Origin of the sequence: Mycobacteroides sp. PCS013 (assembly GCF_049532645.1) — a bacterium.
Classification (GTDB): domain Bacteria; phylum Actinomycetota; class Actinomycetes; order Mycobacteriales; family Mycobacteriaceae; genus Mycobacterium; species Mycobacterium gwanakae.
Genome location: NZ_CP150131.1, coordinates 857460 through 1777461 on the forward strand (window position 1 = coordinate 857460; position 920002 = coordinate 1777461).

The window sequence follows — 920002 nt, forward strand, 5'->3', positions numbered from 1 at the left end:
TATGCGGCCAAGAGCAATGGCGGCCGCGATGAGCAGGCGGGTATCGACTTCATCAGCAAGCTCGTCGGCGAGCACATCAAGCAGCGTCCCGGTTCCGGGCGCGAGGCCACCGATGTCTTCCTGCAGGGCAGCGGTGATGTGTTGATCAGCTACGAGAACGAAGCCATCAACGTCGAACGCCAGGGCAAGGACGTCGAGCACGTCAACCCGCCGCAGACGTTCAAGATCGAGAACCCGGTCGCCGTCGTCAAGGGCAGCGCCCACCAGGACAAGGTGAACGCCCTGAAGAACTTCCTGTACACCCCGGAGGCGCAGAAGCTCTGGGCTGAGGCAGGTTTCCGCCCCGTCGATCCGGCCGTTACGGCAGAATTCGCCAAGGACTTCCCGACGCCTGAGAAGCTGTGGACCATCGCCGAGCTGGGTGGCTGGAAGACAGTTGACCCGGCGTTGTTCGACAAGGAAAACGGCAGCATCACCAAGATCTACAAGAAGGCCACCGGATGACAGCGACCGAACAATCGACGGAACCGGCCTCCGAGCCGAAATCGTCTGCCCGGCCCGACCGTAAGGTCGGTGCCGGGCTGACGGGGGGATTGTTGACTCGCCGCTACGGCAGCACCTCGCTGCGGGTCGGTGCGGCATCGATCTGGCTCAGCATCATCGTGCTGCTACCCCTGGCCGCAATTGTGTGGCAGTCGGCCGGTGGCGGATGGACCGCGTTCTGGAACGCGATCACCTCCAATGCGGCGGTGAGCTCGTTCAAGGTGACCCTGGGGGTCTCCTTCGGGGTGGCCGTCATCAACCTGTTCTTCGGGCTGTTGGTGGCCTGGGTGCTGACTCGTGACGACTTCCCCGGCAAGCGGCTGGTTGACGCCGTGATCGACCTGCCCTTCGCGTTGCCGACGATCGTGGCGAGTCTGGTGATGCTCGCGCTGTATGGGCCGGGCAGCCCGGTGGGCATCCACATCCAACACACCAAGTGGGGTATCGGGATTGCGCTGCTGTTCGTCACCCTGCCGTTCGTGGTGCGGTCCGTGCAGCCGGTCCTCTTGGAACTCGACCAGTCCGTCGAGGAGGCCGCCGCTTCTCTGGGGGCCGACAACTGGACGATCTTCCGTGCGGTGATCCTTCCGGCGCTGCTCCCGTCGCTGTTATCGGGTGCGGGACTCGCGTTCTCGCGCGCTATCGGCGAATACGGTTCGGTGGTGCTGATCGGCGGTGCGGTGCCCGGCGAGACGGAAGTGTCCTCGCAGTGGATCAGGACGCTCATCGAGAACGACGACCGCACCGGTGCCGCAGCGATCTCGATTGTGCTGCTGATCATCTCGTTTGTCGTGTTGTTTGTCCTACGCACCATTGGTTCGCGTGCGGCTAAGCGAGAGGAGCTGGCGCAGTGACGCCGTCACCGCTCGTCAAATATGTGGCCCGCTATGCGGCGCTGCTGTATATCGGCATCCTGGTGATCGTTCCGGTGGGCCTCATTTTGTGGCGCACGTTCGAGCCCGGAGTCGGTGCGTTCTTCGAGTCGATCGCCACCCCTGCCGCGATATCGGCTTTGCAGCTGTCTCTGCTGGTGGTCGCGATTGTGGTGCCGCTCAACGTCATCTTCGGCATTCCCACGGCGCTGGTTCTGGCGCGGAACAAGTTCCGCGGTAAGGCCGTGCTGCAGGCGATCATCGACCTTCCGTTCGCCGTCTCACCCGTGGTGGTGGGTGTCGCGCTGATCCTGTTGTGGGGATCGGCGGGCGTCTTCGGGTTTGTCGAGAACGATTTCGGACTCAAGGTCATCTTCGGGTTCCCGGGCATTGTGCTCGCCAGCATCTTCGTCACGATTCCGTTCATCATTCGTGAGGTCGAGCCGGTGCTGCATGAGCTGGGCACCGAGCAGGAAGAGGCCGCTGCCACGCTGGGAGCCACTGCGTGGCAGACGTTCTGGCGTATCACGTTGCCGTCGATTCGGTGGGGGTTGACCTACGGCATCGTGCTCACCATCGCGCGCACGCTCGGTGAGTACGGCGCGGTGATCATGGTGTCCTCGAACCTGCCGGGAACATCGCAGACCTTGACCCTGCTCGTGTCCGATCGTCATCAGCGTGGTGCGGAGTACGGCGCCTATGCCGTCTCGGCGCTACTGATGGCTGTTGCGGTGATCGTCCTGGTGGTCCAGGTCGTCATCGATGCGCGACGAGCAAAAGCCAATAGCGAATAGCAAGGAGCCACAGAATGACTGACGCGATTACCGTTCGCGGCGCGAACAAGCATTACGGCGACTTCGCCGCGCTGGACAACATCGACTTCGAGGTGCCGTCGGGTTCGCTGACCGCGCTGCTGGGGCCCAGTGGTTCGGGCAAGTCGACGTTGTTGCGGGCCATCGCCGGCCTGGACCAGCCCGATACCGGCACCATCACCATCAACGGGCGTGACGTCACCGGGGTTCCGCCACAGCGGCGCGGCATCGGTTTCGTGTTCCAGCATTACGCCGCCTTCAAGCACCTGACCGTGCGTGAAAATGTCGGATTCGGTCTCAAGATCCGCAAGAAGCCGAAGGCCGAGATCAAGGAGAAGGTCGACAACCTGCTGGAAGTGGTGGGACTGAGCGGATTTCACGCACGGTATCCCAACCAGCTCTCCGGAGGACAACGTCAGCGCATGGCGCTGGCCCGAGCGCTTGCCGTCGATCCTGAAGTGCTGCTTCTGGATGAGCCGTTCGGTGCGCTCGATGCCAAGGTGCGCGAGGACCTGCGGGCCTGGCTGCGCCGGCTGCACGAGGAGGTACACGTCACGACGGTGCTGGTGACCCATGACCAGGCCGAGGCTCTCGATGTCGCGGACCGGATCGCGGTGCTCAATAAGGGGCGTATCGAGCAGGTGGGTTCTCCTGACGACCTGTACGACCGTCCGGCGAATAGCTTCGTGATGTCCTTCCTGGGCCCGGTGGCCAAGCTGAACGGAATCCTGGTGCGCCCGCACGATATTCGTGTGGGGCGCAATGCCGACCTCTCCCGCGCCGCGGCGGAGGGCACCGGCGAGACCACCGGGGTGACGAAGGCGACGGTGGGACGCGTCGTGCACCTCGGTTTCGAGGTGCGGGTCGAGTTGACCAGTGCCGCGACCGGGGAACAGTTCACCGCACAGATCACCCGCGGAGACGCGGAGGCACTCGGGTTGCACGAAGGCGACCAGGTGTATGTGCGCGTGACTCGCGTTCCCGATCTGGGCGATCTGGCCGAGGTTGCGTCCTAGGGCGTCGCTGCTTTTCCGAAAGCTGAGACGAAAATGGCCCCCGGTTCTCCGGGGGCCATTTTGTCTATCGCGCTCTAGTGCTCGTCGTAGTGATCGCCGTGCGGGGCGTGGCGGTGCCCGTCGTGGATGTAATCCACGTGGTCCTCGTGCGCAACTGCCTCGTGGCCGCAGTCAGGGCCGTGAACGTGGTCGGGGTGGTCGTGGGTCTTGTGCTCGGTGCTGGTCACGCATCCGACCCTACGTCAGACATGCGCATATAACAATGCGTTCGTCGGGATGCGGCGCGGATTTGCTGTGAGTTTTGTCAGTGCGCTACCGAGACCGGCGCTGCGACTGCCGATGCGTACCGGTGCACCACGACCTCCGCGACCAGCCGGTTAGAGCCCAGCGGTGCCGCCACGTGGATACCCGCGTCTGCGGCCTCGGCGCGCACCCGGTCCAGCAGCAGGCCCGAGGACAGGAACCACGGTGCTACAACGATTTCCGTGGCACCACGGGAACGCAACGAGTCCGCGGCGGCGGCAAGGGTGGTCGATTCGCCGGTGGCGAAAACTGTCGTTGAGATCTCCCACCGCATAGCGAGCGAGCGGGTGCGGTCGTTGGCTGTGGAGTCCGAGGACCCGACCGCGGACAGGATCACGCCGGGATTGTCGATGCCGAGCTCGCCCACCCGGCGCCGGGCCAGGCGTAACAGCCGGTCATCTGCCCCGAGCACAGGTGCCTGGGTGACTCGCAATCCCGGGGGCGCCGAAGACAGCACGGTCGGCAGGTCGATCCGGGCGTGGTAGGCGTCGGACAGCAGCAGTGGCACCACCACCACGTCACCGCTCAGATCGCCCAGTACGTCTACCAGGTTCGGCTCGGAGAGCTCCAGAAACGCGAGCCGGACTTCCAGATCCGGCCGGAGCAACCGCACCTGCGCTACCAATCGGCGCGCATTCTCCGCGAACCGCCGGTCGCGGCTCCCGTGCGCGACGGCAAGGAGCGTCGGATTACGCACGATTCAGTTCGACGGCGCGCAGGGCGTCGCCGACCAGTCCCGCCGCCAGCGTGTTGCCACTCGACGGATCGATCAGCAGGAAGCTCCCCGCGGTCCGGTCATCGACGTACTCGTCGACGCTGATCGCTTCCGCGAGGCGAATGCTGATCTGCCCGATGTCGTTGAGCTCCAAGGACTCCGGTGCGGGATCGGCAGACAGGTTCTGCTCGTCGAAGCGTTCCACCAGCTCGCCGACGATCGCGGGAACGGTGCGGGTGCCGTGCTTGAGCAGCAGGCGCGCCCCGGCCTTCAGCGGCTTGTCGGCCAGCCAGCACACGGTGCCCTCGATCTCAGAAACCGGTTCGGGCACATCGGGCGCAGCGATCAGATCGCCACGTGAGGCATCCACATCATCGGCCAGGATCAGCGTCACGCTGCGTCCCACCTCGGCGACCTCGAGCGGCCCATCGGCGGTATCGATGCCCGCCACCGTGGTGCGCTGCCCGGCGGGGGAGATGACCACCTCGTCGCCTACCCGCACCACACCGGCGGCGACCTGCCCGGCGTAACCGCGGTAGTCGGGGTACTCGGCGGTACGCGGCCGGATCACATACTGGACCGGGAAACGCAAACCGACGGTGCTCGACTCCTCATGTGCCGGAATCGATTCCAGATGCTCGATGAGCGTTGGCCCGCTGTAGAAGCCGGTGCGCTCGCTGCGGGTGGCGATGTTGTCACCATGCAGTGCCGAGACCGGGATCTCCACGACGTTCTCGGGCTTCCAGCCCAGCGAGCTGGTCAGCTCGTTGAACTCGGCGCTGATCGCTTCGAAGATGCGGGCGCTGTCGGCCACCAGGTCGATCTTGTTGACCGCCAACACCAGCCGTGGCACCCCCAACAGCGCCAGCACCGCCGCGTGACGGCGGGTCTGCTCGATGACACCCTTGCGGGCGTCGACGAGAAGGATCACCAGCTGTGCGGTCGACGCCCCCGACACCGTGTTTCGGGTGTACTGCACGTGCCCCGGGGTATCGGCGAGGATGAACGAACGCTTCGGGGTGGCGAAGTACCGATACGCCACGTCGATGGTGATGCCCTGCTCGCGCTCGGCGCGCAGACCGTCGACAAGCAGCGAGAGATCGGGGGCATCAAGCCCGCGTGACTCGGAAGCCTTTGTGACGGCATCGAATTGGTCGATGAGCACCGACTTTGTGTCATACAACAGCCGGCCCACCAGAGTGGACTTACCGTCGTCGACACTGCCGGCGGTGGCGATGCGCAGAAGATCGCTCATGATCAGAAGTAGCCCTCTCGCTTGCGGTCTTCCATGGCCGCCTCGGACACTCGGTCGTCGCCGCGGGTCGCGCCGCGTTCGGTGATCCGCGATGCGGCCACCTCGGCGAGCACGGCATGGACGTCGGCGGCATCGGAGAGCACCGCGCCGGTGGTCGAGCCGTCGCCCACGGTGCGGTAGCGCACCGAAAGTGTTTGCAGCTCTTCGCCGTCGCGCGGTCCACCCCACGGGCCGGGAGTCAGCAGCATGCCATCGCGGTTGAACACCTCGCGCTCATGGGCGTAGTAGAGGTCGGCCAGCTGTACGTTTTCGCGCGCGATGTAGCGCCACACGTCCAACTCGGTCCAGTTGCTGATCGGGAACACCCGCACGTGCTCACCCGGGGCATGCCGGCCGTTGTAGAGGCTCCACAGCTCGGGACGCTGCTTCTTGGGATCCCACTGGCCGAACGCGTTACGCAGACTGAAGATGCGCTCCTTGGCGCGCGAGCGCTCCTCGTCGCGACGACCACCACCGAGCACCGCGTCGAACTTGTTGTCGGTGATGGCCTCGAGCAGCGGGATGGTCTGTAACGGATTACGGATTCCGTCGGGCCGCTCGGTCAGGCGGCCGTCGGCCAGGTAGTCCTCGACTTTCGCGACGACCAGGCGCAAGTTGTGGCGTTCGACGATCTCGTCGCGGAAGTCCAGCACCTCGGGCAGGTTGTGTCCGGTGTCGACGTGCAGCAGCGCGAAGGGAAGCGGTGCGGGCCAGAAGGCCTTGAGCGCGGTGTGCAACAGCACCGTCGAATCCTTGCCGCCGGAGAACAGCAGCACCGGGCGCTCGAACTCGCCGGCCACCTCACGAATGATGTGAATCGACTCGGATTCGAGGTCGGTCAGTGTTTCCGTCTGATTCAACACAGACTCCATTTCGGTCTCCGTTGTCGTCATGAGGCGTGCAGCCCACATTCTGTCTTGGCCAGGCCCTGCCAGCGGCCGCTGCGCGCGTCGGCGCCCAGTGCCGGTTTGGCCGTGCACGGGGCACAGCCGATCGACGGATAGCCCTCGTCCACAAGCGGATTCACCAGGGTGCCGTGCTCGTCGATGTACTTCTGCATGTCCTCGTCGGTCCATGCGGCGATCGCGTTGATCTTCACCAGCCCGAACGCCTCGTCGAAGCTGATCAGCGGTGCGTTAGCGCGCGTCGGGGCGTCGACGCGGCGCAACCCGGTCACCCACGCGGAGTATCCGGAGAGCGACTTGCGCAGCGGCACAACCTTACGGAGGCGGCAGCATTCGCCGGGGTTGCTCGCGAATAGGTCCTTGCCCACCAACTCGTTCTGCTGCGCCACCGTCTGCTCGGGAGCCACATTGACGATGTGGATGTCGTACACCGATTCCACGGCATCGCGCGTGCCGATCGTCTCGGCGAAGTGGTATCCGGTGTCCAGGAACAAGACGTCAACGCCCGGACGCACTTGTACGGCAAGGTCGATGAGCACCGCGTCCTGCATGTTGGAGGCCACGACGTACTCGCCGCCGAAGTTCTCGTCGGTCCAGCGCAGCAGTTCCTCGGCAGAGGCATCCTGCAGTTCGGCGGCGCCACGCTCGGCCAGCTCGCGCAGCTGGTCGAGGTTCTTCTGGCCCTCCAGCACGCTCATCGCAGATCCGCCTCCTCGGCCCGAACCGCCCACTGCGCGAAGCGCTCTCCGTCGGTGCGCTGCTTGACGAAGTTGCGGACCACCCGGTCGATGTAATCGCCGAGTTCGGTGCTGGTGACCTTGTGCTGACGCAGCTTGCGGCCGAATCCGCTGTCCAGGCCGAGGCTTCCGCCCAGGTGCACCTGGAAACCCTCGACACTGTTACCTTCGCCGTCGTCGACCATCTGGCCCTTGAAGCCGATGTCTGCGACCTGCGAACGCGCGCACGAGTTGGGGCAGCCGTTGATGTTGATGGTCACCGGAGTATCCAGCTGGGCGTTGAGATCATCCAACCGCTTGTCCAGCTCGGGAACCAGATCCTGTGCCCGCTTGCGGGTTTCGGTGAAGGACAGCTTGCAGAACTCGATACCGGTGCAAGCCATCAGATTCTTGCGCCAGTGCGACGGACGCGACGGCAACCCGAGTGCGTCCAGTGCGGCGGTGAGCTCCGCCAGGTTCTCATCGGGGACGTCGAGGATGATCAGCTTCTGGTACGGCGTGAACCTGACCCGGTTGGATCCCGCCTTCTCGGCGATGTCGGCGACCGCCGACAAGATGGTGCCGGACACCCGGCCCGCGATGGGGGAGACACCAACGGCGTTGAGCCCGTTCTTGAGTCGCTGCACGCCGACGTGGTCGATGGGCCGCGGTGGCTGCACCGGGGCAGGCCCGTCGATGAGTGGGCGCTTCAGGTATTCGGTCTCGAGAACCTCGCGGAACTTCTCGACGCCCCAGTCCTTGACCAGGAACTTCAACCGGGCCTTGGCGCGCAGACGGCGGTAGCCGTAGTCACGGAAGATGCTGACGACGCCCTCCCACACGTCGGGCACCTCATCCAGTGGCACCCACACGCCGAGGCGCTGCGCCAGCATCGGGTTGGTCGACAGGCCGCCGCCCACCCACAAATCCAGGCCCGGGCCGTGCTCGGGGTGCACCACGCCGATGAAGGCGACGTCGTTGATCTCGTGCACCACATCCTGCAGGCCGGAAATGGCCGTCTTGAACTTGCGGGGGAGGTTCGCGTACTCCTTCTTCCCGATGTAGCGGCGCACGATCTCGTCGATGGCCGGCGTCGGATCGAGCACCTCGTCCAGGGATTCACCGGCGAGCGGCGAGCCCAGGATCACGCGGGGGCAGTCGCCGCAGGCCTGGGTGGTGTGCAGACCGACCTCGTCGAGACGGCGCCAGATCTCCGGCATGTCCTCGACCCGGATCCAGTGGTACTGCACGTTCTCGCGGTCCGACAGGTCGGCGGTGTCCCGCGCGTACGTGGTGGACAGATCGCCCAGGGTGCGAAGCGCCTGAGTCGTCAGTGCGCCGCCGTCCGAACGCACCCGCAGCATGAAGTGATCGTCTTCGAGCATGTCGGTGTTCTCGTCACCGGTCCAGGAGCCGTCGAAACCCGGCTTGCGCTGGGTGTACAGACCCCACCAGCGGAAGCGGCCACGCAGGTCGGTCTTGTCGATGCTCTCGAAGCCCTTGTGGGCGTAGATGGTTTCGATGCGCTCCCGCACGTTCAGCGGGTGATCGTCCTTCTTGGCTTGCTCATTGGGGTTCAGCGGCTCGTGTTCTCCGAGGGCCCACTGGCCCTCGCTGCGCTGTGGCTTCGGGCGAGCGGGCCGGGTCTCGCTGGTGGTCATGGTGCTCCTCAGAAAGGCAGGCACAGTCGTGGGCGACACACCGGGGGCTGACCGGAGGCGCAAATCCTCACGACCGTTTGGGTGGCAGACGGGTAGGACTACGTCACTAAGGGAGACAACACGCGCTACAGACACGCTTCAGGTCGATGTGTCGCCGCGCGACAAGAGGGACCTGATGTGTGCTCACCCGGCCAATTGTGCCATGAGAAACTGACACCCCACACGACCGGGTCGTAATTCCGCTCATTGTGAGCAAAACCTCTATTGGGCTTGGGGGATTCCCGCTATTGACCGCGCAGATTTTTTCTGCCGTCGACCCTGGCACACACTGGACCGGTGAGACCCGAAACGATTGCCACCCTGCCGCCCCTGGTGCCGGCTTCGGGGCGCCCGTTCGGGATCTATGTGCATGTTCCGTTCTGCGCCACACGCTGCGGATACTGCGATTTCAACACCTACACCGCCGACGAACTCGGCGACGGCACCTCGCCCGCGGGCTGGCTTGAGGCGCTGCGTGCCGAGCTCGACCTGGCCGCACGGACCCTGGACGGAAAACCACCGGTGGAAACCGTGTTCGTCGGGGGCGGGACGCCCTCGCTGTTGGGTGGCTCCGGGCTCGCCGAGGTGCTCGACGCCATCAGGACCCACTTCACGTTGGCACCGGGTGCCGAGGTCACTACCGAGGCCAACCCCGAATCGACCTCGCCGGCGTTCTTCGAGACGATTCGGGCCGCCGGATACACCCGGGTCTCGTTGGGCATGCAGTCCGCGGCCCCGCACGTGCTGGCGACGCTGGATCGCGTGCATGCGCCCGGCCGGGCGGTGGCGGCGGCGCGGGAGGCACGCGCGGCCGGTCTTGAGCACGTCAATCTCGACCTCATCTATGGCACTCCGGGCGAAACCGACGATGACCTGCGCCGGTCCATCGATGCGGTGCTCGACGCCGGGGTCGACCACGTATCGGCGTATGCGCTGGTCGTCGAGGAGGGCACCGCGCTGGCGCGGCGTGTGCGGCGCGGCGAGCTGCCCAATCCCGATGAGGACGCCCTGGCCGATCGGTATCAGCTGCTGGACACCGCGCTGTCGCAGGCCGGGCTGCGTTGGTACGAGGTGTCCAACTGGGCACGCCCCGGCGGGCAGTGCCGTCACAACCTCGGATACTGGGCCGGCGGCGATTGGTGGGGTGCCGGGCCGGGTGCGCACGGACACGTCAATGGGGTGCGGTGGTGGAACGTCAAGCACCCCAACACCTATGCCAAGCAGTTGGGGGCAGGGCAGCTTCCCGTCGGCGGGCACGAGATCCTCAGCCCGGCTGAACGGCATACCGAGGATGTGCTGCTGGCAGTCCGGCTGAACACGGGAATCGCCTTGGCAGACTTGACTGTTGAGGAACGTGGCCGGGTGCCTGCCGTGGTGTCCGGGGGACTGGCGCGGCTCGTGGATGACCGGCTGGTGCTCACCGATCAAGGGCGCCTGCTGGCCGATGGCGTGGTGCGCACCATCCTGGACTAGCGCCGGCTAAACGGACCGCAGCTGGTCCATATCGAAAACCCTGGCGTGCAACACGACCCGATTACGCAGCGCGGCGCGCACGGCGCGATGCAGCCCGTCCTCCAGATAGGTGACGCCCTGCCATTTCACCGCGTGCGGAAACAGGTCTCCGTAGAACGTGGAGTCCTCACTGAGCAGCCGGTCCAAGGCGAGCACCGTGGTGGTGGTGACCAGTTCATCGAGTCGGATCTGCCGGGGCGGGATGCGTGACCAATCCCTGGTCGATAGCCCGTGTTCTGGATACGGCTTCCCCTCACGGACACCTTTGAAGATCACCGCAAACCACTCCGTAATGATCCCGCCATAACACCTGAGGTTAGCGTGGACGGCCGTGGTGGAGGGTTGGGGCGGCCTGGCCCCGTAAAATGAGAGGCAAATCGCTGCTCCGAGGGAGGTGACCATGGCCAGCGCCGATGACAGACGCTTCGAGGTGCTGCGCGCCATCGTCGCCGATTACGTCACCACCAAGGAGCCGATCGGCTCCAAGGCCCTGGTCGACAGGCACGGACTCGGCGTTTCCAGCGCCACCGTCCGCAACGACATGGCGGTACTGGAGGCAGAGGGCTACATCGCGCAGCCGCACACCAGTTCAGGACGCATTCCGACCGAAAAGGGCTACCGCGAATTCGTCAACCGGCTCGAGGACGTCAAACCGCTCTCGGGTGCCGAACGCAAGGCCATCCTGAACTTCCTGGAAGGCGGCGTCGACCTCGATGACGTGTTGCGCCGCGCGGTGCGGCTGCTGGCACAGATGACTCGTCAGGTTGCCGTGGTGCAGTACCCGACGCTGTCCTCGTCGAGCGTGCGTCACCTGGAAATGGTGCTGTTGACCCCGGCCCGGCTGTTGTTGGTGGTCATCACCGACACCGGGCGGGTTGATCAGCGGATCGTCGAGCTGGGCGACGTGATCAACGACGAGCAGCTGGGCCGTCTCCGGGTGCTGCTGGGCGCGGCCCTGGACGGCAAGAAGCTGTCGGCGGCCTCGGTGGCGGTCGCCGAGCTGGCCGAACAGTCCGACGATGACCTGCGCAACCCCCTGACGCGCGCGGCGACGGTGCTGGTGGAAACGCTCGTCGAGCATCATGAGGAACGCCTGCTGCTCGGCGGCACCGCCAATCTGACCCGCAACGCGGGCGATTTCGGCGGTCAGCTGCGCACCGTGCTGGAGGCGCTCGAGGAGCAGGTGGTGGTGCTGCGCTTGCTCGCCGCACAGCAGGAGGCGGGCCGGGTCACCGTGCACATCGGTCACGAAACCGCTGCTGAGCAGATGATCGGCACCTCCGTTGTCTCCACCCCGTATGGTGCGGGCGGAGCGGTGTTCGGCGGTATGGGTGTGCTGGGGCCCACACGGATGGACTACCCGGGAACCATCGCGAACGTCGCGGCGGTTGCCATGTATATCGGCGAAGTGTTAGCCAATCGCTAGCAGTATGTGAACTAGACAGGACGTAACAGGCACAGTGGCGCGTGATTACTTCAGCATTCTTGGGGTCAGCAAGGGTGCCAGCGACAGCGAACTCAAGCGGGCGTACCGCAAGCTCGCCCGCGAGCTGCACCCCGACATCAACCCCGATGAGCAGGCGCAGGCGCGGTTCAAGGAGGTCAGCGTCGCCTACGAGGTGCTGACCGATCCGGAGAAGCGGCGCATCGTCGACCTCGGCGGTGACCCGCTGGAGAACGGCGGCGGTGGCAACGGGTTCGGCGGTTTCGGTTCGGGCTTCGGTGGCCTGGGCGATGTCTTCGAGGCATTTTTCGGCGGTTCGGCCGGCGGATCACGCGGTCCGCGTGGACGGGTGCAGCCCGGGTCCGATTCGCTGCTGCGGATGCGCCTGGAGCTCGTGGAATGCGCGACAGGCGTCAGCAAGCAGGTGACGGTCGACACCGCGATTCTGTGCGACGGATGTGCGGGCAAGGGCACCCACGGCAACTCGGCACCGAGCGCCTGCGAGACCTGTGGTGGCCGTGGCGAGGTGCAGACGGTGCAGCGGTCCCTGCTTGGCCAGGTGTTGACCTCGCGTCCCTGTCCGACGTGCCAGGGGGCCGGAGAGGTCATTACCGATCCGTGCCACAAGTGCGGTGGCGACGGCCGGGTGCGTGCGCGTCGTGAGATCACGGTCAAGATCCCGGCCGGTGTGGGCGACGGCATGCGGGTGCGGCTGGCCGCGCAGGGTGAGGTCGGCCCCGGCGGCGGGCCGGCCGGTGACCTGTACGTCGAGGTGCACGAGAAGCCCCATGACGTGTTCATTCGTGACGGGGACGACCTGCACTTCACGGTCCGCGTCCCGATGGTGGAGGCGGCGCTGGGTACCAGTGTGTCCGTCGACGCCATTCTCGACGGCGACACCACCATCAAGGTCGAGCCGGGCTCGCAGCCCGGATCGGTGGTGACGCTGCGCGGTAAGGGCATGCCTCATCTGCGCACCGGTGTGCGCGGCAATCTGCACGCCCACCTGGACGTGGTGGTGCCGACCCGGCTGGACTCCAAGGAGCGTGAGCTCTTGAAGGACTTCCGGACCCGCCACAAGGACGGCGCCGAGGTCGTCTGGGCCGAATCCGCATCCGGCGGGGTGTTCTCGCGGCTGCGCGAGGCGTTCACGGGACGGTAATCGATGGCGGCAGCCACGATCTTCTACGTTGACCACGTCCCCGCCGCCGGTGAACGGGTAATCCTCGACGGCGATGAAGGGCATCACGCGACGCGGGTGCTGCGCCTGCGGGTCGGTGAGCCGGTCATGGTGTGCGATGGTGCGGGCGAGGTCGGTGACGGCGTGGTCGCCTCCGCCGAGCGCGCCACCCTGTCGATCGCGGTGACCGCGCGCTGGGGCGTGGTCACCGCGACACCCAAAGTGACTGTGGTGCAGGCGCTTCCCAAATCCGATCGCTCCGAGCTTGCCGTCGATCTGGCGGTGGAGGCGGGTGCCGACGAGATCGTCCCGTGGCAGGCACAGCGCTGTGTGTCGCGCTGGGACGCAAAGGCGGCGAAGGGGCAGCAGCGTTGGGAGGCGGTGGCGCGGGCGGCGTCACGCCAGTCCCGTCGGGCCTTCGTGCCGATGGTGTCGGAACTGCACTCGACGGCGCGGCTGGCCGAGCTGGTCCGGGCGCGGATCGCCGACGGCGCCGTGGTGCTGGTGCTGCATGAATCGGCGGATTCCGGGCTCAGTGCCCTGGGTGAGCGGCTGTCCGCGTCGTCGTCAGTGGTCTTGATCGTGGGCCCCGAGGGCGGTGTCGCCGACGAGGAGCTGGGGGTTTTGACGGATGCGGGCGCGGCTGCGGTGCGCCTGGGCCCGACGGTGTTGCGCACGTCCAGTGCCGCGGCCGTCGCGCTGGGCGCCCTCGGGGTGCTCACGGATCGGTGGGCGGCCGGTCCGCTTACGCACCGTTGAGCGCTAATCGCGTGGAGGCTGACGGTTGCCGGCGGTAAACTCGAGGCAACTCCACAACCCAAGAAAGCAGGCGACCGTAACCACGTGACGAGCCGAGAACAAGGTGCCGCTGCGCCGGCTTCGGAAGCACGCAGCAGCGTCGAGATTCCGAATGACCTCATCATGGGCCTGCTGGGTTCAGCCGATGAAAACCTGCGAGAGCTTGAGGACGTCCTTCCCGCCGATGTCCACGCCCGCGGAAACACCATCACCTTCACGGGCGAGCCTGCCGATATCGCGCTTGCCGAGCGGGTGATTTCCGAGCTGATCGTGATCGCCCGGCGTGGTCAGCAGCTCACGCCGTCGACCGTGCGGCACACCGTGGGGATGCTGACCGGCGATGGGGACGAGTCACCCGCCGAGGTGCTGAGCCTGGACATCCTGTCACGGCGCGGTAAGACGATCCGGCCAAAGACGTTGAACCAGAAGCGTTATGTGGACGCGATCGACGCCAACACGATTGTCTTCGGCATCGGCCCTGCCGGTACCGGTAAGACGTACCTGGCAATGGCGAAGGCGGTCAACGCCTTACAGAGCAAGCAGGTCACCCGCATCATCCTGACGCGGCCGGCCGTGGAGGCGGGGGAGCGGCTGGGGTTCCTGCCCGGCACACTGAGCGAGAAGATCGATCCGTACCTGCGGCCCCTATACGACGCGCTGCACGACATGATGGATCCCGAGCTGATTCCCAAGCTGATGGATGCGGGAGTCATCGAGGTCGCGCCGCTGGCCTACATGCGCGGCCGGACCATCAACGACGCGTTCATCATTCTCGACGAGGCGCAGAACACCACCGCCGAGCAGATGAAGATGTTTCTCACCCGGCTGGGCTTCGGCTCCAAGATCGTGGTGACCGGTGACATCACTCAGGTCGATCTGCCGGGCAACGCCCGTTCCGGGCTGCGCGCGGCCATGGACATCCTCGACAATATCGAGGGAATTCATTTCTCGGAGTTGACCAGTGCCGATGTGGTGCGCCACCGGCTGGTCTCGGAGATCGTGGATGCTTACGCGCGGTTTGAGGACTCGGACTTGACGGGCAATCGCGCGCAGCGGCGCGCGTCGGGGAACCGGAGCCGGCACCGATGAGCATTGAGGTCGTCAACGAGTCGGGTATCGACGTCGCCGAGGGCGAGTTGGTCAGCGTCGCACGATTCGCCATCGCGGCAATGGATGTCCATCCGGCCGCCGAACTTTCGATGATGCTCGTCGATCTGGCGGCGATGGCCGACCTGCACATGCGGTGGATGGACCTGCCCGGCCCCACCGATGTGATGTCGTTCCCGATGGACGAACTGGAGCCCGGTGGTCGTCCCGACGCGCCCGAGCCGGGTCCGTCGATGCTGGGCGATATCGTGCTGTGCCCGCAGTTCGCGGCCGAACAGGCTGAGGCGGCCGGACATTCGTTGGCGCACGAGCTGGCGCTGCTGACGGTGCACGGTGTGCTGCACCTGCTCGGCTACGACCACGCCGAGCCCGAGGAAGAGCGCGAGATGTTCGCGCTGCAGAACCAGCTGCTGCAGGACTGGTACGAGCAGCAGGCCCAGCTGTACCGAGATAGCCGTCTGCTCGACAAGTCGCGCAACTTCGACGAGTGATGTCTGGCATAGGGCTGCTGCTGGCGGCGATCGCGCTCGTCGGCCTGGGCGGGGCGTTCGCGGCCATCGACGCGGCCATCAACACGGTGTCCTCGGCGCGTGTCGACGAGCTGGTTCGTGAGGAACGGCCTGGCGCGGTGCGGCTTTCGGTGGTGATCCGGGAGCGTCCACGCTATGTGAACCTGGTGGTGTTACTGCGCACCACCTGCGAGATCTTGTCGACGGTGTTCCTGGTCGGCTATCTCACCGCGCGGATGAGCCTTGGTGCGGCGTTGATGATTTCGGCGATTGTCATGGTGGTGACGAGTTTTGTGGCCATCGGGGTGGGCCCGCGCACGTTGGGGCGTCAGCATGCGTACTCGATCGCGCTGGGCGCCGCTGTTCCCCTGCAGGTGATTTCGGTGCTGCTGGGCCCGATTTCGCGGTTGCTGATTGTGCTCGGCAACGCGGTGACGCCCGGACGCGGTTTCCGCAACGGACCGTTCTCCTCCGAGATCGAGCTGCGCGAGGTGGTCGATATGGCGCAGCAGCGCGGCGTGGTGGCCGATGACGAACGCCGGATGATCCAGTCGGTGTTCGAGCTGGGCGATACGCCCGCCCGCGAGGTGATGGTGCCGCGCACCGAGATGGTGTGGATCGAATCCGACAAGACGGCAGGTCAAGCGACTTCTCTGGCGGTGCGCAGCGGACACTCCCGCATTCCGGTGGTTGGGGAGAACGTGGACGACGTCGTCGGCGTGGTCTTCCTCAAAGATCTTGTCCAGCAGACGTATTACTCGGTGAATGGCGGGCGCGACGTCACCGTGGCGCAGGTGATGAGGCCTGCGGTGTTCATCCCGGACTCCAAGCCGCTGGATGCGCTGCTGCGTGAGATGCAGCAGCACCGCAAGCACATGGCGCTGCTGGTCGACGAGTACGGGGCGATCGCCGGGCTGGTGACCATCGAGGACGTGCTGGAGGAGATCGTCGGGGAGATCGCCGACGAGTATGACCATGACGAGGTCGCCCCGGTGGAAGATCTGGACGACAAGGTGTTTCGTGTCTCCGCCAGACTGCCGATCGAGGACTTGGGGGAGCTGTACGACATCGAGTTCGACGAGGACCTGGACGTCGAGACGGTCGGCGGACTGCTGGCGCTCGAGCTGGGACGCGTTCCACTGCCGGGGTCAACGGCTTCCTCGCACGGACTTTTGTTACAGGCCGAGGGCGGTCCGGACACGCGCGGCCGGGTGCGCATCGGGACAATCCTGGTGCAACCCGACCCCGACAGCGGCACAGCGGCAGACGACGAGAAAACGGAGGAAAAAGATGGCTGAGTTGGATGCAGAAGACAACAAGCTCGTCGTGCTGGCCCGTGGCGCGATGGGGCGTGCCGAAGCGAAGTCGGGAGCGGCGGTGCGCGACGGCGACGGCCGTACCTACGCCGGTGCGCCGGTGTCGCTTTCGGCATTGTCGTTGACGGCGTTGCAGGCGGCGGTGGCGGCGGCGGTGTCCAGTGGGGCCTCGGTCATCGAGGCGGCAGTGCTGGTTGGCGGTTCACACGAGGATCCGGGCCTGGCCGCGGTGCGTGAGCTTTCGCCGTCGGCGACGGTCATCGTCACCGATCGCACCGGCGTGCCTGCGGGGCAGCTGTGACCTCGCCGGAATTCCGTTCGGGTTTCGTCTGTTTCGTCGGCCGGCCCAATACCGGTAAGTCGACGTTGACCAATGCGCTGGTCGGCCAGAAGGTGGCCATCACGTCGAACCGGCCGCAGACCACCCGGCACACGATCCGCGGCATCGTGCACCGCGAGAACTTCCAGATCGTGCTTGTCGACACTCCCGGTCTGCATCGACCGCGCACGCTTCTCGGGCAACGGCTCAACGACCTTGTGCGCGATACGTATTCCGAGGTTGATGTGATCGGCTTGTGTATCCCGGCCGATGAGGGCATCGGGCCGGGGGACAAGTGGATCTACGAGCAGATCAAGCTTGTCGCACCGCGCACCACGCTGATCGCGATCGTCACCAAGATCGACAAGGTGAGCAAGGAGCGGGTGGCCGAGCAGCTGCTGTCGGTGTCGCAGCTCGTCGGGCCGGACGTCGACATCGTGCCGGTGTCCGCCGTCTCGGGCGCCCAAGTCGAGGTGCTGACAGAGGTTTTGGCGTCCAAGCTGCAGCCAGGGCCCGCGTTCTATCCCGACGGTGAACTGACCGATGAGCCCGAAGAGGTGCTCATGGCCGAGCTGATCCGCGAGGCGGCGCTCGAAGGTGTGCGCGATGAGCTGCCGCACTCGCTGGCAGTGGTGATCGACGAGGTGAACGAACGTGAGGGGCGGCCCGAGGGTTCGGAGCTGATCGACGTGCATGCGATTCTCTACGTCGAGCGGGACAGCCAAAAGGGCATCGTCATCGGTAAGGGCGGCACGCGGCTGCGTGAAGTCGGGACCAACGCGCGCAAGCAGATCGAAAAGCTGCTCGGCACCAAGGTTTTCCTGGATCTGCGGGTCAAGGTCGCCAAGAACTGGCAGCGCGACCCCAAGCAGCTCGGCAAGCTCGGCTTCTAGCGGCGGGGTCCTTTCCGCGCCCGCCCGTTTTGCGCTCTGCGCCGAGACGCTGTGCCCTCTGCGCCGAGACCGAGGTTATGGCGGTTTCGTCTCGCACAAATTCACCACAACCTCGGTCTCGCTCACGTGTCAGAGGTGCATGGCATGGTCGCGACATGGGGAACCTGGTCACGGGGAGTACGGCCATTGCGTCTGGCCTGCTGACACGTCACGAGCTGCGCACCGGCTATCGACGCATTTATCGCAATGTCTATCTACCCATCGGGGTGGAGCTCACCGCGAGTATCCGTGCCGAGGCCGCCTTCTTGTGGTCCGACGGGAGCGCAGTGGTGTGTGGTGCCTCAGCTGCCGCCCTGCATGGCAATCCGTGGATATCGGCCGACCGTCCGGCCGAGCTGATTCGCGAATGGCGCAGTGCGCCCACGGGGATCATCTTGCATGCGGACACGCTGTGCCCCGGCGAGTCGACGGTGCTCGGCGGGGTTCAGGTCACGACACACGCCAGGACGGTGTTCGATATCGGGCGCCGGGTGCACACCTCTCGTGCTGTCGAGTTGATCGACGTGCTTCTCCGTAACTGCTCGATGAGCGAGGTACGTGAGGTCGCTTCGCGGCATAGGGGCGCGCGGGGGATCCGGCGACTGATGAATGTGCTGTCGCTGGCAGACCCTGGCGCCGAATCTGTCCAGGAGACACGCTTGCGGATGTGCCTTGTCGGTGCGGGGTTACCGCGTCCGGAAACCCAGATCGAGCTGTGCGGTCCTGATGGGCGGACAATTCGTCTCGACATGGGCTGGCGGGAACAACGGGTGGCTGCCGAGTTCGACGGTGCGCAGCACTGGGGCGATTCTGTGCAGCATCGCCGCGATATCGAACGGCAAGAGACGATCGCTTCGATGGGCTGGCGGTTGGTGCGCGTTAGTCGGGACCAGCTCATCAATCAACCGTTGGCGGTCGTCCACCGAGTTCGCGCAGCCCTGAGCGCTGCGTCAAGAGCGGCCTAGCCGCCGAGACCGAGGTTGTGGCGAATTTGTGCGAGACGAAACCGCCACAACCTCGGTCTCGACGCAGAAGCGGGGCGAGGGGGCGGGCACTCACCACCAGGGGTCGGGGGTTTCCGATGCCCAATCGTTGATCGACTCCAGCTGCGCCGCAAGCGAAATGAGCAACGGCTCGCTGTTCGCCGGACCCATCAGCTGCACCCCGATGGGCAACCCGTCTTGGGTGAATCCGGCGGGCACGTTGACCGACGGCCACCCGAGCACATTCCACGGCCAGGTCATGGGGCAGGCGGCGATCTGTCCGCGGTCCGTGGCGATGCTGCCGACATCGTCGAAATCGTAAATACCCGTTGGCGGTTGGGCGGTCGTCGGCGCCAGCACAACGTTGAAGCTGCCGAAGATCTTGCCGACGCGTGCCTGCAATCGCGGCTCGGCCGCGCGCGCTCGCCGCAGCGCCCAGCCCGCCAGTCGTCGGCCCGTGCGCATGTTCGTGACGGTGCGCTGGTCCCAATTCGCCCCGGCGTCGAGCCGTTCGCGCCACGGCAGCAGCCCCGCGGTGGCCCGCGGTAGGAAGTTCAGGCCGAGTCCGACGCCGTAGTCCGGATCGCCCTCGGACACCATGTGCCCGAGGGACCGTAGCTGATGGCCCACATAACGGGTGGCGGCTTCGATCGTCGGGTGAATGCTGGCGGGAAACGCCGAGAACGGAACCTTGAGCGACAGTGCGATGCGCAGCTGCCCCGGGTCTTCGTGGACGGCATCCAGCACCCGGACGTGCGGTGGCTGATGCAAATCGCCGGCCACGTTGCCCGACGCGGCATCCAACAAGAGTGCGGCGTCGGCGACCGTGCGGGCCAGGGGCCCGTGCACTGTTATCCCGTTGAACGCCTCGGCCAGTGGCCAGGTGGAGATCCGGCCACGCTGCGGCTTGATGCCGATCAGATGTGTCCACGCGGCGGGAATCCGCACGCTCCCAGCCCCATCCGAGCCGATGGCCCCGGCGATCAGCCCGGCCGCCACCGCCGCGGCGCTGCCGCCCGAGGATCCGCCCGGGGTGTGGTTGCGGCTCCACGGGTTGCGGGTGTGGCCGAAGCCGGGCCCACTGGTGAAGCCCCACTGGCCCAGCTCGCAGGTGTTGGTCTTGCCGACGATCACCGCGCCCGCCGACCGCAGCCGTCGCACCAGCTCGGCGTCCTCGGACTCCGAACCGACGGCCCCGGCGGTACCGAACGCGGTGGGGGTGCCCGCCAGATCGGTGTCGTCTTTGATGGCGATGGGCACGCCGAGCAACGGCAGTCGCTCACCGGCAGCTAATCGCTTGTCGGCCACCGCGGCGTCCGCGAGGGCGCTCTTGGTGCACACCACCCGGAACGCGTTGAGGGTCGGCTGGCTGGCTTTGATCGCGTTGAGCGCCGCGAGGGTCAGCGAAACGGAGCTGACCGAACCCTCTACCAGCGCGGAGGCCTGGGACGTCAGCGTGGGAAAGCCCGACATGACCAGAAGGGTAAGCCGTCGAAATAGTGCGTCAATGCGGGGATTCGTCGGTACCAGATGGGAAACTCTTCGAATGCGGCTTTATCGGGATCGTGCTGTTGTGCTGCGGCAGCACAAGCTCGGTGAGGCCGATCGCATCGTGACCCTGCTGACCCGCCAGCATGGCCTGGTCCGCGCGGTGGCCAAGGGGGTGCGCCGCACCCGCAGTAAGTTCGGGTCACGGCTGGAACCGTTTGCGCATATCGACGTGCAGCTGCATCCGGGACGCAATCTCGACATCGTCACGCAGGTGCAGGCCATCGACGCCTTCGCATCGGACATCGTCAGCGATTACGGCCGGTACACCACCGCCTGCGCCATCTTGGAGACCGCCGAGCGGATCGCGGGTGAAGAGCGTGCTCCGGCCGTCGCTCTGCACCGCCTCACCGTCGGCGCACTCAGGGCCATCGCCGATCAGCAGCGTCCGCGCGAGTTGGTTCTCGATGCATATCTGTTGCGCGCCATGAGCATTGCCGGATGGGCGCCCGCCATCAGCGAGTGTGCACGCTGCGCCACTCCCGGCCCGCATCGTGCCTTCCATGTGGCGGCGGGCGGCAGCGTCTGCGTGCACTGCCGTCCCGCGGGTGCGGCGACTCCGCCGCCGGGTGTGCTGGAGCTGATGGCCGCGCTCCATGACGGCGACTGGGCGGCCACCGATGACGTGCCGCAGAGCCAGCGCACCCAGGCCAGCGGATTGATCGCGGCGCATTTGCAGTGGCATCTGGAGCGCAAGCTGCGGACACTTCCGCTTGTCGAACGTGGGACCAGGTTAAATATGACCCATGGTGAAGAGCAGCCAGCCCGATCCGCAGCAGGATAAGTACTTCACGGATTGGGCCGACGTCCCGCCCGGCTACGCCCCGACGTTCCCGGACAAGACGGTGTTCCCTGCTGTTTTCCCCAAGCTGCTGCCCGGATCGGGCCCCGGTGGCACGCGCCCACATCCCGCGCCCAAGCATCCTTCGGGTGCCGTACCGCCGGCCATTCCCAAGGAACTGGTGCCCCGGCACGTCGCGGTGGTGATGGACGGCAACGGGCGCTGGGCGCGGGCCCGTGGCTTGCCGCGCACCGAGGGGCACAAGATGGGCGAGGCCACCATGATGGACATGGTCTGTGGTGCCATCGAGATGGGTATCCCGTGGCTGACCACCTACGCGTTCTCGACGGAGAACTGGAGAAGGCCCGCGGACGAGGTTCGATTCCTGATGGGCTTCAACCGTGACGTGGTGAAGCGGCGACGCCATGACCTGAACAACATGGGCGTGCGGTTCCGCTGGGCGGGCCAGAAGACCCGGCTGTGGAGCAGCGTCTACAAGGAGCTCGAGATCACCGAGGAGCTCACCAAGAACAACAGCACGCTGACCTTGACCACGTGCATCAACTACGGGGGCCGGGCCGAGATCGCCGAGGCGACACGGAGGATCGCCCGTCTGGTGGAGTCCGGACAGCTCAAGCCCGACCGCATCACCGAAGAGACGATCGCCAAGTACCTCGACGAGCCGGACATGCCCGACGTCGATCTGTTCTTGCGGCCCTCGGGTGAGTTCCGGTCGAGCAACTTCATGATGTGGCAGTCGGCATACGCCGAGTTCGTGTTCCAGGAAAAGATGTACCCCGACTTCGACCGCCGCGATCTCTGGGCGGCCTGCCTCGAGTACGCGCAGCGCGACCGTCGATTCGGTACCGCGTAATGGTCGATGAGCCGCTTGCGCGAAGAGAATCAGGCACCGAATCCGATAACGGCGCCGACGAGATTCTGGACCGGGTGTACCGCGTGCTGCACCCGGTGCTGCCGGTCACCAAGGAGCCTGATGGTGCGCTGAGGGCCGACTACGAGGGCACGCTCACCTCGATTCGCGCGGTCACCATCGCGGCGGGCCTGGATGTGGTGTCGCTGTCGCAGGTGTTGGCCTGGGATGTGGCGGTCAACGCGAAATCGCGGCATCTGGTCGATGGGTTGGCGCAGAAGTCCCTGTTCGGAAACATTCTGTTGATTGCCAAGGGGCGCAAGGCAGATGTATTGCTGCGCTACAACTTTCCCGCCACCGAGATCTCGGACGAGGCGTTGGTGACGCTCTTACTCATGGTGTTCGCCACCGGGGCCGATGCGCGAAGGGCGCTGGGTAACTAGGAGTTCCGGCGCAGGGCGCTGCAACGACTGCACAGACCGAAGACCTCCACCGTGTGGTGGACAGCGGTGAATCCGTGTTCTTCGGCGATGTTGGTGGCCCACGCCTCGACCGCGCCGGCCTGCACTTCGACGGCGAAACCGCAACTCTGGCAGACCAAATGGTGATGGTGTCCGTCCGAACAGCGCCGGTACACCGATTCGCCGGTGTCGTTGCGCAGCACATCGACCTCGCCCGACGTCGACATCGACTGCAGGGTCCGGTAGACGGTGGTCAGGCCGATGCCTTCGCCGGTGCGTTTGAGTTCGTCGTGCAACTCCTGCGCCGACCGGAATTCATCGGTCCGGTTCAGCAGCGCGGTGATGGCGGCACGCTGGCGAGTGGACCGCACGGTGCCCGGCAAGGCTGCCCGCTCTTCGCGGACGTTCATCTCTGTTCCTCGGTGTGCGCCACCGCGTCGACGACGATATGAGAGAGGTGATCGTCGACGAGGCGGTACATGACCTCTCGCCCCTGACGTTCACCGGAGACCACCCCGGCAGCCTTGAGTACCCGCAGATGCTGACTGATCAGCGGCTGGGCGACACCGACCGCGTCCACTAACTCGTGGACGCAGCGCTGCGATTCGCGCAGCTGTAGCACGATGGCGATACGCACTGGCGCGGCAAGCGCGCGGAGTAGCTCACCGGACTGTTCGAGGATCTCGCGTGGGGGCAGCGGCCCGGGCGGTGTGAGCGGAGCATGCGGTGGCTCGGCATGTGCGGAACTAAGCACGGTGTTCACCACGGCGCTTCACCTCAACCTGAATCACGCCCCGGCCTGTCCGGAGACCCAACATGGGGTCCGGCGGCAAACCGGGCCCATCTATTGAGGGTAGTGGCCGATTGCCGATCTGGTGGTAAGGGTGTGGCCGTGGCGGCCGGGGGGCGGTGCCGACTCGGGTCATGACAGTAGTGTGCCGCCCAATCTCCACAAGTTTGCTGAAACACACGAATTCGTCAGCATTAGATGCGGCGGGTGGAGCAGAAGGGCCTGCACGTCTGCTCATGGCGGGCGATTTGATAACGGCGTCCTGGTGTTCACTCCAGGTCGGTCCGCTGGGGTTTTGGGTCTGTCGCATCGTAATTTATGCACCTCAATCGGCTTGTTGTGGGTGAGGAGTGTCACAGCCCGCTCCCAGGTCGCGGCGTTGACACGGCGTCGCCCGATCTCTACGTTATGAAAACGATAATCATTACCAATTAAGTCTATGACGCCTACCTGAGGATGATCGCCATGGCCACCTTTGCTACCGGCACCGACGAGCTGAAGAACACCGACGGTGTGAACCGGCCAGGGTGGTTTGTCAGCAGACGCGTCGACATCCTCTTCGTCTTCGGTTTGGGCGCGTTGTTGTCGGCGGTGCTCTTCGCGGCCGACGGGCACAAGGGCGTATTCCTCGTCGGTGCGGTGACCTTTTCACTGCTCTCCGACCTCCCGCATGTGCTGACGACGACGGCGCGCGTGTGGATGGATCCCCGCGAGCGGTCCCGGTTCTGGGCGCACTACGTGATCAGCTTCGCGGTGGTCGCCGTGATCGTCGGCACGTTGTGGTTCGGCGGCTGGATGGTGCCGCTGCTGGCCATCTGGGCCTATTGGCAGGTGTTCCACGTGCTCAAACAGCACTTCGGCATCATCAACATCTACGCGGCGAAGAATGGTTACAAGGGCCCGCGTAACCGGATCAAGTACGCGCTGTACGCCGTCTGCCTGGCTCCGGTGCTGTACCGGGCGAGCCAGGGCCTGAACTTCTCCGAATATGTGGTCTTCGGTCACCGACTGCCCTTCTCGAACCTGAGCGTGCCGGTGCCGCCCATTCCCGGATTCTTGGTCATCGGTGGATTCATCTGTGCCGCAGTCATGTTGGGTATCGCCGTCTGGGAGCAGGTGCAGCTGAAGAGGGCCGGGCAGCGCACGCTGCCGGCCATGGCAGTGGCCACCTTCGTCATCGCGGCGCTGTCCTACAACCTGTCCTACCTATTGGTCTCGGACCTCTTCGCGCTCATCCTCATCGCGACGACAACGCACAGCCTGCAGTACCACCTGATCAACTGGACGCGGAACAACACCCGTTTCGCGCGCACCGAGGATCCGGGTGAGAAGAAGCTGCTGCTGGCACGGCTCTCGACGCGCAAGGCGCTGCCGCTGTACATCGCCTTCTTCGGGGGGCTGGGCATCCTCGCCGGGCAGCTCGACACGGTTATCTTCGCGGTCCCGCTCACCTTCGTGCTGCACCACTTCTACATGGACGGCGCGCTGTGGAAGAGCAAGGGCAATCCCGAACTGGCCCATGACCTCGGAATTGTCCGTGCTGGATAACGAACTGATTCAGCAGCCCGCCGGGCAGCGGCAGGGGCGCCCGCCGGTCTCGGTGCGCCGCGTCGCGTCTCGTCGTGACGCCAGGCAGTTCATCTCGATGCCCTGGCGCCTCTACGGTGACGACCCGCACTGGCGCCCGACGCTGCGCCGCGTCATGCACGCGAAGATGAACGCCAAGCACAACCCTTTGCACCAGGAAGTGCAGATCGAGAACTTCGTCGCCTATCGCGGCGACAACCCCGTCGGCCGCATCTCCGCCAGCATCGACTCGGCATACGTGCAGCGCTACGGCGACTGCGCATTCTTCGGGTTCTTCGAGAGTGAGGACGACGAAGCGGTTGCGGGCGCCCTGCTCAGGACCGCCGAACAATGGGCCGTGCGACGGGGTATCACCAAAATGGTCGGCCCGTTCAGCTACACCTCCCGTGAGGAGGTGGGCCTGCTGATCTCCGGGTACGACAAGGCGCCGGCGGTCATGCAGCCGTACAACCCCCAGTACTACCCGGGGCTGGTGGAGGCGGCCGGATATCGCAAGAAGTTCGATACCGCCTCATTCCGATGGCATGTCGACGGCAACCCGCAAGTCCAACAGCGCCTGCTCAAGCGCGCCGACGCGGTGATGCGTGATCAGGGGGTGTCGGTGCGTTCGGTGCGGATGCGCGACTACGCCGACGAGCTGGAGATGTTGCGTGGGCTCTACAACGACTCCTTCGCGCATCATCCCGAGAATGTCCCGCTCAGCCGCGAGGTGTTCTCGGGTATGGCCGCCGAGATGCGGCCGCTGATCGACCCGAACATCGTGCGGATCGTCGAATCTGCAGGCACCCCAGTCGGATTCCTGCTGATGCTGCCAGACGTCAACGAGGTCACCGGGCGCTCGGGTCGGTTCACTCCCGCGCTGCTGGCACGGCTCGCGGTCCGGTGCCACGGCCGTATCCGGGGAATCGACACCGCCGTGGTGGTGCTCATCGGCGCGGTGCAGACCCAGTTCGGGGCCGGGATCGGGCGAATCCTGGCGGGGGAGATCGTGCGGACAATCACCGGCAGCGGCTATTCGTCGGTGGCCACCACGTGGGTGCACGAGGACAATGTGTGGTCGAATTCGCTTACCTCCCAGATGAAGACAGACCCGGAGAAAATCCATCGGGTCTACCAGAAGGCCCTGTGATGGGCGGCCGGACATTGGTCACCGGGGCTACCGGGTACCTGGGTTCCACCCTCGTCGCGTCCTTGGTGCAGGCTGGCGAGCAGGTCACGGTTCTGACGAACCCGCACGATCCCGCCGTCCTTGGTGACTCGCTGCGCCCGCACGTCGATGTGGCCGTCGCCGACATCACCGATGCGCAGAGCATCGACGAGGCGATGCGCGGTGTGTCCCACGTGTATCACCTCGCCGGTATCGCATCACCGAACTCGCGACTCGGACACAGGATTTGGCAGACCAATGTGCTGGGTACCTACCACGTGGCCCGCGCTGCGCTCGAACACGGTGTGCAGCGCGTGGTGCACGTTTCCTCCACCGCTGCCATCGGGTACCCGCGCAACGGCGTGGTGGCCGATGAAGACTTCGACCTGCGCGATTCGGTGCTGGACAACGTGTATTCGGCGACCAAACGTGCGGGTGAGCGTCTGATGCTGGACTTCGCCGAGCGCGGTCTGGATGTGGTGGTCGTTAACCCCGCCGCCGTGTTCGCGCCCGGCACGGGGCCGGCCCGATCCTGGCAGGGCCTGTTGGTCGCCGCCCGCAAGGGCCTGCTGCGCGTGGTGCCACCCGGCGGGACCGCGGTGTGCTCGGCGCAGGATTTCGTGGTGGGCATCACCGCGGCAATGGCGAAGGGCGACAACGGGCGCCGGTACATCTTGAGCACCGCCAACCTGTCCTACCGGCAGATCGGGGAGCTGCTCGTGACCGCGGTGGGGCGCGAGCACCCGGTGCGGTCCGCGCCCATGGGACTGTTCCGGGCGGTGGGCAAGGGCAACAGGCTGGTCCGCGACATCTCCTTGCGCTTCGACCCCGATGATGCGCTGATTCCCGAGAACGTCGAACTGATGGCCCGCGAGCTGTACTACGCGCCCGACAGGGCGGTGCGAGAGCTGGGCATTCCCCAGGTATCCACCCACGAGTTGATAGCGGAGTTTGTGCGATGACGGTCGAGGCACGGCAGGTGCAGGGCGGCTCCAAGGAAGTGCTCGGCATTTCGATGGCGGATGCGCGCTCACTGGTGGCAGACCTGGCCGCCCGCCGCCAGTGGATCTATTGGCTGGACCTGGCCGCCTGTGTGACAGTCGGATACACCGCGTTCCTGTTGTGCCCGGCGGGCGATCTGCTCTCACTTCCGGCCGCGGCCTGCATCGTGGTGGCGGCCTTCGCGTTCTACCGCGCCGTGCTGTTTGTCCACGAGCTCGTGCATGCCGAGCGTGACCTGCGCTGGTTCTCGGTGGTATGGCATGTGGTGTGCGGAATCCCGCTGCTGGTACCGAAATTCACCTTCGAATTCCACCACGAACACCACGCGTCACGCACCTACGGCACCGCCGAGGACGGTGAGTATGTGGCCTACGGCCGTGAGCCGCGATGGCGGGTCATCCTGTTGCCGTTCACCGCGGCGGTCGGCCCGCTGGCGTTCGTCTTCCGGTTCCTGGTGCTGGGGCCGCTGAGCTGGCTGATTCCCGCGATCCGGCCCGCCGTGCTGACGCGGGCTTCGTCGCTCATGATCGACGCCGACTTCGAGCGCCCGTTACCGCCCGCAGGCACACCCCGCTCCTGGCTGATACAGGAAATCGCCTGTTTCGCATACACATCGGCCATGCTGGTGCTGCTGATCCTGGGGGCGTACTCGCCGATGCGGCTGCTGGAGGCGTATCTGGTGGTGGCGCTGGCGTTGTTCGTGAACTGGTTGCGGGTACTGGCGGCACACCGGTACGAGGGCACGACCGAACGCATGACCTTCCCTGAGCAGATCCTGGACTCCATCGATCACCCGTCGGTGCCCGTGCTGGGTGCACTGTGGGCCCCGGTCGGCCTGCGTTTCCATGCGGTGCATCACTTCTTTCCCCAGTTGCCGTACCACCAGTTGGGGGAGGCGCGCCGCCGGCTGGAGGCGGCGATTCCACCGGATGCCGGGTACTGGACCACCGAAGACCGTTCACTTGCCTCATCGTTGCGGCGGCTACTGGCTCACCCACGCAAGGAGGCATCATGACTGCCGACCAATTGACTTCTACGGCAAGGGAATCTCGGGCGGCCACCTACTCCCGCCGGCTGCCGATACGGCCGATCGAGGCGCGGGGCGCCCGGGTGCGTGCCGACGACGGCCGCTGGTACGTCGATTGCCTCGCTGCTGCCGGTGCCATGTCCCTGGGCTGGAACCACCCGGTCATCAGTGAGGCCGTCATGAAGACGGTGTCCTCCGGGGAGCCGTTGCTCTCACTGGACTTTCACACACCGTCCCGCGACCGGTTCGTCGATGAGCTGCTTTCGATTCTGCCGGTGAGGCTTGCCGCCGATGCCAGCATCCACTTGTGCTCACCCAGCGGGGCCAGCGCGGTGGAGGCCGCTCTCATGCTCGCCGAGGTTGCCACCGGCGGCCGCGAACACGTTGGGGTACAAGGCGGGTTCCATGGGTGCACGCGGGCCGCGCGCGCGGCGAGCTCCGGTGGGGGGCTGCGCCAGCAACCGGTGGTGCTGTCGCCACAGGCGAGCTTCCTGCCTTACCCGCAGGAGTATCGCAGCCCGTTCGGCGTGGGCGGGGAGCAAGGCGTCGAGCTCGCCATCGCCGCGGCCGATGCGCTGGCGCGTCCGAACAGCGGCGTGACGGCACCGGCATCGCTGATCGCCGAGTTCGTGCTCGGTGAGGGCGGGGTGATTCCTGCCCCGCCGCGCTGGGGACAAGCGCTGCGCCGCACCGCATCGACCCTCGGGGTTCCGCTGATCGCCGATGAGGTGCAGGCGGGCATGTTCCGCACGGGCCCGGCGTGGGCGTTCCAGCACTGCGGTATTGAACCCGACATGGTGGTGATCTCGAAGGGGCTTGGATCCGGAATCCCCATCGCGGTCCTGGTGGTGCGCAAGGAGTTCGACGTGTGGGAACCCGGAGCGTTCACCGGGACGTTCCGCGGGAACGCCATGGCCTTCGCCGCCGCCAGTGCCGTGATTCGCTTCGCGCGGGAGAACGGACTACGTGCACAGGTAACCACGCGGGGCAAGACCTTCCTGGATGGTTTGAATGCCGTTGCATCCCAATCGAAACTGGTGGGCGATGTACGCGGGGTCGGACTCATGCTGGGCGTGGAGATCGTGGATCCCGATCTGCCGTGGCGGGATGCTGCCGGGGCCCCGGCGCCCGAGCTTGCCGCCGAGATTCAGCGCGCGTGCCTGCACCACGGCCTCATCGTGGAGACCGGTGGCCAGTACGGCAACGTGGTGCGCTTCTTGCCGCCGCTGACCATCGAGGAATCCGATATCGCCGCGGCGCTGAATGCATTTGAGTCGGCACTGGCGGTGGTGGAGCGCACTCGAGCGACCGCCGAGCCGGCATTGGTGGAATCTCGATGACCCCAACCCCAAGTCCCTTCGTGAGTGATTTCCTCACCGGGGAGAGTGCAGACGTGTACCGCGAGGCCGTCATGCTGGCGGCCGATCGGGCCGGCACCGTGCTGGGCGGTGCCACCAAACCTGGCCTGGTGGAGGGTTATGCGGCGCTGAAAGACGATGCCGGGCGACTCGACCTCGATGACCCCGAGGGTGTCGGGCTGAGCCGGGCCCTGGATGAAGCAGCGGGGCTGCTGGCCGAGAAGTCTGTGGTGGTCACGCATCCGGCGTACCTGGCGCATCTACACTGCCCGCCCGCGCTGCCGTCCCTGGCCGCCGAGGTCCTGATCAGTGCGTTCAATCAGTCGATGGACTCCTTCGACCAAGCACCGGCCGCTACTGCGATCGAGCAGCAGGTTATCGAGTATCTCTGCAGCAGAATGGGGTACGGCCCCGGATCGGACGGGACCTTCACCAGCGGGGGTACTCAATCAAACCTGCAGGCATTGTTGCTCGCGCGGGATCTGTTCGCCTACAAAACCTATGGGTGGGACATAGCCGCCCGGGGGTTGCCGCCCCAGGCCAGTTCGTGGCGTGTGCTGTGCACGCGGCAGACGCATTTCTCGGTGCAACAGGCGCTGCGGCTGTTGGGTCTCGGGACCGCCGCGGTTCTCGAGGTACCGACCGACGAGGCCGGACGGCTGCGCGCCGAGGCGCTCGTGGAAATCCTGGAGGATGCGGATCGCGCGGCTACGCCCGTATTCGCGCTCGTACTCACCGCTGGGACAACGGACTTCGGGGCGATCGATCCGCTGGAAGAGCCCATCGCCATGGCGCGGGCGCGCGGGATCTGGAGCCACGTGGATGCGTGTGCGGGTGGGTGCTTGATCTTCAGCGAACAGCACCGAAATCTGTTGCGCGGTATCGAGTCGGCGGACTCGGTTGCCCTGGATTTCCACAAGCTGCTCTTCCAGGCGATCAGTTGCAGCGCCCTGCTGGTGCGTAACCGGGAGAGCTTCGGTGTGCTTGCCGCCCATGCCGATTACCTCAACCCCGAAAGTGACTTTGAGCACGATGTGCTCAATCTTGTGGGTAAATCGTTGCAGACCACTCGGCGTTTCGACGCGCTCAAGGTGCTGGTCACTCTGCGTGCGGTGGGACAGCGGCATGTCGCGGCGATGATCGATGCCACTTGTGCGGCGGCGCGCGCCGCGGCGCAGGCAGCAGCCGAACATGCGGACCTGGAGCTGGCGGCGCCGGTGAGTACCAACACCGTGGTATTGCGCTGGCGGCAGCCGGGCGTCCGGTCCGAGGCGTGCGATGGTGTCAATGATGCGGTCCGCGCCGAGCTGGCGCGTACCGGCAGAGCGATTGTGGGCCGCTCCAGTGCGGCTGGGGGACAGGCGATCAAGCTCACCTTCGTCAATCCCTTGGTCACGGCGTCGATGGCGGCCGCGATGGTCTGCGAGATAGCCGCCCACGGTAACCGGATCTGGTCTGCCCGCGTTCCGGAGGCCAGCGCCGTATGAGCAATCCGATGGTACGCGTCGAGCGTGTGCCCGCCGACGACGCACGCTTTGCCTGGGCCAAGAATGTCGAGTTCACGATTTTCGGTCTGGAGAACGATTTCGCCGGGGATGTCGATATCGCGGCGGGGGAGATGGTGCATTACCGCCCGTGGGAACGGTCCTCGGAGATTTACGTCGGCTTCACCGAGGAATCGCGCGAGCATCCCGTCGGTGTACTGCGTTCGTTGCGATATGACCCCGAGCTCGGATTCGGTAGCTTCAGCACCTTGCGCGACGCCCGGAGCTTCCGGGGACACGGTGGCCCGGCGCGCAATTATCTTTATCCGCAGTGGGATTCGTTCTTCGAGGAGCTGGCGCCGGAGCGTATCGCCGAGCTGGCCACACAGGGCGTGCGCAAGAAGTTCCGGCGCGCCGGAATGATCGAGCAGATCTGGCAGGCATTCTTCGGAGCCCTGGCCGCCGACGGTGTCCAGTTTGTGACGGTGGCGCTGGTGGTGCCGCTGTTCGACTGGTACCAGCACCTGCTGCCGCACCGGTTGCACCAGATCGGTGACATTCTGCCCGACTACATCGGTGCCGACAGCGTGCCGGCCGTCCTGGACATCAGCGGCTCGTTCGTCCACGACGCCACCGACGCCGTACGAGACGGCTCACTGCTGACTGCTACCACCGCACTTCCGTCCCCCGATAAGGAAAGAACCAGATGAGATCGATTCACACCGAAGAACATGTCTTCCGCAAGGTCAGCGAGATCGACTGTCCCGTAGACAAAGTGTGGGAGCGGGTGACCACGCAAGAGGGCATCAACGACGAGATGGGCCCGTACATGAAGATGACGATGCCCAAGCAGTTCCGGGGCCGTTCCATCGCGGACGTCACTCCGGGCACCCGGATCGGTAAGAGCTTCCTGCTGTTGTTCGGTGTTCTGCCCTTCGGGTTCGACGACATCACAGTGGCCCGGCTCGAGCCCGGCCGGATGTTCCGTGAGGAGTCGCTCATGACCGGTATGCGGGTGTGGGTGCACCACCGCACCCTGGAACCAGTGGCATCCGAGACGGGTGAAAAGACACGGGTGACCGACGAGATCACCCTTGCCCCGCAGGCGCCGTTGGGGCTGATCCCTGGGTGGGGGAGATTGATGAGCAAGGTCCTGGCGGCGTTCTTCGCGCACCGGCACCGGCGGCTGAGCCGGACCCTGTCCGCCACCGGAGCTCTGCGATGAGACGTCTGGGCACGGCCGCCGCCGTTGCGCTGGCGGCCGCGCTGGCGGCTGCGTGCGCACCGGTGAACGAGGAGGCGGGCAAGCCCGTCGGGCATGCCTTCGCGCTGTTGAAATATCCTTCCGCACAGGTAGATCCGGCGTCCGAGCCGCAGGGTAAATCGCCCTTCGGTGACTATGCGCTGGAGGTCTCCGGCTCGGTGACCTATCTCGGGGAGACCACTGCGTTACCCGGGGCCGGTGTCATGACCGTTGGCCCGGGCCCGCGGCGCGGAGAACTGAAGATCGAACAGTATTACCAGGGCGACCGATTCCCCTACGAAACCGGAATCGTCTCCGGCGGGGAGGGTAAGCCCAGCACCCTGGATGCCATCACCATCGTCAACCCGCTGGATTCGCGGGTGACACTGCAATGCACCATCGACGGCGGAATCGCCCTGTCCGACATTGATGGTGAGCGTGAGCTCAGCGGCACCTGTGGCGGGGGAGCCAAGGCACACGGTCACATCAAACCCGAGGGCACCCGCAAGGCGAATTGGCGCGACAAGCCGGTCGAACTCGTACGGACCGTCCTGGATCTCACCGTCACCGGCGCAAGCAGCGGCCAGATCCACCAGATCAACGAGGTACCCAAGGACAGCACGGTCGGCAGCTTCCCGCTGTACACGTCGATCGACGTGAACATGACGGCCCAGGGCATCAGCCTCGCCGAGAAGCTGGAACGCCACGTCCTCCCGAAAGTGAAGGGCTGAGCATGGCCACAGATACGAACACTCCCGCACTGCGGGCGACAGACCTGGTGAAGGAGTACCCCGGCGCCGAGGCTCGAGCCGTTGACGGGCTGAATTTGACGATCCCGCAAGGCATCGTCTACTGCCTGCTCGGCAGGAACGGTGCCGGCAAGACCACCACCATCCGCATGGCGACCACACTGCTGGCGCCCACCAGCGGGGAGCTTGAGGTGCTGGGGATTCCGGTCGACAAGACCAAGGAGCTGCGACCGCTGATCGGCGTGGCGCTGCAAGAGGTGGCGCTGGATCTGTGGATGTCGCCGGTCGAGCAGATCCGGATGAGCCTGGCAATCGCCGGTTGGCCCAAGGGGCAGCGAAAGTCCCGCGAGGAAGAACTCGTCGAGCAGTTCGGCTTGGGCAGCTACCTGAACCGGAAGGTGGGTGCCCTCTCGGGCGGCATGCGCCGCCGTGTCGATGTCGCACTGGCGGTGGCCCACAACCCGCAGATGTTGTTCCTCGACGAGCCGTCCAGCGGGCTGGACATCGAAGGAAAACAGGAGGTGTGGAATGCCATCCGGCTGCTACGCGCCGAAGGGCGCACCGTCGTGTTGACGACACACGACATGGACGAGGCGGTGTCGCTCGCCGACGAGGTCGGCATTGTCAAGAGTGGTCAGCTTGTTGCCTCGGGTTCCACCCAGGAGTTCACCCGTAGTCACGGCTACGCGGTGGAGATCTCCGCCGGCGGTGACATCTCCGAAGACACCGCCAAGGAACTGTCGGCCGCAGGCTACGCCGTGCAGCGCACGGACACCGGGACCCTTTCCGGGACATTGGATTCCGCATCGGCATCGGAACTGGGGGCGTTGAGTGCCGAGCTGGGCCGGATCGGGCTGGGCGCGGCCAATATCGAAGTGCGATCCACCTCGCTGCGCGATGCATTCCTGGAGGTAACCCAGTGACCGCCCTGTCCAATACGGCACGACTTTTCCGCCGCTACGTCGTAGTGGGCTTGCGGCAGCCGGTTTTCGGGTTCATCTTCCCGATCGTGTTCCCGGTCGTTCTCGTGATCTTCGTGCGCTCGATGTTCCAGCGCGTCGCGGATCTTCCGGGATTCCCGCTGTCCTCATACACCGCGTACATCGCACCGGGGCTCATCATGCTCATCCCGATGCTCGGTGCAGGGTATGGCGCCGGGACCCTCATCGACGAGATCAGATCGGGATTCACCGACCGGCTACGGCTGTACGGCGTGTCCACCGGCCAGATCATGGCGGCCAAGATCGGCTTCGAGATGTTTCGCATCCTGCCGGCGGCGGTCATCGTCATCGGACTGCTGGCCTTCCTCGACGCGCCACTGCGGGCCGGTCTGCTCACCGGAGTTTTCCTGGTCCTGGTGATGTTCCTGTGGTCGGCGGCGTACAGCTCGCTGTTCTACCTGGTGGCGTTGCGCACGCTCAATCCGCAGGCACCGGTGGCGATGCTGCCGCTGGCGTTGCCGGTGCTGTTCGTCAGCCAGGCGCTCATGCCCTCGGTGTTCCTGTCCGACTGGCTCAGGATCAGCATCAACGCGAACCCCTTCTCGCACATCGTGTCCGCCGCCTCCACGATCATGTACGGCGAATTCGACGCGATGCTCGTCGTCAAGGGTTCGCTGGTGGCCATCGGCATGTTCGCACTGCTGCAAATCCCCATCCATCTGGTGATCCGCCGGAAAATCGGCAAGTAGAGGCTTGGAAAAATGGAAACCACGTCAGAAGTCCGGGAGTTCCTCATCGAATTCATCGCCGAGGAACTCGAGATGCCCACCGGGGATGTCAACGACTTCTCCGAGTTGGTGGGTGATCTCGGATTCGACTCGCTATCGTTCGCGGTAGGAGTTTCGGAAATCAAGGGCCGCTTCGGTATTCAGCTGACCAAGGACGATGTCTTCGAGTGCAAGACACTCGGGGCGTTGATCGAGCTGGTGGAGAGCCGGCTGTGAAGACGACGAACCCGGTGATCGACAGACTGCGCGACAGTGCTGCGGTCACCGAGCGTGGCCTCACCTGCGCGCCGATCAACCCCGACGGCACCTCGCGGTTGGAGGAGCTGAGCACCGTGTCGTGGGCCGACGTGCACCGGCAGGGGCTGCGCATCGCGGGCTCCCTGCAGGCGGCGGGTGTGCGACCCGGCGATGCGGTGGCCGTATTGGCCGGTGCCCCGGGGGAAATCGCGCCGTTGGTGCAGGGCATCTGGATGTCCGGTGCCTCGGTGACCATGCTGCATCAGCCCACCCACCGTTCCGATATGCAACTGTGGATCGAGGACACCGGCAAGGCGCTGGCCGCGGTGGGCTCCTCGATTGTGGTGGTCGGTGACCCGTTCCTGGCGGCCGCGGGGCAGTTCGCCGCCGTGGGCGCTCGCGCTCTGGAGCTGCCGGGCCTGCTGACCGGTGCACCGGGGGAGATCGTCGACACCGACGAGGATGCTATTGCGTTCTTGCAGTTGACTTCCGGATCCACCGGTACGCCGAAGGCGGTCAGCATCACCTACCGCAACATCGAGGCCAATCTGCGGGCGATGGTCATCGCCTCGGGTGCAGATCCGGAATCCGATGTGGTGGTGAGCTGGCTGCCGCTTTTTCACGACATGGGCATGATGGGGTATCTCATCGTCCCGATGTGCCGGGGGATGAACACCGTCAGCGTGACGCCCATGGATTTTCTGGGCAACCCGCTGCTGTGGGCCGAGCTGATCAGTACCTACCGGGGCAGCATGACTGCCGGACCGAACTTCGCGTACTCACTACTGGCGCGCAGGCTGCGTAAGGCGGCCGACGGTGCCTACGACCTGTCCTCGCTGCGCTTCGCGCTCAGTGGTGCCGAGGCCATCGACGTCGCGACCCTGGAACGCTTTGCGGCCGAGGGCGCCCGGTTCGGTATGCGGGCCGATGCGATCGTTCCCGCCTACGGGATGGCGGAGGCCACCTTGGCGGTTTCCTTTGTGCGCCGTGGTGAGGGTTACCAGGTATTGCCCCCGCATCCGGATCTGGTCGCCGGCCCGGGAGACGAGGCCAGTGCCCGTGTTGCGCTGGGGCTTCCGCTGCCGGGGTGTGAGGTGCGGGTGGTGGCCGAGGACCGCTCGGTGCTGCCCACGGGGGCGATCGGTGAGCTCGAGATCCGTGGGGAGAATGTCACCGCCGGGTACCGCACGGCGGCCGGATTCGAATCGATGCTCGATGCACAGGGCTGGCTGTCCACGGGTGATATCGGGTATCTCACGGCGGATGGGCAGCCGGTGATCTGTGGCCGTAAGAAGGACATCCTGATCATTTCGGGTCGCAACGTGCATCCCGAGGACATCGAACGGTCGGTCGTGGGAGTTCCGGGCGTACGGTCGGGCGGCGTCGCCGCGGTACGTCTGTCCACCGCCGCGGCGGGGGAGGGGTTCGCGATGGTGGCCGAGTCGGCGTCGCATGCCGACAGCGATGAGAGCGCACGCATTCGGGCCGAGGTGGCCGACCGCGTCTACCGCAGTCTGGGGGTGAGCCCGCGCGATGTCCATGTGGTCCCCGCCGGATGGATTCCCAAGACATCCTCGGGGAAGCTGCGCAGGAAAGCGACCACTGAACGGCTGACGAGGTGTGAACCGACCCGATGACGACACGGGAACAACAGGTCCGTGTCCGCTCGCTTATGTCCAAAGTGGTTCGCCCACTGGGTGATCAAAGTGCGGGCTACATGCGGCGCCATCCGATTGCCGCACTCACCACCGTAGGTGAGCAGTTCGTTCTCGGCATGCACACGCTGCGGTACTTCGCGGTCGATTTGGTGACGGGCCGTTTTCAGTGGGCGGAGTTCGTGCGGCAGGCGTCCTTCATGGCGGGCACGGCGGTGATGCCCACGGTGCTGGTGGCACTGCCCATCGGGGTGACACTCTCGATCCAGTTCGCGCTGCTGGCCGGACAGGTCGGCGCGACCTCGCTGGCGGGCGCGGCCAGTGGGCTGGCGGTGGTGCGGCAGGCCGCCTCGTTGGTGGCGGCGATGCTGCTGGCCTCGGCGGTGGGCTCGGCGATGACGGCCGATCTTGGGTGCCGGACCATGCGCGAGGAGACCGCGGCCATGGAGGTCATGGGGGTATCGGTGGTGCGGCGCCTGGTGGTGCCGCGCTTCGCGGCGGCGATCGTTGTCGGTATTGCCCTCACCGGTGTGGTCTGCTTTGTCGGGTTCTTGGCCAGCTACTTGTTCAACGTCTATGTACAGGGCGGTGCCCCAGGCAGTTTCGTCGCGACCTTCGCGTCGTTCGCATCCACGGGTGATCTGTTATTGGCGCTGCTGAAGGCCGCGGTGTACGGCGCGATCGTGGCGGTGATCGCCTGCCAGAAGGGGCTGGCCGCACACGGCGGGCCGACCGGGGTGGCCAACTCGGTCAACGCGGCAGTGGTGGAATCCGTGCTGCTCCTGATGATCGTGAATGTTGTGGTCAGCCAGGTCTACACCATGTTGTTCCCGCGGGGGGTGCTGTGACGGCGACCCTGACGGAGCCCCGGGTGACGTTGTCTCCAAGGGCCTTCCGCGGCGATGCCGCGATGAGGCCACTGGCGCGATTCGGCCACATGGTGACCTTCTTCCTGCACGCCTTCCTGGCGATCCCGATCGCGCTACGCCGGTACCGGCGTGAGTTCCTGCGCCTGCTTTCCGATATCACCTGGGGCAACGGGTCGATCGTTGTCGGCGGCGGGACCGCCGGTGTGGTGCTGGTACTGGGGGTCACCACCGGTGCCCTGGTGGCGATCGAGGGTTACAACTTCCTGGAACTGATGGGGCTGGGTCCTGCGACGGGTGTCATCTCCTCATTGGTGACCACCCGTGAGCTCGCTCCGATCATGGCCGCCTTGGCCTTCGCCGTGCAGGCGGGCTGCCGCTTCACCACCCAGCTCGGCTCCATGCGCATCGCCGAAGAAGTCGACGCCATGGATTCCCTTGCCATCCGGCCGATTCCGTATCTGGTGACCACCCGACTGCTGGCCTCCGTGGTCGCCATCATTCCGCTGTATGTGGCCTGCCTGACGATCAGTTATCTGTCCTGCCAGGTGATGGTGAGCATCGTCAGCGGCGGCTCGCTGGGCCCGTACCTGCACTACTTCACGCTGCTTTCCAGCGGTACGGATATCGCCTATTCGGTCTTCAAAGCCATCGTCTTCGTCTGGATAGCCTCGGCGGTGCAGTGCTACTACGGATTCTGCGCAGACGGCGGGCCGGAAGGGGTGGGCATCGCCGCGGGACACGCGATGCGCGCCAGCATCACCGCGGTGATCGTCGTCAACATGCTGCTCACCATGGCGCTGTGGAGTGTCGACTCCGGCGCAAGGTTCGGGGGATGAGATGACGAATCAGCTTGGTATTCATTACGACTTGGACGGCGTGCGCTTCACCCGCCGCCAGCTGCTGATGCGCGGAGGTGCCGCGTTGATCGCGGTTGCCGCCATCACATCGGCGTTGTTGATCAAGTCGACGGGCGTGCTGGACCGGTACATCGACATCGTCGCCGAACTCCACAACGTCGGCGACGGGCTACCGCCGCGCTCCGATGTGAAGTACCGGGGCGTGCTCGTCGGTGCCGTGGAGAGCGTCACCCCGGCAGCCGGCGCCCAACCCAACCGGATACACGTACGGCTCAAACATGGGTACGCCACGTCGATCCCCGGGACCGTCACCGCCCGGGTGGTCCCCAGCAATGTCTTCGCGGTCTCGGCCCTGCAACTCGTCGACCACGGACCCGGCGCTCCCATCCGTGAGGGCGGGCATATCGCCGAGGACACCCGGCTGCCGACCGTGCTGTTTCAGACCACCGTCAACAAGCTGCGTGAGATCTTGACCGCCGGAGGCCGCGGCCGCGAGGATCAATCCCTGGGCGTTCTGGCCGCAGTTGGTGCGGCAACAGATCACCGCCGGGCCGAACTACTCACCAGTGCAGCGCAACTCGACCGCATACTGGATCAGCTCAACGCCGTTGTCGCGACCGACCAGGGGCCCTCCACGGTATCGGCATTGGTGCAGGCCGCGCACGGGTTGTCTGCGACCGCTCCGGATCTGGTGGATGCCCTGCATCAGGCGGTGAAGCCCATGCAGACTCTCGCCGAGAAGCGAGATCAGTTGCGTACATTCATCGGCGCCGGGGTGCGCACCACCGGTACCACGGTGGATTCGCTGCATAACCACACCGACCAAATCATCCAGATCACCACCGATCTGACGCCTGTGCTGGGGGTGCTGGCCGACAACGCGGAGCACTTCGTGCCGATCACCCAGCGCATCACCAAGTTCTCGGACACCTTCTTCCAGGAAGTCTGGGACCCGGAACTGGCCACCGCCCGAGGCCGGGTGAACCTGTCATTCACTCCCTCCTACAGCTATACCCGCGCCGACTGCCCGCGCTACGGGGAACTGAAGGGGCCCAGCTGTTTCACCGCTCCCCAGATCGCGGTGCGCCCGGACTTGCCCGAGGTGTTGCTGCCGCAGAATTATCATCCGCCGGCCGGCTTGGCGCCTCCGCCGGCCGGCTTGGCGCCTCCGCCGGCCGGCTTGGCGCCTCCGCCGGGAACGGTGGTCGGTGACAATGGCAATCTCGTCGCCGTCGGGCCGCCCCTGGTCAACCCCAATCCCAACCTGCAGGACCCTAATCCGCCGGTGCCGTCGTGGCTCACCCCGGCGCCACCGGTACCCGGCAGCGCCGACCCGGGGGACATCGCCGTGGCACCGGCGTCTTTCGGCGGGAACGTGGGACCCGTCGGCAGCGCGCAGGAGCGCAGCCAACTGGGCCGAATTCTGGGACAGCCGGCGACAGCGGCAGATCAGCTGATCCTCGGGCCCGTCGCCCGCGGCACGACCGTGACCCGTAACCAGCACGCGCACAACGAGGAAGGTGCCCGATGAGACATACGGCAACACGCGCCTCCCTCGTCGGGCTGGTCGTCTTCCTGGTGATGGCCACGGTGCTCACCTGGCTCGTGTACGTCACGCTGCGCCGGGATGTCCGAGGCTCCACGGTGCCTTATGCGGCCATGTTCACCGACGTCTTCGGATTGCGCGAGGGTGACGACGTCCGGATCGCGGGGGTTCGCGTGGGCAGAGTCGAGGGTGTCGAGCTCAACGGGACGCTCGCGAAGGTGAGCTTCGCCGTCCAGGACGATCAGCGGCTTCCCGACAGCACGACCGCATCGGTGACGTATCAGAACATCGTGGGTCAGCGGTATCTCGCACTGGCACAGGGACACTCAGGAAGCGGAGCCTTGCTGGCGCCCGGTGGTGTCATCCCGGTCGAGCGGACCGAACCCTCCTTCGACATCGGTACCCTGCTCAACGGATACGAGCCACTTTTCGCGGTGCTGGACCCCGCGCAGGTGAACAACCTCACCCAGGCGGTCATCGGGTCGCTACAGGGCGATACCGCGGCATTCGCGACCCTGGTGGACCAGACGTCTACGTTGACGAAGACATTCACCGGCCGCGACGACGCGTTGGACCATGTGATCGGCAGTCTGGACAGTGTGGTGGGCAGCCTCGCGGCCCAGAACAAGGACTTCGAAGCTGCCATCGCCGCCACCCGCCAGGTGGTCGGCCAGTTCGACAGCCGCCGTCCCGAATTGGTGTCCTCGGTCGGGAAGATGACCGAGGTGGTCCGGAGCCTGTCCCGGATCGCCAAGGATGTAAATCCGTCCGTACACGAATTGCTCACGCGAGAACCGGGTTACACCCGGCACATGCTGAACATCGAACCGCAGCTTGCCTACACGGGACTCAACACCCCGCTGTTCCTCAAGGGACTGGCCCGCATGTTCGGGGAGGGGTCCTACATGAACGCCTACGCCTGCGATGTGAACGCGTACGGGTTCTTCCCGGGGCTCAACGACGTGGTCCCGATCATCGTCGACGCAGCCACCCCGGGCGGTAAGGCCAAGCACACGGCGCGGTGCAGGAACGCAGGCGACGGTGGCTAGACGATGAGACCACTGGACTCCTACAACAAGACCTGGCTCGGTGTGATCGCCGTTGCTGTCGTTGCCGTACTCATCGGTGCGCTACTGCTGGTGAAGGAATTGGGAATCGGATACCGGCAGTTCACCGGAGAGTTCCTGCAGGCCGCCGCGCTGCGGCCGGGGAACATCGTCGCCGTCGCGGGAGTGCAGGTGGGTTCGGTGACCGGGGTGCGGTTGTCGGGTGATCGCGTGGAAGTGACCTTCCGGGTGCGTGACAACGTGCCGGTCGGCGCCGATTCACGGGCCGCCATCAAGATCACGACCTTGTTCGGTTCTCGTTATGTCGATCTGCGCCCCGCGGGTGCGGGGGCACTCGCGGGCCGGCGGATCGGCCTGCAGCACACCGATGTTCCCTATGATCTGCAGGCGGCGCTGGCCGATTCCACCCGAACCTTCGAGCAGGTGGACGCCGATCGCATTGCCTCCTCGCTGGGTGTCCTGGGCACCCAGCTGGACGGGCTGCCCAACGTGGTGCCACAGGCCATGGAGAACGTGCGCGCCCTGTCTTCGGTCATCGCGCAGCGGCGCGAACAGCTGGGCACGCTGCTGACCAGTACCGAGAAGGTCACCGGCATGCTGCGCCGCCAGCAATCCGATATCGGCACCTTCATCCGGCAGGGGCAGGAGCTGGTGGGAGAGTTCGTCGCGCGCTCGGCAGCCTTTCACGCGATGATGCGCTCGCTGCAGAGCATCGTGGCGTCGCTGCGCACCATCGTGGTCGGCGATCACCGTGCACTCGACGGTGTCATCCAGACCCTGGAGGAACTCAGCGGCAAGCTTGCCGAACAGGATGCCTTGTTGCGCAACCTGCTCCAGATCGCCCCGGTGCCCATTCGTGAGATCGCCAACGCCACCGGGCTCGGCAACTCCATCGAGGGCAATCCGCCCGGTGGCGCACTCATCGACTCCTGGATGTGTGCGATCAGCGGGCGCGCCAAGCAATTCGGGATGATCCAGTACTTCAAGGACTGCCAGTGACCACGATGCGCAAGATGCTCCTGACCTGTGTGGGGCTCGTCCTCGTCGCGACGACGGCCGGGGCGGCCTGGTCCGTTACCGGGGAGAGTGGAACCATCACGCTCACAGCTCAATTCGACAGTGCTGCGGGTCTTTACCCCGGCAACGTGGTGGCAGTGCTGGGTATGCCGGTGGGCCAGGTCTCCAAGATCACCGCCCGGGGCGGATATGCCGAGGTGCAGTTCACCGTCGACAGGCAGGTCAAGATCCCCGCCGACGCCCAGGCCGTCACCCTGTCGACGTCCATCCTGACCGACCGCCAGATCGAGCTGACGCCGCCGTATCGCGGCGGGGCGGTGCTGCACGACCACGACACCATCGGACTGAACCGCACCAAGACCCCCGTCGAATTCGATCGGGTACTCGGCATGCTCGACAAGCTTTCCGGGTCCCTGCACGGCGACGGCGCCGGAGGTGGGCCCATCGCCGCGGTGCTCAACGCCGGTGACGGTGTGGCCGCCGGTAACGGTGATCGGATCAAGACGGCGCTCGATGAACTATCGCGGGCCCTGCGTCTTGGCGCCGACGGTGGCGAGCACAGTCGTGAGCAGATGACCGCCATCGTCAAGAATGTCAGCAGTCTGCTGGACGCGGCTGCCCGCAACGATGCGAGCTTGCGTCAGTTCGGTTCTACCGTGCGCCAGCTCAGTGACGTCCTGGCCCGGGAGAACTTCGGTTCGGGCAGTACCGGGAGGCAGTTCAACGAGGTAATCGAGCAGACCGGAAACATCCTGCAGGCCAACCGGGATGCCATCCATCGCGGTATCGCCAACGGTAACAAGAGCATTCAGTCGGTGTATGACCGCCAGCGGGAGGTCGCCGAGTTCTTCGATGTGCTGCCGCTGATGGCCGACAACCTCTACAACGCCATCGACCAGCGCAACGGCGCGATACGCGCTCACTTCCTGGCCGACCGCATGGTCTTCGACGGGCAGATGGCCAAGGAGATCTGCAATCTGATGGGGCTACGCCAACTGGGCTGCAGCACAGGGACGTTGCAGGACTATGGCCCCGACTTCGGGCTCACCTACATGCTCGACGGACTCGCGGCGATGGGGCAGAAGTGATGGGGCGCAGGCTGTCGATCTTCGCCGCGGTGGTGTTCCTGTGCGCCGGGTGTTCCTCTGCGGGACTGGCCGACCTGCCGCTGCCCGCACCGGGCCTGGGCGCCGGGGGATACCGGCTGACCGCGGTCTTTGCGAACGCGCTCAATCTGCCCGAGCGTGCCAAGGTGAAGCTCGCCGGTGCGGATATCGGCGAGGTGGAGTCGATGGCGGCCAAGGATTTTCATGCGGTGACCACGTTGCGGATCCGGCACGATGTCGCCCTTCCGGCAGGCAGCACGGCGCAGTTGCGCACGGCCACGCCGCTGGGTGACGTCTTCGTGGCCATTACGCCGCCCGCACAACCCGTCGCGGCCACACTCGGCGACGGGGACACCATCACCATCGACCAGACCGGCGCGGCGGCAACGGTGGAATCGGTGCTCAGTTCGGCGGCGATTCTGGTGAACGGTGGTGCGGTGCACAACCTCACCAACGTCGTCAACGGTATGGGCAGGGCGGCAGGCCAGGACGGCCAGGCATTCGGGCGGATGATCGGCAAGTCCAACGAGCTGTTGGGCAAGCTGAACGCACGCTCCGGGCAGCTGGATACCGCGCTGACCGAGACGACCCACCTGGCCGAGGTCCTCGACGGCAAAAGAGAGAAGCTTGCCGAGGTGCTGCACGCGGCGGGCCCGGCCACCGCGACCTTGCAAGACAATGCCGGCCAGATCTCCGATCTGGTGCTGCTGCTGGGTGATACCGCACGCGAGCTGGGTAAGTTCCCGTCGATCGCGGGCACCGACACCAGTGGGCGCAGCGTGGTGGCCGATGCCAACGCGATATCGCGGTCGTGGAATGACGTGGTGCTCGATCCGCAGACCAGCCTGCTCTCGCTGAACCGGCTGTACGCGCCGTTCATCAAAATCACTGCGGGATCGGCTATCTCCGGTAGTGCCGGTATCGACCGACTGGTGCTGGGCGCCATACCGGATGCCGGTTTCGGGGGAGATCCTGGATTGCACGGCCCCAAGCGATACGACTGGGCCAAGCTCGTGGGGACCTTCAAGTACACGCTGTGGCGGTTGCAGGAGCGCGTTGTCGGGCAGGGCCCCGAAGCGCAAGGCCTCCCGCCATCGGGACCCGACGCGCAGGAACCCGGGCGATGAGCCGCGCGTGGGTGAGCGGGCTGTCACTCGTTGCCACCCTGGCCATTTCGGTCACCTATCTGTTGGTGGGGGTGCTGCACGTCCGGCCGCTGACATCGAGTTACCCGCTGATCATCCAGCTCGCCGAGTCCGGCGGCCTGCTGCCGAACCAGGACGTGACGCTGCACGGAGTGCGCATCGGCTCGGTCGAGTCACTGACCTTTACTGGCGACGGCGTCAACGCGACAGTGAGCGTCGACAGCGGGGTTCGTGTTCCCGCGTCGGCGGCGGTGCGGGTGTCCGGACTGTCCCCGGCCGGTGAGCAGTACCTCGATTTCTCCGCCGCATCCGATGAGGGCCCGTTCTTGTCCGGCGGGGACGTGATTGCCCGGGACCGCACCGCGATACCGGTCACTCCGGCACAGCTGCTGACCCATGCCGACGGTGTTCTCGCCCAAGTGGATCCGGCCAAGATCGAGCGCATCAAGACGGAACTGAGCCTGAGCGCGCAGGGACCCCGCAAGCTCACCGACATCGTCGACGGCGGCGTGTTCCTGCTGTCCACCCTGGATTCGGTGCTTCCCGAGACGGTCAGCGCCCTCAGGAACAGCCGGACGGTGCTGTCGTCGGCGGTGGACGTCAACAACGGAATCGCAGTCACCTCACGCAATCTGCGCAGCACCCTGGCGGGGATGAACGCGATGGACGGTGGCTACCGGAAACTCATCGATCAATCCCCGCGAGTGCTTGCGGCCACCGACAACCTGTTCACCGACAACTCCGACACCATGGTCCAGCTGCTGGCCAACCTGGCCACCAACGCGCACCTGTCGTATGTGCGGGTACCGGCGTTGAACGCCCTGTTTCCCACCTATCGCGGCTCGGCGCTGGAAGCGTTCATCAGCACCATGCACGAGCACGGCCTATGGGTGACGGCTGACCTGTATCCGCGATACGCCTGCGACTACGGCACTCCTCGCCATCCACCGTCCTCGGCGGACTATCCGGAGCCCTTCTTGTACACGTACTGCCGCGACGACGATCCTGCTGTCCTGGTCCGGGGCGCCAAGAACGCCCCGCGTCCCGCAGGGGATGACACGGCCGGGCCGCCACCCGGTGCCGACCTGGGTGCCCGATCCGACCCGACGCCGCCCGGCCGGTACACCATCCCGACGCCATATGGCGGACCTGCGCTGCCCATCGAGCCACCGAGGTAAATGATGCCGGCGAACAATCCGCAACCGCGTCCGTCAACGGCCGCCGGACGCGCTGTGCACACCCGCCGGATCGCGTTCACGTTCGACGGGGCGTCCCCGTCGCGGCGGCATTTCGTCGCGGGCGATGTCGCGATGAGCCATCTGGTCGCCCTGCTGTCCGGCTTCTTTCCCTCGGGTGAGGAGTTCTTCATCCAGTCCGTGCGCCGCTACGACGGTCAGATCGGTGATCCCGTGCTCAGGAAGCAGGTCGCCGGATTCATCGGGCAGGAGATGACGCACGGGATTCAGCATCGTGAGCTCAACACGCAGCTGGTGCGTCGCGGGTACTGGGCGACGGGGTTCATGGACCGGATGGGCACGCGGCTGGTCCAGCGCATGAAGCAGAACAGGGACCGGCTGCCGGATCCGGTGGCGCGAGCCGCGCTCGCGGTGACGGCCGCGGTCGAACACCTCACGGCCATCCTCGGGGAGCAGGTGCTCAGCGTGGCGTGGATACAGCAGCAGCTGACAGATCCCGAGGTGCGAGCGATGCTCAATTGGCATGCCATCGAGGAGATGGAACACAAGTCCGTTGCCTTCGACGTGTACCGCCACGTCGGGGGTTCCGAGCGGATGAGGATCGCGGCCATGGCCGTCACACTGGGACTTTTCCTGAGCAGGACGGTGATCTTGCTGGCTTCGATCGTCACCGATCCGTGGGCCTGGCGACACCCGGTGCGCACCCTGCGCAGCGTTCTCAGGCTGCCCCGCACGCCGCTGTTCGCCGGCCTCGGGCCCAAGATCCGGTGCTATCTGCGGCTGCGATTCCATCCCGACGACATCGACCACGGCCCACTGCTCGACAAGTGGCGCGAGGAGTACTTCGGTCCGCAGGGCATCCTGCTGGACCATCTGAAGTAGCTGCTGCGGCCACCGAGGTAAAACGCGCTTGGTCCGGCCCTTAGGCTGTTCAGGACAATTACTGCAGTCCTGTGGACCTCAAGAGGAGCCTGAGCAGATCGTGGCCGCCAAGCCGAACGCCGCCGGTAAGAAGATCGAAGCCGTCGTCAACCTCGCCAAGCGCCGGGGACTCGTGTACCCCTGCGGTGAGATTTACGGCGGTACCAAGTCGGCGTGGGATTACGGCCCGCTCGGTGTCGAGCTCAAGGAAAACATCAAGAAGCAGTGGTGGCGCTCCGTCGTCACCAGCCGCGACGACGTCGTCGGCCTGGACTCCTCGGTGATCCTGCCCCGTCAGGTCTGGGTCGCCTCCGGTCACGTCGAGGTCTTCAACGACCCGCTGGTCGAGTGCCTGAACTGTCACAAGCGGCACCGTCAGGATCACCTGCAGGAGGCCTACGCGGAGAAGAAGGGTATCGACGACCCGGAGTCGGTCCCGATGACCGACATCGTCTGCCCCGACTGCGGCACCAAGGGGCAGTGGACCGAGCCCCGCGACTTCAACATGATGCTCAAGACGTACCTCGGCCCCATCGAGACCGAAGAGGGTCTGCACTACCTGCGTCCGGAGACCGCGCAGGGCATCTTCATCAACTTCAAGAATGTCGTGACGACGTCGCGACAGAAGCCGCCGTTCGGCATCGGCCAGATCGGCAAGAGCTTCCGCAACGAGATCACCCCGGGCAACTTCATCTTCCGCACCCGCGAGTTCGAGCAGATGGAGATGGAGTTCTTCGTCGAGCCGTCCACCGCACCCGAGTGGCACAAGTACTGGATCGACACCCGGCTGCAGTGGTACGTGGACCTGGGTATCGACCCGGAGAACCTGCGGCTGTACGACCACCCCAAGGAGAAGCTGTCGCACTACTCCGACGGCACCGTCGACATCGAGTACAAGTTCGGTTTCAGCGGCAACCCGTGGGGTGAGCTGGAGGGCATCGCCAACCGCACCGACTTTGACTTGTCGACGCACGCAAAGCATTCCGGTGAAGACCTGTCGTACTACGACCAGGCTGAGGACCGGCGCTACACCCCGTACGTGATCGAGCCCGCAGCCGGCCTCACCCGTTCGTTCATGGCCTTCCTGGTCGATGCGTATCACGAAGACGAGGCTCCCAACGCCAAGGGCGGCGTGGATACCCGCACCGTGCTGCGCCTGGACCCGCGCCTGGCTCCGGTCAAGGTCGCGGTGCTGCCGCTGTCGCGCAATGCCGACCTGAGCCCGCGCGCCAAGGCGCTGGCCGCCGAGCTGCGGCAGAGCTGGAATGTCGACTTCGATGACGCCGGTGCCATCGGGCGCAGGTATCGTCGACAGGACGAGATCGGCACCCCGTTCTGCGTCACAGTCGATTTCGATTCGCTCGAAGACGACTCCGTCACCGTTCGCGACCGCGATGAGATGACCCAGCAGCGTATTCCGATCGGCGGCGTGGCCGATCATCTCGCCAAATCTCTCAAGGGCTGCTAGCCGAGGAGCAGAAATGACTGACGTCCAGAATCACATCGGAATCGATCCCGCCAGCGCGCCGATCGAGGCACCGGCGGCCGAGGCGCAGGTTCGCGCCGACGACCGTGGGCACGTTTTCCACTCGTGGTCCGCGCAGGCGGCCATCGACCCGCTGCCGATCGCCGGTGGTGCGGGCGCGACCTTCTGGGATTACACCGGCAAGGAGTACCTGGACTTCGCCTCGCAGCTGGTGAACCTCAATCTGGGACACCAGCATCCGCGTCTGGTGGACGCCATCCAGCGTCAGGCCGGCCGGCTGGCCACCATTGCGCCCGCCTTCGCCAACGATGTGCGCGGTGAGCTCGCCCGCCTGGTGGCCGAGCGTGCACCCGGAACCCTGAACAAGGTGTTCTTCACCAACGGTGGCACCGAGGCCGTGGAGCACGCGGTCCGCATGGCGCGCCACCACACCGGTCGCCGCAAGGTGCTGTCCGCATACCGCAGCTACCACGGTGGCACCACCACCTCGATGTCGCTGACGGGTGAGCCGCGCCGCTGGGCCAACGACCCGGGTGACAACTCGGTGGTTCGTTTCTTCGGGCCGTACGCCTACCGTTCGGTGTTCCATGCCACCTCGCCGGAGGAGGAAACCCAAAGGGCGCTGGAGCATCTGGAGCAGGTGATCAACCTGGAGGGCCCGCCCACCATCGCCGCGATCATCCTGGAGTCGGTGGTCGGCACCAACGGTGTGCTGGTGCCGCCGCCCGGTTACCTGGCCGGAGTGCGGGAGATCTGCGACCGGTACGGCCTGGTGTTCATCGCCGACGAGGTGATGGTCGGCTTCGGGCGATTCGGGGAATGGTTCGCCATCAACGCCTTTGACGTCACACCGGACCTCATCACCTTCGCCAAGGGCATCAACTCAGGTTATGTTCCGCTGGGCGGTGTGGTGATCTCCGATGCCATCGCCACCAGCTTCGATCACCGTCCGTACCCGGGTGGGCTGACCTACTCCGGTCACCCGCTGGCTTGCGCGGTCGGGGTCGAGACCATCAAGGTGTTCGAAGACGACAAGATCCTGGAGCGGGTGCGCGATCTCGGTGAGCGCGTGGTGCGTCCGGAACTGGAGCGCTGGGTGCAGACCCATCCGAGCGTCGGCGAGATCCGCGGCCGCGGCTTGTTCTGGGCCGTGGAACTGGTGCGCGACAAGCAGACTCGTGAGCCGCTGGTTCCGTTCAATGCCAGTGGTGAGGCCGCGGCGCCGATGAACGCCTTCGCGGCGGCGTGCAAGAAGAGTGGCCTATGGCCGTTCACGCACTTCAACCGCACGCATGTGGCGCCTCCGCTGATCATCAGCGAAGAGGATCTGCGGCGTGGGCTCTCGATCATCGACGAGGCGCTGAACGTCGCCGACGGGTACGCGAGCTAGCCGGGAAACACGCTGCTGTAGGCGTTCAGCGCGGGCTGGCCGCCAAGGTGTGCGTATAGGACATTCGAGCCCCGCTCGATCGTCCCGTCGCTGACGAGGTCGATCAGGCCTGCCATCGACTTGCCCTCGTACACCGGGTCGGTGATCATCGCTTCGAGGCGTCCGCAGAGTTTGATCGCCTCGACGGTGGAATCGACGGGCACGCCATACTCTTCGCCCGCCCATCCCTCCAGGACGGTGATCTCGTCGGGGCGCAGGGCGCGTTCGAGGCCGATCTGCTGGGCGGTGTGCCGGGCGATGCGAGTGACCTGGTCGGTGGTCTTCGGGAGCGTGGCCGATGCGTCGATACCCAGCACTCGCCGTGGCCGTCCGCCGGCATCGGCAAGTGCGGCGAATCCCGCGATCATGCCCGCGTGGGTAGACCCGGTGACCGTGCATACGACGATGGTGTCGAAGAACACGCCCAGCTGATCCTCTTGTGCGGCTACCTCATACGCCCAGTTGGCGAAGCCGAGACCGCCGTACTTGTGTTCGGACGCACCGGCGGGGATGGGGTAGGGCTTGGCGCCGGAGTTCTCGATCGCGGTGAGCGCGTCTTCCCAGGACTGGCGGATGCCGATATCGAATCCCGAAGGGTCGAGCTGAGTTTGGGCTCCCATGATCCGCGACAACAGGATGTTGCCCGCCTTGTCGTTGACCGGATCCTCCCAGTCCACCCAGCGCTCCTGAACCAGGTGACAGCGCATCCCCAGCACGGCCGCGACGGCCGCCACCTGACGGGTGTGGTTGGACTGGTAGCCGCCGATCGACACCAGGGTGTCGGCGCCGCTGGCCAGCACGTCGGGAACGATGTACTCGAGTTTGCGTATCTTGTTGCCGCCGAAGGCCAGCCCGGAGTTGCAGTCTTCGCGTTTTGCCCAGATGTTGGCACCGCCGAGGTGGCGGCTGAGGCGCTCCAGGGGGTGCACCGGGCTGGGGCCGAAGGTCAGTGGGTAGCGGGGGAAATCATGGATCGACAAGGCGTTCTCCTGGCTCGGCTATTGGGAATGGCGTTGTGGGGGAGCGGTGTTCAGCCCGCGCCGCGTTCCCCGGATTCGGTGGCCTCCGGCGCCGCGATGAGGGTGTGCCAGTTGTCGCGGGCGGCACGCCCGGCGCCCTCACTGTCGCCTGCTTCGCAGCGCGCGATGATCTGCTCGTGTAGCGCCACGGAATGACGCCCGTCGCGGCTGGCGAACCTGATGCGTTCCAGGCGGCGCAGCACGGGGGTCACCTGCTCCAGTACGGCGGCGATGTACGGATTCGCACTGGCTTCGACTGCGACGGCATGGAATTCGTCGTCGGCGGCGAGCGCGGCGTCGGGATCGTGCGCATCCAGGGCGGCGGCAAATCGTGTATTGGCGAGCCGCATCGCGGCCAAATCACCGGCAGAGATGTTGGTGATGGCCTCGCGTACGGCGAGCTCGTGCATCGCCGCGGCAACGGACTGCGCGGCACGCGCCTCCCGGATGTCGATGGGGCTGACGATGGTGTGCCGTCCCGGTTGGGTCTGGACCAGACCGGCGTGTTCCAGCCGGGAGAGCGCCTCACGGATCGGGGTCCGGCTCACGCCCAGCCAGCGGCTCAGCTCGTCATCGCGCAGCCGCTCACCGGGGGTCAGTGTCCCGTCCACGATGGCCGTGCGCAGCGCCTTATAGGCATCGTCGCGAAGCAGCGAGCGTGCCATCACGCCTTCCGAGGGTGGTACCGGCATGCAATATATTGCACATCGATAGCGGCGTGCCGTCAAGTGTTGGGTGAAATTTCGAGCGGGGACGGCCTGCTAGAAGCGGCCGCCGCCGCCCCGGAAACTCGAGCCGGACGATCGCGACGAGCCGCCATACGACGACGAGCCCGACCCGGACCAGGAGCTGTGGTGGCTTGATCCGCCGCTGAGCATGCCGCGCAGGATGCCGCCGATCACGGCACCCGCGACGTTGCCGGCCACATCGCCCGCCACGCTGTATCCGCGGTAGCTGCCGTACCCGTTGCTGTAATAGGACTGGGCCGCCTGCACCTCTTGGATCGCGCTGCCTTCGGCACGTGTCGCCAGCTCGGTGGCCCGATTGGCCCACAGAATGGCGTTCGAGGGATCTGACTGGCGGGCGGCCTCGGCCGTCGCGATGCTGCGTTCGGCTTCCGCGATATATCCGCGCGCGGCGGAGCCGACGGCTCCCCGGTGCAGCCCGATGTACTGGTTGACCCCATTCACTTTCTGGCGGGCGGTGGCGATGGCTTGATCAAGGGCGCGGGCGCGGCGTTCGGCGGCGTCCTTTTCTTCCCGCACGGCGGCCAGCAGCTTGTCGAGTTCGGCATCGGCCGTGGCCAGGTGGGTGAAGGCGGTCAGCGGATCGGTGGGCCCGACTCTCTCGGCGTCGGCCACGGCAGCGGCAGCCCTGTCGTGGGCCTTCGTCAGCTCGTCGGCGCGGGGCACGGATCCCTGCCGCTGAAGTTCCTCGGCCTGGGCGATGCCCGACTTCGTGTCCGCGATCGCCGCGGGCAGTGCGTCGATGGCGCGCCGGATGTTGTTGGCGGCGTTGTCCACCGCGTCCAAGAGTTCGGCGGCCTGGTTCAGCGCCGATTCGGCCCCGCGCACGGCGTCGACGAGATTCATCTGCTGGCCCTCCAGGGGGCGGGCAGCGAGTTCCCGGCCGTGGGTGATCCGGGAGTCGGCGAACGTGGTGCGCTCGGTGGCCTCGGTGATGTTGTCGACGATCGACGCCAGGGCCGCGGCATCGAACTGGGTGCGCAGTTGCTCGAGAATGCGCTGTGATTCGGGTACCCGAGCGGTGGTGGCGACCACTTGCTGGGTCAGTGCGTCCAACTTCGTGGGTGCGTTGATCACCAGGTTCCGCAGCGCGTCAAAGGCATTGGACTGATCATCGAGGGTGCGGTCGGCACGTGCGGCGGTGGTGATGACATCGATCAGCAGGCGGCGTTGCTCCGTGGGCGTTTCCGGGACGGAGTCGTCGAGCTGCTTACGCACGGAGAACGCCTGAGCAAGAGCCTTTTTCGCGGAATCGACGGCTTGCTGAAAGGGTGCGGTCTGCTCGGTGCCGAATTCCTCGACGGCCAGCGTGAGTTCGGCCTCGCTGGTGCGCACGGCGTTGTCGACGTTCACCACAATCGATTTCGACAGGCCATCGAGTGCGTCGACCGATTGCGCGGCAAGAGCTTCGGCGTTGGTCGGATCGATGCCCTTAGCGGCCTCGACCTCTGCGCGTCGACGGGATCGGGTGCGGAACCAGGAGTACAGCATGAAGGCGCCGACCACGACGGCTCCGAAGACCAGCGCTGCCAGGATCGGCTTCCAGGGTATGGAGGATGACGATGCGGCGGCCGATTCCAGGCCCTTGGCGGTGTCGATCGCGGCGCCATCCCAATTCGATGCGCGTAGCGCCGGTTCGATCGTGTTGGTACGCAGCTCCTCGATCTCGGAATCGCTGACGTTCTTGATCTCGGATGCGACCTGGAACGCGTAACTGCGCTCTTCGGTGGCCACGGCGAGCAACGCGTCGCGATCTCCCAATCCGCTTGCCTTGAGGGTTTTGTTGGCCCACGTCACCGGGTCGGCGCCGTCGAAATCCTTGACGTACACCACCCAGAGGCGCACGTGCTGTGCGTCGTAGAGCTGATCGATCGCGTTGCGCACCTTCGTCGGGTTCTTGAGCGCCCCGGCCCGGTCGGTGACGTAGGCGGGTATCCGGAAGGGCGGGTCGGCGCTGGCCGCCGGTGTCAGCAACAGGGTGGGGGCAAACACCGTGAGCATCGCGATCATGACTCCCAGCAGGCTCCCGAGGGCACGCAGCAGACGCATGGTCGCCAATCTAATGCCTCGCGCGGCGCTTGGACCCGTCCTGGCACACTGGTGCCCACGATGCGTACACAGGATGCCTATAAGGACGCCTATACCGATTTCGACCGTGAACGCGTCGTCACCGAAACACCCAAGACGGCGGCCATCGTCGACATCCCGTCTTCGGAGTACCGGACCGACTTCGCGCGGGACCGGGCGCGGGTTCTGCACAGCGCCGCGTTCCGTCGCCTGGCCGACAAGACGCAGGTGGTGGGCCCTCGCGAGGGTGACACTCCACGCACGCGGCTGACTCACTCGGTGGAGGTGGCGCAGATCGGCCGCGGTATCGCCACCGGTCTGGGCGCCGACCCGGATCTGGTGGACCTGGCCGGGCTGGCGCATGACATCGGCCATCCGCCGTACGGGCATAACGGTGAGCGTGCGCTCGATGAGGTGGCGGTCGACCGTGGCGGGTTCGAGGGCAACGCCCAGAATCTGCGCATTCTCACCCGGCTGGAGCCCAAAGTTGTTGATGCCGAAGGCAACAGCGTCGGGTTGAACCTCACGCGTGCCTCGCTGGATGCGGCGACGAAGTATCCGTGGCTGCGTCCGCCGGGCGGCGGAAAGTTCGGTGCCTACGTCGAGGATGGCGCGGCGCTGGACTGGGTACGTGCCGGGGCGCCGCCACGGCAGCGCTGCCTGGAAGCGCAGATCATGGACTGGTCCGATGACGTCGCCTATTCGGTGCACGACGTCGAGGACGGCGTGATCTCGGGCCGTATCGACCTGCGGGTGCTGGCCTCGCGAGGGGAGGCTCAGGTGCTCGCGGAGCTGGGCGTGAAGTCGTTCGGCGGGCTGGAGCAGGGCGCACTGGAGGAGGCCGCCGCGCGGCTGGCCACGCTGCCGGTGGTCGCCGCGATCGGCCCGTACGACGGCACCCTGACTGCCTCGGCGGCCCTCAAGCGATTGACCAGCGAATTGGTGGGCCGGTTCGCCTCTGCCGCGATCGGGGCCACCCGCAAGGTGGCGGGTGACGGGCCGCTGGTGCGGTTCGAGGCCCAGCTGACCGTGCCGGACGTGGTCGCCGCCGAGGTAGCCGTGCTGAAAATGCTTGCGCTGCAATTCATCATGTCCGACCCTCGGCATATCGCGGTACAGGCCCGTCAGCGTGAACGCATTCACCGGGTGGCGCAGTGGCTGGCATTGGGGGCTCCGGCCACGCTGGATCCGGTGTTCCTGCCCGCGTTCGAGGCTGCCGCCGACGACGCGGCGCGTACCCGGGTGGTGGTGGATCAGATCGCCTCGTACACCGAAAGCCGGCTTGAGCGGGTGGACCGCGATAGTCAGGGTGTGCAAGCCAGCTGGGCGTGACGGCGCGGTTGGCTAAGCTGGCTCGGTGGCCGGACGCATCCCTGATCGCGATATCGCGGCGATCCGTGAGCGCACCCGGATCGAGGACATCGTCGGCGACTACGTTCAGCTCAAGCGCGCGGGTGCCGACTCGCTCAAGGGGCTGTGCCCGTTCCATGACGAGAAGTCGCCGTCGTTTCATGTGCGGCCCAATCATGGCCAGTTCCACTGCTTTGGCTGCGGTGAGGGTGGTGACGCCTACACCTTCATCCAGAAGATCGAGCACATCAGCTTCGTGGAGGCCGTCGAGCGGCTGGCCGACCGCATCAGCTACACCATCAACTACGAGGGTGGCGGCACGGCTGCGCAGCGCGACCGGGGGACCCGGGCGCGGCTCGTCGCCGCCAACGCGGCCGCGCAGGAGTTCTACGCCACCGCGCTGGATTCACCCGAGGCGGCACCGGCGCGCCAGTACCTGACCGAGCGCAATTTCGATGGTGCGGCGGCCAAACAATACGGCTGCGGGTACGCCCCGTCCGGGTGGGACACCCTGACAAAGCATTTGATGCGCAAGGGATTCGAATTCAAGGAGCTCGAAGCCGCGGGGCTGTCCAAGGAAGGGCGCCGCGGTCCGATCGACCGGTTCCACCGGCGGCTGCTGTGGCCGATCCGCGCCAGCAGCGGTGAGGTGATCGGCTTCGGCGCGCGCAAGATCTTCGACGACGACACCATGCCGGGCAAGTACGTCAACACCCCGGAAACCATGCTGTACAAGAAGTCTTCGGTGCTGTTCGGGCTGGACATGGCCAGACGGGATATCGCCAAGGGCCACCAGGCCGTGGTGGTCGAGGGCTACACCGACGTGATGGCGATGCACCTGGCCGGGGTGACCACGGCGGTGGCGTCCTGCGGCACCGCCTTCGGTGATGAGCACCTCTCGATGCTGCGGCGTCTGATGATGGACGACTCGTACTTCCGTGGTGAGCTCATCTACGTTTTCGACGGGGACGCCGCCGGACAGGCGGCTGCGCTGAAAGCCTTTGAGGGAGAGCAGAACCTGGCCGGGCAGTCGTTCGTGGCGGTGGCTCCGGACGGCATGGACCCCTGCGATCTGCGGCTCAAGTCGGGGGAGGGGGCGTTGCGGGACCTGGTGGCGCGCCGTACCCCGCTGTTCGCGTTCGCGATCCGGTCGGCGCTGGCGGAGTCTGATCTGGAGATCGCCGAGGGGCGCGTGGACGCGCTGCGCCGCTGTGTGCCGATGGTGGCCAGGATCAAGGACCCGACGCTGCGTGACGAGTACGCCCGGCAGCTGGCCGGTTGGGTGGGATGGGACGACGTGGCCCAGGTGCTCGCGCGGGTGCGTGAGGAGGCCGGTAAGGCCGCCAAGGGCGGGTCGGTGTCACCCGACCGCCGTGCCCGCGGCGCCGAGCCCGCTGCGGCTCCCAAGGTCGCCATGCCCGATCCCAAGGACCCCACGCTGTGGCCGCAGCGCGAGGCGCTCAAGGCGGCGCTGCAGTTCCCGGCCTTCGCCGGACCGGTGTTCGACTCGCTGACCGCCGACAGCTTCACCCACCCCGGATATGTGGCGGTGCGCACTGCCATCGAGGCGGCCGGTGGTGCGGCGGCGGGGATCGTCGGCGCGGAGTGGATCGACAGGGTGCGCCAGAGCGCGTCGTCGCAGAACCAGGTGATGCTGATCAACGCGTTGACCGCCGAGGCCATTCAGGTGGATAGCGACGAGCGGCTGCCGCGATACATCGGATCGGTGCTGGCCAAGCTGCAAGAGGTGTGGGTGGGGCGGCAGGTTGCCGAGGTGAAGTCGAAGCTGCAGCGGATGTCACCGGTGGAGCACGCCGACGAGTATCACGCGTTGTTCGGTGACCTGGTGGCGCTGGAGGCGTATCGACGGAGCCTGCTCGAGCAAGTCAGCGGCGACGATCTCTCGGTGTAGGGGCAGCGCTCCTACTTGTTGTCGAGCTGAGGCTCGGGCTCCAAGATCATGGTCGTCTCGTCGATCGGCGTGAGTTCCACCATGTGGGGGTCAGGGGACAGCGAGTTGGCCAGGCGCCGACGGCTGATCTCGATCAGTTTCTTGGTCGCGGGGCTGCCGGTGACGGCCTGATACCCATTGACGATCTGCTCGTATCGGCGACGGCCAGCCTTCGCACCCAGCACGTAGCCAGCGGCCAGCACCAACAAAACCCGAATCACGAACCCTCCACCAACTAACGAAGTTCTCCCTATCCTGCCTGACGCAGCTGTGAACGGCTGCGTCAGGCAGGTCACATCTGCCCGCTTCTATGCGACAACCGCGATGTTCACCGTCTTTGTCGCTCGTAGGCGGGCGATGCGGCGGGCATACGGTTTGGCTTTCACCCCTACCCGTAGGCTAAAGTCATGCCTCGGTTCGCGGTACAAACTGATGCGATCCGGTAGTCCCCTGTAGCTCAATTGGCAGAGCTTCCGACTGTTAATCGGACGGTTCTTGGTTCGAGTCCAAGCGGGGGAGCAGGTCAAGCGGTATTTCAGATCTAGTGGCGTAGCTAATGCACTTCGTCGCACCGCATCTGACACTCCATGCGAGTCCACGCCAGCACAGATTGTGCTGGCGTGTTCGCGTTGTAGGCCCGTTTGCCGTGCAGGGCACCTGCTGCAGAATCACGATGCAGGTCATCCACCGGTGCGGAGTTCGCCTGTGAGCCCTCGTTGCTTGAATCGAGCTAGTTAGCGGCTCTGTCGGCAGCGGTGGATTCCTGCTATCGGGCCGGGTCGAGTTCTGCGTGTTTGGTGGCTTGGTCGAGTAGTTGGGCTCGTGCGTCGAGCCGGGCGGGATTGATCATTTGATAGCTGCCGATAGCGGCGAGACACAGGACGCCGAGCATGTTGACGCGATTCAGATCATCGAAGCTGATTGCGGTGAAGATCCCCACCACCATGAGTCCCCATGGGTCTCCCTTCTTGCCGAGACTGGGCTGAGCGAGCCGCGTAGCTGCGTGTAGTACGGCTGGATCGGCGGGTACCGGACCGCGGCGAGTGGCACGCATAGCTTGTGAACGCTGTTGAGGTGATAGGTCTTTCACCACATCGCGTGCGGCGAGGCTGTCTTTCCTATCGGCTAGGGCGGCCACGAAACCCACCACCGCTGCGAAAGATGCAAGCGTGATCAGCCAGCTTGCGTGCGTCTTGCCGTCCCAACTCAGCGCTACCAGGACAAGGAAAAACAGTGTCGAGTAGACGGGCCAGCGCAGCCACCAGCGAGCAATCTTGAATCCAAGGTCCACTAGCGAAGTATATTTTTGTGGCAAACTCTCTTCTCCGAGGTTGCGACGCTAGCGCGTTGGCCGCCCGCCCTTTTGCTTGACCTGGTTAGCAGCCCCATTGGCAGCGGTGGATTCCTTTGATATTGCCAGCGAGGTCAGCGACGAGGTGGGAGTCTAGGCCGTTGTTGTTCACGCCCATCCAGATTTCGCCGCCGTCGTCTCCTCCGATGGTGACGCGGAAGTGGTCATTGCCGACATTGCCCGGCGTTAGGCCGAGGCGCTCGGGTGCTGAGCTGATCAAGGCAGCTACAGCGTCCACATCTATAGCCGCCAGATCTATGGGACCAGCGTGCCCGGAATTGACTGAGGTTCCGCCATAGACCTGTGGGTTGTGGAAGCGGCCGCCCGCTGAGTAGTCGTAGTAAGCCAGGCCGGTCGGTGAACTTGGATCGAGCACGTGCAGCTGAGCGTTATCGCCATAGACGTGCACTCCCAGAACGACGGTGGTGTGAAACCGGGCGCGGGTCGCGTTCGTTATCTCGCGCAGTCCATCTGCTTTCAAGAGCGCACCGGAGACGAGGGGACTGGTCACTTCTACGGGCGCTGCGGCTGGTGGTGCAGCTTGGTGGGTTGGTGATGCGTTGATTACGAAGAATCCGGCAACCGCCACGGCCGCGGCCGTCAGACCGCTCGCCACCACCAACAGCCTTCTCCGGTGGCATGCTGGCGCGAGTGCAGGTGATGCAACGGGGTGGGGTTGAAGGTCTGCGGTGATTGTTGCGAGTTCGTTCAAGGTGGCGGCGTTTTGAGCTTTCTGAACCCGTTCACGGTATTCACCGTGACGTAGCTGTCCATCGGTGAGTGCGGTATCTAAAGCGGCCATCACTTCCAGCCGGTCGATATCGCGTGCCCGCACCAGGGCATCGTCGGCATCCACGCTACGAGGTTAATGCCGACGCTTGGACATGCCTGTTAAATCACGCAGAAGTCCAATTCTTTCGCATCTACCACGAGTTGCTAGGGCATTGGCCTAATGTTTGCGCGGTGACAGAACTTGGCGCTGCCGCCGTCTGGAAAGCCATTCCGCAGGAGCTGCAAACCGAACTGCGCAGGCGTCTGGGCCAGCCGTTGAGTGATGATCTGCTTCGTCGCTGCGGCGAGGTGATCGGCGAGCGCGACCTGCCCGTGTTCTGGAGGCCAGACCCGGCGAGCGACTACACCCGACACGTCCTGCATCCAGATCTCGTCCAGTACATCGCCAGGCTTTGATCCAGTCTCCGGATTGAGGGTTTGGGCCAAAGTTCGCCGGGTACTTCATTCTTCTCATCGTCCGGTCGGCGGATGGTAGGGCAGGAGAACAGTCATGGCCCATGTGGGAAGCACGTTCAAGTGGGCTTTCACAGGTCATGATTCAGTCGTATTCGTCGTGAAAGCCATCCGGTGGGGGCCGTTCAGCTATGTAGAAGCCGAGTCGGTTAACGGAGGTAAGCGTGTGCAGGTCCCGTTGCGGGTTGTTGATCAGTGCATCGCTGACGGCGTGTTGCTCGATGAGTTGGCTCAGTCAGAGTGAGTCGAGTCGTTCGTCGCCGCGGGTGGCTGGTTTGACCACGAACTCCGCAGTCGGCGGTCTGTTTGACCCCCGGCGCGGTTACTGTTTTGTTCGGCCGGGCCGAACGAGGGGTGCAGTGCGATGGACATGATCAAGCACGCGACGATCTATGCGGCTGCCGTTGCATCTGTGACCGCTTGTAGAGGAGGCGTCTCGCACGACGCCGTGCCTGCTGACCAATCGGTCCTGCCCTTGGCCACGAGTGAATCCGCATCCCCCTGCTCGTCGGCGACGGCGGACGTCTTGAAGTCGGCGGCGCAAATGTCCGGGCACGAAGCGCTTTCCGGGTCGTTTGCCGTCAAGAAGGTGCTGTGCTCCGGCGATTGGGCGAAGGCCCTGATCTCCATGAAGGCCCCCAACACGAATCCCCCCAGCATCGTGCTGTTCCACAACGACGGCGCCGGTTGGCGCACAGTCACATACGGCAGTGGGTTCGGTTGCGCCGGCGAGGGGGTACCACCGTCGGTTGCCGCCGAACTCGAATGCTAGCCCGGAATGGATTATCCGACTTTCTGCCAGGGCAGGCAGCCATAGGTCGCGAACGCGTAGTCGCTGGGTTTGATCTGCACGGTGGCTGGGCCTTCTGTCACGTTGCCCGAGGCGAGGGTGTTTTCCATCGTCATGTTGGGGCCGGATAGCCGTATCCATGTGCAGTGTTGGTGGCTGCCGGGCTGTGTGCCTTCGGTGCGGATCCACCCCGTGAGGATGCCGGCGGGGGAATGGTCTCCGGCTACACGGAAAGTGCCGTCGCACTTGGGTGCTGCTTGCTGCTGGCATTCCGGCACGCTTGTGTTCGCCTGAATGGGATTCAGCAATTGGACTACCACCGGTGCCGGTTCGGCCTTGGGAAGCCCATCATCGATACCCCAGCTAGTGGAGTTCGCGACTCCGAGTACTAGCAGGATGCCGCCGACAACGATGATCCAACCGGTAAACGGCCACTTGGCGGCACGATTGTCACGCATGTTTCCCTTACATGATGATGGTTGCCCCAACCGTGACGGCAGCGTACAACCCTCACAGCTAACGGGACAAGCGTTGTTGTCAACCGTGTCGCAGGTCCTCAGGCTGGACCACGACAGGTGTAGTGGCATATTTCAGTGACGCGTATGTCCGCACTTGCTGCGCCAAGGTCGCAGCATTCATCATGGCGAGGTGAATGGGTTTGCTGCTGGGCATCCGCCCGATGATTGCGCCGGCATGGTTTGCGTCATCCATAACCCCAGCGACCATCACATGCGTGTTTGGCCGCAGCGGTGGCGGTCAAACGGTGTTCTGGACTGTATTTGTGTGCACGGTCAGGCCCATCCCGATCCGGATCAATTCGTGTTGTGGGTTGCTCAGGGCTGGGAGAGGTTCGCGGCGCATGAGTGTGATGGCTGCTGCGCGTACGAGGGGTACGTGCAGACGGCCAGCGCGCCGCGGCCGACATTGAGTCCGAGTTATCGCTATTGAGAACGGTGCGGGAGGTGCTCGCAAGCCGCGCCGCACCTGATCCTGGGCCCACTGCGCTGGAATCAACACTGAGTGAAGAACTCACACGGTTGCGAGGTCCCGGCGAAGATTGATAGCCAGACTGAACCGGGAAGGCAGGTCTGTGAACAGCCCCGCAGGGAGGTGTCGATGCCGAGTAGAGCGCCATTGGTTGTGTGTGATCGGGGTTGGAAGCGGCGTGCCCGCCTGGTCGGCACGGTGCTTGCGGGGGCAGTTGCGACAATCGTGACTGCTGCCTGGCTGCTAGCACTCGTGAGTAATCTTCCGGGGTTCGGGCGCAGCGGCGAACGAGTCGCCTTGCGGCTGCACAACCTTCCACCCGGTGATGAATTCGCGTCCATCAACCGAGTGGCGCAATGGCCAACGGACTGGATTGCGGCCGTGTGTGAGCCCCCGGTCTATCATTTGCGAGCCCCTAATGCGCGCTTTCCTCATGCCACAGCCAGCGCTGTCTGCAAGGCGTGGGTTCAGCCCAACGGCGAGTATGCAGAGGTGGTGTTCGCGTTCTTCACTGCCGAACTGCCTATGCAGGTTGACCTGTTCAACAACAACTACAAGTGGTACGCGTTTGCATACGACCACGGCGAAATGATCACCTTCGCTACCTACTGTGACGTTGAGGTCGTCGATCCAAATTCGAGCTTTTCCGAGTCGCCGGTGCTGCAACCGTTGGAGCGATTCGGCTTCAACATCTACTCGCGGCCGGGGCCGTAGATCCGGGGAAGTCGAGTCAGCTGATCTTCGGTGGGCCGGTTTGCCTCAGCAGGTCTCCTGACCGCTATGGCGTAACGTCTTCAAGTGCGTAGTCGTCTTGGGCTTGGTCGTACCAGCCGGGGCGCCATTGCGTTGTGCGCGAGGCGAATTCACGGATGAGTACGTGTCGCTGGCTGACTGTCGTTAGTTCTTCTACAGAGAACCATGACGGCCAGTGGTCGTACACGCGCTCGATGTCTATATGACCGTCAGCCATCGTCATCTTGAAGAACATCCAAGTACCGTGTTCGGGGTGGCGCTCTTGCTCCCATAACTGGCGTAGGACTGTGAAGATGTCAGCCTGTGCCATTACGTGCTGCGACGGGCCGTCCTGCCAGGAATCGTTGGCGTCGGCAGGGGATAAGTCAGGCAGAAAATCCTCTGCTGAGTCGTCGGACAACGACATGCTTCTTTCGGTCATTCTCGCTTTGAAAATAAAGTTGTTTCGCCCAGGGTAAGCGGCCTTCACTGCATCGATGACCTTGTCGAGGGTCGGCGATATCGGTGCCGGTGTGCGCGGTATCTCCGGTGAAGCCAACAGCCAGTCGAGAACTTGTGCGCCGTGCTGTTTTTCGGTGAGTCTTCTGCGTTTTCTTATGCCACTAAATGGTGCCGGCTCGGGCTCGTGCGGGGTGACAGAGCCACACAACACCCCGCAGGCTGCGAGCCAGCGCGCGGCCACGGTGGTGTCGGAGCGCCCCTTGATCGCGGCAACACGCTCAAGCACCTCAACAGTCACCTCGTAGACCTCGGCCTGCTCGAACAATTCCCCCAAGGGCTCGTACTCATCGCCGTACTGCGGGGCTGGCTCGACCGTGTTCCAGTCCAGATTTATCCAATGCTCATCAACATGTTCAGGCCCAGATTCGTCAGACTCGGCTTCGTTCCACGGCGCTTGGTTGGACTCGCAATCTGAAACGGCTAACTGATTACCATACTCCCACAACGCATTAACGAAGTTCTCGGCGCTGGTAAATCCTTCAAACAGCCCATTCCAGTGCGTGTCCGTCACCGTCGGTGAGCGGTGGTGGTGTCCACGCTCCTCCCAATGAAAGATTGTCACATCGTGCGCGAGGACCCTCGGTGACAGCTCAGCGATCGGTGCCCACGCCGGCGCACGCGCCAGCAGGTCCAAGCAGTAAGGCAAATCACTGATGACGAATTCATCGAACCGCGAGGCTCCGACCATCAGCGCGCGATCGTTGCCGTATCGGACGAGTTCGAACCAGTCTCCGTCCTGGGGATCGAACATCATCCTGCCGCCAGTGAGAACACCCGGGCCTGACTCATCGCTGAATGGGTCTGCCGGGTCCGTATCCCACAGCAGATAGACGGCTTTCATGGCCGCAACTCGTGCCCACAACGACAACGGGCCCGGCAATGGCACATCGACGACTTTCATCCACGCCTTCCCATAAGCACCCCAACCCTCGATGCATGAACAGCCTTCCATGCCAACTGGACCACGATCGGCAGTGCACCGGCAATACCGGGGATGATGGCAGTCCTTTTCACGTCACCCCTCGCTCGCCTCGTCCCTCATGGCGCCCGATAGTCAACTCGACCGAGTCCAATCGTCAACGTGCCACGCTCCGTCTTCAAAGACCACGGTTATCCGCACGTGCTCATGGTTAAGACCCGGGCGTATGTCGCGGTCGTAGTACGCGACACTTTCGATGTAACTGGGCTCTCCCCGGTTGAGATCCAGCGTTGTCTTGATGCTTGATAGGTTCGGCTCCATCCCGTCCCGAAAAATCATGCTCCGGAGATAGTTTTGGGCCTCCGCCTCGGGCAGAGCTCTAACCTTGGCAAGCAGCGCATCGGACAGGTAAGAGTCGATCGATTGAGATCGTGAAAGGCCCCCGATGAGCAAGTCGACAGCAATCCTTGCTAATCCTTTGTCTGCGAATGGATTCCATTTTTGGTTGCAGTCAACCTGTATGGGAGATCCTGAATCGGTTGCAGCGCCGGACGGGCTTTGTCCACGGGGTGCAGCCGGAGAGCAGTGCTGTTACAGCTATCGCCGATGCGATTCTTTGTGGTCGCACTCCGCGGAACGTGTTAACGCAACGCCAGCGTGTCCCTCTCAATCTGGACCCCTCGATCATCGTCACCCCTCTGATCTGTGTTCGCAGCGCATAGCCGTGACCGCAAACTCCGAAAGCCTTCATAGCATGTCGAATGAAGTAATACGCTGCCCGTATGCCGCACATCGACGTGAATGGGCAATCGATCCACTACACCGATAGTGGGGGAGACGGGCCGCCTGTCGCGTTCACCGGCGCGCTCATGTGCGACACAGTGGTGCTGCAGCCGCTAGCCGACACTCTCGCCGAAGCCGGGTATCGAGCGGCCGCGCGCAGGGCCTCAGTCGTTTCGATGGCGAGGAGTGCAACTTCCTTGTCGCCGCTCACGACATGCTCGGACTGGCTGGCGCTCTCCGATTCGAGAGTGTCATCTTTGGTGGTGAGCTGATCGGTGCCACGCTCGGCCTGCAGGCGGCGATCCTTGCGCCCGAACGTGTTACGGGTCTGATGCTAGACCGGTGGGCGCGGCCTACGGGTATGTGGCAGAGGCGATTGCAGGATCGCATGAGACGGCGATGGCCCTGCTAGAGCGCCGGGCGACGTGGTCCAATCTCTCGTATGCCGCTCGTGCATGGCTCAGTCGGTCAGACGTGGTTGAGAAGCTTGCGTCGATCACCCACAGTGCCCATTGATGTTCAATGAGACGTTCACTTTGGATGCGGCTCAGAAGTAGGCTGGCCGGGTACGCGATGAGAGCGATTAGTGCGATCTGGAACGCATAGGTATATCTGTCGTTCTCCCAGGTCGCCACGTCGATGGCCGCGAACAGGACGGTCATCGAGACGAACTGTTGCAGGGCATGACTGACTGCTTGCCGCCGAGGGGAGCCGATGAACCCCTTCGCCCACCACTGCCAGAATGATCTTGCTGGACCCCCATAGTGCATGTTCACAACGATATGCCACGTTGCTAGGCGGCTTCATTTGATACGGATCGGGCGACTCTCACTTGCGGTGACGCCCGCTACACAGCTATGTGATTTGCTACCACCAGCAAACGAAGATGGCAGCTTCTCGGATTATCCGCTCGTATGACGAGCCCCGCCTTGAGGGGTCGTTGGTTACGTCTATGACGGTATTTGGTGTGCGACGGCTCCGCGCATCTCGGTGACCGGTTGTGGTGTCTTACCTGCCTGCAGTTCGCTGGTCTGTTCGTCGGTCAACGGGGTGTTTCCATAGACAGGAATGATGCCGTAGACGCGCTCGTTCTCACGATAGGTTGCAGCAAACAAATAGGTACCGCCTACCTTCAGCGGTGTGTCGTCCTTGATGATGTAAGTAGTGTTCTTTTTCTCGTCACGGCCGCCTTCCTGTTCGACAGTCACAGTGTTTGCGGGTGTACCTTTCAACGCCTGCAGCACGTTGACCTTGAACTGGGTATTGGCCTGTCCGTACCGGATGATGACACCGGACTGTTCGGATACAGTGCCGGCGAACACGGCTTCGGCCAGCCCGGCAAGGCGCCGCAAGTCCCGGACGTCGGTGGCGTAGTGGGGCACTACTTCGCGGATTGAGGGAAAATCAGCGGCCGGGGCAGAGGCGACCGACGAGGTCGTTATCGGCTCCACCTGGGTGGTTTTCGCTGGAGTGCCCTCTGTGGTTGAGTCGTTACCGCACGACGCAAGAACAACCGCGCATATGCTGCCGAGAAGAATGCTTCGGATAGCCTGTCGATGCCATGAAAATAGCGGATGATCTATTGAGCGGCTGGCACGTATGAGCAGATTCTCCACCCAGGGCTCTCTTTCTGCATATTGAGTTCGTAGTTTCGAGTTACATCATTCGCACCCGATAGCTGGCTGGTATATTTCACAGTTATTTGAACATGAGCAATGTCACCCTGGATGTAAGGAGCCGCTACCGCGGTTAACTGGGCTTTCACCCCGCCTTGAGGGGTCGTTGGTTACGTCTATGACGGTATTTGGTGTGCGACGGCTCCGCGCATCTCGGTGACCGGTTGTGGTGTCTTACCTGCCTGCAGTTCGCTGGTCTGTTCGTCGGTCAACGGGGTGTTTCCATAGACAGGAATGATGCCGTAGACGCGCTCGTTCTCACGATAGGTTGCAGCAAACAAATAGGTTCCGCCCACCTTCAGTGGTGTGTCGTCTTTGATGATGTAAGTAGTGTTCTTTTTCTCGTCACGGCCGCCTTCCTGTTCGACAGTCACAGTGTTTGCGGGTGTACCTTTCAATGCCTGCAGCACGTTGACCTTGAACTGGGTATTGGCCTGTCCGTACCGGATGATGACACCGGACTGTTCGGATACAGTGCCGGCGAACACGGCTTCGGCCAGCCCGGCAAGGCGCCGCAAGTCCCGGACGTCGGTGGCGTAGTGGGGCACTACTTCGCGGATTGAGGGAAAATCAGCGGCCGGGGCAGAGGCGACCGACGAGGTCGTTATCGGCTCCACCTGGGTGGTTTTCGCTGGAGTGCCCTCTGTTGTTGAGTCGTTACCGCACGACGCAAGAACAACCGCGCATATGCTGCCGAGAAGCATGCTTCGGATAGCCTGTCGATGCCATGAAAATAGCGGATGATCTATTGAGCGGCTGGCACGTATGAGCAGATTCTCCACCCAGGGCTCTCTTTCTGCATATTGAGTTCGTAGTTTCGAGTTACATCATTCGCACCCGATAGCTGACTGGTATATTTCACAGTTATTTGAACATGAGCAGTGTCACCCTGGATGTAAGGAGCCGCTACCGCGGTTAACTGGGATTTCACCCCGCCTATCAGACCCGCGACATCTCGGCCAGTTCGCAATTCATCATCGGAGCGCGACAGATCGGAAGCCATCTTTCCGCAGCTCAAAGCTCGGGCAGCTGGGTAATCTTCCCGGTCCACAGCGGAATTGAAAGCACGAACCACTCCTTCAATATTCTCGCCTTCGGCTTGCTCGCAACTGCTCAATATCAAAGCTGTAGACAGTACTGCGACAACACGGAACGCGGCATGGCGGTTCCTAATTAGGTTGAGACGTGTTCTCTTCGCTGGCTTCGACATGACTCTAGTCATCTAGATCCAAAAGTTCGACGGGTTGAACCATATTTAAAGCCTCTGAAAGTCTTCAATATAAATATCCGGATATAGACGAACAGTTACCCTCCCCTTACTGAACTCACCCTCAAAGTCTATCGCTATGTAGGCTTCTCCGTTTTTGGACCAAACCGTGATTAAGCGTGCCTGGTCTCTTGATGACGATAGAATCAACCGGTTCTCAAAATATGCCTTCCAGCACACGAAACCAGTTTCGTCATACGTCAAAACTAGATCTTCTTTACCTACTGAATGACTTATCGACCTTTTCCACAAGTCATTTTCGAGAGAAATGACGGGGGAGGTGCCTAAATTATCGGCCATCTCACTGTCTGCTGGATACTCAAGCATCTTGATTATCCCTTCGCTCATTTTCCAAACGGAATCACACTGGTTAAGCGCAAGCCTTCACTTGTGACTTCCCAGAATGACTGTAGTTTCAATATACCATTGGGGCCCGCCAATAAAGACTCTTTGGTAAGTGTGGTGACGCCGTTCCTAACTTCTTCCTTGACGATGTTGTCTGTCGATTTGGCTGCCGCCTCTAAGCTCTGACGTACAAGTTCTCTACCGGCGGTATTGTCAAATACGCCGATCGCGTTAAGTTGCTTGTACATCGATATCGATCTCGCCATATTTTCTGGAGATGAGGTAACTTTTCCGAATATATAATCCAGCTTTCCTGGAGCTATGATTGATTTAACAAGTTCAATCGCATTTTTTGCCTCACGGACTGCCGTGCCAATGCGTTTGAGAAGTTTGGCGACCACACCAACGCCACCTAGGGTCACGATAAGCTCGAAGGCCGATACGCCTATTCTTTGGACGGCCTTCTCGTACTGCCCCGAGGCCCAGTAATCCCAGCCCAAGTACTGCTGACGTTGATCACGTCCCAGATTTAGCCAGGCATCTGCAACGCCAGGACTGCCGTCCGGCCCGAGGCCAACCAACGGCCCTAGCGCTTGCCGTAATGCAGAACGAGAAATACCGTCGTCGGTGTTGCCGGCAGCTTTGGCTAGGGTTTGAACAGCATCCCAAATACCTTTGATGTCCTCCCAAAGCATCTTCGCTTCGCCGGAATAGAAATCTCTGACAGAGCGGGCTGTATCTGCGCCTACACAACTACCATCAGGCCAACTTCCGAATGGGCACCAGAATTCCTGGAGAGCTTGCTGCAGTTTCTGTTGGGCACATTGCTGGTTCGCTCCTTGAGAGCTGACCTGTTGTAGGAGTTGGGCATCCAGGGCCTGAGGTCCGTCTGGCAGCGGACCGGATGGAGCCATTAGTTGTCCAGGTACGCTGTCGGACAGGCCGAGATCATGCCCGAGTTCGTGGCCGAGTACAGATTCCAAACCACCAGGGCCAGCGTTGTTTATGCGGGCCAGGTTGATCAGGATTTTGGCAGGGGAGTCTCCGTCAGCGCTTGTGTGGCGGCCGCCCCAAGCCTCCTTAGGGTCATTGATTACCTCAATGTTGAGTGTGGTTTGCGAGTCGGAGTCGTCAGATGACTCTTGATCCGAGCTGTTGTCGTCGCGCGACTTGTCCGAGGAGCTTGCCGGGGTAATCTGTATACCGCCGAGGTCATTCCACTTCTTGGCTGCGTTGGCGACTTGCTGGGCGATCTCGGCAGGCGCGGTGTAGGTGATTTTCCCGTCGACCGCAGATGACAGGCCCGAGATGTATTGACAGTCCCGTTGTTGTTCTTGCTTGTCTTCCTGATTTGGGCTTGATGTTTGCGTCGGCGATTGCGATGGTTGCTGACTGTTTGTGGGAGTTTGTGTCTGCTGCGTCGGTTGCTGCTGGCTTGGCTGCTGGCCTTGATCGTTCTGCTGAGGCGACTGTTGTTGGCCTTGTTGTGATTGTTGTGGCGAGTTTTGTTGAGGCCCTTGATTGTCGGGATTAGGTCGACCGGGTCCTTGGGTATATCCAGGTGAAGTCGAGTAGTCAGGGATCTGGGTGCCATGCTGCGGCTGCTGGCCCTGTTGAGGTTGTTGTCCAGCCTGTTGTTCGGATTGTTGAGGTGCACCCTGGACACCGCTGTTGTAGATCGAAATCCCATTGTTTTGATCAAGCGCCGGTTGATTGATGCCGCCCTGATAATCCGGCATTGAGCTGGGGGGTGAAGGCGGCTGGAACTGACTACCGTTCATGCCCCCGTCGCCACCTGGGCCTGTAGGGCCGGTCGGGTCGGCAGCGGCAGTCTGCACGGTCGACAATCCGGTGCCGGGTACGGTGCTATCGCCAGCGACCTTTCCGCCGGCAATGGTGAGTGCCACAATAGCGGCCAGGGCCGATGCTTTACGCAAACCGGCAGGCATGCGCCAGTGATCGCTCATGGCCATATGCTGAAGACCCCCATGCTTCTTGCTCTACGCGTGCCGTACGCGAACTAATTCCGAGATCATTACAGATCGAACCGGATTATGTCTAGAGATGTGAAGATGGTTGTATGTTTGCTGTTCCGGTTCGTTCACTGGATGGGAATGGTGAACTTACTGGTAACCGTTGGCTATCTGGCAATACGGGTGGTCGCGGTGTCCTGGCGGATGCGAGCTGGGTCGCGTTCTGTCTCGCAGCTATGGTTATCGGCATGTCTGGTGCGCTGGTTGTCGGGACTCGGCTGATCGCGAGCGACGTGCTCACCGCGGTCGTTTTGCCGGTGACGTAGCGCGGCGACTGGCCGTTTGCCGCGCGACCAGATGACTTGAGCGCGTCGGGATCCGATAAGCGATCGTCTCGGTAGCATCCGCCGCAGGCCCATCAAGCTCGAGAACGTCGGTATCCCCGGGCGCGACCTTGAAATTTTCACTGATCGCGTTCTCACGGTCGTCGGCCGCGGCACGGTCAGCGGTGAGCGGGCCGAGACTGCGGTGGGCCTCGATGGCAACCTACGCGAACATCTAGATGTTCCAGACGCAGGACGGTCATGGCCGCCTCGAACTTTCGAGTACATCCATCCCCCAGGCAATTGAATCGAATCCCGCTTGTCCCAACGAGATCGGCATGCACCTGTCTCATTCCGCCGACGGTGTGAGCAACGGATCCGAAGCTGACGCAGGTGAAGCTTCGTTAGTGGTGCACAGAAACATGCCGCTCGATGCTCCGCACGACGAAGCTGTCCACCGCCGGGCACTCGCCCAACAACAGGGAATCACCTATGACGGCTAGGGAACGTCACTGGTGGGCGTGACGACAGAGACCGAATGACACCAACGAGGTCTTACTCGATGTCAATATGCTCCCCGACTATGGACAGGTATTCATCGAAGACCATGGCGCCACAAAAGGTCCCAGACGGCTGGAGTGACGACGACGTTGGATGCGGCGGGGTCGTACCTGTGCGCGCTTCTGTCATCGGCTAATTTCTTGGAGAATTCTGTAACCAGGCCGGGTCGTATGTCGATCGAGCGTGAGGTGCGCTATGAGGAACACCGTCGGTGTGTTCGCCCTCTGGATAGTCGGTGCCCTCGTTTCGTGCTCAAGTGCCCCAGCGCTCCCGCCGATGGATACCGAGATCAGCGATGGCCCGCTGGCTTGCAAGGTTCAGCAGGTGGTGCGCTTCGGCAACATGGTGCCGATGCTCACCTCGCGTGGGTCGCTGCCGCGACCGACCGGATATTGGGCGGCGTTCTCAATTCTGGTCACGAACAACGGAACTGAGAAGTCGACTGCATTCACCGTCGCCGATCAGTCGCTGGACACCTCGCAGGGGGTCGTGGTGCCGCTGCCGAAGATCGATCAGTTCTTGGGCAACCCTGAGGACGTTCTCGCCGGGGACCAAGAGACGTACACCGTTGCCTTCGAGGTGCTTCCGGGAGCGATCATGCAGTCCCTGACTCTGCATTGCGGTGCAAAGTCGATCACCGTCGGCATAGGTCAGCCGGTTGACCCGGGTGCTGCGGAGACCGACTAAATCCAGGGTTGGCGATCGTTGAACCAGGCGAGGTAGTTGGGATGCTCATTGAGGAAGGGTTGAATCTCGCCGCGACGGAGCTCCCACGGGAACTCGTGAACGCGCGCGAACTCGGCGGCTAGGTCGGGATGGGCGTCGAGGTAGTTCTGAACATCGGGCGGGTACGGGCCGTTGTCATTGGTCGGGCACCGGTACGGGCAGGTGTTGGTCCACGTGGGATACCAGTAATTCCAGTAGCCGCTATTCGGCCAATCGTAGGGATATGCGCTGTCCCAGGCCAAGTCTCGCCACCAGCGCCAGGGGTAGCGCCACTGATGGCGAGCATAGAGATCTGAATCGTCGTGCCCGGGCTTGGTGGCCTCCTTGCGTCCGGGCTCATTGCCGGCAGACGGCGCGGGTTTGGGCGACGTGCCCGGGGTGGCCGCTTCCGGTCGGCCGGTGGCGGCAGTGGTCGGATGCGTGGTCGCTCCTGGTGCGAGCGTTGGTGATGTTGGTGAGGGGGCGGTTGCGGGTTGGCTCGGTACCGCTGTGGCAGTGGGCGGCATATCGGTACCTCCCGACGACACTGACGGTGTCTGAGTTGCGGATTCAACATTTGGCGTCACGGGACTCGTGGGCACGGGTGCTACGGGTTCAAGACTTGCCGGAGCCGGAGCCGGCGCTGTTGCGGCGGGCGCAGATCCCCCCCCCCCCCCGGAGTGGGCACGCTTGGGACCAGGGCTGGCGCGGCGGCAGGTTCGGGCATGGACGCCACTGGGGCAGGTGCGGCGGCAGGTTCGGGCATCGACATGACTGGCGCAGGCGCCGGGGCCGGTGCAGCAGCGGGCTCGGGCATGGACATCACCGGCGCGGGGGCAGGGGCGGGAGGGTCTGGCGGCGCCGCCCATCCCACACCCGGACACGTCGCCATCGAGACCGAGACCAGTACCAACGTTGAGGTCACTCGATAACGCCAACCAGCCCGAGAGCCATACATCGACATTGGAATCCTTATTATTTTGGCCGACAAAGTTCTGGCCGGTTTATGTTGTATTCGCCATAGCGGGTGGTATTGGGCCTGCCGGAATAGCTGTGACAAACCCAAGATCATTCTGAGTATTTCCTGAAATAAGTACAGCGCGGTATTTACGATTATGTACAGGCTGTCCAATGAGAAACGCGGTAATGCCTTGGCGGACCGCCAGTCCACTTGTCAATCGGTTGCAGCTTTTGGCCGCCGGTGAAATGACAATCGCGTGACCGAAACCTTCAGATGTTTTCCCCAACAGTAGATTTCCGCCTCGATCCAGCGCTCGGTGGTCAGGGGAAATGCGCGCACGTTCATCAGAAACTTCCTCGCCGTAAGCCGCAACGCAAAGCTCCGTTACGACACCATGGTTGTCGGCACCGCTGGCGACGAGTGGAGATATGTAATTGGAATACAAGGGATTTCGCTCTACCAGCTTCGGAGGCTAGGGAAGCTTCTGTTTGTCGAAGGTGTCGGCCGCCGTAGGGTTCTCTTCCGGGGGTGCCGGGATCCCCATGATCAGGCTGTGCTCGTCATGGGGCTGATGTATCCCGTCGGTGGAAACCGCCGCCGCGTCGATCGATTCAATCGGCTCGGGCTCCCCCTGCTCCACGGGGCGGTATCTCATGGCGTTGACGGCGCTCAGGGTGCGTCCCAAGCGTGCGGCTACTTTGCGTGCCGGTATCGACCGGTCGCGGGCCAGGGCGATTTCATGGGAGGCCCACGAGCGAACGTTTGAACGTTGAGGTGTCCACAGACGCCAGCGGTTGGCCCAGCTTTCGTCGGCGGCCTCGTTGATCGGCTCCCAGTAACGAAACTGGGCTTCGGCTATGTCTTGCGCACGCTGCGTCTCGTCGGTGAAGCACCTAGCGCACCGACAACCAGATTGAAATCCCGCTACGCCGTGTTTCATAGGCACTCCCATCGGGTTGTCCGCCTTATGTTTGCCAGTCACTGAGAAAGAAGTTGGAACTCGACTGTGCCGGTTCCGCGTTGATAATTGGTCTATGTGTCTTTTCTGGTTCTGTGTTTATCCAGTTAAGACGGCGCAGGCAGCCGATAGGCATGCCGTGTGACACCCATTTCAGGTTCGCAAGGCATTGTCGTCCAATACCAACCACCCGCCGGATTCATAGTCTGTAGACAATCGTGCGAGGTAAATCCGTTGGCCGACGGAGGGGGGATTGATCTACATCACATTCGGTTCGGAAATACGCTCGGTTCTGTCGTGGGGTGTGCCGGTTTTTGACGCAATACTGGTGAGGTGAAGTCGGTTGACCTGAGCCCGCGGGTGCTGCAGCAGTTCTGTGTTCTCGCTCAGGAGAAGCATTTTGGGCGAGCGGCCGATCGTCTTTACATCAGCCAGCCTTCGCTGAGCCAGGCGATCAGCAGGCTGGAGCAGTCTCTGGGTGTGACGTTGTTGGTCAGAACCTCGCGCGCCGTCGAGCTCACGCCCGCGGGTCAGGCATTCGCCGCCGAAGTTGAGGGAATTCTCCAGGCACAGCAGGCGGCCGTGATGCGCGCGCGTCGAATCGCCCGGGGCGAGGAGAGCCGGCTCAGGCTAGGGGCGACGGATTCCCTTGCGTACACGTTCGTTCCCGCGCTGCTGCGTCGATGTCAGCAGGATCTGCCGCACTTGCAGATAGTGCTGCAGGATTACCGATACGACGAACTGATCGAACGCACGAAGTCCGGGCACGTCGATGTGGCGATAATGTATGGCCCGCTTGGTGATTTGACGGGGTTGTCGGCGTCATTGGTGACCACCGAGCCGATCATGGTCGCGCTGTCTGCCGACCACCGGCTGGCGCAGGAACCGCATGTGGCCGTCGGAGATCTGGCAGACGAAGGCTTCGCGCTGCCATGGACGGCACATACATCCCTCGTGAGCGAACTCGTTTCGATGTGTGAAGCTGCTGGTTTCACCCCGCGACAGACCGCGAGCGCGAACACCACGATCGGGCTGATTGCGCACGTGGCTTCCGGATCGTGTGTTGCGTTTGTGCCGTCGCGAATGCGTTTCATCATCGCCCCGCCGGAGGTCGTGCTGAAGCCGTTGGTGGCCAACAGAATACCTTCAGAAGCACTAGAACCCCCGCGCTCCATCCAGACGCAGATACTGGCTCTCACCCGTGCGGGATCACATGATCCTGCCATCGATACGATTCTGAAGCTCCTGCAGGATCCGGCAGTGCACCGACTACCCGAAATGTCTTGATGGCCTGGCGAATCTGCCTGTCGTCCACGTGTTGTGCTGCTATGCCTGCATGGAATTAGACGCCAATCACAGGTGGTATGAGAATCCGTCAGCTGGTGCCGACACGCGGCGTATTCTGGAGCCATGAAGCGACCACATAATGTGGCGCGAGTTCTCTGCTCGACACTTGCTGTCGGAGCTCTGGCTTTAGCGCCAATGATCTTGCCCAGCCCTGCGGCGGGCACCGCGCACGCGACCGTGTGTGCCTCTGCCGGAAACACTTCCAAATGCGAGGGTGTGCCCAGCTCAGCCTGGTACGGCTACGGGTACTACCCGCCGGGTGCGTACTGGGGAATGCCCGGGTACCCGCCCCTCGCTGCGGGGGCGGGCATCCCGGTTAGGCCTATCCCTTAACGGCGTTGACGGCCTTCACGAAGACATCCGATAGCTCATTGCGGTCGACATCACCCATGCCCGACACCGACACAGCGTGGTGGTCGTCGAGCTGAGCGGAGTAGGCGATCTGCACCATCTCCTTCTCCATGCCGGGCGCGCTGATCTTGATGTTGGTGGACGTCCCGGTCGTCTTCACACCGTCGATCGCGGGGGCGTCGATCTTCTCGCCGGTACCTTCCGCCATGCCGGCGATCGACAGCGAGAACTTGTCGCATGCCCCGTTGGTGGTGTCGGCGGGGATCGGGCTGACCGTCTCCATCGCCGCGGCGATGATCATCGTCTTGGACATCGGGTCGCCGTTGCCCTTGGCGCCGGTGACACCCTGCATGGACGTCCCGGTCACCTGTGGGAAGGCACCCAGCATCTTGTCGGCGCACTCCTGCGGGGTGAAGGTGGCCTTGTCGAAGATCCCCTTCATCTGATCGAGCATCGCCTGGGTCACCGTGGTCTTGGGCTGCACCTCGACGGTGTATCCGGCGGGGAACTGGTCCTTGATGGCGTCGATCTTGGCGATATCGAAGCTGCTCGCGGCTGCCGTGGAGGTGGTGGCGCTGCTGCTGGCCGATGAGCCCGCGGACTCGTCCTTCTTGTCATTGCTCGAACAGCCCAGCATCAGCCCGCCGGCCAACACCACGGTGCCGAAAACGGTCAGTGAACGATTCATGTCGGTAATTCCCCTCTGAGCAGTGCGTTTTCAGGCACCTGGAAGTAGATTCGTACATCGTGGCACTCGACGGCTCTGCGGAATCTGCCGAACTACCGCATGAATTTGACCACACGCACCCAGACGTGTCCGGGGGATGGTTGCGTGCGGCCACCTTCGGAGCGATGGACGGCCTGGTCACGAACACCGCGCTCGTTGCCGGTGTGGGTGCTAGCGGGCTGGACACGCATGCGATCGTGCTGACCGGGGCGGCCAGTCTGGTGGCGGGTGCGTTCTCGATGGCGCTGGGTGAGTTCACGTCGGTATCGACGTCCAACTCGCAGATCGAGCACGAGGCGAGCGTGGAACGCCGCGCCATCCAACTGCACCCCGACGCCGAGAAGAAGGAGCTCATCGCCATGCTCGGCGATATCGGGCTCTCGCCGCAGACCGCGGCCACGGCTGCCGCCGAGATCCACCAGGACGAGAACACCGCGGTGACGATTCACCTCACCCGGGAGCTCGGCATCAACCCCAACGATATTCCGTCGCCGTGGGTAGCCGCGATCTCCTCGTTCCTGACGTTCTCGGTGGGTGCGGTGGTGCCGCTGATCCCATTCCTGTTGGGATTCGCGTCACTACTGGCAGGGCTGGCCTGCGGGGGAGCGGGTCTGCTGGTCGCCGGGTGGGTCGCCGGACGCTTCACAGCGCGTGCCCCCTGGTTGAGCGCCTTGCGGCAGTTGGCCTTTGGCGCCATCGCTATTGGTGCCACGTACGTGATAGGGCATCTGATCGGCGTCGCAGTGAACTAGCGCCGCGACGCGCGAAGCTGAGAATGTGCTGAGAGCGGGCAAACCGGCTGGCAGAATTGTGAAGTGAATTTCACCAGGGTGCCGCTGAAACCCGATGAATTGGCGCAGGCGGCCGTCATGGCCGCGCTCACCGCCGCCATGGTCATCGTCGGGGTCGCCCTCCCGATCCTGGGCGCCGTCCAGCTACTCGGCGCCGTACCCATGGGGCTGCTCGGATATCGCTACCGCGTGCGGGTGCTGCTGGCCGCCGCCGTGGCCGGCGGCGTCATCGCCTTCCTGCTCGCCGGGCTCGGCGGCTTGATCGCTATGGGCAACTGCGTCTACATCGGTGGCCTCACCGGCGTAGTGCGCCGACGCGGACACGGCATGCCCCTGCTGACGGTGCTCGGGGTTATCTGCAGCGCGATCATCGCTGGCTTGGCAGTCGGTGCGCTGGCCCTGCTGAACCGGATGCGCACCCTGCTCTTCGATGCCCTGCGCGCCTCGCTGGAGGGCCTGTTCAAGATGATCGGCCACATCCCGCACCTGGAGCCCGTGGGCGTGAATGCGACGAACGCCATCGACTTCGCGATGCGCAACTGGGTGTGGTTCATCGGTGGCATCGTCTTCGTGTTCGTGCTTTTCAACGCACTGTTCGGCTGGTGGGTGCTCTCTCGTGTGATCAAGCGCCTGGCCGTGATTCCCGATGTGCACCAGCTCGATCCGCCGACACTGGCGGGTGCGGTGGGGCCGGTGCCCGCCCGTCTGCGCGATGTGCGATTCCGCTATCCGCGCGGTGAATCCGATGCCTTGGCGCCGCTTTCGATGAGCATCGAAGTCGGCGAGCATGTCGCGATCACCGGGCCCAACGGTTCGGGCAAGAGCACCTTGATGCGCATCCTGGCCGGGCGTGAACCCACGTCGGGGGAGATCGAGCGGCCGGGCTCGGTGGGGCTCGGCGCCATCGGCGGCACCGCAATCGTCATGCAGCACCCGGAAAGTCAGGTGCTGGGCACCAAGGTCGCCGACGATGTGGTGTGGGGTCTGCCCGCCGATCACGACGTCGACATCGAGGGCCTGCTGCGCGAAGTCGGTCTGGAGGGGATGGCCGAGCACAGCACCTCCTCACTGTCGGGCGGGGAGTTGCAACGTCTGGCGGTGGCCTCGGCCCTGGCGCGCGACCCCGCACTGCTGGTGGCGGACGAGATCACCAGCATGGTCGACCCGAAGGGGCGCGAGGATCTGCTGGGCGTGTTGTCCCGGCTCACCGATCAGCACCAGATGTCACTGGTACACATCACTCATTTCCAGTCCGAGGCCGCCGCCGCGGATCGCGAGATCGCGCTGCGGGCGGTCAACGGCAAGACGGCGACCGCGGCGATTCAGACGGTGCCGGTGCCCACCACCACGGCCGCGCGGCCCGATACCGAGTCGCCCGTTGTTCTCGAGTTCGATTCCGTCGCACACCAGTACGCCAGCGGAACTCCCTGGGCGAAAACGGCATTGCACGACGTGTCGCTTGCGGTGCACGAGGGCGACGGTGTGCTCATCCACGGCGGCAACGGCTCGGGCAAGTCGACACTGGCCTGGATTGCCGCCGGCCTCACCAAACCAACCTCCGGGCAGTGCCTGCTGGACGGTAAGCCGGTCTCGGATCAGGTCGGGTCGGTGGCCATCAGCTTTCAGGCCGCCCGGTTGCAGCTGTTGCGCAGCCGCGTCGACTACGAAATAGCTTCGGCGGCAGGATTTTCCGTCCGCAATACTGACCGCATCGTGGCTGCGCTGGCCAGCGTCGGGCTCGAAGCAGACCTGGTCAAGCGTCCCATCGATCAGCTCAGCGGCGGTCAGATGCGCCGGGTGGTGCTCGCCGGGCTGCTGGCGCGTTCCCCGCGCGCCCTGATTCTCGATGAGCCGCTCGCGGGTCTGGATGCCGAGTCGCAGGCGGGTCTGCTGCGGCTGCTGGTTCAGGTACGCGAGCGCGAACGGCTCACCATCGTGGTCATCTCGCACGACTTCGATGGCATGCAGGAGCTGTGTCCGCGCACGGTGCATATGCAGTCCGGGGTGCTGCTGCCGGAATCGGTCGGGTCGGGGAGTCGCTCATGACGACGACACGTGCACCGCGCCGCCCGGTGGTTCTGCTGCGCCCCGTCCCCGGAACCTCCCCGATCCATAGGTTGTGGGCCGGGACCAAACTTATTGCGGTATTCCTCATCTCGGTGCTGCTGACGTTGTTCCCTACCTGGACGGCGATCGGGGCGGTGGCGGCCCTGGTGATCATTACCGCGTGGCTGGCCCACATCCCGCGCGGTGCGGTGCCCACCATCCCGATCTGGATGCTGGCGCTGGTGATCGGTGGCAGCCTCACGGTGTTCTTCAGCGGCGGGCCGCCGTTCTGGCATATCGGTGGACTCACCATCGGATTCCACGGCGTGCTGGCGGTGGCGCGCACGACTGCGGTGGCGCTGGTGCTGCTCGGCACGGGAGCCATGGTGTCGTGGACCACCAATGTCTCCGAGATCGCGCCCGCCGTGGCGCTATTGGGACGCCCGTCGAAGGTCTTCGGCATTCCCGTCGACGAGCGCGCCGCCACGCTGGCGTTGGCGCTGCGTTCGTTCCCCATGCTGTCCGACGAGTTCCGGGTGCTCATCGCGGCCCGCAGGCTGCGCCCGCCGCAGGTGCGCGAGGGTAGGCGCGGGTTGGGCTGGGTGGCCGAGGTGGTCGACATGCTGACGGCGGCTATCACCGTCGCGCTGCGGCGTGCCTCCGAAATGGGCGATGCCATCACCGCGCGCGGTGGCAGCGGGCAGATCGCGGCGCATCCGCACCGGCCAGGCCGATGGGATGCCGTGGCCCTGCTGGTACTCATCGCGGTCGGAACCGCCGTCGTGTTGTTCGAGGTGCTGTAGCGCGAGAGGTTGGCGTCGAGTGTGCCGATAGTGTCGATTTTCGGCGGAATCTCGACCGAATCCGCACACTCGGCGCGCAGTTACTTCTCCAGCGCCTTGTTCGCCGCCTGCTGCGCTTGTTGCAGCGCGGTGTCCACGTCCAGACGGCCCAGGAACATCTCGGCGAAATACGGTTTCAGCGCGGCGAATCCGGCTCCGAATCCCTGCCCGCCCGGAGCCGCGATCTGCTGGCCGTTCAGCACCTCAAAGAATGGGGCCACGTCGACGCCCTTACCGGCCCAATACTGAAAGTAGGGCTCGCGCGCGCTGAGTACGGCGGGGATGGCCGAGCCGCTGCGGCCCAGGAAGGCATTTCCGTCGGCGCTACCCATCCAGCCCAGCACACGTTTGGTCGCCTCAGGGTGCGTTGAGGACGAATTGGCGGCGGCCACAATGCCGTTGGTGACGCTGATCCGGCCCTGCGGCCCCGCCGGCATCATCGCCACCCCCCAGGGGAAGGTGGCGTTGGCCTGGATCTGCGCCAAGTTGTAGGTGCCCGACTGAAACAGTGCCATCCGACCCTGCAGGAACTGGTTGCGCGAGAAGTCGTTGTTGGTGTTGGTGTCGGCGGCCGACGGCGCCACCTTGTCGACGTTGATGAGATCGACCAGGTACGTGAATGCCATCTCGGCGCGGGGGTTGGCGAAGGCGAACCTGTCGTCGTCCTGGAAGACGGCGCCTGCCGATCCGAGATAGTTCAGGTAGATGCCCTGTAAGTCGTTGGCGGCGTTGTACCCCCAATGCCCGGGCCCGGTGAGCCGGTGCAGCATCGGGCGGAGGGTGTCGATGGCAGGGTCGACGTCCCAGCGCAGCTCCGCGAGCTCGGCCGGGTCCACCTGCGCCTCGTCGAGAAGATTCTTGTTGTAGTACAGCGCAATCCCGGCGTCACTGAGCTGCGGGACACCCCAGAGCTTGCCACCGCGGGTGAACTGGGCGACGACCGACGGATCCCAACCCGCCTGCCGATCAACGGGCACAAGGTTCCCGGTATCGGCGTAATCGGACAGGTAGGCGTTACTGAGCCAGAAGATGTCGTCGGCACCGTGCCCGGCCACATCGGTGCGCAGGCTGTTGAAATAACTCGCGTACGACGTGACGGTGACGGCGACCTCGATGTCGGGGTTGCGCCGGGTGAACTCGTCGAACGAGCTGCGGTAGGCGTCGGCTACCTGCTGGTCCCACACCCGCACGGTGACCACTGTCTTGCCGTGCGGTGTCTTCGGAACCCCTAGCCATCCAGCGATTCCGAACAGCAGCACTGCGACCAGCGCGAGCGTCAGGACGGCGCGGGTGGAGGACTTCATCACTTGAGTCCGCTCAAGGTGATGGACCGGACGATGTATTTCTGGAACGCCACGAACAGGATCACCAACGGCACGATTGCCACGGTGGTCGCCGCCATCACGATCGGCCATTGCGCGTTGAACTGAGATTGCAGCCCCGCCGTGGCGACGGTGAGCACTCGCCAGTTGCCGCCGCTGGTGATCACCAACGGCCACATGAAGTTGTTCCACTGCGACACCACGGTGATGAGGGTCAGCGTGATCAGGATGGGTCGGCTGACCGGCACCACCACATGCCACAGGATGTCGAGCGTGTTCGCGCCGTCCAGGCGTGCCGCACGGATCAGGTCGTTGGGGATGGTGCGGAAGTGTTCACGCAGCAGGAAGATGGCATAGGGCGATCCGAACATGAACGGGATGACCAACGCCCAGAACGTGTTCCGCAGCCCTACCTGCGTCAGCATCAGATACATCGGCACCACGGTCACGGTCGCCGGAATCATCAGCGTGGCCAGATACACCCAGAACAGTCCGTCGCGCCCCGGGAACTGCAGCCGTGCAAAGGCATACGCGGCCAGCACCGAGAACGTCAGTTGCCCGATCACGATGATCGCCGTCATCAACACCGTCACCAGCGCCGCGCGCCCGAACCCGGCATCGGCCAGCCCGGCGTAGTTGGCGATCGTGAACGGATTCGGCGGAGCCAGCGGAGATTCGGCAGAGAACTGCCGCGTCGTCTTCAGCGATGCCGACAGGGCGAACAGGAACGGCCCGAGCGTGAGGGCTGCGCCCAGGATCAACAGGAGATAGACGAGCGCATTCCTAGACCAGGTCATAGCTCACCCGCGTCCTGAAGTAGCGGTGCTGAATCACCGTGACCGCGACCAAGATCAGGAACAGGATCAGCGACATCGCGGCCGAGCGCCCCACGTGGGCGGACTCGAATGCCTCGGCGTACACGCGGTGCGCGGCCAGGTCCGTACGGTTCTGCGGACCACCGCCGGTGAGCGCGTACACCGTGTCGAAGGTCTGCACCGCGCTCACCACTCCGGTGACGAGCACGAAGAAGAAGGTGGGCCGCAGCATCGGCAGGGTGATGCGGCGGAACCGCTGCCAGGCCGTCGCGCCGTCCACCCGGGCCGCGTTGTGCACATCGCCCGGGATGGCCAGCAGACCTGCCATGAAGAACAGCGCCACATAACCGACGTTCGTCCACACACTGACCGCCGCCACCACCGGCAGCGCCAGCGAGGGATCGGTGAGCCATTCGATGCGCTGTCCGAGCAGAGCGTTGATCGCGCCGTCGGTGGGCGCCAGCATCCAATGCCACAGCACGCCGATGGCCAGCGGCGCGCAGATCCACGGGATCACGTAGATGGTGCGGAATAGCACGGTGCCGGGCAGTCCGCGCACCAGCAGCGTCGCCGCCAGCAGCCCCAGCGCGGTCTGCACCGGGATCACCAGCGCCACAAAGAGCAGCGTCACCAGCAGGGAGTTCCCGAAGCCGCCGTCGGTGAACACCGAACGCCAGTTGTCCAGGCCGATGAACTCGATGGGGCCCAGCAGATCCCACCGGCACAGGCTCAGCCACACCACCACCAGGATCGGCAGCAGGAGAAACGCGGTGACGCCGAACAGGCTCGGGGCCAGCAGCCCGTATGCGACGGCTGTCTGCCGCGACCTACTCACCGGAACATTAAACCGCGCGCAGCCACCGGTGTGGCATAGGTACGGTTGAGCGCGTGACTCGGTCCGTAGATTCCGAATTCCTGGCGCTACCTCGCGCTGAACTCGCCGACGCCGCCTTGAACGCGGCGCGCGCCGCCGGTGCCAGCTATGCCGATCTGCGCATCCATCGACTCATCAACGAGGAGCTGATGCTGCGCGACGAGCAGGTCGAGACCGCGGTGTCCGGACGCACCATCGGTCTGGCGGTGCGGGTGATCGTCGACGGCACCTGGGGATTCGCCTCGCATGTGCAGCTCGACACCACCGCGGCCGCCGACACCGCCCGCCGGGCCGTGGCCGTCGCACGCGGGCTGCGCAGCCTGAACCGCGAGCGCGTCGAGCTGGCCGATGAGCCCGTCTACGCCGACGTCCAGTGGGTGTCCGAATACGAGATCGACCCGTTCGGAGTGCCGCAGGCCGACAAGATCGCGGTGCTGCAGGAGTATTCGGCCCGGCTGCTGGCCTCCGACGGGGTGGACCATGCCTCGGCGTCGCTGACGGCGGTCAAGGAGCAGACCTTCTACGCCGATACGTTCGGCTCGTCCATCACCCAGCAGCGGGTACGGGTCATGTCGCAGCTGGACGCGATCGCCGTCGACGCCGCCACCGGATCCTTCGAGACCATGCGCACCCTGGCCCCGCCGATGGGCCGCGGCTGGGAGGCCATCGGCAGCGACGGGGTGTGGGACTGGAGCACCGAGCTGCGTGAGATCCCCGAGCTGCTCACCGAGAAGGTGAAGGCGCCCAGCGTTGTGGCCGGCCGCACCGACCTGGTGATCGACCCGACCAACCTGTGGCTGACCATCCACGAATCCATCGGCCACGCCACCGAATACGACAGGGCCATCGGCTACGAGGCCGCCTACGCGGGCACCTCGTTCGCGACCCCCGACAAGCTCGGCACCATGAAATACGGTTCGCCCGTCATGAACGTCACCGCCGACCGCAACGAGGTCCACGGTCTGGCCTCGGTCGGATACGACGACGAGGGGGTGGCCTCGCAGCGCTGGGATCTGGTGCGCGACGGCATCTTTGTCGGTTATCAGCTGGACCGCGTGTTCGCGCCTCGGCTGGGCCAGGAGCGTTCCAACGGCTGCTCGTATGCGGACTCGCCGCACCATGTGCCGATCCAGCGGATGGCCAATGTGTCGCTGCAGGCCTCCCCGGACGAGCGCTCGACCGACGACCTGATCTCCGGTGTGGAGGACGGCATCTACATCGTGGGCGACAAGTCGTGGTCAATCGATATGCAGCGCTACAACTTCCAGTTCACCGGCCAGCGGTTCTACCGCATCCGCGGCGGCAAGCTGGACGGCCAATTGCGCGACGTCGCCTACCAGGCCACCACCACCGACTTCTGGGGTTCGATGGAAGCCGTTGGCGGCCAATCCACCTGGCGCCTGGGCGGAGCCTTCAACTGCGGCAAGGCCCAGCCCGGACAGGTGGCGGCGGTGAGCCACGGCTGCCCGTCGGCGCTGTTCCGCGGCGTGAACATTCTGAACACCAAGCAGGAAGGCGGTGCCGCGTGATCCCCGCACAGCAGGTCGCCGAGGATGTCCTGGCGGAAGCCGCTCGACGTGGCGGCGCCGATGACACCATCGTTTTGATCCAGGACAGCAGCGAGGCCTCGCTGCGCTGGGCGGGCAGCTCCATGACCACCAACGGCGAGTCGGTCAAGCGCAGCATCGCGGTGGTATCGATTCTGCGGCAAGGAGATCAGACCCGGGTCGGCTCGGTGCTCACCGAGGACGCCGATCCCGCCGCACTCGCGGAGCTGGTGGCGGCCAGTCAGGCCGAGGCCGCATCGGCGCCACCGTCGCGCGATGCCATGCCGCTGCTGGGCCCCGGCGATGTGGCGGGGGAGAGCTGGGACGCGGCGATCTCACCGACCGGCGCCGACGTGTTCGGGTCTCTGGCGGCCGACTTGTCGACGGGCTTCGACGGCCCCGACACCCTGTACGGGTACGCCCGTCACGAACGCCAGACCACATTCTTGGCCTCGTCGACCGGGCTGCGCCGCAGGTTCACCCAGCCCACTGGCCAGGTGGAGATCAACGCCAAACGCGGAGTGGGCAGCGCCTGGGCCGGGGTGTGCACCCCTGAGTTCGTCGATGTGCCCACCGAATCGCTGCTGCGCCAACTCAATGAACGGCTGACGGCCGCACAGAATCAGATCGAGCTCAAGGCCGGTCGCTACGAGACGCTGCTGCCGCCGTCGGCCACCGGCGACCTCATGCAATATCTGGTGTGGACCATGGGCGGGCGCGGCGCGCATGAGGGGCGCAACGCCTTCGCGGCGCCGGGCGGTACGAGGCTCGGGGAGCGGCTCACCGAGCTGCCGGTCACGGTGTACTCGGACCCGTCGTATCCGGGACTGGAAAGCAGCCCGTTTGTGGCGACCCCGATTTCCCGGGAATCGTTGTCGGTCTTCGACAATGGGGTCGGGATCGGGCGCGTCGACTGGGTGCGTGACGGCGTGATCAACGCGCTGAGCTACTCGCGTGCCGACGCCGCCGAGTTCGGTGCCGCCCCCACGGTCGGCGCCGACAACCTCATCATGACCGGCGAAGGCGGCGCGACGCTGGAGGAGATGATTGCCGCCACCGAGAACGGGCTGCTGCTGACCACGCTGTGGTACATCCGCGAAGTGGACCCGACGACGCTGCTGCTGACCGGGCTCACCCGCGACGGGGTGTACCTGGTGCGTGACGGCCAGATCACCGGCGCCGTGAACAACTTCCGGTTCAACGAGAGCCCGATCGATCTACTGCGACGGGTGTCGCAGGTGGGTGTCACCGAGTACACGCTGCCGCGCGAGTGGAGCGATTACGCGACCCGCCAGGCCATGCCCGCGCTGCGGATCCCGGACTTCCACATGTCCTCGGTTAGCGCCGCGCAGTAGGGGTCCGTTCCTCCACCCCGAGGTTGTGGCGGATTCGTCTCGCACATCCGCGCCACAACCTCGGTCTCGGCGGGCAGCTACCTCCACAGAACCTTCACAAAAGGCTCCAGCGATCACCACAACCGTCAAATAGGCTGTTCATGTGCAAGGCCAGCGAAGAATCTTGGTTGTCGACGACGAGCCAACGATCTGTGCGTCCATTTCCGCGCGGCTGCGCGCCGAGGGGTATGCCGTAGACACCGAGGACAACGGACTCGATGCGGTGCGGCATTGCCGCGAGAACCCGCCGGACTTGATGGTGCTGGACGTCATGCTGCCCGGCCTCGATGGTCTGGAGGTCTGCCGCCAGGTGCAGGCGCACGCCCCGATCCCGGTGCTGATGCTCACCGCGCGCGGCACCGAGACCGACATGCTGGTGGGGCTCGGGGTGGGTGCCGACGACTATCTGCCCAAGCCGTTCAGCATGCGGGTGCTGGTGGCCCGGGTGGCCGCGCTGCTGCGCCGTACCGAGCGCGTGGCGGCGCCGAGCACCGATGTGCGGATCGGGCAGGTGCGCATCGATGTCTCCGAGCGCCGCGTGTATCACCGCGACGACGAGGTGCACCTGACCCGCACCGAGTTCGATCTGCTGGCCTATCTGGCCGATAACCCGCGGGTGGCGATCAGCCGTGAGCGCCTGCTCGATCAGGTGTGGGGCTGGAGCGAGGGGCTGCCGTCGGGCCAGCGCACCGTCGACAGTCACATCAAGGCGTTGCGCCGCAAGCTCGGTCAAGAGCTGATCCGCACCGTGCACGGCATCGGATACGCGTTGGAGGTACCGCGATGAGCCAACTGCTAGAACTGCTGCCGCGACCGTTAGATCCGTTGCGCTCCTTCAAGTTCAAGACGGCGGTGCTGGTCGGGGTGGCGCTGCTGATCGCCACCTGCCTGCTGTGGATCACCGCCGAATGGAAGCTGCGGTACGCGCTCACGCTCGCGTTGTTTGTGTCGTTCGGGGTGACGTGGTTCCTGGCGCACGGCATGACCTCGCCGCTGCGGGATATGACGGCGGCGGCGCGCTCGATGGCCCAGGGCGACTACTCACGCCGGATTCGTTCGACCTCCCGCGATGAAGTGGGCCAACTGGCAACGGCTTTCAATCACATGGCCGCCGAGCTGCAGTCTGCCGAGAAGTACCGGCGTGAGTTGGTCGGCAATGTCTCCCATGAGCTGCGCACACCGATCACGGCGCTGCAGGCGGTGTTGGAGAACATTGTCGACGGGGTGGCCGAGCCGGACCCGGCGACACTGAAAACCGCACTGGCGCAGACCGAACGGTTGGGCCGGCTCGTGGACGACCTACTTGACCTGTCCAAACTCGAGAACGGATCGGTTCCGGTGCAACGCGAACCGTTCGGGGTGCGCGAGTTCGTCGACGGGGCGGTGGCCGAGGCCAAGACGACCGGACGCCAGGTGCGCTATCACGTGACGGTCGAGCCGTTCGACTTGGAAGCCGTCGCCGATACCGCCCGGCTGCACCAGGTGGTGGCCAACCTGCTGGACAACGCGTCCCGGCACAGCCCGCCCGGGGGACAGGTGTCGGTCTTCGCGCGTATCGAGAACGACGCGCTGCTGATGGAGGTCGCCGACACCGGGCCCGGTATCGCGCCGCACGAAAGATCGCGAGTGTTTGAACGATTCACCCATGGGGGATCGCGCGACGGTGGCACCGGTTTGGGGCTGGCCATCGCGCAATGGGCCGTCGATCTGCATGGCGGCCGCATCGAAATCGTGGACGCACCCGGCTGCCGGGTGCGAGTCACATTGCCGCAGTTTGAATCCGAGGAGGGGAACTCATGACCACAGGTTCGATAGTGCCGCCGCCGTACCCATATCCGATCCCGGGGGCTGCGGTTCCGGGTGGGCCCGCGGGGCCGCCCGTGCCACGCCCTCCGGTGCCGATCTTCGGGCCGCCGACCCGGTTTCTGACGGCCTGGCCGCGGGACATCCGCTCGAAGATGACGCAGGGCGCATTACTCAGCGGTATCGGGGCGGGTCTAGTGGCGGCGCTGTGCTGGCGGTCCTCGCTCCCGGGTCTGGGCTGGACGTTGACCGCGTTCGCGGTGGCCCTTGCCGCCTTTGCAACACAGAAAGTGCAGTGGACGCCCACCCGTATCGGTGCGCTGGTGCTCGCGCTGAGCCTGGCGGTGGTGCCGACCGTGCGGGACGCGGGATGGCTTGTCGCGCTGTGTGTCCTGACATCGGGGGCACTGTTCCTCTACGCACTGGCTCCCGCGCGGACGTGGACGGGGCTGATCTACGGGCAGTTCGTGATGCTGAGGGCTCCGTTCCGAGTTGCGGGCTGGATGCGCCGCGGCACCCGCGCCATGTCGCGGGGGCGCAAGATCAACCCGGACCGGGCGGCCATCGTCGTGCTGATCACGCTCGGCCTGGTGGCGGCGTTCGGGGCGCTGCTGGCCGACGCCGATGCGCGGTTCAAGGCGTTGCTCAGCGGGGTCTTGCCGTTAGTGTCCTTCGGGGAGGTGGTTGGGCGGGTTCTCGTCGGTGTGCTGGTCGGCGGCTTCGCTCTGGGTGCTATCTACGTGCTGTCCAAGCCGCCGAGCTTTGACCGGTTGGCGCCGACTGAGCCCAAAAAGCTGCCGCGCTGGGAGTGGAGCTTGCCGCTGGCAGCGCTGAATCTGCTGTTCATCGCCTTTGTGGGCGTGCAGATTTCGGTGTTGTTCGGGGGAGATGAGCATGTGCAGGTCACTGAGGGGTTGACCTACGCAGAGTATGCGCGGCAGGGCTTTTGGCAGCTACTGTTTGTCACCATCCTGGTGCTGGGGGTGATCGCGGTCGCGATCAGAGTGGCGGGGCGTGATGATGCCCGCGACCGGCTGTTCCTGCGGGTGCTGATCGGTGGGCTGTGCCTGACCACGTTGGTGATCGTGGTTTCGGCCATTCACCGGATGTCGTTGTACGAGAAGGCCTACGGGTTCAGTGTGGAGCGGCTGCTGGTGCGCTGGATCGAGCTGGGCATGGCCGTGGTGTTGGTACTGATCCTGGTAGCAGGGATTCGGATGAGTGCACGATGGCTGCCCACCGCGGTGGTGGCGGTCGGCGCGTTCGGGATGCTCGGGCTGGCGATCTTCAACCCGGAAAGCTATATCGCCCAGCGCAATGTCGAATTCTTTGAGCAGACCGGCAAGATCGACCAGTGGTACATGGGCGGTCTGTCCTCGGATGCGTTCGCGGCCACGAAGGCACTGCCCGAGGAGGTGCGGGTCTGCGTGCAGGGGAGGATCGCAGGGCAACAGCGGGCGGGGGCACCCTGGTACGAGTACAACGTGAGCCGGGCGAGGATCCGGGCCGCCGAGGTGAAGCCGACGTCGTGCAACGTGGATCGCGACGGTAGATGACCTGGGTTCCAGGGGTGTGGCGGGGGATCGGCTAGAGTCGTGACCTGCTGGGGGCGGTAGCTCAGTTGGTTAGAGCCGTGGACTCATAATCCATTGGTCGCGGGTTCGAGCCCCGCCCGCCCTACTTCAGACGGTGTTTGGGGCTCGATCCTGATCATTCGGTGTCTCTTCAATGCTTTTGGCGACAGTTCGGTCTAGCAGATCGGCCGCTTGGACGTGCATCCGTTCGCGAGTCGTGTAGCGGTTTGGGGCATGACCTTAGAGTGGCCAGATTGTCGCCGCCGATTCGGGCTGAAGGCATTGTCGAAGGGAAGATCGCCGGACGTTCTCCGAGGTAAGGGAACGAGGGGGCCTTGCTGAGGGCCGTCGCCGGCGAATGGCGAGGTGCTGACTACTGATCTCGAAAAGCCTCGGCCAGTGCGAGGATCAGAGCCATGAGTCTGAGTTTGCCTTCAGGGCGCCGCGTTCCTCAACGTTCGATCTCGCTTCGCGAGACTCTGCTACAGCTCCTTAATCAATTGGGCGTATCCGCGGACGTGTACTTGTTTGGTTCTCGCAGATACAAGACTGGGAGTGTCCGCTCAGACATTGACTTGCTACTGGTGGCCCCTCGCGGCCTCGGCTCTGAAGACTTAGAAGCCATCCGGTATTTAGAGCCGTATCTGGACGTCTTCGAAGTGATTGGTGGAGTCGCGCGCGGTTTGGTGAACGATTCACGCATAAATGCGATTGACTTCGAGCAACTCGTTTCGATGGTCGATGCTGTTCAGTTGTTATCTGGTGGGGAATGGCAGGATTCGGCGAACGAGTACGAAGTCCAGACGGTTTTGGCAGAACGGACTCCCGCAGCGACCGCTATTCAAGTCTATGACCACCTCGACCCAATCTTTACGGAGCGTGCAGACGTTCTTGTGGTCACTGCATTAGCCGAGGAGTTCGAAGCGATCCGTGCTCAACTAGGATCAACTTACGCCACGGTCGATAGCGATAAATTCGCCCGACCTGAACGGGCCGTTATGTTCGACGCCGAAGGATTCCTTGTCAGAGTGATAAACTTCAACGAGATGGGTTCAGTGGGTGCCGCGCTCAAGACCCGCAATGCACTCGTTCGAACGAAAGCTATACATGTAGTCCTAGTTGGAATATGTGGTGGAATCCCGGGCAAGGTTGAACTTGGCGACGTTGTGATTCCTGAGAAGATTCTCTATTTCGAGCCAAGGAAAATCCTTGATGATGGTGAAGGACTGGCTGATGATTACCGGCGCTGCGATGACACAGCGCGCGAAGCTGCGGCATTGCTGACGGACTCCGTCTTGAAGGGGAATGGTCTGGTGCTTCATGCTGGCGACTATGTGATGGCTTCCGGCGAGAAGGTGGTGGCTTCGCAGGCGTTCAGGGATGAGATTGCGACTCGCCATCGAAAGATCGCCGCGATCGACATGGAATCGTATGGAGTGGCCCGCGCGGTGGGCGAAGTAGGTCGGCGGTTGACGGTGATCAAGTCTGTGTGCGACATGGCGGATGGCGCGAAGAATGACGATTTTCACGCAATTGCTTCGCGGAATGCCGCGAGTATGCTCGTGACACTCTTGGCCTCGAATGTGTTCTCTTCCTAGCTGCTCACATGTATTTGACTGCACGGCGTCATTCGCCAACTGGGGCACTAGGCGCCTGTAGTAGCTTGCTGTCGCCGGTGTTCTAAGCCTCGCTGAAGGTCCCGTAAAGCCACAACGCCTGCCGAGCTCTTCCTGGGCTAGGACCGTAAGAATGGGCCTGCGCAGGAACCTCGCTCGAACAAGGCAGGTGCCTCTCAGCGACCAGGCTGGACGCGTTGTCCATCAGCACTTTCCAGTAGGCCCGCGCCGTTACGGGATGCGGTGACATGCTTCGAGCCTCTAGCACATCGGGATCTGGAGACAGGGTGTAACCGTATTCGAATCGTGTCGGCCGAACGCCTCGGCCCTAGTTGCAGGCATAGTGACTTCGGAAAGCGAGGTTGAACTATGGACAGCGTGAGCCACATCAACGTCGAGGAATTGCGTGACATCGTTCAGGACGCTCACCTCAGCTTCCTGCTGGGGGCGGGTGCGTCTGCGGATCTCTTCGAGCCCCTCGGTGATGTGGAGAACTGGCTCACGTATCTTGCTCAAGATCACGGCGCTGACGGCTCCACGGTCAAACGAGTTCGCGCCTCGGTCTACGCCTACTTCTTCGAGAGAGTCATCGACCCGAACACGAGCGTTGTTTCCGAGCAGGCCGGAGCTGAAGCGGTCTTGGACACATACCGCAGCTTCTTGCGGACCTTGAATACGCTTCTAGTGCGCCGCCGGAGCTCAATCCTGGACAAGCAGGTCAGTCTTTTCACGACGAACATTGACCTTGCTACTGAGGTTGCTGGTGAGGAGCTTCAGCTCGAACTGAACGACGGGTTCTCTGGGCGCTACCTCCCTCTTTTCAGCGCTAGCAACTTCGGTACCGTCAAGTCCCGCCGCAGCCTTCAGTACGACAACCTCGCGGAGGTTCCGGCGTTCAACCTCATCAAGCTTCACGGCTCCACAAGTTGGGCGACACGGAGTATCGGCTTTGGGCAAGAAACAAGGGATGCGATAGTTTTCAACTCCAACACTGCGCTGCTCGATCTTATTAGAGGGAAACTGAAAGAAGCGGATCAAGTTCTATATGAGATAGACAAGAAGACCAATATCGAGGAGCTTCTCAGTAATGCGGAGGAGCCGGACGCTAGTCAACGTGTCTTACTTGAATCCTTTATGGCGAATTATGAGAAGCTTGCTATTGTTAACCCTACTAAGGATAAGTTTGGCCTGACCGTCCTGAATCAAAACTACTACGATCTTCTCCGTATTTTTTCTAACACTATGGAGAAGGAAAACAGTGTCTTGTTCGTCATTGGCTTCTCCTGCAGAGATGAGCACATCCGCGAGCTCATTATCCGGGGAGCCCGAACTAACCCCACCCTCCAGGTCATTGTGTTCGCCTACCATTCCAGTGAAGTACAAGTTCTCAAGGATCGCTTGAGTGCGGACCTTGCAGCCAACGGCAACATTCTCGTGCTAGGACCGCCGGAATCGTATGATGCGGAAGATCAGGAGACATACACCCTTCGCAGCATCACAAAGGCCTTCTTCGAGCCGCTACTCCCCAAGGCGCCTCGCAAAGCGGACAGCGTCGTAGACGTCCGACTCAAGATTGCCGCACCCTTGGAGCGTGACGATGATCAGTAGAGACCTCGAACTTCAAGAGCTATCCGTCTTCAAAATTGGGAAAGTCGTCGAAATCAACGGCCGCACTGTGCGAATCCGGGTTGACAAGGCTAAGAACGGCTCGCACCTACTCTACCAAGGCAAGACTCTGCGAAATGTTTCAGTGGGCGGCTACGTAAAGATCGCCAAAGGTTTCTACGACATAATTGCCAAGGTCGACGGTGAGGTTGTCACAGAAGATAGCGAAGCGGGCGGTTTCTACAGCAGTAAGAGGTCTCACGTCGACAGAATCTTGACCGTGAGCCTGCTCGGCTACTTCGACCGGGCCGGAAGATTCAGGCGAGGAGTCAGGGAACTACCACTAACAAACAACGACTGCTTTCTTCTCACCCGGGCAGAGTTTGACGAGATCCACAGCTTCGTCGGACCCGACGACGTCGCTCTCACAATCGGCAGTCTGGCCATGGAAAAGGGCCAGCAAGTTAAGGTCGGCGTCGATGCGGTTTTTGCCAGCCATGTCGGAATCTTCGGCAATACCGGCAGCGGAAAGTCGTACACCCTCGCTGCGATCTACCATCAGCTGTTCGAACAGTATAAGGATTCAGAGACATTCAGAGGCAAAGCCAAATTCGTACTGATCGACTTCAACAGTGAATATATCAACAACACCGATGTGACCGAAGACCATCGGTCTACGTCAGTGATCACTGATGCCAACTTGAAGTGTGAATACATTCTTTCCACCCGCGGAAAGGGCAAGGATCGCCTCCCTATTTCCAAGAAGACGGCCGAAGACCCAGTGTTTTGGTCAGTTCTCCTCGACGCCTCTGAGAAGACTCAAGCACCGTTCATACAACGCACGCTTCAGACAAGTTTCTGGGACGATAAACTCAAAGACGATGGAGCTCTTAAAAGCGAAATAGCTTACCTAATCCATAGTGCTATCAAGAGCGGTGAAACACCTCAAGACCGTGGAGCGATAAACCATTTCTTGAAAGAGATCGCGCTGGCGCTAGGTAAAGATGCCCCTCAGGAACTTACCGACTACGCCGACGAATTGCACGCCAACCTCGGTTACCACAATAAGTATAAGACCTTTTATTTCAGACAGTCTGGGTGGACTACTATATGGGCAAACGAGCCTAATGACGACCAGGCGTTCCGTGATCTGACGTTCGGTCGTATCGAAACAATGGATCTTCAGTTCAATCTGGTGAAGCATATGAATCTCATCCGCTTCAAGCTTGTAATCCAGTACTACTCTGATATCTTCAGGGGATTCGCGAACCGTGAGCATATCGGACCCGTCATCAAACGGTTGGAGACGCGGATGCCGGCTATCAAGAAGCTTCTGAAGGTCAGCAATAAGGGGCTCATTCGGAGACCGTTGACGATAATTTCTCTGCGAGACGTAAACCTCGATATGAAGAAGGTGATTCCGCTGCTTCTTTGCAGGCAGCTGTACGACGACAAGAAGAAGTCAGAGAACGGCGAGTACCTCAACATCATCATCGACGAGGCACACAACATTCTTTCAACCTCGTCGGCCAGAGAGAACGAGGGTTGGAAGGACTACCGCCTCGAGACCTTCGAAGAGGTCGTGAAAGAAGGGAGGAAGTTCGGTGTGTTCCTAACGATCGCAAGTCAACGCCCCCACGACATCTCCGACACCATCGTCTCGCAACTTCACAACTACTTCCTGCATCGACTCGTCAATAACCTTGACATCCATGCCATAGAGAAGGCGGTTTCATACCTGGACAAGGTGTCCTTCGAGTCCTTGCCGATACTGCCAACCGGTACATGCGTCCTGTCTGGCGTTTCAGCTCAAGTGCCAGTGATAGTCGGAGTCTCTGCACTAGCTCCGCCTTACGAGCCGAACAGTAAGACAATGACCCTCAACGACAAGTGGCAACCACTTTCAGGGGCGGCTTCCGTTTTGCAATAGGAGTCAGCGAAATACCTTGCTGCCCATCTTGAAACGTCTATGCGATCATCGGGTCGATCGCCGACCGGGGCACCAGCACCTGCAACGCGCCATATGAGTCGGGCAGTATCGCGCCCTGGTCGAAGAAGAACATGACCCCATCGTTGAGCACTGCAAAATTCTGGTAGTTCGACGGGTTGTACAGCGATGCGGGTGAGAATGGCAGTGGCGGCGGGGGAGGCGGTGGCGTCGTAGTTGTCGTCGACGTGGTGGTAGTCGGCTGGCCCGAGGTTGTCGTCGGCGTGGGGGTCGCCACCGGCGGCGGTGCCAGCTGCTGCTGCAGTTGAGCCTGGACAATCGGCGCGACGGTCTTCAGCGGATCATCGACCCGCCACAGCGGAGCACTGTCTTTGTCGTCCTGCGCCACCGTGTAGAGGATCGGCTTGCGGTAGCTCTGATCCCAGTTGTACGCCTTGAACGTTGTCGTCGTACTCCCGGTGTTTTGGTACACCTTGAACACCACGGTCTGCGTCCCGCGCGGCGGAATCGCCGACGTGTATGCCGTCGGCTTGATGCTCAACTGATACGGCGTGCTGCGGGCGGTATTGGACTTGGCCGTGTTGAGGAACGCATCACGCGTCTTGGCGACATATTCGGCGATCGGCTTCTGTTCCGGGTAGTTCAGCGGAATGGTGATGTCGACGCTGTACGCGGGGTCCGAGAGGCGGATCTCACACGTGGTGCCGGTGTTATTGCCCTTGAGATCGGCGCAGTAATCGTGCGGCGCCGCCACCGCTACGCCAGCAGAACCGAAGATGGCCGCGCCTGTGACCAGCACGGCCACGCTCACCGAGCGCATGGGTAAAGAGAACACGTAATGCACTCTAACTTCGCAAAGTGAACCAAGTGCCCGGACCGCAGAACTGAGCCACCGAACCGACCTGCACCTTTGAAGCTTCTGATAATCGAATGGAAGCCCTCTCAGCAGGCCTGTGACCTCGCTACGATCACACTGTTCTTGGATCTTGAACCCCTACGAGGGAGCAGCCATGGCGGGATCACCAGAGTCCGGATTCAATGGCAAAATCGCGCTGGACATAAGGGATTCCGAACCCGACTGGACTCCGTATGCCGCCCCAACTGCTCCCGAGGGCGCGCCCAACGTCCTGTACCTCGTCTGGGACGACACCGGCATCGCCACCTGGGACTGCTTCGGCGGCCTGGTCGAGATGCCCGCCATGAGCCGCATCGCCGAGCGCGGCGTGCGCCTCTCGCAGTTCCACACCACCGCGTTGTGCTCACCGACCCGTGCCTCCCTGCTCACAGGCCGTAACGCCACCACCGTCGGCATGGCCACCATCGAGGAGTTCACCGACGGCTTCCCGAACTGCAGTGGCCGCATACCCTTCGACACCGCGCTGCTTTCGGAGGTGCTCGCCGAAAAGGGCTGGAACACCTATTGCGTCGGCAAGTGGCACCTGACGCCGCTGGAAGAGTCGAATCTGGCCGCCACCAAACGGCATTGGCCACTCTCACGAGGCTTCGAGCGCTTCTATGGCTTTATGGGTGGTGAGACCGACCAGTGGTACCCGGACCTGGTCTACGACAACCACCCCGTCGAGCCGCCCGCCACCCCGGAGGACGGCTACCACCTGTCCACGGACATCGCCGACAAGACCATCGAATTCATCCGCGACGCCAAGGTGATCGCTCCCGGCAAGCCCTGGTTCTCCTACGTATGCCCTGGAGCCGGCCACGCCCCGCATCACGTCTTCAAGGAATGGGCCGACAAGTATGCCGGTAAATTCGACATGGGCTACGAGCTCTACCGCGAGATCGTGCTGGAGAACCAGAAGAAGCTCGGCATCGTCCCATCGGACACCGAATTGTCGCCCGTCAACCCGTATCTGGACGTCAAGGGACCCAACGGCGAACCCTGGCCACTGCAAGACACCGTGCGCCCCTGGGACTCGCTCACCGCCGAAGAGAAGCGCCTGTTCTCCCGCATGGCCGAAGTCTTCGCCGGATTCCTGAGCTATACCGACGACCAGATCGGCCGCGTCCTGGATTACCTCGAAGAATCGGGTCAGCTCGATAACACCATCATCGTGGTGATCTCCGACAACGGCGCCAGCGGTGAGGGCGGCCCCAACGGCTCGGTCAACGAGGTCAAGTTCTTCAACGGCTACATCGACACCGTCGAGGAGAGCCTGCGTTTCTACGACAACCTCGGCGGCACCGAGACCTACAACCACTACCCAATCGGGTGGGCGATGGCCTTCAACACCCCGTACAAGCTGTACAAGCGCTACGCCTCGCATGAGGGTGGCATTGCCGACACCGCAATCATCAGCTGGCCCAACGGCATCGCCGCGCACGGCGAAGTCCGCGATACCTACGTCAACGTCAGCGACATCACCCCGACCATCTACGACCTACTGGGCATCACCCCGCCCGACACCGTGAAGGGCATCACCCAGAAACCGCTCGACGGCATAAGTTTCACCGCGGCGCTGAAAGATCCGGCCGCCGACACCGGAAAGGACACGCAGTTCTACACGATGCTCGGCACCCGCGGCATCTGGCATAAGGGCTGGTTCGCCAACACAGTGCACGCCGCCACCCCGTCGGGCTGGTCGCACTTCGACAAGGACCGCTGGGAGCTGTTCCACATCGAATCCGACCGCAGCCAATGCCACGACCTCGCGGACACGCACCCGGACAAACTCGAAGAGCTCATACAACTTTGGTTCGACGAGGCCGCCAAGTACAACGGCCTGCCGCTGGCCGACCTGAACATCCTGGAAACCCTCACCCGGTGGCGGCCCTACCTGGTGGGGGAGCGCAAATCCTTCACCTACTACCCGAACACCGCCGAGCTGGGTATCGGCGCCGCCGTCGACATTCGCGGACAGTCCTTTTCGATCCTCGCCGAGGTGACTGCGGACTCAGGGGCCGAGGGCGTCATCTTCAAACAGGGCGGCGCCCACGGCGGGCACGTGCTGTTCATCCAGGACGGACGACTGCACTACATCTACAACTTCATGGGCGAGAAGGAGCAGAAGGTCTCCTCCGCCGCTGCGGTGCCGTTAGGCGCCCACGTGCTCGGAGCCCGCTTCGCCAAGACCGGCACCGCCGCGGGCAGCCACACCCCGCTCGGCGACGTAACCCTCTTCATCGACGAACACGTCGTCGGATCGCTCAGTGCCGTCGAAATCCACCCGGGCACATTCGGTCTCGCGGGGGCCAGCCTGTCTATCGGGCGCAACAGCGGCTCGGCGGTGTCCTCGGATTACAAGGCGCCCTATGCCTTCACAGGCGGCGCCATCGCCCAAGTGGTCGTCGACATCTCCGGGGAGCCCTACGAAAACCTGGAGAAGAAGCTCGCGATCGCCTTCGCCAAAGACTAGGCGGGCCAGTCGGTGAGCTGCTCCCACTCACCGAACGGCGGCTTCTTCGCGGACTCGATCACGATCTGCGCGGTCACCGCCGAACCGGGGTGGTACTCGTCGATCGCGAATCCGCCCTGGCGGTCCTCGGGCGTAGCGCCATCCCAGATGTAGATCGGGCCAGGTGCCGCGGCGGCGGCCTCGGCGACTTCCTGACCGCACTCGGCCACCGGCTCGTCACGACCAACACCGGTGTGCTTGCCATCGATACGCCGCCAGATGCTCACGAATCGGATGCTACGCGCCAGCGCACGCTCTGGGCAGCCACAACTTGACGACACGGTGAACTCACAGAACGAGTAGGTGTCTACTTGCGCCATCGCGGCCACACTGTGTCACCGTGGACCGGTGATGAAAAAGTTTGGCGCGTTGGTGGTTGCCGCCGCGCTGCTGCTCGTGACCGCACCGCTGGCTTCCGCGTGGGGCCCACAAGGGCACAGCATCGTGGGCGCGGTCGCTGATGCGCAGCTCACGCCCGCCGCCCGCGCCGAGGTCTCGCGCCTGCTGGCCGGACAAGCCACCCCGACGCTCGCGGGCGTGGCCAACTGGGCCGATCAGGTGCGCCCCAGCCGGCCGAACACCGCGCCCTGGCACTACGCCGATATCGCCGAGAACAACTGCCAATACGTGCCCGCGATCAATGGCGACAACGGCAACAACGTCATCGAGGCCATTCGCAACCAGACCGCGATCCTGGGCGACACCTCCAAAACGGATGCCGAACGCCAAGAGGCGCTGAAGTTCGTCGTGCATTTCGTCGGCGATATCCACCAGCCGATGCACGATGCCTACGCCCGCGACCGCGGCGGCAACGACATCCCGCTGACCTACAACGGCCGCTCCACCAACCTGCATTCGGTGTGGGACAGCGGATTACTGAACACCCGCGGCCTCAACGACACCCAGTACACCCAGTTGATCCAGGCGCTTCCCGCACCCGATCTCGGCAGCGCCGATCCCGTCGACTGGGCGCAGGACACCTGCCACATTGCCGTGGGCGTGTACCCGAACACCTCGACCATCGGCACCGACTACACCAACCAGTACCGGCCGATCGCCGAGGCGCAGCTGCGCCTGGCCGGTGATCGCCTGGCGCGCTTGATCAACGAGACGCTGAGTTAGAGCGGATCTACCAGACCCGCACGTAGTCGACGAGCATCTCGGCCGGGTAGGAACCACCCGACGGATCGCCACCACCGGAACCGGAAACCGCCAGGTTCAGCATCGGCTGCAGGGTGTAGCCCGGGTCGTTAAACGGCCAATCATCAAGGGAATTGGCGTCGACCGTCAGGTACGGCTCCATGCCGTCGTGGTAGTCCATCCAGAAGTACAGCCCGGCATCGGTCCAGGTGCAGCGCCAGGTGTGCCAGTTGTTGTCCACCGGCATCGGCAACGTCTCGAACGAGGTGCCGTCCAGGCGCGCGTGGATCGTCGTGCCCGAGGGCCAGTCACGGTTGCCGTACCACTCCACAAGGTCGATCTCGCCGCCGCGCTCGGGGTTGTCGTTCAGCAGCCACCATGCCGGCCATGCGCCGTCAGTCAGGCAGTTGAACTTGATGCGCGCTTCGAAGGTGTGACCGACGCTGCCGCGGAAGGTGCCGTGCAGCTTGCCGCTGAAGTACTTGTTGCCTTCCTTCGTCGCGCGGATCACCAGGTTGGATTTTCCGTCGAGGAAGATGTTGGTGCGGCTGTCGCGGTACTCACCCATGTTTTCGGGGCGGTCCCAGAACACCGGGTTCTTGATCTTCTCGCGGAACTTGGCGGCCACCCACTTGGAACCATCGGGGGCCGAACCGGCAGGGCCGTCGAACTCGTCGCGGAAGACAAAGCCACTGGACTGGGCATCGGGCGGCGCCGCCGGGCTACGTCCCGGGTCGGCCTGAGCCGTCGGGAGGGGCAGGGCGGCTGCGGCGATGCCGAAGCCCATGGTCAGTATCAACTTACGGCGATCCATTTCGGGCACCCCGAAACGATAATGGTTGAAACCCGCCGATGAACGCAGCCCCGCCTATTTTGGCTGCTAGTGGCGCGGAAGCATTCTGGAGAGTAATCCGTCCCGCAACCCGATCGTGTGAAACAGCACCGCGCTGACGTGGGCAACTATGCAGGCGAGCAACGCGTACGCCACCCACGCGTGTGCTTCGCGCAGCACGCCGTACCACCCGATGCTGGTCGGCACGATCGACGGAAAATGCAGTCCGGCGATCGTCACCGGAACCCCGGACGCCGATACCAGCGCCCATCCGATCACCGGTTGCGCCAGGAACAGCGTGTACATCGCGAGCTCGGAACCCGCTGCGATGAATCGTTCCGGCTGCGCCAAGGACATCGGCGGCGGCTTGTGCCAGATCCGGTTCCCGACGCGCAGCACCGCGAGCACCAACACCACCACGCCGACGGCCTTGTGCCAGGCCAGCACCACCGGATAGTCGCCGAGTGATCCGACGAGCAGCGCGCCCAGCACCAACATCGTGATGATCGAAACCGCCATCAGCCAATGCAGAAGCTGCGCCGCCAGTCCGAAACGCTCGACACCCGTGGACTCAGTCATCACATGTCCTGCCCGAACTGTTCCACCGGCGCGGGAGTCTCCCGCGCACGGCGCCGGAACGACTCCGCATAGACGGCCGCGCGCGCCGTGAGGATCGGATCATCGGATATCTCAATTCCGTTGGGTAACACCGTGGGATCGAAGTTGGTATCCCGAATACGTTCCTGCTCTTGGGGGATGGCGTGCCCGAGGACCAGGGTTCCGACGTTGATCTGCTCACGATCAGGTGGCCACGGCAGCGTCGGGTCGTGCGTCGGATCCACACCGGGCATACCGACCTGCAGCACCAACCGGTATCGCAGCTCACCGAGACGCACCCGGTTGGCCAGCGCCTCGAACATCCAATTGGGTCCGTTTTTCACCGGGGCGCCGGACTCGTCTATGTCGGGAATCACCCGCCACCGTGCGGGTATCCGGGCACCGTCCTTGTTGACGAGAATGAATGTGTTGAGGCTGTTGTAGGTGGCGGTCTCAAAAGACAACGCCTTGGGCGCCGCCTCGATCAGCTTCTGCGCGGCCGCCGCAGGCGGGTTATCCCGCAGAAATGCCGCCGCAGCGTCCTTGCCTGAACTCCGCGCCGCCAGCAGCCCGTAGAACATTTCGGGGGTCGGCGCCATGAACACCGGCGCGGCCGCCATCGCGGTGCGCCACTGCTCACCGCCGGGAAGCGAAAACTCCAGGGCCAGTGCCTGTCCAGACCCGGTGTCCGGCTGGTGCGGGTTCTGCCCGCCCACCGAGAACCGTCCGACGACGGGATGCACACCCTCGACGAAGACCGAAGCCGACGAGACCTCTGCGCCCGCGCCGTTGCTTTCGAAACGGCCCGACACCGCAAGAGCTTTGGCGTGATTGCGCCGATACCCGACGAACTTTCCGCCGGTCGCCTCAAACAGGTCGATGAAGGAGCGCCCGGTCAGCCGCAGCCCGCCACGACCCTCCAGAGCCAGGAAGCCACCCAGTCCCGTCACGGTGACGGCGCCGGCGGCGACCAGACCCACGAACATGCGCCGGTCCAGCTTGCGTTCGACCACGAAACGAGCCTAATACGCGAATCTGAGAGCACACCGAGGACAATGAAACGATGATGAAGCGTCTCATCCTCGGTCTCGGATACGCCGCCCTCGGTCTCGGGTGTGCTCTCGGTCAGGTCGCGCCCGCCAGCGCTGACCCCGACATCCCGCCAGTGAGCGATGCCGCGCGTGCTGCCGGACTGTTGGACGTGCGCAGCGTCGTCCCCGACGCGATCATCGATCTGCGCTACGCCACCACCAACAACTTCACCGGCGTGCAGCTGTACCCGGCCAACGCCCGCTGCCTGGTGCACGAGTCGATGGCCCCCGGCCTCAAGACCGCCGCCGACACCCTGCGCGCCAACGGCGAGAGGCTCGTCTTCTGGGACTGTTACCGCCCGCATGAGGTGCAGGTCCGCATGTTCCAGGTGGTGCCTAATCCGAACTGGGTTGCCAAGCCCGGCCAGTACGCCCGCAGCCACGAGGCCGGACGTTCGGTGGATGTCACCCTGGCCAACGCGCGCGGTCTGGTCGATATGGGCACCGGATTCGACGATTTCTCGCCGCGCTCCCTGGCCTACGCTACCGACGGGGTGAGCGCCGATCAGCAGGCCAACCGTGCCCGCCTGCGCGGCGCCATGCAGGCGGGCGGCCTGCAGGTGTATTCGGGGGAGTGGTGGCACTTCGACGGCCCCGGAGCCGGTGAGGGACGCCCGTTCCTCAACGCTCCCGTCAACTGACCACACGGTTGTTCCACTACTCGGGAGAAATTGAGTAGTCCAGTACCCGGTGCGATGCCGCTCTGCCGGAGTAATTTCCTTTTCGGGTCGAACGATCCCGCTGGGAGGTTGTCATGCCTGCATCGCCGATTCCGCTCGCGGTGCTCGCGGGTTCTCTCCTGGTGGCCTGCGGCGGTACCGGGGAACCCGTCACCCGCACCGTGACGCAGACCGTCACCGATCAGACGACGATCACCCACGAGGGCGGTGGTTCGCACGAAAGTAGCGGCGGCGGTGGGTCGTCCAGCTCCGGTAAGACCCCCACGGACGACGGACTCGCCTGGGTGCCCTACGGGCCCAAGGACCCTGCCTTCCCGACGCCGGGCTGGGACGTCTACGTCTACTTCCTCAAACACGACTGCGACAGCCTCAAGAATGTCCAGAAACCCGAAGGCAACCTCTACGAGGCGGCGGTGGGGGTATGCCGGGCCGCGGTGAACGGCGAAGAGAGCCAATGGGATGTCGCGGCCACGGCCTTCGCCGCGCGTGGTGCGGGTGTCGAGATCGGACCGGCCCAATGCGTCGACGACACCATCGCTGCCATGGTCAGCAAGCTCCTTACCTGGCATGAGCAGAACCCGGGACGCCAGCCCGAGCTGACGTACCCACAGACCGACGGACGGACGGCATGTTCGAAGGACAACAACAGCTTCGTCCCCCCGGACGAGAACGATTCCTCCACAACCAGTTCCACGACATCGAGCACCACAACATCGAGCACGACCTCATCCACGACCACCTCGAGTACGACAACCACCACATCGACGCGGTGAGGTCAGTGCGAGAACTGCCAGTGCACCGAATCGTCCTCGTCCAGCACGATGATGCTGCCGTTCTGGACGGTCCACCCCTCGGTCATCAGGAACAGCCGGCCCCCGGACTCGGCGAGCAGCCGTAATCCCGTGGTGCGGTACAGCGTCTTGGGCCCGGTGGTGATCTCCTCGGTGCGCACCACGGGCGAATCGATACCCAACGGGCTCTCGCTGACCGCCGTCGCGCGGGGCAGCGACGACACCGAGTCCTCGTAGCGCTGCGCATACCCCCGCCCGACGATGTCGGCGTACCCCTGCACGGCCCAGAACATCGCTGCCGCAATCACAATGCCGACGAGAACGGCCTCCAGCACATCCGGGGGACGGGCAATGGCATGGCGGGGGCGCGCGTGTTCCTGCCCCCGGCGGCTCAAATGTCTGCCGTACACCGCCAGTGCCGTGCCGATCGCGATCATGAGCGGCCACACCACCGTCCCGGGTTCCCAGGTGCGTGTGAATGCGGGCAGCACCACGCCCAGGATGGCGATGCCCAGCCCTCCGAGCATGGTCACCCGGCAGATCACCCGGATCGCGTCGTTCATGCCGTCGCGATCAATCTTGTCGGTCACCGCGCGATGCGCTGCCAGCCAGACGATTCCGATGACCGCCGACGCCAGGATCGGCAGATACAGGGTGCTGATGCTGCGCAGCACGTAGTCCTGGGTGGTGAAGCGGAACAGGCTCACCTCGATGCCCATCCACCGGGACTGCGCATCGCTGCGTGCCCAACCGAAATACAGCAGCAGCGCGGTGATCATCGTCAACGGTGTTCCCACCGTGGTGATCACGGCGATGACGGGGCGAAGGATCGACACCGTATCCGGCGAGTCCTCATCGGCCGGGGCATCAACTTTTCCCGGCGCATCGTCAGGTTGACGCGCTGGCTCCTCCGACGCTGCATCGGCCGGCATGGCAGCATGCTACGCGCGACGCCCTGACCTGGGAGGAAAATTCCCTTGCCGCCCAAGCCTGCTGCGCCTAACCTGGCTGGCGTCCTCGCCCCCGACGAAAGGTACGACATGGATCTGTGAGGTCTGGCATTGCGCCGACGCGCCATCGCGCGATTTCGGCGACCCCACCTCACAGGAAGTCCACTCCATGTCTGCTGTCATCTCCTCGAACGCCCTCACCTACACACATCCCGACGGTTCCGTCGTCCTCGACGGACTCGACATGCTGGTTCCGGCGGGCCGCTCCGGGCTGGTCGGAGTCAACGGCTCCGGCAAGTCCACACTGCTCAAGCTCATCGCGGGGGAGCTAACCCCGACGTCGGGGATGGTCCACACCTCGGGCCATATCGGTTATCTGCCACAGGATCTCACCATCCGAGCCGACCAGTCGGTACCTGATCTGCTGGGTCTGACGCCGGTGCTGACGGCTATCGCGTCCATCGAGAACGGGTCCACCGACCAAGCCGACTTCGACACGGTCGGCGATGACTGGGACCTGGCCGAACGGGTGCGTGCCGAGCTGGACCGGCTCGGATTACCTGCGGCGGTGCTGGACCGCACGCTCGGAGATCTGTCCGGTGGTGAGGTGATCCGGCTCGGTCTGGCCCGGCTGCTATTGCGGCACCCCGACGTCCTGCTGCTCGACGAGCCGACCAACAACCTCGACGGTGAATCCCGTCGGCACCTGTACGAGCTGGTGTCGTCCTGGCAGCGCACGCTGCTGGTGGTCAGCCACGACCGTGAACTGTTGGAGTACGTGGAACGCATCGGCGATCTGCGCGAGGGCGTCGTCACCTGGTACGGCGGCGGATACAGCGACTACGCGGCCGCGATCACCGCCGAACAGGAGGCTGCCGCGCAGGCAATCTCGACAGCCAAAGCCGATGTACGCCGTGAGCGCCGCGACCTGGCCGAAGCCGAACGGGTGATCGCGCAGCGGCGCCGCTACGGCGCCAAGATGCAGGCCAACAAGCGCGAACCCAAGATCGTGATGGGGCTGCGCAAGCGGGCCGCACAGGAATCGGCGGCAGCACTCAAACAAACCCAGACCGACCGGCTGGACAAGGCCCGCGAGACGCTCGATGAGGCGCAGACCCGGCTGCGTGCCGACCGATCCATCCGCATCGACCTGCCGGGCACCGAGGTTCCCTCCGGGCGCGTGGTCCTGAGCACCGACAACCTGGTGCTGCGCCACGGGGTAGCCGCACATCTGGATCTGCGTGGGCCCCAGCGGGTGGGGTTGGTGGGGCCCAACGGTTCAGGAAAGAGCACGCTGCTGCACACCATTGCGGGAAGTATCCCGGCCGCCGAAGGCACTGTGACGGTGCATGTTCCGTTGGGCTTACTTCCGCAGCGCCTTGACCTGCTCGATGATGCGCTCAGTGTCGCCGACAACGTGGCGCTCCGCGCTCCGCATGCCGACATGAATGCCGTCCGCGCGCGGCTGGCGCGATTTCTGTTCCGCGGCAATGCCGCCGACAGGCTGGTCGGTGCGCTGTCCGGTGGTGAACGGTTCCGGGCGACGCTGGCGGCGGTGCTGCTGGCAGACCCCGCGCCGCAGCTGCTACTCCTCGACGAGCCCACCAACAACCTGGACTTCGCCTCCTACGACGCCCTGGTGTCGGGGCTGGGGGAGTACCGGGGCGCCCTGGTGGTGGCCGGCCACGACCTTGGATTCCTTGACGACATCGGTGCCGTGCAGACGGACTGGAGGACGGAACCGGAAATCGGGTAGTGCGGTACGCACGTCCGGAGGGTTACTTCACACGCACGCTGAGCTCGCCATGTTCCAGAACCGCGCACCCGCGGCCATGTCAAGGAGACTCACGATGTGTTTCATTATCCCCCAAGATGTCCTGCTGCGATTGGCCGACGATGACAGCGTCGCCGACGATTCGCGCACGGCCCTGGCCGCCACGGCCGCATCCGAAACGGCCTGGCGCACATTGCGCGACGCGCACACCGAGGCCACCCAGGCCGGGCTGCTGGCCCGGGCCGATGCATTCGTCGCAGTAGCCAAGGCACTGGCCACCGCGCCCGGCACCCCGGTGTTCGACTGCAAGCACACCACCTCACTGCCCGGCATCACGATCGCGAATCCGGGCACCTCCACCGATGCCTCCGCCAAGCACGCGTTCACCGAAACCGCATCGGTCGCAAAGTTTTACAAGGACTGCTTCGGGCGCAACTCCGTGGACGACGAAGGCATGACCCTGGTGTCCTCCGTGCACTACAGCGTGAACTACTCCAACGCGTTCTGGAACGGCTCGCAGATGACCTACGGCGACGGGGACGGTGAGATCTTCGTCGACTTCACCGGATCCAACGACGTGATCGGCCACGAGCTTACGCACGGTGTCACCCAGTACACGGCGGGACTGCTCTACAAGAACGAGGCCGGTGGTCTCAACGAGAGCATGTCGGATGTGTTCGGATCGATGTTCCGGCAGTGGAGCGCCGGACAAACGGTCGACCAAGCCGACTGGCTGATCGGCAAGGACATCATGGGTCCGCGTGCCATTGCCAAGGGCTACACCTGCCTGCGCGACATGTCCGATCCGGGCGCCCGGCACAGCCTGGCACCACAGCCGTCGCACTATCGCGACTATGTGCCCGGCAGCGACCCGCATGAGAGCAGCGGCATCCCCAACTACGCGTTCTACCTCGCGGCGACCAAGCACGGCGGCTACTCCTGGCAGGGCGTGGGCACCGTCTGGTACGAGGCTCTGACCAGCCCGAAAGCCCGTCCCAACATGAAGATGAAGGCCTTCGCGAACCTGACGCGGGAGATCTCCGCAGCCAATGCGGCCGCCGAATCAGTGCATAAGGCGATTGACGACGCGTGGACCGCGGTCGGGCTGTAGCGTCGCCGTCATGGTGGAGTACCTCATCGACAGACGGGGCGGATTCACCGGGCTTCCGGCCAGCGGTACGTGTACTGACCAGAGCTTGGACCCCGAGGCGCGACGTGCACTGGATGGACTGCTGGACAGCCCCGGGTCGCTTCCGGGCGACCCGGGTGCCGACCGCTTCACCTACACGGTGACCCGGGTCAGCGGGTCTGATCGGACCACGCGGGCCATCCCGGAAAGTCTGCTGCCCGACGCCGTTCGGCAGGTCGTCAAAGAGCGAATCTGACGGACGGCTGACGCGGCGGGACCTGACAGTTCACCGCTCGCGCCGAGCGGGCATCCGCATTGCCGGGTAGGCTGATTCGCAATGTGCAACCGTTTCATCATCCCCCCGGCCGTACTGACGCGACTGGCTGAGGATGGTGACATCGCCGAAGACTCACGGGTCGCGCTGCTGGACACCGCGGCATCCGAATTGTCTTGGCGTACCTTGCGTAATGCGCACACGCGAGCCACCCGGACGGCAAGCGGCAACACCATCAGCGCCGCCATCACGGCACTGGCCAAGGTTCCCGAAACGCCGGTGTTCGATTGCCGGCAGACCACCTCGCTGCCGGGTGTCGCCGTGGCCGATCCGGCCACATCCAAGGACGCCACCGTCCAGCGGGCGTTCACGGAAACGGCTGACGTCGTGCGGTTTTACCGGGAGTGCTTCGGGCGCAACTCCGTTGACAACGCCGGCATGACGCTGATCTCGTCGGTCCACTACGGCGTCAAGTACGCCAACGCGTTCTGGAACGGTTCGCAGATGGCCTACGGCGACGGTGACGGGCAGTTGTTTCTGGACTTCACCAAGGCCAACGATGTGATCGGTCATGAACTCACACATGGGGTTACACAATTCACCGCAGGTCTGAACTACGAGAACGAGGCCGGGGCATTGAACGAGAGTGTCTCGGATGTCTTCGGTTCGATGTTCCGGCAGTGGCAAGCAGGCCAGAGCGCGGATAAGGCCGACTGGCTGATCGGCAAGGACATCCTGGGTCCGCGGGCCCTCGCCAAGGGTTACACCTGCCTGCGGGATCTCGCCGATCCCGCTGCCGAGCACTGCCTCTCGCCGCAACCGGCTCACTATCGCGACTATGTGCCCGGCAGTGATCCGCATGACGGCAGCGGCATTCCCAACCACGCGTTCTACCTGGCGGCGACCAAACACGGCGCCAAATCCTGGGAAGCGGTGGGGACGGTCTGGTACGAGGCGCTGACCAGCCCGAAGGCCCGCAAGAACATGACGTTCAAGGCTTTCGCCAAACTCACCCGGCAGATCGCGGCCGCCCGCCCCGGCGCCGACTCACCCGCGAGCGCAGTTGACGAGGCCTGGACCGAGGTCGGGCTTTAGTCGCCCACATCCCAGTAGTTGGGGCAGGACACGTCGACATACACCGTCGTATTGGCTTTCACCTGCGTGCCCGAGCGGTCGGGGTTGTTGATCCCGTTGACGGTGCAGTACACCAGCGGGGTCAAGGTGTTGCCGTTCACCCAGTTGATCTGGACCTCGTACCCCTGACTTTCCAGCGCCGAGATGGTTTCGCTGGCCGAGCCGGATCCGGCCACCGGCCAGTTGGGGTCCGCGGCCGCCATCGGCGCAAGTGACAGCGCCATCACCGCCGACACCACCACTGCTGCGAACCGCATGACGAACCTCCTCCACCATGTTAGCTCGCTCGGCTGAGGCAAGATGGGACCTCACATCCCATGAAGGAGAGACCGATGACGTTCTCGTCCGAGCACGACGATTTCCGCAGTACCGTCCGCCGGTACATCGAAGAGAAGATCAACCCCCACGTCGACGAGTGGGAACGCGAGCAGATGATGCCGCTGCACGACGTGATCGCCGATATGGCCAAACTGGGGCTGGTCGGCCTCGAGTACGACCCCGAATACGGCGGACAGGGCGCCGATCACCTCTTCACGCTGGTGCTGGCCGAGGAACTGGGCCGGGTGGACCACGGCTCTTTCCCGATGGCCTTCGGAGTGCACATTGCGATGGCGACGCCCTCGCTGCACAAGCACGGCACCGACGAGCTCAAGCGCGAATTCCTGGCTCCGGCGCTGCAGGGCGAGCAGATCGCCGCGATCGCGGTGACCGAGCCCGACGCCGGATCCGATGTGGCCGGTATCAAGACCCACGCCCGCCGCGACGGCGACGACTGGGTGATCAACGGCTCAAAGATGTTCATCACCAACTCCGTTCAGGCCGACTGGCTGTGCGTGCTGGCCCGCACCTCCGATGAGGGCGGATACGCGGGGATGAGCCAGATCATCGTCCCCACCAAGACGCCCGGGTACCAGGTGCGCAAGCTCGACAAACTGGGCATGCACGCCTCCGACACCGGTCTGATCACCTTCGACGACGTGCGGGTGCCGGTGTCCAACACCATCGGCGAGATCGGCCGCGGGTTCCAGCAGCAGATGTCGCAGTTCGTCATGGAGCGCATGTTCGGCGCCTACGGCATACCCGCCAGCGTGAACAGGGCGTTGCAGCGCACCAAGGAATACGCGTTGGCGCGCCACGTGTTTGGCAAGCCACTGACCAAGAATCAGCATCTGGCCTATCAGTACGCGGGGCTGGCCGCGCGGGCCGACATGCTGGAGGTCTACAACCGCGACATCGCCGGCCGGTACATGGCGGGGGAGAACGTGACCCGCAAGGTCACCATCGCCAAGCTCACCGCCGGACCGTTGGTTCGCGAGGCCGGTGACTGGTGCCTGCAGGTGCACGGCGGCATGGGGTACATGACCGAGACGTGGACGTCGCGGTTCTTCCGGGATCAGCGTCTGCTCAGCATCGGCGGCGGCGCCGACGAGGTGATGATGCGGGTGCTGTCCCAGATCGACGGATTCTCCTGAGGCTGAGCGGGGAATCGAGCGGAGAAAGGCCTTTCTACGTGCCCACGTCTATGCGACAAACCGGGACCGCCGCGAGAGTTGTCGCATAGACGCGGGCACTGGGGACATGTCCCGGGAATCCATGGGCGCCCTCAGACCCGCGCCAGCTCCTGTTCCACCGACGCCACGTCGGAGACGTTCACTCCGATGAGTGTCAGGTCGTGCAGGCGCTCGGGCGTGACCTGCGAGGTGGCATCCTCGACCAGCACCGCGCGGTAATCCCGCTCGGAGGCGTCGAACAGCGTGGCGCGCGGGCAGTTCGGTAGATTGCAGCCCGCCACCACGACGGTCGAAACACCCCGGTCACGCAGGTGCTGCTCCAGCTCGGTCCGGTAGAAGGCGCTCCAGCGGGGCTTGAACACAATGTGCTCCGCGGGGCCGACTTCCTGAAACCCGCCCGCCAACAGCAGCTCTGAATCCAGCTGAGCCTCGTGTGGCAGCAACTCGGTAGGGATCTGGGAACCGTCGGTGCCGGGTGCGGCAACCTCGAGGCCGGCGAGAATGTCTGCGCGACGGGGCAGATCGGTGTCGGTGCCGCCCGGTACATAGAGCCGCACCACGTGCACGATCGGTCGACCGGCCTGGCGGAAGGCCGCGATCAGCCGACCGAGCGCGGGAATTCGATCAGCGGTCCCGGGCACCGCCATGGCGCCGGAGACGAACTCCGCCTGCACATCGATGACCACCAAAGCTGAACTGTCCCACTGGGGAGCGACGAAGCTTGTCACTCCCCAACACTAGATGCCCAACCCGGCAGTGCCTACACCTGCACGGTGACCGGCTGCACGCCCCAGATCTGCTCGCAGTACTCGGCGATGGCTCGGTCCGAGGAGAACTTGCCACCGCGTGCGGTGTTGAGGATCGACATCCGCGTCCACGCTGTCACGTCGTGCCAGGCGTCGGACACCCGCTGCTGGCATTCGATGTACGAGGAATAGTCGGCCAGCACCAGGAACGGGTCGTGGCTACGCAGCGAGTCCACGATCGGCGCGAACACCGACGGATCTCCACCCGAGAAATGGCCGCTGGCAATCAGATCCAGCACGGCGCGAAGTTCGTCGTTGAGTTCGACGAAGTCCTCCGGCCGGTATCCCTCGTGCACCAGGCGCTGCACCTCGTCCACGGTCAGCCCGAACAGGAAGAAGTTCTCGGGGCCGGCCTCCTCGCGCATCTCGACGTTGGCGCCGTCGAGCGTGCCAATGGTCAGCGCCCCATTGAGCATGAACTTCATGTTGCCGGTGCCCGAGGCTTCCTTGCCCGCCGTCGAAATCTGCTCCGAGAGATCGGCTGCCGGATAGATCAGGTGCGCGCTCTTGACGTTGAAGTTGGGCAGGAACGCCACCTTGAGGAACTGGCTGACGTGAGGGTCGTTGTTGACGGTCTCGGCCACCGCGTTGATGAGCTTGATGATCCGCTTGGCCATGAAGTATCCGGGTGCGGCCTTGCCACCGAAGATGAAGGCGCGCGGGGCGATCCGCAGCTCCGGGTTCTGCTTGAGCCGGTGGTACAGCGTCACGATGTGCAGCACGTTGAGGTGCTGGCGCTTGTACTCGTGGATTCGCTTGACCTGGATGTCGAACATCCAGTTGGGATCCAGATCCACCCCGGTGGTCGCCAGCACGTACTCGGCGAGCCGGGCCTTGTTGAGGCGCTTGACCTCTCGCCACTGCATCCGGAACGACGAGTCCTCGGCGTACGGTTCCAGCTCGCGCAGCCGCTCCAGGTCGGAGATCCAGCCCTCGCCGATGGCGTCGTCGAGCAGCTCGCGCAGGCCCGGGTTGGCCAGCGCCAGGAACCGGCGCGGTGTCACCCCGTTGGTCTTATTGCTGAACCGCTCCGGCCACAGCTCGTAGAAGTCCTTGAGCACGCTCTCCTTGAGCAGCTCCGAATGCAGCGCGGCCACTCCGTTGACGGCGTGGCTCCCGACGGTGGCCAGGTGCGCCATCCGCACACTCTTGCCGCCCTCCTCGCCGATGAGCGACATGCGCCGCACCCGGGCGTCATCACCGGGGAAGCGGGAGCGGACCTCGTCCAGGAAGCGGCGGTTGATCTCGTAGATGATCTCCAGGTGCCGGGGCAGCGATTCGGCGAACAGTCCCAGCGGCCACGTCTCCAGCGCCTCGGGCAGCAGGGTGTGGTTGGTGTACCCGAAGGCCGCCACCGTGATCTCCCAGGCCTCGTCCCAGCCCAGGCCACGCTCGTCGACCAGCAGCCGCATCAACTCTGCGACGCCGATGGACGGGTGAGTGTCGTTGAGCTGCAGGGCGAATTGCTCGGCGAGCTCGTTGACCGGGCGTTCGGCCACATCTTCCAGGATGTGCAGCACGCGCTGCAACGAGCAGGAGACGAAGAAGTGCTGCTGCAGCAGCCGCAGCCGCTTACCGGCCTCGGGTTCGTCATTGGGGTAGAGCACCTTGGTGACGGTTTCGGAGGACACCTCGTCCTCGACGGCCTTGTAGTAGTCGCCCGCATTGAAGGCGTCCAGCTCGAAGGATTGCACGGCGCGGGCGCTCCACAGCGTCAGCGTGTTGCAGGTGTTCACGCCGTAGCCCTGGATAGGAGTGTCGTACGGGATGCCCTTGAGGAAGCGCTGCGGGACCCAGCGCGCCCGGAAGTTTCCGTCCTCGTCCAGGTACTGCTCGGTGTGGCCGCCCCACCCGACGATGAAGTTCAGGTCGGGTTTGGCAATCTCCCAAGGGTTTCCGTTGTCGAGCCAGTTGTCGGTCTTCTCGACCTGCCACCCGTCGCGGATCTCCTGATCGAAGATCCCGTACTCGTACCGGATGCCGTAGCCGATCGCGGGGCGATCCAGGGTGGCCAGCGAGTCCATGTAGCAGGCCGCCAGCCGGCCCAGGCCGCCGTTGCCCAGGCCCGGCTCTTCCTCGCACTCGAGCACCTCGTCGAGGTCCTGGCCCAGGGCCGAGAGGGCATCGCGAGCCTGCTGCTCGATCTGCAGGTTCAGCAGGTTGTTGCCCAGTTGCGGCCCCATCAGGAACTCCGCCGACAGATACACCGCCACCTTGCGGCTCAGGTCCAGGTAGGTCTGCATGCTGGCAATCCAGCGCTGCTGCATGCGATCTCGGACCGCGAGCGCCAGGGCGCGGTAGTAGTGCGCGGGGGTGAGCACGCTTGCCGGACGCCCGATCGAGTACCGCAGATGATCGATGATGGCTCTCTGCAGAGTGTCGGCATTCAGGCCGGTGCGGGAGTGCTCGTCATGGTCAAGTTCGGCGGAGTGCGTCATGTCAACACCGTGCCATCGAATGGCGCACGGGAAAACCGGAAATAGGCGACCGGCAGGTTACTGGGGGGTGACCACCACCCGCACTCCGGACGGCTCCTTTGCCGCCCAAACGGTCTCGATATCGGCCAGCGGCCGGGCCAGCGTCTGTAGCTGCAGGTCACCGCCGTCGACCATGGCGAACAGCTTCGGCAAGGCCTCGGCGCGCGCCCGCATCAGGGCTTCGGGCGGCACGCTGCCGATCCCGACACCGGACAACGTGATGCCGGTGCTGCGCAAGGTGGAAGCATTCACACTGATTGTCTCCCCGGTCATCGCGCCGATCTGCACGAAGCGGGTGGCATGGAAATGCGCCGACGGGTGACTGGCCGCCAACGCATTCAGGGTCTGCTCGGCGGGGGAGCCCCACAAGTAATCCAGCACCGCGTCGAACGGGTGCGCCGCGTGCCGCGTCGTGATGCTCTCGGTGAGGTCATCGCTGCCCAGCGTGATGACATCGTCGGCTCCCACCGTGCGCAGCCAGTTCAACCGCTCGGCGTTACGGCCCGCGACCGTCACGTGCCCGGCGCCGAACACCGATTTCGCGAGCTGCACCGCCAGTGAGCCGGTCACTCCAGTGGCTCCGAGCACCAGCACGTGCTGGCCGGGCTGCACGGCGGCGCCATGGGACAGGGCCAACCAGGCCGATATTCCCGGGTTGGGGATCGCGGCGGCGGTCACCGAATCGACGTGCTCGGGCACCTCGACGGCACCGGCCGGGTACACGACGGTGCGTTCGGCCATCATCCCGTACGGTGCGAGCGATCCGCTGTACACCCGCTTGCCGTTGGCCAGCCGGGCGACACCGTCGACTCCGGCGATCGCGGGAAGGCTGATCTCCTTGCTGCTGTAGTGCTTTCCGGAGATGACGGCCCGGGTCAGGTTGGTCAGGGCCGAGGCCTCTACGGTGGCGACCTCGGTGCCGTCGGTGGGCTGCGGGTCCGGGAAGTCGGTGTAGGCGGGCTGCTGCCCCCATTCATGCACGACTGCTGCCTTCATGGCGTGCTCCTCAAAGTTTCTGTAGAAATGGTTTCCATCGAAACCATATGAACAATGTACGGCGCGTGCCGCCGGATGGCAATATGGTTTCCATGAAAACCAAGTCGGCACTGATCGCCAGCATCAACACGCTGGTGGGTGCTGTGGGGGACAAGTTCGAACCGGACGAGGATTCCGATGCCGAACGCGATTTCATGGCGCAGAGGTGCCCGCACCGGATGGAGCACCTTGTCAGAACGCTGCCGACGCTGTCGCTACATCTGCTGGCGGCGATTGCCGAGGGGCCGGTGAGTGTGGTGGGTCTGGCGGCGCGCTCGGGCCAGCTCAAGGGCACGGTGTCCAAGCATGTGCAGCGGCTGGTGGACGCGGGCTGGGTTGAGCGTGTGCCGATTCCCGGTAACCGTAAGGAGATTGAGCTCATCCTGACCGCCGACGGCGGCATCGTCGTCGACGTCCACAGCACCCTGCATGAGGAGATGGAGCATGGCGTGCGCGACTTCTTGCAGCGCTACAGTAATGCCGATCTGCAGGTCGTCGAGAAGGTGCTGCAGGACCTACTGGCCTCCGGTAGGGACGGCGTGCGGATCGTGGCGGCCGAGGGCTAGGCCGGTATCCAGTTGCCGTGGAACTGGAAGGGTATGCGCGCCGGAAGGTGAACGGTCGCAATCTTTTCCATTGACTGAGCGTCAACGATCAGCATGTTGCTCAGTTGAGTGCTGCGGTCATACTCGTATCCGATCAGCACCCCATCGCCCTCCTCGGCGTCCGCTGAACGCGGCACGGGCGAGAACTCGCCGGGTATGTGTCCGGCCTCCAGCTTGTGTTCGGTGGTGCCACCGCCGGTGAGGTCGTAACGGATCAGTGAGGCACGGGCGTCATCGAGGCTTTGCAAGGTGTCGATATCGGTGTCGCCGACGCTCGTGGTGAAGCCGTATCGGTGCGGCAGGCTGACCCGGCGCGGGTCGACCATGGGGAACTCCTGGAGCCTTTCGTCGGTCCATGATTCCTTGACCACACCGGTCTCCAGGTCGACCTCCCACCGGTGCAGCCGTGGACGCCCCGTCCCCAGCACGTCGGCGATGTTGTACTCCGAGTCGTCCTCGGGTCCGGTGATCCGGCAGGCGTCGATGACGATGGTGCCGTCCTCTTCGTGTGCGTTGAGGGTGTGGAACACATAGCAGGGTTCGATCTCGAACCAGCGCACCGTCGCGGGTCCCTGGCGGGGGATCACGCCAATTCGGCTGGGATGGGAGGCTTTCCAGCGCAGGGGAACCTCGGCGGTCTTGGGTAGGGGTGCGCGGGCCACCAGCGGACCGAGCAACGCGGGCGGTTCGAAGCGGCCGAGGAGCCCTGCCGCTATCCGGGTGATGAACGGCGGTGCCGACGCGGGTGCGACCTTGCGCGTCAGGAGGTTGAGGTCGATCACCAGCGGGCAGTCGAAGATCATCACGTAGTTCTGGCTCAGGGCGATGTCGTGCAGCAATGGCCTGCCCGGCACGTCCAGGGGCACACTCTTGCGCACCGTGCCGTCCGGGCCGATCACCACATAACGCGCCACCGCCGGTCCGACGAGTTGGTAGGTGACCGCGTGCAACTCGCCGGTGACCGGATCCAGCTTGGGATGACCGGTGTATCCGCCTTCCAGCGTGCGGCCGAAATCGCAGGTTCCGACGGTCTCGAGTTCATCGTTGAGCTCATAGGGCGCCAGACCGCCCTCGGCGCTGACGATCGTCTTGCCGGCGAAACCAAACACGTTGGTCTGCGGGGACACAGTCGTCACACCGGCCCGATAGTTGGCCGGTTTCGGCTTCTCGCCGAGCAGTCTGGATACCTTCGGCGTGCGCACCCACCGGCTCCGGTACCACTCGGCGCGGCCATCGCGCAGCCGCACGCCGTGCACCATGCCGTCGCCAGTCGCACCGAATACCGAGTAGTTGTTGGGGTCATATTGCCCGGGAAGGGGATTGGGACCGGTCCGGACGTAACGTCCGTTCAGGAACTTCGGTATCTCACCGGTGACCTGTAGGCCGGTTGCTGTTGTCTCCCGATCGACCGGGAGCACGTGCTCGTCCGAAAGTAGATCTATTTCCATGTCGACATCCTTTGGCTGCATCATTGAAGCTAGAACGTAGAGTCAAGCTCGACGGTAGACCCAATGAATGGGTATGGCAAGGATGGAATCCGGTGACTACGAGTCGGTGGGCAGTGCGGCCGGATAGGCCGCCGAGATCCCCGCGATGATGAAGGTCGCGCACGTGCGCACCGCCACCGCAGGGTCGATGTGGTGGGTGATCGCGGTCAGCACCCCCGACATGATCGCCCGTGCGCTCATGGTCGCCAGCAGCAGGCGCCGGTGCGCCGCGGCCTCGTCCTGCGCCGGATCCCCGAGCTGGAAGATGGACATGATGCGGGACACGGCGTCGGTGAGCACCTGTTCGTCGAACCCGGGAACCCGGGGCGCCGTGGAATCAGCCAGCAATTGCATGCCCAAGGGGCGAGCGGCCGCATGGTTGAAGAACGGCTCCAGCGCCGCGCTCAGTGATGCCGTCGGGTCGTTCAGGTCGAGGTTTTCCGGCATCGACACGTCGTCGAAGATCGCGCGCATCAGGTTGGCCTCGCGTCCGACGAGCCGGATGAGGAGTCCGTCCTTGGAGCCGAAATGTGCGTAGAGCGTCTGTTTGGTCACCTGGCCGGACGCCACTATTTGATCCATAGTGACTGTCCCGCAACCCTGTTCGGCCACAACGGGTAACACCAGATCGAGTAGCTCGTCATCGGTGGGCCGATAGCCGGGGCTGCGTGACGTCACTGCAGTACCGTAACCGCTTGGGGCGGCGGTTAGTCGAGCACTTTGATGGATAGCATGGGTTTCGGCGTATCTCCATGCTCCAGCCGGTCCCATACCGCGTCGATCAGCGGTTGCAGTAGCAGTGCGCCCATCTGCCGAACCATCACGGACACAACCTGAGTGGATTCGGGGCGTTCGGTGGGGGCCATGCCCTCTTCGCGGAGTGTGGCCACCTCGTCGCGGGTCAGCTGAATCAGCGCGGTCAGCATGCTCAGCTGTTCTTCGGAGGGCTCGAGCACGGCCCGCCGTACGTAGTTCACGATCGGGGGATTGGCCTTGAGCATCGCGACGACGGCGGCGTCGCGGGCCGCGGCGAGCTTGCGCGGGTCCTTCTCTTCGCCGACCGATCGCAACGCTTCGACGTGGTAGTCGACCACCAGCTGATCGACGGCCTGACGCAGACCGGCCTTGGTCTTGAAATGGTGTTGCACCAGCCCCAGCGTCACCCCTGCCGCGGATGCGACCGCGCGCAACGAAATTCGCTCCTCGCCGTACTGGGCGTACAAATCCAGCGCGGTATTGCGAATGCGCGCCTTCGCGGTCAGGTCCTCGTCAGTCGCGCGCGGGTTTGCCATGAGACTCATCGTACCGCACCCCTTTACAAACGAATCTGAAACGATACACTTGTATTGTCTCGACGAGGAGGTCACTGAAAGATGTCTGCACTTTTCCCGGCTTATCGCGCGTCCTGGGAGACCGATGCGCACCGCGACCTGCGCAAGCATGCCGCCGAGTTCCTGCGCAAGGAGTCCACGCCCAACCAGGAACGCTGGAGTGCCCAGCATCAGGTTGACCGCGAGTTCTGGAACAAGCTGGGCGACGCCGGCCTGCTTGGCCTGGACCTGCCCGAGGAATACGGCGGGGCTGGAGGCGATTTCGGCTTTTCGGCGGTGGTCGCCGAGGAGCTGGCACTGGCCCAGGACACCGCGACGGGCTGGGGCGTGCACTCACCGATCGTCGCGCACTACATCAACACCTACGGCAACACCGAGCAGAAGGCCCGCTGGATGCCCGGCATCGTCAGTGGCGACCTGGTGCTGGCCATCGCGATGACCGAGCCCGGAACGGGTTCGGATCTGCAAGGGGTGCGCACCAGCGCGGTCCGGGATGGCGACCACTATGTGATCAACGGCTCGAAGACGTTCATTTCCAACGGCACCCATTGCGACCTGCTGGTGATCGTGGCCAAGACCGATCCGTCCCAGGGGGCCAAGGGGATATCGCTCATCGTCGCCGAGACCAAGGACTTACCCGGATTCGAGCGTGGCCGGGTGCTGGAGAAGGTGGGGCAGCACGGGCAGGACACCCGCGAGCTGTTCTTCAGCGATATGCGGGTGCCGGTGGCCAACCGGCTCGGCGAGGAAGACGGACAGGGGTTCATCCAGCTCATGACCCAGCTGGCGCGTGAGCGCCTCATCATCGCGGCGGGGAACGCCGGCATGGCCGAGGCCGCGGTGCTGGAGTCGATCAAGTACACCAAGGAGCGTCAGGCATTCGGCCAGCCGCTCATCAAGTTTCAGAACACCAGGTTTCAGCTGGCCGAGTTGAAGGCCGAGGTGCTGTCCATCAAGACAACCGTCGACTGGTGCATCCAGAACTACATCGACGGTGTCAACGATCCCGCAACGGCTTCGATTGCCAAGCTGGTAGCCACCGACAAGGGAGTCGCGGTGGTCGACCGGTGTGTTCAGTTCTTCGGCGGATACGGCTACATGATGGAGTACCCGATCGCCCGTGCGTACGCCGCCGCACGCGTCAACAAAATCTACGGCGGCACAAGCGAAATCATGAAAGAACTCATCTCGCGGTCTCTGTGACCCGGCACGGTAAGGAGCCGCAATGAAGCAGCAGAACAAGGTTTTCGTGGTCGGCGTCGGCATGACGAAGTTCGAGAAACCCGGAAGCCGTGAGGGCTGGGACTACCCGGCCATGGTCAAGGAGAGCGGAACCAAGGCACTCGATGATGCCGGGGTGCGCTACGAACAGATTGAGCAGGCCTTCGTCGGAAACGTGTACGGGGATTCGTGCTCCGGGCATCGCGCCCTCTACGAGCTGGGTCACACCGGAATCCCGATCTATAACGTCAACAGCAACTGCTCGACAGGATCGACCGCACTGTTCATGGCGGCCAACGCCATTCGGAGCGGTCAATCGGACGTGGTGCTGGCCGCCGGGTTCGAGAAGATGGAACGCGGCTCGCTGAGCATGAAGTACACCGACCGCGAGTCACCCTTGCTGCCGCAGATCAACCGTCTCGGTGAACTGACGCCGCCGCAGATGCCTATGACCGCATGGATGTTCGCCGCTGCGGCCGAGGAGTACATGCGCGAGTACGGCCTGACCGCCGAGCAGTTGGCGTGGATCGGCTACAAGAACCACAAGCACTCGGTGAACAACCCGTACAGCCAGTTTCAGGACGAGTACTCGCTGGAAGACATCCTGTCGTCGCGGAGCATTGTGGCGCCGTTGACCAAGCTGCAGTGCTCGCCCACCTCGGACGGGTCGGCGGCAGCCATCGTGGCCAGTGAGGAGTTCGTCGACAAGCACGGACTCGCCGATCAAGCCGTCGAGATCGTCGGACAGGCCACCGTCACCGACCGGGCCGACACCTTTGACGGCACCGCGGCGGGCATCGTCGGCGCACACATGAACAAGGCGGCGATCGCCGCCGTTTACGAGCAGGCGCAGATCGGCCCCGAGGATATCGACGTGGTGGAGCTGCACGACTGCTTCTCGGCCAACGAGGTCCTGGTGTACGAGGCGCTCGGGTTCTGTGAGCAGGGGGAGGCCGGCAAGCTGATCGACAACGAGGACACCACCTTTGGCGGCAAGTGGGTGGTCAACCCGTCGGGTGGCCTGATCTCCAAGGGGCATCCGCTGGGCGCCACCGGGCTGGCCCAATGCGCGGAACTGAACTGGCAGCTACGCGGGCAGGCCGACAAGCGTCAGGTCGCGGGAGCGGCCACCAAGGATGGTGTGGCACTGCAACACAACATCGGGCTGGGCGGCTCGGTGGTGGTGACCGCGTACCGCCCGGCGCAGCGTTAAGCGGCGCGCACCAGTCCAGAGCGGGCGAACCGTCCGGCAGGGGAGAACCGTTCCAGGATGGCATCGGCGGGTTCCCCCGCCCACTCGGTGATGAGATTCTTGGCCGCCTCGATCGAGGTCACCGCCTCGAACGGCTTCGGATCATCGAGCAGGCTGAAGAGTTTGGACGCGAATCCCTCGTGCACGTGGCCCGCCGCGAAGAACAGATCGCCGTAATCGTGCAGCTCGTCGTCGCCGAGGTAGAGCCGGGTCACCAGCTGCGCGGCACGTGCCCGCCGGTCGTAGAACTCCTCGAAAGCCGCAGTGAGCCAGGCGGTGTCGAAGGGGCCGTCATGTGCGGCGGCCTTGTGAACCAGCGCGGCCGCCTGCACCAGGCCGCCCTGTGCGCCCTGACCGGCGATCGGGTCGTAGGCCACCGCGGTATCGCCGAGCGCCGCCACGGGATGTCCGCTGGCGGTGTGTCCCACGCCGTGCCGTACGAGCTGGGTGACGGCGCCGGTGATCCACGAATGCGGATCTTCCTCGATGACGTTGAGCGACAACACCTCCGGGAGATCCCAGTCGATGTACTCGCGATGCACGTCAGTAACGGCCTGTAGTGCGGAAGCGGCGCTGTCGACGGCCGAGTAGCGCCGTTCCCAGTCGCTACCGGGCTTGGCCCAGGTGAGGAACGACCACGACGGTCCGGCGTCCTTGTGCAAGTAGGGTCCCCACCATGCCTCGCCCTGATCGGTGATGAACGAGAACGCGCTGTGGCGTCCACCGGCGGGTCCCCGGTGTGCGAAAACGTCGGGCCCATGTCCCAGACCCGCAACGGTCAGCATCAGCAGCCGGCGCTGGGGACGGTCATACACTGTGCGGGAAGCGTCCACCGGGAACAGCGAGGACAACCCGCCGCGGCCGGTTGCCACCAGCGTCAGGTCGTGGGCACCGGCGATGGCGTCGAGCCTTTCCGGATCCACCTGCTCCACCACCAGACGTCCGCCGCGCTCCTGGAACTGGACGAGGCGATCATCGGCCTTGAGCCGGGTATCGACGGCGACACCCTGCGTGCCGCCGTCGAAGTCTGCATCGAAGGCGATGACCTCGGGGCGGCCGGGTTCGCTGCCGTCGACCAGGCGCACGCTGAGTCCAGTAGAGGTGGGCCCGGGCTCCAGGTAGCTGGTCAGCCCCAGGCTCGCCTCGGCACGTTGGGCCTCGCCGAATATCAGTGCGGTGCCGGTGGCCGGCACGTCCTCACGCAAACTTCGCTGGTCCCGGTCGCTGTAGATCGTGACGTCAAAACCCTTGTCCAGCAGCCCCAATGCGGCCGTGGCGCCAGTCTGTCCCGCGCCGATGATGGCCGCCTTGCGCCCATGTCGTGTCGTCATGCCGCCACTATCGGCGCGCGATCTTATGTGCGAAAGGCACCCGCTCATGGTGATTGCAAGGTCCATAATCGGGTGTGCAAAATCGGCAACAGCTAGAGCCAGGGTTTCAGTACCTGCTGGTTACCGATGCGCTTCGAGGCGCTGGGCAGTTGAGGCAGCTCAAGGTTGGCATCGGGGTCCTGTGCTTCTCGATCGTGTTGTTTGCTGGGGCTACCCAGTTCATCCCGTTGGGCCCACAGGGCGTGTGGCCACGCAGTATTCAGGCCATCGCGGCTGCCGTAGCGGTAATCGTCGGCCTGTGCTGGATCATGTTTCCCTGGCCGAGCCGGCGCGGCATGGTCGCGTTTGTCATCTGGGCGGATGTCACCCTGGCGATAGCGGCAGCCACATTTTCCGACCCGACCGCCAGACTTTCCGCGGTCGTATACCTGAGCCTGGTGGGCCTTCTTCCCACATTTTTCCTGGGTAGGCGCGCATTGGTGATCCACTGCGGCTTCGCCCTGGCGTTGTTCGGCGTGCTGGTAACCATGAACATCCTGGTCGACGGTGCGACCTGGTCCTCGCAGTTCACCTACGGTGCACCCGCACTGGCCGCGGTGGTGCTGATGCCGGCCATCATCCAGGTGGTTCTCGAAGGAGGCCGCGACTCGATCCTGGCCGCGGCGGTCTCGGCGAACCGCGATCCGCTGACGGGCCTGTTGAACCGTCGGGGGGTGACCACCGCGATTGACCTGCTGCACCAAGACCGCATCGATGCCGTCAACGTCGTTGTGGCGCTGATGGATGTGGACGGACTCAAGGAACTCAACGACTCCCGCGGCCACGGCGCCGGTGATGAGATCTTGAAGGCAGTGGCAGCCATGCTTACCGCGCGCACACGGGTCGGCGAAATCGCCGCACGCATCGGCGGCGACGAGTTTCTGGTCGTCGCGTTTCCCGGACGTGCCGAGGACATCGAGAGCACCGTGCGTCGCGTGAGCACGCCGCGCGCGGGCATCGACTCGTGGAGCGTCAGCGTCGGCGCGGCCTGGCAGTCTCGAACCGGAGGCGGAATTGACCTGGATTCGCTTGTCCAACAGGCAGATTACGAGCTGTACAAGGTGAAAAGCTCGCGCGGGATGTTAGATCCCCAGCACTGATCCGCCGTTAGAGCACGACCACCGAGCGCAGCACCTGCCCGTGATGCATTTTCTCGAAGGCTTCTTCGATATCGCCGATGTTGATGCGTTCGGTGACGAAGCGATCCAGGGGCAGGCGGCCCTGCTGGTACAGGCTGACCAGGGTGGGGAAGTCCCGTTCGGGTAGGCAGTCGCCGTACCAGGAGGACTTCAGCGATCCGCCGCGCGAGAAGAAGTCGATGAGTGGCATCTCGAGTTTCATGTCGGGGGTGGGCACCCCCACCAGCACGACGGTGCCCGCCAGATCGCGGGCGTAGAACGCCTGCTTCCAGGTTTCCGGGCGGCCCACCGCATCGATCACGACATCGGCACCGAACTCGCCGGTGAGTTCTTGCACCGCGGTCACCACGTCCTCGACCGTGCGGGCGTTGATGGTGTCGGTGGCTCCGAAGTCCTTGGCCCAGGCCAGTTTGGTGTCGTCGGTGTCGATGGCGATGATCTTGCGTGCCCCGGCCAGCTTGGCCCCGGCGATCGCGGCGTCCCCGACCCCGCCGCATCCGATGACCGCGACCGAGTCATCGCGCCCGACGTTGCCGGTGTTGACGGCGGCACCCAAGCCGGCCATCACACCGCACCCCAGCAGGCCGACCACGGCCGGATCGGCGGTCGGGTCGACCTTGGTGCACTGACCGGCGTGCACCAGCGTCTTCTCGATGAACGCGCCGATGCCCAGGGCGGGGGTCAGCTCAGTGCCGTCGGTCAACGTCATCTTCTGAGTCGCGTTGAACGTGTCGAAGCAGTACTGCGGGCGTCCGCGCTTGCAGGCCCGGCACACTCCGCACACCGCACGCCAGTTCAGGATCACGAAATCACCCGGCTCGACAGTGGTGACGCCCTCGCCGACCGTCTCCACGATCCCGGCTGCCTCATGGCCCAACAGGAACGGGAACTCGTCGTTGATACCGCCCTCGCGGTAGGTCAGATCGGTATGGCAGACACCGCACGCCTGCACCTTCACCACAACCTCACCGGGGCCCGGATCGGGAACCACGATGTCCACCAATTCCACCGGAGCCTTCACTGACCGAGCGATCACACCGCGCACAGTTTGAGACATGCGTCAGACGCTACAGTCCCAAGCATGGGTGCCCTCGACCTCGTCGCCGATTGGCCAGTACCCACCGTCGCCGCCGCGGTGGTGGGGCCGGAGGGGATAAGGGCCCAAACCGGCCCTGTCACGCACCAATTCGCACTCGCATCGGTCACCAAACCATTGGTGGCCCGGTCCGCACAGGTGGCGCTGGAGGAAGGTGCCGTGGAGCTTGCGACGCCGGCCGGTCCGCCCGGCTCGACCGTCGAACATCTGCTGGCACACGCCTCGGGGCTGTCGCTGCTCTCCGAAGCCGTCATAGCCAAGCCCGGTACTCGCCGGGTGTATTCGAACTATGGCTTCGCGGTGCTGGCGCATACGGTGCAGGCCGGGTCCACCATCGAGTTCGGTCAGTACCTCCGTGAGGCGGTGTTCGAGCCACTCGGTATGGGGCACACGGTGTTGCCCGGCGGAGCAGACACCGCCGGGTACGGGGGAGCGTCCACCGTCGTGGACCTGGTGGCCTTTGCCGGTGAGCTGCTGCGTCCGCGTCTTGTGACGGCCGAGACGCATCAGCGTGCGACGAACGTCGTCTTCCCGGGATTGGACGGGGTGCTGCCCGGCTACGGCGTGCAGCGTCCCAACGACTGGGGGCTGGGCTTTGAGATCAAGAGCACCAAGATTCCGCACTGGACCGGCGCCGAGAATTCACCGGCCACCTACGGACACTTCGGGCAGTCCGGCACGTTTTTGTGGGTGGACCCGGTTGCCGATCTGGCGCTCATCGTGCTGACCGACAGGCCCTTCGACGGTTGGGCCAACCAGCTGTGGCCACAGCTCTCCGACGCCGTGCTGGCCGAGTTCGGGTAGAGGTTCTCAAACTCTCAGGAAGCCGTTACCTCAAATTGGGCTCTGGGACTGGCGCAACACGCGCACCACAGGGCACAATGGTGTCACAAGGCACATTGGTGTAATTCGGTAACACGCTCTGGAAGCTTCGCGAGTCGTTGGGGAAGACGTCCTCGTCGAAGACAAAGGAGCACTACGAATGCACGCGTCGCCTCAGTTCGCCGACTCGACAACCGGCGTGGTGTATGTCCATGCCTCTCCGGCTGCGGTGTGCCCGCACGTCGAGTGGGCTTTGTCGTCGACCCTGTCGGCGATCTCATCGAGCCGCCCGGCGGAAGTCTCGCTGCGCTGGCAGGCACAACCAGCCATGCCGGGGCAGCTGCGCGCCGTCACCAACTGGGTGGGCCCCGTCGGTACGGGTGCGCGCCTGGCCAACGCCCTGCGCTCGTGGCCCGTGCTGCGCTTCGAAGTCACCGAGGACGCCAGCGATGGCGTGGACGGACAGCGCTTCAGCCACGTCCCGCAGCTGGGCATGTGGAGCGGCAGCACAAGCGCCAACGGCGACATCATGGTCAGCGAGATGCGGCTGCGCGGTCTGATGGATGCCGACCCCGGCAGCATCACCGCCGAACTCGACAACATGCTGGGCACCGCGTGGGATGACGCGTTGGAGCCGTACCGCAGCGGCGGCGACGGCGCCGAGGTCACCTGGCTCCGCGGAGTCGGTTAAACCTCAGCTCTTGTTGGCGTTACCGATCAGACGGCTCACCAGGAAACCGATGTAGGCGAGGCCGCCGAGGCTGCCCACAATGCGGGTGCGCCGGAACGCCAGCGCAAGACCGAGCAGCAGCTCGGTGACGCCGTTCTGGTAGACCCAGCGGCGGGTGTCCTCCGGGAAGGCGACCTTGGAGAGAGACTCGAACGGCTGGGGCGCGATGAAATGCGCGACACCGGTGGCTGCCAGTCCGGCGCCGCCCGCCCGGAATCCGATACCTGCGAGGCGAATGCCCAGGCGCACCAGATTCTCGATGAGCGCCGACAGCCGCTGAAACAGGCTCGGCCCGACCTTCGTCGTGACGAGCGTCGCGGTCGGCTGACCGTCGACAAGCAACTTGAGTGCCTTCTTGCGCCGAAGTGCCATTCCCCAGACTCCCTTGTCGATTATGTGAATGAAACGTCACTCTAACAGTAGGGGGATGACTAGGCGTCGGCCTGTCGCGTGGCGACGTCGATGCCGAACGTCTCCACCAGGAAGCTCACGATCGCGGGTGTCACCCGGCGCGGCCAGAACCGCAGGGTGGCCAACGTTCCAGCCGAAACCACTTGCGCACCAACGATATCGATGGCGAGATTGTGCGCGTCGGCCGCCGGGTGCAGCGGGTCGGCGGTGAGCGAGAGGATCATGGTGGGCGCATCAACGGCCCGCCGTACCGCGCGGGGCGGTGCCATGCGGCCCACCAGCATGCCCTTCATGAACGCCGCCGAGCGCGACGGCGGAGCGGTCAGGAACGAGCGAATCAGACCCAGGGTGGGCTGGTCGGTTTCGGGGAACGATCGGGCCACCGCGCCTACCAGCCACACCAGCGGCCGACCGAGAGTGAACAAGGTGAGCCCGGCCGACCACAGGTACCCGGCGACGCCGATGCCGTTCTCCAGGAACGGACCCTCCAGCAGCAGCCCGGCCACCCGCTCGGGTGCCAACGCCGCCGCCTCCACCGAGATGTTCGCGCCGACGGAGGTGCCACCGAGCACCGCGCGCTCGATGCCCAGGGCGTCCAGGGCGCCGATGAGCTGGCGGCCCAAGGCTTGTGAGTTGTAGCGGTCCGGCTCGAGCGGGCGCTCATCGGCGGTGGTGCCGAGCAGGTCCAGGCAGATCACCCGGAAACCGCGCTCGGCCAATTCCTTGGCCCAGGCGTGTTCCAGATAGTGCGAGGTGAGGAAGGCGTGGGACAGCACCACAACGCGGTCCCCGGAACCGAACTGGCGATATGCCAGCCGGTGTCCGTCGACCGTGACCGTGGTGCCGGCCGTCACAGCGGGATGTTCTTGTGCCGGCCGCGCCGTGAGGGCGCCTCGGCGAGGGCGCGGGTCAGCACCGCGCGGGTCTGCGACGGCTCGATCTCCTCGTCGACGACGCCGATTTCGATGGCACGATCCACGCCACCGGCGATCCGTTCGTGCTCGAGAGCCAGCTCCTCATGCAGGGCCTCGCGCTCCTCTTCGGGGGCGGCGGCCAGCTGCTTCTTGTGCAGGATGCCCACGGCGGCCTTAGCGCCCATGACGGCGACCTCGGCGTCCGGCCACGCGAACACCTTGGTGGCGCCCAGCGAGCGGGAGTTCATGGCGATGTAGGCACCGCCGTAGATCTTGCGGGTCACCAGCGTGACGCGCGGAACGGTGGCCTCACCGAACGCGTGCAGCAGCTTGGCGCCGCGGCGCACCACGCCGCCCCACTCCTGGCCCACACCGGGCAGGTAGCCGGGCACGTCCACGAGCACGATCAGCGGAATGCCGAAGGCGTTGCACAGGCGCACGAAACGCGCTGCCTTCTCGGCGCTTTCGGAGTTCAGGCAGCCACCCAGACGCAGTGGGTTGTTGGCCAGCACGCCGACGCTTCGCCCGGCCAGGCGGCCCAGGCCGATGACCATCGATGGCGCCCACTTGCCCTGGAACTCTTCGAACGTTTCGTCTGGGTTGTCCGAGTCGAGCAGTGCGTTGACGATCGGGTGCACGTCGTAGGCGCGTTTGGCCGACTCGGGCAGCAGCGCGCGCAGATCGGTGTGATCGGCCTCGGCGCGGTTGCGGTCGAAAACGCCCTGCTGGCAGAAGAACCCGACCAGCTTGCGACCACGGGCGTAGGCGTCCAGCTCATCGTCGGCGACGATGTGGCATACACCTGACTTCTTGTGGTGGGCCTCGGGGCCACCCAGGGTGGCCATGTCGACGTCCTCGCCGGTGACGCTGCGGACCACGTCGGGTCCGGTGACAAACACGCGGCTCTGCGGCGCCATGATGATGACGTCGGTCAGTGCCGGGCCGTACGCCGCACCGCCGGCAGCGAAGCCGACGACGATCGAGATCTGCGGGATGTAACCCGAGGCGCGGATCATGGCCTCGAAGACCAGCCCGACGGCGTGCAAGGCCGAAACCCCTTCGGCCAGACGGGCACCGCCGGAGTGCCAGATACCCACGATCGGGCTCTGCTCCTCGATGGCGGTGTCGTAGGCGGCCACGATGTGGCGGCAGCCCTCGATACCCATGGCGCCGCCCATAACGGTGCCGTCGGTGCAAAAGGCGATGGTCCTGACTCCGTTGACCGTGCCACCGGCGGCCAGCACACCCGAGCGGTCACGCTCGTGCAGCAACTCGACGGTGCCGTCATCGAAGAACGTGCTCAGCCGGAGCAACGGATCACGCGGATCGAGCGATTCGTCGATGGCCTCGGGAGCCAGGATCGTCATCTTGAGCCTCTCTGGTGCTTAGTACTTGCCAAAGGCAAGCGCAACGTTGTGCCCGCCGAATCCGAACGAGTTATTGATTGCGTATTTAAAATCCCCGTGACGCGGCTCTCCCGCAACGACATCCAGGTCGATTTCGGGATCAAGGTTGTCAAGATTGAGCGTCGGCGGGATAACGCCGTCGCGCAGTGCGAGCACGGTGAGCACCGATTCCAGGGCGCCGACGGCACCAATCGAGTGGCCGAGCGCCGACTTGGGCGCGTACACCGCGGCATGCTGCACACCGGCGACGTGGATGGCGTTGGCCTCGGCGACATCGCCGATCGGGGTGGCCGTGCCGTGCGCGTTAATGTGGTCAATGTCCTTGGGGGACAAGCCAGCTGTCTGAATTGCGCGGGTCATCGCCGCACCGGCGCGCACACCATCGGGGCCGGGGGCCACCATGTGGTACGCGTCGGAGGTGATGCCGGCGCCCATGATGCGGGCCAGGATCTGTGCGCCGCGAGCCTTGGCGTGCTCTTCGGTCTCGATGACCATGAGCGCACCGGCCTCGCCGAACACGAATCCGTCGCGGTCCTTGTCGAACGGGCGAGAAGCCTTCTCCGGCTCATCATTTCGGGTCGACATGGCGCGCATCATCGAGAACGCGGCGATCGGCAGGGCTTCGATCATGCCCTCCACGCCACCGCAGACGACCATGTCAGCATCGCCCATCACGATCTGGCGCCACGCGTGTGCGATGGCCTCGGAGCCGGAGGAACACGCCGACACCGGCGTGATGACACCCGCGCGGGCGCCGATCTCCAGGCCCACCACCGCGGCGGCACCGTTGGGCATGCACATCTGGACGGCGAGTGGTGAAACCTTGCGAATGCCATGCTCATTCATGGTGTCGTAGGTTTCGACGATGCGCTCGCCACCGCCGAGCCCGGTACCGATGACGACGCCAAGGCGGTCCTTGTCGATGTCATCGGGCGTGCCGGCGTTCTGCCACACCTGACGGCCTACGAGCAGCGCCATGCGCTGCACGTAGGCCATCCGGCGAAGCTCCAACCGGGTCATGTGGTTGTCGATGGGCTCCTTGAGGTGCCCACCGATCCACACGGGCAGACCGAACTTCTCGACGAATTCGTCTTCGAGAACCTCGATGCCGCTCTCCCCGGCGATCAATCCCTTCCACGTGCCCTCGATGTCAGGCGCGATAGATGTCGTTGCGGCGAGAGCCGTCACAACGACGTTGGGGAAGCCACCGTTGGCAGTGGAAGGGGTTGTCACTAGTCCTAGCCCTCCAGCTGCGCGCGGATGTTGGCTGCGGCCTCGGGGTTTTCCTGCTCGAGCTTCTCGATGTAGTTGACGACATCGCCAACGGTCCGCAGACCGGCCAGATCCTCATCGGGGATCTTCACGCCGTACTTGTCCTCGGTCTGGACGGCGATCTCAACCATCGACAGCGAGTCGATGTCCAGGTCGTCGACGAACGACTTCTCGAGGGTGACCTCGGAGGGCTCGATACCGGTGACCTCTTCGATGATCTCGGCGAGACCGGCGACGATGCGATCTTTTTCTTCTGCGGTGGCCACTCGGTGGCTCCCTTCGGTGTTGTGGACTGCGGGTGCAGCCCTGGGGTGAACTCTGTGTTGTGGAACGGGATGAGTGAGCGGCACTGCCCGCCCATCCTGGGTACTACTTATTTGGTGGGTTGGCCGCTTACAGCTCGGCCAGGGCGTCGAGGTCTTCGAGGGATTTCAGGGCCTGGTTGGTGACGCCACGCATCTCACGCTTCGCGATGCCGGCCAGCGCGCCTGAGGGCGGCAGTTCCACAACGGCCTGCACATCTGCCGTCTTGAAGTATTCAGTGCACAGATCCCAGCGCACCGGGGAGGTGAGCTGGTTGACCAGCTTCTCCATGGCGTCGGCGCCGGAGGCGACGGGGGTGCCATCGAAGTTGGACAGCAAGGTGGTGACCGGCTCAGACGGGAGGATCGCGGCCGCTGCGGCGGCGTACGCCTCCTGCGCGGGAGCCATGAAGTGGGTGTGGAAGGCACCGGCGGTGGCGAGCTGGCGCACGCGCGCCTTGGCCGGGGGATCCTCAGCCAGCTTCTCCAGTGCGGTGATGCGGCCGGCGGCGACGATCTGTCCGGCGGCATTGCGGTTGGCGGGGATCAGCTCGAGGGCCTCCAAGCGCTCGAGCACCTCGGCCTCGTCGCCGCCCAGCACGGCGGACATACCGGTCGGGTCCAGCGCGCAGGCCTTGGCCATCTCGGCGCCACGGGTGGCGGCCAGGGCGACGGCTTCATCGGCGGAGATGACCCCGGCGATGGCGTAGGCGGCGATCTCACCGACGGAGTGGCCGGCGACCACGGTGGTCTTGGCGTTGAGGTGGCCGCGCTTGGTCAGCTCGTCGTAGGCCAGCAGGGTCAGTGCGACGACCAACGGCTGAGTGATCGAGGTATCGGTGATCTCCTCGGCGGTGGCGGTGGTTCCCAGGCGCACCAGATCGAGTCCGCTGGCCTTCGACCACTGCTCAACCTGGTCGGTGGCACCGGGCAGTTCGAGCCACGGTGTCAGCATGCCGGGAGTCTGGGATCCCTGTCCGGGAGCGAGCAGCGCAATCACGTATTTAAGAGAACACTGTGAAGGGCCGTTTGCGCCGTGTAAGAGAAAATGAATCTTGTCTTAAGTATTTGTGGGATGCCTACAAAAAAGCATCCGTTGCGACCCGATCTATACCGTCTCGCAATGTGGGACCTCGCAGGTGACCAGCGAGTAACCCGTCTAAGCCTTAATGACGTTGATTGTGACTGGTGTGATTCCTGGTTCAGGAGTGAACACTTCGGCGTGCTCCTGAGCCAGTCTGCCGACGGTTGCCGCGACACGCAACACATAGGCATCACGCGGGGACGTTGGGTCCCTACCGGTGAAATCGGTGATTCGCTTAAGTCGATAGCGCACAGTATTTGGGTGAACAAACAGTGCGCGCGCGCACGCCTCGATCGCACCCCCGGAATCTAAGTAGGCGTCGAGAGTTTCGGTCAGCGCCGGGCCGGCATCGCCGAGCGGGCGCATCACTTCGGTATTGAGGGCCGCGATGGCGGCCTTGTCGCCCAGGAGCGCCCGTTCGGGCAGCAGCTCGCGCGAGGACACCGGACGGGGCGCGCCCCGCCACCCTGACACCGCATCCATCCCCGAGAGCGCCTCCACGGCGCTGGTGTGCGAGGCGCTGAGCGTGCCCGCCGTGGGCCCGATGACCACCGGACCGTCGGCGAAGACCGTCAACAGATCGACCATGAACTTGTTGTGGGCCGTGATCGGACCCGACGCGATGGTGAGCAACCGGGTGCCCTGGATGACGGCAAGTGCCCCGCGACCGTGCCGCTGCGCGACCTCATGGACCAATGTGGTTGCGTTGGCGATGATTTCCGGCCGGGGAGTGCCGACGATGACTGTTGCCGGTGCGGTGGTGTCCCAGTTGAGTGCGGCCGCCCGGGACAGCATGTCCGGTCCGGTGTCGCCGCGTACCACCGCGTCGACCACCGTCGCCTCCAGGCGCGAGTCCCAGGCTCCGCGGGTCTCGGCGGCTTCCGCGTACACGCTGGCCGCTCCGAATGCGAGATCGCGGCTGTACCGCAGGATGCCCTCGGTCAGCGTCACCAGCTGCTCATCGTTGCGGGCGAGCAGGGGTAGCACCTCTTCGAAGAACTCCATGGCGGTGCGCACCATGTCGACGGAATGGCGCAGTGCCAGGCGTTTGGCGAGGTCCTGGGGGACCACCTCGAAGGCCTGCATGGTGAAGCCGACGGTGCCCTCGGGGTCGCGTATCCACTCGACGAAGTTGTTGATCGCCGTCTGGACCACCAGCGCGACGCTGGAGCGCTGCGAGGCCTCCAGGTCGGTGAAGAAGGGCAGGCGCTCTTCCATGACATGGACGGCCTCGGTCGAGAGCCGGCCGGAGTACTGCTTGATCCGGTGCAGGAGCGCCTCGGGCACCTCGGCCCTTTCGCGCGGCTTGCGGGCCGCGCGAAATCCGCGAGGAGAGGTCGCCGAATTGTCGGGCATCCCTAAAAGGTACCCCGGATTCCTAGTGGGAAACCGCCAAATTCGGGGAAGTTAGGCGCTCCCGGTGTCCTTATACGAGACGTCCGCGGCCGACACGTCGTCGATCTTGTACTGCGCGGCTGCCCGCACGGCGACCTCACGGTCAACGGCACCCTCGTCGGCCAGTGCCTCGAGTACCGCGACGACGACAGACTCGGCATCGGTGTTGAAGTACCGGCGTGCGGCCGGGCGGGTGTCGGATATGCCGAACCCATCGGCCCCGAGGGTCCGGTACGTTCCCGGCACCCAGGGCCGGATCTGCTCGGGCACCGCGTGCATCCAGTCCGAGACCGCGACCTTGGGACCCTGGGCGCCCTCCAGCGCCTTCGTCACGTACGGGACGACCTTGGGACGGTCCGGGTGACGCAGCGCCTGGTGATCGATGGCCAGGCCGTCGCGATTGAGCTCACCCCAGGACGTCACCGACCACACGTCGGCCGCCACGTCCCACTGTTCGGCCAGCAGATCCGCCGCGCGCAACGCGTCGGGCAGCGACACCCCGGAGGCCAGGATCTGCGCCTGATGTGTGCGCGCCTCGGGCGCCACGCGGAACTTGTAAATACCGCGCAGGATGCCCTCGACATCGACGTTCTCCGGCTCGGCCGGCTGCACATACGGCTCGTTGTACAGCGTGATGTAGAAGTACACGTTCTCGCTGTTCTCGCCGTACATCCGCTGCAGGCCGTGCTCGACGATATGGGCGATCTCGTAGGCGAATGCCGGATCGTAAGCCACCACAGCGGGATTGGTGCTGGCCAGCAGCAGCGAGTGACCATCGGCGTGCTGCAGCCCCTCGCCGGTCAGCGTGGTGCGCCCCGCCGTGGCGCCCAGGACGAACCCGCGTGCCATCTGATCGGCCGCGGCCCACAGGCCGTCGCCGGTGCGCTGGAAACCGAACATCGAATAGAAGATGTACAGCGGGATCATCGGCTCGTCGTGGGTCGAGTACGACGTGCCCACCGCGGTGAACGAGGCGGTGGAACCGGCCTCGTTGATGCCCTCGTGCAGGATCTGCCCCTGCGCGCTTTCCTTGTAGGCCAGCATCAGATCGGCATCCACCGCGGTGTACAGCTGGCCGTTGCGGTTGTAGATCTTCAGCGACGGGAACCAAGAGTCCATGCCGAACGTGCGTGCCTCGTCGGGGATGATCGGGACGATGCGGCTTCCAATGTTCTTGTCGCGCAACAGTTCCTTGAAGGTACGCACCAGTGCCATGGTGGTGGCGACTTCCTGCTTGCCCGAGCCCTTCTTCACCGAGGCGTAGACCTCCGAACCCGGCAGGGTGAGCGGACGCGACTTGGTGCGCCGCGACGGCACGAATCCGCCCAGCGCGCGGCGCCGGTCGAGCATGTAGCGGATCTCCGGAGCCTCCGGGCCGGGGTGGTAGTACGGCGGCAGGTACGGGTTCTCTTCGAGCTGCGCGTCCGAAATCGGGATCCGCTGCTTGTCGCGGAAATCCTTGAGGTCATCGAGGGTCAGCTTCTTCATCTGGTGCGTGGCGTTGCGGCCCTCGAAGTGCTTACCCAGGGTGTAGCCCTTGATGGTCTTGGCCAGGATGACCGTCGGCTGGCCCTTGTGCTCGGTGGCCGCCCGGTAAGCGGCGTACACCTTGCGATAGTCGTGACCGCCGCGCTTGAGATTCCAAACCTGGGCGTCGCTAAGGTCTTTCACCAGCTCCTTGGTGCGCGGATCGCGCCCGAAGAAGTGTTCGCGGACGTAGGCGCCGTCGTTGGCCTTGTAGGTCTGGTAGTCGCCGTCGGCAGTGGTGTTCATCAGATTCACCAGCGCGCCGTCACGATCGGCGTGCAGCAGGGCGTCCCATTCGCGGCCCCAGACAACCTTGATGACGTTCCAGCCGGCGCCGCGGAAGAAGGACTCCAGCTCCTGGATGATCTTGCCGTTGCCGCGCACCGGACCGTCCAGGCGCTGCAGGTTGCAGTTCACGACGAACGTCAGGTTGTCGAGACCCTCCGTCGCGGCGATATGCGCCAGGCCGCGCGATTCGGGCTCGTCCATCTCACCGTCGCCGAGGAAGGCCCACACCCGCTGATCGGAGGTGTCCTTGATGCCGCGGTCGCGCAGGTAGTGGTTGAACCGTGCCTGCATGATCGCGTTCATCGGGCCCAGGCCCATGGAAACCGTTGGGAATTGCCAGAAATCGGGCATGAGGCGCGGGTGCGGGTAAGACGGCAGGCCGCCGCCGGGGTGGCTCCTCTCCTGCCGGAACCCGTCGAGCTGATCGGTGGTCAACCGGCCTTCCAGGAAGGCGCGGGCGTAGATGCCGGGGGAGGCGTGGCCCTGGATGAAGATCTGGTCGCCGCCGCCCGGGTGGGCGTTGCCGCGGAAGAAGTGGTTGAAACCGACCTCGTAGAGGGCCGCCGAGGAGGCGTAGGTCGAAATATGGCCGCCCACACCGACCCCTGGCCGCTGTGCGCGGTGCACCATGATCGCGGCGTTCCAGCGGATCCACGCACGGAAGCGGCGCTCGGTGTCCTCGTCGCCGGGGAACCACGGCTCATTCTCGGTGGCGATGGTGTTCACGTAGTCGGTGGACGTCAACGCCGGGATGGCCACCCGACCGGCATTCGCCCGCTCCAGCAGCCGCAGCATCAGGTACCGCGCCCGGGCGGGACCCGAGCGGGCCAGCAGACCGTCAAACGACTCCAGCCACTCGGTCGTCTCGTCCGGGTCGATATCGGGCAGGTACGACGCCACACCTTCGCGGATCACCCGAACGCGCTCGGATTGGTTTGAGACGCTTGAATTTCCGGCCAGGTCCTGGCGAGCGAACTCCGTGGTCAACTTTTCTGCTCCTTAGGGGTGGGGGTGCAGATCTCAGTCACAATCAGATCGGTACTCCCATCGTGCCGCAAGTCACTTGCTACTAGCGAGTCTGGTCCAGTCACCAGGTCCAGAGCGGCTCCAGCAGGTACCGTCGTGACATGCGTATGGCGGCGCTGTTGATCGCGCTGGCGGCCATCTGTGCAGGGGTGGTGGCGGGCTGCACCGTGACTACGGGAGGGCAGGCGTCGGCGCCCAGCGAATCGGTGTCGGAGTACCGCACGTACGTATCGCAGTCCATCGAGACGTCGCGGTCCGAGGAATCCAAGCGTCAGGAGACATCGCGGGCGCAGGCCCAGGCTGATGCCTGTGAGACGTTCGCGATGACGTCGAATGCCGCCGTTTCGGCGGGTAATGAGCTCATCTCCGTCATGAACGACGAGGGCGGCTACGGGTCGAGCGCGGAGGCCAAGGTGGGCCCGGTCATCAATGCGCTCAACACCAGCGCCGGACAGATCGACTCCGTCAAGGCGAAGGCGCAGACCGACGAACTGCGCGATGCGCTGACGCAGTATGTCGATCAGTCCCGAAAACTGGCCGGGGCGTTCGATAATCGGCTCAGCAGTGGCACTCTCAACTCTGTGGTCCGTAGTTTCAACGACGCGCGGGAGCGTGCCGGGAAGATCTGCGAACCGCTTCTGCAGACAAAAGGCCGATAGTGCCTGACGAGGATTGCCACTGGCATGCGACGATGTGAGCATTCATCCCAAGTGCGCAAGCACGCACCCGTGAATAAGGAGGGGCCGAACGGTGGTCGCGGCGGCTGACGCCTCGAACTATGCCCACAAGCTGGGCATCCAGCGAGATCAGCTTGTGCAGGAGCTGGGCTGGGATGAGGACACGGATGACGACATCCGGGCTGACATCGAGGACGCATGCGGTTCGGAGCTTCTGGACGAGAGCTCCGACGATGTCATCGATGTGGTCCTGTTGTGGTGGCGCGATGACGACGGCGACCTTGTCGACGCGTTGATGGACGCCATCACGCCACTGGCTGAGGACGGCGTGATCTGGGTGTTGACGCCCAAGACCGGCAAGCCGGGCCATGTGCAGCCTTCGGAAATTGCCGAGTCGGCACCGCCGGCGGGCCTGGTACAGACCTCCTCGGTCAATCTGGGGGACTGGAGCGCGACGCGTCTGGTGCAGCCGAAGTCGTCGCGCGGCGGGCGGCGCTGATGCTGCCTGTCGGGACCGTCGCACCCGATTTCACCCTGCGGAACCAGAACAACCAGCCCGTCAGCCTGAGCGATTTTCGCGGTAAGAAGGCCGTGCTGCTGGTGTTCTTCCCGCTGGCGTTCACCGGGGTCTGCCAGGGCGAGCTGGACCATGTGCGCGACCACATCGGAGACTTCGAGAACGACGACGTGCAGATCATCGGGCTGTCGGTGAGTGCCGGGCCGATCCACAAGATCTGGTCGAGTTACAGCGGCTTCACCTTCCCGATCCTGTCCGACTTCTGGCCGCACGGGGCCGTTGCCGAGGCGTACGGGGTGCTCAACGAGAAGGCCGGATATCCGAACCGCGGGACTTTCGTGGTGGATGCCGACGGAATCATCCGATTCGCCGAAATGCTGGACCCCGGGCAAGCCCGTGACCAGGCGGGTTGGGTAGAAGCGCTGGCCGCGCTACATTCGTGAGCTGATTCCCACGTTGGTGACGACGTGGACCGGGCGTGTAGCTCAGTGGTAGAGCTCTGGTTTTACACACCAGCGGTCGGGGGTTCGAAACCCTCCGCGCCCACCAAACAACGCGGGTCAGCCGGTATGGAAGTAGCCCTCTAATACTTTTCACCGCACCATTCACCATTGCCATGTTGGAATGGCATCGATTCGCAGCAGTGAGCGCAAGGGCGGCGTACCGGTGCACCGTAGTGGGACCGGTTGAAGCCTGTGCCCAGAGTTCAATCCAGCGGGATCTCTCGGGCGGGTGCCCATGGTTACGGCACTCATGGCGGCAACGCTCATCGCGATCAGTTGGGCGCTATGGATCCGTCGACTGACGAGCGCGACACTCTCCAAACCAAATTTCGCAGCGCCATGCGACATATCCGCGAGTGGATGGCGTGGGCGCTGCGCCGCCTGCCCGGCACCCCCACACCGACGCTTCCACCTGAATTGGTCGACGAGGTCTACGAGCCCCAAGACCCCGCGCCCGCACTGCCCACGGTCCTGGTCCGCCGTGGTCGACGAACGCCCCCGGTTCCTAAAAGGAGCCGGGGGCGCTTCTCACGCATCGAGTTGTCTATTCCATCGGAATGTCGAAAATTTGAGCGGGAGCTTCGGGATATTTAACTTTCCAGCCCGCCCAACGCACGTCCGTCGGACCAATAGCGCTTTCCACGATTGACCATTTACCGTCGGTTTGCTTAAGCAGGCCGTCGTATCTCTTGGATTTTGGCCCAGCGATTTCGCGAGCATATTTCGTCCCCGAATAGTCTACGAGTTGGCCGTTCATATCTAATATTTTGCCATCGATCATCGCCCAGCCATCTGCGATGTTTAGCGTTTTCACGTCAAGCTTTACGGGTTTTCCCAGCTCGGATTCAAGTTTAGGTAGCACGGTAGCCACGACATGGTCGCGGTCGGCGGTCGGGTTCGGCTCAGCAGGGGCGCACGCTGCGGTAGACAGACTGAACACAAGGGAGCATGCAGTAATAAAAAAATAGCGTGAGAATGATGCGATTCGCATGTATGTTCTTTCTCTTAGCCTGAACATCGTTGAAGTCTACCGGCTTTCTATGCGGGTGGTGTGAGGATGAAAGATCCAGGAATGTACGCCGAACCCATGTCTGTACCGACTATTTGATTTCCGTTCGGCAGATCATTATTGGATCCAATCAGCGTCACTTTATTTCCATTACTAAGTACCATCTCAGTGTGTGTCCCGGGGTTTATCCACACATCACCAGGTTTGGCGTTGGCAAGGCTGGTCTTAGTCCACCCCTGGCTCTGCAGCGTTGAAGATAATGCGTCCACGTTGACCTTCGCCAGTTCACCGTTGCCGATGTTTGTCATTCCATTCTCGTTGAGCACCGTCGTCACGAAGTTCGCGCAGGACAGATCTAGTGGCGTCTTGGGCATCAAGCCGCTTTTTATCAGATCCTCTGCAGTGCGTCCGCGGTACTTCTCCGCGACATCGGCGGATCTTTCCGAATTTGAATTTCGTTGCGGCGTAGTCGTTGTCGGCGTGGTGGTTGTAGTTGGCGTCGTGGTGGTTGTCGTTGGGGTAGTCGTAGTCGTAGTCGTAGTCGTAGTCGTAGTCGTAGTGGGTGTGGTGGTTGTTGTTGTTGTTGTCGTTGGGGTGGTCGTGGTCGTGGTTGGCGTTGTTGTTGTCGGTGTTGTGGTTACCGTGGTCGTCGGCGCTGTCGTGGTGGGAGTCTGCGTGGGCGTTGACTGCTGTGTCGGTGTGGCCTGCTGAGTCTGTTGTGTCGGAGCCTGGTGAGGCTCCTGCGACGGCGCGTTCTGCTGTCCCTGCTGACCTTGTTGCGGCCCTTGGGCATCGGGATTAGGGCGACCGGGTCCTTGGGTGTAGCCGGGGGCAGTGCTGTAATCGGGGATCTGGGTGCCATGAGCTGGCTGATCCCAGCTTTGTTGCGGCTGTTGCGCGCCTTGCTGACCGGGACCCTGTTGCGGAGCTCCCTGAGCCCCGTTGTTGTAGATGGAGATACCCGAGTTCTGATCCAGGGGCGGCTGGTTGATTCCGCCCTGGTAATCGGGCATCTGTGGCGGCAGTCCGGGCGGTTGGAACTGGCTGCCATCCATTCCGCCGGGCCCGCCCGGGCCACCCGTTGGGCCTGTGGGATCCGCTCCCACAGTTGCCATAGTCGAGAAGCCGCTACCAGGCGCGGTGTTGTCGTCCACTACCTTCGCAACACCTGCGACCACAGCCACTGTAGCTACCAGAGCCAGCGACCTGCGCAGCGTTAGAGGTATCTGCCGAGGTTCTCCGCCCAATCCACCAGGAGGTTGCAATCCTTGATTCCAGTTCGTCTGTTCTTGGTTGCCATCATCAACGTCCCCCAGAGTCATAGGGAACAACATAGAGGAGTTCTAGCTGGGATGGAAGCGAATCTAGAAAACAATCATTCAAGTTTGCGATTGATGTATCGGCGACCTGTAAGAAGGTAGCCTCTATGGCCTGTGTGTCAGCGGCCGTTGGTTGCGGCAGCTTCCCACCTCCAATATGCAGCTACCTTAAATTGTGCATGGCGATTCCAGTTTCGACCGCCCCTTGCGCAGTAAGACCCACTGGTGGGGAGGTGTGTGACTAGATACTTAGCGCGTGTGTCTGATGTATTGCGGTTTCCGCATGAGCACGTTCAACTTCCGCGCCAGCATCATCGGTTTCACAGTGCTGACGTTGGCCGTTTCGCCGCGCTGATACTCGGGTTCCATGGACTCCAGTTTTTGGCTGGTGGCCATGGGTCGGCGCAACTCTGGCGGCGCTGGTGCTCGGCCTCATGATCACAGTCATGTTCGACAAGCCTCTTGATCGCAGGTAGCTCGAACATCTCACGCCGGCGGTTCCATCCAGCCGGTGGAATGAATCGACGGTCCGCGCAATCGGTATCGTGGGTCCGTCCGGTGCGCTGTTGAAAATTTCAACACGCCGCAGTGTTTTCCCATGTCGCACGGTGGTGGACGATCGGATACAAAGCATTCGAGAATCTGCATAAGACCAGGTAGATGCGAATGGATTTGTGATATGTGTAGGGTTCGAAACCGTCCGCGCCCACCAAGAAGTGCGGGTCTATCTCGCTGTCTGCCACAGTTGTGGTCGCGTTCTTTCGAGGTAGTTCCCCAGATCTGTCAGAGCCTGGCTTGCCGATCCGCTGTAGAAGCGATGCAGGAAACGTTCGTGGGGATCGGCGGTCTGCACTCCAGACAGGTTCCAGTTCAGAAGCGTGCCGCCATAGTGATCGGTGAACTCCACCTGTTGCACCCACTGCGCGGAAGGCCCTCGCGAGGCTTCCGCTTCTAGCGTGGTGGCCCAAAATCTTTGTGGCTCAATGCTAATGACTTCGCAGTCGAAGTTGCCATTAAAGCGTGTGCCCAAGATCGGCAGACACTTGAGGTTGAATTTTTTGCCGATGACGGGCTCGTAGTCGGCTGCGTCGAACGACCAAAGACCGGGCTCGTCGGGGCCAGGATTCTCGAGGCCGACGAAAACGGACCACACTCTATCCACGGACGCCGGGTAGCAACGCTTGATGAACGGCATGTGACCTCTCGATGCGCCTTTGCCCGACCGCCACTCACTCTAGCGGGACTGCATTGAGAGCTTTGCTGAGGTATCGAAAGGTCGATAGGAGCGCCGAGGGGTCGCTAAAGGCCGGCGTCGTCAGAACATTGTGTTGCCGTTGGCCGACTCCGCCGGAACGTCCTGAATCACGTCCCAGTGCTCGACGATCTGGCCCCCGTAAACGCGGAAGATGTCGACCACCGCTTGTCCGCGGTCCTGTGGGTCATTGGTGGAATGCACGTGCAGATAGACCAAGTCGCCGTCGACTGCGCTGCGCACCACCTTGGCTGCGGCCCGAGGATGCTCGGCGAAGAATCCCGCGAAGTAGGACACGAACGGCGTCTTGCCATCCGGCACATTGGGGTTGTGCTGCCGGTAGTCGTCGGTCACTACCTCGGCGGCCTGCTGCACCTCGTGCTTGTTGAAGAACCGGTCGTAGAAGTTGAGGACAAGCTGACGGTTGGCCTCTTGGCGGCCACTATCGCGCCCGTCGGATGCGGAAACGTCCGAATGTCCGCACGCGGACACAAGGCCGGTCGCGCCGGGCAACGTCAGCGCCAGCGCGACAGTGGCCAGGGTCAGTGGTCTTCTCATCTGGCTACTTTCCCATCCCACACGAGGCTCAGTCCAAGTCGGCGAGAGCCTTGCGCGCGGCCTCGAGTTCGGCTTCCAGAGCGGCGACCTTGGCGGCCTGCTGCGATCGCGCTTCCTCGATTACCGCGTCGATAGGGGTGGAGAGATCCTCGTGCAGTTCCTTGGCGGCGCGGGAGACGGCGGCCGCCGCGACAGCGAGGTTGCGGGCCAGGTAGGTGCTGCCCTGTTTGAGTTCGGCGTGCCATTCGCCGTCGGCGGTGCCAGTGACGGTGAGAGTCAGTTCGAGAGTCTTGGTTCTCTTGCCCGTGGCCTTCTTAGGGGTCGCCTTCTGCGGCTTTTCCTCGGTGGGCGCTTCAGCGGTCGGCGCAACAGGGCTCACCACAACCTCGGGAGTGCTTGGCTCCGTGTCCAATACGTCTACTGCTGGAGTATCTACGGTCATCGTCACAATGAGCTCCTTCTGAAGGTTCGCGCGCAGTGGGCGGGCAGTGAGAGCCATTAGAACACACGTTCGATAGATTGCGGTAACTCGCCGCGCATGCGGCTGGGCTTGTCGGCGGCGGGGCATGAGAGGCTCCGCGGCCTCATCGGTGCCGGTTAGCAGGCAAACGCCTTGATGTTGCCTTCCAGCAACCTGCGGCATGGACTGCTGTTCATGTTTGAGTCGCGGCGACGCTCGCCTCTCGTGACATTTCCGCAGATCCAGGCTGGCTGAATGACCGAATCCTCTGGTGGCTGGCCGAGCCGCGCATTGGGTGTTCGCTGCAGTCGCTCCGGAAACGCTTTCGATAGTGATGCTGACACCCTTTTGCCCCTATTGCCGGTGACCTCGTCATAATTCGCGATCTTGAAGGCGCAAACTGTGACGAAACAGTCTCGGTGTTGACAAGAGAGGGTCTCGGCCTTAGATTCTCCACCATTGCCATGTGATGTGTTTTCGCAGTAAGAAGCACTGAGTGGCATTGCCCATTGAAGGGCAAGCGCACGGGGGTTCGACCCGATCGGGTTAGGACGGGACACGGAGGGGTTCGGTTTCATGAAGTTGCCAAATTTGGCACGTCGAAGCTGTTTCACTTCCATCGCAGCGTCTGTCGCTGCTGCGATGGGGCTTATGGTGGGCGTTTCTGACGCCGCCGCGGATCCGCAGGGGATGCCGGACCAGTACCAGCAGTTCGTGACCGACGACGGCTGGACAGTTGGCCTGACGCTGACCAACGAGGTCATCGATCACATCGACAACATCGCGGGTGCGAGCAACTCTTGGCAGGCGCGCGTGTCCTATCGGGCCGAGGCCACCATCACGGGCTCGGGGTCTGCGGTCATTCAAGATGCGCAGTTGGAGACCGGGTACTTCGTGGGTTGCCGCACCGACTCCTCGTCGGGCGTGGAGCTGGGCGGGGACCTCGGTTTGACGCTCTCGCAGCAGGTCTTTGGCCAGGGCTATGGCGGTGGTTACGGACAGGGCAGCCAGAGCGGTGGCGGTGGTGGCGGCTTCGGCGGTGTGTCCGGCGGTGGTTCGTTGGGCGCCCAGGAGCACATCGGCGGCTACATGCGTGTGCTGCTCAAGCCGGGTGGCTTGGCTCAGCTGCCGATGGACCGGATCAATTTCCGGAACATGCGGGCGGTCTCGCAGGTGCGTAACCAGAACGTCGAAGCCGATGGTTGCGGTGGCCAGGTGAAGATCCAGTCCTTCGCGACGTTCCGGATCCGCACCGAGAACGGCAACGACACCCAGACCATCTACGGCGAGCCCAAGGATCTGTGATGACCATCCGTACCCGTGGCGCCGCGCTGATGGCTGCGCTGGCTTTCGCTTCTGCAATCGTGATGGGTTCTGCTCCAAAGACTTTGGCGGATCCCATCCAGCCGCCGCCCCCGAAGCCGATTCCGTATCCGGTGGCCCAGCCTGATGATCTGCCGCGGATATCCCCGATTGGTGGGGCTCAGGTGAAGACGAACACGCCGTTGGGCCTCGGGTCGGGAACCGGTCGCCCGTTGGCGGCGGGACGCGAACGCTCCAACGTCACGATCTCGCCATCGCCGACTGATGGCACCCACCTGCCGACGGCGATCGCCGGTAAGGATGTCGTACTGCACTTGCCGCAGGAGCGTGAGCTCACGCCGGCGCAGTGGGGAGATGGTGGCGCAGCGACATTCACCTCGCGTGACACCGACTACCGGATTTCCCCGTTCGCCGGGGGCGGTGCCGACGTGAACATCATCCGGCGCACCATTTTCACGCCGGAGAACTTCACGTTCGGCCTGCGGGTTCCTGAGGGCACCCACGTGCGCCAGGGCAGCAATGTGGTGTTGGTCGAGTCCGACGCTGCGCCGGGACTGCCGGCCACGACTATTGCGACGTTGTCGGTGCCGGTGGCACGCGATGCCAAGGGCAATCCGGTGCAAGTGAACCCGGTGATCCACGGCGACTACATGTATCAGCAGTCCAACTTGGCGCTGGATCTTGGACCCGCGGACATCTTCGCCTTCCCGATCACGATCACGCTGTCCTACCGGGCGTCGTCGATCCCGGCCAGCGGTCAGCTGGCCACTGACTGGGAGGGGCTGCCTGAGGGTGGTGGCCCGCCAGAGGCGAAGAAGGCCGCGCAAATCATTGGTGCGCCAGGCGATTACGTGGTTGATCCTGGCGGTGCCTACCGGCCCGCCAGTGTTGATCCGGTCCTATATGCCCAGCGGCATGCCGATCGCTGCCTGTCCGGGCCCAACGAGTTCCGATCCGAGGACGGACGCACCGCGGACTTCTGGACTTCGTGCCAGCGGCAGGCCATGTGCCTGGATGTCACGCCGGCCCAGATGTCGGTAGATGTGTGCAAGAACCAGGCGTTCGCCAACATGTCGGCGCAGTGCACCGCCACGTTTGGACAGACCGGGCCCGACTACGAGGCATGCCTGAATGTGGCCAACGGTCATGCGGCCTGGTCTAAGGAGAACTTGCTAGGCGGCTGGGTATGTCAACCCGCCGGGCCAGGTACCAACACCAGATTCTTGCCGTCGAACAACAACCGTTACTGCAGTTGACCGGTCGGGGGACAACGATCGCAGGCCGAGCCTGACTTAGAAGAGAAAAGGCAACTGCTGATGACGCCGATGAAGGCGCGGAAAACGTCTGTACCCGAGGGGATCCGGCGCAGCTTGGCTGCTGTCGCGGTGACCGCTGTGGCTATGGCGGGCTGGCACATCACCGACGAGCCGACAGGGATCGGAGTCATCAACCTGGTGCCGGGGGCCACCGCGGACCCCACAGGTCCTACGGGGCCCACCGGCGGCATGACTGACGGCGGCGGATCGCAATTTCAGCCCCCAGGCGTGCCCAGCTCCATGCCGGACTACCAGGGTGGCAATCGGGCGCCGTTAGACCAAAACAATGGGATCAGCATCTACAACACGGGTGCCCCGCAAGCTGGACAACAAGCAGGGCAGCAAGGCCAGCAGACCCAACAGGACGCGCAACAGCCCCAACATGGCACCCAGCCCCCCAATTACCAAACCGCTACCCCGTACACCCAAGGGCCCGGCCAGGCGAACCCGGACTATCAAGCCCCACAACAGAACACACCACAACAAGGTTCGCAACAGCAGCCTCAACAACAGCAAGCCGATCAGCAGCAGAATCAGCAGTCTGATCAGCAGCAGGACCAGCAGGACCGGGACAACCAGGATTCTGAGCAGCGGCGCCAGCAGTGCGATGAAGTTGCACAGCACTACCAAATCGCAGAGACGGTGTGGAACACCGGAGCCAGCGGTGGCTCTTATGTTGGCGGGCAACTGGTGCCGGGCCGGGAAGGGCCCGGTGAAGACGGCTGTAACTGCTCGAATACACGCAACAACCAGAAGCAGTCCAAGGACGAGGAATCCCAGAAGTGCAAGGGACAGCCCGTCAACGTGCCAGATGGCCAGGCCGCCTCAGCGATTGCATCAGGCCCTAACGATGCCGATGCCGCCTTGCGCCCGCAGTTGGCCGAGCAGAAGAAATGGCTGGAGAACCGCAGAGACGAGATTAATGACAGCTTCTTGCGGCGCAACATCGGCAACCGCGGTGAGTTGTCCAACATCAACGATCGACTTAAAGAAATAGACGCGATCAAAGCCGCCCTTGATCAGTCGCCGAATACTTACTTGGTGGATTTCAACGGCCCGGGCACCCCGACGACCGGCCGCGGGATGTGGGACACCAGCGAGCGGATTCTGGCCGCAATTTCAGTGGGCAATCCGGCGGTGGCCGATCACGTCTCGGTGACTGTGCCCGGCATCACCAGCTGGACATCCTCATCGCTGTCGAGCATGGTTCCCGAGGCTTACAACCTCGCAGTGGAAGGCGGCAAGCAACTGCAGTTGTCCGGTCACGGCGGTGAGACGGTAGCGTCGATTGCGTGGATCGGCTACGACGCGCCCGGTATCGATCTGGGGGCCGCTACCCCGAGTAAGGCCGCCAAGGGCGCCCAGAACCTGAAGCTGTTCTTGTCCATGATGCAGGCGACTAATCCGAACCAGACAGTTGCCTTGTTTGGTCATTCGTACGGTTCGCTGCTGAGTTCTTATGCGCTCAAGAACGGTGCGTCGGAGTACGTCGACTACGCGGTGCTCTATGGCTCGCCGGGCCTGGCTGCGGGCACGCCCGGCGGGCTGGGGATGAGTCCTGATCGGGTGTTCGCGATGCTGGCCGAGAATGATCTGATCGGCGGTATCAACCCATTGTGGTCCAGCCCCTATAAGGGGAATTTCAAGCAGCTGCTCGCTGATCAGGGAGGCTGCAGCCCGCTGGATAATCAGTTCCGCGAGCGTGCCTACGGGCATTCGGAATATCCGCGTAAAGGCTCCAACAATTTGCTGCGTATGTCGGGATACAACTTGGCTACCGTGCTCATCAACCAGCCGGGGCTGGCGATACCGGCTGAACCAGGAATCATCACCAAGGAAATGAAGTGAGGTTCCAAGTGCGAGAGTATCGCGATAACGTCCACGCAGGAGGATCTGTGTATGCCACGTCCAGACGTCCACGTTGGAGTGCCGGGGCTGCGGCACTGTTGGCTGCAGTCGTGGCCATGAGCGGTTGCGGTAGTGGTGATTCGGGCAAAGGGCCAATGAGCGCGGAGCGCCTTCAAGAAGAAGTCGCCAAGCTCGCTCCGAAAGGCTCCTCGGAAGAGGGTTACGCCGCTGCCGAAGCCGCTATCGCCGAGATGGCCGATCAAATAGCTGCTTTGGTGCCCGGTCTAACCTGGAAATGGCACGATGACGGGCTCCATTGGCTTAGCTGCCTCCAAAACATGGATTCGGAGGCAATTTGGTCGGGCGACTCGGTACTGGCGGTCACGCGCAACACCCGGTCCGCACTGTTTAGCGGCCCCATCCCTGAGGACGTGTGGCCAGCCGCCGTCAAGATCGTCGAGGACAAAGCGCGCGGTTTCGGAATCACACAGTGGGCAGGGAACACCGATGTGGCGCAAAACCACGACATCGTCATCCACGACAACGACTACAACCCGGACCCCAACAACCAATGGACGAACAGCTTCGAAATCGGTACCCGCGTCGTAGCGAGGCTGGGAGGGTCAGTGGGCTGTCGGCTATGGCAGAAGGCCCTGGACCGTTACGTGTCCGAACAGGGCGATCCTCCTGCCAGCGGCACCCAGTAAGGCCCAGAACGTGACTGACTCTATAAACAACGACACTGACGAAACGCAGCGGAGCCAACAGCTCGATGACGACGAGGCTACGGGCCCAGTCCAATCCGGAAGCCACCATCGGCAGATGAGCCGCCCACCGATTCGCCGCTGGACATTAGTTGCGAGTGCAGCCCTCATAATTGTGGCAGCCCTCGCTGTCGCCGACATGATCTGGTGGCGCCGTGCCGGGCAAGGCATTTGGTGGTTCCTGGTCGCCGCGCTAGCGGTGGCGGCGGCCTGGCTGCTCGCCACACGTACCTCGCACACCGGGCGCCGCGCCCTGGCTGCCGGCGTAGTCACGATAGTGGCCGCAGTCGCGGTCGGAGCCGACTATCTAGCCATCAGCCAAGGATGGCTAGTACGCCAGTTCACCGACAAAGAAATAGCGGCAGCCTGGGAACAAGCGTGGAAAGACCTCGATAAGGTTCCTCAGGCACTACCTGACTTCACAACCCTGCCGCGCCAGTACCCAGACCCCGCACAAAAGGTTTCCACAGCGGACACCGCTGCTCCGGTAGGTGCCTGCGCGCAACTCGGCGGCACCACGGCGCACTCAACGCTGTCGGTTGTGCCCTGCGACTCCGAGCGCAGCAATGTCAAAATCATCCAGCAAGTCAGCCACCCTCGTGAATGCGTCCGCGATGCTGACCAAAGCTATTACCACAATGGCCCTGATGGGCAATGGACTGCATGTCTGGACTACGCCTGGCAAACCAGCCGCTGCCTAGCAATCAGCCCCGGGAAAATCATCAACGTCGCATGCGACGACCCCGCTATACCCAACAAAGAAAAACCGGTACGAGTCTTCCGCAACGTCAACCACACCCACGACTGCACCCAAGGCGGATTCGCCCACCCCGTACGCCTCTACACCATCTGCACTGAAACCCAGCCTTAGCACACGCCGCTGCGTGGGTGTGGGCTGCTAAGGACATCTCGGCAACGGATAACTGCGCAGCTCGCGAACCAACGGGCCACGCGTAGGAGGCGTACGAGAAATTGGCCACTCTAGGTGTTCGGTCCTAGTCGAAATCCCCGCTGCCGCCAGAGTCTGCGTCTGAGATACCAGGAGAGTGGGGGATGAGTATTTCGCCACCACGCGACGGACAGAGACGCTGTTACTAGGCCCACCTCCATGAGCCCAAACATCCTTAGCTGGCACCAGGTCTGTGCCGGTGTGAGTGCACACATATCCCGCGGCTCGAGTTGGCCGTTTGTAGTCAATCTCTGCCTTAGGCTGAACCAATGATTCAGGCACCTCGGTGGATGCTGGCTGCTATGTGCGCGGCGACGATGCTGGCTTCGGGATGCACGGCGATCGTCGACGGTGAAGCGATAGCCACTCCCGGTGAAGAGGGCAAGCGGCTTACCAACCCCAAGTGCAGCTCGGTGTCGGTGCCGCTTCTGGAAGTGCCGTTGGACAACGACTCTGAGCCACGTGTTGAGGTTCCGCAGCCCGCTGGGTGGGAGCGGGTCAAGCGGTTCGAGAGTGGCGTGGTGCGGGTCTACTTGTCAGCCCCGAATCTTCAGGCCAAAGGGTTTGTTCCGAACGCCACGGTGGCGATGGCCGATCTGACCGGCAAGGTGTCGACGGAGGAGGCAGCCTTTGCCGCCGAGCAGCAGGGGCTGGAGATGTTCGGCATTACCGATCTTGTCGAAGCGACGGGCACCATCTGCGGGTATCCATCGAAGACGTTGACCTACAACATGGGTCTGGGAAAGATCCCTGTTCACAGGGTTACCACCACGGTTGTGGCAGTGAAGAACGACCGCAAGATTTTTACGATCGGGGTGTCGGTGCAGGCGCTGGATGACACCGTGGGCGATTTTGACAGCGCACGTGAAACCATTCTCGCAGGGCTACAGGTCAGTCCGCCCGCTACATCCTGATATCGGTTGGCGGAGAGGCCCATTGGGCATCGATGATGGCGGTGCGCTCCGGTAACGATGGCCGGTAAGTGTCATCTTCTGCCATACGGTCGGCAACGCTGGCGTGAATCCATGCGCCATCGGGGATACGGCGGCGACGGAATATCAACAGTGCCCAGAGCCAGTTGACTCGATGAATCTCGCCCATGGCGTAGGTGGGTTCAACCGAGCAATATCGTTGGTATTTTTCAGTATTGAGCAGCAAGCCGTGTTCGGCGGCACCGTCGATGACCCATTTGAGAGCGATGTCGGAAAGCCTATCGTCGTCGGCGTAGTCGCCGCCCACATCGGAATGTATGCCGCTGAACCACGCTTCGTCGACGAGTCGTTGATCGCCGAGGTGCTTGATGAGGTACTCGCGGTACGGTCGGCGTTTTTCGTCGATCGCCACCGCATGTCGACCAGCCAGTGCATTGGGAACACTTGGTGCATAAGGCCATTGCATACTGCGCTTGAAGATGCCGGGCGCGCTGACCGTGTCCCAGAGCCCTAGGTAGGTGATGGGAATGGCAAGCTTTCCGTCCTCGCGTCGGGCTACGGTGCGTGAGAACGAGTGCAGCTGATCCCAGCGTTCCGCTGACCAGCTTTCACACGACTGTGCATACAGGCTCACCGCGTAAGGCACGAGGTTTTGCGAGCCGGGCCGCAGCATGCCCACCGAGTTGAGAAGCCCGGCAAGGCCTCTCGCGCAAAATGCGCCGCGGCTGAATCCGAAGATGAAGATGCGGTCTCCGGGTTGCCACCGTTCGATCAGATACGTGTAAGCCTGGGCCAGCTTGGCCCGCAAGCCAACCCCGAATGCGATACCCAGCATGCGAGCGGCGAATTGGCCTATCGGGGCGTAGGTGCCGATGGCGGGGTCGGTGCCAACTCCGGGGTCGTAATACGAGATCTGCCGGTCGGTCAGATCATGAATCACCATGTCGTAGCCACGGACGACATTCGTGTTCCCCGCGGCACGGATTTGGTTGCCCGTGCCGTCGAAGCAGATGACGATGTTCTTGGTCATCGTCGCGTGGTGCTAGTCCTCGCCGTCGTAGGGCTTCGGATCGTAGGGCGAGGCGTGAGGATTCTGGTATTCGACATGCTCTTCGTTCCACACGCCGATGACGGCGGGAGACACCTTGGGCAGCGGTCCGATCAGCTCATTGCCGTTGTCGAGACTAACCAGGAACTCCGGGGTGAAGTGCTGGTCCTCGTCCTCCTGGTGATGCTGGCCTGCCGCGCCGGGCGTCATCATGGTCGGCGGCTGAGCGATGCCCATGCCCGACATTGGTGACACTGCCGGGGCGGCCGAAAGTCCCATGCCGGCACCCGCGGTGTAGGAACCGGCGATGATCGGCCCGGCAGCGAGGGGAGTCAGATCGGCGTTCTGGTCCTTGTCCTTGTTTTCGTCCTTGTTGGTGGTCGGTTTGCCCCACCGGCCGATGCCATAGGTGCCCGGCACTGATCCTGTGTTCGGACCGGTTGCGGTGGTGCTTCCACCTGAGGATGGTCGAGTCCCGGCGCCCGCTCCGGCGGCAGCGGATGCGGCGGCCGCGGGGCCGCCAGCACCAGCTCCGGAACCACCACCTGCCGCACCTGCGGCGGCTGCGGCAGCACCCGCGGCGCCGGAGCCACCCGAGGCAGATGCTTGAGCGGGGTCTGCCAGAGCCGCGGCTGCAGCCGCGCGTACCGCGGCTTCATCGATGGGTTTGATCTGGTCGGGCTTGATGTCCTTGCCGGAACCCAAGCCGGATAGCGATGACGCGGCGTTGACCGGCATGGCTGCGGCATCTGCGAACTGTGGAGCGGGAGGAAGAGCGGGGAGACCGGAAGCGGCCTGCTGCGACACGGGGGACCAGACGTTCCGCATGATCATGCGGGCCTCGTCTTGCTTCTGCGCGGCCAGCGCTTGCTGGGCGTAGTGCTGCTCGTAGTCGGCCCGTGTATTGCCTTTGAGCTCTTGCACCTGGACGACATCGGGCACGAGGCTTTTGATCTGCGTCATCGCCGTTTCGACCTCAGCGGGCTTGGTGGCCATGAGTGACAGTCCGTCGCTCACCTTTTCGGCATGAGTCTTGTAGTCGGAGACGCCTTGTTTGGCGGCTTCCGCGCCCTGGCCGGTCCACTGCGCGCCTACGGCCGTATCAAAAGTGTGCTTGAAGTCGTCCAACGCCTTGCTGAAGCCGGTGGCCAGCTTTTCCCAGTCTGCAGAAACCGCTAGAGCGTCTCCAGGTTTGAAGTCATCGGACGCCGCCTTGATTGCAGCATGCGACCAACCGCCGAATTCCTCAGCCGGGACACTGACCGACTCGGTTCCGCCATCGATGTTGGCCCCATGCTGGCGCTGTCTTGCATAGACCACGTCGCGTTCGCGATTACCCCTGGTCCAGCCATCTTCTTCTCCAGTCATGGCCGCTCCTTCATGTCGTGGCGTGCAACTAGCTCTTTTGGTACAGACGTCGCCTGTGGCGATCCGGTTCCATCTTTTCGAAGATTCTTATAACGGGAAGTAGGGGAGGAAGGCCTCCAGGTTCGCGCGTGCGGCGGTAAGGCAGTCCGGGTAGGGACTGAAGTCGTCGTGAATCGTCCCCAACACGACGCCATACACGCCGGTCGACGCGGCTACGTCCATCGAGCATGCGTGTTTCTCCGGTTGCGGCGACGTGTAGGCGCTAAGGACGCGGCGTCCATTGAGTTCGAACTCGCTTTGATCCCAGTGATTTGCAGTTTTCTTAAGCATCTCAAGCGTGTAGTTCGATGCAGAGACGGTGAGGTAGTACTCGTTCTGAGAGCGGTACTTGCAGAAGACATTTTCTATGTCGCCATTGGTTTGGCTGTCAGATCGGGGTGCCCCTTTGTTGAGCTGTTGCCTCTCGATAACACTTGCAGGAACAATCGCGCAGGGATCGACGGTGATGCGAATGCGTCCGGCTGTATTGGTTGAAACCGGTGAAGTGACGGGTGCTCCAGGAACTGGGTCCGCGCAACCAGCGAGGATGAGAATCAGCGATGCGAGGATCGCGAGCCGAGACACGTGTCTATACCTGATTATCCGCCGTGTGATCCAAAACTATTGGCGTTGCTGGCATCAGTTGCCTTGTATCCGCGGCGTAGCGCAGTGAACAGGTCCATCATCTCGTCGACCTGATCGATATGTGACTGGAAGGCTTTAGTTGCACTCGAACCGTCACCAGAGGCCTTTAGTTGAAAGGCTTTAGCGAGTGCGGCGCCTGACCCGAGGTGCCCTTCAGAGAACCCAAGTGGGTACGTGCTCAGGATCTCAGCATCTTGCGTCAGATCCTTTAACGCTTGCTTGTAGGCGACGCAGGCGGCCAGGATGTTGTCGATAGCCCCATCTTCTAAATGCAAGACGAGGCTGCCGTTCTTCGCGTTCTCGATCAGCTGGTCGATAGACATCGAGCCCCCTCAGGTCATGGCCGGATTTGGCCAGGTCAGGTTCATCGTATGTGTATAGGACGTCGATCGTTCCGGATCGGTTCCATCGAATTTCGACGGGCACGACAACCCGACTATCCACCCCAGCGTCTGCGAACTCCGGTGTATCGCCAGCCCAGCGCCGCCAACGCCCACGTCACGATGAACAACGCCACGATCACGTAACCCATCGCGGCCAGATCCAGCCCGCCTACCGCAGCCAGCGGACCCGTCGTGATGTCCAGCTTCTCGGTGAGAATCGAAATGATCTCCTGCGACCCGATCAGCACGGCCACCGCCACCGACAACCCGGTGATCACCAAGTTGTAGTAGATCTTGCGTGCAGGCTCCTGGAACGCCCAGTCGTAAGCGAAGTTCATCAACGACCCATCGAGCGAATCGAACAGTGACATCCCGGCACTGAACAGAATGGGCAGCACCAAGATCGCGTACCAGGGCAGCCCGGTTACTGCCGCCCCACCGGCGATCACCAGCAGTGACACCTCGGTCACCGTGTCGAACCCCAACCCGAACAACAGGCCCACCGGATACATCTGCCAGGGCTTGCGGATCGCCGCCATCAATGGCCCGAAAAGCCGGTTCAGCCCACCGCGATTAGACAGCTCACGTTCCAGCGCCGCCTCGTCGACCTCGCCGCCGCGCATCCGCTTGGCAATCCGGTAGATCCCGATCAGTGACACCAGGTTGAGCAACCCGATCAGCAATAGGAACGTCCCAGACACCGCCGTCCCGAACACGCCCGTCCACTGCTGCAGTGACGAGTTTTCATCGGAAACATTGGCCGCCAACGTCTTAACGCCGAGGGCCAGCAGCCCGACCATGATGAACACGATGGACGAATGCCCTAGCGAGAACCAGAAACCCACCGACATAGGGCGCCTGCCATCGGCCACCAGCTTGCGGGTGGTGTTGTCGATGGCCGCGATGTGGTCGGCGTCAAAGGCATGCCGCATGCCCAGCGTGTATGCCGTGACTCCCAGCCCAACCCCGAACACGCTGCCCTGCACCGTGAAATGAGCGGGCGCTACGAGGAAGAGCAGCATGCCCCAGCCCAGGACGTGCAGTGCGCCCACCGCAACGCTCATTCCGATGACGCTGCGTCGTTGACCCTCGTCCAAACGACGCCACGCGGTGAGAATCTGCACGTCTGCGAGCCTAGACGACCGGCCTACCGATCCGCTCGCGCAAGCGCATGTCCCAGATGAGCACGGAGTAGGACAAGGTCCACAACCGCGCGGGCAGCATGCGATCGGCGATCCGCAGCGCGCTCAACAGCGCGTCGAAGCGCCGCTGGTCGCGACCCGACCACGGAACCTGCAACAGGTCCCGGAACTGCGGCGGCAGAAACCCTTTGGTGGCAAAGAGATTGAACCGTCCGGCGGTCCGCAGCGGCCAGGGCAGCATCTTGAACGACGCGACACCCAACAGATGCTCGCGAACCGGCGCATCGATGCGCAGCCCGTCGAGGGAACGTTTCCAGTAGTCGTTGAACGCATCCCGATCCGGCGGCCACTGCTCGGGCTGCACCTGCAAGGCCGTGCCGATTCGTGCGCCGTCGCGATAGATCTCGTCGGCCGTCTCGTCATCGAGAGGACCGTGCAGTGACTCATAGGCCTGCACGTAGTACTGATACAGACACGCGGCCACCCACAGCTGCAGATCAGGATCGAAGGCGTTGTATTTCACCGGGCTGGTAGACGTCGAACGCACCTGCCGGTGCACCGCGTCGACACCGCGCTTCATCACCGCGCGGTCGTGCTGGCTGCCCATCGTCGCGACCGCCAGAAACATCCCGGTGGTCCGGGCCCGTTTGAACGGATGCTTGTAGACGTTGCCGCTGTCCACGGGGCTCTCCAGCACTCCGTATCCGACACCAGGATGTGCGAGCTGCATGATCACGTTGGAGGCAGGCAACAGCAGCGACGCGGGATTCACCAGGTCCACAAGCCTGGCAGGTGAGTGCTTCATTGCACAGCAAATTCTATAGGGTGTTTGCGTGTCGCGCCGAGGATTTCGCGCCGCGGGCATAGCCCTCGGTTACGCCCTGGACCTGCGCTTTGGCGACCCACAACGGTTTCATCCGGTCGCCGGTTTCGGGCAAGCCGCCGCGGCGCTGGAGTCGTACACCTACCGGGACACCAAGCTCGCCGGCGCGGCCCACACCATCGCGCTGCTGACCGCTGTCACCGTCACCGGGTGGGCCGCCGAACGCGCGGCACGCCGCTCCGCGACGGCCACCGTCGTCGTGACCGCCGCCGCGACCTGGGCCACGCTCGGCGGAACCTCACTGGTCGCAGTGGGTGCCCGGATGTCGGACCACCTGTATGACAACGACATCGACGACGCACGCGCGCTGCTGCCCTCCCTGTGCGGCCGGGACCCGAGCCTGCTCGACGTCAACGGCATCGCCCGCGCCACGGTGGAATCCCTGGCCGAGAACACCTCCGACGCCCACACCGGCCCACTGATATGGGCGGCGCTCGCCGGAGTGCCCGGTGTGCTGGCCTACCGCGCAGCCAACACCCTGGACGCGATGATCGGCCACAAATCGGCCCGATACCTGCGATTCGGCTGGGCGGCAGCACGGTTGGATGATGTGCTCAATTTGCTCCCGGCCAGGGTCACCGCGCTGGCCACGGCTATCGCGGCCCCCTTTCTCGGGGGCTCAGCCGTCGCGTCGCTGCGCGTCTGCCTGCGCGACGGGCATCACCACCCCAGTCCCAACGCCGGCGTGGCCGAAGCGGCATTCGCCGGTGCCCTCGGTGTGTATCTGGGTGGCCCGATTCGGTATCCGTACGGCGAAGAGGTCCGTCCCACCTTGGGCCGTGGCGCCGCGCCCAGGGTCGGGGATGTGTATGAGGCAGCTCGGCTTTCGCGCGCCGTGCAGCACGTGACGGCCGCTATCGCGGTGCTCGCCGCGCTGCGTCAGCGCCGTCCGTAACGGTCGGCCAACCGCTCCTCGGCAGTCTTCGGTACCCCGGGTTTCACCGCTTTCACAGCGGCGGCCGCGGCGCGACGCTGCCTGATTTCGGAGAACACGAAGTACCCCAACCCGATTGGTGCCAGTATCCCGAATGCGATCCACTGGATGCCGTACGACAGGAACGGTCCGGCGTCCAGCTGTGGCAGCGGGATGGCCCCCAAGCCGCCCGGCTGATCCTCGGAGAGCTGTAGATATGGCCCGGCAAGCGGAGTCTTCAGCAGTGTCGCCACCTGCCCGGGAACAATCGAATACACCTGGTATTCACCGTTTTCCAGGAACGGTGCCTTCTCCGACTGCTGTTCGGATTCCCGCAGCCGCGCGTTGATCGTCACCTGCCCGGTGGGCGCGGCGGGTACCGGCGGCGCGCTGGTGCCCTGCTCGGGGCGCACATAGCCGCGGTCCACCAGAATCGCGGGACCACCGTCGACCTGGAACACCGTCAGTGCTTCGTAGGCCGGCTTGGCGTCGATTACCCGCAGCCGGGCCAGCACCTGGCGATCCGGCAGATAGTGGCCCGTGGCCGTCACGCGGCGCCATTCGGAATCCTCGGGCATCGAATGGTCAGGCCGTAGCTCATCTTTCAGTGGCACCGGGTCGGCGCTCACCGAATTGGCGATGCGGTTGTTCTCCCGCGAAGTCTTGGTGTTCTTGCCCAGCTGCCAGGGAGCCAACACCGTGAAGCACAGGTATGCGAAGGCGACGACCACCAGCGCCAGGGCGATCCATCCCGGGCGCAGCAGAAACGCGAGCCGTCGCATCAGCTGCTCTCTCGCTCCGCGAGTGTCTTGTCGACCCACTCGTGCAGGCCGGGCATCGCGGCCTCGATGACCGTCAGCACATCCACGAAATCGTCGCGGCCGCCGTAATACGGGTCCTCGACATCCATGGCCGCCCGGCTGGCCCGCGGATCGAAGGACCGCAGCAGCCGCACGCGCTCGGGGTCGGCTCCCAGATGCAGCAGCATCCGGGAGTGGTTGCGTGCCAGGGCGATGATGAGATCGGCACTCAAATGATCGTCGTCTACCTGGGCCGCGCGGTGATCCGTCGGATAGCCGTATTCGGCCAGCACGCTGGTGGCGCGTTCGTCGGCGGGCTGACCGGCATGCCAGTCTCCGGTACCGGCACTGCTGACGCGGACCCGATCGCCCAGACCGCGTTCGGCCAGCTGGTGCGCCAGCATCTTTTCGGCGATGGGGGAGCGGCAGATGTTGCCGGTGCACACGAAGGTGACGTGCAGCTCAGACATGAAGCTCCTCGCGCAATTCCTGCGGGGTGCCGACGCGCCCGATGATCCATTCGGCAAGTTCACCGGGATCGCCGTCGAAATCCGTTGCTCCATAACCCCAGTCGACGATGACGGTGCCGATACCGTGGGCGGCGGCGCCCTCCACATCGTGCACCCGGTCACCGACCATCACCACGCCGGTCGCTGGAACCTCATCCAGCTGGGACAGCGCGTGCGCGATCACATCGGCCTTGCTGGACCGCACGCCGTCCGGGCTTGCGCCCGCGATCACCTGGAAAAACTCGGCAAGCCCGAAATGCTCGAGGATGCGCGCCGCGATGGGCTCGGACTTGGATGTAGCCACCACCATGGGCACCCCAGCCTCGTGCAGCCCGGTCAGCACGTCGCGGATGCCGTCGAACATCGCATTGACGGCCCATCCACGTTCGCCGTAGTCGGCGCGGTAGGCCGCAATCGCGTCGTCCGCACGGTCGCCGAGGCCCATCGAACCGAGGGTGATGTGCATGGGCGGTCCCACCACCCGCGATGCGATATCGCCGGTGGGTTCGGGGGCGCCGACATGGCTGAGCGCGTGACGGAAACTGGAGACGATCCCCGGTGCAGAGTCAGTCAAGGTGCCGTCGAGATCGAAGATCACCAGCATCGGAGGAGCCACCCCCCTACATTAGTGTCGAGACATGACTGGGCCGCGAAAGGGAGTGCGCTACCACGGCGACCAGGCGCTGACACCCGGCGTCCTGGACTTCGCTGTGAACGTGCGCGCTGCCGCGCCGCCGCAGTGGCTGCGCGACCGTCTCGCATCCCGGCTCGATGACCTGGGCGGTTACCCGCGCCGGGCCGATGAGGAGCGCGCCATCGCGGCGATCGCCGAACGACATGGCCGAACGGCCGACGAGGTGTTGCTGCTGGCCGGCGCCGCCGAGGGCTTCGCGATGCTGCCTCGGCTGAACCCGCGACGGGCCGCGGTGTTCGCGCCGGGCTTCACCGAACCGGAAGCAGTCCTTGCCGAGGCGGGTGTCCCCATCGACCACGTGGTGTTGCCGCCACCGTTCACTCTCGGGTCTCAATATGTCCCCGGGGAGGCCGACCTTGTGGTCATCGGGAACCCCACCAACCCGACCTCGGTGCTGCACCGCCGTGCGGACCTGCTCGCGCTGGGTGGTCCCGGGCGAATCCTGGTAGTCGACGAGGCCTTCATGGATGCGGTGCCCGGTGAGCCGGAGTCGCTGGCCGGGCAGCGAGTGCCCGGGCTTGTTGTGCTGCGCAGCCTCACCAAAACGTGGGCGCTGGCGGGATTGCGCGCGGGCTACGCCGTCGGTGATCCCGAGGTGCTGGGCAGGCTCGCGCATGGTCGTGCGCATTGGCCCTTGGGCACACTGCAACTCGAAGCCCTCTTCGCCTGCAATACCCCGGAAGCGATCGCACACGCCCTGCAGGACGCGCAGCGTCTTGTCGAGACGCGCCGTGAGCAGGCCGACGCGCTGCGCGGTCTGGGGTTGACGGTCACCGATGGATCCGCACCGTTCCTGCTGGTGGCTGTGCCCGATGCGGAATTGATGCGAAAAGGGCTGGCGGTCAATAACATCGCTGTCCGCCGCTGCGACACCTTCGTGGGGCTCGACGGAGACTATCTGCGGGTGGCGGTGCGATCTGAATGGCCGGAGCTGGTGCAAGCGATGAAGGAGATTCTGTAGTGGGTGTGCGGCTCGCGGACATCATCGACGTGCTCGATGCGGCGTATCCGCCTGGGCTCGCCGAATCGTGGGATTCGGTGGGTTTGGTCTGTGGTGATCCAGACCAGCAGATCGACGCGGTAACCGTGGCCGTCGATGCGACGGCATCGGTGCTCGACGAGATGGACAACACCGGTTCACATCTGCTGTTGGCGCACCATCCGCTGCTACTGCGCGGTGTGGACACGGTGGCAGCCAGCACCCCCAAGGGCGCGTTGATACATCGCCTCATCCGATCCGGCGGTGCCTTGTTCACCGCGCACACCAACGCCGACTCGGCGAGCCCCGGTGTGTCCGACGCGCTGGCCGAAGCCCTGGGGCTGACGGTGACCGCGGTGTTGGCACCGCAGTTCGCCGACTATGACAAATGGGTGGTGTTCGTGCCCACCGAGTCGGTCGACACGGTGCGCCGTGCCATGTTCGACGCGGGTGCCGGGCATATCGGCGCCTACTCCGACTGCTCCTGGCGCGTCACCGGCACCGGCCAGTTCCGGCCGCTGGACGGTTCGGACCCCACCATCGGTGCCCATGGCGTCGTGGAGCAGGTTGTCGAGGACAGAGTGGAAATGGTGGCCCCGTCGCGGCTGCGCTGTGCCCTCTACGCGGCGATCCATGCCGCACACCCCTACGAGGTGCCGGCCATCGACGTGTTGCCCATGGCGCCGGTCCCGGCGGGCACCGGTTTGGGGCGTGTGGGTGTACTTGATGAACCAGAACCCTTACGCGACTTCGTATCCCGAGTGGGTTCCGCCTTGCCGGAAACCGTGTGGGGAACCCGTGCCGCGGGCGATCCGGACGCGTTGATCAAGACCGTCGCCGTCTGTGGTGGCGCCGGTGACTCGTTACTGAGCGACGCCATCGGAGCCGGGGTCGACGCCTACGTCACCGCGGACCTGCGGCACCATCCAGCAGATGAGCACGCACGGGCAAGTAGCGTTGCACTCGTCGACGTGGCGCATTGGGCCAGTGAATTTCCGTGGTGCGCCCAGGCGGCGCGGGTGCTCGACACGGAGTTCGGCAAGAAGTTGACGACCAAGATCTCACCGATACGCACCGACCCGTGGACATTAGGAGTCAAGGCATGAAAGCCAATCCGGCACAACAACGTCTGCTGGTAGACCTGGCATCGGTAGATGCCGAGTTGACGCGCATCGCGCACCGGCGGGCGAATCCACCGGAACGGCAGGAACACGGGGAGTTGCAGGCGCAACAGTGGACAATCCTCGACGAGGTGGGTGCGCTCGGCATCGCCTTAGAGGATCTGGACGTACAGGTGGCCAAGCTGGACGCCGAGGTCACCGCCGTCCGTCAGCGGGAAGACCGCGACCGCTCCCTGTTGGCCTCGGGCAGTGTGAACCCGAAGGAACTCACCGATATTCAGCACGAACTCGACACCCTTGAGCGTCGTCAATCCAGCCTGGAGGATTCGGAGCTGGAACTGATGGAGCGCCGTGAGGAGCTACAGGCCCAACAGAACTCGGCGCAGGCCAATGCCGACAAGCTTGCGGAGAGGGTGGCGGAGATCGAACGGATCCAGCGTGCGGTTGCCATCGACACCGACGCCGAGGAGAACCAGATCAGACAGCGTCGTGATGGCCTGTCGTCCTCTATCGACGGACCGCTGCTGGAAACCTATGAACGACAGCGCCGTTCGGGAGGTGCGGGAGCGGGTCTGTTGCAGGGCAACAAGTGCGGCGCATGCCGTATCGAGTTGGACCGTGGTGAGCTGGCCCGAATCTCCGCCGCCGATATCGACGAGGTGCTGCGGTGCTCCGAATGCAGTGCGATCCTGGTGCGCCCGTGAGAGTTCTCGTCGAAGCTGACGGTGGTTCGCGCGGTAACCCCGGATTGGCCGGATACGGCGCAGTGGTGTTCGCCCCCGATCACGAGACGGTGTTGGGGGAGGCCTGCGAGGCGATCGGGCACGCCACCAACAACGTGGCCGAATATCGCGGTCTGATAGCGGGATTGGCGGAGGCAGCGCGCCTGGGTGCCACCGAAGTCAGCGTCTCCATGGATTCCAAACTCGTCGTCGAGCAGATGTCCGGCCGCTGGAAGGTCAAGCACCCCGACCTGATCACGCTGTACCAGCAGGCCGTCACCGCCGCGATGCAATTCGAATCCGTCAGCTATCGGTGGATACCCCGGGAACGCAACAAACATGCCGACCGGCTGGCCAATGAGGCGATGGACCGCGCGAGCGGCATCGAACCCAAGGCGCCGAAGACGCCGAAGGAACCCAAGGAGTCCAACGAACCCAAGGCCGCCGATACCGCGCCGGGCTGGACGGGTGCGCGCGGCAAGCCCACCCGAATGCTGCTGCTGCGCCACGGCCAGACCGAACTGTCAGTGCAGCGCCGCTACTCGGGGCGTGGAAATCCCGAGTTGACCGCACTGGGGCGTGAGCAGGCCGCGAATGCGGCGCGCTATCTCGCGAGCCGCGGCGGCATCGCCGCCGTCATCAGCTCCCCGTTGGGTCGCGCCAAGCAGACCGCTGCCGCGGCTGCCGACGCGTTGGGAGTCCCGTTGACCGTCGATGATGATCTGATCGAAACCGACTTCGGCAAGTGGGAGGGTCTGACGTTCTCGGAGGCCTCCGAGCGCGATCCGCAGCTGCACGCCCAGTGGCTCAGCGACACGTCGGTGACTCCGCCGGAAGGGGAGAGCTTCGACGCCGTGCATCACCGGGTGCGGCGCGCGCGCAATCGGATCATCGCCGAGTACGGCGGCGCAACGGTTTTGGTGGTCTCACATGTCACGCCGATCAAGACGCTGCTGCGTCTGGCGCTGGACGCCGGACCGAGCCTGCTGTATCGGCTGCACCTCGATCTGGCGTCGCTGAGCATCGCCGAGTTCTATTCAGATGGGCCGGCATCGGTGCGACTCGTCAACGAGACCTCATACCTGACTTAGGCTGTCGCCATGGCTTCTCGCGATCACGGTGATCCGGGCGATGCGCCCACCATTGCCCCGCCCCTGGAAGACGTCGCCAATCCGGCCCGGCCCTCGGCCGCCGAGGAGGCCAGAACGGTCGCGGCGTCTACGAACACCGCGACGCTGGCCAGTTTGTCAGCCGACGGTGACCCGTGGGCTTCATTGGTCACCTATGGGCTGCTGGGCGGAGCACCCGTGCTCTGCGTATCGAAGATGGCCGAACACGGACGCAACCTGATACGTGATGCCAGGGCCAGCCTGTCCATCGTGGCGCCCAACGCGCCCGTGGATCCGTTGGCCAACACCCGGATCACCCTCGCCGGGAAGGTGCGGCGACCCGGTGCCGAGGAGTTGTCCGCGGCGCGCGAGGCGCATATCGCGGCAGTGCCTGCCGCGCGGTACTACATCGACTACAGCGATTTCGCCGTCTGGATTCTGGATGTCGAGCGCGTGCGCTGGGTGGGCGGCTACGGCCGCATGGACTCGGCCACCGGCGCCGATTACGGCTCGGCCGCACCCGATCCCGTGTCGACGAAGGCTGCCGGTGCGGTCAGCCACCTCAACGACGACCACGGGCAGGCACTGCTCGCGATGGCACAACGATTGGGTGGATACCCCGATGCCACGGAGGCGCGTTGTGAGGGAGCGGACCGGTATGGGTTGGACATTCGGGTGAACACACCACGCGGCTGGTCCGTGACCCGAGTCGGCTACGTCAACCCCATCGACTCGCTTGACGAACTCCGGGGTGCGACCGTGCAACTGGCACGGCTCTCGGCCCCGGGTGCATAGCGCGCGGAGGTTTCGATGTCCACGAATCGGCAAGATTGTGGATAACTCGCGGTGCGGTCGAATGACTGTGGACAACAACAGAAGCCGACGTGTATCGAACTGATGTTCGACTATCGTTGTTGATGTGTCTCAGAGTGATCCGGCCGGGCGCGCGGCGTGGCTCGTCGAACGAATCGCCGAGCTAGAGCGGGTGAAAGCCGCCGCTGCCGCGGAACAGGCCCACGCGGCAGTGCTGCTCGACCGGGCTCGGCGCGAGGACGAGGCCGCTACCGGGGTGCCACGGCGACGCCAAGGAGCGGGCGTCGCCGCCGAGATCGCCTTGGCACGCCGAGATTCACCGGCGCGCGGCGGTCGTCATCTCGGCTTCGCGAAGGCACTGGTGAACGAAATGCCCCACACGCTTGCCGCGTTGGAGTGCGGAGCGCTGAATGAATGGCGCGCGACCATTCTGGTGCGCGAAACCGCGTACCTTGCCGTCGAAGATCGGCAGAAGATCGACGTCGAGATGTGCGCGGACTCGTCCCGGCTGCGGGGGATGGGCGATGCCCGTCTGACGGCGGAGACGAAACGTCTGGCCTACCGACTCGATGCGGAGGCCGTGGTGCGTCGCGCGCGCCGGGCCGAGAACGAACGCCGGGTATCCATCCGTCCGGCTCCCGACACCATGACGTACCTGACGGCGCTGCTCCCGGTGAAACAGGGTGTGGCGGTCTACGCGGCTCTCAGACGTGCCGCTGACGCATCGATGGATCCCGTTCGCGGCCAGGGGCAGATCATGGCGGACACCCTGGTTGAGCGGGTGACCGGCGTGCCGTCGGCCGAGGCGGTTCCCGTGGGCGTGAACATCACGATCTCCGATGAGGCGCTACTGGGCGGCGGTGCCTGGCCCGCGACGATCGCGGGCCATGGGCCCGTCCCGGCCGCTGTAGCGCGCCGGCTCATATCGGATGCCGTCAGCGTCGGCGCGAAGGTTCTCGCGCGACGGCTGTACCGGCACTGCGGCACAGGCGCGCTGGTTGGTGCCGAGTCGCGAAGCCGGCTGTTCCCCAAGGCGCTGGCGGAGCTGATTGACATGCGCGATCAGACCTGCCGGACGCCGTACTGCGATGCCCCGATTCGTCACCACGACCATGTTGTGGGCAGCGCTCGGGGTGGGGCTACCTCATTCGAGAACGGTCAAGGCCTCTGCGAGCGTTGCAATTACGTGAAGGAGTCCCCGGGATGGAGACATACCGTCGCGATCACGACTCCGACGGGATCGGTCTATCACTCGACCGCCCCGCCGCTGCCGTGAGTAAACGGCCACAAGGCGAGAACAAAGATGCCGACTACGGCGACCGGCGCAATGAACGGCAGCCAGGAGGAATGCCCCGCCGGTATGGCTGCCGCGAGCAATGCCACGCAGCCCAAGAGCAGTGCGGGAAGGATCTGAGACGGCCATCGCCCGGTATACGCGACCGACAGGCATGTCACGGCGGCCAGACCGCAGAGCATCGCGACTACCGGAGAGATATCAGTGCGCGCCAGGACGCCGATGACCAGCAGCACGGCCACGACCACACCCGCTTTCACCGGCGTCGTCCCACTCGCGGGCGCCGCGGCAGCAAGTGCATGGCGTGGTCCAGTCCGGAGTCGTGGCTCCACCCGACGACGTCGACTCCCGTGACGGCGATATTGCGGTACATCCGTGAGCGTTCCAGCCGCCACCAGCGGGCGACGATCGGATCAGGTTCTTCACGAAAGGGGGAATGGTCGAGCACGTCGACGACCAGGACCGGGTGCCCGCGCCGTCGAAGGTCGGTCAGTGCCAGCCCGAAATCGGCGTTCAGCAGGGTGGAAAATGCCACCACGATCGCGTTGGGTGGCATGGCGGCGCGCGGGGCAAGTGCGCTGGTGCTGTGCGAATGCCACTCTCCGGCATCGAGAATGGCGTCAAGCAGGCGATAGAACTGATGGCGACCGATATCGGGGGTAAGCCATCGCGGGGCACTGCCCAGCAAGACCACGCCCGCCCGGTCGCCACGCTGCAACACCGACTGCACCAGCTGGGCGGCGCCGCGGGCGGACCGCTCCATCGCTACCGTCGCCGGGCCCGACGGTTGAGGGTAGGTGTCGATCAGAACGACAACGTCGGCGGCGCGATCGGTGAGCCGGTCGGTGACATGCAACCGTCCCCGGCGCGCACTGACCCGCCAATTGACTGTGCGCAGTGAGTCACCCGGGACGTACTCGCGGATATCGGCGTACTCGACGCCGGGACCGTGATGCCGCGTGAGATGGGTGCCTATGCGGTCCGGAAGATCGGTGGGCGGCAGTGTGACGTCCTGCGGATCGGCCAACGGGTACACCCGCAGCTCGGCCACGGGCAGGGTCACCGGAGTCCCGACCCACAACCCGGATGCCGAGAGCGTGTGAACCTCAACGGAAAGGGTGTACCGGCCCCAGCGTTGCGCCGACACATGCATCGTTACCTGGTTGGGCGTGGTCGCCTTATCCACCTCGATCTGCAGACCGTCGACCGGCACCGCGCGCAGCCGGCGCACCACCGCCGGTTCGGCCGCCGCCACCGAGGCGGTGATCGTCACCGTCTCAGACTCCAAGCACCGTAACGTTTCTGACTCGCCGCAGACCCACGCCCGCGCGGGTGCAGGCCGTTTTGCCGCCCCGACCAGCACACCGATGAACGGCGCCGCGAAAACGAGCAGCTGCCACCTGCCCGTCACCATCGCCAGCGTCAACGCGATGCCGGCGCATGCGGCCAGCGCCGACACCAACGGGGACGCGCGCCAACTGATCATCCGGAGGCTCGCGGTACCGGTAGCCGGTGCAGCAGCTCGTCGACCACGTGCGCACCGGTGATGCGGCGCACCCACATCTCGGGGCGCAGACTGATCCGGTGCGCCACCGCGGGCACCGCAAGCGCCTTGACATCCTCGGGGATCACAAAGTCGCGACCCAACAGCATGGCCCGGGCCCGCGACATCTGCACCAGATCCAGCTCGGCGCGCGGGCTGGCACCCACCTCGACATGCGAATGCGTGCGCGTCGCGGCGGCCAGCGCGACAATGTAGCGAAGCACATCCGGATGCACCGAAACGTGTTCCACGGCTTCCCGCATCATGACGAGGTCTTCGGCGGCGATCACCTGTGAGACCGTCGGCTGCGCCGATCCCCGGCTCAGCCGACGCTGCAGCATCTCGATCTCCAGGTCCTCGCTGAGGTATCCCAATTGCAGCCGGATCGCGAATCGGTCCAGCTGCGCCTCCGGCAGCGGATAGGTTCCCTCATACTCGATGGGATTATCCGTTGCCAGGACCACGAAAGGTGCTGGCAGTCGGCGAGTTTCGCCGTCGATGCTGACCTGACCCTCCGCCATCGCCTCCAGCAGTGCCGATTGCGTCTTCGGTGGGGTCCGGTTGATCTCATCTGCCAGCAGGAGATTCGTGAAGATCGGCCCGGTCCGAAACTCGAACCGCCCGGACGACATGTCATAGATCGTGGAGCCCAGCAGATCCGCAGGCAGCAGATCGGGAGTGAATTGCACCCGGGCGAACTCGAGCCCCAGCGCGGCCGCGAACGACCGGGCGATCAGGGTCTTGCCCAGGCCCGGCAGATCCTCGATGAGGACGTGCCCACGCGCGAGGATCGTCAGCAGAATCAGTTGCAACGCATCGCGTTTCCCGACCACCACCCGCTCGATCTCGGTCAGCACCGCGTCCGCGTGCTGGGTCGCGACGGAAACCGGAAGTGTCGTCACATCTGCTCCAAGCGTTCGAGTATCGATTGCAGTACCGCCCGGCCCGGGGCTGGCTCGGCGCGGTCCGCATGCGACGCGCCGTCCGGATCGACCCAACGCCACAACTCCGGGCCAAACGTCACGCGGCCGGTCTCGGCAAGTGCGGCGCGATCTTTCGACTGTCGATGACCCGCAGCCGTCTCGAAGTCGGCCGCGATCAGCGGGCGCAGGTGCCTATCCCAGTCGCCGCGGGTCCGCTCCGCCCAGCTGATCCTCGCCTCGGCCCGTGCGAGCCATCGATACAAGGTCTCATCGGCCGCAAGGCCGGCCGGCGGCAACGGCTTGGGCCCGGGCGTGCTCCGCAGCTGCCTCCACAACAGATAGAGAGCGACGGCGACTACCGCGCCGGTGATCGTAAGAGTGTGCGCGCGCAGCGGGCTGGCAGCCACACAGGCCTCGGCCACGATCACCGTCAGCAGTACGGCCGCCACGAGCCACTTCATGGCCTACTCCGCAGGTCATCCAGCACGGTCTGGAGCCATCGCACCGCGGACTCACGATCGGTCTGGGTCATCCGGTGCGGGCTGAATCGGGCTTCCGAGAAGAGCGAGACAAGCTGAGTACCCGCCTGCGATTGCAGAGCGCCGAGGTGGACCGCTCGCTGCAACACTTCCGACGGGGTATCGGAGGCAAGCGGCGCTGCCTCGGGTGCCGCGGTGAGCCCCTGCTCCATGGCCGCGTAGCAGGCGATGATCGATGCGCGCGGATCACGCCCCGGTTCGGCCACCTCGGCGAGACCGAGTTCAACGAGGTGAGCCAGTGATCCTGGTGCGGCATCGGCGGCCCCGGCTTCCCCGGACGGATCGCCGTCGGCATCTACGGTGTCCGGGTCGTTGCGCCGCAACACGAAAACCATTACGGCAATACCGATCAACACCACCCCCAGGACCACCATGGGCAGTCCGGGTTCGTCCCGTTCCGGCACGTCGCCGGGTGCCTTGCGCGGCGGGGCGTCAGCGGGCCGGCTCGGCGCGGAAGTGCCCGGAACAGATTCCCGCACCGGTGGATTACCGGTCGGCCTGCTCAGATAGAGCGACATCCATGCCGCACCCACCAGGACAAGTGCGCTGGCGGTCGCGATGAGAGCCTCGCGTCGGGTCAAACCCCGGAACCGTAGATACGACGGGCTCTCCGTCGGCACCGGCATGCGGGGGCGGCGCCTGCGCAGACTCAACAGGATGAGGATGGCGGCGACGCCACATAGCAAGAGCTGCAACGCTATTGAATGTGGCTCATCGCGAGGTTCTTCGGGCCGGGGGAGCACCTTCGTGTCCGGCGGCAGGTAGCTGCGCAGTGCGACAACCGATAACGCGACCAGGACGATGACCCCGCTCGCTCGCAAGAACAGTCTGTTGTCACTGTTCATGCCTCATCGTCACATGTAGAGGGCCGTTCGCGTCAGCAGACGGTCACGAATAGGTGCCCTCGGGAATGAGGTTCGTGATGCAGAAGGGGTGACCGGCCGGGTCGATCAGCACCCGCCATCCGCCCGGATTCGGCTGGGTTTCGGCCTTGGTCGCGCCGAGCCCCAGAATGCGCGCCTCTTCGGCATCCAGATCTGCGGCCGCCAGTTCGAGATGCAGTTGTTTCGGGACCGCGCCCGCCGGCCAGTCCGGCACGCGATGGTCTGCCACGCGCTGAAAGGTCAGCAGCACCGCGGCACCCTTCACCGCGACGAACTCCTCGCTTTCGAACAGTATCTCCAGGTCAAGGACCTGCTGATAGAAGCGGGCCAGCGCCGCCGGGTCCGTGCAGTCGATCGATATCGCGCCCAGTCGAGCCGTTGTCGTCATGGTGATGAGCTTGTCACGAGTACGATGACCGCGCGGACGAGTTGGCCGGGCGGCCGCGAGCCGCGGGAGAAATCCCGCGGCACGAGGAAAGTCCGGACTTCACAGAGCAGGGTGATTGCTAACGGCAATCCGAGGTGACTCGCGGGACAGTGCCACAGAAAACAGACCGCCACCCGCAAGGGTGGTAAGGGTGAAACGGTGCGGTAAGAGCGCACCAGCGGGCCGGGTGACCGGTTCGGCTCGGTAAACCCCACCCGAAGCAAGGCCAAAAGGTTGTGCTTGCACAGCTGCGGAAGTGTTTGAGGGCTGCTCGCCCGAGCTTCCGGGTAGGCCGCTTGAGGTACCCGGCGACGGTGTGCCCAGATGGATGGTCGCCGCTGCGCGGCCGCGGCTAGCCCGCGGCTGTGCGGAACAGGATCCGGCTTACAGGCCAACTCGCCCGCCTCTCAGCCTGGATTAGTCTGGGTTGGTGACGTTGAAGCGGCTGGTTGCCCGCGACCTCGGCTTCGACGGCATACGTGCCGAGTTCACGCTCCCCAGCGAATTCGGCCCCGACGCCCAGCGCGACGCCGCCCAGGCCGTCGACCGACACCACGCCGAGCGCATCGACCGCACCGATCTGGAGCTGGTCACCATCGACCCACCCGGAGCGCGCGATCTGGATCAGGCCCTGCACCTGGAACGCACCGCCGACGGATATCTCCTGCATTACGCCATCGCCGACGTGGCCGCGCAGATCGAGCCCGGCAGCGCGCTGGACATCGAGGCGCGACAACGCGGCGAGACTATCTACCTGCCCGATGGCTCGGTGCCGCTGCACCCCTTGGTGTTCTCCGAAGGCTCGGCGAGCCTGCTACCCAACGAAATTCGGCCCGCCGTGTTGTGGCGCATAGAAACCGATGCCGCTGCCAACCCGGTCAGCTGGAGCGTCCAGCGCGCCCTGGTGAAATCCGTGCGACAGCTGACCTACCGGGAGGCCCAGGACGCGGCCGAGGCCGGCAATCCGCACCCCTCGATTGCCCTGCTGCCTGAGTTCGGCCGTAAGAGAAGAGACCTCGGTCTCGCGCGGGGTGCCATCGAACTGAACCTCCCCGCACAGGAAGTGGTGCGCGGACCCAGCGGCGACTGGGAGCTGGCCATCGAGGCGCGCACCGACACCGATGGCTGGAACGCGCAGATATCGCTGCTCACCGGCATCTGCGCGGCGCAGATCATGCTCGACGGCGGCATCGGCATGCTGCGTACGCTGCCGCCCGCGGACGGCGACGTGCGGCGATGGATGCGTCGCACCGCCGAGGCGCTGGGGCTGCCCTGGACAAACGACACCCCGATCGGGGCTCAGCTGGCCGCACTCGATCCCTGCGCCACAACAACATTGGCGATGATGACGCAGGCCACGACGCTCCTGCGGGGTGCTTCCTATCTGGTGTTCGACGGAAACCGGCCGGACGATCAGGTCGCGGGGCATGCGGGCATCGCCGCTCCCTACGCGCACGTGACCGCGCCGTTGCGACGGCTGGGGGACCGCTTTGTCACCGAAATCTGCCTGGCGCTGTCGGCCGGCACACCGGTGCCGCAGTGGGCGCGCGACGGTCTACCGGATGTCAGATCCTCGCTGCTGACCTCGAATACGTTGGCCAACAAGGTGGAACAGGCGTGTGTGGATCTCACCGAGGCCACCGTGCTTGCCCCGCAGAAGGGGCAGACCTTCGATTCGGCGGTGCTACGCGGCGCCGAAAAGAAGCGATTCGCCGAGGTCTTCGTGGCAGATCCGCCCATCCTTGCCCGCTGCGAGGGCGATCCGCCCGAGGGGCAGCGCGCGAAACTCACCCTGCGTGAAGCAGATCCGGGCACCCGGACCGTGCTGTTCGGCTTCCCGGCAGAGGGCAGCTGATCACTTTTTGTGGCGCACGGCCTTGCGGAGTGCCTTGAGCGTCGCCTCCACCTGGTGGCGTGCGGTCTCGGCGGCATCATGCTCGCGCTGGTACAGAACCCCGTAGGTGAAGGTGTCCTCGCCGGCGGCGTGCGCCTCGTTGGCCTGCGTGGCGAGATAAGCGCGGCTCACCGTGCTGTCCTGATGCTCACCCAGTAGTTCCTGAATATCCTTGGCCGCCTGGGAGACTCGCTTGGCGCCCTCTGCGCTGGCCACATAGCGCAACCGCTTGGCCGACTTGCGGATGCGATGCAGGGCCTCGTCGCGGTATTCGCCCTCGGCACGCGCGGCCGCCCGCGCCGCCCGCGCCGCCCGGCGCACCTTGCGGTACGCGGCATCGAGCGTTCCACCCTCGTCCGAGTGGTGAGTGTCCGATGCCGGTCCGGCGGAGGTGACCAACGCATCCAGGGAATCGAGCAGCCGGAAGTAGCGATGACTGCGCATCGCCGCCAACGACCGGCGTAACCCGTTGTCGTAGTTCTGCCTGGCGGCGTCCACCAGTCGTTCGTGCACCGGGCCACGGATGAGTGTTTCGGGAAGCTCGGAGAGTGCTGCGTCATACCGCTGCGCGAGTACCTCCGCGTCGCGTGCCACCCCGAGAATGTTGGCCAGCAGGCGGAGCTCATCGAGCGCCTCGGGATTGGCGTCCAGACCGAAGCGCTCGGGGTTGGACTGCAGGAGGCTGCGGATGCGCCGGATGGTGACCCGCATCTGGTGCACCGAATCGTCGGTGTCCACCCGTACCGCACGGTCCCAGCCGAGCAGTTGATCTAGCTGTTCGAGCAGTGCGCGCTGGATCGAGTCCGTGCCCTTCCGCTCCCGTTTGGGCACGTCAAGAACGCGAGCCAACTTTGATCCGTGGCCGGCAGGGGCCGCCCCGGCATCCAGCAGACGTGCGGTGACCCTGTCGAACAGCGTGGAGTCGCCGAACTCCGAGAGCTCCAGCTCCCATTCACGCCAGCTCTGTTCAGAGTCTTCCTCGGCACCGGTGAGCCGCGCGGCGGTCACCTGGTCATCGCAGAATTCGGCGAGCTGCTCGCCGTGCGCACCGATCAGCCGGGACACGGTGCGCACGGTGCTGATGCGGGCGACGGGTGCGAGCGCGTCTTCGCGCACGACCGCGAGCACGGTGTCACGCAGCTCCTCCGGGACCGCGTCATCGCCGTCATTCAGGGGGAGCCGCAGCTCTGTTCGGGTGTCCGGGCCGGCCGGCAACTTCAGGTGCCATCCGGCGTCGGTGCCGCCGGTGCGGCGTCGCAAGGTGATCTTGTGCTGAGCCAGCCGCTGATCGGGGGTGTCAAAGTACACGGCATCCAAATTTTGCTGGGGCTGCAGCTCGACCTGCGCGACGGCGGAAATTCCGTCGAATGAGGGATTGATGGTCGCGTCCGTGACGTCGAACTTCCGCTCGACCTCGACGTGTTGAGATGGCATGAGAGGTGTGCCCTGACGGTCGAAGGGACGGGGTGCTCAGCGTGTGCGGGCGAGGCGAGTATGCGACACGGTGCCACATTCAGGTAAACAATGGTCACGAGTCGCCACGGGGTAATCTAAGATTCTCTTAGGGTTCTCATAAGGTCGGGGTATCAGATTTGGGAAGCGATATTCGTTTAGCACCGCGTGTGGTGCCGGGTGTCAGTGTTGCCTGGTCGGTATTGTCCCCCTTATGGGCCGCCAGTCGTGTTCACAGCTAGACCGAGGTCACCATGAAGTTACGCGTTGAGGAGTACTTGGACGGCAAAGGTGCTATCACCTTGCCAGACGGTTACACCGTCAACTACTACCTTGAGCGTGCCGTCGAACAGCTGGGCGACACATTCGCGTACCGATACCTGGACTTCAACGCGAACTCCGATGGCGAACCCAACGATCTCAACTGGACACAGCTTGGCCAGCGCTCGCAAGCGGTAGCGGCACGGCTGCAGCAAGTCACCAAGCCCGGTGATCGTGTCGCGATCCTGGCTCCGCAGGGCATCGACTATGTGATCGGTTTCTATGCCGCCATCGAGGCAGGCAACATTGCCGTTCCACTGTTTGCTCCGGAGCTTCCTGGCCACTCCGAACGGCTGGATGCGGTACTCACCGATGCGCAGCCCACCGTGGTACTGACCAACAATGCCGCCGCGGAATCGGTCAGCAGATTTGTCCGCGGGTTGCCTCGGGAACGGCGCCCCCGTGTGGTCGCGGTCGACAGCGTCCCCGATTCGGTGGCCGCCACCTATGTCAAGGTCACACCGGACACCGATGACATCGCATACCTGCAGTACACGTCAGGATCGACCCGGGTACCCGCCGGTGTGGAGATCACGCACCGTGCGGTGATGACCAACGTTCTGCAGATGATCATCTCGGTTGGCCTGGATGACAGCATCCGCAGTGTCAGCTGGCTGCCGCTGTACCACGACATGGGCCTGCTGATGATTCTGTTCCCGCTGTGCGGCGGCCGGATCACCTTGATGTCGCCGGTGTCGTTCGTGCGGCGTCCCGGACGGTGGATCAAGGAACTGGCGGCCGAGGCGCACCTGGGCCGGACCTTCGCCGCCGCACCGAACTTCGCCTTCGAGCTGGCCGCCGAGCGTGGTCTGCCCAAGGACAACGAGGAATTGGACCTGAGCAATGTGGCGGGTCTGATCAACGGATCGGAGCCGGTGAGCATCTCCTCGATCCGCAAGTTCAACGACGCTTTCGGGCCCTACGGACTGCCGCCGACGACCATCAAGCCCTCGTACGGCATGGCCGAGGCGACACTGTTCGTGTCCACCATTCCCTCCGACGCCGAGGCCTCGGTGGTGTATCTGGACCGCCGGGAGCTGGGCAACGGGCGTGCTGTACGGGTCGCGGACGACGATGAGCATGCGGTTCCGCAGGTGTCTTGCGGCAAGATCTCGCGCAGCCAGTGGGCCGTGATCGTCAATCCCAATGCCGACACCGAGCTGGCCGACGGCGAGGTCGGGGAGATCTGGCTGCACGGAGACAACATCGGCCGCGGCTACTGGGGCAGGCCCAAGGAAACCGACTTCTCCTTCCGTAACAAGCTGCAGGCCCGGCTGGACCAAGGCAGCCATGCCACCGGCACCGAGCCCGGCGCTACCTGGTTCCGCACCGGAGACCTGGGCGTGTACCTCGACGGTGAGCTGTACATCACCGGACGGGTCAAAGACCTGGTCATCATCGATGGCCGCAACCACTACCCGCAGGACATCGAGGCCACCGTCGAGGAAGCCTCACCCGCGGTGCGGCACGGTTTCGTGGCGGCGTTCTCGGTGCCCGCGAACGAGCTGCCCGCTGGCGTCGATCAGGGCAACGGCACGGGGGAGCGAGTGGTCATCGTGGCCGAGCGTGCGGCTGGCGCGGGCCGCGCGGCACCGGAGCCCATTGTCGATGCCATCCGCGCGGCGGTATCGCGGCGGCACAACCTGCCCATCGCGGACATCCAGCTGGTTCAGGCAGGCGCGATTCCACGTACTACCAGCGGAAAGCTCGCACGCCGAGCCTGCCGCCAGGAATACCTGGACAACAAACTCGGCGTGCGTGCCTAGCTTGGCGTGATCTGTCAGTAGCTGTGCTCGGGAGCGGGGAAGACCCCGCGCGCCACCTCGTCGGCGTACTGCTCGGCGGCCTTGCGTAATTCCGCGCCGACCTGGCCGAACTGCTTGACGAACTTGGCGGTCTTGCCGCTGGTCATACCGGCCATGTCCTGCCACACCAGCACCTGGGCGTCGCATTCCCGGCCCGCGCCGATGCCGACGGTCGGGATGGTGAGCTTGCCGGTGATCTGCGTTGCCAGCTCGGCCGGCACCATCTCCATCACCACGGCAATGGCTCCGGCTTCCTGGACCGCGATGGCATCGTGAATGAGCTGTGCGGCGGCATCGTCACGGCCCTGAACGCGGTATCCGCCAAGGCCGTTCACACTCTGCGGGGTGAACCCGATATGTGCCACCACGGGAATCCCGGCAGCGGTCAGTGTGGCGATCTGCTCGGCAACGCGTTCTCCGCCTTCGAGTTTCACCGCATGCGCGCCGGCTTCCTTCATGAACCTGGTCGCGCTCGCCAGGGCCTGAGCGGCCCCACCCTCATAGGAGCCGAAGGGTAGGTCGGCGACCACCAGTGCCTCGGTGGCCCCGCGAACCACGCCGCGTACCAAAGGAATCAGCTCGTCGATGGTGATCGGCACGGTGGTGTCGTACCCGTACACCACGTTCGCGGCCGAATCCCCGACCAGCAGAACGGGAATCCCGGCCTCATTGAAAATCCGTGCGGTCGAGTAGTCGTACGCGGTGAGCATCGACCACTTGTGGCCCTCGGCCTTCCACTTCTGCAAGTGGTGCACCCGGGTCTTGGTACGAGGCTTCTGGGAAGTCTCGGAAGCAGCGCCATACAAGGCAGATTCAGACATCGGTGTCTCTTTCGTTCGTCTCCTCAAGGCCCATCCGGGTCCCTGGGTTTCTAACGATGTTCAGTCTGCCACCGGGCGGCGAAGAGATGAACAACTGAGCGGGTGGACTTGGTCACACCTGCGGTCACGGCATTCGGGCACGAGGGGCTACCGGCTCGCCTAACATCGGCCGCATGCAGCGGCTTTCCGGACTCGACGCCAGTTTTCTCTATCTCGAAACACCGACTCAGCCGATGCACGTGTGCGGCGTACTGGAACTAGACACCACGACTATTCCTGGTGGCTACTCGTTCGAGAAACTGCGAGCGAAGCTGATCGAACGGGTCGAGGGCATCTCCTCATTCACCGAGAAGCTCGCCGACAGCCGCCTGAACCTGGACCACCCGGTGTGGGTCGACGATGACGACTTCGACATCGACCGGCACCTGCACCACGTCGGCCTGCCCGCGCCCGGCGGCAAGGCCGAGATCTCCGATATGTGTGGGCATATCGCGTCATTGCCCTTGGATCGCGCCCGGCCGCTGTGGGAAATGTGGGTCATAGAAACCGGCGACACCAATCGGCTCGTGGTCATGACCAAGATGCATCACGCCTCCGTCGACGGCGTCACCGGAGCCAACCTGATGTCGGCGCTGTGCGGTCTGGAACCCGATGCCCAGGCGCCCGAACCCGCGCCGGGGGTCGGCGGCGCCAACAGCCTCGAGATCGCGATCACCGGCGCCATCAAATGGGCGTCGCGGCCGCTGAAATTCGCCAAGCTGCTGCCCTCGACCATCGGCGTCATCCCGGCCTGGCTGGAGCGCTCCAAACGCGGCGAGGCCATGACGGCACCGTTCTCGGCGCCGCGCACCTCGTTCAACTCCACGATCACCAGCCGCCGCAACGTCGGCTACGCCCAACTGGATCTGGAAGACGTGCGCGCGGTCAAGAACCACTTCGGCGTCAAGGTCAACGACGTCGTGATGGCCATCTGTGCCGGTGCTCTGCGCAAGTATCTGGACGACCGCGGAGAGCTTCCTGACAGCTCGCTGGTAGCCATGGTTCCGGTCTCGGTGCACGAGAAATCCGACCGCCCGGGCCGCAACCAGGTGTCGGGCATGTTCTCCCGGCTGGAGACCAACGTGGACGATCCTGTCGAACGCCTCAACGCGATCTCCGAGGCCAACACGGTGGCCAAGGAGCACACCGCGGTATTGGGCGCGACGCTGCTGCAGGACTGGAGCCAGTTCGCGGCGCCCGCCGTGTTCGGCACCGCGATGCGTGTCTATTCGCGCATCCGGCTGGCCGACCGCCATCCGGTGATCCACAACCTGGTGGTCTCCAACGTGCCGGGACCCCAAGTGCCGCTGTACTTCTTGGGTGCCCAGGTGGTCGGTATGTATCCGTTGGGCCCGATTTTCCACGGTGCCGCACTCACCGTCACGGTGATGTCGCTGGACGGGAAACTCAACGTCGGCCTGATTTCCTGCCCCGATCTGATGCCCGACCTTTCCACCCTGACCGACGATTTCGGCGTGGCGCTGCAGGAGCTGAAGGCTCGGATCTAGTCTCTTCTGGCACCATGGCTGAATGATGTTTCGTGGTCGGCGGGTTGCTGCCGTATTGGCTCTTGCCTCGGTAGTAGCCGTCGTCTCTGGTTGTGTGCGGTCAGTCGAAGGTCAGGCGATGGCGGCTCAGCCGTCGGAAACCACCCTCAGTTGGGGGGACTGTGACGGCTTCACCCCGGAAAACACCACGGTGCCGGCGAGCACCGTGTGCTCGGAACTCGAGGTGCCCGTCGACTACGCCAAGCCGGACGGGGCGAAGGCGCGGCTGGCGATCATCAAGTACCCGGCCAAGGGCAAGCGCATCGGATCGCTGCTGATGAACCCGGGTGGCCCCGGCCAATCGGGCATTGAGGCCGCGACCGCCATCGTCAAGCAGGTACCCAAGGACATCCGTGACAGCTTCGACTTCATCGGATTCGATCCGCGTGGTGTCGGGTCGTCCACGCCGGCCGTCGAGTGCAACTCCGACCAGGACGTGGATCGCCTGCGCGCGCAGAACGACACCGACTACAGCCCTGAGGGCGTCGCACGCATGGAGCAGGACTCCAAGGACTTCGTGAAGCGCTGCGTCGACAAGGTGGGGCTGGAGTTCCTCGCCAATGTCGGCACCGTGAACGTCGCCAAGGATATGGATCGGCTCCGTGCCGCTCTCGGCGACGAGAAGCTGACCTATCTGGGCTACTCGTACGGCACCCGGATCGGTACCACGTATGCCGAGCAGTTCCCGCAGAACGTGCGGGCACTCATCCTCGACGGGGTGATCGACCCCAACGCCGATCCCACCCAGGCAGATATCGACCAGATCGCCGGGTTCCAAAAGGCTTTCGACAACTACGCGGCCGACTGCGCCAAGAGCCCGAGCTGCCCGCTGGGGACCGATCCGGCTCAGGCGACCGCGCGCTATCGGGCGATGATCGACCCGTTGGTCGATCACCCGGCCAAGACCAAGGACGGCCGTGGCCTGTCCCACGGCGACGCCATCATCGGAACCATCATGGTGATGTACTCGCCCACATTGTGGGAGGCGTTCACCAAGGCGCTGCGTCAGCTCAGCGAGGGCTCCGGCGACATCCTGCAGCTGCTCGCCGATGCGTATATGAAGCGCGATGAAGACGGCCACTACAGCCACGCGCAGGACGCACAGACCGCCATCAACTGTGTCGACGAACCGCCGGAGACCGACCGTGCCAAGGCCGTCGAGAAGGACCGCCGCATCCGTGAGGTGGCACCGTTCCAGGACTACGGCCAATTCACCGGGAACGCACCGCTGGGAGTGTGTGCGTTCTGGCCGGTACCGCCGACGAGCAAGCCGCACCCCATCAACGTGCCCGGTCTGCCCAAACTGCTGGTGGTCTCCACCACCTTCGATCCGGCAACCCCGTACCAGGCAGGCGTTGAGCTGGCCAAACAGCTTGGCGGAGGCCTGCTGACCTACGAGGGGACCAAGCACACCATCGTGTTCGACGGGAATCAGTGCGTCGACAAAGCGGCGGAGACATATCTCATCAAGGTCACGACTCCGGCTGAAGGCGCCCGCTGCTGATCCCTTTTGGCGTCCGACATGGCACGATGTGGCCCATGATGCGGATGCGCCGGGCGTTGCCGGTGATTCTTTTGGTGTTCTCGGCTGCGTTCTCGGCGGGCCCCGTCATCCCGGCGGCCGCCGTTCCGTTGCCGGCGCCGAGCCCGTCGCTGCAGGCGTTCTATGACCAGAAGGTGGTCTGGGGCGGCTGCGACGGCTTTGTCAGCGACACCAGCCGCATCCCGACAGCGCGGTGCGCCAAGGTGAAGGTGCCCGTCAGCTACGACAAGCTGATGGGCGCGGTCGCCGAGCTGGCCGTGCTCAAGGTGCCCGCCTCCGGCAAGCGCATCGGTGCACTGCTGGTCAACCCGGGCGGCCCCGGTGGATCGGGTGTGGACCTGGCAGCCGGTATGGGCGCCAAGCTCGGTGACGCCGCGATCGGGCAGAGCTTCGACATCGTCGGATTCGACCCGCGCGGTGTCGGCGGCTCGACACCCACCCTGCGGTGCCGCACCGATGCCGAATTCGATGCCTTCCGCAAGGAACCGCTGGCCGACTACAGCCAGGCCGGAGTCGCCCACATCGAGGACGTGTACCGCCAATACGTCAACGAATGCGCGCAGCGGATGGGGCTGGACTTTCTCGCCAATGCCGGAACCGCCTCGGCGGCAAGGGATATGGACATCATCAGGGCGGCAGTCGGCGACAGCAAGCTGAACTACCTGGGCTACTCCTACGGCACCGAGCTGGGCACCCAGTACGCCGAGTACTTCCCACAGAATGTGCGCACGATGGTCCTGGACGGTGCGATCGACCCGACCATCGACCCCGTCGAGTCCAATGTGCGGCAGATGACCGGATTCCAGGTGGCGTTCAACGACTACGCCGCCGACTGTGCCAAGGATCCCAAGTGCCCGTTGGGGACCGACCCCTCGCAGGCCGTGAAGCGTTTCCACCAGCTGATCGATCCATTGGTGGCCAAGCCCGCGAAGACCAATGATCCACGCGGCCTGAGCTACCAGGACGCCATCACCGGCACCATCCAGGCGATGTACACGCCGCGGTACTGGAAGTACCTCACCTCCGGGCTGGCAGGACTGGTCGACGGCAGCGGACCCGATGACCTGCTGTGGCTGGCCGACCAGTACCAGGAGCGTGACGATCAGGGGCGCTACGACAACCTGCAGGACGCCTTCAACTCGATTCGGTGCGTCGACGGGCCGACCCCGAGGGATTCCGCGCCCTGGGTGGCCGCCGACAAACGACTGCGCGAACAGGCGCCGTTCTCGAGCTACGGCACCTTCACCGGCTACGCCCCGCGTGATTTGTGCGCCTTCTGGCCGGTAGCCCCGACCTCATCCCCACACACCCCGTCGACTCCCGGACTGCCGCCGGTGGTGGTCATCTCCACGACCCACGACCCCGCCACCCCCTATGAAGCGGGAGTGGCACTGGCACAGCAATTGAACGGATCGCTCATCAGCTACGAGGGCACCCAGCACACCGTCGCGTTCAACGGCGAGGCGTGCGTCGACGAAGCGGTCACGCGCTACTTCGTGGACGACATCGTGCCCCCCAGGGACTTGCGGTGCTGAGCATCCGTGCTCGTCTAGGCCGGATGTAATAGCCTCTGACCATGGATCGTCAGAAGGAATTCGTGCTGCGCACGCTGGAAGAACGAGATATCCGTTTCGTCCGGCTGTGGTTCACCGATGTGCTCGGTTACCTCAAGAGCGTGTCGATCGCACCCGCCGAACTCGAGGGCGCGTTCGAGGAGGGCATCGGCTTCGACGGTTCGTCCATCGAGGGCTTCGCCCGCGTGTCCGAATCGGACACCGTTGCGCACCCCGATCCGTCGACGTTCCAGGTGCTGCCCTGGACCACCAGCGCCGGTAAGCACCACTCGGCGCGCATGTTCTGCGATATCAAGCTGCCCGACGGATCGCCGTCCTGGTCGGACCCGCGGCATGTGCTGCGCCGCCAGCTCGCCAAGGCAAGCGATTTGGGCTTCTCCTGCTACGTACACCCGGAGATCGAGTTCTTCCTGCTGAAGAACATGCCCGATGACGGGTCGGCGCCCATTCCGGCCGATGACGCCGGATATTTCGACCAGGCCGTGCACGAGGCGGCACCGAACTTCCGCCGCCACGCCATCGACGCGCTCGAATCCATGGGCATCTCCGTGGAATTCAGCCACCACGAGGGCGCGCCCGGCCAGCAGGAGATCGACCTGCGCTACGCCGACGCGCTGTCCATGGCCGACAACGTGATGACCTTCCGCAACGTGGTCAAGGAAGTCGCGATCATCGACGGCGTGCATGCCACCTTCATGCCCAAGCCATTCAGTGATCACCCCGGCAGTGCGATGCACACCCACATGAGCCTGTTCGAGGGCGATACTAACGCCTTCCACAACCCCGACGATCCGCTGCAGCTGTCCACCGTCGGCAAGTCGTTCATCGCCGGAATCCTGGAGCACGCCAACGAGATCAGTGCCGTCACCAACCAGTGGGTGAACTCCTACAAGCGGCTGGTGCAGGGCGGTGAGGCCCCCACGGCGGCATCCTGGGGCGCGGCCAACCGCTCGGCGCTGGTGCGGGTTCCGATGTACACGCCCAACAAGTCGTCCTCACGCCGCATCGAGGTGCGCAGCCCCGACTCGGCCTGCAACCCGTACCTGACCTACGCCGTGCTGCTGGCCGCCGGACTGCGCGGCGTGGAGCAGGGCTACACGCTGGGGCCCGAGGCCGAGGATGATGTCTGGGGCCTGACCCGGGCCGAGCGTCAAGCCATGGGCTACAAGGAACTGCCCAGCACCCTGGAGAACGCGCTCATTGCCATGGAGCGTTCCGAGCTGGTGGCAGAAGCCTTGGGGGAGCATGTCTTCGACTTCTTCCTCCGTAACAAGCGGGCCGAGTGGGCGCGTTACCGAAGCAATGTGACCCCGTTCGAGCTGCGGGCCTACTTGGGTCTCTGAGGTGACTCGAGCCTCCACCGAGCGTTCGAAGGTTCCCAGTGTCGGGCGGCTGGGGCTCGTCGATGCGCGGGCCGCGTCTCTGCTCGAAGAGCTGGGTTGGACCACCGAGGCGCACGTCCCGTTGTTGTGGTCGTTGTCGAGGTCACCCGACGCGGATGCCGCGCTGCTGACCCTGATCCGGCTGCACGAGGAGATGGGCGCCGACTGGGCCGCGCTGGACCGCGAGCTCAGCGCCGACACCGCCCTGCGCGGGCGGCTGCTCTCGGTGATCGGGTCTTCGCTGGCGCTCGGCGATCACCTGGTCGCCCATCCCGCCCGTTGGCAGCTGTTGGTGGGGGATATCGAGCTTGAGTCCAAAGAGGCTCTGCAAGAACGCTTCTTGACGGCTGTTGGTGCGGTAGGGGGGCGTGCCTCGGTATCCGAGGGCGCCGCGATCTCGGCGTTGCGCGACGCGTACCGAGACCGGCTGCTGGTGCTCGCCGCACTCGATCTGGCCGCGACCGTGGAGAACGAACCGGTGCTGCCGTTCCCCGTGGTGGGCCAGCACCTGGCGGATCTGGCCGATGCCGCGCTGACGGCGGCACTGTCCGTCGCGGTATCGCTGGTGGTTCCGGCGGGACAGGACCCGCCCCGGCTCGCGGTCATCGCGATGGGCAAATGTGGTGCGCGCGAACTCAATTACGTCAGCGACGTCGACGTCATCTTTGTGGCGCAGGAGGCCGATTCGCTGACCACCCGCGTCGCCGGGGAGATGATGCGCATCGGCTCGAGCACCTTCTTCGAGGTGGACGCGGCGCTGCGCCCGGAGGGTAAGGCGGGCGCGCTGGTGCGCACCCTGGATTCTCATGTGGCCTACTACCGGCGCTGGGCCAAGACCTGGGAGTTCCAGGCCCTGCTGAAGGCGCGGCCCGCCGTCGGCGATCCGGAGCTGGGCCAGGCATACCTGGACGCCCTCATGCCGATGGTGTGGGCCGCCTGCGAGCGTGACGATTTCGTGCCGGAAGTACAGGCCATGCGCCGCCGGGTGGAATCGCTGGTGCCGGCAGACCTGCGCGAGCGCGAGATCAAACTGGGCACCGGTGGGCTGCGTGACGTCGAATTCGCGGTACAGCTGCTGCAGTTGGTGCATGGCCGGGCCGATGAGTCGCTGCATGTCGCCTCGACGGTGGACGCGTTGGCGGCGTTGTCCACCGGGGGATACATCGGGCGTGACGACGGTGCGAATCTGACTGCCTCGTATGAGTTCTTGCGCCTACTGGAGCACCGGTTGCAGTTGCAGCGGCTCAAGCGCACGCATACCCTGCCCGCGCCGGAAGACACCGAGGCCATGCGCTGGCTGGCCCGGGCCGCCCACGTGCGTCCCGACGGGCAGAACGACGCGGTCGGGGTGCTGCGCGCCGAGATCAAGCGGCAGGCGGTGCGGGTGTCGCGCCTGCACACCAAGTTGTTCTATCAACCGCTGCTGGAGTCGGTCACCGAGTTCGACAAGGAGGCGTTGGGGCTGTCCAACGAGGCTGCGGTGCGTCAGCTCGCGGCCCTGGGCTACCAGCAGCCGCAGCATGCGCTCAGTCACCTCTCCGCGCTGACCAAGGAGGGCGGTCGCCGCGGACGAATCCAAACAATTTTGCTGCCAACACTTTTGGATTGGCTGGCGGATACCCCCGATCCGGATGCCGGACTGCTGGCCTATCGCCGGGTGAGCGAGGCGCTGGTCGACCAGACCTGGTACCTGCGCACGCTGCGTGACGAGGGCGCGGTGGCCAAGCGGCTCATGCTGATTCTGGGCACCTCGGCCTACGTGCCGGACCTCATCATGCGGGCACCCGAGGTGATTCAGCTCTACGCCGACGGGCCCAATGGGCCCAAACTCCTTGAGGCGGAGCCAGTCTCGGTAGCGGGGGCGCTGATCGCGTCCTCGGCGCGGCACACCGATCCGGAGCGTGCGATCGGGGCGGCACGATCATTGCGGCGCCGGGAGCTGGCCCGGGTGGCCTCGGCGGATCTGCTGGGTCTGCTGGACGTGGTCGATGTCTGCGGCGCGCTGACCTCGGTATGGGTCGCGGTGCTGCAGGCTGCCCTGGATGCGCTGATCAAGGGCAGTGTTCCCGAGGGCGAAGAGGCTCCGGCAAGCATCGCCGTCATCGGGATGGGGCGTCTGGGCGGCGGCGAGCTGGGCTATGGCTCCGATGCCGACGTCCTGTATGTGTGCGAGGCGCGCGGTGGTGCCACCGACGACGAGGCCGTCCGCTGGTCGGCCACGATCGCCGAGAAGCTGGGCAAGCTGCTCGGTGCTCCGAGCACCGACCCGCCGCTGCAGGTCGACACCGGTCTGCGTCCCGAGGGGCGCAACGGGCCGATGGTGCGCACCCTGACGGCCTACGAGACCTATTACGCCCAATGGGCGCAGCCGTGGGAAGTGCAGGCGCTGCTGCGCGCGCACAGCGTCGCCGGAGATGCGGACCTGGGTCTGCGGTTCCTGCACATGATCGACAAGACGCGATACCCCGCCGGTGGCATCGCCCTGGATGCCGTGCGCGAGATTCGCCGGATCAAGGCGCGGGTGGATGCCGAGCGGCTGCCACGCGGCGCTGACCCGAACACCAACACCAAGCTGGGCCGTGGCGGGCTGGCCGATGTGGAGTGGACCGTGCAGCTGCTGCAGCTGCGCCACGCCCACGAACATCCGTCTCTGCACAGCACCTCGACCCTGCAGACGCTGGCGGCCGCAGCGCAGGCCGGGCTCATCGAGGCCGAGGACGCCGAGCTGCTGCGTCAGGCGTGGCTGACCGCCACCAACGCGCGCAACGCATTGGTGCTGGCGCGGGGTAAGCCCACCGACCAACTGCCCGGACCCGGCCGGCTACTCAACACGGTGGCCGCGGCCGCCGGCTGGCCGGACAACGACGGCGGTGAGTTTCTGGACAACTATCTGCGCGTGACCAGGCGCGCGAAAGCGGTCGTGCAGCGGGTGTTCGGGGAGTAGCTTCGTGCGGGTCACGGTCCCTTTTCGCGGATCCACATCCCTCAAGGAGCGGCTATGAAGTACACATCGATTGTCGTGGGTCTCGGTGTCGTCGCCGGTGCCCTTGGCGTGGCGGCACCCGCCTACGCCAAGCCGGGTGATTGCACCGTCTCCGAGGAAGCGCGGCTCGATGCGGTGGAGGCGACCAAGCGCGCGGAGTACCTGGAGCGCCATCCCGACGTCAACACCGGGATAAGCGATGCGCTCAAGAACACGCCCGGCGACGGCGGTGCCAAGCACGAAGCCGTGCAGGCGTATCTCAATGCCAATCCAGTGGCCAAGGCTGACCTGGATGCGATCCGTCAGCCGGTGCAGGACTTCAAGAACCGCTGCTGGCCGGGGGAGTAGGGGCCCGCCGAACTACATGGAGGTAGTTTTCGCCGCGCTTCTCATGGTTTCTTAACGTTCGAGCCATGACCGTCCAACCAACGCTCGATAGCGTCCCGGACGGGCCGGCACCTCGTCGGCTGTAACGCTGAACAAGGAGTTACTCCATGAAGTTCACCTCTGCTGTCCTCAGCGGTGTCGTCGGTACCGGTGCAGTCGCCAGCGCCCTGGCATTCGCAGGCGCCGCTGGTGCGGCTCCCGGCCAGTGCACTGCCGCCGAGTTCGCCCGTACCCACTCGACAGTGTCGAGCCAGGTCGCGAGCTACCTGGACAAGAACCCGACCATCAACGACGGCATCACCAAGGCCGCCAAGGGTGCCCCCGAGGGCGAGCGTCGCGAAGCCATCAAGACCTACCTGGATGGCCAGCCCGCCGCCAAGGCCGAGCTCGACAAGATCCGTCAGCCGCTCACGAGCCTGAAGAGCAGCTGTGGCGCGGATACCGATGACGCGGCCCCGGCCGCCCCGGCCGGACTGGTTGGCCAGCCGGCACAGCCCGCCACCGAGGACGCCCCCGCTGAGCAGCCGCAGCAGCCGTGGAACCCCTTCGCGCCGCAGCAGCAGCCCGCGCAGGACGTCGCGGAGAACGCCGGCACCCAGCCGGCCGCCCCGGCCAAGCCGGCCTCGCCCGCCGTCACCGCGGTGGTCGATCAGCAGGACGCCTAACACCTCTCTCAGACGGGCGGCTTAGCCTTAAGCAGCGATGACTCAGGAAAATGCCGCCCGTCACAAGGTGTTGATGGTCGATGACGACCCGGACGTCCGGAACTCGGTAGCCCGTGGGCTACGCCACTCGGGTTTCGACGTCCGGGTCGCTGTCGATGGCCGCGATGCCCTAACCCAGCTCGCGGCCGATGAGCCCGACGCCCTGGTGCTCGATGTGCAGATGCCCGAGCTGGACGGGGTGGCGGTGGTTACCGCACTGCGGGCCCTGGGTAATGACATTCCGATCTGCGTACTGAGCGCACGTGACACCGTCAACGACCGGATCGCCGGCCTGGAGGCCGGTGCCGACGACTACCTGACGAAACCTTTCGACCTCGGCGAGTTGGTGGCCCGCCTGCGCGCCCTGCTGCGCCGTCGTGGCGCGGGCGGCGGCGGTCTTGCCACCTCCGCCATCACCGTGGGGCAGGTGACGGTCGACGTGGCCCGCCGGCTGGTTTTCAGTAACGGAGAGCGCGTCGAGTTGAGTAAGCGCGAGTTCGATCTGCTGGTGGTGCTGGCCGAGAACACCGGAGTGGTGCTGAGCCGCACCCGGTTGCTGGAACTGGTGTGGGGCTACGACTTTGACGTCGAGACCAATGTGGCCGACGTCTTCGTGAGCTATCTGCGCCGCAAGCTGGAAAACGGGGGAGCCTCACGAGTCATCCATACCGTCAGAGGTGTGGGATACGTGATGAGGGAAGAGGCGTGAAACGCTCACTGTCGCTGCGTACCCGGGTCGCGGTCGCAGCCTTCCTGGCCGCGGGCCTGGTGGTCGCGCTCATCGGCATCGTGGCCGGTATCGCGCTGGTGCGCAACGACACCCGACAGCTTGACCGGCGCCTGGACATGCTGACGGATGCGGTTCAGGCCACCACCCGTCATGGCGAGACCACCTTCGTGTTGACAGTCCGGGACTCCAAGAGCGGAGGCCTGGTGATCTTCCGCGGCGTCGAACTGCCGAGGCTGCCGTTGGGGACGGGGAATGTGACCGTCGGCGACGTGAACTACCGGGTGCGGACCATCGAGAATCCGGAAGAGCAGACCGTGATTTCACTGGGGACACGGTCGGACACGGTGTTGGTCAACCACCGGGGAATCCCGGTCTTCATCGCGCTGGGTGTGCTGTCGATGCTGTTGGCCGGAGGCTTCGCGTGGCTTTTCGCGGGCCGGGCGGTGCGACCGCTGCACCAACTCACCGATCAGACCCGGCAACTCGACACCGACGGTCTGCATGTCGCGGCGGTACGCGGCGCACGGGAATCCGAAGAACTTGCCGACGCCATGGCCGCCATGCTCGGGCGTGTCTCGGCAGCACAGTCAGAGACCACCAAATCCCTTCTGGCGGCCCGCGATTTCGCGGCCAGCGCCGCCCATGAGCTACGCACGCCGCTCACCGCGATGCGCGCTGACCTGGACACGCTGCGCGCGCATGACCTTTCGAATGAGGAACGCACCGAGGTCATCGGCGACCTGCAGCGCGCGCAGCGCCGGGTCGAAGCCACCATCACCGCACTCGGTCAGCTCGCGTCGGGTGATCTCGCCCGCGCAGAAGATCGTGAACTGGTGGACATCGCCGATCTGCTGGACCGGGTGGCAGCGGATGCGTCGATGCACCGCGCCGACATGCCGGAGATCACCGTCAACACCGATGACGGGGGCGTGGTGCTGGGCTGGCCCGATGGGCTGCGGCTGGCGGTGGACAACCTGGTGCGTAACGCCATCAACCATGGCAATGCCAAACATGTTGTGCTGAGCGCGAATCGGGTCGATAGCCGACTGGTGATCGAGGTCGACGACGATGGCACCGGCCTTCCCGAGGCTGATCGGGAGCGGGTGCTGGGGCGATTCGAACGTGGCCCCGGTGCCAAGCCCGGCGGGCTCGGGCTGGGTCTGGCGCTCGTCGCGCAGCAGGCCGCGCTGCACGGGGGAGATGTGGTGCTGTCGGAAAGTCCGCTGGGCGGGCTGCGGGCAACGCTGACGATTCTGGCTGAATAGAACCGGCGACTAGTTCTTGCGCGATCCGTACTTGGTGAGCCAGTCGCGGGCCTCGTCGGGAAGGCTCCCCGACGTCTCGGCGGCCCTGCACCAGCGCCGCACCATCTTGACCATGTTCGCGGGGTTGTAGGCGTCCTCCTGCTGTGACCACAGCCCGTTCCCGGCGTAGTGCAGCACGGTCAGGTTCGGTTCGCCCCAATGCTGACCGTCGCCCGGATCGCTCATCACGTTATCGATTTCGCAAACCACCCAACCCTTTTCGGGGTCGAAGACAGTCCAGGTGGCAGGCAGGCTCGGCATGTGGTTGCCGGGGAACTCCGCCATGACCGCGGTGATGTACTGCCGAATCGCCTCCTTGCCATGCAGGCGGCCCACCACGTGTTCGATGTAGAGGGCGTCGTCGGTGTACATCTCGGCGTAGGGGTTCCAGTCGCCGGTTTCGATACAACGATGGACGGTGGCCTGGTGTTGCGCGAACGCTTCCTCGAGTTCGGCGCGGCTAAACGACGGCATGGGTAAGAGAGTGCCATAAGGTACCGTCCCTGAGGTGCGTGGACGGACCGCCGTGGGGGCGTTGGGTTGGCTGCTGGCCGTCGTGGCCATCCTGGCGATCGTGTCGCGCTGGGCGCGATCCAGTTGGTCGCCCCTGATCGGGCTGACCGCCGGCTGGCCTGTCACCTGCCTGCTGATGATCCTGGGGCTGTTGCTGTTCCTTTCGGTGCGGCAGTGGTGGGGCGTGCTGACGGCGACCGTGGTGATCGCGTTGCAGGTGCTGGCGATCGCACCGCTGTACCTGGCCGACACCCATCCGCAGGGGACAACCGTCACCGTGCTGCAGACCAATCTGCGTTTCGGTGCCGGTGACGCCGGGGCAGTGGTGGCCGCGATCCACGAGCACGACGTGGGCGTGGTGACGGTCGACGAACTCACCCCGGAGGCCCGAGTGAAACTCGTTGCCGCGGGTATTGATTCAGTGCTCCCGTATTCGTACACCGTTGCCGAGCCGAAAGCTGCCGGCACCGGTATCTGGAGTCGGTATCCGTTGACCCCGGTGCATCAGGACGACCAGAGCTTCGCCATGCGGCAGATCTGGGCCGAAGCCGAGATCCCCGGGGTGGGACCGGTGATGCTCGTCGCCGTGCACACCCGCCCGCCGGAGAAAGATATGAGTTCGCCGGGTTGGCTCACGGAGCTGGACACCATCGGCCGTCAGTTGCAGGCATTACGCCCGGACGTGAAAGTCATTGTTGGTGGCGACTTTAACGCCACCTACGATCACTTCGTGTTCCGGCAGATCCTCACCGGCGGCTTCGCCGATGCCGTGGATCAGGCCGGGGCCGGCTGGCTGCCGACGTGGCGTGAGGGGCGCTGGTACACCCGGCTGATCGGGATCGATCACGTACTGACCCGCGGGGCCGCCGCCACCTCGGTGACCACCCAGGAGATCTACGGCACCGACCACCGGGCGCTCATCGCCACGGTGGTTGTGCCTAGCTCTTCTTGAGCGCCGCGTCGATCGACAGCGATCCACCACCGGTAAACACCAGCAGGAAGAAGGCCCAGCAGAACAGCACGGCCAGTTCGCCGTTGTTCTCAATGGGAAGCAGTCCAGCGGACTGGTGCTGGGTGAAATACGCGAACGCCATCGTGCCGGAGGCCAGGAACGCCGCGATGCGGGTCCCGGCGCCGAACAGAATCGCGACCCCGGTGAGGAACTCGATGGCGCCCGCCCACCAGCCCAGCGACCACGACTCCACCGGGGGCATCGAGGCCAGGTCGGGCCAGCGGAACAAGATGGCGGTGCCGTGCACGGTGAACAGGAATCCGAAGACGATGCGGAATAACGACAGGACAACGGGCGTGGCGCCGTCGAGCTTGGCGACTGAGCTGGAGGTGCTGGAAGAGGCCATGGCCAGGATGCTAAACCAATTCTGGCGTAAGGACTTAGCGCTTAGCGCGGGTAATGAATCGGTCGAGTGATAGCGAGCCGCCGCCGGTGAACACCAGCAGGAGGAAGATCCAGCTGTAGAGAGCGGCGCCCTCGCCGTTGTTCTGGATCGGCAACAGCCCCTCGGGCTGGTGGTAGGTGAAGTAGGCGACCGCCATCGCGCCGGATGACACGAACGCGGCGATCCGGGTGCCGAGCCCGAGGATGAGCGCCGCTCCGCCAAGGAATTCGATGATGCCGGCCCACCAGGGCAGGGTGCCGACGGGCTGCAGGTACGAGGCCAGCGGCCACCCGAACAGGTGCGAGGTGCCATGTAGGAAGAACAGGAACCCCACCACGATCCGGAATGCCGACAGGGCGACCGGCGTCAGGCCGGTGAGCTTGGTTTCGATATCAGCGAGTGCCATGCGTCTAACAATAGGACCATAGTCCGCTTTATTCCTGTTCAGCCGTCGACGACCGCGTTGACCAGGGTCTCCGCCGCCAGCAGGCCGAGGTTGTTGGACGCCAGCGGGCTGTCGCCGGTGAGTAGCTTGCGGTCTGCGTGTGTCTGCCCGGTGATCCCGGTGTTGAGGATCGTGACGCCTTGCTTACGCAGATTCTCGCCGACAAGCCACGGCATTTGCCCTGGGATGTAGCCGATTTCGATGTTGACGCCGGTGTCCAGGCTGTCCGGGAACACGCACAGGCTGTAGCCCTGAAAGGGTGATTCATCGCGGTCCAGTCCTGCGGCCAGCAGCGCGCCCGGGCCGTGGCAGAGGGTGATGACGTATTTGTCGTACTTCAGCGCCCAATCCAAGACCGTCCGGACTTCCTCGCTGTCCGGGATGCCCAGAAGCACGCCGTGACCGCCGGGAATGAACACGGCGAGGTAGTCCGAGTCCGGACCCAGGCCTTCGGCGATGATCCGGGAGAGCTTCTGCGGTTTCTTCAGTTGGGCGGACAGCTCGGCGTAGGTGTTCAACACGGCCTCGTCCTGGCGGGGCATCGCCCAGAGCTCAAGCTTGGCTGGATTGCCGGACACCGTGGCGACATCGATTCCGAAGCCCGCGGCCTTCAGGTGGTGCAGGGGCAGCAGCATCTCAACGGGATGGTTTCCGGTGGAGAACATCGTCCCGTTCTGCATGAGCATGTAGCGCTCTTCGGTGGCGATCATCAGGATTTTCCAGCGTCCACCGGTGTAGGCGTTCTCATAACGCACGCCGGCGAAGTCTGTCTTGGACGGCACGTACTGGCTCAGCGAGTACGGGGACGGAAAGAAGGCGTTGTCTTCGGCGGGGTCGGGGACTGGGGTCCTGTTCAGTTCCTCGGCTGCGTTCGGCACGGATTCCACGCTCCTCGAAAAGTTAGACGGGACATCTACTTTCAACGTACGCCGCTCCACCGTACTCCGTGCCGCGAAAACGACAAGGCCCCCGGGAAGATCCCGGGGGCCTTGACGATGGGCGGATTACGCGGCTCTACACGTCGAAGTAGAGGGCTACCTCGTACGGGTGAGGACGGATGTTGATCGGCTCGATCTCGTTCTCGCGCTTGAACGCGATCCAGGTCTCGATCAGATCGGAGGTGAAAACGCCCCCCTCGGTGAGGTATTCGTGATCCTTCTCGAGGTTGTCGATCACGGTGGCCAGGTTGGTCGGGGCCTGCGGAATGTTGGCGGCCTCCTCCGGAGGCAGCTCGTACAGGTCCTTGTCGACGGGCGCCAGCGGCTCGATCTTGTTCTTGATGCCGTCGATGCCTGCCATCAGCATGGCCGCGAACGCCAGGTACGGGTTACCCGAGCTGTCCGGGCAACGGAACTCGAGGCGCTTGGCCTTCGGGTTGTTGCCGGTGATCGGGATACGCACGCACGCCGAGCGGTTGCGCTGGCTGTAGACCAGGTTGATCGGGGCCTCGTAGCCCGGCACCAGCCGCTTGTAGGAGTTCACCGTCGGGTTCGTGAACGCGAGCAGCGATGGGGCGTGGTGCAGGATGCCGCCGATGTAGTGACGGGCCACGTCCGAGAGCCCGGCGTATCCGGCCTCATCGTGGAACAGCGGCTTGCCGTCCTTCCACAGGGACATGTGGGCGTGCATACCCGATCCGTTGTCGCCGAACAGTGGCTTGGGCATGAAGGTGACGGTCTTGCCGTTGGCCCACGCGGTGTTCTTGATGATGTATTTGAACAACAGCACGTCGTCGGCCGCGGCCAGCAGCGTGTTGAACTTGTAGTTGATCTCGGCCTGCCCACCGGTGCCCACCTCGTGGTGACCGCGCTCCAGGGTGAATCCGGCGTTGATCAGGTTGGTGGTCATCTCGTCACGCAGGTCGACGAAGTGGTCGTACGGCGCGACGGGGAAGTAGCCACCCTTGGGGCGCACCTTGTAGCCGCGGTTCGGGCTGCCGTCCTCCTCGTAGGGCTCGCCGGTGTTCCACCAGCCGGCCTCGGAGTCGATCTCGTAGAAGGTGCCGTTGATCTTCGAGTCGAAGCTGACCGAGTCGAAGATGTAGAACTCTGCCTCGGCGCCGAAGTAACAGGTGTCGGCGATGCCGGTGCTGGTCAGGTACTGCTCCGCCTTGCGGGCCACGTTGCGCGGGTCACGCGAGTAGGCCTCGCGGGTGAACGGGTCGTGGACGAAGAAGTTGACGTTCAGCGTCTTGGCGGCGCGGAACGGGTCGATCTTGGCCGTCGAGATATCGGGCAGCAGCAGCATGTCGGACTCGTGGATCGACTGGAATCCGCGCACGGAGGATCCGTCGAAGCCAAGGCCGTCTTCGAAGACGCTGGCATCGAAAGCAGATGCAGGGATGGAGAAGTGCTGCACGACGCCCGGCAGGTCACAGAACCTGACGTCCACGTACTCGACCTTCTCGTCGGCAATGAACTTGAATACCTCGTCGGGGCTACTGAACGCCATGCTTCTCCTTAATTGCCTCTTGTTCCACTGATCCATGAACGCGCGAATGAACCTATGGAGCCGGTGTTGCCTGCCGGTCAACCATATGTTGCGCGGATGTTACGCGTAACCACAGTTCGGTTGGCATTTACGCTGTGAGTATGGCGCGAGACCTGGGTTCATGGTTGTCGGGGCTTGGTTCGGTGCAGGGCGCGGGCAACTCTCGGTACCCGGGAGAGCAGCTCGGTCTGCCCGCGACCGGGCCCGGATCGGCGGCACCGATGGCGCGGCGGCTACTGGCGCTGCTGCTCGATTGGCTGATCGCCGGTGGCCTGGCGCTGCTGTTCGTCAAGGGAAACCTGTTGTCGCCCACGCTTTCCTCGGCCCAGCTGCTGACCTGGATCGCGATCGGCACGGTCGCGGTGCGGCTGTGGCGGTTCACTCCGGGCCAATACCTGGCGGGCTTGCAGGTCGCACCCGCCGACGGGACCAACTCGGTGGGCATCGGCCGCGCGTTCATCAGGAATCTGCTGATCGCCCTCATCGTGCCGCCGCTCATCACCGACGTTGACGGCCGTGGTCTGCACGACCGGGTGACCCGCACCGTCGTGATTCGTTCCCGCTAGATGGTCCTGCTCGCCGTCTGCATGGCGGTGTTCATGCTGCTGCTCGACATGACGATCGTGTCGAGCGCACTCGCCGACCTGCAGCTGTCCCTGGGGGCCGACCTCGCCGATCTGCAATGGGTCATCGACGCCTATGCGCTGCCGATGGCAGGGCTGCTGCTCACGGCCGCCACTCTCGGTGATCGCCTGGGCCGCCGGCGGCTCTACCTGCTGGGCATCGTGCTGTTCACCGCGGCCTCGCTGGGCTGTGCGCTCGCGACCAGCGCGCCCATGCTGATCGGGGTGCGGGCCCTGCAGGGCATCGGCGGAGCGATCCTGCTGGCGGTATCGCTGCCGATCATCGCCGCGGCGTATCCGCAGGAGCGCCGCGGTGCCCCCATCGCGATCTACGGCGCGGTGATGGGTGCGGGCAGCGCCGCCGGTCCACTGCTGGGCGGATTTCTCGTCACACACTTCGGATGGCAGTCGATCTTCCTGGTCAACCTTCCGGTCGGGGTGCTCGCGCTGGTGATCGCGGTGCGGCACCTGCCCGAGACCCGGGCCGACGAGCTGCGGCCGGTCGACTGGGTAGGCACCGTGCTGCTCACCGTCGGGCTGGTTACCGGCGTCTTCTCGGTGATCTCTCTGCACGACGGCGGAATTGGGGGCCGCACGTCCGGTGCGCTGGCCATCGTCGCGGTGCTGGCCCTCGTGCTGTTCTTCTGGTGGGAGGCGCGCACCCCCGCGCCCATGCTGAGCTTGCGGCTGGCCACCTCACCCGGTTTCGCCGGGGTCTGGGTTGCCGCCGCCGCGGCTTCCGGCACGCTCATCGCGGCCACCAACTATCTGGCGTTGTACTTCATGAACACATTGGGTTACAACGCATTTGAGACAGGTCTGCGGGCCGGACCGCTCACCCTCGCCACCATCGTGGGAGCCCCGCTGGGGATCCTGGCGGGTAGGCGACTGCCCACCAGGGTTGCCATCCCGGGCGGCGTGGCGCTGGTGGCCGTCGGATTGTGGGCTGCGTCGGGCGCTCACGCCGATACGGTCTGGACCCATTTCATCTTCGGCTCGGCATTGGCCGGGCTGGGGCTGGGAGCGCTCTCGGCGATGACATCCGATGCCGCACTGCAGTTCGTGCCATTGGATGACGCCGGGATGGCGACCGGGTCGGTGAGTACGGGGCGCCAGATCGGCATTCTCTTGGGCGTGGCAGGCATGGGCGTGGCATTCGGGCATGCCGCGGCCGGTAAGGCTGATGCGCGGGCCGCGGGCGCCGCGGGCATCGACAGCGTGCTGTTGCTGGGGGCGGCCGGGGCGGCCTGCGCCGCGTTCATTTCGCTGATTCTGCTCACTGTCGCTACGATGAATCGCTCGCACGATCCGGCCACCGGGGAGTCGCTAGCTATCTAGCCATCGGTGATCGCGCCTGCCTGCACGGATGCCCACAGGGATTTGTGCATAGCGGTCGTACGCCGTAGACAGAGGGAGTAGCTTTCGATCATGGAGAGCGCGGCGGTTCTCATCGCGGCGCCCGGTGTCGGTTCCGATCGGGGGACGGACGCGAACCCGCGGCCGCGGTACAGCATTGTCTTGTCGTCAGATCCGGCTGAAGTTGAAGCCGCGCAACGACTTCGGTATCAGGCGTTCGCCGACGAAATGGGGGCGCCACTGCCGCACGCCGTTCGTGGGCCCATCACAGGCGAGATGATCGACCTGGACAAGCTGGATCCCTATTGCGATCACCTACTGGCTCGCGACGAGGACACCGGCGCCATCATCGGCTGTTGTCGGCTACTGCCGCCCGAGGGGTATCAGGCAGCGGGGGAGACGTTCACCGACTCCATGTTCGATGCCTCGGCACTCGACCCGCTGCGGCCCAAACTGGTTGAGATCGGCCGGGTTACTGTCGCGCCCGAACACCGCAACGGCGCGGTGATGGGGATCCTGTGGGCCGGGATCTTCCGGTACCAGCAGATGACCGAGCATCAATACGCGATCGGCTGCCTGTCCGTGCGGATGGAGGACGGCGGGCCGCGTGGATCGTTGGTGCGCTCGGTGCATGACTTCGCACAGCGGTTTGCCGCCCCCGACGAATACCGTGTCGTGCCCAGAAACCCCGTCGTTGTGGACGGCGTGCCCCTGGAGGAGATCCCGCCTCAGGAGAAGGCGAAGATCCCGCCGTTGCTGCACGGATGCCTGCGCATCGGCGGACGTATCTGTGGACCGCCGTCCTTCGACCCGGAGTTCGACATGGCGGACTTCTTGGTACTGGTCACCAAGGACACTGCGCGGCAACGCTATCTGGAGCGTCTGGAGCGGTCCCTTGCTCTCGGATAGCCATAGTTCTCACGATGTGCTCGGGATCGGATTCGGGCCATCGAACCTGGCGCTGGCAATAGCGCTCTCCGAACATCCGCACCGGGCATCGGCCAAGTTTGTTGATGCCCAATCGCAATTCGGATGGCATCGCGGCATGCTGATCCCGGGCGCGCGGATGCAGGTCGCCTTCCTCAAAGACCTGGTGACCTTACGAAATCCCAAGAGTCACTACACCTTTGTCAACTACCTGACAGAGCGTGGGCGACTGCCGGACTTCATCAACCAACAGAGTTTCTTCCCGACCCGGGAGGAATTCCACGACTACCTGGATTGGGCGCAGCAGGCGCTCGGCGCCGATGTCGTCTATTCCTCGCGGATGGTCGGAGTTCGCGCCGCCGCCGACGGGTTCGAGGTGCGGTTGCAGGACACGTCGGGATTGTCGCCGGACCGTCTGACGCATGCGCGGGCTCTTGTCCTCGGCTGCGGAACGTTCCCGGCGATGCCGTCCGGCATCAATCCCACCGCGCGGCAATGGCATAGCAGCGAGCTGTTGCACCGGCTCGGTACGTGGGACGGGGCTCCGGCCCGCGTCGCGGTGGTGGGCGCCGGGCAGAGCGCGGCCGAGGCGGTGGCGTATCTGCACAGCCGCTACCCCGATGCCCAGGTGCACGCGATCTTTGCGCGCTACGGATACAGCCCGGCCGATGACAGCCCTTACGCGAACAGGATTTTCGATCCGGCCGCGGTGGACGACTTCTATGGTGCGCCCCCCGAGATCCGTCGCCAGCTGGTCGACTATCACCGCGACACCAACTACGCGGCAGTCGACTCTCCGCTGATCGCCGATCTCTACGACCGCGAATACCGGGAACGGGTCAGCGGGCAGCGGCGCCTGTGGATGCACAACGCCTCGAAGATCGTTGCCGTGGACGAGGCGCCCGAACGGGTACGCCTGGCCGTGACACATCAGCCGAGCTCCTCGACCGAGCTGCTCGACTGCGATTTGGTGGTGTACGCCACCGGGTACCGGCCGTTGGATGTGCGGGCATTCCTGGGACCGCTGGCTTCGTGTTACGAATTCGACGCCGATGGCCGGCCGGTGGTCGAACGCGACTACCGGCTACGGGCGCGGGCAGGTGCCCCGGGAGACGTCTACCTCAACGGATCGGTGGAGCACAGTCACGGGCTGTCGTCCTCGTTGCTCTCCAATGTCGCGGTGCGGGCTGGCGAGATCGTGGATTCGCTGGTCGCCGAGGCGGAGACCCGTGACGCGGTGGCGTCCTTCAAGACCGGGTAGACGAAGCGCTCGATCATCTCTGCCTCCAGCGCCGGGTCTGCTGCGGGCCAGAATAGAAATGCCATCACTACGCGCGAAATCCATTGCGCGGCAGTGTCGTCAGCGAGCCCGGTAAACATTGACGCCGAACGTGGAATTTCGGAGGCCGGGCTCAGATAGGAGCCGAGCGAGGCCGGCGACATCGTCGCCACCATTGCGCTGACAATCGGATCATGGCGGATAGCGGTCAACGAGGCGGTGATGGCGGTGACCGTACGCCGCTGGGCGTCCGCGGACTCGACCGCCCGCTGTATGTCGGTGGTGACATTTGCGATGTTCCGGGCCAGCACGGCGTCGACAATCGCAGGCTTGCCTCCGATGTGCCGATACAGCGTCGCGCGTGAGCATCCCGCCTCGCGGGCCACCGCATCCAGGTTCAGCCGGTCCAGCCCGTGCCGTGCGATCTGCCGAGCCGCGACCGACACGATGCGGTCGGCGGCCGCGGCATGGCGGTCGCCGGGGTGCAGCCAGTCGGAGCGTGGTGACATCAGTTCCTCAATCTATCTCAAGATGAGACATAACCACACAGAATTCTCAGTGTTTCTGCTGGTAGGGCGGCCGCCGTGAGACGCCACAGATCATGCCTCTGAACAGGTGTTTCTCAGTTTCCCGAATGCCTTGACGTGCGGTTTTCCGGTCTGTCAGCCTCGTGAGTGATGAGCACCGTGGAATTGTTCGACCCGCAGATCCTGGAGGATCCCTATCCGTTCTACCGGCGGCTGCGTGAGACGGCGCCGGTGTGGCCCGCAGGGGATTCCGGCTTCTACTTCGTCTCCCGCTGGGATCTTGTGGTGGAGGCCACCGAGCGCACCGAGGACTTCTCCTCCAACCTCACTGCCGCGCTGATGAAGTCTCAGGACTGCGAGACGGGACTGACGGTCGCGGCGATGGGACCGCCTGCCGATCCCACCCACGTCCTGGCCACCGGTGACGATCCGGTCCATCATGCGCATCGCAAACTGGTGCTCCCGACATTGGTCGCCAAGCGCATCACCGCACTGGAACCGGTGATGGCCGAGACGGGAGCCCAATTGTGGGAACGCGGATGCGACGGTCAGAGCATCGACTGGATGGCCGCGATGGGCGATGCGCTGCCGATGACCATGGTGGCCCGGCTTATCGGGCTGCCCGATGAGGACGTGCCGCAACTGGTGCAGTGGGGATACTCCAGTACCGAGATGCTCGGCGGGCTCAACACCGCCGAGCGGCAGGCTCAGGTCGTCACCGACACCATGTACCTCGTCCTCTACCTGCGTGAGCATCTGGAGAAGGAGCTGGCTGCCCCCGGCGAGGACCTGCTCGGATACCTGGCACAGGCATGCAATCGGGCAGACATCTCGCTGGACATCGGTGTGATGATCCTGGTGCAGTTGGTCGGCGCCGGCGGCGAATCCACCGCCGGACTGATGGGCAACGCGGTGCGCATTCTCGGAGAGAATTCCGAACTGCAGCAGCGCATCCGGGACGACCGTGCGCTGCTGCCCACGTTCTTGGAAGAGGTGCTGCGGTTGGAGTCGCCGTTTCGCGGACATCACCGGCACGTGGTGGCGGACACCTCGCTCGGCGGGGTCCAGCTGCCCGCGGGCAGCCACCTCACCCTGCTCTGGGGTGCGGCCAACCGCGATCCGGAGATCTTCGAAAACCCCGACGAGCTGCGCCTCGACCGGCCCAGCCCGCGCAGTCACATCACTTTCGGCAAGGGGCTGCACTTCTGCGTCGGGGCGGCACTGGCGCGCCTGGAGGCGCGTACCGCGATCAATCTACTGCTCGACCAGACGCGTGAATTCACGATCAAACCCGGTGGTGCGCAGTGGGTTCCGAGCATCATGGTGCGGCGGCACCAGAAACTGGAGCTGGAGCTCAGCCTGGGATCTAACGCCGCCTGATGGTGCGCTGCATTCCGCCGCGTGACTTCGCCTGACCGGGCATCGGCCCCTTCGGCATGGCCGCGGCGCGTGAGCCCAGCGCCGAGAGCCGTGACTCCAGGGAGTCCATCTGCTTGGCGGTGATGTTGGCGGGAAGCTTGGTGAGGTGGCGCTCCAGTTTGGACAGCGGCACCTGGCCATCCTCGTTGCCGACGATCACGTCGTAGATCGGCGTATCGCCGACGACACGTGCGGTGCGCTTCTTTTCCTGCGCCAAGAGTGGGCCCAGCCGTCCGGGAGCACCTTCGGCGACGAAGATGATGCCGGGCCGGCCGATGACGCGGTGCACGACATCGAGCTGTGTGGTTCCGGCGACCCCGGTGGTGACCCGCCATTTACCGCGCATGTTGTCCAGCGCCCAGCCTGCGGCGCCCTTCTGACCCTCGGCCTTGGTGAAGACCGATTTCTGTACGCGCCGGCCGAAGATGATGAACGCGACCAGCACGCCGAGCACCACGCCCAGGATCGGGAACATGAACACGCTGATGCCGCCCGAGAAGTATCCGGCGACCGCGAATGCCGCGACGATCAGTACGAACGCGCCGATCATGTACGGCAGAAGCCGCTTGTCTTCCTTGCGCTGAATCTGAAAGGCCTGCCACATCTGGGCGCGGCGCGCCTTCGATTCGACCTTGCGACGCGCCTTTGCCTCGGCCTTGGCGGCCTTGGCCTCGGCGGGACTCAGTGATTTAGGCATGGCTAGAGAATATCGCCCGGCGGCAACGCGCCTGTCATCCGATGAGGTTGATGGCCTCTTGCCGGGCCGAACCCGCCTCCGCCAGGTGCTCCAGCTCGGCGGGCAGGGGCCGTCCATGGTGGGCCATCGCCTGTGCGTACAGCCGACCGGCCCGGTACGAGGAACGCACCAGCGGCCCGGCCATCACACCTGCGAAGCCCAGACCCTCTGCGAACTCGGAAAGCTCCACGAATTCCTGCGGTTTGACCCAGCGATCAACCGGATGGTGGCGCGGTGAGGGCCGCAGATACTGGGTGATGGTGATGATGTCGCAGCCCGCTTCGTGCAGCGCGACCAGAGCTTCCCGGATCTCGTCGTTGGTTTCACCCATCCCGAGAATCAGGTTGCTCTTGGTCACCAGCTCCGCTTCGCGGGCGGCGGTGATCACCGACAGGCTTCGCTCATAGCTGAATGCGGGCCGGATGCGGCGGAACACCCGCGGCACTGTCTCCAGGTTGTGTGCCAGCACCTCGGGGCGGGATGCGAACACCTCTTCCAGCTGCTCCGGGACGGCGTTGAAGTCCGGGATGAGCAGCTCGACACCCGTGGCCGGGTTGAGTTGCTTGATGTACCGCACGGTTTCGGCGTACAGCCAGGCGCCACCGTCGGGCAGGTCGTCACGGGCCACGCCGGTGACCGTCGAGTACCGCAGACCCATGGTGTGCACGCTCTCGGCCACCCGGCGTGGCTCGTCGCGGTCCAGGTCGGCGGGCTTGCCGGTGTCGATTTGGCAGAAATCGCAGCGGCGGGTGCACTGCTCACCACCGATGAGGAAGGTGGCCTCGCGGTCCTCCCAGCATTCGAAGATGTTGGGGCACCCGGCTTCCTCGCACACGGTGTGCAGCCCACCCGAGCGCACCAGCGACTTGAGTTCCTTGTATTCGGGGCCCATCTTGGCGCGGGTGCGAATCCAGTCGGGCTTGCGCTCGATAGGGGTTTGGGCGTTGCGAACTTCCAGTCGCAGCAGCTTGCGGGGTTCGGTCATGCGCCCACCGCTCCTGCGCTGCTCCCGCCCGCCGCCCCGACGGCCAGCCGGCCCTCGAGTGCGTCGATCACGGAGGAAACGACCTGTTCGTGCACCTCGTCGATGGTGACATCCCGGCCCAGTTCGGCGGACAGGGTGGTCACACCGGCGTCGGTGATGCCGCAGGCCACGATCGGCAGGTAGGCGTCCAGGCTGTTATTGCAGTTCAACGAGAACCCGTGCATGGTGACCCCGCGCTGCACGCGGACCCCGATCGCGGCGATCTTGCGCTCCGGCTTCCCGCCGCCCGCGGCCAGCCACACACCAGAGCGGCCGTCGACACGTTTGGTCTGTACACCCAACTGTGCGCATACCGCGATGATCGATTCTTCAAGACGCCGAACGTAGTTCACGACGTCGATAGGCTCGGCCAATCGGACGATCGGGTAGCCGACCAGCTGGCCGGGTCCATGCCAGGTGATCTTGCCGCCGCGATCGGTGTCGATGACGGGTGCACCGTTGATCGGCCGTTCCTGCGCTTCGGTGCGCCGACCCGCGGTGTACACCGCCGGATGCTGCAAGGTCAGCAGCGTGTCGGGTCCTCCGGCCACGCGGGCCTCGACGATGTCACGCTGCAGCTCCCAGGCCGCCTCATAGTCGATCATGCCCAGGTCCCGTACGACGACGGGATCTGCGCTGGATCGGATGGATCCATGAGAGCGGTGCACGGGTTCCATTATCTCACTTCATCGGTCGGCTGTTGTTGGCGTAGGCGAGCGCCTCGCCGATGGTGTGGTGCTCGAACTCGAATCCGTGCTGTTCCAGGACCGCCGGGATGACGCGCATGCTGCGTGTCATTTCGGCGTCGGCGAACTCGCCGAGGACGGCCCGGAGCGCGAACTGCGGCGCTACCAGCAGGGTCGGGCGATGCAGAGTCCGGCCGAGGGCCGCGGTGAACTCGGCGTTGGTCACCGGTGCCGGGCCGGTGAGATTGACCGGTCCCGAGAGCGTCGATTCGGTCAGTGTGAACTCAAGGGCCCGGATCTGGTCCTCAAGGCTGATCCACGGCATGTACCAGCGTCCGTTGCCCAGCCGTGCTCCCAGACCCGCGGCGAAAAGCGGGCGTGATCTGCCGAAGAGCCCTCCGGCGGGGGAGAGCACCAGGCCGGTGCGCACGATCACCACCCTGGTTCCGGCCTGCACGGCCTCCTCGGTGGCGGCTTCCCAGTCGATGCACACCCGTGCGAGGAAACCGGTACCGCTGGATGCGGTTTCGTCGATGACGCGGTCTCCGCTGTCGCCGTAGTAGCCGACTGCGGAGGCGTTGATCAACGCCGGCACGCCGGCATCGGCGACGGCACCGGCCAGCACCTCCGTGGGGATGATGCGGCTGTCGTAGATCTCCTGCTTGTAGGCACCCGACCAGCGCTTGTCGCCGACGCCGACACCGCACATGTTGACGACGGCATCGGCACCCTCGAGAGCACCGGGCTCTATCTGCCCGCTCGCCGGATCCCAGCGCTGTTCGTCGGGGCCCATCGGGTCGCGGCGAACCAGCCGGACCACGGTGTGGTCTGCGGCACGCAGCGACGCGACGAGCGCCGACCCGATCATCCCCGAGGAGCCGGCGATGACGACACGCATGGGTTACAGACCCAGGTCCGCCTCGAAAGCCCCCTCTTCCAGGCGATGTTTGATGGTGGTGAGGAACCGCCCCGCGTCGGCTCCGTCGATCAAGCGGTGATCGTAGGTCAGCGGCAGGTAGCACACCGACCGGATGCCGATCGATTCGTTACCCGCTTCGTCACGGATCACCCTGGGACGCTTCACGATTGCACCAGTGCCGAGCATGGCGGCCTGCGGCGGCACCAGGATCGGGGTGTCGAACAACGCGCCCTGGCTGCCGATGTTGGTGATGGTGAAGGTGCCACCGGCGAGTTCGTCGGGCTTGAGGTTCCCCGAACGCGCGCGGGCGGCGATATCGGCGATGGCCCGGGCCAGCCCGGCCAGCGACAGATCACCGGCGTTGTGGATCACCGGAGACAGCAGACCTTGATCGGTGTCTACCGCGATGCCCAGATGCTCGGCATCGAAGTAGGTGATCTCCTTGCTGTCCTCGTTGTAGCTCGCGTTGACGTTCGGGTGCGACTTGAGCGCCTCCACCGCGGCCTTGGCGAAGAAGGGCAGGAACGTCAGGTTGACGCCTTCACGCTCGGCGAACGTCGCCTTGGCGCGAGCCCGCAGCGCCGCGATCTTGGTGACGTCGACCTCGTGGGTCTGGGTCAACTGCGCGGTCTGCTGCAGCGATTCGCGTGTCTTCTTGGCGGTGAGCTGACGAATCCGGTTGGCCTTCTGCGTGGTTCCGCGCAGATGGGCCAGCGCAGCAGGAGCCGCCGGAGCCGATGGCGCCGCAGCCGCGGGAGCTGCCGCTGCTGCGGGTGCGGGGGCCTTGGCGGCCTCAGCGGCAGCCAGGACGTCCTGCTTGCGAATGCGTCCACCCACACCGCTGCCGGTCAGCGCGGACAGATCCACGTTGTTCTCGGCCGCGAGCTTGCGGACCAGCGGGGTGACGTACGGGTTGTCGCCCGCGTCGGCGGCAGCAGCGGGTGCCGGTGCCGCGGGGGCTGCGGGTGCGGGGGGAGTGGCCGGTGCGGGTGCGGCAGGCGCCGGTGTTGGCGCTGCGGGCGCCGCCGGTGCTGCTGGGGCCGGTGCGGGCGCCGGGGGCGCGGGTGGAGCCGCGGCGGGCTCGGGGGTCGGTGCAGGCGCAGGTGCCGCGGCAGGAGCCGCGCCTGCCGCACCGATGACGCCGAGTTCGCCACCGACGGCGACGGTGTCGTCTTCGTTGGCCGAGATGCTCAGCAGCACACCGGCGACCGGCGACGGAATCTCGGTGTCGACCTTGTCGGTCGACACCTCGACGAGCGGCTCATCCACGCCGACCTCGTCGCCGACCTTCTTGAGCCAGCGGGTCACGGTGCCCTCGGTGACGGACTCGCCGAGCTCGGGCATCTTGACCGAGGTGCCCGGGCCAGCCGGAGCGTCCGCAGCGGCAGCAGGAGCGGCCGGTTCCGCTGCGGGAGCAGGCGCGGGTTCGGGCTCAGGTTCGGGAGTGGGGGCAGGTTCGGGGGCCGGCGCGGCGGCCTCGGGGGCGGGCGCGGACTCCGCGGCCGTGGCCTCGCCAGCCTCGCTGATCACGCCCAGCTCGCCGCCGATCTCGACGGTGTCGTCCTCGCGGGCAACGATCTTGGTCAGCACACCCGAAGTGGGAGCGGGGATCTCGGTGTCCACCTTGTCGGTGGACACCTCAAGCAGCGGCTCGTCGACTTGGACCGTGTCGCCCTCTTGTTTGAGCCACCGTGTCACCGTCCCTTCGGTCACGCTCTCACCGAGGGCGGGCATCTGGACGGAGAAGGCCATGGTTTCCACTCCTGAAAAGGTTCCGATAGCGGCTCACACAACGTGGACATATCTGGCTTACCACAGCGACGTGGACAGCGGGTCAATCCTGTCACTGACTGGAACGGCGCGCCTGCCCGGGTCCAAGATCGGAGGGTGAGCGAGCGCACGGTCGTCTGCGTCATCAAGCCCGGCAGTCGCAAGGGGCCCGCCGTCGAGGTTGCCGACGATGGCGCCCTCACCCTGTTCGTACGGGAGCCGGCCATCGACGGCAAAGCCAACAAGGCCGCGCTCGCTTTGCTTGCCGAGCACTTGGGTGTGCCGAAGTCGGCGGTGCGGCTCGTTGCCGGTCAGACCAGCAGACTGAAGCGATTCAGTGTGGGGTGACCGGTGGGATTACAGCCTGTTCTCAGAATTAGCTGGCACCATGGTCCAATGGCATGGATCGACGCCTTTCGAAGCAAGCGCGAGGGGCAGACCAAACAGGGCAACAACGACGACCTGCGCTACCTGGCGAATTGGGCCGCGGCGCGCACGGGCGTGGAGGCCTATGTCGAGCCGCAGACCAACTTCTCGGACGTCACCGTGATTCTCATCGCAGGGGATGGCGAGTGGACCCGCCGACGCGTCGGCGGGGTGGCGGGCGCGCGCCGAATCTCCGAGCGACTCAAGATCCCGGTGTACGACGTGCACCGGACGGGATACCCGCAACGCAAGCGTGATTACGACGCCCGGCAGAAAATCCTGAAGCGACGGGCAGCCGAGGAAGGCGCCTAACCGACGTCAGCCGTTGGTGGCGATGTCCTCCAGCACCCCGAAGATGGTTCGCACCGGCACGCCGGTCCCGCCCTTGGCCGTGTAACCCCACGGTCCGCCGGTGTTGAACGCCGGGCCCGCGACATCGATATGTGCCCACTGCACACCGTCGGCCACGAACTCGCGCAGGTACAGACCGGCCGCCAACATGCCGCCGTTGCGGTGGTTGGTGACGTTCGCCAGGTCGGCAACCCTGGATTTGAGATCGTCGCGCAGTTCCTCGGGCAGCGGCATGGCCCAACCGTTTTCGCCTACGGACTGCGAGATCGCCGACACCCGGTCGCGGAACTCGTCGGTGCCCATCACGCCAGGAGTGCGGGTGCCCAGGGCCACCACCTGTGCACCGGTGAGCGTCGCGGTGTCGATCAGATAGTCGGGCTCATCCTGGCAGGCCCGCACGATCGCGTCGGCGAGGATGAGGCGACCCTCGGCATCGGTGTTGATCACCTCGACGGTGGTGCCGTCCAGGTGGGTCAGCACGTCGCCGGGGCGCTGTGCCGTCGAGGACGGCATGTTCTCGGCCATGGGCACGGTCGCGATGACGTCGATGGGCAGCTGTTGGCGGGCGGCCAGCAGGGTCACCGCGATAACCGCTGCCGCTCCACCCATATCGGAGGTCATGTTCTCCATGCCCCCCGCGGGCTTGATCGAGATGCCACCGGTGTCGAAGGTGATGCCCTTGCCCACGAGCGCGACCTTCTTGGCCTTTTTGCCCTTGGCGCCCCGGTAGGTCAGCCGCACCAGCCGCGGTGGGCGCGAGGAGCCCTTGCCGACTCCGATGATGCCGCCGTAGCCGGCCTTGGCCAGTTCCTTCTCGTCGAGCACCTCGACCTCGATACCCTCGGTCGTCGCCAGAGTTTTTGCCCGCTTGGCGAATTCGGCCGGGAACAGATGACTGGGCGGGGTGTTCACAAAGTCACGCGCGATGATCACAGCGGCCGCGATGGCGGCGCCGCGCTCCATGGCGTCTTTCTGCGCGCGGCCCTTGTCGGCGACGAGCAACGTAACCTTCTGCAGTCCAACGTCCTTCGGCGCGGTTTTGGCGCTGCGGAACTCCGCGAACCGGTATCCGCCAAGTGCCAGGCCCTGCACGGTGGCATCGACATCGCTCGCGGACAGCGTGGTCACCAGGGTTTCGACGTTGTCGAGCGAGCGGGCGGCCACGCCCGCGGCACGCCGAATCGTCTCGGCGCTGGGATCTCCCTTACCCAGGCCGACCGCCAGCACGCTGGACACCGGCAGACCGTCCACGACCACCCGGGTGAGTTGCTCGCTCGAGCCGGTCGCGCCCACGGCCTTCAGAGCGGCCTCGATGGCCTTGACTGCCTTGCTGTCCAGCAGCTGCGCATCGACCACCTTGGGGCCCTTATCGGATTCTTTCTCCCCTGGGCGCACCCCCACCAGCAGCACCGCGGCGGAGACCCCGCGCTGCGGAATGGACGTGGCCAGGGTGAACGAAGGTGCCGTGTATGCGCTCATGAGATCACAGCCTAGTGAAAGCCGGTGATGCGCCAATTAGGGTGAACGCCATGACGGATCTCTTGCTCGGCCCTCTTCACGATCGGCACGCCGCACAAGGCGCCACCTTCGCCGAATTCGGCGGCTGGAATATGCCGGTGTCCTATGCCGGCACAGTGGGTGAGCACACCGCCACCCGGGAGGCTGTCGGACTGTTCGACGTGAGCCACCTCGGCAAGGCGCTGGTGCGTGGGCCGGGTGCCGCGGCGTTCGTCAACGCGTCTTTCACCAACGATCTCAACAAGATTGGGCCGGGCAAGGCGCAGTACACCCTGTGTTGCACCCCGACCGGCGGTGTCGTCGACGACCTCATCACCTACTACGTCTCCGATGACGAGATCTTCCTGGTGCCCAACGCCGCCAACACCGCAGCGGTGGTGGCCGCTCTGCAGGAGAAGGCGCCCGAGGAAATCACCATCACCAACCAGCACCGCGACTACGCGGTGCTGGCCGTGCAGGGACCCAAGTCGGCCGACGTGCTGCTGCGGCTCGGACTGCCGACCGATATGGAATACATGGCGTACGCCGACGCGACGCTCGACGGTCAGCCGGTGCGGGTGTGCCGGACCGGCTACACGGGCGAACACGGCTACGAACTGCTGCCGTCCTGGGATTCCGCCGGCGCCGTGTTCGACGCACTGCTGCCGGTGATCACCGAGGCAGGCGGCCAGCTGGCCGGTCTGGGCGCGCGCGACACGCTGCGCACCGAGATGGGCTATCCGCTGCACGGTCACGAGCTGTCCCTCGACATCAGTCCGGTGCAGGCGCGGGCAGGATGGGCCGTCGGATGGAAGAAGGACGCGTTCTGGGGGCGTGAGGCCCTCGCCCAGGAGAAGGCGGAAGGTCCGCGCCGCACCCTGCGTGGCCTGCGGGCCACCGGCCGCGGCGTGTTGCGACCCGATCTCACGGTGCTCTCGGGCGGCCAGCCGGTAGGGGTGACCACTTCGGGCACCTTCTCGCCGACTCTCAAGACCGGTATTGCATTGGCCCTGCTGGACAGCGCCGCCCAGATCGCTGACGGGGCCACCGTCGCCGTCGACGTGCGGGGCCGGGAGATCGAATGCGAGGTCGTCAAGCCGCCGTTCGTGGACGTCAACGTCGGATAATGGGTTCGGATTTGGCGACATCGGACAGCTAGACTGCCGAGCATGAATCCGCTTCCCGAGTTCACCCGGCAACTCAACCCGTCACCGGCCAGCCCGGCGCGTCGGGCTGAGGTACTGGCCGCGCCGGGCTTTGGGAAGTACTTCACCGACCACATGGTGTCCATCGATTGGAACACCGAAAATGGTTGGCACAACGCGCAAGTGGTGCCCTACGGCCCCATCACACTTGACCCGTCGGCCATCGTGCTGCACTACGCGCAGGAGGTCTTCGAGGGGCTCAAGGCGTACCGGCAACCCGACGGGACCATCGCGGCGTTCCGGCCCGAGGCTAACGCCGAACGAATGATCCAGTCCTGCCGCCGCATCGCCATCCCCGAGCTGCCGCAAGAGCTGTTTATCGAGTCGCTGCGTCAGCTGATCGCCGTTGACTCCGACTGGGTGCCGCCGGGCGGCGGCGAGGAATCGCTGTATCTGCGGCCGTTCATCATCGCCACCGAGGCCGGTCTCGGGGTGCGGCCCGCCGCCGAGTACCGGTACCTGCTCATCGCCTCACCCGCTGGCGCGTACTTCTCACAGGGCATCAAGCCGGTCAGTGTCTGGCTCTCGCACGAATACGTGCGCGCCGCACCGGGCGGGATCGGCGCGGCCAAGACGGGTGGGAACTACGCCGCCTCGCTGGTCGCCCAGGCGCAGGCCGCCGAAGAGGGCTGCGATCAGGTGGTCTGGCTCGATGCCATCGAGCGCCGGTACATCGAAGAAATGGGTGGCATGAACCTGTTCTTCGTGTTCGGCCGCGACGGTGAGGCCCGCTTGGTTACTCCCGAACTGTCCGGATCACTGCTGCCCGGTGTGACGCGGAAGTCCTTGTTGCAGCTGGCCTCCGATGCCGGATTCGCCATCGAGGAACGCAAGATCGACGTCGACGAGCTGGAGAAGAAGGCGGCCTCGGGAGAGATCACCGAGGTGTTCGCCTGCGGCACAGCCGCGGTCATCACGCCGGTTGGCCGCGTCAAGCACTCCAGCGGCGAATTCACCATTGGCGAAGGGGAACCCGGCGAGGTGACCATGGCACTGCGCGACACGCTGACCGGAATCCAGCGCGGCACCTTCGCCGATACGCACGGCTGGATCACCAAGCTCGGCTAGGACGCCTGTGCGCGTACGGGGCGGCGATAGGTCACCGTGTCGAATTCGCGTCCATACTCATCGACGGCCGTGACATCCATCTCGCTGACGAATGTCCCCGGCCGCACGTCGACACGGATGAATGCGTAGTTGCGATACCGCACGCGCGACCAGGTGACCGCCTCGGCGTGCTTACTGCCGTCGGGCGCCCAGACGTAGCTGTTGGGAACCAATGTGTCGGTGAGCTCGCGGCCCCGGTATCCCTCCGGCTCGCCCGGCTGAAAGTCATAGCGGGGCCGGCCCGCAGAACCCACGGTGTAGTATACGGTGCCATCCGATTCCGGGTCGACGGTGGACCGATCGCCGGCCTCTCGGGTCGGACGTCCCGCGCGAATCGGATCCGTGCGCTCGAAGACGTGGTTGTGTCCCTGTAGCACCAGATCCACCTGATAGCGGTCGAACAGCGCGCACCACGCGTCGCGCACGCCACCGTCGCTGGCATGCGACAGCGTCGTCGAGTACGCGCAGTGGTGGAAGAAGCACACGATGAAGTCGATATTCGGGTTCGCCCGATATGCCGCTAAAGTTCTTCCCACCCAACCGGTTTGGGCGCCGCCCGAGTAGCCGGTGTTCGCCCTGATCTCGTAGGACACGTCATTGGCGTCCAGGGACAGGACGGCGACGTTGCCGTAGGTGAACGAGTACGCGGACGGGCACCCCGCGGGGCCGTTGCCGGGGAATCCGAGACGGGCCAGATGGCCGCCGTAGCCGTGATTTCCGTACGCGGCCTCCATGTCGTGATTGCCGGTGGCGAACATCCATGGTGTTGTGGAGGCGCTGGGCTCGATGGAGGTCAGGTAGACGTCCCAGACGAACGGATTGTATTTGTCGAACCCGGCCGCGGCCTTGCCGCCGGAAGATACGAACTCGGGCTTCTTTCCCATTCCGGATGGGTCCGCATAGGCGATGTCCCCGGCCAGGATATGAAAATCAGGCCGGCACGCCACGATCTGGTTCATGACGTTCTGTGTGTGCGGCGTGGCCGGGTCGTTGTCGGCGCTGTAGTAGCTGTCGTCGTATTCACCGGGAGCCAGATTTGGTGGGAGCGCCGGGGTCTCGTCGGTGCCCTGATCGCCCATCATGGTGAACCGGAAGGGGGCGAACGCGTTTCGTGCGGACGGAAGGGCCGTCGCAGCGGAACGGATATCGCTCGAGAATCCGTCGGTGGTGCGCCAGCGGTAGAAGTGCTCAGTGCCCCCGCCGAGTCCATGGACGGGAGCGTGCACGTAGAACTGTTCTGCTCCCAGCACCCCGTGATCGCTTGAGGGAATCTGCGTCACGAGATTGCGGACCTCGGCTTCGAGGGAGGCGCCGAGTTCGGGGGTAGGCCCATGGTCGAGAAAGATCTTGGTGCCGTGCGGATTTCTGGACAGCTGCCCGGAAAAGCTGAGCTGGCTGGACGAATCTGCGCCGTACCCCACCCGCCTGCCGGCCACACCCAGTGGTGCCTCATCGGCATACGCGCGCCGCCCAAACGGTGATACGCCCAGCGCGGCGACCGCGGCAGCGGCGGCCGATCCCCGCAGGAAGTTGCGGCGCGAGACCGGGTGACGACGCAGATATCCGCGATGCCATTCGTACTGTTCGGCCATGGACATCGAGCGGGCGATCGGCTCGGGGATCCCCATATCCGGTGTCTCACCGGCGGGGCTCACAGGATTGCGCGGCATAAGTTCGAATAGTGGCCTACGGCACCAGGTAACGCGACCGCACAGGCCGGGGTGATCGCGAACTCTTGATGAATCTTTCGTCGCCGCCTCACGAGGCCGCGAATCCGAGTGCTGCCAGCGTGGTGGTCACCTCGATGCTCGCTCCTAACACGTCTCCGGTGATGCCACCGAACCTGCGCACGCAGTGGCGCACCAGCAGCACTCCGGCGCTCAGCGCGATCACCACCGCAACCGGCCCTTGCCATGGTCGCCAGGGCTGCGCGAAAAAGCCGACGGCCATCGCCGCGAGCACCCAGATCCCGGCCAGCCACAAAGGCTGCGACCCGGCCACCCGGGCACCGAAGCCGCTGTGTGCGGCACCGGGCACGCCGCGCCGACACGCCACCACCGCGCTGACGCGTCCCACCGCGATCGCCAGCGCGATGGCCAGCCACTCCTGCCGGGAGGCCAGCGTTCCGAACGACAATGTCTGTGCCAGAAGGGTGATGATCACCGCGGCGACCCCGAACGGTCCGGCCGAACCATCGCGCATCACGGTGAGTGCGCGCTCCGGTGGTCCGTAGCAGCCGAGCCCATCCGCGGTGTCCGACAGGCCGTCGATATGCATGCCCCGGGTCGCCAGCACCACCACCGTTGCGGCGGCAAGCCCCGCGATGGGCGCGATGTAGGCCGATGTCGCCAGGTAGGCGGTTGCCGCTGCGAGCGCACCGAGTGCGGCGCCCACCACGGGCAGCGCCGTCAGCACCGGGCCCGAGAGGGTGCCGGCGAGCCGTGCGGGAACCGGTGTCACGGTGGAGAATTCGAAAGCCCCGCCAATGGGCCGCAGCAGCCGCAGCAGCCGGTTCACGCGCCCGGCCCGTCGATTCGGGCCTCATCGAAGGTCGCCATCTGTGCCAGCGTGCCCGCGGCGGCCTGCAACACCGGCAGTGCGACGAGTGCCCCGGAGCCCTCACCCAAGCGCATCTGCAGATCCAGCACGGGATCCAGCCGGAGACGTTGCAGGGCAAGCGAATGCGCCGGCTCGGTGGAGCGATGCCCGGCGAGCCACCACTGGCGTGCGCCCGGAGCCAGCTGCTCAGCCACCAGTGCGGCTGCAGTCACCACCAGCCCGTCGAGCAGCACAGGGGTGCGCCGCACCGCCGCGTGCGCCACGAAACCGGTGATTGCCGCCAGATCGGCGCCACCTGCCCGGGCGAGCAGCGCCACCGGGTCGGTACGCACATCTTTGGTGCGGCGCAACGCATCGCGCACCGCGGCGGTCTTGCGTGCCCACCCCGCGTCGTCGACTCCGGTGCCGCGGCCCACCACCGCCACCGGTTCGCTTCCGGTGAGCGCCGCCACCAACACGGTCGCGGGAGTGGTGTTGCCGATGCCCATATCGCCCGCGATGAGCAGATCGGCTCCGGAGTCGATCTCGGTGTCCGCCAGGGCGATACCGGCAGCCAGTGCGGCATGAGCCTGCTCCTCGGTGAGAGCGTCCTCGACGGCGATATTGCCACTGGGACGGCCCACGGCGATGTCGGCGACGCGCACACTTGCCCCCGCTAGTGCGGCGAGCACGTTGACGGCCGCGCCGCCCGCTTCGATGTTGCGCACCATCTGTGCGGTCACCGACGGGGGATAGGCGGACACTCCGGCGGCAGCCACACCGTGATCACCGGCGAAGACGATCACCCGAGGATGTTGGAATGTCTCAGGGGGGCAACGATTTTGGCAGGACGCCACCCAAACCGAGAGCTCTTCCAGACGCCCCAGTGCGCCGTCCGGCTTGGTGAGCTGCCGTTGCCGGTCACGTGCGGCGGCGGCGATATCCGGGTTGGGTGCCGAGACCGGGGCGAAACGCGGTGCCTCGCCGCCGCTCACTCGGCCGCTCCCTTGATGGCCAGTGGCTGACCGGCCACCACCAAGAGGACCCGTTGACAGTGCTGTGCCACGGCCTGATTCAGGGCGCCGAGCTGATCGGCGAACAGCCGCCCGGATGCGGTGGCGGGCACAACGGTCAATCCGACCTCGGGGCTCACGATCACCAACTCGCTGCCATACGAGCCGATCGCATCGACCAACTCATCGATATCGGAGGCCACAACCTCACCGCCACGGTCCCATGCCGCGCGGGCATCCATCCTCGCGGTCAGCCACCCCCCGAGATCGTCGACGAGCGTCGGCACCGCATCGGGCGCGCGCAGTTCCTCGGCGATATCGGTTGTCTCGGCCGTCGACCAGCCATCGGGACGCCGAGACCGGTGTGTGGCAACCCTTTGCGCCCAGGCCTCGTCCTCGCGGACAGATACTCCGGTTGCCAGGTACCGCACGGGGCCCGCGGCGGGCAGCAGAGATTCGGCGAAACGTGATTTTCCCGAACGTATTCCACCGAGCACCAGCGTGGTAGCCACCTGAGGCTAGACCGGCTCGCCGCGGTTCACCCGGGGGCGTGGTGCGCGCATCTTGCGCAATTGCGATGCGCGGCTGGCCGCGTACCAGCCGAGTTTGAAGCCGCCCTCGTCGCTGGTTGGGAAGCGTTCGGAGACGCGCTTGTTCACGAGTCTGCCGACGAAAACCCCGTCGACGATCATGACGATCATCAAGACCAGCATCGCCGGGGTCATCCACATCTGAACCTGCACAGACGGCACCGCGAACATGGTGAAGATCAGGAAAAGCGCCAGAGGCATGAACAGCCCCAGCACATTGCGGCGTGAATCGACGATGTCGCGGGCGAACGCGCGCACGGGCCCCTTGTCGCGCGGCAACAGGTACGCCTCGTCGCCGGCCATCATCTTCTCGCGGCTGTCGGACATCCTGGCGCGCCGCTCTGCGTTCTCGACCTTGCGCTCGGCCCGCGACAGTTTCGGCCCACGCAGGGACTTGCGTCGCTGCCGGGCCTCGGCACTGGTCAAGGGTGCCGGGGCAACAGGTCCACGACGCTTGCCGGCATCCCGCTTCGGGGTGGGGCGGCCCTTTCCGGCCTGCGCCGGCGATGTGACGTCCGTCTCACCGGCGAGTGGTGAGGACTCGTCGGCGGCGCCGTTTTCGGAGGTGGATTTCTTTCGGCCGAGCAGATTCACACGCCCAGATTATCCTGCGCGAATGAGTCAGATTCTGGTGGCGCCCGACAGCTTCGGAGACACGCTCACCGCCACGGAGGCGGCGACCGCCATCGCGGAGGGCTGGGGAAGGACTCGCCCCGGCGACATCGTCATCCTCAGCCCCCAATCAGACGGGGGACCCGGGTTCGTCGACGTGCTGGCTGCGCAGCTGGTCACGGCGCACCGGCATGCGCTGCGAATACGCGGCCCTCTGGATGAGGATGTCGACGCTGAGTGGCTGCTCGACGGCACGACCGCCTACATCGAATGCGCGCAGGCCTGCGGGCTGCCGCTACTCAAACGTGCGCCGTCGGTCGATACCGCCTGGCGTGCGCACAGCACCGGAGTCGGGCAGCTGATCGCGGCTGCGCTCGATGGTGGAGCCACCCGAATCGTGGTCGGTCTTGGCGGCAGCAGCAGCACGGATGGGGGTGCGGGGCTCGTCGCGGGCCTTGGCGGGCTCGTTGTGGCTCAGCGGCGTCTGGCCACAACGGAATTGGTGGTCGCCAGCGACGTCGAGCATCCGCTGCTGGGCCCGCGTGGTGCGGCCGCGGTGTTCGGTCCGCAGAAGGGCGCAGACCCGGACACTGTCAGACGCCTGGAGGCGCGGCTGGCCGGGTGGGTCGCGGAAATGGAGGAGCAGACCGGCCGGGGCGTGCGGGACCTCGCTGGAGCCGGCGCCGCCGGCGGGATCGGCGCGGCGCTGCTCGCGCTCGGAGCGCGTCGCGAATCGGGAGCGCGAATCGTCGCCGAACACACCGGCCTGGACGCTGCGATCGTGCGGGTGGGCCTGGTGATCACCGGCGAAGGCAAGTTCGATGACCAAACCCTGCACGGCAAGGTGGCGGGGGCGGTCGCGAGCCGCGCGGCGACCTCCGGCATCCCGGTGTTGGTGCTGGCCGGGCAGGTCGCGCTGACGGCCGATGAATACGGGCGGGCCGGTATCACGCGTGCTGAATCGATTGCCCAGTTCGCGGGGTCCGTACGGTTGGCCATGGAGGATGCGGCGGGCCAGCTGGCGGGCCTGGCCGCCCAGGTCGCACGTGACTGGTCACATGGCTAGGGCGTAGATGTAGGAATACCCCTAGACGAGGTACCGTTGAGATCACAAGACGTTCATTACCTGGACGTCCGCCCGAGAGCTTCGACGCAGGGGAGATCCCACGATGACTGTCCAAGACGAATCGACTGCCACCTCCACCGAGGAAACCCATGGTGCCGTCTTGACCGACGCCGCCGCCGCCAAGGCCAAGGCGCTGCTGGATCAGGAAGGCCGCGACGATCTGTCGCTGCGCATCGCCGTCCAGCCCGGTGGTTGCGCGGGCCTGCGATACCAATTGTTCTTCGACGACCGCACCCTGGACGGTGACCTGGTCACCGAGTTCGACGGTGTGAAGCTCACCGTGGACCGGATGAGTGCCCCGTACATCCAGGGCGCCTCGATCGACTTCGTCGACACCATCGAGAAGCAGGGCTTCACGATCGACAACCCGAACGCCACCGGCTCCTGCGCCTGCGGCGACTCCTTCAACTGATCAGAACGCGTTCGAGCCGCGCATGTACGCGGAGCACACGTAGATCTTGCCGTCGTTGATCAGTAGCTCGGCCTGCCCCTGAGGGGCGTCCTTACGCTTCTGGCTGGTCGCCGTGAACAGCACCTTGAGCTGGTACTCGGAGAAGTAGACGATCTTGTCGATCGACTTCACGGTGGCCGTCCCGAAGGTGTTCACGAACTGTTGAGCATTGGCGCGCACAATCGTGTCGTCGGTGTCCTTGTCGCGCACCGCGTCGTACAGGCCGCAGCCGGCATTGCGGGCCAATGTGACGATGTCGAGCTTGGCCATCGCATCCAGGTAGCCCTGGATGGTCTGTTCGATCTTCGCCTCGCTGGGCCGGTGGGACACGCCGGAGTTCTTGGTCAGAAAGCCGAGCAGCAGCGCCAGCACCACCAATGCCGCCACCACCGCGGCCGGGGCAAGCCAGCCGGGCACCTTGCGCTTGCGGTCGGGGTAGTCGACCGGGGGAGGCATGGGCGGTAAACCAGGGTAGGGCACCGTCGAATAACCTGGTTCCGCCATTGACTCTCCTGAAATTTCGTTTCCCCAGATCGCACTCCCCGACAATCCAGGCTAGCAATCGGCCACAACCCCGGAACAGTTACGTTAGGTAAGCTTCTGTGGTTGTCCGTCGACTACCCAAGCCCGCCCGAATCCTACGAAGGGTCTCACGCGTGTCCATCATCGTCACCGGATCCATTGCAACCGACCACCTCATGAACTTCCCCGGCAAGTTCTCCGAGCAGCTCTTGGTCGAGCACCTGCAGAAGGTGTCCCTCAGCTTCCTGGTGGACGATCTGGAAATCCGTCGTGGAGGCGTCGCGGGGAACATCGCGTTCGCCATCGGCGTGCTCGGTGGCAAGCCCGCGCTGGTCGGCGCCGTGGGTGCGGACTTCAACGAGTACCGGTCCTGGCTCGAGGGCCACGGCGTCAACTGCGACGGCGTGCTGATCTCCCAGACCGCGCACACCGCGCGTTTCGTGTGCACGACAGATCAGGACATGGCTCAAATCGCGTCCTTCTATCCGGGTGCGATGTCCGAAGCCCGTGACATCTCGCTGGCAGATGTCGTATCGACTACCGGGACACCGGAATTGGTGATCATCGGAGCCAACGACCCCGATGCCATGTTCCGGCACACCGAGGAATGCCGCAGCCTGGGATTGCCGTTCGCGGCCGACCCGTCGCAGCAGCTGGCCCGGCTCTCCGGCGAGCAGGCCCGCGAACTCGTCGGCGGTGCCACCTACCTGTTCACCAACGACTACGAGTGGGATCTGTTGCTCTCCAAGACAGGGTGGACCGAGGCGGACGTGCGTGAGCGTGTCGAGCTGCGGATCACCACCCTGGGTCCCAACGGCGTCGAGATCGTGGAGAAGGACGGCACCTCCCTCAAGGTGGGTGTGGTCCCGGAGAAGGGGCAGGTCGACCCGACCGGTGTCGGCGACGCGTGGCGTGCCGGATTCCTCACCGCCCGTAGTGCCGGCCTGAGCCTGGAGCGTTCGGCACAGCTGGGATCGCTGGTGGCCACCCTGGTGCTGGAGACAGTGGGAACTCAGGAATGGCTGTGGGAGCGTGACGAGGCGCTGGCCCGCCTCGCCGACGCGTACGGCCCGGACGCCGCCGACGAGATCGGTGCAGCTCTTTAGAGCTGCACCGGGTACTGCGGCTCCTGGATGTTCGGCCGCACCGACTGCTCGACGAAGATCGCGTGCCACAGCATGAAGATCAGCACTGTCCACAGCCTGCGGCTGTGATCGGCGGCGCCGGCGGCGTGCTCGGTGAGCATCCGGCCGACAGCGGGCACATCGATCAAGTGCCCGGCTTGCGTGGTCGCCAGCATCTCGCGGGCCCAGTCGTGTAGCAGTCCGTCGACGAACCAGTGCCGGATGGGTACCGGAAAACCGAGCTTGGTCCGGTGCAGAACATGCGCCGGCACAATGGGTTCCAGTGCCCTGCGGAGGGCGTACTTCGTGGTTTCGCGGGTGATCTTCTCCCGGTAGGGCAGCTGCGAGGCCACCTTGAACACCTCGGGATCAAGGAACGGCACCCGCAGCTCGAGCGAGTTCGCCATCGTCATCTTGTCGGCCTTGACCAGAATGTCTCCGCGCAGCCAGGTGAAAAGGTCCACATACTGCATGCGCGCCACCGGATCCCAGCCCGCGCACCGCTCGTAGAGCTCAGCCGTGACGTCCTGATGTCCCCATTCCGGGCGATAGTGGGGGAGCACCGCGCGTAGTTGTTCGTCATCGAAGCTGCGGGCGTTTCCGTAGTAGCGCTGTTCCAGTGTCATCGAGCCGCGGTTCAGCAGGCTCTTGCCGCGTACCCCGTCCGGGATGGCGGCCGAGAGCCGCGCCGCGCCGCGCCGCAACGCGCCAGGGAGGTATTCGAAAGGCTTGAGCGACAAGGGTTCCCGGTAGATCGTGTATCCACCGAAGAGCTCGTCGGCACCCTCACCGGAGAGCACCACCTTGACGTGTTTACGGGCCTCTTTGGCCACGAAGTACAGCGGTACCAGGGATGGATCCGCCACCGGATCATCCAGATACCAGACGATCTCGGGCAGCGCGGAAACGAACTCCTCCTGGCTGACCACCTTCACGACGTGCCGTGCACCGATCGCCTCGGCGGACTCGACCGCCACATCGACTTCGGAATAGCCTTGCCGCTCAAAGCCAGTCGTGAACGTAATGAGCTTCGGATTGTGCCGGATCGCCAGCGCGGCGATGGCCGTGGAGTCGATACCTCCGGACAGGAACGAACCCACCGTGACATCGGCCCGCATGTGCTTGGCCACCGAATCGGAAAGCACCTCGGTGATCTCGTCGTACCGGGACTGACGGGTCGCGCGGGTGAACGGCGTGACGGCGAACCGGGCCGGGAAGTAACGCGTGACGCGTGGCTCCTGGCCGGGGGTGATGCGCGCGTACGAACCGGATTCCAGGCGGCGGATCTCGGTGTGCAGGCTCTCGGGCTCCGGAACGTACTGCAGCGTTGTGTAGTGCTGCAGCGCCCGCAGGTCCAGTTCGGTCCCGATGCCCAACTGCTCCACCAGATCCAGCAGGCATTTCTTCTCGCTGCCCAGTGCGGTGCCGCCCGGGCCTGTCGCCATGAACAGCGGCTTTATGCCGAAAGGATCTCGCGCGCAGAACAACTCACGTTCGACCGTGTCCCAGATCGCGAAGGCGAACATGCCGCGCAGCCGGTGCAGCGCATCCGGGCCCCAGAAGTGGTACGCCGCCAGAATCGCCTCGCCGTCGCCCTCGGTGGCGAATGCGGCGCCGTGCTCGGCACGCAGCGTCTCCCTGAGTTCCAGGTAGTTGTAAATCTCGCCGTTGAAGACCAGCACGTATCGGTCCGGGGTGTCCGCCGGTCCCCAGCGCAACGGCTGATGCGAATGCGCGATGTCGATGATCGAGAGCCGGTTGAAACCGAAGAGCACGTTTTCCTCGTGCCAGATTCCCGGCTCATCGGGGCCGCGATGACGCATATGCACCATCGCCGCATCCACCGCAGGGCTATGAGATTCGAGCGAAGACCCGGGCGGGCCCAGCCACGCCACCAGTCCACACACGCGGCCAAGTATGCAACATCGCGCGACCTGTCCCAGGACCTAGGTCCCCACACCGGCCCCGTCGCTGCCCTGATGCGACCGCGTGGTCTACGCTGCGTAGTATTCGATTGCTGCCACTGGTCAGCGATGGATTCTGTACCGAAACAGGAGGCTTAAAACGTGACGTCACGGTCCGGCTCACGGCCGTCCCTGCTGGCCACTGTGGTGCTGTTGGGCGCGGCGAGCTTCCTGCTCAGCGGTTGTAGCGTCCAAGAAGTGCTGCGGTTCGGGTGGCCCGAGGGAATCACCCCCGAAGCCCACGACTACATGGCTCCCTTGTGGACCTGGGCAGTCGTGGCCTCGCTGGTCGTCGGCGTCATCGTGTGGGCACTGACGTTCTGGACCGTCGCGTTCCACCGGCACAAGCCGGGCGACACCGAGTTCCCGCGCCAGTTCGGCTACAACCTGCCGCTGGAGCTCATCCTGACGGTGGTGCCCTTCCTGATCATCGCGGTGCTCTTCTACTTCACCGTCGTGGTGCAGAACAAGGTCATGCACAAGGACCCGAACCCCGAGGTCGTCGTGGACGTGACCGCCTTCCAGTGGAACTGGAAGTTCGGCTACCAGAAGGTCGCGTTCAAGGACGGCAGCCTCAACTACGAAGGCGCCGACCCGGAACGCAAGAAGGCCATGACCTCCAAGCCCGAGGGCAAGGACGCGCACGGCAACGAGCTCGTCGGCCCGGTGCGCGGCCTGAACCGTGAAGACCGCACCTACCTGAACTTCGACAAGATCGAGACCGTCGGAACCTCCTCGGAGATCCCGGTGCTGGTGCTGCCCAGCGGCAAGAGCGTCGAGTTCCAGCTGGCCTCGGCCGACGTCATCCACTCGTTCCGGGTGGTCCCGTTCCTGTTCACGCGCGACGTGATGCCCGAGCCCAAGGCCAACAACTCCGACAACGTCTTCCAGGTCAGCAAGATCCTGAAGGAAGGCGCGTTCGTGGGTCGCTGCGTCGAGATGTGCGGCACCTACCACTCGATGATGGCCTTCGAGCTGCGTGTGGTGAGCCCCAACGACTTCAAGTTCTACCTGGAAGCGCGCAAGGCGGGTAAGACCAACGCCGAGGCGCTGGCATCGATCGGGCAGTCGCCGGTCTCGATTACCACCAGGCCGTTCGACGGCCGCCGCGGGGAGCTCGCGCCGGCGGACAACAACGCGGCGAAGAACTAGGCAGTGGGAAGGTAGGAGCGCAGCATGCATATCGAAGCCCGACTCTTCGAGATCCTCACCGGATTCTTCGCCCTGGCCACTGTGGTCTACGCGGTGCTGACCGCCCTCTACGCCAATGGTGGTGTGGAATGGGCGGGGACCACCGCCATGGTGATGACCACGGGTCTGTCCTTGATCATCTCGACCTTCTTCCGCTTCGTGGCCCGGCGCCTGGACACCCGGCCCGAGGACTACGAAGACGCCGAGGTCGCCGACGGCGCCGGCGAGCTGGGCTTCTACAGCCCGCACAGCTGGTGGCCCATCATGATCGCGCTTGCCGCCGCCACCACTGCCGTGGGTGTGGCCCTATGGCTGCCGTGGCTGCTTGCCGCCGGTGCGGTGTTTGTTCTCAGCGCGGTCGCCGGTCTGGTCTTCGAGTACCACGTGGGCCCGGAGAAGCACTAGCTCATCGCGCGTTTCGCCCCCTTCTCGCCGCCGCGCTCGTACTTTGCGGCGGGACTCCCGTGACTGGTGTGACATCTCCGTGTGCACTGTCACGTTTTCGATAACAATCCGGTGGTCAGTTTGGTTTTTACGGCCGTCGGGTTTCGTCGCCTCGGATTGCTTTGGCTATCGTTGCCATGGCCCCTCAGGCAGGTGGCCCGCCGGGGAGCGGGAAGTGACGAAAAGGAACTTGTGTAGATGAGTGGGACGGACAACCCAGGGTCGGGGACTCCCGGGGAAGTTCCGGATCTGGACGGTCCGAACGCGGATGGCGCAGCTGCTGACTCTTCCGGACCGGATTCCGCCGCGTTTCATTCACAGGCGTATTCGGCGCCCGAATCCGAGCAATTCACCAGTCCGTACGTGCCGTACGACGAGTACGACACCCAGCTGGTCGACGGTGAGGAGCCGCCTCCGCCGCGGTGGCCCTGGGTCGTCGGGGTGGCGGCGATCATCGCCGCCATCACCTTGGTGGCATCCGTCGCGTTGCTGGTGGCCGGACGCTCGGACGAGACGACCGGTGCCGCCAAGAGCACCTCGGTCACGCCGACTCCGAGCACCACGCCGTGGAACGAGATCATCACCACCACCACGGAACCTCCGCCTCCACCACCTCCGCCGCCAACCACTGAACCGCCGCCACCTCCGCCTCCGCCGGTGGTGACCGAGACCGTGACGGTGGAACCTCCGGTTCCGGTGCCTCCGCCTCCGCCGCCGGTGACGACGCATGAGGCACCGCCGCCGGTGACGACGCATGAGGCACCGCCGCCGGTGACGACCACCACGCCGCCGCCTCCTCCACCGCCGACGACCACGACCCCGGCTGGGCCCCGGCAGATCACGTACTCGGTGACGGGTTCGAAGGCCCCGCTTGATCGCATCTCGATCACGTGGACCGACGGCTCCGGGCGTACCCGGGTAAACCCGAACGTCTACATCCCGTGGTCGATCACCGTCACGCCGATCTCGAACTCGGAGATCGGTTCGGTATCGGCGAGCAGCTTCCTGCGTCTGAGCCAGCTCAATTGCACGATCACCACCAGCGATGGCCAGGTTCTGTCTGCCAACAACAACAATTCGGCGCAGGCAACCTGCTGATGCCAGCGGGTCGATTGGCCAAGCCACTGGAGGCACTTGCCGGTCCGGTGCGTCGATCCTCGCCGGAGGCCGTCGACCGGATGCTCATTGGGCTGTGCGCCGTCATCTGGCTGGCATTCGTCGGGATGTTGGTCGGCGCCATCGTCGTGATGACCGGGCTGGGGGAGGGCGCGCCGGGATCGGCTGGGCCGTCGCTGGGGATCTACATCGTCATTGGGGTATCGCTGGCCGTCATCATCGGTGCCGTGCCGCTGCTACTGCGCGCCCGCAAGACGGCGGCTCAGCGCCCGACGCGTGGCCCGTCAAAGGCCGTACCTAAATCCAAGGGTGCCAATGCTTCCGGGGCCGGCAGTGTGCCGTCGGGCCCGCCTCCCGCGGAGGCCTCGACCGAGAAGCTCAAGACATTCGGCGGACTGGCGGACCACACGAGCCATGTTCCGAAGGATTACACCGGGCCCGGATCACCGGCCTATCGGGCTGCCGCCGAGGCGGCATCGAAATCGGTGGTGGTCGATCGGCTGTGGCTGCGCGCCACCGTAGGGATCGCCGGTGCGATCGGTCTGGCGCTGCTGGCGGTGGTCACCGGCGCCTATCTGCTGGCAGTGGACAGCGACACCGCCGCCATCGTCGCGTTCGTGTTCGGCGGGGTGATCACCTGCGCGATGGGCGCGATTCCATGGGTGACCCTCAAGAAGCTGCGCGAGCTCGGTGCTCCAGGGTCTTAATCTGCGATCCCTGCGCGGGCAACGACTTTCGTGATTCTCGCCCGGACAAGCGATTCCTCCGGAACCGCGTTGCGACGGCCGAAATCCTCGGCCAGCTCGGCTCCCATGTAGCGTCCACCGATCCTGGTCGCCCACTCGCGCATCTCATCGAGATCACTGGTCAGCCGCGCCTCTGCGGAAAACTGGACATAGGAGTAGGGCGGGCGCTGGTCGTCGACGGCCAGCGAGATGCGCGGATCCCGTCGAATGGCCTTGCCTTTCAATGTTTCCGTGCCCGTCGTGAAGATCAGCTCATCGCCGCCGGGTCCCTCATGGAGCAGAAACCAGACCGGTGTCACGATGGGTGCACCGTTGGCCCGCACCAGCCCAAGCATCCCGGTGCGGGTGCCCTCGGTGGCGAAGGCCCACCATTGCTCGCGAGTCATCTCGTGCATACGGCCAGAGTAAAGCAGTGGGGCCCCGCACACTTTTTCGTGTGCGGGGCCCCACTGTCGAACTGACTTCTAGTGGCCGTGACCGTTTGTTGCCGGCTCGCCGTCCTGGTACTCCTTCAGAGCGAGCAGCGACTTGTGGTGCGCCTCGTGTTCGGCCTCCACCAGTGCGGCTTGTTCGTCGGCGGGGTCGGCGAACAGGAACGAGCCGGTGCCGGGTGCGCCGGCCGATCCGAGCTTGTTCATGCGCTGTGGGACTGCGGCGCCCTGGTATTCCAGCGGGATGGCGTGGCCGTGCTCGTCGACACCGGCCAGTGGCTGGTGCAGCTCGATGTATTCACCGTGCGGCAGTCGCTTGATGATGCCGGTCTCGATGCCATGTTCGAGTACTGCGCGGTCGCTGCGTTGCAGGCCGATGGCCCAGCGGTAAGCCAGGTAGTACACGACGATCGGCAAGATGACCATGCCGATACGGCCGATCCACGTCGTCGCGTTCAGCGAGATATGGAACTTCAACGCGATGATGTCGTTCATCGCGGCCAGCGTCAGGATCATGTAGAACGAGATCGCCGCCGCGCCGATGGCGGTGCGGACCGGAGCGTCACGAGGACGCTGCAGCAGGTTGTGATGCGCATCGTCTCCGGTCAGCTTCTTTTCGATGAATGGGTACATGGTCAGCAGACCGAACACCACACCCATGATGATCGCGACCGCGAACACCGCGGGCACGGTGTGCCCGAAGATGTACAGCTCCCATGCGGGCCACAGACGGGCCAGGCCCTCTGTCCATTGCATGTAGAAGTCGGGCTGGCTGCCCGCCGAGACCTGCGAGGGCTTGTAGGGGCCCAGCAACCAGATGGGGTTGATCTGCAGCAAGCCACTCATCAGCGCCAGGATGGCGGTGGTGAAGGCGAAGAACGCTCCACCCTTGAGCGCGAACACCGGCAGGATGCGCACGCCGACGACATTGGTTTCTTTGGCGCCCGGTCCGGGGAACTGCGTGTGCTTCTGGTACCACACCAGCGCCAGGTGAACGGCGATGAGCGCCAGGATGATCGCGGGGATCAACAGGATGTGCAGCGCGTACATGCGCGGGATCCAGATGTTGCCGGGGAAGTCGCCGCCGAACAGCGCCCAGTGCATCCAGGTGCCGACGACCGGGATGCCCAAGGTGATCGAGGACATCGCGGCGCGCAGACCGATACCGGAGAGCAGATCGTCGGGCAGCGAGTAGCCGAAGTAGCCCTCGAACATCGCCAGAATCAGCAGCAGCGAGCCGATGACCCAGTTGGCCTCGCGGGGGCGGCGGAATGCGCCGGTGAAGAAGATGCGGGCCAGGTGCACCATGATCGAGGCCGCGAACATCAGCGCCGCCCAGTGGTGGATCTGTCGCACGAAGAGGCCGCCGCGCACCTCGAAGCTGATGTTCAGCGCGGTCTCGTATGCCTTGGACATCTGCACACCGCGCAGCGGCTGGTAGACGCCGTTGTAGGTGACCTCGGCCATCGACGGGTCGAAGAACAGGGTCAGGTACACGCCCGAGAGCAGCAGGATGATGAAGCTGTACAGCGCGATCTCACCGAGCATGAACGACCAGTGCGTGGGGAAGACCTTGTTGATCTGCCGCTTCATTCCGGCGGCGAGGTGATACCGAGAGTCCATCGCCTCGCCCTGGGCGGCGGCGATCTTGCCTAGACGTGACGGCTTTTGGGCTGTGTCACTCATGATTTGCGCTCCCAGAATGCGGGTCCGACGGGTTCAACGAAGTCGCCATTGGCGACGAGGTATCCGTCCTTGTCGACGGTGATCGGCAGCTGTGCCAGCGCACGGGCAGCCGGCCCGAAGATGGGCTTGGCGAAGTGCAGTGCGTCGAACTGCGACTGGTGGCACGGGCACAGAATGCGGTAGGTCTGCTGCTCGAAAAGTGATGTGGGGCAACCCAGGTGCGAGCAGATCTTGGTGTATGCGAACAGGTCGCCGTAGTTGAAGCTTTCCTGTCCCTTGCGCTTGATCACCTTGCCCATGTCGCTGGGCCGCACCCGGATGATCATCACCGGGTTACGCACGCCCATGGCGATATGCGACAGCTTCTCGTGCGATTCGACGGTGGTGCCGTCGCCATCGGACTCGCGCCACGGGAACACGGTCTCCATGCCACCGGCGTCGATGTCCTCGGGCCGGATCTTCAGCAGGATTTGGGAGCTGCTGCCCACGGCCCGGCCCAGGTAGATGGTTTCACCCTTGTACCGCGGGGTCCAGCCGCTGGTGAGCAGCACCGGCTGCTTGCCGTTGGCGGTCGGGACCACGGGAGCCCAGGGGTTCTTGATCAAGCCACCGATGAAGGCGACCGCGGTGCCGGCCCCCATGGCGCCGACGCCGAACCCGAGGGCCCGGATCACCATCTTGCGGCGGGGGAGTGTCGAGGTCTCCAGGGTGTCCTGCAGCTGCGCGACGATGGTCTTGCGGTCCACCTCGGACGAGCCCGGGCCGTCGTGGCGGTCCTGGATCGAGATCTCCTGGGGGACAAACTTCTTGGTGTAGAGCACCGCGCCGATGCCCAGCGAGAGCACCGACAGACCCAGGGTCAGGCCGTACAGCGGCGTCGCCAGGTTGTACATGGCGTTGCCCGGATCCCCGAACGGCTTGTACTCCCAAGGCCAGAACAGGAAGACCCCGAGCAGGGCCAGACCGAACACACCACCGAGCGCGAACCACAGGGCGACTAGACGCTCGGCGCGCTTCTCGGCCTTGGTGCCCTCGACGGGCCAACGTGGTTCGCGGTAGACGATCTCGACACCGTCGAGGTTGGTGCCCAGCTTGACCAGCTCATCGCGGCTCATGGCCGCGAGCTGCTCGTCGGAGGGAATCTCTACTTTGGGATCGCCACTCACGCGCGCGCTCCAATCCACAGTGCCGCGGCAATGGCGGCGACGATGCCGATGATCCAAATGGCCATGCCCTCAGAAGCCGGGCCGAAGCCGCCCAGGCCGTAACCACCCGGGTCGGGGGTCTCGCTCGACGCCTTGACGTAGGCGACGATGTCCCGCTTCTCCTCGGGGGTCAGCTGACGGTCGGAGAACTTGGGCATGTTCTGTGGGCCGGTCAGCATGGCGGTGTAGATCTGCTGCTCATTGGCCGGGTCGAGCTCGGGGGCGAACTTGCCCGACGAGAGGGCGCCGCCGCGTCCGGTGAAGTTGTGGCAGGACGCGCAGTTCAACCGGAACAGATCGCCACCTCGAGCGATGTTGTTGCCGCGCAGCGACTCCTGAGCAATCGCGCCGTCGCCGTCGCGGATGACCTGGGGTCCGCCGCCATTGGCCTGGATGTAGGCGCCGAGGGCATCGGTCTGCTCCTCGTCGAAGATCGGGTCCTTGCGCTGGGCCTGGGCCTCGTTGCGCATCGCGGGCATACGGCCGGTGGACACCTGGAAGTAGACGGCCGCGTCACCCACGCCGATGAGGCTGGGGCCGCGGTCGGGCACACCCTGCAGGTTGGCGCCGTGACAGGTGATGCACGAGGTTTCGTACAGCTGCTTACCGGTGCGCAGCAGCGCCGACTTGTCTTCGTCGGCCACCGCGACCTGCGGGGTGGGCGTGAAGGTAGAGGCCAAGCCACCGGCAACCACCAGCGCGATCAGCAGCAGCAAACCTGCTGAGATGCGACGGCGGAACTTGCGGCGCGCGCGATTCTTGGCGGCTGTGTTGTTTACGGGCTCCACGCTCAACTGTGGGGCTCCCTTCACCGGGTTGGGCTTCGTCATGGGGCTGTCAGCGGACAAAGTAGATGGTGGCGAACAATGCGACCCACACGATGTCGACGAAGTGCCAGTAGTAGGACACGACGATCGCGGAGGTGGCCTGGGCCGGAGTGAACTTGCTCATCCGGGTGCGAATCAGGAGGTAGACGAATGCGACCAGACCGCCGATGACGTGCAGACCGTGGAAGCCGGTGGCCAGGTAGAAGGTTGAGCCATAGGCGCTGCTCGCGATGGTGGTGCCCTCGTGCACGAGGTTCATGTACTCGTAGCCCTGCCCGAGGACGAAGAAGGTGCCCATGATGAGAGTGATGACGTACCAGCGGCGCAACCCGAAAACATCGCCGCGCTCTGCAGCGAACACACCCATCTGACAGGTGAAGGATGAGGCGACCAGCACGGCGGTCACGGGGATGGCAAGAGCCAAGTTCAGCTCGGTGGGCTCCGGCGGCCAGTTGCCACCGGACTGCGCCCGGGCGGTGAAGTAGAACGCAAAGAGTCCAGCAAAGAACATCAACTCACTAGAAAGCCACACAATGGTGCCAACACTCACCATATTGGGCCGGTTCAGTGAATGAACCCGCTGGGTAATGGCGGTTCCCGCCGGCGATCCTGGGGCTGCTGCGGTCGTCACGTCGTAAGTATGACGCTTTGTAGTTGTCGAGAGCCACCCGGGTCCGACATTGATTTGTGACCGACTCCCGACAACGGGTGTGGCCTCTGATGAGAGTGGTGCCGGTGACCTGCGTCCGGCGTGTCGCGGCCCGCCTGGGAGGCATTTAGTCCTTTGTTGTCCGGATTGTCTCCATGGGACCATTTGCGGCGTGCTGGAACATTCCTGGCCCCAGGTACTGGGCGAGCTGACCAACCGACGCGACCTGTCCGCGGGTCAAGCGGCCTGGGCCATGGACCAGATCATGACCGGCGCGGCCACCCCCGCTCAGATCGCGGCCTTCGGGGTGTCGATGCGGATGAAGCGCCCAACCTCCGACGAGGTCGGTGAGCTGGCCGACACCATGCTGTCGCACGCAATCAAATTTCCGTCGGACGGACCGGACGGCCAGATCGGCGCGAACGCCGTGGACATCGTCGGCACCGGGGGTGACGGCGCGAACACGGTGAACCTGTCCACCATGGCGTCCATTGTGGTGGCGGCGTGCGGAGTGCCGGTGGTCAAGCACGGCAACCGGGCCGCGTCCTCACTGGCCGGTGGCGCCGACACGCTGGAGACGCTGGGCGTACGTATCGATCTGGGGCCCGAAGCGGTGATGCGCAGCGTTGCCGAGGTGGGGATCGGCTTCTGCTTCGCGCCGCATTTTCATCCGTCCTACAGATATGCCTCCGTGGTGCGTCGCGAGATCGGTGTCCCCACGGTGTTCAATTTGCTTGGCCCGCTGACGAACCCGGCCCGTCCGCGGGCGGGCCTGATCGGCTGCGCGTTCGCCGATCTGGCGGAGGTGACGGCGGGTGTCTTCGCCGGCCGCGGATCGAGCGTGCTGGTGGTGCACGGCGACGACGGGCTCGACGAGCTGACCACCACCACGACCAGCACCATCTGGCGGGTTCAGGCGGGCACCGTCGACACGCTGCGGTTCGATCCGGCGGCGTTCGGTTTCGCGCGAGCCCGGCTCGAGGAGCTCGTCGGCGGCGATCCTGAGTTCAACGCCGCGGAGGTACGGGCGGTGCTCGGGGGTCGTACCGGTGCCGTCCGGGATGCGGTGGTGCTCAACGCCGCGGGCGCCATGGTCGCCCACGCCGGGCTGGCCAGCGACGCCCAGTGGGTGCCTGCCTGGGAGGACGCGCTGACCCGGGTGTCCACCGCGATCGACTCCGGCGCGGCGGCCGCGCTGCTGGACAAGTGGATCGTCGTCAGCCAACGGCTCGGGGCGCAGTAGAGAGTCCGGGCCTGATCAGCTCGGCCATGCCCCAGTCGTCGCGGAGGACGGCGCTGGCCATGCGCGCGCTGCGTGCGGTCAAGGCCCAATCTCGCAGGGACCCTGAACATCCCGTGGGCTCGGCATAACCGCCGGTCGAGGACACGATGCGTACCCCGGGCTCGGCCAGCCAACGGGTGATCAGTCCGGTCTCCTCGGGCGCGGCCCCGCCGAACGGTTCGGCAGACGGCAGCACCACCTGGGCCGACGCGGATGCGGCCGCCACCACCGGCATCGGGGGGACACTGCGGCGCGCGACCGCGGCACCGGCCAGCTGACCATGTCGCATCACCGCGATCTGCCATCCGCCGTCACCGTCGGGACGCGCGGCGATCAGCTCCTCGATGCGCGCGAGGGCCTGCAGGCGGTGCTGACGGGCCAGCGCCTCGATGAGGGCGGCCGTCGCGTCACGTTGCCGCGCGGCGCTTTCATAGCGGCGCAGCGCACCAAGCTCGGCAACTCGGTCACACATGACGTGCAGCGGTTGTCCCTCGATGCCGTTGAGGACCGCCTGCGCGGTCATAAGGGCGTCCCCATATTCGGCGGCGTCCACGCCGGCGGGGGCCGGGCACGGGGAGGCGGTGTCGTGCGGGTAGGACTGGCCGTTGCAGGCGGGACCGTGTCGCCCTGTGGCCCCGATACGCGCGGCGCACGTACGCACGCCGGTGAACCGGGCCAGCGCCAGGGCGGCGGCCGTGGCATCACCCCGGGCACGAAACGGGCCCAGCATCCGGCGCCCGTTCGTGGTCCGGACCACGGCGAAACGGGGGAATGGTTCCTCGGTGAGCACCACCCACCACCAGCGATGCGGGAATCGCGACTTCCTGTTGTACGGCGGTGCGTGGGCACCCAGCAGTCGCAGCTCGCGAACCGCGGCCTCCAGCGGGTGCGCACACGTCACGTGGTCCACCGAGGTGGCGATGGTGACCATCTCGCGCATCCGGCCTCGCGGGTCCGCGCCGGTGAAGTACTGCTGCACCCGCCGGCGCAGGTTGACCGCGGTGCCCACGTACAGCACCTCGCCGGACGGCCCGCGAAACAGGTAAACGCCTGGGGCGTAAGGCATTCCATCGGCAAGTGAACGTTTGCCCCGCAAGGCGTTGGGCACTTGGGTGCGGTACCGGTGCAGCTCTGCCATGGTGTCGACGCCCTGGTTGCCCACCCGGCCGATCAAGGCATGCAGCACGTCGACGGTGGCCCGGGCGTCATCCAGGGCCCGGTGATTGGGGGTGGTCGATGCGCCGAGCAGCTGAGCCAGCGCGCCCAGGCTGACCCGTGGTGCCTCGTCGCGGGTCAGCACCCGGCGGGCCAGCCGGACCGTGCACAGCACCGTGGGCTGCGGCCAGTCGATCCCACACTGCCGCGCCGCTGCCTTGAGGAAACCGATATCGAAGCCGGCGTTATGTGCGACAAGTACTGCTCCGCGGGCGAATTCGAGAAACGTCGGCAGCACCTGTTCGATGGGCGGAGCGTCCACCAGCATGGCCGAGGTGATGCCGGTGAGGCGGACGATCTGTGGCGGCAGCGATCGCTTCGGGTCGACCAAGGTGGCCAGTTCTCCGAGCACCTCGCCACCGCGCACCTTGACCGCGCCGATCTCGGTGATCGCGTCGTTTTCCGCGCTTCCGCCGGTCGTCTCCAGGTCCACCACCACAAAGGTGGTGTCACGCAGTGCTTGTACCGACGGGTCTTGCGCCGACGACCCCGGTGAGGAGTGCACCTCATCGAAGGTCAGCTGCGTCATGACCTGACCGTATGACCCGGGACCGACATACCGGGGTCACGCCACGGGGGTACAGATCAACGCGAGCGCGTCGTTGGTGGTGTCGACGCCACGGTCGCCGATCGTCTCCTCGAGCCGGGACCGCAACACGCTGCGCGCGGCGGCATCCAGGGTGAGGTGATTGGAGTAGGTGAAGACCATGTCCAGGTACGCCTGTGTGGAGAAGTGCGGGCGGTCCAGGAAGTGCGAGTGGCGCACGTGGTAGCCCGATTTCTCGATGGTCGCCGAGACGGTGTCCTCGGTGTTGATGGAGGGGCGCTTGGTGGTGTCCATGAAATCGGCGTAGACGGTGTCCAGGTCCTGCTGGGTCAGGGAGGTGGGCACGATGCGGTTCCACACCAGTGCGAGGCGGCCTCCCGGGCGAAGCACGGTCAACACCTTCCGCAGCGCCGCGGTGGGCTCTACCCAGTGGAAGGACTGCGCGAAGAGCACGAGGTCGAACGTCCGGCCGGCCGGCTGCCAGTCCTCGAATGTGGCCACCTCGACGTCGATGCTCTTGGCGGCCGCGATCTGTGCCATGCGTGCGTCCGGTTCAACGGCCAGCACCTCGGCGCCGGCCGCAGCCAGTTGTGCAGCCGCGATCCCGGTTCCCGCTCCCACATCGAGGGCGCGGGTATGGCCACCGGACACGAGCTCGTCGATCAGAGGTTGCGGGTACCGGGGGCGGTGACGGTCATAGGCGTCGGCGGAGCCCCCAAACGATTCGGCCCGGCGGCGGTCGGTATGCGCTGGTTGCGACTGTTCCGTCATACCGCAAGGGTGCCAGGCGACGCCTACTTGTCGGTGGGCGCAGTTACCGTCCGCCTGAACCCGAAAGAAACGACTGATGGGAAAGGAGGAGCCATGCTTATCGATTGCGACGATTGCGCGATGCGCGGCCCGGGATGCGATGACTGCGTGGTCAGCGTGCTGCTGGGGGTGCCTCAGAGGCTTGCCGACGATGAACGTGCGGCGCTGGCTGTCCTGGCCGAGGCCGGGATGGCGCCCAAGCTGCGTCTGGTGCCGATTCAGCGCACCTACGACACGCCTGATTCGGCGAAGACGCCCGATGCCGGAGTCGCATAGGGCACACTCGAAACAGGTGCTTGATGGCCCACCCCGGGAACGGGGAGGAGAACCGACACTTACGCGACACTGACGTCGTTTCCCACTGCGGTGGACAACGTCGATGCCATTTCGTAACCTATCTGAGACCTATTGGCGCCGTAGTTCGCGGCGATCACATTGCAGTAAAGGGATGTTGTCTTGAGTGTCGGGCGTCTTCTTCGAAATCATTCGGATCGATCGACGCCCTCACCTCTCCGGCGCACGATGCTTGCAATGACTGCTGCCGCGCTGGTCGGCGGGGTATTTGCGGGTGGTCAGGTTGCGAGTGCCGACCCCAACAACGACGCCGTGAAGAAGCTCAACGAGCTGTCTCGCCAGGCTGAGGCAACCTCCGAAGCAGCTAACTCGGCGAAGATTGATCTCGACGCCAAGCTGGCGGCTCAGCGTGATGCCGAGAAGGCGGTTCTCGCCGATGAGGCTGTCGCGAAGGCTGCGCGCATGGCGGTCTCCACGTACCAAGTTGATGTCAACAAGGCGATGGTCGCCGCGTACATGGGTGGTAACACCAGCGGCTACGGCGCCGTGCTGACCTCCAACTCTCCGCAGAACCTCATCGACCAGTTGTCGGTGCAGCGCACGGTGGGAACCGAGATGCGTAGCCGGATGGACAGCTACCGCGCCGCGCAGTCCTCGGCCGATGAAGCCGAGCAACGGTCCCGTGACGCCGTCGAGCAGGCCCGGGTGGCCGCCGAACAGGCCAAGAATGTTCGCGCCTCGCTGCAGGCCAAGCAGAGTCAGCTGCAGGTGCAGATCGCGGTCGTCAAGTCGCAGTACAACACCCTGAACCCCGGCCAGCGCGCTCAGCTGGCGGCACTGGCACCCGTGCCCCCGCCACCTCCGGCCGAGCCGGGCGAGGCCCCGGACGCTCCCGAGCCGCTGATGCAGGCTGCGGCCGCTGCGCCCGCACCGGAAGTCGCCGTCGGTGGTGGAGGTTCGGCCGTCGGTGCGAACGCCGTAGCCGCTGCGTTGACCCGGATCGGCGCGCCCTACTCGTGGGGCGGTTCCGGACCCAACGCCTTCGACTGCTCGGGCCTGGTGATGTGGGCCTACGGGCAGCAGGGTGTATCGCTGCCGCACTCCAGCCAGGCGCTCGCCCGTGGTGGCACGCCCGTGGCGCTGAGTGATCTGCAGCCGGGTGACGTCATCAACTTCTACGGAGACGCCTCACACACCGGTATCTATGTCGGCAACGGCATGATGGTGCACGCCTCCACCTATGGTGTTCCCGTCGCGGTCGCGCCGATCACCTCCTCCGGCCCGATCTACAACGCGCGCCGCTACTGAGCCGCGGCCGTCGCGCGCGGGTGTCCGGGGGAGCACGCTGGACATCGCTGCTCACGGTGGTTCTGCTGATTCTCTGTGGTTGTCGTGCACAGCCCGCCGCGCCGGCCGCCGATGTGCGTGCAGCGATTCAGGCACTGCTGACGCGCTACTCCGCGAGCTTGCGCAGCGGTGATATCGCGGCACTGGATGCCGTCTTCGTTCCCGGCGGACCCCAGCAGGCGCAGCGGCGGCTGCAGAAAAACCTGTCGGGGCTGAAGACAGACACATTCGAGTATCGGCTGGCCGCCGACGTCCCAGCCGATCCTGTTGCACCGCAACAGCAATGGACATTGGACGTGGCGCTGTTCTATGCGGTCAGCGGAGTGGACAAGGTTGCGGTCCGGCGCTCTGCCACCGTCGGAGTGCTGCACGATAACGACGTCTGGCGGTTGGTCGACGCCGGCGCGGTTGCGGTGCCGTGGCAGTTCGCGCCCGCAGTGGAGACGCGCAGCAGGATGGGGGACCGGGAGGTGGTGGTGCTCGGGCATCCCGGTTCGGCGGTGGCGCCACGTCTTGCCGGCGAGATCGCCGGAGCATTGACGGCGCTGTCGGAATTCTGGGGGCCACAGTGGCAGGCGGGAGTGCTACTGGTCGCGGCAGATACAGACGCCGAATTCGCTGCTCTTGTCGGGGGCGAAGATACCGATGGAATAGCCGCCGCCGCCGTCGCCGACCGTGTCGAGAGCGGAGTCGCGGTGGGGCAACGGGTGATTTTTGCACCGGGCTCGGCAGGACTGCCACCGGATCAGTTCCGTGTGGTGCTGCGTCATGAGCTCTTCCATGCCGCCGCCCGTACGGTCACCGGCGATCATGCACCTCTCTGGTTGGTGGAGGGGGTGGCCGATTACAACGGGCGCCGAGGCAGCGGTACCCCCTTTCGGAACGCGGCACCCACACTGTCCAGTGCTCTTGCCGCAGGACGGATTCCGGACCATCTGCCCACTGACGACGACCTCGGGAGTCCGGGAACGAAACGCACACAGGCATACGAGGAGGCTTGGTCGGTGGCGCAGTACGTGGCCGAAACCTTCGGCGAACCGAAGCTGGTACAGCTGTACCGGTATGGGGCCGGCATCTCGCCGAGTGCGCCGGGTGTGGCCATCCAGCAGGCATTGGGCATCGACGAGGCGACACTAGTTCGGCAGTGGCAGAGCTGGCTCGGCTCCCGTCCACTACGGTAGGCGTCGTGACATTTCAGCCTGGCGGCCCGCGGCAACGGATCCTGTTGGTCACCAACGATTTTCCGCCCAGGCCCGGGGGTATTCAGTCCTACCTGCAAGAGCTGGTGACCCACCTGGCCGGATCGCATGAGGTGACCGTCTATGCGCCGCGGTGGAAAGGATGCGAGCGATACGACGCCGCGGCCGACTATCAGGTGGTGCGGCACCCGACCTCGTTGATGCTTCCGAGCCCTGGTGTACGCCAGCGCATGGTGGATCTCATCAGATCGCAGCACTCCGACGTGGTGTGGTTCGGCGCGGCCGCGCCATTGGCACTGTTGTCGTCGGCCGCCAAGGCGGCGGGAGCCGCCGTAACGGCCGCCAGCACGCACGGGCACGAGGTCGGCTGGTCGATGCTCCCGGTGGCACGGTCTGCCCTGCGGCAGATCGGCGAGAGCACCGATGTCATCACCTATGTCAGCCGCTACACACGCGGGCGCTTCGCCGCGGCCTTCGGTCCGCGTGCGGCACTGGAACATCTGCCCTCCGGTGTTGACACCGGCCGGTTTCGCCCCGACCCCGCGGCACGCGAGGAGCTGCGGCACCGCTACGGGCTCGGCCAGCGGTCGACCATCGTGTGCGTCTCCCGGCTCGTTCCGCGTAAGGGGCAAGACATGCTCATCGAGGCGCTGCCGGCGATCCGGGAGCGCGTCGACGGCGCGGCGCTGGTGATCGTGGGCGGCGGTCCGTCCGCGGAACCGTTGCGGGCGTTGGCCAGTCGAGTCGGTGTCGATGAGCATGTGGTGTTCACCGGCGGTGTGCCATGGGAGGAGCTACCTGCGCATCACGCGATGGGCGATGTCTTCGCGATGCCCTGCCGTACCCGCGGAGCGGGGCTCGACGTGGAGGGCCTAGGGATAGTGTTTCTGGAGGCGTCGGCCTGCGGTGTCCCGGTGGTTGCCGGAAACTCGGGGGGCGCACCGGAAACCGTGTGTGACGGCGAGACGGGGTTTGTCGTCGATGGCAGATCGGTACCCGCGATCACGGACGCCATCGTCAAGATTCTGTCCGATCCCGTGCGGGCCGCTGCTATGGGGGAGGCGGGGCGCACCTGGGTGACCGACAACTGGCGCTGGGATCACCAGGCCGCCCGGTTCGCCGAGTTGGTCAGCGGCTCCGCATAAGGTCCAGGGATGGGCGATCTACTCGGGTGACCCCGAGTAGATCGCGTCGATGTCTGCCGCGAACTTCTCGGCCACCACATTGCGCTTCACCTTGAGCGTCGGCGTCATCTCGCCGGTGGCTTCGGTGAAGTCAACCGGCAAGATCCGGAACTTCTTGATGGCTTCGGCATGGGAGACAACCTGATTGGCTGCCTTGACGGCGGTTTCGATCTCCGCGAGCAGATCGGGATCCTGGACCAGGTCGGCGACGGTGGCCTCGGCGGGCTTGCCATTGCGCTGCTTCCAGCCGTCGATGGCTTCGGGGTCAATGGTGATAAGCGCACCGATGAACGGCTGCTTGTCGCCGACGGCCATCGCCTGACTGATCAACGGATGGGCACGCAGCTGATCCTCCAGCACCGCGGGTGCGACGTTCTTACCGCCGGCGGTGACGATGATTTCCTTCTTGCGGCCGGTGATCGTGACGAACCCGTCCTCATCGATCGCGCCCAGGTCGCCGGTGTGGAACCAGCCGTCCACGATCGACTCGCTGGTGGCGGTCGGGTTGTTCCAGTACCCGCTGAACACGACGCCGCCGGACACCAGTAGTTCGCCGTCGTCGCCGAGCTTCACGGCGTTACCGGGCAATGGCCTACCGACACTGCCGATCTTGAGCCCACCGATCACGTTCACCGCGCAGGCTGCTGTCGTTTCGGTGAGCCCGTAGCCCTCGTAGATGGTCAGGCCGACGCCGCGGTAGAAGTGACCGAGTCGGGCCCCCAGCGGCGCTCCACCGGAGATCGATGCCACGCATTCTCCGCCGAGTGCCGCGCGCAGCTTGCCGTATACGAGCTTGTCGAAGGCGGCGCGCTTGGCGCGCAACACGATGCCCGGTCCGCCGTTGTCCAGCGCCTGGCTGTACTCGACGGCGGTGTCTGCGGCGGCGTCGAAAATCTTTCCCTTGCCGTCGTTTTGGGCGTTCTGGCGAGCGGTGTTGTACACCTTTTCGAAGATGCGGGGGACGGAGACGATGAAGGTGGGCTTGAAGATCCCGAACGTCGGTACCAGCGTTTTGATGTCGCTGGTGAATCCGACGCTGACCTTGGACTGGAAGCACGCCATCGCGATACCGCGCGCCAGTACGTGCGCCAGCGGCAGGAAGATCAGCGTCCGGCTGCCCTTCTGCAAGTAATCAGGGAAAACGGCACGTGCACCGCGGGTTTCGTACACCAGGTTGGAGTGGGTGAGCTGGCAGCCCTTGGGCCGGCCGGTGGTTCCCGAGGTGTAGATGAGAGTCGCGGGATCGCTGGCCTTGATGGCGCGGAGTCGGCCGCTGAGCTCGGCGGGGTCAACACCGGACCCAGCCTCGGCGAGCTCATCGAGAGCTGCGGGGGCGCTCGAACTGGCGATGTGAAACACGGTGTGCAGGTTGGGGAGTTCGGGTGCTAGTTCTTCGGCGATCTTGGCATGGGCATCGGTCTCCACGAACAGCGCCACCGCCGCGGAATCCTGCAGCACCCACCGGACCTGATCGGCCGAGGACGTCTCGTAGATGGGAACCGTGATGGCGCCGATCGACAGCACTGCGTAGTCGATGATCGTCCACTCGTATCGTGTCGCCGAGATCAGTGCCACGCGATCCCCGGGCGCCACGCCCTTGGCGATCAGACCGTTGGCCACCGCACGGATCTGCGCGGCGGCCTCCGCGTAGGTGACGGGCGTCCACGTGTCGTCGATGAGACGGGAGAATGCCGCCTGGTTGGGGTCTTCACGCTCGTAGTCGTAGACGGCATGAACAACCGATGCGTTGTCCTCGACAGTGAAGGGGGCAGGAACGCTGAACTCTCGCACCTGCTCAGACTAGTCGTGGCCTCAGGATCGTCGAAGACGTTGCCGCATTTCCTTCGGCGGCGAGGCTTAAGCTAGTGCGCGATGAACAGCATTCAGGTCGCCGACCAGACCTTTATCGCCGCGGATCCCGCGGACATCGGCCGCGCTATCTCGAACCCCGCTGATTGGCGTCGTTGGTGGCCTGACCTGCAGCTCAATGTTGTCGAGGAGCGCGGAGAAAAGGGCATCCGCTGGACGGTTGCCGGGCCGCTCACCGGAACAATGGAGGTGTGGCTGGAGCCCGCGCTGGACGGGGCGATCCTGCACTACTTCCTGCACGCAGAGCCGACCGGAGCCAGCGCCGCACAGGTGGCCAAGCTGAATCTGGCCCAGCTCAATCATGCGCGTCGGGTCACCGGCAAGCGGTTCGCCTTCGGGGTCAAGCAGCGGCTCGAGGCAGGCCGGACAATCGGCGAATCGTGGGTGCCGCAGGTCTGATCAGGCGGCAGCGAGCACGACCAGCGGGATGGGGCGGGACGTCGCTCGCTGGTAGGCGCTGTAATGGCCAGAGTTGTTGGTGTCGGCTAACTTCCACAACCGCTCGTAATCCGTGTCGCCGGGCAGGAGTGCCGTCGCCCGGACGCGGCGCCGTTGCCGGCCCAATTGCACCTGTACCTCCGGGTGGGCCTTCAGGTTGTGATACCAGGCAGGATTACGCCGCGCGCCACCGTTAGAGGCCACGATGACGAGATTGTCGCCGTCTTTGGCATAGGTCAGCGAGTTGATGCGCTGTGCCCCGGTCTTGGCGCCGATGGAGGTCAGCAGCAGGTTGGGGGCCATTCCCGGAACGTGATGACCCAGATAGCCTTTCGATGCGATGTAGATGCTCTGGTGCACACCGAGCACCTTCGCCACCAGACGGCTCATGGGCGTCTCTCCTTCGCGCGGCTGCGGCGAATTGCCAGGATGGGAGTATCCGAGCGCCAGGGAGAAGGGTACCGTCTGTCAGGTGGCTGAGAAGACTACCCAAACGATTGCCATCGATGCCGAACCCGGCAAAGTGATGGCGGTGATCGCCGATATCGGCGCCTACCCGGAATGGGTGTCGGAGTACAAGGAAACCGAGGTGCTCGACACCGACGCCGAGGGCAGGGTCAAACGTGCCCGGTTGGTGCTGGACGCCGGTGTCCTCAAGGACACCCAGGTCCTGGAGTACGTGTGGTCTCCGGATGGCCGCAAGGTCACCTGGACCTTGGCGGAGAGTTCCCTCTTACGTTCGCTGGAAGGGACATACCTCTTGGCGCCCAAGGGGTCTGGTACCGAGGTGACGTATGAGCTCGCGGTCGACCTTCAAATTCCGATGATCGGAATGCTCAAGCGCAAGGCCGAACGCAAGATCACCGACTCCGCACTCAAGGATTTGAAGAAGCGAGTCGAATCTGACCGCTAGCGACGTCGGGGAGGATCTCGTGTCCCACCCCGCAGACGTCGCCCCCGATGTCCACGCGCCGTTGACAGCCACCATCGGCCTTTTCGTCGGCAAGGGGGGTGTGGGTAAGTCGACGCTGGCCGGTGCCACCGCGGTGCGCTACGCGCGCGCCGGGCAGCGTGTGCTCGCGGTGTCGACCGACCAAGCGCACTCCCTCGGCGACGTCTTCGGTGTCCGGGTGGATCCCACCCCTGGGGCTCATTGCGTACGGGTGATCGAGGACCCGTATGGGGGACAACTCGACGTGATGGCCCTGGATACCCTAGGGCTGCTGGAGCAGCGTTGGGGTGACATCGCCGCGACGATCGCCGAGCAGTATCCCGAATCGGACATCGGATCACTTGCCCCCGAAGAGCTTTCCGCGCTGCCGGGTGTGCAGGAAATGCTTGGGCTGCATGAGGTTCAACAACTCGCCGACACCGGCGAATGGGATGTCGTCGTAGTCGACTGTGCCTCGACAGCAGACGCGTTGCGCATGCTGACTCTGCCCGGAACCTTCGCGATGTATCTGGAACGGGCTTGGCCGCGGCATCGCCGACTCGGCGGTATCGGTACGCCTCGCGCCCAGATACTGGCCGAACTACTGGAACGCGTTGCGGCGTCGGCGGATCGGCTTGCGGGCTTGCTTTCGGACGCCGAACGGGTGGGCGCTCATCTGGTGCTGACTCCCGAACGGGTTGTGGTGGCCGAGGCCATCCGTACCGTGGGGGCGCTGGCGCTGATGGGTGTGCGCATCGATCAAGTGATTGTCAATCAGGTTCTCATTCAAGATGATTCGTACGAGTACCACAATCTGCCCGCGCATCCGGCATTCGACTGGTACATGCAGCGCATCGCCGATCAGGCCGCGGTGCTCGATGAGATGGGGGAGGCGATCGGGGACGTGGAGATGCTGTTGGTGCCGCATCTGCCGCGCGAGCCCATCGGGCCGGAGGCCCTGGGTGAACTGGCCGAGTCGGTCCGGCGGCGCGATGGGGCCAAGCCTCCGGCGCCGCTGGCCACCATTGTCGAGCGCGAATCCGGGTCCGGAGCGGACACCGTATATCTGTTACGGCTAGAGTTACCGCAGATCGATCCGGCCACGTTGAGCCTCGGCCGGGTGGGAGATGACCTGGTCATCGGTGCAAATGGGATGCGCCGGCGGGTCCGGCTGGCCTCCGTGCTGCGGCGCTGTGTGGTTGTCGATGCCCGGCTTGTCGGTGGCGAGCTGACCATACGGTTTAGAGCGGATCCGGAGGTGTGGCCTACGTGACGGGTACCCATCCGGAACTCGCCCCCGAACTGCGGGCGTTGGCCGCGTCGATCCTCGACAAGCTCGATCCGGCGCTGCGGCAGGCCGCTCGCGCTCCTGCCGACGGTGCCGCTCCCGGAAAGTGCAACCAGTTGTTCTGCCCGGTCTGTGCGTTGGCGGCCCTGGTGGAAGGTGAGCATCACCCGCTGTTGGCAACGATCGCCGAACACAGCCTCGCGCTGGTGATGGTGGTGCGGGCAATGTTGGAGGCCGAGGGCTCGGGCGGTCCTGACGATCCCGATGACGGCCCCGAGGGTGGTTACCGAAGTCCGTTCCCGGCCCCGCCGCCGAGCTCGCAATCGACTGGGTACCAACCCATCCCGGTCGACATCGACGAGTGACGAGCACCCGTGCCTGTTCTGGGACATGGCGTCCCATATTTCCGGGACCTTAGACACTCCACGGAGATTCGCCGTCGCCGAGGGTAAGCTCGGCGCCAGCCCCGTGCTGCTCATGGGGATCGGGAGAGGATGCGCGCGATGTTCTATTGGCTGCTGAAGTACATCTTCATGGGGCCGATCTTGCAGCTGATGGGCCGGCCCAAGGTAGAAGGTCTGGAGAACATTCCATCGTCCGGGCCGGCGATCCTGGCCGGAAACCATCTCGCCGTGGTCGACAGTTTCTTCCTTCCGTTGGTCTCCACGCGGCGGGTGACCTTCCTGGCCAAGAGCGAGTACTTCACCGAGCCCGGTTTCAAGGGCTGGCTCAAGAAGGTCTTCTTCGGCGGATCCGGACAGGTCCCGATCGATAGAACCAGCGCCGACGCCGCCGAGAACGCGCTGAGCACCGCCAAGCGGCTACTCGGCGAGGGCAAGCTGCTGGGCATCTACCCCGAAGGCACCCGCTCCCCGGACGGCCGTCTCTACAAGGGCAAGACGGGCCTGGCGCGCATGGCGCTGGCCACCGGGGTGCCCGTCATCCCGATCGCGATGGTCGGCACCAACGTGATGAACCCGCCGGGCACGGCGCGCTGGCACTTTTCCAAGGTCACCGTGAAAATCGGCAAGCCGCTGGATTTCTCCCGCTTCGACGGGATGGCCGGAAACCGCTTCATCGAGCGTGCGGTCATCGACGAGGTGATGTACGAGCTGATGCAGCTGTCCGGTCAGGAGTACGTCGACATCTACGCGGCGTCGCTCAAGGACAAGCCCGCGGAACCCCCGCAGCAACCCGACCGCATCCCGGAGAGCGCCGCCGGTTAATCGGGGGTCCGTGCATCGTCCCTGCATCTGAGGTAACACCTCGCCGTGGGGCGTGGGTCAGCTATCCGCGCCGGTACCGTTACTCTTGAGGCCACCCGCGGGAGAACTGAGAGATGCGAGGGCCGTGCCGAATTCAATAAACGAAACCGCCATCGCGGACGGCGGCTCCGTTCGTCGAGTTGCCAGATGGATCACGTGGGGTGGCCCGCTCGTCCTCGCTGTCGCCCTGCTGCTGCACGCGGTCGTCTTCATTCACTGGCCGACATACGCACTGCAGATCGATGTGTTGGTGTATCGATTCGGTGGCACACGCGTACTGGACGGACTGGACCTCTACTCGATCGGGCGCAACGGCGAGATCGACGATCTGCTGTTCACCTACACCCCGTTCGCGGCGTTGGTATTCACCCCGCTGGCCTTCATCACCGATTTCACCGCGCAGATCCTGTCGCTCGTGGTGTTCCCGGCGCTGCTCGTCTACTCGGTGTGGCGCATGCTGGCCTGGCTGAATGTCTCCGCCAAGGCCGGGCTATGGGGGCTGCTGGCCCTGCTGGTCGGTCTGGTTTCGTGGCTGGAGCCGGTCCGGCTCTCCATCCAGCTTGGCCAGATCAATCTGCTGATCCTGGCTGTGGTGGTGACGGACCTCCTGGCGCCCAAACGGTGGAAGCTGGCCGGGATCGGTATCGGCATCGTGGCCGGCATCAAGCTGACCCCGATGATCTTCATCGTCTTCTTGTTCCTGGTGGGGCGGATTCGCGCGGCCGTCGTCGCGGCCATCACGCTGATCGCCACCATCGGTCTGGGTTTCATCTTCCTGCCGTCCGCCTCGCACTACTACTGGGTGGACCGTGCCTTCGAGAAGATCAGCCGCATCACCCGCGATCCCACCGCGAGCACCAGCATCAGCGGGCTTTTTCTCAGATTGAACCTGTCGGCCGGAACGGCCACCGCACTGTCGGTGCTGGTGATCGTGGCGAGCCTGGTGGTCGCGGTCCTGGCCTACCGGCGCGATCAGCTGCTGCTGGCGATCTCGATCGTGGGCATGGCATCGGCTGCGGCCTCGCCGTTCAGCTGGAGCCATCACTGGGTGTGGTTCGTGCCATTGGTCGTTCATCTGGGCTACCGCGGCTACGTGCTGGGTAAACGGGCGTCCGCGATCACGATGTGGGCATTCTGTGCGGTGTTCGCGGCGTGGTTCACCAGCCTGAGCGGCAAGACGCCGGACTCCGGCGCGTTGACGTTACGACCCGGTGGCGTCTTGAACGATCTGATCCCCAGTCTGTATGTGTTCGTTCATCTCGGGGTGCTCGTGGCCAGTTGGATATGGCTGCGGCGTGATCCGGCGGACGTGAACGATGTTGTGCGCGAGGATGAGCCGACACAGGCCGATGAGCTGGCGCCGGCTTCTCCGGCGCACAACTAGGCGGCCCGCGTGCGTTACTTCTACGACACCGAGTTCATCGACGATGGCCGCACCATCGAACTCATCTCCATCGGGATGGTGTGCGAAGACGGCCGTGAGTACTACGCCGTCTCCACCGCCTTCGACCCGCAGCAGGCGGGTCCGTGGGTGCGCCAGAACGTCCTGCCCAAACTGCCCGCGCTGTCGTCGCCGCTGTGGCGCTCACGCGGGCAGATTCGCGACGAGCTGGCCGAGTTCCTCGGACTGAACGGTGGCGGGCCGGCCGATCCGATCGAGCTGTGGGCCTGGGTGGGTGCGTATGACCACGTGGCGCTGTGTCAGCTGTGGGGGGCCATGACGGAGCTGCCGCAGCCGGTTCCCCGGTTCACCCTTGAACTCAAGCAGCTGTGGTACGAGCTGGGCCGCCCGGCGGTGCCGAAACGGCCCGCCGACTCACACGATGCCCTGGTTGATGCCCGCTACAACCTGGCCCGCTACCGCGCGATGGTTCCGCCGGGTTGATCACCGCGAATCCCGGGTGAAAATCCGCTGGTAAGGGGCGGTTAAGATGGGTACGTGAACTGGACAGTCGACGTCCCCATCGACCAATTGCCGGAGCTGCCGCCGCTCCCGGCCGATCTGCGTCAGCGCCTGGATGCCGCGCTCGCCAAACCCGCTGCTCAGCAGCCGAGCTGGCCCGCGAATCAGGCCGCCGCCATGCGGACCGTGCTGGAAAGCGTGCCCCCGATCACCGTCCCCGCGGAGATCCAGCGTTTGCAGGGCCAGCTGGCCCAGGTAGCACGTGGTGAGGCATTCCTGCTGCAGGGCGGCGACTGCGCCGAGACCTTCGCCGACAACACCGAGCCGCATATCCGGGCCAACATCCGCGCACTGCTGCAGATGGCGGTGGTGCTGACGTACGGATCGAGCATGCCGGTGGTGAAGCTGGCCCGTATCGCCGGCCAGTACGCCAAGCCGCGCAGCTCCGACACCGACGCACTGGGGCTGCGGTCCTACCGCGGCGACATGGTGAACGGATTCGCCCCCGATGCGGCACTGCGTGAGCACGACCCGTCGCGTCTGGTGCGCGCCTACGCGAACGCCAGCGCCGCGATGAACCTGGTGCGCGCGGTAACCGGCTCGGGGATGGCCTCGCTGGCACTGGTGCACGACTGGAACCGCGAATTCGTCCGTACCTCACCTGCCGGTGCCCGGTACGAGGCACTGGCCTCCGAGATCGATCGCGGGCTGAAGTTCATGAGTGCTTGCGGCGTGGCGGATTCGAACCTGGACACCGCCGAGATCTACGCCAGCCACGAGGCGCTGGTGCTCGACTACGAGCGCGCCATGCTGCGTTTGTCAGAGGACGAGAACGGCGAGCCGGCACTGTACGACCTGTCGGCGCACTACCTGTGGATCGGCGATCGCACGCGGCAGCTCGATCACGCGCATGTGGCCTTCGCGGAGATCATCGCGAACCCGATCGGGATGAAGATCGGCCCGACCACTACGCCCGATCAGGCCGTCGAATACGTGGAACGCCTTGACCCGCACAACAAGCCGGGCCGCCTGACGTTCGTCTCGCGGATGGGTAACTCGAAGGTGCGCGATCTGCTACCGCCGATCATCGAGAAGGTTCGGGCGACCGGGCATCAGGTCGTTTGGCAGTGTGACCCGATGCACGGCAACACCCACGAGTCGCCCAGCGGTTACAAGACGCGGCACTTCGATCGGATCGTCGATGAGGTGCAGGGATACTTCGAGGTGCACAACGCGCTCGGCACGCATCCCGGTGGTATTCACGTCGAGATCACCGGTGAGAACGTCACCGAATGTCTCGGTGGGGCACAGGACATTTCGGATGACGATCTGGCCGGTCGTTACGAAACCGCGTGCGATCCGCGTCTGAACACCCAGCAGTCGCTGGAGCTGGCGTTCCTCGTCGCGGAGATGCTCAGGGATTAAAGCAGGTTGGTGATGTTGGCGCCCAGCGACCAGCATCCCGCCGCCACCGACGTGGTGATGATCAGGACGATCACCAGCCACATGAAGATCGCGCGGCGGCTCTGCTGACGCTCGTACCGGTACTCCGAGTCATCGATATCGGCGAAGAACGCTGATTCGTCAGGGTCACTGTCGAATTCGGGATCGTATTGGGGATCGTAGGCGGGCACCGGGTCCATCATCCGCGTGGGATTGGGCACCTTGGGACGTGCCGAGACGCTGGGCCGTGGTGAGACACCCAGGGCCGCGGCGGCCGAGGCGGTGTCGGCGGCATCTGCTTTGCCGGGGGCGCTGAGATTGCCTGTGGTGCGTCCGCCGGTCTCGATCAGTCGGCTGCGGTAAAGCTGTTCGGCGACATGCTGTTTGGAATCCCGGGGCGCGGGGACGCGGAAGGTGGGCAGTTGCAGATCCGCGGCGATGGCGTCCAGCTCGGCGCCCATCTGTGCGGCGTCGGCGTAGCGCGCGTCCGGGTCGCGGGAGGTGGCGCGCAGCACCAGTTCGTCGAACTCTTCCGGAATGCCGTCGATGGCCTCACTGGGTGCCTGTACATCGCGATCGATGCGTTGATAGGCCAGTGCCAACGGTGTATCCCCGGTGAACGGTGTTGAACCGGTGAGCAATTCGTACATCAGGATGCCCGCCGAATAGACATCGCTGCGTGGGCCGGCCGAGCCGGTGCGCACCTGCTCGGGAGACAGGTACGCCGCGGTGCCCAAGATCACGCTGGTCGAGGTGATTCCGGCCTCGGCGACGGCACGCACCAGCCCGAAATCGGCGAGCTTGACCTCGCCGTCGTCAGAAATCAGCACGTTCTCGGGTTTGACGTCGCGGTGCACCAGTCCCGATCGGTGTGCGACCGCCAAGCCGCCGAGCAGCGGATTGAACACCGCGGCCACGGCATGGGGCGGCATGGGTCCACGTTCGCGCAACAACTCGCGCAGGGTGCCGCCGTCGATCAGCTCCATCACCAGGAAGGGGTGCTTACCGTCCATGCCCTGATCGAACACGGCCACCAGCCCTGGGTGGCGCAATCGTGCGACGGCCCGGGCTTCGAGCCGGAACCGTGCCAGAAACCCCGTGTCGGAGGCGTAGCGGCTGTCCATCACCTTCACGGCGACCGGGCGGTCCAACCGGGTATCCAGCCCCCGATACACGGTCGACATGCCGCCTGTCGCAATCGGCGCCTCAATGCGGTACCGACTGTCGAGCACCGTCCCGATCATCGGATCGTGGCGGTGGGTCGGGGTCTTGGGCGATGTCATCGCATCGATGGTATCCAGTGATGCGGGAGTGCCCTGGCGTCAGCGCCGCTTGTCGAGCATTTCGCGGACGGAGTTGAGCATCGGCCCGGCGCCCGAGAACAGCATGGTCCGCCATTGACGGTGCAGGGCAATGGCCGGGTCGAACCGGCTGTACGTGACGCGCAGCCGGGTGCCGCCGGGCTCCGGGAGCAGGTTCCAGCGGGAGGTCACTTCGATTCCCGGGGCGGTCAACACCTGTTCGATGTGCTCGTGAGGCACCACCCTGGTGTAGGTGGTCCGCAGCACGCCATCGAAGCCGGCGGCGGGCTGCGGATGGGTGATCAGGACGCGTGTCTCGCCGACCTCGACGGGTGCGTCGTTGACCTCTTTCACCTGTGAAGCGGTGAGCTCTAGGGAAACGAGAACATCCCAGACCTTCTCGACGGGGTAGGGGTAGTACTCGCTGTGGGTGACCGATGTCGGATCGCCGGAACTCGTCACGGTCCGAAGGTTACGCGCGTCACCACACCCGGAGGACGCTTTTGGGCGACGGTGGCGTGCGAGGCGACTAGCGTCATTCGTTATGAGCGCCATTCCATACGTTGCCGACACCCTCGACGCCGACGAGCCGCTGTTCTCCCTCAAAGAGGTGGCCACACGCCTGCGGGTACCGGTTTCCAAGGTTCAGCAGTACTTGCGCGACGGTGAACTCATCGCAGTGCGACGCGATGGCGAAATCAAGGTTCCCGTCATCTTTTTCAGCCCCGAAGGTCCTGTGGTGAAGCATCTGTTCGGGCTGCTCTCGGTGCTGCGGGACGGGGGATATCACGAGCCCGAAATCATGCGTTGGCTGTTCACCGGTGACGAGTCGCTCACTGTGACCCGTGACGGCACCACCGAACGAATCGAGGCGGCCCGCCCGGTCGATGCGCTGCATGGTCACCAGGCCCGCGAGGTGCTGCGGCGGGCGCAGGCGATGGCCTACTAGTACTCGCGGGGATCGCGAGCTTCCGGCGCGGTGTTGATCATCCGCCAGGCGATGGCAGCGCAGGTTGCCGCGATCAGTACATGTATCCACACGTACATGCCGTGGGAGCCATCGGGTTTGAAGATCACCATGATCCAGGTAGAGAACCCGGCGATGGCTGCGATCGCGATGCGTGATTGCAGCAGCGGCGCTGCGATGGCCAGCGGCCAGGTGTAGTACCAGGGGAGTGCCGCCGGTGCCATGAGCACCACGATCACCATGGCCCACAGGATCCCGAACATCGCGTCGCGATCGTTGTGTCGGTGCCGCCACCACACCACGGGCAGGCTGACCGCGATGACCATAACCCCGATGATGCGGGTGATCTCCAGAAGAGCATCGAAATTGACGGTCACGAAAAGACCGGCGACGACGTTGATGATGTTGGCGACGGCGGTCGGCACTGTCAGCCAGTTGATGATCTTCACCGAACCGGCCAGGGCGGTCAGCCATCCCAGGCCGACGCCGGCGATCCAGGACAACACCGCGAACACCGCGACGACGACGGACACCGAGGCTGCCGATGCCATCGCGAACGCGGTCACCGGGTGGCGCTGTGGGGAGTCCGCATCGGCCTTCTCGACCAGACGACGCATCCAGATCCACACCAGGAAAGGCAACGCAAGACCCGCGGTGGCCTTGACAGCCACCGCTAACGCGACCACCGATATGCCCCAAACATGGTGGCGCTCAAGGACGAGGGCAATGCCTGCCATCATCAGGCCGACCATCAGCATCTCGTTGTGTACACCGCCCATCAGATGGATGATCACCAGCGGGTTGAGCACACAGATCCACAACGCCTTGCTGGCGTTGGCCGAAAGGCAGCGGGCGACTCGAGGGGTGGCCCACACCAGCAGCGCCAATCCGGGCAGCATGCACAGGCGCAGCAGCATGGTTCCGGCCACCACATCATCACCGACGATCTGAGTGACAAATCGTGCGATGAGGATGAACAGTGGTCCATACGGCGCGGTGGTGGTGGACCAGATCGGACTGACGTTCTCTAGCAACGCGTTCGGGTTTTCGACCGGGCCCACCAGATAGGGATCGAATCCGTCGCGTAGCAACGCGCCCTGCGCAAGATAGGAGTAGGCATCCCGACTGAACACCGGAACCGAGGCGAGCAGTGGCAGTAGCCAGCACGGAATGACGACCAGGAGGGACTCTTTGGTCACCTTGCCCGCGATCACGTGGCGGCCCAGCCCGAGCCACGCCAGCAGCATGAGGACCACTCCGAGCCACATGCAGATCGAGGACACCACCAACCCGTGGCCGAAACGCAACCAGGACAGCCCAACCGATTCCAGCAGCGGGTCGTGCTGCCGGGTGCTACCCGCACCCAGTCCGCCGATGGCGATGAGGATGGCGCCACCGAATCCGGTGACTGCCGCGCGGCCGGCGGGGGACCTCAGGAAGGCTGCTGTCCACCCGGCACCCGGATCGAGTACCGCAGGTGCCGGTTCAGGGTTCGGTTCCAGGGGAGGCTGCACCGCCTTTGATGATGTGCTCACGTGATCATGCGCTCCGGTTGGACACCAATCGGACGAGATCGGACAGCGCGACACGGGCATCATCGGCGATATCGGCGCCGGACAGCTGCTCCAGCGCGCGGTGCGTGTGTTCCTCGATACGAGACTCCACTGCCGCGAGTGCACCCAAGTCGACGATGAGTGAACACATTTCGGCGACCTGATGATCGGTGAGTGGCGTGCCGATCCAGGAGTGAAGCATGTCCTCGGCGGCGTTGTCGTTGAGGCGTGCCAGACGCAGGGCTTCGGCCAGCAGCACGGTGCGCTTTCCGGAACGCAGGTCGTCCCCGGCGGGTTTTCCGGTCACCTTGGGATCCCCGAATACCCCGAGCACATCGTCGCGCAGCTGGAACGCGACACCGATATCCAGTCCGACGTCACCGAGAAGTCGCGAGATCTCCGGGTTCTCGGCCGCGATCGCGACACCCAGCTGCAGGGGCCGCTGCACCGTGTAGCCGGCGGTTTTGAAGCGGATGACGCGCATGGCGGTCTCGACGGACTCGTCGCCCGAGGATTCGGACAGGATGTCCAGATATTGGCCGCCGAGCACCTCGCTGCGCAGGATCGACCACACACCCCGGGCCCTCGCATGGGCCTGAGGGGACAGCTGTGCGCCGACCACCATGTCATCAGCCCAGGTGAGTGCCAGATCGCCGAGCAGGATCGCCGCGGATATGCCGAACTGTTCGGGGGAGCCGGACCAGCCGTTCTCACGGTGCAGGGCGGCGAATTCGATATGGATGGTGGGTTCGCCGCGCCGGGTGGCGGAGCTGTCGATGACGTCGTCGTGGATGAGCGCGCAGGTGTGCAGCAGTTCCAGCGCGGCACACACCCGCAGCACCTCGGGGTTCCACGGGTCGGGGTCGTCGGTGACCGCTCGCCAGCCCCAGTAGGCGAACGCCGGTCGCAGCCGCTTGCCGCCACGCAGCACAAACCGGTCGAGGGCTGTGATCGCATGCTCATAGTTCGGGCCGATATGCGCGGTGTGCTCACGGCATTCGGCCAGGAACTGGCTCAGTTGGTCGCTTACCGCGTCGGTCAGGTGCCGGGCGTTGGCAGCGGCTACGTTGACACTCAGCGGTGCGTCCTCTCAGGGTGTGGTGGTGGGTCCCGGATGCCTACAGGTCTCCGAGAGTGAACCTAGAGTAATCCCACCTATCCTGAACGGGTGACAACCAACCCGCTCGACCATGACGCATCGGTCGCCGAGCTGCAGGATCCGGGGTCGATCGCCGATCGACTGGCCGGGGTTCAGCCGGGTGATGTCGCGTTCTCGGTGGAGTTCATGCCACCTCGCGACGAGGCCGCCGAGGCGCGGTTGTGGCGGGCGGCAAGAGTTTTCGAGCGGTATCAGCCGGTGTTCGTCTCGGTGACCTATGGAGCGGGCGGCTCCACGCGTGATCGCACGGTGCGGGTGACCGGTGAGCTGGCCGAGAACACCACCTTGCTGCCGGTTGCGCACCTGACGGCCGTCGGGCACACCGTCGAAGAGTTGCGTGCCATGGTGGGCGCATATGTGGACCGTGGCATCACCAATATCCTTGCCCTGCGGGGCGATCCGGCTGGGGATGTGAATGCTGAATGGATTCCGCACCCCGGTGGCCTGACCTATGCCGAGGAATTGGTGCGGCTGGTTCGTGACCTGGGTGACTTCCACGTAGGTGTCGCCTCTTTCCCGGAGGGCCATCCGCAGGCGATCGATCTGGAGCGCGACACGGCCAATCTGGTGAACAAGCTGCGGGCCGGAGCGGAGTACTCCATCACCCAGATGTTTTTCGACGTCGACGACTACCTGCGATTGCGTGATCGGGTGGCGGCCGCCGACCCCGAACAGGGCGCCAAGCCGATCGTTCCCGGGCTGATGCCCATTACGTCGCTGCGGTCGGTGCGCCGGCAGGCGGAGCTCTCCTCGTCCACGCTGCCCGCTGCTCTGGAAGAACAGCTCTTGCGTGCCGCCGGGGATGGACCCGAAGAGGACCGCGACGAGGTCCGCAAGGTCGGTGTCGAGGTCGCCACGTCGATGGCAGCGCGGCTGCTCGCCGAGGGTGTTCCGTGCCTGCACTTCATGACCCTGAACTTCGCGCGGGCCACGTCCGAGGTGCTGGAGAACCTCGGAGTGCGGGTTACTCCGGGAACTGGTCGGGCGTAAACCGCGGGGACTGATCGCGGTCCAGCCAGGCCAGGGACGCCACCAGGGCACCGATTAGCAGGGCGGAAATCGTTATGAAGATCGCGGCTCCGTTGAAGGAGCGCGTGCTGGGGTCGGTGTAGCGGGAGGTCGCGGTGAACGTGCTGACCACGCCGGGAGTGAGTTTCCACTGCACAGCGTCGGAGCCGAGCATCTCCCCGTTGGTGGATTCGATATCGCCGGGAAACGAAATGGCCAGCGACACATCGGCATCTGAGGTGTCTTCCAGTGCGGTGAGATCGGCACGGCCTTCCAGCACCACCACATCGCCGTTGCGGCGCAGGGTGAGATCGAATCCGGCGGCGTTCTTGTTCATCCCGGCCAACTGGGGGACTTCGGCGAACGTCAGATCGTTGAAGATGGCGCGCGACCCCACCATGCCGTTCTCTTCGTACTCGCTGACCTGAACCTTCTGGGCGAAGGACATGTTGCGTTCGAGCTGAGGGCCCTTGTCGTCTTTACCTTGCGGTTTGGCGACAGCGATCAGCTGCCCCGAGACGTGATCGTCGGTGGTGACGGTCATCGAGGCCTTGACGCGCACGCATCCCGACAGCAGCGGCAACGTCGTCAACAACAGCACTGCGGCAATACGCGCCGCACGCCCAGGGCTAGTCATCGCGGCTCATCGTGCCAGACGGCGGTCACGTCGGCCTGTCGATATCCGGGTTCCAGCGGCAAAGCCCGGCCAAGCACTGCGAATCGTCGGGGGTCTCCCGCGAACTGGTGTTGCCGGATGACATCGGTGAACCCGAGTCGGCGGTACAACCGCCACGCCCGGTTGGACTCGCCGGTGATCTCGGGGGTCGACAGCAGCACATGCGATTCGGAGCGACCGGCCAGCAGCCGCCGCGCCAACGCCTCACCGAAGCCGTGGCCCTGGAGTCCGGGGTCGACGTGCAACTCCGTCAGCTCGAAATACTGATCGAGCAGGGCGCTGATGTGGTCGCGGGGCACCCCGGACTTGCGTAGTCCCTGGCTGACCTGTTGGTGCCACCACTGGTCGGCGGCACCGCGGTAGCCATAGGCGATTCCGACGATGCGTGCCTGGTCCATGCGATCCTGGACGGATCCGGCGCTGTCAGAGGATGGGTCGACCGGAGAATCAAAGATCGCGGCCGCCTGCCAGCCCCGTCTGCGGCTGTGTTCGAGCCACATCGGAGCACGCTGGTCCTCGGTGCCATGCGGATAGCCCATGGCGATGACGTAGACACGGAGCGCTTCGCTGAGCCTGCGCTGCATATCGCGTTGCGACAAGTCGGCCAGGAAGGTCGTCAACGTGCGTCCTCTTGGTTTCTCTGTGGGCTTCGGGTGTACCGCCGGGTTTATCACGCTCTGCCCATTCCTGGGCGTTGTCTCTGTTTTCGCCGAGTCCGTCGGCGCGCCGCGCCGTGTCGGTTGCCCGGTCGGTGTGGCTGGGAGATTGGTGGGTGAACCGGGTGGTATAGCGGGTATTCACCTCGTATTATGAACGTGAGGGTGTTGTAACCGCGGCACCCTTGATAAAACGACACGACATACTCAACCGGTTGCGATGCGCCAGAGGGAGGGACCGATGCCACTCTCCGAGCACGAGCAGCGCATGCTCGACCAGATCGAGAGCGCGCTGTACGCGGAGGACCCCAAGTTTGCGTCGAGCGTGCGTGGAGGACGCCTGGGCGCGACCTCCGGTCGCCGCCGTCTGCAGGGTGCGGCGCTCTTCTGCATCGGCTTGGCGATGTTGGTGATCGGTGTCGCCGTGCCCGCCACTCAGATCGGAAACTTCCCGGTCCTGAGCGTGATCGGATTCGTCGTCATGTTCGGGGCCGCGGTTTTCGCGATCATCGGAAGCCGGCGCTCCGAGGCGAGTGCCGCCGGGCAAGGGGGACCGGGCGCATCCAGCGGCCGCACCCGTCGCCCCCGCGCCGCCGGATCGTTCGCGCAGCGCATGGAAGAGCGGTTCCGTCGCCGCTTCGACAACTGACAAACCTCATCTAAAGCAGTCCGGACTCACAGACCCGCGCAGTCGGCGCGGGTCTGTTGCTGTATGCGTTGCTGCCTGAGCGGTCCCACTGTGGGACGACTCGCCATGGGGTGATCGCTCGCAAGCCTGTTCGCCCGTGCAGGCCAAATCGTTATCAACTCGTCCGGATACCGGTGCCCCACTCGCCCCCACGGGTTTGACCTGGGGAAACAGCATGTCGAAGCCATTCGTCGACCTTCTGGTGGGCGCATGGTGGGGAGACACGCGGCAAATCAGATTCAAAGTGGGGGATTGTGGGGTAAAGTGGCGCCTATCGGAGGGAAGGGTAGCTCCGAAGGGTTCCGGGCAGGGAGGTGTCGAGGTGTTTCTCGGTACCTACACGCCCAAGCTCGACGACAAGGGGCGACTCACATTGCCCGCCAAGTTTCGGGACGCGCTAGCGGGAGGGTTGATGGTTACCAAAAGCCAGGACCACAGCCTCGCCGTCTACCCGCGGGCCGAGTTCGAACAGCTGGCCCGTAAGGCCGCCACGGCTTCTCGGAGCAACCCTGAGGCCCGTGCCTTTCTGCGCAACCTGGCGGCGGCCACCGACGAACAGCATCCGGATGCGCAGGGGCGCATCACCTTGTCCGCCGATCACCGGCGATACGCGGATTTGTCCAAGGACTGCGTTGTCATCGGATCCGTTGACTACCTAGAGATTTGGGATGCTGCGAAGTGGCAGCAGTACCTGGAGGAACACGAAGAGAACTTCTCGGCGGCCAGCGATGAATCCCTCAATGGCATCTTCTGAGCGAGCCCGCGAAGCGCGGCCTCTGTCCGATACGGCCCTGGCGTACTTCCCCGACGCCAGGTTCGCACCATCGGGCAGGGACCGGGCTGCGCGGGCTCCTCGCACCTACCAGCGCTCCCATTGGGGCGTTTCCCGCTCCCGGAGGGGTACCGCCGTGTCTGACAACGATTTTCCGGCTGGCTCCGGGGCTGGATTTGGCCATGTTCCGGTCATGCTCAACCGCTGCTATGAGCTGCTCGCTCCGGCACTGACCGCCAGGTCCGCGGATGGGGCGGGTGCGGTGCTGATCGATGCCACTCTGGGCGCCGGCGGGCACACCGAGCACTTTCTCTCCGTGCTGCCGGGCCTGACGGTGATCGGCCTCGATCGTGATACCAATGCCCTTGAGATCGCCCGGAAGCGGCTGGAGGCCTTCGGGAAGCGATTCACCGGAGTGCATACCCGCTACGACGGTCTGGCGGACGCGCTTGACGGGTTGGGTTACCGCGCAACATCTTCGGTTGACGCAGTGCTCTTCGATCTGGGCGTGTCATCCATGCAGCTCGATCAGGCCGATCGTGGTTTCGCCTACTCGGTCGACGCCCCGTTGGACATGCGGATGAATTCGCACGACGAGCTGACCGCCGCCGGCATCTTGAACACCTATACGGCACCCGAATTATCCAGGGTGCTCAGTAGATTCGGCGAGGAACGCTTCGCGCGGCGAATTGCAGACGAGGTCGTCCGGCGCCGCGCCGCCCAACCCTTTACGCACAGCGCGCAGTTGGTTGAGCTGCTGTACGACACCATCCCGGCGGCCACCCGTCGTACCGGGGGTCATCCGGCGAAAAGAACCTTCCAGGCACTGCGGATAGCAGTCAACGCCGAGCTCGAATCCCTTGCGGCCGCGATACCTACCGCCATGGCAGCGCTGCGTCCGGGTGGTCGTATCGCGGTCATGGCGTATCAGTCGCTGGAGGACAAGATCGTCAAGGCGGAATTTGCGGCCGCCATCGCATCTCGGTCACCGATCGACCTACCGGTCGAGCTGCCCGGTGACGCGCCGGAGTTCGCGGCGATCACCCGCGGTGCCGAGCGGGCCGACGATGCGGAAATAGAAGTCAATCCACGGAGCGCGCCGGTGCGGTTGCGGGCAATCGAACGAGTTGCGGACAGGAGGAGCGCATGATTGGGGTGCGCAAGAAAGCCGGCGAGTCCCCCAAGAAGAGCAATCCCGCCAAGCCCGCTAAACGTCGTGGTGCCGCTCCCAAGTCGGTCGGCGCCGGCCCGTCGCCGCGTCCGCGCCGTTCTGCCCCGCAGACCATGCCGATCCCGGTGCAGCGCAAGGCTCCCGAGAAGATCCGCCCGGCGACCAGCACACAACAGGCGAAGGCCCGCGCGAAGGCCCGTAAGGCCAAAGCGCCCAAAGTCATTCGGATACCGCTACGCGAACGGATCCTTACCCGCCTCTCCGAGGTGGACCTGCGGCCGCATGTGTGGATCGCCAAGGTGCCATTCGTTGTGTTGGTTATCGGTGCCCTGGGTGTCGGCTTGGCCATCACATTGTGGCTCTCGACCGACGCCGCGGAACGCTCCTATCAGCTGGGCACTCAGCGGCGCACCAACGAGCAGCTGCTGCAACGCAAGGAAGCCCTCGAGCGCGATGTGCTGCGTGCGGAATCGGCGCCGGCGCTGGCGGATTCGGCGCGCGACCTCGGCATGATCCCATCGCGTGATATCGCGCATCTGGTACGGGACCCGCAGGGCAATTGGCTGCTGGTGGGCGCCCCGAAACCAGCTGAGGGTGTTGCGCCGGCACCGCTGAACTCCGTGATCCCCGACGACGCCGATGCCGTTCCTAAGGCCGGTAACTCGGTCGAGGTCCCCGTACAGCTGCCACCCGTACCGCCTCCGGTGGCTGTGGTGCCCCACATGCCCCCGCCGGCCGCGGTACCCGCGCCTGTAGTGGAAGCTCCTGCGGGGCAGGAACCTGTCTTGGCGCCGCCGGCTCCGGTCATGCCCGCTCCTGTGGTCGCCGCACCGGACCCCGCCGCCGTGATACCGCCCCCTGTGGCCGACGCGCCGCAAGCATCAAATATCGCGAATTCTCCAGTTACCGGGGAACAATTCAATCCCGTGGCAACAACGAGTCCCCACCCGACGGCGTGAACCGGCAGGATCGCTCCCGGCCGGTCGGCGCTCGCCGTGTCCGGCGTCCGGCGTCTGCCGTGTCGCGGACCGCTGGATTCGCTTTCCGCCATCGCACGGGCAACATCATCATTTTTCTGACGTTGGCCGTCGTCGCCCTTCAGTTGTTCACTCTGCAGGGACCGCGCGCGGCGGGTCTGCGTGCCGAGGCCTCGGGACAGCTGAAGGTCACCGAGACCGAGAAGGCGTTGCGTGGCACCATCGTTGACCGCGTGGGCAACAAACTGGCTTTCACCATCGAGGCTCGTGCTCTCACCTTCCAGCCGAAGAAGATTCGTGAGCAGCTCAAGAAGTCGTGGGAGGAAAGCCTGAAAATCCTCCAGGACCCCGGGAAGAGCGACGCCGTCAAGGCCGCGGCGGCGAAAACACGGGCGGTCGATCCGGAACGGCGGCTGCAGGATATCGCTGCCGGAGTGTCGGCCAAGCTCGGAAACAAGCCCGATGCCAAGAGCCTGCTGAAGAAGATCCGCAGCGACGACACCTTTGCGTACCTGGCGCGTTCGGTAGACCCGGCGATCGCCGCCGAGATCGTCAAAGAATTCCCCGAGGTGGGCGCCGAGCGGCAGGACATTCGCCAGTATCCCGGCGGATCGCTGGCCGCCAATATTGTGGGCAGCATCGACTGGGAGGGGTACGGCCTTCTCGGGCTTGAGGATTCGCTGGACAGCGCGCTGGCCGGTAAGGACGGTTCCCAAACCTACGACCGCGGCTCCGATGGCGCGGTGATTCCCGGCAGTTATCGGGACCGCCACAATGCCGTCAACGGATCCACCGTCGAGCTCACACTGGACAACGACATCCAGTTCTACGTGCAGCAGCAGGTTCAGCAGGCCAAGGACCTGTCCGAGGCGCGGACGGTGTCGGCGGTCGTACTTGATTCCAAGACCGGTGAGGTCCTGGCCATGGCCAACGACAACACCTTTGATCCGTCGCAGAACCTCGGTAAGCAGGGCAACCGCGAGATGGGCAATCTGTCGGTGTCTTCACCGTTCGAGCCCGGATCGGTCAACAAGGTCATCACCGCCTCGGCGGTGATCGAGAACGATCTGTCCAATCCCGATGAGGTCTTGCAGGTTCCAGGTTCTATCAACATGGGTGGCGTCACCGTGCGGGATGCGTGGCCACACGGAACAGTGCCGTTCACCACTACCGGTGTCTTTGGGAAATCGTCCAACGTGGGCACGCTGATGCTGGCCCAGCGGGTCGGCCCGGAACGGTTCATGGATCTGGTGGACAAGTTCGGTCTGGGCCAGCGCACGGGCGTCGGCCTGCCCGGCGAAAGCTCGGGCATCGTGCCGCCGATCGAGCAGTGGTCGGGCAGCACCTTCTCGAACCTGCCGATCGGCCAGGGCTTGTCGATGACGCTGCTGCAGATGACGGGTATGTATCAGGCGATCGCCAACGACGGAGTGCGGATGCCGCCGCGCATCGTCAAGAGCATCACCGCACCTGATGGCACCCGTAAGGAAGAGCCACGCCCCGAGCCGGTACAGGTGGTCAACGCCGGAACCGCGCGCACCGTGCGGAACATGCTGCGCGCGGTGCTGCAACCGGATGCGCGTCAGATCCAGAACGGCACCGGCGCGTCCGGCGCTGTCGAGGGCTACCAGCTGAGCGGCAAGACCGGCACCGCCCAGCAGATCAACCCGGCCTGCGGGTGCTACTTCGACGACGTCTACTGGATCACCTTCGCCGGCATCGCCACCACCGATGATCCCCGGTACGTCATCGGTATCGAGATGAACGCGCCGAAACGCGGGTCCGACGGATCGCCGCACATGACTGCGGCCCCGCTGTTCCACAACATCGCGTCGTGGTTGATGCGGCGCCAAAACGTGCCGTTGTCACCCGATCCCGGACCACCGTTGATCTTGCAGGCGACCTGAGCCGGTCCTCATCCGATGAGGGGACGACTGCTCGCCCGGTACTGTCGTTTGACGCCCGGAGGCCATGGGCAGCAGAAGAACGGCAGGAGGTGATCGCAGGTGGCGGCATCCGGAACCCACCGGTTCCTTCCCTCAACGCGCCCGCAACCGGTCGCCGACCTCGCCTCATTGATCTCGGCGGAACTGCGTGGGCCCAGTGCCGCGACCGTCACCGGCGTCACGCTGCGAGCCCAGGACGCGCGGGCGGGTGACCTCTTCGCGGCGCTGCCCGGTAGTAGCGCCCATGGCGCACAGTTCGCGTCCGAGGCGATCGCTGCGGGAGCTACTGCCGTGCTGACGGATGCCGCCGGGGCGCAGCTGCTGGCCGAGCAGAGCCCGGATTTCTCGGATATCGCGGTATTGGTCCATCCGATTCCGCGCGCGGTCCTCGGTGCGCTTGCGGCGAAGGTCTACGGGGAGCCTTCCCGCCAGCTGGAGGTGGTCGGTGTCACCGGAACCTCCGGGAAGACCACAACCACCTATCTGGTCGAGGCAGGGCTGCGGGCGGCGGGCAAGCGGGTCGGTCTCATCGGCACAGTCGGGGTACGCATCGACGGCGAGGATGTCCCCAGCGCCCTGACCACACCCGAGGCGCCCGCTCTGCAGGAGTTGTTGGCCGAGATGGTGCAGCGTGGCGTGGACACCGTGGTCATGGAGGTTTCCAGTCATGCGCTGGCCCTCAACCGTGTGGACGGTACGCGTTTCGCGGTGGGGGCGTTCACGAATCTTTCGCGAGACCACCTGGACTTTCATCCCAGTATGGAGGATTACTTCGCGACGAAGGCCCGGCTGTTCCAGCGTGATTCGCCGCAGCGGGCGCAGCGCTCGGTCATTTGTGTCGATGATGACGCCGGGCGTGCCATGGCCGAACTGGCGCGCGCGGCGGGTCCCGGCACCGTCACGGTGAGCTCGGGCGCCGGTGCCGTCGCGGACTGGACCTGCACGGACGTGGCGGGCGGCCCCGACGGCGGTCAGCGGTTTACCGCGAATGGTCCGGCAGGCAGCGTTGAGCTCGGTATCGCATTGCCGGGTCACTACAATGTGGCCAATTGTCTTGTGGCCATTGCGATCTTGGAATTGCTCGGGATCGCAGCGGTGACGGCGGCGCCGGGGATCGCGATCGCCGGTGTGCCCGGACGTATGGAGTCGGTGGTCGCAGGCCAGCCGTTTCTCGCTGTTGTCGACTATGCCCACAAACCGGGCGCCCTGCGCGCCGTCCTGGAGAGTCTGCGCAGCCATCGAGACGGACGGCTGGGGGTGGTGTTCGGCGCGGGCGGTAACCGCGACCGTGGCAAGCGTGCCGATATGGGGCAGGTGGCAGCCGAGCTGGCCGATCTCGTGGTGGTTACCGATGACAACCCGCGCGACGAGGAACCATCCGCGATTCGCGCGGAAATTGTCTCCGGCACAACTGGTTCAGATGCCGAGGTGATCGAGATCGGCGACCGGCGTGCCGCTATCGGCTTCGCCGCACGGTGGGCGCACCCGGGGGATACCGTCCTGATCGCGGGCAAGGGGCACGAGAGCGGGCAGCGCGTCGGCGCGGTTTCGGTCCCGTTCGATGACCGGGTGGAGCTTCGTGTCGCGCTGGAAGGGCTGGAAAGCTCGAAAGGACTCGGGAGTCTGAATGATTGAGATGACTGTCGCCGAGATCGCGGAGATCGTCGGTGGACGTCTCGACGGAATCAGTGCCGAGGAAGCCCTGCATACCACCGTCACAGGCACCGTCGAATTCGATTCACGCCAGGTGGGACCCGGTGGACTGTTCTTGGCGCTGCCGGGTGCCCGGGTTGATGGTCACGATCATGCCGAGGGTGCGATCGCGGCGGGTGCCGTGGTCGTGCTGGCCGCCAGGCCGGTGGGTGTGCCCGCCATCGTGGTGCCGCCGACTGGCGTAGCGCGTACCGAAGTATCTGCGCTGGAACATGATTCGGATGGGTCGGGTGCCGCGGTGCTGGCCGCCACCGCAGCGCTGGCGGCCGAGGTGGCCCGACGGCTCTCGGGGCGTGGGCTGCGCATCGTGGGTGTCACCGGCTCGTCGGGCAAGACGTCGACGAAGGATCTCATCGCCGCGGTGCTCGAGCCGCTCGGTGAGGTGGTGGCGCCACCCGGATCCTTCAACAACGAGCTAGGCCATCCCTGGACCGTGCTGCGGGCGACGGATTCGACCAGGTTTCTGGTGCTGGAGCTGTCGGCTCGGCGCCCCGGAAACATCGCGGAACTGGCCGCCATCGCGCCGCCGTCAATCGGCGTGGTGCTCAACGTCGGTACGGCGCACCTGGGTGAGTTCGGTTCGCGACAGGCCATTGCCGACACCAAGGGTGAACTGCCGCAATCACTTTCCAGTGATGGTGTGGCGGTGCTGAATGCTGACGACTCGGCGGTGGCCGCCATGGCAGCCAAGACCCGGGCCCGGGTGGTCCGCACCAGCGCGCACGGCAGCGCCGATATCTGGGCGACAGACGTGAGCGTCGACGACCTGGCGCGTGCCCGCTTCACCCTGCATGCCGGTGACGAGGCCGTACCGGTTCAATTGGCTGTCCACGGCGAGCATCAGGTGAGCAACGCACTCGCGGCCGCCGCGGTCGCGCGGGAATGCGGCGCCACGCTGGCACAGGTTGCCGAAGCGCTCGCCGGGGCTGGTCCGGTCTCGCGGCGCCGCATGGAGGTCAGCACCCGAGATGACGGGGTGACGGTCATCAACGACGCGTACAACGCCAACCCGGATTCGATGATGGCCGGGCTCAAGGCCCTGGTGTCGATGGCTCGTCATGGTGCGCAGCCCCGTCGCAGCTGGGCGGTGCTGGGCGAGATGGCCGAGCTGGGGCCCGATGCGATATCCGAGCATGACCGCATCGGACGGGCCGCCGTGCGCTTAGATGTCAGTCGATTGGTAGTCGTCGGAACCGGGAGGTCGCAGCGGGCAATGCATGCGGGTGCAGTGATGGAGGGGTCGTGGGGGTCCGAGGCGGTGCTGGTGGACGATCCTGCGGCAGCCGCCACACTGCTGGCCGAGGAGCTGGCGGCCGGTGACGTGGTGCTGGTCAAGGCATCGCGGTCGGCCGGGCTGTGGGTCGTGGCCGATGAGCTGCTGAAGGTGGGTGACGCATGAGGCAGATCATCATCGCGGCCGGGATCGCGATCCTGGTGTCCATCATGCTGACCCCGGTGCTTATCCGGGTGTTCTCGCGGCAGGGCTTCGGTCAGGAGATCCGGGACGACGGACCGCAACATCACCAGAAGAAGCGCGGCACTCCCTCGATGGGTGGCGTCGCGATCCTGGCAGGTATGTGGGCCGGATACTTCGGATCTCATCTGATCGGTATTGCGTTCGGATCCGATGGCCCCTCGGCCTCTGGGCTGTTGGTGCTTGCGTTGGCCACCATGCTCGGTGGTGTCGGTTTCATCGACGACTTCATCAAGATTCGCAAGGCGCGCAATCTCGGCCTCAACAAGACCTCCAAGACGGTCGGCCAGATCCTGTCGGCCTTGGTGTTCGGCGTGCTGGTGCTGCAGTTCCGCAATACGGACGGGTTGACGCCCGGTAGTGCGCAGCTGTCCTACGTGCGTGAGATCGCCACCGTGGCGATGCCCGCCGTGATCTTCGTGCTCTTCTGCGTGATCCTGGTGATGTCGTGGTCGAACGCGGTCAATTTCACCGACGGACTGGATGGGCTGGCCGGCGGATGCATGGCCATGGTGACCGGCGCCTATGTCATCGTGACCTTCTGGCAGTACCGCAACGCCTGCTCCACACACCCCGGTGTGGCGTGCTACAACGTGCGTGACCCGCTGGACCTTGCGGTGATCGCCGCGGCGACGGCGGGTGCATGTATCGGGTTCCTGTGGTGGAACGCCGCACCCGCCAAGATTTTCATGGGGGACACCGGATCGCTGGCTCTTGGCGGCATCATCGCCGGCCTGTCGGTGACCACCCGAACCGAGCTGCTCGCGGTGGTGCTGGGAGCACTGTTCGTCGCCGAGATCGTGTCGGTGGTCCTGCAGATCGCCGCGTTCCGCACCACCGGCCGCAGGGTGTTCCGGATGGCGCCGTTCCACCATCATTTCGAGCTATTGGGTTGGGCGGAAACGACAGTCATCATCCGGTTCTGGCTGTTGACCGCGATTGCCTGCGGTCTCGGTCTGGCGTTGTTCTACGGCGAGTGGCTCGCCACGATCGGTGACTAACCGGCCATGACCGTTTCTGAGATGGCCGAACTGCCCAGCCGGGCAAGGGTTCTGGTTTGCGGCGCGCGTGTCACAGGCGATGCCGTGGTCGCGGCGTTGACGGGGCTGGCCGACCTCGACCTGCGCATTACCGTCTGCGACGACAATGAGGACGCCCTGCGGCGTCATCGCGATGCGGGGCGCGGGGCGCTCACCACCGCCGAGGCGCAGCACCACATGGCCGATCAAGATCTGGTGATCGTCAGTCCCGGCTTCGGTCCTTCCTCGCCGATCGTGCTGGCCGCGGTGCATGCCGGGCTGCCCATCTGGGGTGATGTCGAATTGGCATGGCGTCTGGATGTTTCCGGCCGGTTTGGGCCGCCCAAGCGATGGCTGGTGGTGACCGGAACCAACGGAAAGACCACCACCACCGCCATGGTCCACGACATGCTGATGGCCGCGGGCCGCACCAGTGCGCTGTGCGGGAACATCGGCGACCCGGTGCTGAACGTGCTGGATCGCGATGTCGACTACCTGGCTGTCGAGCTGTCGAGCTTCCAGCTGCACTGGGCGCCCTCGGTGCGGCCGACCGCCGGCGTGGTGCTCAACGTGGCCGAGGACCACCTGGACTGGCATGGGGGAATGGGCGCCTACACCCGGGACAAGGCGCGAGTGCTCGACGGCGAGGTCGCCGTCGTCGGTCTCGATGACGGGGTGGCGGCCGGACTGCTTTCCGGCGCGGTGGCACCGATCAAGGCCGGGTTCCGCACCGGTGAACCCGGGGCCGGGGAGCTCGGAGTGCGTGACGGCCTGCTGGTGGACCGGGCGTTCGGGCCGGATGTACCCCTGATCGAGGTGGCCAAGCTTCCGGTCGCGGGCCCGATCGGTGTGCTCAACGCGCTGGCGGCCGCCGCGCTGGCGCGTGCGGTGGGTACGCCCGCGGAGGCTGTTGCGCGGGCGCTGGAGGCCTTCCAGGTGGGGCGGCACCGTGCCGAGCTGGTGGCGCAGCGCCACGGTGTTTCTTACGTGGACGACTCGAAGGCCACCAATCCGCACGCTGCCGCGGCGTCCATCGCGGCCTATCGGCGCGTCATCTGGATTGCCGGGGGGTTGCTCAAGGGAGCGGCGGTCGATGATCTGGTGCGCGAATGTGCCGACCGGCTCGGTGCGGTTGTGCTGATCGGTACCGATCGGGGTGTGATTGCTGAGGCTTTGGCGCGACACGCGCCGGATGTACCCGTTGTTGCGGTTGTGACGCGCGAGGATGCTGGGGTGCAAGAGGCAAATGTGGTCTATGTGACTGATGAGGCGGATGGGGGTGGCGCTGATCTGGGTACCCAGGTCATGGCCGCGGCTGTCCGGCACGCCAGCGCTGTGGCCCTGCCTGGCGACACCGTGCTGCTGGCTCCGGCCGGCGCATCCTTCGACCAATTCAGCGGGTACTCCGAGCGTGGCGATCGATTCGCCGCGGCGGTGCGCGCACTTACCGGTTAGGTAATAGCGCCGTGTCGACCCTGACCGCTCCGTTCACCAGGTTTTTCCGCTCCGAGAACCGCGCCGCGGCGAAGACGGCGGCCAAGCCCGCCAAGAAATCGTCCGACGCGAAGACCGCTGGGTTGGTGGCCCGGACTCGTTTGGGTGCCTGGCTGAACCGGCCGATGACGTCGTTTCACCTGATCATCGCGACGGCCGCGCTGTTGACCACACTCGGCCTCATCATGGTGTTGTCCGCATCGGGCGTTGAGTCCTATGACGTGGACGGGTCTGCGTGGGCGGTGTTCGGCAAGCAGGTGCTCTGGGTCTGCGTGGGTCTGGTCGGTTTCTACATCGCGCTGCGCACGCCGATCCGGGTGATGCGCAAGTACTCGTTCCCGGCATTCGTCTTCACCATCGTCTTGATCACCTTGGTGCTGGTGCCCGGAATCGGCACGTACTCCAACGGTTCTCGTGGCTGGTTCGTCTACGGCGGCATGTCCATGCAACCTTCGGAGCTCACCAAGATCGCCTTCGCGATCTGGGGTGCGCACCTGTTGGCTTCGCGCCGCATGGAGAAGGCCTCGCTGCGCGAGATGCTGGTTCCGTTGGTGCCGGCCGCGCTCATCGCCCTCGTGCTCATCGTCATTCAGCCCGACCTGGGGCAGACGGTCTCCATGAGCATCATCTTGCTGGCGCTGCTCTGGTATGCCGGGCTGCCGCTGAAGGTGTTCCTCAGTTCGGTGATCGCCGCCGTACTGGCCGCGGCCATCCTTGCCGTCTCCGCCGGCTACCGCTCTGATCGGGTCAAGGCGTGGCTGGATCCGTCGGCGGACCCGCAGGCGACCGGTTATCAGTCGCGTCAGGCTCGATTCGCGCTGGCCCAGGGCGGTTTCTTCGGCCAGGGTCTGGGGCAGGGGTCGGCGAAATGGCACTACCTGCCCAACGCCCACAACGACTTCATCTTCGCGATCATCGGCGAGGAACTCGGATTTGTCGGCTGCATGGGGGTGCTGGCGCTGTTCGGCGTCTTTGCGTACACCGCCATGCGCATCGCCAAACGCAGTGCCGATCCGTTCCTGCGGATGCTGACCGCCACCGCCGGTATGTGGGTCATCGGTCAGTCCTTCATCAACATCGGATACGTGATCGGCCTACTGCCGGTGACCGGCATCCAGCTGCCGCTGATTTCTTCGGGTGGTACTGCCACAGCCACAGCCCTTTTCATGATCGGTCTGATCGCCAACGCGGCGCGCCACGAACCCGAGGCCGTCGCCGCACTGCGTGCGGGTTCGGGTGACCGGATGAACAGGCTGCTGCGGCTCCCGGCACCGGAGCCGTATGTGGCGCCGCGCATCGACACCGCACGCGATCGACTGCGCGCCAAGTCGGCCGGACGAGGCGCCGAGACTGCCGATCGGCGGTCCGAGCGCACATGGCAGCAAGACTCCGCGCAGGGGGGCAAGCGCAAGCCACGTGCACGTACCGACAGCGACGCAGGGCATCATAGGCAGGTACAGCAGGTGCGCAGGGCCTCGGGCACGCGCGCGAGCGGCCGGTCCCGTGAGCAATCCCGGGCCGGGAGTTCACGGGCCCGAAGCCATCGATAGCTGCTGAACATGTGATTGCCGCCAGACCGAAAGGATGCTCCCGGAGTGAGTGACGAACTTCGGCCGCTTTCGGTGGTACTGGCCGGCGGCGGTACCGCGGGACACGTCGAACCCGCCATGGCGGTTGCCGACGCTCTGCGTGAGATCGACCCGTCGGTGCGGATCACCGCATTGGGTACCGAGCGTGGCCTGGAGACGCGGCTGGTGCCCGACCGTGGGTACGACCTAGAACTGATCGTGCCGGTGCCGCTCCCGCGCCGCCTCACCGGCGACCTCGTGCGGCTGCCGTTGCGGGTGCGCCGGGCAGTGCGGCAGACCCGGGCGGTGTTCGACAACGTCGGAGCGGACGTGGTCATCGGTTTCGGGGGTTACGTGGCGCTGCCCGCCTATCTGGCGGCTCGCCGAGGACCGCTGCGCCGTCCTCGTGTTCCGGTGGTTATTCACGAGGCCAACGCACGTGCCGGCCTTGCCAATCGGGTCGGGGCGCGCCGCGCGCAGCGCGTGCTGTCGGCCGTCTCGGATTCGGGGCTGCGCCATGCCGAGGTGGTCGGGGTGCCGGTTCGTGGATCGATCACGGCGCTGGATCGCACCGCATTGCGGCAGGAGGCGCGCGCTCACTACGGATTCGACGACGATGCACTCGTGCTCTTGGTATTCGGCGGGTCCCAGGGTGCGGTTTCCCTGAACAATGCCGTCTCGGCTGCAGCCAATGACCTTGCCGCTGCCGGGGTTTCGGTGCTGCATGCACACGGGCCGAAGAATACGATCGAGCTGCCACAGGGCGGTCCGCGGGATGTTCCGGGTGCCCCCAAATATGTGGCCCTGCCATACCTGGACCGCATGGACCTGGCCTACGCCGCGGCCGATATCGCCGTGTGCCGATCCGGCGCGATGACCGTCGCCGAGGTCTCGGCGGTCGGGTTGCCCGCCATCTACGTACCCCTGCCCATCGGCAACGGCGAACAGCGGCTCAACGCGCTGCCGGTCGTCGACGCCGGAGGTGGTGTGATCGTCGCTGACCGTGACCTCACTCCGGAGACATTGGCACACATGGTGATCGAAATCGCCTCCGATTCCGGCAAGCTTGCCGAGATGACGTCGGCCGCCGCGCTGTCGGGACATCCGGACGCCGCACGGCAGGTGGCTCAGGTGGCGCTCGATGTCGCACGACAGCAGCGGTCTCAGGGACGGAGTGCATCGCGATGAACATCGGCCCACTCCCGGAGCATCTGCGCCGCGTGCACATGGTTGGCATCGGCGGTGCCGGAATGTCAGGGATCGCCAGGATCCTGCTGGACAGGGGAGCGCAGGTATCGGGCTCCGATGCCAAGGAATCTCGTGGCGTGCTCGCACTGCGTACCCGCGGTGCCCTGGTCAATATCGGCCACGACGGCGACGCCTTGGATCTGCTGCCGGGCGGTCCCACCGTGGTGGTCACCACCCACGCGGCCATTCCCAAGACGAATCCTGAACTGGTGGAAGCTCATCGGCGTGGAATACCGGTCCTGCTGCGCCCGGTTGTGCTCGCGGACCTGATGGCCGGATACCGCACCCTCATGGTGACCGGAACGCATGGCAAGACCAGCACCACCTCCATGCTCATTGTGGCGCTGCAGCATTGCGGATACGACCCATCGTTCGCGGTCGGCGGTGAACTCAACGAGGCCGGAACCAACGCCCACCACGGCAGTGGGGACGTGTTCGTGGCCGAGGCCGACGAAAGTGACGGTTCGCTGCTGCAGTACCGGCCGGATCTCATCGTCGTGACCAACATCGAGGCGGACCATCTCGATCACTTCGGCAGTGTCGAGGCCTATACCGCGGTGTTCGACGAATTCACCGAAACTTTAGGCCCCGAAGGGGTCTTGGTGGTGTGCCTGGATGATCCGGGGTCCGCGGCGTTGGCACGCCGGGCCCACGAGCGCGGCCTACGAGTACGCGGCTACGGCAGCGCCGAACAGGCCGACGCCGCGGGTGTCCCGGTGGCCGGGTGGCTGCGTGATTGGCAGTTCAAGGACACCGGAGCGTTCGCACAGATCCAGCTGGCGGGCGAGAAGACCTCGCGCACCATGCGACTGTCGGTGCCGGGTCGGCACATGGCCCTGAACGCGCTGGCCGCTGTGGTGGCGGCCGCCGAGATCGGGGCCTCTGTCGAGGATGTGCTCGATGGGCTGGCCGGATTTGAAGGTGTGCGCCGCCGATTCGAATTGGTCGGTCAAGTCGAGAGTGTCCGGGTCTTTGATGACTATGCGCACCATCCCACCGAGGTCCGCACGGTGCTGCAGGCGGTTTCCGGAATCGTCGCGCAACAGGGTTTTGGCCGCTCCGTCGTCGTCTTTCAGCCCCACTTGTACTCCCGCACAGCATCTTTCGCAACAGAGTTCGCCGAGGCGCTCAGCGTGGCCGATCTGGTGTTCGTGCTCGATGTCTACGGGGCGCGCGAAGCACCGCTGCCGGGTGTCAGCGGTGCGTTGATCGTCGAGCAGATCTCCGGGGTGCCGGTGCATTACCTGCCCGATCTGTCGACGGTGGCTGCGCATGTCGCCGCGGCCACGGCGCCGGGGGACCTGGTGATCACGATGGGTGCGGGCGATGTCACGCTGCAGGGCAAGGAGATCGTGCGCGCATTGCGTGCGCGCGCCAATGACTGGCCGCCCCCGAGGAACGGTCAATGAGCGAGCCGGACAAGACTTCCGAGGAGGCAGCGGAGTCCGCTCCGGTGTCTGACGAGGTCGGGGATTCCGCTGCCGAGGCGATCGACGAGGATGCCAGCGCCGAGCAGGCGGACGCCGACGAGTCCGCCGAGGGGCCGCGGATGCGGGCCAGGCGCGAGCGGATGGAGCGCCGCGACGCACAGCGGCGCGCCATCGCCCTGGAACAGGCGCGGCGTGAGGCGAAGGCGGCCGCCAAGGGCAAGCAGGTAGATCAGGGCAAGAGCGCGGGACGCGGGAAGGTTCAGGGTTTGCACACCCTGCTGCTCGCGGTGCTGCTCACCGTGATCGCGGTGGGGCTGGGGGCGATTCTGTACTTCACGCCCCTGATGTCCGTGCGCCAGACCGTGGTGACCGGCACCGGGGTGGTCACCCAAGAGGACGTCCTTCGGGAACTGAACATCACCAAGGGCACGCGGCTGCTGCAGATCGATACCGCCGCCGCCGCGGACCGGGTGGCCAGCATCCGCCGGGTGGCCAGCGCGCGTGTGCAATGCGAGTACCCGTCCACCTTGCGCGTCACCATCGTCGAACGGGTCCCGGTCGCGGCGTGGGCGGGCGGCGACGGGACGCACCTCATCGACCGCGATGGGGTGGACTTCGCCAACGAACCGCCGCCGCCGGGCATCCCGGTGCTGGACGTGGTGGCTCCAGGCCCGCAGGACCCGACGACCAAGGCGGCACTGCAGGTTCTCACCTCGCTGGCACCCGACCTGGCGCGACAGGTCGCCAAGATCGCTGCGCCGTCGGTGTCGTCGATCACGCTCACTCTCGACGACGGTCGCACCATCGTCTGGGGGACCACCGACCGCACCGCGGAGAAGGCGGAAAAGCTGGGGGCCCTGCTTACCCAGCCCGGTCGCATGTACGACGTGTCCAGCCCGGACCTGCCCACGGTCAAGTAGGCGACCGGACTGCCCGCGGTTTCCAGAAATAGCCACGGGAAAATCCGGCGATCCATCGGCGCGCCTCCCGGGCGCAGCTAACCGCGCCCCCTACCGTTCTGTTTCAGCGGGACAACCTGACATAACTCTAAGCCTGAGGTAGAGGTTGAGAGTTTGCAGAGAGGCTCCAGCTACTCAGACCACGGCAGCAACCAGGGAGGAAGGCGACCATGACGCCTCCACACAACTACCTCGCGGTGATCAAGGTCGTCGGCATCGGGGGCGGCGGCGTCAACGCCGTCAACCGCATGATCGAGCACGGCCTCAAGGGGGTCGAGTTCATCGCGATCAACACCGATGCGCAGGCGCTGCTGATGAGCGACGCCGACGTCAAGCTCGACGTCGGTCGCGATTCCACGCGCGGCCTGGGTGCGGGTGCGGATCCCGACGTGGGCCGCAAGGCCGCCGAGGACGCCAAGGACGAGATCGAGGAGCTCCTCAAGGGCGCCGACATGGTCTTCGTCACCGCCGGTGAGGGTGGTGGCACCGGAACCGGTGGCGCACCCGTGGTGGCCAGCATCGCCCGCAAGCTCGGTGCGCTGACCATCGGCGTGGTCACCCGGCCGTTCTCCTTCGAGGGCAAGCGCCGCAGCGGCCAGGCCGAGCTCGGTATCGGCTCGTTGCGGGAAAGCTGCGACACCCTGATCGTCATTCCCAACGACCGCCTGCTGCAGATGGGCGACGCCGCGGTATCGCTCATGGACGCGTTCCGCAGCGCCGACGAGGTGCTGCTCAACGGTGTTCAGGGCATCACCGACCTCATCACCACGCCGGGTCTGATCAACGTCGACTTCGCCGACGTGAAGAGCGTGATGTCCGGCGCGGGTAGCGCCCTGATGGGCATCGGGTCCTCCCGTGGCGACGGCAGGGCACTCAAGGCCGCCGAGACCGCCATCAATTCACCGCTTCTCGAGGCCTCGATGGAAGGTGCTCAGGGCGTGCTGATGTCGATCGCCGGTGGCAGCGACCTGGGTCTGTTCGAGATCAACGAGGCGGCCTCGCTGGTGCAGGAATCGGCGCATCCCGAAGCCAACATCATCTTCGGAACCGTCATCGACGACTCGCTCGGCGACGAGGTGCGCGTCACCGTCATCGCCGCAGGTTTCGACGCCGGTGGCCCCAGCCGCAAGCCGATCAGCGGTACGGCGGCGCCGGGCACGGTGGCCCCCGGGAAGGCCGGCCAGGTCAACGGTTCCAACGGGACCAGCATTTTCGACACCATCGACGCACAGAGCCTGCCCAGGGACACCAACGGTTCTACGGTGACGCTCGGTGGCGGCGATGAGGACGATGTCGATGTGCCGCCGTTCATGCGGCGCTGACGGCTTGCTACTTAACCGACGAACTACCCTCTGACGTATGGGTTTTCGAGTTCGACGTGTCACCACCACCCGGCGCGGTGGCGTGTCACGTGCACCTTTTGACAGTTTCAACCTCGGCGATCACGTTGGTGACGACCCCGATGCGGTGGCTGCTAACCGGTCACGCCTCGCGGGTGCGCTGAGCTTGCCGGACGATCATCTGATCTGGATGCAGCAGGTTCACGGCGACAACGTGCACCGCGTCGAGGGGCCCGGAACATCGGTTATCCCGGACACCGACGCGTTGTTGACCACCGAACCCGGTATCGCGCTGGCGGTCCTGACCGCGGACTGCGTCCCGGTGCTACTCGCCGATGCGAGCGCGGGAGTCATCGCGGGTGCCCACGCCGGTCGGGTCGGCGCCAAACTCGGCATCGTGCCGCGCACCGTCGAAGCCATGGTGGAAGCCGGTGCGGAGGTAGGCCGTATCTCGGCCTTTCTCGGGCCGGCGGTAAGCGGCCGGTATTACGAAGTGCCGGCCGATATGGCCGCGGATGTCGAGACGGCGCTGCCGGGGAGTCGCACTACGACCGGCGCCGACACGCCGGGCCTGGACCTGCGGGCCGGAATCGCCCGGCAGCTTTCCGGATTGGGTGTGCGGGCCATCGACATCGATCCGCGCTGCACGGTCGAGGACCCGGATTTGTTCAGTTATCGCCGTGAGCCGCGTACCGGCCGGCTGGCCTCGGTGATCTGGCTCAGTTGATGACGCGTGCCGATGAGCTGAGCACCGCACTGGCCGCGGTGCGCGAGCGAGTCCGCGTTGCCGCCGAGGCTGTTGATCGCGACCCGCAAGAGATTGAACTGCTGCCCGTCACCAAGTTTTTCCCGGCGGCCGACGTCCAGGAGCTGTACTCGTTGGGCTGCCGCGCGTTCGGGGAATCGAGGGATCAGGAGGCTGCCGCCAAGGTGGCGGAGGTGGGCCATGCGGATATCCAATGGCACATGGTGGGCAATCTGCAGCGCAACAAGGCGAAATCGGTTGCCCACTGGGCCTATTCGGTGCATTCGGTGGACAATTCGCGGCTGGTCGCCGCGCTGGACACAGCGCGCGCGGCGGGGGACAGCAGCGAGCCACTGCACGTGTACCTCCAGATCAGCCTCGATGGCGATACCGCTCGGGGCGGAGTGGATATCGCTGACGTGGCCGGAGTCGACGAGCTGTGCTCGCAGGTGGTCGCCAGCGAGCATCTCGAGCTTGCCGGGTTGATGGCTCTGCCTCCTCGTGAGGCCGATGCCGACCAGGCCTTTCGCCGACTCCAGCAAGAACACGAACGCGTTCGGCGGCGCTATCCGCAGGCGAATCACTTATCGGCAGGAATGTCCAACGACCTGGAGACCGCCATTAAATATGGGTCCACTTGTGTGCGTGTCGGAACGGCGCTGATGGGGCAACGACCGCTAACGTCACGGTAGATCGTCACTCCAGTCACATTTGCAACACAGCTGTAGAGACCGAGCGAACAACTGAACTCCATATAGCCCACGCACGGAAGGTCACGCGATGAGCACGCTGCACAAGGTCAAGGCCTACTTCGGCATGGCTCCCATGGACGACTACGACGACGAGTACTACGACGACGTCGACGCGCATGCGCCCCGGCGCGCGTCCGCCGAGGATCGCCGGTACCCGCGCCGTGGCGAGCGGTTCGCCGACGATGCCGAGTACGGCTACGACGAGCCCGGCTACCGTTCCGGTGGTCCTGGTGGTTACGCCGAGGAGGATCGCTTTGCCGCCCGGCACCCGGCGCCGCGCGAGTTCGACCGTCCGGCACCGCGTTTGGGCTCATTGAGGGGTAGCGCTCCCACCCGTGGCGCGCTGGCCATGGATCCGCGCCGCGCCGCGATCTTCGAAGAGGGCAGCCCGTTGTCCAAGATCACCACGCTGCGCCCCAAGGACTACAGCGAGGCACGCACCATCGGTGAGCGGTTCCGCGACGGCACCCCGGTCATCATGGACTTGGTGTCGATGGACAACGCCGATGCCAAGCGCGTGGTGGATTTCGCGGCCGGACTCGCGTTCGCGTTGCGCGGTTCGTTCGACAAGGTGGCGACGAAGGTCTTCCTGCTGTCTCCGGCCGATATCGATGTCAGCGCCGAGGAGCGCCGCCGGATCGCCGAGAGCGGCTTCTACTCTTACCAGTAGACCTCTGACGAATTCGGGCGAGAAGATGCGAACTGCATCTTCTCGCCCGAATTCGCTTTAGTGGCAGGGCTTCACCGGCCGCGGATCATGCGGGTCGTCGGGGTCCGGGTCGCCGAACCATCGCGACGGTTCATGTGATCCGTACTCGTCATGCCAGTCCCACCACTCGTACGCGGGGGATTGGGGGTAGCCCGGCGGGGAGTCTTCCCATGTCTCCTGGCGGCCCAGTGCCGTCATGTCGAGGAAGGTCCAGGTGTTGTTGAACGCCTCGTCGCCTCGGTTGTTGATGAAGTAAGTGCGATACACACGGTCGCCGTCGCGGATGAACGCGTTGTGTCCGTGCCAGTCGTGCACGCCCAGGTCCCGATCGAAGGTGCTTTCGGGAACTATTGTGTACCAAGGGATTTTCCATCCCATGCGGTTTTTGATCCGCTCCAGGTCGGCCTGGGACCCACGCGAGACGTAGACCAGTGTGGTGTCGCGTGCGTTCAGGTGCGCCAGGTTGCCTATGTGGTCGGCCATCAACGAACAGCCGGTACAGCCGTGTGCGGGCCAGTCTCCGGTACCGGGATCGATAAAGGCGCGGTACACGATGAGCTGGCGGCGCCCCTGGAACAACTCGAGGAGGTTCATCGGCCCCTCCGGACCCTCGAACCGATAGGAGGCGTTCACCTCGGTCCAGGGCATGCGCCGTCGCTTGGCGGCCAATGCGTCACGCGCCCGGGTGAATGCCTTCTCTTCGACGAGCATCTGCTGGTATGCGATGTCCCATTCCGGAGCCGACACGATCGGGGGTGTCTTCATGATGTTGCCTTCTCTATGGTCTCGGCGAGGTGCTTTATTCGTGCCAGTCGGCGATCCCAGGCCGCTCCCACGGCGCTGAGCTGCTCGGCGATGCGGGCGACCTGCTCGCCGTTGGCGCGATACTGCTTCTCCCGCCCCTGGGGGGTGGCACGGACCAGGCCCGCCTTGTCGAGGACCGCGAGATGTTTGGTCACGGCCTGGCGGGTGACCGGCAGGCGCTCACTCAATGTCGTGGCCGTCGCCACGCCGTCGTTGAGGATGAGGTCGAAGACCCGCCGCCGGGTCGGATCGCCGACCGCCGCCCACAGGTCGTCGTCGATTACTGCGGTCATGACCGCCGTGCCAGCTCGCCCACACAGGGAGCCAGCCGGGGCAGGTGCTGCGCCCAGCCTTCCTCATGCGACTCGTACTGTTCGACGACCTCGGCCTCGGTGCGTCCCTGGTCCCGGAAGCCGACTTCGGTCATGCGCACCCGCGTGCCCGCGCCCGAGGGCGTGAGCTCAAATGTCACCAGTAGCGAATTCCCGTCGTTCGCCAAGTGCCCTTCTGGATAACACCAACGGAATGAGAACAGCCGCGGCGGCTCCACGTCGACGAGCGTCAGGCCGTAGACATGGACCTCACCGGCTTCCTCGCCGTGAAAGGAGATCTGGCCCCGGGCGCCCGGAGCCGGGGCGAACTCGGCGTCGTCCGGCCACCATTGCTTCATATGTTCCGGGCGGCTGATGACGGAGAAGACGACCTCCGGTGGGGCGTCGACGTACAGCTCGCGCTCGATGCGTTCGTATGACATGTCTCTCCCTACTCGCAACTATCGGTTGCGTTTCAGCATAGGGGCCGACTCAATGATATGCAACCATTGGTTGCTAGTGGTGGCGCCTGTGGCATCGCCCAGGGGTTTCGTTGTGTGACAGGCGGTCCGGTGGGGCCTGCCGGTAGGCTGCGACTGTTGTTACGAGAAGCCCGCGCGTGGTTTTCACGCTTGGTTGGTGAGGGATCCCTTGGCACTGTTTTTTGAGATCATTGGCTATGCGCTTCTGCTTTTCTGTTTGCTGCTGTTCGCCCGCATAGTGATCGAAACCATTCAGTCCATTAGCCGTGACTGGCACCCGCGAGGCGCCACGGTGGTGATTCTGGAGCTCATCTTCACGGTCACCGACCCTCCGGTGCGGTTATTGCGCCGCCTCATTCCACCCCTCTCTCTTGGCGCGGTGCGATTCGATTTGTCCATTACTTTGTTGCTTTTGGTCGGATTCTTTGGCATGCGGGTGGCGTTCCTGATGGCCGCTGGCTAAGCCTCCAGCGACGCTGAATTTCGGTATTCAACTCACATCGATCTGGATACGAATGCGCGTCATATCCAAAGCCTCAGAGTATTTTTATGCACGTCAGAGGGATACTTAACAAGCTCTGCTGCGACCGGCGGGTCTGATGTGACAGGATGGACGCCAGTTACAGTGAGACGCCACGTTCGCTTTACACTGCAATACGATTCCAGACGTCGAGACTTGATAGGGGCAGGCAATGCCGCTTACACCAGCTGATGTACATAACGTCGCGTTCAGTAAGCCACCCATCGGTAAGCGCGGATACAACGAGGATGAGGTTGACGCCTTCCTCGACCTGGTGGAGAACGAGCTGGCCCGCCTGATCGAGGAGAACTCGGATCTGCGTCAGCGGGTTCAGGAGCTGGACCAGGAGCTGGTCGAGGCCCGCAAGGGTGGCGGCGCCGCCCCCGTCTACGAGGCGCCCAAGCCCGAGAAGAAGCCGGAGCCCGCTAAGCCCGAGCCCACGCCGGCGCCGGTTGTGGCTGCCGCTCCCGTCGCGGCGTCGACAGAGGAGCACCATGTCCGCGCGGCCAAGATCTTGGGTCTGGCGCAGGACACCGCGGACCGTCTGACCGGGAACGCCAAGTCCGAGTCGGAAAAGCTGCTCGCCGATGCTCGCGCAAATGCGGACCAGATTGTCAGCGAGGCCCGCGCCACCGCCGATAAGACGGTCACCGAGGCACGGTCCAAGGCCGAGGCGCTACTCTCGGATGCCCAGACCCGTTCCGAGACCCAGCTGCGCCAGGCGCAGGAGAAGGCCGATGCCCTGCAATCCGATGCCGAGCGCAAGCACTCGGAGATCATGGGCACCATCAATCAGCAGCGCACGGTGCTGGAAGGTCGTCTGGAGCAGTTGCGTACATTCGAGCGCGAGTACCGCACCCGGCTCAAGACCTACCTGGAGTCTCAGCTCGAGGAGCTTGGCCAGCGCGGTTCGGCAGCACCCGTCGATGCGGGCGCCTCGAATGAAAACGCATCCAAGGAAGCCGGTTTCGGCCAGTTCAACCGTGGGAACAACTACTGATCTAGATCGGTCTATGCTCGCGGCACGTATGAGGAGTGATTCGCGATGCTGATCGTCGCACTGGTATTGGCCGCAGTCGGTCTGGCGGCCCTGGTGACCGCGGTGGTCACCAGTAATGAGGTTCTTGCCTTTGTCTGTATCGCCGCGGCCGCCGTCGGCGTGGTGCTCATGATCGTCGACGCGATCCGGGACCGGCATGCCGGCGCACTGGAATCCGACGAGGAGTCCGACCGGGACGCCGAGGCAGGCGAGAACGAGCCCGAAGGCGCAGATTCCGGGGAACCTGCCGCCGACTCTGCCGAGAGTGACGCGAAAGCCGATGTGGCGGAAGCTGATCCAAGCGAGACATCTGTGATCCCACGGGTGTCGGAGACGTCTTCCTCTGCCGCTGCCGCGGTGAGCCTCAAGGAGGTCGCCACAGCGGCGCACCACCATCCCTCGGCCGAAGAGACTTACGAGCAATTCGACGTCGACGACGATGATGAGGACGAGCCACAGCGCTCGTGACCGGACCTTGCCAGATGTCGCGTAGCGCTGCCGTGGGCGCGGCCATCGCCGCGACCCTCACCCTGTCGGCATGCCACGCCGCCGAGCCCGCTGCGGGTGGCCACTCGGATGCGGTGGCCAGCATCGTCCTAGTGACGGCCCAGACGACCGTTCCGCAGCCTCCTTCGTCCGGCACGCTCGGCGAGGAGCCGGACGGGGGAGCATTGTCCGCTCCGGTAAGCCCATTCGACACCACGTCGCTAGCGGTCATCAGGCTGGACCCTCCGCTGCTGCGCGCTGTCCAAGATGCCGCCAATAGCGCGGCGGTCGACGGTGTGACACTTGTGATCACGTCGGGCTGGCGGTCGCGGGCTTTCCAGCAGCAGTTACTCGATGACGCGGTACAGACATACGGAAGCCTGGCGGTGGCACGGCAGTGGGTGGCCACTCCCGACGAATCGCATCATGTGCAGGGCAAGGCTGTTGATATCGGCCCCGCGTCGGCCTACGGGTGGATGCTGGCCCACAGCACGCAATTCGGCCTGTGCCAGGTCTTCGCCAACGAGAAGTGGCACTACGAGCTCACCGCGGATGCCGAAGGGCAATGCCCGCCGCTGCGTACCAACGCGGCAGGCTGACCCCAGACTCGCTTCTACTTCGGACCGGCTGCGGCCTTGGTGAGCTGTCCTGAGATGGATTCCAGTGCCTGGGTGAGGCTTTGGAAAGGGATTTCGGGGTCGCGTTCGTGGTAGATGGCCGCGACGATGATCGGCAGGGTGACCGCCGCTTCAGGATGTTTCGTGACGTCCATGCGGGCTGTCGCGTCCTCGACGGGGGTGCCCTGGTCGTAGAGACGGTTCGCTTGCTCGTGTAAATCCGACCAGAACGCGATGCCGCGATCGATGGCCGCGTCGATCTCGCACCCGACCAGCACTGGACCATGACCGGGCACAACGGTTTTGGCGCCAAAGGCGCGGATACGCTCCAGCGCGGCGATCCAGTTGGGGATCGAACCCGACCAGACGACTTTCACGATGCCGTGGGTCAGCAAGTCGCCGGAGAAAAGCACCTTGTGTTCGGGGAGGAAGGCGATCGCGTCTCCGACGGTGTGGGCCGGACCGAGCTCGTGCAACTCGACGTCTAGCTTGCCCACCCGAAGCGCCCTCTCGCCCGAGAACGTGGTGTCCGCGGGACGGACGCGTACCTCATCGAAGCGGAAGGGCTTGGCCAGTGGGGCCAACACGTGCATATCTGATGACGGGTCGGCGCTGCCGCCCAGGAGCTCGGCGGTCAGATCGGCGTGCTCTTGCACCATGAGCGCACTGGCGGCTTCGGTGGCGATGATCTCGACATCGTTGGCGAATACCTGATTGCCGAAGAAGTGGTCTCCGTCGGTGTGCGTGTTGAATACATATCGCACCGGTGTGCTGCCCGAACGCATCACGCATCTCCTGCGCGTGCCGCACATCGTAAAGGGTGTCCACGACCAGTGATTCGCCATCGCTGACCACCAGACCCGCATTGGCCAGCCCGAAACCCTCGTCGCCGGACAGGAAAACGTGTGCGCCCCCGCCGATTTGGACGAGTCCCTTGTGGAAGGCACGATCCTGTGTCATATCAGTCCTGCCCTTCTTCTGAACGCAAGGTGTTCGTGGCGGTCGTGAGGATGTCCTGTGTCGCACCCTCGCCGTCGGCAGTGATGCCCAGCGTCTTGAGGAAGAGTGCTGTCATCACGTAGTGCCCAGTGAGTAGCACGATTTCGGCGATTTCGTTGTCTGAGTAGAACTTCTGAACGGCGTCGGTAGTCGCGGGTGGGCCCGCGATCCCGGCAAGTAGTTCGTCGACGAAACCGTGAGCGCAGCGAGGCGCTCATCGCCGAACGAGTCTGCTCCGGACACAACAGCGTCGATCACCCCGGTCGGCACTCCGACTCGCTGTGCCTCGGGGGCATGGTGGTGTATCTCGTACTGCGCGCGCGTGACCGCGCCGACACGCAAGATGACCAATTCTCTGGTCTCGGGGGGCAATCCGCCGTCCCTGAAGGAGAGGCCCAGCGTGAGATAGGGCTTGGCACTGTTTTTCGTCATCACCAGTCCCCGGGTCAGATTGGCGGGGAACAGCTCGAATGCTTCCCGTTGCGCGGGGCTCAAATCGGCCACCGTCGGTAGAACGACGCTCATGGATTTCCTTTCCTCGGGCAGTCCTGGCGGCAAGAGCCGTGCGATAAGAAACGGATCGTATCTTGTATGGATCGATCGTATCACGCGTAAGATACGCAACGTGTCTACTGGAAGCGTGAAGGAAAGCGCAGAAGCGTCGCCGGCCGATGGCGGCACACGGCGGCGGGACGAAGCGCTGATGTCGGCAATCCGCGACGCGACGTACGCGGAGCTGAAGGAGCACGGATACTCCGGGGTCACTTTTGAGGGTGTGGCCCGTCGTGCCAAGACCAGCAAGCCGGTGCTGTACCGCCGTTACCGATCACGCGCGCACATGGTCGCCGACGCGCTGCCGACACTGCGATACCCGCCTGCCCGGCTCGCGTCGGCCAGCTCCCTGCGTGAAGACGTATTGGCCCTGTTGGGGGCCTTGCTCCGTGAGCTGCAGCGCATCGGGATTGGGAACTATCGCTGCCTACTGGCGGAGGCCGACGACGAGTTGGCCGAAGAAATGACCACGGCAATCGCCGGATGGGTCGACCAAACAGTGCTGCAGGCCTTGGCCGATGCCCGCGAGCGCGGTGAGATCGGTCCCGAGGACATCCCACTGCCCGTTGCGACAAGCATTCTCGCGCTCATGCGCCATGAGTTGTTTTTCACCCGCAAGCAGTTTGACGACGACAAGCTTGCGGAGCTGTTCGACACCGTCTATCTGCCGTTGATCAATCTGACGTCACGCGGCGGCTAGCAGGCGGCTTCGCGTCAATTGTGTGTCCGAGGGGGGACTTGGCCACCTTGCGACACGAGTCGAGGTATGGCAGATCTGGTCATCGGCCGACCGCCCTGTACCGCCCACATATCCAGCGCTGCGGGCTCCCGTAACTAGATATTCTGGAAAGCTAGGGTCGAGGAGGTAACGGAGCCGTGGTCAGGGATGAATTTGGCGGGCTTATCGGCATGTGGCGCGCACCGCAGCCGGAGATCGCAGCGTCGGACCTGGGCGATGCTCAGAGCTGATGGAGTCGCCGACGTCCACTTCCCAAGATGATCCCGAAGAATCGGGCATGGCTGCGCTGGCGGAAAATGTTGAGACTTCACGTGCAGCGTTCGCTGAATCGCTTGCGCTGTTGTTCGTCTGCGCCGGGAAGCCGCCCCTGAAAAAGGTGGTGGCCCTGGCCACTACAATGCAGCAGCGCCGTTCTCCCGGCGCACCGCCAGTAACTATCCAGCGTGTCAGTGACTGGCGTCGCGGCCGACGACTCCCACAACGGTTCGAGTCCATCGATGCTGTGCTTCAACCCTTGATCACCGAAGCGCGAAAACGGACCCCCGACCCCCCCGCTGTGGGCCTGTACACCCTCGAGTACTGGAAGAGGTTGTGGACCGATGCGCGCGAGACTGCTAGCGCCCCGGCCACTGCCGAAGCGGTAGTCGAGTCCGCAGCATGTCCATATCAGGGCCTAGCGCCGTTCCGCTCGGCTGACAGCTCTCGCTTCTACGGCCGCCACCGTGCCGTCGACAACCTCGTCGGTCTCCTAACGAGAACAGACCCAGCCGAGCCGGGGATTTTCATCTTGACCAGCCCCTCAGGTGCGGGGAAGTCCTCCGTGCTGTCGGCTGGACTGATCCCCGCGGCCCGTTCCGGGGCGCTAGACCTTCAAGCATCCGGGACACAGCCGAGAGACAACGCCGGGTGTGCCACTGCTCTATTGACGCCGGGCGATGATCCGGTTGCGGCACTTCGGCAGCTGCTAGAGCGCGCCGATGTACAGGCCCGCGCGGACAAAGGCCAACTACTGGTCGTGGTCGACCAGTTCGAGGAACTCTTCACCCTCGGCGTACCCAGAGCCGATGCGGCGCAATTCATCACAACGCTCCACCAGATATGCCAGCCGTCGACGCTGACCGGGCGGGCTGCGGTAGTGATCGCAGGTGTGCGATCAGATGTGCTGGGTCGCTGCGTCGAGTTCCCGGAGCTTGCCGGCGCGTTGCAGTCCCGCTGCATGGTCCTTGAACCCATGACCTCTGTAGAGCTCCGCGAAGCTGTCGTGCAGCCCGCCGCCGCAGCGGGGCTACGTATCGAACCGGGACTGGTCGATTTGATCCTGACCGATGTCGGCGTCGGCCAGGGTGAAGACGCACCCGGGCGGCTTCCGCTGCTGTCCCACGTGCTGGCCGGCACCTGGTCACGGAGGCGCGTAGGACAATTGACGGTCGCCGGCTATCGGGCCGCCGGTGGTGTGCGCGGCTCGGTGGCGGAGACGGGGGAGCGGGCCTGGGATCGCCTCGACGATCGGCAACGGCGCGTCGCGCGCGGTGTCTTGATGCGTCTGGTCAGCATCGGAGATCCAGGACGTGACAGCTGCCGGCGCCTACCACGCCAAACTCTGGTCGACAGCACCTCCGAACCTGAAGTGGCCGAGGAAGTTTTAGAGGTCTTATCGGCGGCGCGGTTGCTGACAATCGCCGATGATGAGGTGACCTTCACTCACGAAGTTGTCCTGCGCGCGTGGCCGCGGCTGGCGCAGTGGGTCGAGGCTGACAGAGAGTATGCGACCATCCGTCAACGGGCTGAAGATGACGCGGCCGCATGGAAGGACCACGACTACGATCCGTCGTTCCTGCAATCGGGTGTGCGGCTAGAAAACACGTTGGCGTGGCTGTCCGTTGATGACGACGCCAGTCCTGCGGCAACGGTGTTCGCGGCTGCCTCAAGTGTACGAAAGCGGCAGCTGATGCTGCTGGCACGCACTGCAGTGATTGGTCTGGTGGTGCTGACCGTGGTGGCCTCCATCGCCGCGGTGATCGCTGCGCGTTCACGCGGCGCCATTGGCCGCCAGTATGCCGATGCACTGTTCCGACAGGTCCTATCCGTTGCCGACCAACGCGTGGTCAATGATCCCGCACTGTCCGCCCAGCTGATGCTCGTCGCCCGCAGAATGCGACCCGATGACCAGCAGGTCCGCCTGCGGATCCAAGCCACGCAAAACATGCCATTGGCAACACCTTTGGTGGGGCACAAGGGGGCGGCATACACAGTGGTGTTCACTCCGGATGGCAAGCTGTTGGCCTCGGCCAGCGACGACGGCACCGTGCGGCTATGGGATACCTCAGAGCCGAGCCGTCCCTCAGCGAGCGGGCCACCGCTGACCGGTCACACCAGTTTTGTTACCGCTGTCGCGTTCAGCCCTGATGGCAAGACACTGGCTTCAACCAGCGGGGACGGCACCCTGAGATTGTGGAATGTGTCGAATCCTGCTGATGTTCACCAACGTTCGACACCATTGCCTACTGGCGGAACCGCCTACATGGCGGCCTTCAGTCCGGATGGTCGCACGTTAGCCACAGCGGACGATGACCGCACCGTTCAATTGTGGGATGTGGCCAACCCAGACGAACCCCGCGCTGGCGCCCGCTTGACCGGGCACGCCGGTCCCGTGCGCTCTGTCACGTTCAGCGCCGACGGGAAACTCCTCGCCTCGGCCAGCAACGACAAGACCGTTCGCCTGTGGGACGTTACCGATCCAGCCCGGCCAGCACCGGCGGGGCCACCGCTGGGCGGATTCACCAATATCGCCCACGCTGTCGCGTTCAACCCCGCCAGCACCGTGCTGGCCGCCAGCGGCGAAGACGGCGTTCTACGCATGTGGAACGTGGCAGACCCGAAACACCCACAAGGGCTCGGTGACCCACTGCCCGCACACACAGAAGCGTCATGGTCGCTGCAATTCAGCGCCGACGGAGCGATGCTGGCATCGGCCGGATATGACGGCACCGCCAAACTGTGGAACGTCCTGGACCCCGCGCACCCAGTGCTGTTAGGGCAACCGCTGGTCGACGGCGGCGGATTGACGTCAGTCGCCTTCAGCCCCGACGGCCACCACCTAGCGACTTCGGGAACATCCGGAATACCCCAATTATGGACGCTGCCAACCGGCTTGATCCCGAGCCGCTTCGGCCGCGTGAACGCGCCATCGTTGAGTGCTGACGGTGCCGTCATGGTCACCGCCTCCGAAAACCTCGTCCAACTGTGGAATAACAACGGCTACCCGACTCTGGCCGGCATGCTGCGCCTACCCGACAACAGCGCCGGCGGTTACGAATATCAAGCCGAAATACACCCTGGCGGCCGACTATTGGCCACCGAATTAAGCTCCGCGCCAACGACACTGTGGGACATCAGCGACATCGCGCATCCCATCAAGCTCGCCGAATTGCCTAACGCCACCAAGTACACCAACGTCGTCGCGTTTAGCCCAGATCGGCACACAATGGCCACCGCCGCCACCGATGACACAGTTCAGCTCTGGGGCATCACCAACCCCCGCTACCCGCAACGCCTTTCGGAACCACTGCGCGGCTCCACCGGCTTCGTCAGCGCCGTCACCTTCACCTCAGATGGTGCGCATTTGATTGCGGGGAGCTCGGACCGAACCATCCGAATCTGGAACATCACCGACCCGCGGCGTCCCATTGCCTCACCAACCGTGCTTACTGGACACACCGCCGCGGTCGACTCGGTCAACATCAGCCCCGATGGAAATACACTCGTCAGTGGAGGCCAAGACCAAACCCTGCGACTCTGGGATATCACCGACCCGATGCACCCGACATCCCTCGGTGATCCGCTGCTGACCGGCGGCAGTGGGGCTCAGGCGTCTTTCAGTCCTGACGGAAGGACCCTGGCAAGCGGCACAGACAACGGCACCGTCCTACTCTGGGACACCACCAATAGACCTAAGCCCGCACCGATCGGCGACTCACTGACCCCTGAACAAGGCGCATCCCGATCACGAGTGACATTTGCTCCCGACGCACACCTATACGTCGCAAGCCGCGACGGCACCCTGCGACGGTGGAATCTTAACGTCGACAACGCGGCCGACCGAATCTGCCAAAGCACCCACGGCGCGCTCGACGAGCAGCGCTGGAAGCAAACGCTACCCTCGTTACCGTACGAACCGCCTTGCCCGCCGTAGCGCCGCCACCAGGAAGACACATGCCCACCATTTCGGTATTGACCCCTGCGCAGAAGGTGCGGCGCCCGTTCGTTATCGAAGCCGGCCAGAGCATCGCCGCTCAACACCTTCCCGACGGTTGGACCTTGGAATGGGTTGTCCAAGAGGACGGTGAACAACCGGGCCTTGGCGATGACATCGCGGCGTTTCCGTTCGCCCGATACCAGCCCAACAATCAGCAGCTCGGAGAAGGGCAGACACGCAACCTGGCGCTGAGGCGCGCGGTGGGCGAATTAGTGCATGTCCTGGACTCCGATGATCTGCTGCTGCCTGACGCGATGGCCACCGCGATCAACGCTTTCAGCCGATACTCACACATCCACTGGGTAGCCGCCCAAGCTGACGATCTGCTCCCCGATGGGAGTCGAGTATCGTTCCAACTCCCGATTGAGACCGGAATTATCGAGCCCGGCATAGTCAGTGACTACATGTGTCACAACCACGCGGACTTCCTGCCCGTGCACACCGCAGGACTGACCGTGCGCACAACCACTACACGTGCGCTCGGAGGCTGGGGCAGCTACCCGCGCGGCGCCGATGTCTACCTGCTGGCCGCACTCGTAGAACTCACCACAGGATATGTGCCGTCTACCGTAACCTGGCTTTACCGCAAACATCCTGGGCAAGTAACTGCCACCCTTGATTGGGACGATGTCAGCCGCCAAGTCGCCATCCAACGCGTCACCGCGATCCGCGAACTTGGCCTCAATCTCCACTAAAGTACCCCAGCCCACCTGCTAGTCGCGGTGTCGCCAGCAGTCGGCTATCTAGCCGCGCCCATCGCAAGGGCCCGGACGAGGCCACGAACGACCTCCTCAACTCCCATGCTTGAAGGCACTGGCAAATCCCGAACGACACTAAGCGTGCAACGGTGTCACGTCTGCGCCGAGGGCGCAGACGTGCGATAACTCCAAGATGCGCCATTAGCTCCACGATCAGCAGTCAACGCCGTTACTAACTACACAGACTATCCGCGCGCGGAATACCGAACAGGGCTCTTTGACCTCGCAGTATGGGGCGATAATGCTCGAATCTGGTTGCTCCGGAACTGTTACCGCTGATTGCATTGCGATATGTATCGCCTGATCGGATCGGTGTTCACTGGCGGAGCGCTCCAGGGGATAGCGCTCAGCCGTCGGCGCTGGCCGCTGAGTCCGACAGCGCGATCGTCGGTCGGCCGCGAGCGCAGCCGATGCCGCTGCTTCAGACTCCGAAAATATAGCGGCAGCGAAGAAAGGATAGTGGGTACGGTGATCGTCGAGGGGTCGTTCACCGTGCCCACTACCTAAGTCATCGGCGGCCGTCTGCCCAGTGGGCCTTGACCGGATGTCCGAGTAGGCCTCAAATCAGCCGGGAGCATCTAGACCCAAGAGTGATGCCGGCGCGCTAGTTAATTACCGAGCCACCGAGGGGTGTCTGATTCTGTGACCAAGACAGCTGAACGCGGGCTCTTGCGCTATCAAATTCTAGCTACGGAAAGAACGATCACGGTCTGCGGCCTCGACGAATGTGACGTGGTCGGATGCTCCAACTTCGTAGACATCGTCCTTGAGACCCACAACCACGACCGATTCTGCACCGCCTGTAGCGATGCAGCAGACAAGATCACGGACTCCGAGGCAGTCCCGCCGAACTGGTGGAAGGTGACCGGTCCACCGGAATATCAGCTGAAAAAGAACTCTGTCACATTCCCGGTGCGGCTGATCATACGCAAACCCTTACAGCCGGCCACCTCGCGCGTCTTCAGCGACCAACATCTGTGAGGAAATCAACCGCTGGAAGGGAAACGCAATTAATCCCGAGCTGCGCCCACGCCGCAAAGGTCGGCGGTCAATCGATAATGGACCTCGTGGAACTGGTCGACCGCCACGCTGACCTCTGTCGTCCACAGGCGTTCGTGCAGATTCACAGCCGTTCGTATCAGGAAGTGGCAACTGGGGAGCCAGTATTTGGCGCTGACATCTGCTGCTCTCAGAGTCAAGGAATCGCCGCCGCGCGGACTGGGCGGCTTTGGCCATACGCCCCAGCTCTAGTGCCGCGTCCAGCACGCGTATGTGCGGGTCGCACGCGATGCCGATTTCCTCGGCGGAACGGACACCGTGGCGGGTCGCGGTGGGACGGGTGGCATCTTGCATCCCGCTGACTGAACTCTCGTGCGCGCGCCGCATCCTCACGGAGATCGATGGTGCGTTCCCGGAATTGCCGGCCGGCACAACTTGTGTTCGCACTGACTTGTATGCGGCCATCAGAAACTCCGGCACGGGATCATAGATCGCTGTGATGATGGAGATCAGGGACATTACCGGTCCTACCTTTCAGGCTCTGTCCCTCTCTGTTACTACCTGGATCAGAGGCTTGGCGAGGTGCTTGTTGACTGAGTCTGTCGAAATACATGACTGGGGCGACTTGGCATCGCTTTGGGTAAGCGTTCGAAGTGTGAAATATGGCAATCCCTCGGAACCTCAAGAATCACAAACAATTACGGGTGGGGCCTTGGCGGGCAGCGACAAGAAAAAAAGTGGATAGAACTTAAATGCCGTACGAACGCGCGAGTAGCGAAATGTCGAACTGAGCTCAGAGAGGGGTCTGCGTTGCGTCAGCGCGGAAGCGATCACTAATGAAATGCCCCGACATTCTCTGCGCAGCTTGGGTGTTCGTTCCCAACGGGCGACTGGTCAGGAGCTGCCCCGGCGAGCCACAGCAATCTCGGCTTTCTTCAAACCGGAACTCTTCGAACAGATCAGCTACAGTGAGCAACGTGGGGAGCTGATCAACCCCATAGGTCCGGTCCCGCGATCCCCCCCATCGCGGGACCGGACCGCCCGAATCTGCCCAGTAGAAGGCGCGCCTGGACTACCGTGTCGATAACGTGCCTCTGCCCGCCAAGAAGCGCTTGCGTGCTGACCTCGTGTTCACCGAGGTAAGGTCGGAAAGCAACCACCCGCATTCTCTACCGTTGCGAGCTAGGTAAATTCGCATTCCACGCCAGCTGAACTGGCCGATCACCCGTGTGCGGTGTATCTGTGGGAAGGCACGGTGACCTGTCGGCTTGACAGATGGATTGCCTCCCTCGTAGACCTGGACGACTTAGTGCGCGGGCAGCACATTGACCCGACGGCAAATACCGGTTATGTGGCTTTGCGGTGTCAGCTCGGCAAGGCTAAATAGCCAGGTTGCTGCTCTGGTTACCGCAGTGGAGTCTTTTGTAGCCGTTGAGAATCTGAGCGTTGCGTCGTCGTACCGCCGAGCGTGATGAACTGAATGCCCCTCTAGCGCGCGTTCAACAACCCTCCATCATGTCTGCCGCCCAGATCAGTGAAATGGCTGAGGAGCTGGGTGGGTTGGCGGCGGTATTTAGGGAGGGCAACTGGGGCAGAACGCGCGCCGAGGTGTCCGCAAGCCCCGGGCCTGCTTCTTGATCACGACTCGCTTAACGCGCGAGTCACGGCGACTGCCGACCTGAGTCGTGTCGCGGATTGGGTGTGATCGCGGCTTTGCCGCTCAACTCACGCCATCTGCTCGGAAATGAACACGAGCGTTCGTTTCGCTCATCTCAGTCGTGTGTGTCCGAGGGGGGACTTGAACCCCCACGCCCGTTAATAGGGCACTAGCACCTCAAGCTAGCGCGTCTGCCATTCCGCCACTCGGACCTCTTGCTGGGCCGATAACGGCCCGTGGTTGCCGTCATAGGCTAGCGGAAACCCTGCACAAGGCCCAAACCGGTTGCCTACGCCCGGTGTGCAGCGTCCGACGATGGTAGGAAAGGTAGTTGTGACTTCTGTGAAACCGGCGCCCGAGGATGAGGTCGTCGAACTGGTCAGCACGCTGATCCGTTTCGACACCTCTAACACCGGAGAGCTGGAGACCACCAAGGGCGAGGCCGAATGCGCCCGGTGGATCCAGCAGCAGCTGGAAGAGGTCGGATACACCTGTGAGTACGTCGAGGCGGGCGCGCCTGGCCGCGGAAACCTCTTCGCGCGGCTGGCCGGAGCGAGCCCTGATCGGGGGGCTCTACTCATCCACGGTCATCTGGACGTGGTTCCCGCCGAGGCCGCCGACTGGAGCGTGCACCCTTTCTCCGGGGCGGTCACCGACGGCTACGTGTGGGGACGCGGCGCCGTCGACATGAAGGACATGGTCGGCATGATGGTGGCCATCGCCCGCGATTTCAAACGATCCGGGACGGTCCCACCGCGCGATCTCGTCTGGGCCTTCGTCTCGGATGAGGAGAACGGTGGCAAGTGGGGCTCTCAGTGGCTCGTCGACAACCGCCCCGACCTGTTCGAGGGTGTCACCGAGGCCATCGGAGAGGTGGGCGGCTTCTCGCTCACCGTGCCACGCAAGGAAGGTGGTGAGCGGCGCCTGTACCTGCTGGAGACGGCGGAGAAGGGCATCGCGTGGATGCGGTTGACCGCCAAGGCGCGGGCCGGCCACGGCTCCATGGTGCATGAGGACAACGCCGTTACGGCGGTCGCCGAAGCCGTCGCCAAGCTTGGTCGGCACCGGTTCCCGCTCGTGCTGACCGAAGCGGTCACGCAGTTCCTTGCCGCGGTCGCCGAGGAGACCGGTTACGACTTCGACCCGGACTCACCGGATCTGGAGGGCACCGTCGCCAAGCTGGGCTCGATCGGCAAGATTGTTGGCGCGACCCTGCGTGATACCGCCAACCCGACCATGCTCAAGGCCGGCTACAAGGCGAATGTCATTCCGGCGACCGCCGAGGCGGTCATCGATTGCCGGGTGCTGCCCGGACGGCTGGAGGCCTTCGAGCGTGAGGTCGACGAGATCATCGGGCCCGACGTCGAACGCGAATGGGTGCAGTTACTACCCGCCTATGAGACGACGTTCGACGGCGACCTTGTCGATGCGATGAATGCCGCGGTGCTCGAATTCGATCCTGAGGCCCGCACCGTGCCGTACATGCTTTCCGGCGGCACCGATGCAAAGGCATTCGCCCGTTTGGGTATTCGATGCTTCGGTTTCGCGCCGCTGAAGCTGCCGCCCGAACTGGATTTCGCTTCGTTGTTCCATGGCGTCGACGAGCGCGTGCCGGTCGACGCATTGACTTTCGGTACCAAGGTTCTCCAGCACTTCCTGCTCAACCACTGATCACGACCGACTGAAAGGACGCCCAGATGGCCTCTCCGTACGACTCCTTGCCGCAGCTGCCGACCTTTACCCTGACATCTGCCAGCGTCACCGATGGACAGCCACTCGGCATCGAGCAGGTGAGTGGAATCATGGGCGCTGGGGGGCAGGACGTCTCGCCCGAGCTGAGCTGGTCCGGATTCCCCGAGGAAACACAGAGTTTCGCCGTCACGGTGTACGACCCCGACGCCCCCACCGGATCGGGCTTTTGGCACTGGGCGGTGGCGAACTTGCCCGCCACGACGACGCAGCTGCCCGCAGGCGTGGGCAACGGAAGCGACTTGCCCGGGGATGCGATCACGTTGGCCAATGACGCGAGCCTCAAGCGGTACATCGGCGCGGCACCGCCCGCCGGTCATGGACCGCACCGGTATTACATCGCCGTGCATGCCGTGGGCGTGCCGAAGCTGGAGCTGCCGGACAGTGCCACCCCGGCGTATCTGGGATTCAACCTGTTTGGGCATGCGATCGCCCGCGCCGTCATTCACGGCACCTACGAGCAGCACTAGCTGCTTCGCGGGGTGCGGCTAGGAGGCGGAGCCAACCGCCTCGTGCAGGCTCCCGAACCCGCCGTCGCGCAGGTGTTGGGCGATCCCGTCGTGAATCCGCTTGGCGTAGAAGCCACCCCGGTAGATGAAACCGGTGTAACCCTGCAGCAGCGAGGCCCCGGCGGTGATCCGTGCCCAGGCGTCGTCGGCATCCTCGATGCCGCCGACGCTGATCAGCACCAGACGGTCTCCCACTCGCCGGTGTAGCCGTCGCAGCACTTCGAGGGATCGGTTGGCTACCGGTGGCCCGGAAACGCCGCCGGCGCCCAGGCCTTCGACGCCCGGCGTCTTCAAGCCTGCGCGGCTGATGGTGGTGTTGGTGGCGACGATCCCGGCCAGGCCCAGTTCCGCTGCCAAATCTGCGATCTCGTCGATATCGGCATCGGAGAGATCGGGGGCGATCTTCACGAGCACCGGGGTGGTGGTCTCCTCCAGCACCGCCGAAAGGATCTTGCGCAGCTCGCCGATGGCTTGCAGGTCGCGTAGCCCAGGGGTGTTGGGGGAGCTCACGTTGACCACCAGGAAGTCTGCGGCGGGCCCCACCAATCGTGCGCTGACCCGGTAGTCCGAGGATGCGAAGGCGGCCTCCACGATCTTCGACTTGCCGATGTTGGCGCCGATGGGCACCGAGGCCTTTCGCGTCGCCAACCGGGGCGCGAGTGCCGCCGCACCGTGGTTGTTGAAGCCCATCCGATTGAGCAGGCCACGGTCGGCGGTGAGCCGGAACAGCCGGGGCTTCGGATTGCCCGGTTGGGCGATCGCGGTCACCGTGCCCACCTCGGCATAACCGAAGCCGAGCGGACCCCACACCTTGAGACCCTCTCCGTCCTTGTCGAATCCCGCGGCCAAACCCAAGGGGGCGGGGAAGTGGACCCCGAACACCTCGCTGGCGAGGATGGGATCGGACGGCGCGCACAGCCGGTTCATCAGCCGGCGCGTCGGAGCGAAGGCCGCCGCGGCACGCAACGCTGCGAACACCAGGGTATGTACACGTTCGGGCGGCACCACGAAAAACAGCCGCAACAGGATGGAGTACAGCATCACATCACCGGGGCCGTGAACGGTCCGCCAACCACGTTGTCGCGTATCTTCTTGCGGCGCAATAGGACTCGACGACTTCCGTCGGTATAGAGCCGCACCCGGGTCAGCTCCCAGCCGCCGAACTCGGCCTGAATCGAGAGCCGGAGCGATGCGGTGATCCTGGTGATTTCCGGAGGCAGCCGCAGGGGGTAGTAGTCGTACTCGTCATCGGGTTCACTCTCCCAGCCCGAGGGAAAGCTGCTGCGCGCGGCGCGGCTCATGCCGCGTTCCTGATATCGATCGCCTGTAACCCGTCGCCCGCGCCGGATGCCACAAACAGCGTGGATCCGTCGCTGACCAGTGAATTAGGTTGCCGCACAGTCGCGAATCGGGCCCTTTCCTCGGGGATGCCGGTAGATAAATCGTAGCCAATAACCGTGTTGGACGCCGTCTGCGACACCCAGATGAGCTTGGGGGAGTAGGTCAGCCCGTAGGGGGCGCCGGGAACCGGGTAGCGCTGGCGCAGGATGAGCGAATCGGCGAGCCCGAACACCAGCAGAGCGCCGCCGCGGGTATCGGCCACCAACAGACGCCCCTTGTCGTCGGCGAGCATTGTTGTCGCCCCCTCGCCTGCCCGGAGGGCATGCGCGGTGCCGTCCCCGGCTTGGGTCAGGGTGGTTACCGAGCTCTGCGCGCGGTCTAGCACGGCGACGGTGTTGCCTTGGTAGGCAAGGGAATCGATATGGGCGAAGCCCTTTGCGCGAGCGGCCACCCGGTTCTGGGCATCGAGGGTGTAGACCGAGCCGTTGGTGCTGCCCAGCACGATCCGGCCGTCGGGACGACGGGTGATGGCCGAGAACTCGGTCGCTCCGTCGCCCGGGATGTCGATCTTGTCCACGCGTCCCGAGGCGATGTTGACGGTGAAGTAGCCGCCCGCGGTGGCCAGGTACAGCGTGCCGTGGTCATCGCCAACGGCGGCGGTTGCCGGCGAGGGCAGCGCGACCGTGTGACGGGGTGCATCGAGGTTGTCTCGAGTGAACAAGGTCACTGTCCGGCCGTCTTCGGTCAGAACTGACACCGTGTTGGTCGACGTGTCGAACAACACGGCGCGGGATCGGCCGGTGAATCGGTGCACCGTTCCGGCCGGTGCCGTGCCAACGGGGGGTGACTGTGCTGCGGAGGCCGGGGTGATGACGGCTGGATCGGCGGGATTGCCGGCATCATCGCCAGATGAGCAGCCCGATACGGCACCCGTGACCACCGTGATGACGGCCGTTAGCGCGGCGACAGTGCCCCTTATACCGCGCATGGCGCGGCCCGGTAGATGATTCATTGCGTCCATCATCGCAATCGACCTGGGGTTGCCGGCCAGGAGATGACTTTCTCGGCGCGTTCGGTGCTAGCAGTCGGTAGCTGGGGGCTATCGTGAGGGCTATGACGCTTGCCGACAGTCCGGTCTTCACCGTCGAGGTCCTCGTGACGGGCGTGCACGCGAATGGATTTGGTGAGGTGGGCGATGGTCGTAGCTTCGCTTTCCGCATCGAGGATTCGTTGCTGCGTGTCGAAATCTACCGGGCCTTCCTTACCGAGCTGGTTCCCGATGACAGTGATGTGGTGGCAGTGGGAACCCGTCCGATCACCGATATCGATGTCACCGATGAACGCAGCATCATCGCGGCGGTGCGTGATCTGGTCGCTGACGCGCAGCCATTGAGCATCAGCCGCCTCGCCCGGCTGCTGGCCGGCTAGGGCGATTCGCCGGCGCGTCCAGTACGGTCGCTGTCGTGGATTCGGCAGTGGCGGCAATGTCCTGGTTGCAAGTGATCGTGCTCGCGGTGGTCCAGGGACTCACCGAATTTCTGCCGATCTCATCGTCGGGCCATCTGGCCATCGTGTCGCGAGTGTTTTTCAGTGACGATGCGGGTGCGTCCTTCACCGCGGTGACCCAGTTGGGTACCGAGGCGGCGGTTTTGCTCTATTTTGCCAAAGATATCTGGCGCATCCTTCGTGCCTGGTTTGACGGACTGTTCGTCAAGGCGCACAGAACCTTTGACTACTGGATGGGCTGGTACGTGATCGTCGGCACCATGCCCATCGGAGTGCTGGGCCTGGCGTTCAAGGATCAAATTCGTTCCGGTGCAAGGAATTTGTGGCTTATCTCGGCTTCGCTCATCGTCTTCGCGCTGGTCATCGCCGCCGCCGAATACTATGGGCGTCAGGTGCGCCACACCGAGCAATTGACCATGAAAGACGCCGTGATCGTCGGCAGCGCACAGGCATTGGCGCTCATACCCGGCGTCTCCCGGTCGGGCGCCACGATCAGTGCGGGGCTGTTCCTCGGGCTGGACAGGCCGGCCTCCGCTCGATTCGGATTCTTGCTGGCGATACCTGCGGTGCTGGCCTCCGGGCTGTTCTCGCTACCGGACGCCTTCCATCCGGTGACCGAGGGCATGAGTGCGACGGGCCTGCAGTTACTGGTCGCCACCCTGATCGCGTTTGTCATCGGTTACGCGGCAGTCGCCTGGTTGCTGCGCTTCATCAGTAACCACAGCATGTACTGGTTCGTCGGATATCGCGTGGTGGTGGGCCTCACCGTGATGGGTCTGCTGGCCGCCGGGGTGGTGAGCGCATCGTGACGGTCATTCTCTTACGCCACGGGCGTTCCACCTCGAACGTCGCGCACACTCTCGCGGGCCGCAGCCCAGGGGTCGAGCTCGACGAGAAGGGTCAGGTCCAGGCGCGCGGCGTGGTCGACCGACTGGGCGCCGTGACGGTTCAGGCGATCATCACCTCACCGCTGCTGCGGTGCGAGCAGACCGTGGCGCCGCTGGCGGCGGCACTGAATCTGACGCCAACGGTCGAGGATCGGCTGGTGGAGGTGGATTACGGCGACTGGACCGGCCGCGAGATCAAGGAGCTGTTGTCCGAACCCTTGTGGAAGGTCGTCCAGCAGCAGCCCAGCGCCGCGCGGTTCCCGGGCGGCGAGGGGCTGGCCCAGGTTCAGGCACGGGCGGTGGCAGCTGTCCGTGAGCACGACCGCCGGCTATCGGAGGAGCATGGCGGTGACTGCGTCTGGGTGGCATGCACTCACGGAGATGTCATCAAGTCGGTGCTGGCCGATGCGCTCGGCACCCACCTGGATGCGTTCCAGCGCATCGTGGCCGATCCCGCGTCGATGAGCGTCGTGCGTTACACCGAGCTGCGGCCTTTTGTCGTGCACATGAACCACACCGGCCCCGACCTGTCCAGCGCCCTGAGCGCCGGGCCGCCCGCGAAGCCCGGCGGAGCGGCGTCCGATGCCCCGGTGGGCGGCACAACCGATTAGAACCCTTCGCACGAGGGGTTCATCGACCGGTAGTTTTGGAGACACCATGCCCCGATCGATTCATGTATTCCGCAGCCCGGACCGTTTCGTTGCCGGAACGGTTGGGGAGCCCGGGAATCGCACGTTTTATCTACAGGCCGTCCACGAGAGCCGGATCGTCAGCGTGATGCTGGAGAAGCAGCAGGTGTCGGTGCTGGCCGAGCGCATCGGAACGCTGCTGTCGGAGGTTCATCGCCGGTTCGGGACGGAGATCCCGCCCGAGCCCGATGTGGTCGAGGATCTCAACCCGTTGGTGATGCCCGTGGACGCGGAGTTCCGGGTCGGCACGATGGGGTTGGGCTGGGATGCCGAGGCCAACTCGGTGGTTGTCGAGCTGCTCGCGGTGAGCGAGCAGGAATTCGACGCCTCCGTGGTGCTCGACGATTCCGAGGACGGTCCGGATGCCGTTCGGGTGTTCCTCTCGCTGGAAGCGGCGCGCCAATTCGCGACACGCTCCACCAGAGTGGTTTCCGCGGGCCGCCCACCGTGTCCGCTGTGTGAGGAACCGCTCGACCCGGCCGGGCATATCTGCGTCCGCACCAACGGCTATCGCCGGGGGACGGTGCCCGGGGCGGCAGATGACGCCGAGTCCTGACGATGCGGGGCCCAGCGCTAGTCCCGAGGATCACGCCGCGATCTGCGATGGCGAACTCACCGTCATCGGCCGCATTCGCTCGGCGAGCAATGCCACCTTTCTGTGCGAGGTGCCGGGCACGTCGGGTGACAGCGTGCACTGTGTGTACAAACCGGTGCGGGGTGAGCGGCCGCTCTGGGATTTCCCGGACGGCACCCTGGCTGGTCGCGAGGTGGCGACGTACCTGATATCGGCCGCGTTGGGCTGGAATGTGGTGCCGTATACGGTTCTTCGAGATGGTCCGGCGGGCGTCGGCATGGTACAGCGATGGATCCACGAGCCGGAGCTGGCCGAGGGGGCGCTCGATCTGGTCGATATCTGTCTGCCGCAGGCGGTGCCGCAGGACTACTTGCCGATCCTGCGTGCACTGGACGCCGATGGCGCCGAGATCGTGCTGGTGCACGCTGATGACGCCTTGCTGCGCCGGATGGCCGTGTTCGACACCTTGGTGAACAACGCCGATCGCAAGGGCGGCCACATTCTGCGAGGTGCCGATGGTGGTGTCTACGGGGTCGATCATGGGATCTGTCTGCACGGCGAGGACAAGCTGCGGACCGTTCTGTGGGGTTGGGCGGGCAAGCCCGTGGAGCCGGAGTTGCTTGACGATGTGACTCGGCTGGAGGAGTCGTTGCGCGGCGATCTGGGGGCCGCGCTCGCGACCCACATCACCACGGCCGAGGTGACCGCGGTACGCCTACGCGCGGTGATGATGCTGAATGAACCGGTGATGCCGATGCCCGATCGCAACAGACCCATACCGTGGCCCGCCTTTTGATTGTCGATCGTCTAGCCTGGTCGGCAAGCATGATGTTCCGTGAAGGGACAGGCACAAGGGGGCGCTGACGTGACGGGACCGCGCGACCCGTATCAGCAGGGACCGGCCGGGGAGTGGGGTGCGCCGGAGGGCTCGACTCAGGGGTACTGGCAGGCTCCGCCGCCGACGGCTCCGTACGGTTATGCCCCGGCGGATTACCCGGACGATTCGATCCGTCGCCTCTATGACGGGGTACCGCAGAACTACGCGGTTCCCCCGATGTATCCCGGGCTCCCGGGGCAAGATCCCTTCGGATCGCAGAAGAAGTCCAGACCGTGGATTCTGATTGCCTCGATCGCGGGGGCGGTCGTCGTGGTGCTCGCAGTGGTGCTGGTCGTGATTCTCAACCGGGACAGTGCTCCGCGTCAGTCGGTCAGTGCGCCGAGCACCACGGTGTCCTATGCGAACCCCGAATCACCCACGGCAGGTGGTGAACCCACCTATCAGACTCCGACCGCGCAGCCGCCCCGTACGCCGATGGCGCCGCCCCAGATGCCTGTGCCGCTCCCTGCGCCGACGGGCGCGCCCAAGGCTCCGGGGCAGGTCGCGGTGGTCGGCGACTGCATCGCGTTGGCCGCGCCGTCGGACTACAAGGCGGTTGCCTGTACGGATCCCAAGGCGGCCTGGCGTGTCATCGAGGTCGTCCCCGGCGGCAAGTGCAGGCAGACATATACCGGGTTCACGGCCGGTAATTTCTCGTATTGCATTGCGCCGCAACTGCGTATCGGCTCCTGTTATCAGACGGCTGTGGTGATGGGAAGCACTGTGTTCGTCGCTGCGGATTCCTGCCAGGCGCCGAAGGCGTTCATGGTGTTGTTCGTGATTCCCGGAACGAAGGAGTCCTCGCAATGCAAGGGCAAGCCCGGCGTCGTGCATTCCTTCGCGTTCCCTGATCCGCCGATGGCGATCTGTACGAGTGAATTCGCCCCGTGATCTTGAAATCTGGGATCGATCGACTTAAGGAAAAATGCACTCCACCAGGGCGAACGAGATCATAGGATCGTCTTCTCATCAGAGGGGACATCATGATCACAAACTTTCGCCGGTTTTGGGCTGCCGGAATTCTTGCTGCTTCACTTGTTGGAGCGGTCGGCTTTGCCGCGCCCGCACGTGCTGATGGCGAGGTCGAGTTTCTGCAGATGTTGAATGACACCACGCCGGGCACTGCGATTTTCGGTGGTGCTTCCGCTCGATACCTTGCCAGTGGATATCGCGCCTGTGATGCGTTGAGAGCGGGGTCCTCGAAGGAGGACGCGATCGCCGCCGCCACAGTGTTTCCGGGCATCCAACCTCGGTGGGAAGTGGCGTCGATCGTCGATATCGCTCCGAAGACCTTATGTCCCGACGTCAAGCACTGACGTCTAGCGCGGGGGCCCGTTCTTGACGCGTGCCCGCAGCGCGGCCAGTGGATCGTTGTGTTCGGTGTGCCAGTCCGAGTCCAGGTACCACGTGTAGCCGCCGTCGTGCAGGGTCTCGATCTTCTCTCGGGTGGCGTCGAGATCCTTCCAATCGGTGGTGGTCTCGTACACCACGTCATATGGGCCGGTGCGCCCCAATTCGCCTCGTAGCGAGTGAATCTCGCGTGCCGAATCCAGCCAGCTGGCCAACGGCGGATTGAAGTCGAACTGTCCATCGGCGGTGGTGATGTTCGGCAACAGCCCGTCACAGCGGGCAGCGCGGGACATGGACCTGAGAGCCCCGTTCACACCCACGCACCAGGTCGTGATTCGGGGCACTTGGACCGGGGGATCGGGGACCATGTGCGTCGTCGGTGTCACCCGGTAGTGCCTGCCCTCGTAACCGAACGGTTGGCCTGCCCATAGACCGAACAGGACGTCGAGGCCCTCGTCCAGCAGTTCGGCGCGGGTCTTGCGGCCCTGATCGCGCTCGAAGGCCAGCCAATTGTCATGCAGCGCACCCATTCCCACCGACAGGATGACGCGGCCTCCGGATAACCGGTCCAGCGTCGCTGTGGTGGACGCCAGATCCCACGGCTTGCGGCGCGGCAGTGGAGTGAGCATGGTGCCGAGCTTGATGCGGGTGGTGCGCATAGCCGCCGCGGTCAATGCCACCCACGCGTCGACACCCCACACCGGCTCCCAGCCGAAGATCGCGTCCCAGCCCGCTTCCTCGGCCAGCACGGCCAGCTCTGCGACATCGCCGGCGTCTCCCGTCGTCAGGACGATTCCATACTGCATAGCGGCAGGCATGCGCGTGAGTATGCCGAGGAGGTCAGACAAATCCGGATCGGGTAATACTGACCGGGTGACTCTTTCCGATGCCGCGCTTGCCGCAGAACTCGCCCACGAAGCCGGACAGCTGCTTTTGCAGGTGCGTGCCGAGCTTGGGTTCGACGACCCGAAGGGTCTGGGGGCGGCTGGCGACAAGCGTGCCAACGCGCTGCTGTTGGAGCGGTTGGCGGCCGAACGGCCCGCAGACTCGGTGCTCTCGGAGGAGGCTGTCGACGACAAGACCCGCCTCGGCGCACAGCGGGTCTGGATCATCGACCCGCTCGACGGGACCCGCGAGTTCGGGATCGAGGGCCGCGACGACTGGGCGGTGCATGTCGCGCTGTGGCAGGCCGACGATCACGGAGGGTCGATCACCGACGCCGCGGTGGCGCTGCCCGGACTGGATACCGTGTTCCGCACTGACGAGACCCGGGTGACCCTTTCGGCGCGCGCTGACTCGGATCCGATCCGGGTGGTCGTCAGTGCCAGCCGGGCGCCGAAGTTCCTCACCGATATGGCCGCACGGCTCAACATGGAGCTCATTCCGATGGGGTCGGCCGGGGCCAAGGCCATGGCGGTGGTACGCGGCGAAGCCGATGCCTATCTGCACGGTGGCGGTCAATGGGAATGGGACTCGGCGGCGCCGGCCGGGGTGGTGCTGGCGGCCGGTCTGCACGCCTCCCGGCTCGACGGGTCTGCGCTGCGGTACAACGAGCCACATCCGTATCTGCCGGATCTCATCATGTGCAGGCCCGATTTGGCGCCGTTGCTGCTGGACGCGGTCGCCGGGCGCGCCTAACCGCTGGGCGCCACGCTGTCGTCGAGGCGGAGCTGGCGCTCGCGTAACCAAAGGTAGAGAGGTATCCCGCAGCCGATTCCTACGAGAATTGATACCGGGAACAACAGCCACCAGTAAGGGGTTCGGGTGCGCCGGTGGTCGGCGATCGCCCAGACCCAGAACGCCACCAGCACCACGCCGATATCGCCGAAAAGCTGTGAGGAAGGCCAGTTGGCGAACCAGGATGTGAAGAAGAGCTTCGCATCGGGACCATGCTGGATGCAGAATCCGATGGCAGAGGCGTTGAGCCCCACGAAACTGATGATGGCCAGCGCGAGCATGACCCACTCAAGTGTGCGAGTGCGTTGGCGCTGAGGGGTTTTAGGCCCGTTGGTGCGGGCTGTCGAGTGGGTCATCGAATCACTCCACTACCGCGGCGCTCAGCGGGCGATTGTGCGTTGCGACTGCTTTACTGAATTCGAGTGCATCCCAACCAGTTTCGATTGGTGTCAGATCACTGGGATTCACAAATCGTGCTCCGCCGCGTACTTCGCGCTGTAGGTCACGTCCCGTGATCGCGCTGGCCGCCCACCGCCCGCTGAGTAGTGCCGCCTCTGTGCCGGGGCCCCACGAGGTGCTTGAGCCCACGAGGAACAGTCCCTCGATCTCGGTGCGAACACCGGGCCGTAGCGGACCGAACTGCCGTGTGTTGAATTCGATTCCGTAGGCGGAGCCCTCCGAGGATCGGGTGTAGCGCTCTTGGGTCAGCGGTGTGCTGGCCTCGCGGCAGACGATCGAGTCTTCGAAACCGGGGAACACGGTGGCGGCCCGTTTGATGAGGATGTCGGTGAGGTCTTCCTTCATCTGCTGGTACTCGGGGACGCGGCGATATGAAGACTCCGATCCTGGTTCGATATGCCACAGCCGTGGGTTGTACGGCAACGGCAGCATGATCTCGATCGAGGAGTGCCCGGGCGGCGCATAGCGGGTGCCGTGAGGATCTTTCAGGTTCGAGCAATGGATGTATGCCGGGGCAAGGTCGCCGATCAGGTCCAGCCATTCCTGCGGCGTCAGGCCCGGGGCACTGATGCGGCGCTCCAACTCGTCGAAGTCGACCAGTGTCGGGAAAACGAATGCGTCCCGGGGTGGCGTCGTCTCGGCGAGATTGAGGCTGGAACCGATGTACACGTTGAAGAACGGCAGGGCCATGCGGTATTTCTCGACGCGCCGCACCGTGCGACTTTTCACGTGCTCGTGCCCGACAAGATCACGGTACGTCTTCTTGATATCGGCATTGGAGACGACGACAGCCGCGGAGAATTGTTGACCGTCCTCAAGGCGTACGCCGGTGACGGCGCCCGACTCGATGATGATTCGGGAAACCGATGCGTTGGTGAGCACCTTGCCGCCCGCCGACCGCACGACATCGGCCAGATGTGCGGAGAGCACTTGGCCTCCGCCCTTCGGGTACCAGGTTCCGCCCTCGATGAACATGGTTTGGAATACCGCGTAAACGGCGAAGGGGAGTCTGCTGGGGGGTGCGTCGACGCTGCCGAACGGCGGGGACAGGACGATCCGCAGGGCCGGGGAGAATCCGAAGAGCCGGAAGACGCGCGACATGGGCAGGCCCAGCAGCGGGGCAGCGATACCCGAGCGCAGTACCCCCGCTGCGGTACGGCCCAGACTGGACAGGCCGCGGTCCCGGTCTAGTCCACGGCCGGCGCGGCGAACGAACGTGACGAACCGCCGGATCTTCCGTTCCTCGTCGGGAAACGCATCGATCAGCCGGGCGAGGTAGTTGTCCCATCCTCGCGGCGTGGTGAATGTGTGCCCCGGCAGCGTGTACGTCTCGACGCCCTTGCGGTCGAGTTCGATAAATTCGACACGGCCTTCGCCGCCCAGACTCTTGAATAACGCAGGAAGTATGCCGTCCGGGCCGCAGTCGCCCATGTGGTGCACGCCCACATCCCATTCCCACTCACGTTTACGCCGGAACACATGGGATGAGCCACCGATAACGTCGTACTGCTCGAGGACCAGCACCTTCTGGCCGATCGCGGCGAGATGCGCGGCCGCAGAGATGCCACCGAGACCAGACCCGATGACGATCGCGTCCCATTTTTCTGCTGCCTTCTGCATTGAGGCTCCTCGGGTGATGGCGTGGCGCTTCTGGTGATCTGCACCGGGAAAACCGATCGGTCTACCGGAAGTAGACCAGTCGATATACCTGGGGTCAAGTACCTCACGCACCGCGGCAACCTGGCGGCCCAATAAGCTGTGCGCATGCAGTCGTGGGCGTCGCCGCCAGTTCCTGAGCTCGACGGTCGTGGTCCGCAGCTGCGGCTGTACGACACCGCCGATCGTCAGGTGCGGCCGGTGACGCCGTCGTCCGGTCCTGGTTCCAGCGCGACCATGTACGTGTGTGGCATCACGCCCTATGACGCCACCCACCTGGGCCACGCCGCAACGTATCTCACGTTCGACCTGATCTACCGGCAATGGCTCGACGCGGGCCTGGATGTGCATTACGTACAAAACGTCACCGATATCGACGACCCGCTCTTCGAACGTGCCGACCGGGATGGCATCGATTGGCGCGAACTGGGGGACCGGGAAACCGATTTGTTCCGGGGCGACATGACCGCGCTGCGGGTGCTGGCACCACGGGAGTATGTGCGCGCCACCGAGTCGATTGCCTGCATCATCGAACTGGTCGAGAAGATGCTGGCTTCGGGCGCCGCGTACGTCGTGGATGATCCCGAGTATCCGGACGTCTACTTCAGGGTTGATGCCACCGAGCAGTTCGGCTACGAGTCGGGGTACGACATCGAGACCATGTCGCGGCTGTTCGCCGAACGTGGCGGAGATCCAGACCGGCCCGGCAAGGCCAACGAACTCGATGCTCTGCTCTGGCGCGCGGCACGGCCGGGAGAGCCGAGCTGGGAGGCCTCGTTCGGATCGGGCCGACCGGGCTGGCATGTCGAGTGCTCGGCGATCGTGCTGCGTGAGCTCGGTGCCGGTATCGACATCCAGGGCGGCGGTAGCGACCTGATTTTCCCGCATCACGAATACAGTGCCGCGCACGCTGAAGCCGTTACGGCGCAACGCCGTTTCGCACGTCACTATGTGCACGCCGGGATGATCGGCTGGGACGGGCACAAGATGTCCAAGAGCCGGGGGAACCTGGTGAAGGTTTCGGTGTTGACGGCCGACGGCGTGGATCCGGCAGCGATCAGGCTCGGGCTGTTGGCCGGACACTATCGTGCCGACCGGTCCTGGAGTGATGCCGTGCTCTCCGACGCGCAGGCCCGGTTGGCCCGCTGGCGCCATGCGGTGGCACTGCCCGCCGCGCCGAGCGCCCGCGATGTGGTGTCTCGGGTGCGGCGCTATCTCGCCGATGATCTCGATACGCCAAAAGCGCTTGCCGCACTGGATAACTGGGTGACCGATGCGCTGGCCTACGGCGGGCACGATGCCGCGGCGGGTGCGCACGTACGTCATGCGGTGGATGCCCTACTGGGAGTGCAGCTGTAGCGTCGGGCCATGGGTTCAACGCTGAACAACATTGCCGGCAAGACGGTCATGATCACCGGCAGCGCCGGCGGCATCGGTGTGGAAGTCGCACACAGATTGCACGCCAAGGGTGCCAACCTTGTGCTGACCGATCTGGACGAGACAAAGCTTGCGGCCGTTGCCGACGATCTGGGCCGGGATCGGGTGCTGGTGGCGGTCGCCGACGTGTGCGATCTGGCGGCGCTGGAAGGGGCCGTCGCCCAGGCGGTTGAGCGATTCGGCGGCATCGATGTGGTGCTGGCGAACGCGGGCCTGCTGACGTTCGGCTCGGTGCTACAGGTGGACCCGGCGGCCTTCAAGAAGCTGATCGATGTCAACATCCTCGGGGTGTTTCACACGGTGCGCGCAGCATTGCCCTCGGTGATTGAGCGCAAGGGCTACGTGCTCATCGTGTCTTCCCTGGCCGCCTACGCGGCGGCACCGGGGGTCACGGCGTACAACGCCTCCAAGGCCGCCGTCGAACACTTCGCGAACGCGTTGCGTCTGGAGGTGGCGCATCGAGGCGTTGACGTGGGTTCGGCACACATGTCGTGGATCGACACCTCGATGGTGAACGACCAGAAGGCCAACCTGTCGGCGTTCTCGGAGATGCTGACCCGGCTGCCACCGCCATTGAGAACCGTGACGTCCGTCGAAGCGTGCGGTAAGGCCTTCGTCAAGGGCATCGAAAAGCGGCGCCGGCGCATCAACTGCCCCGGCTGGGTGGGGGTGACCCGTTGGCTCAAACCGGTGTTGTCGACACCGCTCGGCGAACTGCCCATGCGGGGCATGATTCCCGAGATCCTGCCCCGCATGGACGCCGAGGTGGCCGCTCTGCAGCGTGCCGCCCGTGGTGACGTCGGCGAGACCTGACGCGATCGCCTATACCCGCTACGGGTATGGGGTGTAGGTGTACCGTGAAGTGATGGCACTCGGCGGCGAACGCGCAGCGCTGCGCGCGGGCGTCGGCATGGCATCGGTGATGCTGCGGGCCCTGCTGATCATCGCGGTCGTGCTGGTGCCGGTGCTGAAGTGTCCCGCGGCGCGAGACACCGCCGCTGGAACCACGGGCACGCCGGCCGCATCTGTTCATCTCGCCGAGGTGCCGTATGTGCTCGCCTCTCTGCCCGGTGCCGAGGGCCATCACGACTGTTGCCCGCTGCCCGCAGTCATCGCGGCGGTGTCCGGCGTGTTTTCGGGATGGGCCATCGCGCTCACGGTCGTGGCGTTCGTGGCACTCGCGGTGTACGCGATGTGGCGCCCAACAGCGCACGGTCCGCCGCGGGGGCAGCCCCATTTGTTGTTGAGTGACGGCAGTGATCGTCTCTTGCATTTTTGCGTGATGCGGCGCTGAGCGCTTTCCGCATCCCCGCCGGCGGCCACCGCTAGCGCCCGAAAGCACGCCCATTGCCCCGCGGGCTGTGGCGCGCTGCATTTCGCCAATCATGCATGACTCCAACACTTTTCAGATAAGGACACGATTGTCGTGGCTACACCATCTTTGGCTGCGCCGCGCGCAGTCGCCGGTCGCCTCGGCGGATCGGCATTGGCGGCCGGGTTCGCCGCCATCGCATTGGCAGTGCCTGCTTCCGCGGGCCCGACGCAACCGGGGCCGCAGGCGCCGGGTAACGCCCAGGCCCTCATTGCCGCATTGAAACTCCGTGGAGATCAGGTCATCATCAACCGCAGTGGGCCGCTCAAGCCGCTGTCGCAATGCACCGCAACCTCGATACGGGTCGGGCGGCACATTTACGACCAGGTGCCGCAGCGCAAGGGCCCGGCCAAGCGTCAGCTGGCCTCCCATGTCATGTACGTGACCGTGCAGTGCTAGGGAACATCATGTACCGCAACATTTTTCCTTGTCGGTCCATCCTGGCGGCAGCAATCCTCGTGGCGGGGCTGGCCGTCTCCACATCTGCGGCAGCCTCGGCCGGTCCGGCGTCACCCGATGCGCTGCAGGTCATCACGCAGTTGCAACGCCAAGGTGACAAGGTCGTCGTCCAGCGCACGGGCAACAAACCGCTGCAGATGTGCACCGTGACATCGGTGCGCGAAGGAGAGTCCCAGTACTGGTGGACTCAGCCCCGCATCGCCAACCCCAACCGCGCGAAACGTGCCAACGGGGTAGGGACTCAGCTGATATACCGCACCGTGTACGTCGACGTTCAATGCTGATCGGTTCCCGGATGCTGCGCACTGCGGTGGGCGTCGTTATGGCGGCGGTCCTTGTCGTGCTTGTGTTGCCGTGTTCGGCGATGCACCGCGACGTGAAGGCTGCCGCCACTTCGCTTCACCATGCTGTCGCGGCTGGGGCCTCTCAGCAGCTCACCGATGTCGCGGCCCGGCAGCATGATCACATCGGGCAGGCTCAGGCCTTCCTATGCACCGTCGTCGGCGAGGCCGTTACCGCGATGGCCACGCCCGCCGCGGCGCGTCTGCTGTGGTTGGTCGCGGCCGTGATCGCCGTCTGCGTGTTGGCCTCTGTGATCTGTCCGCCGGTGACTCGGGGTCCGCCCCCGCATACCGAAGCCGCAACAACAGTCAGCGGTCGCACCCTCATCCATCGCCTCTGCGTACTGCGGCGCTGATCCCGGCCGGGCCGGGTTTCGCATGCGTAACGCATCCGAGCTCTGGCCTGCAGCCAGCCATCAGTCACCTCCGTGCCTCCTCGGTGCGGCCTTACACATAGAGGTTCTTGTGCCATGAACACCATTTTTTGCGGGCGACTGCCCACATCGACACTGATCGCGGCCGCCTTTGCGGCGGCGTTACTGGCGGCTCCGGCTGCCCAAGCCGGTCCGGGTGCGCTCGGCGACGCCCAACAAGTCATCGATGCTCTCAAGGCTCAGGGCAACAAGGTCATTGTCACCAAGGCGGGCAACAAGCCACTGTCGCAATGTGTGGCCACGCGGGTACGCAAAGATCTCGACGTCTTCGGCAACCCGCGCATCTACCCGAACATCTCGTGCGGGCCCACCAGGCGGGTGTGGCTGTACAGCGTGTATCACGTCGATATCCAGTGCTGACCCCTTGACCTATACCCCCTGGGGGTATTTAATCTGGGCATGAGTTCGCATAGGGATCACCCTGACCATCCGTCGTCTCACGCGCCGGCCGCAACATGCGAATCGGACGAGCATGCTGCGCACGGCAGCATGCACGAACATCACGGGCATCATGGCCAACCCGGGGAGCATGCGGATCACACCGGCCATCAGCATCATGACCATGGCGGCCATGGTGATCATGTTGGGCAGTTCCGCAGGTTGTTCTGGATCATGTTGGGGCTCTCGGTGCCGGTGGTCGCGTTCAACGACATGTTTGCGATGGTGATCGGCTACCAACTGCCCACCACCGGCTGGATCCCGTGGATATCGCCGGTTCTCGGCACCGTCATTTACTTCTGGGGCGGCAAGCCCTTCCTGACCGGGGCGGTCGCCGAGGTGCGCGGACGCAGGCCGGGAATGATGCTGTTGATTGGCCTGGCGATCACGGTGGCCTTTGTCGCATCGTGGGGCGCCAGTCTCGGCCTGATCGATCACCAGCTCAATTTCTGGTGGGAGCTGGCGCTGCTGGTGGTGATCATGCTGCTGGGGCACTGGATCGAGATGCGGTCGCTGGCGCAGACTACGTCGGCGCTCGACTCGCTGGCGGCACTGCTGCCCGATAGTGCCGAACGCGTCGAGGGGGACGCGGTGGTGCCCGTCGCGCCGGCCGATCTTCGGGTCGGTGACATCGTTGTCGTGCGTCCGGGTGGCTCGGTGCCCGCCGACGGCCGAATCACCGAGGGCAGTGCCCATCTGGACGAATCGATGGTGACGGGGGAGTCGCATCCGGTGCGCCGTCAGATCGGCGATCAGGTGATTGCCGGAACCGTGGCCACCGATTCGGGTCTGCGCGTGGAAGTCACCGCGGTCGGTGATGACACCACGCTGGCCGGGATCCAGCGGCTGGTCGCCGATGCGCAGGCCTCCAGCTCGCGCGCGCAACGGATCGCCGATACCGCTGCGGGATGGCTGTTCTGGTTCGCTCTGGGTGCCGCCGCGCTGACTGCCGTGGCTTGGACGATCCTGGGGGAGCCCGACACCGCAGTGGTCCGCGTCATCACGGTGCTGGTGATCGCCTGCCCGCATGCGTTGGGTCTGGCCATTCCTCTGGTCGTCTCCATCGCCACCGAGCGTGCGGCCCGGGGCGGGGTATTGGTGAAAGACCGCCTGGCCCTGGAGCAGATGCGCACCGTGGACGTCGTGCTGTTCGACAAGACCGGAACGCTGACCAAGGGTGCCCCCACCGTGACGGGTGTCGAACCTGCCGGCGGACGCGATGCCGACACCGTGTTGGGGCTGGCGGCCGCGGCCGAGACCGACAGCGAGCATCCACTGGCTCGCGCCATCGTGGAGGCCGCTCGCAGACGGGGACTGCCGATCGTTGCCGCGAGCGGCTTTTCCTCCGAGCCTGCCCTGGGGGTCACCGCGGACGTCGCGGGCGTGCAGGTCGCCGTGGGTGGCCCTGCTTTACTGAAAAGGCATGGTGCGCAAGAGCTGCCGATCGCCGACAGATGGCGTACCGAAGGCGCGATCATTCTGCATGTGCTGACCGACGGGCAGGTCGCCGGCGCGCTGCGCTTGGCCGATGACATCCGGCCGGAGTCCCGTGACACCGTCGAGGCGCTGCACAGGCTGGGTGTATCGGTGGTCATGATCACCGGTGACGCACATGCCGTGGCCAACACGGTGGCCGCTGAGCTCAGCGTGGATCGGGTGTTCGCCGAGGTGCGGCCGGAGGACAAGGCGGCAGCGGTGGCGCAGTTGCAGTCCGAAGGACACACCGTGGCGATGGTCGGTGACGGTGTCAACGACGCCCCCGCGCTCGCGCAAGCCGATGTGGGTATCGCGATCGGAGCGGGGACCGATGTCGCGATCGCGTCGGCCGGCGTCATCCTGGGCAGCTCGGATCCGCGCTCGGTGCTCTCGGTCATCGAGTTGTCGCGAGCGGCCTACCGAAAGATGAAGCAGAACCTTTGGTGGGCAGCCGGATACAACCTGATCTCGGTTCCGTTGGCGGCGGGTGTGCTCGCGCCGATCGGATTCGTGCTTCCCATGAGCGTTGGGGCCATTCTGATGTCGGCATCCACCGTGGTCGTCGCGCTCAACGCACAGCTACTGCGCCGCTTGGATCTTCGTCCGGAACAATCCGTGCGGCGCATCCTTACCGCACCTGGGCGGTGAGAGCCTCGATGACATGGTCCACGGAGGCGCCGCCGAGTAGATCTTGCACTGGCAGCTCGAAATTGAGCTCAGCCTGTACGCGTCGCCGAAATTCGAGCGCCTGCAACGAATCCAGGCCCATCGCCACCATGGGCATGGCGGTGTCGATGGAGTCGGCACGGTCGGCTCCGATGACCTCAGCGAGTAACTGCACAAGATGTCCGGGTCGGTTCTCGGGAGCCACCGCCGCGGGCCGAGTTATCTCGGTGGACGCTACAGGCGTGCTGATGTCCACGAGCTCGGAGAGCAGCGGACCGTATCCGAAGACGCCCAGTACTTCACGAGCCTGCGTGAGATCGAACGCCCCGACAAGGGTGTTGCCAGTGTGTAGCCCCATTCCGACCGCGAGAGCATCGGCGGGTCTCATGGGATGGACTCCCGCCGCAGCCAGTTTCGCGATGCCTGTGTCATCGAGATCGAGGTGCGTGGTCCACTGGCCCCACTGCACGGACACGCAATCCAGTCCGGCAGCACGTTGACGGGTCGCGAGCACGTCCAGCATCCGATTGCCCGCCGCATACATCAGCTGGCCCTTGCCGCCGATCGTTGCCACCAGGGACGAGCACAAGACGACGCGGCAGAAATCGGTGCGGGGCAGTGCGTTGAGAACGTTCGTGATCCCTGCGACCTTCGCATGCAGCGCCTGTTGGAACCGCTCGACCGTAATCTCGCTGAAGGGGAGATCCGAATAGTCCACCGCGGCATGGATGATGAGGTCCGCGGGGGCTTCACGTAGGTCCTCGGCCAGCGTGGCGACAGCAGAGGCATCGGTCACATCACACGACAGCACACGGACCGTCGCGCCGGTGCTGCGGCGGATCGCGTCGAGCCGTCCGGTCACGGTGTCAGTCTCGCCGGAACGGCTGATCAGGGTGATCTGTCGGGTACCCAGCCGGGCATAGTGCTCACAGAATTCCTGACCGAGTTTTCCTGTTCCGCCGGTTATCACGACGTGATCGGGTACTGCAGTTGCGGTTTCGTGGTCACTGTCCTGATCGGCATCCAGAATGCGCTTGGCGTACATGCCGTCTGCCCGGAGCGCCAACTCCGATTCTCCGGAAGATTGCAGCGCGGCCAAGATGGTGCTGGCATTATCTGGGTGTGCGATATCGGGCGCGAGGTCCAGGTGTCGAAAGACAGTTCCTGGGTGTTCGGCACCCATGCAACGGAACCCGGCGGCGATCGCGGCGTGCACCGGATGTGGCGATGCGTCTGTGGCGACAACCTCTTCGCCCCCGACCGTGACAATCCAGCAACCGGTGACAGAGTTCGACAGCTCTGGCCACCACGTGCGGTCGCCGAAGAACTGAGCCACCGCGTCGGCCGCCCCGGGATCATCCAGATATCCCGCAGCGGGCAGCACGATCACCACAGTGTCTGCGTCTCCGGGACCGGATACCTCTGCGTTGCCGATGATGTGGGCTGACGAACCGAAATCCGCTGCGCAGTCCCGGAGTGCCGCGGTGAGTGCCCCGGCCTCACCGGTGGCATCAATGAATCCGTAGGCTCGTGGCGGCATCATCGAGCGCCTGGTCACCTTGGTCCAGGCCTCGCGCAACAGTCGTGGGTGCGAGAGGGAGTCCGCATCGTGTTCCGAGCGACCGGCGTCCGTAGTGGTGGGCTGCTTGGGTACCGACACTCCACCGCCCGCCCCACGGTACGACAACCAGAGCGGAACATCGTTGTTCTGGACATTGGGGAAGTCGCGTAGCGGTAGCGAAACTGATTCGGATGTCTCGGCGCGCAGCGCATCCCAGTTGTAGTCGAGATCGTGCACGGCGAGGTTCGCAAGGTTGGCGGTGAAGTCGGCCAGATCCGTTGCGGCCCGGGTGGATGTGCCCACCACGCACGCGGCGCGTTCGGAGCCTAGAGTCGAGAGGTTCTCGCGGATCGCCAGCTGTAGCGTGGGGTGCTCGCCCAACTCCACGAAGGTGTCAACCTGGGATCTCACCGCAGTCGCCATGGCACGGTCGAAGCGGACAATGTTGCGCAGGTTCCAGAACCAGTACTGCTCCAGCGGGGTATCACTTGTAATCGGCGTACCGAGTGTCGCTCCGATGCAATCGATTTCGGAAGGCTCGAACTCGCTGACGCCGAGGCGCTCGACAAGTGCCCTGCGGATATCCGCGCCGATCGACGCGATCTTGCTGGTATGAGCCGGGTATCGCACCGCGATGGTCCGTGCGAAGACACCGGATTGGGTGAGGTGTTCCACGATCTGGTGGACGGTCTCGTGGTGGCCGGAGACTCCCACCATCGACGGGGAATTGATCACCGAGAGTTCGGCCCAACCTGATTGCCGGGCAAGAAGTTCCTCGCAAGTATCGCGGTCGGCGGCGATCACTGCCATGGTGTAGTCGTCGGCGGGGAACTCGTCGGCGATCTTGGCTCGGGTGCCCACCACGGTTACCGCATCGGCAAGGGACATCACGCCAGAGACGTAGGCCGCGGCGATCTCGCCCTGACTATGTCCGATGGTGGCGTGCGGGGTCACACCCACCGCACGCCACAGCGCGGCTAAGCCGGCCATTTGGGTGAAAAGGGCTGGCTGAACCGTGCTTGCGCTGTCATCTGCGGGGAGATGTTCGTCGAGAAGGTAATTCAGTGGTGAACGGCCGAACTGTGCGTTGAACAATTCCGCGCATCGGTCGACCTCTGTGCGGAAATCGGGGAATCGGTCGTAGAAGAGTTTCCCCATTCCCGGGCGTTGCCCGCCCTGCCCGGGGAACACGAATCCGCGTCGGCGTGAGGACGCGGGCTCGGCATTGCGGACCACGTGGACGTGGTCCGTGCCGGCGACCACGGCCCGCAGAGCAGCTTCCAGTCGGTCGCGGTCTTCGGCAACGATCAGCGCACGGTAGCGGCGTGCAATGCGGGTCCGAAAGATCATGCCCGCGATGCGATCTGGGGCGATTTGCGGGTGGTCAAGCACATACGCGAGGAGCGCGGAGGCCTCCCTGCGCAGTACCTCCGGAGTATCCGCAGAGAGCAGAACGGGGACGGCTCCGTTAGGTAGGCGATGGCTAGACATCGTCGCCGTCCTCTCCCTCTGCGGGCATCGCGATGATGGCGTGGGCATTGGCGCCCCCGGCTCCGAAGGACGAGACCGCGCCGTACCGGAGGCCGTTCTTCGGCTCCCAAGGGTGCAGTTTCGTGGACAGTCGGATCCCGGTCATGGACCAGTCGACCTTGGTGGTGGGGTTGTCCGCGAACAGCGTCGGTGGGATATGTCCATGCTGACCAGACAAGAGCAGCTTGATCAGGCCCATCATGCCCGCAGCGGATTGAGCGTGCCCTGCATTGGATTTCGCGGATCCGAGAAGCGCGTTGGAGCCGCCGGCTCCGTACGTGCTTTGCAGCGCGAGGATCTCGAGCGGATCACCCGCACGGGTGCCGGTTCCGTGTCCTTCGAGCATCCCGATGTCGGCGGGATCGACACCGGAGGCGGCGATGGTCGCGGCCACCAATTTGGCCTGTGCGCGTCCTCGTGGCACCAGAATGGGTTTACCGCCGCCGTTATGGTTGGTGCGGACCGCCATGATACGTCCGTACACCCGATGTCCTAGAGCGCGTGCACGCGATTCACGTTCCAGCACAACCATTCCGACGCACTCGCCCCAGAGGGTGCCATTCGCCTCGTCGGAGTATGAGCGGCAGTGCCCGTCGGGGTCCAGTGCGTGCATCCGTGAGAACTCGTAGAACCCCCCAGGTGATCCCATGACACAGACTCCACCCGCGATGGCCCATTCGCATTCGTCGGCTCGAACGGCGGATGCGGCGACGTGCAGCGCGGCAAGCGACGAGGCACATGCGGAGTCGATACACATGGATGGCCCGATAAGTCCAAGTTGGTGCGAGATGCGGCCGGCGGCGCCGAGTTGTCCACGACCTACGACACGCATGCCGCTATGGGCGTTGACTTCGCCGACAGGAGGACCGTATTCATTGGGGGAGATGCCAATGAATACACCGGCCTCTGAGCCGTCGAGTGCGCCGGGGTTGAGGCCGGTGTTTTCTAGAGCTTTCCATGCCGAGCGCATGGCCACCCGCTGCTGCGGGTCCATTGCGACAGCCTCCCGTTGTGTGATGCCATAGAAGGTCGGGTCGAAAGCGCCTGCATCGGTAAGGAATCCACCCGCATCGGACACACGGCCCCAGCCGTCGAGATTGGACAGCGATAACAGTTCGTCGATAGGCCAATCGCGATCACGGGGGAATGGGCTGATGAGCTCGCGGCCGTCGGCCAGTGCGCGCCAGAACGCTGCGGGGGTGTCGATTCCTCCGGGCGCCTCGATCGCCATCCCGGAGATGACAACAGGATCGGCGTCGGTGGTGCTCATCGTTGCGGCGAGATTGTGCGGGCTGCGTTCCCTGCCAGTAGCTCGGCCAGGGCTTCGGTCTGGGAGTTCAGGAAGAAATGCCCGCCATCGAACAACGTCACTTCGAGTTCATCGGTGTGCTTACTCCAACCGTAGAGGTCGGCCATGGTGATCATGGGGTCCTGGTCCCCGCCGATCGAGTGGATACGCGCGGCAACCCTAACTCCGTCGGCACACTCGTATGCGTTGAAGGCCCGGTAGTCGCCCTTCATGACCGGTAGCGCCATCCGCATGACATCGAGACTGCCCATGACCGCGGAATTCGTGCCATCGAGGGCGCCCATATGGGCCAGTACCGCGTCATCGTCGGTCGGCAGGGCAGGCTTGCCGGCGATATTGGCCGGCGCCACCGCCGAGGAGACGGTCAGTTGACGCACGTCCAGTCCGGCGGCCTCCGCCAGCCGGACGAACTCGAAGGAGACGACCGCGCCCATGCTGTGGCCAAAGGTGTGGATCGAAAGGCCGCGGTTGTGCTCGGACGATCGGAACTCGGCGAACGCTCCCGACGCAATATCGTTAAGCGTGGGCAGCGCGGGCTCACCGGCGCGATCTTGTCGCCCGGGATATTGGAATATCACGACATTGAAATTTGCTGAAGCGGCTTTCGAAAGCATGCGATATGCCGAAGCGCCAGCGCCTGCGTGCGGAAAAAGCAGTAGTAATGGCGCATCGGGTGACTCTGGCTTGTGGAACTGCCTGATCCATCCGAGTTTGCGATCCACGTCGAGCTTCCTTCCAACTTGCAGATAGTTAGATTAGCCTAACGTAACCCGGTGTTGGGTATGCAGCTCGTGTTCGGAGCGTGGTGATTGACAGCACCCATGGGCCGTCACTCGGTGCTGCCGACAGACATTAAGGTAAGGCTAGGCATAGTTCCCAGATTGAGGTGGTTCGTTTCATGCGCGCGGAGTCGTTCGGATTCCAGGCTTTCGTCCCTGGTGGTAACGCCCGATGAGCGGCGAGCAGCTGTCCGCACTGGACCGCCGACGGGAGCTGCTGCGTAAACGGCTCGCCGAAAGCGGTATTGCGGCGCAAGCCGCCACCGATGCGGCACCGCGGGTCCAGGCGGGCGAGCGGCGCGAACTCGCGCCAGGACAGCGACGCATGTGGTTCCTGCAGGTCAAGGATGAGGCTGACACGACGCTGAATGTCGGTGTTGCGCATCGGATGCGCGGTTCTCTCGATGAGACTCGGTTGCGCGGCGCCTTCGCGGCGATCATCCGGCGCCACGACATTTTGCGCACTACGTATGGTGTTGACGCCGCCGGAGAGCCGTATCAGGTCTTCACCGAAGATGTCGAACTTCCCTGGACCACTATAGATTTAGGGAATCTTGAGGACAGTGCTCGGGAGCGGGAATTTCGGGCGCTGGCCGAGCGTGAGCTTGGCCGCCCGTTCGACCTGACCGTCGACCCGCCGCTACGGATCACGCTACTCCGCATGGATGCACAGGAGTTCGTGCTGCTGTTGGTGGTGCACCACATCGGCTTCGACGACAATTCCTGGGAGGTGTTCTTCACCGAGCTGAGCGACTACTACAACTCCCGCCCAGTTGAGGGCGATGCCCCTCAATTCATGGTGGTGGGTGCGGTCGAGTCCCAGACGTCGGATGTCGGCATCGACTACTGGCGTCAGTCGCTGACGCCCCTTCCGGATTCCCTGGACCTTCCGGGCTCCTCCTCGTCAAACCCGACCTCCCGAAGGGCGCGGCGGCGAGCAATCCCGTTGTCTTCCGACACCGCCGGGCGGATGGAGGAGTTCGCCCGCGCCCACTCGGCGACGCCGTTCATGGTTCTGTTGGCGGCCTTCGGAACGCTTGTTCATCGGTACACCGGGGCAACTGACTTCTTGGTCGCCATTCCCGTAGTGGAGCGCAAGGCCAACGCGGAAAAGGCAATTGGCTATTTTGGCAACACTGTGCTGCTGCGGGCTGCCGTGGATCCGAGTATGGGTTTCGCCGCGTACGTAGCCGCAGTGCGGGAGGCGTGCCTGGGAGCGTTTGGCCACCAGAGCATTGGGATCGACGAGGTGGTGCGCGCGGTCAATCCGAGTCGTTCCACCGGCCGTGACGGGCTGGATGATCTGGTGCGGCTCGGTTTCAGTATGCGTAAGGATCCCAACGGATACCGATTGGCCGGCGTGGAGACCAGCAGAATTGATCTCGACGGAGGTGCCGCGCAAGTGCCGCTCGCACTGGCGATCGCGGCGGATTCGTCGGGCACCATGGTGGAGATCGAGTATCAGACTGATGCGCTGCCGCAGTGGCTTGTGGATCAGCTCCTCGCACACTATCGGCGGCTGCTTGAGGATGGTCTAGCCCGCCCCGGGGAGCCACTCGCACGGCTGGATCCCTTTGGCGACGAAGAGCGTTCGGTGGTGCTGGCGCAGTCACGCGGAGCGCTGTCCGATGTCCCGCGCACGACGCTCGTGAACGTTCTTCAAGAAGCGGCTCGGACAACACCGGATGCCTTAGCTGTGGTGTCTGATGAGTTGGAACTCACCTACGAGGCACTGCATCGTCGCGCGAATCGCGTCGCGCGATGGCTTATCGGCCAAGGGGTTGGTACGGAGGATGTGATTGCCCTCCAGATGTCGACGTCGGTCGAGTTCATCGTCGCGATGTTCGCGGTCCTCAAGTCGGGCGCGGCGTACATGCCCATCGATCCCGCGCTTCCCGAGGATCGAATCGAGTACCTGACCGCCGATGCGAATCCCCGGATTGTATGGGGTAAAAGCGAGTTTCGGGTCGCAGAGGAAAGGGCCGCCAATCTCTCCGACACCGAAGTCGCCGACACGGACCGGCTGCGCCCGTTGCTGCCCGAGAGCCTGGCCTATGTGATCTACACGTCCGGGTCCACCGGACGGCCCAAGGGGGTTGCCGTCGCACATGAGGCGATCGCCGAGCATGTGGTGTCCTTCATGGTCGACTGGAGTATGACTGCTGAGGATCGGATGCTGCAGTCGACCTCGGTCAGTTTCGATGCCTCGTTGGCCGACATCCTGTGCCCCTTGTCCTTGGGAGCGCAGCTTGTCCTTCCCAAACCGAATCCATTCTCCGACATCGGGTATGTGATCGACCTGGTCCGTCGTCGAGGCGTGACGGTGCTACACATGGTGCCGTCCCTGCTCAATTCGGTGATGTTGTTGCCGGAGGCTCGTGAGCTGCGCGGGCTGAGGCACATTCCGGTTGGTGGTGAAGCGCTTCCGGGTGAGGTGGCGGACAAGTTCGCCGTCATGTTCGACGCTGAGCTGAGGAATCATTACGGGCCTACCGAGGCAGTGGTGTGTTCGACATACATGCCTGTTGATGGTCCCCAAGGCAATTCGATCGTGCCGATAGGCCATCCCAATCGCAATGTGTACGCATACGTGTTGGATGAGGCGCTCCAGCTGGTGCCCGCAGGCGTTGTCGGTGAGTTGTATCTCGGAGGTGTGCAGCTGGCACGGGGTTATCGTGGCAGGCCCGTGCTCACTGCGGAAAGGTTCGTGGCCGACCCGTTCAGTTCCGGGGGTCGGCTGTACCGCACCGGTGACCTGGTGCGGCGCAACGTATCTGGTGAGCTTGAGTTCGTGGGCCGCGCTGACGAGCAAGTCAAGGTGCGGGGATTCCGCATTGAGCTCGGCGAGGTGGAGGGTGTCATCGGCGCTGATCCGCGGGTCGGCCGCTGTGTGGTGACGGTGGTAGAGGATGCGCAGGTGGGGCCGATGCTGGCCGCCTATGTCGTGCCTGCGTCCGATGGTCCCGCCGGGGAAATCGACCTGGAGGAATTGCGCGCCCGGGCTCAGGAAACGTTGCCGGCTTACATGGTGCCGAGCGCATTCGCAGTCATTCCCGAGATTCCCCTGACCACCAGCGGCAAGCTTGATAAGCGGGCGCTACCCGCCCCAGAAACGATGGCGGAGAGGGTGTTTCTGGCTCCTGCCACCCCTACTGAACGCCGGATGTGTGCGATCTTCTCGCACCTGTTCGGGCGGGAGCAGATCAGCGCCGATGACTCCTTCTTCGAGCTGGGCGGTCACTCGCTGTTGGCTGCGCGCCTCGTCGCGCAGATCCGTGCTCAGTTCGGCATCGACCTGACCGTGCGCACGGTCTTCGACAGCCCTACTCCGGCGGGGCTCGCTGGCGAGCTCGTTACGTACTTCCGCGAGGAGTTCGAGATCGAGCTCGACGAGCTGGATCTCGATGACTCTGACGAGATGGAGGTCGCTCCCCAGGACGGTCGTCCGGATCTCGTCCAAGCTGTCCGCCCGGAACGCCTCCCGCTGTCCTCGTCCCAGCTGTCGATGTGGTTCGAGTGTCAGATGGAGGGTGTTACCGATATCGGCAACATGTGGCTGGCATTGCGCTTCGACGGTCCCTTGCAGACACCGGCCCTGATCGCCGCCCTCAACGACGTGGTTGCCCGGCACGAGATGCTACGCACCAATTTTGCGATTCATGAGGGTGGGCCGTATCAGATCGTGCATCCGTCGCGAGAGCTGTCGGTTCCGATCCTCCGGACGGATCCGGACAACCTTACGGACACCCTGGACGAGCTGCGACACCATATTTTCGGGCTGGAATCCGAGCCGCTGTTTCGTCCTTCGATTGTGGAGCTGAGTGCCGAGCAGCACGTGCTTGCCCTGGCGGTGCATCACCTGGTGGTGGACCATGTCTCATTCACCGTGATCGTCGATGATCTTGTGGCCGCATACCGTGCCCGAGCGGCGGGCCAGGCACCACAGTGGGATCCCCAACCGGTGCAATACGCGGACTATGTCCTGTGGCAGCGCGATGCGTTCGGTGCCGAGAGCGAGTTCGGTCAGGCCGAGGTCACTTACTGGCGCGAGCTGCTGGCTGGGATACCCGTCGAGATCGCGGTGGCACATGATCGTGCGCGGCCGCAGATTCTCGGAAAACGTGGTGAGGTTGAAAAGTTCACCGTCGCGCCCGAGCGTAGGCAGGCACTGACTCGGATGGCCGAGCTGCATGGTGTCACCGAGTTCATGGTCTACCAGGCGGCATTGGCCGCCACCCTGCATCGCCTCGGTGGTGGTACGGACATCGTGATCGGTAGCCCGGTTGCGGCCCGGGTGCACCCCGATGTCGCGAATCTTGTGGGCTTGTTCGCCAATATGGTGGCGCTGCGAAACGATTTGTCCGAGGACCCGACACTGGGCGAGGTATTGCAGCGAAGCCGTGATGCCACCCTCAACGCGCATGCACACCAGGAACTGCCCATCGAGAAACTGGTAGAGGCCATCAATCCACCGCGTTCCCTGTCTTGGAATCCCTTGTTCCAGACCATGGTGAATTTCCGTGGTGCGGATTGGGGTACGGAGGCGCGAGATCTGACAGGTTCTGGCGAGACCTCATTGGTACCACTGCCCATGGAGGTGGACGTCTCCTATCTGGATCTGAACTTCGCGCTGAACGTCACCCCGTCGGGCGGGCTCGACGTTTCGGTGGTGGCCAACGCAGATCTGTACGACCCCGAGACGACGAGACTGATCGCGCGGGCGCTGGACGCGGCGTTCGATGCGTTCGCCACGGATCAGGACGTACGTGTTTCTGAGGTTGTGCTGCTGCCTGCCGATGTGCTGGAACGACTGCTAGCGGCGCCTGCCGCCGCGCACGAACGTGCCGCGGCACCGGTGAGTGAGGGGTCCGAGGAGACCAAACTCGCGCTTATCGGCATCCTGGAAGAGCTGCTGGAGATTAGTGATATCGACCCGGAGGACAACTTCTTCGCCCTTGGTGGAGACAGTGTCATCTCCATCCAATGGTCGACGCGTGCCGCTGAACGTGGGTTGGCGATGACTCCGCAAATGGTGTTCGAATGTGCGACCATCTCTCAACTCGCGGGTGCCGTCGACGCTGCTGACAATGTTGCGGCAGAAACGAATTCGAATTCCGAAACCGAAGTGGAGCACAGTGCTCCGATGAGTGCCTCTGGTCTGAGCGCCGAAGCGCTCGCTGAGCTCACCGCATCCTGGCAGGCGCAGTCGTGACCGGTACCGACCAGCAACCGCAGATCGAGGACGTGCTGGCGCTAAGTCCCTTGCAGGAGGGCTTCTTTGCGCTTTCCCAGCTGGCCGATGAGAGCGTCGACCTGTACAGCATGCAGTTCGTTGCAGATATCGAGGGAGAGCTCGACGTCGATCTGCTGCACCGCAGCGCACAGGCGCTCCTGACACGGCATCCCAATCTGCGCGCCGCATTCTGGGATCGCGGGTTGCCCAAGCCTGTGCAGATCGTGCCTTCGCACGCGGACATCCCGTGGGAGGAGCGTGAGGCACGGACGACGGATTTCGACGACATCGCGTTGGCGGAACGCCGCCGTCCGTTTGATCTGGGCAAGGGTCCGGCGATACGAATCCTGCTTCTCACGGTGCCCGGTGGCGTACATCGCCGGATGATCGTCACCACCCATCACATACTCATGGATGGTTGGGCGATCGCCATCTTCTTCTCCGAGCTGCTCGCTGCGTATCAGGCGGCCGGATCTGTCGACGGATTGCCGACGGTTCGCCCGTACCGTGATTACATCGCGTGGCTCAACGCGCAGGACACCACCGCCGCGACCGAGCGGTGGACGCGCTATCTCGGAACCGTGTCCGGACCACTCATGCTGGCCGATGGTGTTGTCGCCGCACATGAGAGTGTGCCTGAGAAATCGCAATTCCTTTTGACCCCAGCGGAAACCGCGCGTCTTCGTCAGTGGTCGGCCGCTAACGGGCTCACCCTGAACACCGTGACGGCCTTCGCCTGGGCCCTGGTGCTCGGCAGGCTGACGGATCGCACCGATGTGGTGTTCGGCACCATCGTGTCTGGGCGGCCCAAGGAACTTCCCGATGTCGAACGGATGGTCGGGCTTTTCATCAACTCGGTGCCGATGGTGCACCACATCGACTACTCGATGTCGGTCATCGAACAGTGTGCGCAGTTGCAGCGCGAAGCGGCGGCGATGCGTGATATCGGATATCTGAGCCTTTCTGCGCTGCAACGGGCCGAGGGTAGTGCCGCGTTGTTCGACACCCTGTTCGTCTTCGAGAACGCCCCGATCGGCGACGCGGTGCAAGAGGTCGAGATGGCCGACGGTGCCCGTTTCCGCCCGGTGGAGATGGAAAGTTTGGCGCACTATCCGCTAACGGTGGTTTCGCATATGCTTGGCGAATCGCTGTTGGTGATGATCGAGGCGATTCCCGAAGCGCTGCAGTACTTTTCGGGAGCGAGTGTCGGCGAGCGGCTGGTTTCTGTGTTGCGTCAATTGCCGGATATCGGCGATGCGACCCCAGGAGCCATTGATGTCCTGACCTCGGGCGAGCGGGTGGAGATTGCCGTCACGGCATCCGCGGCAGATGCGTCAGTGGATTCGGTGTGGAAGCTCTTCGAGCGGCAGGTGATGAGTCAGCCCGATGCCGTCGCCCTGACGACGGGGGCCAAGGAAAGCTACACCTACGCACAGTTGCATGCCGCCGCGTGCAGGTTGGCGAATGAACTGGCCGAACATGGCGTGGGGTCTGAAATGACGGTGGCGCTGGCACTTCCGCGCTCCGTCGAGTCGATTATTGCCATCCTTGGGGTACTGGCCGCCGGTGCGGCATACGTTCCCATCGACATGGGACTACCTGCGGCACGTATCGAATCGATTCTGCGCCAATCTGATCCAAAACTTGTCATCACCATTTCCGGGCACGGCGACCTCGCAGGGGCGCAGCACCGGACGGTAGTGCTTGGCGATCCTGCGACCGCGGAGCGGATCTCACTTCAGCCTGCGGAGGCTCCTGCTATCTCCAGGCACCCTGACCAGAGCGCCTATCTCATCTTTACCTCCGGATCCACGGGTGAGCCCAAGGGTGTCATCGGCACACACGGTGCGCTGATGAATTACGCTGCCGACCATCGTGATCGGGTCTATCGGCCGGCCACCGCCCGATTGGGGCGCAAGCTTCGGATCGCCCACGCTTGGTCACTGAGCTTCGATGCCTCATGGCAGCCGATGATCGGTCTATTGGACGGGCACTCCGTGCACCTGTTCGATGCCGAGGCCATGCGGGACGCGCACCGACTGGTGCAGGGCATGGTCGAGCACGGCATCGACATGATCGATACCACGCCGTCGATGCTGGCGCAGTTATCCGCCGCCGGGCTCCTGGATCGGGAGCTTCCTGTGCTGGCGCTGGGTGGCGAGGCCATTGAGGCCGCCTTGTGGAACCGTCTGAGCGCGTTGACCGAGACCGCCGTCTACAACTGCTATGGCCCAACGGAAACCACAGTCGAAGCTGTTGTCGCAGGGGTGAAGGACTATCCGGCGCCCACCATCGGTACGCCGAATCAGGGGATGGCCGGCTATGTGCTGGATTCACGGCTGAGGCCGGTGCCCGATGGAGCCGTGGGCGAGCTGTACCTTGCCGGGGCCCAGCTGGCTCGCGGCTATGCGGGAAAACCGGCGGTGACGGCTAGTGCCTTTGTTGCCGACCCCCAGCGACCTGGGCAACGCATGTACCGGACGGGTGATCTGGTGCGCCGCTTACCTCATGGCGGTTTCGCATATCTGGGCCGGGCTGATTCCCAGGTGAAGATCCGCGGTTACCGGGTCGAGGTCGGCGAGATTGAATCGGCGCTGCGTCTGCAGCCGGGTGTGCAGACCGCCGCAGTGGCCGTGGTGCGCCGCGCCGGCGGCGCGAGCCTCGTGGGGTTCATTGTGCCCCAACAGGAACTGGCCCAATTCGATACCACTCGGACTGCGATGAGGCTCGCCGATCGACTGCCGTCGTACATGATGCCATCGCGTTTGGTCGTGCTTGAGCGACTGCCCGTCACGGTGAATGGCAAGTTGGACGGTGACGTGCTTGAGCGGCTTGCGCTGGATGCACTGTCGGGAGGCGGCTCCGGGGGCGACGGGGCACAACCTGCCACCACCACCGAATGCGCGCTGTGTGACTGCTGTGCCGAACTGTTTGACGGAACGGCGCCGGGTATCGATGAAGACTTCTTCTCGCTCGGGGTTGACAGCATCGTGGCGATCTCGTTGGTCAACAAGGCGCGTAAGCGCGACCTGATGATTACCCCGCGGATGGTGTTGGCCGCGCCAACAATTCGACAGCTTGCGGCCCTCATTGACGAACGAGCCGATCGGTCCAACCGTTCTGAAGGCATTGATTCGCTTGCGGGAGAACTCGATTATGGCGAAGTTCCGCCGTTGCCGGTGGTGTCCTGGATGTACGAGAGTGAAACATACCGTCGGCTCTCGCTGTCAGTGCTTGTCCGGCTGCCCGAGGGCATCGACAGTCGGCGGATAGAGCAGATGCTCCAACTGCTTCTTGATGGATTCGCCATGTTGCGGTCGACCCTGGTGGACACCCCCGACGGCCCGCGCGTGGTCACCCGTGAAGCCGGGACGGTGCGTGCCGAGAGCGTGCTCAGCCGCGTGGAACTGCCCGTAGGCGAAGCTGCTCACGCCGCGATCACCGCGGCCGCGCGGGACGCTTTCGATGCGCTGGATCCGCGGTCGGGTGCCATGGTTCGGGCAACCTGGCTCGCGGATGCAGAATCGGGTGACGCCTTGCTGTTGACCGTCCATCATCTGGCGATGGACGTCGTGTCCTGGCACATTGTGTTGGGTTACCTCGCCGACGCGTGGCATGCGGTGGCATCCGGTGGTGTGCCCAAGGCGCCCATGGAATTCACCTCGTATCGTCGGTGGAGTCAGCTGATGCAGCAGCGGGCGCTCAGCGAGGACGTCTCACGGCAACGTGACTACTGGATCACACAAATATCCGGTGCGGATCCGGAACTCGGATCACGGTATGCAGATCCAGCGCGCGACACCTGGGGGACCCTGCAAACCACTTCAGTACCGACATCTGTGGACACCACCGCGCGCCTGTTGGCCTCGCTGAACAAGCCCGAAGGTGTCTATGGATTTCTCTTGGCGGCGCTGGCGGTCACGGTGGCAAGTTGGCGCGCACAGCGTGGGCAGGACTCGGCCGCAGGCACTTTGGTCTCGTTGGAGGGGCACGGCAGGGCCGACTCCGAGTTGGACACCGACACCAGCGGCACCGTGGGCTGGTTCACCACCATCTACCCGGTTCGTGTCGGCGCGGGCGAGTCGGCGATAGACATCGACCGGGCGGAGAACGACCGCGAGGCGGCCGGGCGGCTCTTGGCGGCGGTCGCCGCGCGTCTCGGCGAGATCCCGAATCAGGGACTGGACTATGGCTTGCTCCGCTATGCGGAGCGCAATGCTGAGCTGGTCGCGGCACGGGATCCGCAGATCCAGTTCAATTACGTGGGCCGGATGGATATCAGCGGGATCGATGACCAGCCGTGGTCCCTCATCACGGATGGGCGAAGCCTCGCTGTGCCTCCGGACTCCGAACCGGATCTACCCCTGCGATTCGGCATCAACATCGGCGCTGCGGTGATGACGACCGCCGAGGGGCCTCAGTTGGTCACCAACTGGCAGTGGAGCTCAAACCTTTTCACCTCGGAAGATGCCGACCAGCTGGCGCGGCTGTGGCAACGAAGCGTTGCCGCGCTGGCTCAGGCACTCGACGGATAGCGACAGGAAGACAGCACGGATGGAATCAATCAGCAGGGACGAGATCAAGGCGACCGTCGCAGACCTCATCGGGATTGCCCCCCAAGAGATCTCGGACGTTGATGACCTCATCACGCTCGGGCTGGACTCGATTCGCATGATGACTCTGGCCGGTGGATGGCGTAAGCGCGGCAGCCGCATCACCTTTGCACAGCTCGCTGCCGAGCCGTCGGTCCAGTCCTGGCATGCGCTGTTGGGAGAGGGTTTGGCACCGGTCGCGGAGGTTGGCGACGGCGTCACGCCCATCGACACCCCGGACACCCCGGAGGACGCGGTGGAGGATGAGCCCTTCCCGTTGGCCACCATGCAGCACGCCTACTGGATTGGCCGTTCGGAGGATCAGGAGCTCGGTGGTGTGGCCGCGCACCTGTACGTCGAATTCGACGGTGGAGCAATCGATCCCGAGCGGCTTCGGCGGGCAGTTGAGCAGCTCGTCGCGGCACATCCGATGTTGCGCACCAGGTTTTTGCCCGACGGCACCCAGCAGACTCTGACCGCCCCCGAGCGTGATGTCTTCAGCGTGGTGGACCTGCGCGGACGCGCGGATGATGCGATCGAGGCGGCATTGGCCGAGCTCCGTGAACGCAAGACGCATCAGCGTTTGGCGATCGAGGACGGCCAGGTGCTCGATGTCACCCTGACCCTGCGCGACGAGGAGAACAGCCGGCTACATCTGGATGTGGACATGCTGGCCGGTGATGCGATGAGCTACCGGGTGCTGGTGTCCGATCTGGCCGCGCTGTATCACGGTGCGGCACAACCGGAGTTGGGGTACACCTATCGGCGGTATCGCACCGAGCAGCGCGGCGACGAGTCGGCGCGCGAGCGTGACCGTCAATGGTGGAGCGAGCGGCTGGACGAGCTGCCGGGTGCGCCGGAGCTGCCCACCGTGCCGGTGAGTGAACGGGCCGAACCGCACCGCACCGTGCGCTATGACTACTGGCTTGAGCCGCACGCCAAGCAGCAGCTGCTGGCGGCCGCACATCAGCGCGGCATCACCCCCGCGATGGCGATGGCCGCGGTGTTCGCCGAAACCGTCGGAGGGTGGTCGGCCCAAAGCCGGTTCCTGCTGAATGTCCCGCTGTTCCATCGCGAATCGGTGCACCCCGATATCGACAGGGTGATCGGCGATTTCACCTCCTCGATCATGCTCGACGTCGATCTCACCGACCAGATGTCGGTGGCCGACCGCGCTCGCGCGTTGCAGCGCAATATGTACGAGAGCGGAGCGCATTCGGCGTACCCGGGGCTCAATGTGCTCCGGGACCTGGGCAGGCATCGCGGTGAGCCGGTGTTGGCACCCGTGGTGTACACCAGCGCGCTGAATCTGGGAGAGCTGTTCGCCAAGTCGGTCATGGACACCTTTGGCGAACCGGTCTGGATCATTTCGCAGGGACCGCAGGTGCTGCTGGATGCGCAGGTCACCGAGGTACGTGGCGGACTGCTGCTCAACTGGGATGTGCGTGAGTCGGCCTTCCCGGCCGGCATGGTCGACACCATGTTCGCGCGTTACACCGATGCGGTGGCCGCGCTCTGCGCCGGTGATGACGGCTGGAATGCCGATGCGGCCGTGCGGCTTCCGGCCTCGCAGGCCGAGGTCAGACGCGCCGTCAATGCGACCGACGGCCCAGTGAGCGGCCGATGCCTGCACGAAGGATTCTTCGATTTCGCGAAGACCCAACCCGGCGCATCCGCGGTGGTGTGGGGCTTCGGCGACGAGGACGGGGTCTGGACCTACGGCGACCTGGCCGCGCAGGCCCTGGCAGTGGCCGGCGCGCTGCAGGCTCGTGGCGTTCGGCCCGGCGACGCGGTGGCGGTGCAGTTGCCCAAGGGGCGCGATCAGATTCTCGCCGTGCTCGGTGTACTTGCCGCCGGGGCGACGTACATCCCGATCGGATTCGACCAGCCCGCCCGCCGCCGTGCCAGCATCCTCGAGACCGGTGGTGTCGCGATGGCGATAACCGTTCCGGGCGCTGATATTCCGGTGCCGTCGCTGTCCATCGACGAGGCCCGGAATCACGGTGAGCCGCTGGCCGCCCCGGTCATTCCCGCGACTGATGCGATCGCATATGTCATCTTCACCTCGGGCTCGACCGGCACTCCCAAGGGTGTGGACGTACCGCACCGCGGGGCGATGAACACCATCGATGCCGTCAACGAGTGGTTCGACGTCGGCCCCACCGACAGGGTGCTGGCGCTCTCGGCGCTGGAGTTCGATGCTTCCGTGTACGACATCTTCGGCATGTTCTCGGTCGGCGGATCATTGGTGGCGGTCGACGTCGCACAGCGTGCCGAGGCCACCACGTGGGTGGACCTGTTGCGGCGCCACAAGGTTTCGATTCTCAACTGTGTGCCGAGCATGCTGGACATGATCTTGGAGATCGGCGGTAGCGGCCTGGGTGACTCGCTGCGGGCTGTCACATTGGGCGGTGACTGGGTGGGCGCTGACCTGGCGACGCGTCTGGCTCAACAGGTGCCGGGCTGCAGGTTCTCCGGCTTGGGCGGAGCCACCGAGACGTCCATCCACAACACCATCTGCGAAGTGGTGGGAGACCCGCCCGCGCACTGGGCGACAGTGCCTTTCGGTGTGCCGCTGCGTAACGTCCGGTGCCGGGTGGTCTCACCCGCGGGTCGTGATTGCCCGGACTGGGTCCCCGGCGAGTTCTGGGTGGGCGGCGCCAATGTCGCGGCCGGATACCGCAAGGACCCCGAACGCACCGCGGAGCGATTCGTCGAGTACGATGGACTGCGCTGGTATCGGACGGGCGACATGGCCAGGTACTGGCCGGACGGAACCATCGAGTTTCTGGGCCGTGCGGACCATCAGGTGCAGATCCGCGGATATCGCGTGGAGCTGGGCGAGGTGGAGAGCGCCTTGCGCATGGTCCCCGGCGTCCGTTATGCCGTTGCGGCCATCGTCGGCGGCGATGCGCCGATCCTTGTTGCCGCGGTGTCGGGTACCCCGGACCGGTCGGCGGATTACGCGACGCTGCTCGCTGACCTGGTCCCCAGCTACATGGTTCCGGCCCGTGTCGAGCTCCTCGATCAGATGCCGTTGACGCCGAACGGGAAGATCGATCGGGGAGCGGTGACCGCTCTGCTCGACGAAGCGGCCACGACCGCCACCGACTCGGCTCCCCGGGATGATCTCGACACAGCCCTCGCCGACCTGATGGCAGGTGTACTGGGCCTGGAATCCATTGGGGTGTACGACGACTTCTTCGCTCAGGGCGGCGACTCGGTGCTCGCCACGACAGTCATTGCGCGCGTGCGTGACTGGCTGTCGGTCGAGCACGCGCTCGTCGGAGACCTCTTTGCCACCCGCACCGTCGCCGGACTCGCCGACAGGCTCAAGCAGCGCGAGATCGAACTGGGCACCCCTGACCGCCTGGCCGTAGTCGCCGGGCACTACCTGGAGATCGCGGCGATGACCGATGAGGAGATACTGGCCGGCACCACCTGACCGGTCAGGAGGCCGCAGGGGTACCGAGCACCATGCTGCCCACACTGCACTCTTGCAGCTCCGGAACGGCTGCGGCAGCGGTGAATGCCGCGGTATCGCCGAAGCCCTGGGCGCATGCACCCAGGCCCATGGCCGTGGCGGCCAGATAGATGGTCTGCATGAGAACGCCGACGTGCTTGAGGATGGCCGAGTAGGCGACCTGTTCGTAGGTCCACATCACTCGGCCGGCACGCGCGCCCATCACCAGAAGCACCTGTGGTTCGGCGCCGCCCTCAAGGGTCGCGGAGGTCGATTTCAGCAGCTGCTTGACCGCGGTGGAGCCGGCGTCGGCCACTGGCCGCAGAACGTGCTCGAAGGAGTCATAGTGGTACATGCCGGGTGCCAGTCCGGCGACGTTGCGTACCACCGGGTACAGCTCCAGCTCGTACACGCTGCCCCCCGAGGGATAGGGGCGCGACAGCAGTTCTTCGCCCTCGCTTTCCGAGCGGGCGCCACGGGTACGGGCCGTGCGATACAGGAGCTCGGAAAGCTGTTCGAGGGTAATGGGGTTGGCATCATCGAAGGCCCGCACCGAGATCCGGTCTTCGATGACGGCGGTGAGGGTGGGGTCTTGCGTGCGTAGGGTCGCTAGATCCGGGGCGGGCAGCGCGACCGGGATTCCCGGATAGTTGGGTTTGCGTGCTGCAGGCTGCGGGAACTTGCCCTTCGCCCATTTCGTGGGACCGAAGTGGTCCCAGGTGATGGTGCGTTCTCCCAGGGTGCTGCGTCGGTGGAACCACAGGTCCGCTGCGCTCCAACTGATCGAGGTGAACTCGTGGTTCTCTTCGTCACGGTTGGAGACGAGGAATCCGCCCCAGCGCAAATCCGCCAGGAACCGCGCGATGAGGTCCTCGCCCAGGCCGGCGGGAGCACTCGCGGGGCCGTCGAGCAAGGGAAGCAGACGCAGATCATGGATACGGATATCGCACCAACCGCGCGGGTTTTCGAGTACGTATCCGCGTGAATCACGATGCAGCACGGAGAATTTCGACAGATGAACGCCCGATGGTGTGGCATCTTCGGGCTGCGGGCCCGGGACCCCGAAACACTGGATCGCATAGAGGTCGTGCGTGTCGTCACGGACCGTCAGCGAAAGCCATCCACCTTCCAGTAGCCGCCCGATGAGTGCCTCGATGGCGTCGCTATCGGAATCGGTTACCAGTTCCGATAGCGTCGCCTGCCCGCTGTTGAGAGTCTTCAGCACGCGCCGCTGTTGCTGCGACAGCCCGGTGAGTTTTTTGTTGCGCGGCGGGTTCAGGAGTATCCCGCCCGCAGCTGTGACGAGGCACGTTGCGCCGTCGCGTAAGGCGAACCGGGTCCCAGCGGGGTAGGTGAAAGCGGACAACGGAAGCCTTCCGGGAACGTATGTGTATCACCGATGATCATAAGGAACCCCGGTAAGGTATCCGTAGTTCGGGCTTCATTTGCTAGAGGGTAGATAGCTGTCGGAGGCTTGGATGCGTGAGTTACTTGCATCGCGGACCTTATGTGCGACCTGACGGACAAGCATGCTCAGCCATCCGGCCGATGGTGCTAGATGAAGCCGAAAGTGCCCAGTACGCTGAGCATCCAGCGAATGTCCGAACGATGAGGAGTGCTCGATGAATTTCGGCGATTTCCAGCTCCAGTTCTATGCCGCGGGTGCGCTCGGAAAGGTGTCAACCCTTCCCTTCACCTTTGCCGAACTGGAGAGCCGCGCGGAGCAGACGCTAGGCGAGGGAATCTTTGGCTACGTGCGTGGTGGCGCCGGTGATGAGCACACCCAAGACGCCAATGCCACCGCGTTCCGCCGGTACGGGCTGGTGCCCCGGATGCTGCGAGATCGCACGGCCAGAGACATGTCGACCTCGTTTCTGGGGCGCGAACTCGCCAGTCCACTGTTCATCTGCCCGGTAGGTGTGCTGGGTGCGGTCCGCGACCGTGGCGATCTGCTCACGGCGGCCGCGGCCCGGGACCTCGATGTGCCCGCCATGTACTCGACGCTTTCGTCGGCCACCCTGGAAGAGGTCGCGGCCGAGCGCGGCGATTCATACGGAATCTTCCAGCTGTACCCGTCATCGGATGCCGAGCTGACCGACAACTTCGTCCGGCGTGCTGAGGCGGCGGGGTACGACGCTCTGGCGGTGACCCTGGATACCGGCACGCTGGGATGGCGTCCCCGTGATCTCAAACACGGTTATCTGCCGATGCTGCACGGACATTGCCTGGCCAACTACACCTCCGATCCCCGATTTCTCGAGATCGCGGGCGTGCGTTCCGCAGGGGAACTGACGCCGATGCACGCGGGTCTGGTGTGGGCGTCGCTGTTCAGCCATCCCGGGCTCACCTGGGCGGATATCGATCACTATCGAGAACTGACCAAACTGCCGATCATCCTGAAGGGCATCTGCGACGTCGACGACGTTCGGCAGGCGGTAGATCGCGGCATCGATGCCATTGCCTACTCCAATCATGGTGGGAGGCAGGCGAATGGGGGAGTGCCGGCCATCGATGGTCTGGCCGCGGCCGTCGAAGCGGCCGGCCCGGTTCCGGTGACCTTCGACTCCGGCGTGCGTGACGGTATCGATGTCTTACGCGCTGTCGCCCTCGGTGCCAGCCTGGTGGGCGTGGCCCGGCCGTACGTGTACGGGCTGGCGCTGGATGGAACCAACGGCGTCAAACACGTGATCCAGTCGCTACTGGCAGAAGCCGACCTCACCATGGCGGTCAACTGCTATCTTTCGCTCAACGAGTTGGCGGTGCAGCGTCTTCCTTGATGCACGGTAGCTGAGTGGGGGGTTAGTGATTCAGGAGTGGCCTCAGCGGCCCATCCCGTATCCGGGATACCCGGTGCCTGCCCCCACACCGAGTCGGTGGGCGACAGTCACGATCATCGTGGCCGGCGTGATCGCCTTGCTTGCCCTGGGCGGGTGCGGATTCCTGGGCTGGAAACTGGCGGGCGATCGACGCGAAATGCCGTCCGAATCGGCGGAAGTGCATACCGCCGGTGGCCAAGCACTCGAGGCGGCTCGGGCGTTTGCGACGTTGTTGACGAACGTCGACTACCGGGAACTGGATCGAAGCACAGCCCAGGTACTCGAGAATTCCACTGGAGACTTCAAGAACGCCTACGCCAAATCCAGTGCCGATCTGCGTCGAACGATGGTTCAGAACAAGGCGAAGGCCACTGGCTTGGTGGTCGAATCGGCGATCCAGTCCGGATCCGCCACACAGGTCACCGTGTTGCTGTTTATCGACCAGTCGGTGACCAACGTCGCATTGTCGGAGCCTCGTCTGGACCGGAGCCGGGTGCGGATGACGATGGAGAAGGTGGACGGTCGCTGGTTGACAAGCAAGGTCGACCTGCTGTGAACGAATATCCGGCGCCCTATGCCGTGCCGCCCGGTGGCCAGCTGCGGATCGTATTCGCCAGTGTGATGGTTGGCGTGGCGGTGGTCGCGTTGTGCGCGTGTGGCCTATTGGGCTGGAAGTTGTTCCACAACGGACCCATTGCGGCGACCCAGCACCGTGTTCACGAGCTGCGTGAGCAGGGCCGGACGGCAGCCGAGCTGGTGACCGTGACGGTGACGTCGATCGATTCGGGCAACGTCGACGAGAGCTTCGCGAAAATCCTTGAACTCAGCACGGGTGAGCTCAGGGACCAGTTCGCGAAGGGCTCCGTGCAGTTGCGTCAGCTGCTGATTGACAATCACGCCACCGCGACCGGCACGGTGCTCGCGTCCGCGGTGCAATCCGACACCCTCGACACGCCCGAGAAGAAGGTGGTCGTTTTGTTGATGGTGGATCAGGCGATCACCAACAGCCAACTTCCCGATCCGCGCATCGACAAGTCCCGAATGAAAGTGACCATGGAGCTGATTGACGGTCGCTGGCTCGCGAGCAGACTCGAATACGTTTAGCTGTCAACGAATAGCGAGTTAGCAACAGTGCTTGATCGGGGCCACCGGGGCGGAGCTGTGGTCAGTGTCGGTGGCATCGAGGAAAGCACCGAGAAACGTATCGAGGTCCACCCGTCGGCCACCGACCCAGGTGCCCTTGATGCTGATTTCCTCGGTCAGTCGTGCGGGATCAATTCCGTACGGATCGTGTGACAGTTCTACGAAATCGGCGAGCTTGCCGACAGCGATGGAACCGATGAGGCGGTCTCGTTGCAGTGTGCGAGCCGCGTTGATGGTCTGCGCACGCAGCGCCTCATCGAGGGTGATGGCCTGTTCGGCGCCATGGACATTGCCGGCACGTGTGCGCCGGGCCGTCACCGTCTGGATGTTTGTCAACGGAGAGGGCGGTGAGACGGATCCGTCGTTGTGCAGCGACACGCACGCCCCTGAGGCGACGGCATCGGCGAAGGGCTGCCACTGGCTGCCGTGCTCGTGGTCGAAGATATGGCCGTCCAACAGATCTCCCCAGAAGTAGTACTGGAAGGGCGACATGGAGACGTGTACACCCAGCCGGGCGGCACGGTCCAGCTGGGCGCGGGTGGCGCCTCCGACGTGTTCGAGCCGCCACCGGTGATCGGTGCCGAGCAAGCCGTGTCGCTGTAGTGCTGCCTCATAGGCATCGAGTGCCAGCTCCACGGCAAGGTCACCGTTGGAATGGAATGCCATCTGCCAACCCAGGGGCGCGGCCTTGTCCAGGATGACATCGAGCTGCTCGCGGGAGTAGTTCAACGAACGTGTTCCGCCTGCGGTAGTCGGGTCGATGGCTGCCCTTCGGGTCGCATCCGAGTCGACGTAGGGGAACGACGTCGCGCCCGTCCCGACCCACACCGCGCCGTCGGTCCACAGCTTGACGCCGGTCTTACGTAGCATATCCTCGTCGACCGTGAATTCCTCTGACTCGGTATAAGTTTCGGTGGTAGACATCTCCCACAGACTGACCCGAAGTGGGCATGAAGGAGCTGCGGCGAGTGCCTCGTAGGCGGGCTTGAGCTGCCGGTCGTAGGACATGTCCGAGGCTGATGTGTATCCCGCGCGGGCCATCGCCGAGAAGAACAGCGCGGCCGAACGCAGCGGATTGCCCATTCCGGCGATCAACGGTGCCAGTACCTCGGTGAGTACGGGAACCTCGAATCCACGTCCGTTGAGACTGCCGTCGGTGTTGCGCTGGTAATGCCCGCCCACCGGGTCTGCGGGCGGGGCTCCGTCCCAGCCGTGCAGCTTCATGAGTGCTGTGCCGAAATAGATTCCATGTCCGGAGTTATCGGTGATGGCGGCGACGCGATCACCGAAGATCTGGTCCAGCTCACGGGCATCGGGTGCGGGGTGTTCGTGTAGGAGTGCGTCGAATCCGCTGAAAATCAATGGTTCTGATGGATCGGTCTCGGCGAGCGCCGCGTGAAACGCGGCGACGACGTCATCCCAGCTCTGGGCCTTCCAAGGGGCGATGGAGCGCACGGGAGCTTCGGTGATGACGCCGCTCATGAACGGATGTCCGTGTGGCTCAACGAAACCAGGTAGAAGGGCGCCTGCCCCGGTGCTGATCACCCGGGCGCCGGGGAGCGTCGAGGTGCATTCCGCGAGCGATCCCACCGCGACGATGCGGTTTCCCGATACCGCGATGGCCTCGGCGCGGGGCCGCTCATCGTCCATCGTGATCACGGTGGCGGCCGTCAGGATGATGTCAGACATGTTGCTCCCTCGTTCCTTGCGGTCTTCGTTGTCCGGCATGGATTATCGCCTCCGAGCCTGTGGTGCGTGCCAATGGAATCGGATGGCTAGCATGCGCAGCCCGAATGCACCTAACGCCGCAGCCATTCCGGTGAGGTCGGAGTAAATACCGAAATGGATCAGGAATGCGGTGATGCTGGAGCCGAGCATGGCGGGGATGGCATAGAGCTCGCTGTCCGGCCGTAGCAGGATCGGTGTCTCGCCGGAGAGCAGGTCGCGGATGACTCCGCCTCCGATCGCGGTTAGCGCACCCAAGAGCGCGGCCGAGGGCGCGGAAAGCCCGCTATGGGCCGCGATGGTGGTGCCTGTCACGCAGAAGACCGCTAGTCCCAGGGCGTCGGTGATTTGCAGGGGCCAGCCGGTAAGCCTCGCCGGAGGCTGCCACAGGAAAACCAATCCCGCTGCGGCAAGCGCGATCCCGATATGGGAGAAACTCGTGAATGCCGCCGGCGGGTGTTGTCCGATGATCAGGTCACGGATTACCCCGCCGCCGATCGCCGTCACCATGGCAAGCACCGCGAGCCCGACGATGTCGAACTTCTTCTCGACGGCGACCAGAGCCGCCGACATCGCAAAAGCCAAGGTGCCCAGGTAATCAAGGACCACGTGGCTGATCGACACCAACGAATGCAGTTCGACCGAGTTCGTCATCAGCGCCACGGTCGTCAACTCGGATTCCTTCCACCAGGCGAAGTCGGATCAAGATCCTATTCGGTGCGGGGGCGTTCCGGTGCGTGTGCGAAAGAACGGGTCAAGATGCGATGACTAACAAGTCAACTCGGCTGGGAATTAGCCCCCGAACCGTGGTCCTCGCCGTCGCAGGTATCGCTCGAACTCGGCTGCCAGGGCGTCGCCGTCGATCTTGCTGAGAATCTCGGTGGTATCGACCTCGGCGTCGCCACGTTCCTCGAGCGACTGGACGTACTCGGCAATCTCTTCGTCCTCGGTCGTCATCTCGGAGACGGCCTGCTCCCACTCCTCGGCCTGTTCGGGCAGATCTCCGAGCGGCACCTCGACATCCAGCACGTCTTCGACGCGCTGCAGCAGCGCGACCGTCGCCTTTGGATTGGGGGGTTGCGATACGTAGTGCGGTACTGCGGCCCAGAAGGCTACGGCCGGTATGCCGGCGTTCACACAGGCGTCCTGGAACACCCCGGCGATACCGGTGGGTCCCTCATATCGGGTCTCCTCCAGGCCGAAGAATTTGGCGGCGTCGGGGGAGTAGGCGGTACCGCTCACGGGCACCGGCCGGGTGTGCGGAGTGTCGGCCAATAGTGCACCCAGGATCACCACGGTCGAGACGTTGAGACGGTCAGCGATGGCCAGTAGGCGGTTACAGAAGGTGCGCCAGCGCATGTTCGGTTCGGCACCGTGCATCAGAACCACGTCGCGCTGCGAGCCGGGTGGCGAACAGTAGGAGATATGCATGCCCGGCCACTCCAACTCGCGGGTGACACCCTTGACCAGCCGTACGACGGGACGATTGACCTGGTAGTCGTAGTAATCCTCGTCGTCGATGGTCATCAACGGAGTGGCTTGCCAGGTGGTGTCCAGGTGCTCCAACGCAGCGCTGGCGGCATCTCCGGCGTCGTTCCAGCCCTCGAATGCGGCAACCACCACCGGGTCGCGCAGCACGGGTAGGCCGTTCTGGGCGGTCTCCGACTGGGTCACGGTGCCAGCGTAAGCCCTGCGTGACGGGGACGAGCTGCGGCTGGCGGAGAATGGATTGGATAGCCGGATCACATTGTTGATATGACCGCCGCTAATAAAACCCGCACGACACCACGCAGACAAACTAGGCGTTCGCACGACCGACGAGTGACGACGTAGACTCGATCCGGTCGAGAGGCGTTGCAACGGTTCCGGATCACAGCCCGTGACCGCCACGCTCGGCAGAGTTAAGGACGCCTTCCGCTCTGGAAGGAATGCACGTGACCAATCTGCAGCCGAATGTCCGACCCGACTGCACGGACGCGCTGACCACTGCTCTTGAACAGCGGATCTTGGTGATCGACGGCGCGATGGGTACGGCGATCCAGCGCGACAGGCCCGACGAGGCCGGATACCGCGGCGTACGGTTCGCCGACTGGCCGAGCGACCTCATCGGCAATAACGATCTGCTCACTCTGACGCAACCGCACATCATCGAGGGAATTCACCGTGAGTATCTCGAGGCGGGTGCGGACATCCTCGAGACCAATACCTTCAACGCGAACGCGGTGTCGCTGTCCGATTACGGCATGGAAGAGCTGAGCTACGAGCTGAACTATGCGGGTGCCGCGCTGGCACGGGCGGCCGCCGACGACTACAGCACCCCCGCGAAGCCGCGCTACGTCGCCGGGGCGCTGGGGCCGACCACCCGGACCGCGTCGATTTCGCCGGACGTCAACGATCCCGGAGCCCGCAACGTCTCCTACGACCAGCTGGTCGCCGCCTATCTTGAAGCAGCCAACGGCCTGGTCGACGGCGGTGCCGACATCATCCTCGTGGAGACCATCTTCGACTCGCTGAACGCCAAGGCAGCGGTGTTCGCCGTGGAGACGCTGTTTGAGCAGCGCGGGCGTCGCTGGCCGATCATCATCTCGGGCACTATCACCGACGCGTCCGGGCGAACGTTGTCCGGCCAGGTCACCGAGGCATTCTGGAACGCGATCCGGCACGCTAGGCCCATCGCGGTGGGCCTCAACTGCGCCCTGGGCGCCCCGGAGATGCGGCCCTATATCGCCGAGATGTCGCGCATCGCCGACACCTTCGTCTCCTGCTATCCGAACGCGGGTCTGCCCAACGCTTTCGGAGAGTACGACGAGTCCCCCGAGCGCCAGGCCGGGTATCTTGCCGAGTTCGCCGAGGACGGCCTGGTCAACCTGGTCGGTGGGTGCTGCGGGACGGCGCCTGCGCATATCGCTGAGATCGCCAAGGTTGTCGAGGGCATGACGCCGAGGCAGCTGCCGCACGTGCCGGTGGCTACCCGGCTGTCGGGTCTGGAGCCGCTCAACATCACCGACGACTCTCTGTTCGTGAACATCGGTGAGCGCACCAACATCACCGGCTCCGCCCGGTTCCGCAATCTGATCAAGGCCGAGGACTACGACACGGCGCTGTCGGTCGCTCTGCAGCAGGTCGAGGTCGGTGCGCAGGTCATCGACATCAACATGGACGAGGGCATGATCGACGGCGTTGCCGCGATGGATCGGTTCACCAAGCTGATCGCGGCCGAGCCCGATATCAGCCGCGTCCCGGTGATGATCGACTCCTCGAAATGGGAGGTCATCGAGGCGGGTCTGAAAAACGTGCAGGGCAAGCCGATCGTCAACTCGATCTCCATGAAGGAGGGCGAGGAGAAGTTCGTTCGCGAAGCGCAGCTGTGCCGCAAGTACGGCGCCGCCGTCGTGGTGATGGCCTTCGATGAAACAGGTCAGGCCGACAACCTGGAGCGTCGTAAGGAGATCTGCGGGCGCGCCTACCGGATTCTGACCGAAGAGGTCGGTTTCCCGGCTGAGGACATCATCTTCGATCCGAACTGCTTCGCGCTGGCGACGGGGATCGAGGAACACGCGACGTACGGGATCGACTTCATCGAGGCCTGCGCCTGGATCAAGGAGAACCTGCCCGGTGTGCACATCTCCGGTGGTATCTCGAACGTGTCGTTCTCGTTCCGCGGCAACAATCCCGTCCGCGAGGCTATCCACGCGGTGTTTCTGTTCCACGCTATCAAGGCCGGTCTGGACATGGGCATCGTCAACGCCGGCGCACTGGTGCCCTACGACTCGATCGACTCCGAGCTGCGGGAGCGCATCGAGGACGTCGTCCTGAACCGTCGCGCGGACGCGGCAGAACGGCTCCTGGAGATCGCCGAACGGTTCAACAGCACGGAGAACTCGGGCGGAGGAGACGATCGAGCAGTTCAAGAGTGGCGCAGTCTTCCGGTGCGCGAACGGATTACGCACGCTTTGGTCAAGGGAATCGACGCCCATGTCGATGACGACACCGAGGAGTTGCGCGCTGAGATCGCCGCCGCGGGCGGCCGCCCGATCGAGGTGATCGAGGGCCCATTGATGGATGGCATGAACGTCGTCGGCGACCTCTTCGGCGCGGGAAAGATGTTCCTGCCACAGGTGGTGAAGTCGGCCCGGGTGATGAAGAAGGCCGTCGCATACCTGCTGCCGTTCATCGAGAAGGAAAAGGCGCAGAACGAGGGCGCCACTGGGTCCACCAAATCCAAGGACACCAACGGCACCATCATCATGGCGACCGTGAAGGGCGACGTCCACGACATCGGCAAGAACATCGTCGGAGTCGTGTTGCAGTGCAACAACTTCGAAGTGATCGACCTCGGTGTGATGGTGCCCGCCCAGAAGATCCTGGACGCAGCGAAGGAGCACGACGCCGACATCATCGGGTTGTCCGGCCTGATCACCCCGTCGCTGGATGAAATGGCCAACTTCGCCGTCGAGATGGAACGCGAAGGGCTGGAGATCCCGCTGTTGATCGGTGGCGCGACCACCTCGCGCGCCCACACCGCGGTAAAGATTTCACCGCGCCGCAAGGGCCCGGTGGTCTGGGTCAAGGACGCGTCCCGTTCGGTGCCGGTTGCCGCCGCGCTCCTCGATGACAAGCAGCGGCCAGGACTGCTGGAGGCCACCGAGAAGGACTATGCGTCGCTTCGTGAACGGCATGCACAGAAGAACGAGCGGCCGACGCTGACGCTGGAGAAGGCCCGCGCCAACCGGACGCCGATCGAGTGGGAGGGATACACGCCGCCCGTGCCCGTCATAGGGATTGGGGTTCGGGAGTTTCTGGACTACGACATCGCCGAGCTGCGCGAGTACATCGACTGGCAGCCGTTCTTCAACGCCTGGGAGATGAAGGGCCGGTTCCCCGACATCCTCAACAACCCGGCCACGGGCGAGGCCGCGCGCAAGCTGTACGACGATGCCCAGCAGATGCTCGACACCCTGATCAAGGAGAAGTGGCTGACCGCCAATGGGGTGATCGGTTTCTTCCCTGCGAATGCGGTGGGCTCGAATATGGAAGACATCGAGGTCTACACCGACGACACTCGCACTGAGGTGCTGACCACGCTGCATAACCTGCGCCAGCAGGGCGAGCACCGCGACGGCATCCCGAACCGGTCGCTGGGCGACTACATCGCGCCCAAGGACACGGGCCTGGCCGACTACGTTGGCGCCTTCGCGGTCACCTCGGGGCTCGGCAGCCAGGACAAGATCATGGAGTTCAAGGCGGATCTGGACGACTACAGTGCGATCCTGCTGGAGTCGGTCGCCGACCGGCTGGCCGAGGCTTTCGCCGAGCGGATGCACCAGCGGGTCCGCAAGGAGTTCTGGGGCTTCCAGCCTGATGAGCAGCTGGACAACGAGGCACTCATCGGCGAGAAGTACCGGGGAATCCGCCCGGCACCCGGTTACCCGGCCTGCCCGGAACACACCGAGAAGACGACGCTGTTCGACCTGATGGACGTCACGACGCGGACCGGCATCGAGCTGACCGAATCGATGGCGATGTGGCCCGGCGCCGCGGTCAGCGGCTGGTACTTCTCGCACCCGCAGTCGCAGTACTTCGTGGTCGGCCGGTTGGCCCAGGACCAGGTCGCCGACTATGCCAAGCGCAAGGGCTGGACGCTGCAGGAAGCGGAGCGCTGGCTCGGCCCGAACCTCGGCTACAACCCTGAGGACTGAGCACCGGCGTCATGGGCAGCAGGCGACCTCTGACAGAATTGGTCGCATGCGCGCGGTGCTGTGGGACATGGACGGCACGCTCATCGACTCGGAGAAGCTCTGGGATATCTCGATGGCCGAAACGTGCCGCAGGCTGGGCGGCGAGATGACCCCCGAGCTGCGTACCGCGCTGCTTGGCGGGTCCGCCGAGGCCACCATGAAGATGATGTTCGCAGCGTTCGGGCTGGAGCCGGACCCCGAGCTGATGGCCCGCGAGAACGACTGGCTGCACGAGTACACCGGCGAGCTCTTCGAAACCAATCTCACCTGGTGCGATGGCGCCCAGGACATGCTCGCGCAGCTCGCCGCCGAGCAGGTACCCATGGCACTGGTGACCAACACCATCAGATCACTCACCAACCAGGCGCTCAAGACCATTGGCACACAGTGGTTTTCCGGAACCGTATGCGGTGACGAGGTGGTGCGCACCAAACCGGCCCCCGACCCGTACTTGCGGGCTGCCGCGCTGCTGGACATAGATCCGGCCGATTGCCTGGCCATCGAGGACTCGGCGACCGGTGCCGCCGCGGCCGAGGCGGCGGGTTGTGTGGTGCTGGTGGTGCCCAACCATGTCGAGGTGCCCGCCGGCGACCGGCGCAGGCACGCCGCCACGTTGTCGGGTCTGTCCGCGGCCGACCTGCGGCGTGCCCACGCGGATGTGCTGACCGCCACCGCGTGCAAACCCATATGACTCACCAGGCGGGGTCGTGACAGAATCGCCACCCGTGAAGACCTTCGACGAGCTGTTCGCTGAGCTCAGTGATCGCGCCAAGACCCGGCCCGAGGGGAGTGGCACCGTTGCCGCCCTCGATGCGGGGGTGCACACCCTGGGCAAGAAACTGCTCGAAGAGGCGGGTGAAGTGTGGCTGGCCGCCGAACACGAGAGCGACGAGTCGCTTGCCGAAGAGGTGAGCCAGCTGCTCTATTGGGCACAGGTGCTGCTCATCGCCCGCGGTCTGACTCTTGACGACGTCTACCGGAAGCTCTGACATGACCAGTACGAACGGCGTCCCTAAGGCTCTGCGCGTCGCCGTCCCCAACAAGGGGGCGCTCAGCGAGGCGGCATCGGAGATCCTGTCGGAGGCGGGCTATCGGCGGCGTGGCGACGCCAAGGATCTGACCGTGCTCGACCCGCAGAACGACGTCGAGTTCTTCTTCTTGAGGCCCAAGGACATAGCGATCTATGTCGGCTCGGGCGAGCTTGATCTTGGTATCACCGGTCGCGATCTGATGATGGACTCCGATGCCCCGGTGCTCGAGCGGCTGGCGCTGGGATTCGGTGGTTCGACCTTCCGCTACGCCGCGCCCGCCGACAGAGACTGGACGATTTACGACATAGCAGGCAAGCGGATCGCCACTGCCTATCCCAACCTGGTCCGAAAGGATCTGGCCGCCAAGGGGATCGAGGCCGAAGTCATTCGCCTGGATGGTGCTGTCGAGATATCCATCCAGCTGGGTGTGGCCGATGTGATCGCCGACATCGTCGGCACCGGCCGCACCTTGCGTCAGCATGGTCTGGCGCCCTTCGGGGAGTCGCTGTGCGATTCGGAAGCGGTACTGATCGAGCGGGAGAACGCCGATCCGGCAACGCAAACCGCTCGCACCCAGCTGAGCACTCGCATCCAGGGTGTGGTGTTCGGCCAGCAGTACTTGATGCTCGACTACGACTGCCCGCGCGATGTTCTGGATGAGGCGCTCAAGGTAACGCCCGGTCTGGAATCACCGACGCTGGCCCCGCTGGCCGACGAGAAGTGGGTGGCGGTCCGTGCCCTGGCCCCACGCAAGGGGGTCAACACCACCATGGATGCGCTCGCCTCGATCGGCGCGAAGGCCATCTTGGCCTCCGAGGTCAGGTTCTTCCGCGCCTAGTTCTCCCGGGTTTCCTGGGCTTTCCCGGATTCCATCGCAAGCGGCGTCGGCTCGGCCTAGCATGGCCCCATGGCGCTGCACGTCCTCGTCTATAGCGATGACATCACGGTCCGGCGCAAGGTAATTCAGGGAATCGGCACCCGGCCCGATTCCGCCCTGCCGCCGCTGGAGTTCGTCGAGGTCGCCACCGGGCCCATGGTCATCGAACGCCTGGGTGCGGGCGGTATCGACTTGGCCATCCTGGATGGTGAGGCGACGCCATTCGGCGGGCTGGGTGTGGCCAAGCAGGTCAAAGATGAGGTCGACGCTCCGCCGCCGATCGTCGTTCTGACCGGTCGTCCGCAAGACGGCTGGCTGGCGAGCTGGTCCCGAGCCGAGGGCGTGGTGCCGCGGCCGATCGATCCCATGCGACTGACGGCGACGGTGATCGACCTGCTCGGTTCGGCTGCCGCTACCCGCCGCTGACGTCAGCCGGCCAGGCTCTTCGACTCGATACTTAATTGCGCAAAACACCGTGAAACGGTGGCATGGATCCAGCGCCAACCGATAGTGTGTTTGTTAGGTCACATCTGTACTGGTCGGCAGCCCTCGACCACAGACAGCACTGACACGGCAACGTTGCCGATCCAGCACAGGGACCCGATCGATCGATTCGGGAGGCTGGTCTGCCATGGATGCGTATGTACCGATCTTGGTACTCGGCGCCATTGCGGTGGCCTTTGCCGTTTTCTCCATTGGGATTTCATCGTTCGTCGGTCCACGTCGATACAACCGGGCCAAGCTCGAGGCCTACGAGTGTGGCATCGAGGCCACCCAGCATTCGATGGGACGTGATCATCACGGCGCCGCGTCCGGCGGACATCGGGTGCCGGTCAAGTACTACCTCACCGCCATGTTGTTCATCATTTTCGATATCGAGATCGTCTTCTTGTATCCGTGGGCCGTCCATTTCGGCGCCCTCGGACTGTTCGGACTGCTCGCAATGGCCCTGTTCATCGTCAATGTGTCGGTGGCGTACGCCTACGAATGGAGGCGCGGTGGCCTGAGCTGGGATTAGCCCCTGTGCGATTGGTGGGGCGGCGCGGAAGTCCTTGCAACATAACGAATAAGCACACCTGTCGGGAGAGCCATGGGTCTTGAGGAAAAACTGCCTAGCGGATTTCTGCTGAGCACCGTCGAGACGCTGGCGGGGTATGTGCGCAAAGGTTCGTTGTGGCCGGCCACCTTTGGATTGGCCTGCTGTGCCATCGAGATGATGTCCACGGCGGGGCCGCGGTTCGATATTGCCCGCTTTGGCATGGAGCGTTTCTCGGCGACGCCACGGCAGGCCGACCTCATGATCGTGGCCGGCCGGGTGAGTCAGAAGATGGCTCCCGTGTTGCGACAGATCTACGACCAGATGGCCGAACCCAAATGGGTGCTTGCTATGGGGGTCTGCGCATCATCCGGCGGCATGTTCAACAACTACGCCATTGTCCAAGGTGTCGATCATGTTGTCCCCGTGGATATCTACCTTCCAGGATGCCCGCCGCGTCCGGAGATGCTGCTGCATGCGATCTTGAAGTTGCACGAGAAGATCGGGCAGATGCCGCTCGGGGCCAACCGAGAGGAAGTCATCCGCGAGACCGAGGCCGCCGCGCTTGCCGCGACGCCGACCATCGAGATGAAGGGTCTGCTGCGGTGACGGGCGACGATCAGAGTTCAGGCGAGGTCATCGGGGTACGGCATGGGCTCTTCGGAGTCCGGGGCAGCGGCGACACCTCGGGCTACGGTGGGCTGGTTCAGTCGATCTCCTTGCCGGCGAGCTCGAATCGTCCGTACGGCGGGTACTTCGACCACGTGGTCGACCGGCTGGAATCGGTTCTGGCGGAGCAGGAACACCTCACCTACGAGGACGCTGTCGAGAGTGTCGTCGTCTACCGCGATCAGCTCACGATCCACGTGAAGGCCGAACACCTGGTGCAGGTCGCCCAGTCTCTGCGGGATGATCCGCAGCTGCGTTTCGAGCTCTGTCTGGGCGTCAGTGGTGTGCATTACCCCGAGGACACCGCGCGGGAACTGCATGCTGTTTACCCACTCATGTCGATCACGTGGAACCGCCGGATCATGCTCGAAGTGGCTGTACCTGATGGTAATCCGCATGTCCCGTCACTGAACGCCGTGTACCCGACCACCGACTGGCATGAACGCGAAACCTACGACTTTTTCGGCATCGTCTTCGACGATCACCCCGCGCTGACCCGAATCGAAATGCCCGATGACTGGGAAGGTCATCCGCAGCGTAAGGACTATCCCCTCGGTGGTGTGCCGGTCGAGTACCACGGAGCCACCATTGCGCCGCCCGATCAGCGGAGGTCCTACAACTAATGACAGCGCAGCCCGAGACTCATCTCATGGCCGGTGGGCAGGACTGGGACGAGATCGTCACTGCCGCCGCCCAAGCAAGCGACGAAAGAATCGTCGTCAACATGGGCCCGCAACATCCGTCAACCCACGGCGTGCTTCGCCTGATCCTTGAGATCGAGGGGGAGACGGTTACCGACGTACGCTGCGGAATCGGCTATCTGCACACCGGTATCGAAAAGAATCTGGAGTACCGGACCTGGACGCAGGGTGTCACCTTCGTGACCCGGATGGACTACCTGTCACCCTTCTTCAACGAGACCGCCTACTGCCTGGGGGTTGAGAAGCTGCTTGACATCACCGACGAAATCCCGGAGCGAGCCACCGTGATTCGGGTGTTGATGATGGAGCTCAACCGGATCTCCTCGCATCTGGTCGCACTTGCCACGGGCGGCATGGAACTCGGGGCGATGACCGCGATGTTCCTCGGTTTCCGGGAACGCGAGATGATCTTGAAGGTTTTCGAAGCGGTCACCGGCCTGCGCATGAATCACGCCTACGTCAGGCCAGGCGGGCTGGCGCAGGATCTGCCCGATGGCGCCGAACAAGAGGTGCGCGATCTGCTCAAGATTCTGCCGGGCAGGTTGCGCGATATGGAAAACCTGTTGAACGAGAACTACATCTGGAAGGCGCGGACCCAGGGCGTCGGATACCTCGATCTGACCGGGTGTATGGCTTTGGGAATCACGGGTCCGGTCCTGCGTGCCACCGGGCTCGCTCACGATCTGCGACGCGCACAGCCGTACTGCGGTTATGAGAGCTATGACTTCGAGGTCATCACCCATGGGGATTGCGACTCTTACGGGCGATATCTGATTCGGGTCAAGGAGATGCACGAGTCCATCAAGATCGCCCAGCAGTGTCTGGACCGGTTGCGGCCAGGACCGGTCATGGTGGACGACAAGAAGATTGCGTGGCCCGCGGACCTGGCCTCGGGCCCGGATGGACTGGGTAACTCACCCAAGCACATCGCCAAGATCATGGGTACGTCGATGGAAGGACTCATCCATCACTTCAAGCTGGTGACCGAGGGGATCCGCGTGCCGGCCGGGCAGGTGTACGTCGCCGTCGAGTCGCCGCGCGGCGAGCTCGGGGTCCATATGGTCAGTGATGGTGGAACCCGGCCCTACCGTGTGCATTTCCGCGATCCGTCCTTTACCAATCTGCAGTCCGTGTCGGCGATGTGCGAGGGCGGCATGGTGGCCGATCTGATAGCCGCGGTGGCAAGCATCGATCCGGTGATGGGCGGTGTGGACCGGTGATGAGCCACTCGGGCGATGAACATCCAACGGAGCGCGAGGGCGTCTTTCTTGAACTCGGGAGCCGTCCGCCGGAGGACGAGGGCTGTTTCGCCGGACGCAAAAGCTATCCGCCGGAGGTTGTTTCCCGGCTTGCCATCGACGCCAAGGATGTTCTCGACCGGTACCCGAGTCGTAGGTCGGCGTTGCTGCCGCTGCTGCATCTCGTGCAGTCCGAGGACGGGTATGTGACTATGGCTGGAATTGAATTCTGTTCCGGACAAGTGGAATTGACGGCCGCCGAGGTCACCGCGGTGGCGAGCTTCTACTCGATGTACCGGCGCGAACCGACCGGCGATTATCTCGTCGGGGTGTGCACCAACACGCTGTGCGCGGTGCTCGGTGGTGACGCGATCTTGACGCGATTGGTCGACGAGCTCGGCGTGGCACCAGGAGGCACTACCGAGGACGGCAAGGTGACGCTCGAGCATGTGGAGTGCAACGCCGCCTGCGACTACGCGCCGGTGCTGATGATCAACTGGGAGTTCTTCGATAACCAGACCCCGGACGGGGCCGCAGATCTGGTGACAGGGCTCCAAAGGGGACGGATCCCCGAGCCCCGGCGCGGTGCTCCACCGTGCACGTTCAGACAGACCGCCCGGATCTTGGCCGGGTTCGCCGACAATCGGCCGGAGGCGGTGGCCGCCGCTCGGGCCGGGAACCCGACGCTGGCCGGGCTGCGATTGGCCCGGGATGTACAGCAGAACGTGCAGAAGGAGGTGTGATGACTTCCTCTATTCTCTCCCCGGTCCTGTCCGAGTACTGGGACGAGGCCGACTCGTGGACTCTCGACGGGTATCTGCGCCATGACGGATATCAGGGCCTGCGCGCCGCGCTGAGCATGGAACCGGACGCGGTCATCGGTGTCGTCAAGGAAGCCGGGCTGCGTGGACGCGGAGGTGCCGGATTCCCGACGGGCACCAAATGGTCCTTCATTCCGCAGGGTGATGGCAAGCCGCACTATCTGGTGGTCAACGCCGACGAATCCGAACCCGGTACCTGCAAAGACATTCCGCTGATGCTGGCGACGCCGCACACCCTCATCGAGGGAATCGTCATCGCCGCCTACGCGATCCGCGCCGCGCATGCCTTCATCTATGTGCGCGGTGAGGTGATCTCGGTGATTAGACGATTGCAGACCGCGGTGGCCCAGGCCTATGAGGCCGGATATCTGGGTCGCAACATTCTTGACAGCGGTTTCGATCTCGAACTGGTGGTGCACGCCGGTGCGGGCGCCTACATCTGCGGGGAAGAAACAGCGCTCCTGGACTCGCTGGAGGGTCGTCGCGGCCAGCCACGGCTGCGTCCGCCGTTTCCTGCGGTTGCCGGTCTGTACGCCAGCCCGACGGTCGTCAACAACGTCGAGTCGATCGCGAGCGTGCCCGTCATCTTGCGGCGCGGCGCCGAGTGGTTCCGGACCATGGGTTCGGAGAAATCCCCTGGATTCACGCTGTATTCGTTGTCCGGGCATGTGCGCACTCCCGGGCAGTACGAGGCCCCGCTCGGCGTGACGCTGCGAGAGCTCCTGGAGCTGGCCGGCGGAGTGCGGGACGGGCACGGGCTCAAGTTCTGGACTCCCGGTGGTTCGTCGACACCACTGTTCACCGCCGAGCATCTGGACGTCCCACTCGACTACGAAGGAGTCAGCGCCGCCGGATCGATGTTGGGTACCAAGGCATTACAGATATTCGACGACACCACGTGTGTGGTGCGCGCGGTCCTGAGGTGGACCGAGTTCTACGCGCACGAGTCCTGTGGCAAGTGCACGCCGTGCCGCGAGGGTACCTACTGGCTGGTGCGTATTCTGCGGCGACTGGAATCCGGAGAGGGTACCGCCGAAGACCTCGACAAGCTTCTGGATATCTCGGACATCGTGCTCGGCAAGTCCTTCTGCGCGCTCGGGGACGGTGCGGCCAGCCCGATCATGTCCTCGCTCAAGTACTTCCGCGGAGAGTATGAGGCACACCTGGACCATGGGTGTCCCTTCGATTCGGCAGCCAGCACTGTATTCGGGGAGGTACGTCGATGACGGCCACAGAACCAGCCATCAACACCGACTTCGTTACCGTGAACATCGACGGACACAGCATCTCGGTGCCTAAGGGCACATTGGTGATCCGCGCCGCCGAACTGATAGGCGTGCAGATACCCAGATTCTGCGATCACCCCTTACTCGATCCGGTGGGTGCCTGTCGCCAGTGCCTGGTCGAGGTGGAGGGGCAGCGTAAACCGTTGGCCGCCTGTACCACCACCGTTGCCGAGGACATGGTGGTCCATACCCAGGTCACCTCCGCGGCGGCGCAGAAGGCGCAGAGCGGTGTGATGGAGCTGCTGCTGATCAACCATCCGCTCGACTGTCCGGTCTGCGACAAGGGCGGGGAGTGTCCACTGCAGAACCAGGCGATGTCGACCGGCCGCTCCGAGACCCGATTCACTGAGGCCAAACGCACGTTTCCCAAGCCGATTCCGCTGTCCACCGAGGTGCTGCTCGACAGGGAACGTTGTGTCCTGTGCGCCCGGTGCACCCGTTTTTCACAACAGGTGGCCGGCGACCCCTTCATCGAGCTACTCGAACGTGGCGCGTTACAACAGGTTGGTATCGCAGGCGGCGAGCCCTTCGAGTCGTACTTCTCCGGCAACACCGTGCAGATATGTCCGGTCGGCGCTCTGACCGGTGCTGCCTACCGGTTTCGTGCGCGGCCATTCGATCTGGTGTCCACCCCCAGCGTGTGCGAGCACTGCGCGAGCGGATGCGCGCAGCGCACCGACCATCGGCGTGGAAAGGTGCTGCGGCGCCTGGCCGGTGACGATCCGGAAGTGAACGAGGAATGGAATTGCGACAAGGGACGCTGGGCGTTCGCCTATGCCACGGCACGGGACCGCATCACCAATCCGCTGATACGTGATGAGTCCGGGGACCTGGTGGCGGCATCGTGGCCACAGGCATTGGAGGTCGCGGCAAAGGGCTTGGCGGATGCTGGTGCCCACGCGGGAGTCCTGACCGGTGGGCGGCTCACCGTCGAAGATTCCTACGCCTACGTCAAATTCGCTCGTATGGTGCTGGGCACCAACAACATCGACTTCCGGGCCCGTGCACATAGCGCCGAAGAGGCCGCGTTCCTCGGATCGGGCGTCGCCGGGCGCGGGCTGACGCGCACCTATGCGGCCCTGGAGTCCGCGCCGGTGGTCCTGCTGGCGGGATTCGAACCGGAAGAGGAATCTCCGATTGTTTTCCTGCGGCTGCGCAAGGGGGTACGTAAACGGGGCCTCAAGGTGCTGGCCATCGCACCGTTCGTCAGCCGAGGATCTACCAAGCTCTCGGCCGATGTGATTGCCACCGCTCCCGGAACAGAACCGGAAACGATGGCAGGGCTGGCCGATTCCGAGTTACTGCGCCGGCCCGGTGCCGTGATCATGGTGGGAGAGCGACTGGCGTCGATACCCGGAGCGCTGTCCGCGGCGGCCCGGCTGGCCGACAGCACGGCCGCGACGCTGGTGTGGATTCCGCGCCGGGCAGGCGAGCGTGGCGCATTGGAGGCTGGAGCGTTGCCGAGACTGCTGCCGGGCGGGCATCCGGTATCCGACAGTGCGGCACGGCGCTACATCGCCGACAAGTGGGGTGTGATCGCGCTGCCCGACATGCCCGGACTCGATGCCGCGGGCATGCTGGATCCGGGAAATGGACTCGACGCCTTCCTCATCGGTGGCGTGGAACTGGCCGATCTGCCCTATCCCGCCGCCGCCATCGGCGCCCTCAAGAGCGCGTTCGTCGTCAGCCTGGAGATGCGGCACAGCGCTGTCACCGAGCTCGCCGATGTGGTTCTTCCGGTGGCGGCAGTCGCCGAGAAATCCGGAAGCTTCGTGAACTGGGAAGGCAGGCTGAGGCCCTTCCGGGCGACTCTCGACACCAGTGATGCTCTCGATGACCTGAAGGTGCTCGCTGCGCTGTCAGCGCGGATGGATCGTCCGATCGGGCTGAACGACGAAAATCAGGCACTTGCCGAGCTTGCGGATATCGGGCCCTGGGAGGGGGCGCGGGAAACCCCGGGACCGGTACGCGCGACCGCCCTTCCCCAGCCCATGGCGGGAGAGGCGGTGCTCGCCTCGTGGAGGCTGCTGCTGGATGCCGGTCGGCTGCAAGACGGTGAGGCGTTCCTTGCCGGGACCGCACACACCGCACAGGTGCGGTTATCGGAGGTGACCGCAAGCGAGATCGGTGCCGCGGAGGGCGAATCGGTGACGATACGCAGTCTGTCGGAGTCGATTCAGGGATCGATAACCTTGCCGCTGCGGATAACCGAGATGCCAGACAGGGTGGTATGGGTGCCCATGCGTTCTGTCGGGTCGGAGGTTCATCAGCAGCTCGGTCCGGCGCTGGGACAAGTGGTGCGAATCGAGGTCGCGCCGTGAGGCAGACGGACGGTTCGGCGGTGCTCTCCCAGTTCGGGATTGACCCGCTCTGGTTGGTCTTCGTGAAATGCGTGGCGGTATTCGCTTTTCTGGTTCTGACCGTGCTCGTCGCTATTCTTGTGGAGCGCAAGGTGCTTGCCTGGATGCAGCGTCGAATCGGTCCCAATCGGGTGGGTCCCTTCGGCTTGTTGCAGAGCCTGGCCGACGGCGTGAAGCTGGCGCTCAAGGAGGGCCTGACCCCAGCCGGGGTGGACAAGCCGATCTATCTCCTCGCGCCGATCATCTCGGTGGTGCCGGCGATCGTCGCGTACGCCGTCATCCCGTTCGGCCCAGTCGTCTCGGTCTTCGGGCATCGCACCCCACTTCAGCTGACCGATCTTCCGGTGGCGATTCTGTTCGTGCTGGCGGTCACGTCCGTAGGCGTGTACGGGATTGTCTTGGGGGGCTGGGCATCCGGCTCCACCTACCCGCTGCTGGGTGGATTGCGCTCCTCCGCGCAGGTGATTTCCTATGAGATCGCGATGGGTCTGACATTCGCGGCGGTGTTCCTGCTGGCCGGCACGATGTCGACCTCGGGAATCGTCGCTGCGCAAGCCGGTCGTTGGTACGTATTCCTGCTGCTCCCGTCATTCCTGGTGTACGTGACCGCCATGGTCGGCGAGACCAACAGGGCGCCGTTCGATCTCCCCGAAGCGGAAGGCGAGCTGGTCGGCGGCTTCCACACGGAGTACTCCTCACTGCGCTTCGCGATGTTCATGCTCGCCGAATACATCAACATGGCAACGGTTTCCGGTCTGGCGGCAACCATGTTCCTTGGGGGCTGGCATGCCCCCTGGCCGCTGAGCTTGATCGATGGAGCAAACAGCTCCTGGTGGCCGGTGCTGTGGTTCGTGGCCAAGGTCTGGGGCTTCATGTTCCTGTTCATGTGGTTGCGCGCCACGTTGCCGAGGCTGCGCTATGACCAGTTCATGCGGCTGGGCTGGGAAGTCCTGATCCCGGTCGCGCTGGTATGGATCGTCATTGTCGGAGTGGTGCAGGCGCTGGCCCTCTACGGATACGGAAACCCCTCGATCATTCTCGGGGTCGCCGGTCTCGTGGTCTCTGTCGGCAGTATCGCGCTGGTGGGTGTGCTCGCCCGACGCACTGAATCGCCAAAACCCGTGCTGGATAAGAGTTTCGACCCGATGGCCGGTGGATTCCCGGTGCCGCCACTGCCCGGGCAGCGCCTCGACACGGACCCGTTCTCGACCACCAAGGAGGATGCACATGCCTGATGTTGTGCGACGTTCGGTCGACGCGATGGCGGGATTCTGGGTGACCTTCTCGTCGATGTTCAAGAAACGGCTCACCGAGCAGTACCCCGAGAAGAAGGAGCCCACCGCGCCGCGCTATCACGGGCGGCATCAACTCAACAGGTATACCGATGGGCTGGAGAAATGCATCGGTTGTGAGCTGTGCGCCTGGGCGTGCCCGGCCGATGCCATATTCGTTGAGGGCGCTGACAACTCCGAGCAGGAACGCTTCTCGCCGGGGGAGCGGTATGGCCGGGTGTACCAGATCAACTATCTGCGGTGCATCGGGTGCGGGCTATGTATCGAGGCGTGCCCGACCCGCGCGCTGACCATGACCAACGACTATGAGATGGCCGACGACAACCGCGCCGACCTCATCTACGGCAAGGACAAGCTGCTGGCACCGCTGCAGCCTGGCATGGCGCCACCCCCACACGCGATGTACCCGGGAACCACCGACACGGACTACTACCTCGGCAACCTGCCGCAGGCCGGGAAGGAGGTCAGGTGAGTCCGGGCTTCATGGCCGGCCAGGTGGCAGTGCTTGCCGCCGAGGGGTTATCCCGCACGCCGACCTGGGAGGCGGTGACGTTCTGGGTACTTGGCGCCATCGCGGTGCTGGGTGCACTCGGTGTGATCGCGGCCCCCAAGGCGGTGTACTCGGCGATCTTCCTCGCCATGACGATGGTCATTCTCGCGGTCTTCTTCGTAGCCCAGGGAGCGTTGTTTCTGGGCGTCGCCCAGGTGGTGGTGTACACCGGCGCGGTCATGATGTTGTTCCTCTTCGTGCTCATGTTCGTGGGCGTGGATTCCTCGGATTCTCTGGTGGAGACCCTGCCGGGGCAGCGGGTGGGTGCGATCGCCGCCGGGTTGGGATTTGGGATCCTGGCCATCGCCGGTATCGGAAACGCTTCCACGACAGTGTTCGTCGGGCTCGATCAGGCCAACAGCCGCGGCAACGTGGAGGGTTTGGCCGAGCGCATCTTCATCGACTACCTCTGGGCCTTCGAACTCACCGGCGCTCTGCTGATCACCGCGACGATCGGCGCGATGGTGCTGGCGCATCGCGAGAAGCTGGGGCAGACCGGCGGCCAGCGGGAGTTGGCAATTCGGCGCTTTCAGCATGGAGACCGGGCCACCCCGTTGCCCAACCCCGGTGTCTACGCCCGGCATAACGCCGTGGACGTACCTGCGCTGCTTCCCGACGGATCCTTCTCGGAGTTGTCGGTCAGCGGCGTGCTTACCCCGCGGGACATGGAGGCCCGGTGAATCCCGCCAACTACCTCTACCTGGCCGCACTCATCTTTACCATCGGGGCTGCCGGCGTGATGTTGCGCCGCAACGCGATCGTGGTCTTCATGAGCGTCGAGCTGATGCTCAACGCGGCCAACCTGGCATTCGTCACCTTCGCCCGGATGCATGGGAACCTCGACGGTCAGGTCATCGCGTTCTTCACCATGGTGGTCGCGGCCACGGAAGTGGTTGTGGGGCTGGGGATCATCATGACCATCTTCCGTACCCGCAGGTCGGCCTCGGTCGACGACGCCGATTTGTTGAAACTCTAGGAGGGCAGTCCCCGTGACATGGCTCATGCCGGCGCTGCCGCTGGCGGGTGCGGCCGTACTCCTGCTCGTCGGCCGTCGGGGTGACTCCTGGGGGCATCTGCTGGGCTGCGCGACGGCACTCGCATCGTTTCTTGTCGCGGTCGTTTCGTTCGTGGGCATGCTCGGCCGAACGGGCACCGAGCGCGCGGTGCACGAGACTCTTTTCACCTGGGTTCCGGTTGGGGCGCTGCACATCGATTTCGGGCTGACCCTGGACCAGCTGTCCGTGTGCTTCGCACTGCTGATCACCGGAGTGGGTTCACTCATCCATATCTACTCGATCGGATACATGGAGCATGATCCCGACAGGCGAAGGTTTTTCGGCTATCTGAATCTTTTCCTGGCGGCCATGCTGCTGCTGGTGCTCGCCGACAACTTCCTGGGTTTGTACGTCGGGTGGGAAGGTGTCGGTCTGGCGTCTTACCTGTTGATCGGTTTCTGGTACCAGAAACCATCGGCCGCCGTCGCAGCCAAGAAGGCCTTCATCGTCAACCGTGTCGGTGATATGGGGCTGGCCCTGGCCATGATGCTGATGTTCGCGACGTTCGGCTCGGTCGGCTTTGCGCAGGTACTCGGGTCGGCCGGTGCGGCGGGTGAGAGTCGTAACACCGCAATTGGATTGGCGCTGCTGCTGGCGGCGTGTGGAAAGTCGGCTCAGGTGCCGCTGCAGTCCTGGCTTGGCGACGCGATGGAAGGCCCCACCCCGGTGTCCGCGCTCATCCACGCCGCCACCATGGTCACCGCGGGTGTCTACCTGATCACCCGGTCCGGGCCGATCTTCGAACGCGCGCCTTACGCACAGGTCGCGGTGGTGATCGTGGGCGCCGTTACCGTGCTCTTCGGAGCGATCATCGGGTGCGCCAAGGACGACATCAAGAAGGCCCTGGCCGCGAGCACCATGTCGCAGATCGGATACATGGTGTTGGCGGCCGGACTCGGCCCCGCCGGGTATGCCGTGGCGATCATGCACCTGCTCACACACGGGTTCTTCAAGGCCGGGCTGTTCCTCGGTGCGGGCTCGGTCATGCACGGTATGAACGAGGAAACCGACATGCGCCGCTACGGCGGGCTGCGCGCCGTCATGCCGATCACCTTTGTCACTTTCGGGCTGGGATACCTTGCCATCATTGGCGTTCCACCGTTTGCGGGGTTCTACTCGAAGGACAAGATCATCGAGGTCGCCTTCGGACACGGCGGTGCCGGGGGATTTCTTCTCGGGGCGGCGGCACTACTGGGCGCCGGGATTACGGCGTTCTACATGACTCGGGTCATGCTGCTGACCTTCTTCGGCACCCGCCGCTGGAAACCGGACGCGCATCCACACGAATCACCGTCGGTGATGACGTGGCCGATGATGGTGCTCGCCATCGGGTCGGTGAGTGCGGGATTCCTGCTCAGCTTCGGCGGGGCATTACAGAACTGGTTAGAGCCGGTCGTGGGTGCGCACCACGGCGAGTTACCCGTTGCAGCCTGGGTCATCAGTGTCGTCACCGTCGCGGTGGTGCTCTGCGGTGTTGGTGTGGCATACCGGATGTACCGCGCCGACGTACCCGAGTCGGCTCCTCAGGGTTCGGCGCTTACCGTCGCCGCTCGCCGGGACCTGTATGGCGACGCCGTCAACGAGGCGGTGTTCATGCGCCCCGGGCAGCGTCTCGCCCGGGGGCTGGTGCTCGCGGACGACCGCTGGGTCGATGGCCTTGTCAACGCGGTCACCTCAACCCTGGGCGCGGTGTCGGACTGGGTGCGTCGCCTACAGACCGGCCATGTCCGCTCGTATGCGTTGTCCATGTGTGCCGGAGCGGCTTTGGTAGTCGCCGTGTTGATGGCAGTGAGGTGGTGAGCGCCGTGGGTGCCGTGACAGCTCTGTGGTTCATTCCCCTGATAGGCGCCGCCACGGTGCTGATCATGCCGGGTCGCCGGCGGACCCTGGCCAAGTATGTGGGGTTGAGTGCCTCGTTGCTGGTACTGGTCGTCGCGATCGGGCTGGCCATTGCGTTCGACCCGGCGGGACCCCAATATCAGTTCGTCGAATCGATGTCCTGGATACCCGCATTCGGGATGAAGTACACGGTGGGGCTCGACGGGATCGCGCTCGCGCTGGTCCTGCTGACTGCGGGGCTCCTGCCCGTGCTGTTGCTGGCCGGATGGAATGACGGGGCAGAGGCGCCCGGATACGGAAATCGGCCTCTGGCACAACGCTATGTCGCCTTGATCCTGATTGTGGAATCGATGGTGCTGCTGTCGTTCTCCGCCCTGGACGTGCTGCTGTTCTACATCTTCTTCGAGGCCATGCTGATCCCGATGTACTTCCTGATCGGGGGATTCGGGAGCACGCATTCAGACGCCAAGCAGCGTTCGCGCGCGGCAGTGAAGTTCTTGATGTACAACCTGTTTGGCGGCCTGATCATGCTGGCGGCCGTCATCGGTCTCTACGTGGTCACCGCCAGAGGCCAGACCGGCACGTTCGATCTGCGCGATATCACCGAGATGGTCGCCACCGGCGCGCTCGGGATCGATCCGGGTGTCGCGAAGGCGCTCTTCCTCGGGTTCATGTTCGCGTTTGCGGTCAAGGCCCCGCTCTGGCCATTTCACACATGGCTGCCCGATGCGGCTGTGCACGCCACCCCGGCCAGTGCGGTGCTCATGATGGCGATCGTGGACAAGGTGGGGACATTCGCGATGCTGCGGTACTGCATTCAGCTGTTCCCCGAGGCCAGCAGATACTTCACCCCGGTGATCATCACGCTGGCGGTCATCGGCATCGTGTACGGCGCCATCGTGGCGATCGGTCAGACCGATGTGATGCGACTGATCGCCTACACCTCGATATCGCATTTCGGGTTCATCATCCTGGGCATCTTCGCGATGACCAGTCAGGGGCAATCGGGCTCGACGTTGTACATGGTCAACCACGGCATCTCCACCGCGGCACTGATGTTGGTGGCAGGATTTCTGGTGTCTCGCAAAGGATCTCGACTCATCGCGGCCTATGGGGGAGTGCAGAAGGTGGCACCCGTTCTTGCCGGCTCCTTCTTGGTGGCCGGTCTGGCCACCCTGTCGCTGCCCGGGCTGGCACCGTTCATCAGCGAGTTTCTGGTGCTGGTCGGAACATTCACGCGATATCCGGCGGCCGCGGCGTGTGCGGTCATCGCGTTGGTGCTGGCCGCCATCTACGTGTTGTGGATGTATCAGCGGATGATGACGGGACCGTTGGCGCCGGGAAACGAGAGCATCGGTGATCTGAAGCGCCGTGAACTCACCGTGGTCGCGCCGTTGATCGCAATGCTTCTCGTACTGGGTATCTATCCCAAGCCACTGTTGGACATCGTGAATCCGGCGGTGGAGCAGACGCTGCGCACCGTCAACGAGAAGGATCCGCCGCCGGCAGTGGCCGATGTTGCCCTGTGGCACGGCGAAGGTGAGCGACGATGACCGATATCGGGATTCTTCCCACGCCGCCGATCGCCTACGGTGCGCTGTCTCCCATGTTGATCATGTTCGGGGTCGCGGTGGTATCGGTGCTCGTCGAGGCGTTCGTTCCGCGACGGTACCGGCTCACGACCCAGCTGGCGCTGGCCACCGGGGGGATCTTCGCCGCCTTTGCGGCCGTGGTGGCGCTGGGGGGTACGCGTGAAGTCGTCATGAACGGCGCCGTTGCGATAGACGGCCCCACGCTCTATCTGCAGGGGCTCATCCTGGTGGCCTCCGGCCTGGCTCTGACGGTGATGGCGCAGCGCAGAACAGCCGTGACCCTTCCCAGTACGGTTGCGGTCGGCGGCGGGCTGGACGCCTTCGCCGCGCAGGCGTCCAGCGTTCCGGGCAGCGAGCCGGAGGGGGTACTGAATCGGACCGGTATTACGCAAACGGAGATCTTCCCGCTGACACTGTTCGCGATCGCGGGCATGATGCTGTTCCCCGCCTGCAACGACCTGTTGACGATGTTCGTTGCCCTGGAGGTGTTTTCACTCCCGTTGTACGTGATGTGCGCGCTGGCCCGACGACGCCGGCTGCTGTCCCAGGAATCGGCGCTCAAGTATTTTCTGCTCGGTGCGTTCTCCTCGGCGTTCTTTCTGTTCGGGTCGGCCTTCGTGTACGGATACGCCGGCACCGTCGAACTCGACGCCGTCGCGCGGGCCGTCAGCGCAGATGCCGGCGAGCGGTCCTTCCTGCTGCTCGGTGTGGCCATGCTGTCGGTGGGCCTGTTGTTCAAGGTAGGGGCGGTGCCCTTCCATTTCTGGGTCCCCGACGTCTACCAAGGGGCGCCGACCCCGGTTACCGCATTCATGGCGGCCACCACCAAGATCGCGGCTTTCGGCGCGCTGCTTCGGGTTCTGTATGTCGCGCTGCCGGGAATCACGGCCGACTGGCGTCCGGTGCTGTGGGCGGTGGCGATCGCGACCATGCTGATCGGATCGATCGGTGCCGTCACGCAGACCGATGTGAAACGCATGTTGGCCTATTCCGCGGTGGCGCATACCGGGTTTCTGCTGACCGGGGTCACGGCCGCCAATGAACGTGGTGTGTCGTCGACGTTGTTCTATTTGGCGGCATACGGTTTCAGCACCGTGGGGGCATTCGCCATTGCCGGACTGGTCCGTTCCGGTGATGGCGACGGCGGACCGGATGAGGACGAAGAGATCACCGATCTGAGTCGGTGGGCAGGAATCGGCCGTCGATCACCTGTGCTCGGCATCGTCTTCGCCTTGTTCTTGCTGGCTTTCGCGGGCATTCCGCTCACCAGTGGATTCGTCAGCAAGTTCGCGGTCTTCGAGGCCGCCGCATCCGGCGGTGCCGTGCCGCTGGTGGTGGTTGGTGTGGTGTGCAGCGCCATCGCCGCCTACTTCTACGTGCGGGTGATCGTGCTGATGTTCTTCGCCGATCCGGTCGAGCACTCCGGGGTGCTTCGGATCCCCGGTCCGGCGGTGGCGATATCGATCGGGGTGAGTGCGCTCGTCACGGTTCTGCTCGGCATAGTGCCGCAGCCACTGCTTGATCTCGTCGGGAATCTCGCTCACTTCGTTCCGTGAGTCCGATCACGGGCCACCGGTGTTTCGACACGCCGTCTTCGGTGCCGACACGCCTCTGATCCGTACAAAATGCGGCGTGTCGACGCCTACTGTGGCCTGGTTGTCACCACCTGTGGCGTGTCCATTTACCGACGAGTAACCTACGGGACCGTAGGGTGAAGGTATCGTGGGCGCGGAAGGAGGCCGATGGCAATCACGGACATCTCGGCATTCGCGCATCTCACCAGCGAGGACGTCGAGAACCTGGCCGTCGAGCTCGATGGGCTCCGGCGTGAAATCGAGGAGTCGCGCGGTGCGCGCGACGCCCGCTACATCCGTCGCACCATCGCCGCGCAACGCGCGCTCGAGCTGACCGGCCGTGTGCTGCTGGCGGCGAGTAAGAAGCGCTCCGCGTGGTGGGCCGGCACGGTGACGCTGGCGGTCGCCAAGATCATCGAGAACATGGAGATCGGTCACAACGTCCTACACGGTCAGTGGGACTGGATGAACGATCCCGAGATTCACTCGTCGACGTGGGAATGGGACATGGCAGGTGCGGCCAAGCACTGGCGCATCACCCATAACGTCGAGCATCACAAGTACACCAACATCCTGGATCTGGACGACGATGTGGGCTACGGGATTCTGCGGGTCACACGTGATGAACCGTGGAAGGTCCGCAACCTTCTGAACATGCCACTCAACTTCATCCTCGCTGCTGGTTTTGAGTGGGGAATCGCCCTGCAGCACCTGGAATTCCGGAAGATCTGGACAAAGGAAACTCGCGAGGCGACCAAACAGCGGGTACGCGAGCTGGTCCGCTCGGCGGGCGCGCAGGTCTTCAAGGATTACGTCGCGTTCCCGGCGATCACGGCGCTCTCGCCGGGGGCGACTTACCGCTCGACGCTGACCTCCACCGCGACAGCCAACCTGATCCGGAATTTCTGGTCCAATGCCGTCATCTTCTGCGGACATTTTCCGGACGGCGCGGAGAAGTTCTCCGTGACCGACATGGAGAACGAGACGCGCGGTCAGTGGTATCTGCGCCAGCTGCTCGGCAGCGCGAATTTCGACGCGGGTCCAACGATGCGGCTGATGAGCGGCAACCTGTGTCATCAGATCGAACATCATCTCTACCCGGATCTGCCGAGCAACCGGCTGCACGAGATCTCGCTGCGGGTACGCGAGATCTGCGATCGCTACGACCTTCCGTACACCACCGGATCGATGCTGTTCCAATACGCGAAGACCTGGCGCACCATTGCCAAGTTGTCGCTGCCGGATCGATTCCTGCACGCCACGGCCGACAATGCGCCGGAGACTCGTAGCGAGCGCATGTTCGTGGTCCTAGAACCACCCGTGGCCGAACCGAATTCGGTTCCGCGTCGCGGCCTCAAGACCGCTATCGCGTTGGTGCGTGAGCGGCGCCGCACCAAGGTGTCCGTCTAGTTTCTGAGCGGCCGATCACGCCCACCGGTGGCGTGGATCTGCTCTGGTGATCTTGATGATTCCGCCGCGGACGCGGGCGGAACGCGCTATGCAGTGATGTGTGACTACGTACGCAGAGGCCCCGGCGGTAACCCAAGTGGGCCGAGGGGATGCCCTGATCTCGGGTTCTGCCGAGAAGCCGGCACGCACACTGTCCGGCTTCCTGGCCATGACATTGGAGACCTTTGGTGCCATGGTGCGTCGTCCACCGGCGGTGGGCGAGTTCTTCCGGCAGGTGTGGTCGATCGCCAGAGTGTCGGTTCTGCCGATGTGCATGGTGGCGATACCGCTCGCGGTGCTCATAGTGCTCGTGCTGGAGGCGTTGGTGTTCGGCCCCACGGGGTTCCCGACGCACGCGGTCTTGGTGGCCGCGGCCACCGGCGCGACGGTGGTGTTTGCCGAGGCCGATTCCGCCCGGATCCAACAAGAGATTGAGGTCATGCGGGGCCGGGGCATCGACGTCACGCACGGGTTTGTTGTCCCTCGAGTCCTCGCCACCGCGGTCGCCGCGGTGCCGTTGGCCTTCATAGCTGTTGGCGCAGCCGGTGTCTATTTCTTCTCGGCGTTCGGCAAGCACACTCCGTTGAGTCTTTTCATCGAGAACTTGACGCAGTTGTTGAGTCCCTTCAATGTGTTGATTGTGGCCATCGAAGCGCTGGCTCTCGGGCTTATTGGTGGCCTAATCGCTTGCTACAAAGGTGTTTCCGCGTCGCGCTGACCTGACCGGCTGGCGAGATCGGTCACCTTGTGGTGAGCAGGGTCGCCAGGCGAAACACCGGTGCGACCAGGCTGGCGGCGCGCAGCCCGATCCTTTGAAGACGCTGGCTGTGCATGAGGGAGCCTAATCCGGCGAGCTGTGTGGCACCGTAAAGCATGTCCCAGTCGGTGTCGATGTGGGTGATCTTGAAGTCTTCAGTCAGTGTATAGCGGTCGATACCAATGAAATTCAGGCAGCGGCCGGTTCCCTTGAGTTTGGCTCCCGTGTTGGGCTCGATGGTCTCACCGATCATGCGGCCGATACCTCGCCACGGAATGGTCACCCGCCACTGATCGTCGAAGTAGTCCCAGTAGGGCAGCGACCGGTTGGTTCCGTCCTGTGGGTAGAACGCAAAGTCGGGGAAGACGTCGAAGGCGGCCTGGCAGTTGTCGATCGTGAACTGACGTCCGAGCCTGTTCTCCTGGAACGTCGTGCTGTCGATATAGCTGCACTCCTCGGCGATGCAGTAATCGATCTTCTTGATGTCCTGCTCGGCCCAGGCATCAAACCATGTGTAGGCGAACTCTGTTCGGCCCTGGGCGGGAAGCCCGCGCTCGATGTCGTTCTTCTCTTGCTGCCGCACCTTCTTCCAGAACTCCGGCATGAGCGCCTGATACTGCGCGTGTTCCGGTGAGGGGCCCAACTTTTCCAATCTGCTCATCTTTTTCCTTTCGTTGTGGGAACTGTGTGATGGCTCAGCGGGTGAGGAGCCGCGTCGGGAGGCCGCCAGCCAGGCCGGTGGAGACGCGTACTCGGTGCCGGGGTGTCCAGCCATCGCGGATCTGGAATGCATAGCGCTGCAAGATGGTTCCGAGGACCAGGGTCCGCTCGATGTAGGCCATCCTGGTGCCCATGCACTTGCGTGGTCCGATACTGAACGGCAGGAACGCATTCCGATTGATCTTGTCGGTCAGGAATCGTTCGGGGTTGAACGTTTCCGGGTCCTTCCAGAATCGGGGATCGCGCTGTAGTGCGTATTGGGTGATCACGACGTGTGAACCTTGGGGAATGAGATAGCCGCCGATCTCGTCGTCCTGGACGGCCGTTCGGATGTTGGCGGGTGCGGCCTGGAAACGCTGTGCCTCATCGAAACATGCCCTCAGATACTTCAAGTTCTCCAGGTCGTCGTACTCCAACGTCTTTCCGCCGAGCGCGTCAATCTCCCTATACGCCCTACCGAGAGCGATCGGGTTGCGGCACAGCAGCGCGATGGTCCAGGCCAGCGCGGCGGCGGTGGTCTCGAATCCTGCGAACACCAACCCGGCGGCTTCGGAGCGCCGTCTGCGGTGCTGTGTCTGCGGGCAGCCCTCGAATTCCAGCCCGATCAATGCGTCCACGAGATCGGGCGAGTCGGGCAGCGGGCCCCCTTTCCGTTCGTCGACGAGGCGGTCGAGGATCCCGAATAGCTCCTCCTTGGACTGTTCGCCACTGCGACGCAGGGGATTTGGCATCCAGCCGGGCAGATAATGCATGGCGACCCGGCTGATGACGTAGCGGCCGTACCGACGCGCACCGTCGACCGCATGATCAATCTCGTCGGAGTCGAGCTGAACGTTAAACATCGAGCGCATCAGTCCGTCCATCACGACCGCGCCGAGTTCATGTTCCAGATCCACGGGTTGCCCGCTGGTCGCATGGCGTGACCAGGCATCGACCCGATCGGTGATCCCTTCCATCATGAGCGGGGTCGCTGCCGCCAGTGCGCGTTCGCCGAAGTACGGATTGAAAGCGGTGCGGACTCGTTTCCACTCCTGGCCCTCGAGCAAGGGGAGGGCGGCCGGTTCTCCGGAGACCAATTCGATGGTGGCCTCGTGCTTGGCGTATCGGTCGTGGTGGCGGGTGAACACATGGTCGATGTGGTCGGGATGGTTGATCAGGGTGACTGTGAGCGCGGGGCTCGGGCCCGTGAAGAGGCGGACGATGTCGCCGTATCGATTCGCGATCTTGGGCACTAGCAGGTACGGCAGCCGAAACGGGTCACCCAGGCAGCTCAGCCCCAGCAGCGCGGCCCGATGCAAGGGCAGCCGCGGGGCAAGTCGGGGTCCTGGGGTCTGCGATGTTTCCTGCGTGGGGGAGTTTGTGCCGGTGGCGTGCATGGCTGCCTCTTCTGTGCGGAACGGTGATTCTGGTGGCGAAGTGTATGGCCGATCCAGCCGTCATGCAATACTGAATCAAAAGTAATTCATTGATTCAAATACCAGCTAGATGTGCCGAACGGAGGGGCTGTGAGTCGCAGCGAGGTTTCGCAGGTCCCCGCCGTTACTATCGGGTCCGTGGTAGAGATCGACTCGTTGCTGCGGCAGCTGGTCACCGGAACACTGTCCGACACGAATGTGGCGACCGCTCATTTGTTGGATGCCGCCCGCGAGGAATTCGTTGCCCACGGGATCGCTCGCACCGCTGTCGGGGATATCGCACGCCGCGCCGGTGTGTCCCGCCCGACCTTGTACCGCAAATGCGGAGACAAGGAAGACATCGTCGCCGCGGTGTTGGTGCGGGAGACAACCGAATTCTTCATGAGGGCGCAGGCTGTGCTCGCGCCCTTATCGAATGCCGAGGACAGGATGGTCGAGGCATTCGTCATGGGCATGCGTGAGGCGCGTGATCATCCATTGGTGCTGGCGCTCAAGGAATTCGACGCGGAGTCGTTCTCGCGGAATGTCTTTGACGTGAATGCGTCCGGGTATCAGGGCCTGCTTGCGGTGATCGCGGAACTCCTGGCCGACGAGGACTATCCCGTTCCTGCGGTGAAGCGCGCGCTCGACCTGGCGCTGCGGCTGACGTCGACGTTTCTGGTGAACCCTTCCGCGCTGGTGCCGACCGACACCGATGAAAACACCCGCGAATTCGCGGGCCGATATCTGCTACCCCTCATGCGTGCCGCCCGTTAGGCGCGCTCCGTATCCTGGTGTGGTGGCTACAGTTTTGACGGTGAACGTGGGCCAGCTGCGATCGAATCCGGCAGGCGGGCCAACGCGCACCGGTATCGACAAACATCCCACCGATTCGGTGATAGCCGTCCGCGCGCCGGGTGGTACGTCCGAGGGTGCCGGTAGCGGCCTGGAAGGTGACGCGATCGGAGATACGGGCGTGCACGGTGGCGACGATCAAGCCGTGTATGCATACGCCCGCGAGGACCTGGACTGGTGGCAGGGCACGCTCGGGCGAGAGCTGGCGAACGGCCAGTTCGGGGAGAACCTGACCACCCGCGAGATCGATGTGACCGGCGCGCTCATCGGTGAGCAGTGGCATATCGGTGACGGCGGGCTGGTGCTGGAAGTGTCCGCGCCGCGCATACCGTGCCGGACCTTTGCGGCCTGGCTTGACCTGCGCGGGTGGGTCAAGACCTTTACGGCGCAAGCGATCCCCGGCGCATACTTCCGGGTGATCTCGCCCGGGGTGGTGCGAGAGGGTGACGGCATCGCCGTCAAGAATCGTCCGGGGCATGATGTGACCGTGGGACTTGCGTTCCGGGCGCTCACCCTCGAATCCGAGTTGCTTCCGCGGCTTCTCGATGCCCCCGCGTTGCCGGAGCACGTCAAGGAGACTGTCAGGCGCAGGAGCGGATCGGCCTAACCTACCGCCGCTGCACCAGGACTGTCTGGGCGCTGGAGCCGATGTAGCCGCGGCGGTCGAATATCTCCGCCGTGGTCACGCCGACGCCGTCGGGTCCGACCGACATGCGGGCGCGTACGCCGAATTCGTCGCCCTGGGGAATCCGGTGGACGTGCATCACGGTATCGGTGTTCATGTAGACGAACCGCAGGGGGTTGAGCACCGCGCCGATACCGTTCGCGGAGTCGATGACCGACGCCAGCCGCTGCCATCCGGTGGTGGGCTCGGTATCGACGATGTGCACATGTGGCCGCATCCAGGCAACCTGCGGTTCTCCATCAGGTACCGAAAACCACTGAAAATCAACCGATTTTGAGTAGTTAGAGCCCTCGAAGCCGAAAGCCGGCGGTGTGGGGCCGGGCGGGTACTCGGGTAAGGGCGGGTATCGGTCACTGGCTTTGTCGGCGGTCACCGAGGTCGCCAACAGCCACGCGCTGGCCCGCGCGACCGCACGGTAGCCGCCATTGGCGCGCGCTTCCATCTCGGCCACGGCAAGCGCGATGCGCCGGCCCGGCCGTTCGATCCATGCCCGTACGCGTACCGGCTCCAGCGGAACCGGGCCGAGGATGTCGAGCGCGACCCGGCCGATCCGCAGGCCCTCGCGCGGCTCCGGCAGTTCCTCGATGGCCTTGAGTAGCAACGCCATCGGGGGAGAGCCGTGCTGCAGGTTCGGCCCCCATCCGCTGGCGGTCAACTCGGTGGACTCGAACACCTGGAACTCGCCGTCGGTGTCCAATCGCCGGTAGTAACAACCCGTCAGGTCCAACGTCATGCGGCATCTCCCGGGATCGCGGTCGCGGAGGCTTCGGCATCTTCGATATCAGTATCGGAGACACCGTAATCGGAAGGCCAGCCCGGGTAGGGAGGCGGCGTGCCGCCGAACGCGGGACACAGCGACTGATGGGCACACCAGTCGCATAACCGCGAGGGATTGGGCCGGAAGTCGCCGGTGGTGCCGAGGTTCTGAATCGCTCGCCAGATCGCCATGAGCGTCTTCTCGAACTTGAGTAGCTCTGCCTCATCCGGTGTGTAGTCGAGAACCTCGCCATCGGACAGATACAGCAGCCGCAGCCGTCGCGGCACCACCCCACGGGTGCGATACAGCGCGACGGCATAGAACTTCATCTGAAACAACGCCTTGGCTTCGAACAAGGCGCGCGGTGCGCGTCCGGTCTTGTAGTCGACCAGACGCATCGCGCCCCCGGGGGCGACGTCGATGCGATCGATGAATCCGCGCAACATCGTGCCGTCGGACAGCTCGACCTCGACGCGCTCCTCGCAACTGTCGGGATCGAATCGGGTGGGATCTTCAAGCCGGTAATAGCCCGAGAGCAGATCTCGGGCCTCATCGAGGAACGCCGGAAGGCGCTCGGTCTCGACCACCGCCGCGAGTTCGGGGTTCGATTCCACGAGGCGTTCCCACGCGGGCTGCACCAATCCCGCGGCGGTGGCGTACTCGCGATCGGCCGCGGGCCGGGCGTAGAGATCTTCCAGGGCGGCATGCACGAGGCTGCCGCGCACCTGCGCTGTCGAGGGCGGCTCGGGGAGGCGGTCGATCGCGCGGAACCGGTACAGCAGTGGGCATTGCTTGAAGTCGCTGGCACGGGAAGGGGACAGCGCGGGCCGGCGCGTGGGCCGGTTCTGCGTGGTCTCCTTCATGGTTGGCAGCCTAGGCATCGTGTCCGACAGGTGCTGACGCCACGCCGGGCACAAAGCTGGTGGGCTCCGTTCAACACATGTCACAAGTCGTCCCCAAAGTATCCGTACTCGAAGTAACGTGAACCTCTCATTGGCCATGGGGCGACGACGCCCCACGCGAGAGGAATGTGCAGTGACGACGGCAAAGCATCGAAGCCCGCTGGACAGCCCGCAGGTGAAGGACACCGGGCTCGCCGGTTCTGAACTCGCCGAGCGGTGGACCGCGCTGGCCGATGGGCCCAGTCGGTACTCCCGGGTGTCCTTCACTCCCAATGTCTCGATACCGCTGTCCGACGGGACCGTGCTCAAGGCCCAGGTGTTCCGGCCGGCCAATGCCGACGGGACCCCGGTCAATGACCCGGTGCCGGTGCTCTTCAACCTCACCCCCTACAACAAATCCGTTACTCACCTGGCGGCATGGGTGCTGCGGGGCCTGCACCGGTTCGGCATTACCGTGCCGGCCCTGCCGCCCAGGAATCCGCGTCTGTTGGAGCTCGCCGAGCTGGCGCGGGCGATTCCCGGTGGCGGCCTGACGACGTTTGGAGTGAACGACTCGCTGATCCGCAGTGGGTATGCCCAAGTGGTTGTCGATGTTCGCGGTACCGGCGCCTCCTCGGGTGACTGGGGAATGCTCAACGATCTCGAACAGCGGGACACCGCGGAGGTGGTGGCCTGGGCGCAGGCGCAGCCGTGGTGCGATGGTTCGGTCGGCATGTATGGCATCTCGTACTGTTCGATCAACGCGCTGCAGGCCGCCGGCAACCGGGTGCCGGGTCTCGGTGCGGTGTTCGCGGTCGAGCCGGTCAGCGACATCTCCCGTGACCTCATGAAAACCGGTGGGGCGCAGACATTCTTCCTGCCCATCTGGATGCTTGCCGTTGCGCTGGGAAAGTGGTTGCCGTCGCCTTCGGACGTGATACGCGGCGGCGTCGGCCTGGGCTGGCTCGCGGGGCGGTTGCGCGCACCACTGAATCGTGTGGTGCGGTACATCTTCGAGGGCTTGCGTGGCACGGGTGCGCTGATCGACAACGACGAGTATTTCCAGCAGATCAGTCCCCGGTTCGAAGACATCGAGATCCCTACGTTCGTCTATGGGGCGTGGGACGACATCTTCGGTCCGGCCGCCCTGCGTATCCATCGCCGAGCCGCGTCGCCGGGCGGCAGGTTTCAGGTCGTCATCAACGAGGGTTATCACGGGTCCCCGGGTTCACAGCTTGGCCGCGAAGACGGACCTCCCCGGCTGGATGTCTTGCAGCGTGCGTGGTTTGACAAGTGGCTCAAGGGTATTGACAACGGAGTGGAGAGCTACGGCCCGCTCACCCTGCAACAGCAAAATGGCGGTTGGCATACCCTGGACGTCTATCCGCGGCCCGAAGCCGAGCCGCAGCGGTTCTATCTGGATGCCGAACCCTCAGGGGTGGGGGCTGGTTCGACATTCGACGGGTCGTTGACGGGTGCTGTGCCGCTGAACAAGACCGAGCACCTCCTTCGCCGACGGATGGGACTGCTGAAATCGCCCACCACCTCCCGGCTGACGGCCGGTATCACTGCCGTGCTGGGTACGTCCGGGCTCAAGGACTCTCGGTACTTCGAGCGTGGGGCACTCACCTTCACCAGTAGCCCCGCTGTGCAGCCGTGGGTGATCTCCGGGGCGCTGAACCTTCATCTGCACACCAAAGCCATAGGTACGGAGGCATTCTGGGTCGTATCGGTGACGGACGTGGCACCCGACGGCTTCTCCCGGATGCTGGCCGAGGGTGCGCTGCTGGCATCGCGCCGCGGGGTGGATGAGGACAAGAGTCTGCGTACCGCGGGCGGAGACTACCTATCGCCCTGGCATCCCACCGGTAGGGGATCGACGCTTCCGGTGGAACCCGGCGTGCCAACCACTCTCGACATCGATCTCACCGAGGTAGATGCGGTGATCGCGGCGGGGCACCGGCTGCGGGTGGTCGTCGCGGCGGCCAGTCTGCCGAGGTACATCCCGTCCATTCCGGAGCTGTGGGCGAGCCGTCACGGCCAGGCCGTTGTCCTGGATCCCGGCCAGCCGAGTTACCTGGTGGCGCCCGTGATTCTCGATACCGGCGCCGGGGCCGCCTAGTCCTCGCCAGTTCACCAACTTCTCATCTACTTTTTCTGTAACTTACGGTACCGTAGGTTACAGATCGCGGTAGGCCGAATAGAGAGGTGGACGAGATGGTGACCGGACTGCAAACACGATTACTGACCGAGCTGGAGCCCGTTGTCGAGGCGAATCTCGAGCGGCACCTGAGCGCCGCGCGGCCATGGGCCCCACATGATTACGTGCCCTGGAGCAGGGGCCGGGACTTCGCATTTCTGGGCGGAGAGGACTGGAAACCGGAGGATAGCCCGCTCGATCCGATCGCTCAGGCGGCGTTGATCGTCAATCTGCTGACCGAGGACAACCTGCCGTCGTATCACCGTGAGATCGCCACGAGATTCGGCCGGGACGGGGCATGGGGAACCTGGGTGGGCCAGTGGACGGCGGAGGAAGGGCGGCACAGCATCGCACTTCGCGACTATCTGGTGGTCACCCGTGGTGTCGACCCGAGCAACCTCGAAGCGATGCGCATGGCGCACACCATCGCCGGTTACGACTCAGGGGACAAGACGCCCCTGGAGGCGCTCGCCTACGTGTCGTTCCAGGAGCTGGCCACTCGGGTATCTCATCGCAACACGGGGAAGGCCTCGGGCTGCCCCATCGCCGATCAGCTGCTGGCGCGCGTCGCGCTGGATGAGAACCTGCACATGGTCTTCTATCGCAATCTCATGTCGGCGGCACTCGATATCGAACCCGATGCCGCGATGCAGGCCATCTGCAAGGAGATTGTCGGTTTCGCGATGCCGGGTATGGGGATGGCGGGATTTGCGCAGAACGCGATAGCCATCGCGAAAGCGGGCATCTACGACCTGCGCATCCATCACGATGAGGTTCTGCAACCCATCCTGAGGTTCTGGCGGGTGTTCGAACGCTCCGATATCGGAGCCGAAGGGGAGCAGGCCCGTGACACCCTCGTGAAATTCCTTACCGCCGTGGATGAGCGTGCAAAGTACTACGAGGAGAAGGCGGCGATCCGGGCCGCGGCGCGGGTGTAGGGAATCGCCCGCGCCGGCCGGTTACCGGGAGGCGCTGTTGCCCGCCCTGCGGGCGGATCGCTGTCCCTGGCCTTGACGCCCTTGACCCTGCCCCTGGCGGCCTTGGCCCTGTCCGCCGCGCCGAGGCGCACGTGCCGGACGTCCCTCGGCGCCGCCGCGGGGTCGGTGGGACCGCTGGCCGTTCGCGGTGGAGGAGCCGTTGGCCTTCTGTGCGGGAGCAGGTTTCACATACGGAGCCACCTCGCCCACCAAGGTCTTGACCTCATCGGAATGGGCCGTCACCTGTTGGGGCGTGGCGGTGATGGCGGCCTTGCGCAGCAGCTGAGTGACATCGCGGCGCTGCTCGGGGAGTACCACTGTGACCACGTCGCCGGTGCCACCGGCGCGCGCAGTGCGGCCTGAACGGTGCAGGTACGCCTTGTGCTCGGCGGGAGGGTCGACGTGCACGACGAGAGCGACATCGTCGACGTGCACGCCGCGGGCAGCGACATCCGTGGCGACCAGCACCCGTGCTTCGCCGTTCGCGAAGGCGGCCAGGTTACGGTCGCGTGCACCCTGAGAGAGGTTGCCGTGCAAGTCAACTGACGGGATGCCCGACTGATTGAGCTGATGCGCGAGCCGCTTGGCGTGGTGCTTGGTACGCATGAACAGGATGCGCCGTCCGGTGCCGGAGGCCAGCGTGTTCACAAGTTCACGCTTGGCGTCGGGGCCGCTGACCGTGAACACATGGTGTGTCATCGCGGCAACCGGGGAATCGACGGGATCGACCGAATGCTCGGAGGGGGAGTGCAGGAATCGTTTGACCAACTTGTCGACATCGTTATCCAAGGTGGCCGAGAACAGCAGGCGCTGACCGGAACTCGGGGTCGCGGCGAGCAACCGCGTTACGACGGGCAGGAATCCGAGATCTGCCATGTGGTCGGCCTCGTCCAGAACGCTGATCTCAACGCCGTCCAGAGTCAGGTGGCGCTGCTTGAGTAAGTCATCGAGCCGACCGGGGCAGGCGACCACGATGTCGACGCCGGCCTTGAGCGCCTGAACCTGACGGTGCTGCGAGACACCGCCGAAGATGGTGGTGACCTTCATGCGGTAGGCGGCCGCCAGCGGCTCGATGACTGCGCTGATCTGGGTCGCCAGCTCGCGGGTGGGAGCGAGCACGAGCGCCCGCGGGCGGCCCGGCACTCGAGTGCCTTCGGCGATACGTGCGACGACGGGGATGGAGAACGCAAGGGTCTTGCCGCTGCCAGTTTTGCCGCGGGCCAGCACATCACGGCCGGCGAGTGTGTCCGGCAGGGTGGCGGCCTGGATCGGGAATGGGGCGTCGATGCCGCCCTGCTGCAGGGCGCGGACCAGTACTGCGGGCACGCCGAGTGACGCGAATGTGGTTGAAGACATGAGAAATGACGCCTTTCGAGGCTTCGAGATGGCGAGATTGCCAATGGGCAACATCGATCGCCGTGAGAAAAGCCTGAAATCAGCGGACTGGCTGACGAAAGAATGATCTACGACGCAGGCGCACAGTGGCGCTTACCCATGACAGTACGTGCCTTTGGCCTCTAGAGCTAAATCGTGTGTGCCGAAACACATTGGTGGGTGACCCCGTTTTACCTGCAAGGCCTGCCCAGTTCGCGGTGCGCGATACGCACCTGGCAAGGTGAGCGCATGACTCGGACCGGGCCCTTTGTCGTGGGCGATCGCGTGCAACTGACCGACCCCAAGGGGCGGCACTACACGATGGTGCTCGAGCCGGGCAAGGAATTCCACACCCATCGCGGTGCCATCACACACGACACGGTGATCGGCATCCCCGAGGGCAGCGTGGTGAAGTCGACCAACGGCGACCAGTTTCTGGTGCTGCGTCCTTTGCTGATCGACTATGTGTTGTCGATGCCGCGTGGCGCGCAGGTGATCTACCCGAAGGACGCCGCGCAGATCGTTCATGACGGCGACATCTTCCCGGGCGCGCGGGTACTGGAGGCCGGTGTGGGCTCGGGTGCGCTCACCTGCTCGCTGCTGCGCGCGGTGGGGCCCGAGGGAACGGTGATCTCTTACGAGATTCGTGAGGATCACGCCGAACATGCTGTGCGAAACGTCACAGCGTTTTTCGGGGAGCAACCGGACAACTGGGAGCTGGTAATCGGTGATCTCGCCGAGCGGGCTGCTGATGCCGGTGGCGTCGACCGGGTGGTCCTGGACATGCTGGCCCCTTGGGAGACTTTGCCCGCGGTGGCCGAATCACTGGTACCCGGTGGCGTGCTCATTGTGTACGTCGCTACCGTCACACAACTGTCGCGCGTGGTCGAGGCGCTGCGCGAACAGCAATGCTGGACCGAACCGAGGTCCTGGGAGTCGATGCAGCGCGGCTGGAACGTCGTCGGGCTGGCGGTGCGTCCCGAGCACAGCATGCGCGGGCATACCGCGTTCTTGGTCAGTGCGCGTCGTCTGGCGCCGGGCACCATCACTCCGACACCGCTGCGGCGTAAGCGCCTACCGAGCTAGAGCGGGCGCTACGGGGTAGGCGCCGGGGCCGGTGTCTCGGGCGCGGGTGCGCCGGCGGGAGGCGCCTCGTGCGGTGTGGCGGTACCCGCCAGCGATGTCCCGGTCTTGAGCAAGAGGTCGGAGGTTCGCTTGGACAGCTTCCAGCCCTCACCTTCGGGCGAGAACGACATCGGGACCGCGAAACCACCCATCTTCGGGCTGGGGCTGTTGATGGTGACGACGGCTTCGACGTCGCCCTGGGTTTCCGTCGACCACTTCGGGTCCTTGACGGTGAACGACAACGGCGAGAACCCGGCGTCGCCGATCGCCTTGGTGAACTTGTCCAGCTGCTCGGGAGTGGCACCCTGAACGGCAGTGATCTTCTCGGCACCCGGCAGGTTCGGGTCGGCGAGGCGGTTGAGGACATCGGTCAGCACCGCCGGATCGGGCAGTGGATGGTTCGGGACAGCGGCGGCCACCGCCGAGGATGCGGGCTGAGTCGCCGAAGCGCTGGCGGGGGCGGCCTTATCGTTTGAGCCGCTGCAGGCGGTCAGGGCGAGAACGGCTGCACCGGCGGCGACGACGGCGAGTTGAAGGTGACGGGCCATGATCCTGGTGACTCCATTCGGCATATCGGCTAAGTCGTTCGGCCAAGTGCGGTGACGATATCGGCGTGCGAGGTCGTGGTGATCATCCAGCCCTCCTCCTACACGTCTACCTTCCAGACTTACCCGATGCCGCCTGGATCAGCGAAACCGCCGAGGCCTTGCTGATCTTCCAGCCATCCTGGTTCACGAAGTTGATCTTCGTCGTGTACGCCTGCGTCTTGGGTCCGGTGATGGTGACCGCCGCAGCGGCCGCACCCGGTCCGGTGGATTTGATGTCGGACACAGTGAAAGCCAGTGGCAGGAACCCGTCACGGTTAGCGCTCTTGAAGGCACGATCGGCGTAAATCGCCTCACCCGCGCCGATGCCGCCTTCCACGAGGCCACCCTTGGCCAGGGCCGACACGCCCGGATCTGCGAGTGAATACAGCAAACCGCTTAGCTCATCGGATGTGGGTGCCGCGTCGGCAGGTTCGGTGGGCACATCCATGGGGACGTCCCAGGACACGGGGGTAATGTCCGCGGACATGGTGGTCGTTGCTGTCGGGCCAGCGGAGCTGGCTGTCGGCTCGCCCATTGGTACTGCCAAGCCAACCGCTGCCGCCGCGAGTAAACCCAGCGTGGCGACCCCCGACATACCGGTTCGTGAGCTCACGGTTGTCCTTCCGATCGACCTGAATGTGACGAACGCTAACAGCGTAGACGTCCCAGGCAACGGGTAGACCCCGCACGGGCGGCCAATCGCCGGTAGCGTTGAAGCATCCACCGCACCAATTCTCGGTGTGGGAAAGGAGGACATCATGAGTGAGTCGGAGCGTTCAGAGGCGTTCGGCACACCGGATGCCGCCGAACTGGAACGGCTACGTCGAGAGGTTGCGGCCCTTCGCCAGGAGCTGGAAGGCAGCGCGGCCCACGGATCTGGTGACACCGGTCGTCTGCGCGACCTGAACCAGCTTGAGGCTCGTATCGACTCCCTGAATGCGCGCAACGCCAAGCTGATGGACACCCTCAAAGAGGCCCGTCAGCAGCTCTTGGCGCTGCGTGAGGAGGTTGACCGGCTGGGCCAGCCGCCGAGCGGTTATGGCGTGTTGCTGGCCGTGCAGGCCGACGACACGGTGGACGTGTTCACCTCCGGCCGCAAGATGCGGGTGACTTGCTCTCCCAACATCGAGACCGCCGAGCTGCGACGGGGGCAGACCGTGCGCCTCAACGAGGCGCTCACGGTGGTCGAGGCCGGCAACTTCGAATCGGTCGGTGAGATCAGCACGCTGCGGGAGCTGCTGGACGACGGTCATCGCGCGCTCGTGGTGGGGCATGCCGACGAGGAACGCATCGTCTGGCTGGCCGATCCGCTGATCGCGCCCGATCTCTCCGAGGTGTCCGAGGATGCCGACGGAGCGGATCTGAAGCCCCGGAAACTGCGGCCCGGCGATTCGTTGCTGGTTGATACCAAGGCCGGATATGCCTTCGAGCGGATTCCCAAGGCCGAGGTCGAGGATCTGGTGCTCGAAGAGGTGCCCGACGTCAGCTACAGCGACATCGGTGGCCTGACGAGGCAGATCGAGCAGATCCGCGACGCGGTGGAGCTGCCGTTCCTGCACAAGGACCTCTATCGGGAGTACGCCCTGCGTCCGCCCAAGGGTGTGCTGCTGTACGGGCCCCCCGGATGCGGAAAGACACTCATCGCCAAGGCCGTCGCCAACTCGCTGGCCAAGAAGATGGCAGAGCTGCGTGGCGATGACTCGCGCGAGGCCAAGTCCTACTTCTTGAACATCAAGGGCCCGGAGCTGCTCAACAAGTTCGTCGGCGAGACCGAGCGGCATATCCGCCTGATCTTCCAGCGGGCCCGCGAAAAGGCTTCGGACGGTACGCCGGTCATCGTCTTCTTCGATGAGATGGACTCGATCTTCCGCACTCGTGGTACCGGCGTCAGCTCCGATGTGGAGACGACGGTCGTGCCGCAGCTGCTGTCCGAGATCGACGGTGTCGAGGGCCTCGAGAACGTCATCGTCATCGGTGCCTCCAACCGCGAAGACATGATCGACCCGGCGATCCTGCGGCCCGGCCGCCTCGACGTGAAGATCAAGATCGAACGGCCGGATGCGGAGTCTGCGCAAGACATCTTCTCCAAGTACCTCACCGACAAACTGCCGGTGAACACCGACGATCTGGCGGAATTCGGCGGCGATCGCGGGCTGACCATCAAGGCCATGATCGAGAAGGTCGTGGACCGGATGTACGCCGAGATCGACGACAACCGTTTCCTGGAGGTCACCTACGCCAACGGTGACAAGGAAGTCATGTACTTCAAGGACTTCAACTCCGGCGCCATGATCCAGAACGTCGTGGACCGCGCGAAGAAGAACGCCATCAAGGCGGTGCTGGAGACCGGTCAGAAGGGTCTGCGTATTCAGCATCTGCTCGACTCGATCGTCGACGAGTTCGCCGAGAACGAGGACCTGCCCAATACCACCAATCCGGATGACTGGGCACGGATCTCGGGCAAGAAGGGCGAGCGCATCGTCTACATCCGTACGCTGGTCACCGGCAAGAGCTCCAGCGCCAGCCGCGCCATCGACACCGAATCGAGCCTGGGCCAGTACCTGTAGGCACCGTGCTCACCCGCGGCGGGCTGTGACCACCGTGGTCCAGTCGCCGGGTGCGAGTGCACGCGCGCCGGTGGGATCGTAGCGACGCAGCAGCTCGGGTATCCGCAGCTGCTCGGTGGTCTGAAAGCCTTGGCGCGCAAGCAGTTCGTCGGCCTGTCTCGCCGTCATGCCCGTGCGGTACGGCTCGCCGCGCCGGGAGACGGACCGCGATCCGCGCCGGACTTCGCGACGGCGACTGTCGGGGCCGACGATATCGGGATCACCGTAATCCAGGACGAGCCTGCTTCCCGGTGCGCAGAGCTTCGTCAGTTGCGCCAGGGTCGACTCGAGGGCGGCCTCGGTGAGGTAGTAGGTCACGCCGAGCCACACCACGAGTGAGGGTGCGGCCGTATCGAATCCGGCGCCAAGCAGACGCGACGTCAGGTCATCGCGCTCGAAATCGCAGGGGACCCAGGCCAGCCGCGACTCATCACCGCGGTGTTCGGCGATGAGATGTTGTTTCGCCTGCTGGGTGGTGGGTGCGTCGACCTCGAATACGGTGACGGGCAGGGAACCGAGCTGCTGACTCGAGGTGTCGAAGCCCGCCCCCAGCATCACCACTTGACCGATGCCGGATCGCGCGGCGGACCGCACTTCGTCGTCGGACACCCGGCGGCGCAGCACGATGAGGGCATGAAGGCCCGCGCACCATCGGTCCACCAGACGCAGGCCCCACCTGGCCACGGTGGGAGATGCCAGTGCCGCACGCAGCAGCGGATGGGTCACGAACCATCTGGACTGCGGATCGTTCAGCAGGCCATCGCGCTGCATCGACTCGGCAGCGCGCTGCCACGCGTTGAACTGTGCGGTCAGACTTGCGGTTTGGTCGAGCCGGCGTCCAGACATATCGCGAGGATAGAAAGTCCGGTGAGCCCGCGAGGGGGCATTGGCATCATCTGGCAGTGCGTGGCATGCGGAGGCGGTGCTGGTCAGCGCGGTCTTCCTAGCATGGCGAGTACAGCCCGAGGAGGTATCCGTGAAAACCATGAAACCCCGAGAAATGCTTTCCGCCGAGCGCACCAGCCTGGCCGAGTTCCTGCACACATTGACCGAAGACGATTGGTTGGCCCCGTCACTGTGCGCAGGCTGGCGGGTCCGCGATGTCGTGGCACACGCCGCCGTCGACGCGGTATCGCTGGGTGTCTATCTGGGGACCGCGCTACGGAACCCATCGATCAACAAGCTCAACGATGCATTGGTGGAGCGCACCGGTCACCTGTCGAATGAAGAGCTGTTGCACCATTTCGAGTCGGCAGTGCGGCCCGGAGCGTTTGGCAAGATGGCGCCCGCGGCACTTCATACCGACGCCATGGTGCACCACCAGGATATTCGGCGGCCACTGGGCAGGCCGCGTGCCATTCCCGAGGACCGGCTGGTCTTTGCGTTGGATCACCCCGACTTTGGCGCCCACCCGAAGCGGTACACCAAGGGGCTGAGGTTCATGGCCAACGATATGGATTGGGCGAAAGGCAATGGCCCGCACGTGTGCGGCACCGGGGAGGCGCTGGTGCTGGCGATGGCGGGTCGTCCGGTGGTGCTCGGTGAGCTGGAAGGTGACGGTGTGCCGACGCTGGCGGCACGGATGCGCTGAGGTCAGATCCGCTGTGAGGCCGATAGATACACGTCGCGTCCGGCGAGGCTTACCGCCACATCGGCGATCAACGGTTCGAAAAAACGTGTCCGATACTGCGGATCGATGCTGCTGTTGACGGTGAAGTACAGCCCCGACAGCACCGCGACCAACAGCGACATATGAATCAGAGTCTGTGGCACGCCGATCCGAATCCCGTACCAGGTGCCCGAACATGGCGGCGCTGCTCCCGACGGGCATGCGGCCTCATTGGACCACAACGCCATCACGTCGTGCGGTACGGCCACGATGCCCAGCAACATGAAGAACGCGAACACCCCGGTGGTGAAGAACACCACCTGGATCGCCTGCGAAACCACCATCACCAGTAGCACATTCAGCCGTTCGGGCCAGCGCAGTGCGGGCCGCGGCGGCTCCGGACCGTCGGCTCCGGTCAGGTCGGCCAGTGGGGTGCCGGCCAGTAGCGCGGCGGGCGCGGGACGTTCGGCCCGGTTTTCACGCAGATTGTTCAACTCGTCGCGCACGGTGGCGACCATGAACACGGTGGCGGTGAGGGCCAGGAAGCCGATTGTCTGCCAGAGCCTTTCGCGGGTGATCCGGGCCGACAGCTGCCAGAGCTCTCCGGTGAAGAACACCACCACGGTCAGCATGAGCAGTGGCAGCGCGCGGGACATGAGCGTGCCCAGCGCGCCGAACTGCGTGGATGCGTACCGCAGGGCCCACAGTCCGATCGACCCGGCACCCAGGTACGTCAACCAGATGAGCACCAGCGCGGCCAGCAGGAAGGCGGGCATCTTCGCGGCGGCCTCCGGCCACGAACCGGTGTCGGTGGCCGGGAGCGCTACCACGAAGATCGCGATGACGAGCCATGACAGGGCGCGGCGCACCACGTCGGCACGGATGGTTCCGACACGTTGCAGCGCGGTGAGCACCAGCGGTTGCGCCGCCATCAGCAGTGCCACCACCCCGAGCAGGATCATCAGCACAATCGAGCGGGTGTCGTTGTCGGTGGAGATCAGCTCGTAGAGCGCCACCCCTGCACCGGCGACTCCGATCATGGGCGCGGCCCGGTCGATGAGCTCACGCGAGCGCACGCGACGATCCAGCACGACGGGTAGTCCACGGGACAGGAACCATTCGTGAATGTCGTCGAGATTGCGCACCTGATCATGATGACAAGGCTGTTCGACGAGGCAAAACGGGCGTACGTTGAACCAATCGGGCGGTCGGATCGTGTAACCGTCGGAGGTGTTCCATGGCGGATGGGCAGGCTGGGCCGAAAGGCGTCGGCGTCAATGGCTCATCGAGTCTTATGCGGGCCTTTTACGACGAGTACGCAGGCCCGCTGCATCGCTATGTCATGCACCTGACCCACGACTCGGCGCTGGCGGAAGACATCGTGCAGGAGGTGCTGTTGCGAGCCTGGCGGCATCCGACGCTGGTCAACCAGACGGAAGGGTCGGCGCGGGCATGGCTGTTCACGGTCGCCCACAACCTGGTCCGCGATAACGCACGTAGCTCGCGCTTTCGCAGCGAGATAGCCACCGCCGAGACACCCGAGTTCGCCTCTCCCGATCAGGTGGACGCAACGCTGGACGCGTGGCTGGTGGCCGAAGCGCTGCGCACGTTGTCCACCGATCACCGCGCTGTCATCCTGCGTGCGTATTACCGGGGGAGTTCAGTCGCCGACATATCCGCCGAGCTGGGGGTGCCTGAGGGCACCGTCAAGTCACGCCTGCACTATGGCGTGCGCGCGCTTCGGCTGTCGCTGCAGGAAATGGGGGTCACACGATGACTGTGGAGCATGTTTACGCCGATTGGGATGCCGCCTATGTGCTGGGTGCGCTCTCGTCCGCCGAGCGGCGTGAATACGAACAGCACCTGGTCGACTGTGTCAGCTGCCAGCGCGCGCTGTCCGAGGTGACAGCCATGCCCGGTCTGCTGTCCAAGGTTGATCGCGGTTACGCCGAGAAGATGGAACTCGAAGACCCGCCCGTGCTCGCCAAGCCCGCCACCAGCTGCCCGGTACAGGCGCTGTGGCCCAAGCTGCAGGCCCGGTGGCGGCGGCAGAGCGCGGTGCGCCGGCTCGCCTATGTGGGTGCGGTCGCGGTGGCCGCCGCTGTCGCGCTGACGGTCTCGTTGGTGCCGCCGCCGTGGTATCACCGGCCCGCCCCGATGAATGTCGCCGCGGGTTCGTTGCCGGCGGGGGAGCATTGGCAGCCGATGCGCCAGGTGACGCCCTCACCGCTGAGCGCTCAAGTGGCCATTGTCCAGGACGGTGCCGGCACCCGTATCGAAATGTGGTGCAGCTACCCGGCATACGGAGACGACCCGGATGACTCGGCGGCACCCTATGCGCTGCGCGTCGGCACCCGAGCCGGCGGGAACATCATCGCCAGTTCGTGGACGGCCAAGCCGGGCTCCGCGATGATGACATCGATGACCGTCCCGGTGGCGCAGGATCAGATCGAGAGCGTCCAGGTGATCGACAATCACGGTGACGCCGTGCCGTTGGTGTTCCTCGAACTGCGTCGCTGACGCCTAACCCATCAGGTTCGTGGTGCTTTGACGTGCCCATATCGGCATTACCTGAAACGCGATTCATATTGTGCCATCACATGATTGAGATAACTCGATCACTTTTTCTTCCGGATTGTTGAACCGGTCACGTGCGACAGTCGTGTACTAGTCATGACCACCCCGATACGTGCCCGGAGCCGTATGGCCGGCGATATTGCGCTCGGGAACGGGAACGGGACCATGCGATTGGTCGACTGGCTCGTCCTGGAGTTGCGTCGTCACCATGTCGATGTCGTCTTCGGGGTCGACGGTGCGAACATCGAGGATCTCTACGATGCCGTGCACTACGCGCCGGGTATCCAGGCCGTTGTCGCCAAGCACGAGTTCTCGGCCGGCACCATGGCCGACGGCTATGCGCGTGCCGCCTCGCGGATGAGCGTAGTGGCCGCGACCTCGGGCGGAGGCGCTGTCAATCTTGTTCCTGCGCTTGCTGAATCGTATGCGAGCCGGGTGCCGGTGCTGGCGATCGTGGGCCAGCCGCCGCGCCCGCTGGAAGGTAACGGGGCGTTTCAGGATGGGAGTGGGCGCGCCGGGAGCATGGATCTGCAGGCGGTTTTCCGGCCCATTTCCGGCTACTGCACCCGAGTGGAAAATCCCGAAGAAATCGCCGAGGCGCTCGGTCATGCCCTGGCCGCGCTTCGAGACGGTCTGCCGGCGGTTCTCTTGATACCTAAAGACGTCCAGCAGGCGCGCCTGCACACCACACCACAGTTGCCGGAGCCGCACGTGCGGGCTGGAGCGGTGCCCGCGCAGCTTGCCGACTTCGCCAAGCATCTGGCCGATACGCCGGGGCGGGTGCTGGTGGTAGCGGGGCCGGAGGTGGCACGGCACAATGCCCGCGGCGAGCTGTCGGATCTCCTCGATCGTCTCGATGCCTTTGTCGCGGTGTCGCCCGATGCCAAAGATGCTGTAGACGGCGATGATCCACGGCTACTGGGCGTCATCGGAGTGATGGGACACCCGGCCGTCGAAAGGGTACTGCGCCACGGTGTGACATGTGTCTGCATCGGGACCACCATGCCCGTGATGACCCGAGGCGGTATCGACTTCGCGACGACGCCGGTGCTCTCGATCGGTTCGGCGACACCACATATCCCGTCCCGCCACCTGCAGACCGAGGACCTGTCATCGACCCTGGCCCAGCTCGCCGCGGCTGTGCCGGCGCGTTCGGACTCGTTGGACAGTGAAACACTCTACGCACCAACACATCTGGAACCTCCCGCGCATGACGGCGACGGTGTCAGGTACCACGATGGCATGCACGTTCTCGACCGGGTGATTCCTGCGGAGGCGGATATCTTCGTCGATGCGGGTAACACCGGCGCCGCCGCGGTGCATTACCTAGGCGCCCGGCACCGCGGCCGTTATGTTGTCGCGCTCGGTATGGGCGGCATGGGGTACGCCTTCGGTGCGGGCATTGGCTGTGCGTTCGCGCGGGGCGGCCGCACCGTGGTGGTCGCGGGGGACGGGGCATTCTTCATGCACGGCATGGAGATTCACACGGCGATCGAACACCGGCTGCCGGTGACATTCGTCATTGTCAACAACAACGCACATGCCATGTGCGTCACCCGTGAGCAGCTGTATTACGGAGGGGAGTACAGCTTCAACCGGTTCACGCCCTCGCATATCGGGGCCGGGATGGCCGCGATGTTCCCGAGTCTGATGTGCCGTTCGGCCGATACGGTGGCCGATTTCGAGGCCGCCATGCAGGCGGCGATGGCCCACGGCGGTCCCTCTGTGGTGGAGGTCATCTGTTCCACCGACGAGATACCCCCGTTTGCCCCGTTCTTGTCATCCGATATCGCTAAGGAGAAAACGCATGACCGACACGATTACCGAAGCATCCAAGCCTGGCCTGAAAGCCTTGCCCGCGCTTAGCGATATCGCTGCCGATGCCGGCACCGAGGACGCATTGCCCGGGGTGCATCGGATCGAGACCTCACCACGCGAGAAGGCGACGCCGATCATCATGGACATGATGCGGTCGGTGTATCCGCATGACCAGGTGTTCGGCCCGTTCTGCACGGTCCAGGAGTATGTGGACTGCCCGCCCGACGAGTTGCACCGCTACCTGTCCGACACTCGTTGCCTGGAGGAGTGGACCTACAGCCTGCGCGGCTTCGAGGAGACCGATGAGCCCGGGTTGTGGGTCGCACATGACCGTTTGGGATCGGACACGCTGATCTACACCCGCACGGAATCGAACGCCGAATCCGGAACCGTCGATTATCACTGTGCCTGGGATCAGGGCGATCACCTCTGGATGATCTACCTCATGCGAGTGGTCGACGCGCAGATCGTGCTTAACAAGCCGGGCTCGGTCGTGCTGTGGACCAACTGCCACCATCCGTTCTACGACGAGAACCCCTATCCAGAAACCGCTCCGCCCCAACGTAAGCCGTGGGTCGGGGACTTCTGGGACATGTTCGGCGCGGGTCACCTGCTGGAACTGCTGAACCTCAAGGCCATCGCCGAGTATCGCCACAGCCATGGGCTTCCGATCGTTCCGGAGTGGATGAAATGACCATCAGCATCTTCGACATCTCCAGCTATCTTCCCGAGAACCGGGTCAGCGCCGATTACTTCGCGCAGTACGCCAAGGATGACGATCTAGCGGAGAACGTCATGTTCCGCAGCCCGGCCTTCCGGCATCACGTCGCCGCCGACGAGTCCGCGGTGGACATGGCCGAACGTGCGGTCGCCGGACTCAAGGATCGGCACGGCGACAGTGTGCTGGACGAGGTGGACATTCTGCTGACACATACCCAGCTGCCCGACCTACCCTTCGTGGGTTGCGGTGGGGAGGTGGCGAACCGGCTGCAGATCCGCCCGGAATGGATCTTGGACATACACAACGGTGGCTGCGTCTCGTTCGTTCTGATGCTCAAGCTCGTACAGCAGATGATGGCCTCGTCGAGCGCCCGTTCGGCCCTCATCGTGAACATGCAGAATGCGGCCGGCCAGATCTTCGTACAAGAGCAGGTGCGCTCCACCGCACAGGCTTCCATTCCGGGGGACGGCGCCACCGCGGCGCTGATCACCCGCGATGGGAGTTCCCCGGTACTGGGCATCGAGACGCGGAACTTCGGCGAGTTCGCGGGCGATATGACGTACGCGGTGACGCCTCATCGCAAGTACTGGGAGGCCGGGGCAGGGCAGGGGAGGGTGGCGTTCACCGAGCACAAGATCAGCAAGGTGCTGGCCCGTGGCAATCGCATGGTGCCCGAGGTGGCCCTGGCCGTCTGCGATCGAATCGGGCTTCCGTCAACGGATCTGGACGCGTTGGTGACCAACCAGCCGAACCGCATATTTCTGCGGAACTGGCGCGATGCCCTGCAGCTGCCCCGGGAGAAGCACCCGGACACCTTCGACGAGTGCGGCAACCTCTTCGGGGTGGGCATTCCGCACACTCTCGATCAGGCGATCTCCGACGGCCAGGTCAAGTCCGGCGACACGGTGATGCTGGCAGGTTTCGCCCACGCCGGTGACTATGCGGCAGCGGCGGCCGTGCGGTGGGGAGGGAGGGGCCTGTGACGGTCAGTCCACTCCGATTGGCATTGAACGAGAATCCTTATCGTCCACTGCCATCGGTGCGCGATGCGCTCAGGCATGACATTGCGGAGGTGAACAGGTACCCCGAGTTCTTGCCCGTGGTGCTTCCGCGACTGATCGCCGAACGGGTGGGCATGACACCGGAAGAAGTGGTGGTGGGCGTCGGCGCCACCGGCGTCGCGCTGCAGGTGCTGCAGGCGCTATGTCAGCCGGGCGATTCGCTGGTGTTTGCGCACCCGACATTTGACGGCTATCCGATACTGGCCGATATCGCCGGGTTGATCCAGGTTCCGATTCCGCTGGCAGATAACGGGATCACAGATCTGGATGAGCTACTGGGCGCGGCGTATGACGCCGATGCCGCCGCCGTGGTGCTGTGCCGGCCCCATAACCCGACCGGAACACTGATACCCGCGGACCAGGTCTATGAGTTCGTCCGCGCGGCGCCGCCGACCAGTGTGGTGATCCTCGACGAGGCCTACATCGAATTCGTGGATCCCGACGAACATCTGGACGTTCCGCGTCTTCTTGCGATACACCCGAACCTGGTGGTGCTGCGTACCTTCTCGAAGGCATACGGGTTGGCGGGGCTGCGGATCGGCTATGGATTGGCCGCTCCCGCGGTCTGTGGTGTCATTCGCAGATACCAGCTCCCATTCGGTATGAACCGTGCGGCGGCAGTGGCGGTGGCCGCCTCGTATGCGGCCGAAGATGAGCTGCGACTGCGGGTCGATTCTATTGTCTACGAGCGTGATCAGCTCAGGGAACGGCTCGCTCAGATGGGTGCGCATATCCCGGAGTCGCATGCCAATTTCGTGTATCTGCCGGCGCGCTGTGACGGCGAGCGCTGGATGTCCATCCTGGGAACCGATGATGTTGTCGCGAAGGAGTATCCCGATGGCGGTGTCCGGCTCACCGTCGGCGACCCACGAGAAATGGCGATCGTCGCGCGGCGGCTGCTGGAGGTCGACGAGATCGGCGAAAGCGCGGCGCCGCAGTTGAGTAGACCGGCGTCATAGACTGGTTGGCCGCGGCGATCCGTCCCCCCGATTGCCGGCCCCGAAACGGCAAGGACTGCCGCGGTCAACCCCCACTTCTCAGAATGCGTAGCGGTGATACTGCGCCATGTACCGCAGCATCGGCGATACCGACATCGCCTTGGCGAGAAGCCGATACGCGGTCCTGGTCTGTTGGAAGGTCGCCGAATCGAAGGGTGACTCCCACTCGAGGAGCTGCAGCTTGGGGATCTCGCGAATAATGTCGTCGGGACCGTCGATGCCCCAATACAGGGTCGCCCCCGAGCGTCGCACCACCGCGTTCGACCACTGCGTCTTGATGCCGAACCTGTTGAACGCATCGAATTGCAGTTCCCCGTAGGGAAAGTGATCGACAATCCGGCGAAACAGGGCGATGCCGTCGGCCTGCGTGAGATACATGGTGAGCCCCTCTCCGATCGCGAGCACCGGGAGGTCGCCCCGAATGTGCGCGAGCCATGCCGGATCGGTCACTGATGCGGACACGACGTGATAGTTATCGCGTGTCGGATAGAGCTGGCTGCGCAGCGCGGCCACGTCGGGGTAATCGATGTCGTACCACTGGACTCCCGCACCGGGGTTCAGCCGGAAAAACCGGCCGTCGAGACCGCAGCCCAGATGCAGCACCACGGCCTCGGCGTGCCGGGACAGAAAGGCGCGCGCCCAGCCGTCGAAATGTGCGGAACGGGTGGTGACGGCCGGTGACCTACCCGCGGTGATGGTCGTCTTGGACCAGTCGTAGTCGATGCGGTCGGCGATGTCACGGGCCAGCCGGTCGCCGAGGATCGGCTTCGGCAGATCGGCATCCAATGCCTTGGCGTAGAACGTCGCCAGCATGGTCTGCGGTGCTCCGCTGAGGTCGACATGGATCTTCTCGGGGTGGCTCATGAATCCGACGCTAATGCGGATTCCGCGGCGCGCAGAGCAGTCTGAACAGTCCCCGGCGTGGTGTTCAGCCCCAACTCTCTAGGCTGAGCGTCATGCAACGGATCATCGGTACCGAGGTTGAATACGGCATTTCGTCTCCTACGGACCCCGCCGCCAACCCGATCCTCACCTCCACGCAGGCAGTGCTGGCGTACGCCGCGGCCTCGGGGATCCAGCGCGCCAAGCGCACCCGCTGGGATTACGAGGTGGAGTCGCCGCTGCGTGATGCCCGTGGGTTCGACCTGGGGCGCACCACCGGTCCGGCTCCTATCGTCGATGCCGACGAGGTAGGGGCGGCCAACATGATCCTCACCAACGGTGCCCGCCTGTACGTCGATCACGCCCACCCGGAATATTCGGCGCCCGAATGCACCAATCCGCTCGACGCGGTGATCTGGGACAAGGCCGGTGAACGCGTGATGGAGGCCGCCGCCCGCCACGTCGCCAGCGTGCCCGGCGCCGCGCGGCTGCAGCTGTACAAGAACAACATCGACGGTAAGGGTGCCTCCTACGGCACCCACGAGAACTACCTGATGGACCGCCAGACGCCGTTCTCGGCGATCATCGCGGGCCTGACGCCGTTCTTCGTGTCGCGCCAGGTGGTCACGGGTTCCGGCCGGGTGGGAATCGGGCCCTCCGGCGACGACTCGGGCTTTCAGTTGTCGCAGCGTGCCGACTACATCGAAGTAGAGGTCGGTCTGGAAACCACGCTCAAGCGCGGCATCATCAACACCCGCGATGAGCCGCATGCCGACGCCGACAAGTACCGGCGCCTGCACGTCATCATCGGCGACGCCAACCTTGCCGAGACCTCGACGTTCCTGAAGGTGGGTACCACCTCGCTGGTACTCGACCTGATCGAATCCGGGGCCGATCTCTCGGACCTGGCCCTGGCGCGGCCGGTGTATGCGGTGCACGTGATCAGTCGTGATCCGTCGCTGCGGGCCACCGTGGCGCTTGCGGACGGACGAGAGCTGACAGGCCTTGCGCTGCAACGTATTTACTTGGAACGGGTGGCCGAGTTGGTCGCATCCCGCGACCCCGATCCGCAGGCCGACCACGTGCTGCAGGTGTGGGCCAAGGTTCTCGATCTGCTGGAGCGCGATCCGATGGAATGCGCCGACCTGCTGGACTGGCCCGCCAAGCTGCGGCTGCTGGAAGGATTCCGGCAACGCGAGAATCTGAGCTGGTCGGCACCGCGTCTGCATCTGGTCGACCTGCAGTACTCCGATGTGCGCCTGGACAAGGGGCTCTACAACCGGCTGGTGGCCCGCGGGTCCATGCAGCGGATGGTCACCGAGCAGCAGGTGCTGGACGCGGTCACGCGGCCCCCGTCGGATACCCGCGCCTACTTCCGGGGTGAGTGCCTGCGCCGCTTCGGCGCCGACATTGCCGCCGCCAGCTGGGACTCGGTGATCTTCGACCTGGGTGGGGATTCGCTTGTCAGGATTCCAACGCTGGAGCCGCTGCGCGGCAGCAAGAGCCACGTGGGCTCGCTGCTGGATTCGGTCGATTCGGCTGCTGAACTGGTCGATCAGCTCACGACGTAACGGGTTCGGCGACGCACGCCCGTGAAACGTCACACCCTGGGCGCTGCCCGGTAGGCTGAACAGAACCGACCTAGCAGTCAGGAGGCAGCGATGGCGCAGGAGCAAACCAAGCGCGGTGGTGGCGGTGACGAGGACGATGTCACCGACCTGGGAGGACCGGCCGGGCAGGAGCGCCGCGAAAAGCTGGCGGAGGACACCGACGATCTGCTCGACGAGATCGATGACGTGCTGGAAGAGAACGCCGAGGACTTCGTGCGGGCGTACGTCCAAAAGGGTGGCCAGTGATCTGGCGCGATGATTCGATCGCGCCCCAGCAGTTCACCCGACACTCGCACCTTTCCTCGTTCTCCGAGTACCTGAGGATTCAGGCCCCGGAGTTGCTTCCGGCACTCGGAAAGGCATCAGGTGACGTGATCACGAACCTGCCGCACGGCACGACCATCGTGGCGCTCACGTACCGCGGTGGAGTCCTGATCGCCGGTGACCGGCGCGCCACCCAGGGCAACTACATCGCGAACCGCGATATCGACAAGGTGCAGATCACCGACAACTACTCGGCGACCGGTATCGCGGGAACCGCTGCGATCGCCGTCGAGTTCGCGCGGTTGTACGCCGTCGAATTGGAGCACTACGAGAAGCTCGAAGGCGTGCCCCTGACCTTCAACGGTAAGGCCAATCGGCTCTCGGCCTTGGTACGTGGCAACCTCGCCGCGGCCATGCAGGGGCTGGTGGCGGTGCCGCTGCTGGTGGGCTACGACATCGACGACCCCAACGGTGAAACCGCTGGGCGCATAGTGTCTTTCGATGTTGCGGGCGGTTGGCACGTCGAGAGAGACGGATACCAGGCGGTAGGTTCTGGTTCGGTGTTCGCCAAATCATCGATCAAGAAGCTCTACAAGTCTGGCGGCGACGCACTGGGTGCGCTGGCGGTGGCGGTAGAGGCGCTGTACGACGCCGCCGAGGACGATTCGGCAACGGGCGGACCGGATCTGGTGCGCCGGGTGTTCCCGACGGCCATTCGGATCGATTCCGGCGGAGCGATCCGGGTGCCCGAGGCCGATATCGAAAGCATCGCGCGCGAGGTCATCCAGAAGCGGACCGAAGCGGCCGAAAGTGGTGATCCCTCATGACCTTTCCGTATTACGCCTCGGTCGAGCAGCTCATGCGCGACCGTTCGGAGTTGGCGCGCAAGGGAATCAGCCGCGGTCGTTCGGTCGTGGCGCTCACCTATGCAGACGGCGTTTTATTTGTCGCCGAGAACCCGTCCAACTCGCTGCAGAAGGTCAGCGAGGTGTACGACCGGGTGGGTTTCGCCGCCGTCGGTAAATTCAACGAGTTCGACCGACTGCGCCGCGGTGGTATTCAGTGGGCCGATATGCGCGGCTATGCCTACGACCGCCGCGACGTGAGTGGACGGCAGCTGGCCAATATCTACGCCGAGGCGCTTGGCACCATCTTCAACGAGCAGGCCAAACCGTATGAGGTGGAGCTGTGTGTCGGTGAGGTGGCTCATAACGGCCGGGACACCCAGCCGGTGCTGTACCGGATCACCTACGACGGCTCGATTGCCGATGAGCCGCATTGGGTGGTCATGGGCGGTAACACCGAGCCGGTGATCAACTCGCTCAAGGAGAGCTACGCCGAGGGCGCCACGCTGAAGGACGCGGTCGGTTTCGCGGTGAAGGCACTGCAGGCAGGGACGGCCGGCGCCAACGGTTCGGAGGGCCGGGCGCTGGGCGGACTTGAGGTGGCGGTGCTGGAACAGAGCCGTCCCCGCAGAGCCTTCCGCCGGATCAAGGGCGCCGCGCTGGAAGCGCTTCTGCCCGAGGACTTCTCCCCGGGGGAGATCGAGGGCGGCGGCGATCCGGGCCCCGAGGCCGGTGATTCCAAGGATTCCAAGGATTCCAAGGACAGTTAGCTCGCACGCGTTTGGCGTCCCGAGCGGATAACACCGCGTCCCGGAAGTTATCCACAGCCTGAAATCGGCGGAACCGTGAGCGGTCGTCGGTGGTCGTACCTGTATCGAACCCGTTTCGTCTCAGGTAGGAGCAGTCATGTCCGTCACCACCGACAAAGACACATACATCGATCTTGCGACGCTGCGACTGGCAGATGGCGCCTGTGAGGAGCTGGCCGCGCGCTGCGAGCTGCTACGGAGCGCTTTTGCGGGCGCCATCGCGCGCCTGGATACCATCGCACCCGCAGGCCATACGATCTTCGGCGACTGTGCGGAGGGCCGGGGGTGGTACCAGGTGGTTCATGACGCCGTCCGGGCACCCGAGGGATCGCTCACCGCCGTTCTCGAACAGCATCGATCCGTACTTACCGAGTTCGCCGAAACATTCCGGCGCATCGGCGACGCCTACCGCGATATTGACACGAACTCTGCCGATTGCTCCCGGAAAGCGGGGCGGTGAGATGACCGGCGCAGTGCGGCCCGATGAATGGCACGGCGACAAATGGAGCCACGAATCGATCATGGACCTGCAGGCGCGGATGGAGCCCGACGGTATCAAGCGCATCGCCGGCGAATGGACGAGCACTCTGAGCAAGCTCGATTCGCTGCTCACCGCATTTCTCGAGGACGTCACGGCGATGATCGGCGAGAGCTGGAGCGGCGCAGGGGCGCGGGAGGCGCTGAGCACCATGCGGGCGTACGTGGAGAACTCGCGGGTGGCACTCGGAGAGGCCACCACCCTGTCCACCGGTCTGGGCGTGCTGGCTCACGCGACGGGTCAATTACAGCGGCAGGTCGTGGCCCCGAGTACCGGCGCACCAGTGGGTCGGCTGGGCGTGCCGGTCGGTTGGAGAGCCTCGGTCACCGATGACCTCGATCTGTGGGAACGAGCGTTGGAGCAGGTGCGCACCGTGTACAGCGGTCCAGCGGTACAGGCCGGAAATGCGGTGGCCCAACTGGTCGGCCCCCGGGAACGACTCCGTTTCGGATCCGGCCCCGGTCTGGGAGCGGCAGGCGACTCGTCGCGGGACGAACAGGCCGAGAGGGCCGGGGACTTCCTGGCGCGGTGGGCGTTGGGGGAGCCGGAGACGGACCCGCAGCAGACGATGCCTCAGGGCGGTGCCGGTATGCCGTTGCAGGTACCCCTCATGGTGGCGGGAATGCCGGGTAATCCCTTTCCGGGCAATGATTTCGGGTCCAGGCAGAAATCCGGATCGGGGGTGGACGAGCTCGGTGAAGACGATGTCTACGCGCAGCAGAACTGGATGCGTGATCCGCTCTGGCATGAGAACCCAACCCGCAGCGCCGGGTTCGAACCGGCGACACCCGCGAGTCGTCAGCCGCTTACCCCGGACCGGATACCGCCGCTCGGTGCGGGAGCAGCGCCGGCGAGTACCGGCGGCATCGGTGCGGGGGCTGCGATCCGGCCATGGGGTGCGATGATGCCGATGATGGGTGCGTATCCGTCGCACACGAACCAGCGGCGGGGGGACGAAAACGAGCACTACAGCCCGGGATATCTCGTCAATGGCGAGAACACCCGCGAGCTGCTGGGGGAGTTGCCCAAGGGCTCGGCCCCGGTTATCGGTTTGTGGGAGCACGAGGCCGACGACGATCTCGGACCACCGCCCCGTCGCGGGTTTCGTTCGCGCTGAGCCGGACCCTTGAGTGTCCGGGTTTGCGCCGGTATCAATACCGGGTGCCTTCGACACCCTCTGCTGATAGCTGCTGTTGTCTGACGCCGTCCCATCGCGCCTAGCCACAGAAAGCCATTCGCATAGTGTCTGTATTCGTCGACATCGTTCCCCCCGAAGAGTCGCCCGCCGAATCGAAGGAAGCAGCCCCGCGCCCGTCGCAGTGGCGCCGCCGGTTGACCAGCGCCGCCCTGCCGCTGCTCTCGGTGGTCGTGTTCGTCGGCATCTGGCAGCTGGCCGCGGTGAGCGGCATTTGGAACCAGACCTTCGTGCCGTATCCGAGCAGCGTGTGGCACGCGTTCATCGAGGTGTCCACCAACCATGACGGCGTGCATGGATACGGTGGCTACCTGCTGGCCGAACATCTGTATATGACGCTGCGCCGCTTGCTTTTCGGTGTCATCATCGGCGTTACCGGTGGCGTGCTGCTGGGCCTGGTCATGGGATCGGTCGGCTGGGTGCGCAGCGTGCTCGAGCCGTGGCTGACGTTCCTGCGCACGCTGCCGCCGTTGGCGTACTTCTTCCTGTTGGTCATTTGGCTGGGCATCGACGAGGCCCCCAAGATCACGCTGCTCGCGTTGGCGGCGCTGCCACCGGCCGCGGTCGCCACCACCGCCGCCGTGGTGGCCGCACCGGTCGGGCTGGTGGAGGCCGCCCGCGCCCTGGGCGCCACCCGCTGGCAGGTGACCCGTGACGTTGTCATCCCCGCGGCGCTGCCGGAGACATTCACCGGAGTTCGGCTCGCGGTGGGCATGGCGTACTCCTCGGTGGTCGCCGCCGAATTGTTCAACGGCATACCCGGAATCGGCGGTCTGGTGAAAGACGCGAGCAACTACAACAACACGCCGGTGGTACTCGTCGGAATCTTTTCGATCGGGATCTCGGGACTGATCATCGACGCGGCGCTGCGGGCTGTGGAGCGCCGGGCGGTGCCGTGGAGGGGAAAGGTATGAGAGCGGGCCGAATCGCGGCGGCGCTGATGGTGGCGATCGGGCTCCTGTCCGGATGCGCCATCGACCACTCAGGCCTGCAGGATGGTAAACCGACCATCCGCATCGGGTATCAGAACTTCCCCAGCGGCGACCTCGTGGTCAAGCAAAACCGTTGGCTGGAAACGGCTTTACCCGATTACAACATCAAGTGGACGCGGTTCGACTCCGGTGCCGATGTCAACACGGCATTCATCGCCAGGGAGCTGGACTTCGGGTCGCTGGGCTCAAGTCCCTTCGCGCGGGGATTGTCGGCGCCCTTGAACATCCCGTACCGGGTGGCCTTCGTTCTCGATGTCGCGGGTGACAACGAGGCCCTGGTGGCCAGTAATCGCAGCGGTGTCACGACGATCGCGGGCCTGCGGGGCAAGCGCGTGGGTACCCCCTTTGCCTCCACCGCCCACTACAGCCTGTTGGCGGCATTGGCTCAGAACGGACTGTCCGCCAAGGATGTTCAGCTCGTGGATCTGCAGCCACAAGCCGCGCTGGCCGCCTTCGACCGCGGTGACGTGGACGCCGTCTACACCTGGTTGCCCACGGTGGACCAGGTGCGCAAGAACGGTAGGGATCTCATCACTAGCCGGCAGCTGGCCCAGGGGAGTAAACCCACCCTGGACCTGGCGGCCGTGGCCAACGTCTTCTCCGACGCGCACCCGGAGATCGTCGACGTGTGGCGTCAGCAGCAGGCACGCGCGCTGCGACTCATTCATGACGATCCGAGTGCGGCGGCCAAGGCCATCGCCGCCGAGAACGGGCTCACTCCACAAGAGGTGGCGGGCCAGCTCAAGCAGGGGATCTACTTGACTCCCGGTGAGGTCGCTTCTCCGAAATGGCTTGGTGAACAGGGAAAGCCGGGCCATATCGCCGTGGACCTGCAGAGTGCGTCACAGTTCCTGGCCGAACAGAAACAGATCCCCGCTGCGGCGCCACTGTCGACATTCGAGAATGCCGTCTACACGAAAGGCCTACCCGGTGTCATTGGCAAATGATGTGGAAAGCACTGTCCAGGAAAGCAAAACCGGATCGATAAAGATCAGTGGCGTCACGCACCGCTACGGCAGCGGCGCGGACAGGACCACGGCACTGGGCCCGGTGGACCTGACCGTCGATCCGGGGACCTTTCTGGTCTTGGTCGGGGCCTCGGGCTGCGGAAAGAGCACCCTGTTGCGGCTGCTGGCCGGATTCGAATCGCCGAGTGAGGGGGCCGTACAGGTGGCCGGCGATGCGCCCACCCCCGGCATCACCTCCGGAGTCGTCTTTCAGCAGCCACGGCTGTTCCCCTGGCGCACCGTGGGAGGCAACGTCGAACTCGCCCTGAAGTACGCAAAGGTGCCTCGGGATCGATGGGCGCAGCGCCGGGACGAACTGCTCACCCGTGTCGGGCTGGAGGGCACCGCGAGTCGGCGCATCTGGGAGATCAGCGGCGGCCAGCAGCAGCGGGTGGCCATCGCCCGGGCCCTCGCCGCGGAGACCCCGCTTTTCCTCTTGGACGAGCCGTTCGCCGCGCTCGACGCACTCACCCGCGAGCGTCTCCAGGAAGATGTCCGGCAGGTCAGTGCCGAGTCGGGCCGCACCACGGTGTTCGTCACACACAGCGCCGACGAGGCTGCCTTCCTCGGGTCGCGCATCGTCGTGCTGACACGCCGCCCGAGGCAAGTGGCACTGGACATTCCGGTGAACCTGCCCAGAACCGGCATCGACCCCGACGATCTACGCCGTTCTCCCGAGTACGCCGAACTGCGTACCGAGGTGGGCAAGGCCGTCAAGGCTGCTGCCGCCTGACGCGCGCGAACAGTTTGCGGCAGGTCGAACCGACGAGTGTCCGGCCTCGAGTGTTCACGGCTGCGCACCCGTTAACATGGTTGTGCCACAGGGAGAGCGGACTCGTTACGCAGTGTTATCGGGACGGTGCTGTATCTGGCTGACGTGCGCGGCTAGCATTACTGGCATACGTCACGGGTGGGCGAAGAAGCTCACCTCAGCTGGGCCCTCATGGTGGTGTCCCGTTCTTAATTCTCCTTGTTCTGAGGATCGAAAATGAGCGAAGAACTCTTCGTCGGCATGAGTGAAACCGGGTGGGATCATGCGCCCTGGGAAATCGAGCCGACCTTTACCCCCAGTGAACTGCGGATTCTGCTGAATCCCGCTCTATCGGTTACGCAGGCGGCCGACGAGGTGGGCTGCGTCGAGCACGACGTGCAGCGACTCAGGGACTCCGCCTGATCCGGCGCCTATCCATGTCCGGTATCCCGCAGTAGTTTTGCCGCCTCCATTTGGTACGCGTGCTCTGCCCATTGCAGCGGCGTTGTGCTGAAACGGTTGTCGGCGATTGTGCGATCGGCTCCTGCGTCCAGAAGCCTTCGGATCAACCCGAGGTCACCTGCCCAGGCGGCGTGATGCAGCGGCGTCGCGCCTTCGTCGTCGCGGGCATTGACGTCGGTAGGGAAGGCGGGTACCACGACGGTGGCGCCCGCGGTGTCGATTCCATGCCGTGCGAGCAGTTCCAGCCTGTCGGAGAACCCGTGCTCGGCGGCCCAGTCGACTTGCCGCCGCCACATCTGCTGACGGGTCTCCATGGCCTCGCCCAGGCGGAGTTCCCACGGGCTCGCCCCGGCATCGGCCAGCCCGTGGGCGAACAGCAGCTCCAGATGCGAATCGTCGGGGCGAAACATCCTGTTGTAGAGGGCCTGCTGATCCACCGGGTGTGCGCCGCGCTGCAGCAGAACGGTGGCCAGCGCTTCGGCGAAGGGGTGCCGGGGCTGACGTCCCGGCCCTTGCTCACCCTCGCCGAACACCCCCGTCAGCGCGGTGAACGGAGTGGACAGACCGCGCCAGAGGTATCCCGCGTTCGGATCGGCGCCGGCGTCCAGAAGCAGGCGCGCGGCAGCCACCGTCTGCTGCTCCGTGCGACCCAATGGCGCACGGCCATAGCACAGGTACATCAGCGGAAACCATTGGTATGGACCACCATTCGTGCTCGCTAGTGTTGGGTGCGCCGCCAGATGTCGTGCGAGTGCGGCCGGGTCGGCGGCCGAGGCGGCCGCCCATACATGCCGATCTACCAGCGCGGGATCGGCGGCCACCAGGTCCGCGGCCGCCTGCCAACGGGGCGGTTCATCGTCCTCGTCGTATCGCAGCGATGCCAGAGCGCAGAATCGGTCGGCCGTGTCGAGCGCCGCTTCGGACACCGCGCTCGGATCGGTGCTGAGTCCGGCGGCAAGCTCCACATAGTGCACGAGCGCGGGCCAGCCGGTGAATCCGTAGCGGCGGGCCACGGTCAGCTGGGCATCGTGCAGCGCGAATTGTTCACCCGCCAAGGCGATATCCGGACGTGGATGGTGTTGACGCACCACGCCGGCCGCGTCAAGATCGGTGGCTCGCATCGCGCGCTGCAGTCCGCGCGCCTCATCGCGGAGGCGATCAAGTGACGGATTGGTGGGAAGGGTGCTGGCCATGACGGCCTCCTCTCGTGTGCCCGATGTCCGCGAGACCAGGTGTGAGAAGAGGTCGGTAAACCAGTACAAGCAAGGCAGGGAGGCTGAGCCTCTTCGGGCGGACACCGGGCGCTCCTGCACGCCCGGCGTCCACACTACCGCGCTAGAGCGTGGGCCGGCGGTCTGCCCACGGTGCGGTTGCCTCCAACTGGGCGGCCAGCCGGATGAGCAGTGATTCGCCGCCCAGTGGGGCGACGAACTGCACACCGAGGGGCAGACCCTTCGGCGTTTGATAGAGCGGCAGGGAAATCGCGGGGCGCCCAGTCAGATTCGCCAACTGGGTATAGGGAACCCAGCCGAGATTGTCGTTGATCATGCTGTCGACGATGTTGGCGTACTTGAGCACGCGGGCCGTCTTGGTGCGCAACAACAGATCGGACACTGCCGCCAAGGGTGCCGGAAGGTCGAACTCGCCGATCTTCGGCGGGACCTTGGCAAGCGTGGGCGTGAGCAACAGGTCGTAGTCGCCGAAGAAGGCGGCCAGTTCCCGTACATAGTTGTGCCGGCGCTCCACGGCCGCAACATAATCGGGGCCGTTGGTGGCGCGGCCCAGCGCGGCGATGAGTAGGGTGTCGCGTTCGAAACCTTCGTCACCGGCTCCGGTTAGCCGCTTGGTGTCGTCCACCTCGTAGGCCGCGTGCACAAACCAGGTCAGCAGGAAGTCGCGTGCCAGCTGCCCATCGTCATACGGGGCGCTCACCTCTTCCACCTCGTGGCCCAGATGCGTCAGGACACGCACCGCGGCCTCGACCGCGGCGGCTGCCGCCGGATCGGGATTGGGGGTGATGACGGTCGGGATGCGCACCCCGATCCGCAGCTTTCCGGGATCCCTGCCCACCTGCGAGGCGTACGAATCCTCGGGTATGGCAGGCAGGTACGGCGACGTCGCATCCGGTCCGGCAATAACGTCGAGCATCGCGGCGGTATCGCGGACGGTGCGCGAGACCGTGCCGCTCACGGCCGCACCGTGCATGGGTTCGCCGGCCGCCGGACCCATCGGAGTGATGCCACGCCCTGGCTTGAGGCCCACCAGACCGCAACATCCCGCGGGGATGCGGATGGACCCGCCGCCGTCGCTGGCACCGGCCACCGGCACGATTCCCGCCGCGACGGCGGCCGCGGAGCCACCCGATGATCCGCCGGGTGTGCGGTCCAGATCCCACGGATTACGGCTAGCCCCAAAAAGTTCCGGCTCGGTGATGCCCTTCGAGCCGAACTCGGGGGTGTTGGTCTTGCCGAAGATGACCAGACCGGCGTCGAGCCACCGCTGCACGATGGTGGAATGCTCCGGCGCGGGAAGGGTGGACAGCGCCCGGCACCCTCCCGATGTCGGGTGGCCCTTGTAGTCCTGGCCGAGGTCCTTGATGAGAAAAGGAACCCCCGCGAACGGACCGCTCAGCTCGCCCTCGACCTGTTTATCCGCCTCCGGAATGGTCCGGACTATGGCAGTGATCTTGTTGTTGACCGCTACCGCGCGGGCGCGGGCCGCGGCGAGCAGTTCGGCCGGGGTGACCTGCTTGGTGGCCACCAGCTCGGCCAGGCCGGTGGCGTCGTATCGGGAGTATTCGGAGAAGTCCACCCGGCCAGCCTATGCGGCCTCACGGGGTCAGGCGTTGGCCTTCTTCAACACATCGTTGTAGATGGCGACAATCTTCTCGGTCTGCAGCGACTGCCGCGGCTCGTCCTGGTGCGCGGCCACCACCTCGGTCATCTGCCGCAGCTTGGCGCGGTCATCGGCCAACGCCCGGATGGCCTTCGCAATGGCCTCGACGGATTCGTTCTCGGTGACCAGGCCACCGCCGTCGGGTACCGACTCACCCAGGATCTCGTCGCAGAAGATCACCGGAGTCGACATCGAAATCGCCTCCAGCAGAACCAGTCCCTGGGTGTCGAAACCGTAGGAGGTGAACAGTAGGGCGCTGCTGGCTCCCATCGCCGCCAGGCAGCTGTCCTGGCTGACCCGACCGCGCAGCCTGATGCGGTGCGAAGCTCCGTGTGAATCGACGTACTTCTTGATGGCGTGCTCGAGGTGGCCGTCGCCGTAGATGTCCATGACACAGTTCTGGACCTGGGTGGCGGCCTTCACGGCCTCCAGCACCCGCTTCTCCGGGGACAGCCGTCCGCACCAGATCAGCCGTAGCGGCTCGTCGTCGGTCGGCTTGTCGTCCGCGGCTTCACGGGCGATGTCCACCAGCTCGTCGTCCACGCCATTGGAGACCACCGAAATCGGCCGGCGCAGCCCGCGGTCGGTGAGGGCCTGGGCAAAGTGTGTCGTCGGGGTGATCTCGTGATCCACCGCCTGCGCCTGGGCCATCATCAGCTGCCATGCCCGCCGCGACGCGGCCGATTCCTGCACCGTCGTCAGGTGGAAATCCTTGGGTAGATGGCGCTCCTGCATCTGGCTGAAGATCCACGCCAACAGCAGGGGGTTGGGGCTGGCCTTTTCGAAGTACACGTCGTACCGGGTGTGCTTGGTCTGCACCACCGGGATGCCATTACGGCGGGCCGCTTCCACGCCGGCGATGCAGACGCCCAGGTCGCCCTGGCTGTGGATGATGTCGATCGGCCCGCGGGCACGAAGCTCCCGATCGATCAGTTCCTTGTTCGCCGCTCCGGGCCATACGAAGGTGAAATCGTCGTGCTTGCCGAGCTTGCGCATCGCCTCGGCCACGAACGGCACCGGCTTGACCTCGACGACGTTCGGGTCGGGGTCAACGGTGTGGGCCAGCGGCGCGGTGAACACCGTCACCTTGTGTCCCAGCCGTTCCAGCCCGTGACGCTGGCGCGCCACCGAGATCTGCGCCCCGCCCAGGCTCTCAGGGTGAAGATCGGTGAACAGCGCAATATGCATTGTCGAAACCTGTCGTTGTGTGCCAATTGGGCGCGGACGAAACCGGGCCCAACCCGAACCGAACCGTATCGGATCGCCGGTCGTGCTGCTGAGATACCCAGACAGATGGCCTCGAGAAAGGCCAGCCTCCCCGCTGTCGATGGCCTCACCCAGTAGGCTCGATGGTGTGCAACGTCGAATTATGGGGATCGAGACCGAGTTCGGCGTCACGTGCACATTTCACGGCCACCGGCGATTGAGCCCGGACGAGGTCGCCCGCTACCTGTTCCGCCGGGTGGTGTCCTGGGGGCGCAGCTCCAACGTCTTCCTGCGTAATGGCGCGCGGCTCTATCTCGACGTGGGCAGCCACCCCGAGTACGCCACCGCCGAGTGCGACAGCCTGGTGCAGCTGGTCACCCATGACCGCGCCGGAGAACGCGTCCTGGAAGATCTGCTCATCGACGCCGAACAGCGCCTCTCCGACGAGGGCATCGGCGGCGACATCTACCTGTTCAAGAACAACACCGATTCCGCGGGCAACTCGTACGGCTGCCACGAGAACTACCTCATCGTGCGGGCCGGTGAGTTCTCCCGGATCTCGGATGTCCTGCTGCCGTTCCTGGTCACCCGCCAATTGATCTGCGGGGCGGGCAAGGTGCTGCTCACGCCCAAGGCCGCGACCTATTGCTTATCGCAACGTGCCGAGCATATTTGGGAAGGTGTGTCCTCGGCGACCACGCGTAGCCGTCCCATCATCAACACGCGCGACGAGCCGCACGCCGACGCCGAGAAGTACCGGCGCCTGCACGTCATCGTCGGCGACTCCAACATGTCCGAGTCCACCACCATGCTCAAGGTGGGCACCGCGGCGCTGGTGCTGGAGATGATCGAGTCGGGTGTGGCATTCCGGGACTTCTCGCTGGACAACCCGATCCGCGCCATCCGTGAGGTCAGCCACGACCTCACCGGCCGCCGCCCGGTCCGGCTCGCCGGTGGGCGTCAGGCCAGCGCGCTGGACATCCAGCGCGAATACCACGCGCGGGCCGTGGAACACCTCAACACCAGAGAACCCAATGAGCAGGTCGAGCAGGTCGTCGAACTCTGGGGTCGCACGCTGGATGCTGTTGAGAGCCAAGACTTCTCGAAGGTCGACACCGAGATCGACTGGGTGATCAAGCGCAAGCTCTTCCAGCGGTACCAGGATCGCTACAACATGGAGCTGTCTGACCCGAAGATCGCTCAGCTGGACCTGGCCTATCACGACATCAAGCGTGGCCGGGGCGTGTTCGACCTGCTGCAACGCAAGGGGTTGGCCGCACGCATCACCACCGATGAGGAGATCAAGGCCGCCGTCGATCAGCCGCCGCAGACCACGCGCGCCAAGCTGCGTGGCGACTTCATCACCGCCGCCCAGGAGGCCGGCCGCGATTTCACCGTCGACTGGGTGCACCTCAAGCTCAACGACCAGGCGCAACGCACCGTGCTGTGCAAGGACCCGTTCCGGTCGGTCGACGAGCGGGTGGAACGGCTCATCGCCAGCATGTAGCGCTCGCGCTCGGCGTTTGGGCCGTGTCCGAACAAACATTCGGACACTCCCGCATGCGCTCCGGGCTGACGTGCCGGTTTCCTCTAAGCTTTCCGCCGTGGCGATCTCCAAAGTCGAGCGGTTGATGAACCTGGTGATCTGCCTGCTGTCCACTCGCACCTATGTCACCGCAGAACGAATCCGCACCTCTGTGGCCGGCTACTCGGACTCGCCGAGCGATGAGGCCTTCAGCCGGATGTTCGAGCGCGACAAGAACGAACTGCGCGACCTGGGCATCCCGCTGGAAACGGGCAAAGTGTCGTCCTTCGACGCCACGGAGGGTTACCGCATCCGTCGCGACGCCTACGAGTTGCCCGATATCACTCTCACCGCCGATGAATCCGCGGCTGTTGCGGTCGCCACGCAGCTGTGGCAGTCGCCCGAACTGGTCACCGCCGCACAGGGTGCGTTGATGAAACTGCGCGCGGCGGGCGTGGACGTCGATCCCGCCGCCGAGAACGTTTCGGTGGCGGGGTCCACGTCAAACCTAGCGATGCCCGGTGGTCGTGGATCGGAATCGGTGTTGCGAATCCTGCTGTCCGCCATCGACTCCGGTCAGGCAGTGCAGTTCGGACACCGGCCCTCACGCGCCGAGCCCTACGTCACGCGCACCGTGGAGCCGTGGGGCGTGATCACCGACCGCGGCCGCTGGTACCTGGTCGGACACGATCGGGACCGCAATGCCACCCGTACGTTCCGGCTCTCCCGCATCGGAGAGGACGTCACGATGCTGGAAAAGCCGGGCACAGTGCGCCGCCCCGACGGAGTGGATCTGCGCGCCATCGTGGCCAGGGCCGTCGGCGATGGGCCGGTGCGTATCACCGCGCGGGTGTGGATCGCCGATGGGCGTGCCCAGGAGCTGCGCCGGATGGGCGCAATGGTCGAGCCACGCCGGCTGGGCGAGCGCGACGGGGATGTGGTCGAGATCGAGGTGGCCTCACCCGACCGTCTGGTCCGCTCGATCGCCTCCCACGGCGCCGATGCGGTCGCGTTGGAGCCGGCGCAGGTGCGCGACGAGGTCATCGCTCGTCTTCAGGAGCACGCGGGGGTCACGGCATGACCGAGCTGTCGAATCGTCTGACCCGGCTTCTCAACATGGTTCCGTACTTCCAGGCCAATCCGGGTATCAGTGCCGCTGACGCCGCCGCGGATCTGGGCGTCACCACCAAGCAGCTGATGGCCGATCTGAACCAGCTGTGGATGTGTGGCCTGCCCGGTTACGGTCCCGGCGACCTGATCGATCTCTCGTTCTCCGAGGAGAGCATCGAGGTCACGTTCTCGGCCGGTATCGACCGTCCGCTGCGCCTCACCTCGCCCGAGGCGACGGCGCTGTTGGTCGCCCTGCGCGCCCTGCTGGACATGCCCGGCACCGTCGACCCGGAGGCTGCGCGCAGCGCTATCGCCAAGATCGAGGATGCCGCGGGGGCCGGCGATGAGACGCTCGGGCGACGAGAATCAGACGCCGAATCGAACGCTTCAGCGGCGACTCCCGTCGAGTCCGAGGCGGTCTCCGCCGTCCGCTCGGCCGTGCGTAACCGCAAGGCGCTGCGCATCGAGTATTACTCGGCATCACGAGATGCCTTGTCGGAGCGGATAGTCGACCCCATTCGGATCGCGGTCGTGGGGGACCACAGCTACCTGGAGGCCTGGTGTCGCGCCTCCGAAGGGGTGCGGTTGTTCCGGTTCGACAGGATCGAACAGGCTGAGGTTCTCGACCAGCGTTCGGCACCCCCCGCGCCCGCGATCCAGACGGCCACCGACACCGGCCTGTTCGAGGCGGACCCCTCGTTGCCGGCCGCGACGGTATTGGTCGGGCCGGGTGCCTCCTGGGTCTTCGACTACTTCCCGATGCGGCCCACCGGTGTCCAGCATGCCGATGGATCGGTCGAGGCCGCCATGACCTATGCCTCCGAGGACTGGATGGCGCGGCTGATCCTCGGTTTCGGTTCGGCGATCCGGGTGCTGGCGCCGGAATCCCTGGCGCGACGGGTGCGTACCGACGCGGCGGCGGCGCTGGCGGCGTATCAGGCCAGCTGACCGCGATCAGCCCTGGGGTAGCATCAAGGCAGACACGACGCCAGAGGAGGTGACCACATTGGGCGGTCTACAACCCATGCACTGGGTGATCGTAATTGTCGTATTCGCGCTGCTCTTCGGTGCCAAGAAGCTGCCCGACCTCGCGCGTTCGCTGGGTAAGTCGCTGCGGATCTTCAAATCCGAAGTCAAGGAACTGCAAAACGAGGGAAATTCTGCGAAGGCGGCCGACGCCCCACCAGCGGTGGAGCAGCAGCAAGTGCCACCCGCTACCGCGGTGGAAGCACCGCCGATCGAATCGACTCCCGGTCACAAGCCCACTGCCTAGCCGCGTTCCGCCGCGATAGGCCGGCCGGATAGGTCATGCGTTCATGAATAAGGTCCTGGGTGCTCTTGGGCTGCAGCGAAAGTCCAGACAGCCCAAGAATTCCGACGGCACCATGTCGCTCGTCGAGCATCTGCAGGAGCTGCGTACCCGCCTGCTGATCTCGGTGGCCGCCGTCCTGCTGACCACCATCGTCGGGTTCTTCTGGTACGAGCACGCGATGTTCGGCGTGGAGAGCCTCGGTGAATGGTTGCGTGGACCGTACTGCTCGCTGCCGGCCAGCGCGCGCGCCAATCTGAGCGCCGATGGGGCCTGCCGGCTGCTGGCGACCGCGCCTTTCGAGCAGTTCATGCTGCGCCTCAAGGTAGGTCTGACCGCCGGTGTGGTGCTGGCCTGCCCGGTGTGGCTGTACCAGATCTGGCGGTTCATCACGCCGGGCCTGTATCGCAACGAACGCAAATTCGCGGTCATCTTCGTCACCGCGGCGACGGTGCTGTTCGTCGCCGGTGCGCTCTTGGCCTACACGGTGCTGGCCAAGGCCCTGCACTTCCTCTTGACGGTGGGCAGCGACGTCCAGGTCACCGGGCTCAAGGGTGACGAGTACTTCAGTTTTCTGATCAACGTGTTGCTGGTCTTCGGCGTCAGCTTCGAGTTCCCGCTGTTGCTCGTGATGCTCAATTTCGTTGGGATCCTGTCCTACGCCAAGCTCAAGAATTGGCGTAGGGGCATCATCTTCGGACTGTTCGTGTTCGCGGCCTTCGCGACCCCGGGATCGGATCCGTTCACGATGACCGCGCTGGGCCTCGCGCTGACGGTGCTGCTGGAGTTCTCCATCCAGGTGGCCCGGATCCACGACAGACGCAAGGCCAAACGGGAGGCCGCGCAGGAGCTCGGCGATGACGAGGCCTCGGCTTTGGATGCTCCCGAAGCTATTGCCGCGCCCGAACCGATCGGTCCTCCCGAGCGGTTTGACAACATGGGCAAGTGACCAGCATCGGAACCCAACTCAGTGCGTTCTCCCAAGGGCTGAGTTTTGCTCTCGATCCCTTTCAGGTCCGCGCGTGCACGGCGCTGGAAAACGGCCACGGCGTGCTGGTCTGTGCACCCACCGGCGCGGGTAAGACCATCGTCGGAGAATTCGCGGTCCACCTGGCGCTGGCGGCCGGGCGCAAGTGCTTCTACACCACCCCGATCAAGGCGCTGAGCAACCAGAAACACAACGACTTGGTGTCGGTGTACGGACCGGAGAAGGTCGGCCTGCTTACCGGAGACTCCTCGATCAACTCCGATGCCCCGGTGGTTGTGATGACCACCGAGGTGCTGCGGAACATGCTGTATGCGGATTCGCCAGCACTGCATGGTCTTTCGTATGTGGTCATGGACGAGGTGCATTTCCTGGCCGACCGATTCCGCGGTGCGGTCTGGGAAGAAGTCATCTTGCACCTGCCCGAAGAGGTGGCCCTGGCCAGCCTGTCGGCCACGGTAAGCAACGCCGAGGAATTCGGCGGATGGATCAAGACAGTCCGCGGAGACACCGCCGTCGTGGTCGACGAGACCAGGCCGGTCCCGTTGTGGCAGCACGTCATGGTCGGGCGGCGGCTCTTCGATCTCTTTGATTACGACGGCAAGAAAACTGATGTAGACCCGGAGCTCACCCGCTACATAGCCCAGCGGCGCCAGGCCGATCGCTTCGCAGACGTCGACCGCCCACGCCGACGGGGGCCGCACGATCGTGGCGGGCGTCCCCCCACGCTCTATCGCCCGCCATCGCGACCCGAGGTCATCACCAGGCTCGACGAGGACGGCCTGCTTCCGGCGATTACGTTCATTTTTTCTCGTGCGGGCTGCGATGGCGCTGTGGCGCAATGCCTTCGATCCCGGTTGCGCCTCACCACCGGGGAGGACCGGCGGGAGATCGTTGCCATCATCGACCGCCGCACCGAGGGGCTGCCCGAGGCAGACCTGGACGTGCTCGGCTACTGGCAGTGGCGTGAGGGGCTGCTGCGCGGGATCGCCGCCCACCATGCCGGCATGCTGCCGGTCTTCCGGCACACCGTCGAGGAACTGTTCACCAAGGGACTCGTGAAGGCGGTATTTGCCACCGAGACACTGGCATTGGGTATCAACATGCCCGCGCGCACGGTGGTGCTGGAGCGGTTGGTGAAGTTCAACGGGGAGCAGCACGCGGCGTTGACTCCGGGGGAGTACACCCAGTTGACCGGGCGCGCGGGCCGACGCGGAATCGACGTCGAGGGACACGCCGTCGTGTTGTGGACGCCCGAGGTGGAGCCCAGCGAGATCGCAGGGCTGGCGTCCACGCGTACCTTCCCGCTGCGCAGCTCGTTTGCGCCGTCCTACAACATGACGATCAACCTGGTGCACCGGATGGGCCCGGATCCGGCGCGCGAACTACTGGAGCGATCCTTCGCGCAGTTCCAGGCCGACCGCTCGGTGGTGGGACTGGTCCGCGGTATCGAACGTGGCAAGAAGATGCTGGACGAGATCGCCAAGGAGATTGACGGGCACGACGGGTCCGTCCTGGAATACGTCCGGTTGCGCGGCAGGCTCTCCGAGCGCGAGCGGGCGGCGGCGCGTACCTCGCGGCTGGAACGTCGCGGTGCGGCCAACGATGCCCTGGCGGCGCTCAAGCGCGGCGATGTCATCGCGATACCTCATGGCCGCCGCAATGGCGTGGCCGTCGTGCTGGAGCCGGCCCACGACGACGATGACCCGCGCCCGTTGGTATTGACCGAACATCGTTGGGCCGGAAGGATTTCATCGGCGGACTACTCAGGAACCGCGGAACCGCTCGGATCCATCAGCCTGCCCAAGCGTGTCGAGCACCGCCAGCCCAAGGTGCGCCGTGACGTGGCGTCAGCCCTGCGATCGGCACTGGACGAGGGCCGGGTGCGCAGGCCGCAACCCGTGAAGGGGCGCAAGAACGATTCGGGCACTGATGGTTCAGATCTCGGCGTCGAGGTCGAACGGCTGCGCCGCGAAATCCGGGAACATCCGGTGCACCACGCGCCCAACCGTGAGGAACTGGCGCGGACGGCCGAGCGCTACCTGCGCATCGAACGCGATAACGCACAACTGCAGAAGAAGGTGTCGGCCGCCACCAACTCACTCGCGCGCACGTTTGACCGCATCCTGACGCTGCTGACCGAACGCGGATACGTCCAGGACAGCTCCGAGCTCGGCAAGAAGGTGACCGAGGACGGCATGCTGCTGGCCCGTATCTACAGCGAGAGCGATCTGCTGGTGGCCGAATGTCTGCGGCGCGGACTGTGGGCGGGGCTCAAACCCGCGGAGCTGGCGGCCGTGGCCTCGGCCGTGCTGTACGAGTCGCGTGGTGATGCGGTATCGGTGACGGGGGAGGCGCCCACTGCGGCGCTGCGCGCGGCGCTCGCCGAAACCCACCGGGCACTGGCGCGGTTGCGTCACGACGAACAGCGGCATCAGCTCGCGCCCACGCGCGAGGTCGATGAGGGCTTCGTCGCGGCGGTGTACCGCTGGGCGACCACCGGTGATCTGGCGGCGTCGTTGGAGGCGGCCGGTGATACGGGCACCGCGCTACCGGCAGGTGATTTCGTGCGGTGGTGCCGGCAAGTGGTTGATCTGCTCGACCAGATCAACAAGGCAGCGCCGGACGCCGGGGTGCGCTCGGTGGCGAGGGCCGCGGTCGCCGACGTGCGGCGTGGCGTCGTTGCCGTTGATGGCACATAACGACGAGCAAACGCTAAGGTGGAGCGTCAGCACCCTCTTACACACCGGTAAGTAACAAAGTCGCGACACGGGAGGAACGATGAGCGGTCCACAGGGAACCGAACCTGGCGGACAGTGGGCGCCCCAACCTGGGCAAGGCCAAGAGCCGTGGCAGACACCGCAATCCTCAGATCCGGCGCAGCAGGGTGAACCGAGTTGGCAGCAGCCCGCCTATGGCCAGGGCCAGCAGTATCCGCAGTACCAGCAGCCGGGATTCCCGGGCGGTGGATTTGGGGATCCGAGCCAGTTCGGCCAGCAGCCCAGTCAGCCGGGGTTCGGCGAGCCGAGCCAGTTCGGTCAGCCCGGCGCCTACGGCCAGCCGGGACAGTACGGACAGCAGGGTGGATACCCGGGCCAGTACGGACAGCAGCAGGGACAGCCGTTCCCGCAGTTCGGCGCCGGAAAGCCGCAGCGTTCCACCAAGACCATCGCGATCATCGGCGGTATCGTCGCGGCCGCGGTGATCCTGATCGTGGTGCTGATTACCGCCTTCCTGGCACCTGGCTGGGCCATGACCACAACTCTGGACGTCAACAAGGCGCAGGAGGGTGTGACCAAGGTTCTCACCGACGAAACCAATGGCTACGGCGCCAAGAACGTCAAGGACGTCAAGTGCAACGATGGCCAGAACCCCGAGGTGAAGAAGGGCGCCACCTTCAACTGCGATGTCAGCATCGACGGCACCAAGCGACAGGTCACCGTGACCTTCCAGAACGACAAGGGCACCTACGAGGTCGGCCGCCCCAAGTAACGAGTTCCGCCAAAACGCCGAGCGCATGCAGTGACGCGCTCGGCGTTTTGCGTTCTCGGCTTAAGGCTGCGGCAGCGTGTCCAATGCCTTCTGGAGGCGCGTGATCGCCGAACCGATGCCCAGCTCGGCACCGAGTTCGGCGACTCGCCGCGGATCTCGGGCGGCCAGCGGTAGCGCATCGCTGTCCCGATCGATGGTGACCGGCGCATCCACGGCCACCCGCACCACCGGCTCGGCAGCCGCGATGTAGTCGACCGAGGCCTGCAACTTGGCGCGAACGGCCTTGGCCAGCCCTGATTTTGGATCATCGGCCGCTGCGAGAATGCCGGTCAGCGAGTGGTGCTCGGCCAGAAGTTTGGCGGCGGTCTTCTCGCCCACCCCGGCAACACCGGGCAGACCGTCGGACGGGTCGCCGCGCAGCAGGGCCAGCTCGGCGTACGCCGCGCCGGCGCGCTCGACGGGCACGCCGTACTGCTCGGATACCTCCACCGGTCCGAACAATGTGGCCTTGGCGAACCCGCGCCCCATGTAGAAGACGCGAACAGGTACCGGGGCATCGGTGACCACCTGCAGTAGGTCTCGGTCCCCGCTGACCACGATCACCGGGTCGCGCCGTTCAGCGGCCGCGAGGGTGCCCAGGACGTCGTCGGCTTCGAATCCCGGGGCGCCGGCGGACGCGATGCCGAACGCATCCAGCATTTCGGCGATCATGTCGACCTGGGGTGTCAGGTCGTCGGGCACCTCTTCGACATCGACGGCGCCGTCGGGCTCCTCCGCGACCACACGATGCGCCTTGTACGACGGAATCGCGGCAACCCGCCAGGCGGGCCGCCAGTCCAGATCCAGGCACACCACAAGCCGATGCGGCCGATGCAGCGTGATGAGCTGGGAGATGGTGTCGAGGAAGCCGCGGACCGCATTGACGGGTCTGCCATCAGGGGACTTGATGGAATCCGGGACGCCGAAGTATGAACGGAACCACAGGCTGGCTCCATCGAGGAGCAGGACGGGTCGGTGGAGGTCTTCTGACACGGCACTCAACCTATGCCAGATAGCCTGGACCGTATGGCACCCCAGCGTTTTGAATCCGATGTGTACGCCAACCGTCTGCAACGTGCCGCTCAGGAGGCCGCGACGGCCGGGGTGGCGGGCTTGGTGGTCACACCCGGATACGACCTGAGATATCTGACCGGCTCACGCGCGCAGACATTCGAGCGGCTCACGGCGTTGGTGGTGCCTGCCTCGGGAACGCCCACCGTGATCGCGCCGCGGATGGAGCTTGCGGCGCTGCAGGATTCGGCGATCGGCGACCTCGGCATCCCGATCAGCGATTGGGTGGACGGGGAGAATCCCTATGAGCTGGTACGGGCGGCGTTGGGTTCCCCGGATGGTGCGTTGTCGGGCACCATTGCCGTCACCGAGTCCATGCCCGCGCTGCATCTACTCCCGCTGACCGAATTGATCGGGACCGTGCCGATACTGGCCACCGGGGTGCTGCGCCGACTGCGCATGGTCAAGGACGCCTCCGAGATCGATGCCCTGCGCAAGGCCGGGGCGGCCATCGATCGCGTCCACGCGCTGGTGCCCGAACTGCTGGTACCGGGCCGCACGGAGGCGCAGGTGGCCGCCGACATCGCTGAAGCGATTGTGGCCGAGGGGCATTCGGAAGTCGCCTTCATCATCGTCGGGTCCGGTCCGCATGGGGCCGACCCGCACCACGAATGCTCCGACCGCGAGCTGCAGACCGGGGACATCGTCGTAGTGGATATCGGCGGCAGCTACGAGCCCGGTTACAACTCCGACAGCACGCGTACCTACAGCATTGGTGAGCCTGACTCCGATGTGGCTCACCGGATTTCAATTCTGGAGCAGGCGCAGCAGGCGGCGGTACGGGCGGCCCGGCCCGGCGTGAGCGCCCAGTCGGTGGATGCCGCCGCGCGCCGCGTTCTCGTCGAGGCGGGGATGGGTGAGGCATTCGTGCATCGCACCGGGCACGGCATCGGACTGTCGGTACACGAGGAGCCGTACATCGTGGAGGGCAACGATCTGATCCTGGAGCCGGGAATGGCCTTCAGCATCGAGCCTGGCGTGTACTTCCCGGGGCAGTGGGGCGCGCGAATCGAGGACATCGTCGTCGTCACCGAAAATGGTTGCGAATCGGTGAATTCACGGCCGCACGGCCTGACGGTGGTGCCTACTCGGTAGGGGCGTCGCCGCGGTTCAGTAGATCCGAGGAGCCCAGTACCCGTTCGATCTTGACCTCGATGACCACCCGCTGCGGGTTCACCCGCGGTGTGCGGTAGCGCTGCGCATAACGCAGCTCGGCGTCGCGTACCGCCTCTTTGTCGGTGACGACGGTGGCCGAGCCCTCCAGGGAAAGCCAGCGGGCGCCGTCCACCTGACTCAGTACCGCGAGGCCTCCACGCTCGGCGTTGACCGCTTTCTGCGACCCGCCGGTGGTGATGACCCGCGCGATGTGCGTGACCGGGTCAAAAGTGAAGCCGACAGCCACCACGTGCGGGCTGTTGTCCTGCCGCAGAGTGGTCAGCATCGCGAGATGGCGCTCGGACAGGAACGCCAGCGCATCATCGGTAAGTCGAGTTGTAGGGGTGTTCGGCATCAAGTCTCACGCTAGCGCAGGACATAATCGCTGACGTGACCGACACGGTGCGACACTCCGGCCAGCTTGGGGATGATCCGCGTGCGGGAAGACCGTCGACGGTGGTGATATTCGGCGGACGCAGCGAAATCGGACTTGAGGTGGCCACGCGTCTCGCCGCCGGAAACACGGTGGTCCTCGCGGCGCGCCGGGCCGGTGACCTGCAGGACGAGGAACGGCGCGTCCGTGACGCGGGGGCCGTTGCGGTCGATTGCGTCGAGTTCGACGCCGACCGGCTCGACACCCACGAATCGGTGCTGGCCGCCCTTACCGAGCGGCATGGAGCCATCGACGTGGCGGTGCTCGCGTTTGGACTGCTGGGTGACCAGGAGCGGGCGGAAACCGATGCCGGCCATGCGGCGGCGATCGTGCACATCGACTACGTGGCGCAGGTGGCGTTGTTGACCCAGCTGGCCGTGCGCATGCGCGGTGCCGGGCGCGGTGCGCTGGTGGTGTTCTCCTCGATCGCCGGATGGCGAGTGCGGCGTGCCAATTACGTGTACGGATCGGCCAAGGCGGGGCTCGACGGTTTCGCGAGCGGGCTCGCCGACGCCCTGCACGGTTCGGGCGTGCACCTGTTGATCGCGCGCCCCGGCTTCGTGATCGGTCGGATGGCGGCGGGTATGTCACCGGCACCATTGGCGAGCACACCGCCCCAGGTGGCGGAGGCGACCGTGCGCGCCCTGCGCAGCGGGAAGCGCACCGTGTGGATTCCGCGTGCGCTGGGAACGCTCGCATTCATCATGCGCTGGGTACCGTCATCTCTATGGCGCAGGATGCCGCGGTGATCACCGTGATCGGGATAGGTGCGGACGGTGTCGACGGGCTATCCATGCGTTCCCGCCGCGAATTACAGCACGCCTCAGTGATATTCGGTTCGCTACGCCAGCTGGAACTGCTGGCCGAAGAATCCCTGGCGGCCGAGTGCCGGGTATGGCCTTCGCCCCTGTTGCCCGCGTTGCCCACCATGTTCGATGGTCTCGGCAATGTCCACGTGCTGGCCAGCGGTGACCCGATGCTGCATGGCATCGGCACCACGCTGATCCGGCTCTTCGGAGCGGATCGGGTGCGTGTGTTACCGCACGTATCCAGTGTGTCGTTGGCCTGCGCACGAATGGGATGGGCGGTGAACGATGTGGAGATCATCAGCCTGGTCAATGCGCTGGCGACCTCCGCGCTGCGGTTCGGCGGTCGGGCGATCGTGCTCAGCCGCAACGCGGACACTCCGGCTGAGCTGGCGCAGACCCTGACCGATTCCGGGCTGGGTGACTCACGGCTGACGGTGTGGGAGCAGCTGGGTGGAGCGGCAGAGAAAAGCCTGGAAGGGGTCGCTCGCGATTGGGGCCATTCTCCCGGTCATGCATTGAATGTCGTTGCCGTGGAATATTTTCCGACGGCAGCGGGAGAGGCGGTGCTGCCACTGGTCGCGGGGTTGTCCGAGGACGCCTTCGAACACGATGGGCAGATAACCAAGCGCGAGATCCGGGCGGTCACGCTGGCATCACTCGCGCCGCGACCGGGCCAGCGGCTTTGGGATGTGGGCGCAGGGTCGGGCAGCATCGCGATCGAATGGTCTCGCAGTGGCGCCGGCTGCAGCGCCTCTGCCTTCGAGATCAAGCCATCGCGGCGGGCCGCGATCGTGGCCAACGCGACGAAATTCGGCGTAGACGTCGAGTGTTTCGCCGCGGCACCTGGCGATTTCGACAGGGCCTGCCCGCCGGACGCGATCTTTGTCGGCGGTGGCGTGACCAATGCCGGTCTGCTGGAGGCGTGCTGGGAACGGCTGCCGAGCGGAGGCAGGATTGTCGTCAACGCGGTGACCGCGGAGTCCGAAGCGCTGCTATTGCATTGGTATTCCCGCCATGGGGGAGAGCTGCACCGGTACCGCGTGGAGGACGCGGCTCCGCTCGGAGCCTTCACCAGCTGGAGATCCCGGCTGCCCGTGGCTCAATGGACCGGGGAAAAGTCATGACCGTCTACTTCATCGGCGCGGGACCGGGCGCCGCCGACCTCATCACGGTGCGCGGTCAGCGGATTCTGCAGCGCTGCATGGTGTGCCTGTACGCCGGATCGATCATGCCGCCCGACCTCCTGGCGGTGTGCCCGCCCGACGCCCGAATCATCGACACCGGCCCACTGACCTTGGATGCCATCATCGAGGAGATATCCAGCGCTGACGCACAGGGATTGGATGTCGCCAGGCTCCACTCGGGTGACCCCTCGCTGTACAGTGCGGTGGCCGAGCAGTGCCGTCGACTGGATGCCCTCGGCATCGGCCACGAGATCGTTCCGGGTGTGCCTGCCTTCGCCGCGGCCGCGGCGGCATTGGGCGCCGAGCTCACCGTTCCCGGTGTCGCGCAGACCGTGACAATCACCCGGGTCTCGACGCTGTCCACCGCGATGCCCGCCGGCGAGGATTTGCGCACTCTGGCGGCGCCGGGGGCGACGCTGGCGTTGCACCTGGCCGCGGCCCAAATCGACAATGTGGTAGCTGATCTCGTCGCCGGGGGGTATCCGCCGGGCACGCCGGTTGCTGTCGTCGCATATGCCAGCTGGCCATCGGAGACCATCCTTCGTGGCACTCTCGCGGACATCGCCGAGCAGATGAAACAAGCGGGCGTGACCAAGACGGCGGTCATCTTCGTCGGAAAGGTACTTGCGGCAGAGGGGTTCACGGATAGCTACCTGTACTCGGCCGGACGTCGCAGAGGGGCAACACATTAGATGAAGATCTTGATTCTCGGCGGCTCGGCGGAGGCGCGCGAGCTGGCGGAGCGGCTGGCACCCCGGTTCGATGTCACCACCTCGCTCGCGGGGCGGGTGCGCAACCCGGCAGTTCCGGCCGGCGAGTTGCGCATCGGGGGCTTTGGTGGAGAGGCCGGACTACGGAAATGGTTGTTGGATAACAATATCGACGCCGTGGTCGACGCTACGCATCCGTTCGCGGCGACGATTACCGAGAACGCCGCTGCGGCATGCGCCCGGCTGGGTATCCCGCACCTCATCCTGCGCCGTCCACCCTGGCCGGCGGGAGATGCCACCGTGGTGTGCTCGGCCGCCGAGGCCAAGGACACGGTGGTGGCACAGGGCTTTTCACGGGTGTTCCTGACCTCGGGGCGCTCCAGCATCGGGGCGTTTCTGTTCTCGGACGCCTGGTTCCTGATCCGTGTGGTGGAGCCGGTGCCCGCCGACGAACTGCCCGAGCGGCACCATCTGTTGTTGTCGCGTGGGCCCTATTCACTCGAGGAAGAGACCGATCTCATGCGCCAGTACGAGATCGAGGTGCTGGTCACCAAGAACAGCGGCGGAACGATGACTTCGGCGAAGTTGGAAGCCGCTGCAGTGCTGGGCATTCCCGTGGTGATGATCGACAGGCCGGCCCTGCCGGAGAAGGTGCGCACCGTGTCTACCGTGGACGAGGCACAGCACTGGGTCACTGAGCGGGATACCGCCGAGGCGTGAACACCTGAGGTCCCGAATCGGTGTCCTGCCACTGGGTCTGTGAGGATCCGATGATCAGCAGGGTGCGCATGTCCACCGCTGACGGGTCGAGGTCACCCAGGGTGGTCACCCGCACGGACTCTCCCGCGCCGCCGACATCGCGTCCCAGTACGACCGGAGTCGCCGGGTCGCGGTGTTCCAGCAGCACGTCGCGCATGGAAGCCACTTGCCAGGTGCGCGACTTCGAGGCCGGGTTGTACACGGCCAGCACCAGGTCGGCCGCGGCCGCGGCGCGTAGCCGGGACTCGATGACCTGCCATGGCTTGAGGCGATCGGACAGCGAGATCACCGCATAGTCATGCCCGAGGGGTGCCCCGACCCGACTGGCGACGGCCTGCGCCGCCGTCATCGCCGGAAGCACCCGCACCGTGACATCGGGCCACGCTCGGGCCTCTTCCATCACCGCCGCCGCCATCGCGAACACACCCGGGTCCCCCGAGGACACCACGGCCACCCGGCGGCCACCCGCAGCGAGCTTGAAGGACAGTTCGGCGCGTGCGGGCTCGTCACGGTTGTCGCTGGCATGACGGACTTGACCGTCGCGAGCGGGGATACGATCCAGATACGGCCCGTATCCGATGAGATCGGTGGCGAGCGCCAGTTCGTGCCGTACCTCGGTGGTGGTCCAATCATGATGGCCGGGACCCAAACCGACCACCGTCACCATTCCGTCCTGCGCGGTGTCGCCGAGGGGTTGTGCCCCGGGAACCAGGACCAGTGAGAAATAGGGCACCGAAGACGGATCGACATCGGCGGCGGACAGTACCCGCTGCTGCGTGGTGCTGGCTCGTTCCACGTAGTAAGCACGGTCCAGCACGCCAGCGGTGTCCAACGCCTGTCGGACGGCGCCGTAGGAGCGTCCCAGTTTCATGATGACTGCCGCATCCGAATCGCTGAGCCTGCGGGCGATCTCGTCGGCGGGCAAGGTGCCGGGGATGACCGTCAGGATCTCGTCGCCCTCGACCAAGGGCGTACCCGTTGCGGCTGATGCGGCGCTGACCGACGTCACACCGGGGATGATGACCGCGTCGAACCTGTCGGTCAGGCGGCGGTGCATATGCATGTACGAGCTGTAGAACAGCGGATCACCTTCGGCGAGCAGCGCCACATTTCGGCCCGAATCCAAATGGGCGGCAATCCGATTCGCGGACTCCTCGTAGAAGTCATCGATCGCACCGCGGTACCCGCCTGGGTGATCGGTGGTCTCGGTGGTCACCGGGTAGACCAGGTGCTCCTCGATCTGGCCGGGCCGCAGATACGGCTGCGCAATTGAGCGGGCGATGCTGCGGCCGTGCCGTGCGCTGTGGAATGCCACGACATCGGCTTCGCCGATCACGCGGGCGGCCTTCACGGTCACCAGTTCGGGATCACCGGGGCCCAGGCCCACCCCCCAGAGCGTTCCTCTGCTCATTCCTTCTCGCTCGCAATCGCATTCACGGCAGCGGCGGCCATCGCGCTGCCACCGCGCCGCCCTCGCACCAACAGGTAGTCCATGCCACGGGGACGGTCGATCAGCTCCTGCTTGGACTGTGCCGAACCGACGAAACCGACCGGGCCGCCCAGGACGGCCACCGGGGGTGCCACACCTTCGTCGATGAGTTCGAGTATGCGGAATAGCGCCGTGGGGGCATTTCCGATCGCGGCCACCGATCCCGGTAGTCGATCGGACCAAAGATCCACCGCAGCAGCAGATCTCGTAGTCCCGGTGCGCTGGGCCAAATCGGCGGCGCGCGGATCGGCCACCAGGGACACCACTTCGTTGTCCGCGGGCAGGCGCAGACGGGTGATCCCGGCCGCGACCATCGACGAATCGCACAGGATGGGGGCACCCGCATCCAATGCCGCTCGGGTGCGTGTCACCACATCGGGGGTGAAGGCGATTTCGCCGGGTAAATCCACCTGCCCACAGGTGTGAATGAGCCGGACCACCACACGCGCGACGTCATCGGGGAAGGCCGACAAATCTGCCTCGGCCCTGATGGTCGCGAACGATTGCCGATAGATCTCGGCTCCGTCTCGCACGTAGTCCAGCACGCGCTAACCCTACGGGTGCCGCTCGAGCGGTCGATAACCCAGCTCCGTCGCCACCAGCACCTGGCCTGTGGTGGGGGAGCCGCAGGCCCGTGGACACCCGACCCAATGCCGATGTACCGGCGAATGAATACCGCTGGCGATCTCTTCGGCGACTTCGAGCCGGACGTCGGCGTGGACATCGGTTCGTGAGCGTCCGCATCCCGGCAGCCCGGTGCACGAGCTGGCATTGAGCCATGGGGAGCGCTCGTCGAAGACCAGGCCCAGAGGTGCCAGCACCCGCAGTACCGCGTCGGCGTCCTCGTGGGGCAGATCGCACAGCAGCACCGACCGCCATGGGGTGATGACGACGGGTCTTTCGGCGGCGGCCAGCAGTGCTGCCACCCGAGCCGGCAGCTGGCCCAACGGAACGGCGGCCCCCAGCGTCACCAACTCGTGGTCGGGATACTGCTCGATCCATCCCACGGGCGCGTGCGGCGCGGGCCCTGCCTCGCCCGGCCCCGCGATCAGTGTTGCGCCGATCGCCGCGGCCAGGGTCTTGGCGCCGTCCGGTAGCTCCCGGACGCGCCATGCGTTTCCCCGAATCTCTACGAAGGTCTGCGCCACCGCGAGCACATGGTCGACGGCGGCGTCCGGGTCGGCGACACACGTAGAGGTGCCATGACCATCGAGGAGAACACGCCAGCCGCCCGGCCCATGGCCGAGCCCGATGTCCGCACCCATGGTGGCCATGTCGGCGCGTCCGTCATCGAGGCTGAACAGGAAGCGGCCCGGAAGGGCGGCGAGCACGGAAGCTGAGATCAGCCCATGGTCGAGCGCGAGGACCAGCGGCCGCACATCGGGGAAGTCACCGGCCCGGCCCGAGAGCGGCGAGGCCACGATGTTGCGCACTCGTTCGTGGCTGGGCGACGGCAGCAGCCCGGCGTCCGATAGCAGGGTGCCCACCGCGTCCGCATCCCGGATCGATCGCAGCTGAATGTTGCCGCGGGAGGTCAGCTCCAAAACGGGTGCGCCATGGCTGCCTGCTGCTGTGGCCAACGCGGCCAACTGCGCCGACGAGAGCATCCCGCCGGGCAACCGGATGCGTGCCAGTGCTCCGTCGGCCGCCTCATGTAACCGCAGCGCACCGGGGCACGCGTCGTCGGCTGAGGAGCGGGTCACCTACTCACCGTAGGACTACGGTACGAATGTCCTGTGAGCAATGCCCCGATCCTGATTCTGTCGACATCGGATACCGACCTGCTGAGCGCGCGCGCCAGCGGTGCGAACTATCGATGGGCCAACCCCTCTCGTATCCACGTCGACGACGTCCCGGGCCTGCTGGAGGGGATGGGGTTGGTGGTTGTCCGGCTTCTGGGCGGACGTCGCGGCTGGGAGGAGGGCATCGACGCCGTCATTGCCTCCGGAGTGCCGGCCGTGGTGGTCTCCGGTGAACAGGCTCCCGATGCCGAACTCATGGAATGCTCGACCGTTCCGGGCGGCGTCGCCCTGCAGGTGCACCGGTACCTGGCCGAGGGCGGGACGGCCAATCTGCAGCAGCTGCATGCCTTCTTGTCCGACACCGTCCTGATGACGGGTATCGGCTTCGAACCGCCGACGACAAACCCGGCCTGGGGAGTGCTGGAGCGCGCGACCGGGAGTGTTGATGGTCCCACCGTCGCGGTGCTGTACTACCGCGCTCAGCAGCTGGCCGGGAACACCGCATACGTAGAGGCTCTCTGCACCGCCATTGAAAACCTCGGAGGGCGGGCGCTTCCGGTGTACTGCGCCTCGCTACGCACCGCGCCGGCGGAACTCCTGGAGACGCTCGCCGCCGCTGACGCGATGGTGGTCACCGTGCTGGCCGCGGGCGGCGCCACCCCGGCGGCTGTGGGAGCCGGAGGGGCTGACGACGAGTGGAATGTCGGCCATCTTGCCGCCCTTGATATCCCGATCCTGCAGGGGCTGTGCCTGACCAGCCCCCGAGATGATTGGGAGGCCAACGACGACGGCATGAGTCCGTTGGACGTCGCCACTCAGGTCGCGGTGCCCGAATTCGACGGGCGCATCATCACCGTGCCGTTCTCGTTCAAGGAGATCGACAGCGACGGCCTCATCACCTATGTTCCCGACCCGGAGCGCTGCGCTCGGGTGGCAGGTGTCGCGCTGCGGCATGCGAAACTTCGATCCATCCCCGCCGGTGAGCGCCGGATTGCACTGGTGTTCTCCGCGTACCCCACCAAGCACGCCAGGATCGGGAACGCGGTGGGACTGGACACTCCGGCCAGTGCGGTGGCATTGCTGACCGCGATGCGGGAGGCCGGCTACGACGTGGGCGCCGACGGCGACATCCCCGGACTGCCCGCGACCGGTCGCCCCGCCGCGGACGGGGACGGGGACACCCTGGTGCACGCGCTCATCGAGCGGGGTGGCCAAGATCCGGACTGGCTTACCGCAGACCAGCTGGCGGGCAACCCGATTCGTGTTCCGGCTCGCCAGTACCGGGAGTGGTTCTCCCGGCTGGCGCCCGGTCTCGCCGAGCAGGTCGTCGAACACTGGGGGCCGCCGCCGGGGAACCTGTTCGTGGACACCAGTGTCAACCCCGACGGCGATATCGTGATTGCCGCCTTGCAAGCAGGCAATGTCCTGCTGCTGGTGCAGCCGCCTCGCGGGTTCGGCGAGAACCCGGTGGCCATCTATCACGATCCCGATCTGCCGCCGAGCCACCATTATCTGGCCGCGTATCGCTGGCTGTCGGCCCCGCGTGAGGAGGGTGGATTTGGCGCCGATGCGCTGGTGCACCTGGGCAAGCATGGCAACCTGGAGTGGTTGCCCGGGAAAACCGTTGGCCTGTCCGCAGATTGCGCTACCGATGCCGCGATCGGTGACCTGCCACTCATCTACCCGTTCCTGGTGAACGATCCGGGCGAGGGCACCCAGGCCAAGCGGCGCGCGCACGCGACCCTGGTCGATCACCTGATTCCACCCATGGCGCGCGCCGAGACCTACGGGGATATCGCGCGTTTGGAGCAGCTTCTCGATGAGCACGCGAACATCTCGGCGCTGGATCCGGCCAAACTGCCGGCGATCCGCCAGCAGATCTGGACGCTGATGCGTGCAGCGAAGATGGACCACGACCTGGGACTCGAAGAGCGCCCCGACGAGGACGTCTTCGACGACATGCTGCTGCACGTCGACGGATGGCTCTGCGAGATCAAGGATGTGCAGATCCGTGACGGCCTGCACATCCTGGGCAGTGCGCCCACGGGTGCCGCTCAGGTTGATCTGGTGCTCTCGATCCTGCGCGCCCGGCAGATGTGGGCCGGCGAACAGTCGGTGCCGGGGTTGCGGCAGGCGCTCGGCCTGGCCGAGGACGGCACCGACGACCGTGCGCGGGTGGATGAGATTGATCAGCAAGCACATTCGTTGCTAGCCGCGTTGCAGGGCACAGGCTGGAGCCCGGATGCGGTCGGTCAACTCACCGACGACCCTCAGGTCGCATCGATCCTGCGGTTCGCGGCGACGGAGGTGGTGCCACGGCTGGACGGCACCAACGGTGAGATCGACGCGGTGCTTCGCGCTCTTGATGGCCGATTCATCGAGGCCGGGCCCTCTGGCTCGCCGCTGCGTGGACTCGTCAACGTGTTGCCCACCGGACGCAACTTCTACTCGGTGGACCCCAAGGCGGTTCCGTCGAAGTTGGCCTGGGAGACCGGGCAGGCCATGGCGGACTCGCTCCTGCAGCGATACCGCACCGACTACGGCGACTGGCCGCGGTCCGTCGGGCTTTCGATCTGGGGTACCTCGGCCATGCGGACCTCTGGCGACGATATTGCCGAAGTCCTTGCCCTCCTGGGAGTTCGGCCGGTATGGGATGACGCCTCCCGGCGCGTGGTGAGCCTCGAGGCGATCTCCCTGTCGGAGCTCGGGCGCCCTCGCATCGACGTCACGGTGCGCATCTCCGGATTCTTCCGCGACGCCTTCCCGCACGTGGTGACCATGCTCGACGACGCCGTCGCTCTTGCGGCCGGACTCGACGAATCTGCCGAGGAGAACTATCTGCGGGCGCACGCCGAGGCTGATCGTGCCGAACACGGAGACTGGCGCCGTGCCACCATGCGCATCTTCGGCTCCAAGCCCGGCACCTACGGGGCGGGACTGCTTCAGCTGATCGATAGTCAAAACTGGCGCAACGACTCGGATTTGGAACAGGTCTACACAGCGTGGGGCGGATTCGCCTACGGCCGCGGACTGGACGGTGCGGCTGCCAGCGAGGATATGCGTCATCAGTATCGCCGGATCGCGGTGGCGGCCAAGAACACCGACACCCGTGAACACGATATTGCCGACTCGGACGACTATTTCCAGTATCACGGTGGCATGGTCGCCGCGGTGCGAGCGCTCACCGGCAAGGCGCCGGCGGCATACATCGGCGACAACACCCGGCCCGACGCGGTGCATACCCGTACGTTATCTGAAGAAACCACAAGGGTTTTCCGTGCGCGCGTGGTGAATCCGCGGTGGTTGGAGGCGATGCGCCGGCACGGTTACAAGGGTGCATTCGAGATGGCCGCCACCGTCGACTACCTGTTCGGATACGACGCCACCGCGAACGTGATGGCCGACTGGATGTACGAGCAGCTCACCAACAGCTACGTGCTCGACGAGCAGAATCGCAAGTTCATGCAGCAATCGAACCCGTGGGCTCTTCACGGGATTGCCGAGAGATTGTTGGAGGCAGCCAGCCGGGGTCTCTGGCAAGAACCCGATCAGCAAGTTTTGGATGATTTGCGTTCGGTGTTCCTGGAAACCGAGGGCGAGTTGGAGTCGTAGCATCGGAGCATGGCCCGGGATATCGGCTTGAACATCGGCACGGTGGCGGCGGGCCGCTACATCCTGTTGACCACATTCACCAAAGACGGTGTGCCCAAGCCAACTCCGATGGGCTTCGTGGCAGAGGGCGACGAGCTTCTGCTGACCACAAGTGCCAACACCTGGAAGGTCGGAAGGATCCGGCGCAACAGGAAGGTGCGGGTGGCCGTCTGTACTCAGCGCGGCAGGGTGATCAGCCCGTCCGCCGACGCCACCGCGGTGATCGTCGAGGATCCGGCGTCCGTGGCGCGTATTCGGTCGGCGGTGGTCAGCCGATACGGGCTGGCCAGCCGGATCGTGACCGCCTGGCTGGACCGGCGTAACGGCGCCAGGGTTGGGATTTCAGTGACGCTCGGCGCGCCGGAAGCGCTCTGAGGTTCCTAGACTGGTCGGCATGGGTGCGAACCTCCCGGTGCCGACATTCGCCGAAGTCTGTGCTGCCAAGTATGTCCTGCTGACCACCTACACCAAGGACGGCCGGGCCAAACCTGCCGCGGTCTGGGCGGCGCCTGAGGACGGTGAACTTCTCGTGTGGACCGAGACGACATCCTGGAAGGTGCGCCGGATCCGAAACACCCCGCGGGTCTCGCTAGCCATCTGCGATGTGCGCGGCAAGGTCCGCAGCGGCGAGATCGAGGGCATCGCGCGTGTCCTGGATACCGAGGGCACGCAGCGAGCCCGCGCGGCCATCACCCACAAGTACGGCCTGTTGGGCTGGGTGCTGGTCAAGGCGAGCATCGTGCGTCGCGGCAGCAGCGGCACCATCGGCTTGGCCGTCACCGCCTGAACCGCGGCGTGAGTCGGGAACCCGGCGACGGGTCGGCACGTTGACCGGATATGTGGCCTGGTCTGTTTCTGCTGTACGTGATCGTGGAGGTGTCCGCCCTGGTGGCGTTGACCTCGGCGGTGGGTATCGGCTGGACCATCATCGCCGTCCTTGCCGCCTTCGTGGCAGGTCTCATACTTGCCGGCTCTCAGGCTCGACGCGCCGTTGATCAGCTGCGACGTGGAGTCAGATCCCCGGGAGGGGCCGTCGCGGACGGCGCGCTCATCGCGCTGGGAACCATTGCGGTGGTGATTCCCGGGCTGGTCTCCTCGGTCATCGGACTGCTGATGCTGCTGCCCCCGACCCGTGCGGTCCTGCGGCCGGTGCTGACCCTGGTCGCGGCCCGCCAGCTGAGTAGGCGTGCGCCCCTCATCACCGTCATACCCACCGGATACGGCGCCTTTCAGGGGGCTCAAACACGGGCGAGGACCGTCGATTACATCGACGGTGAGGTCATCGACGTGAGTGACGAGCAAGCCGGACCGTCTCGGCGATACCGTCCCGGCCACGACCTGCCTGCGTAGACACCGCCCGAACCCGGCAGAATTAGCGAGTGCAGACTCAACTGCTCGTCAATGCGCGCGTGCATAGCCCGTCGCATCCGGCGGCGACCGCGATGGCCGTGACCGGTGATGTCATCAGCTGGATCGGCGAGGACGACCTCGGTCGTGCCGAGTTCCCGAACGCCGACATCGTCGACCTCGAGGGTGCCTTCGTCGCGCCCGCGTTCGTCGACGCCCATGTTCATCTCACCGCCATCGGACTGTCCCTCATCGGGCTGGACTTGTCCGGGATGTCTTCGCGGGGGCAGTGCCTGGCCCGACTGACCGCGTACGCCGGCGAGCACTCGGATGAGGTGATCTGGGGGCATGGCTGGGACGAATCGCGATGGCCTGAGCGGCAGCCGCTGACCACTGCCGATCTCGACGAGGCCGCGCCTGGCCGGGCCGTCTACCTCAGCCGGATCGATGTGCATTCGGCTGCGGCGTCGACCGCGCTGCGGCAGCAGGTACCCGGGCTTGCCGGGGCCACGGGATTTCATCCCGAACATCCGGTGGCCGGCGCGGCGCACCACCTGTTACGGGCACATGCGCGCGGCGCGCTCTCCGTCAATGGGCGTGCGACAGCGCGGCGCGCGGCGCTGGACAGCGCGGCATCGCTGGGTCTGGTGTCGGTGCACGAGTGCGGCGGGCCGGAGATCAGTGGTCTGGACGATTTCCGCGAGCTGTTGGCCACCGAACATGGCGTGCAGGTCACCGGATACTGGGGCGAGCCGGCGCGCGACGCCGAACACGCGCGCGAGCTCATCGCGTTGACGGGGGCCGCCGGTCTGGCCGGAGACCTCTTCGTCGACGGTGCATTGGGATCGCACACCGCCTGGCTGCAGGAGCCCTATCACGACGCGCCACACACCTGCGGCACCATGCATCTGGATGCCGAAACCGTTGAGACGCACCTGGACTCGTGCACACGGGCCGGTATTACCGCGGGATTCCATGTGATCGGTGACGCTGCCGTCACTCAGGTGATCGACGCGCTGGACCGCGTCGCCACCCGGCACGGCATACCGGCCGTGGCTCGATGCGGGCACCGCCTTGAGCACCTGGAAATGATCTCGGCGGCACAGGCGGAGCAGCTCGGTCGCCTTGGGGTGATCGCCAGTGTGCAACCGGCCTTTGACGCCCTCTGGGGCGGCCCCGATGGTATGTACGCGGAACGACTCGGCGTGGATCGAGGTACACAGCTAAACCCGCTGGCGCTGTTAGCATCCCAAGGCGTGCCCCTCGCGTTCGGTTCTGACGCCCCTGTCACGCCCCTGGATCCGTGGATGACGGTGCGGGCGGCAGCCCATCACCGCACCCCAACCAGTTCCGTCTCGGTCCGCGCGGCGTTCGGCGCCGCCACCCGAGGTGGCTGGCGCGCCCAGGGAGTTCATGACGGTGCCACGGGCACGCTGATCCCGGGAGCACTTGCCAGCTATGCGATTTGGGAGACGGGGGAGTTGACCATCAACACCAGCCAACCGGGTGTACAGCGGTGGTCCACCGACCCACGCTCGCGTGTCCCCGCCCTGCCGGACTTATCGGACGCCGCCGCTGTGCTTCCCAAGTGTCTACGAACTGTGCACCGTGGCACGGTGATCCATGGCTGACGAAACTGTCGACGAGTCCGTTGAGGAGACTGCCGGCCAGGACGTGACCGAGCTGGCCGAGGCCGCCGACGTTCCGGCCGACGAGGAGCCGGAGGCTCCGGCGAAAACCGGGCCTTCACGTGGCGCGGCCTTCGCGGCGGCGGTGCGTGCCCGCGGTATCGCGTTCGGCCGGGCCTGGCTGCGTGCGGCGCCCCGCCAGGGTGCGGCGGTGATCGGCGGTCTCCTGTTGTGCGCGAGCTTCCCGCCCTGGGGTTTCTGGTGGGCGGCCTTCCCGGCGCTGTCCATCCTGGGTTTGGTGCTGTGGTCGTCGAACACCAGGCTGCGCGGTGGGCTGGGGTACGGGCTGCTGTTCGGTCTCGCCTTCTACGTTCCGCTGCTGCCGTGGACGGGCCAGCTGGTGGGCGTCGTCCCGTGGCTGGCGCTGTCGTTGCTGTGCGCGACCTGGGTCGCCTTGTTCGGCGTGCTGGCCGTCGCCGTGCGCCGGCTGCCGGGCTGGCCGCTGTGGTTCGCCGCCGCGTGGTCTGCCGCCGAATGGGGTAAGGCAAGCGTTCCATTTGGCGGATTCCCATGGGGCCGAGTCGCTTTCGGTCAGGGCGATGGTCCGATGCTGAGCCTGGCTCGGTACGGGGGCGCGCCATTGGTGTCCTTCACGGTGGCCCTGGGTGCGTTCGCGGTGACCGCGCTCGGCATTGAGATGTACCGCTGGTGGCGCAGCCCCTCGGTGGGACCAGGCGGTGCGCGTCCGGTGCCCTCGGTGCTGCTGCCCGGGGCGTGCGTCTGCCTCGTCCTCTTCGCCATGGCGGTGAGCTGGCAGCAGGTTCGACACGCCAGCCACGGCGCCACCGATGGCCGCAGTGTCACCGTCGCCGCGGTGCAGGGGAACGTGCCCCGGCTGGGGCTCGATTTCAACGCACAGCGGCGCGCCGTGCTGGACTATCACGTCAAGGAAACGCTCTTGCTGGCCGCGGACGTGAAGGCGGGCAAGGCCCCGGCGCCGCAGTTCGTGGTGTGGCCGGAGAACTCCTCGGACATCGATCCGATCCGCAACGCCGACGCAGCCGAGGCAATCACCGAGGCGGCGCAGGCCATCGGCGTTCCCATCCTGGTCGGCGGCGTGCTGCGGCATCCAGATTCCACCCCCGAACAGCCCAAATCGATCAATTCGGTGATCGTCTGGGATCCCGACAGCGGCCCCGGCGAGCGTCACGACAAGCAGATCGTGCAGCCATTCGGTGAGTATTTACCGTGGCGGACCTTCTTCGCGCACTTCTCCAAGTACGCGGACCGGGCCGGATACTTCGTCCCCGGAGACGGCAACGGCGTCGTCACGGCGGGCGGCGTGAAGATCGGCGTTGCCACCTGCTGGGAGGTTCTGTTCGATCGGGCGCTGCGGCAGTCCACCCTGAACGGTGCCGAGATACTCACCGTGCCGAGTAATAACGCCCTGTTCGGTACGGCGATGAGTGAACAGCAACTGGCCATCTCCAAGGTGCGGGCCGTCGAGCACGATCGGGAAGTCATCGTCGTCGGCACCACCGGGATCAGCGCGTTTATCTCTCCCGACGGCGTCGACGCGGGGCGCACCAAGTTCTTCGAACCGGCCTACATCGACATGCAGGTGCGGCTGCACAACGATGTGACACCGGCCACGCAATGGGGTCCGTGGGTGGAGTGGGCGCTGGCTCTGATCGCCGGACTTGCCGTCCTGGCCTCGGCTGGCCTGGCGATACTGCACAATGGAGGGCTGAAGAGGCCCAAACATGAGGTAGAACCGGCCTCACCGATTAAGGAGACCTGACCGGAGTGGATCCCGTGACCGAACGTCCGAGCGCCCGGACCCTGGTGATCATTCCGACGTACAACGAGCGGGAGAACCTCCCGCTGATCCTTGGTCGGTTGCACAAGGCGCAACCCGATGTGCACGTGCTGATCGTTGACGACGGTAGCCCGGACGGCACCGGCGAACTGGCCGACGAGGCGGCGCTCGCCGACCCCGACCGCGTACATGTCATGCACCGCAAGGAAAAGGGTGGCCTCGGTGCGGCCTACATCGCGGGCTTCGGCTGGGGCCTGGCGCGCCAGTACTCGGTGCTGGTGGAGATGGACGCCGACGGCAGCCACGCACCCGAACAGCTGTCCCGGCTGCTTGACGCCGTCGACGCCGGAGCCGATCTGGCGATCGGATCTCGCTACGTACCCGGCGGTACCGTTGTCAACTGGCCGTGGCGGCGCCTGGTGCTGTCCCGGAGTGCGAACGTGTATGCCCGGCTGGTGCTGGGTGTGAAGCCGCATGACATCACCGCGGGCTATCGCGCCTACCGGCGTGAGGTGCTCGAGAAGCTGGATCTGGCGGCCGTGGAATCGCACGGGTACTGCTTCCAGATCGATCTCACCCTGCGCACCATCGCGCACGGCTTTGAGGTTGCCGAGGTGCCGATCACCTTCACCGAACGCGCGATCGGCGAATCCAAGATGAGTGGATCCATCATCAACGAAGCCCTGGTCAAGGTGACCAAATGGGGCGTCCAAAGCCGTCTGGACCGGGCCCGCGGCATCAATCGCTGAGGGAGTCAGTCCTCACGCATTGCGGGCCATCAGGCCGCCGTCGACGGGGATGACCGTGCCGGTCAGGTACGAGGCGGCCGGTAGGCACACGCTCAGCGTCATGTGGGCGACCTCTTCGGCGCGGCCGTAGCGGCGCAGTGCGGTGCGCCTGCGCGCATAGGTGTCCTTGTCCTCGGCCGAGATCGCTGCTGTCATCGCGGTATCTATGGGACCCGGGCAGATGCAGTTCACGGTGATTCCCTCCCGCCCCAGGTCGACCGCCAAGCTCCTGGTCAGGCCGGCCAGACCGGCTTTGGCCGCAGCGTACGGGCTGTCGTACGGCGTGGCGCCGAGAGCTTCCGTTGAGGCGATGTTCACCACGCGCGGGGCGGGGGAGTCGCGCAGAAACGGTAGCGCCGCACGGACGATCCGTTGGGGTGCGCTCAGATGCACGGCAAGTGAGCGATCCCAGGTGCTGCCGTAGTCGGGGTCATCAAGTGATCTGAACGCCGCGAAACCCGCGTTATTCACCACAATGTCCAGCCGGCCGAACCGTTCGGCAACCGCCGCGACGACCTCGATGATCTGTGCCTCGTCGGTGACATCCAGTGCCCACGGCACGGCGGACTCACCGATCTCCGCGGCAACCGCCTGCGCATCCTCCAGCCGAAGATCGGTGACCGCGACAAACGCGCCGTCTTCGGCGAAAATCCGGGCCGTGGCCTTTCCCATCCCGCTGGCGGCACCGGTGATCAGCACGGCTGAACCCGAGACGGACCTGCCGGGGGCGCTCATCAGGGCGGGTGGTTCTAGCCCCGGCGACGGCCCTTGATCAGTTCCAGACGCTCCTTGAGCAGCTCGTCGAGCTCCTCGACGCTGCGGCGCTCCAGGAGCATGTCCCAGTGCGTGCGCGGGGGCTTGACCTTCTTGGGCTCGGGCACGTCGCCGTCGAGCAGGGTGCCCTCCAGGCCATTGCGGCATGCCCAGTTCGCCGGGATCTCGGCGTCGTGGGCGAAGGGAACGTCGAACTCTTCACCGTTCTCGGTGCGGTAGCGAGCCATGCGGCGAGGCGCCAGGTCGTGGTCACGATCGGTTTCGTAGCTGACGGCACCGAGTCGGCTGCCTCGTAGAACACGATCTGCCATGTGTACTTCTCCTCTTCACTGCGGGTCTCTGCACTCGGATCCCGCGCTCAAATTGCTGGTGGCTGTCTAGCTCAACGCCGTACCCGGGGCATTAGTTCCCTGTTCATGCAGGTTGTGGCCCTCATTATAGCTGGTGAACGCCGTTGCGGCCGTCACCGCTTCGCATCGCGGATATGTGGCGAGCCCACCGTCAGGTGCGCTGCGCTGTGGTGATCGCCGCCCGGCCGTCGGCAGGTGATCGACTGGCATATGCCGGTGCGTAATGCCGCAGCAATTCGAGCGTGGTCAGGTGCTGGCGGCACTGGAATCCATGCGAGGCCAGCAGCGCGTCGGCGTCTGCCGCGGTGAGACCGGTGAGGTACGGCTCGCCGAACCGTGCCGCCGCTTCGGTCCATAGCCGGGCACGCACCGACTTGTTGTCTCCGCCCGTGACGACACTGGTGTCCAGGTAGTCGAAAACCAGCAGGCTTCCGGGCGCGCAGACCGTCGCGAGGTCGGCAAGTGTCGCGTCGAGCGCGTCTTGGGTGAGGTAAGCGGTCACACCGAGCCAGACGAACAGGCTTGGCCGGGTGGGATCGAATCCGCTGGCGAGGAGCCTTTCGCGGAGTATGTCGTGTTCGAAATCGCAAGGAACCCACACGATTTCATCGTTGCTGTCGGCTGGTTGGAGCCGTTCCATGACGGCTCGTTTGTCCGCCTGGGTAGTCGGTGCGTCGACCTCGAAGATCTTGATCGGGCCGTGCGCGACGCGGCGCAAGGTAGTGGTGTCGAACCCCGCGCCCAGGAGCACGAGTTGATCAACGCCATCATCGATGGCCTTCTTGAGGACGTCATCGGTATAGCGCACCCGCAATACCAAAAAGAAGTGACCTGCGGCGCCGAATACCGATTTGAGTACCCCGATAAATCCGCGGGCCACCAGCGGATGAATCAAACAGGCACGTAATAGCGGGCTACGGATGAAATAGCGTGAGTAGGGATCGTTGAGGAGACGTCGGCGGGGTGATTGCATCGTCTCGGCCGCGCGTTGCGCGGCGCAGGATTGCGCGGTAAAACTCGCCCGGCGATCAAGGCGGCGGCTATTCGCACTCATACCCGGTCTTCCAAATCTGGTGGACGGCAATTACCAATTCTGCAATTTCTGTACACGGATTTCCTTTTTATGCCTGGCTCGCACTGTGTCGCGGGCCGACCAATGCCGGATCCGTTTCCCGCAATGCGCGGCACGGCACTCGCATGGGCCACCAGAACCACCGGCCCAGAATGGTGGCGATGGAGGGGATGACGAGTGAACGGACGATGAGTGTGTCGAGCAGGAGTCCGACGCCGACGGTCGTGCCGATCTGTGCCAGGGTGCTGGAGTAGCCGGCGATCAGCGCGAACATCGTGAAACCGAAAATCAGGCCCGCTGTGGTGACCACGCTGCCGGTGCCCACCATGGAGCGGATGATGCCCGTCTTGATTCCGGCGCGGAGCTCTTCTTTGAATCGGGCGACGAGCAGCAGGTTGTAATCGGCGCCGACCGCGACAAGAAATATGAAGGAGCATGGCGCCACCGCCCAGTGCAAGGGCAGACCGACACCGTGTTGCCAGATGGCGACACTCAGACCCCATGCGGACAGGAACGAAAGCCCCACGGTGCCCACGACGGCGATCGCGGCGACGAAGCTGCGTAGCAGCAGCAGGACCACGCAGAACACGAATGCGAAGGCCGCCACGGCACTGGTGATGAAGTCCTCCCTGGCGAAGGCGGCGATGTTGAGCAGTGTGCCGCCAGCGCCGCCGATGCTCACCTGGCTCCCGCCGAGTGAGGTGCCTTTGAGTGCTGATTGCGCCGCGGGGATGATCTTCGCGCTGTAGTCCATGCTCTCTCTGCTGAACGAGTTCACATCGCCCATGACGAGCATTCGGGTGATCTTGCCGTCCGGTGAGAAGAAGACGGAGAGTGCGGACTGGAACAGCGGGGATTCGAAGGCCTGGCTCGGAAGGAAGAAGTACCCGCTCGGGTCTCCCTTCATATAAGTGTCGGCGATCTCACGCAGGAATTGGGTGACCTCGTTCATCTGTACGAGCAGCGAGTCCGCCATGCCGCGGATGGGGGTCAGCGTTCGTTGTGCGTCGCTGAGGAAACGGTCCAGCAGCTGAACTTGTGCCACCAGGTTCGGCAATGACTCCGAGGCCACGCGGGAGGCGTCCACGAGATCCTCGAACTTTCGCCCCCCGGCCTGATTGAGTCCGTCGAGAACGGCCAGGCCGGTGAGCGCGGTATTGCAGGGCAGCAGCTGCTTACAGTCCGGGACCATATCGACCAGTTGTCCCGCCGTGTCGATGCCGGCGGCGAGCATGGGCTGCATCTCATTGTGGATGCCCTTCGCCATCTTCAACAGGTCGATGAGGCGCGCCCGGGTGGCCTGGCCCCCGCCGCCGGGAAGGTCGACGGCCCGTTGGGTGACTCGGAGGTCCTTGAGGACCACCTTGACGCCGACGGAGAGCTGGTCGATCTGGCCGGTGATTCTGGCGATGCCGTTGAGCTGTGTGCTGACCATTTCGGCGATTTGGGACATGCGTTCGCCGATGTACCCGCCTTGATAGGTCAGGGTTCCCTGGGGCAGTGGCGATATGAGGGGGCGGGTGATGCCCTGCACCGCTTGCACGCCGTCCACGCTGTAGACGGCATTGGTCAGCTTGGCGAGCGCGATCAGGTCGGCAGAGTTGCGCATGTCGTGATCGGATTCGACGAACAGCAGATTCGGGTTCAGCATGTTCGGCGGCAGGTGCCGATCCGCGGCGTCCAGGCCCAGATTCGCTTCGGTATTGGCCGGTTGTGCCGCCCGTTCGTTGTAGCTGATGACATACGTCGGTAGGACGAGAATCGCGAGTGCGAGTACGGCGAGGCTGCCGGCGAGTACCGGGCCGGGCCAACGGACCACGTGCGTGGCGATGCGCCGCCAGCGGCGGATGGCCCGATCTCCGCGCGGCTCATACAGTCCGAGCCTGCACCCGATCGCCAGCAGTGCGGGGCCGAGGGTCAACGCCGCGGCAAGGGCGGTGAGGATGCCGATGGTGCAGGGCAGGCCGGACGTGGAGAACGCCGCGAGTCGAGTGAGTGTCATGCAGGCGGTCGCGCCCGCCACTGTCAGCCCGGAGGCAAAGATGATGCGCTGCACACTCGACAGCGCGGTGAAGTAGGCGGTGGTCGGGTCCTGGCCCGCCCGTCGTGCTTCTTGATACCTGCCGAGCAGGAAGATGCCGTAGTCCGTTCCCGCGCCAAGGACGATGCCGGCCAACAGACTTGACGCAAATATGGAGATGCCGATGATCCCGCGTTCACCGAGCAGGGCGACGATCGGACGAGCGGTCACCAGAGCGACCGCCACGACCAGTAGCGGCATCGCCGCCGTGAACAGCGAACGGTAGGTCAGCGACATGATGATGGTGATGCAGATGGCGCACGCGATGATGATCGGCAGGATCGAGCGGTTGATCGCGAGTAGTTCGTCATTCACGACCGCGGAAGGTCCGGTCACGTAGATCTTGACCCCGGCTGGGGGCGGGTAGGCCTTGACGATGTCGCGCACCGCTTGGGTGGATTCCATGGCCAGCGCCGTGCCCATGTTTCCGGCGAGGTTGAGATAACTGAAAGAGGCCTTCCGGTCCTGGCTTTCGAATGCCGGGGCGAATGACGGGTCGGACCACAGATCGATCGTTGTGACGACGTGCTTCTTGTCGGCCTTGAACTTCTCCATCAGATCGGCGTAGTAGCCGTGCATCTCCGCGCCGAACGGCTTGTCTCCCTCGGCCAGCACGGCGACGAAGTTGTTGGTGCCGCCGTTTCCGAAGTACTTGCCCATGTTGGAGAGCGCCTGCACCGAGGAGGCCTCGTCGGGCAGGAAGGACAACGCGTGTCCCTCGATCACCTTCTCGAGTTGGGGCCCAGCGGCATTGAGGCCGCAGGCGAGCAGCACCCACAGCACGACGATCGGGATGGACAGTCCGTACAGCAGCCGGGCGTACAGCGGTCTGTGCTGTCCGGTGTCGGTGCTGGCGTAGGTCTCTCGGCGGAACGGCACGGAGAATTCGTTGCGTAGCCGCTTGCCGAATGCCCGTGATCGATCGGAGAACCCGTTGCCGTCGGCGGGCGCAGGTATGGGCCCCGTAACCGCTTCGCTCTCGTCTTTTTTCATGCGACTTGCACCTTGCAGCTTGCGATCCCGCCGCTGGCGGTTGCGACTTGTTCATCGCGGACCTTGCCGTTGACGGTGATCCGGCATCCAACGCCAGAGCTGTTGGACTGCACGACCATGCTCGTCACCAGCGAAGGTTCCACGGTGCGCAGTGCTTCTTGCCATGGCAGGACGGTGTTGACGTTCTGGTTGTGGCCCTCGTCGTCGAGATAGGACACCGTCGCCGGGGTTCCATCGGGCCCGACGGCCTCGTACTGGATCGTCCGTTCGGAGAGCGTGCCCAACGTGGGGAGACGGCTCACCGTCCCTGCCGCCTCATCCGGGATCTCGCTTGAGCGCAGTTTGAGGATGAACAAGGCCGCGACGGTAAGCACCGCCAGCACAACGAGATACACCCAGGCGTTTCTCATGGAGCTACTTTCGGGGGGATCAACAAAGTCATCTGAAACACCCTTCGTGTTGCCAATCAGACGGGTACAGTCCGAACTCCACGGAATGACACGGCAGGCACAGCATCGTTAGTGGTCAAGATGATTCCAGATGAGCTCGAACTGTCTCGCTATTTCGGAAAAAGTTCCATCGTCTCCCGATAGTTCAACAACTAGGAGAGGGCCGAGCATTGGTTGCAGTGGCTATCATTGGCATCGGATGTAAATTCCCCGGAGGAATTGGTGATCCGGAGAGTTTCTGGAACTTTGTGTTACGCAAAGGCGACGCCGTCGTTGATATTCCGAAGGATCGCTGGGACGCGGATAAGTACTACGACCCCGACCCCGATACGCCCGGCCGGATGTACACGCGGCGAGGCAGCTTCCTGACCCAGAGTTTCCGACGGTTCGATGCGGATTTCTTCGGGATCTCGCACCGTGAGGCTGCCGTCCTGGACCCACAGCAGAGGCTTCTTCTCGAAACCACCTGGGAAGCCCTCGACGACGCGGGCATCGCCGGACAGGCGCTGGGCGGGAACGTGGGTACCTTCATCGGCGGTTTCATGAACGACAATATGATCAGCCGGGGCCTGGCCCGAAACCTCGAGAAGATCAACAACTTCGCCGCCTTCAGCGCGTCTCAGACGTTGTTGTCCAACCGAATCGCCCACGCGCTCGACTTCTGGGGGCCGAGCATGACCGTGGACACGGCATGTTCGTCCTCTCTGGTCACCACGCACCTGGCGGTACGGGCGGTCGCCGACGGTGAGTGCGATGTGGCGCTTGCCGGCGGAGTGAACGTCATGTTCCAGCCGGAAACGTTCATCACCATGTGTAAGGGCAGATTCCTCGCGGCCGACGGCCGCAGCAAGTCGTTCGACGCGGCAGCAGACGGTTACGGCCGTGGCGAGGGCGTCGGAATCGTGGTGCTCAAGAACCTCGAGCAGGCACAGCGCGACGGTGACCATATATATGCGGTGATTCGCGGCAGCGGGGTCAATCAGGACGGCAGGACGATAGCGCTGCCCGTGCCAAATCCGGTGTCGCAGCAGCGGCTTGCGGATCGCGTGATCAAGGAGGCGGGCATCGACCCGGCCTTGGTGGGATACATCGAGGCGCATGGCACCGGTACCAGCGTGGGCGATCCGCTGGAGGCGCAGGCACTGGGGCACTCGTACGGCAAGGTTCCCGGTCGCACGCAGCCGCTGGTGATCGGCTCGGTGAAGAACAACTTCGGCCATACCGAGGCCGCGGCGGGTGTCGCGGGTTTGATCAAGGCCGCGCTCACCGTGCAGCGGCGGACCATCGCGCCGCAGGTCGTCCTCGACAAACTCAACCCCGAAATCCCGTTCGACGAGTTGCAGATCCGCATCCCGACCGAGGTCGAGCCGTACCCGGACTTCGGAGCTCCCGCGTACGCGGCGGTGAACAGCTTCGGCTACGGCGGCACCAACGCGCATGTCATCGTGCAGGCGCCGCCCGCGGCCGCCGAGCCGCAGGCTCCCGCACGTGACAGCATTCGGATCTTCCCGGTCTCCGCCCGCAGTGGGGCAGCGTTGCATGAGGTCGCCGGACGGTACGCCGAGCTGTTGGGCTCAGATCTCTCCGAGGAGGGTGCGCAGCGACTGAAGACCGCGGCCACCGGCCGTCGGGCACAGCATTATCTGCGTAAGGGCTTCATCTATCGCGATGCCGACGACCTTCTCGCGCAGCTGAACTCCTATGCGGAAAGCGAAGAAGCGGCCCCGGCGCGTGCTCTCGTCGAGGGCATCTCCGATCCCGTGTTCGTCTTCAGTGGGATGGGCCCGCAGTGGTGGGGGATGGCGCGCGGACTGTTGCAGACCCCTGGTGTCTTCCGTGACACCGCCGCCGAGATCGACGCGGTGTTCCAGGAGATCTCGGGCTGGTCGGTGATCGCCGAGCTGCTGCGGCCCGAAGGGGACTCTCGCGTCAGCAGCACCGAGATCGCCCAGCCGGCGAATTTCTTGGTCCAGTCGGCGCTGGCAGAGCATTTGCGGCAGTTCGGGATCCGGCCCACCGCGGTAGTAGGACACAGCGTTGGTGAGGTAGCCGCGGCGTACGTGAGCGGCGCGTTGTCCTTGCGCGACGCCGCTACGGTGTCCTTCCATCGCTCCCGGCTGCAGGCCAAGACAGCGGGCTCGGGCGGCATGCTCGCGGTCGGTCTGGATGCCGAGGAAGCCCAGCGCCGGGCCGCGCGCTTTGGAACGGCAGTGTGCGTCGCGGCGATCAACAGCGCCTCGGCAACCACATTGTCCGGTGACTCCAAGGCCCTGCAGACACTGCACGATGAGCTCGCAGAAGACGGGGTCTTTGCCCGGATGCTGCACGTCGAGGTTCCGTATCACAGCCAGCTCATGGACCCGATTCTCGGGGAGCTCGCGACCTCGCTGGCCGGCCTTGCCCCCCAGCAGGCAGACGTGCCGGTCTACTCGACCGTCACCGGTGAGAAGATCGACAGCGCGGCATTCGCAGACCCGGACTACTGGCTCAAGAACGTGCGCGAAAGCGTCCTGTTCGCGAAGGCCATCGACACCCTCATCGAGGATCGGTACCGGGTGTTCCTGGAGCTCGGACCGCATCCGGTCCTGCTCGGGAATATTCGGGAAAGCTTTGTGCGCCACAGTGTCTCCGGTGCCGCGGTCCAGACCTTGCACCGTGACCAGAATGATGAGCAGTCGGTGCTGCAAGCCGTCACGGACCTGTATGCGGTGGGCGCCATCGACGCGCCCGGCGAGGCCGGTCTCTACGAGAACGGTTCCGTCCCGCACATGGACCTGCCGAAATACCCGTGGTCGCAAGAGGAACTGTGGGAAGAGGACGCCCTGACGTTGCGTGCGCGCTACGGCGACGCTGATCGGTTCGCGCTCCTGGGCGACCGGGCGGAGGCGCTGACGCCACAGTGGGAGGTCACCCTGGCTGCCGCGAATCTGCCCTGGCTGCCCGACCACACGGTCCTTGGCTCGATTGTCCTACCGGGAACCGCGTACCTCGATGCCGCGCTGTCGGCAGTGCGGCAACGCTCCGGCCGGGGCCAGGCAGGCTTGGACTCGGTGGTCTTCGCGGTGCCTTTGGTGGTCGCCGAACACGACGCGCCGATCACCCGTCTCACCGTGGACGAGCCCACCAAGCGGTTCACCGTCAACGGCCGCTCCGCGCATACCCAACTGTGGACGGCACATGCCAATGGCAGGCTGGTCGAGGCGAATCTGGGGGCCTTGCGGATTGAGGTTCCGGCACAGTCCGAGTTCGACAGGATCTTTGACGGCGAAGACGTCTACAAAGGATTGGCCGCGGTCGGGCTCTCCTACGGTCCTGCCTTTCAGCGAATCCAGAGCGTGCGTATCGGGTCGGCCGGCTGTGTTGCGCAGCTGACGACTCCGGAAGCGGTAGACGCGTCGGGGTCGGCACTGCGCCACGCCGTTCATCCCGCGCTCGCCGATGCCGCCCTGCAGTGCATCGCGGTTCTGCTGGCGGCACGTCCAGAGCTGGATGTGCCTCCGACGGCGCATATCCCGGCCTCGGTGGACCGGGTACGTCTGTACCACGAGGTGCCCCAGGACCCGATAGCGTTCGTCGAGATCACCAGCACGCAGCCGCTGCGCGCGAACGCCTATCTCGCTTCGCAAGACGGTGAAGTCGCCTTGGCCTTGACCGGAGTGACGCTGCGGCCCGTGGGATCAGCGCTGGACCCGCTCTCCGAGCTTGATCAGTACTTCTACGAGCCTCGTTGGGAGCCTTTGGAGGAGGAAGCCGAGGGGCAGCCCGCCGCCATACCTGCCGCCTCCAGAAGCACCGCCGCCCGGGCCGCGAATGTGATCGTCGAGATCGGCGATGCGGCGGCCGCTTTCGCAGAAGGCGCCCGCCGTGCGGCCAGCACCGGTGCCGTGATCCTGAAAGCCGACCCGGGAGCAGATCTCGCCGGCGCTTTCGCGGCAGCGTTGCACGCGGACGCGTACTTACGTGTCCTGGCGACTGTCGGTGCCGGAAAGACGTTGGTGGAGAACCTGCATCAACTCGTCACGATCGCTCAGGCGTTGCGGGTAGTTCTGGAAGCCGAGACCGAACGCGGTGTCGTGAGCCCGGATGTGCAGGTGGTCGTCGTGAGCACGCGCGCCTTCCTGGCCCCGGGCGACAGCGGCCTGGACCTTGATCAGACCGCGCTCGTGGGAGCACGCCGGGTGTTGGCCAACGAGCAACACCCCGCCAAATGGTCCCTTGTGGATCTGCCCGATTCGGCCACGCCGGACGAGGTGGCCGCGGAGATCGGTGCGATGAATCGAGCCGAAGAAGTCGCGGTGCGTGCGGGTGAGCGGTGGACCCAGCGGACGCGCCGGTCGCTTTCCGAACTCGTTGCACCGTGGGAAGAACCATTCGAGCCCACCGACCCGGAGGTGGCCTACGAGGTACAGATCCCGGACACGCGCACGCTCAAGGACATCGCGCTGCGCGCATGCGATCGCATCGAACCGGGTCCCCGGCAGGTCGAGGTCCGCGTCGAAACCTTGGGACTCAACTACAAAGACCCGCTGAAGGTCCTGGGAATCCTGACGGAGCGCGAGCTCGGCGAAACATATTTCAAGCTGGAGCCCGGGATGGAGGGATTCGGTGTCGTCACACGTGTCGGCTCCGCGGTCAACGAACTCAGAGTCGGGGAGAGCATCGCGGTGGCAGAGCGTGGGCTGCTGCGACGCTACCTGACGTTCGATCTCGATGGCGGTGCGGCATGGGAACGGATCGACGAAGAGCACCTGCAGCGTGAGGATTTCGATCCGCTCGCGGTGGGCTCGGGTGTCCCGTTCTTCACGGCGGGTTACGCCTTCTACAAACTCGCCGATCTGCAGCCCGGTGAGACCGTCCTTATCCACGGTGCGGCGGGCGGCATGGGCATGGGCGCGGTGCAGATCGCGGTCAACATGGGCGCGGTTGTCTATGCGACTGCCGGTAGCGAGGAGCGCCGTCGCGCGGCGCTCGAGCTGGGCGCAACCGCGGCCTTCGACTCGCGCTCGGTCGGGTTTGTCGACGACATACTGCGCGTCACCGAAGGACGCGGTGTCGACGTCATCTACAACTCGCTGCCCGGCGAGATGATCGCCCAGAACTTCGCGGTCGCCGGGGAGTTCTGCCGGATCATCGAAATCGGGAAGGCGGATATCTACTTCGGCGGCGCGGTGGATCTCAAGGCCTTCAGCGGGAACTTGTCGTTCCACGCGATCGACATGGACCGCATGCTGCGGCTGCGGCCCGAGACCTTCCGCGAGCTCCGGCGTGAATGCACCGAGATGCTCACCTCGGGCAAGCTCACCCCGCTGCCGTTCACGAGATTCCCGATCGAAGATGTGGTGGGAGCGTTCGAAGCGGTGTTCCGGGCGGCGCACATGGGCCGGATCGTGCTGGATCTGCGGGATCAGACTCCAAAGCTACTGCCGCGCAAGCCAGATACCGCCCCGGTGCGCCCCGGCCACTCCTACCTCATCAGCGGTGGGTTCGGCGGGTTCGGGTTGGCCACCGCACGCTCGTTGGCCAGGGCCGGCGCCACCCACCTGATCCTCGCGGGTCGCAGCGGCGCCACCACCGAGGTGGCGCGGGCGCAGATCGAGGCGTTGCGCGCCGCCGATGTCGACGTGTGGGAAGAACGGATCGATATCAGCGACTACGACCAGGTCTCGGATCTGGTCGCGAAGGTGGAAGCGTCGGGACATCCGCTGCGCGGAGTCTTCCACGCCGCCGCGGTGGCCCATGATGAGGTGTTGGCGGATATCAGCGCGGAGTCGCTGTACAAGGTCTTCGCGCCGAAGGTCGATGGTGCCCTGAATCTGGATAAGGCCACGCGCGAGCACGATGTACCGCTCGACCACTTCGTGCTGTACTCCTCGATCAGTGGTCTCATCGGCATTGTTCCGCAGGTGACGTATGCGGCCGCGAACAGCGTGCTGGACGGGCTCGCTCAGGCACGGCACGCGGCCGGGCTGCCCGCCCTGTCGGTGAGCTGGGGCGCGATGAGCGGAGGTGGGATGGCAGAGGTGGAGGCCATCGTGAAGTTCCTCGACTCCGTCGGGTTGCGCCGTCTCAACATGGATCTCGGGGCGACGCTCATGCACGAGTGCTCCCGATTCCAGCTTCCGCATGTCGCTATCGCGGGCGTTGACTGGGGAGTCTTGCGCACTCCGTTGCCCTCGACAGCCAAGAGCACACGTTTCGCTCATCTCTCCGCGGAAGCTGCTGCGGTGTCGAACGAACAGGCCGCCTTCCGTGCGGCGGTGCTGGCCCTGCCCGAGGAGGAACGCGGCCCGATGGTCACCAAGGAACTGGCCAAGGAACTCGCCAATGTCCTCAAGGTTGACGTGGACAGCATCGATCCCACCGGGCCTATCGCCGATCTGGGTATCGATTCCCTGATGGCGGTGGAGTTCGCCGCACGGGCCGGTAAGCAGTTGAACATCCAGATCAGTGCGTTCCAGTTCACCCCGGATCTCACGCTTGAGGCCGTCGGTGCACGCGTCGCACTACTCATTGCGCAAGGGGTCGGCGATCCCGAGCATGACGCGATATAGAGGATCGGCGTGACTGTTGCGACTCCGCTCGAATGTTGGTGGTGGCCAAGGGCATATCAGCCGTCCCTGCCCACCGTGCTGTTTTTCCCGGGCGCCGGCGCAAATCACGCCGGCGAGCAGCACCTGGTCCCGCATCTGGCAGGGGTGAACTTCGGGGTGTGGCGGATGCCGGGGCGCAGCACCCGGTCCACCGAGCCCTCCCCGGAGAACCTGCGCGCACTGTCGGAGGACTGTGCGGCGGCGATCGTCGGGCTCGGTTGCCGCCGGCCGGTTCTCGCGGGAAAGAGTTTCGGCGGCCTGTTCGGTTACACGGTCTGTCAGGCATTGGAGTCGCGGGATTTCGCCGTGGGCCGGTTTGTCCCGGTGGTGAGTGGGCATCCGTCCTTGTGGCGCATGGATGCTCTCTACGCCAAGACCCGGGGCCACAACCCGAAACAGCACGCACTCTGGAGGCTCACCAATGACGAGCAGCGCGGGGCGTGGCCACCGAAGAAGATAGCGGACGAGTCATTGCTGGAGCAGGCGCGGCTGCATGCGGTGATCGATTTCAGTCTTGGCCTGCAATCGATCTCGCGCCGCCGGATCAAGACGGCGATCACGGAGGTGAGCGCAAAGGATGACGAGGTGATCCCGAAGTTTGCGCCACCGCGCCGATGGGCCCCGTACACGAAGGGGGAGTTCACAAGCATCCTCGTGACCGGCGGGCACTACTTCTATTGGTCGAACCCGCAAGCCTTGGCGACCATTTTGACGCACGAGGCCGAGCTGGCCCTCGGCGGCTCGTACTCCTACTAGCCGCCGGGGCCGCCGTCGTACTACGGGGTTTCGCGTTGGCAGTCCGGGCCGGTGTACTGCCAGTTCGGGTTGCTCGAGTACTCGCAGCCCGGGCCTACGTACTTCCAGTTCGGGGCCGGAGGCGGCAGTTGTCCGCCTTCGCCGCGCCAGTTGGGTCCTGCATACCGCCAACCCCACTGGCTGAACCAGCTGTCGGGGTTGACACAGCCCTCCATGGTTCCCGGACCCCAAGGGGGCGGGGGTGAGGGATACGGTCCGTTGAAGCACACATCCGCGGGGGCGGGGCTCGGCTGTGCCGACGCCAGGCCCGCGTTGATGACAGCGACCGGAGCGGCGATAACACCCGCTGCTAGCACGGCCTGCCCAAGCTTGATGATCTTGTTCATCGCACAACCTCCGACGTTGGATGCCGCTGTGATTGGGCAAGATTAGCGCACAATTATCCGTTTTCCTTGCAATTGTGCTAATTGCGCTCGATCGCTTTGCACGACGTGGCGTCAGTCGTGTCGCACCAGCTCTCACCAGTCATGTCGTCCGTTTTGGTGATGCCGATTTCTCACATCCGCCGACGGTCAGGCGGTTCGCTGGTACCGAGCGGACCTTGCGCACCTGGCGTCGCGAGCCACCGCTACGCTTCCAAGACGTGGCACGTCGCAAACACGCTCAACCCTGCAAATGGTGCGGGCGTGAAGTCGACGACGCGGAACTGGGCCGGCGACGCCAGTACTGCCGACAATCCTGCCGTCAGCGTGCTTATGAGCAGCGTGCCGCCGTCAAGGGCACCTCGGTGCCCGCCGATGCCGTGGTGCTTACGGCCGATGAGGCGACAGACCTGGCCGACCGGGTGTATCAGGCGCGGTGCGCGGCCGAGGATGTTGCCACCGCGGTCGAAGAAGGTGCGACCCACGATGAGCTGCGTGAGCTGTGCGAGGAACTGCTGCGCGCCGCCAAGGCGGCCGACGGCTGGCGCTGATTTCTGTCGTTTTCCCGGGATAGGGATACCCGTCGAATCAGCGCGATATTAATTCTTCACCGAATCCGAACGCGCCCATAGTGTGTCAACACTGTCGATACGCAGCCGCCGACCCGTGAGGATTCCTGAGCTTTTCATGACCACCCGTAATACGTTGGTGGCCACTGCGGCGACTGACACAGATGCCCCCGTTGCCACCCCGTCCCGGTGGGAGTGGGTACTCAATCGGCGGTGGGAGATCGTTCGATTTCTCTCACCGTTCGCGGTGCTGCTCATCTGGCAGGCGGCCAGCGCCTGGGGGCTGATCGACCCGGAGATATTGCCTGCCCCGTCGACAATCGCCCACGCCGGAATCGAATTGATCGGCAACGGACAGCTTGCCGCCGCACTGCGGGTATCCGGCCTCCGCGCCGCCGAAGGACTGCTGCTGGGCGGTCTGGTCGGCGTGGTATTGGGGGCGGCGGTGGGCTTGTCGCGCCTTGCCGATGCCGTGGTGGATCCGACCATGCAGATGATCCGGGCGCTGCCACACCTCGGCCTCATCCCGTTGTTCATCCTGTGGTTCGGCATCGGCGAGCTGCCCAAGGTGCTGATGGTGGCTCTCGGCGCGGCTTTCCCGCTGTACCTCAACACCACCTCCGCGATCCGGCAGGTAGACCCCAAACTTTTCGAAACCGCACAGGTGCTTGGGTTTTCGTTCTGGCAGCGTTTGCGTGTCATCGTCGTCCCCAGTGCGACTCCGCAGGTGCTTGTCGGGTTACGGCAGTCCCTGGCGCTGTCCTGGCTGACGCTCATCGTCGCCGAACAGATCAACGCCGACGCCGGGGTGGGATTCCTCATCAACAATGCGCGCGATTTCCTGCGCATCGACGTCATCATCTTCGGGCTGGTGGTCTACGCGCTGCTGGGCATAGTCACGGATGCCATTGTGCGAGTGCTGGAACGGCGCGCACTGCGGTACCGATCAATGAAAGGCAGATCATGACAGCGGTTTTCGAGCTCGCAGACTTGTCGCGCCAGTCCGCCACCCCGGCGGCGGAGTTGACGTCGGTCACCAAGTGGTACGGGCGTAATCGCGTTCTCGACGACATCTCGCTGCGGGTCGACCGTGGCGAGATCGTCGCTCTGGTGGGCCGCAGCGGCTCGGGTAAGTCGACGGTGCTCAGGGTGCTGTCCGGGCTGGCCGGTGACCACGATGGTGAGCGCGTGGTGTTGGGCGCTCCCGCCGTGGCCTTCCAGGAGCCGCGACTTTTCCCGTGGCGCTCGGTGCGCGATAACGTGCTGTACGGACTCACCCGCACCAAGTTGTCCAAGGCGGAGGCGCTCTCTCGCGTTGACCGGGCCCTTGATGAGGTGGGGCTTGCCGACAAGGCGCAGGCCTGGCCGCTGACGCTCTCGGGTGGTCAGGCACAACGCGTTTCGCTGGCGCGTGCGCTTGTCGCGGAGCCGCAGCTGCTGTTGCTCGATGAGCCCTTCGGGGCACTCGATGCGCTGACACGGCTCTCGATGCACCGACTGTTGCTGAACCTATGGCGAGAGCACGAGTTCGGGGTGCTGCTGGTAACTCACGATGTGGACGAGGCGATATCACTGGCCGACACCATCCTGGTGCTGGATGAGGGTCGGTTGGTGCACACATTGCGCATTCGCAATCCGCGTAAACCGCAGGGCAAGCACGACAGCGAAACTGAGAACTATCGAGGAGAGCTTCTTGCGCAGCTTGGTGTTTAAGTCCATCGTCAGCGCGACCGCGATCCTGCTGTCGTTGACGGCCTGCACCTCTGGCCGCGACGATAAGGGCGATTCCGCGGTGCCGCAGCTCGTCCCGCTCTCGGAGCTGTCGAATCTCACGCTGCGTGTCGGCGATCAGAAGGGCGGCACCGAATCGCTGCTACGCGCGGCAGGGGAACTGGACAACGCGCCGTACAAGGTCGAATTCTCCACCTTCACTTTTGGCCCGCCGCAGATCGAGGCGCTGACCGCGGGCAAGATCGACTTTGCCGTCACCGGCAACACACCCCCGATCTTCGGGGCTGCGTCCAAGGCGAAAATCAAAGTGGTGTCTGGTTATACGAATGACGCTTCCGGTGACCAGATCCTGGTTTCCGACACATCCCCAATCCAATCCGTGGCAGATCTGCGGGGGAAGAAGGTCGCTGTCGGGAAGGGGAGTTCGGCGAACGGTCATCTGCTACTTCAGCTGCAGAAGGCCAATCTCACCATCAAGGACATCCAGCCGGTGTTTCTGCAGCCCGCCGACGCGTTTACCGCACTGAGTCAGGGGCAGGCCGACGCCTGGGCGATCTGGGACCCTTACACGGCGCTGGCCGACAAACAGCTGAAGGTTCGTACCCTGGTGACCGCTACCGGCGTCGCCAACGGATACGGATTCGGCGTCGCTTCGCAGGTGGCACTGCGTGATGCTCAACGCAATACCGCACTGTCGGACCTGGTACAGCGCATCGCGCGTGCCAGCGCATGGGCCCAAGCCCATCCACAGGAGTGGTATGGAAAGTATGCCGCCGCAATCGGAATCGACCCCGCCGCAGCTGAGCTGGCACAGTCACGCAGCCTGCGACAACCAATACCGCTTACCGGCGAGGTGACGGCCTCGGAGCAGACGCTGACCGACCTGTTCGCGCAGTCGGGCCAGATTCAGGGCAAGCCAACGTTCTCTGATTTCGTCGATAACCGGTACAACGATGCACTCAAGCAGTACTTCACCAAGTCCCAATAACCCACAAGGAGAGCAATTCCCGTGGCCGCCAAGTTCTTCTGGTTCCTGCCCACCAATGGCGACAGCCGTTCCATTGTGGGCGCCTCGCACGCGTCCTCGCATCACACCATCCCGGTGGGTTACCGCGAGCCGAGCCTGCGCTATCTCGGCGAGATAGCCCGCGCTGCGGACCGTTTGGGCTTCGAGGGTGTGCTGACGCCCACCGGCACCTGGTGTGAGGATGCGTGGCTGACGGCATCGGCGCTTCTGGAGCAGACCGAACGTCTGAAGTTCCTGGTCGCCTTCCGGCCCGGTCTGGTGCCACCCACACTCGCCGCACAGCAGGCCGCCACCTTCCAGCGGTTCTCCGAAGGGCGCCTGCTGCTGAACGTTGTCAGCGGCGGCGACGACACCGAGCAGCGCCGCTTCGGCGATTGGCTCACCCACGACGAGCGTTATGAGCGGACCGGGGAGTTCCTGCAGATCGTGCGGGACATCTGGAAGGGTGATCCCGTCGACTATTCGGGCAAGCACTACACCGTGACCGACGCGCGGGTCTCGAAGCCGCCAACACCCTTGCCGCAGCTGTATTTCGGAGGCTCCTCTCCGGCCGCGTTGCCCATCGCGGCCGATCATGTGGACGTGTACCTGACATGGGGAGAGCCGCCTGCCGCGGCCGCGGCGAAGATCGAGACGGTGCGTGCCCTCGCGAAGGAACGCGGGCGCACCCTTCGATTCGGCATCCGGCTGCACACGATCACGCGGGATACCTCAGAGGCGGCCTGGGCCGTCGCCGATTCGCTCGTGGCGGAGTTGACCCCGGAGCAGGTGGCGACGGCCACCGCGTTGCATTCGAAGTCCGAATCCGAGGGACAGCGGCGCATGACGGCGCTGCACGGCGGTCGGCTCGACAAGTTGGAGATCTACCCGAACCTGTGGGCCGGTGTCGGGTTGGTGCGCGGCGGTGCGGGTACGGCGCTGGTGGGCAGTCATGAAGAGGTTGCGAATCTGATCTCCGAGTACCACGCGCTCGGGTTCGACGAGTTCATCTTGTCCGGATACCCGCACCTTGAGGAGGCTTACTGGTTCGCCGAGGGTGTGCTCCCTCTGCTCAAGAAGCGGGGAGCGCTGGCGGCCTAGGTCAGATTCGCACTTTCGTTATCGAGATCGTTGCGCCGCAACCCCATTGGTGTCGACGCCGGTAGGTCGCCGGCCGCGATGACCTGCCGGGTGATGGGGGTGAGTGTGCGAAAGAGGGCCTCCACCTCGGTATCGCTGAGAATGTCGAATACCGGCAGCGATACCCGGTCGGTCCGGTTCTCGATATCGGTCTTAAGCGCGTGTCCCTCTGACGTCAGCTGGGCACCGTGGTCGAGTAGGCCGCGCCGAGTCAAGCCCTCTTCGAGTGTGGTCCATTCTGACTCGTCGTAGTCGCGGCTGCGCATGATGTCGGCTTTGGTGGCACGGCCCGCCGCGACATGAAACACGTTCGATTCACGGCCATCGATGCCCGCCGCGACCAGGGCCGCTACGTGGGCATCGCCACGCTGTTCGCGTAGCAGGGTGGCGGCGTGCCACAGCGTCGCCAGGGGTTCGTCGGGCCAGGGCACGGCGGTCAACGCGGCGTAGAGTGGGCGCCCCGCGGGCGAGGCGTTGCGGGCCGCCCTGCCCAGCAGTTCCGCTGCGGCGCGCAGATTTTCGTCATCGGTCAGGCCATAGCGCCGTAACGCCGCGACAGCACCGGCCTGCCGGGCGGACAGTGCCTGTTGCGGGCTGACGGTTTCCCAGGCGCCTTCGAGTGACTTGACGACACGGAACGAGGCGAAGTTGTAGAACACGGCCTCGACGAGCCGGGGGCACACCATGCCCAGGGGTGCCGAACGGGTGGCAAAGTATCCGCGCCAGAATCCGCGGTAGCCGAGCTCGTCGGCCGCGGCGCGCGCCTCGGGTGCGAAGTAGGTGATGCCGTGGATGGGTTCGAACCGGTCGTAGAAGCGACGGGCGAGATCGATGGGTCGTGCCATCGCTCAAGTGAATCACGCGATACCGTGGCATCAATGGGAAACGCGCGCGGCCTTCTTCGCGGCTTGTCTTCTCGCCATATACATTTCGGCATCGGCCTGCACCAGTAATTTCGTGACCGTCTTGGCCAGTGATTCACCGGAATGTGTGACCAAATCCGCCAGATTCGCGTGCACGCCTCCCATGCTGGCCGTTACCTCGGGGAAGTCACTGGGCAATGGGGCGAGTGCCTGTTCGATGAGGCGCGGATATCCGAGATGCAGCGGCGGGTACACGATGGAGACCAGCGCGAATTCATCTCCACCTAGTCGGGCCAGTAGCGTATCGAGGCCGGCGATTTGCTGTAGTCGCCGTGCGGTACGTCTGAGCACCTCATCGCCCACGTGATGGCCGTGGGTGTCGTTGACAGATTTGAAATTGTTGATATCGATCGTGGCGACCACGATCACCTTGTCCGCGGTGGGGCTGGGCCAGCTGTTGCACGCCATCTCCAGGCCGTGCCGATTGAGCAGCCCGGTCAGATGGTCGTGATGCACCACGTGTTCCCAGCTGGCGAGGTAGCGCGTGATCTGCTCTCGTGTCACGTGGACCACCCATGCGGCGATGACATGCGCGAGCGTGATGGTGACGAGCAGGATGGTCACGATGGGTATTGCCAGGTCAGCGCGAAGCAGGGAACCGATGATGGCGAGCAGGGTCCCAAGGGCGGCTACCGCGGTCTGGATGAGCAGTACCGAACGGCCGTGGATGACACACGCGTAGGCGTTGACGGCGACGAGCCACGCCAACTTGACGAAGGCGATTCCGGAGCTTGTCGCCACACAAACACCCACCATGATGGCGATATCGCAATAGATGAGCCAAGCCAACGACTCGGCGTAAGTAATGGGTTTGCGCCGCGCATACCGAATGCCCCATCCCAGGGTGGGTAATGCGATGACGACGCACAACGCAGGAATGGTCGAAAAGCCCTCGAACGCCAAGGTCATCGCGGCGGCGCCGATGGCTACGGTACAAATCGCTGTCAGGATGGAAAGCGCGCGGCGCAGACCGAATTGCTCGAGCACCTCGACATTTGTCTCAAATGTCTGTCTGTCCGTGAGCGGCGCAGGGCGACGATGCATGACACGCGTTTTGCTTATGGCACCACGCCCTTTCGTTTCCGCAGTGTGGGGTTCAGTGAACCATGACCCGAGTCCGGTGCGCTTGTCGGTGCGGGCTCGTAGGGTGATGCCATGGGATTGAGTTTGGAAGAACGACAGGCATTTCTGGCCGAGCCCCATGTGGCGGCAATTTCGGTGAGTGCCGGTGCGGACCGCGCTCCGCTTACCGTGCCGATCTGGTACTTCTACACCCCGGGTGGCGATCTCTGGATTCCGACGGGCAAGGGTTCGCGCAAGCATCAGCTGATCGAGGCGGCAGGTCGGCTCACGCTCATGGTCGATCGTGAGCAGCCGACGGTGCGGTATGTGAGCGTGGAGGGGCCGGTGACCAAGATCGTGCCGCTCGAACATGACCAGCACCGGCAGGTGGCCGCCCGGTATATCCCGGAGGAGTTGCTCGATGGGTATCTCAAATACTCGGAGGGGTATGGCGAGCAGATCGCGGTCTATGTCTCCCCGGAGCACTGGCTCTCGGCGGACCTGGGCGGCCCGGAGAACTGGGGTTAGCGTTCCCCGTTGACTACCTGGGCAGCGGGAACTGCTCTGTTCCCGGGCTGCCTGCGGGTATGACCGGAAGCGTCAGCACGGACGGGTGCGCGGCATCGTGCAGGATTGTCTGTGTGGCGGAGCGGAGTTCATCGTTCTGCCCGAACACCGCACCCGTATTTGGGTTGGGCGCGTACTGCGGGAAGTCGCTACTGGAGATTTCCAGCCGGATGCGCTCGCCGGCACGGAACTGGTAGCTCACCGGCCATATGTCGATGCGGTATCTGTGTGGCTGGCCGGCGGGGATGGGCCGGCGCTCGGATAAGGATTGTGCCAGCGAGGTTCGGACAATTCCGTTGTTGAGGTTGACGGCGGTGCCATCAGATTGCACGACAACGAGTTTCGCGGTGAAATCGGTGTCCGGCGCCGAGGACGAAGCCCACAGGTCGACCGTGATCGGCCCGGTGACCTCGGTATCGGCGGTGAGTGGCTTGCCGGTGTACGTCAGTACGTCGGGGCGCTCTTCGATGGTGTTCTGGTCGTATCGGCCTTCCGGGGCAGAATCCGCGGCACAGCACGAGTGCCCGCCGGCGCTCGGCACCGGATTGGCAGGGTCGTAGCGGTAGCTGTCAGGTGGATCCCCAGGTGTGGTCGAGTTGCCCAGCGTTCCATGGTGTTTCGCGCCGGGACCGCCGAGGTGATACACGGTCCACTCCGTCTGTGGCAGTGGCCAGGCAGGGGCGCTCTTCCATCGGTTGGCGCCCATCAGGTAGTAGTCGACGCGGGGTGAGTCGGCGGAGACACCGTTGTCGGCCCCCTTGAGAAAGTGATCGAACCACGCCAATTGCAGCTCGTTCACGGGGCTGCTGGCTCCGGCCCCCAGGCCTTTCAGCAGTGGCGAGGGACTCGATGTTTCGCGGCCCCAGGCGAGGTGATCCCACGGGCCGATGACGATGCGCTGATGCTGGCGCGCCTCCGCTGAGCCGCCGCGCGAGGACATGCCGGCGAAGTTCTCCAGGCCTCCGCGCAGGAACGCGTCGTACCAGCCTTCGAAATGCAGGACGGGCACCTTCACGTTCTCGTACCGATCCCGGATGCTCCACCGCTTCCAGTAGTCGTCGCGGGTCGAATGGCGGATCCAGTCGAAGTACCAGGGAGCAACGTGTGGATTGCCCGGCTGCATCGGTGGAAGATCCTGGTACGGAAGAAACTTGAGCCAGCGTTCCGGCTCCGTGGCGGCGGCTTCCAGCTCTCGGGCGGTCGCGTCGTCGCCGCGGTTCTTCGCCGCGGTGGTGGCGATTGTCTCGATCGCCCATGGCAACACGAAGCCGAGCCGGAACGCGCCGCCCTCGTAGGTCCAGCCGTCGTAGTAGTCGGATGCGGTGTTGGACGGGACGATGGTTGTCAGGTGCGGGGGAGTTGTCGTGGCGGCGAGCCATTGCGTCGCGCCGACATAGGAGGACCCGTACATTCCGACCTTGCCGGTAGAGCCGGGTAATCCGGCCGCCCATTCGACGGTGTCATATCCGTCGCTACCGTCATTGCCGAATTCGGTGAATATCCCATCCGATGCGCCCTGCCCCCGAACGTCTTGCACCACCACGAGGTAGCAGTGTGAGGCGAACCAGTCGGGAGTCTGGAACCGCGACGGTTTGATCTGCGCGCTGCCTTTGCCGTACTGGGTGCGCATCAGGATGACCGGCACGGGGTCCTTGAGCTTAGGGCGGTAGACATCGGCACGCAGTACGGTGCCGTCGCGCATGGTGGCCGGTACATCGACTTTTTTGGCCACCGCGCAGGGGCCTCGCCCACCGGCAGGTGGCCAGGACGCAGAGCCGGGGTTCTCGTGGCCGCAGCCTGTGAGAACGAGACTCAGCGTGGCGGCGAGCATTCCCAGACGTCTGGCCGAACCTGCGATCACTCCGAAAGGGTACCGAGCACATTCTCGGGTTTCTTCCGTGCCAGACGGCCAGACCATGTCTGCAAGACCTCCGCCGGCGTGGGGGTGGTCAACAGGCTACCGACGCCATACGCGACGGCACTGGCCGCTAGACCGCAGTAGATCGGTTCATTGGCAGCAAGCCCGAAGAGGCCCATGGTGCCTACAGTGACGGCAGTTCCGGCGATCATGGCGCAGAGCGCACCCATTCCGGTTGCTCGTTTCCAGAGGAATCCGCCCAGAATCGGCACCAGTAGTCCTCCGACCAAGATGGCATAGGAAACGGTGAGCGCTCCGACCACGTCGTCGAGCAGGCCCGCGATCACGATGACCAGGGTGCCGAGTACCACCACGTAGCGGCGGTCACTGTGCACATCCTGATCGGCCTTGTCGGTGGAATCTGTGGTGCTGGACTTGCCAAGACCGAGCAGTGGCGTGATGTCGGTCCGGGCCACCGTCGCGGTGGCGATGAGTGCACCCGATGCGGTGGACATCATTGCGGCGATTGCCGCCGCCAGTACCAGTCCGCTGATCCCGGCGGGCAGGATGCTGTCGGCGATGATTGCGTAGACGTCGTCCCGGGCACTGACATCCGGTAAGAAGGTGGACGCGGCCATGCCGATGAGCGCACCCGCGATTCCGTAACACAAGCAGTACGTTGCCGCGACGGTGCCACCCCACTTCGCGACACCGGGTGAGCGTGCCGTGCACACGCGTTGCCAAATATCTTGTCCGATAAGCATTCCGAAGCTATAGACAACGAAGTACGTGATGATGGTCTGTGTACCGATTGCGCTCGGATCGAAGAAGCTGTCTGCGGCACGTGCGCGAATACCATCGAGTCCGCCCGCCCGGTGCCAGGTGAAGGGCAGCAATAGCGCAAAGACTCCGATGGTCTTCAGGGCGAACTGGACCATATCGGTCAAGGTGATCGACCACATGCCGCCGATCGCGGAGTACAGCATCACGATGACGCCCCCGAGGATCACCGAGGCGGCGCGGCCCATGTCGAACAGCACCGTGAATATCGTTGCGTACGCGATGGTTGAGGTGACCGCCAGCATCAATGTGTATGCCGCCATGACAATTCCGGACCACGAGGTGAAGTCGGTGCCGTAGCGCAGTTTGAGCATCTGGGCGACGGTGTACACGCGCAGTCGCTGAATGCGACCGGCGAATGCCAGGCTCAGTAACAGCAGTCCCACCGCAATGGCCACCACCAGCCACATTCCAGAGATGCCGTATTTGTAACCAAGTCCAACCCCTCCGACCGTGGATGCGCCGCCGAGGACGACGGCCGCCATGGTGCCGGTGTATAGAGCCGGGCCGAGACGCCTTCCTGCGACGAGGAAGTCGGCGGAGTCTTTGGTGCGGCTCTTACCCCAGAAGCCGAATCCCAGCATGGCACCGAGGTACACGACGATGATGGCTGTATCGACGGACTTGTCCATAGCGTCATTCCTCTGGTGTGACTGTTAGGTGTTCATCGATGGGTGGGGGCGAACATGCGCAACATGCAGCGCAGCACCACGACTGCCGGTCCCACGGTGGTGAATGTGTCGGCGACTATCTCGCCGACCGACGCGGGTGTTGCGTAATGCGCTGGTACTCCGAAACTCCTTGCCAGGGAGACGAAATCTGGCCGAGCCAACTCGGTCGCGGTGGCCTGGCCGAATGCACCGTTCATGTACTCCCGCAAGATGCCGTATCCGCCATCGTCGATAATCAGCCAGGTGACATTGGCGCCGTGCTGGGAGGCGGTCGCCAACTCGGAGATCGAGTACATGGCACCGCCGTCGCCTGATACCGCGAAGGTCCGTGCGTCTGTCCCGATGGCCGCGCCGATGGCTGCCGGATACGCGAATCCCAGGCCGCCGGCTCCCTGCGCGGAGTGGAAGGCGCCGTTGAGCGGATCCCACGCGGACCATGCCCAATACCCGGCAATGGTCATGTCCCAGAAGGTATGCGTCTCAGGAGGAACGGCGGTGCGGAGGTCATGCATAAGAGTCAGCTCGACGTCGAGTCCTTGTTCGGAGAGCCGGTCCTGTACCGACTTCCGAAGTTCTGCGGCAACGGCTGCCCCGGCGCCGGGGGCTCGCGGGGTTACGCGGGATCCGATGGCGCGCAGGGCCATCGCGGCGTCGGCATGGATGCCCAACCCGGGATGGTTGGCTTCCAGTACCCGTGGTTCGGCGTCGATGTGAATGAGCCGGCCTCGCGGGTGCAGAGTGAAGTAGTTGCTTGTCACCTCACCCATGGCGGTGCCGACGGCCAGCAATACGTCGGCGCCGTTCAGTAGCTCGGTGGTGTGTCGGTCTTCGATCCAGGAAGCGGCGGATAAGGGATGCGCGAAGGGAATTGCGCCCTTTCCGCCGGCGGTGGATACCACGGGAGAGTCGAGTCGCTCGGCAAGCTGGGTGAGGGCGGCTGCGCCGCCAACCGAACGGCGCACGCCGCCGCCCGCCAGGATGACCGGCCGCTGGGACGAGTCGATAAGCCGTACAGCCTCTTCCACCAGTTCGTGGCGTGGCGGTCGCTCGGCGATGTGTGCCACCGCGGTCGACACAGGTGGAACGTGGGTGGTCTCCAGCAGCACGTCTTCGGGGATTTCCACCCAGGTGGGACCGGCGGGTGCGGACTGGGCGAGGGCCCAGGCATCGGCGAGCAGGCTGGGAATCTGCGTTGATTCGCGGGCGAGTGCGGTGCTCTTGGTGACGTTCGCCGCGCTGCGCGGCTGGTCGTCGAGTTGGTGCAGCATGCCCTTGCGGAGCCCGAGCCCGGCGCGCGGAACCTGGCTGGCGATCACCAGCAGGGGGACGGCCGTCGCGTGCGCCTCTTGCAATGCTCCCAGCGCGGTGAGCGCGCCGGGCCCGGTGGACAGAAAGAGCACACCGACCTCATCGGTGGCTCGGGCATAGCCGTCGGCTTCGAACACGGAATTGTTCTCGACCCGGGAGCTGATGAATTTCAGGTCGCTACGCCGGAGCGCATCAAACAATCCGAGTGCGTGTTGACCGGGAATGCCGAAGACATGGGAAACACCCAGTGCAGCAAGTGTTTCCACCACTACGTCGCCTCCGTTGCGTTCATGCACGGGCAGTTTCCTCCCGGCGCAGGGCCAACAGCGATACCAGGTCGTATGCGACATGTGCTGCCGCGATACCGGTGATCTCGGCATGGTCGTAAGCCGGGGCCACCTCCACCACGTCGGCTCCGATGATGTTCAACCCCCGGAAACCGCGCAGGATCTCGAGCAGCTCGCGGCTGGTGATGCCGCCGGCTTCCGGGGTCCCGGTGCCGGGCGCATGTGCGGGGTCCAGTACGTCGATGTCGACCGATACGTACACGGGGCGGTTACCCACGCGCTGGCGCAGCTTCTCGACGACCTCGGTCACGCCCTGGTAGTAGACATCCGAGGCGGTGACGATCCCGAAGCCGAAACGCCGGTCGTCCTCGAGGTCCTTCTTGCCGTACAGCGGCCCTCGGGTACCGACGTGAGTGAGAGCCTCGGTATCGAGGATCCCCTCCTCGACCGCACGCCGGAAGGGCGTGCCGTGGGTGTATTCCGCGCCGAAGTAGGTGTCCCAGGTATCCAGGTGCGCATCGAAATGAACCAGCGCGACCGGACCATGGCTGGCAGCGGCCGCCCGCAAGAGCGGCAACGCGATGGTGTGGTCGCCCCCGATGGTTACCAGACTGCTTCCACCAGAGGTCAATTCGACGGCTGCGGCCTCGATGGTCTCGATGGCTTGGTGTATGTCGAAGGGGTTCACCGCGATATCACCCGCATCGGCAACCTGTGCGACATCGAATGGTGAGACATCGAGCGTCGGGTGATAGGGGCGAAGCAGTCGTGAGGACTCGCGTACATGGCTAGGGCCGAACCGGGCACCGGGACGATAGGACACCCCCGAGTCGAACGGTATTCCCGCAACCACGATATCGGCGCGGGAAACCTGGTCTAGGCGTGGGAGCCGTGCAAAAGACGCCAATCCCGCAAAGCGTGGCGTCTTGGAGGCGTCGATGGGTCCTATCGTGGTCATGGCGAAACTCCTTGAACTGACGTCTCTGATGTGGTGATGGGAATCTGGGCAGGGGGACCGGCAGGAATGCACCGGGGCCCGTCAGGTCCGAATGCATCGCGTGGCTCGGGGAACAGCACGAGGGCGGCCGGATACAGGAGGGCGGAAAGGCCCAGGCCGACTGGGATGCTGAGGTCGACCCCGCCCGCGAGGTTGCCCAGGGGACCAACGAATTGCCCTGGCAGGTTGACGAAGCAGATGCTCAGCGCTGCTGCCACCAACCACGGCCCGAGCCCACGCCAGTTCCAGCCGCGGGTGAACCAGTACCTGCCGCCGCGCTGCCCCCGGTTGAACACCTGTAGTGAGTCGGAGTCGTACCACCCGCGGCGGCTGAACCAACCGAGCATCATCACCACCATCCACGGTGCGGTACAAGTGACAATGAGTGCGGCAAAGGTCGAAATGCTTTGCACCACATTGAAGACGAACCGTCCGGTGAAGATGAAGGCGATGGCGATGGAACCGATCAATACCGTCGCCTGCACTCGGTTGAAGCGTGGGAAGACGCTCGAGAAGTCCAGTCCGGTGCCGTAAAGGGCTGTGGTTCCGGTTGACATGCCGCCGATGAGAGCGATGAGACAGATAGGTACGAAGTACCAGTCGGGGGAGACCGCCAAGAGGCCGCCGACGTAGTTGCCCTGCTCCAGGAACTGGTGTGCGTTGGTGGCGACCACGGTGGCTGTCACCACACCGAAGAGGAACGGCATCAAGGTGGCGATCTGGGCAAGAAAGGAGGCCGACATCAGCTGCCACGCAGGGGTATTGCGCGGTATGTAGCGGGTCCAATCGCCGAGAAAGGCACCAAAGGACACCGGGTTGGCCATAACGATGAGGACGGCCCCGACGAACGCGGGTCAGTACAGGGCGTTAGTGCCTGGATCCGCGGTGGGCCCGAAGACGCCGGCATAGCCGGAATCGAAGAGGGGCCAGAAGGCGGCGAGTCCGATCATGAACAGTGCCGTTGCGGAGATCACCGCGATCTTGTTGATCAGCAGCATGAACTGAAACCCGTAGATGCACACGACAAGTACGAGCAACGCGAAGACGGCGTAGGCAGCCGCGACCGTAAATCCGTTGTTCGGCAGACCGATTGCCCGGCTTGCGCCGCCCACCAGGACGTCCCCGGACGTCCACACGGAGATCGAGAAGAACGCCACCGCGGTGAGCAGCGACAGGAACGACCCCACGACGCGGCCATGCACGCCGAGATGTGCCGACGAAGAAACGGCGTTGTTGGTGCCATTGCGGGCGCCGAAAAGTGACATCGGGGCCAGGATCGCGGCCCCGAGCACCAATCCGGTGACCGTGGCCAGCAGTGCATCCCGAAAGGACAGGCCGAAGATGATCGGGAAGCTGCCCAGTACCACCGTCGCAATGGTGTTGGCACCACCGAATATCAGTCGGAATAGATCGAGCGGTCTTGCGAGGCGTTCCGCCCCGGGAATGGGCTCGACACCGTGTGCCTCTACCTCGATGACCTTGGGAACGGGGGCATATGCATCTGCTGTCATCGCCGTCCTCGCTCGGTGAGATGTGGTGCGGGTCACCTTATGGTCGTGGTGGACCTTCTGCAAGCAGTTCCTTCGTTACAGGCCGGTTACTGATTGTGATATGACGGTAGAGCTGCACTATTCGAATGAAATAGTCAGCATGGTGGTGTGTGGAATTTAGAAATGACTGTCCTGTAGCGCCGAAAAATCTCGCGGAAATTTGACGAGGGAGTCACCGATGGACGAAATCGATGAGCGCATTGTGGCTCTCCTGGAGATCGACGGTCGGCTGTCGCATCGCGACATCGCTCAGGAGGTCGGCCTGTCCCGGTCGGCGGCGGCAGCGCGGATTCACCGACTGCTGTCCAGCGGTGAGGTGGAGGTTCGCGGCGTGGTGCACCCGGCCGTAATCGGTCGTGGTGCACTGGCTCACGTCGGTATCACTGTGGACGGGCCGGCCGTGGAGATCGCCGCCCAGATAGCGCGCCGAGACGACATTCCCTTTCTCTCCGTGACAACCGGTCAGTACGGACTTGTCGCTGAGATACGTGCCGGGTCAGCGCACGACATAGACAAGGGAGTCTCAGAGCTACGTGCACTGGAGGCAGTCGTCGGTATCGACACTCTCACTTACATCGAGGTAGTCCGCGATGTGATAGGCCCGGTGGGAGATGTGCAGACACACGTGGACGGCACGGACCTAGCCCTGCTCAAGGCGCTTCAGAGCGACGGTCGTGCCTCCTACGTTGATCTCGCTGGGGCGGTTGGCCTTTCAGCGGCCGGCGTCCGGCGCCGGATGCTGCGTTTGACCGAATCGCAGGTTGTTCGGATCGGGGCCGTGGTGAGGCATTCCGGCCGAGACAGGCAGCCCGCCTTGGGCTTTGGGGTACGGCTTGGTGGCGCCCACCCCGAGGTGGCCCAGCGCATCGCGGCCATGCCGTCGGTCATTTTCGTGGCGCGCACGCTCGGACGTTTCGACCTCGTCGGTACTGTCCGGGCGTTTACCGCACGGCAGCTTGTCGAACTGCTCGACACGATCAGATCCACACCGGGCGTTCGGGCGGTGGATAGCTGGGCACACCTTCAGGTCGTCAAGGAGACTTACGCATCAGGTTTGGTTTTCCCCGATCGGGAGTGATCAGACCAGTGCCTGTGCCTCGTTCTGCGGCGCGAGGTTGTCGAGGAACTCTACGGTGACCGGGGTCCCGGCTACGCCGAAGGAGTTGGGCGACAGCGGGTTCATCGCCTGCAGGACAGGCAGGTGCTCGCCCCAGCACAGCGTCAGCCCGCCCCATGGCGCGCGTGACTCTGGCTTCTCGTCTGTGCGCAAGGCGCACACCACGGTCAGCAGCGGAGCATCGGTGGTTCCGGTGAGCTCGAGGACCGTCCAGCGCTCCGGTAGTGGGGCACCCCAGATGCTTCCGAGAGTGTTCGGCAGATCGTCGTTCACCGTGGCGCGGTAGGCGGCCAGGTATCCGTGATCGTCAGTGACGGCGCGGGAGCCCTCCTTGACTTCCTCCGGCAGTGGCGTGCCGGGGTTCTCTGCGGCATTGATCTGCCACCCCAGTTCGCGTAGGTGATCGGAGAGTCGGCGTCCCACGATATCGGCGGTCTCACGCAAAGGGATTCGGGAAGAACGTGCCTGCAATGCCGCAAGGTTGTCCGCCGCGCTCAGGGTCAGGCTCACCCAGGTCTTGTTCTCGGTGCCGGCTATCCCGGCGGTCGTGACCCGGATTGATGAGCACCGTACGCCGTAGCGATCCAGGTATCCGGACAGGAGCCCGAGCGGGACCTCCTCATCCGATGCGGGTGCTGAGAGCTCGAGTGCCACCGTGGTGCGCGCATCGACGCCCGCTGCGGCAATCTGAGGGGTGTTCGCGGAGGACCTCCCAGAGATTCTGCGGGTCAGCAGCTTCGTGAATCGTCCGAGAATGTCGGTGAGGAAGGTGCCACGCCACCACACCAGCAGCACCAGTGCCAGCACTCCGGCGGTGATGGCGATCCAGCGGTCGGCGGGGTCCCGGCGGTAGAGGGCGAACGCACCCGCTGCGACCAGCGTTGCCACCAAGGTCAACCGCAGCGTGCACGGCACCGGGGGTCGATATAGCTTCACGTTCTTACTCACTCGTGCTCTCCTGTCTGCGACGTGCACTGAGCCCGGCGACGACGATCACCGCGATCAGACATACACCGGCGCCCAGGAAGGCGAGCTGCCGGGGAAGGGGATTTTCCGGGGTGGGTGGGGGCGGCGGAACGACGGCGCGGACGCTGGGGCCTGCGGGAGCAGTTCCGTCTGCGGGTACGTCCCAGGTGAGCGCGGCTACCGGATCGACGGTTCCCGCTCCCACAAGGTTGGAGGGAGAACGGCCCGCGTCACGAGCAGTCCGTTGCAGCCGCGAGACAACCTGGTTCGCGGTGAGTTCCGGGAACCGGCTGCGCACCAGCGCCGCGACACCCGAGACATAGGCCGTCGCATAACTGGTTCCGAAGAGGGGGTGCGCCTTGCCGTCCTGGCCGACCATTCCGTTGGCCAACCCGCCTTCCTCGTCGTTGGACAGCGACGTCACGTTCTCGCCATTTGCCGCGATGCCGACCCAGGGACCGGGCATCGTGAACTTCGAGGGTGCGCCATCGGCGGACACCGACCCGACGGACAGTACATATGGCTGCCACCAGGAGGGAACCGAAACAGATTCCACCCCAGTCCAATTCCTCGGATCGGTACCCGAACCGCTGAGTGGATTCGGCTGGCAGTTGGCGCCCCCGCCGCTGGTGTTACCGGCCGCTGCGATGACGACGGCGTCCTTCTCCTCGACGGCGTAACGCAACGCCGCGCCGAGTGCGGCCTGGTCGATGGGCTTGGCGGCCGGAACGCAGACGACCGAGGAAATGTTGATGATGCGTGCGCCGAGGTTCGCGGCATGCACGATGGACCGCGCCAGAGTGCTGACAAAGTGGGTGGCGCCGTTCGTGCTGGGATCGCCGCCGGTGATTCGCGGAGAGAACTTGGAGGACTCCTGGCGAATCGAGATCAGCTTGGATGCCGGCGCGATGCCCGAGAATCCATCTGGGCCGGGCTGGCCGCCGATGATTCCCGCGACCATGGTTCCGTGTCCGTCGCAGTCGGTCAGTCCGTTGGTCGACTGAACGTAGTCGCCTCCACCTTCGACACGCAGCCGCGCGCTGGGTTGTACGCCGGTGTCAATGACGGCGACGCTCTGGCCCTCACCGCGAGAGAAGCGCCACGCCTCCTCGAATTCCGGGGACGGTTTTCCGCTGGTCCCCGTACCCGGCGTCAACACGGTGGTGGTGCACGCGGCGGACTGCATACCGGCTGTTGCGCTGGGGGCCGAATCTCGAGGCAGGGCGGCGGGATCCGCCTCCGGACGTGTCACCGCGTACGCGGCCGGTGCTGTCATAGGAGACAGCGCCAGCAGCATCGCGGCGACGGCGCCCACAGACATGAAACGGATCATCGGTTGAGGATCCAGCTGAACAGTCCGGTGAGGTATGCGATGACCGGCAGCAGTGAGGCATCGATGCCCGAGGCGAGGAATCCCAGGAGCCGCCGGCTGGGCAGCGAGTAGCTTTCTGCCTCAGCGATCTTCGGGTTGAACACCACGACAGTGAGCGCGGCGACCAAGAACGCCAGCACCCCGAGCGCAGCCAGTGCGCCGGTGTAACGGCCCGCCAGGGCGAAGATCACCAGTAGTGCGGAGGTCACCACGAAGGGCACCGCGAGCAGCCAGGCCTTGCACACCGCCGAATCCCAGACGCGCGCGCGCAGTGCTGCCCCGGCGCTCACCGCGACCACCAGGTACCAGGTCCACGGGCTCGCCTGCGCCGAACCGCCGACCAGAGCCAGTGATCCCAGGATGGCCAGAAGTGAAGCGCCCGCGATGAATCCGCTCTGATGTGAGTCACTCAGCTGAACGCGTCGCGGGAGGTCCTTGAGCACCGACATCGCCGGAGCGGAGGGAGTCGGGTCACCGGGTGCGGGAATGGTGGGCAGGGGGAAGCGGGCGGCGAAGGCCGACAGCTGTGCGGCACGCACGGTGACCAGCAGCCCCACCACGATCAGGCCGCAGCCCACCGTGAGAAGCGACGGGTTCCACAGGATTTGGGCGCCAGCGGCACCGGCGATACCGATGGACAGCACCGTGGTGGCGGTGAAGAAGGCGATCTGCTGGCGCGCCACGATCAGGTAGATCAGCGACCACGCGGCGACCCCGGCGGCGCCCAGGAGGGCGCGCGGCGCCAGGGCATCTCCAGGGATGGCAAGGGCGAGCGCACCGGCGATGGGAGCCAGGGCGGTGATCGCCAGCTCCGCGCCGAGGCGAGGCGACCGGATGTGTGCCACCAGCGCCCCGATCGCGGTGGCGACCGCCACCACGGCCAGGCCGGCAAGGCTCAACGTGGAACCGGTGCGAATGTTGTGAACGATCGCCAGAACCGTTGCCGCCACGATTAATCCGAGGACGCCCACACGGGTGACACGAGCAATGTGCTCGGCACCCCACGGGCGCTTACGCGATTCGGAGAAGATGACGGCCGCATCCGCGATGTCCTCGACGATGCCGGGCGCGGCGGGTCCCACGGGAGTCGGACGCAGCGTCAGCAGGTCACCGTCGACGACTCCCACGGTGTCCAGGGTCGCGTCGGCACTGAACGGCGCGCCATTCACCGGGGCCAGGCTCAGCTGCTGAGGGGTGGCCTCGGTGGCGTCTGGGGCCACCAACCGGTGAACTGCGGGAATGATGTCGCGCATCGGCAGCTGGGTCGGCAAGGCGACCTCGGTCAGCTTTTCTTCACCGAGCACGGCTACCCGGACGATGGGCATCACGGCGTTGTCAGACATGGTGTTTCGTTTGACTCTCTCGATAGGGGGGTGGAGCACACTAGGGAACTAATAGAGGGAAAGCATCAGTCGAAGTCTCGGGTCAATCGCGCGTCCGGGAACCAATGCCCGTCCGGGAGCGTGGCCATCAATTGCTCGACGGCTACCGCGATCGCGAATGGGGTTCCGGGTGCGAAGGTCGACAGCCAGGTGCCGTCGCCCGCGCGGTGCGGGCTGACGAGGATGCGTCCAGCGCTGGTGTCGACCACGCTGATACCCACCTCGGAAGTCTGCTGGGTTGCGTTATCACGTTGTCCGGCAACTACTTCAACATAGTTGCGGTTTCCGATGAACGCTGATTCCACCACAGCCTGTGCGGTGGGAGGGACGCCCAGGTATCCCATGACATCGGCCAGTGAGGCGCCGGAACGCAGCTGCTCATCGGCCTTGGCGCCCACGTGGGTGGGCAGTGTGAATTCGGGGAACCGTGCGGGTGCGCGCCAGCGCAGTCCGGCGACCACACTGGGGACAAGCGCCGAAGGGTCGTCGGCGTCGACCGCCGTGAAGGTGATCAGGTGGGCATTGCGCAGTGACACCACGGTCTGCGCACGACCCTGTGATTGTTTGTACGCGATGATGCCGCGCATCACGTCCGGATTCTCCGAACCTGCCGCGACATAACGCAGTTCGAGCCAACGGTCGGGGCGGCACACGGTGCGGATCCATCCCGCCACGGCAGGATCCACCGCACCGTCGGCGCTGAGCACACCGGCACGGGTGAGTTCCTGGACGCGCTGAGCATTGAAGCCGGCACGCTGTGCCTCATCCCGGAAGGGGACCGTGATCGCCAGCACCCAGGGAAAGGTGCCGGCGCTCAAGGTGTCTGCGAGGAACCAGGCCTGGTCGACCGTCAGCTCGACGGCGTCCGGCGACCGGGTGGCCTGGTTCATCGCACGATCAGGTGCTGGAGCACCAAGGGCGTTTATGCGCCCCATTTGGCTCCTTCTGCCATGTCGCGGGCGTTCATGGACAGGGTGTTGGTTTCGTGGGTGGTGCCCATGGCGCGGTAAGCGCGGATGAGCTCTTCCATGGCGGTGTTCCACTGAGCCTGCCAGGCGGCCTGGCTCATGGAGGTATCACCGTGCCAGGCAGCCTGCAGGGAGGCCTGCTGGGCGGCCAGGTCTGCTCCCAGGGCGGTCAGTACACCGGAGTAGGTGTTCATCTCGCCGGCGTGGGCCAGCATGGCGGGGTAGTTGAAAGTGATCTGCGACATCTGCTGTGTTCCCTTCCTTGTGCGTGTGTGGGTTAGACGCCGATGTAGCGGCTGGCGGCGGCGGCGTCTTCGGCCACGTAGGTGGCTGCGGCATCGCCGAGGTTGAGCTGGGCGATATCGAGCAGGGCGTTGACCTTTGCGGCGACTTCCACGAACCGGGCGTGTGCGGCCTGGAAGGCCACCGAAGACTCTCCGACGTGGAAGGCCTGGGCCGACATCGCGGCCTGCTCGGCCTGCGAGATCGTCGAACGCATCAATGCGGTCTTGGCCCCGAAAGTGCCCTCCGCGGCGATCAGCGCCGGAATGTGTGCATCAAGCAAACTCATATTCATCTCCTCAATCGTGTTGTGTTGTCGGTGATTTCTGGTTGTTCGTGGCCGCTCAGCTGTGAGGCCCCCCTTCGGCGCTGTCCTGGGGATCCACGTTCGCGTCGGTGCCCCAGGTGGTGGGCAGCATCGGGGCGGTACGCGAACCGTCGATGGCCTCGGCCGATGTTTCGCGTTCGATCAGACCGGCCGCGCTGGTGCTCGAGGTACTCCTGGACACCGTCCCGGAAAAGCCGAGCTGACCAGTGCCGCGAGAAGAAGCCCCGACACCAGCGGGCTGACGCGCTGCCGGTTCCGAAAAGTCCGGGTCCACTGTGGAATTCATGTCCATGAACTGCGGGGCCGGATCCTTGATCCGCGCACCACGCTTGCGGCGGGCACGTGAACGCGCCGACGCTGCGGCCGCGGCGGCCGCGGAGATCCCCGCAGCCGGCGCCTTGGCACCTGCACCTTCATTCAATGTCGGCCCAAACCGCGCCGCCGGCGGATCCTCCTGTGCCGCGTACACCATGTAGGCAGGAGTCACCGCCGCGACAGCAGGCGAAGCCGGTGTCGCGGGGGCGGACGGTGCACCCGTACCGCTGGTAATTGCCGTGCCGCCGCTTCCGGGCATTCCGCCCATCGCAAACGGCTGCTGCTGAGGTGAGTTGCGCACGACCTGGGCTGGTTGCGGCGCGGGTTCCTCCCCAGGTACGTCGGCGTCGACCGGAACCGGGTTGATCAACTGCGCCAGTCCGATCAGGAGCAGGGGAAGCCACAGCGGAGCCGACAGCATGACGCCCCAGAAGGTGAACCCGAAGGGGATGAAGAACGCCTCGTACGCGATGAAGAACAACAGCGGACCCCACGCCACGAGCGCTTCGAGTGGGTTGCGCAGGAAGTCCTGCAAGATCCTTTGCAAGGTGCCGAGCGGGTCGGTGAAGAACTCCTGAATCTGCCGCATCAGCTTCTCGAAGAAGCTCTCGCTGTCGTCCAGCGCGGTGCCGGATTCGGCAGCCTGCGCCTGCGCGGCCAGGCCCGACATGTCAGCCATCCGTGACGTCACCTCGCCGCCCGGAGCCATGATCATCGGCGCGGGTGTCGTCGGCGCGACCGACGCCACAGCGGCCGTGGAAACCCCTTGGTAGACGCCCATGGTGGTGGCGGCCTGGACCCACATCCGGATGTAGTCCGCCTCATTGAGCGCGATCGGAATGGTGTTGATACCAAGGAAATTGGTGGCCAATAGCACGCCATGAATCATGTGGTTGGCCGCCAGCTCGGCCAGCGTCGGCATCGCGGCCAGAGCCGTCGTGTAGGCGGCGGCACTGGTTTCGTGCAGCACGGCATTGGTGGCGCTCAGCGCGCTCTGCTGGGTCAGCCAGGCCAGATATGGTGCGTGGCTGACGACGTACTGGGTGGCGCTGGGCCCCTGCCAGGGCCCGGCGTTGGTGGCAGCGAGCAGCTGCGTCAACTCCGTTGCGGCAGTGGTGTATTGCACCGAGAGTGCTTGCCATTGCGCGGCTGCCGCCAACAGTGCTCCCGGCCCGGGTCCAGCGCTCAGTAGCGCCGAGTGGACCTCGGGCGGGAAAGCCATCCAGATGGGGGCGGACACGGAATCTAGCCCCGCGCGATCATGTACGTTGCCGCGGCCTGCATATCTCCGGTGGTGTAGCTGGCTGCGGACTCCGAAACACCCAGACCGGCCCGGCCCAGTTCCTCAACAGCCAGCGCGGCCACCCCGGTGTGTTCGACACCGCGGGCACTGAAACCGGCCGCGGTCTCCAACGACACCGGATCGGCCGCCGGCGGTACCACCGCACCGATCACCGGCGCGGCAGCAGCATGTGCGGCGGCCAGACGCGCGGTCAGCGCCTCCACCGCAGCACTGGTGGCAAGCAGACCTTCCGGAATGACATTCAGATTCATCGTGGGTACTCCCTTCCTTGAGCAGCGTGCTCACTGACGAATGGATTAACGGTCTGTACATATGTCGGGACATCGTTATCTGACAACAGAACGCCGCGGCCCGCAGGCAGACGCTCGAAGCGATGTCCACGGATACGGCCACCGTCTTGCGGGCTACCGCTGAACATCAGGGTGTTGGCCTGCAGTTCGTGGAAACGGCGCAACATGGGGTTGGTCATCAGTATGTGCCCGGAACCGGTGGCACGCGCGGTGATGATCACTCGCAGGCCGAGCTCGCGAGCCTCGGCGAGCAGGCCCGTGATCGGGTTCCAGGGACGCTGCCCGATGTATGGACCGCTGACGGCGGGCGCATCGGGAATCTGGTCGACGTCATCGATGATGAGGTAGTGCCGCTGTGCGGTCACTCCGCGTGACACCCAGTTGTGCAGTTCCTCGGGGGACAGTCCGGCCGGTGGCCGGCGCTTCTCCAGGAGGGCACCCAGGCCCATCATCGCCGGGGTGATCCGGTCGATGTTGGGGGTGTACTCGTTGTCGGGGAACAGCGGCTCATCGACGAGATGTAGACGCCGGTCCAGGACGGTGAATGCCACCTCGTCGGGTGCCGAGTGCTCGCGGACCGTACGGATGATGTGCCGCAACAGCGTCGTCTTGCCCGATCCGGTATCGCCCAGCACCATCAGGAGCGGGTTGTGGGCGAAGTCGAGAGCCACTGGCGCCAGATCCTGCTCGCGCTGACCGATGACCACCTGCTCGCGTCCCGGGTACAGCGGACCGATGGCGTCCGGTGCCAGGTCTGCCGGCAGCAGGCGGACGGCAGGAGCCTTGGCCCCGGGGTAGTTGGCGTTGACCGATTCCACGTCCTTGGCGTCGGACGCCGCGAACAGGAAATGCTCGGCCTGCATGGTCAGGCCGCGTCCGGGCTGATCGTGCGGCACGCTCTCGGCGGGGCGGCGCAGCGCACCGGGTACCCGCACGTTGCTGTCTGCCGAGTCGTGCAGCTTGAGTTCCAGACGTAGCCCGAGAGCATCGCGCATCGCGAGAGGCACTTCGATCCAGTTCGGTGTCGTGATCACGACGTGGATGCCGTATGACAGCCCGGCGTTGGCCAGTTCGGTAAGGCGGGCCAGCAGCGGATTCCGGGTGTTGAACTGATCGGTGTTGTCGCGGCTGAACGCGTACAGGTTGTCCACGATCAGGAACGTCTCGCCGTACCCGTCGTCCAGTGTGCGATCGCTGTCACGCAGTGTGCGCAGCTGACTCACCGAGGCGATGCCGCGGTCGCGGAACAGACGCTGGCGATAGGCCAGAAGCTGCTCCAGCTCACCGAAGGTGCGCCGGATGCGCTCGGGCTCCAGGGCGCTGGCGACGCTACCGACATGTGCCAGTCCTTCGAGCGCGTGCAATTGCCCGCCGCCGTAGTCGATGCAGTAGAACGTGACGTCGCGGGGGGAGTGCGACGCGGCCGCCGACAGCATGAACGTCTGCAGGGCAGTCGATTTCCCGGACTTCGGGCCACCGTGAATGATCACGTTTCCGGCCGCCGAGGTCGCGTCGAAGATCAGCGGATCGCGACGCATCTGGAACGGCTTGTCGATCTCGCCGAGCGGCCAGCGCAGCTGGCGTGCCGGGATGCCGGTCTGGCTCAACACACTTGCCAACGGGATCGCGGTGTCCAGCGGCGGCAGCCACAGCTCGGGTGCACGCGGACCCACCTTGGCCAGCTGGGCGCCGACGGTGGAGATCAGCTTGCGTGCCGGTTGTTGTGGCTGGTCGGATCCACCCTTGACGATCACTGTGGTCGGATCGGTGGCCACCGGCAGCGCCGTGAACGGCTTGGGCTGCGGAGTGGCGTGGATCTCGATGGTCGTGGTCCTGGACGGTGGCTCGTAAACGCCGTCGACATAGGTGCTGCGGAACTTGATGGGCACCGCCCCGGGGGCGGGCACCAGGAAACCAACGCCCTTGTGGTCCTTGCCCGATTCGATGTGATACGCGTCCTCGGTTCCGATGATCTGCCGAGATGCGCTGGGGCTGGCCACCTTCAGACCAATGCGGTACGAGGTGTTCTTGTCGATGTCCTTGATCTTGCCGACGTCGAGGGTCTGTGACGCGAACAGGATGTGAATCCGGAACGAGCGCCCCTTGCGTGCGACGTAGTCGAACAGTTCGGCGTACTCCGGATGATCCTGGAGCATCAGGGTGAATTCGTCGGCGACCACGAACAGTGTGGGGATGGGGGACAGGTCGTGACCGGCCGCGATCGCATCCTCGTATTCGCGGACCGAGTTGAAGGCACTGCCCTGTACATCGCGGCCGGCCTGCTTGAGCAGGTTCTCGCGCCGGGCAACCTCGCCACGCAACGTGTCGGCGAAACGATCCGCCAGAGAGCGCTTCTCGGCCATGTTCGAGATCACGGCGACGACTTGTGGGAAGTCGCGGAAGATATCGGCTCCCGCTTCACCCTTGAAGTCCGCGTAGATCACGATGAGACGGTCGGCCGAATGCGTTGTCAGCAGTGACAACAGAATCGACATCAGGCTCTGGGACTTACCGGAGCCGGTCATGCCGATCATCAGTCCGTGCGGTCCCATGCCGCCCTCGGCCTCGTCCTTGAGGTCGAACATCAGCGGCTCGCCGGAGGCGGTCACGCCGATCGGCACGCGAAGCTCTTCGTCACGCGTACGCGGCGACCACAGGGCAGGCACATCCAGCTGGGACGCGTCTTCGATACCGAGCAGCGATGTAAAGGTCGCACCACCGGTGGCGGCCGATCGCAGGCCTGGATGCGTCGGATTGGAATCCCAACGGGAGAGCCGCCGGGACACGTGCGATGCGGTTCCGAGCGTGAGCTGATCGGCCTCGTCGATGTACGGCTGCCAGTCGTTGCCGTTCCACCGGGTGATTCGTGCGCTCACGCCGTTCCGATTGACCTGCAGCACAGGACGTTCCGGGTTGAGGTACTCCGGAAGCTTGGTAGCGCAGTCACTTCCGTCCGCCCGCTGAATGACGGTGACGCCGTCCAGTCCGGTTGCCGGGATCGGCGAGTTCACGCCGTTCAGATCATAGGTCGGGTCGTCGAGAATGATCAGCAGATGCTTGTGGGCGCCGGATTCGGCCCCGAACAGCGCGCGCTCGGACAGCACCGGCTTCAGTGCCTCGAACAGCTCGGCACCTGTGCGGCGCAGGTAGCGTGCCGGGCCAACGCCGTCGACCTCACCGCTGATATCCACGTGGGGAAGCCATTTGAGCCACGACCAGTCGCTGTCCTCCACACCCGGGCCGGCCATCGCCACGGTCAGCAGCGTCGGATCATGGAAAGTGGCTGCCTGGGTCACCCAGGATCGGATCGAGGCGCGGACGATGTCGTCATCGCCGAGCACCGTGATGCGCGAAACCTTGTTCAGGTCGATGCCCAGCGGTGCGCTGCGCACCGTGCGCTGGGTGTCCAGCAGTCCGCGTAACGCGCTGTGGCTCACCGGCTCCAGATCGATCTCGTCGGCGATGTCCTTGACGCGTACCGGACTGGCCAGGGGGAGATCATGACGTCCGGCGCGCACTACCAGGTAGTCGTCGTCGCCGGGGTCGCGTTCCCACTGACGCCGGGTGCCGGGAACAGTGGTGAGCTCTTCGGGATCCGGGTGCGACCATTCCAGCGCCTTGCGTTGCTGTGTGGCGTGGGTGCGCAGATTTTCACGAATCACCGACAGGTACCGCAGGTAGTCGGCGCGCTCGGCGTCGACCTCCTCGGTGCGGACCTTGTCACCGCCTCCGCGGTACAACGCGGTCGCGGCCAGCAGGAGCACGAACGGGAAGAACAGCGTCTGCGGGGAGATGAGCCGGATCCCGGAGGCGACCAGTGCGACCACCATGCCGACGATCAGGATCACGATCACAACCGGCATGGCACGGCGCAGGAACGATGGCGGAATCACCCGAGGCAGTTGTGGTGGTGCCTCTACGGTCACCGTGGCATCGGGTATCGCGGGAGGCGCTACACGCCGATGGGGTTCGAAAATGAGACGGCTCAACGGGACTCCTGTGCCTGAGCAGATGGGTTGTCGGTCTGGATGCGCGTGGCCGGCCGATCGGTCGGAGCCAGGCTGTCGTGCGCGAGCAGGGCATCGGCACGTGAGAGCGATGGCCCGGAGGCGAACAGATCCAGAATCGACGAGGGGATGGTGAGTGCGGGCTTGTGCAGGCCGAGTGCCTCGAGGGTCTTGTCGCCCTCGGCCTCGGTATCGATGCCGTAACGCACACCGGTATCGGATATCCACTGGTACCCACCGGCACCGCCGGGCTGCACCAGGTATCCGATGCCGGGAGTGATGGCGACCCGCGTCGGGGTGGACGCGGAGGAGATCAGCTGCACGGTGTGCACCGAATCAGAAAGGGGCAGAACCGAACCTGCAAGTAGCGACCACGAATCCGAGGAGGCGTCGGCCGTCCTGGTGAACCGTGAGCACAGCACCGGATCCTCGTTGGCGGCCAGCGGCTTGATGGCGGCGCTGGGGAACACCCTGGTATCGATCGCCGAGGACGTCGGCAAGTGCGCCGTCTGGTCGGCGGTCAGCCGCGGTGGCTGTTCCAGACCATATGAGTTCGCGTTGCGCAGCACCGATGCGATCACCGGTGAAACCTGTTGCACGCCATCGGCTAGCACCGCGTAGTACACCGGAGTGTTGTCGGTGGAGGAGCTCACCAGCACCGAGCCGATGGGCGCCGCGACCGGCAACGGATAAGCGGTCGGCGTCCCGGCTCCCTGGATGGGGGGAACCACGAGTGCCGGAGCCTCGGGAATCGCGTTGAGCAGGCGGGTGGTCACGGGGCGCACGGCCGGTGGCGCGGTGAGGCCCAGAGCGCTCGTGACGGCGACATCGCCGAGGTTGAGCGCGCTGCGCTTCCCATCCCACAGCAGCCAGGTACCCGCGTCAGAGGACACCACCGCGGCACGGTCGCGGGGGAGGTCGAAGGCCTTGTCCCCACTGGTATCCAATGCTCCGGCGATCACGGTCACGGCGCGGTTTTCGGTGGACTCGCACACCGCCCAGGCGGCATCGGTGCTCTTGGCCTGCACCATGCGCTCCGGTGCGCCCGGAATACCGATCAGATTTCCGCGCGGAAACTGGTCGAGCTGAGTGCTTTTGACCATCGTCGGATCCACGGACTTGCCTGCGATGAGACGGGCCGAGGTGAGGTTGAGCACCGGGTGCAGGTTGTCACCCACCCGGACATAGAGCGCCGCGGTCGACCGGTCGGCCAGCACCGGATCGGTACCGGCGATACCCGAGGGGCGCAGCAGGCTGAAGACGAAGCACCCGACAAGTCCGGTGACGACGATGACGGCGCCCATGCTGAATGCGCGGGATTGGGTACGCAGCGGATCAACGAGCATCCGGGCGTCGTGTAGTGCAACGCCAGATGCTATGCGACGCATGACAAATCGCCATCCGGTGACCTGATGCCCGGTGACGAACCCGCGACGGTACTTCAGTGGTTCGGGGTTCTCACTGGCCGGAGTGCGTGATGCGAAGGCCCGGCGCTCGGAGTTCGCGTTGTTGTCTCGGTTATCGCTCATTTCTGGACCGGCGTCCCGGGAGCCGACAGCCCGAGGCCGGCGACGATGGCCTCCACCGATGCCTGCACGTCCTCGACGGTGACCGTCATGAGGTCGTCATCGCTGAATTCTTCGGCGCCTGAGTTGTCAAGGCGGTGTTCACGTTCCTCCTCGGAGCGTTCCACGACGTTACGGACGAATCGACCGTTACCGGCGACGTCGATGCTGCGGCGTGCGATGCCGCGGGTATCGGGAGCCTCTGCGGCACACATCGCCGAGAAGGCGGTGAGCAGCGCATCAGCGGCGCCCTCGTCGAACTTGCTGTCGCGCACGGACGCCATGGCCGATGCGATTTCGACGAGCTCCGGCGGTGCGTACGAGGGAAATTCGATGGACCGCGTGAAGCGGGAGCGCAGACCTTCGTTGGTGTCGAGGAACTGGTCCAGCTCGGCGCGGTATCCGGCGACGATCACGACCAGGCGGTCGCGGTCGTTTTCCATGCGGGCCAGCAGGGTGTCGATGGCGACGAGACCGAAGTCATTCTTGGCGCCGGTGGACACCAACGCATATGCCTCATCGAGGAACAGCACACCGTCGAGCGCGCTGTCGATGACAGCGTTGGTTTTGGCTTCGGTTTCACCGATGTGCTGACCGATGAGGTCGGCGCGGTGTACCTCGCGGACGTTCTCGCGCTTGAGAAGCCCCAAGCCGCAATAGATCTTGGCGACCACACGCGCGATGGTGGTCTTACCGGTGCCGGGAGGGCCCGCGAACACCAGGTGGTGGGTGCGGTGGCCAACGGCAAGTCCGCGATCCTGGCGCCGCAGCGCCATCGCCACGGAACTCTTGAGTCGTGAGACCTGGTCTTTCACCTGCTCCAGGCCGATGAATTCGCTGAGCTGTTGCTCGGCCTCGGCCAGCAGGATCGCCTTGCGCTCGTGAGCCTCAGGATCGATGAAATCCTCTTCGGTGGGCTCGGTTTCGGGGTCCCAGGGATCGGTACGGGCAGCGATACGCGCGGCGGTCGTGGTGTGCAGACCCACGCTCGGATCGGTGAGCGCATGCTCGATCTCGGTGTTCTCCGGATTGGCCGCGTACAGATCCTGGAGCACCTCGGTTGCGGTCTCTTCGTCACCGTGGTGGCGCAGGTTGAGCGCCTTGGCCAGTGCGCCGTCGGTGGCTGCTACCTCGATGGGACCACTGGGGTCTTCGAGGTAGGAGAGGGCGGGATTGACCATGCCGAGCTTGGCGAGGGCAATACCCAGGGTGATCCGTACGGCGTGGGACGTGGTGGGGTCCAACGACGCATCGGTGACAACTGGGGTCAGCAGCGTGACGACATCGGACCAACGTTCGGCCCGATTCTGCATGGCGACAGCGGCCCAGCGGGCGTTGAACCATCCGGGGCGTCGCTCGGTTACGGCGGCGATCAGCTCGGCAGCCTTGACGTAGTCACCCTTGTCCACGAGGGCCGCCGCGTAGGCGAGGTGATAGTCGTCGGGTCCGCTGGCGCGGAACTCGAGGTAGAGCCCGGTGTCGTAGAGGAAGGTGAGGTCGCCCGGGTGCAGGTTCACCGCATGCTGAAGATGCCCAGCGGTCGCCGCAGTCTCGGAGATCGCCTCCAGCACGTCGACGGTGGCGCCCCCGGATGCGGCCAGGCCGACCCAGACATCACAGTGATCCTGAGCCGTTCGGCACAGCGACGTGAAGCCGTAACGCGCTGCTGGCAAATCTGCAGGACGCCGCCTGTCATTAACGGACAGACCGAGCGCGCGGCAACAGGTTGCGAATCGGCTCTCTAGTTCCGGGTCGATGCGGGCTGACGGATTCACCGCCGGCGCCGCACGGTCCAGCTGGCCAACTCGTTCACGAATATCCACTTACAGCCCTTCACCCGATCGACACGCTCGCTGACTGGAGTAGTCGGGTCGCGAACGTGAATAGTTCCTCGCCTCTATGTCCGGAGCAGCTGGCAAACTTGAAGCACATCGCCCACCCTCGGCACCGCCACTCCATATTTGGTAGCGGTGATCACTTCGGTGTTCTAACCCATCAGCAATGAACACTGGTGTGACTGTCGCCACACCCGGGCGTTCGAGTTGATTAACTCGTTCGCGAGTGCTCATCTATCGCCTTTGTTCATGGCACCGTTGCCTGCTCGGCAAGAGATTAGCATTCCCTTACCTAAGTGTCGATGGCTAACCCTAGCCCTGCGCAGGTCAGGATGGTTAGGCTAGCCTAAGCTAAAAGCGCACTCAGCGAATCGAGGAGGGTGTAATGCCGAGCACAGTGACGCAACCGACACGTGGGTGGCAAGGCGCGGTTCTCAAATTGTTACGGGCCGGCGATTTCCAGCTAACAGTGACCGGCCGGCGCGAGCTGACCGACAACTATGTGAGGCTCAGCTTCTCCGCGGGCGGCCTGCTGCAGGACCGGGACATTCACCCGACCATGTGGATCCGGTTGTGGTTCTCGGACGGGGAGAAGCTGCACCAGCGCGGATACACGCTGGTCAACCCGGACCCGCAGGCCGACACCGTCGATATCGAATTCGCGCTGCACGACGGGATGGCGGCGCGCTGGGCGCAGGCGGCCCTGGTAGGAGACACCATCGAGGCCACGGTGTTGGGCAGCCACTTCGAGCTGCCCGTTCCGGCTCCGCGCGGATACATCATCGTCGGCGACACCGCGTCCCTGCCCGCGATCAACTCCCTGCTGGAAGCGATCGGCGACAGCCCCGCCACGGTGTTCCTGGAGGCCGCGCATGAGAGCGACAAGACGCTGCCGGTGAAGGGGAATGCGGTCTGGATAGATCGCCACGGCGACCGATCGCTGGTCCAGGTGGTGCGTGAGGCTGCCTTTGATGCCCCCGATTTCTTCGGATGGGTGGCGTGCGACACCCGGACCACTCGCGAGGTGGCGCAGGTCCTCAAGGAGCACTACGGCATCCCTCGCAGGGCGATGAAAGCCCAGGCCTACTGGATGGCCTGAGGGAACGGTGCCGCCGTTGATCGGCTCTAGGAAGCAAGCCGCAGTCGCGGCATTTGCCGACCTGCGGCAGCATCCAGAATCGTGGTGACGGTGCCGAAGCGATCGGTCGCGCGCCGGCACAGCTCGCGTAGCTGGCGCGGATCGGCGGCGTCGGCGGCGATGGCCATGACCTCATCAGCGTCATAGCCGTGCAGCATCCTCGTCAGATCGGTGGCGTGTCTGCCGCAGATGACCACCCGGTGCCCGTTGCGCACCAGTATCCGCACAATTTCACGCCCGCTCGGGTCGTCGGCGTTGAGGACGACGACAACATCGGGGCCGGGGGTCGTGTCGATCTGCATGTCCTCATTGAGCCAGCGATTCCTGGATTTCGGGTGTGAGCGCCATGTGGATTGGTTGGATGACCTCCGCCGTTGATTCCATTCACGCCGAGTCCGCGGGCCACGCCCGCGCGCGCTCTTTGCGATCACCCTGAATGCAATCTCGCTGGTGGCACGACAGTGGCGCAATGGTGCACATGCGACCGTCCGTTGCAGGTAGGGGCGGGTGGGAACCGGCGCATTGAAGCCGACCTGACAGATATCGAATTCATCCGCCAGATGGCCATTGAGCTGGCCTTTAGCGTGTTGGCGAGGTTGTCTCACGTCAGGAGGACTGGTGGCCGCTGCCGAGCCCACGCCATTGCGCCGCCCGCGTGCCGATCAGGCGCGATTGGTGGCCGATGTGCTGCGTCATCAGATCCACGCCGGTGCATACGCCGACGGCGGCCTACCGAGCGAACAGGATCTGGCCGCGGAGTTCTTCGTCTCGCGCAACACGGTCCGCGAGGCGCTGACGACGCTGAAAGAGGAAGGCCTCATCGAGCGGGGTCCGCGTACCGGTACCCACGTGGCGCTGCGGAAGTACGAGCACGGCCTGGACGCGTTGCTGGGGCTGAAAGAGACATTCAAGGGATACGGCGAGGTCTGGAACGAGGTTCGCGTCATTCAGGAGGTGAACGCGCCTCCCGCGGTCGCGCACAGGTTGCGCCTTGATCCCGGCGCGCGGGTCATCTTCATCGAGAGGTTGCGATACCTCGGAGATCTACCGCTGAGCCTGGACAAGACCTACCTGACCTCGGATGTGGGGGAGGCGGTCATCGAGCACCAGCTCGAGAGCAATGACGTCTTCGCCCTGATCGAGCGCGTCACCGGACACAGATTGGGATCGGCCAACTTGGCCCTGGAGGCGGTCTCGGCGGATTCGCATTCGGCCGCGACGTTGCAGGTACCCGATAACGCACCGCTACTGCTCCTGGAGCGACTGACCCACCTCGACGACGGGACCCCCGTCGACCTCGAGTACATCCGAATGCGCGGTGATCGAATCACTTTGCGCAGCAATCTACTAAGGGATATCTGAGGCTTCGCATGACATTGGTCAACAACCGTATCGACGTTCCGGTCACCATCGATGAGTCGCTGTGCATCGAGGGCTGCACGTTGTGTGTCGACATCTGCCCCCTGGACTCGCTGGCCATCAATCCCGAAAACGGCAAGGCATTCATGCATGTCGATGAGTGCTGGTACTGCGGACCGTGCGCGGCTCGCTGTCCCACCGGTGCAGTCACCGTCAACATGCCCTATCTCATCCGTTAAGTCAGGACAGCTCATGAAGAGAACAGCCCTTCTCTCCGCACTTCTTCTCACCCTCGTCACCGGCTGCTCGCTGGATTCCGGGTCGGGCTCGGCCAATGAAGTGACAGTCGTCGTCGGATACCAATCAAAGACCATCAACACCGTGACCGCGGGCACGCTGCTGCGGGCCCAGGGCTACCTCGAGAAGCGGCTCGCCGAGGCCGGATCGCGCACCGGGACCAAGTACACGGTGCAGTGGCAGGACTATGACACCGGAGCGCCGATCACCGCGCAGATGCTCGCCGAGAAGATCGACATCGGCTCGATGGGCGATTACCCGCTGCTGATCAACGGATCCAAGACCCAGACCAACGAGAAGGCACGTACCGAACTCGTGTCGATCACCGGCTATAACGCCAAGGGCGCACTCAACATGGTTGTAGTGCCACCGAATTCACCGATCACCACGCTGCCCGAGCTGAAAGGGAAGAAGGTGTCCGCCAGTGTGGGCTCGGCGGGGCACGGCACGCTGGTGCGCGCGCTGCGCAACGAGGGTCTGGACCCGGCCAAGGATGTCGAGGTGTTGAACCAGCAGCCGCAGGTCGGTGCCTCTGCGCTGGAATCCGGTCAGGTGCAAGCGTTGTCACAGTTCGTGGCGTGGCCGGGGCTGCTGGTCTTCCAGAAGAAGGCCAAGCTGCTCTATGACGGTGCCGAGCTGAACGTTCCCACCTTCCATGGGGTGGTGGTGCGCCGTGACTACGCCAAGCAGCATCCGGAGGTGCTGGACGCCTTCCTGCAGGCTCAGCTTGATGCAACCGATTTCATCCACGAGAAGTCTCTGGAGGCGGCGCGCCTCGTGGCCGAGGGCAGCGGCCTGCCGCAGGAGGTGGTGTACCTCTACAACGGGCCCGGTGGTACATCGTTCGATACCACCCTTAAGTCCTCTCTCATCGAGGCCTTCAAAAGCGATGTGCCCTACCTGAAGTCGATCGGTGACTTCGCCGATCTGGACATCGATCAGTTCGTGCAGGATGGACCGCTGCGCCAGGCCTACACGACGCGCGCCAAGAACTACGAAACCGAACTGGCGGCCAAGGCCAATCCGCTGGTGCTGCAACCGGACGCCGGGGCAGATCCGGGCCAAGCCGCCGAAATCTGGTTCGATGGTAAGGATTCCACGCAGGTATATGCGACGGCGCAGGAGCTGTTGAAGGCCGTCAACGCGGCGAACGCGTCCGGCCAGAAGATTCGCGCCGCCTATGTCTCCGATGCCGAGTTGGGTACGCGGTGGTTCGCCGATCATGCCTGGTGGGTTCGCGACTCGGCCGGGCTACGTCCGTTCACCACGAACGCGGGTGCCACCCGGTACATCTCTACCCATCCCGGCGCGACACCCTTGGATTACGCACAGGCTCTGGCGGCGGCATCATGAGCAGCCTGCCCATCTTGGAGGCGCGACCGCGAGCGATCGCGGTGCCCCCCGCCGGTGACCGGATCGGCGAGGCCGCCAGTACCCGTCGGCAGGGTTCTCGATACCTGGCCTGGGGTATCCGGGCCTCGTCCGTGGCTGCGGCGGTACTGCTCTGGCAACTCTTGACGGTCAACAAGGTGCGTTTCGGTCTGCGATTCGACACTCTTCCCACGGTCACCGAGATCGTCTCGGCCCTCGCTAAACATATTGGGACCGAGCAGTATTGGCTGGATCTTGGCCAGTCCACCATTCGGATTCTCACCGGTTTCGGCCTGGCGGCGGTGTTCGGCGTCATCACCGGAATCTGGCTGGGGCGTTCTCCGCTGTTCGCGAACATCGTCGGCCCGCTCACCGAGTTGGCTCGCCCAATTCCGGCGATCGCGATCGTGCCGGTGGCCATCCTGCTGTTTCCCAGCGATGAGGCAGGGATCGTGTTCATCACATTTCTCGCGGCCTACTTCCCCATCATGGTGAGCACGCGGCACGCGGTGCGTGCTCTGCCCACGCTGTGGGAGGACTCGGTCCGCACCCTGGGCGGCAGCCGCTGGGATGTGCTGCTCCGGGTGGTGCTGCCCGGCAGCCTTCCGGGAGTCTTCGGCGGTCTCTCGGTAGGCATCGGCGTCGCATGGATATGCGTGATCTCCGCCGAAATGATCTCGGGTCGTTTGGGTGTCGGGTACCGGACGTGGCAGTCGTACACGGTGCTGGCCTATCCCGATGTGTTCGTCGGAATCATCACCATCGGTGTTCTCGGATTCCTGACCTCGGCGGCCGTAGAGCTGATCGGTCGCCGGGTGACGCGGTGGTTACCCCGCGCCGAGGAGGCGCGCTCATGAGTGCCTCCACCCTCGTCCTTGACGGGGTCACCCTCGGATACGGCGGCCGCACCGTCGTGAACCGTCTGAGCCTGACGGTGCGCCCCGCGGAAATTCTTGTCCTGACCGGGCCGTCGGGTTGTGGCAAGTCCACCGTGCTGCGCGCGCTGGCCGGGCTGCTCGCACCCGACTCGGGCACCATTCACGCCGACGGCGAGAAGGTTGTCACCACCTCCCGGCACCGTGCGATGGTGTTCCAGGACAACGCGTTGTTGCCCTGGCGCACGGTGCAATCGAACGTGGAGCTGGCCCTCAAGCTGGGCGGTGTGCCGCGTGCGGGGCGGCGCCAGGCGGCGCAGACCTGGATCGATGACGTCGGTCTGACGGGCTTTGAGGACTACCTGCCCAAGAGCCTCTCGGGTGGCATGCGCCAACGTGTTCAGCTGGCCCGCGGCCTGGCTGGTGCTCCGCGAGCGGTCATGATGGACGAGCCGTTCGGAGCACTCGATGCTCAGACTCGCGCCAGCATGCAGCGCCTGCTGATCGATACCTGGCGCAGCCATCCCACCACGGTGGTGTTCGTGACACATGATGTGGACGAGGCGCTGCTACTCGGCGACCGAATCGCCGTCCTGGGCCGCGCTGGTCAGCCGCTGCGTGCGCTGCTGGATGTTCCCGATCCCCGTGAGGCCGAAAGCGATCGGAGCGCGCTGCGCGCCGAAATCCTGGCCGCACTGAACCATACGGAGCTTGTCGCCTGATGCAGATCCCTGAACTTGACAGTGCCATCCGGCTGGACTGTGACGTCCTGGTCATCGGCGGTGGAACGGCCGGAACCATGGCGGCGCTGACCGCGGCCGAGAACGGCGCCCAGGTGATTCTTCTCGAGAAGGCACACGTGCGGCACTCCGGTGCGCTGGCGATGGGTATGGATGGTGTGAACAACGCCGTCATCCCCGGCAAGGCCGAACCCGAGGACTACGTCGCGGAGATCACCCGTGCCAACGACGGCATCGTGAACCAGCGCACCGTGTACCAAACGGCGACACGCGGTTTCGCGATGGTGCAGCGCCTCGAGCGCTACGGGGTCAAGTTCGAGAAGGACGAGCACGGTGAGTACGCCGTACGGCGCGTGCATCGATCGGGCTCCTACGTGTTGCCGATGCCCGAGGGTAAGGACGTCAAGAAGGCGTTGTACCGCGTGCTGCGGCAGAAGTCGATGCGAGAGAAGATTCGCATCGAAAACCGCGTCATGCCGGTGCGGGTACTCACCGATGAAGGCAGAGCTGTCGGCGCCGCGGGTTTCAACACCCGCACCGGTGAGTTCGTCACGGTCGGCGCGAAAGCGGTGATCCTGGCCACGGGGCCCTGTGGCCGCCTGGGTCTGCCCGCCTCCGGTTACCTGTACGGCACGTATGAGAATCCGACCAACGCGGGGGACGGGTACGCGATGGCGTACCACGCCGGGGCCGAGCTGTCGGGCATCGAGTGCTTCCAGATCAATCCGCTCATCAAGGATTACAACGGTCCGGCCTGTGCGTATGTGGCCAACCCATTCGGCGGCTATCAGGTGAATGCCCAGGGAGAGCGCTTCGTCGACTCCGACTATTGGTCCGGCCAGATGATGTCCGAGGTCAAGAACGAAATCGAGTCTGCACGCGGTCCCATCTACCTCAAGGTGACTCACCTGCCGGATGAAACGTTGTCGGCGCTGGAGAGCATCCTGCACACCACCGAGCGGCCGACCCGCGGCACCTTCCACGCCAACCGTGGACATGACTACCGCACCCATGACATCGAGATGCATATCTCCGAGATCGGTTTGTGTAGTGGTCATTCGGCGTCGGGCGTGTGGGTGGATGAGCATGCGCGCACCACGGTGCCCGGCCTGTATGCGGCCGGGGACCTGGCCTGCGTGCCACACAACTACATGATCGGCGCCTTTGTGTATGGAGATCTGGCCGGTGAGCATGCGGCCTCGACGCTGTCGAAAACGCCTGCACCGCTGGAGTTCCCCGTCGACCAGGTCAAGGAGGCGCATGAGCTGATCTACCGTCCGTTGCGCCACCCGGACGGGCCTCCGCAGCCTCAGGTCGAGTACAAGCTTCGCCGCTTCGTCAACGACTATGTGGCCCCGCCAAAGACGGCGGCCAAGTTGTCATTGGCGGTGCAGACATTTGAGCGAATGGCCGACGAGGTAGGTCAGATCGGCGCGCGCACCCCGCATGAGCTGATGCGGGCGGCCGAAGTGTCGTTCATCAGGGACTGCGCCGAGATGGCGGCGCGCTCGTCGCTGACTCGCACCGAATCACGGTGGGGCCTCTACCACGACAGGGCAGACCTGCCGGACCGTGATGACGAGAACTGGCGCTATCACCTCAACCTGCGGAAGACCTCTGACGGCGCCATGGACTTCGTGAAACGGCCCGTCGCACCCTATTTCGTCCCGGTTCCGGGTCTCGACGACCTGCCGTCGGGGGAGACCGATCCGATCCCAGTGCATCAGCCCGAACTGCTGGGCGGAAAGGCGCCTGCCGCTCGTCTCTCGAACGTGATCGCCGCCGAGGCCGAGCAGCCGCCGTCGCCGCGGATCGCCGCGGTGTTGTCCTTGGAGGCGCCCACCGTCGAGGAGCTGCTGCAGTACCTCGTCGACGACGATCCGGGCGTGCGCCGCACCGCCATCGCCTCGCTCACCGAGCACATCCCCACGGGTTACGAGGAGGCCCTGTTGAATGCGTTGGGGGACAGCGATGCGTCCGTGCGCCGCACCGCCGCCGACGGAGTGCGCGAGCTCGTCGAGGTACTCGAGGATCCCGCCGCGATTGGCGATCATGTCAGCGCATCCGATCCGTTGGTGCGTAGCACCGCGCTGTACGTGGCGAGTGCCCGGAAGGTCGGCGACCCCGCCGCCTACGTCGCGTCGGTGCGCGACTCAGATCACCGGGTCCGAATCGAGGCCGTACGTGCCCTGGTGTCAGTGGACGACGCGGTGTCCATCGCCACCGCCGCCCAAGATGAGAACCGTGAGGTGCGGATTGCCGTGGCCAACGGGCTTGCGAAGTTGGCTGCCGGTAGCGCGACGGTGCGGATGCTGGTGCGCGACCGCGACCCCTTGGTGCGGGCCGCGGCGTTGACGGCTGTTGGTGCGCTGGGCGTCGACGACCAGATCTTCGATGCCGTACGGGAGGCGCTGAAGGCTCCGGCCTGGCAGATCCGTCAGGGTGCGGTGCGCGCGTTGGCCGGAGCGGATCCGGGGCAGGCCGTACCGCCGCTGGCGCGCGCGCTGGACGATCCGCATCTGGATGTACGGAAGTCGGCGGTGTTGAGCCTGAGCCAGTGGGCCTCCACGGAGCCCACCGTCCGTGACGCGCTGACCGGTGCGTTGCAAGATGGCGACGCTGACGTGAGAGCCTATGCGCGACAAGCACTTGCGGCCGGCTGACAGAAGCGCCGAAGCACACTGGATTGGGCTTGGTAACGTGGCGGAGGTCATGTTACGGGCGGGTACCAGGGCCACTTAGCATAGGCTAGGCTTACTCAGGTGTCGAAGATGAGTACGGTCGTAGATTCCGGTATCGGCGCCCAGACCTGGGTTTCTGTGCAGGAGGGGTTGCCGGACGGTTTCGCGCCGGCCGACCTTGCCGGCGTTCTCGCGCAGGAAATCCCCGAGCGCAACGGCGACGAATATCTGATCTACGAACGTGATGGCGAGTGGGTGCTCGCCATCGGCGCCCGCGCCTCCGTCGAACTCGACAGCGACGGACTGCGCATCATCCGTGACGGGGCCGTGGAGCAGCGCGGTTGGTCGGGGCATCCCGGCGCCGCTCTGGAACAAGCCGTGAATGAGATCTCCGACGGCGTGCACCGCGTCTTCGGGTGGGTTGCGTTCGAGTTCGGCACCTACCGCTTTGGCCTGCAGCACCGGCTGACCCCCGGCACGCCGATGGCTCGGGTCTTCGCCCCGCGCGCGGAGGTCGTGATTACCGGTGACGGAGTGTCGGTTTGTGAAGAGAGCTATGTCGACGAGATTCGGCGGGTGCTCGACCAGGGCGCCCCGCCCGCGCCCGCGCCGGCGTCGATCGATCTGATTCCGGACCCATCCGACTACCGTGGCCGCGTGGGCATCGCTACTGCCGAGATCCGATCGGGCCTGTACCACAAGGTGATTCTGTCGCGGCGTGTGGAAGTGCCGTTCGCTATGGACTTCCCGTCGACTTACCGTCTGGGCCGTCACAACAACACGCCGGTGCGTTCGTTCCTGCTGCGGCTCGGCGGCATTCGTGCCCTCGGCTACAGCCCTGAACTCGTTGCCGCCGTGGAGGCCGACGGCACCGTGATCACTCAGCCGCTTGCCGGAACCCGCGCATTCGGCCGGGGAGAGGACGCAGATCGGGTAGCGCGCGACGACCTGGAATCGAATGCCAAAGAGATTGTGGAGCACGCGATTTCCGTGCGCAGCTCACTCGCCGAACTCGGTGAGGTGGCCGAAACGGGCAGCACGAAGGTGACAGACTTCATGACCGTGCGTGAGCGCGGGAGCGTGCAGCATCTGGGATCGACCGTCAGTGGGGAGCTCAGTGCCGGGATGACCCGGATGGATGTGCTCGAGGCGCTCTTTCCGGCCGTCACCGCCTCGGGTATCCCCAAGGCGGAGGGCGTCGATGCCATCCTTCGGCTCGACGACCATCCACGTGGCCTATACTCCGGCGCGGTGCTGATGATGTCTCCCGATGGCGGACTGGATGCGGCGCTGACGCTACGCGCGGCCTACGAGCAGGACGGGCAGGCCTGGCTGCGTGCGGGCGCGGGCATCATCGAGGCCTCGACGCCGGACCGCGAGTTCGAAGAGACCTGCGAAAAGCTCGGAAGCATTGCGCCTTACGTGGTTCAGCGCGAGGGATAATCGTCTGCCGCCGGTCGCGCTGGACTTCGCCAGGCCCCTAGGGGCAGGCTCGAGAAGTTCGCGCGAGGATGAGGTATGCAGATGGATGACTACACCGCTTTGCCTACCGGTCTACCCGTTCCGATAGATGATGGGGCGGCCGACCATCTGCCCGGTGTACCTGTTCCGGACCTGACCTTCACGGCAAGTGACGAAAGTTTGGTGCGGCTAAGCCAACTGCCCACGGGGCGCACCGTCCTGTACCTCTATCCACTCACGGGGCGCCCCGGCGCAGACATCCCGGAAGGCTGGGATGCCATCCCGGGTGCGCGGGGTTGCAGCACCGAGGCTTGTGATTTTCGAGACCATTTCGACGAGCTTCGGGCAGCGGGCGTGGAACAGGTCTGGGGACTGTCGAGTCAAGATGTGGGTTATCAGGCCGAGGTTGTCCAACGACTACATCTGCCGTTCCAGATGCTCTCGGACCGGGATTTCGCCTTGGGCGATGCCCTGAAGTTGCCCACATTCGCCGCGGCCGGGCATCCACGTCTCTACACGCGGATCACGCTGGTGGTGCGGGACGGAACCATCGAGCACGTGTTCTATCCGATCTTCCCGCCGAACACGCACGCACAACGCGTGCTCGAGTGGCTGAGATCGCACCCGATCGGCTGAGGCTTAGCCCGTCAACGAGGCGAGCAGGGCGCGTTTGTCGATCTTGCCCACTGCGGTGAGGGGCAGCGAGGGGACCGCCACCAGTTTGTCGACTCGCGAGTGTGTGGCGGCACCGCGGTCCTGTAGGTGCTGATTCAGCTCGGCGGCCGCAACCGGCTTTCCCTTGAACACAATTGCGGCACAAACAATCTCACCGAGATACTGATCCGGCAATCCGACTGCGGCGGCGGCGTAGACCGCCGGGTGAGTCTGTAGGTGCGATTCGAGGTCCAATGCGGCGATGGACTCCCCGCCGCGCAAGATGACGTCCTTGATGCGACCAGTGACTTCCAGATAGCCACCCGGTCGCGCCCGTACCCGATCGCCGCTGCGGTAGAAGCCGTCGGCGGTGAAGGAGCGCATGTTGTCGGCCTCGGCGCGGTAGTACCCATTGAGTGTGTACGGACCGCGGACCAACAGCTCACCTGCCTCACCCGGGGCCACCTCGGCGCCGTCCTCGTCGACGATGCGAACCTCATCGGCCTCACACATGGGTCGGCCCTGGGTGTTGTCGAGGACGTCCGAGGGGTCTCCGGGACGGGTCAGGCACAGTAGGCCCTCCGCCATACCGAAAACCTGCTGCAATCCCGGGGTGAGTGATTCTCGAACCGTGCGTGCGTCCTCGGCGCCGAGCTTCGCACCGCCCACCTGAAGCAGCCGCAGTGTTTCCGGCAGCACGGGTTCCCAGGCGGTGGCCTGTGCCCAGAGCTGGGCGAGCGATGGCACCAGCGCCGTCACGGACACCCGGTGGCGCGCGATGGTCTCAAATGCCGACTCCGGGCTCGGATCCGAAAGGAAAACCGTAGTGGCACCTGTGCTTATCGCGCCGATGAGACCAGGACAGGCCAGTGGGAAATTGTGACCGGCGGGCAGCGCCACGAGGTAGACGTCGTCCTCGGTGAGGCCGCACACCTGTGCGGCCCGCGACGCGTTGTAGACGTAGTCCTCATGGGTGCGGGGGATGAGTTTGGGTGCCGCGGTGGTGCCACCCGAGACCAGCAGCAACGCCGGGTGGTCCGTCTGCGCTGTCGGTAGGCCGCCTTGAACCTCAACGCTTTCCAGCAACCCTGACCAGGCGGTGAAGCGGTCGGGGGCATCGGCAGGTACGTCACCATCGATCACGATGTGGCGCAGGCAGGCATGCTTTGTGGATAGTTCGACGGCCAGTGCGCTGTAGTCGAACCCACCAGCGGAATCGGTGATCACCAGGGCGACGGCATCGGCCACCTCGATGAAATGAGACAGCTCGGCGGCCCGGTGTCCCGGCAGGCACATGATCGGTATCGCGCCAGCACGCATCAAACCGAAGAATGCGACGGCAAATGATGCCCGGTTGGGAAGCTGCAGCAGTACACGGTCGCCGGGAGCGATGCCCAGTCGGATGAAGGCATGCGCCGCGCGGTCGGCGGCCACATCGAGCTCGCGGTAGGTCATCGCGTGGTGTTCGTCGATAACCGCGGGATGATCGGCACGTCTGGCGGCGGTCGTGCGCAGCAGCGACTCGACGGTCCTTCCGGTCCAGTACCCGGCCGCGCGATACGCGTCGGCACGCGCCGCGGGAAAGGGTACAAAGCCTTCCGCCGCGGCCGCTTCAGCCGAAGGGATGGGGGTCGATGTGGCCTGAGTCATCGCAGCTCCTCGTGGGTGACCCCTCGCAGTCTAGATAGGGTAGCCTCCTCGTAGTTAGGGCAGCCTGTACTAAGAGCGAAAACGCGAGGTGAGATCGAGTTGCGCACCGTGAGCGATGGTGGCGTCGAGGTGGACGTCACCAGCCGAAGGGCGTCGGCAGGCCTCGATCCCGATGCCGCGCCACGGCTGTCCGCAGGGCAGCACCGCATATGGTTCGCCCACGGGGTGACGCCCGCGCTGATGAATCTGTGCCGTTCGTACCGGCTCAGCGGTGAGGTGGATATCGAGAGATTGCGGGCCGCTGTCACCGCGGTGGTGGCCCGCCACGAGACCTTGCGCACGACGTTTCGCGCCGGCCCCGACGGCGAACCGGTGGCCGTGCTGCACGAAGACCTACCGGTCCGATGGGTCGAGCACGATGTCAGCGACCTTGCGGGCACCTCGCAAGAGCTCCGGCTGGGCGTGCTGGCACAGCGTGAATTCGCGACTCCGATCGATCTCACCGTGGAGTCGCCGTTGCGTGTCACGGTCATCCGCACCGGCGCCGCAGAACATGTCATGCTCGTTGTCGCCCACCTCATCGCATGGGACGACGACTCCTGGTCGGTATTTCTTGCCGATCTGACTACCGCGTACGTACACGGCGTGATTGCGGAACCGCTACCGGTACGGCCTCCGCACGATGGGGCCGATCAGGCGGATCTCGAGTACTGGCGTGACGAGATGGCCAATCCTCCTGAGCCGCTGGAGCTTCCGGGCGTCAATGGTTCGGTGGCTGCGAGCGACTGGAAGGCTGCACGTTGCACGGCGCGTCTTTCGGCCTCGGTCATGGGCCGCGTCGAGCAACTTGCGCAAGAGTCGGGCACCACACCGTATGTGGTGTTGTTGGCCGCGTATTCAGCGCTGCTGCATCGGTATACACATGCCGAAGACTTCCTGGTGGCCGCGCCGGTTCCCACACGGGAAGCTCACGCACAGGGCAGTATCGGGCACTTCGGGCACACCGTCGCGCTCCGCATGCGTCCGCACAGCGGTGAGAGCTTCCGGGATCTGCTGGCGAATGCACATCGGACCACTCTGAACGGGTTTGCCCACCAACGGGTGAGTCTGGACCGCGTGGTTGCGCGCGTGGGCTTCGCCATGGGTGCCGATTCCGCCGCCCGGTTCTGCCCACCTGGAATCCACTGTGAAAGAACATCATTGGAAGGGCAGGTGGCATACGTGCCGCTTGGCCTGCGGATCGAAACCGGGCCCGATGGCGCCGACGTGGTGGCCGAGTACCTGGTGGACGTGTTGGATGAGCGTTTGACCACGCAGATGCTCCGTCACTTCGCCAATCTGCTCGACTCCGCGCTCGCCGATCCGAACCGCCCGCTGGCCAGTCTGGATCTCATGGACGGTCGCGAAGCCCAGTGGCTGCGGGAGGTGTCGTCCGGAGAACTATTCGAGGCGGAGCCGACGACGCTCGGCGAGCTGGTGGCCGCCCGCGCGGCCGCACAACCGGATGCCACCGCGCTCGTCTACGAGGGGCGGCACTACTCGTATCGGGAAACCAACGAACTGGCGAACCGGCTGGCGCACTGGATCATTGGGCAGGGGATCGGTACCGAAGATCATGTCGCGGTGCTGCTGGACAAGTCGCCGGATTTGATCATTACCGCGCTCGCCATCGCCAAGGCCGGTGCCGTCTATGTCCCCGTTGATCCGAATTACCCCGCTGATCGCATTGCGCACATCCTCAGCGATGCGCAGCCGAAGTTGGTCATCCGGGAGCCGGTAACCGGTGTTGAGCAGTTCGACCCCCGTGAGCCGGTCGATGCGGACCGGGTGCGGCCGCTGACCGCCGACAACGCCGCCTATCTCATCTACACATCGGGTTCGACGGGCCTGCCCAAGGGTGTGACGGTCACGCATCGTCCGCTGACCGAGTACTTCAACTGGTTCCGTGCTGAGTATCGGGTCAGCGGATCCGATCGGGTACTGCAGGTGGCCTCGCCGAGCTTCGACGTATCAGTGGGCGAGATTTTCGGCATCCTCAGCTGCGGTGGCCGGCTGGTCATCCCGCGTCCGGGCGCACTCGGTGACGTCGCGTATTTGACGGAACTGTTGAACAGCGAGGGCGTTACCTCGATGCACATGGTGCCCTCGTTGCTGGGGCTGGTGCTGTCTCTACCCGGAGTCACGCAATGGAAATCGCTACGCCGGGTGCCGGTGGGTGGTGAGGCGTTGCCCGGTCCGGTCGCGGACAAGTTCCACGCCACTTTCGATGCGTCGCTTCACAATTTCTATGGTCCCACCGAGACCGTCATCAACGCCTCACGGTACAAGGTGCGCGGAATTCAGGGTACGCGGACCGTTCCAATCGGTACCCCCAAGATCAACACGCAGATTCACATCCTGGACCAGACGCTGCGACCGGTGCCGGTGGGGGTCATCGGCGAGATCTACATCGGCGGAACGCATGTGGCGCGCGGATATCATCGGGCCGCCGGTCTCACCGCGCAGCGCTTCATCGCCGATCCCTTCGTTCCCGGACAGCGGATGTACCGGTCCGGTGATCTTGCGCGGCGTAGCGCGAACGGAGACATCGAGTTTGTCGGTCGCGCCGACGAGCAGGTGAAGATCCGAGGGTTCCGTATCGAGCTCGGTGAAATCGCCTCGGCCATCGAGGTAGACCCGAGCGTCGGCCAGGCGCTCGTGGTGGTCGATGAGCTGCCGCACGTCGGCAAGCGTCTTGTTGCGTACCTGACGCCGGTCGGTGGACACGTAGTCGATCTCGATCGAATCCGTGCCAGGATTTCGGCTGCCCTGCCCGACTTCATGATTCCCGCGGCGTATGTCGTGCTCGACGAGATGCCCATCACCCGGCACGGCAAGATCAATCGGGACGCTCTGCCGGCACCGGAGGTCGGGTCCGTGACCAGACGCCGGGAGCCGGAAACCGCGACTCAGCGACAGGTGGCGGCTCTTTATGCGCGCCTGCTCGGGGTTGCGACTGTGGGTGCGGACGACTCGTTCGTCGATCTAGGGGGTCATTCGCTGCTGGCGAGCAAGCTATCGGCGGCGATCCTGACCGAGTGTGGAGTCGGGGTGGACATCCGCGAGATCTTGGAGCGGGGCACTGTCGCAGGCTTGGCCAAGTTGGTCGACCAGCGTCGTAGCGGGCTCGTCGCGGATGACGAGGATCGCGAGGGCGAGCCAATCCCGTTGCTTCCCAGCGGTCGTCGCCTCTATGAGCATGGAAACCCGCGTAGGCTGGCCGAAACCCATGTCTTCTGGCTGCCCGAGGGCATTACCCGATCCACGCTGGAGGAACTTCTCAATGCGGTGGTCGGGGAGCACGAGGTGCTGCGCAGCCGGCTTGACCGCGAGCGCCTGGAGCTGGTTCCGCGCACCCGGCAGTCTCTCCGGTTGGTCGAGATTCTTACGGAGGATCCGTCCGATGCGGCCGGTGCTGAGATCGGCCGTGCGGTGGACCGACTCGATCCTGAACAGGGCTGGATGCTCTCGGCGGTATGGCTGCACCCTGAAGGCGAGCCCGGAGTCCTCATCCTCGTGGTGCATCAGCTCGCCGCTGACCCCACCTCCTGGCGAATCATCATGCAGGAGCTGGAATCTCGATGGCAGTCGCTGGTGGCGGGTGCTGTGCCGCCCAACTCTCAGACCGGTGGTGGCTACCGCCGTTGGGCCAATGCGTTGGTCGCCGAGGCTCGGGATGTGGGCAGCCTGCCGTTCTGGATCGCCCAGCTGGACGGTGAGGATCCCCCAATTGGTTCGCGTCGAATAGAGCCCGAACTCGACAGGGAGGCCGATGTGGCGGTCACCGTCGAGTCCGCGCCGGCCGATGTCAGTGCGGTCCTGCTGAACTCCGGGATTCCGATGGAGCAACTGCTGGTGGCGGCAGCGGCACGCACCGTGGCCCAGTGGCGTCGCCGCCGCGGACAGGCCGCGGTCGAGACGCTGCTGGCGGTGCAGGTCTCCGGACGCGGGGACGCTACTGCTGAGACCGTGGGTCTGCTCGGTACGGCGTATCCGCTACGCGTGGGTGGTACCGATCCGCTGGGGATCGGACCGCGCGGTTTGGTGGAGCGAGTCGCCCGGCAGCACAGCGCGATGCCAGGGCGGACCATCGACTATGGGCTACTGCGATACCTGCGTGCCGACACCAGCGCGGTGCTGCGGCAGTATCGCGATCCGCAGATCCTGTTGAACTACCTCGGACACGATCGTGGATTCGAGGGTGACTTCCTACGCCGCGATGGCTTGCTTTCGGTATCGGGTTCGCCTGTGCCCGAGCCGGAATCGGCGGTGCGTCACGAGCTCAGCATTGCGGTGCTGATCATGGGGACTACCGAGGGGCCGTCCATCGGAACGCTGTGGCAGGCGGTCCCGGAGGTGCTCGAGCGCTCGGAGATTACCGAGCTGCAATCGATTTGGCACGAACAGCTGGGGATTCTGGCGAAGGAGCTATGGTGACGTCCACATTGGCAGTGATAGGCGCGGGAGCCAAGGCGGTGGCGGTTGCCGCGAAGGCGGCCGTGCTGCGTGAATGCGGGGTCGACGTACCCGATGTGGTGGCGATCGAACGTCAGCAGGTCGGTGCCAACTGGCAGGCGTGCGGTGGCTGGACGGATGGACAGCACCGGCTGGGTACCAGCCCCGAGAAAGATGTGGGTTTCCCGTATCGATCCGCCGTGGTGCCGGGGCGTAATGCCGAGATCGACGCCCGGATGATGCGTCTGAGCTGGCAGTCCTACCTCATCGCCACCGGCCAGTTCGCCGAGTGGGTTGACCGCGACAAGCCCGCGCCAACGCACAAGCGCTGGGCTGACTACCTGACGTGGGTGGCCAACACGGTCGATATGAAGGTGGTTCAGGGCGAGGTAACCAGTCTGTCTATCGATGACGACAGATGGGTTGTGGGTACCAACGACTGTTCCATTGCCGCCGACGCGGTCATGGTGACGGGGCCCGGGCAGCCGGAGCGTTCTGTGCTACCCGAGCACCCGAATGTCTTGTCGATCGCCGAATTCTGGCGCCGCTGCGCCGGATCAACACGCCTCACCGCAGAACGTGTCGCCGTGATCGGCGGAGGTGAGACAGCCGCGTCAGTGCTCAATGAGCTTTTTGGACACCGGGTTTCGACGATCACCGTGATCTCTCCCGGCGTCACACTGTTTACCCGTGGTGAAGGGTACTTCGAGAACGCGCTGTTCAGCGATCCGACCGGGTGGTTGCACCACACCATGGAGGAACGGCGCGACGCGTTGAACCGTACCGATCGCGGCGTGTTCTCGGCCCGTGTCCAGGAGTCACTGTTGGCCGACGACCGTATCCGCCATCTGCGTGGCCGCGTGGCCCATGCCGTCGCCCTGGAAGACCGGATCAGATTGACGCTGCGCAGCGACCGTGCCGGCGAACCCTCCGAAACCGTCCATGGCTTCGATCTGGTGATCGACGGGGCGGGTGCCGACGCATTGTGGTTCCTACCGCTATTCGACCAGAGCGCTCTTGACCTCATGGAGCTCAAACTGGGGGCCCCCGTGGACGGTAACGTCTTGCAGGAATCCCTTGGCCACGACCTGTCCGTCAATGGTCTGACTCCTAAGCTCATCCTTCCGACACTCTCGGGTCTGACCCAGGGCCCGGGGTTCCCCAATCTCAGCTGTCTCGGATTGTTGTCCGATCGAGTGCTCGGTGGGCACAGCAGTACCGAATCGGCTCGTCGCGAAAGGAAAACAAGTGAGTACCAACCCATTTGATAACGAGAGCGGCGTCTTTTACGTACTGGTCAACGACGAGGAGCAGCACAGTCTGTGGCCGACGGCCATTGAGGTGCCGGCGCAGTGGCGCGTGGCCTTTGGCGAGGCCTCGCGTGCCGATTGCGTCGAGTACATCGATGCCCACTGGACCGACATGCGGCCCAAGAGCCTCCGCGACGCGATGGCGGGCAGCTAGCTAGTTTGTAGCTGCGGTGATGCGCCATCCGGTGGTGGATTCTTGTTGGCGCCAGAATTCTGAGAAACGGCCTCCGAGAGAGCTGAGTTCGGTGATGGAGCCTTGTTCGATGATGTGGCCGTTGTCGATGAAGAGCACGTGATCGGCGTTGCGGATCGCGCTGAGCCGGTGAGCGATCATCACCCGGGTGCGAAGACGCGGATCATTCCCGATGGCGTCGGTGATTGCGGTTTCGTTTTCGGTGTCCAGGGCGCTGGTGGCTTCGTCGATGAGCAGGACCGGGGCGGGTTTGATGAGTGCTCGGGCGATGCTGACGCGTTGGCGTTCACCGCCGGATAGTGCGGTGCCGGCTTCGCCGACACGTGACTGTTCGGCATCGGGCAGGCGTTCGATGATCTCGTCGACGCGAGCCAGTGTCATGGCTTGGTGTATTTCGTGGTCTGTGGCGTTGGGGTGTCCAGCTAGGACGTTGTCGCCGATGGGTGCATCGAAGAGGTACGGATGCTGGAAGACCATGCTGACCAGGGCGCGGCGGCTGGCGGTGTCCATTGTGGCGACATCGGTTCCGTCGATGAGGATTTGGCCGCTTTCTGGTTGTTGCAGCCCGGCGATGAGCGCGAGGATGGTGCTCTTCCCGGATCCAGATGGCCCAACGATCGCCGTCGTGCTCCCCGGTTCCAGCACGAAGTTGATGTCGTTGAGGACGTGTTCGCTGGTGCTGTCGTAGCGGAAGTCGACACCGCGGAATTCGATGCGTGGGGCGGGGGTGTCGGGGGATGCGACGGCGTCTCCGGGCTGATCGGCGGCGTCGGTGGTGATGATGGTGTTGAGACGCTCAAATATGGCGCGCGAGTTTTCGACGGCGCCGGCCAGGCCCGCCAGCACGGTGAATGGTTCCAGGAATCGCACCACGATGACCATGAGTGCGACGGCTTCGGGTGCTCCGATCTCGCCGCGCACCGCCAGGGCTGTGGTGGTGCCGGCGAGCAGGATGAGGGTGATCTGGCTGACGATGCTGAACAGCAGCTGACCGGGGATCTGAAAGAGCAAGAGCCGCATGGTCGCACCACGTGCTGTCGCGACGGCTTCGCCGGCCTGGCTGCGGGCGGGGTTCACGCGTCGGCTGGCTCGTAGGGCGGCTTGGGTGCGTGCGAATTCCAGGATGCGTTCGGTCAGTGCACTGTGTGCCTTGGTGTCTGCTTCGTCGGCGGTGCGCACGATGCGGATACTGGCCAGCAACGTACCCAGGAGCAGCGGCAGGGTAATGAGCGCCGCAACACCCAGCTTCCACGAGATGAAAAACAGCCCGATGGTGATGGCCGCCGGTAACAACACCGCACCGATCATCGGCGTCAGTAGGTTGGCGATGAATCCGACGAGGTCGGGGCCGCCGGAGGAGATTGCCTGGCGGGCCATGGCGGTGCGTTCGGCGGTGAACCAGTTCAGTGGGATGTGGGTGAGCCGGTCGGCGACTTGGTGTTGTGAGTCGTTGAGTAGGGCGAATCCGATGCGGTAGCCGATGCGGGCCAGCGTGGTGTCCACGATCCAGCCGCCGATGGTGACCGCGGTGAGCACGGCGAGCCAGGGCAGTGCGTGGGTGGGGGTGGTGCCGAACAGGGCGCCGAGCAGCGGCACGAGCAGCAGACAGCCCGCGGCGCGAAGTACTACGGATAGCACTGAGAGTGCGCTGTAGGTGTAGAGGGAGTTGCGGTGTGCGGGTGGGATGAGGCGGATCAGGTGGGTCAGCATCAGATGTTCTCTCCGGCAAGGACGCTCGAGGGTTCTTGTAGGCGTGCGTCCCATAAGCGCCGGTAGCGTCCGTTGTTGGATAGCAGCTGCGTGTGGGTGCCGGTTTCTACGAGGTGGCCTTGGTCTAGGACCACGATCTGGTCGGCGTCGGCGATGGTGTGTAGTCGGTGGGCGATGACGAGCACGGTGCGGTTGTGAACGAGCCGGGCCAGGGCTTGTTGGACCAAATATTCTGATTCGGGGTCGGCGAAGGCGGTGGCTTCGTCCAGGATCAGGATGGGGGTGTCGGCCAGCAGGGCGCGGGCGATGGTGAGGCGTTGTTTTTCGCCGCCGGACAGTTGGGTGTTGGTGTCCAGGACGGTGTCATAGCCGTTGGGTAGCCGCAGGATTCGTTCATGGATTTGCGCGTCGCGGGCGGCGGTGTGGATCTGGGTGTCGGTGGCTTCGGGGCGGGCCAGTGCGATGTTTTCGCGGACGGTTCCGGCGACCAGTTGTACGTCTTGGAACACGAATCCGACCTTGGTGTAGAGCTCATCGGCGCTCAGGGCGCGGATATCGGTGCCATCGATGCAGATAGCGCCGCCGTCGACGTCATGGAAACGTGCTAGCAGCGAAGCCAGCGTCGATTTACCCGAGCCGGACGGACCCACCAGCGCCGTGACGGTTCCCGGCCGCAGCCTCAGATCCACGCCGTGAATAACCGGCACCCCCGGCCGATACCCAAACGTCACCGCATCAAACGACACGGACGTCTCTCCGGCATGCCCCTCGGAAGCCTGCTCGGTCAATTCGGTCTCGCCGAGGGCAACCGCGATATGCCGCGCGGCCTCCACACCACCACGAATACCGCCGAGGCCGTAGGCGATTCCCAGTAGGCGGGTGCCGAAGGTGGTGCCGAGCACCAGGAATGGCAGCAGGGTCGTGGGCTCCATGGCCCCCGCGACGACCAACAGCGTGCCGGCCCCGGCGATCAACCACAGGAACGTCGTCGGCCGGGTAACAAGATCCATAAAGGTCTTCTTCCCAATGAACGGCCGTTGCCATTCATTGAGGAAGGACAGGTATCCGTCCAGCCTGCGTTTGAACGAGGACGCCGCCGAGCCGCCGAAGATCCGGATCACCGGCTGGCCTTCAAGATAGGCGGCCGATTCTCCGCTCATCCGCTCGCTCCAGCGCGAGGCCTCGATGATCTTCGGGCCGCTCTGGAACATCATGGTCGCCGTCGTCACGAGGTAGATCAGGATGGGGATGAGAAGCACCAGCGCCAGGCGCCAGTCGACGACGAAGAGGTAGATCAGCACCGCCACCGGCCCCACGACGGCGGCCACCGCATCGGGGATCGCGTGAGTGATCAGATAGTGCAGCGACAGGGTGTCGTCCTGAATCAGCTTCTTGACCGATCCCGAACCGCGTTGCGTGAACCACCCCAACGGAACCCGGGAAAGCTTCGACAGGAGCCGTTGCCGAACATCGGCGCTGAACCGTATTTCGACGACATGCATCCAGACGGTGAGGGCAGCGCCGAGAGCGGCGCCGAGTACCAGCAGTGTCAGGAAGATGAATCCGGTGTGCCATAGGCGGGATTGGTCGGCTCCGGCCAGCAGCTGTCGGGTGAGCTCCACCAGCACCACGAACGGTGCCAGCTCGACCATGGTGATGATCGCCTGCAGCACACCACCGGCGATCATCTGCTTCTTGACCGGCGCCAACAACTCCCCGGCAGCCTGCGAACGCCAGCGGCCTTGGGGCACTGCAGGTTCGGAGTGAGCGGCAGGATTCTCGGCGACGGGCTTGGGGGCAGCGGGCTTTGCGACGGGTGCCTGCTGAGTGTCGGTGTCTCCGCGGCGGCTGCCCATGGCGCGGCCGAAGGTCCAGTAGGCCGCGGCATGCACGTCGGCCTTGGGGAATCCGAATTGTTCTTTGAGGCGCTTGCGCAGATGTTTGAGCGAGCCCGCTTCGGGTCCGGCCCAGGCGTACCAGTTGGACCAGTCGCGGGCCTCGATCGCGCCCGCCAGTGAGGTTTCATCGGTGCGGTCCACCCAGTGCAGAACCCGCCGGGGATGCTCGGTCAGCGGGATGAGCTCATCGTCGGGGCTGTGGCGTTCCAGATAGACCTCGACATCCACATCGGCGGGCAGTGCGGCCAGGATGGAGTTGATCGCCGGGATGGACGCCGAATCGCCGATGAGCAGGAATCCGGCCGGAAGATCCTCGGGAACCTCAAAACGTGCTGAGCCGAAAGCCACTACTGGAATGGTCATTCCGGGCTGGGCCGCCCCCGCCCACCGGCAGGCGGGCCCGGCGGGTTCGTGGATCACCACATCGATCGCGAACTCGCCGGCCCCGGCATCCGTGGAGACGATGGTGTACGCCCGCTGATGCTCAGTGGTACCACCCTCGGGATCGGGGAACCAGAACCGCAGCCATTCGGCCGGCGTGTGTAGCAGGTCCTCGAAAAGAGTGGGCGCCGACATCGTCAGCCGCACACAATTCGGTGCAACCTGACTGGTACCGACGACAGTGGCTACGTGATCACGCGCCCCAAGCCCGCGCAGCACCGCACCCTGGAAACCTCTACCCATGCTGATGTGACCTTTGTTTGTGCTCTGCGTGGCTCCGGCCGACACATCCGGGCCATTTACTTAGCCCATCCTAACCTAAGGGGTACGGACGGGGTCAGGTGCGAACGGCGACGTCGTCCGGTGGGGCTGTTTCGGCCTCATCGGGGTCCGCACAGGGGATATCTGTTCCGGCGATCGAGGCCCCAGCCGTCTCGATGAGGAACGGTAGGGCGCATAACCCGACGGCGCAGGCCAGCATCAGGTAGGCGGCAGGGAAGAGATCCCATCCGGTCGCATCGACCATGAGGTCGTTCACCAGTGGCGCAGTACCACCGAACGCGGCGGTCGAGAGGTTGTAGGAAATCGCAAAGCCCGCGTATCGCACCTGGGTGGGAAACATACAGGGGAAGGTCGCGGTAATGGTGGACAGCTGCGGTATGTACAGCAACCCGAGTACCGCGAAACCGACTATTGCCCAGGTGAATCCCTGCCCCATGAGCCAGAACATGGGTAACGCGAGGACAAGAAGCCCGATCAGGGAGAACAACCACATGGGTTTGCGCCCGACGCGGTCGGACAGTGCGCCGCAGAACGGCAGAAATGCCATCATGGCGACTTCTCCGATGAGGACGACCATCTGCCCTTCGGTCTCACTCATCCCGAGCCGGGTCTTCAGGTAGGTCGGCTGATAGCTCAGCAGGGTGTAATTAGTGATGTTCAGCGCGATGACCAGCAGCATCATCACGATCATGGGGCGCTTGTAGTCACGCACCAGATCCTTGAGCCGCTCAAACGCGGTCTCCTGGCCCTGCGGCTCCTGCTCCTGCATCTCCTTGAACAAGGGTGGGTCATCGAGGCGGCTCCGTAGATACCAACCGATGAGGCCCATCGGGAGCGCGATGAGGAACGGAATGCGCCAGCCCCAGGAGTGCATGTCCTCCGCGCTGAGGGTGGCATCGAGGACCAGAACGAACGCGGCGCCCGTTGCAAAACCGCCCAAGGTGCCGAACTCGAGAAACGAACCGTACTTGCCGCGCTTCTTATCGGGCGCGAACTCGGCCATAAACGTTGCCGCGCCGCCATATTCGCCGCCGGTGGAGAAACCTTGGATGACCCGCAGCAGGATCATCAGGGCAGGCGCCGCAGCACCGATAGTCGCCCAGCTGGGCAGCACACCGATGAGTGTGGTGGACAACGCCATCAGCACGATGGTGATGGCCATAACGCTTTTGCGGCCCAGCCTGTCACCCAATGGGCCCCAGATCATCCCGCCGAGGGGCCGCAGCAGAAACGAGATCGCATATCCCAGCATCGTGAACGCGGTGCCCAGGGTGGGGAAGAACGCCTGAGTCAGGAAGGTGGTTGTGGCCGCATAGACGCCGTAGTCGTACCACTCCGTGGCGTTTCCCATGGCCGATGCCGCGATGGCCCGGTGCAGCTGCCGCCGACCCGTGGGTGACTGGAAGTCCGGGCCGACGGTCGTCATCAGCGAATACTCGGCGGTCGACCGGTGAGTGGCGTGAATGTCCGCGCAGCGATGTACTCCGGACGAGGCTCCGATCCGGCGAAGGGGCGCTCTGGCGCGTTCTCCACCGAGTTGAACACCAGGAAGACGTTCGAGCGCGGGTACGGGCTGATGTTCGATCCCGACCCGTGCATCAGGTTGCAGTCGAACCACAGCGCATCGCCCGGTTGCCCGAGGAACAGTTCGATACCGCTGGTGAGGGCGGCCTCGGCGAGGGTGTGGGTGGATGGAACGCCGACCTCTTGCTCCACCAGAGATTTCCGATGGTTTTCGTGCGGGGTGGCACCGACGCATGGGTAGAACGTCCGGTGGGTGCCCGGCATGACCTGCAGCGTGCCGTTATAGGCGACGTTGACGGTCAACGCGATCGAGCAGGACACGGTGCGCATCTGGGGGAGTCCGTCTTCGGTGTGCCAGGTCTCGAAATCCGAATGCCAGTAGAAGCCACGTCCTCTGAATGCGGGCATCGCATTGATGCGCGATTGATGCAGGTAGACCGGCCCGCCCAATAGCTGCTCGGCGACGTCAAGTACGCCCGGCGAGCACGCGACGTCCATGACTACCGAGCTCAGGACGTGCGCCTCGAAGATGGACCGCACCTCATGCGATCCGGCCTCCCGGATGATCCGCGGGTCGTCGCCCAATTGCGATGGCACTCTGTCGATCTCGTTGCGCAGGGTGGATACCGTCATGTCGTCGACGGTGCTCGGTCTGATCAGGAATCCCTGCTCAGACATCTGCGTGAGCGCCGGCGGTGCCAGGGGCCCCTCGCCCATGGCGCCCCACACCACAGGCTCCGTCCTGACGATCGGAGGCTGTTCGGTTTCGAGACGGCTGGGGTAGCGATCGACGATCGCTGGGGCACTCATGAGAGCGCAGGCGCGGCAGGGTATGCGCCGGACTCGTCGTGGACCTCCCGCCCGGTGACAGGAGGATTGAACACGCACATCATGCGCATCTGGGTATCGGCGGAAAGTTGGTGTCGCTCATTGCCGTTGAGCAGATACATGCTGCCCGGCCCGAGTGTGAACAGTTCACCGTTCTCCAGGTTGGTCAACGTACCGGTACCGGCGGTAAGCCACACCGCCTCGATGTGATGCTGGTAATGGAAGACGTGGACTGTACCCGCGTCAATGGTGGTCTCGTGGAAGGAGAACCCGACTCCGTCATCTGCCAGCACGATCCGCTTGCTATGCCAGCCTTCGCCGCTGACATCGCGTTCTGTACCCGTGATCTGCTGGGTAGTACGGACGATCACGATAGTTTCCTCTCTCGATCGATTGGATTCTGTACGGACTCAGGCGGATTCCGCGATGGCATCACGCAAGGTGGCGATGCCGATGTCGAGCTGCTCGTCGGTGGTGGTCAGCGCGGGAAGCAGCTTGACGACCTCGTCCTTGGGGCCCGAAGTCTCCACCAACAGGTTCCGCTCGAACGCGGCCTTGCTCACTCGAGAGCCCCGCTCGGCATCGGCAAAGGCAATGCCCTGCACCATGCCGCGGCCACGCACGGTTACCGAGTCGTCGTCGGCGACCAGCGCGGACAGCTCGCTGTGGAGTCGGTCCCCCTTGCGGCGCACGTCATCGCTGAATGTGCTATCCCGCCAATAGTTCTGCAGCGTTGCGGTGGCGGTCACGAAGGCCGGGTTGTTCCCGCGGAAGGTGCCGTTGTGCTCACCCGGAGCCCACTGGTCGAGATCGGGCCGGATCAGGGTCAGAGCCATCGGCAGTCCGTATCCGCTGATCGACTTGGACAGTGTCACGATATCCGGGCGGATGCCCGCGTCTTCGAAGGAGAAGAACGCACCCGTTCGGCCGCAACCCATCTGGACGTCGTCGATGATCAGGAAGATTTCACGGGCGCGGCACAGGTCTGACAGCGCACGCAGCCATTCGGCGCGAGCTACGTTTACTCCACCCTCGCCCTGCACGGTTTCGACGATCACCGCGGCAGGCTTGTTGAGTCCGCCGCCTTCGTCGTCGAGAACTTTCTCAAACCATTGGAAATCTTCGGTGACGCCACCGAAGTAGTTGTCGTACGGCATCGGTGTGGAGTGCACCAGCGGCACGCCCGCTCCGGCCCGCTTCATGGAATTTCCCGTCACGGCCAGTGATCCCAGTGTCATTCCATGGAAGGCATTGGTGAAGCTGATGACCGACTCGCGCCCGGTGATGTTCCGCGCCAGCTTGAGTGCGGCTTCCACGGCGTTGGTTCCGGTGGGGCCGGGGAACTGGACCTTGTAGTCCATGCCGCGCGGCTCCAGGATGGTGCGCTCGAACTCCTCAAGGAAATGCTGCTTGGCCACGGTGGCCATGTCCAGACCGTGCACCACACCGTCGGTCGTCAAGTAGTCGATGAGGGCGGTCTTGAGCACCGGGTTGTTATGCCCGTAGTTGAGCGCGCCCGCACCGGAGAAGAAGTCCAGGTAACGCTCACCGGTGGTGTCGGTGAGCCAGGATCCGGAGGCGGACGCAAAGGTGGTGGGCCAGCTACGGCAATAGCTCCGCACCTCGGATTCGCGTTCGTTGATGACCTTCGGAAGCCCAGCTTCCTGAGCGGGCAAGGTGGCGGTCATTTCTGTATCCCCTTTCGGCCCAATGTTTTTAGGCACTGTGGCTGGGTGTTTTATGTGGTTCCAGCGGAGTGAGCCGCAATAGTGGCTCTGCCTCATGTGCATCGGGAAAGAGGTCCTCGCCGAATCCTGCGGACTCGGTGAGCTCCATATCCCGCCGGCGGGCAAATCCGGCGAATAACGCACGCGAAGCGGTATTAGACTGTGTGACAGTGGTTTCCATAACCAGGGGTTCACCCTGTAGGGCGGCGAGAGAGTCTGCGAGCCAGGCCAGCATGCTGGCGGCGAGTCCTTTTCCACGGTGTGCCGCATCGACCCCGACCTGCCAGATCATCAGTGATCCAGACGGCCTGAGGTATCCCGTGACGAATCCGATTGTTTTGTCGTCAACACGTGCGACGGCGGCCGTAGAAGGAAAGTCGGTGCACCACAACAGGTATGCGTATGAAGAATTGACGTCCAATACGCCGGAGTCGCGCGCGATGCGCCACATCTGGCGAGCATCCGACTGCGTTGGGTGGCCAATCGACCACACAGGGGTACAACCTTTTTCATTCTGTAATTCAGTATCGACCACTAAAAATCACCATCACCACAACATGTTTCGTATCAACTCGGGTTTCGTACCGTCCGACCGTAACCACATTGACACCCGGATGGCCAGGACCGGCACCAGCGATGCGGGTCAACTCATGGCGTTTGCCGAGGGTATCCACCTGATGTGACCCTCGTCACATTATTGTGGGACCATGAGAACTTGACGGCATCTTGACGAATGTGCCTCGAGATTGCCCGGCAAAATTCAGTCCTTGCCGCTGAAGCAGCGCTCCCAGCGGTCTGGGTCGGCGAGCATCTCGCCGGGAGGGGTAGCCCAGCAGGCGGCCACCAGGTCATATCCGTGGTGAATGAGTGCTGCGTGTGCGGGCCAATGGGCCTGCAGCCAGTCGGGCTCGTTGTGTGCGCTGTGCACCCCGGCCCGGATAGCGCCCTCGAGTTCGAAGGACAGGTCGCGTGCTTCTGCGTACGCCGCGTCGTGGGCGGGCTGCACGCGGGCACTCGCGACCAGAGCCAATGCCGCCTGTCGGATCCGGGCCTCGGTGAATGTGAAGGTCTGGCGATGGGCACGCGGCGCGATCAGATACATGGACGCCATGGCGACGGCGACACCGATCAGCGTCTCCGCGAGGCGGTCGCGCACGATTGAGGTGACGGACCCGTGCAAGGTGACCACGCCCGCCGACAGCAGTGCGATGGGCGTCACGAACATGACGGCGACGGCGTAGTTGCGTGGCAGGAAAAGCTCGGTGCAGAACTGCAATGTCGCGATGGCGGCGATGAGCGCGTACCCGGTGAGGGAAAGCTGGTACAGCACTGCGAAGAGGCCGAGCCCGATCACCGTTCCCGCGAAGCGGTGTAGTCCGCGCACCGTTCCGTGTAGCCGGTCCGGACCCAGATGGACGATCACGAGAGCGCTCAGGATCGCCCATTGCGGGCGTGTCAGCCCGACGGCGGAACTGATGACTCCGGCGCCAAGGCAGGCGATGCCGACGCGTCCGGCGGTGATGGTGGCGTGTGAACGGAACCGCACCGAGCGGCGTAACCGGTACCAAATGCTGGGCCGGACCACCAGGACGTGGTCGCCCGGGATGACGTGATCGAGCACCATCTTGGTGCCGACCGCGGTTTCGGTGAACCGACGATGGGTGTCGAGCATCGTGGCCACCAGGGGTGAATCCGACCGGGTGGAGATTCCCGCGTCGTGCAGGGCGGTCCAAGCCGAGGAGATCGCGAGTCCCGCGGCGTGGCGTGCGTCGACTGTCGCCTTGCCTGGCTGTGCGTAGCCGTCAACGGCATCGACTGCCCGCTGCACGGCGACACGTTCCGGTTTGTGAAGGTCAACCGCGGCGCCGACCATCGAAACGGCCACCGCTGCAACGGCCCCCAGGCTTGCGCAGACAAGAATCTTGATCGGATCCACACCCCATTCGGTCGCGCCGAGCGCGCCGCCGCACACCAGCACGAAGAACAGGGCACCCGGCGGACCAAGCCGAAGCGCGTCGACGGTGTACACGACCGGGACCGCGACGGCCGTCAGAGTGAGGATGATGGCCACCTTGTTGGCGACGCCGCCGGGGGCATGAGTGCCGACGACGGCGCCGAGCATCGCGATGAGAAGCAGCGCCGCTCCCGCGGTGGCGACGACGGCGGCACGTACCCGGTACGGGCGTCCCTCGCCGTAGAGGACGGCGAAGGCGCCGTAGGTGACATAGAGTGCCGCATTCGGATACCCCGCGGCCACCACGAGCGCCCCGGGAATGGCGACGGCGGCACCGGCGCGTAAGCCGATGCTCCACCGCCTGCCCGCCGGCGGCGCGGAGAACAGGATGGAACGGGCCCGGGCGATCTGCGGTAGCGGATCCGGCGATTCAGGCGCGGACGGGGTCACACGTCATTTCATACCGTGCCGCTGCCGGTAGGCGCGCTGTTTGCAGGCGGGGGAGCAGTAGCGTGCAGGCCGTCCCTTCCCGTGCGTGATCAGCTCGGAGCCGCAGAAATCGCAGCTCGTGTGCATCTCGGCGGGTATTTCGTCACGAACTGAAGGAGATTCGTAACAGGTGCCGCGCGCCGCGGACACCAGGTTGTTGCCGGCAGCGCGGCCACGGGGGGTGCGGATGCGGAGCTCACCATCGAGATACGGGCAATCGACGATGTCCTCGTTCTGGCAGGACAGCAGGTGGTTCAGGTATTCGCGTGCGCGATTGAGCTGTTCGATACGCGTGGAGATCTCGGCGACCTGTTCGGTGACCGCGACCCGCCAGGTATCGGGTTGCGCCGAATGCGATGTCACGACGGCCGCCTGGCGCAGCGGCATCATCCCGGTGATGCAGCACAGGTATGCGATGCCGATGCGCCGCAGGTCTCGCTCGGTGTAGGTGCGGCGTCCGCTGTGCTGTACCGGCGAATTCAAGACGCCCTGCTTCTCCCACCACCGCAGGGTCGACGGGCTGAGGCCGTAGAGGGCCGCCGCCTCGCCGATGTTCACGGTGGGTTCGGTGGGTGCAGGTCTGGACATCAAGCTCACTTCACCATTGAAACTTAGGTAAACCTAACTTGCAAGGGGGTGTGAGCGACGCACTAGTCCAACAGTGTCCGGCCGAGATATCCGTCCTCAGTGGTGCCCGGCGGTATGACGAAGACGGCAGATCCGACCGCGGTGTTCCACTGATTGAACTCGTCGCGTTCGGCCAACCGTCGCTGAACCGGGACGAACTGCGTGGCGATATCACGTTGATAGGCAGCGAAAATTAGGCCCGAGTTCGACGAAGAGCCGGGCAGCGGTGCGTCGTCGAAGTTGTACGGACGGCGCAGGAATTTCTCGCGCGGATTGCGGTGGCGGGCCAGGGCGACATGTGAGGTAGCCGGTATTACGGGGATGCCACCACGGGTCATCTCCAGGTCGGGTTCGTCGGATTCCTTCTCGCCCGTCAGTGGCGCACCGTTGGCTGCTCGCCGGCCCATCACCAGGTCGCGGAGCTTGACGTCTAGCTGGTCCCATCCGTCCAGGTCCATGGTGATCCTGCGGAGGACCAAAAGCGTTCCGCCCCTGAGCCATTGATGATCCTCGCCCTGGTGCCACAGCAGAGTGTCGAGCTCGGGCACAGTGGGGTTCACCGTGCCGTCGACTTGTCCCATGAGGTTGCGCATGGTGCCCCCCGAGGAGTCTTCCGCGCGTGGTGTCCGGAATCCGGTCTGGCGCCAGCGTTCGGTGGCCAGCGAGCGCACATTCTTCAAGAGAACCCGCGCCGCATGCGCCACCACCAGCATGTCGTCGGCACAAATCTGCAGCAGGAGATCTCCTCCGCACCAACGTTTGTCGAGTTTGTCGGTGGCGAACGCCGGGAAGTCGCGTGCCGAGGCGGGACATCTGCTGGCCAGGCCCGCCTTGGCGAACACCGACGGACCCAAGCCCGTCGTGATGGTCAATCGTGCTGTGGTCGTTGCCAATTCCGGCTCGGTGTCGGCGAGCGCGGGCAGGCCCTGGGTCAATCTGGCCGCGTCGGTGGTCCACAGACGTAAGACCGACCGCAGATTCTCCCGTGTTGACTGTTCGTCTGTGCTGCTGCCGGGTAGTAGATCCAGGGCGAGGAACAACGCGTGTGACTGCGGGGCGGTGGCGATTCCGGCCTGATGCTCTCCGTGGAACGGCTCGACAGCAGGCGCGCCCTGTGGCCGTGCTGCTTGGGATTGGGCAGACCACGCCGAGAGCCCGGCGCCCGCGGTGAGGGCGGCCGCGGCGCCGCCGCCGACAATGAGTCCCCGTCGGGACAGAGAACGACGCGTCATGCTCAGGGCTGGTAGTTCTCGTTGCCGCCTGCGAAGTCGCGGATCTGGGCGGTCAGCGGCTTGGTCGAGCCATCCTGGAAGGCCAGCGTGATGACGACGTCTTGGCCCGGGCGCAGGGGCGTGGTCAGTCCCATGAGCATGACGTGATCGCCGCCGGGGGAGAGCTTGTGCTCGCCGTTGGCGGGAATGGCGACCCCGCCCTCCTTGGGGCGCATCAACCCGCCGGGAGTCACCTCATGGAGCTCGACAGACCGGGCGGCCGGCGAGGTGGCGGACACGATGCGTGCCTCACTGGAACCGTTGTTGTGCACGGTGCCGAACACCGAGGTCATGGAGCCGTCGGGAGCGGACTTGGCCCATTGGTCGGTGATGGTGACTGCCGAAGCCTGCGTGGTCTGGGTGGCGGATGTGGACTCATGCGCCGAACAACCGGCGAGCAAGGACAGCGCGACTGCTGCCGGGATGACGATCTTCACGTTCAGCTAGTCGTGTGCCGGTGACGGAAAGTTCCGGCGGCGCAGGCTCAGCTCGCTGAAGAGCCGCTCGGTGGCGGTCGTGGCGGCGTCGATATCGCCGGCGATGACAGCCTCGACGAGCATCGTGTGTTCGTGCTCGAACGAGCACTCCGCGCCTATCGGGTTTCCTCGCATGTAATGGTCCATCAGGCCCAGCAGCGAATCGTAAAGTTCCAGGTAAAGGGCATTGTGGCTTGCGGCCACCACGGCCCGGTGTACCGCGATGTCGGTGGAGATGGCGTCCTCGACATCCTGGGGTGCGACGTGGTGGGGCGCCCATAGCGCGTTGCGCCGTTGCAGCAGGGCGCGGAGGTGCTCGATGTCATCCTCGTCACGTCGCTGGGCGGCGAGCCCGGCGGCGGTCACCTCAAGGGTCTGCCGCAGTTCGATCAGATCGCGATCATTGGCGGCCGCGAAGTAGTCGGCTATGGCCGAGCCGCTTCCGCCCACCGACAGCACGTAGGTTCCGGACCCCTGGCGCCGTTCCAGCATCCCGGCGTGTACCAGGGCCTGGACCGCCTCTCTAATTGTGTTGCGGGAGGTCCCGGTGAGCTCGCACAATTCAGGTTCGGTCGGAATGCGCGCGCCGATGGCCCAGCGTCCCGACAGAATCTCCTCGCGGAGTTGCTCGGTGACCTGGCCAATCAGTGTTTGGCGACGGACCGGCTGCATGAGGGCTCATCGTAGCGTGCGGTGGAAATCACCTTGAACCCATTCATCCATTCATCCTATGATTTGCCGGGGCATACAGGAGGATGAACGTTGACTACGGCTGCGCAAGACACCGGAACCGCCACGCACGATTCGATGCGGGCCGTATCGGCGACCGCGCTGCGCCGTGGTCGCCTCATGGTGCTGGTCGCGATCCTGTTGTTCGCGCTGTGCCTTCGTTCCGCGGTCACCTCGCTGACGCCGCTGCTGACCCAGATCTCACACGAGATCGGGTTCGGGTCTGCGGTGATCGGTGTGTTCGGGATGCTGCCGACGGCCATGTTCGCCGTCGCGGGACTGGTGACCCCCGCGCTCACCGAGCGTTTCGGTCTGGAGCGCACGACACTCGCCGCGGTGGTGGCCACCGTGATCGGTATGGCGGCGCGGCCCGCGATGAACTCAACCGGCGGTTTGTTGGTGCTGTCCTGCCTGGCTCTGCTCGGCATGGGCATCGGCAACGTCGTGATCCCGCCATTGGTCAAGCGGTACTTCTCGCATCGGGTCGCGCTGATGAGCGCTTCCTATCTCACGGTGTTGCAGATCGGCACCACGGTTCCGGCGTTGACCGCCGTGCCCCTGGCTGACACCTACGGTTGGCGATTCTCGCTGGCGGCCTGGGTGCTTGTTCCGGTCGCCGCGCTGCTGCCGTGGATCGGTGTCGTCATCGCGCGCCGCGGCCATGATGTCGAGGACCATTCCGCCGAGCCGCATGCGGATCCTTCTGCGGTGGGCCAAGTTTGGCGATCACCGTTGGCGTGGGGCATGGCCGGTATGTTCGGCATGACGTCCCTGGTCACGTATTCCATGTTCACCTGGATTCCGGCGATTCTCACCTCGGCCGGCGGCAGTGCCGCGCTGGGAGGCGTCATGGTGGCCATCTTCTCGGCCGTGGGATTCGTTGGCACGCTGACGATCCCGCCGTTGGCTGCCCGTATGCGTAACCCGTTCCCGCTGGTGGTGGCCTGCCTGGTCTGCTTCCTCGTCGGATTTGCCGGGCTGTTGTGGATGCCGATGACCGCGACCGCCGTGTGGGTGATCGCGCTCGGATTCGGGCCGTCCACCTTCCCGTTGGGATTGACGCTGGTGAATCTGCGTACCCGCACGCCTGCCGGTTCCGCGGCGTTGTCCGGGTTTACCCAGGGGGTCGGCTATGCCGTCGCGTGCTTGGGCCCCTTGCTGTTTGGTGTGCTGCACGACGTGACCGGCGGTTGGTATGCGCCGTTCGGCCTTCTGCTCGTCGCAATCACCGTGCTGGGCGTCGGCGCCTTCCAGGCGTGCAAACCGCGCATGCTGGAAGACACCTGGGGCCGCTGAGCCCCGCCGGATCAGGCCGGTTGGTGGATGAGCAGTGGCAGTACCGCTCGCGCTCCGGCCTTGCGCAGATGGGCGGCGGCAACGGTGATGGGCCACCGGGTAGACGTCGAGTCTGCCACCAGCAGAACGCATCGGCCGTTGACCATGTCCCGGAGTGAGTCGTCTGTGCTGATCGCGTCACGCCAGTAGGCGGCTTCCTCGCCGCCGGAGGAATCACGGCCCGGAGCCATACCCACAACCGCTGGCATCGCCGCCTGCTGTAGGCGACCGATCGTCGCAATTCGCTCGGTCACCGGTTGCACTGGCCGGGGCGTACCGGTCAGCTGCAGCGACACCGCGATCTCGGGGCGGGCGACCCATTCGTCGCGCCATCGAGCGAGCGTGGAAACCGCGGCCTGGGTCAGGACTTCGATCGCCTCGGGCTCGCCCGTTACCGCAGCGGCGATTACCCCGCTCCACTCCGGGGCATCGGCATGGACAAGCACGCGGCCGGGCTCGGCGAGCAGGTCCGCTGGAATCTTGCCGCGGGTACCGAACTCTCCGCCAGGCCACATCTTTCGGGGTTCAAGCACCGTGGAGTCGGTGCGCAGGGTGGCCGCGACCATCTGCATCAGCTCGGCGGACGCGGGCGATCCGAGCCCATCGGGTGTCTGCCCGAGGCACACCGAGCACTGTCCGCAAGATGCGGCCTGGGGGTCGTCGAGTGATTCCGTGAGCAGCTGCATGAGGCAGCGCTCTCCACGTGTGTAGGCCTTCATGATGTCGGCCTCGCGGCGGCGGGTGGCAATGATGCCGTCGTAGTGCTCTGTGTCGAAATGCCAAGGGCTACCGGTAGATCGCCAGCCGCCGTCGACCCGCTCCACCGCGCCGTCGACGGCGAGTTGTTTGACCATGAGCTCGATTCGTGTGCGCCGAATACCTGTCTTGGCTTCGAGCGCGTTTACCGATACCGATCCCTCATCATCGCGCGTCTCACCGGCCAGAGCGGTGAGCACCGTGTCCATCTGCTTGGGATCTGGAATCGAAGCGGTGGTGAAGTAGTCCCATATGCCGGCGTCCGATTCCGACGGAAGCAGCACGACTGCCGCATGGTCGATGGCGCGGCCGGCGCGCCCCACCTGCTGGTAGTAGCCGACCGGCGATGGCGGTGACCCGATGTGGACTACGAATCCGAGGTCGGGCTTGTCGAAGCCCATCCCCAGGGCAGACGTGGCGATCAGCGCCTTGATCCGGTTCTCACGTAGCGCGTCCTCCAGCCGGGCTCGCGCGTCCGCGTCGAGTTGGCCTGTGTAGGCAGCGACTTTCGCCTGTGGGTGTACCGCATGGATGGCGTTCACGAGCCGTTGTGCATCGGCGACGGTGAGTACGTAGACGATGCCCGACCCAGGCAGTTCGTCGAGATGACGAGCGACCCAGGCATAGCGTGCCAGCGGCGACATCGGTGGTAACACGTTGAGCTGCAATGAGCGACGGGCTAGCGGTCCCCGGAGAACAAGGGTGGCGTCGCCCAGCTGGGTGGCCACGTCTTCGGTGACCCGCGCGTTCGCGGTGGCGGTGGTGGCCAGTACCGGTGTATACGGATTCATCCGGGTGAGCACGTCGGAGACCCGGCGGTAGTCGGGACGAAAATCGTGTCCCCAGTCCGATACCGCGTGCGCCTCGTCGATGACCAGCAGCCCCATGGAGCCTTCGAGTGCCGAAAGCACCCTACGGCCGAATGAGGGGTTGGCCAGCCGCTCAGGTGATACCAGAAGCACATCGACGTCACCGGCCACGAGCCGCGCCTCGATCGAACTCCACTCGTCGAAGTTCGACGAGTTGAGCGTCGCGGCGCGCAGCCCTGCCCGAGCGGCGGCGGCGACTTGATCGCGCATCAGGGACAGCAGCGGCGAGACGATCAGTGCCGGACCGGCGCCCTCGGAACGCCGGATCGCTGTCGCGACCCAATACACCGCGGACTTGCCCCAACCCGTCGCTTGGACCACCAGCACCCGAGCTGCGGGCTCCAGTAGTGCTGTCACCGCCGTTTCTTGATCTTCCCGCAGGACTGCACCGGGACCGGCCAGCGCCTCGATCACCTCTCGGGCCTGATCTGCCCTGGCCCCGTTCAGTTGGCCCATGCCTCAGGTCCCCCTCGTGTACGACTACCGGTTGATCGCAACCTACAAGGCCGCTCCAACCGTTGCCGCTACCCGTCCCGGCCACCCGGCGGGTCGTCGAGCATGGGAGTGTGCGCTATCACCGGGTAGGCGCCGGTGTATCCGATGCGCTCCTGTGCGAGCTGCAGTACGCGACCACGGCACAGGTACCAGCCCGCGGTCAGCACGGGGACGAGTACCACGATCGCGATCAGGTTCCACGCGTTCTCGTAACACATCAACACCACCACGGCCGCCAGGAACGCCAGCGTCAGGTACCCGGTGTACGGGGCTCCGGGCATCCGGAAACTGCCCCGCCGCAGGATGCCTCGCTGCGACCACCGGTACAGCTGGATCTGGCAGATCACGATGGTGGCCCACGAGGAGATGATCCCGAGCGCCGCCAGATCCAAAGCGGTTTCGAACGCTTCGGCGGGAATGACCAGGTTCATGAATATCCCGACGAGTGTGAGGGCGCCGGTGACCGCGATGCCCATGAAGGGCACTCCGCCAGAGGTCATACGGGACAACACTTTTGGCGCACTGCCATTCATCGCGAGGGACCGCAGAATCCGCCCCGTGCTGTACAGGCCCGCGTTCAGGCTGGACAGTGCGGCTGTCAGCACCACAAAGTTCATGGCATCGCCGGCGTACGGCACGCCTATCCGGGAGAAGAAGGTGACGAAGGGGCTTTCGCCAGCTTTGTAGGTCCCATAGGGCAGTAGCAGTGCCAGCAAGATGAGCGAACCCACGTAGAAGACCGCGACCCGGAACACGACGGAGTTGATGGCCCGGGGCATCACCTTTTCCGGGTTCTCGGTCTCGCCGGCGGCGATGCCGACCAGTTCGACTGCGGAGTACGCGAAGACGACTCCCGAGGTGACGATCACCAGCGCCATCAGACCGGTGGGCAGCAGGCCGCCATTGTCCGCGATCACCGATGGTCCTGTGCTGGCACCCTCAACCGTGAAGCGGCCAGCCAGGAATACCGTCCCGATGACCAGGAACCCCATGATGGCAACCACTTTGATCAGAGCTGCCCAGAATTCCATCTCCCCGAACAGTTTGACGCTGATGGTGTTCATGGTCAGCACGATGACCAAGGCAATGAGTGCGATGGACCACTGAGGGATGGCCTTGAAGGCGCTCCAGTAGTGCATGTACAGCGCGATGGCGGTGACGTCGACGATGGCGGTGGCGGCCCAGTTGAAGAAGTACATCCAGCCTGCGACGTATGCCGCCTTCTCACCGAGAAATTCGCGGGCGTATGACACGAAGGACCCCGAGGACGGCCGGTGCAAGATCAGCTCGCCCAGAGCACGCAGGATGAAGAACACGAACACGCCGCAGACCGCATAAACCAAGAACAAGCCCGGTCCCGCGCTGTGTAACCGGCCACCGGCTCCCATGAACAGCCCCGTGCCGATGGCACCCCCGATGCCGATCATTTGGACTTGCCGGTTCTTCAGCCCCTTGTGATATCCCTGTTCCTCAGGGGCGGGCGCTGATGTGTCATATGTTGCCGGGGACGTCATCGTGCGACCGTAGCGACCGGAAAGTTGCTGAGTGGAACAACGATGTTACGAACATGCTGCGACACGGAGAGGTGACGCGTTGGTGCGGCGGACCGGGTTGCGCCCTCAAGGGCAAAGCTGTGGCAGGCCCTTGATGATCGCCCTGGTCAGCGCTTTGGCCGTAATCGCGGCTGCACCCGGTATGGCCATATCGAAGCGGATTGTGTAGTTCAGTTGCGTTCTGCCATCGGGGAGGTGGGTTAGTTCCTGACGACCCCAATGCTGCTTGAGTGGCGAGCCTTTGATGATCTTGTATTCGATCAAGGTGGGTCGATCAGCGGTCATGGTCGCCTCCCAGAACTCTGGTAGCAGGCCGACCTTAAGCCCACGGGCCGACCCGACGCCATAGCGCCCGGTCTCGCCGTCTCGCACCTCGGTTACCTTCAGTCCGAACAGCTCGTAACTTTCATGTTGGACGAGCTTGTCAAACACCACCTCGGGGGCGGACGTGAAGGTGTGTACGACCTGCACACGCACGGGGGCTGGCGGAATGGTGCCGTCGATAGCCATAGGTTCCTTTCAAAGGGACGACGGTGACGGTACCCGCTCTGTCACCAGAGGCAATGCCCTGGCGTCATCTCACCGGTTAGAACGGCGGTGGATTCGCCTTGGCGCGTGCGGCTTGTGCGTGCTCGCGTTGTAGTCGCTGTCGTTGGTTGAGGTTTCGTTCGGCGGTGAGGCGTTGTTGACGGTCTTGGGCGCGGGTGCGAGGCCTGCTGAGATTGGCGAACAGTAGCCCGCCGGCGGGGGTGGTGGGGTAGGTGTGTCCGGTGGGCGCTTTCCAGATGACGGTGCCGTCCGGCTCCTGAATTTCACGCCATCCGCAGAAGGTTTTCAGTAGATGGTGTTTGCGGCACAACGCCTTCAGGTTCTCTACTGAGGTACGGCCGCCGTCGGCGTATGCGACGCTGTGGTCCAGGTCTGCGGTATCGGCGGGGTGCGAGCAGCCAGGGAAGCGGCACATCTGATCGCGACACCGGATATAGGTGTCGAGGGTGCGGGTGGGCCGATAGCGGTCGGTGTCCCTGGCATGCAGGGGCCGGATCCGGGTGCCGGGCTGCGTGGCGATGTGGCGGGCCTGCGCGCCATTGATGACTCCGAATCCGGATACCTGGGCGGGCTCAAGGTTTTCGGGGTCTTCCAGGGTGTCCTGATTGGCGACTAGGTGAACGATGACAGGGGTGTCGGCAACGGAAACCCCCGCGCAGCCGGGGTCATCGCAGGTGCAGCGCATCCGATCCAGGCCCTGAGTGAGGGCGCCGATGGCATCGGCACGCCGTTGGGCTTTGGTGCGAGGGTCGGCGGGGCAGACGGTGGCGACCAGCTGCTCGAGACGTTTGTCGAGGGCCACGGCGTGTGGGGTCTGCAGTACACCCCAGATCTCGGCCAGGGGGTCGCCGGTATCGAGGGGCCGGATCTCGAGGTGGCGGTCGTCGGTGGCAGTTTTGGTGCGGCGCACCGCGTCACGGTCGTGGCGGTAGATCAGCGCGTCGAGCGCGCCGGTGATCCGTTTAATCGACCAGCGTTCCCAGCGGGGCAGCGCTTCGCAGATCGCCGCATCGACCGCGGCGACTAGAGCATCGTCTTCCAGTAGTTCGGTGCGCCCGATGATCAACGCGACGGTGCGAAAGTCGATGTCTCCGGCGGCGAATCGCTGTGCCACGGCACGCAGCCGATGGCGTAGGACATAGGCGTAGCGCATCTGATGTGAGGCCAACGCGTGGGTGATGCCCTGTGCGGCGGCCACTTGTGCGGCAACCTCGTCCCAGCGGTCCACCGCAAACCTGTCGCGAGGATCCTGCTGCTCGGGGTCCGCGTGGCGATCCACCAGCACGCCAATGGCAGAGAGTCGTCGCGCGGCTGCCTGTGCCTCCGCGCGCTGCGAGGAGCTGATCACATCGATCAGTCCACCGTCTGCCAATCCATCGAACATATGTTCGAGTTTAGTGTGGAAAATTCAGCCGCGCAATGGCTTTAGCGAACAACTCAAGTCACTCTGGAAACATAGCCCGTTGGGGATGCTGCCAGGGCAGGTATTCGTTCGTCGCGGTCCCACAGCTCATCGTCCCCGACATCAAGGCCCTGTGAAATCAGCACACGCTTGAGAACCTTGTTGGTCGCGGTGGACGGGAGCCCGGGTGCCACGCGCACATATCGCGGCCAACCGGTTCGCGGCAGATCCTCCTGGGCGGCTAGAAACGCGGTGAAACCCGACGGCGTCAACGGCTCCCGCAGCACCAGTGCGGCCATCACCTCGTCGCCCCCGGAGGCGTCGCGGACGGCGTAGACGGCCACCTGGCTCACTGCGGGGTGCCGGTGCACGATCCGTTCGATGGGTGCTGCCGCCAGGTTCTCGCCATTAATCCGCATCCAGTCGGCTGTCCGCCCGGCCAGATAGATCCAGCCGTCTGCGTCCCGGTAGGCGAGGTCGCCCGACCAATACATACCGTGGCGCATCCGTTCACCGGTAGCCTCGTCATCGTTGTAATACCCCGAGAAAAAGCCTGCCCCTTGGGTATTCACCAACTCACCGACTGCTTCATCGGGATTGACCAGGATGCCGTGCGGATCGAACCGGGCCACGGCGCATTCGATCAACGTGTCGGAGTCGTAAATCGCGACACCGGGGAAGCCCTTGCCGATGGAACCCGTCGGCGTACCCTCCTCCCGGGTGACGATGACGGCATTCTCCGTCGAACCGAATCCGTCGTACACCGCGACATCGAATCGTCGAGCGAACTGGTCAATGTCGTTATCGCAGGCCTCGTTCCCGAACGCCACCCGCAGCGGGTTGTCCGCATCATCGGGCCGTTCTTGTGTGGCAAGGAGATATGCCAGTGGCTTGCCGACATAGTTCATGTAAGTGGCGCCGACCTCCCGGATGTCCTGAAGAAAGCCCGATGCGGAGAATTTCGCCGGGGCCAGCGCGGCACCCGCCGCCATTGCGACACCCCATCCGGCCAGCACGGCATTCGAATGAAACAACGGCATCGAGACATAGCAGACATCGTTGGGGCACAGCGAGAATCGGGATACCAGCGACTGAGCCGCGACGAGCACCATCATGTGTGTCACGAGAACTGCCTTCGGGTCACCGCTGGTCCCTGAGGTGAAGATCATCATGAAGGGGTCAAGGGCCGCGGCAGTCCGATACGGCTCCAGCGCGCCGGCCGCCTCGACATCGCGGCGCCAGCCCGTCCCATCGACATCGATCACAACGACGTCAGATAGATCCAACGATTCGAGCAGAGGGCGATGCTCGCTGTCCACAAGCAGTAGCTGCACATCCGCCTTGCGGATATCGCGCACCAAACCCTCACCACGACGAGTGTTGTTGATCGCGCACAGGATGTATCCGCCCTGAGCGGCCGCAGCCATCGCAATCGCCATCGCAGGGGTATTGCCCAGCAGGGTGCCGACGTGAAGAGGCCGGTGCGGGTCGGCCCGCCGAATCAGTGCTGCCGCCTGACGGTCCGCCTCGGCCACGTACTCGCGCCAGGTCCACGTCGCGCCTCGATACATGAGTGCAACGTTGTCATCGGTGGCCCGGGCACGCACCAGCTGCTGAATGGTCTCAGCCATGAACTGCTTCGGTCAGCGACGCCGACCGGACGCCCAGGTGTCTTGTCAGAAAGCCTATTTGGTGGGACACGACGGAGTCGAAGCACTCCTGGCCCTGATAGACGCCGAAGTGATCACAGGGGTAGTGGCGCACCTCGGCCCGTGCCTTGAAGGCGGCCTTGGCGGCGGCGTACGGTGGCGCGGCCCGATCGAAGTCGGCGACCTGCACCAGCGTGGGACAGTTGATCCGCGCGGCATGGCGGGTGGGACGGTACGCGGCAAGTTGAGTGCCCACCGTCGCGTCGATCTCGTTGCGCCAAGAAGGTCCCGCGATCGCCAGATGCGCCTCGTAGTACCCGTCTGATGTCAACGCCGCGAGCTCTCCCACATGCCCGACGATCGGAATGGTCTGCTGGTGACGTCCCACCCGGCTGCGGATACCGGTAAGCGCCGAGCGAGCCAAGGTGCCGGCGCTGTGTTCGCTCATCGCCGAGCGCGCAGCCGCAATGCCGTCCACCAACGGCGTCACCGAGACGACGGCCGCGATATCGTTTCGCGAACCGGCGACGGCCAGTACGTGCCCACCGGCGAGGGACACACCCCACAAGACGACCCGCCTGGGATCAACACCGGGGAGGCGGGCGGCGGTGTTCACGGCAGCGTGATAGTCGCCGATCTGATGGCTGAACGAAACCTTTTGCCGGGGAAAACCGTCGGAGGATCCGAAGCCGCGATAGTCGAACGCGAAGGCGTGCATGCCCGCGTCGGCGAGCCGCTCCGCGAAGGCTTCCAGTCCCGAATCCTTGGTACCGCCCAGTCCGTGTGCCATCACCACGACGGGGGCCGGCTCCGTTGCCGTCTCCGAACGGTACAGCCATGCATCACAGTCGATTCCGTGGCTGTTGAATCGGATGTTCTGCCGGTTCATGCGGCACCCCTCGCCCGCGCGAGTCCGCGGGGGATCTCCCTGGTTCTCATATCGTGTTCGTAGAGGAAATAGTCCAACTGCTGCGTGTGGCGCGGGCGATCAAGCATGTGCCCGGTGTACTTGCGATGTTCCGCCTCGATCACCTCGTGCATCTCACCGATCGAGGGCAGCCGGTATTTGCCTGCCGCATAGGCACCCACCAGTCGTGCCTGGCACTCGACGAACGGAAACAAGGATGGAACGGCCTGCGCCAGGCCGACGAAGATCAGGTCGTCCAGCCCGGGTTTGAACATCCGTTTGTACAGGTCGATGCGATTGTCCGGCGCACTGAGAAATGCCGGATCGAAGAACGGGAAGGTGATGTTGTAACCCGTGGCGAAGATGATCACATCGAAGTCCGCGGACGTGCCGTCCTCGAAATGCACCGTGTCACCGTCCAGTCGGTCGATGTTCGGCTTGGGAGCGATGTCTCCGGATCCAAGTCGCAGCGGGAGCTCGACGGATTGGGTGAAATGTGCCTCGCCGAACTTATGGTTCGGCATCGGTAGCCCCAACTGATCGGGGCGACCCGACATGAGGGGCTGCATCATCTGAAAGAGTTTGCGCTGCCATGACATCGGTATGTGTGGGCTGGTGCGGAAGTACTTATCGGCGGGCTGGCCCGCCACGTACTTGGGGACGATCCAGGCGCCGGACCGGGTGGAGAGGGCGACGGTGTTTCCGGTAGCCCGGGACGATAGCTCTACCGCGATATCGGCGGCGCTGTTACCCAGGCCCACCACCAGGATCCGTTTGTCCATGAGATCCAGGGGAGTGCGGGGATCGATGTAGTGGTGAGAGTGCAGCGTCGTGCCGGCGAAGGTTCCGGGAAAATCGGGATATCTGGGGTCCCAGTGATGTCCATTGGCGACGACGAGAAGGTCGAACAATCGGCGTTCACCCTTCTGCGTCAGCAGTTCCCAGCCACCGGTTGACAAGCGCTCAGCGTGGACGATGCCGTTCTGAAATTCAATATGGGACTTGAGATCGAAGGCCGTCGCGTAGTCCTCCAGGTACTGCTTGATCAGGGTGTGGTGAGGAAAATGTGGGTAGCTGTCGGGCATGGGGAAGTCGCGGAAGGAGAGCTGATGCCGCGAGGTATCGATGTGCAGGGAACGGTATGCACTGCTATGGCCGTTGGGGTTGCCGAATGCCCAGTTTCCACCAATGCGATCGGACGTTTCGAAACAGGTGTACGGAATTCCGTAGTCGGACAGCATCTTCGCGGACGTCAGTCCGCTGATTCCGGCACCGATGATCGCGGTCTTGGGTCGGGTCATGGGACTCCTTGAGGTCCGGCCGCGGCATTGCGGTCGCTTGTGAACAGTTTCGAAAATCTGTTCATCCGAAGTGTACACAGATCTTGAAATGTGTCTACAGCTTGTCTAGATTGAGGGCATGACCGCAGTGTTCGATGAAGGTTTGATACCCGACCCCGATGGCGATTCAGTCGCCGCCCGGCTGCTCGACGCTGCCGAGAAGATATTGGCTGACAAGGGAATTCGGGCAACAACGATGACGGACGTGGCGGAGGAAGCCGGCGTATCGCGTTCCTGGCTGTACCGTCACTTCCCGGACAAGCAGACTCTGGTGGGTGCCGCGATCATCCGATTGATCGAGACCAGCTGGGCCCAGTCCGCCGCGGAGCTTGCGGACATCGAGGGGTTCGAGGCTCAGTTGGTGGCCGGGGTGAAAATCGGCCGCCGCGCATACGACGATCCCGGCACCTTGCTCATGCGGATGCGAGTACGCGAGCCCGAGGAGTTCATGGCCTGCGCCGGCGCGGGCGTGCAGGGGCTGGTGCCCGATCTCGCCGGATTCTGGCGCCCGTATCTCGAGGCGGCCCGCGATGCCGGAGAGATTCACGCGCGCACAGACATTGAGGAAGCAAGCGAGTGGATCGCCCGTGTGATGATCAGCCTGGGCAGCGTACCCGGGAACCACATGGACCCGGATGATCCTGCCTCGCTGCGCCGCCACTTCCGGAGATATGTCCTACCGGCGCTTCGCATAGCGCCCGTGAAATAGCAGTAACACAAGGAGAGTCGACTATGGCTTCGCACAACGACGTGCAGTTCGACACGGTGATCAAGAATGGGCGATGGTTCGATGGAACCGGCGCGGCATCGGCTATCCGAGACATCGGGATCAAGGACGGTCATATTGTCGCGATCTCGCACGGTGACCTCGATGTCACGCACTGTCCGCACATCATTGACGCGACGGGAAAATGGGTGCTCCCGGGGTTGGTGGACGTCCACACGCATTACGACGTGGAAGTCCTCGCCGCACCCGCACTGTCGGAGTCGGTGCGGCACGGCGTGACAACGGTGCTACTGGGTTCTTGCTCGCTGTCCGTGGTGCATGTCAACGGCGTCGATGCCGGGGACATCTTCGGCAGGGTGGAGGCGATACCGCGCGATCACGTCATCGGGGCGATGGATCGGCACAAGACATGGACGAATGCGCGTGAGTACATCGCGGCGCTGGAGTCGCTTCCGCTGGGGCCGAATATTGCGACGTTCCTGGGGCATTCGGATATGCGCGCGGCGGTGATGGGTTTGGATCGCGCCACCCGTAAGAACGAACGGCCCACGCCCGATGAGCAGTCGCAGATGGACAGGTGGTTGACCGAGGCCCTCGATGCCGGTTTTGTCGGCATGTCCTCTCAGCAGCTGCTCTTCGACAAGCTGGACGGCGATGTGTGCCGTTCTCGGACGCTGCCGTCTACCTATGCCAAGCCGCGTGAGCTGCGAAAGCTCAAATCCCAGCTTCGCCAAAGGAATCGGGCGCTGCAATCTGGTCCGGACATTGAGAATCCGTTGAACGTGTTGTCGCAGGCAGTCCAGTCTCTGGGCATCCTGCGCAAGCGGCTATCGACGTCGCTGCTCTCGGCGGCCGATATCAAGGCCAACCCGTATGCGATCAGGGCGATGGGGCCGCTCGCCCGCATCATCAACAAACTGGGTGGCAATTTCCGCTGGCAGCATCTGCCCGTGCCGTTTGAGGTCTATGCGGACGGTATCGACCTGGTGATCTTCGAAGAATTCGGTGCGGGGGCCGCAGCCTTGCACTTGCGCAACGAAGTGGAGCGCAATGATCTGCTGCGCGACGAGAAGTACCGTCGCCGGTTCCGCAAGGAGTACGAGAGCAAGTTTGGTGTAAGAGTCTGGCACAGAGACTTTTTCGATGCCGAGATCGTTGCCTGCCCTGATGACTCGGTCGTCGGCAAGTCTTTTGGCCAGGTCGGTGTGGACCGCGGGGGCCTGCATCCTGTCGACGCGTTCCTTGATCTGGTGCTCGAACACGGCACCGCCATCCGCTGGCGCACCACTATTTCCAATCATCGTCCCGAGGTACTCAGGCAGCTCGCGCAAGATCCCGGCATCCAGCTCGGCTTCTCCGATGCCGGTGCTCACCTGCGGAACATGGCCTTCTACAACTTCGGGCTGCGGCTATTGAGGCATGTGCACGAGGCGCAACTAGCCGGACAGCCGTTCATGACCATCGAGCAGGCCGTGCACCGACTGACTGGTGAGCTTGCCGATTGGTACCAGATCGATGCCGGTCATCTCCGAATCGGCGACCGGGCAGACCTTTTGGTGGTTGACCCCGCGAGGCTCGATGGATCCCTGACGGAGTATGCCGAGCAGTCCGTTGCTGCTTACGGGGGATTGTCGCGGATGGTCAATCGCAATGATGAGACAGTCTGCTCGGTGCTGGTCGGCGGACACGGCGTCGTGGTCGACGGAAAGCCCACCGAAATTCTCGGAAAGGAGCGAACGGGGGTCTTTCTGCGTGCCGGGCAGAAAGCACGTTCGGCTTCGGCGGGGCACGTACCGGCCGCCAGTTAGTACATCTAGATCTGAATACAGAAGAAGATGTACTATCCATGTCATGGAGACCCTGGTCCATCGTGATGCCCTGACGAGATTTGGATCGGCACTGTCGGACCCGACGCGCTCGGCGATCCTGCTGAGCCTGCGATCGCGGCCCGGTTACCCTTCGGAGCTCGCCGAGGAGGTTGGGGTATCGCGTCAGATCACCTCGAATCACCTTGCGTGTCTTCGCGGTTGCGGACTTGTCGTCGCCGTTCCAGAGGGTCGGCGCACCCGTTACGAGCTGGCCGATGCGCGGATCGCCCACGCCCTGGACGACTTGGTGGACTTGGTGCTGACGGTCGATCCGTCCTGCTGCCCGGCTGATGAGGATTGCTGCTGATGGTGCTCACGTCCCAGCGCCGAGACGTGCTCAATCGCAGGGTGCGTCTTTTCGTCGCCGCCACCATCACCTACAACGTCATCGAGGCCGTCGTCGCCCTCTCGGAAGGTGCGCGGGTGTCCTCGACCGCGCTGATCGGCTTCGGCTTGGACTCGGTTATCGAGGTGTCTTCGGCCGCCGCGGTGGCGTGGCAATTCAGTGCCGAGGATCCGCAGACCAGGGAGAAGGCCGCGCTGCGGGCCATCGCGTTCTCGTTCTTTGCGCTGGCCGCGTATGTGACGGTGGAGTCGATCCGGTCGCTGGCGGGGATCGGCGAGGCTCGGCATTCGACGATCGGTATCGCGCTGGCGGCGGTGAGCCTCGCGGTCATGCCGGTGCTGTCTTGGGCGCAACGCCGGGCAGGTCGTGAGCTGGGATCTGCGTCGGCGGTGGCCGATTCCAAGCAGACGCTGCTGTGCACATATCTGTCGGCGGTCTTGCTGGTAGGACTGCTCGTCAACTCCCTCTTCGGGTGGTCATGGGCGGACCCGGTCGCGGCGCTCGTGATCGCAGCCATCGCGGTGCGTGAGGGCATGAACGCCTGGAGGGGCGAATCCTGCTGCGCACCAATGACCACGTCGGTGCCGGGGAGTGCCACCGCCGACGGATGTGGGTGCTGCGAGCACTGACAGGCTCCATGGTCTACTATCTGCGTATCAATGCAGATATGCAGTAGAGGAGTCACGGTGAATGCTGATCGTTCGCCATTGGGTGATGAGCAGGTTGGGCTGGTAGTCGAAGTATTTCGAATGCTTGCCGATGCCACCCGGGTTCGGGTGTTGTGGGCACTGACTGGCGGCGAGTTATCGGTCAATGAGCTGGCCGACCACGTCGGCAAACCGGCGCCCTCGGTATCGCAGCATTTGGCGAAGTTACGTATGGCCCGGTTGGTCCGGACTCGTCGCGACGGCACCACCGTTTACTACAGCCTGGAAAACGAACACGTCGAGCAGTTGGTGACCGATGCCGTCCACAACGCCGAGCATGCGGGTCCGGGAATCCCGCCGCATCACCGCGCCGAGGCCGTGCTGCATACCGCCGGATCCGTGAAAAAGGTTGGTAAGAAATGAGTCACACCCGAAACCAGCCCGCTCATCACGATCACCATGATCATGGTCATCAGCATCCCGGAGGGTTGAGGGGCCTGCTCGCCGAGATCGTGTCGCCGCATAGTCACGATGCCGCCGACAGCATCGACGATGCGCTCAGCTCCAGTGCGGCCGGAACTCGGGCCGTGAAGATCAGCCTGGCCGCGCTGCTGGTGACGGCTGCGTTTCAAGTGGCGATCGTGGTGGTGTCCGGTTCTGTGGCGCTCGCCGCCGACACCATTCACAACTTCTCCGATGCGCTCACGGCGGTGCCGCTGTGGATAGCCTTCGCACTCGGAACACGGGTCGCGACAAGGCGATACACCTACGGATTTGGACGTGCCGAGGATCTGGCCGGCCTGTTCGTCGTATCGATGATCGCGCTGTCGGCCGTGGTGGCGGGCTATGAGGCTGTGATGCGTCTGATCCACCCGGTGCAGATCGGTCAACTGGGTTGGGTGGCGGTCGCCGGAGTGGTCGGGTTCATCGGAAATGAACTCGTCGCTCTCTACCGGATCAGGGTAGGCCGCCGGATCGGTTCTGCGGCGCTGGTCGCCGATGGCCTGCATGCGCGCACCGACGGGTTCACCTCACTGGCTGTGGTACTGGGTGCCGGAGGTGTCGCATTGGGATATCCCTTGGCGGACCCGATCATTGGATTGGTGATCACCGTGGCGATTCTCGCGGTGCTGCGCACCGCGGTTCGAGATGTATTCCGGCGGTTGATGGACGGGGTGGATCCGGCATTGGTGGATGCCGCGGAAACGGCGCTGGTGGCTCAGCCGGGGGTGCGCACGGTGCGCAGCGTGCGGCTGCGATGGATCGGGCATCGCCTCCACGCGGATGCCGAACTCGATGTCGACCCGGACATCAGCCTGGCTGAAGCGCACCGGATCGCTCATGTTGCCGAACATGAACTGACTCATGCGGTGTCAAAGCTGGACAGCGCTCTTATTCACGCGTATCCGGGCCACTGAGGCGGCGGACCGCGTAGATGAAGATGCCGACTGCCAGCACGGCTGCACCGGCGACGACCGAAGGCCGTGGCAGTGAGAGGGCAATGACCACGCAGCCTGCCAGACCAAGCGCGGGAACTATTCGCGGCGGTCGCCCCTCGGCGGGGGCGAGTGTCCACGCCGAGGCATTGGCCACCGCGTAGTACACCAGCACCGCGAAGGACGAGAACCCGATCGCGCCGCGCAGGTCCGCGGTGGCTGCCAGGATCGAAACCACAAGACCGACAAGAAGTTCAGCGCGGTACGGTACTCCGTACCTGGGGTGCACCGCCGCCAGGGCGTGAGGTAGATGGCGATCACGCGCCATCGCGAAGGTGGTGCGTGAGACCCCGAGGATGAGTGCCAGCAACGAGCCCGTCGCCGCCACGATGGCGCCGATCCGCACCACCGGTTCCATCCACCGCACACCCGCCGCGGTGACGGTGTCGAGCAGGGGAGCCGCAGATGCCGCCATCCGCTGGGGACCCAGTGTCGTCAATGTCGCCACGGCGACAACGGCATACACAACCAGAGTGATCGCCAACGCGATGGGGATCGCGCGGGGGATGGTGCGTGCCGGATCGCGCACCTCCTCACCCAGAGTCGCGATGCGGGCATATCCGGCGAACGCGAAAAACAACAGGCCCGCGGCCTGCAGCACTCCGGTGATCGACACATCGGTGATGTCGAGGGTCACGACCCCGATGCCGTCGGATCCGAACGCCGTGACCACAATCGCCGCCAACACCGACAGCACGATCGCCACGATTGCGCGTGTCACCCATGCCGACTTTTGAACTCCCGCATAGTTGATCGCGGTCAGGGCCACCACGGCCGCCACGGCGACGGCGTGTGCGTGGGCAGGCCACGCGTAGAAGCCCACGGTCAGGGCCATGGCGGCGCATGACGCGGTTTTCCCGACCACGAAGCCCCAACCGGCCAGATATCCCCAGAAGTCGCCGAGACGCTTGCGGCCGTACACGTAGGTGCCGCCTGAGGCGGGATACACCGCAGCCAGCCGGGCCGAGGATGTCGCATTGCAGTAGGCGATCACCGCGGCCAGTCCCAGGCCCAGCAGCAGCGCTGAACCGGCCGATTGGGCGGCGGGCCCCAAGGCGGCGAAGATTCCGGCGCCGAGCATGGAGCCCAACCCGATCATGACGGCATCGAACGTGCCCAGCTCTCGGCGCAAGGGGCCGGACGCAGCGCGGCTCATGCGCTCCGCGGCATGTACATGATGACGGCCACCCCTACCAGGCAGACGAGCGCGCCGCCGATGTCCCAACGATCGGGCCGGAAGCCGTCCATCACCATGCCCCACAAGAGTGACCCGGCAACGAACACCCCGCCGTAAGCCGCCAAGATGCGGCCGAAGTGGGCGTCCGGTTGCAGGGTCGCCACGAACCCGTAGGCGCCCAGTGCGATCACTCCGAATCCCACCCATGTCCAGCCGCGATGCTCGCGCACCCCCTGCCATACCAGCCAGGCACCGCCGATCTCGAGGACCGCGGCTGCGGCGAATAAGAGGATCGACTTTGCGACGAGCATGGGGTGAGCCTAATCGCCCAGATCGGACCCGCTGCGGGTGCGCGGATCGTAGGATCTCGACTCGTTGCACTTCGGGGGAAGGAAAGCTATCGGGATGTCATCAGCGTCGGTGGTTATCGGTCTGTGGGTAGCCCTTTCGGAGAGAAACTGGGACGCGGTCACCACGTTTCTTGACGATGATTGCATTTACTTGGACATGCCGGTCGGACCCACCGCTGCGGCATGCGGGCCACAGAACATCGTCAAGCGTCTGAAGATCGGCCTGGAGCCGCTGAAGGACTATGTGCACCATGACGGGCTAATCGTCGCCAATGGTGCAGACGTGATGTATGAGCACTCCGAGACATGGATCTGGACCACCGGGGAAACCGCGCTGCTACGGTTCGCGTCTGTGCTCAAGGTGGTTGACGGGAAGATCACGCTCTGGAAGGACTACTGGGACATGGGGGCACTGACGAACGTCGCGCCGCCATCATGGTTGGAAGACCTCGCGAGTGCGGACATGAGCTGGATTTATGACGCAACAGGAAAGGTCTGAGGCTCAGCTCAATTTCTCGCCGTAGACGCGCTCGACCTTCAACGCCATCAGGACGCGTCGGTCGGACACCATGACAGCGCGGTACTCCTCCCAATCAGGATGTTCGCCGGCCGCTCCGCGGTAGTAGTCGACGAGCGCTTCGACTTCGGGCCCGTGAGGGTCGGTACCGGGCCCGGTCAGGGTCACTCGACCCTCAGCCGTTGCCCAGGCCCGTCCGTCCGAGCTGGTGACCTCCAGCGCGGCGCGAGGATCACGGCGAAGGTTCACGGTCTTGGCACGGCCATCCGTCATCGAGACGTAGATGACGCCCTTGTCGCGGTCATAGAACGGGGTGACGGGGGAGAGCTGCGGGAGTCCAGTGGATCTGATGGTCGCCAGGACGCCGATGCGGCTGTCGGCTATGAGCGCATGCGGATCGAACTGCAGGGCGGCATTCATATCTGCACGAACCAGGCGCATGGGGCCGGTATTCCGCGCAGTCGACCCGAAAGGCGAGACCGGGAAGATACTGTGAAGGAAGACGGGCTTAGGCAACGATGAGGTGAGGTATGAAGGTCCACCATCTCAATTGCGGCACAATGGCATTCGGTTTTGTGGACCACTGCTTGCTGGTGGAGACGCCGAACTCCGGGCTGGTGCTCGTCGATACGGGGTTCGGTCTCGAATGCATCCGAAATCCGCGACTACTCGGGTGGACGCGGCACGCCATCGGACCTGTGCTGCGGGAGAGCGAGACGGCGGTGCGACAGATCGCCGCGCTTGGTTACGACCCGGCTGACGTACGGCATGTACTGCTGACCCATCTGGATTACGACCACACCGGCGGCCTCGCGGATTTCCCGTCGGCGACTGTGCACGTGCACGGGCCCGAGCTTCGTGCCAGCAGGCAGCCAACCGTCGTCGATCGAATCCGTTACCGCACTGCCCAATTGTGTGGGCATGGAGTCAACTGGCAGATCAACGAGCTTGATGGTGGCGAGCCGTGGTTCGGTTTTGACGCCGTTCGGGACCTCAACGGGCTGCCGCCGGAGATTCTGGTTGTGCCTCTGTACGGACACACAAGGGGCCACGTTGGCGTCGCCGTCGACACGGGAAACGGATGGCTACTGCATGCCGGTGATGCCTATACCGAGCCGCATGCGATCGGCACCGGTCCGTTGACCACCGCGAGCAGGGCCATGCACATGATCACCGCGCACCCGAGTCGCCCGCGTGCTCAATGGCAGAACATGCGGCGTCTCACCGAGTTGGTAGCCGAGCAGGCCAGGGACGTCACCGTGTTCTGCAGCCATGACACCGCGGCGTTCGCGCGGCTTGCGCGCCAGGTTGTTTGAGTGCCAATAGGAGTTTCTAGACGACGGTGACGGTCCCGGTGCAGTGGGCGATGTTTTCGTCATTCCAGAAGAAGCCGGAACGGCCACCGTAATCGGTAGTGATCTCTACCTGGCCGGGGCCGGTGACGACGTTGTAGATCGATGCTCCTGCGGTGCCCGATCCGTCGCCGTGCGCTTCGCCGACAGCGCCAGTGGTCAGGTTGCGCCACTGGAAGTACGCCTGCTTGGGTCCGGCCAGGCCGTCCGTGGCGTTCATGTTGAGCGTGCCGGGGATCAGGTCGCGACGTGCATCGGCTTGGCTTGCCTGCCAGGCGCTGACACGGACATCGCCGTCGAAACAGAGGGCGACCTCGCCGAAGGGCGCCGCCATTGCCGTCGGGCAGGAGACGAGTCCGGCGCCGAGAACGGCGAGGGTGAGAGTGGCCGTGCGGCCCACAGGTATCGAACGCATGCAGGGAGTATCGCCCATGTGTCATCGATCTGGCCGAAGTTTCCCGACGCGGCGGTTCAGTCGGCTCCCAGGGCTGCGGAGATGAGGCGCCACAGTCGGTCGGTGATCTGCCCGGGTGCGGGGAGTGGGGTCAGGCGGAGCTGTTGCGCGATCCCGTACCGAATTCCGCCGATGATGAAGGCTCCCGCACTGTCGGGTTCGATGTCTGCGGGCAACTGACCCAGTTTCTGACCGCGACGGATGTTCTTGGCGGCGTTGTGGCTAATGCGTTGCAGGTAGGTCGCTTCCAGCTCGGCCAGCTGGGGATCCAGTGCGGCGCGGTTGAGCAGGATCGGCGCCAGCGGATCGGCGACGTGATAGTCGACGAAGCGACGGGTGCGCTCCAGTTCATGAACATGCCAGTCGGTGTCCATGGCCAGATGCGCGTCGGCAATCGCGTGGACGAGGCCCTCGTAGAACTCGTCGTAAATGACGGCGAGCAGGCCGCTTTTTGATCCGAAGTGATGGTAGAGAGCGCCGGTGGTCAGCCCGGCCCGTCGGGTCAATCCGCTCAGATCCATCACTCCGTTGCCGCGGACAAGTTCGTCACGGGCGGCGTCGATGAGCTGTTGACGTCCGATTGAGGGGCGTGCCACTATGTCATCGTACAAAACATAATTATCTTATGTTTAGGAGTGGTGATGAGCGTGCACGTGTCGTCGTTGGTGGATTTGAACGGCGACCTGGCCGGGACTCATCGGCGGACCGCCAGTAGCGGCCAGGGCATCGATCCTGCTGTCGCGGAGGCGGACTTGGCGGCGATGCGCCGCGACGGCTACGTGATCTTGCCGGATCTGCTGACCGCTGACGAGTTGGACCAGATTCGGGATGCCGTTGCGCCCCTGCTGAATCTGCATGGCCGGAACGGGTTTGAAGGACATACCACTCAGCGGGTGTACAGCGTCCTGAACAAGACACGTGCGTGTGACCGGATTGCGGATCACCCGCGCGTCTTGGCCCTGCTGGATCGGCTTTTCCTGCCGAACTATCTGCTCTCGATGTTGCAGGTCATCAACATCCTGCCCGGCGAGCAGGCTCAGATGCTGCACACTGACGACGGCTTCTATCCCATTCCGCGTCCCCGCGCCGGTTTGGGCGCCGCGACGATCTGGGCGATCGATGATTTCACCGCCGACAACGGCGCCACCGATATTGTTGCGGGCAGCCATCTTTGGGGTGATCGCCGACCACAAGAAGCCGAGCGTGAACCCGTGGTGATGAAGGCGGGTTCCTGCGTGTTCTTTCCCGGCACGCTCTGGCATGGCGGTGGTGCGAACCGAACCGGTGCCGCACGGCTGGCCCTGACCGCTCAATACTGCGAGCCGTGGCTGCGCCCGCAGGAGGCGTTCACCTTGTCGATGACACGCGACACGGTTCGCGCCGTATCGGAGGACATTCGCCGGATGCTGGGATACAGCATTCATCCGCCGTTTATCGGTCAGGTCGACGGCATGCATCCCAAGCGGCTGCTGGAGCCGGGCGCCCCATCGCTCTAGTGCTGATAGACGTCGTTGAGTGTCACGGTGCGCAGCTGCCGTTCCCCGATGACGTCGAGCAACTGGTGATAGACGGTGGTCACCGGGGGGTGGTTGAGGTGACCGATGACGATGGCCTGCGGGTTGAAGTACTTGCGGGCCATGTCCACGATGTACTGCGGCGTGACGACGCCAGAGTCCGACAAGGAGCCGTACCACAGCACCGGCGGCCCGTAGCCGAGCCCCTGAGTGACCGAATCGGTTGCGGTGTTGTGCTTTCCGTATGGAGGCCGGAAGAACGGCGCCGGGTTGACCCCGTAGGTGTTGGTCAGGAACTTGGTGTTGCGCGTCAACTGGTCATCGATCTGCGCGGCGGTCAGTGTCGTGAGGTCCGGGTGAGACCAGGTGTGGTTGCCCAGCTGAATCTGCCCGCTGTCGACGAGTGGACGCAGCAGCTGGGCATTCTGCGTCCATCCCGCGTTCACCCCATTGACGAAGTAGGTCAAGCGGATTCCGGTGTCACGCGCCAGTTGGGTATAGGCGGCGATCACATTCGCATCGGTGCCGTCGTCAAGGGTCAAGGCGAGTAATCGCTGACCGTCGGTGCGCGCGGGCAGTGCGGTCAAGGCACCGCCCCCGGGCAACGGCACCCGCGTCAGTCCTCCGCTGCCGGCTCCCGCTGAGGTGCCGGGGTCGGCAGCCGCGGAGACGGACTCGAGAACAGCGGCACCCACTGCGGCAGCTCCGGCCAACAGTGTGAGAAACCGGCGACGGTCGAACACGACGACAGGGTAGCGCCGGAACCTGTATATCGTGCGGCGTGGCAGATGGTGTCGGGCTACCGTTTCTTCCGTGATCAACTTTGCTCTGCGCTCGTGCGGTCTGCGAGGACACGCGACATTCGCTCCGGACGAGCAGCCGCTGCGGGAACGGCTGCGGGTCGAGACACCGGTCGGGGAGGCGTGGCGGTGTCTGCGCTGCGAGACCTTTGTGGTGGGCGCGCCGCGCTACCGCGGACCGGCCGATACCGCACCGGAGATTCCGCGCGGACGGCTGCTGCGCGACCGGACCTTGATGCGGATACTCGCGGTCGAGCGTGTGTTCCGCGGGCTGGTGTTCGTCTTACTGGCCGTGGGTGTGGTGAAGGTCCGCGGATCGCGCGAACATCTCCAACAGGTTTTCGAGCGCGAGCTTCCGCTGATCCGGCCGCTGGCCAACCAGATCGGCTGGAACCCGGACAATTCCAAGATCATTCGTCATATCGGCGAGGCATTCGCGCTGTCGTCGTCGACGTTGATGTGGGTGGCGGTGGGTTTGGGGGCCTACGCCGCGATCGAGTTCATCGAGGCATTCGGTCTGTGGCTGATGAAGCGCTGGGGCGAATATTTCGCCGTCATCGCGACAAGCATCTTCTTGCCGCTGGAGATCTACGAGCTGATTGAAAAGCAAACTGTTCTCCGGGTTTTGGCGCTATTGGTCAACATCGTGGCCGTGGTGTGGCTGCTGTGGAGCAAGCGGCTATTCGGGCTCAACGGTGGCGGCAAGGCGTACGAGGAAGAACATCGCGCCGAGAGTCTGCTCAGTGTCGAACGGGCCACGCTGGCGGAGAACCTGCACGAGCATTGAGCCGCGCCCCTAGTGCACGTCTGGGGTGTGCACGCGTTCCGGACGCAAACCCCTGCCGACCGCGATCGGGGGTATGAACTTGAGCGGGCCCCGTCCGACGAAGAACGGCAGTTTGATCGGGGACAGGTCGCCGGTGAGAACCGGTTCGATCACGTTGTCCTGGACGAACACCTGGAACGCTTGCACCACTTTGGTCGGGAGCTCACGTCGGCGTTGCACCGTGGCGAGGTCCTCATCGGTGACGCGTCCCCGGCGTAGCGGCCCCACAAGGATGTTCGCGGCAGCCACGGCGTCGGCGACCGCCAGATTGATGCCGACACCACCGGCAGGCGACATGGCATGCGCGGCATCGCCTATGCACAGCAGACCCGGACGCCACCAGGTCTTGAGTCGATCAACCCGGACATCCAGATGGCTGGTGTCCTCCCAGGAGTGAAGATCGTTCACGTGCTCACGCAGCTGCGGGCGTGCGGTGATCAAGCGCTCCTTGAATGCGTCGAGAGTGCCGTTCTGCGGTCCCGCCCCCTTGGGCATGAGATGGGCGACCTGCCAGTAGTCACCGCGATGGATCATGGCCAACAACAGGCCTCGACGCAGCACCGCGAAGGTCTCATCGGGATCGCCCGGTCGTCGGCTCAGCCGGAACCACAGCACATCCATCGGCGAACTCTCGTTGGCAGTGTCCAGTCCCGACGCGGCGCGTACCGCTGAGGTGCGTCCGTCCGCGGCAATGACCAGTTCTGCGTGCACCTCCAGGTCCGGTGTACGTACCCCGGCCACGCGGTCACCCTCGATGATCAAGCCGGTGACTTCCGCGTTACGAATAAGGGTGAATTCCGGGTACTGCTCGGCTTTTTCGGCCAGGAAGTCCAGGAAGTCCCACTGGGGCATGAATGCGATGTAGGGCTGTTTGTATCCCAACCACTTGAGCGCGCGGAAGTCACCGAAGGTGCGCAGTCTGCCGTCGCCATCGAAGGCGATGTGATCGACCTTCTGGTGTGGCAGCCGCAGAAAATCATCGATAAACCCGAGATCATCGATGATGCGCATGGTGGTGGGGTGCACGGTATCCCCGCGGAAATCACGCAGAAAGTCGGCGTGCTTTTCCAGGACGACGACGTTGATCCCCGCCCTCGCCAGCAGGAGTGCATGCACCAGCCCGGCGGGGCCGCCGCCGGCAACGCACACCTGAGTCTGCAGAACTTGCGTCATACCCGGGACGCTACGCCCGAACCGGTTGCGGCGGGGGTCACTCGTGCAATGCGGTAGCTAATATGCGCATGCTTATGATTGTTCAAAGTATACGATCTTGTGACGTCGTCTATCCTGATGTTCGTGGCGCAACAGAATCCAGATGCCCGGCCTGACCTTGCGGCGCTGATGGTTCCGCTCGGGCGATCATTGATACGGGCGGAGCTGCCGCTGCTGGAAGCCCACGGTCTGTCGATGTGGGCGTACGCCGTGCTGACCGCGCTCAAGGACAACGAAGCGAGTAGTCAGGCCAGTCTGGCCAGTTCCATAGGCGCGGACCGCACCCGGATCATCGCCGTGCTTGACGATCTGCAGGAGCGGAAGCTGATCAACCGGCAGCCCGATCCCAGTGATCGGCGCAGTAATCTGCTGTCGTTGACGGCAGGTGGCCGTAAAACCGTTACCGCAGTGCAGAAAGCGATTCGGGAGAACGAGAGGCGAATCCTGGCCGGTGTCTCCCCGGCAGATCGCGATGTGTTTCTTCGAGTGCTCTCGCACCTGGCGGGGCTTGATGATTCGGAGATCGACCCCAGTCGCTAGGCGGCCGAGGACACGGCCTTTGACTTCGCGGTACCGAAGCGCATGTTCTCGTCCATTCGATCACGATGGAACGCAAGAAGATCCAGCACATAGTTGTGCCGGATGGCCCAGGGGCCCTTCACTCCGGAACGTGGCATGTGGTCACCGCCGCGGCTTACATATCCCGATGACAGGTTGAAGAACGGTCGGGCTTCGAGCTCCTCGCCGTGCCGGTCCGGATAGGCGTGGGTGTAACCGCGGCGGTCCATGTAGTCGAGAAGTCGTACCACCGCCCGCGCACTCAGATCGGCGCGCAGCGTCCATGACGCATTGGTGTAACCGACGCTCCATGCGGCGTTCGGTACCCCTTCGATCAGGTATCCCTTGTAGATAAAGCGATTTGGAGAATCGATGGGGGAGCCATCCACGCTCAATGCGATGCCCCCGAAAATCTGAAGGTTGAGGCCGGTTGCCGTGATGATGACGTCGGCACGCAATTCCTCACCTGATCCCAGCCGGATGCCCGACGGCGTGAAGGACTCGATGGTGTCAGTGACCATGCGGACACCACCAGCGCTGATGGCCTCGAAGAGATCTCCATCGGTGTCGGCGCATACGCGCTGATCCCACGGGTTGTACCGCGGCTTGAAGTGAACGTCGACCGGATAGTCGGCGGGTAGCCGCTTGGAGATCCGGCGCCTGATGAACCATTTGGCGAATCCCGGCGCCCTACGGCAGACGTGGTACATGATCCAGCTGAACCCGCCCAGCCAGATCCGGGCGAAATGCTGAACAAGATTGGGCGGAAGTACTTTTCGAACCAGGCCGACGACGCGATCGGCGCGGTCGATGGGGTACACGTAGCTCGGGGAGCGTTGCAACATACTCACCTTTGCTCCGGCACGTGCCAAGGACGGCACCAGCGTGACCGCCGTGGCGCCGCTGCCGATAACCGTTACCTCCTTGCCCGAGCAATCCAGGTCTTCAGGCCAGTGCTGGGGGTGGATCAGCTTTCCTGCGAAATCGGCGATGCCCGGGAATTGGGGGGTGTAGCCGTCGTCGTAGTTGTAGTAGCCGGTGCAGAGGTAGAGGAATCGGGACCGGTAGGTCGTCGGTCCTTCCGGCGTGTCCACCCGCACCGCCCAGGTGTCGGTATCGGTACGGAAGTCGGCCCCAGTAACCTTGGCGGAGAACGTGATCTGGCCGTCGATGCCGTAATCGCGGGCGGCATTCTCCAGGTAGTCACGGATATCGGCGCCGTCGGCGATGGTATTGCGTTCGTGCCAGGGGTGGTACCCGAAGCTCAGTGTGTAGATATCGCTGTCGGATCGGATTCCGGGGTACCGGAACAGGTCCCAGGTCCCGCCGATGCGTTCCCGGCGCTCGACGATATGAAAGCTGCGGCCCGCCGCGCTCAATCGGACAGCGGCATTGATGCCGGATATTCCGGCTCCCACAATGAGAACGTCAAGCAGGTCGTGCTCCGAGATCTCGGCCATGATGCTCCTGATCGCCTTTGACTAGACAACACCCATCCTCACGCTACCCCGTGGCAGGTGCGCGATACCCCGACAGTGCTTGCAAGACCGGAGCGGCGGCCCGGGCGGCCATGACCGCGTACGCCTCTTCGGTCTGCAGGGCGATATCGCGCGGGTCGCGAGAGCCTCGTTCTATGCGGTCGCGCACGAACGCCAGCTCGACGACCTGTGCCGCGAAGTTCTTCACCGCTGCGCCACTGGGGGCACCGCCGATTCGTCTGGCTTCGGCGATGGCGTGCTTGCGATCCTTGATCGAACCCAGCCAGGTGGCCTCGTTGGGGGTGACCAGCCCGGCGGCCACCATCCCCGGCAGTTTCTCGGCGACGACATGCTGTTCCTTGCGCCGGCTGCGCACTCCCACCACGATCATCAGCACAAAAATGGGGACCATCCACAGCACGTACAGCGCGAGGTAGCCCTGGAATCCGAGGAATGACGAGCCATTCCAGAGGCCGTGCATGAGGACCGCCGCGAGGTACCCCACACCTATGCACAGGAATTTGGCGAGGGCACTGCGTTGCCGCAGGGAGTAGTAGATGCCGATACCCGTCATGGTGGTGAACAAGGAGTGGGCGAAGGGGCCCAGCCCCAGCCGCAGGATCGCGGTAATTACTGACTCGCCAACAGTGTTGCCACTGCCGATGTAGGCGATGTCTTCGAGCCATGCGAATCCGGCGGCGGTGATGCCCGCGTAGACGAGGCAATCGGTGAGCGAGTTGAGTTCGTGGCGGCGCCGGCCGGTCAACATCAGAAGCAGAAACGCGCCCTTGGCAGCTTCTTCGATGAAGGGCGCACGGACCGCTATCGCCGCGAAGGTCGTGCCGCCCTCAGGATCGAAAACGGACCCAAAGGCCAGTTCGAGGATGATCGAGACGACGACGGACAGGGACGCGCCCCAGGTGAAGGCCAGTACAAGGAGCCTCGAGGGTTCCGGTTCCCATCGGTCCAGCCAGAGGTAGCAGAGGACGACGACCCCGATCGCGATGCTCGACAGGACCAATCCGATCATCGCGCCGAGCGGGTTGGAGAGAAGCAGGCCGGCCAGAATCAATCCCGTCACCAGCGCCAGGGCGATGATGACCCCGATCGGCGCGCCGACTTTTTTGATCCGCTGGGGAAATCCCGGGATGGGTGGCATAGGTGCGGGAGCGGGCGCGTAGGACACCACCGAAGAGTAGCTGCGCGCTTACTCGCGGGTGCGGTATCCGCCCGGGGGCTCCGGTCGCCAAGGAGACCGGGTTTGTCCTGGTGGAGGGCAGTCGAGTAAGGTGAAGTCCATCTCTGCCGCACGTGCGGAGGTCGAAGCACGCCCGCAGCTGAAGCTAGCTGTGGCAGAACTGTCCCTACTACACAACCTGTCCGGAGCAACCCAACACATGCCAAGTCCCACCGTGACCTCGCCGCAAGTAGCCGTCAACGACATCGGCTCGGCCGAGGATTTTCTCGCCGCTATCGACAAGACGATCAAGTACTTCAACGATGGCGACATCGTCGAGGGGACCATCGTCAAGGTTGACCGCGACGAAGTTCTTCTTGACATCGGTTACAAGACCGAAGGTGTCATCCCGTCCCGCGAACTGTCGATTAAGCACGATGTCGACCCCAACGAGGTCGTTTCCGTGGGCGACGAGGTCGAGGCCCTGGTCCTCACCAAGGAGGACAAGGAAGGCCGTCTGATCCTGTCCAAGAAGCGCGCTCAGTACGAGCGGGCCTGGGGCACGATCGAAGAGCTCAAGGAGAAGGACGAGGCCGTCAAGGGCACCGTCATCGAGGTCGTCAAGGGCGGCCTGATCCTCGACATCGGCCTGCGCGGCTTCCTGCCCGCGTCGCTGGTCGAGATGCGTCGTGTCCGCGATCTGCAGCCGTACATCGGCAAGGAGATCGAGGCCAAGATCATCGAGCTCGACCGCAACCGCAACAACGTGGTGCTGAGCCGTCGCGCCTGGCTGGAGCAGACCCAGTCCGAGGTGCGCAGCGAGTTCCTCAACCAGCTCACCAAGGGTGCCATCCGCAAGGGTGTCGTGTCCTCGATCGTCAACTTCGGCGCGTTCGTCGATCTCGGAGGGGTTGACGGCCTGGTTCACGTGTCCGAGCTGTCCTGGAAGCACATCGACCACCCGTCCGAGGTGGTTCAGGTGGGCGACGAGGTCACCGTCGAGGTGCTCGACGTCGATATGGATCGCGAGCGGGTTTCGTTGTCGCTCAAGGCAACCCAGGAAGACCCGTGGCGTCACTTCGCTCGTACCCACGCCATCGGCCAGATCGTGCCCGGCAAGGTCACCAAGCTGGTGCCGTTCGGTGCGTTCGTCCGCGTGGAAGAGGGCATCGAGGGTCTGGTGCACATCTCCGAGCTGTCCGAGCGCCACGTCGAGGTGCCGGATCAGGTTGTGGGTGTCGGCGACGACGCGATGGTCAAGGTCATCGACATCGACCTGGAGCGTCGCCGCATCTCGCTGAGCCTCAAGCAGGCCAACGAGGACTACACCGAGGAGTTCGACCCCTCGAAGTACGGCATGGCTGACAGCTACGACGAGGCCGGCAACTACATCTTCCCGGAGGGTTTCGACTCCGAGACGAACGAGTGGCTCGAAGGCTTCGACAAGCAGCGTGAAGAGTGGGAGGCCCGGTACGCCGAGGCTGAGCGTCGTCACAAGATGCACACCATTCAGATGGAGAAGTCCGCCGCTGCCGCCGAGGCGGAGGCTGCTGCCGCGTCCTCGAACGGCTCCTCGCGGTCCGATGATTCGGCTTCGCAGGGTGGCTCGCTCGCCAACGACGAGCAGCTCGCCGCACTGCGCGAGAAGCTGGCTGGTAACGCCTAAGCACGTGTTCTGAAGGAGGGCCCCGGTCATCACGACCGGGGCCCTCTTTTGTTGACGGTGAGGCTCAGGGCGGCGATATCTGGGCAATCCGAGAGGGCAACGCCCCCAACGCATAGTGAACGCGCCGGGAGTGACAGACTGCGGGCATGTTGCGGATCGGCCTGACCGGAGGAATTGGCGCGGGGAAATCTACGGTGTCCCGGACGCTCGCGGAATGTGGTGCGTTCATCGTGGACAGCGATGTCATCGCGCGCGAAGTGGTCGAACCGGGAACTCCGGGTCTGACAGCGCTGGTGGAGGCCTTCGGTGAATCGATCCTGCGGCCCGATGGGGCGTTGGATCGACCCGCATTGGCCGCAATCGCGTTTCAGGACGACACGCACCGTGCCACGCTCAACGGGATCGTGCACCCGCTGGTCGGATCCCGCCGAGCCGAACTGATGGCCACCGCCGGTGAGGATGCCATTGTGGTGGAAGACATTCCGTTGCTCACCGAGAACTCATTGGCACCCTTCTATCACCTGGTGCTGGTGGTGCATGCGGAGATCGAGACGCGCGTGACGCGGCTCGTCACGCATCGCGGCATGGATGAACAGGACGCCCGTTCCCGGGTGGCCGCGCAGGCCAGCGACGAGCAACGGCGCGCCATCGCCGATGTGTGGCTTGATAATTCAGGCGATACCGATGCGCTTGCTCAAACAGTCCGTGATCTGTGGGCCGTCCGGTTGCTGCCTTACGAGATCAATCTGCGCACGCGTCAACGCGCACCATGGCGGCCGCAGCTCGTGTCTGCGGATCCGACATGGCCGGTACAGGCGCAACGCATTATCAACCGGCTCGCGGTGGCCTGCGGTTCGAAGGCATTGCGCATCGACCACATCGGTTCCACGGCGGTGCCCGGACTGGATGCCAAGGACGTCATAGATGTTCAGGTGACCGTCGAATCTCTTGAGGTGGCGGACGCTCTGGCGGATCCCCTGGCAGACATCGGCCTGCCTCCCATCGCGGGTATCACCGCGGATGATCCGCATGATGCCGAAACCGCTACCTGGGGCAAGCGCATCCACGCAGCCGCCGATCCGGGACGTGCCGCTTTAGTGCATGTGCGGGTGGACGGATGGCCAGGCCAGCGATTCGCGCTGATCTTTCGGGATTGGCTGCGGGCCGATCAGCAGGCGTGTGCCGAATACCTCATTGTCAAGCAGGCGGCCGAGCGCGCTGCGACCGCGGCCGACGGCGATTCCAGCACCTACGTCGAGGCCAAGGAACCCTGGTTCGCGCAGGCGTATCCCCGGGCACTGGCATGGGCCGACGCGACCGGCTGGACGCCAGCGACAAGCTGAGTCAGCGCGCCTGCGCGACGATGCCGACGCAGGTCGCCGTCAACAGCCTCGTCAGTGCCGGCTCGAAGTCAAGATTCCAGTCCGGCGGAACGCCTGGCTCGTTCTTGTAGTCGTGGTCGAGGCCCTCCGGTGGATGGGCGACCTGCCACAGCATCGCGGCCAGTGAGAAGGCCGCCACCAGGATGTCCAATGAACTCTTGCGACCGACCTGGGGGAGCGCTCGCTCGATTGATTCGGCGATCGCCATCACCGCCACATTGCTGATCTGCTTGACTTCCGCGACGCGCTCCACATCGACCTCGTGTTCGAGATGCAGGTGCTGGTTCGCGAGTAGGTCGCAGAACAGGGGATCCGCCGCGAGCCCGTGCACGAGGGCCTCGGCCACGCGGGCTGGGGAGCCGGTGCCGGGCTCGGCCAGCGCCGAACACACCGTGTCCGACCAGCGAGTCCAGCCTTCTGCAGCTAGGTGCAGCAGCACTTCCTTGTGGGAGCTGAAATAGCGCCGAACCGCGGAATAGTGCACTCCGGCGCGGTTGGCGACGGCGGTCAGCGTTACCGAGGTGACACCGGATTCCACGGCCAGGGATCGTGCGGCTTCCACGATCGCCGCGGCCCGCTGACGCTTCTTTTCGTCCGTGCGGGCGCGTTGGAATGTCAGTTGCGCCACGTGCCGAGGATAACGCACGGCGTGTGATTTGCGACGTAGCGAACCACCCGGTAGCGTGCGTTACGCACGTGATATGCGTTAAAGATCCTGATGAACGCGCTGGAAGGGAGCCAACTGTTCCGCACTTAGGCATGGTTTACTTCGAGAAACGTCCGGGCGGATGCGCCCGGGTACCGCAGGCTCGAAGCGACCATCACGTGGCGATAGCTGCGCCGCCTTCCGATGGGGCGGTCGGGTGCGGATATCCGATCAGTAGTTGAGCCAGGTTCGGGCGAGTGGCGTCGGCTTGCATAACGCCAACGGGTGAAGGGGTTTTACGATTCTCAGCGCATTGAAGCGGGCGTGGATCCCGCTGGTGATGGTGTTGGTCCTGGCCATCGCGGGTTTTGCGGTGTGGCGCATTCGCGGCATTTTCGGTTCTTATCAGTTGCCCACCTACGCGGGCAGCATGACCGACGACAAAAACAACTCCAAGCCCAAGCACGTGGTCTACGAGATCTTCGGCCCGCCCGGAACCATCGCCGACATCAACTACATCGACAAAGAGGGCGAGCCGCATCAGATCAATGGCGCGGTCTTGCCGTGGTCGATCGAGATCATCACGACGGCACCATCGATGACGGGAAACATCCTGGCGCAGACGCGTAATGCCGACGGGTTGGGCTGCCGCATCACGGCCAATGACGAGAAAAAAGATGAAAGGTATACCAACGAGGTGAGCGCCTACGTCTACTGCTTTGTGAAGTCTGCATGAGCGGGGCACACGGCGGCGGGGAGCCTACCTTCCTGGCCAAATGGATTCGGCGCCTGTCGATTCCCATCCTTATCTTCTGGGTGCTGTTGGTCGTCGTCTTCGGGACGCAGAAATCGCTCGACACGGTCGGTAAAGAACAGACCGTCTCACTGAGCCCACAAAGTGCGCCGTCCATGCAGGCGATGAAGCACATGGGCCAGATGTTCAAGGAGTCTGACTCCGACAGCGTGGCGATGATCGTGCTCGAGGGGCAAGAACGCCTGGGCCCCGGCGCGCACAAGTTCTACGACGAAATGGTGGCGCAGCTGCGCGCTGACGCCAAACACGTTCAGCACGTGCAGGACTTCTGGGGTGATCCACTCACCGAGGCGGGAGCCCAGAGCACCGACGGCAAGGCCACCTACGTACAGGTGAACCTCGCCGGAAACATGGGCGAGACGCTGTCCAACGAGTCCACCGAAGCCGTCCGCGAAATCGTCAAAAAGGTCGAGGCGAACTGGACTAAGGACGGCGCCAAGCTGCCCGACGGGCTTACTGTGTACGTCACCGGCCCCGGCGCGCTGCAGACCGATATGAACCACGCGGGTGATGGCAGCCTCAAGCTCATCACCGCGCTCACGTTCCTGGTCATCGTGGTGATGCTGCTGTTCTTCTATCGATCGATCTTCACCGTGATCATGGTGTTCCTGTTCGTGGGCGTTCAGTTGAGCGTGGCCCGAGGTGTGATCGCTTTCCTGGGCGATCATCAGATCATCGGGTTGTCGACATTCGCGGTGAACCTGCTGGTGATGCTCTCCATCGCGGCCGGTACCGACTACGCCATCTTCTTGATCGGCCGTTATCAGGAAGCCCGGGCCATGGGGTCCGACAAAGAGGCTGCCTATTACGAGATGTTCCATGGCACGGCGCACGTCATTCTGGGCTCAGGCCTCACGATCGCCGGCGCAATGTACTGCCTGAGCTTCACGCGCATGCCCTACTTCCAAAGCCTCGGCGTGCCGTGCTCGGTGGGTCTGCTCACGGGTGTGTTGGTCTCGCTGACCATGGGGCCGGCTCTGATCACCATCGGAAGCCGCTTCGGACTGTTCGAGCCCAAGCGCGCCATGCGTATTCGTACCTGGCGCAAGATCGGAACCACGATCGTGCGCTGGCCCGGGCCGGTGCTCGCGGCCGCGTTGGCGATTGCCATCATCGGCCTGGCGGCACTGCCCGGATACCGGACCAGCTACGACGACAAGAAGTACATCCCCAAGGACATCCCCGCCAACGCTGGATTCGAAGCGGCGGGGCGGCATTTCTCGCAGGCTCGGATGAGCCCGGAAATGCTCCTGATCGAGTCCGATCACGACATGCGTAACTCGGCGGACTTCCTGGTCATCGACAAGGTGGCCAAGGCTGTCTTCCGCGTTCCGGGAATCGCTCGTGTGCAAGCGATTACGCGCCCACAGGGCACGCCGATCGAACACACCTCCATCCCGTTCCTCATCAGCATGCAGAGCGTGGGTCAGCTACAGAACATGAAGCTGATGAAGGACCGCATGGCCGATATGAAGGTCCAGGCCGACAAGATGGGCGAGAACGTCGTCATCATGAAGCGGACGCTCGCCAACATGACAACGATGGCGGGCATCACCCACTCGCTCGTCGGCGACATGCACACCTTGCAGGGCACCATCCACGAGATGCGGGACAGCATCTCGAACTTCGATGACTGGTTCCGCCCGATCCGCAACTATCTGTATTGGGAGAAGCACTGCTTCGACATACCCATGTGCTGGGCCATGCGCTCGATCTTCGACACCCTCGACAAGATCGATGAGATGACCGAAACCATGGACGGCATGGTGGTCAACATGGAGCGGATGGATCAGCTGATGCCCAAGATGGTGTCGGACATGTCGGCAATGGTCCCCATCATGGAAGACATGCAGAAGATGATGCTGACGCAGCACAGCACCATGTCTGGCTTCTATAACCAAATGGACGAGATGAGTCAGAACTCGACCGCCATGGGTAAGGCGTTCGACGCCGCCAAGAATGACGACTCCTTCTATCTGCCACCGGAAATCTTCGACAATGCCGACTTCCAACGCGGTCTGAAGTCGTTCCTGTCGCCGGACGGCAAGGCGGTCCGGATGATCATCTCGCACCGAGGAGATCCCGCTACGCCCGAAGGCCTCGCGCATGTGGAGCCGATCAAGCAGGCCGCGATCGAGGCCGTCAAGGGCACACCCCTCGAGGACGCCAAGATCGAGCTGGGCGGTACCGCGGCCGTGTTCAAGGACATGTCCGATGGCGCGCGCTACGACCTGATGATCGCCGGCATCTCCGCCCTGTGCCTGATCTTCCTGATCATGCTGCTCATCACGCGAAGCTTCGTGGCAGCGCTGGTCATCGTGGGTACGGTCGCGCTGTCTCTCGGTGCTTCGTTCGGTTTGTCGGTCATCATCTGGCAGTACATCTTTGGCATCGAATTGCATTGGCTTGTCATGCAAATGGCCATCATCGTGCTCCTCGCGGTGGGTTCGGACTACAACCTGCTGTTGGTCTCCCGACTCAAAGAGGAGCTACACGGCGGCCTGAAAACCGGCATCATCCGCTCAATGGGTGGCACCGGAAGCGTGGTGACGTCCGCCGGTCTGGTGTTCGCCTTCACCATGGCCGTCATGGTGGTCAGCGATCTGCGGATCATCGGGCAGGTCGGGACCACCATTGCACTGGGCCTGTTGTTCGACACGCTCATCGTGCGTTCCTTCATGACCCCGGCCATCGCCACGATCCTCGGCCGCTGGTTCTGGTGGCCGCTGAATGTGCGCACCCGGCCACTGCCACCGCCGAAGACACCTCCTCAACCGGCGTCTGTCGGTACGGGGCACGGCGATGACCCGGTGACGACCGAGTTCCCGAGGCCATCTGTCTGAGTCTTCGGCCGTTCGCTGGCAGTTCGGCCGACACCTGTCTACGTGCGCGCCGCGTGTAGACAGGTGTTACCAGAGCTGGTGCTGCCGCTTGGGCAATTCGCTTTTGCGAATGGCCGGATCTTCTCGTGAGTCATCGCATTCGTCGTATCTCGAGCGTTGAATGATGCGCCAGATCGTTTGCTGAAATCACGCTGACCGACGGCTTGGAGCGCGTGGCTGCGCGTTGCTAATGGACAAATGTCTCCCAATGTGGCGAAGGACACGCCCGTTCGCTCGGCTTGGATTTGATCACTTTCACCCGCCGCGACGCCAGCGGGGGCGAGGCGTGTCGGCGGTGCCCACGGTTGATTTGGGTGGCGAGCCGAAAGATAGCGATGGCAAACACCGCCCAGGTCCATTAGCTGGTGTGATCCCGAAGTCAGTCACTAACTTGGATGTGCGAGCAGGCTCTTTCGTAACATCAACGAAAAGAAGCCGGGAATAGAACAGTGTCATCGGTTGTTGACATCCGCTTGTAGCTAACTAGGCTATTGCGAGCGTCTCGGGGCGTAAATGTGCGAGTTGTGACCGACGGCACATGTACAGTTCCCTGACAAACGTATGTAGTATCCCTTACGAATTACTGAGAAAACGGGCATGAGCGGAGCCAGGTGGGATGAACGGACGATGTGACCGGACAGCCCGTGTGCTCGCTGACTCCGCACAAACAACACGGTGTCGTACTGGCTGGTAACTATTTGCGCGCGAATGGCGGATAGGCATAGCCGGACGCGATAGGCAGAGTCGAGTTGTTGGCCCCCGGGCCACACGGGTGAAGGGGATCGGACGATTTTCAAGTTATTGGCGCGGGTATGGATCCCGCTCGTCGTGATAGTGGCACTCGCGGCCGCTAGCTTCGGCGTCTACCGGCTTCACGGAGTGTTCGGCTCGACCAGCATCAATTCGGCGGCCGGTATCAAGGACGACTCCAAGAACATCATCCCGAAAGACATCGTCTACGAAATCTTCGGTCCCGCAGGGACAAAGGGCGAGGTCAACTATCTCGATGACAGGGCGCAGCCGCAGCGCGCCCAGTTCACCACCCTGCCGTGGACGCTCACCATCACGACGACGATGACATCCGTCTTCGCCAATGTCGTCGCGATGGGCGATAGCGACGAAATCGGCTGCCGCATCCTGTCCAACGGCGAGGTCAAGGACGAACAGACCGTGTCCAACCACAACGCCCAAGTCTTCTGCATGGTGAAATCCGCATGAGCACACATAGCGCTCCTACTCACGGCGCAACCCAAAAGCCTTCGCGCATAGCGCGGTTCATCCACACCTTCTCGGTGCCGATCATTCTGGCCTGGCTGGTCTTGACGGTCATCGTCAACGTGGTCGTGCCGCAGCTCGAAGAGGTCGGCAAAGAGCACTCGGTGTCGTTGGCGTCCAAGGACGCTCCCTCATATCAGGCCATCAAGCGCCAAGGTGAGCTGTTCCAGCAGTTCAAAGACGACAGCATGGTCATGGTCCTGTTGGAGAACGACACCAAGTTCTCGACGGACATGAATGACAAGGCGCACACCTTCTACCGCGAGATGGTGAAGCGGCTACGGGCCGACACCAACCACGTGGAATACGCCCAGGACTTCTGGGGTGACCGCATCACCGCCGGTGGTGCGCAGAGTGTCGACGAGAAAGCCGCCTACGTTCAGCTGAATCTCCGAGGAGATCAGGGTACGACCGAAGGCAAGGAATCCGTAACGGCCGTACAGGATCTCGTCGCGAAGCTCATAGACGAGAGCAAGAAGAACGGCACATATCCAGACGGCCTCAAGGTCTTCGTCACCGGTCAGGCCGCGCTGACGATGGATATGAACGACGCCGGCGACAAGAGCATGCTCAAGATGACGGGCATCACCTTCATCGTCATCACCATCATGCTGTTGTTCATCTACCGATCCATTACGACGGTGCTGCTCATCCTGTTCATGGTGTTCGTCGAACTGGGCGCCGCCCGCGGCGTCGTCGCGATTCTCGGCAACGCCGAGATCATCGGCCTATCGACATTCGCGGTCAACCTGCTGACCTCATTGGCCATCGCGGCCGGTACCGACTATGCGATCTTCCTGATCGGGCGATATCAAGAACTGAGAGCGGAGGGTAAGGAGAGACTCGAGTCCTTCTATCTGACGTATCACAGTGTCTCGCACGTGATTCTGGGTTCCGGTCTGACGATCGCCGGTGCCACCTTCTGCCTGAAATTCACACGACTGCCGTACTTCGAGTCGCTCGGTGTGCCATGTGCGATCGGCATGCTCGTCGTGGTGGCCGCATCGCTGACCATCGGGCCGGCGGTACTGCTGATCGCGACGAAGTTCGGGCTGTTGGAGTCCAAGCGCACCATCAAGAACCGGACCTGGCGCAAGATCGGTACCGCCATCGTGCGCTGGCCCGGGCCGATCCTGGCGGTCACGATGATCATCGCGCTGCTGGGACTGGGGATCCTGCCCTCGTACACGGTCAACTACAACGACCGGTACTACATCCCGGGCAGTCTGCCGTCGATCCAGGGCTTCCAGGCATCCGACCGGCACTTCTCGAAGGCGAGAATGAACCCGGACATCTTGATCGTCGAAGCGGACAAGGATCTGCGAACCCCGGCCAACATGTTGGTGCTGGACCGAATCGCCAAGAACGTCTTCCGGGTCGAGGGCATCAACAAGGTGCAGAGCATGACGCGCCCGATGGGTGCCCCCATTGACCACAGCTCGGTGCCCTTCCAGGTGAGTATGCAATCGGTATCGATGACCGAGAACATGAACTATCTGAAGAACAGCATGTCGGACATGTTGAAGATGGCCGACGATATGGGCTCGATGATCGCGATCATGGAACGCATGTACAGCATCATGAAAGAGCTGGTCGGCGTCACGCACAATATGGCGACGGTGACCACCCCCGATATGATCAGTGTCACCAATCAGATGCGGGACAATATCGCCAATTTCGACGATCAATTCCGGCCGCTGCGTAACTATTTCTATTGGGATAAGCACTGCTTCGACATTCCGATGTGCTGGTCCATGCGCTCGCTATTCGACACCATTGATGGGATCGACAAACTAGCCGAGAGCATGCAGGGATTGCTCAAAGACATAACCAATATGGACCGGCTCATGCCGCAGATGGTTGAGCAGCTTCCGCCCATGATCGCCATTACGAAAAACATGCGGAACACCATGCTGACCATGTACAGCACCATGAACGGCATGATCGGCCAGATGGATCGCATGACCGACACCGCAACGGTGATGGGTCAAGCGTTCGATGAGGCCAAGAACGACGATTTCTTTTACTTGCCGCCGGAAGCCTTCGACAACGAGGACTTCAAGAAGGGTGTCAAGCTGATGATGTCGCCGGACGGCAAGGCCGCGCAGTTCATCATCACCCATGAGGGTGACTACGCCAGCAATGAGTCACTGGCCAACACCGAGGTCGAGCTCAAGGCCGCGAAGAACGCGATCAAGGGCACGCCGCTGGACGAAGCCAAGCTCTATCTGGGTGGTACCGCACCGACGTACCACGACATCGGCGAGATGGTGAAGTACGACCTGATGATCGCAGTCATCGCGTCGCTGTGCCTGATCTTCGTGATCATGCTGGTGATCACGCGAAGCATCGTGGCGGCGTTCACGATCGTCGGAACCATCGCGATATCGCTGGGTGCGTCCTTCGGTCTGTCAGTGTTGTTGTGGGAGCACATCCTTGGTCTGCAGCTGCACTGGTTTGTGCTGCCGTTCACCGTCATCATCTTGTTGGCGGTCGGATCGGACTACAACCTGCTCTTGGTGTCCAGATTCAAGGAAGAGCTACACGGTGGTCTGAACACCGCGATTCTCCGAGGCGTCGGCGGATCCGGAAGTGTGGCAACCCAGGCCGGTCTGGTGTTCGCGTTCACCATGGGGTCGATGATCACCAGCGACCTGATCGCAATCGGCCAGTCCGGGTCGGCGATCTGCCTTGGTCTGCTCTTCGACACCTTCATCATCCGGGCGTTCATGACGCCGGCAATTGCCGCGCTCATGGGTCGATGGTTCTGGTGGCCCATGAAGGTGAGCAAGTACGCCACCGATCCGCCACCGCCTCCGGTGCCGGTCGAGCAGCAGGCACCACCGCCGCCGGCTCCTGTTCCGGTCGGTCCGGGTCCCGTCCACGACGAGCCGGTCACCACGGAATTCCCGCGACCTGCGATCTAACGGTTGAAGAGTTCGGCCCCCATGCTCACGGCATGGGGGCCGAACTCTTTCCAGGTGTCTGCACAGTCTGGCCGTACAGACAGAAAAACGCCCCGCCGGTGTAGATTCACCGCGGGGCGTTTTCCGTGCGCTTGTTTAGGGGCCGTCCCACACCGACATATCGGATGGGTACTTGCTGCAGTTCTCGGTGCCCTTCGCGACGACACCCTTGTTATTGAAGAAGATCTTGCCCCAGTTGGGCCATTGCGATGTCAACGCCTCGGGCGGGTAGTTCACCGCGAAAACCTCAGACTCCGCACGGCGGCCCGCGTAGTCCTTGGCGAAGAACTCATGAATCCGATCGATCGTCGCCTGCTGCACATAGTCGGGCTTGTTGTTCTTATCGATCATGTACCGCGTGTAGTAAATCGGGTCGTAATCGCGAACCGCAGCCAGATATTGTTCGGCTGTACACGTGGTTTTCAGCATCCGGCGGGGAACTGGGTAGTCATCGGTGGAGTCTGCGGAGGCAATCGCGGGCACTGTGCTCGCGGCAATTCCCGCGGTGACTATCGCAATTCCGGCAGCACGGAAAGAACCGCGAATATTGCTACGAATAGAGTTCAGGCGCATGGCGCCATTGTAGCGGTTTTTGTGCAGGTCCGGGGTACGAAAGTGACTAATTTGACTGGTGGTTACGGGTTGAAGTGTCCGCAGGTGACCGTGTCGTTAACGGGCCCGTTGAAGATCCCGAGCGCGGGCGGCACCGTGAGGTCCTGGGAGTCGACCACGACGTCGTCGACCTGCACTTCGCAGTGCAGTCCGACCCCATAGGGCGGCAGCACCCGTACGGCCATGCCCGCCTGTTGGGGATCATCCATGACGAGATTCACTTCCCAGCTCTCGCCGGGGCCCAGACGCGGTTGCTCGGTACGACGTTCCACCGGATCGGTCTTGAACGTCACGGAGATGCCACGGCCTATCCCATCGACGCGAGCGATGTAACTGATGTTGTGCAACTCGGCGGCGGAGGCTGGTGCTGCCGGCAGGGCGAAGGTGATCGCCGCTGCCCCGGCAACGCACAGCCCACGGAGGAGGGGGCGCATACCGGGCATCTTACCGGCGTCCGAATGGCGACGACAACGTGATCAGTCCAGGTCAGCAGGGTCTTCGCGGTGATGCACCCCGAGCTGTTCGCACGCCGTGTTGAGCACCCGCTGTACGGCCAAGGTGTCAGCGAGGGGCATCACGGTGCTCTGCGCGCTGCCCTCGAGCAGGCATCCGGTGACCTCGGCCAGCTCGTGACTGTATCCGCCACCGACGGGCGGCTTCACTATCGGCTCAGGGTCAGATCCCTTGCGGTGCAACACGATTTCGCGAGGGTGATGGAATCGGGGGAGGATATCGATCCAGCCCTCGGTGCCGAATATGCGCGCCTGGCCGGGAGTGTGATGTAGCAGTGAACACAGCAGCGTCGCGGTGCGTCCGTCGTCATAGCGCAGGAGCAGGCCGGCCTCGGCGTCAACCCCGGTGGGGAACAACGAACCATGTGCCACCACTGCGGCCGGATCGCCGAGGAAGTACTGGGCCAGCGAGACCACGTAGACGCCGAGATCCAACAGCGCGCCGCCGCCCAGCGTCGGACTGAACAGCCTGTCGTCGGGATCGAACGGGCGGTCCACTCCCAGGTCTGCCTGGACCTGGCGGACCTCGCCGATGGCCCCGTCATCGACAAGATTTTTGGCCGCGACGATCGCCGGCTGAAACCGGGTCCACATCGCCTCCATGGCAAAAACGCCACGCGCCCTTGCGATATCGATGATCTCCTGCGCTCCGGCCGCCGTCGCGGTGAAGGCCTTCTCGACCAAGATTGCCTTGCCCGCGGTGAGTGCGGCGATGGCGGCCTGTCGATGTTGGGGATGTGGGGTGGCGATGTACACGGCGTCCACATCGGGATCGGCGAGCAACTCCCGGTACGAGCCGAAGGCTCGCGGAATGCGATGTGTCTCCGCGAAGTCGCGGGCACGTTCGGCCGACCGCGAGGCAACGGCTATCAGCTCTGCTCCCGGTGTGAGTGGGAAATCGCGGGCCACGTTTCCCGCGATGCGGCCCGGTCCGATGATTCCCCAGCGAATGGTGTCAGGCATGCGTGTCTCCGTTCGGGTCGTGCCAGGTCAGCGGCATTCCGGTGGCGGTCAACCACGCGTTCAGATCGTGACCGTGCCCGGCGAGGCCATCGATGGCGGTGGCTGCCCGGCGGATCGCGAGCTCGGATGCGGCAGCAGATAGCAACCCTGCTCTGTGCGCCTCGAGCAACTCGTCCACATCGGCTAGTTCGGTCTCGCGTCCGCAGCGCACCACGAGGTCAAGATAGTGGTCGACGGCCAGCCACTGCGACGGCCCGGGGACAAAGTCGCCGACGTCGAGGTAGAAATCCTGATCGCGCTCGTATCCCGGATTGAAATGGAAGATGTTCGCCCGCAGTCCCAACGCCGGGAGCAGCCAGGACTCCAAGTAGTGGAACTGCGCCCGACCGGGCGTTGGGCGCGCCATGAACAATCCCCAGGGCTCCACCCGGTACTCATCCACCGACCGCACGATTCCCTTGGGATCGGTGTTCGTCATGGCATCGAGGTCGAATATCTCGCGTTTGGGCGGGTGCACGCTGGTTTCCTGCTGCCTTCCTGTCGTCTCGGGTGAATGTCAGACCGTCGGCTTACTCTGGGCACATGGCTTTCGCAACAGAACACCCCATCGTTGCGCATTCCGAGTACCGCCCGGTCACGGACGTCTTGCGTACCGATGGGCGATTCGAGGTCGTCAGTCAGTATGAGCCCGCGGGCGATCAGCCGGGTGCCATCGCCGAGCTCGAGCGCAGAGTTCGGGCGGGGGAGAAGGACGTGGTGCTGCTGGGTGCCACGGGTACCGGTAAGTCGGCTACCACCGCCTGGCTCATCGAACGGCTGCAACGGCCGACGCTGGTGATGGCACCCAACAAGACGCTCGCCGCGCAGCTGGCCAACGAGCTTCGGGAAATGTTGCCGCACAACGCTGTCGAGTACTTCGTCTCGTACTACGACTACTACCAGCCGGAAGCGTATATCGCGCAGACCGATACGTACATCGAGAAGGACAGCTCTATCAATGACGACGTGGAGCGCCTGCGGCACTCCGCGACCTCCAACCTGCTGTCCCGGCGCGACGTCGTGGTGGTGGCCTCGGTGTCGTGCATCTACGGTCTGGGCACCCCGCAGTCGTATCTGGACCGTTCTGTGCAACTGGATGTCGGGCTCGAAGTGCCCCGGGACGCGCTGCTGCGACTGCTGGTCGACATGCAGTACAACCGTAACGACATGGCATTCACCCGTGGCACCTTCCGGGTCCGCGGCGACACTGTCGAGATCATTCCCTCGTATGAGGAGCTGGCGGTGCGCATCGAATTCTTCGGCGACGAGGTCGAGGCGCTCTACTATCTGCATCCGCTCACCGGAGATGTTGTACGGCAAGCTAATTCATTAAGAATCTTTCCGGCGACGCATTACGTGGCGGGGCCGGATCGGATGACGAAGGCCCTTGAGGGTGTCGAGCAGGAGCTCGAGGAACGACTTGCCGAGTTGGAGGGCCAGGGCAAGCTGCTGGAAGCCCAGCGCCTGAGGATGCGAACCAATTACGACATCGAGATGATGCGCAATGTGGGCTTCTGCTCGGGGATCGAGAACTACTCGCGGCATATCGACGGGCGCGGAGCAGGCACCCCGCCATCGACGCTGCTCGACTACTTCCCCGACGATTTCCTGCTGGTCATCGACGAGTCGCATGTGACGGTTCCCCAAATCGGCGCCATGTACGAGGGGGACATGTCGCGTAAGAGGAATCTGGTGGATTTCGGCTTCCGGTTGCCGTCGGCTACCGACAACAGGCCACTCACCTGGGAAGAGTTCGCCGAGCGAATCGGGCAGACCGTGTATCTGTCTGCGACGCCCGGGAATTATGAGCGCAATGCCGCCGGCGGCGAGTTCGTGGAGCAGGTGATCCGGCCGACCGGTCTGGTGGATCCGAAGGTGGTCGTCAAACCCACCAAGGGGCAGATCGACGATCTGATCGCCTCAATCCGTCAACGCACCGAAGCCGATGAGCGGGTGCTCGTGACGACGTTGACGAAGAAAATGGCCGAGGATCTCACCGACTATCTGTTGGAGATGGGTATTCGGGTGCGTTACCTGCATTCGGAGGTGGACACCCTGCGGCGCGTCGAACTGCTGCGTCAGCTCCGGCTCGGCGAGTATGACGTCCTCGTCGGTATCAACCTCCTACGGGAAGGTCTGGACCTGCCCGAGGTGTCGCTGGTCGCCATTCTCGACGCCGACAAGGAAGGATTTCTGCGGTCCAGCAGGAGTCTGATTCAGACCATCGGCCGGGCCGCGCGCAACGTATCCGGCGAGGTGCACATGTACGCGGACACCATGACGGACTCGATGAAAGAGGCCATCGATGAGACCGATCGCCGACGCGCCAAGCAGATCGCATACAACGAGGCGAACGGGATAGACCCACAACCGCTGCGCAAGAAGATCGCTGACATCCTGGACCAGGTGTACCGCGAAGCGGAAGACACCGAGGAAGTGGCGGTAGGTGGATCGGGCCGCAACGCGAGTCGCGGCAGGCGGGCGCAGGGTGAGCCGGGACGCGCGGTCAGTGCCGGAGTCTTCGAGGGGCGCGATACCAAGAGCATGCCTCGGGCCGAGTTGGCCGATCTGATCAAGGACATGACCGAGCAGATGATGGCGGCGGCACGCGATCTGCAGTTCGAGTTGGCGGCACGATTCCGTGACGAGATCGCCGATCTGAAGAAGGAATTACGCGGTATGGACGCCGCGGGCCTGAAGTAATCAGCCCGGATCGGCGAGCAGGAGCGCGCCGGTCGACCCGTCCTCGGCGAGGACGTCGGCAGGATTGAACAGCGTGCATTTGGTCATGGACAGGCATCCGCAGCCGATGCATCCGGTGAGCTTCTCCTGCATGTCCGCGATGGCGTTCTTGCGCTCTTCCAGATGCGAATGCCACTGGCGCGAGATTCGTTGCCAGTCACGAGTACTCGGCGCCCGGTCGTCGGGCAGGCTCGACAGCACCTCGGCGACTTCCGACAGGGGGATGCCGAACCCGGTTGCGACCCGGATCAGCGAGATTCGGCGCAACGCGTGACGCCGGAACACCCGTGCGTTGCCGGATGTGCGTTCGGCGGGAATCAGGCCGATATCGGCGTAGTACCGCACGGCGGATACCGCGATTCCGGAGCGCCTGGCCACCTCGCCTATCGGCAACAGCTCGGCCTTGTCCTTCATCACCTCTCCTTGATCTCAAGTGCACTTTAGCTCATAGCGTGTCGTCATGACTCACGATCAGGCGACCGGCAGCTGGCGGGATCTGTTGTGCGGGCGGCAACTCGGCATCGTCACGGTGCTGGCCGGTGGGGTGGCGCTGTACGCCACCAACGTGTATCTCACCACCAGTCTGTTGCCGAGCGCCGTCGCTGACATCGGTGGGGAACGTTTCTACGCATGGGTGACAACGCTGTATTTGATCGCTTCGGTCAGTGCCGCGACGGTGGTGAGTCCGCTTCTTGGCCGGGCCGGGCCCCGGGGCGCGTACCTTCTGGCGTTCGGCGCGTTCGCGGTCGGCACCCTCGTGTGTTCGGTAGCACCGGCAATGCAGGTCATGCTTGCCGGGCGCGTGATCCAGGGGGCGGCCGGCGGACTGCTTGCAGGGTTGGCCTATGCGGTCATCAATCTTTCTCTGCCACAACGGTTATGGACGCGCGCCTCGGCGCTCACATCGGCAATGTGGGGTGTTGGGACCTTCGTGGGTCCCGCGGCAGGCGGGCTGTTCGCGCAGTTCGGGCAGTGGCGGTGGGCATTCGTATCGTTGACGCTGGTCACCCTGGGCATCGCTGCGATGGTGCCCTCGGTATTGCCCCGGACGGATAGTGCGAATGTCGCGGCTGCCGGGCGCGGTGCTCCGCTGCGGTCGCTGCTCATCCTCACGGCGGCGGCCGCTTTGGTGGCCGTGGCCGGGCTCCAGTCCTCGATACCCGCCATGGTGGGGTTGATCGCTGCAGCAGCTGCTCTGGTGATCCTGTTCGTCGTACTTGACCGTCGTGCCACCGCATCGGTACTGCCCAAAGCGGTCTTCGCCGGCAATCCGCTCAAGTGGATCTATCTGACGATCGCGGTGCTGGCGGCGGCCTCCATGGTGGAGACATTCATTCCGTTCTTTGGTCAGCGCCTCGGGCACCTGATCCCTGTCGCTGCGGGATTCCTGGGGGCCACCTTGGCATTCGGATGGACCGTTGGCGAAATGATCAGCGCATCGGCCACGGCGCGGACCATCGCACGTGTGGTGACGATCGCTCCCGTCGTGGTTGCGGCGGGACTTGTCCTGGCCGGTGCGTTACAGCGCGACGGTGCCGGAGCCCTAGAGATCGTGTTATGGGCACTCGGTTTCGCGGTGACGGGAGCCGGTATCGGCATGGCGTGGCCGCACTTGGCGTCCGCGGCGATGTCGTTGTCTTCCGATTCGGGCGAAAGCGCAGCGGCCGCAGCCGCCATCAGCACCGTGCAGCTGATAGCCGGAGCCTTCGGCGCCGGGTTGGCGGGGGTGCTCGTCAATCTCGGCGGGTCGGACACGCACGGGGCCCACCTGCTGTACCTGGGGTTCGCCGCGATCGTGCTATCGGGTGTCGCGGTGTCCTCCAGAGTGTTTCGCGCCGCTGCCGGACCCGGGCGAGGAGTCGACATGACGAACACGGCGCGGGAGAGCGCGGTAAGGGCCCCCACGTAGGCGTCCCGGGTGTATGAACGGAACCATGCATCGGATTTTCGCCCTCGTGGCCGCCGTGCTCGCACTCACTTCCTGCGGGACGACACAGAACCAGGGCTCGCCGGCAACGAGCGCTCCCTCCAGCACCGACGATCGCGCCGCGTTTCGAGACTTGTACCGGGAGTTGATCGAGACCAACACGACCGCATCGCAGGGGAGTTGCACCGAGGCCGCGCAGAAGATGGCCGATCGTCTCAAGTCCGCCGGATACGGCGACAAGGACCTGGTGCTGTTCAGTCCGCCGGATCATCCCAAGGACGGCGGATTGGTCGCCACACTGGCCGGAGCCGACGCGAATGCCAAGCCCATTCTGCTGCTGGCGCATATCGACGTTGTCGAGGCCAAACGCGAGGACTGGAAGCGTGATCCGTTCACCCTCGCCGAGGAGAACGGATACTTCTACGCCCGCGGTGCCGAGGACGACAAAGCCATGGCCGCGATCTTCGTGGACAGTCTCATTCGATACCGCGCCGAGAACTTCGTGCCCAAACGCCCCATCCGGATCGCCTTGACCTGTGGTGAAGAAGGTGGCGGGCAGGTCAACGGTGCTGAGTGGCTGCATCAAAACCGGCCGGAGCTCGTCGACGCCGAATTCGTCGTCAACGAGGGCGCCGGCGGTGACCTCGACGAACAGAACAAACCCATCCTGCTGGAGATCCAGGCGGGTCAGAAGATCTACCAGGACTTCACCCTTGAGGTCACCGACGAGGGCGGACACAGCAGCCAGCCCCGACCGTTCAACGCGATACAGGATCTCGGAGCCGGTCTGAACCGGCTGGCCACCGCGCCATTCCCGGTTCAGCTCAACGATGTGACCCGGGCATATTTCACGGCGCAGGCTCCGCTGCAGCCGGGTGAAGTGGGTCAGGCGATGTCGGCAATCGTCGCCAATCCGCACGATCAGGCGGCGGCGTCGGTGCTGTCCCGGAATCCGCTGTACAACGCGATGCTGCGCACCACCTGTGTCCCTACGAAAATTGAAGGGGGACACGCCAACAATGCGCTGCCGCAACGCGCCACCGCGAATGTGAACTGCCGCATATTGCCCGACGGGAGCGCCGCCGCGGTGCAAGAGAGCATTGTCAAGGCGGTCAACGATCCCAAGGTCACCGTGAAGCCCGCCAAGGAGTTCCGCACCAACGTCGCCACCGTCCCACCGTTGACTCCGCAGATCATCGACCCCATCAAGGCCGTGGCCGGATCCATGTGGCCCGGGGTGCCGCTGGTACCGACCATGTCGACCGGAGCAACCGATGCCATCTACTTCGGGAAGACCCCGGTGTACGGACTCAGCGGCATATTCGCCCAGCCGGAGGAGACCCACGCGCATGGCCTGGACGAACGAATCCAGGTGAAATCCCTGTACGACGGACGGGCATTCCTCTACCAAGTCATCAAGCTCTACTCGAACGGTGCGTGACTTTTACTCGAACGGCGGTGAACTCGCGGCGTAATGGCGCGTGACGGTCCTCATAGCGGTATTGAGGCGCAGGCCATACCTGCGCGCGCAGCCCGCAAGAGAAAATCATCCGCATAGCCCGACACAATCAGCCAAATGACGCATGGCCGGGGCCCTTCCCGGCTAATCTCGTCTGGCCTGGTCAAACGGAACTGGAGGACCTTTCATGAGTGCATACAGCACTGTCGTTGTCGGTACCGACGGATCGGATTCGTCGTACCGGGCGGTCGACCGCGCTGGAGCCATCGCGGGCGCTGCCGGTGCCAAGCTCATCGTCGCGACCGCGTACTTCCCGGAGAACAACCCCCACTCGGCCGATGTCCTCAAGGAGGACGCGTACAAGGTCACCGGCAAGGCACCCGTCTACGACATCCTGCGCACCGCCCGCGAGCGCGCAGCAGCGGCGGGCGCGACGAGCGTCGAAGAGCGCTCTATCGAGGGAGCGCCAGTGGATGCGCTGCTGGATCTGGTGGTGGATTCCAAGGCTGATCTGCTGGTCGTCGGCAATGTCGGTCTGAACACCATTGCCGGACGCCTGCTGGGGTCGGTTCCTTCGGATGTCGCACGCCGCTCCAAGTGCGACGTGCTGATTGTTCACACCACCTAGACCCAGAGATCTAGACCGACGAGCGCGAACGGGGCCGGCTCACCAGCCTCGTTCGCGCCATTCGCCGAGCGATCCGCGCTCGGCGCCCAGCGTGGTGTCGTCTCCATGTCCGGGGTACACAACCGTGGAGTCGGGGTAGGCGCCGAAGAGGCGCTCGCTGACATCGTCGAGCAGCTGGTTGAAGTCCTCGGGGCTGAAGGTCTTTCCGACACCACCCGGGAACAGAGAATCCCCGGTGAAGAGGTGCGTCACGCCGTCGGCGGTGAACGCCAGGGCCACCGAGCCCGGAGTGTGTCCGCGCAGGTGGATCACGTCGAAATGCAGGTCACCGATGTCGAAGCTGTCGCCCCCGGCCAGCAGCGTCGTGGGCGGTACCGGAAGCGGTCCGGCATCTAAATCATGCGCGGCACTGCGCGATTCGGTCTTCTGGACGATCGCCTCGAGTGCCTGCCAGTGATCGAAATGCTGATGCGTGGTGACAATCAGCTCGATATCCGGGGCGTTCTCGTCCAGCAGGGCGGCCAACCGCTCGGCATCGTTGGCCGCGTCGATCAGCAACGACTTGCCGGTGTTGGTGCACGTGACGATGTATGCGTTGTTATCCATCGGCCCCACCGAGGCCTTGATGATGGTCGCGCCACTCACGGTGCGACGAGCGACCCCAGTACCCGGCTCGAGATGGCCGGAGTAGTCGTCGTCGATGGTGATGGAGGTCATGGTTTCACCGTAGTGGCCCCCAGTGGCGGGGAGGTTGTCGGTGCCTCGTCCTAGCATGGAGTCGACGACTCAGTCGGCTCCGGTTCCAGATGGGGATACGGCCGCTGAGCTATGCGAAAACACCTGCTCATGGGGCAGTGTGGAAGGAGACAGGTGGCCGACCGTCTGATCGTGCGGGGCGCGCGTGAGCACAACCTGCGCGGTATCGACCTTGACCTACCCCGGGACAGCCTCATCGTCTTCACGGGCCTGTCCGGATCCGGGAAGTCGAGTCTGGCCTTTGACACCATCTTTGCCGAGGGGCAGCGCAGGTACGTCGAATCGCTGTCCGCGTACGCCCGCCAGTTCCTGGGGCAGATGGACAAGCCCGATGTTGATTTCATCGAGGGGTTGTCGCCTGCGGTATCGATCGACCAGAAATCCACCAACCGCAACCCCCGGTCCACGGTGGGCACCATCACCGAGGTCTACGACTACCTGCGTCTGTTGTACGCGCGGGCCGGGACCCCACACTGCCCGGTGTGCGGGGAGAAGATCGCCAAGCAAACCCCGCAGCAGATCGTGGATCAGGTGCTGGATATGGAGGAGGGCCTGCGGTTCCAGGTGCTCGCTCCCGTGGTCCGCACGCGCAAGGGCGAGTTCGTCGACCTCTTCGAGCAGCTGAACTCGCAGGGTTACAGCCGCATTCGGGTTGACGGCGTGGTGCATTCGCTCACCGACCCGCCCAAGCTCAAGAAGCAGGAGAAGCATGACATCGAGGTGGTCATCGACCGTCTCGCCGTCAAGGCCAGCTCCAAGCAGCGACTGACGGACTCGGTGGAGACTGCGCTGCGCCTCGCCGACGGAATCGTCGTGCTCGAGTTCGTCGACGCCGAGGAAGATTCGCCGCACCGTGAACGCAGGTTCTCCGAGAAGCTCGCGTGCCCCAACGGTCACCCGCTGGCAGTGGATGATCTTGAACCGCGGTCGTTTTCGTTCAACTCGCCCTACGGCGCCTGCCCCGAGTGCACCGGTCTGGGAATCAAGAAGGAAGTCGACCCCGATCTGGTGGTCCCCGACCCGGATATGACACTCGCCGAGGGCGCCATCGCACCCTGGTCTATGGGCCAGAACGCCGACTACTTCGTCCGGCTCATGGCGGGGCTGGGCGATGCCCTCGGGTTCGATGTGGACACCCCCTGGAAGAAGCTTCCCGCCGCCGCGAAGAAGGCGATCCTGGACGGCTCGTCCGAGCAGGTGCATGTCCGGTACAAGAACCGGTACGGCCGCACCCGGTCGTACTACGCCGAGTTCGAAGGCGTACTGGCCTTTCTGCAACGCCGCATGGAGCAGACCGAGTCCGAATGGGCCAAGGAGCGCTACGAAGGTTTCATGCGGGACATCCCGTGTCCTGTGTGCGACGGAACCCGGCTCAAGCCGGAGATCCTCTCCGTGACCCTGACCGCGGGGGAGCACGGCACCAAATCGATCGCGCAGGTCTGTGACCTGTCGATCGCCGAGTGCGCTCAGTTCCTCAACACACTGACCCTCGGGCACCGTGAGCAAGCCATCGCGGGACAGGTACTCAAGGAAGTCCAGTTCCGGCTCGGGTTCCTCCTGGACGTGGGCTTGCAGTATCTGTCGTTGTCGCGGGCGGCGGGCACGCTCTCCGGTGGTGAGGCTCAGCGCATCCGGCTGGCCACTCAGATCGGCTCCGGTCTGGTGGGTGTGCTCTATGTGCTGGACGAGCCGTCTATCGGTCTGCATCAGCGCGATAATCGCCGACTCATCGAGACACTTACGCGGCTAAGGGATCTCGGTAATACGCTGATCGTCGTCGAGCACGACGAGGACACCATCAAACACGCAGACTGGGTTGTCGACATCGGGCCTGCGGCGGGGGAGCACGGCGGCCAGGTGGTGCACAGCGGCACCTACGCCGAGCTGCTGAAAAACAAGCACTCCGTCACGGGCTCGTATCTTTCTGGGGCTGCGAGCATTCCGCTGCCACCCATGCGCCGGTCGATCGATGTCAAGCGTCAGGTCACCGTGGTCGGTGCGCGCGAGCACAACCTCAAGGACATCGACGTCTCCTTCCCGCTCGGGGTGTTGACCTCGGTCACCGGAGTGTCGGGCTCGGGGAAGTCGACATTGGTCAACGACATCCTCGCTACGGTGCTGGCCAACAAGCTCAACGGTGCACGGCAGGTTCCCGGCCGGCATACTCGCGTGACCGGCCTGGATCAGGTGGACAAGCTGGTGCGGGTGGATCAGTCGCCTATCGGGCGCACACCGCGCTCCAATCCGGCCACCTACACCGGGGTGTTCGACAAGATCCGCACGCTGTTCGCGGCCACCACCGAGGCCAAGGTGCGCGGTTATCAACCCGGCCGTTTCTCGTTCAACGTCAAGGGCGGGCGCTGTGAGGCATGCACGGGCGACGGCACCATCAAGATCGAGATGAACTTCCTTCCGGACGTATACGTGCCGTGCGAGGTGTGTCATGGCGCGCGCTACAACCGGGAGACGCTCGAGGTCCACTACAAGGGCAAGACCATCGCGCAGGTGCTGGACATGCCCATCGAGGAGGCCGCTGAGTTCTTCGAGCCCATCACCTCCATCCACCGGTATCTGAACACGCTGGTGGAGGTCGGTCTGGGCTACGTGCGTCTGGGGCAGCCGGCTCCGACACTGTCCGGAGGCGAGGCGCAGCGCGTCAAGCTGGCTGCCGAGCTGCAGAAGCGCTCAACGGGCAAGACCGTCTATATCCTCGACGAGCCCACTACAGGGCTGCATTTCGAGGACATCCGCAAGCTACTCACTGTGATCAACGGCTTGGTCGACAAGGGCAACACCGTGATCGTGATCGAGCACAACCTCGATGTCATCAAGACGTCGGACTGGATCATCGACATGGGCCCCGAAGGCGGATCGGGCGGCGGTTCCGTGGTGGCGCAGGGCGCTCCCGAAGTGGTGGCGCAGACCGCGGGCAGCCACACCGGTGAGTTCCTCGCGGACATGTTGCCCAAGCCCCAACGCAACGGCAAGACCCCCGCGAAGGCTCCGGCGAAGAGTGCCGGAAAGCCGCCCGCCAAACCGCGGACCAGGAAGGTTGTCACGCCGGTCTAGGGTGGCATTCATGACTGACGAGGTAGTTGGTGAACCGTTCGTTCGTATCCTCGCCAACCTCGCGGAATCGGCACCCGATGCGCCGGCGATCACCTGCGGTACCGAGGTTGTCACCAGGGCCGAACTGGAGCGGCGTGCCATCGCCTTGGCGCACGCCTATCAGCGGCTGGGTGTGCAGCAGGGTGACCTTGTCACCATAGGGTTGCCGAACTCGGTGGAGTTCTTCGCGGCTCAAATCGCAGTGTGGAAGCTCGGCGCCACCCCACAACCGGTGTCCTGGCGGCTGCCGCTGGCCGAACGTCGGGCAATCGTCGAGCTGGCCGACTCGGCGCTCGTGGTCGGAGTCGATCCGGCCGATCATCCGGATCGAGTCTGTGTCCCAGCAGGATTCGAGCCCACGGCCGAAGACCGCGCCGCAGGCCCCTTACCTGAGGTGGTGTCGCCGGCCTGGAAGGCGCCCACGTCGGGAGGCAGCACCGGCCGGCCCAAGATCATCCTGGCCCCCAGCCCCGCGGCCATCACCGGCCCCGCCGCAGGAGAGATCATGGGCATGCAGTCGGGAGATGCTCAGCTCGTCGCCGGACCGCTGTATCACAATGCGCCGCTGATGTTTTCATCGTACGGGCTGCTACTCGGGCATCATCTGATCGTGCAGCCGAAATTCGACGCCCTACAGGCTCTCGAACTGATCGACAAGCACAAGGTCACCTGGTTGCAGGTGGTTCCCACCATGATGTCGCGAATATTGCGTGAGGTCCGCCAGCATCCCGGCCAATTCGACCTATCCAGCATCCGGGTGCTGTGGCACATGGCCGCCCCGTGTCCGGTGTGGCTGAAACAAGCGTGGATCGACCTGCTGGGTCCTGAGGTGATTTGGGAACTGTACGCGGGCACCGAGGCCATCGGCGGCACCATCATCACCGGCCCGGAGTGGTTGGCCCATCGTGGCTCCGTCGGCAAGCCCGCGCTGGGTGAGCTGGCGATTCTCGATGAGGAAGGAAACCCGGTGCCCTCGGGCGAGGTGGGGGAGATCTTCATGCGCCCGTGGGAAGGCATGCCCAAGCCCTACAAGTACCTTGGCGCCGAGATCAAGCGGTTCGGAACATGGGAATCCATCGGCGATCTCGGCTGGCTCGATGACGACGGCTACCTCTACATGAGCGACCGGCGTACCGACCTGATCGTGACGGGTGGGGCCAATGTCTTCCCCGCCGAAGTCGAGTCCGTCATGAACGGTTACCCCGGAGTGATCGACAGTGTCGTCGTTGGCCTGCCCGATGACGACCTTGGACAGACCGTGCACGCGGTCGTGCATGCCGAGCACAACGTGACCGAAGATCAGCTGCGCGACTATCTGTTCGACCAGATCGTCCTCTACAAGGTCCCGCGCACCATCGAGTTCGTCGCCGAGCCACTGCGTGAGGACTCAGGCAAGGTCCGGCGCAGCCTCGTCCGCGAGCAGGCTATTGCTCGTCGGGCCGCGACGGGCTAGCTTCCTCGCGCATCGACCTGCGGATCTCTTCGATCCGATCGGCGGCGGCCCGGCTTCTGGCCTCGAACTGCTCCTCCAGCGCACGGCCCTCTTCGCTTTCGGCATCCAGCTCGGCGGACCCGGCGGCGGTGCCGGATCGGGTTTCGATCTTCTCGCGCACCGACTCGAACGTCGGCACACCGTTGTCGGTGTATCCCGGATCAGGCGTATCGGACATAGCGCCCGACGCTACTCCGCCCGTACACAGCGGTTAGCGCGGCAATGGCACATCGGGCACCATGGGCGTGCCGATGCGGCCCGCCATCCAGGGCAGCGCCGACGTGAACGCCGTCTGCGCGAACGGCCACTTGTGTTCACCGGGCTTGTGCTGCACCGTGCACGAGATTCCCTGTGCCGCACCGAGCTCGCATAGCCGATGCGCGGCACGGTCCTGATCGCTGAGTGGCACTGTCGCTGCCGCTCCCGGTACCGCGCCGGTGCTGGTGATCGCCCCGGATCCGGCGCGGTGCATCCCATTGACGTCGAACCATCCGGAGGTGTTCGTGTACGGCCCATTGCGCGACATCACCGTCGCCGGGTCGAACTGCTCCCATGCCGCGCCGTCACCGCCGAAAAGACGAGCAATGGTCTGCGCCTTGTTCCCGGTGTTCGGCGACATATCGCCGGCGATGTCCTCGAAGGCGCTGAACAGCTCGGGGTGTTTGACCGCAAGCGTCACCGCGCAGGTGCCACCCATCGACCAGCCGACCACACCCCAGTTCTGTGGCCGCGGGCTCACGCCAAAGCGCGACACCATAAACGGGACAACGTCCTTCGTGAGATGGTCGGCGGAGTTACCGCGCGGGCCGTTCACGCATTCGGTGTCGTTGTTGAACGAGCCACCCGCGTCCACGAACACCATGACGGGAGCGTTTCCGCCGTGCTGGCTGGCGAAGGCGTCCGCCACCTCGACGGCGTTGCCGCTGCGGATCCAGTCGCTCGGGGTGTTGAACTCGCCGCCGATCATCATGATCGTCGGCAACTGGGTGCGGGTCGAATCAAACCATGCCGGAGGTAGGTAGACGATCTCCTGGCGATGGCGAAATCCACTGGCGTCGGCCGGGATATCCACCGGCACGAGCTTGCCCTTGGTCATCGTCGGCCCGCGGCGCTCTGCGCGGGCAGCGGTCACCGTGGCCATATCGGCCTGGTTGGGTAGCGGGCCCGCGGTCAGCTGCGCCCACCCGGACTGGACGCTGCGCACATATCCGGTCCATTGATTCAGCATCAGTGACCCGGAGAGGACCGCCAGCGGTACCGCGGTGACCGCGACCGCGCGACGCCACCAGCGTGCCGTGCGCCAGCCCACGACCAGGACCGTGGCGGCCACACCGGTGAGCGCGATCCATACCCACAGCATCAGCGGAGCCGGATTGCCCCTGTCTGCCCAGTCCTCGGACTGGATGTACCAGTAGGCCCACGCGGCGAGGCAGCCACCGACGGCCACGGCAACGGGCAACCAGCGCCGAAACCACCCGCCGGTGCGCAGCCCTATCGCGATGACGAGCGCAAAACCGGCAATGACCTGCATGGAGACAGGGAAGCTCCCATGTAACAACGAGATGTCATGACCGGACACGCACCCATGATGGCCTAGATACCTGTGAATTGTCTGTCAGGTTTTCGACGAGTCCGGGTACGGAATCCGAACAGATCCACCGTGCCTTACCGGGGTTTGGCCAGCGGGAACGGCAGCGTCTCGCGGATGCTGCGCCCCGTGATGAGCATGACCACACGGTCGACTCCCATGCCCATACCGCCGGTGGGCGCCATGGCGTATTCCATCGCGCGCAGGAAGTCCTCGTCGAGTTCCATGGCCTCGGCGTCGCCGCCCGCAGCCAGAAGTGACTGCTCGTACAGGCGGCGACGCTGCTCCACCGGGTCGGTCAACTCGGTATAGGCGGTGCCGAGTTCGACACCCCAGGCCACCAGATCCCACCGCTCGGCCAGCCCGTCAGTGCTCCGGTGCGGCCGGGTCAGCGGGGACACCGAGACCGGGAAGTCACTGTAGAAGGTGGGTGTGGTGGTGTGCTTCTCGACGAGCTGCTCGTAGAGCTCCAGCGCCAGATGCCCAGCGTCCCATCGCGGATTGAACTGCACCTCCGCCGATCGGCAGAATCGTTGCAGCGTAGGAACTTCCGTTGTCGCATCGATCTGTTCGCCGAGGGCTCGGGACACGGCCTCGTGCAGCGGGATGATGGGCCATTCGCCACTGATGTCCACGGGGGCCAGCTTCCCGTCGGTGCCGTCCTCGCGGGGCCGCATCACCACTTCGCTGCCGTGCGCTGCCTTGGCGGCGTTCTGGATCAGCCGTTGGGTCGTCTTGGCCCAGGTCAGATAATCGGCGTGCGCCTGATACGCCTCCAACAGTGTGAATTCGGGGTTGTGGCTGAAGTCCACGCCCTCATTGCGGAAGGCCCGGCCGAGTTCGAAGACCCGCTCCACGCCGCCGACGCAGAGTCGCTTGAGATAAAGCTCGGGTGCGATACGCAGATAGAGGTCCAAGTTGTACGCGTTGATATGTGTCAGGAAGGGACGCGCGTTGGCTCCGCCGTGTACCTGTTGCAAGATCGGCGTCTCGACCTCTAAAAATCCTTGTGATAGCAAGGTGTTACGCAGCGAGGTGATGATGGCGCTGCGCGCCGCGATCTGGTCGCGGGCCTCTGGATTGATCGCCAGATCAAGGTATCGAGCGCGCACCCGGGCCTCAGGGTCGGTAAGACCCTTGCGCTTATCGGGCAGTGGATGCAGGCATTTACCGATGATTCGCCACGATCGCACCAGCACAGACCGGGTGCCGTTGTGCGACTGACCCATGACACCGCTGGCCTCGACCAGGTCGCCGAGGTCGATGGCGGCGGTGAACTCTTCATGCAGCAGGGGATCGTCGATGAGCAGCTGCACCTCTGCCGACCAGTCGCGCAGCTGCGCGAAAAGCACACCGCCATAGTCACGGATGCGCAGCAGGCGACCGCTGATGACGACCTCGGTACCGTCGGCTGCGGCCAGGGCCTCCGCGACGGTGTGGCTGGGCGGTGAGCCAGCCGGGTATGCGTCGATTCCCCGCTCCTGCAGGGCCGCAAGCTTGCCGAGTCGCACCTTGACTTGCTCCGGCACTCTCTGCAGTGCCGTGGACTGCGGCGGCATATCGGGTGCGGTGCCGTCGTGGTGCAGCAGTCCGGTGGCCACGATGGACTGCGGCACCGCACTGTATTGACCGGTGTGCCGTGGCTTGTCCCGATTGCCGAACGGCAAGACCAGGAATCCCTCGGCGATCACCGAGGCGATGCCGATCCGGGGGATGAGCCGGGCATCCTCGTAGCAGGCGAACCGTGGCACCCATTCCGGCTGATACTTCACGTTCGAGCGGTACAACTGCTCGAACTGCCAGAACCGTGAGGCGAACATCAACACCGAGCGCCACAGCCGGAGCACCGGGCCCGCCCCGATACGGGAGCCGTCCGCGTAGACCGAGCGGAACATCACGAAGTTGAGAGAGACCCGGGTGATTCCCATGGCCTCTGCCCGAGTGAGCAGCTCGGTAACCATGAATTCTATTGTGCCGTTGGGTGATTGACGCGAACGGCGCATCAATTCGAGGGATACCCCGTTGGCACCCCAGGGCACCAGTGACAGCATGGCGACGGGGTTGTCGTCGGAGTCGACCGCCTCCACCAGAAGGCAGTCGCCGTCGGTGGAATCACCCAACCGCCCCAGGGCCATGGAGAATCCGCGTTCGGTGTTGCCGTCACGCCACAGGTCGGCGTTGGTGATGATCTGCTTCGCCTCGTCCGGCGGCAATTCGCGATGGCGGCGGATACGCACCGACAATCCCGAGCGCCGGGCGCGGTTGACGGCCTGGCGGACCGCCGCCATGTGCGGACCCGATATCGAGAACGACCGCGGGTACAGGATCGCCTCGTCGCCGAGTTCCAGTGCGTTCAGGCCATGTTCCCGGTAGGCGAGCGCGCCCTCGGCGCTCGCACCCATCACCGCAGGCGCCCAGCCGTATGCCTGGCACACCTGCAGCCATGCGGCGATGGCCTGGCTCCACGCCGTTTTGTCCCCGATGGGGTCCGCGCTGACCAGGCAGACGCCCACCTCTACGCGATAGGTCACGGCTGCGCGGCCATTGGGCGCGAAGATGACGGCCTTGTCGCGACGGGTCGCGAAGTATCCGAGAGAGTCGTCCTGCCCATAACGCTCGAGCAGACCGCGGATCAGCGATTCGTCGTCACCGGTCAACGCGTTGACCGCACGCTGAGAGCGGAACAACACGACGGCGGCGGACATCAGCGCCAGCGCTCCGAACAGGCCGAAGAGCCAGTTCAAGAAGAGATGAGGGTGGCCGTCGAAGTACTCATGACCGGCAAGCGAAAAACCGGCCACGCGGTTGAGCGCCCACCAGAAGCGGTCGGAGCGGGCCAGCGAGCCCGGGAACATCTCGGTGAGGGCCCAGGCGACGAGCGTTCCCAGCACCAAACCGCCGATGAGTACGGCGACGGCTTTGAGCGTCGCACCGCGACGGACCTTCGCATAGAACTCGTGACGCGCCAGGATCAGCAGGACGATCGTGCCGCCGTGGAGCACCAGTCCGAGGATCTCGACGGCGTCGCGGTGCTGGATGAGACCGCCGATATTGAGGGCCGACAGCACCGTCAGGTTGATCAGCAGAATCCACCACGCGATGCTCTTGCGCACCGCCAGGGCAGCCGCCAGCAGCGACAGCACGAAGGCCCACGCGAGGCTGGTATCGGGCCAGTCGAACAGATACTCGTCGATAAAGGCACGAGGAACCTGTGTCAGGTGCCGGATGATCGGCGAGATGCTCGACAGGAAGATCATCGCCGCGAAAACCCCGACCAGCCATCCGAAGAAGGTCGGTACCCAGTGCAGTTTCGAGGTAGATGAGGGAATTGGCTTGGGGGTCTTGCCGATTCCCGGGGCGGCTAGTGGCGGTGAAGCGCGAACCTCGGACGATGAGCGGCCTGCGCGAAGAGAATCAGACAACGTCACCTAGCGAGGATAGGCCGTGTAGCTGGCAGTTTACTGATGCTCAGCGCAAGTACTTCTCGCCAGGACCCTGACCGGGTTCGTCCGGAATGGCGCTGGCTTCCCGGAAGGCCTTCTGCAGACTCTGCAATCCGTCGCGGATCGGCGCAGCGTGCGGACCCAAGTACTCCACGGAAGCGGCGACCAGACCGGCCAGGGCCGTGATGAGCCGGCGCGCCTCGTCCAAATCGCGATGCGGGCTTTCGTCCGGATCTGGGGAGGACAGTCCCAGCTTCTCGGCGCTGGAGCTCATCAGCATCACAATGGCCTTGGTGATCACCTCGATTGCCGGAATGTCGGCAAGCTCGCGGACATCCGAGGTCGTGGACTGGTCGTGATCATCGTGGTCAAGGTCATCGGTCACGGCTGCTAGACTGTCATGTGCGACCGTTCCCGGCTCCGTCGGGGACATCAAGTGGAGTCCCGCTCCCACCGCTGGCCAACAAGGTACAGCGGTCCGGTCCAGCCACCCCTGGGTGGTTGTTCTGCATATGCAGGACGGCGTGTGTCGTCGTGACCGGTCGGCTTCGGGCCCTGCCATGTGCAGGGCTTTTCTGTTCGTAACGAGCAGAGTGCTGATGGACCCACTTTTGTCCCCGTCGAACCGCGTTGCGGTCACGACAGATAGAGGACGAGCCAGGGAGGCCACATCAGCACTGAGACCCGCATCAACGAACGCATCCGCGTACCCGAAGTCCGCTTGATCGGCCCGAAAGGCGAACAGGTCGGCATCGTGCGGATCGAAGATGCGCTGCGCGTCGCCGCAGACGCCGATCTCGACCTTGTCGAGGTAGCCCCAGATGCCAGGCCTCCGGTCTGCAAGATCATGGACTACGGCAAGTTCAAGTACGAGACGGCTCTGAAGGAGCGCGAGTCTCGCAAGAACCAGCAGCAGACCGTCGTCAAAGAACAAAAGCTTCGGCCGAAGATCGATGATCACGACTACGAAACCAAGAAGGGCCACGTTGTGCGCTTCCTGGAAGCCGGATCAAAGGTCAAGGTGACGATCATGTTCCGCGGACGCGAGCAGTCACGGCCCGAACTGGGCTACCGACTGTTGCAGCGGCTCGGCGCAGACGTCGCCGAGTACGGCTTCGTGGAGACCTCCGCGAAGCAGGACGGCCGCAACATGACGATGGTGCTGGCGCCGCACCGGGGTGCGAAGACCCGGGCCAAGGCAGCTCAGCAGGCAGAGGCTCCTGCAGGGCCGGCCCCAGCCCAGGCGGCCCCGCCGGCCGAGCAAGCGCCCACCGAACAGCCGTAATACCTAAGTACCGACACAACCGAGAACCCTTGAAGAATAAGGACTACCAAGATGCCTAAGGCCAAGACCCACAGCGGTGCGTCGAAGCGCTTCCGCACCACCGGAAGCGGAAAGATCGTGCGCCAGAAGGCGAACCGTCGCCACCTGCTGGAGCACAAGCCCACCAGCCGCACCCGCCGTCTCGACGGCCGCACCGTGGTGGCGGAGAACGACGCCAAGCGCGTCAAGAAGATGCTGACCGGCTAGCAGCCGACACCACGACCACCCACTACACAGCACCACACGAAGGACACATAAATGGCACGCGTGAAAAGGGCCGTCAACGCCCAGAAGAAGCGCCGGACAATCCTGAAGGCCTCCAAGGGCTACCGCGGTCAGCGGTCGCGCCTGTACCGGAAGGCCAAGGAGCAGCAGCTGCACTCGCTGACCTACGCATACCGGGACCGTCGCGCTCGCAAGGGTGAGTTCCGCAAGCTGTGGATCGCGCGTATCAACGCTGCGGCTCGCGCCAACGACATCACCTACAACCGCTTCATCCAGGGTCTGAAGATCGCGGGCGTCGAGGTTGACCGTAAGAACCTCGCCGAGCTGGCCGTCAGCGATGCCGCCGCGTTCACCGCGCTGGTTGAGGTCGCCAAGGCCGCGCTGCCTGAGGATGTCAACGCTCCGGCCGGGGAAGCCGCCTGAGCGACTCGGCTCTGACTGAGCGGTCACAGACAGTGATCGACGCGGTCAAACTGCACCGGCCCGCCGCCCGTCGGCGGGCCGGTCTTTTTCTGGCAGAAGGTCCCAACCTGGTCGAGGCCGCGCTGCGGTCCGGCGCGGTAGAACGCGTCTTCGCGACCGAGGCCGCGACCGAGCGATTCGCCGGCCTGTTGGTTGACGCTCCGGTCCGTCTGGTGACCGAACGGGCCGCCAAAGCACTGTCGGACACCGTGACTCCCGTTGGGCTGGTGGCCGAATGTCGTTCGATCGCGGCGCAGTGGTCTCAGGTCGCGGCCGATTCGCCACGATTTGTCGTTGTCGCCGTTGATATTTCGGAGCCAGGCAATGCGGGCACTCTGATCAGGGTCGCCGATGCGATGGGCGCCGATGCCGTCGTGCTGGCAGGCAACAGTGTTGACCCCTTCAACGGCAAGAGCCTGCGGGCTTCGGCGGGCAGCGTTTTCAACGTCCCGGTCGTCCCGGCCGGAGACGCCGCGGTGGTCGCCGAGAACGTCACCGCGCGCGGTGGGGCAGTGCTGGCCACCACCCTTGATGGCGAGCTGTCGCTCGATGACGCCGATCCGGTGCTTGCCGGGCCCTGTGCCTGGATCTTCGGCAACGAGGCGCACGGACTCGACAGCGCGACGGCAGCCCTGGCCACACATCGGATCAACATCCCGATGCGTGGGGGAGCCGAGAGCCTCAACCTGGCCAGCGCCGCGTCGATTTGCCTCTACGCCACGGCGCGGATGCATCGCGGTCAATAGCCTCCAGTACTATCCGACAAAGCCGTAACGACGAGTACTAGTAACTTCCACGGATCGAGGAACCTAATGCCCGCACCCCTGCAGATCAGGCACTTTCGTGAGTCGGATGTTCCCGACCAGACCGGTAAGACACATGTCATCACCGGTGCGAACAATGGCCTGGGTCTCGTCGCCGCCGAGGCGCTGGCCCGCGCCGGCGCCCGCGTCGTGCTGGCCTGCCGCAACCAGGAGACCGGACGGGCGGCGCTGGATAAGGTGCGCGCGCTCGGACCGAAGGCTGACCACGCGCTCGTGGAGCTCGACCTCACCAGCCTGGCCTCCGTGCGCTCTGCCGCGGACGCGATCCGCACCCAGGCGCCCAAGGTCGACGTGTTGCTCAACAATGCGGGTCTGATGGCAATCCCACTGCGGCGCACCGCCGAAGGGTTCGAGACGCAGATCGGCGTCAACCATCTCGGCCATTTCGTGCTGACCGATGCGCTCTTGCCCGCCTTGCTCGCGGCCGACGCACCACGAGTCATCTCGCTGGGCAGCATCGCGCATGCGCAGGGACGCAACAACCTGGACGTCGACGATCTGAACTTCACTCGGCGCCCGTACAACCGGCTGACCGCCTACCGGGCTTCGAAACTGGCATGCATGCTCTTCGGCTCGGAGCTGGCCCGCAAGGCGGCAGCAGCCGGATCCCCACTGCTGTCGGTCAACGTGCACCCGGGCGTGGCCGCCACCAACCTGTTCGATTCCATGATCCCGAATCTGCCCGGCCTGCAGAAGGCCTTCTACTTCGGCATGGGTCTTGTGCTCCAGGACGAGCGTCAGGGCGCCGAGGGCGAGCTGTACGCGGCGACGATGCCCGATGTGCAGCCCGACGATTACCTCGGGCCCACGCAGCTGCAAGGTATGCGCGGTCCGGTGAAACGTGCTCCGCGCAACAAAGAGGCCCGGGATCCGCAGCTGGCCGCCCGGTTGTGGGAGAAGTCGGTCGAGCTCACCGGCGCGGACTACTCCGGCCTCACCGGCTAGCCCGCACTGGGATCAGCCTGAGTTCAACACTCGTGTCGCGCACCGTGGTTCGGCATCATCGGTGCTCGACGCGGGTGTGGCTGAGAGGCTAGGCACCGGCCTGCAAAGCCGTTCACACGGGTTCGAGTCCCGTCACTCGCTCCAAGTCGTCACACGACGCCGAAAATGGGCCCCCTGTTCGACAGGGGGCCCATTTTCGGTATTGCGGCAGGACTGAGATCAGCCGGCGGGTTCTTCCGCGGGCTTCGGGGGTTGACCATCGGGGGACTCCAGAACCGGAGGCGTCGGAGCACCCGGCATCACGGTCGGGGCGGCCGCCTCGACCGCTGCCGCACTCTGCGGCGGTGCCCCGTGTGGATCCTCCAGCGCGGGGTTCTCGTTACCGGCGCCGAACTGCACACCGGTGGTGCTGGCCGGGGCGGCCGGTGTCGTGCCCCCCTGGATGCCGTACCGCGTGCTGGACGAGGTCAAGACGTTGGCCGGGTGGGCGGAGTTGCCCAGCTTGCTGCCGGGCAGACCGGCCGCACCCGCCGCGGGATCGGCATTGGCGGCGATCTTCACACCGCGCGCGTCGACCGTGGCCGGCGCGACCGCTGGGAAGTTGTTGTAGATATACGTATAACTTCCCGGGGTTGCGGGCAATGGCGCGGGTACGCCGGGCACGAAGGGGATACCCGGCGGGTCGGCGGCGGCCGTAGGGGCGGCGAGCCCACCCAGGGCCAGGGCCCCCGCCACTCCGGCCACCGTGACAACGATCTTTCGTTTCGGCACGAGAACCTCCCTAGATCTTCATCGGGTCGCCGTAGATGGCGAACTCAGTATGCGCCGAAGCGGTCGAGATCCGCAGATAGACATAGGAGCGAATGGTGACATCGCCGCCGCACGCGTCGGCCTTGATGTGGAGGTTGTCGACGTCGAGCATGGCCTTGCCGCTATCACTCAAGGCCATATTGGCCAGGGGGAGATCGGTGATGACACCGGGCTGCAAGATGGTCTGCACAAACCCGGCGAGGCCGCCGGAACCGCCGACGGACGGGCCGCCGCTGTAGCCCACAGACCCCGCGAGGCCGCCGGTGCCACCGATCTGCAGACCGCTGGAAACGTCTGTCTGGCAACCTAACTGGTATCCGGCGATGAACAAGCTATCGGTGATGGGCGCCGATCCGCCGGTGGCGATCGCGGTCGCATCGAAGGTCACGAACGCTTCCCGCGAGTTGGAGGCCTCGGCCAGGTTGGGTACGGAGTTGATGGTCTCGTGGTCGATCCGGATCATCAAGGTCCACCCGTCGCGGCTCACCTTGGTATAGGTCTGTGGTGCCATGGTGACGGGATCGGCGTGGGCCGGAGCCGTTGCCAAGGTACAGATCGCGGTGACCAACGCCATGACGGCGCCCACTCGCTTACGTACTGCCATCTGAATGCCTCGTTTCCCCTTGCGGATGTAAATGGTGGTGAACCTGTACCTGAGTTTGGGAGCTACTGCGGCGCCGTCGATTACCGGTCGGAGTGATGAATCCGTTATCTGAGCTGACGGAAAGATACGCCTGCGCAAACCCTGCCGCTGATCAAAACTCACAGGTGGCTCACAGGAATCGCCTTGTGGGACAAGGCGGCTCACTGACGGCTTCTGCTCGCCGTGAGTTGATGGAGTTTTGCTGGATGCTGGCAACCTACAAAAGACACGTTGTCCGAATAGGTTGGTGTGCTGGGCTAATCGCCTGGTGAACACCATGTGTCGGTACGTCCACGGCAGGGTAAACCCGTTGTCCGGACGACCCTGTTTCGTCTATCAGACGACAGGAATCGCAGCCCGAAAAATGTGGCCTACGCCATAGTGCCGCCCTGTAAAAGCTGCGTAAACAGCTGTTACGCGACCTCGCGGCGGCCCCGGAGTGCCCACGGCGGCGACGCCAATGAGAAGGCGGAGTGCAGTAGCTTGCCAGCGCGGGAGGTCAGGGACCTCGCCTCGGTCGATGGCGGGACGTAATGCACGGGCAGCCCGCGTCTATCCCTGGGCGGAGCGGTGATCTTGGGCGCCTCGACCAACGGCGCGTCCGCGGGCAGGCGGCCCTGAGCGCGCTTGTACGCCGACACGGCGCGTGGATGCAGGCGGATGTCGTCGGGCAATGGACTGAATGCCAACTGCACTGCTTTTCCGAACACTCGCAGGAGTACCTCATCGCCAGGAGTCCAGCGCATTCCGGCCTTCTCGCGCACCGAGGAACTGAACACCCCGGCGGCCACCCAGTTCTGAAATGCGCGGGCCGGTGCCCACATCTGCTGCCAGAGAAAGTCCGGTAGCAGTACGTACTTCGGTTTGGGGATCTGAATGTGGAAGATGTCCATCGTCGCGCGATTGATCTCCAGTTCTTCGTCGCAGACCCGCGCCCAGTACCGCTGGAACTCCTCCCAGGAGTTGGGCACGGGCCGCATGCTCATGCCGTACATCCGATACCACTGGACATGCTCGGCAAACAGCTGCCGTTTCTCGGCCTCGGTGAGGCCTCCGCAGAAGTATTCGGCGGTATTGATGATGAGCATGAAGAAGGTGGCGTGGGCCCAGTAGAAGGTTTCGGGATTCAGTGCGTGGTAGCGACGCCCCTTGCTGTCGACGCCCTTGATGGTGTCGTGATAGCCCCGAATCTGGCGCCCGGTGTCCGCCGCGCGATCACCGTCGTAGACCACGCCCATGATGGGAAACACCGAGCGCGCCACGCGCTGCAGGGGCTCACGCAACAGGATCGAGTGATCCTGGACTCCGGCGCCCAATTCCGGATACATGTTCTGGATTGATCCGATCCACACGCCAAGGAGTCCGGTCCGCAGATCCGCAAAGTACTTCCATGTCAGCGAATCTGGGCCCAACGGTTGCGGTGGGCCGTCCAGATCGACTTCATGCCGTGGTTCGGCCGCGGGCCTCACGCGCGACGGGCCTTTGCGAGTGGATCGCCGAGCGCGGCGATCAGCAGTGGCGGATGTCATCGTTGACCCTCCTATGTGGCGCCTATCACGCACGATATGGGTGACAACCGGCGTTGTCCACGAGCATCTCAGCGGTGTTGAGAACCGTTTGCCAACCGTGTCCGAAGCTCCATGCAGCCGCTACCAGCGCCGACCGGTATCGACCAGGCGGTTGAGGAGAAGGACCCGAACTGGCGCGAAGACGGCGACACTGGCAACGACGAGATTGCCGCCGCACACCCCAGCACATAGGCTGATGCCGTGGATGTCGAGCCGTCAGGCCTCGATGCCGAACCGGACCGTGAGCACAACTCGGGAATCCGTAAGCGCAGGCGAGGCCGCACCAGTGGGTCTGCGCGGCATGACCTCGCCGCGGAGTCGCCCGATGCGGCCCCGCCAGCGCAGAATTCCGATCCCGCCGAGCCGGCCTCTCGCCATATCGCCCGAGCCGGGAGCTGGTTCCGCAAGATGGATCGGGATCCCACGGTTGTGGCGGCGGTGCGCCGTGCCCGGCGTTCGCTGCCCGGTGACCCGTATTTCGGCGACCCCCTGTCCACCAGTGGTTTTGGTGGGGCGAGTGCGGTGGCGCGCGCGGCCGACCGATTGGTGACCGACAGAGACACCGCATTCCGTGAGTTCGGGTTCGGCGCACTGCAGATCTGGCAGGCCTTCACCGAGAAGGTCAGCAAGCAGCCGGCGAATCGCGAGGTCACCCTGGTCTTCACCGATCTCGTCGGATTCTCCGCCTGGGCACTGGAGGCCGGTGACGAGGCAACGCTGAAACTGCTGCGACGCGTGGCATCGGTCGCCGAACCTCCCATGCTCAATGCCGGGGGGCAGGTGGTCAAGCGCATGGGCGACGGCATCATGGCCGTTTTCGATGATCCGATCACTGCCCTACAAGCCGTCATTCCTGCCCGCGACGCATTGAAAAACGTTGAAATACAGGGGTATACGCCGCATATGCGGATTGGGATCCACACCGGAACGCCTCAGCGCATCGGATCGGACTGGCTCGGAGTCGATGTGAACATCGCCGCCCGCGTCATGGAGAGCGCCGCGAAGGGTGGTCTGGCGATCTCGCAACCGGCTCTGGCCAAGGTGCCGCTGGTGCTTCTTGATCACCTGGGACTCACGCCCACGCCCGTGCGGCGTCCGCTGTTCTCCAGCAGACCGGCCGGTGTGCCCGAGAACATGAAGATGTACCTACTCGAAACTCGCAGGGAACTGCCAGCCGCTGGGGACGACGGTCGCATCTAGACGGTGCGATCATGGATCATGCGGAGAGTCTGGGCCGCGCTTGTCCGGCTGCGGGTCACCATCGGTTACGCGGTTGCGCTGGTAGCAGTCGCCACCGTGCTGGTGATCGAGGGGCCGCGGATGCAAGACCGGGTGATCGCTCATGCGAGCACCAATCTGCACAATCTGCACCAGGGACGCCTGGGCACCCTCATCGGCAGTGCCTTTGTGACCGACGCCGGACCAATCTACCTGTGGCTTCCCGGCCTGATCTGCATCCTTGCCCTGGCTGAACTGCAGTGGCACAGTGGGCGTTTGGCGCTGACCTTCGTGCTCGGTCATATCGGGGCGACCCTCATCGTGGGAGTCGGAACCGCACTGGCCATCTGGATGCACTGGGCCCCGATAACCATCGCGCGGGCCAGCGATGTGGGGATGAGCTACGGGACAGCCGCTGTTGTCGGCGCACTCACCGCATCGATTCCGCCGCGCTGGCGTGGCTCGTGGATGTCCGGCTGGATCGCCGTCGGCGCCGTATCCATCGCGTGCAATCAGACGTTCACCGAGGTGGGGCACCTCACGGCATTTCTCCTCGGCATGCTCGCGGCGCACACGCTGTCCCTGCACGCACCGCATTGGTCCGTACTCCGATTGCTGCTCTTAGGATTTGGTGGACTATTCGCCCTGATGATGTTCTCCGAGGACGCCCAGACTCTTGCGGCGGCGGTGCCCGCCGCGATAGCCGCGGTGCTCATCAGTCAATGGGTCAGGTCCCGGCGGGAGCCTCGTGATCAAGTAGCCATCGCTTGATCGGAAGCCCATAGCGGAAGCCTCCCAGTGCGCCGCCGATGCGGTACACCCGGTGGCACGGTACGAACAGCGCCGCCGCATTCCGGGCGCAGGCACTGGCGGCCGCACGGACCGCCGCGGGCCGTCCGGCGCGCACGGCGAACTCGCTGTAGGTGATCGGCGCCTCGGGATCGACCTGTCGCAGCACATCCCAGGCGTGCATGAGGAAGTCCCCGGAACGCTGGGTGACGGGGATCGAGTCGATGGCGGTCAGATCGCCCGCGTGGTAGTCGGTGACAGCCTTGGACACCTTGCCGAGATCGCGTTTGCGGTTCAGTTCCCGCGGGCGCAACGCCGGATGTATCAACGCATGCAGTAGTTCGGGGGAGTCCGTCCATCCCGATGCCAGGACCGTCCCCGATCCGTCGACGATGGCGGTGAACGGTCCCGCCGGGGTGGTGAGAGTCGAGTAGTCGCTCACGAGATTCCTTTCTGTGCGCGAATGCGCGGACGGGGTAGCGCAGTGATTCCCTTGCGCCACAGGTGCATAGATACATAAGACCGCCACGGCGAGCAGTCGCGGGCAGCTGCGAGGTCTATCCCCTCTGCTGCTGCGCCGCGGCGCAGCACCAGATCGTGCTCGAGGAGAACGTCTGGATCGGCGAGTTGACGCATCACCACGTAGTCAGCGGTCCACGGTCCGATTCCCTTGATCTCCAATAGTTGCCGGCGCATGTCGGCGGCGTTCATGCCGTGATGCAACTCCAGCTTGCCGGTCGCGAGCCTGTCGGCGGCCCCGACGATCGCGGCGATCCGGGCCGCAGGTCCCGCCATCACCTCCGTACCGGCGGCGGCGACTGCGTCGGGGGTGGGAAACAGACGTGTCACCCGCCCGGTCGTGTCGGCCACCTCCTCGCCGAGTTCGGCAACGAGGTGTGCCGTAGCGGTATTGGCCGCGGACACCGAAATCTGCTGTCCGATCATGGTGCGCAACAGCAGCTCTGACCCGTCGACTGTCCCCGGCACCCGGATGCCGGGAGCCTCGGCGACAAGTGGGGCCAGCGCTGGGTGAGACAGCAGTGCGTCATCCACTGCCGCGGGGTCGGCATCCAGGTCAAGAAGGTGGCGCAGGCGGGCCACTGCGGGCGCGAGGTCACGCATATCGGAGAGTTGTAGGTCCGCGCGCACCTGATCGACGTCTACCGTCAGGGTCGCAACGACGGGACCGTGGGGCATCCTCAGTGCTCGGGTGTACCGTCCCTCGGCAAAATCCTCGACTCCGCGCGCGCAATGATGCTCCAACAGCCAGATCGACCAAGCGACGTTATGGGGTTGCCGCAGAGGAAGTTTCAGGCTGACGCCGCCGGGCATCGGTGCCGATGTGAGACTCGCTGCGCGGGGGAGCTCGGCGCGTAGTTTCGACGGTGTCGTCGCGAACACCGCGGCGATCGTGTCGTTGAACTGCCGGATACTGGAAAACCCGGCCGCAAAGGCAATGTCGGACATGGCCAGTTCGGTCCGCTGAATGAGCAGACGTGCTGTGGTGGCGCGATTGGCGCGCGCCAGGGCCAGCGGGCTTGCGCCGAGCTCGGCGAGTAGAACCCTGTTGAGCTGACGGCTCGAGTACCCGAGGGCACGGGCCAAACCATCCACGCCATCGCGCTCGACCACGCCGTCACCAATAAGACGCATCGCTCGAACAGCTAAGTCGGACTTGATATTCCACAATGGCGATCCGGGTGCCGCGTCCGGCAGGCACCGTCGGCAGGCTCGATAGCCCTCGGCCTGCGCCGAGGCGGCGGTGGGATGGAACGAGACATTCTGGCGCTTCGGGGTGATGGCCGGGCAGGACGGCCGGCAGTAGATGCCGGTGGTGCGCACGGCCGTATAGAACTGGCCGTCGAATCGTGTGTCACGGGACTGCACGGCCCGGTAACAGGCCTCCGCGTCAAGTTCCATGCTTCGAGCATGCCCGCGGTCCCACCGCAGCGCTAGCGGAAATCGGACATTACCGTCTGGACTGATTTGCCTCCCAGATGTGGGCGTAGCGCCGCCAGGCCAGCAGCGTGATCGTCATCGACAGTGCGGTACCTGCCGTCGCCCCGGTCCCTGAACGCCGCCAGGCGGCTATCAATGCCGAGATCAGCGCGGTGCCGCCGACAATGCCCAACACGGTGAGGGCGGTATCCGACGTAGGTCTGGTCATCCAGATCTCTTCACCGCGTATGGCACGAGTGGCAAAGGAGTTGTTGTCCCGGGGCGGCGGGGTCACCACCGGGTTGATGGCGAGCCACGCAGCGATGGGGACGGCCCAACGCCATCGCCGGGTCCATACCGGAACGAGCAACAGCGGTGTCGTTGCCCAACGGGACCACGCACTGATCGGATGGCAATGTCTTTCGAAGATCCAGCGGCGCACTGCTTCGCCATTCACCCGCTCAACACTAGGCGGTGCGGTGGTGCCCGCCGGGCATGACCGCACGGTGGTTAACCCGCCTTACCCTATGATCGGCATCCGTGGCTGATCACTCGCAGGACCCTTCAGTGGAACCATCAGAGAGAGCTCTGACGAGCGCCGTTGATGCTGCTCGCGCGGCCTTTGACGGCGCCGGTGACCTGGATGCCCTCGCGCAGGCAAAGGTTGACCATCTGGGGGAGAAGTCGCCGCTGGCGCTCGCGCGGCAGGCGCTGGGCGCGCTGCCGAAGGAGCAACGGGCTGAGGCCGGAAAGCTTGTCAACGCCGTACGCACCCAGGCGCAACAGGCGTACGACATCCGGTTGGAGGTACTGCGCGCCGAACGTGATGCCGCCGTGCTGGTCGCGGAGCGTGTCGATGTGACCCTGCCGTCGACGCGCCAGACGATCGGAGCGCGCCACCCGATCACCATCCTGTCCGAACACATTGCGGACACCTTCGTAGCGATGGGGTGGGAGGTGGCGGACGGCCCCGAGGTGGAGACCGAACACTTCAACTTCGATGCCCTCAACTTCTTGCCCGACCACCCGGCTCGCAGCACACAGGACACCTTCTACATCGCCCCCGAGGAGTCGCGGCAGGTGTTGCGCACGCACACCTCGCCGGTTCAGGTCCGTACCCTGTTGGCGCGCGAGCTGCCCGTCTACGTGATCTCGCTGGGGCGCGCCTTCCGCACCGATGAAATCGATGCGACGCACCTGCCCGCCTTCCATCAGGTGGAGGGGCTCGCCGTGGATCGCGGGCTGACCCTGGCCAACCTCAAGGGCACGCTCGACGCCTTCGCACGGGCCATGTTCGGGGCGCAGGCACACACCCGGATGCGGCCGCACTTCTTCCCGTTCACCGAACCCTCCGCCGAGGTGGACGTCTGGTTCGAGAACAAGAAGGGCGGGGCCGGCTGGGTTGAATGGGGAGGCTGCGGCATGGTGAATCCGAATGTGCTGCGGGCCAGTGGTATTGATCCCGAAAAATACAGCGGCTTCGCGTTTGGCATGGGGCTGGAACGAACCTTGCAGTTCCGCAACGGGCTGCCCGACATGCGCGACATGATCGAAGGCGACGTACGCTTCAGCCTCCCGTTCGGGGTGAGTGCCTGATGCGTATTCCCTACAGCTGGCTTATCGAGGTCCTGCGGGTCGGTGCCCCGGAGTTCGCCGCCACCCCGGCGAGTATCGAGGAAACGCTGATCCGCATCGGTCACGAGGTGGAAGAGGTAATCGTTCCCGGTCCGGTTACCGGACCGCTGGTGATCGGACGCGTCGCCCAGATCACCGAACTCACCGACTTCAAAAAGCCGATCCGGTTTTGCCTGGTGGACGTAGGCGAAGCCGAGTCTCGTGAGATTGTCTGTGGTGCATCGAACTTCGCCGTCAACGACCTCGTGGTGGTGGCACTCCCGGGCGTCACGCTGCCCGGCGACTTCACCATCGCGACACGAAAGACCTACGGACACACCTCCGACGGGATGATCTGCTCGACGACCGAGCTGGGTCTCGGCTCGGACTCGTCGGGCATTCTGGTGCTGCCGCCGGGAACCGCCGATCCCGGTGCCGACGCCGGCGAGGTGGTCGGGCTGGACGATGTCATCTTCGATCTGTCGATCACTCCGGATCGCGGATACTGCCTGTCCGTTCGCGGGCTGGCCCGCGATCTGGCTTGTGCGTACGACCTGGATTTCGCCGATCCAGCTGCGGTAGAGCCGCTCCCGGCCGACAAGCCCTCGCTGCCGGTACATATCGACGCCGGTACCGGGGTCAAATGCTTCGGGTTGCGCCCGGTGATCGGCATCGATCCGGCGGCGGTGTCGCCGTGGTGGCTGCAGCGACGGCTGATGCTCTGTGGAATCCGGGCCATATCGCCTGCGGTGGACGCCACCAACTACGTGATGCTCGAGATCGGGCATCCCATGCACGCGCATGACAAGGCGCGGATCAGCGGGGATTTCCGGGTGCGATTCGCGACACCCGGCGAGACGGTTATCACCCTCGACGATGTGCAACGCAAGCTTGAACCCGGCGACGTTCTGATCGCCGACGATGCCGGTGTGACCGCCATCGGCGGTGTCATGGGCGCCGGAAGCACCGAGATGCGCGAAGACTCCACTGACGTGCTCCTCGAAGCCGCGGTATGGGATCCGGCCGCGGTACTGCGCACCCAGCGTCGGCTACACCTGCACAGCGAGGCGGGACGTCGCTACGAGCGTTCCGTGGATCCCGCGATATCCGTTGCCGCGCTGGATCGTTGTGCGTCTCTACTGCGTGACATAGCAGGGGGCAGCACGCCCGCCGAACTCACCGATTGGTCGGCCGACGGCCAGGCTCGATCAGAGATTGTCATGGCCACCGACCTGCCCGCGCGCATTGCCGGGATCGACTACGCCGACGGGGTGGTGGAACACCGCCTCCGGCAGATCGGTGCCGAGGTGGCGGTGGAGGGCGACACCCTGCGGGTCACACCGCCGAGCTGGCGTCCGGACATCACCGAGGGTGCGGACCTGGTGGAGGAGGTGCTGCGACTCGAAGGACTGGAAGATATCCCGTCGATTCTGCCCGCGGCACCACAAGGCGGTGGCCTCACCGCGCCGCAACGCCGTCGCCGTGCGGTGGGGAAGTCCTTGGCGCTCAGCGGATACACCGAGATCCTGCCGATGCCCTTCCTGCCTGCCGGTGTGTTCGACGAGTGGGGCCTGGATCAGGACGATCCGCGCCGACGTACCACAAAGGTTCTCAACCCGCTGGAATCCGATCGCCCCGAACTGGCCAGCACGCTCTTACCTGGGGTGCTTGAGGCGTTGTCGCGCAATATTTCTCGCGGAACCGTCGACGTCGCGTTGTTCACTATCGGTCAGGTTGTCCGGCCAACCGAGACGACCCGGGCGATCCCGCTGCTCGACGTGACGGATCGCCCCTCCGAGGCCGAGCTCAGTGCATTGTTTGAGTCTCTGCCCGCGCAGCCCGTCCATGTGGCACTTGTGCTGACGGGGGCGCGCGAGCCGAATGGGCCGTGGGGGCGCGGGCGCGCCGCCGATGTCACCGACGTGCTGGAAGCTGCCCGGATCATCGGGCGGGCCGCCTATGTGGACCTGTCGCTGCGGGCCGGCAGTGAATTGCCGTGGCATCCGGGGCGGTGCGCGGAGATTGTGGCCGATGGCCAGGTTGTCGGGCATGCCGGCGAATTGCACCCGGCGGTCATCGAACGGCTCGGGCTGCCCAAACGCACATGTGCCCTGGAGCTGAGCCTCGATGCGCTTCCCCTCACCAATCCGCTTCCCGCGCCACGGATCTCGCCTTTCCCGGCAGTTTTTCAGGACGTTTCGCTGGTGGTCGCCGAAACGGTGCCCGCCGATGCGGTCACCGAGGCGCTGCGCGCCGGGGCGGGTGAGTTGATCGAAGAGGTGCGTCTGGTGGAGGTTTACACCGGGCCGCAGGTGGGCGAAGGCAACAAATCGTTGAACTTCCGGCTGCGTTTCCGGGCAACCGACCGCACCCTGACAGAAGACGAGGCCACCGCCGCACGGATAACGGCGGTGGCCTCTGCGGCCGAGCGTGTTGGGGCAACCCAACGCACCTAGCAGGTCTTACTGTCCTCGGCGCTGGTCAGCCTGCTCGCGGTGCTGCTCCTGGCGCTGACGATCGGCACGATCCGACATGGAAGGCTCCCTTCTCGTTCTCGCTCGTTATCAACTGCCGACGCTATTCGCCAGCTACCTCCACCGTAACCGTGGGAACGGGGCATCACACCGTTTAGCTCAAGTTGAGGTTGATCGCGTGTCCAAAAGACCTGTCGAATATATTTGCGCTTGACTGCATAATGATACAGAATTGCGGCTATGACTACTGGGTTCTCGGTCGCGGTCGCCGGTGCCAGCGGATATGCCGGCGGTGAGATTCTGCGCCTGCTGCTCGCACATCCGGCATACGCCGCGGGCCGCCTGCGCATCGGGGTGCTGACGGCTGGTTCGAACGCCGGCAGCAGCCTCATCGAGCATCACCCGAATCTCACGCCGTTGGCTGACCACAAACTACAGCCCACCGATCCCAAGCTGTTGCGGGGGCATGACGTGGTGTTCCTGGCATTGCCGCACGGGTCTTCGGCCAAGATTGCCGACGAGCTGGGGCCGCAGACCCTCATCATCGACTGTGGCGCCGACTTCCGGCTGACCGATGCCGCCGCATGGCAGCGTTACTACGGCTCGAAACATGCGGGGAGCTGGCCGTATGGCTTACCAGAGCTTTCCGGTGCACGTGCGGCCCTGCACGGCACCAAGCGTGTAGCGGTTCCGGGCTGCTATCCGACGGCAGCACTGTTGGCGTTATCTCCTGCGGTCACCGCAGGACTCGTGGATCCGACGGTCACCGTGGTCGCGGTGAGTGGCACCACGGGCGCCGGACGCGCCCCCAAGGCCGACCTGCTGGCCTCCGAGGTCATGGGATCGGCTCGCGCCTACAACATCGCCGGCGCGCATCGGCACACTCCGGAGATCGCTCAGGGGCTGAATCATCCGTCGGGCAAGCCGGTCACCGTCTCCTTCACGCCCGTACTCATCCCCATGCCCCGCGGCATCCTCGCTACGTGTACGGCGCCAACCAGTGCGACCCTGGCCGAGATCCGGGACGCATATCAGGAGGCATACCGCGATGAGCCGTTCATCCACGTGCTTCCCGAGGGGCAGTTGCCCACCACCAAGGCGGTATCCGGGAGCAACGCCGCGCACATCGGGCTGGCCGTCGACCCCGATGCGGGCGTGCTGGTGGCGATCGCGGCGATCGACAACCTGGTGAAGGGCACCGCAGGAGCCGCGATTCAATCCATGAACCTCGCACTCGGCTGGCCCGAGGGCGACGGCCTATCCATCGTGGGGGTAGCACCATGACCGAGAACAACTCGCCGTTAGTTCGGACGCAGGGCGTCACCGCGCCCGCCGGCTTCAAAGCGGCCGGAATCGCCGCCGGAATCAAGGTCTCAGGCAAGCCGGATCTTGCCCTGGTCTTCAACGAGGGGCCCGACTACGCCGCGGCGGGGGTGTTCACCCGCAACAAGGTCAAGGCCGCGCCCGTGCTGTGGTCGCAGCAGGTTCTCACCACGGGACGGCTGCGCGCCGTCATTCTCAACTCCGGTGGAGCGAATGCATGCACCGGGCCGGCCGGATTCCAGGACAGCCACGCCACCGCGGAGGAGGTCGCCAAGACGCTCAGCGACTGGGGCACCGAGACCGGGGCCGTCGAGGTGGCCGTGTGCTCCACCGGACTCATCGGTGACCGGTTGCCCATGGACAAGGTGCTGGCCGGGGTGCAGGAAATCGTGCACGAGCTGGCGGGTGGCCTGGGCGGTGGCACCGACGCCGCGCACGCCATCATGACCACCGACACTGTGCCGAAAGAGGTTGCGCTGCATCATAAGGCCGGCTGGACAGTGGGCGGCATGGCCAAGGGCGCGGGCATGTTGGCGCCCTCCCTGGCCACCATGCTTGTGGTCATCACGACCGACGCCGCAGTGCCCGCCGCGCAGTTGGATTCCGCGTTGAGGGCGGCTACCGCGCGCACCTTCGACCGGCTCGACGTCGACGGCAGCTGTTCCACCAACGACACTGTGCTGCTGCTGGCCTCCGGGGCAAGCGAGATCACACCTGACGCAGAGGAATTCGCTGCGGCGGTAGCACGGGTCTGCGATGACCTCGCCGCGCAGCTGCAGTCCGATGCCGAGGGTGTCACCAAACGGATCCTGATCACCGTCACCGGAGCGGTCACCGAGGACGACGCGGTGTCCGCCGCCCGGACGGTGGCGCGCGACAGCCTTGTCAAGACCGCGCTGTTCGGCTCCGACCCCAACTGGGGCCGAGTGCTCGCCGCGGTCGGCATGGCCCCGATAGACCTCGACCCGGATCGCGTCACGGTGTCATTCAACGGAAACCTGGTATGCGCCAACTGCACCGGCGCTCCGGGCGCTCGTGAGATCGATCTGTCCGGGCCGGATGTCGAGGTACTCATCGACCTCGGCGCGGGGGATCAGCGGGCGACCATCCGGACCACCGATCTTTCGCATGCCTACGTCGAAGAGAATTCGGCGTACAGCTCATGAAGGCTCCCAAGAAAGCGCGCGTGCTCGCCGAGGCGCTGCCATGGCTCAAGAAGCTGCATGGCGCCATCGTCGTGATCAAGTACGGCGGCAACGCCATGACCGACGATGCGCTCAAGAACGCCTTCGCCGAAGACATGGTGTTCCTGCGCAACTGCGGCATCCACCCCGTCGTCGTGCACGGCGGCGGCCCGCAGATCACCTCGATGCTGAAAAAGCTTGGTGTTTCCGGAGAGTTCAAGGGCGGCTTCCGGGTCACCACACCGGAAGTGCTGGACATCGCGCGAATGGTGCTCTTCGGTCAGGTTGGCCGTGAGCTTGTCGGGTTGATCAACAGCCACGGGCCGTACGCGGTGGGGATCACGGGCGAGGATGCGCAGCTGTTCACGGCCGTGCGCCGTACCGCGACCGTAGATGGCGTCGAGACCGATATCGGGTTGGTCGGCGATGTGGCACAGGTGAACCCGGAAGCGATCCTTGACCTGATCGATGCCGGACGTATCCCGGTGGTATCTACCCTTGCCCCCGATGCGGATGGCGTGGTGCACAACCTCAACGCCGACACCGCCGCCGGCGCACTCGCCGAGGCCCTTGGCGCCGAGCGTCTCCTGATGCTCACCGATATCGAGGGCCTTTACACCGACTGGCCGGATCGGGGATCACTGGTGACCGCTATCGCCGCCGAGGATCTGCGCGGGCTTCTGCCCAGGCTGGAATCGGGCATGATTCCCAAGGTCGAGGCATGTCTGCGGGCGGTGGACGGCGGGGTGCCCAGCGCCCACATCATCGACGGGCGCGTCGAGCATTGCGTATTGGTCGAGCTATTCACCGACGAGGGCGTCGGGACACTTGTCAGGAGCCAATCATGAGCAACACCAGCGATACCCAGCAGCGCTGGGAACACGTCATGATGAACAACTACGGCACACCGCCGGTCGTCCTCGCCGAGGGAGACGGGGCCGTCGTCACCGATGTGGACGGCAAGCGGTACCTGGATCTGTTGGGCGGCATCGCCGTCAACGTCTTGGGTCACCGCAACCAGGCCGTCATCGATGCCGTCACGCACCAACTCTCGACGCTCGGCCACACCTCGAATCTGTATGCGACGGGCCCCGGCCTCGAGCTCTCCGAGGCGCTCGTCGCTCGGCTGGGAGTTCCGGGCAGGGTGTTCCTCTGCAATTCCGGCACCGAAGCCAACGAGGCCGCGTTCAAGCTGACTCGGCTTACCGGGCGCACCAAGGTAGTAGCGGCCGAAGGTGCCTTCCACGGCCGCACCATGGGATCGCTGGCGCTCACCGGCCAGCCGACCAAGCAGGCGCCGTTTGAGCCGTTGCCGGCGGGGGTTGTTCATGTACCGTACGGCGATCTCGCCGCCATCGAGTCGGTTGTCGACGGTGACACCGCAGCCGTCTTCCTGGAACCGATCATGGGCGAAGGCGGGGTGGTGGTTCCACCAGAGGGCTATCTCGCCGGGGTGCGTGAGATCACCGCGCGCCACGGCGCGCTGCTGGTGCTCGATGAGGTACAAACCGGAATCGGCCGCACCGGAACATTTTTCGCACACCAACAGGTGGGAATAACTCCCGATGTGGTCACCCTGGCCAAGGGGCTCGGCGGCGGTCTGCCGATCGGTGCCTGCATCGCGACCGGAGCTGCCGCAGAGCTGCTCACCCCGGGGCTGCACGGCAGCACGTTCGGAGGCAATCCCGTCTGCGCCGCCGCGGCCCTGGCGGTCCTGCGGGTTCTCGATGAGCAGAACCTCGTCGATCACGCTGCCGCGGCCGGGAAGTCGTTGAGCCATGCCATCGAAGGGCTGAACCATCCGCTGGTCGCGCGGGTACGCGGCGCGGGTCTGCTCCTGGGAATCGTCCTGAACGAGCAACGTGCCAAGGCGGCCGAGACAGCGGCGCGCGAGGCCGGCTTCCTGCTCAACGCCGCCGCGCCCGACGTGCTGCGTTTGGCCCCGCCGCTGATCCTCAGCGATGAACAGATTGAGGAGTTCGTCGCCGCGCTGCCCGGCATCCTCGACACCGCAGCAGAACAGGAGCTGGCATGAACCCGGCGGGAAGCATCCGACATTTTCTGCGGGACGACGATCTCTCACCTGCCGAGCAGGCCGAAGTCCTCACGCTGGCTGCCGAACTCAAGAAGGCGCCGTTCTCGCGGCGGCCGCTCGAGGGCCCGCAGGGGGTCGCCGTCATTTTCGAGAAGAACTCGACCCGGACGCGGTTCTCCTTCGAGATGGGCATAGCGCAGCTGGGTGGGCACGCCGTGGTGGTCGACAGCCGCACCACTCAGTTGGGGCGCGAGGAGACCCTCGAAGACACCGGACAGGTGTTGTCCCGTTATGTGGAAGCCATCGTGTGGCGCACCTACGCACAGGAACGCCTGACCGCCATGGCGAGCGGCGCCTCCGTCCCCATTGTCAATGCTCTGTCCGACGACTTTCACCCGTGCCAGGTGCTCGCGGATCTGCAGACATTGGCCGAGCGCAAGGGCTCGCTGGCCGGATTGCGACTGACGTATCTGGGTGACGGGGCCAACAACATGGCGCACTCGCTGATGGTCGGTGGCGTCACGGCAGGCATCCACGTGACGATTGCGGCGCCCAATGGGTTTGCACCGCATGGTAAGTACGTCGCCGAAGCCGAGCGGATCGCCGCGCACACCGGTGCGTCCGTCACCGTGACCGCTGACCCGCGAACCGGTTCCACCGGTGCCGACGTGCTCGTCACCGATGCGTGGACCTCGATGGGACAGGAGAACGACGGCCTCGACAGGGTGCGGCCGTTCCGGTCGTTCCAGGTGAACGAGGATCTGCTCGGGCTGGCGGATTCAGAAGCCGTTGTCCTGCACTGCCTTCCCGCGCATCGCGGCGAGGAGATCACCGATGAGGTGATCGACGGCCCGCGCAGTGCCGTGTGGGATGAAGCCGAGAACCGTCTACACGCCCAGAAGGCCCTGCTGGTGTGGCTGCTGGAGCAGCGGCGATGACAGCCTCACATGCCGCCGACACCCGAGCGGGGCGGCAGGCGCGCATCGTGGCGCTGCTGTCGACCCAGTCGGTGCGCAGCCAGGGTGAACTGGCCGCGCTGCTGGCGTCCGAGGGCATCGAAACCACGCAGGCCACCTTGTCCCGGGATCTCGACGAGCTCGGTGCCGTGAAACTTCGCGCTGCCGACGGCGGAGTGGGGGTGTACGTGGTGCCCGAGGACGGCAGTCCGGTGCGTGGAGTGTCCGGCGGCACCGACCGGCTCTCCCGGTTGCTGGGGGAGCTGCTGGTATCCACGGATGCCAGCGGTAATCTCGCGGTACTGCGCACGCCGCCGGGTGCTGCGCACTATCTCGCCAGCGCGATTGATCGCGCCGCATTGCCCGACGTTGTCGGGACCATCGCGGGGGATGACACCATTGCGGTGATCGCCCGCGAACCCTTGACCGGAGCCCAGCTCGCCGCACAGTTCGAACAGCTTGCTTAAGAGAGAGACGACATGACTAGCAGTGACCGCGTAATCCTGGCCTACTCGGGCGGGCTCGACACCTCGGTAGCGATCAGCTGGATCGGCAAGGAGACCGGCCGCGAGGTGGTGGCGGTTGCCATCGACCTCGGCCAGGGCGGCGAGGACATGGAGGTGGTGCGCCAGCGTGCCCTCGACTGTGGCGCCGTCGAGGCGGTTGTCGTCGATGCCCGCGATGAGTTCGCCGACGAGTACTGCTTGCCGACCGTGCAGTCCAACGCGCTGTACATGGATCGTTATCCGCTGGTGTCGGCGATCAGCCGTCCGTTGATCGTCAAGCATCTGGTGGCCGCCGCACGCGAGCATGGCGGCGGGATCGTCGCGCACGGCTGCACCGGCAAGGGCAACGATCAGGTGCGCTTCGAGGTCGGATTTGCCTCGCTGGCACCGGATCTGGAGGTGCTCGCTCCGGTCCGCGACTACGCATGGACCCGCGAGAAGGCCATTGCGTTCGCCGCCGAGAACGAGATCCCGATCAACGTGACGAAGAAGTCGCCGTTCTCCATCGACCAGAACGTATGGGGCCGTGCGGTGGAAACCGGTTTCCTGGAAGACCTTTGGAATGCCCCGACCAAGGACGTGTACGACTACACCGAGGACCCGACCCTCAACTGGGGCGCACCCGACGAGCTGATCATCACCTTCGACAAGGGTGTGCCCACCGCGATCGACGGCAACCCGGTCACCGTGTTGGAAGCCATCGTGGAGCTCAACCGGCGTGCCGGGGCGCAGGGTGTGGGCCGTCTCGACGTCGTCGAGGATCGATTGGTCGGCATCAAGAGCCGTGAAATCTATGAGGCCCCAGGCGCGATGGTCCTCATCACCGCGCATGAGGAGCTCGAGCACGTCACCCTGGAGCGTGAGCTTGGCCGGTACAAGCGGCACACCGACCAGAAATGGGCCGAGCTGGTCTATGACGGTCTGTGGTACTCGCCGCTGAAGCGCTCACTGGAGGCGTTCGTCGCGGACACCCAGCAGCATGTCTCCGGTGACATTCGACTGGTACTCCATGGCGGAAACATCGCGGTGAACGGTCGCCGCAGCGCCGAGTCTCTGTACGACTTCAACCTGGCCACCTACGACGAGGGCGACAGCTTCGATCAGTCGAGCGCCAAGGGATTCGTGCACATCCACGGCCTGTCGTCGAAGATCTCCGCACAGCGGGACCTGTCGGGCAAGTGAGCACCAACGAGGGATCGCTGTGGGGTGGCCGGTTCGCCGGCGGGCCCGCACCCGCGCTGGCAGCACTGAGCAAGTCGACTCATTTCGATTGGGTGCTGGCGCCGTACGACATTCGGGCGTCGATCGCACACGCCCGGGTGTTGCGCAAGGCCGATCTGCTGACCGATGAGCAACTGTCGGCCTTGGTGGACGGGCTGCAACAGCTGGACCGGGACGTCGCTTCGGGACAGTTCGTGCCGGCCGACACCGACGAGGATGTGCACGGCGCTCTCGAACGCGGACTCATCGAACGTGTCGGAGCCGATGTGGGTGGTCGTCTGCGCGCCGGTCGCTCCCGAAATGATCAGGTGGCCACGCTGTTCCGGATGTGGCTGCGCGATGCGTCCGGGCGGGTGTCCGACGGCGTGCTCGACGTGGTGCAGGCCCTGGCCGATCAGGCCGGTGCACATCCCGAGGCGATTATGCCGGGCAAGACTCATCTGCAGGCCGCGCAACCGGTACTGCTGGCACACCATCTGCTCGCGCATGCACAGCCACTGCTGCGTGATGTGGACCGACTCGTCGACTGGGACCGGCGTACGGCCGTCTCACCCTACGGGGCCGGCGCACTGGCGGGGTCCTCGCTAGGCCTGGACCCGGACACCATCGCGTTGGATCTGGGATTCACTGCGGCCATGGATAATTCGATCGATGCGACGTCGGCCCGCGATTTCGCGGCCGAGGCCGCCTTCGTCTTCGCCATGATCGCCGTCGATCTGTCGCGCCTCTCCGAGGACATTATTCTCTGGAGCACAACAGAATTCGGCTATGCCGAACTCGACGATTCCTGGTCTACCGGTAGCTCGATCATGCCGCAGAAGAAGAATCCTGATATTGCTGAGCTGGCCCGCGGTAAATCGGGGCGCCTGATCGGAAACCTCACCGGCCTCCTCGCCACCTTGAAGGCGCAGCCGCTGGCCTACAACCGTGATCTGCAGGAGGACAAGGAACCGCTGTTCGATTCGGTGGCGCAGCTGGAACTCCTGCTGCCCGCGATGGCCGGCCTGGTCGCGACCCTGCGGTTCCGCACCGAGCGCATGGCGGCCCTCGCCCCGGCGGGGTTCACCCTGGCCACCGATCTGGCCGAGTGGATGGTGCGCCAGGGCGTACCGTTCCGCGTCGCGCATGAGGCGGCAGGGGAGGCGGTTCGTGTCGCCGAGGCCCGCGGGGCCGGCCTGGAGGATCTCACCGATGCCGAACTCGCGGCCATCCACCCGGACCTGACGGGACAGGTGCGCGCCGTGCTCACCACGACGGGATCGGTCGCCTCCCGCAGTGCCCGTGGCGGCACCGCACCGGAACGCGTTGCTGAGCAGCGTGAACTGGTGCTGGCCCGTCTCAACGTGCTGCGCGGTCAGAGCCGCTAATATCCAGCCATGGACGGCGAGCCGGACCCGACATCGTCGGGCCCCGGTCCGGGGGGAGATATACCGGACGACCCGAACGCGGCGTGGCGCCGCCCGGTGGGCACTGAACCGCCGCAGGCCGGCGTCGCGATCGAGGAGAGCCCAACGCGGTCGGCACCACATGGTGTGATCGGTCGGACCATCGATTGGGTCCGTACGTGGTGGAACGACCTTGAGTTCGTGCAGATGTGGCATGTGGTCACAGTGCTCGCGATTGCGACGACCGCCGGGTTCGGTGGCTTGGACGCCGTGGACAAGACTCCGCAGACATTCGATCTTGGCAAGCCTTTCGACAATGGTGAATTCACCATCACTGTGCAAAAGGCCGTTCTGCGATCGGAAATCGTCGGCGGTGGAGCGGTGATCGCAAAAGAGAAGCCGGGACGCATGTATCTTGCGGTCCTCGCGGAGGTCACCAACAACTCCGATCGCGTCGACGTGGTCAGCAGCCAGTTTTCCCTGCCGAATGTGCCCGATGTACAAGACATTTCTCAGTTCCAGGGCCAGCGCGCCGTGACTCTCCGGATCGAAGACGGCAGCTTTTTGGTCGGGCTGCAACCTGATATCACCGAGAAGGTGGCGGTGGTGTGGAGCGTCCCTTCTGCCGCTGTACTACCCGGATCCACGGTGTCGGTTCAGGTGCCATACCGGAAATTTAGCCGTGGCCTGGTGCTCTATGGCGAGGGCTGGGTTGATGACGGCAAGAGCGCAACCACCAGTGTGCCTGTGGAGGTGTCTTCGTGAACGTCCCGAAGAAACTCTTGCCTTTCCGGGCCTCCTCGCCGCTTCTGCGCGTATCCGTGACGGCTGCGGTGGTGGCTGTTTTACTTTCTGCCTCCGTCTACGTCTGGAATCGCCTTCCTTCAGCCGCCGAGACTCAAAATGCCTTTGATGTTCACGGCACGATGGGAAGTTCGGTAACCGGCCGGTTGTTCTCGGCCACGGTGACCAAGGTCGGGATCGGGCCAGTCGTCAAACACACCGGCTTTTCTCCGCGTCAGCGAAACATCAAGTCCGCCGGTCAATGGGTCGTCGTCAAACTCACCATCACATCAATGACGGAGGCCTCACAGGCTGACGCGATACTGGCGCTCGGCGATAAGGGCTACACACCTGACAGCCGACTTGAGGGATCCACGTTACTGGGTGCACGTCTGACTCCGCTGATCCCCGAAACTGGCGTTTTTGTTTTCGAGGTCAGCTCAAGTGCGCTTGAGGATGCCCGCTCAGCGAAGTTGTACATTTTCTACGCCGCCGGACAGTACAAGTGGGATTCACGGCTCGTGATCGATATTCCGCTCGACAACGAGCATGCACCCCGGGCGTCCGTTATCGCGCTTCCGAAAACGGTGGTGGGCAAGCAATGAGCGAAATGCAAACCAGCACCGATGCCCCGCGGCACCGACGCGAGCACGCCCCGGACCAACTGCCGTTACGTTCGCGCCTGTGGTTTCGCAATGCCGTCGCGGGAGTGATTGTGATCGCGGTGTTCTCCGGGGTATGGGCTGTCTCGTTCCGTGATTCGTGGCGGGACTATCGAGCGAGTGTGGTCCCACTCCATGTGATTGCGACCGGGCAGTCCGGGGAAGCATACGGACAGACGTGGCGCCTCGCCGGAGTGAAGCACCTCGGCAAAGCCCCGCACGGAGCCAATGGGGTCATTCCGAAAGGGGCGGAACTGGCGGTGGTCACGATAGAACGCTCCGGCCCCGTTCCTCAGAACTTCTTCTGTGACGGAAGAATCACTGACGGTGAGCATCAGTGGCCGGAGGCTCCGTTCCTGTTGTATACGGTGACGCCCCCAGATGGCGTCGTCGATCACTGCGACAAACCGGGAAACCTTCAGTTCAGTTTCCTGGTGCCCGACGATGTGACCATGACCGCTGTCGACCTGGTGAACCCCGTAGGTGGCGGTGCCCAAATCTTGGTCAGATTTGAGCTGTCTTAGTTCACCGATCGGCGACAACGGGATTTGCCGCGAGAGCGTCTTCCGATTCGGCTGGGTAGTCGACAACCTCGTTGTCATGTAGCGCCGCCGCTTCCGCCTCTGCCTTTTCGACGCAATGGGCGAAGACAGATGCGATGACGCATACCCTCAGGGAGGAAACAAGAACACCTGAAATCGCCGTCAATATAGGCGCGACACCATTCCAGAACGACAGCGGATGTGGGCCCAATATCCAGGCAAAACCACGGGTCAGATATCCGCCGACCTGCATTTGCGTGGTGAGGAAACTGTCGGACATGTCCAGCCATGCCAAGCAGAGATACACCAGTACATAGCCAGACAGCAGGACTAGTCCTCCGTGCAACACCAGGCGCGCCGAATCGACAATAGGTTTAGCGCTGCCGAACTGCGAGAGCAGCCAATCCTTGGCCTTACCCCTGGTCTGCTCGGACACCCTGCTAGTCACCCGACGCTGGACCTGATCTCGGGTGGGTGCGAGTCTGTTCGCCACCACCTGGCTGTCAATACCCGCCAGCCGCCGAAGCACTCCCCGCCAGCTGGCGTTACTGGACGAGCCATAAATGATGCCGGCGATAGCCAGCCAGATCAGCGGTACGGCCGCTGCTCCCCAGACGATATGCCACGCGTCACTAACAAAGCCCCAGAGAACCTCCAAAGGGCGAAAATGCGAGAACAGTTCGCTGCGCATTTCGTCAAACCAGACCACGATGCGGCGGTCCTTGAACCAGGCCGATGGGCTCAGGAAGAAGTTCACGCCCTTGCTGGCGGAGAAGGACAACACCAGGAAGACCCACAAGGCATCCAAGTACACCCTGATGAAAACAAACCACCCGGGCAGCCTGTTCTTGATGAATTTGAGGTTCAGTACGAGCCGTAGTGCAAATGCACCGGCGATCAGTACCCAGACGTAATTCGTCACCGGAACGTCCCCCAAGTTGACCACCTTGGTGCCGGTCGTCATGTGGGCGCCCACGCGGTGCCACATCGCCTTCTGCTCGTAGGTCAGCCAGTCGTCCTGGAACATCTTCCACGCCAGGTAGATAACAAAGAACGGCAGTACAACATTGGCGAATATGTCGACATTGCGCAGGGAGATCCTGGGCATGGCCGCCAGCACCGGAATCGCCGAGCGCAGGACCAGGAACATCGCGATGATCGACCCCAGCCGGGCCAGACCCGCGAAGGGCATCAGTAGGTCCACCACGAGATAGTTGTTCCACGCATATTTGGCCGCCAGCTCGATGACGATGTTGCGCCCCAACAGGCCCAGCAGATAGCAAGCGGCCAGTTGAGGCAGGTACATCACCCAGAGGCGCAGCGGTCGCAGCAACAGATTCCCCACCGCGCCATCGTAGAGCCTCGTATCACGGCGTCGCTTCCGATCCGGTGGCTGGGATTCGGTCAGCCCGATGCGCCCGCTGTGACAGGATATGCAGGCCCTCACCTGGGCAATATCGCGGATGATCGGTACCTAAGGAGCAGCTGTGTCCTTCAATCTCTCCTCCTTGACCAAGCCCGTCGCCCGCCTGGCCGCCACCGCGCAGAACGGGCTGGAGGTCCTGCGTCTCGGTGGACTCGAGACCGGCAGCACCGCGTCCTCGCACCAGATCATCGAGAGCGTCCCCATGTACCGGTTGCGCCGCTACTTCGCACCGGGGTCCTCCGGCGCCGAAGATGCCGGGCCCGTGGTCCTGATGGTGCACCCGATGATGATGGCCGCCGACATGTGGGACGTGACCCAGGACGGCGGCGCCGTCGGCATCCTGCACCGTGAGGGCATCGATCCGTGGGTCATCGACTTCGGCAGCCCCGACCGGATGGCCGGGGGCATGGAGCGCACCCTGTCCGATCACGTGGTGGCCGTCAGCGACGCCATCGAAACCGTGCATCGGATCACCGGCCGTCAGGTACACCTGGCCGGATACTCACAGGGTGGCATGTTCTGCTATCAGACTGCGGCACTGCGCAAGTCGCGCACCATCGCGAGCATCATCACCTTCGGTTCGCCGGTCGACGCGAACGCCGCCATGCCCATGGGCATGCCCGCGGGGCTTTCGGCCGATATCGCCGAGTTCATGGCCGACCACATATTCAGCCGGTTCTCCATTCCGGCGTGGTCGGCGCGCATCGGGTTCCAGATGCTGGACCCGGTCAAGACGGTGAAGGGCCGTCTCGACTTCCTACGGCAGCTACACGACCGCGATGCGCTGCTCCCGCGCGAGCAGCAGCGCAAGTTCCTGGCCAACGAGGGCTGGATCGCCTGGTCCGGGCCCGCGATCGCGGAGCTGCTGCGCCAGTTCGTGGTGCACAACCGGATGACCACCGGCGGCTTCACCGTCAACGATCGCGTGGTCACGCTCAGCGACATCACCTGCCCGGTGCTGGCAGTGGTCGGCGAGGTCGACGACATCGGACAGCCGGCCTCGGTGCGCGGCATCCTGCGTGCCGCGCCGAAGGCCGACGTGTACGAATACCTCATCCGCGCCGGCCACTTCGGTCTGGTGGTCGGCTCGACCGCGGTGGCGCAGACCTGGCCGACGGTGAGCCAGTGGGTGCAATGGCGTGAGGGCGAGGCGTCCAAACCCCCGGCGGTCGACCTCATGTATGAGCACGAAAGCGGTCAGCTCGACGGCGGTGGTGTGCCACTCACGTCTCGGGTCGCCCACGGTTTGAGCACCACCACCGAGGTCGCCATCGCCGCCGCCCGCACCGCGGGAGCGGCCGCCGCGGCTGCCAACAAGTCGGTGAAATCCATTGCCGTCGAGGCGGTTCGTACACTGCCACGGTTGACGCGACTGGGCCAGATCCATGATCACACCCGAATCTCGCTGGGCCGGTTGATGACCGAACAGGCGCGCCGCACTCCTCATGGTGAGAGCTTCTTGTTCGACGGCCGGGTGCATACCTATGAGGCGGTGGACCGCCGCATCAACAACGTGGTCCGGGGCCTCATCCAGGTGGGTGTGCGGCAAGGTGTCCGGGTAGGTGTCCTGATGGAGACCCGGCCCAGCGCCCTGGTGGCGATCGCCGCGCTGTCCCGCCTGGGGGCCGTGGCTGTGCTGCTGCCGCCCGATGCGGACCTGGAAGTCGCGGTGAAGCTGGGGGAGATTTCCGAACTGCTCACCGATCCGCCGAACCTTCCTGTCGCACAGGGCCTTCCCGTGCATATCTTGGTACTTGGCGGTGGTGAGTCGCGCGATCTGTCCATTCCGGACGACGGCTCGATCATCGATATGGAGCAGATCGACCCCGATGCCGTCGAGCTGCCCGGCTGGTACCGGCCAGACCCCGGGCAGGCTCGCGATCTGGCTTTCGTGATGTTCAGCGGATACGGATCCCGGCTGGTGCCCAAGCAGATCACCAACCACCGGTGGGCGTTGTCGGCATTCGGTACCGCGTCGGCCGCCGCGCTGACGTCCAATGACACCGTGTACTGCCTCACGCCACTGCATCATCAGTCCGGCCTCTTGGTGAGCCTGGGCGGCGCGGTGGCCGGTGGCGCGCGAATTGCGCTGTCGCGCGGGCTCAATCCCGATCGTTTTGTCCAGGAGATCCACCAGTACGGCGTGACCGTGGTGTCCTACACCTGGGCGATGATGCATGAGGTCATCGACGATCCTTCGCTGGCGTTGGGGGCGCACCACCCGGTGCGGTTGTTCATCGGATCGGGCATGCCGTCGGGGCTATGGCGGCGCGTCACCGAGAGATTCGCACCCGCCCATGTCGTCGAGTTCTTCGCGACGACCGACGGCGAAGCGGTGTTGGCCAACGTGTCCGGTACCAAAATCGGCAGCAAGGGGCGGCCACTGCCCGGCGGCGGCAAGGTTCGGCTCGCCGCATACGACCCCGTCGACGACGTCATCATCGAGGGGGAGGACGGGTTCGTGCAGATCGCCAAGCCCGGCGAGGTCGGTCTGCTCTTGGCGAAGCCGCCCGGTGATGTGGATCCGGCTGCTGCGGTTCGGCGCGGCGTGTTCGCGCCTGGCGATACCTGGGTGTCGTCGGAATCTCTCTTCCGCCGCGATGAGGACGGCGATTTCTGGATGCTCGACGGCCGAAACACCGCCATCCGTACCGCACACGGCGTTGTGTACGCCGAAGCCACCAGTCACGCACTGGGTTCGGTGAGTGCAATCGATCTGGTTGCGACATACCCGGTGGAGTCCGGCGAGGCCAGCGTCGCGGTGACCGCTGTGGTGCTTCGCCCCGGCGAGGCGATATCGCCGGCGGATCTCGCGGAGGCCTTCGTATCCGTGCCGATCTCGGAACGGCCGGACATCGTCAAGGTGGTACCCAATCTGCCCTTCAGCGCGACCTATCGCCCTTCCACCACACACCTTCGCGAATCGGGGTTGCCGAAACCGGGACGCCAGACCTGGTACTTGGACCCTGAATCCGGCGCGTACCACCGGTTAACCGCCGCGACGTACGACGCGCTTCAGGACGCCGCCCAGTAGCCCGCACAGGGCGCGCCAGCGCCGGTCCCATCGCCTTCCGCTGCTCATATGACGGGTTGTTGTTAGGCTGACGTCCGCGATACCGGAAGGAACTCGTCATGCCGACACGCCTACGTGCCCTTGCTGGCACAGCTCTGGTCTCCGCCGGCCTCTCCGCAGCCCTGGTGTTCGGGCCCGGTGTCGGCACGGCCAGCGCCGACGTATTGGACGACATCGCGCACGAGTACTCCACAGGAACCAGTGGTGGGCAGGTATCCAACCTGGTCCGCACCTCACTGCAGCTGCGTGCCAGGGGCGCCCAGGTCAGCTCGGCGCAGAACGACGCCCTCAAGGCCGCACTGGACAAACGCCCTAGCCAGATGCCGCTGATCAACACCCTGAAGTCGGTCATCGCAACCCAGTCCCAGTTCCTCAAGGCCGCGCAGAAGCCGCAGCAGCCCGTTCACATCGGCATCAGCGGCACCAACGGGTCGAACAACCCGAACGGTGGACCGCCGAACGTCAGTCCCGGACCGGGTATCGGCGTCAGCGGCGGCGGCGGCCAGCAGATCTTCAACGAGAACATCCCGCTGGGCTGACACCACCGACATGCCTCTTGACGCTGCACTTCTAGACATCCTGGTCTGCCCGATCGATCGCGGGGCACTCCTGCTCATCGGTGGTGAAACGGACGGCCTTCTCTATAACCCCCGTCTGCGCAAGGCCTACCGGATCGAGAACTCCATCCCGGTGCTCCTGCCCGACGAGGCCCGCGAGGTCACCGACGAGGAGCACCAGCGCTTCACCCAGTGAAGACCGGTAGCTCGCCGGTCAGATACCGCTGAATGTTCGGTCCCACGGCGAGGGCGATCTCCTCAGCCGTCAGCGAGGCCAACGGCTCAACCTCCATGATGTATCGCGCCACCAGAATCCCGGCCATCTGCGTGATCGCGAACTCGGCACGCAGTGCTCCGCTCCCGGCCGGGCTGTCCACGCGTTCGGCGATGATGTTGACCAGGACCTCGCGGAAGAAGACCCGAACCAGGCCGTCATCTGCGCCGCTGAGTGCCGACCGGAACAGTGCCAGCACGTTTGCGCCCAATTCCGAGTCCCAGAACGGGATGATGAGCCGCGGAATCGCGATTCCGAGTTCCTCGACAGGAATGTCCCACAGCGGTTGCAGCACCACCTGCGGATCGACCGGCAGCTGGACCACCTCGCGGAAAAGGTCCAGCTTCGTGCCGAAGTAGTGGTGGATCAATGCGGGATCGACACCGGCATCAGAGGCGATGGATCGCATGGATGTCTTATCGATTCCATTAGCCGAGAACAACTTTCGCGCGCTCGCGAGAATATCGTCGCGGGCGCTGCTCGTTCCTGGCCGACGGCCCGGCCGTTTGGGAGTCACGATGTCCGGGGGTGCAGCGTGACGGCGGACAAACCCGATGCCACCGCGCTAGCTAACTCACCGACGGATGAACTCACCATGGGATGAATATGGGCTTGTCTGCCACGGCTGTCAAGGACAATCGTGGGGTGAGTGCCGCGATTCTGAGGACCCATCCCGCCAAGGCCGCGGTGCGCCTGCTCGGCGCCACCATCGAATCGCGTGGGGTCCTCGCGGTGATCGTCGAGGTTGAGGCCTACGGGGGTGTACCCGATGGGCCGTGGCCCGATCCCGCCTCGCACTCGTTCCGCGGGCCGACGCCTCGCAACCGGGTGATGTTCGGGCCCGCCGGTCACCTCTACGTGTACCGAAGTCATGGAATTCATCTGTGTGCCAACGTGGTGTGTGGTCCGGACGGTGTCGCCGGCGGAGTGTTGATGCGGGCGGCGGCGATTGTGGATGGGGCACCTCTGGGCTGGCAGCGCCGCCCGACCGCCCGTAACGACGCGGGTCTGGCTCGCGGCCCCGGAAATTTGGGCGCCGCGCTGGGGATCACCCCCGAAGACAACGGCGTCGACGTTTTCTCCGCTTCCAGCCCGGTGCGGGTCGTGTTGAGGCGCAAGCAGAACGCCCAGTCGGGGCCGCGCGTGGGTGTCAGCACGGCGGCGGACCGTCCATGGCGATTCTGGCTGCCCGGATATCCGGAGGTATCCGTGTACCGGCGCAGTCCGCGCGCTCCGCAACCGGATACTGGTCCATATGCCTCGATTGACGTCTGAGGAGCCGGGCGGCGCCGCACTGCTCGGGGGTGCGCTCGGTGATGCCCTCGGCGGGCTCGTCGAATTCGACGCCATCGACCAGATCCGGCTGCAGTTCGGGCCCGGGGGCATTGCCGAACCTCCACCGGGGCAGCCGCTGCTCATCACCGACGACACGCAGATGACGCTGTTCACGGCCGAAGCACTCATCCGGGCGCGTCGTGCGCCTGATTCCGAGCCGGCCGAGATCGCCCACCGCGCCTATCTGCGATGGTTGCACACCCAGGGTGGCCAGGTGCCCGCCGAGGTTCTCGACGGCTGGTTGGTCACCGTCCCCGGGCTGCACTCGCTGCGTGCCCCCGGAAAGACATGTCTGTCGGCGCTGGAATCCACCAGTTCACCTGTCCGCGAGCGGGGTTCGCGCACACACCTGCTGAACAACTCCAAGGGTTGCGGGGCGGTGATGCGCGCGGCACCGGTGGGTCTTGCCGAGCCCGATCCCGTCAGAGCGTTCGAGCTGGCCGCTGATTTGGGCGCGCTCACCCATTCACATCCCAGCGGTTATCTCAGTGCCGGGGCTTTCGCGGTGATCATCAACCGAGTGGCGGCCGCAGCGACTCTGGCGGAATCGGTGCGCATGGCGCTCGATGTGCTCGCCGCACATTCCGGGCACGAGGAGACATCCGGCGCCTTGCGCAGAAGTCTCGAACTCGCCGCGCACGAGCGGCCGACTCCGGAACGGATCGCCTCTGCGCTCGGTGGCGGGTGGGTCGGGGAGGAGGCACTTGCCATCGGTATCTGGGCGGCTGCCGGTGCGCATGATTTCAAGGACGGAATCCGGTTGTCGGTGAACCATTCCGGTGACTCCGATTCCACCGGGTCCATCACGGGGAACCTCCTCGGTGCGATGTGGGGCGCACCGAGCCTGCCACCGGATTGGCTGGACCGGCTCGAACTCCGGGAGGTCATCGCGACCGTCGCAGATGACCTCCGCAGGCCTGCGGGACCACGATCGGATGAGCGGTATCCGGCACGCTGAACCCGATAAGGGATGATCGTTGCCGTGGTTTCCAACATTCTCGACGAGCTGACCTGGCGCGGTCTCATCGCGCAGACGACCGACCGCGACACCCTCGCGGCCGATATCGCGAAGGGGCCGATCAGCGTCTATGGGGGATTCGACCCCACCGCCGCAAGTCTGCACGCCGGGCATCTGGTGCCGCTGCTGACCCTGAGCCGATTCCAGCGGGCCGGGCATCGCCCCATCGTGCTGGCCGGTGGGGCGACGGGTCTCATCGGCGACCCGCGCGACACCTCCGAACGCAGCCTGCATGGTGCGGACACCGTGGCCGAGTGGGCTGATCGGATTCGCGGGCAATTGGAGCGTTTCGTCGAGTTCAATGACAGCCCCACCGGGGCCATCGTCGCGAACAACCTGGACTGGACCGGTCAGCTCTCCGCCCTGGAGTTCCTGCGCGATCTGGGCAAGCACTTCTCGGTGAACGTCATGCTCGACCGGGACACCATCCGGCGGCGCCTGGAGGGTGATGGCATCTCCTACACCGAATTCTCGTACATGCTGTTGCAGGCCAATGACTATGTGCAGCTGTACCGAAAGTACGGCTGCTCGTTGCAGATCGGCGGCTCGGACCAATGGGGCAACATCGTCGCCGGCGTCCGGCTGGCCCGCCAGCTCGACGGTGCCTCCGTGCACGCGCTGACCGTTCCGTTGGTGACGGCGGCCGACGGCACCAAGTTCGGTAAGTCCACCGGGGGCGGCAACCTCTGGCTCGATCCGGAGATGACGAGTCCGTACGCCTGGTACCAGTACTTCATCAACACCGCCGATGCCGACGTGGTGCGGTACCTGCGCTGGTTCACCTTCCTGACCGCCGACGAAGTCTCCGAGCTGGAGACCGCAACGGACGAGCGGGCACATGAGCGCGCCGCTCAGCGTCGTCTGGCCGCCGAGGTGACCACCCTGGTCCATGGTGAAAGCGCCACGCAGGCAGTCGAACTTGCCAGTGGGGCATTGTTCGGCCGGGGCGAGTTGGACCGGCTCGACGAGGGCACATTGACCGCGGCGCTCACCGAGGCCGGCAACGGTGAGCCTGCGCGGCTCGCCGACGGGGAACCCGACACCATCGTGGACCTGCTGGTGAGCAGCGGACTCTCGGAAAGCAAGGGTGCCGCACGCCGCACCATCAAGGAGGGTGGCGTCTACGTCAACAACACCAGAGTGGACGCCGAAGAGTGGACGCCCGGTGACGGCGACTACCTCACCGGTGGGTGGCTGGTGCTTCGCCGCGGAAAGCGCAATATCGCCGGGGTGCAGCGGGTACGCGGGTCGTAGATTTCGCTACACCCATTGGGGTTCAACGGATTCCTTCACCCTGCCGTCCACGCCGAAGACGAGGAAGCGAGTGAAGGTCCGCGCGAACCATCGATCGTGGGTGACGGCGATGACCGTGCCGTCGAAGGCTGCCAACGCATCTTCGAGCGCCTCCGCCGAATGTAGGTCCAGGTTGTCAGTCGGCTCGTCGAGCAGCAGCAGTGTCGACCCCATTAACTCCAGCAGCAGGATCTGAAACCGGCCCTGTTGCCCACCCGAGAGCGAGCCGAAGGTCTGCTCGGCCGACGGCGCGAGCCCGTAGCGGTCCAGGATCCGCGAGGCCTGCTCGCGACCGTGACCGGCCCGCCGTTCGTCCCCGTGATGCAGGATGTCGAGCAGCGTGCGTTCCATCAGGCCCGCATGATGGTGTGTCTGCGCGAACCACCCCGGACGTACCCGCGCGCCCAGCCGTAGTCGTCCGTCGTGGCGCACGGCTTCGGGAATCATGTCGCCCACCGGCAACTGATCCGGCTCGGGGTCACTGCCCCCGCACGCCAGCAGGCGCAGGAAATGCGACTTGCCGGTGCCGTTACCGCCCAGGACCGCGACCCGATCGCCGTACCACAATTCGGCGTCGAATGGCTTTGTCAGACCGCTCAATTCGAGGTTCTCCGCGATCACGGCCCGCTTGGCGGTGCGGCCGCCGCTAAGACGCATGCGGACGTTCTGGCGCAGTGGAACCGCTTCGGGTGGCCCTGCCTCATCGAAGCGGCGCAGCCGGGTCTCGGCCGCTTGCAGCCGGCTGGCCATATCGGAGTTGTACGCCGCCTTCTGCCGGTACATCAGCACCAGATCGCGTAGCGCCGAACGCTGTTCGTCCCAGCGGCGACGCAACTCGGCGAGCTTGGCGTTACGGTCGGCCCGCGCCTGATGGTATGTAGCGAACGACCCCGGGTGCACCCACAGTGTGGACCCGGCCCGGGTGGGTTCCAAGGTGGCGACCTGACTCGCCGCGTGATTGATCAGCTCGCGATCGTGACTGACAAACAGCACGGTCTTGGGCGACTCCACGAGCCTGTCCTCGAGCCAGTGCTTGGCCGAGACATCCAGATAGTTATCGGGCTCGTCAAGTAGTAGCACCTGGTGCGGACCGCGCAGCAGCGATTCGAGCACCAGACGTTTCTGCTGCCCGCCCGACAGCGTGTTGACCCCGCGAAATCTGGCCAGTTCGAACGGAATTCCCAAGGCAGCAGTGGTGTGTACGTCACATTCGGTCTCGAATTCATACCCGCCCACATCCGCCCAGTCGGCCAGCGCCTGGGCATACGTGAGCTGATCTCGTTCGCTGTCACGTTCCATGAGTGCCAGCTCGGCGCGGTCCAAACGTTCGGCGGCCACTCTGATGCGATCCGGCGCCACCGACAACAGCAGATCGCGGACGGTCGAGTCGTCACGAACGGAACCGATGAATTGCCGCATCACCCCGAGCTGCCCGCCCCGGGTGATGGCCCCGTCATGAGGATCGGTGTCGCCGGCGATGATGCGCAACAACGTCGTCTTGCCGGTCCCATTGGGGCCGATCAGCGCGGTTTTACTGCCTTCGCCTACCCGGAGGCTGACATCGTGGAGAAGCGCTCGGCCGTCCGGGCGGTGATAGCCGATGGCATCGAGCTGCACATGGCCCATGGATGAGCCGCTTGCGCGCAGACCAGCGGACATGGCGTTCAGTCTGCGTAATGGGTCACGTGGATCGCCACCGAATTTCCGGCGAAGGGCCTGTTACCGGCATACTCGCGCTGTAAAGGAGGTGCCCGTGGACCAGCGAGGACCCAGGCAGCAGGGGCCCAGAAAACAAGGCCCGAGTCGCCCCGCGCGCGATTCAGGCGCGCGGCGCGATGACCGCGGTGGCGGTGCGGCACGTCCGCGCCGGTCGGATGAGCGCAGCGGCGATCGCCCCCAGCGCAGTCAGGGATCCGGGCCCCGGCGCACGGATGAGCGCCAGGCGCCACGAAACTTCGGCCCACACATTCCTGACGAGGTCGAGGCCAAGCAGCTTGCGCCGGATGTCCGCGCCGAGCTGCTCAGCCTCGACAAGAACACCGCCGACACGGTGGCCCGGCATCTGGTCGTGGCGGGCAACCTGCTCGATGAAGACCCGGAAGCGGCGCTGGAGCACGCCAAGGCCGCCAAGAGCCGTGCGGCCCGCATTGCGGGCGTCCGTGAAGCGCTCGGTATCGCCGCCTACCACTGCGGGGACTGGGCGCTGGCGTTGTCCGAACTGCGCGCGGCCAAGCGCATGGGCACCCGCTCGCCACTGCTAGCCCTCATCGCCGATTGCGAACGGGGAGTGGGCCGGCCCGAACGTGCCCTCGAACTTGCCCGCGGAGATGAGGCCAAGGCACTTACCGGCGATGCCGCCGACGAACTGCGCATTGTGACCGCCGGAGCGCGCGCCGACATGGGACAGCTTGATCAGGCGTTGGCGGTGCTGTCGACCCCCGCACCCGATCCGAAGCGTGTCGGCGTGGTCGCGGCGCGGCTGTTCTACGCCTACGCCGACATCCTCCTGGCCCTGGATCGCAAACCCGAAGCAGTGCAATGGTTCCTGCACGCGGCCAACGCCGATGTCGAAGGCCACACGGACGCCGAGGATCGGGCAGCCGAACTTGCCTGACACACTTGCCGGCGCCCACGACTGCCTGCTGCTGGATCTCGACGGCACGGTGTTCCGGGGTTCCGAACCCACTCCGAATGCCATTGCCGCGTTGTCAGCCGCCGGCGATGCACGACAGCTGTACGTCACCAACAACGCCAGCCGGTCCGCACCCGAGGTCGCCGAACACCTCACCTCCCTGGGTTTCATGGCCACCCCCGGCGACGTTGTCACCAGTGCGCAGAGTGCGGCCAGACTGCTCGCCGAGGCACTTGAGCGTGACGATGCGGTACTCGTGGTCGGCACCGAGGCGCTGGCCGCCGAGGTTGCGGCCGTTGGCCTCACCCCGGTGCGGAGCTTCGATGCGGCGCCACGTGCCGTGGTGCAGGGGCACTCCCCGGACACTTGCTGGACCACCCTTGCCGAAGCGGCACTCGCGATCCGGGCAGGCGCGTATTGGGTGGCGGCCAATGTCGACGCGACGCTGCCGACCGAACGTGGTCTGCTGCCGGGAAACGGGTCCATGGTCGCCGCGCTGCGCACCGCCACCGACGCCAATCCGATCGTGGCGGGCAAGCCGGGACGTGCACTCATCGAGGACGCACTGGCACGCGGAAGCTTCGCACGGCCGCTCGTCGTCGGCGACCGTCTCGATACCGATATCTCCGGAGCCAATGCCGCGGACTTACCCAGCCTTATGGTGCTCACCGGCGTCAACAGTGCCGTCGATGCGATCTGGGCGCACACCTCGCACCGACCCACCTTCCTGGGGACCGATCTGGGTGCATTGCACCTCCCGCAGACCGAAGTACGTATCGAGCCGAAGCCGTCATGGCGGGTAACGGTGGATACCGGCCATGTGTCGGTTGGCGCCGTCGACGACGCCGGAACACCCCTGTCGCTGGCACAGTCACTGGCGGCCGCGGTGTGGGCAACAGGCTCAGCCCCGGCGATCAGGCCCATCGTGTCCACCGATGACCTGGCGGAACAGGCCTTGCAGGGGCTTTCTGCCGGATAGTGTGTCGTCGCCCCTGCCGCTCGGGGGCGATCCACTAGCCTTGAGCGCGATGACCACCCCGAACGATGTCGCCCGTCACGCTGCCGGACCTGATCCTGATGAGGTCAGGTCCCAGGTGCAGGCGCTGCTGGGTCAGCTCGACCCGCCTGCCGGCCTGGGCGAAACCGACGCCGAGCTGGATCTCGAAACCCAAGCCCAGGTCCTGGAACAGGCACATGACGTGTTGGTCCGAGCGCTGGAATCCGCGGAGCAGGGATAGTCATGGCCCGGCACGCCAGGGTCGACGCCGAGTTGGTGCGCCGCGGGCTCGCGCGGTCGCGACAGCAGGCGGCTGAGCTGATCGACGCGGGACGCGTGCGTATCGACGGCATACCCGCCGCGAAAGCCGCAACAGCCGTGCCTGCGACGGCTTCGCTTGTGGTGCAGGGGGAGGCCGAGGACAAGTGGGTCTCGCGTGGTGCCCACAAACTTCTGGGGGCGCTTGACGTCTTTGGCCCACAGGGACTTTCCGTCGAGGACAAGCGCTGTCTGGATGCCGGTGCCTCGACGGGCGGTTTCACCGAGGTGCTGTTGCGTTCAGGTGCTCGTGAAGTTGTTGCCGCCGACGTCGGGTATGGGCAACTGGCCTGGGCCTTGCAGTCCGACGACCGGGTCACCGTGCTGGACCGCACCAACGTGCGCACCCTGACACCCGAGCTGATCGGCGGGTCGGCACAACTGATCGTGGCCGACCTGTCCTTCATATCGCTCGGACTGGTACTCGATGCGCTGATCGCTTGTGCCACAGATGATGCCGATATCGTGCCCATGGTCAAACCTCAGTTCGAGGTAGGTAAGGAACTCGTCGGCGCGGGAGGCGTGGTGCGTGACCCACAACTACGCATCGATGCCGTGGTCTCTGTCGCCCGCCGCGCCAGGACGCAGGGTTGGCATACCGCTGGCGTGACGGCCAGCCCACTGCCCGGACCGTCCGGAAACGTCGAATACTTTCTCTGGCTGCGGAACACAGATTCCGGCCTGGATATCGAAACAGCAGTCGCCGATGCAGTATCGAGGGGACCCCAGTAATGAGCGAACGCAAGATTCTGCTCGTCGCGCACACCGGGCGCGATGAGGTTACCGAGACTGCCCAGCGTGTCGCGAAAACGCTGGGCGAGAACGGTATCGCCTTGCGGGTGTTGTCCGCTGAGGCCATCGATCGTGGCCCCGTCCATTTGGACCCCACCGAATTCCGCTCCCTCGGTGTCGATGTCGAGGTTGTCGACGCGGATGAGAATGCCGCCACCGGGTGTGAACTGGTGCTGGTACTGGGCGGGGACGGCACTTTTCTGCGGGCCGCGGATCTGGCACGTAGTGCGACCGCGCCGGTGCTCGGAGTCAACCTGGGCCGCATCGGGTTTCTCGCCGAGGTCGAGGCCGAGGCGCTCGATGCCGTGCTCACGCATGTGGTTGAGGGCACCTACCGCGTCGAGACCCGGATGACGCTGGACGTCCTGGTTCGCATTGGCGGCGAGGTTGTCGAGCGTGGCTGGGCGCTCAACGAGGTCAGTATCGAAAAGGGCCCCCGGCTGGGTGTGCTCGGCGTGGTGCTGGAGGTGGATGCCCGTCCGGTCTCCGCCTTCGGATGCGACGGAGTGCTGGTCTCGACGCCGACCGGTTCAACGGCTTACGCCTTCTCGGCGGGCGGACCGGTCGTCTGGCCGGATCTGGACGCAATCCTCGTGGTGCCCAACAACGCTCATGCCTTGTTCGCCCGGCCCATGGTGATCAGTCCCGCGTCCACCGTCGCCGTCGAGATCGAAGCCGATGGGCATGACGCGCTCCTGTTCTGCGATGGACGTCGAGAGATCAGAGTGCCACCGGGAGGACGCGTCGAGGTGGTGCGCGGTCATCAGCCGGTGCTGTGGGCACGCCTGGACAGCAAGCCTTTCGCGGACCGGATCGTCCGCAAGTTCCAGTTGCCCGTCAAGGGCTGGCGGGGAAGGTAATCGTGCTCACCGAGATTCGCATCGAGTCCCTTGGCGCGATACCCGCTGCGACCGCAGAGTTCGACAGTGGTTTGACCGTGCTGACCGGTGAGACCGGAGCCGGCAAGACCATGGTGGTCACGAGTCTGCATCTGCTCGGTGGTGCCCGCGCCGACGCCAATCGGGTGCGGGCGGGCGCCGATCGCGCCGTAGTGGAGGGCCGGTTTCTCACGACCGATCCGCTGGGCGCCGAACCAGCCGACGTTACCGAGATCCTGGATTCCTCAGGGGCGCAACGGGATGACGACGGTAGCGTGATCGCCGCGCGTTCGGTGACCTCCGACGGGCGTTCACGCGCATATCTGGGTGGACGCAGTGTGCCCGCCAAATCGCTGGCCAGCTTCACCGCTGGACTGCTCACGGTGCACGGGCAGAACGACCAGCTGCGGCTGATGCGCCCGGAGCAGCAGCTCGCCGCGCTGGACAGGTTCGCCTCGGAAGGGCCGGGCAGCATCGAGGCGCTGCTCACCACCTATCGCAAGCTGCGCGAGGAGTGGCTCACCGCGCGGCGCGACCTGATCGACCGCACCAACCGGGCGCGTGAGCTCGCGCAGGAGGCCGATCGACTCGGGTTCGCGCTCAACGAGATCGACACCGTCGATCCCAAGCCGGGTGAGGACGACCAGCTCACCGCCGACATCCATCGCCTGTCCGAACTCGATGCGCTGCGCGATGCGGCCGGCTCGGCACGTGGTGCGTTGGCGGGTACGGACTCGGACGGCGGCGATGACGATTCGGATTCGGCGATCGACCGCATCGCGAAGGCCAAAGGTCTGCTGGAAGCCACCGATGACGCGGCCCTGCAAGCCCTGGCGCCACAATTGGCCGAGGCGCTTGCGGTGGTCAGCGACGTCGCCCGCGAGTTGACCGCGTTCACCGACGAATTACCTAGCGATGCAAGCACACTCGAAGAGAAGCTGGCACGCCAGGGGCTGCTGCGTACGTTGACCCGCAAGTACGCCGCCGACCTGGGCGGGGTGATCGCCTGGGCGCAGGAGGCCCGCGGCAGGCTGGCCGAGGTCGACACCTCCGAGGAGACGCTTAACGCCATCGCTACCCGTGTGGATCGGCTCGCCGGTGAACTGGCTGTCGCGGCAACGGCTCTGAGTAAGGCGCGCACGAAGGCCGCGAAGGCGCTCGGTAAGGCCGTCACCGCCGAGCTGGCCGGCCTGGCGATGGACCGTGCGGTGTTCACCATCGCCGTGGAGCCCATCGCGGCCCGGGCCGATGACTCGGCGCCGTTGGTGCTGCCGTCCGGGCAGACCGTGCACGCGGGATCAGCGGGTACCGATGCCGTCGAATTCGGATTCGCCGCCCATCGCGACAACCCGCTTCTGCCGCTGGCCAAGAGCGCATCCGGGGGTGAGCTCTCCCGCGTGATGCTGGCCCTCGAAGTGGTGCTGGCCGCCTCGACCGTCGGCACCACCATGGTGTTCGACGAGGTCGATGCTGGGGTGGGTGGCCGTGCGGCCGTGCAGATCGGTCGACGGTTGGCCAAGCTGGCCCACACGCATCAGGTGATCGTGGTGACGCACCTGCCGCAGGTCGCGGCCTTCGCCGATATCCACCTCACGGTAGACCGGGTGAACAGCAAGGGCAGCGGTGTGCGCCGTCTGGATGATGAGGACCGGGTCGCCGAGCTGGCCCGTATGCTCGCCGGTCTCGGCGACTCCGACACCGGCCGGGCGCATGCCCGCGAGTTGCTCGACGCGGCCCGCTCCGAGCGGGGCTAAGGCTCCCTTCCCGCAAACAATCACAGGACACGACCCGCAGAAAATCAGCGGTACTGGAGTGACTAATGTGACAGGTGTTACGGCGCGCCTCCACAGGCTCGACGGCCCATCGCGTCATGATCACCTTCATGAACTTGACCACGATGCTCACGCGAAGCAGCAGCTCCAGGCCCGGCATCGTCGGAACAGTGCGTACCGACAGGGACATCAACAGGCTGCTGCAACGCCTCAATCCGGGTGACATCGCCGTCATCGACATCCTCGATCTGGATCGCATCACGGCCGATGCTCTGGTCGACGCCCGGGTGAGTGCCGTCGTCAACGCTTCGCCGTCGATCTCCGGCCGGTACCCGAATCTGGGACCCGAGGTGCTCGTCGCCAACGGCATCATCCTTATCGACAGCATCGGACCCGAGGTCTTCAAAAAGGTCAAGGACGGCTCCACCGTTCGCGTGCACAACGGCGGCATCTACAACGGCGATCGCCGTCTGATCGCGGGAACTCCGCGCACCGATGCGGACGTGCACGACCTCATGACCGAGGCGAAGACCGGATTGGTCGCACACCTGGAGGCCTTCTCCGGCAACACCATCGAATTCATCCGCAGCGAGAGCCCGCTGCTGATCGACGGCATCGGCATCCCGGACGTCGATGTCGACCTGCGCAACCGGCACGTCATCGTGGTGTCCGACGGCGCGGGTGCGGTGTATGACCTGAAGAACCTCAAGCCTTTCATCAAGGAGTACCAGCCGGTTCTCATCGGAGTCGGGGGCGGCGCGGACATCCTGCGCAAGGCCGGGTACCGGCCGCTCATCGTGGTGGGCGACCCGTTGTTGATGAGCAACGATGTCCTGAAATCCGGTGCGCAGGTGGTGCTTCCCGCCGACGCCGACGGGCACGCCGCCGGGCTCGAGCGCATCCAGGACCTGGGAGTCGGTGCGGTCACCTTCCCGGCCGCGGGTTCGGCGGCGGACCTGGCGCTGCTGCTGGCCGACCATCACGGAGCATCGTTGATCGTCACCGTGGGCCACACCGCATCCATCGAGGAGTTCTTCGATCGCGAACGGCAGCAATCTAATCCGTCGACATTCCTGACCCGGCTCAAGGTCGGCGCCAAACTCGTCGACTCCAAAGCCGTTGCGACGCTGTACCGCAACCGGTTCTCCGGTGGGGCCATCGCCTTGCTGATCCTCGCGGTGCTGGTTGCCGTGATCACCATGCTCTGGGTCACCAGCGCGGGCGACAGCGCCGCGGAATGGCTGCTCGCGTATTGGAACCGGTTGATCGTCTGGGTGCAGAACCTGGTCAGCTGAGTCACCCGTGATTACCCTGCGCCAGCACGCAATATCCCTCGCTGCGGTTTTCCTCGCACTCGCGGTGGGCGTCATACTCGGTTCCGGTCTGCTCAACGACACCCTGCTTTCCGGTCTGCGCGACGACAAGCGCACCCAGCAGCGGCAGATCGAGGACCTGAATCAGGACAAGAACGCCCTCAACGAGAAGCTCAACGCGGCAAGCAACTTCGATGCCACCATGGCACCCCGAATGGTCTCTGGCGCCCTGGGCGATCGCAAGGTCGTGCTGATCACCACCCCGGAGGCCGACCGCGCCGATGTCGACGGCATCGCGCAGCTGATAGCCACCGCGGGCGGATCGGTATCGGGCCGGATCGGGTTGACCGATCAGTTCACCGACGCCAATCAGGGCGAACGGCTGCGCACCATCGTGAACTCGTCGATCCTGCCCGCCGGCACCGCGCTGCGTACCGATGTCGTCGATCAGGGCTCACAGGCAGGTGACCTGGTGGGCATTGTGCTGCAGGTCCCGAAAGATCCGGCACCACCGGTGACCGATGAGCAGCGCGACATCGCCCTGTCGGCACTGCGGCAGAGCGGATTCATCACCTACACCGACGGACAGGTGTCGGCGGGGAACCTCGCGGTGATCGTGACCGGGGGAGCGCTGCCCAACGACGCCGGAAACAAGGGTTCCACCGTCGCGCGATTCGCCGCCGCGCTGGATCGGCGCGGTTCCGGCGCCGTGCTCGCCGGACGCAGCGGCTCGGCCGACGGCATCGCGGCGATTGCCGTGACCCGGGCCGACAGCTCCATGGCCTCCGCGGCGAGCACCGTCGACGACATCGAGATGGCCTCGGGCCGCATCACCACCATCCTGGCGCTGCGGGAACAGTCCGATGGCCGCTCGGGCCGGTATGGGCTGGGGCCGGGAGCTACCTCCATCACGGTGCCGTAGAAGATCCGAAAAGGGGATCTAGCCCACACCGCACGGCGTGTTCAGCGCGGGTTGTCGGCGTGTTTGTTAGGGTGAGGTTCCGTGGGTCAGCAGGGCCCCGAGCTAGTCAGAATTGCCCTGCGCAGTCGTCACGGGAGCCAAGTTGGCAGGTTTACGCAAGCATCCTCAATCCGCCACCAGGCACCTCTTCGTCAGCGGCGGTGTGGCGTCCTCGCTGGGCAAGGGACTGACCGCCTCCAGCCTCGGGCAACTTCTCACGTCACGTGGTTTGCAGGTGACCATGCAGAAGCTCGATCCGTACCTGAACGTGGATCCGGGCACCATGAACCCGTTCCAGCACGGCGAGGTTTTCGTGACCGAGGATGGTGCCGAGACCGATCTCGATGTCGGGCACTACGAGCGCTTTCTGGACCGCGACCTGTCCGGGTCGGCGAATGTCACTACGGGGCAGGTTTATTCGTCCGTCATCGCCAAAGAGCGACGTGGCGAGTACCTCGGCGACACCGTGCAGGTGATCCCGCACATCACCGATGAGATCAAGAGCCGCATTCTGGCCATGGCCGAACCCAACGAAAAGGGGCAGCGGCCCGACATCGTCATCACCGAGATCGGCGGCACGGTCGGCGACATCGAGTCGCAGCCGTTCCTGGAGGCCGCGCGCCAGATCCGGCACGACGTCGGCCGCGACAACGTCTTCTTCCTGCACGTGTCCCTGGTGCCGTACTTGAAGCCGTCCGGCGAGCTCAAGACCAAGCCCACGCAGCACTCGGTCGCCGCGCTGCGCAGCATCGGCATCACCCCCGACGCGCTGATCCTGCGCTGCGACCGGGAGGTGCCCGAACCCCTCAAGAACAAAATCGCGCTCATGTGCGATGTCGACGTCGACGGTGTCATCTCCACGCCGGACGCCCCGTCCATCTACGACATCCCGAAGGTGCTGCATCGCGAGGAACTCGACGCTTATGTGGTGCGCCGGCTGAACCTGCCCTTCCGCGACGTCGATTGGACCGAGTGGGGCGATCTGCTGCAGCGCGTCCACGAGCCCAGCGAAACCGTACGAATCGCCTTGGTGGGCAAGTACATCGATCTGCCCGACGCGTATCTGTCGGTCACCGAGGCGCTGCGCGCCGGAGGATTCCGGCACCGCACGAAGGTCGACATCAAGTGGGTGCCTTCGGACGACTGCGAGACAGAGGCCGGTGCGCAGTCCGCGCTCGGCGATGTCGACGGCGTGCTGATCCCCGGTGGTTTCGGCATCCGCGGCATCGAGGGCAAGCTCGGCGCCATCCGCTACGCCCGCAAGCGGCGTATCCCGATGCTGGGCCTGTGTCTGGGGTTGCAGTGCATGGTGATCGAGGCGGCACGCTCGGCGGGCCTGGCCGACGCCAACTCGGCCGAGTTCGATCCCGAAACCCCGAGTCCGGTGATCGCCACCATGGCCGATCAGGTGCGGGCAGTCGCCGGTGAGGCGGATCTGGGCGGAACGATGCGCCTGGGTGCCTACCCCGCGATCCTGGAAGCCGACTCGATCGTCGCCGAGGCGTACGGAACGACTGAGGTATCCGAGCGGCACCGGCATCGTTACGAGGTGAACAACCCCTACCGGGACAAGATCGCCGAAAGCGGCCTGCGCTTCTCCGGCACATCGCCGGACGGGCACCTGGTGGAGTTCGTCGAGTACCCGAGGGACGTCCATCCGTTCGCGGTCGCCACCCAGGCCCACCCCGAACTCAAGAGCCGTCCCACCCGCCCACATCCGTTGTTCGTCGCGTTCATCCGCGCAGCAATGGAATACAAAGCGGCCGAGCGTCTTCCGTTGGATCCTGACAGTGAGTAGCGGGGCCTCCGGGGAGGGCGAACGCCACGAGTTCGTCACCCTGGAGTCCGAGCCCATGTACGTGGGCGGCATTCTGGCGTTGCGCCGCGACCGTGTCGCGATGCCCGGCGGCGGAAGTGCGACCCGAGAGGTCGTCGAGCACTACGGGGCCGTCGCGGTCGCCGCGGTGGATGAGGTGGGGCGGGTCGCACTGGTGCATCAGTACCGCCATCCGCTCGGGCACCGGCTATGGGAACTGCCCGCCGGCCTGCTGGACATCGCAGGGGAGGACACCCAGCTGGCCGCCGCGCGCGAGCTGCAGGAAGAGGCAGGCGTCGAGGCCACCACCTGGCGGGTGCTCGTGGACGCCGCCGCTTCACCCGGGTTCACCGACGAGGTGGTCAGGGTCTTTCTGGCCACTGGGCTGTCACATCCGGGACGCGGTGAAAGTCATGACGAAGAGGCCGACATGACGGTGCACTGGGTGCCGCTGGCTGAGGCGGTGTCCATGGTGCTCGCCGGTGAAATCGTGAATGCTATTGCCGCGGCGGGCATTCTGGCCGCACATGTGGCCCTCTCTGGTCACCACACCCGCGCCTCGGACGCCCCCTGGCCCGACCGGCCTACGGCCTTCGCGGAACGTAAGGCCCGAATGTGACGGTGGCGGTCCCGCTCCTAGACGGTGAGATCCAGTCCTATCTGGATCACCTCGACGTGGAACGCGGCGTCGCCGCGAACACACTGAGCTCATACCGTCGCGATCTGCGCCGCTATCAGCAGCATCTCGCCGACCGCAAAATCGACCGTCTCGCCGACGTGTCCGAACCCGATGTCAGCGATTTCGTGGTGACGCTGCGCCGGGGTGACCCCGAGCATGGCGTGCCCGAGCTGTCCGCGTCCTCGGCCGCGCGCGCGTTGATCGCCGTGCGTGGGCTGCATCGGTTCGCGGCCATCGAAGGGCTGGTACCGACGGACGTCGCCCGCGCCGTCAAACCGCCGACCCCCAACCGGCGGCTGCCCAAAAGCCTCACCGTCGACCAAGTCGAGGCGCTGTTGGCCGCCGCGGGCGGAGCCGCCACGGACGGCCCGCTCGATCTGCGTAACCGTGCACTGCTGGAGCTGCTGTATTCGACCGGCGCCCGGATCTCCGAGGCGGTGGGGCTCGATGTCGACGATGTCGACGTTCAGGCCCGCTCGGCATTGCTCTGGGGCAAGGGCGGCAAGCAACGGCTGGTGCCCGTGGGGCGCCCCGCGGTGGAAGCGCTCCAGGCGTACCTGGTGCGTGGCCGTCCGGACCTGGCGCGACGAGGGCGCGGGGGTGTGCCCGCCCTGTTCCTGAACTCGAGGGGCGGACGGCTCTCACGTCAAAGCGCCTGGCAGGTACTTGCCGATGCCGCCGAACGCGCCAAGATCAGCGCGGCCGTATCGCCGCACACGCTGCGGCACTCCTTTGCGACGCACCTTCTGGAAGGCGGTGCCGACGTTCGCGTCGTGCAGGAGCTGCTCGGCCATGCCTCGGTCACGACGACACAGATCTACACGCTGGTCACCGTCAGTTCGCTGCGCGAAGTGTGGGCTGGTGCACATCCCCGCGCCCGATAGTGCCGACTCCATGCGCGGGTTGCCGCTACCGCACGCCGCAACCCCACTAGACTTGCGCGAATGCCTTCGATGAGCCGCTGGTGCGAAGAGGGTCGAACAGATGACCGGGAGGTGACGTGACGGACTCCAGTCTTGACTCCGACTTTCCCGCCGAAGACGGCGACCTTGACCTGACCGGTCGTCCACACAAAGACATTCCCGAACCAAAGCCGCTGACCAGCCATGGACCGGCGAAGGTCATCGCGATGTGCAACCAGAAGGGTGGGGTGGGTAAGACCACGTCCACCATCAATCTGGGCGCCGCGCTGGCAGGGTACGGCCGGCGCGTTCTGCTGGTGGACCTGGACCCGCAGGGGGCGCTGTCCGCAGGTCTGGGTATCGCGCACCACGAGCTGGAGACCACGGTGCACAACCTGCTGGTCGAGCCACGGGTATCGGTGGACGATGTCCTCATGCGTACCCGGGTCGACGGCCTGGACCTGATTCCCAGCAATATCGACCTGTCCGCGGCCGAGATTCAGCTGGTCAACGAGGTGGGCCGGGAACACTCGCTGGCCCGTGCGCTGCACCCGGTGCTCGACCGCTACGACTACGTGCTGATCGACTGCCAGCCGTCGCTGGGCCTGCTGACGGTGAACGCGCTGGCCTGTTCCGAGGGTGTCGTCATCCCGATGGAATGCGCGTTCTTCTCGCTGCGCGGGCTGGCGTTGCTCACCGACACCGTCGCCAAGGTGCGCGACCGGCTCAACCCGAAGCTGTCGGTGTCCGGAATCGTCATCACCATGTTCGATGCCCGCACCCTGCACGCGCGCGAGGTGATGGCCCGGGTCATCGAGGTGTTCGGTGACCAGGTCTTCCACACTGTCATCACCCGCACCGTCCGCTTCCCGGAGACCAGTGTGGCGGGAGAGCCCATCACCACGTGGGCGCCCAAATCCTCCGGTGCCCAGGCGTATATCTCGTTGGCTCGCGAGGTAATCGACCGGTTCGAATCGTGACGGTTGAGGTACCGGAAGAGCTGGCTGTGTCTCATCCGGTCGAGACCTCTGCTGAGCCCGGTTCCGCGGCCCCGGAGGCGGCTGCGTCCGAAACGCACGGTTTCCGGATTCGTCTCACAAACTTTGAGGGTCCGTTTGACCTTCTGCTGCAACTGATTTCGCAGCATCGGCTCGATGTCACCGAGGTGTCGCTACATCAGGTGACCGACGAGTTCATCGCGTACACCAAGTCGCTGGGCGATACCTACAGCCTGGACGAGGTCACCGCGTTCCTGGTGGTGGCGGCCACACTGCTGGACCTCAAGGCGGCGCGGTTACTGCCGTCGGGCCAGGTGGACGACGCCGACGACCTGGCTCTCCTGGAGATCCGGGACCTGCTGTTCGCGCGGCTGCTGCAGTACCGGGCCTTCAAGCACGTGGCGGAGATGTTCGCCGAACTGGAGGCCGCCGCGCTGCGTTCATATCCGCGTGCGGTGGCGTTGGAGGAGCGGTTCAGCGAGTTGTTGCCGCCGGTGCACCTGGGACTCGATGGCGACCAATTCGCCCAGCTCGCGGCCAGTGCGTTTACGCCGCGGCCGGTGCCGACGGTGGGCCTCAGCCATCTGCATATTCCCCGCGTTTCGGTGCCTGAGCACGCCAAACGGATGGTTGAACTGCTGGCCGAACGCGGCGCGGGGCAGTGGATGACCTTTACCGAGTTGGTGGCCGAGTGCACGGTGCCCATTGAGATCGTGGCCCGTTTCCTGGGCGTCCTCGAGCTCTACCGCTCCAAGGCGGTACTATTCGAGCAATCCGAACCGCTTGGACCGCTCCAAGTTTCATGGACCGGTGAGCGCCCGGCGCAGGATGATCTAGAAAAGGCAGTGGACTACACATGAGTGAGCAGACGACCTCTGTCGAGGGGTCGGAGGAGTCCACCGAGCTCGACCCCTCAGCAGAACCCCTCCTGGAGGAATCGGACGAGTTCGTCCCGATGACCGATGAGGAACTCAGCAGCACTCTCGAAGCGCTGTTGCTGGTGGTGGATACACCCATCAGTGCGGCCGCGGTGGCCACCGTCGTCGCGCAGCCGCTGGATCGTGTAGCCGAAGCGCTGCAACGGATTTCCGAGATCCTGACTGACCGCACGAGCGGTATCGACCTGCGTGAGACCGCAGATGGCTGGCGCATGTACACCCGCGCCCAGTACGCCCCCTACGTGGAGAAGCTGCTGCTGGACGGTGCACGTTCGAAGTTGACCCGAGCGGCGCTGGAGACCCTTGCCGTGGTGGCCTACCGGCAGCCGGTGACGCGATCGCGCGTCAGTGCCGTTCGCGGTGTGAACGTCGATGCCGTGATGCGGACGCTGCTGATGCGCGGGCTGATCGCCGAGGCCGGCACCGATGACGAGTCCGGTGCCGTGATGTTCCGCACCACCGAGCTGTTCCTGGAGCGGCTCGGGCTGACGTCACTGTCGGATCTTCCCGATATCGCGCCGCTTCTTCCCGATATCGACGTGATCGATGACCTATCCGAGAACCTTGGCGACGAGCCGAGGTTTGCGCGGCTCGACCGGACGTCTGCGGACGGTGCCGGATCCGGTGCCGCGCCCGCCTTTACTGTTGATCAGGACTGAACGATGAGCGAAGAAGGAATTCGGCTACAGAAGGTGTTGTCGCAGGCGGGAATTGCGTCACGCCGGGTTGCCGAGCGGATGATTTTCGACGGCCGCGTGGAGGTGGACGGCGAGATCGTCACCGAGCAGGGCCGGCGAATCGATCCCGCCGTCAACGTGGTTCGCGTCGACGGTGCGCGGGTGATCATGAACTCCGAGCTGGTGTATCTGGCGCTCAACAAGCCGTACGGGATGCTCTCAACCATGTCGGACGATCGTGGCCGCCCGTGCATCGGGAAGCTGATCGAAGAGCGGGTGCGCAGCAACCAGGGTGTCCGCAATGTCGGCCGTCTGGATGCCGAAACCGTCGGACTGATCCTGCTGACCAATGACGGAGAGCTGACGCACCGCCTCATGCACCCGTCCTATGAGGTGCCCAAGACGTACATCGCCACGGTGGCCGGCAACATACCGCGCAGTCTTGGCAGACAGCTGCGCGACGGCGTGGAACTCGCCGACGGCCCCGCCAAGGTCGACGATTTCAAATTCCTCGGCACCACCGACGGCCAGACCATGCTCCAGCTGACCCTGCACGAGGGGCGCAATCGCATTGTGCGCCGGATGCTGGATGCCGTGGGGCATCCGGTAGTGGAATTGGTGCGCACCAAGATTGGCGATGTGACGCTGGGCAATCAGCGTCCGGGAAGCCTCCGCGCCCTGGGTCGCGATGAGATCGGCTCGCTGTACAAGGCGGTGGGGCTGTGAGTCGCGTCGTAGTGGCCATCGACGGTCCATCGGGCACCGGAAAGTCCTCGGTGGCCAAGGAATTGGCCCGGCAGCTCGGCGCCGCCTATCTGGATACCGGTGCGATGTACCGCATCGTGACGCTCTGGGTGTTGCGTGCCGGTGTCGATCTCACCGATCCGGCGGCCATCGCCGCGGCCACCGGTGAGGTGCCCATGTCGGTCGGGTCCGATCCGGATGCGCAGACGGCTCTGCTCGCTGGAGAGGACGTGTCGACTCCCATCCGGGGGACCGAGGTGACTGGCGCGGTGTCCGCGGTGTCCGCGGTTCCGGAGGTACGTGAGCGGTTGGTGCGACGGCAGCGTGAGCTGGCCGAGGGCAGTGGTGGCGCCGTGGTGGTCGAGGGCCGCGATATCGGTACCGTCGTGCTGCCCGAGGCCGACGTGAAGATCTACCTCACGGCATCGGCACAGGCCAGGGCCCAGCGCCGTAACGCACAGAATGTCTCGGGCGGTGGGGCCGACGAGTACGAGCGCGTGCTTGCCGACGTGCAGCGCCGCGATCATCTGGACTCGACCCGGGCGGTGTCACCGTTGCGTCCGGCCCAGGACGCGATAGAGGTCGACACCAGCGACATGACACAGGATGAGGTGGTGGCCCACCTGCTGGACCTCGTTCGCACAAAGGCAGGGGCATCCCGATGACCGACGGCACATGGGTCGACGAAAGCGAGTGGGAACTCGACGAATTCGATGGAGTCGAGGAAACCGAGGAGCCGAGCGCCCCGCCCGCGGTGGTGGCGGTGGTCGGTCGCCCGAATGTCGGCAAGTCAACCTTGGTGAACCGCATCATCGGGCGGCGCGAAGCGGTCGTACAGGACATTCCCGGGGTGACCAGGGACCGCGTCTCGTATCCGGCCGAATGGCTGGATCGCCGATTCACCGTGCAGGACACGGGTGGCTGGGAGGCCGATGCGACCGGCCTGCAACAGTTGGTGGCCGAACAGGCGCGGCATGCGATGGCCACCGCGGATCTGATCATCCTGGTGGTCGATGCGACGGTGGGTCCCACCTCGACCGACGAAGACGCGGCGAAGCTGCTGCGCCGCTCGGGTAAGCCAGTTTTCTTGGCGGCCAACAAGGTTGATAGCGACCGTGCCGAGGCGGACGCCGCAACACTGTGGTCGCTGGGGTTGGGCGAGCCCATCGCTATCAGCGCCATGCACGGGCGCGGTGTCGCGGATCTGCTCGATCGCGTGGTCGCCGATCTGCCTCAGGTGTCAGCGCGAGGGTCGGGGGAGGGCGGACCGCGGCGTGTGGCCCTCGTCGGAAAACCCAACGTGGGCAAGAGCTCTCTTCTGAACAAGCTGTCCGGCGACGAGCGGTCGGTGGTGCACGACACTGCCGGGACCACCGTGGATCCAGTGGATACCTTGATCGAACTCGGCGGTAAGACTTGGCGTTTCGTCGATACGGCTGGTCTGCGCCGCAAGGTTGGCCAGGCCTCGGGTCATGAGTACTACGCCTCGCTGCGCACCCATGGAGCCATCGAGGCCGCCGAGGTGGCGATCGTGCTTCTGGACGCATCCCAGCCCATCACCGAACAGGACCAGCGGGTGCTGTCGATGGTCGTCGAATCCGGGCGCGCATTGGTACTGGCGTTCAATAAGTGGGACCTGGTGGACGAGGATCGCCGCGATCTCCTTGAACGTGAAGTAGACCTTCAGCTTGCGCAGCTCAATTGGGCGCAGCGCGTGAATATCTCGGCCAAGAGTGGGCGGGCCATCCAGAAGCTGGTGCCCGCGCTGGAGTCTGCACTGCAGTCCTGGGACTCGCGTATCTCTACCGGTCAGCTCAATACCTGGGTCAAGGAAGTGGTTGCCGCGACGCCGCCGCCGGTGCGCGGCGGGAAGCAGCCGCGTGTGTTGTTCGCCACTCAGGCCACCTCACGGCCGCCCACCTTCGTGCTATTTACCACCGGTTTCCTCGAGGCGGGGTACCGCCGATTCCTCGAACGTCGATTGCGCGAAAGCTTCGGCTTCGAAGGCACTCCCATCAGGGTGAATGTGCGAGTACGCGAGAAGCGCGGGCCCAAGCGCTAACTGGCGGCGAGATAGCAACGGGCACAAGATAAAGGACCCTGTGCACATTGCGCTCTCAGGCTCCGTTCACCCAATATTCGCACCCATGTTGAGATCTACCCGATCCGAATCGCCCACTTTTTCGGTTTGCCGACCTAGGCTAGTTTGACCGTCTACCATCCTGCGGCGGTAGCAAAACCACCTACGAAAGGCGCAACACAGTGGCGGACACACTCACCCAGGGTCAGAAGCTGGATTCGGGACAGAGCCTCACCTCGAACAACGGCGCGTACACCCTGACTCTGCAGGATGACGGCAACCTGGTTCTGACCGACGGCGGCAGCCCCGTGTGGGCCTCCGACACCAGCGGACACAGCGCTGGCCGTGCAGAGGTGCAGAGCGACGGAAACTTCGTGGTCTACGACAACGGTGGCGGCGCGCTGTGGAGCAGCAACACCGAGGGCCGTTCCGACGTGAAGCTGGTTCTGCAGGACGACCGCAACCTGGTGCTCTATGCAGGCGCCGACTCCGTGTGGTCCTCGGGCACCCAGACCGACACCCCGGTCGCCCCGGCCGAGTCCGTCGAGGTTGCTCCGGCCGCCGTGGAGGAGCCTGCTCCTGCCCCGGAGCCCCGCACCTACACGGTCGTGTCGGGTGACACCCTGTGGGCCATCGCGGAGCGCTTCTACGGCGACGGCAACCAGTACCAGAAGATCGCCGACGCGAGCGGCGTTGCCAACCCCGATCTGATTCAGCCGGGTCAGGTTCTGACCATCCCGGAGTAATCACACCGGATCACGCAAGCGGCTCGAACTAAGCCTCTTGGCCCCATCGGCCCCGTCGGGTTAACCCCCGGCGGGGCCGATGTCGTGTTACTCCCGTAGGTAGCCATCCGGATGGTGGAACCAATTGATACGCGGTGAGCGCGCCGGATCGACATGCGTGGGTGGGATCCACCAGGTTCGGCCGTCCGGGCCGCGTACTGCTCTCCAGTGCTGGTCCTCGGCTCCCAGTAGCTTGTGATGCCCTTCGCAGCCGAGCGTGAGGGAGTCGATATCGGTGCTGCCGCCGTGAGCCCACTCGTCCATGTGGTGCACCTGGCAGTGATACGCGGGTTGATCGCAGCCGGGGTAGGTACAGCCACGATCCTTGGCGGTCAACACGATTCGCTGGTCCTCGGTGGCGATCCGTTTCGCCCGCCCCAGATGCAACGCGCGACCGTCGTCATCGAAGATGGCCAGATAATGATGGGCGTGACTGGCCATCCGGATCACATCGGTGATCGGCAGGAGTGAGCCCCCGCCGGTCACCGCGTTACCCGAGCCAGCTTCGAGCTCACGCAGCGTTGCGGTGACCACCGCAGTCACCGGCAATCCGCGATGATGACCCAGCTCACCCGATGACAAGACGGACCGGCAGACCGCCTTCAGCGCATCATGCTGCCGCTGTGCGACGGTTCGACCATCCCGCCGCGCCGCATCTACGTCCGAATCATCACCTACGCAAGGTCTTTCGTCATCGGGGTTGCACATGCCCGGTGCTGCGTACTTGGCGAAGATCGCGTCGAGATAGGAACGTAGCTCGGGGTCGAGGTCGAATTCCCCGGGCGTCATGAGGTCGACACCCTGACGCCCCATTCTGAACCCTCGCCGTCGAGCACGGTCGGCGTCGCCGGTGAAGCTCCCGTCGGGATCGAGATAGGCCAGGAGTCTGTCCGCGGCCTTGCGGAGCTCGTCGGGCCGCAGCGTTCCTGCGAGCTCCGCCAGCTGCCTCTCAGCGGCCGCCCGGGTTACCGCATCGACGGCGCGGGGGAGTCGGTCCCAGAACTGGCGGATAACCGCGATGTGATCACACCCGGCGATGCCCGCCTGTTGCGCCATGGCGGTGGCCGCGAGCACCGGCTCGATCCGGTCACCGCTGAGGGTGACCCTTGTCCCGAGTTCCGCGGCGTCCCGGATGCGCCGTCGGGCGTCGGAGCGGGTGATCCGGAGCGCATCGGCGAGGACGTCGTGCGGGTTGATGCCACCGAACGCGCCCGGAACATGATCGGCCACAAGTTCATTCACAAGCCCGTGGGTGGCGGCGGGAATCCGGCGCACGAATGCCTCGACCTCGCGTAGGACGGCGAGACGGTCACCCTGCGTAAGGGTCTGCGGATCCAGTTCCGACAACGCGTCGAGGGCGCCGGCCAGCTCCGCGAGGACCTGGCTTGCCTCGGCATCTATTATGCGAACGCATGTTCGAAATTGTAGGACGCCACTCCGACAACCAGTCGGCAAATGTTGCGGATGATTTTGTTGTGACACAAGTGATTTCAGAAATTCGGGTTCGTCGATCGGAATCCGAGTTCAGGATCTCGCCACACCTACGGTAGGCTTCCGTCTGCTGCTCATCGCGGCGGCGGGCTGTGGCGCAGCTTGGTAGCGCACTTGACTGGGGGTCAAGTGGTCGCAGGTTCAAATCCTGTCAGCCCGACCAGGTAGGAGGCGGTTTTGGTGCCCTCGCCGGGTTTCCGGCGGGGACCAGTTTGTTCGTTGCCGACTGTTGGACCGCACTTGTCCGATAGTCAGGGGTTCCCCTCTCTGGACGGCACTATCTTCGATCGACAGGGTTGGAGGATGGGATGGCCGAGTGTCGGCGATGGCGGCAGAAGGGGGTCCATTGCTTCAAATAGGGGATCTGTGGGAACGGTGCGGTAATGGTTCGCGATCTGCAGTGCAGATATCCTCGGGCGGATGTTTCCTCGTTCATTTCTGCGTGGCGGTCTGGCCGGCGTTCTGCTCGGGGCTGGTATCGGAATCGCAGCTTTCAGCACCCTGGCCTGGCTGCTGATCGCGATCCCCTTGGTCGTGGCCGGTATTGCCGTAGCGATCCGCCCACCAGAGCGGAGAGGGGGCACAGGCATCGCTGACGTCCCGTTCCGGGCTATGGCGATCGATCGCAGTGCCGATCCGCTCGGTGGTGACGACGAAGCTCTGCTCACGGGGACCGTCACGGTGCCTGGGGATGTGGCACGGGATGTGATGCTGCGCCTACCGATGTCCGATGAGCAGGTGCGTCGCGCGGCCTCGGGGCAAGAGGTCCGCATACCTGCTCGAGACGTACCTGCGCCCGGCGATACGGTCTCACCTAGTTTTTCCGGTCGGCCGCCGGCGCAGGCAGCGCTCTCGGGGGCCGTTACCCTGGCTGTTGCGCTCACGGTGTTGACTACTGTCCCGGGGCATGTGTTCGCACTGTCGCTGCCCCGATCCGTCACCACCGCAGTGCCGTTGGTCGATGAGCGTAAAGACGGTGCTACGGTCGTCGATCTGTTCGAAACGGCGTTGGCCCACGTCCGGGCCGTCGATCCCGGCGCGCTGTCGACGCTGCTGCTCGTGTCCTCGGACACAGAAGGCTGGACCGTTGACGCGCATCGCGGGGGTGATCGTTATGTCCATCATCGCTACACCAAGACGTTCGGGCAGAGCGAGCCGGAGGTCGACAACCGCGACGACGCGCGCACCAGAAACATCTTCACCGACCAGGATTTCGTGACGCTCAACATCCGCGATGTCGTCGCGCGGACCTCGGATATGTTTCCGAAGGGCACCGATGAGGTGCGATCAATCGTGTTGCGGCGCCTCGATGCTGACGCGGGACGTGCGCTGCGCCTGCGGTTGAATATGGAGAGCGGTGTCGTCGTCGAGGTGCTTCCCGACGGCACCGTCGCGCCGTGGTGGGATGTCATTGACGTCGCCGAGACGATGCGTCAAGTCGTGAAAGTGGTTGCCACTCAGTGGCCGCCAGGGGCAGAAGCGATGCTCAGTCACTTCCGCTTCTATACCTCGTCGACTCAATACGGGACATTCGACGTCGAAGCCAACATCGGCGAGGAGAAACGCAAGATCGATGTGGATGCGGGCAAATTCCCCGTCGAGGGCGTTATCGGCCCTGCCGACTCCACGCCGACGCCGTTCGCCGTCCAGGACATCGACCCGACGCGGCTGCGCGCCATACTCGACGACGCCGCCCGCCGATTGGGTGTCGACGACGTCGACCGGCGGGAGCTGTCGTTGACAATCTTTACCCGGTCGCGCCCGAACCCGTCATGGCCGGTGGCGAGGGTGGAATACCGCCACGCCGACTCCGAGGACAGCTTGCTCTACGAGCTGCGCACAGGTCAGTACCTCGGCGCGGAGAGCTGACTGTCAGGGCTCCAGCGCCCGACGGGCGGCGGCCTCGATCGCTGCTAGGACTTGCAGCGGTGGGTGCAGGACGCCACGGTCGGTCAACCGGGCCAAGGTGTCTTGCACACGTCGCAGGTAGGCAGCCTTTTCTGCACCGTGCGTGGTGCCCTCGGCGTGGGCCAGCAGCTTGCCTGCGGTGGTGAGGTCGGCGCGGGCCGCAGCTGGAAGATCACCGAGCGCAGCCGATTTGCCGTCGGCTTCGCAGCGCACCCAGGCCCGGCGCAGGGTGTCGGCCGCGGCACGGTAACGGCCGGCAAGGGCAGGATCGCCGGGATAGTTGTCGGTGCGCAGCGCCTGCGCCTCGGCCAGGGCAATCTGGAAGTCCATCACCGGTCCGCGGGTCACGTCGGTGACGCCCGGGTAGCGCAGGAACAGCGCCGGGTCGAGTTCGTAGCGGCCGTATTCGGTGAGCACCGAATCGTGAATCTGGCGGGCGACGCCCCACAGCCGCTCGTCGGCTGCCGGTGAGGCTGCGGCAGGGGACAGCACCGATTCGGTCGCCGGCTTCACGTCGGTGGGCGCGGCGTCACGCAGCGCTTCGATGATGGTCTCCGCCACTGGATCAGACGCGTTTGCCGCCACCTTAACCGTCTGCACCGAGGTCGATGAGCCGACATCGCGGGACTGGAACCCGATCGTGAGGTACTGCGAGCCCATGACTTGATACACACCGGCGTCGGGATGTATCAGGGTGCGGTCGGCCAGCGTGTCGCTGACCTCGACGGAGACGACCTCTGCCAGCGAGCGCACGAGATCCTGGTGGCCGATGACCTCGTCACCGATCACCACATGGTCATCGATGATGCCCAGCCGCACCGACGCCCGGCGGCTGGCGGCCGGTCCGAAGAACCGCAGTACGAATGCCAGCATGAGCGCGGCGCCACCGGCAGCGATGATCGCTGTCGGTGCAGCGTCGAGCAGCTTGAGGACGACCAGCAGAGTCGGCCCCAGCAAGACGAGACCGCCGACGACCGCCGTGCGGGCACGCATCACCGGATCGGTGTACTCGACACGCGCCGTGAGCGCGGCCAATCGTGTATCGGACACTGGCAGGCACCTCCGCTGTACGAGTATGGCACTACCGGAAATTCGATCCTCTCATCTCGGCCCGCGCACGCTGCCGCGCAGTGGAATCACACACTGTCGACAATTCAAGCCACATGGATCTTCTTGAGGCGCGCTACTAGCATCAAGAGACCGTCGTCGGCAGGGGGTTTGATGAATCGCGCGACGCGACGTGTTGGCTGGGTCGGTGCGGCTGGTGCCGTCATTGGGATTGGTATTGGACTCGGCTCCTATAACCCTTGGCCGGTGTCGTTGATTGTGGGGATACCACTTGTGACGGTGGGGCTCGCGGTTGTGCTGCGGGTCTCCCGTGCTTCCGAGTATGAGAGGTTTCGTCTTGCGGCAGCTTCGGATGGAGTGCCGACCCGAATCGAGGCACTAACCCGTAGCAGTGTTGGTGACGGCGATCTGCAACCGACTTTGATGGTGGCGACGATCAGTCCACCGCATGACACCGAGTATCAGGGGCGGTGGATAGCGTCGATGTCAGGCGAGGACTTCAAGTCTCTGGCTGACAGTCCGGTCACCGCACTGGCACCGGATAGGTTGCCTTCACGGGAAGTACCGGGCACGCCAAGCTTCAACGATCGCCGCCGGACGTGGGCGTTGATCTCTCCGGCGCTGTCTATCCTGGTGGCAACGGCCGCGCTCTTCGGTGTCGGCGATGCCTGGCACATTTCATTGACCACGCCTGCAGCGTCGACGCCGAGTGTGCACAATGACTCCAAGTCGAAGAGCATGGAACTCAATGCTCGCCGAGACGGCATGATCCGGGCCATCACCGAACAGTTCGGTCCTGCCGCCACCAACAATCTGCTCGATCTACGCTTCACCGGCAGCGGCTCGGACTATGGCACGGTACTGGACCCCACGAACGGCGCGGTGAGCATTGTCTATATCAATAACAATGGAGATGCGTTCACCACAGCCTCACCGCAGGTTCTACGCAAGGACAGTACCTTCACTGCCGGCGAGATCGCATCGATCGATTTGGGCGCACTCATCGAGAAGATGGCCCATCAAGCTGATTCGGCTCAACGGTTGAGCGCCCTGGGGACACTGGAGATTAAGCGATCAGGCCCGGGCGCGCCGGTGATCCTGACCGGCTCATTCGGCCGCAGAAGCATCAACGCACTTCCGAATGGCACCGTGGGTGAGATCTTCGATCCGGCAGATTTCGCTGTTTCGTTCCAGAGGGCTCGGGATGCCCTGAGACTGGCGGGAATCACCGCATCAGATCGAGTGTTGACCGACTTCGAGATCCGGGGCAGCCACCGGGCCACCCCCATCGCGCGGCCAAGTGAGGTCCAGAACACTGGTGGTGTGGTGCTGGAGTTTGTAACCGGTGATCGATCCGGCCAGATTGTCCTGGTGCCAGGAGAAATCCCGAAGGTCACCGATAAATCCTACCGTTCAGCATCGCAACCATTTGCCTTCGACGATGTTTCGGCGGAGGTCTTCGAATCTGTTCGGGCACAGGCGATGCAGCGCGGTGCCCTTGAGCCCTATGAACGCGAGGCCGTCGACATCTGGGTAGGCGACCAGGTGATCGACCCGTTCCGGTTGGCGATCCGCGTGGAGCTCGCCGGTGTCGACGCAGCGTCGGGGACGTATTCGCTAGATGGTCGATTCCTGGCCCCTGGGTCCCGCTGACTGGTGATCTTAGGTCGGCTGCCCCGCCTCGATGGCCCGGCGAGTCACAGCTTCTAGTTGCGCCAATTGCACTTTGGGTGGATGCAGAACACCCCGCTCGACGAGTTTGGTGATGATGTCTCGGACACGGCCGTAATAGGCGGCTTGTTCTGCGGGCGTCGCGCCCGATATAGCGTGGTTGTAAAGCTTTACTGCCGTGCCCATTTCGGTTCGGTCGGCCGGTTCGAGGTAAGAGGTCCCAACCTTCTTGCCATACGATTCACATGCGATCCAGGCTCGGCGTAATGCCACTACAGCCTGCCCGTAGGCGTCGGCCAGGCTCCGGTTACCAGGGTATGCCTCGGTGCGCAAGGCCTGTGCCCGATCGAGGGCGACGTGGAACATCTGGGTAGGTTCGGCGGTCACATCGGTGATAGCCGGGTAACGCAACAAGCTCGCCGGGTCCAATTCGTAGGCGCCGTACGCGCCGAGAATATCGTCGTGACGCTGACAGGCATACTCCCACAACCGTTTAGCCGCCTCATCGGTACCGGCATCAGCAATCCGCGCACCCGAACCGACATCAGACGGGACGTCTTCAGGCGGCGACTCAGACAGTGCGGCGTGGATACGACTGACTATGTGCGCGACCGCGGGATCTGATCCGACAACAGCGACCCGCCACTCATCGTCTCCGCCGTCCGTGGCGAAGGTCAGCGTCAAATACTTCTGGCCTCGCACCATCAGGCGCCGGATATCCATGTCCACCAACGTTTCGCTGGCTGGACCGTCTTGGCTCATCGCAACCAGCGATGCGAGCTGGTAGCTGACAACCCCGTGAGTCTCGTCGCCGAAATGAACGCTGTCCCGGTCAACGGTGAGCTGGACCGCCCCCGGTGCGCCGAGACGCCCATAGGCCACCGCAGCCAACCCGACAGTGATAAGGACGGCCACTACCGACCCGGTTAACGCCCCCGACGCGCCGGCATAATTGAGCCCCGTCAGCGCAATCAGCCCGGACGCTAAAACCGCCCCCGCAGCAAGAGCCGACCATCGATGACGTCTGGTCACATACTCAGTGCGAGCGGTCACCGGAACCGTCACGGCACCCTCAGCGCAATTCATCGAACTGAGCATACGGACACACCGCGGCTCCATCGAGCGCACGCGGCAACGGCGTACCGGTGTTTGGAACCTTGCGCGAAGTCGCGTTCAAAACCGAACACCATCCCATCCGGGCCCGGCGCAGATTAAGGCCACATAAGTCAATACTAAGAATCATACTTAATATTTGTGTTGCTGAGAATTACTCCACGCGGGATAGCCGGTCAACAAGCACAACGGCCCTCGGCACCCGAGCGTAGCGAGAAGCCAATGGCGGTCTAAGAATTCGCCAAGGCTTAGCCATTCCTATCGGGTGATCGGCTACGGTGCAGTTTCGAGATTGATTGTGCGCCCAGCTTTAACGTGTGACCGTCTGGCTGGGCGCCGAAACATCGTGAAGGAGAACGCAATGCAGCGCACCGGCAGTGTAGTTGTCATAGGAGCAGGGGCGATCATCGCTTTGGGCTTGGCTGGGTGTTCGGGTGACAAGAACGAATCGGCGCCCTCTTCAGCGGAAAAGACCACGGTCAGCGCCGAAGGTGGTGCCGCAGCGACGAATAGCAGCGCCAAAGTGGTCGTGGACGGCAAAGAAAAAAAGGTCGAAGGCGCTATCGCGTGCTCCACTGCAGCCGGGCAAGTCAATATCGGAATGGGCGCCGGGATGCAGGCAATCGCCGTGGTGCTATCCGACGGCGATTCGCCCAAAGTGACCTCGGTAGGCCTGGGCAACATCGACGGTGTGACCCTGGGCTTTGCGGACGGGGCTCCAGGTGGAAAGGCAACCGCAACAAAAGATGGCAAGAAATACACCGTGACCGGCACGGCAACCGGCGTGGACACAGCCAACCCCATGCAACCGATTGAGAAGCCCTTCGAAATCGAAGTCACCTGCCCCTAGTACACGCGACAAGAGCGCCAAAGCGCATACTTCTTGGCCCGGGCGCCTCCCAGCGGAGTGGGGCGCCCGGACCAAGATTACTGCACTCCAATCTATCTGGCGTATGCATCGGATTTCACTTCAGCACGTGTGCACCGACAAGCGGCCATGGTTGGGGGCCTTGCCCTAAACGCAACGCCAACGGCAGCGGTGCATCCCTCTATGAACGCCGCCCGAGGCAGGTGTGGAACAGCCGGTGCGGGGAATCTCTGTCCGTAGTAGATCCCCATCCGGCCTGAATAAACTCGCGTACCTGAAGGCGGTGGGGACCATGCGGGGACCGCACGGCATGCGCACCCTCACACAATCGCCAGATCGGCGCACACAAGCGAACGTTGCGAAAACCTCCCTGACCAGTGATAGCGCCTTCGTATCTGTACTGGGGGTCAAGTGGTCGCAGGTTCAAATCCTGTCAGCCCGACAACACAAAAACCACCTGTTTACAGGTGGTTTTTGTCATCCCAGGAGCCCTTGGCTCTGTAACCAGGTTTGGGTCGCTTGCATGCCGGATTCGAGAGTGAACTGGGGCCTGAACCCCAGAACGCTCTGTGCTTTGGCAATCGAGTAGGTTCCGGTCCTGGTGAGGTATCGCACGGAGGCGGCATTGGCTTCAGTTGTTCTGCCCGACAGCGCGAGGATGGACGTCTTCGCTCTGGCTAAGCCAATCGCAGCGGTGGTGGGTAGCACCAAGGGGCCGCGCTTACCGAGCATGCGGTAGTAGTGGCCGAAGAACTGTGCACAGGAGACCCCAGCGCCTCCCGAGATGGTGAAGATCTGGCCGCGTGCCGCATCGCAGGTAGCCACGCTCGTGATGCCGTCAATGACGTCATCGATGTAGATCGGCGAAAAGATGCCCTTTCCCATCGCGGGCAACACGAACTGGTTACCGCGGATCATCTCGAGGGGCAGCAGTGTCCACGGCCGGGATCCGGGCCCGTAGATATCACCTGGGCGTACGATCCGCGCATCGATCCGGTGGGCCGCGTGAGCCTGCAGTACCACTTGTTCGCTTGCGATCTTGGTGTCAACGTAGGTGTTCCCGTCGGTTCGGACAGGATGATCTTCGGTGACCATATCGGGGAAGTCGATGTCCGAGAACGCCCGAACCGACGATAGGTGTACGAACACCGCCCCTGGTGACGTGGCATCGATAACCTTTTTCGTGCCAAGCACATTGATGCGCCAGGCCGCGTCGGCCGCTGCGGTGTTCGACACTATTGCTGCGGTGTGGAAGATCGCATCCGCGGCCGCAGCGTCGGCTAGCCACGGACCCTCAACGTTGATATCTCCGGCGCGGACGTCGTGTGTGGGGTCCGCCGCCAGATCGACGCCGCGGGTCTCCCAGCCCGAGGCGCGGAGGTGCCGCGAGAGTGCGCGGCCCACGAATCCATTTGCGCCAGTGATGAACGCGCGTCGAATCGTCACCTTCCATCAGTATCAAACAGCGGTACTGGGGGCAAACAGGTTGTCGAACGCGGCTCCTGCGTGTTGCATCTCTGTGAGTGCTCAGCGCGAGTCGAACTCCATGCAGCAAGTTAGGGGGAGTTCCACAGCTACGCATTCTGCTGTTGATGTGTGCGAAACATCCCGGCTATCGGTTGTCCCTAACGTAGCCACGTTGGTCGCTCGCAAATCAGTTGCGGGCACGTCACGGCGATAGGAAGTCAATTGAGCGGAAATGCTGTTCGGCTGCAGGCGATCAACAACGTCGAGGCCTACGTGCCGCCGGCAATCAGCTTCGTGGTCGGCGAAGAGCCGGGTGAAGTGTTCGGCGCGAACGTCTTTAGCAAGGCCGTCATGCAACAGCGGCTTCCCAAGTCGGTCTACAAGTCCGTGACCGCCACCATCGAGCAGGGCGCCAAGCTGGACCCGGCTGTGGCCGATGCCGTTGCCTCGGCGATGAAGGACTGGGCGCTTGAGAAGGGTGCGACACACTACGCGCACGTCTTCTACCCATTGACTGGTCTGACCGCGGAAAAGCATGACAGCTTCCTTGAACCAATCAGTGACGGTGCGACTCTGGCCGAGTTCGCAGGCAAGACCCTGATCCAGGGCGAGCCGGACGCGTCCAGCTTCCCCAGCGGCGGCCTGCGAAACACCTTTGAGGCCCGGGGGTACACAGGCTGGGATGTCACCAGCCCCGCGTACATCCTCGAAAACCCCAACGGCAACACGCTGTGCATCCCGACTGTGTTCGTGTCGATGACCGGTGAGGCTCTGGATCACAAGACCCCGCTGCTGCGCAGCCAGCAGGCGATGGGGGAGCACGCCGAGCGTATTCTTAAACTGTTTGGCCACAGCAACTTTGATCACATCGTGTCGTTCTGCGGTCCCGAGCAGGAGTACTTTCTGGTGGACCGTCACTTCTTCTTGGCCCGCCCGGATCTGATCAACGCGGGTCGTACTCTGTTTGGCGCCAAGCCGCCCAAGGGTCAGGAGTTCGACGACCACTACTTCGGCGCGGTGCCCGAGCGTGTTCTCGGATTTATGATGGATACCGAGCGTGAGCTGTTCAAGCTCGGTATCCCGGCCAAGACCCGGCATAACGAGGTTGCGCCTGGGCAGTTCGAGATCGCTCCGATGTTCGAGCGGGCCAACATTGCCTCGGACCATCAGCAGTTGCTCATGACGACGTTCAAGACGATCGCCAAGAAGCACGGCATGGAGTGCCTGTTCCACGAGAAGCCCTTCGCCGGTGTCAACGGTTCCGGCAAGCACGTCAACTTCTCGTTGGGGAACTCGCAGTTTGGCAGCCTGCTGGTGCCGGGCGACACACCACATGAGAACGCGCAGTTCCTGGTCTTCTGCGCCGCGGTAATCCGTGCTGTACACAAATTCGGTGGGCTGCTGCGGGTTTCAGTGGCATCGGCGACCAACGATCACCGTCTCGGCGCGAACGAGGCTCCGCCGGCAATTATCTCGATCTTCCTCGGCGATCAGCTGGCCGATGTGTTCGAGCAGATTGCCAAGGGTGCGGCGACGTCGTCAAAAGGTAAGGGCAGCATGATTATCGGCGTCGATACATTGCCGGTCCTGCCTACCGATCCGGGCGACCGCAACCGAACCAGCCCCTTCGCGTTCACCGGGAACCGTTTCGAATTCCGCGCTCCCGGCTCGATGCAGACAGTTGCCGCACCGATGGTCACGATCAACACGATCATGGCGGAATCGCTGGATTACATTGCCACCGTATTGGAAAAGGAAGTTGCCGACGGCACCGACTTCGACGAGGCCGTTCAGCAGCTTCTCACCGACATCATCACCGAACACGGCGACGTGGTGTTCAACGGGGATGGCTACTCGGAGGAATGGCAAACCGAGGCGGCCGTTCGGGGCCTGCCGAATCTCAAGACCACCTTGGACGCGCTCCCGGAGCTGATCAAGCCCGAAGCCCTGGAGTTGTTCGACAAGTACAAGGTCTTCAACGACCGGGAGATGCACAGCCGCTACGAGATCGGTCTTGAGCAGTACGCGCTGACGATTCACGTCGAGGCGAAACTGTCCCTCGAGCTGGCCTCGACAGTCGTGCTACCCGCGGCACTGCGCTACCAGACTGAGATCGCGCAGAACGTCGCCGCGCTGAAGGCCGCCGGGATGTCGCCCAGCACCACCTTGCTGGAGGATGTATCGGGCCCCATCGCCGACCTCGTCGCGGCCCTCGCCGACCTGAAGAAGGGAATCGAGAGCGACTCCGCCGTCAGCGCGCTGGAGGAAGCGGAGCACGCCAAGAGCCTGCTACCCGCGATGGATGCGGTGCGAGCCGCCGCCGACATGCTCGAGGGGATAGTGGCCGATGACCTGTGGCCGCTGCCGACCTACCAGGAGATGCTCTACATCCTGTAAGTCGAGGAGCCGGCCGGCGGCCAATGTCCGGCGATTCCGTGTGATCAGTCGTCTAGCTGGGCCGTCGAAGGCACCACTATCCCGCTGCTGTCCTTTGACGATGATGGCGAGGCGAAGGCGACTTTCCTGCGCTGGATCTGGTATGCCGCTCGCCTGGAAGGGCTTAACCTCGATCGACGAAGGTTCATTTCTTGGGCAGAGCACGCTCACTCGCCAGCCGGTGATCGGTTGCGCGTATGCCGTTGGCGAAGTCACTGTCGTGCAGATCGAACGCGAGCAGGTCGAGACGCTGGTGCACCGGAACCCCTTGCTCATGCAGGAGTTTGGCCGCACGATCGAAGAACGAAGGGCTAATGTCCGCCGGGCAATCACCAGCGATGCCCTCGCGGAGAGCCGGGGCGGTTGAGACCGATCCGCCCCGGTGCGACCAGCAGTTGCTTGCATCGACGGCCTGTTTACGCTCGGCGCATAGCCGCAAATATGGCATCTTGCCACCTACATGCTGCGTAATGATCATCACATGTTTGCTACTGATGCGACGGTCGCATCGATTGATGCGGATTCGGGGTTTCTGACACACGGACACTCCGACAGTTCACACTTCCGGCCCCGTCCATGAGACCGTATCTCTCACTATGGATAGCGAGGCGAGTGGCCACCAATACCTCTCGTATGAGGAATTCGGCAGGGCGTTCTTCGAGATAGCCGTCAGCGAGGCCCGCGTACGGGCGGCGGTCGCGTCGATCGCCGGCGAACCGTTCGAGGTCGGCCCCATGGCTCAAGGGCCCGGAAAGATCGCCAAGGTCACTGCGAAGGTCCAGATCCTGGACCCGATCGTCACCCGGAACGCCGGCGAGACCATCACCTTCGACATTCAGGTGCCGTTGGCCATCGATCTGTTGATCGACCTGAAGCTCGACAAGAGCCGATTCAACGTCGCGGGCAACATCAACCTGAAGGCGACCGCCCGCGCCGCCGCGCCGCTCCAGCTGATCATCGACGTCGCACCGCCCGGCCCGTCAGACATCACCGTCGACGTGTCCTCAAACACCATTCGCGGCGAGCTGTTGCGCATCCTGGCGGGCGTCGATCAGCTGATCAGCCGGTTCATCGCCAAGTATGTCGCCGACGAGGTCGATAACCCGAAGGCCATGGCGGCACGCACCATCGACGTCGCGCACCGGCTCGATTCGGCCTGGACGGGCGTTTGATCGACCTCTCGGCCTGGGAACCTGTCACAACAGGGGAGTCCGGCGCCTCGGTCTACCGGTCGGCCGACCGCACGCGCTACGCGAAAGCGGGCGGTGCCGACCTGGCGGCAGAGCGAGATCGCATCGACTGGCTTAGCGCTCGGGATGTCCCGGGCCCGAAGGTCCTTGAATGGACACCGGGGCCCAGCGGCCCCGTGTTGATCACCTCAGCCGTTCGCGGCACGCCCGCCGATCAGCTGGACGCGGACGATCTGGACAGGGCGTGGCCCGCCATCGCCGAGACAGTGCGCCGACTGCACGCACTGCCGACGGCACAGTGCCCTTTCACGCGGAATCTGGACGCGATGATGGCGCTGGCGCGTGACGTGGTGGCCCGCGATGCCGTCAATCCGGACTTCCTGCCCGATGAGGACCGTGATGTTCCTGCAGCGGAGCTCCTGGCGCGTGTCGCGGCCGACGTACCGGCGCGCCTCGCCCAGGAAACCGGCGACCTGGCCGTATGCCACGGCGACTTGTGTCTGCCGAACATCCTCATCGCTCCGGACGGCTTTTCGGTCGCCGGACTCATCGACCTCGGCAGGCTCGGGCTGGCGGATCGGCATGCGGATCTCGCATTGCTCTTCGCCAATTCGCGGGATAGCTGGCCCGAGGACACACGGGCGGCAACCGCACGTGGGCGGTTCCTGGACGTGTACGGGACACGTGCGGACCCCGATCGGTTGGAGTTCTATCTGCAGCTCGATCCGTTGACCTGGGGTTAGTATTTAATTATTGACTTATATAAGTGCAGGCTTTTAATATTGCGGCGTGCACGCCTTCGACATACTCGGAGACTCGGTGCGCCGGCGCATTTTGGAGCTGATCCAGGCGGGGGAGATGTCCTCGGGTGCCGTTACCGAGGTGATCCGGTCGGAGTTCGCGATAAGCCAGCCTGCCGTATCACAGCACCTGAAGGTGCTGCGCGACAACGGGTTCGCGACGGTACGTACCGAAGGAACCCGGCGTCTCTACAGCCTGGACGCCGCGCCGCTCCGGGAAGTGGACCGCTGGCTCGACACCTTTCGCCGCAACTGGACTCCGCATTTGGATGCGCTGGCCACCGAGATCTCCCGCGGCAAGCGGCACCGCGCATCCGCAAGCCCCCGAAACGACAAGGAGAACATCTCGTGATCGACGTTCAGCATCAGCTCAACGCCGTCCGCCGCACGGTCGGCACCAGGACATTCCAGGCACGAGAGGCGCGCGTTGTGACGGTCAGTCAGACCTACGACACCACCGCTGAAGACCTATGGGATGCCTGTACCAACGCCGAACGCATCCCGCGGTGGTTCCTGCCGGTCACCGGAGACCTGCGCATCGGAGGCCATTACTCATTGGAGGGCAACGCATCTGGAACCGTGCTCACCTGCGATGCGCCGCATTCGTTCAGCGCGTCCTGGGAAGCCATGGGCGCCACCAGCTGGATCGAGGTGACGATTACCCCCGAGTCCGGCGACCGGGCCACCTTCACCCTGGAACACATCTCCGATATCAGCGACGACGACGAACACTGGCTGCAGTTCGGTCCGGGCGCCGTCGGAGTCGGTTGGGACTCCGGGATTCTGGGCCTGGCCGGATATCTCGCGTCACCTGAGGATCGGATTACTCCCGAAGAGGGAGCGGCCTGGGCGGCCGGCGATGAGGGGCGCGCATTCATGGCCGGCTCCAGCGAACGGTGGTACGAGGCGGCCGTTGCCTCCGGTATGGACACAGTGCAGGCCCGAGGCATGGCAGATCGCACCACGCAGGCCTATACCGCGGGCTGAAGTGGCCGGCGCCACAGCGGACGCTACTATCGGCCCATGACCACATCGGCAATGCCGCCGGATGTTTCTGGATTTGGACGCGTCACCCAAATTGCTTGGGTTACTGATGATCTCGACGCCACGGAAGGCATGCTAAGTGCCGTATTCGGGGTCAAGAAATGGACGCGAATTCCAGATGTGCACTTCGGCCCCGACTCGTGCACCTATCGCGGTGCGCCGGCCGACTTCACCGCGACCATCGCGCTGAGCTACCTCGACGACATGCAACTCGAACTGATCCGCCCGGTCAGCGGTTTAAGCATCTATTCGGAGTTTCTGGAACAACATCCCCCGGGGCTGCACCACGTATGCGTGGAACCGCCCGACATGGACGTTGCGGTCCACCAGGCCACGGCACGCGGCATGGCAGTGGTCCAAGACGGTGTGATGCCCGGCGGTATGCGCTTTGCCTACCTCTCGGCACCTGAGGCCGCGTTGCCGTACATGGAACTGGCCCATGTCCCGTCCGAAATCCGGGCGTTCTACGACTACATCAAGAGTGAGCAGGCATGAGCGCAGCGATACCGGAAACCGTAGCGGTCCAGGACGTCACGGAGTGGTCTGACGAGGTAGATGTACTGGTCATCGGATTCGGCATGGGCGGCGGATGTGCCGCCGTCTCGGCCGCCGAGGCGGGCGTACGCGTACTCGCCCTTGAGCGTGCCGCCACGGCGGGCGGGACCACCGCCATGGCGGGCGGGCATTTCTACCTCGGCGGCGGCACCGCGGTTCAGGAGGCCACCGGACATGCCGACAGCGCTGACGAAATGTACAAATACCTCATGGCGGTATCGCCGGATCCCGATCCGGAGAAGATCCGTCTGTACTGCGACGGAAGCGTCGATCATTTCAATTGGCTTGAGGCGCTGGGTTTTCAGTTCGAACGCAGCTTCTATCCGGAGAAGGCGGTCATCCAGCCCAACACCGAAGGGTTGATGTTCACGGGCAACGAGCTGGTGTGGCCGTACCGCGATCAGGCTGTTCCGGCGCCACGCGGACACAAGGTGCCCAAGCCCGGCGACACCGGCGGTGCGGGCATGGTCGTGGACCTGCTCGCACGGCGTGCCGACGAGCTGGGTGTACCCATCCGCTATGAGACCGGCGCCACGGCGCTCATCCTCGACGAGGAGGGTGCGGTCGTGGGCGCCACATGGAAACGTTTCGCGGAAACCGGTGCGATACGCGCGAAGTCAGTGATCATCGCGGCGGGCGGATTCGTCATGAACCCCGCCATGGTGGCCGAGTACACCCCCAAGCTCGCCGAGAAACCCTTCGTGCTCGGCAGTACCTACGACGACGGTCTTGGCATCAGACTCGGGGTGTCCGCGGGTGCAGGCACCCGCAACATGAACCAGATCTTCGTGACTGCTCCGGTGTACCCGCCGTCGGGATTGCTCACCGGAATCATCGTCAACAAGAACGGTGAACGATTCGTCGCCGAAGACTCCTACCATTCCCGGACCTCTGGGTTCGTGATGGATCAGCCCGACAGTGCCGCCTACCTGATTGTCGACTCCGAGCACATGGATCGGCCGACCCTGCCGTTGACGCCGTTCATCGATGGCTGGGAGACCGTTGCGGAAATGGAAGCGGCGCTGGGCATCCCGGCGGGAAACCTTGAGAAGACCTTGCAGCGGTACAACGAACATGCCGCCAGGGGAGAGGACCCCGACTTCCATAAGTACCCGAAATACCTTGCCGCGCAGGGAACCGGCCCATGGGGTGCGTTCGATCTGACCCTTGGTAAGGCGATCTATGCGGGATTCACGCTGGGTGGACTTCGTACGGATGCGGACGGACGTGTGCTCGCCGAATCCGGGGAGCCGATATCGGGTCTCTATGCGGCGGGCGCCAGCGCTTCGAACATTGCTCAGGACGGGAAGGGCTATAGCAGCGGAACCCGGCTTGGCGAAGCGTCGTTCTTCGGCCGGCGCGCGGGTTCGCACGCGTCAGCAGGGGTATCCACCGGCTAATCCGATCTGGCACGCTATGTGAGGCCGGTCACAAACGTGCATCAAATGGTCGTCCAGCGGGATAGCCGGTGGGTGACCGTGAACATGTCGCCTAGGCTGGGCGCAACGGAAAGGTGACTCCAATGGCGGAGGTCTATACCAGCAACGGGAACCGGCCCGCCCCGGCCCGTAAGATCCGCAAGCTGGCCAACGTCGCACTGAACATCGATGGCACCGTCGGACATATCGAATCGATGGCTGTTGAGGTGCACGACCTCACCGATCGGGTGGGTTCGATGCTCGACCACCTGGACTCGAGCCTGGAGCGGCTCGACGACTCCCTCGACTCGCTGAACCTCACGTTGAACAATCTGGCCGAGACCACCACGACCCTGGCTAACACGATGACGAGCCTCGAGACCCTCATCGACGTGGTCAATCCGCTCATCCGCGTACTGAAGGTCGCGCTCTACCCCACGAAGATCGTGCTGGATTTCGCCGACGATCGGATCGCCCAAGTCGAACGCGCCCTGCACCGGTAGGGCTTCCTTCCCTGGTCATCCCCGGATACTCCTAACGTTCGATTAACATACATACCGGATTGTCGGTAATGTCTCATCGACGTAGGTGATGAGGACGAAGGGAGTCGCGATGAGCGATTCATCCGATCAGCCCCGGAGGCCCCGGAAGCTTGATCCGGTTTCCGCCGAGATTCAGTTCGATCGGCTGGCAGCTACGGCCGGTCAGCTCCTCAAGGCCGGGTCGCGCATCCTGAGCCAACGTCCCACCGAACGCGACCTGCGCCAGGTGGTCGCCAAGGAAATGCGCCGTTCATTTGCCGAGCTCGGCCCCGCCTACGTCAAGTTCGGCCAGCTCATCGCGTCATCGCCGGGGATGTTCCCCGAGGACCTCTCCGCGGAGTTTCGGTCGCTGCTCGATCAGGTACCGCCGGCGAACCCGCGGACCATCCGTTCCATGCTCACCGACGAGCTCGGCGCCGCACCCGAGGACGTGTTCGGCTCCTTCGATGAGGTTCCCTTTGCCTCGGCATCCATTGCCCAGGTGCACAAGGCGACCCTGAAGGACGGCACCGCGGTCGTCGTCAAGATCCAGCGCCCCGCGATCCGCACCAGGCTCGCGGCCGATCTGCAGATCCTCAAACAAATCGCCCGGGGCCTGGAACTCACCGAGATGGGCCGCATGTCGAACATCTACGAGGTGATGCAGGATTTCGAGGCCAATCTCGCCGAGGAGCTCGACTTCACTCTGGAAGCCCAGGCCATGCGGGACTGGACCGCGGGCCTTGCGGGCTCCAAGTACGCACCGAAGGTGCGAGTACCCCAGCTCTATTCGGAGCTGTGTACCGACAAGGTGCTCACCATGGAGTACGTCGAGGGCATCCGTATCGACAACGCGGATGAGATCCGTGCGGCCGGCTTCGACGGCCCCGAGGTGGTCAAGACCCTCATGCTCACCCTTTTCGATTCGGCGTTCGCCGCGGGCACCTTCCATGGTGATTTGCATGCCGGAAACCTGATGGTGGACCCGCAAGGGCGAATCGTGTTCCTGGACTTCGGAATCGTCGGCCGCCTCGACGAGCGCACCCGCAAGACGCTGCGCGAGTTGATCGGTGCACTCATCATCGAGCCCGATGACGAGGCGGCCGCGCGCACGCTGATCAAATTGGGAGCCATCGATCCCGGCGCCGACCCGGCCAAGGTTGCCGAGTCGCTCCGGAAGGTCACCCGTCCCATGGGTACCTCGTTGGGCAAGATCTCCTACGGCACGATCGGCCGACAGCTCACCGCGTTGGGGCGCGAGCACGACGCTATCCTCCCCAAGGAATTCATCCTGGTGGGCAAGCAACTGCTCTATGTCGAGCGGTACACCAAACTGCTTGCGCCGGACTGGCAGCCGGTGGGGGACCCGGAAATACTCACCTACTTCGGCACCTTGATATCGGAGTATCAGCAGGCCCGCGAAGAAATCAAGGATGAGGTCGGAGAATGACACGCACCGCTGGCCGCCCAGCACGGCCTGCTACCCGCGATCATCGTGCCGGGCGACGCACTCAGGAGGAACGCAGCGCCGCGATGCGCAGCAGGCTCCTGGACGCCACGGTGGATTGCCTGGTCAAATATGGATACGCGGGCACCACCACCACACGCGTGGCGCAACGCGCCGGCGTCACCCGTGGCGCGCTTGTGCACCATTTCCAGTCGAAATCCGAACTTCTCGGAGAATCGGTGCGGCACTTGGCGTTCAAGCAAGGGCAGGAGATTCTTTCCGAGCTGATAGCGCTGGACAGTGAGAGCGGAACCGACTTCGTCAGCCGTTGTCTGGATGCTCTCTGGCGAATGCATCAGGGGTCGATGTTCATCGCCACCATGGAGCTATGGATTGCCGCGCGAACCGATCCCGAACTATCGGCTCAGATGGACCAGTTCGAATTTATTGTGATGCAGCAGTTCTCGACGCTGGGTCAATCGGTAAGTCAGACCGACGAAGAGCTGCGGGTCATTCGCAACATCACACTCACCGCCATGGACGCCGTTCGTGGGATCTTGGTCAACAGCATGACCGCACCGCAGGAGGCTCGTGATCAACGCTGGGCGCGCGCCAAGTCGATGCTGTTGAATATCGTCGAGTCGCCGACGGTCGGTGCGCCACTGGATTCCGCGTTACGCACCATCGACACCGGAAAGCTCAGTCTTTCCGACTAGCGCCGGACTCCCGCGCCGCTGCTTCCTCCATGCGTGATTGCTCGGCTTGGATCACCATGTTCCCGAAGTATCCGATGAATGACGGATCGGAGAGAATGGCCCAGTCGGGCGCCAGCAGCTTCATGTAGCGCTCCACATACAGCAGCTGCTTGGAGATCAGTACCAGCTCGCGCGGGAGTCGCACGTCGTATTCCTTGGCCATCATCGCCAGCTGTTTACCCAGCTGTCCGTAGGAGATAGCCGAAAGCTTGGATTGCTGTAGGGGACTGGTGAAATCGGAGATGGTCTTGGCGGCAGTTGTGGAATCGGCCGGCTTACCTCGATCGCCGATGGCGCCGAGTTTGTATATGCCGCGCGCCACTGCCGCATGATCGTTCTTGACGAACAGATCGACCATGATCTCGGTGAAGATCTTGCGGCTGCGTTCGTCGATACGGCCAACGATCCCGAAGTCCAGGAAGACGATTCGGCCGTTGGAATCCACCAAGAGATTGCCCGCATGTAGGTCTCCGTGAAAGAGCCCCTTGTGAAATCCCGTCTCGAACAGTGAGTAGACGATGGCCTTGACCAATCCGACCCCGTCAAAACCGGCCGCGGCGAGCTCGGTGACGTTGTCGATCCGGATTCCCTCGACATACTCCATCGTGAGTACCCGTTCGGTGCTGTACTGCCAGAACACCTTGGGGACTCGCACCTTGTCGCCGTACTCGGTGTCGGCCAAACTGGCGATCCACTGCTCCATGGCGTGGCCCTCGGCCGCGAAATCCAGCTCCTCATTGAGGTTCTGCTCGAAATCCTCGATGATCTCGGTCGCATTGGTGGCGCGGCCCAGATCGGTTTTGACGACGACCCGCGCCAGCCGGCCCCAGATTCGGATATCGGCGGCCAACCGGGTGCGGATCTTCGGCCGCTGAATCTTCACCACCACCCGCTCACCTGTCTTCAAGGTGGCGTGGTGCACCTGGGCTATGGACGCAGAGGCGAAGGGGTGCTCATCAAATGTTGCGAATATCGTTGCTGGATCAGCGCCTAACTGCTCCCGCACGGTCTGGTGGATCAGTTCAGATGATGCCGGCGGAACTCTGTCGAGCAGGGTGCGGAACTCGTTGGACAGCGCCTCGGGGAAGACGCCGGGGGAGGAGGCGATGAGCTGTCCCAGCTTCACGTAGGTGGGACCCATCAGGGCGAAGGTCCGGCGCAGCTCGTGTGCCGCGCGCACTTCCAGAGACTTCCCGCGACGGGGCCGCACCAGCAGGCGGGCTCCGGAACTGGCCAGTCGGGACGCGGCGATGCCGACGCGTCCGACCTCCACTCTTAGCGGGGGTGGATGCAACGTGACCCGCGGGCGGGTGATCTCGATATCGATCGCCCCCCTGGCCGGTTGCGAATTCGCCGTTGCCGCGGCGAATTCCGAGGTAGATTCCGGGGGGCCGGGCTGTTGTGTCCCACTCTCGGACAGTCCAGTGGCGAGGGGCGCCGCGTCGTTGCCCGCGCCCTCGGGGGTGGTCATGTGCGCCACTGTAATACATACGAGCACAGTTGTATGTAACGTGCGCTGAGCTACTGCCGGGTAGCCGCAGAATCGGGCCCATCCACCCACAGGTCTGTCGGTATTTGACGGCAGTACACCTGCATTTAGTCGGCGCGCAGTGCGAGATCAGCGGTAATTGCATCTTACATACACGAGGGTATGTATGTTACGTTCGGAACCGCTGGTGCCAATCCGTGCCAGACCAATGACAAAGGAGTCTTCCGCCCATGTCCGAGCTGCACTCCAGCATCGACCTCCCGTACAGCATCGACAAGCTCTGGTCGGTGTTGCCGGATCTCAACAAATACGACGAGTGGATGACCATCCACACCGGATTCAAGGGCGACGTCCCGGCGATCGAGGACATCAAGGTCGGCACCAAGTTCTCCGAAATCGTCACCCTCATGGGCATGGCCAACACGGTCGAGTGGACCGTGCAGGAGTTCACCCCGGCAGACGAGGTGCTGTCCGCCAAGAAGGGCGCCTTCAAGCTGGGCGGGACCGGTATGGCCGGAGTCGAGGCCATCATCAAGTCGAGTGTCGAGGAAATCGATGCCGACAACACCCGGGTGAACGTGGACTCGTCCTTCACCGGGCAGATGCTCACCGGGGCAATCGGCACGGCCATCGATAAGGCCGTGCAGGAAGAGCTCGAAAACTCCGTCGCCCGCCTCAAAGAGTTGCTGGCCAAGGAACTCGGCTAACCGGGTCTGCCGACGTCGATCACTTTCACAGGAGAAAGCAGGAGACATGCTCGACTGGTCACCCATTGACCTCGCGGTGCGTGACGCCGTTCGCCAGTTCATCGACAAGGAGGTCAGGCCTCACGTCGATGCGCTGGAGTCCGGTGAGATGGAGCCGTACCCCATTATCCGAAAGATGTTCGCAACCTTCGGCATCGACGCTCTTGCCAAAGAGGCGCTGCAGAAGCAGATCGAGAAGAAGAAGACCCGGGAGGCCGCACTGGCGGCCGGTCAGCCGCTAGAGGACTCCAAGAAGTCCGACGGCGGGGGAGTCATGGGGCTCGCGGGCGGTTCGGCCGGTATGGGTTTCGTGCTCACCAGCGAAATCTCGCGTGTCTGTATGGGTTTGGTGACGGGTATGGGCGTGAGCATGGGCCTGACCGTCCCGACCATCGCCTCCCGCGGCACGGCCGCGCAAATGGAGCGATGGCTGCCCGAGCTGGTCACCTACGAGAAGGTGGGAGCGTGGGCCATCACCGAACCCGATTCGGGCTCGGACGCATTCGGCGGCATGAAAACGTATGTCACCCGCGACGGCGAGGACTACATCCTCAACGGCCAGAAGACCTTCATCACCAATGGGCCCGATGCCGATGTGATCGTCGTCTACGCCAAGCTGGATGAGAAGGACCCTTCGGTCGACAAGCGGGACCGCACGGTGCTGACCTTTGTTCTCGACAAGGGCATGGAGGGCTTCACGCAGTCGAAACCCTTCCGCAAGATGGGTATTCACAGTTCCCGCACCGGCCAGTTGTTCTTCGAGAATGTCCGTCTGGGTAAAGACCGGCTCCTCGGCGAATCCGAAGCCAATGATCAGGGCGACGGCCGCGACAGCGCCCGTGCCAACTTCTCGATGGAACGTATCGGCGTGGCGGCGCTCGCGCTCGGTGTCATCGAGGAGTGCCTGCGGCTCTCGCTGGACTACGCGAAGACACGCACCCTGTGGGGCAAGGAGATCGCCCAGTTCCAACTGATCCAGCTCAAACTGGCCAAGATGGAAGTGGCCCGGCTCAACGTGCGGAACATGCTGTTTCACGCCATCGAGAGCCTCTCGGAGAACAAGACGCCGTCCCTGGCGGAAGCCTCGGCCATCAAGCTCTATTGCTCTGAGGCCGCCACCGATGTCGCGATGGACGCCGTGCAGCTTTTCGGTGGCAACGGCTACATGACCGAGTACCGCGTCGAACAGCTGGCGCGCGATGCCAAGTCGCTCATGATCTACGCCGGCAGCAACGAGGTTCAGATCACGCACATCGCCAAGGGGCTGCTCGCGGGGTAGTTGTGTCCTATGACCTGCCGTGGCCTCGCCTACGCGAGGTCACGGCAGGTGTCATCTGAGCCATACCTGACCACGCAGTAATATTGCTGAGGCTCCACGCTGATTCGCCGTGTACTGAGCACTCAAGGTCGCTGTGACATGGCACACATACGGCCATCTCCTGTGACCGGCAAGCCGTAGATCCGTTGGCCGCGCCATGTTACTTTTCGTTCAATTCGAGTGAAAGATATCACTCGTAGGCGCTTTTTCACCGGTGAGAGGCGGGTTTTGATGACGGCGGTCCATGAACCTCAGGACATCGAGATACGCGCGAGAGATGTCTCGTTCGACTTAAGTGACACGCCGTTGCATTGGATTCCGCAAGAGCCCGTTGCTTCCAATGTGCTCAGTGTTCTGCATATTTTGGTGCCGGAGGCCGAGAGATGGTTCTGCGCTACATTTGCTGAGGCATTGCCTTATGTGAAGGACGAGAAGCTCGCTCGCGAGATGCGTGGTTTCGTTGGCCAGGAAGCTATGCATGCTGAAGTTCATGACCGGGCGGTCGGTGAATTCTTAGAGGCTCACGGCATCAATACCGGGCCCTACTTGCGCCAGTCCGAATACTTGTTCCGAAAAGCGCTGGGGCCCCTGCGATCACGGTCGGCACGTGCGCGTTACAACCACCTCATTCAGCGACTGTGGCTTATTGCCGCTGCCGAGCACTACACGGCAGTACTCGGCGACTTCGCGCTGAACGCCACCTGGGTCGAGCACAACGCCGACCCGGCGATGACGGACGTCTTGCGCTGGCACGGTGCGGAGGAGATGGAACATCGCAACGTGGCCCATGATGTCGCGAATTACTTCAGCACTAGCTACTTGCAGCGCAGCCGTGCGATGGCGCTGGTCGCAGTCGCCCTGATCCCGGTGCTTACCCGCGGGATCTTTCTTATCCTGCGGGAAGATTCAACGGTCAATTACTCATATCCACGATTCTGGTTCGAGTACTTCAGGGCCGCACGCCGCGGGCTCCTGCCCGGACTTTGGTCTTTGTTCTCGGCGACATTCACGTACTTCCGGCCCAGCTTCCACCCCGAGGAGGTCGGATCGACGGCACAGGCCGTCGCGTACCTGGCGTCCTCGCCGGGCGCGCGGAGTGCCGCCTTGTGAACACTGACCTCAAATCGCGGCGATCTCATAGCTCGCCGTTCCTGCCGCTGGACGCCGAGATCTCGAAGGTGCCACCCAGCGTCCGCGGCAGATTTGTGCGCGATCCATTGCTGTTGGCGGCCCGTGGAGTACGCGAAATACTCGGTGCGTCCTTCAGTCTCCTCGCACCGTTTTCTACGCAAGCCGAACCTCCCGAAGTCAATCGGATACAAACGTTGAAGGTCGCCCGCCGCGACGTCGTTGCCCATGACGAGAACGTGGTCGCACTGACTCTGACTGCGCCCGACGGTGGTGAGCTCGAACCGTGGACCGCCGGCGCGCATCTCGACCTTCTCCTGGAATCGGGGCGGATGCGCGAGTACTCCCTGTGCGGTGACCCTGCGGTCCGCGACAGCTACCGGATCGCGGTGCGCCGGGTGCCAGATGGCGGTGGGGGCTCGATCGAGGTGCATGACACCTTGCATGAGGGCAGCCTCCTGCGGGTCAAAGGACCACGAAATGGCTTGCCCATGGCCGTCCCTGGTTTCGGGTCAGCCGCTCGCCGCCTGCGTTTCGTGGCAGGCGGTATTGGCATCACGCCGATCCTGCCCATGCTCATGACCGCGCAGCGCCTCGGCCTGGACTGGACGATGGTCTACACGGGGCGCAGCCGGGATTCGATTCCATTCCTCAACGAGCTCGGCGTCTTCGGAGACAAGATCACCGTGCGCACCGATGACGAACACGGCCTTCCCTCCGCGGTCGACCTGCTCGGCGATATTCCCGGCGCGACCGCCGTCTACTGCTGTGGTCCCATCCCCATGCTGGAGCTGCTGCGCACCGCGCTGCTAGATCGCCCAGACGTGGAGCTGCACTACGAGAGGTTCTCTGCACCGCCGGTTGTGGACGGGGCGCCATTCACCGTTGTCCTTGCCCGCACCGGTGAACGAATCAGCGTGTCGGCGGAGGAGAGCGCGTTGGCGGCGATTCTGCGGCACAACCCTCACGCGGCGTACTCGTGCAAACAGGGCTTCTGCGGGACATGCGAAGTGACGGTCATCGGTGGTGCGGTGGAGCACCATGACACCTTGCTCACCGGGCCCGAACGTGACGCGGGCTGCATGCTGCCGTGCGTATCGCGCTGCGCTGATCGCTCCGGCACGGGAGAACTCATCGTCGACCTGTGATCGCTCCCGCAGGGAAGCCGAATCGCACCGCGTACCGTGTGCATGTGCGCAAGTCGAACACCGCCTCACGGTTCACCGGGAAGTTCTGGAAGCTCCTCGGTGCCGCCACCGACAAGAACCAGAGCCAGTCGCTGGAGCTCGTGGATGCCTCGAAGAAGTACGACGAGAAGGCCAAGGACCTCACCGACGAACAACTCACCAAGGCGGCCAAGAAACTCGACCTGTCCGAGGGCATCGAATCCAAGGACATCGGCCAGTTCCTGGCGATAGTGCGTGAGGCCGCCGAGCGGACCATCGACGAGCGCCCGTTCGATGTTCAGCTGCTGGGCGCCCTGCGCATGCTCGACGGCGACGTCATCGAGATGGCCACCGGTGAGGGCAAGACTCTCACCGGTGCGATCACCGCCGCCGGCTACGCGCTGGGCGGACGCAGCGTGCACGTCATCTCGGTCAACGACTACCTGGCCCGCCGTGATGCCGAGTGGATGGGACCGTTCCTGGAGCGCCTGGGGCTGACGGTCGGCTGGATCACCGAGGAATCCACGGCTGACGAACGCCGTGAGGCCTACGCCTGTGACGTCACCTACGGGTCGGTCAACGAGATCGGTTTCGACGTGCTGCGCGACCAGCTGGCGATCGATGTCGACGCCCTGGTGTCGCCGAGCCCCGATGTCGCCGTCGTCGACGAGGCCGACTCGGTGCTCGTCGACGAGGCTCTGGTGCCGCTGGTGCTGGCCGGAACCAGCCATCGTGAAGCGCCGAGCTCGGAGGTCATCGAGGCGGTCCGTGAGCTGGTCGCCGGCGAGGACTACGAGGCCGATAACGACCGCCGCAACATCTTCCTGACAGATACCGGAGCCCGAAAGCTGGAAAAGCAGCTGGGGAACATCGACCTGTACTCCGAGCACCATGTCGGGACGACCCTCACCGAGGTCAATGTGGCCCTGCACGCACATGTGCTCCTGGAGCGCGATGTGCACTACATCGTGCGCGATGGCGCCGTGCACCTCATCAACTCCTCGCGTGGACGCATCGCGACGTTGCAGCGCTGGCCCGATGGCCTGCAGGCAGCCGTCGAAGCCAAGGAAGGAATCGAAACCACCGATACCGGTGAGGTTCTCGACACCATCACCGTGCAGGCACTCATCAACCGCTATCCGCGTGTCAGCGGAATGACCGGTACGGCCCTGGCGGCCGGTGAGCAGTTGCGGCAGTTCTACAAGCTCGGTGTCTCGCCGATCCCGCCCAACACCCCGAACATCCGCGAAGACCAGCCCGACCGCGTCTACATCACCGAGGCGAGTAAGAACGACGCGATCGTCGCCCATATCGCCGAGATCCATGCCACCGGGCAGCCGGTGCTGGTGGGCACGCACGATGTCGCCGAATCCGAAGCACTGCATCACCGTTTGGTGCGTGCAGGGGTTCCGGCTGTTGTGCTGAACGCCAAGAACGATGCCGAGGAAGCCCGCGTCATCGCCGAGGCCGGCGCGCTCAAGGCGGTCACGGTCTCCACCCAGATGGCCGGACGCGGCACCGATATCCGCCTGGGTGGCTCCGAAGAGACCGACTACGACGCTGTCGTCGAAGCAGGCGGCCTGCACGTCGTGGGCACCGGGCGGCATCGCACCGAACGACTCGACAACCAGCTGCGCGGACGTGCGGGACGCCAGGGCGACCCCGGGTCGTCGGTCTTCTTCTCCAGCTGGGAGGACGAGGTCGTTGTCGCATATCTGGATTCGGCCAAGCTGCCCACCGAGACAGACGAGAATGGGCAGATTGTCAGCACCAAGGCCGGAGGGCTCATTGACCACGCCCAGCGCGTCGCCGAGGGTGCGATGCTCGACCTGCACGCCAACACGTGGCGGTACAACCAGCTGATCGCCCAGCAGCGCGCCATCATCTCCGAGCGCCGCGACACCTTGCTGCGCACCGACACCGCGCGTAAGGAACTCCAGGAGCGCTCCGCTGAGCGTTACGACGAGCTGGCCGAGGAGCTTTCCGAAGAACGCCTGGAGCGCATCTCACGGGAGATCATGCTGTACCACCTCGATCGGGGCTGGGCTGACCACCTGGCGTACCTCTCCGATGTGCGCGAGAGCATCCACCTGCGCGCGCTCGGGCGGCAGAACCCGATCGACGAGTTCCACCGGCTCGCCGTCGACGCCTTCGCGTCGCTGGCCGCCGACGCCGTGGAAGCGGCGCAGCAGACCTTCGACACCGCCAATCTGGTTGACGAGGAACAGGGATTGGACCTGTCGAAGCTTGCCCGGCCGACCTCGACGTGGACGTACATGATTCACGACGACCCGCGCAAGAACGACAGCCTGTCGATCTTGAACCTGCCTGGCGTCTTCAGCTGACGACAGACCGTCTATTTGCGCGGGGCATACCTTCGCGAATATGAGAGGGTGGCCGGATGGGAACCGCCGAACCGCCCTCCGGAGACGACCGGATACTGACGGTCCCCAACGTGCTGAGCGTCATTCGGTTGGCCTTCATCCCGCTGTTCCTGTACCTGCTGTTGGTCAAACACGCCGACGGCTGGGCCGTTGCCATTCTGATGCTCAGCGGCTTCACCGACTGGGCAGACGGCAAGATCGCGCGTCTGATGAACCAGTCTTCGCACCTGGGCACGCTCCTGGACCCGGCCGCCGACCGGCTGTACATGGTGACCACACCGATCGCCTTCGCGATCCGTGACATCGTCCCGTGGTGGATCGTCCTCACTCTGCTGGCCCGCGACCTCATCCTCACGCTCGGACTGCCCATCGTGCGTAGTCGCGGAATCGAGGCGCTGCCCGTCATGTACATCGGCAAGGCCGCGACGTTTGCGCTGATGTCGGCATTTCCGCTGATCCTCATCGGTGAATGGGACTCGTTGTGGGGCAGGATAATCGGCCCCTGCGGGTGGGCATTCCTGATTTGGGGTCTGGGGATGTATCTGTGGACTTTCGTGCTTTACGTCGCCCAGATCGTGATGGTGGTCCGGCAGCTGCCGAAGGTCAGCACCTGATATGAGTGCCGAGGACCCCATACACGGCAACGGGCCGCATCTCATGGGTGGTTTCGAACCCGAGGAGGGTCTGGGCCACCACAGTGCGAACCGGCCCAAGCGCAACCCGGTGCCGTCACTGCTGCGCACCCTGCTCTCTGATCACCTGGACGCCGGCTACGCCGAGGCGGCCGCAGCACGCCGAGACGGCGCCCCACCGCGTTCACGCCTGGCTGAATGGGGTTGGCAGGCAGTCGCTGCCGTCGCCATTGCCGCGGTCTTCGCGGCGGCGATCGCCCAGACCACCCGTATCGCGCCCGGCGTCATGCAGGAAAAGCAGGGACTGCTGGCGAGTATCCGCAGTGAACAGCGCGACTCCGGGGCCCTGGAGTCGACACGAGACCAGCTGGCGGCAGAGGTGGCCGGCGCTCGGCGCAGTCAGCTGGAAGGCAATGAGCAGGGCAAGGAGCTGCTGAATCGATTGGACCACTTGGGTCTTGCCGCGGCGAGCACCGAGGTGCGCGGACCGGCGCTGATCGTCACGCTGGCCGACCCTGGCAGTGCAGGTGACCTCTCGGACGTCTCGAAGGAACGCATCCCGCGCAGCCAGCAGGTCATCCTCGACCGCGACATGCAGCTCGTCGTGAACTCGCTGTGGAACAGTGGTGCAGAGGCGATTTCGGTATCGGATGTCCGCATAGGCCCGAATGTCACGATGCGTCAGGCCGGGGGAGCGATCCTGGTGGACAACCAGCCCATCAGCTCGCCGTACCGGATCGTCGCCGTCGGCCCCGCGAACACCATGAAGTCCTCGTTCGAGCGCAGCCCGGGAATGGCCAGGATGCGGCTTCTGCAGAAGTCTTACGGCATCAGACTCACCCTGGGCACCCAGGAGAATGTTCAGCTGGCTCCCGCGGTTAATCGGGACGTCAAGTACGCCAAAGAAATTCCAGCAGGAGGCCGGTGAGGTGACCCGGACGGTGAACAGGAGAGGACGTAGACGATGATCGGCATAGTCGCGCTGGCGATCGGCGTGGTTTTGGGGCTGGTGTTTCACCCGAACGTGCCCGACGCGGTCGCCCCGTACTTGCCGATCGCGGTGGTCGCGGCGCTCGACGCTCTTTTCGGCGGCGCTCGGGCCTACCTGGACCAGATTTTCGATTCGAAGGTGTTCGTGGTCTCCTTCGTGTTCAACGTGCTGGTAGCGGCGCTGATCGTGTTCGTGGGCGACCAGCTTGGGGTCGGTACGCAGCTGTCCACGGCCATCATCGTCGTTCTCGGCATTCGGATCTTCGGAAACGCAGCCGCCCTGCGGCGCAGGTTGTTTGGGGCATAAGCCGATGACCGATGCACAGCACGAACCGCACCTCGGCAAGCATGAGATGCCCAAAACGCGCCGTCCGCCGACGCGTACTCAGGTCATCTTTGGAGTGCTGGGCGTCGCGCTGTGCGCGCTGCTGGGCCTGGCGATCACCACCCAGGTCCGCCAAACCGAATCCGGCGATGGCCTGGACACCGCGCGACCCGCCGACCTGCTGGTGCTGCTGGACTCCCTGCAGCAGCGCGATGCCAACCTGAACAAGGAGATCGCGGATCTGCAGCAGAGCCTTATCACGATGCGCGCCAGCGGAACCGGCAACCAGGCCGTGATCAACGACGCGAAGGCCCGACTGTCCGCACTGTCGATCATGGCGGGGACCGTCGGGGCCACCGGTCCTGGTGTGATCCTCACCATTGACGATCCGGGACAGGGCCTGGGCGCAGAAGCCCTACTGGACATCATTAACGAGCTACGGGCGGCCGGTGCCGAGGCCATCGAGATCAAGTCGGGCGACCAGTCGGTGCGCATTGGGGCCGATTCCTGGGTCACCGGGGCCCCAGGACAGCTCATCGTCGACGGCGTGCTCCTGACACCTCCGTATTCGGTTCTGGCGATAGGCGATCCACCGACACTCGCGGCGGCGATGAACATTCCGGGCGGTGCCGTCGATACCGTCTCGCGGGTTGGCGGCGGCGTTACTATCGACCAGCCGGCGCGCGTAGACATCACCACCTTGCGAGAACCGAAACCGCGCCAATACGCTCAGCCCGGCAAGTAGCCCCCAGGCCAGCGACCACGCAGACCACTGACCGAGAGCAAGGATGATTCACCGTGACCGAAATTCCTGCCGACCTGCACTACACCGAGGAACACGAATGGGTGCGGCGCACCGGTGAGCGCACCGTGCGTATCGGAATCACCGACTACGCACAGTCGCAGCTCGGCGACGTGGTGTTTGTTCAGCTGCCGGATGTGGGCTCGGACCTGAGTGCCGGCTCGACGTTCGGCGAGGTGGAATCCACCAAGTCCGTATCGGACCTTTTCGCGCCGATCACCGCGAAAGTTGTTGCCGCGAACGGTGATTTGGATTCCAACCCGCAGCTGGTGAATTCCGATCCGTACGGCGAGGGCTGGTTGGTCGATCTTGAGGTCGCCAGCGAGGCCGATCTCGGCGCGGCTCTTAATGACCTCTTAGACGCATCGGGATATGGTGACGCCACCGATTAGGAGGGCACCAGTTCTCCAACCAGTCCGATGACCACAATTTCGGGTGGACCACTGGCGGATACGGCAGAGGTGGCCCGTTACGGGCAGTCAGACGGTACGGTCGGAAATGAGCGGCGATGAGGGTCGCGAAGGGCGTCATGCTCAACGAGATCCGCACTGACAATCGAATCCTCCAGGGGCGAGGAAGAAGGAGCGATGGTGACCGATAACGACAAGGACGACACGTCAGGCGAGGTCACCGCGGAGACGACCTCGGTGTTCCGCGCCGATTTCGCCACCGAGCTGGAAGCGCCCGCGCAGGCCGGTAACGATGTGTCGGGTGTCGAGGGATTGCCCGCCGGTTCGGCACTGTTGGTGGTCAAGCGTGGACCCAACGCGGGATCGCGCTTTCTGCTCGATCAAGCAACCACGTCGGCCGGACGGCACCCCGACAGCGACATTTTTCTCGATGACGTCACGGTGAGCCGTCGTCACGCCGAATTCCGGCTTGACAGTGATGAATTCCAGGTAGTCGACGTGGGCAGCCTCAACGGCACCTATGTCAACCGTGAGCCGGTGGATTCAGCGGTGCTCGCCAACGGCGACGAAGTGCAGATCGGAAAGTTCCGTCTGGTCTTCCTGACCGGGCCGAAGTCGGCAGGCGATGACACCGCCCCGGGTGGCCAGTGACAGCTCCCGACCGGCCGGCTCTCACCGGAATGTCGATCGGGTCGGTACTCGACCTGTTGCGTCCGGAGTTTCCGGACGTCACGATCTCGAAGATTCGATTCCTCGAATCAGAGGGACTGGTTACCCCGTCGCGTAGCGCGTCGGGGTATCGCCGGTTTTCGGCCTATGACGCCGAGCGGCTCCGGTTCATCCTCACCGCGCAACGTGATCACTACCTGCCGTTGAAGGTGATCAAGGAGCAACTCGACGCGCAGCCCGACGGAGCGCTGCCGGATGTGGCGGGTTTCACCGGCGGCCCTCGTCTCTTTGCCATCACCGATGGCGACAGCACCAACAGTGTTGCCCGTCAAGGAATCCCATCTACCCGTCCCACGCGGCTCAGCCGTGAGGACCTGCTGTCGCGTTCCGGTGCGGACGAGGTGCTGCTGACCTCGCTCATCAAGGCGGGGATCATCACCGCCGGCCCGGGCGGTTTCTTCGACGAGTACACGGTCCTGATCGTTCAGTGCGCCGCTGAGCTGGCCGATTACGGCGTTGAGCCGCGGCATCTGCGCACGTTCCGCTCTGCGGTCGATCGAGAGACCGATCTCATCGCCCAGATTGTGGGCCCAACCGTCAAAGCCAACAAGGCAGGAGCCCGCGACCGCGCCGATGACCTGATCCGAGAGGTGGCGGCGCTGTCGATCGCGCTCCACGGCGCGATGATCAAGTCCGCGGTGCGCGGCGTCCTCGATCGCTGAGGACTAGACTCGCGGTACGACAGAAGTACTGGTGTTGGAGGCACGATGAGCGAAGTTCGAGTCGTGGGAATCCGCGTGGAACAGCCCCAGAACCAGCCGGTGTTGTTGCTGCGGGAGTCTGCCGGCGATCGTTACCTGCCGATATGGATCGGTCAGTCCGAGGCCGCGGCCATCGCCCTGGAGCAACAGGGGGTAGAACCGGCGCGGCCACTCACCCATGACCTGATCCGTGATCTCATTGCTGCCCTTGGGCATTCGCTCAAAGAGGTGCGGATCGTGGATCTTCAGGAGGGGACGTTCTACGCGGACCTGGTTTTCGACAGCGACATCCGGGTGTCGGCGCGCCCATCGGATTCGGTGGCAATCGCGCTACGCGTGGGAGTTCCGATTTACGTCGAGGAAGCCGTGCTGGCCGAGGCGGGCTTGATCATTCCCGACGAGGACGATGAGGATTCCGGCGGAGCGCTGCGGGAAGACGAGGTAGAGAAGTTCAAGGAGTTCCTCGACAGCGTGTCTCCCGACGACTTCAAGGCGACAGAAGGCCCGTAACAGGGCTTTAAGTAACGAGTAAGTCTCAACCTGACCTTTACAGTCACGGCCCGGGCGCGTCGCATTGACCGTGATTTCCCGGGGACCATAATTTGACTCAGCGGCCGGCACGGGGCAGCGCAAAGGGCGTATGCTCGGAGGATTCGTGCTTGGACGAACGCACTACCGGCGAACTGAGAACCACGGGACGGTAGCCGGAGAAGCGATCGCGAGAGGGAGCAGAAGTGGTTGAAGAGCCGCAGCAGGGGCAGCTGGAGATGACATTGGACAACGGCGCCACCGGTTCCGCCGACTCCGCGTCAGCCGGGCCTGTCCAGCCGGGTCTTTTCCCGGATGACTCCGTTCCCGACCAACTCGTCGGCTACCGCGGACCCAGTGCCTGCCAGGTTGCTGGCATCACCTACCGCCAGCTGGACTACTGGGCCCGCACCTCGCTCGTGGTTCCCTCGATCCGTGGGGCCGCCGGTTCCGGCAGTCAGCGCCTGTACTCGTTCAAGGACATCCTGGTTCTCAAGATCGTCAAGCGATTGCTGGACACCGGGATCTCGCTGCAGAACATCCGGGTTGCCGTCGAACACCTGCGTCAGCGTGGCGTCGAGGATCTGGCCAACATCACGCTGTTCTCCGATGGCACCACTGTCTACGAATGCACGTCGGCCGAAGAGGTCGTCGACCTGCTCCAGGGCGGACAAGGTGTGTTCGGCATCGCGGTCAGCGGCGCCATGCGCGAACTGACTGGTGCCATCGCCGAGTTCCCGGGGGAGCGCGCCGACGGTGGCGAAACCATCGAGGCGCCCGAGGACGAGCTGGCTTCCCGCCGCAAGGACCGTGCCCGCAAGATCGGCTGATTCGCCGGTACCTACTCGGCTGTCTGGACCCGTGGGTTAACTCGCGTAAGCTGGTCAGGCATCGCCCGTGGGCGGGAGAGTGTCATGACCGCCAGTCATGGCCGCCGAAGGAGCAACACCTCTCCGTCAATCTCTCAGGCCCCCGAACCGCTCTCGGCCCCGATGCCTCTGAAAAGTGGTGATCCGATCTTGTGAGCGGATCACCCGCCGACGGGGAAAGGCTCTCGTCCGGGTATTGGCCCGGTGAGACGACCGAATCTCTCAGGCGCCCGCGCCGGGTTGATGACAGAGGGAGGGGAGATGCTGTCGTGTGCCCGCCGCGCGACTCGGCCCTTCGGGAGTGTCATGTCTTTCGCCGATCGCCATATCGGTCCCACCGCCGCCGATATAGACACCATGCTCGCCACCATCGGTGTGGCCAGCCTTGACGAGCTCGCCGAGAAGGCGGTACCGGCCAGCATCCTCGATGAGTTGCACGGTGGCCTCGCCACCGGCCTCGACGCGCTCCCGGCAGCGGCATCCGAGCACGAGGCTCTCGACGCGCTGCGGAAACTCGCCAGCCACAACACGATTGCCGTATCGATGATCGGGCAGGGCTACTTCGACACGTTGACCCCGCCCGTGCTGCGTCGGCACATCCTGGAGAATCCGGCCTGGTACACGGCCTACACGCCGTACCAGCCGGAGATCAGTCAGGGGCGCCTGGAAGCGCTGCTGAACTTCCAGACCATGGTCTCCGAGCTCACCGGCCTGGACATCGCGAATGCCTCGATGCTCGATGAGGCCACTGCCGCCGCCGAAGCGATGACACTGATGCACCGCGCCGTGAAGTCCAAGTCCAACCGTCTGATCGTCGACACCGACGTGTACGCGCAGACTGCCGCCGTGATCGACACCCGCGCTCAACCACTCGGCATCGAGGTGGTGACCGCCGATCTCGCCCAGGGATTGCCTGACGGTGAGTTCTTCGGAGTCATCGTGCAGCTGCCCGGTGCCTCCGGAGTGGTACGCGACTGGTCGGCGCTCATCTCCGAGGCCCATCGGCGCGGCGCACTGGTAGCGGTGGGCGCTGACCTGCTGGCCCTGACCCTCATCGCCCCGCCCGGCGACATCGGCGCCGACGTCGCCTTCGGCACCACACAACGCTTCGGCGTGCCGATGGGATTCGGTGGGCCGCACGCCGGGTACCTGGCCGTGCACACCGCACACGCCCGGCAGCTGCCCGGACGGCTCGTCGGAGTGTCGGTGGATGCCGATGGCGCACCCGCCTACCGGCTCTCCTTGCAGACCCGCGAACAGCACATCCGCCGCGACAAGGCCACCAGCAATATCTGTACCGCGCAGGTGCTGTTGGCCGTGATGGCCGCCATGTACGCGAGCTACCACGGCCCGGAAGGCTTGCGTGCCATCGCCACCCGGGTGCACCGCAACGCGCAGCTGTTGGCCTCCGGCCTGACTCGCGGTGGCCATACCGTGGTGCACGACCAGTTCTTCGACACCGTTTTGGTGCACGTTCCCGGCAAGGCCATCGAGATCCAGGCCGCCGCCAAGGCCGAGGGTGTCAACATCTGGAGTCCCGACGGCGACCATGTCTCGATCGCCTGTGATGAGGCGACAACGCTGCCGCACCTGGTCTCGGTGCTGCGGGCGTTCGGAACCGATTTCGGTGGCGGAACATCCGACACCTCGGACATCGCGTCCCGCACCTCCGATTACCTGACGCACCCGGCGTTCAACCGCTACCACAGCGAAACCGAGATGATGCGCTACCTGCGTGCGCTATCCGACAAGGATATTGCGTTGGACCGCAGCATGATTCCGCTCGGTTCGTGCACCATGAAACTCAACGCCGCCGCCGAGATGGAACCCATCACCTGGCTGCAGTTCGCCGCACAACACCCATTCGCCCCGGCAAGCGACTCCCGCGGCCTGCGCACGCTGATCGCCGACCTCGAGGGCTGGCTGGCCGATATCACCGGCTACGACAGCGTGAGCTTGCAACCCAATGCGGGATCCCAGGGCGAATACGCGGGTCTGCTGGCCATCCGGCAGTACCACATCGACCGCGGCGAGAGTGCCCGCGACGTATGCCTGATCCCGTCGAGTGCCCACGGCACCAACGCCGCCTCGGCCGCGCTGGCCGGTATGCGGGTTGTCGTGGTGGCCTGCCGTGAGAACGGCGATGTCGACCTGGACGACCTTCGCGCCAAGATCGCGGCGAATGCCAGCGCCCTCTCGGCGATCATGATCACCTACCCGTCCACCCACGGTGTCTACGAGCACGACGTCGCCGACATCTGCGCGGCCGTGCACGATGCCGGGGGGCAGGTCTACGTCGACGGTGCGAACCTGAATGCCCTTGTCGGACTTGCCCGCCCCGGGCACTTCGGTGGCGATGTGAGTCACCTGAACCTGCACAAGACGTTCTGCATCCCGCACGGCGGCGGCGGGCCAGGTGTCGGCCCTGTCGCGGTGCGCAGTCACCTCGCGCAGTACCTGCCGGGGCACCCGTACGCCGCGGAACTGCCCTCGGGCCCGCCGGTGTCGGCGGCGCCCTATGGTTCGGCATCGATCCTGCCGATCACCTGGGCCTACATCAGGATGATGGGGCCCGACGGCCTGCGGGCCGCATCGCTCACCGCGATCGCCTCGGCCAACTACCTGGCGCGCCGTCTCGACGAGTACTACCCGGTGCTCTACACCGGTGATAACGGCATGGTGGCCCACGAGTGCATCCTGGACCTGCGGGAAATCACCAAGAACACCGGCGTTACCGTCGACGATGTGGCTAAGCGCCTGGCCGACTACGGTTTCCACGCGCCAACGATGAGCTTTCCGGTGGCCGGCACGCTCATGGTGGAGCCCACCGAAAGTGAGAGCCTGGCCGAGGTGGACGCCTTCTGCGAGGCGATGATCGCGATCAAGGCCGAGATCGACAAGGTCGGCTCAGGGGTGTGGCCGGTGGAGGACAACCCGCTGCGCGGGGCGCCGCACACCGCCGAATCCCTCACCGCCGACGAGTGGCACCACCCCTACAGCCGGTCCGAAGCCGCATATCCGCTGGGGAAGGGCTTCCGCCCCAAGGTGTGGCCACCGGTACGCCGGATCGATGGTGCATACGGTGACCGCAACCTGGTGTGCTCCTGCCCACCGATCGAGGCCTTCGCCCAGTAGCGATTTCTAGCGGGCAGGCCCCCGCCACGGCGGGGGCCTGCCCGCTAGAAATGACGTTAAGACACGAAGCGGGTGATGGCTCCGGCCAGCTCGGGGCTGTTCGAGGCCGCCAGGTTCTGGTAGGCGCCTCCGGTCTGCTGAGCTAAGGCCTGCCAGGTCTGCTGATCGGAGTCGTTGCCGAAGTCGATCACGTTGATCCGAACCGGTCGCGCCGGATCTTTCTGACGGTTGATCGTGTCGATGAGGCCGGCACTGTCCAGGCTCTGATCGGTATGCGAGCGGCCTGCCACGATCAGCACCGAGTTGACCTGGTTCGGCCGGAAGCCATTGACCGCTTCCTGGTACACGTTGCGCAACGTGGTGAACGCCACCGCGCCGTTGGAGGTCGGCTGCAGCGCCGTCAACGCGTCGGCGACACTCTGCGACCTGGGCACGCCCTCGACGTCGTCGGAGGCGGTACCCAGCCGCACCACGGTGTTGCCTTCTCTGCCGTCATAGGTCCAGAGCCCGACTCCCGAGCTCGGAGCGATGGCGCGTACGCGATTGGCAAGCGCCCCGGTCACATCGGACAGCTTCACCGCTTCGGAGGACAGCGAGGAATCCAGCATGATCGTGGTGGCCCCGGCGCCTGTCGAGGTGCCATCGGCGAGCGCGACCCGGACCTTGTCCTCGATGCTCAGCGGCTTGTCGATCTTCGTGAAACTCACCACGTCGCTGCTGGGCAGATCCGCGCCTTCGGCACGGAAACCAGCGGCCGCCAAATCCTTGAGCTGGTCCTTGTCGCCCAGGAAACGCGCGAATTGGCTTGCCGCGGTGTGCTGTTCCTCGGAGAGCCACGGCCCGTCCAGCTGAACGGTGGGGTAGTCGGCGATCGGCGTCGCCCCGGCGGGCTGCCACGCGGCAATCACCTTCTTGGCGTCGCCGTTGCTGCGGGTACGGGCGTAGAGCTGCTGTTCGGTGGTCACCACCGCGTGCACGGCGGCACCGGGTTGTTCGCCGCCGTCCAGCAGTGCGCCGATGGCGTCGGTCAGGTTGTTCGCGGGAAGCTTGGGAGCCGCAGCGGTCAACGATGCGGCCGCGCCCGCGCCGAGCTCGGGCGAATCGCCGGGGCGAACGCTGGCGGCGGCTACCGCCTCGGCGGCGAGCTGCGCCGCATCGCCATTGCCGCTCGACGGCAACACCAACCGCAGCGAACCCCAACCGGGCAGACCGACGCCGTCGAGCGAGTTCGGAACATTCTGCAGCGCAGGCACATCCGCCCAGCTCTTGTCATTGGGAATGGCTTGACGCAGCCGGGGCGTCGTCGCGATGACCACGGGTGTGCTGACCAGCGACCGGCTGTCATTGACGATGTTTGTCTTGGAGGCGGCCTTCAGACGTGCCGAGGAGATCGAGCTGCCCGGGATCCACAAGGCCGGCTGATCGCCGAGCTCGGCGGGCCACTGACCCGTCAGCCCCTTGATCACGTTGGTCGTATCCGCCGGGCGCACCGACACGGTGAAGCAGTAGTCGCCGATTACTTCGTGCTTCTTGTTGAACCGTTCGGACAGCTCGCCGATACGGTCCGCGATCGACGGGTCGGCGACCACGGCGATGGCGTTGTCGCCGTGCACACAGGTAGCAGATGCCTCTGCCTGGTTGTCGGTGGTCCGCCGGTCGAAGTACCACCACAGTCCGATGGACACGGCCACCACAAGGACGGCCGCGAGGGCTCCGATCAGCCCCTTGCTGACACCCCAGTTGCTGCCACCGCTGCGATGCGACCGCTGCCAGCTACCCGTGTCGAACTCAGAGCCGGAGCTCTCAGGGCCGGAGTTCTCAAGGCCGGAGCCCGATTCGTAAGCCGGGGCCGCGTCAGCACCCCAACCGTCGTTGTCGTCGCGATCGTTTGGGCTACCTGACCCAGATGCGCTGTGCCTGCCCATGTGTTGTCGCGACCCTTCTGATCGTGTCTAAGTACTTGTCCAGCGGCTGCGTGAGAGCCCTGCTGTGCGTCGGCCCGAGTCTACTGTCTCAGACCCCGTGAACTACGGCACGCGACACCAAACCGCAGCCAAACCGACACTCAACAGACCGGGACGGCAACGACCCTCGGCGAGGTCCAGGCACGTCAGCCAAGCAGGCCGCTACTTGGCCGCCGCGGCCTTGTACTCGCGGCGGCGCCGGTGCAGGATCGGCTCGGTGTATCCGTTCGGCTGGTCCTTACCCTCGAGGATCAGCTCCTTGGCGGCCTCGAAGGCGATGTTGCTGTCGAAGTCCGGAGCCATCGGGCGGTAGTCCTTGTCGCCGGCGTTCTGCCGATCGACGACCGGTGCCATCCGCTTGAGCCCCTCGACCACGTCGGCGTCGGTGATGACGTCATGACGCAACCAGTTGGCCAGCAGCTGGCTGGAGATACGCAAGGTTGCCCGGTCTTCCATGAGCGCCACGTCGTGGATGTCTGGAACCTTGGAACAGCCGACTCCCTGATCGATCCAGCGGACCACGTAGCCCAGGATCGACTGGCAGTTGTTGTCGATTTCCTCGCGGATGTCCTCCGCGGTCCAGTCATGACGCGACTCGGCCAACGGAATGGTGAGCAGCGACTCCAGTTCGGCGCGGTGCTTACCGGCGAGCTCCTGGTCCACAGCCTTGACGTCGACCTGGTGATAGTGCAGCGCGTGCAGCGTCGCGGCAGTGGGAGACGGCACCCAGGCGGTGGTGGCCCCCGCGCGCGGCTGGGCGATCTTCTGCGCGACCATGTCCGCCATCAGGTCGGGCATGGCCCACATGCCCTTACCGATCTGCGCCTTGCCCGCCAAACCGGCACCCAGTCCGGTGTCGACGTTGTGGTCCTCGTACGCCAGGATCCACGGCTGCGACTTCATGACGGCCTTGCGGCACATCGGGCCGGCTTCCATCGAGGTGTGGATCTCATCGCCGGTGCGATCCAGGAAGCCGGTGTTGATGAAGACCACCCGATCCGAGGCGGCCTTGATGGCAGCCTTGAGGTTGACGGTGGTGCGACGCTCCTCGTCCATGATGCCGACCTTGAGGGTGGCGTGCGGAAGTCCGAGCACCTCTTCGACGCGGCCGAACAGCTCTGCGGTGAAGGCCACTTCCTCGGGCCCGTGCATCTTGGGCTTCACGATGTAGATGGATCCGGTGCGGCTGTTCTTCAGCGGGCCGTTCTTCTTGCCGGAACGCAGACCGTGGATCGCGATCAGGCTGGTGAACAACGCATCCTGGATGCCCTCGGGCATCTCGTTGCCCGCGGCATCCACGATGGCGTCATTGGTCATCAGATGACCGACGTTGCGGACGAACAGCAAGCTGCGGCCTGGCAGGGTCAGCTCGCCCTTGCCATCGGGGGTGTTGAACACGCGGTCCTCGTTGAGCACCCGGGTGAACGTCTTGCCGCCCTTGGAAACATCCTCGGACAGATCACCCTTGTTGAGTCCCAGCCAGTTTCGGTACCCGAGCACCTTGTCTTCGGCGTCCACGGCAGCCACGGAGTCCTCGAAATCCATGATCGTGGTGATCGCCGACTCCAGCACGACATCCTTGATGCCGGCCTTGTCGGTGGATCCGATGGGGGAGTCGGGGTCGATGAGGACCTCGATGTGCAGGCCATGGTTGATGAGCAGCACCGACCATTGCGGCTTGCCCAGCTTGCCGGTGTAGCCGACGAACTGATCGGGGTTCTGCAGTCCCACCGAGAGCTCGTCGCCCAGCTCGATGAGCAGCTGACCGTCGTCGATCTTCAGGCCGACGGCGTCCTTCCAGGAGCCGCCCGCCAGCGGGGCCGCGCCGTCGAGCACCTCGCGGGCGTAGGCGATGACCTTGTCGCCGCGGATCTTGTTGTACGACGAGCCCTTCTCGGCGCCATCGGCCTCGGAGATGACATCGGTGCCGTACAGCGCGTCATAGAGGGAGCCCCAGCGCGCGTTGGCGGCGTTGAGCGCGAAGCGCGCGTTCAGGATCGGGACCACCAGCTGCGGCCCGGCAGTCGTGGTGATCTCGTCGTCCACATTGGCGGTGGTGATGGTGAAATCTTCGGGCTCGGGGACCAGGTACCCGATCTCGGTGAGGAACTCCCGGTACGCCGACTGGTCCAGCGGCTCGATGGCGCGCTGCCGGTGCCAGCGATCGATCTGAGTTTGCAGGTCGTCCCGCCGGTCGAGAAGCTCGCGGTTCCGCGGAGCCAAATCGGTGACTACTTTGTCGACCCCGGCCCAGAAAGCGTCGGCATCCACACCGGTGCCCGGGAGGGCCTCGTTGGTGATGAAGTCGTACAGCACCCGCGCCACGCGAAGGTTGCCCACATCGACGCGATCACTCATCGCAACTCCTCTGTGTTGTTAGGGGGTCTGGGACCGGACGCTCTTGCGATTCGGTGAACATTGATCCTACTCACTGGTAGCCATGTACCCCGAAACCGCTCTATATGCGGTGAGTTCCGTCACGCACGGTGCCGACGAGATCCTCCACCAGATCCTCGAGTGTGACGAGGCCCACCACGCTGCCGTCGGTGGTCGACATGAGCGCAAGATGACTGTTGCTGCGACGTAGCGTCGACAGCGCTTCTGGCAGTGGAACCGAGCCGTGTAGACGTGGGAGCGGTCGAATGAACGCGGGGTCGACAATCGCCTCCGGATCGTCACCCATGGTCAGGACGTCCTTTATGTGCAGATAGCCGAGGTAATCCCCGTGGGGCCCGATAACTGGAAAACGTGAGTAACCAGTTTCCGCCACCGCGCGTTCCACGGCAGTCACCGAGGGCGCCTGCGCCGAACCCGATACCGCGATCGCCCGAATCTGGTTAGCGGGCACGACCACGTCCGCGACCACCCGGTGCTGGATCTGTAGCGCGCGGCGCAACCGGGTGTGTTCCTCTTCGTCGAGAAGCCCCTCGGACAGCGACTCCGCGATCATCTCGGAAAGCTCCACGGTGGACACGGTGACCTCGAGCTCGTCCTTCACCGGGACCTTGACCAGCCGCAACGCGGTGTTGGCGCACCAGTTGTAGAAGGCGATCAATGGCCGTGCCAGCCGGATGTAGACCAGGTACGGCGGAATCAGCAGCATGGCCGCGGATTCTGGCCCCGCGATGGCGATGTTCTTGGGCACCATTTCGCCGAGGAGCACGTGCAACAGCACCACGATGGACAGCGAGACGACGAACGCGATGGTGTGCGTGAGAGCGGGCGGCGCACCTAACAGCTCGAATGGTCGTTCCAGAAGATGCGCTACGGCCGGTTCTCCGATGCGTCCCAACAGGATTGAACAGATCGTGATGCCGAGCTGGGCGCCGGCGAGCATCAAGGACAAGTTCTGGCCGGCCATCATCACGGTCACGGCGCGCTTCTTGCCCGCCTCCGCCAGTGCCTCGAGTCGATCCCGGCGAGCGGAGATGAGGGCGAACTCGGCGCCGACGAAAAATGCGTTCGCCAAAAGCAGTGCGGCGGTGAGGAGTACGCCGAGTATGTCGCTGCCCATCGTGGTCATTCCCCCCGGCCGTCGGCGTCGGTCAGCTCGACAAGCTCGATCTGGTCGATGCGGCGACCATCCATGCTCGCTACCCGAGCCCGCCAGCGGGGCAGCTCCGCGAACGGATGATCCGGCACGACCGCGGATAACTCGACGGTCTCGCCGACCGTCGGGATGTGACCGAGCTCCTGCAGCACCAGGCCGCCGATCGTCTCGTACTCGCCTTCGGGGGCACGGTAGCCGGTCGCGGCGGCGACTTCGTCGATCCGCAGCAGACCCGACACCACCCAGCCGCCGCCGGAGGACACCACGTCGGGGGTGGCGTCATCGTGCTCGTCCCGGACATCGCCCACGATCTCTTCGATCATGTCCTCGACCGTCACCAGCCCGGCGGTGCCGCCGTACTCGTCAACCACCAGCGCGGTCTGCATGCCGTTGGCCCGCACCTGCTCCATCACGGCATCGCCGTCGAGGGTGGAGGGCACTACCGCGACGGGCCGGGCCAGACTGGCCAGGGTGGTCGTGGCGCGCTGTTCCCGTGGCACTTCGAAGATCTGCTTCACGTGCACGATGCCAATCGTCGCGTCCAGGTCGCCTTCGGTGATGGGGAACCGTGAGAAGCCGGTGTCCACGGCGATGGCGACCAAGTCGGCAACGGTGTCCGTCGCTTCGAGCGATTCGATCTCGGTGCGCGGGGTCATGAGTTCTTCGGCGGTACGGCTCCCGAATCGCAACGAGCGGTCCACCAGCACCGCCGTGGTCTCATCCAGTGCACCGCTGCGGGCGGAGGTGCGCACCAACGAACCCAGCTCCTGGGGTGAGCGCGCCGAGCGCAGCTCTTCGGCGGGTTCAATGCCCATGCGACGCAGCACCCAGTTGGCGATGCCGTTCAATGCCCGGATCGCGAAGGCGAATACTGCCGAGAACAGCACCATGGGGCCCGCGGTGGCGCGTGAGGTCCAGATGGGACGTGCCAGCGCAAAGTTCTTGGGCACGAGCTCGCCGAAGATCATCGATATCGAGGTGGCGAGGATCAGTGCCAGCGCCAGCGATATGGCGCTGCTGACAGCCACTCCGGTGTATCCGATCACCTGCGTGAGCAGCCGCGCGATCACCGGCTCGGCCAAATACCCGGTGACAAGTGTGGTGATGGTGATGCCGAGCTGCGCGCCGGACAGCTGGAAGGACAACGTGCTGTGTGCCCGTTTGACCAACCTGTCCCGGCCGTCACCGGTCTTGGCGCGCGCCTCGATGGAGCTTCGTTCCAGCGCGGTCAGGGAGAACTCGGCCGCCACGAACAGTGCCGTCCCCGCGGTCAGCGCTACGAACGCAAGCAAGCTCAGCCCGGTGAATAAGAGCGTCACCGCTGGCTGGCCCCTTAGGTTGAGTGATCACACGGCGTGACCATCGTGAGGCTTAATGGTAACCGTGCAGGTGGCCGACGGGGTGTCGACCGGTCACCAACCTTCGGGAAGCGGGCGCCCTTCGGCAAATCCGGCGGCGGACTGGACACCCAGAACCACCCGTTCGTGCAGCTCGGCCAGCGTGCGTGCCCCGACATAGGTGCAGGTGCTGCGCACGCCCGAGATGATGTGGTCGATGAGGTCCTCGACACCGGGCCGTTGCGGGTCCAATTCGATCCGCGACGTGGAGATGCCCTCTTCGAACAGGCTTTTGCGGGCCTGGTCAAAGGCGCTGTCCCCGGCGGTGCGGGCGGCCACGGCGCGTTTGGACGCCATCCCGAAGCTGTCCTTGTAGCGTCGGCCACTGGCCGAGTGCTGCAGATCCCCGGGTGATTCGTGCGTGCCCGCGAACCAGGAACCGATCATCACGTTGGCGGCACCCGCGGCGAGTGCCAGCGCGACATCCCGGGGATGCCGAACGCCGCCATCGGCCCACACATGGGCGCCGAGTTCCCGTGCCGCCGCCGCACATTCGATGACCGCCGACAACTGTGGACGGCCCACTCCGGTCATCATCCGGGTGGTGCACATGGCGCCCGGGCCCACGCCCACCTTCACGATGTCGGCTCCGGCCGCGATCAGATCCCGGGTGCCCTGGGCGGACACCACATTGCCCGCCGCGATCGGCACACCCAGCGACAGTTCCGCGACCGACGTCAGTACCTCGATCATCTTCTGCTGATGTCCATGCGCGGTGTCGATGACCAGCAGATCCACCCCGGCCTGCGCCAGGGCGGTTGCCTTGGCGCGGACATCGCCGTTGATGCCGACGGCACCGGCGACCCGTAGGCGTCCGCTCGCGTCCACGGCCGGCGTGTACAAACCCGCCCGGATAGCCCCAGTACGGGTGAGGATGCCCGCCATGGTTCCGTCCGGACGCGTCAGCACCGCCACCGGCACATGCGCCTCGGCCAGGCGGTCGAAGATCGCCCGCGGATCGGTTCCCGTGGGGACCGCGACGAAGTCGGCGGTGGCGATGTCGCGCACGCGGGTGAACCTGTCGATGCCGGTACATGCGGCCTCGGTCACAAGCCCACGTGGCTTGCCGTCCTCGAGCATCACCGCAGCCCCGTGCGAGCGCTTGTGGATCAGGGCGACCGCCTCACCCGCGGAATCGTCTGGAGCCAGGGTCACGGGCGTGTCGTAGACCAGATCCCGGCTCTTGATGAACTCGACGGTCTGTGCGACGGCTTCCACCGGAAGATCCTGGGGTAGCACGGTGATTCCGCCACGGCGAGCGACGGTCTCGGCCATCCGCCGCCCCGCCACCGCCGTCATGTTGGCCACCACGATCGGGATCGTGGTGCCGGTGCCGTCGGCAGTGGTCAGGTCGACATCGAACCGCGAGGTGACATCCGAGTGGTTCGGCACCACGAAGACATCGTCGTAGGTGAGGTCGTACGGTGGTCGCTGCCCGTCTAGAAACCGCACAGTATCGCTCTCCTTCTGCGTCCTGCTTAGGCTTCTACCTCGCTGCGGTCGCCGCTCCAGAGCGTGTGGAACTTGCCGGGGGAGTCGATGCGCTCATAGGTGTGCGCGCCGAAGAAGTCCCGCTGCGCCTGAGTGAGGGCGGCAGGTAGACGATCGGTGCGCAGACCGTCGTAGTACGACAGCGACGAGGCGAAGCCGGGAACCGGAATTCCCAACTGCGTCGCCGCCACCACAACGCGACGCCAACTATCGATGCCGTTTTCGACGGCTGCCCGGAAGTAGGGCGCGGCGATCAGCGTAGCCAGGTCGGGCTCGTCGGCGAAGGCGTCCTTGACGCGATTGAGGAACTGCGCGCGGATGATGCAGCCACCCCGCCAAATGGTGGCCAGGTCACCGGGGTTGACGTCCCAGCCGTACTCGGCGCTACCCGCGGCAATCTGATTGAAGCCCTGCGCGTACGCCACGATCTTGGACGCGTACAGCGCTTGGCGTACATCTTCGACGAACTGCTTTGCATCACTTGGCTTCTCGCCCAATGCCCCGGAGGCGAACCCGGCCGCGGCGGCGCGCTGGGGGCGGGAACCGGACAGCGCGCGCGCGAAAACCGCCTCGGCGATACCGGTGACTGGCACGCCGAGGTCCAGGGCCGACTTCACGGTCCAGCGGCCGGTGCCCTTCTGTTCGGCGGCATCGACGATGACATCGACGAGGGGCCTGCCGGTCTTCGCGTCAGCCTGCTTGAGCACCTCTGCGGTGATCTCAATCAGGTAGCTCTCCAGCTCGCCCTTGTTCCATTCGGTAAAGACGTCAGCGATCTCCGGCGCACTCATGCCGAGGCCGTCGCGCAGCAGCTGGTAGGCCTCGCCGATCAGCTGCATGTCCGAGTATTCGATGCCGTTGTGCACCATCTTCACGAAATGGCCGGAGCCGTCGGGGCCGATGTGGGTACAGCAGGGCACACCGTCGACGTGCGCGGAGATCTCCTCCAGCAGCGGGCCGAGGGATTCGTACGACTTCTTCGGGCCGCCCGGCATGATCGAGGGACCGTTCAGCGCACCCTCTTCGCCACCGGAGATACCCGCGCCGACGAAGTGCAAGCCGCGATCGGCCATCGCCTTCTCCCGGCGGATGGTGTCGGTGTACAGGGAATTGCCGCCGTCGATGATGATGTCGCCCTGCTCCATGGCATCGGCGAGCTCATTGATCACCGCATCGGTCGGATCGCCGGCCTTGACCATGATGAGCACGCGGCGCGGGCGCTCCAGCGCTGCGATGAACTCCTCGATGCTCTCGCTGCGGACGAAGCTGCCCTCGGATCCGTGCTCGGCGAGCAATGCGTCGGTCTTGGCGACCGATCGGTTGTGCAGAGCGACGGTGTATCCGTGCCGTGCGAAGTTCCGCGCGATATTCGAACCCATGACGGCCAGGCCCGTCACGCCGATCTGAGCTTTACCCTGCGCCGAGCCGTCTGCAGCCGTCACCAGCACATCCTTTCGTTGACGTGTTGTGCTCCACGGATTCTCGCGCAGTCACAATCGGCCCGCGAGCGCGGGTCACCTACTCGGAGGTTACTTGCTGAACAGGCGCTGAAGTTCGGTGAACCATGGGATCACCACAGCCAGCGTCGGCACCACGAGGATGGCGGCAGCGGCGGTATAGGCGCTGCACGACAACAGCAGGCTGTTTCCGTCCCCGCCGAGGCGGCGGACGCGGATGAGTGTCGTCGGGCCGCCGGCGGCCATTGCGCCGACCGGGGTCGGTCCACCGGCGCACGCGACGAGCGCGCGGGCCAGGGGAGTCGGCCCGGCTGTCCGCACCGCGGCATCGTCGGCGAGCAGCTCGACGAGCAGCTTGACCGCCTCCAGCGCATTCTTGCTGCGCACGATGACAGGGAAGGCGTCGTGGACTGCGGTGAAGGCTTCCAGCACCAGGTCATGGCGCGCGCGCAGGTGCGCACGCTCGTGCGCGACGATCGCGGTCACCTCGTTGTGCCCGAGCGTGCTCAGCGTTCCCTCGCTGACGACCACCCGGCTGCGTACGCCCGGCAAGCAGTAGGCCAAGGGCTCGTCGACTTCCAGCACCCGCAGGTCGTGGTCGCGCCGCCGATGGATGTCGTAGCCGCCGCGCCAGTTCTCGCAGTACCGCTTGTGGTCCAGCAGATCAACGATGGCGCGGTGGCGGGCACGCCGACGGCGGGTGCGCACCCCGACTCGGATCACCGACACCATGAGCCGGATACCGATAAGGATCGTGATCGCGAACACCGTGACGTAGAGCAGCCACAAACCCCAACCAAGGCGGTCGATTTCACCGGTGATCGTGGCGGTTGGATGACCATCGGGGCCAGGGACGAGAAGTCTGCTCGCGATCGCCAGCCCCGAACTAAACGCGGAGAGAACGGCGGCCGCGGCAATGGCCTGCCACAACACCATCGCGGCACGTGGCGCGCGGTACGGCCAGCGCGCACGCGCAAGCAACGCCGGTACGGGACCGGTCAGCAGCAGCGCGAGTATCGCGAACGCCAGGGCGGACACATAACTAGTGTCCCTTACGCGGTGGGGCGACCGCCAGCAGATGGATCTTTCGCTTCGAGCTCGGCCAGTGCGCGGCGCAGTGCATCGGCCTCATCGGGGCCGACCCGCTCCACGAAGTGCACCAACGCGGCCTCACGGGCACCAGAGTTGTTGGCCTGCGCCAACGCATCCACCATCAGGCCCGCGACAAGCTCGTCGCGGCCATGCACGGGTGCGTAGCGGTGCGCGCGATCATCGCGGTGCTGCACCACCAGATCTTTCTTCGCGAGACGCTGCAACACGGTCATCACGGTCGTGTAGGCGAGGTCACGCCGCGCCGACAATGCCTCGTGGACCTGGCGCACAGTCTGGGGCTCGGGGGACGACCAGAGATGGTCCATCACCGCGCGTTCAAGTTCGCCCAGGCGTGCCATTCCGAACATTCTACGTTCACCTCCGACGCAATGCCGTACTACATCCAGTCGTACTACTTCTGACAAGCCAACGATCTAGAACTCGGTCTTTGTTCCAGCGCTGGATCCGGTCTCACCATGTGGGCCGAAATCGTTAGCACTGCCCGATGATCAGGAGCTTTGGTGAGGGCAGTCACAACACCCGCACCTGGCGATGTCATCCTACATGTGGTTAGGCTTACCTATCTTGTCTACGTGAAGGGAGGCTGCCAACTGTGACTCTGGCCATTGATCGATGCTCTTCGACGAGGAGCCTCATCGCCGACGATCCGCTGATCGCCGGGATGTCTATCCGCCAATCACTGCCGCTGCACGAATCGAGCGCCCGGCTTCGCGAGCTGTATCCCGAGTGCCCTCGGGCCTATGGTGTCGCCGTCATGTCCGATGTCGGCCGGCGCCGATGGTGGCCGCTGGCACGAGCCCTGAACACCGACCGCCTCGAGCGGATGTACGCCCGCGCCATTGAAGAGACCGGTAGCGACGCGGTCGCCGTCCATCAACTCGCGGACGCGCTTGTGCACACCGTGGTCGGCCGATTGGTCGCCCTGGTTGTCCTGGAGGGACGCGCCTGGGATCCGGGCCTCGGCAACTTGTGGGTGTATTTCGATTCCGAGGGCTGCATCGACTGGGCGGGTGTGGTGGACCCGACGCTGCGGGTGTTGCCCAATGACCCAGACCGGGACCGGGAGCAGGTTGTGGTGTTCCCTGGCGAGGACGCACTTGCCGCGTGGACGGCGCACCGATGCCATCGCGCCCTGGCGCCGTTGTTCACGCGCCTGTCTCAGATCAGTTCCGGAACAATGGAAATCGGCCAGATGTGGCAACTGGTGGGCTCAACCGTGGTGGGTGCGGCGACGCATGTTCCGCTGCTGGCCCGCTCCAGCGAGACCGATGGAATGCGGCGCGGACAGGCGATCCTGGACCGCTTCATGACACTCGGATTGCCGGTTCGCCACAAGGCCCTTGCAATTTAGGGCAGCCTTGCCTATCCTTAGAAACGTCGAACGCGCTACCGCGCGACCAGACACCCGGACCGCGCCGGAGTCCTGAGGGCTGCAGAGACCCCCGGTCCACTCGAAGGAAGTGCCCCACCTGCCTCGGCAGGTGGGGCACTTCTTCGTTAACGGCTCCCGCACTGATATGAACATCGCATGCCAGACACGCCGGAGCACCTCAGCCAGATGCCCACCGCGCCCTTCGACAAGCTCGTGGGGCTCGAATACACCTCGCTGACACCCGAGGGAGTGTCGGCCACCCTGACGGTCACCGAAAACCTGTTGCAACCCAATGGGATCGTGCACGGTGGCGTCTACTGCTCGGTGGTGGAAAGCGTCGCGAGCGTGTCCGCGTACGTCTGGCGTGCCAACGTGCTGGGGGAGGAGAGTGCGGTGGTCGGCGTCAACAACAACACCGATTTCCTGCGCGCCATCTCGACCGGCACGCTGACCGCGACATCCACGCCGATACATCGGGGACGTCGTCAGCAGCTGTGGCTCGTCACCATTGCCGATGATCAGAACCGCACAATCGCACGCGGGCAGGTCCGCCTACAGAATCTGTGAGACTCGGGTGGGCGCAACCCCCGTACGCCCACCCGAGCTCATTTTCGAGAGATGTCGGCCGGCCCCCCGATGGTCAGGCCGCCATCCTCGTCCCCCCGCCCGGACCCAGTCCCCCCTGGATCCGGGTAGCTCGTCAGCTCAGCTGCAGTTTGTCGACAATCCTGTCGGCCATCTTCTGCACCAGCTGCTTTGAATTGCTTCGTGCACAAACCTGCGTCTGCACAATCAGATTCGCGACACCGTTGTACGACACGAAGCAGCGATACTTACTGGGCCCGTACGTGAGGGCCCAATTCACCTTCTTGTCGTTCGACGACGAGACAGACACCGTCACCGGCACCTTGCGCCCGCCGGGATCGGTGAAGTTGTACGACTTTCCGTCACATTCCGAGATCTCGTCAGCTGCCGTCGAGAACTGCGCCTGCGCGGAGTCCTTGTCCTTGTACGCCGCGATGCCCTGGTAGACCTGCGCATCTGGGCTCTCGGCGTCGCCGAGCAGCATCTCGGTGCCGCGGAACGTCTCGTACTCCTTACCCACCGACTCCACGGTGAGTCCCTGCGTCACATTGCAACTCGCGTCATCAGACTCCGTGGCCGTGAACGGCTTTTCCCGCTTGTTGGTCTTGGCGACTTCGGCGTCGAACACCTTGGAGATCTCCTCGTTGGTGAACAACGCCGCCACCATGGCTTCCTCGGTGATCTTGTCCTGGCCGGGCCACCCCGTAAGCCCCGCTGGTCCGCTGCTCACCGGAGCCGGAGCCGGCGCATTTACCGACCGTGAGGCCGTCGTGGTGGCGGCCGTTGACGTTCCGGCGGCCTCCCGCTGGCCGGAACACCCGGACAGCGCCAGCGCGGCGATCGCCGTCGCGCACAGCACCATCCGCGCCGTTGTGCCTGTCATCGGGCCCCCTGCCGTGTTCTTCGTCGTGGTCATGCCGGAATCCATTCGGCCATGCGGTCGACGATCGCGGTCACTATCGGAGTGCCGTTGCCGTTCTGGCACAACAGGCTTCCGAAGAGTGCGTTGTTCTTGACCCGGTAGTCGTAGAAACACCGCCACCCTGCGGGTTTTCCGTCCTTGAGCTCCTGTCGCACCCACTTCACGCTGGTGCCGTCGTTCGAGAATTGACCGATCCGCCATTCGATATCGCCCTCGGTCTGGCGCGAGTCCGCGCAGGACGCGAGCGACGGGGGATATGCGGTCTGAAGCTGGTTCGCCGCGGCCTTCGCATCGGGGAACAACACGACCGCTTGCCACACGATGTGGTCATACCGGTCCTGTGTTTCCTGCAGACGTGAGCCCCGGTAGGTGGTCCACTCGTCACCCAGGCTCTCGCTGCGCAACCCGGTGAGTGCCTGACACTTGCCTGTCGCGGAGGCATCGCTGGGGCGAGTGGACTTGAACTCGTACGTCAGCGGCGATCCGACCAACCTGCCCACATCGTCGGCGGAGATGATGATCGATTCCGCCTTGTCGGGCGTGACGATCACCGGTGCCGGCGGTTCGAGTGAGGTGGTGACCGGTGGAGCACTGGACTTGGGGCTCGCGATCGCCCCGTCCTGCCCATGATCGGCCGGTGCCGATGTCTCGGTGGCACCGACCGGTATCGGCTTGATGCCCCCGGTCTCCGTTCCACAACTCACCGCGAGCATCGCTGCCAGGCCAAGCCATCCGACAGCCAACACGTGACGCATCCAAATCCCTCCCTGCCGATTTCAGACCCGTATCGACCCAAATCATGGCTACATCGGATCACTGGCGCCCAGTGTTACACGAGCGCCACGAGTGATTTCTTACTTCGGCCGGGTGGCGGCAACCATCCTGTCCACGATGGCGCGCAGCGCCGGACCGCCGTTGGCCACCTGACAGACCGTCGCCGAGAGCAGCAGATTCTCGATGATGCGGGCCTCCAACATGCAGCGCCATCCCGACGGGCGCCCATCGGCGATTTCATCGAGCACCCACTGGGCGCGGTCGTCGGATGCCTCGCGGACAGACACACGCCAGGTCGCCGTGTCCACCTTCAGTTCCTCGCCGGAACAACTGCGGACATCGGCGGGAAACTCCTTTGAATAGTTTTCCCGCGCATCGTCTTTCGACGAGTAGAGCAGCACCCGCTGGGTGACCGAGTGCGTGAATGTGTCCTTGCCCTCCCGATACCAGACATCGCGGTAGGTGGTCCACTTGTCGCCGACGTCGACGGTCAGCGGCACCATCAGCGCCTGGCACGATTGCTTGCCGTCGATCGGCGACGACGATCGCGGGTTCGAGGACTTGCCCTCGTATTCGAGGGTGGAGCCGACCAACTCGGACACGTCTTTTTTGGAGACGATGATCGAGTTGGCCCGGTCGGGGCTGATCGCATCAGCAGTTGGTGTTGTCGACGTCTTCGATGCACCGGATGTCGTCGACGGCCCGGACGTCGGAGGTTGCTGGCCACCTCCGAAAATTGAGCATCCCGTCAGGACCACGGCGGCGCACACCGCGACGGCAGTCTTTCGGTACACCGATCTGCTGGTCACAACGATTCCTTTCACTGCGGGATCCATGCCGCGATCCGGTCGGTAATCGTCGTCACACCGGGTACGCCGTCACCGTACTGGCATAGGTACGTCCCGAAGAGGACGTTGTTCTTGTTGCGGAAGTCGAAGAAGCAGTGCCACGTGGCGGTCTGTGTGATCTGCAGTTGGGTCCATTTCGCTGCGCCATCACTGATTTCCGCGATGTTGCTGATCTTCCACTTCTGGTCCTGCTTGGAGATCTCCGCGTTGGCGCATGTTCTCGCGGCGGACTTGGGAAACGCGTGTGCGAAAGCCGCGGCGGCCTCCTCGCGGGACGGATACAGGACGGCCACCTGACTCACGATGTATGCGGTGGTGTCCTTGGTCTCGCGGTAATAGTTCCAGCGATATGTCGTCCATTCGGATCCCAATTGGTCGGCCCGCGGGTTATCCAGGTTGGCACAGTCCGGTGCACCACCTATGGCATCGGTCGGTGGTGTCGATGTGTTGTCGTCGTACTCGAGCGTGGTTCCCAGAATCTTCCCGACATCCGAACGTGAGCCCAGGATCGAGTCGATCTTCTCCGGAGTGACCACCAGAGGCGGGGGTGGAGGCGCTTTTGTGGTCGTGGGGATGGACGCGGGCGCTGAGGTGCCCGCTGTCATGGGCATATCCGCCGCAGTGGTGCTCGGTGCCGACACCGGCTTTATCCCCTCGCTGGGTTGACCGCACCCGGATATCAGCACTCCGGCCGACACCACACACCACAACGTCATCCCGTACCGCATTGCGCACCCTCCTGATCGGCTCCACACCCCACAAGCTCCGTGGATTCTCGCACTCAGCATCTCGACCGCAGGGCAAAACGGTCCGCTGTCCGCACAACGGCCGTGAAAGTGCCAGGCAGCCCGGATCATGGCAGGATCGCCCCTTATGCGATTGACCCCGCACGAGCAGGAACGGCTGCTCATTTCCTATGCGGCGGAATTGGCGCGACGACGCCAATCCCGAGGCCTGCGCCTCAACCACCCAGAAGCAATCGCCATCATCACCGATCATCTCCTCGAGGGTGCGCGTGATGGTCGCACCGTCTCGGAATTGATGGCCAGCGGCCGCGAGGTGCTGGGGCGCGATGATGTGATGGACGGCGTCCCCGAGATGATCCCGGACGTCCAGGTGGAGGCAACCTTTCCTGACGGCACCAAGCTCGTCACTGTGCACCACCCGATCGGATGAGCCACATGATTCCTGGCGAATACCTGTTCGCACCGGACGATATCGAACTCAACGCGGGAGCGACCGTCATCGAGCTCGACGTCGTCAACACCGGTGACCGCCCCGTACAGGTCGGTAGTCACGTACATTTCCCGCAGTCGAACCCAGCGCTTGACTTCGATCGTGAGGCCGCGCACGGACACCGCCTGCACATTCCTGCGGGTACCGCGGTTCGCTTCGAACCCGGTGTGGCGCAAAAGGTCCGACTGGTTCCCCTACGTGGTCGCCGAGAAGTGCACGGACTGACGCTTGAGGCCCCGGGACATCTGGATGGCGGTGAACCCGCATGACCTGGCTATCCCGGGAGCATTACGCCAAGCTGTACGGGCCGACAACGGGCGATCGCATCCGCTTGGCCGACACCGATCTGCTTATCGAGATCACCGAAGATCGATGTGGTGGGCCGGGTTTGGCGGGCGAGGAGGCAGTCTTCGGCGGTGGCAAGGTGCTGCGCGAGTCGATGGGGCAGAGCCGTCTCACCCGCGCCGGGGGAGCGCCGGACACCGTCATCACGGGCGCCGTCATCATCGATCACTGGGGAATCATCAAGGCCGACATCGGTATTCGAGACGGACGCATTGTCGGTATCGGCAAGGCGGGTAATCCGGATATCATGGACGGGGTTCACCCCCAACTGATCGTCGGCCCGTCCACCGAGATCATCGCCGGCAATGACCGGATCGTCACCGCGGGCGGCATCGACTGCCACGTCCACTTCATCTGTCCCCAACTGGTCGAAGAGGCGATCGGCGGCGGCATCACCACGATGATCGGCGGTGGCACCGGCCCCGCCGAGGGCAGCAAGGCCACCACAGTCACCCCCGGAGCATGGCACCTGGGCCGCATGCTGCAGGCGCTCGACAGGTGGCCGGTGAACGTGCTGCTGCTGGGCAAGGGCAACACCGTCAACCCCGAATCCATGTGGGAACAATTACGCGGTGGCGCAGCGGGTTTCAAACTTCATGAGGACTGGGGCACCACGCCCGCGGTGATCGATGCGTGCCTGCGCGTGGCCGACGAGGCCGACGTCCAGGTCGCCCTGCATTCGGACACCCTCAACGAAACAGGTTTCGTCGAGGGCACTCTGGAGGCGATCGCCGGACGCGCGATACACGCCTACCACACCGAGGGCGCCGGCGGCGGCCATGCTCCCGACATCATCACCGTGGCCAGTCACCCGAACGTGATGCCAAGCTCCACCAATCCCACGCGCCCGCACACGGTCAACACCCTGGACGAGCATCTCGACATGCTCATGGTCTGCCATCATCTCAACGCCGCGGTGCCGGAGGATCTTGCCTTCGCCGAGAGCCGGATTCGTCCATCTACGATCGCTGCCGAGGATCTGTTGCACGATATCGGCGCCATCTCGATGATCGGCAGCGACAGTCAGGCCATGGGACGCATCGGAGAAGTGGTGATGCGCACCTGGCAGACCGCGCATGTGATGAAGAAGCGCCGGGGGGCGCTGGAGGGGGACCCGTCCGGGGCCAGAGGCAACGACAACAACCGCGTCCGCCGGTATGTCGCGAAATACACGATCTGTCCGGCGATCACGCACGGCATCGATCACGAGTTGGGTTCGGTGGAAGTCGGCAAGCTGGCCGATCTGGTGCTGTGGGAACCGGCCTTCTTCGGGGTCCGGCCACATGTCGTCATCAAGGGCGGTGCTATCGCGTGGGCTGCCATGGGCGATGCCAACGCGTCCATTCCCACCCCGCAACCCGTGCTGCCACGGCCCATGTTCGGCGCTATGCCCAACGTGGCACCCGGTTTGGCCGTGCACTTCGTTTCGCCGACGGCCATCGAGGACGACCTCGCGGCCCGGCTCGCATTGCGGCGCAGGCTGGTTCCCACCCGCGACGTGCGCCATCGCGGCAAGGCCGACCTGCCGCTGAATGACGCGATGCCGGATATCCGAGTCGATCCGGATACCTTCACCGTACGTATTGACGGCGAGGTCTGGCAGGAACAGCCGGCCACCGAACTGCCCATGGCGCAACGATATTTCTTGTTCTGATGGGTGGCATCGATACTTCTGCGACGACAGCACTGCTGCTATCGCTGGCCGATTCCCGGTTGCCCACCGGTTCGCATGTGCATTCCGGCGGGGTGGAGGAGGCCATAGCGCAGGGTCTGGTGCGAGACGGTGCGACTCTGAATGCGTATCTGCGGCGGCGTATTCGGACTCATGGCCTGGTTGCGGCATCCATTGCCGCCGCCATCACGTCGGGGCGGCTGGATCCGGAGCGGGCGGATGCCGAAACGGACGCGCGGACGCCGTCGCAGGCGGCGCGGGACGCTTCCCGCGCCCAGGGGCGGGGGCTCAAGCGCCTGGCCGGGAGCGCCTGGCCGCATATCGACTGGCGCGCGCACGGCCGCCAGCCGCACCTGGCCGTGGTCTACGGCATCATCGGCGCGGCAACAGGTTTGTCGGGTCGTGATATCGCCCTCGTTGTCGTGTACACCACGCTGACCGGGTCCGCTACCGCTGGCCAGCGGCTGTTGGCGCTAGACCCCACAGAGGTGGCGGTGGGTACCTTGGCTATGGCGGGCCTGTGTGAGGAGACCGCGACCGTGGCCGCCACCGATCTGGCATGCCTGTCCGACCCGCTGCTGGATGTGCTCGCTGAGCGTCATCTCACACGTGAACGTCCGCTTTTTGTTTCGTAGTTTTAGGGTTCTAGGTTTTTCACGCACAACCACGATTGGATCAACATGCCACCGCATCTTCTCGACGGTCAGCCCCATCAACACATCGACAGGCCCCGCCGGGTGCGCCAGCCGGGTGAGCCGCTGCGTATCGGGATCGGCGGACCCGTGGGGTCGGGCAAGACCGCGCTGGTCGCCGCGCTGTGCCGCACGCTGCGCGACGAGATTTCGGTGGCGGTGCTCACCAACGACATCTACACGACGGAGGATGCCGACTTCCTGCGCCGCCACGCGGTGCTGCCCGACGAGCGCATCACCGCCGTGCAGACCGGTGGCTGCCCGCACACCGCCATCCGCGACGACATCACTGCGAACCTGGACGCCATCGAGGATCTCATCGCCACCAATGATCCACTTGACCTCATCCTCGTCGAGTCGGGTGGTGACAATCTCACTGCCACGTTCTCCTCAGGTCTGATCGACGTGCAGATCTTCGTCGTCGACGTCGCCGGGGGCGACAAGGTGCCGCGCAAAGGCGGTCCCGGCGTGACCTTCTCGGATCTGTTGGTCATCAACAAGACCGACCTGGCTCCCATGGTGGGCGCCGATCTGGGCGTGATGGCGCGGGACGCGGCAGCTGTACGGGAAGGACGGCCCACCGCGATGATCTCGTTGACCGAAGACCCGACGGCCACCGAGGTGTTGGCGTGGGTCCGGAGCCACCTGGACCATGCGCACTGACGTCGAGATCATTGCGGTGAAGGGCCGCCTCCCACGGATACGCTGCTCGGGCAGCCTGCAGGGCAGGCTCACCGAGGCCGATACCGTTCATCTCATCGGAGTGGCCGCTAGCCCCCTGGGCGGCGACGAGATCTCGGTGCGTATCGAGGTCGGCGACGGGGTGTTGTTGCGCGTGCGATCGGTGGCGGCAGCAGTGGCCCTGCCCGGCCGGGACACCCGGCGGTCCTCGACAGCGTGGAGCTGCTCGGTGGCGGGCGAACTTGACCTCGACCCCGCGCCAACCATCGTGGCGGCCAATGCCGTCCACCATTCTCATGTCACCGTTCATGGATCGGGCAGCGCGAGCGTGCGGCTGCGCGAACGTGTGCAGATCGGCAGGGCAGGGGAGTCATCCGGATTCTGGAGCGGCGAGCTCGAGGCGGATATCGATAATCGCCCCCTGCTGCGCCACCGCATCGAACTCGGTGCGGGATCAGTGACCGATGACGAATTGGGTCGCCCACTGGCCCTGATTAGCGAATTGCGCTATCCCTCAACAGATTCCATGTCACCATGTCCGGCCGATGCCACTGTGCTGCGCCTCGCCGGTGACGCCACCCTGCTCACGTGGCAGGGACAGCGGCTACCGTCCGACTGATCGGAACTAGCTGGCTGCCTTTTCCTCTTCGGGCTGCGCAACCGGTTCATCATCGCCGTTTTTCTCCGCGACCAGCTCTTCAAGCTGATCCAGACGTGTTCGAGCCCAAGCCTGCTGCTCGGTGATCGCCATCTGGCCGCGCGAGCGCGTCATGAATGCGATAGACCACAGGATCAGGGTGACTAGACGATTCTTGAACCCGACCAGATAGACCAGGTGCAGCGCCAGCCAGCTGAGCCACGCGATGAATCCGCTGAACTCCAGCTTGCCGATCTTGACCACCGCGTTGTACCGCGACACGGTGGCCATCGAACCCTTGTCGAAGTACTTGAATGCGGGGCGTTCCTCGGCGCTACGCCCCTTCAGTTCGGCCTTGATCTGCTTGGCGGCGTAGCGCCCACCCTGGATGGCGCCCTGCGCGACCCCGGGTACACCGTCCACCGCCATCATGTCGCCGACCACAAAGACATTCGGGTGACCGGGAATCGACAGATCCGGGCCTACCTTCACACGCCCGGCACGATCCAGTTCGACACCGGACTGTTCGGCCAGGTTCTTACCGAGGGGGCTGGCGGACACGCCCGCGGACCACACCTTGCACCAGGATTCGATGCGTTCCACGGTGCCATCGGAATGCTTGACGGTGAGGCCATTGCGGTCCACGTCGGTGACCATGGCGCCCAACTGGATTTCGACGCCGAGTTTCTCCAGGCGCTTGCGTGCCTTGTCGCCGAGCTTGGGGCCGAAGGGCGGCAGTACGGCGGGCGCGGCGTCCAGCAGGATGACCCTGGCATCGGTGGGATCGATGTGCCGGAAGGTGCCCTTGAGGGTCTCGTTGGCCAGTTCGGCGATCTGCCCGGCCATTTCGACGCCAGTGGGACCGGCACCGACCACGGTGAAGGTCATGAGTTTGCGGCGCCGCACCGGATCGCTGGAGCGTTCGGCCTGCTCGAAGGCGCCCAGAATGCGTCCGCGCAGTTCCAGAGCGTCGTCGATGGTCTTCATGCCCGGAGCCCATTCGGCGAAATGGTCATTCCCGAAGTAGGACTGACCGGCGCCGGCGGCGACGATCAGGCTGTCGTAGGGCGTGGAGTAGTCGTGCCCCAGCAGAGAGGAGTGGACCACCTGATTCTCCAGGTCGATGCTCGTCACATCGCCGAGAACGACCTGGGCGTTGTCCTGGTCCTTCAAGATCTGCCGGGTCGGGGGAGCGATCTCCCCTTCCGAGATGATCCCGGTGGCCACTTGGTACAGCAGCGGCTGGAACAAGTGATGAGTGGTCCGCGCGATCAGCGTGACATCGACGTTGGCACGTTTGAGCGTCTTGGCGGCCGTGAGACCGCCGAATCCCGACCCGATGATCACGACTCGGTGCTTCGGCGTCAGCGCGTCCTTGATCTTGGGCTTCGGATTGGCCTCGACAGGCGCCGCGCCGGTGGCGGCGTCTGGTGTCGTGCTCATCGATCACTCCTCGTCGAATGGTGTCTCAACTGGGGTTATTCACCTTGTCTGACACTTGGTGCAACACCTCAACCGTAGTCGGGATTTCCCTGTACGTCGCGTCAGTTAGTTTAGCGAAATATCTCACACACCCTGCGGGCGCCAGCCTGGGTCACGTCCCGACATGGCGAGCATGTGATCGAACCGTGGAGCACTGGTGGGAACTGGCTGCTGCGGGCCGAACAATCCCGGAATCCCATCGTCGGAGGCCAGCGCCCTGATGAATCCATACAAACCCGGATCGGTGCCCTCAGGCAGGTCAAACGGCTGCCCGGTGGCGGCCGCCAAATCCCATCCATGCAGCACCAACTCATCCAGGACCACCATGGCCACCTGGTCATTGGGCATGACAGTGCCCGCGATGGTCGACTCGCCAATCCATGACCGGGGCTGTGCCCAGGTCGCCACCAGATCTGCGAGCCGTTGCGGGAGCAACGTCCGCCACTGCGGATCGAGGTCCTCGGTGAACGACGGGCCCGAAAGGTCGATGCCGAGAGCAGCCGCCTCCTCGGGGCGGACGACGTATTGGAAGGCCACCGATAAACCCATCAGGTGATTCAGCAGGGCACGGACCGTGAGTTCGGTACACGGAGTCGAGCCGTCCAGCGCCTCGTCCGACACCCCCGGAAGAAGTGCCACCACGGCGGTCGCGGCGGGCTGCAGGCTGAACGGAGCACCCATATCGCACATCCTGCCGAAGGAATGCGCGACGGAGGGCGAATCCGGCCGACTAGTCCTTGAACAGGGGGCGAAGAGTGTTGCCGATCAGCTCCACCACGCCGGGCACATGCCCGTTGGCGGTCGCGTTGAGCGTGACAGCATCGATTCCCTGATCGAGAACTCGGGTCTGCACCTGTTCGGCGATCTCGTCGGGGCTGCCCACGAGAGTGCGTCCGAGAACCTGCGCACGGGCCTCCTCGGGGAGGGTTTCCAGATCGATGCCGTTCTTGCGTAGTTGCTCACCAGCGAGTTTCCAGGCTGTCGCCGAGTCGTCGTCGATGAACACCGAGAAGAATGCCGAGGTCTCCAGGGTGGACGGGTCACGGCCTGCTTCCTCGCACCGCTGTCGCAGCACCGACAGCTTGTGTGGGATCTCGTCCAGGGAGCTGAGCAGGTTCAGGTGGTCGGCGTACTTCACAGCCAGCCCGAAGGTCTTCTTCTCACCGCTGCCGCCGATCATGATCGGAATGTTCGGCCGGAGCCTGGGCTCGTTCATGGCGGTCTCGGTGCGGTAGTACTTGCCCTCGAAGGTGGGGCGCTCACCGCGCAGCATCGGGGCGATGATCTCCAGGGCCTCGCTCAGCCGCTCGAAGCGGTCGGTGAACGTGCCGAACTCGAACCCGAGTTGCTGGTGTTCCAGTTCGAACCACCCCGCTCCGATGCCCAGGATGGCGCGCCCGCCGCTGACGACGTCGAGGGTGGTCACGGCCTTCGCGAGCAGGCTCGGGTTTCGGTAGGTGTTGCCGGTGACCAGCGTGGAGAGCTGAATGGTGCTGGTGGCACTGGCCAACGCGCCCAGGGCTGTGTAGGCCTCGAGCATCGGCTGATCGGGGGTGCCGATCATGGGCAGCTGATAGAAGTGGTCCATCAGGAAAACCGTGTCGAAACCTGACGCCTCCGCCTCGCGCGCCTGTCTGACGACGGTGGGAAAGAGCTCGGCCACGCCGGTGCCGTAGGTGAAGTTGGGGATCTGATAGCCAAGCCGAATGGTCACCCGATCGAGCCTACGCTCGAACTGCTGCCATGGCACTACGTACGGTCTTGCCTCGCAATGCAATTCGGCGATCGACAGCTGGAGTGCACTCCAGCTGTGTCAGCTGACGCCGGCGGGAACTCCGCGGCTGACATGCAGAGTTTGGCCGGTGATGTGACGCGCCTGCGGGCTGGTGAGGAACAACGCCAACCGTGCGATCTCGGCGCTGACCAGCTCTTGGGCATCCTCGGTGCTGTCAAGGCCGTCGTAGTTGGCGTCGGCCGACTGCCCGGGAGCGATGGTGTTGATGGTGATCCCGCGGGTGCCCATTCGCTCGGCCTGCTCGGCGGTCCACGCCGACAGTGCGGCCTTGGCGGCAGTCGTGGCGCCCGATCGGTCCCGGCTGCCCAGCGTGCACAGATTGACGATGGCCGCGCCGGAACGCAGATGATCGCCGATGGACTGCACCGTCAGCACAGCGGTCAGCACGCTGGACTCGTAGCGAGACAGCCACGCCTCGCCGGTATCGGTGAGGGTGCCCAGATGCGGGCCGGGCTCGCTCCAGACGGGGTTCGGGATGTTCACGATGGCGTCGAGGTGCTGGGGAAACAGTTCGACGTTCTCTTCCAGGCTGTCCGGGTCGGAGTTGTCGCACACGATGGCGTCGACCTCGAGCTCCTTGGCGGCGATTTCCAGCTCGTCGGCATTGGGGCCGGTGATGACCACCCGATGGCCGGCGTTGCGGAATTCCGCAGCCACCGCCCGGCCGACCTCGTTAACCGCTCCGGTTACCAGTACGTCCATGGCGGTACCTTCCTTACCTTCCTGCAAGCTTTACCGATCCGCTCCTGTTGCCAGGCCTGATCAGCTTGATCGTGACACAACCCGGACCTCATACCCCGGATTTCGTGGCCGGGTCGCACGGGTTTGAGCGCCAATATTACTGGACGGTAGCAATACCCACGACCACCACGTATCGCCTCGGCTGGGGCTAGGGTTGTGCCGGTGACCAGCAGAGGGTGGAAAATTCTCGCCGCAGCACTCCTTACGGGTTCGCTGACCATGTCCGGCTGTGGTTCGCGAACGGCGCCCGAGGGCAGCACAGCGGCCCCGTCGACTGGTTCGGGCTCTGCTCCGGTTCAGTTGCACGTGCTGGCCGCGGCGTCGCTGCGCAAGGCCTTCACCGAAATCGGGAAGTCTTTCGAATCGACCCACGCGGGCACCACCGTCGAGTTCACCTTTGCGGGGTCCTCGGATCTGGTCACCCAGCTCACGCAGGGCGCCCAGGCCGACGTGCTTGCCACCGCGGATTCGGCCAACATGGACAAGGCGTGGAAGGCGCACTCGGTGGTCAACCCCGTCGACTTCGCGGCCAACACGCTCACCATCGTCGTCGCCCCCGGGAATCCGAAGGGCATCGCCACCTTTGGGGACCTGGCTCGTCCTGGTCTGGATGTGGTGGTGTGCGCACCGCAGGTTCCGTGTGGCGCGGCCGCCTCGACCGCATCCAAAGAGACTGGGGTGCAATTGAACCCGGTCAGTGAAGAGTCCTCGGTGACCGATGTCCTGAACAAGGTGATTGCGGGGCAGGCCGACGCGGGTTTGGTCTACGTCACCGATGCCAAGTCCGCCGGCGAGAAAGTCACCGCGGTCGCGTTTCCCGAGGCGCGGTCGATCGTCAACACCTATCCGATTGCGGTGACTGCGAACTCACGCAATCCCGAACGCGCGAATCAGTTCATCGAAACGGTCACCGGGGATGCCGGACACAAGATTCTGGCGGCGGCCGGGTTCTCTGCGCCGTGACACCGGCACCCGGTCTGCCGCGCTGGGTGTATCTGCCGGCGGCCGTTGGGGCAGTGGTCATCGTGCTGCCGCTGCTGGCACTCGTGGTCAAGGCCGACTGGCCTCAGTTCCCCGCTTTGATCACCAGCCCCGCCTCACAGGCAGCGCTGCTGCTCAGCGTCAGGACATGCGTGGCCAGCACGGCGTTGTGCCTGCTGCTGGGTGTCCCGCTGGCCATCGTGCTGGCCCGCGGACCGGCGTGGCTCACCCGCCTGCTGCGCCCTTTGATTCTGTTGCCTCTCGTACTGCCGCCGGTCGTCGGCGGCATCGCACTGCTCTACGCCTTCGGCAAGCTCGGCCTACTCGGCCACTACCTGGACGCCGCAGGTATCCGGATAGCGTTTTCCACGTCTGCTGTGGTGCTGGCGCAGACATTCGTCTCGTTGCCGTTTCTCGTCATAAGCCTCGAGGGCGCGCTGGCCACGACAGGGGAGCGCTACGACCATGTGGCGGCAAGTCTGGGCGCACCACCGACCACAGTGCTGCGGCGGGTGTCGCTGCCGCTGGTGATGCCGGCACTGGTCTCGGGTACGGTCCTGGCCTTCGCGCGTTCGCTCGGTGAATTCGGTGCCACCTTGACCTTCGCAGGATCCCGGCAGGGGGTCACGCGCACACTGCCCCTGGAGATCTATCTGCAGCGCGAATCCGATGCGCAATCGGCCGTGGCGCTCTCGCTGCTGCTGGTGGCGGTGGCAGCGGTTGTGCTGGCCGTTGTGGGAGCCCGGGCCTGGCGCCGCGATGGGTGGCGGCGATGAGTGAGTTGCGATTCGAGGCAGGGCATTCCGGTCGGGGTGTACACGCCGCATTCACCGTTGCACCCGGAGAGACCTTGGCGATCGTCGGCCCCAATGGGGCCGGTAAGTCCACATTGCTCGGGCTCATCGCCGGACTACTGCGACCCGACTCCGGTGAGATCCGCCTCGGCGATCACGTGCTGACGAACTGTGCCACAGGCACTTTCGTTCCGGCCCATCGGCGACGTACGGCCCTCCTGCTGCAAGAAGCCTTGTTGTTTCCGCACCTGACGGTCGCGCGCAACGTCGAGTTCGGGATGCGCGCCCGGCATCGAGATGAGGTGCCTGCCCTGCGCGATCGCTGGCTGGAATCGGTCGGCGCGCGCGACCTTGCCCGACGCCGGCCGGGCGAACTGTCCGGGGGGCAGGCGCAGCGAGTGGCGATCGCCCGTGCCTTGGCCACCGAACCCGACCTGGTGCTGCTCGACGAGCCGCTCGCAGGCCTCGATGCCGCGAGCGCGCCGGAAATCCGGGCCTTATTGGGCCGGGTGCTGGGCCGCGGTGGCCAGAGCGCTCTGATCGTCACGCACGACATCATGGACGCCGTCGCCATCGCCGACCGGGTGATGGTCCTGGACTCCGGCCACATCGTGGAGCTGGGAGATACCGCGACCGTATTGGCCCGTCCGACCAGCAAGTTTGGTGCCCGGTTCGCGGGTGTGAACCTGATCGCAGGCACCGTGGGCGAGGACGGAGCCCTGCACGCGGACGGCATCGTCATCCACGGCGTGTGGTCCGGCGCCGACAGTCCCGAGCCGGGCCAGCATGCCGTCGCGGTGTTCGGGCCGCGTGCGGTGGGCGTGCATCTGTCCCCGCCGGGCGGCAGCCCGCGCAACGTCATCGCGGTGGCCGTGTCGACCCTGAGCGCTCATGGCGACAGCGTGGTTGTAACGGCAACCGCGGGGCCCGCGATATTCACGGCACACATCACCGCGGCTGCCGCGGCAGAGCTAAAGCTGGCACCCGAGGAGTCGGCATACTTTGCCGTGAAGGCTCACGAGGTCGTCATTCAGGCGGCGCAGTAGCTGGGGACGGGGATTTCGGCAGCCTTTGAGAGGAAACCTATGTTTGCTTCTGATCAGCCAAACCCCTTGCCGAATCGGGCGCGCCGATTGCCGGATACGCTTGCACGTGCAGGACAAAACGGTACGTTCATTGGCATGCAGCAACCACGGGCAACTTTGGCCGCCAAGCGGGTGCAACGGGCGCGGGTGATGGCAGCTGCCGTCGCCGTGGCCTCGCTGTCGGGGGCAGGGGCGATAACGCTTGTCGCCGGACCGGCTGATCAGTCGCCGACGTCGGTACGCACGGCGGAAATCAATCTGGTGACCACCGATGCGCCGCCGCCACCCGCAACGCCTGCACCCGGGCAACCGGCACCCAACCCGGAGACTCCGACAACCGTGACGACGCCTCCGGCGTCACCTCCGCCCGGTACTGCCGCACCCACTCCGCCGCCGGCACCCGGTGCGCCGGCAGATGCCGCGCGCGTCAACAATGACCAGGGTGGATTCAGTTATGTTGTGCCCCAAGGCTGGGCGCAAGCGGACGCGCGCAGGCTGACATACGGTTCGGCGCTGCTGACCAACCCAGCGGCGCCAAACGGCAGCATTCTGCTGGGTCGCCTCGATCTGAAGCTCTTCGCGGGCGCCGAGCCTGACAACCAGAAGGCCGCACGCAGGCTCGCTTCGGATATGGGTGAGTTCTTCATGCCGTACCCGGGGAACCGCGTCAACCAGGAAGATCAGAGCTTCGAAGTGGCGGGCATGCCCGCGGCGTCCTCGTACTACGAGGTGAAGTTCGACGACGCCGCCAAGGAGCCCGGTCAGATCTGGGCCGCCGCCGTGGGCAAGGGCAAGGATCGTTGGTTCATCGTCTGGCTCGGTACCGCGGCATCCCCGGTGGACAAGGGAGTGGCCAAGGCCCTCACCGACTCGGTTCGTCCGTGGACCCCACCGACGCCGCCCACGCCGCCCGCCGGGCAGCCTGCCGATCCCAACCAGCCGGCGCCCGCGCCTGCGGACCCGAACCAGCCCGCGCCTGCGCCTGCCGATCCCAACCAGCCACCGGCTCCTGCGGCACCGGGTGCACCGGCGCCCGAACCCGCTGCTCCGGGGCAGCCCGTGCCACCGCCACCTCCAGCGGCGCCAGCAGCACCCGGGGTTCCGGTCTAACGCTCGGCTAGTTCGGCTCACGCACTGTGCGGTGAGCGCTGACGGTAAGTGTCGGTGAAGGTCGGATTCCGTGCGCCCACGCGATCAGCGTGGGCGCACGTCACCGATGCACTGTGTTTTCGCCGGAAGATGCCGCCTAGGGGCAGCGACTAGCTTTTGGTTTTCCCGGCGATGAACTTGTAGACGACCAGCAGAATCACCGCGCCGACCAGTGCTCCCAGGAAGGCGTGATTGATCGGTGGGGTAACCGTGAACTTGTGAGGGGCGAACACCAGACTTCCCAGCGTCCCGCCGACGTAACCACCGACGATGCCCAGCAACGCTGTCACGATCCAGCCGAAGTTCTCCTTGCCAGGCACGATCAACCGGGCGATCCAGCCAACGATCAGGCCAAGAATGATCATCCAAATGATGTTCAACACCATGTCTAGCTCCTTCGAGTATGCGTACTGAGGAAACGAGCGTCGACCCGCTGCTGATGCTAGTGGAACACTTCGCCCGTCGGCGCTCTAACGGCGCGTTGCGGGGAGATGTCGTTCTCACGCTCGGTAGATCCGTGCGGTGAGGACGCCGTGACAGCCGGATAACCTCGGCGGAAGAATTCGGGAATCTGACTCGCTCACCATGGCGGGGTGACCGAACTCAGCGCGCCGCCCACCGCGCGCCGTGCCGCCTGCTCGTATTGCGGTGTCGGCTGCGGTGTGGTGGTGCGGGCCGAGAGAAGTTCGGCGGGTCCGGTCACCATCGCAACCGTCGAGGGCGACGCCCTGCACCCAAGCAATCAGGGACGCCTGTGCACCAAGGGCGCCACGCACGCCCAGCTGATGGCCGCCGACGGACGCATGACGGCGGCGCATATCCGTCCCGCGCGCGGGACGGAGCCGGTTCCGGCCCCATTGGCGGCGACAACCGCCGAGGCCGGCAGGCGATTACGCCACATCCTCGACACCCATGGACCCGATGCGATCGCCCTGTACGTATCCGGCCAGATGAGCCTGGAGGCGCAGTATCTCGCTAACAAGCTCGCCAAGGGCTATATCCGGACCACGCAGATCGAGTCCAACTCGCGGCTCTGCATGGCCAGCGCGGGAACCGGATACAGCCAGTCATTGGGAGCCGACGGGCCGCCCGGGTCGTATTCCGATATCGAGCAGAGCGATCTGTTCCTCGTCATGGGTGCGAACATGGCCGACTGCCATCCGATTCTGTTCCTGCGCATGGCCGATCGGCTCGGCAGTGGAGCCCGGCTGATCGTGGTCGATCCGCGCCGCACCGCCACTGCCGAACGCGCTGATCTGTTCCTGCAGATCACCCCCGGTACCGACCTGGCCCTGCTCAACGGACTGCTGCATCTGCTTGTGGAGAACGGGGATATCGACTCCGGGTTCATCGCCGAGCACACCGAGGGCTGGGCGGGGATGCCGGAGTTCCTCGCCGGTTATCCACCTATGACGGTCGCGGCTATCACGGGCCTGGCCGAGGACGATATCCGCACCGCCGCCCGGTGGATCGGGGAGGCGCGCGAATGGATGACGTTGTGGACCATGGGCCTCAACCAGAGCACTCATGGCACCTGGAACACCAACGCGATCTGCAATCTGCATCTGGCTACCGGTGCCATCTGCCGGCCCGGCAGCGGACCGTTCTCGCTGACCGGCCAGCCAAATGCGATGGGCGGCAGGGAAATGGGTTACATGGGCCCGGGGTTGCCGGGACAGCGCTCGGTGAAATCCCTCGCCGATCGAGAATTCGTCGAGCGGCACTGGCACCTCGCACCCGGTTCCATCCGCGAGGAGTTCGGCACCGGAACCGTGGATATGTTTACCCAGATGGCCGCCGGCGATATCAAGGCGTGCTGGATCATCTGCACCAATCCGGTTGCCTCGGTGGCTAACCGGAAGAATGTGATCGACGGACTGCGCCGGGCCGAGCTGGTGATCAGCCAGGATGCCTTCCTCGCTACGGCCACCAATGAATACGCCGATGTGCTCTTGCCCGCCGCGCTGTGGGCCGAATCAGATGGCGTGTCAGTCAACTCGGAGCGCACGGTAACGCTGACCAACCGGGCCGCCGACCCGCCGGGGGATGCGCAGCCCGACTGGCGCCTGATCTGTGATGTCGCCCTCGCGATGGGATTCGGCGACGGTTTCGACTACGCGTCAAGCGAGGAGATTTTCGAGGAGATCCGCGGATTCTGGAATCCACGGACCGGATACGACATGCGCGGGGCGAGCTACGCGCGACTGCGTCAAGGCCCCGTGCAATGGCCTTGTCCACCCGAAGATTCGGGGGAGCGGAATCCGATTCGCTATCTCAACGACGGAGTCAGCCAAGGCCTGTATATCGGCGAGGACGGCACCATTCCGCGGCTGGCGTTCCCCACCCCGTCGCGGCGGGCGGTGTTCCACGCCCGTGCCCACCGCGACCCCGCGGAAACCCCCGGTGACGGATATCCCATGGTCTTGAACACCGGTCGTTTGCAACATCATTGGCATACTCTCACCAAAACCGGCCGCATCAAGACGCTCGAGCGGCTCCATCCGTCCCCCTTCGTGGAGATCCACCCCCGCGACGCCGCCACACTCGGCATCTCCGAAGGCGATATCGTCGATATCGCCTCGCGGCGTGGCACCGCCGAACTCCCGGCGATCATCAGCGACAGGGTCAAGCCCGGCAGCTGCTTTGCGCCCTTCCACTGGAACGACGCGCAGGGTCCGGGATTGGCGATCAACGCGGTGACCAACGACGCCGTCGACCCGGATTCGCTACAGCCCGAGTTCAAGGTCAGCGCGGTAATGCTGCGTCCCACCGGACGGACCGTTGTCCACGAGGTGCCTGACAGACCGGCACAAGCATTGGGCGACATAGCAATTCTGTGGACATCGCAGACGGGAAATGCCGAGACCGCGGCCATCGCGGTGCACAGGCTGCTGACAACAGCGGGAATCTCCGCCACGCTCACCGCGATGGACGAGTGCGCCCCCGTCGATCTCGATGAGGTTCGAACGGCCGTGCTCATCGCCAGTAGCTTCGGCGAGGGCGGCCCACCCGATAACGGCGCACAATTCTGGTCCGCACTCTCCGGAGAGACCAAGCCCCTGAACCGCCTGCGTTATGCGGTGCTGGGGTTCGGCGACCGGGCTTACGCGGATTTCTGTGGTCACGCCAAGGCGCTCGACGCCCGGCTGTACGAGCTCGGCGCCACCCCGGTATTGGCGCGGGTAGACGGCGAGGCGAATGACCGAGCACTGATCGCGGCGTGGACCGCGGACCTGCTGGAGGCGATCGGGGATGGCACCGAAGCCAGCGTCGAGGCGGTCAGACGACTGCGCAGCGACGGGCTGCCGGCGGCCGCGCCGGAGCTATTCACCCGCGACGCGCCGATCCTGGCGGCGTTGTCGCATAACGAGGTCCTCTCCGCGCCGGGCTCCGGCAAGGAGGTACGGCGCATCGAGTTCGACCTGACCGGCCACGATGTCGACTACTCGGTGGGCGATGCTCTCGGCGTCTATCCGACGAACCGCGAGGAAGATGTCCAACGCTGGCTTACTGCAACAGGTTTCGATGCGGAGTTGCCGATCACGATCGACGGGGGCGAGCTGCCCCTGGGTACCGCGCTCGCCAGCCACTACGACATCTGCCGCGTCACCGATGACCTGCTGCGTTTCGTCGCCGAGCGGCGCGGCGACAAACCGGCCATCAAGCTGTTGCGCGGCCCCGACGTCACCACGCGTGAGCGGTGGCTACAGGGCCGCAATGCCCTGGATGTGCTGCGCGAGTTTCCCGTCCGTGCCGGTATCGAGGAGTGGCAACAGGTCCTGATCCGGCTCACCCCACGCCAGTACTCGATCTCGTCCAGCCCCTTGGTCAGCCCGAAATCCATCGCATTGACGGTGTCCATCGTCCGGTTCCAGGGGCCCGACGGCTCGGCCCGCGGAGGTGTGGGATCGACCTTCCTGGCCGACCGTGCCCAGCGGCTGCCCGTCCCGATCTTCCTGCAGAAATCGCCGCATTTCCGCCCGCCCGATTCCTCGGACACGCCGATGATCATGGTCGGTCCTGGAACCGGTATCGCCCCATTCCGCGGGTTCCTGCAGGAACGTCGTGCCCTAGGCCACTCCGGACCCAATTGGTTGTTCTTCGGCGACCAGCACCGCACCCAGCACTTCTACTACCGCGAGGAACTCGACGGCTTCCTGCGCGATGGCTCCCTGCGCCGACTTGACCTCGCGTTCTCGCGCGACCAGCAAAAACGCATCTATGTCCAGCACCGCATGATGGAGCAGGGGGCACAGATGTGGCGGTGGCTCGCCGACGGCGCGCATCTCTACGTGTGTGGAGATGCCAGCCGGATGGCCAAGGACGTGGACAGCGCATTACTGGCCATCGCCCAGAAGCACGGGCGGATGTCGCCCGAAGAGGCTCTTGAGTTTCGTAAGGAGCTCGTCGCCGGGAAACGGTACGTCCGCGACGTGTACTGACCCGTCTCGCGCTATATTCGTCACGCGCGATGGATCTCGCCGGGGCTTGTCCCGAACCGCCACTGATGGCTGATAGTTCCTGTGTTGATGAGTCGTAACACGATGGGACCGAATGTGACAGGTGCGCAGCGCGAAGAGCCCGTGCGACCCCTCCATCTGCGGCCGTATGCCCTGCTGTGGGTTTTTCTCGGCGGTGTGTGTGGAACCGCCTTGCGGTACTGGTTCGAGAAGATGTGGCCGGCCACCGGCGCGGCCTGGCCTTGGGGGACCTTCGCGGTCAACCTGGCCGGAGCGTTCATCCTCGGGGCGCTGCTGGAAACCCTCACACTGCTGGGCCCGGACGGCGGTTGGCGCCAACGCGCCCGGTTGTTTGTCGGCACGGGTATCTGCGGCGCCTTCACCACGTACAGCGCATTCGCCCTGGAGATCAGCACTCTCGCCCGCAACGGATTTGCGGGCCTGGGCGTGGGGTACGCACTGGTCAGCATCGCGGCCGGTCTGGCCGCCGCCATGGCCGGGATAGCTGCCGCCGCCGCGGTCCTGGGGCGGTACTCGGGAGGTTCCGCGTGACGGTTATCGCCGTGATTCTCGCCGGGGCTTTGGGTGCGGTAGCGCGCTTCGTCGTCGATTCCCTCATCAAGCATCGCCGGACCTTCCGCTTCCCATGGGCGACGCTCCTCATCAACCTCAGCGGATCGGCCCTTATCGGCGTGGTGGCGGGCACCGTGATCTTCCACCATTCGTCGCCGGCCCTGCTGGCTGTCGTGGGGACTGGATTCTGTGGCGGCTATACGACTTTCAGCACCGCGAGTGTGGAATCGGTCAGGCTTCTCGAGCGGCGTGAATGGTCACTCGCCCTGTACAACACGTTCGGCACGCTGCTGGGCACCGTCGGGGCCTGTGTCGCGGGACTAGCGCTGGCGTGGTCGATAGCGTGAGGATGTCACTATGACCGAATCGTCAGGTGTGCACGTGGTAGTCGGATGGGACAGACACCCGCCGAGCACTGCCGCGCTGCGCTTCGGGATCGATATGGCCCGGCGCCTGGGCGCCTGCGTGCATGTGGTGCACATCCTCGATATGGACGACGAGCCGATGGATATCGACACCGACAGCTGGGAAGCGCAGGCAGGCAACGCTGTTACCGCTGCCGAGGCTGAGGCTGTCGAACAGCTTGCGGGCCAGGAAGTGGCCTGGAAATATCACCGCGCGCAGGGACCCGCTGCCGCTGCCCTTTTGGGCGTGGCGCAGCAGTACGAGGCGATGATGATCATTCTGGGTAGTCCACGAGGAGGGCTGGCATCCGCATTGGACGCGCTGCTCGGGCAGTCGGTGTCGCATCGCCTCATCGGCGCGAAAAGGGTTCCGCTAGTTCTCGTGCCCGCCACCTGACGACTTTCACGGAGCGAACGTTTCTCCTGTAGCCTGACGCGGTGTCTAGCAAATCCGGCCTCCGGTCCGTGGTGGACCTTAGGCCGGTCACGATCGGCGGGGTGACGGTGCTGCTACGACCGCCCCGGCTCGCGGATGGTCCATCCTGGCGGGAGACCGCGCTGGCTTTCACCGAGCGGCTGTCACCGGCGTTCAATCGTGACGACATGGATTGGGAGAGCGCGCATTCTCCGGTTATCTGGGTGGACACCTGGCGTTCGGCGCTTGCCGATGCACGCGCAGGCGGAGTCTCATACCTGCTGGTAAGGATCGATGACGGCATCGAGAGAGTCGTTGGGCACTTCTCGATGACCGGCAGGGATCCACGAACCGGGGGCGCCGAGATCTCCAGCTGGGCGGTCGATGTGCCCTCGGCCGTGAGCGGGTGGGCACAGCTGGTCACGGTGCTGGCTGCTTTTGAGGGAAACCCTGCGATTCCACACGCGTTGGCGCCCGTGGCGGTATCAAACGTGCGCGCAAACAGATTCTGCGAATCCATGGGCTGGACCCAGCTACAGACACGTCGTGCTCTGCGTAAATACGATGGGCAGATCTCAGACCACAACATGTGGGTGCTCGCCAATACGGCCGAGTACCGAGATTGGGTAAGGCAGCGCCTCACGGAAATTCCCGTCAGGAGAACGCTTTTCGCGCCCACCGTGTCCTGCAGGCCGGACGCTGGATACCTCGCCGCGTGGGCCCGATTCGCGGCGATTCGCGTCCGGCAGCGGATCAGTGCCACACTCCGGCGCGCACCGACTGCGTCCTCACTCGAAACCTCCACCACCAATGGGGAAGTGGTGCATATCGCACCGGCTGGTCGCGGGCGGTTCCGGGTGGCGGTGGCTGAGCGCACTGCCGGTTCGATTGATGTCTATACCGATGTCGGCACGTCCACAACGGAATTGGTGCCACGATTCGAGTCGTGGGTGTCCCGCGACGCCGGCGCGTGCGCACTGTCCGCACTCGCAAGCCATGTCGCCGCGCGCCCCGACGGGTCGCGCCGGACGGTCGTTGCGGTCAGCGGCGCGGATGGCACGCTCGCGGACCAGCTTGCCCGCCGTGGTTTTGTCGACGAGGGTGAGGCGCCGGCGACCCTGGGTGACGGTGGTACCGCGCGGCGCATGTGGACGCTGCTGGCGGGCCCGCTTCCTAAATAGACAGCCTGTACTTGGCAATCATCTTCTCGCAGTTGCCGATTAATCGCCATACGCCTGTGCCAAGGTGCGCTACCCTGCCGGGGTGTTCGCAAGCGATCGGCCCACTCCGACATCTCTGGGGCCGGTTGAAATAGACGGTAAGACCGTAATGCTGCGCATTCCGCGGCTCTCCGATGGCTCATCGTGGCGGGAAACCAACCTGCGCTACGAAGAGCGGCTGGCACCGGCGTTCGGCCATCCGGACATGCCGTGGTCGACAGCGCATTCGCCGTACATGTGGATTCACACCTGGAAGCAGGCACTCTCCGATGCCGCGCGTGGCTGGGTCTCGTATCTGCTCGTGCACCTCGATGGAGGCCGCGAACACGTCGTCGGCCACTTGGCCATGGCGGGGCGACATCCGCGAACGGGGGGCACCGAGGTATCAACATGGACGGCCGGTGTTCCACACAGCGTCACCCGTTGGGCGCAGGCATCGCTCATCATCGCCGGATTCGAGGCTGATCCCCGGGTTCCGCACGCGGTGGCGCCGCTCGCGGTGGAGAACGTCGCGGTGCAGCGACTTGCCCAGTCGGTGGGCTGGTCGCAGCTACAGACATGCCGCCGATTGCGCATGTACGACGGAAAGCCCACCGATCATCAGATCTGGTTTCAGGGCAACACCATCGAGAACCTGGCGGCGTTACGCAGCACGCGAGACGCCCTGTCCGGCAACATCACCAGCTGGACGACGTCGGGGCGCCGCGCGGCGGTTTCCTGGAGCGATCTGCTGGCGCGCGGGCGCTACGAACTGCGCAACTGCAGACGGCGCGTCGCTGCCGATGCGAATAGTTCAGTCGCGGTGACGGTTTCGGGGACCTCTCTGGGATCTGTCGAGATCGCTGTCGACCCGGGCAGCTCCACCACGGAGCTCATTGGCAGGCCCCGTCCCGATGTATCCGAGGATCAGCTCACCGCCACCATCGCAGATCTTGCGGGACGTTTGATGGGCGCTCCTTCACCCACTAGGCGGATCGTCGTCGCGGTGCGCGATGAGGATCGGCCCTTGACCGAGGCTCTCGCCGTGCACGGTTTCCGCAACGAGGGGCGCACCCTGCCCACCCTGGGCGACGCATCCACAAACCGACAGTTGTGGGCCAGCGTCAGCGACAACTAGTCGTCACGACCGCGTGCGTATGCCTCCGCCAGCAGTGGCCGGAGCACCTCGGCGAACGTGTCCTCACCTGGATTGACCACACACACCCATTTGGCGCCGCCGTACTCGGGATGTGGAAGTACCTGGTCGAACTCGGTGTAATCGGGCTGGATCGCCCCGTCCTGACCGGGCACAACCTTGACGAAGGTGTCACCGCTGACGCCGATGTTGAGCCGGTAGACGTGCGGTCGTCCGAGGTCGGAGTACGTATCGAATGCCTCGTTCGACATCAGGGTGATGACCGGCAGCTGACGTTCGGGGCCTTGGAAGAAGAACCAATTGCCCTGTACAACCTCGTGCTGCAGATCCGGGAAGGTCGTGACGATGTATTCGATGATGGCGCCCTCATCCATGACACCGAACCTACCGGCCTAGGCTGCTGACATGTTGCGAGCGGGAATCGTCGTCACGGGTACGGAGGTCCTCACCGGGCGTGTTGCCGACGCAAACGGCCCATGGCTTTCCGAACACCTGCGGGAAGTGGGCGTGGATGTGGCGCATATCTGCGTGTGCGGGGACCGCAGAGAAGACCTGACAGCGCAGCTGCGGTTTCTCGCCGATCAGGGTGTAGATCTCATCGTCACATCCGGCGGCTTGGGTCCGACGGCCGACGACATGACGCTGCCGACTGTAGCTGAATTTGCCGGTACCACACTAATTTTCGACGCAACGCTGGAAGCGGCCATCATGAACCGGCTGCGGCCGATCGCGGATCGCTGGGAGAATGTCGATTGGGAAGCACTGCGCGTCGGCATCGCCAAACAGGCGCTTGTCCCGGCTCGGGGCGAGGTGCTTGATCCGGTGGGCACGGCGCCGGGAGCGATCATGAGTGCAGACGGTGTTCTCATCGTGGTGCTGCCCGGGCCGCCGCATGAGCTTCAGCGGATGTGGCCGTCGGCGCTCGACGCCGCGCCTTTCCGGGGGCTCCTCGGTGAGGATGTCACCGCTATCGAGCAGACCACACTGCGTCTCTATGGAATCACCGAGCCGGATATCGCCGAGACACTGCGCCTTGCTGAGGGCGAGTTGGGAAGCCTTGCCGCGCTGGAGATCACCACCTGCCTGCGGCGCAGCGAGGTCGAGGTGGTCACCCGCTTCGAGGCCGATGCGCACCCATTATGGACGCGCCTGCATGAGTTCATTCAGACCCGGCATGGAGCGGCACTGTTCTCTGCGGATGGCTCGACCGTCGACGACGTGGTGGCCCGGCTGCTGAACGGGAGGCGCTTGGCGGTGGCGGAGTCATGCACGGCGGGACTGTTGGGCGCTCGCATCGCCGACGTCCCGGGCTCTTCTGCGTACTTCCTGGGTGGAGTCATCAGTTACGCCAATGACGTCAAAATCGGTCAGCTGCAGGTGGATCCGCAGCTACTGGCAGATCGCGGTGCAGTATCACCGGAGGTCGCCGAGGCCATGGCGGAGGGCGCGCTGAAGGCGCTGGGTGCTGATATCGCGGTGTCGACGACGGGTGTGGCAGGCCCGGGCGGTGGTACTGCGGAGAAGCCGGTGGGCACGGTGTGTTTCTGTGTCAAGACCTCAGCGGGGGAGAAGGCCGACCTTCGCGTCGTTATCCCGGGAAATCGCAACCAGATTCGTGAGCGTGCAACCACTGTCGCCCTGCATTTGCTGCGTCGGTTGTTGCAGCGCTAGCGCTACTCGCTGAAGGGTGCCGCCCTGATCAGTAGCGGAAAAGCCGCATAGCGAGTCAGCCACGCCGCACGGCCCGCCGGCACCGCGGCGCCCTCTGCGGCCCAGGCCGCGAGCATGTGCCGCTTGAATTGAAGCCTCGGGTGCCGTTGCAGCAGCTCGTCTACCCAGGTGGCGTCGAGGTCGGAGAGCCGTAGACCGAAGACGTCTGTTCCTGCGCCGGCAGAGACGAATCCGCCCGGATCTGCGAGGTTCTCGCTGGCACCGAGAGTGATGTGTGCGGCGATCGCTGCGCCGACCGCCTCCGCGCGGGCTTCCGGCGCCCCTTGATCCCGGACGAACTGTGCGGCACGCTCGCCACCCGCGACGGCGAAGCACCGGCCGGGCGTGGGATGTTCGAGTTGAAGATCGTGCAACAGACTCGCGACGTACACGAGCTCGTCATCGACCGCTACGCCATCGAGCGCGGCCAGTGCCTTCCCGAAGAAGTAGGTGCGGTACGAGTGCTCGAGCACGTGCGGGGTCACCGAATCGCGTGCCTCCTGCTCGGCGGCAAGAGCAAGCGTGGAATCGGGCACTGCGATCGATCCGAGTTCCGCTCGCCCCTGCCCGCGGCGGCCGGTGCGCGTCCTGATGGCATCGCCGATCATCGCGGGTAATGCGCGAAACAGGCGTCCGAGCAATGCCCGCCGCTGCGTCGGCGAGATCTCCCCGCCGGTCTGAGTGGCCCAGTGCCAATCCAATTCGGTCATGGGCTTCAGTCAAGGCGGGTATGTCCCCGAAGGCCAGTGGCATGAATGCCATAGATACTCCGATTCATGCCATAGTGGGCCATGGGCACCAAGACGGTGGCGGCACTGGCGCTCGATGGCGTCATCACCTACGACCTGGCATGTGCCGTGCAGATGTTTCGCCGGGGGCCGGGGCGTGCCGGTCAGCCAGACGGTTTCGACCTGGTGACCTGCGGCCATCGCGTGGGCGGCGTGTGGACACCGGACGGTTTCAATCTCGAAGTGGAACACGGTATCGATGCGCTGGAAACTGCCGATATCGTCGTCGTTCCCGCGCGTGCCCCACACGACCATCCGCCACCGGATGACGTCTTGAGCGCGCTGGTGACCGCGCACGAACGCGGCGCAGTGATCCTCAGTATCTGCCTGGGTGCGTTTGTCCTGGCAGCAGCCGGGTTGCTGGATGGACGCCCTGCCACCACGCATTGGGAGTACTGCCAGGACATGCGAACGCTGTACCCACAGGTCGATCTGCGGCCCGATGCGCTGTACGTTGACGACGGGGACATCCTCACCTCGGCGGGGCTTTCCGCGGGGATGGACCTATGTCTGCACGTGCTGCGACGAGAGCTGGGGGCCGCCGCGGCGTCGGAGATGGCGCGGTGGAATGTCATGGCGCCGCACCGCGATGGCGGCCAGGCCCAATTCATCCCGCCCCCAAGGAATTCTCATGATTCGGGTGGGCTCGGTCCGACCTTGAGCTGGGCATCGGAGTATCTCGCCGAGATCGACGATGTATCGGCGCTGGCACGGCACGCACACTTGAGCCTGCGCACATTCAACCGGCGGTTCGGCGAGGAAGTCGGTACGACTCCCAAGCGGTGGCTCGACCTACAGCGCGCCACCCGTGCCCGCGAATTGCTCGAGAACACTGATCTGACTATGGAATCCATTGCCGCACAGTGTGGGTTCGGCAGCGTTACCGCCATGCGGACACACCTGCGCAGGGTTACCGCAACAACACCGAGTGCCTACCGCCGGGCATTCCGGCGGTAGGCGATCACGGTCAGCGCACGACGTGCGGCATCAGGGCATCGGGCGGAATCGCACCGAAGCGACCGGCCTGATAGTCCTCCACGGCCTGGATCAGCTCCGCCTTGGTGTTCATCACGAATGGCCCGTAGGCCACGACACGCTCACGGATGGGCCGCCCGCCCAGCAGTAACACCTCCAATGCCGGGCGGTTCGCGTCTTGTTCCGCATTGGCCTGAACCGAGATCCGGTCACCGGGGCCCAGCACCGCTAGCTGCCCCTGTTCGATCGGGTGCCCCAGTGCCCCCACCGTGCCACGTCCGGAGAGAACGTAGACGAGGGCGTTGAACTCCCGATTCCAGGGCACATTCAACTGCGCGCCCGGCTGGATCGTCGCATGTGCCAATGTGATTGGCGTGTGTGTGCTGCCCGGTCCGTGATGGGGCCCGACGTCTCCGGCGATGATGCGTACCAGCGCACCGCCGTCGGGGGAGCTCACCAGTGTGGTTTGCGCCCCCTCGATGGCCTGGTAGGCGGGCGTCAGGAACTTGTCCCGCGCCGGCAGATTGACCCAGAGCTGGATGCCATGGAATAGCCCGCCACTCTCCACCAATTCTGCTGGGGGAGTTTCGATATGCAGAATTCCCGATCCCGCCGTCATCCACTGGGTGGCTCCGTCGTGGATGAGCCCGCCTCCACCATGGGAGTCTTGATGGGCGAACCTGCCGTCGATCATGTACGTGACGGTCTCGAAGCCGCGATGCGGGTGCCAATCCGTCCCACGCGGCTCGCCGGGCTCATACTCGACTTCGCCCATCTGATCCATGTGGATGAACGGATCCAACTCGGCTGACGGGACTCCGGCGAACGCACGCACGACGGGGAAGCCTTCGCCCTCGTACCCGCGCGGCCCGCTGGTGATGGACCGCACCGGCCGTTCGGTATCGGCAGGCTCGGGAGTGGGGATGCGCGGCAGAGTCAGGGCCTCCGTTGACGACACAGTGATAGCTGGCATGCAAACCTCCTGGTGAGAGTTCCTATGCCTACTTAACCGGACTGCGGTCCGCTTTATTCCGGAAGTGTGCTCCCGGCGGCGAGGGCGGTCGACACCGCCGCCGCCACGGTTTCACCGGCGGCCAGCAGGGGCTCGGTGCTGCGCAGCGCCCGGCTCAGCACGAACGCACCTTCCAGGCTGGTGATGAATCCCAGCATGAGGCGTCGGCACATCTCGGGCCTCAAACCCGATCCAGCGATCCGTTCCGCCCCCTGATCGATCCAATCCGTGAAGACGTCGGCGGTGGCACGGCGGAGCGCCTCGTCGGTGCTCGCCACTTCGAGGGCGATGGTGGCGATCGGGCAGGCGTCGGCGTAGTCGGTTGCGACGAGATTGTCCGCTGCGGCCGCGAACGCGATCCGGACGGTGGTCGGCAGGTCTGGACCACCTTCATCGAAGATCGCTAGTGCCAGATCGCGGTACATGGCCCCGGCGGTTCGAATTGCCTCGTCCGCCAGTTGCACCTTGCCTCCGGGGAAGAAGTGGTAGATCGACCCGAATGGTGCGCCGGCGCTCTGCGCGATCTGCTTGAGCCCAGTGCCCGTCATGCCCTGTCGGCGGAACAACTCGCACGTGGAGGCAACGATGCGGTCGCGCGTGTCAGCGGGCATGGCGAGTCCTTCGGGGCGTCTTGTATCCGATTGCACAGCATTGTACGGTCCTTACTAGAACGTTCTATCAAGTACGGCCGAGGTGGAGGGCGTGGAGATGGACAAAGTGCTGAAGTACCTGGCGATCCTGACCGGGGTGATCTGCCTGGCCATCGGCCTCTATCACCTCATCGGGGGGCCGGGAACCGTCATCGGCGGGGGAACGGTCACCGCGAGCACCGACAGTCAGGAGCGTTTCTTCTCCGGGTTGTTCGCCGTCTATGGTGCGGCATGGATCTGGGTGGCGCGGCGATCGCCCATTCCCGGTGCTGCCATTAGGTTCCTCGCCGCCGGCCTGCTGGTGGGCGGACTTGGCCGAGTGGCATCACTGATCGACTCCGGACAGCCCCATCCATTCTGGATTGTCATGCTCGCCGTCGAAATTCTCGTCCCCGCACTGTTTTTCGTGATCGCTGGCGCAGACGAGAAGGCGCGTTGACTTCGTAAAATCAATATGCGAGTTCAGATTTCGCAACCGCTAGAGTGCGTAGTACCGACAGCACAATGTGTTTCTCAAGCACTCTAGGAGGAAGCTATGCGGTTCACCTTCGCCGAGGCCATGACCGATCCGTCGTACTACGTTCCCTTGGCCCAGGCGGCCGAGGCGGCCGGTTATCACGGTATGACCATCGCCGACAGCCTGGCGTATCCCTACGAGTCGGATGCGAAGTATCCGTACACGCCCGATGGGAACCGTGAATTCCTGGAGGACAAACCGTTCATCGAGGCGTTGACGCTCACGGCTGCGCTCGGCGCGGTGACCTCGACGTTGCGGTTCAACATCTTCGTACTCAAACTGCCGATCCGCCCGCCCGCCCTGGTGGCCAAGCAGGCCTCGTCCATTGCGGCACTGACGGGTAACCGTCTCGGGCTCGGCGTCGGTACCAGTCCGTGGCCCGAGGACTACGAACTGATGAACGTGCCCTTCGCCAAGCGTGGCAAGCGCATGGACGAATGCATCGAGATCATCCGGGGGCTGACCACCGGTGACTACTTCGAGTTCCACGGCGAGTTCTATGACATTCCCAAGACCAAGATGTGTCCCGCGCCGACGCAGCCCATCCCGATCCTCATCGGTGGACATGCCGACGCCGCACTGCGCCGCGCTGCGCGGTGCGATGGCTGGATGCATGGTGGTGGCACCGAGGACTTGGACGAGCTGTTGGTCAAGCTCAACAAATTCCGTGAAGAAGAGGGGACGGCCGACAAGCCCTTTGAGGTCCACGTTATCTCCGTCGATGGGTTCACCGTGGACGGAGTGAAGCGCCTGGAGGACAAGGGCGTCACCGATGTCATCGTCGGCTTCCGCATTCCCTACATCGTCGGGCCGGACACCGAGCCTCTGGAGACAAAGATCAGGAATCTGGAGGGCTTCGCCGAGCACGTCGTCTCCAAGGTCAACCCCTAGTGGTCCCATTCCGTGAGCTGGGCTACCCCCCAGCTCGCGGAATGCGTCTCGGCGCTACGCGCGGCCGTTGACAGATATTCAACGCAAGCGTTAAATATCAACTATGAGCACACGCCCTAGTTTGGCCTCGGCGGTCGTCTATCAAGACCCGGCGGCAGCACTTGACTGGCTGGAGAAGGCCTTTGGTTTTGAACGATCCATGGTCATCACCGACAACGACGGCAAGATTGAGCATTCCGAGATGCGCTTCGGGGACGGTTACCTCATGGTCGGATCCGAGTGGGACTCCAGCGTCGCCAGCCCAAAGAGTGTGGGCGGTAGGTGTACCCAGACGATTCACGTGCAGATCGACAGCGAGATCGACACGCACTGCGAGCGGGCGGAGGCCGCCGGCGCGAAAATTCTCATGCGCCCGGCCGACCAGTTCTACGGCGATCGGGTGTACCGCGCTCAGGATCCCGAGGGGCACGTCTGGACCTTCGGGCAGTCGGTGCGGGCCGTGTCGCGTGAGGACGCCGAGAAGGCCAGCGGTCTGAACATCGAGGGCTGGGTTTGACCCGGCCCTCGCCGCAACTCGCGAGCATTGATCGCACGCTGACCGCACTTGCCGATCCCAATCGGCGAAGAATCGTTGAGGTGCTGCGGGATCAACCGCGTCGTGCAGGGGAGCTGGCGCAAGCCGTTGGCCTGAGTCCCGCAGCGCTCAGCAGGCATCTGCGGACCCTCAAGGCCAGCGAACTGGTCGAGGAGTCGCACCCGGAGTTCGATGCGCGTGTACGCATCTACACCCTGCGGCCCGCGCCTATGGCAGAACTGAAGGGTTGGCTCGACGAGATCGAGAAGCTGTGGGCTACCCAGCTTTTGGCATTCAAGGAGCACGTCGAACGCGAGCCGGGCCGATGACGTCACGAGTGCTGGTCTCGCTGCGCGTGAGCGCTACGCCGGCACGTGCATTCGAGGTGTTCGTCAATGACATCGGAATGTGGTGGCGGCCCAACACGCTGTTCCGATTCACCAGGCAACGGAGGGGAACTCTCGCGATAGAACCGGTGCTCGGGGGCCGCTTCGTCGAGTCGTACCCGGACGGCACCGAGTTCGAAATAGGCAGGGTCACCACGTGGGAACCGGGCAGCAGGCTGGGATTCACCTGGCGCCAGGACAGTTTCACCGGGGATCAGATAACGACCGTCGAGGTGAGGTTCGAGCCGGTTGACGACGAGACCCGGGTGACGGTGGAACATCTCGGCTGGGAGTCCGTGCCGCAGGATCACGTTGCACGCCATACGTTTCCCGATGGGCTGTTCTTGCGGCGCCACGGCGAATGGTGGCAGGACCTTCTGGAATCGCTGCGTGCCCGGGTCGGTGCGTCGTAGAGCGTTAGGAGCTTCCCGGGGTGTGCAGCTGTGCCGCCAGCCACGGCAATGCGTCGGAAAATGTCCGGCTGGCGAACTGCCAGGTGTGCCCGCTGATCATCTGGTGGATGGTGCAGGAGATCTGTACCTGCTGAGCCGCTGCGCACAGATCCGCGGCGGCACCTTCTCGGTCATCATCGGTCACGTCATCATGCCCGCCGATGCCCGTGGGCGTGTCGGCCGTGGGCCGCTTTGCGCCACTGGGTTTTTTGCTATCCGCAGGTGGTATCGCATCCTCGAACCATCCGGTCACACCGGTGTACGGCCCGTGCTTTGCCATGACGGTGCGCGGGTCGAAGGCATCCCATCGGGCGGCGTCGCCGCCGTATAGCCGCTCAATGGTCTGCTGTTTGGTTCCGGCGGTGGGTCCGTGGTCGCCGGCGATGTCGACGAAGGTGGAGAACAAATCCGGGTGCATGACTGTCAGGTCGATAGCGCAGGTACCGCCCATCGACCAGCCGACCACGGCCCAGTTGGCCGGATCGGGCGATCCGTCGAACTCCGAAACCACATAGGGGCGAACATCTTCGGTGAGATGGTCGGCGGCGTTGCCGCGTGGCCCGTTGACGCATTCGGTGTCGTTGTTGAAACTTCCCGCGACGTCCACGAAGACGAATATCGGCGCCTGTCCGCCGTGTGTCTTGGCGTACTCGTCGATCATCTGGGTGGCGTTGCCCGTGCGAATCCAGTCGGCGGGAGTGTTGAACTCGCCGGCGATCATCATCACCACCGGCAGCCTTGGCGGGGTATCGCCGGCGAACCAGGCCGGCGGGAGATAGACGTACTCACCCCGGTGTTTGAATCCGCTGGCATCTGCGGGGATGTCCACTTGTACGAGCTTGCCGGTGTCGGGCTTCGAGTTACGCAGACCCGCAAGGTCACTCATATCGACCTCGTTGGGAAGCGGTCCCGCGGACACCGCACCCCAGGCCGCCTGCACAGTGGGGTAGTAGCCCACCCAGGTGTTGAGTGCGACGAGTGCCGCGAGCAGCGTCACCGGAATGGCCACCACCGATACGCCACGGCGCCACCATTGCGCACTGGGGAAGCCGATCACGGCGATCGCGACCGAGGTGACGAAAACACCGATCCAAATCCATAGTCTGAAAGGCGCCGGATCGGACGCCAACCCTTCGGAGTTCATGTAAATCCATGCCGCCAAGGCGCCCAACGCTCCGACCGCTACGCTCACGGGCACCCACAGGAGGCGCCACCGGCGGCTGCGCCATCCGATGACCACCACCAACGCCACGACCGCCAGTACCTGAACGACGATCGGAAACCAGCCGCCGAGCGCGGAAATCCCATGGTTGTACTGGTGGAAGTCATTGGCGGGCAACTGTGGGATAGGGGTCGGCGCCGGAGCGGGCGTCGGCGTAGTCGGTGGCACGCTGACATTGTGATGAGGTTTCCTGGGAGGAAGCTGGACATGACCCAGAGTTATCTGTCGGACGAGACGATTGCGGCGCTGTCAACAGCCGAGCGCAGGGACCTCATTCAGCGACTGGAACGCCCGCTCAGCGAGGTGGCACCGCCGAACCTGGCCAGGTTTCGTGCACTGCGACTCGGATTGATGATCGGCGGCGCGCTCGCGCTGATTCCCTGGATCACCTACCTTGCGTTCACGCTGCCGGAAAACTATGTGGCGCAGCGATGGACGGCGACATGGGTGGGTTTCGACATCCTGCTGGTGACGTTCATGCTGGCCACCGCGGTACTTGGCCTGCTGCGCCGTCAGCTACTTGTGCTGACGGCCTTCACCACCGGTGTGCTCTTGATCTGCGACGCCTGGTTCGACGTGATGACGGCCGGACCGAGCGAGGTGCGGTGGGCGATCCTGACAGCGGTTCTGGCTGAGTTACCGGTGGCCGTGGTGATGATCCGGGGCGCGTTGCTCATCACGCGATTGACGATGACGCGCCTGATGGTCATCGATCCAGGAGTGCCGCTCTGGCGGGTGCCACTGCTGCCCTAGCCGCTCACCAGCAGTGCGCGAACCCATCGCAGTACTGCGGGAACCGGTCCACGGGTACGTCGAGCGGCTTGACGAATTGCAGGCTGAAGGGCTTCTTGGTCATCCCGGGCTGGCCACCGCACACGGCGCTGTGGATGCTGGTGTGCACTCCGGTCAGGGTTTCGTCGTTGAAGACGTACTTCTCCTGAGTGGGCGCGAAGGTTCCATCGGGGCAGGTCATGCCTTGCGGCCGGGCGTGCAGGAATGTCCATTGGTCATCGACCAGCTTGGCCGGGATGGAGTAGTTCTGGAGTCGGTCGTTGTGTTTGAGGATGTCGGGTGTCGCGCTGGTGACGGTGAGGGTGCAGCCGTCGGCCTGGATGGTGGGGTCGGTGTAGTCGGACTGGATGCGGGTGCCGGATGCCTGCACACACACCGCGGACATCGTCCAGGAGACCTCGCCGGCACCTTCCTCGATCATTCGGTAGGTCCCATCCGCCGGAGGCGCCACGGCCGAGGCCGGGCCGGCGAATCCGATTCCGATCGCCATGGCGACGACGGGGATCATCAGCAGGGAAGGAGTGCGCACGGGTCAAGTATCGCAATGCGATGGACCGCTCACACCGCAACCTCAGTGATTAGACGCGCCGTCCAATAGCGCCACGACCAGATCGGCCACGGCGGTCATACCGTCCTCGTTGGGGTGAAGCGGTGCCGGACGCCCCGGCCACGGGAATCCGGGGCGGTTCGTCCAGGGCTGCGGTGACCATGCGTGATGTCCGGCGCTGGCCGCCGATGCGCGGATGATGTCGCAGCCGGCGGCGTGGGCCGCATGCGCGGTGACCGCCGCCAGTTCCGCGGCAATACGGCGCCCGTTGTCAGCCTCGGCCCGGGTGTACGGCGGCGCCGGCTCGTTTTCAGGCGGCAGCAGCGTCAGGTAGTCGATGAAGATCACGCGTGCGCGCGGTGCGCGAGCGCGTACCTGCTCACCCACCGCGCGCAGGGAATCACCCACGACCGCCAGCGCCGCGTCCTGCTTACCGGTGTCGAGCAAGCCGGCCAACCCGCTTCCGATGACCGGCAGGGCACGCAGGATGCGCGGTAGGCGCGCGGCGATCAGAAACGGCACGTAACCGACGTCGTTGCCGCCGATCGTGATCGTCACCAACTCCTCGGTGCCATCGAGTACCCCGATCTGAGGTGGGGCGGCGTGCTGTGCGTCGGTCAGGATATGCGCCGTGGTCGCCCCCGAGTAGGTGACGTCGACCAGCTGATATCCCTTGCGTTCAGCGATTTGGTGCGGGTAGTTGCGTGCCGAACGCCCGGCAAGCCGGGGCGAGCCCGGTACACGCGGCGGGATACCCGGCCCCGACGCCATAGAGCTGCCCAATGCCACATAACGTCCCGCCATGGACCAAGCCTATCGGCGAGCCAGCCGGGTGAACCTGCGCAGCGACGAACTCACCCCACGTGGCCTCGGATCGTCCAAACGCAAGATCGGCCAACCCCGCTCGGCCGCCACGGTGGCGAGCCGGCCACGCGGGTTGACCGGGCAGGGCTCGCCGACGAGAGACATCAGATCGATGTCTTCCTCTCCGTCGGCATAGAAGTAACTGCGTTGCAAGTCAACATGATTGGACTCGCAGAAGCGCGCGACCGCGGTTGCCTTGTTGCGGCCCCACACGATGGGCTTGCGGATATCGCCGGTGAGCAGTCCGTTGTCGTCGAGGTCGAAGTGGTTGCACAGCACATGGGCTATTCCGAGGTGGCGCGCCACCGGTTCGGCATGAATGGTCAGCGCCGAGGAACTCAGCACCACGGTGTGGCCCTGCTCCTGATGTGCACGCACGCGCTCAGACATCTGTGGATAGATCATCGAGGCATTGTGCTGGTGGAAGATTCGTTCGCCGACGGCTTCGAGCTCGGCCAGCGAGTCGCCGCGCAGGTATCCGGCGGCGCGCACCACCAAACGCTCGAATTCCATGCGGCCCAGCTTGTACCGGAAGGTGGCCTCCAGAACTCCGAGAACCTCACCGACACTCGCCTGACCACGGCGCATCCGATCACGGGCGTGAGCCGTCGGGGTGAATCCGGCCACCAGGGTGCCGTCCAGGTCGAAGAAGGCTCCCACCTGCGGCCCAGCGGGGCGCAACGCTATATCGGCGACCGGGTCGGGTGCCGAACTCACCGTCATGTGGGCCAATCTACCGTTGTGCGGCACGCGTACCCGCCGTAGGCGACAAGATGGGGTATCCACCCGATCGTGACCGACAGGAGCAGTGTTGGACCCCCAACCGCATCGCACGCAAACTCCTGCGCTGGTCACCAGGCGTGCGGTGCTGTCCGCGGGGGCGATCGTGGCGCTCGGCGCCGTGTCTATCGCCGGATGCTCACCGGCACACCCCAAGGATCGACTCGCGGCTTCTGGATGGGAAGACCTGCGCCGCAGGATATCCGGAACGCTCACGGTGCGTGGCGAGAACGGGTTTGATGCGGCAGCGCGGACGTTCAATCCTCTTTTCGACACGAATCATCCAGCTGCGGTTGCCTTCTGTGCCTCCGAGCAGGATGTGGCGTGCTGCGTGGAGTTCGCATCGGGTTCCGGGATCCCGATTGCGGCACGCAGCGGTGGTCACAGCTTTGCCGGCTATTGCGTTCCGAATGACGGACTGGTGGTCGATCTCGGGCGTATGGCAACGGTCTCGATGACCGGGACGCGGGCAAAGATCGGGTCGGGGGCGCGTCTGATAGATGTCTATGCGGCTGTCTCCGGGGCCGGCCGGATGCTTGCCGGCGGTTCCTGTCCCACCGTGGGCATCGCGGGATTGACCCTCGGCGGCGGGGTAGGGGTTCTCACTCGCAGGTTCGGGCTGACCTGCGACCAACTGGCATCCGCCAGGGTGGTAACCGCGGATGGTGCGATCCGAGACCTGTCGTCGGAATCCGAGTCCGACCTGTTCTGGGCCATTCGCGGGGGTGGCGGCGGAAACTTCTGCATTGCAACGGAGTTCACCTTTGACACCGCCGAAGCTAGCGAGCTTACGGTGTTCACGCTCGATTACGCGCCGGGGGAACTGGCTACGATCATGCGCCGGTGGCTGGCGTTCATGGACGATGCGCCGGACGAATTGTGGACGACGCTGCACGCCGTGGGCGGCGCCACTCCGCATGGCCGGATCGTGGGCTGCATCGCCAAAACGGACGATCCACGGGCACTCGTAGACGGTCTCCGCGCCGCGATCGGCATCAATCCATCCGATCGATTCGTCGCCGACATGGCCTATATCGACGCCATGAAGTTCATGGGTGGGTGCTCAACACTGACTGTGGCCCAGTGTCATCCGTCGTGGGGTGGAGTAGGTACCGGTCAACTGCAACGCGAGGCGTTTGTGGCATCCTCCCGGATGATCCCGCACGCTGCGGTCGACACCGCCGCAATAGAGATGATCCTCGTGGGCACGCCGGGGCTGACGTTCATTCTGGATAGCCTGGGCGGTGCAGTCAGCCGAATTCCCGCTGCCGCCACCGCCTTCCCACATCGAACGGCCCTCGCCTCTCTCCAGATCTATCATGGGGTCGGCGCCGATCCGTCGGCTGCGTATCGCCGCGTGGACGAGGCACGGGACCGGCTCGGCGAGATCTGCGGTACCGCCGCGTACGTGAACTACATCGATCCGCGTTTACCCGATTGGGCCGCAGCGTATTACGGAGATAATCTGCCGAGGCTGCGACAGATCGCCGCGACCTACGATCCCGACGGGATCTTCGGGTTCACCCAGGCGGTACGCCCTTAGCCGCGCTGTAGGCTCTGCCGGGCCTGTGCGATGAATTCTCCCCACCGGCCCGGCGTGAGCTCATACACGGCGGTGTCCCCGCCGTACGCGCTGGAGATGACGACATTCGGGACGGTGTCTGCCAGCAGGTCCAGGCTCGCTGATAGCTCGTCGGCACTCCCGCGACCGGGGACCAGGAAGGTGGACCACGATCCGGCCTCGGTCGGGAACATGGTGTCCCCGGTGAAGAGGTATTTCTCACCATCTGCACCGGTTACCAGATAGCTTGTACTGCCGACGGAATGACCCGGTGTCGGTATCACTTCGACGCCATTTTCGTCCACGTGACGCTGCGTTGTCGGGACATCGATGTCGGTGTGTGTGCTGATCTCACCTTCTTCACGGGCGGATGCGTGCAGTTTCGATCCGAATCGCTGCTTCACGACGGCGAGCATGGGTCCTGCCTCGTCCTGGTGGGAAAGGTACTGATGGGCGACTCCGCCCAATTCGGCAATTGCCTCGAAGTCGGCCTCGGTGGCGGGGCTGTAGAACAACACGTTGCCTTCGGGGCGGACCCACAGGTAGGCGTGAGTGGTCAGCCCGGGGAAGGGGTTGTCCGTTCGTGTCTCCCACAGGTCTGATCGAATCTGGCGCACATTCGATGTCTTCGTTGTCATCACCCCAGTGTTCAATCTCAAGTCAACTTGAGGTCAAGGGGTAATACGGCGCTGCGTCAGCCTGGGCTACGCGCCCGATTCGGCGAGCGCGCCTAGCCTGTCCACCGACGCTTGTAGCCGTTCGGGCGTGGTGAGACGAGCCCGGGGCAGTCTGTTCTCATCGGTGAGATTCGTCCAGTCATACGTGTGCGTCACCCGAGTGCGGCTGCCATCGCCGACCGGCTCCAGTTCCCATCGCCAGAGATGGCCCGGTGGCTGCTTGCCCACTTCTGACGGTAGCCATGCGATCCGGCGCGCCTCGTCGAACTCCACGATGCGGTTTTCCCGGACGTGGGTATTGGTCAGTGTCATCACGAACACGTCACCCACGGCATGAACCCGTTGGCCCGGGGCCGCCTCGGCGAGGTTCTCGTTGCCGTCCCATTCTCGCTGCCGCGCCGGGTCAGCGATGAGTTCGAAGAGCACCGCCGCCGGCGCCTCTATTACGCGGCTCGCCGAGACCACTCGGACATCCTCAGTCATACAGCCCATCCAACCAGAATCCTGCCGCCTAGCCGATCAACTCACGAGTGATTTTGCGCGCCAGCGTTATCGGCGCAACTGATTTCTCGATCTTCGAGGCGGTCAATGCACCGTCGTAGAGCAGTTGCACCTGCCGGGTGAGATTGTCGGGGCGCGATATCCCTGCCTCGCGCAGCAGCGCGGTCACGGTCGCACGGAACCACTCACGATGCCTTCGCACCGGTTCCCACTCCGTTCCGGGGAACTCGGTAGCGGCATTGGCGTACAGACAGCCGCGGAAGTTCCTCGCCTTCGCGGCGGCGGTGGCGAGATCGAAGAACGTCAGCACCTTCGCTTTGGGATTGCGTTGCGCCGCCACCGCGGCATTCCAGCGGTTGCGATCACGCTGATCCAATTCTTCGAGGTAGGCAACGATGAGCGCGTCCTTTGATCCGTAGCTGCTGTACAGACTCGCCTTGGCAACCCCCGCCTCGCGCAGTATCTGGTCAATTCCCACAGCGCGAATGCCCTGCGTCGCGAAGAGATCTGCGGCAGTGCGAAGCAGCCGTTCGGACGGCGCGAGCACACGGATGGCCGAGGCGGTGTCGCGGTCCGGAGGTGCTGTCGTGGAACTCATGAAAGCAGGGTAACCCAATGAACCTTTATAGACAGACCTGTCTGTTCATGAAACCGTCACGGTGTCGCACATCGAAGTCGTCCACCGAAGTTAGGAACAGTGACGTGACGCTGCATCTCTACGAAATCGCCCTTGGCCCTGCTGATAACACCGATGCCACACAACTGCTCAAGGAGATCGACGGGCGGGTGCATAGCGGCGGCGGTGAATTGATCGAAGCTCAGGTGACACGTGAGGCCCGCCGGATCTTCGTCATCGCCGAGTTTCATGGTGAGGCCTCGCGGTTGGACTCCGATGCGCTGCGCGTGGACTCGGTCTCCGGGCCGCACTCGGTACGGCTGGTCGGCGCCGATCTTGGCCAGCTGAAGTCCGTGCGGCCGGTAGCCGGATATCTCGTGGAATGGGATCTGCCCGCGGACCTGGACATGCAGACGTATCTGGCGCGCAAGAAGGCCAAGGCGCCCAAGTACGCCGATGTGCCCGAAGTCAGCTTTCTGCGCACGTATGTCCGTGAAGACATGGACAAGTGCCTGTGCTTCTACGACGCTCCTGATGAAGAGGCGGTGCTCCGCGCGCGCAAGGCCGTTGACACCCCCGTCGACAGACTGCACGGGCTTGGAGATATCTCGCTATGACGGCCGCCGTGGCCAGGGACATCGAGGCGGTGTTGGAACGCGTCGGCGATGCGGTGTCGGCCCGGGCATCAGCTCTTGACTCCAATGAGACCGATGTCCGAACAGACATTCGCGCTCTGGGTGCGGAAAGCCTGTTCGATGCGGGTCTGGCCGGCGCAGACCTGGCGCCCATGGTGCGGGTGATCGAACGGGTTGCCACGAGCAGTCTGGCTGTGGGTTTCTCGGCATGGGCACATCGCATGACCATCGAGTATGTGAGCCTGGCTCCGGAAGCTCTGCGCGCTGAGCACCTGCCCGGGCTGCGGGCGGGGCTCCGCCCAGGCGTCACCGCGATGGCGGCCGGCCTCAAACAGGTTGCGGGGCTGGGGGAGGTGCCGCTGCGCGCAACCGCGCACGCTGACGGACTACGCATCACCGGCCCGATTCGATGGGCTTCCAACGTATTCCCCGACGCACTGATGGTGCTACCCGCTCGGGGGACAGACGGCGCCACCTCTGTGGTGGCGGTCGATGTCAACGCGGACGGAATACGCATCGATCAGCCGCCGAATCTGATGGCATTGACGGCCACGGCTTCGACATCCCTGCAGCTCGATGATGTTCACATTCCCACCGAGAACGTGATCAGCACCGACTTGCGGGGCTTCGTCGCCCGAATCCGCCCAGCCTTTCTCTTGCTCCAGACCGCCTTCTGCGCCGGGGTCAGCAGTGCGGCGATTCGCGGTGCGAAATCCGCGCGTGGCGAACTCGCCGGGCAGTTCGCCACCGAACTCGTTGAGCTCACACAGAGGAATCGCATTCTGCGCGATCGTCTCTACGCTTTCGCGGCAGCACCATCTGAACCGAGCACCGCCGAACTCCTCCGGCTACGGCTCGATGCCGCCGGTCTTGCCGGTCAAGCGTCTCGGCTGGAGGTCACCATGGCCGGCGGCGCCGGATACGCACTGGGAACCTCGGCGAACCGGCGGTTTCGTGAGGCCGCTTTCCTACCCATTCAATCGCCCTCGGAAGGACAGCTACGGTGGGAACTGACGCAGTACGAATAGCGAACGGCACCAAGTATTTCGGCACAGCAGTGGCCCTGCGCGAGGTCGATGTCCACGTGACTTCCGGCGAGTTCCTGGCCGTGCTGGGTCCCAGCGGAAGTGGTAAGTCCACCCTGTTGCGCGTGCTGGCGGGTCTGGAAGACCTCAGTGCTGGGACCGTCGTCTGGACATCAGACGGTGAACGCCGCCCCCGGACGGGTGTGGTTTTCCAAGATGCGTTGCTGATGCCCTGGTTGACCGTCGCCGAGAACATCGTCTTCGCCAAGCGATTCGGGCGGCACCGCAGCGTATTCGACGATTCCTACGTGCAGGCCCTGGTCGATCATTTCGGTCTCCGAAAACTCTCCGATCGATATCCCGATCAATTATCCGGGGGACAGGCTCAGCGTGTGTCGATTCTGCGTGCGGTGGCCACTCGGCCGAAGTTGTTGCTCCTCGATGAACCCTTCAGTGCACTCGACCCGGTGACGCGGGCAGACTTGCAGTCCTGGCTGGCGGCGCTGGCCGCCGAGCTGGCCGTCACCGTCATCCTGGTGACCCATGACGTCGATGAAGCCCTGGCACTTGCGCACCGGGTGGTTCTTCTGGGTGACAACGGGCGGATACGTCAGCAGTGGTCGCTGGACGATCACTCCGCGGGGGAGCGCGATCGGATACGCCGGGAAATCCTCGCCCAGTACCAACCGGCAGAGACGGGATCTGAGTGAGCAGTATCGTCTCGCGCCGCGCCGTTCTGGCAGGAGCCGCTGGAATAACCACCGCAGCGGGACTTTTCGGTGGCGCCGGGTTGATTCGCGCCGCGGCGTCCGACGCGACGAACATCAGCGGCCAATTGCGCATCGGGTATCTACCGATCACCGACGCGGCACCGCTGTTGCTGGCCCACTCCGCGGGGATGTATCCGGACGGCACGGTCAGCGCGGCCAAGCCGGTACTGTTTCGCAGCTGGGCCGCCTTGGCGGAGGCCTTCATGGCGCGGCAGATCGATGTTGCGCATCTATTGATGCCCATGGCGATCCAGCTCCGCCAGGTGCTGGGGCACGGAGTACGAGTGCTCGGGTGGAATCACACCAACGGTTCGGCACTCACCGTGGCGCCGGACATCGAACATCTGGAGGATCTCGCGGGCACCCAGGTCGCCATTCCATTCTGGTGGTCGATCCACAACATCGTGCTGCAAGAGCTGTTGCGCGGCAGGGGGTTACGGCCCGTGATCCGAAGTGCCGCGTCCCGGTCCCAGCGCACCGTCGAGCTCGTCGTGATGAGCCCATCCGATATGGTGCCGGCACTGGCCAATCGATCCATCGGGGGATACGTGGTCGCCGATCCGTTCAACGCCATCGCACAGATCAAGAAGATCGGACGGATTCATACGTTTCTCGGCGATGTCTGGCGCGACCATGCCTGCTGTGTCCTCGTCACGCGCGATGACGTGATCAGCGGCCGTGCTTCGGCAGTACAGGGGGTCACCGACGCGGTGGTGGCCGCCCAGCTGCGGATTGATGCCGACAGAAAAGCAGCGGCGGGCGCCCTTGGCGCCGGGAAGTACCTACCGCAGCCCGTCCCGGCGGTACAGACGGCGTTGACCTACCCGAATCCGCCATATCCGCTGAAGCATCCGGATTGGCATCCGCAACGCCTGGGCTTCCAGCCGTTTCCCTACCGAAGCTTCACACAGCGTTTGGTCGAGTCGATGCACGACACCGTCGTCGATGGCGACCGTGGTTTCCTCAACCGGCTGGATCCCGCGCGGGTTCACGATGATCTGGTGGACGACACCTTTGTGCGCTCGGCGATCGCGACCCATGGCGGGCCCGAAGCCTTCGGAATCACGGCCGATTTCACCCGAACAGAACAGGTACAGGCACTGTGAGCACCCTTGAGCACACACCTTCGATCGTCCACGACAGTGCCGAGGCGCCGCGGACAGCGCGACTGTTCGCCAAGATCTGGCCCCCGGCCCTGGCCATTGTGGCGAGCGTTGTCCTGTGGTGCGTTGCCAGTTCGATACTCAGCCAACCCCATTCACTGCTGCGGCAGACGGCCCCCGACAAAGCGCTGCCCGCGGCCATCGAACTGCTGAACCGTGGCGTCTTACTGCCGGATATCGGAATCAGCCTGTGGCGATTGCTCATCGGGCTCAGCCTTGCTGCCGTGATCGGCGTCCCGGCAGGCCTGCTACTCGGCGTAAGCGCTACCGCGGAACGTGCCACACGTCCGGTGATCCAGTTTCTGCGGATGATCTCGCCGCTGTCGTGGACGCCCATCGCCGTGGCCGTGTTCGGTATCGGCAGTCAACCGGTCATCTTTCTCATCGCCGCGGCGGCCGTCTGGCCGATCCTCATCAACACCACGGCCGGTGTGCACGGCATCGCACCCGGGTATCTGGACGTGGCGCGGTCGTTTCATGCCACCCGCATCGAGCTCCTCACCACGGTGATCCTTCCGGCCGTGCGGGGCAACATTCAGACCGGCGCGCGGGTCGCACTCGGTATCGCATGGGTAGTGCTTGTGCCGGCCGAAATGTTAGGCGTGCGATCGGGTTTGGGCTATCAGATTCTCAACGCCCGCGACCAGCTGGCCTACGATCAGGTGACGGCGGTGATTCTCGTGATCGGTGTGCTCGGATACGCCCTGGACCTGCTGGCGCGACGGGTACTGGCACCGAGGTTTCGCGCGTCGCGTGCCGGGTAGGCTCTCACAAGCCGTACTACCCAGAGGTGGTCCACATGAACATGCTCGCTCGTCGACTGACGATCGTCGCCGCTGGAACGCTACTTCCACTGGCCGCGGTGTCCGGCATCGTGCCCATCAGCTCGGCAGATCCCATCGTGCCCAACTGTCCGGACGGATGGTGGGACCCGGTGGCCAACACCTGTCGCCCGGCAATAGCCACAACCCCGTTGAGCTGTGACAACGGTTTGTGGTGGGACCCGGTGGGCAACGTGTGCCGCCCACCGGTCGTTCCTCCTCAGTAAGAACGCGTCATGCGGCCAGGGCAGCGGTGGTCGCGGCGAACATTGTCGTCTTGATGGCACCCAGCGTCCCGCTGTTCTTGCCCTCCAGGGGTTTCATCAGATCGACTGCGACGCTGAGTACTTGGTCCTCGGATACGGCCCGGTCGGCAAGACCCGCGGCCACGGCCGCTTCTCCGCCGTACCGGTGCCCGGTCGTCATCGCGGTCACCGCTGTCTGCGGGGTCACCTTGGCCTGAATGAGGCTCGCCATGCCGGGGGTGAACGGGATGTTGATATCGACCTCGGGGAAGCACAGATATCCACGGTCGGATCGCATCACTCGGTAGTCGTGGGCCACGGCGAGCATCGCTCCTGCTCCAAACGCGTGACCGTTGACCGCCGCGACGGTCGGCAGCGGGAGGGTGAGGATTCGACTGAACAACGCGTGGACACGACCGACGTACCAGTCGGTCTGATCTCCGTGGGACATCAGCCAATCCAGATCAAGCCCGTTCGAATAGAACTTTCCGGTCCCCACGGTGATCAACGGCTTGGCGTGCTCCAGCGCGTCATCGAGGAGTCCGTTGACGGTATCGAGCCAATCCGGGGAGAACCGGTTTTCGTCCGGGCCGAGGTTCAGAATCGCAATGGTGTCCTGAAGTTCCAGGGTGGGGCTCATCGTGCTTTTCCTTTCATTTTGGCGCCCTTAGCTTTTGGGTGCACCGGTGGTGGATCGAGGGTAAGAATGGCGCGCACTGCGGCCTCGAGCCGTGCGCGTGCGGCAGCGTCGGGCTTCCGGCGCCCTCGCAGTAGGAGACCGGTCGGCAGTCCCACGACGCAGTCCTCGATGACTTGAACCGCACGGCCGTCCTCCCGATCCCATAAGGCGCGCGACAATCGGATGAACAACGCGACCAGTGTGGAGTCCACGCGTGTCATCGTGTCGGTGACATCCGCAGGTATGTCGGAGCCCAGTAGATCCTCGCGCCGCACCCCAAGCACGAGCCGCGAAGACGCGGGGAAGCGTTCGGCGAAGGCGGCAGGGGTGTCGGCCGCCGCGACGACCGCATTCACGGCGGCGATGTGCATCGGCTCACCCGCCGTCAGCGCGTGATCGACGGCGTGCCGCTGCATATCGAGGAATCTCTCCGCGGCACGCAGCCAGGCCCGCCCGACCATCGCGCCGCGTGATCCGAAGGCGTGGTAGATCGCGCCATTGGAGGTGCCGGTAGCCAGCGAAACGGCCCGGACCGTGACGGCCGCTGGCCCGTCATCGACCGCGATTCGCTCGGTCGCATCGAGCAGATCGTCGATGGAGTGGACACGTGGTCGCGGCACACGCCAGACCATAACAGAGCAACTGCTCTATTACGTAATCGCCCGGTGTCGTGGATTCTGAATTGCTACTACCGCTAGTAGTAATTACGTACTACCCTCCGTAGTAGGCACAAAGTCTCTTCCCAAGGGAGCAGCTATGGGTCAAGCAACGGAGCTTGCCAATGCGATCGACTCGCGCTATCACGCGTCATCGGGCCTGCGAAGACCGATGAACAAGGTCTTCCCGACCCACTGGTCATTCCTGCTGGGGGAGATCGCGCTGTACAGCTTTGTGGTGCTCCTGATTTCGGGCATCTATCTGGCGCTGTTCTTCGACCCATCGATGGCCGAGGTCACCTACAACGGCGTCTACCAGCCGCTACGCGGTATGCAGATGTCCAAGGCCTACGAAAGCTCGTTGAATCTGAGCTTCGAGGTTCGCGGTGGCCTGTTCGTGCGCCAGGTCCATCATTGGGCGGCGCTGATGTTCGCGGCCTCGATCGTCGTACACCTGGCCCGCATCTTTTTCACCGGGGCATTTCGCCGCCCGCGGGAGGCCAACTGGGTCATCGGATCACTACTGCTGATCCTGGCCATGGCAGAGGGGTTCGCGGGCTATTCGCTGCCCGATGATCTGTTGTCCGGCACCGGACTTCGTGTGGTCACGCAGGGCATGATGTCGCTGCCGATCGTCGGTACCTGGATGCATTGGGCGTTGTTCGGCGGCGACTTCCCCGGAAACATCGTGCTGCCAAGACTTTACGTTCTGCATGTGCTACTCGTTCCCGCCATCATGATCGCGCTCATCGGCGTGCACCTGGCACTTGTGTGGTATCAGAAGCACACGCAATTTCCCGGCCCACGGCGCACCGAGACCAATGTTGTTGGGGTAAGGATTGTTCCGGCGTTCGCCCTGAAATCTGGCGCATTCTTCGCCATCGTCACGGCAGTTCTCGCTCTCATGGGCGGGCTACTGCAGATCAACCCAGTGTGGCTGCTCGGCCCCTACAAGCCATCGCAGGTAGCGGCCGGATCACCGCCCGACATCTACCTGATGTGGACGGACGGCCTGCTGCGGCTCGTCCCGGATTGGGAGCTGTATATCTTCGGCCACACCGTGCCCGCCGTGCTGTGGGGAGTGCTGGGCATCATGCTCGCGTTCGTGGTGATCGTGGCCTGGCCATTCATCGAGAGACGCTTCACCGGCGACGATGCGCATCACAACCTGCTGCAGCGTCCGCGTGACGCTCCGGTCCGCACCGCCATCGGAGCAGCTGGCTTTTCGCTCTACATCTTGCTCACCCTGTCGTGCATCAACGACATCATCGCGTTGAAGTTCCATATCTCGCTGAACGCGACGACGTGGATCGGCCGTATCGGCATGGTCATCTTGCCGATCATCGTGTACTACCTGGCCTACCGCTGGGCCATCGGGCTGCAACGCAGCGACCGCGCAGTACTCGAACACGGCATCGAGACCGGCATCATCAAGCGACTGCCACACGGTGAATACATCGAGCTGCACCAGCCACTGGCCGGTGTCGACGAGCACGGCCACGCCATCCCGCTGGAATACCAGGGCGCCGCAGTACCACAGCGCATGAACAAGCTCGGATCGGCCGGCGCACCCGGCACCGGCTCGTTCCTGTTCGCCGACCCCGCCGACGAACAAGCCGCACTGGTGCAAGCCGAACACGCATCGGCGCGCACCGAATTAGCGGTGCTCCGCGGAAGATCGCGGTAACCGAGTCGCCGACCGCAGTTCCGGCGGCGGCGTGCAGTACCGTCGAAGCATGTCGCAGCGTTTGCGTGTGGTGGGTGCCGCGGTCCTCGCGCTGGCACTCATCGGTTGTACCGAGCCTTCGCCGGCTCGTGCCACCATCGCCGAGTGCAACTTGTCCGAACTGCCGTCGGAGGCTTCCGGAACGGTGGACCTGATCCATGCCGGCGGGCCGTTCCCGTATCCGCGTAACGACGGTGTCGTTTTCCAGAACCGCGAGCGGGTTCTGCCCTCGGAGCCCCGCGGGTACTACCACGAGTACACGGTCCGAACTCCGGGGAGTAAGACGCGTGGCACTCGGCGCATCATCACCGGTGGTAATCCACCGAACGATCCTCCACACGTCTACTACACGGGCGATCACTACCAATCATTCTGTGAGGTTGAAGGCGCATGAAGACCTATGTCGTCGAAGGCTCCCATGTCCGTACTCGGGCGGACTTCTTCACCGAACTCGGGCGGGCGGTGAACGGGCCGGGCGGCTACTTCGGCAGCAATCTCGATGCTCTCGTCGATTGCCTTCGGGGCGGCTTCGGCACCCCTGACGACGAGCCGTTCCGGTTCGTTCTGCAGGACGCGACACGCATCAAGTCCGCGGTGGGGAAGAAGGATTGGGATGCCATCGAGGAGATCTTCGAGGAAGCCGGAGTGCCGCTGACCGCGCGAACGAAAGATCGCGACTAGTCCTGGCGACAACGCGATGGCCGGCCCCCGAAGGAGCCGGCCATCCACGTGTGGCGGGTATCAGCGGACGTCGAAGCGGTCCGCGTTCGACACCTTGACCCATGCCGCGACGAAGTCCTTGACGAACTTCTCCTTGGCGTCGTCCTGTGCGTAAACCTCTGCGAGAGCTCGCAGTTCGGAGTTCGCGCCGAACACCAGATCAACCCGGCTGGCGGTCCACTTCGCCGCACCGGTGCTGCGATCGGTACCCACATACGTGCCGTCGTCGGCCGAGGACGGCGTCCACTCGGTGCCCATATCGACCAGGTTGACAAAGAAGTCATTGGTCAATGTCCCGGGCTTGTCGGTGAGCACGCCGAGCTCGGAGCCTTGGTAGTTCGCACCCAGCACGCGCAAGCCACCCACCAGGACTGCCAGTTCCGGCGGCGACAGCGCCAGCAGGTTGGCCTTGTCGATCAGCTTGTACTCCGCCGGTATCTGCGCACCCTTGCCCAGGTAGTTGCGGAACCCATCGGCAGCCGGCTCCAGGTAGGAGAACGAATCGACGTCGGTCTGTTCCTGAGTCGCATCGCCGCGGCCGGGCGTGAACGGCACCGTGATGTTGAATCCGGCGTCCTTGGCCGCCTTCTCGACGGCGGCAGCTCCACCGAGTACGACAAGGTCGGCGAACGAGATCTTCTTGGCGCCGGCGTTGAACGACTCCTGTATGCCTTCCAGCGTGCGGATCACCTGGGCGAGCTCGTCGGGCTCGTTGGACTCCCAGCCGGCCTGCGGCTGCAACCGGATACGTCCACCGTTGGCGCCGCCGCGCTTATCGCTGTTGCGATACGACGCCGCGGCCTTCCATGCGGTCGACACCAGCTGCGGCACGGTAAGGCCTGAGGCGAGAAGCTGCGCCTTCAGCTCGGCGACATCAGCCTCCCCGATATTGGTATCCGAGGCGGGAATGACGTCCTGCCAAAGCAGGGTTTGTTTCGGCACCAGCGGACCGAGGTAGCGGGACAGCGGCCCGAGATCGCGATGGATCAGCTTGTACCAGGCCTTTGCGTACGCATCGGCCAGTTCCTCGGGGTGATCGAGCCAGCGTCTGGTGATCGCCTCGTAGATCGGATCGAAGCGCATCGAAAGGTCGGTCGTGAGCATCGATGGATGCGTCTTACCCGCGCCCTGCGCCATGGGTACCGAGTTGGCCCAGCCGCCGTCCTTGGGCTTCCACTGATGCGCACCGGCCGGGCTCTTGGTCAGCTCCCAGTCATTGCCGTAGAGAATCTCCAGGAAGCTGTTGTCCCACTTGGTGGGGGTATGGGTCCAGATGACCTCCAGCCCGCTACCGATCGCGTCATTTCCCTTTCCGGAGCCGAACGCGCTCTTCCAGCCGATGCCCATCTGCTCAAGCGGTGCATCTTCGGGATCGGGACCGACCAGCCCGGCGTCGCCGGCACCGTGCGTCTTGCCGAAGGTGTGGCCGCCCACAATGAGCGCGGCCGTCTCCTCGTCGTTCATCGCCATCCGGCCGAACGTCTCACGGATATCGATCGCCGCGGCCAGCGGATCCGGATTACCGTTGGGGCCTTCGGGATTGACGTAAATCAGACCCATCTGCACGGCGGCAAGTGGGTTCTCCAGGTCACGGTCTCCGGTGTAGCGCTCATCGCCGAGCCAGGTGTGCTCGGGACCCCAGTAGACGTCCTGCTCGGGCTCCCAGCGGTCCTCGCGCCCAAAGGCGAAGCCAAAGGTCTTGAACCCCATGGTGTCCATCGCGTGATTGCCCGCGAAGACGATGAGGTCTGCCCACGAGAGCTTGTTCCCGTACTTCTTCTTCACGGGCCACAGCAGCCGGCGGGCACGGTCAAGCAGTACGTTGTCGGGCCAGCTGTTCAGCGGGGCGAACCGCTGCATGCCGGCACCGGCGCCGCCACGGCCGTCGCCCACGCGGTAGGTGCCCGCGGCGTGCCATGCCATGCGGATGAACATCGGGCCGTAGTTGCCGAAGTCGGCAGGCCACCAGTCCTGCGAATCGGTCAGGACCGTCTCGACATCCTTTTTCAGCTCGTCCACATCGATTGTCTGTACGGCTTTGGCGTAATCGAAACTCTCGCCAAGGGGGTTCGCGGCGGGCGGATTCTTCTTGAGAATGCCCAGGTTGAGCTGGGTCGGCCACCATTCGCGGTTGGCGTTACCACCCTCGACGGGGTAGTTCAGGCGACCACCGGCAACGGGGCAACCGTTCGAGGGCTGATTGTTCGCCTCAGCGATGGGCGGGTGTTCTTCAGGCACAGCGATCCTTTCGGGAGGGGGGTGATATGGGCTGTGATCACGTGTGTGATCCCGAAATTTGTGTGGACGCAGCGTGTGCTGCACAGTCGGGGCATAGGCCCCAATAGATGACCTCGGCCTCCTCGAGGACGAATCCGTTGTAGTCGGACGGGGTAAGACAGGGCGCGGCGCCGATCGCGCAATCGATATCCGCGATGACACCGCACGAGCGGCATACGGCGTGGTGGTGGTTGTCGCCAACCCGTGATTCGTACCGTGCGACGGAGCCGGAGGGCTGAATCTTGCGCAGCAGGCCAGCCGACGTCAGCGCCGCCAGGACGTCGTAAACGGCCTGCCGGGACACCTCGGGCAGGCCCGCCCGCACCGCACCGAAGACGGTCTCGGTATCGGCGTGCGGGTTCGCTTCGACGGCCTCGAGCACGGCGACTCGGGGCCGGGTCACACGCAAATCGGCGGTCCGCAGCAGCGCCGCGTACTCGTCCGGTGTGAAGGCCACAACGGCAGTATGCCTGAATTATCTGGAATGAGTCCAAGAAATCCGGAAAAGAGTTGGAAAGAGTTCAGAACCCGTTCAACCAGCGCAAAGGCGTCATCAATTATGGTCAAACGTCGTCAATAGTGTTGACACTGAGCACTTTTGCACGCGGAGGTGGGTGAACTACCGCGCCGACATCGTCTCGATCACTCCGCCGAGCAGCCTGCGCAGCTGGGCACGATCCTTGTCTGTCATGTTGGCCAGAATCTCGTCGTCATCCTCGCGCAGCGTGGCGTCGGCACGCTCGAAGAGCTTTCGTCCCTTGGCGGTCAACTCGGTGGTCAGCACCCTCGCGTCTGCCTGCCGTCGCGAACGATGCACCAAACCTGCCTCCTCCAGCGACCGCTGGACCAGGCTTACCGCCTGGGGGGTGATTCGAAGCTCTGCGGCGATCTCAACATTGGATATCCCCGGCTGTGCGGATAGCACGGCCAGGCACTCCATCTGCGGAACAGTCACGCCGAAGTCGCGCACGATCACCGAAGCGCGTGACCACAGCACCCGGTAGATCTGAGACACCAGAATGCCCATCGGAGATTCCTCGTATGTGCTCATACCGCGCTAACAGTAGCGGACCTCTCCAATGTTCCACCGCCCGAAGCGCTGTGGAGGGGCGGCGTGTCGTCCGGTACATTCGCACCAATTCATCAGTGCATCAAGCACATTGATCAATGCTCTTGATGAGCATTGAATCTGTCGGGTGTCTATGACGCGGGGGCGCCGGGCGCACGTACCACCATGGGCACGGCGGGGAAGTAGGCGGCCATCACCGATCGGGACTTTCGCAAAGCCGCGGTGCCGTAACCCTTCTTGCGGTGGTCGGGATGGACCCAGATCCGCACGTTCACCTCACCGTCGACCAGCTCACCAAAGACGATGCCCACCTTGCTGGGCCCTTCGACGGCGACGAACCAGGCCGCCTCTTCATCATCGATGCGCGCGAGAGCCGCCCGCAATTCGTCTTCGACACCCCCGGCGGGGGCGCCGGACCCGTCCCCGGCCTGGCCGATCTCTTCCGTACGTACGGCGAAGATGTCGGCATCGGCATTCCCGGAGAACGGGCGCAGCTCAAGGCTGTCTCCCGAGCTCGCGGGGCGCTCCATGAGTGTGAAGGTGAGCTGGCTGTTGAGATCCTCGAGCTCGGCCGCGTTCTTGCGGCGCTCATCCTTGGTCAGATGATCGAACGACATCCCCATGACTGCCTCACCGCCCAGATGCGAGGTTCCCAATAGTGCGGCTATCGCGTCGATCGCGCTCTTCCGGTCATCGGCTTCCACAATCAGGTCAAGCACTTCGTGACGTCGTTCGAACGCGCTGGTGAGTGCGTCGGCGATTTCGCGGCGGGTGGCAAGGCGGTCGTGGTCGGTCATGGCGCCAGCCTACGACCGGCGGGCCAACCGCGCTCAAGAAACGTTGAGCGTAAGGGTTGACGTGCGCCGAAGCCCCGCCGCGTATCACCGTTCGGTCACGTTACGACAACTCATTGGCCATGTCGCAGAACCTAATTGGGATTGGAAGGGGCCGCGGAGGTACAAAGGATCTTGGTGGTCATCGCCGGCCGGAGGGAACCACCCGCGCATGGAGGATTCGCGGCCGGAGGGAAGCGACAATCGAATGAAACGCACATACGCCGTCATGCTCGGCATCGCCCTGCTCTTCGCCACCCCGGGGTTGGCCTCGGCGGACGTTCACAGAAGTCCCGCCGACGCCCAGAAGCTCGTCAACGCGGTGATCGCCAGGGGCCTATCTCAACGCGGCGTGCCGTTCACATATGGGGGCGGTAACACCGACGGCCCGACCACAAGTACCGACACCGCGCCTGCCGCGCCGGAGGCGACCACGAGCCTGCTGGGGTTGATTCCCGCTCCGGTGGCTGCCCCTGCGCCCAAGGTTCCCGGTTTCGACGCCTCGGGGCTGATGGTCTACTCCTATGCCGCCGCAGGTATCAAGCTTCCACGTCGATCCGGTGATCAATACAACGTCGGCCGGAAAATCGCTCCGTCCCAGGCGCTTCCGGGGGATCTCATCTTCTACGGTCCCAACGGTAGCCAGAGCGTGACGATGTTCCTGGGGAACAACCTCATGCTGGAAGCGTCCGAACCCGCGGTGCAGGTGTCGCAGGTGCGTTTCAACGACATGGCCCCCTACCTGGTTCGGGTGATCGAGTAGTCACAGCGATGGAGCGTCTTTCTGCGCGATCACTGCTCGCGCAGAAAGACCTCAATCCGTTCCAGCACAGCAGGCCAGCCCACCAGACACAGCTGCCTGAACCGCATCTGGTCGTGGTCATTCGGGTTGAATCCGGTCGCCTCGACAGATAGCCGGGTTCCGTCTGCATTCGGGTTCAGGGTCCAGCGTGAGTCGATGGTGATCGATCCGTCGCGGGTGGTCATCCGGTAGGCCAACAGCTCGTCGTCGACAACCTCGGTGAATCGGCCGTCGATCTCTCCGACGAATCCGCTTCCCACGAACGGGAAGACGCTAAACGAGAACGCGAGTCCCGTCTCGTATTTGGTCGGCCCGAAATCTTTGACCCACTGCCCGAACAACTGCGGTGACACAAGAATCGACCACACCTGGTGGGCCGGATACGAGTAGTGGTATTCGAAATTGACCGTAGTGAGGTCCCCGACCTGCTCAGCCACCAACGACACCTTTCGTGCGCACTGCCCCTGGATGTACCGGACGCAAGTAACCTAAACCCAATGCCTCGCCCGCGCGTGATCTTGATCGGGCTGATGGCATCATCGGCGTGTGAGCGCGGTTGAGGTGTCGGCTTTTGGGCCCTTTTTCGCCGTCGAGACCCATGACACCGGTGACGCGCCGATCCCGCCGTGGCGGCCTGTGGCGGAGTTGACCGACGGATCACACGCATTGGCGGATCGGATTGAGCGCGTCCGAAGCAATCTCGCCGCGCGGATAGCGGTGAGCCCCGCCGACATCGATCCGCGGGTAGCGGGCTCGGTGGCTCATCTTGGTTTGGTCGCCCGCATCCTGGCGCCAACGGTCGCCGCAGCGGCATGCGACGAACCGCGGATCTCGCAGCAGCCACATGAGTTGTGGTGGCAGGACGAGCTCGGCGGTCCGTTTCCGCTTTCCGTGGTCATGCGGATGGGGGAGGACTACACCATCACCGGGTCGGTAGTGGAATCGATCACCGAGGGCGTCATCGAACACGCGGGGGTAAGCGACCGCGTCCTCTGGGGAAACGTCGGATCGGCCGTGAACAGCGCCGCGCGCCTCATCGCCTCGTCGCGACCCGAACTGACCGACGCCGCCCGCGAAGTCGCCGACACCTACCTTCGCGACCCGCGCATCGACGACGGCACCCAGCGTGCAGGACCTGATTTCCGGCGGCGCAGTTGCTGTCTGATCTATCAGCTCACCGACGACCGTTCCGCGGTATGCGGCGACTGCGTACTCGGCTAACCCACCCAGAACCGGCTAGGCCAGCTGGTAGGCCTCCAGCGGGAATGACTCCTGCTCCTTGTACGCGCTGGCCGTGGATGTCGGGCGCAGCAGTGCGGCCTCACCGTGCTGGTTGAAGTAGTAGCTTCGTGCCGTCTGGCAGCTGCCGAGATAGAACACCGAATTGTCCAGGTTGCCGACCATGCGGTTCAGGAACTCGGTGTTGGCCTCGTCGGTGACCTCGAAGGTTTCGGTGCCGGTGCGAGCCATCTCGCCAAAGAGCCGCTTGATGTGCCGCATCTGGGACTCGATGGTGTCGAAGTAGGACAACCCGCTGTAGGAGTAGGGCCCGTTGAGTGTCAGCAGATTCGGGAACTTGGGCACCGCGATACCTTCGAACGCCTGGAATCGATTGTCCCGCCAGAATTTTCCGAGGTTGTAGTCCTCACGACCGACTACCTCGAACGCGGGGAAGGCCGATTCCCACAGATTGAAACCGGTGGCCAGGACCAAGGTGTCGATGACCGTCTTGCGACCGTCTGCGGTGACGATGCCATCGGGCTCGATCCGCTCGATCGATGCCGTCTCAAGGCTGACGTTCTTCTTGCTGAAGGCCCGGAAGTACGTGTTCGAGAATGTCGGCCGCTTGCAACCGAAGTCGTAGTCGGGTGTCAGCTTGCGGCGCAGCTCGCGATCGCGCACCTGCGCGAACAAATGCGCCTTGGCCAGCATCGCGGCCCCGTTGTTGGCCTGCCGGAACTGACGGAAATGCAGTACTCCGCCCACCATGATCACTTCAAGGATCGCCGAACCCACTGTGCGAGCGATCTTTTGGGTACGTGGCACCTTCGCGAAAAGCTTCTTGATCACACCGGGGACCTTCGCGTCGGCCTTGGGTACGACCCAGATCGGGGTGCGCTGGTACACGGTCAGGTGCTGCGCGTCCTTGGCCAGCTCAGGGATGAGCTGAACGGCGGTGGCGCCGGTGCCGATCAGGCCGATCTTGTGGCCCGCGGCCCGATAACTGTTATCCCACTTGGTGGTGTGGATGACCTTGCCGGCGAAGGACTCAATACCCGCAATATCGGGCATCTTGGGCTGAGACAGGTATCCGGTGGCTGTCAGAAGATATTTACCGGTGAGGGTCTCACCGGACTCGGTGGCCACAACCCAGTGTTGGCCCTCCTCGTCCCAGCGCGCACCCGATACCGGGGTGTTGAACCGCATGTACTTGCGCAGGTCGTGCTTCTCGGCCACGTGGGCGGCGTACTGCTTGAGTTCGGAACCCGGCGCGAATAACCGCGACCAGTAGGGATTGGGCTCGAAGGAGTACGAATAGGTCGCCGAAGGGATGTCGACAGCCAGGCCGGGGTAGTGGTTGACGTGCCAGGTACCGCCCAAATCGTCCTCGCGATCCAGGATCGCAAGGTTGGTCAGGCCCAGCTCCTTGAGCTGGATCGCCGCGCCCATCCCGCCGAAACCGGCCCCGACGATGACGGCGTCAAACTGCGTTGTCATGTCCCAATGCTAGCCGCGACCTCCGAGAAATGGTCCGCCTGTCTAGATGTGCTCCACACCACATGAAACGATGTGTACCGAAGGACACAATGTGTCATATGGTGGATTCAACCCGAGAGGAGCACCGTCACATGATCACCGAATGCACAGTTCACAGTGCCAAAGCGCTCGTCAGGGCGGTGTCCTCGGCCGGGTTAGTCGCCGTGGCGGCGAGCACGGCGGTATTCCTTACGCAATCCCCGCTGGCCGCCGCGGGCCCGGCCGCCGTCGGGGGCGCCCAGGGGGTCATCGACATGCTCACCTCGGAGGGGTACCGCGTCATCGTCACCAAGACGGGCGGGCGGGACATCGAGGACTGCACGGTTCGCTCGATCCTGACCCAAACCCCGGTTCGGCACCAGCACAAGAGCGATATCAGGCCGGCGCCCGCCCGCGATGGGGAAGCCCCTGACTACAAGATCGCCTATGTCACCCTGAACTGCGCGTAGGGGAAGCACGCTCGTGACTTAGCCGAGAAAGACGGGAATTCTGTTCCCGTCGGCTCCCAAGGCTGCGGTTTGTGCGGCGGTTGGGGTGCGGCGCCCCGTTCCGATCACCAGGGCGTCGGCATCCGTCAGTGCCGCGGGGATCTTGTATCCGGCGATCTGCTCCACCATCTGACGCGCACGCGAAAGCCCGGCGGCGGGTGGGGCTGCCGCGTCGGGCAGATGCGCGACAAGGTCGAGATGATGCAATGTCCATTCCAGGACGTAGGCATCCAGATAATCGCCCACGGTGAGGACCTGTCCCTTGGTGGCGACGCACTGGTCGCGATGGGCGAGGAGCGCGGCGCGCCCGGCCGCGGCGCCCAGGTCATCCAGGTGAAAGGTGAGCAGGCCCGGCTCCTGGTAGGCGGCGGCCAACCTGACGATCAGCGCATCGAGGGCGTCGTCACCGGCAGGGGGCGCACCGAGGACTTCCCAGTAGGTCAGCGCATCGCGCGTCGGTGGTTCCTCGCTGGGGGTTGCCAGGGTTATCAGCACGTCCTGGGCGTCGATGATCAGATGGCACACCAGATCGCGCACGAGCCAGCCCGCGCAGCCGGACGGCTGGGTAAATGCCTGGTCCGGCAGATCGGCGACAGCGGCACGCAGAGCTGCCCAGGTGTGGGTGAAGAGGTCCACCGCCGGAAAGTAGCAGTACGACAAGTGGTACGGAACTCCCGCGCCACCGCATCCGACCTCTAGTCTCAGAGATGTTCGAATTTGGGAGGCATTGAGTGAGGACGCAGCGCCACGACGACGTTGGACTTGAGGACACGCTGCGCGCGATCGAGCGCGGTGTGCTTGAGGACGTCTGGATGAGCAGGCCGCGACGCTGGACCGCGCTGGTGGCGGCCATCGTCCTGGGCGTGGCCGCGGCAAGTCGCTGGTCAAACCTCGGCGCCCAGGCCAGCCCGTCGCTGCATGTCGATGCCGTGGTGCCGGGGACGTCCATCATGTTTCTGGTGGCATGCCTTGTTTCGCTCGTAGCTCTGCGCCGGAGGCACTTCCGGTGGTGCTGCGCGGCGGCGTACACCGCGGCGCTGAGCGCGGTGACAAGTCTGGCCGCGCTGTGGTGGCATCAGACGGCGGACGGTTCCGATCCGTTGATGTGGACGCTGCTGGCTGCGCTCGCCTCCACCACGCTGACGGTCACCTGGCTCGCGACAATCCTTACCCCGCTAGAGGATTCACAGCCCGATATGCGGGCCGGGAGCCACTAGCCGTACGGCAGAAATCCCGCCGAGCACAAAGGTTCCCACCGGCGATCCGGTCATGCACCGTGGCGTCACGTGACTACCACCAGTGCGGCGCCTGCCGTTCACGCGGGTGGACCGGCCCAGAGTGGTGGTCCCGGCGCCCGTACCGTTGCGCTGAGCTGCATGGTCGGCACCACCATCGAGTGGTACGACTTCTACCTCTACGCGACGGCTGCGGCACTTGTCCTGAGGCCTTTGTTCTTCCCGACCGTCTCCTCGACAGCCGGCACGCTGGCCTCGTTCGCAACCTACGCCGCGGGGTTCGGTGCGCGCCCCGTGGGAGCCGTCATCGCCGGACACCTGGGTGACCGGCTGGGGCGCAAGGCCGTTCTCGTTGGGGCGCTGCTCCTCATGGGCGTTGCCACCGCGCTGATCGGCGCACTGCCGACCTATGCCGAGGCGGGCGTTTTCGCACCGAGCGCACTGGCGACGCTACGGGTGTTGCAGGGGCTCGCGGCCGGAGCGGAATGGGGTGGCGCCGCCCTGCTGTCGGTTGAACACGCCCCGCCCGGCCATCGGGGTCTGTTCGGCAGCTTCACCCAGTTGGGCTCGCCAGCGGGAATGCTCTTGGCTACCGGCGTATTCGGTCTCACTCGAATGCTCACCGGGCCGGACGTGTTTCTTGCCTGGGGCTGGCGCATCCCGTTCTTGAGCAGCGTCATCTTGGTGGCCGTCGGCCTGGCGATCAGATTGCGGCTGAGTGACTCAGCGGACTTCCGGCGGCTGCGTGAACGAGGCGAGCTCGCCCGGCTGCCTGTCGTGGAAGTCGTGCGCACGCAGCCCCGTAATGTGCTGTTGACCATCGGCTTACGGCTGTCCCAGATCGCCTTGTTCGTACTGCTGACCACCTACTCGTTGACCTACCTGCAAGACGTGTTCGGGAAGGACAGTCAAGTCGGGTTGACTGCCGTGTTGATCGCTTCGGCGATCGGCATCGTGAGTACGCCGGCGTGGTCGGCACTCTCCGACAGGATCGGCCGACGTCCGCTTTACCTGTTCGGGGCGGTGGCCGGACCGGTGGCGTTGACGCTGTTCTTCCTGGCGGCCGGAAGCGGGTCGACGGTTCTCGTGGTGCTCTCAATCATCTTCGGGATCAACGTTGTTCACGACGCCATGTATGGTCCCCAGGCCGCATGGTTCGCCGAGCTGTTCGACACCCGGGTCCGCTACAGCGGGGCGTCTCTGGGCTATCAGATCGGTGCGGTGCTATCCGGTGGATTCGCCCCGCTGATCGCCGCAGCCCTGCTGGCCGTCAACCACGGCAACCCATGGCTCATCGTCGTCTACCACCTGGTGCTGGCCGCACTCACGTTCGCCTCCGCACATGCCGCCCGTGAAACCTATCGAGACAAGATCGGAGTCTCTCGATGAGCCGGATCTACCTCAATGCCTTCGACATGGCATGTGTCGGCCACCAATCACCGGGCCTGTGGCGACATCCCGAGGATCAGGGACACCGATACCGGACCTTGAGCTATTGGACTGAACTCGCCCGGTCGCTCGAGACCGGCGGTTTTGACCTGTTGTTCCTCGCCGATGTGCTGGGTGCGTATGACGTGTACGGAGCTTCGCGCGATGCGGCCGTGGTCGATGCGGCGCAATTCCCGGTCAATGACCCGTCGTTGGCCGTATCGGCGATGGCGGCGGTGACCGAGACATTGGGATTCGGGATCACGTTGTCACTCACCTACGAGCAGCCGTATGCCTTGGCCCGCCGCCTCTCGACGCTCGATCATCTCACCGAGGGGCGGGTGGCATGGAACATTGTCACATCGTATTTAGACAGTGCAGCAAGGAATTTGGGACTGGACTCCCAAATACCGCATGACCGGCGCTACGACATCGCCGACGAGTATCTCCAGGTCTGTTACAAGCTATGGGAAGGTTCGTGGGAGGACGGTGCCGTGGTGCATGACAGGGCGCGGGGTGTCTTCACCGACCCGGCCAAGGTCCATGACATCGCGCACCAGGGAAGGTATTTCACCGTTCCCGGGCCATTTCTGTGCGAACCCTCGCCGCAGCGCACACCGGTGCTGTTCCAGGCGGGTGCCTCGGCGCGGGGAGTTCAATTCGCGGCGGCTCACGCCGAAGCGGTGTTCGTATCGGGTCCGACGCCGCAGGTCGTGCGAGGACCGGTGCGGGCCTTGCGTGAGGCCGCAGCGGGATTGGGCCGCGACCCGCGGGCCATCAAGGTTTTCACCATGGTGACGCCGATCGTCGCCGAGACGCGGGATCTGGCGATCGCCAAGCTGCATGATTACCGCCAATATGTCAGCCCCGCAGGTGCACTGGCTTTATTCGGTGGCTGGACGGGAGTTGATCTGGCTGGGCTCGGGGCAGACGAGGCGCTGCGGCATGTCCAGACCGACGCCAACCGTTCCGCGCTGGCCTCGTTTACCAAGGATCCGAGCCGTACCTGGACGGTGGGTGAGCTGGCGCAGGAAATCGGGATCGGCGGGCGTGGGCCGGTTCTCGTCGGTGCTGCCGCCGACATCGCTGACGAACTGGAACACTGGGTCGATGCTGCCGATGTCGACGGGTTCAACGTCGCGTATGTGACCACACCCGGGACCTTCGTCGATTTCGCCCGTTTCGTGGTGCCCGAGCTCCGGCGCCGTGGCCGGGTGCCGTATCGGCGGGAAAGGCTCAGCCTGCGCGAGCATCTCGGCGGCCGCGGTCCCCATCTGTCCGACGGACATCCGGGCCGGTCGTATCGTCGGGCAGTCCTACCCGGCTGACAAGGTGGAGTGATCTCCGAATCGATCACTGAGCGCCACGAGCAACTGATCCAGTGCGGCCAGCTCGGCGCGTTTGGCACCGACGAGCCGGTGCAGGCGCGAGAGGCTCGATGGCTTGCCGCTCTGTCTTCTGCGCTCCAGGGATGCCACATGGTCGTCGAGTTCGCGCAGGGCCACCGCACGTAGCTCGCCGAGGACATCCTGGTAGTACTGCGCCTGACGCAGATCCGCGCTCCGACCCGGAAGGATCGGATCGACGACCTTGATCAGGCCGCTCACGGTTCACCGCCCATGTTGCCTCCGGGTGTCGCTTTCATGCGCACACGCTAGGGCCGCACAATTTCCCGGACGCTGCCCCCAATTCACCGGGACATCTCAATCTGTTCACACTTCGCCGGCTATCCGCCGTGAGATGAGTGCCGAACCGCGAGGCGGGTGGAGGTCAGGCGGCGTCCGGCAACGAAGCGATCATGTGTTCCCACGCCTGATGAAGCCGGGCCGTGATCGGACCGGTTTGCGTGATGGTCGTGACGCACCGATGGCTGTGGTCGTAGAGCTCGACCGACGATGTCAGGCCCTGAGTACCGTGCGCATGTGTCACCCAGGACTCGGCGATGAACACCGGATCCATGGCGTACCTCGAGGCTCCGAAGATGACGGCGATATGTGCGCCGGCCTGTTCGACCATCGCGGCGTGGCCACGGTGCAGCTGCACGCAGCCGCCACCGGGAACCGCGATCGTGAACGGCATGTCCACGTCCACGATGTGAGCCAGCAGATGGGGGATGACCTGCGAATCGATCTTGCGGGCGCCGGTGAACGGAAGCACGCGGTAACGCCCGGGGGTGAGTGCGTCGAGGTGGGTGAGCTGATCGGTGTCATGCCAATTGACGTCGGACCAATCGGTGACGGGGAACGCTTCGGGGGCCGCTGCCGGTGCCAGCTCGAGGGCGCTGATCGTCAGCCGGTCCGAAAGCGGGGTCAGGTAGGCGCGGTGCGTGCCGGTCTCGGCGACCATCGTCAGCGCTCGCGGTGCCAGGAAGGCATCGCGGAGGAGTGCAGGGTTGAGCCGCAGGGCGATGTACTCGTCGTCGCAGCACAGTGCCTCGCCGGGAAAGGCGGGTTCCAGGTACTCGCCGGTGTGGCTGATCAGGGCGGCATCGTTGGCGGTCACGGCCACCACCGTGCCAAGGGCGGGGAGTGCTTCGGCAATGGCGTTGGGCCCCGCCACGATTCGTCGGGCGGGGCAGTGTTCGCAGCGCCGGCCGTCAGTACACATCGCGGACGTACCGCTTTTCCCGCTTGAGGGTGTTGACGTATTCGGACGCCTCATCGGAGCTGAATCCGCCGTGCTCACCGACGATCTCGTGCAGCGCCTTGTCCACATCCTTGGCCATGCGCGTGGCATCGCCACACACGTAGAAGTGCCCGCCATCTTGGAGCCATGCGAACAGATCCTGGCCATGCTCGCGCATCCGCGTCTGCACGTAGATCTTCTCTGCCTGATCACGCGAGAAGGCCAGGTCGAGCCGGGTGAGAAGGCCGGAGGTGTGCCACCCGTCGAGCTCGTGCTCGTAGATGTAGTCGTGTTCACGGTGCTGGTCACCGAAGAACAGCCAGTTGCGGCCGCTGGCGCCGCGCTGCTCACGTTCCTGCAGGAACGCGCGGAACGGCGCCACGCCGGTGCCGGGGCCGACCATGATCATCGGCGCATCGTCATCACTCGGGACCCGGAAGGACTTGTTGGGTTGCAAGAAGATACGGGCATTACTGCCACGATCTGCCAAGAAGGTGGAACACACCCCGCCGCGTTCACGGCCCAGGCTCTGGTACCGCACGCTGGCGACCGTCAAATGGATGCGCTCTGGGTGAGCCAGTGAGCTGGAAGAGATCGAGTAGGCGCGGTGCTGCAGCGGTTTGAGCAGTCCCATGAACTCTTCCAGGCTCAGTGCATCCCCGCCGATGCGCAGGATGTCAAGGATGTCCTTGCCGTACAGCCAGGTATCCAGCACCTCCTTGACCCCGCCCCGGAGTGCATGCGAGAACTCCTCGCTCTCCGCGCGGCTTTCCACCTCGCTCAGCAAGTCTCGCGACGGGGCGCTGATCTCGTAGCGGGTGCCCAGCAGTTCACCCAGGGGCTCACCGTCTACCAGGGTCTCTGTAGAGACACGGAAGTGATCCGCGATCGCACCTACCAGTGCCGGATCGTTCTCCGCGATGACCGCGAGTGCGTCGCCCGCCTCGTAGGTGATCCCGCTGTCCGCGAGCGCGAACTCGAAGTGCCGGATCTCCTTGTCAGAGCCCGCGCGTGAGAGCAGCCGGTTGACCCGTACCTCCGCGGGGAACGGATTCTTGCGGGTCCATCCGGAGCGCACCACGGTGCTCGGCGGGGGAGTTCCAGGGGTGCCGCTGGCCCCAGCCAGGGTGACCAGGCTCGCGACCGCGCCCTGGACCCATTCCGCGGCCTGCGCCTCGTAGTCGATGTCGCAGTCGGCACGACCGACCACCCGACTCGCACCGAGTTGTTCGAGACGGGTGTCGATGAGCTTGCCGGCCTGGCAGAAACCGTCGTAACTGGTGTCGCCGAGGGCGAGCACACCGTAGGACACCCCTTCGAGACGGGGTGCCAGTGTTGAAGACAGTGCTTCCCAGAACAGTTCGGCGTTATCGGGCATCTCGCCCTCGCCATAGGTGGACGTGACGATGAGGACGTATTTCAGTCCGGCGAACTGATCGAGCGCTATCTCCTCGAGGCCGCTGACCGTCACGTCGAATCCCTGAGCCTTGGCCGCGGCGGCAGCGTCGCCCGCGACGATTTCGGCATTACCGGTCTGGGTGCCGTACAGGATGCGCAGCGGCGGGCGGGGAGCTTCCAGGTCCCCGGAGGCCGCCGGCGGTGGCGCTGCCAGGTTCATGGCGAGACGGGAGTGCAGCCCCGCCAGGAAGCCGGAGAGCCAGGCGCGCTGGTCCTCGTTGAATGGGGCGTCTTCGGGAATGTAGGCGATCTTCATGGCTTCTTCACGTGGTCTGGAGGGACGGTCCGGACAGGGCGACAACAGGTAACGCTTGATGTGCGAACAGTTCTTCGAAGGAAGGCAGACGGCCGATCTTGTCCCGGTTTTTGTTGCTCTGGTACAGGATCCAGCCGTAGGTTCCCGGGCTGTCCATGGACAAGACGTTGCGTTGGCTCAGCGCCTCCTTGTAATCGTTGAGGCGCTTGTCCGCGATCAGCACGGCCAGGTCCTCATCGCTATGCCCGTCGATCGCCTCACGTGCATACTTCTGCAGCTTCTGGATTAAGAAGAAGTCCTCGGTGAGTACGAGATTGCGCACTGCCTTGCCGATCCGGGGGTCGGTGACGTCCGTGACGTTCGGCATCCTGGACAGCGCGAGCTGCTGGGCCATATTCAGCACCGTGTAGGTGTTCAGCAGCGCGTACATCCCTTCGGTATCGGTGTCGCCGTATGCGGGCACCGATCCTTCGAGGACATCGCGCTGGCTGCGGTAGGACAGCTTGAACTTGTGTACTTGGTAGCCGGCCAGGGCGGCGGCCAATTCGTCCAGCAGTTCCTTGCGTGTCTTGCCTTGCAGAATGGCGTCGGAATCCTGGTACTGCAACAGCGCCCGCGACATCGTGTAGACCAGGTGCTCTCGGGTGCTCTGCCAATCATCAAGCAGGGCTTGGCCTCTGACTGACCCGGTGGCCGCCACATGCCATTGCAGCAGGATGCGGGCTGCGGCCTCGTGGAACGGGGCATCGGTCACGGGCAGTACCAGCACCGAGTCGCTGCTGACCTTCGAGGGCAGTTCGCCGTGCGGGTCGTACTGGTACAGGAAGCCGCCGCTCATCCCGTTCGCCACGCCCTTGCCGAATCCGCCGATGTTGAGCACGGCACCATTGGTCATGTATTCACAAAGGAATTCGCCGACGCCCTCGACCACTGCCGTTGCACCCGAGTTCCGAACCGCGAATCGGTCCCCGGCCTGGCCTTCTACGAACAGGCGTCCCCCCGAAGCACCGAAGAGGGCGAAGTTTCCGATCAGGACGTTGCCGCCCGGCGCCTCCGAACCACCGCCGGGTGAGCGCACGGTGATCGTGCCGCCGCAGGCGCTCTTACCGACTCCATCGTTGCAGGTGCCCGTGTGCATCAGCATCATGCCGTCGTTGCAGAACACGCCGTAGCTCTGGCCTGCCGAGCCCGTTGTGGTGATCGAGACGCTCTCGGGTAGCAAGTAACGACGGCCACGTTCGTCAACGGCGACCGCGGATCCTTCTGCCCCTTGATAGTTGAGCATCCGCTCGATATCGATCGCGAGCTGTCCGCCGACGCTCTTGTTCTGGTTGGTCAGCTGTCTGGGTGGCGGTACCGTGCCGTCGAGGTCGAGCTGCTCGCTGAACGCATCGTCCACCGAGTAGTCCTTCTCCATGTACACCGGATTCTGGACGACGAATTCCTCTGCCACGGCAAGCATGCGGCGCAGATCGAGGGTGCCGATGCTCGACGGGTGATCCAGCAGATGCAGGAGGTCGCTGCGACCACGCGCTTCACGCAGCGTCCGCAGGCCGAGCGTCGCCAGTAGCTCCCGCACTTCGTGCGCGATGTTCAGCAGATACTGGGCAAGTGCCCGAGGGTCACCTTCGAAGAGCTCGGCGTTGGTCGTCAGCCCGGCCGGACATTTGATGTTGCAGTTCTTGGCCATGACGCACTTGAGCATCATCAGGGCGGTGGTCCCGAACTCGAAACTGTCCGCCCCCAGCAGCGCTGACTTGATGACGTCGCTGGCGGTCTGATGCGCGCCCGAGCAGCGGAGCACAACCTTCTGCCGGATTCCATTGGCGCACAAAGCCTGATGCACCTCGGCCACACCGATTTCCGCCGAGCGGCCCGCATACTTGAGGCTTGTCACGGCCGCCGCGCCAGTGCCACCGGTGTTGCCCGCGACATTGATGACATCGGCGCCGGCCTTGGCAACACCCACGGCAATAGTGCCGATGCCCTCCGAAGAAACCAGTTTCACGATCACCCGGACACGGGCTGCCTTGCAATCGTGGATCAGCTGCGCGAGGTCCTCGATCGAGTACGTGTCGTGATGGGGCGGAGGAGAGACGAGTTCGACACCCGGAGTTCCTCCGCGCGCCGCGGCGATCTGGACGGTTACCTTCGGCGCTGGAAGCTGGCCGCCTTCACCGGGTTTGGCGCCCTGCCCGATCTTGATCTCCAGCTCCTGGAGCATCGGGTCGGCAAGGTATCCCGCCCACACTCCGAAGCGCCCGGAGGCGAACTGCTTGATACGGGAGCCGCGAATGGTGCCGTAACGGCTGATGTGTTCGCCGCCCTCGCCGCAGTTGGAGAGTCCACCAACCAAGTTGGTTCCGTGGGCCACGGCCTCGTGCGCCGGCGCCACCAACGCGCCGTGGCTCATGGCTCCCGATGTCAGCGTGGGGGTGATTTCACTGGCCGGTTGCACTGAGGACAGGGAAACCGAATCCGGAGCCGTCCTGATCTTCGTCAGGTAGCTCGCCGCTTGGCCGGTCGCCTTCAGATGCAGCTCGTCGCCGATGATCTCCTGGCTGGTGATGTCAGCGCCGAACCGGACCCGAAGCGAGGCTGCCAGCGCCGCGAGCCGCTCGTGGGTGTGTGAGAGTCGCAGCACGAACTTGCCATCGGATTCCCGGCAGGACAGGCCACGCACCTGAAAGTCGTTGTTTCCGAACCGGGCGAATTGCCCCATTTCCCTGCGGAACTCGTTGGCGGTACGCACGAAATTCACATCGGCGGGCAGCGCCAGCACGTCTCGAAGCGCCGCCGGGCGCCGGGTGCGTTCCGTGTTCATAGCCCGGACAAAACTGCGGTAGCCCGGGGTGATATCGAAACTATCGACAGCGCGCGTGGGCAGCTCGTCAAAGCTGTTGTTGCGGTAGGCGCCGTCGTCCAGCCCGAACGCACCCTCGAGTTGGTGCAGTGGCAGCAGCCTCAGGTAGGTCGGGTCGGCCATGTCGGGGTTTTCCGGGCGCGCTTCGTCCCCGAACGAGATGGCTTCCTCGGTCATGTCGACGAATCCGCGTACCGCCGTGGTGCCGTACGAGTGGCCCGCGCCCTCGGCTCGCTCCTTGAACAGCCCCAGCAGCGGAACGTCTTTCTCGCCGGTCACCGCCAGTGCACGCGCATGCCAGTCGGCGACAGCCGTTGCGAGAGTGGAGAAACCGACACCGGCGACCGGTGACACGACATTGGGGAAGTACCTGTGCAACACCGGATCAGAGGTATCGAGGTAGTTCGGTTCGAAGAACTCGCCGCCGATGTAACTCTCGACGGTACATAGGCCCACGCGGCCCATCGTCTTCATCAGTGACTTCTCGGCCGCCTTGGCGAAATGTTTGAACGCCTTGTCGGCATCGGCCCCGTACTTCTCCTCGGCCCGCATCTGCACGGCCAGCGGGTACACCGCCGACGCGCCGAATCCCAGCACGGCGGCCACGTGGTGCGAGGAACACAGTTGTCCGCTCTCGGCGATCAACGAAACACGCAGCCGCAGGCCCTCTTCGATCAGCCGCTGATTGATGGCGGAGATGACGATGATGAGGGGCATTGCCGCGCGATCACTGGAGACATGGCGGTCGGAGATCACCGCAATGCCGCCGGACTCCCGCGCGAATTGCTCTACCGCATCGCATAGTTCATCGATGGCCTGCACGATCCGATCGGCGTTTGATGCCGGGTCGGAGAGCTCGATGCGATAGCGCATCCCGAAACGCCGGACCGGGGTGCCCTGCTGCTCGCGGATCTTGAGCATGTCGAGATGGGTCAGGATGGGGGAGGGGACCACGATCTGCGGTGCGGGCTGAGCCCCGCTGTTGGGCTTTGCGCCGAGCGCAACACGCAAGGTCATTCCATCCGCCTCGCGGATGGAATCCAGTGGTGGGTTGGTCACCTGGGCGAACCGCTGCGAGAAGTATTTCGCAACGCCACCTTCCTGATTGGAGAGGGCGTTGATGGCTGCGCCGTAGCCCATCGCGGAAATCTTCTCCTGACCGGTCGCCAGCATCGGATCCATCAGGAACTTGAAGCTTTCCTGGTTGAGTGAGTACGCCACGTATCGCTGGTGACGGTCGAGGTCGCCGTCGTATCGTGCCGGCGAGCCCTGGCCCGCCGGGGGCACGTGGGGTAGGTCCGCGATGTTCACGCGGGCCTGCGCCAGCATGGTGGGGTAATCATGGCGCGCGGCAAGCTTTTCGAGAGCCTCGATGGTTCCGTAGGAACGGCCTTCGGCATGGTCGTAGTAGCGCATGCCGCCGGCCTCGATGCGGCCGCGCTCGATCACAGTGTCGGGGTCAAAGTAGATCTGTCCTGCCTCGGACATCACTCCGAGGTACTCGGCGGTCTCGACCGTGCGTAGTGGTCTGAGCCCAAGCCGGTCCAGGCGCGCACCGATGATGTTGCCGTCCCCGAAGATCAGCGCGGCGGGGCCGTCGTTCTTCTCCTCGTAGAGGCTGAAGTATTCGAGCATCGCCGTCACACCGGGCGAGAGTGTTGTGTCGTTCTCCCATGCGGGCGGCATCATCGCAACGACGGCGGTGACGAGGTCGAGATCGTCCTCAAGCACCCGGCTTTGCAGGGTTTGATCCAGTCGGCAACTGTCCGATTGCCCCACCGGGCGAATAATGGCCCGGTTACGGGCCAGTGCGATCGCATTCTCGGACAAGCGATTCTTCTTGTCCGTGTTGAGCTCACCGTTGTGCGCCATCAGCCGGAACGGCTGAGCCATGGTCGCATTCGGTGCGGTGTTGGTGGAGAACCTGGTGTGGAAGAACATCGAGTGCACTTCCATCCGCGGATCGGACAGGTCGCTGAAGTACGGCACCACTTCGTTGGAGTTCAGGCGCCCTTTGAGGACTTGAGTGTGCGTGCTGAGCGAGAGTGGGTAGAGCCCAAGCAGTTCCGGGCGCGTGTAGGCCACGGCCTCGATCGCCATGAGCGCCTCATGTGTCTTGCGCTCGGAATCTGAACGGAATATCCATTGCCGAATCGGCAGCTGGTATTTCACGGCGGCAGGGCGAATCGCCCCGTTGTCCACCGGCACATCCCGTGTGAGCAGGATAGTGAATCCCTGTGCCCGCAGGGCCTGTTCGATGACCGACTCGGCCTCGGGGTGGAATGCCGGATCGGTGGGCAAGAAGAAGTTGCCCACCCCGAACTCGCCCGGCAGCAAGTCGGGATCGCCGGTCAGTTCGGAGAAGAAGCGCAAGGACAGGTCCATGTTCACGCCGGCGCCGTCACCAACGCCCTCGGAAGACATTCCTCCTCGGTGCGGCACGGCGCAGAGTGCCTCATGGAGCTTGCGCACGACATCGTGTGTCTGGATGCCGTCTTTACGGGTCAGGAAGCCGACACCGCAGCTATTTTTCTCCTGGCTCTGGTCATACAGCCCGTTCAGCCGATTCTCCTCACCCAGCGCCGCGCACGGCGTATCCAGCGTGTGACGTTGGGTTTCTCGTTCGTTGAGCGAACCCGCCCTGACCAGCGCTCGGCATGGTCGCGACCTGGCAGACGCCGGTTCCCCGGCCTCCTGGGGTCAGTTAAACCAAGCCTAGCCTAAGTCGATGAGGTCTGATAGTCGGCGGGATATACGTCACACCGAGGATCAGGCCTAGCAAGCGTGCCGACGCTTCGATGGACCGGCCGCCACTTCCCATTATGGGGCAGCGGCGGGAAAATCGCCGCTCAGTAGTTATTGCAGGAGTTGGCGACCTGGTTGATCAGGACGGTGTACTCCTGAACGGCCGGCATGCCCCGTACCTCGTTGACCATCTGCTGGCGCTTCACCTTGGGCGACGCCACGAACTGCTGCAGCCAGGCACCGGCGATCGGATTCGCGTTCACCTGCTGTGCCGCCGCGGGCGACTGCTCGTTCAGTGCCGCCATGATCTGCGGGTATGTGCATGTGGTGTTGACGATGGCGGTCACATCCGGGTCGGCGGACGCGATTCCACCGCCTGCAACCAGCGACAATGCCATCGCGCCAGAACCAACAATCAACTTCGCCGTCAAGGGCATTCTCGTCTACCTTCCACCAGTTCCCCCGACGTCCATATCGACGGTCGGCGAGATTCCGTTACGCACAACGCTAGCAGGATCACGAGAGTCCTTAGTCATGCTATCTACCGGCTGGTGAGCTCCAAATGGAAGCTCTGCCAACACGAATGACACGTCGATGACGTGATGAAGCCCACTTTTGTATGGCCGAAAGTCACTGGCAGTAGGGATTTTGGCCCATGGCTGCCGCGCCGGGCGGTCAATAGTGTCGGGGAGGAGGAGCAGAGCCGCCCTATCGCATCGGAGGAGCCATGACCACCACGACACCCAACCCCCACATTCTTGTCGGTGTCGACGGATCGACATCGGCGCTCCATGCCCTGACGTGGGCAGGTGCCGAGGCCCAGCAGCGGAATCTGCCGCTGACGCTGGTGCACGCCGTCGATCACAGCAGCTTCGGGCAGGGCTACAACCTGGGGGCGTCGGCGAGCTTCTTTGATCACCTGGACACCGATGGCGCCGAGTTCCTCAGTCAGGCCAAGGACCATGTCTACGCACTGTTCCCGAATGTCGAAGTGTCCACGGTCAAGGCGACGGGTAAGCCCGTCGCGATCCTCGTGGAGTTGTCCCGAAACGCTGTCATGACGGTGCTCGGGTCCAGCGGGCTCGGCGGATTCACCGGCATGATGGCCGGCTCGGTATCGGTATCGCTGACCGCGAAGGGGCACAGCCCGGTTGTCGTGGTGAGAGAAGCGGCGGGACCTGCAGGGCCGGTTGTCGTGGGAGTCGCCGATTCCGATTCCAGCGACGGCGCGCTTGCGTGGGCGTTCGAGGAGGCCTCGATGCGACACGCCGAGCTGGTGGCGGTGCATGTCTGGAACAACATTCCGCCGGGGTACGTCTACGCCTACACCGCGTGGAGCGCCGTCGATTCGACCACAGAGGAACGGCGCCAGGAACAGATTCTTGCCGAGCGTCTATCCGGCTGGCAGGAGAAGCATCCGGACGTACCGGTCCGGCGCGTTCTCGCGATCGGGCATCCCGCCGACGTCCTGCTCCGCGCATCCGAGGGCGCGCAGTTGATCGTCACAGGAAGCCGCGGCCGCGGTGACGTCGCGGGATTCTTCCTCGGATCCACCAGCCATGCGCTGATTCACAAGGCTGCTTGCCCGGTGCTGGTGACACCGCGGCCGTAGTCTCGACATGTGACTACCGCGCTGAAGGAATGGAGCGCGGCTGTGCATGCGCTGCTCGACGGCCGACAGCAGATTCTGCTGCGCAAGGGCGGAATTCACGAGAAGCGTTTCACGCTTGCCGATTCCCGGTTCCTGCTCTTCCCGACGATCGTGCATGGCCACGCCGAACGGGTGCGACCCGAACACCATGACGTACTCGAGCGTGCCGCCGCCGATAGCACCGAAACCGACGTAGTGGTGCGAGCCGGGGCCGAGGTTGTCGCCGCAATCGAGGTCACTCGGCCCGAGGCGCTCGAAGAGATTGCGTCGCTGCATATCTGGACAGCCGAATCCATTCGTGAGGACCGCGTGGATTTCCGGCCCAAACACCGGCTGACAGTCTTGGTGGTGCGTGCGTACCCGTTGGTCACGCCTGTGAGAATTCCCCGTGACAACGGGCATGTCGGCTGCACCAGCTGGGTGCAGCTCGAGGTCAACCCGCGATGGGGCACACCGGTGCACACGGAAGGAACACTCGCCGAGGTCGCTCAGCGGGTCCGCGAGTCTGTAGGTGGGTGAGGGAGCTCGGGGGTTGGTGTCCCACCGATAGCGTCGAGCCATCGCCGGCGTACCGGACCCCACCGGCGGTCGAACACCAGGGCCCGCTGTCGCGCTCGTTCGAGCTTCTCCGGCGAGTAGCGCCACCGCGCCCACGGGGATGTCGGGCGGGCCAGGCGAACCGCCGCCCACCAGGCGATGGGGGCGATGAAAATGCCGATCATCGCGGTGGGGTACTTGCCTTTGAGGGCGGTGAGTGCCACCAGCCCCAGGTGTACCAGCAGCAGCATCACCGCGACCCCGCGAGCGATAGCGATGACGCCGGTCAGGCCATCCACATTCAGCGGCGAGACACCGACCGCGGCCAGACCGATGCAGGCGGTGGCAAGCGTGACCATATCGACCGAAAGCTGACCTTCGTTGGACCAGTAGACGTCCTCCAGATGGAAGATCATCGCGAACTCGTCGAGCACCAGCGATGCGCCGATCCCCACCAGTAGACCGGCGAGGTATGTCCACACCGACAACGGCGGCGAGCCGAGTGCCGTGAACCCTCCGACGATCAACAGGATCACGCCCGGCACGGAATGGTGGATGTGGACGCCGCCACCGGAGATGTTGTGAAACGGGCCCCGCCCGTCACGGATGAGCCGGGTAATCGTGCGCGTCACCACGAAGGTCACCACGAACGCCACGAAGCCGAGTAGCAGGGGACCTTTGTAACCGTCCACCACGTCGTACTGCCACCAGGTATCCAGCCAGGCCACCTTCGGATGTTAGCCGGTCAGAGGTGCGGTACCGGGAAAAGAGAGGGGGAGATCCCCACGGCGTTGCGCGTCAAAGTAAGGTCGCCCTCACCCAGCGCTGGGGAGCAGCCCCGCGCGCGCGAGTGAGGGAGTGCTGTGACCGCCCAGCCGGATTTTTCGTTGATCGTCGGCTATGGCACCGATATGGGCAACGCCGAGGACGCTGCGATGTCGTTCTCCGAGGCCCTGGAAGAGGCCACCGGAATCAAATCCGAGGCGATCGAGCTCAACCAGATTGATGTCGCGGACTTGCAGTCGGCATCGCATTTCGTCGCGGTGGTGTCGACATTCGGCGATGGCGAGTTCACCGACAACGCACTGCTTTTCTGGGAGGCGATCAGCGCCGAGGCGGCAGGCCGGCTGGAGCACCTGAGTTACGCGGTGCTGGCGCTGGGTGACAGCAGTTACGAGTTCTTCTGCAACGCGGGTCTGCTGCTCGATCAACGTTTGGAGGCGCTCGGCGCGGTGAAGCTCACCGACCGCGTCGATGTGGACGGGCCGTATCTGCAGCCCTCGAAGGAATGGACCACCGACCTCGTCAAGCGCCTGTCCGCGGGCCAGAGCGATGCCTCCACGCCGGCAGCCGTGACCGAGACCCCCACACAGCCCAAACGCGACCGCAACGAACCTGTCGAGGCCCGATTGCTCGTCAACCGGCTGCTCACCACCACCGAATCCGACAAAGAAGTGCGCCACTATGAAGTGGACCTCACTGGCTCCGGAATCTCCTATGAGGCAGGTGATTCGATTGCCGTGCACGCGAGCAACGACCCCGCCCTTGTCGCGGCGATACTTGCCGAACTCGGCGTAGACGCCGATCATCGGGTGACCGGTCACGACGAGCCCCTTGGTGAGCTGCTCTCAGATCACCTGGAGATCCGTACTCCCTCACGCACCCTTCGCAGTCTGGTGGCTACCCGAACAGATGACACTGACGCTGTCGCGGCCCTGGGCGGCGATGTCGTGCCCGCGCCGGGTTCCTGGTTGTACGGGAAAGACGTCCTCGATCTGATCAGGTTGGGGGAGTTGACTGTTGACGAGCTAGTGGACAACCTGCGGCCGCTTCAGTTCCGCGACTACTCCATCGCCTCGAGTCCTCTCATCCATCCCGACAGCGTGCACTTGACCGTGGCGACCATCCGGTACACCGATGCCGAACGCACCTATGGCGGAGTGGCATCGACCTTCCTGGCAGAACGTGGACAGACGATGCGGGTGCATCTGCGCCCCAACCACACGTTCCGGCTACCGGCGGCCGACGTACCCATCATCATGGTCGGTCCGGGCACCGGTATCGCTCCGTTCCGCGGTTTCCTGCAGGAGCGGCAGGCCACGGGCGCCTCGGGGCGTTCATGGCTGTTCTTCGGGGACCGGCGTCGCGCCGCTAGTTTCCTCTATGGGGAGGAACTACAGGGCTTCGTGGATTCGGGCGCGCTGACCCGCCTCGATCTCGCGTTCTCCCGTGACGGGGCTGAGGGGGAACCGAAACGGTATGTCCAGCACTGCATGTCGGAGAACGCGACGGAGTTGTTCGCCTGGTTGCAGGATGGTGCGTACCTGTATGTGTGTGGCGACGCCGACCATATGGCCAAGGACGTAGACGCCACCTTGCATGAGATCGTTGCTCGCTGCGGGGGGATGGACGCCACTGGTGCCCATGCGTACGTCAACGATCTCATCAAGAACCATCGGTACGTGCGCGACGTTTACTGACGGTTCATTCCCGACCCGCAAGCCACTTGTCGAGCACTCGCCGGTCCCGTTTGGTCGGCCGCCCGGCACCACGATCACGCGCGGCGACCAGTACCTGTGGGACAGCGGGCTGTGCAGGTGTTCGGTCGAGATAGCAGGTCACCGCATCGACGGCGCCAACCCGTTTCTGGATTACCCGCACCACCTTCACGACTCGCGTGGTGTCACCGACCCGAGCGCGAACCTCGTCGCCGGGGGACACGGTCGTCGACGGCTTCGCCGGTCGATCGTTGATTCGCACATGTCCGCCTCGGCATGCCGCGGCGGCGTCCGGCCTGGTTTTTGTCAACCGGACCGCCCACAGCCAACGATCGACGCGGGAGGATTCCATGCCCTCCATCATGAGGTGTCCTGGTGCCGAACTTCCACAACCTTCTAGACGCGCAGTGACAGGATCCGCTCGATCTCGCGCTGCAGCCGTTCGTGATCGAACGGTGGGAAGCCGAGGGCGGTGGCCGTGCGCGCGGATAGGCGTGCGAACAGGTCAACCGTCCGTCGCAAGGCGTCGAGGGTGTCGACAGCATCGAAATGGCCCCAGCACCCGTTGAGCTCCTCGCGGATGTCCGAGTCCATCCAGCTGCTCATCCGGGAGCCGAGATATCTGGTGTCATGAGCGGTGCCATGTCTCGCGGTGTGATCCCACTCGATGACCCGCAGCAGTTCCTCCTTGAGGTCCTGGTCACGTAGCTTGGCCGACCAGAGTTCCTCGCGCACTATCGCTTTCGCACACATCAACGCTGCGGCGTAACCCCAGTGCAGACACTCCTCGAACTCCTCCTCGTCCGGTAGCGCACCCTCGGGCGCGCCCACCGACTCCGGGCCCGGCGCGAGATCGTCTTTGTCGAGAAGGACCAGAAAGGGTCTGTCGTGCCGCGCGGTGGCCAGGTCTTCGGCAGGCACCAGGGTGAAGTCGAGCTTGCCGCCTGCGTAGTAGATCAGCCGGGTCGGGTACCCAGTGTCGTCGTCTTCCAGGCGCTCGACCACGAGGACCTCGCCCAAGTCCGACCACCAAGAATCGTCGTCCGCCAGGTCATCGGGATCGGGCGCATACAGCTCGATATCGCGATCCGATAGGACGTGATCATCCCCGTTGGCCCCGGATCCGGTGACAATGACCGCCCGGACGGCGTCTGTCTCAGCGGCCCACGCGACCAACTTCTCAAGCACCTCACCGTAATTCACGCCTACATCCTTGGCTCGCGGAGCCGCTGTTCTCAAGAGCTTTTCCGCGTGTCTGGCAGGTGTGCCCGGCGCGTCGCGTAGCCCGCTAGCCGGCGTTGTTCTTATTGGTGCCGTCCGGCACGAACGGGTTCACACCGGGTGGCGTCAACGGATTGGCGCCGTCGTAGGTCGGCTGATGGGCGCCTTGCTGGTACTCGATGTCACCCGGCGCCAGACACGGGTCAAACTCGGTGGCGCTGACACTGGGCTGGTTCGCGTAACACACCGGTGGGGGTTCCGGTGCAGCCGCCGCGGCCGGCGCCCCGATCAGTGTCACGATCCCGAGGGTCATTGCCGAACCCACTGCCGTCAACACGTTCATATCCATGCCTCTCTGCACGTCGAAAACCCAGCAAATCTGTCCCGCCGCGTTTCGCGGCATGCCAATTCATGGCTATCTATGCATATATCAGTTTCAGAGGAACTGTCTACATCAGGCAGGGGAAAATCAGGAAGCTCTCATGGCGAGCTCAGTTAATACTCAGAATACCGTCGCCGGGTACGGGTATTGGACCGATCCAGGGGCTATTCAGAGTTGCGCGGAGCGTTCGGGACCGTGGGCGAGCAGCATCTCGACGAGCTGCTCGATCAGCTCGTCCTCACCGACCGCGACGTCCTGATGCAGCCACGCCGCGACGGCCTGGCCCACGCCCCCGATGATGAAATGGGCCAGCACGGGCAGGTTGCCCTGATCGTCGCGACGGAACCAGTCGCGTAGGTGCTGGGCGAACAGCGAGACGAACATCGCGGTGGCTTCGAACCTCTTGCGGACCAGTACCGGGTTGACCTGGCTGGGGCTGTACAGCAGCTGTCCGATGCGCCGGTCGGCGTTGATGACGCGCACCACGCTGGTGATACCTGCTCTGACCTGCAGGCGCGGTGGTGCCGCGGCCACTTCGGCCTCGACCGTCGAGGCAAGCCCCTCAACTGCCCAATCGAAGATCGCGACGGCGAATTCGTCCTTGTCGGCAAAGCTTTCGTAGAAATAGCGTTGCGCCAGGCCGGATCGCTGACATACCGCGCGCAGGGTGAGGTCGCCGGGTCCTTCCGGGGCGCCGAGGATGTCCAGCCCCGCCTCCAGCAGCTGCTGCCGACGCCGGGCCAGGCGTTCGTCGGCAGGTAGGCCGCTGTAGGAGCGACCGGCGGGGGATGACACCCGACCAGTCTTGCAGGAGCCGGTGTTGCCCGGGGAGCCGACGCGCATTAATCTGAATGCGCTTGCATCCAGATTAATGCTATTCATCGCCTTCACATCACCGACTCGACGCAACGGAGTGCACATGGACCTGGCCTTCTCGGCAGAGGAAGAACAATTCCGCACCGAGGTTCGGGAGTTCCTGGAAGAGAGCCTCACGGAGGACCTGCGTTCGGCCGGGCGCCTGCAAACGAGTGTGTACAGCGACCATGAGGCGAGCCTGCAATGGCAGGCGATCCTGCATGAGAAGGGGTGGGCCGCGCCGGCCTGGCCGGTGAAGTACGGTGGTCAGCCCTGGACCGTTGCGCAGCATTACATCTTCGCGGTCGAGTCGATGATCGCCGGGGCGCCGGCCCTGTCGCCCATGGGTATTCGGATGGTTGCGCACGCTATCGTCAAGTTCGGCACCCAGGAGCAGAAAGACTTCTTCCTGCCCCGCATCCTGACTGGCGAGGTGTTCTTCTGTCAGGGATACAGCGAACCGGAATCCGGCTCGGACCTGGCGTCGTTGCAGATGTCGGCCGTCGCCGATGGTGACGACTTCATCCTCAACGGCTCCAAGATCTGGACAACCCATGCACGCGAGGCGAATTGGATGTTTGCCCTCGTTCGCACCACCAAAGGCCCAAAGAAGCAGCTCGGTATCACCTTCATCCTCATCGACTTCACCTCGCCCGGAATCGACGTCAAGCCACTGGTGATGAGCTCGGGGGAGGAGGTGCAGAACGTTGTCTTCTTCGACAACGTGCGAGTGCCCAAAGCGAATGTCCTCGGTGAGATCGACGAGGGGTGGACTGTCGCGAAGTATCTTCTCGAGTTCGAGCGCGGTGGTGGGGCAGTGGCACCCATGCTGCAGGTGGGTCTCGATCAGTTGACCGCTGCAGCCCAATCAGTACCCACCGAGAACGGCACCCTGGCAGCAGATCCCTTGTTCCGCGCCAAGCTTGCCGACCTCGCGATTCGTGTCGACGTGTTGGAAGTTCTTGAGCACCGCGTGCTCGCGGTTGTCGCCGGTGGCGGTAACCCCGGCACGGCCTCGTCGATGCTGAAAATCCTTGGCACCGAACTTTCTCAAGCGTTGACCACGCTCACGCTGGAGGCCGCCGGTCCACGTGGTCGTGTGTATCAGCCCCATGTCACGAAGCCGGGCGGCCCGGTGGTCGAGTACACCCCTCCCGCCGATGGGTACCACAGCGGTGAGCTATGGCAGGCGGTGGCACCGCTGCACTATTTCAATGATCGGGCTGGATCAATTTACGCCGGTTCCAACGAGATTCAACGCAACATCCTCGCCAAGGCCCAGCTGGGTCTCTGACAGACAAGAGCGAACATCACCATGGATTTCAACCTGACCGACGAACAGCAACTCCTCAAGAACTCTGTCTCGGACTTCCTGTCCAACCGCTATGCCCTGGACACCAGCCGACGTGCGGCGCGCTCGGATGTCGGCTGGCAGCCACAGGTGTGGAAGTCCTTCGCCGAGGAACTCGGCATCCTCGCCGCGCCACTGCCTGAGGAGCGCGGTGGTTTGGGTGGCGGCGCGGAGGAAGTTCTTGTCATCGCCGAGGTGCTCGGGCAGCATCTGGTGGTCGAGCCATTCATCGGCACCGTGGTTCTTGGTGGCGGGCTGCTGCGGCGCTCGAGCACTGACCTTGCCGCAGAACTCGTTGGCGGAATCGCGTCCGGCGATGTTGTCACCGGATTTGCGGCCCTGGAACCAACTTCTGGCCAGGCATTCCATTCCGTGCGGACCACCGCGCGCCGTGATGGACAGCACTGGGTGCTCGACGGGCAAAAGATCGTGGTCAGTGACGCACCGATCGCGACCCATCTGATCATCACCGCGCGGACCTCCGGTGATGCGGCCGACACCGCGGGTCTCACACTATTCGCGATACCGTTCGATCCCGCCGATCCGCCATCGGGGATCGACGTACACCACTACCGGACGATCGATGACCATCACGCCAGCGATCTGGTGATATCCGGCCTGCGCGTGCCGGATTCGGCGCGTATCTCGGAGGTGGACGAGGCGTGGCCCCTGATCGATGCCGCACTCGACGAGGCCACAGCCGCCACCGTGGCCGAGGCGGTGGGGATGCTGCGCAAGGTCCTTTCCGACACCGTCGAATACACCAAGCAGCGTCAGCAGTTTGGCGTGGCGATCTCTAATTTCCAAGCGCTGCAACACCGCATGGTGAATATGCATATCGAGGTCGAGCAGGCGGTCGCGGCCTCGTACCTGGCCTCGCTCAATCTCGACGGCGCACGCCGTACCCGGGCGGTGTCGGCCGCCAAGGCGACCATCGCGCGTGCGGCCAGGCTGGTGGGACAGGAGGCGGTTCAGCTGCACGGCGGCATGGGTATGACCGAGGAACTCGCCATCGGACATTACTTCAAGCGTCTCACCGTGATTGAGTCGGAATTCGGCAACCGTGACTTCCACACCACGCGGTATCAGCACGCACGCGGCTAAATCTATCCGACGAGATTGATCACCAGATTGATCGTGCACGCGATGATTACCGTGCCGTAGACGTAGCTGAAAAGACAGTGTTTCAAGACAACGTCGCGGATGTGCGACTCGGTGACGGCGGTGTCAGAGACCTGATATGTCATGCCGAGATTGAACGAGAAGTAGTAGAAGTCGACGTAGCGTGGCGGCACGGTGGAATTGAAGTCGATTCCACCGGGGATGTCCTGGTAGTAGATTCGGGCATACCGAGCGGCGTAGATCGTGTGCAGCATCGCCCACACGGTCAGTATCGCTCCTATGCACAGGCCCGCGTAGATGCCCTTGTCCTCGTCATTGGCAGAGATCAGAAGTATTCCGATTGCCGACAGGCTGGCCACCAGTATCAGCAGCATCGCCACATCGCCGAGCTCGTCGTCCATGTCCTCACTGCTCGCACGCGCACGCGTCTGCTCCGGATCCATGGGCCACAAGACAATCAGCGCCCACACGACACTGATGGCCGCGGCGACGATCACCACCGCGAGCAGGGCAACTTGCCAACGCTGCAACAGCGTCCACGTCAGGATGCCGGCTGCCAACCCCACCACGAGTGCGATCCAGAATCGCCTGGCGCCGGTCATGGGCTCTCCCGCTCGTGTCTTCTAGCTCGCACTGCCTGGCCTAAGCCAACATTCGCGGCTAGGGATGGGGTGTGCTGGTCGCCGTCGTCGTGGTCGACGTGCGGTTACTCGGTGACGGCGCGTCGTCGCGGTCCTGCCACGCGATGAATAGTGCGGTGAATATGGCAGCCGAGAACACTGCGGCGGCAAGAAACCACAGGAACGGTCGCTGGAACCAGCGCATCCGGTCGGTGTCACGGTAGTCGCCCGGTCCGGGGCTGAAGGTCACCTCGGGGCGAGCGGCGGTGACCGGCGTCGAGTAGTCCTGATACTCCTGCAGTTCCGGGGAAGTATCGGCTTGGGACCAGGCAAAGCTATCGGACTCGACGGTGTCGATGGGCTTGGATGCCGGGCTTTTCGCGGTTTCCTCGCCCGTCGGCACCGGCCGCATCATGGTCGCTTCGAGCGATGGTGTCTCGTCTGGTTGACCGGCCATCACGGCGGCCCCGAATGCGGCGGCGAGCTGGGGCTGTGGTGCGGCGATGATCGGGCATCGCAATCGTTCGGAAAGCTGCTGAGTCACAAGAGGAATGCCGGCGCCGCCCCCGATGGTGAGGACGGCACTGACGCCAGCGGAAGGAATGTTGTTGCGTTCCAGAGTTTCTTGGATGGTTGTGATCAACGCGGCAAGCGGGCCTCGGATCCGGTCTTCCAGCTCGCTTCGGGTGAGCCGCACATCGGCGGTGAGGCCGGGAAGCTCGACGGGAACCACGGTGGTCGTATCGGTCGACAGATGCTCCTTGGCCGCGCGACACCGTTCACGCAGGCGGGTCAAGGCACCCAACGATGCGGTGCCGTCCGGATCCTGGTCGAGGCCGGTGAGGACCTGGGCCAGGAGTTCCTGGTCGATACGTTGTCCGGAGAAGTCGCGATGACGAACAGTCTCGCCGACGGGCTCGAAATTGCTTGTGGCGTCGGCCAACGTGATGCTTGTGCCCGTTCCGCCCAGATCACAGACGACAACCACTCCGTGATCGGGGACGCGATCGCGCAGGCTCACCAATGCCGCGCGCGCATCGGGCACCAGCTTCATCGGCCGCCCGCCAGGCGCCAGGGCAGGCACTTTGTCGATGGCGGCGCGCAACGCGGCGATGGACTGCGCGCCCCAATGTGCGGGGATGGCGGCCGCGAGCGCCGGGGGAGTTTCGAAACTGGCCACCACCGCAGCGTCGGCGATCATGACCCGGATGGCTTCTGCCATGACCCAATCGGCGCTGTGCACCGATCCGTCCGCACCCACGATTCCGACGGGATCTCCGACGCGATCGACAAATCCGGTCAGGCCCAGGCCAGGCTCCTTCGGGATGCCGACCTCGGAGGGCCGATCGTCATGCAAGGCGAGCATCGATGCCCGCACGACAGGAACGCCGTCAGGGTTGCCGTCGGTGGCGACCAGCTGTGTAGCCCCGATCGACATTCCGAGTGAGTTCATTCCCTACCTGTTCGCCTGTTCGATGGTGATTCTAGGCGGGTGCCCTTCGTGGAGAACCTAAAGGGCGTTCGCATCGATGATCGCGGCGGCGAAATCCTTGGGCGCCTCCTGCGGGACGTTGTGGCCGATCCCGTCCAGGATCCGGTGGGAGTACTTGCCCGTGAACATCTTCCGGTAGGTTGCCCCGTCCTTGGCCGGCCCGTCGAAATCGCTACCGATCGTGATGGTTGGCACGCCGATGGTTGGCTTGGCCGCCAGCTTGGCCTCGAGGGCGTCGTAGCGTGGTTCGCCCTTGGCCAGCCCGAGCCGCCACCGATAGTTGTGTATGACGATGTCGACATGGTCGGGGTTGTCGAAGGCGCCGGCCGAGCGGTCATAGGTGCTGTCGTCGAAGTTCCATGTCGGTGAGGCGTTGTGCCAGATGAGCTTGTTGAAGTCGCGAGTGTTCTGCCGATATCCCCGCAGGCCACGGTCGGTGGAGAAGTAGTACTGGTACCACCAGCCAAGTTCGGCCTGTGGTGACAGTGGCTGCTGGTTGGCTTCGAGATTCACGATGATGTAACCGCTGACTGCGACCAGGGCCTTGACACGCTCGGGCCAGATGGCGGCCACAATGTCGGCGTTGCGGGCGCCCCAGTCGAAGCCGCCGAGGATGGCCGACGGGATCTTCACTGCGTCCATGAAGTCGATGACATCGCTGGCAATTGCGGCTTGTTGACCGTTGCGCACGGTGTCGGCGGACCTGAAGCGGGTACTGCCGTATCCACGCAGATAGGGGACCAGAACCCGAAATCCTTTGGCGGTCAGAAGCGGCACCACGTCCAGATAGCTGTGAATGTCATAGGGCCAACCGTGCAGCAGAATCACCGGTGGTCCATCGGGTGGCCCCTCATCGACGTACCCGACGTTGAGCGGGCCCGCGTCGATCTGTTTGAGCGCAGGGAACTGTGTGCGCGGTCGCGTCGCGTCGACTCGGGCACCGTTCGAGCATGCCCCGAGGGTCGTCGCGCCGATCGCTGCAGCGAGCGCCACTGTGGAAAATCCGCGTCTGCTGATCATGTCGGGGAGCCTAATCATCCGGTGTCGCTGACCAGCGGCTGCAGAATGACTATGCGACGATGAGCCGATGGACGCAGCCAAGCTGTTTGTCGCTGGCGTAATCGTCGCCGGTGCCACGCTAACCCTGTCGGTCCCTGCCATCGCGGATCCCGGGGTGCCCGGACCTGCGCCGGGACCCTCGACTCCGGATGCGGCGGCAGCTGCCACCGGCCCCCTGGGCCCGCCACCTCCGCCACCGGCTCAGCCCGCGGTTCCCGAGATTGCGAACCCCACCTACGGCTCGGGCTCGAGCGGCCCGTTGGGGACCATCCGCGACCTTTGGCATCAAGCCCACGACGGTCCACTCGATACGCCCGAAGGTGTCGCCGGACGGCCCGCCGGCGCGGGTCCCGCTCCGCAGCTGCCACCGGGATACATCTCGACAAATGCCCCAGAGTCCTCCAATCCTGGAAGGATCAGGGACCCGTATGCACCGGCGCCCTCGGGGCCCCCGCTGCCTCCTGGGTATACCTCGCTGAAGGATCCCGCGCCGCCCGGCTATGAGCCCGCGGCTCCGGCCCAGGGCAGCCCTGCGCCGTGAGTAAGCAGGTGCCTGGCGGGGTGGTGCACACGCTGCCCGCAGACTTACGCACCGCGCTGATCGGGAACCCCACGGCTCTGGCCCTATGGCAAGACATCACACCGCTGGGGCGCAATGAGTTCATCTGCTGGGTGGAGGATGCCAAGCAGGACGCGACGCGGGAACGCCGCATACGGCGGACCCAAGAGGAACTCGAAGAAGGAAAGCGGCGGCCGTGTTGTTGGCCCGGATGCAAGCATCGCGAGCGCACCGGTAAGTAGCCTGCAACTTCAGGCAGAGGAGATGTTGTCAACGGCCAGCGCGTGATTGGCCACCGTCAACAGGAGATCGGCACTGAGATCGATCAGCTGGTTCTTACTGATGGCAAGGTCACCGGCAAGCCAACTCGTCACGCTCTCCATGAGCGCACCGAACAACTGGACGCCCGCAAGGGTGACTCTCTGGTCCAGATCCTGCGATAAGACGCCGGCAGACATGCGGCTCGCCTGGGCGCGCATCAACGCGATGAACATGTCGCGTACCTGGGTGCGATGTTGATGTGAGCTGTGCGCGGGGGCTTCGACAAACACCACGCGGGCCTTACGTGGATCCCCGGTAAGCAGATCAATGCAGGCGCCCAACCCGGCACGTACGACCTGACGCTCGTCGGTCCCGGATGCCGCGATGGCATCGGTCATGGCTGCCAAGGTCTGCGTCGCCAGTTCATCGACCAGTGCCATGAAAATCGCGTGGCGATTCTCGAAGTGCTCATAGAAGTACCGGTCATTCAATCCCGTGGTCTGGCACAAACCCGAGACCGAGAGGCTGCTGTAGCCCTGTGAGCCCACAACTTCCAGCGAGGCGTCCAGCAGGCGCGCGCGGCGCTCGGTGCGTCGCTGATCAGCAGATATCCCACCGTAACCGCGTATGGCTGCCATGTACCCATTGTGGTGGAGTGCTTGCACAAATACAACTTCTGGTGGAGACTTCCACCAGAAGTGCCTCCGACTCCGGAAGGAACCGCTTATGGCGCCCCGTGCAGCCACCTCCGTCCCGGCCCGCCATCCTCGAGACCGCGGCAAGGTGCCCGTCATCGGCCTGCTCGCCAGGGCAATGCTGATCGGCCCGCCAACCGACACCGAATGGCGCACCATCGGCGACGCGTTGAACGTGGGGGACCAGCCGACGGACGACCTGGTCGATTGGATGTACTCGCACGGGATGGATTCCGCACGAGTGCTTTTCAACCAGGCGATGGCCGAAGGGATCCGCGGCCTCGATAATCCTCCCGAACCGCTGCGCGTCTTCTTCGAGCGCCTCGAGGCAACGCCGGATTGGGTTGATTGGGCACGAATTCGGGCCGGGCAGCAGCTCTTTCAGCGTGGCGGCCTCGACACGATCTTCCTAGCCAGAGACGTCCCATTCCTGGGCGGTTTCGCCGCGTCGGGTATCAATCGGACACTTCTTCTCACCAAGACGGGACAGAGCGGGAAAAGTGGGAGCGCTCAGCGTTTCGCCGAAACCATGCAATGGGCGCTCAGCACGATCGCCGATGACGGTCTCTTGCCGCAGGGGGCCGGTTACCAGGCGACTCTGCATGTTCGGCTGATTCATGCACTGGTGAGGCGGCATGTCCAAGCCCTACCGGAATGGCGGGGCCAGGACTGGGGCGTGCCGATCAACCAAACCGATATGGCGGCAACCATTCTCGGTGCGATCTACGTACCGGCGGTGCTATCGGTGTCGTTTGGCATCATAGCGACACCTGGCGAACTGGAAGATGTCGCGCACCTGACGCGGTATGTGGGGTGGCTCATGGGTGTCGAGGAACAATACCTTCCGGTGAGTTTCCGCGACGCGATGAAGCGGCTCTATCACTACCTGATGTCGTTGCATCGCCCCGATGAGACCAGCCGGGCAATGGCAGTGCCGATGGCCGAAGATCCGCTGCGTTGGCGTTACTCGAATCTCGAGGCTATTCGCCGTAGAATCGCATGGGCACAGCATATTTCGATTACCACGACGTACATCGGCCGGGCGCAGATGCGCAGACTCGGGCTGCCCACGTACATGCCTCCGTGGTATCCGATGCTGCGAATTCCGGTGAACCTGTTGCGTACCGGCGCGAATTTCGTGCTGCCCGGTGGCCGCCTCAGGCAGGCGCGTAACGGCTCGCGCCGGCAGTACGAGTTCATGCACGCCCTCAGTACCGAGGGCCACTCCAAGATCGGGCATTCCGCCCGTTGGATCGGGGACGCCGCCTAGAGTGGCGAGGCCGAGGGGGCACGTTCGTGTTCCCATACCCAGTCCGCGATGGCGGGATCATCGCGGCCGTGTTCTCGGGTGTATCGACGCGCTGCGATTCGGGCATCGACCATGTCCTGTCGAAGGTTCGCCGCCCGGACACCCATTCCCCCGACTCTATCGATCACATCCATGACGAGGTGGAAGCGGTCCAGGTCGTTGAGCATCACCATGTCAAATGGAGTGGTGGTGGTGCCGCGATCCTTGAACCCGCGGACGTGCATCCGGTCATGGTTGGTGTGTCGATAGGCGAGCCGATGGATCAACCACGGATAGCCGTGATAGGCGAAGATGATCGGTTTGTCCGGCGTGAAGAGTGCATTGAAATCGTTGTGCGACATGCCATGCGGATGCTCGGAATCGGGTTGTAGTCGCATGATGTCCACGACATTGATCACGCGGAATGCAAGTTCGGGCAGTCTTCGCCGGAGGATGTCGGCGGCGGCCAGAGTTTCCAGGGTGGGTACATCCCCGGCGCAGGCCAGTACGACATCCGGTTCGTTCGAGGTATTGCTTGCCCAATCCCAGATGCCTAGCCCGCGTGCGCAATGCGCCCGCGCGGTATCCATTTCCATGTAGGTCAACGCCGGCTGCTTGCCCGCCACTACGACATTGACGTAATGGCGGCTGCGAAGACAGTGATCGGTGACTGCAAGAAGAGTGTTGGCATCGGGAGGAAGATAGACGCGCACCACTTCGGGCCGCTTGTTGGCCACATGGTCGATGAAACCGGGATCCTGATGGGACGCGCCGTTATGGTCCTGGCGCCAAACATGCGAAGTTAGTAGGTAGTTCAACGAAGGGATGGCGTGCCGCCACGGGATCTGAGCACTGCTCGACAGCCATTTAACATGCTGGTTGAGCATCGAGTCGACGATGTGGGCGAAAGCTTCGTAACAATTGAATATGCCGTGTCTGCCAGTGAGCAGATATCCCTCCAGCCAGCCTTGGCAGAGGTGTTCGGAGAGTACTTCCATGACCCTGCCCGTGGGTGCCAAGTGTTCATCTGTTGACTCGGTGCGCGCCAGCCATACTTTGTCGCTGCGTTCATAGACCGCCGACAACCGGTTGGAAGCGGTTTCATCGGGCCCCATCAGACGGAAAACCGTCGGGTTACGCTCAATGACATCGCGAAGATACGAGCCCAGAACCTTTGTGGCCTCGGTGTTCGCAGTTCCGGGTCTCGCTGCGGGCACGGCGTAGCGATCGACGTCTGGCAGGTTGAGGTCACGCGCTAACAGGCCGCCGTTGGCATGTGAGTTACGCCCGATCGTCTTCGAGCCGCGAGGGGCAAGCTCGGCGACCTCTGGACGCAGCGCCCCATCGTCGTCGAAAAGCTCATTCGGACGGTAGCTCTCCATCCAGTCCGCAAGCTGAGTCAATTGCGAAGGATTGGTACGGCATTCGGAGAGTGGGACCTGATGCGACCGCCACGTCCCTTCCACGGGTAAGCCCTCAACCGTCTTCGGGCCGGTCCACCCCTTGGGTGTGCGCAGGACAATGAGCGGCCAACGGGGAAGGCATGCCGTCTGTTGCCGACGAGAATCCTGCTGAATGTCGACGATACGGTCAAAGGCCCAGTCGAATGCGGAGGCCAACTGCTGGTGAACCTCGGCGGGGTCGTCTCCGCTCACCATGCAGGGATCGTGGCCGTACCCGCTTAGTAGCGAATGGAGATCGTCCGGGGGAATTCTGTCCAGCACGGTCGGATTCGCGATCTTGTAGCCGTTCAGGTGCAGTATCGGCAAGACCGCACCATCCGTGGTCGGGTTCAGGAACTTGTTCGAGTGCCAACTGGCCGCCAAGGGGCCCGTCTCCGCTTCCCCGTCCCCGATGACGCACGCGACCACCAAATCCGGGTTGTCGAAGGCTGCTCCGTAGGCGTGGGCGAGCGCGTATCCGAGCTCGCCGCCCTCATGGATAGATCCGGGAGTCTCAGGTGCCGTATGACTGGGAATACCGCCGGGAAAAGAGAACTGCCGAAACAGCTTTCGCATACCCTCGAAGCTCTGGTCAATGTGCGCATAGAAATGGCTGTAGCTGCCATCGAGGTAGGTATTGGCAACCACGCCCGGTCCTCCGTGCCCCGGCCCGGTAACCAGCATGACGTTGGCATCCCTTTGCCGGATAACTCGATTGAGATGTGCGTAGACGATGTTGAGACCAGGGGTCGTGCCCCAGTGGCCCAGCAGGCGTGGCTTGATATGGCTAGCGGTGAGTGGTTCGCGCAGTAGGGGATTGTCCAGCAGATAGATCTGGCCGACCGACAGATAATTGGCGGCTCGCCAGTAGGAGTCTATTTGTCTGAACTCCTCATCGGTCAGCGCTGCTCTTGCTATCGCACTCGGCACAAATCACTCCGTCTCTCGTGGCCAGTCGTACGTCACCGCTTGCCTACCCGTTTCCCATAGCGCCAAACGGGTAGGACTATTAGATGTAGCCGAGGAACGGAGATGACAATGGTGAACACAGCTTCATCGGACTCCGAGGTGCAGTCAGATTTCACCAAGCTCATGGGCCAACTGGATCACCCGATGTACCTCGTGACTGTGCAGGGAATCGATGGACCTTCGGGTTGCCTGGTCGGATTTGCGACGCAGATCAGTATGAATCCGCCGCTGTTTCTTGTCGGACTGTCGGAACAGAACCACACGTGGCGGGTTTCGCAGGCGGCCAGCCATTTGACGGTCCACGTGATACCTCAGGTAGAGGGCGAGCTGGTGCGCCTTTTTGGCGAGGAGACCGGTGACAACGTTGACAAGTTCGCGAGGTGTTCCTGGCGTCTGGGTCCGCATGGCGCAGCGATACTCGACCAATCCTCGGCGTGGTTCGTGGGCGAGATCCTGGCGCGCATCAAACTCGGAGATCACGTCGGCCACGTGCTCTCACCTGTCGCCATCATGGGGCCCGATGAGTTGCATGGCTATGTAGCGTTCAGCGACGTCACGGGGCTCATTCCTGGTCATGAAGCCTGAGAAGATCGACTACTCGTGCCAAATCTCCACTCCCCGAGAAGAAGTCAGCTCCACAACGCCCGGCGATGTCATACCTGCCTCATCGCGTCAGCTGGCGGCATCGAAATACATTGCGTTGCATAAACACCTGATCGGCGCGCGGTCCGGTGCGCGCGGATTCGCCATGGGGTGGTGCCCATCGCAATATCCGCTTAGTGTGGGGGAAGCAGATGTGGCGCGCGTATGGCCCGCGTGAGAGGACCCACTGGCAGCGGCCGGCTATTTAATGCACGCGCAGCTCGCCGACGTGATCGGCCAAATCGCAACGAGCTGCGTCGTGGACAGCGTTGAGAGGGTTCACTACATGGAATGCCCTGTGGATGTTCCGGATACCGGGCGCCCGGCGGCTAAACCCAAGTCGGGCGGTGCGGCGGACGACTATTCGGATGTTCCCGACATGTTCCTGGCCCTCCGCGAGATGCCCTCCGATGGCTCCGCGTATCACCGTGGCCGCGAGCAGATTGTGACCAGGTGCTTACCGCTGGCAGACAATGTCGCACGGCATTTCGATCGTCGTGGTGTCGACCTCGAGGACCTGGTTCAAGTCGCGCGGGTCGGATTGATGAATGCGGTCAACCGGTTTGACCCCGAAAAGGGCGCGAATTTCCTTGGTTTCGCTGTTCCCACCATGATGGGGGAGGTGCGTCGATACTTCCGCGATCACGGGTGGTCAATGCATGTGCCGCGTGCGATCCGGGACAGGCATGTCCAGATCGCCAGGGCCACAGCGGAACTGACCCAGACGCTGCAGCGTGCGCCCACAGCTAGCGAGTTGGCAGCGGAGTTGGGGATCAGCCGTGAGGACGTCGTTGAGAGCCTGGTCGCGGCGGATGCCTATCAGCCGCAGTCAATCGAGGCGCCTCTGACCCACGGAGATGACGAATCCAAGCATGTAGGGGACCTGCTCGGTGGCATCGACCCGGCACTGGAACACGTCACCAATCGTGAGGCAGTACGCCCGCTGCTGGCTGGGTTGCCGCGTCGCGAGCGCACGGTCCTCGAGCTTCGATTCTTCAAAGGCATGACCCAGAGTCAGATCGCCGACGAGATCGGCGTATCCCAGATGCATGTGTCGCGGATCCTCAGTGACACGCTGCGGCATCTCCGGGAACAGTTGCAGTAGGTCTCACGCGTGTTTTCTATGGATTGAACGGCGTCATCACCGGGTACGTGTATGTCCAGCTCAACGTATCTGGAGGTGAGCGGTGGACGCACTTCGACTTGTACGATGCTTCGCAGGCTTCGTGCGGCAGGGCTATCCGTTGAACGCCCCTGCTGTCGGGCACTGCGCACTTGTGGCGCTCATGCCCAGTGTTCCGGACGCTGAACCCGATCCGGCTCACAGTCATCAAAATTAGCTTTACAGCGTAAACACCTGACCGCGTAGGACGCCCATGTTTGCGTTGGGCCACCTAGGCAGCTAGAAGCATTGTGCACGAACGCGAGTCGGCGTAGCGTCATCGTCAGGTTGAGTCCACAGCCGCGCAGGATCTGTAGATGCCAGTGCAGCGTCGGGCTTCTATATCGGCTAGTAGCCTGGTGTCTCCGATCCGACGAATGCACACTTCGATCGTTGGAGTCATACATGTCTATCAGTGACCAGAATGCATCACGTTTCGCGGCTCGAACCAAAACGGGTGTTATTTCGCTATTTTCATCAACGGACGACACCGCGCAGTTCACGGCGCACTGGCACCGCCCATCTGCGATCCTCGTAAGCGTCACGGGCGAGATTGACGCGGTCAACGCCGGCCACCTCACGGAGTATGCAACGCGCTATCTTGATGGGCACCGCGCTTTGGTGCTCGATCTAGAAGGGCTGCGGTTCTTCGGAACCGACGGTTTGGTGGCACTCGACGAGATACGCCGCCACTGTGCGGTGGAAGGGATCGACTGGTCGGTGATTCCCGGACGCGCCGTCGCCAAGCTGCTCGAGATCAGCGGGGACAGCAGCACGTTCCCGATGAGCGATTCGATTCCCGAGGTGTGGAGCAAGTTGGCGCTGTAGTCGAAAAGCGTTGTATCAGAGGTATTTAACCGTGCGCCACATGCACTGCCGCAGGGGTACGCCGTCCCGTGCTCATCGTCACGCCGACGACACGACCTGTCTCGTCGGCCGAGCGATCCCGTTCGAAAACCTCAATGTGGTCTACCAGCGATCTGAGAACATGCCAGCTGAAGCTATCGAGCGGAAACACATCCCCGGGCAGACACTGCGTAAAGGCCACGATGCCCAGACGATCCGAATGAAAATCCAACCGAACGGTGAGTGTGGCCTCGGACACCGACGCCCGGATCAGCCGAGTGCACGCTTCGTCGGTGGCTAGTTTCAGGTCGGCCACCGTGTCCATATCGATGTCATCGAACGTCGCTGCCGCGCCTACGACGGTACGTATCATCGCCAGATTGTCTAGCCGAGCAGCTATTTGGAGTGTGAGAGACCGGTCGCCCGCATGACTGCCGGATTCAGTGATGTGAGTCTCGGTCATATCTCTCCCAACATTTCCTGCGTTCGAGATTACCCGGATCATCGGCGCACAACCAATACCTGGACGTGCCCGTTCGGCATCCACTCCGAACTCCGGGCGTAGCCGATGCACTTAGGTAACGTCAGTCTACGTCTTCTGCTGCTATACGGGCCTAGGGGTGCTCGAGCTGATCGGTCTGCATGAGAGGGCTTGCACCGCGTGCGCATGGGGCACGGGCGAGTGCCGCCGGCGAAAATGGGTAAGCACGCCTTGCAGCAACGCAATTCGCAGAGTGTCTGCAGTGCCTGTGCGTTCATGATAGGTGTGACCTACCCCGTGCACCATGGACTCAATCATCGATTTGCGCGACTCATGAGGAGTCGGTGCTTTCGTGTTCCTCAAGCCCCACCGCGTCCAGTAGATCCGCGCGGTCTCGGCTCAATTGTCGCGCCAAGTTCGGGTTCATCTGTCCCAGTGCATCGGCGATGTCGGCCAGTCCGTCGGCGATCCCGTTGAGCTTCTGCTGTACCGCGTTGTCCGATCGTCTTTGCGTGTTCTGCAAGAGTGCGACCAGCAGAAAGGTAATGATGGTGGTCAGCGTGTTGATGATCAGCTGCCAGGTGTCGATGTTGAACAAGACGAACGTGGGGGCCCACAACACCACGATCAGAACGCACATCACAAAGAACCATGGTTGCGAGACATATCCGGACATCAGCGTCGCGAACTTGTCGAACGCCGAAAGCCGCTGGTTCACCTCGGACGGATACACGGCCGGGCCGTGTGGATGGGTGCCACTACGCATCGCTACGCTCCTCTTACTCCTCGCCCGAATTGCCCTGCACTGCAATCTGTTAAATAGACTCCTACCGTGCAGCGCTCGATACGAACGTGTTTCAGCGGTGTACTAGGCGCAAGAGCAGGATTCGCCGCTGCCAGGGTTTGTTCAATCGTGGCGAGGTTCCGAATGCTCTTGGTGCCACGCATCTTCCATTTCACGGACGCGTTTGCGTTCGATGTGGAGCCAGAGCCACCCAAGAAGGAAGAACGCGAAGGCCGAAACGCCTGCAATCGATGCCCAGCCGTAGTACCGGTAGCCGGCCGCGGTGAGTCCCAGTACCACCACGGTGATGCCGAGCGCGATGAGCGCCAATCCCGGCCAGGACGCTCTGTCCGTCAGAGCCTCGCCGGCGTGCGGACGAAACGTGCGGGCATGATCCACTGGGTCGTCAGCTGACTCGTGCATGCTGTCTCCTAACGGCCAGGGGGTGCCGGCGCTTCGCGGCTAGCGCGCGAGATGGCTTCCGGGCAATGGTCATGCCGCAGCAATACCCGCGATACCGCTGATCAAACCCGCGGGCGTGGTCAGGTCGTCATCATCCGGCCGGCAAACATGAGGTTCACCACCATGAGCAACAGCAGGAACCAGCCGGCGCCCTGCCAGATCCACCAGCTATCCTGGCGCTTCCAGCTTCGGTAGGTTTGCACAAACGCAACAATCCCGCCGATCAAGAGCACCGCGGGCGAGGCCAGCGCAATCATCGGCGTGCCGTGCCGCCCGCAAAGCGCCTCATCGACGTCCAGACTGATCGAACACTGTCCCATCCACATCACGGACGTGATCAGGGTGATACCGGCAGCCACCACGACCACGACGCTGAACCACGCCGCCTTTCCGAAAGCTGCCTTATCCCGTGACTTTCGTGTTCGGTCGCTGTACATCGGAGCGTTCATTCGCGCCCTTCCCTGGGTCCCGCGTGAGCAGACTTCCCGGAACGGCGTGTGGTCAAACTCCTACTGGGGAACGCGTTGGTGAGTGGTGAGTAGTAGGCGGTCGTATTCCGATCGTGCGGGCAGGTCCTTGCCGAAGTCCAGACTTTGAAAGTCGGTGACGATCTGCTGGGCAAGTGCACGCAATTTCACGTTGTTCTCTTGCGACCGCCACTTCAGTAGCTCAAATGCCGCATCCGCGTTGAGTCGGTACACCAGCATCAACATGCCCTTGGCCTGCTCGATGATCCCTCGGCTCTCGGCGATTTCTACGACAGCGGCAGTCAGCGAATCCTCGTGGTCTTGGTGCGCGGACGGGGTGACGTCGACGTAGAAGCCGTGAGTTCCGATAACGGTGCCGCGATCGTCGTACAGCCGGTCTCCGATCACGACAACGTGGTGCACTCTCTGCTGTAGGTCGATGATGCGATGACGAGTGCTGAAGGCCTGGGCCGTACGTCGAATTTCGTCGAGCGTAGCCGCAACCTGCCGGAAGTCGTCGGGATGTTTATGGGAGAGCACGATTTCGGTGGTCGGCGTGATCTCTTCCGGGTCATAACCATGCATTTGTGCAACCTCGGCAGACCACTCCCACCGTTCGTCCGCGAAGTAAAAGCGAAACCAGCCGACGTGCTGCGGCGCGCCGCCCGCCAGCGCCTGCTCCAAGTCGGCGTCCGCCGCCGATTCGAATAGATCATCAGACATGCCGTGACCGCGACCTCACCATCCGACATCCCTCGAAGGCACCGTCCGGGTGGGCGGCACCTGTTGTGTTTAGCGAACTACCCATAGGGTATTCGGCTCGTCATGTATGGCACAAGACAAGATCAGACGGCGCCCATTTCCGGTAACGATTAGTGGACCACAGCCAGACACCCCTCCTGGATGCGGTGGACCGGTACCACCGTGAAGGCCGTTACGGCTTTACGCCACCCGGGCATCGGCAGGGGCGCGGAGTGGACGCGCGCGTCACGGGAGTGCTAGGGACGGAACCTTTTCGCAGTGATCTTCTGGCCAGCGGTGGCCTCGACGATCGCCGTGCGTCGGGACGCTTCCTCGCTCAGGCGGAATCGTTGATGGCGGACGCGGTGGGTGCGTCATACGCGTTCTTCTCCACCTGTGGTAGTTCGCTTTCCGTCAAGGCCGCGATGATGGCAGTCGCGGGCGGATCCGACGGTGGACTGCTGGTCTGCCGCGACAGCCACAAGTCGATCGTCGCGGGACTGATCTTCTCCGGTGTTCAACCACGATGGATCACCCCACGCTGGGATACGCAGCGGCACATCTCGCATCCACCATCACCAGAACAGGTTGAGCAGACGTGGCGCGAGCACCCTGAGGCCGCCGGCGCTCTGATCGTCAGTCCCAGTCCGTACGGCACGTGCGCCGATATCGGCGGGATCGCACGGGTCTGCCACCGCCGCGGCAAGCCCCTGATAGTCGACGAGGCGTGGGGGGCTCATTTGCCCTTTCACGAGCGGCTGCCGACGTGGGCCATGGACGCCGGGGCCGACGTATGCGTGGTGAGTGTGCACAAGATGGGTGCCGGCTTCGAGCAGGGATCGGTGTTCCATCTCCAGGGAATTCTCGTTGACCCAGAAAGACTTTCGGCATGCGCGGACTTGCTGATGACCACCAGTCCCAACGTAATGGTCTATGCGGCGATGGATGGCTGGCGCCGTCAAATGGTCGAGCATGGACATGAATTACTCGCGAGCGCACTTGATTTGGCGGCAGGAGTTCGATCTGAGATCGCGCGCATTCCGGGCCTGGAAGTACTCGAGGAACAACTGCTCGGAGTCGAGGCCTCGCACGATCTGGATCGCCTGCAGGTACTCGTTGATATCTCCAGTACCGGAACGTCGGGGTATCAGGCGGCCGACTGGTTGCGTGAGCACAAGCAACTGGATCTGGGGATGAGTGATCATCGCCGCTTCCTGGCAACTCTGTCATTCGCCGATCGGGATCTGACGGCCGAGCGACTTCTGAGTTCTCTCGTAGCGTGGCGAGCGGCCGCGGAGGGCTTCCCGCGTCCGCGTCCCTTGTATGTGCCGCCGCCCCGGCAGTTGGAACTGGAAAGCGTGATGTTGCCGCGCGACGCGTTCTTCGGCGAGGTAGAGACCATCGCCGTCGAGGATGCGCCGGGCCGCGTTGCGGCCGAACAGGTTACGCCGTATCCGCCAGGTATCCCGGTGGTGGTGCCGGGGGAGCGACTCACGAGGCCAGTGCTCGACTACCTTCGCTCGGGCGCGGAGGCCGGTATGACTCTGCCCGATCCAGCGGATCCGTCGTTGCGATCAATTCGGGTTACCGCGCACGGCTAGCGGCCCGCGATGAATTCCTGAGCCTTGGCCTTTGCGCCTTGGGATAGTAGGTGCGAAGCATTTGGGTCGCCGCGCAGCACGGCGTGGCCCAGGTTTTTCACTTGCTCGTAGTCCACATGCGGAGGTAGCGGCGGGACTTCCGGATCGCAATACATGTCGAGCAGAGTCAATCCACGTGTGGCGAGGGCTCGGTCCCAGGCCGGGGCCACGGCATCGTCTTCGCGCACAGTGATGGCGTTCCAGCCCATGGTCGTGGCGAGATCGGCATATGAAACTTCCGGGAGGGACTGTGAAGGTTCGAATTTCGGGGCACCCGCCATGGCACGCATCTCCCAGGTCACCTGGTTCAAATCGTCATTATGGAAGACGCACACGATAAATGGCTGGTCATACCATTTGTCGCGATACCGCGTGATCGTGAGCAGTTCGTTCAATCCATTCATTTGCATTGCGCCGTCGCCCACGAGCGCGATCACGGGACGGTCGGGGTGAGCGAACTTGGCGCCGATTCCATACGGCACGGCGCTTCCCATCGTGGCGAGCGTTCCCGACAAGGAGCCGCGAGCGTCAACGCCGAAGCGTAGACAGCGTGCGTACCACGTCGTCGACGACCCGGAGTCTGCCGTGACGATGGCGTTACCGGGTAGGCGAGAAGACAACTCCCAGACCACTCTCATGGGGTTGATGGCGTTGGCAGACAACATGCTTTGTTGTTCGACTACCGACCACCAACGCCGGACACCGTCCTCGATACCCTCGCGCCAAGCTCTGTCGGGTTTGCGTTGCAGCAGTGGTATCAACGCCGCCAAGGCTGCCCTGGCATCGGCGACGATGTTGATTTCGGTGGGGTATCGCATGCCTACCGTCGCGCCATCCGAATCAATCTGAATGGCGCGCGCCTGGCCGAACTCTGGCAGGTATTGGCTATACGGGAAGTTGGAACCGACGATGAGCAGGGTGTCGCAGTCGCGCATCAGTTCATAACTCGCGCGCGTCCCCAACAGTCCGATCGAGCCGGTGACGTATGGCAAGTCATCCGGTAGTACATCCTTGCCCAGGAGTGCCTTCGCGACACCAGCGCCGGTCAGTTCGGCCACGTCACTGACCTCCGGGGCCGCATTCCGGGCGCCCTGGCCGATGAGGATTGCCACCCGCGAGCCGTCGTTGAGGATCTCTGCAGCGCGTTCCACAGCCCTGGCAGGGGGTTCCAACGTGCCGACGGCATCGCACGGGTCGCTCGACGGAACTTCTTTGAACGCATGCGCCGGGGGCTGGTACTTCTCCAATTGCAGATCTGACGGGACGATCACCACTGCCGGCCCCCGACTCGATCTGGCGGTGCGAAATGCACGATCAAGCACCACCGGTAGTTGGCTGGGCACCGCGACTTCGATCGTGTAGTCACCGGACACATCACTGAGCAGGGTCTGTAGGTCGACCTCTTGCTGATATCTGCCTCCCATCGCGGTGCGGGCCGTTTGGCCGACAATCGCGACAACGGGGACACGGTCGAGCTTGGCGTCGTAGAGGCCGTTGAGGAGATGAATGGCGCCCGGTCCTGACGTCGCCGCGCACACCCCGACCTTCCCCGAGAACTTGGCGTATCCAGTGGCCGCGAGCGCCGCCATCTCTTCGTGGCGTGTCTGGACGAACATAGGTTGGTTGCCTGCGCGCCCCAACGCGCCGAGCAGCCCGTTGATTCCATCTCCTGGATAACCGAAGATCTCGTCCACGTCCCATTGACGCAGGCGCTGCACGATGTAGTCGGCGACATTCTGGCTCATGAGTCTGCCTTCCTCAGTGGTGATTTAGCCGGTTCCCGCGCGGGCACATGGGCGCCGGTGGCCTCGGCCACCGTGCTCATGGACCAGGGGGCCGGCGCTTTCACAACCGACTGGCCAGCAGGCCCTTTGCGATCTCAGCGCCCTTACGGCTGTCGGCTTGGGCCTTTCGGAAAAGTTCCGTGACCTCGGTGTCGCTATCGCGTTCCGCATCGGTGATGAACGTTTGCAGTCGCAGCACGTTCTCCAGGCAGTCGTTGGTAAACCGAATCAGGTCGTAGTTCTTGTCTTTCGTGCCGGTCAGTTCTCCGGACTCAGCGGCCAGGGTCATGATGCTCCTCTCTGGTGTGCTTGACGACGTGGTCGTACCCGCCACGTATCTCGGTAAACACGGCGTTTGCGGACGGGTGGCAGTGCCGCGTCCAGCGGAATTTCGTCTGCCACGAGCGCGATGTTGTCGGCGGTCGGTGCGCCGGAGACTCGATGTCAAGTTCCGCAGGGGAGGAAGTGAGGCCGACCGGCGCGTGACACGGTCGGCCTCACTTTCGCCAGGTGGCTTGCTGGCCCACCGCAAATATCAAGTCGGCGAGCGATGTTCTCTGGCACTACTACCCGCGCGAGCATGTACGAAACTATGCGGGGATCATTTCGGTTTCGCGTTCCCACGTGCGGTGCCGACGGATCACGGCTGCGAAGGCTGTCGCGAATTCCGTTGGCAGAGTGTCGGCCTCGGCGGTCGTCGTTACCACGCCGTTCTCCTCGACGACTTCGGTGGTGGTGGCGAGCGTCTCGACAACCGAAGCGGAGCCTAGTATGTCTAGGCCCGCGCCGAACGCCGCGATCGGCTTGAGATGCTTGTACGCCTCCGAGACGAAGTGCACGGCATAGCCGTTACGTGCGAGCCGCTCTGCCGATCCGACACCGGATGGCACGACGACCGCGTCGTACAAGACGGAGGCCATGGTCGTCATGGCACGATCCACGGCCAGCTCACCGCCGAATTCTCTGGTCAAGGTGCCTCCTGCGGTCGCGGCAAGCACCTCGGCGACGGCATGGTTCTGACGCAGAACTGTCCGCAGCGATTCGACGCCGCGCACATCGACTCCATCGGCGGCCAAGATCGCGATGCGGCGGGTCGCGATGGTGCCGGGTGACATGGCGAGCTGCGACAAGGCCGGCGAAGCTGGAAGAGTGTCGTCAACAGATTGTATTGCAGGACAGGGTAAACCGAGCCGCGAAGCGACCTCGGATGCCAGCTCATGGTCAATGAGGTTGAGCTGCTCGACCGTACGCGCGCGGATGTCGTTGTGCGGACCCACCTTCCCGAGCTCAAAGGCGAATGCGGAGACAATGTGGTCGGCTTCGATTACCGACATGCTTCGCCAGAACATTCTCGGCTGGCTGTAATAGTCCTTGAAGCTCTCTGCGCGTTCGCGAATCTTGTGGCCATCGATCCGCTCCGTGTAGTGACGGAAAACATCGTCCTGCGCTAGCGCCGGGCAGCCTGCGCCGAGACTGTTTTTGATGTAGCTCGTCTTGCCTTGCGGGATATCGTGCTGGGCGAAGCCGTCTCGTTGATTGTTGTGGACGTCAGCAGTCGGGCGGTTGATAGGCAGTTGCGCGAAATTGGGACCGCCCAGCCGGATCAATTGAGTATCCAAATACGAGAAGTTTCGGAACTGCAAGAGTGGATCGTTGGTGAAGTCGATACCGGGCACGACGTTCGCGGTATGGAAGGCCACCTGCTCGGTCTCGGCGAAGAAGTTGTCCGGATTGCGGTCGAGGACCATACGTCCAACGGGCTGCACCGGAACCTGCTCTTCGGGAATGATTTTGGTTGCGTCAAGCAGATCGAACGGGAATTTGAATTCGTCGGATTCCGGTACGAGCTGTACGCCGAGCTCCCACTCAGGGTATTGGCCCGACTCGATGGCGTCCCATAGATCGCGCCGGTTGTAAATCAGGGTCCTTACCCGCGATCTGTTGGCATTCGTCCCACAGCAGGGAATGAACGCCGAGGGCGGGCTTCCAGTGGAACTTGACGAAGATGCCTTCGCCCGCGTTATTGACCAGCCGGAAGGTATGGACACCGAACCCCTGCATCATGCGGTAGCTGCGCGGCAAGGCCCTATCGGACATCAACCACATGATCGCGTGCAAGGTCTCGGGCTGCAGGGAGACGAAATCCCACAACGTGTCATGGGCTGACGCGGCCTGGGGAATTTCGTTGTCGGGCTCGGGTTTCACGGCATGGACGAAATCTGGAAATTTGATGCCATCCTGGATGAAGAAGACCGGAAAGTTGTTGCCGACCAGATCGTAGTTGCCTTGTGGTGTATAAAATTTCGTTGCGAAGCCGCGCACATCTCGCACGGTGTCAGCGGAGCCACGTGAACCTGCCACTGTCGAGAAACGTACAAACAGTGGCGTTCGCTGTCCTGGCGTGGTGAGGAACTTCGCGGCTGTAAAGTCCGAGAGCCAGTCGTCATAGGGTTCGAAGTAGCCGTAGGCGCCCGCGCCGCGCGCATGCACAACTCGCTCGGGAATCCTTTCGTGATCGAAATGGGTGACCTTCTCCCGGGCATGGAAGTCCTCGAGAAGTGTTGGCCCGCGGGCGCCCGCCGCAAGGGCGTCATCGGTGCTATCGACGCGAACACCTTGCTGCGTGGTGAGATATCCGGAGCCACGTCCCACGCGGGCCGTATCCAGCTGTTCCTGTTTCGGATTCGGTGCGCTGTCCACTGTGGTCTCCTTTGCGGCGTGAAAGATGCTGCGGCCGGGTACCCGGCCGCAGCATGAACAAACGTCGCGGCGTCGCCCGGGACGCAATGGCTCTGTTAGGAGGGAAGTCGCGGTCCACGCGTCCGCGAGGTGATTCTCGAACGAAGGATCAACGGCAGCACGAGCCAGCAGAAGCTGAATGCAACGAGTGCCACGGCACCCGAAGCGATACCGGCGCGGCGGCCCGAGACAGTATCGAAGACGATGTCTGTGACTCCGACCATGGCCAGCCCTAGTGACAGCAGACCGGCGAACGCCAACCGGTGTGCCGCAGAGACAAGCACGGGTAGGCGGTGCCGGCGGAACAACACGCGGTGCACGCCAACGGGCGCCACCAACAGCACCGTGGACACAACCGAGCAAGCCACTGTGGCGAGATAGACCAACCGCATCGGATGATCGAGCACGGTGAAGCGCTGCTGGAAGGGGAGCGTGAGCAGCAGGCCAGTCAACAACTGGACGCCGGTTTCCACGACCCGCAGTTCCTGCAGCAGACTGGCCCAGTTCCGGTCGAGCCGTTCGGTCACATTCTCATGGCGAGCCCGCGCGTCCCACTGCTGGTCGTTTTCGGGGTGGTCGGCGTCCACCTTTCGGTAGTTCCCTGTTTGAGCCGGGCGAAACCCGGGTAGAGGCAATGTATGCATACGAAAGCCAGAAATTCAGTGAGTGTCGTCATCAGCTCCATGGCGGTGATTGCTTCGCTAGTTGGCTGCGGTAGCGACACGTCCGCTTCTAGCGTCGGCACCACCACGCAAACACCGCCCGCGCCTGGGGGCAGCGGCAGCGTGCCGGGTGGTCCGACCGGCGGGGGTGGCCCTGAGGGTGGAGCCGGAAGCGTTCCCGGCGGCCCAACTGGCGGGGGCGGCCCGGGTGGGGGCGCGGGCAGCATCCCTGGTGGTCCGACCGGCGGCGGTGGACCAGAAGGTGGCGCCGGAAGCATCCCTGGTGGTCCGACCGGCTCCGGTGGGCCGGGCGGTGGAAGCGGATGCATCCCCAACGTGGGGTGTGTGAACGTACCCTGATCGATCCGATAGCGGAGGTCATGGCATGAGTAACAAGACTATCCTTGCAGCCCTTGCTATCTCGGCAGCGTCAGCGGTGATCGTCGCGCCGGTGGGACATGCTTCGACAGACTGCAGCCCGGAGAGCGTCATGCAGACGATCCGAGCGGCCGACAACGCCCTGAGTGTTTACTTTACGAAGTATCCAAAGGCCAACGAGGTGATCACGCAGGCCTACACGCAGCCCGAACCGGTTGGGGCAGCCAATATCAAGGCGTACTTTGGTGCCCATCCCCAACAGGACCGGGAACTTCAAGACATCATGGCGCCCATCGACAAGAAGCGGCAAGAGTGCAAGACAGTCTGACGATGCCGCGCCTCAACGCGACGGGCGATCATCGACGATTGCGCGCGCCACGTCCACGAGCTTGGTGTTGGACTCCTGAGATAGCTGCCGTATCAACGTGAAGGCCTGGGCAGCATCGATGGCGAACCGCTCCATCAGCATTCCCTTGGCTTGACCGATGATGTCGCGGGAGGCTAGCGCCGAGACCCACTGTGATTCGCGCTGCGCGGCGACGAGCACGATCGCAGCGTGGGTGGCCAGTGCCAGGCCGGCGTCATAGGAATCCGCACCGAATGCCTGCGGGCTTCGCGAGTAGAGATTCAGCGCCCCAAGGTTTTCGCCATTCGTGAACAGCTGGAATGACAGCATTGATCGCACACCGAGCTTGACCGCGGCCTTCGCGAATTCCGGCCAGCGCGTGGTCTCGGCCAGATCTTCGGCGTATACCGTCTCGTGCTCCCACGCCGATTGGACACAAGGCCCCTCGCGCAACTCCTGTTGGATCTCGTCGAGAATGCGGGGCACCTCTGAGGTCGCTGCCCGGGATTCGATGGTGTACTGACCGGTCACCAAGGTGATACCGGCCTGCTCAACACCGGGCACACTCTCCAGAGCTGCGGCGGTGATCGATCTGAGCGTCATCTCGACGCTGGAATGCTCTTGTTGCATACGGCGGGCGACGTCAGCCATCTTCGCGCTGAAGGCGCCGGGAACAGGGTCGTCGGTCACGCCGACCATCGTGCCAGTTGGCGACGGGCTTAGCGCGATTCTCCTGCACATGGGTTCACCGCGTCAGGTCGATCAGCTCCGATGAGTGCGGCCAGCGGCAGAGCACCTAAACTCAGCTAACTTCCCGGTTATCTCATAACCCCGAGTAGGCCACGCGATAGGAGCTCGCCCTGTGAACAGCACGCCGGAGACGCTGACGCGAGGGCTCTCCGCGCGCCACATCCGCTTCATCGCATTGGGTTCGGCCATCGGGACGGGTCTGTTCTATGGATCGGCCGAGGCGATCAGGCAGGCGGGCCCCTCGGTTCTGCTGGCGTACATGCTGGGCGGGGCCGTCATCTACATCGTGTTGCGGTCGCTGGGGGAGATGGCGGTGCGCAGCCCGGTCGCGGGATCATTCGGCGAATACGCGACGCAATACATGGGCCCGCTGGCCGGGTTTCTCACCGGCTGGACGTACGCCCTGGAGATGGTCGTCGTCTGTTTGGCCGATGTCACCGCGTTCGGTGTGTACATGGGGTTCTGGTTCCCGGGCGTGCCACGCTGGATCTGGGTGCTCTCGATCATCTTCTTCATCGGTGCGATAAATCTGCTCAGCGTCAAGGTGTTCGGGGAAGTTGAGTTCTGGCTCAGCCTCGTCAAGGTGCTTGCCATTGTCGCGATGATCGGTGGCGGCATCGCGATCTTGCTGTGGGGTACATCTACCGGCCATGGGGCGCAGCACGGTATCGCCAATCTGTGGAATGACGGCGGCTTCTTCCCCAACGGGTTGGCAGGTTTCTTGGGCAGCTTCATGATCGTGATGTTCGCGTTCGGAGGCACCGAGATCATCGGAATCACTGCGGGTGAGGCCAAGGACCCGGCGCACACGATTCCCCGGGCCATCAACACGGTTCCCATACGCATCATGCTTTTCTACGTTTTGACACTCGCTGTCATCATGTCCCTGAATCCCTGGCGCTCCATCGATTCGAACAGCAGCCCGTTTGTCCAGATATTCGAGGGGTTGGGGCTTAGGTCAGCGGCGACCGTCCTGAATGTCATTGTGGTGACGGCGGCATTGTCGGCGATCAACAGTGATGTCTTCGCCGCTGGACGAATGATCTACGGCATGGCTCAGCGGGGACAGGCACCCGCGATCATGCGGCGGGTATCGCGTAACGGCGTCCCGTGGATGACCGTGGTCGTCATGACGGCGGCCTTGCTCGTCGGCGTGGTGTTGAACTATGCGATAGAGGAACGTGTTTTCGTCATCATCGCCTCAGTTGCCACCTTTGCAACGATCTTCGTCTGGCTGATGATCCTTCTGTCCCACTTCAGGTTCCGATCGGAAACGGGCGCCGACGATATGTCAGGGCCGAGCTTTCCGGTACCGGCCTGGCCGTACCTGCAGGTGTTCGCGACCGGATTCCTGGTCTTCGTCATGATTCTGCTGGGCTTCAGTGCGGATACCCGCGTTGCGCTCATCGTCGGTGCGGTGTGGCTTCTGCTGCTCGCGGCCGGGTATCGCATGTCGCGCCGGGTTGCATAGGCGAGATTAACGCCCCACGCCTCGCGGTATCCGAATCATCCCGCTTCCCTCACCGTGGCTGCGCTTGCTTCGGCGCGACCGAAATGATCGGAGAGAAATGCGAATCCTGCCTTCGCGAATTGTGGTGCAGCGGTGAGGTGCTCACCGAAACGAATCGGATGCTCGCGCACGTCGACACCGAGAGCGCTCCAACGCTGCACCAATAGCTCGGCCTGACGGTAGGGGATCACCTGATCTTGCCGTCCGGTGCCCACCAACACCGGAGCCGCAGGCGCCAGGTGTCCCAGGCTGTTGTCGTGCAGTTGCGTGACCCATGCCGGCTCGGCAAAGGGGTCCGCACCCGCGAGATAGCGCTGTCGATTCTTGGGTAGCAGTAGGCCCAGAACAATTGCGGCGACAATATGGGTCCTTCGCAACACTGCGGTGACCAGCCGCCCGCCTCGGTTGAGGTAGTCATGCAATCGCAGTTCGGGATAGCTGCTGTCGAGTCCAATCCCGGTGTACAGCAAGAGAAATGCGAAGAGTCCACCGTCCAGTTCGGTGGCGAGTTCGGGGAAATCTACCGGAGCCGCGCCAACGGCCGCAGCACGCAGCGGCATGTCGGGTGCGTAGCTCGGCTGCAACTGCGCGGCCCAGCCGGCAGTGTTGCCGCCCTCGGAGTAGCCGTATATGCCTGCTGGGCCCTGCGCCTCGAGATCGGCCTGAGGTAGCTGTCTTGCGGCGCGCATGATGTCCAAAAGCGCGCGTCCGTTTGTTTTTCCGACGACATAGGGATGCACGCCAGGGGTGCCGAGCCCCGGATAGTCGGTGACGGCCACTACCCACCCGCGCCGTACGGCCGCGGTGAGGAAGGGGGCCTCGTACTCCAGGCCGAGTTCAAGTAGGCGAGACACGGTGGCGGAGCGCGCCAGACCCTGGGTGCCGGGGGCGAATCCGAGTAACGGCCGTGCAGTCATCGGGGCCGGAGCATCGGGGATGAGCACGACACCGGATACCGCGATAGGGGTGCCTGTTGCGGTCGTCGATCGATACAGCACGCGCCAGGCCTGGGCCCGCATCCTGACTCCGGGGAAGACACGCGCGGCCATGGGCGTGGCACGCAGTAGATCGCCGGGAGACCCGGTGTTGTCGAGAGCGGGCGGATCGTAGAACCGATCACGCGCTCGGCGGGTGGCCGGGGTATAAGACATCGTTGTCCTCCGGGGTTGGTGCGGCTATGAAGCGTCGGGTGAATGTAGTTGCGCACGAAGTACTTTGCCACTGGCATTGCGCGGTATCTCGTCAAGAACAACGAACCGTTTCGGAACCTTGTAGCGCTCGAGACCCTCCCGAACATGAGCCTTGAGCGTGTCCTCCCGGGGCGCTGAGGACCCCGCCGCAGCAACCACGAAAGCCTGCAATACCTGACCGAATTCGTCATCGGGTACGCCGATGACGACGGCATCCGCGAGCGCGGGGTGCGCCGTGAGTCGGTCCTCGACTTCCCCGGGGAATATGTTCTCGCCACCCGAGACAATCATGTCGTCGGAGCGACCGTCGATGTACAGCCTGCCTTCCGCGTCGAAATGGCCCATATCGCCTGTGTTCACATGCCCATCGACGACTTCCTTGGAAGCGGCGTGCGCTGTTTTGTCGGGTGTGTAACCCTCGTACTCCAGGCCACCGCGGACGAAGATCATTCCCGTCTCACCGGCCTCAACCTCTCGGCGGTTGTCCCCAAGGATGCGCACGGACACTCCAAGTGCCTTGCGCCCCGCAGTATTCGGTGCGGCAACGAGGTCCGCAGGGGAGGCGATCGCGACCACCCCGGCTTCGGTGGATCCATACCCATTTACCAATATCGGTCCGAAGGCTGCCAGCACGCCGGAGACGGTGGCCGGTGATATCGGCGCCGCCCCAGTCACGATCATCCGTAATGGCAGCCCTTGGGCGTTTTGCCTGCCTATTTCCGGGAGCGCCGTCAACAGCCTCTGCAGCATGACCGGTACCGCGAACAGTACCGTGACATGTTGACGCGCAATATCGTTCATGGCTTGCGCGGCGTCGAATCGTCGTCGGCACAGCACGGTGCCTCCCAGCGCCAGTGGCCCGAGCAGCGCTGCCAAGCCAAATCCGTGGAAGAACGGCGGTGCCACCAGCACCCTGTCCCGGGAACGCAGTCGCACGGTGGCCATCGCGGTCACGCACATGAGCACCAACTGTCGGGGTTTGACGGCGCGCGGCACTCCCTTGGCCAGCCCGGTGGTGCCCGAAGTGAGCAGGGTGAGTTTCACCGGACGGCGCACCGGTGGCGGCTTGGGATGCGTTTGTGTCGCGAGTGCATCCAAGCTCAGGAGTCCCTCCGCGGCCGGAGTCTCGTGCCAGGCCAGTACACGCAAGCCACGGTAGTTGGCGGCATCGACCGCTTCGGTGTACTCGGCATCGAAGATCAGTACGTCCGGTTCGTGGCGTTGCAGGATCGCGTGCAACTGTTGAGGAGTCAGTTCCGTGTTGATGAAGATGAGTTCGGCCCCGAGCTGTGCACCGGTCAGCATGGCCTCGGCGAATCCTCGATGGTTGCGGCATACGATCCCGACCGAAGTGGGGGCCGAAGGCGCCAGCGCGTAGACGGCCGCGGCGATCGCCTCCGCGCGCTGATGCAACTGGCGATAGGTGATGTGCCCCGCCTCGTCGATCAGCGCGATCCTGTTGGGAAATCGAATCGCGGTGGCCGCCAACAACAGTGCCGGTGTCGGCCCGTACTGACAGAGGGCGCGGGCAAGTGCGGCGACGGCCCGTGGACCCATCGGGGTGAGCGCGCCTGAGGTGAGCGCCGCAGGCACCGCGGCAGCCCACTGCCTGAGGCTTTGCCTGAACTCATTCGGCATGAGCACCCACCGGGTCCGATGTCTGGACACGAGTCGGAGCCGGCCGGCCTGCGGTAACCCTTGCCAGGGAGGCCTGGGTATCACCCAATCGCCGATAGACGAAACCGAGGATCGGTTCCATCGGAAAGCGCAGTACCGGAGCTAATATCGCGGAGGGATGCCCGTACACCGGCGTCAACGTTCTGGGTTTGTCCACGACGGCGCGGGCGATCACGCGAGCCGCGTCGAGGGGGGTCTGTCCCGGAAGTAGCCGCATCCACCGGCTCGGTGCGCTCATCCGGGTATGCATCAGACCCGCGTAGAAAGTTGTCAGGGTCACCCCATCGCCGCGGGCTTCCATTCCGACAGCGCGCATCCAGATGTCGAACGCGGCCTTGGACGACAGGTAGAAGCCCCACTTGGGTACCACCCCGAACATCACGCCCACTGTCGAGACGTTGACGATGTGGCCGGCGCCCCGGGCCCGCATACCGGGTAGCAGCGCCAGGGTGAGCCTCATGGGCCCCACGTAGTTGGCGCCCGATGTCGCGTTGACGTCTTTGGGCCTGTCGTAGGAGAGGTGTACCGACCGGCGCAGTGATTTACCGGCGTTGTGGATCAGATAGTCGATCGCACCGAAATCATGGAGAACCGCCTCGGCGAACTCTGTGATCGAGGCTTCGGATGTCAAGTCGAGTGGGTAAACCGCTGCCTCGCCGCCCCTTTCGGAGATACCGGAGGCAACCATCCGGAGCTGTTCCATGGACCGTGCGGCCAGCACGACCCTGGCACCGGCCTGTGCGAAGAGTTCAGCGGTGGCGGCGCCGAGCCCGTACGAGGCACCGGTGACGACGACGACCTTTCCCGCCACCTCGCCGCGGAGCCGATCGATGTCCCGTAAACCGCGCGGGCCGATCAGATAGGCGGCCGCGCGTGCGATCGGATGGTGTACGACGGGGGAGGGCCCAGTGGGCAAAATCGTTGACATCTCGGTGCTTTCGGCTACTTGGTGTTGTTAGTTGAGGGACTTATGGAGGCCAGACCGGCGAGCACAGTTCGTAGTTGCGCATCGGACACCACGGCATCGACCACACGTTGGCTGAGTTCGATATCAGGGTCTGATTGCACGGCGCTCAGGACAGTGCCGAAGAAGTTGGCCATGATCAGATCGCGAACAGTGTCGCGGGAGATCTCGTCGGTATGCATCCAATGCAGCACGATGCCCTCGATGAATGAGAGGCAGCCACTGATCGCCGCACGCAGCACCGGCGTCGATTCGGTTCCCGTGATCTCCACGGCCAACGCGTGTGCCAGACGTTGGCGATGTTGTTCACGAACACGCCGTACTTCGGCATCGGCCACGTCGGCCAGGAGCGCCTCGAAGGCGCCGGGCTCCTGCTGTGCCCGATCCAGAAACTTGCCGACACCCTCGGACAATCGCGCCAGCGCCGGACCGCGCATCTGGACGAGTTCACCCCAGAATTCGTCGGCCGCCTGCTCGACCACGGCCAGGTAGAAGCCGCGCTTACCACCGAAGTGGTAGCTGATCGAGCCCGCGGCCACGCCAAGGGCGCGGGCCAGATCCACGATCGAGACCTCGTCGTACCGTTGCGTGCTGAAGGCGACGCGACCGGCCTCCAGCAGGGCGGCACGTGAGGCGACACCACGTTTGTTGCCGACCATGACACCTCCAGTATTTGAATCTGATTCAGAAAGTAGTGATCGAGAAGGCGGCGTCAAGATCTTTCTGAATCAGATTCAAAATCTCTCGCGCCCTCGAGACGATCGGCGCCTACAGTTGGAATTGCGCCGGTCGGGGCCGCACATGGAAGGGATTCCAGTCGTGACAGACATATCCGCATTCGCCGAGCTGGTCGATCGTGACCATGGGCTGTGCGTGCTCAGCACGATTCGAAACGACGGCAGCGTCCAGTCATCGGTGATCAACGCCGGCGTCATGCGCCACCCCCGAACCGGTGAACCAGCAGTCGCGCTGGTGGCGGCCGGGGGCACCCGGAAGCTCGATCACCTGCGGGCGGACCCACGGGCCACCATCGTGGTGCGCGCCGGATGGCAGTGGGTGACCGTGGAGGGAGTCGCCGAGATCATCGGCCCGGACGACCAACAAGCCGGTATCGACGAGGAAACGCTAAGGCTGTTGTTGCGCAACATCTTCCAGGCGGCCGGCGGTACCCATGACGACTGGGACACCTACGACAGGGTGATGGCTGAGGAACGACGCGCCGCAGTTCTGATCGCGCCCGGCCGCGTCTATTCCAATCCCACGCGGGGATAGGCTGCAATATTGTGCAGGTATGTGCATGGCATGTGAATGGGCGCCGCATTTCTCGTCGTTGAGCACGAAGACCACCCGCCGGACGGCGCTGCGCGCTGCGGCCGCGGTGGCGCTCGGGGCGGGCGCCGTCGCCGCATGCTCTACAGGGGCCGATTCGTCGTCCACGTCAGGCAGTGCCAACCCCGACAGTGCCGAGGCGGATTTCGTCTTCCGGAACGGCCGCGTCTACACAGTGTCCGGGCATCAGGAATGGGCCGAAGCGGTTGCCGTGAAGGGCAATACCATCAGACATGTTGGTGATGAGGCGGGCGCGATGGCGATGGTGGGCCCGGGCACCCGCGTCATCGATTTGGACGGCAAGCTGCTCATGCCCGGGTTTGTGGAAGGGCACATTCATCCGTTCTTCGGTGCCTTCCTCAGCAGCGGCGTGAATCTGCAAGTTTCGACCAAACAAGAGGCACTGGCGGCTATTGCCAAATACGCCAAGGAGAATCCGGATGGGCCGATACGCGGATTTGGCTGGCGTATCGACATGTTCGGGCCGGAGGGGCCGACCCGTCAAGAATTGGACAGTGTCCTGCCGGACCGGCCCGGCTTCTTCTTCGCCGTCGATGCGCACAGCATGTGGGCCAACAGTAAAGCCCTGGAAGTCGCTGGCATACATCGAGATACGCCCGACCCGGTCCCAGGCTTCAGCTACTACGCAAAAGATGGCAAGGGCGAGCCGAGCGGCTACATCCTGGAGATCAGCGCGATGCTTGACCTGATCGATGCCATCGAACCGGTTACCGCCGAGAGCATGCAGCGAGCACTTGAGGACTGGCTGCCCCATGCGGCTGCGGCCGGCATCACGTCGGTGTTCGATGCCGGTGTTCCTCCGGTCGGGAGTCAGGCTGCGTTTCTTGGGCTGTACAACGACATTGAGCGCAGGGGCGCGTTACCGTTCCGCGTGGTGGCGTCCTATGTTGTGAAGGCGCCCCCTTTCGATGATGCGGTATCGATGTTCACCCAGACTCGTGACGAGATCGCGAGCGACCTCGTTCAGGTGGGGATGATCAAGATCATGGGCGACGGCACCCAAGGCGGCTACACCGCCTGGCTGCTCGATCCTTATGCGGACAAACCCGATTCGATCGGAACGTCACCGTTCACCGAGCAGCAGTGGGGCCAGCTGGTCGGCCAGATTGATGCCGCGGGTATCGACATGCATGTGCACGCGTGCGGGGAGCGCACGGTACGGGCGGCACTGGATGCGTTTGAGGCGGCGATCGCCAAGAATCCCGCCCGGGACCGCCGGCATACAATCGCGCACCTGATCTATGTCGATGACGCGGACAACGCCCGATTTGCCAAGCTTGGGGTTGGAGCCCAGTTCTCCGCGAACTGGTTCTCCGCCGACCCCGACACCGTGGTCAACCTGGCGGCCCGATATGGCGCGCCCCGCAAGGACAACTTCTACCGGATCCAGGACATACTGCACGCCGGCGGAAGAGTGTCACTGGGAACGGATTGGCCTGCGGCGGGGTACTTCTCCACCTACAAGCCACTCGAATCAATCCAGATCGGTGTGACCCGTCAGCTGATCGGTGACCCGAATGCCGAGGTGCTCAGCCCCACCGACCAGAAGTTGTCGGCGGCGCAGGCGGTGCAGGCCAATACGCTGGGTGCCGCGCACCAGATCCGGATGGAGAACAAGGTCGGCTCGGTGGAGGTCGGCAAGCTTGCCGATCTCATCGTGCTCGACCGCAACATCCTTGAGGGAGACCCACACGACATCCACAAGGCGACGGTCACGATGACGATGATGAACGGCCAGATCCGTCACGAGATCAAGCACTGACCGTCCTACTTGGCCAGTACCACGAGCGGCTTGTCCTTGTCGACGACGTAGGTTGCCAGTTCCGAACCTTCGTCATCACCGACATTGCGAACGGAATGGAAAGTCTCGGCGGGGACGAAAAGGACATCTCCGGCGGTGACGCTCTGTGAACCCTGACCGTCGATGTCGTAGACCAGCGTGCCCTTGAGTACGTAGATGATCTCCTCACCGGGATGCTTGTGGCGGGCAGCCGTGGCTCCCGGCTGAAAATCGACACGTGTCTGTAGTGCCTCGCGGCCCGGGATGCTCAGATCATGGCGCTGTAAGTCAGTGCGGCTCAACGGTTCACGTTCGGACACGGGGGTAGATGACCCGCACGCGGCGGCGAGTGTCACCAGCCCGGCACATGCGCCCATCACGATCGTGCTGCCGATGTTCATGAGGTCAATCCTTCCGGAGAGGCTTGAGTGTGCCGACGCCCGGCGGCGCCGTGTTATCGCGGATGCCATGGTAGATACCGCGTTTGATGATCCAGGGTTGCAGTACGCGGTCGATTGACCATGCGGGGAAGCGGAAGGCGTGACCGGAGGGGGCGAAGACTTCCAGCCCGTCGGGCTGTACGCCGAGAACCGAGCCCCACCGGTACCTGGGTGGGCGGTAGGCACGCAAAGGCCGCCCGGATACTCCGGCGCGAACATTGTGAGCCACCAGCCGGTCGGCTCGATTGCGAGCCGAGGTGCGCAGCGCATCGGTGGCCGCGACGTCTCCGACGGCGAAGACGTCGGGGTAGCCGGGAACCTGCAGTTGTGGTGTCACACGGACAAATCCGTGTTGGTCGAGTATCTCGTCGGGCAGCCAGTCTGTATTGGGTTGGACCCGGCCGATCGCCCACAGCACCGCATCGGAGGAGACCGGCGACTGCCCGGAAATCCATTCAACCGGGTCGCTGGTGATTCGGTCGCCGGTGAATCCGTCGGGGATGAGTGCACGGTGTCCGGGGTGCAGCCCCACGCGGAGGTCGTTGAGCCGCTGCCGAATCCGGTGCCATACTCGCGGCGAGTGCTGTGTGAGTGCACGCTCACCGGGGAAATACAGGTCGACACGCAGGTTGGGCCATGTGATCGCGATGTTGGCCGCGCTGCTCACAGCGGCTGCCCCTCCACCGATGACGGTTACCGTTCCCGCCGCGGCCAGTCGCAGGTGCGCCGCGCGCAGCTCCGCAGCGACCTCGGCATGGGATTGCAGTGTGGGCTGTCGCCAGAAGCCGTTACTGACACCGGTCGAGATGACCAAAGTGTCGTATGGTTCCGCAAGCGATACGCCGTCACTGCTCTGGGCGAAAACCGTTCGGGCGCTGAAGTCGACGCCGGTGAGCCGGGCATGCACGGTACGGACACGGTCCAGTCTGTGGAACCGGTCAAACGGCACCCAGTAGTTCCGTGCCCATTCGTCGGGGCGTGAAAGCCGTACCCCTAACTCTTGGCCACTGACCAACCCGGGTTTGGCGGAGATTCCGGCAACATCGCTGTGGCGGGCGAGCCGGATCGCCGTGAGCAGGCCGCTGTCGCCGAGCCCGGCGATAAGGACCCGCCTGCGGCTCACGCCGATGTCCGTGGAGGGCGGGGCACAAATCGGGATACCCGTGCGATGACATCTCGGTACTCGGGCCGTCGCTGCAGGCTGCGCTGCTCCATCATCGGGATGCTCGAGCCCAGGAACATCCCCAACATGCCCGCGGCGCCGAGGCATAGCCACCACGCATCTGCGGGGGAGACCGCAATACCGAAGAGTGCCAGGGAGAGCCAGAAGCTGAACTCTCCGAAATAGTTTGGATGCCGAGACCATGACCACAGGCCGCGGTCCATCACCTCACCGGGACGACGGTTGCCGGTGAAGCGGTGCATCTGCACGTCGGCGACCAGCTCCAGAGCTACAGCCGCGAGGCCGACCAGACACGCGATCGTCGTCAGCCAGACCAGGTCGCCGCCGGGGCGCGTTACCGCGACATACGCCGGCACCATCCCGAGAAAGACCAGCAGTGTGGGGATGAGATGGATGGCGACCAGATCGGCCAGGAAGCTCCATCGGCCGGCACTGGCGCGCAGCATCGGGTAGCGCCAATCCTCATGGTGCAGACCAGGAAACGAATACACCCAGTTGGCGGTGAGGCGCACAGCCCACAGCGCGATCACCATCGCGATGAGCCAACAACGCAACTCATGTACCCCGGACTGACTCCACCAGTAGACCAGCAGCAGCGGGGGTATCACGCTCCAATAGGCGTCGTAGAAGCTCGAATTGCGGTACAGCCTGCTGAAGACGAATATCACCACCGTGGCCAGCACATCGGCGATCAAAGTGTCCAGCCACATGCGGCCGGTACCTGGACCCCAGATGAGCCAGCTGGCGGCCACGCCCACGGCGATGAGATACGCGATGCCCACGAGCACCAACGATTGCGACTTGCTTCGGACGATGGCCTCAGAGCTCATGCGGGGTGTTGTCCCTTCGCAACAGTGCGACGAGAAAGTCCGAGTCATCGGTGAAGGGCCTCAGGTCCCAGGTGGACAGCAGGAGGTCCGGAGCGAGACCTGCTTCGGCGGCGTCGTCGAGGAATCGGGCGAACTCGTAGTCACGGCCGGCGCCGAAGCCGATCACCGCGCGGCCATCTTCCGCGAGGTGTCCGCGCAGGCGTTTCAACACCTGAACCCGTGTGCTCGGGGCGAGAAACGCCATCACATTGCCCGCTGACACGATGACGTCAAATGGCTCGGCGATACCGGCCGACGGCAGGTCGAGGTCGGCGAGATCGCTGACGATCCACCGTGAACTGGGATGGTCCTGCTCGGCCGCCTCGATGAGCACCGGGTCGACGTCGACGCCGACCACGCAGTGACCGGCGGCCGCCAGAAACCCGCCCACCCGGCCGGAGCCACACCCGGCGTCGAGGACCCGGGCGCCACGAGGAACCATCGCGTCCACAAAGCGAGCTTCGCCCGCCAAATCCGCACCCTCACGCGCCATGGCGCGAAACCGTTCGATGTACCAATGCGAATGGTTCGGATTGGCCGCGACTTTCTGCATCCAGAGGCTCTGCTCAACCATGCAGCCATTGTCGCAAGCGGAGGTAGCGTCGCAGATCAGGGCACGCGAGTACCTCACTCTATGGCCTACCGAGCCGCGAATGCGGTGCTAATCTCATGCTAACCCCGCACGTTATTGCGACGAAGGAGGGGGATGGAAATGCGTTACAGCGCATGTGCCACAGCAGCATTGACGGCGATGCTGATTCTTGCCACGCCGGCTCGGGGTGAGCCCGAGTGTCAGTTCTCGGGAGGTCTGGGCCCTGACGCCGCCTGCACCCAAAGCACCGATGACGATGAGCTCACGACGCCGTGGATGTGGCCGGGCGACGACGGATTCGGGGTCGGGTTTGGTGGACCCGGCTTCGGTTGGCGCTGATCTGGTACTAGACAAGACCTAGATAGCCGAGCACTCCGGCGGCGGCGACCACGATCAACGGATTTGTCTTCGTAAAGACGAAGATCAGGGTGCAGATTCCGGTGACCGTGTAGGCACGCCAGTCGTGATCCGCGGCTCGGCTCATCACCAGGGAGGTCGCCAGGATGAGCCCGACTGTCAGCGGCGCCAAGCCCCTCTCAACGGCGGTGCGCCATTTCGACTTCTGTGCCCGCTGCCAGAATCGCGTTACCGCATACACCAGGGAGGCGGCGGGAAACACCATGCCGACCGTCGCGATGACTCCGCCGAGGATGCCTCCCGCGATGCCACCGACAGGAAGGCCCGCGGCATACCCGACCATCGCCACGATCAGAATGCTGGGGCCCGGTGTGGTCTGGGAGATCGAAAAGATGTCGGCGAATTGCGAATTGGTCAACCAGTGTTCGTCGCGCACTGAGCGCAGGTGCATCTCCGGCAGCACCGCATTACCGCCGCCAATGGACATCAGCGACAGCGATCCGAACAACACCACCAGCTGCCAGTAGGTGTTCACGCGGCCGCCTTTCTGGGCCACGCCCAGAAGAGGGCCAGCGGGGCAAGGAGTGCGAGTGTCGCCAGCAGGGGCCAGCGCATCAGTCCGTTGAGCGCGAAGCTGGCGGCGAACAGGAGCACCGGGATCAGGCTGGTGAGGCACTTCTGTCCGGTCTTGATCACCATCGCAAGGGTGAGCGCTACGGCGGCGGCGGAAGCGCCATGCAGTACGCCTTTGACGGCGGGTACCTCTTTGAAGCGAAAGTAGAAGTACGACACCGTTAACACCAGAACCAGCGGTATCAGGCAGAGCCCGACGACGGCCGCGATGGCGCCCAGTGCACCGCGCATCTTGGTGCCAACGAATACGGCCATGTTGATCTGGTTGGCGCCCGGCAGGATTCGGCACATCGTCATCGCGGACAGGAATTCTTCCTCACCCAGCCACTTCCTCTCGACGACGAGCACCTCGCGCGACCACGCCGACAAACCACCCCCGAACGAGGCCAGCGCTATGTGGTTGAACGTCCACGCCAAGCGAAACAGGGACACCCGTGGCAACGGGGGATCGTTGTCACCGCTACTCATGCATGAGTTCCGGATCGTGTGGGAAGTCGTCCTCATAGTGTTGACGTGAATCCAGCGGATCCGGCGGGTCGTACTGATGGGAGAGATCCCAGTCGGTGTCGAAGACGTCTTTCAGCCGGGCAACCACGGGTGGGTCGGTGATCGTGATCCCAAGTTCACGGCGCAGGTCGAAGGCGCTGCGATCGATGTTCATCGAGCCCACCAGTGCCCGGGTGTCGTCGATGATGAGTAATTTGGCGTGCACCCTCAGGTTCTTCTGCTTGTGCACCTTCACTCCGATGCGACGCAATGTCCGCAGCGATGCGAACGTGTCCAGAATGTCCCATTCACTGATGCCGTGCCTGCCCCCACACAGCACGCGCACCCTGACACCCCGGTCCACTGCCGCGGCAACACGGTCCAAGATGACAGCATCGACATACTTCGGATGTTGAATGTCGAGCCGCTGCTCAGCCGCGTCGATGAACTCCGCCATGTGATAGCGGGAGTTCGCATTGCTCCACAGCAGGCCGTCGAAGAGTGAAGGTACCCAGTCGCGGTGTTCCCAGTCGGCCTCGAACACTTCGACGATCTGTTTGACATGACTGGGCACGACAGTGATGACGCCGTAGTCGCGTGTCCGCGTGAAGTATTTCTCGCATAGGTTGAAGGTGGCCACCAGTGCGGCCTTGCCATCGACGACTATCGATTTCTCGTGCGTCACATAGAATTTCGGACTAGACCAGGCGACGTTCACCCCGGCCGTGGTGAGCCTGTCGAAGGTGTCGTCGTTGGCGCGATCGCCCCCGGATCGCTGCGGGTTGAGCATCACCCGAATGTCGACACCCGCCTGACGTCTCGCGATGACGGCGTCGATCAAGCCTTCCTCGGTGAAGGTGAATTGTTTGATGAGAAGCGATGTTTCTGCGCTCTCAATGAACTGACGAACCGGTTCCAGGCCGTCGTCCGGCTCGACGATGAGGCGAGGCGCGAAGGGGGACACAAGAGCAGAAGCTAGCACCAAGATCGCGCAGTGGTCTGCCATTCACATGAACACTTCGATCCGGCTGGCAACCTCATTGAACCCCAATGCAACTGGTGGCGCCGTTACGGCGTCACCGGCCGTTGCGCCGCGGCCGGTGTGGGGGACCTGCGGAAGATCCGGGTTTTGAGCTCGGTCGCCCGCTTTTCCACCACGAACCAACTCGATGCGGCTACCGGCAAGGTGGCCGCCGTGGCGATGACGAAGAACACGACAGGGTTCAAGCGGACAAGCCAGAAGCTGGCAAGCATCTGTTGGATAGGGAATGCGTAGATGTACACGCCGTACGAAAGATCGTTGCGCAGCCGCGCTCTACGGATCAGGGCACCCGAAACGATGATGGCGTACGCCAGGGGCAGGGCACCGATGACTCGATAGTTCTGGGTAAATCCGGACGCCATGACAATGGCGGCGCTGAGCACGACCAAGGACCAGCGGGCAGGTATCCGGTCCTGGTACTGGTAGAACATCGCGCCCGCGAGGAAGACGACGAAGAACCGGGCCAGCATCTGTGGCCAGCTGAACATCGGCGGGGTGTAGGAGACGTAAGCCGCCCAGACTGTTGCCAAGACGAACAGAGTGGGAATAACCCAACGGCGCTTCAGAAGTCCCAGGAAGCCAAGGACGGAGACCATTACGTCACAGAGCAGAACGAAGAAAAGAGTCCAGATAGATCCGTTCCAGACCCCCGGAAACGGCACATCGGCGGGAGTGCCGTCGATGCCGATGTACGCCACGTTGAGCAGCGCGTTGTTGATGACGTATCCGAGCTCTGCCGACAACGAAATCGGCGTGTTCTGGACCTTGGCCGTGATCGGAGCGATCACGAAGGCGATTACGAGCAGACACACCCATAGCGCGGGGAAAATACGCAAAACGCGTGAGGCCCAATACTCCTTCAGGTATGGGCGACGCATCCACGCGGCAGTGATGAGGAAACCTGAGATGGCAAAGAATCCGTCGGCAAAAATATTACTGAGCAGCCGCACGATCGGCTCGTAGGCAATCTCGCGGCCGGTAAGGGGCCAGGAATGGTAGAAGACCACGCCGATCGCGAGAATGAGACGCCACAGCGTCAGCGCATTGTGCTGTCGATCAAATACCTGCTCAAGCTTCATAAATTCCCCGAGGCGCCGATGCTGTGTGTTTACTTTTGCGAATGAACATACTGCACAATCCCGACTGGCACCCGGCTTACCTGGCGGGATGAATCTTCAGCTCGCAAGTGCTCAAGTTGTTTGCGAATTGTTCCGGCTTCTCTGAGATTGAACGAGCGAATTCCATTGGGTCCCCATCACGCTTTAGCTGCTTGCGTCCACGGCGGTGCACGATGGCCGATAGCAGCGGATATGTCTGTTTAGGCTCACCACGGTGAGGGCAAGCGGCAAGAATCTCGCGGTACGCATTGATTCATTGCTGTCGAGCTATTGCAAAGCAGTATCCGGAGGGGCTGAGACGCATAGGGATGCGTCGCGGCGACCGAATGCGATTCCGTGCGGGTTCCGTGGCAATAACTATTCCTGAAACAGATTTGCTCGGCGAAGCTGCTTCGCATTGCTTATCCGTACGCCGCGGACAGATGGATTTTGGATACGGCTCTTTTGCCGCTTGAGTGGAAGCGGAGTTCAGATAAACGCGTAGCTCAGCTACGGGGCCTCGGGGCCGGGGGAGATCTCGATGGCCACCGATGCCTGCTGACGACGGGTAATCCAGACTCCAAATTCACTCAACGGCCCCAACAGCCAGTACTTCCGATTAACGATCTTGCGGACCCTGCGAGTGTCATCGAAGTCCAGGACGCGCGCGGTGCCCGCCACCACCGGTGCATCGGGGATGAGCTGCCCTCGAATACCGCAGGGCTGCAACGTCACCGCTGGGTTGCGCCGAATACGTCTGATCTTGTACGCCGCGACCTCCGAGAAGAAGTAGAGCTTGCCATCGGCGGGGGCAATCCAGACCGGCGTGGATACCGCCGCACCGTCTTTGCGGTAGCTCGTCAATGACACATAGTTCGCCCGGCCGACCACATCCCAATCCGTCATTCGTTGTCCTCTCATCGGCCAGTCCACCCGATTCTGTCGTAGACGGCGCCCGATCGCACTGGGCGCGTCCGGTCCCGAGCGGTCGGCCGAGGCTTACAGGAGCGTTGGCCGCACTGTGAGGTGGGTTTTTCTTTTCCATAATGTCCACGGAAACGATGGGGAAACACATCCGGGTCACTGTGGTGACATGGCCACTCCAGGGGAGATGGGTACGACGCGTACCGCGTGCTCGTACTGCGGTGTGGGCTGCGGTATCGAGGTCCAGACGAAGCCCGGTCCTGGTGGCCCGGTCATTGCACGGGTATCGGGCGACAAGCTTCACCCGACCAATTTCGGCCGCCTGTGCACCAAAGGGGCCACCCACGCCGAGTTGATGGAGGCGGTCGACGGCCGTCTGAAGACTGCGCTCGTCCGGCCTTCCCGTGGCGCGGAGCTTGTCGAGACGCCCGTGGATGTCGCAGTGACCGAGGCCGGGCAGAGGCTGCGTTCGATACTCGATGAGCACGGGCCCGATGCGATCGCGCTGTACGTATCGGGTCAGATGTCGATCGAAGCGCAGTACCTGGCCAACAAGCTGGCCAAGGGATTCATCCGCACCGTACACATCGAGTCCAATTCACGACTTTGCATGGCCAGCGCCGGGACCGGATACAAACAGTCGCTTGGGGCGGACGGCCCACCGGGTTCCTACACCGACTTCGATAGCGCAGATGTGTTCTTCGTCATCGGCGCAAACATGGCTGATTGTCACCCCATTCTGTTTCTCCGGATGGCCGACCGGTTGAAGGCCGGCGCGAAACTCATCGTCGTGGACCCGAGGCGTACCGCGACCGCCGACAAAGCCGACTTGTTTCTACAGATCAACCCGGGCACCGATCTGGCGCTTCTCAATGGGTTGCTTCACCTTCTGGTGAAGTCCGGCGATATCGACGAGGAGTTCATCGCCGAGCACACCGAGGGCTGGGCGGCGATGCCCGAGTTCCTGGCCGACTATCCGCCCGAGGTGGTAGCCGAGATCACCGGTATCCCCGAAGTCGATATCCGCGCCGCCGCCACCATGATCGGACAGGCCGGCGAGTGGATGACGTGCTGGACCATGGGTTTGAACCAGAGCACGCATGGCACCTGGAACACCAACGCGATTTGCAATCTTCATCTCGCCACCGGTGCGATTTGCCGTACCGGTAGCGGCCCCATGTCACTGACCGGTCAACCCAACGCCATGGGTGGACGGGAGATGGGCTACATGGGTCCGGGCCTGCCCGGCCAGCGATCCGTGGTCAGCGCCGATGACCGAGCGTTTGTGGAACAGGAGTGGAGCCTGGCGCCGCAGACCATCCGAACCGAGGTGGGCCCGGGAACCATCGCGATGTTCGACAGCATGGCGGCGGGCAATATCAAGGCGTGCTGGGTCATCTGCACTAATCCTGTTGCAACAGTGGCGAATCGGGGAACCACGATCACCGGGCTGGAGACCGCGGAACTGGTCATTACCCAGGACACCTACGCGGCCACCGCCACAAACCGCTACGCGGACATCGTCCTGCCTGCCACTTTGTGGGCAGAAGCCGACGCGGTGATGATCAATTCGGAACGCAACCTCACCTTGCTCCAGCAGTCCATCGCCCCGATCGGTGAATCCCGACCCGATTGGCAGTTGATCTGCCAAGTCGCCACCGCGATGGGATTTGGTGAGCAGTTCAGCTATGCGTCCAGTGAGGAAGTGTTCGACGAGATTCGCCGGTTCTGGAATCCGAAGACGGGCTACGACCTTCGAGGAGCCAGCTACGAGCGCCTGCGCGACACTCCGTTGCAGTGGCCGTGTCCTCCAGACGATGCGAACGATCGCCACCCGATTCGCTACCTGAACGACGGCGTCAGCCAAAGTCTTTTCGTCGATGCTGCCGGGCATCAACCGCGGTTGGCGTTCGCGACTCCGTCGCGCCGTGCGGTCTTTCACCCACGCCCGCACATGGATGCGCGCGAGCTGCCCGACGACGACTACCCGTTCATCTTGAACACGGGCCGCCTGCAACATCAATGGCACACCATGACCAAAACGGGGCAGGTGGCCAAGCTCAACAAGCTCAACAGTGACCCCTTCGTCGAAATCCATCCCGAGGACGCCGCCGAAATGGGCATCGCCGACGGACAACCGGTCGAATTGCACTCGCGGCGCGGGCGCGCTGTGCTGCCCGCGCTCGTCACGGACCGTGTGCGGCCAGGCAACTGCTTTGTGCCCTTTCATTGGAACGACGAGCACGGCGAGTACCTCGCTATCAACGCACTCACGAGCGATGCCGTGGACCCCGACTCGCTGCAGCCTGAGCTGAAAGTGTGTGCGGTCAGGATGCGACCCATCGCGGTCGTCCAGCAACCCGATCGACCGGAGGCAACATCCATGCACCCCGTCGCAGAAGCGCTCGGCCTGGCATCGCAGCCCGTGCCCAATCTGGTCGAGAGCGAACAGGTCTACCTGGCTGGGTTTTTCACCACTCTGGAGCGGGGAGGGGAGGGAGTTCCCGTCTTGCCCGCGGGGGCGCCCGTTAGTGATCTGGTCCGGCTCTGGGTCGACGGAGCGTTGGCGGGCATGTACTCCCGCACCGGCGATTCGGCGCCACGGCCGGTCGGCGCACCGCTACCCGCCTCACGGCCGACGCCATTGGTGCTGTGGGCATCCCAGACGGGCAATGCCGAGGACTATGCCACCAACCTTGCGGCACAGCTGAGTTCCACGGGTGCGCCGCCGCGGATCGTCAACATGGATGACTGCGGGATAGCCGATCTCGCCTCCGCCACCGACGTCCTGGTCGTCACGAGCACGTTCGGAGACGGCGGCCCTCCTGATAACGGTGCCGACTTCTGGGACCGCCTGCATGCATCGGATACGCAGTTGACCGGGATCCGTTTTGCGGTCTTGGGAATTGGTGATCGTGCCTACGAGAACTTCTGCGGGCACGCCAAATCCATCGATGAACGATTGGCAAGTCTGGGCGCGGTCCGTTTGATGGACCGGCTCGATTGCGAGATCTACGATGACGAGCCCCTGGCGCAATGGGCACGTCAGGTGACGGATCTGATCACGACCCAGGAGGAGCCGGTCGCCCCGGTGGCGGTCCCGGCCGCAAGCCCCCGACCTTCGAGCACAGGCGCACCCGAACCGTTCACCCGCAACAGTCCCGTCGCGGCCCGTTTGACTCGTAACACTGTGCTGACACCGCGTTCCTCCTCAAAAGAGGTGCGACATTTCGGGTTTGACATCTCCGAGCATGGCGTCGCCTACAGTGTTGGCGATGCACTCGGGGTCTGCCCGACCAACTGCGACAGCGCCGTGGACGCCTGGCTCTCCGGCACGGGGCTGCGTGCCGACGAAATCGTCGAGGTCGACGGTGCAGAACGGACCCTGCGCGATGCGCTCACCTACTCCTACGACATCGGGCGGATAACCCCGAATCTGCTGAGCTTCCTCGCCGACAACACCACCAACACGGCAGCGGCCAAGGACCTCCATGAGGCACGAAAGAACCTTGCATCATGGGTGATTGGCCGCAACGGCGTGGATGCCGTGCAAGAATTTCCCGTCCGAGCCACCGCCGAGCAGTGGCAGGACGTATTGGTGCGGTTGACCCCCCGCTGCTATTCGATTTCCTCCAGCCCGCTGGTCAGCCCGCACGAAGTCCAGTTGACGGTCTCCGTCGTCCGATACCGGGGGACTGGCGGCGCCGAACGAGGGGGCGTGTGCTCGACATTCCTTGCCGACCGCGCCGATCACACGCCGGTTCCCGTGTTTCTGCAGAAGTCCCCGCATTTCCGACCCCCGGAGGAGTCGCGGACTCCGATGATCATGATTGGCCCGGGAACCGGAATCGCACCGTTTCGGGGATTCCTACACGAGCGTCGAGCGCTCGGCCACACCGGCCGTAACTGGCTCTTCTTCGGCGATCAGCATGCTGCCCAACACTTTTACTATCGAGACGACCTGTCCACCATGGCCGATGACGGCTTTCTGTCCAAGCTTGATGTCGCCTTCTCTCGTGACCAGAAGGACAGGGTCTATGTGCAGCACAAGATGATGGACAACGGTGCCGAGCTATGGGCATGGCTGCAGGACGGTGCCCACCTCTACGTATGCGGGGACGCATCCCGGATGGCCAAGGACGTCGACACCGCTCTGACTTCAATCATTGAAAAACATGGGCGGCTCTCGGCCGAGGGTGCTCACGATTACAAGCGCGAACTGGTCGCCAGTAAGCGGTATCTGCGAGACGTCTACTAGACGCGACTTGACATATCGCACCGAGAATCGGAGGTATACAGCACTTCTCACCGTGACGATACAGACGGCGGAGAGAACCTTGTCATCCCGACGACAAGTGAGAGCCGGTCAATGAAACACCGGATTTGTACGGTGCTCAGATCGCCTCGCGCTGCCGCCAAAGTTGAAGGAGCCACCGTTGACGTACGTGAAACCGCCCGAGCTGGCCCAAGCGCTTATCGATGCCGGCGAGTCGAAGATCTTCATGTCGACCCGGGACACGCTGATTCGTGCGTACATGGCCGGTGCGATGCTCACACTCGCCGCTGCCTTCGCGGTCAAAGTGACCGTCGACACCGGGTCTCCGATTCTGGGCGCGGCACTGTTCCCGGTTGGTTTCTGTCTGCTGTATCTCCTGGGCTACGACCTGCTGACCGGGGTGTTCGTGCTGGCGCCGTTGGCCTACCTTGCCAGGCGGCCGGGCGTGACAACCGTTGGGGTTCTGCGGAACTGGGGGCTGGTGTTTCTGGGGAACTTCGCGGGGGCGTTGACGGTCGCGGTACTCATGGCGGTGTACATCACGTACGGCTTCGATGTGTCGATCAATGATGCGGGCAATCAGTTCGCCGCGTATGGACAAAAACTCGCGCACATAGGATCCGACCGCACGCTCGGGTACGCCGATCACGGCGTCGCCGGATGGCTCACCGTTTTCGTCCGGGGCATGCTGTGCAACTGGATGGTCTCCACGGGTGTGGTGGGCGCGCTGCTGGCCAAGGACGTCGTCGGCAAGGTTCTGGTGATGTGGATGCCGATCATGCTGTTCTTCGCGATGGGATTCGAGCATTCCGTGGTGAACATGTTCCTGTTTCCGATCGGCATTCTGCTGGGCGCCGATTTCACCTGGGCCGACTACTTCTTGTGGAACGAATTTCCCACCGCGCTAGGCAATTTGGTCGGCGGGCTGTTCTTCACCGGCGTAATGATCTATCTGACGCACTATCGCACGGCGCCGAAGCGCAACGCTCCGTCGACCACACAGGGCAGCGCGGTAGCGAACGCGTAATCCCGTCTATACGAGCACTTTGGCGGCGTTGCGTTCGGCGCGTTTGGCCTGGCGCTCCAGGTACTTGGCTTTGACTTCTTCGAAGTCTTCGGAGGTCTTCCTGAGATCGCCGACGATGCGGGCCAGGTCCTCGCGGTACCACTCGGCTTCGCCGTTGATGTCGTCACGCTCGAAGATGCGCCACTTGCGCAGCACCGGCAGCACCACCTCATCGAGGTGGGACTGCGGGTCGTAGACACCGCCGGTGGCGATGGTGACCGCGTTACGGCGGAAGCCGGGAATCGTGTAACCGGGCATCGTGAAGTTGTCGAGCACCTTGTGGACAGCCTTGACCGCTTGGTTCGGGGCGATCTCCAGGCCGGCGGTCACCATGTTGCGGTAGAAGATCATGTGCAGGTTCTCATCGGTGGAGATGCGCTTGAGCAGCTCATCGGCGATGGGCTCGGCGCAGGCCTTGCCGGTGTTGCGGTGCGAGACACGGGTGGCCAGCTCCTGGAACGTCACGTACACCACCGAGTCGAACAGGCTCTCGGAGAACGGTATGTTCTGGCGGTTCTGGCCGGGGGAGAACCCGCTGGTCATCTGTGCGATGCGCAGCTTCTCGAGTTCGATCGGGTCCACCGAGCGAGTCACCACGAGGTAATCACGGATGGCGATTCCGTGGCGATTCTCCTCAGCGGTCCACCGGTTCACCCAGGTACCCCAGGGTCCGTCCATGGTGAAGTTCATGGCGATCTCGCGGTGATACGAGGGCAGGTTGTCCTCGGTCAGCAGGTTGGTGATCATGGCGATCTTGGCGAGTTCGGAGAGCTTGGACTGCTCAGGATCCCAGTCCTGGCCGCCTAGGGCCTTGTAGTTTTTGCCCTCTGACCAGGGGACGTAGTCATGCGGGTTCCAGTCCTTGGTGACGCCGAGGTGGCGATGGACATTCTCCTCGACCACGGGCTCAAGCTCATGGAGCAGCTCCAGGTCGGTGAAAGCCTTCTGCATGGATACGTCCTCATAGTGGGGGCCAGACAGAAACCGCAACTAGCAGTACCCGTATCCAGCAGTTACAGAAATCTAGCATGTCTTGACGGCCCGCAGGTATGTTCAGCGATTACTCGTCTAATTGAGAGCATTCCGTGACCGTCTCACCGCGTGCGGCGGACCGTCATGCGCATTCGCCGACGGCATTGGTCGATTGTCAATTCGATTCATCGAAAGGCGTTGAGCGCCAAATATTTGCAAGTCGCCACCTCCGCATCCATCAAAAGGGGAGTAGTGTCCGTGACGTAACTATCGCCGTGGCATGTCCTAGCGCCGACTGGTTTGGCTCATACGGATTCCGTTTGTTTGAGTCCCGCTGAGCAACAAGGAAGTACGCATGACACAGGCTGAGTACCCCGGCCCTCCCATTCGCTTCACGCTCGGTCCACGTAAGACCGGCAGGATGAACGGGGCATGGTGGCCGCAGGACGACGGATTCATCGCGCGGGAACTCTCCCCGTTGGTGGAAGAGCTGTCCGGGCACATCGGCGGGGTCAGCGAGGTGTCACTGAACTGGAAGGCGGGGTCACCTCGATCGAGCATGCGGTCGGCGGTCATGCCTCCGTCGCTCACCAACCGTCCGTTCCATTGGGTGGTCACGCTTCGGGGTGAGCATCGGACGGTGCGGATTCTCATGGTGCCGGCTCGTACGAACAGGAGTCTGGCGCGATTGATCATGCGTCTGGCGGCGCAGATGCCTCTGCTCGATTCTCCTAAGGAGGACGAAGTCTCCGCGGCGCTCCGGATCATCATGGCCGCCTAGTGAGCGACGTTGAGCTCGGCGAGCAGATGGCGGACCCGTTGTTCGATGTCGTCCCGGATCGGGCGCACCACTTCCAGCGGCTGACCTGCGGGGTCGGGTAGCTCCCAGTTTTCGTAACGTTTCCCGGGGAAGTACGGGCAGGTGTCACCGCAGCCCATGGTGACGACGACGTCGGCTCCTCGCACGATCTCTTCGGTCCACGGTTTCGGGTACTCGCCGGTGATATCGATGCCGAGCTCGGCCATGACTGCGACTGCGGCGGGGTTGATTTCCTTTCCGGGCTCTGAGCCGCCCGACCAGGCAACCGCCCGGTCGCCGGCTAGATGCGTGAAGAATCCAAGTGCCATCTGAGAGCGGCCCGCGTTGTGCGTGCACAGAAAGAGCGCAGTGGGCTTGACTTGGGTCATTGGGTCACCTTCTGGCCTACGGTGCCGATCGAATCCGGTTGAGGGGCATGCACAATGCGGCGTCGCAGCGCCAAGGACACGTATACGAGGGCGACCAGCACGGGCACTTCGATCAGGGGGCCGACGACACCGGCCAGGGCCTGGCCGGAGGCGGCGCCCCAGGTGGCGATCGCGACAGCTATGGCCAGTTCGAAGTTGTTGCCGGCGGCGGTGAACGCGAGCGTGGTGGTGCGTGGGTAGCCCAGCCTCAGGGCAGCGCCGAGCAGGTATCCGCCGCCCCACATGATTGCGAAGTAGGCGAGTAGCGGCACCGCGATACGTGCAACATCCCAAGGCCGAGAAGATATCTGAGCGCCTTGGAGCGCGAACAAGATCACGATGGTGAACAGCAGTCCCCATAGCGCCCAGGGGCCGATGATCGGCAGGAATCGGGTTTCGTACCAGGTGCGTCCCTTGGCCTGTTCGCCGATACGGCGGGAGAAGTATCCGGCCGCGAATGGGATCCCCAGGAACAGGAGTACAGATTTGGCTATCTGCCACGGGGAGGTGGCGATGACGGTTTGCGGCAGATGCAGCCAACCGGGCAGGACGGATAGATAGAACCAACCCAGGACCGCGAACATGAGCACCTGAAAGATCGAATTCAGGGCGACGAGCACGGCCGCCGCATCCCGATCACCGCACGCAAGGTCGTTCCAGATGATCACCATGGCGATGCACCGCGCCAGTCCGACGACGATCAGCCCGGTGCGATACTCGGGCAGATCCGGTAGTAGTAGCCAGGCGAGCGCGAACATCAACGCCGGGCCGAGCGCCCAGTTCAAGACCAGCGAGCCGATGAGCAGCTTGCGGTCGGCGGTGACGGCACCGAGGCGGTCATAGCGCACCTTGGCCAATACCGGGTACATCATGATGAGCAGCCCGACCGCGATAGGCAGCGAGATCCCTTCGACCTGAACTCTTTCCAGCACACTATTCAGCCCGGGGATCCAGCGACCCAGCAGCAACCCGGCCGCCATCGCGAGTCCGATCCACACCGGCAGAAACCGGTCCAGCATCGACAATCTCGGTGCAGCGGGTGTAGTCACTCGGGATGCCCGCAGGTGCGGTCGCTGTCTTCGGCGAGGAGTTCTGGACTGGTGCCGAATGTTTCCGAATCCGCCAAAACCGTGTAGATTTCCCACTTTTCACGATCAGGTGCGGTGACCCAGACCTTGTCTTGTGTCGCGAAACAACACGTGGTGCCGATCTCTTCCTCGGTGAACATGCCTGCATCGGTCAATCGGCCGATCTCGGCGTGGACCTGCTCGCTGGATTCGACCTGTACTCCGAGGTGGTTGATCGTGCCGCCGTGGCCCGGGTTCTCCAACAACACCAGCTTCAGCGGTGGGGAATCGATCGCAAAGTTGGCATATCCGGGCTTACGTTTGGCCGGTTGTACGCCAAAAAGCTTTGAATAGAAGTCGATTGACGCATCGAGGTCGTCGACGTTGAGAGCCAGCTGTACGCGGGACACCGGTTCACCTCCGGAACTAATGAGACATTCATCGAACCTATCGGATGTGCCCAGTGTGCCATGTCTTTGACATATGTCAAAGAATTCGGGATGCTGGAACCATGCCCAAGGCTCTTCCCGTGGTAGATACCACCGCTCCTGTGTGCTGCGCACCGGTGGCGGCCGGTCCGATGAGCGACGAACAGGCCCTGGAGGTCGCGCTGCGGCTCAAGGCGCTCGCCGATCCGGTACGGGTCAAGATCATGTCCCAGCTCTTTGGCGCGCCCACGGGCGAGATCATCAGCGGTGACCTCGCGGGCATCCTCGGACTCACCGAGTCAACCGTCAGTCACCACATGAATCAGTTGCGAAAGGCGGGGCTGGTGGAATCGGACCGCCGCGGAATGAACGTCTATCACCGGCCGGTTCCAGATGCGCTGACCGCGTTGTGCACGGTCCTGGATCCCAGCTGCTGCCAATAGAATCGACCGATGTCGACGACAGCCCGCAGTGACAGTGCTCGTTCATGCTGATCGGTATTGCGGCGGCCGTGCTGGCCTGCCTGGGATACGGAACCGCGTCCGTCCTGCAGGGATACGGTGCCCGCCAATCCGCGGCGAACGTTCACGGGCGCTCCGATAACGGTGCACCGTCACTGAGTTCGACAATTGCCGCGATGCTGACGCCGGCATTCATCGCCGGGATGGTTCTCGATCTCGTCGGGTTCGCGGGCACCCTGGTGTCGGCGCGGTTGATTCCACTGTTTCTCTCCCAAACGATCATGAGTGCGAACCTGGCGGTCACCGCGGTGCTCGGCATCGCCGTACTGGGTGTGCGGCTGCAACGACGGGACTGGCTCGCCATCTCGGCCGTATTGCTGTCGCTATGCGTGCTGGCGTTGACCGCCGGTCCTCGTGGGGAGGATTCCGCGACGCCATCGGTTCACTGGGGTGTGCTGGTCGCATCGGTGGCAGTGCTGCTCACCGGCCTGGGCCTCATTCGCCTCTTGGGCTCACGCGCGGCGATCCCGGCGGGGTTGTTGGCCGGGATTCTTTATGGCGCAATGTCTGTCGCGGTCAGAGTGCTTGACGGGCTCGATCCGCTACGGGTGAAGGTCCTGCTGTCCGATCCCGCTGCCTACGCGGTGATCCTTGCGGGGGTGGGCGGCTTCTACCTGTTTACCGTGGCGCTGCAAGTGGGTTCGGTGAACGGTGCGGCCGCGGCATTGGTGGTCGGGGAGACGGTCGTACCCGGTGTGACCGGTGTACTGCTGTTGGGCGACGGCGCGCGCCCGGGATTGGGCTGGCTTGTTGCCCTGGCGTTCGTGGTTGCGGTCGTCTCGGCGGTGAGTGTGGCCGCGTTCGGCGCCGTCGAGAACACGCAGTCGACGGCACCGGAGCCGGCGCGCTAAATCAGTTTGATGCGTTGAGAATCTTGATCGCGAAGACGAGTGTGTCTCCCGGACGGATACCGGCGCTGGGTTGCCCGGACGGATAGCCGTCGGCGGGGACCATCGCGACGGCGACAGTCGAGCCGACATGTTGCCCCGCGATGGCCTTCTTGAATCCCGGTACCACTCCATTAAGCGGGAACTGGGCTGGTGTGCCACGCGTGTAGGCGCTGTCGAACACGGAGCCGTCACGTCCGTTGACGCCCATGTAGCAGACCGACACTGTGGCCAGATCTCCGACGATCGGTCCGGATCCAGCCTGGAGTGTGTGCACCTGGGTCTCGGCCACGCTGAATGGGGCGGTCACGTTGACGCTCGGCGCCGCGGTGTCGGTGGAGCCGGAGACGGCGACATTCCCGGTGCTTCCCGCCAGCGTCCACTCAGGTGTGCCAGTGTTCTGCGGCGCTGCCGTGGGGCATCCGCTGGTCGTGGCGGGCGGGTCGGCGGGTGCTGACTTGGCCTCCGTATCGGAGCCGCACGCAACCAGCGTCACAACGAATGAGGCGGCGCAGGCGGCAAGTGCGACGGACGGGTACACGCGCGAGGAGTTCACGGTCGCCACGCTAACAGCTGCGCGGTGACCGCCTACGAGTGCCGAGTCGATGGCGCCCAAGCAGCGCGAGGGGAGGCGGCACTGCCCGGGTATCGGCACGCCTCGACGAACTCGCTCAATCGTGCTTTCCTCCGTCGGTCGGCGAGTAACTTTCAGATTGGAGCTGCCGAGTCAACTGCCGATACGAGGTGGATGATGACGGATGTCGATTACTGCATCGTCGGTGCGGGTTTTGCCGGACTGGTCGCCGCACTGCGCCTGAAACAGGCGGGACGCTCGATCGCGCTGCTGGAAGCCCGTGACCGGGTCGGTGGGCGCACATTCACCGAGGTGTTACCCGATGGGACGTGGGTCGATCGAGGTGGCGCCTGGATTGGCCCGGGCCAGGACCGAATCTATGCGTTGATGAGCGAGTTCGGTGTAGCCGAGTACAAGCAGTACACCGGTGGTGACGCGATGATGATCGTCGACGGCACGACGCATCGCTATCGCGGAACCATTCCGTGGAGCATGAGCCCATGGGCCATCGCGAACCTTGGCGCCGGCCTGCTCGAGGTCATCCAGATGTGCAAGTCGATTCCGCTGGAAACACCGTGGAGTGCCAAGAGAGCCGCACAGTGGGATCGAATAAGTGTTGGCCACTGGCTTGGCACCCGCATCAAGTCCAGGAAAGCCCGAGAGATGCTCGAGATGGCGCTAGCCGGCACGTACACGTCGGCAGCGTCGGAGACATCGATGTTGTGGATGCTGACCCAGATGGCCTCGGGGGGCGGCCCAGTCTTCGTGATTTCGGCCAAGGACGGCTCGCAGGATGCCCGACCGGTGGGCGGGATGGGCGCGATCTACCGCCCGATCGCCACTGAACTCACTGAGGCACTGCGTCTTTCGCAGCCGGTACGAAGCATTGCGCAAGATGCGGGCGGGGTAACGGTTCGTGCCGACCACCTGACGGTACGGGCGCGCCGGGTCATCGTGGCCGTACCGTTGGCGATCGCCGGACAGATCGCCTATGAGCCGATGCTGAGCGCGGACCGCGGCCTGCTGCACCAACGGATGCCCGGCGGCGCGGTTATGAAAATCTCGGTCGTCTATGACGAACCGTTCTGGCGCGGGGACGGGCTATGCGGACAATCCGCCGCACCGGGCACTCCCGCGACGTTGACGATCGACGCCTGCACCGATACCGGAACGCCCGGCATCATGTGTGTCATTACCGCAGGACCGGCCGCGCGTGCTCTTGGGCGCCTCGACGAATCCGCGCGCAGGGCGATCGTCATCAGGGAACTCGTCGACCGGTTCGGGCCCAAAGCCGCGTCACCGCAGGGCTATCACGAGCAGAACTGGACCACCGAGAGGTATTCCGGTGGAGGAATGATCAGTCATGCGCCAACCGGGGTGATGACGGAGTTCGGGTCCGCGCTGCGTCAGCCGTGTGGCCGCATCCACTGGGCCGGAACCGAGAGTTCTGCGGTCATGCTGGGGTGGGTCGACGGCGCCATTCGCTCAGGCGAGCGCGCCGCGGCCGAGGCGATGTCCGCGGAGGGCGTATCGCGCTAGCCGGGGCTACTCGTAAACTGCTGCCATGAAATGGTTCTCACGGAGGCGCAGCGAAGACCGCGAGCCCGTTCCGCTCAGCGCTGAGGCCGCCTCTGTGGTTGACCAGCTCGTTGATCACCATCACGATCGCGAGTGGCCCACGGCGATCGGCTGGCATCTGCCTGACGAAGAGCCGCCCTGGGAGGCGCTGCACGAGCTGCGTAGTACGGGTTACTGCGAGGTCGAGCGGGACGGTGACGAGGTCGAGGTGGATTTCACCGAGCTTGGGCGCCGCACCTTCACGTGAGACTTTGGGTGGCCTCGCTAGGGGACAATCTCGTCGAGCGCCGCACGGGCGCTGAGTCGGCAGGCGAGATAGCTTGGGCTGCAAGTAGAAAGGCTGGCCGCCTAGGATTCCTGGACGGCCAGCCGGGCGCATCTTTCGAGCGCTGTGAGAACCTTAGGCGGTCTGCACTGAGACAGCCTGGGGGCCGCGATCGCCGGCTTCTTCTTCGAAGCTGACGCGATCGTTCTCGTTGAGGCTGCGGAAGCCGCCCTTGTCGAGGATGGCCGAGAAATGAACGAACAGGTCCTTATTACCGTTGTCCGGGGTGATGAATCCGAATCCCTTTTCGGCGTTGAACCACTTCACGGTGCCTTGAGCCATGCGATTACTCTCCTGAGTGTCTAATTGCGGGGTCGACATTCGACCCTGGGTCTTGCGGAGGTACGCGAAATCAAAGCAACCGGCAAAAGTCACGGAGATTGGGTATGTGTCCGCCGCGGAAAATCTTCGCGAGCGTGTCACTAAGAAAATCAACCGTTTTGACCATATCAGAGGTTCGGCCCGATAACCAATGGCCGACAGTAGTTCGGTGCAGCAGCACATGAATTGGCAACTGGATTCGGAACCTCGGGGAGTGGAGCGATTCGCCCAAACTGCTTGATGCCGAACGGAGCTCGACGCTACGCTGAACGCCGAGACTCTAAGCCGAACCGGGAGAAGCGACGCCGATGAGCCGCTACTGGCAGTCGTATTGGTACCAGGTGATGTGCACCGAAGACCGGAACCCTGGCTGGAAGCCGCTCCACTCCGGTCCGCTCCATCAGGTGCCGAACAAGTCCCTGGTGACCGGCACCCTCGCCGACTGGGTTGTCCCCGTTCTTGAGGACGCGGCGGACGAGATCGACTGGATCTCAGGGGAGATCCGGATCGACTGCTACACCGACGCCGTGCTGGCGCCCGGCACCCTGCCATTCTTCTGTAGCGATACCCGTGACGTGCCCCGTATCAGCTATTACCGGCCCAACTTCGAGCCTAATCAGTGATGTCGCAACGGTCTCAGTTGGGCAAAGGTACTGCGTCTTACCCGCGATGCGGGGGCTTATCGCCGCCGCGTGGCTTTAGTGTTGGCTGTTATGGCGGGACTTGTCGGCTACGTGAAGCGCTGGCGCACAGCCCTTCACGTAGCCGTGTCGGCATCGGTACTTGCCGGCCTCGGACTCCCCATTGCGCCGGTAGCTCATGCGGCGGCGGCCACGGCGACGTTGTCGGTGACATCGACGTGGCAGACCGGTTTCATCGCTAGTTTCACGATCACCAACTTGAGCACGGTTCCGCTCTCCGATTGGCGGCTTGAGTTCGACCTGCCGATCGGAGAGTCCATCCGACACACGTGGAGTAGCACTGTGACGCAATCTGGTACGCACTACGTGCTGAGTCCCGCGAACTGGAACCGCATCATCGCGCCGGGAGGTTCGGCCACCGGCGGTCTACGGGGAGTGCTGAGCGGTTCCTACACGCCACCGTTGAACTGTGTGCTCAACGGGCAAGTTCCGTGCAGCTAGAGGCTGCGGTGCGCAGAAACCAACCAGGCCGGTAACTGAGCGCGTCCGTCGGAGCCGATCGTCACACCGCGATACTCGAAGCCCTCGGGCAACTGGCTGGGAACATTCACCCAGGCTCGTGCGCGCCGGATCTCGTCGATGACCAAGTGCCGCCCCACGATGCTGTGCAGCTGCTGTTCGGTGAAAGGCCGGGGCCCGAATCCGGCATCCGGCGGAAAGGCCTCGGTCGCAAAAACAAGTGCAAAGAACTTACCGCCGGGCCTGAGCGCTCGCGCCAGTGATCGCACATAGTTTTCTCTGAGCTCATCGGGTAGGCAGTGAAATACAAGGCCATCAATGACGGTATTGAAATAATTGTGGTAGCCGGTATCTGCGGTCAGATCAGCTGTATTGAAAATAGCATCCAATCCAAGCTGGGCGGCAGCTCTCTGCGCTTTGTCTATCGCACTGCCAGATAGATCGAGACCCACGACTTGGTACCCATGACCGGCCAGCTTCAGCGAGGTCAACCCCACCCCGCATCCAGAATCGAGGATCGGGCTCTCAAATCGTCCTTGCCGGTGTAGAGCTGCTATTTCGGGTTGCATCTCGCCGATATTCCAACCCGGATCGCCAGGCGCATAAACCGCTTCGCCCCTGTACAACTCGTCCCAGTCCACGGCATTCACATCAAATGTTGGCATATTGCCGATATTAGGTGCGATGTCCATGGGTGGCAACAAATTGTTTTGCGCAAGCTGGCCATTTTTCAAAGGGTAAATTACTCCACGTTCCTGAATAGAGGCTAGACGAAACTTGTCAGTCTGCTGAAAATCGATAACAAATTGGAAACGTATTACGCGGTATTTACGGGACGGTTTAGAAAGATCGCACGTGGATAGAGGGGGATCGTGGCGGCACTGCTAATGGTGAGCGGAGGCGACGAGACGTTCCGCCAGCTGAGCACTCGCCGGTCCGAGTTGAGATTGTTCGGCCGACGCGAGGTAGATCTTCCACGTGATGGCGGGGCGTACGGTGAGCGCACGCAAGTGCGAGAACTGTGTGGCCTCGCTGGCGGGCATGAAGATGGTGCCGAGCCCATGTTGGACCAGGCTCGCTGCGATCGAATACTCAAGGGCGACTTCATGCGGCGTGAACGCGGTGACGCCCGCAGCGGTAAAGGCGTCGTCGACCAAGCGTCGCAGGCCGAACTGGCTGGGAAAGCCGATGAGGTGTTCGTCGACTAGTTCGGTGATGCCGACGTGGCTTCGCTCGGCGAGTCGATGATCGGGTCGGCAGACAAACATCATGGGCTCTGCACAGAGGAGCCGCATCTGAATACCGGCCGGAAACCGCTCAGGTGCCGAGACCAGGGCCAGGTCGAGGGTCCCGTCGGCGATGGCCGACAAGTATGCGCTCGATCCGGTTTGGCTCTGCCGCAAGCGGATTTGAACCAGTGGATAGTCGCGGTGAAATTGCCCCAGCACCGCGGGTACGTCCAGCGGTCCAAAGGAGATGAGTGCGCCGAGATCGACCCTGCCGGTCAGCGCGCCACGGAAATCGCCGACGGAATCTTTGGCATGCCGGGCGGTCTGGATGACGCGAATGGCATGCGTGCGGAACAACTCTCCGGCCGGGGTCAACCGGATCTGCTGCCGCGTGCGGTCGAACAGTTCCACCCCGAGTTCCTTCTCCAACTTGCTCACCGACGTAGAGAGCGCGGACTGGACAACATGGGCACGCTGGACCGCGCGGGAGAAGCTCATCTCGCTGGCAACGGCGACGAAATGCTCCAACTGCCGAAGTTCCATCCGCCACCTCATCTATTTGGTAGATGAAATCTATCAAATAGATGCGTTGGACTAGATGACTTGCGTCGACTGTGATGGAGAGAGACACAGAGGAAAGGGTGAGGATGCCGGCCATGGATAAGGCTTTGAAAGCGGCAGCGATGATGAAGGCGATCGTCGCGCAGAAAGGCGCCGAGGGCGTCGAGCTGTCGTTGATGGATATGCCGTACCCGCATGCTGCCGAGAATGATGTCATCGTCCGGGTGCATGCCGCCGGTTTCACTCCCGGTGAACTCGACTGGCCCGGAACGTGGGCCGACCGCTCGGGACGGGACCGGGCTCCTAGCATTCCGGGGCACGAAGTATCGGGTGTGGTGGCCGAATTGGGCTATGGAACAACGGGACTGACGGTGGGACAGCGAGTCTTTGGCATCACAGACTGGGCGCGGAACGGAACGCTGGCGGAGTACGTCGCGGTGGAAGCGCGTAATCTGGCGCCGCTCGCGGCTGATGTCGATCACGCGGTCGCGGCGGCTCTGCCCATCTCCGGACTGACAGCCTGGCAGGCGTTGTTCGTCCATGCACAGATCACCGCTGGCCAGCGCGTGCTGATACATGGTGCCGCAGGCGCCGTCGGCTCCGTCGCCGTGCAACTCGCGCACGAGGCCGGCGCCTACGTCATCGGCAGCGGACGTACAGGTCAACGCGAGCAGATTGCGGGACTCAAGGCGGATGAATTTGTTGACCTGGGTTGCGACGCGATAGAAGACATCGGCGCGGTTGACGTGGTGTTCGATGTCGTTGGCGGGGAGATCCTCGATCGCTCAGCGCAATTGGTGCGTGCCGGTGGCACGCTGATCACCATTGCCGAACCCCCGCGGATCATTCCCCAGGGAGTGCGTGCGGTCTTCTTTGTCGTCGAACCAGACCGTGCACAGTTGTCCTTCCTGGAAAAGAGACTGCGCGACGGCAGAATACGCCAAGACATCGGGTGCATTCTTCCCCTCGAGAATGCGATGAGGGCCTTCGACCCTGACCGTAAAACTCCTGGCAAGACGGTCATCGAGGTTCTCGCCGCTGGACCAGGCCGCACTTCGCCACACCAATCCGAAAGGGGATGAGCCAACATGGCTCCGAAAGCTCTGCTTGCTGCCCTGGGCGTCGCCGCGATGCTCGTGCCCGTGGCCTGCACCCAGCCTTCGCCGCACAACGTGGGTGAAAACCCTGTTGTCCGCCAGGTATTCGATCGGCCGACCAACGTGCCTGGGAAGTCATTGACGTCAGTGACCGTGAGTTATCCGCCGGGCGCAAAAAGCGTTGCTCACCGTCATGCGAAATCGGCGTTCATCATGGCGTACGTGATCTCAGGTGCGATCCGCAGCCAAGTCGAGGGTGAGCCGTCACGGGTGTATCGCGCCGGGGAAACCTGGTACGAAGACCCCGGCGCACACCACACGATCGGCGAAAACGCGAGCGCCACAGAACCTGCGGAGTTACTGGCAGTCTTCCTGGTCGATACCGGAGATGGACCGCTCACTACCGATGACGCGACCACGAAGTAGGAGAATCTGTGTACACGCTTGACCGAGTCAAGGTCGTCGGGATAGCGCTGCGCGTCTCGCTCGCGACGGCCTTTCTGTCCGCAGTTGCCGACCGATTCGGGTGGTGGGCACCGCTCGGGCAGGGCAGTTGGGGGAGCATGGGTGCCTTCGCCGCGTACACCCATCAGTTGGTTCCGTTTGCCTCCGGATGGTTACTGTCCGTCATCGTGTGGGCGTCCACTGCCGCCGAAGTGATCCTGGGATTCCTACTTCTCATCGGATGGAGACCAAAGCTTGTCGGCGCGGCAACGTGCCTGTTGCTCATCATGTTTGGGACCAGCATGGCGGTATCGATCGGATTGGAGGCGCCGTTCAGCTACAGCGTTTTCTCTGCGGCAAGCGCTGCTGCGGCTTACGCGGTACTCGGCACAAGGTCGCCGTCGCGCTAGCCAAAACGTCCCTCATGGCTGCGGGGGAGTAACGCGGGCAAGGCTCAGTATGTGTTCGGCGGACTGCGCGGCACGTCCCACGAGGTCTGTGTCACGCCTCGCGGTGCCAGCGGCGAGTGTGCCCTCGACGAGCAGAGTCACTGCGTCGGTTACCCATTCCTCATCGATACCTTCGGCACGGACAAGGTCGGCGATCAGGCTCCGCCTGGCGTCGGTATGTGAGCGTGTGACCGGTCGCACGAGGTGATCATCGGCGTGCATCTCGAGTCCGGCGTTCAGGAACGCGCAACCGCGGAATCCTGGGATCGCGAAGGTTTGCGTCAGCACAGCGAACAGTGCCTCGACCGGGCGCAATCCGCGTGAAATGTGATGATCTATCGCAGCTCGCAGGCCCGCGATTGTGGGCTCATCGCGGGCCTGCAGCGCTGCGGCCACAAGCTCGTCCTTTGATCGAAAGTGCTGGTAAAGAGTGCGTTTGGTGACACCGGCCTGTTTGGCGATGGCATCTACCCCAGTCACGTCGATGCCATTGAGGTAGGTCAGCTGCGCGGCGGCCTCCAACAGCCGTTCGCGTGCTCCGGTGATTGTCACTTGCGTCACTCTATCAGTGGTATACCGATCTGTATACTTTGAGTATACTGACCGGTATGTATACCGCGCCTCGGATGGCTTACATATCAAAGGAGACAGTGGTGGACGTCAGCCTCTCGACAGGAGTTGCCCCGCCGGATCAAGGGTGTCGAATAGCGCCCCGCACGATAGGGGGGTGGCCGTGATGCGGTCGTTGGTCTACGCCGGGCCGGGGAAGGTGGAGTGGCGCGAGGCGGCTGAGCCGGTACTACAGGGCGATTGCGAAGCGCTGGTCGTGCCGGTGGCGGCCAGCCGCTGCAACTTCGATATCGCGATGATCAGCGGGGAAGTGCCGTTGCGGCCTCCGTTTCCCATCGGCCACGAGGCCGTCGTGAAAGTCGTGTCAATCGGTGATGGGGTAACTTCGGTACGCCCGGGGGACATTGCGGTTGTGGTGTGGCACATCGCTTGTGGCGGTTGCGACCGTTGCCTACGTGGTATGACAGGGCATTGCCGTCAGGTACCGCCCGGATCTAGCTACGGCGTGGGCGGTCCGTGGGGCGGTCTGTTTGACGATCTCGTCCGTGTCCCGTTCGCCGACGCCATGTTGACCCCGCTGCCGGCTGGCATAGAACCCCGCGAGTTCAGTTCTGCGGGTGACGGTTTGGGCCTTGGCCATGCCATCGTCTCCAGGAACATGCACCCGCAGCCCGAACGGGTAGCGGTTCTCGGCTGCGGTGAGCACGGCCTGTATCAGGTCGCCTTCGCTGTTGCCCTCGGTATGCCCTATGTCGCCTACGCTGACCAAGACCCTGAGCGCCGATCCATTGCCGGCAGCCTAGGGGCACATGCCGTCGCAGCCTCCCCGGATCAGCTTGAAGGAACGTTTGGGCTGATTATCGATGTCGGTGCGAACGCGGATTGGTTGTACAGCACGATCGGCATGCTTGAACCCGAGGGTGTGATCGAGTGTGTCGGTGGCCATTTCGCCGACATGCGGCTGCCCGGATTTCTGTCCTACCTGAACGGTGCCACCGTGCGTTTCGGTCTCGGTAATAACGGTCCGCACGTCCGGCCAACTATCGACATCGTGTCCCAAGGGCTCATTCGACCGTCAACTATTTGGGCTGCCGAAATCGACTGGGACGGCCTACCCGAGGCCTTCACCGCAGAACCCCGCAAGCTCGTGGCACTACGAACTCAACCAACAACCTAGATCTGCAAAGGATTTCATCATGACACTCAACATGACGCTCAACGACATCGCACGCTTGGACTTCGCCGAACTCGGAGTCCTCTACCAACACGGAACCGTGCCCACAGATCTTCGTGTGCTCGGGGAAAAGCCCGACGGACGCCAGCTCGCCATGCGAGGGCGCGACCACGGCATCAGCGCGAAAATAGTGCGCTACTTTGCCGACCCGCGCCGTGCGGTATGGATCGGTAAGAGGCTGTCTGTCATAAATGACGGATTGAGCGGAACAGGTTCAAACCGCATGAGATTCGGCCGTGATGTCTTCCCCTACATAGTCAGAATCGACGCTTCCATCCTCGATGGCCAAGACGCCATCGTTTTTGACTACAACCACGCAGGCAACAATGCGATCGGGCGACGCCTTTACAACGAGATCCGCCAGGTCGCACCCGGAGTCTTCGTAGGCGCAGTCACATGGAAGACCCGCCGAAACACGCGCTCACACCTGGGGTGGTTCGGTCTGACTGCAGATGTCCACAGCCCGCACTCCATCGACACGGACTAGCCCGCTTTTGTCCGGGGTGCCGCGAGACCCGTGAACACCGAAAACAGCTCCTGATAGCGAGCTCCCATGACCCGGACAAGTAGATCAAGGACCTTGGCATCGGGCCCGACGAGTACGCGGGGCTTCTTCTTGCGCACGGCGCTAAGGATGATGCGGGCCGCGGCCTCTGGGCTGGTGATGGCCAGATACTTGTCGAACACGGCGGCCGCCACCCGCACATCGATGCCCTCCGCGACGGTGGCGTTACGGGCAATCGCAGTCTTGATACCGCCGGGGTGCACGCAGGTGACGGCGACCGGTTTCCTGCCAGCGATCATTTCCTGGCGCAGTGACTCGGTGAAGCCGCGCACCGCGAACTTCGCTGCGTTGTAGGCACTCTGGCCAGGCAGGGATAATAGGCCGAACAGGCTGGAGACGTTGATGACGTGGCCGTCGCCCGAGGCGATCAGGTGGGGCAGGAATGCCTTGGTGCCGTTGACGACACCCCAGAAGTCGACATCGAAGATGCGCTCCATGTCCTTGAACGGGCTCACCCCGACGTCGCCGGCATAGGCGATGCCGGCATTGTTGAATATCTGGTTGACCTTGCTGAACTGCCTTGTGACGGAGTCGGCGTAGATCAGGAAAGCCTCGCGCTCAACGACATTGAGGAGGTCGGCACGGACCTGGGCCCCGAGGGCTTTCACCTGTCGTTCGGTCTCGGAAAGTCCCTCAATGTCCACATCACTGATGGCAACCGTGGCGCCCGAGCGAGCCAGCTCGATCGCCAAAGCGCGCCCGATGCCCGAGCCTGCGCCGGTCACCACGGCCACCTTGCCGCTATAGCCTTCCATTCCTGCCTCCTGATGTAGGTCTGGTTTCTAGTGCTGCAACTTTCTGGCTATCTCACGGGCTTTGGCTTTGCGGAGATAAGCGAAATGAGCTTTGACCGCGGGGATGCCGAGATTGGGGTTCACGACATACGCGCACATGCTGATGTTGCGGCTGAGATTCAGAAGACGTTTGAAGACGAGTAGCCGGGCCTTTCGGGTGATGCCGTCCTGCGCTCCGTGCTCCCTGTAGTACGTCGTCTCGTCGCCACCAAAGCTGTCGGCCGGAGCTGCCGTGTAGTAGAACAGCGCCAGCGATTGTCGCCATGAGCCTTCGGCGACGGGGTGGGGGAATCCGTGCACCGACTGGTCATCGGTGCGAAAGATGAGAGCTCTGCCCCAGACGGGAACGACCGTCTGAACGGCCCGGCCCTCCGCGTCGTAGAGCGACAGGCAACCTCCGTTATCGAGCGACCAGCTGTCATTCAAGTAGACGATAACGTTGATGCGGCGGTAGAGATTTAGCGCGCGAAGATAGTGGAAGTCGGTGTGGGGAGTCAGGACACCGCCCGCGCCGCTGAGGTGAATACCGCCCCCGAACAGATAGGGATCGGGGAGCAATTGCCCGATGCCGGTGATCTTTTCGAGCACGCTCAGGAAGCGGGGTTCGTTGAGTTCTCTGATGACAGTTTTGAATGGTTCCGGGATGAGGTCTATCTCGGCGCAGAATCGCTTGTTCCGAATGTATCCGTCTTCCCATTTGTTCCACCAGGGCCAATCGATGCTGGGGAAGTCGGCGGCGGTTTCGGAGGGCAGGCGGAGGAAATCGTCGACCACCAGATGCGGAAATGGTTGAGCGGTATGGAATTTTTGGTCAAGATCTGACGCGTTTCGTTCGAGTTCTTCGACTCTGACAACGGTATGTGCGTCGCGGAGTATGCCGTCGTTGCCCGCATAGCCTTCGAAGGATTCTGTTGACTCGCTGGAAAGTTCATTATGGATCTGCATCAGATATCTGCTCCTCGCACTAGAGCATGCGGAGCCCAGACAGCCGTCCGCATTCATTGGGTCTGCACGATGCAGCAGTGGGGTAGCGCAGCGCCATGGTTTCGGCTCCAACCAAATCGATGTTCTGTGGCTGATGGTTGCCGTCCCGGAGGGCTGAGACGTACAGCGAAAAAGCTCAATGTTGACGTCGACTCTGAGTGCCGGACGGGATACCGGGGACAGCCGACGAGAGTATCTTCAGGCCTATGCGAAACGCACGAGCGCTCCGAAGCTCCCGGCTTCGCGCTCTGGTGACACTGGCGGTGGTGGGTGCTCTTGCCGTAAGTGGGGTTGCCTGTGGCCGGGGGGACACTCGAACAGCTAGCCCTGCCGACAGTCCGGATCAACTGGCACTGGCAACGCTGGACCATATCGTGCAGGGGGACAACGCAGCTGCCACCGCCCATTTCGACCAGACCATGGCGGACATGTTGTCGGCTCCGGCTCTGGGGCAAGCATGGATTACCTACCAGGAGCTGCTGGGCGCATACCAGTCACACGGTGATCCCCACGACGTCAAGCGCGGCGAGCTGACCGTGGTCAACATTCCTCTTCAGATGGAGCGTGCACCCGGCCAGTTCCGGCTGACTGTCCACCCGGACGGATCCGTCGCGGGTCTGTACTTCCTCAAGGACGGCGTCCCCGTACCCTGAGTTCGCTTGTCGAGCCCGGGGGCCAGTCGCCACTCCAATCAGCCCGGACATCGACTTCGCGTTCGGTATCACGCCCGCCGTACCAACCATCTTCCTCGTCAGCCGTGGCGGTGTCCTCGCCGAGCTCGAACGGCTGGCGCATGCTGTTAACCTGGCGGAATGGCGTCCGCTCGGGCTTTGGGATGTATCGGAGCACTGGCAGCCAGTGGCTTGTCATTGGCGCCGCCTGCCGTCGCGGAACCGCAATTGCCGGATCTGGATCGGTACACCGCGGTGAATACGTCCGACTACACGGTCGCGATCCCGACCAGCGGATACAACGGTGCCGTGAGCAGCGTGCAGTTCAGCGCTCCCGCCGGCCAGAACTGCAGTGTGGTGATCAACGTTCGAGGAATGTGGGACATCGCGACGTGCACCGGGCCGATTCCGGGGAGTAGCTATAGCAGCGTGACCGCGAGCTATATGGAAGCCGGTAAGTTCGGCAATTCTCCGCCCGGTCCTGGGCAGGCGAAACTGTTGCCGGCTGGTAGCAAGGTCGTGTTCACCCGTGGGGTGTGGACCGGTACATGCGCGGTTGACCAGGCGATGACCGCCTGTGTTGTCGACACCGTCCCGGGACCTGGCGAGTCAACCTCAAGGGCCCCACACGGTTTCGTGCTGGGCCCAAACGACAGCTCGACATTCTAGAAACCTTGGGTAGCGAGCAGCGCAGTCCGAACCCACGGCGGTGTGCGACTGATGTCTACGGCTTAGCCTGGCCGTCAACGCTAAATGATCGGGTGAGCGGTTCCAGCAAGTTGGCCATTCGAGTCGCAAGTTCGTCAGCAGAAACATCGAACTTTCCTTGGCAATAAGCAAAAGTCAGATCTAAGCCACCCGCGACGATTATCCGCAGTGCCAGCTCCGCATCGACGGGATCGACAGCCTGGTCCTGGAACAGAATCGAATGATTGGCAAGATACAGATCAAGGATCTTGCGCCCGACGTGCGCACGAGCGCGTGCCGCTTCACCGTCGTCGGCCTCACGCCCGAGAACATGACGCAACCCTGGATGTGCGGCGTCCAGTTCTGGAGCCACACTCAGCGCGGCGCGCAGTCGGCTGGTGAGGTCGGTGGCGAGGGCGACTTTGGTCAGCACCGCGCCGATGTATTCGTCGGCGAATGCGTCGTAAACGCCTCCGAGCAGTTTGTCTCTGTCGGGAAAGCTCTCATAGAAGTAGCGCTCGGACAGCTGTGCCTGGCGGCATACGGCAGTGACGGTGATCTGGGCGAGCCCTCCCGATTCCAGCAACTCGCGGGTAGCGGCCAGTAGGCGCATCCGGCGATCTGCGCGCCGCTGATCGGCACTCATTCCGCCGTAGGTCCGCTGCGCCGCCACGTGTCGATGCTAGTAGAACGACACAGTAGGAGTATCTGACAAGACTCTTGCCAGAATAGCTTGAGGCGTGCACTATGGCTAGCCGGACCAAAAACAAGGGGAGCTATCGCCATGACTGCCGCACGTGCTGAACGCGACACCATCGACAGCGGCAAGGAAACTTCGATGATTGTCGACCCCCGGTTTATCCCTTTGGCCATCAAGTTCTTTCGGGTGTTCAGGTCCCGTCGTGCAGGTGGCGGTGCTCTCGCGGTCTTCTTGCGCGGCAGGCCCGTGCTGGATATCTGGGCAGGCGACATCGGGCCCGGCAACCCGTGGCGTCGCGACACGATGGCGATGTCGTACTCGACCGGCAAGGGAGTGGCGGCCACAGTCATCCACCGCCTGGTTGACCGTGGACTGATCGACTACGAGCAGCCAGTTGCGGCCTACTGGCCCGAGTTTGGTTCTGCCGGGAAAGGGTCGATCACTGTCCGGGAGCTGCTGAATCACCGCGCTGGACTGCACCGCGAACGTGGGCTTGTGCCAGGGAATGGGTTCTTTGACCACGACACCGTGGCCGCGGCCCTCGCGGCGAGCTCTCCAGATCCGCGCCGGCTGCGCCTGCAGGGATACCACACGGTGTCGTTCGGGACTCTTATCGCAGAGCTGGCACAACGTGTCACGAACATGCCTTTCCCCGAAATTGTGCAGACCGAGCTCAGCGAGCCTCTCGGCGAGGCTGATTTCTGGTTCCGAGTCCCGCGTGAGGAGCGTGCTCGGATTGCCCCGCTGTTCCCGGCGGTCCGCGTTGCCGGGTTCGACTATGAGAACTTCGCGGCGGCAGCTGGACGGTACCGACGCGGCAACGCGCTGGTTGAGAGCATTCCCGCTGGACTGGTCGGGTCGCAGAATCACCCTTCGGTCCACGACGCTGTCCAACCGGGCTGGAACGGGGTGTTCACAGCTCGTGCTCTCGCCAAGATGTATGGCGCGCTTGCCAACGCCGGTGAAGTCGAAGGCATTGAGTACCTCAGGCCAGGGACCGTGGAGCACATCGCGGAGATGCGCCCCAACAGCCGCTATGACTACGTGCTCGGTGTCTCGCCGCACCACTGGCTGGGCTACCACCGCGCGCTACTGCGGGGCGGGCCGACCTCCAGCGGGTTTGGGCACTACGGCACCGGCGGCTCAGGTGGCATGGCGTTTCCTGCGTCGGGTTTGTCAATAGCGTTCGTGACCAACCATCTCGGCAGTCGTCTCACCGCCGTTGGCGACCTTCGGCTGCCGACGTTCGCCTCGATAGCCTGCCGACTTCTCTAACTAAAACCAACCAATTTCATCGAAATGCTTTGTAGCAATAGAAATTCCAGCAAGAGAAAGGTGCGCTGTGGTTGCGAGTCCGCTAGGTCGGGTCAGTGGTAGGCGTTGGTCGCCCGCCGAGATAGCGCTCATAACAGCCGACACGCTCACCGAGCATGAGATTGCTGCCCGAACCGGTCGATCCAGTCGCGCGGTAGCAGCTCAGCGTCGACGTCTTGCCCAAAAGCGCCGGATGCGACTGGGGCTTTATCCTTTCCGCCGCCGCACCCGAGAGACGACGATGACCCCGTTCTCGGTGCTGCAGCACCTTCCACTGCCTACTGGTCCGGCAGAACGTCCCGACTGCAGGTGAACACTGCGCGGGCTTGCGGCCGAGAAAAATTGGGCAACAGGTGAAAACGGCGTCAGGGGAGCGGGTGGCAGGCACCTCGGGCTCAGACGTTCACTCCAATGGCTCCGGCGTGAAGGTGACGTCGACCCCGCTTACAGTCATCGTCACCTGACCTTCGATCACCATCACCTGCGCCGAGACACGTCGATCGACAGTCTGGGCCAGTTGCTGCACGGCTGCATGCGGTATCTGCACTACCGACAGGTTCGACAGCCCCGCCACTTTGGGGCCGACGGTGCGCCACCAGGTGGCCACGCCGGCGGCGAATGGGAAGAGCAGCACCCGATCGGCCTGGCCGGCCGCTTTGCCCAATGCGCGTTCATCGGGCTGGCCGACGTTGATCCACTCCAGGATTCGGCCGGTGTAGTCGACGAGCCGCAAGTCCGGCACACCAGGAGTGGACAGGCCTGGCCCGAACGCTAACTCCCCGTCGACGTCGCTGAGTCTGTGTGCACGAAGTCCAAAAGCCAACAACCGCACCACCATCCGCTCATCGGTCTCACTGGGATGACGGGCCACGGTCAGCGCGTGATCGGCGTAGTAACCGTGATCGATATCGGAGACGCCAAGTTCGACTTTGAAGACTGTTGCAGAAAGGGCCACGTCATAGTGTCCACCCAAGTGGTGCCCACCGAGCAGTCGGGCCGCATTCAGTGGTCAGACCGCCGAGCCAGACGTCCGTTCGCGTCGCCACCCAGGCACGCAACCGTGCGGATCATCAGAAGCGGCAGGGGAGAGCGGCCCTCCTAGACCTGCGCGCAACCCACTACTGCAGGGTCACGTAGATTCTTTGAGAACAATCCGAGCACCTAGCGCAGCATTCAACGAAGGCCATCATGTCCGAGGATCAGAACACAGACGTTCCACCGAATCACCTCTCCATCGATCCGCGTAGCGCCTTTTATAGCGAAGAGGTGCTTCGCCGCGACGTGGGTATTCGCTTTAATGGCGTCGAGAAAACCAATGTTCACGAATACAACGTGGCCGAGGGTTGGGTGCGTGTTGAAGTCCCGACCGCGAAGGATCGCCGCGGAAATCCGATGGTCGTCAAGCTCAGTGGCACGGTTGAACCTTTCTTCCGCTGAGCAAAAATCCTGGACACGGGCAGAATGGCCTGCCGGCGGCGAAATCGCTTAGGACCGGCCCATAATCAGTGCTTAGACGCGTACTCAACCTTGGTGACGATCCACCGGTTCTTCTGGTACTCGAGAGTGGTGGCCCAGGTCCCGTGCGCGGTCTGCGGTGCAGGGTTTTTCGGTGTCGTTACCGACCAGGCGATCTGTGACTCAACGCGGGCGTTGGTACCGGAGCACTCGACCTGCTTGCTGGTCAGCTCGGCGATATGTGAGACGTATCGATCTGCGCCCGGAATCGTGCTGACGGAGCGGAATGCCTGTTCGGACTGTGTGTAAACCTCAGGGGATAGGCGCTCCTTGAGCGCGGGCAGGTTCTGGTCTGCGAGACCGGTGAACTCGAAGCTCAGGTGGGCAACCTCCGCGGCGGCGGCGACCGTAGTGGCGCAGTGGTTCGAGGCGCGTCCGATCACGAAGTAGGCGGTGGTGCCCCCGGCGATCACTAGCACCGCGACAGCTGCGACTACCGCCCATCGCATCCGGCGGTTCCCGGACGCCGCGGATGGAGGAGGCGTGGGTGCCGGCAAGGTCGAGGCAGCGTTCTCCGATTCAGCAGACTGGCCAGACTGTATGTCCGGCACTACGGGTCCGCCGGCAGCCAGCGGTGCAGCGAGTTCTGCTGCCAGCGTGCGCAGCTGGCTATCGTCATCGAGATCGATCTGCTGTTTGAAGGCCTGGTCGGCCAATGCCATCACCTGGTCGCGGCTGATGGTTTGCCCTGTCAGCGCGGTGATCCGCTGAGAAAGCTCGTCGAGCCGGTCGTGCACAGTCATGCTCGCCACCCTAATCACTCCTTGACCGTCCCTGCGGACACCGGGATCCAGTTGAAGGGGCAACCTGTGTCGACACGATGCTTACCGATCCGGCGCTGCGACGAAAAGCATTGCGTTACAGGTCCCGTCAGCCACTAACAAAGGGCCGGGGCAGATCGTGCATGCGCGGCAATAACCAGGAAATTACTGGCAACCCGCCATGTTCGGTTGCGTCGTATTTCTCCCGCCGCGCGGCAGCGCTTGCGCCAGATGGGGCGGGGGGAGAGGCACCGATCTCCGGACGGCTTTGCGATGGCTGCTTCTCATACCGTAGATCGGGGTTGCGCGAAGCGGACCGTCACCAGTGGCACCGGCCTGTCGATGGTCGCCTGGAACTCGGTCAGCAGTTGGTTGTTTCGCCGCACCCAATCGGCGAACTCGTCGTACTCGGCACCGGCCAGCGTCGTCGCCGTTCCCTGACACGTCTCGTTCCCGATCTCGACAGTGACGGCCGGGTTCGCCCGGATGTTGTGGAACCAGTCCGGATCCCGATCTTCCCGGAACGAGCTGAGGTAGAGCGTATCGCCGCGATAGTTGAGCGCCAGAGGCACTACTCGGAGCTGACCGCTGCGGGCACCAGTCGTAGTCAACAGGATCAGCGGGTATCCGGCGTAGTCACCGCCGACCTGGCCCGCGTTCGCCCGGAACTCGGCAACCACGTCGTCGTTCCAGTTCGATGGATCTTGACCGGTTTCCTGATTCCACGGAGCGTCGGCGTCGTCGTAGCTGATGTCTTGGTTCGCCATGCTTCGAAACCTCCGCACGTCGATCACTGATGGGGGTCGCGGACTTTGCCGACTGCCTCAAGCAGTGTGTCGTGGATGTAGGTGAGTTCGGGAGTCGGCTCCCAGGCCGCCGAATCGTCAGTGGTGTCGGACCAGTCAGTGCCGGTCGAGTTCTCGCCCCAGTCGTTGTCCAGGGCGGTCCCGCTTTTGTAGACCCACCACAGGTTGTGCCAGGGGTCGAGGAAACGGGAGAAGACATCACCGAAGAACTTGGTTGGACGGGTGATGATCTCGGCACCGCCCGCAGCCGCCCGCTCGAGCACGACCTCGACATTGTCGACATAGACTTGCAGCAGTGCCGGGGTGAATGGCCAGCCGGGCTTCCGTTCGGCGAACATCACAGTGCTGCAACCGATCTGGAGCTCGGCATGTAGGAGGAGACCGTCATCGTCGACAGTGCGGGCATCGGGATGCTCGACGCCGTCGAAGACATCGGTCAGGAAACGGATCAGGCCCTCGGCGTCACGCGTGACGATGAACGGGTTGATCGTTGAGAAGCCGGCCGGTGCGGCGGGGAAAGCAGTCATGGGACTATTCGATCGCGAGACCGCAGGCCAATTCTTGAACCAAAACGACAACTCTTCGGTGCCGACACCGTCGCGGTGTCGTCGGCAGTCGCGTCAGTGCTGCCGACGCCTTTGGGCGGCAATGATGGCGGCCGGGGTCTGACCGCGAATCAACCGCAGTGAGCGCGTCAGATGAGGCTGATCGGCGAATCCGGCTCCGGCCGCCGCTTCCGCAGGCGAGTGCCCGGTCTGCAACAGGAAGTAGCCGTGCTGTGCGCGGTGAAGTTGATCGATCTGCTGAGCGGTCAGCCCGACCGTGCGACGGTAGCGGCGTTGCCAAGTCCGTTCCGAGGCGCCGATCCGATGCCCGCTCAAGGCCTTGCGGACGTCCTCGTCGACCAGTAGCCCGCGGTTCTCAGCCAGATGATCTACCCAGTCTTCCAGATCGGGCCAGGCTGGCACCGGCCATCGGTGGTCCCCAAGGAGGACGTGGCCGCCCGATACCGGCAAGGTCACCGTCTCGCCGAGGATCGCCTGCTTAGGCACGCCTGGGATTGCGACGTAGGCGGCGAGTTCGACGCCCCAGTACTGCTCACCCACATGCCCGTCGACGACCCGATTGCGCAGGCTCGGACCATCCAGCTCGGCGGCCAACTCTCCGTCTCGGCGACGGATGAACGACAAACCCCAGTACTCGGATCCGATCACCGAATAGCGTTCGGGGCTCTCCACAGTCGCGCGCCAGATTGTGCGTACCCGCGGTGACCGGCCCGCCCGTTCCTCCCACATCCGAGGAAACATACTGGTCGGCTTCCCTCCGCGTAGGCCCCGCCCACGGAGCCGTCAGGTGAGCGCCTCGCCGCTCTATTCGCCGGTGACGGCGGGGTAGAAACGCCCCACCAGGAAATTTCGTATGAATACACAGAATAGGCCGACGAGGATGGGTGGGGACCGATCTGATTCATCAGATGAACACGGTGACATTATCTGACATAATGTGTCTTATCGGCGTTATTACTTATCGAGGTTGCTGCTGGATGAATACTCGAGATGAACTGCATTTCGCCTCAACCAGCGCTTTTGATGATGCGGCTCCCGCGGCCTCGCTGTCGAGGCCGTCTTGTGCGTGCGATGTACCACGGGATATGTCGCAATCATTCGTTTAATGAATAATTACGGCATGCGCGTTGCGGGATGCGCGCTTGCATCGGACAAGTTCTCGAGTCGCTGCTTCGGCTATGTCTGGTTGAAATGCATTGAGATACCGACGCTTTCGGGATCTGGCAGCCCTTGCCCACCCAGTCCCACTGGCTAGTTACGTCACTGTGACGTTTTAATCGTCACCGAGGGGGGCTTGCGGACGACGTCGATCGGCTTTCCCGTGACCGGCGGCGCGTTAGTTGGTCGACCCCCCTCAGCGACCACCAACGGCACCTGTGCCCCACCTGATCGGCGCATGACTCCTTGCTCGGCTTACTCGAGAAAATGCGTGAGCTCAAGGTGGAGAACATCGGTACCCGGGCCATCGACAAGGCCATTTGACCACGCGCGTGAGTTGGAGGGCCTGGAACCTGTCCCCAGATCTGGGTGATGCCACCCATGAGCGATGAGAACTCCAGCGGCGAATCCGGCCCGAGTCACTTCATCGGCCGAGAAGACCGCCGCATCGCTAATGAGCTCTAGACGGCGCCAGCGTCCGCTATCAAGAGCACCAGAGTGCCCACGAGTTGGCGGCGCTTGTGCGCCGTGCAGACTTGGATAAGGCGCTCGCCACTACCTCCGGGTTTCGGTGTAGCATTATGTGACAGCAGTTCAGAGGATATTTTAGGAGATCTCATGGCGGCTCCGGTAGATCGCCCGACGCGCGTGGCGTCGGATCTTTTGGACAGCGCTGCGGCAGAAGGTGCGCGGCAGAGTCGCTCGGCTAAGCAGCAGCTCGACCACTGGGCGCGGCTGGGTCGCGAAGTGAGTAGCCAGGACAACGTCTCGCGGCGGCGGGTAGAGGCCGCGCTGTCCGGCCAGCTGAGCATGCGTGAGCTCACCCCGGAAGAGGGCGTGGTTTTCAACGCCGAAATCGAGGTCGAGCTGGAGCGGCGGATCGCCGCAACGCACCTGCAAGATGAGCTGAGGGCCGAGGGTATGCGAGTCGTGGTTCTCAATGACGCCGGCGAGATTGTGCAGTACCCACCGGCGTGAAACGGCTCGATCTGATCGTCGGTCCCAATGGCTCAGGCAAGACAACCTTTGTCGCCAAGTTTCTCGCACCGCTGCTGCATGAATCGGTGTTCGTCAACGCCGACGAGATCGCCAAGCAGCGCTGGCCCGACGAGGACCCTGCCCCGCGGGCATACGAGGCTGCGCGCATCGCCGAGCAGACACGGCAAGCGTTGATCAGCCAGGGGCGCCCGTTCATCGCCGAGACAGTGTTCTCACATCCCTCAAAGCTGGACCTGATTCGATCAGCACAGGCCGCGGACTACACCGTCCGCCTACTGGTGCTTCTGGTGCCTGAGGAGCTGACAGTGCAGCGTGTAGCGGCCCGGGTAGAAGCCGGCGGTCACAGTGTTCCGATCGAGAAGATCCGTGCGCGCTATGAGCGCTTATGGCCACTTGTTGTGGATGCGATCGCCCTGGCCGATTCGAGCGTTGTCTTCGACAACAGCTCTGAGCCAGGGCCGCGTGTTGTGGCCCGGATGACGCGTGGCCAGGTCGTAGGAACGCTGACCTGGCCACAGTGGACACCCGCTCCTTTGTGGCAGCGGTGGACAGACAGCGCGTAGCGTCCGATGTGTGAGTAGCCCTGTCAAACATCCGGATCCGAATGACGAGATCAGCGACGAGGCCGCGCACTTGTGCGCCAAAGTGAAGACTCTCCCCGACCACATCTTCAAAACCCCGACTCCCTACCCCCCTGGTCGTGCAGTACGCACTGGTGGAGTCATTCCACGTGGCCGTGCGTGCCCTCATCGAGTTCCTGCTCATTCACCCGTCTGGCCACCCGACCGACGTCCATGCAGCCTCGCTAATCCCGGGTTGGGCACCGACGTTGACGCAAGCCAAGCTCGATGAATTGGACCAGCATTGGAAGACCGTCAGTGAGCAGCTAGTGCATTTCTCCTCGGCGCGGACACAGCCGGTAGACGCCGTCGAGGCCGAGGTGAGACAACTGGCTGCGGACGTGCTGGCGGTGTGGGATCAATTGGCAGCCGCCAGCCAACACCCACAGATACCGGCGGCATGCGACATCGATATCTTCGACGAGACGGCCCTGGGAGGACACCCATGACAGATGAGAGCCAGGACGAGGCTGATCGCAACGACCGCGCCAATACATCCACGCCGAACAAGTACGCCACACTCCCCCCGCCCATTGACCTGTCGAAAACGATTGCAAGCAAGGATGTTTCGCTGGCTCAGGTAGAACAGGCCGATGCGCCGGATTGGAACCAGGGCGCCGACCCATACCTGCGCATTGAAGGCTGGAAACGCCCATAACCGCCGACGGGCTCCTATGGGCGGCCAGTCAGGCAAACCGCTGATCGACCAGGAAATGTCGGTAGTCGCTTCTACACTGGCAAGCCATGAGAATGCTGGTAGCAGCAGTAATGCTGGTCGGTGTGCTGGCAGGCTGTGGGTCCACTCCCCCGCCTGCACCTACTTCGCCGGCCGCGGATCCTGGGAAAACGTATGACGAGGTGAACGCCCCGATCGCAGTGCTCACCGAACTTCGGCAGCACTGTTTCAGGACTGGTGTTGAAGCGGCCACGGCGCAGCTGCGAGCTGCGACGTTCCTGGAGAAGGACCAAGCAGCGAAGAAAGCCGAATATGAGAAGGCCGGCGAACTGCTGCCTGCAGGATTTCCGCTCACTGTCAGCGAGGTCGACGACTACGGGACCTGCTACATGGTGCGCAACCACGGCTACCTGTAGCCGTGGACCATCAATCTAGGAGCCGTCGCCACGTGGGAGCCGGAATGCGTTGCCTTGGATCCACAGCGGCATCGTCAGTTTGGAGCGCCCGTCAGCGCTGCCCACATTTCTTGGATGTGCCGGTGCACCGCGAGTAGACATACTTCGTCCCCGAGGCCCTCCATGAGGTCGATTCACATTGAACCGTGGGCGACAGACTATCTGTAGGGCTGTCCTTGACGATTTCCCATCTCGGTGCGGGACTGACTGGGTGTCAGGGTTCGTGCTGTCCGTTCTCATTGAATCTGGGCAGGCCGCACCTGTCTGATCGATCAGCTTGGTTATCCGGTCCGTGAATTGGGGTTCAGCAGTTCTCGTCGGGACCACGATGAGGAAACCGCGCTCTGCGTTCCTAACGCTGGGCCTTACGCGCATCACCTCGCCAAGGACCCTGGGTTACAACCGCACATGCGCCACTGACCCCGACGAACCCTCTGATTAGGTCACGAAAACCCTGTGGCATCCGGTGCTTTCGGGTGCGGACCGGTGATCAATGGCAGCGCTACCGCCAGAGCATCGTTGCCGAGGAAGCTCAGGGAATGCGAATCCAGTCAGGTGACAGCGATGAACGGCATCGCTCACTCCCGGATGCTGTGCCGCTGCGGCATGGTCCAGTCGCTGTTGACTGTGCCGTTACGTCCGGGTGTTGGATGCCTGGTGTGACGACATTGTTGAGCGATTCTGATTACGCGCGTGCCGAGCAGATGCTTTTCCCACACCGATCCCGGCGCGTGCCGGGCACTGTGCTGACACCGCAGTGGTTCGCCAACGGCGCCCGATTCTGGTACCGGATCGGAACGCGCTACGTCGCGGTCGATCCCGATGCGAAGACGCGTTGTGCCGCCTTCGACCACGACGCGTTGGCCGCCGCACTGTCGGCGGCGTCCGGGCAGGCGGTGCCCGGTGCCGATCTACCGATTGTGGCCGTAGATGTCCGCGCGGATGACACGGTGCTGTTCAGCGCGTTCGACCGGAATTGGCAATGGGCGGACAGCACCTGCACCGAATCTGACACCGCCGCAACTATTCCGGGCGCGATCCCGTCTCCCGATGAGCGGTGGGATGCATTCGGCCGCGAGGGCAACATCTGGGTCCGCAGCCGGGTCGATGGCACCGAACATGCACTCACCGATGACGCTGAACCCTACTTCGAGTACGGTGGCCTGCCAGACACCACCGGTGCACGCGCACTGACCCGTGCACTGGGTATTCCGGCGCCGATGATCCTGCACTGGTCGCCCGATTCCACCCGAATCCTGGTTGCGCGCATCGATCAACGCGAGGTGCCCGAACTAGTGCTCGTCGAATCCAGCCCGGCCGACGGCGGCCGACCCGTGGAACACCGCACCCGCTACTCGATGCCCGGCGAGGACACCGTGGCAACGATGACCTGGAACGTGCTCGACGTCGAGCAACGCACGATCGTACGGCAGCAGACCGAAGCGACACCGATCATGCACAACATCGCACTCGTCTACGCCTGGTGGAGCGGTGACGACGTGTACTTCCTGCACCAATCCCGCGATGCGCGCACCCTGGCATTGCGTCACCTCGACCCGTCGACCGGCGCGGTCAACACGCTCATCACCGAAACGGGCCAGACCCGGGTCGACCCGACCGTGCTGCTTGGCGACCCGCACATGGTGCACGTGCTGGACACCGGCGAGATCCTATGGTGGTCGCAGCGCGACGGCTGGGGCCACCTGTACCTCTATTCGGCCGACGGCGCCCAGATCACCCAGATAACCACCGGGCCGTGGCTGGTGAGCAGCCTGTTATGGGTCGATGAGAAGGCTCGACAGGTGTACTTCACGGCCAACGGTCTGGTCGAGGCCGACCCGTACCTGCGGCAACTCTGCCGAATCGGACTGGACGGCAACGGGTTCACCCGACTCACAGATGACGACCTGGATCATGACGCGGTGAGCCCGCCGCAGGGCGGCTACCTGGTGGACCGGGCCTCAAGCCCGAGCCAGCCGCCACGCTCAGTGGTACTCGACGGGGATGGTCGAGTGGTAGTGGAGTTGGAGATGCCCGACACCGAAGACCTCAAGATTTTGGGCTGGCAACCGCCGGAGCGATTCCGGACAACCGCCGCGGACGGAAAGACCCCCATTTACGGTCTGCTCTGGCGACCGCACGATCTGGACCCGGAGCGCACGTACCCGATCATCGAACACATCTATCCGGGGCCGCAGCTCTACCGCGCCGCACCGATGTTCAACCCACCGCACTATGGCGAACCGGAGGCTTTGGCCGCGCTCGGGTTCGCGGTGGTGGCCATCGACGGTCGTGGAAGCGCTGGGCGCAGCAAGGCATTTCATGATCACTCCTATGGGGATCTCGGCAATGCCGGCGCCCTAGACGACCATATCGCCGCGATCCGCGAACTCGGACAGCGGTATCCGTGGCTGGACACCGCCCGAGTCGGGATTACGGGACAGTCCGCGGGCGCGTTCGCTGCGGCGCGTGCCGTACTGCGCTATCCAGACTTCTACTCGGTGGCCGTCGCGGTCTCGGGCAATCATGACAACGCCCTCAACCTGGCGATGTGGGCCGAGCACTACCACGGCGATCTCAGCACCGAAGGCAAAGCGGCGATCTCGAACACCACGCTGGCCGCCAACCTGAAAGGCAAGCTGCTGCTCATCCACGGTGAACTCGACGACAACGCACACCCGTACATGACGATGCGGCTGGCCGATGCCCTCATCAAGGCGGACAAAGACTTCGACCTGATCATGATCCCCGGCGCCGAGCACTCGCTATACGGTTGGCTGCACTACTCGCTACGTCGCACCTGGGACTACTTCGTGCGCCATCTACACGGCACCGAACCACCCAGTTACCGACTACAGCCATTGCTGCTACCCTCCCTCGGCTAACCGGCACACGATCCCACCCGCCCACTCCAACACATCCTGCTGCATCAAAGTTTTCGAGTCCACTACCGCGCGTTTCGCAGGCTGGAAGATCGCTGTCGCTCTTACAACAGCGATCGCGATCATTCTGACCCTAGGGATGATTTCGTAGTGCTGTGATGGCGATTCGGGCAGCTTGGCCGATGGCGCGGTCGACATTGGGCAGGTATGCGTCGGCACGTGCGGCTCGGGTGAACACCGAAACGGCCATGGGCGGTTCACCGGGAAACGCTATGACGGCTACCTCGTTGCGGATGGGTCCGATGGTGCCGGTTTTCCCAGCGACGGTAACATCTCTGTGGGGGAAGGCGGACCGTATCCTGTGCTGCCATATCTGTTGTGTAAGAATTTGTTTCATCATATCGGAGCTCTGGGCGCTTGTGGCGGTGCCGGTCCAGATCGCGCTTAGCGCCCGGTCGGTATCGCAGGCACTGGTTGCCGTTGTGTAGGCAGGGTCGAAGGCCGCACTGTGTTCAATAGTGTTGTTAGTGGCGAGAATTCCGATTGCTTCATCGAGAGTTAGCGTGCCTGTGTCATGGATTAGCTGCCGTTGCAGCGCTGAAGTGCCCCCAATAATTCTGGTGCTGTTGAACCCAAGCTCCTCAGTGAGTTCGTTGACGGTGTCCAGACCGATCGCGGCCAGAAGGACATCGGCTGCTGTGTTGTCTGAGTGGGTGATCATGAGCCTGGCAAGATCGAGCCACGTTAGGACCACTGGGTTGCTGAAGGTGCTGATGCCGGTCGGCCCTGGAGTGCAATCGGCTGGGACGACTCTAACGGTGGCTTCTGGGTGGAGATGTCCGGAGTCGAAGGCACGTGCAGCCGCGATCAGTACAAAAATTTTGTAGACCGATGCAGCGACGGCAGGTCGGTCACCGTCGACATCCACGATGGGCCCAGGGGCCCCGACTCGTTCGGCGCGTAGTGTTCCGCGGCAGCCGGCGTCGAGGAATACCGCGCGAATCTGTTCGACGGCCTTGTCGACGAGTTGGGTGTTCATGAGAGCGTCCGTAGCAATTCGCGGTCGAGCGCATAGGTGAAGTCGGTGAGATCACGTCCCGGCGCGGTAACGATGCGGACGCGAAGTGCGATGTCTTCGACCAGCATTCGACGGTGAATGGTCCCGCTGTGTACTGGCGCACTTGAGGTTGCCAGTCCGAAACAGTCGCCAGATGCCGCAGCGACGCTGACATCCCGGTGCGTCGATGCTGAACGAACCTGCGGATCTATGCCACGGCGGCGGAGGCTGTCGATCAGAAGGTCGTGTCCTGCCGGGTTGTCCTCACGCGGAACCGTCGCAAGGTGCAATCCCTGGAGCAACTGTGCGCGCGGTGACCTAGACGCACCTATAGCGTGTCCTGCCGGAACAACTACCTTGCGCTCCAACATGATTACCGGACCAGCCTCTAATCCATCCAGTAGAGTGGGATGCTGCACTACGGCCAAATGGATTACCCCGCGACGTAGCTCTGCGAGCAGCTGTGTAGTTCCGGCGGTGAGTGTGTGAAGCGCAGCGTCGGGCGACATCCGCTGTCGAAGCGCATGGACGCAACGCGCGACGTATTCATCATCGAGTTGCGGAATGACACCCCACCGCACACCCTGCAGTTGACCCTGAAGATGTCGCGCTTCATCGAGCAGCCGGGCGGAGTCATCGACAATTAGGCGAGCACGTGAAAAGAGCTCGGCTCCCTCCGCGGTCACCGCCGCACCGTTGGGTGTGCGTTCGATCAAAGTGAGTCCGAGGTATTTCTCCAGCCGTCGAACGCCCTGAGATACAGAGGGTTGCGTCACCCCGAGGCTTGCTGCGGCGTCACCGAAGTGGCGATGCTCGGCGACTGCCACGAAGTATTGCAAGTCTCGAACCAAGTCCATTCCTGTGATCCAACACCACAGTACCGGCGTTTACCAGCAACCAATGATCCTCCGATCTTGCCGCATCTATCAGCGGCGATTCGTCGCGCTTATCGATTCCTGCCGTGTGGCTACTTGGTGAACTGTGTTCATGACGTGGTTCCTTGTCGCCCATGAGTGCACGCCTAAGCCGCCGCGAACTGATCGCGGCGTCCGCCGCCGCTGCCCTGTTAGCAGGCTGCCGAACCTCACCACCTTCTAGCACCACGGCCACGACAAATACCGACGCCAACGGGTACACGGCATTGGAGGACTGGTACGGAGCCAGGATCGGTGTCTATGCCGTGGACTTGGATTCGTTGAGGACTGTCGAGCACCGCGCCGACGAGCGGTTCTCGATGTGTTCGACGTTCAAAACCTATGCAGCGGCACGGATTTTGCAGCTCTCCGATGCAGGAGCAGCCGATCTAGATACCAAAATAACTATTGCAAGGGATGACGTCGTCGTTGACTCCCCCATCACCCGCGACGCAATCGGCTCATCGATGCCTCTCGGCGATATCTGTGCCGCCGCCCTGACGCACAGCGACAACACCGCAGGCAACATCATGCTGCGAACAATCGGTGGCCCTGCCGCCATCACCACCTTCGCACGATCCATCGGAGACACACACTCGCGGCTGGACCGATGGGAACCCGACTTAAACACGGCAATACCTGCAGACCCCAGAGACACCACCACCCCCAAAGCCCTGTGCACTGGGTACCGGCGGATCCTTACCGCAGACGTCTTGGCAACCCCGGCCCGCGACCGCCTGCTCACATGGATGAAATCAAACGTCACATCGTCCAAACGGTTCCGCGCGGGTCTACCTCCAGGCTGGACCAGCGCAGACAAGACCGGTGCAGGCGACTACGGATCAACCAACGACGCCGGGCTCTTGATAGGCCCTAACGGTCAACGCGTTGTAGCGGTCGTCATGACACGCTCGCGCGACGACAGCCATGACGCTCCACCGTTCAACGAAGCCATCGCCGGAGCCATCCGAGTAACACTGATGCGTCTAGGCCACACCCAAGATCAGTAGGAGCCAGGAATGCCCACCCCGAACAGTCTCATTGCTTGTGCCCGAAGCTGAGCGCGTGCTCACCGGCCATCCCGTCGTCGCCGATGGATGGAGGCGGCGTCGCCCGGCGGCCGACTGCAAGTTAGGGACTATTCCGGTTGCCGAATCTTGCTGCTATTAGCTGAGTCTGGGTAATAGCCTTCGGGCGTTTTCATGATCGACGGCGGCGAGCTGTCCTGGATGTGCCCTGTTGTCGCGCATGATCCGCCGAGTCCAGGGAGGAGATGCTTAACATAGCCAGCCATGCGCTGGGCGTTCTCCGATAGCACTCGCAGGGGACAAGTTCCCATCTGTGTGCCTCTCGACGTCAATCGCCGCTAACTGCCACCTCGTTAGTTACGTAATGATCGGAAGAAGGCGCGGATGTCGTCGACAAGTAGTTCGGGGACCTCAAAGGCTGGAAAATGCCCTCCTTCAACGTGTTCCCGGAAGAAGTCATCCCTATCGCCGGGGCCGAGCACCTTGCGGATAAGCGGGTCGCTGTAAAACAAGGAAGAACCATGGGGCGCCGTGGAAGACCCGCCCCAACCCGCATCCTCAGCGTGAGCCAGTTCCCAATAGAAATCGGCCGCAGCAGGGCCGGTCCGGGTGAACCAGTACAGGCTCGCTGTAATGAGCACGTTTTCGCGGCTGATGGGTGTGGCGGGGTTGGCCCACTGCACGAATTTTTCAGCGATCCAGGCCAGCTGCAAAATCGGAGAGTCGGCCAGGCCCGCCGATACAGGGTTGGGCTGGGTCGAATGCAGGATGCGGTAGCCGTTCATTTGTGCCCAACGCTGTTGCGCTGTTTTCAGTTCGGCATGCTCTTCCGCGCTAAGTCCGTCCGGGGCCGGAAAATCTTCGCCAGCCATGCCGAGCTGAAGCCTGTCCCCGTGAGTATGAGTACCGATTACCCGTTCAGGTAGCAAGCTCGCCAGCCTCCCGGTAACGCCGGCGCCGAGATCGCCGCCCTCCGCACCGAACCGGGCATAGCCGAGCCGGGCCATTAACTCCCCGAATGCCAGTGCTGTTCGCTCCAGATTCCACCCGCGCGCTGACAGCGGGCTGGAGAACGCGAAGCCAGGCAGGGAGGGAATAACGACATGGAACGCATCGGCAGGATCTGCGCCCTGGGACCGCGGGTCCGTCAGCAGCTTGCTGACCTCAAGGAACTCCACGAAAGAGGTTGGGTAACTGTGGTTAAGCAACAGCGGGATCGCGTTTGGCTCAGGCGAGCGGATATGTAGGAAGTGGATGGTCTGTCCGTCGATCTCGGTCAGGAAATGGTCAAACTCATTGAGTTTCCTCTCCTGAACTCGCCAGTCGAAGCCATCAACCCAGTAGCTGGCGAGCTCTCTGAGGTAGTTGGGCGCGATGCCGTGGTCCCATTCTGATCCTGCACCCGGTATTGCGAAGGGTAAGCGTGTTCGGCTCAGACGGTTGTGCAGATCATCGAGCTGTTCCTGTGGGATGTCGATGCGGAAGGTTCGGATCTCATCTGAAGACGTCATGGCCCCAAGTTATTGGCAGTTGCGGAAGACTTCGTTCCGCGATGTGTGACATGTTGAGAATGTGTTGGAGACCTCTGCCCGGCTGCTGCGGATGCTGTCGATGCTGCAAGCGCGGCCCATGTGGTCAGGTACCGAGCTTGCTGAACGGCTGAATGTCTCCACTCGCACGGTCCGCGCCGATATCGAGCGGTTACGCACGTTGGGCTACAGGATCGAATCCGCCCCTGGCACAGCTGGGGGTTATCGGTTCGAGTCAGGCGGCGCATTGCCCCTGCTACTCGATGACGAGGAAGCCACGGCGGTCGCTTTGAGCCTGCGTACCGCTGCCAATGGCGCGGTCACCGGTATTGAAGAAACAGCGCTGCGAGCACTGGCCAAGCTGCTTCAGGCCATGCCGACACGATTACGACATCGCGCGGACGCGTTGCTAGAGGTGACCGCAACCCCGCCCCTGCCTGGTGTCGGCACCACTGTCGCCGCGTCAGTCCTCGTTGAACTCGCACGGGCAATCCGAGCGCGTGAACGCTTGCGCTTTGACTACACAGACCAAGTTGGGTGGCACAGCCAACGCATAGTCGAGCCCGAACGGCTTGTACACCGTTGGGGCCGTTGGTATCTACTGGCCTTTGACATGGACCGCGATGAGCGGCGAACATTTCGTGCCGACCGCATCGTCCCCCGCCCGCCAACCGGGCCCCAATTCAACCACCGGCCGGGCGCAGCCCAATATCTGCAGCACGCACTCAGCCGCGGAACCTGGGACTACGAAGCGCAGATACTCGTACACTGTCCTGCCACCGTTGCCCACCAGCGACTTCCGTCCGAAACCGCGATCACCGCAGCAGGAGACAGCAGCTGTATGGTCGTGATCGGAGCCAACAGCGCGGCCGCCACAGTCGCCTACCTCTGCTCCCTTGATGCCGAATTCGAGATCATCGAAGCCGAAGGTCTGGCCGACCAGCTCCGCCTGACAGCCCAAAGATTCAGCCGTGCAGCAGAACTCGACCGCCCGGGCACCAGAGTCGACGGGGCCAACTGATCTGTTGCGACTATCAATAGAATCCAACAGAAGCGGACCGTGGCCTAGCCCGGGGCTGCTGCAGCTGGATCGAGATGAAGACAACACTTCCAGTCCCCGGTAACAGCGGCATAAACGACTATGCGGCAATAGATTCCAGAATTTAAGGATTCCGTTTGTCCTCGGCGCTCGTCGTCGGGTCTACCACCAGCCGCGTACGCGTTGTCCGGGAGCTGGTAGCACTCGCAGGTGTCCCGGACGAGGGCGGCACGGTCGCGGACGTTGATCGCTGCGCATCTATACGTTACCGAGCCTTCGCGCTTTCCACCGAAAGGATCTAGCCGCTGCTTGTCTTTGGCTAAGGCCTGGTTTGCCGCGGTACTGGTCAGCGCCTGTCGCCCGGTCAGCGCATTTGCCGAGCGTGCAGTGGCATGACGCCGTCTGCGCGCACTCGGTACATGCGCCCGCATTCTGGGCAGGGCGCGCGTCCGTCGGTGGTGATCAACGATGGCGTACGCCCGCTGCCGAGACAACTGCGGTATCGGGTGGCTGTGTGTGTCAAAAGTGCGCTCTTCATCGCCGTGCCTGTTCCGGACACACGTAAGCCCATGCCGCCGCAACCAACACACGCGCTTCGTAGAAGCTCCGGCTTGAGGTACCCGGCCCCATCAGAACACGGGCGCGTTGTGACGCAGTCTGCATCTCCAGATAGACCGTAGGCGCTACGCATACCAGAACCATGTCGGCGAGAATTGACCGGTCCGAGCCCGCAACACCCCGCTCCCTGATCAACCGATACTGTTCGCCCGCTAACTCATGGCCAGACGCGATCGGCGGGAAGGGCGCTATCGCCGTCACATCAATAGGGACCTGCGGATCACCAGCCACAATCTGCGTGCACCCACAAAGCAGCGAGACCGCACCGCACAGGACCACACTGCACAACACACGCACCATGCTGCCCGCATCCCACTTAGCCCACGGACGACTGACACAAGGCCTAAACGGAATAATGCCGACCCTCCCGCCCTTCGCACCTGCCCCAGCGGATCTCGGCCACAGCACAAAGATGCGACCGGGCTTACGACCCGCTCTGCAATCACGCGCCATGCCGCGAGATGGTTTACATCATAAACTAGCCCGGAAGGGGGCGCGCCACCTTAAATTCCCCAAGGCAACCCAATATCAGATTCCCGAACCCGCCTGAGAACGCAGCACTGGCGCCAGCGCATCCCGCCTGTAGCGCGGTACCCTCCACCCCACAAACACCTGACAGAAGCCCCACATGCATTCGTGGATATCCATTGCCATCACCCTCAAGTGATGTTGTCGCCGCGATTCGTGCGCCGTGAGGGCCGCGTGTAACCGTGTTAACCGATCTAGGCTGTCCAGGCCGGAGTACCCTGGAGGTAGACGGATATCTAGTACCTGCCTACCTCATGGGCGCGGCACCGTCGAATTATTCGGCACTGATTACGGGCCGAGGCTAGGAGCGTCTCATGACGCATCAGATATTTTGTCCACCACCACTTCGGCCGGTTCTGCGTCTTCATCTGGATCCGAAAATTGGATATGCCGACGGAGCTTGGTATCCACGATCTAACGATCTATCGGTCGAGCTTTTGCCGTTGCTCACGCGACTTAGCGTCGATTTGGGTCCCATCGATCGGATTACCTATCGAGCTGGGGAATGGGCGCCCACCTCGCGGAGGGTGCTTTTCCTCAACCGTCTGGTCCATCTGGGTTGGTCACTTCTGCAGCCCGCCAGCACTATTAGCGTTCGGGGAACGAGCGGCGCACATTTGACCCTGCTGGTTGTCCCGCCTTCCAAGAAATCGGATTCGGAGGCAGAGAATCAATGCGATTTTGGCGGTAGATCCGACCGGGTGCCTAAGTCGCAATCAGCCGGACCAACACCATGATCCGCGCGGTCACATCGGCGGTAGAGACACTCTACTGCGACGACTCGATTCGTCTTCGACTAAAGCCAGACGGTGACTGGAGTGGACATCTCGACGGCGCATGGTGGCCGCGCTCGCGGAACCTAAATCATGACCTACCAATAGTTTTGGACGCTGCAGCTTCCCGGTTAGCAACCATCAAGCGCGTGATCTACTGTATCCCAGAATGGGACGCAGCGCCGAAACGACTGCGCTACTGCGGTCGCATGGTCTCCTTAGACGGGTACCAATACCAGAAACCCGACACCATCTACATCAGCGATCTGAACCATCGTCGACTAATACTGCTGATTATCCCCCCGATGACCGACCCGCATCATGCCCACGACGTGATGACTAGAGCCGCTGACCCCGACAGCACATGGAGCCCATCAGCACTGCTGCCACTTGAACCATTGGCGGCAGCACGCAGAGCGGGTTGATCAGCGTGGAGGATTGGGCGGAGATCGGCCGTCCGCGTTGGGCTGAGGGTGTCTCGATCAGCGAGGTAGCGCGCGTCGTTGAAGATCGCCCGTAAAACGGGGCGGCAAGGGCCGTTCGTTCAGTCCTCAGGCATCCTCGCCGGCAACCAATACTGCGCAGCCTCAACGAGAACGATCGAGTCAGCTACGAAGAAGAAGGCAGAGGCCGGGAGCCCCCAGCCGTGACAGCACAGACCTCTAGAATCTCCCACCGTGAACAGGCTTGTGGCGCAGGATTTCCTTTGGCGCCCAGTCTGTTGAGCGACCGCAGGCAACACCCTGAGGAACGATTAGGCTAACCGGTGCTGATATTCGACGGGGTTCCAGAAAACGGCGAGTGCTATCGGATCGTTTTCTCAGGAATCGAGTCCAGCGCGTGCAGTACGTGTACAGCAGCTGTGTGGGCAACGTCATTGTCGAGTGTCGATGATGCCATCAGCGCCTGAGTCACCAATTCCAGGCGTTTCTCATAGGGAGTCTTGAACGTGATTGCAGAGTCCATGATCTCTATCCTGTTCAGTCAGAAAGGTTTCGAGTGCAGCTGTGGTGCGGTTGTGTCATTTCCGTGGCTGTCGCGCATTACTGGCACCTAGTGCTCACAGAGCGATTGGTGCGATGTTCAGCGGTTAACATCCCACCTTCGGTGTCCCATCGGTTTTGCGCCTCAAACATGTCGGTACAGACGGGCATGTCGTGGGCTGGTAGCAGCTGAGCGACAGTTGCCCGGTTGCCTGGTGTTGCCGCAGCCATCATGGCGGCGTGAGCACCACTTGCCTGGGTATCTGGAGCAACTACTAACAGGTTCAGATGGATCCCATGAGCACCTTGGATACTGATTGTGTTGGGTGGCTGAACGAGTGACCAGTTCAAGTGTGCGAGGCGATCCCGAAACAGCATGCGCCGCGAGCTTGATGTCCACTCCGACACTCGGTAAACCACACGGTCGATGGAGCCCAAGCGAACAGTGAGTACCCGGAGCAGCGATGGCAACTCGATCATCAAGTCTTTCGAGTAAGGCCACCAGGCGCCGTCGACATATCCGCTAGGTGGTGCTTTTGGCTTTAACCGAAGACGCACCGCGGGCCCGCATCCGGGTTTCGAAAACAGTTGACGCGTCATCAGACGCTCCTTGCTTTGACTCCGCGTACGGGGCCGAATCGCTCGGCTCGGTCACACCCATGGTTGGGCGGGTACCAATATCTCGCCGTACCCCCACCCTACCCTCGTTCCTCTGGAAGGAGTGCATAAGCAGCGGAATAGTTTCGGACAGTACTTGTGGTTTATACCTTGTGCCGCTGGCAATTTACGGTCAGACCCCCCGCCTGACTGGTCAGGTACGTTTCGGCTGGCTTGTGTGGGGCTGCGATGCGTGGACGGTTGCTTGTTTCTATCGGTGGCGCACCACTAGGACTGAAGAACCTGTGTCATCTGATGTACCGCACAGCCGTTCGGCCAGGGCCGCAACATGTATCGGTGATGGGGTGCGGGCGACCCGCCTCGGGAACCTGTTGCCTCGGTGTGGCGGTGGCATGTGCAGATCGTCCGCATGTGGTTGCAGACGACGAGGCCCAAAGCGGCGTGGTCCTTTCGGGGCGGGCCGGCCCGGCACTGCTCGAAGTAGCTGTGTCATCACCTCGCTTTCACGTGATCGTGATCGGATTAGATTGTGGGCATGTGGATCTGGCTGGCGGAGGGCTGCGCTGCATCGGGTCAACTCGCCGGACCGGTTCACTGTGTTGTCGCGGCGACCGGCGATGGTGAGACCGACCAGCTTGCCGGGGCCCGCGAAGGGCGCACCCGACCGCTGGTGGCGTCGGCCGTTGACGCAAGGGAGCTTCGGCCACACAGAATATGGCGTCGACTTCGGCGATCAGCGCTATCAGCCCTGTAGCGTCGCCCAGATCCAGGGCGTCCCGCACCTCTGACTCAGCCGGGCTTGGCGGTGCCGGCGCCACCATCATCGCGCTCTGCGTCATTGCTCACCTCCTTTGTGCTGTCAACAAGGCCGACCATCCAGGTTTTCAGACGCGGGCTATTGCAATATGCGTTTCGCTACAGCCCCTAGGGGGCTGCTCAGGTATCGGGGCGATTGAGCCGTGGACGGATCTGGCATGGACCTCGCCAGCATCATCCCGAAGACACCTAGCGCCGGGATTAGAGGTAGCCCGGCGCCAGGTGACATCGGGCCGACACGTGTTAAACCGGCCCAGCTAGCGGAACACGGTCACAGTCAGGCGTTGACCGGTTCCTTGATCGCACTACCGCCACGCACCGCGTCGCCCTCTTCGGTGATCACCGTGGTGTCATCGATCGCCTTGGCGGCGGGGCGATCCACGGCGATTTTGCGGGGCTTGGCTTTCTCGGCCACCGGGATCACTAGCCGCAAGACTCCGTCGTGGTAGTCCGCGGTGATCCGGCCGGTGTCCAGATTGTTGCCCAGTACCAGCTGTCGTGAGAACACTCCACGGGCACGCTCGGCTGCCAACATCTCACGGCCGGGATCTAGGGGTGCGCGTTCGGCGCGCACTGTCACCACATTGTTCTCGATATCCAGATCCAGCGAATCAGCAGCGATACCGGGCAGATCGAACTCCACGTGGAACTCGTCCCCGTTACGCCAGGCGTCCATCGGCATCGCCGCCGGACGTGCCGCGGTTCCCAGCACCTGCTGGGTGAAGCGGTCTAGCTCTCGGAATGGATCGGTACGCATCAGCATCGTGGCCACCTCCATCTGTCCTTTCCCTTGTGCCATCTGTGCGCTACCAACTGGTTTATCTATGCCAGTTGATATACATTTATTTAGCACTCAACGATGCTGAGTGCAAGTAGCCGAACGAGAAAAGTTGTGACGATGCTCAATGAAGGCCTGTCGGTGCACGGCCCGGGGATCCGCGCTCAGGTGCCCGCACCCCACCATGGCGTGTATGGGATCACGGTCGCTGCGGAATTATCCGGCGCCCCCACGCAATCGCTGCGACTATGGGAACGCCATGGGCTGCTGTCCCCGGCGCGCACGGAGGGCGGCACCCGCCGCTACAGCGCCGATGACCTGGTACGTATCGAACGGATCGTCACTCTCGTGACAGCCGGAGTCAACATCGCAGGCATCGGACGCATCCTGGACCTGGAAGACATCAACACCGCACTACGATCTAGCGCCTCGGACCACGGCACACCTAAACGCCACGACTGAATGTAGGCAGGTGAGATCCACCAGTAAGCACACTGGATTCGGCGCGCGGATGGGAATTTGCGCGCGGCCTGCATGCACGTGGGAACCTCCCCCGGTGCCTGGCGGGCAGCCCCAATTCTCCGCGGTCGGTATCCGAGTCCGTGATACAAGATGCCCGCATTGTTATCGGCGATGTGCACCAGGACAGCAGGCCTGATCGAACCCGAGCGCCACGGCAAGACACCGTTGACCAAACCCGCTCATGAGGGCCAAGGCATCACACTGTTTGATCCCATGCGCTTCAGCGAAAAATGCCGCACTGAAGACCAGTGCTCACGCAGCTCCAGCCCCGTCAGGCTAGCCAGAGCGCCGACCTTCCACCCCTGACCGCCATCTTGAACTGTGCTGTCGCTATGACCCATGCATCGGATTGTTAAGACCTTACCTAGCGTGAGGATCGCCCCCCCTGCTATCCGCGCGGAAACGTTCTGCGGCTGCGACTTTGAGGCCACCCCAACGTCGATCCCGCCACCATTCACACTCTGGCTAAATGCGACTGGGTAAAAGGTGCTTACCGTCGTGCCTGATCGGGGACTCCGGCACGGACAAGTCCCACCCGCTGATCGCGCTCGGTACCGAGGCCGCGATGCACGGCTTCAAGGTCAAATAAAGCCTCCGAAGACAAAACACCCCGGATCATCAAGTGCAGCAATGCAGATAACCCTGTAACTCGCGATGTCAAACACGCCACCGGCAACCGTCGAGGGCAGCCGAGTGTAAACAACATGCACCTGCAGATAAGAACTTAAGGCAGCGATGTATCTTCACGCGGATCGGCGGAGTGACCGATAGGTGTTTAAGATGTTGACGTACGGCCATATCGGGCAACACGCTCGACGCTGAAATGCGTTCTCCTAGTTGCGTTTCAGAAATCGAACACTGCCAGCCCCCGGCTCACTCACCGATCGAGTCATCAAATTTGGGGAAGGCGCTATAGACCGCAAGACGGTCGGGTGGATCGCCAAATCCTCAGATGCCGCACGATAGGGACGATCGCCGTACTTCCTGGACAGAAGCGTCCACAAGAGCAGCGGCGATTCGTGTCCCACGGCGACAGGCTCGTTTTTTCTCCACCCCTTCGAGGAGAGCTGTACGAACAGAGAGCGTTTCCGCGTATCACCGATCAGCCCCAAGTCGGCGGCACGCACGATCAACGCTTGGATCGACATCCCCCACGTCGCCTTCAGTCGAGCAAAGCCGCTAAGTGTTGTCGACTCGGAAATTGTCTCTTCCGCACGGCGCCGCGGAACTAGCAATGCACCGGCGAATCGATGAGCTTCGTTCTCCGCATCAGCGGCGTGCGGCCGGTACGTATGCAAAACAATATGACCTAATTCATGGGCCAACGTGAATCGTGAGCGGTCACCTTGGCTGCCCGGGAACAACCCGATCAGCGCAGCCGAACCGACGCCCCCCCAATACGAAATTCCGAAATGTCCTGTCGCGCTAGCTGGTTCGCCGTCATCGAGATTCCTGGCCAGCATCATCGGAGCGACGCCCACCAATACCGTGTACCGGCCTTTACTGCCATCTACTGCGACCGAAGCCACTCGAATATCGTCATCGGCAGTGGCAGGAACACCCACTTGATTTCCCTGAAAAGTATTGCTGTGCATAGGGATCAACGGAACCTTCGGCGCCGAATCCGAACGTCTCGCTATCTGGCCGCTCGCGTCGACGATCTGGACTCCCACGATCCGCTGATCGGTGGCCAACAGCACCGGCTCCAGTTCATCGGGTGGTTCCCTACTTAGCCACTCAGCCACCGCCACCGCACGGGCATTGGCCGCATCATCGACATCGGCGCACATCGAGCGATACAGCAGCACCACCGATACCGATCCCACAATCATCAAACTGGCCAGGACTACGGCGGCGGCCACCAGCGCCGAGCGGGTCGCAATCCCGCCACACCATCGCCGCAAACGAACGCGTATGCGACGCCTCACCGTCGACCCCACAGGCGCATCACCAACGCTGGATGCCCTGTCGTGGCAGGCGAGCACATACCGCAATCATCTCAGGCCTACGACCGCCCAGAAGCCGTCGGCGCAGGAACAGGCGTAGCTGAGGAGGACGCGGGCGCCTGGACACGTTCACCATCCCGACGTACCTGTTGGCCATCGCTTGACTTACCTTCATCATCGCCGGGACGTTGGCTCTCGGCGCCATCGCGGGCCCAGCGCTGATCGATGTCGCCATCATCTTCGTCGGCTTCATGGTTATGTGACCGGGACTCGCTGTGCCCGCGACCATCCCGGCCATAATCGTCACCAAACTGGCTACCCGCCCAAACCCCGGCACCGAATGTCAGCCCCAGCACCGCGACCACAGCAGCCGCTGCACCTGCAATTGCTGTTACCCGGGTGAACACCGACAGGCTGGAACTTTTCCGCCTCTGGCTGGTTTCTGGGGTCGGTTCAGCGGTCTGTACGTCGGCGTCCTCTGCAGGTTCGGGAGACTTGTTGGTGTCATCAATGTTCGACATGGCTCGACAATGCCCGTCAGTCGCTGAGACTTCGCTGAGAACAAGGCCCCCGCCACACTGCCCTATTCACACCTGAGCCCACCATGATTACCTCACTGTTTGGTACGAGTGGTGAGAACCTGGTCGAGTTCTTCGGCGTACGCCAGGTGTTTGCGGAGCTTGTCGATGCTGTCCCGGGTCCGGGCTTGACACCGCTGCAAGTAGTCGGTGGCTGCAGTCTTTTGAGCGATGGTGGCGGCGGGCTCGTTGAAGGTGTCGATGGCTTCGAGCAGCTCTTTCATCTCGTTGAGGGTGAAGTCGAGGGGTTTCATTCGACGGATAACCAGGAGGCGCTCGATGTCGGCTTCGGTGTAGAGGCGGAAGCCTCCTGTACTGCGCGCCGACGGGGTCACCAGGCCGACCTCGTCATAGTGGCGGATTGTGCGAATCGACAGTTCGGTGCGGGCAGCGACTTGCCCGATCTGCATGTTCGCGTTGTCTATTTCCGTCACCGGTCAGTGCACCTGTGCCCTTCTGCAACTGCACGTTTGTGTGCTGCCAACTGTAGTCAGGCCCGCGGAGCCGTTGCGGACCTATTGGTGACTGGCACCGAATCGTCCGGTGAGCCGGTCGTGGCGGACGGCTGAGTCTCGGTTCAGGCCCACGATTTCGACCTGCTTGCCTCTGGCTTGGTACTTGGTGGTAATCGCGTCCAGTGAGGCGACGGTAGAAGCGTCCCAGATGTGGGAGTCGGTCATGTCGATGGTGATGCGGTCGGGGTCGCCGGCGTAGTCGAACTGGTACACCAGGTCATTACTGGATGCGAAGAACAGTTCTCCGGTGACCCGATAGATCGCCGTGCGGCTGCCCGTGTCTGAGTGTTGTTGCGGCTGTTCGGTTCTATGGACAGTGACCAGATGCGCGACGCGGCGGGCGAACAGAACCATGGCAGTGAGCACCCCGATGATGACGCCATAGGCCAGGTTGTGGCTGATCACTGTCACGATCACAGTGGCTGCCATGACTAGGGTTTCGCTGCGAGGCATGCGACGCAGCGTGGCTGGGTTGATGCTGTGCCAGTCCATGGTGCCCACGGAAACCATGATCATCACTGCAACCAAGGCCGCCATGGGTATGCGGCCGACGATATCCCCCAGTCCGACAACCAATCCCAGAAGGAAGGCCCCGGCCAGGAAAGTTGAGATACGCGTGCGTGCACCGGAGACTTTTACGTTGATCATGGTCTGGCCGATCATTGCGCATCCGCCCATGCCGCCAAAGAACCCGGTGACCACGTTGGCCACGCCTTGTCCCCAGCCCTCGCGGGTCTTGTTGGAGTGAGTATCGGTGATGTCATCGACCAGCTTGGCGGTCATCAACGATTCAAGCAGTCCAACCAAGGCCATCGCCAACGCGTACGGCGCGATGATTCCCAATGTGTGCATCGTCCACGGCACACGCGGAATGAATAGCGTTGGCAGACTGGACGGTAAAGTGCCCTCATCGCTGACGCTCGGCAGGTGGAGCGCAAGCACCATCACCGCGGCGGTCAGGGCCACAATGGCGACCAGCGGTGCGGGCACCGCGGTGGTCAGTTTCGGTAGGAGCACCATGATCAGCAGCCCCACCCCGACAAATGGATAGACGAGCGCGGGAACGCCGATCAAGTGCGGCAATTGGGAAATGAAGATCAAGATGGCCAGTGCGTTGACGAAGCCGACCATCACGCTGCGTGGGATGAACCGCATCAGCCGGGCCACTCCCAGTGCACTGAGCAGGATCTGGAACAGTCCGGCCAGAATGACTGTGGCGATGAAATAGTGCATGCCGTACTCGCGCACGACCGGCGCGATCACGAGAGCAACTGCCCCGGTCGCCGCTGAAATCATCGCTGGGCGCCCGCCAACTATCGCAATGGTCACCGCCATTGTGAACGACGCGAACAAGCCGACTCGTGGATCTACCCCAGCGATCACCGAAAACGAGATCGCCTCAGGGATCAGCGCCAGGGCCACTACCAGTCCAGCTAGAACCTCCGTGCGCGTCCGCGGCCAGGACCGCAGCGTCGCCCACACCGACATGCTCGGGTCATCTGCTTCACGCACGCCCGGTATGGCAGATGGTTGTCTAGACGGCACAGCGTTCTCCATTCATATTGCAGCACAACAGCATCTACCTTGGCGGGAGACGTGGGATGCGACGGATGCGGCACTGCACCCCTATCGGAACGCCGGCAGCTCAGGAATCTTGAAGCCGGCAGATTGTCCGTAACTCTACCCTCACGGAAGGGTAGAGTTGCAACCCTGTCGGGCGGGTCGCGAGTCGGCGAGTGGCGTAGATCACTATAGCGCCGCTATAGATGAAGCTATAGCGGCGCTATAGTGAAAATCATGGACGCACGGGCAACGCTATTGGCCTCTGCTTTGGAGGTTCTGGAGCACCGCGGAGAGGCAGGCTTCTCGACGCGCGCAGTGTGTGCGATGGCCGGCGTCACCGCCCCAACTCTCTATCACCACTTCGGCAGTGCGGACGGCCTGCTCAGCGCCGCGATCACCGAAGCGTTTGCGCAGTTCCTCGCGGGTAAGAAGGCGGAGACTTTCTCGCCCGATCCCCTGTTAGCGCTTGGGCAGGGATGGGATAACTACGTCCGCTTCGCCGCCGAACGTCCACGGCTGTATGCCGCAATGCTGGTCCGCGTCCTACAGGGAGCCAGCATTCCGGCCGCAGATGCGGCACGGCGCCTTCTGATCGAACGTCTTGAAGCCGTCGCCGCCAAGCGCCGACTTGCCATGGATGTGCAGGCGGCCGCCGACCTCATCTGGGCCTCGGCTCACGCCGCCTCATCGCTGTACCTGCTGGACACCGAACGACAACCTGATCCGATCGTGATCAATGCCCTGCGCGACCGCGCAATCCAATCCATTTACGCACCCAACGAAAGTGACAAGCAGACATGAAGATCTTCGTTACCGGCGGCTCCGGATTCCTCGGTGCGCGCCTGATTCCCACGCTCGTCGGCGACGGGCACGAGGTGTTCGCGCTGGCGCGGTCGGCGTCATCCATCGACACGGTGCGCGCACTCGGTGCCACACCGGTTGAAGGAGATCTGGAAAGCCCCGAGAAACTCTCGCTTCCAAGCGTCGACGCGGTGATCCACGCCGCTGCGCACTTCCGGTTCGCGGGCCCGCGCGCCCCCTACTTCCAGGCGAATGTCGTTGGCACCGAGGCTCTTCTGGCAGCAGCTCAAAAGGCTGGCGCTAACACATTTGTCTACATCAGTGCCGCTGCGCTGGTCATGGACGATCGTGGGACACCCCTGCGCAACGTTGATGAGACGGCGCCCACCTACCCGAATAGCTTCTCCGGGTACATCGCAAGCAAATCTCAGGGCGAGGCGGCAGTCCTCGCTGCGAACCGGCCCGGGTTCCGCACCCTCGCGCTTCGTCCACCCGGTGTTTGGGGTCCTGGCGGTCCGTTCAGCAAGCAGCTTCCCGCGGCCGTGGAGTCCGGACAATTCGCATTTATCGCGCGCGGCGAATACCCGGTGTCCACGATCCACGTCGATAATGTCGTCGAGGCGGTCCAGTGCGCGCTCGAACGCGGCACCGGCGGTCGTCCCTACTTCATCAACGATCGTGAACCCGTCACCTTCCACGAGTTCGTGGCCGGTCATGCTGCGGCGTCAGGCGTTTCGATCGATGGCCTGCGATCCATCCCCTACCGGGTGGCCTTCACCCTCGGACGTGTTCTGGAGGCCGTCGCGACGTTGCGCTCAGACAAGGGCGATCCGCCGCTGACACGCACGATGGTGCGATTGATTGGACGCGAATTCACGACCGACGATTCGGCCGCACGCCGCGAACTGGGCTACGTCGGAAAGACAACACGCGCCGAGGGGCTGAACGCTTTGGCACTCGGCTGAGTGCTGCCAGCTGATTCTCAGGTGTGAGATCTAGCCTCATTCGTCGGTCCCGGAATCGACGAGAAGGATGCGATGGCTTTCAGCGTGAGAAATCTTCGCCCCGAAACAACGAGCACACGGATCGCTGCGGTTCTCGCCGCAGCTCTGTTCGTGGTCTTCGCGACATTGGCTGCAACAGCGCACCATTACGGCTCGGGCACCGCTGTCGATCACCACACGTTGGGCTGGTTGGAGATTCATCGGCATGGTTGGCTCACCGCGGTGGCGATCGTGGTCACCCACCTCGGTAGCCCGACGGCGGTGTCTATCGCGACAGTCATCGCGGCACTGGTGATCTGGCGTTTCACACGCTCGGTGAGAACCGCTGCCACCGTCGCCGTCGCGGTCGGGGCCGCATTCCTGCTTGCTGCGGTGGCGAAATGGACTGTTGGAGAGCGTCGCCCGCCCGGCGATGTTCAGCTGGTTGCCGAAAGCGGCTGGTCCTTTCCCTCCGGGCACGTTACGGGCACGACCGCTCTCGCCGGGATATTGACCGTGGTCGTCGCCTACCGGTACCGCGATTGGCGACGGCAGGCGGCGCTGTTGGGGACGATCGCTGCGGTGCTGTCGGTGGCCGGCAGTCGTCTCTATCTCGGAGATCATTGGATGGTCGATGTTTTGGCGGGGGTCGTGCTGGCGACAGCTGTCGTGATCATCGCGGCCGCCGCACTTCACCGGGCCAGCGCGACCGCCCACGCTCCCCGGGCCATTGCCTGAGATGTTTGCACCCTCCGAGCCACTCACCTGGACGATGCTCTGGTGTGCATGGCATTTCGATGCGGCCGCGGCCGTGTGCACTGTCTTGCTCTGCGCGAGTTATAGCTGGGCGCTAGCTCGTGCGCGTCGCCGTCAGGTGACGATCAGTGCCGCCTCGGCGAGCTGCTTTTTCGCCGGAATCGGCTGCTGGGCACTGGCATGCATGAGCGTCATCGGTGTCTATGCGCAGGCCCTGTTCTGGATGCGTGCACTGCAGGTTGTCTTGCTACTGCTGGTCGTCCCGTTCTTCTTGGCCCTGGGGCGGCCGGTCACTGTTGTGCGCAGCGCACTGCATCCGCGCATGCTGGACAGATTCGATAGCGCAGTGTCGTCGATGCCCGCGCGCGTGGTCACTCACCCGCTCACCACATCTCTGGCGATGTTGGTCACCCCATGGTTGCTCTATCTCACGCCCTGGTACACGGCCTCCCTCACAGTCGGCGCGCTCGGTGCAGCGACAAGAACAGTGTTGGTGTTCATAGGGTTTGCGTACTTCTACGCACGCCTTCAGGTTGACCAGGTACCCCGCAGGTACCCACAGCTGATCTCACTGCTGATCAGCGTGGCCGAGACGATCGGCGACGGAATACTGGGTTTGGTGCTGTGGCAGGGTCCGCTCGTGGCATCTGCCTACTACCTGGCGTTGCACCGCTCTTGGGGACCGGATATGCGAACCGATCAGACCTATGGTGCCGGGATTCTCTGGATCCTCGGCGACGTCCTTGGGCTTCCTTTTCTCCTGCTGCTCATGCGTGCGCTGTCGGCCGACGACAAAGCGCAGGCAGCCAGGATCGACGAGGAACTCGACCAGGCCGACCAGGCTACCGCCGACCTGGGCGACACGGCGGCACCGGACCAGGGCCCCTCGACGCTATGGTGGGAGAACGACCCACAGCTGCGGGAGCGGTTCGGGCAACGCTGACATCCGCGTCCTGAGTGATCTTTCCCTCGTCAACTTCTGCACACATCGTCTATTTTTCGGGCAGTATGGACAGATGGATGTCCCACGGTGCGGCCTGCCGTCGCCCGTCGACTCGCCGTTATCAGAGTCCGGTCCTCGCCAGCGCCCGCCACGACCGTCCTCCCCCGCAGTCGATACCTCGACACCCATCGGTCGTGCCGTCGCCGGCTTCTACCTCGCTTTCGAGGCCGTCGACGACTCTGACAGGCTTCGTGACGCCACGAACCGACTCGGCCAGCCTGATGCCCCCGAGGCCGACACCCGCGAGAAATACCTCGCGCTGGCCCGCGCCATCACCACGGTGGAAACGATCCGTCGCCACGCCGGGAGCACATTGCGCGAGATCAGCGCCCGTGCCGCGCGTACGGCCGGACGGCTCACGCCTGACGCGGCGGATCTGCCTTCGGACATCAACGACGCGATCCATGCCGCTGTGCGTAGCGAGTCGATTGCCGTCTGCGAACGCGCCGTGCAGCTGATCAACGACCAGACCCGGGTGGTGCTGGACCTCGACGAGGTGACGACCACCATGACGGTGCACGGCTGGTTAACGAGCCGTGGCCTGACGGACTAGTGGGCCGCGGCATCCCAACTGCGGCCGTACCCCACTGAGACCTCTAGCGGCACATCGAGCGGATACGCCGAACCCATGGTTTCGCGGACCAGCGCTTCCAGCGTCTCCCGCTCGCCGTCGGCCACCTCGAACAGCAGCTCGTCGTGCACCTGAAGCAGCATGCGTGACTGTAAGCCTTTGTCGCGCAAAGCCTTGTCGGTGGTAATCATCGCGACCTTGATGATGTCGGCGGCGCTCCCCTGGATGGGTGCGTTGAGAGCGGCACGTTCGGCCGCCTCGCGCCGCAGACGATCGCCGCTGTCTAAGTCGGGCAGGTAGCGGCGCCGGCCGAGCACTGTCGAGGTGTATCCGTCCTTACGCGCCTGATCCACCACGGCGTGCAGGTATTCGCGAACGCCACCGAATCGCGAAAAGTACTGGTCCATTTGCTCTTTGGCCTCGTCATTAGAGATCTTGAGCTGGGTGGCAAGGCCATAGGCGGACAATCCGTAGGCCAGGCCGTACGACATCGCCTTGACCCGCCGGCGCAACTCGCCGGTGACCTCGTCGATCGGCACCCCGAATGCGCGGGCGGCCACAAACGAGTGCAGGTCCTCGCCGGTGTTGAACGCTTCGATCAGGCCCTCGTCGGCCGACAGATGCGCCATGATGCGCATCTCGATCTGGCTGTAGTCGACCGTCATCAACTCGGCGTAACCCGCGCCGACCACAAATCCGTCCCGGATCTCGCGACCGGCCTCGGTGCGCACCGGGATGTTCTGCAGGTTCGGCTCGGTTGATGACAACCGGCCCGTCGCCGCGATCGTCTGGTTGAAGGTGGTGTGGATACGGCCGTCGGCGGCAACGGATTTCAGTAGCCCATCGACGGTGACCTTCAGCCTGGTGACGTCGCGGTGTGTGAGCAGATGCTCCAGGAATGGATGCCCGGTCTTGTCGAAAAGTGTCTGCAGGGCATCTGCGTCAGTGGTGTAGCCGGTCTTGGTCTTCTTGGTCTTGGGCATGCCGAGCTCGTCGAACAACACAACCTGCAGCTGTTTTGGAGAGCCCAGGTTGATCTGCTTACCGATCACCGCGTAGGCGGCGTCGGCTGCCTCGCGGATACCGGTGGCGAACTGGTTCTGCAGAGAGGTCAGGTGATCGATGTCGACGGCGATACCAACGGATTCCAATCCCGCAAGCACCCGCTGGACCGGCAGCTCCATGTCGGCCAGCAGACCCGACGACTCGATACGTTCGAGTTCGACGTCGAGTGCATCGGCGAGGTCGATGACGGCACGGGCACGCAGCATCTGGGCCTGAGCAGCCTTGGCATCACCGGCCCCGTCGTCATCGAGTAGTGAGAGCTGTTGTTCTCCATCGTCTTCGGCGCGCAGCTCGCGGCGCAGATACCGCAATGACAGGTCATCGAGGGCAAAGCTGCGCTGCCCCGGGCGCACCAGGTAGGCCGCGAGAGCGGTGTCGGAGGTGACACCGTTGAGCTGCCACCCACGCCCGGCCAGTGCGTGCATGGCCTGTTTTGCTTCGTGTAGAGCCTTGGGGCGAGCTTCGTCGGCAAGCCACGCGGCCAGAGCTGCTTCGTCCTCTGGCGTGACCGTGGTGGTGTCGATATACGCACCATCGCCGTCGGCCGACGCGACGGCCACCGCCGTGGCATCGCCGTCATAGGGCGTGTACGCCCCGACGATGGCTAGTCCGCTACGGCGACCATCGGAGGTGTGGGTGGCCAGCCAGTCGGTGACAGTTCCCGGCTCGAGTGCCTGGCCCACCAGCTGGAATCCCTCGTCCACCTCGGGCTCGACAGCCTCCAGGGTCTCGAACAGCCTGTCACGCAGTACCCGGAACTCGAGATCGTCGAAGAGCCGATGGATCTGATCACGATCCCAGGGGGCCAGCGCCAGTTGAGCAGGGACATACGGAAGCGGCACCGTCCGAACCAGATCGGTGAGCTCGCGATTCAGGACCACCGAGGCCAGGTTTGCGCGCAGTGAGTCACCGACCTTTCCGCGCACGGTGTCGGCCTTGTCGATCAATTCCTGCAACGAGCCGTACTCGAGGATCCACTTGGAAGCGGTCTTCTCGCCGACACCGGGAATCCCGGGCAGGTTATCGCTCGGGTCGCCCCGCAGTGCCGCGAAATCCGGGTACTGGGTGGGCGTCAGGCCGTATTTCTCGACCACCGCCTCCGGCGTGAACCGGGTGAGGTCGCTGACGCCCTTGCGTGGATACAGCACCGTCACGTCGTCGTTGACCAGCTGCAGCGAGTCGCGATCACCGGTGACCACATAGACCTTGAAACCCTCGGCCTGTCCCTGTGTGGCCAGGGTGGCGATGATGTCGTCTGCCTCGAAGCCCTCCTCGGCGAGCACGGTGATGCCGAGCGCCTGCAGGACTTCCTTCGTGATGTCGATCTGTCCGCGGAACTCATCGGGCGTGGCCGAGCGGGTGGCTTTGTACTCGGGGTACCGCTCCGAGCGGAACGTCTTGCGGGAAACGTCAAAGGCTGCTGCCACATGTGTGGGCGCCTCATCGCGCAGCAAGTTGATCAACATCGAGGTGAATCCATAGACCGCGTTCGTGGTCAGGCCGGACTGCGTCTTGAAGTTCTCGGCCGGGAGTGCATAAAACGCCCGGAATGCCAGCGAGTTACCGTCGAGCAGCAGCAGGGTCGGCTGTTTGGTTCCGGTCTTCGTCGCAGGCGCAGTCACCCTCCTACCCTAAGCAACGGGTGCGACAGCGCCTACGACCCCGATGCCTTGTCCAGCGCGGCGTCGAACACAGCTCGGTGACCACGGATCTGCACGTGATGGGTGCGTGCCCAGAGCACCAACGCGGCGGAGATGCCGTGCAGGTCGATTCCCAACGGCGTCAGCGCGTATTCGACTCGGGGTGGCACTTCGGCGAATGCGGTGCGCGTGACGAGGCCATCGCGGCGTAGCAGCATCAGCGTGCGGGTGAGCATGCGCTGCGAGATGCCCGGAATGGCCTCGTGCAGCTCGGTGTATCGGCGCGGGCCATCGTGCAGAGTCGCGATGATCAGCACGCTCCACTTGTCGCCGACGCGGTCGAGGACCTCCCGAATGAATTCACCTTCGGCGAGCCCTACCCCGGCACAGATGCTCGGCAATACCGGACTGACGGAGGTCATGTCGAGCTCGGTCATAACGCACATCCTTGTTCGCGAGCGCACACGTGTGTGCCTTTTGTAGGAGGTCCAAAACATCTCCATGATGGTGCTACGCACATATCAGAAGAAATGATATGACCTGGAGGTTAGTGATGGACAGAACAATGCTGGTGCTGGGTGCCGGCAGTGGCACCGGAGCAGCGGTGGCGCGGCGGTTTGGGCGCGAAGGGTTCCACGTTGCGGTGGTCGGCCGCCGCCGGGAACCACTCGACACTTTGGTGGCAGACCTCGCGGGAAGAGGAGTGAGCGCGACCGCGTTTTCCGTGGACCTCACCGATGACATCCGCGTTGAGGAACTTCTCACGGCAGTCGACACCACATTGCCGCCAATCGAGGCGATTTACTACGGCCCCTCGTCGCCGGTGGCATTCACCCCGGCGCGCGATCTCACCGCTACCGAGGCCGACCATTACTGGTCGCTGTTCGTGCGACCACTGATCCGCACGGTGAGCGCCGCGCTGCCGGGGATGATTGACCGGAAACGCGGAACGATCTTGGCCACCATCGGCGGTACCGGGGCCAGGGCGATGCCGGAGATGAGCGGGCCTGGTCCGGCTGCCGCCGCGGCACGAAATTACCTGCAGGGCTTACATTCTGAGATGGCGCCGCACGGCGTGTACGTCGGGCTGCTGACCATCGGGGCCCTCATTCTCGGCAGTGAGATGGCGGCGATGACACCTGGGGACGCCCACGGGTTTCCGACGGTCGAATCGGCGGCGCTGGCTGAGCACCTGTGGGGTATGTCAACGGTGCGCAGCATGTTCGAGAATTTCGTGCCTGCGGACTCGGCGTTCCGGCCCTGATCCCGCTGTGCGGGACACAAAACTGACACACGTTTCAATTCGTTCACGAGCATGGGTAATCTGACCGGGTGCCTACAGATCAAGCCCCTGCCGTCGACGGCTGGTTCGATACCGACGAATCCGGCCAACCGCATTTGATTGGCGGCAAGTGCACACAGTGCGCCACCATCGTGTTTCCGCCACGCGCCAACAACTGCCCCAACCCGGCCTGTGACAGCGATGTGCTGGATCAGGTGCCGCTGTCCTCGCGCGGCACGGTCTGGAGCTACACCGAGAACCAGTACGCACCGCCTCCCCCGTATCCGCCCTCTGATCCGTACGAGCCGTACGCGATCGCTGCGGTCGAGCTGGCGGCGGAGGGCATCATCGTGCTGGGCAAGGTCGTCGCCGGTACCGGCGCTGCCGATCTGAAGGTGGGCCAGCCAATGGAACTCGCCCTGGAGCCGCTGTACACCGATGACGAGGGTGTTGAGCGGCTGGTCTACGCATGGAAGAAGGTTTCCGCATGAGCCGCACCCCGGATCCCGTCTACATCCTCGGCGCGGGCATGCACCCATGGGGCAAGTGGGGACGCGACTTCACCGAGTACGGCGTGGCGGCCGCCCGCACCGCGCTTCAAGACGCCGAACTGGATTGGCGCCAAATTCAATTCGTCGCCGGAGCGGACACCATCCGGAACGGCTACCCGGGCTTCATCGCCGGTTCGACCTTCGCCCAGAAGCTGGGATGGAACGGTGTGCCCATCAGTTCGACCTACGCGGCTTGCGCCAGTGGTTCACAGGCGCTGCAGAGTGCGCGCGCTCAGATCCTGGCCGGATTCTGCGATGTGGCGCTGGTCATCGGGGCCGACACCACCCCCAAGGGCTTCTTCGCACCGGTAGGCGGCGAACGCAAGGCCGACCCGGACTGGCAGCGTTTCCACCTCATCGGAGCCACCAACCCGGTGTACTTCGCGATGCTGGCACGGCGGCGGATGGACCTCTACGGCGCGACCGCAGAGGATTTCGCCCAGGTGAAGGTCAAGAACTCCCGGCACGGCCTGAACAACCCGAACGCGCGGTTCCGCAAGGAATCCTCGGTGGAGGATGTGCTGGCCAGCCCGGTGGTGTCGGATCCGCTGCGGCTACTGGACATCTGCGCGACCAGCGACGGCGCTGCGGCCCTCATCGTGGCCAGCGCCGACTTCGTGAAGAAGCATCTCGGTTCGGTCGACGGCGTGCCCTCGGTGCGCGCCGTCGCGACCATCACCCCTAAGTATCCGCAGCATCTTCCCGAACTCCCGGATATCGCAACCGATTCCACCGCGGTGGTGCCGGCGCCCGATCGTGTCTTCAAGGACCAGATCGTTGACGCCGCATACGCGGAGGCCGGCATCGGCCCCGAGGACGTGAGCCTTGCCGAGGTGTACGACCTCTCGACGGCCCTGGAGCTGGACTGGTACGAGCACCTGGGCCTGTGTGCCAAGGGCGAGGGTGAGCAGCTGCTGCGCAGCGGCGCCACCACGGTTGGTGGCCGGATCCCGGTGAATGCCTCCGGTGGTCTGGCCTGTTTTGGCGAGGCCATCCCGGCGCAGGCCATCGCGCAGGTGTGCGAGCTGACCTGGCAGCTGCGCGGGCAGGCCGGTGACCGGCAGGTCGAGGGTGCCCGGGTCGGGATTACCGCGAACCAGGGCTTGTTCGGCAACGGCTCGTCGGTGATTGTCGCGCGCTAGCAGCGCCCACCGGCGATCGCGGGGCGTTAGCCTCAAGCGATGGTGCGACAGTTCCACGCGTACGGCCCGTCGCACTGGGTGATTCTGGCCGTATTCGTGCTCGGCGCAGCGCTCTTGGTGTGGCAGGGTCGCCGGCTCACCGATATCCGGGCCCGCCTTCTGGGACGGGTGCTCGGCGCCGTGACCGCGATCATCTATGCCGCCATACTGATCGCCGGATGCATTCCCCCGCGCATCGAGATCTCGATGCCTCTGCGGCTGACCGACCTAGCGACCGCGGTCGCCGCCTATGCACTGTGGTCCCAGCGCGCCTGGGCATACGCGCTGACCTACTACTGGGGCCTGGTGCTCAGCAGCCAGGCGTTGATCTCCCCCGTGCTGACCGGTCCCGACTTCCCGGGGCGGGGGTTCCTGGAGTTCTGGTCGATACATCTGCTCGTGGTGTGGGCGGCCATCTATCTGACCTGGGGGCGGGGCATGCGCCCCACCTGGCGCAGCTATCGCATGACCGCGATGGTCACGTTGTCCTGGGCTGTCTTCACCATGGTCTTCAACGCTGCCGTCGGGTCAAATTACGGATTTCTCAATCAGAAGCCCTCGACTGCAAGTCTTTTCGACCTGATGGGTCCGTGGCCGTGGTACGTCGTCACCGCGACCGTACTGGTCCTGACGGTCTGGGCGCTGATGACCTGGCCGTGGCAGCGATCGGCGGCTGAAACCGGTGAACCTCAGACCACTCCGAGATAGGCGGAGCGAATGCTGTCGTCCTGCAGTAATTCTCGCCCGGCGCCGGATCGCACGACCGATCCGGTCTCCAGAATATAGGCGTGGTCCGAACGGCTCAGTGCCTGCTGTGCGTTCTGCTCGACCAGAACCACCGTGGTCCCCGAGGCGTTGATCTCCTCGATGATGTTGAAGATCTTCGTGATCAGCAGCGGCGCCAGACCCATGGAAGGCTCGTCGAGCAGAAGGATCTTCGGCCTGGCCATCAGGGCACGTCCGATGGAGAGCATCTGCTGCTCGCCACCGGAGAGCGTGCCGCCCTCTTGGTGCCGACGCTCGGCCAGCCGCGGGAACAACGCGTTGATCCAGTCGAGACGCTCCCGGCGCTCCGCCCGGGACTTGAATTTTCTTCCGTAACAACCCATTTCGAGGTTCTCGGCGACGGTCATGCCGGGGAAGATCCCGCGCCCCTCGGGGGCCTGCACGATCCCAGCTTTGACGCGCTTGTGCGCCTTCATCTTCGAGATGTCCTGGCCCTCGAAGAAGATCGTCCCCGAACTCAGCGGCACCAGACCCGAGATGGCGCGCATCGTGGTCGATTTACCGGCGCCGTTGGAACCGAGCAGAGTGACCAGCTCGCCCTCCCGGACATCGAAGGACAGCGTGCTCACCGCCTGGATCGGACCGTAGTGGACCCCGACGTTGTTGAGTTTCAGCTGTACGGGAGGCATCTACCTCTCGCTTTCGGTATCGGGTGCGGCCGAATCGAGCCAACCGGGATCGGGTCCGTGGAACTCCTCATCGGCCACTCCGAGGTACGCCTCGATGACCGCCGGATCGTTTCGTACCTCGGCGGGCAGGCCGTCGGCGATCTTCCTGCCGAATTCGAGCACCACGATGCGGTCCGTGACGCCCATGACCAGCTTCATGTCGTGTTCGATGAGCAACACCGTGTACCCGTAGTCGCGGATGCGCTGGATCAGCTCGATCAGCGATTCCTTCTCGCTGGGGGTGAATCCGGCGGCCGGCTCGTCCAGGCAGAGCAGCTTGGGTTCGGTCGCCAGCGCCCGCGCTATCTCGAGCCTGCGCTGGCTGCCATACGGCAGCTCCTTGGCTTTGACGTCGGCGACATCAGCGATGCCGACGAAGTCGAGCAGCCCCAGCCCCACATCGACGGCGTAATGCTCCTCGCGGCGATGCCGCGGGGTTCGCAGCAGGGCGCCCAGCACCGACGTCTTGTGCCGGGCGTCGGTGCCCACCGCGACGTTCTCAAGGGCGGTCATCTCGCCGAACAGCCGGATGTTCTGGAAGGTCCGGGCGATCCCACGCCGGGTGATCTGGTGGCGCCGCAGGCGGCGCAGCGGCTTCCCGTCGAACACGATGGCGCCCGATGTCGGCTTGTATACCCCGGTGATGGCGTTGAAGCAGGTCGTCTTGCCCGCACCGTTGGGGCCGACCAGCCCGAGGATTTCCCCGCGCCGAATATCGAAGCTGACCCCGTCGAGGGCTTGCAGGCCACCGAATTTGAGCGTCAGTTCCTTGACCTCGAGCAGCACTTCTGCCTCGGCGGAATCGGCCTCCTCCGGGGCCTCCTCGGCGAGGTCAACCGCGGTCCCGAAGTCACTGAGTTCGTCGACTTCCGGCGCGGCTTCGGTGCTGTTCTCATCGTGCTCGGTCATGCCGTGGCCTCGGCTTCCTCAGGCTTCTTGGCGCCAATCCGCTCAGTTGCCTTGCGCCAGTAGGCCATCAGTTTTTGGTGGGCCGGGAACAGGCCCTGCGGCCGGAAGATCATCAGGACAACCAGCGCCAACCCGAAGAACAGGTACTTCAGATTGCCGAGGTCGACACCCTGCACCTGCACGCCGAGAAGGCGATTGGGCAGGTAAACGATGATGAACGCGCCGAAGATCACGCCGAGCTTGTTGCCCTGACCGCCGAGGACAACGGCGCACAGGAAAAGCATCGAGTTGATGATGTTGAAGGTGGGCGATGCCACGTACTGCACCTGGCCCGCGTAGAGGGCGCCGGACAGTCCGCCGATGCTGGCGCCGATCACGAAGGCCCACAGCTTGAACCGGAACGTGGGAACCCCCATCATCTCGGCGGCGTCCTCGTCCTCCCGGATGGCCACCCACGAGCGGCCTACCCGGCTGCGCTCCAGATTGCCCATCAGTATCAGCACCACCGCGATCAGACAGAGTCCCAGCCAGTACCACCACACCCCATAGTTCAGGTGACCACCTGAATTGCCGCTGGAGAAGACGCCACCACGGACGTACTGCTCCCCCACGTGCGGATAGGCGATCTTATGCAGGCCGCGGGGGCCGTTGGTGACCTCCAGGTTGTCGGCGAGCAGGCGGATGATCTCGCCGAATCCCAACGTGACAATGGCCAGGTAATCACCCCGAAGGCGCAGCGTGGGGGTGCCCAGCACCAGACCGAAGAAGGCGGCGATCGCCACCGCGATGGGCAGACACGACAACCAGGCCCAGCTCGAGCTGAAGAAGGCCGATGTCCCCATGCGATTCCAGGGACTGTCGGGGCTGGTCAGCAATGCGACCGTGTACGCACCGATGGCGTAGAAACCGACGTACCCCAGGTCAAGTAATCCGGCTTGTCCCACAACGACATTCAGGCCTATCGCGATGAGCGCCACCATCGCGAACTGGGCCATTACCCCGCCGAAGCTGGTATTGGGAGTGTTTAGGTACGGAATCTTCCACACCGGAAGCAGCGCCATGAGTGCGAATCCGATGAGCCCGTACACCCACTGGACCGGACGGGCCAGCTCGGACCACCATCGGCGTATCGAGTCGCCCGGCGCCAGGGCGCGTGCTGCGGTAGTCATGCTTTCGCCCGCCCTAAGCTCTCACCGAGAATGCCGGTGGGCCGGAACATGAGCACGAGCACCAGCAGGACGAAGGCCACCACATCGCGCCACTGGGTGCCGAACACCGCTTGCCCGTAGTTTTCCATCACGCCCAGCAGCAGGCCCCCCAGCAGCGCTCCGCGCAGATTGCCGATACCGCCGAGCACCGCGGCAGAGAATGCCTTGATACCCAACAGGAATCCGCCGGAGTAGATGATGCCCTGCGGAACTTTGAGTGTGTACAGCAGCGCGGCGGCCCCGGCCAGCAGACCACCGATGATGAAGGTCGTCATGATGATGCGTTCGCGAGAGACACCCATCAGCGTCGCCGTCGTCGGGTCCTGTGCGACCGCCCGAATACCGCGCCCAAACTTGGTGTGATTGATCGCGACATCGGTGATGAAGGCCAGTACCAAGGCCGCTGCCACGACGACCAGGGTGACATTGGTGATCGTGGCCTGGAACGGAATGTGGCGGCCGCCCACATCGAATGGGCCGAAGGTCCATACCGGTCTGGGCGTCACCAGCCGGATTGGCTGCTGCGCATTGCTGCCGCCGTAACCCTTGAGGATCTTCGGCAGCACGAAATGCACGAATTCCTGGATGACGAAAGACATCCCGATGGCGGTGATGAGGAACGTCAAGGGCCGTGCGCCACGGCGACGCAGCGGGCGGTAGGCGACCGCTTCCAACCCCAGCGCCGTGGTGGCCGATACCGCCATCGCGATGAGCATGGCGACACCGAGGTACAGCACGGTGAGCGAGACGCCCTTGTTATAGGCATTGCCGCCGGGCGAGAACCCGAGCACGACATCCAGGGCGAAGTACGCCCCGAACATGCCCAGCATGAACACCTCGGAATGCGCGAAGTTGATGAGACGCAACACTCCGAAGACGAGCGTGTAACCCACCGCGACCAACGCATAGATGGCGCCCCACGCCAAACCGTCGATCGTCAGCTGACCGATGCTGTTCCACAGTCCGTGCAGATCGAATGAAATTGTGCTGGCCTGCACATCTGTTTGTGCCATCCACCCCGAAATCATTTGCGGCTGAGCCTAGTCCCCTCGTATGTCCTACGTGACCTTATACACCCAGATAAGTGTCGAGGTTAGCTCTCCGTTCTCGTTCCACTTGTATTCACGCGCCACACCCTGCCCCTGGTAATTCCTGACCCAATCAAGCAACCCCGCTCGGGTGGTCTTTCCGGCGTCGATGCCCTTGACCAGGATGGTGGCCAGGTCGTATCCCTCGGTGCTGTAGGTGCCCGGTTCCTGCTGGAACTTGGCGGTGTACTCCTTGGAGAAGGTGTCCGAAGCCGGCCCGCACGGGCAGGACAGCAGTGCGTCCTTCGCGGAATCACCGGCCTGTTTGACGAACTCCATATCCTTTGCCCCGTCCGCGGACACAAATGTCGCGGTCACTCCGGCATTACGCAGCTGCTGGACCAAGGGAGCCGCCTCGGCGTAGTAGCCACCGAAGAACACCGCGTCCGGTGCGGCGTTCTTGAGCTGCGTGACCGCCGCGGAGAAGTCCTTGTCCCCCTTCTTCACCGAGGCGTTGCAGTCGGTCCCGAGCGTCCCGCGAACCGCGTTGGCAAGCCCGGATCCGTAGTCGGTGCTGTCGTCGACGACGCAGATCTTCTTGTACCCGAGCGTTTTCTTGAGGTAGTTGGCGACAGCGGGACCCTGCACGCCGTCATTGGCAAGCCCACGGAAGAACGTCTTCCAGCCCTGCTGGGTGAGCGTCACGTTCGTGGCCGAGGCGGTCGTGGAGACCAGACCTGCCTCGCTGAAGATCTGGCCCGTCGACTTCGTCTCCCCCGAGAACCCCGGCCCGATCAGTCCGACGATGGTGGGGTCGCCGATGATTTGCGGGGCAATGTTGCTCGCGTTCTGCGGCAGGCCCTCGGTATCGAACTCGCGGAGTTTGATCTGGCATCCGGGATTTGCGGCGTTGTGCTTGTCGACGGCGAGTTTCGCCCCGTCGAGGATATTGATCCCGAGGGCGGCATCGGGACCGTTGAGCGCACCGGCCATCGCCAGGGAAACGTTGGCGCACTGTGCTTTTCCGTCACCGGCAGGATCGGCCGCTGATTTCACGTTCGACGCGGGCACCTCGGTCCCATCCTGAGCGATCTGCACCAATGGCGAGATCTTCAGGTTGGTCTGATTGGACTCGTCCGACTGAGCGCCGGCGTGACAACCGACCAGGGCGAGGGACACCGCGCCCAGCATGATCACACTCGCGCGTGCACGCACGATTACCTCCGGATGGCTGGGGCTGACAGGTCATAACAAAATCGCTGATCAGAAAACATAGCCAACCGCGGGGCAACGCGCAGTGCTTACCCGAGTTTCAGCTCGGCGCGTCGGTATCGAGTGTTTCCAGCACCACTTCGGCAACGCGCTTCATGGTGGTGCGGCGGTCCATCGCGGCGCGCTGGATCCATTTGAACGCCTCTGGCTCGGTCAGGCCCTGGGTCGACTGCAGAACGCCCTTGGCGCGCTCGACCAGCTTGCGGGTCTCCAGCCTGTCGGCGAGCGTCTGAACTTCCTTCTCCAGCGCGGTCAGCTCGCCGAAACGGCTCACGGCGACCTCGATGGCGGGTACCAGATCGGTCTTGGAGAACGGCTTCACCAGGTAGGCCATGGCGCCGGCATCGCGAGCCTTCTCCACCAGGTCGCGCTGGCTGAATGCGGTGAGGATCACAATCGGGGCGATGCGCTTGGCGGCGATCTCCGAGGCGGCATCGATGCCATCGCGACGTGGCATCTTCACGTCCATGATCACCAGATCGGGTTTGAGTTCCTGGGCGAGGTCGACGGCTTCCTGGCCGTCCCCGGCCTGACCTACCACGTCATAGCCCTCCTCGTGCAGCATCTCGACCAGGTCGAGGCGGATGAGGGCTTCGTCTTCGGCGACGAGCACACGGCGGGCGGGCGCCGCCGGTTCGGTGTTCTGAGGGCCGGTCATGGCGACCATTGTGACGCATGTGGTCGTGTGTACGGCGATACCCTGGTGAAAGTGATGTTCCCCATCCCTTAAGGTTGGAGATCGCGCGACTGGCCGCTGGACACCAAAACGGCAGTAACGCCAGGCCCTCGTATCCCAACTGGCAGAGGAAACGGATTCAAAACCCGTGCAGTGTGAGTTCGAATCTCACCGAGGGCACCAGGAAGACAACACCAGGGCTCCAAGACGACGGAGTCCAAACTCGACCAAGGGCGCCGCGAATCGCGGCCGTCATGCTTTGATTCCCCGCATGAACCGAGCAACTGTCGGTGTGCTGACGCTTATGGTGTGCGCTTCTGCGGTCGCGGCGTGCCAAACATCGTCCGGTATTACCCGCATATCGGACACGGCGTCGTCGACGGCCACCACGAAGACCTTCGCCGCCTCGACCATCCCCCGGTCCACCTCCCTCTCGCCGACTGCCAAGGCCGATGCTGATGACCCGGCCAAACGCATCCGCGATACCTTCCGGAGCCTGCAGAACCCCGTGATCGCCGCTACGAAGGACGGCACCGGCAGCTATGACATCCCGGTAGCGCCGCAACCATCAGCGTCGGGTCCGGCGGCCTACATCGCGGCCCTCTGCACCGGCGGCCCGGCCGTGAACATCGCGCTGGACAACACCCCGATACCCGGCGGCGGCATATGTGGCGATGACCCCAGCAAGCCCGGGGTGATCGTGATGCTTCTTGCCGTGAAGGCAAATCCGGCGGCCCCCCACACCATCAAGGTGCAAGGAGCCGCCGGTCAGCACAGCTGGGTATCGATGGCCTACGGCCAGATGTATTGACCGCGCCTAGCCGACGTCAGTACAGGTGACTCCGGGGTTCTCGCAGTCGGAGCCGGTCTCGCCGGGTGCACTGACCCAGCCGCCGTCATCGTCATGTCCGGGAGCGATGTTGGACTCGGGTGGGTTGTTGTCGGAACCGCACACCACCCAGGCGTTCTCGCACTGAGCCCCGGCGCCGCCGGGGAGGTAGCCCCAGCCGCTATTCCCGTCGTTGCTCGGCTGATCGACCAGCGACCCATGCGACGGCGAGTTGGGTGCGCCCGGAACCGGAGGTGCCGGCGACGGATCGGCCGAAGCCACCGCTCCGAATCCGACGAACGCAGCTGCCAGGACGCCGGCCGCGGGCGCCACGACAAAACGGGTGAATGAGTTCATGGGCACCTCTTCAAAGGGTGGACGAATACAGGACAAATGTACTCCCACACACAGCTTTTGCAGATGACCTTGGTAGGAACCGCACACCATGTCTAACCCCTGCCGATGTCGCACACGACGCCTCGCCACGTGCTAAGACTGGCCAGCATGACCCCCGAGACCCTCGTCGACATCCACGAGATCACCGAACTCAAGTACCGCTATGCACGCACCCTCGACAACAAGTTGTGGGACGAGTTCGCCGACACACTCACCGAGGATGTTGAGGCGACCTACGGCACCGCGGTGCACGGCGCGCCCCTCGAGTTCACCTCGCGCACCGGTGTTGTCGACTACATGCGGTCATCGTTGACCACGGACATCACCAGCGTGCACACCATGAGCCATCCAGAGATCGCGGTGGACGGCGACACCGCTACCGGCAGCTGGGCCATGAGCGACGTCGTCATCGTCCCGGCACACAGCGTCATCATCACCGGGACCTCGTACTACACCGACCGCTACCGCCGCGACGCCGATGGAAAGTGGCGGATCAGCTACATCTCGTACTACCGCCTCTATGAGGCCATGCAGAACACCAAGGACATCGGCTTCAACCTGATCGCCAACCGCTGGTCGCAGTAGCGCCGAGAACCGGGTAACCTATCGCCGGGTCTGGAGACATCCGTACTCCACATAGCTGGCATAGGAGAAACCGGTGCGCTGTCGCCTCTGCGACTCGACGGAGCTGCTCAGCGTCGTCGATCTGGGTGCCACCCCACCCTGCCAGAAGTTTCTGCACGCCGATGAGCTGGATCTGCCGGAGCCCACTTATCCCCTGCACCTGCGGCTTTGCCGCGACTGCATGTTGCTGCAAATCCCTGCGTTGATTAGCCCCGAGGACAACTTCACCGAGTACGCGTACTTTTCGTCGTACTCCGACAGCTGGGTCGATCACGCCCGCGCATACGTCACCAACTCGATTGCGCGCCTGGGACTTTCTCCCGACGCCCCGGATGACTTCATGATCGAGGTGGCCAGCAACGACGGCTACCTCCTGCAGCACGCCGTTGCCGAGGGAATCCGCTGCCTGGGCATCGAGCCCTCGGTGAACGTCGGACAGGCGGCGCGCGACAAGGGCGTTCCAACCCTGACAGCCTTCCTCGACGAGGGCACCGCGGCCCGCGTCCGTTCGGAGCACGGTCCGGCCCGCCTGGTCGCGGCCAACAACGTGTACGCGCACATCCCTGACTTGCGGGGATTCACGCGAGCCCTGCGGGGGCTCGTTGCCGATGACGGCTGGGTGAGCATCGAGGTACATCACGCGCTCAACCTCATCGAGCTCGGCCAGTTCGACACCATCTACCACGAACACTTCCAGTACTACACCGTATTAGCGGCTCAAAGAGCGCTCGCTGTAGGCGATCTGGAAGTGGTCGACGTCGAACTGCTTGACACACACGGTGGTTCGATACGGGTGTGGGCGCGCCCTCGCGAATGCCAGCCCGAGATCGCGCCATCGGTGGCCGAGGTCTTGGAGCTGGAACGGCGGGCAGGTCTGCACGAATTGGCCGGATATGAGCGATTCCGGGCGACAACCGAACGAATCCGCCTGGAGCTCTTGCAGTTCCTGCTTACCTGCAAGGCAGAGGGCAAGACCGTCGTCGGCTACGGCGCGCCCGGTAAGGGCAACACGCTGTTGAACTACTGCGGCATCCGCACCGACCTTCTGGGTTACACCGTTGACCGAAACCCCTATAAGCAAGGCATGTTCAGTCCCGGTACCCGCATCCCGGTGCACTCCCCCGAGCGAATCGATGAAGACAAACCCGACGTGGTGCTGGTGCTCCCATGGAACCTGGAAGCCGAGATCACCCAGCAGTTGCGGCACATCGGCGAATGGGGTGGAAGGCTCGTCTATCCCCTGCCGCAGCTACACGTCGTCGAACCCCATGTTGAGCCCGAAGGAGCATCGGTATGAAGGTCGTGCTTTTCTGCGGAGGCTTCGGCATGCGCATGCGCAACGGCGCCGGAGATGTGATCCCCAAACCGCTCCAGATGGTCGGACCGCGCCCCCTCATCTGGCACGTGATGAAATACTATGCGTACCATGGACATAAGGAATTCATCCTGTGTCTAGGCTACGGCGCTGAGGCCATCAAGGACTTCTTCCTTGGCTACAACGAAGCGCAATCCAACGATTTCGTCTTGGCCGAGGGCCAGGTGCGGCTGTTGAAGTCCGATATCGCCGATTGGACCATCACGTTCGCCGACACCGGCGCCGAATCGCCCATCGGAGAGCGGCTGCGGCGAGTACGTCACCACCTCGGCGACGATCGCTACTTCCTGGCCAATTACGCGGACGTTCTCACCAACGCTCCCCTGGACGATCTGGTGGCCAAGTTCCACGATTCCGGAGCCGCCGCGTCCATGCTCCTGGTTCCGCCGCAATCGTCGTTCCACACCGTGGACGTGAATGACGGTGGATCGATCACCGATATCACCGCCGTCTCCAAGCTCGACATGTGGGAGAACGGCGGCTATTTCGTGCTCTCCCAGGATGTCTTCGACTATCTGCCCGCGGGCGGCGACCTCGTCGAGGACGCCTGCGGGTCGCTGGCCAAAGAGGGCAGGATGTTCGGCTACAAGTTCAACGGATTCTGGAAGCCGGCCGACACCTTCAAGGAACGCGCCGAGCTTGACGAGGGTTACCGCAAGGGCGTGCGCCCATGGATGGTCTGGGAGCAGGAGCCCGCCACCACGTGATCGAACTCAACACCGGCACCGTCGACGAAATCGCCTTGTTGGCAGCACATTGCGACGATATCGCGATCGGCATGGGTGGCACCCTGCTCACCATGGCGACTCGCCGCCCCGGGTTGCGGGTCCGCGCACTCGTGCTGACGGGCGGTGGCACCGAACGAGAATCCGAGGAGCGCGCGGCGCTGACAGCCTTGTGCCCCGGGGCCGAACTAACCGTCGATGTGCTGGACTTTCCGGACGGACGAGCCCCCGCGCATTGGAATCAAATCAAGGACGCGCTCTCGGCTTTTCGCCGTGAGTCGACGGCCACGGTGGTTTTCGCTCCGCAGCGCCGCGACGCTCACCAGGACCACCGCCTGCTGGCAACCCTGGTGCCCACCGAGTTTCGTGACCATCTGATCCTCGGTTACGAGATCATCAAATGGGAAACCGATACCCCGACGCCCACAGTGTTTCAGCCGCTCAGCGATGAGATCGCCCGTAGCAAGGCAGATCTGATCTACGCGCATTATCCGTCGCAACGCCCCCATGACTGGTTCGACCACGAGACATTTCTCTCGTTGGCGCGCGTGCGCGGCGTGCAGTGCCGGCACCGGTACGCCGAAGCGTTCGTACTGGAAAAGGCAACGATCTCTCTAGGAGCAACGCAGTGAAGGTTCTCATCACCGGTCATCAGGGCTATCTCGGCACCGTGATGTCGCAGATGGTCGCCGAGGCCGGTCACGATGTAGTTGGTTTGGATTCGGGGCTTTTCGCCGATTGCGTACTGGGTCCCGAACTCGTCGAACCGCCGTCGCTCGCGGTGGATCTTCGCGACGTAACGGTGGACCAGCTGGCAGGCTTTGATGCGGTGATCCACCTGGCGGCACTCTCGAACGATCCGCTCGGCGCGCTGGCACCGGATCTGACCTACGACATCAACCACCACGCCTCCGTGCGCCTGGCGCAGCTGGCCAAAGACGCTGGGGTTAGCCGTTACCTGTACGCGTCGACATGTTCGGTATACGGCTCGGCCGGTGAGGACCTGGTCAACGAAAGCGCCCCGCTGAAACCCTTGACCCCGTACGCGGAGAGTAAGGTCCGCGTCGAGGACGATGTCGCCGCCATCGCCGACTCCTCCTTCTCGCCGGTGTTCTTGCGTAACGCCACAGCATTCGGGTACTCGCCCCGCCTCCGCGCCGATATCGTGCTGAACAACCTCGTCGGCAACGCGGTTCTCACCGGCGAGGTCCGGGTGCTCTCGGACGGAACGCCATGGCGGCCCCTGGTACACGCCCGCGATATCGGCTCGGCATTCCTGGAATGCCTGACGGCCCCCCAGGACGTAATCCACTGTGCGGCCTTCAATGTCGGTACCGAGGAGAACAACCAGACGGTTGCACAGATCGCGGAGGCGGCCGTCGCCGCCGTGCCCAACTCCACGTTGGCCATCACCGGAGAGACGGGCGCGGATCCTCGTTCGTACCGCGTCGACTTCTCTGCGATCCGTGCCGCATTGCCCGGATACCGGGCGCAATGGTCGATCGCGGCCGGCGCCAAGGAGCTCTACGAGCAGTGCGTGTCCGGCAATCTCACCGAATCACTGTTTCGCAAATCCTTCACCCGCCTGGCGCATTTGAAGAATCTGCGCGAGTCCGGAGCCGTAGACGACACGCTGCGCCCGGTCGCGCGGTGACCCGGTCAGCGCCCGGTCAACGCGGCCCAACTGCTCGCCGCGGCATCCTTGGCGCTGATGACGGTAACCGGGAGCGGCCAGTCGATGCCGAGCTGGGGATCGTCATGGGCGACCGAGACATCCTCGGCGGGATCGTGCGGCCGGTCGATGCGATAGCAGAGGTCGGCCCACTCTGTCAGCGCTTGATGGCCATGCAATATGCCGGCCGGGACGAATAGGTGCGCGAAGGTGGAATCGTCGAGAGTGAAGCTCTCCCAACGTCCGAATGTCGGTGATTGGGGACGTGCGTCGACCAGCACGTCAAACACGGCGCCGCGGGCACAGCGGATCAGCTTGCTTTCGCCACGACCCGAGCGTCCATGCAGACCGCGCAATACCCCTTGGCGCGAACGTGATTGGGAGTCCTGCAGAAAATCGGCGGCCCGCACCGCGGCACCCGCGGCGAGCTGGTACTCGTCGAAGGTGGCGGCGTCGAATGTTCGGGTGAAGAACCCACGGTCGTCCAGGTGCGGCGTGGGTTCCATCAGCAGTACGCCGTCGATCTCGGTGGTGTGGATGCGCACTCCGCCATCCTGCCGTACTGAGGAAACGTTGTGGTGCCAACGGTGATCACGTGCCGGTATTGCGGAGGCCGGGGACTGCGCCGGGTGCTGGACCTGGGCGCCGTACCCGCCGCCGATCACTTCCCCGCCGCTTCCAGCGCACCCGAGTCCGACGCCCTACATCCCTTAGCGATGGTGTTGTGCACCGACTGTGGCCTCGCGCAGCTCGATGTCGATGACACGGACACCGAGGAGCCGCGTGCCGTGGAGCCGCAAGCCCTGCGCGATCAGGCAGCCCACGCGGTTGCCCGAGTCGACGCCGCCGGGCTCCTGAGCGGGCGCACCGTCTACGAGTTCACCAGCCCTCATGGTGGGAGCTGGCTGGATCTCGTCTTTTCCAGGGGTTTTGAGTTCGCGCCTGACGGCCCCGCGGACCTGGTGCTGGACAGCTTCGGGATGATGCACGACAGAGACCAGGCCGACGCTATCCATACCCGCGTCCGCCGGACCGCTGCCGAGGGTGTGCTGCTTCTGCAGTTCCACTCGATAGCCACGATCCTGGAACTGGGTCAGTGGAATTCGCTAAGACATGGACATTTCGCCTACTACTCACTCACCGCGCTACGCCGAATGCTTGCCGATGCGGGCATGTCCGTGGTGGCGGTATGGGAGTTCGACCTATACGGCGGCACCCTGCTGGTGGCCGCGCGCCACGGAGAGCATCCCATGCCGCCCGCCGCAGAGCAGATCATTGCGCGGGAAGAAGCCCGCGGAGCTGTCGATCCCCGTCGCTTCGTCGAGCTGCAGCATGAGGTGGACCAGCAGGTGCGGCGCCTCACGCAGTGGCTTGATGAAAGACGTACATGCGGAGAGCGGGTGTACGCGTACGGAGCACCGTCACGGGCAGTGGCGCTGTTTCACCGTGCCGGACTGACCACGGAGTCGGTGGTGGCGGTCGGCGATGCATCTCCTGCCAAGCAGGGACGACGCATGCCCGGAACGGATATCCCGATCGTGTCACCCGAGGATCTGGTGAGTGCCGATCCCGACCGGGTGCTACTCACCCTGCCAGATTTGTATGCGGAAGTCCGCCTGCGCTTTCCGGAGCTGGAAGGCCGCTGGATGACCGGACTGTGCTAGCGCAGCAATACTGACGCCAGCGCCGGGCTGAACTGTCCGCCGGGTGCGTCGGAGGCGATGCCGCAGGGGCCGTTGGAGCTACCCGGCGCGAGGATCCAGAGGTTCATGTCCAGACCGCCGGGTTGTCCCAGCACCACTGGCGATGCACCGAGCATGCGGCCGGCAGGATTGCACCAATCGAAGTTCCAGTCCGGGTTGCCATTCTGCGATGTGTCGACGACATAGCGTGGATCGCGGACACCGAACCACTGCTGCAACGCCGCCCTGATGCGTTGCGCATAGGCGGTGATCTCGGCGGTCGGCGCGAAGGACGACACATTGACGGCGTACCCGACGCGGTCGGAGACGCCCACCTTCGCCAGCAGTGCCGCCATCCGCTCGGGTGTCACCGAACCGGATGAGGTTCCCGCGTCCACGTAGACGCGGGTGTTGACGTTATGAGCCGAGAAGGTCTGCACCGCGTAACGCAACGAACGGATCCGATCGTCAAAATCAGTGCCCTCCAGGGACTGTCGATCGGCGAACCACAGCGCGTCCGGCTCCACTATCAGCACCAGCCGGGTGTCCCCCACCAGTGCGGACACTCGGTCAATCCAGGCTCGATAGATCTGTGGCGTGACGGCGCGGTGAGGCCCGGAGAAGCCGTCATCGCGATCCGGAATGTTGTACAGCGCCAATTGCGCGGTGCCGCCGGCCTCTCGCGCACGCTCGACGATATCGCCGATGTTGCGGCTGTCGTCCGCGTCATTGCCGATGGCCCACATCGCGATCGGGTACCGCGCGATCCGATCCCGGATTGCCTCGGCGCGCGGATCATCGGGGTGATCGCGCACCCACCACTGCACATCGAGCGAGTTCGGCACCAACGGGCCGGTATCGAGCCGGCGAGCCGTCGTGTCCGAGGCGTGTGGGTGCTCGAACTTGCTGGAGTCGCGTGCCAGAACCATCGCAGCTACCAGTGCCAGCACCGCGAGCGCGGCGGCGCACATCACCGATGAACGGTGGTGTCTGGCCGCGGGCGTACGGGTCACAGCGGGGAACGATACCGAGCTGTTGACCTCTACACTTGGCCCGTGTCCAACTCCGCCCCCGGGCCGGCGCCGGTGCGCGTCCTGGCCATCGGGCCCGCCCCCGCGAGTCCTGAGAGCCGCGGAGGCATGGCAACCGTCATGTCGCATATGGCGGCGTTGACTGACCCCGCCGTGACCGTGCGAGTGGTGCCCACCTATGTCGATGCGGCGCGGTGGCGCTGGTTGTGGGTCGGTGTGCGCGGCATGATGGCGTCATCGTGGTTGGTCCTCACCGGGCGCGTTGACGTCCTGCACGTCCACCTGGGCCATGGCGGAAGCGTGGCCCGCAAGGCAATGCCGCTGTGGGCCGCGCGCATCCGTGGAGTGCCGGCACTCATCCATGCGCATAGCTTCGACTTCTGCGGCTGGTACCGGAGTCAGCACAACGCGGTGCAACGCGGAGTGCGGTGGGCACTACCCGCTGACCGGTGGATCATTCTGGGACGCGAACTCGCCGACGAGTACGCGTCCTGCCTGCAGCTCGATCCCGCAGGAGTGTCTGTGCTGCAGAATCCGGTGCGCATCCCCGACGAGCCTGCGTCCTCGCGCGGCAGCACGGTGACGGCAGTGAGTCTGGGCAGGCTCGGGCAGCGCAAGGGCACCTACGACATCATCCGGTCCGCATCCGAACTGGCGCCCGAGGTTCGCGCCTCACTGCGTATTCACCTTGCCGGCGACGGCGAAGTGGAGCAGGTACGTGCTGCGGTGGTGGCGGCCGATGTCGCGGACGTGATCACCGTGCACGGCTGGCTGGACGCGGCCGCTGGGGCCGAATTGCTCAGTGGTGCAGATATTTTCCTACTGCCCAGCTATGCAGAGGGACTGCCCATGGCGCTTCTGGAGGCCATGGCCGCGGCCGTCGCGGTGATCACCTCACCGGTCGGATCGATCGCCGAGGTGGTGCGCAACGGAGAGAACGGGGTACTGGTGGCGCCCGGCGATGTCGACGCGTTGGCGGCGGCCCTCACCCGGCTGAGTACCGACCAGACGGAGCGGCGCCGGCTGGCGGCCGCCGCACGCGAGACGGTACACGGTCTCGATATCGCGGGCTGGGAGGCACAGCTAGTGCGGACGTGGAAGTCGCTCGCAGATCGCTAACAACTTGGCGGCGGCGTGATCCGCGGTGAAGTTTTGCGTGTAGTGCGCTTGAGCCTCCCAGCCGAGTCGAGCGGCGACGGCAGGATCGGCATGATGGTCGAACGCGGCGGTGAGTCCGGATGTGTCGTCGCGGTGCAGTGCCACCTCGCCGGGCGGCTGGAATTCCGGTAATGCTCCCTCGGTGGAGACGATGACGTTCACCCCGAGTTGCATCGACAATGTCTGCACACCGCTCTGCGATGCTTGACGGTAGTGCACGACTGATGCCTTGGCCTCTGAAAGAGGTTGCAGCACAGAATCGTAGCTGTACGGTCCGCGAATCCACCGCACCGAGCCGGGTAACGCCCTGCGGATATCGCCGTCACCGATCAGCACCAGGTTATCGCCTTGCCATGCCGGACCATCGACATGCGCCTGCCACGCATCGAGGATGAGGCCGACGTTCTTGTAGCCGTTGAGTCGCCCGACCAGTACGAAATCCCGGCGCCCGCCCGCGGGAACGAAGGGCGGGACCCGTTGTGGGTCAAGATCACTCGTGAGCGGAACCACCCCGACCGGCGATGACTCACGCGCGCTTATCTGCCGTGCGACGTAATCACTGAACGCCACCCGGTGAGCCGTGTTCTTGTCCCACCAGCGGAATGCGGCGCTTCTCCACCGCGGCACCTCTTCGGAGGCGTCGTGCGGCCGATCGTCGTGGATGAGTCGCACGCGCGGCAGGCCCGCGCCGAACACCTGCCAGCGCGGGTCGCGGACCAGCTCATCGATCACCACGTCTGGCTGAAAAGCCCGGACTTGCGGCACCGTGCGTGCCCATGACACCCAGCCGGCCGGTTCCTTGAGGGATGGCTCCAGGACCAGCTCGTAGTCCCGTACCGGACCGGATTCCGGATGCTGATCGGAGGTCACCAACAGCACCGCGGCGCCCCGGGCTCGCAGCGCCTCGGCATGCACACGCGCCAAGGGACGCATCCACGGAGACAACCACAGGATTCTCATCCGGCATCAACCCTTGAACACCGCGGTGAAGGCCTCCTCGTACGAGTCCGCCATTGTCTCAATGGTGTACAGATCACGCATACGGTCAAATCCCTTACGCCCCAACGCTGTCAGGTGGCCGGGCGAGGTAAGGGCATTCTCGAGGGCGGTCCGCCACGCCGGCACATCGATAGGGTCGACCACCACACCGCTACCGTCGTCGAGCATGTCGGGGACCGAGCACACCGCGGAACCGATGACCGGCACGGCCCGCGCCATTGCTTCGAGAATGACCAGGGGAAAGGCCTCGCTTCGGCTGGGCACGCAGAGCACGTCGCAATCGGCCAGCGCATGCTCGGGTCCTGGCGACCAGCCCCGCCAGTGCACACGATCGCGCACCGCCTCAGGAGTGAGAGCCTGTAGTCGTTGACGATCGGGTCCGTCTCCGAATATGGAGAGTTGCCAGTCGTATTCGGTCAAACCGCTCAGCGCCTCCACCAGCAGATGCGGGTTCTTGTGTTCGACTATGCGAGACAGCATCACAAGACGTAACGGGCCGTCCGGTTCCCTGCGCTCGGGTGCTTGCTCGGGAAGTTCGCGACGGCTGACGACCCCGTTGGGGGCGGTGAAGAAACGGGTACCCACCCGCTGGTGTGCCGACACCTCGTCCCAGTGCCTCTGCGACAGCGCGATGAACCCGTCGGCCCGGCTCATCGCCCTCGCGAGCGGGGCCGAATAGGTGCCCGTATTCAGTTCGGGCGGGATATGCGCCGCCACCAGCCATCTGCGGTGCCGTCCGGATGCGCGCCACAGCGTCGCACACCCGGTCTCGGTGTTGGTATCCCCCGACACCAGGATCGTGGGACCATCGGCGGTTTCAAAGGCGGGGCACCACCAGGGTTGGCGTACCACGCGCACCGTCGGCGGGACCTCGGCCACCAACGGGCCGAATCGCTGCATGCATGCGATGGTGACGGAGTATCCACGTCTGTCCAGTTCGGTGGCCAGCAATACATGCTGTCGTTCGGCTCCCCCGTACACCAACCGATTCGTGGTGAGGATTATCTGTGGGCGTCCCGAGCCAGCCCCGATCCGCGCCGCGCGTGCCCGGCGGGCCCCCGGCTGTACCCGGTCCAACGCGGAAGTCCCCGCCAGGTAAAGATCGGCGGTGCGCACTCCCCTCGAATGCTCCAGTGTCAAAGCGATGTTCGCACGCAGCAGATCATCGGAGCGGATGCTGCGCTGCTCATCTCCTGCGACGGTCCCCTTGGCGCTGTGCATGACACCGGGTTCATCGACGAGAACCAGGCGCCAGCCCGCGGACCGGGCGCGCAGCTGCCAATCCGCCTCCTCGCCGTAGAGGAAGAACTCCTCGTCGAAGCCGCCGACCTCATTCCAGGCCTGCCGGTTGACCAACAGGCAAGCCCCGGTGAGGTATCCGTCCACATCGGTGGGGCGTTTCTGGTAGAGCTCGGAGACAACCCGGCCGCGCAAGGCCGGTGCGTAGCCCACGCGTGACACCAACGCACGCAGCAGATTGGGAGTGCGATGCGCGTTATCCCACGAGAGCTCACCGGGGTGCGGGGTGGCAGCCTCTATCGGCGGCGCTGCCGCCGCCACCTTGGTTTCGTTCGCGATCTGGGCGCGGGTCAGCGTGAGCGCCCCCTGCACGGTGGCATCGGGATTCAGCAACAGCAGATGCGCTCCCGGCGCGAGATCTGCCAACCGATTGACGGCCGCCGCGAATCCAAGATTTTCACCCGTACCGTGCCACTGCACGGCGGGATGGCTGGCCCGCACGGCCTGCATGCCCGGGTAGCCCGGCGCCGAGTTGTCCCATACGTACACCGGCAGATCGCCAAGATGTTCGCGGCATGACGTCAGACAGGCCGCGAGAAGATCTGGCCTGCCATACGCCACGATGCACACTGCGGTACCCCCATGCACTTCGCTCACCCGAGGCGGCGGCAGGTAGGCCCGATCGAGTTCGCGGTGCCTCGTCCTAGTCATGTGGATCACCCATCAGTGGCCTCCTTACGGAGGATTTCCCGAACATCACGCAGGTGCACGGGCCCCGCCCACAGGTTCACGCCGACATAGACACCGGCGGCGATGACGGCGGCGACCAACTCGGGGATCCACTGTGCGGCAGTGAGTAGCGCACCCACCGCGGCCACGGTCGGTAGTCCCAACCGCAACAGAAACATCCACGGTGTGTGATAGCCCGTGCAGGTCGTCAACCTGACGCTGGCGGCAACCAAGCCCACCACCTCGCTGGTTACCAGCGCGATCGCCGCGCCCAATGAACCCAGGTGCGGAATCAGCGCGACATTGAGAACGATGTTGGCGGCAAGATTGAACACATTGAGGCGCAGCAGAAATGTCTGATGATGTGCCGCGAACAGCGCCTGGCTGACGGTGCCGGTGAGAAAGGTCAGTCCCACCGCGACCAGAAGCAACGGCATCACCAGGTTTGATTTGTCCACGAACTGCTCGGACCCCAGAAGTGCGACCAGATCTCGTCCCACGAAAAACCCGACGACCGCGACCGGAACCGCGATGGCGAACATCAGTCCCATGGATCGCTCGATGAAGGCGGCGAAACGCTCGCGCGAGGCGGCGAATAGCCCCGTCATCGTGGACAGGGTCGCGCCCAGGAAGAAGTTTCCTACCAAAGACAAGGTGAACGCTGTCTGGTACGCCAGCCCATACCTGCCGACCTCCGCAGGCGTGCTCAACAGACTCAGTATCACACCGTCGATTCGCCAATAGAGCACCCCGATGATGAGCACCATCGTCTGCGGCAGGCTCTCGCGCACCAGGCTCCACGTCTCACTCGCCGACAGAATGATTCGCAACGGCGTGATCCGATGAGCCGCGATGCCTTGAATCAGCAATAGTGTGGCCGGGGCGACCACCTGCGGTAGCGCATACCAACCATGTTCTGCGTCAACGGTGACCAGGAAAATCGTGACCGCCAGCATCGCTACCCGGGACAGTGTGTCCGCCAGCGCCACCGCCGAAAACCGGACCGAAGACATGAAGATCGGGTTCAGGCAGCTCGACAGTGTCGTCAGGGTCAGACTCGCACTGATGATGAGCAGCATCGACTGCACCTCGGGGTGATCCGCGTAGATGAGCCAGCCCGAGAGCGCCGCCACTGCGGCAAGCGGAAGGCAATAGCTGAGCGAGAAAGCAAGATTGATACCGACCAAGCGTTGCAGACTGCCGGCGCCAGCCGAGACCCGTCGAACGATCACGACGCCGATACCCAGCTCTGTCAGGCTGGTCCATAAACCGATGAAGAAGATCGCGGCATTGAGATGCCCGTAGGACTCGGGCCCCAGAGCGCGGGTTGTGAGTGCGATCCCGGCGATGGAAGCGATGGTCCCCAGCACCCGGCCACCGAGTTGCCATGCGACGGCACTGGCAATCCGGCGCCCCGAGGCCGGCTCGGCGACCGGGGATCCATCGGCATGTTCGGATGTCATGTGCTACCTTGCGGCGATACGGGATGGGAACAATGCAACGACGACTGCACGCGTATGTGGCTTTGCCACACGGCGTTTCGGCTTCGCGATGGGAGGCCCGGAACCGCGCCGATGAGGTGCCGGATCAGGCACCCTATGGACTGCACCGGCTGTCCAACTATGGTGTGACGCCGACCTTCAGTGAGTTCTCTTTCGGGCGCCGCTTCGAGCGTGTGGCCGGTCAGATCCGTTATCGAACAGGAGATCTTGAGATCCTGGAAGTCGTCGCAGACCGGGCTGCGCGTCGCGAAAGCGACGTCGTCTTCTGCTACGACGAACGCACCGGAGTGCCCGCGGCCTCTGCCGCCGCGATGCGGATGAGCCCACCGGTGGTGACCGGAGTCGGATGGCTCACCGAGCCCGCGGACTCTTCGCCGATTCATCGGGGACTCGCGCGCCATGCGCTGGCCCGCAGTGCTGCGGTGTTCTCGCAGTCTCCCCCGCAGGTCGAACTGCTGTCGCGGGCCTGGGGTGTCGATGATGCCCGGCTGCATTTCGCGCCGGTGGGCATCGATACCGATTTCTATCGAGTGCAACCGTGGGAGAGCGCGGGCGCTCCCCTGGTGGTCAGCGCGGGTGAAGATGTCCACCGCGATCACGCACTTCTTGTCGAGGCGGTTTTGATCGCCCGCGAACAGTGTCCCGGCCTTGGGCTCGAGCTGGCCACGGCCCTGCCGATCACCGCGCCATCCGAGGTTGTCACGCTGCACACCGAGCGGCTGTACGGACGGATGCGCGATCTGTACCGGCGATCCACACTCGTGGCGATCGCGGTGCGGCCCAACGTGATCACCGGTTCTGGTCTGACCGTCGCTCTCGAGGCCATGGCCAGTGGGCGCCCGGTGGTGATGACGGACAACCCGGGAATAGCGCATTACGTCCGCCACGACGTCGACGGTGTATTGGTGCCACCCGGGGACCCCGATGCCTTCGCCCGTGCGATCGCAGATTTGGCGCGCGATCCTGACCGCGCCCGCGCCCTGGGAGAGGCTGGGGCGCGGCGTGCACGGGCGGAGTTCAGCTCCGAACGGATGGCTGAGCATTTCGCGAGCATTATCCATGGGGTTTAGCCACTACGCGTGCCAAGGCAGCGCGGGCCCGACGGCGGCCTTTCGTAACCGCACCACCGCGGCCGGTCCCTGTATCAGATACCGGCGGGCCATGCGGCGGGGTTCCCGACTCAACCGGTAGGACCATTCGAGTCCGCAGCGCTGCATCCATTCCGGGGCGCGCGTCGCGGCGCCGGCAAGGAAGTCCGCCGATGCCCCGAAGGCCAGCAGTACGCGCGCACCCGCAGTCAGACCGTGGCGTGCAATCCACAATTCCTGCAAGGGCTTTCCAAGCCCCACGACCAGCACATCGGTGTCCGCGGCAGCGATGTCCCCCGCCAGCGCATCGCTGCGATCCGGATCGATGAGATCTGCGCGATCGGGTGCCCAGAGACCGGATACGGCAAGACCCGGGTAACGCTCGTGCAGTACAGCGCGCAACCTGTCGTGCACCTGCGGTAGCCCGCCGAGGAATCCGACGCGGTGACCTGTGCCTGCCGCCTGTTCCAGAACCATCGGCAATAGGTCTGCTCCGGTAATCCGTGGCCAATTCTGCCGAGTCTTGAGGCGGGCGCGCGCCACGATCGGCGCCCCGTCGGCAAGCATCAACCAATCCAGCGCGGGACCCAATGCCGCGCAATCGGGGTTCGCGCGACCAGAACCGAAATGATGGAAATGGTCCAGGTTCACCGAGCCGATAACAAGCGGCCGCGCGCCACACGCTGAGGCACGTTGTGTCACCGCGTCGAGCACAGCGCGCACCGAGCAAAGATCCACCGTGACCTCGGAGATCGTCACCCTTATCGGCGAGCCCAGCTGATCTGTCGACACGGCGGACAGCCTAGCGCCGTCCATTCCGGACAGCGGGCAAGTGTGGGTTATGCTCGTGACCAATAACGCTGGTTATGGGACGGCGCGCCTGCTGCGGATAGTCCGGACGATAGCGAGAGTCGGAGCGCCCGTGAACGTCAACGACCTGGTCAAGCGGATCTTGAACCGGCGAATTGCGCTACTTCTGGTGATCCTGCTGATGTGCGGTGCGGGCGCCTACGGATACACCACTGGCGTCACCGTCCGGGCATCTACCGCGTCGGCCGTGGTGATACCGCCGCCCACGTATTCGTCGACCGGCGACACTCTCGGTGCCAACCCCATGTTGAACCTCTCGCCGGAGAAGGCCCAGCTCGCCGGCATCCTTGCCACGTCGATGTCCAGCCAGCCCGCACAGGCCGTGATCGCTGCCGCGGCACCGGGTGTGGACTACAAGGTCTCGAACACCATCGACCTGGGCCCGAGCAATCAACAGCCCTCACCGCAAGTGTCGATTCTGGTGCTGTGCAGCGCTACTTCCGACTGTCAGGCAGGCGCTTCGGCGTTGCTGGACGTTGCCCGCGACAACCTGGTGAAACTCCAGGTGGGTGCCTCCGTCTCCCCCGAGAACTGGGCCAGCCTCACCGTGCTGCAGGAACCCACCGCACCGGTCGTGACGTCCTCCAGCGCCATGAAATCGGCGGGCTCCATGGCGGTCGCGGCGCTGCTGGCAGGCATCATCGGGCTGCTGGTGTACGACGCGCTGGCCGCCCGTCGTCGCAAAGAAAAGTCCACTGATGGCAGAACCAAGATCAAGGACCGGGCGAAGACGAAGGGCGGCAAGAACGCGCACACACGTCCCGCCGCTGCCGAACCCGTCGCGGAACCGGCCCGGGCTGAAACGAACGGTAGCGGCCAGAGTGTGGCAAACCCTTCGCAGGCAACGATCATCGATGATGATCTGGACAACGTCGAGATTGACGACGAGGCACTTGCCCAAGCGGTCCTGAACTGGACTCCACCCCGACTCACCGATTTCCGTAGCTGGCGTGACGACAAGCCTTCCTCAGACCGATAACCCGGCCACAGTGGTGTCCGGCCGCGGGCCGGCCACCGTCACGTTCGTGGCGCTGGCATTGATCGTGCTCCTGAGCACCCGGCAGGTGTACGCGGTCTACGCGCTCAAGGGACTGAGCCCCGCCCAGGTCGCGTTGATTCTCGTTGGCGCCCTGGGTGTCTATTGGGTGTTATCAGGGCACCGCCTTGCCCTTGGTGCTCGCGGGCTCGCGATCGCGATCCTGGCCTCACTACTGGCAACGGTGGTGTCCTTCAACGTCGTCACCACACACGTTCTTCCGCACGTGGCGTTGATTCAGGCTGGGCAGGGCATCGCGGCGTTCGCGGTAACGGTGACCGCGCTCATCGGTTTCGTCTTTCTCTTCGCCGCCTACCCCGACAATTCCGCGCGCACTATCGAGATGTTGTTGAAGGCGCTCGTCATCGGCGCTGCCATCACCGCGGCCTTCGCCCTGGTGCAGTTCGGCACCGGTGTCGATGTCGCGGCCATGATCCGCATCCCCGGCATTATGAAGTTCGGGGATACCGGTGTCGCACACGGGATTGTCCGTGAAGGTGTCGTCCGTGCACAGGGTGCCGCCGCCCATGCCCTCGAGCTGAGTGCGGTGCTGACCACCATCGCCCCCATCGGGGTTGCACTGGTCTACAGCGCCCAGGCCGCCGGCCGTAAGGCCTGGCCCTGGGCACTGCTGACCATCGTGGTGATCGCGGGCTCGGTGGTGACGGTTTCGCGATCTGCCTTCATCGGATTGGCGGCAGCCATTCTGGTGATGTCGTGGCGCTGGCCGGTGCGGCGGCTCGCGGGATTGGTCGCGGCTGCCCTCGGTGCGGCGGCAGTTGCCGCGGTGAGCGGCCTGGGTGTCTTCGACGCGATCATCAGTACCTTCATGGGTAGCGCCGACGATCCGTCGCTGCAATCACGCGCCCGCGGAATCGATTACGTGATGGCCCATTGGACAGAGCATTTCTGGTTGGGACAGGGAGCGTTCACCTATCCCCTTGGGCCCGAGCAGCCGGTCCTCGACAACGAATACCTGAGCCGCCTCATCGAAGGCGGGATCTTGGGCTTGCTGACCCTGATCGTCCTGATGATCACGGCCATCATGTACGCGGCCAGGGCGCGCAACCGCTGCGACGATGTGCCCACCACGGAGTTGATCAACGGTGTGCTCGGCGCGCTCGTCGCGCTCACCGTCGTCGCCTCGGTGTTGGATGTATCTGCTTTCCAACAAATTTCGATGGTCCGATGGCTGCTGATCGTGCTCGCGGGTGCGGCGTGGGCGCTGGTAAAACGCAATCAGAAAGTCCAGACATGACACACCGGGGATTCGATCAGTCGAACGCATGGCAGGCCCGGCTCCACGACGCGGTGCCGGGAGGCGCGCATACCTACGCACGCGGAGCCGACCAGTACCCGCTGGGCATGGCACCGGTGCTCACCCATGGGGCGGCTGCACGGGTATGGGATGTAGATGGCAACTCCTATGTCGAATACGGCATGGGACTGCGCGCGATAACGCTCGGCCATGCGTACGGTCCCGTGGTCGAGGCGGTCCGCGAAACTCTGGCGCGGGGTGTGAGTTTCAGCCGGCCCACGGTGCTGGAAGCCGAAGCCGCCGAAGACTTTCTGCGTACCGTGCCGACCGCCGAGATGGTCAAGTTCGCGAAGAACGGGTCGGATGTGACCACCGCCGCCATCCGCCTGGCCCGCGCCATCACCGGGCGCACCAAGGTGGCGGCATGCCGACAGCCGTTCTTCTCGACCGACGATTGGTTCATTGGCACCACCGAGATGAACGCGGGCATCCCCAGGTCGGCGACAGACGACATCGCCAGATTCAGCTACAACGATGTCGATTCTTTGGTAACGCTTTTCAACCGTTTCCCGGGGGAAATCGCTTGCGTCATCATGGAAGCGGCCAGCGCGGCAGCCGAGCCCGCACCCGGATTCCTGGAATCGGTGCGGTCACTGTGCACCGACCACGGTGCACTGCTGGTCTTCGACGAGATCATCACCGGATTCCGGTGGTCGCGCCAGGGCGCCCAGGCGGTCTACGGGGTAACCCCCGACCTGTCATGTTGGGGCAAGGCCATGGGCAATGGATTTGCGATTGCCGCACTCGCCGGAAAGCGGGAGTACATGGAACGCGGCGGCCTGCGGACCGATGCCCCCCGGACGTTCCTCCTGTCCACCACCAATGGGCCAGAAGCTGTGGGGCTGGCCGCGTTTCGTGCCGTGGTGCAGTCCTATCGTGATGACGCCCCCGTTCACGCGATGGAGGCCGCGGGCCGCAGCCTTGCGTCAGGCGTGGCCGAGATCACCGCAGAACTTGGTGTGGACGAACATATTCAGACCGTGGGACGGTCGTCGTGCCTCACCTTCACGAGCCTCGACCCAGACCGGCAGCCCTCACAGGCGTATCGGGCGCTGCTGTTGCAAGAACTTCTGCGTCGCGGCGTGCTGGGGCAATCCTTTGTGATCTCCGCCGCACACACGTCCGTCGACATCGAATTGACGCTCGAGGCGGTGCGCGGTGCCGCCGAGATCTATCGGCGCGCCCTCGATGCGGGCGGTACCGATGGATTCCTGGCGGGTCCGGCTGTGGCTCCGGCATTACGCGCACTCGCCGAACCCCGACGGATCCCCTAGCCGCACCCATCTTGTGGGTTCATGCGTTTATCGCCCCGCGTTCGCCTCGTTGGCGTATTAGTAAATGTGGCCCGTATCGCGTTGATCTTGGATAGCAACTACTACTACGCTGCGTCGTAGGAGGTGGCGATGAACGCCCTGGACGTATCCCGATGGCAGTTCGGCATCACCACCGTGTACCACTTCGTTCTGGTGCCGTTGACCATTGGGCTCGCTCCGCTTCTGGCCATCATGCAAACCGCATGGGTGGTCACCGGCAACAACTCCTGGTACCGGCTGACCCGGTTCTTCGGCAAGCTGTTTCTCATCAACTTCGCCCTGGGTGTGGCCACCGGCATCGTGCAGGAATTCCAGTTCGGAATGAACTGGAGCGAATACTCACGCTTCGTCGGAGACGTATTCGGCGCTCCCCTTGCCCTCGAAGGGCTGGTGGCCTTCTTCTTGGAGTCAACCTTCCTGGGTTTATGGATATTTGGATGGACACGGCTGCCAAAGCTGGTGCACCTGGCGTGTATCTGGATGGTGGCGATCGGCGTCAACGCCTCGGCGTTCTTCATCATTGCCGCCAACTCGTTCATGCAGCATCCGGTCGGTGCCGTCTACAACCCGGAGACCGGCCGTGCCGAACTGATCAGCATTACCGAACTCCTGACCAACAACACCGCGCTGGCCGCGTTCCCCCACACCGTCGCCGGATCCCTGCTCACCGCAAGCACCTTCGTCGCGGGAATCTGTGGTTGGTGGATGGTCCGCTCCCATAAGGTCGGCACGCTCGACGATGCACGCACGATGTACCGGCCCGCCGCCATCGGTGCGTGCGCCGTGATGATCCTGTCCGGTGGTGCGCTGGCGGCTACCGGGGACGTCCAGGGCAAGCTGATGTTCCAGCAGCAGCCCATGAAAATGGCGTCGGCAGAATCCCTCTGTTACACCGAGAAGGACCCGAAGTTCTCGGTGTTGACGGTCGGTACGCACAACAACTGCGCCAGCGTGGCACACGCCATCTCGGTGCCGTATGTGCTGCCGTTCCTGGCCGAGGGCAAGTTCACCGATGTCACTCTCAAGGGTGTGGAAGACCTTCAGAAGGAATACGAGCAGAAGTTCGGACCGCGCAACTACCGGCCCAATCTCTTTGTCACCTACTGGTCCTTCCGTGCGATGATCGGGCTGGCTGCCGGATCGGCCCTGCTGGCGCTGGCGGGATTATGGGTCACCCGTGGTGGGCGCATCCCCAGTCAGCGTTGGTTCGCCTGGCTCTCGATCCTGGCCATCCCTACCCCGTTCCTTGCCAACAGCGCCGGGTGGGTGTTCACCGAGATGGGCCGGCAACCGTGGGTGGTGGCGCCCAATCCGACTGGGGTGGAGCAGATCCGGCTCACCGTAGATCTGGCGGTCTCCCACCATTCCGCGGCCACGGTATGGCTATCCCTCATTACGTTCACCCTCCTGTACGGCGCACTGGGTGTGGTGTGGTTCTGGCTGATCCGCCGGTACACCATCGAGGGACCCCTCGAGCACGACACCGAACCAGCTTCGCCCGTGACCGATGACGACAGTGTCAAACCGCTGTCCTTCGCCTACTAGCCCAACCAGCCGCGTAAGGAGGTTTCGGATATGAATCCCACAGCATTGCAACAGTTCTGGTTCATCGTCGTGGCGGTGTTGTTCCTCGGCTTCCTCGTACTCGAAGGGTTCGACTTCGGCGTCGGGATGCTCATGCATCCCCTCGGCCGTGGTGACGACCGCCGGCGACGGGCCGTGTTGAACACCATCGGGCCCGTATGGGACGGCAACGAGGTCTGGCTCATCACCGCGGGGGGCGCGATGTTCGCAGCCTTTCCGCACTGGTATGCAACGGTGTTCTCCGGGCTGTACCTTCCGCTGCTGCTCATCTTGGTAGCCATGATCGTCCGGATCGTCGCCATCGAATGGCGGGGAAAGATCGATGACCCCCGCTGGCGTGCCCGCTGCGATCTCGGGATAGCGATCGGATCCTGGATTCCGGCGCTGCTGTGGGGTGTGGCATTCTCGGCGATGCTCGCCGGGCTTCCGGTCGACAGTGCTAAGCAGCTCACCCTCACCGTAGGCGACGTGCTCAGACCATATGTGCTGCTAGGCGGCGTAGTTTTCGTGGGGCTCTTCGCCTTTCACGGTGCACTGTTCATATCGCTCAAGACCGCCGGCGCGGTGCGAGAGGACGCCGTCTCCACGGCACGCAAGCTGGCGGTTCCCGTGATCGTCGCCGCGGGTGGATACGGACTGTGGACTCAGCTTGCCTACGGCAAGAGCTGGACGTGGATCGCACTCGTGATTGCCGCGTTATCGCTGGTCGGCGCGGCAACCTTTTCGCGAGTCTCCCGTGACGGATGGGCTTTTGCCTGCACCTGCCTGACAGTGGTCGCGGTCGTCGCGTTGCTTTTCGGCTCTCTTTATCCGAATCTGATTGTCTCCAGCCTTGATCCGGCCTACAACCTGACCGTGACAAACGCATCGTCAAGCCCCTATACGCTCAGGGTGATGAGCTGGGCCGCCGCGGTCACCGCTCCCGTGGTGCTGATCTACCAAGGCTGGACATATTGGGTGTTCCGGCAGCGCATCTCGGCCGACCAGATTCCCGACCCGGTCGGGCTACCCGTGCGATGACGAGCTCGCGCAGTGCCCCGGTCGATCCCCGACTGTGGCGCCGCAGCGCTCCTGCCCGCCGCTACCTGATCCTGACGGTGCTCTGCGAGCTGGTGATGACGGCCTGCACCCTGACGATCGCGGTGGTCCTGGCACGTGCCCTCGCGCTACTGATCACCGATCCGGCGAGCCGCGATATGGCCCATATGGGGCAGCCGATGACCATCCTCGTGGTGCTCTGGACGCTTCGGGCGGCGGCTCAGGGTGTACAGACCCGGTTCAGCGAACGCGGCGCAACCGGGGTGATCGCCGACCTCGACGACCAGCTGCTGTCGGCCATCGCCGAGGCGCAGCCACGTGACCTCGAGCAGTTCCGGGATTCGGCCACGACGGTATTGACCCGGGGACTGGAAGACCTGCGCCCCTACTTCGCCGGATATCTCCCCGCGGTCCTCAGCGCGGCAATCGTGACACCTGCCGCCGCATTGGTCATCGCACTGTCCGATATCCGATCCGCCGTCATCGTCGCGATCACTCTGCCGCTGATTCCCATATTCATGGTTCTCATCGGCCTGCTCACCCGCGATCGAGCGGAGGCCGCACTGCAGGCATCGACCGCGGCCACCGGTCAGATTCTCGATCTGATAGCGGGTATCCCGACGCTGCGTGCGCTCGGGCGCACCGCGACTCCACTGCGCCGAATCACCGAACTCGGTACTTCTCAGCGCCGTTCGGTAATGGCTACGTTGCGGGTGGCGTTTCTGTCCGCGATGGTGCTCGAAATGATCGCGACCCTCAGCGTCGCGCTCATCGCGGTAGGGATCGGCATGCGTTTGGTTTTCGGGCACCTCGACCTGACCACCGCGCTGACGGTCCTGATCCTGGCACCTGAGGTGTACTGGCCGTTACGACGCGTCGGAATCCAGTTCCACAGCGCTGCCGATGGCACAGCTGCCGCGGACAAGGCCTTCGAACTCCTCGACGCCCTCGGGCCCCCGGCGGCGGCCGGCGGAACGCAGACTCCACGCAGGAATCCGGTCATCGAACTCGACGCCATCAGCGTGACGGACCGAAGTGGTTACGCACCATGGGAATTGACCGCAACAATCCGCCCCCACGCCGTGACGGTTCTTACCGGGCACAATGGCGCCGGAAAGTCGACGGTATTGCACACCATTACTGGGCTGACCACGCCCGCTCAGGGCCGGGTTCTTGTGGACGGGGTACCACTGGAGCGGATCCAGCGCGACAACTGGTGGTCGATGCTCGGATGGCTGCCGCAGCGCCCGGTGCTGGTACCCGGCACCGTGCGCGAGAACCTCGAAATGTTCGGGCCGCTGGACGATCTCGAATCCGCACTGATCGACAGCAGGTTTGACAGCACACTGGAGACGCTGCGCGACGGATTGGATACCCGCCTCGGTGCGGGCGGCCGCGGGCTTTCACTGGGAGAACGCCAACGGCTGTGTCTGGCCCGTGTGCTCGGCACCAATCGGTCGATCCTGCTGCTCGATGAGCCCACAGCGCACCTCGACGCCGATACCGAGGCTTGTGTGCTTGCCGCATTGGTTTCTCGTGCCCGCAGGGGGGCGACGGTGGTGCTGGTCGGCCATCGGGCGCCTGTGCTGGCCGCCGCCGACGATGTGTTCACCGTGCAGGCAAGACATGTCGCACACCTCTGATCCGCTGCGGCACTGGCTGATCGCCTTGCGGGTGCGGCCGGTGCGACTGGCCGTGGCCGTCACATGCGGTGTCTTGGCGCTGGGGAGCGCACTGGCGCTGGCGGGTCTATCGGCATGGTTGATCACCAGGGCATGGCAGATGCCTCCGGTACTCGATCTGTCCGTGGCCGTGGTTGCGGTACGCGCACTGGGCATTTCGCGAGGCATCTGGCGATACTGCGAACGGCTGGCCGGTCACGATATCGCGCTGCGCGGCGCCGCCACCGTCCGGGCACACGTGTACGCGCGACTGGTCGGCGGCGCGGCCGGCGAGGTCCGCAAGGGCGTGGTGCTCGACCGGATCGGCACCGATATCGACGAGCTCGCCGAGACGGTGGTCCGCAGCGTCATACCCGTCGCGGTGGCCGGGGTGCTCGGAGTGGCAGCGACCGCGACAGTTGCGTTCATATCGATACCTGCCGCCGCCATTTTGGCGTGTGCCTTGTTGGTCGCCGACGTGGCGGCACCCGCGTTGGCGTCGCGCGCCGCCAGTACACGAGAGACACGCGGCGCCCAGGCCCGCGCCCTGCAGACCGAGACGACGGTTGAGATCCTGGATCATGCACCGGAACTGCGAGTTCGAGGACTTCTCCCCCGTCAGCTTGAACTGGCGCGCCAACGCCGCAGAGACTGGGCCGCAGCTCAAGACACCGCCGCCGTTCCCGCCGCGTGGTCAGCGGCGGTTCCGACTCTCGCCGTGGGCGCCGCAGTCGTCGGGGCGTTCGCCGCAGCGCTCCAGCTGGCCGGACACGTCGAACCCACGACGCTTGCCGTCCTGGTGCTGCTGCCGCTGGCCGCATTCGAGGCCTCCGCCGCGTTACCCGCCGCAGCCATCGGCATAGCCCGCTCCCGCGCATCGGCGCGGAACCTGCAAGAACTCGTGATGGCAGGGGACGACACGTCTGCACCGGTCGATGTGATGCCTGCCAACGGCAGGGCAGGCGTCCCGCTTGAATGCGTTGACCTAACGTGGCGGACCGGCCCTTCCGCATCGGGTCCGTTGTCCTTTCGGCTGGCTGCAGGCGCGCGGATGGCGATCACCGGGTCCAGCGGCATCGGCAAGACATCCCTGTTCACAACGCTTGCCGGCCTCACGCCGCCGGCGTCCGGCGCCATCCGGATCGGCGGCACCGATACCACGGACCTACCCGCCACCGAACTGCCCTCGCTCATCAGGTTTTTCGGCGAGGACGCGCACATCTTCGCCACCACGGTGCGCGACAACCTGCTCGTCGCGCGCGGTGATGCGACCGACGGAGAGCTGTTCGACGTGCTGTCCGACGTCGGCCTGGACTCCTGGATCGAGGCATTGCCACACGCGCTGGACACGGTGCTGACAGCAGGTGCGGCCTCGGTATCGGGCGGGCAACGCCGCCGGCTGCTTCTCGCCCGGGCACTGCTCTCCGAAGTGCCGGTGGTGCTGCTGGACGAACCCACCGAACATCTCGATGGGCAGGCCGCCGAGACGTTCCTACGAGAGCTACTGGACCCCGCGGGTCCACTGCTGGCTGGCCGAACCGTCATAGTCGCAACCCACCATCTGCCCGATTCGGTGTCCTGCCCACGTATCCGGCTCGGCGATACAGTGCAGGTATGACGGAAACGCCGCCGCCACCACCCCCGCCGTACTACCCGTATCAGCCGCCCGGCGGGTACCCGCCTCCCTACCCGTATCAGTACGGTGCGCCGGTGCCCCCGCCCGCCCCAAAGAATGGTCTCGGGGTGGGCGCGCTGGTGGTGGGCATCATCGCCATTCTGTTCTCCTGCACAGTCTTTGGCGGGTTTATCGGCGGCCTTGTTGCGGTGATCCTCGGGATCATCGGCGTGCGAAGGGTCACGCGCGGGGAAGCCAACAATCGCGGTGTGGCGATCTCCGGCATCGTGCTCGGAACCCTTGCCGTGCTGTTGTCCACGGCGATCCTGGTGTTCACGCTGGTTTTCATGAAGTCAGCCGGTCTGACCGACTTCCTCACGTGCGTCTCCAATGCCCAGGGTGACCAAGTCAAGGCAACCCAATGCCAGAACGACTTCGAGAAGCGGATGAATCAGAAGGCCGGTACTCCCGCGCCCTGATGTTTACCGCGCGGGTGGATCGGCGGGCAGCACGTGCTCGCCGACACGATCGGTGGCCAGGCTCAGCGAGGAGATGTACTGCTTCTCGCCGCCGGGACCGGGCTTGGCGGAGGCGAGCATATCGGGACGCTCAAACTCGATTCCGCTGACGGCACAACGAAGTAACTCATCCGACGGGTTCCCGTATTCGTCGTACATCGGCAGGTCGATACCGTCGTCGGTGCGACGCAGGTAGTACTTTCCGCGTGTCGCGACCGCGAGAATGGGCGGCAACACGAAGGCGATGACGACGGCCACAATCGGCGAGTAGGGCCGGATCGCCTCGCCGAACACTCCGAAGAAGACCAGGATCGAGATGCCCGCCGACAGCAGCATCGAGACGAATCCGACCGGATTGACGTCGTAGAGCATGCCGCGCCGGAATTCCGGTTTCATGGGCGAGAGCTTCAGGACGTACTTGTTGATCGCGATATCGGTGGCCACCGTGACCACCCAGGCCATACCGCAGTTGGCGTAGAACCCGAGAATGGTATTGAGGAAGTCGAACATGTTGGCTTCCATCAGCACCAGGGCGATCACCAGGTTGAACAGCACGAAGACCAACCGGCCCGGGTAGTGCTTGGTGATACGGGTGAATGAGTTCGTCCAGGCCAGCGAACCCGAGTAGGCATTGGTGACATTGATCTTGATCTGGCTGATCACCACCAGAATCACGGCCAGCGTGATGGCGAGCCAGTGCGGCATCATGTTCTGGTAGATCTCCAGGAACTGGTGCACCGGCTGATTGGCCACGGCAGCGCCGCCGGCCACATTGGCGATCAGATACACCGCCAGGAACAGCCCGATCACCTGTTTGATGGCTCCGAACAGCACCCAGCCCGGCCCCGCCAGCAGCATCGCGGTCCACCAGCGGCGGCTGTTTTCGGGCGTCTTGGGCGGCATGAACCGCAGGTAGTCGATCTGCTCGGCAATCTGGGCGATCAGGGACAGGCACACGCCCGCGGCGAGCATGATCGACCCCAGATTGACGCCTTGTGCCTCCTTGCCGCCGTAGGCGAAGAAGCTTCCGATCGAATCCGGGTGACGCACCACGAGATAGACGAACGGGATGACCATCATGACGAGCCACAGCGGAGTGGTCCACACCTGCAGCACCGAGAGCGCCTTCATCCCGTAGATGACCAGCGGAATGATGATGATGGTGGAGGCCGCATATCCGATGGGTAGCGGCACGCCAAGCCCGAGCTTCAGGCCCTGGGCCATGATCGAGCCTTCGAGCGCGAAGAATATGAATGTGAACGTCGCGTAGATGATGTTCGTGACGATGCTGCCGTAGTAACCGAATCCGCTTCCGCGCGTGATCAAGTCGAGATCGATGTTGTAACGGGCGGCGTAGTACGAGACCGGGATTCCGGTCAGGATGATGATGACCGCGAACAACCCGATCCCCCACAGGGCATTTCCGGTGCCATAGGAGATTCCGATGTTGGCGCCGATCGCGAAGTCGGCCAGGTAGGCGATGCCACCCAGGGCGGTCACGCCGACAACAGCCGGGCTCCACCGTCGAAATCGCCTGGGCGCAAATCGGAGGGTGTAGTCCTCCAAGGTCTCCCGCAGTGCCGCGCTTTCGGCGGCATCGTGGGTGGACGGAGCAGACGAAACGGGTGCGGATGCAGTCGTATCGAGAGTGTCGGTCACGCGGACAGCCTGTCGAGCGCCCAAGTCGTGCGCGTTTTCCAGACGTTAATGTCCTGTTACGCAGGCGCTCCAGCAGCTGTTTTGGGGCGCAACCGTGGGGTGAACTCCAGGCTCAGCAACGCGAATGCCACCAGCGGCACCGTGGACATCTGCACAAGCACGTAGCGCCGATCCCCCAGCGCATGGAATTTGCGCAGGTAACGGTACAAAGACTCCAGGGCGATCAGCGGATCGAGTACGTGAATCGCCGAGTAGCAGAGCTCCTGCACGCGAGTGCGGTCCTGTTCGGCGAAGATTTCCGGGAATGCCGCGAACGCCAGCGACAAGCGACGGGCGCCTTCGGTCCTGGCGAGTGCGATCATGTCGATGGTCAGTCGTTCGTCGATCCCGTTCGGTGCACCCGGGCGCCGCCACGGCACATCGAGAGAGACATCGGTGCCGCCCCCGGTGGTTGCGTAGCGGTGAAACCCTTGCACCACACCGCGATCATCCCGGGCGATGATCAGCCGAATGCCGGGATAGCGCCCGAGTAGCGCACCGTCGAGGATCATCGAGAATCCGCGCTCGAAGCGGCCTCCATGCGAAAGTTCCATCACCTGTTGCAGTTCGGCGCGCAGCCCGCCATCGAGACCGCGCTCGTCGACGATCTCGGTGGTGACCCCCGCGTTGTGGGTGCGCTGCATGCCCTGGCGCAGATTCCGATACTTGCGGCCCACCATGTCGAAGGCTTGCACATCGACCACGACATCACGACCCACCGCGATGGCGCGGAGTGAATGCCCCAGGGAATGCGGGTCACTCCACAGCGATAGACGACGCTCACTGCACCCCAATATCGCGATGCGCCAGCCATGCGAGCGACACATGGCCGCGAATTCCTGAACCAGGGACGGGAACCGGGATTCGTCACCGATCGGATCTCCACCGACCACGGCAAAACCGGCGCGCGTCCGGTACGCGATGGCTGCGGTGCGATCGGCGTTGAAGTAATACGACTTGAGCGAGTGCATCGCGAAGGCTGCCAACGGGTCGTCACCGGTTCTGTCCACCAGTGCACCGACCTCGGCCAGCGCCTCGGGCTGCGCCGGCGCCGATGTCGGCCACATGAGGATGAGCCCGGCCGCGACGACCAACGCATCGCCGGCGTGCTCGAACTGCAGGACTCCGGCCCCCAACGCGACCAGCACGGATACTCCCGCCCACGCCGCATGACCGTAGGTGACCGGCCGCCCGAGAAAGATTCCGCGAGCGATGAATCCGACGCACAACAGAACGGTGAGCGGCCAGAGGATTTCATCGAAATCGGGTTGCTTCGGGTATCCGGAATGGGCGACCAACAACACCAGCCATCCCGCGACCAGCAGTACCGCGGCGGCACTCACCAACCGCGCGGGCCTCGAATCGCTGTGGACTGCAATGCGTTCGGCAATACGCACGTGGGTGGTTGCGGCCGACGGTTCCAGCATTCAGCCACCTCCCACGGTTTCCCAATACCGACCTTCAAGAATACTCCCGCAGCTACCAGCGGTCGGAGGGATCGCTCTTTCCGATCGCAAACCAGAGGATGGGACCGAAGATCGGGAAGACGAGCACGATGATGGCCCAGGGAAGCTTCTCGCCATTGGGCTTGACCGGGTCTTTGATGATGGAAATGATGGTGACGACAGTAAGAACCAGCACCAGTAGAGAAAGAATTCGAATCATGACCGCCCCGGGAAGTGTTTGACAATACCTTCCTGGATAGTACTGGCCAGCAACGCCCCTTCGCGATCGAAAAAACGTCCGGCCCCCGTTCCCCGGCCCGCCGAGGCAACCGGCGACTCGGTTGCGTAGAGCACCCAGTCATCGAAGCGCACCGGGCGGTGAAACCAGACGCTGTGGTTGATGGTGGCGGCGAAAATCCGGTCGTAACCCCACGACAGGCCATGGGTGGTGATGATCGAATCCAGCACCGTGGTGTCCGATGCGTAAACCAGTGCCGCGCTGTGCAGAACCGGATCGTCGGGCAGTGCGGAGTGGGTCTTCATCCACACCCGATTATGTTCCAGCCGTTCGGATTTCGCCTTGAGAACCCAGGCCGGATCGTTGTCGTAGCGCCATTCGATGGGCTTGAGGGCGGCCACGAACATCGGCACGGTCTCCTCGTAGCCGACCAGGTGCTCGTCGATGGTCGGCAGCGTTTCAGGATCGGCCACCGTCGGCGGTTTCACCGCATGTTCCAGCCCGGGTGAATCCTTCAGGTACGACACCAACGCGGAGGACAGCAACAGGTCACCCTGGACCGCGTCGACGCGGCGATTGGCGAAATTGCGCTCGTCCCGCAATCGCAGGACCCGGAACTCGATGTCTTGCTCGGGGTCGCCACCGTTGATGAAATGGGTGGAGACGGCCGCCAGCGAGAGCTTCTCGGACACGGTGCGCCCCGAGGCAACCACGGACTGTGCCATCAGCTGACCGCCGAAGGTCCGGGGCGGATTGACCGTCGGGTGACCGCCGATGAACAGATCGGTCTCGGGGTTCTTCAGCTCCAGCAGCGCGAGTAGCTGTGCGAAATCAGGTGCGTTGCTGATGCTCGATCCTCGTCTCTAGTGGTCGTCCTCGCCGATCCGGTGTACGTGGATCAGATTGGTCGAGCCTACTGTCCCGGGTGGAGCGCCCGCGACGATCACCACCAGATCTCCCCGTTGATAGCGCTCCATCGCCAGCAACGCCGTATCCACTTGTTGGATCATGCCGTCGGTGGTGTCCATGACCGGGACGATGAAGGTTTCAGTTCCCCAGGTCAGCGCCAACTGGCTACGTACCTCGGGCAGCGGGGTGAAGGCCAGCACCGGCAGTGGAGTGTGCAACCGGGCCAGCCGTCGCACCGTGTCGCCCGACTGTGTGAACGCCACCAGGGCCTTGGCGTTGAGCCGTTCGCCGATATCGCGCGCCGCATACGAGATGACACCGCGTTTGGTTCGCGGCACGTGGGTCAGCGGCGGCGCGCTCACCGAATGGCTCTCGACCGCGGACACGATGCGGGCCATTGTCCGCACGGCCTCCATGGGGTATTTGCCGACCGAGGTCTCCCCCGACAACATCACGGCATCTGCCCCGTCCAGGACCGCGTTGGCGACATCCGAAGCCTCGGCGCGCGTCGGGCGTGAGTTTTCGATCATCGACTCGAGCATCTGCGTCGCCACGATGACCGGACGCGCGTTCTCACGCGCGATCTGGATAGCGCGCTTCTGCACAATCGGCACATCTTCGAGCGGAAGTTCGACCCCCAGATCGCCGCGAGCGACCATGATCGCGTCGAATGCGAGCACGATCGCCTCAAGGTTGGCGACCGCCTCGGGCTTCTCCAGCTTGGCGATCACCGGCACCCGACGTCCGACGCGGTCCATGATGGCGTGCACCAGTTCCACATCGCCGGGCGACCGCACAAACGACAGTGCGATGAGGTCCACCCCGAGGCGCAGTGCGAACTCGAGATCCGCGATGTCCTTTTCGGACAGGGCCGGCACCGAGACGTTCATCCCCGGAAGCGAGAGACCCTTGTTGTTGCTGACCGGACCGCCCTCGGTGACCCGGCAGACCACGTCGTTGCCTTCGATCGCCTCGACGGTCAAGCCGACCTTGCCGTCGTCCACCAGAAGCCTGTCGCCCACGGCAGCATCGGTAGCCAACTGCTTGTATGTGGTGGACACCCGGTCCGGGGTTCCCACGACATCCTCGACGGTGATCCTGACCTGTTCGCCTGTCGCCCAATGGGTGGCCCCGGTGGCGAACCGGCCCAGCCGGATCTTGGGACCCTGCAGGTCCGCGAGCACGCCGACCGCGCGCCCGGTCTCGTCGGATGCCTTACGCACCCAGCGATAGTTCTGCTCATGGTCGGCGTGCTCGCCGTGGCTGAAGTTGAGTCGCGCGACGTCCATCCCGGATTCGACAAGCTCACGTACAAGCTCGGCGGAACCGGTCGCAGGACCAAGGGTACAAACAATCTTTCCGCGTCTCGTCACGACTTTTGAGCATAGTCGTGCTGATACCTACTCACGAGTCAGCGCGGACACGATTCACCAAGCGGTTACCTTCACCGGTTTGCGTTGTCAGGAGGCCAATTTCAGACCGATGATGCCGGCAACGATCAACCCCAGGCTCAATAGCCGCCAGGCGTTGGCCGAATCGCCGAACAGCACGATGCCCAGGATTGCGGTACCGACAGCACCAACACCCACCCAGATCGCGTAGGCGGTGCCGACCGGCAAGCTTTTCATCGCAATGCCCAGCATCGCGATGCTGATGATCATCGATCCGACAGTGCCGACGGTTGGCCACAGCCGAGTGAATCCCTCGGTGTATTTCAGACCGATGGCCCAGCCCACCTCGAGCAGACCCGCAAGAAGAAGGACCAGCCAAACCATGAGAGATACCTCCACATTTCGGTGAGGCCGTCCCCTGGCGAAGAATTACCGGGTCGTCCCGGTCATCTTCATTCTCTCACATGTCAATCGCGAAGCTGGCGACCTGCTTTATCGCTGACCTTGCCGCCGAAGATCAGGACCGCATCGACGACCGCCCAGATGACAGCGACGATTCCGAACGTCACCAGGCCGATCAGCAGCTGGACAACGCCGAGCAGCGTCTGTCCCAGATAGATCCGACCGAAGCCCAGAAATCCGACCAGGCCCAACAGTTGCAGCAGGCCGGCGATTAGCTTCGACTTATCTGAGTACGGCGCCCCGGTGGCCGGGTCACGCCCGTACGGGGCGGCGGGGTCCACATATGGGGGCGGATACGGGACGCCAGGCGATGGCGGCACCGGCGGAGGTGTTCCGAAAGGAGGCGGCGTGCTCTCGGTCATTTCTCCACAATGCCAGAATTCTCACCGGTCTCGTCGGCCGATTCCTCAGCGGGGTCGTCCACCGGGGCTTTCGTGACGTCTTCCTCCCCCGCGTCCGCGACATCAGTAGAGTCCGCGGGTTCCTGAGCGGCAGCCTCACCGTCCGCGCTCGCGGCCTCTTCGGTCTGCGCCGGGGTACCACCCAGGGTCGCCGGGTCCTCACGTCCCTTGGGGGCCAGCAGAATGTAGGCGATCGCACCGAGGAACACCAGTGTCGAAGTGAAGGAGTTGACGCGAATTCCACCAAACTGTGTGGCCGGGTCCACCCGCATCAATTCGACCCAGAAGCGTCCCACGCAGTAGGCCGCGACGTACATCGCGAACAGGCGTCCGTGCCCGATCTTGAAGCGCCGATCGACAAAGATCAACAGCGCGAAAACAAGGACGTTCCATAACAATTCGTAGAGAAAGGTCGGGTGGACGACCTGTGCGACCTCTCCGGTGGACACACCGTTGAGATTGAGAACGTCTACCGTGCCGTCGGCCGAGCGCCGGTAGAACAGCTCTAGCCCCCACGGCAGCGTAGTGGGACCACCGGTGAGTTCCTGATTGAAGTAGTTGCCCAACCGGCCGATCGCCTGAGCCAGCACGATGCCGGGAGCGATCGCGTCGCCGAAGGCGGGCAACGAAATACCTCGCCGGCGGCACGCGATCCAGGCGCCGACGCCACCGAGGGCGACGGCTCCCCAGATACCGAGGCCGCCTTCCCAGACCGCGATCGCCTTGCCCAGACCCTTGCCGTGCGGGCCGAAGTACGTCTGCCAGTCGGTCATCACGTGGTAAAGACGTCCACCGACCAGTCCGAACGGCACCGCCCACAACGCGATGTCATAGATGACGCCGCGCTCGCCGCCGCGCTGCTCCCATCGACGATCGCCGATGACCAGCGCGACGATGATGCCCGCGATGATGCACAGTGCGTAGGCGCGGATCGGGATGGGCCCCAGATGCCAAACCCCTTGGGGCGGGCTGGGGATGTATGCCAGATTCACGACTGTCACGGTTTTGTCCCTGCTTTTCCTGTCATCCCTGGGCTTAGGCCCTTCGGACTCCGGTCGCCAACTCTTCAGTCAGGCTACGCACGGCGGTCGCACCTTGGGGGGCGGCCGCCACCAGCGCCGAGCCCACGATGACGCCGTCGGCATATGCGGCGATCTCGGCTGCCTGAGCACCGGATCGCACGCCAAGACCGACCCCCACCGGGATATCGGAGACCTCGCGAACCCTGCTCACCAGTGCGGGAGCGGCATTCGACACCGCATCGCGAGCGCCGGTGACACCCATGGTGGACGCCGCGTAGACGAAGCCCCGGCATGCGCCGATCGTCTTTTCAAGTCTCTCCGGCGTGGATGAGGGCGCGACCAGGAAGATGCGATCGAGGTCATGAGCATCGGAGGCCGCGATCCAGTCTTCGGCCTCGTCGGGGATCAGATCGGGGGTGATGATTCCGAGGCCTCCAGCCGCGGCGAGGTCACGTGAGAACGCGTCAACGCCATACCGCAGCACCGGATTCCAGTACGACATCACGACGGCCTGTCCGCCGGCATCGGTGATGGCGCGGACCGTTGTGAAAACGTCAGCCACCCGAACCCCGTTGCTCAGCGCGGTTTCCGCCGCCGCGGCGATCATCGGGCCGTCCATCATCGGATCCGAGTAGGCGATTCCGACTTCGATGATGTCGCACCCGCCCTGCACCAGCGTGGTCATCAGTTCGATCGAGGTGTCCAGGTCCGGATACCCGTTGGGCAGATAACCGATCAGCGCGGCACGCCCCTCTGCACGGCACTTGTCGAAGACCTCGGTCAGGCGGCCTGACTGCGTCATGCCCCGGCCCCGTTCTGATCCGCGTCGTTCTTGTCCAAGAGGTCGAACCACTTGGCCGCGGTCTCGACGTCCTTGTCGCCGCGCCCGGACAGGTTGACCACGATCACCGCGCCTTCGCCCAGCTCCGCTCCGAGCTTGAGTGCGCCCGCGACGGCATGTGCCGATTCGATGGCCGGGATGATGCCCTCGGCGCGAGAAAGCAGCAGGAAGGCGTCCATGGCCTCACTGTCGGTCACCGGGCGGTAATCGGCGCGCCCGGTCTCACGCAGCCAGGCATGCTCGGGGCCCACACCGGGGTAATCCAAACCCGCTGAGATTGAATGAGACTCGATAGTTTGACCATCTTCGTCCTGCAACAGATACGAGTAGGAGCCCTGGAAGGCACCGGGCGTGCCACCGGTGAATGTGGCGGCGTGCCTACCGGTTTCGACACCGTCGCCGGCGGCTTCGTACCCGACCAGCCGGACCTGTGGATCGTCGATGAACGCGTGGAAAATACCGATCGCGTTCGAACCGCCGCCGACACAGGCCACCACCGCATCTGGCAATCTGCCGACCTGGTCCTGTACCTGAGCCCGCGCTTCCATGCCGATGATGCGCTGAAAATCGCGAACCATCACCGGGAAGGGATGTGGGCCGGCAGCGGTACCGAAGCAGTAGTAGGTGTTGTGCGCGTTGGTCACCCAGTCGCGCATGGCGTCGTTGATCGCGTCCTTGAGGGTCTTCGATCCCGATTCCACGGACACCACGGTCGATCCCAACAGCCGCATTCGCGCGACATTGAGTGCCTGGCGTGCGGTATCGACGGCGCCCATGTAGATGACGCACTCGAGCCCCAGAAGTGCGCACGCGGTGGCAGTGGCGACTCCGTGCTGTCCCGCGCCGGTCTCCGCGATGACGCGTGTCTTGCCCATCCTCTTGGCCAGGAGGACCTGGCCAAGAACGTTGTTGATCTTGTGGGAACCGGTGTGGTTCAGGTCTTCTCGCTTGAGCAGCAGACGTGCACCGCCGGCGTGGGCACTGAGGCGCTCGGCCTCATACAGCGGCGAGGGCCGGCCCACATAGTGCGTCTGCAACCGGTCGAGCTCGTCGAGGAAGGACCGGTCGGACCTGACCTTCTCGTACGCGGCGGTCACTTCTTCGATGACGGCCATCAGAGCCTCGGCCACATATCGGCCGCCGTAGGGACCAAAGTGCCCGCGGCCATCGGGATCATGCGCGGTGGGCTCGGCGATCGCAGCACTCATCTGCGGCAGGCCGGTGTTCTTCATGATTGTCTAGCGAGCCGGTTTGGGGCAGGACGGATGCGTGCCCGCGGTCACCAAATCGGCGACGGCTCCGCGCGGATCGCCACTGGTAACCAATCCCTCACCGACCAGTACGGCGTCGGCACCTGCACCGGCATACGCCAGCAGGTCGGCCGTCCCGCGAATGCCGGACTCGGCGATGCGGATGATGCCGCTGGGCAGCCCCGGCGCGATACGCGAGAAGCAATCGCGGTCGATTTCAAGAGTTTTCAGGTCGCGGGCATTGACACCGATAACGGATGCGCCGGCGGACAGCGCACGATCGGCTTCTTCCTCGGTGTGTACTTCCACCAGCGCGGTCATCCCGAGCGACTCGGTGCGGTCGAGCAGCGAGACGAGTGCGGTCTGTTCCAGCGCCGCAACGATCAGCAGGATCAGGTCGGCGCCATGTGCCCGCGCCTCGTGGATCTGATACGGACTGATGACAAAGTCTTTGCGCAACACGGGAACTGATACGGCGGCGCGCACCGAGTCCAGATCGTCGAGACTTCCGTGGAATCGCCGGCCCTCGGTGAGCACGCTGATAATCCGTGCTCCCCCATCCTCGTAAGCCTTGGCAAGCTCTGCGGGATCGCTGATATCGGCCAGTGCACCACGCGATGGGCTGGCCCGCTTCACCTCGGCGATCACGGCGATTCCCGGCTCGCGCAGCGCGGCCATGACATCGAGTGGCTTGGGTGCTGCTTTGGCGGCCGCCTTCACGGTGGCCAGATCAACAACGGCTTCGCGAGCCGCGACATCAGCGCGCACGCCATCGAGGATCGAATCGAGTACGGTTCCCGAACTCATGACCTCGACGATTCCCTTCTTGCGACGCCCCCGCGCCTACACGCTCGAACTTCACAGAAGGGTAGCCGTTCGAGGCTCACACAAGAAAACCGGGTCAGGTAGGGCCCGACGAACGCTCGGGCGGACCGACGGTGGGGTCCTGTCCATCGTCCAGGCTGTCCCACATCACCCGCTCGCTCTGCGTCTTTTCTCCCAGATCCGCACTGTCTGAGCGTCGCGCGGCCGGAGTCTGATACTTGGTGTCCACGACCCCCCGTGCGGCCCGCAGAAGCGTAATGGCGGCCAATACGACCACCACCGCGGCCACCACGGCGGTTGTGGCTCCGCCGGAGAGCCGGTCGGCGCCGATCAGGGTGGACACCGGGACGTTCTTGACGTCCGCGGCGCGGGGCCCGACATCACGAACGGCCCATAGGCTGACCCCCAGATAGGCCGCGCCCGCTCCGATCACCGCGACGAGAACCGCCAGGATCCGCAGGGCCCATCCGCGGATGGCCAGAGTCGCGATCGCCGCCGCGACCAAGGCGACCGCCAACGGGACCAAGGCCGCCGACCAGTCGGCGCCGGAGACCAGAATCGTTCGCGGCTCACCCAAACCGTCGAAGGAACGCAGGCGCACCCACGTGAACTTTGAGGCTCCCCACAGCCCACCCGCTGCGATCAGGAGCAATCCGGCGCCGGTGACCAGCCGCTTGCGGCCCGACTGCGGCGGAGCCGGATTAGACATCCGCGGCGCCCGTGAGGGTTTCGGCCGCGGCGATCGCATTGAGCACCGCGGTGGCCTTGTTCCTGGCCTCGTTGTACTCGTACTCGCCCGTGGAGTCGGCGACCACACCCCCACCGGCTTGCACGTAGGCACGCCCGTCTTTGAACAGCGCGGTTCGGATCGCGATGGCGAAATCGGCGTTTCCGGCGAAGTCAAGGTATCCCAGCACCCCCCCGTACAGTCCGCGACGAGTCAGCTCGACTTCCTCGATGAGTTCCATGGCGCGTACCTTCGGCGCCCCCGACAGCGTTCCGGCGGGGAAACATGCGGTGATGGCGTCCAGCGCTGTCTTACCGTCCGCCAGCGATCCCGACACTGTCGAGACCAAGTGCATGACGTGGCTGTAGCGCTCGATATGGCTGTAATCGCTGACCCGCACCGTGCCGGGCGTACATACGCGTCCGAGATCGTTGCGGCCCAAATCAACCAGCATGAGGTGTTCGGAGAGCTCCTTCTCGTCGGCAAGTAGATCCTTGGCGAGCAAGGTGTCTTCCTCATCGGTGGCGCCCCGCCAGCGCGTTCCTGCGATCGGGTGGGTGGTGGCCACTCCGTCCTTGACGGTGACGAGCGCCTCCGGGCTCGATCCCACGATCGAAAAAGCTGTCCCGCCATCGGCATCCGGCGCATGCAGTAAATACATGTACGGGCTCGGGTTGGTGACCCGCAGGATGCGGTACACCTCCAGCGGGTCGACATCGGTCTCCATTTCGAAGCGCATGCTCGGCACCACCTGAAATGCCTCGCCGGCTTCGATCTCGCCGACGAGTTTGTCGACGATCGCGCTGTACTCCTCCACCGTGCGCTGGCTGCGATACGCCGGTGCCGGGCGGTCGAAATGGGCAACAGTCGAGGGCAACGGCTGCCCCAGCGCCGCCGTCATCACATCGAGTCGCGCGACCGCGCCGTCATAGGCCTCGGCCACACGCTCCGGGGTGTCATCCCAGTTCACCGCGTTGGCGATGAGCGTGATGGTGCCTTCGTGGTGATCAACGGCCGCCATATCGGTGGCGAGCAGGAGCAGCAGATCCGGCAGCCCCAGATCGTCGACTGTCTGCTCCGGAAGGCGCTCCAGCCGCCGGACGATGTCATAGGACAGGAAACCGACCATGCCGCCGGACAGTGGCGGGAGGTCCGACAGCGCCTCGCCTGCCAGCAGGTCCATCGTGGCCCGCAACGCGTCGAGTGGATCGCCCCCGCCGGGAGCCCCCTCTGGGGCGGCTCCGAGCCATGCGGCATGGCCGTCGCGCACCGTCAGGGCAGAGGGCGATCCCGCGCCGATGAAGGACCAGCGCGACCACGACCGCCCATTCTCCGCCGATTCAAGCAGAAAGGTGCCGGGCCGGTTGGCGCCCAGCTTGCGGTAGGCGGAGAGCGGTGTCTCGCTGTCTGCCAAAACTTTTCGGGTCACCGGCACCACTCGATGCACCGCCGCCAGGGCGTTGAACTCTTCCCTGGTCGTGGTCGCGGCGCCACTGATGGTGCTATGCATGCGTGCCATTCTCCCAGACCCCCGCCAACGGATTCGGCCATGCCACCAGCGTCAGCGGTATGCGGGCCTAACCCTCGTATGCCTTGAGGGTGGCGACGAGTCGCTCCAGGCCCGCGACGACCGAGGCGCGCTCGTCCCCGAGTCCGGCCAGGGCCTCAGCCTCGATACGCAGCCTCTCGGGGAACAATTCGTCCACGACCGACCGCCCGCTGTCAGTCATGCTGATGATTGCGGCACGGCGGTCGTTGGCGTTGGCTTCCCGGCGTACGTATCCACGCTCCTCCAGCTTGCGCAGCATTCTGCTTACCCAGGCTTGCGATACACCGAGCTCCTCTGCGACATGGCGCGCGATCACCGGACCCTTGCGGTGCCGGAGCACCACCAGAACGTCGTGCTCGGGTTCGGCGATGGCCGCGGTCGCATAGAGAGGCTCGAGCAACCGGGCGAGCAATCCCGACGCGCGCTTCAGCGAGCCGATGACCTCCATCGGCGATGTGTCGAGCTCCGGCCTGTTCAGCGTCCAGTCACGGGTGGTGATCGAACTCTCGTGGACAGCCATCATGCCTCTCGGTCCAGGTGTGCCAGATAAACGCGGATCGGGCCCAGGCTATCGAAATCGGGGCATCGCCATCGGCGAGCTCGGCAACATACGCCCGTGACGCGGCGATTTTATTCCTCAATCACTCGCACCAGCTGCTGAGACAAGGATCTCATCAGCGAGATCCACACCTAATACATAACTTGTATAGTATCTGTCACGCATGAGCGCGTTCCCCCACTCTCGCCATCCGTCACATGGCCGGGACGAATCGAGCGCGAGGCTCATCGGCCGTCACTCGTGACGACCACGTTCCACACCGCTCGGCAGGCAATGAGGCAGGCCGATGCTCCCCGATGTTGCGGGTCCCCGCTGGTCTTGTCTTGATCCTCGAAAGGTGCAGCCATGAGCGTTTCCAGAAGCCGTCGTGTGGTCAACAAGATCTGGTTACCCGCAGTAGCGATCGTCATACTTCTTGTCGCCGGGTTGGCCATCAAGTTCGCGCATGGGGTCTTCGGATCGCAGGACCGAACACACAGCCCCGGGGGCAATTTCGCCGTTGTCCAGTTCAATCCCAAGAACATCGTTTACGAGGTGTACGGCGATTACGGCGGCTGGGCGCGGGTGAGCTATTGGGATACCGACAACAGACCCGTCGATATCGAACTCACCGGATTGCCCTGGACACACACCGAAACAACCGTCTTGACGACCGCGACCGGAGACATCACAGCGCAGGTCGCCGGGCGAAATGTGGGCTGCCGCATCACCGTTGACGGATTGGTGCGCTCGGAACACACCGCAACCGGTGAGCATGCTGGTGTCTGGTGCCAGGTGCTTTCCGCATGAGCGCACACTCCGCCCAGAAACCGCGCTTCGCCAGGGCAATTCGCAAGTACTCGATACTGGTCGTGCTCGCGTGGTTGGCGTTCACCATTGTGATCAATACCGTGGTGCCGCAGCTCGAACCGGTAACCGACGCAAATCAGGGTCCGTTGGTGCCACTCGATGCGCCGTCCTCCAGGGCCTTGATTCACATCGGGGAATCGTTCAAGGAATCCGACAGCAACAGCCTGGCGATGGTCATCCTGGAGGGTGATCACAAGCTGAATGACGACGACCACAAGTTCTACGACGTGCTGGCAAGCAAGCTGGAAAACGATAAAAAGCACGTCCAGTACGTCATGAATCTGTGGGGCCAGGGCACCACTGCCGCGGGTGTGCAGAGTTCCGACGGCCAGGCTGCGTACACGCTCGTGCGCGTCGCAGGTGATCAAGGTTCGACAGTCTCGGACGAATCGATCCGTGCGGTCCGCGAGTTGGTCGCCGAAGTCCAGCCGCCCAATGGGGTCAAGGTCTATGTGTCCGGGTCGGCCCCGTTGTCCACGGACATGCTCCAGGTGGGCAACCAAAGCATGATCCGCCTAATGTACGTGACCATCGTCATCATCACGGTGATGTTGCTCATCGTCTATCGTTCTGTCGCAACGGCTTTGCTGACGCTACTGATCGTGATGGTGGAACTGTCCTGCGGGCGAGGCGTTGTCGCTTTCCTCGCCTATCACAAGCTGATCGGCATCTCTGTGTTCGCGTCGAACATCCTGGTGTCGTTGATTCTGGGTGCCGGAACCGACTATGCAATCTTCCTGATCGGTAGATACCAGGAGGCGCGTCACGCCGGCGAGGATCGGGAGACCGCGTACTACTCCGCGGTCAGAGGCGTCTCCCACGTCATCCTGGGCTCGGGCCTGGCGATCGCCGGCGCGACGTTCTGCCTGCAATTCACCCGCCTCAATTACTTCAACACGATGGGCCTGCCGTGCGCGGCCGCGACTCTCGTGGCGGTCGCGGCATCCCTTACCTTCGGGCCCGCGGTGCTGGCACTCGGCAGCCGCTTCGGGGTATTCGAACCGAAAGTCAAGGCCAGCGCTGGCATTTGGCGCAAGGTGGGTACCGTCACCGTGCGGTGGCCCGGACGTATTCTCGTCGTGAGCAGTGTCGTGGTGATGATCGGTTCGATCACGCTTCCGTCGTATCGGCCCAACTACAACGACCGCATCTACATAGCCGACGACGTGCCGGCGAACCAGGGATATGCGGCCGCCGACCGGCATTTCCCGGTGAGCAAGCTCAACAGCGACATGCTCATGATCGAATCCGACCACGACATGCGCAATTCGACGGACATGATCGCCTTGGACAAGGTGGCGCGCGAGGTGTTCCACACGCCGGGCGTCGCGATGATCCAGAGTGTCACCAGGCCATTGGGCACACCGCTGGAGCATTCGTCCTTCACCTACACGATGGGGACGATGGGAACCAAGATCAACGAGCTGATCCCGTTCCTTACCGATCTCACCGACCGGTTCACCCAGATGGCCGATATCACCGATCGGATGGCCGCCTTGATGCGCCAGCAGCAGGAACTGACTGGGCAGCAGGCCGATTCGGCGCATATCTCGCTCAAGGGCGCACAGGAGTTGAAGGACGTCACCGTCAATATGCGGGACACCCTGGCCAACTTCGACGACCAGTTCAGGCCGCTGCGGAACTACTTCTACTGGGAACCGCATTGCGCCGACATCCCCATGTGCTGGGCGATGAGATCGCTGTTCGACATGACCGACCAGGTCGATTCGATGACCGACGCGGTCGATGACAGCCTCAAAGCCGCGATGATCCAGGACGCCGTCACGCCACAGCTGGTCCAGGTCATCGGCAAGAGTGCCGCAGAACTGGACGACATGCGCAAAGTGGTGCTTACCGAGCAGAGCACCATGCGGCCGATGCTGACTCAGCTGAACGAGCTGGGCCGCCAGATGATGGATCTCGGGCACGCCTTCGACAGTTCCAAGAACGACGAGTTCTTCTATCTGCCGCCCGAAGCCTTCGACAATCCGTACTTCCAGATCGATCTGAAGTACTTCGTGTCACCGGACGGGAAGTCCGCGCGCTACATGATCTATCACGACGGTGAAGCGCTCAGCGAGGAAGGCATCGACCACGCTCAGGCCTACCTGCCGGCAGCCAAGGAAGCGCTGAAGGGAACGACGCTGGCCGGTTCGCGGGTTTATCTGGGGGGCGCGGCCGCAACGTACTGGGATATCCAGGACGCCACCAAGACTGACCTCTTGATCGCGGCGATCGCGGCATTCGCGCTGATCTTCCTGGTGATGCTGTTGATCACCCGCAGTGTGGTCGCGGCACTGGTCATCATCGGCACGGTCGCGTTCTCGTACTCGGGAGCCTTCGGCCTTTCGGTGCTGGTCTGGCAGCACTTCCTGGGCATACCGCTGAGCTGGTTGAACCTGCCCATCACCTTCATCATCCTGGTGGCCGTGGGATCGGACTACAACCTGCTACTCATCGCCCGCTATCTGGAGGAAAGCAAAGCCGGGCTGAATACAGGTTTGATCAGAGCGGTGGCCAACTCGGGCAAGGTGGTCACCACCGCGGGCATCGTGTTCGCAACGACGATGATGGCCATGCTCTCCAGCGACCTGTTGTCGGTCGGCCAGCTGGGGTCCATTATCGGGCTTGGCCTGCTGCTGGACACGCTCATCGTGCGATCGTTCATCACCCCCGCGATCGCCCGGCTTCTCGGTCCGCTGTTCTGGTGGCCGCGCATCATCCGTTCGCGTCCAGCACCTGCCCAGTACAGGGAAACGACTGTTGCCACTCATTGACCTGGCTCGCCGATACACGTTCCAGCTAATCTCCCACACCACACCACCGGGCAGGAACACCGTCACATTCTTCGATGGCATGCCGCACCTCATCACGTCGAAGGCATCCAGACCATTCGACGGTATCGAACATATATTCGATACGTCAACGCCTTTAGCCTGAGGCGGTGGCCGATGAATGCTTGTTCTGCGGAATCGTCTCCGGTGTGGTTCCTGGTGTGCGGGTGGCGGAGGATGCCGACACATACGCCTTCATGGATATCAATCCGGGTTCGGACGGCCACCTGCTGGTCGTTCCGAAGCGGCACAGCAAGGACCTCCTCGAGATCCCGGCCGAGGATCTGAGTGCCGTCGCGGTGGCGGCCCAGCGGATAGCGAAAGCGGTCGTTTCCGAGCTCGGCGCCGATGGGGTGAATCTGCTGAATTGCTGTGGCGCCCACGCATGGCAGACGGAGTTCCACTTCCATCTGCACGTGATTCCACGATATGTCGACAAGTCCAAAGACCGGCTCGGTCTGCCGTGGGCACCGGGCATCCGCGGTGACGCCTTGAGCATCTCTGCCCTGGGAAACCGACTGTCCAACGCGCTGGCGTAGCGTTCGAGTCATGAAACCTGGTGATCGCGTCGCCGACTTCGAACTTCCGGACCAGACCGGCACAACCCGCAGCCTCTCGGCGCTCCTGGCCGACGGGCCCGTCGTGCTGTTCTTCTATCCTGCTGCCAATACCCCCGGCTGCACCGCCGAGGCGTGCCACTTCCGCGATCTGGCAAGCGAATTCAAGGAAGTCGGCGCCTCGCGCGTCGGCATCAGCGTCGACTCGGTAGACAAGCAGGCCGACTTCGCCGATAAGCGCAAATTCGACTACCCGTTGCTCTCCGACACCGGCGGCAAGGTCTCGTCAGCGTTCGGGGTCAAGCGCGGTCTGTTGGGCAAGCTGGCTCCGGTCAAGCGGACCACGTTCATCATCGGCACCGACAAGACGATCCTCGAAGTCTTCGCGAGCGAGCTCAACATGAACGCGCACGCCGACAAGGCTCTAGAGTTCCTCCGCGCCCGCAAGTAACACGTCGGCGTCAAAGCAACTGTGCGCGCCGGTGTGGCACGCCGGCCCGGTCTGGTCGACTTCCAGCACCAGCGTGTCACCGTCGCAGTCGAGCCGCACCGCGTGCACGTACTGGGTGTGGCCGGATGTCTCGCCCTTGACCCATAGACGCTGCCGGGATCGCGAGAAGTATGTCCCGCGTCGGGTCGCCAGGGTCTGCGCCAGCGCCTCGTCGTTCATCCACGCCACCATCAGCACCGTGCCGGTGCCGCGCTCTTGCACCACCGCGGTGATCAGGCCGGCCGCGTCGCGCTTGAGGCGACCGGCAATCCCGGGATCCAGCTCGCTCATCGCACCGTGATCCCTTCCGCGGCCATCGCCGCCTTCACCTCGGCGATAGTCAGTTCCCGGAAGTGGAAGACACTGGCGGCCAGCACCGCGTCGGCGCCGGCCTTGACCGCGGGTGAGAAGTGCTCAACAGCACCGGCTCCGCCGCTGGCGATCACGGGTACGTCAACCGCTGTACGCGCGGCGGCGATCATCGGAAGATCGAACCCCGCCTTGGTGCCGTCCGCATCCATGGAATTGAGCAGGATCTCCCCCACACCCAATTCGGCTCCCCGCCTGGTCCATTCGATGGCATCGATCCCGGTGCCCTTGCGGCCACCATGGGTCGTGACCTCCCACCCGGACGGTGTCGGCGCATCACCCTCACGGACCCGGCGCGCATCCACGCTCAGCACGATGCACTGTGAGCCGAACCGCTGTGCCAGCTCGGCCAACAACTCCGGACGTGCGATCGCCGCCGTATTGACGCCGACCTTGTCCGCGCCCGCTCGCAGCAGCACATTGACGTCTTCCACCGACCGCACACCGCCGCCCACCGTCAACGGAATGAACACCTGCTCGGCCGTGCGTCGCACCACATCCAACATGGTTGCCCGACCCGCCGACGAGGCCGTGACATCGAGAAAGGTCAGTTCATCGACGCCCTCGGCGTCGTATGCGGCCGCGAGCTCAACCGGATCGCCTGCGTCACGGAGGTTTTCGAAGTTAACACCCTTGACCACACGACCATCGTCGACGTCAAGGCAGGCGATGACGCGGGTAGCAACACTCATCGGTAGTCCTCCGGATCCCCGACCTCAGCCAGCACTTCCAGGATCTGTTCGTGCACACCGGGCGCGGCCACCAATACCGAGGGCGATTCGGGGGTCCAAAGATTGCCGCGCAGATCCGTCGCGTGACCGCCCGCGGCCTCAACCAGTGCGATACCTGCGGCGTGATCCCACACGTGCGCACCGAAACTCACTGCGCCGCCGAGTATCCCGCCTGCCGTGAACGCCAGATCGATACCGGTGCTGCCGTGCATCCGCAGGCGCGAGGTGATGCGGCTCAGCTTCTCCACCACCGCCAGGCGGTAGCGACCCGGTACCCGCCCCTTCCAGTCGACGTTGAACGTGCCCAGGCCCACCGCAACATCCGCGAGATCGGCACGTGGCAACGGCGGCATCGCAACACCGTTGCGCACCAATGGACCACCTGCGACACCGGTGTACCTGTCCCCCATGAACGGCAGCCAGGTCAATCCGGCGACCGGCACCCCATCGGAGAGCAGTCCCAGCAAAATCGCAGCCATCGGAGAACCCGCCGCGTAGTTGACGGTTCCGTCAATGGGATCCACCACCCAAACCAGACCAGAATCCACTGCCGGACCACCGAATTCCTCGCCGTGCACACCGATTCCGGTGCGGTCGGTAAGCGCCTCCACCACCATCCGCTCGATGGCCAGGTCCTCTTCGGTGGCGAAGTCCTTACCACCCTTGAACACGACACCATCGGCACCGTGCCCGGCCACGAAGCGCTGCGCCGCCACGTCCAGAATCAGGGACGCCTCGGCTACTAGCGCATTCAGATCAGGCATGTCAGGAGACGGCAGCCAGTGCATCCGGCAGGGTGAAACGGCCCGCGTAGAGAGCCTTTCCGACGATCGCGCCCTCGATACCCGCCCCGGTCAGCTCCGCGATGGCCCGCAGGTCATCCAGGCTCGACACCCCGCCCGAGGCGATCACAGGTGCGTTCGCCACACCTGCGACCTGCGCAAGCAGCTCAAGGTTCGGACCGGTCAGCGTGCCATCCTTCGTCACATCGGTGACGACGTAGCGCGAACACCCCTGACCGCGCAGACGTTCCAGTACCTCCCAGAGATCGCCGCCGTCGCTGACCCAGCCGCGGCCCCGTAGCCGGTGCTCACCGTCCACGATCTGCACGTCAAGCCCTACGGCCACGCGCTCGCCGTGGCGCGCGATCGCGGAGGCACACCACTGCGGATCCTCCAGTGCGGCGGTACCGAGATTGACTCGGGCGCAGCCGGTTGCCAGGGCTGCCGTCAAAGACTCGTCATCGCGGATGCCACCCGAGAGCTCTACTTTCACATCGAGCTCGCCTACCACCTGTGCCAGCAGCTCGCGGTTGGAACCACGACCGAAGGCCGCATCCAGGTCCACCAGATGCACCCACTCGGCACCGTCGTTCTGCCACGCCAAAGCCGCATCGCGGGGTGAACCGTAGGTGGTTTCGCTGCCCGCCTTGCCCTGCACGAGGCGCACTGCCTGACCATCGGCGACGTCAACCGCCGGTAATAGAACGAGACTCAAGAGATTCCCTTCACCCAATTGCTCAACAACACGGCCCCCGCATCGCCACTCTTCTCCGGATGGAACTGAGTGGCAGCAAGTGCCCCATTCTCCACTGCCGCGACAAATGGCACGTGATGGGTCGCCCAGGTCACCAGCGGCTTCGCGATCGGTGAGTCGACGGGCGTTTCCAGCTCCCATTTCTGTACGGCGTACGAGTGCACGAAGTAAAAACGCGTGTCGGCGTCCAGACCTGCGAACAGATCCGATTCGGCCGGCGCATCGACGGTGTTCCAGCCCATATGCGGGATCACTGGAGCATCCAGGCGGCTGACCACACCGGGCCACTGACCGCAGCCCTCGGCGTCGACACCGAATTCGATGCCGTGGCTGAACAGGATCTGCATGCCGACGCAGATGCCCAACACAGGGCGGCCCCCGGACAGCCGCACGTCGATGATCCGCTCACCGTCGATACCGCGCAGTCCCTCCATGCAGGCCGCGAAGGCGCCCACCCCGGGCACGACAAGACCGTCGGCGTTCAGCGCCGTGTTGGCATCGGCGGTCACCGTGACGTCGGCACCGACCCGTTCCAGCGCGCGCTGTGCCGATCTCAGATTGCCCGAACCGTAGTCGAGGACAACGACTTTAGGTCCAGCACCGGTCACAGGCTGCCCTTGGTCGACGGCACTCCGGTAACCCGGGGATCGGGTTCCACCGCTTGGCGCAGCGCTCGGGCGACAGCCTTGTACTGCGCCTCGGTGATGTGGTGCGGGTCGCGGCCGTACAGCGTGCGCACATGCAGCGCGATCCGGGCGTTGAGCGCCAACGACTCGAACACGTGCGCATTGATGACGGTGTGGTAGGGAACCGAAGAACCTGCGATTGTGGTGTGCAGCAGGTGATCCGGTTCGCCGGTGTGCACACAGTACGGTCGGCCGGAAACGTCCACCGCCGCGTGGGCCAGGGTTTCGTCCATGGGGATGAAGGCATCACCGAACCGGCGAATTCCCTTCTTGTCACCGAGCGCCTCGGCGAGCGCCTGGCCGAGAGTGATGGCGGTGTCCTCCACAGTGTGGTGCGCCTCGATCTCGGTGTCGCCCTTGGCCGTGATCGTCAGATCGAAACTGGCGTGGGTACCGAGAGCCGTGAGCATGTGGTCGAAGAACGGCACGCCGGTGTCGATGTGCACCCGGCCGGTGCCGTCCAGGTTCAGTTCCACCACAATGTCCGACTCGCGGGTGGCGCGCGCCACGCGTGCCACCCGATTCCACGCCGATGCCGTCATGAGGGCGCACCTTTCTCTAGGTCCGTCGCAGCCAGATTGTCGCTGACCTTCAAGAACACGTCATTCTCGCTCGCCAACCCGATGGTGACGCGCAGAAATCCCGGAATGCCGACATCACGGATGAGAACACCCGCGTCGAGATAACGCTGCCAGCTCGCGGCCGAATCGGTGAATCGGCCGAACAGCACGAAGTTCGCGTCACTGGGAATGACCTCGAATCCGCTGGCCGATAACGCTTCCGATACCCGGATACGTTCGGCGACCAACGTCGCGACGCTGCCGAGGGTCTCGGCGCCATGTTTCACCGCGGCACGCGCGGCGGCCTGGGTGAGCACGGAGAGGTGGTACGGCAGTCGCACCAGCAATAGCGCATCGATGACCGCCGGTGCCGCCACGAGGTACCCCAGCCGCCCACCGGCGAAGGCAAAGGCCTTACTCATGGTGCGGCTCACGATCAGCTTCGTCGGATACTCGTCGATCAACGTGATTCCGCTTGGCGCTGAGGAGAACTCGCCGTATGCCTCATCCAGGATCACGATGCCCGGAGCCTCGTCGAGGATCTGCCGCAAGTCCTGCAGCGGAACCGACTGTCCTGTCGGGTTGTTGGGACTCGTCACGAAGATGACATCGGGCTGACGCGCTCGAATCGCGTCGACCGCCGCACCGGCATCGAGCGAGAAATCTTCCAGGCGCTGAGCCTGCATCCATTCCGTCTGGGTTCCATCGGAGATGATCGGGTGCATCGAGTACGACGGCGTGAAGCCCAGCGCGCTGCGCCCGGGCCCGCCGAAGGCCTGCAGCAGCTGCTGCAGTATCTCGTTGGAACCGTTTGCCGCCCAGACATTCTCGGCAGCGACGGGCACTCCGGTCTGCCCGGTCAGGTATGCCGCCAGATCCGTGCGCAGGGCCACCGCGTCCCGGTCTGGGTATCGGTGCAATTCCGCGGCCACCTCGCGAACCGACGCGGCGACGTCCTCGATCAGGCCGTCCGATGGTTCGTGCGGATTCTCGTTGGTGTTCAGCCGCACCGGCACGGTCAACTGGGGTGCGCCGTAAGGATTCTTGCCACGCAGGCTGTCCCGCAGCGGCAAGTCTTCCAGCCGGGCCGCGCCTCCGATCAGATCGCTCATGATCGCTCGAACCTGCGCCGAACTGCCTCACCGTGCGCAGGCAGATTCTCTGCGTTGGCAAGCGTAATCACGTGCCCGGAAACCTCTTTGAGGGCGGCCTCGGTGTAATCCACGATGTGAATGCCGCGCAGGAAGGTCTGCACGGACAGCCCACTGGAGTGCCGTGCACACCCGGCAGTGGGCAGTACGTGATTGGATCCGGCGCAGTAGTCACCGAGGCTTACCGGCGACCACGGGCCCAGGAAGATCGCGCCGGCACTGCGCACACGGGCGGCCACGGGCACGGGATCGGCAGTTTGAATTTCCAGGTGCTCGGCCGCATAGGCATTCACGACCTTGATTCCAGCGCTGAGATCGTCGACGAGAACGATTCCCGACTGGGGGCCGGTCAACGCCGCGGTGACACGTTCGGCATGCACGGTCGTCTCCAGCTGTGCAGCGGTCTCTTTCACCACCGCATCGGCCAGTTTTTCACTCGTGGTGACGAGCACGCTTGCCGCTAACACGTCGTGTTCGGCTTGGCTGATCAGGTCGGCGGCCACATGCACCGGATCTGCCGTCTCGTCGGCGAGGATGGCAATCTCGGTGGGGCCTGCCTCGGCATCGATGCCCACCAGCGACCTGCACAACCGCTTGGCCGCGGTCACGTAGATATTGCCGGGCCCGGTAATCATGTCGACCGGAGCAAGTTCGCCGCCATCGGTGTCGACGCCGCCATGGGCCAGTAGCGCGATACCCTGCGCACCGCCGACCGCCCAGATCTCCTCAACTCCAAGCAACTGCGCCGCCGCGAGAATCGTCGGGTGGGGCAGCCCGCCGAACTGCGCCTGCGGCGGTGAAGCGATGACGAGGGAACCGACTCCGGCCGTCTGCGCCGGCACGACGTTCATCACGACGCTCGACGGGTACACGGCGTTACCGCCGGGAACGTACAAGCCGACGCGTTCCACGGGTACCCATCGCTCGGTCACGGTGGCGCCATCGGCGACGGTGGTCACCGTGTCCTGGCGGCGCTGATCGGCGTGCACCGCCCGCGCGCGCAGGATGGCCACCTCGAGTGCGTCGCGCACCGCGGGGTCCAGTTCGGCGAGGGCGCGCTCCCGCTCGGCCGCCGGCACGCGAACGGTCTCGGGGCGGACACCATCGAACTCGGCGCAGTACTGAAGTGCCGCCTCGGCGCCGCGGTCTCGGACCGCTTCGACGACCGGCCGCACCGTCGGGAGCACGGCGTCGACGTCGGTTCCGCCCCGCGGGAGCGCAGAGCGCAGATGGGACGGGGACAGGCTTGCACCACGCATGTCGATACGGCGAAGCAGCGTCGTGCCGCCTGCACCAAGAGCATCTGCTGGGGTGGGTCCGTCGATCACATCCGCCATTCTCCCAGAGCTGCTCAACACCATTTACCACGCAGTCACCGGTTGTGTGTGACGCACGTCTAACTAGACTCGTCCACGAAAAGCCGCACCGACCCACAACGATCGGATCATCGATGTCAGCAAACCATCAGCCCGGCGTGCCCATGCTTCTGCCTGACTGGCTTGAGCGAGCTCAGATCAAGTTCATCAACCCGCTCATGGCCCCTATCGCACGCTTTCTGCCTTCATTCGCCACCGTTACGCACTTCGGCCGCACCTCGGGCGCCAAGTACGAAACCACTGTGAATGCATTCCGCAAAGGCAATGTCCTCTCCATCGGACTGATTCACGGCAAGACCAACTGGACGAAGAACGTGATCGCCGCCGGCGGTGCCGACATCACGCTCTTCCGCGGTAAGCAGATTCATGTGATCAATCCGCGCATCGTGGAGCAAGGCCAAGGGGATCCGGGACTGACCCGGGCGACCCGCCAGGTGAATAAGCGCGCGGGAGTGTTCGTCGCCGATATCGCTTAGTAGATATTCATCAGCTGTTGAATTTCTGGGTGAGTCGTGCCCATACTGAGGCGTGTCTGATTTCGAACAGCTGGTCCGTGACCGGTCCTCGATCCGTGATTTCTTGTCGACACCTGTCCCCCGGGATGTTCTGTTGGCTGCCCTGGAGACGGCACAGCACGCGCCATCGAACTCGAACATCCAGCCGTGGCGCGTCGTCATCGCCGAAGGCGCGATACGCGAGCGCCTGAGCGAGTCGTTGGTGGCCTGCGTGCGGACCAACGGCTTGGGCCGCATGGAGCTGCCCGACGAATACAACGCCCGGCGGTTCGCTGTCGGAGTCCAGGTCTACGGGGCGCTCGGTGTCCAGCGCGGCGATGCCGAGGCACGTTTGGAGGCCGGGCTGCGGAACTTCAGGTTCTTCGGTGCACCCACTGCCGCCATTGTCGGGGTGGACTCTCGTCTGGGTCCGGCCGATATCGCCGGAGTCGGCATGTACCTGCAGACGCTTGTCCTGGCCCTGCAGTCGCGCGGGATCAGTTCGTGCATGCAGGTCGCTCCCGCCATGTTTCCCGAAGCGATTCGCCCGGTGCTCAAGCTGCCCGAGAGTCTGAATCTGGTCTGCGCGGTGTCCATTGGCTACGCGAATCCCGATGCCCCGGTGAATGCTGTACGCGCCCCGCGCGACCCGGTCAGTGCCAATGTCACGTTCCTGGAATGAGGAACTCCTGTTCGGGACGGCCGGTGGTGCCGTACCGCAACCGCATCTGCAACTCTGAACTTCCCACCAGTGAGGCCAGGTAGCGCTGCGCGGTCGCACGTGAGATACCCACCGCCACAGCTACTTCCGCCGACGACATGGGCGAGCGCGCATCCAGAATCGCATGCAGGACGATCTGCTTGGTCGGCGACGCCGCGGCTGCGGCGCGCGGCACGCCGACACTGGGCCGCAGGGACTCCAGGGCGGCGTCCACCTCGGCGGGGCTGAGCTCGTCACTGTGCAGGATCTTGCGGTACCGGGCGTACGCAGTCAGCCGCGCCACCAGCGAGGCGTTGGCGAATGGCTTCACCAGATAGCTCGCAGCACCGGCGATCAATGCCTGCCGGATCGTGGCGCCGTCGACCGCCGCCGACAGGATCATGGCGTCACAGCGCAACTCGCGCACGAAGTCGATCCCGGACCCGTCGGGAAGGTACACGTCGACCAGTGCGAGATCGACGTCGGTCGACCGCGCCACCTCGTGAGCGGCACCGATGCTGTTCGCAGTCGACACAACCGTGAATCCCGGTACCGCATCGACAATCCCGGCATGCAAGTTGGCCACCCGGAAGTCATCGTCGACGATCAGCACCTTGATCGTGGTTTCGTTCATCCCGGGTCCTTCCCGTCGGTCTCGGTCATCACCGATGGCATCCGCGCACTGAACTCCGCACCCGCAAGCCCGGGGCCTGCCCCCGCTGCCGTCGCCAGCCACACATCGCCGCCCAGCCCCCGGGCGATCTGACGCGACAATGCCAGGCCCACTCCGCGGCCACCCGGTACAGCGGCATGCTCCTTGGTCGAGATCCCTTCTGCGAAAGGATCATCCGCCACGCATTCGGCAACACCGTCACCGCTGTCGGCGACACTGATATGCAGCGTAGAACCATCCTGAACCACACCGACCTCGACCCGACGTTGCGAGTCGGCCCCGGTACGTGCCGCATCGATCGCATTGTCGATCAAATTGCCCAGCACAGTCGTGACATCAACGGGATGCACGAGAGTGCCGGATACCCAGGTGTTGTCGCCCAGTGTCAGGGTGACGCCCGCCTCGCGCGCGTTCGCGGTCTTCGCCGCCACAAAGGCCTGAAGATAGGGATCGCCCAACGTCTCGATATCCGGAAGTGCCGCACCCAGCGGTCCGGTACCGAGCAACTCGTCCAGGAGCCGGGCAGCCTCCTGCGTCCGGTTTCCATGCACCAGCCCGCTCAGCAGGTGCAAGCGGTTAGCGAACTCGTGCCGCTGCGCCCGCAGTACGGCGCTCATCGACTGGACCGCATCCAACTGCCGAGTCAGGGATTCGACATCCGTTCGATCACGCACGGTGAGCACCGCACCAAGCTCACGCCCAGCCCGGGTCACTTGCCGTGCGGTCACCACGACAACCCGGTCACCTACCGTTGCCAGAACCGGCGCCGCCGACTTCTCCCGAAGTACCCCGAGAATCCTTGGCGTCAAGCCGATATCGCTATCTGGCTGCCCGGTCACCTCATCCAGCCCCAGCAGACGTTTCGCTTCATCGTTGACGACTGTCGTGCGCCCCTCGACATCCACGGCGAGGACCCCTTCGCCGATACCGTGGAGAACCGCCGCTTGTTCTCTGACCAACTCGGCCAACTCAGCGGGCTCCAGGCCCAGAGTGAGGCTTCGCCACCGGCGAGCCAACAACACCGAGCCGCCGATTCCGAACAGAAATGCCACACCGACAACGCATCCCGCGATCCTCAGATCCGAGAACAATCTGTCGCGCACAGCGGTGGTCGATACGCCGACACTGACCTCCCCCACCACGGTTGACGAACCAGGCTGCCGGACCGGCACTTTGGCCCGTACGGAGCCTCCCAGCGTCCCCGTCTCCTCGACGACCACATCTCGTCCGGCAAGAGCGCCCGACGGATCGGTGCTGACGGGGTGGCCCAGTCGCTCCTGCGTAGGGTGCGCCAGCCGCAGCCCATGCTCATCGGTGATCACCACGAACAGCGCGTCGCTGCGCTCCAGCACCGCAGCAGCGATGTGTTGCAGCGGCCCATCGGAGAGCTCATCGGTGAGGCCCTGTCCCGGAATGAGCGTGCCCTGCGCATACTCGGTAACCCGTGCCCGTACCTCCGGCATGGCCGCCACCGTTCCCGCGATCGCCAGCGCCCGCTGGCCGTACTCGGAGGAAAGCCGCCGATCGCCGACCGCGGCGAGCACCGCGAACGCCAAACCCAATGCCAGAAAAATCACGGCGACCTGCAGGAGAAGCACCTGCGTGCGCAATCGCAGCACGGTGCGCTTCCCGGAACCCATGTGCCCGAGCCTAGGCAGGCCGTGCGCAGAATGCGCAAAACTGACGAAATCCACGATTTGCGCGGGTAGTGCGCACAAGCAGAAATCTGTGACGCCCACCACTTATGTTCAGTCTCCGTCGGCTAGCGAAGGAGAAGGCAATGACGCTTCCACTCATCGAACTTCAGGGCGCAACCAAACGGTTCCCCTCCAATCGAGGCGACGGTATCCACACCGCGGTCCGAGATCTGAACATCGACATCGGCGCCGGGGAATTCGTCGCCGTCGTCGGCCCCACCGGATGCGGTAAATCGACCACCTTGTCCCTCGTGTCCGGACTTGAACCGCCATCGGCCGGCCGTGTCCTGGTGCGCGGCGAGGACGTATCCGATATCCCCGCAGGGGTGGGCTATATGTTTCAGCAGGACGCGGTCCTGCCGTGGAAGAACGTGATCGACAACGTCGCCCTGGGTCCGATCTATCGCGACGCGAGCAAGGACGCGGCCCGTGAGAGGGCAGCAACCTGGGTCCGGACCGTGGGCCTGGCCGGGTTCGAGAAGTACTACCCGCATCAGCTCTCGGGCGGGATGCGCAAGCGTGTAGCGCTGGCCCAGACCCTGGTCAACGAACCCGAGATTCTGCTCATGGATGAGCCATTCAGCGCCCTCGATGTACAGACCCGCCAGCTTATGCAGGACGAACTGCTGCGGGTGTGGTCAGGCACCGGAGCGGCGGTCATCTTCGTCACCCACGACCTCGAGGAGGCGATCGTGCTGGCCGACCGAGTGGTGGTGATGACCGCAAGCCCTGCCACCGTCTGTGGTGACTTTCCCATCACCCTCCCGCGTCCCCGCGATGTCGAAGAGGTGAGACTCACCGACGAATTCCGGACGATCTACCGCGAAATCTGGGAAACACTGCGCGATCAGGTCGAGGCCGCGCGCGCGAAGGGAGAGTCTCGTGTCGCATAGTCTGCTCATTCGTCCGGTGTCCGAAAGCGACGAGGACATCCTCGAGCGCGCCCGCCGCAACAAGCGTCGCAGCCAGATTCGAGTCTGGGGGTTGCGGACCCTGCTGGTGGTGGTGTGGCTGGCCTCGTGGGAGTTGGCCGCCACGCTATGGCTGGATCCCTTCTTCTACTCGAAGCCCTCACTGATCTGGGGCCGATTGATTGAGTGGTTCACCGTGGGCACCCAGTTCGGCTCGATATGGCTGCAGATCTTCACCACTGTGCAAGAGGCCGTTCTGGGGTTCCTGATCGGTACCGTCGCGGGAGTGACCTTGGGTGTGCTGCTGGGCCGCAGCCGCTATTGGTCGGAGGTGTTGGCACCGTTCATCAAGGCGCTCAACGCTGTTCCGCGCATCGTATTGGCATCACTGTTCATCATCTGGTTTGGTCTGGGGCTGAGTTCCAAGGTGGCCACCGTGGTGGTTCTGGTGTTCTTCGCGGTGTTCTTCAACGCGTTCACCGGTGCCCGTGAGGTAGATGGAAACGTGATCAACAATGCCCGGATTCTCGGTGCCAGCCCTACCCGCATCCTCACCTCGATCGTGCTACCCAGCGCGACAAGCTGGATTCTGTCGAGCCTGCACACCGCGTTCGGGTTCGCCCTGATCGGCGCCGTCGTCGGTGAATATGCGGGCGCTAGCAAGGGATTGGGCCTTTTGATCAGCAACGCCCAGGGCACATTCGACTCTGCGGGCATCTACGCCGGCATGATCATCATCACGGTCGTCGCCCTGCTCGCCGAATGGCTCATCGGTATCGCCGAATCCCGGCTGCTGAAATGGCGTCCCACTCAATCCAGTTCGGGTCACGGAGTGTAGTGATGAGAAGACACGTACTTACCTTCGTTCTCATCACCGCTGTGCTACTGACCGCTGGATGCCGCGACTCCCGGCACATCCCGATGGCCAATGGCAGACCGCAGGTCACCATCATGGTGGGCGGCCTGGAGAAGATCATCTATCTACCGGCGATGCTCACCCAGCAGCTCGGTCACTTCAAGAACAACGACATCGACGTGACACTGCTCAGTGAGCAGTCGGGTGCCACCGCGGAGACCGCGTTGCTCACTGGCGATGTGCAGGCGGTTGTCGGCTTCTATGACCACACCATCGACCTGCAGGCCAAGGAGCAATGCATTACCTCGGTGGTTCAGATGGCAGACGTTCCGGGTGAGGTGGAGCTGGTATCCGCCAGGGACACCGCGACCGTCTCGTCTCCCGCCGACTTCCGTGGCAAGAACCTCGGTGTCACCTCACTGGGGTCATCCACAGACTTCCTGACGCAGGCCCTGGCAGGTCAGGCCGGACTGAACACCGCCGACTACAACCGGGTCAAGGTCGGTGCGGGACAGACATTCATCGCCGGAATGAACCATGACGGCATCGATGCCGGTATGACCACGGATCCCACGGTGGCGCAGATGGTGAACGCGGGCCAGGCCAAGGTCCTCGTCGACATGCGCACCGAGGCCGGAACACGCCAGGCTCTCGGCGGTCTGTATCCGTCGACCGCGCTCTACATGCGGTGCGACACGGTGAAGGCGCATCCCGAGATCGTGCAGAAGCTCGTCACGGCATTCGTCCAGACGCTGCGGTGGATCAAAGAGCACTCCCCCGCACAAATCGCGGACAAGATGCCACCTCAATATGCGGGCGGAAACAAGGACCTGTACCTGCAGTCGATCGCCGATTCCATCGGAATGTTCAACGGTGACGGGTTGATGAAACCCGAAGGCGCACAGAATGCCTTACGCATCCTCGGGATGTATTCCAAGAATGTGGCGCCTGTGAAGCAGCGTATCGACATCACCGCCACCTACACGACCGAGTTCGCACGGGCCGCACTTCGGGATTGACGCTACATATCCAAACCGATGTCGAGCACTCGGGCCGAGTGCGTCAACGCACCCACCGCAAGATAGTCGACACCCGTCTTGGCGTAGGCGGCCGCCGTTTCCAGCGATAGCCCCCCGGAGGACTCCAGCTTGAGTTGCGGAGCGCGTGCATCACGACGCTGCGCGGCCACCTGGGTCTGCCAGACGGGAAAGTTGTCGAGAAGGACGAGTTCTGCCCCCTCGGCGATGACCTCGTCGAGCTGTTCGAGAGAGTCGACTTCGACCTCACACTCGATGTTCGGAGCGGCCGCGCGGACCGCCCGCAACGCGGCCACCACCGAACCGGCGGCCACCACGTGATTGTCCTTGATGAGTGCGGCGTCGCCGAGGCCGAGGCGGTGGTTCACACCGCCCCCGGCGCGCACCGCATACTTCTGCAGGAGTCGCAGTCCCGGAAGGGTTTTGCGGGTATCGCGGATCTGCGCGCCGGTTCCGTCGACAGCATCCACCCAGGCCGCGGTGGTGGTCGCGATTCCGGAGAGGTGACACACCAGATTCAGCATGGTGCGCTCGGCGGTGAGCAGATCGCGAGTGGGGGCGGTGACGGTGAGCAGCGGCGTTCCGGTGCCCACGCGCGTGCCGTCGGTGAGGCGATTATCGACGCGATAGTTCCCTGCGCCGACAACCTCGTCGAGAACGATGAGGGCAATGTCAATGCCGGCAACGACTCCCCCCGAACGTGTCACCATCGAGGCGCTGCACTCCGCGTCGGCGGGCACAGTTGCCTGGCTCGTGATGTCAGGGCCATAGCGGAGGTCTTCTTCAAGAGCACGCTTAACTGCCGAACGCGCCTCGGCGAGTTCGGTTTCCGTCAATGTTTCGGTCAACATGGCACCCCCGACGGTAGCGCAACTTCACATCCGTCTGCGTCGCGGCGCACCGGAAGACTCACGGCAAACTCGGGATCGGTGTCCGGCCAATCCGAGCGGGCATGGCAGCCCCGGGATTCGGCGCGGGCAGCGGCCGCACTGACCACAGCGGCGGCGGTCAGGGTGAGCGCGGCATCTTCCACATCACGTGGATTCATGCCGCTGGAATCGGACGATGTTGGGACGCATGAGCGTAACTCCTCGTCCAGTAGCTTGAGCCCGTCCGCATCACGCAGCACCGACGCCCAGCGAGTCATTGCTGCCTGAAGTCGTCGACGTTCGAGGCGTGTCTGCGCACGATCACGATCTGCGGCAATGGCCGACCGGCCAACTACCCGGGCGGCGGCCTCGCCCGCACGCCTGCCCACCACGAGTCCTTCCAACAAGCTGTTGGAGGCCAGCCTGTTTGCCCCATGCATGCCGGTACGAGCGACCTCTCCGGCGGCGAATAATCCGGCAATCTCCGTCTGGCCGTGGGGATCGGTGACAACGCCGCCGCAACTGTAATGCGCTCCCGGAACCACGGGGATGAGCTGGACCGCGGGATCGATACCCGCCGCCACGCACGCAGCGGTGATGGTCGGGAATCGGCCCGCGAAGTTGCCGATCGCGCGCGCGTCGAGGTAGACGCATTGATCTCCGGTTTCGCGCAGTCGGCGGGCGATCGCTCCGGCCACCACATCCCGTGGTGCCAGATCGCCCATCGGATGCACCCCGGCGGTCACCGGATCTCCGTGTTTATCAACAAGAACGGCACCTTCGCCGCGGACTGCCTCACTGATGAGAGGACGGCAGCCGGTGGCCCCGGGACTATGCAGCATGGTCGGGTGAAACTGGATGAACTCGATATCGGCCACCGGAGCACCCGTACGCAGGGCCAGTGCGATCCCGTCGCCGGTGGAGCCCGCTGGATTGGTGGTCGCCGAGTACAGATGTCCGAGACCGCCGGTGGCGAGAATCACGGCCCCGGTGCGGATCACGCCCAGACCGTCGCCGTTCTTGACGAGCACACCGCCCACACCGTCGGGCCCCGTGAGAACGTCGTGCACCACATGACTGCGCCGGATGTCTAGCGTCGCCGCGGCGTGATCGAGTGCCCGCTGCACCTCCGCGCCGGTGGCATCGCCGCCGGCGTGAATGATCCGACGGGTGCTGTGTCCGCCTTCACGCGTCAATGCCCACTGCCCGGTACGTGTTTCGTCGAATCGGGCACCGTCTTCCACCAGATCACGCACCGCGCGGTAGCCGTCCGACACGATGGAGCGCACCGCGTCGACGTCACACAGACCGGCCCCGGCGGTCAGTGTGTCCTGGACGTGCGCCTGGACCGAATCGTCCGTATCGGGAAGCACCACGGCGATACCGCCCTGGGCGAAATGCGTCGCCGTGGCTCCGACCTTGCTGAGCACCACGACCTTTCGGCCGAGGCGGTGTGCTGCGAGCGCCGCCGCCAATCCGGCTACACCCGCGCCGACGACAACCACATCGGCCTCGGCCGACCAGGTGGTCCCCGCCGGTAGCGTCATTCTCCGCCGCCGGGCTGTCCGATCTCAATCATCCGCTGCACACTGCGCCGGGCCAGCCGCGCGGTGTCCAGGTCCACATGTACCTCATCGCGGCCCTCGACGAGGCAGCGCAGCATGGCCGCGGGGGTGATCATCTTCATGTACGTGCACGAGGCACGGTCGTTGACCGCCAGGAAGTTCACGTCGGGAGCGGCCTTGCGCAGCTGGTGCAACATGCCGACTTCGGTGGCCACCAATACCTCTCGCGCCCGAGTCTCACGGGCCGCGTCGAGCATGCCGCCCGTGGACAGGATCTTCACCCGGTCGTCGGGGACGGCACCTTCTCCCGCCAGATAGAGAGCCGATGTCGCGCATCCGCATTCGGGATGCACGAACAGCTCGGCATCCGGGTGTGAACGCGCCTGTCCGGCAAGTTCGTCGCCATTGATTCCGGCGTGCACATGGCACTCGCCCGCCCAGATCTGCATGTTCTGACGGCCTGTCACCCGCTTGACGTGTGCGCCGAGGAACTGGTCAGGACAAAACAACACCTCGCGGTCCGGGTCGATCGACGCGACGACGTCGACAGCGTTCGAGGACGTGCAGCAGATGTCGGTAAGCGCCTTCACGGCCGCGGTGGTGTTGACGTACGAGACCACCACGGCGTCGGGAAACTCGGCCTTCCAGTCGCGCAGCTCCTCGGCGGTGATGGAATCGGCCAGCGAGCACCCGGCCCGCTGATCCGGGATGAGCACCGTCTTGTCCGGACTGAGAATCTTGGCCGTCTCGGCCATGAAGTGAACACCGCAGAACACAATGGTGTCCTCGGGCGCCTCCGCGGCGATACGGGAGAGCGCCAGTGAGTCGCCGACATGGTCCGCGACGTCCTGGATGGCAGGAAGCTGGTAATTGTGCGCAAGCAATGTGGCACCGCGCTGCTTGGCCAGCCGACGCACTTGCTCGGCCCAACGGGCATCGCCCTCCACCCCGGTGTATCCACCGGGGCCGTCGATCACGCCGTCAAGTACGACGTCAGCTGCCGTCATGGCCGCCTCCTCGCGCCCTTGGGTCTCGGTCAGCCTTCGGGCTGCATTTGGCCGACCGAGGTTTTCGACTTATGATCGAAAACATGGTCCATACTAGCACCGAGCACGAGGTGTTAGCCGTGGTGTTCCAAGTACGTCACTTCGAAGACACCGCAACCAGCGCAGATGCACCGACGCCCACTCCCGAACTTGCCGTGTTGCTCTGGCAGCGCGCGCTCGAACCGCACCGCGGCGCCTGGGCACTGCCGGGCGGCCGGGTCCGCGCCGACGAGGATCTCCCCTCCTCCATCCGCCGGCAGCTCGCCGAAAAGGTGGACGTGCGTGAGTTGGCACACCTCGAACAGCTGGCCGTGTTTTCTGCACCGGGGCGTGTTCCGGGTCCGCGCACCATCGCCTCGACCTTCCTCGGCCTCGTCCCCTTCCCTGCCACCCCCGAGCTTCCCGCCGACACCCAGTGGCACCGGGTGAGCAAGCTGCCCGCGATGGCCTTCGACCATCAGGTGATGGTCGAACACGCGCATACCCGCCTAATCGCCAAGATGTCGTATACCAACATCGGATTCGCCTTGGCGCCACAGGAATTCACGCTCTCGATGCTCCGCGACATCTACTGTGCGACGCTGGGATATCCCGTCGACGCGACCAATCTGCAGCGCGTGTTGGTGCGGCGTGGTGTGCTCACCCCGACCGGGACCACCGTGCGATCGGGCCGCAGCGGCGGTCGGCCCGCCGCGCTCTACCGATTCACCGACGACCGGTACCGGGTCACCGATGAATTTGCCGCGCTACGCCCTCCCGGCTGACGGGGACTAGCCTCTTAGAGTCTTCTTAGGGTATGAATGCCAGGGACCTTGAAGGGAGCTCGGGCATGGCACCCCACGACCTGGCGATATCCGGTGACGTCAAGTGGATCGGCGAACCGCCTCATCAGGAGCTCGAGCGCGGCGCGCGCCCGCTGCTACCCACCGAGGATCCGTTCTATCTGCCGCCGCGCGGATTCGAACACGCCCTGCCTGGCACCGTGCTGCGCACGCGCGATGTCGAGATCGGGTTCCTGGGCGTGATACCGCAGCGATTCACCGCGACGCAGCTGCTGTACCGCAGCAATGACCTCAATCGCCGCCCTGAAGCGGCGGTGACCACCGTTCTCACGCCCACCGGCACCGACCCGGCGGCATCCGTTCCGATCGTCTCCTACCAATGCGCCATCGACGCCGTCACCGACCGGTGCTTCCCCTCCTACGCCTTGCGCCGCGGTGCCCATGCGCTCGGCTCCTTCACGCAGCTCGAACTGCTCCTGATCGCGGCGCTGCTCGCCCAGGGCTGGGCCGTCTCCATACCCGATCACGAGGGCGTCGACGGGACCTGGGGAGCGCCGGAGGAGCCCGGGTATCGGGCGCTCGACGGAATTCGGGCGGCCCTGGACTGTGAGCGCCTCGGGCTGTCCCGGCGTGCGCCGATCGGACTGTGGGGGTACTCCGGCGGAGGACTCGCCACCGCCTGGGCGGCGGAAGTCAGTGCCGAGTACGCACCCGAGCTCGATATTGCCGGTGCGGTCCTCGGTTCTCCGGTAGGCGACCTGGGGCATACCTTCCGTCGCCTCAACGGCGGGCTGTTCGCCGCGCTGCCCGGGCTGGTCGTCGCCGCCCTCACGCACGTGTATCCGGGCCTCGAGCGGGTGATCGAGGAGCATGCGACGCCCCAGGGCAAGGAGTTCCTCGGTCGGCTCGAAGGCATGCCAACCTTGCGGGCGATCGTCGCCATGGCCTTCAAAGACATGGACGATCTGGTGGACCAGCCGCTGGATCAGCTCCTCGAGACCCCTGAGGTGCAGCATGTCTTCGAGAGCATCAAGCTCGGAAAGACCGTCCCCACTCCTCCGGTCCTCATCGTCCAGGCCGTGCACGACCAGATCATTTCGACGTCGTGCATCGACGAACTCGCCGAGACCTATCGCGGCGGTGGCGCCCACGTCGCCTACCACCGTGACCTGCTCAACGAGCACCTGCTGCTGCACCCGATGTCCGCACCCATGTCGATGGCATGGCTGCGCGCACGATTCGCCGGCGATGGCCTGGGCACGGAGCCGCGGCGTACGAGCTGGCCGCTGGCGTTGAAGCCCTCGACCTACCTGGGCCTGTTCAAGCTCGGCTGGGTGAGCGCCAAGGTGCTAGGCGGCCGTCCCCTCTAGAGAAGGGTCAGCTGTTCAACGCGGCAAGGGCGGCATCCACGGCAGTCTTCTTGACCTGTGTACGTGTTCGGCCCGCGTACTCGATGGTGCAGTCCGACAATCCGCCGAGGGCCACTGTCGCCCGAATCATCTGTACCGGCGAGGGTTTGGTGCCCGCCAGAAGTGTGATCAGCTTGCGTCGCCATTCGAGCATCCACTCGCCCAGCTCGATCTGTCCTAATGTAGCCAGGTCGCGCACGATGATGCCCAGCACCACGCGATGCGCCCACAGCACGTCGAAATAGTCCTCCAACAGTTGCCGCGCGTCCCGTGATCCGCCGGTGGCCAAAAACGCCTCCAGGTCGTCCACCATCGGCTGCACGATGCTCCGTACCAGATCGTCACGCGACGAAAAGTGGTAGTAGAGAGCGGGCTTGGTGATATCCAGCCGGGCCGCTATGTCCCGCAAGCTGGTGTTGCGCAGCCCCTGCTCGGCGAAGAGATCTCGCGCGACCGCTTGGATGCGCTCCCTGGTGTTGATCGCTACGGGCGCTTCGGGGGTCATCGTCCGATAATAGTCGCTGACTTTCCGGTCGGTAAGCAGTATGCTCGATTTACTTACCGATCGTTAAGTAAGGAGGCGGACATGCGGGTGCTCATTTCTGGCGCGAGCGTCGCCGGTCCCACGCTGGCTTACTGGCTGGCGCACTATGGATTTGACGTCACAGTGGTCGAACGCTCACCTACTCCACGCAAATCGGGGGGCCATGCCGTCGATTTGTTCAAACCCGCGATGGACATCGTGGAGAAGATGGGCGCTCTCGAGAGGATCGAGGCTCGTAAGGTCGGCACCGACCTGCTGTCCATCCATCGCGAGGGTAAGCCCGACCTGGTGGATCTTCCCGAGGCGCTCATCTTCTCGGCCGTCTCGCAGCGCCACGTCGAGATCATGCGCGACGATCTCAGCGAGATCCTGTATGACACCAGCTCCTGCACCGCCGAGTACATCTTCGGCGACTCGATCACCACGCTTACCGAGGACGGCAGCGGCGTTGACGTCACTTTCGAGACGGGCCCCGAACGCCGCTTCGAACTCGTCATCGGCGCGGACGGATTGCACTCGAATGTTCGCAACCTGGTATTCGGTCCCGAGGCAGGCTATTCGCATTGGCTGGGCGAATATCTCGCGGTCGCATCGATACCCAACTACCTAGAGCTGGACGACCGCGCTCTGATGTTCCCGCGGGTCGATCGGATGGCGGGCATCTACAGCGCCGCACTACTCCCGGATGCGCGCGCGTTCTTCCTGTTCCGCCCGCCGGCACCACTTGAGTACCACCACCGGGATGTACCACGGCAGAAGGAGCTATTGCGCGAGGCGTTCGCAGACTTCGGCTGGGAAGTGCCACGGATGTTGGCGCAGGTGGACGCGACCGACGCGTTCTACATGGACTCCATCACCCAGCTGCGGATGGACACCTGGTCAAAGGGCCGGATCACGCTCGTCGGTGACGCCGGATACTGCCCGGGTCCGGCGGTGGGCGGAAGCACCAGTCTGGCCGTGGTCGGGGCATATGTGCTCGCCGGGGAAATCGCGGCCGCGGCAGGCGATCACACTGGCGCCTACCCCGCCTGCGAAGCAGCCCTGGGTGAGTATGTGCGCCGGAGCCGTCAACTGGCCCTGACCGCTTCGGACACATTGGTGCCCAGGAACCGTTTCGGACTGTGGACTCTTGTTCACGGCGCACGAATCCTTGGTCATTTGCCGCCGCCATTGGCACGCGTCGCCTCCCGGCTTGTCGCGGCACGCGCGCTGAGCATCCACGATACCTTCGCCATCCGCGACTACCAGGGAATGATCCGCCCGTAGCACATCGACCACGGTCCGGATCAGGAAGCGCCAGAACGTCATTGGCGATGGTGATCAGCGCGTTGCTAGCCGACACCACCTCGTTGCGGTGGCCAATTCACGCGTGAGCACCCCGTACGCTGACATCCGGGTCGCTTCGAACCAGACAGAGGAGTGAGATGGACCGGACCGCCAATCCCATGTTCAAGGCGGGTATGGCCGCTATCACCGTAACCGCGTTGGTTGTCGCGCCAACGGCCGTTCCGCGCACGCCGCAAGCCATCTCGCTCCCCGACATCCGATCAGCCGCAGTTCGTCTGAGCTCATTCGCATTCACACCACAAGCCGACAACGGCCCGCTGGGCACGCTGACCGCGCTGAAGTTCCCGCTGCCGTCGAGCGCACCCGGGGCGTCCGACGCACCGGCCGGGCCGCTCCCGCTCGCTCCGATCACCAGCGCCAGTCTCCTGGCGCAGCCGCGTGCGGCTGCAGCCTCACCGGCCGCCCCCTCCGTCGAGCCGTCTCGGTCCAGTGCTCCCGTGGCCGCGGCTGCGGGTCCCGCTGTCGCGAACTCCATCACCAATGGCATCGATCAGGCCTATCAGTTCATCCAGTATTGGGTGGATTACGGCGTAGACCTGGCGCAGTGGGGTGCGGGGTTTGTTCCCGTCATCGGCGGCCTCGTCAGCGCGCAGATCGGCATCGTCTACGACAATCTTGTTCGGCCCATCGCCAACAGCTTTGTCTACAACCTCGTCGACCCGATCATCAACGACCCCAGCTTCTCCAACATCGTCAACTCGTTCGGACGATTCGGCAGTGACATCGTCAACTCCGTCATCAATTTCGCGTGGGCAGAGGCACGCTACTTCCTGCCACCACTGCCGCCGCTGCCCGGTTTGGCCCTGCAAGCGACGGCCGAATCGGTCGGTGCGACGCCCACTTCCATTCACGAGGCATTGGCGCCGTTCACCAAGGCCTTCAAGGACGCCCAGGCGCATTTCGCAGAGACTCTGGGCCTGACGAAAGCCGATCAGAAACTCGCAAGTCTCGAAAAGACCGCCATCACAGCGGAAACCACCACAGACATCACCAACGGCGCCGCTAAGGAAGACGACAAGACCGCGGCAGCAACCACCGCGGCTGTTGATAGCAAGGACCGCACCGAGACCAAGACTCTGGGCAAAGACAAGGCCGCCACCGCGGCCGTCGACAAGGACACGAAGACGGACGTGAAGGCAATCTCCGACACCAAGGAGACCGCGCCCGGCGCCACCAATCAGTCGCCCAAGGACGCTCCTAAAGACCCCACGCCCGGCAGCGCGGCGGCCGGTACCCCGGGAGATTCCGGCGAGGCGCTCACGGGTACCAAGCCAGCCAAAGATGTAGAGAATCTGAAGGATTCGACTAAGGAAGATAAGGCACCCACCGCCGCGGTGATCAAGGACAACACCGACAAGCCGGCCAAACCGAAGGCTCCCGCCGCCAGCACCACCGAGCACGGCACCGTCAGCGCACAGGGCACCGTCCGCGGACCCATCTCGCAGTCGACCACCGGACACCCTGCGGGGTCCGCCCCGGGCTCCCAGAACCCGACAGGCAAGACCTCCGATACCCCGGCACAGGGTGCGGAGTCGAAATCTTCCGAGACAAAGACCTCGGAGACGAAGACTTCCCAGACCAAGACATCGGAAACCAAGACATCGGAAACCAAGACATCGGTCACCAAGCCATCCGAGTCCAAGAGCTCCGGATCCAAGCCGCCGAGTACGTCGACGGCGCACGACTCGGCGAGCAAGTCCGCCGGATCGGCAAGCGGCTCGTCCAAGTCAGGTAGTGACGGGTCTAAGTCGAGCGGCGGCGGCCACGACTAAGCGGTCTCAGCGCTGTTGATGGCCGTCGGCGAGAAATTCTGCAGCAGAAAGTCATTCAGGCGCTGAGTAGATGCGGCACGGGTGGAGGTGCCCCACGCCAGCGCAATTGATCGGTGGTAGCCATCGCCGACCAGCGGTATCTCGCGGATACCTGGTGGTGTGCGGTCGTCATGCGGCAGCAGTGCGATGCCAAGCCCCCGGCTGATGAGTTCACGGATCGTGCCGAACTCGGTGACTTCGATGGCAATATTCGGGACGTAACCCGCTGCACGACACCAAGTCTCGGTGAGCTGCCGAAGGTTGTAGCTGGGCGGATTGGCGATGAATGTCTCGCCGGTCAGCTGGTCCAGGCGTAGCCCGGCCTCCCCGGCGAGCCGGTGATCCATGGGTACCGCGACCTGAATCCGCTGCGCACCGATCGTGGTGTGGTGCAGACGCTCTGGCGCGGGAATCACGACGGCGAGGTCGAGATTCCCGGTCATCAGCTCTGCGCCGAGCTCTGTTCCGTGCGCCTGTTTGAGCAGTACCCGGATACCCGGGTGTCGGTGCCGGAACGCAGCGAGCAGATCGGGGATATGGCCCGACCCCATGGTGAGCGGGAACCCGAAACGCACCGTCCCATGCTCCGGGTCCGCATCTCCGGTGAGCTCGCCAAGAGTGCGATCGAGTTCGGCCAGGGGCTCACGCGCCCGGGCCGCGAGGCGACGCGCCTCAGGGGTTAGCCGAACCGTCCTTCCGTCATGAATAAGCAGTGGCACCCCCAGCGCCGTTTGCAGCGAGTGGATTCGCCGGCTCATCGACGACTGCGGAATATCCAGCGCCAGTGCTGCCTGCGTCATATGCCCGTCATGCGCGGACAACTCCACGAGTGCCCGCAGCTGGGGAGCCAGTTGAGATGTCCATTGATCCATTATCGGATGGTACTTGCCCAATCATTCATTGGACGGAATGAATATCGGCGGCGGATGGTGGACGCCATGACGAACGTCCCGCGCACCTCCGGTGCCCATGACGATGCTGATGTGGTGTTGATCGGTGGCGGCATCATGTCGGCGACCTTGGGTTCGATGCTGTCAATCCTGGAGCCCGAATGGCGAATTGTGCTGCTGGAACGCGCCGACGCGCTCGCCACCGAGAGCAGTGGTCCCTGGAACAACGCCGGCACCGGGCACAGCGGATTCTGTGAACTCAACTACATGCCCGATCCCGCGGACGGCGCGAAAGCCACCGGGATCGCCCGGCAGTTCCACCTCAGCCGTCAGTGGTGGTCCTATCTCGCCGAGAACGGTCTGCTCGAGCCCGATGCGTTCATTCACCCGGCAGCACACATGGACGTGGTGTTCGGCCACCGGGATATCGACTATCTGCGGCGTCGATACGAAACACTCTCTGCCGAGCCGATGTTCACGGGAATTCGGTTCAGCGATTGCCCCACCACCATCGAGGACTGGGCGCCGCTGGTGATGCGTGGCCGCGCACCCGATGAACCCGTCGCCGCCACCCTGCATCCCGACGGGACCGATGTCGATTTTGGCGCCCTCACGCGTGCGCTGACACAGATGATCACCGATCGCGGTGCACAGGTGCGCCTGGAACATGAGGTACGCATACTCAACCGGGGCCGCGACGGCTCATGGATGGTGAATGGGCTAAATCCCCATGGCGACTTCACCATACGAGCCCGCAGCGTGTTCGTCGGCGCTGGCGGGCACGCGCTGAGGATACTGCAACGCGCCCGGCTTCCCGAGGTACGTGGTTACGCTGTCCTACCCGTAGGTGCCGCGTTCCTGCGGTGCGGGGATCCCGGCGTGGCGAACCGGCACACGACCAAGGTCTACGGCCAGGCACCCGTCGGCGCACCGCCGATGTCGGTACCGCACCTGGACAAACGCCTGGTTGGCGGGCGGCCGTATCTGATGTTCGGCCCCTACGCGACATTCAGCACCAAGCTCCTCAAACACGGCCGATGGATCGATTTCTTCACCACGGTGCGCTGGCACAACATGCATGTGATCGCGGCCGCGCTCGTCCAGAATCTTGCACTGATCGGATACCTGATCACACAGCTGGTGGCGGGCCCCCGCCAACGATTCGCCCAGTTGCGCCGCTACTACCCCACCGCCGAGCCCGGCGATTGGGAGTTTGTCCCGGCAGGTCAACGGGCACAACTCATCAGGCCGGATCGCCGGCGCGTGGGCGTACTCCAGCAAGGCACCGAACTGGTGGTCAACGCGGACCACACCATCTCGGGGCTACTTGGCGCCTCCCCCGGCGCCTCCACGGCGGTTCCGATCATGCTCGACGCCCTCCAACGCTGCTTCCCGGAGCGCTGGCACACGTCGTGGCGCACAACGATGTTCACCGCAATCCCGGGTGCCGCGGGCCCCGTCTGGGATACGGCGGCCGTCACCGACTCCGTACGGGTCACCGCACGCGCGCTGGGCCTCGACGAAACTAGGCCGTCGAGTTGACGCCGTCGACCGGCGGGACGGTCACGGGCACCCGGTACAGCGGGCCAGTCACCGGTGGCCAGGCATCGAGATCGTCACGCACACAAGCCACTACACAGAACATGTACGTGACCGCCGCCAAACACGGAGCCAGCGCCAGGGTGACGGCGATCTGAGCGGGCGTGTGACCGTAGAAGACAGCGGGAGCCTCGACGACGTACTTGATCCGATGTCCCTCGTCGAGCTGGGAACCGGCGATATCCAGTGCCCCGTAACGCAACCGGACCAGTGCGGCCCCGACACCGGCCGCGAGCGCCGAGCCTGCCAGGGCGCCCAGGGCGATCCCGCCCACCATCACCGGGCCACGATGCGCCCGCCACTGCCAGGCCGCGGCCGATACGACCACCGCAACCACCGCCGCCATCCCCGTCAGCAGCGTGGTCGCGATGAAGAAGTTGTCGGCCTGATTGCCCAGATGAACAAACACGCGGCCGTTGTCCCGGGTATCGGCGATGGCGCCGTGCACACCCGGTGCGATGACGCTCCACAGCGCCCCCACCAGTACCCCTGCAACGCTCAGGACACCGAAAACCACCGTGGCCGCCTTGACGTGTGAAAAACGCGGCGCGACAGCCTGATCCACGACCGCCGAGGTGACTATCGCGGGCGCCGCGGGCTCTTCGCCGGCGCTCATCGCTGCTCGAGCTGCTTGGAGTCCGTCTCACCATGACGTGAACACTTCGCGTGCCAACCATCCGGGCGCACCTGCACGATCATCCGCCGCCCGCACGCCGCACAGAATCGCGGCGGCTCCAAGCCAAGCTGTGCCGCCGTCGGCATGACCAGACCAGTCAACCCGTCCATTGATTCGCCGGTGTACACGTTGTACTTACCGGCGGCTACCGGTTCTGTACCCATCACGTACAGGCTATTGGTCACAGGCTGCTGTTGAGTGCCTTGATCGGCATCTGCAGATCGACGAGCAGTTCCAGGTCTGCCTCGGCCGGACGGCCCAGTGTCGTCAGGTAGTTGCCGACGATGACGGCGTTGATACCGCCCAGAATGCCCTGCTTGGCACCCAGATCACCGAGGGTGATCTCACGACCGCCGGCGAAGCGCAGCATGGTGCGCGGCAGCGCGAGACGGAACGCGGCAACGGCGCGCAGCGCGTCAGCGGCCGGGAGCACCTCAAGATCTCCGAAAGGCGTTCCGGGGCGCGGGTTCAGGAAGTTCAACGGAACCTCATCGGGTTCCAGCTCGGCCAGGTTGGCGGCGAATTCGGCGCGCTGCTCAAGCGTCTCACCCATACCGAGGATGCCGCCGCAGCAGACCTCCATGCCCGCCTCGCGAACCATCCGGAGGGTGTCCCAGCGCTCCTCCCAGCTGTGCGTGGTGACCACGTTCGGGAAGTGCGATTTGGCTGTTTCGAGATTGTGGTTGTAGCGGTGCACGCCCATTGCCGAGAGGCGATCCACCTGCTCCTGAGTCAGCATGCCTAGCGAGCAGGCGATCTGGATGTCGACCTCATTGCGAATGGCCTCGATACCGGCAGCGACCTGAGCCAGCAAGCGCTCGTCGGGGCCACGAACCGCGGCCACGATGCAGAACTCGGTGGCGCCGGACTTCGCGGTCTGCTTTGCGGCCTCGACCAGGCTCGGGATATCGAGCCATGCGCTGCGTACCGGAGAAGCGAAGAGACCGGATTGCGAGCAGAAATGGCAGTCCTCAGGGCAGCCACCCGTCTTGAGGCTGATGATGCCCTCGACCTCGACCTCGGGGCCACACCACTGCATCCGGACCTCGTGCGCGAGTGCGAGCAGCTCCTCGAGGCGCTCATCGGGAAGCTGGAGCACGCGCAGGACCTGATCCTGCGTCAGGCCCACCCCCTGCTCGAGCACCTGCTCACGGGCGGTAGCCAGTATGTCGCGATCCGTATCGCCCGCGGTGGTTGCTTCGGCTGCCTGAGTCACGCAGCGCTCCTCACTAGGTCCAAACCTGATACTCAATCCTGAACGGTGTTCAGGTTAGAGTATGGCCATCACCGAGCCAAACAAGGGGCGCGCCGCCCCACCGATGAGCCGCTTGCGCGAAGAGCGTAGGGCGCTGAACCGATACGACCTGGTGCGCCGGGCCACCGCGATTCTCGACGACTACGGGATCGCGGATCTCACGATGCGCCGGCTGGCTCGTGAACTCGATATCGCGCCGAGCGCGCTGTACTGGCACTTCGCGAACAAACAGCAGCTGCTCGGCGCGGTCGCCGATCACGTGCTGGCGCCCTTGGCCGAAACTGATTGTCGCGACGTGCCCTGGCAGCAGCGCATCGAATTCCTGTGTGCCGCCTTGCGTGACGCTCTGCTATCCCACAAGGACGGAGCGGAGCTGGTGTCGGCGAGCTTCGCCTCTGGCCAGACCTCCCACATGATCACGGTGGTGAACCGCTTGGCCGAGGCCGCCGTCACCTCCGGACTGGGCGCGGTACCGGCAGCCCTGGCCGCCCGCAGCATCGTCTACTACGTCTTGGGTTATGTCGCCGACGAGCAGTCCCGGCTGCAGTGGGATTCGGCCGGTGCGCTGCAAGACGGCCAGTCATTGCTCGCCGACGGCGCGGGGCTGACGGACCCCACCGCGCAGTTCGGATTTGGTGTGCGCCTTCTGGTGGACGGCATCGGCCAGCTGGCCCGCCAGTCCAGCCCGATCAGTTAGAGGCCACCAGCTCCTTGACCCACTGCGGGTCGAAGAGCGCGACGCTCATCTCGGCGAAGACCGCGGGCATCAGCCGTCCGGCCCCCTCGGGAATCACCGCACGCACCGGCGTCTGGAACTGGTTCGCCAGGTCCTCACGATTGAGCCGCTGGGCCAGATCCGGCTCTGCCGGGAAACTCCCCACCACCAGGCCGGCACAGGGCACTGACTGCGCCGCCAGCGCCTCCAGCGTGAGAGCGGTGTGGTTGAGCGTGCCCAGGTCGGCGGTGGTTACCACCAGCACCGGCGCGTCCAGAACAATCGCCAGATCGCGCAGGGTCTTCCCCCCGGCGGCCAACTCCACCAGCAGGCCGCCCGCGCCTTCGACCAGCGTCAGTGCTCCGGGCCGGTCCAGGGCGAATATCGCCGTGGCCATCTGCACGTGGTCCAGCAGGCGAAGGCCCGCCCGCGATGCCGCAGCCACCGGAGCAAGCGGTTCGGGATAACGCGCCAAGGTCTCGACGCGTGTCACCCCGGACAGCCGGGCAACCTCGTCGGCGTCACGGTCCTCGCCGGTTTGCACCGGTTTACACACCGTCACCTCAATGCCTTGGCTCACCGCGGCCGCGGCCAGGGCCGCGGTGGCCACCGTCTTCCCCACTCCCGTCGATGTTCCGGTGACCAGGAGGACCGTCATCGGCGGGCCAGCGCTAATACTCCGGCGAGCACCTCACGTACCCGATCCATATCGGCATCGGTGAGGGAAGCGCGCGCCGTCAGGCGCAGCAGTGACTGCCCTTCGGGGACCGACGGCGGACGGAAGCAGCCCACCCGGACACCCTGCTCCAGGCATGCCTTGGCGGCGTTGAACGCGACCGTGGGGTCTCCCAGCACCACCGGCACCACAGCGGACTCAGGCCTATCCGCCAAACCGCACCACTGACCGAGCGTGGCCGCGTGGTCAAGGACGGCGTGAACCCGTTCCGGCTCGGCAGCCATCAGGCGCAACGCCGCCAGCGCCGACCCGACCGCGGCTGGAGCGAGACCGGTGTCGAAGATAAACGGCCGCGCGGCGTCGACCAGATGTGCGCGAACAGCCTCCGAGCCCAACACCGCCCCACCCTGGCTACCCAGGGCCTTGGAAAGCGTGACGGTGACGACGAGGTCCTCACGTCCGGCAAGACCTACTTCGGCGACCAGCCCGCGACCACCGGCTCCGCGTACACCCAGCCCGTGCGCCTCATCGACCAACAGCACCGCTGCGTGACTGCGACAGACCCCGTACAGGTCGGTCAGTGGTGCGAGTGCGCCATCGGCACTGAAGACCGCATCGGTGAGGACAAGTGCGCGTTCCTCGGGGCGTTGCGCCAGGGCCGCGGCCACCGCCTGCGTATCGCGATAGGGCGTCACCACAACGCGCGCCCTCGACAGGCGGCAAGCATCGATCAGCGAGGCGTGCGTGCGCGCATCGGAGACAATGAGCGTTCCCGGACCGGAAAGTGCCACCACCGCACCGAGATTGGCGGTGTACCCCGAGGAGAAGACCAGTGCCGACTGTGTGCCCATGAAGTCGGCGAGCTCCCGCTCAAGCTCTTCATGCAGTTCGGTGTTGCCGGTGACAAGGCGCGAACCGGTGGAGCCCGCGCCCCACACCCGCAGGGCTTCGACGCCGGCCTCGATCACCTCCGGGTGTCGCGCCAGGCCCAGGTAGTCGTTGGACGCCAGGTCGATCTCGGGCTCGGCGGCACTGCGGGTACGTAGCCGCCGACGCAGTCCGGCGGCTTCCCGTTGACGCTCCACCTCACCCAACCAGGCAAGCGGTGATGATGCCTCGACCACCGACGCCTCCTCTCCTGAACGGTGTTCAGGTTAGCGCACACGTGGAAGCTCCCGTCACGGCGTTCGGCCTGGCGACGCGGCCCCCACCGCCGCCGCCGCACGCACCATCGCATCGGCAATCCGCTGTATCTCGTCCCCGCTGCAGATGTACGGCGGCATCGTGTAGATCAAGGTCCGGAACGGCCGCAGCCACACCCCGGCGTCGAGCGCCGCATCGGTGGCGATGCGCATGCCCTGCTGCCCCAAGGGCAGTTGCATGTCAATCACCCCGATGGCGCCGCACACCCGCACATCGGCAACTCCATCGAGATCAGCAGCGGGCGCCAGGCCGCTGCGCAGGCCCTCGGAGATCGCCGTAACCCGCGATTTCCAATCCCCTGATCGCAGCAGTTCTATCGAAGCGACCGCCACCGCGCAGGCCAACGGGTTGGCCATGAAGGTCGGGCCGTGCATGAGCGCGCCCGCCGCACCGTCACTGATGGTGCGCGCGATTTTCGCGGTACACAGCGTGGCGGCCAGGGTCAGATAGCCACCGGTCATCGCCTTACCCACACACATGATGTCGGGGCTGACCCCGGCATGGTCGGCTGCGAACAGCTCACCGGTGCGCCCGAAGCCCGTCGCGATCTCGTCGAAGATCAGCAGCACACCGTGCCGGTCGCACATGGCGCGTAGCTCTGCCAAATAGCGCGGATCGTGGAACCGCATTCCGCCGGCACCCTGAACCACCGGCTCGACGATGACGGCCGCCAGTTCCGCGGCATGCTCGGTCAGCTCTGCCTCAAAACGCCGCGTGTACTCGTCGTCGTAGGCGTGGGGAACCTTCTCGGCGAAGACCTGCTCGACCAGCACATCTGTCCACAGCGAGTGCATGCCGCCTTCCGGATCGCACACGCTCATTGGGGCGAAGGTGTCGCCGTGATACCCCCCGCGCCAAGTCATCAGACGATGTTTGGCCGGCAGCCCCAGGCTGCGCCAGTACTGCAGCGCCATCTTGATCGCCACTTCCACCGATACCGATCCGGAGTCGCAGAAGAACACCGTTTCCAGACCGGCCGGAGTCAGCTCCACCAGCAGCTGGGCGAGGCGCGCGGCAGGTTCGTGGGTGAGCCCACCGAACATGACATGGCTCATCGAGGCCAACTGTTCGGTCACCGCACGGTCCAGCGCGGGATGGCCGTGGCCGTGGATGCACGACCACCATGAGCTCATCGCGTCGAGCACCTCGACCGATCGGCCATCACGCACCACCGTGATGTTCGGACCGCTCGCACTGGTCACCACCAGCGGCCGTTGAGCGGCATCGGGATCACCGATCCCGCTGTACGGATGCCACAGATGCGCAGCATCGACGGCTCCGACTTCATCGGGTGTCAACCTCGGCACAATCATCGAGCCTGTCACAAACCCTCGGCACGGAGCCATTCGCCTCGTGCGCACACGCCGTTGGCGCGCACCTGCGGAGACTCTCGGCAACCATGGGTACATTGGGGGCGAAAATGTTCTTCGTCTCAGCAACCAAACCCGTGACCGATCCCGAGGTGCCTCCCACCGCGGCGATGGACGCCACCCCAAAACCCAAGAGCAGCAAGGGGTTTTATCGGCACGACCTCGACGGATTGCGCGGAATCGCGATTTTTCTGGTCGCGGTGTTTCACGTCTGGTTCGGCAGGGTGTCGGGTGGAGTTGACGTTTTCTTAACCCTTTCGGGCTTCTTCTACGGCAGCAAGCTACTACGCACAGCGACTACACAGGGAGCCTCGCTCAACCCCGTACCGGTACTGAAGCGACTGGTCCGGCGCTTGCTCCCCGCGCTGGTTCTGGTGCTGGCGGCCTGTGCCGTACTCACCGTCTTAGTGCAACCCGAGACCCGGTGGGAGACATTCGCCGAGCAGAGTCTGGCCAGCCTCGGCTACTACCAGAACTGGGAGCTGGCCAACACCGCCGCCGACTATCTGGCAGCCAGCGAGTCGGTCAGCCCACTCCAGCACCTCTGGTCGATGTCGGTTCAGGGCCAGTTCTACGTCGGTTTCCTGGCGTTGGTGTATCTGCTGGCGGTTCTGCTGCGCAAACCACTCGGCCGGCATATCCGCACCGTCCTGGTGGCCGTGATCGCAAGCCTGACCGCCGCATCGTTCGGGTACGCGATCTACGCACATCTCGACTTCCAGTCGATTGCCTACTACAACACGTTCGCGCGGGCGTGGGAGTTGCTGCTCGGCGTGCTGGTGGGCGCGCTAGTGGCCGGAACCCGCTGGCCGATGTGGCTTCGCCAGGTCCTGAGCATCGCGGCGCTGGCGACGATCCTGTCCTGTGGCGCGCTCATCAACGGCGTGCGGGAGTTCCCGGGCCCGCTGGCCCTGGTACCCGTCGTCGCCACACTCGTCCTCATCTTGTCGGCGGCGAATCTGCCCACCGACACACCACAACCGGCGGCGAACCGGTTCCTGGCCACCAGGCCCCTGGTCGAGCTGGGATCACTGGCCTACTCCCTTTACCTATGGCACTGGCCGCTGCTGGTCTACTGGCTGGTCTATAGCGGTCAGCCCAAGGTCTCCTTGTGGGAAGGTGCCGCCATCCTCGGCATATCCCTGGCGTTGGCCTACCTGACCAACAAATACGTCGAGACTCCCCTGCGCTACCCCCGGCCGGTCGCCAAGCCCTCCACGCTATGGACCAGGCTGCGGCGCCCCACCTTGGCGCTCGGGACCTCCATCGTGTTGATGGCGGTCGCGCTGACCGCCACCTCATTCACCTGGCTCGAACATGTCACGGTGCAACGGTCCAACGGCAAGGAGCTCTCCGGCCTGCGTCCACGGGACTACCCCGGTGCCGGAGCCCTGCTCTACGGCGACCGCGTGCCCGACCTCCCGATGCGGCCCACCACCCTGGAGGCCTCCGACGACCTGCCCATCACCACCGAGCAGGACTGCATCAGCGACTTCCGCAATCGCGCGGTAATCACCTGTACCTACGGCAATCCGCACGCCACGCGAACCATCGCACTGGCCGGTGGGTCGCATGCCGAACACTGGATCACCGCCCTCGACATTCTGGGGCGCCAACACAACTTCAAGATCACCACCTATCTCAAGATGGGTTGCCCGCTCAGTACCGAAGAGGTCCCCCGCATCGCCGGGTCTAACGACCCATACCCCGATTGCAAGAAATGGGTCGACGAGGTGATGGCGCGGTTGATCAAGGAACACCCCGACTACGTCTTCACGACCACCACCCGACCGCGCTCCGCGCTTGGCACCGGCGATGTGATGCCCGATAGCTACCTGGGCATCTGGTCGGCGTTCGACGAGGCGGGGATTCCTGTTCTCGGGATGCGCGACACGCCCTGGCTGATCGACAGGGACGGCACCACCTACACCGCCGCCGACTGCATTTCGGCGGGGGGAACCTCCGATTCGTGCGCCATGGATCGCAACCGCGCGCTCGATGACGTGAATCCCACGCTCGCCATCGCGAATCAGTTCCCACTGCTCAAGATTCTCGATATGACCAAGGCCGTCTGCCGTTCCGACAAATGTCGTGTAGTTGAAGGAAACGTGTTGGTGTATCACGATTCTCACCACATCTCGGCGACCTACATGCGCACGATGACCAAGGAGCTGGGACGCCAGATCGCGCTCGCGACCGGTTGGTGGCGGACCACCCCGCCAGGCAAGTGAGGCGCGCGATTCCGGTGTAGACCGATAGGGTCTATCACTATGACCCTGCCACCACTTCAGGTATGGCCGGGCAACCCGTATCCGCTGGGCGCCACCTATGACGGAGCCGGCACCAACTTCTCGTTGTTCTCCGAGGTCGCGACGGCCGTCGAACTGTGCCTGATCGCCAAGGACGGCACGGAAACCCGTGTGCCACTCGATGAGGTCGACGGGTACGTGTGGCACTGCTACCTGCCAACCGTCTCCCCCGGCCAGCGTTACGGATTCCGGGTACACGGTCCCTGGGAGCCTGAGGCCGGGCACCGCTGCGACCCCAACAAGCTGCTCCTCGACCCGTACGGCAAGGCCTTTCACGGCGAGTTCGGCTACACCCCCGAGGCGGATCCGCCGCTGCTCTCGTACCAGACCGATCCACTGGACACCGAGACACTCGTCGCACGCGACTCGCTGGGCCACACCATGACCTCTGTGGTCATCAACCCCTACTTCGACTGGGGTTCGGATCGTGGCCCACGCACTCCATATCACGAGACGGTGATCTACGAGGCTCATGTCAAAGGCATGACACAGACCCATCCCGGAATTCCCGAGGAGCTTCGGGGCACCTACGCCGGTCTGGCGCATCCGGTCGTCATCGAGCACCTGCGTTCCCTCGGTGTCACCGCCATTGAACTGATGCCCGTGCACCAGTTCTTCCAAGACAGCCGGCTGATTGCCCTCGGGTTGCGAAACTATTGGGGGTACAACACCTTCGGATTCCTGGCTCCGCATGCGGGGTACGCGTCATCGCCGCACGCGGGCGGCGCCGTCGCCGAATTCAAGGCAATGGTTCGCGCTCTGCACGAGGCGGGTATCGAGGTCATCCTCGACGTCGTCTACAACCACACGGCCGAGGGCGATCACATCGGCCCGACCCTGAGTTTCCGCGGCATCGACAATCGCGCCTACTACAAACTCAACGACGACAACCTCGCGCGCTACACCGACTACACCGGGACGGGAAACAGTCTCAACGCTCGCCACCCGCACACGTTGCAGCTCATCATGGACTCGCTGCGCTACTGGGTCACCGAAATGCATGTCGACGGATTCCGGTTCGACCTGGCCTCGACCCTGGCCCGCGAGTTGCACGACGTCGATCGCCTGTCCGCCTTTTTCGACCTGGTGCAGCAAGACCCGATCGTCAGTCAGGTCAAACTGATCGCCGAACCCTGGGATATCGGCGAGGGCGGATACCAGGTGGGCAACTTCCCCGGCTTGTGGACCGAATGGAACGGGAAGTTCCGCGACACCGTCCGTGATTACTGGCGCGGAGAGCCCGCCACCCTCGGCGAATTCGCTTCGCGCCTCACCGGCTCCTCAGATCTCTACGAGGCGACCGGGCGCCGCCCCAGTGCGAGCATCAACTTCGTCACCGCGCATGACGGCTTCACACTGCGAGACCTGGTCTCGTACAACGAGAAACACAATGAGGCCAATGGTGAGGACAACCGGGACGGAGAAACTCACAACCGCTCGTGGAACTGCGGTGTGGAGGGTCCCACCGATGATCCGGAGATTCTGGCGCTGCGTGCCCGCCAGATGCGCAACATTTTCGCGACCCTGGTGCTGAGTCAGGGCACGCCGATGCTCTCGCACGGCGACGAGATCGGCCGCACCCAGCAGGGCAATAACAACGTGTACTGCCAGGATTCGACACTGTCCTGGATGGACTGGGAGCTGGCTGAAACAAATTCCGACCTGCTGCAGTTCGCCAGAACGGTGATCGCGCTGCGTAAACAGCACCCGGTGTTCCGCCGCCGCCGCTTCTTCGCCGGACGACCCATCCGCGAGGGCGAGGAGGTACGCGACATCGCGTGGCTGACACCCGCGGGCGAGGAAATGACCACGGCCGACTGGGACAGCGGTTTCGGCAAGAGTCTGGCCGTCTTCCTCAACGGCGATGCGATCCCCGAACCCAATGCCCGCGGCGAACGTGTGTCGGGCGACTCGTTCCTGCTGTGTTTCAACGCCTATGACGAACCGCTGGATTTCGTGACACCCGACGGCGACTATGCGACGCAGTGGACAGCCGTCCTCGACACTGCCGAACCCGACGGACAATGCTCGGCGATAGTCGACGCGGGCAAGGCCGTGCGCGTGCAGGACCGCGCCCTGGTCGTGCTGCGCAAGAGCGGATAGCCGGCGCTACGTCAGGTAGCGGAATGCCGCCGAATCCGGTTCCAGCCGTTCGATATCAAGGTCCGACGCGTACATGCGGTCCAGCAAGCCCGCGAGATCCTCGGCACTGCTGAGCTCGATGCCCACCAGGGCGGCACCCATCTCGCGGTTGTTCCGCTTGACGTACTCGAACAGCGTGATGTCGTCGTTGGGCCCGAGTATGTCGCCCAGGAATCGGCGCAATGCACCCGGCTCCTGCGGGAAGTCGACCAGGAAGTAGTGCTTGAGCCCCAGGTGCACCAATGAGCGCTCCAGGATCTCGCCGTACCGCGACACATCGTTGTTGCCACCGGAAATCAGGCAGACAACCGTCTCACCGGGGGCCAGCTCCAGTTCTGACAGCGCGGCGACCGACAGCGCGCCGGCGGGCTCGGCGATGATGCCTTCGTTCTGGTACAGCTCGAGCATGGCCGTGCAAGCGGCACCTTCGTCGACGGTCATCAACGTCAATGTCTCTCCGGCCGCAGCCAGTAGCCGGTACGGAACCGCGCCGGCCACCTGTACCGCGCAGCCGTCGACGAACGGATCGACATGATCGAGTGGGACCGGTCCACCGGCCCGCATCGCGGCCGCCATGCACGCCGCACCGGCCGGCTCGACACCGACGACCCGCACCTGAGGAGCCCGTTCCCGCAGGTACGTGACGATCCCGGAGATGCACCCGCCGCCACCGACCGGGACCACCACAACGTCCGGCCGGACATCGAGCTGGTCGAGGATCTCGGCGGCAATGGTGCCCTGCCCGGCAATGGTCCGCGGATCGTCGAACGCCGGAACAAGGGTGGCCCCGGTGCGTTCGGCGTCGGCCTTGGCCGCCGCGGCCGCCTCGTCGTAGCCGTGCCCGACAGCGATGAGCTCAACGAACCCGTTGCCGTGATAGATGATCCGTTGCCGCTTCTGCTTCGGAGTCTTACTGGGGATGTACACACGCCCGTGTACACCCATCGAATTGCAGGCCAACGCGAACCCCTGGGCGTGGTTTCCGGCGCTGGAGCACACGACGCCCGCAGCCTTCTCCTCGTCGCTGAGCTGCATCAAGAGGTTGAACGCACCACGCAGCTTGTACGAGCGAACCGATTGCAGATCTTCACGCTTGAGATAGACGTTGGCCCCGGTGAGCGCCGACAGGCGATCGGCGTGCTGGACGGGAGTCGGGTGCACCACCTCGTCGATGCGCTTGGCCGCCGCGTCGATATCACTGGCGGTGACGGCCTGAGCCGTGCTCAAGAGACAGGTGTCAGCACGAAAACCGGGATCTGACGGTCGGTCTTGGTTTGGTATTCCGCATACGGCGGGTAGGCCTCGACGGCGCGATCCCACCACTGTGCCTTCTCGTCGCCGACCACCTCGCGTGACTGGTAGTCCTTGGTGATGCTGCCGTCCTGCAGCTCGACGAGCGGGTTCTCTTTGACGTTGTAGTACCAGACGGGGTTCTTGGGTGCACCGCCCAGCGAGGCCACGATGGCGTACTCACCGTTGTGCTCCACGCGCATCAGGGCGATCTTGCGCAGCTTGCCGGACTTCGCGCCCAGTGTGGTCAGCAGGATCACCGGCATGTCCGCAATGGTGATGCCGTCGGTGGTCCCACTCTCGATGATCTTGGCCACCTGCTTCTGCGACCAATCGAGTCCACTGGGTTCGTATTCACCGGTTAATGGCATGCCGACAACTGTATCGCCCCAGGCATCGGGGAATCACGCCGATAATGCCGAACGCCCGGCAGCCCTGCCCGCATCGGACACCCCGCGACTTTAGTTTTAGAGGCCACGATGGGAGTGTTCGGTTGACCGAACTTCCCGGTTAGGCATATCCTTCATTCATGACGACGTTCGAGCGCGCAGCACATGGAGTGCGGCCGATTGACGTCGCCGCCGTGCCCGCCTACAAGCTGCTGGCATTGGGAGTCGGCACGGCGGTGTTCGTGGTGGCGCTCTTGCTGGTGGCATCGCTGTCGACCGCGGTGCTCTCGGCCGCCGCTGTGGCCAGCATGGTCTGGCTGACCGGCTCGTTCATTCACTGAGCAGAACCATCCAACGGGGTGTAATACATCCCCATGTCTTCACCAAGCCAATCGGCCGCCGGGCATCCCGGTGAGCACCGCATGGAGCGGCTGGCCCACGAGGTGACCGATGACGTACTGGCCGCCGAGAAACATCTCCCTTCCTGGTTGCGCCCCGGCGCTCCGGAAAGCCGAATACCGGTTCTTATCGCTCTTGTCGCGGCGATCGGCCTTCAGCTGGCCATCCCCGCACAGTTCAATCTGACGCCGCGTTGGCCGCTCCCGGCCCTTGAGTCCGCGCTCCTGGTAGTCCTGGTGATCCTGAACCCGATAAAGTTCACGCGTTCAACAACTCTCGGGCGTTGGGCGACATATGTGCTGATCGCTGCGATCACCGCCGACAACACCATCTCGGCGGCGCTGCTGGATTACAAGATCGTCACCGGGCAGATGGGTGACAATCCGCGGGTACTCCTGGGCAGTGGCCTGGCCATCTTCATCACCAACATCATCGTGTTCGGCATGTGGTACTGGGAGTTCGACCGCGGCGGACCGTTCGCGCGCCACACCACCGAACGGCCGCACCCGGATTTCATGTTTCCGCAGATGGCCAATCCCGAACTCGCTCCGCCAGATTGGCGCCCGAAGTTCCCTGACTACCTCTACGTGAGCTTCACCAACGTCGTCGCGTTCTCCCCCACCGACACCATGCCCTTGTCGCGCTGGGCGAAGATGCTGATGACCCTGCAGTCGATGGTCGCGCTGTCCACTGTGGCGCTGGTGCTGGCCCGCGCCGTGAACATTCTGGGCTAGTGGTGATCCCGCAGGGCTCGGCCACGACATCGGAGGTCCCCGGGACTCTCAACCGGATTCTGCACCTGGCCACGATGCTCGCGGTGAACGCGATTCCCCTCACCGGCTGGTTCGTGGGCGGGTGGACCGCCGGCACGACGCTGGCTGTCTACTGGTTCGAGACCGTGGTGGCGT

869 protein-coding genes, 7 tRNA genes, 1 other RNA gene, 12 pseudogenes and 2 riboswitches (2 of these 891 only partly in view) are annotated in these 920002 nt (G+C 64.2%); of the genes and pseudogenes, 510 read left to right on the forward strand and 379 right to left on the reverse strand.

Annotated elements, in window-relative coordinates; all coding sequences use genetic code 11:
* The 4 genes in view from RHO23_RS04235 to RHO23_RS04250 are tightly spaced (at most 14 nt apart) and all read left to right on the forward strand, a layout consistent with a single transcriptional unit that may run on beyond the window.
* Positions 1-504 carry the 3' end of a sulfate ABC transporter substrate-binding protein gene (locus tag RHO23_RS04235; RefSeq protein ID WP_423489167.1) on the forward strand. It extends 540 nt beyond the left edge of the window, so the window shows 504 of its 1044 coding nt (coding positions 541-1044); its start codon lies off the left edge, out of view; it ends in the stop codon at positions 502-504.
* Entirely contained in the window at positions 501-1397 is an 897-nt protein-coding gene (gene cysT, locus RHO23_RS04240) for a sulfate ABC transporter permease subunit CysT (protein ID WP_423488699.1), read from the forward strand. Before RHO23_RS04235 ends, cysT begins: the two co-directional genes overlap by 4 nt.
* Positions 1394-2209, forward strand: a complete 816-nt coding sequence (gene cysW, locus RHO23_RS04245; protein ID WP_423488700.1) for a sulfate ABC transporter permease subunit CysW — start codon at positions 1394-1396, stop codon at positions 2207-2209. Before cysT ends, cysW begins: the two co-directional genes overlap by 4 nt.
* Positions 2210-2223: 14 nt before the next feature.
* A complete protein-coding gene (locus RHO23_RS04250) occupies positions 2224-3243 on the forward strand; it encodes a sulfate/molybdate ABC transporter ATP-binding protein (protein ID WP_064408394.1) in 1020 nt (339 codons plus the stop codon).
* 74 nt (positions 3244-3317) lie between these two features.
* Here the strand turns inward: RHO23_RS04250 and RHO23_RS04255 are convergent, their stop codons facing one another.
* The 7 genes from RHO23_RS04255 to RHO23_RS04285 form a co-directional block, all read right to left on the reverse strand.
* Positions 3318-3470, reverse strand: coding sequence for a hypothetical protein (locus RHO23_RS04255; protein WP_057968846.1), 153 nt, complete (start codon positions 3468-3470; stop codon positions 3318-3320).
* A gap of 77 nt (positions 3471-3547) precedes the next feature.
* The gene (locus RHO23_RS04260; protein ID WP_064408398.1) at positions 3548-4243 is read right to left on the reverse strand and encodes a sirohydrochlorin chelatase; all 696 of its coding nucleotides are present in this window, start codon (positions 4241-4243) and stop codon (positions 3548-3550) included.
* The gene (locus RHO23_RS04265) at positions 4236-5516 is read right to left on the reverse strand and encodes a sulfate adenylyltransferase subunit 1 (RefSeq protein ID WP_064408400.1); all 1281 of its coding nucleotides are present in this window, start codon (positions 5514-5516) and stop codon (positions 4236-4238) included. The genes RHO23_RS04260 and RHO23_RS04265 overlap by 8 nt, the downstream gene beginning before the upstream one ends.
* 2 nt (positions 5517-5518) lie before the next feature.
* A complete protein-coding gene (cysD, locus tag RHO23_RS04270; protein ID WP_030095185.1) occupies positions 5519-6448 on the reverse strand; it encodes a sulfate adenylyltransferase subunit CysD in 930 nt (309 codons plus the stop codon).
* A complete protein-coding gene (locus RHO23_RS04275; RefSeq protein WP_030095186.1) occupies positions 6445-7158 on the reverse strand; it encodes a phosphoadenylyl-sulfate reductase in 714 nt (237 codons plus the stop codon). Before RHO23_RS04275 ends, cysD begins: the two co-directional genes overlap by 4 nt.
* The gene (locus RHO23_RS04280) at positions 7155-8837 is read right to left on the reverse strand and encodes a nitrite/sulfite reductase (RefSeq protein ID WP_030095187.1); all 1683 of its coding nucleotides are present in this window, start codon (positions 8835-8837) and stop codon (positions 7155-7157) included. The genes RHO23_RS04275 and RHO23_RS04280 overlap by 4 nt, the downstream gene beginning before the upstream one ends.
* Before the next feature lie 106 nt (positions 8838-8943).
* A complete protein-coding gene (locus RHO23_RS04285) occupies positions 8944-9084 on the reverse strand; it encodes an Ms4527A family Cys-rich leader peptide (RefSeq protein WP_367398659.1) in 141 nt (46 codons plus the stop codon).
* 89 nt (positions 9085-9173) lie between these two features.
* Between RHO23_RS04285 and hemW the strand changes: the two genes are divergently transcribed.
* Entirely contained in the window at positions 9174-10349 is a 1176-nt protein-coding gene (gene hemW / locus RHO23_RS04290) for a radical SAM family heme chaperone HemW (protein ID WP_423488701.1), read from the forward strand.
* 6 nt (positions 10350-10355) lie between these two features.
* Here hemW and RHO23_RS04295 read toward each other — a convergent pair whose 3' ends face one another.
* Positions 10356-10664, reverse strand: coding sequence for a type II toxin-antitoxin system VapB family antitoxin (locus RHO23_RS04295; RefSeq protein WP_030095189.1), 309 nt, complete (start codon positions 10662-10664; stop codon positions 10356-10358).
* Positions 10665-10788: 124 nt separating this feature from the next.
* Between RHO23_RS04295 and hrcA the strand changes: the two genes are divergently transcribed.
* From hrcA to RHO23_RS04340, 9 genes are all read left to right on the forward strand, one after another.
* Positions 10789-11814 carry a heat-inducible transcriptional repressor HrcA gene (hrcA, locus tag RHO23_RS04300; protein WP_423488702.1) on the forward strand — a complete coding sequence of 342 codons (1026 nt, stop codon included), beginning with the start codon at positions 10789-10791 and terminating at the stop codon, positions 11812-11814.
* Between the two features lie 34 nt (positions 11815-11848).
* On the forward strand, positions 11849-12994 hold the full coding sequence (dnaJ, locus tag RHO23_RS04305; protein ID WP_057968848.1) for a molecular chaperone DnaJ: 1146 nt from the start codon (positions 11849-11851) through the stop codon (positions 12992-12994).
* 3 nt (positions 12995-12997) lie between these two features.
* The gene (locus RHO23_RS04310) at positions 12998-13771 is read left to right on the forward strand and encodes a 16S rRNA (uracil(1498)-N(3))-methyltransferase (protein ID WP_423488703.1); all 774 of its coding nucleotides are present in this window, start codon (positions 12998-13000) and stop codon (positions 13769-13771) included.
* An 84-nt stretch (positions 13772-13855) separates the two neighbouring features.
* On the forward strand, positions 13856-14899 hold the full coding sequence (locus RHO23_RS04315) for a PhoH family protein (protein WP_070916328.1): 1044 nt from the start codon (positions 13856-13858) through the stop codon (positions 14897-14899).
* Positions 14896-15408 (forward strand): rRNA maturation RNase YbeY, encoded by a 513-nt coding sequence (gene ybeY, locus RHO23_RS04320; protein ID WP_005060346.1) that lies wholly within the window; start codon positions 14896-14898, stop codon positions 15406-15408. The genes RHO23_RS04315 and ybeY overlap by 4 nt, the downstream gene beginning before the upstream one ends.
* The gene (locus tag RHO23_RS04325; RefSeq protein WP_070916327.1) at positions 15408-16724 is read left to right on the forward strand and encodes a hemolysin family protein; all 1317 of its coding nucleotides are present in this window, start codon (positions 15408-15410) and stop codon (positions 16722-16724) included. The genes ybeY and RHO23_RS04325 overlap by 1 nt, the downstream gene beginning before the upstream one ends.
* Positions 16717-17043 (forward strand): cytidine deaminase, encoded by a 327-nt coding sequence (locus RHO23_RS04330; RefSeq protein WP_070916326.1) that lies wholly within the window; start codon positions 16717-16719, stop codon positions 17041-17043. Before RHO23_RS04325 ends, RHO23_RS04330 begins: the two co-directional genes overlap by 8 nt.
* A complete protein-coding gene (era, locus tag RHO23_RS04335; RefSeq protein ID WP_030095196.1) occupies positions 17040-17954 on the forward strand; it encodes a GTPase Era in 915 nt (304 codons plus the stop codon). The genes RHO23_RS04330 and era overlap by 4 nt, the downstream gene beginning before the upstream one ends.
* Before the next feature lie 155 nt (positions 17955-18109).
* Complete coding sequence (locus RHO23_RS04340; protein WP_423488704.1) at positions 18110-18958, forward strand: DUF559 domain-containing protein; 849 nt, start codon at positions 18110-18112, stop codon at positions 18956-18958.
* A gap of 90 nt (positions 18959-19048) precedes the next feature.
* On the opposite strand, the gene RHO23_RS04345 is transcribed toward RHO23_RS04340, so the two are convergent.
* Entirely contained in the window at positions 19049-20449 is a 1401-nt protein-coding gene (locus RHO23_RS04345; protein WP_057966797.1) for an amidase, read from the reverse strand.
* Positions 20450-20522: 73 nt separating this feature from the next.
* On the opposite strand from RHO23_RS04345, the gene recO reads away from it, so the two are divergent.
* Genes recO through RHO23_RS04360 form a run of 3 tightly spaced genes read left to right on the forward strand, consistent with a single transcriptional unit; the run spans position 20523 to position 22619 of the window.
* Positions 20523-21308: a DNA repair protein RecO gene (gene recO, locus RHO23_RS04350; protein WP_030095199.1), complete on the forward strand. Its 786-nt coding sequence runs from the start codon at positions 20523-20525 to the stop codon at positions 21306-21308.
* Entirely contained in the window at positions 21271-22179 is a 909-nt protein-coding gene (locus RHO23_RS04355; RefSeq protein WP_030095200.1) for an isoprenyl transferase, read from the forward strand. Before recO ends, RHO23_RS04355 begins: the two co-directional genes overlap by 38 nt.
* On the forward strand, positions 22179-22619 hold the full coding sequence (locus RHO23_RS04360; protein WP_064408409.1) for a hypothetical protein: 441 nt from the start codon (positions 22179-22181) through the stop codon (positions 22617-22619). The genes RHO23_RS04355 and RHO23_RS04360 overlap by 1 nt, the downstream gene beginning before the upstream one ends.
* Here the strand turns inward: RHO23_RS04360 and RHO23_RS04365 are convergent.
* Together RHO23_RS04365 and RHO23_RS04370 are read right to left on the reverse strand one after the other, a co-directional pair.
* Positions 22616-23008, reverse strand: coding sequence for a Fur family transcriptional regulator (locus RHO23_RS04365; protein ID WP_030095202.1), 393 nt, complete (start codon positions 23006-23008; stop codon positions 22616-22618). The two genes, RHO23_RS04360 and RHO23_RS04365, sit on opposite strands and share 4 nt — an antisense overlap.
* Before the next feature lie 35 nt (positions 23009-23043).
* A complete protein-coding gene (locus tag RHO23_RS04370; protein ID WP_030095203.1) occupies positions 23044-23403 on the reverse strand; it encodes an ArsR/SmtB family transcription factor in 360 nt (119 codons plus the stop codon).
* Between the two features lie 489 nt (positions 23404-23892).
* Between RHO23_RS04370 and RHO23_RS04375 the strand changes: the two genes are divergently transcribed.
* From RHO23_RS04375 to RHO23_RS04490, 24 genes are all read left to right on the forward strand, one after another.
* The gene (locus RHO23_RS04375; protein ID WP_081349569.1) at positions 23893-24975 is read left to right on the forward strand and encodes a hypothetical protein; all 1083 of its coding nucleotides are present in this window, start codon (positions 23893-23895) and stop codon (positions 24973-24975) included.
* The gene (locus RHO23_RS04380) at positions 24947-26143 is read left to right on the forward strand and encodes an N-acetyltransferase (RefSeq protein WP_082822379.1); all 1197 of its coding nucleotides are present in this window, start codon (positions 24947-24949) and stop codon (positions 26141-26143) included. Before RHO23_RS04375 ends, RHO23_RS04380 begins: the two co-directional genes overlap by 29 nt.
* The gene (locus RHO23_RS04385) at positions 26143-27123 is read left to right on the forward strand and encodes an NAD-dependent epimerase/dehydratase family protein (protein WP_064408411.1); all 981 of its coding nucleotides are present in this window, start codon (positions 26143-26145) and stop codon (positions 27121-27123) included. Before RHO23_RS04380 ends, RHO23_RS04385 begins: the two co-directional genes overlap by 1 nt.
* Positions 27120-28178 carry a fatty acid desaturase family protein gene (locus tag RHO23_RS04390; protein ID WP_064408412.1) on the forward strand — a complete coding sequence of 353 codons (1059 nt, stop codon included), beginning with the start codon at positions 27120-27122 and terminating at the stop codon, positions 28176-28178. Before RHO23_RS04385 ends, RHO23_RS04390 begins: the two co-directional genes overlap by 4 nt.
* The gene (locus RHO23_RS04395; protein ID WP_423488705.1) at positions 28175-29530 is read left to right on the forward strand and encodes an aminotransferase class III-fold pyridoxal phosphate-dependent enzyme; all 1356 of its coding nucleotides are present in this window, start codon (positions 28175-28177) and stop codon (positions 29528-29530) included. Before RHO23_RS04390 ends, RHO23_RS04395 begins: the two co-directional genes overlap by 4 nt.
* A complete protein-coding gene (locus RHO23_RS04400; protein WP_064408414.1) occupies positions 29527-31035 on the forward strand; it encodes a pyridoxal phosphate-dependent decarboxylase family protein in 1509 nt (502 codons plus the stop codon). Before RHO23_RS04395 ends, RHO23_RS04400 begins: the two co-directional genes overlap by 4 nt.
* The gene (locus tag RHO23_RS04405) at positions 31032-31742 is read left to right on the forward strand and encodes a hypothetical protein (protein ID WP_423488706.1); all 711 of its coding nucleotides are present in this window, start codon (positions 31032-31034) and stop codon (positions 31740-31742) included. Before RHO23_RS04400 ends, RHO23_RS04405 begins: the two co-directional genes overlap by 4 nt.
* The gene (locus RHO23_RS04410) at positions 31739-32257 is read left to right on the forward strand and encodes a hypothetical protein (protein ID WP_030095211.1); all 519 of its coding nucleotides are present in this window, start codon (positions 31739-31741) and stop codon (positions 32255-32257) included. The genes RHO23_RS04405 and RHO23_RS04410 overlap by 4 nt, the downstream gene beginning before the upstream one ends.
* The gene (locus RHO23_RS04415) at positions 32254-33006 is read left to right on the forward strand and encodes a hypothetical protein (RefSeq protein ID WP_423488707.1); all 753 of its coding nucleotides are present in this window, start codon (positions 32254-32256) and stop codon (positions 33004-33006) included. Before RHO23_RS04410 ends, RHO23_RS04415 begins: the two co-directional genes overlap by 4 nt.
* 2 nt (positions 33007-33008) lie before the next feature.
* Positions 33009-33947: an ABC transporter ATP-binding protein gene (locus RHO23_RS04420; RefSeq protein ID WP_264921539.1), complete on the forward strand. Its 939-nt coding sequence runs from the start codon at positions 33009-33011 to the stop codon at positions 33945-33947.
* On the forward strand, positions 33944-34714 hold the full coding sequence (locus RHO23_RS04425) for an ABC transporter permease (RefSeq protein ID WP_057964109.1): 771 nt from the start codon (positions 33944-33946) through the stop codon (positions 34712-34714). The genes RHO23_RS04420 and RHO23_RS04425 overlap by 4 nt, the downstream gene beginning before the upstream one ends.
* Positions 34715-34726: 12 nt before the next feature.
* The gene (locus RHO23_RS04430) at positions 34727-34969 is read left to right on the forward strand and encodes an acyl carrier protein (RefSeq protein WP_030095215.1); all 243 of its coding nucleotides are present in this window, start codon (positions 34727-34729) and stop codon (positions 34967-34969) included.
* Positions 34966-36627 (forward strand): fatty acyl-AMP ligase, encoded by a 1662-nt coding sequence (locus RHO23_RS04435; RefSeq protein WP_423488708.1) that lies wholly within the window; start codon positions 34966-34968, stop codon positions 36625-36627. Before RHO23_RS04430 ends, RHO23_RS04435 begins: the two co-directional genes overlap by 4 nt.
* Before the next feature lie 137 nt (positions 36628-36764).
* Positions 36765-37493: an MlaE family ABC transporter permease gene (locus RHO23_RS04440; protein WP_372450610.1), complete on the forward strand. Its 729-nt coding sequence runs from the start codon at positions 36765-36767 to the stop codon at positions 37491-37493.
* 62 nt (positions 37494-37555) lie between these two features.
* Positions 37556-38350, forward strand: coding sequence for an MlaE family ABC transporter permease (locus tag RHO23_RS04445; RefSeq protein WP_109365355.1), 795 nt, complete (start codon positions 37556-37558; stop codon positions 38348-38350).
* A 1-nt stretch (position 38351) separates the two neighbouring features.
* On the forward strand, positions 38352-39902 hold the full coding sequence (locus tag RHO23_RS04450) for an MlaD family protein (RefSeq protein WP_423488709.1): 1551 nt from the start codon (positions 38352-38354) through the stop codon (positions 39900-39902).
* Positions 39899-40966, forward strand: a complete 1068-nt coding sequence (locus RHO23_RS04455; RefSeq protein ID WP_423488710.1) for an MCE family protein — start codon at positions 39899-39901, stop codon at positions 40964-40966. Before RHO23_RS04450 ends, RHO23_RS04455 begins: the two co-directional genes overlap by 4 nt.
* 3 nt (positions 40967-40969) lie before the next feature.
* Complete coding sequence (locus tag RHO23_RS04460) at positions 40970-41983, forward strand: MCE family protein (protein ID WP_423488711.1); 1014 nt, start codon at positions 40970-40972, stop codon at positions 41981-41983.
* A 14-nt stretch (positions 41984-41997) separates the two neighbouring features.
* Positions 41998-43089, forward strand: coding sequence for an MCE family protein (locus tag RHO23_RS04465; protein ID WP_082822505.1), 1092 nt, complete (start codon positions 41998-42000; stop codon positions 43087-43089).
* On the forward strand, positions 43089-44234 hold the full coding sequence (locus RHO23_RS04470; protein ID WP_423488712.1) for an MlaD family protein: 1146 nt from the start codon (positions 43089-43091) through the stop codon (positions 44232-44234). Before RHO23_RS04465 ends, RHO23_RS04470 begins: the two co-directional genes overlap by 1 nt.
* Positions 44231-45430 carry an MlaD family protein gene (locus RHO23_RS04475; RefSeq protein ID WP_423488713.1) on the forward strand — a complete coding sequence of 400 codons (1200 nt, stop codon included), beginning with the start codon at positions 44231-44233 and terminating at the stop codon, positions 45428-45430. The genes RHO23_RS04470 and RHO23_RS04475 overlap by 4 nt, the downstream gene beginning before the upstream one ends.
* 3 nt (positions 45431-45433) lie before the next feature.
* Positions 45434-46330 carry a metal-dependent hydrolase gene (locus tag RHO23_RS04480; RefSeq protein ID WP_423488714.1) on the forward strand — a complete coding sequence of 299 codons (897 nt, stop codon included), beginning with the start codon at positions 45434-45436 and terminating at the stop codon, positions 46328-46330.
* Between the two features lie 100 nt (positions 46331-46430).
* Positions 46431-47837: a glycine--tRNA ligase gene (locus RHO23_RS04485; protein ID WP_030095226.1), complete on the forward strand. Its 1407-nt coding sequence runs from the start codon at positions 46431-46433 to the stop codon at positions 47835-47837.
* Between the two features lie 13 nt (positions 47838-47850).
* The gene (locus RHO23_RS04490; protein ID WP_057966817.1) at positions 47851-49245 is read left to right on the forward strand and encodes an aspartate aminotransferase family protein; all 1395 of its coding nucleotides are present in this window, start codon (positions 47851-47853) and stop codon (positions 49243-49245) included.
* Here RHO23_RS04490 and RHO23_RS04495 read toward each other — a convergent pair.
* From RHO23_RS04495 to RHO23_RS04505, 3 genes are all read right to left on the reverse strand, one after another.
* Entirely contained in the window at positions 49242-50264 is a 1023-nt protein-coding gene (locus RHO23_RS04495) for a 1-aminocyclopropane-1-carboxylate deaminase (RefSeq protein ID WP_423488715.1), read from the reverse strand. The genes RHO23_RS04490 and RHO23_RS04495 overlap by 4 nt on opposite strands.
* A gap of 50 nt (positions 50265-50314) precedes the next feature.
* Entirely contained in the window at positions 50315-50995 is a 681-nt protein-coding gene (locus RHO23_RS04500) for a GntR family transcriptional regulator (RefSeq protein ID WP_423488716.1), read from the reverse strand.
* Between the two features lie 69 nt (positions 50996-51064).
* The gene (locus RHO23_RS04505) at positions 51065-53098 is read right to left on the reverse strand and encodes a TPM domain-containing protein (RefSeq protein ID WP_423488717.1); all 2034 of its coding nucleotides are present in this window, start codon (positions 53096-53098) and stop codon (positions 51065-51067) included.
* A 60-nt stretch (positions 53099-53158) separates the two neighbouring features.
* Between RHO23_RS04505 and RHO23_RS04510 the strand changes: the two genes are divergently transcribed.
* Together RHO23_RS04510 and dnaG are read left to right on the forward strand one after the other, a co-directional pair.
* Complete coding sequence (locus RHO23_RS04510) at positions 53159-54448, forward strand: deoxyguanosinetriphosphate triphosphohydrolase (protein ID WP_423488718.1); 1290 nt, start codon at positions 53159-53161, stop codon at positions 54446-54448.
* A gap of 25 nt (positions 54449-54473) precedes the next feature.
* Positions 54474-56378, forward strand: a complete 1905-nt coding sequence (dnaG, locus tag RHO23_RS04515; RefSeq protein ID WP_064408429.1) for a DNA primase — start codon at positions 54474-54476, stop codon at positions 56376-56378.
* A gap of 11 nt (positions 56379-56389) precedes the next feature.
* Here the strand turns inward: dnaG and RHO23_RS04520 are convergent, their stop codons facing one another.
* Positions 56390-56638: a hypothetical protein gene (locus RHO23_RS04520; RefSeq protein WP_030095233.1), complete on the reverse strand. Its 249-nt coding sequence runs from the start codon at positions 56636-56638 to the stop codon at positions 56390-56392.
* 225 nt (positions 56639-56863) lie between these two features.
* Between RHO23_RS04520 and RHO23_RS04525 the strand changes: the two genes are divergently transcribed.
* Positions 56864-56936, forward strand: a tRNA-Asn gene (locus RHO23_RS04525).
* Positions 56937-57183: 247 nt separating this feature from the next.
* Here RHO23_RS04525 and RHO23_RS04530 read toward each other — a convergent pair.
* Together RHO23_RS04530 and RHO23_RS04535 are read right to left on the reverse strand one after the other, a co-directional pair.
* Positions 57184-57708: a hypothetical protein gene (locus RHO23_RS04530; protein WP_064408430.1), complete on the reverse strand. Its 525-nt coding sequence runs from the start codon at positions 57706-57708 to the stop codon at positions 57184-57186.
* A gap of 85 nt (positions 57709-57793) precedes the next feature.
* Entirely contained in the window at positions 57794-58624 is an 831-nt protein-coding gene (locus RHO23_RS04535; RefSeq protein WP_064408431.1) for a DUF1707 SHOCT-like domain-containing protein, read from the reverse strand.
* A 107-nt stretch (positions 58625-58731) separates the two neighbouring features.
* Between RHO23_RS04535 and RHO23_RS04540 the strand changes: the two genes are divergently transcribed.
* Complete coding sequence (locus tag RHO23_RS04540; RefSeq protein WP_064408432.1) at positions 58732-58956, forward strand: hypothetical protein; 225 nt, start codon at positions 58732-58734, stop codon at positions 58954-58956.
* Between the two features lie 601 nt (positions 58957-59557).
* The gene (locus RHO23_RS04545) at positions 59558-59785 is read left to right on the forward strand and encodes a hypothetical protein (protein ID WP_155524920.1); all 228 of its coding nucleotides are present in this window, start codon (positions 59558-59560) and stop codon (positions 59783-59785) included.
* Between the two features lie 11 nt (positions 59786-59796).
* Here RHO23_RS04545 and RHO23_RS04550 read toward each other — a convergent pair whose 3' ends face one another.
* Positions 59797-60261, reverse strand: coding sequence for a hypothetical protein (locus RHO23_RS04550; protein ID WP_064408435.1), 465 nt, complete (start codon positions 60259-60261; stop codon positions 59797-59799).
* 826 nt (positions 60262-61087) lie between these two features.
* On the opposite strand from RHO23_RS04550, the gene RHO23_RS04555 reads away from it, so the two are divergent.
* A complete protein-coding gene (locus tag RHO23_RS04555; protein ID WP_423488719.1) occupies positions 61088-61504 on the forward strand; it encodes a hypothetical protein in 417 nt (138 codons plus the stop codon).
* A gap of 64 nt (positions 61505-61568) precedes the next feature.
* On the opposite strand, the gene RHO23_RS04560 is transcribed toward RHO23_RS04555, so the two are convergent.
* A complete protein-coding gene (locus tag RHO23_RS04560; RefSeq protein ID WP_155524922.1) occupies positions 61569-62945 on the reverse strand; it encodes a hypothetical protein in 1377 nt (458 codons plus the stop codon).
* A gap of 800 nt (positions 62946-63745) precedes the next feature.
* Here RHO23_RS04560 and RHO23_RS04565 point away from each other — a divergent pair.
* Positions 63746-64018, forward strand: a complete 273-nt coding sequence (locus RHO23_RS04565) for a hypothetical protein (protein WP_064408440.1) — start codon at positions 63746-63748, stop codon at positions 64016-64018.
* Between the two features lie 678 nt (positions 64019-64696).
* On the opposite strand, the gene RHO23_RS04570 is transcribed toward RHO23_RS04565, so the two are convergent.
* The 3 genes and pseudogenes from RHO23_RS04570 to RHO23_RS04580 form a co-directional block, all read right to left on the reverse strand.
* Positions 64697-65362 carry a hypothetical protein gene (locus tag RHO23_RS04570; protein ID WP_423488720.1) on the reverse strand — a complete coding sequence of 222 codons (666 nt, stop codon included), beginning with the start codon at positions 65360-65362 and terminating at the stop codon, positions 64697-64699.
* A 176-nt stretch (positions 65363-65538) separates the two neighbouring features.
* The gene (locus tag RHO23_RS04575; protein ID WP_423488721.1) at positions 65539-66204 is read right to left on the reverse strand and encodes a hypothetical protein; all 666 of its coding nucleotides are present in this window, start codon (positions 66202-66204) and stop codon (positions 65539-65541) included.
* A gap of 2241 nt (positions 66205-68445) precedes the next feature.
* Positions 68446-68983, reverse strand: a pseudogene (locus RHO23_RS04580) (hypothetical protein); the annotation flags it as partial.
* Between the two features lie 131 nt (positions 68984-69114).
* Here RHO23_RS04580 and RHO23_RS04585 point away from each other — a divergent pair.
* The 3 genes from RHO23_RS04585 to RHO23_RS04595 all read left to right on the forward strand — a co-directional run bounded on the left by RHO23_RS04585 (position 69115) and on the right by RHO23_RS04595 (position 70578).
* A complete protein-coding gene (locus RHO23_RS04585) occupies positions 69115-69333 on the forward strand; it encodes a hypothetical protein (protein ID WP_082629815.1) in 219 nt (72 codons plus the stop codon).
* 236 nt (positions 69334-69569) lie between these two features.
* Positions 69570-69833 (forward strand): hypothetical protein, encoded by a 264-nt coding sequence (locus RHO23_RS04590; protein ID WP_423488722.1) that lies wholly within the window; start codon positions 69570-69572, stop codon positions 69831-69833.
* Between the two features lie 253 nt (positions 69834-70086).
* A complete protein-coding gene (locus RHO23_RS04595; RefSeq protein WP_423488723.1) occupies positions 70087-70578 on the forward strand; it encodes a hypothetical protein in 492 nt (163 codons plus the stop codon).
* On the opposite strand, the gene RHO23_RS04600 is transcribed toward RHO23_RS04595, so the two are convergent.
* Positions 70575-71123 carry a hypothetical protein gene (locus tag RHO23_RS04600; RefSeq protein WP_423488724.1) on the reverse strand — a complete coding sequence of 183 codons (549 nt, stop codon included), beginning with the start codon at positions 71121-71123 and terminating at the stop codon, positions 70575-70577. The genes RHO23_RS04595 and RHO23_RS04600 overlap by 4 nt on opposite strands.
* Positions 71124-71321: 198 nt before the next feature.
* Here RHO23_RS04600 and RHO23_RS04605 point away from each other — a divergent pair, with 198 nt between their 5' ends.
* On the forward strand, positions 71322-71528 hold the full coding sequence (locus RHO23_RS04605; protein WP_423488725.1) for a hypothetical protein: 207 nt from the start codon (positions 71322-71324) through the stop codon (positions 71526-71528).
* Between the two features lie 501 nt (positions 71529-72029).
* On the opposite strand, the gene RHO23_RS04610 is transcribed toward RHO23_RS04605, so the two are convergent.
* A complete protein-coding gene (locus tag RHO23_RS04610; RefSeq protein WP_070921694.1) occupies positions 72030-72497 on the reverse strand; it encodes a hypothetical protein in 468 nt (155 codons plus the stop codon).
* Positions 72498-72848: 351 nt separating this feature from the next.
* Between RHO23_RS04610 and RHO23_RS04615 the strand changes: the two genes are divergently transcribed.
* Positions 72849-73802, forward strand: a complete 954-nt coding sequence (locus tag RHO23_RS04615; RefSeq protein ID WP_423488726.1) for a LysR family transcriptional regulator — start codon at positions 72849-72851, stop codon at positions 73800-73802.
* 382 nt (positions 73803-74184) lie between these two features.
* On the opposite strand, the gene RHO23_RS04620 is transcribed toward RHO23_RS04615, so the two are convergent.
* Positions 74185-74901 (reverse strand): DUF5642 family protein, encoded by a 717-nt coding sequence (locus RHO23_RS04620; RefSeq protein WP_030095242.1) that lies wholly within the window; start codon positions 74899-74901, stop codon positions 74185-74187.
* A gap of 59 nt (positions 74902-74960) precedes the next feature.
* Here RHO23_RS04620 and RHO23_RS04625 point away from each other — a divergent pair, with 59 nt between their 5' ends.
* The 3 genes from RHO23_RS04625 (at position 74961) to RHO23_RS04635 (ending at position 78580) form a co-directional block, all read left to right on the forward strand.
* Complete coding sequence (locus RHO23_RS04625) at positions 74961-75692, forward strand: VIT1/CCC1 transporter family protein (RefSeq protein ID WP_264921551.1); 732 nt, start codon at positions 74961-74963, stop codon at positions 75690-75692.
* Between the two features lie 84 nt (positions 75693-75776).
* Positions 75777-77777, forward strand: a complete 2001-nt coding sequence (locus RHO23_RS04630) for an ABC transporter ATP-binding protein (protein WP_423489168.1) — start codon at positions 75777-75779, stop codon at positions 77775-77777.
* Positions 77774-78580 carry an energy-coupling factor transporter transmembrane component T family protein gene (locus RHO23_RS04635; RefSeq protein ID WP_064408454.1) on the forward strand — a complete coding sequence of 269 codons (807 nt, stop codon included), beginning with the start codon at positions 77774-77776 and terminating at the stop codon, positions 78578-78580. Before RHO23_RS04630 ends, RHO23_RS04635 begins: the two co-directional genes overlap by 4 nt.
* An 80-nt stretch (positions 78581-78660) precedes the next feature.
* Here the strand turns inward: RHO23_RS04635 and RHO23_RS04640 are convergent, their stop codons facing one another.
* From RHO23_RS04640 to RHO23_RS04650, 3 genes are read right to left on the reverse strand one after another with little or no spacing between them, the layout of a single operon-like run.
* Positions 78661-79923, reverse strand: a complete 1263-nt coding sequence (locus RHO23_RS04640) for an ABC transporter substrate-binding protein (RefSeq protein WP_423488727.1) — start codon at positions 79921-79923, stop codon at positions 78661-78663.
* Complete coding sequence (locus tag RHO23_RS04645) at positions 79923-80738, reverse strand: carbohydrate ABC transporter permease (RefSeq protein WP_423488728.1); 816 nt, start codon at positions 80736-80738, stop codon at positions 79923-79925. The genes RHO23_RS04640 and RHO23_RS04645 overlap by 1 nt, the downstream gene beginning before the upstream one ends.
* Positions 80725-81591 (reverse strand): carbohydrate ABC transporter permease, encoded by an 867-nt coding sequence (locus tag RHO23_RS04650; RefSeq protein WP_423488729.1) that lies wholly within the window; start codon positions 81589-81591, stop codon positions 80725-80727. The genes RHO23_RS04645 and RHO23_RS04650 overlap by 14 nt, the downstream gene beginning before the upstream one ends.
* Before the next feature lie 53 nt (positions 81592-81644).
* Between RHO23_RS04650 and RHO23_RS04655 the strand changes: the two genes are divergently transcribed.
* The 9 genes from RHO23_RS04655 (at position 81645) to RHO23_RS04695 (ending at position 93099) form a co-directional block, all read left to right on the forward strand.
* Positions 81645-83159, forward strand: a complete 1515-nt coding sequence (locus RHO23_RS04655) for a TldD/PmbA family protein (RefSeq protein ID WP_070916292.1) — start codon at positions 81645-81647, stop codon at positions 83157-83159.
* A complete protein-coding gene (locus tag RHO23_RS04660; protein WP_423488730.1) occupies positions 83156-84532 on the forward strand; it encodes a metallopeptidase TldD-related protein in 1377 nt (458 codons plus the stop codon). Before RHO23_RS04655 ends, RHO23_RS04660 begins: the two co-directional genes overlap by 4 nt.
* A gap of 163 nt (positions 84533-84695) precedes the next feature.
* Positions 84696-85358: a response regulator transcription factor gene (locus RHO23_RS04665; RefSeq protein ID WP_057968913.1), complete on the forward strand. Its 663-nt coding sequence runs from the start codon at positions 84696-84698 to the stop codon at positions 85356-85358.
* Positions 85355-86371 carry a HAMP domain-containing sensor histidine kinase gene (locus RHO23_RS04670; RefSeq protein WP_423488731.1) on the forward strand — a complete coding sequence of 339 codons (1017 nt, stop codon included), beginning with the start codon at positions 85355-85357 and terminating at the stop codon, positions 86369-86371. The genes RHO23_RS04665 and RHO23_RS04670 overlap by 4 nt, the downstream gene beginning before the upstream one ends.
* The gene (locus RHO23_RS04675; RefSeq protein WP_423488732.1) at positions 86368-87930 is read left to right on the forward strand and encodes a DUF4153 domain-containing protein; all 1563 of its coding nucleotides are present in this window, start codon (positions 86368-86370) and stop codon (positions 87928-87930) included. The genes RHO23_RS04670 and RHO23_RS04675 overlap by 4 nt, the downstream gene beginning before the upstream one ends.
* Before the next feature lie 50 nt (positions 87931-87980).
* A tRNA-Ile gene (locus tag RHO23_RS04680) sits at positions 87981-88054 on the forward strand.
* Positions 88055-88364: 310 nt separating this feature from the next.
* Entirely contained in the window at positions 88365-89546 is a 1182-nt protein-coding gene (locus tag RHO23_RS04685; protein ID WP_423488733.1) for a nucleotidyltransferase domain-containing protein, read from the forward strand.
* A 396-nt stretch (positions 89547-89942) separates the two neighbouring features.
* Positions 89943-91172 (forward strand): hypothetical protein, encoded by a 1230-nt coding sequence (locus tag RHO23_RS04690; protein ID WP_423488734.1) that lies wholly within the window; start codon positions 89943-89945, stop codon positions 91170-91172.
* Positions 91162-93099, forward strand: a complete 1938-nt coding sequence (locus RHO23_RS04695) for an ATP-binding protein (RefSeq protein WP_423489169.1) — start codon at positions 91162-91164, stop codon at positions 93097-93099. The genes RHO23_RS04690 and RHO23_RS04695 overlap by 11 nt, the downstream gene beginning before the upstream one ends.
* A 37-nt stretch (positions 93100-93136) precedes the next feature.
* Here the strand turns inward: RHO23_RS04695 and RHO23_RS04700 are convergent, their stop codons facing one another.
* Positions 93137-93937 carry an RsiV family protein gene (locus RHO23_RS04700; RefSeq protein WP_423489170.1) on the reverse strand — a complete coding sequence of 267 codons (801 nt, stop codon included), beginning with the start codon at positions 93935-93937 and terminating at the stop codon, positions 93137-93139.
* 190 nt (positions 93938-94127) lie between these two features.
* On the opposite strand from RHO23_RS04700, the gene RHO23_RS04705 reads away from it, so the two are divergent.
* On the forward strand, positions 94128-96488 hold the full coding sequence (locus RHO23_RS04705) for an arylsulfatase (protein WP_423488735.1): 2361 nt from the start codon (positions 94128-94130) through the stop codon (positions 96486-96488).
* Here the strand turns inward: RHO23_RS04705 and RHO23_RS04710 are convergent.
* The gene (locus RHO23_RS04710) at positions 96485-96754 is read right to left on the reverse strand and encodes a hypothetical protein (RefSeq protein WP_070921707.1); all 270 of its coding nucleotides are present in this window, start codon (positions 96752-96754) and stop codon (positions 96485-96487) included. The genes RHO23_RS04705 and RHO23_RS04710 overlap by 4 nt on opposite strands.
* Before the next feature lie 124 nt (positions 96755-96878).
* Here RHO23_RS04710 and RHO23_RS04715 point away from each other — a divergent pair, with 124 nt between their 5' ends.
* Positions 96879-97649 (forward strand): S1/P1 nuclease, encoded by a 771-nt coding sequence (locus tag RHO23_RS04715; protein WP_423489171.1) that lies wholly within the window; start codon positions 96879-96881, stop codon positions 97647-97649.
* Positions 97650-97656: 7 nt separating this feature from the next.
* On the opposite strand, the gene RHO23_RS04720 is transcribed toward RHO23_RS04715, so the two are convergent.
* From RHO23_RS04720 to RHO23_RS04730, 3 genes are all read right to left on the reverse strand, one after another.
* Positions 97657-98481, reverse strand: a complete 825-nt coding sequence (locus RHO23_RS04720; protein ID WP_030095263.1) for a glycoside hydrolase family 16 protein — start codon at positions 98479-98481, stop codon at positions 97657-97659.
* A gap of 66 nt (positions 98482-98547) precedes the next feature.
* Positions 98548-99078, reverse strand: a complete 531-nt coding sequence (locus tag RHO23_RS04725; protein WP_070925733.1) for a cytochrome b — start codon at positions 99076-99078, stop codon at positions 98548-98550.
* Positions 99078-100109: a catalase family peroxidase gene (locus RHO23_RS04730; RefSeq protein ID WP_423488736.1), complete on the reverse strand. Its 1032-nt coding sequence runs from the start codon at positions 100107-100109 to the stop codon at positions 99078-99080. Before RHO23_RS04730 ends, RHO23_RS04725 begins: the two co-directional genes overlap by 1 nt.
* Before the next feature lie 50 nt (positions 100110-100159).
* Between RHO23_RS04730 and RHO23_RS04735 the strand changes: the two genes are divergently transcribed.
* Complete coding sequence (locus RHO23_RS04735; RefSeq protein WP_109398855.1) at positions 100160-100828, forward strand: M15 family metallopeptidase; 669 nt, start codon at positions 100160-100162, stop codon at positions 100826-100828.
* Positions 100829-100941: 113 nt separating this feature from the next.
* Positions 100942-101640: a hypothetical protein gene (locus tag RHO23_RS04740; RefSeq protein ID WP_423488737.1), complete on the forward strand. Its 699-nt coding sequence runs from the start codon at positions 100942-100944 to the stop codon at positions 101638-101640.
* Between the two features lie 2 nt (positions 101641-101642).
* Here the strand turns inward: RHO23_RS04740 and RHO23_RS04745 are convergent, their stop codons facing one another.
* Entirely contained in the window at positions 101643-102590 is a 948-nt protein-coding gene (locus tag RHO23_RS04745; RefSeq protein WP_423488738.1) for a hypothetical protein, read from the reverse strand.
* Between the two features lie 187 nt (positions 102591-102777).
* Between RHO23_RS04745 and RHO23_RS04750 the strand changes: the two genes are divergently transcribed.
* From RHO23_RS04750 to RHO23_RS04765, 4 genes are all read left to right on the forward strand, one after another.
* On the forward strand, positions 102778-104364 hold the full coding sequence (locus tag RHO23_RS04750) for an ABC-F family ATP-binding cassette domain-containing protein (protein WP_423488739.1): 1587 nt from the start codon (positions 102778-102780) through the stop codon (positions 104362-104364).
* Positions 104365-104458: 94 nt separating this feature from the next.
* On the forward strand, positions 104459-105493 hold the full coding sequence (locus RHO23_RS04755; RefSeq protein WP_423488740.1) for a M4 family metallopeptidase: 1035 nt from the start codon (positions 104459-104461) through the stop codon (positions 105491-105493).
* A gap of 10 nt (positions 105494-105503) precedes the next feature.
* Positions 105504-105767: a protealysin inhibitor emfourin gene (locus RHO23_RS04760; protein ID WP_030095271.1), complete on the forward strand. Its 264-nt coding sequence runs from the start codon at positions 105504-105506 to the stop codon at positions 105765-105767.
* A gap of 81 nt (positions 105768-105848) precedes the next feature.
* Entirely contained in the window at positions 105849-106880 is a 1032-nt protein-coding gene (locus RHO23_RS04765; protein WP_030095272.1) for a M4 family metallopeptidase, read from the forward strand.
* Here the strand turns inward: RHO23_RS04765 and RHO23_RS04770 are convergent.
* Positions 106877-107176 (reverse strand): hypothetical protein, encoded by a 300-nt coding sequence (locus RHO23_RS04770; RefSeq protein WP_070921716.1) that lies wholly within the window; start codon positions 107174-107176, stop codon positions 106877-106879. The genes RHO23_RS04765 and RHO23_RS04770 overlap by 4 nt on opposite strands.
* Before the next feature lie 75 nt (positions 107177-107251).
* Here RHO23_RS04770 and RHO23_RS04775 point away from each other — a divergent pair, with 75 nt between their 5' ends.
* Positions 107252-108391 carry an acyl-CoA dehydrogenase family protein gene (locus RHO23_RS04775; RefSeq protein WP_057968481.1) on the forward strand — a complete coding sequence of 380 codons (1140 nt, stop codon included), beginning with the start codon at positions 107252-107254 and terminating at the stop codon, positions 108389-108391.
* 131 nt (positions 108392-108522) lie between these two features.
* On the opposite strand, the gene RHO23_RS04780 is transcribed toward RHO23_RS04775, so the two are convergent.
* From RHO23_RS04780 to RHO23_RS04790, 3 genes are read right to left on the reverse strand one after another with little or no spacing between them, the layout of a single operon-like run.
* On the reverse strand, positions 108523-109158 hold the full coding sequence (locus RHO23_RS04780; RefSeq protein ID WP_423488741.1) for a cysteine hydrolase family protein: 636 nt from the start codon (positions 109156-109158) through the stop codon (positions 108523-108525).
* Positions 109159-109190: 32 nt separating this feature from the next.
* Entirely contained in the window at positions 109191-111674 is a 2484-nt protein-coding gene (locus RHO23_RS04785; protein ID WP_070916274.1) for a glycogen/starch/alpha-glucan phosphorylase, read from the reverse strand.
* Positions 111675-111731: 57 nt separating this feature from the next.
* A complete protein-coding gene (locus tag RHO23_RS04790; protein WP_423488742.1) occupies positions 111732-112709 on the reverse strand; it encodes a quinone oxidoreductase family protein in 978 nt (325 codons plus the stop codon).
* Positions 112710-112801: 92 nt separating this feature from the next.
* Here RHO23_RS04790 and RHO23_RS04795 point away from each other — a divergent pair, with 92 nt between their 5' ends.
* Positions 112802-113314: a MarR family winged helix-turn-helix transcriptional regulator gene (locus RHO23_RS04795; protein ID WP_070917138.1), complete on the forward strand. Its 513-nt coding sequence runs from the start codon at positions 112802-112804 to the stop codon at positions 113312-113314.
* Here RHO23_RS04795 and RHO23_RS04800 read toward each other — a convergent pair.
* The 3 genes from RHO23_RS04800 to RHO23_RS04810 all read right to left on the reverse strand — a co-directional run bounded on the left by RHO23_RS04800 (position 113311) and on the right by RHO23_RS04810 (position 116132).
* The gene (locus tag RHO23_RS04800; RefSeq protein ID WP_423488743.1) at positions 113311-114801 is read right to left on the reverse strand and encodes a carotenoid oxygenase family protein; all 1491 of its coding nucleotides are present in this window, start codon (positions 114799-114801) and stop codon (positions 113311-113313) included. The two genes, RHO23_RS04795 and RHO23_RS04800, sit on opposite strands and share 4 nt — an antisense overlap.
* A gap of 96 nt (positions 114802-114897) precedes the next feature.
* Positions 114898-115518, reverse strand: a complete 621-nt coding sequence (locus RHO23_RS04805) for a TetR/AcrR family transcriptional regulator (protein ID WP_423488744.1) — start codon at positions 115516-115518, stop codon at positions 114898-114900.
* 29 nt (positions 115519-115547) lie between these two features.
* The gene (locus RHO23_RS04810) at positions 115548-116132 is read right to left on the reverse strand and encodes a TetR/AcrR family transcriptional regulator (RefSeq protein ID WP_423488745.1); all 585 of its coding nucleotides are present in this window, start codon (positions 116130-116132) and stop codon (positions 115548-115550) included.
* 81 nt (positions 116133-116213) lie between these two features.
* On the opposite strand from RHO23_RS04810, the gene RHO23_RS04815 reads away from it, so the two are divergent.
* Positions 116214-117374 (forward strand): acyl-CoA dehydrogenase family protein, encoded by a 1161-nt coding sequence (locus tag RHO23_RS04815; RefSeq protein WP_423488746.1) that lies wholly within the window; start codon positions 116214-116216, stop codon positions 117372-117374.
* 22 nt (positions 117375-117396) lie between these two features.
* A complete protein-coding gene (locus tag RHO23_RS04820; RefSeq protein WP_264921578.1) occupies positions 117397-118605 on the forward strand; it encodes a lipid-transfer protein in 1209 nt (402 codons plus the stop codon).
* On the opposite strand, the gene RHO23_RS04825 is transcribed toward RHO23_RS04820, so the two are convergent.
* Positions 118602-119975, reverse strand: coding sequence for a styrene monooxygenase/indole monooxygenase family protein (locus tag RHO23_RS04825; RefSeq protein ID WP_423488747.1), 1374 nt, complete (start codon positions 119973-119975; stop codon positions 118602-118604). The two genes, RHO23_RS04820 and RHO23_RS04825, sit on opposite strands and share 4 nt — an antisense overlap.
* A gap of 74 nt (positions 119976-120049) precedes the next feature.
* Here RHO23_RS04825 and RHO23_RS04830 point away from each other — a divergent pair, with 74 nt between their 5' ends.
* Positions 120050-121114 carry a GGDEF domain-containing protein gene (locus tag RHO23_RS04830; protein WP_264921580.1) on the forward strand — a complete coding sequence of 355 codons (1065 nt, stop codon included), beginning with the start codon at positions 120050-120052 and terminating at the stop codon, positions 121112-121114.
* A 7-nt stretch (positions 121115-121121) separates the two neighbouring features.
* On the opposite strand, the gene RHO23_RS04835 is transcribed toward RHO23_RS04830, so the two are convergent.
* The gene (locus RHO23_RS04835) at positions 121122-122210 is read right to left on the reverse strand and encodes an S-(hydroxymethyl)mycothiol dehydrogenase (RefSeq protein WP_217339552.1); all 1089 of its coding nucleotides are present in this window, start codon (positions 122208-122210) and stop codon (positions 121122-121124) included.
* 24 nt (positions 122211-122234) lie between these two features.
* On the opposite strand from RHO23_RS04835, the gene RHO23_RS04840 reads away from it, so the two are divergent.
* Together RHO23_RS04840 and RHO23_RS04845 are read left to right on the forward strand one after the other, a co-directional pair.
* Positions 122235-123053, forward strand: coding sequence for a serine hydrolase domain-containing protein (locus RHO23_RS04840; RefSeq protein WP_264921581.1), 819 nt, complete (start codon positions 122235-122237; stop codon positions 123051-123053).
* 178 nt (positions 123054-123231) lie between these two features.
* Entirely contained in the window at positions 123232-123762 is a 531-nt protein-coding gene (locus tag RHO23_RS04845; RefSeq protein ID WP_057968470.1) for a DUF3145 domain-containing protein, read from the forward strand.
* 3 nt (positions 123763-123765) lie between these two features.
* On the opposite strand, the gene RHO23_RS04850 is transcribed toward RHO23_RS04845, so the two are convergent.
* From RHO23_RS04850 to aceE, 8 genes are all read right to left on the reverse strand, one after another.
* The gene (locus RHO23_RS04850) at positions 123766-124173 is read right to left on the reverse strand and encodes a hypothetical protein (RefSeq protein WP_030095367.1); all 408 of its coding nucleotides are present in this window, start codon (positions 124171-124173) and stop codon (positions 123766-123768) included.
* 59 nt (positions 124174-124232) lie between these two features.
* Positions 124233-125066: an alpha/beta fold hydrolase gene (locus RHO23_RS04855; protein ID WP_423488748.1), complete on the reverse strand. Its 834-nt coding sequence runs from the start codon at positions 125064-125066 to the stop codon at positions 124233-124235.
* Positions 125063-126493: an acyl-CoA carboxylase subunit beta gene (locus RHO23_RS04860; RefSeq protein ID WP_423488749.1), complete on the reverse strand. Its 1431-nt coding sequence runs from the start codon at positions 126491-126493 to the stop codon at positions 125063-125065. The genes RHO23_RS04855 and RHO23_RS04860 overlap by 4 nt, the downstream gene beginning before the upstream one ends.
* Before the next feature lie 18 nt (positions 126494-126511).
* On the reverse strand, positions 126512-127765 hold the full coding sequence (gene kasA / locus RHO23_RS04865) for a 3-oxoacyl-ACP synthase KasA (RefSeq protein ID WP_030095370.1): 1254 nt from the start codon (positions 127763-127765) through the stop codon (positions 126512-126514).
* Between the two features lie 5 nt (positions 127766-127770).
* Complete coding sequence (gene acpM / locus RHO23_RS04870; protein ID WP_030095371.1) at positions 127771-128070, reverse strand: meromycolate extension acyl carrier protein AcpM; 300 nt, start codon at positions 128068-128070, stop codon at positions 127771-127773.
* Between the two features lie 127 nt (positions 128071-128197).
* Positions 128198-129106, reverse strand: coding sequence for an ACP S-malonyltransferase (locus RHO23_RS04875; protein ID WP_030095372.1), 909 nt, complete (start codon positions 129104-129106; stop codon positions 128198-128200).
* A 159-nt stretch (positions 129107-129265) separates the two neighbouring features.
* The gene (locus RHO23_RS04880) at positions 129266-130546 is read right to left on the reverse strand and encodes a PucR family transcriptional regulator (RefSeq protein WP_030095373.1); all 1281 of its coding nucleotides are present in this window, start codon (positions 130544-130546) and stop codon (positions 129266-129268) included.
* A 51-nt stretch (positions 130547-130597) separates the two neighbouring features.
* Positions 130598-133387 carry a pyruvate dehydrogenase (acetyl-transferring), homodimeric type gene (gene aceE / locus RHO23_RS04885; protein ID WP_423488750.1) on the reverse strand — a complete coding sequence of 930 codons (2790 nt, stop codon included), beginning with the start codon at positions 133385-133387 and terminating at the stop codon, positions 130598-130600.
* A 140-nt stretch (positions 133388-133527) separates the two neighbouring features.
* Here aceE and RHO23_RS04890 point away from each other — a divergent pair, with 140 nt between their 5' ends.
* The 4 genes from RHO23_RS04890 (at position 133528) to RHO23_RS04905 (ending at position 135169) form a co-directional block, all read left to right on the forward strand.
* Positions 133528-134085, forward strand: coding sequence for a hypothetical protein (locus tag RHO23_RS04890; protein WP_030095375.1), 558 nt, complete (start codon positions 133528-133530; stop codon positions 134083-134085).
* A 91-nt stretch (positions 134086-134176) separates the two neighbouring features.
* On the forward strand, positions 134177-134602 hold the full coding sequence (locus RHO23_RS04895; protein ID WP_030095376.1) for a DUF3052 domain-containing protein: 426 nt from the start codon (positions 134177-134179) through the stop codon (positions 134600-134602).
* Positions 134602-135063 carry a peroxiredoxin gene (locus RHO23_RS04900; protein ID WP_030095377.1) on the forward strand — a complete coding sequence of 154 codons (462 nt, stop codon included), beginning with the start codon at positions 134602-134604 and terminating at the stop codon, positions 135061-135063. Before RHO23_RS04895 ends, RHO23_RS04900 begins: the two co-directional genes overlap by 1 nt.
* A 31-nt stretch (positions 135064-135094) precedes the next feature.
* Positions 135095-135169, forward strand: a tRNA-Val gene (locus RHO23_RS04905).
* Between the two features lie 498 nt (positions 135170-135667).
* On the opposite strand, the gene RHO23_RS04910 is transcribed toward RHO23_RS04905, so the two are convergent.
* Entirely contained in the window at positions 135668-136114 is a 447-nt protein-coding gene (locus tag RHO23_RS04910; RefSeq protein WP_423488751.1) for a hypothetical protein, read from the reverse strand.
* A gap of 47 nt (positions 136115-136161) precedes the next feature.
* Positions 136162-136440: a hypothetical protein gene (locus RHO23_RS04915; RefSeq protein WP_157896191.1), complete on the reverse strand. Its 279-nt coding sequence runs from the start codon at positions 136438-136440 to the stop codon at positions 136162-136164.
* Positions 136441-136450: 10 nt separating this feature from the next.
* Between RHO23_RS04915 and RHO23_RS04920 the strand changes: the two genes are divergently transcribed.
* Positions 136451-136843 (forward strand): hypothetical protein, encoded by a 393-nt coding sequence (locus RHO23_RS04920; protein ID WP_423489296.1) that lies wholly within the window; start codon positions 136451-136453, stop codon positions 136841-136843.
* On the opposite strand, the pseudogene RHO23_RS04925 reads toward RHO23_RS04920, so the two are convergent.
* From RHO23_RS04925 to RHO23_RS04940, 4 genes and pseudogenes are all read right to left on the reverse strand, one after another.
* Positions 136840-137358 (reverse strand): annotated as a pseudogene (locus RHO23_RS04925) (hypothetical protein); the annotation flags it as partial. The gene RHO23_RS04920 and the pseudogene RHO23_RS04925 overlap by 4 nt on opposite strands.
* Positions 137359-138175: 817 nt before the next feature.
* Positions 138176-138646 (reverse strand): SRPBCC family protein, encoded by a 471-nt coding sequence (locus RHO23_RS04930; protein ID WP_070916259.1) that lies wholly within the window; start codon positions 138644-138646, stop codon positions 138176-138178.
* A 120-nt stretch (positions 138647-138766) separates the two neighbouring features.
* Positions 138767-139261, reverse strand: a complete 495-nt coding sequence (locus RHO23_RS04935; RefSeq protein ID WP_423488752.1) for a nuclear transport factor 2 family protein — start codon at positions 139259-139261, stop codon at positions 138767-138769.
* Positions 139262-139289: 28 nt separating this feature from the next.
* The gene (locus tag RHO23_RS04940) at positions 139290-139709 is read right to left on the reverse strand and encodes a DUF6319 family protein (RefSeq protein ID WP_078354289.1); all 420 of its coding nucleotides are present in this window, start codon (positions 139707-139709) and stop codon (positions 139290-139292) included.
* A 588-nt stretch (positions 139710-140297) separates the two neighbouring features.
* On the opposite strand from RHO23_RS04940, the gene RHO23_RS04945 reads away from it, so the two are divergent.
* From RHO23_RS04945 to RHO23_RS04970, 6 genes are all read left to right on the forward strand, one after another.
* The gene (locus tag RHO23_RS04945) at positions 140298-141026 is read left to right on the forward strand and encodes an MspA family porin (protein WP_046253336.1); all 729 of its coding nucleotides are present in this window, start codon (positions 140298-140300) and stop codon (positions 141024-141026) included.
* Positions 141026-142300, forward strand: coding sequence for a hypothetical protein (locus RHO23_RS04950; protein WP_070942845.1), 1275 nt, complete (start codon positions 141026-141028; stop codon positions 142298-142300). Before RHO23_RS04945 ends, RHO23_RS04950 begins: the two co-directional genes overlap by 1 nt.
* Positions 142301-142360: 60 nt before the next feature.
* Complete coding sequence (locus RHO23_RS04955; protein ID WP_123771726.1) at positions 142361-144208, forward strand: alpha/beta hydrolase; 1848 nt, start codon at positions 142361-142363, stop codon at positions 144206-144208.
* Between the two features lie 155 nt (positions 144209-144363).
* Positions 144364-144915, forward strand: a complete 552-nt coding sequence (locus RHO23_RS04960; protein ID WP_070916255.1) for an LppA family lipoprotein — start codon at positions 144364-144366, stop codon at positions 144913-144915.
* Positions 144916-145030: 115 nt separating this feature from the next.
* Positions 145031-145843, forward strand: a complete 813-nt coding sequence (locus RHO23_RS04965; RefSeq protein ID WP_123771727.1) for an LppU/SCO3897 family protein — start codon at positions 145031-145033, stop codon at positions 145841-145843.
* A gap of 395 nt (positions 145844-146238) precedes the next feature.
* Positions 146239-146835, forward strand: a complete 597-nt coding sequence (locus RHO23_RS04970; protein ID WP_070917132.1) for an LpqN/LpqT family lipoprotein — start codon at positions 146239-146241, stop codon at positions 146833-146835.
* Here RHO23_RS04970 and RHO23_RS04975 read toward each other — a convergent pair.
* From RHO23_RS04975 to RHO23_RS05000, 6 genes are all read right to left on the reverse strand, one after another.
* Positions 146825-147883, reverse strand: a complete 1059-nt coding sequence (locus RHO23_RS04975; RefSeq protein WP_423488753.1) for a DUF2235 domain-containing protein — start codon at positions 147881-147883, stop codon at positions 146825-146827. The genes RHO23_RS04970 and RHO23_RS04975 overlap by 11 nt on opposite strands.
* Before the next feature lie 12 nt (positions 147884-147895).
* A complete protein-coding gene (locus RHO23_RS04980) occupies positions 147896-149269 on the reverse strand; it encodes a hypothetical protein (protein ID WP_423488754.1) in 1374 nt (457 codons plus the stop codon).
* A gap of 87 nt (positions 149270-149356) precedes the next feature.
* Entirely contained in the window at positions 149357-149893 is a 537-nt protein-coding gene (locus tag RHO23_RS04985) for a DUF3558 family protein (RefSeq protein ID WP_081347505.1), read from the reverse strand.
* Positions 149894-149907: 14 nt separating this feature from the next.
* Positions 149908-150276 (reverse strand): hypothetical protein, encoded by a 369-nt coding sequence (locus RHO23_RS04990; protein WP_070921731.1) that lies wholly within the window; start codon positions 150274-150276, stop codon positions 149908-149910.
* A gap of 113 nt (positions 150277-150389) precedes the next feature.
* Positions 150390-151433: a HoxN/HupN/NixA family nickel/cobalt transporter gene (locus tag RHO23_RS04995; protein ID WP_206193574.1), complete on the reverse strand. Its 1044-nt coding sequence runs from the start codon at positions 151431-151433 to the stop codon at positions 150390-150392.
* Positions 151434-151470: 37 nt separating this feature from the next.
* On the reverse strand, positions 151471-152283 hold the full coding sequence (locus RHO23_RS05000) for an oxygenase MpaB family protein (protein WP_064408512.1): 813 nt from the start codon (positions 152281-152283) through the stop codon (positions 151471-151473).
* A gap of 28 nt (positions 152284-152311) precedes the next feature.
* Between RHO23_RS05000 and RHO23_RS05005 the strand changes: the two genes are divergently transcribed.
* Entirely contained in the window at positions 152312-153256 is a 945-nt protein-coding gene (locus RHO23_RS05005) for a cobalamin biosynthesis protein (protein ID WP_064408513.1), read from the forward strand.
* Here the strand turns inward: RHO23_RS05005 and RHO23_RS05010 are convergent.
* The 3 genes from RHO23_RS05010 to RHO23_RS05020 are packed head-to-tail and all read right to left on the reverse strand — an operon-like array spanning position 153241 to position 155187.
* The gene (locus RHO23_RS05010; protein WP_064408514.1) at positions 153241-154056 is read right to left on the reverse strand and encodes an SURF1 family protein; all 816 of its coding nucleotides are present in this window, start codon (positions 154054-154056) and stop codon (positions 153241-153243) included. The genes RHO23_RS05005 and RHO23_RS05010 overlap by 16 nt on opposite strands.
* The gene (locus RHO23_RS05015) at positions 154056-154544 is read right to left on the reverse strand and encodes a low molecular weight protein-tyrosine-phosphatase (RefSeq protein ID WP_030095397.1); all 489 of its coding nucleotides are present in this window, start codon (positions 154542-154544) and stop codon (positions 154056-154058) included. The genes RHO23_RS05010 and RHO23_RS05015 overlap by 1 nt, the downstream gene beginning before the upstream one ends.
* Positions 154537-155187, reverse strand: coding sequence for an HAD-IA family hydrolase (locus tag RHO23_RS05020; protein WP_081346246.1), 651 nt, complete (start codon positions 155185-155187; stop codon positions 154537-154539). The genes RHO23_RS05015 and RHO23_RS05020 overlap by 8 nt, the downstream gene beginning before the upstream one ends.
* A 34-nt stretch (positions 155188-155221) precedes the next feature.
* On the opposite strand from RHO23_RS05020, the gene cobC reads away from it, so the two are divergent.
* The 6 genes from cobC to RHO23_RS05050 all read left to right on the forward strand — a co-directional run bounded on the left by cobC (position 155222) and on the right by RHO23_RS05050 (position 161297).
* Positions 155222-156238 carry an Rv2231c family pyridoxal phosphate-dependent protein CobC gene (gene cobC, locus RHO23_RS05025; RefSeq protein WP_070916248.1) on the forward strand — a complete coding sequence of 339 codons (1017 nt, stop codon included), beginning with the start codon at positions 155222-155224 and terminating at the stop codon, positions 156236-156238.
* Positions 156238-157362 (forward strand): Nif3-like dinuclear metal center hexameric protein, encoded by a 1125-nt coding sequence (locus RHO23_RS05030; RefSeq protein WP_423488755.1) that lies wholly within the window; start codon positions 156238-156240, stop codon positions 157360-157362. Before cobC ends, RHO23_RS05030 begins: the two co-directional genes overlap by 1 nt.
* Positions 157359-158081, forward strand: coding sequence for a zinc ribbon domain-containing protein (locus tag RHO23_RS05035; RefSeq protein ID WP_423488756.1), 723 nt, complete (start codon positions 157359-157361; stop codon positions 158079-158081). The genes RHO23_RS05030 and RHO23_RS05035 overlap by 4 nt, the downstream gene beginning before the upstream one ends.
* Positions 158078-159190, forward strand: coding sequence for a bifunctional RNase H/acid phosphatase (locus RHO23_RS05040; RefSeq protein WP_070917128.1), 1113 nt, complete (start codon positions 158078-158080; stop codon positions 159188-159190). Before RHO23_RS05035 ends, RHO23_RS05040 begins: the two co-directional genes overlap by 4 nt.
* Before the next feature lie 9 nt (positions 159191-159199).
* Complete coding sequence (locus tag RHO23_RS05045; RefSeq protein WP_070916246.1) at positions 159200-160003, forward strand: HugZ family protein; 804 nt, start codon at positions 159200-159202, stop codon at positions 160001-160003.
* Between the two features lie 112 nt (positions 160004-160115).
* Complete coding sequence (locus RHO23_RS05050; RefSeq protein ID WP_423489172.1) at positions 160116-161297, forward strand: DUF222 domain-containing protein; 1182 nt, start codon at positions 160116-160118, stop codon at positions 161295-161297.
* Here the strand turns inward: RHO23_RS05050 and RHO23_RS05055 are convergent.
* Genes RHO23_RS05055 through RHO23_RS05080 form a run of 6 tightly spaced genes read right to left on the reverse strand, consistent with a single transcriptional unit; the run spans position 161270 to position 165592 of the window.
* Positions 161270-161575 (reverse strand): hypothetical protein, encoded by a 306-nt coding sequence (locus RHO23_RS05055; RefSeq protein ID WP_423488757.1) that lies wholly within the window; start codon positions 161573-161575, stop codon positions 161270-161272. The genes RHO23_RS05050 and RHO23_RS05055 overlap by 28 nt on opposite strands.
* The gene (locus RHO23_RS05060) at positions 161572-162801 is read right to left on the reverse strand and encodes a DUF58 domain-containing protein (RefSeq protein WP_423488758.1); all 1230 of its coding nucleotides are present in this window, start codon (positions 162799-162801) and stop codon (positions 161572-161574) included. Before RHO23_RS05060 ends, RHO23_RS05055 begins: the two co-directional genes overlap by 4 nt.
* Positions 162798-163760 (reverse strand): AAA family ATPase, encoded by a 963-nt coding sequence (locus RHO23_RS05065; RefSeq protein WP_046253352.1) that lies wholly within the window; start codon positions 163758-163760, stop codon positions 162798-162800. The genes RHO23_RS05060 and RHO23_RS05065 overlap by 4 nt, the downstream gene beginning before the upstream one ends.
* Complete coding sequence (locus RHO23_RS05070; protein ID WP_423488759.1) at positions 163757-164242, reverse strand: hypothetical protein; 486 nt, start codon at positions 164240-164242, stop codon at positions 163757-163759. Before RHO23_RS05070 ends, RHO23_RS05065 begins: the two co-directional genes overlap by 4 nt.
* Positions 164239-165165 carry a DUF4129 domain-containing protein gene (locus RHO23_RS05075; protein WP_423488760.1) on the reverse strand — a complete coding sequence of 309 codons (927 nt, stop codon included), beginning with the start codon at positions 165163-165165 and terminating at the stop codon, positions 164239-164241. The genes RHO23_RS05070 and RHO23_RS05075 overlap by 4 nt, the downstream gene beginning before the upstream one ends.
* A 43-nt stretch (positions 165166-165208) precedes the next feature.
* A complete protein-coding gene (locus RHO23_RS05080) occupies positions 165209-165592 on the reverse strand; it encodes a VOC family protein (protein WP_046253355.1) in 384 nt (127 codons plus the stop codon).
* Positions 165593-165629: 37 nt separating this feature from the next.
* Here RHO23_RS05080 and rnpB point away from each other — a divergent pair.
* Together rnpB and RHO23_RS05090 are read left to right on the forward strand one after the other, a co-directional pair.
* Positions 165630-166034, forward strand: an RNA gene (rnpB, locus tag RHO23_RS05085) — RNase P RNA component class A.
* Positions 166035-166061: 27 nt separating this feature from the next.
* On the forward strand, positions 166062-167486 hold the full coding sequence (locus tag RHO23_RS05090) for an RNB domain-containing ribonuclease (RefSeq protein WP_423488761.1): 1425 nt from the start codon (positions 166062-166064) through the stop codon (positions 167484-167486).
* On the opposite strand, the gene RHO23_RS05095 is transcribed toward RHO23_RS05090, so the two are convergent.
* Positions 167487-168959, reverse strand: coding sequence for a CHAD domain-containing protein (locus RHO23_RS05095; RefSeq protein WP_423488762.1), 1473 nt, complete (start codon positions 168957-168959; stop codon positions 167487-167489). It abuts the gene before it with no gap.
* A 272-nt stretch (positions 168960-169231) separates the two neighbouring features.
* Between RHO23_RS05095 and RHO23_RS05100 the strand changes: the two genes are divergently transcribed.
* The gene (locus RHO23_RS05100) at positions 169232-171064 is read left to right on the forward strand and encodes a fatty acyl-AMP ligase (RefSeq protein WP_070916237.1); all 1833 of its coding nucleotides are present in this window, start codon (positions 169232-169234) and stop codon (positions 171062-171064) included.
* Between the two features lie 14 nt (positions 171065-171078).
* Here RHO23_RS05100 and panB read toward each other — a convergent pair whose 3' ends face one another.
* Positions 171079-171924 carry a 3-methyl-2-oxobutanoate hydroxymethyltransferase gene (panB, locus tag RHO23_RS05105; RefSeq protein WP_030095414.1) on the reverse strand — a complete coding sequence of 282 codons (846 nt, stop codon included), beginning with the start codon at positions 171922-171924 and terminating at the stop codon, positions 171079-171081.
* 173 nt (positions 171925-172097) lie between these two features.
* Between panB and RHO23_RS05110 the strand changes: the two genes are divergently transcribed.
* The 9 genes from RHO23_RS05110 (at position 172098) to RHO23_RS05150 (ending at position 184078) form a co-directional block, all read left to right on the forward strand.
* On the forward strand, positions 172098-173471 hold the full coding sequence (locus tag RHO23_RS05110) for a WS/DGAT/MGAT family O-acyltransferase (protein WP_030095415.1): 1374 nt from the start codon (positions 172098-172100) through the stop codon (positions 173469-173471).
* Positions 173472-173496: 25 nt separating this feature from the next.
* Positions 173497-175014, forward strand: a complete 1518-nt coding sequence (locus tag RHO23_RS05115) for an alpha/beta hydrolase (RefSeq protein WP_044104654.1) — start codon at positions 173497-173499, stop codon at positions 175012-175014.
* A gap of 35 nt (positions 175015-175049) precedes the next feature.
* Positions 175050-176588 (forward strand): alpha/beta hydrolase, encoded by a 1539-nt coding sequence (locus RHO23_RS05120; RefSeq protein ID WP_057966257.1) that lies wholly within the window; start codon positions 175050-175052, stop codon positions 176586-176588.
* Positions 176589-176629: 41 nt separating this feature from the next.
* Positions 176630-177970, forward strand: a complete 1341-nt coding sequence (glnA, locus tag RHO23_RS05125) for a type I glutamate--ammonia ligase (protein WP_030095418.1) — start codon at positions 176630-176632, stop codon at positions 177968-177970.
* Between the two features lies 1 nt (position 177971).
* The gene (locus RHO23_RS05130) at positions 177972-180953 is read left to right on the forward strand and encodes a bifunctional [glutamine synthetase] adenylyltransferase/[glutamine synthetase]-adenylyl-L-tyrosine phosphorylase (protein ID WP_423488763.1); all 2982 of its coding nucleotides are present in this window, start codon (positions 177972-177974) and stop codon (positions 180951-180953) included.
* Positions 180954-181007: 54 nt separating this feature from the next.
* On the forward strand, positions 181008-181340 hold the full coding sequence (locus RHO23_RS05135; RefSeq protein WP_070942536.1) for a hemophore-related protein: 333 nt from the start codon (positions 181008-181010) through the stop codon (positions 181338-181340).
* 146 nt (positions 181341-181486) lie between these two features.
* Positions 181487-182044, forward strand: coding sequence for a hemophore-related protein (locus RHO23_RS05140; RefSeq protein WP_064408529.1), 558 nt, complete (start codon positions 181487-181489; stop codon positions 182042-182044).
* A 37-nt stretch (positions 182045-182081) separates the two neighbouring features.
* The gene (locus tag RHO23_RS05145) at positions 182082-182792 is read left to right on the forward strand and encodes a response regulator transcription factor (protein ID WP_044104419.1); all 711 of its coding nucleotides are present in this window, start codon (positions 182082-182084) and stop codon (positions 182790-182792) included.
* Positions 182789-184078 (forward strand): sensor histidine kinase, encoded by a 1290-nt coding sequence (locus RHO23_RS05150; RefSeq protein WP_064408531.1) that lies wholly within the window; start codon positions 182789-182791, stop codon positions 184076-184078. The genes RHO23_RS05145 and RHO23_RS05150 overlap by 4 nt, the downstream gene beginning before the upstream one ends.
* Before the next feature lie 9 nt (positions 184079-184087).
* Here RHO23_RS05150 and RHO23_RS05155 read toward each other — a convergent pair whose 3' ends face one another.
* Complete coding sequence (locus RHO23_RS05155) at positions 184088-184591, reverse strand: nuclear transport factor 2 family protein (protein ID WP_064408532.1); 504 nt, start codon at positions 184589-184591, stop codon at positions 184088-184090.
* 52 nt (positions 184592-184643) lie between these two features.
* On the opposite strand from RHO23_RS05155, the gene RHO23_RS05160 reads away from it, so the two are divergent.
* Positions 184644-185582, forward strand: a complete 939-nt coding sequence (locus tag RHO23_RS05160) for an endonuclease/exonuclease/phosphatase family protein (protein ID WP_030095425.1) — start codon at positions 184644-184646, stop codon at positions 185580-185582.
* Here the strand turns inward: RHO23_RS05160 and RHO23_RS05165 are convergent.
* The 4 genes from RHO23_RS05165 to glnA (RHO23_RS05180) all read right to left on the reverse strand — a co-directional run bounded on the left by RHO23_RS05165 (position 185569) and on the right by glnA (RHO23_RS05180) (position 188923).
* Entirely contained in the window at positions 185569-185988 is a 420-nt protein-coding gene (locus RHO23_RS05165) for a DoxX family protein (protein WP_030095426.1), read from the reverse strand. The genes RHO23_RS05160 and RHO23_RS05165 overlap by 14 nt on opposite strands.
* A 34-nt stretch (positions 185989-186022) precedes the next feature.
* Positions 186023-186433: a DoxX family protein gene (locus tag RHO23_RS05170; RefSeq protein WP_057966261.1), complete on the reverse strand. Its 411-nt coding sequence runs from the start codon at positions 186431-186433 to the stop codon at positions 186023-186025.
* A 38-nt stretch (positions 186434-186471) separates the two neighbouring features.
* Positions 186472-187350 carry a glyoxalase III HchA gene (gene hchA / locus RHO23_RS05175; RefSeq protein ID WP_423488764.1) on the reverse strand — a complete coding sequence of 293 codons (879 nt, stop codon included), beginning with the start codon at positions 187348-187350 and terminating at the stop codon, positions 186472-186474.
* Positions 187351-187486: 136 nt separating this feature from the next.
* On the reverse strand, positions 187487-188923 hold the full coding sequence (gene glnA / locus RHO23_RS05180; RefSeq protein ID WP_030095429.1) for a type I glutamate--ammonia ligase: 1437 nt from the start codon (positions 188921-188923) through the stop codon (positions 187487-187489).
* A 140-nt stretch (positions 188924-189063) separates the two neighbouring features.
* Between glnA (RHO23_RS05180) and RHO23_RS05185 the strand changes: the two genes are divergently transcribed.
* From RHO23_RS05185 to RHO23_RS05200, 4 genes are all read left to right on the forward strand, one after another.
* A complete protein-coding gene (locus RHO23_RS05185; protein ID WP_030095430.1) occupies positions 189064-189528 on the forward strand; it encodes an RDD family protein in 465 nt (154 codons plus the stop codon).
* Complete coding sequence (locus RHO23_RS05190) at positions 189529-190923, forward strand: MFS transporter (protein WP_423488765.1); 1395 nt, start codon at positions 189529-189531, stop codon at positions 190921-190923. It abuts the gene before it with no gap.
* Positions 190924-191013: 90 nt separating this feature from the next.
* Positions 191014-191850: a GNAT family N-acetyltransferase gene (locus RHO23_RS05195; protein WP_030095432.1), complete on the forward strand. Its 837-nt coding sequence runs from the start codon at positions 191014-191016 to the stop codon at positions 191848-191850.
* Between the two features lie 16 nt (positions 191851-191866).
* Positions 191867-193129 carry a lysine N(6)-hydroxylase/L-ornithine N(5)-oxygenase family protein gene (locus tag RHO23_RS05200; protein WP_057966262.1) on the forward strand — a complete coding sequence of 421 codons (1263 nt, stop codon included), beginning with the start codon at positions 191867-191869 and terminating at the stop codon, positions 193127-193129.
* On the opposite strand, the gene RHO23_RS05205 is transcribed toward RHO23_RS05200, so the two are convergent.
* Positions 193012-193656: a TetR/AcrR family transcriptional regulator gene (locus tag RHO23_RS05205; RefSeq protein WP_082822390.1), complete on the reverse strand. Its 645-nt coding sequence runs from the start codon at positions 193654-193656 to the stop codon at positions 193012-193014. The genes RHO23_RS05200 and RHO23_RS05205 overlap by 118 nt on opposite strands.
* A 168-nt stretch (positions 193657-193824) precedes the next feature.
* Here RHO23_RS05205 and RHO23_RS05210 point away from each other — a divergent pair, with 168 nt between their 5' ends.
* Positions 193825-195054, forward strand: coding sequence for a cytochrome P450 (locus RHO23_RS05210; RefSeq protein WP_064408535.1), 1230 nt, complete (start codon positions 193825-193827; stop codon positions 195052-195054).
* On the opposite strand, the gene RHO23_RS05215 is transcribed toward RHO23_RS05210, so the two are convergent.
* Genes RHO23_RS05215 through sucB form a run of 5 tightly spaced genes read right to left on the reverse strand, consistent with a single transcriptional unit; the run spans position 195041 to position 200210 of the window.
* Positions 195041-195790: a DUF4191 domain-containing protein gene (locus RHO23_RS05215; protein WP_030095436.1), complete on the reverse strand. Its 750-nt coding sequence runs from the start codon at positions 195788-195790 to the stop codon at positions 195041-195043. The genes RHO23_RS05210 and RHO23_RS05215 overlap by 14 nt on opposite strands.
* 34 nt (positions 195791-195824) lie before the next feature.
* The gene (gene lipA, locus RHO23_RS05220; RefSeq protein ID WP_057969165.1) at positions 195825-196814 is read right to left on the reverse strand and encodes a lipoyl synthase; all 990 of its coding nucleotides are present in this window, start codon (positions 196812-196814) and stop codon (positions 195825-195827) included.
* Complete coding sequence (gene lipB / locus RHO23_RS05225; protein WP_064408536.1) at positions 196811-197530, reverse strand: lipoyl(octanoyl) transferase LipB; 720 nt, start codon at positions 197528-197530, stop codon at positions 196811-196813. The genes lipA and lipB overlap by 4 nt, the downstream gene beginning before the upstream one ends.
* A gap of 4 nt (positions 197531-197534) precedes the next feature.
* Positions 197535-198437, reverse strand: a complete 903-nt coding sequence (locus RHO23_RS05230) for a TIGR01777 family oxidoreductase (RefSeq protein WP_064408537.1) — start codon at positions 198435-198437, stop codon at positions 197535-197537.
* Between the two features lie 3 nt (positions 198438-198440).
* The gene (gene sucB / locus RHO23_RS05235) at positions 198441-200210 is read right to left on the reverse strand and encodes a 2-oxoglutarate dehydrogenase, E2 component, dihydrolipoamide succinyltransferase (protein WP_423488766.1); all 1770 of its coding nucleotides are present in this window, start codon (positions 200208-200210) and stop codon (positions 198441-198443) included.
* A gap of 135 nt (positions 200211-200345) precedes the next feature.
* On the opposite strand from sucB, the gene RHO23_RS05240 reads away from it, so the two are divergent.
* Together RHO23_RS05240 and RHO23_RS05245 are read left to right on the forward strand one after the other, a co-directional pair.
* The gene (locus tag RHO23_RS05240) at positions 200346-200576 is read left to right on the forward strand and encodes a DUF167 domain-containing protein (RefSeq protein ID WP_057966265.1); all 231 of its coding nucleotides are present in this window, start codon (positions 200346-200348) and stop codon (positions 200574-200576) included.
* Positions 200577-200624: 48 nt separating this feature from the next.
* Positions 200625-200966, forward strand: a complete 342-nt coding sequence (locus tag RHO23_RS05245; RefSeq protein ID WP_057969163.1) for a hypothetical protein — start codon at positions 200625-200627, stop codon at positions 200964-200966.
* A 6-nt stretch (positions 200967-200972) separates the two neighbouring features.
* Here the strand turns inward: RHO23_RS05245 and RHO23_RS05250 are convergent, their stop codons facing one another.
* On the reverse strand, positions 200973-202484 hold the full coding sequence (locus RHO23_RS05250; protein ID WP_423488767.1) for a leucyl aminopeptidase: 1512 nt from the start codon (positions 202482-202484) through the stop codon (positions 200973-200975).
* 50 nt (positions 202485-202534) lie between these two features.
* Between RHO23_RS05250 and gcvT the strand changes: the two genes are divergently transcribed.
* Together gcvT and RHO23_RS05260 are read left to right on the forward strand one after the other, a co-directional pair.
* Positions 202535-203629 carry a glycine cleavage system aminomethyltransferase GcvT gene (gcvT, locus tag RHO23_RS05255; protein ID WP_070942840.1) on the forward strand — a complete coding sequence of 365 codons (1095 nt, stop codon included), beginning with the start codon at positions 202535-202537 and terminating at the stop codon, positions 203627-203629.
* Positions 203630-203671: 42 nt separating this feature from the next.
* Positions 203672-204775, forward strand: a complete 1104-nt coding sequence (locus tag RHO23_RS05260) for a branched-chain amino acid aminotransferase (protein WP_030095445.1) — start codon at positions 203672-203674, stop codon at positions 204773-204775.
* On the opposite strand, the gene RHO23_RS05265 is transcribed toward RHO23_RS05260, so the two are convergent.
* From RHO23_RS05265 to RHO23_RS05285, 5 genes are all read right to left on the reverse strand, one after another.
* The gene (locus RHO23_RS05265) at positions 204772-206484 is read right to left on the reverse strand and encodes a metallophosphoesterase (protein WP_423488768.1); all 1713 of its coding nucleotides are present in this window, start codon (positions 206482-206484) and stop codon (positions 204772-204774) included. The genes RHO23_RS05260 and RHO23_RS05265 overlap by 4 nt on opposite strands.
* 88 nt (positions 206485-206572) lie before the next feature.
* Positions 206573-207331: an adenosylcobinamide-GDP ribazoletransferase gene (locus tag RHO23_RS05270; protein ID WP_423488769.1), complete on the reverse strand. Its 759-nt coding sequence runs from the start codon at positions 207329-207331 to the stop codon at positions 206573-206575.
* Entirely contained in the window at positions 207328-208347 is a 1020-nt protein-coding gene (gene cobT, locus RHO23_RS05275; RefSeq protein WP_423488770.1) for a nicotinate-nucleotide--dimethylbenzimidazole phosphoribosyltransferase, read from the reverse strand. The genes RHO23_RS05270 and cobT overlap by 4 nt, the downstream gene beginning before the upstream one ends.
* Entirely contained in the window at positions 208344-208877 is a 534-nt protein-coding gene (locus tag RHO23_RS05280) for a bifunctional adenosylcobinamide kinase/adenosylcobinamide-phosphate guanylyltransferase (protein WP_423488771.1), read from the reverse strand. Before RHO23_RS05280 ends, cobT begins: the two co-directional genes overlap by 4 nt.
* A gap of 6 nt (positions 208878-208883) precedes the next feature.
* A complete protein-coding gene (locus RHO23_RS05285; protein WP_070942527.1) occupies positions 208884-209549 on the reverse strand; it encodes a DUF3043 domain-containing protein in 666 nt (221 codons plus the stop codon).
* A 22-nt stretch (positions 209550-209571) separates the two neighbouring features.
* Here RHO23_RS05285 and RHO23_RS05290 point away from each other — a divergent pair, with 22 nt between their 5' ends.
* Together RHO23_RS05290 and RHO23_RS05295 are read left to right on the forward strand one after the other, a co-directional pair.
* Positions 209572-210633, forward strand: a complete 1062-nt coding sequence (locus tag RHO23_RS05290) for a glycerate kinase (protein ID WP_070942526.1) — start codon at positions 209572-209574, stop codon at positions 210631-210633.
* Positions 210634-210736: 103 nt separating this feature from the next.
* Complete coding sequence (locus RHO23_RS05295) at positions 210737-211105, forward strand: HesB/IscA family protein (RefSeq protein ID WP_030095452.1); 369 nt, start codon at positions 210737-210739, stop codon at positions 211103-211105.
* Here the strand turns inward: RHO23_RS05295 and RHO23_RS05300 are convergent, their stop codons facing one another.
* Positions 211106-211648, reverse strand: coding sequence for a hypothetical protein (locus tag RHO23_RS05300; RefSeq protein WP_030095453.1), 543 nt, complete (start codon positions 211646-211648; stop codon positions 211106-211108).
* Positions 211649-211800: 152 nt separating this feature from the next.
* Here RHO23_RS05300 and RHO23_RS05305 point away from each other — a divergent pair, with 152 nt between their 5' ends.
* On the forward strand, positions 211801-212772 hold the full coding sequence (locus RHO23_RS05305; RefSeq protein WP_057969156.1) for a carbohydrate kinase family protein: 972 nt from the start codon (positions 211801-211803) through the stop codon (positions 212770-212772).
* Here the strand turns inward: RHO23_RS05305 and asnB are convergent.
* Positions 212769-214697, reverse strand: coding sequence for an asparagine synthase (glutamine-hydrolyzing) (gene asnB, locus RHO23_RS05310; RefSeq protein WP_044104421.1), 1929 nt, complete (start codon positions 214695-214697; stop codon positions 212769-212771). The genes RHO23_RS05305 and asnB overlap by 4 nt on opposite strands.
* A gap of 159 nt (positions 214698-214856) precedes the next feature.
* Between asnB and RHO23_RS05315 the strand changes: the two genes are divergently transcribed.
* The 4 genes from RHO23_RS05315 (at position 214857) to RHO23_RS05330 (ending at position 218212) form a co-directional block, all read left to right on the forward strand.
* Positions 214857-215906 (forward strand): cytochrome c oxidase subunit II, encoded by a 1050-nt coding sequence (locus RHO23_RS05315; protein WP_044104422.1) that lies wholly within the window; start codon positions 214857-214859, stop codon positions 215904-215906.
* 24 nt (positions 215907-215930) lie between these two features.
* Positions 215931-216350: a cytochrome c oxidase subunit 4 gene (locus RHO23_RS05320; RefSeq protein WP_030095457.1), complete on the forward strand. Its 420-nt coding sequence runs from the start codon at positions 215931-215933 to the stop codon at positions 216348-216350.
* Positions 216351-216587: 237 nt separating this feature from the next.
* A complete protein-coding gene (locus tag RHO23_RS05325) occupies positions 216588-217487 on the forward strand; it encodes a hypothetical protein (RefSeq protein ID WP_423488772.1) in 900 nt (299 codons plus the stop codon).
* Positions 217487-218212 (forward strand): DUF2561 family protein, encoded by a 726-nt coding sequence (locus RHO23_RS05330; RefSeq protein ID WP_070916214.1) that lies wholly within the window; start codon positions 217487-217489, stop codon positions 218210-218212. The genes RHO23_RS05325 and RHO23_RS05330 overlap by 1 nt, the downstream gene beginning before the upstream one ends.
* On the opposite strand, the gene RHO23_RS05335 is transcribed toward RHO23_RS05330, so the two are convergent.
* From RHO23_RS05335 to RHO23_RS05355, 5 genes are all read right to left on the reverse strand, one after another.
* Positions 218209-218646 carry a PPOX class F420-dependent oxidoreductase gene (locus RHO23_RS05335; protein ID WP_070916213.1) on the reverse strand — a complete coding sequence of 146 codons (438 nt, stop codon included), beginning with the start codon at positions 218644-218646 and terminating at the stop codon, positions 218209-218211. The genes RHO23_RS05330 and RHO23_RS05335 overlap by 4 nt on opposite strands.
* 69 nt (positions 218647-218715) lie before the next feature.
* The gene (locus RHO23_RS05340) at positions 218716-220368 is read right to left on the reverse strand and encodes a cytochrome b (protein WP_046253393.1); all 1653 of its coding nucleotides are present in this window, start codon (positions 220366-220368) and stop codon (positions 218716-218718) included.
* Complete coding sequence (locus RHO23_RS05345) at positions 220365-221483, reverse strand: ubiquinol-cytochrome c reductase iron-sulfur subunit (protein ID WP_101312735.1); 1119 nt, start codon at positions 221481-221483, stop codon at positions 220365-220367. Before RHO23_RS05345 ends, RHO23_RS05340 begins: the two co-directional genes overlap by 4 nt.
* 47 nt (positions 221484-221530) lie before the next feature.
* Positions 221531-222403 carry a c-type cytochrome gene (locus RHO23_RS05350; RefSeq protein WP_030095463.1) on the reverse strand — a complete coding sequence of 291 codons (873 nt, stop codon included), beginning with the start codon at positions 222401-222403 and terminating at the stop codon, positions 221531-221533.
* Between the two features lie 7 nt (positions 222404-222410).
* A complete protein-coding gene (locus RHO23_RS05355) occupies positions 222411-222953 on the reverse strand; it encodes a cytochrome c oxidase subunit 3 (protein WP_406801210.1) in 543 nt (180 codons plus the stop codon).
* Between the two features lie 268 nt (positions 222954-223221).
* On the opposite strand from RHO23_RS05355, the gene trpD reads away from it, so the two are divergent.
* Positions 223222-224292, forward strand: a complete 1071-nt coding sequence (trpD, locus tag RHO23_RS05360; protein WP_423488773.1) for an anthranilate phosphoribosyltransferase — start codon at positions 223222-223224, stop codon at positions 224290-224292.
* Here trpD and RHO23_RS05365 read toward each other — a convergent pair.
* Positions 224267-226075 (reverse strand): DEDD exonuclease domain-containing protein, encoded by a 1809-nt coding sequence (locus tag RHO23_RS05365; RefSeq protein WP_423488774.1) that lies wholly within the window; start codon positions 226073-226075, stop codon positions 224267-224269. The genes trpD and RHO23_RS05365 overlap by 26 nt on opposite strands.
* 36 nt (positions 226076-226111) lie before the next feature.
* On the reverse strand, positions 226112-226864 hold the full coding sequence (locus tag RHO23_RS05370; RefSeq protein WP_070942521.1) for a class I SAM-dependent methyltransferase: 753 nt from the start codon (positions 226862-226864) through the stop codon (positions 226112-226114).
* Positions 226865-226957: 93 nt separating this feature from the next.
* On the opposite strand from RHO23_RS05370, the gene RHO23_RS05375 reads away from it, so the two are divergent.
* The 4 genes from RHO23_RS05375 to RHO23_RS05390 all read left to right on the forward strand — a co-directional run bounded on the left by RHO23_RS05375 (position 226958) and on the right by RHO23_RS05390 (position 230888).
* Positions 226958-227179 carry a hypothetical protein gene (locus RHO23_RS05375; RefSeq protein WP_064408553.1) on the forward strand — a complete coding sequence of 74 codons (222 nt, stop codon included), beginning with the start codon at positions 226958-226960 and terminating at the stop codon, positions 227177-227179.
* Positions 227180-227425: 246 nt separating this feature from the next.
* Positions 227426-228505, forward strand: a complete 1080-nt coding sequence (gene ripC, locus RHO23_RS05380; RefSeq protein ID WP_070924522.1) for a peptidoglycan hydrolase RipC — start codon at positions 227426-227428, stop codon at positions 228503-228505.
* A 65-nt stretch (positions 228506-228570) separates the two neighbouring features.
* Positions 228571-229725 (forward strand): hypothetical protein, encoded by a 1155-nt coding sequence (locus tag RHO23_RS05385; RefSeq protein WP_070942839.1) that lies wholly within the window; start codon positions 228571-228573, stop codon positions 229723-229725.
* A 5-nt stretch (positions 229726-229730) separates the two neighbouring features.
* Complete coding sequence (locus RHO23_RS05390; RefSeq protein ID WP_423488775.1) at positions 229731-230888, forward strand: glycosyltransferase family 4 protein; 1158 nt, start codon at positions 229731-229733, stop codon at positions 230886-230888.
* Positions 230889-230906: 18 nt separating this feature from the next.
* On the opposite strand, the gene RHO23_RS05395 is transcribed toward RHO23_RS05390, so the two are convergent.
* Complete coding sequence (locus RHO23_RS05395; protein WP_030095472.1) at positions 230907-232718, reverse strand: AMP-dependent synthetase/ligase; 1812 nt, start codon at positions 232716-232718, stop codon at positions 230907-230909.
* 81 nt (positions 232719-232799) lie between these two features.
* Between RHO23_RS05395 and RHO23_RS05400 the strand changes: the two genes are divergently transcribed.
* On the forward strand, positions 232800-233195 hold the full coding sequence (locus tag RHO23_RS05400) for a polyketide cyclase / dehydrase and lipid transport (RefSeq protein ID WP_070942520.1): 396 nt from the start codon (positions 232800-232802) through the stop codon (positions 233193-233195).
* Here RHO23_RS05400 and RHO23_RS05405 read toward each other — a convergent pair whose 3' ends face one another.
* Positions 233196-233624 (reverse strand): nitroreductase family deazaflavin-dependent oxidoreductase, encoded by a 429-nt coding sequence (locus tag RHO23_RS05405; protein WP_070942519.1) that lies wholly within the window; start codon positions 233622-233624, stop codon positions 233196-233198.
* An 82-nt stretch (positions 233625-233706) separates the two neighbouring features.
* Here RHO23_RS05405 and RHO23_RS05410 point away from each other — a divergent pair, with 82 nt between their 5' ends.
* From RHO23_RS05410 to RHO23_RS05440, 7 genes are all read left to right on the forward strand, one after another.
* A complete protein-coding gene (locus RHO23_RS05410; protein ID WP_030095475.1) occupies positions 233707-234147 on the forward strand; it encodes an SRPBCC family protein in 441 nt (146 codons plus the stop codon).
* 19 nt (positions 234148-234166) lie between these two features.
* Entirely contained in the window at positions 234167-235438 is a 1272-nt protein-coding gene (locus RHO23_RS05415; protein ID WP_075907650.1) for an ArsA family ATPase, read from the forward strand.
* Positions 235435-235818, forward strand: a complete 384-nt coding sequence (locus tag RHO23_RS05420) for a hypothetical protein (protein ID WP_030095477.1) — start codon at positions 235435-235437, stop codon at positions 235816-235818. Before RHO23_RS05415 ends, RHO23_RS05420 begins: the two co-directional genes overlap by 4 nt.
* Before the next feature lie 138 nt (positions 235819-235956).
* Entirely contained in the window at positions 235957-236679 is a 723-nt protein-coding gene (locus RHO23_RS05425) for a lysophospholipid acyltransferase family protein (protein WP_030095478.1), read from the forward strand.
* A 124-nt stretch (positions 236680-236803) separates the two neighbouring features.
* A complete protein-coding gene (locus tag RHO23_RS05430; RefSeq protein ID WP_064408557.1) occupies positions 236804-238102 on the forward strand; it encodes a glycosyltransferase 87 family protein in 1299 nt (432 codons plus the stop codon).
* 9 nt (positions 238103-238111) lie between these two features.
* Positions 238112-238603, forward strand: a complete 492-nt coding sequence (locus tag RHO23_RS05435; protein ID WP_046253403.1) for a polyadenylate-specific 3'-exoribonuclease AS — start codon at positions 238112-238114, stop codon at positions 238601-238603.
* 54 nt (positions 238604-238657) lie between these two features.
* Positions 238658-240046, forward strand: a complete 1389-nt coding sequence (locus RHO23_RS05440) for a class II 3-deoxy-7-phosphoheptulonate synthase (RefSeq protein WP_064408558.1) — start codon at positions 238658-238660, stop codon at positions 240044-240046.
* Here RHO23_RS05440 and RHO23_RS05445 read toward each other — a convergent pair.
* Together RHO23_RS05445 and RHO23_RS05450 are read right to left on the reverse strand one after the other, a co-directional pair.
* Positions 240043-241347, reverse strand: a complete 1305-nt coding sequence (locus RHO23_RS05445; RefSeq protein WP_046253405.1) for a protein kinase domain-containing protein — start codon at positions 241345-241347, stop codon at positions 240043-240045. The two genes, RHO23_RS05440 and RHO23_RS05445, sit on opposite strands and share 4 nt — an antisense overlap.
* Positions 241348-241386: 39 nt before the next feature.
* On the reverse strand, positions 241387-241827 hold the full coding sequence (locus RHO23_RS05450) for an SRPBCC family protein (protein WP_064408559.1): 441 nt from the start codon (positions 241825-241827) through the stop codon (positions 241387-241389).
* An 82-nt stretch (positions 241828-241909) separates the two neighbouring features.
* On the opposite strand from RHO23_RS05450, the gene RHO23_RS05455 reads away from it, so the two are divergent.
* Positions 241910-242314 (forward strand): Rv2175c family DNA-binding protein, encoded by a 405-nt coding sequence (locus RHO23_RS05455; protein ID WP_030095484.1) that lies wholly within the window; start codon positions 241910-241912, stop codon positions 242312-242314.
* Here RHO23_RS05455 and RHO23_RS05460 read toward each other — a convergent pair.
* Together RHO23_RS05460 and RHO23_RS05465 are read right to left on the reverse strand one after the other, a co-directional pair.
* Positions 242311-243834: an alpha-(1->6)-mannopyranosyltransferase A gene (locus RHO23_RS05460; protein WP_064410251.1), complete on the reverse strand. Its 1524-nt coding sequence runs from the start codon at positions 243832-243834 to the stop codon at positions 242311-242313. The genes RHO23_RS05455 and RHO23_RS05460 overlap by 4 nt on opposite strands.
* 37 nt (positions 243835-243871) lie before the next feature.
* A complete protein-coding gene (locus RHO23_RS05465) occupies positions 243872-244927 on the reverse strand; it encodes a polyprenyl synthetase family protein (RefSeq protein ID WP_165611430.1) in 1056 nt (351 codons plus the stop codon).
* A 126-nt stretch (positions 244928-245053) separates the two neighbouring features.
* On the opposite strand from RHO23_RS05465, the gene metF reads away from it, so the two are divergent.
* Positions 245054-246034, forward strand: coding sequence for a methylenetetrahydrofolate reductase [NAD(P)H] (gene metF / locus RHO23_RS05470; protein ID WP_064408561.1), 981 nt, complete (start codon positions 245054-245056; stop codon positions 246032-246034).
* On the opposite strand, the gene RHO23_RS05475 is transcribed toward metF, so the two are convergent.
* Positions 246009-246689 carry an LppM family (lipo)protein gene (locus RHO23_RS05475; protein ID WP_030095488.1) on the reverse strand — a complete coding sequence of 227 codons (681 nt, stop codon included), beginning with the start codon at positions 246687-246689 and terminating at the stop codon, positions 246009-246011. The genes metF and RHO23_RS05475 overlap by 26 nt on opposite strands.
* Positions 246686-247348, reverse strand: coding sequence for a GNAT family N-acetyltransferase (locus tag RHO23_RS05480; protein WP_064408562.1), 663 nt, complete (start codon positions 247346-247348; stop codon positions 246686-246688). Before RHO23_RS05480 ends, RHO23_RS05475 begins: the two co-directional genes overlap by 4 nt.
* Positions 247349-247625: 277 nt before the next feature.
* Here RHO23_RS05480 and RHO23_RS05485 point away from each other — a divergent pair, with 277 nt between their 5' ends.
* From RHO23_RS05485 to RHO23_RS05565, 17 genes are all read left to right on the forward strand, one after another.
* Positions 247626-248033: a DUF3040 domain-containing protein gene (locus RHO23_RS05485; protein ID WP_030095490.1), complete on the forward strand. Its 408-nt coding sequence runs from the start codon at positions 247626-247628 to the stop codon at positions 248031-248033.
* A gap of 361 nt (positions 248034-248394) precedes the next feature.
* Complete coding sequence (mraZ, locus tag RHO23_RS05490; protein WP_030095491.1) at positions 248395-248826, forward strand: division/cell wall cluster transcriptional repressor MraZ; 432 nt, start codon at positions 248395-248397, stop codon at positions 248824-248826.
* A gap of 211 nt (positions 248827-249037) precedes the next feature.
* On the forward strand, positions 249038-249994 hold the full coding sequence (gene rsmH, locus RHO23_RS05495; protein WP_423489173.1) for a 16S rRNA (cytosine(1402)-N(4))-methyltransferase RsmH: 957 nt from the start codon (positions 249038-249040) through the stop codon (positions 249992-249994).
* Positions 249991-250974, forward strand: a complete 984-nt coding sequence (locus tag RHO23_RS05500; protein ID WP_030095493.1) for a hypothetical protein — start codon at positions 249991-249993, stop codon at positions 250972-250974. Before rsmH ends, RHO23_RS05500 begins: the two co-directional genes overlap by 4 nt.
* Complete coding sequence (locus RHO23_RS05505; RefSeq protein ID WP_044104426.1) at positions 250971-252899, forward strand: peptidoglycan D,D-transpeptidase FtsI family protein; 1929 nt, start codon at positions 250971-250973, stop codon at positions 252897-252899. Before RHO23_RS05500 ends, RHO23_RS05505 begins: the two co-directional genes overlap by 4 nt.
* A gap of 99 nt (positions 252900-252998) precedes the next feature.
* A complete protein-coding gene (locus RHO23_RS05510; protein ID WP_064408564.1) occupies positions 252999-254573 on the forward strand; it encodes a UDP-N-acetylmuramoyl-L-alanyl-D-glutamate--2,6-diaminopimelate ligase in 1575 nt (524 codons plus the stop codon).
* Positions 254566-256050 carry a UDP-N-acetylmuramoyl-tripeptide--D-alanyl-D-alanine ligase gene (locus RHO23_RS05515; protein ID WP_064408565.1) on the forward strand — a complete coding sequence of 495 codons (1485 nt, stop codon included), beginning with the start codon at positions 254566-254568 and terminating at the stop codon, positions 256048-256050. Before RHO23_RS05510 ends, RHO23_RS05515 begins: the two co-directional genes overlap by 8 nt.
* On the forward strand, positions 256047-257126 hold the full coding sequence (gene mraY / locus RHO23_RS05520) for a phospho-N-acetylmuramoyl-pentapeptide-transferase (protein ID WP_030095497.1): 1080 nt from the start codon (positions 256047-256049) through the stop codon (positions 257124-257126). The genes RHO23_RS05515 and mraY overlap by 4 nt, the downstream gene beginning before the upstream one ends.
* A 6-nt stretch (positions 257127-257132) precedes the next feature.
* Entirely contained in the window at positions 257133-258599 is a 1467-nt protein-coding gene (gene murD / locus RHO23_RS05525; protein WP_064408566.1) for a UDP-N-acetylmuramoyl-L-alanine--D-glutamate ligase, read from the forward strand.
* 11 nt (positions 258600-258610) lie between these two features.
* Positions 258611-260188 (forward strand): putative lipid II flippase FtsW, encoded by a 1578-nt coding sequence (ftsW, locus tag RHO23_RS05530; protein ID WP_423488776.1) that lies wholly within the window; start codon positions 258611-258613, stop codon positions 260186-260188.
* A gap of 45 nt (positions 260189-260233) precedes the next feature.
* Positions 260234-261394, forward strand: coding sequence for an undecaprenyldiphospho-muramoylpentapeptide beta-N-acetylglucosaminyltransferase (gene murG, locus RHO23_RS05535; RefSeq protein ID WP_101312728.1), 1161 nt, complete (start codon positions 260234-260236; stop codon positions 261392-261394).
* Complete coding sequence (murC, locus tag RHO23_RS05540) at positions 261391-262863, forward strand: UDP-N-acetylmuramate--L-alanine ligase (protein WP_030095501.1); 1473 nt, start codon at positions 261391-261393, stop codon at positions 262861-262863. Before murG ends, murC begins: the two co-directional genes overlap by 4 nt.
* Positions 262860-263804, forward strand: coding sequence for a cell division protein FtsQ/DivIB (locus tag RHO23_RS05545; protein WP_064408568.1), 945 nt, complete (start codon positions 262860-262862; stop codon positions 263802-263804). Before murC ends, RHO23_RS05545 begins: the two co-directional genes overlap by 4 nt.
* A 209-nt stretch (positions 263805-264013) precedes the next feature.
* Positions 264014-265165 carry a cell division protein FtsZ gene (ftsZ, locus tag RHO23_RS05550; protein ID WP_030095503.1) on the forward strand — a complete coding sequence of 384 codons (1152 nt, stop codon included), beginning with the start codon at positions 264014-264016 and terminating at the stop codon, positions 265163-265165.
* Positions 265166-265202: 37 nt separating this feature from the next.
* Positions 265203-265910, forward strand: coding sequence for a peptidoglycan editing factor PgeF (pgeF, locus tag RHO23_RS05555; RefSeq protein WP_064408569.1), 708 nt, complete (start codon positions 265203-265205; stop codon positions 265908-265910).
* The gene (locus RHO23_RS05560) at positions 265910-266620 is read left to right on the forward strand and encodes a YggS family pyridoxal phosphate-dependent enzyme (protein ID WP_423488777.1); all 711 of its coding nucleotides are present in this window, start codon (positions 265910-265912) and stop codon (positions 266618-266620) included. Before pgeF ends, RHO23_RS05560 begins: the two co-directional genes overlap by 1 nt.
* Positions 266621-266708: 88 nt before the next feature.
* Complete coding sequence (locus tag RHO23_RS05565; protein ID WP_030095506.1) at positions 266709-267350, forward strand: cell division protein SepF; 642 nt, start codon at positions 266709-266711, stop codon at positions 267348-267350.
* 57 nt (positions 267351-267407) lie between these two features.
* Here the strand turns inward: RHO23_RS05565 and RHO23_RS05570 are convergent, their stop codons facing one another.
* From RHO23_RS05570 to RHO23_RS05580, 3 genes are read right to left on the reverse strand one after another with little or no spacing between them, the layout of a single operon-like run.
* On the reverse strand, positions 267408-268154 hold the full coding sequence (locus RHO23_RS05570) for a DUF899 domain-containing protein (protein WP_070921779.1): 747 nt from the start codon (positions 268152-268154) through the stop codon (positions 267408-267410).
* Entirely contained in the window at positions 268151-268486 is a 336-nt protein-coding gene (locus tag RHO23_RS05575; RefSeq protein WP_064408572.1) for an ArsR/SmtB family transcription factor, read from the reverse strand. Before RHO23_RS05575 ends, RHO23_RS05570 begins: the two co-directional genes overlap by 4 nt.
* Positions 268483-268947: an SRPBCC family protein gene (locus RHO23_RS05580; protein ID WP_064408573.1), complete on the reverse strand. Its 465-nt coding sequence runs from the start codon at positions 268945-268947 to the stop codon at positions 268483-268485. The genes RHO23_RS05575 and RHO23_RS05580 overlap by 4 nt, the downstream gene beginning before the upstream one ends.
* A 208-nt stretch (positions 268948-269155) precedes the next feature.
* Here RHO23_RS05580 and RHO23_RS05585 point away from each other — a divergent pair, with 208 nt between their 5' ends.
* The 4 genes from RHO23_RS05585 to RHO23_RS05600 all read left to right on the forward strand — a co-directional run bounded on the left by RHO23_RS05585 (position 269156) and on the right by RHO23_RS05600 (position 271630).
* The gene (locus tag RHO23_RS05585) at positions 269156-269449 is read left to right on the forward strand and encodes a YggT family protein (RefSeq protein ID WP_030095510.1); all 294 of its coding nucleotides are present in this window, start codon (positions 269156-269158) and stop codon (positions 269447-269449) included.
* A gap of 229 nt (positions 269450-269678) precedes the next feature.
* Complete coding sequence (locus RHO23_RS05590) at positions 269679-270506, forward strand: DivIVA domain-containing protein (RefSeq protein ID WP_030095511.1); 828 nt, start codon at positions 269679-269681, stop codon at positions 270504-270506.
* Positions 270507-270551: 45 nt separating this feature from the next.
* Positions 270552-271013 carry a hypothetical protein gene (locus RHO23_RS05595; RefSeq protein ID WP_423488778.1) on the forward strand — a complete coding sequence of 154 codons (462 nt, stop codon included), beginning with the start codon at positions 270552-270554 and terminating at the stop codon, positions 271011-271013.
* A 14-nt stretch (positions 271014-271027) separates the two neighbouring features.
* Positions 271028-271630: a M15 family metallopeptidase gene (locus tag RHO23_RS05600; RefSeq protein WP_064408575.1), complete on the forward strand. Its 603-nt coding sequence runs from the start codon at positions 271028-271030 to the stop codon at positions 271628-271630.
* A 14-nt stretch (positions 271631-271644) separates the two neighbouring features.
* Here RHO23_RS05600 and RHO23_RS05605 read toward each other — a convergent pair.
* Positions 271645-272608, reverse strand: a pseudogene (locus RHO23_RS05605) (MBL fold metallo-hydrolase).
* Between the two features lies 1 nt (position 272609).
* Positions 272610-273172, reverse strand: a pseudogene (locus RHO23_RS05610) (carboxymuconolactone decarboxylase family protein).
* A gap of 178 nt (positions 273173-273350) precedes the next feature.
* On the opposite strand from RHO23_RS05610, the gene RHO23_RS05615 reads away from it, so the two are divergent.
* From RHO23_RS05615 to RHO23_RS05630, 4 genes are all read left to right on the forward strand, one after another.
* Entirely contained in the window at positions 273351-273899 is a 549-nt protein-coding gene (locus RHO23_RS05615; RefSeq protein ID WP_264921778.1) for a TetR/AcrR family transcriptional regulator, read from the forward strand.
* A 436-nt stretch (positions 273900-274335) separates the two neighbouring features.
* Complete coding sequence (locus RHO23_RS05620) at positions 274336-278130, forward strand: NACHT and WD repeat domain-containing protein (protein WP_423489174.1); 3795 nt, start codon at positions 274336-274338, stop codon at positions 278128-278130.
* Between the two features lie 20 nt (positions 278131-278150).
* Positions 278151-278888, forward strand: a complete 738-nt coding sequence (locus RHO23_RS05625; RefSeq protein ID WP_264921644.1) for a glycosyltransferase — start codon at positions 278151-278153, stop codon at positions 278886-278888.
* 705 nt (positions 278889-279593) lie between these two features.
* Positions 279594-279932, forward strand: a complete 339-nt coding sequence (locus RHO23_RS05630; protein WP_123771730.1) for a hypothetical protein — start codon at positions 279594-279596, stop codon at positions 279930-279932.
* A 1801-nt stretch (positions 279933-281733) separates the two neighbouring features.
* Here RHO23_RS05630 and RHO23_RS05635 read toward each other — a convergent pair.
* Positions 281734-281819: transfer RNA gene (locus RHO23_RS05635), tRNA-Leu, on the reverse strand.
* Between the two features lie 130 nt (positions 281820-281949).
* On the opposite strand from RHO23_RS05635, the gene RHO23_RS05640 reads away from it, so the two are divergent.
* Positions 281950-283278, forward strand: a complete 1329-nt coding sequence (locus RHO23_RS05640; RefSeq protein WP_030095533.1) for a M20/M25/M40 family metallo-hydrolase — start codon at positions 281950-281952, stop codon at positions 283276-283278.
* Positions 283279-283304: 26 nt separating this feature from the next.
* Entirely contained in the window at positions 283305-283826 is a 522-nt protein-coding gene (locus tag RHO23_RS05645) for a YbhB/YbcL family Raf kinase inhibitor-like protein (protein WP_064408583.1), read from the forward strand.
* 18 nt (positions 283827-283844) lie between these two features.
* Here RHO23_RS05645 and RHO23_RS05650 read toward each other — a convergent pair whose 3' ends face one another.
* From RHO23_RS05650 to RHO23_RS05660, 3 genes are read right to left on the reverse strand one after another with little or no spacing between them, the layout of a single operon-like run.
* Entirely contained in the window at positions 283845-284906 is a 1062-nt protein-coding gene (locus RHO23_RS05650; RefSeq protein WP_423488779.1) for a quinone-dependent dihydroorotate dehydrogenase, read from the reverse strand.
* Positions 284906-285166: a DUF5703 family protein gene (locus tag RHO23_RS05655; protein WP_057964686.1), complete on the reverse strand. Its 261-nt coding sequence runs from the start codon at positions 285164-285166 to the stop codon at positions 284906-284908. Before RHO23_RS05655 ends, RHO23_RS05650 begins: the two co-directional genes overlap by 1 nt.
* Positions 285163-286230, reverse strand: coding sequence for a hypothetical protein (locus RHO23_RS05660; protein ID WP_057964687.1), 1068 nt, complete (start codon positions 286228-286230; stop codon positions 285163-285165). The genes RHO23_RS05655 and RHO23_RS05660 overlap by 4 nt, the downstream gene beginning before the upstream one ends.
* An 89-nt stretch (positions 286231-286319) precedes the next feature.
* On the opposite strand from RHO23_RS05660, the gene RHO23_RS05665 reads away from it, so the two are divergent.
* The 7 genes from RHO23_RS05665 to RHO23_RS05695 all read left to right on the forward strand — a co-directional run bounded on the left by RHO23_RS05665 (position 286320) and on the right by RHO23_RS05695 (position 291055).
* Complete coding sequence (locus RHO23_RS05665) at positions 286320-286634, forward strand: hypothetical protein (protein WP_057964688.1); 315 nt, start codon at positions 286320-286322, stop codon at positions 286632-286634.
* Between the two features lie 56 nt (positions 286635-286690).
* Positions 286691-287521 (forward strand): undecaprenyl-diphosphate phosphatase, encoded by an 831-nt coding sequence (locus tag RHO23_RS05670; RefSeq protein ID WP_030095539.1) that lies wholly within the window; start codon positions 286691-286693, stop codon positions 287519-287521.
* Positions 287518-288210 carry a histidine phosphatase family protein gene (locus tag RHO23_RS05675; RefSeq protein ID WP_057964689.1) on the forward strand — a complete coding sequence of 231 codons (693 nt, stop codon included), beginning with the start codon at positions 287518-287520 and terminating at the stop codon, positions 288208-288210. The genes RHO23_RS05670 and RHO23_RS05675 overlap by 4 nt, the downstream gene beginning before the upstream one ends.
* A 46-nt stretch (positions 288211-288256) precedes the next feature.
* Positions 288257-288844 carry a DUF3090 domain-containing protein gene (locus tag RHO23_RS05680; protein WP_057964690.1) on the forward strand — a complete coding sequence of 196 codons (588 nt, stop codon included), beginning with the start codon at positions 288257-288259 and terminating at the stop codon, positions 288842-288844.
* A complete protein-coding gene (locus RHO23_RS05685) occupies positions 288828-289658 on the forward strand; it encodes an SCO1664 family protein (RefSeq protein WP_057964691.1) in 831 nt (276 codons plus the stop codon). The genes RHO23_RS05680 and RHO23_RS05685 overlap by 17 nt, the downstream gene beginning before the upstream one ends.
* Before the next feature lie 69 nt (positions 289659-289727).
* Positions 289728-290630: an LppU/SCO3897 family protein gene (locus RHO23_RS05690; protein WP_423488780.1), complete on the forward strand. Its 903-nt coding sequence runs from the start codon at positions 289728-289730 to the stop codon at positions 290628-290630.
* Between the two features lie 92 nt (positions 290631-290722).
* The gene (locus RHO23_RS05695) at positions 290723-291055 is read left to right on the forward strand and encodes a DUF732 domain-containing protein (RefSeq protein ID WP_046253444.1); all 333 of its coding nucleotides are present in this window, start codon (positions 290723-290725) and stop codon (positions 291053-291055) included.
* Between the two features lie 3 nt (positions 291056-291058).
* On the opposite strand, the gene RHO23_RS05700 is transcribed toward RHO23_RS05695, so the two are convergent.
* Positions 291059-291895 (reverse strand): LLM class flavin-dependent oxidoreductase, encoded by an 837-nt coding sequence (locus RHO23_RS05700; RefSeq protein ID WP_423489175.1) that lies wholly within the window; start codon positions 291893-291895, stop codon positions 291059-291061.
* A gap of 67 nt (positions 291896-291962) precedes the next feature.
* On the opposite strand from RHO23_RS05700, the gene RHO23_RS05705 reads away from it, so the two are divergent.
* A complete protein-coding gene (locus RHO23_RS05705) occupies positions 291963-292727 on the forward strand; it encodes a 3'(2'),5'-bisphosphate nucleotidase CysQ (protein WP_064408588.1) in 765 nt (254 codons plus the stop codon).
* On the opposite strand, the gene RHO23_RS05710 is transcribed toward RHO23_RS05705, so the two are convergent.
* On the reverse strand, positions 292724-293122 hold the full coding sequence (locus tag RHO23_RS05710; protein WP_081346239.1) for a DUF2834 domain-containing protein: 399 nt from the start codon (positions 293120-293122) through the stop codon (positions 292724-292726). The two genes, RHO23_RS05705 and RHO23_RS05710, sit on opposite strands and share 4 nt — an antisense overlap.
* Positions 293123-293126: 4 nt before the next feature.
* On the reverse strand, positions 293127-294845 hold the full coding sequence (locus RHO23_RS05715) for a phytoene desaturase family protein (protein WP_423488781.1): 1719 nt from the start codon (positions 294843-294845) through the stop codon (positions 293127-293129).
* 144 nt (positions 294846-294989) lie between these two features.
* Here RHO23_RS05715 and mshC point away from each other — a divergent pair, with 144 nt between their 5' ends.
* From mshC to RHO23_RS05755, 8 genes are all read left to right on the forward strand, one after another.
* Entirely contained in the window at positions 294990-296240 is a 1251-nt protein-coding gene (gene mshC / locus RHO23_RS05720) for a cysteine--1-D-myo-inosityl 2-amino-2-deoxy-alpha-D-glucopyranoside ligase (RefSeq protein ID WP_030095549.1), read from the forward strand.
* 9 nt (positions 296241-296249) lie between these two features.
* Positions 296250-297131: an SDR family oxidoreductase gene (locus tag RHO23_RS05725; protein ID WP_423488782.1), complete on the forward strand. Its 882-nt coding sequence runs from the start codon at positions 296250-296252 to the stop codon at positions 297129-297131.
* A gap of 52 nt (positions 297132-297183) precedes the next feature.
* On the forward strand, positions 297184-297612 hold the full coding sequence (locus RHO23_RS05730) for a hypothetical protein (RefSeq protein ID WP_423488783.1): 429 nt from the start codon (positions 297184-297186) through the stop codon (positions 297610-297612).
* Positions 297613-297738: 126 nt separating this feature from the next.
* Complete coding sequence (locus RHO23_RS05735) at positions 297739-298089, forward strand: hypothetical protein (protein ID WP_423489176.1); 351 nt, start codon at positions 297739-297741, stop codon at positions 298087-298089.
* An 8-nt stretch (positions 298090-298097) separates the two neighbouring features.
* On the forward strand, positions 298098-298433 hold the full coding sequence (locus tag RHO23_RS05740; RefSeq protein WP_423488784.1) for a hypothetical protein: 336 nt from the start codon (positions 298098-298100) through the stop codon (positions 298431-298433).
* The gene (locus RHO23_RS05745) at positions 298427-298846 is read left to right on the forward strand and encodes a hypothetical protein (RefSeq protein WP_423488785.1); all 420 of its coding nucleotides are present in this window, start codon (positions 298427-298429) and stop codon (positions 298844-298846) included. Before RHO23_RS05740 ends, RHO23_RS05745 begins: the two co-directional genes overlap by 7 nt.
* A gap of 114 nt (positions 298847-298960) precedes the next feature.
* A complete protein-coding gene (locus RHO23_RS05750) occupies positions 298961-299284 on the forward strand; it encodes a hypothetical protein (protein ID WP_423488786.1) in 324 nt (107 codons plus the stop codon).
* Positions 299285-299536: 252 nt separating this feature from the next.
* Complete coding sequence (locus RHO23_RS05755; protein ID WP_423489177.1) at positions 299537-301486, forward strand: heavy metal translocating P-type ATPase; 1950 nt, start codon at positions 299537-299539, stop codon at positions 301484-301486.
* On the opposite strand, the gene nbtC is transcribed toward RHO23_RS05755, so the two are convergent.
* From nbtC to RHO23_RS05770, 3 genes are read right to left on the reverse strand one after another with little or no spacing between them, the layout of a single operon-like run.
* Positions 301467-304556, reverse strand: coding sequence for a nocobactin polyketide synthase NbtC (nbtC, locus tag RHO23_RS05760; protein WP_423488787.1), 3090 nt, complete (start codon positions 304554-304556; stop codon positions 301467-301469). The genes RHO23_RS05755 and nbtC overlap by 20 nt on opposite strands.
* On the reverse strand, positions 304549-305865 hold the full coding sequence (locus RHO23_RS05765) for a polyketide synthase (RefSeq protein ID WP_064408600.1): 1317 nt from the start codon (positions 305863-305865) through the stop codon (positions 304549-304551). The genes nbtC and RHO23_RS05765 overlap by 8 nt, the downstream gene beginning before the upstream one ends.
* A complete protein-coding gene (locus RHO23_RS05770; RefSeq protein WP_064408601.1) occupies positions 305862-306626 on the reverse strand; it encodes a thioesterase II family protein in 765 nt (254 codons plus the stop codon). Before RHO23_RS05770 ends, RHO23_RS05765 begins: the two co-directional genes overlap by 4 nt.
* Positions 306627-306855: 229 nt before the next feature.
* Here RHO23_RS05770 and RHO23_RS05775 point away from each other — a divergent pair, with 229 nt between their 5' ends.
* The 3 genes from RHO23_RS05775 to RHO23_RS05785 are packed head-to-tail and all read left to right on the forward strand — an operon-like array spanning position 306856 to position 319953.
* A complete protein-coding gene (locus RHO23_RS05775; RefSeq protein ID WP_064408602.1) occupies positions 306856-311895 on the forward strand; it encodes a non-ribosomal peptide synthetase in 5040 nt (1679 codons plus the stop codon).
* Positions 311892-316451, forward strand: coding sequence for a non-ribosomal peptide synthetase (locus RHO23_RS05780; protein ID WP_064408603.1), 4560 nt, complete (start codon positions 311892-311894; stop codon positions 316449-316451). Before RHO23_RS05775 ends, RHO23_RS05780 begins: the two co-directional genes overlap by 4 nt.
* 19 nt (positions 316452-316470) lie before the next feature.
* The gene (locus tag RHO23_RS05785) at positions 316471-319953 is read left to right on the forward strand and encodes an amino acid adenylation domain-containing protein (RefSeq protein WP_423488788.1); all 3483 of its coding nucleotides are present in this window, start codon (positions 316471-316473) and stop codon (positions 319951-319953) included.
* A gap of 4 nt (positions 319954-319957) precedes the next feature.
* On the opposite strand, the gene RHO23_RS05790 is transcribed toward RHO23_RS05785, so the two are convergent.
* A complete protein-coding gene (locus tag RHO23_RS05790; protein WP_423488789.1) occupies positions 319958-321337 on the reverse strand; it encodes a SagB family peptide dehydrogenase in 1380 nt (459 codons plus the stop codon).
* Positions 321338-321593: 256 nt separating this feature from the next.
* Between RHO23_RS05790 and RHO23_RS05795 the strand changes: the two genes are divergently transcribed.
* From RHO23_RS05795 to RHO23_RS05805, 3 genes are read left to right on the forward strand one after another with little or no spacing between them, the layout of a single operon-like run.
* Entirely contained in the window at positions 321594-322748 is a 1155-nt protein-coding gene (locus RHO23_RS05795) for an alpha-hydroxy-acid oxidizing protein (protein WP_064408606.1), read from the forward strand.
* 25 nt (positions 322749-322773) lie between these two features.
* Entirely contained in the window at positions 322774-323343 is a 570-nt protein-coding gene (locus RHO23_RS05800; protein WP_423488790.1) for an Mce protein, read from the forward strand.
* Positions 323340-323891, forward strand: coding sequence for an Mce protein (locus RHO23_RS05805; protein WP_423488791.1), 552 nt, complete (start codon positions 323340-323342; stop codon positions 323889-323891). The genes RHO23_RS05800 and RHO23_RS05805 overlap by 4 nt, the downstream gene beginning before the upstream one ends.
* 18 nt (positions 323892-323909) lie before the next feature.
* On the opposite strand, the gene RHO23_RS05810 is transcribed toward RHO23_RS05805, so the two are convergent.
* The 3 genes from RHO23_RS05810 to RHO23_RS05820 all read right to left on the reverse strand — a co-directional run bounded on the left by RHO23_RS05810 (position 323910) and on the right by RHO23_RS05820 (position 327401).
* Positions 323910-325619 carry an amidohydrolase gene (locus RHO23_RS05810; RefSeq protein ID WP_423488792.1) on the reverse strand — a complete coding sequence of 570 codons (1710 nt, stop codon included), beginning with the start codon at positions 325617-325619 and terminating at the stop codon, positions 323910-323912.
* Positions 325620-325661: 42 nt separating this feature from the next.
* Positions 325662-326309, reverse strand: coding sequence for a trimeric intracellular cation channel family protein (locus tag RHO23_RS05815; protein WP_155524942.1), 648 nt, complete (start codon positions 326307-326309; stop codon positions 325662-325664).
* Between the two features lie 138 nt (positions 326310-326447).
* A complete protein-coding gene (locus tag RHO23_RS05820) occupies positions 326448-327401 on the reverse strand; it encodes a PAC2 family protein (protein ID WP_371258725.1) in 954 nt (317 codons plus the stop codon).
* A gap of 188 nt (positions 327402-327589) precedes the next feature.
* Here RHO23_RS05820 and metH point away from each other — a divergent pair, with 188 nt between their 5' ends.
* The 21 genes from metH to RHO23_RS05925 all read left to right on the forward strand — a co-directional run bounded on the left by metH (position 327590) and on the right by RHO23_RS05925 (position 351481).
* A complete protein-coding gene (gene metH / locus RHO23_RS05825; RefSeq protein WP_423488793.1) occupies positions 327590-331354 on the forward strand; it encodes a methionine synthase in 3765 nt (1254 codons plus the stop codon).
* A gap of 46 nt (positions 331355-331400) precedes the next feature.
* Positions 331401-332084, forward strand: coding sequence for an HAD family hydrolase (locus tag RHO23_RS05830; protein WP_030095570.1), 684 nt, complete (start codon positions 331401-331403; stop codon positions 332082-332084).
* Positions 332085-332100: 16 nt separating this feature from the next.
* On the forward strand, positions 332101-332382 hold the full coding sequence (locus RHO23_RS05835; RefSeq protein ID WP_005061184.1) for a phosphoribosyl-ATP diphosphatase: 282 nt from the start codon (positions 332101-332103) through the stop codon (positions 332380-332382).
* A 1-nt stretch (position 332383) separates the two neighbouring features.
* Positions 332384-333262, forward strand: coding sequence for an ATP phosphoribosyltransferase (gene hisG, locus RHO23_RS05840; RefSeq protein ID WP_070916169.1), 879 nt, complete (start codon positions 332384-332386; stop codon positions 333260-333262).
* A 69-nt stretch (positions 333263-333331) separates the two neighbouring features.
* Entirely contained in the window at positions 333332-333727 is a 396-nt protein-coding gene (locus RHO23_RS05845) for a hypothetical protein (protein ID WP_423488794.1), read from the forward strand.
* Positions 333728-333932: 205 nt separating this feature from the next.
* Positions 333933-334319, forward strand: coding sequence for an NADH-quinone oxidoreductase subunit A (locus RHO23_RS05850; protein WP_030095573.1), 387 nt, complete (start codon positions 333933-333935; stop codon positions 334317-334319).
* 72 nt (positions 334320-334391) lie between these two features.
* The gene (locus RHO23_RS05855) at positions 334392-334946 is read left to right on the forward strand and encodes a NuoB/complex I 20 kDa subunit family protein (protein ID WP_030095574.1); all 555 of its coding nucleotides are present in this window, start codon (positions 334392-334394) and stop codon (positions 334944-334946) included.
* Positions 334943-335629 (forward strand): NADH-quinone oxidoreductase subunit C, encoded by a 687-nt coding sequence (locus RHO23_RS05860; protein ID WP_057964711.1) that lies wholly within the window; start codon positions 334943-334945, stop codon positions 335627-335629. The genes RHO23_RS05855 and RHO23_RS05860 overlap by 4 nt, the downstream gene beginning before the upstream one ends.
* A 26-nt stretch (positions 335630-335655) precedes the next feature.
* Entirely contained in the window at positions 335656-336927 is a 1272-nt protein-coding gene (nuoD, locus tag RHO23_RS05865) for an NADH dehydrogenase (quinone) subunit D (RefSeq protein ID WP_234797645.1), read from the forward strand.
* The gene (nuoE, locus tag RHO23_RS05870) at positions 336927-337688 is read left to right on the forward strand and encodes an NADH-quinone oxidoreductase subunit NuoE (protein WP_064408614.1); all 762 of its coding nucleotides are present in this window, start codon (positions 336927-336929) and stop codon (positions 337686-337688) included. The genes nuoD and nuoE overlap by 1 nt, the downstream gene beginning before the upstream one ends.
* Positions 337688-338992, forward strand: a complete 1305-nt coding sequence (nuoF, locus tag RHO23_RS05875) for an NADH-quinone oxidoreductase subunit NuoF (protein ID WP_064408615.1) — start codon at positions 337688-337690, stop codon at positions 338990-338992. Before nuoE ends, nuoF begins: the two co-directional genes overlap by 1 nt.
* The gene (locus tag RHO23_RS05880; protein ID WP_070942476.1) at positions 338989-341373 is read left to right on the forward strand and encodes an NADH-quinone oxidoreductase subunit G; all 2385 of its coding nucleotides are present in this window, start codon (positions 338989-338991) and stop codon (positions 341371-341373) included. The genes nuoF and RHO23_RS05880 overlap by 4 nt, the downstream gene beginning before the upstream one ends.
* A complete protein-coding gene (gene nuoH, locus RHO23_RS05885) occupies positions 341370-342647 on the forward strand; it encodes an NADH-quinone oxidoreductase subunit NuoH (protein ID WP_227457847.1) in 1278 nt (425 codons plus the stop codon). Before RHO23_RS05880 ends, nuoH begins: the two co-directional genes overlap by 4 nt.
* Positions 342640-343176 carry an NADH-quinone oxidoreductase subunit NuoI gene (nuoI, locus tag RHO23_RS05890; RefSeq protein WP_101312732.1) on the forward strand — a complete coding sequence of 179 codons (537 nt, stop codon included), beginning with the start codon at positions 342640-342642 and terminating at the stop codon, positions 343174-343176. Before nuoH ends, nuoI begins: the two co-directional genes overlap by 8 nt.
* Positions 343177-343205: 29 nt before the next feature.
* Complete coding sequence (locus RHO23_RS05895) at positions 343206-343934, forward strand: NADH-quinone oxidoreductase subunit J (RefSeq protein WP_057968076.1); 729 nt, start codon at positions 343206-343208, stop codon at positions 343932-343934.
* A complete protein-coding gene (nuoK, locus tag RHO23_RS05900; RefSeq protein WP_030095583.1) occupies positions 343931-344230 on the forward strand; it encodes an NADH-quinone oxidoreductase subunit NuoK in 300 nt (99 codons plus the stop codon). Before RHO23_RS05895 ends, nuoK begins: the two co-directional genes overlap by 4 nt.
* A 13-nt stretch (positions 344231-344243) precedes the next feature.
* Entirely contained in the window at positions 344244-346109 is a 1866-nt protein-coding gene (gene nuoL, locus RHO23_RS05905; protein ID WP_155524944.1) for an NADH-quinone oxidoreductase subunit L, read from the forward strand.
* Positions 346106-347701 (forward strand): NADH-quinone oxidoreductase subunit M, encoded by a 1596-nt coding sequence (locus tag RHO23_RS05910; protein ID WP_109421230.1) that lies wholly within the window; start codon positions 346106-346108, stop codon positions 347699-347701. The genes nuoL and RHO23_RS05910 overlap by 4 nt, the downstream gene beginning before the upstream one ends.
* Positions 347698-349296 carry an NADH-quinone oxidoreductase subunit NuoN gene (gene nuoN, locus RHO23_RS05915; protein ID WP_064408618.1) on the forward strand — a complete coding sequence of 533 codons (1599 nt, stop codon included), beginning with the start codon at positions 347698-347700 and terminating at the stop codon, positions 349294-349296. The genes RHO23_RS05910 and nuoN overlap by 4 nt, the downstream gene beginning before the upstream one ends.
* A gap of 186 nt (positions 349297-349482) precedes the next feature.
* Complete coding sequence (locus tag RHO23_RS05920; protein WP_064408619.1) at positions 349483-350724, forward strand: fatty acid desaturase family protein; 1242 nt, start codon at positions 349483-349485, stop codon at positions 350722-350724.
* Between the two features lie 100 nt (positions 350725-350824).
* Entirely contained in the window at positions 350825-351481 is a 657-nt protein-coding gene (locus tag RHO23_RS05925) for an ABC transporter permease (protein ID WP_423488795.1), read from the forward strand.
* 22 nt (positions 351482-351503) lie between these two features.
* On the opposite strand, the gene RHO23_RS05930 is transcribed toward RHO23_RS05925, so the two are convergent.
* Together RHO23_RS05930 and RHO23_RS05935 are read right to left on the reverse strand one after the other, a co-directional pair.
* Positions 351504-352181 carry a nuclear transport factor 2 family protein gene (locus RHO23_RS05930; RefSeq protein ID WP_423488796.1) on the reverse strand — a complete coding sequence of 226 codons (678 nt, stop codon included), beginning with the start codon at positions 352179-352181 and terminating at the stop codon, positions 351504-351506.
* Between the two features lie 34 nt (positions 352182-352215).
* Positions 352216-353616, reverse strand: coding sequence for a cytochrome P450 (locus RHO23_RS05935; protein WP_423488797.1), 1401 nt, complete (start codon positions 353614-353616; stop codon positions 352216-352218).
* A 129-nt stretch (positions 353617-353745) separates the two neighbouring features.
* Here RHO23_RS05935 and RHO23_RS05940 point away from each other — a divergent pair, with 129 nt between their 5' ends.
* Both RHO23_RS05940 and RHO23_RS05945 read left to right on the forward strand, forming a co-directional pair.
* On the forward strand, positions 353746-354411 hold the full coding sequence (locus tag RHO23_RS05940) for a TetR/AcrR family transcriptional regulator (protein ID WP_057968073.1): 666 nt from the start codon (positions 353746-353748) through the stop codon (positions 354409-354411).
* Between the two features lie 22 nt (positions 354412-354433).
* The gene (locus RHO23_RS05945) at positions 354434-355096 is read left to right on the forward strand and encodes an MOSC domain-containing protein (RefSeq protein ID WP_064410259.1); all 663 of its coding nucleotides are present in this window, start codon (positions 354434-354436) and stop codon (positions 355094-355096) included.
* A gap of 1 nt (position 355097) precedes the next feature.
* Here the strand turns inward: RHO23_RS05945 and RHO23_RS05950 are convergent, their stop codons facing one another.
* Together RHO23_RS05950 and RHO23_RS05955 are read right to left on the reverse strand one after the other, a co-directional pair.
* Positions 355098-355907 (reverse strand): thioesterase family protein, encoded by an 810-nt coding sequence (locus tag RHO23_RS05950; protein ID WP_423488798.1) that lies wholly within the window; start codon positions 355905-355907, stop codon positions 355098-355100.
* Positions 355904-356794 carry a RecB family exonuclease gene (locus tag RHO23_RS05955; protein ID WP_030095594.1) on the reverse strand — a complete coding sequence of 297 codons (891 nt, stop codon included), beginning with the start codon at positions 356792-356794 and terminating at the stop codon, positions 355904-355906. Before RHO23_RS05955 ends, RHO23_RS05950 begins: the two co-directional genes overlap by 4 nt.
* Positions 356795-356966: 172 nt before the next feature.
* Here RHO23_RS05955 and RHO23_RS05960 point away from each other — a divergent pair, with 172 nt between their 5' ends.
* Both RHO23_RS05960 and RHO23_RS05965 read left to right on the forward strand, forming a co-directional pair.
* Entirely contained in the window at positions 356967-358934 is a 1968-nt protein-coding gene (locus RHO23_RS05960; RefSeq protein ID WP_423488799.1) for a CocE/NonD family hydrolase, read from the forward strand.
* 95 nt (positions 358935-359029) lie between these two features.
* Positions 359030-359950: an acyl-ACP desaturase gene (locus RHO23_RS05965; protein ID WP_423488800.1), complete on the forward strand. Its 921-nt coding sequence runs from the start codon at positions 359030-359032 to the stop codon at positions 359948-359950.
* Positions 359951-359971: 21 nt separating this feature from the next.
* Here RHO23_RS05965 and RHO23_RS05970 read toward each other — a convergent pair whose 3' ends face one another.
* Positions 359972-361315, reverse strand: coding sequence for a DEAD/DEAH box helicase (locus RHO23_RS05970; RefSeq protein WP_064410261.1), 1344 nt, complete (start codon positions 361313-361315; stop codon positions 359972-359974).
* Between the two features lie 297 nt (positions 361316-361612).
* On the opposite strand from RHO23_RS05970, the gene RHO23_RS05975 reads away from it, so the two are divergent.
* On the forward strand, positions 361613-362449 hold the full coding sequence (locus RHO23_RS05975; protein WP_030095598.1) for a tRNA (adenine-N1)-methyltransferase: 837 nt from the start codon (positions 361613-361615) through the stop codon (positions 362447-362449).
* 8 nt (positions 362450-362457) lie between these two features.
* Here the strand turns inward: RHO23_RS05975 and RHO23_RS05980 are convergent, their stop codons facing one another.
* Together RHO23_RS05980 and RHO23_RS05985 are read right to left on the reverse strand one after the other, a co-directional pair.
* A complete protein-coding gene (locus tag RHO23_RS05980; RefSeq protein WP_081346236.1) occupies positions 362458-363060 on the reverse strand; it encodes a hypothetical protein in 603 nt (200 codons plus the stop codon).
* Between the two features lie 82 nt (positions 363061-363142).
* Complete coding sequence (locus RHO23_RS05985; RefSeq protein WP_070916159.1) at positions 363143-363670, reverse strand: hypothetical protein; 528 nt, start codon at positions 363668-363670, stop codon at positions 363143-363145.
* Between the two features lie 163 nt (positions 363671-363833).
* Here RHO23_RS05985 and arc point away from each other — a divergent pair, with 163 nt between their 5' ends.
* Complete coding sequence (arc, locus tag RHO23_RS05990) at positions 363834-365642, forward strand: proteasome ATPase (RefSeq protein WP_046255735.1); 1809 nt, start codon at positions 363834-363836, stop codon at positions 365640-365642.
* A gap of 9 nt (positions 365643-365651) precedes the next feature.
* Here the strand turns inward: arc and RHO23_RS05995 are convergent, their stop codons facing one another.
* On the reverse strand, positions 365652-366527 hold the full coding sequence (locus tag RHO23_RS05995; protein WP_070916158.1) for a class I SAM-dependent methyltransferase: 876 nt from the start codon (positions 366525-366527) through the stop codon (positions 365652-365654).
* A gap of 139 nt (positions 366528-366666) precedes the next feature.
* Between RHO23_RS05995 and RHO23_RS06000 the strand changes: the two genes are divergently transcribed.
* Positions 366667-367272 carry a maleylpyruvate isomerase family mycothiol-dependent enzyme gene (locus RHO23_RS06000; RefSeq protein WP_423489178.1) on the forward strand — a complete coding sequence of 202 codons (606 nt, stop codon included), beginning with the start codon at positions 366667-366669 and terminating at the stop codon, positions 367270-367272.
* Between the two features lie 2 nt (positions 367273-367274).
* Here RHO23_RS06000 and RHO23_RS06005 read toward each other — a convergent pair whose 3' ends face one another.
* Entirely contained in the window at positions 367275-368435 is a 1161-nt protein-coding gene (locus tag RHO23_RS06005; protein ID WP_057968024.1) for a hypothetical protein, read from the reverse strand.
* 149 nt (positions 368436-368584) lie between these two features.
* Between RHO23_RS06005 and RHO23_RS06010 the strand changes: the two genes are divergently transcribed.
* From RHO23_RS06010 to RHO23_RS06035, 6 genes are all read left to right on the forward strand, one after another.
* On the forward strand, positions 368585-369067 hold the full coding sequence (locus RHO23_RS06010; protein ID WP_005061267.1) for a sigma-70 family RNA polymerase sigma factor: 483 nt from the start codon (positions 368585-368587) through the stop codon (positions 369065-369067).
* Complete coding sequence (locus tag RHO23_RS06015) at positions 369064-369810, forward strand: anti-sigma factor family protein (protein WP_030095605.1); 747 nt, start codon at positions 369064-369066, stop codon at positions 369808-369810. Before RHO23_RS06010 ends, RHO23_RS06015 begins: the two co-directional genes overlap by 4 nt.
* A gap of 222 nt (positions 369811-370032) precedes the next feature.
* A complete protein-coding gene (locus RHO23_RS06020; RefSeq protein WP_423489179.1) occupies positions 370033-371733 on the forward strand; it encodes a thiamine pyrophosphate-binding protein in 1701 nt (566 codons plus the stop codon).
* Complete coding sequence (locus RHO23_RS06025) at positions 371720-372379, forward strand: hypothetical protein (RefSeq protein ID WP_030095607.1); 660 nt, start codon at positions 371720-371722, stop codon at positions 372377-372379. The genes RHO23_RS06020 and RHO23_RS06025 overlap by 14 nt, the downstream gene beginning before the upstream one ends.
* Positions 372376-373389 (forward strand): 3-oxoacyl-ACP synthase III family protein, encoded by a 1014-nt coding sequence (locus tag RHO23_RS06030; protein WP_030095608.1) that lies wholly within the window; start codon positions 372376-372378, stop codon positions 373387-373389. The genes RHO23_RS06025 and RHO23_RS06030 overlap by 4 nt, the downstream gene beginning before the upstream one ends.
* The gene (locus RHO23_RS06035; protein ID WP_423488801.1) at positions 373368-374426 is read left to right on the forward strand and encodes an aminotransferase class I/II-fold pyridoxal phosphate-dependent enzyme; all 1059 of its coding nucleotides are present in this window, start codon (positions 373368-373370) and stop codon (positions 374424-374426) included. The genes RHO23_RS06030 and RHO23_RS06035 overlap by 22 nt, the downstream gene beginning before the upstream one ends.
* Positions 374427-374504: 78 nt before the next feature.
* On the opposite strand, the gene RHO23_RS06040 is transcribed toward RHO23_RS06035, so the two are convergent.
* Complete coding sequence (locus RHO23_RS06040) at positions 374505-375329, reverse strand: class I SAM-dependent methyltransferase (RefSeq protein WP_423488802.1); 825 nt, start codon at positions 375327-375329, stop codon at positions 374505-374507.
* A 92-nt stretch (positions 375330-375421) separates the two neighbouring features.
* On the opposite strand from RHO23_RS06040, the gene dop reads away from it, so the two are divergent.
* From dop to RHO23_RS06090, 10 genes are all read left to right on the forward strand, one after another.
* A complete protein-coding gene (gene dop / locus RHO23_RS06045; RefSeq protein ID WP_030095611.1) occupies positions 375422-376918 on the forward strand; it encodes a depupylase/deamidase Dop in 1497 nt (498 codons plus the stop codon).
* Positions 376919-377008: 90 nt separating this feature from the next.
* Positions 377009-377203 carry a ubiquitin-like protein Pup gene (locus RHO23_RS06050; protein WP_030095612.1) on the forward strand — a complete coding sequence of 65 codons (195 nt, stop codon included), beginning with the start codon at positions 377009-377011 and terminating at the stop codon, positions 377201-377203.
* A complete protein-coding gene (gene prcB, locus RHO23_RS06055; protein ID WP_078321994.1) occupies positions 377200-378048 on the forward strand; it encodes a proteasome subunit beta in 849 nt (282 codons plus the stop codon). The genes RHO23_RS06050 and prcB overlap by 4 nt, the downstream gene beginning before the upstream one ends.
* Positions 378045-378836 (forward strand): proteasome subunit alpha, encoded by a 792-nt coding sequence (gene prcA / locus RHO23_RS06060; protein ID WP_423488803.1) that lies wholly within the window; start codon positions 378045-378047, stop codon positions 378834-378836. Before prcB ends, prcA begins: the two co-directional genes overlap by 4 nt.
* Before the next feature lie 136 nt (positions 378837-378972).
* On the forward strand, positions 378973-379335 hold the full coding sequence (locus RHO23_RS06065; RefSeq protein WP_070951063.1) for a hypothetical protein: 363 nt from the start codon (positions 378973-378975) through the stop codon (positions 379333-379335).
* Between the two features lies 1 nt (position 379336).
* Positions 379337-380530 carry a hypothetical protein gene (locus RHO23_RS06070; protein ID WP_423488804.1) on the forward strand — a complete coding sequence of 398 codons (1194 nt, stop codon included), beginning with the start codon at positions 379337-379339 and terminating at the stop codon, positions 380528-380530.
* A gap of 125 nt (positions 380531-380655) precedes the next feature.
* A complete protein-coding gene (locus RHO23_RS06075) occupies positions 380656-381522 on the forward strand; it encodes an ABC transporter permease (RefSeq protein ID WP_030095617.1) in 867 nt (288 codons plus the stop codon).
* Complete coding sequence (locus tag RHO23_RS06080; protein WP_057964727.1) at positions 381519-382547, forward strand: ABC transporter substrate-binding protein; 1029 nt, start codon at positions 381519-381521, stop codon at positions 382545-382547. Before RHO23_RS06075 ends, RHO23_RS06080 begins: the two co-directional genes overlap by 4 nt.
* Positions 382504-383340: an ABC transporter ATP-binding protein gene (locus RHO23_RS06085; RefSeq protein ID WP_423488805.1), complete on the forward strand. Its 837-nt coding sequence runs from the start codon at positions 382504-382506 to the stop codon at positions 383338-383340. The genes RHO23_RS06080 and RHO23_RS06085 overlap by 44 nt, the downstream gene beginning before the upstream one ends.
* A 255-nt stretch (positions 383341-383595) precedes the next feature.
* Positions 383596-383781, forward strand: coding sequence for a hypothetical protein (locus RHO23_RS06090; RefSeq protein ID WP_057968018.1), 186 nt, complete (start codon positions 383596-383598; stop codon positions 383779-383781).
* A gap of 8 nt (positions 383782-383789) precedes the next feature.
* Here the strand turns inward: RHO23_RS06090 and RHO23_RS06095 are convergent, their stop codons facing one another.
* The 3 genes from RHO23_RS06095 to RHO23_RS06105 form a co-directional block, all read right to left on the reverse strand.
* On the reverse strand, positions 383790-385013 hold the full coding sequence (locus tag RHO23_RS06095; RefSeq protein WP_064408637.1) for an ankyrin repeat domain-containing protein: 1224 nt from the start codon (positions 385011-385013) through the stop codon (positions 383790-383792).
* 142 nt (positions 385014-385155) lie between these two features.
* Positions 385156-386631, reverse strand: a complete 1476-nt coding sequence (locus RHO23_RS06100; protein ID WP_423488806.1) for an amidase — start codon at positions 386629-386631, stop codon at positions 385156-385158.
* A 27-nt stretch (positions 386632-386658) separates the two neighbouring features.
* A complete protein-coding gene (locus RHO23_RS06105; RefSeq protein ID WP_030095623.1) occupies positions 386659-387903 on the reverse strand; it encodes a glycosyltransferase in 1245 nt (414 codons plus the stop codon).
* Positions 387904-388069: 166 nt separating this feature from the next.
* Here RHO23_RS06105 and pafA point away from each other — a divergent pair, with 166 nt between their 5' ends.
* From pafA to RHO23_RS06140, 7 genes are all read left to right on the forward strand, one after another.
* Entirely contained in the window at positions 388070-389428 is a 1359-nt protein-coding gene (gene pafA / locus RHO23_RS06110; protein ID WP_030095624.1) for a Pup--protein ligase, read from the forward strand.
* 97 nt (positions 389429-389525) lie between these two features.
* Positions 389526-390527, forward strand: coding sequence for a helix-turn-helix transcriptional regulator (locus RHO23_RS06115; RefSeq protein WP_423488807.1), 1002 nt, complete (start codon positions 389526-389528; stop codon positions 390525-390527).
* Positions 390524-391504, forward strand: coding sequence for a helix-turn-helix transcriptional regulator (locus RHO23_RS06120; RefSeq protein WP_070942464.1), 981 nt, complete (start codon positions 390524-390526; stop codon positions 391502-391504). The genes RHO23_RS06115 and RHO23_RS06120 overlap by 4 nt, the downstream gene beginning before the upstream one ends.
* 58 nt (positions 391505-391562) lie before the next feature.
* Positions 391563-391829, forward strand: coding sequence for a Sec-independent protein translocase subunit TatA (tatA, locus tag RHO23_RS06125; protein WP_044104701.1), 267 nt, complete (start codon positions 391563-391565; stop codon positions 391827-391829).
* A gap of 112 nt (positions 391830-391941) precedes the next feature.
* The gene (tatC, locus tag RHO23_RS06130; protein ID WP_070917108.1) at positions 391942-392814 is read left to right on the forward strand and encodes a twin-arginine translocase subunit TatC; all 873 of its coding nucleotides are present in this window, start codon (positions 391942-391944) and stop codon (positions 392812-392814) included.
* Positions 392811-395552 carry a DEAD/DEAH box helicase gene (locus RHO23_RS06135; RefSeq protein ID WP_423488808.1) on the forward strand — a complete coding sequence of 914 codons (2742 nt, stop codon included), beginning with the start codon at positions 392811-392813 and terminating at the stop codon, positions 395550-395552. The genes tatC and RHO23_RS06135 overlap by 4 nt, the downstream gene beginning before the upstream one ends.
* Positions 395553-395631: 79 nt before the next feature.
* On the forward strand, positions 395632-396342 hold the full coding sequence (locus tag RHO23_RS06140) for a DUF4333 domain-containing protein (protein ID WP_057964732.1): 711 nt from the start codon (positions 395632-395634) through the stop codon (positions 396340-396342).
* Between the two features lie 60 nt (positions 396343-396402).
* On the opposite strand, the gene RHO23_RS06145 is transcribed toward RHO23_RS06140, so the two are convergent.
* Positions 396403-397347 carry a 5'-3' exonuclease gene (locus RHO23_RS06145; RefSeq protein WP_423489180.1) on the reverse strand — a complete coding sequence of 315 codons (945 nt, stop codon included), beginning with the start codon at positions 397345-397347 and terminating at the stop codon, positions 396403-396405.
* A 60-nt stretch (positions 397348-397407) separates the two neighbouring features.
* Between RHO23_RS06145 and RHO23_RS06150 the strand changes: the two genes are divergently transcribed.
* Positions 397408-398547: a M24 family metallopeptidase gene (locus RHO23_RS06150; RefSeq protein ID WP_030095632.1), complete on the forward strand. Its 1140-nt coding sequence runs from the start codon at positions 397408-397410 to the stop codon at positions 398545-398547.
* Here RHO23_RS06150 and RHO23_RS06155 read toward each other — a convergent pair.
* The gene (locus tag RHO23_RS06155; protein ID WP_030095633.1) at positions 398537-398962 is read right to left on the reverse strand and encodes a F420-dependent biliverdin reductase; all 426 of its coding nucleotides are present in this window, start codon (positions 398960-398962) and stop codon (positions 398537-398539) included. The genes RHO23_RS06150 and RHO23_RS06155 overlap by 11 nt on opposite strands.
* Positions 398963-399063: 101 nt before the next feature.
* Here RHO23_RS06155 and RHO23_RS06160 point away from each other — a divergent pair, with 101 nt between their 5' ends.
* From RHO23_RS06160 to RHO23_RS06175, 4 genes are read left to right on the forward strand one after another with little or no spacing between them, the layout of a single operon-like run.
* The gene (locus RHO23_RS06160) at positions 399064-399789 is read left to right on the forward strand and encodes an SDR family NAD(P)-dependent oxidoreductase (RefSeq protein WP_030095634.1); all 726 of its coding nucleotides are present in this window, start codon (positions 399064-399066) and stop codon (positions 399787-399789) included.
* Positions 399768-400973, forward strand: coding sequence for a precorrin-6y C5,15-methyltransferase (decarboxylating) subunit CbiE (cbiE, locus tag RHO23_RS06165; RefSeq protein ID WP_423488809.1), 1206 nt, complete (start codon positions 399768-399770; stop codon positions 400971-400973). The genes RHO23_RS06160 and cbiE overlap by 22 nt, the downstream gene beginning before the upstream one ends.
* Positions 400970-401725, forward strand: a complete 756-nt coding sequence (gene cobM / locus RHO23_RS06170; protein WP_423488810.1) for a precorrin-4 C(11)-methyltransferase — start codon at positions 400970-400972, stop codon at positions 401723-401725. The genes cbiE and cobM overlap by 4 nt, the downstream gene beginning before the upstream one ends.
* Positions 401726-401734: 9 nt before the next feature.
* Complete coding sequence (locus RHO23_RS06175; protein ID WP_078322031.1) at positions 401735-402463, forward strand: cobalt-precorrin-6A reductase; 729 nt, start codon at positions 401735-401737, stop codon at positions 402461-402463.
* On the opposite strand, the gene RHO23_RS06180 is transcribed toward RHO23_RS06175, so the two are convergent.
* The 3 genes from RHO23_RS06180 to cobG are packed head-to-tail and all read right to left on the reverse strand — an operon-like array spanning position 402435 to position 405694.
* Positions 402435-403913, reverse strand: coding sequence for a precorrin-2 C(20)-methyltransferase (locus RHO23_RS06180; protein ID WP_057964736.1), 1479 nt, complete (start codon positions 403911-403913; stop codon positions 402435-402437). The two genes, RHO23_RS06175 and RHO23_RS06180, sit on opposite strands and share 29 nt — an antisense overlap.
* Entirely contained in the window at positions 403910-404536 is a 627-nt protein-coding gene (locus RHO23_RS06185; RefSeq protein WP_423488811.1) for a precorrin-8X methylmutase, read from the reverse strand. The genes RHO23_RS06180 and RHO23_RS06185 overlap by 4 nt, the downstream gene beginning before the upstream one ends.
* 9 nt (positions 404537-404545) lie before the next feature.
* A complete protein-coding gene (cobG, locus tag RHO23_RS06190; protein ID WP_423488812.1) occupies positions 404546-405694 on the reverse strand; it encodes a precorrin-3B synthase in 1149 nt (382 codons plus the stop codon).
* Positions 405695-405727: 33 nt separating this feature from the next.
* Here cobG and cobN point away from each other — a divergent pair, with 33 nt between their 5' ends.
* From cobN to RHO23_RS06225, 7 genes are all read left to right on the forward strand, one after another.
* Positions 405728-409345, forward strand: coding sequence for a cobaltochelatase subunit CobN (cobN, locus tag RHO23_RS06195; protein ID WP_423488813.1), 3618 nt, complete (start codon positions 405728-405730; stop codon positions 409343-409345).
* A 9-nt stretch (positions 409346-409354) separates the two neighbouring features.
* On the forward strand, positions 409355-409759 hold the full coding sequence (locus tag RHO23_RS06200) for a PPOX class F420-dependent oxidoreductase (protein WP_030095642.1): 405 nt from the start codon (positions 409355-409357) through the stop codon (positions 409757-409759).
* 10 nt (positions 409760-409769) lie between these two features.
* Positions 409770-410171: a PPOX class F420-dependent oxidoreductase gene (locus RHO23_RS06205; protein WP_423489181.1), complete on the forward strand. Its 402-nt coding sequence runs from the start codon at positions 409770-409772 to the stop codon at positions 410169-410171.
* Positions 410172-410221: 50 nt separating this feature from the next.
* Positions 410222-410734, forward strand: a complete 513-nt coding sequence (locus tag RHO23_RS06210; protein ID WP_423488814.1) for an FxsA family protein — start codon at positions 410222-410224, stop codon at positions 410732-410734.
* 92 nt (positions 410735-410826) lie between these two features.
* Positions 410827-412362: an amidohydrolase gene (locus RHO23_RS06215; RefSeq protein ID WP_423489182.1), complete on the forward strand. Its 1536-nt coding sequence runs from the start codon at positions 410827-410829 to the stop codon at positions 412360-412362.
* Complete coding sequence (gene lnt / locus RHO23_RS06220) at positions 412355-414160, forward strand: apolipoprotein N-acyltransferase (RefSeq protein ID WP_423488815.1); 1806 nt, start codon at positions 412355-412357, stop codon at positions 414158-414160. The genes RHO23_RS06215 and lnt overlap by 8 nt, the downstream gene beginning before the upstream one ends.
* A 5-nt stretch (positions 414161-414165) precedes the next feature.
* Entirely contained in the window at positions 414166-414927 is a 762-nt protein-coding gene (locus RHO23_RS06225; protein WP_044104481.1) for a polyprenol monophosphomannose synthase, read from the forward strand.
* 12 nt (positions 414928-414939) lie between these two features.
* Here RHO23_RS06225 and RHO23_RS06230 read toward each other — a convergent pair whose 3' ends face one another.
* The 5 genes from RHO23_RS06230 to RHO23_RS06250 all read right to left on the reverse strand — a co-directional run bounded on the left by RHO23_RS06230 (position 414940) and on the right by RHO23_RS06250 (position 420630).
* A complete protein-coding gene (locus RHO23_RS06230) occupies positions 414940-415638 on the reverse strand; it encodes an SDR family NAD(P)-dependent oxidoreductase (protein ID WP_232784603.1) in 699 nt (232 codons plus the stop codon).
* 77 nt (positions 415639-415715) lie between these two features.
* Positions 415716-416051 (reverse strand): RNA polymerase-binding protein RbpA, encoded by a 336-nt coding sequence (locus RHO23_RS06235; protein WP_005061379.1) that lies wholly within the window; start codon positions 416049-416051, stop codon positions 415716-415718.
* A 190-nt stretch (positions 416052-416241) separates the two neighbouring features.
* On the reverse strand, positions 416242-417144 hold the full coding sequence (locus RHO23_RS06240) for a class I SAM-dependent methyltransferase (protein ID WP_070949722.1): 903 nt from the start codon (positions 417142-417144) through the stop codon (positions 416242-416244).
* Between the two features lie 67 nt (positions 417145-417211).
* Positions 417212-420235, reverse strand: a complete 3024-nt coding sequence (locus RHO23_RS06245; protein ID WP_057967050.1) for an RND family transporter — start codon at positions 420233-420235, stop codon at positions 417212-417214.
* Positions 420232-420630: an MmpS family transport accessory protein gene (locus tag RHO23_RS06250; protein WP_052399513.1), complete on the reverse strand. Its 399-nt coding sequence runs from the start codon at positions 420628-420630 to the stop codon at positions 420232-420234. Before RHO23_RS06250 ends, RHO23_RS06245 begins: the two co-directional genes overlap by 4 nt.
* 224 nt (positions 420631-420854) lie before the next feature.
* Between RHO23_RS06250 and RHO23_RS06255 the strand changes: the two genes are divergently transcribed.
* Positions 420855-427235 (forward strand): SDR family NAD(P)-dependent oxidoreductase, encoded by a 6381-nt coding sequence (locus RHO23_RS06255; RefSeq protein ID WP_423488816.1) that lies wholly within the window; start codon positions 420855-420857, stop codon positions 427233-427235.
* 75 nt (positions 427236-427310) lie between these two features.
* Positions 427311-428030, forward strand: a complete 720-nt coding sequence (locus RHO23_RS06260; RefSeq protein WP_030095653.1) for a thioesterase II family protein — start codon at positions 427311-427313, stop codon at positions 428028-428030.
* 20 nt (positions 428031-428050) lie between these two features.
* Here the strand turns inward: RHO23_RS06260 and RHO23_RS06265 are convergent, their stop codons facing one another.
* Positions 428051-428416: a hypothetical protein gene (locus RHO23_RS06265; RefSeq protein WP_030095654.1), complete on the reverse strand. Its 366-nt coding sequence runs from the start codon at positions 428414-428416 to the stop codon at positions 428051-428053.
* A 257-nt stretch (positions 428417-428673) separates the two neighbouring features.
* On the opposite strand from RHO23_RS06265, the gene RHO23_RS06270 reads away from it, so the two are divergent.
* The 5 genes from RHO23_RS06270 to RHO23_RS06290 all read left to right on the forward strand — a co-directional run bounded on the left by RHO23_RS06270 (position 428674) and on the right by RHO23_RS06290 (position 432859).
* On the forward strand, positions 428674-429003 hold the full coding sequence (locus RHO23_RS06270; RefSeq protein ID WP_030095655.1) for a hypothetical protein: 330 nt from the start codon (positions 428674-428676) through the stop codon (positions 429001-429003).
* 136 nt (positions 429004-429139) lie between these two features.
* Positions 429140-429988: an ABC transporter permease gene (locus RHO23_RS06275; protein ID WP_423488817.1), complete on the forward strand. Its 849-nt coding sequence runs from the start codon at positions 429140-429142 to the stop codon at positions 429986-429988.
* Complete coding sequence (locus RHO23_RS06280; RefSeq protein ID WP_070916138.1) at positions 429985-430734, forward strand: ABC transporter ATP-binding protein; 750 nt, start codon at positions 429985-429987, stop codon at positions 430732-430734. The genes RHO23_RS06275 and RHO23_RS06280 overlap by 4 nt, the downstream gene beginning before the upstream one ends.
* Positions 430715-431740, forward strand: a complete 1026-nt coding sequence (locus RHO23_RS06285) for an ABC transporter substrate-binding protein (RefSeq protein WP_064408658.1) — start codon at positions 430715-430717, stop codon at positions 431738-431740. Before RHO23_RS06280 ends, RHO23_RS06285 begins: the two co-directional genes overlap by 20 nt.
* 21 nt (positions 431741-431761) lie before the next feature.
* Complete coding sequence (locus RHO23_RS06290) at positions 431762-432859, forward strand: LLM class flavin-dependent oxidoreductase (RefSeq protein ID WP_423488818.1); 1098 nt, start codon at positions 431762-431764, stop codon at positions 432857-432859.
* Here RHO23_RS06290 and RHO23_RS06295 read toward each other — a convergent pair.
* Entirely contained in the window at positions 432856-433743 is an 888-nt protein-coding gene (locus RHO23_RS06295) for an SCO6745 family protein (protein ID WP_423488819.1), read from the reverse strand. The two genes, RHO23_RS06290 and RHO23_RS06295, sit on opposite strands and share 4 nt — an antisense overlap.
* Before the next feature lie 30 nt (positions 433744-433773).
* Positions 433774-434808 carry a GGDEF domain-containing protein gene (locus tag RHO23_RS06300; protein WP_165611427.1) on the reverse strand — a complete coding sequence of 345 codons (1035 nt, stop codon included), beginning with the start codon at positions 434806-434808 and terminating at the stop codon, positions 433774-433776.
* Positions 434809-434976: 168 nt separating this feature from the next.
* On the opposite strand from RHO23_RS06300, the gene RHO23_RS06305 reads away from it, so the two are divergent.
* Positions 434977-435411, forward strand: coding sequence for a pyridoxamine 5'-phosphate oxidase family protein (locus tag RHO23_RS06305; protein WP_030095662.1), 435 nt, complete (start codon positions 434977-434979; stop codon positions 435409-435411).
* Between the two features lie 13 nt (positions 435412-435424).
* Here the strand turns inward: RHO23_RS06305 and RHO23_RS06310 are convergent, their stop codons facing one another.
* From RHO23_RS06310 to RHO23_RS06330, 5 genes and pseudogenes are all read right to left on the reverse strand, one after another.
* Complete coding sequence (locus RHO23_RS06310; RefSeq protein ID WP_070942450.1) at positions 435425-437281, reverse strand: CocE/NonD family hydrolase; 1857 nt, start codon at positions 437279-437281, stop codon at positions 435425-435427.
* A gap of 26 nt (positions 437282-437307) precedes the next feature.
* Positions 437308-438780: a sodium:solute symporter gene (locus tag RHO23_RS06315; protein WP_070942449.1), complete on the reverse strand. Its 1473-nt coding sequence runs from the start codon at positions 438778-438780 to the stop codon at positions 437308-437310.
* Positions 438781-438812: 32 nt separating this feature from the next.
* Positions 438813-440423: a thiamine pyrophosphate-binding protein gene (locus RHO23_RS06320; protein ID WP_423488820.1), complete on the reverse strand. Its 1611-nt coding sequence runs from the start codon at positions 440421-440423 to the stop codon at positions 438813-438815.
* Complete coding sequence (speB, locus tag RHO23_RS06325) at positions 440416-441372, reverse strand: agmatinase (protein WP_070916133.1); 957 nt, start codon at positions 441370-441372, stop codon at positions 440416-440418. Before speB ends, RHO23_RS06320 begins: the two co-directional genes overlap by 8 nt.
* Positions 441369-442922 (reverse strand): annotated as a pseudogene (locus tag RHO23_RS06330) (purine-cytosine permease family protein). Before RHO23_RS06330 ends, speB begins: the two are co-directional and overlap by 4 nt.
* Positions 442923-443139: 217 nt before the next feature.
* On the opposite strand from RHO23_RS06330, the gene RHO23_RS06335 reads away from it, so the two are divergent.
* On the forward strand, positions 443140-444039 hold the full coding sequence (locus RHO23_RS06335) for an Lrp/AsnC family transcriptional regulator (protein WP_070942447.1): 900 nt from the start codon (positions 443140-443142) through the stop codon (positions 444037-444039).
* Here the strand turns inward: RHO23_RS06335 and eccE are convergent, their stop codons facing one another.
* The 11 genes from eccE to eccA form a co-directional block, all read right to left on the reverse strand.
* Entirely contained in the window at positions 444040-444993 is a 954-nt protein-coding gene (gene eccE, locus RHO23_RS06340; RefSeq protein ID WP_064410269.1) for a type VII secretion protein EccE, read from the reverse strand. It lies immediately after the preceding gene.
* A gap of 25 nt (positions 444994-445018) precedes the next feature.
* Entirely contained in the window at positions 445019-446377 is a 1359-nt protein-coding gene (gene mycP / locus RHO23_RS06345; protein ID WP_423488821.1) for a type VII secretion-associated serine protease mycosin, read from the reverse strand.
* A complete protein-coding gene (eccD, locus tag RHO23_RS06350; RefSeq protein ID WP_030095671.1) occupies positions 446374-447759 on the reverse strand; it encodes a type VII secretion integral membrane protein EccD in 1386 nt (461 codons plus the stop codon). The genes mycP and eccD overlap by 4 nt, the downstream gene beginning before the upstream one ends.
* Positions 447760-447824: 65 nt before the next feature.
* Positions 447825-448688 (reverse strand): ESX secretion-associated protein EspG, encoded by an 864-nt coding sequence (locus RHO23_RS06355; protein WP_070921835.1) that lies wholly within the window; start codon positions 448686-448688, stop codon positions 447825-447827.
* 32 nt (positions 448689-448720) lie between these two features.
* Positions 448721-449011 (reverse strand): WXG100 family type VII secretion target, encoded by a 291-nt coding sequence (locus tag RHO23_RS06360; RefSeq protein ID WP_030095673.1) that lies wholly within the window; start codon positions 449009-449011, stop codon positions 448721-448723.
* A gap of 32 nt (positions 449012-449043) precedes the next feature.
* Positions 449044-449337, reverse strand: a complete 294-nt coding sequence (locus RHO23_RS06365) for a hypothetical protein (protein ID WP_030095674.1) — start codon at positions 449335-449337, stop codon at positions 449044-449046.
* 55 nt (positions 449338-449392) lie between these two features.
* Positions 449393-450931, reverse strand: a complete 1539-nt coding sequence (locus RHO23_RS06370) for a PPE family protein (RefSeq protein ID WP_070916129.1) — start codon at positions 450929-450931, stop codon at positions 449393-449395.
* Positions 450932-450936: 5 nt separating this feature from the next.
* The gene (locus RHO23_RS06375; RefSeq protein WP_030095676.1) at positions 450937-451245 is read right to left on the reverse strand and encodes a PE family protein; all 309 of its coding nucleotides are present in this window, start codon (positions 451243-451245) and stop codon (positions 450937-450939) included.
* Positions 451242-455273, reverse strand: coding sequence for a type VII secretion protein EccCa (gene eccCa, locus RHO23_RS06380; protein ID WP_423488822.1), 4032 nt, complete (start codon positions 455271-455273; stop codon positions 451242-451244). Before eccCa ends, RHO23_RS06375 begins: the two co-directional genes overlap by 4 nt.
* Positions 455270-456820 carry a type VII secretion protein EccB gene (gene eccB, locus RHO23_RS06385; RefSeq protein WP_064408668.1) on the reverse strand — a complete coding sequence of 517 codons (1551 nt, stop codon included), beginning with the start codon at positions 456818-456820 and terminating at the stop codon, positions 455270-455272. Before eccB ends, eccCa begins: the two co-directional genes overlap by 4 nt.
* On the reverse strand, positions 456817-458679 hold the full coding sequence (gene eccA, locus RHO23_RS06390) for a type VII secretion AAA-ATPase EccA (RefSeq protein WP_078322023.1): 1863 nt from the start codon (positions 458677-458679) through the stop codon (positions 456817-456819). The genes eccB and eccA overlap by 4 nt, the downstream gene beginning before the upstream one ends.
* Before the next feature lie 397 nt (positions 458680-459076).
* Between eccA and RHO23_RS06395 the strand changes: the two genes are divergently transcribed.
* Positions 459077-459790 (forward strand): siderophore-interacting protein, encoded by a 714-nt coding sequence (locus RHO23_RS06395; protein WP_070942444.1) that lies wholly within the window; start codon positions 459077-459079, stop codon positions 459788-459790.
* Positions 459791-459816: 26 nt separating this feature from the next.
* On the opposite strand, the gene RHO23_RS06400 is transcribed toward RHO23_RS06395, so the two are convergent.
* Positions 459817-460131, reverse strand: a complete 315-nt coding sequence (locus tag RHO23_RS06400) for an SDR family NAD(P)-dependent oxidoreductase (protein ID WP_057965294.1) — start codon at positions 460129-460131, stop codon at positions 459817-459819.
* 316 nt (positions 460132-460447) lie between these two features.
* Between RHO23_RS06400 and RHO23_RS06405 the strand changes: the two genes are divergently transcribed.
* From RHO23_RS06405 to RHO23_RS06440, 8 genes and pseudogenes are all read left to right on the forward strand, one after another.
* Entirely contained in the window at positions 460448-461191 is a 744-nt protein-coding gene (locus tag RHO23_RS06405) for a GntR family transcriptional regulator (protein ID WP_064408671.1), read from the forward strand.
* 8 nt (positions 461192-461199) lie between these two features.
* Positions 461200-461427, forward strand: coding sequence for a 4Fe-4S dicluster domain-containing protein (locus RHO23_RS06410; RefSeq protein ID WP_030095683.1), 228 nt, complete (start codon positions 461200-461202; stop codon positions 461425-461427).
* A 13-nt stretch (positions 461428-461440) separates the two neighbouring features.
* Entirely contained in the window at positions 461441-462838 is a 1398-nt protein-coding gene (locus tag RHO23_RS06415; protein ID WP_423488823.1) for an ABC transporter substrate-binding protein, read from the forward strand.
* Positions 462835-463713 (forward strand): ABC transporter permease, encoded by an 879-nt coding sequence (locus tag RHO23_RS06420; protein ID WP_078286437.1) that lies wholly within the window; start codon positions 462835-462837, stop codon positions 463711-463713. The genes RHO23_RS06415 and RHO23_RS06420 overlap by 4 nt, the downstream gene beginning before the upstream one ends.
* Complete coding sequence (locus RHO23_RS06425; protein WP_200996759.1) at positions 463710-464453, forward strand: ABC transporter ATP-binding protein; 744 nt, start codon at positions 463710-463712, stop codon at positions 464451-464453. Before RHO23_RS06420 ends, RHO23_RS06425 begins: the two co-directional genes overlap by 4 nt.
* Entirely contained in the window at positions 464453-467134 is a 2682-nt protein-coding gene (locus tag RHO23_RS06430; protein WP_423488824.1) for a fumarate reductase/succinate dehydrogenase flavoprotein subunit, read from the forward strand. Before RHO23_RS06425 ends, RHO23_RS06430 begins: the two co-directional genes overlap by 1 nt.
* A 108-nt stretch (positions 467135-467242) precedes the next feature.
* Positions 467243-468595 carry a salicylate synthase gene (locus tag RHO23_RS06435; protein ID WP_423488825.1) on the forward strand — a complete coding sequence of 451 codons (1353 nt, stop codon included), beginning with the start codon at positions 467243-467245 and terminating at the stop codon, positions 468593-468595.
* An 81-nt stretch (positions 468596-468676) separates the two neighbouring features.
* Positions 468677-469249: pseudogene (locus tag RHO23_RS06440) on the forward strand (peroxiredoxin); the annotation flags it as partial.
* 3 nt (positions 469250-469252) lie between these two features.
* On the opposite strand, the gene RHO23_RS06445 reads toward RHO23_RS06440, so the two are convergent.
* Positions 469253-470917: a (2,3-dihydroxybenzoyl)adenylate synthase gene (locus RHO23_RS06445; RefSeq protein WP_423488826.1), complete on the reverse strand. Its 1665-nt coding sequence runs from the start codon at positions 470915-470917 to the stop codon at positions 469253-469255.
* Positions 470918-471016: 99 nt separating this feature from the next.
* Between RHO23_RS06445 and RHO23_RS06450 the strand changes: the two genes are divergently transcribed.
* Genes RHO23_RS06450 through RHO23_RS06460 form a run of 3 tightly spaced genes read left to right on the forward strand, consistent with a single transcriptional unit; the run spans position 471017 to position 476875 of the window.
* Positions 471017-475393 carry an amino acid adenylation domain-containing protein gene (locus RHO23_RS06450; RefSeq protein WP_423488827.1) on the forward strand — a complete coding sequence of 1459 codons (4377 nt, stop codon included), beginning with the start codon at positions 471017-471019 and terminating at the stop codon, positions 475391-475393.
* Positions 475390-476679 (forward strand): NADPH-dependent L-lysine N(6)-monooxygenase MbtG, encoded by a 1290-nt coding sequence (gene mbtG, locus RHO23_RS06455; protein ID WP_044104714.1) that lies wholly within the window; start codon positions 475390-475392, stop codon positions 476677-476679. The genes RHO23_RS06450 and mbtG overlap by 4 nt, the downstream gene beginning before the upstream one ends.
* Positions 476660-476875, forward strand: coding sequence for an MbtH family protein (locus RHO23_RS06460; RefSeq protein WP_423488828.1), 216 nt, complete (start codon positions 476660-476662; stop codon positions 476873-476875). Before mbtG ends, RHO23_RS06460 begins: the two co-directional genes overlap by 20 nt.
* Here RHO23_RS06460 and RHO23_RS06465 read toward each other — a convergent pair whose 3' ends face one another.
* The 12 genes from RHO23_RS06465 to RHO23_RS06520 form a co-directional block, all read right to left on the reverse strand.
* Positions 476876-478624 (reverse strand): ABC transporter ATP-binding protein, encoded by a 1749-nt coding sequence (locus tag RHO23_RS06465; protein ID WP_423488829.1) that lies wholly within the window; start codon positions 478622-478624, stop codon positions 476876-476878.
* The gene (locus RHO23_RS06470) at positions 478624-481206 is read right to left on the reverse strand and encodes an ABC transporter ATP-binding protein/permease (RefSeq protein WP_423488830.1); all 2583 of its coding nucleotides are present in this window, start codon (positions 481204-481206) and stop codon (positions 478624-478626) included. The genes RHO23_RS06465 and RHO23_RS06470 overlap by 1 nt, the downstream gene beginning before the upstream one ends.
* Before the next feature lie 94 nt (positions 481207-481300).
* Complete coding sequence (locus RHO23_RS06475; protein ID WP_044105790.1) at positions 481301-482596, reverse strand: MFS transporter; 1296 nt, start codon at positions 482594-482596, stop codon at positions 481301-481303.
* A gap of 74 nt (positions 482597-482670) precedes the next feature.
* Positions 482671-483579, reverse strand: coding sequence for an ectoine hydroxylase (gene thpD, locus RHO23_RS06480; protein ID WP_030098120.1), 909 nt, complete (start codon positions 483577-483579; stop codon positions 482671-482673).
* The gene (locus tag RHO23_RS06485) at positions 483576-483968 is read right to left on the reverse strand and encodes an ectoine synthase (RefSeq protein WP_030098119.1); all 393 of its coding nucleotides are present in this window, start codon (positions 483966-483968) and stop codon (positions 483576-483578) included. Before RHO23_RS06485 ends, thpD begins: the two co-directional genes overlap by 4 nt.
* Positions 483969-484007: 39 nt before the next feature.
* Entirely contained in the window at positions 484008-485285 is a 1278-nt protein-coding gene (gene ectB, locus RHO23_RS06490) for a diaminobutyrate--2-oxoglutarate transaminase (protein WP_030098118.1), read from the reverse strand.
* Positions 485286-485313: 28 nt separating this feature from the next.
* Positions 485314-485775 carry a diaminobutyrate acetyltransferase gene (gene ectA / locus RHO23_RS06495; protein ID WP_030098117.1) on the reverse strand — a complete coding sequence of 154 codons (462 nt, stop codon included), beginning with the start codon at positions 485773-485775 and terminating at the stop codon, positions 485314-485316.
* A gap of 309 nt (positions 485776-486084) precedes the next feature.
* A complete protein-coding gene (locus RHO23_RS06500) occupies positions 486085-487728 on the reverse strand; it encodes an FUSC family protein (protein ID WP_423488831.1) in 1644 nt (547 codons plus the stop codon).
* A gap of 3 nt (positions 487729-487731) precedes the next feature.
* The gene (locus RHO23_RS06505; RefSeq protein WP_046253557.1) at positions 487732-488355 is read right to left on the reverse strand and encodes a MerR family transcriptional regulator; all 624 of its coding nucleotides are present in this window, start codon (positions 488353-488355) and stop codon (positions 487732-487734) included.
* Positions 488356-488417: 62 nt separating this feature from the next.
* Positions 488418-489626: a Dyp-type peroxidase gene (locus RHO23_RS06510; RefSeq protein WP_070917808.1), complete on the reverse strand. Its 1209-nt coding sequence runs from the start codon at positions 489624-489626 to the stop codon at positions 488418-488420.
* A 2-nt stretch (positions 489627-489628) separates the two neighbouring features.
* Positions 489629-490102 (reverse strand): copper chaperone PCu(A)C, encoded by a 474-nt coding sequence (locus tag RHO23_RS06515; protein WP_070917807.1) that lies wholly within the window; start codon positions 490100-490102, stop codon positions 489629-489631.
* Positions 490103-490108: 6 nt separating this feature from the next.
* Entirely contained in the window at positions 490109-490813 is a 705-nt protein-coding gene (locus tag RHO23_RS06520) for a FadR/GntR family transcriptional regulator (protein ID WP_423488832.1), read from the reverse strand.
* A gap of 135 nt (positions 490814-490948) precedes the next feature.
* On the opposite strand from RHO23_RS06520, the gene RHO23_RS06525 reads away from it, so the two are divergent.
* Positions 490949-492166, forward strand: coding sequence for a CynX/NimT family MFS transporter (locus RHO23_RS06525; RefSeq protein ID WP_070917888.1), 1218 nt, complete (start codon positions 490949-490951; stop codon positions 492164-492166).
* An 11-nt stretch (positions 492167-492177) separates the two neighbouring features.
* On the opposite strand, the gene RHO23_RS06530 is transcribed toward RHO23_RS06525, so the two are convergent.
* From RHO23_RS06530 to RHO23_RS06560, 7 genes are all read right to left on the reverse strand, one after another.
* On the reverse strand, positions 492178-494286 hold the full coding sequence (locus RHO23_RS06530; protein ID WP_423488833.1) for a RecQ family ATP-dependent DNA helicase: 2109 nt from the start codon (positions 494284-494286) through the stop codon (positions 492178-492180).
* Positions 494287-494354: 68 nt separating this feature from the next.
* Positions 494355-495839: an amino acid permease gene (locus RHO23_RS06535; protein WP_057968258.1), complete on the reverse strand. Its 1485-nt coding sequence runs from the start codon at positions 495837-495839 to the stop codon at positions 494355-494357.
* A 105-nt stretch (positions 495840-495944) separates the two neighbouring features.
* Complete coding sequence (locus tag RHO23_RS06540; protein WP_064408685.1) at positions 495945-496388, reverse strand: SRPBCC family protein; 444 nt, start codon at positions 496386-496388, stop codon at positions 495945-495947.
* Positions 496389-496464: 76 nt separating this feature from the next.
* A complete protein-coding gene (locus RHO23_RS06545; protein ID WP_070917805.1) occupies positions 496465-497811 on the reverse strand; it encodes an HNH endonuclease signature motif containing protein in 1347 nt (448 codons plus the stop codon).
* 53 nt (positions 497812-497864) lie between these two features.
* Positions 497865-499460, reverse strand: a complete 1596-nt coding sequence (gene fadD1, locus RHO23_RS06550) for a fatty-acid--CoA ligase FadD1 (protein ID WP_423488834.1) — start codon at positions 499458-499460, stop codon at positions 497865-497867.
* Positions 499453-500367, reverse strand: a complete 915-nt coding sequence (locus RHO23_RS06555; RefSeq protein WP_070917803.1) for an alpha/beta hydrolase — start codon at positions 500365-500367, stop codon at positions 499453-499455. The genes fadD1 and RHO23_RS06555 overlap by 8 nt, the downstream gene beginning before the upstream one ends.
* On the reverse strand, positions 500364-501686 hold the full coding sequence (locus tag RHO23_RS06560; protein ID WP_070917802.1) for a flavin-containing monooxygenase: 1323 nt from the start codon (positions 501684-501686) through the stop codon (positions 500364-500366). The genes RHO23_RS06555 and RHO23_RS06560 overlap by 4 nt, the downstream gene beginning before the upstream one ends.
* A gap of 118 nt (positions 501687-501804) precedes the next feature.
* Here RHO23_RS06560 and RHO23_RS06565 point away from each other — a divergent pair, with 118 nt between their 5' ends.
* From RHO23_RS06565 to RHO23_RS06590, 6 genes are read left to right on the forward strand one after another with little or no spacing between them, the layout of a single operon-like run.
* On the forward strand, positions 501805-502434 hold the full coding sequence (locus RHO23_RS06565; RefSeq protein ID WP_264921721.1) for a TetR/AcrR family transcriptional regulator: 630 nt from the start codon (positions 501805-501807) through the stop codon (positions 502432-502434).
* A gap of 23 nt (positions 502435-502457) precedes the next feature.
* On the forward strand, positions 502458-504260 hold the full coding sequence (locus tag RHO23_RS06570) for an N-acyl-D-amino-acid deacylase family protein (RefSeq protein WP_423488835.1): 1803 nt from the start codon (positions 502458-502460) through the stop codon (positions 504258-504260).
* Between the two features lie 43 nt (positions 504261-504303).
* Positions 504304-504627, forward strand: coding sequence for an ArsR/SmtB family transcription factor (locus RHO23_RS06575; protein ID WP_064408691.1), 324 nt, complete (start codon positions 504304-504306; stop codon positions 504625-504627).
* The gene (locus RHO23_RS06580) at positions 504627-505295 is read left to right on the forward strand and encodes a cation transporter (RefSeq protein ID WP_070921898.1); all 669 of its coding nucleotides are present in this window, start codon (positions 504627-504629) and stop codon (positions 505293-505295) included. The genes RHO23_RS06575 and RHO23_RS06580 overlap by 1 nt, the downstream gene beginning before the upstream one ends.
* A gap of 30 nt (positions 505296-505325) precedes the next feature.
* A complete protein-coding gene (locus RHO23_RS06585) occupies positions 505326-505736 on the forward strand; it encodes an ArsR/SmtB family transcription factor (RefSeq protein ID WP_082822404.1) in 411 nt (136 codons plus the stop codon).
* Positions 505733-506731 (forward strand): cation diffusion facilitator family transporter, encoded by a 999-nt coding sequence (locus RHO23_RS06590; protein WP_064408694.1) that lies wholly within the window; start codon positions 505733-505735, stop codon positions 506729-506731. Before RHO23_RS06585 ends, RHO23_RS06590 begins: the two co-directional genes overlap by 4 nt.
* Here RHO23_RS06590 and RHO23_RS06595 read toward each other — a convergent pair.
* On the reverse strand, positions 506706-507965 hold the full coding sequence (locus tag RHO23_RS06595) for an APC family permease (protein WP_070921902.1): 1260 nt from the start codon (positions 507963-507965) through the stop codon (positions 506706-506708). The two genes, RHO23_RS06590 and RHO23_RS06595, sit on opposite strands and share 26 nt — an antisense overlap.
* Positions 507962-508297, reverse strand: a complete 336-nt coding sequence (locus RHO23_RS06600; RefSeq protein ID WP_030098096.1) for a YnfA family protein — start codon at positions 508295-508297, stop codon at positions 507962-507964. The genes RHO23_RS06595 and RHO23_RS06600 overlap by 4 nt, the downstream gene beginning before the upstream one ends.
* 94 nt (positions 508298-508391) lie before the next feature.
* On the opposite strand from RHO23_RS06600, the gene RHO23_RS06605 reads away from it, so the two are divergent.
* Positions 508392-508835, forward strand: a complete 444-nt coding sequence (locus tag RHO23_RS06605; RefSeq protein WP_101312239.1) for a nuclear transport factor 2 family protein — start codon at positions 508392-508394, stop codon at positions 508833-508835.
* Positions 508836-508838: 3 nt separating this feature from the next.
* Here the strand turns inward: RHO23_RS06605 and RHO23_RS06610 are convergent, their stop codons facing one another.
* Positions 508839-509273 carry a PPOX class F420-dependent oxidoreductase gene (locus tag RHO23_RS06610; RefSeq protein ID WP_423489183.1) on the reverse strand — a complete coding sequence of 145 codons (435 nt, stop codon included), beginning with the start codon at positions 509271-509273 and terminating at the stop codon, positions 508839-508841.
* Positions 509274-509383: 110 nt separating this feature from the next.
* Between RHO23_RS06610 and RHO23_RS06615 the strand changes: the two genes are divergently transcribed.
* The gene (locus tag RHO23_RS06615) at positions 509384-510169 is read left to right on the forward strand and encodes an MBL fold metallo-hydrolase (protein WP_070921904.1); all 786 of its coding nucleotides are present in this window, start codon (positions 509384-509386) and stop codon (positions 510167-510169) included.
* A gap of 16 nt (positions 510170-510185) precedes the next feature.
* Here the strand turns inward: RHO23_RS06615 and RHO23_RS06620 are convergent, their stop codons facing one another.
* Together RHO23_RS06620 and RHO23_RS06625 are read right to left on the reverse strand one after the other, a co-directional pair.
* Positions 510186-510620 carry a hypothetical protein gene (locus RHO23_RS06620; protein ID WP_057963972.1) on the reverse strand — a complete coding sequence of 145 codons (435 nt, stop codon included), beginning with the start codon at positions 510618-510620 and terminating at the stop codon, positions 510186-510188.
* A gap of 56 nt (positions 510621-510676) precedes the next feature.
* The gene (locus RHO23_RS06625) at positions 510677-511255 is read right to left on the reverse strand and encodes a TetR/AcrR family transcriptional regulator (RefSeq protein WP_030098091.1); all 579 of its coding nucleotides are present in this window, start codon (positions 511253-511255) and stop codon (positions 510677-510679) included.
* Positions 511256-511300: 45 nt separating this feature from the next.
* On the opposite strand from RHO23_RS06625, the gene RHO23_RS06630 reads away from it, so the two are divergent.
* Positions 511301-512155 (forward strand): phytanoyl-CoA dioxygenase family protein, encoded by an 855-nt coding sequence (locus RHO23_RS06630; protein WP_057963971.1) that lies wholly within the window; start codon positions 511301-511303, stop codon positions 512153-512155.
* Here RHO23_RS06630 and RHO23_RS06635 read toward each other — a convergent pair.
* Entirely contained in the window at positions 512152-512916 is a 765-nt protein-coding gene (locus RHO23_RS06635) for a polysaccharide deacetylase family protein (protein ID WP_064408697.1), read from the reverse strand. The genes RHO23_RS06630 and RHO23_RS06635 overlap by 4 nt on opposite strands.
* Positions 512917-512986: 70 nt before the next feature.
* On the opposite strand from RHO23_RS06635, the gene RHO23_RS06640 reads away from it, so the two are divergent.
* Positions 512987-513760, forward strand: coding sequence for a DUF2127 domain-containing protein (locus tag RHO23_RS06640; protein ID WP_064408698.1), 774 nt, complete (start codon positions 512987-512989; stop codon positions 513758-513760).
* Positions 513761-513769: 9 nt separating this feature from the next.
* Here RHO23_RS06640 and RHO23_RS06645 read toward each other — a convergent pair whose 3' ends face one another.
* Positions 513770-514972, reverse strand: a complete 1203-nt coding sequence (locus tag RHO23_RS06645) for an FAD-dependent oxidoreductase (RefSeq protein WP_064408699.1) — start codon at positions 514970-514972, stop codon at positions 513770-513772.
* 123 nt (positions 514973-515095) lie between these two features.
* On the opposite strand from RHO23_RS06645, the gene RHO23_RS06650 reads away from it, so the two are divergent.
* Positions 515096-515551 carry a MarR family winged helix-turn-helix transcriptional regulator gene (locus RHO23_RS06650; RefSeq protein ID WP_064410272.1) on the forward strand — a complete coding sequence of 152 codons (456 nt, stop codon included), beginning with the start codon at positions 515096-515098 and terminating at the stop codon, positions 515549-515551.
* On the opposite strand, the gene RHO23_RS06655 is transcribed toward RHO23_RS06650, so the two are convergent.
* Positions 515548-517029 (reverse strand): flavin-containing monooxygenase, encoded by a 1482-nt coding sequence (locus RHO23_RS06655; protein WP_030098085.1) that lies wholly within the window; start codon positions 517027-517029, stop codon positions 515548-515550. The two genes, RHO23_RS06650 and RHO23_RS06655, sit on opposite strands and share 4 nt — an antisense overlap.
* A gap of 43 nt (positions 517030-517072) precedes the next feature.
* Positions 517073-518236, reverse strand: coding sequence for a PrsW family intramembrane metalloprotease (locus RHO23_RS06660; protein ID WP_423488836.1), 1164 nt, complete (start codon positions 518234-518236; stop codon positions 517073-517075).
* 208 nt (positions 518237-518444) lie between these two features.
* Here RHO23_RS06660 and rpsA point away from each other — a divergent pair, with 208 nt between their 5' ends.
* Complete coding sequence (gene rpsA / locus RHO23_RS06665; RefSeq protein WP_030098083.1) at positions 518445-519890, forward strand: 30S ribosomal protein S1; 1446 nt, start codon at positions 518445-518447, stop codon at positions 519888-519890.
* A gap of 146 nt (positions 519891-520036) precedes the next feature.
* Positions 520037-521233: a dephospho-CoA kinase gene (gene coaE, locus RHO23_RS06670; RefSeq protein ID WP_064408701.1), complete on the forward strand. Its 1197-nt coding sequence runs from the start codon at positions 520037-520039 to the stop codon at positions 521231-521233.
* A 1-nt stretch (position 521234) separates the two neighbouring features.
* Here coaE and RHO23_RS06675 read toward each other — a convergent pair whose 3' ends face one another.
* The gene (locus RHO23_RS06675) at positions 521235-521900 is read right to left on the reverse strand and encodes a TetR family transcriptional regulator (RefSeq protein WP_064410273.1); all 666 of its coding nucleotides are present in this window, start codon (positions 521898-521900) and stop codon (positions 521235-521237) included.
* A gap of 358 nt (positions 521901-522258) precedes the next feature.
* On the opposite strand from RHO23_RS06675, the gene RHO23_RS06680 reads away from it, so the two are divergent.
* The 4 genes from RHO23_RS06680 (at position 522259) to RHO23_RS06695 (ending at position 529816) form a co-directional block, all read left to right on the forward strand.
* Positions 522259-522654, forward strand: a complete 396-nt coding sequence (locus RHO23_RS06680) for an MmpS family transport accessory protein (RefSeq protein ID WP_232785722.1) — start codon at positions 522259-522261, stop codon at positions 522652-522654.
* Positions 522651-525575 carry an RND family transporter gene (locus tag RHO23_RS06685; protein WP_064408702.1) on the forward strand — a complete coding sequence of 975 codons (2925 nt, stop codon included), beginning with the start codon at positions 522651-522653 and terminating at the stop codon, positions 525573-525575. The genes RHO23_RS06680 and RHO23_RS06685 overlap by 4 nt, the downstream gene beginning before the upstream one ends.
* 840 nt (positions 525576-526415) lie before the next feature.
* Positions 526416-526832, forward strand: coding sequence for an MmpS family transport accessory protein (locus RHO23_RS06690; protein ID WP_075874239.1), 417 nt, complete (start codon positions 526416-526418; stop codon positions 526830-526832).
* Complete coding sequence (locus RHO23_RS06695; protein ID WP_046253590.1) at positions 526829-529816, forward strand: RND family transporter; 2988 nt, start codon at positions 526829-526831, stop codon at positions 529814-529816. The genes RHO23_RS06690 and RHO23_RS06695 overlap by 4 nt, the downstream gene beginning before the upstream one ends.
* A 135-nt stretch (positions 529817-529951) precedes the next feature.
* Here RHO23_RS06695 and RHO23_RS06700 read toward each other — a convergent pair whose 3' ends face one another.
* From RHO23_RS06700 to RHO23_RS06715, 4 genes are all read right to left on the reverse strand, one after another.
* Complete coding sequence (locus tag RHO23_RS06700; RefSeq protein WP_030098076.1) at positions 529952-530428, reverse strand: DUF5078 domain-containing protein; 477 nt, start codon at positions 530426-530428, stop codon at positions 529952-529954.
* 62 nt (positions 530429-530490) lie between these two features.
* Positions 530491-530901 (reverse strand): hypothetical protein, encoded by a 411-nt coding sequence (locus tag RHO23_RS06705; RefSeq protein ID WP_030098075.1) that lies wholly within the window; start codon positions 530899-530901, stop codon positions 530491-530493.
* Positions 530902-530943: 42 nt separating this feature from the next.
* Positions 530944-531942 (reverse strand): Gfo/Idh/MocA family protein, encoded by a 999-nt coding sequence (locus tag RHO23_RS06710; RefSeq protein ID WP_064408703.1) that lies wholly within the window; start codon positions 531940-531942, stop codon positions 530944-530946.
* A complete protein-coding gene (locus RHO23_RS06715; protein WP_070940918.1) occupies positions 531935-532459 on the reverse strand; it encodes a DUF402 domain-containing protein in 525 nt (174 codons plus the stop codon). The genes RHO23_RS06710 and RHO23_RS06715 overlap by 8 nt, the downstream gene beginning before the upstream one ends.
* A 65-nt stretch (positions 532460-532524) precedes the next feature.
* Between RHO23_RS06715 and uvrB the strand changes: the two genes are divergently transcribed.
* The gene (uvrB, locus tag RHO23_RS06720) at positions 532525-534684 is read left to right on the forward strand and encodes an excinuclease ABC subunit UvrB (protein WP_057963966.1); all 2160 of its coding nucleotides are present in this window, start codon (positions 532525-532527) and stop codon (positions 534682-534684) included.
* Here the strand turns inward: uvrB and soxR are convergent, their stop codons facing one another.
* On the reverse strand, positions 534685-535137 hold the full coding sequence (gene soxR, locus RHO23_RS06725; RefSeq protein WP_057968375.1) for a redox-sensitive transcriptional activator SoxR: 453 nt from the start codon (positions 535135-535137) through the stop codon (positions 534685-534687).
* Between the two features lie 46 nt (positions 535138-535183).
* Between soxR and RHO23_RS06730 the strand changes: the two genes are divergently transcribed.
* From RHO23_RS06730 to RHO23_RS06740, 3 genes are all read left to right on the forward strand, one after another.
* Positions 535184-536632, forward strand: a complete 1449-nt coding sequence (locus tag RHO23_RS06730; protein WP_423488837.1) for an MFS transporter — start codon at positions 535184-535186, stop codon at positions 536630-536632.
* Positions 536633-536645: 13 nt separating this feature from the next.
* The gene (locus tag RHO23_RS06735) at positions 536646-538091 is read left to right on the forward strand and encodes a M20/M25/M40 family metallo-hydrolase (RefSeq protein WP_423488838.1); all 1446 of its coding nucleotides are present in this window, start codon (positions 536646-536648) and stop codon (positions 538089-538091) included.
* A gap of 205 nt (positions 538092-538296) precedes the next feature.
* Positions 538297-538737, forward strand: coding sequence for a universal stress protein (locus RHO23_RS06740; protein WP_030098068.1), 441 nt, complete (start codon positions 538297-538299; stop codon positions 538735-538737).
* 39 nt (positions 538738-538776) lie between these two features.
* Here RHO23_RS06740 and RHO23_RS06745 read toward each other — a convergent pair whose 3' ends face one another.
* Positions 538777-539454 (reverse strand): MBL fold metallo-hydrolase, encoded by a 678-nt coding sequence (locus RHO23_RS06745; RefSeq protein ID WP_423488839.1) that lies wholly within the window; start codon positions 539452-539454, stop codon positions 538777-538779.
* A gap of 153 nt (positions 539455-539607) precedes the next feature.
* On the opposite strand from RHO23_RS06745, the gene uvrA reads away from it, so the two are divergent.
* Positions 539608-542562 (forward strand): excinuclease ABC subunit UvrA, encoded by a 2955-nt coding sequence (uvrA, locus tag RHO23_RS06750; RefSeq protein ID WP_070917785.1) that lies wholly within the window; start codon positions 539608-539610, stop codon positions 542560-542562.
* A gap of 10 nt (positions 542563-542572) precedes the next feature.
* A complete protein-coding gene (locus tag RHO23_RS06755; protein WP_064410275.1) occupies positions 542573-544054 on the forward strand; it encodes an AMP-binding protein in 1482 nt (493 codons plus the stop codon).
* Here the strand turns inward: RHO23_RS06755 and RHO23_RS06760 are convergent.
* The 4 genes from RHO23_RS06760 to RHO23_RS06775 all read right to left on the reverse strand — a co-directional run bounded on the left by RHO23_RS06760 (position 544026) and on the right by RHO23_RS06775 (position 549509).
* A complete protein-coding gene (locus RHO23_RS06760; protein ID WP_057963962.1) occupies positions 544026-544271 on the reverse strand; it encodes a hypothetical protein in 246 nt (81 codons plus the stop codon). The genes RHO23_RS06755 and RHO23_RS06760 overlap by 29 nt on opposite strands.
* Before the next feature lie 33 nt (positions 544272-544304).
* A complete protein-coding gene (locus RHO23_RS06765; protein ID WP_423489184.1) occupies positions 544305-545624 on the reverse strand; it encodes an alpha/beta hydrolase in 1320 nt (439 codons plus the stop codon).
* Positions 545625-545758: 134 nt separating this feature from the next.
* On the reverse strand, positions 545759-549031 hold the full coding sequence (lysX, locus tag RHO23_RS06770; protein ID WP_423489185.1) for a bifunctional lysylphosphatidylglycerol synthetase/lysine--tRNA ligase LysX: 3273 nt from the start codon (positions 549029-549031) through the stop codon (positions 545759-545761).
* A 118-nt stretch (positions 549032-549149) separates the two neighbouring features.
* On the reverse strand, positions 549150-549509 hold the full coding sequence (locus RHO23_RS06775; protein WP_057963961.1) for a DUF1844 domain-containing protein: 360 nt from the start codon (positions 549507-549509) through the stop codon (positions 549150-549152).
* 285 nt (positions 549510-549794) lie between these two features.
* Here RHO23_RS06775 and infC point away from each other — a divergent pair, with 285 nt between their 5' ends.
* The 6 genes from infC (at position 549795) to RHO23_RS06805 (ending at position 553048) form a co-directional block, all read left to right on the forward strand.
* On the forward strand, positions 549795-550409 hold the full coding sequence (gene infC / locus RHO23_RS06780) for a translation initiation factor IF-3 (protein WP_075908808.1): 615 nt from the start codon (positions 549795-549797) through the stop codon (positions 550407-550409).
* Positions 550410-550460: 51 nt separating this feature from the next.
* Entirely contained in the window at positions 550461-550655 is a 195-nt protein-coding gene (gene rpmI, locus RHO23_RS06785; RefSeq protein WP_070917783.1) for a 50S ribosomal protein L35, read from the forward strand.
* A 51-nt stretch (positions 550656-550706) separates the two neighbouring features.
* A complete protein-coding gene (rplT, locus tag RHO23_RS06790) occupies positions 550707-551096 on the forward strand; it encodes a 50S ribosomal protein L20 (RefSeq protein ID WP_005058700.1) in 390 nt (129 codons plus the stop codon).
* Between the two features lie 32 nt (positions 551097-551128).
* The gene (locus RHO23_RS06795) at positions 551129-551881 is read left to right on the forward strand and encodes a TrmH family RNA methyltransferase (RefSeq protein WP_070940922.1); all 753 of its coding nucleotides are present in this window, start codon (positions 551129-551131) and stop codon (positions 551879-551881) included.
* A 66-nt stretch (positions 551882-551947) separates the two neighbouring features.
* A complete protein-coding gene (locus RHO23_RS06800; protein ID WP_064408710.1) occupies positions 551948-552904 on the forward strand; it encodes an oxidoreductase in 957 nt (318 codons plus the stop codon).
* Positions 552905-552974: 70 nt separating this feature from the next.
* Positions 552975-553048, forward strand: a tRNA-Cys gene (locus RHO23_RS06805).
* A 75-nt stretch (positions 553049-553123) separates the two neighbouring features.
* On the opposite strand, the gene RHO23_RS06810 is transcribed toward RHO23_RS06805, so the two are convergent.
* From RHO23_RS06810 to RHO23_RS06820, 3 genes are all read right to left on the reverse strand, one after another.
* On the reverse strand, positions 553124-553675 hold the full coding sequence (locus RHO23_RS06810) for a hypothetical protein (protein ID WP_057963959.1): 552 nt from the start codon (positions 553673-553675) through the stop codon (positions 553124-553126).
* A gap of 10 nt (positions 553676-553685) precedes the next feature.
* Positions 553686-554288, reverse strand: coding sequence for an MspA family porin (locus tag RHO23_RS06815; protein WP_044105784.1), 603 nt, complete (start codon positions 554286-554288; stop codon positions 553686-553688).
* A 482-nt stretch (positions 554289-554770) separates the two neighbouring features.
* Positions 554771-555886 (reverse strand): oxygenase MpaB family protein, encoded by a 1116-nt coding sequence (locus RHO23_RS06820; RefSeq protein WP_423488840.1) that lies wholly within the window; start codon positions 555884-555886, stop codon positions 554771-554773.
* 240 nt (positions 555887-556126) lie between these two features.
* On the opposite strand from RHO23_RS06820, the gene RHO23_RS06825 reads away from it, so the two are divergent.
* Together RHO23_RS06825 and RHO23_RS06830 are read left to right on the forward strand one after the other, a co-directional pair.
* On the forward strand, positions 556127-557125 hold the full coding sequence (locus RHO23_RS06825) for an adenylate/guanylate cyclase domain-containing protein (RefSeq protein WP_064408711.1): 999 nt from the start codon (positions 556127-556129) through the stop codon (positions 557123-557125).
* Positions 557126-557143: 18 nt separating this feature from the next.
* The gene (locus RHO23_RS06830; RefSeq protein ID WP_064408712.1) at positions 557144-557914 is read left to right on the forward strand and encodes a rhomboid-like protein; all 771 of its coding nucleotides are present in this window, start codon (positions 557144-557146) and stop codon (positions 557912-557914) included.
* On the opposite strand, the gene RHO23_RS06835 is transcribed toward RHO23_RS06830, so the two are convergent.
* From RHO23_RS06835 to RHO23_RS06845, 3 genes are read right to left on the reverse strand one after another with little or no spacing between them, the layout of a single operon-like run.
* Positions 557871-558374 (reverse strand): methylated-DNA--[protein]-cysteine S-methyltransferase, encoded by a 504-nt coding sequence (locus RHO23_RS06835; protein ID WP_423488841.1) that lies wholly within the window; start codon positions 558372-558374, stop codon positions 557871-557873. The genes RHO23_RS06830 and RHO23_RS06835 overlap by 44 nt on opposite strands.
* Positions 558371-559852, reverse strand: a complete 1482-nt coding sequence (locus tag RHO23_RS06840) for an Ada metal-binding domain-containing protein (protein ID WP_423488842.1) — start codon at positions 559850-559852, stop codon at positions 558371-558373. The genes RHO23_RS06835 and RHO23_RS06840 overlap by 4 nt, the downstream gene beginning before the upstream one ends.
* A 49-nt stretch (positions 559853-559901) precedes the next feature.
* Positions 559902-560327 carry a DUF6653 family protein gene (locus tag RHO23_RS06845; RefSeq protein ID WP_423488843.1) on the reverse strand — a complete coding sequence of 142 codons (426 nt, stop codon included), beginning with the start codon at positions 560325-560327 and terminating at the stop codon, positions 559902-559904.
* 83 nt (positions 560328-560410) lie between these two features.
* Here RHO23_RS06845 and pheS point away from each other — a divergent pair, with 83 nt between their 5' ends.
* The 13 genes from pheS to RHO23_RS06910 all read left to right on the forward strand — a co-directional run bounded on the left by pheS (position 560411) and on the right by RHO23_RS06910 (position 574537).
* Positions 560411-561466, forward strand: coding sequence for a phenylalanine--tRNA ligase subunit alpha (pheS, locus tag RHO23_RS06850; protein ID WP_423488844.1), 1056 nt, complete (start codon positions 560411-560413; stop codon positions 561464-561466).
* Positions 561466-563940 carry a phenylalanine--tRNA ligase subunit beta gene (gene pheT / locus RHO23_RS06855; protein ID WP_423488845.1) on the forward strand — a complete coding sequence of 825 codons (2475 nt, stop codon included), beginning with the start codon at positions 561466-561468 and terminating at the stop codon, positions 563938-563940. Before pheS ends, pheT begins: the two co-directional genes overlap by 1 nt.
* A gap of 258 nt (positions 563941-564198) precedes the next feature.
* Positions 564199-565242, forward strand: coding sequence for an N-acetyl-gamma-glutamyl-phosphate reductase (gene argC / locus RHO23_RS06860; RefSeq protein WP_030098046.1), 1044 nt, complete (start codon positions 564199-564201; stop codon positions 565240-565242).
* Positions 565239-566447 carry a bifunctional glutamate N-acetyltransferase/amino-acid acetyltransferase ArgJ gene (argJ, locus tag RHO23_RS06865; RefSeq protein WP_423488846.1) on the forward strand — a complete coding sequence of 403 codons (1209 nt, stop codon included), beginning with the start codon at positions 565239-565241 and terminating at the stop codon, positions 566445-566447. The genes argC and argJ overlap by 4 nt, the downstream gene beginning before the upstream one ends.
* On the forward strand, positions 566444-567313 hold the full coding sequence (argB, locus tag RHO23_RS06870; RefSeq protein ID WP_030098044.1) for an acetylglutamate kinase: 870 nt from the start codon (positions 566444-566446) through the stop codon (positions 567311-567313). The genes argJ and argB overlap by 4 nt, the downstream gene beginning before the upstream one ends.
* Positions 567310-568500, forward strand: coding sequence for an acetylornithine transaminase (locus RHO23_RS06875; protein WP_423488847.1), 1191 nt, complete (start codon positions 567310-567312; stop codon positions 568498-568500). The genes argB and RHO23_RS06875 overlap by 4 nt, the downstream gene beginning before the upstream one ends.
* Complete coding sequence (gene argF / locus RHO23_RS06880; RefSeq protein WP_064408719.1) at positions 568497-569438, forward strand: ornithine carbamoyltransferase; 942 nt, start codon at positions 568497-568499, stop codon at positions 569436-569438. Before RHO23_RS06875 ends, argF begins: the two co-directional genes overlap by 4 nt.
* Positions 569435-569923: an arginine repressor gene (locus RHO23_RS06885; RefSeq protein ID WP_423488848.1), complete on the forward strand. Its 489-nt coding sequence runs from the start codon at positions 569435-569437 to the stop codon at positions 569921-569923. The genes argF and RHO23_RS06885 overlap by 4 nt, the downstream gene beginning before the upstream one ends.
* Before the next feature lie 12 nt (positions 569924-569935).
* Positions 569936-571144, forward strand: coding sequence for an argininosuccinate synthase (locus RHO23_RS06890; RefSeq protein ID WP_030098040.1), 1209 nt, complete (start codon positions 569936-569938; stop codon positions 571142-571144).
* The gene (gene argH, locus RHO23_RS06895) at positions 571141-572550 is read left to right on the forward strand and encodes an argininosuccinate lyase (RefSeq protein ID WP_070921922.1); all 1410 of its coding nucleotides are present in this window, start codon (positions 571141-571143) and stop codon (positions 572548-572550) included. Before RHO23_RS06890 ends, argH begins: the two co-directional genes overlap by 4 nt.
* 9 nt (positions 572551-572559) lie before the next feature.
* Positions 572560-573333, forward strand: coding sequence for a hypothetical protein (locus tag RHO23_RS06900; RefSeq protein WP_423488849.1), 774 nt, complete (start codon positions 572560-572562; stop codon positions 573331-573333).
* Positions 573330-573956 carry a hypothetical protein gene (locus RHO23_RS06905; RefSeq protein WP_423488850.1) on the forward strand — a complete coding sequence of 209 codons (627 nt, stop codon included), beginning with the start codon at positions 573330-573332 and terminating at the stop codon, positions 573954-573956. The genes RHO23_RS06900 and RHO23_RS06905 overlap by 4 nt, the downstream gene beginning before the upstream one ends.
* Positions 573957-574207: 251 nt before the next feature.
* The gene (locus RHO23_RS06910) at positions 574208-574537 is read left to right on the forward strand and encodes a hypothetical protein (protein ID WP_423489186.1); all 330 of its coding nucleotides are present in this window, start codon (positions 574208-574210) and stop codon (positions 574535-574537) included.
* Position 574538: 1 nt separating this feature from the next.
* Here RHO23_RS06910 and RHO23_RS06915 read toward each other — a convergent pair whose 3' ends face one another.
* The gene (locus tag RHO23_RS06915) at positions 574539-575861 is read right to left on the reverse strand and encodes a hypothetical protein (protein WP_423489187.1); all 1323 of its coding nucleotides are present in this window, start codon (positions 575859-575861) and stop codon (positions 574539-574541) included.
* A gap of 181 nt (positions 575862-576042) precedes the next feature.
* Here RHO23_RS06915 and RHO23_RS06920 point away from each other — a divergent pair, with 181 nt between their 5' ends.
* From RHO23_RS06920 to RHO23_RS06930, 3 genes are all read left to right on the forward strand, one after another.
* The gene (locus tag RHO23_RS06920) at positions 576043-579015 is read left to right on the forward strand and encodes an acyl-CoA synthetase (RefSeq protein WP_057963946.1); all 2973 of its coding nucleotides are present in this window, start codon (positions 576043-576045) and stop codon (positions 579013-579015) included.
* 98 nt (positions 579016-579113) lie between these two features.
* On the forward strand, positions 579114-579593 hold the full coding sequence (locus RHO23_RS06925; protein ID WP_070940931.1) for a hypothetical protein: 480 nt from the start codon (positions 579114-579116) through the stop codon (positions 579591-579593).
* A 10-nt stretch (positions 579594-579603) separates the two neighbouring features.
* Positions 579604-579807: a Trm112 family protein gene (locus tag RHO23_RS06930; RefSeq protein ID WP_070917768.1), complete on the forward strand. Its 204-nt coding sequence runs from the start codon at positions 579604-579606 to the stop codon at positions 579805-579807.
* On the opposite strand, the gene RHO23_RS06935 is transcribed toward RHO23_RS06930, so the two are convergent.
* Entirely contained in the window at positions 579797-580402 is a 606-nt protein-coding gene (locus RHO23_RS06935; protein WP_070917767.1) for a TetR family transcriptional regulator, read from the reverse strand. The two genes, RHO23_RS06930 and RHO23_RS06935, sit on opposite strands and share 11 nt — an antisense overlap.
* An 89-nt stretch (positions 580403-580491) precedes the next feature.
* Between RHO23_RS06935 and RHO23_RS06940 the strand changes: the two genes are divergently transcribed.
* The 3 genes from RHO23_RS06940 to tyrS are packed head-to-tail and all read left to right on the forward strand — an operon-like array spanning position 580492 to position 583492.
* Positions 580492-581160, forward strand: coding sequence for a DNA-3-methyladenine glycosylase (locus RHO23_RS06940; protein ID WP_070917766.1), 669 nt, complete (start codon positions 580492-580494; stop codon positions 581158-581160).
* Positions 581141-582178, forward strand: coding sequence for an ADP-ribosylglycohydrolase family protein (locus RHO23_RS06945; RefSeq protein WP_064410281.1), 1038 nt, complete (start codon positions 581141-581143; stop codon positions 582176-582178). Before RHO23_RS06940 ends, RHO23_RS06945 begins: the two co-directional genes overlap by 20 nt.
* A gap of 12 nt (positions 582179-582190) precedes the next feature.
* Positions 582191-583492 (forward strand): tyrosine--tRNA ligase, encoded by a 1302-nt coding sequence (gene tyrS / locus RHO23_RS06950; RefSeq protein WP_070940932.1) that lies wholly within the window; start codon positions 582191-582193, stop codon positions 583490-583492.
* Between the two features lie 6 nt (positions 583493-583498).
* On the opposite strand, the gene RHO23_RS06955 is transcribed toward tyrS, so the two are convergent.
* Positions 583499-585157, reverse strand: a complete 1659-nt coding sequence (locus RHO23_RS06955; protein WP_070941141.1) for an ABC-F family ATP-binding cassette domain-containing protein — start codon at positions 585155-585157, stop codon at positions 583499-583501.
* Between the two features lie 340 nt (positions 585158-585497).
* Between RHO23_RS06955 and RHO23_RS06960 the strand changes: the two genes are divergently transcribed.
* The 18 genes and pseudogenes from RHO23_RS06960 to RHO23_RS07045 all read left to right on the forward strand — a co-directional run bounded on the left by RHO23_RS06960 (position 585498) and on the right by RHO23_RS07045 (position 602774).
* Complete coding sequence (locus RHO23_RS06960; protein ID WP_030098026.1) at positions 585498-586145, forward strand: hypothetical protein; 648 nt, start codon at positions 585498-585500, stop codon at positions 586143-586145.
* Positions 586138-587142 (forward strand): HAD-IIA family hydrolase, encoded by a 1005-nt coding sequence (locus tag RHO23_RS06965; RefSeq protein WP_081349353.1) that lies wholly within the window; start codon positions 586138-586140, stop codon positions 587140-587142. The genes RHO23_RS06960 and RHO23_RS06965 overlap by 8 nt, the downstream gene beginning before the upstream one ends.
* A 49-nt stretch (positions 587143-587191) precedes the next feature.
* Positions 587192-587401, forward strand: a complete 210-nt coding sequence (locus RHO23_RS06970) for a hypothetical protein (protein ID WP_030098024.1) — start codon at positions 587192-587194, stop codon at positions 587399-587401.
* A gap of 2 nt (positions 587402-587403) precedes the next feature.
* The gene (locus RHO23_RS06975) at positions 587404-588210 is read left to right on the forward strand and encodes a TlyA family RNA methyltransferase (protein ID WP_064408727.1); all 807 of its coding nucleotides are present in this window, start codon (positions 587404-587406) and stop codon (positions 588208-588210) included.
* Positions 588210-589130, forward strand: a complete 921-nt coding sequence (locus tag RHO23_RS06980) for an NAD kinase (protein ID WP_030098022.1) — start codon at positions 588210-588212, stop codon at positions 589128-589130. Before RHO23_RS06975 ends, RHO23_RS06980 begins: the two co-directional genes overlap by 1 nt.
* A gap of 2 nt (positions 589131-589132) precedes the next feature.
* Positions 589133-590902 (forward strand): DNA repair protein RecN, encoded by a 1770-nt coding sequence (gene recN, locus RHO23_RS06985; RefSeq protein WP_070921928.1) that lies wholly within the window; start codon positions 589133-589135, stop codon positions 590900-590902.
* 128 nt (positions 590903-591030) lie between these two features.
* Positions 591031-592215 carry a putative cytokinetic ring protein SteA gene (gene steA / locus RHO23_RS06990; protein WP_423488851.1) on the forward strand — a complete coding sequence of 395 codons (1185 nt, stop codon included), beginning with the start codon at positions 591031-591033 and terminating at the stop codon, positions 592213-592215.
* Positions 592216-592222: 7 nt separating this feature from the next.
* Positions 592223-593155 (forward strand): copper transporter, encoded by a 933-nt coding sequence (locus tag RHO23_RS06995; protein WP_030098019.1) that lies wholly within the window; start codon positions 592223-592225, stop codon positions 593153-593155.
* A gap of 142 nt (positions 593156-593297) precedes the next feature.
* Positions 593298-594977, forward strand: a pseudogene (locus RHO23_RS07000) (CTP synthase); the annotation flags it as partial.
* 7 nt (positions 594978-594984) lie between these two features.
* Positions 594985-595629, forward strand: coding sequence for an NUDIX domain-containing protein (locus RHO23_RS07005; RefSeq protein ID WP_078322678.1), 645 nt, complete (start codon positions 594985-594987; stop codon positions 595627-595629).
* The gene (gene xerD, locus RHO23_RS07010) at positions 595626-596573 is read left to right on the forward strand and encodes a site-specific tyrosine recombinase XerD (protein WP_030098016.1); all 948 of its coding nucleotides are present in this window, start codon (positions 595626-595628) and stop codon (positions 596571-596573) included. The genes RHO23_RS07005 and xerD overlap by 4 nt, the downstream gene beginning before the upstream one ends.
* 116 nt (positions 596574-596689) lie before the next feature.
* Positions 596690-597571: a ParA family protein gene (locus tag RHO23_RS07015; protein ID WP_030098015.1), complete on the forward strand. Its 882-nt coding sequence runs from the start codon at positions 596690-596692 to the stop codon at positions 597569-597571.
* A 20-nt stretch (positions 597572-597591) separates the two neighbouring features.
* On the forward strand, positions 597592-598449 hold the full coding sequence (locus RHO23_RS07020; protein ID WP_406801100.1) for a segregation and condensation protein A: 858 nt from the start codon (positions 597592-597594) through the stop codon (positions 598447-598449).
* Positions 598446-599186: an SMC-Scp complex subunit ScpB gene (gene scpB, locus RHO23_RS07025; protein WP_064408730.1), complete on the forward strand. Its 741-nt coding sequence runs from the start codon at positions 598446-598448 to the stop codon at positions 599184-599186. The genes RHO23_RS07020 and scpB overlap by 4 nt, the downstream gene beginning before the upstream one ends.
* 3 nt (positions 599187-599189) lie before the next feature.
* A complete protein-coding gene (locus tag RHO23_RS07030; protein WP_064408731.1) occupies positions 599190-599930 on the forward strand; it encodes a pseudouridine synthase in 741 nt (246 codons plus the stop codon).
* The gene (cmk, locus tag RHO23_RS07035) at positions 599927-600613 is read left to right on the forward strand and encodes a (d)CMP kinase (protein ID WP_064408732.1); all 687 of its coding nucleotides are present in this window, start codon (positions 599927-599929) and stop codon (positions 600611-600613) included. The genes RHO23_RS07030 and cmk overlap by 4 nt, the downstream gene beginning before the upstream one ends.
* A complete protein-coding gene (gene der / locus RHO23_RS07040; protein WP_030098010.1) occupies positions 600610-602010 on the forward strand; it encodes a ribosome biogenesis GTPase Der in 1401 nt (466 codons plus the stop codon). Before cmk ends, der begins: the two co-directional genes overlap by 4 nt.
* A gap of 200 nt (positions 602011-602210) precedes the next feature.
* Positions 602211-602774 (forward strand): LysM peptidoglycan-binding domain-containing protein, encoded by a 564-nt coding sequence (locus RHO23_RS07045; RefSeq protein ID WP_030098009.1) that lies wholly within the window; start codon positions 602211-602213, stop codon positions 602772-602774.
* Between the two features lie 87 nt (positions 602775-602861).
* On the opposite strand, the gene RHO23_RS07050 is transcribed toward RHO23_RS07045, so the two are convergent.
* Positions 602862-604217: an HNH endonuclease signature motif containing protein gene (locus RHO23_RS07050; RefSeq protein WP_081349354.1), complete on the reverse strand. Its 1356-nt coding sequence runs from the start codon at positions 604215-604217 to the stop codon at positions 602862-602864.
* A gap of 173 nt (positions 604218-604390) precedes the next feature.
* On the opposite strand from RHO23_RS07050, the gene RHO23_RS07055 reads away from it, so the two are divergent.
* Together RHO23_RS07055 and RHO23_RS07060 are read left to right on the forward strand one after the other, a co-directional pair.
* Positions 604391-604467, forward strand: a tRNA-Pro gene (locus RHO23_RS07055).
* 257 nt (positions 604468-604724) lie between these two features.
* Complete coding sequence (locus RHO23_RS07060; protein ID WP_074245248.1) at positions 604725-606173, forward strand: hypothetical protein; 1449 nt, start codon at positions 604725-604727, stop codon at positions 606171-606173.
* A gap of 3 nt (positions 606174-606176) precedes the next feature.
* Here RHO23_RS07060 and RHO23_RS07065 read toward each other — a convergent pair whose 3' ends face one another.
* Positions 606177-607262 (reverse strand): hypothetical protein, encoded by a 1086-nt coding sequence (locus RHO23_RS07065; protein WP_019164471.1) that lies wholly within the window; start codon positions 607260-607262, stop codon positions 606177-606179.
* Positions 607263-607433: 171 nt separating this feature from the next.
* Between RHO23_RS07065 and RHO23_RS07070 the strand changes: the two genes are divergently transcribed.
* Entirely contained in the window at positions 607434-608933 is a 1500-nt protein-coding gene (locus tag RHO23_RS07070; protein WP_025089386.1) for a hypothetical protein, read from the forward strand.
* A gap of 9 nt (positions 608934-608942) precedes the next feature.
* Here RHO23_RS07070 and RHO23_RS07075 read toward each other — a convergent pair whose 3' ends face one another.
* The gene (locus RHO23_RS07075; RefSeq protein WP_081349327.1) at positions 608943-609866 is read right to left on the reverse strand and encodes a hypothetical protein; all 924 of its coding nucleotides are present in this window, start codon (positions 609864-609866) and stop codon (positions 608943-608945) included.
* Positions 609867-610425: 559 nt separating this feature from the next.
* Between RHO23_RS07075 and RHO23_RS07080 the strand changes: the two genes are divergently transcribed.
* The gene (locus tag RHO23_RS07080; RefSeq protein WP_019164474.1) at positions 610426-610914 is read left to right on the forward strand and encodes a lipoprotein LpqH; all 489 of its coding nucleotides are present in this window, start codon (positions 610426-610428) and stop codon (positions 610912-610914) included.
* A gap of 495 nt (positions 610915-611409) precedes the next feature.
* On the opposite strand, the gene RHO23_RS07085 is transcribed toward RHO23_RS07080, so the two are convergent.
* Positions 611410-612378 carry an NAD-dependent epimerase/dehydratase family protein gene (locus tag RHO23_RS07085; RefSeq protein ID WP_070940935.1) on the reverse strand — a complete coding sequence of 323 codons (969 nt, stop codon included), beginning with the start codon at positions 612376-612378 and terminating at the stop codon, positions 611410-611412.
* A gap of 243 nt (positions 612379-612621) precedes the next feature.
* Between RHO23_RS07085 and RHO23_RS07090 the strand changes: the two genes are divergently transcribed.
* The 11 genes from RHO23_RS07090 (at position 612622) to RHO23_RS07140 (ending at position 622526) form a co-directional block, all read left to right on the forward strand.
* Positions 612622-614796 (forward strand): glutamine synthetase III, encoded by a 2175-nt coding sequence (locus RHO23_RS07090; RefSeq protein ID WP_057969232.1) that lies wholly within the window; start codon positions 612622-612624, stop codon positions 614794-614796.
* Between the two features lie 142 nt (positions 614797-614938).
* Positions 614939-615202 (forward strand): hypothetical protein, encoded by a 264-nt coding sequence (locus tag RHO23_RS07095; RefSeq protein WP_423488852.1) that lies wholly within the window; start codon positions 614939-614941, stop codon positions 615200-615202.
* Between the two features lie 229 nt (positions 615203-615431).
* The gene (locus RHO23_RS07100) at positions 615432-616007 is read left to right on the forward strand and encodes a hypothetical protein (protein ID WP_046253635.1); all 576 of its coding nucleotides are present in this window, start codon (positions 615432-615434) and stop codon (positions 616005-616007) included.
* Positions 615992-616768, forward strand: a complete 777-nt coding sequence (locus RHO23_RS07105; RefSeq protein WP_423489188.1) for an APH(3'') family aminoglycoside O-phosphotransferase — start codon at positions 615992-615994, stop codon at positions 616766-616768. Before RHO23_RS07100 ends, RHO23_RS07105 begins: the two co-directional genes overlap by 16 nt.
* A 46-nt stretch (positions 616769-616814) precedes the next feature.
* On the forward strand, positions 616815-617177 hold the full coding sequence (locus tag RHO23_RS07110) for an ArsR/SmtB family transcription factor (protein WP_030097987.1): 363 nt from the start codon (positions 616815-616817) through the stop codon (positions 617175-617177).
* Positions 617174-617812 (forward strand): SRPBCC family protein, encoded by a 639-nt coding sequence (locus RHO23_RS07115; RefSeq protein WP_064408736.1) that lies wholly within the window; start codon positions 617174-617176, stop codon positions 617810-617812. Before RHO23_RS07110 ends, RHO23_RS07115 begins: the two co-directional genes overlap by 4 nt.
* A gap of 36 nt (positions 617813-617848) precedes the next feature.
* Positions 617849-618364, forward strand: a complete 516-nt coding sequence (locus RHO23_RS07120; protein WP_423488853.1) for a VOC family protein — start codon at positions 617849-617851, stop codon at positions 618362-618364.
* Positions 618361-619824 (forward strand): FAD-binding protein, encoded by a 1464-nt coding sequence (locus tag RHO23_RS07125; protein WP_070917750.1) that lies wholly within the window; start codon positions 618361-618363, stop codon positions 619822-619824. The genes RHO23_RS07120 and RHO23_RS07125 overlap by 4 nt, the downstream gene beginning before the upstream one ends.
* 122 nt (positions 619825-619946) lie before the next feature.
* The gene (locus RHO23_RS07130; RefSeq protein WP_030097983.1) at positions 619947-620345 is read left to right on the forward strand and encodes a hypothetical protein; all 399 of its coding nucleotides are present in this window, start codon (positions 619947-619949) and stop codon (positions 620343-620345) included.
* Positions 620346-620454: 109 nt separating this feature from the next.
* Positions 620455-621813 carry an ABC1 kinase family protein gene (locus RHO23_RS07135; protein ID WP_070917749.1) on the forward strand — a complete coding sequence of 453 codons (1359 nt, stop codon included), beginning with the start codon at positions 620455-620457 and terminating at the stop codon, positions 621811-621813.
* Between the two features lie 83 nt (positions 621814-621896).
* Entirely contained in the window at positions 621897-622526 is a 630-nt protein-coding gene (locus tag RHO23_RS07140) for a TetR/AcrR family transcriptional regulator (protein ID WP_030097981.1), read from the forward strand.
* Here the strand turns inward: RHO23_RS07140 and RHO23_RS07145 are convergent.
* Positions 622510-624036: an ABC1 kinase family protein gene (locus RHO23_RS07145; RefSeq protein ID WP_081346415.1), complete on the reverse strand. Its 1527-nt coding sequence runs from the start codon at positions 624034-624036 to the stop codon at positions 622510-622512. The two genes, RHO23_RS07140 and RHO23_RS07145, sit on opposite strands and share 17 nt — an antisense overlap.
* Positions 624037-624284: 248 nt before the next feature.
* On the opposite strand from RHO23_RS07145, the gene RHO23_RS07150 reads away from it, so the two are divergent.
* The 15 genes from RHO23_RS07150 to gcvP all read left to right on the forward strand — a co-directional run bounded on the left by RHO23_RS07150 (position 624285) and on the right by gcvP (position 639917).
* Positions 624285-624761 carry a type II toxin-antitoxin system Rv0910 family toxin gene (locus RHO23_RS07150; protein ID WP_030097979.1) on the forward strand — a complete coding sequence of 159 codons (477 nt, stop codon included), beginning with the start codon at positions 624285-624287 and terminating at the stop codon, positions 624759-624761.
* Between the two features lie 46 nt (positions 624762-624807).
* Positions 624808-626079: an acyl-CoA dehydrogenase family protein gene (locus tag RHO23_RS07155; protein WP_057963441.1), complete on the forward strand. Its 1272-nt coding sequence runs from the start codon at positions 624808-624810 to the stop codon at positions 626077-626079.
* A 270-nt stretch (positions 626080-626349) separates the two neighbouring features.
* Positions 626350-627228 (forward strand): metal-dependent hydrolase, encoded by an 879-nt coding sequence (locus RHO23_RS07160; protein ID WP_030097977.1) that lies wholly within the window; start codon positions 626350-626352, stop codon positions 627226-627228.
* Entirely contained in the window at positions 627225-628394 is a 1170-nt protein-coding gene (locus RHO23_RS07165) for a PDR/VanB family oxidoreductase (protein WP_423488854.1), read from the forward strand. Before RHO23_RS07160 ends, RHO23_RS07165 begins: the two co-directional genes overlap by 4 nt.
* Positions 628395-628432: 38 nt before the next feature.
* Positions 628433-630757 carry an accessory Sec system translocase SecA2 gene (gene secA2 / locus RHO23_RS07170; RefSeq protein ID WP_164687590.1) on the forward strand — a complete coding sequence of 775 codons (2325 nt, stop codon included), beginning with the start codon at positions 628433-628435 and terminating at the stop codon, positions 630755-630757.
* 56 nt (positions 630758-630813) lie between these two features.
* Positions 630814-631410, forward strand: a complete 597-nt coding sequence (locus RHO23_RS07175; RefSeq protein WP_030097974.1) for a CDP-alcohol phosphatidyltransferase family protein — start codon at positions 630814-630816, stop codon at positions 631408-631410.
* Position 631411: 1 nt separating this feature from the next.
* Positions 631412-632356 carry a DUF881 domain-containing protein gene (locus RHO23_RS07180; RefSeq protein WP_070919861.1) on the forward strand — a complete coding sequence of 315 codons (945 nt, stop codon included), beginning with the start codon at positions 631412-631414 and terminating at the stop codon, positions 632354-632356.
* Between the two features lie 36 nt (positions 632357-632392).
* The gene (locus tag RHO23_RS07185; RefSeq protein ID WP_005058551.1) at positions 632393-632725 is read left to right on the forward strand and encodes a small basic family protein; all 333 of its coding nucleotides are present in this window, start codon (positions 632393-632395) and stop codon (positions 632723-632725) included.
* A 4-nt stretch (positions 632726-632729) separates the two neighbouring features.
* Positions 632730-633488 (forward strand): DUF881 domain-containing protein, encoded by a 759-nt coding sequence (locus RHO23_RS07190; RefSeq protein WP_423488855.1) that lies wholly within the window; start codon positions 632730-632732, stop codon positions 633486-633488.
* A 53-nt stretch (positions 633489-633541) separates the two neighbouring features.
* The gene (gene gcvH, locus RHO23_RS07195; protein WP_423488856.1) at positions 633542-633937 is read left to right on the forward strand and encodes a glycine cleavage system protein GcvH; all 396 of its coding nucleotides are present in this window, start codon (positions 633542-633544) and stop codon (positions 633935-633937) included.
* 195 nt (positions 633938-634132) lie between these two features.
* Positions 634133-634606 carry a glycogen accumulation regulator GarA gene (gene garA, locus RHO23_RS07200; RefSeq protein WP_030097970.1) on the forward strand — a complete coding sequence of 158 codons (474 nt, stop codon included), beginning with the start codon at positions 634133-634135 and terminating at the stop codon, positions 634604-634606.
* A complete protein-coding gene (locus RHO23_RS07205) occupies positions 634603-635346 on the forward strand; it encodes a MerR family transcriptional regulator (protein WP_064393459.1) in 744 nt (247 codons plus the stop codon). The genes garA and RHO23_RS07205 overlap by 4 nt, the downstream gene beginning before the upstream one ends.
* A 45-nt stretch (positions 635347-635391) precedes the next feature.
* Entirely contained in the window at positions 635392-635895 is a 504-nt protein-coding gene (locus RHO23_RS07210; protein ID WP_030097968.1) for a bifunctional nuclease family protein, read from the forward strand.
* Between the two features lie 224 nt (positions 635896-636119).
* Positions 636120-636743, forward strand: a complete 624-nt coding sequence (locus tag RHO23_RS07215) for a MerR family transcriptional regulator (protein ID WP_030097967.1) — start codon at positions 636120-636122, stop codon at positions 636741-636743.
* 62 nt (positions 636744-636805) lie between these two features.
* A riboswitch (glycine riboswitch) is annotated at positions 636806-636903 on the forward strand.
* A 185-nt stretch (positions 636904-637088) separates the two neighbouring features.
* A complete protein-coding gene (gene gcvP / locus RHO23_RS07220) occupies positions 637089-639917 on the forward strand; it encodes an aminomethyl-transferring glycine dehydrogenase (RefSeq protein WP_423488857.1) in 2829 nt (942 codons plus the stop codon).
* Positions 639918-639973: 56 nt separating this feature from the next.
* Here gcvP and RHO23_RS07225 read toward each other — a convergent pair whose 3' ends face one another.
* The 8 genes from RHO23_RS07225 to RHO23_RS07260 form a co-directional block, all read right to left on the reverse strand.
* Complete coding sequence (locus RHO23_RS07225; RefSeq protein WP_423488858.1) at positions 639974-641842, reverse strand: hypothetical protein; 1869 nt, start codon at positions 641840-641842, stop codon at positions 639974-639976.
* 201 nt (positions 641843-642043) lie between these two features.
* A complete protein-coding gene (locus RHO23_RS07230) occupies positions 642044-644239 on the reverse strand; it encodes a malate synthase G (RefSeq protein WP_030097964.1) in 2196 nt (731 codons plus the stop codon).
* Between the two features lie 100 nt (positions 644240-644339).
* Positions 644340-645395: a hemolysin family protein gene (locus RHO23_RS07235; protein WP_030097963.1), complete on the reverse strand. Its 1056-nt coding sequence runs from the start codon at positions 645393-645395 to the stop codon at positions 644340-644342.
* Positions 645396-645400: 5 nt separating this feature from the next.
* Positions 645401-646750, reverse strand: coding sequence for a hemolysin family protein (locus tag RHO23_RS07240; protein WP_057963447.1), 1350 nt, complete (start codon positions 646748-646750; stop codon positions 645401-645403).
* Positions 646751-646843: 93 nt separating this feature from the next.
* The gene (locus tag RHO23_RS07245; protein WP_423488859.1) at positions 646844-648280 is read right to left on the reverse strand and encodes a GuaB1 family IMP dehydrogenase-related protein; all 1437 of its coding nucleotides are present in this window, start codon (positions 648278-648280) and stop codon (positions 646844-646846) included.
* Positions 648281-648306: 26 nt separating this feature from the next.
* Complete coding sequence (gene gndA / locus RHO23_RS07250; protein ID WP_070917872.1) at positions 648307-649761, reverse strand: NADP-dependent phosphogluconate dehydrogenase; 1455 nt, start codon at positions 649759-649761, stop codon at positions 648307-648309.
* Between the two features lie 87 nt (positions 649762-649848).
* Positions 649849-650814: a M56 family metallopeptidase gene (locus tag RHO23_RS07255; protein WP_030097959.1), complete on the reverse strand. Its 966-nt coding sequence runs from the start codon at positions 650812-650814 to the stop codon at positions 649849-649851.
* 14 nt (positions 650815-650828) lie between these two features.
* Positions 650829-651236 (reverse strand): BlaI/MecI/CopY family transcriptional regulator, encoded by a 408-nt coding sequence (locus RHO23_RS07260; RefSeq protein WP_030097958.1) that lies wholly within the window; start codon positions 651234-651236, stop codon positions 650829-650831.
* 245 nt (positions 651237-651481) lie between these two features.
* Here RHO23_RS07260 and RHO23_RS07265 point away from each other — a divergent pair, with 245 nt between their 5' ends.
* Both RHO23_RS07265 and RHO23_RS07270 read left to right on the forward strand, forming a co-directional pair.
* Positions 651482-652240: a hypothetical protein gene (locus RHO23_RS07265; protein ID WP_057968267.1), complete on the forward strand. Its 759-nt coding sequence runs from the start codon at positions 651482-651484 to the stop codon at positions 652238-652240.
* A gap of 177 nt (positions 652241-652417) precedes the next feature.
* Positions 652418-652828: a PaaI family thioesterase gene (locus RHO23_RS07270; protein WP_030097956.1), complete on the forward strand. Its 411-nt coding sequence runs from the start codon at positions 652418-652420 to the stop codon at positions 652826-652828.
* A 133-nt stretch (positions 652829-652961) separates the two neighbouring features.
* On the opposite strand, the gene RHO23_RS07275 is transcribed toward RHO23_RS07270, so the two are convergent.
* The 4 genes from RHO23_RS07275 to RHO23_RS07290 all read right to left on the reverse strand — a co-directional run bounded on the left by RHO23_RS07275 (position 652962) and on the right by RHO23_RS07290 (position 656118).
* Positions 652962-653762 carry a sensor domain-containing protein gene (locus RHO23_RS07275; protein WP_423488860.1) on the reverse strand — a complete coding sequence of 267 codons (801 nt, stop codon included), beginning with the start codon at positions 653760-653762 and terminating at the stop codon, positions 652962-652964.
* Entirely contained in the window at positions 653759-654523 is a 765-nt protein-coding gene (locus tag RHO23_RS07280; protein ID WP_030097954.1) for a sensor domain-containing protein, read from the reverse strand. Before RHO23_RS07280 ends, RHO23_RS07275 begins: the two co-directional genes overlap by 4 nt.
* A 99-nt stretch (positions 654524-654622) precedes the next feature.
* Positions 654623-655351 carry a sensor domain-containing protein gene (locus RHO23_RS07285; RefSeq protein WP_423488861.1) on the reverse strand — a complete coding sequence of 243 codons (729 nt, stop codon included), beginning with the start codon at positions 655349-655351 and terminating at the stop codon, positions 654623-654625.
* Positions 655352-655362: 11 nt separating this feature from the next.
* Positions 655363-656118 carry a sensor domain-containing protein gene (locus tag RHO23_RS07290; RefSeq protein WP_064408750.1) on the reverse strand — a complete coding sequence of 252 codons (756 nt, stop codon included), beginning with the start codon at positions 656116-656118 and terminating at the stop codon, positions 655363-655365.
* 145 nt (positions 656119-656263) lie between these two features.
* Between RHO23_RS07290 and RHO23_RS07295 the strand changes: the two genes are divergently transcribed.
* From RHO23_RS07295 to RHO23_RS07320, 6 genes are read left to right on the forward strand one after another with little or no spacing between them, the layout of a single operon-like run.
* Positions 656264-656566, forward strand: a complete 303-nt coding sequence (locus RHO23_RS07295; RefSeq protein WP_030097951.1) for an urease subunit gamma — start codon at positions 656264-656266, stop codon at positions 656564-656566.
* Positions 656567-656571: 5 nt separating this feature from the next.
* On the forward strand, positions 656572-656895 hold the full coding sequence (locus tag RHO23_RS07300; RefSeq protein WP_423488862.1) for an urease subunit beta: 324 nt from the start codon (positions 656572-656574) through the stop codon (positions 656893-656895).
* Complete coding sequence (locus tag RHO23_RS07305; protein WP_423488863.1) at positions 656892-658625, forward strand: urease subunit alpha; 1734 nt, start codon at positions 656892-656894, stop codon at positions 658623-658625. The genes RHO23_RS07300 and RHO23_RS07305 overlap by 4 nt, the downstream gene beginning before the upstream one ends.
* Positions 658626-658633: 8 nt before the next feature.
* The gene (locus tag RHO23_RS07310) at positions 658634-659278 is read left to right on the forward strand and encodes an urease accessory protein UreF (protein ID WP_078354372.1); all 645 of its coding nucleotides are present in this window, start codon (positions 658634-658636) and stop codon (positions 659276-659278) included.
* Positions 659279-659323: 45 nt separating this feature from the next.
* On the forward strand, positions 659324-659998 hold the full coding sequence (gene ureG, locus RHO23_RS07315) for an urease accessory protein UreG (protein WP_030097947.1): 675 nt from the start codon (positions 659324-659326) through the stop codon (positions 659996-659998).
* Positions 659988-660635 carry an urease accessory protein UreD gene (locus RHO23_RS07320; RefSeq protein ID WP_423488864.1) on the forward strand — a complete coding sequence of 216 codons (648 nt, stop codon included), beginning with the start codon at positions 659988-659990 and terminating at the stop codon, positions 660633-660635. Before ureG ends, RHO23_RS07320 begins: the two co-directional genes overlap by 11 nt.
* A gap of 6 nt (positions 660636-660641) precedes the next feature.
* Here RHO23_RS07320 and RHO23_RS07325 read toward each other — a convergent pair whose 3' ends face one another.
* The 4 genes from RHO23_RS07325 to RHO23_RS07340 all read right to left on the reverse strand — a co-directional run bounded on the left by RHO23_RS07325 (position 660642) and on the right by RHO23_RS07340 (position 664632).
* Entirely contained in the window at positions 660642-662096 is a 1455-nt protein-coding gene (locus RHO23_RS07325) for an NAD(P)/FAD-dependent oxidoreductase (protein WP_101312749.1), read from the reverse strand.
* A 123-nt stretch (positions 662097-662219) separates the two neighbouring features.
* Positions 662220-662816 carry a TIGR03086 family metal-binding protein gene (locus RHO23_RS07330; protein WP_064408753.1) on the reverse strand — a complete coding sequence of 199 codons (597 nt, stop codon included), beginning with the start codon at positions 662814-662816 and terminating at the stop codon, positions 662220-662222.
* A gap of 49 nt (positions 662817-662865) precedes the next feature.
* Positions 662866-663849: an LLM class F420-dependent oxidoreductase gene (locus RHO23_RS07335; protein ID WP_423488865.1), complete on the reverse strand. Its 984-nt coding sequence runs from the start codon at positions 663847-663849 to the stop codon at positions 662866-662868.
* Positions 663850-663948: 99 nt separating this feature from the next.
* Entirely contained in the window at positions 663949-664632 is a 684-nt protein-coding gene (locus tag RHO23_RS07340; protein ID WP_030097942.1) for an SDR family oxidoreductase, read from the reverse strand.
* A gap of 258 nt (positions 664633-664890) precedes the next feature.
* On the opposite strand from RHO23_RS07340, the gene modA reads away from it, so the two are divergent.
* The 4 genes from modA to RHO23_RS07360 all read left to right on the forward strand — a co-directional run bounded on the left by modA (position 664891) and on the right by RHO23_RS07360 (position 668641).
* On the forward strand, positions 664891-665634 hold the full coding sequence (modA, locus tag RHO23_RS07345; RefSeq protein ID WP_109421029.1) for a molybdate ABC transporter substrate-binding protein: 744 nt from the start codon (positions 664891-664893) through the stop codon (positions 665632-665634).
* Entirely contained in the window at positions 665631-666428 is a 798-nt protein-coding gene (locus tag RHO23_RS07350; protein WP_070940949.1) for an ABC transporter permease, read from the forward strand. The genes modA and RHO23_RS07350 overlap by 4 nt, the downstream gene beginning before the upstream one ends.
* A complete protein-coding gene (locus tag RHO23_RS07355; RefSeq protein ID WP_423488866.1) occupies positions 666425-667492 on the forward strand; it encodes a sulfate/molybdate ABC transporter ATP-binding protein in 1068 nt (355 codons plus the stop codon). The genes RHO23_RS07350 and RHO23_RS07355 overlap by 4 nt, the downstream gene beginning before the upstream one ends.
* 135 nt (positions 667493-667627) lie before the next feature.
* A complete protein-coding gene (locus RHO23_RS07360) occupies positions 667628-668641 on the forward strand; it encodes an APA family fibronectin-binding glycoprotein (protein ID WP_064408756.1) in 1014 nt (337 codons plus the stop codon).
* A gap of 149 nt (positions 668642-668790) precedes the next feature.
* Here RHO23_RS07360 and RHO23_RS07365 read toward each other — a convergent pair whose 3' ends face one another.
* Positions 668791-669066, reverse strand: coding sequence for a GlsB/YeaQ/YmgE family stress response membrane protein (locus tag RHO23_RS07365; RefSeq protein WP_030097937.1), 276 nt, complete (start codon positions 669064-669066; stop codon positions 668791-668793).
* A gap of 282 nt (positions 669067-669348) precedes the next feature.
* On the opposite strand from RHO23_RS07365, the gene RHO23_RS07370 reads away from it, so the two are divergent.
* From RHO23_RS07370 to RHO23_RS07395, 6 genes are all read left to right on the forward strand, one after another.
* Positions 669349-673122 (forward strand): molybdopterin-dependent oxidoreductase, encoded by a 3774-nt coding sequence (locus tag RHO23_RS07370; RefSeq protein ID WP_423489189.1) that lies wholly within the window; start codon positions 669349-669351, stop codon positions 673120-673122.
* A gap of 16 nt (positions 673123-673138) precedes the next feature.
* Positions 673139-673211: riboswitch (Fluoride riboswitch) on the forward strand.
* A 13-nt stretch (positions 673212-673224) separates the two neighbouring features.
* Positions 673225-673692 carry a fluoride efflux transporter CrcB gene (gene crcB, locus RHO23_RS07375; protein WP_078284697.1) on the forward strand — a complete coding sequence of 156 codons (468 nt, stop codon included), beginning with the start codon at positions 673225-673227 and terminating at the stop codon, positions 673690-673692.
* Positions 673689-674060, forward strand: coding sequence for a fluoride efflux transporter CrcB (gene crcB / locus RHO23_RS07380; RefSeq protein WP_030097934.1), 372 nt, complete (start codon positions 673689-673691; stop codon positions 674058-674060). The genes crcB (RHO23_RS07375) and crcB (RHO23_RS07380) overlap by 4 nt, the downstream gene beginning before the upstream one ends.
* A 10-nt stretch (positions 674061-674070) precedes the next feature.
* Positions 674071-674514, forward strand: coding sequence for a universal stress protein (locus RHO23_RS07385; RefSeq protein WP_030097933.1), 444 nt, complete (start codon positions 674071-674073; stop codon positions 674512-674514).
* A gap of 41 nt (positions 674515-674555) precedes the next feature.
* Positions 674556-675713, forward strand: a complete 1158-nt coding sequence (locus RHO23_RS07390; RefSeq protein ID WP_423488867.1) for a GNAT family N-acetyltransferase — start codon at positions 674556-674558, stop codon at positions 675711-675713.
* An 82-nt stretch (positions 675714-675795) separates the two neighbouring features.
* Positions 675796-676869 (forward strand): GNAT family N-acetyltransferase, encoded by a 1074-nt coding sequence (locus RHO23_RS07395; protein ID WP_423488868.1) that lies wholly within the window; start codon positions 675796-675798, stop codon positions 676867-676869.
* Here the strand turns inward: RHO23_RS07395 and RHO23_RS07400 are convergent.
* Positions 676866-677261, reverse strand: a complete 396-nt coding sequence (locus RHO23_RS07400) for a DUF6194 family protein (protein ID WP_200996810.1) — start codon at positions 677259-677261, stop codon at positions 676866-676868. The two genes, RHO23_RS07395 and RHO23_RS07400, sit on opposite strands and share 4 nt — an antisense overlap.
* 31 nt (positions 677262-677292) lie before the next feature.
* On the opposite strand from RHO23_RS07400, the gene RHO23_RS07405 reads away from it, so the two are divergent.
* Positions 677293-678558, forward strand: coding sequence for a competence/damage-inducible protein A (locus tag RHO23_RS07405; RefSeq protein WP_070940955.1), 1266 nt, complete (start codon positions 677293-677295; stop codon positions 678556-678558).
* 2 nt (positions 678559-678560) lie between these two features.
* Here the strand turns inward: RHO23_RS07405 and RHO23_RS07410 are convergent.
* A pseudogene (locus RHO23_RS07410) lies at positions 678561-679359 on the reverse strand (HD domain-containing protein).
* Positions 679360-679388: 29 nt separating this feature from the next.
* Between RHO23_RS07410 and RHO23_RS07415 the strand changes: the two are divergent.
* A complete protein-coding gene (locus RHO23_RS07415; RefSeq protein WP_423488869.1) occupies positions 679389-680342 on the forward strand; it encodes a GlxA family transcriptional regulator in 954 nt (317 codons plus the stop codon).
* 10 nt (positions 680343-680352) lie between these two features.
* Here the strand turns inward: RHO23_RS07415 and RHO23_RS07420 are convergent, their stop codons facing one another.
* Together RHO23_RS07420 and RHO23_RS07425 are read right to left on the reverse strand one after the other, a co-directional pair.
* Positions 680353-681333, reverse strand: a complete 981-nt coding sequence (locus RHO23_RS07420) for a pirin family protein (protein WP_264922260.1) — start codon at positions 681331-681333, stop codon at positions 680353-680355.
* Positions 681334-681386: 53 nt separating this feature from the next.
* A complete protein-coding gene (locus RHO23_RS07425; protein ID WP_423488870.1) occupies positions 681387-681983 on the reverse strand; it encodes a TetR/AcrR family transcriptional regulator in 597 nt (198 codons plus the stop codon).
* 97 nt (positions 681984-682080) lie between these two features.
* Here RHO23_RS07425 and RHO23_RS07430 point away from each other — a divergent pair, with 97 nt between their 5' ends.
* The 5 genes from RHO23_RS07430 to RHO23_RS07450 all read left to right on the forward strand — a co-directional run bounded on the left by RHO23_RS07430 (position 682081) and on the right by RHO23_RS07450 (position 684803).
* Entirely contained in the window at positions 682081-682461 is a 381-nt protein-coding gene (locus RHO23_RS07430) for a DUF4345 domain-containing protein (RefSeq protein ID WP_064408765.1), read from the forward strand.
* Positions 682462-682557: 96 nt separating this feature from the next.
* The gene (locus tag RHO23_RS07435; RefSeq protein WP_057963463.1) at positions 682558-683430 is read left to right on the forward strand and encodes an LLM class flavin-dependent oxidoreductase; all 873 of its coding nucleotides are present in this window, start codon (positions 682558-682560) and stop codon (positions 683428-683430) included.
* Between the two features lie 103 nt (positions 683431-683533).
* Entirely contained in the window at positions 683534-683986 is a 453-nt protein-coding gene (locus RHO23_RS07440) for a VOC family protein (protein ID WP_057963464.1), read from the forward strand.
* On the forward strand, positions 683983-684333 hold the full coding sequence (locus RHO23_RS07445; protein ID WP_030097921.1) for an ArsR/SmtB family transcription factor: 351 nt from the start codon (positions 683983-683985) through the stop codon (positions 684331-684333). The genes RHO23_RS07440 and RHO23_RS07445 overlap by 4 nt, the downstream gene beginning before the upstream one ends.
* Positions 684330-684803 carry an SRPBCC domain-containing protein gene (locus tag RHO23_RS07450; protein ID WP_423488871.1) on the forward strand — a complete coding sequence of 158 codons (474 nt, stop codon included), beginning with the start codon at positions 684330-684332 and terminating at the stop codon, positions 684801-684803. The genes RHO23_RS07445 and RHO23_RS07450 overlap by 4 nt, the downstream gene beginning before the upstream one ends.
* 4 nt (positions 684804-684807) lie before the next feature.
* Here the strand turns inward: RHO23_RS07450 and RHO23_RS07455 are convergent, their stop codons facing one another.
* Positions 684808-686232 (reverse strand): alpha/beta hydrolase, encoded by a 1425-nt coding sequence (locus tag RHO23_RS07455; protein ID WP_064408768.1) that lies wholly within the window; start codon positions 686230-686232, stop codon positions 684808-684810.
* A gap of 39 nt (positions 686233-686271) precedes the next feature.
* Between RHO23_RS07455 and RHO23_RS07460 the strand changes: the two genes are divergently transcribed.
* Positions 686272-686817, forward strand: coding sequence for a hypothetical protein (locus RHO23_RS07460; RefSeq protein ID WP_070919004.1), 546 nt, complete (start codon positions 686272-686274; stop codon positions 686815-686817).
* Between the two features lie 4 nt (positions 686818-686821).
* Here RHO23_RS07460 and RHO23_RS07465 read toward each other — a convergent pair whose 3' ends face one another.
* The 3 genes from RHO23_RS07465 to RHO23_RS07475 are packed head-to-tail and all read right to left on the reverse strand — an operon-like array spanning position 686822 to position 688990.
* Positions 686822-687385: a hypothetical protein gene (locus tag RHO23_RS07465; protein ID WP_057968289.1), complete on the reverse strand. Its 564-nt coding sequence runs from the start codon at positions 687383-687385 to the stop codon at positions 686822-686824.
* Between the two features lie 42 nt (positions 687386-687427).
* A complete protein-coding gene (locus tag RHO23_RS07470; RefSeq protein ID WP_423488872.1) occupies positions 687428-688207 on the reverse strand; it encodes an SGNH/GDSL hydrolase family protein in 780 nt (259 codons plus the stop codon).
* A gap of 9 nt (positions 688208-688216) precedes the next feature.
* The gene (locus tag RHO23_RS07475; RefSeq protein ID WP_070940962.1) at positions 688217-688990 is read right to left on the reverse strand and encodes an HAD family hydrolase; all 774 of its coding nucleotides are present in this window, start codon (positions 688988-688990) and stop codon (positions 688217-688219) included.
* A gap of 88 nt (positions 688991-689078) precedes the next feature.
* Between RHO23_RS07475 and RHO23_RS07480 the strand changes: the two genes are divergently transcribed.
* Complete coding sequence (locus tag RHO23_RS07480; RefSeq protein WP_064410290.1) at positions 689079-690590, forward strand: FAD-binding oxidoreductase; 1512 nt, start codon at positions 689079-689081, stop codon at positions 690588-690590.
* Here the strand turns inward: RHO23_RS07480 and RHO23_RS07485 are convergent.
* From RHO23_RS07485 to RHO23_RS07495, 3 genes are all read right to left on the reverse strand, one after another.
* The gene (locus RHO23_RS07485; RefSeq protein ID WP_064408773.1) at positions 690587-691246 is read right to left on the reverse strand and encodes an MBL fold metallo-hydrolase; all 660 of its coding nucleotides are present in this window, start codon (positions 691244-691246) and stop codon (positions 690587-690589) included. The genes RHO23_RS07480 and RHO23_RS07485 overlap by 4 nt on opposite strands.
* 66 nt (positions 691247-691312) lie before the next feature.
* A complete protein-coding gene (locus tag RHO23_RS07490; protein WP_070919880.1) occupies positions 691313-691768 on the reverse strand; it encodes an SRPBCC family protein in 456 nt (151 codons plus the stop codon).
* Positions 691769-691796: 28 nt separating this feature from the next.
* Positions 691797-692384, reverse strand: coding sequence for a TetR/AcrR family transcriptional regulator (locus RHO23_RS07495; RefSeq protein WP_264922275.1), 588 nt, complete (start codon positions 692382-692384; stop codon positions 691797-691799).
* 104 nt (positions 692385-692488) lie between these two features.
* Here RHO23_RS07495 and RHO23_RS07500 point away from each other — a divergent pair, with 104 nt between their 5' ends.
* Genes RHO23_RS07500 through RHO23_RS07525 form a run of 6 tightly spaced genes read left to right on the forward strand, consistent with a single transcriptional unit; the run spans position 692489 to position 697043 of the window.
* A complete protein-coding gene (locus RHO23_RS07500) occupies positions 692489-693019 on the forward strand; it encodes a DUF4242 domain-containing protein (RefSeq protein ID WP_264922276.1) in 531 nt (176 codons plus the stop codon).
* Positions 693016-694065, forward strand: a complete 1050-nt coding sequence (locus tag RHO23_RS07505; protein ID WP_423488873.1) for an acyl-CoA dehydrogenase — start codon at positions 693016-693018, stop codon at positions 694063-694065. Before RHO23_RS07500 ends, RHO23_RS07505 begins: the two co-directional genes overlap by 4 nt.
* Positions 694041-694772, forward strand: a complete 732-nt coding sequence (locus RHO23_RS07510) for an ABC transporter ATP-binding protein (protein ID WP_070941148.1) — start codon at positions 694041-694043, stop codon at positions 694770-694772. The genes RHO23_RS07505 and RHO23_RS07510 overlap by 25 nt, the downstream gene beginning before the upstream one ends.
* On the forward strand, positions 694769-695938 hold the full coding sequence (locus RHO23_RS07515; protein WP_064408778.1) for an ABC transporter substrate-binding protein: 1170 nt from the start codon (positions 694769-694771) through the stop codon (positions 695936-695938). The genes RHO23_RS07510 and RHO23_RS07515 overlap by 4 nt, the downstream gene beginning before the upstream one ends.
* A gap of 23 nt (positions 695939-695961) precedes the next feature.
* Entirely contained in the window at positions 695962-696759 is a 798-nt protein-coding gene (locus tag RHO23_RS07520) for an ABC transporter permease (RefSeq protein ID WP_070941149.1), read from the forward strand.
* A gap of 35 nt (positions 696760-696794) precedes the next feature.
* Positions 696795-697043, forward strand: coding sequence for a hypothetical protein (locus tag RHO23_RS07525; RefSeq protein ID WP_264922277.1), 249 nt, complete (start codon positions 696795-696797; stop codon positions 697041-697043).
* 7 nt (positions 697044-697050) lie between these two features.
* Here the strand turns inward: RHO23_RS07525 and RHO23_RS07530 are convergent, their stop codons facing one another.
* Together RHO23_RS07530 and RHO23_RS07535 are read right to left on the reverse strand one after the other, a co-directional pair.
* Positions 697051-697701: an enoyl-CoA hydratase/isomerase family protein gene (locus RHO23_RS07530; RefSeq protein ID WP_264922278.1), complete on the reverse strand. Its 651-nt coding sequence runs from the start codon at positions 697699-697701 to the stop codon at positions 697051-697053.
* A complete protein-coding gene (locus RHO23_RS07535; protein WP_070941150.1) occupies positions 697698-698360 on the reverse strand; it encodes a TetR/AcrR family transcriptional regulator in 663 nt (220 codons plus the stop codon). The genes RHO23_RS07530 and RHO23_RS07535 overlap by 4 nt, the downstream gene beginning before the upstream one ends.
* 136 nt (positions 698361-698496) lie before the next feature.
* Here RHO23_RS07535 and RHO23_RS07540 point away from each other — a divergent pair, with 136 nt between their 5' ends.
* Genes RHO23_RS07540 through RHO23_RS07550 form a run of 3 tightly spaced genes read left to right on the forward strand, consistent with a single transcriptional unit; the run spans position 698497 to position 700803 of the window.
* Positions 698497-700083: a cytochrome b gene (locus RHO23_RS07540; protein WP_423488874.1), complete on the forward strand. Its 1587-nt coding sequence runs from the start codon at positions 698497-698499 to the stop codon at positions 700081-700083.
* Between the two features lie 49 nt (positions 700084-700132).
* Positions 700133-700516 (forward strand): ribonuclease domain-containing protein, encoded by a 384-nt coding sequence (locus tag RHO23_RS07545; protein WP_057966398.1) that lies wholly within the window; start codon positions 700133-700135, stop codon positions 700514-700516.
* The gene (locus tag RHO23_RS07550) at positions 700513-700803 is read left to right on the forward strand and encodes a barstar family protein (protein WP_070940968.1); all 291 of its coding nucleotides are present in this window, start codon (positions 700513-700515) and stop codon (positions 700801-700803) included. Before RHO23_RS07545 ends, RHO23_RS07550 begins: the two co-directional genes overlap by 4 nt.
* A 60-nt stretch (positions 700804-700863) precedes the next feature.
* Here RHO23_RS07550 and katG read toward each other — a convergent pair whose 3' ends face one another.
* The 4 genes from katG to RHO23_RS07570 all read right to left on the reverse strand — a co-directional run bounded on the left by katG (position 700864) and on the right by RHO23_RS07570 (position 704985).
* Complete coding sequence (katG, locus tag RHO23_RS07555; RefSeq protein WP_423488875.1) at positions 700864-703080, reverse strand: catalase/peroxidase HPI; 2217 nt, start codon at positions 703078-703080, stop codon at positions 700864-700866.
* Between the two features lie 37 nt (positions 703081-703117).
* On the reverse strand, positions 703118-703576 hold the full coding sequence (locus RHO23_RS07560; protein WP_030097899.1) for a Fur family transcriptional regulator: 459 nt from the start codon (positions 703574-703576) through the stop codon (positions 703118-703120).
* Positions 703577-703738: 162 nt separating this feature from the next.
* On the reverse strand, positions 703739-704146 hold the full coding sequence (locus RHO23_RS07565) for a MarR family winged helix-turn-helix transcriptional regulator (RefSeq protein WP_030097898.1): 408 nt from the start codon (positions 704144-704146) through the stop codon (positions 703739-703741).
* Between the two features lie 173 nt (positions 704147-704319).
* Positions 704320-704985 carry a GNAT family N-acetyltransferase gene (locus tag RHO23_RS07570; protein ID WP_030097897.1) on the reverse strand — a complete coding sequence of 222 codons (666 nt, stop codon included), beginning with the start codon at positions 704983-704985 and terminating at the stop codon, positions 704320-704322.
* A 244-nt stretch (positions 704986-705229) separates the two neighbouring features.
* Here RHO23_RS07570 and ripD point away from each other — a divergent pair, with 244 nt between their 5' ends.
* The gene (gene ripD / locus RHO23_RS07575) at positions 705230-705784 is read left to right on the forward strand and encodes an NlpC/P60 family peptidoglycan-binding protein RipD (RefSeq protein ID WP_030097896.1); all 555 of its coding nucleotides are present in this window, start codon (positions 705230-705232) and stop codon (positions 705782-705784) included.
* Between the two features lie 29 nt (positions 705785-705813).
* Here ripD and RHO23_RS07580 read toward each other — a convergent pair whose 3' ends face one another.
* Complete coding sequence (locus RHO23_RS07580) at positions 705814-706260, reverse strand: SRPBCC family protein (RefSeq protein WP_070941152.1); 447 nt, start codon at positions 706258-706260, stop codon at positions 705814-705816.
* 109 nt (positions 706261-706369) lie between these two features.
* On the opposite strand from RHO23_RS07580, the gene RHO23_RS07585 reads away from it, so the two are divergent.
* On the forward strand, positions 706370-707044 hold the full coding sequence (locus RHO23_RS07585; RefSeq protein WP_423488876.1) for a (2Fe-2S)-binding protein: 675 nt from the start codon (positions 706370-706372) through the stop codon (positions 707042-707044).
* Positions 707045-707059: 15 nt separating this feature from the next.
* Here RHO23_RS07585 and RHO23_RS07590 read toward each other — a convergent pair whose 3' ends face one another.
* Positions 707060-708541: a flavin-containing monooxygenase gene (locus tag RHO23_RS07590; protein WP_030097893.1), complete on the reverse strand. Its 1482-nt coding sequence runs from the start codon at positions 708539-708541 to the stop codon at positions 707060-707062.
* Positions 708542-708639: 98 nt separating this feature from the next.
* Between RHO23_RS07590 and RHO23_RS07595 the strand changes: the two genes are divergently transcribed.
* Entirely contained in the window at positions 708640-709029 is a 390-nt protein-coding gene (locus RHO23_RS07595) for a hypothetical protein (RefSeq protein WP_423488877.1), read from the forward strand.
* A gap of 18 nt (positions 709030-709047) precedes the next feature.
* On the opposite strand, the gene RHO23_RS07600 is transcribed toward RHO23_RS07595, so the two are convergent.
* Entirely contained in the window at positions 709048-709704 is a 657-nt protein-coding gene (locus RHO23_RS07600; protein WP_423488878.1) for a maleylpyruvate isomerase N-terminal domain-containing protein, read from the reverse strand.
* A 95-nt stretch (positions 709705-709799) separates the two neighbouring features.
* Between RHO23_RS07600 and RHO23_RS07605 the strand changes: the two genes are divergently transcribed.
* The 3 genes from RHO23_RS07605 to RHO23_RS07615 all read left to right on the forward strand — a co-directional run bounded on the left by RHO23_RS07605 (position 709800) and on the right by RHO23_RS07615 (position 713059).
* The gene (locus RHO23_RS07605) at positions 709800-710285 is read left to right on the forward strand and encodes a hypothetical protein (RefSeq protein WP_057966393.1); all 486 of its coding nucleotides are present in this window, start codon (positions 709800-709802) and stop codon (positions 710283-710285) included.
* A gap of 159 nt (positions 710286-710444) precedes the next feature.
* Positions 710445-711692, forward strand: coding sequence for an MFS transporter (locus RHO23_RS07610; protein ID WP_423489190.1), 1248 nt, complete (start codon positions 710445-710447; stop codon positions 711690-711692).
* Positions 711689-713059 (forward strand): LLM class flavin-dependent oxidoreductase, encoded by a 1371-nt coding sequence (locus RHO23_RS07615; RefSeq protein WP_070940973.1) that lies wholly within the window; start codon positions 711689-711691, stop codon positions 713057-713059. Before RHO23_RS07610 ends, RHO23_RS07615 begins: the two co-directional genes overlap by 4 nt.
* On the opposite strand, the gene RHO23_RS07620 is transcribed toward RHO23_RS07615, so the two are convergent.
* From RHO23_RS07620 to RHO23_RS07640, 5 genes are all read right to left on the reverse strand, one after another.
* Positions 713048-713338: a hypothetical protein gene (locus RHO23_RS07620; RefSeq protein WP_030097887.1), complete on the reverse strand. Its 291-nt coding sequence runs from the start codon at positions 713336-713338 to the stop codon at positions 713048-713050. The genes RHO23_RS07615 and RHO23_RS07620 overlap by 12 nt on opposite strands.
* 163 nt (positions 713339-713501) lie before the next feature.
* The gene (locus RHO23_RS07625) at positions 713502-714338 is read right to left on the reverse strand and encodes a hypothetical protein (RefSeq protein ID WP_423488879.1); all 837 of its coding nucleotides are present in this window, start codon (positions 714336-714338) and stop codon (positions 713502-713504) included.
* On the reverse strand, positions 714328-716070 hold the full coding sequence (locus RHO23_RS07630; protein ID WP_064408789.1) for a diflavin oxidoreductase: 1743 nt from the start codon (positions 716068-716070) through the stop codon (positions 714328-714330). The genes RHO23_RS07625 and RHO23_RS07630 overlap by 11 nt, the downstream gene beginning before the upstream one ends.
* Positions 716071-716077: 7 nt before the next feature.
* Positions 716078-721495 (reverse strand): glutamate synthase-related protein, encoded by a 5418-nt coding sequence (locus RHO23_RS07635; RefSeq protein WP_423489191.1) that lies wholly within the window; start codon positions 721493-721495, stop codon positions 716078-716080.
* Between the two features lie 287 nt (positions 721496-721782).
* Complete coding sequence (locus tag RHO23_RS07640; protein ID WP_057967759.1) at positions 721783-722115, reverse strand: hemophore-related protein; 333 nt, start codon at positions 722113-722115, stop codon at positions 721783-721785.
* A gap of 290 nt (positions 722116-722405) precedes the next feature.
* Between RHO23_RS07640 and RHO23_RS07645 the strand changes: the two genes are divergently transcribed.
* Together RHO23_RS07645 and RHO23_RS07650 are read left to right on the forward strand one after the other, a co-directional pair.
* Positions 722406-723290: a universal stress protein gene (locus RHO23_RS07645; RefSeq protein WP_070940976.1), complete on the forward strand. Its 885-nt coding sequence runs from the start codon at positions 722406-722408 to the stop codon at positions 723288-723290.
* Positions 723291-723299: 9 nt separating this feature from the next.
* Positions 723300-723848, forward strand: a complete 549-nt coding sequence (locus RHO23_RS07650; protein WP_070940977.1) for a DUF1802 family protein — start codon at positions 723300-723302, stop codon at positions 723846-723848.
* Here the strand turns inward: RHO23_RS07650 and RHO23_RS07655 are convergent.
* On the reverse strand, positions 723818-724594 hold the full coding sequence (locus tag RHO23_RS07655) for a hypothetical protein (RefSeq protein ID WP_070940978.1): 777 nt from the start codon (positions 724592-724594) through the stop codon (positions 723818-723820). The two genes, RHO23_RS07650 and RHO23_RS07655, sit on opposite strands and share 31 nt — an antisense overlap.
* Before the next feature lie 135 nt (positions 724595-724729).
* Between RHO23_RS07655 and RHO23_RS07660 the strand changes: the two genes are divergently transcribed.
* On the forward strand, positions 724730-726346 hold the full coding sequence (locus tag RHO23_RS07660; protein WP_423488880.1) for a diflavin oxidoreductase: 1617 nt from the start codon (positions 724730-724732) through the stop codon (positions 726344-726346).
* A gap of 4 nt (positions 726347-726350) precedes the next feature.
* Here the strand turns inward: RHO23_RS07660 and RHO23_RS07665 are convergent, their stop codons facing one another.
* From RHO23_RS07665 to RHO23_RS07680, 4 genes are all read right to left on the reverse strand, one after another.
* A complete protein-coding gene (locus tag RHO23_RS07665) occupies positions 726351-726716 on the reverse strand; it encodes an RNA-binding S4 domain-containing protein (protein ID WP_070919895.1) in 366 nt (121 codons plus the stop codon).
* A gap of 44 nt (positions 726717-726760) precedes the next feature.
* The gene (locus RHO23_RS07670; RefSeq protein WP_070940980.1) at positions 726761-727567 is read right to left on the reverse strand and encodes an aminoglycoside 6-adenylyltransferase; all 807 of its coding nucleotides are present in this window, start codon (positions 727565-727567) and stop codon (positions 726761-726763) included.
* 85 nt (positions 727568-727652) lie between these two features.
* Positions 727653-727928 carry a hypothetical protein gene (locus RHO23_RS07675; RefSeq protein WP_057967782.1) on the reverse strand — a complete coding sequence of 92 codons (276 nt, stop codon included), beginning with the start codon at positions 727926-727928 and terminating at the stop codon, positions 727653-727655.
* Positions 727929-728135: 207 nt separating this feature from the next.
* Entirely contained in the window at positions 728136-728762 is a 627-nt protein-coding gene (locus RHO23_RS07680) for a TetR/AcrR family transcriptional regulator (protein ID WP_044105676.1), read from the reverse strand.
* Between the two features lie 124 nt (positions 728763-728886).
* Between RHO23_RS07680 and RHO23_RS07685 the strand changes: the two genes are divergently transcribed.
* The gene (locus RHO23_RS07685; protein WP_070941153.1) at positions 728887-730116 is read left to right on the forward strand and encodes an acyl-CoA dehydrogenase family protein; all 1230 of its coding nucleotides are present in this window, start codon (positions 728887-728889) and stop codon (positions 730114-730116) included.
* A gap of 21 nt (positions 730117-730137) precedes the next feature.
* The gene (locus tag RHO23_RS07690) at positions 730138-731277 is read left to right on the forward strand and encodes an acyl-CoA dehydrogenase family protein (protein ID WP_070940981.1); all 1140 of its coding nucleotides are present in this window, start codon (positions 730138-730140) and stop codon (positions 731275-731277) included.
* Between the two features lie 2 nt (positions 731278-731279).
* Here the strand turns inward: RHO23_RS07690 and RHO23_RS07695 are convergent, their stop codons facing one another.
* The 3 genes from RHO23_RS07695 to RHO23_RS07705 are packed head-to-tail and all read right to left on the reverse strand — an operon-like array spanning position 731280 to position 734427.
* Complete coding sequence (locus tag RHO23_RS07695) at positions 731280-731897, reverse strand: DUF1345 domain-containing protein (RefSeq protein WP_423488881.1); 618 nt, start codon at positions 731895-731897, stop codon at positions 731280-731282.
* A 58-nt stretch (positions 731898-731955) separates the two neighbouring features.
* Positions 731956-733368, reverse strand: a complete 1413-nt coding sequence (locus RHO23_RS07700) for an Hsp70 family protein (RefSeq protein ID WP_423488882.1) — start codon at positions 733366-733368, stop codon at positions 731956-731958.
* Between the two features lie 57 nt (positions 733369-733425).
* The gene (locus RHO23_RS07705; RefSeq protein ID WP_101312771.1) at positions 733426-734427 is read right to left on the reverse strand and encodes an alpha/beta fold hydrolase; all 1002 of its coding nucleotides are present in this window, start codon (positions 734425-734427) and stop codon (positions 733426-733428) included.
* 67 nt (positions 734428-734494) lie between these two features.
* Between RHO23_RS07705 and RHO23_RS07710 the strand changes: the two genes are divergently transcribed.
* Positions 734495-735007, forward strand: a complete 513-nt coding sequence (locus tag RHO23_RS07710) for a hypothetical protein (protein ID WP_064408805.1) — start codon at positions 734495-734497, stop codon at positions 735005-735007.
* A gap of 23 nt (positions 735008-735030) precedes the next feature.
* Complete coding sequence (locus RHO23_RS07715) at positions 735031-735267, forward strand: YdeI/OmpD-associated family protein (RefSeq protein ID WP_030097861.1); 237 nt, start codon at positions 735031-735033, stop codon at positions 735265-735267.
* A gap of 9 nt (positions 735268-735276) precedes the next feature.
* Here RHO23_RS07715 and RHO23_RS07720 read toward each other — a convergent pair whose 3' ends face one another.
* Complete coding sequence (locus RHO23_RS07720) at positions 735277-735924, reverse strand: TetR/AcrR family transcriptional regulator (protein ID WP_423488883.1); 648 nt, start codon at positions 735922-735924, stop codon at positions 735277-735279.
* Between the two features lie 88 nt (positions 735925-736012).
* Here RHO23_RS07720 and RHO23_RS07725 point away from each other — a divergent pair, with 88 nt between their 5' ends.
* Positions 736013-737251 carry an oxygenase MpaB family protein gene (locus RHO23_RS07725; protein WP_423488884.1) on the forward strand — a complete coding sequence of 413 codons (1239 nt, stop codon included), beginning with the start codon at positions 736013-736015 and terminating at the stop codon, positions 737249-737251.
* Here the strand turns inward: RHO23_RS07725 and RHO23_RS07730 are convergent.
* Complete coding sequence (locus tag RHO23_RS07730; protein WP_423488885.1) at positions 737248-739641, reverse strand: phosphoketolase family protein; 2394 nt, start codon at positions 739639-739641, stop codon at positions 737248-737250. The genes RHO23_RS07725 and RHO23_RS07730 overlap by 4 nt on opposite strands.
* Positions 739642-739749: 108 nt before the next feature.
* On the opposite strand from RHO23_RS07730, the gene RHO23_RS07735 reads away from it, so the two are divergent.
* The 3 genes from RHO23_RS07735 to RHO23_RS07745 all read left to right on the forward strand — a co-directional run bounded on the left by RHO23_RS07735 (position 739750) and on the right by RHO23_RS07745 (position 742312).
* Positions 739750-740265, forward strand: coding sequence for a flavin reductase family protein (locus tag RHO23_RS07735; RefSeq protein ID WP_423488886.1), 516 nt, complete (start codon positions 739750-739752; stop codon positions 740263-740265).
* A 343-nt stretch (positions 740266-740608) separates the two neighbouring features.
* Positions 740609-741427, forward strand: coding sequence for a SigB/SigF/SigG family RNA polymerase sigma factor (locus tag RHO23_RS07740; RefSeq protein ID WP_070917864.1), 819 nt, complete (start codon positions 740609-740611; stop codon positions 741425-741427).
* A 462-nt stretch (positions 741428-741889) separates the two neighbouring features.
* Positions 741890-742312 (forward strand): STAS domain-containing protein, encoded by a 423-nt coding sequence (locus RHO23_RS07745; protein WP_070917694.1) that lies wholly within the window; start codon positions 741890-741892, stop codon positions 742310-742312.
* 25 nt (positions 742313-742337) lie between these two features.
* Here the strand turns inward: RHO23_RS07745 and RHO23_RS07750 are convergent, their stop codons facing one another.
* The 5 genes from RHO23_RS07750 to RHO23_RS07770 form a co-directional block, all read right to left on the reverse strand.
* Positions 742338-742793 carry an ATP-binding protein gene (locus RHO23_RS07750; protein ID WP_064408810.1) on the reverse strand — a complete coding sequence of 152 codons (456 nt, stop codon included), beginning with the start codon at positions 742791-742793 and terminating at the stop codon, positions 742338-742340.
* Between the two features lie 349 nt (positions 742794-743142).
* Entirely contained in the window at positions 743143-743577 is a 435-nt protein-coding gene (locus RHO23_RS07755; protein WP_064408811.1) for a low affinity iron permease family protein, read from the reverse strand.
* Positions 743578-743718: 141 nt separating this feature from the next.
* Positions 743719-744018 (reverse strand): protein UsfY, encoded by a 300-nt coding sequence (gene usfY / locus RHO23_RS07760; RefSeq protein WP_070917692.1) that lies wholly within the window; start codon positions 744016-744018, stop codon positions 743719-743721.
* A gap of 119 nt (positions 744019-744137) precedes the next feature.
* A complete protein-coding gene (locus RHO23_RS07765) occupies positions 744138-744506 on the reverse strand; it encodes a hypothetical protein (RefSeq protein WP_064408813.1) in 369 nt (122 codons plus the stop codon).
* A gap of 60 nt (positions 744507-744566) precedes the next feature.
* Positions 744567-745247 carry a PAS and ANTAR domain-containing protein gene (locus tag RHO23_RS07770; protein ID WP_064408814.1) on the reverse strand — a complete coding sequence of 227 codons (681 nt, stop codon included), beginning with the start codon at positions 745245-745247 and terminating at the stop codon, positions 744567-744569.
* Between the two features lie 152 nt (positions 745248-745399).
* Here RHO23_RS07770 and RHO23_RS07775 point away from each other — a divergent pair, with 152 nt between their 5' ends.
* A complete protein-coding gene (locus RHO23_RS07775) occupies positions 745400-746866 on the forward strand; it encodes an aminotransferase class I/II-fold pyridoxal phosphate-dependent enzyme (protein ID WP_423488887.1) in 1467 nt (488 codons plus the stop codon).
* On the opposite strand, the gene RHO23_RS07780 is transcribed toward RHO23_RS07775, so the two are convergent.
* The 4 genes and pseudogenes from RHO23_RS07780 to RHO23_RS07795 form a co-directional block, all read right to left on the reverse strand.
* Positions 746863-748650 (reverse strand): thiamine pyrophosphate-requiring protein, encoded by a 1788-nt coding sequence (locus RHO23_RS07780; protein WP_064408816.1) that lies wholly within the window; start codon positions 748648-748650, stop codon positions 746863-746865. The genes RHO23_RS07775 and RHO23_RS07780 overlap by 4 nt on opposite strands.
* A 100-nt stretch (positions 748651-748750) precedes the next feature.
* Entirely contained in the window at positions 748751-748978 is a 228-nt protein-coding gene (locus RHO23_RS07785) for a hypothetical protein (RefSeq protein WP_064408817.1), read from the reverse strand.
* 301 nt (positions 748979-749279) lie between these two features.
* Positions 749280-751389, reverse strand: a pseudogene (locus RHO23_RS07790) (catalase).
* 95 nt (positions 751390-751484) lie between these two features.
* Positions 751485-752015, reverse strand: coding sequence for a DUF6328 family protein (locus tag RHO23_RS07795; protein ID WP_064408818.1), 531 nt, complete (start codon positions 752013-752015; stop codon positions 751485-751487).
* Between the two features lie 51 nt (positions 752016-752066).
* Here RHO23_RS07795 and RHO23_RS07800 point away from each other — a divergent pair, with 51 nt between their 5' ends.
* Positions 752067-752450 carry a hypothetical protein gene (locus RHO23_RS07800; protein ID WP_081346411.1) on the forward strand — a complete coding sequence of 128 codons (384 nt, stop codon included), beginning with the start codon at positions 752067-752069 and terminating at the stop codon, positions 752448-752450.
* A 25-nt stretch (positions 752451-752475) separates the two neighbouring features.
* Positions 752476-752796: a hemophore-related protein gene (locus tag RHO23_RS07805; protein ID WP_064408819.1), complete on the forward strand. Its 321-nt coding sequence runs from the start codon at positions 752476-752478 to the stop codon at positions 752794-752796.
* A gap of 12 nt (positions 752797-752808) precedes the next feature.
* Here the strand turns inward: RHO23_RS07805 and RHO23_RS07810 are convergent, their stop codons facing one another.
* A complete protein-coding gene (locus RHO23_RS07810; RefSeq protein WP_423489192.1) occupies positions 752809-753465 on the reverse strand; it encodes a GAF and ANTAR domain-containing protein in 657 nt (218 codons plus the stop codon).
* A 211-nt stretch (positions 753466-753676) separates the two neighbouring features.
* Here RHO23_RS07810 and RHO23_RS07815 point away from each other — a divergent pair, with 211 nt between their 5' ends.
* Positions 753677-755035 carry an amino acid permease gene (locus RHO23_RS07815; RefSeq protein ID WP_423488888.1) on the forward strand — a complete coding sequence of 453 codons (1359 nt, stop codon included), beginning with the start codon at positions 753677-753679 and terminating at the stop codon, positions 755033-755035.
* A gap of 35 nt (positions 755036-755070) precedes the next feature.
* On the opposite strand, the gene RHO23_RS07820 is transcribed toward RHO23_RS07815, so the two are convergent.
* From RHO23_RS07820 to RHO23_RS07835, 4 genes are read right to left on the reverse strand one after another with little or no spacing between them, the layout of a single operon-like run.
* Positions 755071-756225 (reverse strand): lipase family protein, encoded by a 1155-nt coding sequence (locus RHO23_RS07820; protein WP_064408821.1) that lies wholly within the window; start codon positions 756223-756225, stop codon positions 755071-755073.
* Positions 756226-756249: 24 nt separating this feature from the next.
* On the reverse strand, positions 756250-757902 hold the full coding sequence (locus tag RHO23_RS07825) for an AMP-binding protein (protein ID WP_423488889.1): 1653 nt from the start codon (positions 757900-757902) through the stop codon (positions 756250-756252).
* Positions 757892-758869, reverse strand: a complete 978-nt coding sequence (locus RHO23_RS07830; RefSeq protein WP_064408823.1) for an SDR family NAD(P)-dependent oxidoreductase — start codon at positions 758867-758869, stop codon at positions 757892-757894. The genes RHO23_RS07825 and RHO23_RS07830 overlap by 11 nt, the downstream gene beginning before the upstream one ends.
* A gap of 14 nt (positions 758870-758883) precedes the next feature.
* Positions 758884-759564, reverse strand: coding sequence for a TetR/AcrR family transcriptional regulator (locus RHO23_RS07835; protein WP_064408824.1), 681 nt, complete (start codon positions 759562-759564; stop codon positions 758884-758886).
* A 160-nt stretch (positions 759565-759724) separates the two neighbouring features.
* On the opposite strand from RHO23_RS07835, the gene RHO23_RS07840 reads away from it, so the two are divergent.
* Together RHO23_RS07840 and RHO23_RS07845 are read left to right on the forward strand one after the other, a co-directional pair.
* Entirely contained in the window at positions 759725-760177 is a 453-nt protein-coding gene (locus RHO23_RS07840) for a TIGR03618 family F420-dependent PPOX class oxidoreductase (protein WP_423488890.1), read from the forward strand.
* Positions 760178-760196: 19 nt separating this feature from the next.
* Positions 760197-762017, forward strand: a complete 1821-nt coding sequence (locus RHO23_RS07845; protein ID WP_423488891.1) for an amidohydrolase — start codon at positions 760197-760199, stop codon at positions 762015-762017.
* A gap of 5 nt (positions 762018-762022) precedes the next feature.
* Here the strand turns inward: RHO23_RS07845 and RHO23_RS07850 are convergent, their stop codons facing one another.
* Genes RHO23_RS07850 through RHO23_RS07865 form a run of 4 tightly spaced genes read right to left on the reverse strand, consistent with a single transcriptional unit; the run spans position 762023 to position 765101 of the window.
* Positions 762023-762436, reverse strand: coding sequence for a cupin domain-containing protein (locus RHO23_RS07850; RefSeq protein ID WP_423488892.1), 414 nt, complete (start codon positions 762434-762436; stop codon positions 762023-762025).
* Between the two features lie 4 nt (positions 762437-762440).
* Positions 762441-763598 (reverse strand): FAD-dependent oxidoreductase, encoded by a 1158-nt coding sequence (locus RHO23_RS07855; RefSeq protein ID WP_423488893.1) that lies wholly within the window; start codon positions 763596-763598, stop codon positions 762441-762443.
* The gene (locus RHO23_RS07860) at positions 763595-764488 is read right to left on the reverse strand and encodes a DUF1295 domain-containing protein (protein WP_423488894.1); all 894 of its coding nucleotides are present in this window, start codon (positions 764486-764488) and stop codon (positions 763595-763597) included. Before RHO23_RS07860 ends, RHO23_RS07855 begins: the two co-directional genes overlap by 4 nt.
* A complete protein-coding gene (locus RHO23_RS07865) occupies positions 764478-765101 on the reverse strand; it encodes a class I SAM-dependent methyltransferase (protein ID WP_264922301.1) in 624 nt (207 codons plus the stop codon). The genes RHO23_RS07860 and RHO23_RS07865 overlap by 11 nt, the downstream gene beginning before the upstream one ends.
* A gap of 138 nt (positions 765102-765239) precedes the next feature.
* Here RHO23_RS07865 and RHO23_RS07870 point away from each other — a divergent pair, with 138 nt between their 5' ends.
* On the forward strand, positions 765240-765458 hold the full coding sequence (locus RHO23_RS07870) for a hypothetical protein (RefSeq protein ID WP_423488895.1): 219 nt from the start codon (positions 765240-765242) through the stop codon (positions 765456-765458).
* A 7-nt stretch (positions 765459-765465) separates the two neighbouring features.
* Here RHO23_RS07870 and RHO23_RS07875 read toward each other — a convergent pair whose 3' ends face one another.
* From RHO23_RS07875 to RHO23_RS07895, 5 genes are all read right to left on the reverse strand, one after another.
* The gene (locus tag RHO23_RS07875; protein ID WP_264922302.1) at positions 765466-766011 is read right to left on the reverse strand and encodes a chromate transporter; all 546 of its coding nucleotides are present in this window, start codon (positions 766009-766011) and stop codon (positions 765466-765468) included.
* Entirely contained in the window at positions 766008-766577 is a 570-nt protein-coding gene (locus tag RHO23_RS07880; RefSeq protein WP_030097830.1) for a chromate transporter, read from the reverse strand. The genes RHO23_RS07875 and RHO23_RS07880 overlap by 4 nt, the downstream gene beginning before the upstream one ends.
* The gene (locus RHO23_RS07885; RefSeq protein ID WP_264922303.1) at positions 766570-767559 is read right to left on the reverse strand and encodes a phospholipase D-like domain-containing protein; all 990 of its coding nucleotides are present in this window, start codon (positions 767557-767559) and stop codon (positions 766570-766572) included. The genes RHO23_RS07880 and RHO23_RS07885 overlap by 8 nt, the downstream gene beginning before the upstream one ends.
* Before the next feature lie 104 nt (positions 767560-767663).
* Complete coding sequence (locus tag RHO23_RS07890) at positions 767664-768716, reverse strand: acyltransferase family protein (protein WP_057966358.1); 1053 nt, start codon at positions 768714-768716, stop codon at positions 767664-767666.
* Between the two features lie 528 nt (positions 768717-769244).
* On the reverse strand, positions 769245-769640 hold the full coding sequence (locus tag RHO23_RS07895; RefSeq protein WP_264922304.1) for a PPOX class F420-dependent oxidoreductase: 396 nt from the start codon (positions 769638-769640) through the stop codon (positions 769245-769247).
* A gap of 187 nt (positions 769641-769827) precedes the next feature.
* Between RHO23_RS07895 and RHO23_RS07900 the strand changes: the two genes are divergently transcribed.
* Positions 769828-773916 (forward strand): molybdopterin-dependent oxidoreductase, encoded by a 4089-nt coding sequence (locus tag RHO23_RS07900; RefSeq protein ID WP_423488896.1) that lies wholly within the window; start codon positions 769828-769830, stop codon positions 773914-773916.
* A 178-nt stretch (positions 773917-774094) separates the two neighbouring features.
* A complete protein-coding gene (locus tag RHO23_RS07905; RefSeq protein ID WP_096501496.1) occupies positions 774095-774961 on the forward strand; it encodes a formate/nitrite transporter family protein in 867 nt (288 codons plus the stop codon).
* A 6-nt stretch (positions 774962-774967) separates the two neighbouring features.
* On the opposite strand, the gene RHO23_RS07910 is transcribed toward RHO23_RS07905, so the two are convergent.
* The gene (locus RHO23_RS07910) at positions 774968-775951 is read right to left on the reverse strand and encodes an acyl-ACP desaturase (RefSeq protein ID WP_030097824.1); all 984 of its coding nucleotides are present in this window, start codon (positions 775949-775951) and stop codon (positions 774968-774970) included.
* A 442-nt stretch (positions 775952-776393) separates the two neighbouring features.
* Here RHO23_RS07910 and RHO23_RS07915 point away from each other — a divergent pair, with 442 nt between their 5' ends.
* Positions 776394-776753, forward strand: coding sequence for a DUF5994 family protein (locus RHO23_RS07915; RefSeq protein WP_064410305.1), 360 nt, complete (start codon positions 776394-776396; stop codon positions 776751-776753).
* On the opposite strand, the pseudogene RHO23_RS07920 reads toward RHO23_RS07915, so the two are convergent.
* The 3 genes and pseudogenes from RHO23_RS07920 to RHO23_RS07930 form a co-directional block, all read right to left on the reverse strand.
* A pseudogene (locus RHO23_RS07920) lies at positions 776750-777148 on the reverse strand (arsenate reductase ArsC); the annotation flags it as partial. The gene RHO23_RS07915 and the pseudogene RHO23_RS07920 sit on opposite strands and share 4 nt — an antisense overlap.
* Positions 777149-777156: 8 nt before the next feature.
* Positions 777157-778218, reverse strand: a complete 1062-nt coding sequence (arsB, locus tag RHO23_RS07925; protein ID WP_423489193.1) for an ACR3 family arsenite efflux transporter — start codon at positions 778216-778218, stop codon at positions 777157-777159.
* A 26-nt stretch (positions 778219-778244) separates the two neighbouring features.
* On the reverse strand, positions 778245-778676 hold the full coding sequence (locus RHO23_RS07930; RefSeq protein WP_423488897.1) for an ArsI/CadI family heavy metal resistance metalloenzyme: 432 nt from the start codon (positions 778674-778676) through the stop codon (positions 778245-778247).
* A gap of 101 nt (positions 778677-778777) precedes the next feature.
* On the opposite strand from RHO23_RS07930, the gene RHO23_RS07935 reads away from it, so the two are divergent.
* Positions 778778-779137, forward strand: coding sequence for an Rv2640c family ArsR-like transcriptional regulator (locus tag RHO23_RS07935; RefSeq protein ID WP_030097820.1), 360 nt, complete (start codon positions 778778-778780; stop codon positions 779135-779137).
* Positions 779138-779181: 44 nt separating this feature from the next.
* Positions 779182-780066: a hypothetical protein gene (locus RHO23_RS07940; protein WP_070940998.1), complete on the forward strand. Its 885-nt coding sequence runs from the start codon at positions 779182-779184 to the stop codon at positions 780064-780066.
* 1 nt (position 780067) lies between these two features.
* On the opposite strand, the gene RHO23_RS07945 is transcribed toward RHO23_RS07940, so the two are convergent.
* Complete coding sequence (locus tag RHO23_RS07945) at positions 780068-780598, reverse strand: FKBP-type peptidyl-prolyl cis-trans isomerase (RefSeq protein ID WP_217340912.1); 531 nt, start codon at positions 780596-780598, stop codon at positions 780068-780070.
* Positions 780599-780853: 255 nt separating this feature from the next.
* Between RHO23_RS07945 and RHO23_RS07950 the strand changes: the two genes are divergently transcribed.
* On the forward strand, positions 780854-782215 hold the full coding sequence (locus RHO23_RS07950) for a flavin monoamine oxidase family protein (protein WP_423488898.1): 1362 nt from the start codon (positions 780854-780856) through the stop codon (positions 782213-782215).
* Between the two features lie 94 nt (positions 782216-782309).
* Positions 782310-782501: a hypothetical protein gene (locus RHO23_RS07955; protein ID WP_046255779.1), complete on the forward strand. Its 192-nt coding sequence runs from the start codon at positions 782310-782312 to the stop codon at positions 782499-782501.
* A 153-nt stretch (positions 782502-782654) separates the two neighbouring features.
* On the opposite strand, the gene RHO23_RS07960 is transcribed toward RHO23_RS07955, so the two are convergent.
* Positions 782655-782861 carry a cold-shock protein gene (locus RHO23_RS07960; protein WP_423488899.1) on the reverse strand — a complete coding sequence of 69 codons (207 nt, stop codon included), beginning with the start codon at positions 782859-782861 and terminating at the stop codon, positions 782655-782657.
* Positions 782862-783208: 347 nt separating this feature from the next.
* On the opposite strand from RHO23_RS07960, the gene RHO23_RS07965 reads away from it, so the two are divergent.
* Both RHO23_RS07965 and RHO23_RS07970 read left to right on the forward strand, forming a co-directional pair.
* A complete protein-coding gene (locus RHO23_RS07965) occupies positions 783209-783523 on the forward strand; it encodes a hypothetical protein (RefSeq protein ID WP_423488900.1) in 315 nt (104 codons plus the stop codon).
* Positions 783524-783613: 90 nt separating this feature from the next.
* Positions 783614-784042, forward strand: coding sequence for a cellulose-binding domain-containing protein (locus tag RHO23_RS07970; protein ID WP_423488901.1), 429 nt, complete (start codon positions 783614-783616; stop codon positions 784040-784042).
* Here RHO23_RS07970 and RHO23_RS07975 read toward each other — a convergent pair.
* Positions 784039-784725, reverse strand: a complete 687-nt coding sequence (locus RHO23_RS07975; protein WP_423489194.1) for a class I SAM-dependent methyltransferase — start codon at positions 784723-784725, stop codon at positions 784039-784041. The two genes, RHO23_RS07970 and RHO23_RS07975, sit on opposite strands and share 4 nt — an antisense overlap.
* A 219-nt stretch (positions 784726-784944) precedes the next feature.
* Positions 784945-785832 (reverse strand): LysR substrate-binding domain-containing protein, encoded by an 888-nt coding sequence (locus RHO23_RS07980; protein WP_423488902.1) that lies wholly within the window; start codon positions 785830-785832, stop codon positions 784945-784947.
* 143 nt (positions 785833-785975) lie between these two features.
* Here RHO23_RS07980 and RHO23_RS07985 point away from each other — a divergent pair, with 143 nt between their 5' ends.
* From RHO23_RS07985 to RHO23_RS07995, 3 genes are read left to right on the forward strand one after another with little or no spacing between them, the layout of a single operon-like run.
* The gene (locus RHO23_RS07985; protein WP_423489195.1) at positions 785976-786932 is read left to right on the forward strand and encodes an NADP-dependent oxidoreductase; all 957 of its coding nucleotides are present in this window, start codon (positions 785976-785978) and stop codon (positions 786930-786932) included.
* A gap of 6 nt (positions 786933-786938) precedes the next feature.
* Positions 786939-787373 (forward strand): cupin domain-containing protein, encoded by a 435-nt coding sequence (locus tag RHO23_RS07990; protein ID WP_423488903.1) that lies wholly within the window; start codon positions 786939-786941, stop codon positions 787371-787373.
* An 8-nt stretch (positions 787374-787381) separates the two neighbouring features.
* Entirely contained in the window at positions 787382-787801 is a 420-nt protein-coding gene (locus tag RHO23_RS07995; protein ID WP_423488904.1) for a hypothetical protein, read from the forward strand.
* 12 nt (positions 787802-787813) lie between these two features.
* Here the strand turns inward: RHO23_RS07995 and RHO23_RS08000 are convergent, their stop codons facing one another.
* The gene (locus RHO23_RS08000) at positions 787814-788392 is read right to left on the reverse strand and encodes a TetR/AcrR family transcriptional regulator (protein ID WP_423488905.1); all 579 of its coding nucleotides are present in this window, start codon (positions 788390-788392) and stop codon (positions 787814-787816) included.
* 184 nt (positions 788393-788576) lie between these two features.
* Between RHO23_RS08000 and RHO23_RS08005 the strand changes: the two genes are divergently transcribed.
* Together RHO23_RS08005 and RHO23_RS08010 are read left to right on the forward strand one after the other, a co-directional pair.
* Complete coding sequence (locus tag RHO23_RS08005; RefSeq protein WP_193601879.1) at positions 788577-789587, forward strand: zinc-dependent alcohol dehydrogenase; 1011 nt, start codon at positions 788577-788579, stop codon at positions 789585-789587.
* 19 nt (positions 789588-789606) lie between these two features.
* A complete protein-coding gene (locus RHO23_RS08010; protein WP_064408847.1) occupies positions 789607-790131 on the forward strand; it encodes a hypothetical protein in 525 nt (174 codons plus the stop codon).
* Here the strand turns inward: RHO23_RS08010 and RHO23_RS08015 are convergent.
* A complete protein-coding gene (locus RHO23_RS08015) occupies positions 790128-790964 on the reverse strand; it encodes an SDR family NAD(P)-dependent oxidoreductase (protein ID WP_423488906.1) in 837 nt (278 codons plus the stop codon). The genes RHO23_RS08010 and RHO23_RS08015 overlap by 4 nt on opposite strands.
* A gap of 27 nt (positions 790965-790991) precedes the next feature.
* The gene (locus tag RHO23_RS08020; RefSeq protein WP_423488907.1) at positions 790992-792005 is read right to left on the reverse strand and encodes a 2OG-Fe(II) oxygenase; all 1014 of its coding nucleotides are present in this window, start codon (positions 792003-792005) and stop codon (positions 790992-790994) included.
* 188 nt (positions 792006-792193) lie between these two features.
* Between RHO23_RS08020 and RHO23_RS08025 the strand changes: the two genes are divergently transcribed.
* Positions 792194-792640, forward strand: coding sequence for a DUF3887 domain-containing protein (locus RHO23_RS08025; RefSeq protein ID WP_131822565.1), 447 nt, complete (start codon positions 792194-792196; stop codon positions 792638-792640).
* A gap of 159 nt (positions 792641-792799) precedes the next feature.
* A complete protein-coding gene (locus tag RHO23_RS08030; RefSeq protein ID WP_423488908.1) occupies positions 792800-793327 on the forward strand; it encodes a hypothetical protein in 528 nt (175 codons plus the stop codon).
* Positions 793328-793382: 55 nt separating this feature from the next.
* On the opposite strand, the gene RHO23_RS08035 is transcribed toward RHO23_RS08030, so the two are convergent.
* Entirely contained in the window at positions 793383-794018 is a 636-nt protein-coding gene (locus RHO23_RS08035) for a TetR/AcrR family transcriptional regulator (protein WP_064408852.1), read from the reverse strand.
* A 111-nt stretch (positions 794019-794129) separates the two neighbouring features.
* On the opposite strand from RHO23_RS08035, the gene RHO23_RS08040 reads away from it, so the two are divergent.
* On the forward strand, positions 794130-795320 hold the full coding sequence (locus RHO23_RS08040) for a serine hydrolase domain-containing protein (RefSeq protein ID WP_423488909.1): 1191 nt from the start codon (positions 794130-794132) through the stop codon (positions 795318-795320).
* Positions 795321-795762: 442 nt separating this feature from the next.
* Here the strand turns inward: RHO23_RS08040 and RHO23_RS08045 are convergent, their stop codons facing one another.
* The gene (locus tag RHO23_RS08045; protein ID WP_423488910.1) at positions 795763-796314 is read right to left on the reverse strand and encodes a YaeQ family protein; all 552 of its coding nucleotides are present in this window, start codon (positions 796312-796314) and stop codon (positions 795763-795765) included.
* Positions 796315-796547: 233 nt separating this feature from the next.
* Between RHO23_RS08045 and RHO23_RS08050 the strand changes: the two genes are divergently transcribed.
* Positions 796548-796796, forward strand: a complete 249-nt coding sequence (locus tag RHO23_RS08050; RefSeq protein ID WP_005058085.1) for a DUF3297 family protein — start codon at positions 796548-796550, stop codon at positions 796794-796796.
* Positions 796797-796861: 65 nt separating this feature from the next.
* Here RHO23_RS08050 and RHO23_RS08055 read toward each other — a convergent pair whose 3' ends face one another.
* The 4 genes from RHO23_RS08055 to RHO23_RS08070 all read right to left on the reverse strand — a co-directional run bounded on the left by RHO23_RS08055 (position 796862) and on the right by RHO23_RS08070 (position 799736).
* Positions 796862-797617: a hypothetical protein gene (locus RHO23_RS08055; RefSeq protein ID WP_423488911.1), complete on the reverse strand. Its 756-nt coding sequence runs from the start codon at positions 797615-797617 to the stop codon at positions 796862-796864.
* Between the two features lie 302 nt (positions 797618-797919).
* Positions 797920-798402 (reverse strand): nitroreductase/quinone reductase family protein, encoded by a 483-nt coding sequence (locus RHO23_RS08060; RefSeq protein WP_423488912.1) that lies wholly within the window; start codon positions 798400-798402, stop codon positions 797920-797922.
* Positions 798403-798425: 23 nt separating this feature from the next.
* Entirely contained in the window at positions 798426-798968 is a 543-nt protein-coding gene (locus RHO23_RS08065; RefSeq protein WP_423488913.1) for a VOC family protein, read from the reverse strand.
* Between the two features lie 93 nt (positions 798969-799061).
* Positions 799062-799736 (reverse strand): helix-turn-helix domain-containing protein, encoded by a 675-nt coding sequence (locus RHO23_RS08070; RefSeq protein ID WP_070919938.1) that lies wholly within the window; start codon positions 799734-799736, stop codon positions 799062-799064.
* A 1047-nt stretch (positions 799737-800783) separates the two neighbouring features.
* On the opposite strand from RHO23_RS08070, the gene RHO23_RS08075 reads away from it, so the two are divergent.
* The 6 genes from RHO23_RS08075 (at position 800784) to RHO23_RS08100 (ending at position 805800) form a co-directional block, all read left to right on the forward strand.
* Entirely contained in the window at positions 800784-801143 is a 360-nt protein-coding gene (locus tag RHO23_RS08075; protein ID WP_064408866.1) for a TA system antitoxin ParD family protein, read from the forward strand.
* Entirely contained in the window at positions 801140-801727 is a 588-nt protein-coding gene (locus tag RHO23_RS08080; protein ID WP_070917639.1) for an AAA family ATPase, read from the forward strand. Before RHO23_RS08075 ends, RHO23_RS08080 begins: the two co-directional genes overlap by 4 nt.
* Before the next feature lie 137 nt (positions 801728-801864).
* Complete coding sequence (locus RHO23_RS08085) at positions 801865-802233, forward strand: hypothetical protein (protein WP_070917638.1); 369 nt, start codon at positions 801865-801867, stop codon at positions 802231-802233.
* Positions 802230-802442: a hypothetical protein gene (locus tag RHO23_RS08090; protein WP_064408869.1), complete on the forward strand. Its 213-nt coding sequence runs from the start codon at positions 802230-802232 to the stop codon at positions 802440-802442. Before RHO23_RS08085 ends, RHO23_RS08090 begins: the two co-directional genes overlap by 4 nt.
* A gap of 86 nt (positions 802443-802528) precedes the next feature.
* On the forward strand, positions 802529-802876 hold the full coding sequence (locus RHO23_RS08095) for a hypothetical protein (RefSeq protein WP_131822690.1): 348 nt from the start codon (positions 802529-802531) through the stop codon (positions 802874-802876).
* Positions 802877-803574: 698 nt separating this feature from the next.
* Positions 803575-805800, forward strand: coding sequence for a DPP IV N-terminal domain-containing protein (locus tag RHO23_RS08100; protein WP_423488914.1), 2226 nt, complete (start codon positions 803575-803577; stop codon positions 805798-805800).
* 130 nt (positions 805801-805930) lie between these two features.
* Here the strand turns inward: RHO23_RS08100 and RHO23_RS08105 are convergent, their stop codons facing one another.
* Both RHO23_RS08105 and RHO23_RS08110 read right to left on the reverse strand, forming a co-directional pair.
* Positions 805931-806836, reverse strand: a complete 906-nt coding sequence (locus RHO23_RS08105) for a serine hydrolase (protein ID WP_423488915.1) — start codon at positions 806834-806836, stop codon at positions 805931-805933.
* Positions 806833-807711, reverse strand: a complete 879-nt coding sequence (locus RHO23_RS08110; RefSeq protein ID WP_082822416.1) for a LysR family transcriptional regulator — start codon at positions 807709-807711, stop codon at positions 806833-806835. The genes RHO23_RS08105 and RHO23_RS08110 overlap by 4 nt, the downstream gene beginning before the upstream one ends.
* A 152-nt stretch (positions 807712-807863) precedes the next feature.
* Between RHO23_RS08110 and bla the strand changes: the two genes are divergently transcribed.
* Entirely contained in the window at positions 807864-808778 is a 915-nt protein-coding gene (bla, locus tag RHO23_RS08115; protein WP_423488916.1) for a class A beta-lactamase, read from the forward strand.
* Between the two features lie 371 nt (positions 808779-809149).
* On the opposite strand, the gene RHO23_RS08120 is transcribed toward bla, so the two are convergent.
* The gene (locus RHO23_RS08120; RefSeq protein WP_423488917.1) at positions 809150-810307 is read right to left on the reverse strand and encodes an epoxide hydrolase family protein; all 1158 of its coding nucleotides are present in this window, start codon (positions 810305-810307) and stop codon (positions 809150-809152) included.
* 61 nt (positions 810308-810368) lie between these two features.
* On the opposite strand from RHO23_RS08120, the gene RHO23_RS08125 reads away from it, so the two are divergent.
* From RHO23_RS08125 to RHO23_RS08135, 3 genes are all read left to right on the forward strand, one after another.
* Complete coding sequence (locus RHO23_RS08125) at positions 810369-811346, forward strand: helix-turn-helix transcriptional regulator (protein ID WP_064408875.1); 978 nt, start codon at positions 810369-810371, stop codon at positions 811344-811346.
* Positions 811347-812824: 1478 nt separating this feature from the next.
* The gene (locus RHO23_RS08130; RefSeq protein WP_423488918.1) at positions 812825-813247 is read left to right on the forward strand and encodes a DUF5994 family protein; all 423 of its coding nucleotides are present in this window, start codon (positions 812825-812827) and stop codon (positions 813245-813247) included.
* A complete protein-coding gene (locus RHO23_RS08135) occupies positions 813244-813708 on the forward strand; it encodes a DUF5994 family protein (RefSeq protein ID WP_423488919.1) in 465 nt (154 codons plus the stop codon). The genes RHO23_RS08130 and RHO23_RS08135 overlap by 4 nt, the downstream gene beginning before the upstream one ends.
* Before the next feature lie 379 nt (positions 813709-814087).
* Here the strand turns inward: RHO23_RS08135 and RHO23_RS08140 are convergent, their stop codons facing one another.
* From RHO23_RS08140 to RHO23_RS08150, 3 genes are all read right to left on the reverse strand, one after another.
* Positions 814088-814249, reverse strand: coding sequence for a DUF6307 family protein (locus RHO23_RS08140; RefSeq protein ID WP_423488920.1), 162 nt, complete (start codon positions 814247-814249; stop codon positions 814088-814090).
* A gap of 77 nt (positions 814250-814326) precedes the next feature.
* The gene (locus RHO23_RS08145; protein ID WP_423488921.1) at positions 814327-814866 is read right to left on the reverse strand and encodes a DUF5994 family protein; all 540 of its coding nucleotides are present in this window, start codon (positions 814864-814866) and stop codon (positions 814327-814329) included.
* Positions 814867-815977: 1111 nt separating this feature from the next.
* A complete protein-coding gene (locus RHO23_RS08150) occupies positions 815978-816463 on the reverse strand; it encodes an Hsp20/alpha crystallin family protein (protein ID WP_423489196.1) in 486 nt (161 codons plus the stop codon).
* Positions 816464-816598: 135 nt separating this feature from the next.
* Between RHO23_RS08150 and RHO23_RS08155 the strand changes: the two genes are divergently transcribed.
* The gene (locus tag RHO23_RS08155; protein ID WP_101312506.1) at positions 816599-816940 is read left to right on the forward strand and encodes a MerR family transcriptional regulator; all 342 of its coding nucleotides are present in this window, start codon (positions 816599-816601) and stop codon (positions 816938-816940) included.
* An 893-nt stretch (positions 816941-817833) separates the two neighbouring features.
* Here the strand turns inward: RHO23_RS08155 and RHO23_RS08160 are convergent.
* The 5 genes and pseudogenes from RHO23_RS08160 to RHO23_RS08180 form a co-directional block, all read right to left on the reverse strand.
* Complete coding sequence (locus RHO23_RS08160) at positions 817834-818466, reverse strand: ImmA/IrrE family metallo-endopeptidase (protein WP_423489197.1); 633 nt, start codon at positions 818464-818466, stop codon at positions 817834-817836.
* Between the two features lie 9 nt (positions 818467-818475).
* Positions 818476-818985 (reverse strand): annotated as a pseudogene (locus RHO23_RS08165) (two-component sensor histidine kinase); the annotation flags it as partial.
* 20 nt (positions 818986-819005) lie between these two features.
* Positions 819006-819467, reverse strand: coding sequence for a hypothetical protein (locus tag RHO23_RS08170; RefSeq protein WP_217340895.1), 462 nt, complete (start codon positions 819465-819467; stop codon positions 819006-819008).
* 92 nt (positions 819468-819559) lie between these two features.
* Positions 819560-819934, reverse strand: a complete 375-nt coding sequence (locus tag RHO23_RS08175) for a MerR family transcriptional regulator (protein WP_196325720.1) — start codon at positions 819932-819934, stop codon at positions 819560-819562.
* A 105-nt stretch (positions 819935-820039) separates the two neighbouring features.
* On the reverse strand, positions 820040-821527 hold the full coding sequence (locus RHO23_RS08180) for a SulP family inorganic anion transporter (RefSeq protein ID WP_254383919.1): 1488 nt from the start codon (positions 821525-821527) through the stop codon (positions 820040-820042).
* Positions 821528-821836: 309 nt separating this feature from the next.
* Between RHO23_RS08180 and RHO23_RS08185 the strand changes: the two genes are divergently transcribed.
* The 5 genes from RHO23_RS08185 (at position 821837) to RHO23_RS08205 (ending at position 825698) form a co-directional block, all read left to right on the forward strand.
* Entirely contained in the window at positions 821837-822403 is a 567-nt protein-coding gene (locus RHO23_RS08185) for a TetR/AcrR family transcriptional regulator (protein ID WP_217340897.1), read from the forward strand.
* Entirely contained in the window at positions 822400-823368 is a 969-nt protein-coding gene (locus tag RHO23_RS08190; protein ID WP_217340898.1) for an NAD-dependent epimerase/dehydratase family protein, read from the forward strand. Before RHO23_RS08185 ends, RHO23_RS08190 begins: the two co-directional genes overlap by 4 nt.
* A 72-nt stretch (positions 823369-823440) precedes the next feature.
* The gene (locus tag RHO23_RS08195; protein WP_064408878.1) at positions 823441-824124 is read left to right on the forward strand and encodes a phosphatase PAP2 family protein; all 684 of its coding nucleotides are present in this window, start codon (positions 823441-823443) and stop codon (positions 824122-824124) included.
* 1 nt (position 824125) lies between these two features.
* Positions 824126-825085, forward strand: coding sequence for a cytochrome c oxidase assembly protein (locus RHO23_RS08200; protein ID WP_423489198.1), 960 nt, complete (start codon positions 824126-824128; stop codon positions 825083-825085).
* Between the two features lie 73 nt (positions 825086-825158).
* Complete coding sequence (locus tag RHO23_RS08205) at positions 825159-825698, forward strand: hypothetical protein (protein WP_101312501.1); 540 nt, start codon at positions 825159-825161, stop codon at positions 825696-825698.
* Here RHO23_RS08205 and polA read toward each other — a convergent pair.
* Positions 825695-828403, reverse strand: a complete 2709-nt coding sequence (gene polA / locus RHO23_RS08210) for a DNA polymerase I (protein WP_070917629.1) — start codon at positions 828401-828403, stop codon at positions 825695-825697. The two genes, RHO23_RS08205 and polA, sit on opposite strands and share 4 nt — an antisense overlap.
* A 32-nt stretch (positions 828404-828435) precedes the next feature.
* Positions 828436-828843 carry a winged helix-turn-helix transcriptional regulator gene (locus RHO23_RS08215; RefSeq protein WP_101312507.1) on the reverse strand — a complete coding sequence of 136 codons (408 nt, stop codon included), beginning with the start codon at positions 828841-828843 and terminating at the stop codon, positions 828436-828438.
* Between the two features lie 131 nt (positions 828844-828974).
* On the opposite strand from RHO23_RS08215, the gene RHO23_RS08220 reads away from it, so the two are divergent.
* From RHO23_RS08220 to RHO23_RS08235, 4 genes are all read left to right on the forward strand, one after another.
* The gene (locus RHO23_RS08220; protein WP_423488922.1) at positions 828975-829685 is read left to right on the forward strand and encodes an SDR family NAD(P)-dependent oxidoreductase; all 711 of its coding nucleotides are present in this window, start codon (positions 828975-828977) and stop codon (positions 829683-829685) included.
* A 68-nt stretch (positions 829686-829753) separates the two neighbouring features.
* Complete coding sequence (locus RHO23_RS08225; RefSeq protein WP_030097764.1) at positions 829754-830194, forward strand: Zn-ribbon domain-containing OB-fold protein; 441 nt, start codon at positions 829754-829756, stop codon at positions 830192-830194.
* Entirely contained in the window at positions 830191-831396 is a 1206-nt protein-coding gene (locus RHO23_RS08230; protein ID WP_030097763.1) for a lipid-transfer protein, read from the forward strand. The genes RHO23_RS08225 and RHO23_RS08230 overlap by 4 nt, the downstream gene beginning before the upstream one ends.
* 39 nt (positions 831397-831435) lie before the next feature.
* Positions 831436-832143, forward strand: a complete 708-nt coding sequence (locus RHO23_RS08235) for a TIGR02206 family membrane protein (RefSeq protein ID WP_423488923.1) — start codon at positions 831436-831438, stop codon at positions 832141-832143.
* Here the strand turns inward: RHO23_RS08235 and RHO23_RS08240 are convergent.
* The 6 genes from RHO23_RS08240 to RHO23_RS08265 all read right to left on the reverse strand — a co-directional run bounded on the left by RHO23_RS08240 (position 832125) and on the right by RHO23_RS08265 (position 837964).
* Complete coding sequence (locus tag RHO23_RS08240) at positions 832125-832850, reverse strand: ABC transporter ATP-binding protein (RefSeq protein ID WP_030097761.1); 726 nt, start codon at positions 832848-832850, stop codon at positions 832125-832127. The two genes, RHO23_RS08235 and RHO23_RS08240, sit on opposite strands and share 19 nt — an antisense overlap.
* Complete coding sequence (locus tag RHO23_RS08245) at positions 832851-833798, reverse strand: ABC transporter ATP-binding protein (RefSeq protein WP_064408884.1); 948 nt, start codon at positions 833796-833798, stop codon at positions 832851-832853. It lies immediately after the preceding gene.
* Positions 833795-834967 (reverse strand): branched-chain amino acid ABC transporter permease, encoded by a 1173-nt coding sequence (locus RHO23_RS08250; RefSeq protein ID WP_057965808.1) that lies wholly within the window; start codon positions 834965-834967, stop codon positions 833795-833797. Before RHO23_RS08250 ends, RHO23_RS08245 begins: the two co-directional genes overlap by 4 nt.
* A complete protein-coding gene (locus tag RHO23_RS08255) occupies positions 834964-836034 on the reverse strand; it encodes a branched-chain amino acid ABC transporter permease (RefSeq protein WP_030097758.1) in 1071 nt (356 codons plus the stop codon). The genes RHO23_RS08250 and RHO23_RS08255 overlap by 4 nt, the downstream gene beginning before the upstream one ends.
* Positions 836035-836064: 30 nt before the next feature.
* Entirely contained in the window at positions 836065-837249 is a 1185-nt protein-coding gene (locus tag RHO23_RS08260) for a branched-chain amino acid ABC transporter substrate-binding protein (RefSeq protein WP_423488924.1), read from the reverse strand.
* 97 nt (positions 837250-837346) lie between these two features.
* Positions 837347-837964 (reverse strand): ANTAR domain-containing response regulator, encoded by a 618-nt coding sequence (locus tag RHO23_RS08265; RefSeq protein ID WP_046255793.1) that lies wholly within the window; start codon positions 837962-837964, stop codon positions 837347-837349.
* A 124-nt stretch (positions 837965-838088) separates the two neighbouring features.
* On the opposite strand from RHO23_RS08265, the gene RHO23_RS08270 reads away from it, so the two are divergent.
* Positions 838089-838165 (forward strand) — tRNA-Leu (locus RHO23_RS08270).
* Positions 838166-838253: 88 nt separating this feature from the next.
* The gene (locus RHO23_RS08275; RefSeq protein ID WP_046253740.1) at positions 838254-838793 is read left to right on the forward strand and encodes a hypothetical protein; all 540 of its coding nucleotides are present in this window, start codon (positions 838254-838256) and stop codon (positions 838791-838793) included.
* A 6-nt stretch (positions 838794-838799) separates the two neighbouring features.
* On the opposite strand, the gene RHO23_RS08280 is transcribed toward RHO23_RS08275, so the two are convergent.
* Positions 838800-839168: a hypothetical protein gene (locus tag RHO23_RS08280; RefSeq protein WP_030097754.1), complete on the reverse strand. Its 369-nt coding sequence runs from the start codon at positions 839166-839168 to the stop codon at positions 838800-838802.
* Positions 839169-839315: 147 nt separating this feature from the next.
* Between RHO23_RS08280 and RHO23_RS08285 the strand changes: the two genes are divergently transcribed.
* From RHO23_RS08285 to RHO23_RS08305, 5 genes are all read left to right on the forward strand, one after another.
* Positions 839316-839792 carry a nuclear transport factor 2 family protein gene (locus RHO23_RS08285; protein WP_070949585.1) on the forward strand — a complete coding sequence of 159 codons (477 nt, stop codon included), beginning with the start codon at positions 839316-839318 and terminating at the stop codon, positions 839790-839792.
* Positions 839793-839865: 73 nt separating this feature from the next.
* Positions 839866-841128, forward strand: a complete 1263-nt coding sequence (locus tag RHO23_RS08290; RefSeq protein WP_423488925.1) for a methyltransferase domain-containing protein — start codon at positions 839866-839868, stop codon at positions 841126-841128.
* Entirely contained in the window at positions 841125-841913 is a 789-nt protein-coding gene (locus RHO23_RS08295; protein ID WP_030097751.1) for a glucose-1-phosphate cytidylyltransferase, read from the forward strand. The genes RHO23_RS08290 and RHO23_RS08295 overlap by 4 nt, the downstream gene beginning before the upstream one ends.
* Complete coding sequence (locus RHO23_RS08300; protein ID WP_423489199.1) at positions 841910-842563, forward strand: PIG-L deacetylase family protein; 654 nt, start codon at positions 841910-841912, stop codon at positions 842561-842563. Before RHO23_RS08295 ends, RHO23_RS08300 begins: the two co-directional genes overlap by 4 nt.
* Positions 842560-843585: an NAD-dependent epimerase/dehydratase family protein gene (locus tag RHO23_RS08305; RefSeq protein ID WP_423488926.1), complete on the forward strand. Its 1026-nt coding sequence runs from the start codon at positions 842560-842562 to the stop codon at positions 843583-843585. Before RHO23_RS08300 ends, RHO23_RS08305 begins: the two co-directional genes overlap by 4 nt.
* A gap of 5 nt (positions 843586-843590) precedes the next feature.
* Here the strand turns inward: RHO23_RS08305 and RHO23_RS08310 are convergent, their stop codons facing one another.
* Positions 843591-844148 (reverse strand): dTDP-4-dehydrorhamnose 3,5-epimerase family protein, encoded by a 558-nt coding sequence (locus RHO23_RS08310; protein ID WP_423488927.1) that lies wholly within the window; start codon positions 844146-844148, stop codon positions 843591-843593.
* Between the two features lie 33 nt (positions 844149-844181).
* Between RHO23_RS08310 and RHO23_RS08315 the strand changes: the two genes are divergently transcribed.
* Positions 844182-845267 carry a class I SAM-dependent methyltransferase gene (locus RHO23_RS08315; protein WP_423488928.1) on the forward strand — a complete coding sequence of 362 codons (1086 nt, stop codon included), beginning with the start codon at positions 844182-844184 and terminating at the stop codon, positions 845265-845267.
* On the opposite strand, the gene RHO23_RS08320 is transcribed toward RHO23_RS08315, so the two are convergent.
* Positions 845264-846298, reverse strand: a complete 1035-nt coding sequence (locus RHO23_RS08320) for a glycoside hydrolase family 6 protein (RefSeq protein ID WP_423488929.1) — start codon at positions 846296-846298, stop codon at positions 845264-845266. The two genes, RHO23_RS08315 and RHO23_RS08320, sit on opposite strands and share 4 nt — an antisense overlap.
* A 42-nt stretch (positions 846299-846340) precedes the next feature.
* On the opposite strand from RHO23_RS08320, the gene RHO23_RS08325 reads away from it, so the two are divergent.
* Positions 846341-847435 carry a glycosyltransferase family 4 protein gene (locus RHO23_RS08325; RefSeq protein ID WP_070917616.1) on the forward strand — a complete coding sequence of 365 codons (1095 nt, stop codon included), beginning with the start codon at positions 846341-846343 and terminating at the stop codon, positions 847433-847435.
* Here the strand turns inward: RHO23_RS08325 and RHO23_RS08330 are convergent.
* The 3 genes from RHO23_RS08330 to RHO23_RS08340 are packed head-to-tail and all read right to left on the reverse strand — an operon-like array spanning position 847400 to position 851904.
* Positions 847400-848428 carry a glycosyltransferase family 4 protein gene (locus RHO23_RS08330; RefSeq protein ID WP_081346427.1) on the reverse strand — a complete coding sequence of 343 codons (1029 nt, stop codon included), beginning with the start codon at positions 848426-848428 and terminating at the stop codon, positions 847400-847402. The genes RHO23_RS08325 and RHO23_RS08330 overlap by 36 nt on opposite strands.
* 12 nt (positions 848429-848440) lie before the next feature.
* Positions 848441-850423 (reverse strand): glycosyltransferase, encoded by a 1983-nt coding sequence (locus RHO23_RS08335; protein ID WP_423488930.1) that lies wholly within the window; start codon positions 850421-850423, stop codon positions 848441-848443.
* A gap of 5 nt (positions 850424-850428) precedes the next feature.
* Complete coding sequence (locus RHO23_RS08340) at positions 850429-851904, reverse strand: flippase (RefSeq protein WP_423488931.1); 1476 nt, start codon at positions 851902-851904, stop codon at positions 850429-850431.
* 32 nt (positions 851905-851936) lie between these two features.
* Between RHO23_RS08340 and RHO23_RS08345 the strand changes: the two genes are divergently transcribed.
* Positions 851937-853013, forward strand: coding sequence for a glycosyltransferase family 4 protein (locus RHO23_RS08345; protein ID WP_057969096.1), 1077 nt, complete (start codon positions 851937-851939; stop codon positions 853011-853013).
* Positions 853014-853016: 3 nt separating this feature from the next.
* Here the strand turns inward: RHO23_RS08345 and RHO23_RS08350 are convergent, their stop codons facing one another.
* Complete coding sequence (locus RHO23_RS08350) at positions 853017-853823, reverse strand: WecB/TagA/CpsF family glycosyltransferase (protein ID WP_423488932.1); 807 nt, start codon at positions 853821-853823, stop codon at positions 853017-853019.
* Between the two features lie 130 nt (positions 853824-853953).
* Between RHO23_RS08350 and RHO23_RS08355 the strand changes: the two genes are divergently transcribed.
* The 8 genes from RHO23_RS08355 (at position 853954) to RHO23_RS08390 (ending at position 863945) form a co-directional block, all read left to right on the forward strand.
* Positions 853954-854880 carry a hypothetical protein gene (locus RHO23_RS08355; protein ID WP_423488933.1) on the forward strand — a complete coding sequence of 309 codons (927 nt, stop codon included), beginning with the start codon at positions 853954-853956 and terminating at the stop codon, positions 854878-854880.
* A complete protein-coding gene (locus tag RHO23_RS08360) occupies positions 854852-856195 on the forward strand; it encodes an O-antigen ligase family protein (protein ID WP_423488934.1) in 1344 nt (447 codons plus the stop codon). The genes RHO23_RS08355 and RHO23_RS08360 overlap by 29 nt, the downstream gene beginning before the upstream one ends.
* Positions 856192-857529, forward strand: coding sequence for a glutamate-1-semialdehyde 2,1-aminomutase (locus RHO23_RS08365; protein WP_423488935.1), 1338 nt, complete (start codon positions 856192-856194; stop codon positions 857527-857529). The genes RHO23_RS08360 and RHO23_RS08365 overlap by 4 nt, the downstream gene beginning before the upstream one ends.
* Positions 857530-857658: 129 nt before the next feature.
* Positions 857659-859113 carry a cytochrome ubiquinol oxidase subunit I gene (locus tag RHO23_RS08370; RefSeq protein ID WP_030097736.1) on the forward strand — a complete coding sequence of 485 codons (1455 nt, stop codon included), beginning with the start codon at positions 857659-857661 and terminating at the stop codon, positions 859111-859113.
* A gap of 30 nt (positions 859114-859143) precedes the next feature.
* Positions 859144-860172: a cytochrome d ubiquinol oxidase subunit II gene (cydB, locus tag RHO23_RS08375; RefSeq protein WP_064408898.1), complete on the forward strand. Its 1029-nt coding sequence runs from the start codon at positions 859144-859146 to the stop codon at positions 860170-860172.
* On the forward strand, positions 860169-861833 hold the full coding sequence (gene cydD, locus RHO23_RS08380) for a thiol reductant ABC exporter subunit CydD (protein WP_064408899.1): 1665 nt from the start codon (positions 860169-860171) through the stop codon (positions 861831-861833). The genes cydB and cydD overlap by 4 nt, the downstream gene beginning before the upstream one ends.
* Positions 861817-863469, forward strand: coding sequence for a thiol reductant ABC exporter subunit CydC (gene cydC, locus RHO23_RS08385; RefSeq protein WP_423488936.1), 1653 nt, complete (start codon positions 861817-861819; stop codon positions 863467-863469). Before cydD ends, cydC begins: the two co-directional genes overlap by 17 nt.
* Positions 863466-863945: a DUF4190 domain-containing protein gene (locus RHO23_RS08390; protein WP_064408901.1), complete on the forward strand. Its 480-nt coding sequence runs from the start codon at positions 863466-863468 to the stop codon at positions 863943-863945. Before cydC ends, RHO23_RS08390 begins: the two co-directional genes overlap by 4 nt.
* A 3-nt stretch (positions 863946-863948) precedes the next feature.
* Here the strand turns inward: RHO23_RS08390 and RHO23_RS08395 are convergent, their stop codons facing one another.
* The 14 genes and pseudogenes from RHO23_RS08395 to RHO23_RS08460 all read right to left on the reverse strand — a co-directional run bounded on the left by RHO23_RS08395 (position 863949) and on the right by RHO23_RS08460 (position 877262).
* Positions 863949-865643, reverse strand: coding sequence for a purine-cytosine permease family protein (locus RHO23_RS08395; protein WP_030097731.1), 1695 nt, complete (start codon positions 865641-865643; stop codon positions 863949-863951).
* A gap of 56 nt (positions 865644-865699) precedes the next feature.
* Positions 865700-867109: a bifunctional lysylphosphatidylglycerol flippase/synthetase MprF gene (locus tag RHO23_RS08400; RefSeq protein ID WP_064408902.1), complete on the reverse strand. Its 1410-nt coding sequence runs from the start codon at positions 867107-867109 to the stop codon at positions 865700-865702.
* Positions 867110-867161: 52 nt separating this feature from the next.
* Positions 867162-867347 (reverse strand): PLD nuclease N-terminal domain-containing protein, encoded by a 186-nt coding sequence (locus RHO23_RS08405; RefSeq protein ID WP_030097729.1) that lies wholly within the window; start codon positions 867345-867347, stop codon positions 867162-867164.
* Positions 867344-868090 carry an acyl-CoA thioesterase gene (locus tag RHO23_RS08410; RefSeq protein ID WP_232784712.1) on the reverse strand — a complete coding sequence of 249 codons (747 nt, stop codon included), beginning with the start codon at positions 868088-868090 and terminating at the stop codon, positions 867344-867346. The genes RHO23_RS08405 and RHO23_RS08410 overlap by 4 nt, the downstream gene beginning before the upstream one ends.
* A gap of 138 nt (positions 868091-868228) precedes the next feature.
* On the reverse strand, positions 868229-869647 hold the full coding sequence (gene pyk, locus RHO23_RS08415) for a pyruvate kinase (protein WP_075908546.1): 1419 nt from the start codon (positions 869645-869647) through the stop codon (positions 868229-868231).
* Between the two features lie 87 nt (positions 869648-869734).
* Positions 869735-870049 carry a quaternary ammonium compound efflux SMR transporter SugE gene (gene sugE / locus RHO23_RS08420; RefSeq protein WP_030097726.1) on the reverse strand — a complete coding sequence of 105 codons (315 nt, stop codon included), beginning with the start codon at positions 870047-870049 and terminating at the stop codon, positions 869735-869737.
* An 83-nt stretch (positions 870050-870132) separates the two neighbouring features.
* A complete protein-coding gene (locus RHO23_RS08425) occupies positions 870133-870489 on the reverse strand; it encodes an NINE protein (RefSeq protein WP_046253764.1) in 357 nt (118 codons plus the stop codon).
* A 169-nt stretch (positions 870490-870658) separates the two neighbouring features.
* A pseudogene (lgt, locus tag RHO23_RS08430) lies at positions 870659-871529 on the reverse strand (prolipoprotein diacylglyceryl transferase); the annotation flags it as partial.
* A 34-nt stretch (positions 871530-871563) separates the two neighbouring features.
* On the reverse strand, positions 871564-872352 hold the full coding sequence (gene trpA, locus RHO23_RS08435) for a tryptophan synthase subunit alpha (RefSeq protein WP_064408905.1): 789 nt from the start codon (positions 872350-872352) through the stop codon (positions 871564-871566).
* Positions 872349-873623, reverse strand: coding sequence for a tryptophan synthase subunit beta (gene trpB / locus RHO23_RS08440; protein ID WP_064408906.1), 1275 nt, complete (start codon positions 873621-873623; stop codon positions 872349-872351). Before trpB ends, trpA begins: the two co-directional genes overlap by 4 nt.
* Before the next feature lie 6 nt (positions 873624-873629).
* The gene (gene trpC / locus RHO23_RS08445; RefSeq protein WP_030097721.1) at positions 873630-874448 is read right to left on the reverse strand and encodes an indole-3-glycerol phosphate synthase TrpC; all 819 of its coding nucleotides are present in this window, start codon (positions 874446-874448) and stop codon (positions 873630-873632) included.
* 94 nt (positions 874449-874542) lie between these two features.
* Entirely contained in the window at positions 874543-875175 is a 633-nt protein-coding gene (locus tag RHO23_RS08450; RefSeq protein ID WP_044105637.1) for a TIGR02234 family membrane protein, read from the reverse strand.
* Positions 875168-876703, reverse strand: coding sequence for an anthranilate synthase component I (locus tag RHO23_RS08455; RefSeq protein ID WP_070941164.1), 1536 nt, complete (start codon positions 876701-876703; stop codon positions 875168-875170). The genes RHO23_RS08450 and RHO23_RS08455 overlap by 8 nt, the downstream gene beginning before the upstream one ends.
* A 67-nt stretch (positions 876704-876770) precedes the next feature.
* Positions 876771-877262 carry a MarR family winged helix-turn-helix transcriptional regulator gene (locus RHO23_RS08460; RefSeq protein WP_057969098.1) on the reverse strand — a complete coding sequence of 164 codons (492 nt, stop codon included), beginning with the start codon at positions 877260-877262 and terminating at the stop codon, positions 876771-876773.
* Positions 877263-877646: 384 nt separating this feature from the next.
* Here RHO23_RS08460 and RHO23_RS08465 point away from each other — a divergent pair, with 384 nt between their 5' ends.
* The 4 genes from RHO23_RS08465 (at position 877647) to RHO23_RS08480 (ending at position 881992) form a co-directional block, all read left to right on the forward strand.
* Positions 877647-878090, forward strand: a complete 444-nt coding sequence (locus tag RHO23_RS08465; protein ID WP_064408908.1) for an MmpS family transport accessory protein — start codon at positions 877647-877649, stop codon at positions 878088-878090.
* Positions 878087-880927 carry an RND family transporter gene (locus RHO23_RS08470; protein WP_064408909.1) on the forward strand — a complete coding sequence of 947 codons (2841 nt, stop codon included), beginning with the start codon at positions 878087-878089 and terminating at the stop codon, positions 880925-880927. Before RHO23_RS08465 ends, RHO23_RS08470 begins: the two co-directional genes overlap by 4 nt.
* Positions 880928-881094: 167 nt before the next feature.
* The gene (locus RHO23_RS08475) at positions 881095-881523 is read left to right on the forward strand and encodes an HIT family protein (RefSeq protein WP_064408910.1); all 429 of its coding nucleotides are present in this window, start codon (positions 881095-881097) and stop codon (positions 881521-881523) included.
* Positions 881524-881533: 10 nt separating this feature from the next.
* Positions 881534-881992: a peroxiredoxin gene (locus RHO23_RS08480; RefSeq protein WP_030093379.1), complete on the forward strand. Its 459-nt coding sequence runs from the start codon at positions 881534-881536 to the stop codon at positions 881990-881992.
* Here RHO23_RS08480 and hisI read toward each other — a convergent pair.
* From hisI to hisD, 8 genes are read right to left on the reverse strand one after another with little or no spacing between them, the layout of a single operon-like run.
* Positions 881966-882322, reverse strand: coding sequence for a phosphoribosyl-AMP cyclohydrolase (gene hisI, locus RHO23_RS08485; RefSeq protein ID WP_030093380.1), 357 nt, complete (start codon positions 882320-882322; stop codon positions 881966-881968). The genes RHO23_RS08480 and hisI overlap by 27 nt on opposite strands.
* Positions 882319-883092 (reverse strand): imidazole glycerol phosphate synthase subunit HisF, encoded by a 774-nt coding sequence (hisF, locus tag RHO23_RS08490; RefSeq protein WP_030093381.1) that lies wholly within the window; start codon positions 883090-883092, stop codon positions 882319-882321. Before hisF ends, hisI begins: the two co-directional genes overlap by 4 nt.
* Positions 883089-883895, reverse strand: a complete 807-nt coding sequence (locus tag RHO23_RS08495; protein WP_101312334.1) for an inositol monophosphatase family protein — start codon at positions 883893-883895, stop codon at positions 883089-883091. The genes hisF and RHO23_RS08495 overlap by 4 nt, the downstream gene beginning before the upstream one ends.
* Before the next feature lies 1 nt (position 883896).
* The gene (priA, locus tag RHO23_RS08500) at positions 883897-884628 is read right to left on the reverse strand and encodes a bifunctional 1-(5-phosphoribosyl)-5-((5-phosphoribosylamino)methylideneamino)imidazole-4-carboxamide isomerase/phosphoribosylanthranilate isomerase PriA (protein WP_030093383.1); all 732 of its coding nucleotides are present in this window, start codon (positions 884626-884628) and stop codon (positions 883897-883899) included.
* Positions 884625-885275, reverse strand: a complete 651-nt coding sequence (gene hisH, locus RHO23_RS08505) for an imidazole glycerol phosphate synthase subunit HisH (RefSeq protein ID WP_070941034.1) — start codon at positions 885273-885275, stop codon at positions 884625-884627. Before hisH ends, priA begins: the two co-directional genes overlap by 4 nt.
* Positions 885272-885895 (reverse strand): imidazoleglycerol-phosphate dehydratase HisB, encoded by a 624-nt coding sequence (gene hisB, locus RHO23_RS08510; RefSeq protein ID WP_070941035.1) that lies wholly within the window; start codon positions 885893-885895, stop codon positions 885272-885274. Before hisB ends, hisH begins: the two co-directional genes overlap by 4 nt.
* Complete coding sequence (locus tag RHO23_RS08515; RefSeq protein WP_064408911.1) at positions 885892-887025, reverse strand: histidinol-phosphate transaminase; 1134 nt, start codon at positions 887023-887025, stop codon at positions 885892-885894. The genes hisB and RHO23_RS08515 overlap by 4 nt, the downstream gene beginning before the upstream one ends.
* Positions 887022-888401: a histidinol dehydrogenase gene (gene hisD / locus RHO23_RS08520; RefSeq protein WP_232783264.1), complete on the reverse strand. Its 1380-nt coding sequence runs from the start codon at positions 888399-888401 to the stop codon at positions 887022-887024. The genes RHO23_RS08515 and hisD overlap by 4 nt, the downstream gene beginning before the upstream one ends.
* A 143-nt stretch (positions 888402-888544) precedes the next feature.
* On the opposite strand from hisD, the gene RHO23_RS08525 reads away from it, so the two are divergent.
* Together RHO23_RS08525 and RHO23_RS08530 are read left to right on the forward strand one after the other, a co-directional pair.
* The gene (locus RHO23_RS08525; protein ID WP_070919993.1) at positions 888545-888916 is read left to right on the forward strand and encodes a nitroreductase family deazaflavin-dependent oxidoreductase; all 372 of its coding nucleotides are present in this window, start codon (positions 888545-888547) and stop codon (positions 888914-888916) included.
* A gap of 52 nt (positions 888917-888968) precedes the next feature.
* The gene (locus RHO23_RS08530; protein WP_064408912.1) at positions 888969-889616 is read left to right on the forward strand and encodes a nitroreductase; all 648 of its coding nucleotides are present in this window, start codon (positions 888969-888971) and stop codon (positions 889614-889616) included.
* On the opposite strand, the gene RHO23_RS08535 is transcribed toward RHO23_RS08530, so the two are convergent.
* Both RHO23_RS08535 and RHO23_RS08540 read right to left on the reverse strand, forming a co-directional pair.
* Entirely contained in the window at positions 889600-890268 is a 669-nt protein-coding gene (locus RHO23_RS08535) for a response regulator (RefSeq protein WP_070919994.1), read from the reverse strand. The genes RHO23_RS08530 and RHO23_RS08535 overlap by 17 nt on opposite strands.
* On the reverse strand, positions 890265-891947 hold the full coding sequence (locus RHO23_RS08540) for a sensor histidine kinase (protein WP_234798204.1): 1683 nt from the start codon (positions 891945-891947) through the stop codon (positions 890265-890267). Before RHO23_RS08540 ends, RHO23_RS08535 begins: the two co-directional genes overlap by 4 nt.
* 140 nt (positions 891948-892087) lie before the next feature.
* On the opposite strand from RHO23_RS08540, the gene RHO23_RS08545 reads away from it, so the two are divergent.
* Genes RHO23_RS08545 through RHO23_RS08555 form a run of 3 tightly spaced genes read left to right on the forward strand, consistent with a single transcriptional unit; the run spans position 892088 to position 894790 of the window.
* Entirely contained in the window at positions 892088-892897 is an 810-nt protein-coding gene (locus RHO23_RS08545) for an ABC transporter ATP-binding protein (RefSeq protein WP_423488937.1), read from the forward strand.
* On the forward strand, positions 892887-893753 hold the full coding sequence (locus RHO23_RS08550) for an ABC transporter permease (RefSeq protein ID WP_030093393.1): 867 nt from the start codon (positions 892887-892889) through the stop codon (positions 893751-893753). The genes RHO23_RS08545 and RHO23_RS08550 overlap by 11 nt, the downstream gene beginning before the upstream one ends.
* A 2-nt stretch (positions 893754-893755) precedes the next feature.
* The gene (locus RHO23_RS08555; protein WP_057965871.1) at positions 893756-894790 is read left to right on the forward strand and encodes an ABC transporter substrate-binding protein; all 1035 of its coding nucleotides are present in this window, start codon (positions 893756-893758) and stop codon (positions 894788-894790) included.
* A gap of 2 nt (positions 894791-894792) precedes the next feature.
* Here the strand turns inward: RHO23_RS08555 and nadC are convergent, their stop codons facing one another.
* From nadC to nadA, 3 genes are read right to left on the reverse strand one after another with little or no spacing between them, the layout of a single operon-like run.
* Positions 894793-895659 carry a carboxylating nicotinate-nucleotide diphosphorylase gene (gene nadC / locus RHO23_RS08560; protein WP_070941037.1) on the reverse strand — a complete coding sequence of 289 codons (867 nt, stop codon included), beginning with the start codon at positions 895657-895659 and terminating at the stop codon, positions 894793-894795.
* On the reverse strand, positions 895653-897224 hold the full coding sequence (locus RHO23_RS08565) for an L-aspartate oxidase (protein WP_070941038.1): 1572 nt from the start codon (positions 897222-897224) through the stop codon (positions 895653-895655). Before RHO23_RS08565 ends, nadC begins: the two co-directional genes overlap by 7 nt.
* A complete protein-coding gene (gene nadA / locus RHO23_RS08570) occupies positions 897221-898249 on the reverse strand; it encodes a quinolinate synthase NadA (protein ID WP_046253784.1) in 1029 nt (342 codons plus the stop codon). The genes RHO23_RS08565 and nadA overlap by 4 nt, the downstream gene beginning before the upstream one ends.
* A gap of 83 nt (positions 898250-898332) precedes the next feature.
* Between nadA and RHO23_RS08575 the strand changes: the two genes are divergently transcribed.
* Both RHO23_RS08575 and RHO23_RS08580 read left to right on the forward strand, forming a co-directional pair.
* Positions 898333-899052: an NUDIX hydrolase gene (locus RHO23_RS08575; RefSeq protein WP_064410317.1), complete on the forward strand. Its 720-nt coding sequence runs from the start codon at positions 898333-898335 to the stop codon at positions 899050-899052.
* A 65-nt stretch (positions 899053-899117) separates the two neighbouring features.
* Positions 899118-900440 carry a lipase family protein gene (locus RHO23_RS08580; protein WP_070941039.1) on the forward strand — a complete coding sequence of 441 codons (1323 nt, stop codon included), beginning with the start codon at positions 899118-899120 and terminating at the stop codon, positions 900438-900440.
* Positions 900441-900447: 7 nt separating this feature from the next.
* Here the strand turns inward: RHO23_RS08580 and RHO23_RS08585 are convergent, their stop codons facing one another.
* On the reverse strand, positions 900448-900984 hold the full coding sequence (locus tag RHO23_RS08585; RefSeq protein WP_070941040.1) for a TetR/AcrR family transcriptional regulator: 537 nt from the start codon (positions 900982-900984) through the stop codon (positions 900448-900450).
* Between the two features lie 81 nt (positions 900985-901065).
* Here RHO23_RS08585 and RHO23_RS08590 point away from each other — a divergent pair, with 81 nt between their 5' ends.
* Positions 901066-902289: an FAD-dependent monooxygenase gene (locus RHO23_RS08590; RefSeq protein ID WP_070941041.1), complete on the forward strand. Its 1224-nt coding sequence runs from the start codon at positions 901066-901068 to the stop codon at positions 902287-902289.
* 158 nt (positions 902290-902447) lie between these two features.
* Entirely contained in the window at positions 902448-904142 is a 1695-nt protein-coding gene (locus RHO23_RS08595) for a hypothetical protein (protein WP_070941042.1), read from the forward strand.
* On the opposite strand, the gene RHO23_RS08600 is transcribed toward RHO23_RS08595, so the two are convergent.
* Complete coding sequence (locus RHO23_RS08600) at positions 904139-905053, reverse strand: LysR family transcriptional regulator (RefSeq protein ID WP_070941043.1); 915 nt, start codon at positions 905051-905053, stop codon at positions 904139-904141. The two genes, RHO23_RS08595 and RHO23_RS08600, sit on opposite strands and share 4 nt — an antisense overlap.
* Positions 905054-905119: 66 nt before the next feature.
* Between RHO23_RS08600 and RHO23_RS08605 the strand changes: the two genes are divergently transcribed.
* Positions 905120-906613 carry a malate:quinone oxidoreductase gene (locus RHO23_RS08605; protein WP_109535810.1) on the forward strand — a complete coding sequence of 498 codons (1494 nt, stop codon included), beginning with the start codon at positions 905120-905122 and terminating at the stop codon, positions 906611-906613.
* Here the strand turns inward: RHO23_RS08605 and RHO23_RS08610 are convergent.
* The 3 genes from RHO23_RS08610 to bioB are packed head-to-tail and all read right to left on the reverse strand — an operon-like array spanning position 906597 to position 908562.
* Entirely contained in the window at positions 906597-907286 is a 690-nt protein-coding gene (locus RHO23_RS08610) for a DUF2567 domain-containing protein (protein ID WP_423488938.1), read from the reverse strand. The genes RHO23_RS08605 and RHO23_RS08610 overlap by 17 nt on opposite strands.
* A complete protein-coding gene (locus tag RHO23_RS08615) occupies positions 907283-907531 on the reverse strand; it encodes a hypothetical protein (protein WP_081346398.1) in 249 nt (82 codons plus the stop codon). The genes RHO23_RS08610 and RHO23_RS08615 overlap by 4 nt, the downstream gene beginning before the upstream one ends.
* Positions 907528-908562: a biotin synthase BioB gene (bioB, locus tag RHO23_RS08620; RefSeq protein ID WP_030093407.1), complete on the reverse strand. Its 1035-nt coding sequence runs from the start codon at positions 908560-908562 to the stop codon at positions 907528-907530. The genes RHO23_RS08615 and bioB overlap by 4 nt, the downstream gene beginning before the upstream one ends.
* A 61-nt stretch (positions 908563-908623) precedes the next feature.
* On the opposite strand from bioB, the gene RHO23_RS08625 reads away from it, so the two are divergent.
* The gene (locus RHO23_RS08625; RefSeq protein ID WP_081346397.1) at positions 908624-909298 is read left to right on the forward strand and encodes a TetR family transcriptional regulator; all 675 of its coding nucleotides are present in this window, start codon (positions 908624-908626) and stop codon (positions 909296-909298) included.
* Here RHO23_RS08625 and bioD read toward each other — a convergent pair.
* Genes bioD through RHO23_RS08640 form a run of 3 tightly spaced genes read right to left on the reverse strand, consistent with a single transcriptional unit; the run spans position 909291 to position 912493 of the window.
* Positions 909291-909974 (reverse strand): dethiobiotin synthase, encoded by a 684-nt coding sequence (gene bioD / locus RHO23_RS08630; protein ID WP_057965880.1) that lies wholly within the window; start codon positions 909972-909974, stop codon positions 909291-909293. The genes RHO23_RS08625 and bioD overlap by 8 nt on opposite strands.
* Entirely contained in the window at positions 909971-911116 is a 1146-nt protein-coding gene (locus tag RHO23_RS08635) for an 8-amino-7-oxononanoate synthase (protein ID WP_064408922.1), read from the reverse strand. The genes bioD and RHO23_RS08635 overlap by 4 nt, the downstream gene beginning before the upstream one ends.
* A gap of 54 nt (positions 911117-911170) precedes the next feature.
* The gene (locus RHO23_RS08640) at positions 911171-912493 is read right to left on the reverse strand and encodes an adenosylmethionine--8-amino-7-oxononanoate transaminase (protein ID WP_206193545.1); all 1323 of its coding nucleotides are present in this window, start codon (positions 912491-912493) and stop codon (positions 911171-911173) included.
* A 122-nt stretch (positions 912494-912615) separates the two neighbouring features.
* On the opposite strand from RHO23_RS08640, the gene RHO23_RS08645 reads away from it, so the two are divergent.
* A complete protein-coding gene (locus RHO23_RS08645) occupies positions 912616-914796 on the forward strand; it encodes an acyltransferase family protein (RefSeq protein ID WP_070924264.1) in 2181 nt (726 codons plus the stop codon).
* A 39-nt stretch (positions 914797-914835) separates the two neighbouring features.
* Positions 914836-916977 carry a glycogen debranching protein GlgX gene (gene glgX, locus RHO23_RS08650; protein ID WP_057965883.1) on the forward strand — a complete coding sequence of 714 codons (2142 nt, stop codon included), beginning with the start codon at positions 914836-914838 and terminating at the stop codon, positions 916975-916977.
* A 6-nt stretch (positions 916978-916983) separates the two neighbouring features.
* Here the strand turns inward: glgX and ilvA are convergent, their stop codons facing one another.
* A complete protein-coding gene (gene ilvA / locus RHO23_RS08655) occupies positions 916984-918243 on the reverse strand; it encodes a threonine ammonia-lyase IlvA (RefSeq protein WP_070941047.1) in 1260 nt (419 codons plus the stop codon).
* A complete protein-coding gene (locus tag RHO23_RS08660) occupies positions 918240-918677 on the reverse strand; it encodes a nitroreductase family deazaflavin-dependent oxidoreductase (RefSeq protein WP_030093415.1) in 438 nt (145 codons plus the stop codon). Before RHO23_RS08660 ends, ilvA begins: the two co-directional genes overlap by 4 nt.
* Positions 918678-918835: 158 nt before the next feature.
* Here RHO23_RS08660 and RHO23_RS08665 point away from each other — a divergent pair, with 158 nt between their 5' ends.
* From RHO23_RS08665 to RHO23_RS08675, 3 genes are all read left to right on the forward strand, one after another.
* Positions 918836-919036 carry a hypothetical protein gene (locus tag RHO23_RS08665; protein WP_030093416.1) on the forward strand — a complete coding sequence of 67 codons (201 nt, stop codon included), beginning with the start codon at positions 918836-918838 and terminating at the stop codon, positions 919034-919036.
* A 33-nt stretch (positions 919037-919069) separates the two neighbouring features.
* Positions 919070-919828 carry a hypothetical protein gene (locus RHO23_RS08670; RefSeq protein ID WP_030093417.1) on the forward strand — a complete coding sequence of 253 codons (759 nt, stop codon included), beginning with the start codon at positions 919070-919072 and terminating at the stop codon, positions 919826-919828.
* A 74-nt stretch (positions 919829-919902) separates the two neighbouring features.
* On the forward strand, positions 919903-920002 hold the 5' end (the start) of the coding sequence (locus tag RHO23_RS08675; protein WP_070941166.1) for a DUF6498-containing protein. It continues 647 nt past the right edge of the window; 100 of the gene's 747 nt are visible here — the first part of the coding sequence; the start codon lies at positions 919903-919905; the stop codon falls past the right edge of the window.

Excerpts from the sequence above, each read along its gene's own strand:
- cysT (WP_423488699.1), top strand. The coding sequence starts at position 501 with ATGACAGCGACCGAACAATCGACGGAACCGGCCTCCGAGCCGAAATCG.
- RHO23_RS04250 (WP_064408394.1), top strand. The coding sequence starts at position 2,224 with ATGACTGACGCGATTACCGTTCGCGGCGCGAACAAGCATTACGGCGAC.
- RHO23_RS04265 (WP_064408400.1), bottom strand. The coding sequence starts at position 5,516 with ATGAGCGATCTTCTGCGCATCGCCACCGCCGGCAGTGTCGACGACGGT.
- cysD (WP_030095185.1), bottom strand. The coding sequence starts at position 6,448 with ATGACGACAACGGAGACCGAAATGGAGTCTGTGTTGAATCAGACGGAA.
- RHO23_RS04275 (WP_030095186.1), bottom strand. The coding sequence starts at position 7,158 with ATGAGCGTGCTGGAGGGCCAGAAGAACCTCGACCAGCTGCGCGAGCTG.
- RHO23_RS04280 (WP_030095187.1), bottom strand. The coding sequence starts at position 8,837 with ATGACCACCAGCGAGACCCGGCCCGCTCGCCCGAAGCCACAGCGCAGC.
- RHO23_RS04285 (WP_367398659.1), bottom strand. The coding sequence starts at position 9,084 with ATGAGCGGAATTACGACCCGGTCGTGTGGGGTGTCAGTTTCTCATGGC.
- hrcA (WP_423488702.1), top strand. The coding sequence starts at position 10,789 with ATGGCCAGCGCCGATGACAGACGCTTCGAGGTGCTGCGCGCCATCGTC.
- RHO23_RS04310 (WP_423488703.1), top strand. The coding sequence starts at position 12,998 with ATGGCGGCAGCCACGATCTTCTACGTTGACCACGTCCCCGCCGCCGGT.
- ybeY (WP_005060346.1), top strand. The coding sequence starts at position 14,896 with ATGAGCATTGAGGTCGTCAACGAGTCGGGTATCGACGTCGCCGAGGGC.
- RHO23_RS04325 (WP_070916327.1), top strand. The coding sequence starts at position 15,408 with ATGTCTGGCATAGGGCTGCTGCTGGCGGCGATCGCGCTCGTCGGCCTG.
- RHO23_RS04330 (WP_070916326.1), top strand. The coding sequence starts at position 16,717 with ATGGCTGAGTTGGATGCAGAAGACAACAAGCTCGTCGTGCTGGCCCGT.
- RHO23_RS04340 (WP_423488704.1), top strand. The coding sequence starts at position 18,110 with ATGGGGAACCTGGTCACGGGGAGTACGGCCATTGCGTCTGGCCTGCTG.
- RHO23_RS04345 (WP_057966797.1), bottom strand. The coding sequence starts at position 20,449 with ATGTCGGGCTTTCCCACGCTGACGTCCCAGGCCTCCGCGCTGGTAGAG.
- recO (WP_030095199.1), top strand. The coding sequence starts at position 20,523 with ATGCGGCTTTATCGGGATCGTGCTGTTGTGCTGCGGCAGCACAAGCTC.
- RHO23_RS04355 (WP_030095200.1), top strand. The coding sequence starts at position 21,271 with ATGGTGAAGAGCAGCCAGCCCGATCCGCAGCAGGATAAGTACTTCACG.
- RHO23_RS04360 (WP_064408409.1), top strand. The coding sequence starts at position 22,179 with ATGGTCGATGAGCCGCTTGCGCGAAGAGAATCAGGCACCGAATCCGAT.
- RHO23_RS04375 (WP_081349569.1), top strand. The coding sequence starts at position 23,893 with ATGGCCACCTTTGCTACCGGCACCGACGAGCTGAAGAACACCGACGGT.
- RHO23_RS04380 (WP_082822379.1), top strand. The coding sequence starts at position 24,947 with ATGACCTCGGAATTGTCCGTGCTGGATAACGAACTGATTCAGCAGCCC.
- RHO23_RS04385 (WP_064408411.1), top strand. The coding sequence starts at position 26,143 with ATGGGCGGCCGGACATTGGTCACCGGGGCTACCGGGTACCTGGGTTCC.
- RHO23_RS04390 (WP_064408412.1), top strand. The coding sequence starts at position 27,120 with ATGACGGTCGAGGCACGGCAGGTGCAGGGCGGCTCCAAGGAAGTGCTC.
- RHO23_RS04395 (WP_423488705.1), top strand. The coding sequence starts at position 28,175 with ATGACTGCCGACCAATTGACTTCTACGGCAAGGGAATCTCGGGCGGCC.
- RHO23_RS04400 (WP_064408414.1), top strand. The coding sequence starts at position 29,527 with ATGACCCCAACCCCAAGTCCCTTCGTGAGTGATTTCCTCACCGGGGAG.
- RHO23_RS04405 (WP_423488706.1), top strand. The coding sequence starts at position 31,032 with ATGAGCAATCCGATGGTACGCGTCGAGCGTGTGCCCGCCGACGACGCA.
- RHO23_RS04410 (WP_030095211.1), top strand. The coding sequence starts at position 31,739 with ATGAGATCGATTCACACCGAAGAACATGTCTTCCGCAAGGTCAGCGAG.
- RHO23_RS04415 (WP_423488707.1), top strand. The coding sequence starts at position 32,254 with ATGAGACGTCTGGGCACGGCCGCCGCCGTTGCGCTGGCGGCCGCGCTG.
- RHO23_RS04420 (WP_264921539.1), top strand. The coding sequence starts at position 33,009 with ATGGCCACAGATACGAACACTCCCGCACTGCGGGCGACAGACCTGGTG.
- RHO23_RS04430 (WP_030095215.1), top strand. The coding sequence starts at position 34,727 with ATGGAAACCACGTCAGAAGTCCGGGAGTTCCTCATCGAATTCATCGCC.
- RHO23_RS04440 (WP_372450610.1), top strand. The coding sequence starts at position 36,765 with ATGCACACGCTGCGGTACTTCGCGGTCGATTTGGTGACGGGCCGTTTT.
- RHO23_RS04445 (WP_109365355.1), top strand. The coding sequence starts at position 37,556 with ATGAGGCCACTGGCGCGATTCGGCCACATGGTGACCTTCTTCCTGCAC.
- RHO23_RS04450 (WP_423488709.1), top strand. The coding sequence starts at position 38,352 with ATGACGAATCAGCTTGGTATTCATTACGACTTGGACGGCGTGCGCTTC.
- RHO23_RS04455 (WP_423488710.1), top strand. The coding sequence starts at position 39,899 with ATGAGACATACGGCAACACGCGCCTCCCTCGTCGGGCTGGTCGTCTTC.
- RHO23_RS04460 (WP_423488711.1), top strand. The coding sequence starts at position 40,970 with ATGAGACCACTGGACTCCTACAACAAGACCTGGCTCGGTGTGATCGCC.
- RHO23_RS04465 (WP_082822505.1), top strand. The coding sequence starts at position 41,998 with ATGCTCCTGACCTGTGTGGGGCTCGTCCTCGTCGCGACGACGGCCGGG.
- RHO23_RS04470 (WP_423488712.1), top strand. The coding sequence starts at position 43,089 with ATGGGGCGCAGGCTGTCGATCTTCGCCGCGGTGGTGTTCCTGTGCGCC.
- RHO23_RS04475 (WP_423488713.1), top strand. The coding sequence starts at position 44,231 with ATGAGCCGCGCGTGGGTGAGCGGGCTGTCACTCGTTGCCACCCTGGCC.
- RHO23_RS04480 (WP_423488714.1), top strand. The coding sequence starts at position 45,434 with ATGCCGGCGAACAATCCGCAACCGCGTCCGTCAACGGCCGCCGGACGC.
- RHO23_RS04490 (WP_057966817.1), top strand. The coding sequence starts at position 47,851 with ATGACTGACGTCCAGAATCACATCGGAATCGATCCCGCCAGCGCGCCG.
- RHO23_RS04500 (WP_423488716.1), bottom strand. The coding sequence starts at position 50,995 with ATGCCGGTACCACCCTCGGAAGGCGTGATGGCACGCTCGCTGCTTCGC.
- RHO23_RS04505 (WP_423488717.1), bottom strand. The coding sequence starts at position 53,098 with ATGCGTCTGCTGCGTGCCCTCGGGAGCCTGCTGGGAGTCATGATCGCG.
- RHO23_RS04510 (WP_423488718.1), top strand. The coding sequence starts at position 53,159 with ATGCGTACACAGGATGCCTATAAGGACGCCTATACCGATTTCGACCGT.
- RHO23_RS04545 (WP_155524920.1), top strand. The coding sequence starts at position 59,558 with ATGTCCGGGCACGAAGCGCTTTCCGGGTCGTTTGCCGTCAAGAAGGTG.
- RHO23_RS04550 (WP_064408435.1), bottom strand. The coding sequence starts at position 60,261 with ATGCGTGACAATCGTGCCGCCAAGTGGCCGTTTACCGGTTGGATCATC.
- RHO23_RS04560 (WP_155524922.1), bottom strand. The coding sequence starts at position 62,945 with ATGAAAGTCGTCGATGTGCCATTGCCGGGCCCGTTGTCGTTGTGGGCA.
- RHO23_RS04565 (WP_064408440.1), top strand. The coding sequence starts at position 63,746 with ATGCCGCACATCGACGTGAATGGGCAATCGATCCACTACACCGATAGT.
- RHO23_RS04585 (WP_082629815.1), top strand. The coding sequence starts at position 69,115 with ATGTTTGCTGTTCCGGTTCGTTCACTGGATGGGAATGGTGAACTTACT.
- RHO23_RS04590 (WP_423488722.1), top strand. The coding sequence starts at position 69,570 with ATGTTCCAGACGCAGGACGGTCATGGCCGCCTCGAACTTTCGAGTACA.
- RHO23_RS04595 (WP_423488723.1), top strand. The coding sequence starts at position 70,087 with ATGAGGAACACCGTCGGTGTGTTCGCCCTCTGGATAGTCGGTGCCCTC.
- RHO23_RS04600 (WP_423488724.1), bottom strand. The coding sequence starts at position 71,123 with ATGCCGCCCACTGCCACAGCGGTACCGAGCCAACCCGCAACCGCCCCC.
- RHO23_RS04605 (WP_423488725.1), top strand. The coding sequence starts at position 71,322 with ATGGACGCCACTGGGGCAGGTGCGGCGGCAGGTTCGGGCATCGACATG.
- RHO23_RS04610 (WP_070921694.1), bottom strand. The coding sequence starts at position 72,497 with ATGAAACACGGCGTAGCGGGATTTCAATCTGGTTGTCGGTGCGCTAGG.
- RHO23_RS04620 (WP_030095242.1), bottom strand. The coding sequence starts at position 74,901 with ATGAATCGTTCACTGACCGTTTTCGGCACCGTGGTGTTGGCCGGCGGG.
- RHO23_RS04635 (WP_064408454.1), top strand. The coding sequence starts at position 77,774 with ATGACGACGACACGTGCACCGCGCCGCCCGGTGGTTCTGCTGCGCCCC.
- RHO23_RS04640 (WP_423488727.1), bottom strand. The coding sequence starts at position 79,923 with ATGAAGTCCTCCACCCGCGCCGTCCTGACGCTCGCGCTGGTCGCAGTG.
- RHO23_RS04645 (WP_423488728.1), bottom strand. The coding sequence starts at position 80,738 with ATGACCTGGTCTAGGAATGCGCTCGTCTATCTCCTGTTGATCCTGGGC.
- RHO23_RS04670 (WP_423488731.1), top strand. The coding sequence starts at position 85,355 with ATGAGCCAACTGCTAGAACTGCTGCCGCGACCGTTAGATCCGTTGCGC.
- RHO23_RS04675 (WP_423488732.1), top strand. The coding sequence starts at position 86,368 with ATGACCACAGGTTCGATAGTGCCGCCGCCGTACCCATATCCGATCCCG.
- RHO23_RS04685 (WP_423488733.1), top strand. The coding sequence starts at position 88,365 with ATGAGTCTGAGTTTGCCTTCAGGGCGCCGCGTTCCTCAACGTTCGATC.
- RHO23_RS04695 (WP_423489169.1), top strand. The coding sequence starts at position 91,162 with ATGATCAGTAGAGACCTCGAACTTCAAGAGCTATCCGTCTTCAAAATT.
- RHO23_RS04700 (WP_423489170.1), bottom strand. The coding sequence starts at position 93,937 with ATGCGCTCGGTGAGCGTGGCCGTGCTGGTCACAGGCGCGGCCATCTTC.
- RHO23_RS04705 (WP_423488735.1), top strand. The coding sequence starts at position 94,128 with ATGGCGGGATCACCAGAGTCCGGATTCAATGGCAAAATCGCGCTGGAC.
- RHO23_RS04715 (WP_423489171.1), top strand. The coding sequence starts at position 96,879 with ATGAAAAAGTTTGGCGCGTTGGTGGTTGCCGCCGCGCTGCTGCTCGTG.
- RHO23_RS04720 (WP_030095263.1), bottom strand. The coding sequence starts at position 98,481 with ATGGATCGCCGTAAGTTGATACTGACCATGGGCTTCGGCATCGCCGCA.
- RHO23_RS04725 (WP_070925733.1), bottom strand. The coding sequence starts at position 99,078 with ATGACTGAGTCCACGGGTGTCGAGCGTTTCGGACTGGCGGCGCAGCTT.
- RHO23_RS04735 (WP_109398855.1), top strand. The coding sequence starts at position 100,160 with ATGATGAAGCGTCTCATCCTCGGTCTCGGATACGCCGCCCTCGGTCTC.
- RHO23_RS04740 (WP_423488737.1), top strand. The coding sequence starts at position 100,942 with ATGCCTGCATCGCCGATTCCGCTCGCGGTGCTCGCGGGTTCTCTCCTG.
- RHO23_RS04745 (WP_423488738.1), bottom strand. The coding sequence starts at position 102,590 with ATGCCGGCCGATGCAGCGTCGGAGGAGCCAGCGCGTCAACCTGACGAT.
- RHO23_RS04750 (WP_423488739.1), top strand. The coding sequence starts at position 102,778 with ATGTCTGCTGTCATCTCCTCGAACGCCCTCACCTACACACATCCCGAC.
- RHO23_RS04755 (WP_423488740.1), top strand. The coding sequence starts at position 104,459 with ATGTGTTTCATTATCCCCCAAGATGTCCTGCTGCGATTGGCCGACGAT.
- RHO23_RS04760 (WP_030095271.1), top strand. The coding sequence starts at position 105,504 with ATGGTGGAGTACCTCATCGACAGACGGGGCGGATTCACCGGGCTTCCG.
- RHO23_RS04765 (WP_030095272.1), top strand. The coding sequence starts at position 105,849 with ATGTGCAACCGTTTCATCATCCCCCCGGCCGTACTGACGCGACTGGCT.
- RHO23_RS04770 (WP_070921716.1), bottom strand. The coding sequence starts at position 107,176 with ATGCGGTTCGCAGCAGTGGTGGTGTCGGCGGTGATGGCGCTGTCACTT.
- RHO23_RS04775 (WP_057968481.1), top strand. The coding sequence starts at position 107,252 with ATGACGTTCTCGTCCGAGCACGACGATTTCCGCAGTACCGTCCGCCGG.
- RHO23_RS04785 (WP_070916274.1), bottom strand. The coding sequence starts at position 111,674 with ATGACGCACTCCGCCGAACTTGACCATGACGAGCACTCCCGCACCGGC.
- RHO23_RS04790 (WP_423488742.1), bottom strand. The coding sequence starts at position 112,709 with ATGAAGGCAGCAGTCGTGCATGAATGGGGGCAGCAGCCCGCCTACACC.
- RHO23_RS04795 (WP_070917138.1), top strand. The coding sequence starts at position 112,802 with ATGAAAACCAAGTCGGCACTGATCGCCAGCATCAACACGCTGGTGGGT.
- RHO23_RS04800 (WP_423488743.1), bottom strand. The coding sequence starts at position 114,801 with ATGGAAATAGATCTACTTTCGGACGAGCACGTGCTCCCGGTCGATCGG.
- RHO23_RS04810 (WP_423488745.1), bottom strand. The coding sequence starts at position 116,132 with ATGGCAAACCCGCGCGCGACTGACGAGGACCTGACCGCGAAGGCGCGC.
- RHO23_RS04815 (WP_423488746.1), top strand. The coding sequence starts at position 116,214 with ATGTCTGCACTTTTCCCGGCTTATCGCGCGTCCTGGGAGACCGATGCG.
- RHO23_RS04820 (WP_264921578.1), top strand. The coding sequence starts at position 117,397 with ATGAAGCAGCAGAACAAGGTTTTCGTGGTCGGCGTCGGCATGACGAAG.
- RHO23_RS04825 (WP_423488747.1), bottom strand. The coding sequence starts at position 119,975 with ATGACGACACGACATGGGCGCAAGGCGGCCATCATCGGCGCGGGACAG.
- RHO23_RS04835 (WP_217339552.1), bottom strand. The coding sequence starts at position 122,210 with ATGTCTCAAACTGTGCGCGGTGTGATCGCTCGGTCAGTGAAGGCTCCG.
- RHO23_RS04840 (WP_264921581.1), top strand. The coding sequence starts at position 122,235 with ATGGGTGCCCTCGACCTCGTCGCCGATTGGCCAGTACCCACCGTCGCC.
- RHO23_RS04845 (WP_057968470.1), top strand. The coding sequence starts at position 123,232 with ATGCACGCGTCGCCTCAGTTCGCCGACTCGACAACCGGCGTGGTGTAT.
- RHO23_RS04850 (WP_030095367.1), bottom strand. The coding sequence starts at position 124,173 with ATGGCACTTCGGCGCAAGAAGGCACTCAAGTTGCTTGTCGACGGTCAG.
- RHO23_RS04860 (WP_423488749.1), bottom strand. The coding sequence starts at position 126,493 with ATGACGATCCTGGCTCCCGAGGCCATCGACGAATCGCTCGATCCGCGT.
- RHO23_RS04880 (WP_030095373.1), bottom strand. The coding sequence starts at position 130,546 with ATGCCCGACAATTCGGCGACCTCTCCTCGCGGATTTCGCGCGGCCCGC.
- RHO23_RS04890 (WP_030095375.1), top strand. The coding sequence starts at position 133,528 with ATGCGTATGGCGGCGCTGTTGATCGCGCTGGCGGCCATCTGTGCAGGG.
- RHO23_RS04900 (WP_030095377.1), top strand. The coding sequence starts at position 134,602 with ATGCTGCCTGTCGGGACCGTCGCACCCGATTTCACCCTGCGGAACCAG.
- RHO23_RS04910 (WP_423488751.1), bottom strand. The coding sequence starts at position 136,114 with ATGCGAATCGCATCATTCTCACGCTATTTTTTTATTACTGCATGCTCC.
- RHO23_RS04915 (WP_157896191.1), bottom strand. The coding sequence starts at position 136,440 with ATGACAAACATCGGCAACGGTGAACTGGCGAAGGTCAACGTGGACGCA.
- RHO23_RS04930 (WP_070916259.1), bottom strand. The coding sequence starts at position 138,646 with ATGCCGTTCATCAAGCGTTGCTACCCGGCGTCCGTGGATAGAGTGTGG.
- RHO23_RS04935 (WP_423488752.1), bottom strand. The coding sequence starts at position 139,261 with ATGAGAAGACCACTGACCCTGGCCACTGTCGCGCTGGCGCTGACGTTG.
- RHO23_RS04945 (WP_046253336.1), top strand. The coding sequence starts at position 140,298 with ATGAAGTTGCCAAATTTGGCACGTCGAAGCTGTTTCACTTCCATCGCA.
- RHO23_RS04950 (WP_070942845.1), top strand. The coding sequence starts at position 141,026 with ATGACCATCCGTACCCGTGGCGCCGCGCTGATGGCTGCGCTGGCTTTC.
- RHO23_RS04955 (WP_123771726.1), top strand. The coding sequence starts at position 142,361 with ATGACGCCGATGAAGGCGCGGAAAACGTCTGTACCCGAGGGGATCCGG.
- RHO23_RS04960 (WP_070916255.1), top strand. The coding sequence starts at position 144,364 with ATGAGCGCGGAGCGCCTTCAAGAAGAAGTCGCCAAGCTCGCTCCGAAA.
- RHO23_RS04965 (WP_123771727.1), top strand. The coding sequence starts at position 145,031 with ATGAGCCGCCCACCGATTCGCCGCTGGACATTAGTTGCGAGTGCAGCC.
- RHO23_RS04970 (WP_070917132.1), top strand. The coding sequence starts at position 146,239 with ATGCTGGCTTCGGGATGCACGGCGATCGTCGACGGTGAAGCGATAGCC.
- RHO23_RS04975 (WP_423488753.1), bottom strand. The coding sequence starts at position 147,883 with ATGACCAAGAACATCGTCATCTGCTTCGACGGCACGGGCAACCAAATC.
- RHO23_RS04980 (WP_423488754.1), bottom strand. The coding sequence starts at position 149,269 with ATGACTGGAGAAGAAGATGGCTGGACCAGGGGTAATCGCGAACGCGAC.
- RHO23_RS04990 (WP_070921731.1), bottom strand. The coding sequence starts at position 150,276 with ATGTCTATCGACCAGCTGATCGAGAACGCGAAGAACGGCAGCCTCGTC.
- RHO23_RS05000 (WP_064408512.1), bottom strand. The coding sequence starts at position 152,283 with ATGAAGCACTCACCTGCCAGGCTTGTGGACCTGGTGAATCCCGCGTCG.
- RHO23_RS05010 (WP_064408514.1), bottom strand. The coding sequence starts at position 154,056 with ATGCGACGGCTCGCGTTTCTGCTGCGCCCGGGATGGATCGCCCTGGCG.
- RHO23_RS05015 (WP_030095397.1), bottom strand. The coding sequence starts at position 154,544 with ATGTCTGAGCTGCACGTCACCTTCGTGTGCACCGGCAACATCTGCCGC.
- RHO23_RS05020 (WP_081346246.1), bottom strand. The coding sequence starts at position 155,187 with ATGCTGGTGATCTTCGATCTCGACGGCACCTTGACTGACTCTGCACCG.
- cobC (WP_070916248.1), top strand. The coding sequence starts at position 155,222 with ATGACTGGGCCGCGAAAGGGAGTGCGCTACCACGGCGACCAGGCGCTG.
- RHO23_RS05035 (WP_423488756.1), top strand. The coding sequence starts at position 157,359 with ATGAAAGCCAATCCGGCACAACAACGTCTGCTGGTAGACCTGGCATCG.
- RHO23_RS05045 (WP_070916246.1), top strand. The coding sequence starts at position 159,200 with ATGGCTTCTCGCGATCACGGTGATCCGGGCGATGCGCCCACCATTGCC.
- RHO23_RS05060 (WP_423488758.1), bottom strand. The coding sequence starts at position 162,801 with ATGATCAGTTGGCGCGCGTCCCCGTTGGTGTCGGCGCTGGCCGCATGC.
- RHO23_RS05070 (WP_423488759.1), bottom strand. The coding sequence starts at position 164,242 with ATGAAGTGGCTCGTGGCGGCCGTACTGCTGACGGTGATCGTGGCCGAG.
- RHO23_RS05075 (WP_423488760.1), bottom strand. The coding sequence starts at position 165,165 with ATGAACAGTGACAACAGACTGTTCTTGCGAGCGAGCGGGGTCATCGTC.
- RHO23_RS05080 (WP_046253355.1), bottom strand. The coding sequence starts at position 165,592 with ATGACGACAACGGCTCGACTGGGCGCGATATCGATCGACTGCACGGAC.
- RHO23_RS05095 (WP_423488762.1), bottom strand. The coding sequence starts at position 168,959 with ATGCCATCTCAACACGTCGAGGTCGAGCGGAAGTTCGACGTCACGGAC.
- RHO23_RS05100 (WP_070916237.1), top strand. The coding sequence starts at position 169,232 with ATGAAGTTACGCGTTGAGGAGTACTTGGACGGCAAAGGTGCTATCACC.
- panB (WP_030095414.1), bottom strand. The coding sequence starts at position 171,924 with ATGTCTGAATCTGCCTTGTATGGCGCTGCTTCCGAGACTTCCCAGAAG.
- RHO23_RS05110 (WP_030095415.1), top strand. The coding sequence starts at position 172,098 with ATGCAGCGGCTTTCCGGACTCGACGCCAGTTTTCTCTATCTCGAAACA.
- RHO23_RS05115 (WP_044104654.1), top strand. The coding sequence starts at position 173,497 with ATGTTTCGTGGTCGGCGGGTTGCTGCCGTATTGGCTCTTGCCTCGGTA.
- RHO23_RS05120 (WP_057966257.1), top strand. The coding sequence starts at position 175,050 with ATGATGCGGATGCGCCGGGCGTTGCCGGTGATTCTTTTGGTGTTCTCG.
- glnA (WP_030095418.1), top strand. The coding sequence starts at position 176,630 with ATGGATCGTCAGAAGGAATTCGTGCTGCGCACGCTGGAAGAACGAGAT.
- RHO23_RS05135 (WP_070942536.1), top strand. The coding sequence starts at position 181,008 with ATGAAGTACACATCGATTGTCGTGGGTCTCGGTGTCGTCGCCGGTGCC.
- RHO23_RS05140 (WP_064408529.1), top strand. The coding sequence starts at position 181,487 with ATGAAGTTCACCTCTGCTGTCCTCAGCGGTGTCGTCGGTACCGGTGCA.
- RHO23_RS05145 (WP_044104419.1), top strand. The coding sequence starts at position 182,082 with ATGACTCAGGAAAATGCCGCCCGTCACAAGGTGTTGATGGTCGATGAC.
- RHO23_RS05155 (WP_064408532.1), bottom strand. The coding sequence starts at position 184,591 with ATGCCGTCGTTTAGCCGCGCCGAACTCGAGGAAGCGTTCGCGCAACAC.
- RHO23_RS05165 (WP_030095426.1), bottom strand. The coding sequence starts at position 185,988 with ATGGCCTCTTCCAGCACCTCCAGCTCAGTCGCCAAGCTCGACGGCGCC.
- RHO23_RS05170 (WP_057966261.1), bottom strand. The coding sequence starts at position 186,433 with ATGGCACTCGCTGATATCGAAACCAAGCTCACCGGCCTGACGCCGGTC.
- glnA (WP_030095429.1), bottom strand. The coding sequence starts at position 188,923 with ATGGCGTTCAGTAGCCCCGACGAGGTATTCAAGTTCATTGCCGACGAG.
- RHO23_RS05185 (WP_030095430.1), top strand. The coding sequence starts at position 189,064 with ATGGCGCGAGACCTGGGTTCATGGTTGTCGGGGCTTGGTTCGGTGCAG.
- RHO23_RS05190 (WP_423488765.1), top strand. The coding sequence starts at position 189,529 with ATGGTCCTGCTCGCCGTCTGCATGGCGGTGTTCATGCTGCTGCTCGAC.
- RHO23_RS05195 (WP_030095432.1), top strand. The coding sequence starts at position 191,014 with ATGGAGAGCGCGGCGGTTCTCATCGCGGCGCCCGGTGTCGGTTCCGAT.
- RHO23_RS05205 (WP_082822390.1), bottom strand. The coding sequence starts at position 193,656 with ATGTCACCACGCTCCGACTGGCTGCACCCCGGCGACCGCCATGCCGCG.
- RHO23_RS05210 (WP_064408535.1), top strand. The coding sequence starts at position 193,825 with ATGAGCACCGTGGAATTGTTCGACCCGCAGATCCTGGAGGATCCCTAT.
- RHO23_RS05215 (WP_030095436.1), bottom strand. The coding sequence starts at position 195,790 with ATGCCTAAATCACTGAGTCCCGCCGAGGCCAAGGCCGCCAAGGCCGAG.
- lipA (WP_057969165.1), bottom strand. The coding sequence starts at position 196,814 with ATGACCGAACCCCGCAAGCTGCTGCGACTGGAAGTTCGCAACGCCCAA.
- lipB (WP_064408536.1), bottom strand. The coding sequence starts at position 197,530 with ATGGAACCCGTGCACCGCTCTCATGGATCCATCCGATCCAGCGCAGAT.
- RHO23_RS05230 (WP_064408537.1), bottom strand. The coding sequence starts at position 198,437 with ATGCGTGTCGTCATCGCCGGCTCCTCGGGGATGATCGGGTCGGCGCTC.
- sucB (WP_423488766.1), bottom strand. The coding sequence starts at position 200,210 with ATGGCCTTCTCCGTCCAGATGCCCGCCCTCGGTGAGAGCGTGACCGAA.
- RHO23_RS05245 (WP_057969163.1), top strand. The coding sequence starts at position 200,625 with ATGGCATGGATCGACGCCTTTCGAAGCAAGCGCGAGGGGCAGACCAAA.
- RHO23_RS05250 (WP_423488767.1), bottom strand. The coding sequence starts at position 202,484 with ATGAGCGCATACACGGCACCTTCGTTCACCCTGGCCACGTCCATTCCG.
- gcvT (WP_070942840.1), top strand. The coding sequence starts at position 202,535 with ATGACGGATCTCTTGCTCGGCCCTCTTCACGATCGGCACGCCGCACAA.
- RHO23_RS05260 (WP_030095445.1), top strand. The coding sequence starts at position 203,672 with ATGAATCCGCTTCCCGAGTTCACCCGGCAACTCAACCCGTCACCGGCC.
- RHO23_RS05265 (WP_423488768.1), bottom strand. The coding sequence starts at position 206,484 with ATGCCGCGCAATCCTGTGAGCCCCGCCGGTGAGACACCGGATATGGGG.
- RHO23_RS05290 (WP_070942526.1), top strand. The coding sequence starts at position 209,572 with ATGAGTCAGATTCTGGTGGCGCCCGACAGCTTCGGAGACACGCTCACC.
- RHO23_RS05295 (WP_030095452.1), top strand. The coding sequence starts at position 210,737 with ATGACTGTCCAAGACGAATCGACTGCCACCTCCACCGAGGAAACCCAT.
- RHO23_RS05300 (WP_030095453.1), bottom strand. The coding sequence starts at position 211,648 with ATGGCGGAACCAGGTTATTCGACGGTGCCCTACCCTGGTTTACCGCCC.
- RHO23_RS05320 (WP_030095457.1), top strand. The coding sequence starts at position 215,931 with ATGCATATCGAAGCCCGACTCTTCGAGATCCTCACCGGATTCTTCGCC.
- RHO23_RS05325 (WP_423488772.1), top strand. The coding sequence starts at position 216,588 with ATGAGTGGGACGGACAACCCAGGGTCGGGGACTCCCGGGGAAGTTCCG.
- RHO23_RS05330 (WP_070916214.1), top strand. The coding sequence starts at position 217,487 with ATGCCAGCGGGTCGATTGGCCAAGCCACTGGAGGCACTTGCCGGTCCG.
- RHO23_RS05335 (WP_070916213.1), bottom strand. The coding sequence starts at position 218,646 with ATGCACGAGATGACTCGCGAGCAATGGTGGGCCTTCGCCACCGAGGGC.
- RHO23_RS05340 (WP_046253393.1), bottom strand. The coding sequence starts at position 220,368 with ATGAGTGACACAGCCCAAAAGCCGTCACGTCTAGGCAAGATCGCCGCC.
- RHO23_RS05345 (WP_101312735.1), bottom strand. The coding sequence starts at position 221,483 with ATGAGCCGCGATGAGCTGGTCAAGCTGGGCACCAACCTCGACGGTGTC.
- RHO23_RS05350 (WP_030095463.1), bottom strand. The coding sequence starts at position 222,403 with ATGACGAAGCCCAACCCGGTGAAGGGAGCCCCACAGTTGAGCGTGGAG.
- RHO23_RS05355 (WP_406801210.1), bottom strand. The coding sequence starts at position 222,953 with ATGGTGAGTGTTGGCACCATTGTGTGGCTTTCTAGTGAGTTGATGTTC.
- RHO23_RS05365 (WP_423488774.1), bottom strand. The coding sequence starts at position 226,075 with ATGACGCAGCTGACCTTCGATGAGGTGCACTCCTCACCGGGGTCGTCG.
- RHO23_RS05370 (WP_070942521.1), bottom strand. The coding sequence starts at position 226,864 with ATGACGGAACAGTCGCAACCAGCGCATACCGACCGCCGCCGGGCCGAA.
- RHO23_RS05375 (WP_064408553.1), top strand. The coding sequence starts at position 226,958 with ATGCTTATCGATTGCGACGATTGCGCGATGCGCGGCCCGGGATGCGAT.
- ripC (WP_070924522.1), top strand. The coding sequence starts at position 227,426 with ATGCTTGCAATGACTGCTGCCGCGCTGGTCGGCGGGGTATTTGCGGGT.
- RHO23_RS05400 (WP_070942520.1), top strand. The coding sequence starts at position 232,800 with ATGAACAGCATTCAGGTCGCCGACCAGACCTTTATCGCCGCGGATCCC.
- RHO23_RS05405 (WP_070942519.1), bottom strand. The coding sequence starts at position 233,624 with ATGAGCCGTCTGGTGGCGAAGGTGCTCGGTGTGCACCAGAGCATCTAC.
- RHO23_RS05425 (WP_030095478.1), top strand. The coding sequence starts at position 235,957 with ATGTTCTATTGGCTGCTGAAGTACATCTTCATGGGGCCGATCTTGCAG.
- RHO23_RS05445 (WP_046253405.1), bottom strand. The coding sequence starts at position 241,347 with ATGACATCGCCCAAGACCCCGACCCACCGCCACGATCCGATGATCGGG.
- RHO23_RS05455 (WP_030095484.1), top strand. The coding sequence starts at position 241,910 with ATGAGCGCCATTCCATACGTTGCCGACACCCTCGACGCCGACGAGCCG.
- RHO23_RS05475 (WP_030095488.1), bottom strand. The coding sequence starts at position 246,689 with ATGACTAGCCCTGGGCGTGCGGCGCGTATTGCCGCAGTGCTGTTGTTG.
- RHO23_RS05485 (WP_030095490.1), top strand. The coding sequence starts at position 247,626 with ATGCCACTCTCCGAGCACGAGCAGCGCATGCTCGACCAGATCGAGAGC.
- rsmH (WP_423489173.1), top strand. The coding sequence starts at position 249,038 with ATGCTCAACCGCTGCTATGAGCTGCTCGCTCCGGCACTGACCGCCAGG.
- RHO23_RS05500 (WP_030095493.1), top strand. The coding sequence starts at position 249,991 with ATGATTGGGGTGCGCAAGAAAGCCGGCGAGTCCCCCAAGAAGAGCAAT.
- RHO23_RS05515 (WP_064408565.1), top strand. The coding sequence starts at position 254,566 with ATGATTGAGATGACTGTCGCCGAGATCGCGGAGATCGTCGGTGGACGT.
- mraY (WP_030095497.1), top strand. The coding sequence starts at position 256,047 with ATGAGGCAGATCATCATCGCGGCCGGGATCGCGATCCTGGTGTCCATC.
- murD (WP_064408566.1), top strand. The coding sequence starts at position 257,133 with ATGACCGTTTCTGAGATGGCCGAACTGCCCAGCCGGGCAAGGGTTCTG.
- murC (WP_030095501.1), top strand. The coding sequence starts at position 261,391 with ATGAACATCGGCCCACTCCCGGAGCATCTGCGCCGCGTGCACATGGTT.
- RHO23_RS05545 (WP_064408568.1), top strand. The coding sequence starts at position 262,860 with ATGAGCGAGCCGGACAAGACTTCCGAGGAGGCAGCGGAGTCCGCTCCG.
- ftsZ (WP_030095503.1), top strand. The coding sequence starts at position 264,014 with ATGACGCCTCCACACAACTACCTCGCGGTGATCAAGGTCGTCGGCATC.
- pgeF (WP_064408569.1), top strand. The coding sequence starts at position 265,203 with ATGGGTTTTCGAGTTCGACGTGTCACCACCACCCGGCGCGGTGGCGTG.
- RHO23_RS05560 (WP_423488777.1), top strand. The coding sequence starts at position 265,910 with ATGACGCGTGCCGATGAGCTGAGCACCGCACTGGCCGCGGTGCGCGAG.
- RHO23_RS05565 (WP_030095506.1), top strand. The coding sequence starts at position 266,709 with ATGAGCACGCTGCACAAGGTCAAGGCCTACTTCGGCATGGCTCCCATG.
- RHO23_RS05570 (WP_070921779.1), bottom strand. The coding sequence starts at position 268,154 with ATGAAGACACCCCCGATCGTGTCGGCTCCGGAATGGGACATCGCATAC.
- RHO23_RS05575 (WP_064408572.1), bottom strand. The coding sequence starts at position 268,486 with ATGACCGCAGTAATCGACGACGACCTGTGGGCGGCGGTCGGCGATCCG.
- RHO23_RS05580 (WP_064408573.1), bottom strand. The coding sequence starts at position 268,947 with ATGTCATACGAACGCATCGAGCGCGAGCTGTACGTCGACGCCCCACCG.
- RHO23_RS05590 (WP_030095511.1), top strand. The coding sequence starts at position 269,679 with ATGCCGCTTACACCAGCTGATGTACATAACGTCGCGTTCAGTAAGCCA.
- RHO23_RS05595 (WP_423488778.1), top strand. The coding sequence starts at position 270,552 with ATGCTGATCGTCGCACTGGTATTGGCCGCAGTCGGTCTGGCGGCCCTG.
- RHO23_RS05600 (WP_064408575.1), top strand. The coding sequence starts at position 271,028 with ATGTCGCGTAGCGCTGCCGTGGGCGCGGCCATCGCCGCGACCCTCACC.
- RHO23_RS05615 (WP_264921778.1), top strand. The coding sequence starts at position 273,351 with ATGTCGGCAATCCGCGACGCGACGTACGCGGAGCTGAAGGAGCACGGA.
- RHO23_RS05620 (WP_423489174.1), top strand. The coding sequence starts at position 274,336 with ATGCAGCAGCGCCGTTCTCCCGGCGCACCGCCAGTAACTATCCAGCGT.
- RHO23_RS05625 (WP_264921644.1), top strand. The coding sequence starts at position 278,151 with ATGCCCACCATTTCGGTATTGACCCCTGCGCAGAAGGTGCGGCGCCCG.
- RHO23_RS05645 (WP_064408583.1), top strand. The coding sequence starts at position 283,305 with ATGGCCTCTCCGTACGACTCCTTGCCGCAGCTGCCGACCTTTACCCTG.
- RHO23_RS05650 (WP_423488779.1), bottom strand. The coding sequence starts at position 284,906 with ATGCTGTACTCCATCCTGTTGCGGCTGTTTTTCGTGGTGCCGCCCGAA.
- RHO23_RS05655 (WP_057964686.1), bottom strand. The coding sequence starts at position 285,166 with ATGAGCCGCGCCGCGCGCAGCAGCTTTCCCTCGGGCTGGGAGAGTGAA.
- RHO23_RS05660 (WP_057964687.1), bottom strand. The coding sequence starts at position 286,230 with ATGATGGACGCAATGAATCATCTACCGGGCCGCGCCATGCGCGGTATA.
- RHO23_RS05665 (WP_057964688.1), top strand. The coding sequence starts at position 286,320 with ATGACGCTTGCCGACAGTCCGGTCTTCACCGTCGAGGTCCTCGTGACG.
- RHO23_RS05670 (WP_030095539.1), top strand. The coding sequence starts at position 286,691 with ATGTCCTGGTTGCAAGTGATCGTGCTCGCGGTGGTCCAGGGACTCACC.
- RHO23_RS05680 (WP_057964690.1), top strand. The coding sequence starts at position 288,257 with ATGCCCCGATCGATTCATGTATTCCGCAGCCCGGACCGTTTCGTTGCC.
- RHO23_RS05685 (WP_057964691.1), top strand. The coding sequence starts at position 288,828 with ATGACGCCGAGTCCTGACGATGCGGGGCCCAGCGCTAGTCCCGAGGAT.
- RHO23_RS05695 (WP_046253444.1), top strand. The coding sequence starts at position 290,723 with ATGATCACAAACTTTCGCCGGTTTTGGGCTGCCGGAATTCTTGCTGCT.
- RHO23_RS05700 (WP_423489175.1), bottom strand. The coding sequence starts at position 291,895 with ATGCAGTATGGAATCGTCCTGACGACGGGAGACGCCGGCGATGTCGCA.
- RHO23_RS05710 (WP_081346239.1), bottom strand. The coding sequence starts at position 293,122 with ATGACCCACTCGACAGCCCGCACCAACGGGCCTAAAACCCCTCAGCGC.
- RHO23_RS05715 (WP_423488781.1), bottom strand. The coding sequence starts at position 294,845 with ATGCAGAAGGCAGCAGAAAAATGGGACGCGATCGTCATCGGGTCTGGT.
- mshC (WP_030095549.1), top strand. The coding sequence starts at position 294,990 with ATGCAGTCGTGGGCGTCGCCGCCAGTTCCTGAGCTCGACGGTCGTGGT.
- RHO23_RS05725 (WP_423488782.1), top strand. The coding sequence starts at position 296,250 with ATGGGTTCAACGCTGAACAACATTGCCGGCAAGACGGTCATGATCACC.
- RHO23_RS05730 (WP_423488783.1), top strand. The coding sequence starts at position 297,184 with ATGGCACTCGGCGGCGAACGCGCAGCGCTGCGCGCGGGCGTCGGCATG.
- RHO23_RS05740 (WP_423488784.1), top strand. The coding sequence starts at position 298,098 with ATGTACCGCAACATTTTTCCTTGTCGGTCCATCCTGGCGGCAGCAATC.
- RHO23_RS05745 (WP_423488785.1), top strand. The coding sequence starts at position 298,427 with ATGCTGATCGGTTCCCGGATGCTGCGCACTGCGGTGGGCGTCGTTATG.
- RHO23_RS05750 (WP_423488786.1), top strand. The coding sequence starts at position 298,961 with ATGAACACCATTTTTTGCGGGCGACTGCCCACATCGACACTGATCGCG.
- RHO23_RS05755 (WP_423489177.1), top strand. The coding sequence starts at position 299,537 with ATGTTGGGGCTCTCGGTGCCGGTGGTCGCGTTCAACGACATGTTTGCG.
- nbtC (WP_423488787.1), bottom strand. The coding sequence starts at position 304,556 with ATGTCTAGCCATCGCCTACCTAACGGAGCCGTCCCCGTTCTGCTCTCT.
- RHO23_RS05765 (WP_064408600.1), bottom strand. The coding sequence starts at position 305,865 with ATGAGCACCACCGACGCCGATCCTGTTGTCATCTCCGGGATGGCGATC.
- RHO23_RS05775 (WP_064408602.1), top strand. The coding sequence starts at position 306,856 with ATGAGCGGCGAGCAGCTGTCCGCACTGGACCGCCGACGGGAGCTGCTG.
- RHO23_RS05785 (WP_423488788.1), top strand. The coding sequence starts at position 316,471 with ATGGAATCAATCAGCAGGGACGAGATCAAGGCGACCGTCGCAGACCTC.
- RHO23_RS05795 (WP_064408606.1), top strand. The coding sequence starts at position 321,594 with ATGAATTTCGGCGATTTCCAGCTCCAGTTCTATGCCGCGGGTGCGCTC.
- RHO23_RS05810 (WP_423488792.1), bottom strand. The coding sequence starts at position 325,619 with ATGTCTGACATCATCCTGACGGCCGCCACCGTGATCACGATGGACGAT.
- RHO23_RS05815 (WP_155524942.1), bottom strand. The coding sequence starts at position 326,309 with ATGACGAACTCGGTCGAACTGCATTCGTTGGTGTCGATCAGCCACGTG.
- RHO23_RS05830 (WP_030095570.1), top strand. The coding sequence starts at position 331,401 with ATGCGCGCGGTGCTGTGGGACATGGACGGCACGCTCATCGACTCGGAG.
- hisG (WP_070916169.1), top strand. The coding sequence starts at position 332,384 with ATGACCAGTACGAACGGCGTCCCTAAGGCTCTGCGCGTCGCCGTCCCC.
- RHO23_RS05845 (WP_423488794.1), top strand. The coding sequence starts at position 333,332 with ATGGCGCTGCACGTCCTCGTCTATAGCGATGACATCACGGTCCGGCGC.
- RHO23_RS05850 (WP_030095573.1), top strand. The coding sequence starts at position 333,933 with ATGGATGCGTATGTACCGATCTTGGTACTCGGCGCCATTGCGGTGGCC.
- RHO23_RS05855 (WP_030095574.1), top strand. The coding sequence starts at position 334,392 with ATGGGTCTTGAGGAAAAACTGCCTAGCGGATTTCTGCTGAGCACCGTC.
- nuoD (WP_234797645.1), top strand. The coding sequence starts at position 335,656 with ATGGCCGGTGGGCAGGACTGGGACGAGATCGTCACTGCCGCCGCCCAA.
- nuoE (WP_064408614.1), top strand. The coding sequence starts at position 336,927 with ATGAGCCACTCGGGCGATGAACATCCAACGGAGCGCGAGGGCGTCTTT.
- nuoF (WP_064408615.1), top strand. The coding sequence starts at position 337,688 with ATGACTTCCTCTATTCTCTCCCCGGTCCTGTCCGAGTACTGGGACGAG.
- RHO23_RS05880 (WP_070942476.1), top strand. The coding sequence starts at position 338,989 with ATGACGGCCACAGAACCAGCCATCAACACCGACTTCGTTACCGTGAAC.
- nuoI (WP_101312732.1), top strand. The coding sequence starts at position 342,640 with ATGCCTGATGTTGTGCGACGTTCGGTCGACGCGATGGCGGGATTCTGG.
- nuoN (WP_064408618.1), top strand. The coding sequence starts at position 347,698 with ATGACCGATATCGGGATTCTTCCCACGCCGCCGATCGCCTACGGTGCG.
- RHO23_RS05920 (WP_064408619.1), top strand. The coding sequence starts at position 349,483 with ATGGCAATCACGGACATCTCGGCATTCGCGCATCTCACCAGCGAGGAC.
- RHO23_RS05930 (WP_423488796.1), bottom strand. The coding sequence starts at position 352,181 with ATGAGCAGATTGGAAAAGTTGGGCCCCTCACCGGAACACGCGCAGTAT.
- RHO23_RS05935 (WP_423488797.1), bottom strand. The coding sequence starts at position 353,616 with ATGCACGCCACCGGCACAAACTCCCCCACGCAGGAAACATCGCAGACC.
- RHO23_RS05950 (WP_423488798.1), bottom strand. The coding sequence starts at position 355,907 with ATGACGTTGGACCTGACGGGTTGTTACTACCGGCGATTGGACACCGAC.
- RHO23_RS05955 (WP_030095594.1), bottom strand. The coding sequence starts at position 356,794 with ATGAAGGAGACCACGCAGAACCGGCCCACGCGCCGGCCCGCGCTGTCC.
- RHO23_RS05965 (WP_423488800.1), top strand. The coding sequence starts at position 359,030 with ATGGTGACCGGACTGCAAACACGATTACTGACCGAGCTGGAGCCCGTT.
- RHO23_RS05975 (WP_030095598.1), top strand. The coding sequence starts at position 361,613 with ATGACTCGGACCGGGCCCTTTGTCGTGGGCGATCGCGTGCAACTGACC.
- RHO23_RS05980 (WP_081346236.1), bottom strand. The coding sequence starts at position 363,060 with ATGCCGAATGGAGTCACCAGGATCATGGCCCGTCACCTTCAACTCGCC.
- RHO23_RS05985 (WP_070916159.1), bottom strand. The coding sequence starts at position 363,670 with ATGTCGGGGGTCGCCACGCTGGGTTTACTCGCGGCGGCAGCGGTTGGC.
- arc (WP_046255735.1), top strand. The coding sequence starts at position 363,834 with ATGAGTGAGTCGGAGCGTTCAGAGGCGTTCGGCACACCGGATGCCGCC.
- RHO23_RS05995 (WP_070916158.1), bottom strand. The coding sequence starts at position 366,527 with ATGTCTGGACGCCGGCTCGACCAAACCGCAAGTCTGACCGCACAGTTC.
- RHO23_RS06000 (WP_423489178.1), top strand. The coding sequence starts at position 366,667 with ATGAAACCCCGAGAAATGCTTTCCGCCGAGCGCACCAGCCTGGCCGAG.
- RHO23_RS06010 (WP_005061267.1), top strand. The coding sequence starts at position 368,585 with ATGCGGGCCTTTTACGACGAGTACGCAGGCCCGCTGCATCGCTATGTC.
- RHO23_RS06015 (WP_030095605.1), top strand. The coding sequence starts at position 369,064 with ATGACTGTGGAGCATGTTTACGCCGATTGGGATGCCGCCTATGTGCTG.
- RHO23_RS06020 (WP_423489179.1), top strand. The coding sequence starts at position 370,033 with ATGCGATTGGTCGACTGGCTCGTCCTGGAGTTGCGTCGTCACCATGTC.
- RHO23_RS06030 (WP_030095608.1), top strand. The coding sequence starts at position 372,376 with ATGACCATCAGCATCTTCGACATCTCCAGCTATCTTCCCGAGAACCGG.
- RHO23_RS06040 (WP_423488802.1), bottom strand. The coding sequence starts at position 375,329 with ATGAGCCACCCCGAGAAGATCCATGTCGACCTCAGCGGAGCACCGCAG.
- dop (WP_030095611.1), top strand. The coding sequence starts at position 375,422 with ATGCAACGGATCATCGGTACCGAGGTTGAATACGGCATTTCGTCTCCT.
- RHO23_RS06050 (WP_030095612.1), top strand. The coding sequence starts at position 377,009 with ATGGCGCAGGAGCAAACCAAGCGCGGTGGTGGCGGTGACGAGGACGAT.
- prcA (WP_423488803.1), top strand. The coding sequence starts at position 378,045 with ATGACCTTTCCGTATTACGCCTCGGTCGAGCAGCTCATGCGCGACCGT.
- RHO23_RS06065 (WP_070951063.1), top strand. The coding sequence starts at position 378,973 with ATGTCCGTCACCACCGACAAAGACACATACATCGATCTTGCGACGCTG.
- RHO23_RS06070 (WP_423488804.1), top strand. The coding sequence starts at position 379,337 with ATGACCGGCGCAGTGCGGCCCGATGAATGGCACGGCGACAAATGGAGC.
- RHO23_RS06080 (WP_057964727.1), top strand. The coding sequence starts at position 381,519 with ATGAGAGCGGGCCGAATCGCGGCGGCGCTGATGGTGGCGATCGGGCTC.
- RHO23_RS06085 (WP_423488805.1), top strand. The coding sequence starts at position 382,504 with ATGCCGTCTACACGAAAGGCCTACCCGGTGTCATTGGCAAATGATGTG.
- RHO23_RS06090 (WP_057968018.1), top strand. The coding sequence starts at position 383,596 with ATGAGCGAAGAACTCTTCGTCGGCATGAGTGAAACCGGGTGGGATCAT.
- RHO23_RS06095 (WP_064408637.1), bottom strand. The coding sequence starts at position 385,013 with ATGGCCAGCACCCTTCCCACCAATCCGTCACTTGATCGCCTCCGCGAT.
- RHO23_RS06105 (WP_030095623.1), bottom strand. The coding sequence starts at position 387,903 with ATGCATATTGCGCTGTTCACCGATCTTCACCCTGAGAGCCTGGGCGGG.
- RHO23_RS06120 (WP_070942464.1), top strand. The coding sequence starts at position 390,524 with ATGACCGAGCTGTCGAATCGTCTGACCCGGCTTCTCAACATGGTTCCG.
- tatC (WP_070917108.1), top strand. The coding sequence starts at position 391,942 with ATGTCGCTCGTCGAGCATCTGCAGGAGCTGCGTACCCGCCTGCTGATC.
- RHO23_RS06140 (WP_057964732.1), top strand. The coding sequence starts at position 395,632 with ATGAGCGGTCCACAGGGAACCGAACCTGGCGGACAGTGGGCGCCCCAA.
- RHO23_RS06150 (WP_030095632.1), top strand. The coding sequence starts at position 397,408 with ATGGCACCCCAGCGTTTTGAATCCGATGTGTACGCCAACCGTCTGCAA.
- RHO23_RS06155 (WP_030095633.1), bottom strand. The coding sequence starts at position 398,962 with ATGCCGAACACCCCTACAACTCGACTTACCGATGATGCGCTGGCGTTC.
- cbiE (WP_423488809.1), top strand. The coding sequence starts at position 399,768 with ATGGCGCAGGATGCCGCGGTGATCACCGTGATCGGGATAGGTGCGGAC.
- cobM (WP_423488810.1), top strand. The coding sequence starts at position 400,970 with ATGACCGTCTACTTCATCGGCGCGGGACCGGGCGCCGCCGACCTCATC.
- RHO23_RS06180 (WP_057964736.1), bottom strand. The coding sequence starts at position 403,913 with ATGAGCAGAGGAACGCTCTGGGGGGTGGGCCTGGGCCCCGGTGATCCC.
- RHO23_RS06200 (WP_030095642.1), top strand. The coding sequence starts at position 409,355 with ATGGCCCGGGATATCGGCTTGAACATCGGCACGGTGGCGGCGGGCCGC.
- RHO23_RS06210 (WP_423488814.1), top strand. The coding sequence starts at position 410,222 with ATGTGGCCTGGTCTGTTTCTGCTGTACGTGATCGTGGAGGTGTCCGCC.
- RHO23_RS06215 (WP_423489182.1), top strand. The coding sequence starts at position 410,827 with ATGGCCGTGACCGGTGATGTCATCAGCTGGATCGGCGAGGACGACCTC.
- lnt (WP_423488815.1), top strand. The coding sequence starts at position 412,355 with ATGGCTGACGAAACTGTCGACGAGTCCGTTGAGGAGACTGCCGGCCAG.
- RHO23_RS06230 (WP_232784603.1), bottom strand. The coding sequence starts at position 415,638 with ATGGGAAAGGCCACGGCCCGGATTTTCGCCGAAGACGGCGCGTTTGTC.
- RHO23_RS06235 (WP_005061379.1), bottom strand. The coding sequence starts at position 416,051 with ATGGCAGATCGTGTTCTACGAGGCAGCCGACTCGGTGCCGTCAGCTAC.
- RHO23_RS06240 (WP_070949722.1), bottom strand. The coding sequence starts at position 417,144 with ATGAGTGCGAATAGCCGCCGCCTTGATCGCCGGGCGAGTTTTACCGCG.
- RHO23_RS06245 (WP_057967050.1), bottom strand. The coding sequence starts at position 420,235 with ATGAAAAAAGACGAGAGCGAAGCGGTTACGGGGCCCATACCTGCGCCC.
- RHO23_RS06265 (WP_030095654.1), bottom strand. The coding sequence starts at position 428,416 with ATGAACAAGATCATCAAGCTTGGGCAGGCCGTGCTAGCAGCGGGTGTT.
- RHO23_RS06275 (WP_423488817.1), top strand. The coding sequence starts at position 429,140 with ATGACCACCCGTAATACGTTGGTGGCCACTGCGGCGACTGACACAGAT.
- RHO23_RS06280 (WP_070916138.1), top strand. The coding sequence starts at position 429,985 with ATGACAGCGGTTTTCGAGCTCGCAGACTTGTCGCGCCAGTCCGCCACC.
- RHO23_RS06295 (WP_423488819.1), bottom strand. The coding sequence starts at position 433,743 with ATGGCACGACCCATCGATCTCGCCCGTCGCTTCTACGACCGGTTCGAA.
- RHO23_RS06305 (WP_030095662.1), top strand. The coding sequence starts at position 434,977 with ATGGGATTGAGTTTGGAAGAACGACAGGCATTTCTGGCCGAGCCCCAT.
- RHO23_RS06310 (WP_070942450.1), bottom strand. The coding sequence starts at position 437,281 with ATGCTCGCCGCCACGCTGAGTCTCGTTCTCACAGGCTGCGGCCACGAG.
- RHO23_RS06315 (WP_070942449.1), bottom strand. The coding sequence starts at position 438,780 with ATGGACAAGTCCGTCGATACAGCCATCATCGTCGTGTACCTCGGTGCC.
- speB (WP_070916133.1), bottom strand. The coding sequence starts at position 441,372 with ATGACCACGATAGGACCCATCGACGCCTCCAAGACGCCACGCTTTGCG.
- RHO23_RS06335 (WP_070942447.1), top strand. The coding sequence starts at position 443,140 with ATGGACGAAATCGATGAGCGCATTGTGGCTCTCCTGGAGATCGACGGT.
- mycP (WP_423488821.1), bottom strand. The coding sequence starts at position 446,377 with ATGATCCGTTTCATGTCTGTGGGCGCCGTCGCCGCGATGCTGCTGGCG.
- eccD (WP_030095671.1), bottom strand. The coding sequence starts at position 447,759 with ATGTCTGACAACGCCGTGATGCCCATCGTCCGGGTAGCCGTGCTCGGT.
- RHO23_RS06355 (WP_070921835.1), bottom strand. The coding sequence starts at position 448,688 with ATGAACCAGGCCACCCGGTCGCCGGACGCCGTCGAGCTGACGGTCGAC.
- RHO23_RS06360 (WP_030095673.1), bottom strand. The coding sequence starts at position 449,011 with ATGTCGCAGATCACTTTCAACTACCCCGCCATGCTGGCCCACGCCGGC.
- RHO23_RS06365 (WP_030095674.1), bottom strand. The coding sequence starts at position 449,337 with ATGAGTTTGCTTGATGCACACATTCCGGCGCTGATCGCCGCGGAGGGC.
- RHO23_RS06375 (WP_030095676.1), bottom strand. The coding sequence starts at position 451,245 with ATGAATCTGAATGTCATTCCGGAAGGTCTGCTTGCCACCAGTGCTGCG.
- eccB (WP_064408668.1), bottom strand. The coding sequence starts at position 456,820 with ATGAGCGATAACCGAGACAACAACGCGAACTCCGAGCGCCGGGCCTTC.
- RHO23_RS06395 (WP_070942444.1), top strand. The coding sequence starts at position 459,077 with ATGCCGAGCACAGTGACGCAACCGACACGTGGGTGGCAAGGCGCGGTT.
- RHO23_RS06400 (WP_057965294.1), bottom strand. The coding sequence starts at position 460,131 with ATGCAGATCGACACGACCCCCGGCCCCGATGTTGTCGTCGTCCTCAAC.
- RHO23_RS06410 (WP_030095683.1), top strand. The coding sequence starts at position 461,200 with ATGACATTGGTCAACAACCGTATCGACGTTCCGGTCACCATCGATGAG.
- RHO23_RS06415 (WP_423488823.1), top strand. The coding sequence starts at position 461,441 with ATGAAGAGAACAGCCCTTCTCTCCGCACTTCTTCTCACCCTCGTCACC.
- RHO23_RS06420 (WP_078286437.1), top strand. The coding sequence starts at position 462,835 with ATGAGCAGCCTGCCCATCTTGGAGGCGCGACCGCGAGCGATCGCGGTG.
- RHO23_RS06425 (WP_200996759.1), top strand. The coding sequence starts at position 463,710 with ATGAGTGCCTCCACCCTCGTCCTTGACGGGGTCACCCTCGGATACGGC.
- RHO23_RS06430 (WP_423488824.1), top strand. The coding sequence starts at position 464,453 with ATGCAGATCCCTGAACTTGACAGTGCCATCCGGCTGGACTGTGACGTC.
- RHO23_RS06435 (WP_423488825.1), top strand. The coding sequence starts at position 467,243 with ATGAGTACGGTCGTAGATTCCGGTATCGGCGCCCAGACCTGGGTTTCT.
- RHO23_RS06445 (WP_423488826.1), bottom strand. The coding sequence starts at position 470,917 with ATGACTCAGGCCACATCGACCCCCATCCCTTCGGCTGAAGCGGCCGCG.
- RHO23_RS06465 (WP_423488829.1), bottom strand. The coding sequence starts at position 478,624 with ATGCTGACCCACCTGATCCGCCTCATCCCACCCGCACACCGCAACTCC.
- RHO23_RS06470 (WP_423488830.1), bottom strand. The coding sequence starts at position 481,206 with ATGGGTAGAGGTTTCCAGGGTGCGGTGCTGCGCGGGCTTGGGGCGCGT.
- RHO23_RS06475 (WP_044105790.1), bottom strand. The coding sequence starts at position 482,596 with ATGGGAAACGCCACGGAGTGGTACGACTACGGCGTCTATGCGGCCACA.
- thpD (WP_030098120.1), bottom strand. The coding sequence starts at position 483,579 with ATGAGTGCCCCAGCGATCGTCGATCGCTACCCCAGCCGTCTCGAAACC.
- ectB (WP_030098118.1), bottom strand. The coding sequence starts at position 485,285 with ATGACCGCCACCTTGCCCGCTCAGGAAGCTGGGCTTCCGAAGGTCATC.
- ectA (WP_030098117.1), bottom strand. The coding sequence starts at position 485,775 with ATGTGGCGCATCGCGCGCGACTCCGGCGTATTGGACGTCAATTCTTCA.
- RHO23_RS06505 (WP_046253557.1), bottom strand. The coding sequence starts at position 488,355 with ATGTCCAGACCTGCACCCACCGAACCCACCGTGAACATCGGCGAGGCG.
- RHO23_RS06510 (WP_070917808.1), bottom strand. The coding sequence starts at position 489,626 with ATGACGCGTCGTTCTCTGTCCCGACGGGGACTCATTGTCGGCGGCGGC.
- RHO23_RS06520 (WP_423488832.1), bottom strand. The coding sequence starts at position 490,813 with ATGCAGCCGGTCCGTCGCCAAACACTGATTGGCCAGGTCACCGAGCAA.
- RHO23_RS06525 (WP_070917888.1), top strand. The coding sequence starts at position 490,949 with ATGCGGGCCGTATCGGCGACCGCGCTGCGCCGTGGTCGCCTCATGGTG.
- RHO23_RS06530 (WP_423488833.1), bottom strand. The coding sequence starts at position 494,286 with ATGGGCCAACTGAACGGGGCCAGGGCAGATCAGGCCCGAGAGGTGATC.
- RHO23_RS06535 (WP_057968258.1), bottom strand. The coding sequence starts at position 495,839 with ATGACGTCCCCGGCAACATATGACACATCAGCGCCCGCCCCTGAGGAA.
- RHO23_RS06540 (WP_064408685.1), bottom strand. The coding sequence starts at position 496,388 with ATGGCTATCGACGGCACCATTCCGCCAGCCCCCGTGCGTGTGCAGGTC.
- RHO23_RS06545 (WP_070917805.1), bottom strand. The coding sequence starts at position 497,811 with ATGTTCGATGGATTGGCAGACGGTGGACTGATCGATGTGATCAGCTCC.
- fadD1 (WP_423488834.1), bottom strand. The coding sequence starts at position 499,460 with ATGGCTGAGACCATTCAGCAGCTGGTGCGTGCCCGGGCCACCGATGAC.
- RHO23_RS06555 (WP_070917803.1), bottom strand. The coding sequence starts at position 500,367 with ATGAACCGGCAGAACATCCGATTCAACAGCCACGGAATCGACTGTGAT.
- RHO23_RS06560 (WP_070917802.1), bottom strand. The coding sequence starts at position 501,686 with ATGACCCGACCCAAGACCGCGATCATCGGTGCCGGAATCAGCGGACTG.
- RHO23_RS06565 (WP_264921721.1), top strand. The coding sequence starts at position 501,805 with ATGACCGCAGTGTTCGATGAAGGTTTGATACCCGACCCCGATGGCGAT.
- RHO23_RS06570 (WP_423488835.1), top strand. The coding sequence starts at position 502,458 with ATGGCTTCGCACAACGACGTGCAGTTCGACACGGTGATCAAGAATGGG.
- RHO23_RS06575 (WP_064408691.1), top strand. The coding sequence starts at position 504,304 with ATGGAGACCCTGGTCCATCGTGATGCCCTGACGAGATTTGGATCGGCA.
- RHO23_RS06580 (WP_070921898.1), top strand. The coding sequence starts at position 504,627 with ATGGTGCTCACGTCCCAGCGCCGAGACGTGCTCAATCGCAGGGTGCGT.
- RHO23_RS06585 (WP_082822404.1), top strand. The coding sequence starts at position 505,326 with ATGCAGATATGCAGTAGAGGAGTCACGGTGAATGCTGATCGTTCGCCA.
- RHO23_RS06590 (WP_064408694.1), top strand. The coding sequence starts at position 505,733 with ATGAGTCACACCCGAAACCAGCCCGCTCATCACGATCACCATGATCAT.
- RHO23_RS06595 (WP_070921902.1), bottom strand. The coding sequence starts at position 507,965 with ATGAGCCGCGCTGCGTCCGGCCCCTTGCGCCGAGAGCTGGGCACGTTC.
- RHO23_RS06600 (WP_030098096.1), bottom strand. The coding sequence starts at position 508,297 with ATGCTCGTCGCAAAGTCGATCCTCTTATTCGCCGCAGCCGCGGTCCTC.
- RHO23_RS06605 (WP_101312239.1), top strand. The coding sequence starts at position 508,392 with ATGTCATCAGCGTCGGTGGTTATCGGTCTGTGGGTAGCCCTTTCGGAG.
- RHO23_RS06610 (WP_423489183.1), bottom strand. The coding sequence starts at position 509,273 with ATGAATGCCGCCCTGCAGTTCGATCCGCATGCGCTCATAGCCGACAGC.
- RHO23_RS06615 (WP_070921904.1), top strand. The coding sequence starts at position 509,384 with ATGAAGGTCCACCATCTCAATTGCGGCACAATGGCATTCGGTTTTGTG.
- RHO23_RS06620 (WP_057963972.1), bottom strand. The coding sequence starts at position 510,620 with ATGCGTTCGATACCTGTGGGCCGCACGGCCACTCTCACCCTCGCCGTT.
- RHO23_RS06630 (WP_057963971.1), top strand. The coding sequence starts at position 511,301 with ATGAGCGTGCACGTGTCGTCGTTGGTGGATTTGAACGGCGACCTGGCC.
- RHO23_RS06645 (WP_064408699.1), bottom strand. The coding sequence starts at position 514,972 with ATGACGCAAGTTCTGCAGACTCAGGTGTGCGTTGCCGGCGGCGGCCCC.
- RHO23_RS06655 (WP_030098085.1), bottom strand. The coding sequence starts at position 517,029 with ATGGCCGAGATCTCGGAGCACGACCTGCTTGACGTTCTCATTGTGGGA.
- rpsA (WP_030098083.1), top strand. The coding sequence starts at position 518,445 with ATGCCAAGTCCCACCGTGACCTCGCCGCAAGTAGCCGTCAACGACATC.
- coaE (WP_064408701.1), top strand. The coding sequence starts at position 520,037 with ATGTTGCGGATCGGCCTGACCGGAGGAATTGGCGCGGGGAAATCTACG.
- RHO23_RS06680 (WP_232785722.1), top strand. The coding sequence starts at position 522,259 with ATGGTGTTGGTCCTGGCCATCGCGGGTTTTGCGGTGTGGCGCATTCGC.
- RHO23_RS06685 (WP_064408702.1), top strand. The coding sequence starts at position 522,651 with ATGAGCGGGGCACACGGCGGCGGGGAGCCTACCTTCCTGGCCAAATGG.
- RHO23_RS06695 (WP_046253590.1), top strand. The coding sequence starts at position 526,829 with ATGAGCACACATAGCGCTCCTACTCACGGCGCAACCCAAAAGCCTTCG.
- RHO23_RS06700 (WP_030098076.1), bottom strand. The coding sequence starts at position 530,428 with ATGCGCCTGAACTCTATTCGTAGCAATATTCGCGGTTCTTTCCGTGCT.
- RHO23_RS06705 (WP_030098075.1), bottom strand. The coding sequence starts at position 530,901 with ATGCGCCCCCTCCTCCGTGGGCTGTGCGTTGCCGGGGCAGCGGCGATC.
- RHO23_RS06710 (WP_064408703.1), bottom strand. The coding sequence starts at position 531,942 with ATGCCTGACACCATTCGCTGGGGAATCATCGGACCGGGCCGCATCGCG.
- uvrB (WP_057963966.1), top strand. The coding sequence starts at position 532,525 with ATGGCTTTCGCAACAGAACACCCCATCGTTGCGCATTCCGAGTACCGC.
- soxR (WP_057968375.1), bottom strand. The coding sequence starts at position 535,137 with ATGAAGGACAAGGCCGAGCTGTTGCCGATAGGCGAGGTGGCCAGGCGC.
- RHO23_RS06730 (WP_423488837.1), top strand. The coding sequence starts at position 535,184 with ATGACTCACGATCAGGCGACCGGCAGCTGGCGGGATCTGTTGTGCGGG.
- RHO23_RS06735 (WP_423488838.1), top strand. The coding sequence starts at position 536,646 with ATGAACGGAACCATGCATCGGATTTTCGCCCTCGTGGCCGCCGTGCTC.
- RHO23_RS06740 (WP_030098068.1), top strand. The coding sequence starts at position 538,297 with ATGAGTGCATACAGCACTGTCGTTGTCGGTACCGACGGATCGGATTCG.
- RHO23_RS06745 (WP_423488839.1), bottom strand. The coding sequence starts at position 539,454 with ATGACCTCCATCACCATCGACGACGACTACTCCGGCCATCTCGAGCCG.
- RHO23_RS06755 (WP_064410275.1), top strand. The coding sequence starts at position 542,573 with ATGACTGACGAGGTAGTTGGTGAACCGTTCGTTCGTATCCTCGCCAAC.
- RHO23_RS06760 (WP_057963962.1), bottom strand. The coding sequence starts at position 544,271 with ATGTCCGATACGCCTGATCCGGGATACACCGACAACGGTGTGCCGACG.
- RHO23_RS06765 (WP_423489184.1), bottom strand. The coding sequence starts at position 545,624 with ATGCAGGTCATTGCCGGTTTTGCGCTCGTCATCGCGATAGGGCTGCGC.
- rpmI (WP_070917783.1), top strand. The coding sequence starts at position 550,461 with ATGCCTAAGGCCAAGACCCACAGCGGTGCGTCGAAGCGCTTCCGCACC.
- rplT (WP_005058700.1), top strand. The coding sequence starts at position 550,707 with ATGGCACGCGTGAAAAGGGCCGTCAACGCCCAGAAGAAGCGCCGGACA.
- RHO23_RS06800 (WP_064408710.1), top strand. The coding sequence starts at position 551,948 with ATGCCCGCACCCCTGCAGATCAGGCACTTTCGTGAGTCGGATGTTCCC.
- RHO23_RS06815 (WP_044105784.1), bottom strand. The coding sequence starts at position 554,288 with ATGGCGTTGGTCACCGCGATCTGTACCTTGGCAACGGCTCCGGCCCAC.
- RHO23_RS06820 (WP_423488840.1), bottom strand. The coding sequence starts at position 555,886 with ATGACATCCGCCACTGCTGATCGCCGCGCTCGGCGATCCACTCGCAAA.
- RHO23_RS06830 (WP_064408712.1), top strand. The coding sequence starts at position 557,144 with ATGCGGAGAGTCTGGGCCGCGCTTGTCCGGCTGCGGGTCACCATCGGT.
- RHO23_RS06840 (WP_423488842.1), bottom strand. The coding sequence starts at position 559,852 with ATGGAACTTGACGCGGAGGCCTGTTACCGGGCCGTGCAGTCCCGTGAC.
- pheT (WP_423488845.1), top strand. The coding sequence starts at position 561,466 with ATGCGTATTCCCTACAGCTGGCTTATCGAGGTCCTGCGGGTCGGTGCC.
- argC (WP_030098046.1), top strand. The coding sequence starts at position 564,199 with ATGACTACTGGGTTCTCGGTCGCGGTCGCCGGTGCCAGCGGATATGCC.
- argJ (WP_423488846.1), top strand. The coding sequence starts at position 565,239 with ATGACCGAGAACAACTCGCCGTTAGTTCGGACGCAGGGCGTCACCGCG.
- argB (WP_030098044.1), top strand. The coding sequence starts at position 566,444 with ATGAAGGCTCCCAAGAAAGCGCGCGTGCTCGCCGAGGCGCTGCCATGG.
- RHO23_RS06875 (WP_423488847.1), top strand. The coding sequence starts at position 567,310 with ATGAGCAACACCAGCGATACCCAGCAGCGCTGGGAACACGTCATGATG.
- argF (WP_064408719.1), top strand. The coding sequence starts at position 568,497 with ATGAACCCGGCGGGAAGCATCCGACATTTTCTGCGGGACGACGATCTC.
- RHO23_RS06885 (WP_423488848.1), top strand. The coding sequence starts at position 569,435 with ATGACAGCCTCACATGCCGCCGACACCCGAGCGGGGCGGCAGGCGCGC.
- RHO23_RS06890 (WP_030098040.1), top strand. The coding sequence starts at position 569,936 with ATGACTAGCAGTGACCGCGTAATCCTGGCCTACTCGGGCGGGCTCGAC.
- RHO23_RS06900 (WP_423488849.1), top strand. The coding sequence starts at position 572,560 with ATGGACGGCGAGCCGGACCCGACATCGTCGGGCCCCGGTCCGGGGGGA.
- RHO23_RS06915 (WP_423489187.1), bottom strand. The coding sequence starts at position 575,861 with ATGTACCTGCCTCAACTGGCCGCTTGCTATCTGCTGGGCCTGTTGGGG.
- RHO23_RS06925 (WP_070940931.1), top strand. The coding sequence starts at position 579,114 with ATGCCGACACGCCTACGTGCCCTTGCTGGCACAGCTCTGGTCTCCGCC.
- RHO23_RS06930 (WP_070917768.1), top strand. The coding sequence starts at position 579,604 with ATGCCTCTTGACGCTGCACTTCTAGACATCCTGGTCTGCCCGATCGAT.
- RHO23_RS06940 (WP_070917766.1), top strand. The coding sequence starts at position 580,492 with ATGGGCTTGTCTGCCACGGCTGTCAAGGACAATCGTGGGGTGAGTGCC.
- RHO23_RS06945 (WP_064410281.1), top strand. The coding sequence starts at position 581,141 with ATGCCTCGATTGACGTCTGAGGAGCCGGGCGGCGCCGCACTGCTCGGG.
- tyrS (WP_070940932.1), top strand. The coding sequence starts at position 582,191 with ATGATCGTTGCCGTGGTTTCCAACATTCTCGACGAGCTGACCTGGCGC.
- RHO23_RS06955 (WP_070941141.1), bottom strand. The coding sequence starts at position 585,157 with ATGGGCCATGTGCAGCTCGATGCCATCGGCTATCACCGCCCGGACGGC.
- RHO23_RS06970 (WP_030098024.1), top strand. The coding sequence starts at position 587,192 with ATGACCACCCCGAACGATGTCGCCCGTCACGCTGCCGGACCTGATCCT.
- RHO23_RS06975 (WP_064408727.1), top strand. The coding sequence starts at position 587,404 with ATGGCCCGGCACGCCAGGGTCGACGCCGAGTTGGTGCGCCGCGGGCTC.
- RHO23_RS06980 (WP_030098022.1), top strand. The coding sequence starts at position 588,210 with ATGAGCGAACGCAAGATTCTGCTCGTCGCGCACACCGGGCGCGATGAG.
- steA (WP_423488851.1), top strand. The coding sequence starts at position 591,031 with ATGAACTTGACCACGATGCTCACGCGAAGCAGCAGCTCCAGGCCCGGC.
- scpB (WP_064408730.1), top strand. The coding sequence starts at position 598,446 with ATGAGTGAGCAGACGACCTCTGTCGAGGGGTCGGAGGAGTCCACCGAG.
- RHO23_RS07030 (WP_064408731.1), top strand. The coding sequence starts at position 599,190 with ATGAGCGAAGAAGGAATTCGGCTACAGAAGGTGTTGTCGCAGGCGGGA.
- der (WP_030098010.1), top strand. The coding sequence starts at position 600,610 with ATGACCGACGGCACATGGGTCGACGAAAGCGAGTGGGAACTCGACGAA.
- RHO23_RS07060 (WP_074245248.1), top strand. The coding sequence starts at position 604,725 with ATGTTTCCTCGTTCATTTCTGCGTGGCGGTCTGGCCGGCGTTCTGCTC.
- RHO23_RS07070 (WP_025089386.1), top strand. The coding sequence starts at position 607,434 with ATGAATCGCGCGACGCGACGTGTTGGCTGGGTCGGTGCGGCTGGTGCC.
- RHO23_RS07080 (WP_019164474.1), top strand. The coding sequence starts at position 610,426 with ATGCAGCGCACCGGCAGTGTAGTTGTCATAGGAGCAGGGGCGATCATC.
- RHO23_RS07095 (WP_423488852.1), top strand. The coding sequence starts at position 614,939 with ATGCCGCTCGCCTGGAAGGGCTTAACCTCGATCGACGAAGGTTCATTT.
- RHO23_RS07100 (WP_046253635.1), top strand. The coding sequence starts at position 615,432 with ATGGATAGCGAGGCGAGTGGCCACCAATACCTCTCGTATGAGGAATTC.
- RHO23_RS07120 (WP_423488853.1), top strand. The coding sequence starts at position 617,849 with ATGACCACATCGGCAATGCCGCCGGATGTTTCTGGATTTGGACGCGTC.
- RHO23_RS07125 (WP_070917750.1), top strand. The coding sequence starts at position 618,361 with ATGAGCGCAGCGATACCGGAAACCGTAGCGGTCCAGGACGTCACGGAG.
- RHO23_RS07130 (WP_030097983.1), top strand. The coding sequence starts at position 619,947 with ATGGCGGAGGTCTATACCAGCAACGGGAACCGGCCCGCCCCGGCCCGT.
- RHO23_RS07135 (WP_070917749.1), top strand. The coding sequence starts at position 620,455 with ATGAGCGATTCATCCGATCAGCCCCGGAGGCCCCGGAAGCTTGATCCG.
- RHO23_RS07140 (WP_030097981.1), top strand. The coding sequence starts at position 621,897 with ATGCGCAGCAGGCTCCTGGACGCCACGGTGGATTGCCTGGTCAAATAT.
- RHO23_RS07145 (WP_081346415.1), bottom strand. The coding sequence starts at position 624,036 with ATGACCACCCCCGAGGGCGCGGGCAACGACGCGGCGCCCCTCGCCACT.
- RHO23_RS07150 (WP_030097979.1), top strand. The coding sequence starts at position 624,285 with ATGTCCGAGCTGCACTCCAGCATCGACCTCCCGTACAGCATCGACAAG.
- RHO23_RS07155 (WP_057963441.1), top strand. The coding sequence starts at position 624,808 with ATGCTCGACTGGTCACCCATTGACCTCGCGGTGCGTGACGCCGTTCGC.
- RHO23_RS07160 (WP_030097977.1), top strand. The coding sequence starts at position 626,350 with ATGACGGCGGTCCATGAACCTCAGGACATCGAGATACGCGCGAGAGAT.
- RHO23_RS07175 (WP_030097974.1), top strand. The coding sequence starts at position 630,814 with ATGGGAACCGCCGAACCGCCCTCCGGAGACGACCGGATACTGACGGTC.
- RHO23_RS07180 (WP_070919861.1), top strand. The coding sequence starts at position 631,412 with ATGAGTGCCGAGGACCCCATACACGGCAACGGGCCGCATCTCATGGGT.
- RHO23_RS07185 (WP_005058551.1), top strand. The coding sequence starts at position 632,393 with ATGATCGGCATAGTCGCGCTGGCGATCGGCGTGGTTTTGGGGCTGGTG.
- RHO23_RS07190 (WP_423488855.1), top strand. The coding sequence starts at position 632,730 with ATGACCGATGCACAGCACGAACCGCACCTCGGCAAGCATGAGATGCCC.
- garA (WP_030097970.1), top strand. The coding sequence starts at position 634,133 with ATGGTGACCGATAACGACAAGGACGACACGTCAGGCGAGGTCACCGCG.
- RHO23_RS07210 (WP_030097968.1), top strand. The coding sequence starts at position 635,392 with ATGAGCGAAGTTCGAGTCGTGGGAATCCGCGTGGAACAGCCCCAGAAC.
- gcvP (WP_423488857.1), top strand. The coding sequence starts at position 637,089 with ATGTCTTTCGCCGATCGCCATATCGGTCCCACCGCCGCCGATATAGAC.
- RHO23_RS07225 (WP_423488858.1), bottom strand. The coding sequence starts at position 641,842 with ATGGGCAGGCACAGCGCATCTGGGTCAGGTAGCCCAAACGATCGCGAC.
- RHO23_RS07230 (WP_030097964.1), bottom strand. The coding sequence starts at position 644,239 with ATGAGTGATCGCGTCGATGTGGGCAACCTTCGCGTGGCGCGGGTGCTG.
- RHO23_RS07235 (WP_030097963.1), bottom strand. The coding sequence starts at position 645,395 with ATGGGCAGCGACATACTCGGCGTACTCCTCACCGCCGCACTGCTTTTG.
- RHO23_RS07260 (WP_030097958.1), bottom strand. The coding sequence starts at position 651,236 with ATGTTCGGAATGGCACGCCTGGGCGAACTTGAACGCGCGGTGATGGAC.
- RHO23_RS07270 (WP_030097956.1), top strand. The coding sequence starts at position 652,418 with ATGCCAGACACGCCGGAGCACCTCAGCCAGATGCCCACCGCGCCCTTC.
- RHO23_RS07275 (WP_423488860.1), bottom strand. The coding sequence starts at position 653,762 with ATGACCACGACGAAGAACACGGCAGGGGGCCCGATGACAGGCACAACG.
- RHO23_RS07280 (WP_030097954.1), bottom strand. The coding sequence starts at position 654,523 with ATGCGTCACGTGTTGGCTGTCGGATGGCTTGGCCTGGCAGCGATGCTC.
- RHO23_RS07290 (WP_064408750.1), bottom strand. The coding sequence starts at position 656,118 with ATGCGGTACGGGATGACGTTGTGGTGTGTGGTGTCGGCCGGAGTGCTG.
- RHO23_RS07295 (WP_030097951.1), top strand. The coding sequence starts at position 656,264 with ATGCGATTGACCCCGCACGAGCAGGAACGGCTGCTCATTTCCTATGCG.
- RHO23_RS07300 (WP_423488862.1), top strand. The coding sequence starts at position 656,572 with ATGATTCCTGGCGAATACCTGTTCGCACCGGACGATATCGAACTCAAC.
- RHO23_RS07305 (WP_423488863.1), top strand. The coding sequence starts at position 656,892 with ATGACCTGGCTATCCCGGGAGCATTACGCCAAGCTGTACGGGCCGACA.
- ureG (WP_030097947.1), top strand. The coding sequence starts at position 659,324 with ATGCCACCGCATCTTCTCGACGGTCAGCCCCATCAACACATCGACAGG.
- RHO23_RS07320 (WP_423488864.1), top strand. The coding sequence starts at position 659,988 with ATGCGCACTGACGTCGAGATCATTGCGGTGAAGGGCCGCCTCCCACGG.
- RHO23_RS07325 (WP_101312749.1), bottom strand. The coding sequence starts at position 662,096 with ATGAGCACGACACCAGACGCCGCCACCGGCGCGGCGCCTGTCGAGGCC.
- RHO23_RS07330 (WP_064408753.1), bottom strand. The coding sequence starts at position 662,816 with ATGGGTGCTCCGTTCAGCCTGCAGCCCGCCGCGACCGCCGTGGTGGCA.
- RHO23_RS07340 (WP_030097942.1), bottom strand. The coding sequence starts at position 664,632 with ATGGACGTACTGGTAACCGGAGCGGTTAACGAGGTCGGCCGGGCGGTG.
- modA (WP_109421029.1), top strand. The coding sequence starts at position 664,891 with ATGTCCGGCTGTGGTTCGCGAACGGCGCCCGAGGGCAGCACAGCGGCC.
- RHO23_RS07355 (WP_423488866.1), top strand. The coding sequence starts at position 666,425 with ATGAGTGAGTTGCGATTCGAGGCAGGGCATTCCGGTCGGGGTGTACAC.
- RHO23_RS07360 (WP_064408756.1), top strand. The coding sequence starts at position 667,628 with ATGCAGCAACCACGGGCAACTTTGGCCGCCAAGCGGGTGCAACGGGCG.
- RHO23_RS07365 (WP_030097937.1), bottom strand. The coding sequence starts at position 669,066 with ATGGTGTTGAACATCATTTGGATGATCATTCTTGGCCTGATCGTTGGC.
- crcB (WP_078284697.1), top strand. The coding sequence starts at position 673,225 with ATGGGACCGAATGTGACAGGTGCGCAGCGCGAAGAGCCCGTGCGACCC.
- RHO23_RS07385 (WP_030097933.1), top strand. The coding sequence starts at position 674,071 with ATGACCGAATCGTCAGGTGTGCACGTGGTAGTCGGATGGGACAGACAC.
- RHO23_RS07400 (WP_200996810.1), bottom strand. The coding sequence starts at position 677,261 with ATGGATGAGGGCGCCATCATCGAATACATCGTCACGACCTTCCCGGAT.
- RHO23_RS07405 (WP_070940955.1), top strand. The coding sequence starts at position 677,293 with ATGTTGCGAGCGGGAATCGTCGTCACGGGTACGGAGGTCCTCACCGGG.
- RHO23_RS07415 (WP_423488869.1), top strand. The coding sequence starts at position 679,389 with ATGGGCACCAAGACGGTGGCGGCACTGGCGCTCGATGGCGTCATCACC.
- RHO23_RS07420 (WP_264922260.1), bottom strand. The coding sequence starts at position 681,333 with ATGCCAGCTATCACTGTGTCGTCAACGGAGGCCCTGACTCTGCCGCGC.
- RHO23_RS07425 (WP_423488870.1), bottom strand. The coding sequence starts at position 681,983 with ATGCCCGCTGACACGCGCGACCGCATCGTTGCCTCCACGTGCGAGTTG.
- RHO23_RS07430 (WP_064408765.1), top strand. The coding sequence starts at position 682,081 with ATGGACAAAGTGCTGAAGTACCTGGCGATCCTGACCGGGGTGATCTGC.
- RHO23_RS07435 (WP_057963463.1), top strand. The coding sequence starts at position 682,558 with ATGCGGTTCACCTTCGCCGAGGCCATGACCGATCCGTCGTACTACGTT.
- RHO23_RS07440 (WP_057963464.1), top strand. The coding sequence starts at position 683,534 with ATGAGCACACGCCCTAGTTTGGCCTCGGCGGTCGTCTATCAAGACCCG.
- RHO23_RS07450 (WP_423488871.1), top strand. The coding sequence starts at position 684,330 with ATGACGTCACGAGTGCTGGTCTCGCTGCGCGTGAGCGCTACGCCGGCA.
- RHO23_RS07460 (WP_070919004.1), top strand. The coding sequence starts at position 686,272 with ATGACCCAGAGTTATCTGTCGGACGAGACGATTGCGGCGCTGTCAACA.
- RHO23_RS07470 (WP_423488872.1), bottom strand. The coding sequence starts at position 688,207 with ATGGCGGGACGTTATGTGGCATTGGGCAGCTCTATGGCGTCGGGGCCG.
- RHO23_RS07475 (WP_070940962.1), bottom strand. The coding sequence starts at position 688,990 with ATGACGGTGAGTTCGGCACCCGACCCGGTCGCCGATATAGCGTTGCGC.
- RHO23_RS07485 (WP_064408773.1), bottom strand. The coding sequence starts at position 691,246 with ATGACAACGAAGACATCGAATGTGCGCCAGATTCGATCAGACCTGTGG.
- RHO23_RS07490 (WP_070919880.1), bottom strand. The coding sequence starts at position 691,768 with ATGACTGAGGATGTCCGAGTGGTCTCGGCGAGCCGCGTAATAGAGGCG.
- RHO23_RS07495 (WP_264922275.1), bottom strand. The coding sequence starts at position 692,384 with ATGAGTTCCACGACAGCACCTCCGGACCGCGACACCGCCTCGGCCATC.
- RHO23_RS07505 (WP_423488873.1), top strand. The coding sequence starts at position 693,016 with ATGACGGCCGCCGTGGCCAGGGACATCGAGGCGGTGTTGGAACGCGTC.
- RHO23_RS07525 (WP_264922277.1), top strand. The coding sequence starts at position 696,795 with ATGAACATGCTCGCTCGTCGACTGACGATCGTCGCCGCTGGAACGCTA.
- RHO23_RS07530 (WP_264922278.1), bottom strand. The coding sequence starts at position 697,701 with ATGAGCCCCACCCTGGAACTTCAGGACACCATTGCGATTCTGAACCTC.
- RHO23_RS07540 (WP_423488874.1), top strand. The coding sequence starts at position 698,497 with ATGGGTCAAGCAACGGAGCTTGCCAATGCGATCGACTCGCGCTATCAC.
- RHO23_RS07545 (WP_057966398.1), top strand. The coding sequence starts at position 700,133 with ATGTCGCAGCGTTTGCGTGTGGTGGGTGCCGCGGTCCTCGCGCTGGCA.
- RHO23_RS07550 (WP_070940968.1), top strand. The coding sequence starts at position 700,513 with ATGAAGACCTATGTCGTCGAAGGCTCCCATGTCCGTACTCGGGCGGAC.
- RHO23_RS07565 (WP_030097898.1), bottom strand. The coding sequence starts at position 704,146 with ATGGGCATTCTGGTGTCTCAGATCTACCGGGTGCTGTGGTCACGCGCT.
- RHO23_RS07570 (WP_030097897.1), bottom strand. The coding sequence starts at position 704,985 with ATGACCGACCACGACCGCCTTGCCACCCGCCGCGAAATCGCCGACGCA.
- ripD (WP_030097896.1), top strand. The coding sequence starts at position 705,230 with ATGAAACGCACATACGCCGTCATGCTCGGCATCGCCCTGCTCTTCGCC.
- RHO23_RS07590 (WP_030097893.1), bottom strand. The coding sequence starts at position 708,541 with ATGACAACGCAGTTTGACGCCGTCATCGTCGGGGCCGGTTTCGGCGGG.
- RHO23_RS07595 (WP_423488877.1), top strand. The coding sequence starts at position 708,640 with ATGGTGGATTCAACCCGAGAGGAGCACCGTCACATGATCACCGAATGC.
- RHO23_RS07610 (WP_423489190.1), top strand. The coding sequence starts at position 710,445 with ATGGTCGGCACCACCATCGAGTGGTACGACTTCTACCTCTACGCGACG.
- RHO23_RS07615 (WP_070940973.1), top strand. The coding sequence starts at position 711,689 with ATGAGCCGGATCTACCTCAATGCCTTCGACATGGCATGTGTCGGCCAC.
- RHO23_RS07625 (WP_423488879.1), bottom strand. The coding sequence starts at position 714,338 with ATGTGTACTGACGGCCGGCGCTGCGAACACTGCCCCGCCCGACGAATC.
- RHO23_RS07630 (WP_064408789.1), bottom strand. The coding sequence starts at position 716,070 with ATGAAGATCGCCTACATTCCCGAAGACGCCCCATTCAACGAGGACCAG.
- RHO23_RS07640 (WP_057967759.1), bottom strand. The coding sequence starts at position 722,115 with ATGCCCTTGACGGCGAAGTTGATTGTTGGTTCTGGCGCGATGGCATTG.
- RHO23_RS07645 (WP_070940976.1), top strand. The coding sequence starts at position 722,406 with ATGACCACCACGACACCCAACCCCCACATTCTTGTCGGTGTCGACGGA.
- RHO23_RS07665 (WP_070919895.1), bottom strand. The coding sequence starts at position 726,716 with ATGGAATCCTCCCGCGTCGATCGTTGGCTGTGGGCGGTCCGGTTGACA.
- RHO23_RS07675 (WP_057967782.1), bottom strand. The coding sequence starts at position 727,928 with ATGAACGTGTTGACGGCAGTGGGTTCGGCAATGACCCTCGGGATCGTG.
- RHO23_RS07685 (WP_070941153.1), top strand. The coding sequence starts at position 728,887 with ATGGACCTGGCCTTCTCGGCAGAGGAAGAACAATTCCGCACCGAGGTT.
- RHO23_RS07690 (WP_070940981.1), top strand. The coding sequence starts at position 730,138 with ATGGATTTCAACCTGACCGACGAACAGCAACTCCTCAAGAACTCTGTC.
- RHO23_RS07695 (WP_423488881.1), bottom strand. The coding sequence starts at position 731,897 with ATGACCGGCGCCAGGCGATTCTGGATCGCACTCGTGGTGGGGTTGGCA.
- RHO23_RS07700 (WP_423488882.1), bottom strand. The coding sequence starts at position 733,368 with ATGAACTCACTCGGAATGTCGATCGGGGCTACACAGCTGGTCGCCACC.
- RHO23_RS07705 (WP_101312771.1), bottom strand. The coding sequence starts at position 734,427 with ATGATCAGCAGACGCGGATTTTCCACAGTGGCGCTCGCTGCAGCGATC.
- RHO23_RS07710 (WP_064408805.1), top strand. The coding sequence starts at position 734,495 with ATGGACGCAGCCAAGCTGTTTGTCGCTGGCGTAATCGTCGCCGGTGCC.
- RHO23_RS07720 (WP_423488883.1), bottom strand. The coding sequence starts at position 735,924 with ATGGCAGCCATACGCGGTTACGGTGGGATATCTGCTGATCAGCGACGC.
- RHO23_RS07725 (WP_423488884.1), top strand. The coding sequence starts at position 736,013 with ATGGCGCCCCGTGCAGCCACCTCCGTCCCGGCCCGCCATCCTCGAGAC.
- RHO23_RS07735 (WP_423488886.1), top strand. The coding sequence starts at position 739,750 with ATGGTGAACACAGCTTCATCGGACTCCGAGGTGCAGTCAGATTTCACC.
- RHO23_RS07740 (WP_070917864.1), top strand. The coding sequence starts at position 740,609 with ATGGAATGCCCTGTGGATGTTCCGGATACCGGGCGCCCGGCGGCTAAA.
- RHO23_RS07745 (WP_070917694.1), top strand. The coding sequence starts at position 741,890 with ATGTCTATCAGTGACCAGAATGCATCACGTTTCGCGGCTCGAACCAAA.
- RHO23_RS07750 (WP_064408810.1), bottom strand. The coding sequence starts at position 742,793 with ATGACCGAGACTCACATCACTGAATCCGGCAGTCATGCGGGCGACCGG.
- RHO23_RS07755 (WP_064408811.1), bottom strand. The coding sequence starts at position 743,577 with ATGCGTAGTGGCACCCATCCACACGGCCCGGCCGTGTATCCGTCCGAG.
- usfY (WP_070917692.1), bottom strand. The coding sequence starts at position 744,018 with ATGCACGAGTCAGCTGACGACCCAGTGGATCATGCCCGCACGTTTCGT.
- RHO23_RS07765 (WP_064408813.1), bottom strand. The coding sequence starts at position 744,506 with ATGAACGCTCCGATGTACAGCGACCGAACACGAAAGTCACGGGATAAG.
- RHO23_RS07770 (WP_064408814.1), bottom strand. The coding sequence starts at position 745,247 with ATGTCTGATGATCTATTCGAATCGGCGGCGGACGCCGACTTGGAGCAG.
- RHO23_RS07780 (WP_064408816.1), bottom strand. The coding sequence starts at position 748,650 with ATGAGCCAGAATGTCGCCGACTACATCGTGCAGCGCCTGCGTCAATGG.
- RHO23_RS07785 (WP_064408817.1), bottom strand. The coding sequence starts at position 748,978 with ATGACCCTGGCCGCTGAGTCCGGAGAACTGACCGGCACGAAAGACAAG.
- RHO23_RS07800 (WP_081346411.1), top strand. The coding sequence starts at position 752,067 with ATGCATACGAAAGCCAGAAATTCAGTGAGTGTCGTCATCAGCTCCATG.
- RHO23_RS07805 (WP_064408819.1), top strand. The coding sequence starts at position 752,476 with ATGAGTAACAAGACTATCCTTGCAGCCCTTGCTATCTCGGCAGCGTCA.
- RHO23_RS07810 (WP_423489192.1), bottom strand. The coding sequence starts at position 753,465 with ATGGCTGACGTCGCCCGCCGTATGCAACAAGAGCATTCCAGCGTCGAG.
- RHO23_RS07820 (WP_064408821.1), bottom strand. The coding sequence starts at position 756,225 with ATGTCTTATACCCCGGCCACCCGCCGAGCGCGTGATCGGTTCTACGAT.
- RHO23_RS07825 (WP_423488889.1), bottom strand. The coding sequence starts at position 757,902 with ATGCCGAATGAGTTCAGGCAAAGCCTCAGGCAGTGGGCTGCCGCGGTG.
- RHO23_RS07830 (WP_064408823.1), bottom strand. The coding sequence starts at position 758,869 with ATGTCAACGATTTTGCCCACTGGGCCCTCCCCCGTCGTACACCATCCG.
- RHO23_RS07835 (WP_064408824.1), bottom strand. The coding sequence starts at position 759,564 with ATGGTCGGCAACAAACGTGGTGTCGCCTCACGTGCCGCCCTGCTGGAG.
- RHO23_RS07845 (WP_423488891.1), top strand. The coding sequence starts at position 760,197 with ATGTGCATGGCATGTGAATGGGCGCCGCATTTCTCGTCGTTGAGCACG.
- RHO23_RS07850 (WP_423488892.1), bottom strand. The coding sequence starts at position 762,436 with ATGAACATCGGCAGCACGATCGTGATGGGCGCATGTGCCGGGCTGGTG.
- RHO23_RS07860 (WP_423488894.1), bottom strand. The coding sequence starts at position 764,488 with ATGAGCTCTGAGGCCATCGTCCGAAGCAAGTCGCAATCGTTGGTGCTC.
- RHO23_RS07865 (WP_264922301.1), bottom strand. The coding sequence starts at position 765,101 with ATGGTTGAGCAGAGCCTCTGGATGCAGAAAGTCGCGGCCAATCCGAAC.
- RHO23_RS07870 (WP_423488895.1), top strand. The coding sequence starts at position 765,240 with ATGCGTTACAGCGCATGTGCCACAGCAGCATTGACGGCGATGCTGATT.
- RHO23_RS07880 (WP_030097830.1), bottom strand. The coding sequence starts at position 766,577 with ATGAGTAGCGGTGACAACGATCCCCCGTTGCCACGGGTGTCCCTGTTT.
- RHO23_RS07890 (WP_057966358.1), bottom strand. The coding sequence starts at position 768,716 with ATGAAGCTTGAGCAGGTATTTGATCGACAGCACAATGCGCTGACGCTG.
- RHO23_RS07895 (WP_264922304.1), bottom strand. The coding sequence starts at position 769,640 with ATGACGGATTGGGATGTGGTCGGCCGGGCGAACTATGTGTCATTGACG.
- RHO23_RS07900 (WP_423488896.1), top strand. The coding sequence starts at position 769,828 with ATGGCCACTCCAGGGGAGATGGGTACGACGCGTACCGCGTGCTCGTAC.
- RHO23_RS07910 (WP_030097824.1), bottom strand. The coding sequence starts at position 775,951 with ATGCAGAAGGCTTTCACCGACCTGGAGCTGCTCCATGAGCTTGAGCCC.
- RHO23_RS07915 (WP_064410305.1), top strand. The coding sequence starts at position 776,394 with ATGAACGGGGCATGGTGGCCGCAGGACGACGGATTCATCGCGCGGGAA.
- arsB (WP_423489193.1), bottom strand. The coding sequence starts at position 778,218 with ATGCTGGACCGGTTTCTGCCGGTGTGGATCGGACTCGCGATGGCGGCC.
- RHO23_RS07935 (WP_030097820.1), top strand. The coding sequence starts at position 778,778 with ATGCCCAAGGCTCTTCCCGTGGTAGATACCACCGCTCCTGTGTGCTGC.
- RHO23_RS07940 (WP_070940998.1), top strand. The coding sequence starts at position 779,182 with ATGCTGATCGGTATTGCGGCGGCCGTGCTGGCCTGCCTGGGATACGGA.
- RHO23_RS07950 (WP_423488898.1), top strand. The coding sequence starts at position 780,854 with ATGACGGATGTCGATTACTGCATCGTCGGTGCGGGTTTTGCCGGACTG.
- RHO23_RS07960 (WP_423488899.1), bottom strand. The coding sequence starts at position 782,861 with ATGGCTCAAGGCACCGTGAAGTGGTTCAACGCCGAAAAGGGATTCGGA.
- RHO23_RS07965 (WP_423488900.1), top strand. The coding sequence starts at position 783,209 with ATGAGCCGCTACTGGCAGTCGTATTGGTACCAGGTGATGTGCACCGAA.
- RHO23_RS07970 (WP_423488901.1), top strand. The coding sequence starts at position 783,614 with ATGGCGGGACTTGTCGGCTACGTGAAGCGCTGGCGCACAGCCCTTCAC.
- RHO23_RS07975 (WP_423489194.1), bottom strand. The coding sequence starts at position 784,725 with ATGCCAACATTTGATGTGAATGCCGTGGACTGGGACGAGTTGTACAGG.
- RHO23_RS07980 (WP_423488902.1), bottom strand. The coding sequence starts at position 785,832 with ATGGAACTTCGGCAGTTGGAGCATTTCGTCGCCGTTGCCAGCGAGATG.
- RHO23_RS07985 (WP_423489195.1), top strand. The coding sequence starts at position 785,976 with ATGAAGGCGATCGTCGCGCAGAAAGGCGCCGAGGGCGTCGAGCTGTCG.
- RHO23_RS07990 (WP_423488903.1), top strand. The coding sequence starts at position 786,939 with ATGGCTCCGAAAGCTCTGCTTGCTGCCCTGGGCGTCGCCGCGATGCTC.
- RHO23_RS08005 (WP_193601879.1), top strand. The coding sequence starts at position 788,577 with ATGCGGTCGTTGGTCTACGCCGGGCCGGGGAAGGTGGAGTGGCGCGAG.
- RHO23_RS08010 (WP_064408847.1), top strand. The coding sequence starts at position 789,607 with ATGACACTCAACATGACGCTCAACGACATCGCACGCTTGGACTTCGCC.
- RHO23_RS08015 (WP_423488906.1), bottom strand. The coding sequence starts at position 790,964 with ATGGAAGGCTATAGCGGCAAGGTGGCCGTGGTGACCGGCGCAGGCTCG.
- RHO23_RS08020 (WP_423488907.1), bottom strand. The coding sequence starts at position 792,005 with ATGAATGCGGACGGCTGTCTGGGCTCCGCATGCTCTAGTGCGAGGAGC.
- RHO23_RS08025 (WP_131822565.1), top strand. The coding sequence starts at position 792,194 with ATGCGAAACGCACGAGCGCTCCGAAGCTCCCGGCTTCGCGCTCTGGTG.
- RHO23_RS08030 (WP_423488908.1), top strand. The coding sequence starts at position 792,800 with ATGGCGTCCGCTCGGGCTTTGGGATGTATCGGAGCACTGGCAGCCAGT.
- RHO23_RS08040 (WP_423488909.1), top strand. The coding sequence starts at position 794,130 with ATGACTGCCGCACGTGCTGAACGCGACACCATCGACAGCGGCAAGGAA.
- RHO23_RS08050 (WP_005058085.1), top strand. The coding sequence starts at position 796,548 with ATGTCCGAGGATCAGAACACAGACGTTCCACCGAATCACCTCTCCATC.
- RHO23_RS08055 (WP_423488911.1), bottom strand. The coding sequence starts at position 797,617 with ATGACTGTGCACGACCGGCTCGACGAGCTTTCTCAGCGGATCACCGCG.
- RHO23_RS08060 (WP_423488912.1), bottom strand. The coding sequence starts at position 798,402 with ATGGCGAACCAAGACATCAGCTACGACGACGCCGACGCTCCGTGGAAT.
- RHO23_RS08065 (WP_423488913.1), bottom strand. The coding sequence starts at position 798,968 with ATGACTGCTTTCCCCGCCGCACCGGCCGGCTTCTCAACGATCAACCCG.
- RHO23_RS08070 (WP_070919938.1), bottom strand. The coding sequence starts at position 799,736 with ATGTGGGAGGAACGGGCGGGCCGGTCACCGCGGGTACGCACAATCTGG.
- RHO23_RS08075 (WP_064408866.1), top strand. The coding sequence starts at position 800,784 with ATGGCGGCTCCGGTAGATCGCCCGACGCGCGTGGCGTCGGATCTTTTG.
- RHO23_RS08090 (WP_064408869.1), top strand. The coding sequence starts at position 802,230 with ATGACAGATGAGAGCCAGGACGAGGCTGATCGCAACGACCGCGCCAAT.
- RHO23_RS08095 (WP_131822690.1), top strand. The coding sequence starts at position 802,529 with ATGAGAATGCTGGTAGCAGCAGTAATGCTGGTCGGTGTGCTGGCAGGC.
- RHO23_RS08105 (WP_423488915.1), bottom strand. The coding sequence starts at position 806,836 with ATGAACACCCAACTCGTCGACAAGGCCGTCGAACAGATTCGCGCGGTA.
- RHO23_RS08110 (WP_082822416.1), bottom strand. The coding sequence starts at position 807,711 with ATGGACTTGGTTCGAGACTTGCAATACTTCGTGGCAGTCGCCGAGCAT.
- bla (WP_423488916.1), top strand. The coding sequence starts at position 807,864 with ATGAGTGCACGCCTAAGCCGCCGCGAACTGATCGCGGCGTCCGCCGCC.
- RHO23_RS08120 (WP_423488917.1), bottom strand. The coding sequence starts at position 810,307 with ATGACGTCTTCAGATGAGATCCGAACCTTCCGCATCGACATCCCACAG.
- RHO23_RS08130 (WP_423488918.1), top strand. The coding sequence starts at position 812,825 with ATGACGCATCAGATATTTTGTCCACCACCACTTCGGCCGGTTCTGCGT.
- RHO23_RS08135 (WP_423488919.1), top strand. The coding sequence starts at position 813,244 with ATGATCCGCGCGGTCACATCGGCGGTAGAGACACTCTACTGCGACGAC.
- RHO23_RS08140 (WP_423488920.1), bottom strand. The coding sequence starts at position 814,249 with ATGGACTCTGCAATCACGTTCAAGACTCCCTATGAGAAACGCCTGGAA.
- RHO23_RS08145 (WP_423488921.1), bottom strand. The coding sequence starts at position 814,866 with ATGACGCGTCAACTGTTTTCGAAACCCGGATGCGGGCCCGCGGTGCGT.
- RHO23_RS08150 (WP_423489196.1), bottom strand. The coding sequence starts at position 816,463 with ATGCTGATGCGTACCGATCCATTCCGAGAGCTAGACCGCTTCACCCAG.
- RHO23_RS08155 (WP_101312506.1), top strand. The coding sequence starts at position 816,599 with ATGCTCAATGAAGGCCTGTCGGTGCACGGCCCGGGGATCCGCGCTCAG.
- RHO23_RS08160 (WP_423489197.1), bottom strand. The coding sequence starts at position 818,466 with ATGATGCTGGCCAGGAATCTCGATGACGGCGAACCAGCTAGCGCGACA.
- RHO23_RS08170 (WP_217340895.1), bottom strand. The coding sequence starts at position 819,467 with ATGTCGAACATTGATGACACCAACAAGTCTCCCGAACCTGCAGAGGAC.
- RHO23_RS08175 (WP_196325720.1), bottom strand. The coding sequence starts at position 819,934 with ATGCAGATCGGGCAAGTCGCTGCCCGCACCGAACTGTCGATTCGCACA.
- RHO23_RS08180 (WP_254383919.1), bottom strand. The coding sequence starts at position 821,527 with ATGTCGGTGTGGGCGACGCTGCGGTCCTGGCCGCGGACGCGCACGGAG.
- RHO23_RS08185 (WP_217340897.1), top strand. The coding sequence starts at position 821,837 with ATGGACGCACGGGCAACGCTATTGGCCTCTGCTTTGGAGGTTCTGGAG.
- RHO23_RS08190 (WP_217340898.1), top strand. The coding sequence starts at position 822,400 with ATGAAGATCTTCGTTACCGGCGGCTCCGGATTCCTCGGTGCGCGCCTG.
- RHO23_RS08195 (WP_064408878.1), top strand. The coding sequence starts at position 823,441 with ATGGCTTTCAGCGTGAGAAATCTTCGCCCCGAAACAACGAGCACACGG.
- RHO23_RS08200 (WP_423489198.1), top strand. The coding sequence starts at position 824,126 with ATGTTTGCACCCTCCGAGCCACTCACCTGGACGATGCTCTGGTGTGCA.
- RHO23_RS08205 (WP_101312501.1), top strand. The coding sequence starts at position 825,159 with ATGGATGTCCCACGGTGCGGCCTGCCGTCGCCCGTCGACTCGCCGTTA.
- RHO23_RS08215 (WP_101312507.1), bottom strand. The coding sequence starts at position 828,843 with ATGACCTCCGTCAGTCCGGTATTGCCGAGCATCTGTGCCGGGGTAGGG.
- RHO23_RS08220 (WP_423488922.1), top strand. The coding sequence starts at position 828,975 with ATGGACAGAACAATGCTGGTGCTGGGTGCCGGCAGTGGCACCGGAGCA.
- RHO23_RS08230 (WP_030097763.1), top strand. The coding sequence starts at position 830,191 with ATGAGCCGCACCCCGGATCCCGTCTACATCCTCGGCGCGGGCATGCAC.
- RHO23_RS08235 (WP_423488923.1), top strand. The coding sequence starts at position 831,436 with ATGGTGCGACAGTTCCACGCGTACGGCCCGTCGCACTGGGTGATTCTG.
- RHO23_RS08240 (WP_030097761.1), bottom strand. The coding sequence starts at position 832,850 with ATGCCTCCCGTACAGCTGAAACTCAACAACGTCGGGGTCCACTACGGT.
- RHO23_RS08245 (WP_064408884.1), bottom strand. The coding sequence starts at position 833,798 with ATGACCGAGCACGATGAGAACAGCACCGAAGCCGCGCCGGAAGTCGAC.
- RHO23_RS08250 (WP_057965808.1), bottom strand. The coding sequence starts at position 834,967 with ATGACTACCGCAGCACGCGCCCTGGCGCCGGGCGACTCGATACGCCGA.
- RHO23_RS08255 (WP_030097758.1), bottom strand. The coding sequence starts at position 836,034 with ATGATTTCGGGGTGGATGGCACAAACAGATGTGCAGGCCAGCACAATT.
- RHO23_RS08265 (WP_046255793.1), bottom strand. The coding sequence starts at position 837,964 with ATGACCGGCCCTCAGAACACCGAACCGGCGGCGCCCGCCCGCCGTGTG.
- RHO23_RS08275 (WP_046253740.1), top strand. The coding sequence starts at position 838,254 with ATGAACCGAGCAACTGTCGGTGTGCTGACGCTTATGGTGTGCGCTTCT.
- RHO23_RS08280 (WP_030097754.1), bottom strand. The coding sequence starts at position 839,168 with ATGAACTCATTCACCCGTTTTGTCGTGGCGCCCGCGGCCGGCGTCCTG.
- RHO23_RS08285 (WP_070949585.1), top strand. The coding sequence starts at position 839,316 with ATGACCCCCGAGACCCTCGTCGACATCCACGAGATCACCGAACTCAAG.
- RHO23_RS08295 (WP_030097751.1), top strand. The coding sequence starts at position 841,125 with ATGAAGGTCGTGCTTTTCTGCGGAGGCTTCGGCATGCGCATGCGCAAC.
- RHO23_RS08335 (WP_423488930.1), bottom strand. The coding sequence starts at position 850,423 with ATGACTAGGACGAGGCACCGCGAACTCGATCGGGCCTACCTGCCGCCG.
- RHO23_RS08340 (WP_423488931.1), bottom strand. The coding sequence starts at position 851,904 with ATGACATCCGAACATGCCGATGGATCCCCGGTCGCCGAGCCGGCCTCG.
- RHO23_RS08345 (WP_057969096.1), top strand. The coding sequence starts at position 851,937 with ATGCAACGACGACTGCACGCGTATGTGGCTTTGCCACACGGCGTTTCG.
- RHO23_RS08365 (WP_423488935.1), top strand. The coding sequence starts at position 856,192 with ATGACACACCGGGGATTCGATCAGTCGAACGCATGGCAGGCCCGGCTC.
- RHO23_RS08370 (WP_030097736.1), top strand. The coding sequence starts at position 857,659 with ATGAACGCCCTGGACGTATCCCGATGGCAGTTCGGCATCACCACCGTG.
- cydB (WP_064408898.1), top strand. The coding sequence starts at position 859,144 with ATGAATCCCACAGCATTGCAACAGTTCTGGTTCATCGTCGTGGCGGTG.
- cydD (WP_064408899.1), top strand. The coding sequence starts at position 860,169 with ATGACGAGCTCGCGCAGTGCCCCGGTCGATCCCCGACTGTGGCGCCGC.
- cydC (WP_423488936.1), top strand. The coding sequence starts at position 861,817 with ATGTCGCACACCTCTGATCCGCTGCGGCACTGGCTGATCGCCTTGCGG.
- RHO23_RS08390 (WP_064408901.1), top strand. The coding sequence starts at position 863,466 with ATGACGGAAACGCCGCCGCCACCACCCCCGCCGTACTACCCGTATCAG.
- RHO23_RS08400 (WP_064408902.1), bottom strand. The coding sequence starts at position 867,109 with ATGCTGGAACCGTCGGCCGCAACCACCCACGTGCGTATTGCCGAACGC.
- RHO23_RS08405 (WP_030097729.1), bottom strand. The coding sequence starts at position 867,347 with ATGATTCGAATTCTTTCTCTACTGGTGCTGGTTCTTACTGTCGTCACC.
- RHO23_RS08410 (WP_232784712.1), bottom strand. The coding sequence starts at position 868,090 with ATGGCACAGTCCGTGGTTGCCTCGGGGCGCACCGTGTCCGAGAAGCTC.
- sugE (WP_030097726.1), bottom strand. The coding sequence starts at position 870,049 with ATGGTTTGGCTGGTCCTTCTTCTTGCGGGTCTGCTCGAGGTGGGCTGG.
- RHO23_RS08425 (WP_046253764.1), bottom strand. The coding sequence starts at position 870,489 with ATGACCGAGAGCACGCCGCCTCCTTTCGGAACACCTCCGCCGGTGCCG.
- trpA (WP_064408905.1), bottom strand. The coding sequence starts at position 872,352 with ATGACGCAGTCAGGCCGCCTGACCGAGGTCTTCGACAAGTGCCGTGCA.
- trpB (WP_064408906.1), bottom strand. The coding sequence starts at position 873,623 with ATGAAGAACACCGGCCTGCCGCAGATGAGTGCTGCGATCGCCGAGCCC.
- trpC (WP_030097721.1), bottom strand. The coding sequence starts at position 874,448 with ATGAGTTCGGGAACCGTACTCGATTCGATCCTCGATGGCGTGCGCGCT.
- RHO23_RS08450 (WP_044105637.1), bottom strand. The coding sequence starts at position 875,175 with ATGTCTAATCCGGCTCCGCCGCAGTCGGGCCGCAAGCGGCTGGTCACC.
- RHO23_RS08455 (WP_070941164.1), bottom strand. The coding sequence starts at position 876,703 with ATGCATAGCACCATCAGTGGCGCCGCGACCACGACCAGGGAAGAGTTC.
- RHO23_RS08460 (WP_057969098.1), bottom strand. The coding sequence starts at position 877,262 with ATGGCTGTCCACGAGAGTTCGATCACCACCCGTGACTGGACGCTGAAC.
- RHO23_RS08465 (WP_064408908.1), top strand. The coding sequence starts at position 877,647 with ATGAGCGTTTCCAGAAGCCGTCGTGTGGTCAACAAGATCTGGTTACCC.
- RHO23_RS08470 (WP_064408909.1), top strand. The coding sequence starts at position 878,087 with ATGAGCGCACACTCCGCCCAGAAACCGCGCTTCGCCAGGGCAATTCGC.
- RHO23_RS08480 (WP_030093379.1), top strand. The coding sequence starts at position 881,534 with ATGAAACCTGGTGATCGCGTCGCCGACTTCGAACTTCCGGACCAGACC.
- hisI (WP_030093380.1), bottom strand. The coding sequence starts at position 882,322 with ATGAGCGAGCTGGATCCCGGGATTGCCGGTCGCCTCAAGCGCGACGCG.
- hisF (WP_030093381.1), bottom strand. The coding sequence starts at position 883,092 with ATGAGTGTTGCTACCCGCGTCATCGCCTGCCTTGACGTCGACGATGGT.
- RHO23_RS08495 (WP_101312334.1), bottom strand. The coding sequence starts at position 883,895 with ATGCCTGATCTGAATGCGCTAGTAGCCGAGGCGTCCCTGATTCTGGAC.
- hisB (WP_070941035.1), bottom strand. The coding sequence starts at position 885,895 with ATGACGGCATCGGCGTGGAATCGGGTGGCACGCGTGGCGCGCGCCACC.
- RHO23_RS08515 (WP_064408911.1), bottom strand. The coding sequence starts at position 887,025 with ATGAGCGATCTGATCGGAGGCGCGGCCCGGCTGGAAGACTTGCCGCTG.
- hisD (WP_232783264.1), bottom strand. The coding sequence starts at position 888,401 with ATGGCGGATGTGATCGACGGACCCACCCCAGCAGATGCTCTTGGTGCA.
- RHO23_RS08525 (WP_070919993.1), top strand. The coding sequence starts at position 888,545 with ATGCTTCTGCCTGACTGGCTTGAGCGAGCTCAGATCAAGTTCATCAAC.
- RHO23_RS08535 (WP_070919994.1), bottom strand. The coding sequence starts at position 890,268 with ATGAACGAAACCACGATCAAGGTGCTGATCGTCGACGATGACTTCCGG.
- RHO23_RS08540 (WP_234798204.1), bottom strand. The coding sequence starts at position 891,947 with ATGGGTTCCGGGAAGCGCACCGTGCTGCGATTGCGCACGCAGGTGCTT.
- RHO23_RS08545 (WP_423488937.1), top strand. The coding sequence starts at position 892,088 with ATGACGCTTCCACTCATCGAACTTCAGGGCGCAACCAAACGGTTCCCC.
- RHO23_RS08555 (WP_057965871.1), top strand. The coding sequence starts at position 893,756 with ATGAGAAGACACGTACTTACCTTCGTTCTCATCACCGCTGTGCTACTG.
- nadC (WP_070941037.1), bottom strand. The coding sequence starts at position 895,659 with ATGTTGACCGAAACATTGACGGAAACCGAACTCGCCGAGGCGCGTTCG.
- RHO23_RS08565 (WP_070941038.1), bottom strand. The coding sequence starts at position 897,224 with ATGACGCTACCGGCGGGGACCACCTGGTCGGCCGAGGCCGATGTGGTT.
- nadA (WP_046253784.1), bottom strand. The coding sequence starts at position 898,249 with ATGACGGCAGCTGACGTCGTACTTGACGGCGTGATCGACGGCCCCGGT.
- RHO23_RS08575 (WP_064410317.1), top strand. The coding sequence starts at position 898,333 with ATGGTCCATACTAGCACCGAGCACGAGGTGTTAGCCGTGGTGTTCCAA.
- RHO23_RS08580 (WP_070941039.1), top strand. The coding sequence starts at position 899,118 with ATGGCACCCCACGACCTGGCGATATCCGGTGACGTCAAGTGGATCGGC.
- RHO23_RS08585 (WP_070941040.1), bottom strand. The coding sequence starts at position 900,984 with ATGACCCCCGAAGCGCCCGTAGCGATCAACACCAGGGAGCGCATCCAA.
- RHO23_RS08590 (WP_070941041.1), top strand. The coding sequence starts at position 901,066 with ATGCGGGTGCTCATTTCTGGCGCGAGCGTCGCCGGTCCCACGCTGGCT.
- RHO23_RS08595 (WP_070941042.1), top strand. The coding sequence starts at position 902,448 with ATGGACCGGACCGCCAATCCCATGTTCAAGGCGGGTATGGCCGCTATC.
- RHO23_RS08600 (WP_070941043.1), bottom strand. The coding sequence starts at position 905,053 with ATGGATCAATGGACATCTCAACTGGCTCCCCAGCTGCGGGCACTCGTG.
- RHO23_RS08605 (WP_109535810.1), top strand. The coding sequence starts at position 905,120 with ATGACGAACGTCCCGCGCACCTCCGGTGCCCATGACGATGCTGATGTG.
- RHO23_RS08610 (WP_423488938.1), bottom strand. The coding sequence starts at position 907,286 with ATGAGCGCCGGCGAAGAGCCCGCGGCGCCCGCGATAGTCACCTCGGCG.
- RHO23_RS08625 (WP_081346397.1), top strand. The coding sequence starts at position 908,624 with ATGGCCATCACCGAGCCAAACAAGGGGCGCGCCGCCCCACCGATGAGC.
- bioD (WP_057965880.1), bottom strand. The coding sequence starts at position 909,974 with ATGACGGTCCTCCTGGTCACCGGAACATCGACGGGAGTGGGGAAGACG.
- RHO23_RS08645 (WP_070924264.1), top strand. The coding sequence starts at position 912,616 with ATGTTCTTCGTCTCAGCAACCAAACCCGTGACCGATCCCGAGGTGCCT.
- glgX (WP_057965883.1), top strand. The coding sequence starts at position 914,836 with ATGACCCTGCCACCACTTCAGGTATGGCCGGGCAACCCGTATCCGCTG.
- RHO23_RS08660 (WP_030093415.1), bottom strand. The coding sequence starts at position 918,677 with ATGCCATTAACCGGTGAATACGAACCCAGTGGACTCGATTGGTCGCAG.
- RHO23_RS08665 (WP_030093416.1), top strand. The coding sequence starts at position 918,836 with ATGACGACGTTCGAGCGCGCAGCACATGGAGTGCGGCCGATTGACGTC.
- RHO23_RS08670 (WP_030093417.1), top strand. The coding sequence starts at position 919,070 with ATGTCTTCACCAAGCCAATCGGCCGCCGGGCATCCCGGTGAGCACCGC.